A 918,587-nucleotide genomic window follows, 5' to 3' on the forward strand; every position below is an offset into this window, starting at 1 on the left:
ACGCCGGCCCCGCTCCAGGACCACGACGCGCTGCGCTGGCTCCTCCCCGCCCAAACCCCCGAAGTCAACTGGCTCCCCCAAGACCGCCCGGCCGCCCTCTGGTCCGCCGCCCGCCTCACGCCCTAGCGGCCCCGGCTCCCTTCTTGCGGCTCCCGCCGCTCCCGGCCTCGCCCGGTTTTCCAGGGGCGCGGGGCTGTTGCCGATGTGCGGCTCCGCCGCGTGGGCGCGATGTGCCCCGGGCATCGTCCCGTCCCGCTGCGCGGGTGCCCCCGGCTTCGCCGGTTTTTAGGGGCGCGGGGAACTGCGCCACCCGCCCCCACCGGCCGGCGGCCGGCCAACAACAGAGACTGCCCCTCTGGGGCCGGTGGTCAGGCGCGCCACCGTCGTGGCTTGTCGCGCAGTTCCTCGCGCCCCTTACGGGGCCCGTGCTCGCGCCCGCGCGGCGGTAGCCGCAGATCAGATACAGCCTCGCGCCCCTGACGGGGCCTGTGCTCGCGCCCGCGTGGCGGTAGCCGCGGATCAGAAACAGCGCCGCGCGCCTGAAAAGGACCGGCTCGGCCGGGAGCGTGCCGGGTGGGCGGGATGTGCCCCGGCGTCACCAGGGGCGCGGGGAACTGCGCCACCAGCGCCCACCGGGCGTCGGTCCGGGAACGGCAGCAGCTGCCCCTCCGGGGCGGTTGGGCGTGCGCGCCGCAGGCGAGGGGGCACTGGATGGGGGAATATCGGGTAGGAAGGGACAAATCCCTGTTAGTGGCCGGGTGAGAACCGGGCGGGAGAGCCGGGGGTGCGGGATGAGCCGGAGCGGCGGGCAGGGCGACGCGGCGTCCGGGCGCGCTCTCTCCGGGCAGGGGGAGCCCGCCGGGGCCGGGACGCTGCTCGACACCTTGCGCGTCGCCGTCGTCATGCTCGACACCTCAGGCCGCGTCCTGCTGTGGAGCCCCCTCGCCGAGGAGGTCCTCGGATGGGCCGGGGAGCACATCGTCGGCCGCCGGGTCGCCGGCCTGTTCGGAGCGCCCGCCGACGCACCCGGCGGGACGCCCGAAGCCGGGCTCGCCGAGGCGATCCTCGGGGAGCTGCTGCGCGGCGGCCGCTGGGACGGGATCCTGTCGCTGCGGCACCGCGACGGCCACACCGTCCACGTCGAGACCCGCGCCTCGCTGCTGGTCGACGGCGACGGCCGCCCCTTCGTCCTCGCCTCCATGGTGGAGACCAGCCGGCTGCGCACCCTGGAGCAGGACCTCGCCGCCCTGGACTCGCTCTTCGACTCCTCGCCGCTCGGCGTGGCCATCTTCGACCGCGACCTGCGCTACGTCCGCCTCAACGAGGCCCTGGCCGTGATGAACGGGATGCCCTCCGCGGACCACATCGGCCGTACCGTGGACGACATCCTGGCCCCCGACCTGGCCGGCACGATCACCGAGCTCCAGCGCCGGGTGCTGGCCACCGGAGAGCCGGTGATCGACATGGTCGCGGCGGCCAGGACCGGCGACGAGTACCGCTCGGTGTCCTACCACCGGCTGGTGGACCGGTCGGGCAACGTGCTCGGCGTGAGCGCCACCGTCATGGACGTCACCGAACGGGTGCACGCCGCCGAACGCGCCGAACGCGCCCGCGGCCGGCTCGCCCTGCTCAACGACGTCGGCTCGCGGATCGCCGGCCTGCTCGACGTCCGCCGCGGCGCCCAGGCGCTGGCGGAATCCCTCGTCCCGGCCTTCTGCGACTACTCCGCGGTGATCCTGCACTCCGACATGGCCGACGGCGGCGAGCTGCCCACGTCCCCGTACGGCGACGGCACCGTGATGCGCCAGTTCGGCATCGGCGAGAACCCCTCGCTACCGGACTCCGGCCGGATGCGGGGCCGTGGCCGCCCGATCGGCTTCGACCGCCGCTCGGTGTTCGGCACCGTGCTGGTCACCGGGCACGCGCGGCTGATCGGCAGGGAGGAGATGCGCGACCTCACCTTCCCCGGCGACCCGTACGTCGAGGCCGCCCTCGCACTGGGCGTCACCTCGATGGTGGTGGTGCCGGTCCGGGCCACCGGCGTCGCCCTCGGCCTGCTGCTGATCAGCCGCACCGCCGCCCGCGACCCGTTCGACGAGGACGACCTCGCGCTGGCCGGCGAGCTGGCCGACCGGGCCGGCGCCGCGCTGGACAACGCCAGGCTCTACGTCCGCGAGCGGGAGGGCGCGCTGATGCTCCAGCGCAGCCTGCTGCCGAACTCGGTGCCCTCCCCGCCCGGGGTGGCCGTCGCGTTCCGGTACGTGCCGGGCAGCAGCGCCGCGGAGGTCGGCGGCGACTGGTTCGACGTGATCCCGCTGGCCGGCGGCCGGGTCGCCTTCGTGGTCGGCGACGTGATGGGCCACGGCCTGGGCGCCGCGGCCACCATGGGCCGGCTCAGGACGGCGGTACGCAGCCTGGCGGGCCTGGACATGCCCCCCGAGGAGCTGCTGCGCCGGGTCAACGAGCTCGGCGACGACCTCGCGCAGAGCCAGGACGAGGGCTGGATGGCCACCGCCGTCTACGTCGTCTACGACCCCTCCACCCGGCGCTGCGTCATCTCCCAGGCCGGGCACCTGCCGCCGGTGCTGGTCGAGCACCAGGACGACCCGGAGGCATGCCGGGCCCGGGTGCTCGACCTGCCGCCGGGCGTGCCGCTGGGCGTCGGCGGCTTCCCGTTCGAGACCACCGAGCTGGACGTGCCCGACGGCTCGGTGCTGGTGCTCTACACCGACGGCCTGGTCGAGGCCCGCGGCCAGGACATCGGGGTCGGCATCGACCGGCTGCGGGAGATCATGTGCCACCGGGTGGTGTCCCTGGAGGACGCCTGCGACCAGCTGCTGGCCACCATGCAGCCGGGCAGCGAACCCGACGACGTGGCGCTGCTCATCGCCCGGCTCGGCGGGCTGCCGGCCGGCTCCACCGCCGAGTGGACGTTCCCGGCGGAGGCGGGCGTCGTCCGGCTGGCGCGCCGCCGGGTCCGTGACACCCTGGAGGAGTGGCGGCTGACCTCGTTGACGGACGTCACGGTACTGCTGGTGAGCGAGCTGGTCACCAACTCCCTGCGCTATGCGCACGGCCCGATCGGAGTACGGATGGTACGCGGCTCCTCACTGCTGGTGGAGGTCTCCGACCCGCTGCCCGACCCGCCGCGGGAGCGGATCGCGGGCGACGAGGACGAGGGCGGCCGCGGCCTGCAACTGGTCGCGCGCACCTCCCGCCGCTGGGGCACCCGGCACGGCCCGCAGGGCAAGACGGTCTGGTTCGAACTGGCGCTGCCGTGACCGGCCGCGCGGCTGCCGGGCCAATGGTTCACCCGTGCTGTGCCGGGTATGCCGAAGAGGTTGGAGCGACGGCTGCGACCGCGGTGACCCGGGCACGGTCCTCGTACGCCGGGAGCCGAGATGATGCTGTGATCGACAAGACCGTGTCCTGGAACGTCGTCATGCTGAATACTCGGCTCCAACCGGTCCATGTGTGCTGAGCTGGAGGGGTCGGGCAAGTGAGCGACATGCCAGCCGGGGCGGCATCGCCGTCCGGCGACGACGCGGACGCGGCGAACGCGGCGGTCTGGCAGTCGAGTCCGCCCGGCTCCATCTACGACTACATACGCGTCGCGTCCTTCTCGCTCGACGACGAGGGCCGGATCGACCAGTGGAGCGACCGGGCCGCCGAGTTCTTCGGGGTGCCCGCGGAGAAGGCGATCGGCCGCGACCCGGTGGCCGCCTTCGCCCCGCCCGACGTCCAGGTGCGCGCGCACGAACGGCTCGCGGAGATCATCGGCTCCGGCGAGCAGGGCAGCGGCCGGGAGTGGACCGGCCTGGTGCCGTTCCTCGACGCGGCCGGCGGCCAGGGCCTCGCCGAGGTCTACGTGATGCCCGCCGACCACGGGGCGCTGTGCGTCGCGGTGGACGTGGCCACGCTGCGGCAGATCGAGACCGATCTCGCCGCCTCCCAGGCGGTGTTCGGGCAGTCCCCGATGGGCTTCGTGCTCTTCGACAACCAGCAGCGGCTGATCCGGGTCAACGACCGCTTCGCCGCCGTCTTCGGCCGACCCACCGAGGACTACCGCGGCCGCGGCCCGCACGACTTCCTGTCCCGCGTCGAGGCCGACCGGCTGTCCGCCGCGCTGCGCCAGGTGCTGGAGACCGGCGAACCCGTCCTGGACATGCCGCTGGTCGGCACCGTGCCCGGCGACCCGCAGCGGCGCCGCTGGTCGATGTCGCTGTACCGGCTGCACAGCGGCACCGGCCGGCCGATCGGCGTCGCGGGCCTGGCCATGGACGTCACCGGCAGGCAGCGCGCCGAGCGCGAGGCCGCGCACGCCCGCCGCAACCTGGCACTGCTCAACGAGGCGGGCGCCCGGATCGGCACCTCGCTCGACCTGGAGACCACCGCACGCGAGCTGCTCGGCGTCGCCGTGCCGCACTTCTGCGACCTGGCCTCCGTCGACCTCTACCAGGCGTTGCTGTCCGGCGCCGAGGACCTGGCCGGCACCACCGACGGCAGCGGCGAGCTGCGCCGGGTGGCGTTCGCCAGCTCCGTGTCCGACGCCCCGGTGTCGATGGCCGGCGATGACGACGACACCTCCACGGAGCAGAGACCGGTGTCGGTGGGCTCCGTCCACCGCTACCGGTTCAGCTCGGCCAGCGCGCGCGCCCTGCGCACCGCCCAGGTCCAGGTGCTCGACGGCAACGGCGGGCAGGACCTGGGGGGCGCGCTGGTGCAGTCCACGCTGGTGGTGCCGATGGTGGCCCGGGACACCGTGCTCGGCCTGGTGCAGTTCTCCCGGGCCAAAGGCAGCGAGCCGTTCGTCGAGCGCGACCGGATGCTCGCCGAGGAACTGGCCGCCCGCGCCGCGATATTCATCGACAACGCCCGGCTCTACCGCCGCGAGCACGAACGCGCGCTGATCCTCCAGCGCAGCCTGCTGCCCCCCGACGACCCGGAGGCGGCCGGCCTCGACATCGCCTGCCGGTACCTGCCCGGCAGCATGGAGACCGAGGTCGGCGGCGACTGGTTCGACGTCATCGAACTCCCGGGCCACCGCACCGCGCTGGTGGTCGGCGACGTGATGGGCCGCGGCCTGCGCGCCGCCGTCGCGATGGGCGAACTGCGCACCGCCGTACGGACGCTGGCCATGCTCGACCTCGAACCGGCCGAGGTGCTCACCGCGTTGGACGAGGTCGCCAGGGGCCTGGGCGCCCCCTCCTCCGGCCGCGCCCGGCGGGTCAAGGAGCGCGACGACGACCTGGCCGAGGTCTACCTCGCCACCTGCGTCTACGTGGTCTACGACCCCGTCACCCGGCGCTGCACGATCGCCAACGCCGGCCATCTGCCGCCGGTCGTGGTCGAATCCGGGGAGTCACCGCTGCTGCTCGAAGTGCCCAAGGGCGTACCGCTGGGCGTCGGCGGCGAGCCGTTCGAGGAGATCGAGGTCGAGCTCGCCGAGGGCGCGCTGCTCGCCCTGTACACCGACGGCCTGGTGGAGTCCCGCAGCCTGCCGCTCGACGAGGGCCTGGACGCGTTCCGGGCCTCGCTCGACGGGCCGCCGCGACCGCTGGAAGACGTCTGCGACCACGTCCTGGCCACCCTGGACACCGCGCACGGCGAGGACGACATCGCGCTGCTGATGGCCAGGATCAGCGGCCTGCCCGCCGAGTCGGTCGGCGACTGGACGCTGCGCCCGCAGCCCACCTCGGTCGCCACCGCCCGCGAACTGGCCCGCGAGCAGCTGCTCACCTGGGACCTCGGCGACCTGGTCGACACCACCGAGCTGCTGGTCAGCGAGCTGGTCACCAACGCGCTGCGGCACGGCTACGGCGACATCAGGCTGCGGCTGCTGCTCGACCGCAGCCTGGTCTGCGAGGTCTGGGACAGCGCGCTGGTGCAGCCGCGCCGCCGCCGCGCCCGGGACACCGACGAGGGCGGCCGCGGCCTGCAACTGGTCACCATGCTCAGCGAGAGCTGGGGCAGCCGGCGCACCCACCGGGGCAAGACGGTCTGGTTCGAACTCGCCCTGCCCGGCGGGGAGTCCACCGGGCACAACAGCTCGACCGGGCCGTCGGTGGACGACCTGCTGAGCATGTACTGAGGGTCGGACGGCGCCGCGGCCGGTGTCCGGCCCGTGCTCGCGGTCAGGCGGCGCCGGCCTTCAACTGCGCCAGCCGGGCGTCGATCTCGGCGCCGTCACCGAGCGCGTCGAGCGACTCGAACTGCGCGTCGAGCGAGGACGCGGCCAGCTCCTCCTTGCCCTTGGCCCGGGCCTCCTCGCGGCGCACCTTCTCCTCGAACCGGCCCAGTTCGCTGGTCGGGTCGAGCACGTCGATGTTCTTGACCGCGTCCATCATCTGGTTCTGCGCCTGCGCGGACTTCGCGCGGGCCACCAGCGAGTCCCGCTTGGACTTCAGCTCGCCCAGCTTGGCCTTCATCTGGTCCAGGCCGGTCTTCAGCTTGTCCACGATCTCGGTCTGCGAGGCGATCGTCGGCTCGGCCGTGCCCGCCTCCTTCTCCGACTGGAGCTGCCGGCCGAGCGCGATCTTGGCCAGGTTGTCGAACCGGTCCGCCTCGGCCGCGTTGCCCGCGGTGCGCAGCTCGTCGGCCTTCCTGCTGGCCGCGAGCGCCTTGCCGCCCCACTCCTTGGCGGCGGCCTGGTCCTCGGCGTGGTCCTGCTCCATCAGCCGCAGGTTGCCGATGGTGGTGGCGACGGCCTCCTCGGCCTCGCTGATGTTGTTGGTGTAGTCCCTGATCAGCTGGTCGATCATCTTCTGCGGGTCCTCGGCCTGGTCGAGGAGTGCGTTGATGTTCGCCTTGGCGAGCTGGGTCACCCGGCCGAGGATGGTCTGCTTGGTCATCTGCGCTGCTCCTTTTGTGCTGCTGGGTGTCCTGGTTGGGCCATTCGGGCGGGACGGGGCTCCCGCGGGCGGACGAGGGGGGTGGCACGGGGTTCCGCTCGGCGCGGCTGGTCCCGGGGGGTCGTCAGAAGCGTCCGCCGCCGCCCATCCGGCCACGGGTCTGGCCGCCGCCGAAGCTGCCGGGGCCGCGGCCGAAGCCGCCGCCGCCCATGCCCCCGCCCATGCCCCGGCCGTAGCCGCCGCGTCCGCCGCCGCCGCCCAGGATTCCGCCGAGGATGATGCCGCCGAGCATCGCGCCGCCCATGCCGCCGCCGGACCGCCGGCCGCCGTAGCCCGGGTAGCCGCCGACGTCCTGCTGGGCGAGCTGCTGCGCCTCCCGGGCCAGCCGGTCGGCGTCCCGCGCGTGCGCCAGCGCCTGGGCCGCGTCCACGGCCGCCGCCGAGTCGGCCTGCTGGAGCAGCCGCTCGGCCTCGGTGAGCCGGGTACGGGCCTGGCTGCCGATCGCGCCCCGGTGCGTGGTGATCACGTCCCTGGCCGCCGACACCTCGCTGCGGGCCGCGAGCAGCGCCTGGTCGAGCAGCCCGCGCGCCCGGCGCTCGCCGACCTCCTGCTCGCGCGCCCCGGCCAGCGTCTCGTCCAGGGCCGCGTCCGCCTCCTCCACCCGGCGCAGCCCGGAGATCGGGTCGTACCGGCCGCCGGCCAGCTCGGTCCGTACGTCGGTGAGCACCGTCTCGGCGCGGGCGATCCTGCCCTGGAGGTCGGCGGTGCCGGGGCCGGCGCCGCTGCCCGCGAGCAGGCCGCGGGCCTCGGCGAGGTCGGCGTCGGACTCCGCCAGCGCGTCCTGCAGCCGGGCGTCGGCCTCCTGGAGCTCCTGCGCCCTGCGGGTGACGGAGTCGGCCAGCGTCGCCGCCTGGTCGAGCGCGCCCTCCGCGGCCCTGACGAAGACCGCGGCCCGGCCGTGGTCGGTGCCGATCGCCGCGGTCGCCTGCTCCAGGCTGCCGCGGGCGAACTCCAGCCGGTCGCGGGCCTCGGCCGGGTGCCCGGTCACCGGCTGGAGCGCGGAATCGGCGTACTTCTGCGCCAGTGGGGTGAGCGCGCTCTCCGCGGCGGCGATCCGGTCGGGCAGCGCGGCGGCCGTCGCCTCGGCCTGCGCCAGCACCTCGGGCGCGTTGGCCTCCATCGCGCGCAGCCGGTCGAAGGACTCCGACTCCGCGTCCAGCCGCCGGTTGGCCTGCGTGCAGCGGGACAGGATCTCGTCCAGCATCTGCCGGCGGGTCTCGTCGTCCTCCGGGAAGGCGTCGTCCAGCTTCTGCCGCAGCCGGAAGGCGGCGGTCAGCTCTCCCTGCGCGTACTGGACGGCCTCGGCGAACGGCTCCGCGGCCTCCTCGCCGAACTGGGCGGCGGCGAACCCGACGTCCTCCTGGCTGGTGCGGACGGCGTCGTCGGTGGCCACCAGCAGCTGCCTCGCCTGCGCGTCGAGTTCCGGCAGCGGCGTCGGCTGCGGCGTGCCCCAGCCCTTCGGCCTGGCCGGACCCGCCTGCGCCGGCGCGCCCACCCCGGCCGGGGCCTTGGCGCGGCGCCGCCGGAAGGCGAACAGCAGGATCAGCCCGGCGGCGGCCACGGCGGCCACCGGGATCCACAGGTCGCCCGCGGCGTTGCTGGTGCTGTCGGGGCCCGGGTCCGCCACCCCGGGAGTGATCGCCGGCGCGGCCACCGCTTTGCCGCTGAGCACGGCGTCGTACCCGTTCGCGGCGCCGACCGCCGCGCCCGCCCAGTCGTTCTGCCGCAGCGCGGGCTCGACGGCGGTGCTGTTCACGTCGTTCAGCTGGGTCTGGGTCAGCCCCGCGTCCTGGTCGACGGAGACGGCGTACTGCCGGTCGTGGGTGGCCACGGCCAGCAGCAGGTCGTCCCGGCCGAGGCCGTTCTTGGACGCGGTCGCGTTCGCCCAGTCCTGGGGGGCGCGGCCGGAGAAGTCGCGTACGTACGCGACGAAGAGCTGGAGGTGCTGGGTCTGGTCCAGGTTCCGCAGGGCGGCGGCGACCTCGGGTTCACGGGTCTCGACGGCGTTGACCTTGTCGGTCACCTGGCCCGTCCGGTTCAGCGTGACCGGGTCCTCGGCGGTCGCCGTGCCGGCGGCGCTCACGGTGAGCGCGGCGAGCACACCGAGCGCGGCGAGCGCGCGCCGCGCGCGGAATGCGCGGAATGCGCCGGAGGCGCGGGGCGTATGGCGTGCCGTTCGCCTCATGCGCGTCGCGCCTTTCGTGTCGTGGATCTCCCGGTTCGTCCGTTCTCCGGAGGCTATGCGTCAGCGCTTCGGGCCGCGAGCGGACAGCTTTCGGGGGTGGGCGGTGCGGTTCGTTTCCGGGTGCGGCCCGGTTGCCTTCCGGTGTTTCCCGCCCGCCCGCCCGTGCAGGTGCGTCCTTAGGTGCGGGTCTTCTGGTGGGTGGGGTCGGTGCCGGCCCGGGGCACCTCCTCGGATTTCCTCCGTGCGGGTTTGTTTTTCGGGTGCGCCGCCGTTTGTCGGAAATCCTGCGGGGGCACCCCGGTCCGTCCCCTCCCGGGCCGGACGGCGGCTTGAGGCCGCGGGGGGTGATCGGTGGGGGTGCGGGTCCGTCGGCGGCTTGAGGCCGCCGGGGGTGATCGGTGGGGGCTGGGGTCAGCGGCCGATGGTGGTCAGGGCGGACAGATCCTCTTCGGAGAGGGGGAGGCCCGCGCCCGCGATGTTCTCGTGGAGGTGGGCCGGGGAGGACGTGCCGGGGATGAGGAGGATGTTCGGGGAGCGCTGGAGCAGCCAGGCCAGTGCGACGGACATCGGCGGGGCACCGAGGCGGGTCGCGACGCGGGAGAGGGCGTCGGTCTGGAGCGGGGTGAAGCCGCCCAGCGGGAAGAACGGCACGTAGGCGATGCCGTCGGCCGCAAGCCGGTCGACGAGGTCGTCGTCGGCGCGGTGGGCGAGGTTGTACATGTTCTGGACGCAGACGACCGGGGCGATGCCGCGCGCCTCGGCCACCTGCTCGGGGGTGACGTTGCTGACCCCGAGGTGGCGGATCAGGCCCTCGCGCTGGAGCTCGGCGAGCGTCCCGAACGGCTCGGCGAGCGAACCGGGGTGGGTGCCTTCGGCGTCGCCCATGCGCATGTTGACCAGGTCGAGGGTCTCGACGCCGAGGGCCTTGAGGTTGCTGTGCACCTGCTTGCGCAGGTCCTCCGGCTGCCGGGCGGTGGGCCAGCCGCCTTGTGCGTCCCGGTCCGCCCCCACCTTCGTGGCGATGAACAGCGATTCGGGGTACGGGTGCAGGGCCTCGCGGATCAGCTCGTTGGTGACCCGCGGCCCGTAGGCGTCGCTGGTGTCGATGTGCGTGATGCCGGCCGCGACCGCCTCGCGCAGTACGGCCACGGCGCCGTCCCGGTCGGCGGGCGGCCCCATCACCCAGGGGCCGGCGAGTTGCATCGCGCCGTAGCCGAACCGGGTGACGGCCGAGTCGCCCAGCGTCCAGGTGCCGCCGGGAAGTGGTGCCGTGGTCGCGCTCATCGTTGTGCCTTTCGTCGCGTGGGTGGCGTCTGCCGCCTCCCTGGGTGAGTATCGGAGAGTTACTTCCCGCGGGGAAGTAGGCACTCTGGAGTGCGTAACCAACCGAAAGGCGAGACCGGTGGAGCCGACAAAGGCCGCTCAGAGGGCGCAGGCGAAGGCGGAGTACAACGCGTTCCTGGCGGCATGCCCCAGCCGCCGGCTCCTCGACCGGATCTCGGACAAGTGGGTCGTCCTGATCCTGTGCGCACTCGGCGGCGAGTCGCCGGACGCCGCGCGGGCGATGCGCTACTCCGAGATCTCCCGCCTGCTCGCGGGCGTCAGCCAGAAGATGCTGACGCAGACCCTGCGCGCGCTCGAACACGACGGCCTGCTCACCCGGACCGTCACGCCGACCGTCCCCATCACCGTCACCTACGAGCTGACCGATCTCGGCCTCTCGCTGCACCAGTTGACGGGCGGCCTCAGGCAGTGGGCCCAGACCAACATGGACCAGATCCTCGCCAACCGCGAGGCGCACGAGGCCGCCCGCGGATAGCCGTGCCATCGGACTTGCGGCTGCCGCTTCTGGTCCCCGGACGCCGCCGCATACAAGGGCCTGGCCCAGATGTACGAGTTCCCGCCGCCGGCCGGCGCGATGCACTTGTCAGTAACCCGCACTCGGCAACAGACCCCAGCCGCCCACCGATCACCCCCAGCGGCCTCAAGCCGCCGACGGACCCGGGAGGGGACGGTCCGGGGTGCCCCCGCAGGGCTGCGAACGACATGGGGCTTCACGATCTACCCCGGTGCCGTGAACAGCCCGAGGAGGTGCCCCGGGCCGGCCCCGACCCCACCCACCACAAGACGTGCACCCAAGGACGCACCCGCACGGGTGGGCGGGTGGGAAACACCGGAAGGCAACCGGCCCGCGCCCGGAAACGAGCGGCCCCGCCCACCGGGCGAAAACCCCCCTAAGCGCGCCGCCGGCGAATCGTGTTGCCGAGCCACACCAGCGGATCGTACTTACGATCCACCGCCCTCTCCTTCAGCGGAATCAACGCGTTGTCCGTGATCTTGATGTGCTCCGGGCACACCTCCGTACAGCACTTCGTGATGTTGCAGTACCCCAGCCCGTGCTCCTCCTGCGCCGACCGCGCCCGGTCGACGCCGACCTCGGCGGCCGCGTCCAGCGGATGCATGTCGAGCTCCGCCACCCGCATCAGGAACCGGGGCCCGGCGAAAGCGCCCTTGTTCTCCTCGTGGTCGCGCACCACATGGCACGTGTCCTGGCACAGGAAGCACTCGATGCACTTGCGGAACTCCTGCGACCGCTGCACGTCCACCTGCTGCATGCGGTACTCGCCGGCCGGCACCCCCTTTGGGGGGACGAAGGCCGGGACCTCGCGGGCCTTGGCGTAGTTGAAGGACACGTCCGTCACCAGGTCGCGGACCACCGGGAAGGCGCGCAGCGGTGTGACCGTCACCGTCTCCTCGGGGGTGAAGACCGACATGCGCGTCATGCACATCAGCCGGGGGCGGCCGTTGACCTCTGCGGAGCAGGAACCGCATTTGCCGGCCTTGCAGTTCCAGCGGACCGCCAGGTCGTTCGCCTGGGTGGACTGGATGCGGTGGATGATGTCGAGGACGACCTCGCCGTCGTTGACCTCGATCTCGTAGTCCCGCAGGTCGCCGCCGTCGGCGTCGCCCCGCCAGACCTTGAAGTGTGCTGTGTAACTCACCCGGCCAGCTCCTCGTCCGTCAGGTATTTGAGCAGCTCGTCCCGGTCGAAGAGGGCGAGCAGATCGGCCCGGATCGGGTCGGTGGGCCGGCGGGTCAGTCCGATCTGGCCGCGCTCGGGGTCGGTGGCCGCGAGGCCGCCGGTGGGGTCGGTGAGCCGGCAGACCAGGTTGACCTGGCGCCAGCCGCGGTCCATGCCGGGGTGGTCGTCGCGGGTGTGGCCGCCGCGGCTCTCGGTGCGTTCCAGCGCGGCGCGCGCCACGCACTCGCTGACCAGCAGCATGTTGCGCAGGTCGATCGCCAGGTGCCAGCCGGGGTTGAACTGCCGGTGGCCCTCGACGCCGGCCCGCCGGGAGCGGGCCCGCAGGTCGGTGAGCCGTTCCAGCGCGCTCGCCATCTCCGGGCCGCGCCGGATGATGCCGACCAGGTCGTTCATGACCTGCTGGAGCTCCTGGTGCAGGGTGTACGGGTTCTCCGGCGGCCCGGCCGGCGCGGCGTCGGGGGCTTCGGGGTCGTCGGCGTCGGAGGCGATGCCGGCCTCCGCGCTGAACGGCCGCAGCGCCTCGGCCGCCGCCGTGTCGATCTGCTCCTGGGGCGCGAGCGGGCGGTCGTCGGCGCCGAGAGAGGCCGCGTGCTCCGCCGCGTGCAGGCCCGCGCGGCGGCCGAACACCAGCAGGTCGGACAGCGAGTTGCCGCCGAGCCGGTTGGAGCCGTGCATGCCGCCGGCCACCTCGCCGGCCGCGAAGAGCCCGGGCACGCCCTCGGCCGCCGCGGTGTCGGAGTCCACCGCGACCCCGCCCATCATGTAGTGGCAGGTCGGGCCTACCTCCATCGGCTCGGCGGTGATGTCCACGTCGGCCAGTTCCTTGAACTGGTGGTGCATGGACGGCAGCCGGCGCTCGATCTCCTCGGCGGGCAGCCGGGTGGACACGTCGAGGAAGACCCCGCCGTGCGGGGTGCCGCGGCCCTCCTTGACCTCGGAGTTGATCGCCCTGGCCACCTCGTCGCGGGGCAGCAGCTCGGGCGGCCTGCGGTGCTTGTCGGGGTCGGTGTACCAGCCGTCGGCCTCGTCCTCGGACTGCGCGTACTTCTCCTTGAAGACGTCCGGCACGTAGTCGAACATGAACCGCTTGCCCTCGCTGTTGCGCAGCACCCCGCCGTCGCCGCGGACCGACTCGGTGACGAGGATGCCCTTGACCGACGGCGGCCAGACCATGCCGGTCGGGTGGAACTGGATGAACTCCATGTTGATCAGCGGCGCCCCGGCCAGCAGCGCGAGCGCGTGCCCGTCGCCGGTGTACTCCCAGGAGTTGGAGGTCACCTTGAACGACTTGCCGATGCCGCCGGTGGCCAGCACCACCGAGGGCGCGTCGATCACGAACAGCCGGCCGGACTCGCGTACGTAGCCGAAGACGCCCGCCACGCGGTCGGGTCCGTCGCCGTCGGCGGCCTTGAGCACCCGGGTGACCGTGCACTCCTGGAACACCTTCAGCCGGGACTCGTAGTCGCCGGTCTCGGCGTAGTCGTCCTGCTGCAGCGAGACGATCTTCTGCTGGAGGGTGCGGATCAGCTCCAGGCCGGTGCGGTCGCCGACGTGCGCCAGGCGCGGGTACTCGTGGCCGCCGAAGTTGCGCTGAGAGATCTTGCCCTCGGGGGTGCGGTCGAACAGCGCGCCCCAGGTCTCCAGCTCCCAGACCCGGTCGGGGGCCTCCTTGGCGTGCAGTTCGGCCATCCGCCACTGGTTGAGGAACTTGCCGCCGCGCATGGTGTCGCGGAAGTGCACCTGCCAGTTGTCGCCGGAGTTGACGTTGCCCATGCTGGCCGCGATGCCGCCCTCGGCCATCACCGTGTGGGCCTTGCCGAACAGGGACTTGCAGATCACCGCCGTCCGCATGCCGCGTTCCCTGGCCTCGATCGCGGCCCGCAGCCCCGCGCCGCCCGCGCCGACCACGACCACGTCGTACGCGTGCCGTTCAACCTGTGTCATCTCAGAAGAACCTCGGATCGTCGAATGCGCCGCTTGACACCAGGTACACATAGAGATCGGCGACCCCGACGCTGATCAGCGAGGACCAGGCGAGCAGCATGTGGCGGCCGTTGAGCACTCCCACCCAGCCCCACAGCCGGTAGCGCACCGGGTGGGCGGAGAAGTGCCGCAGCTTGCCGCCGATGATGTGCCGGCAGGAGTGGCAGGAAAGGGTGTACGCCCAGATCAGCGAGATGTTCAGGACGAAGACGAGGGTGCCGAGTCCGGCGTGCCCCCAGGCCCCGTGGGTGTCGCGGAAGGCGAGCGCGGTGTCGTAGGTGAGGATGCCGGCCACCGGCAGCGCCAGGTAGAAGAAGTACCGGTGCACGTTCTGCAGGATCAGCGGCAGCCGGGTCTCGCCGGTGTACTTCGCGTGCGGCTCGGCGACCGCGCAGGCGGGCGGTGAGGCCCAGAAGCCCCGGTAGTACGCCTTGCGGTAGTAGTAGCAGGTCAGCCGGAAGCCGAGCGGGAAGACCAGTACCAGCAGCGCGGGGGACAGGCCCCACCAGTGGCCGAACAGCGCCCAGTCGGCGCCGCCGCGCATGTCCGTGCAGTTGGACGCCAGGCAGGGCGAGTAGAACGGCGAGACGTAGGGCGCGGCGTAGTAGTGGCCGTTGGCGAACGCCCGCCAGGTCGAGTAGACGACGAAGATCCCCAGGCCCAGCGCGGTGACCAGGGGCGGCAGCCACCATCGGTCGGTCCGCAGGTGCCGGGCCGGGATCGCGGCGCGGCCGGGCGACAGGACGCCGCGGGCCGCGGGGGTCGTGGGGGTGGACGGCAGCGAGGGGGAGGAGGGAGGTGAGGGGGGTGGGGTGGTTCCGGTGGCCAAGGAGGACTCTCCGTACGGGCGGTGATCGGGGGGCGCGCGGCTCACGGCCGCGCGCTGAAGCGGGCGCGGCGGGCGGGCGGCGTGCTCAGGGCGCGTGCCGGTGCGGCGAGCCCAGCCCCTCGTCCTCGGCGTCGTCCCACAGCCCGCGGTCGTAGGGCGCGTCCGGGATCGTCACCATCTCGACCGGCGCGCGGCCGGCCAGGGCGGGCACCGAGCTCTGCAGCAGGGTCAGCGACTCCCGCAGGTGGCCGGCGTCGGTACGCACCCGGCGCATGTCGAGGCTGTCGCCCGCGTGTTCGTCCAGCCGCCCGACGCACCTCATGAGGTCGTCCAGACGCCGTTGTACCGATGTCAGGTCATCGTGCAGAGACATGGTTTGCCCTCACCATCTGCCGCCTTGCGGTGGGTGACGCTGCCGCATTGGAGTGTCGCGCGTCACACCGTGCCTTGTGAAGACGGCTGCACGGATTGCCGTACCTGTGGGCCGGACGGGTGGAGTCGGTGCCCGCTGTCGGCGGGTCGGCGCGGGTCCGGCGGCGGGCCGGGGTCCCATTTACCCGAAATTAGCTGAAAAACAGCACATCAGACCGGATGAGTCCCTGGCGGACGCCGTACCAGCGGTGGACCGCAGGCCGCGGAGGTGCCCGACCCATGAACCGCAGCGCGAACCCCACCGCTGTCCCACCGGTAGCGCGGGGCCGCGCGGTGCGCGCCGCCATGGCGCTCACCGCCGGTGCCGCACTCACACTCACCGCCTGCTCCTCCGGCGGCGGCAACGCCGCCGGCAGCGCGGGCACCGACGTGGCCGCCGTGTCCCGCTCGGGGGTCCGCGACGGCGGCACCCTGCGCTGGGCGACCGACGAGATGCCCCGCACCCTGAACGCGTTCCAGGCCGACGCGGACGCCGACACCGAGACGATCGCCGGCGCCACGCTGCCGGCGATGTTCCGGCTCGACGGCCACGGCAACCCGCAGGCCGACTCCGACTTCCTCAGCAAGGCCGCTGTCGTCTCCCAGCAGCCCCGCCAGGTGGTCACCTACCAGCTCAACCCCAAGGCGAAGTGGAGCGACGGCCGGGCGGTCGGCGCCGCCGACTTCGTCGCCCAGTGGAAGGCGCTGAACGGCAAGAACGCCGCCTACTGGACCTCCCGCAACGCCGGCTACGACCGGATCGCCGCGGTCGCGCAGGGCAAGGACGTGCACGAGGTGAAGGTCACCTTCAGCACCCCGTACGCGGACTGGCGCTCGCTGTTCAGCCCGCTCTACCCGTCCTCGGTCACCGGCAGCGCCGACGCCTTCAACGACGGCGCCCGCACCAAGCTGCCGGTGGTGGCGGGACCGTTCGCGGTCAAGGCGGTGGACGCCCACGCCGGCACCGTCACCCTCGACCGCAACCCGGCCTGGTGGGGCGACCGCGCCAAGCTCGACCAGCTGGTGCTGACCGCCGTGCCGCGCGACAAGCGGGCGACCGCGCTGGCGGCCGGCACCCTCGACCTCGGCGAGATCGACCCCGAGTCGATGAAGGCGGTCGCCGCCGACAAGGGCGTGGCCGTCCGCAAGGCCCCCGACGCGGCCTACGCGCAGCTGGCCATGAACGGCACCTCGGGGCCGCTCACCGACGAGCGGGTGCGCCGCGCGGTGGCCCGCTCGCTGGACCGGCAGGCCATCGCCAAGTCGGTGCTCGGGCCGCTCGGGCTGCCCGCGAAGGCACTCGGCAACCACCTGGTGCTGCCCTCGCAGGACGGCTACCAGGACCACAGCTCGGCCCTCGGGGGCACCAGCGTCAGCCAGGCGCAGGCGCTGCTGGCCGACGCCGGCTGGCAGCGGGCCGCCGCCAAGGCCGGCGACCAGGCCGCCGGACCCGCCGCGGCGCCGGCCGCCACCCCGTCGGCCTCCGCCTCGGGCAAGGCGTCCGCCAAGCCGTCGGAGACCCCCTCGGGCAAGCCCGCCGAGGCCCCCGCCGACGAGGGCGGCGGCGAGGGAGGCGGCCAGGCGGCGGCCCCCGGCGCCGTCACGGTCGTCGCCCCCAGCCGGGCGGTGGCCAAGGCGGGCAAGGACCTGACGCTGCGCTTCGTGCTCCCCTCGGACTCCCCGACGCTGGACGCGGTCGGCAACCAGATCGCCAGGATGCTCTCCGGGATCGGCATCAAGACCGAGCTGAGCCGGGTCGACGGCGACGCCTACTTCCAGGACCACATCGCCTCCGGCGACTTCGACCTGGCGCTCTACTCCTGGCCGGGCAGCGCCTTCCCGGCCACCGACGACACCCCGATCTTCGCCAAGCCGGTGCCGGCCCCCGACGGCTCGCTCACCGTGGCGCAGAACTACACCAGGGTCGGCACCGACCAGATCGACCAGCTGCTCAGCCGGGCCGGCGGCGAGCTGAACGCCGGCACCGCCCGTGACCTGGCAGCCCAGGCGGACTCCAGGATCTGGGCCGCGGCCGGCTCCATCCCGCTCTACCAGCGCCCCGAGGTGGTGGGCCTGCGGACGAACGTCGCCAACGCCGGCGCGTTCGGCTTCCAGACCCCCCGATACCAGGACCTCGGCTTCCGCAAGTAGCCGCGGCGCGGCGCCCGGGCCGTCCGCCTCGGACGGTCCGGGCCGCCGGGCCCCGTACGATGGACGGACAAGGCCGCGGCGTGACCCTGCCCGGCGGGCGAGCGCGTCAACGAGGAACGCGACGCCAATCCACGATTCCGGGAGAAGCGCCGCCGCATGTCCACGCGCCACGATATCCGTAACGTCGCCATCGTCGCCCACGTCGATCACGGCAAGACGACCCTCGTCGACGCCATGCTCAAGCAGGCGGGCGCCTTCGCCGCCCACCAGCACCTCGACGACCGGATGATGGACTCCAACGACCTGGAGCGCGAGAAGGGCATCACCATTCTCGCGAAGAACACCGCCGTGAAGTACCACCCCAAGGGTGGCGGCGATGTCATCACCATCAACATCATCGACACCCCCGGGCACGCCGACTTCGGCGGTGAGGTCGAGCGCGGCCTGTCCATGGTGGACGCGGTGGTGCTGCTGGTGGACGCCTCGGAGGGCCCGCTGCCGCAGACGCGTTTCGTGCTGCGCAAGGCACTGACCGCCAAGCTGCCGGTCATCCTCTGCATCAACAAGACCGACCGCCCCGACTCGCGGATCGACGAGGTCGTCAACGAGACCTACGACCTGTTCCTCGACCTGGACGCGGACGAGGACCAGATCGAGTTCCCGATCGTCTACGCCTGCGCCAGGGACGGGGTGGCCTCGCTGACCAAGCCGGCCGACGGCACCGTGCCGGCCGACAGCGACAGCCTGGAGCCGTTCTTCTCCACCATCCTGTCCACCGTGCCGGCCCCCACGTACACCGAGGGCGCGCCGCTCCAGGCGCATGTCACCAACCTCGACGCGGACAACTTCCTCGGCCGGATCGCGCTGCTGCGCGTGGAGGAGGGCGAGCTGCGCAAGGGGCAGCAGGTCGCGTGGATGAAGCGGGACGGCTCGGTCGCCCAGGTGAAGATCACCGAGCTGCTGATGACCGAGGCGCTGACCCGCAAGCCCGCCGAGCTGGCCGGCCCCGGTGACATCTGCGCGGTGGCCGGCATCCCGGACATCACCATCGGCGAGACGCTGGCCGACCTGGAGAACCCGGTCGCGCTGCCGCTGATCACGGTGGACGAGCCGGCCATCTCGATGACCATCGGCACCAACACCTCGCCGCTGGTCGGCAAGGGCGGCAAGGGCCACAAGGTCACCGCCCGGCAGGTCAAGGACCGTCTCGACCGCGAGCTGATCGGCAACGTGTCGCTGCGGGTGCTGCCGACCGAGCGCCCCGACACCTGGGAGGTGCAGGGCCGCGGCGAGCTGGCGCTGGCGATCCTGGTGGAGACCATGCGCCGGGAGGGCTTCGAGCTGACCGTCGGCAAGCCGCAGGTGGTCACCAAGGAGATCAACGGCAAGGTGCACGAGCCGGTCGAGCGGATGACGGTGGACTGCCCTGAGGAGTACCTCGGTGCGATCACCCAGCTGATGGCCACCCGCAAGGGCCGGATGGAGACCATGACCAACCACGGCTCCGGCTGGGTCCGGATGGAGTTCGTGGTCCCGGCCCGCGGCCTGATCGGCTTCCGTACCGACTTCCTGACCGACACCCGCGGCACCGGCATCGCGCACAGCATCTTCGAGGGCCACGAGCCGTGGTTCGGCGACCTGCGGACCCGCAACAACGGCTCGCTGGTGGCCGACCGCTCCGGTGTGGTGACGCCGTTCGCGATGATCAACCTCCAGGAGCGCGGGGTGATCTTCGTCGAGCCGACCACCGAGGTCTACGAGGGCATGATCATCGGTGAGAACTCGCGCTCCGACGACATGGACGTGAACATCACCAAGGAGAAGAAGCTCACCAACATGCGGGCCGCCTCCGCGGACAACACCGAGAACGTGGTGCCGCCGCGCAAGCTCTCCCTGGAGCAGTCCCTGGAGTTCTGCCGCGAGGACGAGTGCATCGAGGTGACCCCTGAGACGGTCAGGATCCGTAAGGTAGTCCTCGACCAGAAGGAGCGCGGCCGGGCCGCCTCCCGCGCCAAGAGGTGAGTGCCGCCGCGGTCACGGCGTGACCGCGGTTCGAGGTGGCGTGATGGAGGGGTCCGGTGCTGTTCGCCGGACCCCTCCCGTATACGTGTGAGACGTCCGATATTCGGACGACGGTCACCGTTACATATCTCACACAGTCCGATTCGAGGCTGTCTGTCTGCTTCCAGAATGTCCGGATTCTGGAACCTCCTTGGGCTTGATGTGACCAAAGCGAGACCGCGTGTGTGTCGTTCCGACCTCAAACGTGCCCGATAGTGGAGCAAGTTGAGCTCGGGTCAATGGGTCAAGCGCTGATGGGGAGCGCCGACTCACGAGCACAGGAAGGCCGCAGTCGCTGTCAGGGGTGTCAGTCGGCGTCCGGCCTTCCTTTCACGTATCGAAAGTGACTCCTGAGGAGGCAAACCCATGCGCGGTGCCAAGAGCGCCAAGTGGGTAGTAGGTGCGGCGGTTATCGCCCTCGCAGCAACTGCTTGCAGTTCGAGCAGCGACGATTCGGGTAACGACAAGGGCAGCAGCACCAGTGCAGCGGCCGGCGCCAGCGACCCGAACGGCATAGTCAGGGCCTGGTGGGGAGACCCGCAGAACCCGCTCGAGCCGGCCAACACCAATGAGGTGCAGGGCGGCAAGGTCCTGGACATGATCTTCATGGACCTCAAGGAGTACGACCCGAAGACGGGTAAGGCCAACCTTGAGGCCGCTCAGTCGATCGACACGACCGACCAGCAGAACTTCACCATCAAGGTGAAGCCGGACCTGAAGTTCTCCGACGGCACCCCGGTGACCGCCCAGTCCTTCGTGGACGCCTGGAACTACGGCGCGCTGCTCACCAACGCCCAGCTGAACGCGTACTTCTTCGCCGACATCGACGGCTACAACGCCGTCCACCCGGCCGACGAGAAGTCCAAGCCGACGGCCAAGACGATGTCCGGCCTGAAGGTCGTGGACGACCACACCTTCACGGTCAAGCTGAGCCAGAAGTTCTCCACCTGGCCCGACCGCCTCGGCTACAAGGCGTTCGCCCCGCTGCCGAAGTCCTTCTTCAGCAACCACGCGGCGTACCTGAAGAAGCCGGTCGGCGACGGCCCGTACATGGTGCAGTCGTACACCAAGGGCAGCAGCATGAAGCTGGTCCCGAACCCGTACTACACCGGCCCGAGCAAGCCCAAGAACGGCGGCGTGCTGCTCAAGGTCTACACCAGCAGCGACGCGGCCTACTCGGACCTGCAGTCCGGCAACCTGGACGTCCTCGACGACATCCCGGCCACCGACCTCAGCCACGTCAAGACCGACCTCAACGGCCGGTACCTGAACCAGCCGGCCGGCATCATCCAGACCTTCTCGTTCCCGCTGAACCAGCCCGCCTGGAACGGCCCGAACGGTGCGAAGCTGCGGCTGGGCATCTCCGAGGCGATCGACCGCAAGACGATCACCGACAAGATCTTCCAGGGCACCCGCACCCCGGCCAGCGACCTCACCTCCCCGGTGCTGGGCGCGGCCGGCGGTTACGACCCGACCCTGGCCGGCGACACGGTCAAGTACAACCCGACCCAGGCCAAGCAGCTCATCCAGGAGGCCGGCGGCCTGCCCGGCGGTCACATGACCCTCGGCTACAACGCCGACTCCGGCTCCCACAAGGAGTGGGTGGACGCGGTCTGCAACAGCATCAACAACGTGCTGGGCAACAACAAGGCCTGTGTCGGCGCCCCGACCGGTACCTTCGCGGACTTCCGCAACCAGATCACCAAGGGCGAGATGAAGCAGCCGTTCCGCTCCGGCTGGCAGATGGACTACCCGCTGATCGACGACTTCCTGACGCCGCTGTACGCGACCGGCGGCAGCTCGAACGACTCGAAGTACAGCAACCCGGCGTTCGACAAGCTGATCAAGCAGGCGAACGCGGAGCCGGACACCACCAAGGCGATCTCGCTCTACAAGAGCGCTGAGAAGCTGCTCTTCACGGACATGCCGGTGGTGCCCCTGTGGTACCAGAACGGTCAGGCCGGCTGGTCGTCCAAGGTGTCCAACGTGACGGAGAACGCGTTCAGCTACCCCGTCTTCACCGAGATCACGGTCAACAAGTAGACCTGATGCGGTAACGTCCGGCCCCGTACCTGGGGCCGGGCGTGCAACAGGGGGGAACTGACAGCAACCGCTCGCGGTGCGGACGTCAGCCGGGGCCCAACCTGCCCCGGCTGACGTCTGCACGATCCCTGGAGGGCTGATGGGGCGCTACGTCATACGACGACTGCTCCAGATGGTGCCGGTCTTCATCGGTACCACTTTCTTGATATTCGTCATGGTCTACGCGCTCGGCGATCCCGTCGCGGCGATGTTCGGCGACCGTGCACCGGATCCCGCCACAGCGGCGCAGATCCGGCATCAGATGTATCTGGACCATTCACTGCCCGCGCAGTACATCCACTACATGGGCCAGATCTTCCGCGGCGACTTCGGCAAGTCCGCCGATCAGCGCCCGGTCACCGAGATCATGGGCACGGCGTTCCCGAAGACGATCAAGCTCACCCTGGTGGCGTTCGCCATCGAGATGGTCGTCGGCATCGGGCTCGGTCTGCTGGCGGGCTTGCGCCGCGGCCGGTTCGCCGACAGCTCGGTCCTGGCGGTCACTCTGATCGTCGTCGCGGTGCCGACCTTCGTCACCGGTTACGTGCTCCAGTACTTCGTGGGCGTCAAGTGGGGCATCGCCCATCCAGCGGTCAGCGAGGGCACGCCCTTCAAGGACCTGATCATGCCGGGCGTGGTGCTGGCGGGAGTCTCGCTGGCCTATGTGGCCCGGCTGACCCGTACCTCGGTCGCCGAGAACTCCCGCGCCGACTACGTGCGCACCGCGGTGGCCAAGGGCCTGCCGCGCCGCCGGGTGGTCACCGTCCACCTGCTGCGCAACTCGCTGATCCCGGTGGTGACCTTCCTCGGTACCGACATCGGCGGCCTGATGGCCGGCGCCATCGTCACCGAGCGAATATTCAACATCCAGGGCGTCGGTTACCAGCTCTACCAGGGCATCCTCCGCAACAACCCGCAGACGGTCGTGGGGTTCGTGACGATCCTGGTGCTGATCTTCCTCGCCGCCAACCTGATTGTCGACCTGCTTTACGCGGTCCTGGACCCGAGGATCCGGTATGTCTGACCTGACCGACAGCTCCAGCCTCGTCAACGCGGTGTCCAGCACCCCTGCCGGGCCGGTTGATCCCACGCAGCAGCGCGAGAAGGCCCGCAGCCTGACCGGCGACGCCTGGCACGACCTCAGCCGCAAGCCGCTGTTCTACGTGTCCAGCCTGGTCATCCTCTTCCTGGTGGTCATCTCGATCTGGCCGGGACTGATCGCCGGCACCGACCCGCTGTCCTGCAACCTGATCAATTCTCAGAACGGGCCCACCTCAGGGCATCCGTTCGGCTTCGACCAGCAGGGCTGCGACGTCTACAGCCGTACCGTGCACGGCGCCCGCGACTCGGTCGCGGTCGGTGTGCTCGCCACCCTGGGCACCACGATCCTGGGCGGCATCCTGGGCGGCCTGGCCGGCTTCTTCGGCGGCGTGTGGGACGCGCTGATCACGATGCTGAGCAACATCTTCTTCGGCATCCCGATCCTGCTCGGCGGCGTGGTCTTCCTGTCCGTGGTCAAGGGCGGCTCGGTGACCACCGTCTGCGCCTTCATCGTCCTGCTGGGCTGGCCGCAGATCGCCCGTATCGCCCGCGGCGCGGTGATCACCGCGAAACAGCAGGACTACGTACAGGCCGCGAAGGCGCTCGGCGCGAGCAACAGCCGGATCATGCTGCGGCACATCATGCCGAACGCGCTCGCCCCGATCATCGTGGTGGCGACCATCGCGCTGGGTACGTACATCTCGCTGGAGGCCACGCTGTCCTACCTCGGCGTCGGCCTGAAGCCGCCGGCCGTGTCGTGGGGTATCGACATCTCCGCCGCCTCCGGCCAGATCCGCAACGCGCCGCACATGCTGCTGTTCCCCGCCGGGGCGCTGAGCATCACCGTGCTGGCGTTCATCATGCTCGGCGACGCGGTCCGCGACGCCCTCGACCCCAAGCTGCGCTAGGAGGGCGTACGTTGACTGTCATCGACGATTCCGCGGGCGCCCTCGCGCCCGATCTTGCCACCGCCCCGCTGCTCGAAGTACGGGACCTGCACGTCGAGTTCCACACCAGGGACGGCGTGGCCAAGGCCGTGAACGGCGTCAACTTCTCGGTCAACGCCGGGGAGACGCTGGCGATCCTCGGCGAGTCCGGCTCCGGCAAGTCCGTGTCCGCGCAGGCGGTCATGGGCATCCTCGACATGCCGCCGGGGAAGATCCCCAAGGGCGAGATCCTGTTCCAGGGCCGGGACATGCTCAAGATGTCCGGCGAGGAGCGGCGCAAGATCCGCGGCCGGAAGATCGCCATGATCTTCCAGGACGCGCTGTCCTCGCTCAACCCGGTGCTGTCGGTGGGCTACCAGCTCGGCGAGATGTTCCGGGTGCACCAGGGCCTGGGCCGCAAGGAGGCCAAGGCCAAGGCCATCGAGCTGATGGAGCGGGTGCGCATCCCGGCCGCCAGGGAGCGGGTGGGCGACTACCCGCACCAGTTCTCCGGCGGTATGCGGCAGCGCATCATGATCGCGATGGCGCTCGCCCTGGAGCCCGACCTGATCATCGCCGACGAGCCCACCACGGCGCTCGACGTGACGGTGCAGGCGCAGGTGATGGACCTGCTGGCCGAGCTCCAGCGCGAGTTCAACATGGGCCTGATCCTGATCACCCACGACCTGGGTGTGGTCGCCGACGTCGCCGACAAGATCGCGGTGATGTACGCGGGCCGGATCGTGGAGAACGCGCCGGTGCACCAGATCTACAAGAAGCCGGCGCACCCGTACACCAAGGGCCTGCTCCAGTCGATTCCGCGGCTGGACCAGAAGGGCCAGGAGCTGTACGCGATCAAGGGCCTGCCGCCCAACCTGCTGCACATACCGCCGGGCTGCGCGTTCAACCCGCGCTGCCCGATGGCGCAGGACATCTGCCGCACCGACGTTCCGCCGCTGCACCGGGTGAGCGACGAGCGCGGCAGCGCCTGCCACTTCTGGAAGGAGACCCTCGGTGAGTGAGCTGAACACCCCCAAGCAGCCCGAGGACCGCGACTCCGCGGACCGCACTCCCGCACAGGCGCAGGCCGAGGCCGCCGCCAAGGCCGCCGCCGCGGACAAGCCGGCCCCCAGCCTGGCGAAGCCGGCCGCGCCGGCCGCCGACCGGGAGCCGCTGCTCCAGGTGCGGAACCTGGTCAAGCACTTCCCGCTGACCCAGGGCATCGTCTTCAAGAAGCAGATCGGCGCCGTCAAGGCGGTCGACGGGATCTCCTTCGACCTGTTCGCGGGCGAGACGCTCGGCATCGTCGGCGAGTCCGGCTGCGGCAAGTCCACGGTCGCCAAGCTGCTGATGCGGCTTGAGGACGCCACCGCCGGCGAGGTCTTCTACAAGGGCCAGGACATCACCAAGCTGTCGGGGCGGGCGCTGAAGGTGGTCCGCCGCAACATCCAGATGGTGTTCCAGGACCCGTACACCTCGCTGAACCCGCGGATGACGGTCGGCGACATCATCGGGGAGCCGTTCGACATCCACCCCGAGGTGGCCCCGAAGGGCGACCGGCGGCGCAAGGTCCAGGAGCTGCTGGACGTCGTCGGCCTGAACCCGGAGTACATCAACCGGTACCCGCACCAGTTCTCCGGCGGGCAGCGGCAGCGGATCGGCATCGCCCGCGGGCTGGCGCTGAACCCCGAGGTCATCATCTGCGACGAGCCGGTCTCCGCGCTCGACGTGTCGGTGCAGGCGCAGGTCATCAACCTGATGGAGAAGCTGCAGGACGAGTTCAACCTCGCCTACATCTTCATCGCGCACGACCTGTCCATCGTCCGGCACATCTCGGACCGGGTCGGCGTGATGTACCTGGGCCGGATGGCGGAGATCGGCACCGACGCCGAGATCTACGAGCACCCGACGCACCCGTACACCCAGGCGCTGCTGTCCGCGGTGCCGGTGCCCGACCCCGAGGCGCGCGAGCACCGGGAGCGGATCATCCTCAGCGGCGACGTGCCCTCGCCGGCCAATCCGCCGTCCGGCTGCCGATTCCGTACCCGGTGCTGGAAGGCCGAGGACAGGTGCGCGCAGGAGGAGCCGCTGCTGGCGATCCCGCAGGTCTTCGCCGGCACCGACACCCCGGCCGCGCACGAGTCGGCCTGCCACTTCGCCGCCGAGAAGGACGTGGTGGGCGCGGCCTGACCGCGAGCCGGCCGCCGCGCGGCCGGAGTATCCGTCAGAAGGGGCACCCCTCGCCGGGGGCGCCCCTTCTGACGTTGTGTCGTGCCGTGGCCAATGCATTGGTACGGCGACACGCAGTGGCAAAAGTGCAGGTTTGCTGCGATTGCTGTGTCATGGGGATCAAAGCGTCATTTGTGACCCATGAGGAGGCACGCGATGCGCGGAGCCACGCGCGTGAAGTGGGCCGTCGGTGTGATGGCCGTCGCCCTGACCGCCGCCGCCTGCGGCAGCAGCAGCAACGACAGCGGCGGTGGCGGCGGTACCGGCAGCGGCGGCGGCTCCGGCGTCGTTCGGGCCTCCTGGGGCGACCCGCAGAACCCGCTGGAGCCGGCCGACACCAACGAGGTGCAGGGCGGCAAGGTGCTCGACATGATCTTCCGCGGCCTGAAGAAGTACGACCCGAAGACCGCCAAGGCCGAGAACATGATCGCCGAGTCGATCACCACCAAGGACTCGCAGAACTTCGACATCAAGCTGAAGAGCGGCTGGACCTTCAGCAACGGCGAGCCGGTCAACGCCGACTCCTTCATCAACGCCTGGAACTACGACGCGCTGCTGAAGAACGCCCAGCTCAACGCGAGCTTCTTCAGCTACATCGACGGCTACGACAAGGTGCACCCGGACGCCGCGGGCGCCAAGTCCACCGCCACCACGCTGTCCGGGCTGAAGAAGGTCTCCGACACCGAGTTCACCGTCAAGCTCAACCAGAAGTTCTCGCTGTGGGCCGACACCCTCGGCTACTCGGCGTTCTACCCGCTGCCGAAAGCGTTCTTCACCAACCGGGCCTCCTGGCTCGCCAAGCCGATCGGCAACGGCCCGTACTCCATTCAGTCGTACACCAAGGGTTCCAAGATGAACCTGGTGAAGTGGAGCGGCTACAAGGGCCCCGACCCGGCCCAGAACGACGGCGTGGAGCTGCGGGTCTACACCGACAACAACACCGCGTACACCGACCTCCAGGCCGGCAACCTCGACCTGGTGGACGACATCCCGGCCGCCCAGCTCAAGAACGTCAAGAGCGACCTGGGCGACCGGTACATCAACGTCCCCGCCGGCATCATCCAGACCATCTCCTTCCCGCTGTACAACGCGCGCTGGTCGTCGGCGAACTCCGCCAAGGTCAGGCAGGGCCTGTCGATGGCGATCGACCGCAAGACGATCACCCAGCAGATCTTCCAGAACACCCGCACCCCGGCCACCGACTGGACCTCCCCGGTGCTCGGCGACGCGGGCGGCTACAAGGCGGGCCTGTGCGGCACCGAGTGCACCTATGACCCGGCCAAGGCCAAGGCGATGATCCAGCAGGCCGGCGGCCTGCCCGGCGGCAAGATCACCATCGCCTACAACGCCGACACCGGCTCCCACAAGGACTGGGTGGACGCGGTCTGCAACAGCATCAACAACGCGCTCGGCAACAACAAGGCCTGCGTCGGCGCCCCCACCGGCACCTTCGCGGACTTCCGGAACAAGATCACCAACAAGCAGATGGACAACCCGTTCCGGGCCGGCTGGCAGATGGACTACCCGCTGATCCAGGACTTCCTCCAGCCCCAGTACTACACCGACGCCTCGTCGAACGACTCGCACTACAGCAGTCCGCAGTTCGACAAGCTGATCAACCAGGCGAACGGTGAGTCCGACACCGGCAAGGCCATCGGCCTGTTCCAGGACGCCGAGAAGCAGCTGGTCACCGACATGCCGTCGATCCCGCTCTGGTACCAGAACGGCAGCGCCGGCTACTCGACCAAGGTCAGCAACGTCGCGCTGAACCCGTTCAGCGTCCCGGTCTACAACGAGATCAAGGTCAACTGACGCCGGCTGGAGGCCGCGCCGGGCAGCCGCCCGGTGCGGCCTCCAGCCGCTTCGCGGAAGGTTCCGTATGGGACGCTATGTGATCCGGCGGCTGCTCCAGATGATCCCGGTGTTCATCGGCAGCACGTTCCTGATCTTCTTCATGGTCTACGCGCTCGGCGACCCGGTCGCCGCGCTGTTCGGCGATCGCGCGCCCGACCCGGCCACGGCTGCCCAGATCCGGAACGACCTGCATCTGAACGACCCGCTGTGGCAGCAGTACCTGATCTACATGAAGAACATCTTCACCGGCGACTTCGGCACCGCCTTCAACGGCCAGCCGGTCACCGAGCTGATGGGCAGCGCCTTCCCGGTCACCATCCGGCTCACCATCGTGGCGATCCTCTTCGAGATCGTCATCGGCATCACGCTCGGCGTGATCACCGGCATGAAGCGCGGCAAGCCGGTGGACACCGGGGTGCTGCTGCTGACCCTGGTGGTCATCTCGGTGCCGACCTTCGTCACCGGCTATGTGGCGCAGTACCTGATCGGCGTCAAACTCGGCTGGGTCAGCCCCTCGGTGTCGCCGGCGGCCCCGTTCAACGAACTGGTGCTGCCCGGCCTGGTGCTCGCCCTGGTCTCGCTGGCCTACGTCACCCGGCTGACCCGGACCTCGATCGCCGAGAACACCCGCGCCGACTACGTGCGCACCGCGGTCGCCAAGGGGCTGCCGCGCCGCCGGGTGATCGTCCGGCACCTGCTGCGCAACTCGCTGATCCCGGTGGTGACCTTCATCGGCACCGACATCGGCGCGCTGATGGGCGGCGCCATCGTCACCGAGCGGATCTTCAACATCCACGGCGTCGGCTTCAACCTCTACCAGGGCATCCTGCGCAACAACTCGCCCACGGTGGTCGGCTTCGTCACCATCCTGGTGCTGGTCTTCCTGCTCGCGAACCTGCTCGTCGACCTGCTCTACGCGGTCCTGGACCCGAGGATCCGGTATGCCTGAGCCACACAACCCGCTGGAGCCCGACCAGGCCATGTCGCCCGGCGGCTTCAGCGGCGGGATGGACCTGGCCGCCGAGGAGGCCGGCACCCTGGAGGGCAAGCCCGGCCAGACCGGCGGCGAGCCCGCCGACAAGCCGCGCAGCCTGTGGTCGGACGCCTGGCGCGACCTGCGGCGCAACCCGATCTTCATCATCTCGGCGCTGATCATCCTGTTCCTGGTGTTCATCTCCATCTGGCCCGGGGTGATCGCCGACCAGGACCCGTTGCAGGCCGACCTGTCCAAGGCCCAGCTGGGCTCGCAGCCCGGCCACCCGTTCGGCTACGACGGCCAGGGCCGGGACGTCTACACCCGGGTGGTCTACGGCGCCCGCGCCTCGGTGACCGTCGGCGTCTGCGCCACCGCGGGCGTCGTCCTGCTGGGGAGCGTGCTGGGCGGGCTGGCCGGCTTCTTCGGCGGCTGGTGGGACGCGATCCTGTCCCGGATCAGCGACATCTTCTTCGGCATCCCGGTGATCCTGGGCGGCCTGGTCTTCCTCTCGGTGATCACCAACAGCACGGTCTGGCCGGTGGTCGGCTTCATGATCCTGCTGGGCTGGCCGCAGATCGCCCGTATCGCCCGCGGCTCGGTGCTGACCGTCCGGCAGAACGACTACGTGCAGGCCGCCCGGGCGCTCGGCGCCGGCAGCCCCCGGCTGCTGCTGCGGCACATCCTGCCGAACGCCGTCGCGCCGGTCATCGTCGTCGGCACCATCGCGCTCGGCACGTACATCTCGCTGGAGGCCACGCTGTCCTACCTCGGCGTCGGCCTGCGGCCGCCGACCGTGTCCTGGGGCATCGACATCTCCGACGCGTCCAACCAGATCCGCAACGCCCCGCACATGCTGCTGTGGCCCGCGGGCGCGCTGAGCATCACCGTGCTGGCGTTCATCATGCTCGGCGACGCGGTACGCGACGCCCTCGACCCCAAGCTGCGCTGAGGAGCCCGCGATGGCCACGAGTTCGCAGATGATGACAGGACCCGGCGGCCGGGACGGCACCGGCGCCGCCGCCGGGCCGCTGCTCGACGTCCGCGACCTGCATGTGGAGTTCCGCACCAGGGAAGGCGTCGCCAAGGCCGTCAACGGCGTGGACTACTCGGTGGACGCCGGCGAGACGCTGGCGGTGCTCGGCGAGTCCGGCTCCGGCAAGTCCGTCACCGCGCAGGCCGTGATGGGCATCCTGGACTCCCCGCCGGGCTTCGTCACCCAGGGCGAGGTGCTCTTCCAGGGCCGCGACCTGCTGAAGCTCGGGCCTGAGGAGCGGCGCAAGGTGCGCGGCGCGAAGATGGCGATGATCTTCCAGGACGCGCTGTCCTCGCTGAACCCGGTGCTGAACGTGGGGGAGCAGCTCGGCGAGATGTTCCGGGTGCACCGCGGCATGGGCCGCAAGGAGGCCAGGGCCAAGGCCGTCGAGCTGATGGAGCGGGTCCGCATCCCGGCCGCCGCCGAGCGCGTCAAGCAGTACCCGCACCAGTTCTCCGGCGGTATGCGGCAGCGGGTGATGATCGCCATGGCGATGGCACTCGAACCCGACCTGATCATCGCCGACGAGCCGACCACCGCGCTCGACGTCACCGTGCAGGCGCAGGTGATGGACCTGCTGGCCGAGCTCCAGCGCGAGTTCAACATGGGGCTGATCCTGATCACCCACGACCTGGGTGTGGTCGCCGACGTCGCCGACAAGATCGCGGTGATGTACGCCGGCCGGATCGTGGAGCGGGCCCCCGTGCACGACATCTACCGGGCGCCGGCCCACCCGTACACCAAGGGCCTGCTCGACTCGATCCCGCGGGTCGACCAGAAGGGCCAGGAGCTGTACGCGATCAAGGGCCTGCCGCCCAACCTGCTGCACATCCCGTCCGGCTGCGCGTTCCACCCGCGCTGCCCGATGGCCCAGGCCGTCTGCCGGACCGACGTACCGCCGCTGTACCAGGTCAGCCGGGACCGGGCGAGCGCCTGCCACTTCTGGAAGGAGACCCTTGGTGAGTCAGTCGACGACTGAGCCGGTGAGCGGGTCCGCGCCGGGGCCGGCGAAGGAGCCGATCCTGCAGGTCCGCGGCCTGGTCAAGCACTTCCCGCTGACCCAGGGCATCCTCTTCAAGAAGCAGGTCGGCGCCGTCCAGGCGGTGGACGGGGTGAACTTCGACCTGTTCGCGGGCGAGACGCTCGGCATCGTCGGCGAGTCCGGCTGCGGCAAGTCCACGGTGGCCAGGCTGCTGATGAACCTGGAGCAGGCCACCGCCGGCACCGTGATGTTCAAGGGCGAGGACATCACCAAGCTGTCCGGGCGGGCGCTGAAAGCCGTCCGCCGCAACATCCAGATGGTCTTCCAGGACCCGTACACCTCGCTGAACCCGCGGATGACGGTCGGCGACATCATCGGCGAGCCGTACGAGATCCACCCCGAGGTGGCCCCCAAGGGCGACCGGCGGCGCCGGGTGGAGGAGCTGCTCGACGTGGTCGGGCTGAACCCGGAGTACATCAACCGGTATCCGCACCAGTTCTCCGGCGGGCAGCGGCAGCGGATCGGCATCGCCCGCGGGCTCGCGCTGCGCCCGGAGATCATCGTGGCCGACGAGCCGGTCTCCGCGCTGGACGTGTCGGTGCAGGCGCAGGTGGTCAACCTGATGGAGCGGCTGCAGGACGAGTTCAACCTGTCGTACATGTTCATCGCGCACGACCTGTCGATCGTCCGGCACATCTCTGACCGGGTCGGCGTGATGTACCTGGGCAAGATCGTGGAGATCGGCGCGGACGAGCAGATCTACCAGCACCCGACGCACCCGTACACCCAGGCGCTGCTGTCGGCGGTGCCGGTGCCCGACCCGGCGGCCAGGGCGCCGCGCGGCGGCGCCTCCGTGGAGGGCGGCTCCGGGCTGCCGGCCGAGGGCGGCGGGGACGGTCCCGCGGAGGGACGCGGGAGGATCATCCTCGCGGGTGACGTGCCCTCGCCGGCGAATCCGCCGTCGGGCTGCCGGTTCCGCACCCGGTGCTGGAAGGCGCAGGAGCTCTGCGCGCGGGAGGAGCCGCTGCTCGCGGTGCCCGAGGTCTTCAAGGGCACCGGGGGACCGGCCGAGCACGACTCGGCCTGCCACTTCGCGGAGGAGCGCAAGGTCGTACCCGACTGACGGGCCCGGGCGGCGCCCGCGCGCGCCGAAGCCGTACCCGGGTGCCAGGGGTGTCCGGATACGGCTGCGACGCCGAGGGAAGGCGAACTGAACCCGGGTCAGAGGGTCTTCTTGTCGGCCGCCTCCTCGATCGCGGCGAGTGCGGGATCGAGGATGATGTCCTCGTCACGCGCCGCGATCGTCGGTTCTTCGGGGAAGTGGCAGGCGGTCAGGTGCCCGTCGTGGTTCCCGCCGATCTGGATCAGCGGCGGCTCCTCGACCTCGCACTTCTCCTGCGCCTTCCAGCACCGGGTGCGGAACCGGCAGCCCGACGGCGGGTTGATCGGCGACGGCACGTCACCGGCCAGCCGGATCCGCTCGCGCTCCTCACCCTCCAGGTCCACCTCCGGCACCGCCGACAGCAGCGCGTGGGTGTACGGGTGCCGCGGCCGGTTGTAGATCGAGTCCCGGTCGCCGATCTCCACGATCTTGCCCAGGTACATCACCGCGACCCGCTGCGAGAAGTGCCGGACGATCGCCAGGTCGTGCGCGATGAACAGGAACGCGATCCCCAGCTCCCGCTGCACCTTCTGCAGCAGGTTGACCACCTGCGCCTGGATGGACACGTCCAGCGCGGAGACCGGCTCGTCGGCCACGATCAGCTTGGGTTCCAGCGCCAGCGCCCTGGCCACCCCGATCCGCTGCCGCTGTCCGCCGGAGAACTCGTGCGGGAACCGGTTGTAGTGCTCGGGGTTGAGGCCGACGGTCTCCAGCAGCTCCCGCACCCGGCCCTCCCGGCCGCCGGGCGGGTTCATCCCGTTGATCTCCATCGGGCCGCCGATGATGGTGCCGACGGTCTGCCGCGGGTTCAGCGAGGAGTACGGGTCCTGGAAGATCATCTGCACCTCGGACCTGATCGGCATCAGCTCCTTGCGTGAGGAGTGCGTGATGTCCTGGCCCTTGTAGCTGATCTTCCCCGCGGTCGGCTCCAGCAGCCGGGTGATCAGCCGCCCGGTGGTGGACTTGCCGCAGCCGGACTCGCCGACCAGGCCGAAGCTCTCACCCGCCCCGACGGTCAGGTCGATGCCGTCCACCGCCTGGACGGCGCCGACCCGGCGCTTGAACGGGAAGCCGCCGTAGATCGGGAAGTGCTTGGTCAGCCCGCTGATCTCCAGCAGTGCCTCACCGGGCGGCTCGTCCCGCGGTGCGGGCACCGCGTCGGCCGGCTCCGGCTCGTTCTTCGAAAGCGAAACGTCGTTGCTCATGGTTTTTGCCTGCCCCAGATGACTGGTCAGCCCAGCCGGGGCTGAATCTTCTCGATGAATACGGACTGCTTCTGCTCGGCCGTCAGATGACAGGCGGCGCTGCGCCCTGGCGGCAGGTCCGGCCGTGCGGAGTAGCAGGCGTCACCGCCGACGAGCTCGGGATAGTCGCAGCGTGGATGGAAGGCGCAACCCGACGGCGGGTTGAGCAGACTCGGCGGCATGCCGGGAATCGGCGACAGCTCCGCGTCCACGTCGGAGGTCAGCCGGGGCATCGAGCTGAGCAGGCCCCAGGTGTACGGGTGCTGCGGCTCGGTGATCACCTCGCGTACCGAACCGCGCTCCACCGCCCGGCCGGCGTACATCACCAGCAGGTCGTCGGCGATGTTGGACACCACCCCGAGGTCGTGGGTGATCAGGATGATCGCGGAGCCGAACTCCTGCTGGAGGTCGCGCAGCAGGTCCAGGATCTGCGCCTGCACGGTGACGTCCAGCGCGGTGGTGGGCTCGTCCGCGATCAGCAGCTCGGGGTTGCACACCAGCGCCATCGCGATCATCGCGCGCTGCCGCATACCGCCGGAGAACTGGTGCGGGTAGTCGTCCACCCGGGTCCTGGGCTGCGGGATGCCGACCTTGTCCAGCATCTCGATCGCCCGCGCGCGGCCCTCCCGCTTGCTGGCCCCCATGTGCTTGACGTAGGGCTCGGCGATCTGCCGGCCGACGGTGTAGTACGGCGACAGCGCGGTCAGCGGGTCCTGGAAGATCATCGCCATCTTGTTGCCGCGCAGCCGCTCCAGGGTGCGGTTGCTCGCCCCGGTCAGCTCCTGGCCGTCGAGGATGATCTCGCCGCCGATGGTGGTGGTCTTAGGGTTGTGCAGCCCGAGCACGGTCAGGTTGGTGACCGACTTCCCCGAGCCGGACTCGCCGACGATGCCGAGCGTCTGGCCGCGCTGGAGGTCGAAGGAGAGCCCGTCCACGGCCTTGACGACGCCGTCCTCGGTGGCGAAGTGCACGTACAGGTCGCGGACGGAGAGGAACGCGTCCGAGCCGGACGGCGTCCTGTCCTCCTCGGGCTTGGTCATGGTGGTCACTGACGAATCTCCTAGGACAGCCGCACGCGCGGGTCGATGAACGCGTAGGCGGCGTCCACGATGATGTTGAACAGGACGATCAGGGTGGCGCTGAACAGCATCACGCCCATCAGCATGGGCAGGTCCGTCTTGTCGACGGAGTCCACCGCCAGCCGGCCGAGCCCGGCGAGCTGGAACGTCCACTCGGTGATCATCGCGCCGCCGAACAGCGCGCCCAGGTCGATACCGAGGATGGTGATGATCGGGATCAGTGAGCCGCGCCAGGCGTAGCGGAAGAAGACGTAGGCGCTGGACATGCCCTTGGCGCGGGCGGTGCGCACATGTTCTTCCTGTAGTTGTTCGATCATCGTCGAGCGCGCCATGCGGGTGTAGTTGGCGGTGAAGATGATCGACAGCACGCACCACGGGATGAACAGCCCGTTGAACCAGCCGGTCACGCTGTGCGTGATCGGCACGTATTTGGGCTGGTCGAGGATCTGGTTGTTGTAGACGAAGATCGCGAGCACGATCGGGCCGATGAAGTAGATCTGCATCGAGCTCAGCACCAGCGAGGCGGAGCTGAAGATCTTGTCGATGATCCCGCCGCGCTTCCAGGCGGCCAGCATGCCGGTGCCCAGACCGACGATGAGGAAGACCACGGCACCGCCGGCGGCCAGCGAGAGGGTGGTGGGCAGCCGGTTGACCAGCGTCGGCCACACCGGCTCGTTGGTGCTGAACGAGTATCCGAGGCATGGCGCCGGGCAGTTGCCGGCACTGAACCGGTGACCGGTGAAGATCCGGACCATGTAGTTGTAGTACTGCACCGGAACCGGATGATCCGTACCGAGGTTGTGGTGGATGATCGCGAGGTTCGCGGGGCTGCAGTTCTTTCCGCAGGACAGCAGGGCCGGGTCGTGCGGGATCGCGAAGAAGAGGAAGAACGTGAAGGCGCTGATGAACAACAGGATGACCAGAGCGCCGAGCGTCCGGCGGACGAGGAATCGAAGCATGGCGGTCGCAGCTCTCAGAGGACGGCGGCGGTGGGTGTCGGGCGCCCCGACGGGGCCGGGCTGGATGCCCGGCCCCACCAGGGAACTGGCTGATGCTGCTTACTTCTTGACGTAGAGCTTGGTCAGGTCGATGCCCGCGGTGATGTTGTTGTAGACCACGCCGCCGACCTTCGAACCGAAGAGCTGGAGCTGCTTGTAGTACACGGTCGGCACACCCGGGATCACCTTGGTGACGATGTAGGTGTTGAGCGCGAACCACGCGTCAGCGGCGGCCTTCGGGTCGGTGATCTTCTTGATCCGGTCGATCTCGCTGTTGATGTGCGGGTCGTTCACGTGCGAGTAGTTCGGCGCCTGGTCGGCGATCGTGCGGCCGTCGAAGACCGGCGGGATCACCGTCAGGGTGCTCGGCCAGTCAGCGCCCCAGGCGCTGGCGTAGATGTCGTACGGGTTGTCGACCTTGCCGATCAGGTCGTAGTACGTCGCCGAGGGAAGTTCCTTGCGCTGGACGTCGAAGCCGGCCTGCTTCAGGGTGTTCGCGATGACCACCGAGTACTGCTGGCCCTGCGTGGTGTTGATGTACGCGTAGGTGATCTTCGTGTTCAGCTTGCCCGCGGCCTGCAGGATCTTCTTGGCCTCGGCCGGCTGGCCGTCGGGGTGCGCGACCTTGCCCAGCGGGTCGGCCTTCTGGTAGCCGGACAGCGTCGGGCTGATGAAGCCGCCGGCGTACTCGGCGCCGTAGGACGCGCCGAGCGCGGTGTAGGTCGGCTTGGTCGGCAGCGCCATGGCCAGTGCCTTGCGGACGTTGAGGTCGGTGAGCTTGGTCATGTTGAAGTTCACCTCGCCCACGAACGGCTGGTAGCCGGCCACCGTGCGCTTGTAGATCGACGGCGTGCCGACGACCTTCGGCGTGTTGAGCGTGTCCACCGCGTTGGAGAAGCTCAGCGAGGTCTGGTTGTCACCGGCGTCGGACATCAGACGCTTGGTGGAGTCCTCCTGCTGGTGGTTGAACGTGATGTCGTAGGTGTCCACGTACTGGTGCCGGGCCGCGTCGGTGGCCGGGTCCCAGTTCGGGTTCTTCACCAGCGTCATCGACTTGCCGGTCTCGAAGGACTTGATCATGTACGGACCCGACGCGACCGGCGCCTTGTCGTACTTCTCCTTGGTGTCCTTCGCGGAGTCCACGGCCGAGTAGCCGGGCATCGCGAACAGGTAGGGGGTGTCCGCCTCCGGGTTCGGGAAGTGGAAGACGATCGTCTTGTCGTCCGGGGTGGCCAGCAGGCTGTCCGGCAGGTGCTTGCCCTTGTACGGGCCGTCCGGCAGCAGCTTGCGGTAGTCAGCGCCGTTGGTGTTGGCCAGCCACTGCTGGAGGTAGGCCGGGCCGTTGGTGATGAACGGGGCGAACAGCCGCTCCACGGACCACCGGATGTCCTTGGACGTGATCGGCGTGCCGTCCTGCCACTTGATGCCGTCCTTGAGGTGGAACGTCCAGGTCTTGCCGCCGTCCGACTGCTCGCCGCTGTCCGTGGCGAGGTCGCCGACGACGGTGTAGTTGCCCTTGTCGTCCAGCTTGTACGTGGTCAGGCCACGGTGGATCAGCGTGGCGAGCTGGCCCTCGTTGGAGACATAGATCTGGCCCGGGTCGAGGTGGGTGTAGCTGTCGCGTTCCAGGGCGTGCAGAGTGCCGCCCGGCGTCGCGCCGGCGATCGGCGCGGCCGGTCCGGTGGAGGCCGCGGCGTCACCGAAAGTGACCTGGGACTGGAGCTGCTGCGCACTCTTGCTCTGCGTGGCCTTGACGTCCTTGCCCTGCTTGCCACCGCTGTCGCTGCCGTTGCCGCTGCTGCAGGCGGTGAGAACCAGCGCGCCCGCGGCTATCGCCACCAGCCCCGCCCGGGTTCTACGCATGTAGAAGTTCATTCGGTACTTGCACCCCTGTTCGTGGTTACCTGTTGAGCTGCCTGACTCATCCGGTGATGGGGCGGCAGCCACCCCCTCGGCCACTTCCTCAGCGTGCGGTCTTCGGATCGAAAGCGTCCCGGACCGAGTCCCCGAGCAGGTTGAACGCGACGATGAAGACCACCATGGCGATGCCGGGGAAGAACATGTAAGTGAGGTCGTTCTGGTAGATCGCCCCACCGGTGGCGAACATCCGGCCCCAGTCGGGCGTCGGTTCGATCAGTCCGACACCGAGGAACGACAGGCCCGCCTCGGCGGTCACGAACCCCGGGAGCATCAGCGTGCTCTGCACCAGGATCGGCGTGACCAGGTTGGGCAGCAGCTCATGGCGGATGATCCGCCATGGCGAGGCCCCGGTGACCCGGGCCGCTTCGATGAACTCCCGTTCACGCAGCGTGAGTACCTGCCCGCGCAGCAGCCGGGCCAGGCCCATCCAGCCGAGGAACCACTGCACCATGATCAGCGCGACCACCCGCAGGTAGGTCGGCGTCGCGTCGGCGGGGGAGACGAAGATCGAGACGACCACCGGCATGAACGCGACGAAGAACAGCTGCGAGGGGAACGCCATCAGCAGGTCGGAGACCCGGCCGATGAAGTAGTCCGCCTTGCCGCCGAGGTAGCCGCCGGCGATGCCCAGCAGGATCGCGGTGATCGTCACCGAGATGGTCACCGCGACGGCGATGCCCAGCGAGGTCCTGATCCCGTACAGAAGTTGCGTGAACACGTCACGGCCGAGCTGCGGTTCGATGCCGAACCAGAAGTGGCTGCTCATGCCGCCGTTGGGCGCCACCGGGTAGCCGAACTCGTTGAGAAGGTCCGGATTGTCCTCTCCGTACAGGGTGTACGGGTTCTTGCCGTAGAGCTTGGCGATCACCGGCGCGAGGATCGCGATGGCGAAGAAGAAGATCACCACGTATGCGGCGATGACCCCGGTGCGGTCCCGCTTGAACCGTCGCCACATGAGCTGACCTGGGGAACGTCCGACCAACTCGGCGATGTCCTTGGGGACGTCGACCGTCGTCTCGTCGGGCTCTCCCGGGCCGCCCGGCGGCTCGGTGACCTTGGCCTCAGTTGAACTCGTCATCGCGAATGCCCCCGCAGCAGGAGTCTGGTTGACGCGACGGGGAGTGCGTCGCGGGTTGTGCGGACTTTCGCAATGGAATCAACTTCCAGTCAAGAGGGGGCGGAAGGAAGAAAGCTTGTTGTTTGGCATCTTGAGCGAAGATTTGGCAGATTGTCCTCTGGACGTGCTTGACAAGCGCGCGGCGTGTACGACATATCGGTCATGTAGGTACGAAACGCGTTAACAATGTGGCAACTTGGCTGTCGCAACTCCGATATACGGACGTAGCAGTCTGAACAACGTACGGCCGTGCGGGTGCCGTTGGCCGGTCGGAGCACTCCACACCGCTCCGACCGGCCCCCGAACCGGCGGCCGGAACGCCGGTTCACTTCCGGAGCCGCCTGTTCCTACCCCAAGATGTGCGGGTATATCTGCGAGGAACACTCGGGTTACGGGGGAGTACGTCGATGGAGTCGACAGCCATGCGACCGGGCGCGCGCGCCACGGCCGCGGTGATCTGCTGTGCGCTGATCGCGGTGGAACTGGCCTGGATGATCCGGGACATCAACGCCGACGGTCTGCACGACGCGGTGTGGATGTGGATCGGACTCCAGCTGGCCGGGCAGAAGCACCCTCCGCCGTTCACCGGCATCGCCGATGTCGTGGTGATCGTCACCGCGGCCGGCGCGCTGTTCACCTCCCGCCGCCCCGCCGCGGTGTGGGGTTTCGTCACCGCCGGGATCATCGCTTTTGTGATGCGGCTGCCCGGCGTCTGGATGTACGCCAACGACTGGCTGGACGGCGCTCCGCTGCACACCAGGGCGCTGCTCACCTCGGTCGGCGGGACGCTGGCCGGACTGGTGCTGCTCGGCCTCGGACTGTGGGGGCGCGAGCAGATGAGCGCACTCGCCCGCTCCCTCGCGCCGCGGGACCAGCCGTCAACCCCCGCAGGTGCGGGGGCCGTTCCCCGGCCGAGCCGCGGCACCGCTGCCGCGGCCGGGGCGCTGCTGGTCGTGCTCGCCCTGGAGATGATCGGCTGGCAGATCTTCTACGTGCACAAATACGCCGACGGGCACTTCCAGCCGCACTTCTACAAGTACCTGCTCATCGGTGAGATGTTCCCCAGCGTGCTGCTCGGCCCGCCCACCCTCTACCTGGCCTGGGCACTGGTCGCGCTGGCGCTCGGTGCGGCGGTCGCCGCGTTCGCCCGGCACCCGCTCGCCCGGCCGCTGGGCCTGTCGTTCGTGCTCAGCCTGGTGCTCGCCCGGATCCTGCTGTTCGACACCCTGCACTCCGAGCACCTGCTGTTCAGGTTCGACCGGGTGGAGACCTATGTGAAGGCGGATCAGATCTTCGCCGTGGCCGAGGTGCTGCTCGCGGTGCTGATCGGGCTGCTGCTGCTGGTCAAGGAGGACCCGGCGCGGGCCCTTCCGCAGGGCTGGGGTCCGCCGGCCCCGCAGTACGGGGCGCCGGCCGGCTGGGGCCCGATGCCGCAACAGCCCCCGGCCGCCGGCGGGTTCGGGCCGCCGCCGCCCAACCACCCGCCGCAGTAGCCCTGACCTGCCCGGGAACGGGCGGGGCGGCGGCCGGTCAGTCGCGGGGGATGCCCAGCGAGCGCTTCAGGAACTCGACCTGGAGCAGCAGCAGGTTCTCCGCGACCTGCTCCTGAGGCGCCGTCATGTGCGTGACGCCCGACAGCGGCAGCACCTCGTGCGGACGGCCCGCGGCGAGCAGCGCGCTCGACAGCCGCAGCGCGTTCGCCACCAGCACGTTGTCGTCGGCCAGGCCGTGAATGAGCATCAGCGGCCGGGCCGGCTCGGCGAGTTCGACGATGCCCTCGTCGGTCACCACCGAGTTCGCGTCATACGCCTCGGGGTGCTGGTCGGGCCGCCCGAGGTAACGCTCGGTGTAATGCGTGTCGTAGAGGCGCTGCTGCGTGAGCGGCGCGCCGACCACCGCCGCGTGGAAGACGTCGGGGCGGCGCAGCACCGCGAGCGCGGCCAGCGTGCCGCCGTAGGACCAGCCGCGGATGGCAACCCGGCCGAGATCCAGCGGGTGGTCGGCGGCCAGCGCCTGGAGCGCGGCGACCTGGTCCTCCAGCGAGATCGCGGCCAGCTTGAACGCGATCGACTTCTCCCAGCCCGGCGACCTCCCGGGGGTGCCGCGGCCGTCCGCGACCACCACCGCGAAGCCCTGGTCGGCGAACCACTGCGACACCAGGTGCGCGTTCTGCGCGGCGACCACCCGCTGGCCGTGCGGACCGCCGTACGGGTCGAGCAGCACCGGCAGCGGGCCGTCGCCCTCTGCGTAACCGGTCGGCAGCAGCACCGCGGACGGGATGCGCCGCTCGCCGGCCTCGGTGAACCGCGGGCGGGCGGTCAGGCTGGGCCGCTGGGCGTGGTTGGCGATCTCGGCGACGATCCGCCCGCCGCGCAGCACCCGGGTGGTGGTGCCGGAGCGGTCGGCGACCGCCGAGGTCAGCACCGTCAGACCACCGGACCTGACCGCGCTGTGCACGCCGGGCTCGGGCGAGACCCTGACCACCGCGGACTCCGCCACCCGGTAGACGTGCACCTGCCCGATCTCCGGCTCCGCGGCGGCGGCCCCGGCGGACGCGGTCACCAGCACCTCGTCGGCCCCGGTGTGCAGCAGCGCCCGTACGTGCAGTTCGGCGCCGGTCAGCGGCTTGTCGCCGGCCACCAGCACCCGTACGCCGTCCAGATCGGTGATCCTCACCAGCGTGCCGTCCGGCCGCCGGGCCGGCGAGCCGGGGAAAAGATCAAGCCAAACTTGATCTTCCTCGACCAGCTCCACGGCGGTCGCGCCGGTGGCCGTGTCCACCGTCAGATAGCGCTGTTCGCGCTGGTCGCGGTCCTGTACGAGCAGCGTCGGCGGGGCCGCCGCCGACCAGTGCACGGCCGCCAGGTACGGGAAGCCGTCCCGGTCCCACTCCACCTCGCGCCGCGAGCCGTCGAGGCCCAGCAGCGACAGGGTCACGATCGCGTTGGCGGTGCCCGCCAGCGGGTAGGCCACCGCCACCGGCGCCCGGTCCGGATGGGCCGGCTCGGCGATCCAGCGGCGCTCCACCGGGGACTCGTCCACCCGGGCCACCAGCAGCGCCGAGCTGTCGGGCGACCACCAGAAGCCCCGGCTGCGGCCCATCTCCTCGGCCGCGATGAACTCCGCGAGACCCCAGGTGACCGACTCGCCGTCGGGCTCGGCCAGCGCCCGGTCCCGGTTGTCACCGACCGCGGTGCCGCCGGCCGCCGCATCCTGTTCCTGCCCGCCCGCCGCGCCGGGGATCGCCGCCACCCGCAGCGCGCCCTCACACGCGTAGGCCACCAGCCGGCCGTCGGGCGACGGCCGCGGGTCGACCACCGGGCCCGGCACCGTCAGCTCCCGTACACCGCCGCCGCCCTCGCCGCCCTGGCGCAGATCCGCCACGAACAGCCGTCCCGACAGCGCGAAGGCGGCCACCGACACCGCGTCGTCCACCGCGTAGCCGACGATGCCCGCCGAGCCCTCGCGGCTGCGCTCCCGCCGGGCCCGCTCGGCGGCCGACAGCTGCTCCGTGCCGCCGTCGAGCAGCGCCGCCGGGTCCGCCACGATCCGCTCGGCGGAGGCACCGGCTCCGGCGCCCGCTCCGGAGCCCGCCTCCGTGCCCTCCGACACGGCGAGCACCCACAGCATCTGCGCACGGTCGGACCCCGACCGGGACCGCAGGAACGCCACTCTCGTCCCGTCCGGCGCAACCGTCACGGACTTCGGCGCCCCGAGGGTGAAGCGCTGCGTCCTGGCGTGCTGCCGGGGGAAGGAGAGTTCCGTCATAGCTGTGACCCTAGGCGCTACCTGTGACACCCGCCTCCCTTTTTGCGCCCGGCGGAACGGCGTACCTCCCCACCAGCCCCGGAGCGCCCCCGGCCATTCGGGCCCGGTGGCTGGATCTGGTCATGCGCCCCCGCGTGCTTCCGTGCTCCGACATATGCGGTGGGACGGAAAGTTATGATCAGTAGCCGTGGGTGGGTAATAGGCATGTGGCAACTGACATGAACCCTGCGTCCCTGGGAGGTGAGCCGTCATGGCACTCTCGATTTCGGCGGTGGTGCTGCTGCTGATCGTCGTGATCCTGCTGATCCGGTCGTCCGGGCTCAAGGCCGGGCACGCCATCGCGTGTACGTTGCTGGGCTTCTATCTGGCGAGCTCCACAGTGGCCCCCACGATCACCGACTTCACCAACAACGTGGCCGGGATGATCTCCGACATCAAGCTCTGAACGGTGCCGCCGGCGCGGGACCGGTCACAGCGTCGTGACCGGCCTGACCGGAGTCGTACGCTTCCCCCATGACCGATCTACCCGCCAGGCGGCTGCTGCTCGTCCACGCCCACCCGGACGACGAGACGATCAACAACGGCGCCACCATGGCCAAGTACGCCGCGGAAGGCGCGCTCGTCACCCTCGTCACCTGCACCCTCGGCGAGGAGGGCGAGGTGATCCCGCCGGAGCTCGCCCACCTGGCCGCCGACCGGGACGACACCCTCGGCGAGTACCGGATCGGCGAACTCGACGCCGCCATGGCCGAGCTGGGCGTCACCGACCACCGCTTCCTCGGCGGCGCCGGCCGCTACCGCGACTCCGGCATGATGGGCCTGCCGCAGAACGAGGTGCCCGGCTGCTTCTGGCAGGCCGACCTGGACGAGGCGGCCGGCCACCTGGCCGAGGTCATCCTCGACGTCCGCCCGCAGGCCCTGGTCACCTACGACGACAACGGCGGCTACGGCCACCCCGACCACATCCAGGCGCACCGGGTCGCGCTGCGCGGGTACGAACTCGCCGCCGGCCAGGGCCACCGGATCGACCGGGTCTACGAGATCTGCACCCCGCGGTCGGTGATCGAGGCCGGCTTCGCCAGGCTCGCCGAGGAGGGCCGGGACTTCCCCTTCGAGGGGATCGCGAGCCCCGACGACGTACCGGGCGTGGTCGACGACGAACTGGTCACCGTCGCCGTCGACGCGGCCCCCTACGCCGAGCGCAAGACGGCCGCGATGCGCGCCCACGCCACCCAGATCGCGGTGGACGGCCCCTTCTTCGCCTTGTCCAACGACCTCGGGCAGCCGTTTTTCGCCACCGAGTTCTACCGCCAGGTGCGGGGTGAGGGGCCGGCCGAGGGCCGCGGCACGGACCTCTTCCCGGCGGAAGCCGAAGACGACGCGACGGGCGGTGCGGGCCGATGAGCGGGCAGCCGAACCGGCCGGTGCGGCCGGTGGTCGGATTGCTGCGGCCGGGAGGTCCGGCCCGGGAGCCGGTGGACCGGCCGCTGAGCAAGCCGTGGCGGATCGTCTCCTACGTCGTCCTCGCCGTGCTCGGCGCGCTGGTCGCCGGGGCCGGAGCGCTGGTCCAGGCGGCCTGGGAGCCCGGCGGGCTGCTGCTGTCGCTGGCGGGCTGCGTGGCGCTGTTCTACGGCGGTGTGAAGCTCACCGGGAGCCGGGTGGGCGTCGCGGTGCCCGCCGCGGTCTGGGTGATCAGTGTGATCCTGCTCAGCTCGACGCGGCCGGAAGGCGACTTCCTTTTCGCGGCCGGCATCGGACCGTACGTCTACCTGCTCGGCGGGGCGATGTCCGCGGTGATCTGCGCCACGGTGACCCAACCATCCCGTTCCGGGGCGAATACCGCCTGACTTGGCGGGCAGGGGCGAGCACATGGTTGGGTGAGCCCGCCGGCGTTCGCCGGACCAGGGTCGCCTTCCAGCCCCGGTCGGTATGGTGGTCGCGCCGGCGGGCCGCCCGCGGAGAACGACGACGGGTGGCGGAGCTAACCGGGAGAGCCAGTTTTGAGTCGTGAACCTGATAGTTCGTCCTCGGGGACCCAGGGCCGCGGTGGTAACGCGTACCCGTCAGGGACCCCGCCGTACGGCACGCGTCCGTTCCCGTCGCTGCACCCGCAGGAGCCACCGCGCCCCGGCGGCGCACCGGGCACCCCCGGGGCCGACGAGCCGGAGGAGGCGGCCCCGCCGCCCGCCGCGCCGCCCGCGCCCGACGAGCCCAGGACCGAGACCACTCTGACGACCCGGATCCGGATCAACATCCCCGGTTCGCGGCCGATCCCGCCGGTGGTGATGCGCACACCGGTGGACGAGAACAATCCCGCGCCCCGGACGGCGGAGCCGGAGGCCGCGGCGGAGGAGCCGGCGGCCGAGCCGGAGCCCGAGCCCGAGCGGACGAGCGACTGGTTCGCGCCGCGCAAGTCGGCGGCCCCGCCCCCGGCCGCGCCCGCGAGCCCGGTGGGGCCGCCCCCGGGTGCCGGTGCGCCCCCGGCCGGGCCCGCGAGCCCCGTGAGCCCGCCCCCCGGTGCCGGTACGCCGCCGCCCTCGGCCCCGGCCGGGCCGCCCCGAGGCGCGCCCCGGGGCAGCGGGATGCCGGCGCCCGGTTTCAGCGACCCCGGTTCCGGCAGCCACCGCGCGCCCAACTCGCTGAACGGCCCGAACGGCAGCTCGCCCTTCTTCCCGCCGATGGAGGACCTGTCCCGCGGCCCGCACGACACCCCGGCGGCGGGCTTCCCGTCCCCGTTCGACGAGCGCAGCCCGTACGGTGCCCCGCGCCCGTCCGGGCAGGACGGTACGGACACGGGCAGCGGCCCGTTGCCGTTCGGTCCTGACGGTTCCGACACGGGGAGCGGCCCGGTGCCGTTCGGCGGCCCGGGCGCGTTCGGTCGCGACGGTACGGATACCGGGAGCGGCCCGTTGCCGTTCGGTCCTGACGGTTCCGACACCGGCAGTGGCCCCGTGCCGTTCGGCGGCCAGTCCCCGTTCGGCCAGGACGGTTCGGACACCGGGAGCGGCCCGGTGCCGTTCGGCGGCCCGGGCGCGTTCGGCCAGGACGGTTCGGACACCGGGAGCGGCCCGGTGCCGTTCGGCGGCCCGGGCGCGTTCGGGCGGGACGGTTCGGACACCGGCAGTCAGCCGATGCCGTTCGGGCCTGACGGTTCCGACACCGGCAGTGGCCCCGTGCCGTTCGGCGGCGAGCCCCTGTTCCGCCCCGACGGCTCGCAACCCGGCAGCGGGCAGCGCCCGTTCGGCCAGGACGGCTCCGACACCGGCAGCCAGCCCATGCCCTTCGGGCCTGACGGTTCGCAGCCGGGCAGCGGTCAGCGGCCGTTCGGGCGGGACGGTTCGGACACCGGCGGTCAGCCGATGCCTTTCGGGCCTGACGGTTCGGACACCGGCAGCGGACCGCGGCCGTACGGCACCGAGGACTTCCCGCCCGGCGTGCCGCGGCCCACGGGCGATCCGATCGATCCCTTCGGCGGCCCCGCGCAGGGGCAGGACGGGCCTTACGGGGCCTCCGCCGGGGCACCGCCGTACGCGGGACCGGGGCCTGCCGCCCCGCCCGCGGACAGCCCCTTCCCGGGGCACCAGCGGCCCGCCGGCATGCCGCCCGCGCGGCCGCAGGGTGCGGGCCCCGGGGCCGGCGGCCTGCGGATGCCGCCGGCGGCCGGCGAACGGCCGGAGCAGGACGGCGAGTTCGGCGGCAGGCCGCCGCGGCGGTCGTCCAGCGAGACGCTCGTCAGCGGCATCCCGACCGTCCCCTCAGGCGCCCGCGGCAGCGACGAAGCGCCGCCGGCCGCCCCGGCGAAGCCCGCCGCTCCCAAGCCGGCCGCCGCGAAGCCGGTCAAGAAGGGCCGCTCCAAGCTGATGCTCCTCGGCGTCGGCACGGGCCTCGTGGTCGTCGTCGCGTACGGCGCTGGCCTGCTGATGAACCACGCCCAGGTGCCCAAGGGCACCACCGTGCTCGGCGTGGACATCGGCAACGAGAGCCGCACGTCGGCGGTCAAGACGCTGGACGACGCGCTCGGCAACCGGACGACCGCGCCGCTCAACCTCACGTTCGGCAGCCGCAAGCAGGTGCTCAAGCCGTCGATCGCGGGGCTGTCGATCGACACCGACGCCACCGTCAAGAAGGTCGCGCACACCGACTACAACCCGTTCTCGGTGATCGGCTCGCTGTTCGGCGGCGAGCGCAAGGCCGACCCCGTCATACTCGTGGACGAGGACAAGCTGAAGTCCGCGCTCAAGTCCGTCGCGGGCGCGAACACTTCGGGGACGGACGGGATGGTCAGGTTCGCCGACGGCAAGGCCGTCGCCGTCCCGGGCAAGCCCAGCCAGACGTTCAACGTGGACGACGCCGCCCGCCAGGTCGCGGACGCCTACCGGGCGCGCGCCGAGACCGGCGTCAACGAGGCCGTGCCGCTCAACGTCACCACCGTGCCGCCGAAGGTCACCCAGGCCGAACTGACCAGCGCGGTCAACGGGTTCGGCCGCACCGCGATGCTCGGACCGGTCACCGTCCGGGTGGACGCGGCGCACCAGATCGCGTTCAACACGAAGCTGCCGAAGTTCCTCAGCATGCGGCCGGACAGCGCGGGCCACCTGCACCCGTCCTTCGACCTCAAGGCGCTCAAGGGCCTGTACGGCGGGACGTTCGACGGTGTGCTGATCCAGCGGGCGAACGGTGCGAAGACCGCCGTCACCCCGCAGGACGTGGCCAACGCGCTGCTGCCTGGCCTGAAGGCGACGAAGGAGGCCGACCGGATCGTCGGCCTCGCGCACGTGGCGAAGAACTAGCGGCCGGCCGGGGCCGGTTGCGGCCGTCCCGGCCTGGTCTCTAGCTCAGCTCTTGCGGGAACGCTGCCACCAGTGGCGGCGGCGCAGGTCGTTGGTGGGCGCGAGCGCGCGGACGGCCGGGCGGATCCGGTCGAACGTGGCGACGGTGTACGGGGCTTCGCCGGGCAGCACGAGCCCGGCGCACACCAGGTTGAACTGCTCGTCGCCGAGCGGGAGTCCGGCGAAGACGGGCGCGCCCGCGTAGCCGGCGGGCAGCGGCCCGTGCCAGCGGATGCTGCCGTCCGCGTCGCGGACGACGGTGCCGGGGACGACGGCCTGGGGCCGTACGTCCCGGCTCTTCTTGGCTTCGCCCGCTTCGCCCGCCTCGCCCGCGTCGTCCTCGTCTTCCGCCGGGTCCTCGGGGGCGGCAGGTCCGACGCCGTGGCCGAGGAGGTAGGCCGGCAGCGGGTCGGTGCCGATCGCGGCGATGTCGGCGTCGCGGGCGGCCAGGCCCTCGGTGATCTCCTCGGTGGTCCAGCTCCACCGCTTGGCCTCGGCGTGCCGGTGCAGGTCGACGGTCGGCATGACCGCGATGCCGAGGTCGGGCAGCCTGATCCACTTCTGGGCGAAGTCCGGCATCATCAGCACGCCGGCGGTCTGCTCGGGCTCCGACAGCCCGGAGCGCAGCGTCCACTGGCCGAGGGCGTGCCGGGTGAGGGGTTCGGCCGTGACGAGGTACTGCCGGATCACCTCGCGCCCCGGCATGGTGGTGTCGACCAGGTCGTTGTACCAGAACGCGGTCCCGAAGTTCCGCTCCGCCCGCCCCTCCTGGTACGGCAGCGTGGCCCGCCCGGCAAGGTCGAGCACGGCGTTCACGACAAGGCTCTCCGGCGCGGCGTCGCCTGCGGCGGGCACGGGGGAGGGGCTCTCTGGAGCGGGGGTCTCAGCCACGCTCACGGACCTTACTACCTCCCGCCGGCTCCCCCACCGCCCCGGGGTGCCCCCCCGCGAGCTCGCCCGGCCCGCGCCCCGGTGGTGGGCTGGCCGCGCAGTTCCCCGCGCCCCTTCCGGGTTCGCCGAGCCCCGTGAGGCTGTTCCCGGCCCGCGCCCCGGTGGTGGGCTGGCCGCGCAGTTCCCCGCGCCCCTTCCGGGTTCGCCGAGCCCCGTGAGGCTGTTCCCGGCCCGCGGCCCTGTGGTGGGTTGGCCGCGCAGTTCCCCGCGCCCCTTTGGGGCTCGACCGCGGGCCCCGGTTTGGATGCGCCCCGATAGGGGCGCGGGGAACTGCGCGACAAGCCACGATGGTGGCGCGGGTGGGCTGTTGCTGGCGGGGGCGGGCCGCAGGCCCGGGGCTAGTCCCGGATCGGGGACGGGTCGGCCGGGGCCGGGGTGAGGGGGACCGTCGCGCGGAGCGTGAAGCCGCCGTCTCCCGCGCGGGACGTCGAAACCGTCCCGCCGGCGAGCATGATCCGCTCCGACAGCCCCGTCAGCCCGTTACCGGGCGAGTGGCCGGGCCCGGGCCCCCGGCCGTCGTCGGAGACGGTCAGCGTGGCCGCCGGCCGCTCGCGCCCGCCGTCACCTGCCTGCGCGCCGAGCGCGACCACGCACAGCGTCGCCTCACTGTGTCGCACGACATTGGTCACCGCCTCCCGCAACGCCCACGCGAGCGCCCCCTCCCTGTCCGGCGCGAGCCCCGCGATCTCTCCGGAGTGATGGATCCGCGCCTTGATCCCGGCCGACGCGAGCGCCGACCGCGCGGAAGCGATCTCCGCCGCGAGCGTCGGCCTGCGGTAGCCGCTGACCGCCTCGCGGACGTCCACCAGCGCCTGCCTGCTGACCCGTTCGATGTCCGCGACCTGCTCCGCCGCGTCGAGCGGCCGTCCCGGCAGCATCCGCCCGGCCAGCTCGCTCTTGAGCGTGATCAACGACAGCGAGTGCCCCAGCAGGTCGTGCAGATCGCGCGCCAGCCGCAACCTCTCCTCGGTGGCGGCCAGATGCGCCACCGTCTCCCGCGCCTCCCGCAACTCGACCATCGTCCGCACCAGTTGCTTGATGCCCACCATCGCGAACCCTCCGAGCAGGCAGGGGATCACCAGGACCGGGTACAGCTCGCTCGCGCTGTCCACCCACGCGCCGACCGCCGCGAGCACCGCGGTGATCCCGGGCACCGCGAACCGCGACTCGACGGCGGGCAGCGCCGCCCCCGCGGCCACCGACACGTACACGAAGAGCACCAGCCACGCCTTGCCGACCGTCGCCGAGAGCACGAACGCGAGCGCGGTCTCGGCGCCCAGCGTCCCGTACACCCAACGCTCGGGCTTGCCAGGCGTGTTGGAGCGGAAGAAGACGACGATGAGGTACGACACGACGAACGCGACCAGCCCGGTCGCGGCCACCGCCGTGACGAGCGGCCCGTGGTGCCCGTCCGCCAAGTCGCTGACGGGGGCGCCCAGATAGAGCAGCCAGACGCCGATCCACAGCAGCTTGACCATCGCCTGCCTGCGGTTCTCCGGCGGACGGCCGATGGGGGAGTCGTCCGCCGTCCCGTCCGGCCGCCGCCACTGCGGAAACGGCTCGACGAGCTTCATCCGGTCACGCCTTCCGGGTGTCCTTGCGGTAGAGCCAGGCGGCGCCTCCCGCGAAAACCAGCAGGTAGCAGACCAGCACCGTGATGTCCTTGGCGTGCGGCGCGTCGCCGAACTCGATGGACTGGCCGAGCGCGGCGTAGGCCCGTCCCGGCAGGTAGCCGGCCAGCGTCTGCAACCAGTGCGGGAAGGTGGTGAACGGCACCCACAGGCCGCCGAGCATCGCCAGCACGAAGTAGCAGAGCATCGAGATCGGCCGGGCCACGTCCACCGTGGCCAGGTACCCGATCGCCACCCCGAGCGCGGCGAAGACCATGCTGCCCGCCCACGTGCTGAACGCGATCGCCACCCACTGCCAGGCCGCCAGGTGCACCTGCTTCACCGTCGCGCCCAGGATCAGCACGATCAGGATCGACGGCAGGCTGACGGTGGCGGCGGACGCGATCTTCGCCGTCACGTAGCCGCGGCCGGGCAATGCGGTCAGCCGCAACTGCCGCACCCAGCCCTTCTCCCGCTCCTGCGCGATGCGTTCGGCGTTGCCCATCAGCACGGCGGTCATCGCGCCGAAGGCCGCCATCGCGACCATGTAGTACGCGACCAGGGTCAGATCGACGCCGTCGAGCTTCTTCGTCTTGTCCGCGCCGGCGGTGATGATCAGGAAGAGCAGCCCCGGGTACAGCACCGAGAAGAACATGAACTTGCGGTTCCGCAGGGTGCGGACGATCTCCAGCTTGATCAGCGTGTTCATCGGTTGCCCGCCTCCTCGGCGGTGGCGGCGTCGGTGATGGCGACGAAGGCCTGCTCCAGGCCGAGCCCGGAGACCTCCAGGTTGCGCGGGTACAGGCCGAGCGCGTAGACGGCGTGGACGGTCGCGTCGGCGTCGTCGGAGCGGATCCGGACGGTGGGGCCGGTCACTTCGAGGCCGACCAGGTGCGGCAGGCCGCGCAGTTCGGCGTCCTTCGCGGCGACGTCGTCCAGGTCGAAGGTGATCCGGCGGGCGCCGGCCCGCGCCTTGATCTCGGCGGCGGTGCCGTCGGCGATCAGCCGGCCGTGGTGCAGGACCAGGACGCGGTCGGCGATCGCGTCGGCCTCCTCCAGGTAGTGCGTGGCGAACAGGACGGTGCGGCCCTCGTCGACCTGGCCGCGCATCGTCGCCCAGAACGCCTGCCGGGCGCTGACGTCCATGCCGACGGTCGGCTCGTCCAGCACGATCAGGTCGTTCGCGCCGGCCGTGGCGAGCGCGAAGCGGACGCGCTGCTCCTGGCCGCCGGACAGCTTGCCGATCTTGCGGTCCCTGATGTCCTCGATGCCGGCGGCCTTCAGGACCTGGTCGACGGGGTACGCCCGCGGATGCAGATCGCAGGCGAGCCCGACCAGCTCCCGGACGGTCACCGCCTCCATCAGCCCGCCGCTCTGCAGCATGGCCCCGACCCGTCCGGCCGCGATGGCCGCGGCGGGCCCGGTGCCGAAGACGGTGATGCCGCCGGCATCCGGATTGCGCAACCCGAGGAGCAGGTCCAGCGCGGTGGACTTCCCGGCCCCGTTGGGCCCGAGCAGCGCGACGGTCTCACCGGCATGCAGCTCCAGCGAAAGATCCACGACGGCCCGCACGTCCCCGAAGCTCTTGCTCACCCCGTCAAACCTGACAACCCCCCCGCCCCGCTCCACAGGCCCCCGCCCCTCAATGGTGCTCACGGCTGTTGTAGTCATACCCCTACTCTCCCCCGCCCGCCCGGGCCCAGGTCAGTGCCGCCCGTCGTGTCTTCCCCATGACAGATGTCATACGCCCGCGGTGCCTGGGCCCCGGGCGGGGCGCGGGTCTGTGTCTGGGGTGCGGCTCCGCCGCGTGGGCGCGAGCAGGGGCCCCGGCAGGGGCGCGGGGCTGTGTCTGATGTGCGGCTCCGCCGCGTGGGCGCGATGTGCCCCGGCATCACCAGGGGCGCGGGGAACTGCGCGACAAGCCACGGTGGTGGCGCGGGTGGCCACCGGCCCGGAGGGGCTGTTGCTGTAGTTGCCGGACCACCGGCCGGTGGGGGTCGGTGGCGCAATTCCCCGCGCCCCCTTGGGGCTTGGCCCCGGGATGATGGGCGCGTGTTGGTCACAGTCGAAGCAGTACAGGAGGGCGTATCGACGCCCGCGTCGGTCCGCGTGCATTCCAAGGTCGGCACCGCCGTGGCGCTCTGGATGGGCCCCGTCGAGGCGACCAGCCATGAGCACCACGTCGAGTGGACCGTCGACGAGGACATCGCCTGGACGAAGAACGCAGGACCGGCGACGTCCGCCACCTCCGCGCTGTGGGAGGCCGGCGACCGCATCGTCTTCCGCGGCCGGCTGACCCTCACCGAGGACGGAGCGGCCATCCTGGAACTGGGCGGCACGCTGATCCTGCTCGACCTCGCCGACCCCCCGCCCCCGGACGATGCCGACGGCTCATGGATCGAGTTCCACGCGGCCCGCGACAACGTCAGCGTGTACCCCTACCAGCTCTGACCTCCGCCGCCGCCCGCCGCGAAGGAAACGATCACGTCGAGCACCGGGTCCACCTGGTGTCACTCCGTGCCGACGCGGACGGCGTCTCCTGGGCGGAGCGGGCCGGGGTGGAGGATCTGGGCGTAGACGCCGGCTGCGGGCTCGGGGGGGCTGGACTGGAAGGCGGAGACGCGGTTGTGGGTGGCCAGGGTGCGGAGGGCGAAGGTGTCTCTGGGGAGGGTGCCGTGCGCGAGGGTGGGGATCGCGCAGCGGGGGGTGGAGGCCAGGACGCGCAGGGTGAGGTGGTTGCCGATGTGCAGGAGGCGGCCCACCCAGGCGTGGTCGACGAAGCCCGGCTCCGGGGTGTCGATCACCAGGTTGGGGCGGTAGCGCTCGACCTCGACGGTGCCGCGCGGGCTCAACTCGCCGATCCGCTTGAGCGTTGACGTGCTGATCAGGTGCAGCGGCGCGAAGTCGAAGAACGTGCCCGGGGGCGCTCCCGAACCGAACTGCACCTCGTCCGCCTCGACTTGGGCGTTCAGGCCGTCCCGCAGCACCTGTTCGGGCCGGGACCGTTCCAGGGTCCCCGCCCGCGGTGGGGTGTCGGTGAGGGTGACGGCGCGGCCGACGATCGCGGAGAGGGCGTCGTCGATGTCCGGGTCGGTGCTTTGGAGGGTGCGGCCGTCGGGGGCGGTGATCCGCGCCTCCGGCGGGCCGGCGGGGGACGACGGGTCGTCGGCGAGCCGCGCCGCGCAGGTCAGCAACTCCCGCCACAGACGCGGGTTCTTGGCGCTGGCGACCTTGCCCGTCTCCCGGTCGACGAGGGCGAGCCGGCGGTCGCCGGTGAGGCCGCGCTCGGTGACGTCGGCGGCGTGCACCCGCTCCCCGAGCATGGACTTCACGGGATAGCGCCACAACGCGCCAACGGTGCCGACCACTTGACCGTCAGCCGCCCGCTCGTCGGCACTCATTCCGTCGCCGCCCGCGCGTGGACGGCGTCCAGGGCGGCCAGTTCGGCGTCCGACAGCCGCAGCGAACCGGCCGCCACGTTCGCGGCGAGGTGGTCCGGGTCGCCGGTGCCGGGGATGGCCAGCATGTGCGGGCCGCGGTGCAGCGTCCAGGCCAGCCGGATCTCGGCGGTGCCGACGCCGTGCGCGCGGGCCACCTCCGCCACCTCGTCGCGTTCGGTGCCGCTCGCGCCCGCCTCCCGGCCGGCGCCGGCGATCGAGTAGAACGGGACGAAGGCCACGCCCAGTTCGCCGCACTCGCGGACGAACGCGTCCTGCTCCGGGCGCACTGCGATGCCGTACTGGTTCTGCACGCAGACCACCGGCGCGATGGCCCGCGCCTCGGCGAGGTGCTCCGGCTGGACGTTGGAGATCCCCAGGTGCCGGATCAGCCCGGCGTCCCGCAACTCCGCGAGCGCGCCGAACCGTTCGGCGATCGAGTCGCTGCCGAGGACCCGGAGGTTGACGACGTCGAGGTGGTCGCGGCCGAGCTGCCGCAGGTTCTCCTCGACCTGCCCGCGCAGCCGCTCCGGGGTGGCGTGCTCGATCCACTGCCCGGACGGGTCGCGCCCCGGCCCGACCTTGGTGGTGATGACCAGGTCGTCGGGGTAGGGCGCGAGCGCGGAGTTGATCAGCTCGTTGGCCGAGCGGAGCGAGGAGAAGTAGAACGCGGCGGTGTCGATGTGGTTGACGCCGAGGTCGATCGCCCTGCGCAGCACGGCGATCGCCTGCCCCCGGTCGCTGGGGGCGGCATGCGGATGGAACGCCTTGCCGTTCTGCGTGAGGCGCATTGCGCCGAACCCGATCCGGTTGACCGTACGGTCCCCGAGGACCCAGGTGCCGGACGCGCCGGCGTCGGTGGTGGCGGGTGAGGCTGAAGTCATCCCCGCATGATCGCTCCCGCGCGGGTTCGGCGCCACAGTGATTCGCGCGACTCCGTACCCCTGGACTCATGGACGCGACCGCGGGGGCGGTGACACGATCGGGCAGATGAGTGACGATCACGAGGGCGTTCGGCCGTCCGTCTGGCGGCATCGGGAGTTCCTGTGGCTCTGGGGCGGGCAGACGGTCAGCGAGATGGGGTCGCAGATCTCCGTTCTCGCGCTGCCGCTCGTCGCCGTCGTCGTGCTGAAGGCGAGCGCGTGGCAGGTGAGCCTGCTGTCGGCGGCCGGGACGTGCGCGTACCTGCTGGTGGCGCTGCCGGCCGGCGCCGTGGTCGACCGGGTGGCCAAGCGGCGGCTGATGCTGTGGTGCAACCTCGCGCTGTTCGCCGTGATCGGGTCCGTGCCGCTCGCGCACGCCGCCGGGGCGCTCACGCTCGGGCAGCTCTACGCGGTCGGGCTGGTCTCCGGCGTGCTGTCGGTGTTCTTCCTGATCGCCTACCAGAGCTATCTGCCGACGTTGCTCAGCCGTGACCAACTCATGGACGGCAACGGGAAGTTGGCCGCCACCCAGTCCGCCGCGCAGATCGCCGGGCCGAGCGTCGGCGCCGGGCTCGTGACGCTGGTCGGCGCGGCGGGTGCGATGACCGCGGACGCCGTCTCGTTCGCGGTGTCGGCGGCCACGCTGCTCGCCATCCGGACGACGGAGCCACGGCACACCGGGGCTGAAGTCGTCGGCGCGCGGCCCACGTTGCGCGCGCAGATCGGCGCCGGCCTCAGCTACGTGCGCCGCGACCGCATCCTGCGCAACTCCCTCGCGTTCACCGGCACCGCCAACTTCTTCGTCATCATGGTCGAGACGCTGGGCCCGGTGTTCCTGATCCGCTCGGTGCACGTACGGCCGGGCGTGGTCGGGCTGCTGCTCGCGATGGGCGCGGTCGGCGGGGTGGTCGGCGGCGTCACGGCCAAGTACCTGGCCCGCAAGGTCGGTTCGGCCCGGATCAGCTGGATCGCGATGACCGCGCTGTCGCTGCCCGGGCTGCTGATCCCGCTCGCCGGGCACGGCTGGCGGGTGCTGCTGTTCGGCTTCGGCTGGATCTCGTGGACGTTCTCGTCCACGGTCAGCAGCATCTCGCTGGTCAGCTACCGGCAGGCCGCGTGCCCGCCCGAGATGCTGGGACGGGTCAGCGCGGCGGCCCGCTGGGTGAGTTGGGGCTCGCTGCCGCTCGGCGGCCTGGTCGGCGGGGCGCTCTCCGCGGCGCTCGGCGTCCGCAGCACGCTGTGGATCGCGGTGGTGGGCGGCTGCTCGGCGGGCCTGTGGCTGTTCTTCTCCCCGCTGCGCGGGATGCGTGATCTGCTCACGGCGAAGGTGGCGCCGAAGCCGGGTTTCGCAACCTGACGGCGTCCCGCCCGGTTACGCGTCAACCGCTCGCGCCGTCCCACGTCGGCCCGTGACCAGCCCACCGACCGGGCCCGTCACGCGCCGGCCGGCCGCGCCTCGGCCCGCGACCAGCACACCCAGCCACCGGGCCGTCACCCGCCGGCCGGCCTGGGCCCGTCACCCGCCGGCTGGCCGCGCTGTCGCGCGTTGGCCTGCGACGGGCAGGCTCAGCCCGCCTGGCCCGCCTGGCCCGCCTGGCCCGCCTGGCCCGCCGGGCCCGTCACCCGCCGCCGGGCCCGTCACCTGCCGGCCGGCCCCGGCCCGTCAACCGCCGGCCGGCCCGGGCCCGTACGCGTCAGCCGGTCGGGCCTCTTCGTCAACCTGCCGTAACCCCGCCCGTCAGCCCGTCGGGCGCGTGCTCAGGCCGTCCAGCGTCAGGTCGAGCAGGCGCTCGGCCTGCTCGCGCTGCTCCGGCCGCGCCGAGGTGAGCGCGATCCCCGCCAGCGCCGCGAACATGTCGGTGGGCCGGATGTCCGACCGCAGGTCACCCGACTCCGCGCCCGCCTCCATCAGCGTGACCAGCGCCTTCTGGATCATCGCGTGGCTGGGGCCGTGCGGGTCGCCGCCCGAGGCGACGACCGCGCGCAGGGCCTCGGCCATGCCGAGTTTGGCGCTCGCGTAGTCGATGAAGCGGCCCATCCAGGCGCGGAGCGCGGCCCGCGGCGGGAGCGTCGCCAGCAGCTCGGGGGCGGCGTCGCACAGCCGGGCGACCTCGTTGCGGTAGGCGGCCTCGATCAGCACCTCGCGGGTCGGGAAGTTGCGGTACAGCGTGCCGGTGCCGACCCCGGCCTCCTTCGCGATCCGCTCGAAGTGGGCGTCGAGGCCCTCCTCGGTGAACACCCGCACCGCGGCGGCCAGGATCTTGTCCCGGTTGCGCTGCGCGTCCGCGCGCAGCGGGCGTCCCGCGTCCCGCGCTCGCGGCTCCCGCCCGTGCGGCTCCCGCGCTCGCGGCTCCCGCCCCTTCGGCGCCTGCGCGCCCGGCTCCGGTGTCACCGGTGATCCCTCCCTCTTTGCAAAGTGGCGGCGCCTCCACTTACAGTGGGGATATCCGGCGGCGCCTCCACTTCCACTCTAGGCCAGACCTCTGGCCCGCGCGCCGCCCCGCACCCCGGAAGGACCCCCGTGCCGAAAACCGAAGGCAGCGAAGCCACCCGAACCACCCGAGCCACCCAGGGCAGCCAAGCCGGCCGAGGCGTCGAAGGCATCGCCGGCAAGGTCGTCGCGATCACCGGCGCCGGCAGCGGCATCGGCGAGGCCACCGCGCTGCTGCTCGCCGAGCGCGGCGCGGCCGTCGTACTCGGCGGCCGCCGCGTCGAGCGCCTCGAAGCGCTGGCCGCCCGGATCGAGAAGGACGGCGGCCGGGCCGCCTTCGCCCGCACCGACGTGAAGCGCCGCGCGGACGTCTCCGGCCTGGTCCAACTCGCGCGCGAGCGCTACGGGAAGCTCGACGTGCTGGTCAGCAACGCCGGCGTCGGCCTGATCTCCCCGCTGGACGAACTCCGCGTCGACGACTGGGAGGAGATGGTCGACGTCAACCTCAAAGGCATGCTCTACGGGATCGCCGCCGCGCTCCCGGTGTTCCGCGAGCAGGGCTTCGGCCACTTCGTGAACACCGTCTCCACCGCGGGGCTGCGCATCGTCCCGACCCAGGCGGTGTACGCCGGCACCAAGAACGCCGTCCGCACCATCTCCGAGGGCCTGCGCCAGGAGGCCGGCGACAGCCTCCGCGTGACGGTCGTGTCACCCGGCTTCACCCGGACCGAGTTCCTGGACTCCGGCACACCCGAGATGAGGGCGCAGGCCCTCGCCCGCCTCGGCGACATCGCGATCCCGCCGGACGCCATCGCCCGAGCGATCGCCTTCGCCATCGAGCAGCCCCCGACGGTGGACGTCGGCGACATCGTCGTCCGCCCCACCGCGCAGAGCTGATCCGCGGCCTTCACAAAACGCGTCCGGGCCGGGGCGAAACGACCTCCACGACGTGACCGTCACGTATTGGAGGAGCACGCCGTGGCACTGCTTCTCCAGCAGCACGGGAATGATGTACGTGTGGTTCTCCGGCAGATTGCCCGTGCTCCAGGGGCTGGTGTGCGGGGAGTCGTGGCCGGAGGTGGTGGCGTCCCGGCCGCCGCCGAAGTCGGCCTCGACGTCCCAGCCGTCGGCCAGCGTGTCCTTGACCCGGAACGCGTCGCCGGGGTTGCTGCCGTTCGGGTCCGCGCTCCACTGGAAGTGGCCGACATCAGGCGCCCCGGAATTGGCCGGGAGAAACGCGGCCCGGGAGGGTTCCCAGAATTCGGGCGGCGGCCCGTGCGGCAATCGGCGGCACGGCGCGGGCGGTCGGCGGGGGTGGGGTCTGCGAGGCTGGGGGTTCGCGATGAGATCCCCGTCCTGAAGGAGTGTGCACGTGTCCGCGACACCCGAGCGCCAAGCGCTGATCATCGGAGCCTCGCGAAACCTCGGGCTCGTCCTCGCCGACGAGTTGGCCCGGCGGGGGTGGCGGGTCATCGCCACCGCGCGGCAGGGCGGCGGCGAGTTGCAGGAGAAGGCCGACGCCTGGCCGGGCCAACTGACCGTCGAGTCGCTGGAGATGAACCGGCCGGAGCAGGTCGCCGCGCTGGGCGAACGCCTCCAGGGCCACCAGTTGGACCTGCTGTTCGTCAACGCGGCCATCGACCGGGGTGGCGACCTGCCGATCGACGAGGTCCCGGACGAGATGTTCAACGAGGTGATGCTCACCAACGCGCTGAGCCCGCTGCGCGCCCTTGAGGCGTTGCGCGGCCTCGTCCGGCCGGGCGGCACCGTCGCCGTCATGTCCTCCCGGCAGGGCAGCATCTCGCTGAACACCCGGGGCGGCTTCGAGCTCTACAAGGCCAGCAAGGCCGCGCTCAACCAGCTCATGCGCAGCTACGCCACCCGGCACGCCGACGACGGGCACACCAAGCTGCTCATCCACCCCGGCCACAACCAGACCCCGCTCGGCGGGGCCGGGGCCCCGCTCACCCCCGAGGAGAGCATCCCGCAGGTGGTGGACGTCCTCGAAGCCCAAGCCGGCGCCCCCGGGCTCCAGTTCCTCGACCTCTACGGCAAGACCGTCCCGTGGTGAGCGGGCCGCGGGCACGCCGGTGATGCCGTCCGACGGCGAGGAGGTGGTGGCGCGCGGCCGCGTAGGCCCGACTACCAGGTCCGGGCTGCGCCTCCGTCACTGCAAACCGAGTTCGTCCTCGGTCCTGAAGTGCCGGGGCAGCGCCGGGATCGCCGCGACCGTCAGCGCCAGGACGGCCAGCGCCGCGCCGGCTCCCCACCCGTACGCCGGGATCTCGCCGTGCCCGGCGGCCCGGTGGAGGAAGACGGTGCCGATCGTCACCACGCCCAGCACGCCGCCCAGTTGCTCGACGGACTCCAGTACGCCGGACGCCGAGCCGGCCTGCGCCGGGTCCACGTGCTGGAGCGTGACGGCGAACAGCGGGCCCATGATCGCGCCGAGGCCGGTGCCGGTGACGAGCAGGGCGGGGGCGAGCTGCCACGCGTGCGTGTGGTCGCCGTAGTGCTGGAACACCCAGGCGGAGCAGGCCAGTCCGGCGCCGAGCAGCCCGCAGCCGAGCGTGATGACGTGCCGGCCGAGCCGGGGGATGAGGGTGTCGGCGAGGGCCGCGACGCCGAGCACCATGCCGGCGATCATCGGCAGCGACGTCAGCGCGGCGGCCAACGGGCCCAGCCCCAGGCCCTCTTGGAGCGCCAGCGTGGTGGTCATCATCAGCCCGGCCATCACGGCCTCCACCAGCAGGCTCAGCAACAGCCCTGCGCGGAAGGAACGTTGCTGGAACAGCCCGGTGTCCACCAGGGTCGTGCCCGGCCGGCCGCCCCGCGCGCGCTGGTCGCGGACGAAGAGGGCCAGGACGGGTACGGCGGCGGCGAGCGAGACCGCGCACCACAACGGCCAGTGCAGGGACGGCCCTTGCACCAGCGGCAGGACGAGCAGGGTCAGGCCGCCGACGGCCAGTACGGTGCCGCGCGGATCGAGCCGGGTCGGGGTGGCGGACCCGCCCGACGGCAGCAGCGCGGCACCCGCCGCGAGCGCGACGAGGCAGATCGGGACGTTGAGCAGGAAGATCGGCCGCCAGTCCGCGCCGGGCAGCCCGGCCCGCAGCAGGGAGCCGCCGACGAGCGGCCCGAACGCCGCCGCGAGCCCGGCGACCGCGCCGAACAGCCCCATGACCCGGGCCCGTTCGGCCGGCGCGTACATCAACTGGAGAAGTGAGGTGGCCTGCGGCACCATCAGCGCGGCGGCGGCCCCCTGGAGCACGCGGGCGGCGATCAGCACCCGCGCGTCGGGCGCGAGCGCGCAGGCCAGCGACATGGCGAAGAAGCCGCAAGTGCCGCCCATGAAGGCGCGTTTGTAGCCGATGACGTCACCGAGCCTGCCGCCGGTGATGAGCAGCACGGCGAACGGCAGCGCGTACCCGGCGACCAGCCACTGCACGCCGGCGGCGCTCAGCGAGAAGCCCGCCTGGAGGGAGGGGAGGGCGACGTTGACGGCCGAGGTGTCGACCAGGTCCATCGCGACGGCGAGCATGACGACGGCGACGGCGAGGGCTCGCCCGCGAGCGGGGGGCTCCGACCGGGGTGGCGGTACCGACGGCGTGACGGTGCCGGGTCTTGAGGCGGGCGCCGGTACGGGCGGGGCCGATGCCGGCCACCAGGTCATCGCGGACGGCTCTCGTTCGCCGGCGGGCGGCGGTACGGGATCGGTCTCCGGCATGGGGACTCCTCGGCGCTGATACGAGACTAGACCGTCTAGTCTCGACACGCTTCAAACTAGACGGAACAGTTCCGTCTCGCAACCGGGGTAGCATCGGGACCATGGCCGAGACCACGAACGGCGCCGCGCCCGCCCAGAATGCCGAGCGCGGCGAAAGCGCGGGATCCGACGTCGGCGCGGGCGGGGCGGACGGGGCGGGCGGTGCCGGCGCGAGCGGGGCGGGCGGCGCGGACGGTGCCGGGGCGGGCGGGGCCGGGCGCGCGGGACGGGCGATCCACGGCGATGAGGAGGGCGGGGTCGGGGCCACCGGCGGCCCCGGGCCCGCGGCCTCCCCGCGGCGCCGCTCCCCGGCCAAGCGGGACGCGATCCTGCGCGCCGCCCTCACCGTCTTCCTCCGCGAGGGCTTCGCGGGCGCCAGCGTGGACACCGTCGCGGCCACCGCCGGGGTCGGCAAGCAGACCGTCTACGCGCACTTCGGCGACAAGGAGAAGCTGTTCCTGGCGGCGGCCCAGGCGGCTCAGACGTCCGCCGGCCTGCTCGGCGACACCCCCGAGGCGTGGCCGAGCCCGCTGCCGTCCACCGGCGACCCCCGCGCGGACCTGACCGCCGCGGGCGTGCGCGTCCTGCGGGCCGTCCTCGCGCCGGACGCCGCCGCGCTGCACCGGATGACGATCGCGGAACTGGCCCGGCACCCCGAACTCCAGCGCCTCTGGCGGGACAACGCGTCCCGGCAGACGATTGACGACATCGCCGGCTACCTCGCCGACCGGGACGCGGCCGGCGATCTCGACGTACCTGAACCCGCCCGCGCCGCCCGCCAGTTCGTCCTGCTGCTGGCCACCGAGGGCCGGGTCCGCACGCTGCACGGCACCCAGCCGCTGCCCGAGGCTGAGTACGCTCGCATCGCCGCCGAGACCGCCGACCTGATCCTGCGGGCGCACCGCCGCACCTGAGCGCCGAGGGTCACGTGAGTAGGCTGGGCCGATGCCTGAGTTGCAGCAGCTGCGGCCCGACCACGTCCCGGCGGTCCTCGCGTTCGAGACGGCCAACCGCGCCTACTTCGCCCGTTTCATCACCGACCGCGGCGACGACTACTTCGCCCACTTCGACGAGCGGCTCGGCGCGTTGCTGGCCGAACAGGCGGCGGGCATCTGCGCGTTCTACGTCCTCGTGGCGGAGGACGGCTCGGTGATCGGCCGCTTCAATCTTCTCGACCTCGAGGACGGCATGGCGGAACTCGGCTACCGGGTGGCCGAGCACGCGACGGGCAAGGGTGTGGCGACCGCCACGGTGCGGGAGTTGTGCGGGTTGGCGTCCACGCGCCACGGCCTGCGCGCGCTGCGCGCGGGGGCGTCGGAGGGGAACGTGGCGTCCCAAAAAGTCCTGACGAAGGCCGGCTTCACTCCGATCGGCCCGGCGGACCCGGCGAGCCTCGGGGGCAAGCCGGGACTGTGGTTCCAACGCGACCTCTAGCCGCCGGCGGCCGGGGGAACACGGGGGTTGCCCCCTCGCCCCGGTGACCGGCCGCGCCGCCGTCGTGGCTGGTCGCGCAGTCCCCCGCGCCCCTTTGGGGCCCGGCTGGCGGCGAGCGATGGCCTCCCGGCCGGGAGCGCCCCGTTAGGGGCGCGGGGAACGGCGCGAGCAACCCGCCACCGGCCGGTGGTCGGGAAACAACAGGGGTTGCCCCTTCCCGCCGGTGGTGACGTGCAGCCCGTCCGTGGCTGGTCGCGCAGTTCCCCGCGCCCCTGCGGGGCGCTTCTCTGGCGCGGGAGACTGCGGGCTCAGCCCACACCGGGCCGGTGGTGGCGTGGGGCGTCGGGTGGCTGGTCGGGAATGGGTCAGCGCCCAGCGACTAATCCGTGTCCGTGGCCGCGAGGACCGTCAAGGTGCGGGCGTCTGGGGTCAGGGCGGCGATTCCGACATCGCTCATCAGATCGTTGCAGAACCACTCCGCGTTCGTCTCGAAACGGAACCACGTGCAGGCGCGGGCCTGTTGCTCCACCTGGGCGCAGGTCGCGTAGCGGTTCGTTCCGGAGAGGACGCAGAGGGATTTCCAGGCCGCGAGGCGGCCGTACGCCGCGAGCAGGCCGTTCGTGCCCACGCCACCGCCCGCTCCGATGTCGTACAGGATCGACCACACCTCGGACGCCGAGCTCTCGGAGACCTCGAACTGCGGGGGATCGCCCTGGGTTTCCAGCCCTTCCAGGCAGTCCAGGGGGAGAGCGGCGAGTACGCCGGGGACGGCCTCCTGCGGGATCGGGGCGTCCGCGACGAACGAGCGGCCCTCGTGGTTGATCCAACCGCCCTTCGCCGGCGGGCCGGTGAGCAGGGCCGTGCGGTCGGCGGAACCTGTCTGGCGGACCGCGTGGGCGGCGCCCGCGCGGCGGGCCTCGGCGTTGACCGGGAACGGGGCCGTCATGTCCCGGGCCGCGCCGAACCCGGCGCCGGCACCCGTGCGGTACGTGTAGGACGGGAAGTGCTCGGCGTGCTCCAACTCGCTGAGCGTCCGCGGCAGCCAGCTCAGGTCGTCCGGCGAGAGCCAGGACGGCATGCTGCGCCGGTAGGCATTGCCCAGCACCTTCGGGTCGGTGCCGCGCAGCAGCAACTCGTGGAAGAGGCAGCCGCCCAGGACGTCGTTCGCCTTGTCGTCGCCCTGGCCGAGCACCCACAGCGCGTGTTCCAGGGGCTGCGCGTGCGCGATCATCGAGGCGAGCAACGGGGCCCGGGGGGACGGCGGTTGGGCCCGGAGCAGCTGCTGCATGAAGTGCCGGCCCGGCGTCAGGGCCAACACCCGCAGCGCGTAGCCCAGTTGCTCGTCGAGCATCCGGCCGCGATCCCTGAGCTGATCCTGCTCCTCCAGGATCGTCCCGACCAGATCCGCGATCCGCCCGGCGTCCCCGTCCGCCGCCCACCCTTCAACCACGCCGTCCCCCCGTCCCCCGAATTCCACGTTCGCCCGAGGCTACGCCGCCGAAGCCGGAAGCCGCCCAAGCCGCCGGCGCCGCCGGGATTTCCGCGGCGGGGCCCTCGCCCTGGCGGCAGGGCGTGCGGGCTCCTCAGGCGCGCAGGCTCCGCAACCCCGCACGGATCTCGCCGGTCAGGATCTCGGGCTGCTCGAAAGCCGCGAAGTGGCCGCCCTTCTCGGACTCGCCGTAGTGGATCAGGTCGGCGTACGTGTCCTCGATCCAGCTTCGCGGCAGGCGCGGGATGTCGCGGGGGAACACCGTCACGGCGACCGGCAGCGCCAGCTTCGGGCCGGCCGGGCTCGCCGACTTGTTCTCCCAGTAGATGCGGGCGGACGAGGCCGCGCTGTTGGTGAACCAGTAGAGCGAGATGGCGTCGAGCATGTCGTCGGTGCTGAGGGCCTGTTCGGCGAGGCCGGCGTTGTCCGTCTTGGACTGGAACTTCTCGTAGATCCAGGCCGCCTGGCCGGCCGGGGAGTCCGCCAGGGCGATTCCGACGGTCTCGGGCTTCGTGCCCTGGAGGTGGTTGGATCCGCCGAGTTCGCCGGTGTAGAGGGCGAGGGTCTCCATGGCGTAGCGCTCTTCGGGCGAGAGCGTCTCGGGTATCCGGGCGGGGAAGGCGTACGGGGAGTTCAGGTGGATCCCGAGCAGGCCCTCGGGCCGCATCGCGCCGAGGGCGGTGGTGACGACGGCGCCCCAATCGCCGCCCTGGGCGGCCCACTTCTCGTAGCCGAGGCGTTTCATGAGTTCGGCCCACGCGCCCGCGACACGGGAAACGTTCCACCCCGTACCGGCCGGCTTCCCGCTGAACCCGAATCCGGGCAGCGACGGGACGACGACGTCGAACGAGTCCTCGACGTTCCCGCCGAACGCCACCGGGTCGGTCAGCGGGCCGATCAGTTTCAGGAACTCGACGATCGAGCCCGGCCACCCGTGCGTGAGGATGAGCGGCATCGCACCCGGATTCCCGGACCTGACATGGATGAAGTGGATGTCGAGCCCGTCGATCTCCGTCAGGAACTGCGGGAACCGGTTGAGCTCCGCCTCGAACCGGCGCCAGTCGTATTCCCGCCCCCAGTAGTCGATCAGCGCCTTGGCGTTCTCCAGGCGGACGCCCTGCGACCAGTCGGGAACGGTCTCCGGACTCGGCCATCGGGTCCGGGCAAGCCGCTGCTTCAGGTCCTCGATCTCGGAGTCGGGGACCGCGACGGTGAACGGGCGGACGAGGGGCGAGGGCGAAAGTGAGGGCGCGGGCGTCGATGCGGTCATTGCCTTGGTCTCCGGGGTAGTCGCTTCGCGGTGCGGCAAGCCATTGCACACTGGTGTGCAACGTACTCCATTGCACAGCAGTGTGCAATGATGGAGCGGTGCCGACCGAATCCGCCCGGGCCCGCGCCATGAACGAGACCCGGAGCCGCATCCTCGACGTGGCGCTCGACGTCCTGGGGCAGAACCCGGACGCCGGGATGGGCGACGTCGCCGCCGCCGCCGGCGTGGTCCGCCGCACCGTCTACGGCCACTTCCCCACCCGCACCGACCTGGTCCGGACCCTCACGCAACGCGCCGTGGACGAGATGGCGGCCGTGCTCGCCGAGGCCGACGCCCCGCAGCGGGCGGCCGACGCGGTGTGGGTCGACTTCATCGCCCACGTATGGCCGTTGGCGCGCCGCTACCGCGTGCTGCTGGCGCTCCGCCGCGGCGAGTACGGCGACGAGATCCACGCCGTCCTGCAACCGGTCGACAAGACCCTCGCCGACCTCGTCCAACGAGGCCAGGAGCGCGGGGAGTTCGGCCGCCACCTGCCCGCGGGCATTCTCAGCCAGGTCGCCTACGCCGCCGTGTTCTCCATCGCGGACAACGCCCTGTCCGACCCGGCCGTCGACGCCCGCGCCGCAACCGTCACCAGCCTGCTCATCCTCGGCGTCCCCGAGCCGCGGGCCACCGCCCTCGCGGGCGGACGAGGATAGGCGATCCCGGCGAGGCCTGGCGGCGGGGGCCTGGCGGCGGGACCCGGCGGCAGGGCCTGGACGGCTACATGTCGATGTAGACGATCTCCCACTGCTGCGAGTCCCCACCCGTGCACGTCGACAACTGCACGAGGTCGCTGAGGTTCCTGGCCAGACAGGTGCCCGTCACCGAGTTCTTGATCACCGAGACCCCGTCGACGCCCTGCTGCACCCGCCAGAACGCCGCCGCGTCACTGGCCAGGCAGGGCTTCATCGCGAGGAGCCCGTTCCGTGCCGTCAGGCAGAGCCCGGTGGCTTTCTGGTGCAGCGCGGTGTACGCGATGCCGTCGTCCCAGTACCAGGCCTGGTAGTCGCCGAAGTTGCACTTGGTGATGTACGGTCCGGTGTCCGCCCGGTAGTCCAGGCACTTGTCGAGCTTCTCCGGCATGGCCTCGAACCCCGTCCTCGCCGCCGCGGCGTTCGCCGGTGTGACGGTGGTCAGCCCGATCACCATCCCGGCAGCCGCGGCGATCACGGCCATCCTCCGCCACGCCATCCTCCGCCACGCCGGCCTCCGCCACCCCATCCTCCGCACCACCATGAGAGCCCCCGTCCGGCCGCGCCCGGCCGCCGCTAGAAGTGAACGTGCGCATGACAACGCAACGCCCGCCACAGTCTGGCGCACCGCGCGAACCCGCGCCAGAGCCCCGTCAGTCCGCCGAAGCGGAAGGCGTGGGAGACGCGGGAGGCCCGGGCGGCGCCGGGAGTTCCGGCAGGGCCGCCTGGTGGACCCAGGCGTGGAAGAGGCCGTCCAGCGGCCGGGAGGTGTACCGCTGCGCGTGCGCCTCAAGCGCGGCCGTGGTCACCACGCCGTGCCGGTTTATGGCCGTCCAGCCCTTGAGCATCCGGAAGAACGCGCCCTCGCCCAGGGCGCGGCGCAGCGCGTGCACCGCCAAGGCGCCGCGCTGGTAGAGGCGGTCGTCGAACATCAGCCGTCGGCCGGGGTCGGCCAGCCGCAAGTCCTGCGGGAGCCGGGAGAGTTGGGCGTGGACGTCGGCGGCGTGTGCGGCGGCGGACGGGCCGCCGGAGTGCTCGGACCACAGCCACTCCGCGTACTTGGCGAAGCCCTCGTTCAGCCAGATGTGCCGCCAGTCGCCGATCGACAGGCTGTTGCCGAACCACTGGTGCGCCAGCTCGTGCGCGACCAGCCGCTCCGAACGGCGGTGCCCGCCCAGGTGGTTGGCGCCGAACGTGGCCGCGCCCTGCGCCTCCACCGGCACGTCGAGCTCCTCGTCGGCGACCACCACCGCGTACTCGCCGAACGGATACGGCCCGAAGACGTCCTCGAAGAAGTCCATCATGCGGGTCTGGTGCACGAAGTCGATGGCGAACTCGGTGCGCAGCCGGGCCGGCACCCAGCCGGTCTGCGGCACCGGGCGGCGCGCCGCGAACACCGAGCCGCCGCCCGCCAGCCGGACGGCCTGGTAGCGGCCGATCGAGACGGTCACCAGGTAGCTGGACGTGGGCGCGGCCTGCTCGTAGACCCAGGTGGTGCTGCTGCCCCTGGTCGTCCTGGACAGCAGCCGGCCGCCGACCACCACCGTGTACTCAGACGGGACCGCCACCGACACCTGGTAGGACGCCTTGTCCGCCGGGCGGTCGTTGCACGGGTACCACGACGGCGCCCCGACCGGCTGGCTCGCCACCAGCGCGCCGTCGGTCAGCTCCTCCCAGCCCAGGCCGCCCCACGGGCTGCTGACCGGCTGCGGGTTGCCGGTGTAGTGCACCTCGACGGTGAACGCGGCGCCCGCCTCCACCGTCTTCGCGGGCCGGACCCGCAACCGTCCGGCCCGGTGCGTGTAGTGCGCGGGGCGGCCGTCCACGACGACCCGCTGGAGGCGGAAGTCGGCCAGGTCGAGGGCGAATTCACGCAGCGCCGCCTGCGCGGCGACCGCGCTGATCCGGGCGGTGCCGCGCAGCCGGTTGGACGCGGGCCGGTAGTCGAGGGCCAGTTCGTAGCGGTGCACCCGGTACCGGGTGTCGCCGTGCGCGGGGAAGTACGGGTCCGCCTCCGGCGCGGCTGCTCGCTTCGAGCTCAACTCTCGTGCACTCCCTTGCGTTCGCGGGACGGAACTCCCTTGCACCGGCCGGCCGGACCGCCCCGGCGACACCTGCGCCCCGGAGCCCGCTGCCCCGGAACCCTGCGCCCCGGCGTCCGCAGCCCCGGAGCCCGCTGCCCCGGAACCCTGCGCCCCCGAGCCCGGCACCTCCCGGCCCCGTGCCCCCGAAACCCGCCCCTCATCCCTCGTCAAGCCACACCTCGGCCGGATTGCCCAGCCACCGGCTGTCCGCCGGGATGGACTCCGCCGCCATCACCAGTGACGCCGGCCCCAGCGTGCTGCGCGCGCCGATCTCGCTGCCCGGCAGTACGATGCCGCCAGGCCCGAGCGTGGCACCCGTGCGGAGCACCACCGTATCCATGCGCATGATCCGGTCGTGGAACAGGTGGGTCTGGAGCACGCAGCCGCGGTTCACGCTGACCCCGTCCTCCAACGTCACCAGGTCCGCCTCCGGCAGCCAGTAGCTCTCGCACCACACGCCCCGGCCGATCCGCGCGCCGAGCCCGCGCAGCCACAGGTTCATCACCGGCGTGCCGGGCACCGCCCCGACCAGCCACGGCACGGCCAGCACCTCCACGAACGTGTCGGCGAGCTCGTTGCGCCACACGAAGCCGCTCCACAGCGGGCGCTCCACCACCCGGAACCGCCCCACCAGCAGCCACTTCGCGGCGATCGACACCACCGCGGCGACCCCGCCCGCGCCCAGCAGCACAGGACCGGCCAGCAGCGCGGGCGCCAGAACCCCACCCCGCGCGAGCCATGCCAGCACGCCCAGCACCGCCACGGCCAGCGCGGCGGACGCCAGCACCGGCACCAGCCGGCACACCTCCACCAGTCCGCGCGCCCACACCAGCCGGGCCGGCGGCGCGTACGTCAGGCTCTGGTCCCCGTCGTCCGCCGCCCTCGGCAGCCGCACCGGCGGCATGCCCAGGTAGGAGCGGCCCTCCTTGGCCTTCTTCGGCGTGGACGACAGCACCCCCACCAGACCGCGGTCCGGCACGGCCCGGCCCGGCGCCGTCATGCCCGAGTTGCCGAGGAACGCGCGCTCGCCGATCTCGGCCGCGCCGATCCGCAGCCAGCCGCCGCCCAGCTGGTAGGGGGCGACCAGCACGTCGTCGGCGAGGAAGGCGCCGTCCCCGACGGTGGTGAGGCTGGGCATCGCCAGCACCGTGGAGACCTCCGCGCCGCTGCCGACCTTCATGCCGAGCGCGCGCAGCCACACCGGCGTGATGAGGCCCGCGTACAGCGGGAACAGCTTGTCGCGCGCGGTGTCCATCAGCTGGATCACCGTCCAGGACTGCCAGCCGACCCGGCTGTGCAGCGGGTGCCACCCGGGGCGCAGCCGCAGGCTGAGCAGCCGGACGGCGGCCAGCAGCAGCGCCGCGTAGACCAGCCCGAAGGCTAGCGTGGCCGGCACCAGGGCGATGAACGCGCCGCGCAGCGCGGCGCCCAGGCCGCTGCCCGTCGGCACCAGGCAGCCGGCCACCGACAGGGCGGCGAGCGCGGCGGCCACCGGCAGCAGCGTCAGGCCCAAGGCGCTGGCCCCGTACGCCGCCCCCCAGCGGGCCCGGCGGGCGGGGCGCTGCTTGGGCCAGTGCCGTTCGGCCCGGCCGACCTTGACGGCGGGCGCGCCGGCCCAGCTCTGGCCGGTGGGCACCTGGCCCGTGACCGTCGAGCCCGCCGTGATCTGGGCGCGTTTCCCTATCCGGGCCCCGGGGAGCAGGGTGCTGCGGGTGCCGACCACCGCGCCGGAGCCGACCTTCACCGGGCCGACCTCAAGCCGGTCGCCGTCCAGCCAGTAGCCGCACAGGTCGACCTCGGCCTCGACCGCGCAGCCCCGGCCGAGCTTGAGCATGCCGGTGACGGGCGGCAGCGAGTGCAGGTCCACGTCGGGGCCGATCCGCGCGCCCAGCGCCCGGCCGTAGCGGATCAGCCACGCCCCGGACAGGGCGGTGGCGCCGGTGGCCTCGGCCAGCCGCTCGGCCGCCCACAGCCGCAGGTGGACGCTTCCGCCGCGCGGGTAGCTGCCCGGCGTCAGGTCGCGCAGCAGCAGCCGGGCCCCGGACGCGGCCAGCGCCAGCCGCCCGGGCGGGCTCAGCAGCAGGACGGCGGCGGCCCCGACCAGCCACCACGAGGCCGTCGGCGCCCACGGGTAGTGCCCGGTCCAGGACAGGACGTCGCCGAAGGCCAGCAGGCCGGTCGTCCAGCGCAGCCCGACCAGCGCGTACAGCGGCAGCAGCGCGAGCAGCTGTACGGCCTTGGCGCGGGCCGGCACCGGTGCGATCGTCCGCGGCGGGCGTTCGTCGTGCACCGAGCGGTCCAGGTGCCGGGCCAGCTTGCGCACGGTCGGCGCCTGGTAGAGGTCGACGACGGCCACCGACGGGAAACGGGTCCGCAGCAGCGTGGTGAGCTGGGCGGCGGCCAGGCTGCCGCCGCCGATCGCGAAGAAGTCGTCCCGGGCGTGCAGCACCGGCACCCCGAGCACCTCGGTCCACTGCTCGGCCACCCACGCCTCGGTGCCGCGCAGCTCCTCGGCCGGCTCCTCGCCCGGGGCGGGCCCCGCGGACTCCGGCAGCGGCCAGGGCAGCGCGGCCCGGTCCACCTTGCCGGACGTCCTGGTGGGCAGGTCCTCGACGGTCGCCAGCAGCGGCACCAGCGCGGCGGGCAGCCGCGCCGACAGCTGCTCGACGGCGGCGGCCCGGTCCCAGCCCTCGCCCGGCACCACGTAGCCGACCAGCAGCTGGTTGCCGCGGCGGGTCGTGCGGACGGCCGCGGCGGCGCCGGACACGCCGGGCAGCGCCTGGAGCGCGGCGTCGACCTCGCCCAGTTCGATCCGCCGGCCGCCGAGCTTGACCTGCTCGTCGGCGCGGCCGAGGAAGAGCAGGCCCTCGGGCTCGGCCTGGACGAGGTCGCCGCTGCGGTAGGCGCGCGGCCAGCCCAGCGACTCCAGCGGCGCGTACTTCTCGGCGTCCTTGGCGTCGTCCAGGTACCGGGCCAGGCCGACGCCGCCGATGATCAGCTGGCCGCTGCCGCCCATCGGGACCGGCTCGCCGGCCTCGTCCACGACGGCCAGCTCCCAGCCGTCCAGCGGCAGGCCGATCCGCACCGGGCTGTCACCGGTGAGCAGCGCGGCGCAGGCCACGACGGTGGCCTCGGTCGGGCCGTAGGTGTTCCAGACCTCGCGGCCCTCGGTGACCAGCCGCTCGACCAGCTCCGGCGGGCACGCCTCGCCGCCGAAGATCAGCAGCCGCACCTCGTTCAGGGCCTCGGCCGGCCACAGCGCGGCGAGCGTCGGCACGGTGGACACGACGGTGATCTCCTGCTCGGCCAGCCACGGGCCGAGGTCGCTGCCGCCGCGCACCTGCGAGCGGGGCACCGGCACCAGGCAGGCGCCGCTGCGCCACGCGAGCCACATCTCCTCGCAGGACGCGTCGAACGCCACCGACAGGCTGGCCATCACCCGGTCGCCGGGGCCGATCGGCTCGTCCTGCAGGAACAGCGCGGCCTCGGCGTCCACGAAGGCGGCGGCGTTGCGGTGGGTGACCGCGACGCCCTTGGGGCGGCCGGTGGAGCCCGAGGTGAAGATGATCCAGGCGTCGTCGGCGGGGGTGGGGCGGGACGGGACGCTTGCTGTGCCGCGTTCGCCGGTGACGGTCAGCGCCCGGTCCGCGGTCAGGACGGCGGCGACGGCGGCCTCGCCGAACACCAGCTCGGCGCGCTCGTCGGGGTCCTCGGCGTCCACCGGGACGTAGGCGGCTCCCGCCGCGAGGGTGGCCAGAATGCTCACGTACAGGTCGTTGGTGCCCGAGGGCACCCGGATGCCGACCCGGTCGCCCTTCCCGATCCCGGCCGCGGCCAGCCGCCTGCGCAGCGTGTCGACCTCGGCGGTCAGGGCGCGGTACGTCAACGAGGTGCGGCCGTCGTCCAGCGCGGGCTCGTGCGGGTGGGCCAGCGCGGTGGCTTCGAGCACGTCAAGCAGCGTGCGCGGGGCGGCCGCCGGCCGCCCGGTGAAGCGTGCGTCCGGCAGGTTGGGCCGTTCGACTGCACCGAGCCCGTCCACCAGCAGTTCCGCGCCCCACATCGGGTCGCTCTGCACCGTCAGATCCATGCGCTCCTCAGTCCCTGGCGCCCCGCGGCGGGGCTCGGCCTCCGGCCCCGAAACGGTGGTGTTGAGCCCGGGGGGCGCCACCAGTCGGTACCAAAGCACGACAAGCCGACCAATATTAAGGTCGCCGCGTCGATTCCGCCTCCCGGCGGCTGCGGCCCACCGGCGCTCCGGCGCGCGGGCGAGGAGGGGGCGGAGGCCCCGCCCACCTGCACAGATCCGCCCCGGGCGCCGACCCTGCCGACCTCCCGCCGGCGGGCGGGAACGTGCCGCAACACACATGGATGCCCGCCGGGGCCAGCCCGTTTGAACGCGGGCTGGTGAGCCCCGGCTAGGTTGCGCCTCGTCAGGGGCGCGAGGAACGGCGCGAGCAACCCACCACCAGCCGGTGGTCGGGGAACAGCAGGGGTTGCCCCTTGGGGCCGGTGGTGAGGTGCAGGCCGTCGACGGCTGGTCGCGCAGTTCCCCGCGCCCCTGCGGGGGCGCCCGTCAGGGGCGCGGGGAACTGCGCCACCAGCCCCCACCGGGTCGGAGGTTGGGAGACGGCGGGGGTGGTCCCATCTGCCCCGGGGGCCTCAAGAGGCGCGGGTACAGTGGCGCGCGGACGTCGTTGCGGACGGGGGAAGGGAATGCCGGTGGCGAGGCTGCGGGTTGACCCCGGGGTCAAGGGACGGCTCGGGGCGGAGGGACTCGCCTCGTTGAAGCGGGAGTTGCGGGCCGTCGACTGCCAGACGTGCGGCCGCGCGTTCGGGCGGTGGGAGCCCGCCGCGCTGACCGTCGAGGCGGTCGGCGACGACGCCGTCGCCTCCCTGCATCACCCCAAGTGCGCCCCGCCCGGCTGGCACGACCTCGAGACCACCGACCGCCTACGGCAACTCCCGCACCAGACCTGGCGCGCCGCCCTCCTGACGCTCGCCGCGCACGGCCACGACGACCTCATGTTCCTCGTCAACCCGGCCTACGAGGTGGCCCGGTTGACCCGCGACGCCGGCCGCTGGCAGGTCTCCACCATGGAGCTGTTCGCGCACTGCGGCCTGGGCCTGGAACTGCTCGACGGTGTGATCCCGCTCCCCGCCCTGTCGGCCGTCGTCGACACCGACCGGCTGACCGTCGACGTCAGCCTGCTCGGCACCGTCGTCGAACGCTGGGACGTCGCCGGCCCGTCCTTCCCCCCGCAGGCCGCCGCGATCCTCGCCACCAAGGACTGGTTGACGATCCTGGTCACGACGGCACTCGACGCCGGCGAGACCGTCCGGCACAACCCCGTCCCGTCGCTGCTGAAGTCGAAGCAGGTCCGGCTCGGCGCCGCCGCCGTCCACTACACGGAGGCGGCCCAGCGCCTACGCCCCACCGACTTCGCCGAAGGCGACCGGTGGACGGAACTGCTCGCCCTCATCCACGCCTCGGTCGAGCTGGCGACGGGAGCCGAGCCCGCCACGGGCGTGCTGGAAGCGGCGATGGCGTGCTGCCACGGCGACAGCGGCCCGATCACCCAACTCCCGCCGCAGGACAGGACGGTGGCGTCGGCGTTCGTCGCGCAGTCCTACGAGTCGCAGAACGTCGGGGGCGTGCACGTCATGGTGCCTGACGCGGCCGCTGCCGCCGCGTACCTCCAACTCTTCTCGGGGCTCAGCGAGATGACGGGTTCGTCGGCCGCACTGCTGACCCGCGAGCCCGCGGGGGAGGACATCCTCGCGGAGTTCGAGGCGGACGTCGTGATCGGCACGCCCGAGCAGTTCGTGGCGACGTACGAGCAGCACCGGCAGAACGCGGGCGACTGGGGCCCGGACGAGACGCGGGCGCGGCTTGCGTTGACGGTCAGCGCGGATGTGCGCAGGCGCGCGGGGGAGTTGCTGGCGCGCTACCCGCGGACCGCGATCGTCTGAGCACACCCGGCGGCGCGAGGGCGCTCACCGTAACCCGGCGGCCGGGGGCGGCCGTTCACCACCACGCGGCGCGAGGGCGGGGCCGCGCGCCCCACAAGTGACCCTGAAACTCACCCGATGCACCCGCACCACGGCCCGCCGTAACTGAAATTCAGGTCTACGCGGGGAGAATTCTTGGCATGAACACTTCCTGTAACTACCTACTGGCTGGTACCAAGTGAAGGCAACCTTCCCCCACTTGGAGGTTCCGTGAGACTGACCAGGCCCTTCACCGTTCTCACCGCGGCCGTGTCCGCCGTGGTGACCGCTTTCGTACTGACCGGCCCCGCACAGGCCGCCGGACCGGCGTACGTGGCCCTCGGGGACTCGTACTCGGCCGGGAACGGCGCCGGCAACTACATCAGCTCCAGCGGCGACTGCCACCGCAGCAACAGCGCGTACCCCGCGCTGTGGGCGAGCGCCCACAGCCCGTCCTCGTTCACCTTCGCCGCCTGCTCGGGCGCGGTGACCAGCGATGTGACCGGCAGCCAGCTCGGCGGCTTGAACTCCTCAACCGGCTTGGTCACCCTCACGATCGGCGGCAATGACGCGGGCTTCTCCGACGTCATCACCACCTGCGTGACCGGCTCCGACAGCACGTGCGTCAACCGGGTCAACACCGCGGAGAACTTCGTGCGGAGCACTCTGACCGGGCGGCTCGACACCGTCTACAACGCGATCCACGCGAAGGCGCCCAACGCGCATGTGGTCGTGCTGGGTTACCCGGACCTCTACACGCTCAACGTGTTCTGCATCGGGCTGAGCGCGACGAAGCACCAGAAGATCGACGAGGCGGCGGACGTCCTCGACACGACGATCGCGTCGGCGGCGGCCGCTCACGGTTTCACGTTCGGCGACGTGCGGTCGACGTTCAAGGGCCACGAGTTGTGCTCGGGAGACGACTACCTGCACTCCCTGGTGATCTCCCCGAGCTTCGAGTCCTACCACCCGACGGCCACGGGTCACTCAGCCGGCTACCTCCCGGTCCTGAACGCCGACGACTAGCCCCGGGTTCCGCCCCGTCAGGGGCGCGGGGAACGGCGCGGGCAACCCCCCACCGGCCGGTGGCCGCGAAACAACAGGGGGTTGCCCCTTCAGACCGGTGGTGACGTGCAGGTGGTCGAGGGCTGGTCGCGCAGTTCCCCGCGCCCCTTTGGGGCTCCCGTCGCGGCGCCGGGTCACGTCAGGAGGATCGGGTTGGTCAGGGCGGCCGGGGGGCCGTCCGGGGCGCGGACCTCGGCGCGGATGAAGGTGGACTCCCCAGGGGTCGTGACCCATCGCGCGACACCCTCGCCGGAGGCGGCGAGCGTCACGCCGTGCACCTCGCCCCGGTTCGTGTGGAACGTGACCACCGCCCCGGGCACGCCGTGCACCTCCACCCGCGCCTCCACCGGGGCGCCACGGGCCGAAAGCCGTTCGCCCACGCCGGCGACGCGGCCCCCGCACGACGCCGTGAACGTCACGTCCACCTCCGCCGACCCGGCAACCCAGCTGCGCCCGGCGCGAATCCCGGCCAGGACGGCCGCCCCGGTCAGCTCCTCCGCGAAGACCACGGTCTGAGGCACCCCGATCTGCCCCGCCAAGTGCGCATCGCTGTTGCCGATCGCCGGCTGCCAGGCCCCCGCCCGCACCCCGGCGGCGAGCCCCCGCCCCCACTCGGCCAGCGCAGCGCCGTTATCCGCGTTCCACGGCAGGTCTGACGCCCAGAGCCCGTTCCACACCTCCACCACGTCGAAGTCCTCCACCGGGTACGTGAACCGGCCCGACGGGTAAGGCGCGTACGGGTGCGCCGCCACGCACACACCGCCCGCCGCGCGCACCTCGGCGACGCCTTGCTCCACCGGCGCGTCCGGGTCCACCACCTGCCCGGGCCGGATGCCGAGCGCGAGCCAGTGGCCGGCCCGGGTGACGACCTCCTCGCCGAGCACGACCAGCAGCCCGTCGCCCGCAGCCCGCGCCCAATCCCCGTCCGCCGCCGCACAGTTGTGCTCCGTGGTCGCGATGAAGTCGAGCCCCGCCCCCCGCGCCGCCCGCACCAGCTCCCCCGGAGTGAGCTCGCCCCCCACCGACCGCGTGGAGTGGACGTGGCAGTCCCCCCGATACCACCCCGCCCCGCGCCTCACGCTCCAGTCCTCGGCGATCTCCCGGTCCCCATCCCTGCTCCTCCGTCCTCGGCGCCCCGAGCCCCGAGGGAACGTAACGCCTCCCGCCCCCGGCCCGCGAGCCGGTTTTCGGGCCCCGAAGCCGCACCCCGGAAGCCGCGCGCGCCGCTCATGTGCGGCTGACGTGCAGCTCAGGCAGCCCGGGGTGCAGCAAGCGCTGGCCCGTGGGATCCACGGCCAGGGTGAACGTCTCCGGGGGCGGGCGGCCGGCGCTGTCGTAGGCGTCCAGGACTGTTTCGACCTTCTCCCAGAGTCGGGCGGAACCGCCTTCGCGCACCCTCCAGGTGCCCTCCTCGCGGGTGAGGGCGGCGACCGATCCGGAGATGACGTCGACCAGGTACAGGATGTCGCCCTGGTCGCTCAACTGGGCGTCGGGGACGGCGCACTGGGCGAGGAAGCGGACGAAGAACGCTTCCTCGGTCGGGTCGGTGATGCGGCCGGGGGAGTGGCGGACGGGTCGGCTGCGCGCGCTGAGCAGGGCGGCCCAGTGCAGCGGGTTGCCGAAGGGGGGCGGCTGCTGGGAGCGGGCGGCCATGAAGGAGATCGTGCCGGGGAGCAGCGGGCCCGAGGCCGTGCCGTCGCTGTCGACGGTGGCCAGGACCCGGGCGTGGCCGTGGAGCCAGCCCCCGAGTGTGGTGAGGATCTTCCCGCCTGGCCGGGTCTGGGCCAGCCACGGGGCGGGCAGTCCGCGGACCGAGCAGGCAGCGACGATGCGGTCGAACGGTGCGCCGGGCCGGTATCCGAAGAGGCCGTCGGCGAGCGCGAGTCCGGGGTGGTGGCCCAGACCGAACAGCGCAGCAGCGGCCTGGTCCAGGCGGTGCGGGTCCACCTCGATCGAGGTGACGTGGTCAGCGCCCAGAAGCTCGCAGGCCAGGGCGGTCGAGTAGCCGGTTCCGGTACCGACCTCCAGGACGTCCTGCCCTTCGGCGATGTCGGCGTCCTGCCACATCTGCACGACCAGTGAGGGCAGCGTGGCGGACGAACTGGGGGCGCCGCCTTCGCGGACGGCGGCCTGGTCCCAGTCGGGTTCCTCGCCGTCGAACTGCGTGATCAGCGTCTCGTCCGCGTAGCAGGCGGCCAGCCAGCGGTCGTGGTCGGTGGCTGCTGTGACCGGCTGCCACGCGCTCATGCCACGGGCGGTGAGCTGGTTGCCGGGCAGGAAGAAGCCGGGGACGAAGCGGTGCCGGGGTACCCGCTCGACGGCGCGCCGCCACGCCGGGTCGGTCAGCAGGCCCTGGCGGGCGAGGAGGTCGGCAAGGCGGGCCCGCAGCCGGGCGGCTTCTACCTCGGTGGCGGCCGGTTCCTCGGCGGCGCCCGGCGGGGCGTTCATCAGGTCCATCCCTCGGTCAGGGCGTCCGCGAACGCCTCGGTGATCTGTTCTGCGTCGGGCAGCCAGCCCCACTGGCCGTTGGCATTGCACTCGATCCACGTCCAATGCTCCTCCCGCCGGCCCGTGCCTGTCATCGCGACATCGAAGCAGCCGAAGACCAGCGAGAAGTGGTCCAGGTAGGCGCGCATTCGCCGGCGCACCGGGTCGGGGACCGCGATCGGTTCGTGTTCCAGGGCGGCCCAGTCGCCCCGGCGCCAGTCCAGTGCTCCGTCGGGGCTGGTGATGCGGTGGGCGAAGACCTGTTCGCCCACCATGGTCACCCGGGCGTCGCCGGTTTTGTGCCGGACCTCGGCCTGGAACATGTGGCTGGTGACCTCGATCGACTCGTCGAAGGTGCCGGGGTCGACGCGCTGCGCCCAGATGGCTCCGGTGTGGCCGTCCGGGCCGGGTGGCAACCCGCGGAACGGCTTGTAGATGACCGGGCCGTGCTCGGCGGCGAACGCGCGGGCCGCTTCGACGTCGTTGGTCACCATGGTGGCGGGCACGGTGAACCCCAGGTCGACGGCGGCCTGTAGGCCCACGGTCTTGAATTCGGCCTGGTTGACGGCGCCGGGGTGGTTGACGTAGCGGGCGCGCGGCAGGTTGGCCAGTAGCGCGCCCAGGCCGTGCCGGGCCTCGTTGGCGGCGAAGGCAGCGGCCTGCGCGGGCAGGTGGTGGAAGCGCCAGGGCGAGGGACGGCGGTGGTACACCGCCGCGACCCGCCCCAGGTCGAGTTCTCGGCTGGCCGTGCGGAGCCGTCCGCCCCAGACCCGCTGGCGGCCGCCGACGGTGGCGGTCAGGTGCAGGGCGGGTCCGAGGTCGGCGGGGTCGATGCGCACCACCGGTACCCGGCGCCGGTTGAGGGCGTCGATGACCCAGTCGGCGGTGTTGTCTTCGATGCTGGTGACGACGAGAACAGACGGCTTCACTGTTCAGTCCGATGTGTAGTCGACGGTGTTGTCGTCGTTGGTCTGCGGCTTCGGGTTCTTGCCGTCGCTGCCGCCCGAGAGGGACGTGGTGCCCGACGTCCTGCTGGTCCCGTGGCCGGCGGTCGTCACCACCGGTCCGCCGTCGGCGGCGGAGTAGCGGGCGGTCTGGGTCTGCGGGTCGAGTACGACCTTCTCCCAGGCCGGCGGCGCGGCCGGGAACCGGTCGGTGACCAGTCCCAGCGCCCACGGTAGGCGGGCCTTGAGGTACTGCTGCTTCGGCATCGCGTGTCCTTCCTCGTCGGATCGAGGGATCGTGCGCTCGGCCGTCTGTCCGGCCGGACTGTGACAATCAGTCAACGCCCGAGCGCACAGCGTGCGGGAGATGCCACAATGTCTGCCAGTTGTAGGCCAGTTGTGAACCTCGCCGACGATCGGCCGGACATGACCATCGGGGCGCACATCCGCGCGGCACGGCAGGCAAGGCGACCTCCGTGCAGTCAGGCGCGGCTCGCCGCCGAGTTGTCCGAGGCCCGCTGGGGTGAATCCGGGTTCCTCGACCGGCAGCAGGTCTACCGGTGGGAGACCGGACGGCGCGTCCCTGTCGACTGGTTGCCGTTCATCGAGCGAGTCCTCGACCTTGATCTGTCGGGCCCCGTCAGCGGCCCGTTCACCGATACCGTGGCGTCAGTAATGCGTTTGGGAGGCAGCGACGTGGACCGACGGGAGTTTCTGGCGGCTTCCGCCGCCGTCGGCCTTGCTGCGCTGGACCTGCCGGACGCCGAGGCGGTGACCCGCAGGGCGGCTCGTCCCGGCCGGGTGGGTGTCGGCGCGGGCGAGGTCGCGGCGGTCCGCACCATGACCACCACCCTCGGCAACGCCGCGTCCGAACTCGGCGGAGGCCACGCCCGCCACCTGGCCGTGTCGTATCTGACGGTCGACGTCAACCGCTGGCTCGACGGCCGCTACACCGAGACCATCGGGCGTGAGCTGTTCGCGGCCGCCGCTGAACTGGTGCACCTCATCGGCTGGATGGCGCGCGACGAGGGCAACCAGGGGCTGAGCCAGAAGTACCACGTACACAGCTACAAGCTCGCCGCCGAGGCCGGCGAGAACGAGCTTGCCGCTACCGCCTTGCGCGGCCTCGCGGACCAGGCGATCGACCTCGGCCACATCCCCACCGCTGTCCGGCTCGCGGAAGCGAGCGAGCAGCGCGGGCGCAAGTTGGCCAACCCCAAGGCTCTGGCCTACTACCGCAACACGTTTGCCCGCGCCGCCGCGGCGGACGGCGACCGTGCCACTGCGGCGAGGCTCCTCACCTCCGCTCAGGCAGCGATCGAGAACGCCCCGGCCCGGCCGGGGCAGTCCTGGGCCAGCCACTACAGCCACGGCCGGTGGGCCCACGAAGCGGGCATGATCCACGCGACGATGGGCGATCTCGCCACCGCGGAGGAACATCTCCACCTCGCCCTGGACATCCACGGCCTCGACCGCAGGAGGACCAGGGCGATCGTGTTGGCCGACCTGGGACAGGTCCAGCTCAGACGAGGCGCCACCGCACAAGCCCTCGCCACCTGGAACGACTTCCTCACCTGCGCCGACGGAGTGCAGTCCGTCAAGATCAGCGACGGGCTGACCAATATCGCGGCCCGCCTCCCCGCCATCCCGGACAGCCCCGCCGCCCGCGACCTCACCGAGCGAATCACTTCCAGAGCGGTCACCTGAGGAACGGGGAACCGCCCGCCGGCCGTTCACGTCACTTGGTGACGCTGAGCCCGGCCACGTGACCGATGTCCTCGGTCGTACGCGATCACTCAGATCGGGCGGCACCCGTCGTAGCGTCTACATAGCTCATCGCCATGATGGGCTTTCCGTCGGGTCCGGAGTAGCTCACGAGGTATTCGCAACGCCATTGGTTCTCCCGCTGGACAGCTTTCAACTCCACGTGCGACACCGTGAGATCCTGCGCAGAAGAAAGAAGTGCGGCAACAGAAGCTTTTGCTCGCTGGACGGCGGAGGACCTGGAGATCCTGATCGGAGGTAGGCTTCCTGGGTCCGCTATGTCCGCAGTCACCATCTGCGAGATTCTTCCCGCTCGGTTGATCTCAACATCGAGCTGCATCGGCATCACGACGCCGTTTCCACCGATCCGTCGCCAGCTCACCATCCAACCAAGTTCGGCTTCTTTTCCCACCGGGGCAACTGAGCTTCTGGCGCTGCGGATCGAGTCGGGATGGTATTGCTGGGCGTATGTGGTGGCGATGGCGAGCGCGTCGGCGGCAGTAGTGGGGTTGCCACGGGTGCCGGGTATGGGGAAACTTTCGTCGGTCACTTTGCTGGAGTTCTCAAAGCTCACGGTAAGGACCCGGGTTTTCGGCCAGGAGAGCTGAGCGCTTCCTTTGCCGTCGTCGAGCACCATCAGAAGGTTGCCCGCTCCCCCCTCCCCTCCGACAGGCGGCTGATACTGAACCTTGCTCACCGAGTACCGGTCCCCGAACGACCTGCGCATCTCTTGCTGTGCGGCCTGCACCTCGTGTCTGCTGGCGAACTGGAGACCTGTTCCATCCATAGGTATGAATGTGATCCCTACAGCCCCGATTATCGCCGCTATGACGCCTGCTGAGACGCCGCTGTACACGGTCGGCCGCCAGTATCGATCGAGGGGGACCTTCGCACCAAGGGCGTTCATGTACGCAAAGGCAGTCAATGCACCGAGCAGGGCGCCTACGACGTTTGCGGTGAAGTCGCTGCTGTCACAGTTGCGGCCGACTCCCGGTACCAGTGCCTGAGAGAATTCGGTGATCAGCGACAGCGCTGCGCTGCCGACAACAGCGGGAAGCAGAGCCCGGGTCGCCAGTGCTCCCGCGAGTCCGATCGGCAGGAAGAGTAGGACGTTCAGCCAGCCTTGCGAGGTCCGGAACGGCTCCGCAAAGTCGTGGTTCACCACGCAATTGTGGCTCTCGTAGCCCCCGTTCGACATGACCAGGGTGACTGAGAGTTCTACTACCACGAGAGCCGAAAGGCATGAATACTCAAACGGTCGGCGGCCGTTTCGTCGCACGACGGAAAATATCGCACACGCGACAAGAAGTGCGACCACGACGGTGACAAGAAGAGGCCAGGACTGCCCCTGTAAGGCGGTAGAGAGCACGGTTCTCTTCCTAGACCCGCCCTTACCCGACCGGCAGGTCGTGTGCGGGATCTACCGGGGGGCGGGCAGGTCTCCGGTGCGGAGGGCTGTGAGGAAGGCGGTCCAGGCGGGTGCGGTGAAGGTCAGCTGGGGGCCGTGGGGGTTCTTGCTGTCCCGGACGGGGACGGTGCCGGGTGAACCGGCCGCAACCTCAACGCAGTCGCCGCCGTTGCTGCCGCTGTATGAGGACTTGGTCCAGGTGAGAGTCATGGACACAGACTGACCCCATGGCGCGGGGTAGCGCCATGGGGCCTTGGGCTAACGGTGGGTCAGAGAGTCGGGAACTCGCCCGCGCGGACGCCGTTGAGGAACGCGGTCCACGTGGCCGCCGGGAAGACGAGGGCGGGGCCGTGCGGGTCTTTGGAGTCACGGACGGGGACGACGCCCGTAGAGGCGGGGGCCACGGCGACCTCGACGCAGTCGCCGCCGTTGCTCCCGCTGTAGCTGCTCTTGACCCAGGTCGCTGCGCTCAGATCGTGGCTGTTCATCGTCGGCGTACCCCTCCAGTGCCTCGCGAATGAGGGCGGCGGAATCGCTGGCTGACAGTGCAGCCGCCCTGAGCACATCATAGGTGCGCGCGTGCTTGGCCAAGACCGCTGGATCGTCGCTGAAATGGCCTCGGTCCAGCGACTCCGAGTACACCCACTGGTCGCCATCGGGCAGCGTGATCAGGGACATTGACACATTGGGCCGATCCACGGACACCCCGTTGAACGGCAGCACCTGGATGATGATGTTGGGCTGCTGCCCGAGCGTCAGCAGTCGACGACACTGCTCCCTCATGATGGCCCGGCTGCCGACCACCCTCCGGATGCAGCTCTCGTCCAACACCACGACGAGCAGCGGACCGTCGGGGGAGACCCAGCGGAACTGGCGGCTCCACCGTGCCGCCACGCGTTCCCGCACGCTGCCCTCGCCGTCGAGGTCCGCCAGTTTGAACAGCGCCTCGATGTAGTCCTCGGTCTGCAACAGACCCGGAACGAGGGCAGCTTGGTACACGCGCAGTGCCAGTGCCTCCGCGTCCATGCGGGCGCGGCGCTTGAACCAGTCCGGGTGCTCGATGACCGGGTACCAGTTGATCTTGGACCACAGCCGCAGCAGCAGACCGCCGGTGTCCAGGATCCGGTCGACCGCCAGGATCAGGTCCCCGTGCGGGACCCGCGTGCCCAGCTCGACGCGGGCGATCTGCGAGCGGTCGCAGGGGACTTGGATCGCGACCTTGTCCTGCGACATCCCCGTGGTTTCACGGATATCTTTTACTAACTGGCCGAACGCCTCGGCCGACGTGACGAGGTCGCCCTCTTCGGGTTTGCGTTTGAGCATGTCATCGCCAATCTGTGCCGAGCCGTTCCTGGAACGGCAGTTCCGGTGGGTGACTCCACGGGATTCGCCATCCGATCTTATGCGGAACTTGCGATTGTTGTACACGGATAGTCCGACTCCGCGACGACGACGTGCGGGGGTAGTGAAATCGGAGCGCGAACATATGAACGCACAGCCCCAACTCCCGCTGGAAGTCGGCCGAGTGGCGCGGGACACCAGGACGCGGCGGCTCGGCGTCGTGCTGGCGGTCGAGAACCGGACCGTACGGCTACAGGCGATCCCCAGCGGGCGGGTCTGGGAGACGCACGTGAGCCGGGCGCGGCGGGTGTCGGCGCGCGAGGAGTTGAAGGTGCGGGTCGCGGCGGCCAACGCGCGGGCGTACCACGAGCGTTAGCCCCGCAAGGGAACCCGCACGTCAGCGAGAAGAACCAGCTCAGACCATACGCCACGTACAGAAAGCCCTAGCTCATGACACAGGCTGAACGTCACCTCTTCCCCGTGTGCGGCCACCGCGCGCACCTGCCGGACGAACTGGCCGCGCAGGCGCTGACGTTCGCCGCGCCCGGCGCCGCCGAGCCCGACGACGTACAGGACCAACTGCGCTGCACGCTCCAGGCGCACGTGACCGGCGCGCACAGTTCGTTCGTGATGGAGCTGGACGGTCGCACGTCCGGCGCCGTCTGGACGCACTGGGCGCGCGGGGGCGTTCCCGAGGCGCTCGTGGTGAAGCAGGACTGCCCGGTTTCCGGGCCGGAGCCCGCGTGTGAACCGTGCTGTGAATACGTGGACCACCCCGGGGCGCACACCTGGGAGTTGGACTATTCATGGCGCAACACCCCGCTGGTGACGGCGCCGAAGCTGCGCGAATTGCTCGTCTGAACGGTTTTCCGCGGCCCTCCGCTGGGGGCGGGCCGCGAGAACTACGCGTATTTACGCGAATTCGCGGGGACGGAATAGCGGTGGCCGTTGCGGTATTGGCCGGGGGCCGTGCCGAACTCCCGCTTGAATGCCTTGGCGAACGCGTACTCGGAGGTGTAGCCGGCCTGTTCGGCGACCGTCCGCAGCAGATCGTCGGTGTCGCGTAGCAGCCGGGCCGCCGAGATCATCCGCCACCAGGTGACGTACGCGAGCGGCGTCGATCCGACGGTGGCCGCGAAGCGCTGGGCGAAGGCCGAACGTGACAGGTCCGCCTCGGCGGCGAGGCTCTGGACGGTCCAGGGGCGGGCCGGCTCGCGGTGGATCGCGCGCAGCGCGGCGGCGACGGCGGGATCGCGCAGGGCGGCGGCCCAGCCGGTGGCGGCGCGCGGAGCCTGCTCCTCGTACCAGGCGCGCAGCATGTAGAGCAGCAGGACGTCGAGCAGGGCGGGCAGCACGCCTGCCGCGCCGGGCAACGCGTCGGTGTCGTCGGCCAGTTCGCGGCCGAGGAGGTCGATCGCGCCCCGCAGGGACGGGTGTTGGCCGACCCGGGCCGGGAGGTGGACGACGTCCGGGAGTTCGGCGAGGAGGGGGTGGGGGCGGGACTGGTCGAGGCTGTAGGCGCCGCAGAGGAGTGTGGTGGTGGCGCCTGCGGACGTCTCGCCGCCCGGTTCCGCCCCGCCCGGATCGGCGTACGGTCCCGCGCCCGACTCTGCGCCCGGCGCTGCGTACGGTTCGGCACCCGGGATCCACTGGCCCGGGGCGGTGGCGTCGCGCAGGCGGCGGGTCCTGGCGTCGACCAGCGGGGTGGTCGGCGAGTCGGCGATGGCGTGCCCGAACTCCCGTGGGAGGAACACCACATCGCCGACGCCCAGCGGGATCGGCTCCCCGCGCTCCGGGATCAGCCAGCACGCGCCTTGCAGCAACACGTGGAATCCGGCGCCCTGTTGTGCCGCGAAGCGGACGCCCCACGGGGCGCGGAACCACGTACGCCGCGAGTGCGGGACGCCGGTGCGCATGGCGGCGACGGCGTCGCTGAGAACGTCCATGGTCCCACCGTACGGCGGCCGGTCGAGTCGGTGGACGGACGGACATCCGCGCCGGACCTGAGGGCATGGGCCGTCCGGGGCGGCCGTCCTTACGGTGGGCGGCGGGCCCGGGAACGTCGTCCCGGCGCCCTCACCTCGACAGACGTCGACGCAGGGGAGATACGGGCATGAAGATCGCCGTGTACGGGGCGAGCGGGTTCACCGGGCGGCTCACGGTCGCGGAGTTGGGGCGCCGGGGCATTCCGGTGGTGCTGGTCGGGCGGAGCGAGGGGAGGCTGCGGGCCGCGGCGGAGGAGGCCGGGATTTCGGTGTCGGGCGCGGACGGGGGCGGCGCGGACGGGCGTGGCGCCGGGGGAGGCGCGGCCGCCGGGGAGATCCGGGTCGTGGGGCTGACGGACCCGGCCGCGCTGGCCGCCGCGTTCGCCGACTGCGACGCCGTCGTCAACTGCGCGGGCCCGTTCACGTTGTGGGGCGAGCCGGTGGTGCGGGCGGCCGTCGCCGCCGGGGTGCACTACGTCGACACCACCGGCGAACAGGGTTACATCCGGCGGGTGTTCGACACGTTCGGCGCGGACGCGCGGCGGGCCGGGGTGAGCGTCGTCCCGGCGATGGCCGACGACGGGGGACCCGGCGACCTGATCGCCGCCCTGACGGCGGCGGCCCTGGCCACGCCCGTCGACGAGCTGCTGATCGCCGACCTCCGGTCGGCCGGTGGCGGGGCCTCGCGCGGAACGGCTCGTTCGATGGCCGAGATCGCCGAGGCCGTCCCGCTGGAGTACCTGGACGGCGACTGGCGGCGGGCGGACGCCGGCTTCGTACCGGCGCCGGTCGAGGTGCCTGCTGCGGTGGCCGCCGTTTCGGCTTCCGCGTCCGCGTCCGCCGCCGCCTCCGTTACCGCCTCCGCCTCCGTTACCGCCTCCGCCTCCGGCGAGACCGGGGCCGTGCCGGTGACGGCGTTCGCCCTGCCCGGCATCGTCACGGTTCCGCAGCACGTTCCGGCCCGGCGGGTGCACAGCGCGATCCGCGCCGAGGTGGCCGCGCTCTTCGGCGCGCTCACCCCCGAGGTCGTGGACAGCGTGCCGGAGGTCGTCCCCGACGAACTGCGCCGGGCGTCACGGTGGTTGATGGTCGCCGAGGCGACGGACAAGGACGGCGCGCGGGCGCGAGGCTGGGTCACCGGTCCCGACGGTTACGGCCTGACCGCCGTGATCGCGGTGGAGGCCGCGCTGCGCCTGACGTCCGGCGCGGCCCCGTCCGGCGTGCTGTCCCCATCCCAGGCATTCCCCCCGGCCGACTTCCTGGACGCCCTGGCCCCGCACGGCGTCACCTGGTCCGTCACGCCGGCCTGACGCCCGCCCTCTCCGCCAGGCGGTGGACGCCGGCCATCACGCGGTCGCGGATGTGCGTGATCGGGCACCGCAGGCACGTCCGCGACAGACCGTAGACGCCGATCTGCCGGGCGACGACGTCCGGGTGCACCATCGGGGCGGCCAACTCGTCCCGGAACACGCTCATTCCCAGGTCGGGCGCGCCGTCGAAGACGACGTAACTGCCTTTGCCGTTCGCGTACGTGAGGTGCCGGTCGACGGAGAACGTGTCCTCTCCCGCTTCGTCCCGCCGTGGCGGTGATCGTGAGGCGGCCGCCTGCGTACGGGGGTGCGAGCGGCCACCTCACGAGTCGGCCGGCGCCTGGATCGGCGCCGCCCAGCTCTCGTTCCTGCTTTTCTGCTGTCAGCCGCGGATGCACGAATGCGCGAATGCGCGGGCACGTGAATACGCGGTCACGCGGCTGAGCGGATATCAGGAGGGGAAGTATTCAGTTCGCGGTGACCTGCCCTACTTGGCGTGCTGGCCCTGCGGGCACGGCGGGTGCCTGCGGTCCGCCGTGAGCAGCGGGGGAAGCGGCCGACGCGGCCCCCGCGGACGTGGAACACGGGCATCGAGGGGGTCACCTCAGGTGCTCGTTTCCGCAGAGATTACGCACAACTCAGGGGCGCCAACAACCGTGAAATTCGAGGTTCGTGCTATTCGGTAACCGGTGGAGCGTGTTCCGCCGGGCCGGACGCGAGGAATGTGGTGAGGGCCGTCGCGGCCGGGACGCCGTCGCGCATGTCCAGGAGGGTCCTCTCCTCCATCACCTGCGCGGTCGCCGGGTCGATGATCACGCGGATGCTCGACTGCACCACGTCCAGCTCGACGGCGGTGCCGGTGCGTCCTGCGGCGTCCTTGACGTTGCCGACGAGTTCCACGTTCGGGATGCCCGCGAGGACCGTGAACATCGCGGAACGCAGCGGGGGGCTGGCGGGTGAACTGGACAGCAGGGTGTCGATGCCGCTGAAGAGGTTCACCTCGGCCGCGGGCCCGGTCTCGTTCCCCATGAGCCGTGCCCTGAGCGTCTTCGGCTCGGTCGGGAGGGCCTTCAGCTCGTCCCAGGTGACGGAGTTGCTGCAATCCGGCAGGCCGCACGGGGGGGATTGCTCGCCGAGCAACCAGCGTGTCTGACTTTCCTCGTTCGGGGGCTGGGCGCCCCTTACGGACAGTCCCCGGGCATCGCTCAGCGACTGCCAGCCGTCCAAGGGGCCGTGCGCCACGATCAGCCTGTCGAGTCCCGCGATTACCATGTCGTCGGTCTCTTCGACCCAGTTGGAGCGGCCGATCCAATGGGTGACGACGGAGTTGTTGTACGTACCGCCGTGAAAGCCGTTGTACTGGCCTTGTTGCTGCACCATCCAATACGCGGCGCTTGACGGGGACTTGGCGGCGGCGGTGGCCGCGACCTGGTTCAGGAAGCCCGCCGCGTCGGCCTGGGCGGCCGGGTGGCTGCCGCCGACGCTGACGGTGGGGTAGACGGCGACGCCGGCGGCGATGGCGGCGACCGCCGCGGCGGAGATCAGGATCCGGCGGCGGCGGCGTTGCGGCGGGCGGGGCCGGGAGGTGAGGGTCACCACGAGGTCGTCGTTCGCGGTGTCGGCGTTGACGTTGTCGCCGCTCACGGTGGGGGTGTCCGCGACGGCTGCCAGGGCAGCGGTGTTCGCGATCGCCGCGCGCAACGGGCCGAGCGAGGCGGTGACGGCGGCCGGGGTCGGGTCCGCGATCCCGGCGGCGGCGCGCAGCCGGTCGGCGCCGGGGAAGTCGAGCACGTCGAGGGTGTCGATCTCGTGACGGCCGGTGTCGTGGCGGCCGGGCTCGTGGTCGCTCATGCGAAGTCTCCTGCCAGGCGCAACAGTTGGGGGCTGTCATGTGCCTCTTTGCGTAACCGGGAGCGGGCGCGGAACAGCCGGGAGCGGGCGGTGCCAGGGGATATGCCGACGACGGCCGCGGCCTCGGTCGGCGTGAGCTGCTCCCAGGCGACGAGCAGCAGCAACTCGCGTTCCAACTGGGGGAGTCGGGCGAGCGAGCGGCGCAGCTGCGGGCCGGCCGCGGCGGCGTCCAGGCGATCATCCACCGCGTGCCAGGGGTCGCTGCCGGCCTCGTCCCCGGGCAACTCCCTTACGTCGTAGGCGCGTCGGCGCCAGTGCGCGAGCAGGACGTTCCTGGCCACGCCGAACAGCCACATCCGCGGTGTGCCGCGCTTCGCGTCGTACGTCTCGCGCCCGGTGAACGCCTGGAGCCACACCTCCGCGAGCAGATCCTCCACGGCATCCGGCGCCCGCCGGGCGAGGTAGCCGTGCAGCGCCCGCGCATGCCGGGTCACCAACGGCTCGAACGCCGTCGGCTCCCGTACGGAGCGGGTGAGCAGATCCTCGTCCGTTTCCACCGTGCCTCCCCATCCGCCGCCGCACCCCACGGCGACCTCGTCCTGTACTTGTCGCCGGGCGCCGCGAGCATTCGCTCCCGTCCCCTCCGTCACGCGGCGGCCCGCGGCCGGCTCACGTTTCGGCGGCCCGTCTCGTCGTACTGCTGAGACGCACGCACACCCGTGTACGTCACGAACGCCAGGGAGACTCCGGATGAACGACTTTCAAGCCATCGCCGACCGCGTGGAGATCGAGGCGCTGCGCGGCGAGTTCAGCGACGCGGTGATGATGCGCGACTACGACCGCGTCGCCACCCTCTTCACCCCCGACGGCACCTGGCGAATGCCCAACATCCCGGTCGAGTTGGAAGGCCGGGAGGCGATCCGCGCCTGGGGCCGACGTGTCCCCGACGTCGTCGACTTCCTCATCCAGAACACCCACCCCGGCGTCATCCACTTCGACGTCGGCGCCGCGACCGGCCGCACCTACATCTCCGAGATCGGCCGCGCCTTCGACGGCCGCGGCGGCACCAACTACGCGCTGTACCACGACCGCTACGCCCACACCCGCGAGGGCTGGAAATTCGCCGAACGCGTCTACGAGGTCCGCTACGAGGACCCCACCCCCCTCCCCGGCACCCCCCTCAACCGCCCATGACGTGGTGGCCGGTGGACGAGTAAGGCGTGGCTGGTTTTGGTGGGGGGTGGGCGAGGGTGGGGAACTTAGCATCTTGGGATGACCCGTAGCAGCAGGACGCCACGGCGGCTGGTCGTGGGTGATGAGACCTTTCTGTGGGCGGTGGGGCATGAGCACCGCGAGGAGCAGGGGCGCTTCTTGGACTGCCGGGAAGTGCTGACCGTGCGGCGGCCCCGTGCGCTGGGGCGGTTGCGGATCGTCTTCGAGGCGCGGCCGGGGCATCTGGTGCCGGACGGAGGGCCGTACACGCACTCCGGTTCGGTCGGAACGGACTCCGCCGGGTGGCTGAATCTGCACGAACCCGGGACCGTACGGGCGCTGCTCGACGAGATCACCACCCGGGGCGGCCGAGTCGGCGCGGACGCGACGGAGACGGTGGACGGGTGGACGCTCGTCGACGCGGTGTCCGCGCGGCGGGGCGACCGGAGCGACCGGGGTGACCGGAGCGACCCCGGGTCCGTGCGGCCCTGAGCGGTACGGTCGCGGTGGCCGCCGCAGCGGCCCCCGGGCCCGTGTCCCGGTCGCCCGCATGGGGTGGCGGGACACGCGCGGCGCACCTCTACGCTGGGCGCATGAGCGAAGCGCCGGGTGAGCCGCCCGCACCCGTACTGCGAGTCCTGCTCGCCGACGACCAGTCGATGGTGCGCGAGGCGCTGGCCACGCTGCTCGGTCTTGAGGACGACATCGAGGTCGTCGCGCAGGTCGCCCGCGGGGACGAGGTCGTCGCCGCGGCGAAGGCGCACGCGCCGGACGTGGCGCTGCTCGACATCGAGATGCCCGGGATGACGGGGATCGAGGCGGCGGCGGCGCTGCGGGACGCCATGCCCGAGGTGAAGATCGTGATCGTGACGACGTTCGGGCGCCCCGGGTACCTGCGGCGCGCGATGGAATCGGGCGCGGCGGCGTTCCTCGTCAAGGACGCGCCGGCGTCCCAACTCGCGGCGGCCGTGCGGAAGGTGTTGCGGGGTGAGCGGGTGATCGACCCGACGCTTGCGGCGGCGGCGCTCGCGGAGGGGCCTTCGCCGTTGACGGGGAGGGAGCGGGACGTGCTTGTCGCTGTCGCGGACGGGGCGGGGAATGCGGAGGTTGCCTCTCGGCTTTTGCTGTCGGAAGGGACGGTTCGCAACTATCTGTCGACGGCGATTCAGAAGACGGGGGCGCGTAATCGCGCGGAAGCGGTCCGCCTGGCCCGCGAAAAAGGCTGGCTGTAGCCCCCCGGCTTCCTTCTTGCGGCTCCCGCCGCCCCGGTCCACGCGCGCTCCCGCGGCTGCCGCCGCCCCGGCTTCCTTCTTGCGGCTGCCGCCGCCCCGGTCCACACGCGCTCCCGCGGCTGCCGCCGCCCCGGTCCACACGCGCTCCCGCGGCTGCCGCCGCCCCGGCTCCCTTCTTGCGGCTGCCGCCGCCCCCGGTCCACGTGCGCTCCCGGCCTCCATCTTTTCGCGGCCGCCGCCGCCCCGGCTTCGCCCGGTTTTTCAGGGGCGCGGGGAACTGCGCCACCAGCCCGCCACCGGCCGGTGGTCGGGAAACAACAGGACTAGCCCCTTCGGGCCGGTGGTCAGGCGCGCCACCGTCGTGGCTTGTCGCGCAGTTCCCCGCGCCCCTGACGGGGCCCGTGCTCGCGCCCACGCGGCGGTAGCCGCAAAGCCGTGCGGCGGGTGGGGCGCGGCCTGGCTGGGGGCGGATTTGTGTCCGGGGCTAGTTGAGGCGGGCGCGGGCGGCGCGGGCGGCGGCGCGGATGGTGGTGGCGGATTCGGGGTCGAAGCTGCCGATGACCTCGGCGTATTGCTCCATTTCGGCCGCGCCGCCGAGGAAATCGCCGAGCTTCACCAGGAGTTGGGCGCGTTCGAAGCGCAGGCGGGCCGGGTGGCGGGGGAGGAGGAGGGTGAGGTCGATCGTCCAGAGTTGGGCGGGGAGGTGTTCGGGGCGGGGAGCGGCCCATGCGCGGATGTTGTTCAGGACGCGCAGCACGATCTCCAGCGGGTCGGCCGGCCCGAGCATCGCCTGGGACGGCGGCTCGCCGATCGCCTCCGTCACCACCCGTACGGTGTCGGCCTCCGACATGACCCGGCCCCCGTCGAACGGATCCACGAGCACGTACTCGCCCGCCGGATCCCCGAAGCCGACGACGAAGTGGCCGGGCAGCGCCACCCCGTACACCGGCCCGCCGGCCCGCCGGGCGACCTCTATCCACACCACCGCGAGCAGGATCGGCAGCCCGCGCCGGCGCCGTACCACCTCCTGGAGCAGGGACGAGCCGAGCTTGCGGTAGTCCGCCGGGCCGCCCCGGAACCCGTGCTGCTCGCCGAGCAGCCGGCGCAGCGCCGTCGCCCAGTCGAGCGGTGTCGTCAGTCCGTACGGCAGCAGCCCGGCCAGCCGGTCCAGCTCGACCTGGGTGAGGTCGCACGCGGTGCCGTCCAGCGCGGGGCTGGCCTCGGCGCCGACGAGCAGGCACAGCTCGGCCAGGTCGGGCCGCTCCTCGCGGGCCGCCGCCGCGAACCGCTCTCGTACCGATTCGGTCATGCCGTTCTGCGCCGCCCGTCGTCAGACCCAGGCCCGGGGACGGGTGGTCGGCGGTAGTAGTACGTGTGATGGTCGGTGAAGCCCATCCCGTCGTAGAGCGCGCGGGCCGCCTCGTTGTCCGCCTCGACCTGCAAGTACGCGGCCGTCGCCCCCTCCTCCGCCGCCCGCCGGGCCAACGCGCCCATCACCGCCGTGGCCAGCCCCCGCCGGCGGTGGGCCGGCGCCACCTCCACCGCGCCGAACAGCACCCACGGCCCGTCGACCACCGCGCGGCCGATCGCGCCGGGCGCCGTGGCGAACCACACCGACGGCCCGCCGGACACCACCTTGAGCGCCTGGTCGGCCAGGTCACCGGTGCGGTGGTAGGCCGCGACCCACCCGGCCGACGGGGTACGGGACAGCACGATGCCGGCGGCGTCCGGCAGCCGGGTCAGCGGGGCCAGCGGCGCGGTACGCAGCAGCGTCGGGGTCTCGGCCGCCCAGCCGAGGCGGTCGAGTTCGGCGGCGTACGGCGAGCTGCCGGGAAGTTGCAGGTACGGGGTCGTGCCGCGCTGCCGGTACCAGGCGGTGACGGTCGCCAGCGCCTCGGGCAGCGGCACGCCGGGGTCGCCGGCCGCCAGCACGGAGTTGGCCCGCCGGGTGAAGCCGCCGGCCGCGCGCAGCGTCCACTCCCCGAGCGGCGCCGTCTCGGTGGCCGGCCACGCCCGGGAGGCGACGGCCTCCAGCTCGTCCGGCGTGACAGAGGGCATCTCCCCGGACGTGACAGACGGAAGCTCCCCGGACGTGACAGACGGAGGCTCCCCGGGCGTGCCGGAGAAGACGGGCACGCGCGGTGCCCGCCGGGCCGGTGCGGGCGGCACCACCTTGCCCGCGACCAGCGAGGATTCCGCGATGTGGACGGTTTCGCCGGTTCTCCGCGTGACGCTCACCACTCCAGCGTCCCAGGATTCGAGAAGCCCCACCGTGTCGGTGAACGTCGGCCGCCCGTCCACGACCGTCAGCAGCCGCCGTACGGACACGCGTTTTCCCACGTCAGCAGGGGTGATCCGAACCTCAAGACGCCCTCCGGCAGAGAATTCCGCTGGCATGCATGCCCCTCCTGTTCGGATCGTGCCCAGGAACGGAGATACTAGGTGCGGGCATCGACGACGCCGCGCTCCCGCGCGAGATGAGCCCTACTCGAGGAGGAACGACAGCGTGACCTACGTCATCGCGCAGCCTTGTGTCGATCTGAAGGACAAGGCGTGCATCGAAGAGTGCCCGGTCGACTGCATCTACGAGGGCTCCCGGTCCTTGTACATCCACCCGGACGAGTGTGTCGACTGCGGCGCGTGTGAGCCGGTCTGCCCGGTCGAGGCCATCTTCTACGAGGACGACACCCCGGAGGAGTGGAAGGACTACTACAAGGCCAACGTGGAGTTCTTCGACGAGCTCGGGTCGCCCGGCGGCGCCTCCAAGCTCGGCCTCATCGAGCGCGATCACCCCTTCATCGCGGCACTGCCTCCGCAGGAGACCTCGGAGGCGTGAGGCGGGACGCCGGGCCCCGTACGGCCTCACCGCCGTACGGGGCCCGGCGTCGTACGCCCGCGCGCCCGGCACTCGGTGACGCGGGCGCGTCCGCCGCACCATCCCGTACCAGAGCGAGAGTGACCACGTGAGCAGCGCCATCTCCGCCCGCCTCCCGGTGTTCCCCTGGGACCGGCTCGAACCGTACAAGGCCACGGCCGCCGCGCACCCGGACGGCATCGTCGACCTCTCGGTCGGCACCCCGGTCGACCCGGTGCCCGACGCCATCCAGCGCGCGCTGGTCGACGCGGCGAACAGCCCCGGCTATCCGCTCACGTACGGCACGGGGGCGCTGCGCGAGGCCGCGGCCGGATACCTGCGCGAATGGCACGGCGTGAGCGGGGCGGACCCGGCGCACGTGCTGCCGCTGATCGGCTCCAAGGAACTCGTCGGCCTGCTGCCGACGCTTCTCGGGCTCGGGGCCGGCGACCAGGTCGGCTACCCGCAGCTGGCGTACCCGACGTACGAGATCGGCGCGCTCGTGGCGAACGCGGAGCCGGTGACGTACGACGACCCGGTCGCCGAACTCGACCCGGCGCGGGTCAGGCTGCTGTGGCTGAACAGCCCGTCCAACCCCACCGGGCGGGTGCTCGGGGCCGCCGAGCTGCGGCGGATCGTGGAGTGGGCGCGGCAGCACGGGATTCTCGTCGTCGCCGACGAGTGCTACATCGAACTGGGGTGGGAGGGTACGGAGCCGGTGTCCGTGCTGCACCCCGACGTGTGCGGGGGCAGTCACGAGGGGGTGCTCGCGGTGCACTCGCTGTCCAAGCGGTCGAATTTCGCGGGCTACCGGGGGGCGTTCCTCGCCGGGGACCCGGCGGTGGTCGCCGAACTGCTCGCCGTGCGCAAGCACACCGGGATGATCGTGCCGGCGCCTGTGCAGGCGGCGATGGTCGCCGCGCTCGGCGACCGCGAGCACGCGGTGCGCCAGAAGGCGCTTTATGCGGCCCGCCGCGGGGTGTTGCGCGATGCGCTCGTCGGGGCGGGGTTTCGGGTGGAGCACAGTGAGGCGAGCCTTTATTTGTGGTGCACGAGGGGGGAGGCGTGTTGGGACACGGTGGGGGATCTCGCCAAGCACGGGGTGCTTGTGGCCCCCGGTGAGTTCTACGGGCCCACCGGCGCATCGTTTGTCAGGGTCGCCCTGACCGCCACCGACGAACGCGTCGCCTCTGCCGCCGCCCGCCTCACGGCGGCGTAGCCGCCCTTCCCGCTGCGCGGGTGCTCCCGGCTCCTCCCGCGTGCGCGGGTGTTCCCGGCCCCCGCTCCGGCCCCCTTTCTTAGCGGCTGCCGCCGCCCCGGACCCCTTCCCAGCGGCTGCCTCCGCCCCCGGCTTCGACAGGGGCGCGGGGAACTGCGCCCCGGCTTCGCCCGGCTTTTCAGGGGCGCGGGGAACTGCGCCCCCAGCCCGCCACCGGCCGGTGGCCGGGAAACAACAGGACTAGCCCCTTCGGGCCGGTGGTCAGGCGCGCCACCGTCGTGGCTTGTCGCGCAGTTCCCCGCGCCCCTGACGGGGCCTGTGTTCGCGCTCGCGCGGCGGAGCCGCAAATCGACAACAGCCCCGCGCCCCTGACGGGGCCCGTGCTCGCGCTCGCGTGGCGGAGCCGCAGATCGACGGCAGCCCCGCGCCCCTGACGGGGCCCGTGCTCGCGCCCGCGCGGCGGAGCCGCAGATCGACGGCAGCCCCGCGCCCCTGGTGAAGCCGGGCGCAACCGTGCGCGAAGGGGCAGGTCAGCGGGCCGCGATGGCCGTCAGGCAGGCTGTCGCCAGGATGTGGGGGGACATCGTGAACGTGGTCACCGTCGCGGGGGTGGTCGGGGGGAGGGACAGGGACGGGGTGTCCAGGGCGTAGATGGTGATTTCGTAGTGGTGGGGGATGTCGCCGGACGGGGGGCAGGGGCCCAGGTAACCGGTGACGCCGGCGTCGTCCGTGCCGGAGACCGCCGTGGGGGGCGGGGTGGGGCCCAGGGTCGTCACGGCGGGCGGGATGTCCCACGTCAGCCAGTGCCAGAAGCCCGCGCCCGACGGCGCGTCCGGGTCGAACATCGTGACCGCGTAGCTCCTCGTCGACTTCGGCGCGCCTCTCCAGGACAGCCGGATCTGCTGGTTCGGCCCGGTGCAGCCGAACGAGTCGGCCCACGCGCTCGCCGGGAACGCCCCGTTGTCGCGCACGTCCGGGCTCGTCACGGTGAAGTGCCCGGCCGAGTCCGGGACCCCCTTGCGGATCTTGGTGAAGCCGTAGCCCGGCGCGGACTTGTTGTGGGCGGCCGCGTTCGTCGCGGTCACGCCCGTCACGGCCAGCGTGACCCCCGCCAGTGCGGCGGCGGCCCGGGTGGATCTCCTCATGGTGCACTCCCGTTGACGATCATGCGGTGGGTGGGTGGCACCACCGTCGCCGCCGGGCGCCCGGCCGGGGAAGGCCCTTCCGATGCTGGTACCCGGGATACCAGCCCCGCGGCTGGACACCGCGGCCCGCCGCTTCGGATCATGAGGTCATGGCGAACACGGCGAAGCCAGCGGCACGGACGCGGGCACGGACGCGGACAGCGGAGTGCGCGGAACTCGGCGTCTTCCTGCGCGCCATGCGCGCCCGGCTGCAACCCGAGGACGTCGGGCTGCCCCGCGTCGGCGCCCGCCGCACCCCGGGGCTGCGGCGCCAGGAGGTCGCGCAGCTCGCCACCGTCAGCATCGACTGGTACATCCGGCTGGAGCAGGGCCGGGTCGGCACGCCCGGGATCGCCGTGCTCGACGCGCTCGCGCAGGCACTGCGGCTGACCCCGGCCGAGCACCAGCACCTGCGTATGATCGCCGGCGGCCGGGCCCCCGGCGCCGCGCCGGAGGCGGCCGAGCAGGTCAGCGACTCGATGCGGCGGCTGCTCGACGGGATGCCGCTGCTGCCCGCGTACATCGTGGACTTCCGGCTCGACATCCTGGCCTGGAACGCGGCGGCGGCCGCGCTCTTCGGGGCGGATTTCGGGGCGCCGGGGGACACGGGGAACATGGCCGGGCTGCTGTTCCTGGTGCCGCGGATCCGGCGGATGCAGCGGGACTGGGAGCGGGTGGCGCGGGAGACGGTCGGCAACCTGCGGGCGAGTCTCGGGCGGCACCCCGATGACCCGAGGCTCCGCCGGGTGGTGGGGGAACTGTGCGGGCGGAGCGGGGAGTTCGCGGCTTGGTGGGACGACTACACGGTGCGGGAGCGGGGGCACGGGACGAAGCGGATCGTGCATGACGCCGTTGGCGAACTGACCGTGTGCTACGACGCGCTGGTGGCCGGTGGCGGCACCGGCCACTCCCTGATCGCCGTCACCCCGGCCGACGCCGCGGCCGACCGAGCTCTCCGCCGCCTCGCCGCCACCCACACGCCCCCGGGCCTCCGCTCGATCGTCGCCTGACGCCCCCGTGCCCCCGGGGTGACCGGGGTGTTAGCCCAGCGGCAGGCTGCTGAGCGGGAGTTGGTCCGTCGTGAGCGTCGACGCGGCCGGGAGGGTGCTCGCTGTCGGGAGCTGGGAGAGGGGGAGTTGGCCCACCGGGAGGGTCGGGGTGGCGGCGGGGGCGGCCGTCGATGCGGACTCCGCGGTCGCGCCGACGATGCGGCCCGCCGCGTCCGCCGTGTTGCCCGCGGTCTGCTGCGCGGCCGGTGCGGCGGTCTTTCCGGCCGTGCCGACGACCTTCCCCGTCGTCGGCAGAGCCGACTTCATCGCCTGGGTGCCGGCCTGCGAGGCCAGGCCCGTCGCCTGCTGGGACGTACCGTCGATCGTGTTGCCGAGGTTCGCGCCGTCGAGGTTGCTGAGCCCGCCCAGGTCCGGCTGGTGCGGGGCGGCGGCCTGGGCCGCGCCCGCTCCGACCAGGGGAGCGGCGGCGGCGCCGAGCAGCAGAGCGGCCTGGGCGAAGCGGCGCGCGAAGGGGAGGGACATGGTGCTCCTTTTACGGCGGGTACGGGGAAGTCCGTCGGCGGTACCTGTCCGACGATCGGACGTGCTGACTACCGCTGGACCCGCCGTTTGGTTGCGGCCGTTCGAGGTAAAGGATTGGCAATGCGTCGCATAATAACCATCCGGCAGATCGGATATAACGGACAGCCGACAATCCGCTGATGAAACGTCACATCCCTTGCCCGGCAAGGAAATCCGCCCGCCCACGAAACGCCGTTCAGGCCCCGCCCCGGCGAAACCCGAAAACCCCTTTCGGGTGACCCCGCGGACTACTGCGCGACGGTGATCCGTACGAATCCGTCCGCCGACGTCGCCGCGACCGTACTCGCGCCCCTGCCCGCGCCCGACGAGGACGAGGCGGGCCGCTGCTTCTGCCAGCCCTTGTCCGAGCGCGCCGCCTCCCAGCGCATGTCGCCGAACGACACCTGCTCGACCTTCAGGTCGTGCGCGTGCGCCACCGCCCACTGCGCCAGCTCCCAGCCCCGCCTGGCCCCGTCGGCCTGCGTCGAACCGCCGCCCGCGGGCACCGACGGGACCGCCACCGTGTGCGGCGCCGGGTCCGTACGCGGCCGTACCTGGCTGCCGAACTCCCTGGTCAGCAGCGCCGTCACCGCCGAGGTGCGGCCGAGCGGGCCGCCCGCGCTGTCCGGCGAGTCGCCGCCGGTCGTACAGCTCAGCGCGCCCTGGTCGTGACCGCTCAGCGCGGCGGACAGCAGCGTGGCGTCGGCCTCGTGCTGCGCGTACGCCTCCGGGTAGCCGCTGCGCTGCACGCGCTGCGCGGCCACCGTCACCGGCAGCTGCGTGTAGCCCCTGATCTTCACCAGGTGGTCGAAGAACGCGTTCGTCGAATAGACCGGGTCCTGGATCTCCTTCGCCGTTCCCCAGCCCTGTGACGGCCGCTGCTGGAACAGGCCGAGCGAGTCCCGGTCGCCGAAGTCCAGATTGCTCAGCCGGGACTCCTGCATGGAGGTCGCGAGGGCTATCGTCAGCGCCCGCTCCGGCAGTCCGCGCGAGGTCGCGACCGCCGCGATGGTGGCCGCGTTGGCCGCCTGGTCCGGTTCGAGTTCCAGATCGGGGCCGTCGCCCCGCACGGTGCAGCCCGCCGCGGCCGGCGACTTGTGGTTCGCGAAGTGGTAGGTGATGAAACCGGCCACCATGAGCAGCCCCAGCACGACGATGACGAACCACAGTCCGCAGCCGTGCGAGCGGGCGCCGTCCTTGCCGGGCGCGGGCGATGACGTGGGCACGTGCGCAGACTACCGAAGCGCGGACCCCCCGAAACACGCTGCTGGAAGCCCCCGGCCGCAGCACGCCCTACCCTCGTGGGCATGACGCACGCACTCGACCTCAGCCTGGATGCCGTCGCGCTCACCGCGCAGCTCGTGGACGTTCCCTCGGTCAGCCGGGAGGAGACCGCGCTGGCCGATCTGGTGGAGCGGGCGCTGCGCGGGCTGCCGCACCTGAAGGTGGACCGGGACGGCGACGCCGTCGTCGCGCGCACCGAGCTGGGCCGGGACCAGCGGGTGGTGCTGGCCGGGCACCTGGACACCGTGCCGATCGCGGACAACCTGCCGTCCAGGCTCGACCCTGCGGCCGGGCTGCTGTGGGGCTGCGGCACCACCGACATGAAGGCCGGGGTCGCCGTGCAGCTGCGGCTCGCCGCCGAACTGGCCGCCCCCAACCGCGACCTGACCTTCGTCTTCTACGACGCCGAGGAGATCGCCGCGGAGTTCAACGGCCTGAAGCGGCTGGTCGAGAACCACCCGCAGTGGCTGGCCGGCGACTTCGCCGTACTGCTCGAACCCACCGGCGGCCGGGTGGACGGCGGCTGCCAGGGCACGCTGCGGGTCCGGGTGCAGACCACCGGCAGGCGCGCGCACTCCGCGCGCAGCTGGCTCGGCGAGAACGCCATCCACAAGGCCGCGCCGATCCTGGCCCGGCTGGCGGCGTACGAACCGCGCCGGGTGGAGATCGACGGCCTGGTCTACCCCGAGGGCCTGAACGCCGTCTTGATCGAGGGCGGCCACGCCGGGAACGTGATCCCCGACACCTGCGCCGTCACCGTCAACTACCGCTTCTCGCCCGACCAGAGCGAGGCGGAGGCGCTGGAGCGGGTACGGCAGGTCTTCGACGGCTTCGAGGTGGTGCTCACCGACACCGCCCCGGGCGCGCTGCCCGGCCTGACGCACCCGGCCGCCGCCGCGTTCGTGGCCGCGATCGGCACCCCGCCGGCCGCGAAGGAGGCATGGACGGACGTGGCCCGCTTCTCCGCCCTGGGCATCCCCGCGGTGAACTACGGCCCCGGCGACCCCACCCTGGCCCACACCCGCGAGGAGAACGTCCAGACGGCGGCCATCCTGGAGGCCGAGCAGAAACTCACCGCCTGGCTCACCGCCTGAGACGCGAAGCACGCCCCCTGAGACGCGAAGCACACCCCCCGCCGGGCAACCGAACGGGGGTGCGTATCGGTCCTTTCCCCCGGCATGGTGTGATCTGATCCGGACCGGGGGGAGGCGTTCTGTGGGGCTTACGAGCAGATGGTTCGCGCTGCTGCTACTCGTCCTCGCCCTCGCGGCCATGGCCGCCGCCGTCCTGCTGTGGCCGCGAATACGCGGCCCGCGGCCGGTGCGGCTGCTCGCGCGGGTCGGGATGATCGTGCTCTGCCAGGTCACCGCGATCGTCGTGGTGATGGTCGCGGTGAACGACGACAACGGCTTCTACGCCTCGTGGGACGACCTGCTCGGCAACGCCAACGCCGGCGGCGGCCACCTCGCCGATCCCGGCCGCGGCAATCCGCTGCCGGTCTACCCCGACTACCGGGTGAAGTTCGCCGCGTACTCCGACGGCTTCAAGCGCGCCACCGTGCACGGCTGGGACTCCGGCACCAAGGGCGACGTGATCGTCTGGACCCCGCCGCAGTACGGCAAGAAGGAGTACGCCCACACCCGCTTCCCGGTGATCGAGGTGCTGCACGGCATCCCCGGCACCCCGCACAGCTTCCTGCGCGGCATGCGGCTCGGCCAGATCATGGCCGACGAGATAGCCGACGGACGCGCCGAGCCCGCCATCCTCGTACTGCCCACCATCACCCCCGACCGGGTCAACACCGGCTGCGCGGACGTGCCGGGCAAGAGCGACGTGGCCACCTGGCTCGCCGACGACGTGGTGCAGTCGATCAGCCGCAACTTCCGTACGCTGCCGGGCCCGCACGGCTGGGCCGTGATGGGGATATCGACCGGCGGCTACTGCGCCGCCCGGCTGGCCCTGGAATACCCCGACCGGTTCGCGGCCGGCGCCGCGCTCGCCCCCGACGACCCCGGCGACGGCGTCCGCTCCCCGCTGTGGCTGGCCCGTACCAGCACCCCGAACGTGCAATTGCTGGTGGAGTCCAGCCTCCAGGACCCGGAGAGCCCGCCGGTCTTCGCCGACCGGCTGGCCGCCGCGGCCCGGCCGCCGACGCAGGTGACCACGCTCCGGATGTCCGGCGGCGGGCACAACTGGAAAACCTGGGGGCGGATGTTCCCCGACGCGTTCACCTGGCTGAGCGCCCGGCTGGAAGCGCCCAGGGCCGTCCCCTTGGCGCCTTCCGCGGCCTCGTGATGCGTACGCTTCCCGTATGACTGAAGCGACTGACTCAGGCGACACCGCGGAAGACGCGCAGGAGGCCGCCGCCGCGGCGAACGCGAAGGCCGAGGGGCACTCGGAGGGCCGCGGCTGGCCCGAGCGGCACACCGGGCCCGTGGTGCGCAGGCGCGGCCAGGTGCAGCCGGGCACCACCGATCAGCGGCTGCTGGACAGCCGCGGCGAGAGCGACTGGGTGCACAGCGACCCGTGGCGGGTCATGCGGATCCAGTCCGAGTTCGTCGAGGGCTTCGGCGCGCTCGCCGAACTGGGCCCGGCGGTCAGCGTCTTCGGCTCGGCCAGGACGGCCGCGAACTCCCGCGAGTACGAGGCCGGGGTGCGGATCGGCCGCGCGCTGACCGAGGCGGGCTTCGCGGTGATCACCGGCGGCGGCCCCGGCGCGATGGAGGCGGCGAACAAGGGCGCGCTGGAGGCCGGCGGCGTCTCGGTCGGGCTCGGCATCGAGCTGCCCTTCGAGCAGGGGCTCAATCCCTATGTCGACATCGGGGTGAACTTCCGGTACTTCTTCGTCCGCAAGACGATGTTCGTGAAGTACGCCCGCGGGTTCGTCGTCCTGCCGGGCGGCTTCGGCACGCTGGACGAGCTCTTCGAGGCGCTGACCCTCGTGCAGACCAAGAAGGTCACCCGCTTCCCGATCGTGCTGTTCGGCACCGAGTACTGGGGCGGCCTGGTCTCCTGGATCAAGTCGACGCTCGTCGCGCAGGGCAAGGCGTCGAACGCCGACCTGGAGCTGTTCTATGTGACGGACGACGTGGACGAGGCGGTCGCCCGGGTGACGAAGGACTCGGCGTGAGCGGGCCGCCCGGGCCGGCGGCCCGCCTGCGCCGCCGGGCGGCCTAGGTGTATTGACCCGCAGGGTTGTTGACACGGCTGATCGGGGGTTGTCCTCCGAGTGCGGTGTGGCAGCGATGGTAGTTGTAAGCGTGCAGGAAGGGTGCGAAGGCTTCGGTGCGTTCGGTGTTGCTGGCGTAGGGCTTGAGGTAGGCCCATTCGTCGAGCAGGGTGCGGTTGAAGCGTTCTACTTTCCCGTTGGTCTGGGGCCGGTAGGGCCGGGTTCGTTTGTGGGTGATCCCGGCCGCGGTCAGGGCGTCGCGCCAGGCGTGGGATTTGTAGCAGGAGCCGTTGTCGGTCAGGACACGCTCGACGGTGATCCCGTGGCCGGTGTAGAACGCCTGGGCCCGCTGCCAGAAGGCCACGGCGGTCTCTTTCCGCTCGTCGCCCAGGATCTCGCTGTAGGCCAGGCGGGAGTGGTCGTCGACGGCGGTGTGGATGAAGCTGTAACCGATCTTCGGGGTGCCGGAGGGGCTGCGGGCGGGTGTGGTGGCCTGGCGGTTCGCCTCGCCGGCCTGGCGGTCCATGACGCGGTGGCCGCCACCGTCGGGAATGTTCCCGAGTTTCTTGATGTCGATGTGGACCAGCTCGCCCGGCCGGTCCCGCTCGTAGCGGCGGATCACCGTGCCGGTCGGACGGTCCATCCAGGCCAGCCGGTTCAGGCCGTGCCGGGTCAGGATCCGGTGCACCGTCGATGTCGGCAGGCCGAGGACCGGGCCGATCCGGGCGGGCCCGAGCTTGCGTTCCCGGCGCAATTCGCACACGCGCACTTCGATAGCCGGCTCAGTCCGGTGCGGCGTGGTGCGGGGTCTGCTCGGCCGGTCGGCCAGACCCGCCTCACCCTCGTCCCGCCACCGCTTCACCCACTTGTAGCCCGTTGCCCGGGAGATTCCCATCTCGGCTGCCACATGAGCCACAGGCCGGCCGGCATCGACCCGCTGAACCAGCAGCCGTCTGCCGTGAACGGTCAGCCGGGCATTACGGTGGGACACGAAGACCTCCATGCGGTGCAGTCCTAGACAGCTCCACTGCATCGGAGGTCTTCGCCATGATCAAGCCCGACACGTGTCAACAACGCTCGTGATCAATACACCTAGGCCAGGCCGCGGCGGGCCACCGCCGGCTCGCGGTGGCCGGCGATCGCCGCCACCATCTCCAGGACCTGCCGGGTCTCCGGCACCTCGTGGACCCGGTAGACCCGCGCGCCCAGCCACGCCGACACCGCCGTCGCCGCCAGCGTCCCGATCAGCCGCTCCTTGACCGGGCGGTCGATCGACTCCCCGACGAAGTCCTTGTTCGACAGCGAGACCAGCACCGGCCAGCCCGTGGCGGTCATCTCCGGCAGCCGCCGGGTCGCCTCCAGCGAATGCCGGGTGTTCTTGCCGAAGTCGTGCCCCGGGTCGATCAGGATCCCGTCCCGCCGCACCCCGAGCTCCGCGGCCCGGTCGGCAAGACCGCAGGTCACCCGCAGGATGTCGGCCATCACGTCCGGGTAGCCCACCCGGTGCGGGCGGGTGCGCGGCTGCGCGCCGCCGGCGTGCGTGCAGACCAGTCCGGCCCCGTACCTGGCGGCGACCTCGGCCAGCCCCGGGTCGACCCCGCCCCACGCGTCGTTCAGCAGGTCCGCGCCCGCCTCGCAGACGGCCTCGCCGACCTCGGCCCGCCAGGTGTCCACGCTGATCACCACGTCGGGGTGGCGGCGGCGCACCTCGGCGACGAAGTCCACCGTGCGGCGGATCTCCTCCTTCGCCGACACCTCCGCGCCCGGCCCCGCCTTCACCCCGCCGATGTCGACGATCGCCGCGCCCTCCGCGACCACCTGGGCGACCCGTTCCAGCGCGGGCTCGTCGCTGAAGGTGGCGCCCTGGTCGTAGAAGGAATCCGGTGTACGGTTCACGATCGCCATGATCACCGGCTCCCGCTCGGCGAATTCCCGGGTTCCCAGCCGAAGTGCCACTGCCGCTCCTCATCTCAGACTCATGCGATCGTGGCACGATCGTGCCTGACACGTAGGGCCCGACCCCGGGAGATCGACTTGTTCTGGTTCATGCTCATCGCGCTGGTCGCGGTGGTCGCCGCCGTGGCGATGGCCGTACTCGGTGACGGCGGCTCGCTGCGCGACTCCGAGCCCGACCGGATCGACGACCGGCTGCCGCCGGACCGTCCGCTGCTGCGCTCCGACATCGACGCCGTCCGGCTGCCGGTGGCGGTCCGCGGATACCGCATGCTCGACGTCGACGAGGTGCTCGACCGGCTCGGCGCGGAACTGGCCGAGCGGGACGCCCGGATCGCCGAGCTCCAGTCGGCGCTGGCCGGTGCGCAGGCCACCGCCGTGGGCGGGGCCACCCTCGCGCCCGAGGACGAGCGGCGGGAGGACGGCACCGGTGAGTGACGAGGCGCGGACCCCGGCGGTCGAGAGCGCGGCGGCCGGCGGCCCGGTGGTCGGCGAGGACGGCCTCGCCCGCTGCGGCTGGGGACTCTCCACGCCCGACTACGTGGAGTACCACGACACCGAGTGGGGCCGGCCGGTGCACGGCGAGCACCAGCTGTTCGAACGGATCTGCCTGGAGGCGTTCCAGTCGGGGCTGTCCTGGATCACCATCCTGCGCCGCCGTGAGGGCTTCAGGGCCGCCTTCGACGGCTTCAAGGTGGACGCCGTGGCCGCGTTCACCGACGAGGACAAGGCGCGGCTGCTCGAGGACCCCGGCATCATCCGCAACCGCGCCAAGATCGACGCGGCCGTCACCAACGCCCGGGCCACCCAGGCGCTGCGGGAAGGCTACGACGGCGGCCTGGACGCCCTGATCTGGTCCTTCGCCCCCGACCCCAACACCCGGCCGGCCCCGGTGACCGGTGCGGACGTGGCGGCGATCACCCCGGAATCCACCGCCCTGTCCAAGGACCTGAAGAAGCGCGGCTTCCGCTTCGTCGGCCCGACCACGGCACACGCCCTGATGCAGGCCTGCGGCCTGGTCAACGACCACCTGGCGGGCTGCTTCGCCCGCACGTGGTCCGTCTAGTCCGTCTAACGGCCGAGGTACCTGGGGGGCTCCTTCGCCAGGAAGGCGTTCACCGCGATCTGGTGGTCTTCCGAGGCGCCCGCGCGGGTCTGCATCTCGGCCTCCTTGGCCAGCGTGTCCGTCAGGGAGTGCTCGGCGCCGTACGCCAGGGACTCCTTGATGGACGCGTAGGCCACCGTGGGGCCCTCGGCCAGCCTGCGGGCCACCGCCAGCGCCTCGGCGGGCAGTTCCGCGGCCGGTACCACCCGCTGGGCGATGCCGATCCGCTCGGCCTCCGCGGCGTCCACCGAGCGCGGGAAGAGCAGCAGATCGGCGGCCCGCGCGTGGCCGACCAGCCGGGGCAGCGTCCAGGACACGCCCGAGTCGGCACTGAGTGCGACCCCGGCGAAGGACGTGTTGAAGGCCGCGGTGTCCGCGACGATCCGATAATCGGCGGCGAAGGCGAATCCCGCCCCGGCGCCCGCGGCGACCCCGTTCACCCCGGCCACCACGGGCTTGGGCATCGACGCGATCGTGGTGGTGATCGGGTTGTAGTGGTCGGCCACGGTGGACAGCCCGCCGCCCGCCGCGAGCACCGCCACATGCTCCTTGAGGTCCTGGCCGACGCAGAAGGCCCGGCCGCTGCCGGTCAGCAGTACCGCGCGTACTGCCTGGTCACCGGCCGCCGCGCGCAGTGCGTCCCGGAGCGCGTTCTTGGTCGCGACGTCGAGCGCGTTCATCGCCTCGGGACGGTTGAGGGTGACCGTCGCCAACCCGTCGGACACCTCGTACAGCACGCAGTCGGCCATGGCAGAACCCCTTCGTCGCGGCAATGGTCCTGGCCAGGATGCCGGACCGGCCCGGCGGCCGTCATGTGACGTTCGTCTTACCGGAGATACGGTTCCCGGAGCACCGGGCCCCGGCCGGAACGGCGAATTAGCCGGTTTTGTGGGTGTCGATTGTGGAACGGAGTGCCGCCACCATTGGTCATCGGGCTCTTCGATGCGGGATAATGGCCGAGAACCAATGTGTTCGAGACCGAGCTGGTTTCAGGAAGGGGAACGAGCATGGCGGCCATGAAGCCGCGGACGGGTGACGGCCCGCTCGAGGTGACCAAGGAGGGGCGGAGCATCATCATGCGCGTTCCGCTTGAGGGCGGCGGGCGGCTTGTTGTCGAGCTGACCCCGGACGAGGCGGACGCCCTGGGCGATGCGCTGAAGAAGGCCATCGTCTGAGACCAGCGGTCCCAGATTCGTCGCGGCCCCGTACATACACGCGCATACGCGCGTGGGTACGGGGCCGCGCCTCTTTGTCGATAAGGATTCGGTGCCGGCCCGTTTCGGCGCCGCGGTTTTGAGCGCCCGGGAGTCAGCGCCCGGGAGTCAAGGCACCGGGCGCGGAGCCGACGTGCTCCTGACCGCGCACAGCAGCCCGTCGTCGGTGGGCAGCAGCACCGGCGCCAGCCGCGGGCTGTCCCGCACCGCCCGCATCAGCTCGCGCAGACGCTGCGACTCCGTGTCCTGGTGGGCCGCGTCCAGCGCCCGGCCCTGGCCGAAGGCGCCCTCGAAGCAGACGATGCCGCCGGGGCGCAGCAGCCGCAGCGACTCGTCCAGGTAGTCCAGGTACTCCAGCCGGTCGCCGTCGCAGAAGACCAGGTCGTACCCGCCGTCGGTGAGCCGGGGCAGCACCTCCAGGGCGGCGCCCGGAATGAAGCGCGAGCGGTTCGCGGCGAAACCGGCCTCCCGGTACGCCTCGCGGGCCAGCCGCTGGCGGTCGGGCTCGGTGTCCACGGTGGTCAGCACGCCGTCCCTGCGCATTCCGCGCAGCAGGTGGATGCCCGAGACGCCCATCCCGGTGCCGATCTCGACCACCGACTTCGCGTTGCCCGCGGCGGCCAGCAGCCGCAGCGTGGCACCGGTGCCGGGGGAGACCGGCCGCAGACCTGCCGCGTGCGAGCGGGCGCGGGCGCGTATCAGGGCGTCGTCCTCGGCGACGAACGCGTCGGCGAACGCCCAGCTCGCCTGCCGGTTGCCGGTAATGGCCCTCTCCCTGTCCCCGTAAGTTCCCGTCGCTGTTGCGGCCCGCCCGGCGACTGTATCCGTTGGGGGCGGGAACCCGCTGATGGGACTGCGCGTTACTGATACAGGTGGGAGAACAGCGAGATCTGGTCCCGCCTTTGGCAACAGCGCATTTATCCGGAGCTAACGGGCGAGGTGGATATGGTAGGGGCTCTACTGGACACCACCAGAGCCGACAGGGGAGGTGCGGCTGCGACCGGTGACAGGCGAGTGCTATCGCACTTTCGCAGGTCCGCCGGACAGCCCAAATCCGTGACCAACACTGCTGACCGTTCACGCGAAAACGACTCCACGACCGCGACGTTCGCCGCCGATGGGGACCCTCAGGCGTGGACGCCTCCTTCCTGGGAGGAGATCGTCAGTACGCACAGTGCCCGGGTGTACCGGCTGGCCTACCGCCTGACCGGAAACCAGCACGACGCGGAAGACCTCACCCAGGAGGTCTTCGTACGGGTCTTCCGGTCCCTGTCCACCTACACGCCCGGCACGTTCGAGGGCTGGCTGCACCGCATCACCACCAATCTGTTCCTCGACATGGTGCGGCGCAGGCAGCGGATCCGATTCGACGCCCTCGGCGACGACGCGGCCGAGAGGCTGCCCAGTCGCGAGCCGTCCCCCGCCCAGCACTTCAACGACACCCACTTCGACGCGGACGTCCAGCAGGCGCTGGACACCCTCGCACCGGAGTTCCGGGCCGCGGTGGTGCTGTGCGACATCGAGGGGCTGTCGTACGAGGAGATCGCCGCCACCCTCGGCGTGAAGCTCGGCACCGTGCGAAGCCGGATCCACCGTGGCCGGTCGCACCTCCGCAAGGCTCTGGAACACCGGGCACCGGGCTCCCGCCCGGCCCCTGCGCTCGCTGCCGCCACTCGGAAACCTGGCCTGGAGGGCGGGAGAGCGTGAGCAGTAGCGGTTCGGGCGAGCATCGTGACAAGCGTGCGGTGCCCGCCGAGCAGCACCTTGGCGACCGGCTGGCCGCTTTCGTCGACGGTGAGCTGACCGACGACAGCCGGGACCGGGTGCTCGCTCATCTGGTGACATGTCCGCAGTGCAAGGCCGCGGCGACCGAGCAGCGACGGCTGAAGAGCGTCGTCGCCGGCTCAGAGCTGCCCGCGATCTCGGCAGGCCTGATGGCCAGGCTGCAGGGGCTGCCCGCCGGCGGCTGCGACAGCCGTGACGACGAGCCCCCCGGCCCGTGGGCCGACGACGCCGGGCTCGGCGGGCCGGCCGGCGAGCGCCGCGGCCCGTTCGACGGCGGGCTGCTGGGGTCAGGCGTGTTCGGCTCCGGGCGGCGCGAGGAGTTCTCGTACCTGGCGCCGGCCCGCGATCTGGCGTCCTCCGGCTCCAGGGGCCGCGGCTTCCGTATCCACGAGCGGTCCGCCCAGATCCAGGAGCGGGTGGCCCAGGAGGCCGACAGGGCCGCCGCGGCCGCAGCGGCCGTCTCAGGGGCCGCGGCGGCCTCCCGCAGCCGGAGGTTCGCCTTCGCCGCCGCGGGGGCCTTCTCGATGGCCGCCATCGCCATCGGCGGCGCGCTGCCGATGGAGGCGGCCGTGGACGGCGGCGCCCGGCCCGACGACGGACCCGCGGTGAGCCCGTTCAGCGCCAACTCCGTGGCCGACACCCACGGAGCCACTCCGCGGGATCTGCTCGACGCGGGGTCCTCCTCCTCGCCCGGGGCCACCTCGGTATCGGTGACCCGGCCGCTGTCGGGGACACCGGGCTCATCCGTACAGGTGCTCGCACCGGCGGATTCGTACCGGCTCGCACGAAGGTGAACGCAGGCCGCCGGGTGCTGACCCTTTACCCGGCGGCGACGTACTGTTGTCCTCGGCCACTCCCGCACCGCGTGCCGAGGCGGGTACCGTGAAGTCCGGCCGGAACCTGCCTTCCCGGCTGCGGACGTCCCAAGGAGCTGCAAGGTGTTCTTCGACATAGGCCCGCTTGAGCTGGTCGCGCTCGTGGTCCTTGCCGTGCTCGTCTTCGGCCCGGACAAACTGCCCAAGGTCATCCAGGACGCGATGGCGTTCATCCGAAAGGTGCGGGAGTTCTCCGACAGCGCCAAGGAGGACATCCGCCGCGAGCTCGGTCCTGAGTTCAAGGACTTCGAGTTCGAGGACCTGAACCCGAAGACGTTCATCAGGAAGAACCTGATCAGCGAGGATGACGAGTTCGGCCTCAAGGAGATCCGCAACAGCCTGGATCTGCGCAAGGACCTCGCCGACCTGGACCCGCGCAAGGAGATGGCCGAGGTCACCGACGCCGTCAACGGCGTGGAGCCGGGCGTCTCGCCCGCCGCGGCGAAGGCCGCGGGCGGCTCCGGCTCCGACACGTCCTCCGCGACGCCGGACCGGCTGCGCAAGCGGGACCGGCTGGACCCGGGCGAGCCGCCGCCGTTCGACTCCGACGCGACCTGAGCGGACCCGCCCGCGCCGAACCTGCGCCGGGCCGATCCGAGGCGGGTCGGCCCGGCCCAAGCTGGGTCAGTGTCGGCCGGAGTCGGCCAGATCGTGGATTTTGACCCCCTAGGGCGGTTATTGTCCGTGTGTTCGCCGTCACCCCACGCCGTTTCGGTCCCTGAACCCACCCAGGGTCGGGCAAGATGGCGAGTCGCCCATCAGGGCATGGAGGAGGCGCGACCCATATGGAGACGAAGACCGGCGTTGCACGGGGGACGGTCAGCGGCTACTTGACGGCCGACTTCCCGTGGTACGGCCTGGACGAGGCGTTCAGCGGCCCCCGCTGGCTGAGCGCGATCGGCGCGAGCGCGGACGGCACGGTGGAGCACGGCTCCGTCGGCCACGGGGACGAACCGACCCTGAAGGCCGACCCGGCCGACGACACGCTGCGGTTCGCCGTGGTGGTCACGGTGCCGCAGCGCCCCGGCCGCCGCACCGCGGACGGCACGGGCCTGCTGGAGGCCACCTCGGAGTCGTCGGCGGCCTGGCTGGCCGGCTCAGGGCTGCTGTCCTGCACCTGGCCGACCACCATGGAGCGGGCCCTGCGGCAGGACTGGCTCGACCAGCAGACGGCCACGGCCTGGGAGTTGGCCGACGATCTGAACGGCTCCGGCTGGTCCGCCCTCACCCTTCCGGTGGACGGCGAACCGACCCCGTTCCACTACCGCGAGTCCGAGTACGGCTGGGTGATGTCGGGCTCCGCCCGCGGTGTCCACCTGGGGGCGTACGGCCGCGGTATGAGCGCGTACGGGCTGGCGCTCGCGGCGGTCAAGGACGTCACCGTCTACGACGCCTGAGGCCCGCCGGCGCCGCGCCGAGAAGCCGCGCCGAGAAGCCGCTCCAAGAACAGGACTGCCTCCCGGCGCCCTTGAGGGCCGGGAGGCAGCGTGCTGTCCGGGGGCGGTTGGCCCCCGGGGTCAGAACTTGTTGCGCGGGGTGATGCCGAGCGACATCCCCGCCAGGCCCCTGGCGCGACCGCCCAGCTTGCCGGCGATCGTGCGCAGCGCCGCGCCCGCCGGGGTGTCCGGGTGCGAGACCGACACCGGGCGGCCGTCGTCGCCGCCCTCGCGGAGCCGGACGTCGATGGGGATCCGGCCGAGCACCGGCACCGTCGTACCGGTCGTACGGGACAGGCCCTCGGCGACCCGCTCACCGCCGCCGGTGCCGAAGACGTCGATCAGCTCGTCGCAGTGCGGGCACGGCATGCCCGACATGTTCTCGACCACGCCGACGATCTTCTGGTGGGTCTGCACGGCGATCGACCCGGCCCGCTCGGCGACCTCGGCCGCCGCCTGCTGCGGGGTGGTGACCACCAGGATCTCCGCGTTCGGCACCAGCTGGGCGACCGAGATCGCGATGTCACCGGTGCCGGGCGGCAGGTCGAGCAGCAGGACGTCCAGATCGCCCCAGTAGACGTCGGCCAGGAACTGCTGGAGCGCGCGGTGCAGCATCGGCCCGCGCCACACCACCGGCGCGTTGCCCGGGGTGAACATGCCGATCGAGATGACCTTCACGCCGTTCGCCGACGGCGGCATGATCATGTTCTCGACCTGGGTGGGCTTGCCCTCGACGCCGAGCATCCGCGGCACGCTGTGCCCGTAGATGTCCGCGTCCACCACGCCGACCTTCAGGCCGTCGGCGGCCATCGCCGCCGCCAGGTTCACGGTGACCGACGACTTGCCGACCCCGCCCTTGCCGGACGCGACCGCGTAGACCCGGGTCAGCGAGCCCGGCTGGGCGAACGGGATCTCCCGCTCGGCCTGCCCGCCGCGCAGCGAGGACGCCAGTCCCCGGCGCTGCTCGTCGCTCATCACGTCCAGGTCGACCCGTACCGAGGTGACGCCGGGAACGCCGGCGACGGCCTCGGTCACCGTACTGGTGATCGTGTCGCGCATCGGGCAGCCGGACACCGTCAGGTAGACCGTCACGGCCACCGCGCCGTCGGCCGCGATCTCCACGGACTTGACCATGCCGAGATCGGTGATCGGTTTGTGGATCTCCGGATCGTTGACCGTAGCGAGCGCGGCGCGGACCGCGTCGTCCGTCGGTGCCGCGGTCGGCGTGGAGCCGTACGTGGTGGTAGCCATACGACGATGGTACGGCGGTGGCGCGGCCCGCTTCAGCGCCCCCGTCCGTCGCCTTCGTCACGGCGCCGCTCCTCGATCTCCTTGAGCAGATCCTGCAGCTCCGACCTGATCCAGTCGCGGGTGGCGACCTCGCCGAGGTTCATCCGCAGCGCGGCCACCTCGCGGGTCAGGTACTCGGTGTCGGCGATGCTGCGCTCGTTCTGCTTGCGGTCCTGCTCCAGGTTCACCCGGTCCCGGTCGTCCTGCCTGTTCTGCGCCAGCAGGATCAGCGGGGCCGCGTAGGACGCCTGGAGCGACAGCATCAGGGTCAGGAAGATGAACGGGTAGTGGTCCCATTGCAGGTGCCGGGGCGCGAAGACGTTCCACAGCACCCAGGCGATGATCAGGATCGTCATCCAGACGATGAACCGGCCGGTGCCCAGGAAGCGGGCGACCCGCTCGGAGAGCTTGCCGAACGCCTCGGCGTCGTACGTCGGCAGCAGGCTGCGGCGCTGCGCCCGGGGCTGGTCGAGCCGGGTCCGCGGGCGGCCGGTGGCGGTGGCGCCCGCGGGGTGCCGGACGCGCTCCCGGTCCCGGTCGCGCTCGCGCTCTTCAGCGGTCATCGTCCGCCACCCCCGGGTCGGCGCCGTGCAGCTCGGTCTCCCGCCAGTCCTCGGGCAGCAGGTGGTCGAGCACGTCGTCCACGGTGACGGCGCCGAGCAGCGAGCCGGCCGCGTTCACCACCGGCGCGGAGATCATGTTGTACGTGGCCAGGTAGCTGGTCACCGACGGCAGCGCGGTGTCCGGGTCGAGCGGCTGGAGGTCGGTGTCCACGATCGCGCCCAGCAGCGTGAACGGCGGGTCGCGCAGCAGCCGCTGGAAGTGCACCAGGCCCAGGTACCGGCCGGTCGGGGTCTCCTCGGGCGGCCGGCACACGTAGACCTGCGCGGCCAGCGCCGGGGACAGGTCCGGGTGCCGGATCCTGGCCAGCGCGTCGGCGACGGTGGCGTCCGGCCGCAGCACGATCGGCTCGGTGGTCATCAGCCCGCCCGCGGTGCGCTCCTCGTACGACAGCAGCCGCCGTACGCCCGCCGCGTCCTGCGGCTGCATCAGGGTGAGCAGCCGCTCCTGCTCGGCCTCCGGCAGCTCGGCCAGCAGGTCGGCCGCGTCGTCGGGGTCCATCGCCTCCAGGACGTCGGCGGCCCGCTCCTCCTTGAGCTTGCTGAGGATCTCCACCTGGTCGTCGTCCGGCAGCTCCTCCAGGACGTCGGCGAGCCGGTCGTCGTCGAGCGCCGCGGCGACCTCGCCGCGGCGCTTGGGGGACAGGTGGTGCAGGACGTTGGCGAGGTCGGCGGGGCGCAGCTGCTCGAAGGTGGCGACCAGGTTCTCGGCGCCCTGGCCCTCCTCGGAGAGCGAGAAGCCGGTGACGTCGGACCAGTCCACGGTCAGGGTCTGGCCCTTGCGGCGGCGCAGGGTGCCGCTCTTGCCGCGGCGGACGAAGACCTTGTCGATCTCCCAGTCGCGGCGGGCCGGCAGCTGGGTCATCGACACGTCCAGGACGGTGACCTCCTCGCCGTCGGCGGGGGCCCCCGCCGGTGCTTCCCCGGACTGGCCGGCGTCCTCCGGCCTGACCAGCTGGACCCGGCGGTCCAGCAGCTCGCCCAGGACCAGGGTCTCGGTCGGACGCTGCTCGAAGCGCCGCATGTTCAGCACGCCGGTGGTGATCACCTGGCCGGACTCCACCCCGGTGACCCGGGTGATCGGCAGGAAGATCCGGCGCCGGCTGACCACCTCGACGACCAGCCCCAGCACCCGCGGCGGCCGGCCGCCCACGCGCAGCATCGCCACCACGTCGCGGACCCGGCCGACCTGGTCGCCGTTGGGATCGAAGACGGGGACGCCGGAAAGGTGCGAGACGAAGACCCGGGGGGCGCCTGCGGCCATGCGGGGCCTCCTACCGGTCGCGGAGGGCTGCTCCGGCTCCACTCGCTCCACTCGTCGTCCGAGGCCAGGCTACTCCGGGGGGATCTTGCGCGCCCCGCGGGGCAGCACTCGGGGGAACGGCGGGGAGCCGGCCGGGCGCGCACCGGGGAGCGCACCGGGGGATGCGGGCGGCGGGCCCGGCGGTACCCTGCGGTAGCTTCTGCCTCGCCGCAGCCCCCACTCGTAGGAGGAAGAGAAGTCGTGTTTTCCGGCCGCCGGACCGCCGCCACCGTCCGCGCAGCCCTGGCAGGGATCGGGGTGCTCTGCGCGGGAACGCTGCTCACCGGATGCCTGGGGATCGGCGGCGGCGACCCCGACGCCGGCACGAACGGAGTCGGCAAGCTCCCGCCGAAGACGATCGAGGACCGCGCGCGAAGCGCGGCGACGGCCGCGCCCACGGTCCGGCTGTCCGGGACGGTGGTCAGCGACGGCCAGTCGTTCCGCCTCGACATGCGGCTGCGGTCCAACGGGGGAGTGGGCGAGGTGACGACGAAGGGCAGCACGTTCCAGCTGCTGCGGGTGGACGACGACCTCTACCTGAAGGCCGGCGCGGATTTCTACGGCGACGCGGGCAAGGGCGGCAAGGACGGCGATTCCGCGGCGGCGAAGCTCAGCGGCAAATACGTGAAGGTGCCGCCGGGCGACCCGGCCTACAAGCAATTCAGCGGCTTCACCGACAAGAAGGTGCTGCTCGCGGATCTGTTCGTGCTCGACGGCGAGGTGCAGAGGGGCGACCACCGCAAGGTCGGCCCGACGAAGACGATCGCGGTGACCGGCACGAAGGGCGGCTCCCTCGACGTGTCCCTCCAGGGAACCCCGTACCCGCTGCGGTATCAGCGCGCCGGCAACACGGGCACGCTCACGCTGGTGGACTGGGGCGAGGATTTCACGCTCGCCGCGCCCGGCAAGAACGCGGTAGTGGACTACGGCAAGTCCGTGGGCCCGAAGTAGCCCGACCCCGGCCCGGTTCGTCAGGCGCGGCGCCGTCGTGGCTTGTCGCGCAGTTCCCCGCGCCCCTGGTGGGGCTGATCGCCGTTCCCCGGCTTCCTTCTTCTTTTTCAGCCTGTCCGGCGTTTGAGGACGATCCCGGCTTCGCCCCCTGTTTTTGAGCCCGTCCGGCGTTTGAGGACAGGGGGCGGGCGGGCGGGGAAGAAATCAGTGGCGGCGAGTCAGGAGGCGGGGGAGGCCCGGCGGGATCGGGTGGCGGGTGGTCGCCGGCGTGGGTGGCGGGGATGCCGCGCCGGAGGCGTCGGGCATCGTGGACGGGGTCTCCACCGGAGCCCCCTCCGGGGTCAGGCGGAAGACCGCGCACTCGCGGGACCAGCGGTCCGCGACCGCTGACGCGTCCGGGGAGTTCAACCGCTTCGCGCGCAGCTCCTCCACCGCCGCCCCCCACGCCTCCCCCTGCGGCGCGAGCAGGGAGACCCGGCCGGTCCAGGCCACCAACCGGCCGCCCTTGTCCTTGCTGCGGACCACCACCCGCACCGTGCCCCCGTCCACCATCCCGGAAGGCAGCGGCTGCTCCCCGCCGCCCCCGACCACGCACATCCCCCCGTCCACCCACACATGCCAGAGCGCCTGCCCGTCCACCCAGACCAGACCCGACTTCTTCGTGGCCTCCTCGACGAGGGCGGTCAGCTCGGCAGCGGTGTGCGTCGTCATGGGCGAAGCCTATGTCCCGGCGCTGTCCGGGGGCCGGACGACAGGTGCTCGGACCGCTCATGGGCCTTACTCTGGTGGCGGCCCAAGCCAGAGCCAGCCCGCCGCCGCCCGAGGAGTGCCGTGACCGCCCCGCAGACCGCCGCCGCCGTCCCCGCGGCCCCGGGCGCGATACCTGACCCGGGCGCCGGCGCGGAAACGCCGCCCGCGGCGACCCGCTCGCTGGACTTCACGCTGCTCGCCGTCGCCATCGCCGGCGTCTCGATGTCGGCCCCGCTGATCGCCGCGACCTCCGCGCCCGCGCTGGCCATCGCGTTCTGGCGGAACGCGATGGCGGTCGGCGTGCTGAGCCCGGTCGCGCTGTGGCGGCACCGCACCGAACTGCGCCGGATGGGCAGCCGCGCGCTGTTCACCTCGCTGGCCGCCGGCGCCGTACTGGCCCTGCACTTCGGCCTGTGGCTGCCGAGCCTGAACATGACCTCGGTCGCCACCTCCACCGCGCTGTGCACCACCACCCCGATCTGGACCACCCTGATCCTGCGGCTGCGCGGCCACCGCCCGCCGACGATGGTGTGGGCGGGCACCGGACTCGCGGTGCTGGGCGTCGTCATCCTCACCGGCATCGACCTGTCCACCGACACCCGCGCACTGGTCGGCGACGTGCTGGCGCTGGCGGCCGGCATGGCCGCGGCCGGCTACGTGCTGCTCGGCGCGGAGGTGCGGCGGACGGCGAGCACCACCGCGTACACCTTCGTCTGCTACTCGACCACCGCCGTGGTGCTGCTGGCCGCCTGCCTGGTGTCCGGCTCCGCGCTCGGCGGCTACGACGGCAGGACGTGGCTGAAGATCGCCGCTCTGACGGTGGCCGCCCAGCTCCTCGGCCACTCGCTGCTGAACCGGGTGGTGCACGGCCTCGGCCCGTCCACCACCTCGACCGCGATCCTGCTGGAGACCCCGGGCGCGGCCCTGATCGCCGCACTGTGGCTCGGCCAGACACCCCCGGCGATGGCCTACCCGGCGCTCGCGGTGATCCTGGCCGGCCTGGCCCTGGTGGTGCTCTCCGGCCGCCGCAGGACACCGGCGGCCTGAGCGCTACAGCCAGCCGTTGCGCCGGAAGCCGCGGTGGATCGCGAAGCAGATCGCCAGGATCGCGAACACGACGGCCGGATACCCGTACCGCCAGTGCGTCTCGGGCATGTGCTTGAAGTTCATCCCGTACACGCCGGTGATCATCGTCGGCACAGCCAGGATCGCCGCCCACGCGGTGATCTTGCGCATGTCCTCGTTCTGCACGACGGTGGCCTGCGCCAGGTTGGCCTGGAGGATGGAGTTCAGCAGGTCGTCGAAGCCGACGACCTGCTCGTGCACCCGGGCCACGTGGTCGGCGACGTCCCGGAAGTACTTCTGGATCTCCGGGTCGATCAGCCGCATCGGCCGCTCGGCGAGCAGCTGCATCGGCCGCAGCAGCGGCGACACCGCCCGCTTGAACTCCAGCACCTCGCGCTTGAGCTGGTAGATCCGGCCCGCGTCGCCGCCGCGCGACGACTTGCCGTTCTCGGCCGAGAAGACGTCGATCTCGACCTCGTCGATGTCGTCCTGCACGGCCTCGGTGACGACCAGGTAGTCGTCGACCACCCGGTCGGCGATGGCGTGCAGCACGGCGGACGGGCCCTTGGCGAGCAGCTCGGGGTCGTCCTCCAGGCGGTGCCTGAGCTGGCGCAGCGAGCCGTGGCCGCCGTGCCGGACGGTGATCACGAAATACCGGCCGGTGAAGACCATCACCTCGCCGCTCTCCACCACCTCGCTGGTGGCGGTGAGTTCGGCGTGCTCGACGTAGCGGATGGTCTTGAAGACGGTGAACAGCGTGTCGTCGTACCGCTCCAGCTTGGGCCGCTGGTGGGCGTGGACGGCGTCCTCCACGGCCAGCGGGTGCAGCCCGAACTCCTCGGCGATGCCGGCGAACTCCTCCTCGGTCGGCTCGTGCAGCCCGATCCACACGAAGCCGTCGCTGCCGTCGCACCGGTCGGCGGACTGCCCGGCCCGCACGGTGTCCAGGGCCTCGCTGACGCCGACGCTGTCGCCGCACCGCACGCCGTCGCGGTAGACCGCGCAGTCGACCACCGCGCTGCTGGGATGTCCGTTCGCATGGGTCGGCCCGTAGTCGTAGGTCGCGGTGCTCCTGCGCAGGGCGGGACGTACGACGGCGCGCAGATCACGGATCATCGACATGGCAAGCTCCCTCACGGACTGGCCGACGGCATAAGGCCGCACTGAAATGCTGAAAAGCTGATCAGGGTTGAGTGATCGCGAAGCAGTTCAGGGAGCTCTTCCGGCGCGGAGGCGTTCCGCGGACAAGCCGTGACGTCACGCGTTTCGGGCCCGGCGGGCCGGGTATGGAACGCGGAGGCTCAGATCGCGGGGCGGCAGCGGTACGCGGAAGAGCTGCCGGTACTGCACGGTCGACTGGGATCCACGGCAGTCCCCACCTCCTCCGGCCGATCCCCGCTGGGGGATGACGAAACCGCACCGATACGAACGCTCCACTTTAGCAAGCCGGGGCGACGCGGACCGCCGCTTCGGCGCTTTCATCCGCCATCTACCGCCGCGCGGCGCCCGTCTATGCTCGCCGCATGGGCACTGATCTGGACGTTCCCGCGCTGGTCGAGGCGCATCTGCGGTCCGTCTTCGGCGCGCCGGACGCGCGGGCCGCCGTCACCTTCGTGGGCGCCGAACGCGTCGAGGTGCTCCGCTACTCGGACGGTGACCTGCTGCGATACGTCACGCTCGGGATGTCGGCGCAGCCGATGTCCGATCCGCTGGCGACCGTCGCCGACGCGGTGCGCGGGCCGCGGGCCGAGCTGGTGCTCTCGGTGCGGGGCGGGGCGGTGGACACGGACAAGGTGCTGCGGCCGCTCGCGGTGTTGGCTTCGTCACCCCAGGTGGAGGGGGTGGTGGTGGCCCCCGGCAACTCCCTCGACACCGGCGCGCCGCTGTGGCCCGGCGCGCCCTTCACGGCGGTGCTGGTGGCCGAGGCGGGCGGCCTGGTCGCGGACCTTCCGCTGGACGGGGGACGGGACCCGGTGCGGTTCCTGCCGCTGCTCCCGGTGACGCCGAACGAGGCGGCCTGGAAACGGGTGCACGGCGCGGCGGCGCTGCACGATCGGTGGCTGGCCGCGGGGACGGACCTCCGCGATCCGCTGCGGGGCGCGGTTCCGCTGAACGGCTGAACCACCGCCTGGTTGGTAAACCCAACTGGTGCACGCCGCAGCTACATTTCCGCCGGTCGGGGCGGGTCCGGACGGGTGATCGTCCTTGACGCGGCCACTGACGCGGAGGACCGTGGGGCGGTATGAGGGGCGAACCCAGTTGCCCGAAGTGCGGTGGGAGGGTCAGAGCGCCCGGCCTCTTCGCCGACTCCTGGCAGTGCGACGAGCACGGCACCGTCCATCCGCTGCAGCCCGTCGTCCCGCCGAGCGTCGAGGCCCTCGGCGTCGTCGTGCACCGCGCGCAGGTACCCGTGTGGATGCCTTGGCCGCTGCCCGTGGGCTGGCTGTTCTCCGGCGTGTCCGCGGCCGGCGACGACCGCAGCGGCGGGCGCGCGACGGCGGTCACCTGCTCCGGACCCGGACCGCTCGGCGGCCCCGGCGAGCTGATGCTTGTCGCCGAGGAGCTCGGCGTCGGCCTCGGCGCCCGGTACGCCGGCATCCCCGGCCCCGACCCGGGCCCCGGCATGTGCGTCGACAAACCCCCGCACGCGAAGGTCCTGGCGGCCGGCCGCCCCACCCCCCTCTGGCACGTGGACGGCGCCCCCGCCGACCGTGTCGTCTTCGCGGGCGAGGCCCGCGGCCTGTGGCTGTGGGCGATCGTCTGGCCCGAACAGACCGGCCTCCTGATGTACGACGAACTCGTCCTGACCGACCTGCGCGACGCGGGAGCCGAGGTGGACATGCTCCCCTGCGGTGCATTGTCGCCCCGCTTGCTCACCTGACCCCGCCCGCCGGGGCCCGCGTCACCCACTCGCCGTGGGGGCTGCGGCCGTCCGCCGGCCCCCCGGCCGGTGGGTGGTTGCTCGCGCAGTTCCTCGCGCCCCCAAGAAGGCCCTTGCGGGCCTGCCGGTCGCCGGGGTTGGCGCTGGCGGGGATGCCCCGGCTTCAACAGGGGCGCGGGGAACTGCGCGATCAGCCACAGTGGGCCTGCACGGCACCGCTCGCCGCGGGGGCTGGGGTCGTTTGCCGGGCCACCGGGCGCGGGGTGGGCCCTCGTGGGGGGGCGGTTATGCTGGCGGGCGGCCGGAAGAGGCCGTCACCCCTCACCTTCACACCCAGCGGAGCGCCCCGTGCGGATTGACCTGCACACCCACTCCACGGCCTCCGACGGCACCGACACGCCCACCGAGCTCGTGCGGAACGCCGCCGGGGCCGGGCTTGATGTGGTCGCGCTCACGGATCACGACACGGTCGGTGGGTATGCCGAAGCGACCGCGGCGCTTCGCGGGCTGACCGGACCGGGCTCGTTGACCCTTGTCACCGGGGCGGAACTGTCCTGCCGGATCGACGGCATCAGCATGCACATGCTCGCGTACCTCTTCGACCCCGCCGAACCCGAACTCCACCGCGAGCGCGAACTCGTCCGCGACGACCGCGTCCCCCGCGCCCAGGGCATGGTCGGCAAGCTCCAGGAACTCGGCGTCCCGGTCACCTGGGAGCAGGTCGCCCGGATCGCCGGAGACGGCTCCGTCGGCCGCCCGCACATCGCCGCGGCGATGGTCGAACTCGGCATCGTGGACACCGTCTCCGATGCCTTCACCGACGAGTGGCTCACCAACGCAGGCCGCGCCTACGTCCCCAAGCACGAGCTCGACCCGTTCGACGCGGTGCGCCTGGTCAAGGGCGCGGGCGGCGTCACCGTCTTCGCGCACCCGGGCGCGCACGCCCGCGGCGAGACGGTGCCGGAGTCCGTCATAGCGGAACTGTCCGCCGCCGGGCTCGACGGGATCGAGGTCGACCACGTCGATCACGACGAGGCGACGCGGGCGCGGCTGCGGGCGTTCGCGGGGGAGAACGGGTTGCTGGCGACGGGGTCCAGTGATTATCACGGCAGCAGGAAGAGCTGCCGGCTCGGGGATTGCGTGACCGATCCCGAGGTCTACCGGGAGATCTCCCGTCGCGCGACGGGCGCGCAACCCATCTCCGCGGTCTAGCGCCCCCGCCCCCCGGCCGGTTTTCCCCGGCGACCGGGAGGCCCGGAGGGCCTTTTCAGGGGCGCGGGACTGTGTCTGATGTGCGGCTGCCGCCGCGTGTGCGCGACTACCGCGCCCCTGACGGGGCCCCTGTTCGGGCCCGCGCGGCGGTAGCCGCTTGACAACCTCGCGCCTCGTTGGGGGCGCCGCTTCAGGAGACGCCCCGTGTTCGACCTCACCCTCTTCGGCTCCGTGTTCTTCACCCTCTTCGTCATCATGGACCCCCCAGGAATCACCCCGATCTTCCTCGCCCTCACGTCAGGCCGAGCCGCGAAAGTCCAGCGCCGGATGGCCTGGCAGGCCGCCCTCGTCGCGCTCGGGGTGATCGCCGTGTTCGGGCTGTGCGGGCAGCAGATCCTGGACTATCTGCACGTGTCCGTTCCGGCGCTGCGCGTCGCGGGCGGGTTGCTGCTCCTGCTGATCGCGCTGGATCTGCTGACCGGGAAGGCGGACGAGCCGAGTCAGACCAAGGACGTCAACGTGGCCCTCGTCCCGCTGGGGATGCCGCTGCTCGCCGGGCCGGGAGCCATCGTCACCGTCATCCTGGCCGTCCAGCACGCGCACGGCTTCAGCGCGCAGGCGTCGGTGTGGGCGGCGATCATCGCGATGCACGCGGTGCTGTGGCTGACGATGCGGTACTCGCTGGCGATCATCCGGGTGATCAAGGAGGGCGGGGTGGTGCTGGTGACCCGGCTGTCCGGGATGCTGCTCTCCGCCATCGCGGTGCAGTCCGTGGCGAACGGGATCTTCGGCTTCATCCACGGCGAGGGCTGAGCGCCGGCGTCTGCCGGAAACCGGCCCCGGACAAGCCAAAGCGCCCCGTACATACCTTCGATACGGGGCGCCGTTGCGTGGGTCGGCGAATCAGTCCGCCGGGCGGATGTAGATCCGTTGGCCGATGGCAGCGGCTTGCTGCACGATCTTGTTGACAGCGGAGGCGTCCACGACGGTGCTTTCCACGGCGTTGCCGTTCCGGTCGTCGAGTCGCATGATCTCGAAGCGCATGGGGCTTCTCCCTTCGTTGCGCGTTACATGTGTGGTCAACGACCCCTCCCATCGAAACATTCCCTAGGCTAAAGAAATTCTTCAGTTAGCTGATTACTAGCTGGTAAGCGGGCTGTCACCTGCGGTTAGGCGTTCTCGTCCGCCGTCCAGAAGTCCAGCAGCGCGGCGGCGGTCTCGGCGGGGCGCTCCGCGTTGGGGGAGTGCTCGGCACCCTTGATCACCACGCGGCGGGCGGCCAGCCGCTTGGCCGTCACGTCGAGCAGTGCGACCGGCCAGGCGTAGTCCACTTCGCCGGAGAGTACGAGCTTGCGCAGCGGTACGGGGGTGAGTTCGTCGATCCGGTCGGGTTCGGTCATCAACTGGCGTGCGGTGGCGATCAGTTGCTCGGGAACGGTGTTCACCCAGCGGCGGTGCAGGAACTCGTCGAGCCAGGCGGGGGTGTCCGGCTGGACGCCGTTCTCCGCGTCCATCCGGCGCATCGCCTGCCAGGCGGTCTCCATGTCGGTGGTCGGCAGGAAATCGACCAGCATCTGGGTGCGGACCTGCTGGGCGGCCGAGATCTCGGCCGGGCCCGAGCTCATCAGGGTGAGCGAGGCCCAGCGGTCGGCGGGCCGGTCCGCGGACAGGACGGCGGCGCGGACGAGGTGGCCGCCGAGGGAGTGGCCCAGCAGGTGCACGGGGGCCGCGGTTTCGTTCTCGTGCAGCGCGGAGGTCTGGGCGATGATGTCCGCGGCGAGCTCGCGCTGGGCGTAGGCGGACTCGTCGCGGGGGCCGCCCGACTCGTGCTGGCCGCGGCCGTCGACCGCGACGACCCGGAAGCCGGCGGTGGAGAGCGGGGCGAGCAGGTCGAGGAAGTCCTCCTTGCTCCCGGTGAACCCGGGAACGAGCAGCGCGGTGCCGCGCGGCGGCCCGACCCCCTCGATCACCGCCGCCGCGTCGAGCACGGCGAACTCCCCCCGCGAGGTCTCCAGCCGCCGGGCGGTGACGTTCTCCGGCAGGTCAAGGGCACTGGGTCGGCTCATCCCCTGAGATTACGCGCCCCGTATGTCCAAGAGGTTGCCTCCGGCGGTTCCCCGGCCCCGTCCGCTCGCCGGACGTCCTCCGCGTCCCCGGTCGGCGCCCGGTTGCGCCACGGTGCTCCTGTACGGCACCACTCGCCGCGGGGGCTGGGGTCGTTGGCGGTTCCACCGGCCGGTGGGGGCTGGTCGCGCAGTTCCCCGCGCCCCTGAAAAGGCCCTCCGGGCCTTCCGGGCGAGGGCAGCGCCCCGTTTTCGGCGTGATCAGCCACGGTGCTCCTGTACGGCACCACTCGCCGTGGGGGCTGGGGTCGTTGGCGGTTCCACCGGCCGGTGGGGGCTGGTCGCGCAGTTCCCCGCGCCCCTGAAAAGGCCCTCCGGGCCTTCCGGGCGCGGGGGAAAAGGGGAACGCCCCCGCTGGTGGGCGGGGGCGTTCCGGGGGGACGGGGGTGGAATGGTTAGTCGGCCTCGGGGGCGGGCGCGGCCTTGCGGGTGCGGCGGCGGGGGGTCTTGACCTCGGGCTCTTCGGCCACGGCTTCGACCACCGGCTCCGTCGCGGCGGCCTTGCGGGTCCTGCGCCTCGGGGTCTTGACCTCGGGCTCCACGGCCACGACCTCCGCCACCGGCTCGGCCGGTTCCGCCGCCTTGCGGGTGCGGCGGCGCGGGGTCTTGACCTCGGGCTCCTCGGTCACGGCCTCGGCCGCCTTGCTGGTCCTGCGGCGGGGCGCCTTCACCTCGGGCTCTTCGGTGACGACCTCTACCGCCTTGCGCGTGCGGCGGCGCGGGGTCTTGACCTCGGCCTCCTCGGCCACGGCCTCTGCCACCGGCTCGGCCGGTTCCACTGCCTTGCGCGTCCGGCGCCTCGGGGTCTTCACCTCGGCCTCTTCGGTCACGGCCTCTACCACCGGCTCGGTCGGCTCCGCCGCCTTGCGGGTGCGGCGGCGCGGGGACACCACCGTGGGGGTATCGGCGGGCTCCACCGCTTCGACCGTCTCCACGGTCTCTACCGTCTCCACCGCCGCCGGGGCTCCCTGGCTGCCGCCGCGGGTGCGGCGGCGCCTGCGGGGGGCGGGGCGGTCGGGGGTGTCCGACGGGGCCGAGGGCGTCAGCGCTGACTCGGCGGCCGGGGCGTCGGAGACCGTGGTGGCGGGGTCGCCGCCGCCGCGGGTGCGGCGGCGCTGGCGGGGGGTGCGGGTGCGGGCCGGGCGCTCCTCGGGGGCCGGGCCGGAGCGGCCGGCGGACGGGCGGGCGCCGCGGCCGCGGGGGCCGCCGCGGCCACCGGTCTCGCCGAGGTCCTCGACCGCTTCCGCGTCGAGTCCCGCCCGCGTGCGGTCAGCGCGAGGCAGTATTCCCTTGGTGCCCGCGGGGATCTTCAGCAGCTCGTACAGGTGCGGAGACGTCGAATACGTCTCCTCCGGGTCGTTGAACGTCAGGTCGAGCGCCTTGTTGATCAGCTGCCAGCGCGGGATGTCGTCCCAGTCGACCAGCGTGATCGCGATACCCGAGGCCCCGGCCCGCCCGGTGCGGCCGATCCGGTGCAGATAGGTTTTCTCATCTTCCGGCGTCTGGTAGTTGATCACGTGCGTGACGCCCTCGACGTCGATGCCGCGCGCGGCCACGTCGGTGCACACGAGCACGTCGACCTTGCCGTTGCGGAACGCCCGCAGCGCCTGCTCGCGCGCCCCCTGACCGAGGTCACCGTGCACCGCGCCGGAGGCGAACCCGCGCTTCTCCAGCTGCTCGGCCACGTCCGCCGCCGTCCGCTTGGTGCGGCAGAAGATCATCGACAGGCCGCGGCCCTCGGCCTGCAGGACCCGGGAGACCAGCTCCACCTTGTCCATCGAGTGCGCGCGGAACACGTGCTGCGTGGTGTTGGCCACGGTGGCGCCGTGGTCGTCGGGAGCGGCGGCCCGGATGTGGGTCGGCTGCGACATGTAGCGGCGGGCCAGCCCGATGACCGCGCCCGGCATGGTGGCCGAGAACAGCATCGTCTGCCGCTTGGCCGGCAGCAGGTTCATGATCTTCTCGACGTCGGGCAGGAAGCCCAGGTCGAGCATCTCGTCGGCCTCGTCCAGGACGAGCGCCCGTACGTGCTTGAGGTTCAGCTTCTTCTGGCCGGCCAGGTCGAGCAGCCGGCCCGGGGTGCCGACGACCACGTCGACGCCCTTGCGCAGCGCTTCGACCTGCGGCTCGTAGGCCCGGCCGCCGTAGATGGCGAGGACGCGCACGTCACGCACCTTGCCGGCGGTCAGCAGGTCGTTGGTGACCTGCTGGCACAGCTCGCGGGTGGGGACGACGACGAGCGCCTGCGGGGCCTCGGTCAGCTGGTCGGGGGTGGCCCGGCCCGCCTCGACGTCGGCGGTGACGGTGACCCGCTCCAGCAGCGGGAGGCCGAAGCCGAGGGTCTTGCCCGTACCGGTCTTGGCCTGGCCGATGACGTCGTTGCCCGCGAGGGCGACCGGGAGCGTCATCTCCTGGATCGGGAAGGGAGTGGTGATGCCGACGGCCTCGAGGGCCTCGACGGTCTCGGCGAGAATGCCCAGACTGCGGAAAGTCGTGATGCTGGTCAGGATGCTTGCCTCTTCTGTGAGACGCGGCACTGTGCGGCAAGGGGGGTCGAGCAGCCGGCCCGTCGAAAGAGACGGCGCCGGTCACTGACCGCGCAGAGGTGTCGTACAGCCATGAGCGGCTGTACGGGCGCGGGACCGCTGCCCTCGCTCATGCCGCGAGTGGGCCCCTCCCGATGTCAGGAGGGCGGTCGGTTCGGAGCCGATCGGGCCACCGACCGGGCATCCAGGTGTTGCAGACGTCGCCTGCCGGAACGCGAAAAACATGCCGACTGACGGTGGGTGCATTACCACTCTACCCCGGAAACACGTAGCTGCACCCGATCAAATGTTTCGTTCGGGACTTCATCGGGTCACGGGATGATCGTCCGAACGCCGTCGGAACGCCGTCCGAAGGCGGCGGGAAGCGGCCGGGGAGACCGCCGCGGGTGCTTACGGCACCGCCGTAGTTGGCTATTGTGCGCTGCATGGAGACGCCTGACGACACCACCGCCATCGCCGACCAGGACTGGACCGCCGCGTCCGCGCGGCCGCAGTACCGGGCCGCCGTCATCGACCTGCTCGGTGCGCTGGCGTACGGCGAGCTGGCCGCGTTCGAACGGCTCGCGGAGGACGCCAAGCTCGCGCCGACCCTGGAGGACAAGGCGGAGCTGGCCGCGATGGCCGCCGCCGAGTTCCACCACTTCGAGCGGCTGCGCGACCGGCTGGCGGAGATCGGCGAGTCGGCGAACAAGGCGATGCTGCCGTTCGGCGCGGCCCTGGACGAGTTCCACCGCCAGACCGCGCCCTCGGACTGGCTGGAGGGCCTGGTCAAGGCGTACGTCGGCGACTCGATCGCCTCCGACTTCTACCGCGAGGTGGCCGCCAGGCTCGACACCGACACCAGGACCCTGGTGCTCGCCGTGCTCGACGACACCGGGCACGCGACCTTCGCGGTGGAGAAGGTACGCGCGGCCATCGCCGCCGAGCCGCGGGTCGGCGGCCGGCTCGCGCTGTGGGCCCGGCGGCTGATGGGCGAGGCGCTGTCGCAGGCGCAGCGGGTGGTGGCGGACCGGGACGCCCTGTCCACGATGCTGGTCGGTGGGGTCGCCGACGGCTTCGACCTGGCCGAGGTGGGCCGGATGTTCTCCCGGATCACCGAGGCGCACACCAAGCGGATGGCGGCGCTCGGCCTGGCCGCGTAACGCCCGGCGGGTCCGCGCCGGCCCACGGGCGCCGGCGCGTGAACCCGATACGGGACTCCGGGCAACAAGGGGTGAGCGCCGGCAGGGCGCTCGGCGGGATCCCCTGACGAACGGAGTCCCACGTGATCGCCCCCATCGGGAAGTCCCCGATACCGGCGGCCGTCGACGACGCGGAGCTGATCGCGCGCTCGACGGCGGACCCCGAGCAGTTCGCGCACCTCTACGACCGGCACGCGCCGGAACTGCACCGGTACGTCGTACGCCGGCTCGGTGACGGCCTCGCCGACGACATCGTCGGCGAGACCTTCCTGATCGCCTTCCGGCGGCGGGCCGACTACGACACCGCCCGGCCGCAGGCCCGGCCGTGGCTGTACGGCATCGCCGCGAACCTGATCAGCAGGCACCGCAGGACCGAGCTGCGCGCCTACCGCGCGCTCGCCAGGACCGGCGTCGACCCGGTGGCCGAGTCCTACGCCGAGGCCGTCGAGGGCCAGATCAGCGCCCGGGCCGCCCGCGGCCCGCTGGCCGCCGCGCTGCGCGGGCTGTCGGACGCCGACCGGCACGTCCTGCTGCTGGTCGCCTGGGCCGACCTCTCCTACGACGAGGTCGCCGCCGCGCTCGGCATCCCGGTCGGCACCGTCCGCTCCCGGCTGCACCGGGCCCGCAAGAAGATGCGGGCCGCGCTCGGCGGCGTCAACCCCGCTGACGCCGTCGACTTCGTCGACCTCGCACTGACTCCCGCCCCCACCGAGGAGCACCGCCATGGATGAGCTGACCCAGCTCCGCGACCTGCGCGCGGACGCCCCCACCCCCGGCACCGCCCGGCTGGCCGCCGGCCGGTGGAAGGTGATGGCCGCGGCGGCGGCCGAGGCGGAGGGGCGCCCGGCCACGGCGCACCTGGCCGCCGCCCGCAGCCGCTTCGCACGGTCCACCTGGTACCCGGTGTCCTCCCGGGTCCGCCGCACGGTGCTGATCGCCGCCACGGCCGCGGCGGCGACCGCCGGCGTCCTCGTCGCGCAGCCGCGCCATCCGGCCGGCTCCGGTCCGGAGACGGTGGCGGCCGTCTTCGACGCGGCGGCGGCGAACGCGGCGAAGTCGGAGCTGGCCAGGCCCGCGCCCGACGAGTGGGTGCTGCACGACGACGCCGAGTGCTCGGCCGGCTGCGGCCTCAACCCGCAGTGGGTGCGCGGCGACGGCGAGAAGTGGGTGACGCCGAGCAGCTACGCGAACGGCAAGGTTTCCTTCAGGACCAGCGACACCGCGGACGTGTCAGCCGGCGGGAAGTGGACAGGCCCGCTCAGCGAGCCGAACGCCGACTGGAAGATGCGCTTCGACCCGGCCGGCACGTACGACGCGTTCTCGAAGCTGCCCACGGACCCGTCCGCGCTGCTGGGAACGCTGTCCACGGACCCGGCTTTCGTCGTCATCCCGACCGGTCCCCTCCAGGCTCGTGTCGCCCTACAGCGCGGTCCTGGACACAAAGTACCCGTGCCCGAATTCGGAGGCTCGCATTCCGTGAAGCCCGCGCTTATGCCGTGGATGACGCCGGGGGAACAGTTCGAGAACATTGTGCGGATCCTGCAAGACGCGGCGGTCATTCCCCCTAAAGTGAATGCCGCGCTCTACCGGGCGTTGGCGCTCATCCCCGGCACCGAACTGAGCACGGCGCCCACGAAGGATGCCCTGGGGCGGGTAAGCACGGCGATCCGGATCGAAACCACCCGCGTGATCGGGATCCCGAGGGTGGGCAAGCCCGGTTTCACCAAGTCCTCCACGCATTTCATCGACTACCTGTTCCTGAATCCCCTGACCTACGCCTACCAGGGCTATCGGCAGACCACCGCCGGCAAGGACGCCACGGATGACAGCTACGCCCGCAGGACGACGGCGATCGTGGCCGAGCCCGGCACCGTGCCCGGCGGCGCGCCCTGGCGGCCCTACAAGTACCCGGTGCGCTGACCGGGCCGCGCGGTCGAGGATCCGCGCGGGCCGATCGGACTCGTCGGCACGTCAGTTGTCGGAATCTTCGAAATCTACTTCGAACCTTCGAACGGATCTCTCATGAGCAGCAGCGCACCAGGGCCAGCCACGGCGGACGGGGAAGAGCTACTCCCCGCGCCCTCCAGCCTCGACCAGGTGAAGGGCTGGTTCTTCGCGGTCGACCAGTTGCTCTTCGACTGGTTCCTGACCCGGCAGAACAGCATGGCCGAACCCGGTGACGTGCTGGAAATGGGAGCCTACATGGGGAAGAGCGCGATCTTCACCGGCTCCTATCTGCGCCCTGGTGAGCGCTACACCGTCTGCGATCTTTTCGACGCGCCCGCCGAGGACTTCGCGAACCACGCCGAGATGACCAAGTCGTACTCCACGCTCACCCGGCGGGCGTTCGAGGCGAACTACCTGTCCTTCCACGACGAGCTGCCCGTCGTGCTCCAGGGCCTGTCCTCGATGGTGCCCGACCACGTGCGGTCCGACAGCTGCCGCTTCGTGCACGTGGACGCCTCGCACCTGTACGAGCACGTGCACGGGGACATCGGCACCGCCAGGTCGGTGCTCAAGCCGTACGGCGTCGTCGTCCTCGACGACTTCCGCGCCGAGCACTGTCCGGGGGTCGCCGCGGCCGCCTGGCAGGCGGTGACCAGCGGCGGCCTGCACATCCTGTGCATCACCGGCACCAAGCTCTACGGCACCTGGGGCGACCCGTCCCCGGTGCGCGAGGAGTTGAAGGCATGGCTGGAGAGCCGTGACGACCTGTGGCACGGCGTGGAGTCGGTCGCGGGCGAGACGCTGATCCGGATCAGCGGCAAGAAGGCGAAGTACCCGGCGCAGCCGCCGTCCCGGCACCCGGCGCCGGTGGCCGCGCCGAAGCCGGAGCCGGCCCCGGCTCCCGTACCGGCGGCCAAGAAGGCGGCGGCTAGCAGCCGGCCGCCGCTGCGCCGGTTCGCGGCGAACGTGCTGCCGCCGTTCATCACCAAGGCCGCGCTCTCCGCCACGAAGCGGCGGGACTAGCGACCGGGCGACTACCGGCGGCCAAGGGGGGCCGGGGGTGCGGCCCGCTCAGACCACCGGGCGGGCCTTCGCGTGCCGGCCGCGCTTCGGGGGACGGGCCAGCAGGCTGACCATCGCCGCGGCCGTGCCGAACGCGGTCGGCATGGTGGCCGCCGGGTAGCCGCCTTCGAGGATCGTGTACATCACCAGGCCACCGGTCAGGCCGCCCGCCGGGCCGGTGGCCAGCAGCAGCGCGTCCGCCGGGATGCGGCTGGGGAACAGCCTGGAGGCCGCGAAGGCGGCGGCGAGGCCGATGAGGGCGAAGAGAGCGGCTGCCACGAGCATCGTGATCCCTTCGGTGGCGGACGGGTGGAACCGGTCCGTACCTGTCCTACCCGCGGGATCCCGGGTGCAAAACGGCGGCGCTGATCAGGCCGGGCCGCCGGCGCCAGCCGGACCGCTCACCTCACCATCGGGCGCCGTCACGCGTCAGGGGCGGCAACCGGGAGCTGATCCCGGTTGCCGCCCCTGAACAGATGCGGGCAGCGCGTCCGCCGCGCAGTCTCAGAGCGCGGCGCCGAACCCGACCCGGCGGGTGGCCGGCTCACCGATCTCGACGTACGCGAGCCGGTCGGCGGGGATCAGGACCTTGCGGCCGTGCTCGTCCACCAGGGTCAGCAGCTTCGAGGTGCCGGTCAGGGCGTCGGAGACCGCCTTCTCGACCTCCGCCTCCGACTGCGAGCTCTCGATGTTGATCTCGCGCGGCGCGTGCTGCACGCCGATCTTGACCTCCACGGCTTGGATACCTCCGATGGTCTTGCGGTGTGCGCTGATCGCGCCGTACGCAGCAAAGACTAGCCCGGGGCGACCTGCCCCCATCGGCAGTCGGCCAACGCCGTGAGCGAACAGCCCGCTCAGCGCCGGGCGGTCGCTCGGCCGCTCAGTGGTGGCCCTCGGCGCCGTGCAGCGGGAAGCCGGCGATGCCGCGCCAGGCCAGCGAGGTCAGCAGCTGCACCGCGGTGTCCCGCGGCACGGTGCTCTTGGTGGCCAGCCAGTGCCGGGCCACGACCTGCGAGACGCCGCCGAGGCCGACGGCCAGCAGCATCGACTGGTCGGTGGCCAGCCCGGTGTCCTCGGCGATGACCGCGCTGATCGCCTCCGCGCACTCCAGCGAGACCTTGTCCACCCGCTCGCGGACGGCCGGCTCGTTGGTCAGGTCGGACTCGAAGACCAGCCGGAAGGCACCGCCCTCGTCCTCGACGTAGGCGAAGTACGCGTCCATCGTCGCCTCGACGCGCTTCTTGTTGTCCGTGGTGGACGCCAGCGCGCTGCGCACCGAGTGCAGCAGCGACTCGCAGTGCTGGTCGAGCAGTGCGAGGTAGAGCTCGAGCTTGCCGGGGAAGTGCTGGTAGAGCACCGGCTTGCTGACCCCGGCCCGCTCGGCGATGTCATCCATCGCCGCCGCGTGGTAGCCCTGCGCGACAAAGACCTCCTGGGCCGCGCCCAGGAGCTGTTCCCGCCGGGCCCTGCGGGGCAGTCGGGTGCCGCGCGGCCGGGCCTGAGTGTGCTCGATGGCTGTCACGCCGCCTCCCGAATGGACGTCTGCCGAATGGACGAAAAAAACTGCGGATGGCCATCGTACTTTTCGGTAACGACCTGCGCGCCGTACCGGCGCACATTGCCCCTTCTGACAACCTCCTGAGCTCCGGATACGTTCCGGAATCTCAGCGATAGTCCTCTTCGTCCAGTGGTACGGCCTTCCGCTGCTCGACGGCGTCGGCCTCCGGAGTCTCCAGCGGCACCGCTGCTCCGGCCTCCTGGGCGTCCTGGTCCTCGTCGGCGTCCGCGTCCGTCACGGGCTCCGCCCCGGGGTCCACCTGCGCCTCCCGATCCACCCGTGTGACCTCGTCGGACATGGCCGCTCCTCTCGTCGTCCCCCGCCGTTCCCCTGCCCTTCTTCTCACCGCTTGTGGCGCCGAACACACAATCGCACGCGTGATCGTCTCGTAACATCGATCCATGGCCTCGACCGATGCTCCCCAGACGGCCGTACAGCCGGCGGCCGTCCCTCCGACGGGACCGGTGCTCGGCACCGGCGAAACGGCCCGCACCGTGGCGCTGCCGGGGTACAGCCTGCTGGTCAGGGAGGCGGAGCCGAGAGGTGCCGACCTGCCGCCAGCGGTGTTCGTCCACGGCCTCGGCGGCTCCTCGCAGAACTGGTCGGTGCTGATGGCCAAGCTCGCCGACCGGGTCGCGGGCCAGGCACCCGACCTGCCCGGTTTCGGGCACTCGCCGCCACCGGACGACGGGAACTACACACTGGCCGGCCACGCTCGCGCGGTTATCAGGCTACTCGACGCCGAGGCCCGCGGCCCGGTGCACCTGTTCGGCAACTCGATGGGCGGCGCCGTCGTCGTCAAGGTCGCCGCGGCCCGCCCCGACCTGGTCCGCACCCTCACGCTGATCTCGCCCGCGCTGCCCGAGGTGCCGCCGCAGCGCACCGCCGTGCCGACGGCGCTGATCTCGGTGCCCGGCATCCCGGCGCTGTACCTGCGGGCCACCCGCGACTGGCCGGCCGAGCGCCGCACCAGGGAACTGCTGCTGCTGTGCTACGGCGACCCGGACTCGGTCAGCGAGCCGGTGCGCGCGGCCGCCGCCGCCGAGTACCGCCGCCGTCTTGAGCTGCCGTACTTCTGGGACTCGCTGGTCCGCTCCACCCGCGGCATCGTGAACGCCTACACTCTGGGCGGCCAGCACTCACTGTGGCGGCAGGCCGAGCGGGTGCTCGCGCCGACGCTGCTGGTGTACGGCGGCCGGGACCGGCTGGTCTCGGTCAAGGTCGCCCGGCGCGCTACCAGGACGTTCCGGGACAACCGGCTGTTGACCATCCCCGACAGCGGTCATGTGGCCATGATGGAACACCCGGAACTGGTCGCCCGGGCCTTTCGCGACCTGCTGGACGACGTGCGGTACGAAGAGGACCGCCACACGGGTACGGGTACGGGTTCGAGCACCAGCACGGGTTCAAGTCCGAGTCCGACGAGCGCTGCGGCGACCGGGAGCTGATCGAGGACGTGGGCAAGCACAGTTCGCGGGGCGGGCAGGACGACCGGGACAACCGCATACCGGGCCCGGGCGACTCCCTGGGCGGGCCCGGCAGGCCCGTTCCCGCGGGCTCGCCCGGCACCGGGCGCAGGCGGCGCGGCCCCGGCGGGACCGTCGGCGGCTACGGTGACGAGCTCGACGACGGCTTCGGCGACGCTTTCGGTGACGGCTTCGGCGGCGACCCTTATCTCGACTCCGGCGGCTTCCCCGTCGTCCGGCCGCCCGACCTCGCGGGACCGCCGCAGACCCACCCCGAGCACCGCGAGCACGGCGCCTGGGGCGGGGCGGGCGGCTGGCCAAGGGACGGCGGGTCGCGGTACGGCACGGCGCCGTACCCGCGCGAGCTGACCTTCGACCCGGTGGAGGAGTGGGCCGAGGACTGGGCCGAGCACGACGAGGCGTCCGCCCGGCGGGCCTCGCTCGGCGGGATGATCGGGGTCGGGGCGCTCGGCACCGGGGCTGGTGCCGGTGTCCAGGGCGGGTCGCACGGCCGGCAGCCGCCGCAGGCGTCCGGGCCGCGGATGATTCCGCGGCCACGGCAGGAGTTCGTGGACGCGTTCGCCGATCCGCCGGTCGAGTCGCCCGGGGCTCCGGCGCGGGAGGCCGAGCCGGCCGAGGCCGCCGCGCCGACCGCGGTCAGCGCCGGCGGTGCAGGCGGTGCCGGCGGCAAGCCGACGGGCGCAAAGCCGGTTAGCGGCAAGGCAAGGCCGGGCAGGGGCCGCGCGATCAGCGGGGTGGCCGCCGCCGCGGTCGTCACCGTGCTCGCCGTGGTCGCCGTCGGGCAGCTGGCGGGCGGCAAGAAGCACGACGATCCCGACTCCAAGGACCCGGCCGGCCGCTCCACCGCCGACGAGTCCGGGCAGACCGCCCCCGCCCCGCCGCCGGCCGGCACCCCGGTGGTGAGCACCCCGGCGGTCACGGCCACGGCCGCGACCTACGACCAGCTGATGGACCGGCAGTATCCGCTGGGCGCCGATCTGGCGCTGTCCGGCGCCTTCCACACGGTGCCCGGCCACCAGCCCGCTCCCGGGCACGGCAAGGTGATGCGCTTCCGGGTGGACGTCGAGCAGGGACTGCCGCTGGACACCGGCCTGTTCACCGAGACCGTCTTCAAGACGCTCAACGACAGCCGCAGTTGGGGCCACGGCGGCACCATGACGTTCGAGCGGGTGTCGTCCGGCCCGGCTGACATCGTCGTCACGCTCGCCAGCCCCGGCACCACCGCGAAGTGGTGCGCCAAGTCCGGCCTCGACACGACCGTCGACAACGTCTCGTGCGACGCCGCGTCCACCCCGCGCACCATGATCAACGCCTACCGCTGGGCGCAGGGCGCGACCACGTTCGGGCCCGGGCGGATGCACGAGTACCGGCAGATGCTGATCAACCACGAGGTAGGGCACCGGCTCGGGCACAACCACGTGGGCTGCCCCAAGGCGGGCGCGCCGGCCCCGGTGATGATGCAGCAGACCAAGTTCCTGTCGCTGGACGGCGGTCCGACCTGCAAGCCGAACGCCTGGCCGTTCCCGTAGGGCCTGTCGGTCTGTCTGGCCTGGCCCCCGCCGTTTCCGGCGTCGGAGCGTGACGGTGAGCGCACCTTAGGCGACATCAACGCGCGGTCGTGGGAGAAGTTACGACCGTTCACCCCTTTTGGTGGTGCGACGGACAACCGTCCGTCGCGGCCCCGCCCTACCGGCATACCGTCGATGACGCCGGTGGACGCGACTGCGAAGCGCGTTCGCCGCCGGCCGCATCCGTAGCCGTATCCGAATTCCGGCAGAGCGAGAGGGGGCGTACAGGTGCGTATCGCATTGCTCACCGAGGGTGGTTACCCATACGCGCGGGGTGAAGGGGGCGCGTGGTGCGACCGGCTCGTGCGCGGGCTCGCCCACCACGAGTTCGACGTGTACGCGCTGAGCCGGTCGCCGCGGACCGAGGCGGGCGGCCGGGTGGACCCGCCGCCGCAGGTGCGGCGGGTACGGGCGGAGCGGCTCTGGGGGGAGCCGCCGGCCGGCTCCGCACCGGCGGCCCGGATCGGCCGGGCGGCCCGGCGGGTCCGGCGTGCGGCGTTCCGCGGGCACTTCACGGAGTTCGCGGCCGGGCTGGCCGGCGGCGCGGGACTGAGCGCCGACGACCGCGGTGACCGGTTCGCCGCCGGGCTCTACGGGCTCGCCGAGCTGGCCGCCGAGCACGGCGGGCTGCCGGAGCTGCTGCGCGGCGAGGACGCGCTGGCCGCGCTGGAGGCGGCCTGCCGGGCGCCCGGCGTGCGCCCGCTGCTCGGTGACATCGTGGTCACCGAACTGGTCGCCGCCGCCGAGCTGTTGGAACGGCAGCTGAGACCGCTGTCCATGCCGTGGTACGGGCCGGGGGAGCTGGGCGAGGCCGATCTGTGCCATGCCGTCTCCGGCGGGCCGGCCGCGCTGCCCGGTCTTCTGGCCAAACGGTTCTGCGGAACGCCGCTGATCGTCACCGAGTACACCGTCAGGGCCCGGGAGGCGCTGCTCGCGCACCGCGCGGCCGGCCTCGCCCCGGCCGTCCGGATGCTGCTCGGCGACTACCACCGGCTGCTCGCCGGGGAGAGCTACCGGGCCGCCGCGCTCGTCACGCCCGGGTCCACGCATGTGCGCCGCTGGCAGCAGCGGTGCGGGGCGTCGCGGGAGCGGATGCGGACGATCCACCCCGGGATCGACGCGGCCCGGTTCGCCCGGGCGGGCGAGGCCGCCGAGGCGGAGGCGAGCGCGCCCGCCGCGCACGCCGACCCCACGGTGGCCTGGGTCGGACGGATCGACCCCGGCAAGGACCTGATGGCGCTGCTGCACGCCTTCCACGCGATACGGCAGGAGGAGCCGCAGGCGCGGTTGCGGATCTTCCACCTGCGGGTGGTGGACGAACGGGCGGCCGGCTACCTCGGCCACTGCCGGGCGCTGGCCGCGCAACTCTTCCCCGACGAGGCGGCCGACGCGCACGCGGTGGGGGAGAGCCCGGTGACGTTCGAGGAGATCGGGTCGCCCGGGGCGCCGGAGCCGGCGGACGCTTATGCGGCGGGGGATGTGGTGCTGCTGTCGAGCAGCGCGGAAGGGTTTCCGCTGAGCCTGGTGGAGGCGATGTTCTGCGGGCGGCCGACGGTTTCCACGGATGTCGGGGCGGTGCGGGAGGTGATCGGCGGGACGGGTCTGGTCGTGCCGCCGCGCAACCCGAAGGCGCTGGCGGAGGCGGCTCTCGATCTTCTGCGCGGGCCCGAGCGGGCGGCGCGGCTGGGGGCGGCGGCCCGGGAGCGGGCGCTCGCGCTCTTCACGGTGTCCCGGTGTGTGGACGCTTTCCGGGAGAGCTACCTCGACGTGGTCGCGCACCACCCGGTCCGCCGCGAGCCCCTGTTGGACGCGGCGGGCGACCCGCGTCCCTTCACGACCCCCCCGGAGTCCCTTTCCCCCACCCGCCTGGCCCCCACCCCACCTCGTCCCCCGTGGTCCCGCACCCCCCTCCCGGCGGCCTCCCCGGCAGGAGGCCCCCGCTGATGACTTCCCGCTGGCCGCTGCCCCCCGAAGACCCCGCCCCTGCCGGCCGCCCCCTGCCGAGCCCGGACCTGCCCCCCGGCGGTCGGCTCCCCACGCCCCTGACGGGGCCCGCCGGGGCGAACCATGACCCGGACGCCGAACGCGCCCCCGCAGGGGCGCGGGGAACTGCGCGCTCAGCCGGTGACGGCGGTCAGGTCGTCAGCGACCTTCGGGGGCAGTTGCTGCCGGAGCCGGGCCCCGGGTCAGCGCCCGAAGGGGCGCGGGGAACTGCGCGCTCAGCCAGTGACGGCGGTCAGCGTGTCACCGGGCCCGGGGGGCTGGGGCTTGGGGAGGCGGGCCGCCGGGGCGCGCAGGGGGCGGGGCGGCAGGAGCGGGAGCGGAAGCGGCGGCGGGGGGCGGCGGATCCGGTGGTGGGGGTGATGCACCGGCATCAAGGGCTGATCGCCGGGGCCGTCGACGAGTGGGAGATAGCCGCCGGGCTGGAAGCCCGTGGGGTCACCGACGGAGTGGCGCACCGGCTGCGCCACCGGGACGTGTTCGGGCTCGCCGAGGAGCTGTACGCCCGGGTGCCGCGGGCCGTGCGCCGCGAGACCGGGGCGCAGGAGCCGCGCGAGCGCGGGCGGCTACCGGGCCGGACGGCCGCCCTGCACGTGCTGCCCGGAGCCCTGTGCGCCGTCGCCGCCGCGACCGCCCCCGCCGTGCTCGCCGCCTTCGTGGCCCTCGCCCTGTGGGCGGCGCTGCGCGACGGCCCGCTCCGCGTGACCCGCGCGGGAGGCGCCACCCCCTGGACGTACGGCCTGATCGGCTTCGCCCTGTTCGGCCCGCAGACCCTCACCGCCCTCGCCGGCGACGGCCGCTTCGACGCGACCGCGGCCACCGCCACCTTCACCGCGCTGCTGCTCAGCCTGGCCCCCGCGGCCTACTGCGCGCACTGGTTCGCCGTCCGCTCCCGCGCCCAGCTCGCGCCCAGCCACAGCCTGTCCGACTTCGCCGACGCCGTCCGGCCACGGCTGGCCGCCGCCCTCGCCGGCTACGTCCTGGCCCTCGTCGGCCTGCTGCGCGCCGCCACCGCGCTGGCGGGCCCGGCCCCGATCGCCGGCCCCGCGGCCCTGGGCGCGCTGCTCTTCGCCGCCCGCCTGCTGGCCGTGCACGGCCACCCCCGCCGGGCCGCGGCCGGCCTCGCCGCGGCCTGCGCTGCCGAGCTGCTGACCCTCGCCGCCGCCCCCGCGCACCTCGCCCCGCCCGGCAGCAGCACAGAAACGATCATCTGCGCGGTCGCCGCCCTGGCCCTCACCGCCCAGTCCTTCCGCACCCTCGCCCAAGCCTCCGCCCACCGGCCGGCCGGCGAGGCGCGGCACAACCGACTTCGTACCACCGAGCAGGAGAACCTCCGTTGATCACGCACCGACTTCCCCCGTCCGCCCGCCGCAGGCGTGGAGGCCACCGATGAGAGTGCTGCTGCTGGGAGCCGACGGCTTCCTTGGCCGGCATGTCGCCGAACGCCTGCTGGCCGACCCGGCCGTGCAGTTGACCGCGCTCGGCAGGAGCGACGACGCCGACGTGCGGTTCGACCTGTCCAACGGCGCCCCGGGCGTCCTGGCCCGGTTCCTGGACGCCGTGCACCCCGGCGTGGTGATCAACTGCGCCGGCGCCACCCGGGGCGGCGCCCGCGACCTGACCCGGCAGAACACCGTCGCCGTCGCCACCGTCTGCGAGGCGCTGCGCCGCAGCTCGGTCGCCGCCCGGCTGGTGCAGCTCGGCTGCGGCTCGGAGTACGGGATGTCGCCGGCCGGCTCGTCCACCGGCGAGGACGCGGTGCCGCGGCCCGGCGGCCCGTACGGCGTGAGCAAGCTCGCCGCCACCGAGCTGGTGCTCAGCTCGGGTCTGGACGCCGTGGTGCTGCGGGTGTTCAGCCCGGTCGGGCCGGGCACCCCGACCGGCTCGCCGATGGGCCGGGTCGCGGAGGCGCTGCGCCGCGCGATGCAGAACGGCGAGTCCGAGCTGCGGCTCGGCGGCCTCACCGTGCAGCGCGACTTCGTGGACGCCCGCGACGTGGCCCGTGCCGTGCACGCCGCCTCGCTGTCGGCCGCGCAGGGCGTGGTGAACATCGGCAGCGGCCGGGCGGTGCGCATGCGGGACATGGCCGGCGCCCTCGCGCACGTCGCCGGCTTCGAGGGCGTGGTCGTCGAGATGGACGAGCCGCCGGCCGGCACCGCGCCGCCGCCGTACCCGGACGGCTGCGGCCTGTGGCAGCAGGCCGACGTGCGCACCGCCCGCGACCGGCTCGGCTGGCGGCCCAGGATCGGCCTGGAGGAGTCGCTCGCCGATGTGTGGATGGAGGCGGCATGCCGCGTCTGATCCGGCACACCTCCGCGCCCGTCCGCGGCGGCCCTGCCACGTCCCGTACCAACCTCCGCGCCGGTCTCGGCTTCGGCGTCCCGCCGCTGGCGCATCCGCTGGTCGCGCCCGCCGAGTGGGCCGAACTGGCCCGCCCGGGAGCGCCGTTGCACTGGGCCGCCTTCGACGTGGCGCGCGGGCCCGGCAGCCGGGCCGACCCGCTGTACGCGGAGATCGTCGGCCGCGTCCGTGAGAACGGCGTCCCGGTCCTCGGACTGCTGGACACCGCGCACGGCGCCCGCCCGTTCGCCGAGCTGGTCTCGGACGCCTCCCGCTACCTGGACTGGTACCGGGTGGACGGCTTCTACCTGGACCGGGCCCCCACCGGCCAGGCCGAGGCCGACGAGTGCAGCCGTACAGTGCTCACCCTGCGCGCGCTGCTCGGCGGCGGCCCGGACAAAGGCCCAGGCCAGGGCCCGGACAAAGGCCCAAGCCAAGGCTCGGGCAACGGCATCCTCGTACTGAACCCCGGCGTCTACCCGCACCCCGACTACGCCGGACTCGCCGACCAGCTGGTCGCCTTCAACGGCCCCTGGAACCGTTACCGCTGGTCGGAGGCCCCGCAGTGGACGGCGGGTCATCCGCAGGACCGGTTCGTCCACCTCGTGCACGGCCTGCCCCGGGTGCACCTGGAGACCGCGCTGCGGATCGCCCGCTGGCAGGGCGCCGGCACCCTGTGGCTGACCGACCGGGACGACTCCGACCCGTGGGCCGGGCTGCCCGGCTATTGGCCCGAAGTCGTACGAAAGGTGCGAAAGCCGCCGCCGCCCAGCATGTGACCGCCTGACGTCTCGGTCCTCGGACCGGGTGTCTTGGAATGAAGACCGCCGTGGCATCGTTGCAGGGAAAGCGTGTACGACCACGCACTTCTCTGATGACCCGACCAACCGTATTGCTGAGGTCTCTGTGTCGCTGCCACCCCTGGTCGAGCCGGCCGCCGAGCTCACCGTTGACGAGGTCCGCAGGTATTCGCGTCACCTGATCATCCCCGATGTGGGCATGGACGGGCAGAAGCGGCTGAAGAACGCCAAGGTGCTGTGTGTCGGCGCCGGCGGCCTCGGCTCGCCGGCCCTGATGTACCTGGCCGCCGCCGGTGTCGGCACGCTCGGCATCGTGGAGTTCGACGAGGTCGACGAGTCGAACCTGCAGCGTCAGATCATCCACAGCCAGGCCGACATCGGCCGCTCCAAGGCGCAGTCCGCCCGCGACTCCGTACTGGGCATCAACCCGTACGTGAACGTGGTGCTGCACGAGGAGCGGCTCGAGGCCGAGAACGTGATGGAGATCTTCGCGCAGTACGACCTCATCGTCGACGGCACGGACAACTTCGCCACCCGCTACCTGGTCAACGACGCCTGCGTGCTGCTGGACAAGCCGTACGTGTGGGGCTCGATCTACCGCTTCGACGGCCAGGCCTCGGTGTTCTGGTCCGAGCACGGACCGTGCTACCGCTGCCTCTACCCGGAGCCGCCGCCCCCCGGCATGGTCCCGTCCTGCGCCGAGGGCGGCGTCCTCGGCGTGCTGTGCGCCTCGATCGGCGCGATCCAGGTCACCGAGGCGATCAAGCTGCTGGCCGGCATCGGCGACCCGCTGGTCGGCCGGCTGATGATCTACGACGCCCTGGAGATGCAGTACCGCCAGGTCAAGGTCCGCAAGGACCCCGACTGCGCGGTCTGCGGCGAGCACCCGACGGTCACCGAGCTGATCGACTACGAGGCGTTCTGCGGTGTGGTCTCCGAGGAGGCACAGGAGGCCGCGGCCGGCTCCACGATCACTCCCAAGCAGCTCAAGGAGTGGATCGACGACGGCGAGAACATCGAGATCATCGATGTCCGGGAGCCGAACGAGTACGAGATCGTCTCGATCCCGGGCGCCAAGCTGATCCCGAAGAACGAGTTCATCATGGGCTCGGCGCTGGCCTCGCTGCCGCAGGACAAGCGGATCGTCCTGCACTGCAAGACGGGTGTCCGCAGTGCGGAAGTGCTCGCCGTGCTGAAGTCCGCAGGCTTCTCGGACGCGGTGCACGTGGGCGGCGGCGTGATCGGCTGGGTCAACACGATCGAGCCGGACAAGCCGATCTACTAGCCGCGGATGTGGACGCAGGCGCAGATCCAGGCGCGCGCGTTCGCCCGTTCAGGGTTTCAGGAGGGGCCGGCACCGACGGGTGCCGGCCCCTCCTGCCGTGTCTCCACCCTTTTCCACCCGCATGCCGTACAACCTCCGCCCCGTCATTGCTGTCTTAACGGTCAGTCAGCGATCAAATAGAGCAAACGACTTGAAACGGGTCGTTCAGCCGTGATCCCTACCGAAAGGCCAGCACCTCATGCAGTTCAACGGGGTTCGCACCACCACCCGCCGTGCCGCGCTCGCCGCCTCGGCCCTGGCGCTCGCGCTCGCCGCCTCGGCCCTGGCGCTCGCGCTCGCCGCGCCCGCCGTGGCGACGGCCGCTCCGGCGCACACCAACATCCGCACCCACACCACCGCGCCGAGCGACCAGGTGGTCCGCTCCGGCTCGCCGGAATCCGCCGTCGACCGGGTCGCCGACTTCTACGGCGCCTACATCGACGCGGTGTGGGACACCGACTCCGGCCACCTCGCCGACGACCTGCGCGGCCACTACCTGACCCCGGCGCTCCAGCAGCGGATCGCCGACTGGGAGGCCGCCAACCACGCCGACGGCGTGCTCTTCGCGCAGGACGTGCCCACCGCCTGGCAGGTCACCTACGCGGGCAGCGGGGCCGGCCACACCTTCACCACCGTCCGGCTGACGTTCGGCGAGCCGGGCCACGCCACGTACCAGACCATCGACGTCCAGTCGGACCTGGCGACCAAGAAGATCTCCGACCTCAAGCTGGGCTGACCGCCCGGCAGCGCACGGCGGCGCCACGCGGCTCGCGCCGCTACAGCGCGCCCTTCCGGGTCAGGTGGGAGAACGACAGCCAGCCCGGCAGCACCGGCAGCCAGAACGTCAGCAGCCGGAAGAACAGCACCGCCGGAGTGGCCACCTCCTTCGGCAGGCCCGCGGCGATCAGACCGCCGGTGAGGGCCAGTTCGACCGCGCCGACACCACCAGGGGTCGGCGCGGCCGAACCCAGCGCGTTGCCGGCCAGGAAGACCACCGCGACCGTCGGATAGCTCAGGTGCCCGCCGAAGGCCCGGATGCAGCCGTCCAGGCAGATCACGAAGGTGACCGTCACCATCAGGGTGCCGCCGATGCCGGTCAGCAGCTTCGCCGGCCGCTGGAGCACGTCGAGCATGCGCGGCACCACACCGGCGAACAGCGCGCGCACCCGGGTCGAGACGAACTTCCGCAGCGCCGGCACCGCGGTGACCACGAGCACCAGCACACCGGCGGTGAGCAGCCCGGCCATCACCGTCCGGGACGGCGACAGCGACGGGGTCTTCTCGGTCCCGGTGATGAAGCCGAAGACCATCAGCAGCACCACATGCGAGCCGAGCCCGACCAGTTGGGACGCCCCGACGCTCGCCACGGCCAAGCCGGGGCGCACCCCGGCCTTCTGCAGGTAGCGGGTGTTCAGCGCGACCCCGCCGACCGCCGCCGGGGCCACCAGCTTCACGAACGAGCCGGCCACCTGCGCCGTCACCGTCCGCATCAGCGACAGCCGCTCCGGCACGAAACCGGCCAGCGAGCAGGCCGCGGCCACGTAACTCGCCGCGGAGCCGAGCACCGCGACCAGCGCCCACTTCCAGTCGGCGTTGGCCACCGCGTGCCCGATCGGCACCGAGCTGAGCTGGGACAGCAGGAAGTACGCGGCGAAGGCGGCGGCCACCACGGTCACCAGCGTGCGCAGCTTGATGCGTTCGAGGCGGACCGGCTCGACCGGGGCCTGCGGGCGAATCAGCAGCACCTGCTGCCGGATCCGGGACAGCAGGTCCTCCTCGCGGGCCTCGTCGAGGGCGACCTCTATGGCCCGCTTCTCCGCCTTGCGCTCGGCCTTCGAGACCGGCTTGGCCTTGCCGTCGGCTCCCGCCGCCGCTCCCGTCCCGTCCGCCGGGTCGCCGAGCGCGGTGGACCCGGTGGCGACCGTCGCGCCCGTCCTGGCCTCGGCCGCCGCGACCGCGACCTTGTCCGCGTCCCGGTGCACTTCGCGCAGATCCCGGGCCCGCTTGTGCTCGCGGGCCTCCTTCTCCGCGGCCGACGCCGCCAGCACCGCGTCCCGCTCGCGCTGCGCGCGCTCCCGGGCGAGCTGCTTGAGCTGGCCGCGGGTGGCCCGGCTCAGCGCGATCGGCTGGAGCAGCGGCAGCGAGCCGGCGATCGCGTCGGGGCCGAGCACGGCGACGCCCGAGGCCACCGCCCGCTCCGGGCCGACCCGCAGCGCCAAGGTCGTCAGCAGCTGCGCCACGTCCATCCGCAGCACGATGTCGCCGGTGGCGATCTCGCCGCCGCGCAGGTCGGTGAGGAACACCCGGCCCGAGTCGTCGACCAGCAGCGATTCGCCGACCAGGCGGCGGTGCGCGATCCGCCGCGACTGGAGCGCGCGGACCTGCGTCCATGCCTCGCGCAGCAGCGTGTCGGTGATCTCGTCGTCGGTCAGCGCGTCGAGCCGCCGGCCGCCGATGTGCTCGTAGACCAGCATCACCGCGTCCGGGCCGAGCTCGGAGGTGGCGATCAGCTTCGGGGCGTTGGCGCCGGCCGCGATGGCCGCGTAGGCGAGCAGCGCCTCCTGCTCCAGCGCCTGGCGCAGCGACAGCAGGCTGCGCCGCTGGGTGATGCCGCCGATCAGCGAGAGCCGCCGGTAGGCGCGGTAGAAGAAGCCGTGCGCCTGCTGCTCGCGGTCCACCACGGTGACATCGAGCGGCGGACCGTCCTCCAGGGTGACCAGATAGCCGCGGCCCCGGTCGAAATCGGCGCTCTCCGGCCCGTCCGGCTCCACCCGGCGCGCGGTGAGCGGCGCGAAGCCGACCCGGCGCAGTCCGGCCAGCAGCTGCCGGCCGGTGGGGCGGACGTTGGGCGAGCCGACCGCGTAGACCGTGCCGTAGGCGACCGTCCAGCCGATCAGTACGGTCACCGCGATCGAGAACGGCGTGGTGTAGCCGCCGACCAGCACGGCGAAGGCGTCGAGCAGCAGCACGAACCACAGCGCCACCCGCCAGCGCGGGCGGCGGGCCATGCCGACGGCCGTGACGTACGCGATGACCGGCGCCAGGTAGCCGTGGACGGGGTCGGTCATGCCGGTGCCGGAGGGCGCGTTGTGGCTCAGCGCCTCGCGGATGGAGTGCGGGGCGGAGTTGGTCACCCACAGGTCGGTGGCGAGCGCCGTGCCGTGCGCGAGCACGGCGGCCAGCACGCCGTCGGCGATCCGCAGGCCGTCCCGCTTCACCAGCCGCTCGACGGCGAAGGCGACCGGCACGATCAGCACGGCGATGCTCGCGGTCAGCCCGGCGAACGAGGCGAGCGCGTCGGGCGCGTGGTCGGCGCCCTTGGTGATGTCGGTCTCAAGGCCACTGGTGGTCGCGTGCGCGAAGCCCGCGATGGCGAGGACGACGGCGATCCCGAGCAGCCCGAGCACGAACCGCATCAGGTCGGCGGGCCGGTGCACGCGCGCGGCGAGCAGCGGCTCGTCGACGGCGACGGCCCCGGGATTCTGCGCGGGGCCGGCGGCGGGGGAGCCGGGGCCGGCCGGGGACCCGGGGGCGGCTCCGGGCGCGTTGGTGCCGCCGGGCTGCTCGTCGGGGCCGGGTGTGGAGCCGTCCTGGCGGGAGGCCGATGACGTGGGCCCCGGGGTCACCTCAGGTTCTGGCATCGGATCGTCCTGCCGGGAGCCGGGCGAGTCCTGGGTGCCGGGGCGGTCGGACGGGTCGCGTGGGGCGGCCGGGTGGTCGGACGCGGGCAGGTCTGGGCCGGCCCGGTCGGCCGATCCGGCCTCGTCCGCGCCCCGGCTCTCGCCCGCCGTCTCTTCTTGATCTCGTATCACCAGTCACCGTCCGGATGATGGTGACATGAGCGGTCGCCGGTTGGGACCTCAACCCCCCGTTGTCGGTGGCCTGGGGCAGGATTGGCCGAATGAGCGAGGAGTACGGCGACGGCGACCCCGGTGCGCCCGGTGACTACGCGGAACGGGTGCTCGACACCGTCGACCTGATCCCGGCCGGCCGGGTGATGACCTACGGCGACGTCGCGGAGTGGTTGCAGGAGGGCGGACCCCGGCAGGTCGGCCGGGTGCTCGCGCTGTACGGCAGCAGTGTGCCGTGGTGGCGGGTGGTGCGCGCCGACGGCGTGCTGCTGCCGGGCCACGAGCTGCGCGCCCTCGACCAGTACCGGGCCGAGGGCACCCCGCTGCGGCTGGCCGGGCCGGCGGCCGAGGGGCACGTACCGCGCCTCGACATGCGCCGGGCGCGCTGGGACGGCCGCGATCCCGCGCGGGGCGCGGCGGGCGCGGGCGCCGGAGCGGAGGGCGGTGACGGCGACGGCTGACGCCGGGGAGTTCATGACATCCAGCTTCCGCCATCGGAGCCGCCGCCCGGCCGACGTCCGTCCGTACGGAGTACGGATACGGCGCGCCGCCCGGCCGTCGTGTCGCTGTCCGTAACCGGATGACCGGTTCCCGCACCCCGGCGTACGCCCCTGCGCGGCGGCCCGCCGCCGTCCGCCCGCGGCCCGTTCAGAACCGCCCGCGGGTCGTCCGGAACCGGCTGCGGTCCGCGCGCCCCGCGGCGTAGCGTCGGTGGCTTCCGGCCGGCGGCAGTCCGCTGCCGTGCGACGTCCGCCCCACCGCTCACCCTGACCACCACAGAACCGGCGAACCACGTGATCCCCTCTTCCTCCACCTCCACCGGCACCGGTGCGGCGCCCGTTCCGCACCAGCGCGACACCCCGGGAGCCGTCGGCTACCGGCTGGTGCGCACGCCGCCGGCGGCCGTGGTGCCTCCTGTGCTGGACGCGGCACAGCGCGCGGTGGTTGAGCACGGCGAGGGGCCGCTGCTGGTGCTGGCCGGGCCCGGCACCGGCAAGACGACGACGCTGGTCGAGGCGGTGACGGCCAGGATGCGGGCCGGCACCGCGCCGGGGCGGATCCTCGTCCTCACCTTCAGCCGGAAGGCGGCGGTGGAGCTGCGTGACCGGATGGCGGCGCGGGTCGGCTACGGGGCTGGCGACAGGCCCGGGCCTGGGCAGCGGGCGGCCGACGGGCCTGCCCGCGCCACCGGGCAGGAGTCGCAGCCGGGGCATGGGCCGGCCACGGGTATGCCGCGGCCGGGGCACGAGCCGGGCGCCGGCGTGCCCGAGCCGGGGCGCGGGTTCGGCGTCGGGGTCCCCGAGCCGGGGCGCGGGCTCGGCGTCGGGGTGCCCGAGGCGAGCACCTTCCACTCGTTCTGCTACGCCCTGATCCGCGCCCACCAGCCCTCCGAACTGTTCGCCGACCCGGTCCGGCTGATGTCGGGACCCGAGCAGGACCTGATGGTCCGCGAGCTGCTCGCCGGGCAGCGCGCGCTGGAACGGGACGGCCGCGGCAGGGTGCGCTGGCCCGACGACCTGCGGGCCGCGCTCACCACCCGCGGGTTCGCCGACGAGGTGCGCGCGGTGCTCGCCCGCAGCCGGGAGCTGGGCATAGCGCCGGACGCGCTCGACGCCTTCGCCCGCCAGAACGGCCGCCGCGACTGGGAGGCGGCGGCGGCCTTCCTGGACGAGTATCTGGAGGTCGCCGACCTGCGCGGGGTGCTCGACTACACCGAGCTGGTGCACCGCGCGGTGCGGCTGGCGCACCGGCCGGAGGTCTACGCGGAGCTGGCCGGGCGCTACGACGCGGTGTTCGTGGACGAGTACCAGGACACCGACCCGGCGCAGGTGCGGCTGCTGGAGGCGCTGGCCGGGCAGGGCCGCACGCTGGTCGCCTTCGGCGACCCCGACCAGTCGATCTACGCGTTCCGCGGCTCGGACGTCAACGGCATCCTCGACTTCCCCGCGCGCTTCCCGCGCCGCGACGGCGAGCCGGCCGGCGTCCGGGTGCTGACCACCACCCGCCGGTCCGGCGCGGGCCTGCTCGCCGCCACCCGCCGGCTGGCCGACCGGATGCCGCTGCCCCGGCTGCCGGCCCGCGAGGCCCGCGCCCACCGCGCGCTGACCCCGTCCCGCAAGGGCGGCTCCGCGGCGGTCCGGATGTATCCCACGCCCGGGGCCGAGCTGGAGTCCATCGCCGACACCCTGCGCCGCGCGCACCTGGAGGACCACGTCCCCTGGCACGACATGGCCGTCCTGACCCGCGCGTCGGCGGCCATCCCGCCGCTGCGCCGCGCCCTCACCTCGGCGGGCGTCCCGGTGGACACCGCCCCCGACACCACCCCGCTGCACGCGGACCCGGCGGTGGCGCCCCTGCTGCTGGCCCTGCGCCTGGCGGCGACCCCGCTCCCCGCCGCACGACCGGCAGGCCCGGCGGAGGATCCCCCCGGGACCCCTCCCGATCCGGCGGGGGCGGGGGATGCCGAGGGCGGCCGGCAGCCCGCCGACGGCGAGGACCCGCCGGCGGAGGAGCCCCCCGGCCCTCCCCTGGACCCGGCGGCGCCGGGAGATGCCGACGGCGGCGACGGCACGCACCCCGGCAGCAACGACGGCGGCCACTCCGGCAGCGGCGAGGACCCCCCGGCGGCCTCCGCCCCGTTCGCCCTCTCCGTCGAAGACGCCCTCACCCTGCTCGTCTCGCCGCTCGGCGGGATGGACTCCGCCGACCTGCGGCGGCTGGGGCGTGCGCTGCGGGAGGAGGAGCGGGGCGCCGGGGTGGCGGTGCCGCGGGGATCTGACGAGCTGATCGCCGAGGCGGTCGGGGAGCCCGCGCGGCTGGTCGCGCACGACAAGACGTACGCCAGGGGGGCGCTGCGGGTCGGGCTGCTGCTGAAGCAGGCGCGGGAGACCCTCGCGCGCGGCGGCACCGCCGAGGACGCCCTGTGGGGCCTGTGGGAGGGCACCCCGTGGCCGGCCCGGCTGGAGCGGGCCGCGCTGCGCGGCGGCGCGGCCGGCCGCAACGCCGACCGCGACCTCGACGCGGTCTGCGCGCTGTTCGAGACCGCCGCCCGCAGCGAGGAGCGCACCGGCGGCCTCGGCGCGCTCAACCTGATCGAGGAGCTGTCCGGGTTCGACATCGTCGCCGACACCCTCGGCGGCCGTACCGTACGGCCCGACGCCGTACGCCTGATGACCGCGCACCGCTCCAAGGGCCTGGAGTGGCCGCTGGTGGTGGTGGCCGGCGTCCAGGAGGGCGTCTGGCCCGATCTGCGCCGCCGCGGCTCGCTGCTCGAAGCCGACCGGATCGGCCGCGACGGCCTCGCCCCGCCGCTCGGCCAGGGCGCCCTGCTCGCCGAGGAGCGGCGGCTGTTCTACGTGGCCGCCACCCGCGCCCGCGAGCGGCTGCTCGTCACCGCGGTCAAGTCCGCGGCGGAGGACGGCGACCAGCCGTCCCGCTTCCTCACCGAACTCGGCGTCACCCCGCAGGACGTCGTCCACCGCCCGCGCCGGCCGCTCGCCGTCGCCGCGCTGGTGGCCGAACTGCGGGCCACCACCGTCGATCCCGCCGCCTCGCCCGCGCTCCGCGAGGCCGCCGCGCGGCGGCTCGCCACCATGGCCGCGCTCACCGACGACGGCCACCCGCTGATCCCGGCCGCGCACCCCGACCGCTGGTGGGGCCTGTACGAGCCGACCCGGTCCGCCGTGCCGCTGCGCGACCGCGACCAGCCCGTCGTACTGTCGGGCAGCGCGCTGGACCAGTTGGCCAACACCTGCGCGCTCCAGTGGTTCCTGGGCCGCGAGGTCAAGGCGGAGCCGCCGTCCACCGCCGCGCAGGGCTTCGGCAACGTCGTGCACGTCCTGGCCGACGAGGTCGCCTCCGGGCGCGCGCCCGCCGACCTCGACGTGCTGATGACCCGGCTCGACTCCGTCTGGGACTCCCTCGCCTTCGACGCGCCCTGGAAGTCCCGGCAGGAGAAGGAGAACGCCCGCGCCGCGCTGGAGCGCTTCCTGCGCTGGCACGTGATGGAACGCGGCCGGAAGCCGATCGCGACGGAGCACGCGTTCGACGTCACCCTGGAGGCGGGCGACGCCCGGGTGCGGATCAGGGGCAGCATGGACCGGGTCGAGACCGACGCCGAAGGCCAGGCGTACGTGGTCGACTTCAAGACCGGCCGCGCCAAGCCGACCGCCGCGGAGGTCGAACGGCACCCGCAACTGGCCGTCTACCAGCTGGCCGTCCGGGAGGGCGCCGTCGATCCGCTGTTCGGCGGCGAGCGGCCCGCGGCCGGCGGCGCCGAACTCGTCCAGCTGCGGCTGGGCGCGGCCCGGCGGGACGGCGGCGACGAGATGCCCGCGGTGCAGCGGCAGGAACCGCTGGCGGGGGAGTGGGCGCAGGATTTGCTGGCCGAGGCGGCAGGCCGGGTGCTCGACGAGCGCTTCACCCCGTCCACCGGCCAGCACTGCGCGCATTGCGCGTTCCGCGCCGCCTGCGCGGCCCGGCCGGAGGGCCGGCAGATCGTCGAGTGACCGGCCGGCCCCGATCCCGTTCGCGTACAACCATATGGACGGCGTACGAGTCATACGCGCGCACGGGGTCGGTTCCAGAGGGGGGATGGCCATGTCGGCCAGGGGAATGTCGAGGCGGATGTCCAGGGGCAGATGCGTGGCGGTGGCGCTCACGGCCGTCCTGGCGGGTGGGGCGCTCAGCGGCTGCGGCGGGGACGGGGACGACGGGGCCTCCGCGCCGATCGCCCAGGCGCTCGCCACGACGACGACATCCGCGCCGTCCGCGCAGGCGACGCCGGCCGAGGTGCCGTTCTCCGGGCAGACCAGCGCGGAGATCGTCCAGAGCGCGACCGACGTCATGGGCACGCTCCACACGCTGACCGTGGACGTCACGGGCGAGCAGGACGGCGAACCGATCCGGTTGCGGATGGGCATGACCTCGGCCGGCGCCTGCGCCGGCCATTTCCTGGTGGGCGGCGGGAACATCGAGATCATCAGCACGCACAAGACCGCCTACCTCAAGGGTGACAGGGCCGGGTGGATCGCGCTGGTGGGCGGCTCGGACGGGGCGGCCGTCGCCACCGCAGCCAAGGGCAAGTGGCTGAAGACCCAGACCAGTTCCCGGTCCGAGTTCGCGGGTTTCTGCGACCTTGGCGACTACGTCACGAGCATCGCGTCGCCCGAAGAGGCGGGCGAGATGTCCACCGGCGGCCCCGTCACCGTCGCGGGCCAGGAGACGGTGCTGCTCAGCGGTCCCGCGGACGACGAGGGCAAGGTGGCGGTCTACGTCGCCACCCGGGGCCGGCCATACATCCTCAAGGCCGTGCGCACCGGCCCCGACGGGGACACCGAACTGCTCAGCGGCTTCAACAAGCCGCTCACCGTCAACCCTCCGCCGCCGTCCCAGACCGTGGACATCAGCGGCCTGCACAAACCGAACGGTGACGGGTTCTCGATCTGAGCCGCCGGCACCACCCGCACGCACCGGCACCACCCGCGCTCACCCACACTTCCCTGCGCGTGACGACAACCCCACGAACCCGAGGACTCCCGTTGACGACCAAGCGCCTCACGCTGCCCGCTGCCCTGATCTGCCTGACCGCGCTCGGCACGCTGACCGGCTGCGGTGACGGCAGCGACACGGCGCACGCAAAGGCCGGCGCGCGGCCGGCCGTCCGCGCCTCCGCCTCCGCCTCGGCCGTGTCGACGACGAAAGCGCCGGCCGCCGCCACCCCGGAGCCGTTCGCCGGACAGACCGGCGTGCAGATCTTTCTGGTCGCCGTGGACACCATGAAGAAGCTCCAGTCGGTGACGGTCGACCGGACCAGCACCAAGGGCGGCAAGACGATCCGGCTGAACTCCGCCATGGACGACCAGGGCCACTGCGTCGCCCATGTCGTCATCAACGGCACGGACATGCGGCTCATCAAGATCGGCAGCACCGGATACGTCCAGGGCAACAAGGCGTTCTGGCAGTCCCAGCCGGTGCCCGGCAGCGACGTCGGTGGGCTGTCCGACGGCCGTTGGGTGAAGATGCCGGCGGCGTTCACGACCGACCACGCCATCATGACGTACTGCGACCTCGACACCTGGGTTCAGGCCAGCCTCTCGGGCAGTGGCGACGGCATGACCAGAGGCCGGCAGACCACCGTCGACGGCCATCCCGTCGTGTCCATCGGCGGTCCCGAAGCCGATGGCGCCACGGTGACGCTGTACGTCGCCGCCGACGGAATCCCGTACATCCGCAAGACCGTGGAGCTCGACGGCAAGGACCGCCAGACCTTCACGGACTTCGACAAGCCGGTGCACGCGGTCGCCCCGCACGGCGCCACAAGTCTCGACCTGCACTAGGCCGCGCGTCGGGCGTCCTGCCGGGCTGTCCGCCGCCCGCGCCCGGCAGGGCGCAAGGTGGCCCCGGCGCCCGGTGTCGGCAGCTCCGGATAGCCTCCATGGGGTGGCAACCCGCATCAATTCGCCCGAGCAGCTGAAGGAGCTGCTGGGCATCCCGTTCACCCCGGAGCAGACGGCGTGCATCACCGCGCCGCTGGCGCCGGGCGTGATCGTGGCCGGTGCGGGCTCCGGCAAGACGACGGTGATGGCCGCGCGGGTGGTGTGGCTGGTCGGCACCGGGCAGGTGGCGCCCGAGCAGGTGCTCGGGCTGACGTTCACCAACAAGGCGGCCGGCGAGCTGTCGGAACGGGTCAGGCGGGCACTGGCCCAGGCCGGGATCGGCCCGGCGGACGGCGAGGCACGGGACGAACCCCGGGACCGTCCGGACGACTTCAGGGACCGGCCCGACACGTTCAGGGACCGGCCCGGCGCCGTCGACAGGGACCGGCCGGAACCGGGCGCCGCCGACGACCCCGAGCAGCCGCCCGGCGACCCGCAGATCTCCACGTACCACGCCTTCGCCGGGCAGCTGCTCAAGGACCACGGCATGCGGATCGGCCTGGAACCCACCGCCCGGCTGCTCGCCGACGCCACCCGCTACCAGCTCGCCGCGAAGGTGCTGCGCGCCGCGCCGGGCCCGTATCCCGCGCTCACCAAGGGCCTGCCGACCCTCGTCGGCGACCTGCTCGCGCTCTCCGGCGAGCTGGCCGAGCACCTGGTGCCGCCCGAGCGGCTGGCCGCGTACGACACCGGTCTCAGCGAGCGGCTGGCCGGCCTCGATCCGGCCAAGCGCGGCAACGCCTGGGTGAGGGACGTCAGGCACACGCTCGCCGCCCGGCAGGACCTGGCCGGTCTCGCGGCGGCCTACCAGGCCGACAAGCGGGGCCGCGACCTGCTGGACTTCGGTGACCAGATCGCGCTGTCGGCGCGGCTCGCGCAGAGCAGGCCGGAGGTCGGCGCGATCCTGCGCGACCAGTACCGGGTGGTGCTGCTCGACGAGTACCAGGACACCTCCGTGGCCCAGCGGCTGCTGCTGGCCGGGCTGTTCGGCGGCGGCACCGGCCACCCGGTGACGGCGGTCGGCGACCCGTGCCAGGCGATCTACGGCTGGCGCGGCGCCTCGGTGGCCAACCTGGACGACTTCCCCCGGCACTTCGGCCACCCCGGCGGCCGGCCCGCCGCCCGCTTCTCGCTGAGCGAGAACCGCCGCTCCGGCGGCCGGCTGCTCGACCTCGCCAACACCCTGGCCACCGAGCTGCGCGCACGGCACGAGGGCGTCGAGGCGCTGCGCCCGGCACCCGGCGCCGAGCGGGACGGGCTGGTGCGCTGCGCCCTGCTGCCCTCGCAGGGCGAGGAGACGCGGTGGCTGGCCGACTCGATCGCGCACCTGGTGCGGACCGGCACCGCGCCCGGCGAGATCGCCGTCCTGTGCCGTACCGCCACGCACTTCCCCGAGATCCACGCGGCGCTGGTCGCCCGGGACATCCCGGTGGAGGTCGTCGGCCTGTCCGGGCTGCTGCACCTGCCGGAGGTCGCCGACCTCGTCGCCACCTGCGAGGTGCTGCACGACCCGACCGCCAACGCCGCCCTGGCCCGGCTGCTGACGGGGCCGCGCTGGCGGATCGGCCCGCGCGACCTGGCGCTGCTCGGCCGGCGGGCGCGGCAGCTGGTGCGGTACGGGTTCGCGCCGGCCGGCCAGGACCCGCTGGCGGCGGCCGTCGAGGGCATCGACCCGGCCGAGGTGATCTCGCTGGCCGACGCGCTGGAGACGTTCCTTGACGCTCCGGTGGCCACCGGCGAGGAGGGCGAGGGAGAGCTGCCGTTCTCGGCCGAGGCGCGGGTCAGGTTCGCCCGGCTGGCGGCCGAGATAAGGGAGCTGCGGCGCGCGCTCGCCGACCCGCTGATGGACGTGCTGCACCGGGTGCTGACCGTCACCGGCCTTGAGGTGGAGCTGTCCGCGTCCCCGCACGCGCTGGCCGCCCGCCGCCGCGAGACGCTGCACTCGTTCCTGGACGTCGCCGCCGGCTTCGCCGCGCTGGACGGCGAGGCCACGCTGCTGGCCTTCCTCGGCTTCCTGCACACGGCCGCGCAGTACGAGAAGGGGCTCGACAGCTCGCTGCCGGGCGGCGAGAACACCGTCAAGGTGCTCACCGCGCACAAGTCCAAGGGCCTGGAGTGGGACGTCGTCTTCGTGCCCGGCCTGGTCAGCAAGGGCTTCCCGAGCGAGCGCGGCCGGGAGCTGTGGCCGGTCAACGCGAAGGTGCTGCCGCACGGCCTGCGCGGCGACGCGGCCACCCTGCCCGACGTGGCCGAGTGGAACCGGGCCGGACTCGAAGGCTTCCGGGACGCGATGCGCGAGCACCAGCGGGTGGAGGAGCTGCGGCTCGGCTATGTCACCTTCACCCGGCCGCGGTCGCTGCTCGTCGGCTCCGGGCACTGGTGGGGGCCGACGCAGAAGGCGCCGTTCGGGCCGTCCGCCTTCCTGGACGCGATCCGCGAGCACTGCGAGGCCGGATACGGCGAGATCGAGCACTGGGCGGACCCGCCGGAGGAGGGCGCGGAGAACCCGGCGCTGGCGGAGACCGCGGAAACTCCGTGGCCGCTGCCGCTCGATCCGCCGGCGCTGGCGCGGCGGCGGCATGCGGCGCGGACGGTGCTCGATCGGATGGACGCGCCGCCTGGTGGGGAGGGCGAGGACGGTGACGGGGCCGGTGACGTGGCCGGGCTCGCGCCTGAGGAGGCGCGGCTGGTCGCCTCCTGGGACCGGGACCTGGACGCGCTCGCCGACGAGCTGCGGCGGGCGCGGGCGACCGTACGGGACGTGCCGCTGCCGTACACCCTCACCGCCACGCAGCTGATGCGGCTGGCCGCCGACCCGGACGGCCTCGCCAAGGACCTGGCGCGCCCGCTGCCCCGGCCGCCCGCGCCCGCCGCTCGCCGGGGCACCCGGTTCCACGCCTGGATCGAGTCGCGGTTCGACGCGCGCCCGCTCTTCGGGCCCGAGGAACTGCCCGGCATAGAGGGCGAGGAGGACATCGCCGACGAGCGGGACCTGGAGGCGCTCAAGGAGGCGTTCCTGCGTACGCCGTACGCGGACCGGACCCCGTACCGGGTGGAGACCCCGTTCCAGCTCACGCTGGGCGGGCGGGTGATCCGGGGCCGGATCGACGCGGTGTACCGGGCGGACGCGGGGCGCGGGGATGCCGACGGGGGCGTCGAGTACGAGATCGTGGACTGGAAGACCGGCCGCTCGCAGCGGGCCGACCCGATCCAGCTCGCCGTCTACCGGCTGGCCTGGTCGGAGCAAGAAGGCGTGCCGCTGGACCGGGTCGGCGCCGCGTTCGTGCACGTACGCAGCGGCACGGTGGTGCGGCCGGCCGGGCTGCCGGGCCGGGCGGCGCTGGAACGGCTGCTGGCGGGTGAACAGGCGGTGGACGAGGGCGAACCGGTGGCGGAACCCGGCGGTCCCGCCGAGCCCGCGGAACCTGCCCGAGGCGGAGGCCCAGGTTCGGCGAGTTAGGCTGCAATCGCCCCACCTGAATGGACCACGGGAGTTGGAAGCAGCCTTGACCGGACTCGACGCCACGTCGCAACCGATCGCCCTGACGCACGAGGGCGTGGACCGCGCCGCCCACCACCGGCTGGACGAAGCGTGGCTCGCCGCGGCCTGGAGCAACCCGTCCACCAGGGTCTTCGTGGTCTCCGGCGGCCAGGTGCTGGTCGAGGACACCCCGGAGGGCCGTACCGAACTCGTCATGACCCCGGCCTTCGACGCCCCCGAGACCGAGACGCACCGCTACTTCCTGGGCATCGACCCGGACGGCGTGCGCTACTTCGCGCTCCAGAAGGACTCGCTGCCGGGCCGGATGGACGACGAGGCCAGGCCGGCCGGGCTGCGCGAGGTCGGCGGGCTGCTGTCGCCGCTCGAAGCGGGCCTGATGGTGCACGCGGTGGCGCTGGAGAACTGGCAGCGCATGCACCGGTTCTGCTCGCGCTGCGGCGAGCGCACGGTGATCGCCGCCGCCGGCCACATCAGGCGCTGCCCGGCCTGCGGCGCCGAGCACTACCCGCGTACCGACCCGGCGGTGATCATGCTGGTCACCGATGACGAGGACCGGGCGCTGCTCGGCCGCCAGGTGCACTGGCCGGAGGGCCGGTTCTCCACGCTCGCGGGCTTCGTCGAGCCGGGCGAGTCCATCGAGCAGGCGGTACGGCGCGAGGTGGCGGAGGAGGCGGGCGTCACGATCGGCGAGGTCGCGTACGTGGGCAGCCAGCCGTGGCCGTTCCCGTCCAGCCTGATGCTGGGCTTCAACGCCCGGGCCACGACATCGGCCATCACGGTGGACGGCGAGGAGATCTCCGAGGCGCGCTGGTTCTCCCGGGACGACCTGCGGGCGGCCTTCGAGTCCGGCGAGGTGCTGCCGCCGTTCGGCATCTCGATCGCGGCCCGGCTGATCGAACTCTGGTACGGCGAGCCGCTGCCCCGGCAGGGGCGGTAGCGGAGCCGGTCCCCGGGCGGATCCCGCCCGGGGCGGGCGTGTCGGCGTACGCCGGGCCGGGTGCCGCCTTGTCGTGCACACTGATCCTGTGGCAGAGGACATGACCGGCGGCGCGAAGCCCGAGGCGGCGCCCCCCGAGGAGTCGTACTTCACCGTGGAGACGTGCAGCCGCTGCGGGGCGGAGGTGCACGGCCTGCACGGCCGGTGGACCTGCTCGTCCTGCGGCGAGTGCTCGCCGTACTCGCCGCCGCCCGAGGGCTGGCAGGCCGACCCCGGCTACCGGCTGCCGCCCTCTCCGCCGCCGCCGTTCAGCGGCCGCTCGAAGGGGTAGCTCCGCCGGTGCCGGGGCGCGCCGTCCTGCCTGGTGCCGGGCCCGCTTGCTGCGGGGGGCCGCCTGGTGTCGGGCCAGCCTGGTGTCGGGCCCGCCTGGTGTCGGGCCCGCCTGGGTCAGACGCCGATCTTCTGCTTGACCTGGGCCAGCGAGGGGTTCGTGAGGGTGGAGCCGTCGGCGAAGAGCACGGTCGGCACGGTCTGGTTGCCGCCGTTGGCCTTCTCCACGAACGCGGCCGACGCCGGGTCCTCCTCGATGTTGACCTCGGTGTACGTGATGCCCTCACGGTCCATCTGGGTCTTGAGCCGGCGGCAGTAGCCGCACCAGGTGGTGCTGTACATGGTCACGGTGCCCGACATCGCTTTTCGCTCCTCATCGCAGTGCGCCCGCTGTGCGCCGGCCCGGCAGGTCTGCCGGCCTGCTGGGGGAACGCGCCGCGGGCGCGCCGAATTCCTCCCGTGGGAGGGACGTATTCCCGTGGCTGTGGATAACTTTCCCGGGCCGTCCTCCGGAAGTGGCAGCATGGCGGGGTGACTGCGACGACCCACCACTCGCTCTTCCCCGCGGTGCCCGACTCTGCCGACGCGGTGCTCGAAGGACTCGATCCCGAGCAGCGTGCCGTGGCCACGGCACTGCACGGTCCGGTCTGCGTCCTGGCCGGCGCCGGCACCGGCAAGACCCGGGCGATCACCCACCGGATCGCCTACGGCGTGCGGGCCGGCATGCTCCAGCCCGCCAGCGTGCTCGCGGTCACCTTCACCGCGCGGGCGGCCGGCGAGATGCGCGGCCGGCTGCGGCAGCTCGGCGCCGGCGGGGTGCAGGCCCGTACGTTCCACTCGGCCGCGCTGCGCCAGCTGCAGTTCTTCTGGCCGCGGGCGATCGGCGGCGAGATGCCCCGGCTGGTGGAGCGCAAGGTGCAGCTGGTCGCGGAGGCCGGCGCGCGCAGCCGGATCCGGCTCGACCGCAACGAGCTGCGGGATGTGACCGGCGAGATCGAGTGGTGCAAGGTCACCCAGACCGTCCCGGAGGAGTACGCGGCCGCCGCCGCCAAGTCCGGCCGCGACCTGCCGCGCGACCCGGCCGAGGTGGCCCGGATCTACACCACCTACGAGCAGCTCAAGCGTGACCGCGGGGTGATCGACTTCGAGGACGTGCTGCTGCTGACCGTCGGCGTGCTCCAGGACCGGCCCGACGTGGCCGACACCGTCCGCTCGCAGTACCAGCACTTCGTGGTGGACGAGTACCAGGACGTCAGCCCGCTGCAGCAGCGGCTGCTGGAGCTGTGGCTCGGCGGCCGGCAGGACCTGTGCGTGGTCGGCGACGCCTCGCAGACGATCTACTCCTTCACCGGCGCCACCCCGGACTTCCTGCTCGGCTTCCGGACCCGGCACCCGGACGCCACCGTCGTCAAGCTGGTCCGCGACTACCGCTCCACCCCGCAGGTGGTCGGCCTGGCCAACGGGCTGCTCCAGCAGGCCCGCGGCACCGCCGCCGCGCACCGGCTCGAACTGGTCTCGCAGCGCGAGGCCGGCCCCGACCCGACCTACACCGAGTATCCGGACGAGCCGGCCGAGGCCGAGGGCGCCGCCCGCCGGATCAAGGAGCTGATCGCCTCCGGGGTGCGGCCGAGCGAGATCGCGGTGCTCTACCGGATCAACGCGCAGTCCGAGGTCTACGAGCAGGCGCTCGCCGACGCCGGGGTGCCGTACCAGCTGCGCGGCGCCGAGCGGTTCTTCGAACGGCCCGAGGTGCGCGAGGCCGGGCTGCTGCTGCGTGGCGCGGCCCGCGCGTCCACCGACCCGGGCGATGCGGAGGCCACCGTCCCGCAGCAGGTGCGCGCGGTCCTCAGCTCGCGCGGCTGGGCCTCGGAGCCGCCGTCCGGCTCGGGGGCGGTACGGGACCGCTGGGAGTCGCTGGCGGCGCTGGTGCGCCTCTCCGAGGACTTCGCCACCGCCCGCCCGGAGGCCGTCCTCGGCGACTTCGTCGCGGAGCTGGACGAGCGGGCGAACGCGCAGCACGCCCCGACCGTGGAGGGCGTCACCCTGGCCTCGCTGCACGCGGCCAAGGGCCTGGAGTGGGACGCGGTGTTCCTGGTCGGACTGACCGAGGGCACCCTGCCGATCACCTACGCCAAGACCGACGAGCAGGTCGAGGAGGAGCGCCGGCTGCTGTACGTGGGGGCGACCAGGGCGCGCTTCCACGTGGGGCTGTCGTGGGCGCTGTCCCGCTCGCCGGGCGGACGCGGCGGCCGGCGCCCCTCCCGCTTCCTGAACGGGCTGCGGCCGGGCTCGGCGGCGCCCGGCGCCCGGGGCGCGGGAGCGGGCGGCGTGGAGCGCGGCTCGGGCGGGCGCAAGCGGCGCGGCCCGGTGCTGTGCCGGGTGTGCGGGCGCACCCTGTCAGAGGCCGGCGAGATCAAGCTGATGCGCTGTGAGGACTGCCCCTCGGACCTGGACGAGGCGCTGTACGAGCGGCTGCGGGCCTGGCGGATGGAGCAGGCCAAGGCGCTCGGCCAGCCCGCCTACTGCGTGTTCACCGACAAGACGCTGCTGGCGATCGCCGAGGTCAGGCCGTCCGGCGAGATGGAGTTGTCGGCCATTGCCGGGGTCGGCGCGCGCAAGATCGACAAGTTCGGCGCGGACGTTCTGGCGCTGTGCGCGGGAGAGGATCCGGCGGGCGCGCAAGAAGTTGAAGAATCTACTGAAGAAGAAGCGGAAAAATAGTTTGCGCCCGCTGCTGAAGTCCCCATAGCCTGCGGGAGCACCGAACGGGAACGGCTCTTCCAAGAGCCCCCCTGGACGTGATGTAATAAGCAAGTCCGTTCCACCAGCCTTACGAGACGCCGAGAGGAGGCGAGCCCCGTGACCACGTTGATGAGCATCAGCAAAGCAACCGATCGTTCGGTGATCGCCACCTGCCCGCTCGGCATTTCGATGCACGGCACCCGTCTGGCCTCTGCCCGTCTCCTGGTCTCGCCGGCCAATGAGCGGAACGAGCGACCGATGCAGGCGTCCGCGGTAGCGGCGGCAGCGGCACAGGTTTCGGCCTATGCCTTTGCGGCGGCGGCCAACGACGCCGGCGCTGGTACCGCCGAGGGCGCCGCTGGTGCCAATGGATTCGCGAACGGACAGCAGAAGACGCAGCAGCACGGCAAGTGGGCCTTCCGCGGGCTCGAACCCTGGAGTGATCCAGCCTGATAGCGCATCAGGTCGGCACCTCAGGGCCGCGGAATCCCAGACCGGGATCCGCGGCCCTTCTGTTTTCTCCAGAACAGAGACACACCGAAGACCGGCTGACAAGCCGGACGACAGATGAGGAACGAACCAACCGTGCCTACCGCCCAGCACGCACAGTCCGGACTCTGTACCGACCTGAGCCACCCTCCCGCACAGCCCCCTTCGGAGACTCCCTTGCTGCCCCTGACTGAGCTTGACGACGAGATCGACCGCCTCGGCGTGCCCGTCCCCTGCCGGACCTACGACCCCGAGGTCTTCTTCGCGGAGACCCCGGCGGACGTGGAGTACGCCAAGTCGCTGTGCCAGACCTGTCCGGTCCGCGAGGCCTGCCTCGCCGGCGCCAAGGACCGCCGCGAGCCCTGGGGTGTCTGGGGCGGCGAGCTGTTCATCCAGGGCGTCGTCGTGCCCCGGAAGCGGCCCCGTGGCCGCCCGCGTAAGGACGCGGTCGCGGTATGAGCGCCAAGAACACCCGGCAGAAGCAGATCCCAGGAACGATCGACCATCCCTTCACCCACGACCCGATGAATCAGGCCCCGATGACTCCAGCACTGAGCGAACTCCCCGCACGTACCTCCGACGCCTACGCGTCGCACCAGAACAGGAACCTCGAAATGCAACTCATGCCAGAAGCACTGGCTCGTGCCCATATGCAACAGCGCCTCGCCGAGGCCGAACACGAACGCAGGTCGTTGCGGCTGGTCGCGGCCCGCAGGCTGCAACGGCGTGCCGAGCGTGCCTCCCTGCGCGCCCGCCGGGCGCTCGCCCTGGCCGTCATGCAGTAACCGTCCTGCGGTAACCCGCGACCCGCCGCGCCGGCGGGCGCGGGTAGGAGGTAGGCGGCGGCACAGGCGGAACCTCTTCGCGGGGCCGGTCCGAAAGGGCTGGCCCCGCGGTGCGTTATGCCGACAATCCGGGCGGACGGAGGTATCGTCGCCCGGTGGATCAGAAGAACTCTCAGACCACGACCACGACCACGACCACGACGTCAGCCACGGCCACGACCAGCTGCGCCCGCTGCGGGACCACCCGGGACGGCCTGCCGCTGACCTGGACCTGCTCCGTGGAGAACGGCCGCCGCGTCTACTTCTGCGACGAGTGCGGCCGCCGCCACCTGCGCAGCATCGAGGGGCGGCTCGACTCCGCCTGGTGGTAGCGCGGGGCGGCCGGGGGTCAGGCCGACTCCGCCGCCTTCTCCGGGTCGAAACCGGGCAGCCACTCCAGCAGCTCCGCGCGCAGCCGGACCACCGCGCCGAGCTGGCAGAGCACCCCGACCGTGCTCAGCGTCACCCGGTGGATCAGCAGATACGACGGCGGCAGGTTGAGCTGCTTGCCCAACTGGTGCGCGGGGGAGCGCGGATCGGCGATCCGGGCCGCCTGCGCCCGCATCCACGCCCGGTCGAAGGCGAACTCCTCGCGCCCGGCCGGCTCGATGATCGGCCGCAGGTAGTCCAGCACCGCGTCGGAGTCCAGCACGATGCTCGGCTTGACGAAGCCCTCCTCGCGCAGCATCCGGTGCACCCGGTCGGCGTCGCCCTCCAGGGCCAGCCGCAGCGCGGTGCCGATCGGCAGCGGCAGCCCCTCGGGCAGCCGGTCCACCGTGCCGAAGTCCAGCACGCCCAGCCGCCAGCCGGAGGCCGGACCGTCGTCCGTCAGCAGCCGGAAGTTGCCCGGGTGCGGGTCGGCGTGCAGCAGCCCGGTGCGGGCCGGGCCCGCGAACAGGAAGTGCGCCAGCAACTGCCCCGCCCGGTCGCGCATCTCCTGGTCGCCCCCGGAGATCACCTCCGACAGCGGCACCCCGTCCATCCACTCGGTGACCAGCACCTGATCCGCCTGGTGCACCACATCGGGCACCTCCACGTCCGGATCGCCGGCGAACTCCACCGCGTGGGTGTGCTGGGCCGCCGCCTCCAGTTCGTAGTCCAGCTCCTCCTCCACCCGGGCCCGCAGCTCGGCCAGCAGCGGCTTGACGTCCATCCCCGGGATCAGCGGCCCGAACAGCCTCGCCACCCGGCTCAGCTGCGCCAGGTCCGACAGCAGCGCGTCGCCGGCCCCCGGGTACTGGACCTTCACCGCCACCTTGCGCCCGTCGCTCCACACCGCCCGATGCACCTGCCCGATCGACGCCGCCGCGGCCGGCACGTCGTCGAACTCGGCGAAAAGCGACCGCCAGTCCTTGCCGAGACGCTCGGCCAGCACCCGGTGCACGGTGCGGGCCGGCATCGGCGGCGCGGCCTCCTGGAGCTTGGTGAGCGCGGCCCGGTAGGGGCCGGCCACATCCTCCGGCAGCGCCGACTCGAAGACCGACAGGGCCTGGCCGAACTTCATCGCGCCGCCCTTGAGCTCACCGAGCACCCGGAAGAGCTGGTCCGCGGTCCGCTCCTGGAGCTCGGTGGCGACCTCGTCGGCGGGTCTGCCGCCCAGTCGCTTGCCGATTCCGAGTGTGGCCCGTCCGGCGAACCCCAGGGGGAGCGCCGCGAGTTTCGCGGTACGGGTCACCGCCTTGCGCGGAAGATCAGACATGCGCTCCTCATTTCCCGTCGGTCACATGGCCATTGTGCCCCTCCCCACCGGCGGGCGGCCGTGTCCCGTGCCCGCGGGAGCGCCCCTTCCGGCCGCCGCCGGGGCCCCGCAGCCGCACCGGGAGTCGGCCGGCAGCGGCCACGACCGCTGGGAGAGCTGGGCGAGCGACAGCTCCACCCGTCCGCCCACGCTCGGTGGACGCCGGCCGTCCACATACGCCAGCAGATGCCCCGCGGCCAGCCCGGCGACCACCGCCGCCTGCGCCACGTCGCAGGCGGCCACCGCCGGCTGCCGCCCGGACCTGAGCTGCGCCAGCATCCGCGGCCAGGCCGGATCGCGGTCGGCCAGCCGCAGCCCCAGGCACTCCCCGCACGCCGTGCGCCCCGGCACCACCAGCGGACCCACCACCCCGGTCCCCTCGAGCACCCCGGTATAGAGGTGCGGCACCCCGGCGGCGACCATCCGGCGGGCCGCTTCCACGTCGGGCGCGTAGGCGAGCAGCCCGTCCCGCGGCGCGATCACCGTGACGGCCGTCCCGGCCGCCGCGCTGGGCCCGGCCCGCTCCCGCGGCCCCGGCGCCGCCCGTCTGACCGCGCCCCGCCCGGCCGCGTCCCGCCGCTCGCCGATGTGCTCGGCCGGGAATCCGCCCGGCGTCACGTCCCACGGCTCCACCCGCCCGCCGTCCAGCAGCTCCACCGCGCCGACCCCGGCCGCCGACAGCAGCGCCGCCAGCGCGGTGCCCACCCGCCCCGCCCCGTGCACCCGCACCCGTGACGCCCGCCGATGCCGTATCCGCGCCGCCGCCCCGCCCGGCCCCGGGTGGACCAGCGACAGCGCCGCCAGATCCGGCCGCAGCCGGTCGAGCGCCGACCCCCGGTGCCGTACCGTCCGCGAAAGCTTCCCGTGCGCCGCCGCGTCATCGAGCACCCCGCCCGCCGCGAGCACCCCGAGCAGCCGCCGCACCCGCTCCGGCGGCACCCCCAGCGCCCCCGCATCCCTGGTCAACGTCTGCGTCCCCCGCGTCCCGTCCAACAACCCCAAAAACCCCGCCGCCGCCCCGTCCACCGGCTCCAACACCACCGCATGCGCCGGATCCACCCCGAACTGCACACTCTCCCGATCCCGCCAACAAAGCCGCAGCGCACCCTTGAGCATCGGTCGCATGATTTCCCCTTTTCCTTCCCGGGTTCTCCCGGCCGATCACTGTCCGTGATCAGTGCAGCCAGCATGCCGGATTTCCGAGATCGGGCCGGAGGGTTATCCACAGGTTGTGGGGGATAGTCGTTCAATATGCGTACGAATCGAGGTGATTCCGATGCGAACCGGCCAGGAGACGGGACTTACCGGACTCGCAGCGGGTAACGTCGGAGGGTGTCCGCCGATCCAGTGCGAAAACTCGCCAGTCAGCCTGCCAGCGGCCTCCGGACGAGTGCGGTGGAAGTACGCCGCAGTGCTCGCCGCAGTCGAACGGTGTCCGCTTATCGCGACGGCGACCGTACCGTCGTTCTCATCCCGGCCAGGATGTCCGCCGCGGAGGAGCAGCGCTGGGTCGCCGTGATGCTCGACAAGCTCGCCGCGCAGGAGAGCCGCCGGATGCCCGGCGACGCGGAACTGGCCGCCCGTGCCGAGCGTCTGTCTGAGCAGTATCTGCACGCCCGGGCGGTTCCTGACACGGTCCGCTGGGTCACCAACCAGAACTCGCGCTGGGGCTCGTGCACCCCCTCTGAGGGCAGCATCCGGCTGTCCCACCGGCTCCAGGGCATGCCCGAGTACGTCATCGACTACGTCCTGCTGCACGAACTGGCGCACCTGCTGGTGCCCGGCCACGGGCCGAGCTTCTGGAAGCTGCTCGACGGCTACCCGCGCACCGAGCGGGCCCGCGGGTTCCTCGAAGGCGTGGTCGCGGTGGACCGGCTGCCCAATCCGCCCGGGGGCGCGGGGGAATAGCCGCTGTCGGCGCGACCGGTTAGCCTGTCGCCACGCACGGCAGTATGAGGGGATAGGGGACGGCTCATCCATGGCCAGGGAATTCCAGCGTGGTCACAAGGCCAAGATCAGTGATCTGACAGCGGGGACGGATCTCTATGTCGGCGTGCAGATCACCGGTCCCGGCCTGACGTTCGACATCAGCTGCTTCGGGCTCGACGACAAGGACCAGCTGTCGGACGACCGGTACTTCATCTTCTTCAACCAGCCCAAGTCGCCCGAGGAGTCGTTGCAGCTGCTCGGCGCGCAGGCCGGTGACAGCGAGTCCTTCCGGGTCACCCTCGACCGCGTGCCGGCCGCCGTGCAGCGGCTGTCCTTCACCGCCACGATCGACGGCGCCGGGCAGATGTCGCAGGTCGCGCCCGGCTACATCCGGATCGTGGCGGGCGGCGAGGAGGTCGCGCGCTACGCCTTCACCGGCGCGGAGTTCAGCACCGAGCGCGCGGTGATGCTCGCCGACATCTACCTCAAGGACGTCTGGCGGTTCGCCGCCGTCGGCCAGGGCTTCGACGGCGGCCTTGACGCGCTGCTGCGCAACTTCGGCGGCGAGGTCGCCGAGGAGGAGCCCGCCGCGCCGCAGGCCGCCCCCGGATTCGCGCCGCCGTCCGGTGGCGCGGCGCCCGGATTCGCGCCGCCGCCCGGCGGACCCGCGCCCGCGCCCTCCTTCGGCGCCCCGGCCCCCGCGCCCACCCCGCCGCCGGCCACCTCCTTCGGCGCGCCGGCCGCGCCCGCCGCCTCCCAGTCCATCCACCAGGCGCCGACCATGGCCGCCCCGCTGGCCCCGGCCCCGCCCGGGCCGCCCGGCCCGCCGCCCCCGTTCGGCCAGGTCCCCGGCCAGGCCCCGCCCGGCCAGCCGGCGTACCAGCAGCAGCCCCCGGGCCCGGGCGGCGGCCATCAGCCCCCCGGCTTCGGCGGTCAGCAGCCGCCGGGAAACCCGTTCGGCCAGCCGCAGCCGGCCGCGCCCGCGGTTCCCGCCGTCCCCACCCAGGGCGCCGGCCTCGCCGCCGCCATGCAGAAGTACCGCGAGCTGCCCACCGGCGAGCGCTGGCACGCGCAGAACCCCAAGATGATGCGCGCCGACCTCGGCCAGGGCAGCGGCCAGCCGGTGCTGGCCCGGCAGGGCAGCATGGTGCTCTACCAGGGCAAAGTCGATTTCAGCTACAAGGGCGCCGGTTTCACCGGCCGGATCGTCGGCAACGCCACCGGCCAGGAGATGCAGCTCATGCGCTGCTCGGGCGGCGGCCAGGTCTTCTTCGCGGAGAACGCCGCCTATCTGCACCCGATCGAACTCCAGGGCGACGCCATCTGCGTGTCGGCGGAGAACGTGCTGGCCTTCGACGAGAGCCTCCAGCACGAGGTGCGCCGGATCGAGGGGCACGGCATCCCCGGCGGCGCGCTGTTCACCATGCAGTTCCAGGGCACCGGCACCGTGATCGTCAAGACCCACGGCGTCCCCGTGGTGCTGCCGGTCACCCCGACCACCTACGCCGACAGCAACGCCATCGTCGCCTGGTCGGCGGCGGCCCAGGTGATCGTCTCCAGCCAGGTCAGGCTGCGCAGGACCGCGTATCCGGGCCACAGCGGCGAGACGGTGAACCTGCAGTTCCGCGCCGCGCCCGGCAACTTCATCGTCGTCCAGCCCTACGAGGTGTGACCCGCCATGGACCAGCAGATGATCGCGGGCTTCGCACCGGCACCGGTGGCCGCCAGGATGGCCAACCACGGCTCGTCGATGCTCAAGGTCGCCATGCAGACCGGCCAGGACCTGTTCGCCCGCACCGGCTCGATGGTCGCCTACGAGGGCTTCGTGCAGTATGAGCCGAACCCGCCGGCCGTCCGGCAGATGGCGTCGGCCTGGCTCACCGGTGAGTCGGCCCCGCTGATGAAGTGCAGCGGCGACGGCCTGCTCTACCTCGCCGACTACGGCGCCGACGTGGTCTGCCTCAACCTCAACAACGAGTCGGTGTCGGTCAACGGCACCAACCTGCTCGCCTTCGACGCCCATCTGACCTGGGGCGTCGAGCGGGTCAAGGGCCTGGCCAAGTTCGCCGGGCAGGGCCTGTTCAACGTCGGGGTCAGCGGCAACGGCTGGGTCGCGGTCACCTCGCGCGGCACCCCGATCGTGGTCGACTGCGGCAGCGGCGCGGACGAGACGTATGTCGATCCCGACGCGCTGGTCGCCTGGTCGTCCGGCCTGAAGATGAAGGCCAAGCGCAGCTTCAGGGCCGGGTCGCTGATCGGCCGCGGCAGCGGGGAGGCGTTCCAGATCGCCTTCTCCGGCCAGGGCTTCGTCGTCGTACAGCCCAGCGAGGACAGCACTGACCGCCTCCGGGTCCGAGGCTGAGGGGGAGCGACACATCATGCAGAGCCCGCTTTTCGCATACACCGAAGTCCAGAACGACGACCACTACAGCCTGCAGAACAGCTACCTGCTGCGGGTCCGCCTGGACGGCAACACCGGACCCGACTGCCTGGCCCGCAAGGGCTCGATGGTCGCCTACCAGGGCATGATCGAGTTCGACGGCGAGTACCAGTCGCAGCAGCAGCGCGGCGGCCGCCGGTTCACCGGCGAGGGACTGGACCTGATGCGCTGCTCGGGGCAGGGCACCGTCTACCTCGCCAACCTCGCCCAGCAGATCCACATCCTGGACGTCGACCAGGACGGCCTGACCGTGGACAGCGCGTATGTGCTGGCGCTCGACTCCGGGCTGCACTGGGACGTGATCGCGGTGGACAGCCAGTTCGGCCTGTCCGGCACCGGCGCCTACAACCTGAACATCTCGGGGCGCGGCAAGGTCGCCCTGATGACCTCGGGCAAGCCGCTGCTGATGCCGGTCACCCCCGACAAGTACGTGTCCTGCGACGCGGACGCGGTCGTCGCCTGGTCCACCGGCCTGCGGGTCCAGATGCAGGCGCAGACCAGCAGCTCGTCGGTCTTCCGCAGGCGCGGCAACACCGGCGAGGGCTGGGAGCTGAACTTCGTCGGCCAGGGCTACGTCCTGGTGCAGCCCAGCGAGCTGATGCCGCCGCAGAACGCGGTGATCGGCCAGGGCCTGCGCGCGCAGTACGGCGCCGGGCCGCAGGGCGCGCACGGGCAGAACCCGGGCAACATCTGGTCCAACCGGTAACCAGGCGCCCCCGGGCCGCAGGGTTCAGCCGCGGCCGGCCGCCCGCGCGCTCACAGCAGCGCGCGGGTGGCGGCCAGCAGGCGCTGTACGGAGTCGTCGGCGATCTCGCCGACCTCCTCGTAGCCGAACCACCGCAGGTCCAGCGACTCCTCGCTGATCGCCTCGACCGCGCCGGGCGGGGCGAGCACCGCGTACTCCACATCCAGATGCCAGGCGCAGGGCGTCAGATGCCGGTCGAGCCTGACCGGCTCCGGGCGCAGCAGCCGCAGCCCCTCGATGCCCGACTCCTCGGCGCTCTCCCGCAGCGCGGCCTGCCCGAGCGAGCCGTCCTCCGGCTCGCAGTGGCCGCCGGTCTGCAGCCACATCCGGATCTTGGCGTGCAGGGTGAGCAGCACCCGCTCCCGGGACGGATCGACGATCAGGGCGCTCGCCGTGAGATGGCCCGCCTTGCACGGCTTCCACATCCCGTCCGGATGCGCGGCCAGGTGGTCCAGATACTCCGCGCGCAGCTTCTCCTGGCCGGAATCGGGCGCGCTCCAGCGTTCCAGGACGTTGACGGCGTCCGCGTGCAGGTCGGTCACTTCGCCGCGTCGCCGTCCTCGTCGTCCTGGCCGACGTCCTTGCCGTCATCCTTGGTGCCGCCCGTGGCGCCGTCCGCCTCTTGGCCGCCCTTCCCGCCGGCGGAGCCAGCGACGCCCTTCGCCGCCTCGCCGAGCATCTTGTCCAGCTCGGAGAAGTCCAGCGACTCGCGGTGCACGAACCCGTCGGGGTCGTCCAGGTCCTCGGCGGTCGGCAGCATGTCCGGGTGCGCCCACAGCGCGTCCCGCCCGTCCACACCGTGCGCGTCGGTGAGCGAGGCCCACAGCCGGGAGGCGTCCCGCAGCCGGCGCGGGCGCAGTTCGAGGCCGATCAGGGTGGCGAAGGTCTGCTCGGCCGGGCCGCCGGTGGCGCGCCGCCGCCGCAGGGTCTCGCGCAGCGCTCCGGCGGACGGCAGATGCGGGGCCGCGGCGGCGTGCACCACCGCGTCGACCCAGCCCTCGACCAGCGCGAGGGCGGTTTCCAGCCGGGCCAGCGCCGCCTTCTGCTCCGGGGTGTCCTCGGGCTGGAACATGCCCTGCTGCAAAGCCTCCTGCAACTGCTCGGGCTGCGTCGGGTCGAGCTGTCCGACGGCCTCCTCGAGCCGCGCGGTGTCGACCTTGATGCCGCGCGCGTAGCCCTCCACCGCGCCGAACAGATGCGACCGCAGCCACGGCACATGGGCGAAGAGCCGCTGGTGGGCGGCCTCGCGCAGCGCCAGGTAGAGCCGCACCTCCTCCTGCGGGACGCCGAGGCCGTCACCGAACGCCTTGACGTTCACCGGCAGCAGCGCGGCCTTGCCGGCCGGGCCGAGCGGCAGGCCGACGTCGGTGGAGCCGACCACCTCGCCGGCCAGGGTGCCGAGCGCCTGGCCGATCTGGGAGCCGAACATCGCGCCGCCCATGGAGCGCATCATCCCGAGCAGCGGGCCGGTCATGGCCTGCATCTCCTCGGGCAGCACATCGCCCATCGCGCCCGCGACCCGCTCCGCGACCGGATCGACCAGCTCCTTCCACACCGGCAGGGTGGCCTCGACCCACTCCGCCCGGCTCCACGCCACCGCGGCGCCGGAGCCCGAGGGCAGCGAGGTGGTGCCGTCCAGCCACAGGTCGGCCAGCCGGACCGCCTCCTCGACCCAGGCACGGTCGGAGCGGCCCACGGAGGAGTCCTTCACGCCGTCGGCGGTGCCCTGCGCCACGGTCTGCCGGGCGATGTCCTTGGCCATCTCCCAGTTCACCGGGCCGCCGTCGTAGGACAGCATCTGGCCGAGCTGCTGGAAGGCGGCGCCCAGATCGTTGGGGTTCAGCGAGCCGAACATGGCCGCGAACGGGTTGTCGCCGCCGCCTGCGCCGAAGGGCGAGCCGCCGCCGAAGCCGAACGGATTGGGCGGGCCGCCCTGGCCGTCGCCCTGGTTGCCGCTCTGGCCGTCTCCCTTGTGCTGCTTGCCGTCGTCCCCGTCCTCAGGCTCCTCGGGAGGGACGCCGAATCCGAATGGGGTGTCGCTCACGGGATTCCTCGGCTCTGTGTGTGGTGGCTCTGTGTGTCTTGGTCGTGTCGTGGTCGGTTCTGAAACGCGCGTGCGGTGTGCGGGCTCTTACTCCAGCCTAGACACCTGTCAGGCAGGATGGCTGCGTACCGATGTCATACGGCAGCCGCACTCCGTACGCGAAGCACCCGTCGTGCGCCAGACAACCTCGTACCTGAAACAACCGTGGGAGACACCCGGTGAGTTCCCCAGAAGCACACGTTCGCCCAGAGCGGAGCGCCGGCAAGGGCTCCGCAGGCCCGGTGGTGGCGATCACCGGTGCGGCCTCGGGCATCGGGCTCCACCTGGCACTTCGCCTCGTGGAGTCCGACGAGGTCAAGAAGGTGGTGGCGATCGACGAACGGCGCGGAGAGGTGCCGGGCGCCACCTGGCGGGTGCTCGACGTCCGGGACCCGGCCATCGCCGACAAGCTGCGCGGCGCGGACGTCGTGGTGCACCTCGCGCTGGACTTCGACCTGGAGTCCGACGCGAAGGCGCGGTCCGCCTTCAATGTGCGCGGCACGCAGACTGTGCTGACCGCCGCAGCTGCGGCCGGTGTGCACCGGGTGGTGCTCTGCACCTCTGCGATGGTCTACGGCGCCCAGGCCGACAACGACGTGCCGCTCGCCGAGGACGCGCCGCTGCGCGCCACCTCTGAGGCGAGTTTCGTGGACGACCTGCTGGAGATCGAGCGGCTCGGCCGCCGGGCGCCGCGCGCCCACCCCGGCCTCAATGTGACGATCCTGCGCCCCGCGGTGCTGGTCGGCGGCACGGACACCGCGCTGACCCGCTACTTCGAGTCGCCGCGGCTGCTGGTGGTGGCCGGCAGCCGCCCCTGCTGGCAGTTCTGCCACATCGACGACCTGGTGTCGGCGCTCGAGTACGCCGTCCTGGACAAGGTGGACGGCGAGATGGCCGTCGGCTGCGACGGGTGGCTGGAGCAGGAGGAGGTCGAGGAGCTGACCGGGATCAGGCGGATGGAGCTGCCGCCGGCCATCGCCTTCGGCGCCGCGTCCCGGCTGCACCGGCTCGGCCTGACCCCCTCGCCGGCCGGCGACCTCGCGTACACGATGCATCCGTGGGTGGTCAGCGGCAGCCGGCTGCACGAGGCGGGCTGGCGGCCGCACTGGACGAACGAGGAGGTGCTCGCCGAACTTCTCGCGGAGGTCGCGGGCCGCAACTCCGTCGCCGGGCGCAGGCTCGGCCGCAAGGACGCCACGACGCTGGGCGCGGCGAGCGCGACGGTGGCGCTGGTCGGCACGGCGGCCCTGGTGCGCAGGGCCCGCAAGCGCCGCGGCATCTGACCCGGCCCCCAGCGCCTGCCGGGCCGCCCAGCCGTCCGCCCGGCACCCACCACCTGCCGGGCACCCACCACCCACCGGCCGCCGGCCCGGCCGGCCCCCTTTCGCTCGCCGGCCCGGCCCGGGGCTCCCGCTCGCGGCGCGCAATAATGGAAGCCCCTTTCCGTATCGCGGGCAGATGAGGCAGCATGAGCCGCATGACACCCACCCACGACGAGCCCGGCGGCCCCCTGCGGCTGCTGGAGATCCGCGACACCCCGCTGTCGGTCGACGAGGTCTTCGCCGCGGTCGGCGACGACGCGGCCGGCGGCACCGCGCTCTTCGTCGGCACCGTGCGCGACCACGACGGCGGCTCCGGCGCCGAGGTCACCGGGCTGTCGTACTCCGCGCACCCCAGCGCGGCGGCGGAGCTGCGCCAGGTCGCGGAGAAGGTCGCCGCCGACTTCCCGGTGCGCGCTCTTGCGGCCGTCCACCGAGTGGGTGATCTGCGGGTGGGCGACATCGCGGTCGTGGTGGCCGTCAGCTGCCCGCACCGGGGCGAGGCGTTCGAGGCATGCCGGCGGCTGATCGACGATCTCAAGGCCGCCGTACCGATCTGGAAGCACCAGACGTTCGGCGACGGCACCGAGGAGTGGGTCGGCGTCTAGAAGGCTCCCGCGGCCCCGCCGGTCCGCCCGGGTGCGCGAGACGCGGTTGCGTAACCCCGCGCCCCGCCGGAACGTTGGTCCACTGAGTGGTTAATCTGCTCATAGGTCCGTTTTGGTGTACATGGGGTCGGGAGTCCGCTGTGGGAGCACTCGCTTGGTTGATCATTCCGGTGCTGGCGGCCGTCGTCGCCGCGCTCTGGGGCCGCTGGGCCGCCCGTACCCGGCAGACCAGGGACGGCGCGTCCCTCGCGGGCTACGAGCGGTTCAGGCAGGCCATGCAGGGCGGCCACGGCGGCGGCCCCGGCCCGCGCGGCGGAGCGGCGGAGAGCGCGGACACCGAGGCGGCCTGACGGTCCGCCGCCGGGCCCGTACGACCACCCGCCCCGGGCCCGTACGACCACCCGCCCCGGCCCGTGGGGCGACCCGTACGGGCTACCCGTCCGGACTCACCCGGCGGGCCGGTTGTCGGACCGGTCACGTAGTGTCGTGCCATGCCACGCCGCACCGCGACGCTGCTCGCCTCGACCCTGACGCTGATAGCGCTGCTGTGCGTCGCACTGCTGGTGCCCACGCCGTATGCCGAGATGTCACCCGGCCCCACGGTCAACACGCTGGGCAGCTACGAGGGCGACAAGGTGATCCAGATCACCGGCCGTACGACGTACCCGACCACCGGCAACCTCAACATGACGACCGTCCGGGTGACCGGCGCGGACTACCACATCAACCTGGTGGAGTCGGTGCTCGGCTGGATCAGGCACGACGACAAGGTCGTGGAGCACAACACGCTCTACCCGCCCGGCCAGACCGCGCAGGAGGCCGACCAGCAGAATGCCGAGGAGTTCAGCCAGTCCCAGGACAGCGCCAAGGTGTCCGCGCTGGAGGAGCTGAAGATCCCGGTGCCGTCGCGGATCATCGTGGCCTCGGTGCTCGAGCGCGGCGCCTCGCAGGGCCTGCTGCACGCCGGTGACGTGATCAAGGCGGTGGACGGCACCCCGATCAAGGCGGAGGAGGACGTCTCCGCCGCCGTCACCAAGCACAAGCCCGGCGAGAAGGTGGTCTTCACGGTGGTCAGGGCCGCCGACGCCAAGACCAAGGCGAACGCCGACCGCACCCAGCAGGTGACGATCACCACCAGGAAGTCCGACGACGAGCTGCCCTCCCGCGCGGTCGTCGGCATCTCGGCCGGCGTCGAGCACCTCTTCCCGTTCACCATCGACATCAAGCTCGCCGACGTCGGCGGCCCGAGCGCCGGCATGATGTTCGCGCTCGGCATCGTGGACGAGCTCACCCCCGGCAGCCTCACCGGCGGCAAGTTCGTGGCCGGCACCGGCACCATCGAGGACGACGGGAAGGTCGGCCCGATCGGCGGCATCAGCCTCAAGACGATCGGTGCCCGCAACCAGGGCGCGAAGTACTTCCTCACCCCGGCCGACAACTGCGAGGAGGCCGCCAAGGACATCCCGAGCGGCCTGACCCTGGTCAAGGTCACCTCGCTCGACGACGCCCTGGCGGCGCTCAAGAACATCAAGGCCGGCGACACCGCCGCGCTGCCCGGCTGCTCCAAGAGCTGACTCCAGGAGCTGATCCCAGGAGCCGGCTCCAGGGGCTGAGCCGGGCGCCGGCGCCCGGCCCCCGACCCGTCTTCCCGGAAGCTACGCCTCGAAGGTCGCGGTCAGCGCGTCCGCGAGCCCCGGCACCAGGTCGGCACCCGTCAGCACCTCCGTCGCGGAGTCCTTCGCCCGCAGCCGCACCGCCGACTCCCTGGCGCCGTCCCGCAGCACCCCGACCGTCATCCGCACCTCCTGCCGCTCCGGGTGCTCGGCCACCCAGGAGGCGAGCGCCGCCTCGTCCAGGTCCTCGGGGATCGCGGTCTCCGCGGACGGCGGCAGCATCAGCCGCTCCACGGTGAGCGCGCAGCCCGCGATCACCTCGGGCCAGGCGATGGTGGCGAGGAACTCGTCGAGCGCGGTGCCGGCCGGCAGCTCGTCCTGCTCGATCGGCGTCAGACCGCCGGTGGCGCTCTCCTCTCCCAGCCCCAGCTGGTCGGCCAGCGCGGGTTCCTCGGTACGCAGTTGGGCGGTGTCGACAAGGGCGAACAGCCGTGCGGGCCGGTCCCAGCCCAGGCCCGACGCATACTCGTCGATTTCCAGTACGGCACGGGTCAGCGGGTTGGCCGCCAGCGGGGTGCCCTCGGTCGCAGTGTTGGACATGGCAATATCCTGCCCCTTCCCCCACCGGAATCGGGAACCGGCCAAAGCATCGCGAAGTTGCACCAGTGGGCGTCCGACTCGGGGCACCCGCGGAGAACCCACGATTTCGAGGTGCGCACCCTTGGTGTTCCAGATGCCCGATCGCGACGGAGGTCCGTCCGAGCAGCGCAGCAGACGAGTCGGCCGTCCTTCGCACCGCGCTCGGGCGCTGCTCATCGTGTTCGGCGTGCTCGCCGTCCTGATGATCGGGTTCGTGATGTTCGCGAGCCTCTGGACGGACCTGCTCTGGTACCGCTCGGTGCACTACTCGTCGGTGTTCAGCACCCTGGTGTGGACCAAGGTCGGGCTCTTCCTGGTGTTCGGCCTGGTGATGGCCCTGACGGTCGGCGCGAACATCTACCTGGCGCACCGGCTGCGCCCGCCGCTCAGCGCCATGTCCGCCGAGCAGCAGAACCTCGACCGGTACCGGATGGGCATCGCGCCCTACAAGAAGTGGGTGCTGCTGGGGATCTGCGCGGTGGTCGGGCTGATCGCCGGCGGCTCGGCGGCGAGCCACTGGCGGCTGTGGCTGCTCACCATCAACGCGACACCGTTCCATGTGAAGGACCCGCAGTTCCACAAGGACGTGTCCTTCTACGCCTTCGACCTGCCCTGGTACCGCTTCCTGCTGGACTTCGGCTTCGCGGCCGTGCTGCTGTCCCTGGTCGCCGCCGCGCTGGTGCACTACCTCTACGGGGGCCTGCGGATCACCTCGCCCGGCGGCAGGGCGACGGCGGCGGCCACCAGCCACCTGTCGGTGCTGCTCGGGGTCTTCGTGTCGCTGAAGGCGGTCGCCTACTGGCTCGACCGCTACGGCCTGGCGGTGAAGTCCGGCGGCTTCAAGGCCACCGACAACTGGACCGGGCTGCGCTATGTCGACGCCAACGCCTACCTGCCCGCCAAGACGATCCTGTTCTGCATCGCGGTGATCTGCGCGCTGCTGTTCTTCGCCACCCTCTGGCGGCGCACCTGGTCGCTGCCGACCATCGGCTTCGGCCTGATGGTGCTCTCCGCGATCCTGATCGGCGGCCTCTACCCGGCGATCGTGCAGAAGTTCCAGGTGCAGCCCAACGAGGCGGCCAAGGAGGCGCCGTACATCCAGAAGAACATCGACGCCACCCGGGCCGCGTACGGCATCAAGGACACCCAGGTGACCCCGTACAACGGCACGAGCTCCGACTCCGCCACCGCCCTGCGGTCCGCGGCGAACACCACGGCCGGGGTGCGGCTGCTCGATCCGAACGTGGTCTCGCCCACCTTCCAGCAGCTCCAGCGGAACCAGGGCTACTACCAGTTCCCCTCCACCCTGGACGTGGACCGGTACACCGTCGACGGCCAGGAGCAGGACACCGTGGTCGGGATGCGGGAGCTCAATGTCGGCGGCATCCGCGACAACAACTGGATAAACGACCACTTCAAGTACACCCACGGGTACGGGATCGTGGCCGCCGACGGCACCGACGTGACGTCCGGCGGCGCCCCGGTCTTCACCGAGTCCGACCTGCCGGCCACCGGCAAGCTGGGCGGCGACAAGGACTACCAGCAGCGGATCTACTTCGGCGAGCAGACCAAGCAGTATTCGATCGTCGACGGCCCGACCCACGAGCTGGACTACGCGGGCAGGACCGGTGAGACCACCACCCGGTACAGCGGCTCCGGCGGCGTCAGCCTGAAGAACCCGGTGACCAGGGCCGCCTACGCGGTCAGCTTCGGCGAGCCGAAGATCCTCTACTCGGGGGCGATCGGCAAGGACTCCAAGATCCTCTACAACCGCACACCCAAGGAGCGGGTCGAGGCGGTGGCGCCCTGGCTGACCATCGACGGCGACCCGTACCCGGCGGTGGTCGGCAAGCACCTGGAGTGGGTGGTGGACGCCTACACCACCACCAACAGCTATCCGTACGCCTCCCGCACCACCCTCGGCGACACCACGGCCGACTCGCTGACGGACAACCAGCGCACGGTCGTCGCGCACCAGAACGAGGTCAACTACATCCGCAACTCCGTCAAGGCCACCGTGGACGCCTACGACGGCACCGTGACGCTCTACCAGTGGGACACCAAGGACCCGGTGCTCAAGACGTGGATGAAGGCGTTCCCACACACCGTGCGGCCCAAGGCGGACATCCCCAAGGACCTGCTGGCGCACCTGCGATACCCGCAGGACCTGTTCAAGGTGCAGCGGCAGCTGCTGACCACCTATCACGTCACCAACGCGCAGCAGTTCTACAGCGGCAGCCAGGCCTGGCAGGTGCCGGACGACCCGACGGCGACGACGGGCAAGCCGGTGCCGCCGTACTACCTGGGCCTGAAGATGCCGGGCAGGTCGCAGAAGGACTTCTCGCTCACCACCACGTTCACCCCCAACGGCCAGGACAATCTGAGCGCGTTCATGGCGGTGGACGCGGACGCGTCGAGCAGCGACTACGGCACGATCAGAATCCTGCGACTACCCACCAGCCCGACGGTCGACGGGCCCAAACAGGTGCAGGCGAAGATCAACTCGAGCAACGAGGCGGCCCCGGAGATCAACGAGCTGAAACAGTACGGCTCCGGGTCCAAGGTCGAGTACGGCAATCTGCTGACCGTGCCGCTGAACGGCGGTCTGCTCTACATCGAGCCGGTCTACGTACGCGGTCAGATCAACTACCCGCTGATGCGCAAGGTCGCGGTGGTCTACGGCAACAGCACGGGCTACCAGCCGACGCTCTCCCAGGCGCTGGACGACGTCTTCAAGGTCAAGGGCGGCACCACCCCGCCGCCCACCACCACCCCACCGCCGACGACCGGCACCTCGCCGCCGACGACCACCACCCCACCGCCGACGACCACCGGCACCCCGCCGCCCGCGTCCCGCGACGACACCGCGCTCCAGCAGGCGCTGGCGGACGCCCAGAGCGCGTACGACGCCGGGCAGAAGGCGATGCAGAAGGGCGACTGGGGAGCGTACGGCGAGGCCCAGAAGAAGCTGGCGGCCGCGCTGAAACGGGCCCGCGAGGCCGAGGGGCAGCCGGCCGAGCCGCCGAAGTCGGGCTGATCATCGGGCCTCCCGCGCCGTGGTACGGTTGCAACACAACGGCGCGGGGTGGAGCAGCTCGGTAGCTCGCTGGGCTCATAACCCAGAGGTCGCAGGTTCAAATCCTGTCCCCGCTACTGCAGGAAGAGGCTCGAAGTCAACAGACTTCGAGCCTCTTCGCTTATACGGGTGATGTTGGGGCGGAAAAGTTTAACTACCGCCTTGTCGGGAAGTCGATAAAACGCTGAAGTGACCCATCGGGTTGCGGTATACCAGGTGTACGGCGGTAGCAGGTGGTGCGACGATGGGTCTTATGGGGGATGGTGCAAGGCTGCTGAACACTCGTCAGATCCGCGAGGAGCGCGGGTCGGCGGGCGACAAGTCGATGCCCGCGCTCGCAGCGGGACCGGCGCCCGCTCTCGCGCAGTTCACGCCCGCCACCGCGCCGGCGCCGACCGTCGCGGAGCTGCTGCCCGCGCCCCGCGTCTCCCGTGACACCACCGGTGACGACGGGCGGGGCGACGACGGCGCCGCGGCCGGCACTCCCGCGCTGCTCGCCGAACTCCCCGACGAGGACTCCCTCTCGCTCCGCGAGGAGGCCGAGATCGAGGCCCGGCACCGCCGCGCCGCCGACCTCGGCGACCCGTACGCGATGAGCGCGCTCGGCACCCTGCTGCTGCGCCGCGGCGACCTCGACGGGGCCGAGCCCTACCTGCGCGAGGCCGTCAGGCATGGCGACCGCGCCGCCGCCAACAACCTCGCGCTGCTGATGTACCAGCGCGGCTGCGCCGACGAGGCCGCCGACTGGTGGCGGATCGCGGCCGTCGCGGGCTCCGCGCCGGCCGCGCACGCGCTCGGCCGGCACTACCGCGAGCGCGGTGACGAGCCGGCCGCCGAGTACTGGCTGCGGCTGGCCGCGGAGTCCGGCCACACGCTGGGCGCCTACGCCCTCGCCGACCTGCTCGACCACCGGCGTGACGACGGTGCCGAGCGGTGGTTCCGCGCTGCCGCCGAGCACGGCCACCGCGAGGCCGCCTACCGGCTGGCCGGGATCCGCGCCGCGCACGGCGAGCTGCACGAGGCCGAGCAGTGGTACCGGCAGGCCGCCGCCCGGCGGCACCGCCGTGCCGCGCTGCGCCTCGGCACGCTCCTTGAGGAGCGCGGCGAGGCCAAGGAGGCCGAGCACTGGTACCTGACCGCCGCCAGGGACGGCGAGGCGCGCGCCGCCTGCGCGCTGGCCTTCCTGCTGCGCGATGCGGGCGACATCGACCAGGCCGCCACCTGGTGGCGGCGCGCCGCCCAGGCGGGCGACGGCAACGCGGCCAACGCGCTCGGCGCGCTGCACGCCCAGGAGGGGCAGACGCAGACCGCCGAGCGGTGGTACCGCACGGCCATGGAGGCCGGCGATGTCAACGGCGCCTACAACCTCGGCCTGCTCTGCGCCGGCAACGGGCGCAGCGCGCAGGCCGAGCAGTGGTATCGCAAGGCCGCCTACGCCGGGCACCGGGAGGCCGCCAACGCGCTGGCCGTGCTGCTGCTCCAGCACGGCGACGCGCAGGGGGCGGAGCCGTGGTTCTCCAAGGCCGCCGAGGCCGGCAGCATCGACGCCGCCTTCAACCTCGGCATCCTGCACGCCGGGCGGCAGGAGAACGCCGCCGCTCGCGGCTGGTACGAGCGCGCCGCCGCCGCGGGGCACGCGGAGGCCGCCCTCCAGGTGGCCATCGCGCTCCAGCGCGACGGCGACCACCACGCGGCCGAGCGGCACCTGCGCTGCGCGGCCGGCGGCGGCAGCCCGGAGGCCGCGTTCCGGCTCGGCGCGCTGCTCGACCGCCGCGCGCGCGGCCAGGCGAGCGGCACCGACGAGCGGCAGGACGGCCGGGACCGCGCGGAGGGCCCGAGCACCGGCACCGGCCTGAGCACGGCCGGCATCGAGGACGTCGTCTGCGAGGAGGCGGAGGAGTGGTACGAGCGCTCCGCCCGGCTCGGACACCGCCGCGCCCAGGTGCGGCTCGGCATGTGCGCGGCCAAGCGCGGTGACGTGGTGGACGCCGCGCACTGGTACCGGCTCGCGGCCGAGTCCGGTTCGCGCAACGGCGCCTTCAACCTCGGCCTGCTGCTGGCCCGCGAGGGCAGCGAGCCCGAGGCGGCGCTGTGGTGGACCAGGGCCGCCGAGGCCGGGCACGGCAGGGCGGCGCTGCGGATGGCGCTGCTCTCGGCCCGGCACGGCCGGCTGGTCGAGGCGCAGAGCTGGTGCGACCGGGCGATCGCCTGCGGCCCCGCCGAGGTCGCGGAGCGGGCCGCCCGGCTCACCGCCGTGGTCAGCCAGGAACTGACGGCCTGACCCCCGTGTCCGCAGGCCCGGCCCACCGGCCGGGCGGCGGACACGGGGGGCACCGCGATGGTGAACGGGAAGTGATTTGCCATGGTCAGGCCGGGCGGGCTAAAGTAAAGACACAACGACGCGGGGTGGAGCAGCTCGGTAGCTCGCTGGGCTCATAACCCAGAGGTCGCAGGTTCAAATCCTGTCCCCGCTACTGAAGAGAAGGCCCGGAAGCCATGGCTTCCGGGCCTTCTTCTTGTGTCCTACCGAGCGCCCGCCCGAGCGCCCGCCCGGAAGTCGCCGCGCCCCGGCCCGGCGGCTTCCGCCGACCCCGTTCCATCGCCGCCCCCGCTCCGGTTCTCATTCCGGCAAAGTCCGGGCGAATCCGGTTCAGTGGGGTGTGGCCGAGGGGGATGCTGAACGTGAGGAAGCCGGGGGACGCACGGGCGAGGAGGCGTGATTGCTGCGCAGACGGCGGGAGCGATCCGGAGTGGACGGGGCGGTGGCCGCCGGCCGCTGGGCCCAGTGGTGTGCCGCGGCCGAGACGGGCCGCCCGCCCGAGGTGGCCGCGCTGCTGGGCCGGCTGCGCGCGGCGGTCGCCGAAGGGCCGCCCGGCGAGCGCACGGCCGCCCTTGAGGCGCTCGGCCGGGCCAGGCCGCGGCTGCTGCTCGGCCTCGACCGGTACGCCCGTACGGCCGCGGCCCGGCCCGATCCGCAGTACCGCCCCGGCGGCCCGGCCCCGTCGGGTCCCGCCACCGCCACCGGCACCGACCCGCTGCGCCTGCTGCTCGCCTCGCTCGACGCCGACGGCCGTACCCGGGAGGCCGCCGTCCAGGCGCTGGCCGGCACCGGCGGCCCGCTGGCCACCGCCGCCCTCGCGCTGCGCGCCGACGACTGGGTGCCCGCGATCCGGACCCCCGCCCGTACCGCGCTCGCGACCCGTACCGCCCCCGACGAGGCCGCCGCCGCCCTCGGCGTGCTGATCCGCCGGCAGGGCAGGCGGCGGGCCGACGGGCTGCTCGCCGGCTACCGGGCGGGCCTGCGCGAGCACCCGCGGACGGTCCGGGCGCTGGCCGCCGAGCGCGATCCGCTGGTCCGCCGCTTCGGCGTGGAACTGGCCCTCGACCTGGACGAATACGTGCGCGGCGACCTGCTGCGGGCCGCGCTGCACGACCACGACCAGGTGTGCCGCACGCTGAGCGCGCAGCGGCTGCTCGACCTCGACCCGGCGCAGGCCGGCGCGCTGCTGCGGGCGCGCGGCGCGGCCGTGCGGGCGATGGCGGTGGCGGCGCTGCCGCCCGACGTGCCGGCCACCCGGCTGGTGCCGCCGCTGGCCGACCGGGCCAGGATGGTCCGCGCGCAGGCCCGCTGGCAGCTCTACCACCGCGGCGAGCCGCCCGCCGAGGTCTACCGCAGGCAGCTGCACCGGGCAGGGCCCGGCACGCCCGCCCGGCTGGTCGCGGGCCTCGCGACCGGGCTCGGTGAGTGCGGGGACGCGGCCGACGCGCCGCAGCTGATGCGGCTGCTGGCCGACCGGCACCTGGCCGCCGCCGCGCCCGCGGCCGTCCGGCGGGCGGCCGTACGGGCCGTGGGGCGGCTGGCGAAGCCGGACGAACTGGTGCCGCTGCTCGGACCGCTGGCCGCCGACCCGGACCCGGGGGTGGCCCGGGAGGTGTTCGAGGCGCTGGCGCGGGTGCCGGACGCGGTGCCGGTGGAGACGCTGTGGCTGGGCCGGACCCGTACCGAGCCCTCGGTGCGGCGGGCCGCCGAGCGGATCGGCGGCTGGACCGAGCGCCCGGCGCCCAAGCCGTACGCGATGCGGACCGCCTTCGGGCGGCGGGCCGGCCGGGCGGGCCGCAGGGCGGGGACGGTCAGGTCGAGCAGTCGGGGCACAGACCCCGGTAGGTGACCTCCACGGTGGCCACCGCGAAGCCGAACCGCTCGCCGGCCGGCAGCGCGGCCAGCGGGTCGCCCTGCGGGTGCACGTCTCGGACCGTGCCGCAGCGCGAGCAGACCAGGTGCTGGTGCGGGTGGTGGGCGTTGGGGTCGTACCGCTTGGCGCGGCCGTCGGTCGAGACCTCGATGACCTCGCCGATCGTCACCATCTCGCCGAGCGTGTTGTAGACGGTGGCGCGGGAGATCTCCGGCAGCCGTGCGATGGCGCGCGCGTGCACCTCGTCGGCGGTCAGATGCACATGGTCGCCGTCGAGGACCTCGGCCACGACCCGCCGCTGGGCGGTCAGCCGCCAGCCGCGTTCGCGCAGACGTTCCAGCAGGTCACTCATGTGCGCCAGCTTAACAGCGAGGGGCGTTCGAATCGAAGAGGTCCGCTCCTGGCTCTTTTCTTGACTTAGACGATGTCTATCGTAGGATCGGGTGGGACTTCGGCGAGCGACCCGAGGCAGCGGTCCAGGCCCTCCGCGCCTGATCGGCCGCTCGACCGGAAGGAACGAAGGGGCTGGACGCCATGGGGCTCCGGCCCCTTCGGCCTGTCCGCGCCGGATCCGCCGCGCTGGATCGGCCGCGGAGAGCGGCTTACGCCGAGGTGGCGGCGCTCGCCGGCACCGCCGGGGCGGCGCCCTCCGACCAGCAGCGCACGATGTCGCGCACCGACACCACACCCACCGGCTCGCGGCCGTCGAGCACCACCAGGTGCCGGAAGCCGCCGTGCAGCATCGCGCGGGCCGCCTCCTCCAGCGTCCAGCGGGGCGTGGCGAAGACGACGTCGGTGGTGGTGTGGGCGTGCGCGGTCGCCCGGTCGAGGTCGAGCCCGGCGCCGACCGCGTCGAGGATGTCGCGCTCGGTGAGGATGCCGAGGCCGCAGGTGTCGGGATCCAGGACGATGGCCGCGCCGACCCGGCGGGCGGACATCAGCTGGGCGGCCTGGTGCAGGGTGTGGGCGGGTCCGATGGTGAGGACGATCGTGCTCATCGCTTCGCTGACCAGCATGGACGGGCACCTCCTTGGGGGTGAGGCCGGCCACGGGGCTCCGTGAACGGTTTCACAAGTTCACAAGCGGGGGTGCTCTCATAGTCACACGGGCCCCTCCGCCGGGCAAGGGGCGGGTAAAGGTTGTCCGGTGACCGGCGCCGTCGCCGTCTGCCGGGTACGGGCCTACCTGCGCAGATACCCCAGCAGGCGATCGTGCAGCAGCCCGTTCGAGGCCGCCGCGTTCCCACCGAACGGCCCGGGATCACCGTCGAGCGAGCTGAACCGGCCGCCCGCCTCCCGCACGATCACCTCGTTGGCCGCCATGTCCCACAGGCTCAGCTCCGGCTCCGCGCAGATGTCGACCGAGCCCTCGGCGACCATCATGTACGGCCAGAAGTCGCCGTAGCCGCGGGTCCGCCAGACCGCGCGGCCCAGGTCGAGGAAGCCTTCGAACCGGCCCTGCTCCTCCCAGCCCGACAGCGAGGAGTACGCGAACGAGGCGTCCTCGATCCGGCCGACCTGCGACACGTGCAGCCGGCTCGCCGACGTCAGGCTGCGGCCGGTGTACGCGCCGCCGCCCTTCACCGCCCACCAGCGGCGCCCGAGCGCGGGCGCCGACACCACGCCGACCACCACCTCGTCACCGCCGCCGGGCCCCTCGCCGCGCACCGCGAGCGCGATCAGCGTGGCCCAGACCGGCACCCCGCGCACGTAGTTCTTGGTGCCGTCGATCGGGTCGACGATCCAGCGCCTGGCCGACCCGCCGCCGGTGTCGCCGAACTCCTCGCCGAGCACCGCGTCCCGCGGCCTGGCCCGCGACAACTGACCGCGGATCAACTCCTCCGCGGCCTTGTCCGCCTCGGTCACCGGCGTCAGGTCCGGCTTGGTCTCCACCTTGAGGTCGAGCGCCTTGAAGCGGTCCATGGTCGCGGCGTCCGCCGCGTCGGCCAGCACATGGGCGAGCCGCAGGTCGTCGTTGAAATCGGGCATGGGCCGACAGTATCGATCTCGGACCGCCCCGGTCATGCCGCCCCCGCGCGAAACCTTGACAGAGCATGGCCACGCGTCAATTCTGTGCGCACGGTCGCCTGTCCGGGACGAATGCGGCGCCTTGGAGGCAAAGATGCCTACCGCGCGGGAAACGCTGCTGGACGCCGCTTTCGCCGCGCTCGGCGAACGGTCGTGGGACGCCGTCCGGATGGTGGAGGTGGCCGCGGCGGCCGGGGTGTCCCGGCAGACCCTCTACAACGAGTTCCGCAGCAAGGAAGGGCTGGCCCGGGCGCTGGCCGTCCGGGAGACCGACGGCTATCTGGCCGGCGTGGACCGCGCGCTGGCCGGCGCCGGACGGGACGGGGCCGACGCGGGGGAGTGCTTCGCGGCTGCCGCCCGCTGGACGCTGCGCACCGCCCGGCACAGCCCGCTGGTGCGGGCCGCGCTGACCGGTGCGCGGGGCGGCGTCGGCCGGGACCTGGTCGGCGAGTTGCACAGCCGTACGGTCGCGGCGCTGGTCAGCGGCCACCCCGGGCTGCGGCCCGAGGACATCGCGTGGGCCTGCGAGGCGGCGATCCGGCTCACCCTGTCCTACGTGATCGCGCCGGCGCCGAGCGACGAGGCCGCCTGCCTGCGGGTGGCGCAACTGGTCCGCGGCCTGCTGCCACGGCCGGCCCCCTGACGGGCGATCAGCGCGCCACGAAGCAGCGAGCCGCGGCTGAGTGCGCGGAACCGCTCAGCGCGCCGAACCGCTCAGGGCGCCGAACCGCTCAGTGCGCGGAACCGGAGATCTGGAGCCCGATCACGCCGACGATCACGAAGCCGATCGAGACCAGCTTCAGCGTGGAGACCAGGTCGCCGAGGAAAGCCATGCCGTAGATCGCGGTGCCGGCCGCGCCGATCCCGGTCCACACCGCGTAGGCCGGCCCGACGTCGAGCTTCTTCAGCGACAGCGTGAGCAGGCCGAACGAGCCGAGTGCGAAGGTGCAGAAGGCCACCGTGGGCCACAGCCGGGTGAAGCCGTGCGAGAGCTTGAGGCAGACCGCGAACCCGGTTTCGAAGATGCCCGCGACCACCACGAGTAGCCAGGCCATCGGGTGCCTCCGTTTTCCGTCGTTCCGCCGCTGCTTCCGCGCGCTGTCGATCATCACACAGCATCGGTCCGTCAGTCGCCTTCGCGCCGCTCCCGGGTGGCGAGCAGCCGGCGCAGCGAGTCCAGCCGCGCCGGTTCGGCGTGGCCGGCGGCCACCCAGGCGTCCAGAGCGCACTCCGGTTCGTCGTGCGAGCAGCCGCGCGGGCACTCCTCGGTGCCCGGCTCGAGGTCGGGGAAGGCGTGGATCACCCGGGACGGATCGATGTGGTGCAGACCGAAGGACCGTACACCCGGAGTGTCGATGACCCATCCCCGGTCGCCCGGCAGCGGCAGCGCGAGCGCCGAGGTGGTGGTGTGCCGGCCGCGGCCGGTCACCGCGTTGACCTGGCCGGTGGTCCGCTGACGCTCCACCAGGGCGTTGACCAGAGTCGTCTTTCCCACTCCGCTGTGCCCGACGAACGCGGTGACCTGACCGGCCAGCCGCTCCCTGATCAGGTCGACGCCGCCGGTCAGGAAGTCGTCCCGGTTGGTCACCACATGGTCCAGGTCCAGCGCCCCGTACGTCTCCAGCAGCGGCGCGGCCGGCGCGAGGTCGGACTTGGTGAGCACCAGCAGCGGCTTCAGCCCGGCGTCGAAGGCGGCGACGAGGCAGCGGTCGATCATCCGCGGCCGCGGCTCGGGGTCGGCGAGCGCGGTGACGATGGCGAGCTGGGTGGCGTTGGCGACCACCACCCGCTCGAACGGGTCGTCGTCGTCAGCGGTCCTGCGCAGCACCGACGTGCGCGGCTCGACCCGGACGATCCGGGCCAGCGTGTCCTTGCCGCCCGACAGGTCGCCGACCACCGCGACCCGGTCGCCCACCACGGCGGACTTCCGGCCCAGCTCGCGGGCCTTCATCGCGACCACCTCGCGGTCGTCGACCAGCACGGTGAGCCGGCCGCGGTCCACCGTCAGCACCATGCCCTCGGCGGCGTCCTCGTGCTTGGGGCGGATCGAGGTGCGCGGGCGGTTGCCCTTGCTGTTGGGGCGGACGCGTACGTCGTCCTCGTCGGGGTTCTTGCCGTAGCGGCGCATCGCGGACCGTCAGCCCCGGCCCGGGCCGACGCTGGCGGGCCCGTCGCCGGCCGCCTCGTCGAGCATCGCCGTCCACAGCTGCGGGAAGTCGGGCAGCGTCTTGGCGGTGGTGGCCACGTTCTCCACCAGGACGTCTTTCACCGCCAGGCCCAGCACCGCCGCCGCGGTGGCCAGGCGGTGGTCCTCGTAGGTGTGGAAGACCCCGCCGTGCAGCGGGCGCGGCCGGATCCGCAGGCCGTCCTCGGTCTCGGTGACGTCGCCGCCCAGGCCGTTCAGCTCGGCGGCGAGCGCGGCCAGCCGGTCGGTCTCGTGCAGCCGCAGATGCGCGATGCCGGACAGCTCGGAGGGCTCCTCGGCCAGCGCGGCGACCGCCGCGATCACCGGGGCCAGCTCGCCGACCTCGTGCAGGTCGATGGTGATGCCGTTGATCCGGCCGCCGCCGGTCAGGGTGAGTCCGCGGTCGGTCAGTTCGTACGATCCGCCCATCCGGGTGAAGATGCCCGGCAGCGCGTCCCCTGCCTGGGTGGTGCGGCGCGGCCAGCCGGGGATCGTGACCCGGCCGCCGGTGATCAGCGCGGCGGCCAGGAAGGGGCCCGCGTTGGACAGGTCTGGGTCCACCGTCAGATCCCGGCCGAGCAGCGCGCTCGGCGCCACCCGCCACACGTTGCGGGTGCCGCCGTCCTGCGGTGCGTCCACCTTCGCACCCGCTATCCGCAGCATGTCCACGGTCATCCGGATATGCGGCACCGAGGGCAGCGCGCCGCCGGTGTGCCGCAGTTCCAGGCCCTTGTTGAAGCGCGGCGCCGACAGCAGCAGCGCGCTGACGAACTGCGACGACGCGGACGCGTCCACCTCCACCGAGCCGCCGGACAGCGACCCGGCGCCGTGCACGGTCAGCGGCAGCGAGCCGCGCCCCTCGTCGTCGATCCGGGCGCCGAGCTTGCGCAGCGCGCCGATCACGCCGTGCAGCGGGCGCTCGTACGCGCGGGCGTCGCCGACGAAGCGGACCTCGCCGTCGGCCAGCGCGGCCACCGGCGGCAGGAAGCGCATCACGGTGCCGGCGTTGCCGACGTCGATGGTGGCCGGGCCGTGCAGCCCGGCCGGGATGATCCGCCACGCCTCGCCACCCGACGGGTTCACCGTCTCGTCGATCTGCACGCCCATGGTCCGCAGCGCGTCGGCCATCAGTACGGTGTCGCGGCTGCGCAGCGGGCGGCGCACCCAGCCGGGCTCGGTGGAGTGCGCGGCGAGCACCAGGGCGCGGTTGGTCACCGACTTCGAGCCGGGCACGGTGACGGTCGCCTCCACCGCACCGGGCGCGGTCGGAGCGGGCCACAGGTCGGGCTGCGCGGTGCTGTCGGTCATGAGGCCCAAGCGTAGTGGCTCGGGTACAGGGAGATAAGTCGGCGAATGCGGCGAAACCGACTGGAAACACGATGCTGCCTGCCGGGTTACGGCCACCGGAGCACAACCGGAGCGTGCGGGGGGCGCTCGCCGGTCGGTTCCCGCCCGCCATCGGAGGGGCCGGCTGCCGGGGCGGCCCGCTACCGCAGGAGCGGCCCGGGGCTACTGCAACAGCAGCCAGCGCGCGCCGCCCACCAGCGAGCACAGCGCCACCGCGTAGAAGAGGAGCAGCCACAGCGCCGCCGGGGTGTGGGTGAGCCGGCCGAGCTGGTCGGCGTCGGAGGAGCCGCTGCGGTCCCTGAGCCTGGTCCGCTGCAGCTCCGCGACCGGCCGCGCCCCGCCCGCCAGCAGGAACCACACCACCAGATACGCGAACGCCGCCTGCACCTGCGCCTTGGTCAGCCACGACACCAGCAGGAACACCGCCGCGGTGACCACCACGGTCAGCGCCCCGTACGCGTTGCGGATCATCACCAGCATCACCAGGAGCAGCGCCGTCGCCCCCCACAGCAGCGCGGTGATGTGCCCGGCGGCCAGCAGCGCGGCGCCGGCGAGGCCGAGCAGCGGCGGCGCGGTGTAGCCGGCCGCCGCCGTGAGCACCATGCCGAGGCCGCGCGGCTTGCCCCGCGAGACGGTCAGCCCGGAGGTGTCGGAGTGCAGGCGTATGCCGTCCAGGCGGCGGCCGGTCAGCAGCGCGATCAGCCCGTGGCCGCCCTCGTGCGCGATGGTCACCGCGTTCCGCACCACGTGCCACACGCTGCGCGTGAGCACCGCGGCCAGCGCGAGCAGCGCCGTCGCGCCGACCAGCCAGCGGGACGGGTCGGGCTGGGTGCCGGTCAGCCGGTCCCACATCTCGGTGATGCCGGCGACGTTCATCGGGCGCTCATCCTTCGGTTTCCTCCGGGTTCTGCGGGGCTTGTACGGGGGTTGTGCCCGGTCGGGGCAACGGTCGTGGCAGTGTGGCAGTTATGTGCGGTCGATACGCGGCGAGCCGGAAACCCGAGGATCTCGCAGGACTCTTCGAGGTCCGGAAGTGGGATCCCACCGAGACACTCGCCCCCGATTGGAACGTGGCACCGACCAAGGATGTCTATGTAGTCCTTGACCGTCCGGTGCGGGACTCCGGTTCCCCGGATCCGGTCCGGCAGTTGCGGGTGCTGCGCTGGGGCCTGGTCCCGTCGTGGGCCAAGACCCCGGAGGGCGGGGCGAGACTGATCAACGCGCGGGCCGAGACCGTGCACGAGAAGCCGTCCTTCCGGCGCGCGCTCGGCGCCCGCCGCTGCCTGATACCCGCCGACGGGTACTACGAGTGGGTCACCGCCCACGAGGAGCGGCAGCTGGAGGAGAAGGGGCGCAAGAAGCGGGCGCGCAAGCAGCCGTACTTCGTCACCCCCGCCGACGGTTCGGTGTTCGCGATGGCCGGGCTCTACGAGTTCTGGCGGGACGGGACGCTGCCCGACGACCACCCGCGGGCCTGGTGGACGACCTGCTCGGTGGTCACCACCGAGGCGGAGACCGATCCGCTGGCCGGATACGAGGGCGACGGCCCGCGGTCGCTGTCCGACATCCACCCGCGGATGCCGCTGATGCTCACCCCGGACCGCTGGGACAGCTGGCTCGACCCGGCCACCACCGACCCGGACGAGGTGCGCGGGATGCTCGCCGCGCCGCCGCCGGGGCTGCTGCGGGCGTATCCGGTCGGCACCGGCGTCAGCAACGTACAGAACAACGGCCCTGAGCTGCTGGAAGAGCTGCCGGCGCCGGAGGAGGAGACGCTTTTCTGATGGCCGTACGATCATCCGCGCCGCGCTCCGGGAGGGGCCGGGGCGCGCCCGCGGGTTCAGCGGCTGCTCCTGCCGCCGGTTCTGCCGCCGGTTCTGCCGCCGGTTCCGCCTCCGCTCCCGTTGCCGCCTCCGCCGCCGTTTCGTCCGCCGGCCGGCAGCTGGTCGAGACCCCGGCCGGGCCCGCCGGGATCAGCTGGCACCCGGCCGGCCGGCCGCGCTGCGTCCTGGCGCTCGGGCACGGCGCCGGCGGCGGCATCGAGGCGCGCGACCTGGCCGCGCTCGCCGCGGCGCTGCCCGCGTACGGGGTGAGCGTCGCGCTGGTCGAGCAGCCCTGGCGGGTGGCCGGCAAGAAGCTGGCGCCGGCGCCGAAGACGCTGGACGCCGGATGGACGGCGCTGTGGCCGGCGCTCGCCGAGCCCGGTCTGCCGGTGGTCGCCGGCGGGCGCAGCGCCGGGGCGCGGGTCGCCTGCCGCACGGCGCACGAGCTGGGCGCCGCCGCCGTCCTCGCGCTGTCGTTCCCGCTGCACCCGCCGGGCCGCCCGGAGAAGTCCCGCGCCGACGAGCTGACCGGCGCCGCGGCCGTCCTGCCGCTGCTCACCGTGCAGGGCGGCAACGACGCCTTCGGCCGTCCCGCGGAGTTCCCGCGCGGCCGGCGGCCGGTCGAGGTGCCGTACGGCGACCACTCCTTCGCCGTCCCCAAGCGCGCCCCGATCGGCCAGGACGAGGCGCTGGCCGTGCTGACCGGTGCCGTCAGCGACTGGCTGGCCGGGCTCGGACATGCATCCGCTCGCCCTGCCGGCCGAAAAGGCTGAGCACCTCCACCGGCTCGTTCCCGGCCGGCCCGAACCAGTGCGGCAGCCGGGTGTCGAACTCCGCCGCCTCGCCGTGCCGCAGCTCCATGTCCCGGTCGGCGAGCATCAGCCGCAGCCGGCCGGAGAGCACGTACAGCCACTCGTAGCCCTCGTGGGTGCGCAGCTCGTCCGGCGGCAGCGGATCGATGATCATCTTGTACGCCTGGAGGGCGCCCGGCTGCCTGCTGAGCGGCAGCACCGTCATCCGTTCCAGCCGCCGCGGCACCGGCCTGACCCGCGGATCACCCACCTCGGGCGCGCCCACCAGCTCGTCAAGCGGCATCTGGTGCGCCCGGGCCAGCGGCAGCAGCAGCTCCAGCGAGGCGCGGCGCTGCCCCGACTCCAGCCGGGACAGGGTGCTCACCGAGATCCCGGTGGCCTCCGACAGCGTGGCCAGCGTCACCCCGCGGTCCATCCGGGCCGCCCGCAGCCGCGGCCCGACCTCGGCCAGCGTCCGTGCCACCTCGTCATCACCCGTACCGCCCAGATCACCCATACGGACAAGTCTGCCGGTACCGATGCTCAGTGCGATCCGTACGAGTGGCGATCTCGTCCTCGGGAATGACGACGGCGGCAGTGGCGTTGTGCGCATTGGTAGCAACGACCAAGCTTTGGTGAGGAAGGCAGCCGCATGGTTTCAGCCGCATGCCGGCCGGGCGAACAGACCACCGCGCAGGCGCAGGCCGCCGCGCCGTACCTGAACTGGACCCAGTGGTCCTCGAAGGACGACGGCAGGGGCGGACCCGGCGCGCCGATCTCCAGTGCAATATCCTCCGAATCGAGCGTGTCCACTTTGAGGCGCGCTGGAGTTTCTGAGGAGGTGGGTCCGGTCACCGGCACCGACGACAGCACGGCGGGAACCGCGGGTGCGTCCGGTACGGGGGAGACACAGGAGAGCAGCACGGAGCGCACGGAGCGCTTCGAGCGGGATGCCCTTGGCTTCCTCGACCAGATGTACTCGGCCGCGCTGCGGATGACCCGCAATCCGGCCGATGCGGAAGACCTGGTCCAGGAGACGTACGCGAAGGCGTACGCCTCGTTCCACCAGTTCCGCGAGGGCACCAACCTCAAGGCCTGGCTCTACCGCATTCTGACCAACAGCTTCATCAACTCGTACCGCAAGAAGCAGCGCGAACCGCTGCGCAGCGGTTCCGAGGAGATCGAGGACTGGCAGCTCGCGCGCGCCGAGTCGCACATGTCCACGGGTCTGCGTTCCGCGGAGTCCCAGGCGCTCGACCACCTGCCGGACTCCGATGTGAAGACGGCACTCCAGACGATCCCCGAGGAGTTCCGCATCGCGGTGTATCTCGCGGACGTCGAGGGCTTTGCCTACAAGGAGATCGCGGACATCATGGGTACACCCATCGGCACGGTGATGTCCCGGCTGCACCGCGGACGTCGCCAGTTGCGTGAGCTGCTGGAGGATTACGCCCGGGAGCGCGGGCTCGTCCCGGCGGGCGTGGCAGATGAGAAGGGCACGGATTCATGAGTTGCGGTGACGCACATGAGACGGACTGCTCCGAGGTGCTCGACCACCTCTACGAGTATCTCGACAACGAGATGTCCGACGCTGCCGGTGCCAAGTTCAAGGAGCACTTCGACGAGTGCCACCCCTGCTTGGAGAAGTACGGGCTCGAACAGGCCGTCAAGAAGCTGGTGAAACGGTGCTGCGGCTCTGACGAGGTGCCGACGGATCTGCGGGCCAAGGTGATGATGCGGCTCGAACTGATCCGGGAGGGCCAGCCGGCTCCGGGCCAGTCTGGTCCCGGCCAGCCGGCTCAGGGCGGTGGGGAGCCGGGCGGTGCCGAGCCCGGACAGGTGCCGGGTGGGTCGTCGTCCGGCCAGGTGCCCGGTGGCGCGGCGTTCGCGCCGGCCTCAGAGGCGTCCTAGCGTCCGTTTCAGCTTTCCCCGGGCGCGCCCGTCCGGCGCTCCCGGCTGTTCCCCGCGGTTTTCGGCGTTCCCGGTGTTTCCCGGTCACTCGATCGGGTGCATCGGGAGCGCCACGCTGCTTTATGGGACCCGGGCATGGCGCCCCACCTGCACATGGTTGGATGCCGGTGGGGATGGCAAGGAGTCCTTGTGGAGGCGGGCGCTCACCGGGGAGCGCGGCACCGCCCGGGGCCGGGTCGGGATCGGGGCTGTGACCCAGGCTGAGACCGCGGCCAAAATGTGCAAGGTTGGATCCGTACGCGGACGGGGGCGTGATCGTGGTGCGGGAAGGCGACGTCCTGGCAGTGGTCGGCTGAGCAGGCAGGCGGTATGACGTTGAACATCTTCGGAAGAGTGCGGCACCGGCCGTCGCCCACCTGGCGGCAGGCCACCGACCGGGCGTTCTCGCTGATAGACGACGGCCGTTACGAGGACGCCGGCGCGCTGCTGACCCGTGCCGCCGATCTGGAGCCGTGGCTGTCGGAGTCCTGGTACAACCTCGCGCTGCTGCACAAGTTCCGGCACGACTGGGGCCAGGCGCGGATCGCCGGCCTGCGCGCCGTCGCCCTGCTCGACCGCCCGGTCGGCGCTCCCGACTGGTGGAACCTGGGCATCGCCGCCACCGCGCTCCAGGACTGGCCGCTGGCCCGCCGCGCCTGGCAGGCGTACGGGCTGCGGATGCCGTCCGGCACCGCCAGCCGCTCCGGCGAGGAGTCGGTGCGGCTGCCGCTGGGCAGCGCGGCGGTACGGCTGTCGCCCGAGGGCGAGGCGGAAGTGGTGTGGGGCCGCCGGCTCGACCCGGCCCGCGTCGAGGTGCTGTCCATCCCGCTGCCGTCCTCCGGCCGCCGGTGGGGCGAGGTCGTCCTGCACGACGGTGTGCCGCACGGCGAGCGGGCCACCGAGGACTCCGGCTCGGGTTCGGGCTCCGGCGCGGTCTACCCGGTCTTCGACGAGATCGAGCTGTGGGCGCCGTCGCCCGTCCCGACCTGGCTGGTGCTCCTGGAGGCCGCCACCGAGGCCGACCGGGACGCGCTGGAACGGCTGGCCGCCGAGGCCGGCTACGCGGCGGAGGACTGGTCGTCCTCCGTCCGGCTGCTGTGCCGCACCTGCTCCGAGAGCCGGATGCCCACCGACGACGGCGCCTCCGCCACCCGCGACCCGCACGACCAGGGCGAGCCCGGCCACCCCGGTCACCTCAGCCATCTCAGCCAGCAGGGCGCGGGGTTGCGCTGGACGCCGGAGCGCGAGTGCGGGGTCGCGGCGCCGGCCGCGCTGGTGCGGGGGCTGCTCGACGGGTGGGTGGCGGACAGCCCGGACACCCGCGACTGGCGGGACCTGGAAGAGGTCTGCTGAGGGGTGCGGTGCTGCCCCGTGGGGGCGGGGTCTGTCACGTGGGGCGGACGGCGTGCGGCTCGGCCCCGTACCCTGGGACGGTTCACTTACGGTTCCGGGAAGGCGTACGGCGGAGATGTCCCAGCAGCAGACCGAGCACGGCCACGGCCACCAGCACACGCATGACCACGATCACGGCCACAGCCACGGCCATGCGCACGGCCACGCTCCCGACGACGCCTCCGGGGAGTTCCTGGACGACGTGACGGACGCGGAGGCGCGCGAGCAGGCGCACCGCGAGCGCGGCACGGTCCGCCCGATCACGGTGGTCGGCAACCCCGTACTGCACCGCGAGTGCAAGGACGTCACCGAGTTCGACGGCAAGCTCGCCGCCCTGATCGACGACATGTTCGCCAGCCAGCGCGCCGCCGAGGGCGTGGGCCTCGCGGCGAACCAGATCGGCGTCGACCTCAAGCTCTTCGTCTACGACTGCCCCGACGACGACGGCAACCGCCACGTCGGCGCGGTCTGCAATCCCGTGGTGGACGAACTCCCCGCCGACCAGCGCCACCTGGACGACTCCAACGAGGGCTGCCTGTCCGTCCCCGGCGCATACATGGAACTCCCGCGCCCCGACTACGCGGTCGTCCGCGGCCAGGACGCGACCGGCGCCCCCATCGCCGTCCACGGCAACGGCTACTTCGCCCGCTGCCTCCAGCACGAGACCGACCACGTCTACGGCCGCCTCTACATCGACCGCCTCTCGAAGCGTGACCGCAAGGACGTGATGCGGCAGATGGCGGAGGCGACGCCGAAGTTCGAGACGGTGCCGAACGAGTAGGGGTGGTCGGGGGGTTCGCGGCGCCCGGGGGTTAGGGGCGCCGGGGGTTAGGGGCGCCGGGGGTTCGGGGCGCCCGGTGGCCCGGCGCGGGCGTGGCGCGTTCCCGGCGAACGGGACGCCCGGTGGGCGAGGGGGTATGGCGCCCGGCGTGGTGTGGCCCGGCGGGCGAGCGGACCGGGCGGGTGAGCGGGCCCGGCGGGCGGGTCCGGCGGCTCGGTGGGTCAGCGGGGCAGGCGCCCGGTGTGGAGCGCCCCGGCGCGCGAGCGGGTCCGGCGGGGCGGTGGGTCAGCGGGGCAGGCGCCCGGTGCGGAGCGCCCCGGCGCGCGAGCGGGCCCGGCGGCCCGGTGGTCAGCGGGGCAGGCGCCCGGTGAGCTGGCGCATCTCGTTGTCGGCTTGGGCGGCGGTCACTTCACGTGCCCGGCCGGCCAACTCCCGGCGCACGTAAGCCTCGAACGCCCGCGCCCGCCGGGCCGCGTCCCGCGCGGCCCCCGCGAGGTCGGCTCCCCACCGCACGGCGGCATCCCCGACCCAGACGTCCCCCTTCCCCCCGGCCATCCGCCGATCCGCGTCCCCGAGCGCCCCGACCACGAGGTCGAGATCCCGGCTGACGTCGGCGTGCAGCTGGCTGAGCGCCTGCCACACAGGACTCAGCACTTTGTCACTCACGTGAGGCGTTCCCGTCTGTCGTGGGCCCCGCCATGGGCAAGGCCTTGAGCTCCCCCAGCCGCCGCGGAAGATTCGTCTCACACCCCATCCGATCAGCCACCCGCCGCGCGGCGGCAAACACCACGCGCACCTGCGCCTCCCGTTTGACCTGATCCCCGGCGGCGTCCAGCCCGGGGGTCGCCACCTTCGCGAAGATGTAGAGGCCACGGCCGTGCGTGGTTTTACCGCTGCGCGTGAGGCACGAGTAGTTGATGGTCGCCTCGGAGTCGGTTGACTTGGCTCCCCAGGCGACCTTGTACGCAAGGAGGTACGGAGCACTCAAGAGGGGCCCTGTCATGGCGTGAAACCCTCGCGCCTCGAACGTAATCCGCAGCGCTCCTTCCCGTTCTGCTGGCCCGAGGTCGCAGAGGCTGCGCGGCATGTTGCTTCCGCTGTCGGATAGGTCCGCAGAGAGTGCTGTGGCGACGTGCGCGACCGTGGACTGGAGACTGAGTGAGCCAAGCCTCCATCTGTCCACACCGCTGATCGACTTCAGGGCAGCCGCAGCTTCGGAGTCCAGCGCGCCACCACACATCGACCGCACGGTAGCGAACTGCAGGCTGGCATTGGACGGTGGTGCTACCGGCACCTGCGGCGTGGACGTGCATCCCAGAAGAAGTACAAGCCCTGCCGCGGAGGCAAACACCGCGTAGGAGCTATTGCGAGCGCCAGGCATAGTGAGATCCGTGATCATTACGTGACGGGCAGGTTGCCGGATAGCTGTTGGTTGAGGCTCCCCGCGTTGTAGCCGGTCTGCTGCGCTTCGTGGAGTTCTTCGCTCAGTTTGGACTGCTGCTCGCTCGTCCAAGTGTTATATCGAGGATCGTCGAGGAATCGATGGACAGGGAGTAGGGAAGCGGCTCGGCCAGCATCGTAGAAGCGGGCCGTCTGGCCCTGGCGCACGTCCGCGAGTTCACGGTGTTGGGACTCGGCGTAGTTGCTGATGCTCTGCTGAATCCGACCATCCATCTCTCCTTTGCTCTGGTCCGTCGCCAGCGGGATGATCGTGGCACCCAGGCCGTCTTCCGGAGCAGGCGCGAACGCGAAGACACCGGCGGTCAGCAGGCCCGCGATCTTCTGCTGGGTTTCGGCCCGCTTGTCCAGTTGGTCGTTGAAATCCTGTTCGGATGCCACTTTGGTGGCCGTGAACTGATCGGCCCAACTGCGGTCCATGATCCCCTGCAACTCGGCACCGATCCGGATCGCCCCTTTTGCATCGCTGAATTCTGGCTCGCCGTATGCAGATCTGCCCGCTGGATGAGCAACCAGTGCCGATGTGGTGTACGCCTGCTGAGCGTTGGTAACAGTCCTGTACGCATCGTCATCGTGACTGATTGTGCCGAGGAACCGACGCAGACTGTCGCCATTAAACCTGGCCCGTTCGAGCTGGTTCTCGCGACCATTGACACGGGAAAAGATGGAATTACCGTCCGTCGTGTCGTACAACCCCCAATCGACGTCGTCGATATACGCCGCCGTCATGCGGCCAAGGCTCTTCCCGATCCCCGTCTGGCGGGCCAGGAGACCCGCCCCGCTCACCCCCGTCCTCGCCGTGTCCGTCCCCTCGGCCCGGCGGCCGTACATGCTCACCACCGCGGCCATGACCGCGGCCGTCGCCGCGGTGCGGTGGAGTTGGGGCGGGGACGCGTCGTACGCCGCGCCCATCGTCGCGGATTCGAGGGCGTGGCCCAGAGCGCGGTAGCCGGCGATCGTCGCCTCGTCGGTGGGCGGGTCGGCCGGCCAGATGCGGGTGCGGGTGAGGTAGTCGAAGTGCGGCTTCGCGGAGAGGAAGGCCGTGGAGGCAGCGGGATTGTGGCCGAGGGCCTCCATGAAGCCGGTCAGGGGGTCGGCCCCGTTGTCGTCGACCGTGCCGTAGTGCAGCCGGACGCGGTGGCCCGTAAGGTCCCAGGGCAGCACGTTCTTGCGGCTGACCTGGTCCTGCAGGCCGACGTGCTCGTCGGTGATATGGCTGCGCTCGAAGGCGAGCAGAGCAGCGCCGTAACGTCCGAGGAAGCCGGAGTCGTACTCGCCGTGCCGCAGCAGCGAACTCATCGCCTGGAAGCCGTACACGTCGTTGGGGCTGTCGCCGACGTCCTCGGCGCCGAGGGCGATCACGTCCTGCTGCCAGCGCCGGGTGGCGGCGTCGTCGCTGCGGCTGGCGGTGGCGAGGGTGGCGCCGAGGGCCTGTTCGAGATCGCCCAACTGGCTCATGCGGGCGGCGGTTTCGGGGTCGAGGCCGGTCGTGTCGCGTGGCTCGGTCTCGTACTGCCGGACGGCGGTGAGGGCCGTGTAGAACGTGAGCGTGGCGCTCGCGCCGAGGGTGCTGGCGAAGTTCTCGGCGAACAGCGGGTTGTTCTTGTGGCGGTTCAAGAGCGCGCGCAGGCGGGTGAGTTGGGCGTTGGAGAGGTCGCCCGGGTCGGTGCGGGCGAGATGCAGCGCCTCGCGGGCGTCGCGGGCGGTCTCGGCGGGGGAGGAGACGTCGACGGCGGCGTCGGAGATCTGCACCATGTGCCGGGTGCCGCCGGGGTACGGTCGCCCGGCCAGGACGGCGAGGTGGTGCCGCTGCCGCAGTATCGGCAACTGGCCCTGCGCCCAGGCGAGATGGCGGCCGATGGCGGCGGGCTCGGTGGTGTCGAGACCGATCCGCGCGGACTGGTCGAGCCAACTCCCCACCACCGGCTGGGCCCCGCCCCCGCTCTGCCCGGTGCGGTTGGTGATCGACCCGATCAGATCCCACAGTTGCTGCGGATCGATCCCGCTGAACCCGCCCCGGCCACCCGTGACCATCCCACCGCCCTGTCTCCCCTGCGACTTCGGACGCACAACGTTAGCGAACGCTCACGTTGAGTGTCCAAACCGGGGGGCGTCGGGTCAGTTGACGATGGTCTGGTTTTCCTTGACGGTCACCTGGAGGGGGGTGGTCGACTGGCCTTGGGGGAAGGGTGGGTTCTGGGGTGGGCCGTCGGGGTTGGCGGAGGGGGTCCAGGTGACGTTCCAGACCAGCGTTGCCTGGAGGGTGTAGTCGCCGTGTTTGCGGTAGGTGATGTTGCAGGGGTCGTTGCTGGTGTCGACGCTGTAGGCTCCGCCGCCGGTGGGTGTGAGCTTGTACGTGCAGCTGCTCGGGTCGGCGTTCTCGGTTCCTGCGTCCACGCGGAGTTCGTTCGGGGTGGCGACGGTCGTGGCCGCGATGTGCACCCCGGCGGCGGCGTTGTCCAACTGGGCCGTCACGTAGACCCGGTCCAGCGGCTGGTCGAAGACGACTTCGGTGTCCAGGTTGACCAACTGGTTCTCCGCGGCCGGTCGCAGAGTCAGCGGCGGAGCCGGGAGGACGGTGTCGTTGTAGGCCAGGCCGGCGAGCGTCCTGGGGTCGATCAGGGGTGTGTCGTCAGTCGTCGGGGTGCCCGGTTTCTCCCACAGCCACGAATGCTGTGCGGTGCAGTTCTGGGCCCGGTCGATGTCGGGGACCTCGAGCTTCCACCAGGTGCCCTTCTCGCCCGTGTGGTAGTCGATCCCTTTGGGCCCGGGGTCCTCGCCGATCACCTCCATCGCGATGTGCTCAGCCTCGTAATGGGTCGTGAGGTACTGCTCCATCTCGTCCGGTGAGTAGACAGGCTCGTACCAGCAGGCAGGCGGAGACCACGACGCGTCCGAGGACGTCATCTGCGCCCCCGAACCGTTGTAGCTGCGCGTGTACTGGACCTGGCTGCTGATGGTGGGATCGGGGGAGGCGGGCTGGGGCGGGGGTTTGGCGGTCGGCGAGCTGTTTCCGAAGATGTCACGCGCACTGCTGGGTGCGCACACGGCGAGCACGCTGTAGGACAGTGCCGCGAGCACGACCGAGACGGACCGTGCCCGGGTCATCGCTGGCATTGGCTCGCGCCTTCCTGCGACTGGTATGTCGAGACCCGCCAGGTGCCGTCAGCCGCCTTGCTCATGAGGGAGTAGTGCTCGATGAAGTCGGCCTTGCTGGGCTTGGTCCTGGTGACCTTCCCGCTCTTCGTGTCCTTGTTGAAGGCGTTCCGCTGGCTCTCGCAGAAGGTGACCCCCGCCGTGCTGGGGCCGGTCACGTGAACGCTGCGGTTGTAGAAGAGCGTGGTCCCGGTGACCGTCGTGTGCTGCGACTTGGCGCTGTTGATCTTGTTGATCCAGTCGCCCAACGCCTCACCGCTGAGGTACTTGTTGAGCACTGGAAGGTTCGGGTCCAGCTTCGCGATGGCCAGGAAGATCGCCTGCTGGCCGTACGCCTGATCGCGCAGCACTGCGTCCTTGGTCGCGTCGCCGGTCTTGTCGGCGTCGACGATCACCTTGACGTCGCTGGGGAAGTCGAAGACCGGCGCCTTCGGTTCCGCAGGGGGTGTCGTGACCGGCGCCGAGGTGGTCGGGGCCGCCGTCGTGGTGGGAGCCGATGCGGTGGTCGGAGCGGTGCTGATCTTCGCGTCGTCGTTCTTGGAGCCGCCGCAGGCGGTGAGCAGCACGGCCGCGGCGGCGATACCGCAGGTGGCTGCGGTGAGGGTGGTGCGGCGGTTCATCTGATGTCTCCCGGCATGCTTGATGTGTGGGGCTCTCTAGCGCGGGCGTCGGGTCAGTTGACGATGGTCTGGTTTTCCTTGACGGTCACCTGGAGGGGGGTGGTCGACTGGCCTTGGGGGAAGGGTGGGTTCTGGGGCGGGCCGTCGGGGTTGGCGGAGGGGGTCCAGGTGACGTTCCAGACGAGGGTTGCTTGGAGGGTGTAGTCGCCGTGTTTGCGGTAGGTGATGTTGCAGGGGTCGTTGCTGGTGTCGACGCTGTAGGCTCCGCCGCCTTTGGGTGTGAGCTTGTACGTGCAGCTGCTCGGGTCGGCGTTTGTCGTGCCGGCGTCGACCCGGAGCTCGTCCGGGGTGGCGACGGTCGTGGCCGCGAGGTGGATCCCGAACTCCGCGTTGTCGTACATGGCGGTGACCCACACCCTGTCCAGCGGCTGGGCGAAAGTGACCTCGGTGTCCAGGTTGACGAGCTGGTTGGCGCCGACTGGGCGGAGTGTGAGCGGCGGCGCCGGAAGAGTTGTGCCGTTGTAGGCAAGACCGGCAAGGGCCTTGGTGTCGATCACGGGCGCGGTCCGGGGTGGGGGATTGGCCGGCCCGACGAAGACGAAGGGTTCCTTCCCAGCGCACTGGGAGACGAAGTCCTGCCAGGGCGCGTTGTCGTCGGTCACCAGGCCGTACCAGGTCCCGTCGTCGCCTTTGTGGTAGTTGTCGGCCCCGTACTCTTCCGCCCAGATCGTGGAAGCCGAGCCTTCGCGCCACATCGACAGCAGGTAGTCCTCGAAATCCTGCGGTTTGTACTGCGGTTCGTACCAGCACGCCGGCGGCGACCAGTCCCCGCCGAGCGGCTTCATGTGCTGCGCCGCGGAATCGGTCTTGCTGTAGTTGTAGTGCACGGCCGAGGCGATGGAGTCCACCGGACGTTTGGGAGGTGCGGGCGTCTGATCCCCCTTGCCGGCCATCGCCGGAGCCGCTCCAAGCGCGATCAGTGCACTCGCCGCAATCGCTGCAACAAGTGCGGTCGAACCCTTGGTCAGCGGGCGCATTCGGAGACACCGCGCTTCATTGTGGAACCTGCCACCTGCCACGTGCCGCTGGTGGACTTTTTCATGAGGTCAGACCAGCCCACGTAGTCGCTCGGGTCCGGTGCGTCCCGATTGACCTTGCCGGTCTTGGCGTCCTTGTCGAACGACTGGGTCTGGTCCTCGCAGTACGACACCCCTGCAGTAGTTGCGTTGGTGACGGTGACCTTGAAGTCGTAGTACTGCATGTGCCCGGTGACCGTTTCGTCCTTGGCCCGGTATTCCTTGATGTTGGTAGCCCAACTGACCCGGCCCTGACCGGTCGTGTATGCCTCGAACACGGGAAGATCGGGATTCTGCTTCACGTAGGCGAGTTGGATCGCCTTTATCGCGTAACCGTGGTCGCGGAGGATGGTGTCCTTGACCGGGTCGCCGGTCTTCGGCGTCTGGATGTCAAACGTGACGTCCTTCGGGAAGTCGAAGACCGGGGCCTTCGGGTCTGCCGGGGGCGTCGTGGCTGGTGGGGTTGGGGTGGGCGTGGTGGGGGTTGCGGTGGTGGTTGGGGGGGAGGTGGTGATTTTGGCGTCGTCGGTCTTGGAGCCGCCGCAGGCGGTGAGAAGGAGGGCCGCGGCGGCGACGCCGCAGGTCGCTGCGGTGAGGGTGGTGCGGCGAATCATCTGCGGGTCTCCCGTTGTCCTCGTCCTTCGGTGCGGCCGGGTCGGCCTTGCGGAAGGGGCCGTCGCGGGCGGGACGGCCGAGGAGAGGCGGGTGCAGCGCCCCCCGGCGTGGCCCTCCGCGTTGCGGCGGTCACTTCTGCATCTCAGAGCGCAGTAGGTTACCCGGTGTCAAGGAACGTGTCCAAGGGGAACCCCCGCATCCGGCGCCGCCCCGCCCGCCCGGCGCGGCTAGAAGTCCTCGTCCAGCGACACCGTTCCCTCCACCGCCACCTGGTACGCGGACGCCCGGCGCTCGAAGAAGTTGGTCAGCTCCTGGACGCCCTGCAATTCCATGAAGGAGAACGGGTTCTCCGAGCCGTACAGCGGCGGGAAGCCGAGCCGGACGAGCCGCTGGTCGGCCACGCACTCCAGATACGCCCGCATCGACTTGGTGTTCATGCCCGGTAGGCCCTCACCGCACAGATCGCGGCCGAACTGGAGTTCCGCCTCGACCGCCTCCCGCAGCATGTCCGTCACCTGCTGCTGGAGTTCGGCGTCGAAGAGGTCGGGCTCCTCCTTGCGCACGGTGTCCACCACGTCGAACGCGAAGCTCATGTGCATCGTCTCGTCGCGGAACACCCAGTTGGTGCCGGTGGCGAGGCCGTGCAGCAGGCCGCGGGAGCGGAACCAGTAGACGTAGGCGAACGCGCCGTAGAAGAACAGGCCCTCGATGCACGCGGCGAAGCAGATCAGGTTGAGCAGGAAGCGGCGGCGGTCGGCCCGCGACGACAGCCGGTCGATCTTCTCCACCGAATCCATCCACCTGAAGCAGAACTGCGCCTTCTCGCGGATCGACGGGATCTCCTCGACCGCGTCGAACGCCGCCGCCCGGTCGGCCGGATCGGGCAGATACGTGTCGAGCAGCGTCAGATAGAACTGGACGTGCACGGCCTCCTCGAACAGCTGGCGCGACAGATACAGCCGCGCCTCCGGGGAGTTGATGTGCTTGTAGAGGGTCAGCACCAGGTTGTTGGAGACGATCGAGTCGCCGGTGGCGAAGAACGCGACCAGCCGGCCGATCATGTGCTGCTCGGCGGCGGAGAGCTTCGCCAGGTCGCTGACGTCGGAGTGCAGATCGACCTCCTCCACCGTCCAGGTGTTCTTGATCGCGTCGCGGTAGCGCTCGTAGAAGTCGGGGTAGCGCATCGGGCGCAGGGTCAGTTCGAAGCCCGGGTCGAGCAGGTTCTTCTCACCAGTCGCGACGGTGCTCGCGTCGGCGGGGGTCGTTTCGGTGGTGGTCATTACTGGCAGGCCTCGCAGGACTCGGGGTTTTCCAGGGAGCAGGCGATCGCGTCGGCGTCGGCCACCGAAGGAACCGAAGGAGCCGGGGGAGCCGCGGGAGCCGCGGCCGGGACGGGGGTGGCCGCGGCGGCCCGGGCGATCCGGGTGGCCGGGCGCGAGCGCAGGTAGTACGTGGTCTTCAGGCCCTGCTTCCACGCGTACGCGTACATCGAGCTGAGCTTCCCGATGGTCGGCGTCTCGAGGAACAGGTTCAGCGACTGCGACTGGTCGAGGAACGGCGTACGGGACGCGGCCAGGTCGATCAGCCCGCGCTGCGGGATCTCCCACGCCGTCCGGTACAGCTCCCGCACGCCCGCCGGGATCCAACTGAACCCCTGCACCGAGCCGTTGGCCTCGCGCAGCGCCTCCCGGGACTGCGCGTCCCAGACGCCCAGCCGCTTCAGCTCGGCCACCAGGTAGGAGTTGACCTGAAGAAACTCGCCGGACAGCGTCTCGCGCTTGAAGAGGTTGGAGACCTGCGGCTCGACGCACTCGTACACGCCGGCGATCGACGCGATGGTCGCGGTCGGTGCGATCGCCAGCAGCAGCGCGTTGCGCATCCCGCTCGCCGCGACCCGGGCGCGCAGCGCCGCCCACCGCTGCGGCCAGTGGAACTCCACGCCGTAGTGGTCGGGGTGCAGCACCCCGCCCGCGGTACGGGTCTGCTCCCAGGCCGGCAACGGGCCGCTGCGCTCGGCGAGTTCGCAGGACGCCTCGTACGCGGCCAGCATGATCCGCTCGGCGACCCTGGTGGAGAGCTGCCGGGCGGCGGGGGAGTCGAACGGCAGCCGCAGCTTGAAGAAGACGTCCTGGAGGCCCATCACGCCCAGACCCACCGGGCGCCACTTGCTGTTGGAGCGGCCGGCCTGCTCGGTCGGGTAGAAGTTGACGTCCACCACGCGGTCGAGGAAGGTCACGGCCGTGTGCACGGTCTCGTCCAGCCGCGCCCAGTCGATCGGCTCGCCGGCCCCGGAGCGGGAGTCGGCCTCCGCGTCCCGCCCCGCCTCCGGCCTCACGAAAGCGCTCAGATTGATCGAGCCGAGGTTGCAGACGGCCGTCTCGGAGTCGTCCGTCACCTCAAGGATCTCGGTGCACAGGTTCGACGAGTGCACCGTCCGCCCGGGCAGCGCCGTCTGGTTGGCCGTCCGGTTCGAGGGGTCCTTGAACGTCATCCACCCCTGGCCGGTCTGCGCCAGCGTCCGCATCATCCGGCCGTACAACTCCCGCGCGGGAAGCGTGCGTTGGGCCAGCCCGGCGGCCTCCGCCGCACGGTAGGCGGCGTCGAAGTCCGCGCCCCACAGGTCGACCAGGTCCGGCACGTCGGACGGCGAGAACAGCGACCACTGCGCGTCCGCGTCCACCCGCCGCATGAACTCGTCCGGCACCCAGTGCGCCAGGTTGAGGTTGTGGGTGCGGCGGGCCTCCTCGCCGGTGTTGTCCCGGAGTTCGAGGAACTCCTCGATGTCGGCGTGCCAGGTCTCCAGGTACACCGCCGCCGCGCCCTTGCGCCGGCCGCCCTGGTTCACCGCGGCCACCGACGCGTCCAGCGTCTTGAGGAACGGCACGATGCCGTTGGAGTGCCCGTTGGTGCCGCGGATCAGCGAACCGCGGGCGCGGATACGGGAGTAGGGCAGGCCGATGCCCCCGGCGTGCTTCGACAGCCGCGCCACCTGGTGGTAGCGGTCGTAGATCGAGTCGAGCTCGTCGAGCGGGGAGTCCAGCAGGTAGCAGGACGACATCTGCGGGTGCCGGGTACCGGAGTTGAACAGGGTGGGGGAGCTGGGCAGGTAGTCGAGCGCGCTCATCAGCCGGTAGAGCGACGCCACTTCGTCCAGCGCGCGGACGCCTCCCGCGCCGCCCGCTGAACCCGCGGCCTCCGCGCCCGCTGAACCCCCGACCGCCGCAGCCTCCGTAACCCTGGCCGTCCCAACCCCCGTACTCCCGGCCTCAACCGGCTCCTCCGCCGCCAGCCCGGCCGCGACCCGCAGCATGAAGTGCTGAGGCGTCTCGATCACCTGGCGGGTCAGCGGATGCCGCAGCAGGTAGCGGCTGTAGAGCGTCCGCAGGCCGAAGTACCCGAACCGGTCGTCGGCCCCGTCCGCGAGCGCCCGCTCGACGAGCGCGTCGAGCCGGTCACCGTGCCGGGCGGCGAACGCGGCCGTGCCGTCGGCGATCAGGCCCTCGCGGTGGCCGACCGCGATCGAGGCGGTGAACGACACGGAGCCCTGCCCGGCCGCCTCGTCGGCGATGGCCCGGGTGAGCAGCCGGGCGGCGAGCCGCGAATACGCCGGGTCCTCGGAGATCAGCCCGGCCGCCGCGTCGATCGCCAGCGCGCGCAGCCCTGCGGCGTCGGAGGCGGCGTTCCGGCCGCGCAGTGCCGCTGCCGCCACCCGCCCGGCGTCCGCGTCCGGCAGGTCGGCGGTGAGGCCCACGAGGGTACGCAGCAGGTCGGCGCCGAGGCCGTCGGCCTGGCTCCCGGGGCCGGCCGGATGCACCGGACCGGTCGGATGCGTGCGGCCTGCGGGCACGGCTGAACCCGCAGGCACGGCTGAACCGGCGGGCACAGCAGGACCCGTGGGCACAGCAGAACCCGCGGGAACGGCTGACGATGACAACGCGGTGGGATCTACGGGCGCGATGGTCACGGTGGTGCGATCTCCCTCTGACGCGGCGGCGGCCACGCGGCACAGGGAGCGGGGGCAGGCGGAACCACGCACCGCCGCATCGGGCCGGGCATGCCGCACCGCGTCCGCCGGCCCAATCCGCGAGGCCCGGACACAACTGCGCCCGGCGAATCGGGCGCGCCACCGGCAGGCGATCGGGCTGCGCGGGCACGCCTGAACACGCCCGCTCACCGTTGCGGGGCAGCGCCGGACTCACACCGGCTTCCCCTGCTGGACAGCGAGTTGAGCATACATGTGGTGGTGCCTGAAATCAGACACCACCACATCTTGTGTTGCTCGGCGCGTCGGGAGGACTCCCGGGAATAAATCTCACGCGGCCCGGCGGAACGCCTCGCGGGCGGCGCCGGACGCCGAGGTGGCACGGGCGGCGTCGGCCTCCCGTATCTGCCGGGTGATCCGGGCCTCGTGCCGCAGGCCGAGCACCGGGACGAGGGAGAGGACCAGGAGGAGGGTGGACAGGGCCGCGATGTCAACGAGGATCGTCATGGGTCAATCCTGCGCTTGCGGCTTACCCGCGAACAGTGGCAGCTCTGACGACCTACCGCAATATCCTGCCAACTGGCATGCTGGAACGATGCTGAGCAATGTCGCGGCCGTCCTGGTTGACGGCGTCCACCCCTTCGAACTCGGGGTCATCACCGAGGTGTTCGGCCTCGACCGGGCCGACGACGGGCTGCCCGTCTACGACTTCGCCGTGGTCTCCGCGGAGGGCTCGCGGCTGCGGACGCACGGCGGGTTCGACGTCGTCGTGAGCACCGACCTGGACCGGCTCGAGGAAGCCGACCTGATCGCCGTACCGGCCGGCGACTCCTACGTGACCAGGGACTTCCCGCCGGAGATGCTGCGCGCGCTCAACCGGGCCGTCGAGCGCGGCGCGTACGTGCTGAGCGTGTGCTCCGGGGTGTTCGCGGTCGGCGCGGCCGGGCTGCTCGACGGCCGGCGGTGCGCCTCGCACTGGCGGCACACCGAGACGCTCGCCGCCCGCTACCCGCAGGCGAAGGTCGAGGCCGACGTGCTGTACGTGGACGACGACCGGGTGATCACCTCGGCGGGAACGGCGGCGGGCATCGACGCGAGCCTGCACCTGGTACGCAAGGAGCAGGGGTCGGCGGTGGCGAACGGGATCGCCCGCCGGATGGTGGTGCCGCCGCACCGCGAGGGCGGCCAGACGCAGTACGTGGACCGGCCGCTGCCCCGGGCGCAGACGGACACGGTGGCGGGCGTGCTGTCGTGGATGGAGCGGCACCTGGACCGGGAGGTGACCGTCGAGGAGCTGGCGGAGCGGGCGTTGATGTCGCCGCGGACGTTCGCGCGGCGGTTCCAGCAGGAGACGGGGACCACGCCTTATCGCTGGCTGCTGGGCCAACGGGTGCTGCTCGCGCGGGAGTTGCTGGAGTCCACCGACTCCACGGTGGATGCGGTGGCGCTGCGCGCCGGGTTTGGGAACGCGGCGGTGATGCGGCATCACTTCGTCCGGTGGACGGGGACGACGCCGCAGGCTTATCGGCGGACGTTCCGCACGCCCTGCCCCGCTCTGTAGGTTGCCGGACCTTCTGCCGGCTCCCCGTTCCGCGCGACCAGCCCCGTCCTGCCTTCGCCGGACCGTCCGCCGGACGTGGCTGGTCGCGCAGTTCCCCGCGCCCCTTCGGGGCCCGTTCATCGCGCTCACGCGGCGGAGCCGCACATCAGATACAGGCCCGCGCCCCTTCGGGGCACGTTCATCGCGCTCACGCGGCGGAGCCGCACATCAGAAACAGGCCCGCGCCCCTTCGGGGCACGTTCATCGCGCCCATGCGGCGGAGCCGCACATCAGAAACAGCCCCGCGCCCCTTCGGGGCGCGACCCGGGGCGCGGGGAACCTGATGCGGCTACGTCGAAGGTGCCGGGGTCGGGGTCAACGGGGAATCGGGCTCCGCCGGGGGGTCGGCGGGGGCCTCGGGGGCGTCGGTCGTGTAGTCGGCGCGGGTGGTCTGGTCGGTGCCGGCGGGGGCCTTGAGGGCCTGGAGGGCCAGGGTGAGGACCACCGCTACCGCTACGTTCAGGACGAAAGCGGTCAGGCCGATGTAGCCCAGATTGCCGATCACCGGGATGTTCGCCGAGTTGCCGCCGAAGTGGGACTGGGTCGGGCTGGACTGGTCGTAGGCCTTCCACGTGCCGTAGGCCATGCCCGCCGCCCAGCCGGCCAACAGCGCCCAGCGGTGGAACCAGCGGGTGAACAGGCCGCCGACGATGGCCGGGACGGTCTGCAGGATCCAGATGCCGCCCAGCAGCTGGAAGTTGATCGCCACCGTCTTGTCCATGGTCAGGACGAAGACCAGCGCGCCCGCCTTGACCACCAGCGACACGATCTTGGACACCCGGGTCTCCTGCGCCGGGGTGGCGTCCGGTTTGATCAGGTCCTTGTAGATGTTGCGGGTGAACAGGTTCGCCGCGGCGATCGACATGATCGCGGCGGGCACCAGCGCGCCGATGCCGACCGCGGCGAAGGCCACCCCGGCGAACCAGTTGGGGAACATGTTCTCGAAGAGCTGCGGGATCGCCAACTGGGCGTTGTAGCCCTTGATTCCGCCGCCCACGCCGTCCGCGAGCGCCATGAAGCCGAGCAGCGCCAGCAGCCCGAGCATCAGCGAGTAGAGCGGCAGGATCGTGGTGTTGCGGCGGATCACGTTGCGGCTGCGGCTGGAGAGCACCGCGGTGACCGAGTGCGGGTACAGGAACAGCGCCATCGCCGAGCCCATCGCCAGGGTGGCGTAGGCCCATTGGGCGTCCGGGGTGGTGGTCAGCAGCGAGCCGCGCTTCGCGCCGGTGGCCGGGTTCGTCTTGCTGTACGCGGCGCCCGCCTTGCTGAAGATGTCGTCGAACCCGCCCAGTTTGTACGGGATGTAGACGATCGCCACCGCGATGACGATGTAGATCAGCGCGTCCTTGACGAAGGCGATCAGCGCCGGCGCCCGCAGCCCGGAGGAGTACGTGTACGCGGCCAGCACGCCGAACGCGATCAGCAGCGGCAGGTCCTTGATGAACCAGTTGGTCGAGTGGCTGCCGCCCACCCCCATCACGTCCAGTACCGCCTGGATGCCGACCAGTTGGAGCGCGATGTACGGCATGGTGGCGATGATGCCGGTGAGCGCGATGGCCACCGACAGGCTCTTGGAGTCGAACCGGCCGCGGATGAAGTCCGACGAGGTCACGTAGCCGTGCTTGTGCGAGACCGACCACAGCCGGGGCAGGAAGAGGAACACCAGCGGGTAGGTGACGATCGTGTACGGCACCGCGAAGAAGCCCGCCGCGCCCGCGCCGTAGATCGCGGCCGGCACGGCGACGAACGTGTACGCGGTGTAGAGGTCGCCGCCGAGCAGGAACCAGGTCACCCAGGTACCGAAACTCCGGCCGCCCAGGCCCCATTCGTCCAGGTGCAGCGCGTTGTCGGCGCGCCGCCAGCGGGCGGCGAGGAAGCCGACCACCGTGACGGCGACGAAGAAGAAGATGAAGACGCCGAGCGCGACGCCGTTGACTCCGGTCTTCACTTGGCCGCACCCCCCTTGCGGGCCTGCTCCTCGCGTCGTACGAGGACGTAGGCGCCGTAGGTGAGCGCGGCGGTCACCGGCACCCACGCCATCTGGTACCAGTAGAAGAACGGGATCCCGATGAACGAAGGCGTCAGCCGGGTGTACGAGTTCACCCACAGCAGGGCGACGAACGGGATGACCAGGAGGACACCGGCGACCACTCTGGACGCGGTGATCACCGGTGCTCGGCTGTCGGAGGGCTGTTCGGTCATACGTGCGACTCCCGTCCCCTAGCGCTACGAGTGTGACTGCCGGGAATCTAGGGGAGGGGAGTGGTGCACGTCACCACCTCTGCGGGGATCTCACCCGACAGAGATCGTCAGTCGACCGGCCGCTTCAGCCTCGCGACGAACTTGTAGCGGTCGCCGCGGTACACCGAGCGCACCCATTCCACCGGCTCGCCGGTGGTGTCGATCGAGTGCCGGGACAGCATCAGCATCGGCAGCCCGACGTCGGTGCCGAGCAGTCCGGCCTCCCGCGGGGTGGCCAGCGAGGTCTCGATGGTCTCCTCGGCCTCGGCCAGCCGCACGTCGTAGACCTCGGCCAACGCGGTGTACAGCGAGGTGTACTTGGCCAGGCTGCGGCGCAGCGCGGGGAACCGGCGGGCCGACAGATGGGTGGTCTCGATCGCCATCGGCTCGCTGTTGGCCAGCCGCAGCCGCTCGATCCGCAGCACCCGGCCGCCGGCCTTCATGTCCAGCAGCCCGGCGAGCCGGTCGTCGGCGGTGATGTAGCCGATGTCCAGCAACTGCGAGGTGGGTTCGAGGCCCTGGGCCCGCATGTCCTCGGTGTACGAGGTCAGTTGGAGCGCCTGGGACACCTTCGGCTTGGCCACGAAGGTGCCCTTGCCCTGGATGCGTTCGAGCCGGCCCTCGACGACGAGCTCCTGGAGTGCCTGCCTGACCGTGGTCCGCGAGGTGTCGAACTCGGTGGCCAGGGTGCGTTCCGGCGGCACCGGAGTGCCGGGCGGCATGGTCTGCGTGATGTCCAGAAGATGTCGCTTGAGCCGGTAGTACTTGGGCACGCGGGCGGTCCGGCCGGCCGTCCCGGCCCCCGTCGTCTCCGCGGTCGTGCCCGCGTCGCTCTGCATGACGTCTACTCCCGACTGCTGTCGTGCTGCCGTCACCGGCTCCTCCGTTAATCGCGGCTCACATGGTGGCACGGGCTGCCCGGAGAGAAGGAGGCGGTGCTGGGCTGTCCCCCGTGAGGTGTCGGTCCGATAACAGAGCCGACGGGTGCTCTTATACACCCTTGACACCCCTAAAGGTCTAGGCCAAGCTCCCGGTACTGGTCTAAACCATTAACGGCCAATCCCAGACCCACGAGCAGGACGCGGCTGCGGTGTGCGCTACGGCAGCTGACATTTCGGGCGGTGGGGGGAGTTTCGGGCATCCTGAGGAGGGTGGCATGAAGCGCAAGCTCATCGCAGCGATCGGTGTCGCGGCGGTACTGTCCGGAGTCGCGGCCTGTGGCAGCGACAGCGGCAAGAAGAACGACGACAAGAGCACCAGCAGCTCCACCAACGCCGCAGGTCCGGCCGCCGACTTCAAGGGCAAGACCCTCAACGTCTGGCTGATGAGCGGATCCAACCCTCCCGGGTGGACCAAGGACATCACCGCCGCGTTCCAGAAGCAGTACCCGGGGGCGACGCTCAAGGTCACCGTGCAGCAGTGGGACGGCATCCAGCAGAAGCTGACCACCGCGCTCTCCGAGAGCACCCCGCCGGACGTGATCGAGGTCGGCAACACCCAGACCCCGTACTACGCGGCCACCGGCGGCCTGAAGGACCTCACCAGCGTGAAGTCCGACCTCGGCGGCGACGACTGGCTGCCGTCCCTGAACGGCTCCGCGGTCTACGACGGCAAGCAGTTCGCCGCCCCGTGGTACTTCGCCAGCCGGGTCGTGGTCTACAACAAGAAGATCTGGTCCGCGGCCGGCATCACCACGCCGCCGAAGACCCAGGACGAGCTGTTCACCGACCTCGGCAAGATCCAGGCCAAGGGCACCAAGGACGCCTTCTACCTGCCCGGCCAGGACTGGTACGCCTTCGACGGCATGCTGCTCGACGCGGGCGCCGACCTGGTCAAGAAGGACGGCGACAAGTACACCGCCAACCTGGACACCCCGCAGGCCACCCAGGCGATCAACCTGTACAAGAAGCTCAACTCCTACGGCACCGCGCCCAAGGACAAGGACGAGGCCACCCCGCAGCAGTCCGACGTGTTCGCCAAGGGCGACGTCGGCTCGTTCATCGGGCTGGGCTGGGAGGCGGCCGGCGCCATCGCCAAGAACCCGGCGCTGAAGGACCAGATCGGCTACTTCGCGCTGCCGGGCAAGACCGCGGACAAGACCGCCAGCGTCTTCGTCGGCGGCTCCAACCTGGCGATCTCGCAGAACAGCAAGAACCCCGAACTGGCCCAGGACTTCCTGAAGATGGCCATGTCGGACCAGTTCGAGGGCGAGCTCGCCAAGGAGGGCGGCATCGTCCCGAACAAGGCGGCGCTCAACTCCCAGCTGGCGGGCAACGCGTACGGCACCGTCGCCGCCGCCGCGTCGGCCAACGGCGGTACCACGCCGCTGATCCCGGCCTGGGGCAACGTCGAGAACGCGCCCAACCCGATCAAGACGATCTTCATGACCGGTGTGCTCCAGGGCAAGTCCCCGAGCGACGCCGCCAAGAAGGCCAACTCCGAGATCGACAAGCGGCTCAGCCAGCAGTAGAAGTCCGGCAGTAGCAGTGCCGTAGCAGGTAGGGAGCCGGCGCAGCAGCCGGCCGCAGCACCCCGAGCGGGCCCGCCCGTCCGCCGCCCCCGAGGCGGCGGGCGGGCGGTTGCCCGGCAGAGCGCTCGCAGCGGACAGCACGGAGGAAGAGGGCAGCATGGCCGCGCAGTACAAAGGGACGCAGACCCGTGCCCCCGACCAGGGCGCGGCGGCGCCGGGACCCTCCAGACCCGGTCCGGGCGCCGGTGCCCCGGGCCGCGCGGCCCGCGGCCGGTCGGCCGGCGGCGCGGTGCTGGGCCGGTGGGTGCCGTATCTGCTGATCCTGCCGGCGCTGGTGGCCACCGTCCTGCTGCTCGGCTACCCGCTGGTCAAGAACGTCATCATCTCGTTCCAGACCCTCAACGCGTTCCAGCTGATCCAGCACACCACCGAGTGGAACGGCTTCGGCAACTACAAGGAACAGCTCACCAGCCCCGACTTCTGGCACACCACCGAGCGGTCGATCTTCTTCACCCTGGCCAACGTGACCCTGGTGATGGTCTTCGGCACGCTGGTCGGGCTGCTGCTGCACCGGCTCGGCAAGAAGATGCGGCTGACCCTGTCGATCGCCCTCGTGCTGGCCTGGGCGATGCCGCTGGTGGCCGGCACCACGGTCTACCAGTGGCTGTTCGACACCCGCTACGGCGTCGTCAACTGGGGCCTGAGCAAGCTCGGCTGGCACTCGATGGCCGGCTACAACTGGTTCGGCAGCCAGCTGTCCACGTTCGAGGTCATCACGCTGATGATCGTCTGGCAGTCGATACCCTTCGTGGCGATCGCCCTCTACGGCGGGCTGACCACCATCTCGAACGAGATCTTCGAGGCCGCCAGGATGGACGGCGCCAGCGCCTGGCGCACCTTCACCTCGGTGCTCTTCCCGATGCTCAAGCCGTTCTTCCTGAGCACCACGTTCCTGGAGATCATCTGGATCTTCAAGGCGTTCACCCAGGTCTACGCGCTGAACGCCGGCGGACCTGAGGGGCTGACCGAGACGCTGCCGGTCTACGCGTTCGTCGAGGGCGTCGGCAACCAGCACTACAGCACCGGCGCCACGATCTCGGTGCTGACGATCCTCATCCTGGTCGCCCTGATGTCCTATTACTTCCGCGTCATGTTGAAGCAGGAGGACGAGCTGTGAGGCGCTCCCTGTTCGCCCGGGTGTGGCCCAACGCGGTCGCCCTGGTCCTGGTGGTCTTCTTCGTCTTCCCGGTCTACTGGATGATGACGACGGCGTTCAAGCCGGACCTGGACATCATCGCCACCACCCCGGTGCTGGTGCCGTTCCACGGCACGTTCTCGCACTTCGACAAGGTGGTGCACGCGGCCGGCTTCTGGACGCTGGTCCGCAACAGCTTCGTCGTCACCGTCAGTTCGGTGGTGCTGTCGCTGGTGGTCGCGCTGGCCGCCGCCTTCGCCGTGGCCCGGATGCGGTTCCGCGGGCGCAAGGCGTTCATCCTGATCGTGATGGTCGCGCAGATGGCGCCCTGGGAGGTCATGACGATCTCCGTGTACATGATCGTCCGGGACAGGGACATGCTCAACAGCCTGGTCCCGCTGACGCTCTTCTACATGATGATGGTGCTACCGTTCACGATCTGGACGCTGCGCGGTTTCATCGCTGCCGTGCCGAAGGAACTGGAGGAGTCCGCCCTCATGGACGGCTGCACCAGGTTCCAGGCCTTCACCCGGATCGTGCTGCCGCTGCTGGCCCCGGGGCTGATGTCCACCTCGCTGTTCGGCTTCATCACGGCGTGGAACGAGTTCCCGCTGGTGCTGATCCTGAACAAGGAGAGCGGCCAGACGCTGCCGCTGTGGATCACCGAGTTCCAGACCAACTTCGGTGACGACTGGGGCGCCACCATGGCCGCCTCCAGCCTGTTCACCCTGCCCGTCGTGTTCGTCTTCCTGTTCCTCCAGCGCAGGGCCGTGTCCGGCATGACCGCTGGGGCGGTGAAGGGATGAGCGTCATTTCCACCGACACCCCCGCGCGGACCCTCGCGCGAAACGCGCTCGCCGTCCTGCAGCCCGGCTTCGTCGGCACCACCGCGCCGCAGTGGCTGCTGCGGCAGCTGGCCGAAGGGCTCAGCTCGGTCGGGCTGTTCGCCCGCAACATCGAATCGCCCGCCCAACTGGCCGCGCTCACCGCGCAGTTGCGGGCGGTACGGCCGGACGTGCTGGTCGCCGCCGACGAGGAGGGCGGCGACGTCACCCGGCTCGAAGCGCGCGGCGGCTCGTCCTTCCCCGGCAACCTCGCGCTCGGCGCGGTCGACGACGTCAAGCTGACCCGGGCGGTCGCGGCCGAACTCGGCCGCCGGCTGGCCGCCTGCGGGGTCAACTTCAACTGGGCGCCGTCCGCCGACGTCAACTCCGACCCGGACAACCCGGTGATCGGGGTGCGCTCCTTCGGCGCCGACCCGGACCTGGTCGCCCGCAACACCGCGGCCTACATCGAGGGGTTGCAGTCCGCCGGCGTCGCCGCCTGCGTCAAGCACTTCCCCGGGCACGGCGACACCGCGACCGACTCGCACCACGCGCTGCCCCGGATCGACGTGGACCCGGCCACCTTGCAGGCCCGCGAACTCGTGCCGTTCCGGGCCGCGTTGGCGGCCGGCGCGAAGGTCGTGATGAGCGCGCACATACTGGTGCCCTCGATCGACCCGGAACTGCCCGCCACGCTCAGCGCCGCGGTGCTCACCGGCCTGCTGCGCGCGCCCCGTTCACAGGGCGGCCTCGGCTACGAGGGGCTGATCGTCACCGACGGCATCGAGATGCAGGCCATCGCGGCGACGTACGGGATCGAACGCGGCACGGTGATGGCGCTGGCCGCCGGGGCCGACGCGATCTGCGTCGGCGGCGGGCTCGCCGACGAGGGGACGGTGATCGGGCTGCGCGACGCGATCGTCCGGGCCGTGCAGGACGGCACGCTGCCGGCCGAGCGGCTGGCGGAAGCGGCGGCGCGGGTACGGGAGTTGGCCGCGTGGACGGCCTCCCGGTCGGTCGCCGCGGCCGAGGGTACGGTCGCGAGCGACCCCGACGTCGGCCTGGAGGCCGCCCGGCGGGCGCTGCGGGTGACGCGTACCGACGCCTTCCGGCCGCTCGAACAGCCGCCCTACGTGGCCGCGTTCACGCCGGTGGCGAACATCGCGGTGGGGGAGGAGACGCCGTGGGGCGTCGCCGCCGAGCTCGAACGGATGCTGCCCGGGACCGTGACCGGCACGTTTCGGGCGCGGGACGCGGATCCGGCGGGGGCCGTGCTCGGCGCCGCGGGCGACCGTCCGCTGGTGGTCGTGGTGCGCGACGAGCACCGGCACCCGTGGATGGCGTCGGCCCTCGCGGCCCTGGTGGCCGCGCGCCCCGCGGCGGTGGTGGTCGAGATGGGCGTCCCCCAGGCCCCGCCCTCGGGAGCGCTCCACATCGCCACCCACGGCGCGGCCCGCGTCTGCGGCGAGGCGGCGGCCGAGGCCATCACCTCCCCGCCTGCGGCGAGCTAGCGAGGCCCCCGGCCGCCGGGGCCCCGACCCGCTGTGGGTCCCCGGCCGGCGGCCGGCTGCGCTCACGGCATCTTCCCACCCACCCACCCGTGCACCTCGGGCGTCGCCCGGTCCCGGGGTGGGTGGGTTCTCTCCGCCCGGGGCGTCTGCCCGGTGGGCCGGTTGCGCTCGCCGCTTCTTCCCGCCCGCCCACGTGTGCCTCGGGCATCGCACCCAGGCTTAATCAGCCCGTCCGGCGATTGAGGACAGAAGGGCGGGCGGGGGAGAACCTACAGGCCCTGCCAGGCGGGCTTGGCCGCGTACGTGGCGCGGAAGTACGGGGCCAGCTTCAGCTTGGAGGCGGCGGCCTCGTCCACCACCACCGTCGCGTGCGGGTGCAGCTGGAGCGCCGAGGCGGGGACCACCGCCGCGATCGGGCCCTCGACGGTCTGGGCGACCGCCTCCGCCTTGCCCTCGCCGGTGGCGAGCAGCACCAGGTGCCGCGCCTCCAGGATCGTGCCGATCCCCTGCGTGATCACGTGGTGCGGCACCTGCGCGATGTCCCCGTCGAAGAACCTCGCGTTGTCCACCCTGGTCTGCTCGGTGAGCGTCTTGATCCGCGTCCGCGACGCCAGCGACGAGCACGGCTCGTTGAACCCGATGTGCCCGTCCGTGCCGATCCCGAGCAGCTGGAGGTCCACCCCGCCGGCCGCGGCCAGCGCCGCGTCGTAGTCGGCGCAGGCGCCGAGGATGTCGTCGGCGGCCCCGTCGGGGCCCATGAAGGACTCGACGGACAGCCCCAGCGGCTCGACGACCTCGCGCAGCACCACCGAGCGGTACGACTCCGGGTGCCCGGTGGGCAGCCCCACGTACTCGTCCAGCTGGCAGACCCGCGCCCGGGTCGCGTCCACCGAGCCGGCCCGTACCCTCGCGGCCAGCGCCTCGTAGACCGGGAGCGGGGTCGAGCCGGTGGCCACCCCGAGCAGCGCGTCCGGCTTGCGGCGCAGCAGCGCGCTCATGGCCTCGGCGATGATGTCGCCGCCTGCCGCGGCGTCCGGGACGATGACAACTTCCACGCTGGGCCTGCCGTTCTGGAGAGGTCACGTATGGTATAGACCAATCTAGCAGAGCGTGCGGGGCCGCGGGACCTGTGTTCGACTGGGACGACGGGCAGGTTGCGGGACACTCCGGCGGCCGGCGGTGCGGCGCCGTGCCGTACGGCCGGAGGGAGGCAGGCGGCGGTGGGCGGTGGACCTGGCTGGATCATGGCGGGCGAGATGGCCGAGCAGCCGGGCGTGCTGCGCCGGCTGCTGACCGAGGGCGCGCCGCAGATCAGCCGCACCGCCGAGCGGATCGCCGCCAGGCGCCCGCGTTTCGTGCTGCTGAGCGCCCGCGGCACCTCCGACCACGCCGCGCTCTACGCGAAGTACCTCACCGAGATCAGGCTCGGACTGCCCTGCGGGCTGACCTCGATGTCCACCACGACGGCGTACGGGGCCGAGCCGCGGCTCGCCGACGTCCTGCTGGTCACCGTCAGCCAGTCCGGCGGGTCGCCGGACCTGGTGGCGTCCACCGAGGCGGCCAGGAAGGCCGGGGCGATCACCCTGGCGGTCACCAACAACGCGGACTCGCCGCTCGCGGAGGTCTCGGAGTTCCACATCGACATGCTGGCCGGCCCGGAGAAGGCGCTGCCGGCGACCAAGACGTACACCGCGGAGCTGCTGGCGCTGTACCTCTTCGTGGCGGGCATGCGCGGCGAGCAGGGCGCGGAGGCCGAGCCGCTGCCGGACCTGGCGGCGCAGGTGCTCGAACGGGACGAGGACGTACGGCGGCTGGCCGGCCGCTACCGGTTCGCCGAGCGGATGGTGATCACCTCGCGCGGGTACGGCTACCCGACCGCGAAGGAGGCGGCGCTGAAGCTGATGGAGACCAGCTACATCCCCGCGCTCGCCTACTCGGGCGCCGACCTGCTGCACGGCCCGCTGGCCATGGTGGACAACATCTCGCCGGTGATCGCGATCGTCACCGAGGGCCGCGGCGGCCTGGCCCTGCAACCGGTCCTGGACCGGCTGCGCGGCCGCGGCGCGGACCTGGTGGTGGTCGGCCCCGAGGCCCAGGTAGCGGCGGCCTCCGCGGGCTTCGTCCTGCCCACCGAGGGCGTCCCGGAGGCGCTGCAGCCCGTCCTGGAGATCCTGCCGCTGCAGAAACTGGCCTGGGAGGTCACCCTCGCCCGCGGCCAGGACCCGGACGTCCCCCGAGCGATAGCGAAGATCACCGAGACCCACTGACCGCGGGGCCGCCGGACGGTCCCGCGCCCGCGGGCGGCGCGAGCCCGTCGAGCAGGACGGTCAGCAGCGGGTCGCCGGGCCGCGCGCCCGGCCGGCAGACGCCCACGTTCAGCACCGCGATCACCTCGTCCGCCGTGAGGTCGGAGCGCAGGCCGCCCTCCCGCTGGGCGCCGCGCACCAGTTCGGCGAACGCCGCGTCGCTCTGGGCGATGAGCGCGGCCAGCCGGGGATCGGACCCGGTGTCCACCGACAGGGACTTCGTCAGCGCCAGCGGCAGGCTGACGCAGTGCCCGACGACCTCGAACAGCACCTCGCGGCGGGCCGGCACGGGGTCGGCGGCGGCGGTACGGGCGAAGGCCACCAGATCCGCCAACGCGTCGATCGCGATGTGTTCGAGCAGCCCCTGCCGGTCGGGGAAGTGCCGGTAGAGCGCGCCGACGCTGAGTCCGGCCGCCCGGGCGATCTCCTCCATCGACGCCTCGGCGCCGCGCGCGGTGAACGTGTCGAGCGCGGCGGCGACGATCCGCTCCCGGTTGCGCAGTGCGTCGGCTCGCACGCCCGACTCCTTCCCTCGTCGACCGGTTCCCCCGCCAGGCGGCCAACATGAATCCTGGCTTCATCTTACGGTAGCCTCAGGACTAGAAGGTGAATCGGAAATTCATGTTAAGCGCGCGCCGGAAAGACGACCTGAAAGACCTGGAGGGGCCATGCGGATCGGGCTGTACGTCAGCGGTGAGCCGAGCGTCGAGGGGGCGGTGGAACGGGTCAGGGCGGCGGCCGGGGCCGGCCTCGACAGCGTCTACTTCAGCCAGATATTCGGCTGGGACGCGCTGACGGTGGTGGCGCTGGCCGGGCACCAGGTGCCGGGCATCGACCTGGGCACGGCCGTGGTGCAGACCCAGCCCCGGCACCCGGTCGCGCTGGCCGGGCAGGCGCTCACCACCCAGGCCGCCACCGGCAACCGGCTGACGCTCGGCGTCGGACCGAGCCACCGGGCGCTGATCGAGGGCTCATTCGGGCTGTCCTACGACCGCCCGGCCCGGCACGTGCGCGAGTACCTGGAGGTGCTGCTGCCGCTGCTGCGCGGCGAGCAGGCGGACCACCGGGGCGAGGCGCTGCGGGTGACGGCCCGGATCGAGGCGGCCGGAGCGGAGCCGCCGCCGGTGCTGCTGTCCGCGCTCGGGCCGGTGATGCTGGGCATCGCGGGCGAGCTGGCCGACGGGACGGTGACCACCTGGGCCACCCCGCCGGTGATCGCCGACCACGTCAAACCGCGGCTGGACGCCGCGGCCACGGCGGCGGGCCGCCCGGCGCCGAGGATCGTGTGCGGCGTCACGGTGAGCGTCACCGACCGCCCGGAGGCCGTACGCCGGGAAGTGGCCGAGGCGATGCGCGGAGTCTCCGACCTGCCCGCCTACCGCGCGCTGCTGGACCGGCAGAAACTGAGCGGCGTCCACGAGACGGCGCTGATCGGCGACGAGGACGAGGTGGTCGCCGGCCTGCGCGCCTTCGCCGAGGCCGGCACCACCGAAGTGCTGGCCGGCATCGCCGGCGACCCGGCGGAGTACGCCAGGACCCTCGCGCTGCTCGCCGACCTGCGGCGGGTCTGAGGGCCCGGAGGCGCGAGACCGGCAAGGGGAAGGAAACCACTACGGGCCGCGGTGCCGGGAGAGGACCCTCAGCCTCTCCAGCACCGCAGCCCGGAGCTGACGCCGACGCCGTGGCCGGCGGGTGTGCGGTGCCCGCAGGCCCGATAGGGCCGGCCCTGAGGCGGCGGCGTAGTCAGGGCAGAGAACGCCGGGCCTCGATCCGTCCTCCTGTGCGGGGAGAACGGAAGCCAATGGTTCAATTGTGGACTAGACCAATACCGGTTGTCCATGGCTACGCCACGGATTCTGTTCCCGATATCGGCCGCGCATTCGCCTGACCGGCCGGACGGTACGCTCACAGGCGTGCCCTCCATGAACGACCTCGTACGCGAGCACACGGCCCTTGACGACTCCGACCTCGAATGGCTCCACCTGCTGGTCTCGGAGTGGCAGCTGCTGTCCGACCTGTCATTCGCCGACCTGGTGCTGTGGGTGCCCACCCGGGACGGCACGCGCTACGTCTCGGTGGCCCAGATGCGGCCCAACACCGGCCCCACCTCCTACCAGGACGACATGGTCGGCCACCTGGTTCCGCGCGGCCGCCGCCCGCTGCTGGACGCGGCCCTCGACGAGGGCCGGATCGTCCGGGAGGGCGACCCGGAGTGGCGCGAGGAGGTGCCGGTACGGGTCGAGTCCATCCCGGTGCGCCGGGACGGCCGGGTGCTCGGGGTGATCAACCGCAACACCAACCTGCTCACCGTGCGCACTCCCAGCCGGCTGGAGCTCACCTACCTGCAGAGCGCCTCGGACCTGGCGCAGATGATCGCGGCCGGCTCCTTCCCGTTCCCCGCCGAGCAGGTGGACATGGACGCCTCGCCGCGGGCCGGCGACGGCCTGGTCAGGCTGGACGCCGACGGCGTGGTGCAGTACGCCAGCCCCAACGCGCTGTCCGCCTACCACCGGCTCGGCCTGGCCACCGACCTGGTCGGCCAGCACCTGGGCGAGGCCACCGCCGAACTGGCCCCGGCCCGCGGCCCGGTGGACGAGGCTCTGGTCAAACTGGCCAGCGGCTGGGCGCCGCGGGAGTTCGAGGTGGAGGGCGGCGACGGGGTGATCCAGCTGCGCTCCATCCCGCTCAAACCCAAGGGCGTGCACACCGGCTCGCTGGTGCTGCTCCGGGACGTCACCGAACTGCGCCGCCGCGAGCGCGAGTTGATCACCAAGGACGCCACCATCCGGGAGATCCACCACCGGGTGAAGAACAACCTCCAGACGGTGGCGGCGCTACTGCGGCTCCAGGCCCGCCGGATGGACTCCGAGAGCGCCAGGGAGGCGCTGGAGGAGGCGGTACGGCGGGTCGGGTCGATCGCCATCGTGCACGAGACGCTGTCCCAAACGCTGGACGAGCGGGTGGAGTTCGACGAGATCGCCGACCGGGTGCTGTCGATGGTGGCGGAGATCTCACCCGGCCGGGTCATTCCGCGGCGCAGCGGCCGGTTCGGCGAGCTGACCGCGGTGGTGGCCACCCCGCTGTCGATGGTGCTCACCGAACTCCTGCAGAACGCGCTCGAACACGGCTTCGGGCCGGGGGAGTCGGGCACGGTGGACGTCACCGCCAGCCGTGGCCGGGAGCTGCTCACCATCACCGTCCAGGACGACGGGCGCGGCCTCCCGCCGGGCTTCGACGCCCAGTTGACCGGCAACCTCGGCCTGCAGATCGTCCGCACGCTGGTCGTCAGCGAGCTGTCCGGCACGTTCGACATGGTCCCGGCGCCGGAGCGGGGCACCCGGGTGATCCTCGAACTCCCGTTGGAGGCATGACAGTTCAGCGCGCACAAAAAGGCCCCGTACCGTCGTTGGTACGGGGCCTCTCAGTGCGTTGCTTCGTTGCTGCGCGTTGTGGTGAGTGCTGCGCGCTGCGGCTCGGGGGGAAGTTTTTTACGTCAGGCGCTGGCGTTACGGGCCCGGTTGCGGGCGGCGCGGCGCTTCATCGCGCGGCGCTCGTCCTCGCTGAGGCCACCCCAGACACCGGCGTCCTGGCCGCTCTCCAGCGCCCACTGCAGGCACTGGTCCATGACGGGACAGCGGCGGCAGACGGCCTTGGCTTCCTCGATCTGCAGCAGCGCAGGACCGGTGTTGCCGATGGGGAAGAAGAGCTCGGGGTCTTCCTCGCGGCAAACGGCGCGGTGACGCCAGTCCATGGCTGCTCCAACTCCTTGTGTGACAAGCACGTTGCTTGTGAATGTGAACGCTTTCACGAATCCCTACACAGCGAACGGGACGCCGCCCCAGCCGTGTCGACTGGCGCTGTCCCGCTGGTGTGATGTGGTGGGTTCGGGCTCTCAAGGGGGCCGTATGTCCGGCCGTCCCGATCGCCACCTAGAGACTCGCAAACCTCGGCTGGAGATACAACCCCTTCAGGAAAGTTTTTTTGGATTCCTCGGTGTCGCCTCGATCACAGCCGTACTTCCATGGGGTGCAGGGCAGTCTAAACGTTCGAGTAAAAGGACTTTAGGCTCTTCGACTTACACAATCACACGCAGTGCACGGCGTACGCCTGTGAAGGTCGCGCTCGTTCGCAGTCCCAGGTGGTCACCGTCCACCTGGAAGGGCAGTGGCGCCTGCGATTGCAAGGTGAAGTCCGTCAGATCGTGCAGCGTCAACGCGTTCTTTCCTGTGAGCCCGCGCTCCGGAGTGGAACGCAGTAGCTGCGTCGCGTAACGGGTCGCGGACATCGTGGACATCTTGCGGACGGCCAGCAGGTCAAGGGCGGTGTCGAAGGACGCCTCGGGGGAGGCGTACACCGGCCGGTTGCCGAGATACGTCCAGGGCGCGGTGTTGCAGACTATCGCCATCGTCAGGCCGCTCTGCGGATCCTGCTCCGGCTGCTCCAGCGTGATCGTGCCGTGCCGGCGGTGCGGGTCGGCGAGGAACTGCCGGGCCACCTGGCGCAGATACAGCGCGTGCGTGGACCGTTTGCCCAACTCCCGCTGCTGCTCGACCCGTCCGACCACACCGGCATCGAACCCCAGGCCCGCGCAGAAGGTGAACCAGCGGGACGGCACGCCCTCGTCCTCGGTGCCCTCGGTGCCGCTCACCAGGCCGAGGCCGACGGTCCGCGAGGAGTCCGCGCGCAGCGCGTCCAGCAGCGCGCCGGTCGCCTCCACCGGATCGTTGGGCAGCCCGAGCGCCCGCGCGAAGACGTTGGTCGAGCCGCCGGGCACCACCGCGAGCCGGGGCAGGCCGTCCGGATCGGGGCCGTGGTGCAGCAGGCCGTTGACCACCTCGTTGACGGTGCCGTCGCCGCCGAGCGCGACGACCACCCGCACCTCGCCGCTCTCGGCGGCCCGGCGGGCGAGGTCGCGGGCGTGGCCGCGGTACTCGGTGGTGGCGACCTCCAGCTTGAGGTCGCTGGACAGCGCGGTACCGATCACCTCACGCACCCGCGCACTGGTGGTGGTGGCGGCAGGATTGACCACGAGGAGAGCGCGCATACTCGACAGCGTACCTACCGTCTGGTACGGCGGGCTACGCTGGCTGGTGTGACCGAGCCCCGGAAGACCCCGCAGAAGACGGCGCGGAGCGGCCAGAAGCGCCCGCGCAAGCCGCCGCCGCAGCGGCTGGTGCAGAAGATGCAGAAAGTGGTGCCGCCGGTCAGGGAGCAGCTCGCGGAGCAGCCCGAGACGCCCGCTGAGCCGGCCGTCCCGGCCGGGCCCGCCCCGGCGCGGCTGACGGCCGCGGCCGTGGCCTCCGGTCTCGAAGGGCTCGGGGTGGCCGCCTGGGCCGTCACGATGCTCTCCACGGGCAGCCGCAACGGGATCCTGGGCGGCCTGCTGGTCCTGCTGCTCGCGGCGATCCCGCTGGCCGCGGCCTACGGGCTGCGCCAGGTACGCCGCTGGAGCCGCGGCCCGGCGCTGATCATCCATCTGCTGGGGCTGCCGGTGGCGTGGTCCATGCTGCACAGCGACACGGGCGGGATCGTCGCCTCCGGCGCGGCCCTGACGGCGGTCTCCCTGGCCGGCCTCGTCCTCCTGGTCCACCCGGCCACCACCGACGCCCTGGGCATCCGCCGCACCGCCTCCAACTAACCCCGGCCGGGGTTGCGCCCCGTAGGGACCGCCCCGGCATCACCAGGGGCGCGGGGAACTGCGCGACAAGCCACCGACAGTGGCGCGCCTTACCACCGGCCCGAAGGGGCTGGTCCTGTCGTTTCCCGGCCTCCCCCAACCTTCGGCCGGGGGTGCCCCCAGGCCGGTGGATGGCTGAGCGCGCAGTTCCCCGCGCCCCCGGGGTAACCGGGGCAGACCCCGCGCCCCTGGTGGAGCCGGGTACACGCCGGGCGCGCGGGGATGGCGGGTGCGGGCCGCAGGCTGTTACTCCTCGATGAGGAGCTTGTCGCGCAACTGCGCCAGGGTGCGGGCCAGGAGGCGGGAGACGTGCATCTGGGAGATGCCGACCTCCTGGGCGATCTGGGACTGGGTCATGTTGCCGAAGAAGCGCAGCAGCAGGATCGTCTTCTCCCGGGGCGGCAGCTGCTCGAGCAGCGGCTTGAGCGACTCCCGGTACTCGACGCCCTCCAGCGCCTCGTCCTCGGAACCGAGCGTGTCGGCGACCGCCGGCGACTCGTCGTCGGTGTCGGGCACGTCGAGCGACAGCGTGCTGTACGCGTTGGCCGACTCAAGGCCCTCGAGCACCTCCTCCTCGGAGATCTTCAGGTGCTCCGCCAGCTCGTGCACGGTCGGCGCCCGGCCGTGCCGCTGGGACAGCTCGCCGGTCGCCGTGGTGAGCGCGAGCCGCAGCTCCTGGAGCCGGCGCGGCACCCGTACCGCCCAGCCCTTGTCCCTGAAGTGACGTTTGATCTCACCGACCACGGTCGGTGTCGCGTACGTGGAGAACTCCACCCCGCGGTCGACGTCGAACCGGTCGACGGACTTGATCAGGCCGATCGTCGCCACCTGGGTCAGGTCGTCGAGCGGCTCGCCGCGGTTGCGGAACCGCCTGGCCAGGTGCTCGACCAGCGGCAGGTGCATCCGCACCAGCTGGTTGCGCAGCTCGGCGCGCTCCGGGGAGCCGTCGGGCAGCGTGCTGAGCCGGACGAAGAGCGCGCGGGCGCCCGCCCGGTCGTGCGGGTCGGGCCGCTCCGGCAGTTCCTCCTCCGGCTGCGGCTGAGCCGCCTCCGGCCGGTCCTGCCCGGGCTGGGGCTCGGGCTGAGCCGGCGCGTCCTGCCCGGGCCCGGTCGCCCGGGCCGCCGGCTCTTCCGCCGCCTGCCGGTGCTCCGCCTGCTGGTCCTGATCCATCGGGTCCGCCTGCTCCGCCGCGTCCGTCACTTCCATGGGGGTCTCCCGGCGGGCCGTCCCGCCGGGCTCGGGATGCGGCCGGGCTCCGGGGCCGGCCGGATGCCGCTCCGGTTGCTGTGCCGGTACGGAGGCGCGGCCTCGTACCGCGGGCACGTCGTCGTGCCCCGCGGGCGTGCCCGGGTTGTCGTCCCGGGACAGCTCAGCACTCATGGCGTCTTCCCCGTCACATCCACCGGCCCCAGCCTCACGACAGCCCTGGAACGGCGCCGCGCTTCTTGTGCAGACTGATGCTGACCGTCTTGTCCTCCGCCACCGTGGAGTCCACCTCGCCGGCCAGTGCGGAGAGCACCGTCCAGGCGAAGGTGTCGCGCTCCGGGGCCCGGCCGTCCGTCGTGGGCGCCGAGACGGTCACCCACAGCGAATCCCCGACCAGCCGGAAGACACAGCTGAGGACGGAGCCGGGCACGGCCTGCTGGAGCAGGATCGCGCAGGCCTCGTCCACGGCGATCCGCAGATCCTCGATCTCGTCGAGTGTGAAGTCGAGCCGGGCCGCGAGTCCGGCCGTGGCCGTCCGCAGCACCGACAGATACGCCCCCGCAGCGGGCAGCCGGACCTCGACGAAGTCCTTTGACACGGGCTCGCCTGCGATCTGGGACACCCTCACCTCCAAGGTGGCACACAGTGATTGCTCTGGTTCGCAGCGACGCTATCGCGATCCGCGCCCTGATGTCGCCCGGACGGAGCACGGTCGCCGCGACGGGTGAACGGTCGTAGGGGTCGATCAGGGCGGATTCCCGCCGTTTCGCTGTCACCCATGGTAAGCGCACGGGTACGTTACGTGCGCCGGACGGGCGGGTCTCAATTCGCATGCGTGTGCGTCCGGTTCGGCGCGTCGGGGCTGCCGGCGGGGTCGCCGGCGAGTGCCGCCAGGGCGGTCAGCGCCGGTCCCGACAGGCGCTGCACGGTCCACTCGTCCTGCGGCAGGGCGCCGATGGAGCGGTAGACGCCGAGCGCCTTCTCGTTCCAGTCGAGGACGGTCCACTCGAAGCGGGACCAGCCGTTGCGTACGCAGATCGCGGCGAGTTCGGCCAGCAGCGCCTTGCCGTGGCCGGCGCCGCGGGCCTGCGGGCGCACGTACAGGTCCTCCAGGTAGAGCCCGGCGGTGCCGGTCCAGGTGGAGAAGTTGCGGAACCACACGGCGATGCCGGCCGCCGAGCCGTCGTCGCCCTCCGCGACCAGCGCGTGCGCGACCGCGTCCAGCCCGAACAGCGCCTCGTGCAGCTGCTCCTCGGTGGCCCGGGCCTCGGCCGGGGCCTTCTCGTACGCGGCCAGTTCGCGGATCAGGGCGCGGATGACGGGGACGTCGGCGGGCGTCGCGGCGCGGATCATGTCTTTAGATTACGTTCGGACGATGTGAGAGGTGTAAGGCGGGCGGTCGCGTCTCACTGCGTGAGCGGCGAGGCGTGCGGGCCAAGGGGCCCGAAGGGGCGCGGGGAACTGCGTGACCGGCCACAGCGGACCCGCGTCCTCGCCTCGTGCCGGCGGCTAGCCCGTGATCACCGCTGCTACCCGCGTCCCCGTGCGGAACGCTCGCGCCTCGGCCAGGGCGAAGACCCCGAAGAGCATCTTCGCCACGTAGACCCGGTCGACCGGGCGGCCGAGCAGGCCGCCGTGCCGGGCGTCGAAATCCGCGGCGAAGGCGTCGAGCTCCGCCGACGTCCTGGCGTAACCGCCGTGCTGGAAGCCGTCCTCCACCCGCCACCGGCCGCGGAGGCCGCCGAACGCGGCCTCCTGGAGGCGCAGCACCTCGGCGGGGAGGAAGCCGCCGCGCAGCACGGCGAAGCCGATCGCCTCCGGGCCGCCGGCGAGGCCCGCCGCCAGGCCGGCCAGGGTGCCGCCGGTGCCGCACGGGACGGCCACCACGTCGGCGGACGTGCGCAGTTCGCGGCCGAGGTCCGCGCAGCCCCGGGCGGCCAGCGCGTTGGAGCCGCCCTCGGGCAGCACGTAGGCGGGGCCGTGCCGGGCCAGCAGGGCGGCCAGGACGGCCGGGTCGGTCTTGCGGCGGTAGGTGGCACGGTCCACGAAGTCCAGCCGCATGCCATCGGCCGCCGCGCGGGCCAGCGAGGGGTTGAGCGGGCGGCCGGCCAGCTCGTCGCCGCGCACCACGCCGACCGTCCGCAGGCCGAGCAGCCGCCCCGCCGCGGCCGTAGCCCGCAGGTGGTTGGAGTACGCGCCGCCGAACGTCAGCAGCGTGTCGTGGCCGGCCTCGACCGCCGCGTCGAGATTGAGCCGCAGCTTGCGGTACTTGTTGCCCGGCAGGTCCGGGTGGATCAGGTCGTCCCGCTTGAGCAGCAGCCGCACCCCGTGCCGGGCCAGCCGGTCGTCCGCCGCCTCCTGGAGCGGGGACGGCGGGACGGGGGCGATACGGCGGCTCACCCGTTCATTGTCACCCGCACGGGTGACACCCGGCGCGGGAACGCCGGCGGGCAACCGGAGCGCGGGATTCTGCCACCCCGGGTCCCAGAAGGCTGATTCACGGTGCATGCTTCATGTCGTGCACGAAAACAATCCGGACTTGCCGGCGCCCGCGGCGGACATCGCCACTGAGCCCAGTGACGGCGGTGACGCGCTCACCGCCACCGTGCGCGGGCTGCTGCCCTCGCTGACCCCTGCCGCCGCCCGGATCGCCTCGCTGATCGTCGAGGACCCGGCGCAGGTGGCGCGCAGCACGATCTCCGAGCTGAGCGTGCTGGCCGGTACCAGCGAGTCGTCGATCGTACGGACGGCCCGGGCGCTGGGGTTCGCCGGCTACCCGGAGCTGCGGCTCGCGCTGGCCGCGTCCGCCGCGCGGCAGGCGCCGAGGTCCACGATCACCTCCGGGATCACGCCGGACGACTCGGCGGCCGAGGTGATCGCGAAGCTGGTGCACACGGAGTCGCGGGCGGTGCTGGAGACGGCGACGCAGCTGGACGCGGAGCAGTTGACCGGGGCGGTCAAGGCGGTGTGCGGCGGCGGGCAGTTGCACCTGGCCGGGGTCGGCGCGTCCGGGCTGGTCGCCCAGGACCTCCAGCAGAAGCTGGCCAGGATCGGGCGGGCCTGCCATGCGCACGGCGACTCGCAGTCGGCGCTCACCAGTGCGGTGCTGCTGGGGGAGGGGGACGTCTTCCTCGCGGTCTCGCACTCGGGGGAGAGCCGGGACGTCCTCGAACCGCTGCGGCGGGCGGCGGCGAAGGGGGCGACGACGGTGGTGATCACCAACCACCCGATGTCGCGGGCCGCCAAGCTGGCGGACTTCGTCCTCGTCTCGGCCGGCCGGGAGACGACGTTCCGCCCCGGCGCGATGGCGAGCAGGATCAGCCAGCTCGTGGTGGTGGACTGCCTGTTCGTCTGCGTGGCCCAGCGCACGTTCGAACGCTCCAGCAAGGCCCTCCGCATCACCTACGAGGCCCTGGAGAGCGACCGCATCTCCTGACCCCCGGCCTCCGGCCCGGTCGCGCTCTCGTCGGCCCCGGCCGACCCCGGTCAGCGCCCCGTAGGGGCGCGGGAACCGCGCGACCAGCCACGATGTGCCTTGCAGGCGGCCGACTGCCCAGCCACTTGAGGTCGTCGCCGGACCACCCAACCGTGGGTGGCTTGTCGCGCAGTTCCCCGCGCCCCTGGTGATGCCGGGGCAGGTCGCGCCCACGCGGCGGAGCCGCATATCAGACACGGTCCCGCGCCCCTGGTGATGCCGGGGCAGGTCGCGCCCAGGCGGCGGGGCCGCATTTCAGGCACGGTCCCGCGCCCCTACGGGGCCCATGCCGGCCGGGGATGGGCGCAACCGGGCCGGAGGCTACTTGCCCGGGATCACGTCCACGTCGTCCGCGTTCACGAACGCCATGCGGTGGTTGTAGATGATCTCGTAGACCTTCGTCGTGCCGACGAAATCGTGCTGGTCGTAGGGTGCCGAACCGTCGTAGTAGATCGCGAAGTACGAGTCCGTGTGGACCGCCGGGCCGGATTCCACGTACGACTGGCCCGCGGGGATCGCGTACTTGGCCGCCGGGGTCTGCGGGCGGGGGGTGCCGCCCTCGAAGGCCACGAAGTCCGGCGGGTACACCGAGGACTCGGGGTAGGCCGTCGTGTAGACCGGGATCGACGTGCGGCCGGCCTTCGGGACGATGCGGGACGCCTTCACCGGGACCGTCGCCGGGTGCTGGGGGGAGTCCTGGAGCCAGGCCTTCTGGCCGGCCCACCAGATCGCGGTCCAGCCGGGCTGCCGGTCGGCGACCACGTAGCTCTCGCCCGCCGGGGCCTTGTCACCCCAGTCGTTCATCGCCGTCGTGCCCGCGCCCGTCGGGTGCAGGTACGGGTCCGCGACCAGCGGCGCGCTCGTACTCGGCGCCGTGTGCAGCGGCACGAAGCTGGACGGCGCCGCCGGTGCCGCCACCGGGCAGTCGAAGCTGCGGTACGGGCCGGGGAACTGCTTGTAGCCCGCCACGTCGTCGCAGTACGTCGTGCTCTGCATGTTGTGCGCGTAGCCCGGCTTGATCGTGACCACGTCACTGCCCTGCCTGGCCGTCGCGTGGATCGGCGCGCCGAGCAGGTCGAAGAAGTGCTCCCAGTCCCAGCCGGGACCCGGGTCCCAGTGCTGGGTGGCGATGCCGGACTCGGTGCCGCCGGGGATGTTGTCGTGGCCGAGGATGTGCGCCCGGTCCAGCGGGATGTCGTACTTCGCCGCCAGGTAGCGGACCAGCTGGGCCGTCGAGCGGTACAGGTTCTCGCTGTACCAGGACGCGCCGTGGGTCGCCCAGCCCTCCTGCTCGATGCCGATCGAGTGCTGGTAGAACGACCGGTTCGCGCTGTCCCAGGCGATGTCCTTGGTCGGGATCATCTGCGTGACATGGCCGTCCTGCGAGCGCACCACGTAGTGCGCGCCGGCCGCGTAGGTCGGGTCGCGGAACAGGTCGAGCGTGCCGTCGTACGTCTCGTCCGTGCTGTGCAGCGTGATGTACCGGACGTCCAGGTTGCCGTTGGGGCGGTCCGCGAGGTCGTGGCTGCCGTAGTCCGCCAGGTCCGCCGGGTCCAGCAGGGTGTACGCACCGGGTATGAAGTCGCAGTTCAGCGACTTGGGGCACTCGGGCTTCTGGTTCGACGTCGGCGGCGTGACCTCTTTCAGGCCCAGCTTGCGCACGTCGCCGCGGTCCGGGTGCAGCCGGGGCGTGGGCGCCAGGGTGAGCTGCTGGCCGTCCTGGGTGGTGCGGGACGCGCCGGTGCGCAGGGTGTCCCAGACGCCGTCGGCGAACGCCTGCGCCACCTTGTCCTCGGTGGACTGGCTGTAGCGGGCCGCGGCCGCGTACCAGCCGTCGACGCCGTGCGGCAGCCTGCCGTGTCCGTAGCTCCTGGCGTAGGACGCCAGCAGGGCCGCGCCGCCGCGGATGTTCTGCGCCTCGTCGTCCTGCACGCTCGCGGTGTCCGTGCCGAGCAGCCCGGCCGCGACCGCCGCGGTGTGCTCGGCGGGGGCCTTGAGCAGGTCGGCGTACCGCGGCGACTGGGTGCTCAGGCCGTCCGCGTCGAGCTCCGCGGTGGTGAGGTCGGTGAGGTTCATCGGGCCGTAGCCCGCTTCGGCGTTGGACTGCCCGGCGTGCGCCTCCCACCGGGTCTCGTAGTACGACACCGCTTCGAGAACGGGCAGCGGTACGCCGAACTCGCCTGCCGCCGCGGTGAACTCCGCCTGCCGGCCGGCCTGCGGGACGTCGGCGCGCGCGGTGCCGGTGGTGGCCGCGGTGACCGACAGGCCGGCCAGCAGGGACAGGGAGGCGGCCAGCGTCAGGGCTCTGCGGCGGCGTGGACGGTGGGGGGAGCTGCTGAGGGGGCGGTGCATCCGGGCTCCTCGCGTTGCTTGGGTGAACTGCTGGGGCGCAGCCTGCCGAGAGCGACTGGCAGTTAGCAACCTCTGGGGCGTAAATCCTGGAACTAATTGCCAGACGGGGCCGGAAGTGCCCGCGGAAACGGCTGGCGTTGACCCGCGCGTCAAGGTTTACCGTCGTTCGTATGCGCATCGGTGAACTGGCGGAACGGGCAGGTACGACCACCCGTACCGTCCGCTACTACGAGTCCCTGGGGCTGCTGCCGCCCGCCGACCGGGCGGGCAACGGCTACCGCAGCTACGACGAGGAGCATGTGCGGCTGCTCGATCAGATCCGCACGCTCCAGGACTTCGGTTTCGGCCTGGCCGAGACCCGTCCGTTCGTGGAGTGCCTGCGGGCCGGCCACCCGGCGGGCGACACCTGTGCCGCCTCGCTTGAGGTCTACCGCCGCAAGCTCGCCGAACTCGACGCCTGCGCGGAGCGCATCCAGACGGTACGCGCCCAGGTCGCCGCGCAGCTGGCGCGGGCGGAGCTGGAGGCGGCGGGCCCGCAGGAACCGATGTGCGAACTGGCCACGGCCGTCACGACGGCCGCCGGCACCGCAGCCGCCGAGAGGAAACCGCCGACATGACCACCGCAGCACAGCAGTCCGCGACCCCCGTGACCCCCGTCGCCGAGCCCGCCGTCCTCACGGTGACCGACGCCACCTTCGCCGAGGAGGTGCTGACCAGTGAACTCCCCGTACTGGTCGATTTCACCGCCGACTGGTGCCCGCCCTGCCGGATGATCGCCCCGGTGCTGGAGCAGATCGCGGTCGAGGAGGCCGACCGGCTGCGGATCGTCCGGCTCGACGTGGACACCAACCCCGCGACCCAGGCCGCCTACGGCGTGCTGTCGATGCCCACGCTGCTGCTCTTCCGCGCAGGTGAGCCGGTCAAGGTGCTGGTGGGCGCGCGGCCCAAGCGCCGGCTGCTGCAGGAGCTGGCCGACGAGATCTGAGGACGGGGCCGGACGGAGCCCCCGTCCGCCGGTACGGGGGACCGAGCGGACGGGGACGTTCCGTGGCCGGGAATCGCTCCGACGGGAATATGAGTGGCCAGGGCCCGGAGAATGTGACACCCGTCGAATGTGACGCACATCTCATTCACGAATCGGCCCCCGCGGAAACGCACCACCCCGGCAGAAAACGCACCGCGCCCGCCCCGTCAGCAACGACGGGGCGGGCGCGGTGCGTTCGGCCCGGGAATCGGGCCTGGGCGGATCAGGCCTGCTTGGTCTCCCAGAAGATCTTGTCGATCTGGGCGATCAGGTCGAGCGCCTTCTGGCCGGTGGCCGGGTCGTTCGACGCCTTGGCCGCGCTGAGCGCCTTCAACGTGTCGTTCACCAGCTGGTGGAGCTGCGGGTACTTCTCGAAGTGCGGCGGCTTGAAGTAGTCGCTCCACAGCACCGAGACGTGGTGCTTGGCCAGCTCGGCGCGCTGTTCCTTGATCAGCACCGCCCGGGTGCGGAAGTCCGCGTCCTCGTTGGCCTGGTACTTCTCCTGGACTGCCTTGACGGACTCGGCCTCGATGCGGGCCTGGGCCGGGTCGTAGACGCCGCAGGGCAGGTCGCAGTGCGCGCTGACCTTCACCTTGGGCGCGAACAGGCGAGTGAACATGGCTGTCCTTCCTCGTGATCGTCTTTCAGGTGGGACATTACTCCTGGGGGACTCGGTTTCTCGGGTGCCCCAGGTGGCTTAGGGCAAAAGTCTGGTGTCACCCTGGTGCTGGGTGGAGGAACGAACCAGGAGGCGCAGGATGCGGGAACAGGGGGCCAGGCTGTCCTGGCAGTTGGCCGAGGTCACCGGTCCGTCGATGGCGCCCACGCTGCTGCACGGGGACTGGCTGCTGATCCAGAAGGTCAGCAGCGCCGCCGAGCAGGTGCGGGAGGGCGACGTCGTGGTGATGAGACACCCGTTGCAGCAGGATCTGCTGATCGTCAAGCGCGCGGTGGAGCGGCGCGAGGGCGGCTGGTGGGTGCTGGGGGACAACGTGTTCGTGGAGAACGACAGCCGGGAGTTCGGCGCGGTGCCGGACGAACTCGTCTTGGCCAGGGCCAGGGGCCGGTTCCGACCGGCCAGGGAGCTTCAGCGCTCGGTGGCCGGGGTGGCCTCCTGGGCGGCCTCGTGCGTGCGCCCGCTGCGTCCTGACCGCTCGTTCTCCAGGCGCTTGCGGGCCCGGTAGGCCGCCACGTTGGCGCGGGTGGCGCACCGGTCCGAGCAGTAGCGCCGGGACCGGTTCGTAGACGTGTCCACGTAGGCGTTGCGGCACGGCGCCGCCTCGCAGATCCCCAGCCGGTCGGCGCCGAGCGTGGTGAGCTGGAAGGCCAGGCCCATGCAGGCGGTGGCGGAGTAGCCGGCGGTGGCGTTGGTGGCCTGCTCGGCCAGGTGCATGTGCCAGTCGGGGCGGCCGGTGGTGTCGTCGAGGAAGTCATGGCCGGAGATCTGCGGGCTGACCGGGAACTCCAGCATGAGCTGGTTCAGCAGGTCCACGGCCCTGGTCTCGTCGCCCTCGTCGGCGGCCTCGAAGACCCCGCGCAGCCGGGTGCGGACCGCCCGCAGCCGCGGCACGTCGGCCTCGACCGCCCGCGCGGCGGGCTGGGTGTTGGCGCCGAACAGCGCCCGTACGGCCTCGACCGAGGTCAGCGCGTCGGTGCCGCGCAGCGGCTCCTCGCTGTTCACGAGGCGCACGGCGTAGTCCGAGTAATAAGCCAGTTCCACGTGTGGTCCTTACTGAGGGCATTGCGGGCTGCGTAACAGCCGAACCTACTACCAGGGTATTACGACCGTGGGGCTTGCCAACGGCACGGGGGCACGGGCCGCGGCGGCTCCGTACCCCCTTGCCGGTTGACGGCGCGTCACAGTACCTTTGATAGGAAGGCCCTTGTGCGTTCGTGCTGCGGATCGGCCAGCACCTCACGCGGCCGGCCCGACTCCACCACGGCGCCGTCGTCCATGAAGACCAGCGAGTCGCCGACCTCCCGGGCGAAGCCCATCTCATGGGTGACCACGATCATCGTCATGCCGTCCTCGGCGAGCCCGCGCATCACGTCGAGCACATCGCCGACCAGCTCGGGGTCCAGCGCCGAGGTCGGCTCGTCGAAGAGCATCAGCTTGGGCTCCATGGCCAGCGCACGGGCGATCGCCACCCGCTGCTGCTGGCCGCCGGACAGCTGCGCGGGGTAGCTGGCGGCCTTGTCGGCCAGCCCGACCCGCTCCAGCAGCGCGCCGGCCCGCTCCCGGGCCGCCGCCTTGGACTCCCGCTTGACCTGGACCGGGCCCTCCATGACGTTCTCGATCGCCGTCATGTGCGGGAAGAGGTTGAACCGCTGGAAGACCATCCCGATGTCCCGCCGCTGGCCGGAGACCTCGCGGTCCCGCAGCTCGTGCAGCCGGTCGCCCTGCTGCCGGTAGCCGACCAGCCGGCCGTCCACGTACAGCCGCCCGGCGTTGATCTGCTCCAGGTGGTTGATGCAGCGCAGGAAGGTGGACTTGCCGGAGCCCGAGGGGCCGATCAGGCAGCACACCTCGCGGGCGGCCACCTCCAGGTCGATGCCCTTGAGGATGTGCGCGGGGCCGAACGACTTGTGCACGGCCTCGGCCCGCACCATCGGCTCGGTGCCGTCGCCGCCGGCCGGGCCGTCCTTGGTCATGCTGGGGGCGCTCATGCGGTGGCCGCCTTCGGTCGGCGCAGGGTGGACACGTTCTTCATGACCTTCTGCCACGGGGTCAGCGGCAGGCTGCGCAGCGACCCGCGGGCGTACCGCCGCTCCAGGTAGAACTGGCCGACGCTGAACACGCTGGTGATCACCAGATACCAGAACGACGCGACGAAGTACATCTCCATCACCGCGGTACTGGAGTTGCCGATGTCGGAGGTGGCGCGCAGCAGTTCGGAGTAGGCCACCACCGAGACCAGCGAGGAGGTCTTGAGCATGTTGATGAACTCGTTGCCGGTGGGCGGGATGATCACCCGCATCGCCTGCGGAAGAACGATCCTTCGTATGGTGCGGGTGCTGGTCATGCCCAGGGCGTGCGCCGCCTCGGTCTGGCCCTCGTCCACCGACTGGATGCCGGCCCTGACGATCTCGGCCATGTAGGCGCCCTCGTTCAGCCCGAGGCCCAGCAGGGCGACGGTGAACGGGGTCATCACGTCGACGGTCTCGTTCTTGTAGATCGGACCGAGGTTGATCACATGGAAGATCAGCGACAGGCTGAACCACATCAGCAGCTGCACGTAGACCGGTGTGCCGCGGAAGAACCAGATGTACAGCCAGGCCACCGCGCCGGTCACCGGGTTGCGGGACAGCCGCATCACCGCGAACACCACGCCCAGCACCAGGCCCAGCGCCATCGCGCAGACCGAGATCAGGATGGTGTGCCACACGCCCTGGAGGACGATGTGGTCGAACAGCTCGCTCCTGACCGTGCCCCACAGGACATCGCCCTGGGAGAAGGCGTAGACCAGCCAGCCCAGCAGGACCAGCACCACCACGCCGCTGACCCAGCGGCCGTAGTGCCGCACCGGGACGGCCCGGATCGCCTCGTACGGCAACGCCCCCGGCGGCGGCCCCGCGGCCGGTTCGCCTGCGGGTTCCGCGGCGGGTTCGGGGGCGGCGGTTTCCGCGGCCGGCCCCGCGGCCGGTTCTTCGGCCGCGGAGCCCTTCTCGAACTTGTCAGTCACGCTGACTGCCCTTCATCACATCGTCGGCTTCGTCGGACCCGCGCCGGTCAGGATCCGCCGTTGATCGCGGACTGCTTGATCGCCCCGACGCTCGCGTTCCACTTCTGCAGCACCTTGGCGTACGTGCCGTCCGAGATGATCGCGTCCATCGCCGACTTCAGGGCGTCCCGCAGCTGGGTGTCGTCCTTGCTCACCGCGATGCCGAACGGACCCGCGTCGGCCGGCGAGCCGGCCACCTCGAAGTCCTTGCCGCCGCCCGCCTTCTGGGCGATGTACGCGGCCACCGGGGTGTCGTTGAGGTCGGCGACGGCGCCGCCGGCCCGCACCCGGGTCTGCGCCTCGGCGTCGGTGTCGAAGGACTCGACGGTCAGCCCCTTGGAGCCGCAGGTCTTCTTCTGCGCCTTGAAGGCGTCCTCGTAGATCGTGCCGCGCTGCACGGCCACGGTCTTGCCGCAGGTGTCCGCGAGGGTCTTGATCCCCTTGGGGTTGCCCTTCTGCACCAGCAGCGAGGAGCCGGAGTTGTAGTAGTCGACGAAGTCGACGCCCTTGCCCTTGGGCTTGCCGTTGTCGTCAAGTCCCTGCTGGCGGGCCTTGGTGTCGCTCATAGCGGACATGATGACGTCCGCGCGACCGGTGGAGAGCGACAGGATCAGACCGTCGAACTTCCCGTTGGTGAAGTTGAACTTCACCCCGAGCTGCTTGGACAGCGCGTCCGCGATGTCCGGGTCGATACCGACGATCTTGCCGTTCTCGGTCTGCTCCATCGGAGCGTACGACGCGTCCGTGCCGACCTGGATGACCTTGCTGTCCTGGTACTTCTGCGGCAGCTTGGAAAACAGCGGCGCGACCGCGGCCGTCGAGGTCGCGGGCCCGGAGCCCGCCGTGGACGAGCCGCTCGGGGTACTGGAGGAGTCCTTCTTTGTCTGGTCGCCACACCCGGTGAGCATCAGGGTGCCGGCGACCGCGACGGCGGCGACCGCGGTCAGACGAGTGAGAGCGGCCGAGCGCCTGGTGGTGCCTGCGGTCATCGCTGTGTCCTCCTGCGAGGTGAGGGTGTTACGTGCAGGGGGCATGGCACACGCCTTCGAGTACCGCCACCCTGTGTGATCTGTGCATCTTGCCATCCGGACAGCCCCAGCCAGGGTGCCCGTTGTGTCAAAATCGGATAACGGGCGATCCCCTGGCACCCATCGGGCCGGTACACCAAGGCCGGACCGCGATGGGGCTGTATCGATCCATTGGTGCGCGTGCGGCGCACCTGGCGTCGCCGTCATCCCGCTCACTCGTACCTGATGACGCGAACGCCGAGCCCAGTCCGCTCCTCCCGTTCCGGGAAGAGCGCTCACCCTCAAAACTCCACAAAGGGGTACAGAAGTGGCAGCGGAGATCGTCAACGCGAGGATCGAAAAGCACGGAACGGACAATTCCGTCAGCTCGACCGCCGGCGGCGGAACGGACGGCGGTGCGGAGCCCGCGTTCCCCATCGACCCGGTGTTCGCCCTGCACCGGGGCGGCAAGATGGAGGTCACGGCGACGGTGCCGGTGCGCGACGCCGACGACCTGTCGCTGGCCTACACCCCCGGCGTCGCCGAGGTGTGCACGGCCATCGCGGAGACCCCCGAACTCGTGCACGACTACACCTGGAAGTCGCAGGTCGTCGCCGTGGTCACCGACGGCACCGCGGTCCTCGGCCTGGGCGACATCGGGCCTGAGGCGTCGCTGCCGGTGATGGAGGGCAAGGCGATCCTGTTCAAGCAGTTCGGCGGGGTCGACGCCGTGCCGATCGCGCTGGCCTGCACCGGTGTGGACGAGATCGTGGAGACCGTGGTCCGGCTCGCGCCGTCGTTCGGCGGCGTCAACCTGGAGGACATCTCCGCGCCGCGCTGCTTCGAGATCGAACGCAAGCTCCAGGAGCGGCTGGACATCCCGGTTTTCCACGACGACCAGCACGGCACCGCCGTCGTCACGCTGGCCGCGCTGCGCAACTCCTGCACGCTGACCGGCCGGACGCTCGGCGAGCTGCGGGCGGTGATCTCCGGGGCCGGCGCGGCCGGGGTCGCCATCGCCAAGATCCTGATCGAGGCGGGCATCGGCGATGTCGCGGTCAGCGACCGCAAGGGGATCGTGCACGGCGGGCGGGACGACCTCAACCCGGTGAAGCGGGAGCTGGCCTCGTATACGAACAAGGCGGGGCTGACCGGGTCGCTGGAGGACGCGCTGGCCGGCGCGGACGTCTTCGTCGGGGTGTCCGGCGGGACGGTCCGTGAGGAGGCGGTGGCCACGATGGCGAAGGGGGCGTTCATCTTCGCGATGGCGAACCCGACGCCGGAGATCCACCCGGAGGTCGCGCACCGGTACGCGGCGGTGGTGGCCACCGGGCGCAGCGACTTCCCGAACCAGATCAACAACGTGCTGGCGTTTCCGGGGATCTTCGCGGGCGCGCTTCAGGTGCGGGCGTCCGCGATCACGGAGGGGATGAAGATTGCCGCTGCGGAGGCGCTCGCCGCTGTCGTCGCGGACGAGCTGAGCGCTGACCGGGTCATCCCGTCGCCCTTCGACGGGCGGGTCGCACCCGCGGTGAGCGCGGCGGTCGCCGCTGCGGCGCGGGCCGAGGGGGTTGCCCGCCGCTGAGGTCCGTTGCGCCTGCGGCGGGCTTTTCCCACCCGCCCACCCGTTTCCACTCGGGCTTCCGTGCGCCGCTTCCCGCTGGGGTGCTCCGCCGTTGGCGGGCGGGCCGCCGCTTCCCTACTGGACAGTAGGTCTCGTATGGTCGGGCTCATGTATGCCGTATATGCAGCTCGTACCGATGCCCGCGACCCGCTGTCCGGGCTGGAAGCCGGGGAGCGGCCGGAGCCGGTGGAGCGGGCGGGGTGGACCGTCGTGGACGTCAGGGCCGCCTCGCTCAACCATCACGATCTGTGGTCGCTTCGCGGGGTCGGGCTGCCCGAGGAGAACCTGCCGATGATCCTCGGGTGCGACGCCGCCGGGGTGGACCAGGACGGCAACGAGGTCGTGGTGCACTCGGTGATCGGGCAGACCGGGCACGGCGTCGGGCCCACCGAGCGGCGGTCGATCCTCACCGAGCGCTACCAGGGAACGTTCGCCGCGAAGGTGGCCGTGCCGACCTGGAACGTGCTGCCCAAGCCGGCCGAGCTGTCCTTCGAGGAGGCGGCCTGCTTGCCCACCGCGTGGCTGACGGCGTACCGGATGCTGTTCACCAACGCCGGTGTCAGGCCCGGCGACTCCGTGCTGGTGCAGGGCGCCGGCGGCGGGGTCGCCACCGCCGCGATCGTGCTGGCCAGGGCGGCCGGCCTGCGGGTGCACGCCACCAGCCGGGACGCGGGCAAGCGGCAGCGGGCGCTGGAACTCGGCGCGCACGGCGTGTACGAGCCCGGGGCGCGGCTGCCCGAGCGGGTGGACGCGGTGATCGAGACCGTGGGCGCCGCCACCTGGTCGCACTCGGTGAAGTCGCTGCGGCCCGGCGGCACGTTGGTGATCTCCGGCGCCACCAGCGGGCCCGACCCGGCGGCCACCGAGCTGAACCGGATCTTCTTCCTCGAACTCAAGGTCGTCGGCTCCACGATGGGGACCAAGGACGAGCTGGAGGATCTGCTCGGTTTCTGCGCGGTGACCGGGGTACGTCCGGTCATCGACTCGGTGCTGCCGCTCGAACGGGCCCGCGAGGGCTTCGAACACCTCGCCGGCGGCGAGGTGTTCGGCAAGATCGTGCTGACCCCGTAGCCGTTCCCTTGGCCGCTACTCGCCGTCGGGCTTGCCCGGCTCGTCCTTGGGGCGGCGCAGCGCCGCCGTGATCTGCGCGGCGGCGGCCGTCAGATGGCGCCGCACCACCCGCAACTGGGCGTCGTCCACGCCCAGATCGCGCGCGGTGTCCCGGATGTCGTCGCGGAAGCGGTCGAGCAGGCGCTCCAGGTCGCGGGGCGGATCGGCGGACGGCGGCGAGTCGTCCTCGACCTCGTCGGCTTCCTCGTCCTCGCGGTCCGTCTCGTCGGCGTCCTTCGCCGAGTCCCCGTGCGCGTCCGCGTACCAGCCCGGCGTCGGCCCGCCGCCGGACCAGGGCGGCGCCCCGGACCCGCTCCACGGCGTGCTCGGCGGCTCCATGCCGGCGCCGAACCGGCCCAGCTCGCGGGTGAGTTCGTTCAGCCCCTCGCGCAGCCCGGCCTGCCAGTCGCCGCCGGTGGCGTGGGTGCGCACCTGGTCCTGCACCTGCCGGGCGATCCGCTCGACCTCGTCACGCGCGCTGTCCATCGCGTCCCTGGCGGCCGCCCTGGCCGCCTTCGCCTGCCGCTGCGCGTCCCGCGCCTCCTGCCGGGCCCGGCGGCTCTCCTCCTTGGCGCGCCTGGTCTGCTCCCGCCACTCCTGCTTGATGCCGCCGGCCGCGTCCCCCTCGGGGCTGCGGGCCTGCTGCGCGGCGGCGCGCACCTCGCGGCGCAGGTCGCCGGCCGCGCCGCGGACGTCCTCGCGGATCTCGGCGGCCAGCGTCGAGACCGACTCGCGGATCTCGGCCTCCAGGCCGGCGATCTCGTCGGCCCGGTCGGCCAGTTCGGCCCGTCCTGCGTCGGTGAGGGCGTAGACCTTGCGGCCGCCCTCGGTGGAGTGGCTGACCAGGCCCTCCTTCTCCAGCTTGGCCAGCCGCGGGTAGACCGTGCCGGCCGAGGGCGCGTAGAGCCGCTGGAAGCGCTCTTCGAGGAGTCTGATCACCTCGTAGCCGTGCCGCGGCGACTCGTCGAGCAGTTTGAGCAGGTACAGCCGCAGCCGGCCGTGAGCGAAGACGGGAGCCATGTCAGATGTCCTTCCGCGGTGTGGTGCCCCCGTCGGATGTGTCCCTGAGGTCGTCGAGCGGCGGCCGGCGCAGCAGCGCGACCGCGCCCGACAGCGTGTTGGCGCGCAGCCGGGAGCGGCCGGCCCCGAGCCGGCCGGTGACCTTGCGCGATCCCCACTGGCCGCTGGTCCGCAGCTGGTCGAAGGCGCAGGAGATGGCGCCGCTGGTGGTGGAGACGTCCACGTCGGCGTCGCCCGGCTCGGGGATCCGGATGGCGATCTCGCCGGAGACGGTGCCGAGCCGGACGTCGGCGCCGGAGGTGGGGTCGAGGTCGAGCACCATGTTGCCGCTCACCGAGTTGGCCCTGACGTGCGAGCCGCTGCCCTCGACGACGGTGAGGTCGCCGGAGACGCTCTGCACCTCCAGCTCGCCGCTGACCGACTGCGCCTCGACGTTGCCGCTGACGGTGTTGGCCCGCACCGGGCCGCTGAGGCCGACCAGGGTGGTGTCGCCGTTGACGCCCTGGACGCTGGTGGGGCCGGAGATCCCGGAGACCACCGCGCCCGCGCCGACCACGCCGACCTCGACCCGGGTGCCCTGCGGCACCGCGAGCGAGACCACCGCGTGCCGGTGCTGGCCCTTGCGGTCCCACCACTTGAGCAGGCCCTTCCAGGGCAGGTCGTCGTACGCGACGACCAGAGTGCCGCCGGACAGCTGGATCCGCAGCGGCGGCCCCTCCAGCTCGCTCACCTCGACCCGGGCGGGTCCCTCGTCGATGCCCACGACGTTGACCGCGCCGTTGACGATCCGCACGCTCAGGGCGTCCACCCGCTCCTCGAACACGAACTTCTCGGGTTCCGCCACGGTTCGTTCCGACGTGCCGCTCATCGTGTCCCCCTCCAGGGAAGTGGTCGCGACGCAACATATCGCGTCTTCTGAGAGACACGATATATCGCGTAATCCGGAAGTCAAGCGGCGCGCGCCTACTCGTCCTCCTCGTCGTCGTCCAGCCGGGCCAGCCAGGTGGCCAGCCGCTCCACCGGAATCTCGAACTCCGGATTGAGGTCGACGAACTCGCGCAGCCGGTCGGCGAGCCACTCGAAGGTGACCTCCTCCTCGCCGCGCCGGTCAGCCAGCTCCTCGATGCCGCGGTCGGTGAAGTACAAGATCTGCTCCGGCTGAAGGTAGGGGGACGATGGAGACGGGAAAAGGATAGGCAGAGTCGGTGATCGCCCACCCGTCGCACGAGGCGGGCGCTAGCCTTCGGGGACGAGCAGGTCGGCGGGGGGACATGAGAGGCGTGGTGACGGCGGGGAGGCAGGCGCGCACGGTTTCCGGTGTACCGGGGTCCGGGGGCGCACGGTGATGTCAGGGGGCGCGCAGGAGCCGCCACCGGACCCGGCCGAGATTCTGGTACCCCTGGTCAGCGCCGCCACGGTGCGCGTTCACGGCGCCGAATCAGGGAACCCTTTCCTGGGCAGCGGCTTCTTCGTCGCCCCCAACTGGGTGCTCACCTGCGCGCACGTGGCGCCGGCGGAACGGGAGGCGAGCGTGGGAGGGGCGGCCCGCACAGTGCTCGTCGGCTACGGCGACCAGCTGCTCAGCGGCGTGGTCGAGTGGTCCGACCCCGCCGCCGACCCCGGCATCGACCGCTGGCCGGCCCCCGACCTGGCACTGATCCGGCTGCTCGACATCATCGACCACCCCTGCGTGTGGCTCACCGAGCGCACCGCCAAGGGCTACTCGACCAACCAGGTCGCCTACTTCGGCTGGGTGCCGATGGACGGCGAGGTCATGTCGTACAACGGCCGCTGCACGATCAGCGGCCAACTCGGCAGCGCGGGCGGCGGAATACTCAAACTGGGCAACGAGGACGAGATGCCGTACGGCGTCTCCGGCGGCCCGGTGGTGGACCTGGTACGCGGCGAGGTGATCGGCGTGCTCAAGTCGCGCCGCACCGCGCAGGACGGCGGACTGGCCGTGGGCATCCAGCAGTTACGCAAGCTGCCCGCCGCGCAGGACCCGGCGAAGGACCTCTACCACCGGGTGATGACCTCCCACGACCTCTACCACGCCGACCGCTACCGCTCGGTGAACGACCGCGGCGGCACCTGGACCGACGCGCACAGCGAGCTCGGCGCCGCCGTGGGCCGCGCGCTGACCCCCGGGCAGCGCACCACCCTGCTCGGCCGGCTGGCCGGACTCCCGCCACCCGCCTCCGCGAAGAGCCTGCAGGACATCATCGGAGCCGTCCGCGGCAGCCCGGCGCAGGGCCTGCCGGTCGCCCCCCGCGGCTGGCGGGACGGCCTCGGGCTGCTCTACGACCTGCGGCGCGGCAGCGCCGAACTCGAAGCGGTGCTGCGCTACGCCGTGCACGCCGCCACCGCCGACCGCACCCGGCCCGCCGACGAGACCGACGAGAAGGCGCTGTGGGTCTGGGCACAGGACGCGGCCGCCGACGCGGTCGGGCTGACCCGGCTGTTCCGCAACAACCTGGTCGACGAGCGCCGGGTCAGGCTGCGGGCCCGCGGCGCCCGGGTCCCCGAGGCGGTCCCGGCGCACCGGGCCCGGCAGGAGGCACTGGTCGAGATCATCCCGCGCGGCTGGGAGCCCGGGCGCTACGACTGGCGGGTCTGCGTGGTGCCCGAGAGCGGCGAGGTCGACTGCGTCCAGGAGGAGTTCGGCGGCACCGCGCTGGCCGGACTGCCCGCCGCGCTCGGCCCCGCGCTCGCCGAGGCGTTCCGCCGCTGCGACGCCCCCGGCTATGTGGCGGCGCTGCAACTCGCCGTGCCCGGCGCCCTGGTGGCCTTCGCCGCCGACACCTGGCCGCTCGGCACCGGCGGCGCCCAACTGGGCACCGAGCGCCCGGTGGTGGTCCGGCGCACCGACCCGACCGGCGAGCAGGACCGCGACCCGGCCTGGGCCGAGGAGCGGCTCGGCCGCTGGCTCGCCCTGCACCAGCAGCCGCCCCGCCCGGAGATCCTCGACTGCGACGACGGCACCGAGACCGCCCTCCCCGGGGAGGACGAGCTGCGCGCCCGGCCGCGCGACACCCTCCCGGTGCTGTGCCGGAGCGCCGGAGCCGCCCCCGAGGCACTGCACCGCATCGCCGGCAGCGGCTACTGCGTCGCGCTCTGGCGCCGCGAACCCGTCGAATCCGAGGCGGTGTGCGCCGACTTCCACCGCGGAGTCCACCGCACCGTCCGCGACGCCCGCTCCGCCGGCCGCCTCCCGGCCGCCCTGACCGCCCTGCGGGCCGCCGTGGCCGACGGCGTCCCAGAGGCCTACTGGTCCATCGGTTTGACCCTGCTGTACGACGACCCGACCAGACCCCTACCGGGATCCGACGAGCTGCTGGAGACTCCTTGACTAGGGACGAAGAGGCATCGAGGTGAGTGACTTGACCGAGGCCACCCCCGCAGGCGAATGGCTCATCTACCGCGGCACCGGTGAACCGCACACCGGCATCGACACGCTGCCGGAACCGCCGCCATGGCGGGACTTCGACGGGTCTCCGCTGGTTCAGCGGGGGCCGGGGCAGGACAGCTCCTCGGCCCGCAGGCTCGGGGCGTACCGGCACATGGCCGAGATGCACCGGCCGAGTCCGGAAGAGCTGGAGATGGTCAACGCCGCGCTCTACCTCCGCCGTCCGCTGCTCGTCACCGGCAGCCCCGGCACCGGCAAGAGCACGCTGGCGCACGCCGTGGCGTACGAGCTCGGCCTCGGCCGGGTGCTGCACTGGCCCATCGTCAGCCGCAGCGCGCTCCAGGACGGGCTGTACCGCTACGACGCGATCGGCAGGTTGCAGGACACCCAGATCGCGGCGAACTCCGGCACCGTGCCGCCCGGCGGCATCGGCAGCTACATCCGGCTGGGGCCGCTGGGCACGGCGCTGCTGCCCACCGCGCAGCCGCGGGTGCTGCTGATCGACGAGCTGGACAAGAGCGACATCGACCTGCCCAACGACCTGCTGAACGTGATGGAGGAGGGCGAGTTCGCGATACCGGAGCTGGAGCGGCTCGCCGAGCGCGAGCCGCAGGTCGACGTGCTGACCGACGACGGCGCCAAGGTCACCGTGCGGGAGGGCCGGATCCGCTGCCGGGCGTTCCCGTTCGTGGTCCTCACCAGCAACGGGGAACGGGACTTCCCGCCGCCGCTGCTGCGCCGCTGCATCCACCTGGAGCTGGGCCGCCCCGACCACAAGCGGCTGTCCACGGTGGTCCGCGCGCACCTGGGCGACGAGGCCGCGACCGTCGGCGACGACCTGGTCAAGCGGTTCCTGGAGCGGTCGCGCGGTGAACTGCTCGCCACCGACCAGTTGTTGAACGCGATCTACCTCACCCACCATGCCGCGCCGCCCACCCGCTCCCGGCTGGCCGACATGCTCATCCAACGGCTCGACCGGCCCAGGTGACGCGGTCATGGCAGCCGAGCCACACGACGATCCAGCGCCCGACCTCCCTGCCGCCCCCGCTTCCGACTCTGTTCCGGGTACCTCCGACGCCTCCGGCACTTCCGACGCCTCCGGCACCTCCGATACCGCTGCTGATTCCGACTCGGCCGACCCGCTGGCGCAGGTCGTCGGCGCGCTGAGCCGGGCCGGGCTCGAACCCGCCGCCACCGAACTGGCCGACGCCCTCTGGCTGGCCCGCTGGTCCAGGCCCACCGCCGAGGAGAGCGAGTCCGACGGCGCCGGCCGGCACCACGACGACCGCTGGACGGGCCTGCACGGCTCCGACCGGCCGCCGCCCATGATCGGCGACACCGACGGCAAGGGCGTCCGGCTGACCGGCCCGCCGCCCGCCGACGGCGGCACCGTCGCCCTCTACCCGGGGGTTGCGGAGCCCGGCCGCAACCGGGCCGCCGCCACGCCGGGGGGATCGGGCGGCCTCACGGTGGCCGTGCCGGAGGCCTCGGTGCTGCCCCGGCTGCTCGAACTCCAGGCCGCTCTGCGGCCGTTGCAGCGCTATCGCAGCGCCGCCCGGCCGCTGCGTGAGGTGCTGAACGAGAGCGCCACCGCCGAACACACCGCGCGGGCGGGCGGGTTGCTGCTGCCGGTCTTCGAGCCGGTGTCCCGGGGCGACGCGGCCATGCAGCTGCTGATGGACGCCTCCTCGTCGATGTACGTGTGGGAGCGGATGCTGCGCGAACTCGGCGGTGTCTTCGAACGGCTCGGCGCCTTCCACGAGGTGCAGGTCCGCTATCTGCACGCCACCCCGGACGGCGAGCCCGCGGTCAGCGGCCGGTTCGACCCGGAGCCGGCCGGGCTGCGCTCCGCGGACCAGCTCAGCGACCCCACGGGACGCCGGGTCACGCTGCTGGTCAGCGACTGCGCGGGGCCGCTGTGGCGGTCGGGCCAGGCGCACCGGCTGCTGTACCGGCTGGCCAGGTACGGCCCGGTGGCGGTGCTCCAGCCGCTGCCGGCCCGGCTGTGGGCCCGTACCCGGCTGCCGGTGTCCTACGGCGTGCTGCACCGCGCCGAGGGCCTGGTGCTCTCCTCGCCGCTGCGCTTCTCCGGCGGGGCCGGCGGCTACGCCTCCGCGCCGGTCGGCGACGCGCTGCCGATCCCCGTACTGCCGCCCACCGCGCAGGCGTTGGGCGCCTGGGCGCAGCTGCTGGCCGGCACCGGCGCGGGCGAGGTGCCCGCCGCCGTCGGCTGGGTGCGGCCCGACCAGCCGGCCACCCCCGGCTCGGCGCGGCGCACTTCGGCGCCGCCGGCCGCGCTGGTGCGGCGGTTCCGCTCGGCGGCCTCGCCGGCCGCGGCCCAACTCGCCGTCTACCTCGCGGCTGCGCCGCTGTTCCTGCCGGTGATGCAGCTCGTGCAGCGCACCATGCTGCCCGACTCCGGGCCGGCGGAGCTGGCCGAGGTGCTGCTCAGCGGGCTGCTCACCCGCAGCTCCGGCGACGACCCCGGCGACCACCGCTGGTACGAGTTCGCCGAGGGGGTGCGGGACGAACTGCTCACCCCGCTCGGCCGGGACGAGGCGCTGCTGGTGCTCAAGCACTGCTCGGAGTACGTCGAGCAGCGGTTCGGCAAGAGCGGCCCCAACTTCCCCGCGCTGGCCATCACCCAGCTCACCGAGGGTCCGAGCGACCGGATCTCGGACGCCGCGGTGGCCTCGGCGGCCCGCGAGACGGCCCGCGCGGAACGGGACCTGGCGGCCGGCGACGAGTCGCCGCAGCCGTTCGCCGAGGTCGCCGCCCGGGTGCTGGAGCGCTTCATGCCGCTGCCGGAGAGCGGCGGCCAGGACCGCGGCTCGGCGGTGCGGTCCTCCACCGCGGTCCGCAGGGCCCGCGACCTGGTGGCCCGCTTCACCCACGAGGGCATGGTGCAGAACCTGCTCGACGCGGTGAAGCTGCTGCGGGACGCCGCCGCGGAGGAGCGGGTACGCGGCTCCGACCCGGAGCTGTGGAGCGAGCTGGCGCAGCAGTTGATCACGCTGTGGCGGGTACGCGGCGGCGCCGCGCTGCTGCGCGAGGCGCAGGAGGCCGCCGAGACCGCCGCCGCGCACCCCGGTTCGGTGCCGGCCCGCGCGGTGCGGGCCCGGGTGTTCCAGGCCGCGGCGGAGGACCGGGCGGCGGCCGGTGACGAGCGGGGCGCGCTGGAGCTTTTGCGGCGCGCCGACCGGGAGTTCACCGCTGTCTGCGCCGCTCCCGGGCTCGACCCGCAGGAGGTGCTGGGCGCCACCCTGGAGCGCGTCCAAGTGCTGGAGGACCAGTGGCAGTTGAGCGGGGACGCGGGGCTGCTCCAGGAGACCGTCGGCATGCTGGAGGCGTTCTCCGACTCCTGGCCGCCGGCCGATCCGCGCCCCAGCGCGCTGCCGCTGGCGCATGGCCGGGCGCTGCTGCGGCTCGCGGGCGCCGCCCGCGAGTTGGAGCGCGAGCAGGTCTACGCGCACCAGGCGGCCGAGTCGTTCGTGGCCGGCATCGACGCGCTGGAGCGCGAACAGGCCGGCTCCGAGGCGGTGATCGGCGCGACCTTGTCGCTGGTGGACGCGCACCTGCTGGCCGGCGGCCGGCTGCCCGAGGCGCAGGGCCTGGTCGACCGGGCCATGAGCGCCACCCGGGACCGGCTGCTGCGCGCGGCCATCCTGGTGCGGGCCGGCCGGATAAGGGTCGCCCGGCACACCGAGGGCGGCCCGCCCGGTGAACTGGAGGCCGCCGCGGGGCGGTTCGCGGAGGCGTGCCGGCTCACCGCGCGTGACCGGGCCGAGTACAGCGACCTGGTCGCCGAGTGGGGCGCCGCGCTGCTCGGCCGGGCCGCGCTGCCCGGCGGCGAACCCTTCGTCAACCGGGCCGTGCTGGTGCTGCGGGACTGCCGGATGGAGACCCCGGAGGGCGATCCACGGCTGCCCGGGCGGCTGTTGATGCTCGGCAGGGCGCTGGTGCTGCGCTACCGGGCCGAACAGGACCTGGTGGACCTGCGGGAGGCCGAGCACGTACTGGGCCTGGCCGTGCACCCCGCCGAGGACCCGGCCCAAGTGGCGCGGATCTACTACGAGTTGGGGGAGTCGCACCGGCTCGGCTATCTCGCGGTGCGGCGCAGCGAACGGCTTGAGCTGGCCGCCGACGCCTACCGCAGGTCCGCCGAGGCCGCGGCGACCGCCGCGGAGCAGGCGGTGGTACCGGGCCCCATGGTGCGGCTGTCCGCACTGGCGCATCATTGGCGTGGAGTCGTCTACGAGTCGGCCAGCCGCCCGCGGGCGGCCAAGGAGGCCTACCGGGCGGCGCTGGCCGATTGGCGGCGGCTGCCCGACGGGGGCGGCGCCGACGCCGACCGCTCGGCGGAACGGCTGGCCGCGCTGATCGGCGAGGACTGATTTCGGGACGAGTTGGGAGGCTCGGATGGAGCAACGACCGTACGGTGCTGCGGAGGGGTACGACCCGGCCGCCGCGCCGGTGCCCGATCTGCTGGGCATGGACCTGGAGGCCCTGCGCACCACTGAGCATCCGGTGCTGGCCGAACTGGTCAGCGACCTGCGGGAGCGGATCGCCGCGCCCGGCGCGGGGGCGCTCTGGGGGTTCGACAACTCGATGTGAAGAGCGTGCGCCGCCCGACCGCCCGCCGCGAGCGGGAGTGCGCCCCGGGACCCGGCCCGCTTTTGGCCGGACTCCGGGGCGGATGCAGCCAATTACCCTCCCGGGTGTTTGTGCCGGCCCGCGCGGCGGGAACAACTGCGGGGGCCGACGGGGCGGCCGGACGCACACGGGGGAGGTGGGGTGCGGTGCAGCAACCGACCGGCGGCGGGCCCGAGTCGGGCACGGCGGTGGCCGTACGGGCGGTCCCCGGACGATCGCCGGAGCGTACGCGGCCCGACGGCCTCGTCCATGCCAGGCCCGAACACCGGGCGGCCGAACGGCCCGCGCCGGAACCTCTGGCAGCCGCGCGTCCCGCGCCGGAACCTCTCGCGGCCGAACGGCCCGCGCCGGAGCATCTCGCCTCCGCGCATCCCGCGCCGAAACCTCTCGCAGTCTCGCGTCCCGCGCCGGAACCTCTCGCCCCCGCGCGTCCCGCGCCTGAACAGCCCGTACCGATACGGCAGTTCATCCTCAAGACGCACAGCCGGTGCAACCTCGCCTGCACTTACTGCTATCTCTACGCCGGCCCCGACCACGGCTGGCGCGGCCGGCCGCGCACCCCGGAGCGGGACGTGATCCGGCGGACCGCGCAGCGGATCGCCGAACACGCGGCGGCGCACGGGCTCTCCGACGTGTCGGTGGTGCTGCACGGCGGCGAACCGCTGCTCGCCGGCGCGGGCCGGCTGGCCGCCGACGTGGCGCAGGTGCGCCGGCTGGTGCCGGCCGGCTGCTCGGTGCACGCGAGCGTGCAGACGAACGCGACCCTGCTCACCCGGGACCGGATCGCCGTCCTGCGGGACGCCGGGATCCGGATCGGCGTCAGTCTCGACGGCGGCCTCGCCGCCCACAACTCCGCGCGGGTCGACCACGCGGGACGGCCCTCCTGGACCGCCGCGGCGGCCGGGCTGCGGCTGCTCGCCGAGCACGGGCCCGGCGTCTACGCCGGGGTGCTGTGCGTGGTCGACCTCGCGCACGACCCGGTCGCGGTCTACGACTCGCTGCTCGCGTTCTCGCCGCCCGCCATCGACCTGCTGCTGCCGCACGGCAACTGGACGGCGCCGCCGCCCGGCCTGCCCGCGGCCGCCGACGACCCCGCGCCGTACGGCCGTTGGCTGACCACGGTGTTCGACCGCTGGTGGGACGCGGACCGGCGGCGGACCAGGATCAGGCTGTTCGAGGAGTGCGTGGCGTTATTGCTGGGCGTGCCGGCGGCCACCGAACGGCTCGGCCTGCAACCGTTCACCGCGGTCGTGGTGGAGACCGACGGCAGCATCGAGCAGGTCGACTCGCTCAAGTCCGCCTACGAGGGCGCCGCGTTCACCGGTCTCGACGTGTTCCGGCACAGCTTCGACGACGCGCTGCGCCACCCCGCGATAGCCGCCCGGCAGTCCGGTCTCGCGGCGCTCGGCCCCACCTGCCGGGCCTGCCCGCTGGTCCCGGTCTGCGGCGGCGGCCACTACGCGCACCGGTACCGGGCGCCCGAGGGTGACCCGGCCCCGGCCGCGGTGGCCGGGCGCGGGCCGGGGGTCGTCACCGTACGGCCGGCCCGGGGCCACGTCCGTCCGGCCAGGGGCGCGCAGGGAAGCCGCGCCCAGGGAAGCCGCGCCCAGGGCGCTCAACCAAGGCACGCGGGCGCGCGACCCGTTGTCGACGTCCGGCCCGCCGCGGGCGTCCGGACCGCCGTGGACGTCCGGTCCGCCGTGGGCGTCCGGCCCGCCGCGGCCGGGTTCGGCAATCCGTCCGTCTACTGCGCCGACCTCGCGCTCCTCATCCGGCACGTCGGGCGGCGGCTGGCCGAGGCCGCCGGGCAGGGGACGGTCCGGTGACGGAGACGACAGGAGTGACGGGCGCGATGCTGGGCGAGCTGGGCAGGACCGGCGGCGGACGGCAGGCCCTCGAACTGCTGGTCGCGCAGCAGCGCAAGCGGCGGCTGCTGACGCTGCGCGCGCTGCTCGAAGCCGTGACGGGCGCGCCGGCCGGCGCCCTTCCCGAGGGGTCCGCCGAACGGGTGCTGCGCGACTGGCGGCTGCTGGAGGCCGCCGACCGGGCCGACCCCGCCGCCGCTCGCCGGGTGGTCAACTACCCGCAGACCGGCGCCTGGGCGGAACGCAGCCTGCGCGCGCTGACCGTCCCTGAGCTCGCGGGCACCGCGGGCGCCCGGCTGCCGCACCTGGCGGCCGTCGCCGCCGCCGCCGCGACCAGGGCCGGCCTTCGGTTCAGCGCCCAAGTCCCGGTGCACGAAGGCATGCTGACGCTGCCCACCCTCGGCTGCCACCCGGCGCCGAACGGCCGGCCGGTGCTGGTCGAGGGCGACGGCGGCCGGATCCGGCTGCACGTCCGCGGCCCGGCCGCCGACCTGCCCCGCGACCACGGCCGCGGCCACCCCGCCGTCGCCGGCCAGGGGCCCGTCGAGGTCCGCCGCGGCCCCGACGGGGTGTGGCGGTCCGCCGCCCCGGGCTGGCGCCCGCTGCGCGCCCTGTGGACCGACGACGGCCGGCCGGTGCTGATCGACGACGCCGACCCGTACCGCGACGACGACCGCCGCAGCAACCCGTACGGCCTGACCGCCGCGGCCACCCTGGACGCGGCCGAGCACGCCCGCTGGAGCGACGCCTGGCGGGACGCCCAGCCCTGGCTGCGGCGCGCCGACGGCAACCGCGCGCTGGAGGTCGGACTGCTGCTCGACTGCTTCGTGCCGCTGGCCGGGTCGCCCACCGCGCAGTGCAGCGCCACCCGCGGCGAGGCGTTCGGCGCGCTGCTCAGCAGCACCCCGCGCAGCGGCCTCGAACTGGCCGCCACCCTCGTCCACGAACTCCAGCACACCAAGCTGCTCGCGCTGTCGGAGCTGACGGTGCTGCACACCGCCGACGACGCGCCGAACTACTGGGCACCCTGGCGGCCCGACCCGCGGCCCTTCGACGGCCTCTTCCAGGGCGCTTACGCGCACCTGGCGCTGGCCGACTTCCACCTCGGTGTGGCGCTGACCGCGAACCTGCCCGCGGCCCGCAGGGACACCGCGTGGGCCGACCACTGCCGCTGCCGGCAGCAGGTGGAGCACGCCCTTCCGCAGATGCTCGGCTGCAGCAGGCTCACCGCACCCGGCCGCACTCTGGTCAACGCCATGGCGGCCCATCACACTCGGCTCAAGGAGCACACACCGCCGGACGGCCACCTAGCCCGTGCGGAGGCATACGTCCAGACGTCCCGTGCCATCTGGCGGCGGCAGCGCACATGAACGGGCGGTTATCCACAGGAAACGGAGTGACCGTCCGTCAGCGAGGGAGCAATCAGTGTAGTTTCTGGACCGGTCAGCCTGTTGATCCGTCAGGACACTACGCGCGCAAAACGAGGGAGACGGTCGAATGACCGGAGGGCGGAACACCACGCCGGCGACAGCGGCGCGGGGACCCGTGACCATCAGCTTCGCGGGCTACAACCGGGCCTGGGCCTCGTGGATCGCCAGCCGGCTGGAAAGACACGGCCTGCGGGTGGTCCTCCAGCGCTGGGACGTGACCCCCGGTGGCACCGTCCAGCAGGGTCTTGACGATCTGCTGCTCTCCGAGGGCCGGGTGCTGATCGTGCTCAGCGAGTGGTACTTCCGGCTCGGCAACCGGTCACAGGAGGAGTGGAACGAGGCCCTGCGGGAGACCGTGCCGGCCAACAGCGACCGCTTCGCCGCCGTCTCCGTCACCCCCGCCGCGCTGCCCGGCGCGGTGGCCGCGCTCGGCGCCGCCGACCTGTGGGGCCTGGGCGCCGCCGAGGCCGAGCGCCGCATCCTGGCCCGGCTCGGCATCACCCCCTCGCGCGGCTCGGCCGCCGACACCCAGGGCGGCTCGGGAGCCCCGCGCTTCCCGCTGGAGCAGCCCGCCGTGTGGGGCGGCGTGCCGCGCCGCAACACCCGCTTCACCGGCCGCGAGGAACTGCTCGGCGACCTGCACCAGGAACTCAGCCAGGCCGAACTGGGCGCCGGCGTCGCCACCCTGCTGGGCTTGTCGGGCGTCGGCAAGACGCACATCGCCACCGAGTACGTCTACCGGTTCGGCCCCGAGTACGACGTGGTGTGGTGGGTGCGGGCCAGTGAACGCGGCACCCTGCGCGAGAAGCTGGCCGGCCTGGCCCCCGCCCTCGGCCTGGTCACCGGCCGTGAGTACGGCGAGCGGCTGCGCGCGGTAAGGGACGCGCTGCGGCGCGGCGAACCCTACTTCCGCTGGCTGCTGGTGCTCGACGGAGCCGACCAGCCCGAGGATGTCCACGACCTGGTGCCGACCGGCCCGGGCCACGTCCTGATCACCTCGCAGAACCGCGAGTGGGCCGAGCACAACAGCGCACTGATCGAGGTGCCGGTCTACGACCGCGACGAGTCCGTCGCCTTCGTCCGCCGCCGCGCGCCCCGCCTCGACGACGCGGACGCGAACCGGCTGGCCGAGGCCCTCGGCGACCTCGCGCTCGCCCTTGACCAGAACGCCGGCGCGCTCAACGACTCCACCATGCCGATCGACGAGTACCTGGAACTGCTGCGGCACGGCGCCGAGGTGGAGCCGAAGCTCAAGGTCGCCGCCGACTTCCAGATGACGTACTACACCGCCTTCTCGATACTGCTGAACCGGCTGCGCGAGGACAAGCCGGAAGCGGTCGACCTGCTGCGGCTGTGCGTCTTCTTCGCGCCCGGCCCGATCCCGGTCCGTATGCTGCGCGACCTGCCGATCCGCGATGTGCCCGAGCAGCTGTCCGCACTGATGGACGACCCGCTGTTGTGGACGGCCGCGATCAGCAAGCTCAGCCAGTGGTCGGTGATCCAGTCCGACCCGCAGGAGACCACGTCCGAGGAGAGCGTCGGCACCACTGAGGTGGTCCAGATGCACCGGCTGGTCTACCAGGCGGTGCGCGCCGACCTCTCCGAGGAGGAGGAGAACCTCTACTCCCGGGTGGTCCGCAGGATCCTGGCCGCCGCCGACCCCGGCCGGCCCACCGACACCCGGCTGTGGCCGCGCTACGCCGAGATCGTGCCGCACCTGGAGCCGTCCGGCGCCCTGGAGAGCACCAACCCCGAGATCCAGAACACGGTGCTCAACAGCCTGCGCTACCTCTACCTCTCCGGCGAGTACAGCACCGGCCTGCGGATCGCCGAGCGCGCCGCCGGGACCTGGCCGACGCTGCTCGAAGCCGGCCACACCCGGCTGTGGGACCTCGCCCACCACCGCGCCAACCTGCTGCGCGCCGTCGGCGACTACTCCGCCACCGAGGTCAGCGACCGCGAGTCCTGGGAGCAGCTGCGCGAGGACCGCGGCCCGCTCGACCTGCTGACGCTGCGGGCCGCCGCCAACCTCGCCGTCGACCTGCGCAGCCTCGGCAAGTACGAGGAGGGGCTGCGACTGGCCTCCGAGGTGCGCACCGGCTACGCGACCCTGCTCGGCGACCAGGACTCCCGCACCCTGGCCGCGCAGAACAACATCGCCGTCACCTACCGGCTGCTCGGCCGGTACTCCGACGCGCTGCAACTCGACCAGGACACCATGGAGGCCCGCCGCAACCTGCTGCGCGACCGGCACAACTGGACGCTGTCGTCGGAGAACTCCTTCGCGCACGACCTGCGGCTGCTCGGCCGCTACGAGCAGGCCACCTCCGTCCAGGAGCGCAACAGCGAGGTGCACCGCTCGGTGCTCGGCGCCGACAACCCGCAGACCCTGCGGGCCGACCACAACCTGGCGCTGTGCTACTACCGCAGCGGCGACCGGCCGCGGGCCGGCGACCTGCTGGCCCGGCTGCTGGAGCGGTCGGAGCGGGTGCTCGGCGAGAGCGACCCGCAGACCGTCCGGGTCTCGGTCACGCTGGCCGGGTTCGAGCGGGAGCACGGCGACCTGGAACGGGCCCGGCACCTCAACGAGACGGCGCTGCGCGGCTACCGCGCCCAGCTCGGCGAGACCCACCCCTACACGGTCGGCACCCTGGCCAACCACGGCCTGGTGCTGGCCGCGGCCGGCGAGCGCCAGCAGTCGATGATCGAGATCGAGGACGCGCTGGTCGCGATGACCCGCGCGGTCGGCCCGGAGCACCCCTGGACCCTGGGCTGCGCGCTGAACGCGGCCGGTGCCCGCAACCTGGCGGGCGACCCGGAGAGCGCGGCCGAACTCAGCCGCAGGACCGGTGACACCGCGTCCGCCCAGCTCGGCAAGAGGCACCCGCTGACGCTGTCCTGCCGGATCGCGCTGGCCGCCGACCTGCGCAACCTGCGCAAGCGGCAGGAGGCCGACAAGATCGAGGAAGAGGCCCTGGAGGCGCTGTCGAGCACCCTGGGCGCGCAGCACACGCACACCGTCTCCGCACGCGCCCGCACCCGGCCGTACTGGGACTTCGAGCCGTTCAGCACCTGATCAGCACGTGCTGACCAGGTGATCGGCACCTGATCGGCACCTGATCGGCACGGCCCCGCCGCGGGGCCGGGGCCGGCGCGGCCGGAGTGGCGGAAACCTCCGCATCCGGCTGCGCCGGCCGGGCAGAATGCGCAAGGCTGCGGGGGCACCGCAGGAGCAGGGACCGTCATGGGGGAGCAGATGGCGATAGTGAGCAGCCCCGGCCCGGGAGCCGGGGCGGCACCGCTGTACATCCAGGTCGACGGGGTGCCGGACGGCGACGGCGCGGCCGGTGTCTACGACGGCGTCGACACCCGGGCCAACCCGGCCGCCCGGGTCATCGAGGTCGCCAGGGACGTCTACGGCGACGGCCTCGACCTGGCCCGGCGGTGCGCCGAGGAGGCCGCGGCCCGGTTCGGCGGATTCACGGCGGCCACCAGGCCCGCCGAGATCGAGGTGCAGCTCGCGATCAAGCTGGACGCCTCGCTCGGCGCGGTGCTCGTCACCACCGGCGCCGAGGCGCAGTTACAGGTGACCTTCCGCTGGACGCCCGGCGACGCCTCGTGACCGAACGCGCAGCCAGCCCGCACGACATCGCGATCCTGCCGTACAGCCGGATCGTCGGCCAGCAGGAGCTCAAGCTCGCCCTGGAGCTGAACTACGTCGCCCCGGCCGTCGGCGGCGTGCTGATCACCGGCCAGCCCGGCACCGCCAAGTCCACCGTGGTCCGCGCCTTCTCGCTGATGGCCCGGGGCCGGCTGCCGGTCACCCTGACCATCGACGCCACCGACGACCGGGTGCTCGGCGGCTGGGACCTGGACGCGCTGCTCCAGGGCCGCGCCACCGCCAAGACCGGGCTGCTGGAGGCGGCGCACCGCGAGGGGCTGCTGTACATCGACGAGGTCAACCTGCTCAACGACCATGTCGTCAACATCATCCTGGACGTGGCCTCCACCGGCGTGCTGTCCGTCCAGCGCGAGGGCATCGACAAGGTCAGCCGGGTCAGGTTCGGCCTGGTCGGCACGATGAACCCGGAGGAGGGCGGGCTGCGCCCGCAACTCCTGGACCGGTTCGGCCTGATGGCCGTGGCCGCGCCGCTGGACGCCGACGAGCGGCTGGCGATGCTGCGGACCGTGCTGCGCTTCGAGTCGGAACAGGCCGAGCAGGCCGAGCAGACAGACCTCGCGCAGACCGAACAGGCCCAGAAGGCCCGGCAGTCGGAGTCCGTCCACCGCTCCGACTGGCTCGCCGAGGCGCACCGCCTCGACCTCGCGCTGCGCGACCGGCTGGCCGACGCCCAGCGCCGGCTGCCCGCCGTCCGCACCCCCGACGCGATCCTGCGGCGCTGCGTGGCCGCGGCGGAGGCCGTCCAGGCGGTCGGCCACCGCGGCGAGGTCGTCATGGCGCACGCGGCCCGCGCCTACGCCGCGCTGCACGGCGCCGACGAGGTGACCACCGAGCACCTGGCGGCCACCGCCCCGTTGGCGCTGCGGCACCGCAGACCCGATTCGGTGCTGAACGGCTCGGCCGTGTGGTCGCAGGACGACCACGCCCTGCTGGACGACCTGCTGTCGTGACGGCCGCCGACGAGGCCGGCGGGTTCAGCCGGCTGCTCCGGGCCTTCAGCTGCGCCGCGCTCGACCAGCGGCTGAGCGGCGTCCTGCTCTTCGACGTGCCGACCGACCTGCTGGACGGCGTCAGGGAGCTGTTCGCGGCGGTGATGGCCGAGCGGGGTTCCGATGCCGCGTCCGTGCCTGTTCCGGTATGGCTGGGGGCCTCGACGCGGGAGGACGACTTGTGGTCGCAAATCCGGCTGCGAGCGGAAGGCGGGGGGCTCTGGTTCAGCACGCTGCTCGGTGATCTGGTGGAGGCGGACCCGGCCGGCCAGGACCGTGTGGTCCATGTGCGCGACCTGGCAGTGCTCAGCATGCCAGCCGCGAGGGCCGCGGTCACCCTGCTCGGTGCCGAGGTGGCCTCGGTCGAACGGCACGGGGTCAGTGAGGTGTGGCGGCCACGGGCCGCCTGGCTGGCCTTCTGCCAAACCGAGGACGCGGGCCAGGTCTCCCAGCACCTGCTGGACCGCTTCCCGGTGCGGCTGGTCCTCCAGGACCTGACGCTGCCGCCTGACCCGGTGGGCGTCTGGCGGATCGGCTCGGCACGCGCCGCGCTGGCCGCCGCGCTGGATCGCAGCAGTGTGCGGCGCGGCGCGGGGCCCGCGCCTGACGACGACACGCTCCGGCTGGTGATCGAGCTGACCGGAGAGGCTGGCGGCGAGCGGCGTGCCCTGGGGCTGGCCCGGCTGGCCAGAGCGCTGGCCCGGCTCGGGGCCGACCAGGTCACCACGCGGGAGCACGTGACCGCTGCCGCCGATCTGATCGGGCTGCCGAGCGTCGCAGGGCCGGTGGAGCCGACGGAGTCGGCCGCGCCGTGGCCGCTCCAGAAGTCCGGGGACGCCGATTCGCCGTCGGCCGAACAGCCCGCGGAGGAGAGGCCGCGGCCCGGCACCGAGGAGCGCACCGTCGGCGTGGCCGGCCTGGGGCCCGCTGAAGCGCTCGGCCCGCTCTCTGCCCTTGACGGACAGGACCTGAAGCTGCCCTACCCCGAGGACGTGGTTGAGCCTCTGCGTGAGTACGCGTCGTTGCGCGGCGCGTGGCGGCGCACCGCCCGTCCCCGCTCCGAGCGCGGTGCCGTCTTGGGTATTCGCCCGGCCCGCGACTTGGGCGACCTCGCGCTGGTGCCGACCGTGATCGAGGCCGCCAAGAACCAGGCGCTTCCTGGTCGCGGGCGAGCCGGGGACCGGCTTACGATCACCCCCCGTGACCTGCGCGGCTACGAACGGGCCGCAGAACCCGAGCGGCTGCTCGTCTTGCTGCTCGACCACACCTGCCGTGCCGACTGGGAGTGGCAGGAGACCCTTGAGCCCTATTTGGGCTGGGCGTACGTGGCCAGGTCGCGTGTTGTGGTCGTGCAGGTCGGCGCCGGCGACGCCCCGGACGAGCTGCGGGCCGAGGCGTTCAGCGCCCGCAACGTGCTCGATCCGCGGCTCACCGTCGCTCTGCACCGCCGCCCCGGCCGGGCCACGCCGCTGGCCCACGGCCTGCTGCTGGCTAACCAGTTGGTGCGCCGGGCGTTCCAGCAGCAGCCGGCGCCCATCACCGAAACATGGCTGGTGGCCGTCACCGACGGCCGCGGCAACGTCCCGCTCGACTACAGCCTCACCGGCAGACTGGACGGCCCGGCCGGGCGGCGGGGAGTCGAGGACGCGCTCGGGCAGGCCGTGAAGCTGAGCGCGCTCGGCCAGATGCGGCTGCGGTCGATCGTGGTCGACGTCGGCGCCCGCCCCTACGCGGGGCTGCCGTTCGACCTCGCCGAGGCGATGGGCGGGGTCGTGGCGGCGGGACCCAGGACCACACTTGACGACCGCCGGAGGCTGACCGTGTTTCCTGACCACGGACGGGAACCGGATCGTGCCTCCTAAGCGGACTAGACCCGGCGCCGGCTGGCTGACCGGCGGCAGCCCGGCCGCCGGCCTTCGACTGCCGCGGCTGCCGGGGCTACCGCGGCAGCCCCGTCTGGCGTCGCCGAACGCACCGCGCAAGCCGCAACCGCCGTACCCGGCAGGGACGTCGATGCCGCCGGCCGAGGAGGGCAGCCCGGCGCCACGGGCGGCGTCGACCGAGCAGGACACCCTCGGCAGCTTCCCCGCCGACCCCGCGGAGCGGCTGCCGCACGGCCTGGCCAGACTCCTGGTCCAGCGGGTCAGGGACAGCGACGGCAACCAGGCGTACGTGCTCAGCGGCGCGGCCGGCAGCGACGGTGACGACGACGTACCGCCGTACAGCACCGGACCGCAACTGCCGCCGCTCAAGATCAGCCTCGGCCGGATCAGGCCGGACGGCGCCTTCCCCACCCAGTTCTACCGGGCCGTCCTGGACTGGTCCCGGCGGCAGCGCCCGCTGGTGCGCTGGCTCAACGAGCTGCGCGCCCGGTACGGCGACGACCTGCACCTGGTGGTGTGGGACGACACCGACTACGAGATCCCGTGGGAGATGCTCTGGCTCGGCGCGGAGGAGCCCGGCGACCCGCCGGCCGGCTCGCTGGGCGCGCTGGTGCCGGTCGCCCGCTGGACCACCATCAGGGAGCTGGACCGCTCGCTGCTCGACCCGCCCGCGCACTGCACCGGCGAGGTCGTCGGCTACTTCGACCAGCGGATGTGGCCGGACGCCGATGCTTTCCAGCCGTTCCGGCACGAGCGGCACGGCGACGTGGACACCTTCCTCGCCTCGCTCGACGGCCCCGACCGGGACCTCGGCCTGGTCTACATGGGCTGCCACGGCACCTATGGCAAGGACGTGGACGACCTGACCGCGGGCCTGCTGACCTGGTACGAGATGGACGAGCCGGCGATGACCGCGCTGGGCGGCCGGAGCACGCTGGTGTGCCTGAACGTCTGCCACTCGGGCCGGCTGGTGGACAACAGGGCGGGCGGCGAGGACGCGTTGCGCGGATTCTCCGAGCTCTTCCTGCGCAAGGGCGCCACCGCGTGCATCGCCACCCGCGGCGAGGTCGGCGAGACCGCCGCCCGCGCGCTGCTCGCCCGGCTGGTGGAGCACGCCGTCCGCACCCCCGGCAAGCCGCTGGCCCGGATGCTGCGGGACTTCAGAGCCGGGGCCGCCGCCGGGCTGCCCGACCCGCTGCCCCGCACCAAGCTCGGCGACGGCGCGGTGGACCGCGAGGGCCAGCGCCAAGTCCTGAGCTTCCTCTACCAGTTCATGTACGTGTACTACGGCCATCCGCTGACCACCCTGCGGCTCGCCCCCAGCGCCGCGAGCGCCCCGGGCGCCCGGCACGCGGCCGGGCCGCCGGGACCGCGGGAGGACCGGGCGTGAGCGCCGACGGCGACGCGCCGCTGCGCGTCGAACCGGTCGTCAGCCGGTTCAGGACCGCGGAGACCGGCCAGGCGTATCTGGTCACGGTTGACCTGCGCGGCGCGGGCCCCGGTGTCGAATGGCCCTACCAGAAGGAGGAGTTCACCTTCGGGGTGACGCTCGACGGGCACCCGCGGTTCGTCTGCGAGGCGCTCGGGCCGCCCAGCGTGGTGCTGCACCGCTTCGGCGACACCTACGGTCCCGCCAGGTTCGTGGTGACGGCGGTGGGCACCCCTGGCCCCGGCGCGCTGCTGCTGTCCATCTCCAACGGCTGGGGCGTGCCGGTCCGCACCGAGCGGCTGCCGGTCGAGGTGCTGCCGGCCGGCGGCACCGACCCGGCGCAGGAGCCGCCGGGAGTGGTCGCCGTCCCGGTGCCCGGCCCGCGCCGGGAGCGGGAACGCGAACCGCAGGAGACCGGACCCGAACCGGGACCCGAGCCCGAAGTGGCCGGCCAGGAGCGGGAGTCGGAGCACCGACCGGAGGAGGCCCCCGTGCCGTTACGGGATGAGAACGTCGTCACCATCAGCTTCGCGGGCTACAACCGGGCCTGGGCCTCGTGGATCGCCGAACGGCTTGAGCAGCACGGCCTGCGGGTGGTGCTCCAGCGCTGGGACGTGACGGCCGGCGGCAGCGTCCAGCAGGGTCTTGACGATCTGCTGCTGTCCGAGGGCCGGGTGCTGATGGTGCTGAGCGAGTGGTACTTCCGGCTCGGCAACCGGTCGCAGGAGGAGTGGAACGAGGCCCTGCGGGTGACCCTGCCGCGCGACAGCGAGCGCTTCGCCGCCGTCGCGGTCACGCCCGGTCCGCTGCCGGTCGCCGACATGCTGGACGCCGCCGAACTGTGGGGGCAGGACGCCGCCGAGGCCGAGCGGCGGCTGCTGTCCCGGCTGGGCGTCACGTCCGCCCCCGACCCGGACGCCTCTCCCGGCCGCGGCCGTTCGCGCTTCCCGCTGGACCGGCCCGCCGTGTGGGGCGGCGTGCCGCGCCGCAACCCCCGCTTCACCGGCCGCGAGGCGCTGCTCGCCCAGCTCTACGAGGAGTTGAGCCAGGCAGAACCCGGGGCCGGGGTGGTGACGCTGCTCGGCCTGTCCGGGGTCGGCAAGACCCACATCGCGACCGAGTACGTGTACCGGTTCGGCCCCGAGTACGACGTGGTGTGGTGGGCGAGGGCCGCCGAGCGCGGCACGCTGCGCGAGAAGCTGGCCGGCCTGGCGCCCGCGCTCGGCCTGGTGACCGGCCGTGAGTACGGCGAGCGGCTGCGCGCGGTACGGGACGCCCTGCGGCGCGGCGACCCGTACTTCCGCTGGCTGCTGGTACTGGACGGGGCAGACCAGCCGGAGGACGTGCACGACCTGGTGCCGACCGGACCGGGGCACGTCCTGATCACCTCGCAGAACCGTGACTGGGGCGAGCACAACAGCGCGCTGATCGAAGTACCCGTCTACGACCGGGACGAGTCGGTGGCCTTCGTCCGCCGCCGCGCGCCCCGCCTGGACGACGCCGACGCGAACCGGCTGGCCGAGGCGCTCGGCGACCTCGCACTGGCCCTTGACCAGAACGCGGGCGCGCTCAACGACTCCACCATGCCGGTCGACGAGTACCTCGAACTGCTGCGGCACGGCACCGACGCCGAGCCCGGTCTGACCGTGGCCGCCGACTTCCAGATGACGTACTACACGGCCTTCTCGATCCTGCTGAACCGACTGCGCGAGGACAACCCGGAGGCCGTCGACCTGCTGCGGCTGTGCGTCTTCTTCGCCCCGGGACCGCTGCCGGTCCGGATGCTGCGCGATACGCCGATCCCCGACATGCCCCGGCAGCTGTCCGGGCTGATGAGCGATCCGCTGCTGTGGGAGGCGGCCATCGGAAAGCTCAACCAGTGGTCGGTGGTGCAGTCCGACCCGGGGCAGGCCGGCTCCGCCGACGCCGGTTCCACCGAGGTCATCCAGATGCACCGGCTGGTCTACCAGGCGGTGCGCAACGACATGCGCGAGGAGGAGCGGGCCGTCTACTCCCGGGCGGTGCGCGGGATCCTGGCCGCCGCCGACCCCGGCCGGCCCACCGACGCCCGGCTGTGGCCGCGCTACGCCGAGATCGTGCCGCACCTGGAGGCCTCGCGGTCGCTGCGGAGCACCGACCCGCAGGTGCAGGCCACGGTGCTGAACTGCCTGCGCTACCTCTACCTCTCCGGTGAGTACCGCAGCGGGGTGCAGATCGCCGAGACCGTCGCCGAGGAGTGGGGCGACCGGCCGCTGCCCGACGACAGCCGGTGGTGGGACCTCATCCACCACCGGGCCAACCTGCTGCGCGCCACCGGCGACTACTCCGCCACCGAGCGCCTCGACCGGGTCGCGCTGGAACGGCTTCAGGCGGCCGGCCCCGAGAGCGAGTGGGCCGCTCTGCGGGCGGCCGGCGACCTCGCGGCCGACCTGCGCAGTCTCGGCAAGTACCAGGAGGCCCTGGAACTGGCCGAGTTCGCCCGGGACGGCTACGCCGAACTCTTCGGCCCGGACGACTCGCGCACTCTCAGCGCGCAGAACAACATCGCCGTCAGCTACCGGCTGCTCGGCCGCTACTCCGACGCGTTGCAGCTCGACCAGGAGACCATGGAGGCCCGCCGCAGCCTGCTGCGGGACCGGCACAACTGGACGCTGTCGTCGGAGAACTCCTTCGCGCACGACCTGCGGCTGCTGGGCCGCTACGAGCAGGCCACCTCGGTCCAGGAGCGCAACAGCGAGGCGCACCGCTCGGTGCTCGGCGCGGACCATCCGCAGACCCTGCGGGCCGACCACAACCTGGCGCTCTGCTACTACCGCAGCGGTGACCAGCCGCGCGCGGGCGACCTGCTGGCCCGGCTGCTTGAACGGTCGGAACGGGTGCTCGGCGCCGGTGAACCGCTGACCGTCGGCATCTCCGTGAGCCTGGCCGGCTTCGAGCGGGAGCACGGCGACCTGGACCGGGCCCGCGACCTGTGCGAGGTCGCCCTGCGGACGTACCGGCTGACGCTGTCACCCGGGCACCCGTACAACGCGGGAACGCTGGCCAACCACGGCCTCGTGCAGGCCGCAGTCGGCGAGTTCGGGCAGGCGCTCGGCGAACTGGAGGAGGCGCTCGACTCGATGACCCGCGCGGTCGGCGCCGAGCACCCGTGGACCCTGGGCTGCGCGCTGAACGTGGCGGGTCTGCGCCGACGGCTCTCCTACACCGGGACGGCGGCCGACCTCAGCCGCGGCACGGCCGAGAAGGCCGCGGCCAGGCTCGGCGCGCGGCACCCGCTGACGCTGGCCTGCCGGATCGAACAGGCCGCCGGCCTGCGCAACCTGCGCCGGCTGGGCGAGGCCGACGACATAGAGAAGAAGGCGCTGTCGGACCTGGCCGAGACCCTCGGCTCCCGGCACCCGCAGACGGTCGCGGCCCGCGCCCGTACCCAGCCCTACTGGGACTTCGAGCCGTTCAGCACCTGAGCGGCCCCCGACCGGCGGCAGCAGAAAGGCCGGTGGCCCGGTACCCACGAGCGGGTTCCGGGCCACCGGCCGTTGCTTCTGCCAGGAACGTCAGATCTCGAAGACCTCGTCGATCAGCTCTTCCTGCTGCGACTTGTGCCGCTTGGCGGAGCCCACCGCGGGCGAGGACGACGCCGGGCGGGACACCCTGCGCAGCCGGTCCGCGTTGTCGGGGGCCGCGCCCAGCAGCAGGTCCAGGTGGTCGATCAGGTTGAGCGCGATGAACGGCCAGGCGCCCTGGTTGGCCGGCTCGGCCTGCGCCCAGACGAACTTCTGCGCCTTGGTGTACGGCGCCACCGCGGCCTGGATCTCGACACCCGGCAGCGGGTACAGCCGCTCGATCCGGATGAACGCGATGTCGGTCGCGCCGCGCTTCTCCCGCTCCTCGATCAGGTCGTAGTAGACCTTGCCCGAGCAGAAGACCACCTTGCGGACCTCGTCGGGCCGCACCGTCGTGTCGCCGATCACCGGCTGGAACTCGCCGTTGGTGAAGTCCTCGGCCTTCGACGCCGCCGCCTTGAGCCGGAGCATCGACTTCGGGGTGAAGACGATCAGCGGCTTGTGGTGCGGGTTGTGCACCTGCCAGCGCAGCAGGTGGAAGTAGTTGGCCGGGGTGGAGGGCACCGCGACCGTCATGTTGTTCTGCGCGCACAGCTGCAGGAAGCGCTCGATCCGGGCCGAGGAGTGGTCCGGGCCCTGGCCCTCGTAGCCGTGCGGCAGCAGCAGCGTGACGCCCGAGGTCTGGCCCCACTTCTGCTCCGCCGACGAGATGAACTCGTCCACGATCGTGGCGGCGCCGTTGACGAAGTCGCCGAACTGCGCCTCCCACAGCACCAGCGCGTCCGGCCTGGCCAGCGAGTAGCCGTACTCGAAGCCCATCGCCGCGTACTCGCTGAGCAGCGAGTCGTAGACGTTGTACCGGGCCTGGTCGTCGGACAGGTACAGCAGCGGGGTGTAGTCGTCGCCGGTCTCCCGGTCGATCAGCACCGCGTGCCGCTGGCCGAACGTGCCGCGCCGCGAGTCCTGGCCGGCCAGCCGGACCGGGGTGCCCTCAAGGAGCAGCGAACCGATCGCCAGCGTCTCGCCCATGCCCCAGTCGATCGTGCCGTCCTCGACCATGGCCGCGCGCCGCTGGAGCTGCGGCAGCAGCCGCGGGTGCACGGTGACGTGTGCGGGGATGTTCACCTGCGACTCGGCGATCCGCTTGACCACCTCGGCGGAGATCGCGGTCGGCTTGCGCACCGGGAACGGGGGCAGCGTGTCCTGCTGCGACTCGCCTTCCTCGGCCGGCGCGGAGGCCGCCTCGCGGACCTCGGTGAAGACCTTCTCCAGCTGCCCCTGGTAGTCCTGGAGCGCCTGCTCGGCCTCTTCGAGGGTGATGTCGCCGCGGCCGATCAGCGACTCGGTGTAGAGCTTGCGCACCGAGCGCTTCTTGTCGATCAGGTCGTACATCAGCGGCTGGGTGAACGCCGGGTTGTCCGACTCGTTGTGCCCGCGGCGCCGGTAGCAGATCAGGTCGATCACGACGTCCTTGTTGAACGCCTGCCGGAACTCGAAGGCCAGCCGGGCCACCCTGACCACGGCCTCCGGGTCGTCGCCGTTCACGTGGAAGATCGGCGCCTCGATCATCCGCGCCACGTCGGTGCAGTACATCGAGGAGCGCGCCGACTCCGGGGCGGCGGTGAAGCCCACCTGGTTGTTGATCACCACGTGGATGGTGCCGCCGGTGCGGTAGCCGCGCAGCTGCGACATGTTGAGCGTCTCGGCCACCACGCCCTGGCCCGCGAAGGCCGCGTCGCCGTGCAGCGCGATCGGCAGCACCGTGAAGTCGGTGCCCGCCTTGTTGATGATGTCCTGCTTGGCGCGGGCGATGCCCTCCACGACCGGGTCGACCGCCTCCAGGTGCGAGGGGTTGGCGGCCAGCGAGACCTTGATCTGCTCGCCGTCCAGACCGGTGAAGGTGCCCTCGGCGCCCAGGTGGTACTTCACGTCGCCGGAGCCGTGCATCGACTTCGGGTCGAGGTTGCCCTCGAACTCCCGGAAGATCTGCGCGTACGACTTGCCGACGATGTTCGCCAGCACGTTGAGCCGGCCGCGGTGCGCCATGCCGATCACGGTCTCGTCAAGCCGCGACTCGGCGGCGGCGTCGATCACCGCGTCGAGCAGCGGGATGACGGACTCGCCGCCCTCCAGCGAGAAGCGCTTCTGGCCGACGTACTTGGTCTGCAGGAAGGTCTCGAACGCCTCGGCGGCGTTCAGCCTGCGCAGGATCCGCAGCTGCTCCTCGCGCTCGGGCTTGGCGTGCGGCCGCTCGATCCGGTCCTGGATCCACTTGCGCTGCTTGGGGTCCTGGATGTGCATGAACTCCACGCCGACGGTCCGGCAGTAGGAGTCGCGCAGCACGCCGAGGATGTCGCGCAGCTTCATCAGTGACTTCCCCGCGAAGCCACCGACCGCGAACTCGCGCTCCAGGTCCCACAGCGTCAGGCCGTGCTCCAGCACGTCCAGGTCGGGGTGCTTGCGCTGCCGGTACTCCAGCGGGTCGGTGTCGGCCATCACGTGGCCGCGGACTCGGTAGGAGTGGATCAGCTCGAAGACCCGGGCAGCCTTGGTGACGTCGTCCTCGTGCGCGGTGTCGATGTCGGTGCGCCAGCGCACCGGCTCGTAGGGGATGCGCAGCGCGGCGAAGATGTCGTCGAAGAAGTCGTTCTCGCCCAGCAGCAGCTGGCTCATGATCCGCAGGAACTCGCCGGAGGCGGCGCCCTGGATCACCCGGTGGTCGTAGGTGCTGGTCAGCGTCATGACCTTGGAGATGCCGAGCCGGTTCAGGGTGTCCTGCGAGGTGCCCTGGAACTCGGCCGGGTAGTCCATCGAGCCGACGCCGAGGATCATCGACTGGCCGGGCATCAGCCGCGGCACCGAGTGCACGGTGCCCAGGCCGCCGGGGTTGGTCAGCGAGGCGGTGACGCCGGAGAAGTCGTCCATCGTCAGCTTGCCGTTGCGGGCCCGGCGGACGATGTCCTCGTAGGCCTGCCAGAACTCGAAGAAGTTCAGCGACTCGGCCTTCTTGATCGCCGCGACGACCAGCTGCCGGTCCCCGTTGGGCTTGACCAGGTCGATGGCCAGGCCCAGGTTGACGTGCTCGGGCTTGACCAGCGTCGGCTTGCCGTCCTTCGTGGCGAAGGAGTGGTTCATCGTCGGCATCGCCTTGAGCGCCTGCACCATCGCGTACCCGATCAGGTGCGTGAAGGAGACCTTGCCGCCGCGGGCGCGCTTGAGGTGGTTGTTGATCACGATCCGGTTGTCGAACAGCAGCTTCACCGGGATCGCGCGGACCGAGGTGGCGGTCGGCAGCTCCAGGGAGGCGTTCATGTTCTTCGCCACGGCCGCGGCCGGGCCGCGCAGCGGCACGTACTCGGTGGCCGGCTCGGCCGGCGCCGGCGCGGCGGCCTTCGCGGCCGGGGCGGGCGCGGCGGCCTTGGGCGCGGCAGCCGGCGGCGGGACGGTGGCGGGGGCCGCCGCCTTGGCGGGCTGCGGGGCCGGCGCCTGCGCGGGGGCCTGGGCCGGCGGGGCCGCCGGCGCCGCGGCCTGGGCCGGCGCGCTGGTCCGGTCCTGGCCGGAACCTGCCGGTGCGGGGGCCTGCGGCTGCGCGACCCCGTTGGTGTCGGCGGTGGCGCGCTTGGCGGCGCCCGAGGCGCCGCCCTGGCCGGCGGGCGCGGCCGGCGCGGCGGAGCCGTCCGGCTTGTAGTCGGCGAAGAAGTCCCACCAGGCTCGGTCTACCGAGTTCGGGTCCTGGAGGTACTGCTGGTGGATCTCATCGACGAGCCACTCGTTCGGGCCGAAACCCGCTGCGGGGCCTTCGCCCTGCCCTTCGTGGTCGGTCGAGACACTAGAGCTACTGGGGGACTGTGACGACACGGCGGCAACCGCCCTCTTCCGCTTCACAAGATGGTGGACAGCGGAAATAAAGGCTACGCCTACCGGACGGGTCGATGCAGGCCCGGGGGCCAGTCGTCGCGCATGTCACACCCGAAGTCTGGTTTCGGGGCCGTTCCTGGCGGGAAATTGGTCCCTTCTGAGCGTCGCCGGAGTCTGTGTGCTCCGGCGCTGCCCTGCCGGTGGCCGATGGGCGCCTGACGACTGCCTGGCGAGCGCCCGGCCCGTGACCGTGCGGCGTCAATGTTGCGCCGCGCCGACTCCCGGAAGAGTGACATGTATCCGGCACCCACGGGGAGATTCAGCCACTTCTATCCGGCCGCCGTGCAGATCCACCGCCCAGCGCGCGATGGCCAGGCCCAGCCCGGTGCCGCCGTCGCTGCCCGGGTGCGAGCCGCGGCTGAATCGGTCGAAGACCCGTACCCGGTCCGCCTCGGGGATGCCCGGGCCCTCGTCGCGCACGTCCAGGTCCAGGCTGCCGGGCACCGGGCCGCGGCGGGCCCTGACCGTCACCCGGCCGCCCGGCGGGCTGTGCTTGACCGCGTTGTCCACCAGGTTGGCCACCACCTGGTGCAGCCGCTCGCCGTCGGCGTAGGCGGTCAGCTCGGGCGGCGAGACGTCCAGGTGCAGATGCACGTCGGCCCGCGGCCTGGACCGGGAGCCGGGCACCGCCCGGCCCTCCATGCCCAGGCTCGCGGTCTTGATCACCGCCGACAGGTACGGCCACACCTCGAACCGCTTGGCCTCCAGCCGGACCGCCCCGCTGTCCAGCCGGGACAGGTCGAGCAGCTGGGTGACCAGCTTGCCGAGCCGCTCGGTCTGCTGGAGCGCCAGCCGCATGGTCTCCGGGTCGGCGGCCGACACCCCGTCCACCACGTTCTCCAGCACCGCGCGCAGCGCCGCGATGGGGGTGCGCAGCTCGTGTGAGACGTTCGCCACCAGCTCCTTGCGGTGCCGGTCCACGGCGGCGAGGTCGGCGGCCATGTAGTTGAAGGTCTCGGCCAGCTCGCCGACCTCGTCCCGGCGCCTGCGGGCCACCCGGCGGCTGTAGTCGCCGCCGGCCATCGCGCGGGCCACCGCGGTCATCTCGCGCAGCGGGGCGGTCAGGCCGTTGGCCACGATCTGGGTGATCAGCAGCGAGGCGATGATCGAGAAGATGGTGATCACCCGGACCTCGGTGTCCGAGTGGATCGCCACGATCACCAGCAGCGTGGTGATCAGCACCGAGACGATGACCAGCAGCTGGAGCGCGGCCTTGATCGAGCGGTACGGGTCCCACGGCCGCAGCGCCGCCCAGATCCGCCGCCGCAGCCGGCGCCACCAGACGGTCATGGCGCCGGCGTCTCCAGCGCGTAGCCGACGCCGTGCACGGTACGGATCCGGTCGGCGCCGATCTTGCGGCGCAGCGCCTTGACGTGGCTGTCCACGGTGCGGGTGCCGGAGGCGTCGGCCCAGTCCCACACCTCGGCGAGCAGCTGCTCGCGGGAGAGCACCGCGCGCGGCTGCTGGGCCAGGCAGACCAGCAGCTCGAACTCGGTCGGCGTCAGGTGCACGTCACCGCCGTGCACCCGGACCCGGCGCTGCGCGTGGTCGATCTCCAGGTCGCCGAGCTGGATGCTGGCGCCGCGCGGGCTCTGCGCGGCGGCGGTGGCCCGCTCCACCCGGCGCAGCAGGACGTGCACCCGGGCGGCCAGCTCGCGCATCGAGAACGGCTTGGTCATGTAGTCGTCGGCGCCGACGCCCAGGCCCACCAGCATGTCGGTCTCGTCGTCCCGCGCGGTGAGCATCAGCACCGGCACCGGCCGGTCGGCCTGCACCCGGCGGCACACCTCCAGGCCGTCGTAGCCCGGCAGCATCACGTCGAGTACCAGCAGGTCGGGCAGCCAGGAGTGGGCCGCCTCCACCGCGGAGGGGCCGTCGCCTGCGGTCCGCACCTGGAACCCCTCGGCCTGGAGCCGGGCCGCGATGGCCTGCGTGATGGTCTGGTCGTCCTCGACCACCAGCACCCGGCGCTGCGCGCCTGTCGTCTGCGTGCCGTCCAATTCCGCCCCACAAAATCGTCATGGAATACCGGCAGCGTACGGGGCGGGCCACTGCCGTGACCATCACGCCTTTGGCGCCCGGTGCGCCAGGTGCACGGCATCAGGTGCTCCGCGGAGCACCGGGATCTCCAGGGTGTGCACCCGTTCGTACCCCGCGGACCGCAGTGCCGCCTCGAACGCGGCCGACGGTTGTGCCGACCACACTGCGAGGACGCCGCCCGGGGTGAGCCGGTTCCGGCAGGCGTTGAGGCCGCTGGGGCTGTAGAGACTGCCGTTGTTGTCGGTGACTGTCCAGTCCGGCCCGTTGTCGATGTCCAGGCACAGGGCGTCGTACGGCTCGCCAGGGCGGTTCAGGTGCGCCAGCAGGTCGTCCTCGACGAGCGTCACCCGCGGGTCGTCCAGGGCGCCGGCCGAGTAGGCGGCGAGCGGTCCGCCGCGGTGCCAGTCCACGACGGCGGGCTCGCGTTCCACGACGTCGATCCGCGCCCACGGCTGCGCCGCCGCCCGGGCCAGCGAGAAGCCGACCCCGAGACCGCCGATCAGCACGCCGGGCGCCGGGCGCGGGCCCAGCGCCTCCAGTGCCTCCAGCGCCGCGTCCACCAGGAGCCGTTCCGACCGGCCGTCGGAGGTGTCCATGAGGAAGCAGCCGTTGGCGATGATCTCGTACTCCCGGCCGCGCCGGCGCAGCACGACCTCCCCGGCCGGCCCCTCCCGCCGGTCCACGACCGTCGGCGTCCCGTCTCCCGCCAGCTCTCCCGTCAGCATCCGCTCAGCTTAGGCGGGAGCTCCGGTGCGCCCGGCGTGTCGCCGACCGTGCAGAGCGAATGGAGGCGTAGCCTCCGTCCTCCCGCAAGTCACCCGATCGGGTGAATGTTGACGGGTGCCGGAGTTGATCCGGCGGTCGAAGGCGCCTGCCGCCGGTCGGGCGGCACCGCGCCGGCAGGGCTTCGGGAGCGACCGACTCCGAGCGTTTCGTGCTCGAATCAACGCACCGGATGAACGCGCCGGCCCGATCGCGGGAGCAATATTGCCCCGCTCGGGAGGGGAATATACCGGCGACCTGACGGATAATCGGCAGCATTTATCAGGAGTCGGTTTAATTCCGCGCGAAAACCATCAACCTGGGCATCTCGCACCAGGTGTTCTTGGGTTATGCCAGTGGTAACATACCCAAACCTGTTGATCATGATCGACTTGATTCTGGGGCCACCTGTGGCCGCAGAGGCTTTACGCCAGGAAAGAGTTCCATGACAAACGTGATTCTGGGCATCTTGGTCGCCGTGGTCGTGGTCGGGATCCCCATAGTCTGGGTGCGGGGGCGCGGCAAGGACAGAATGCTCACGCAGCAGGCCAGACAGCTGCAGGTCGCCAGGGAGAAGATCGACCAGCTGAGCGGTGAAAAGGCCGGCCTCGAGTACGAGGGCGAGTCACTGGTGCGCGACCACGAGGCCGCGGTGGCCGAAACCGTCGCCGACGCCGAGGAGCGCACCAAGGTCGTCATGAAGTCATGGGCAGCCACCCTGCAGACGCTGGCAGTCCGTCAGCAGACCGAGCTCGACTCGATCCAGCAGAAGTACGGCGGCCACCCGGTTCTCGCCGACCTCCTCAACACCTCGCACGCCGTCACGCAGACGCTGCGCAGGCTCCAGACCATCTCCGTCGCGTGCGGCGGCTCGCTGGGCCGCCGGCGGAACGCGGCGAGCGTCTACGACGTGGTGCGCAACGCCCAGTCGCAGATCCGCCAGTACGACCGCGTGAAAATCATGGAGCAGACCTCGTTCGCGATGCGGGCGTCCGCAATTCCCGCGGTGTCGCTCGCCATCGCGGAACTCCTGCACAATGCGACCGACTATTCGCCGCCGCACACCGATGTGACCGTGCAGTTCATGAATGTGCACAACGGCCTGTGTGTCATGATCGACGACGCCGGCGTCGGAATGGTCGAGGAGGAGAAGCAGCGCGCTTCCTCCATACTCAGCGGCGCTTTCACGCCGACCATTCCGCAGCTGGGAAATCCGCCGCGCATCGGATTCGCGGTCATCGGGCAATTGGCCACGCAGTTCGGATTCCAGGTCGACATCATGGGCAGGTCCGCGTTCGGTGGTGTCCGCGCGGTGGTCCTGCTTCCCAGCGCACTCCTGACGGAGGAAGTCATCGAGCCGGTGTCCTCGCAGCCGCACAGCGCGCCCGTCCCGATGCCCGGCACCGCCCCCGCCCCGCAGCCGGTCGAGACCGCGGCCGAGACGGCGAACGGGCTGCCGCGAAGGGGTGCCCGGCAGCAGATGACCGAGGCCGCGTACACGGCCCCCGTGACCCCTCCGCCGGTCGACTCCGCCGCGGCGGCCCGCCGGCTGCGCGGTCTCCAGGAGGGCACGCGTGAGGGGCGGGTCCTGTCCGTCACCCCAGAGGGAGACGAAGGTCGGTGACGGACTACTCCTGGATGCTGCAAGGCATCGTTGACAGCGTCCCGCAGTCCCGGCACCTCGTGCTGCTGTCGGCCGACGGGATTCCGCAGGGCGCCACCCAGGGTCTGGACGAGCGGTCGATGACCGGTATCGCCGCGACCATGGCCGGCATGCAGTCGCTCAGCCGCGCGACCGGGCTGATCGTCGGCCCGCAGGACGACCACGAGTGGAAGCAGACACTCATCGAGTTCGACCACGGCCTGGTCCTGGTCCTCGCCGCCGGCGAGGGCTCGTACCTGGCCGCCGCGGCCGGCCCCGACGTCGACATGCAGGCCATCACGTTCAGCATGCAGCAGCTGGTGACCCGGCTCGGCAAGGAGCTGACCGCGCCGCCGCGCACCGATCCGCAGGTGCCGCGGGCGCGCGGCGGCGCCGGGCAGGGCGACCGGCAGGGGGCCTGGGGCCGGGTGCCGGTCCTGGCACCGCTGAACGACATCATCCGCTCCGTCCCGCGGGCCACCCGGGCGATCCTGGTCAGGTCCGACGGCCTGCCCGACGGGGTCTCCGACGGCATGGACCCCGACATCACCGACAAGTTCGCCGCGGCGATGCTCGGCCTGCAGGGGCTCAGCAAGGCCACGGCCCCGTTCGCGGGACCGCACACCGTTCCCCGGCTGCGGCAGACGGTGGTGGAGTTCTCCCACGGGTGGCTCGTCTCGATCGCCACCGGCGACGGCGGCTGCCTGGCCGCGGCGGCCGAGCCCAGTGGCGACCTCGCCGAGCTCGCCGGCCGTATGCACGACCTTGTGTACGCGATGACACGTGATGCGACGGCAGGCCACGAGACGGCGAGGCGCCAGTGATGGAGAACCCCGACAGTGAGCTGGAAATTACGACGGAGTTCGTCCCCGCCTTCGTGCTCACCGGGGGCGCCTCGCTTCCCTCGGAGGAGGAGTTCACCCGCACCACCTGGGTGGCCGTCACCGAAGGCGGCCTGAACGCCAGGATCGTCGTCCCCGAGTCCCGCAAGATCCGCGACCTGCTGGGCGCGGGACCGCTGTCCGTGCACGAGGTCACCGCCCGGGTCAAGGTGCCGCTGGGGGTGGGCCGGGTGCTGCTCGCGCAGCTCCGCGACAGCGGCGTGATCACCTCCCGGCCGGCCATCCCCCGGGCGCAGAAGCCGGACCGGGCACTGCTCAACGACGTACTGAACGGTCTCAAAGCGAAGCTCGGAGCGTGATGACGTGTCAGTAGACACAGCTGGAACCTCTCCGGCGGCGCACGCCCCGGGCCCCGCGCCGGTGAAGGTGCTGATCGTGGGCCCCTTCGGGGTGGGCAAGACCACCTGCATCGGCAGCATCTCCGAGATCGAGCCGCTGACCACCGAGGAGCGGATCACCAGCCTCAGCGCGGCCACTGACGACCTGTCGTCCACACCGCACAAGACCACCACCACCGTCGCGATGGACTTCGGGCGGCTCACGCTGAGCGACGAACTGGTGCTCTACATGTTCGGCACGCCCGGGCAGCAGCGGTTCAAGGAGCTGTGGGAGGAACTGGCCAGGGGCGCGCTGGGCGCGCTGGTGCTGGTCGACCCCGAACCCGAGCGGCTCAAGCAGTCCTTCGACGTCCTCGATCTCGTCGAGCAGTTCGGCCTCACCTATGCGATCGGCGTCAACTACTTCGATGAACGTAGGCTCTTCCCGCTCAGCGAGGTCCGCGAGGCACTGAACGTCTCCCAGGAGACGCCGGTCGTCGCCTGCGACGTCCGGGACCGGAACTCCGCGGGGCAGGCGCTGATCACACTCGTGCAACACCTACTGACTCGTCTTGGCTAGGAGCCACGCGCATGCAGCAGCACAACGGCACCGGAGGCCCCCCGCCCGGCTGCCCCGCCCACGAATCGGTGAAACTGTTCGGCCCGGCCTTCGGCTCCGACCCCGAGGGCCACTACGCCTATCTGCGGACGCTGGGCCCGAGCGCCACCGTTGAGATCGCCGACGGCGTCGAGGCCACCCTGGTCACCAACTACCAGGCGGCGCTGGCGATCCTGAAGGACCCCAGCACGTTCCCCCGCGACCCGCGCACCTGGCGGGCGCTCAACGAGGGCCGGATACCCGCCGACAGCGCGGCGCTGCCGATGATGGCCTACCGGCCCAACGCCCTGTATTCCGACGGTGCCGCGCACGCCCGGCTGCGGCAGGCCGTCACCGAGAGCCTGGCCACCATCGACGTGCACCGGCTGGCCCGGCAGACCCAGCAGACTGCCGAGTACCTGATCAGCCAGTTCAACGGCCCGCTCGGGCAGGCCGAACTGGTGCAGGAGTTCGCCGGGCCGCTGCCGCTGCTGATCTTCGGCGGGCTGTTCGGCTGCCCGCCCGAGCTCGGCGACCGGATCATCGTCGGTCTCACCGGCATCTTCAACGGCACCCCCGGCGCCGACCAGATCCTGGGCGGCGCGCTGCTCGAACTCATCGCCCTCAAGCGCCGCGAGCCCGGCGACGACGTCACCTCCTGCCTGCTCCAGCACCGCGCGGGGCTGACCGACGAGGAGACGATGCACCAGCTGATCCCGGTGCTGTCCGGCGGCACGGTGCCGCTGACCGCCGCCATCGGCACCGGCGTCGCGCTGATGCTCGGCGACGACAAGTACTCCTCGGGCCTGCCGGTGCAGGACGCCGTGCACGAGGTGCTGTGGAACTACGCGCCGATCGCCAACTACGCCGGCCACTACCCGGTCCGCGACGTGGAGTTGGGCGGCCGGGTGCTGCGGGCCCACGACCCGGTGCTGATCAGCTTCGCCGCCGCCAACACCGACCCGTCGGAGTACCGCGAGCTGGGCGGCCAGGCGCACCTGGCGTTCGGCGCGGGGCCGCACGCGTGCCCGGCCAAGGACCCGGCGCTGGTGATCGCGGTCACCGCGATCGAGACGCTGCTCAACCGGCTGCCCGACATCGAACTGCGCTGCGGCTTCGGCGATCTGGCGTGGAACCAGGAGCCGTGGAGCCGGTCGCTGGTGACGCTGCCGGTACGGTTCAGCGCGCCCGCCCCGCTGGTCCGCCGGATGCCCGCGCCCGAGGCGCGCGCCGCGTCCGCCAGGCCCGCCGCGCCGGCCCCGGTGGCCGCCGAGCCGGCCGCCGACTCGCAGGCGGCGGCCGGAAAGAAGCGCAAGGGCATGTTCAGCCGGCTGGTGGACTGGATCAATGGCGAGTGACAGGGGCAACTTCCGGATGGCCTGAAATAGTTGTATGAAGAATCAACCATGGGGGTAGGCATAGCGGCGCCCGACTCAGCCGTGAGCCTAGAAGGAGTAGTCGTGGAGACTGCGATAACCTCGCCTGTCGCCCACCGTCAAGCCGCACCGCTCTTCTCACGATTGAGGACGGCGGCCGGCCAGGCGGATCCGTTCCCGATCTATCGGCAACTGAGGGCGATGGGCGAGGTGGTCGCGGCTCCCTGGGGCGGGCACGTCGTGACCTCGTACGACCTCTGCGACCGGGTGCTGAGGAACCGCCAGGACTTCCTGGAGCCCGACTCCGGCTGGCGCGCCCGCCAGGGCGAGGCGACCCGCTGGACCGCCGCCTCCTCGCGGGAGATCGGCAGGACGCTGCCCGCACTCAACGGGGAAAAGCACACCCGCGCCCGGCGTTCGGCCGGCGGAATGTTCGACCGCTCGACTCTTGAGACGCTATTGGGTCCGGTCAGCTCGATAACCGAACGCCTGCTCGATAAATTAGCGGAAAGACTCGCCGGCGGAGAAGCCGATCTGCACGCGGTCGTCAGCGAGGAACTTCCGGTGGCGACAATCGGCCACTGGTTCAGGCTGCCGCCGGCCGACTTCGCGTTGCTGCGCGACCTGACCCACAAGATGGCCTTCCCCCAGGAGCTGCTGCCGTCGGCCAGCCAGCTCGCCGAGGCCGACGAGGCCGTCATGATGCTGCAGGTCTACTTCCGCGAGCTGGTGGCCGACCGCCGCAGGCAGCCGGGCGACGACCCGGTCTCGCACTGGCTCGCGACCTGGGACCGGATCGAGCCCAGCCGCGAGGCCGCCGACGAGAACGCCTACGACCTCGCGCTCATCGTGCTGCTCGGGGCGCTGGAGACCACCGCGGCGCTGCTCTCGCAGCTCGTGCTGCGGCTGCTCGAACACCCCGACCAGTGGGACTGGCTCACCCACCACCCCGAGGACGTGCCGGGCGCGGTCGAGGAGGCGCTGCGCTACGACCCGGCGATCCACGTCGCCACCCGGGTCGCCCGCGCCGACACCGAGATCGCCGGCGTCGCCGTGCGCGCCGACGACCTCGTCCACCTGATGGTGGCCGCCGCCAACCGGGACCCCGGGCGGTACGACGATCCCGACACCTTCACCCTGCACCGGCAGATGCCCGCGCACCTGTCGTTCGGCAGCGGCATCCACTACTGCCTGGGAGCGCCCCTCGCCCGGTTCGAAGCGCAGACCCTGCTGCGCGGACTGCTCCAGCGCTTTCCGCGCCTGACTCTTGCCCGCAGGCCGCAGTGGCACCCGCGCGTCGTCTTCCGGCGGCCGCGGAACCTGCACGTGGCCCTGTTCTGAGAAGACCATGTTCACCGACTTCCCGCCCTCCCCGTTCAAAACCCTCCGCATCCGGCAGGACCCGGACGTGCTGCGGATCGAGCTCTTCCGCCCCGACAGCGGCAACGCCGTCACCGCGGAGATGCTCGACGAGCTGCTCGGCGTGCTCACCGAGATCCCGGACCGCCCCGACGTCCGGGTGCTGGTGCTCTCCGGTGCCGGTGACGACTTCAGCCTCGGCGCCGACGTCAAGGAACTGCGCGAACTCCTCCAGCACGACCTCGGCGGGCGCTCCACCCGGACCGTGCTCGACAAGGGCGGCCGGGTCTGCGACGCGCTGGAGAACCTGCCCGTCGTCACCGTCGCCCGGCTGCACGGCCGGGTCACCGGCGCGGGCCTCGCCCTCGCCGTCAGCTGCGACCTGCGGGTCGCCGCCGACACCACCCGCTTCCGCATGCCCGAGCTCGCCTTCAACCTCGTCCCCGCCTGGGGCGGCGGTCTCGGCCGGCTCATCGCGGCGGTCGGCGAGGCGGCCGTCCGCGAGCTGGTACTGACCTCCGCGGAATTCGACGCGCCCTACGCCCGCGACCTCGGCCTGATCCAGCGGGTCGAGCAGAACGGCGACCTGGACGCCGTCATCGAGCAGGCCTGGATCAAGCCGCTGCTGCGGCGGTCGCCGGAGGCCGTGGCGCTGACCAAGCGGCTCTTCGCCGTGCACACCAGGTCCAGCCGCGGCGCCGATACGGCGCTGCTGGACGCCGACCTGCTCACCGCGCAGCTGCGCAGGACCGCCGAGGCCCCGGAGGCCAAGCGGCAGGGCGGCGGATTCTGGGGCCGCGCCCGGACCGGCCGGCCGGTCTGAGCTGCCGGCGACCTGCCATGGACCTGCCGTCGGGCCGCCGGCGAGCCGCGCCCTGAGCCCGATCGCTCAGGGCGAACAGTCCCCGGGAACACCAGCAGACCTCCCTGCATTGAGTCAGGTGTACTCAACTTGCTTGCTTAGGGAGAGATCATGGCGCTTGAGTCCACACCTACCAGCCCACTCACCCTGCCCGTGCTGCCGCTGGACGACGAAGTGGTGCTGCCCGGCATGGTGGTGCCGCTCGACCTGACCGACACCGAGGTACGGGCCGCGGTCGAGGCCGCGCAGTCGGCGCACTCGGCCGCCGCGAGCGGCAAGCCGCAGGTGCTGCTGGTGCCCCGGGTGGACGGGAAGTACGCCGCCGTCGGCACGCTCGGCACCGTCGAGCAGGTCGGACGGCTGTCGGACGGCGACCCGGGGGCCGTGATCCGCGGCCGTTCCCGGATCAGGATCGGGGCCGGCACCACCGGGCCCGGCGCGGCCCTGTGGGTGGAGGGCACCCGGGTCGAGGAGCCCGCCCCCGCCGAGTCGCCCGGCACGGTGGCCGAGCTGATGAAGGAGTACAAGGCGCTGGCGACCAGCTGGCTGCGCAAGCGCGGCGCCTGGCAGGTGGTCGACCGGGTGCAGCAGATCGAGGACGCCGGCCAGCTGGCCGACAACTCCGGTTACAGCCCCTACCTGACCGCCGAGCAGCGGATCGAGCTGCTGGAGACCGCCGACCCGGTGGCCCGGCTGCGGCTCGCCACCCAGTGGCTGCGCGACCACCTGGCCGAGCAGGACGTGGCCGAGACGATCCGCAAGGACGTCCAGGAGGGCATGGAGAAGCAGCAGCGGGAGTTCCTGCTGCGCCAGCAGCTCGAAGCGGTCCGCAAGGAGCTGTCCGAGCTGAACGGCGACCCGGAGAACGAGAGCGAGGACTACCGGGTCAGGGTCGAGTCCGCGGACCTGCCCGAGAAGGTCAGGGAGGCCGCCCTGAAGGAGGTCGAGAAGCTGGAGCGCTCCTCGGACGCCTCCCCTGAGGGCAGCTGGATCCGCACCTGGCTGGACACCGTCCTGGAACTGCCGTGGAACACCACGACCGAGGACACCTACGACGTCTCCGGCGCGCGTGCCGTGCTGGACGCCGACCACGCCGGCCTGGACGACGTCAAGGAGCGGATCACCGAGTACCTGGCCGTACGCAAGCGCCGGGCCGACCGCGGCCTCGGGGTCGTCGGCGGCCGGCGCGGCGGAGCGGTGCTGGCGCTGGTCGGCCCGCCCGGGGTCGGCAAGACCTCGCTCGGCGAGTCGGTGGCCCGCGCGATGGGCCGCAAGTTCGTCCGGGTGTCGCTCGGCGGCGTACGGGACGAGGCCGAGATCCGCGGCCACCGCAGGACGTACGTCGGCGCGCTGCCCGGCCGGATCGTCCGGGCGGTCAAGGAGGCCGGGTCGATGAACCCGGTGGTGCTGCTCGACGAGGTCGACAAGGTCGGCTCGGACTACCGGGGCGACCCGGCGGCGGCGCTGCTCGAAGTCCTCGACCCGGCGCAGAACCACACCTTCCGCGACCACTACCTGGAGGTCGAGCTCGACCTGTCCGACGTGGTCTTCCTGGCCACCGCCAACGTCCTTGAGGCGATCCCCGAGCCGCTGCTCGACCGGATGGAGCTGGTCCGGCTGGACGGCTACACCGAGGACGAGAAGGTCGTCATCGCGCGCGACCACCTGCTGCCCCGGCAGCTGGAGCGGGCCGGCCTCGACACCGACGAGGTCGCCCTGGACGAGCCGAGCCTGCGCAGGCTGGCCGGCGAGTACACCAGGGAGGCCGGCGTCCGGAACCTGGAGCGCACCATCGCCAGGATCCTGCGGAAGATCGCGGCCCGGCACGAACTGGGCGACCAGGAGCTGCCGTTCACCGTCGGCGCCGGCGACCTGCGGGCGCTGATCGGCCGGCCGCACCACGTGCCGGAGTCCGCCCAGGACCCGCAGGAGCGGCGCACCGCCGTGCCCGGTGTGGCCACCGGGCTCGCGGTCACCGGCGCGGGCGGCGACGTCCTCTACATCGAGGCCTCGCTCGCCGACCCGGAGACCGGCGGGCACGGGCTCCAGCTCACCGGCCAGCTGGGCGACGTGATGAAGGAGTCGGCGCAGATCGCGCTGTCCTTCCTGCGCTCGCACGGCGCGGAGCTCGAACTGCCGGTCGGCGACCTGAACGAGCGCGGGGTGCACATCCACGTGCCGGCCGGCGCCGTGCCCAAGGACGGCCCGAGCGCGGGTGTCACCATGACCACCGCACTGGCCTCGCTGCTGTCCGGCCGGCGGGTGCGGACCGACGTGGCGATGACCGGTGAGGTGTCACTGACCGGGCGGGTGCTGCCGATCGGCGGGGTCAAGCAGAAGCTGCTGGCCGCGCACCGGGCCGGGATCACCACCATCGTGATCCCCAAGCGGAACGAGCCGGACCTGGACGACGTGCCCGCCGAGATCCTGGAGGCACTTGAGGTGCACCCGGTCAGCGACGTCCGGCAGGTGCTCGAACTGGCGCTGGCCGACGCGGACATCGCGGCGGACACGGGCGCGGACACCGGTGCGGAGCCGCAGAAGATCGCCGCCTGACGGCAGCATGTGGACGGCCGCCGCCCCCCTCGTTCGCTGAGGGGGGCGGCGGCCGTTCGCCGCGGTGTGCGCAAGGGCGGATCAGGCGGAAGGTGGGACAGCCTGCCGCTGATCAGCCGTTGGCGAGCGCCTGCACCCGGTCGAGGGCGCCGTTGAAGCGGTCCTGGTCACCGGGGAAGGTGCCGGAGTCCGCCCACTGCCAGAAGGTGTAGAAGCCCCAGCCGGCCGGCAGCGTGCCGACGCTGCTGCTGTAACGGGCCACCCACAGCGGGTTGTTGGTCGCGAAGGCCGCGCTGTTGCCGGTGCACTGCGACCACCAGCTGGTGGAGGTGTAGATCGTCGGGTAGCGGGTGGTCTTGGCGTGGTACTCGTTGCTGAACGCCTGGATCCAGCTCACCATGCCGCTCGCGCTGAGCCCGTAGCAGGTGGCGCCGTACGGGTTGTACTCCATGTCGAGCGCGCCCGGCAGGGTCTTGCCGTCCTTGGACCAGCCGCCGCCGTGCGCCACGAAGTAGTCCGCCTGCGCGGCGCCGCCCGAGGTGTCCGGCGTCGCGAAGTGGTAGGAGCCGCGGATCATGCCCACGTTGTAGGACCCGTTGTACTGCTGGGTGAACGACGGGTTGGTGTACGTGGTGCTCTCGGTCGCCTTGATGTACGCGAACTTGCCGCCGTTCGCCCACGCCGTCGCCCAGTTGACGCTGCCCTGGTAGCCGGAGACGTCCATGCCGGGGGTCTGGGTCACCGCGGGGGTGACCGTCTTGGTGCCGGTGTCGGAGCCCTCGTGGGCCCGGATGGTGGAACCCATCCAGTCCAGTTCCGGGTGGGTGATGTGCCCGCCCGCGCCGGCGGCGCCGGTGGCGGCGTGCGCCGCGTTCGGGGCGGCGAGGATCATCGCGAGCAGTGAGACGAACAGACCGGCCGCCAGGGCCAGCCTGGTACGGGCCGAGCCGGTGCCGTGCACGACGGAGAGGTCTCCGTGGGACATGCGTGCCTCCAGTGGGGGACTCGGCATGGCCTTGGGATGGCCATGACAGGCGAACCGTACGGGCCCCGGCCGCGGGCGTGGAAGAGTCGCCGGGAACCGCCGGTGGTCTACTCCTGCGAAATACTTGACGTGCTGCGGAAACCACCGTGAGTGAAGAAAACTTTCAGGCGTTGAAAGCGGGATCTAAGTGAGCGACGCGAGGAAGGCGCCGGATGTGGCCGGCGATACGGCCGGGGAGCCCGGAGCCGAGGGGGACCGCTGCATGACCCCGGACGGCGCCGCCGAGGTCGTGGGGGACGCCTCCACGGACGCGCTGGAGCGCGAACTCACCGTGCTGTTCCGGCGCGGCCGGGCCGCCTCGGCCGAACTCGCCCGCGCCGTGCACCCGGACCTGGAACCGGCCGCGTACGGGCTGCTGGTCCGGCTGGAGGAGGCGGAACCGGAGCGGGCCACCGAGCTGGCGTCCTGGTTCGGGGTCGGCAAGGCCACCATGAGCCGCCAGCTGCGGGCCCTTGAGGTGCTCGGCCTGGTCACCCGCGAGCCGGACCCGGCCGACGGCCGGGCGTATCTGATGCGGCTCACCGAGGAGGGCCGGGAGCGCTTCCGCCGGGTCCGGGTGGTCCGCCGGGCGAGCTACCTGCGGCAGTTGGCCGCCTGGGACCGCGCCGAGGTCGCCGAACTGGCCCGGCTGCTGCACCGGCTCAACGAGGCGACGGCGGAGGCGCCGTGAGGCCGGCGTGCCCGCACGCGGGCGGCGCCGTGAGGCCGGCGTAGCGGCGCGGCCTCAGGCGGCCGCGGCCGGGGGAGTGGCGTGACACCGGCGGGTGTCACCACTCGACCAGGACCGCCGTCGCGTCGTCGTACGGCTTGCCGCGCCGGACGGCCGTGCCCGCCGGGTCCGCGTCCTCCATCCGGCGGACCCGGGCGATCAGCGCCTCCGGTCCGGCCTTGCGCAGCAGCGCGAACACGCCCGCCCAGTCGTCCTCGTGGAAGACCTCCACGCCGCGGGCCGCGCCGTCGGTGAGCGCGGCCAGCGCCCGCACCCCGGAGCGCGCGGTGCGGCCGGTGACCGCCCGCGCGGCCACCGCCGGATCGGCCGCGGCGGTGAAGAAGCCGCCCTCCAGGTTGCGCAGCGGCGCCACCCGCACGCCGGTCGCCCGCAGCCGGTCGATCCGGTCGTCGAGTACCGGGGTGACCGTCCCGTCCGGCGCTCCGAGCAGCAGCGCGGAGTCGGAGAGCACCAGGTGGTCGACGTGCTCGTCGTCCCAGCGGGCCAGCACCACTGTGGCCTGTGGGGTCAGCGGGTGAGAAAGATCACAGGTCGCGCGGTGCGCGTCCGCGGTCCTGGAGATCGCCTCCGCCAGGCAGTCGGCGAGCGCCGAGTCGGGCCGGGAAACGGACAGTTCGAGCAGCGCGCCGCCGAGCCTGGCGGTGAACCAGGGCACCGAGTGGACGCAGTCCCCGTTGTCCTGCGGCGGGGTCACCCCGTCGAGCAGCACCAGCGCGCCGCCGCGCCCCGAGGCGGGCAGCGCCACCGATACGAAGTCCTCGTTGGCCGATCCCCGGGTGCCGGGCGCGGTCGCCGTCTCCATACGCATGGGGCCAGTGTGCAGGACCGCCGTGCACAGGCCCTGTTCGAGCCCGGCGCCGGCGGCGGGCCCCGCGGGTTGGTACGGACCGGGCTGGTCGCGGGAGGTGCGGGCGGGCATCCTGCCAAAGCGGGCCGCGCCGCGCCAGTGCCGTCGCGATGCCGTCACGGACTCGTACGACGGCCCGTCCCGTAGCGGACTTGTCGGGCAACTCGCAGGTGCGATTCACTCGTTCGGGTGTCCGAGGGAGCGACGGATGGCCGCCCTCACGGCGGGACTGCAAGGGTCAGTAGGACGTTCGCACGTTCCCGGGGGAACCCACCCCGGGATCCCGCCGGCGATACCTGATTGCGAGCCCAGAAGTTGCCTGAACGACGTCGTCAACCGCGTGCGCGGCGAGTCAGACAGCGCATGCTCGCCGCGCTGCTCGTCTGCTCGGCCGCGGTACTGGCCGCCTCGGCACCCGGCGTGGCTCTCGCCGTCCGGGACCTGTCGCACGCCCAGGACCGGGCCGGCGCCGCGGAGCGGGCGACGCGTGCCATCGTGCTCGCCCACGCGCTGGCCGACGAGCGTGACGACCTGGCCGTCGCCGCGGCCCGCCCGCACTCCGCCACCGGACTGCCGGCCGCCGACCGCGAACGGGTCGACCGCCAGGTCGCCGACGTCTCCGCCGGCGCGCCCGCCGACCTGCGCACCGCGCTGGCCGGACTGCCCGGCGTCCGGAAGGCCGCACTCACCGGCAAGGGCGGCCCGCAGGCCGTCATCACCGGCTACCAGCCGCTGATCGACGCGCTCGGCAGGACCGGCGGCCCGGTCGGCGCGCCGCTCAGCCGGGCCGCCGGCGCCGCCGCCGTCGAACGCGGGCTGCTGGTCAGCGCGTTGACCGCGGGCGGCGGGCAGCGCGCGCTGGTCGCCGCGGCACAGGCGGCACGGGTCCAGGAGCAGGCCGCGCTCGCCGAGTTCCGGGCCACCGCGGACGCCGGACCGCGCCGCCAGTACGACCAGACCGTCATCGGCCCGGACGCGGCGCTCGCCGAACGGGACCTGGCCGAACTGCTCGACCAGCCGCAACTGACCGCCGCGGACACCGCGTTGGGCACCGCGAAGGTCGACACCGCGCTGAGCGCCCGGATCAGCCTGATGCGCAGCGTGGACGCCTCGCTGGCGACGGGGGAGGTGCGGGCGGCCGGCTCGGACCGGAACCACGCCGTCACCGTGCTCGAACTGCGGTCCGCGCTCACCGCGTTGTGCCTGCTGCTGCTCGCCGGGGTGCTGGTCACCGTCTTCCGCAGCCTGACCCGCCCGCTGGCCGCGCTGCACCGGTGGTCCAAGGCCGACGCCGAGAGCGGGCAGGGCGTCGAGGTGATCGGCGCCGACGAGTACGCCGCCGTCGCCCGGCGGGCCAACGCGCTCACCCACGAGGCCCAGGCGCTGCGGGCCCGCACCGCCGAACTCGGCGCGGAGCGCACCACCACGCTCGGCGTGCAGGAGGCGCTCGGCACCGAACGCGACAGCCTGCTGCGCACCCGGGACGACCTCACCGGCCGGATCGCCGCGCTCGAACGACGGCTGGCCACCGCGAACGCGCAGACGGCCGCCCAACTCACCCAGGTCAACCTGAGTTTGCGCACGCTCGGGCTGGTCGAGCGGCAACTCGCCCTGATCGAGACGATGGAGGAGCACGAGCAGGAGCCGGACCGGCTGGAGACCCTGTTCAAGCTCGACCACCTCGCCACCCGGATGCGGCGCAACAGCGAGAACCTGCTCGTCCTCACCGGCACCGAGCACAGCCACGGCGCGACCGCGCGGCCGGTGCCACTGGTGGACGTGGCGCGGGCGGCGATCTCGGAGACCGAGCGGTACGAGCGGGTGCGGGTCCAGATGCTGCCCGCCTCGCGGGTGGCCGGGCGGGCGGCCGACGACATCAGCCACCTGATGGCCGAACTGCTGGACAACGCGGCGGCGTTCTCCACTCCGCAGTCCGAGATCCACGTGTCGGGGTGGCTGCTGGAGAGCGGCGAGGTGATGCTGTCGGTGGAGGACAGCGGCATCGGCATGCCCCAGGAGCGCCTGGACGAGGTCAACGCGACGCTCGCCGCCCCCGCCCCGCCGCCCCCCGGCTCCGCGTCAGGCATCGGCCTCTACGTGGCCGGCCGCCTGGCCCACCGCCACGGCGTCCGCATCCAGCTCCGCCCCCAGCAGTCCGGCGGCACGGCGGCCGTAGTGGTCCTCCCCCGCCACCTCCTCCCCGAACTCCCCCCGAACGAGGCCCCGGCCACCCCGATCGAGGCGGCGATCGCCGGCGCGGCCTTGCCCCAGGAAACGCCGGGTGCCCCGGCGGCGCCGGCCGCCGGCACGGCCGCGCCCGCGCACGCCGCCCCGGCGGGCGCCTCCTGGGGTGAGGCGAGCCCATCGGCGACGGGCGTGCCGGAGAGCCCGCCGGCGATGGGCGGAGCGAATCCCGTCCCGGCGGCGGCGCCGGTCCTCGGCACGGCCGCGCCCGCGCACGCCGCCCCGGCGGGGGCCTCGTGGGCTGAGGCGAGCCCGTCGGTCACGGGCGTGCCGGAGCCCGGCCCGGCCGCCCAGCCGGCGCCCGGCCACGCGCGAGCCGCCGTCGCGGCGGAGGAGCCCTCCACGCACGAGGCTGCTCCAGACCCGTCCGGAACCCCGGCCGTTCCGGTGCGCCTGCCCGCCGCCGGCATGGTCGCGCCCGCGCGCTTCGCCGTGCCGGCCGCGCCGCCCGCCCCCGAGGCGGCCACCCCGTCCTCCGCCGCCCCCGCCCCTGCCCCCGAGGCGGCCACCCCGTCCTCCCCCACCCCCGCCCCTGCCCCCGAGGCGGCCCCCTCGTCCTCCGCCGCCCCTGCCCCCGACGCGGCCACCCCTCCCATCTCCGGGCTCACCGGCCAGGGGCTCCCTCAGCGCGTGCCGCGCGGGGTTGCGGGGGAGACGCGGGGGCCCGAGCGGGGGGTGCCGGTGGATGCGGGGGCTTTGCGGGAGCGGTTGGGGATGATGCAGCGGGGGCTCGCGGCCGGCCGGCGGGATGCCGAGATCGAGATCAGCAGCGGCACCGGGCCGCTGGCCGGGGCGACTCCGGCCCGGGGCACCGACATCGCGGCGCAGTCGCGTCCCGGCCAGGGGGCGCACCGGCGCCCCTCGCCTGCGGGCGACGGCCCGGCCGCGGAGAACGCCGCCGGACCGTACGCCGGACGCCGGCCGGAGCCGGGGAACACCCAGGGGGACGCCGAAGCAGCAGACACCGTCGAGGAGGCCACCCGTTGAACGCGGTGCGCACACATGACCACCACCTCAGCCAGGAGGCGCAAGGCATGCGCTGGCTGCTGCGGAACTTCGTCGACGACGTGCCGGGCGTCCACTCGGTCGCCGTCGTCTCGTCCGACGGCGTCCTGCTGCTCAGCTCGCAGGACGCGCCGCCCCCGCACGCGCTCGACGCGGCCCCCGCGCCCGGCCCCGCCGAGTCCCGGCTCGACCTCGCCGCCGTGGTCTCCGGGCTCGCCTCGCTCACCATCGGCGCCGCCGCCCTGATGGACGGCGGAAAGGTCAAGCACACCACCGTGGCGATGGCCGAGGGCGTACTGTTCGTCACCTCGATCAGCGACGGCTCGCTGCTCGGGGTGCATGCCGCCGCCGACTGCGACATGAGCGTCATCGCCTACCACATGGCGCTGTTCGTGGGCCGGGCCGGCCACGTCCTGACCCCCGCCCTGCGCGGCGAGTTGCGCCACGCGATGGAGAGAGTCCGTTGATGCCCAAGCTGCCGCAACGCGGAGCCGACCGCAGGACCGCCCGGGTCCGCCCGTACGCTTTGACCGGGGGTCGCACCCGCTTCGGCCACGTACTGCTGGTCGAGACGTTCGTGGCCACCGTGGACGGCCCGGACGAGCAACTCGCCCTCACCAGGGGCGACTGGGCCGAGCGCGTGATGCCGGAGCTGCGGGCGATCGTCGAACTGTGCCGCGGAATGCGCTCGGTCGCCGAGATCTCCGCACTGCTGCGGATGCCGCTCGGCGTGGTGCGGGTCCTGGTCAGCGACCTGGCCGACCAGGGAAGGATTCGTGTGTACGGCACCGGGCACGGGCCCGGCGGCCCCGACCGCGCGCTGCTGGAAAGGGTGCTCAGTGGACTTCGCAGGCTTTGACCCGCAGGAGGGCCTGCAGGACTGGCAGAAGGAGCGGGACCGCGCGCCGACCTCCACCAAGATCGTGGTGGCCGGCGGCTTCGGCGTCGGCAAGACCACCTTCGTCGGCGCCGTCTCCGAGATCACCCCGCTCACCACCGAGGCCGTGATGACCCAGGCCAGCGAGTCGCTCGACGACCTGGCCGCGACCCCGGAGAAGACCACCACGACGGTGGCGATGGACTTCGGCCGGATCACCCTCGAACAGGACCTGGTGCTCTACGTCTTCGGCACCCCGGGCCAGCAGCGGTTCTGGTTCATGTGGGACGACCTGGTGCGCGGTGCGATAGGGGCGATCGTGCTCGCCGACACCCGCAGGCTCGCCGACTCCTTCCCGGCGCTCGACTACTTCGAGGGGACGGGCCTGCCCTACACCGTCGCGGTCAACAAGTTCGAGGGCACCGCCGAGTACAGCGCGGACGACGTACGCGAGGCCCTGGCCGTGCCCGAGCACATCCCGGTGCTGATCATCGACGCGCGTGACCGGTACTCCGTGGTGGAGGCGCTGCTCTCGCTGGTCGGCCACGCGCTGGCCGAACAGCCCGGATAGCCAGGACAGCCCGGACAGCGCGGCCACCACCACCTGAAACGAGCCGACTTGCGCAAGATACTCATCGTCGGAGCCGGTCAGGCCGGGCTCCAACTCGCCCTGGGCCTGCAGTCCCACGGCTACGACGTCACCGTGATGTCCAACCGCACCCCGGACGAGGTGCGGGCCGGGCGGGTGCTGTCCACCCAGGTCATGTTCGCCGCGGCGCTCCAGCACGAGCGGGACCTCGGGCTGAACTTCTGGGAGGACCAGGCCCCCAGGATCCAGGGCCTGGGCGTGTCGGTCGGCGCACCCGACCCGGCGGGCGGCCGCGCGGCCCGGCCGATCGACTGGCTGGGGCGGCTGGCCGGCTTCGCGCAGTCGGTGGACCAGCGGGTGAAGATGGCCGGCTGGCTGGAGACCTTCGCCGAGCGCGGCGGCCGGGTCGTCGTGCACGGCGTCGCGGTATCCGACCTGGACTACTTCGCCCGCGCCTACGACCTGGTGCTGGTCGCCGCGGGAAAGGGCGAGCTGGTCTCCATGTTCCGCCGGGACGCGGCCCGTTCGGCCTTCGACGCCCCGCAGCGCGCGCTGGCCGTCGCCTACGTGCACGGCCTCGGCCCGCGCCCCGAGCACCCCGACCTGCTCGCGGTGCGCTGCAACCTGGTGCCGGAGGTCGGCGAGCTGTTCGTGATGCCGACCCTCACCACCACGGGCCCGGCCGACATCCTGTTCTGGGAGGCGCTGCCCGGCGGCCCGGCCGATGTCTTCCAGGGCGTCAAGGACCCGGCGGAGCACCTGCGCCGCACGCTCGACCTGATGCGGCAGCACACCCCGTGGGAGTACGACCGGGCATCCGGCGTGGAGTTGACCGACGCGCGCGGCACGCTGTCGGGCCGGTACGCGCCGACGGTACGCGAACCGGTCGGCGAACTGCCGTCGGGCGGGCTGGTGCTGGGCGTCGCCGATGTCGTGGTGGCCAACGACCCGATCACCGGCCAGGGTTCGAACAACGCGGCCAAGTGCGCGGCCTCGTACCTGGCCAGCATCGTGGAGCGCGGCGCCCTGCCCTTCGACCGGGACTGGATGCGGGACACCTTCGAGCGCTACTGGGCGTACGCGTCGGCGGTCACCAAGTGGACCACCGCGATGCTCGGCCGGCCGCCCGAGCACGTACTCGGCCTGATCGGCGCGGCGGGCGGGCTCCCGCCGGTCGCCGACCGGTTCGCCAACGGCTTCGACGACCCGGCCGACTTCGAGCAGTGGTTCTTCGAGCCCGACCGGGCCCAGGCGTACCTGGCGGAGGTCACCGGGAGCGGCACGCCGTAGCGGACGGCCTAGCTGTATTGACCCGCAGGGTTGTTGACACGGCTGATCGGGGGTTGTCCTCCGAGTGCGGTGTGGCAGCGATGGTAGTTGTAAGCGTGCAGGAAGGGTGCGAAGGCTTCGGTGCGTTCGGTGTTGCTGGCGTAGGGCTTGAGGTAGGCCCATTCGTCGAGCAGGGTGCGGTTGAAGCGTTCTACTTTCCCGTTGGTCTGGGGCCGGTAGGGCCGGGTTCGTTTGTGGGTGATCCCGGCCGCGGTCAGGGCGTCGCGCCAGGCGTGGGATTTGTAGCAGGAGCCGTTGTCGGTCAGGACACGCTCGACGGTGATCCCGTGGCCGGTGTAGAACGCCTGGGCCCGCTGCCAGAAGGCCACGGCGGTCTCTTTCCGCTCGTCGCCCAGGATCTCGCTGTAGGCCAGGCGGGAGTGGTCGTCGACGGCGGTGTGGATGAAGCTGTAACCGATCTTCGGGGTGCCGGAGGGGCTGCGGGCGGGTGTGGTGGCCTGGCGGTTCGCCTCGCCGGCCTGGCGGTCCATGACGCGGTGGCCGCCACCGTCGGGAATGTTCCCGAGTTTCTTGATGTCGATGTGGACCAGCTCGCCCGGCCGGTCCCGCTCGTAGCGGCGGATCACCGTGCCGGTCGGACGGTCCATCCAGGCCAGCCGGTTCAGGCCGTGCCGGGTCAGGATCCGGTGCACCGTCGATGTCGGCAGGCCGAGGACCGGGCCGATCCGGGCGGGCCCGAGCTTGCGTTCCCGGCGCAATTCGCACACGCGCACTTCGATAGCCGGCTCAGTCCGGTGCGGCGTGGTGCGGGGTCTGCTCGGCCGGTCGGCCAGACCCGCCTCACCCTCGTCCCGCCACCGCTTCACCCACTTGTAGCCCGTTGCCCGGGAGATTCCCATCTCGGCTGCCACATGAGCCACAGGCCGGCCGGCATCGACCCGCTGAACCAGCAGCCGTCTGCCGTGAACGGTCAGCCGGGCATTACGGTGGGACACGAAGACCTCCATGCGGTGCAGTCCTAGACAGCTCCACTGCATCGGAGGTCTTCGCCATGATCAAGCCCGACACGTGTCAACAACGCTCGTGATCAATACACCTAGCCGGCGTCCCCCGACGGGCTGGGGCTCGCGCTCCCCGACGGGGTAGGGCTCGCCGGCGCCGTGGGAGACGTACTCGGGCTCGGGCTGGTGCTCGGCCGCGTGGTGGGCTTCGGCACCGGGTGCTTGGACCAGTCGCCGCCGTGGCCGTTCTTCGTCGGGTCGGACAGCGAGGCGGGGTCGGAGTCCGGCGGGCCGCCCTTGCCGCTGGTCACCGGCGGCACCGAGATCGGCGTCGGCCGCTCCGCCTGCGCGGGCACCTTGCGGGCCTTGTAGTGCGCCAGCGGCAGCTGGGTGGAGTCCGGGCGGACGGCGCCCAGTATCGGGTTGGCGGCGATCGGCGAGACCTTCACGAAGGCGCCGGGGCGCGGCGCCTGGATGACCAGGCCGTCGCCGATGTAGAGCGCCACATGGCTCGCGCCGGAGAAGTAGATCACCAGGTCGCCCGGCCGCAGCAGCGACAGCGGCACCCGGGGCAGCTGCGCCCACTGCTGCTGGCTGGTGCGCGGGATGGTGACCCCGGCGTGCGCCCACGCCTGCGAGGTGAGCCCCGAGCAGTCGAACGAGTCCGGGCCCTGCGCGCCCCACACGTACGGCTTGCCGAGCTGCTTGAAGGCGTAGGCGATGGCCGCGTCACCGGCCTTGGAGGGGGCGCCGAGCGCCGGGTCCGCGCCGAGCGCCTTGGAGTCCAGCAGCGCCTTCTGCGCCTTGTCGACGTCCTGCTGCTCCAGGTTCTGCAGCTCGCCGCGCTGCACCCCGGTCAGCCCCGCGAGCAGCGCCTCGACCTGCCGCAGGTGGGTGTCCACCGCCGACTTCCGGGCGGCCTGGAGGGTCTGCGACTGCTGCGCCTTGTCCAGCGCCTGCTGCGCCTGGGTGTTCAGCGCCGCGAGCCGGGCCTCGCCGCTGGTCAGGTCGTCGAGGACGTCCTTCTGGTGTCCCGCGGCCCGGTCCACCACCCGCAGCGAGCCGAAGAAGTCCTGCGGGCTCTCGCCGGTCAGCATCGACAGGTACGGCGACACGCTGCCGTCCTGGTACATCTGCCGGGCCATCAGCCCGAGCTGCGCCTTGCTGTCGGCGACCGCGACCCGCTGGTCGGCGAGCTGCCGGTCGAGCTCCTCGGCCTTGCCGCGCTGGGTGTCGGCGGTCTCCTTGGCCTGGTTGTACGACTCGGTGGCGGTCTCCGTCTGGAGGTAGAGGGTGTGCAGCTGGTCGAGCAGGTCGGGCAGCGAGGCGGAGGGCGAGAGCGCGGGCGGCCCGTCCGGCCGGGCCGCGGCCTGCTGGGCGGCGGGCAGGGCGAGGGCCGCGGCGGCGAGCAGCGTGCCGCACACCACCGCTGACCGCATCCACCCTCTGGTCCGTCGAACCACTGACATGCCCTCATCTCCCCGTAACCGCCAGGTAACACGCTTTCCGCAACGGATCCTGACACGGATGGCCTGATGCCGACAGGGGGACTGGGCGAATGCGCCCAAGGCCGTCACCCCGGGGGGTGACGCTACCTCGCGGCGGCCGGAAAGCCGCTGACCCGGCACAAGAGGCCGGGTCAGCGGGAGTGGCGGGGTGCCCGGGAGCGGCCTCGTTCAGCCCCGGGCCGGCCCGGGTTAGCCGAAGTAGCTGTCGAAATTACGCTCGAATTCCCAGTTGCTGTACTTGTCCCAGTTCACCGACCAGGTCATCAGGCCGCGCAGCGCCGGCCAGGTGCCGTGGGTGGCGTAGCTGCCGCAGCCCGTCTTCTTCGTCAGGCAGTCGAGCGCCTGGTCGAGCTGCGCCGGGGCGGTGTAGCCGTTGCCCGCGTTGCTGGACGCGGGCAGCCCGATGGCCACCTGGGAGGGGGCCAGCGCCGGGAACATGTTGGCGGTGTTGCCCGCCACCGGGAACCCGGTGAGCAGCATGTCGGTCATCGCGATGTGGAAGTCCGCGCCGCCCATGGTGTGGTACTGGTTGTCCAGGCCCATGATCGGCCCGGAGTTGTAGTCCTGGACGTGCAGCAGCGTCAGATCGCTCCGCAGCGCGTAGATCACCGGCAGGTACGCGCCCGCCCGCGGGTCCTGGCCGCCGAACGGGCCCGAGCCGTAGAACTGGTAGCCGAGCTGGACGAAGAACGTCTCGGGGGCCATGGTCAGCACGAAGCCGCTGCCGTAGCGCGCCTTGAGGGTCTTCAGCGCCGAGATCAGGTTGACCACCACGGGGGTGGTCGGGTTCTTGAAGTCGGTGTCGCCGGTGTTCAGCGACAGCGAGTGGCCCTCGAAGTCGATGTCGACCCCGTCCAGGCCCCACTTGTCGATGATCGCGCTGACCGAGGACACGAAGGCGTCCCTGGCGGCGGTCGTGGTGAGCTGCACCTCGCCGTTGGCGCCGCCGATGGACAGCAGCACCTTCTTGCCGGCCGCCCGCTTGGCGGCGACGGCGGCCTTGAAGTCGGCGTCGGACTCCACCGACGGGCACTCGCTCACCGAGCAGCGGTTGAAGTGGATGCTGCCCGAGGTGGGGGAGTCGGTCTCGCCGAAGGCCAGGTCGATGACGTCCCAGTCGGCGGGTACGTCGGCCAGTCGGGTGTAGCCGGAGCCGTTGGCGAAGGTGGTGTGCAGGTAGCCGACCAGCGCGTGGGCCGGCAGCCCGCCGGAGGACGGCGGCGAGGTGGGCGGAGTGGTGGGCGGCGTGGTCGGGGGAGTGGTCGGCGGCGTCGTGGGCGGGGTGGTCGGCGGGGTGGTGGTGCCGCTGCCCGGGCCCTGGAGCGAGATGTCGTCGGCGTTGTACGCGGGCTGCCCGTACCAGCCGTGCACGAAGACCGAGGCGCTGGTCTGGCCCGCGCCGGTGGTGAAGGAGACGCTGAGCTGCGCGTAGCCGCCGCCGGTGCCGGGCGTCCAGGTGCTGGCGCCGCCGGTCACACCGAGGTAGACGTAGGAGCCCTTGACCTGCGCGGTGAGGGTGTACGCGGTGTTCGGCGCCACGGTGACGGTCTGCGCGCACTGGCCGGTGCTGCTGGCGCCCGGCGTGGCCTGGAGCGCGTGGGTGCCGCCGTGCGCCTGGCCGGTGACCACCGAGGCGCCCGCGTCACAGGTCCAGCCGGACAGGTCGCCGGTCTCGAAGCCGCCGTTGGCCAGGAACTCGCCCGCGCTCGCGGACGGTGCCAGCGCGACGAGGCCGCCGACGGCGAGGGCGCCGGCCAGCGCGGCGGAGGCGGCGACGAGGGATCGGGTACGGCGGCGGGGGCGGGGTCTGCTGCCGGTGCGCGATGCGGGGATGAGCATGGGGGGATGCTCCTTCGGTGAGGAGGTCATGTCATCAGGCAGCAAATAGGTCCAGACCAATTGTGTCAATGGTCCGGACCATCAGAGTGCCGGGTGCGTCACTTCCGCTTCGACCAGGGCCACTTCGGGCCGCCGGGCCGCTCGCCCTCCGGGTCGTACACGAACACCCAGCGGGTGCGGCGCGATCCGCGCGGCCCCGGGCTCGGCTCGCGGTGGTAGACGTGCACGGCCTCCGGGCCGCCCGCCGGGTCGGGCACCGGCACCGTGTAGACCCGCGGCGGCTGCCCGGTCGTACCGGTCAGCACCTGAAGCACCCGCCCGTCCAGCGGGCCGCCGACGAACTCGGTGTCCTCGTGTCTCACCGGCTCAGGATGACACGTCGGGCGCCGGCACGTCCGGCTTCAGCAGATGCCCCGCGAGACCGGCCAGCGGGGCGATCCGCCGGGCGAGGCCGCCCGCGGGGCTGTCCGGGGTCTCCTCGGCCAGCGCCCGGGCCGCGGCCTGCGCCGTCTGCGGGTCGGTGGTCGCGGTCACCAGCAGCAGCCCGATGAAGTGGTCCACCAGCCACTCCCGCAGCTCCCGCACCGGCGGCTGCTTGCCCGCGTCCAGCCAGCTCAGCGACACCGCCTCGACCGCCGCGATCCAGGACCGCACCATCATCGCCAGCCGCGGCCCCGGCTCGGTCACCCCCAGGTGGCGCAGCACCTGCTCGGCGGCCCCGCGGCGCACGCCGTCCACGATCGCGAAGGTGCGGCTGGTCTCGGCGACGCTGCCGCCGCGCAGCAGCGCCCCGTAGGCCGGGGCGTGCTCGTCGACGTAGGCCAGGTAGCGGTCCAGCGCGTTCGCCAGCCGCTGGGTCGGCGGGCCCTGGGTCGGCACCGCGAACCTGCCGATCAGCTCCTGCGCCGCGTCCCGCACCGCGACCTCGTACAGCTGCTGCTTGCCGCCGGGGAAGTACCGGTAGACCAGCGGCCGCGACACCCCGGCCGCCGCCGCCACGTCGTCGATCGAGACGTCCTCGGGCCGCCGGTGGCCGAACAGGTCCACCGCCGCGGCCAGCAGTTGCGTCCGCCGCTGCTCGACGCTCATCCGGCGGTACGCCGGCCCCGCCGCGCTGCTGGTCATACCTGGGAGGGTAACCGCCGTGCGCGGCGCGGGCGTCAGGCCAGCAGGCCGGAACTGCGCCAGACCCGTACCGTCGGCCCGCGCAGCAGCCCGATCTCGTCGAAGAAGTCCATCAGCCGCTTCGCGGACTGGGCCATCACGTCCCTGCGGTGCGGGCTGCGCCGGGCCTGTGCCACGGCCTGCTCAGGGTCGAGGCCGACCGAGGCGTAGACCTGCGGGGCGATCAGCGAGCGGGCCACCACCCGGGCGGTCTGCGCCGACATGACCCGGGTCAGCTCGATCTCCCAGCGCGGCGCCGTCGTCATCTGGCGGCGCAGCTCCTCGCGGGCGTACCGGATGTGCCGGGCCTCCTCGACCACATGGATCCTGGTGATGCCCCGGTTGAGGTCCTGCACCCGCTCGTCGGGGAAGGTCAGCCGCTGCATCCAGTCCAGGATCTCCTCGGCCAGCAGCGTGCCGGTGAACGAGCCGGGCGTGGTGGACGCGGTCTTCATCACCCGGCCGAGCCCGAGGTCGAGCCGGCTCGGCCGGTAGGCGGGGGTGCCCATCCGCGTCACCGCGCGGGCGAACATCTTGGAGTGCCGGCACTCGTCGGCGATCTCGGTGAGCGCGTACCGGACGTGGCCGCTGGTCGGGTCGAGGTCGTAGGTGTGCCGCAGCAGCAGCTGCATCAGGATCGTCTCGAACCAGACCCCGATCGAGCACAGCGACGCCGCCTCGTGCCGGCTCAGCTCGATCCGCTGCTCCTCGGGCATCCGCCGCCACAGCGGGGTGTCGTAGAGCGAGACCAGCTCCGGCGGCCAGAACCACTTGCCCTCCTCGAAGGGCGCGTCCCAGTCCAGCTCGGTGTCCGGGTCGAAGGAGTGCTTGGTGGAGGCCGCGAGCAGCCGCTCCGCGGTCTTCTCGCGGTCGATCAGCTTGACGTCCATGGGTGAAATGGCCTCCGGTGCACGAGGGTTACCTGCGGTACGGTCCTTATGAGACTCTGTGTCAACAAGGCCGTCAAGCCCCCGTGCACAACCGCCAGATCCGACAGGAGCCCCCGATGCCCACGGAAGGTCTGTACACGCAAGCGCCCGCCGAGTGGACCTGGCAGGTGCCCGCCACCGGCGCCGCCCGCTTCAGCTGGGAGTACGACGACGGCCGGGACCGGCTGCTCGCCCTGTACCAGAAGGGCAAGGACAAGCAGTGGGACGCGGCCAAGCGGATCGACTGGCACCTGGAGGTCGATCCCCACGACCCGCTCGGCACCCCCGACGAGGCGATGTCGCTGTACGGCACCCGGTACTGGGACGCGATGACCGACAAGGACAAGGGCCTGCTGCGGCAGCACTACACCGCCTGGCAGTTCAGCCAGTTCCTGCACGGCGAGCAGGGCGCGATGGTCTGCGCGGCGAGGATCGTGGAGTCGGTGCCCGACCTGGACGCGAAGTTCTACTCGGCCACCCAGACCATGGACGAGGCCAGGCACGCCGAGGTCTACGGCCGCTTCCTGCACGAGAAGGTCGGGCTGCTCTACCCGGTCAACGACCACCTCCAGGCGCTGCTGGGCGACACCCTGCGCGACTCCCGCTGGGACATGCCCTACCTCGGCATGCAGGTGCTCATCGAGGGCCTGGCGCTGGCCGCGTTCGGCATGATCCGGGACACCACCACCAAGCCGCTGCCCAAGCAGATCCTGGCCTACGTCATGCAGGACGAGGCCCGGCACGTGGCCTTCGGGCGGATGGCGCTGCGCGACTACTACCGGCAGCTGTCGGACGCCGAACTGCGCGAACGCGAGGAGTTCGTGATCGAGGGCTGCTACCTGATGCGGGACCGGCTGCGCGGCCTGGAAGTGCTGGAGAACTTCGGCGTACCGGCCGCCGAGGCCGCCGAGTTCACCGAGGCGTCGGAGTTCCTGCACCTGTTCAGGAAGCTGCTCTTCAGCCGGATCGTGCCCTGCGTGAAGGACATCGGGCTGTGGGGGCCGCGGCTCCAGCAGGCGTACGTGGACATGGGCGTGTTCGAACTCGGCGACTCCAACCTGGACCTGCTGATGACCCAGGACGAGGAGATCGCCGAGCGGCTCGACGCCGAGCGGTTCGCCGCGGAGGAGCAGGCCAGGGTCGCCGAGGTGGCCGAGACGATCGCCGAGGGCGCGGCCGGCCCGGCCGCTGACGGTCCGTCCGCCGACGGGCCGGAAGTCCGGATTGTGTAACGGCCCCCCGACCGGCCCGCCGTCGCGGAACCGTACTCTGGCCGCTCGCATCTTTCCGATCGCGGTGGCCGGGGACAGGCTCCGCGCGGACGAGCCGAGAGCACTAGCAGGCGGGCGGGTACACACACGATGGCGGGACGACGAATATCGCTGGCGGCACTGACATCGGCGCAGCGCACGGTGGTGATCACCATGACGGCCGCGCTCGCGCTGATCATCACGGTGGTGACCGCGTCACTGGTGTCAGGATCCGGCAGCGATGTCGCACACGCCGCCTCCCCGACCGCCGACCAGGGCAAGAGCAGTTCGGCGAGCCCCAAGCCGCACACCACCGCGCCGCGCACGCCCGCCGTACCCGCCGTGCCCGACTCGATCCAGCACCAGGCCGAGGCGCCGGGCAAGGCCGTCAACATCACCATCGACGACGGCCCCGACCCGGTCTGGACCCCGAAGGTGCTGCAAGTGCTCAAGCAGTTCCACGTGCACGCCACGTTCTGCATGATCGGCCCGCAGGCCAAGGCCAATCCGGCCCTGGTCCGCCGGGTGGTCGCCGAGGGCCACCGGCTGTGCGACCACACCGTCTCGCACGACGAGTCGATGGACCACAAGCCGTTCGCGTACCAGAAGAAGGAGATCCTGGACGCGCAGGACATGATCACCACCGCGGCCGGCGGCACCCGGGTGCAGTACTACCGCGCGCCGGGCGGCGCCTTCACCCCGGCCAGCCGGGCGCTGGCCGCCCAGCACGGGATGCGCCCGCTGGGCTGGAACATCGACACCAAGGACTTCTCCCGGCCGGGCGTCGCCACGATCATCTCCACCCTGAAGTACGAGATCGGCAACGGCCCGACGATCCTCTTCCACGACGGCGGCGGCGACCGCACCCAGACCGTGGCGGCCCTCAAGCAGGCACTGCCCTGGCTGGCCCAGCAGGGCTACGCGTTCAGCTTCCCGAAGGTGAAGTGACTCCCGGCGGCGACGTGAGCACTGCCTGCATCACGGCCCGGGCGATCGGCGCCGCGTTGCCGCCGCCCGAGATGTCCGCGCGGACCGCCTCCGCGTCCTCCACCACCACCGCGACCGCCACCGCGGCGTGGCTGCCGCCGGGCGGCTTGGCGTAGGAGATGAACCAGGCGTAAGGCGTACCGGTGTTGTCCACGCCGTGCTGCGCGGTGCCGGTCTTGCCGCCGACCGTGACGCCGGGGATCGCCGCGTTGGTCCCGGTGCCCTCGGTGACCACCGCCTCCATCAGCTCCTGGAGCTGGTCCGCGGTGGCCTCGCTGACCGCCCGGTGCAGCGCCTTCGGCTCGGTGGCCGACACGGTGGCGCCGCTGCGGTTGGTCACCCGGTCCACCAGGTACGGCGTCATCAGCTCGCCGCCGTTGCCGACGGCCGCGGCCACCATCGCCATCTGCAGCGGGGTCGCGGTGGTGTCGAACTGGCCGATGGACGACAGCGCCACCTGGTCGGGGCTCATCCGGGTGTCGAAGTTGCTCCTGGCCACCCCCGGCGGGATCCGCAGGCCGGTGTCGTTGAAGCCGAACGCCTCCGCCTGCGCCACCATCCCGCGCAGCCCCACGTCCGCGCCGAGCTTGGCGAAGACCGTGTTGCACGACACCCGGAACGCGTCGAACATGCTGGCGTCCGCGCAGCCCGGCCCCTCGTTGGCCAGCGAGACCGTGGTGCCGGGCAGCCGGTACGGGTCCGGCGAGACGGTCGGCGCGTGCGGGTCGGGGACCAGGCCGCTCTGCAGCGCGGCGGCGGCCGTCACCACCTTGAACGCGGAACCGGGCGGGTAGCTCTGCCGGATCGCCCGGTCCAGCATCGGCTGGGTGCGGTCCCGGGTCAGCCGGGTCCAGTCACCGGTGGCGTCGGCGCCGGACCCCGACAGCAGCGACGGGTCGTAGGACGGCGACGACACCAGGGCCAGGATCCGGCCGGTGGCCGGGTCGAGCGCGGCCACCGCGCCGGTGCGGCCGGCCAGGCCGGCGAAGGCGGCCCGCTGGGCGGCCGGGTCGATGGTGGTGTGCACATCGCCGCCGCGCTGGGTGTCCCGGGTGATCTCGTTCCACAGCGGCACCGACGCCAGCTCGTGCGCGGTGCCCGACAGCACGCCGTCCTGCGTGCCCTCGACCAGTGAGGTGCCGTACAGCTGCGAGGCGAAGCCGGTGACCGGCGCGTAGAGCGGCCCGTCGGTGTACGTCCGCAGGTACCTCAACTGGCCGCCGGTGGGCCGCGATCCGGTGACCGGCTTGTCCGCCACCAGGATGTTCCCGCGCGGCTGGTGGTAGCGGGCGATGGCGATCCTGCGGTTGGCGGGGTTGCCGTCGAAGTCGTCGGCCCGCACCACCATCACCCGCACCGCGTTGACCAGCAGGGCGAGCAGCAGCAGGAAGCAGAAGCCGGCGGCGTGCCGTGCGCAGCGGATCACCGGACCGCCTCCAGCGGCGCGTCCGGCGCCCCGGCCGGCTCCGGCACCGGGCGGCGGGCGCTGTCGCTGACCCGGATCAGCAGCGCGACGATGATCCAGTTGGTGACCACCGAGGAACCGCCCTGCGCCAGGAACGGCATCGCCATGCCGGTCAGCGGGATCAGGTCCATCACCCCGCCGGCGATCACGAACACCTGGAGCGCCAGGATCGACGACAGGCCCACCGCGAGCAGCCGGCCGAACGAGTCGCGCAGCGCCAGACCGGCCTGGAAGCCGCGGGCCACCAGCAGCGCGTAGAGCAGGAACAGCGCGCTCAGCCCGGCGAGCCCCAGCTCCTCGCCGGCCGTGGCCAGGATGAAGTCGGACTTCGCGGCGAAGCCGATCAGGTAGGAGTGGCCCTGGCCCAGGCCCGCGCCGAGCACCCCGCCGTCGGCGAAGGCGAACAGCGACTGGGCGAGCTGGTTCGGGCCGAGCCCGGCGTCGATGGTGGCGAACGGGTGCAGCCAGTCCTGCACCCGGCCGTGCACATGGGGCTCCAGGGTGCCCACCGCGACCGCGCCCGCCGAGGCCAGCAGCAGCCCCACCGCGATCCAGCCGGTACGGCCGGTGGCCACGTACAGCATCACCACGAAGAGCCCGAAGAACAGCAGCGAGGTGCCCAGGTCCCGTTCCAGCACCAGCACCCCGACGCTGATCAGCCAGATCGCCAGCACCGGGCCGAGCACCCGCCCGGTGGGCAGTTGCAGCGACCGCAGCCCCCACACCCGCCGCAGCCGCCGGAAGCTGCGGCCGGTGTACGCCAGCGCGGCCCCGTTCGCGGCCAGGTAGGCGGCGAAGAACACCGCGAGCAGCACCTTGGCGAACTCGCCGGGCTGGATGGAGAACCCGGCCACCCTGATCCAGATCTTGGCCCCGTTGATCGCCGGGAAGAAGATCGGCGCCACCATCAGCGCCAGCGCCGCCGTCACGCTCAGATAGGCGTACCGGGCCAGCACCCGGTGGTCGCGCAGCGCGAGCACCACCACGCCGAACAGGCCGACGCCGAGCGTGGACCAGGTCAGCTGCGCCGGGGCCGCCCGCGGGCCGAGCGAGGGGGCCAGGTCGAGCCGGTAGATCAGGATCAGCCCGATCCCGTTGATCAGCACGGCGATCGGCAGCAGCAGCGGGTCGGCGTACGGGGCCCTGGCCCGCACCGCCAGGTGCGCGAGCAGCGCCAGCACGCCGAGCCCGGCGCCGTAGCCGGCCGCGCCCGGCGGCACCGCGCCGTCGGCGGCCAGGCCGACCTCCGCGTAGCCGTACACCGAGATCAGTACGGCGGCGACGAGCAGCGACAGCTCGACCCCGCGGCGCCGCGGCGGCCGGGGCGCGGCGGCGTCCCGGCGCGGGGGAGCGGCGGCCGGCGTTGCGCTCATGGGCTGCAACCTAGCAAGGGGCAGGGCATATGTCCGTTAAGTCGGTACGCTCGCGGCGCGGTCTCCGTCGGGCTGCGAGCGGGTTCGCCGTTGCGTCGCGGGCCGGGGCAGGGGCCGGGCGTCCCCGCCGGGGCGATGTCACCGGCCACCCGTAGGCTGGCCGCCATGACCGCTCCGGACGAGCTAGCCGACCTCCCGTACGCCGACCAGCTGCGCCCGTTCAGCGGCCCGCTGACCGTCGAGGGCGACTACGACACGGTGCACATGGACCGGCTCAGCTTCGAAGGCGGCGAGCGCGCGGCCGGCTCCCGCTTCCTGGAGTCGGCCGTCACGGACTGCGTCTTCGCCGGCACGAACCTGCGCCGCGCCCGGCTGAACGACCTGTGGGCGTCCGGTACCCGCTTCACCGGCTGCACCCTCGCCGAGAGCAGCTGGCTGGACACCACCCTGACCGGCTGCTCGCTGGCCGGCGTGGAGGCGTTCGACGCGGTGCTGCGCCGGGTGGTCTTCCGGCACTGCAAGCTCGACTCGGTGAACCTGCGCGCCGCCGCGCTGCACGAGGTGGTCTTCGAGGACTGCGTGCTGCGCGATGTGGACTTCGGGCAGGCGAAGCTCGACGGGGTGACGTTCCCCGGCAGCCGCCTGGAGCGGGCCCGCTTCGGCCGGGCCACCCTGAAGAAGGCCGACCTGCGCGGCGCGCTGGCCATCGACCTGGCCGACGGCCACGAGTCGCTGCGCGGCGCGCTGATCACCTCAGTCCAGCTGCTCGAACTCGCACCCGCCCTGGCCCAGACCCTCGGCATCATCGTCAAGGACCGACAGGAGACCCACCAGTGAGCACCCCCCTGTACGACATCCCGCTGCAGACCCTCGACGGCGAGCCCACCACCCTGGGCGAGCACCGCGGCAAGGCGGTGCTGGTGGTGAACGTCGCCTCCAAGTGCGGCCTCACCCCCCAGTACGAAGGACTGGAGCGGTTGCAGAAGCGCTACGCCGACCGCGGCTTCACCGTGCTCGGTGTACCGTCCAACCAGTTCGGCGGGCAGGAGCCCGGCAGCGCCGAGGAGATCAAGACCTTCTGCTCCACCACCTACGGCGTCAGCTTCCCGCTGCTGGCCAAGACGGACGTCAATGGCGTGAACCGGCACCCGCTCTACCAGGTACTCACGGAGCTGCCCGACGCGGCGGGCGAGGCCGGCGACATCACCTGGAACTTCGAGAAGTTCCTGGTCAGCGCGTCGGGAACGGCCGTGGCGCGGTTCCGTCCGGCCACCGAGCCGGAGGCTGCGGAGGTCACTGTGGCCATTGAGGCACAGCTCCCGGGCTGACGATCCACGCCCGGCCACCGGCCCTCCGGCGGGTGCCTAGATGCGCGAATGCGCCATGGCAGAATCCGGCCGGTCGGTGGACATTGTCCGGATCACCCCCTTCCTGGTTGGCTCTTATTACCGCCCCACGAGGAAGGGACCGCGGCAGTGCAGGAGACAGATTTCCGTACCGGGCACTTGTGCGTCGATACGGATCCCGCGCTGTGCGTTCCCTGCCAGGAGCGGCTGGATCGGCAACTCGCCTTGCTTCCCCGGGTATACGGCGAGTTGGAAGCTTCACCCGTACCGGCGCCGGACTCCGGCGACCGACTGACCGGCACTCCCCGGCCCGGCATCCCCCTGAACGGGCCGGCTGTCGAGGCGCGCGCCGAGATACGAGTGACCCTGGCTTCCTGGGCCGATCTGATAGTCGAGGGCCGCACCGTCCGTCTCCCCCTGCGGACGGTGCCGGCCCTCGCCGCATTCCTACGCCGCCACCTCGGCTGGCTGGCCGTCCACCCGGCCGCGGACGACGCGGCGACCGACATCGACGCGCTGCTTCAGCGCGCACTGCGGGTCACCGACCCGCAGGACACCACCGTCCCGGCCGGCTGAGGCCCCCCCGAGCCTCCCGGGTCCCGACCCCCCACCGGGTCCCGAGAGTTCCCCCCACAGGAAACGCTGTGCGGCCCCGTGAATCTCACGGGGCCGCACAGCGTTTTCTGTGAAGTTGTCGCGGAGGGCGTCGGGTCCGCGGTGTGTGCCGGTCAGACCTGGACGGCGTCGGCGTCGGAGGCCACCGCCTGCGGGAACCAGCTGGCGGGAACCGCCTCGGTCCGCACCGCCTGCGGGAACCAGCTGGCCGGGGACGCGACGTCCGAGCCGGCCACGACCTGCGGGAACCAGCTTGCCGGGGTGGCCACTTCGGCCTGCGGGAACCAGCTGTCCGGTGTGACCGTGCTGGGGAACCAGCTGTCCGGATTCACCACGGAACCGACGGACGTGCCGGGATCGGCCTGACCCGAGTCGTCACCGCTGCCCACCGCGAAGGCGGTGCCGGCGGCTGACGACAGGACGAGCACCAAGGCCGCGACCGTTGAGACGTGAGCCGTATGCCGAATTCGCGACATCGTGATCCTTAGTGGTGGCAGGGTGTGGAAGTGCACGCGGTGCATCGGGGCCACAGGTAATGTCGTCATACTTGCAAAAAACACAGGCGGAGAGCCACACTCCGCTTGTGCGTATCTACGCAATGGCGTAAATGCGCACATCAGATCAGCCCTTGGCTGGCGGCGAGGACTCCGGCTTGAAACCTGCTGTCCGCCTGAAGGTACCGCATGATCTCAGACACCAGGCGACTCACGGTGCGCAGTGAGACCCCTAGTTTGCGCGCGATGCGCTCATCTGTCAGCCCATTCGCCAGAAGTCGCATCGTGGTGCGGTGCTGTTCGGTCAGTTCGCCCTCGGGGTCGGCGCTGCCTCCGGTCTTCGTGTGGAAGGGGACCGAGCGCAGCCAGCAGTCCTCGTAAAGGGCCACGTAGGACCGGACGAGGGCGGGCCCGCGGACGATGACCGCGGGACCGGTCGAGTCGTCCGGATTCGCCAGCAGAAGCGCGGTGTGGGAATCGGCGATGAGGAGATCGAAAGGCACCTGCGAGGTCAGCCGGACTTCCGCGCCGGTCGCCGTGAGATCCGAAAGATATTTACGCTGCCGCGGCGCGGAATCAATGCTCTGGCCATAAATGGCACGTACCCGCACTCCGCGTTCCATCAATGCGATGTCACCGGCGAGAGAACCGGAGAGCACTTCGCTCGGCGGCAGTGGTCCTGGATGCATGGAACCGGCGGATTCGCTAATCGTGGCGTCGAAGTCACGGAGGAACTGTGCTCTGCGGTGGTCCCGGGTGATCAGTTCGACCTCGATCTCGGCCGTCTCGCGCAGCACGGCCGGGCGGTACCGCTCCATCAGCGACTCCGCGGCCTGGACGATCGCCGACAACTCGTCGCGCTGGCTGCGCAATGCCTTGCGCTGCCGGGTCAACAGGTCGATCAGCGCCGCGTCCGGCTCCACCGAGTCCACCTCGTCGGGGGACTGCCCCGCACGTATCAGCCCCAGCTCGCGCAGCTCCGACCAGCCGGCCGCGGCCTCCACGTCGGTCAGCCCGATACCCGCCGCCGCCTTCGCGGGAACCGAGGGACCATTGGTGCGCAACGCCTGATAGAGGGCGAGACCAATGTCAGAGGCATCATCCCCGCTGCCCCGAACGGAATTGGCCACGGTTTACCCCTTTCATCGCCGCGTGCCGACCGCGCAGTCCTGGCCCACCCGGCGCCGGTCCCCGAAGTGACTCTAGCAATGGATCGGCCCCCTGCCATCGGTGATGTCATTCCGTGGGCCACCGCCGGCTTCCGACCGCCTTCGACCCACCGTCCCGGTTGGCGCCGGCACGCACCACGTAATGTGACGCCCGGCGCCCGGGATACCCCCTATGGTCCCTCGCGGCGGTCGTCCAGCGCGAGAGGTGCACGAACATGGGTTCGAACGAACTCCGGCCGGCCCGGCCGGGCGGGCAGGACGGGGAGGCCGGGGCGGAGGCCGGGCCGCTGCCCGTCGTCCTGATCGGGGCGGGCAAGGTCGCCCACGCGGCGCATCTGCGGGAGATTCGCGACCTGCCCGGCACCGTCAGGCTGGCCGCCGTGATCGAGGCCGACCCGGCGCACCGCGCCGCCGCCCTCGCGGGCTTCCCCGGCACCGTCGCCGCGGACGACCTGAAGCAGGCGGTGCAGGCCGGGGCGCGGGCCGCGATCTGCTGCACCCCGTGGTGGACGCACCGGGACACCGTGCTCGAATGCCTCGACCTCGGCCTGCCGGTGCTGTGCGAGAAGCCGGTCAGCCTCGACCCCGCCGAGATCGACGAGCTGATCGAGGCGGAGCGGCGCAGCGGCGTCCCCGTCGCGGCCGGCTATATGAAACGGCACGATCCCGTCGTCGCGGAGTTCATCGCGTACTGCCGGGCGCACCTGGACACCGGCCGCCGGATCGCGGTCGACCTCCACGACCCGAACGCGCCGCACCTGGTCGACCACCTCATGCCGTACGACGCCTCGCCCTTCGGCCCGCAGCCCCCGCCCGCGCAGGAGGCGCTGCGCCGGGCGCTCGGCCCGGCGGCCACCGACGCGCAGCGCGAGGCGTACGCCCGGGGGCTCGGCGGCTCGCTGATCCACCAGGTCAACATCGTGCACGCGATCCTCGCCGGGTCCGGGCGGCTGTACGGGCAGCTGCTCGGCAGCGACCAGTGGGCCGGCGGCAGCGCGGTGGCCTGCCGGTGGCGGCCGGCCGACGGGCTGCTGGTGGACGCGGCGCACCTGCGGCTGCCCGGGCACCGCCGCTACCGGGAGACCCTGGAGTTCACCGCGGCCGACTCCGTCGCGCTGCTGTCGATGCCGTCGCCGTACGCCCGCGACGAGGCGGCCACCCTCACGGTCGACACCTGGGACGCCGGGAGCGGCCTGGCCACCCGGCGGATCAGGACCGCGGAACCGGGGCACACCGGGTTCCGCCGCCAACTCGTGGACTGGGCGCGGGCACTGGCCGGCGACCCGGCCGCGCCGCCGATGCCGGGCCTGACCGAGGTGCGGGAGGACGCGGCCGCGGTCAGGGAGGCGGCGCTGCGGCTGTCCTGACCTGGTGGTTCCGCGGTTCCGGGGGCCGCCGGGGCAACGGATCGCGGGTCTCATGAGTATCTGGCGTACGCCGGGTAGCCGAGAGGTAGCAGCGCAGCAACTCGCCACCCATGGAGGTGACCGCCATGCTGTTCCTCGGTCTGCTGCTCCTGGCCGCAACGGCCGCGTTCACCGGGCTCGTCCTCGCCGACAACCTGTCGGGCGGCCCGGACTACAACGTGACCATCCTCGGCCACCACGTCGCCACCATGAACTCGCTGTCGATCTTCTGCGCCGGCCTCGCGCTGGCACTGATCTTCGGCCTCGGTGTGATGATGGCCCTGGCCGGCGGCGCCCTGCGCCGCCGCAAGTCCCGCAAGCTCGCCGAAGCCCGCCGCACCGCGGACGACACCGCCCGCGAGCGGGACGCGCTGGCCGCGGAGCTGCACAAGAACGACACCGAGCCGGCGACCGGCACCGGTACCGGCTGGGACGGCGGCGGGAACTGGGACAACAGCCGCGAGGGCGAGCCGGAGTACGCCGCCAGCCGGTACGAACCGGAGACGGCCCCCACCGCCGAGCAGCCCCGGCACCGGCACACCCGGCATCTGTTCGGCCACTGACCGGGGCAGATCTGCCGAGACCGGCACGAGACCGGCAAAGGAGCGGTGCCCGCAACCCGAGAGGGCTGCGGGCACCGCTCACCGCTGTAGGGCTGGGGGTTGTACGGGCGCCGGGAGCCGAACGGTGGCCGGACCGCGGTCAGCACCCCCCGTCACTCCTCGGCCGCCTCCACGAGCGCCTCCGGGTCCGGCACGTTCGGCAGCACGTCAGCCACGTAGCTCGCGACGGTCTTCTCCAGGCCGACGTCCCCCTGCGCCTTCTCCGACAGGTACCACCGGTGTTCGAGCAGCTCGTGGTACAGCTGCGCCGGGTCCATCCGGCCGCGCAGCTCCAGCGGGATCGACCGCACCGCGGGGCGGAACACATCGCGCACCCAGCGGTGGGCCAGCACCTCGGGGCGGGCGCCGAGCGGGTCGCCCGGCTCGTAGTCGTCCTGGCCGGCCATCCAGCTCTCCAGGTCGTTGAGCAGGCTCCGCGCCTGGTTCTCCTCGGTGTCCAGGCCGGTCAGCCGCAGCAGTTGGCGCTGGTGGTGCCCGGCGTCCACGACCTTGGGCAGGAACGTCACCGTGTCGCCCTCGGGCGAGCGCTGGAGCTGCATCTCGGCCACGTCGAAGCCGAGGTCGTTGAGCCGCCGTATCCGCCCGTCGATCTGGTGCCGCTTGCTCAGCGGGTAGACGGACTCGCTGGTCAGCTCGTGCCACAGGTCGGTGTAGCGGGCGACCATCGCCTCGGCGAACGTCATCGGGTCGACCGACGGGTGCAGCGAGCCGCCGGCCTCCAGGTCCATCAGCTCACCGGCGATGTTCAGCCGGGCCACCTCGATGTCGTACTCCCGCTGGCCGTTGCTCAGCCCCGGCTGTATCTGCCCGGTCTCGGCGTCCACCAGGTAGGCGGCGTAGGCGCCCGCGTCGCGGCGGAAGAGGGTGTTGGACAGCGAGCAGTCGCCCCACGCGAAGCCGACCAGGTGCAGCCTGACCAGCAGCACCGTCAGCGCGTCCAGCAGCCGGTTGACGGTGCCGGGCCGCATCGTCGTCTCGAACATCGAGCGGTAGGGCAGCGAGCCGCCCAGGTGCCGGGTGATCAGCGCGGGCTCCAGCGGTTCGCCGTCCGCGTCGACCCGCCCCGTCACCACCGCGATCGGGTCGACGGCCGGCACCGTGAGCCGGTCCAGGTCGCGCAGCAGGTCGTACTCGCGGACCGCCGCCCACTCGCTGACCTCCTTGATCGCGACGACCTCGTCGCCGGCCCTGGCGAACCGCACCACGTGCCGGGAGATGCCGCGCGGCAGCGCGACGAGCGAGGCGTCCGGCCACTGTTCGAGCGGCAGCGCCCACTCCAGGTCGAGCAGCGCCGACGGGTGGTCGGAGTCGAACGCCCTGATCTGAAGTGCCATGTCACGCCTCGGCTTCCTCGCGCGGCCCCGCGGCCGGCTCGCGCGGTCGGGGTGCGGTGTCCTGGTGGTCCGGCTCCGATGCTGTCATGCGGGCGCGGTGCCGTGCCGCCTCATACCGGGCGCCGGCCGCGGGCCAGCAGGCCCGAGAGGGTCACTTCGAGCAGCTGGCGCAGCACGTCGGCGAAGTCCGGCCGCATCGCGGACAGTTCGGGGTGCGCCTCGTAGGCGGCGAGCATCGCGGCCGACGGGCGGGAGTGCGTCCAGACGGCGCCGGCCACCAGCAGGGCGGCGGCGGTGGCCCGGAAGGCGTCCGCCTCGCCGAGCTCGGGGATCCGGGAGCCGATCAGCCCGGCCAGGGCGAGGGCGTTGGCCATGGCGGAGCGCTTGTACCGGACGGCGACCTCCGTCGAGACGTTCCGCTCCAGCACGGCGGCCTGCGCGCTGGTCAGATCGCAGAGCACCGGCCGGGCCGCCAGCGAGGCGGCCAGGACGGCGGCCACCGTGTCGGCGCGCACGTCCAGGGGGTCGGCCGCCGGGTCGACCGCCGCGTCCAGCTCCGCGTCCAGGTCCACCAGCCAGTCGCGCATGGCGGAGTCGAGCAGTTCGAGCAGCACCGCCTCGCGGGACTCGAAATACCGCAGCACGTTGGACTTGGCCAGGCCGACCCGCCGGCTCAGCTCGTTCAGGCTGACCTGGGACACCGGCATCTCGGCGAGCATCGCCGCGGCCGTCGCCAGGATCGCCTGCCGCCGCTGGGCGCGCTGCTCCTCGCTGCGGGCGCGCTGGAAGGAGTCGGCGGACCGGGCGGAGGCGGGGGCGGAACCGGCGGCGCGGGCGGGCTCGGACGGGGATGGTGTGTCCATCCGCCCATCGTACAGACCCCCGGTCTGTTGTTATCGGACCGGCGGTCTGCTAACGTCGAGTGCAACAGACCACCGGTCCTTTATGTGGCGGCGTTCCGCGGCCCGCGCTCTCCGTCCCAAGGCTGGAAAGACCTCGACCCGAGGAGTCCCGATGTACGTCGTCCCCGACCAGACCGGCAGGACCGCCGTCGTCACCGGCGCCAACAGCGGCACCGGCAAGGAGGCCGCCCGCCGGCTGGCCGCCGCCGGAGCGCGGGTGGTCCTGGCCGTGCGCACCCCCGCCAAGGGCGAGCAGGCCCGCGCCGAGATCCTGGCCGAGCACCCGCGGGCGGACCTGCTGGTACGCCGGGTGGACCTGGCCGACCTCGGCTCGGTCGCGGAGTTCGCCGACGCGACGCTGGCAGACGGCCCGCTCGACCTGCTGCTCAACAACGCCGGAGTGATGGCGCCGCCCACCCGGATGACCACGGCCGACGGCTTCGAGCTGCAGTTCGGCAGCAACTACCTCGGCCCGTTCGCGCTCACCCTCCGGCTGCTGCCCGCGCTGCTGGCCGCCGAGGCGCCCCGGGTGGCCACCATGAGCAGCGGCACCGCCAACTACGGCCGGATCCGCTTCGACGACCTCCAGTGGGAGCACGGCCGCTACAGCCCCAACCTCAGCTACGCCCAGTCCAAGCTGGCCGACCTGATGCTCAGCCGGCGACTCGCCGCCGTCGCCGCCGACCGCGGCTGGCCGCTGCTGAGCACCGCCGCGCACCCCGGCTTCACCCGCACCAACCTGCAGACGGCCGGTGCCAGCCTGGGCCGCGACAAGCCGAAGCGGTCAGTGCTCAACGGGGTGCCGTTCCTGCCCTCGCAGGGCGTCGAGCAGGGCTCGGAGCCGCTGCTGTACGCCGCGACCAGCCCGGACGCCGCCGCCGGCTTCTACTACGGTCCCGGCGGCCGGTTCGGCCTGGTCGGCCCGACCGCCACCGCGCGCATCCCGCGCCGGGCCCTGGACCCGGCCGCCGCCGCCCGGCTGTGGGCCGAGTCGGAGCGCCTCACCGGCGTGTCCCTGCCGGCCACCGCCGGCGCGTCCTGACCGGGACCGTCAGACGCGGTAGCGGTCGAGAACCTCCTGCCGCAGCTCGACGCCCAAGCCCGGCCCGGCCGGCGGGGTGAAGACGCCGTCGCGGGGGAGCAGCGGCCTGGTCGTCAGCTCGTGCTGCATCGGGTTGGTGATCGGTTTGATCTCCACCTGGCGGCAGTTCGGCGTGGCGAAGGACAGCGCCAGGCTGGCCGCCGTCACGATCGCGCTCGACCACGCGTGCGCGTTGATCTCCCGGCCGGCCGCGCCGGTGTGCGCGGCGGCCTCCCGCCAGCCGGTGACGCCCTCGCAGCGGCCGGGGTCGACGCCGACCACGTCCACGGTGCCGGTGGCCACGATCCGCCGCACCCCGCGCGGGGTCCACTCGCGCTCCCCGTAGGCGATCCTCGTACCGACCCGGGCGCGCAACTCCGCGTAGCCCTCGGGGTCGTCGGCGCCGAGCGGCTCCTCGATCCAGTCGATGCCGTACTCCTCGAACGCCAGGGTGCGGCGGACCGCGGTCCGCACGTCCCAGCGCACCGACGCGCCGATGTCGATCATGATGGACGGGCCCGGGCCGAGCTCCCGGCGCAGCGCGGCGACGAAGGCCACGTCCCGGTCGTGGTCCGCGCCGAGCCGGGCCGAACCGCGTTTGCCGAAGCCGACCTTGATCCCGGCCGCCGCGTGCTCGCGCACCCAGCCGGCCATCGTCGCCGCCATCTCGTCCAGGTCGGCGAGCGTGGCGTGGCAGCTGACCAGCGCGGGCAGCGCGGCGTGCACCGGGCCGCCGAGCAGGTCGAGCAGGCTCAGCCCGGACGCCTTGCCGGCCAGGTCCCACAGCGCGATGTCGAGCGCGGAGATCGCGAACGAGGCCAGGCCGCCGTTGCCGTACCACCAGGTGTGGTCCTTCAACGCGGCATGCACGGACGCGTGTTCCATCGGATCGCGGCCGACGACCAGCGGCGCCAGGCCGTCGACCAGCGCCGCGCAGGCCGTCGTCGCCTCCGGCCACATCGTGACGGCCTCGCCCCAGCCCACCGTGCCGTCGTCCGCGGTGACCCGTACGAACAGCAGGTGGCGGATGCCGCCGCTGTCGTTGGGCTCCGGGTAGCGGACCGGGACCGCCTCCACACCGATGACCTTCACGCGAGCACCTCCGACGTCTCGAACAGACCGCTGGCGGCGCTCCGGTAGGCCAGTTCGAGCGCCTCGACCGTCCGCGCGCCCAGCTCACCGGGCGCCGGGTTGTCGGTGGTCCGGCCGAGCGCCAGATCCACCAGGCGGCGGGCGGCCCGCCCGCCGTCGTACGCGCCCTCGCCGGGCACCACGTCCAGATCCTGCTGGCCGCGTCCCGGCCGGAAGACCGACACCCGCTCACGGAACACGTCGACGCTGAACTGCCCGGCCGAGCCCACCGCTTCGACCGCCAGATGGTGCTTGTTGCCGTCGGCGCCCAGGTAGGAGGAGGCGCCGCCGACGCTGCAGATACCGCCGCCGGCCAGCGACAGGCTGATCGCGTCGTGCAGTTCGACCCGGGCCCCCAGCGGCGCGGCCATCAGCGCGAACGCGCCCCTGGCCCGGGCACCGGTGAGGCCGAGGCCCAGCGCCAGCGCGTGCGAGAGCTGGGCCTGCCCGTAGCCGCCGCCGGACTTCTCCGGATCGGTCCAAGTGGCCTGCTCCGGCGCGGTGTCGGCGCTCGCGTCCGGGTACGCGCCGCTGTCCGCGAGCAGTTCACGGGTCTGCGAGGACATCGTCACGGCCATGTGCTCGACGCTGCCGATGCCGTCGACTCCCAGCAGCTCGCGGGCCCTTGCGATCATCGGCGAGAAGTTCCAGCCGAACGACACCAGCAGATGCCGCCCGGTGCGCTCCGCGGTGTCCACCAGAGACCAGGCCTGCGCCGAGGTCATCGTGAACGGCTTCTCGCACAACACGTGCGCGCCCGCCTCCAGCGCGGCCATCGCGTGCTCGTAGTGCGAGGCCGTCGGGCTGGCGACCACCGCGATGTCCACCCCCGCCGCCAGCACGTCCTGCTGGTGCTCGCTGGCGACCTCGAACCCGTACCGCTCCTTGATCCTGGCCAGCGCGTCGCCGCCGCGCCGGCACACCCCGACGAACTCGACGTCGCCGGCGGCCGCGGCCAGCGCGGGCAGATGCGCCGCCAGCGTCCACGACCCGGCGCCGATGACCCCCAGGCGCAGCTTCGTCACGTTGTCACTCCGTTCCACGGCACCCACGACACCGTCGGCGTCGCCGGCACCACTTGATCACAGGTCCGGCCGGTCACAGCTTCGCGAACCGCAGCCGCAGCTGGTCGAAGCTGACCGCGAGGATCAGCAGCGCGCCGCTGGCGACCTGCTGGTAGAAGCTCGACACGTTCAGCAGCGTGAGGCCGTTGTTGAGCACCCCGATGATCAGCAGGCCGACGATCGTGCCCTGGATGGTGCCCCGGCCGCCGGCCAGGCTCGCGCCGCCCAGCACGATCGCGGTCACCACGGACAGTTCGAGTCCGGTGGCCGCGTTCGGCGAGGCCGCCGACAGCTGCGAGTCCAGGATCAGCCCGGACAGCGCCACCCCGACACCGCTCGCGACGAACGCGATGACGATCATCTTCGCGCCGCGCACGCCGACCAGCCGCGCGGCGACCGGGTTGGAGCCGGCCGCGTACAGCGACCGGCCGAAGACCGTGTAGCGCATCAGCAGCGCGGCCAGCACCGCGATGCCGAGCAGCAGCAGCGCCGGCACCGGGATGCTCAGGAACGGGCGGGCGGTGCCGAGCCCGGAGAAGTTCGCCAGCTCCACGGTGGCGCCGTGCGCCCGCACTTCGGTCAGACCTCTCAGTACGGCGAGCATGCCGAGCGTGGCGATCAGCGCGTTGACCCGCAGCACCGTCACCAGCAGCCCGTTGACCAGTCCGATCAGGATGCCGAGGCCGACGGCGACCAGGACGCCGATGATGAGCGCGTGGTTCTGCGAGACGGTGGCCATCATCACGCCGCAGAAGGCCGCGCCGCTGCCCACCGACAGGTCCACCTGTCCGGCGATCAGCAGCATCGTGCCCGGGATCGCGATGATGCCGGTGACCGCGATCGCGGTCAGCACGTTGATGATGTTGTCCTTGGTCAGGAAGTACGGCGACTTGAGCCAGAAGAACACGATCAGCGCGACGAGGACGAGGAGCAGCGCCGCCAGTTCGGGCGCGGAGCGGCTTCGCTTGCGGACGCCGGGCGCGCCAGCGGCGGTGGCGGCGGTGGCGGCGGTGGCGGTCCCGGCGGGGTCGGCGTGGTCGGCGGCCTGGGCGGCTGAGGCGGTGCCGGTGGCTTTGGTGAGGCCGACCGGTGCGGCCGGTTCGGCGGAGGTCTGGTTCTTCCCGGTGATGTGGGACATGGGTTCCTCTTCGGAGCTGGTGGTGTCGTTCATCCGCCGGCGGCGTCCGTCAGTGCCTCGGTGGTGATCTGGTCGGCTTTCAGTTCGCGGGTGACCCGGCCGCGGATCATCACCACGGCCCGGTCGGCGAGTTGGACGACCTCCTCGTAGTCGCTGGTCGCGACGAGCACCGCGGCGCCCTGCGCGGCCATCGACCGCAGCGCCGTATAGATGTCGGCCCGCGCGCCGACGTCCACCCCGCGGGTCGGCTCCACCAGGACGAGCAGCTTCGAGCCGCGTTCCAGCCAGCGGGCCAGCAGCACCTTCTGCTGGTTGCCGCCGGAGAGGGTGGCGAGCAGCTGGTCCGCGCCGCCGGGCGCCCGGATGTTGAGGTCCCGGCTCCAGCGCCCGAACGCCTGCTGCTCGCGGGCCGCGTTGATCACCCCGAACCGGCTCAGCCGCGGCCAGGACGGGGCGGCCAGGTTCTCGCCGATGGAGCGGGTGATCAGCGCGCCCTCGCGCTGCCGGTCGGCGGCCAGATAGCCGACGCCCTGGTCGATGGCCTGCCGGGGTTCCTTCGCGGGCTCGCGGCCGAGCACGTGCACCGATCCCGCGCTCAGCCGGCGGCGGCCGAAGACGGTGTCGGCGATGTCGGACGTGCCGCTGCCGACCTTGCCGTACAGGCAGACGATCTCGCCGGCGCGGACGGTCAGATCGAGGTCGGCGTAGGCCGGCGGTGAACCGGCGCCGCGGAACTCCAGCACCGGTTCGCCGAGCGCGCCCGCGTCCTCGGCCGGTGCCTCCGGCCGGTGCACCGCGCCGATGTCCCGGCCGACCATCGCGGTGACCAGCTGCGCCCGCTGGAAGTCGGCGGCCGGCCCGGCCGCGGAGACCTCGCCGTCACGCAGCACCACCACGTCGTCGGCGATGGCGGCGACCTCGTCCAGCCGGTGGGTGATGTAGACGATCGCCACCCCCTGCTCCCGCAGCCGCCGTACGAAGCCGAAGAGCCGTTCCACCTCCTCCGCGGACAGCGCGGCGGTCGGCTCGTCCAGCACCAGGCAGGTGGCGTCGTCGGACAGCGCGCGGGCGATCTCCACGATCTGCCGCTCGCCGATCCGCAGCGATCCGACGGTGGCGTCCAGGTCGAGTTCGACGCCCATGCTGTCGAGCACGCCGCGGGCCCTGGCGCGCAGCGCCTTCCAGTTGACCAGCCCGGCGCGCCGCGGCCAGTGGCCGAGGCTGATGTTCTCCGCGACGGTCAGGTCGGGCGCGTCCGACAGCTCCTGGAAGATCATCCGGATGCCGCGCCCGCGGGCGCTGAGCGGATCGAGGCCCGCGACCCGCTCGGTGCCGCCGTCCGCCGCGGTGAAGTCGAGAGTGCCCGCGTCCGGGGCGTGCGCACCGGCCACCACCCGGACGAACGTGGACTTCCCCGCGCCGTTCTCGCCGAGCAGCGCCAGCACCCGGCCGCCGAGGACGTCCACGTCGATGCCGTGCAGTACCTCGGTGCCGGCGAAGGATTTCCTGATGCCCCGGGCCCGCAGGGTGAAGGCCGCGGGGCCGGCCTTCCGGGTCGTGGTGCTGGTCATCGACGTCTCCGATTCAGCCGGTCGGCAGGGATCAGCGGGTTCAGCGGTTCAGCGGCTTCAGCAGGACGGGCTGTAGACGCTGCCGACGTTGGCCGAGTTGATGATCTGGTGCGGGACCAGCAGGTTCTTCGGGATGGTCTGGCCCTTGATCGCCTGGATCAGGTACGGCACCCCGATCTCGCCGTACCGCTCGGGGAAGTACGCGGTGTCGCCGACCCACTGCGGGTTCGACTTGATCGCGCACCACGAGGACGGGTCGGCGCCCTGCCCCGACACGTACAGGTCCTTCTGCCGGCCCGCGGTCTTGGCCGCCGCGAGCGCCCCCTCGATCGCGTCGTCGTTGATCGCGGCGACGACGATCTTGTGCGCGCCCGGCAGCGTGGTGAGCACGTCGGCGAACGTGGTGCGGGCCTGGTCGATCCGGAACGCGTTCTCGGTCCTGAGGTTCTTCACCGGGCCGCACACCGACTCGAAGCCCTTGCGGTAGCCGCCCATCCGGGCGGTGTTGACCTCACCGGCGTCCGGCTCCTCCATGGAGACGAAAGCGTCGTACTCGCAGTCGAAGTTCTTCTTCATGTACGTGCCGAGCGCCTTGCCCGCCAGGTTGCCGGCGAACTCGTTGTTGGCGCCCATGAAGGACGTCTGGCAGGAGCCCTGCGCGATGTCGATCGCGATGACCGGCACCGACGGGCCCGCGCCGCAGATGGAGTCGGCGGACTTCGCGTCGGACTGGAAGTTCAGGTAGCCCTGCACGCCCTGCACCTTGAAGTTGCGCGCGCAGGCCAGCGCGGTGGCGCCGTCGCCCTTGGAGTCGCAGTAGACGAGCTGGGCGCCGGCCCGTTTGGCCTGGGTCTTGATCCCGTCGCTGACCAGCTTCGAGAACGGCACCGAGTCGTCGAGCGTGATCAGCCCGATCTTCATGCCCTTCCCGCTGCCCGGGACCGCCTGCTGGAACGTCACCGCGTCCGACTCGCCGCTCGGCGGGGCCGCCGTCGACGCGCCCGGGTTGACCGTGGCCGGCACCGTCTGGGACGCGGTGCTGCTGGTCCCCGCCTTGCCGGTACTGCACGCGGCGGGCAGCACCACCGCGACCACCCCGGCGAGCACGTTGATCAGAAGCCTCCTGGATCTCATACGAACGTCCTTTCAGCTGACTCGTGCCCACGGCGCCGAGCGGTGGTGGCAATCTCCGGAATGGATTCCAGGACTTCCTAGCTCCATATCGCCGCCAACGTCAAGGTTCTGCGCCAGATCGGCCAAAGCTCCTTCGCCCGGACAGCGCCGTGAACTGGCATGACAGCGATCCGACCGGCGCAGATGGTTGACCGAGGGTACGAATGCTGCAACTCTGGCATCGATTCCAGCCTGAGGAGGTCGCATGTCGGATGCACCTAACGTCGTCAGCACTGTCTCCGGGGTGATCCCGGAGCCGGCCGCACCGCTGTCGCCCGGGGCACTCGGCCCGGGGGCCCGGATCGAGTCGATCGAAGTGGTGCCGGTACGCGCCCCGCTGGCCCGCGAGTTCCGCGGCAGCTACTACCGGATGACCCACCGGGCGACGCTGGTGATCCGGATCAGGACCGACCAGGGCGTCGTCGGCGAGGCGTACGTCGGGGACGAGGACGCGACCGCGCACGAGATACGGGCCGTGCTGCTCGACGAGATCGCCCCCCGGGTGATCGGACTCGAGGTGCTGGAGACCGAGCGGATCTGGCAGACCGGCTACTCGGCGACCTTCGACATCCTGCGCGACCGCCGGATCGGCCTGGTCGCGCTCGCCGCGCTCGACACCGCCGTCTGGGACGCCACCGGCAAGATCCTCGGCCAGCCGCTGTGGCGGCTGTGGGGCGGCGCCCGCAACCGGGTGCCGATGACGGCCATCGGCGGCTACTACGGCGAACCGCTCGGACCCATCGAGGAGGAGGTCGGCTACTACCGCGACGTGCTGGGCCTGGCCGGGATGAAGTTCAAGGTCGGCGGCCGGTCACCGGAGGTCGACGCCCAGCGGGTGCGCGCCGCCCGCGCCGCCGCGGGCCCGGACTTCGTGCTGTGCATCGACGCCAACCAGGGCTACAGCGTGCCGGACGCGGTGGACCTCGCCCGCCGGCTCGCCGACCAGGACATCCGCTGGTTCGAGGAGCCGGTGATGTGGCACAACGACCGGCGCTCGCTGCGGGACGTCAGATACCTGGGCGGGATACCGGTCTGCGCCGGGCAGAGCGAGGTGTCCGCGAGCGGCTGCCGCGACCTGATGGAGACCGGCTCGGTGGACGTGTGCAACTTCGACGCGTCCTGGTCGGGCGGCCCCACGGCGTGGCGCCGGGTGGCGGCCATCGCGTCCAGCTATGACGTACAGATGGGCCACCACGAGGAGCCGCAGGTCAGCACCCACCTGGTGGCCAGCATCCCGCACGGCACCTTCGCCGAGTGCTTCCACCCGGTCCGCGACCCGTTCTGGTGGAACCTGGTGACCAACCGCGGCGACCTGGAGAACGGCGAGATCGTGCTCGGCGACCGGCCGGGGCTCGGCTGGGACCTGGACTGGGAGTACATCGAGCGGCACAGGTTGGACAAGTGAGCGGGGCGGCGGGATCGGCGGGGTCGGCGGGTTTTGGTGGAACGGCCGGGGCGGCCGGGTCGGCCGGCTCTGGCGGAACGGCCGGGGTGCCCGGTGCCGGCGGAACGGCTGGATCGGCTGGATCGGCTGGATCGACGGGGGCGGCGGCCGGTGCCGATGTCGCTGCCGGTGCCGGTGCTGGCGAACCGGCTTCCGGGGCGTCCCTCCTGGACGACGGGCTGCGCGGCGCGCGGGTGCTGGTCACCGGGGCGGCCGGGGGCATCGGTGCCGCGGTGGCGGCGGGCTTCGTCGCCGCGGGCGCCCAGGTGGTGGCCGCCGACCTGCCCGGCCGGGCTGCCCCCGGCGGGGTGCGCGCGGCGCTCGGCACCGACCTGAGCGATCCGGCCGCGTGCACCGCGCTGGTCGGCGCCGCGGTGGACCGGCTCGGCGGCCTCGACGTCGTCGCGCACCTGGCGGGGGTGATGCGGCGGCGCGCCGACCTCGCCGACGTCACCGAGGACGACTGGGACGTGCAGCACGACGTCAACCTGAAGTCCGCGTTCTTCCTGCTGCGGGCCGCCGCCGAGCAGATGCGGCGGCAGGGCGGCGGCGGCCGGCTGGTCGCCGCCGCGTCGCAGGGCTGGTGGAGCGGCGGGTACGGGGGTTCCGCCGTCTACGCCTCGACCAAGGGCGGGCTGGTGTCGCTGTGCCGGGGCCTTGCCCGTACCTACGGCCCTGACGGGATCACCGTCAACACGGTGGCGCCCGGGGCGATCGACACCCCCATGCTGACCACCGACCTGGCCCCCGGTGCGCTCGACTCGATCGTCGAGGCCACCCCGCTCGGCCGGGTCGGAACACCGGCGGAGGTCGCCTCCGCGGTGCTCTTCCTGTCCTCGGCGAGGGCGTCCTTCATCACCGCCGCGACGCTGAACGTCAGCGGCGGCTGGCTGGCGTACTGAGTCCGAGGGGGCAGATCACGGTGGAGTTCCTGGTGACGATCCGACAGGACTGGGCCGCCCTGCGCGACCACCCCGACCTCAGCGCCCTGGTCGAAGAGGAGCGCCGCGTCGGCCGCGCCCTGATCGCCGAGGGCGTGATCACCCGCATCTGGCGACTACCAGGCCAACGCGCAAACGTAGGCATCTGGCACGCGAACAACCCAACCGACCTCGTCACCCACCTCGACCGCCTACCACTCCGCCGATGGCTCGACGCGGAGGTACTGGCCCTGGCCGACCACGAACTGGAGACACGGTGAACGGCCGCCCGACCGGCGCGGTCGCCGCGAGCGGACCGCCGGGCGGCGGGGGCGCTGTGACGTGCGGGGCGCGGCGGCGGAGCGCCGTGGACGCCGTGGCGTGCGGGCCGAACTGGCGGGGCGGCCGAGGCGCCGTCATCGCCGGTCCCGGCGGCCCGGGCCGCGCCGGCCCGATCGTCGGCCCCGCCCCGGTGGGTAGCCGGGAAGCCGTGTTCGCCGGGCCCGGCCCGTCAGTCCAAGTGCCAGACCTCGTCCGCCTCGATGAACTCCCCGCCCGGGCCCGTCGTCACGGCGAGGACGTCCTTGAACCACTCCTGCCAGCGCGCGTTCACCTCCGTCGCGCCGACGTTGCCGAACGCCGTCGCCGCGTCCGGGTGGCACTCGGCGTAGGCGATGACCTGCGTGCCGCGCCGGAACAGGCTGTAATTGCGCACGCCCGCCTCGCTCAGCGCAGCGGTCAGCTCCGGCCAGATCTCGTCGTGCCGCCGCTGGTACTCCGCCTCGCGGCCGGCGACGACCTCCATCAGAAAACAGATGCGCTGCACTGCGGCTCCTTCCGGTCGGGCCTCTCGGGTCGGTCGAGACGACGTCTTGCGTTCGCACCGATGCTCCGGCACTGTACTGGAATGGATTCCAGCGTGAGCACCCGGCCGGGCGCGGGCGCACAGCCCGACGGACCCGACCGTACGGAGTCCGCGCGCCGGACACCCCCCAGTGGAGAGAAAGAGAACCTGATGCGCCTGTCATGCGCCGACTACACCTGGCCGCTGCTGTCCCACGGCAGCGCACTCGACCTGGTCCGGGCGCTCGGCTGCGAGGCCGTGGACATCGGCTTCATGACGGGCCGTTCCCACGTACGCCCTGAGCAGGCGCACGGCTCGATCGCGCTGACCGCCGGCGCGGTACGGGAGCGGGCCGAATCCCGCGGCCTCGCCGTCGCCGACGTCTTCGCGATCCCGTACACCGACTTCGAGACGATGGCGCTGAACCACCCCGACAGCGGCGAGCAGCAGCGCTCGCTGGACTTCTTCGCCGACGCCGTCGAGTTCGCGGCGGCGCTCGGCGCCCCCGGCCTGACCACGCTGCCCGGCGTCCTCTTCGACGGCGAGCCGTTCGAACAGGCCCTGGCCCGTTCGGTGTCGGGGCTGCGGCAGCGGGTCGACCGGGCGGCGGCCGCCGGGCTCGCACTGTCGGTCGAGGCGCACACCGGCTCGCTGGTGGACACCCCGGACAAGGCGGCGCAGTTGCTCGACGCCGTACCCGGACTGACCCTCACCCTGGACTACGCGCACTTCGTCTACGGCGGCACCGCCCAGGAGTTCATCGATCCGCTGCTCGGCCGCGCCCGGCACCTCCAGTGCCGCCCCGGCCGCCCCGGCGGCCTCCAGGTGCGGGTCGCCGAGGACGCGATCGACTGGGCCCGGGTGGTGGCCGGGCTCGCCCCGGACTACCCCGGCTATCTGGCGCTCGAGTACACCTGGCAGGACTGGCTCGACTGCAACCGGGTGGACACGGTCGGCGAGTCCGCGCTGCTGCGTGACGTACTGCTGGCCGCCGACCGGGCGAACGCGACGGCCGGTGCGAACGCCTCGACCACCGCGACCACCACGACCACCGCGGCCGGTGCGGCCACCGCGAACGTCTCCCACACCGCGGCCGGTGCCCGATGAGCGCGGGCGGGGGCCAGCCGCTCTCCGACCGGGCCGGGATGCGCGAGGTCGCCGACCGCGCCGGCGTCGCCATGTCGTCGGTCTCGCGGGTGCTGTCCGGGCACCCCGACGTCAGTACCGCGATGCGCAACCGGGTGATGGCCGCCGTCGAGGAGCTGGGCTACGAGCCCAACATGCTCGCGCAGATGCTGCGCAAGGGCGCCACCCAGACCATCGGCTTCGTCGTCGGCGACATCTCCAACCCGCTGCTCGCCCAGATCGCGCTGGGCGCCGAGGTCGCGCTGCGCGCCGCCGGCTACGCGATGCTGCTCACCAACTCGGTGAACGAGGCCAACCTCGACGCCACCCACATCCGGCTGCTCCAGCAGCGCCGGGTGGACGGCCTGCTGCTGTCGGTCTCCGACGAGACCAACGAGCAGACGGTCGAGGCGCTGAACAGGACCCAGACCCCCAGCGTGCTGATCGACCGCGACCTGCCGACCCAGAACCCGGAGAGCGCCGTGCTCTCCGACCACGCGACCGGAATAACTCAGGCCGTGGAGCACCTGGTCGGCCTCGGGCACAAGCGGATCGCCCTGATCGCCGGCTCCCCGCACGTGCGGCCGACCAGGGAGCGGATCAACGCCCTTGAGGAGGCGGTCGAATCGCACCCGGGCGTCTACGTCCAGGTGCGGCCGGGCGCGTTCACCGAGGGGCACGGCGGCGCGGCCACCAGGGCGCTGCTCGACGGCCGCCGACCACCCACCGCGATCATCGCGGGCGGCAACCAGATCCTGGTCGGCGTGCTGGCCGAACTGGCCGCCAGGGAGGTGCGGATCCCCGCCGACATGTCGCTGGTCACCTGCGACGACGTGCCGCTGGCCAAGTTCTTCACGCCCACGCTGGCGATGATCGACCGCGATCCCTACGAGATGGGCAGCGAGGCCGCCCGGCTGCTGCTGGCCCGGTTCGGCGGCGCGGAGCCCGAGGTGATCACGCTGCCCACCAGCTTCGTCGGCGCCCGCAGTTGCGCGGCCCCGGCAAGAACGGCACCACCAGTACAAGGAGACAGATCGTGACCTCCGCAGTGGCCGACACGACGACCCGCGAGCAACTGCTCGACATGCAGCGCCGGATGCACGAGATCCGGTTCTTCGAGGACATCACCAAGGACTGGTTCAGCCGCGCCCTGGTGCGCGGCAGCACCCACCTCTACCAGGGGCAGGAGGCGGTCTCGGTCGGCGTCACCTCGGCGCTGCGCGACGGCGACACCACCACCTGCACCTATCGCGGGCACGGCACCGTCCTGGCCCAAGGGGCCCCGCTGGACCGGGCGTTCGGCGAGATCCTGGGCAAGGAGCAGGGGCTGTGCGGCGGCAAGGGCGGCTCGATGCACCTGACCGACCTGAGCGTGGGGGCGCTCGGCTCGTTCGCGATCGTCGGCGCGCACCTGCCGATCAGCACCGGCGCCGCCTGGGCGGCCCAACTGCTGGGCACCGGCGCGGTGAGCGCGACCTTCTTCGGCGACGGAGCCGCCAACATCGGCACGTTCCACGAGGCGATGAACCTCGCGGGCATCTGGAAGCTGCCGGTGCTCTTCGTGCTGGAGAACAACCTCTACGGCGAGTACTCGCCGATCGCCACCACCACGGCGAACACCAACCTCCTTGACCGCGCGGCCGGTTACGGCATGCCGGGGGTCCGGGTGGACGGCAACGATGTCGTGGCCGTCCTGGAGACCGCCTCGCAGGCGGTCGAACGGGCCAGGGCGGGCGAGGGGCCCACGCTGATCGAGGCGATGACCTACCGGCAGTCCGGGCACTCGCGGGCCGACCCGGCCGCCTACCGCCCGCCGGGCGAGCTCGACGAGTGGCTGGCCCGCGACCCGCTGCTGGTGGGCGCCCGGCGGCTGCGCCAACTCGGCGTCTCCGACGCGGAGCTCGACGCCGTGCGCGACCGCGCGCAGACCACCGTGCGGGCCGCCGCCGACCGGGCACTCGCCTGGGACGAACCCGCCACCGACCGCCGCTTCGACGATGTCTGGGCCAGCCGATGACCACACACACCCCGACCACCGCACCCGCTTCTCCCGCCTCCGAGCTGGTGCAGATCAACTACCGCAAGGTGATCGCCCGCGCGCTGGCCGACGAGCTGGCGGCCGACCCCACCGTGGTCTTCCTCGGCGAGGACGTCGGCGTGGCGGGCGGCGCGTTCAAGGCCACCGACGGGCTCAAGGCGCGGTTCGGCGACCGGGTACGGGACACCCCGATCTCCGAACAGGCCATCGTCGGCACGGCGGTGGGCGCCGCGCTGATGGGGCTGCGCCCGGTCGCGGAGATCATGTTCGCCGACTTCGCCGGGGTCTGCTTCGACCAGATCGTCAACACCCTGGCCAAGTACCGGTACACGACCGGCGGTCAGGCCCGGGTCCCGGTCACCATCCGGATGTCGAACGGGGCCGGCTCCGGGTTCGGCCCGCAGCACTCGCAGGCCGCGGAGAACTGGTTCCTGAACATCCCCGGGCTGAAGATCGTCGTCCCCGGCACCGTGGCGGACCTGTACGGGCTGCTGCGGTCGGCGATCCGCGACGACGACCCGGTGCTGGTCTTCGAGCACAAGAACCTGTTCGCGATCAAGGGCGAGGTGCCGGCCGAGCCGGACGACGGCTACCTGGTGCCGATCGGGGTCGCCGACGTCGTCAGGGCCGGCACCGACCTGACCGTCGTGGCCGGCCAGCAGATGCGGCACCGGGCCGTCGAGGCGGCGCAGACGCTGGCCGCGCGCGGCATCTCGGCCGAGGTCATCGACCCGCGCACGCTGGTGCCGTTCGACGACGAGGCGGTACGGGTGTCGCTGGCGAAGACCTCACGGCTGCTGGTGGTCCAGGAGGGCCCGCCGGACGGCGGCTGGGGCGCCAGCCTGATCGCCCGGGTCACCTCGCAGCACTTCGAACTGCTGGACGCGGCCCCGGTGTTGCTGGCCTCCGACCCGACCCCGGTGCCGTACTCCGCGCCGCTTGAGGACGCCTCGCTGCCCGACGCGGACCGGATCGTGGCCGCGGCCCAGCGGCTCGCCAGCTACTAGAACCGGCTACGACAGGAAAGGAGGTGACCCGCATGCCGATATCCGCGAGTCCGCGGCGACCGGCGGGGGCGTATCTGACGCCGCTGGTGCGGAAGTTGGCGGGGGAGTACGGGATCGATCCGGGGGTGGTGGCGGGTTCCGGCCGGGACGGCCGGGTGCGCAAGCAGGACATCCTGGCCGCCGCGAAGGCCCGCACCCGCCCGGCTCCCGGTGCGGCGCCCGCCGTGGCCGGCCGGCCCGGCAGCATCCGGCCGATGGCGCCCGAACGGCGGCTGGCCGGTGAGCGGGCGGCCGCTTCGCTGCGCACGTCGGCCCAGCTCACCACGGTGGTCGAGGCCGACCTGAGCCGGATCGTCCGGCTGATCGACCGGGCCGGGCCCGGGTTCGCCGTGCGCGAGGGCGTACCGCTCGGGCTGCTGCCGTTCTACGCCGCCGCGACCGTCGAGGCCCTCAAGGCGCACCCGGTCGTCAACGCCCGGCTCGACCCGGAGGCGGGCACCATCACGTACCCGGACGCCGAACACCTCGGCCTCACCGTGGACACCGACCGGGGCCCGGTCGTCCCGGTGCTCCGTGACGCGGGCGGCCTCAGCCTGGCCGGCCTCGCCCGGCGGGCCGCCGACCTGGCCGGCCGGGCCCGCACCGGCACCCTCAACTCCGGTGAGCTGGAGGGCGGTACCTTCACCCTCACCGACAGCGGCGAGCGCGGCGCGCTCTTCGACACCCCCGTCGTGCACCAGCCGCAGTCCGCGGTCCTGAGCGTCGGGGCGCCCGTCCGGCGGCCCGTGGCCGTCACCGACGACCTGCTCGGCGACACCATCGCCATCCGCCCGACCGCCTACCTGGCGCTCTCCTACGACCACCGGCTGATCGACGGCGCCGACGCGGCCCGCTTCCTGCGGACGGTCAAGTACCGCCTGGAATCAGCCGCGTTCGAGGCCGCACTGCCCTGAGGCGACCCGCGCACCAGCCCAGCCCACCCCCTGGCAGCACCTCCCCACCCGGCACCACACCACCTCCGCGCGCGTCCGCACCGCCGCACGTGCTCGTCACGGCTGCCCGGAAGACGACCGGGCCGCCGGGGCGGGCATGCCCGGCGGCGGGAGCGCAACGGCCGTACTGGACGAAGGAGTTCACCCATGGTCGATCAGCCGCAACCGGGCCTCAGCCGCCGCCACCTGCTCGGAGTCGCGGGCGCGGGCGCCGGCCTCGCCCTGGTCCCCGCCTTCCCCGCCAGCGCCGACTCCGCCGCGCGCGGCACCGCCGGCACGCACCCCACGCCGGCCGAAGCGTGGCCGGTCGGCGAGCCGTACCAGCCGCTGCACGGCGGCACGTTCAGCGGCCCGGCCGTCGCCGCCTCCCGGGACCCGCTGGTGCGCTACCGGTGGACCGACCCGGTCGCCGCCGACCCGCTCCAGGTCTACCAACTGCGCCCGGTGGCGGCCTGGACGCAGACCCCGGCCTCGTTCGACGGGCTGCACTCGGCCGCGACCGGCCGCTGCGGCATCACCGTCAAGGGCGCCGGTTCGATCCGCTTCGACTTCGGCCTGGAGAGCCCGGCCTGGCTGGAGTTCGACAGCGCGGACCTCTCCGGCACCGTCGAGATGAGCATCAGCGAGTACAACGAACCCGGCGTCGTCAACCCGGGCCCCGCGCACCCGGTCAAGACGCTCGCGCCGGTCCGCTACGGCGACAGCTTCCGGCTGGAGCTGAACGCCGACCTGTTCGAGGGCGTGCGGTTCGGCTGGATCCACGTCAGGACGTTCGACCGCCCCTGGCACATCACGGCGGTCCGCGCGGTGTGCCAGGCCAAGCCGACGAACTACAACGGCACGTTCCACAGCAGCGACGAGCAGCTCAACAGGCTCTGGTACGCGGGCGCTTACGGCGTGCGGGTCGGCTTCCAGGGCACGTACATGGCCCCGATCCTGATGGACCGCGGCGACCGCTACGGCTGGGCCGGGGACTGCAACCCCATCCAGTCGGCAGCGCTGGTCGCGTTCGGCGACTGGGACTACGTCAAGGCCAACCTCGACCGCACGGTCGACTCCAGCTTCGGCATCGAGACGTACTCGCTCTACTGGGTGCTCAGCCTGCTGGAGTACTACCAGCACACGGGCGACACGGCCACGCTGACCGGCTACCTGGACAACGCCACGGGCAAGCTCGACCACGGCGACGACATCTACGCCGACCCGAACATCACCTTCTACGGCTGGGACGAGCGGCTCGGCGGCGGCTTCGACCGGCCCAACCAGCCGGAGACCAAGGCCGCCTACCGGATGCTGTTCATCCGCGCCTGCCTGGAGTTCGCCGACGCGGCCGAATCCGTCGGGCGCGCGGACCTGGCCGCCACTTACCGTGCGACCGCCGCCCGGCGCAGGGCCGAACTGCACGCCGATCCGAACTGGTTCAGGTCGCTGGGCGTGCACGCGCTGGGCGAGGCCGTCAACGCGGGCTGCGTGGACGACGGCGAGCGGGCCGAGGTCTACGACCTGGAGTTCGCCGACCGGCTCAACCGGTTGTCGTTCTCCACCTTCAACCAGTTCTACATTCTCCAGGCGATGGCCGCCCTCGACCGCCACGACGAGGCACTGGTCACCCTGCGGGACAACTGGGGCGGCCAACTCGACTACGGCGGCACGACGTTCTTCGAGGTGTTCCGCCCCGACTGGCTGCAGGTCCTGGGCCGCAACGACCCGGTGCCCAACAGCCAGTCCGGCTGGACCAGCCTGTCCCACCCGTGGGGCGGCGGCGTGACCTCCTGGCTGTCCCAGGAGATCCTCGGCATCAGCCCGACGTCCCCCGGATTCGGCACCGTCGACGTCTTCCCGCTGCCCGGCCGCGGTGTGCGGTCGGTGTCCGGCTCGGTGCCGACTCCGCACGGGACGGTCTCCGCGGAGTTCGACCTCGACTCCGGCACCGGGCAGGTGGTCGTGCCCGCGGGGTCCAGGGCCCGGATCGGCATACCGTCCGGCGGCCGGCGGATCGAGCGGATCCAGGTCAACGGGCGGCAGTTGTGGCGGGACGGCACCTTCCACCGGACCGCGGGCGTCGGCTCCGCCCGCCAGGCCGGCGACCGGGTGGTGCTCGACGACGTCCCGCCCGGCCGCTACCGGCTCAAGGCCACCTACCGGGGCGCGGCGGGATCGCCGCCCCGCCCGGCCGGGTGGAACTACCCGATGCGCTTCGTCCGGCACGACACGGCGACCGGCGGCAACTGGGGCACGGCGTACGGGCGTGACGGCCACGTGCTGTTCAACTACGACGCCGCCGGGCAGCACTTGGCGTCACTGCCCGGCTACGTCAGCTCGGTCACGCCGTGGTCGGGCGGCAACAGCAGCTGCCTGAACACCGTCTGGGAGAGCGGCACCGGCGACGCGCGGGCGCTGGCCCGCGACGCCTCGGGCGGCTTCCCGCGCAACGCGGGCGTCCTGTACTCGATGACCCCCTCGCCCGGCGGGATGACCATGGTGGTCGACGTGGCCGCTGACCCGGGCGCCGTCTACCAGTTGGCGATGTACTTCGTGGACTGGGACTCCACCGCGCGCCGGGTCTGCGTGGAGGTGTTCGACCTGGACACCCTCAAGCGGGCGGTGCCGGTGCAGCTGGTGGACGACTTCCACGACGGCCACTACCTGGTCTACCGGTGCGACCGGCCGGTGCGGATCAGAGTGGCGCACGTGCTCGGCGCCAACGCGGTGCTCAGCGGCCTCTTCTTCGACCCGGCGGGTTCCGGCCGGAGTTCGGGTCCGGGCTCCGGTCCGCGCTCTCACTAGGGCCCCCGCCCGCTAACGATTCAAGGACCGTGCGTGCCGGGCGGAGAGCGGTCTCCCCGACCCCGTCAGCGCTATGGACGGGGTGGTTCCACCCGGGTAGCCTCGGTGCGCACGGTCGTTGAATCGTTATAATCCGTCCTTGCCCCTCGCCCTCTCCCGGAGCCGCAGATGCCGAACACCCCTGCCGGAGAAGACCCCCGCACGCCCGGAGCCCCCCGCCGCAGCGTCCTGAAAGCCGGGATCGGCGGCGCCGCGCTCGCCGCCACCGGGCTCACCGTGGCGACCGCGGGACCGGCCGCCGCGGACGCCGCGGCCGGCCCGGCGGCTCCGGAGGCCGCCAGGAAGGCGGCCAAGAACTGGCACCCCTATGTGCAGGGCCCGTCGAGCCGCACCGTGCGGCCCACCGGCGTGACCCGCAGCAGCGGCGCGGTGACCGCGCCCACCGCGCTGCTGGCGCCCGGCGGCGCCGTCACCGTACTCAAGCGCCCGCAGCCCGCGCAGCCGCCGCGCTGGCCGGCCGGCACCACGGCCACCGCCTCCAGCGCGCACGCGGGCAACGGCGGCAACAACGGCCAGCCGCGCACCTACGACGCCGCCAACGCCATCGACGGCGACACCGACACGTTCTGGAACGACGACACGATCGCCGCCTACCCCGACACCCTGACCGTCACCACCACCGCGCCGCTGCCGCTGCCCGGCATCACGCTGCTGTCCAACTCCGACGGCGTGCCGACCGACTTCACCGTGCAGACCTGGGACGGCAGCGCCTGGCAGACCGCCGCCACCGTCACCGGCAACACCTCCGTCCGCCGCGCAGTGCCGTTCGCGGCCACGGTGACCACCACGCAGGTGCGGATCAACATCACCGCCGACCAGAGCACCCCGCAGGGCGAGTTCAGCCGGATCAACGAGGTGTACCCGGGGCTGCTGCCCGACGACGAGATCCCCCGGGTGGTGGTGGACTTCGGCAAGGTCGTGGTCGGCTACCCGAACATCAGCTTCGCGTCGGCCTCGGCCAACAGCCCCGGGGTGCGGGTGGCGTTCTCCGAGACGCTGCAATTCCTCACCGACCGCAGCGACTTCACCCGGGCCGACCAGTCGGGTGTGCCCTCACAGGGCACCGACCAGTTCGCGGTGCCGGCCGGCGGCGCCAAGTGGAAGGACACCAAGGGCTACCAGAGCGGCACCAAGGTCTACGCCGACGGCCTGCACGGCTTCCGCTACCTCCAGATCAGCCTGGACGCGCTCGCGAGCGACGCGCCGGCCGCCCAGCCGTGGGGCGAGGTCGCCATCGACGCGGTGTGGCTCGACTTCACCGCCTACCTCGGCACGCCGGGCACGTACGGCGGCTGGTTCCTCAGCTCCGACGACGACCTCAACCGGTACTGGTACGGGGCCGCTTACACCAACGAGCTGGTCACCGACACGTTCAGGTCCGACGACATCGACCCGCGCGGCGCCGACACCCCGGGCCTGGACGGCAAGCTGGTGCTCCAGGACGGCGCCAAGCGCGACCGCGACCCGTACGTCGGCGACCTCGCGGTCTCCGCCCGCACCCTCTACCTCACCCACCCCGACGCCGCCGCGGCGGCCCGCAACGTACTCGCCGACCTCGCCGACCACCAGCGCGCCGACGGCTGGATACCGCCCGCCTCGATCAACGGCTACACGCTGCCGCTCTTCGACTACCCGCTCTGGTGGGTCACGTGCAGCTGGGACTACCTGCTCTACACCGGCGACCGCGGCTACGCGACCGCGTACTACCCGCAGTTGACCAAGCTGCTCGACAGCTGGTACCCGTCGGTGACCGACTCCGACGGGCTGCTCAGCAAGGGGCTCAACGGCACCGGCGGATACGGGGATTACGCGTTCCTGGACCGCACCGGCCGGATCACCTACTACAACGCCAACTACGTCCAGGCGCTGAACGACGCGGCGAGCATCGCCCGGCTGCTCGGCCACCTCGCCGACGCGGACCGCTGGGCCGCGCGGGCGGTGACGGTGGCCGCCGCCGTCAACGCGCACCTGTGGGACGCCGATGCGGGCGCCTACCTCGACTCGGGCACCGGCCCGGTGCGGCACGCGCAGGACGGCAACTCGATCGCCGTGACCGCCGGGGTGGCCGACGCGGGGCGGGCCGCGAGCGCGCTCGCCCACCTGGACGCCACGACCGTACTGCCGTACGGGAACGCGTTCATGGACAACGAGACGATCTTCGGCGGCGCCTCGCAGCGGGTCTACGCGTTCACCTCGTACCCCGAGCTGCTGGCCCGCTTCAGGACCGGCCGCGCCGACAGCGCCCTCGACCAGATCCGCCGCACCTACGGCTGGATGGACCGCAACGACCCCGGCACCACCAACTGGGAGGGCATCGGCCCCGACGGCTCCCTGTATGAGGGCTCCTACACGAGCATGGCGCACGGCTGGTCGACGGGCGTGCTCCCTGCCCTGACCAACGAGTTGCTCGGCATCACCCCGGTGTCGGCCGGCTTCACAGAGTGGACGGTGCGCCCCCGCCCCGGCTCCGTGAAGTGGGCAAGCGGCCAAGTCCCCACCCCCCACGGCCCCCTGACCGCCGACTGGCAACACCCTTCCCCCGCCACCTTCACCCTGACGGTCCGCGCCCCCCACGGCACCCGCGGCACGATAGCCGTCCCCACCGACGGCCACGCCGTCACCATCCACGTGAACGCCCGCCAGACGCGAGCCCACACGTCGACCCCGCACGACGGTTACGCCACCCTCCCGCCTCTGGGACCGGGCACCCACACGGTGACGGTCCGCCGCGCGTAGGGGGGTCGCGCCCGGTTGCCCCGGGCATTCCGGTAACTACCGGAAGTGGCTGGGCGGGCGGCTCGTCTGCGGGCCCCGGTTACCTCAAGGGGCGCGGGGCTGTATCTGATGTGCGGCTCCGCCGCGTGGGCGCGCCCAGCCCCCCGCCGGACGGGGGGCTGGGGACGGCGCCCGGGGCGGGCTAGTGGGGGCGGACGGTGATGGTGTGGCGGCCGGACGGGAGTCCGGCGAGGCGGACGCGGGCCATTTCCTCGCGGGCGGCGAAGCTACGAGAGCGACCGTTCGCCCACGCGACCTTCCCGTCCACCCGGACCACGTAACCGGGCTTGGCCCCGGCCGGCACCGGCACCGCGATCTCGCCGACCGCGCCCCCCGGCGCGGTGACCGTCAAGTCGAACTCCCCGTTGCGCCCGTCCCGCCAGGACACCGCGATCACCCCCGCCGGCGTCGTCAACTGCCCCTCCGCCCGCGTCACTCCGCCCGGATGCGGAGCCACCACGTATCCGTCCGTCCCGTCCTCTGCGGGCGCGATTCCGAGCAGGTAGAACGTCAGCGCCGACGTCGGCCCCGTCGACCACCCGTGAGCCGCGCTCATGTAGGAGCCGGAGTAGTCCGAACTCCCGTCCGTCCGGTAGCCCTCCCAGAACGTGCTGGCCGTCCCCTGCGGAGCGTCGAGCATGTACCCCCACTCCAGCCGCACCAGATCGAGCGCCGCACTGTCCCGTCCCGCCGCGAAGTGCGCGTGCACCTCCATCCCGCCGGGGAACGGGTGCACCGACGCGTCGCTCTTCTCCGGGGTGAGCGCCCCCACCTTCGTCCAGCGCGCCGCGAGCCCCGCACTGATCCGCCCGGCCCGGTCCGCGTCGTCGACCAGCCCGAACCACACCGCCAGCGCGTTCCCGTCCTGCGGGTAGAGCGCCGAGCCCGGCTTGTCGCGATACAGCCCGGCCCCGTCGTCCCAGTAACCCCCGCCCGCCACCGCCGACTTGAGCGCCGCCGCCTTCGCCGCGCAGTCGCTCGCCGTCGCCGCGTCACCGGCCGCCGTCGCGAACGGCCCGGCGGTGACCAGCGCCCGGTACATGATCGCGTTCGCTTCGAGGTTCTTCCCGTCGGAGTCGGTGCGCGCCCAGTCCGCGGCCTGCGTGACGTTCAGCAGCCCGTCGGCGCCGATCTTCGCGGTGATGTAGTCCAGCGCGGCCTTGTACTTGGGGTAGATGCCGGTCGCCCAGCCGGTGTCCCCGCTGAACTGGAGGTACGAGGCCGTGCCGATCAGCGTCCACAGGTGGTAGGCGTCGGAGTTCCCGATGAAGTTGACGGCCGGCCCGGCGTACGGGAGCGCCCCGTTGCCGGCCTGGTGGTTGTACAGCGTCTGGAGGGAGTTGCGCACGGTGTCCAGGTCGCCGAGCGAGACGTAGTCGGTGAGCACCGAGATGCCCAGGTCGCCCGGCCACACCGTACGGTCCCGCTTGGCGCCGTCCACCAGCACGGTGTCCCCGACCTCGCCGATCCGGGCGCTGTTGTTCCACCCGGTGCCGGGCGGCCCCCAGACCCGGCCCTGGTTGCCCGCGACGATGTTGGTCTGCACGGTGTACGCGCCCGCGTACCAGATCCGGGTGAGCAGATCGTCGCTGCACGAGAAGTAGTTGGGGTAGGCGCGGAGGTCGGCGACGTTCGGGGCGAATACGATGTCGACGGAGACGTCGGCGAGGTCCACGGTGCCGCCGCTCTCGTTGACGACGGTCAAGTAGCGGAAGCCGCCGCGCAGTTGGCTGACCGGGGTGCCGGCGGCGTCGGTGCCGGCGGTGGGCACGGACGTCTGCGTGCTGATCCGCCCCGCGGGTTCCGCCGTGTACGACACGGCGGGCTCGACGTTGGCGCCGCCGTTGGAACCGTCGCTGGACGTGGTGCTGATGTAGGTGGACAGCTCCGAGTAGGTGAGGCCGACCGTCTGCGCGCGGTCGGAGTCGTCGCCGAAGGTGAGCGTGGCGTAGCCGCCGACCTCCTTGCCGAAGTCGAGCGTGATCGAGGCGCCCTGCCCGGTGAGCCGGGTGTGCGCGGACCCCGATTTCTTGACGTTCACGAGGTAGCGCGGGTTCCCCACCGCCCCGGTGGTCCCATGCACGGCCACCGGCCGCACGATCCGGCTGTCCGGCGACAGCTTGAACCGATCCCAAGACCCAGCGGGCGCGGCCCGCCGCCCCGAACTCGCGCCCCCACCGGCGCCGCCGTCACTCCCGCCCCCACCGGGCGCCGCCTCCGCGATCCCGCCCCGCAGGGCCGCGGCAACGACGACGGAAGCGGCCCCGGCCCGCAGGAGTGCGCGCCGGGCAGGCCCCGCGGCGGCCGGTCCGGTCGGGGTGTTAGACGAGTCATCGGACATGCTGAACTCCCAGGTGTAGTTGCGACGGTAGGACGATCTGTGACCCGGCCAGGCGCGGCCCCAAGGGCGCGATCCCCCCGCGCCTTCCAGGCGCACCGCTTGCTGAGCCCCTTGCGGTGGTTGCCGGACCCCGGGCCGGTGGGGGTTGGTGGCGCAGTTCCCCACGCCCCTGGTGATGCCGGGGCTTGTCGCGTCCGCGCTGGCTGGGCGCGGGTTGTTGCCCGGATGGGGACGTGCCCCGTAGGGGCGCGGGGAACTGCGCGACCAGCCACGGCGTGCCCGCAGGCGGGTGATCGCCGAGCCGCTTGCGGTGGGTGCCGGGCCCCGGGCCGGTTCTGGGGTGGCCGCACAGCTCCGGGCACGGTCGCGTCCGTGCGGCGGGGCCGCGGATGGCCCCCGAGATCCCATCGGGACTCAGCGCCGCACCGCGGACAACCGGACATCCTCCACCCGCCCCGGCCGCAGAACCACCGGCCCCAGCAGCCCCGACGGCTGCGCATCCCCGTGCGCGTTCGCCCCCGTGTTCGTCACGCGCACGCGCAGGACGTTGGCGCCCCCGCGCAGGGCCCGCGTCACGTCCAGGCGGTACGGCGCCCACAGCCGGGACGGCAACTCGACGCCGTTCAGCGTCACTTCGGCCACATCGCGCACCGCGCCCAGGTCAAGCGTCCAGACCCGGCCCGTCAGGGACTTCGCGTCCAGGGTGAACCCGCGCTCGTAGACGGCCGAGCCGGAGTAGGAAGCGTCGACGTCCGTCCACGAGCCGAGCGGGCCGGTGGTGGGCTGGGTGCCGGCGGTGTCCGGGGCCGCGTCGAAGCGGAAGCTCCAGTCGCCGTCCAGCGGCACCGCTGCCAGCGGGTCCGTGACCGTCAGACTGCCGGCGTAGCGGCGGCCGCCGTCCTCCGCCACCACCGTGAACGTTCCGGGCGCCGCCACCCGCACCGTGGCCGTGCCGCCGTTCCCCCGCACCGACACCCGCTGCACGGGCGCGTTCGACTCCACCGCGTGCGCCGGGCCGCCGCGCGGAGCGGCCTGGAAGACCACCAGCAGAGCCGCCTTCGCCTCAAGGCGCAGCGACACCGCCGTACCCGCCCCCGGCCTGCCGGGGAACGGCGCCGAGCGCCACACCCCGGCCGGCACCGTCAACCCCGTGTCCGGGTCGCAGAGTTGCGGCGCCCCCACCGCCGGGAACGTCGCGGTGACCTCCACCGCGTCCGCGTGCTCGTTGTTGAGCAGGAACGACTGCTCGCCGTCCCGCTCAAGTCGCAGCACCCGCACCTCCGGTGTGGCCGGCGACAGCGACACCGCCGCGCCGCCCGCCGCCACCACCTGCGCGGCGGCGGACTCCACGTCCGCCACCCGGTGCGCCCGGGCCGCCCGCCGGCCGGCGAAGAGCCTCGCCAGCGCGGCCGTCAACTCCCCGTCGTGGCCGGACGGTTCCTGCGCGGGCAGGTCGCCGACCGCCACCAGCGTGCCGCCGCCGTCCACGAACCGGGCGAGGACGGCGACCGCGCCGAGCGACAGCATCGGCGTCGCGGGCAGGACGAGGACGCCGTACCGCTGCCGCCCGACAGCCAGTTCGCCGCCGCGCACCTGAGCGTGCTCGATCAGCGCCGGATCCCCGGTGAGCGCGCCCTCGTCGAGGAAGTCGAAGTCGACCTGGCGGTCCTCAAGCGCGTGCACCGCGCCGATGAACGCGTCGTCGATCGCGGTCTGTTCCGGGTAGTCCTGGAACGACTCGGCGGCGCGCTGCGGCTGGATCAGCGCCGTACGGGCCGCGGGCGTGGCGCGCGCCGCCTCCACCAGCCGCCCGATCCACTCGTTGAGCGGCGACGACAGGTCCCACCACGGGTTCACCGGCTGGAACGGCGGCGCGAAGATGATGTTGTCCTGGTCCGAGAAACGGGCGTGCAGCAGCACCTTGTTGATGCCGCGCACGACGAACGCCCCGACCACCTCACGGGTGAACGCCGGCGTGACCTGCCAGCCCGCCGCGCCCATCGCCTCCAGATACACCCGCTCGCGCCCGACCTGGTGCGCCGCGCTGGCCGGCCAGCGCGGCAGGATCCGGTGGTAACCCCGCTGGTACTGGTCGGAGATGAGGTCGGTGCCCGGCACCTGCGCCCACTGGTGCGCGGTGTTGAGGTTGCCGGTGCTCTTGATCTGCTCGGCCGGCCCGTACTCGTCCCACAGCGGGTTGGAGATCAGGTCGAGCCCGTGATCGCCCATCCAGTTGCCGACGCCCTTGTAGTAGGCGGCGGAGAAGCGGTTGGAGACCGCGCGCCAGAACACCCCGCGCAGGTCGCGCCCTTGCTCGCCGAGGTCGTCGTGCACCGCGGACAGCACGACCCCGAGGCCCGCCGCGCCGCCGACCCGCCGCACCTCGTCCTCCAGGCTCGCCGACCACGGCACCTGGGCCCACTCGGCGTCGGCGGACGCCACGAAGGGCTCGTCGTCGGCGAAACCGAGCAGCACGTGGCCGACCGCCCACGGGAACCTGCGGACGTACTCTCCCGGCACGATGTCCATGAACAGGCCGACGGCCTCGTCGTCCAGCAGGTCGAGGTAGTTGCGGCGGCTGCCGTCGCTGTCCGCGAGCAGCCGCGAGGTGAAGACGTCCACCTGCCACGTCCCCGCGGGCGCCGTCCACGTCCCGCCCGCGCGCACGGTGCCGGTCAGGTCGATCATCTGCGGCACCACGGCCCCGGACGTCCCGGCCGGACGGGCCGAGGCGGCGAACGCGGTCCCGAGGTCGTCGGGCGTCACGAAGCCGTCCACGGCGGAGTCGGTGTCGAAGGTGTCGGCGAACAACTGCCCGCCGTCCGCGCCGATCACGGTGAGGCTGTCCCACGACGAGGACTGCGTGGCCGTCGCGCGCAACCCGACGGTGCCGGCGGCGAAGGACGCGTCGGAGACGGGCGCGGCCTCGACGCCGTCCAGCGAGACGGTCAAGTCCCGTCCGGCGACGGTGACTTGCAGCCGGTGGTCGGCGCCCGCGTCGAACCCGGCGACGGCGGCCCCGGGACGCAGCAGGTCGAAGGCGCCGTCCTGCTGCCGCCAGACGTCGACGCCGCCGTCGGTCCGCAGGTCGGCGAGATAGCCGTTCTTGGCGTCGGAGCAGCGCACCAGCAGCCCGGCCGTGCCGGAGTTGATCCGTACGGTGCCGCTGACGGTGTAGTCCGTCCAGCCGGCGCCGTCCTTCAGCACCCGTACCCCGTCGTACGCGGACGCGGCCACGACGAGACGGCCGTCCGCCACGCTCAGCGCCCGTCCGGCCAGTGATACGGCGGTGCCTCCGGCGACCTGGGTGCTGCTGCGCTGGACGGCCTTGGTCCGCAGGTCGGGGCGCGGCTGGTAGGTGCGGTCGCCGACCGTGCCGCCGTTCACCACGAACCCGCCGGCCCGGCCGCTGGGGAAGAAGTCGTCGTTGAACAGCCAGACGTGCATGTGGTGCCGGTCGGCCTCGCGCAGCGTGTGCTCGATGATGTCGAACCACGCCTCGGTGAAGAACGCCGGTCGCAGCGCGGCGATGTCGAAGGGGAAGACCAGCACCTCGGTCACGCCCTTGGCGCGCATGTCGGCGAGGGTGCTGTCCACCAGGTCGGCGGTCACCGTGCCGTTCCAGAACCAGAGGATCAACGGCATGCTGTCGGCGGCCGGTTGGGCGAACCGGTCCGCCCAGGACTCCCCGCGGGCGGCCGGCTCCGCGGCATACGCGGGCTGCCAGAAGCTGCTGGTGGCCCCGGCCGCGGCCGCAGCGGCGGCGACTTGGAGTATCCGCCGCCGCGAGACCGGATAACGGCCTTCAGGGGCGGGGCTGTTGACGCCGGGCGCGGCCCCCGCGGGAGCAGCGCTCCCCTCGCTCGTCGGGTGAACGCCGTCGTTCATCTGGACTCCCTCGCAGAGTGGCTTCGACGCCAACCGGCCCGCGATACGCGGCCGTTGCCCCGGGGTGTCCCGGGCTGCCCTGAATGGCTTATGAATTGATTCAATTAGGCCGTGACGGACGCTAGGGCAGCCCATTGGCGAACGTCAATGCTCGTGCCGTGATCCGTCACAATCTCCGCTGGATCAGCGGCTCTTGGGCATGCCGAAGCGCCGCCCGGCGAGACCGGGGCGGGCGCGGCGCGATTGAACGATTCAGTCAGTGGACCTGGAACGTTCGCGTTGTTGCCACCAGTCGCGGAAGGTCTGGGTGGGGATCTGGGGGAGGGTGCGGGTGTTGGTCCAGGCTTTGGTGGTGCGGGTGGGGAGGGTTTTGGGGTGGAGGTGGCGGGTGGTGGTGGCGGTGCGGAGGGTGGTGTTCCAGGCGGTGGGGTGGTCCAGGGTCCAGCGGGCGGCGCGCATGGCGAGGCGTTCGGTGGTGTGGCCTTTGGCGGGTTTGATGGTGACGGTGGTGCCGTTTCGGGTGGTGGTGGTGCCTTGGGCGATGCGTTCGCGGAGGTGGACGAGGACGTCGGGGATGTTGATGGCGACGGGGCAGACGTCGTAGCAGGCGCCGCAGAGGGTGGAGGCGTAGGGGAGGGAGGCGTCCAGGGGGGTGGTGGTGCCGCGGAGTTGGGGGGTGAGGATGGCGCCGATGGGGCCGGGGTAGGGGGAGCCGTAGGCGTGGCCGCCGGCGCGTTCGTAGACGGGGCAGACGTTGAGGCAGGCGGAGCAGCGGATGCAGCGCAGGGCTTGGCGTCCGGTGGTGTCGGCGAGGGTGTCGGTGCGGCCGTTGTCGAGGAGGACGAGGTGGAGGGTTTGGGGGCCGTCGTGGGGGGTGGTTCCGGTGAAGGTGCTGGTGTAGGGGTTCATGCGTTCTGCGGTGGAGGAGCGGGGGAGGGTTTGTAGGTAGATTTCGAGGTCGTTCCAGGTGGGGATGATTTTTTCGATGCCGACGAGGGAGATGAGGGTGTCGGGGAGGGTGAGGCACATGCGGCCGTTGCCTTCGGATTCCACGATGACGAGGGTGCCGGTTTCGGCGATGAGGAAGTTGCCGCCGGAGATGCCGATTTTGGTGCGGAGGAATTTTTCGCGGAGGTGGAGGCGGGCGGCTTCGGCGAGGTCGGCGGGGGTGTCGGTGAGGTTGTCGGGGGCGGGTCGGCCCCAGTGGGCCATGTGGTCGCGGAAGATGTCGCGGATCTGGTGGCGGTTTTTGTGGATGGCGGGGACGAGGATGTGGGAGGGGAGGTCGTTGCCGAGTTGGACGATGAGTTCGGCGAGGTCGGTCTCGTAGGCGGTGATGCCGGCGTCGGCGAGGGCGTCGTTGAGGCCGATCTCCTGGGTGGCCATGGATTTGACCTTGACGACCTCGGTCTCGCCGGTGGCCTGGATGAGTTCGGTGATGATGCGGTTGGCGTCGTCGGCGTCGACGGCCCAGTGGACGGTGCCGCCGGCGGCGGTGACGGCGTGTTCTGCTTGCAGCAGGTAGTGGTCGAGGTGTCGCAGGGTGCGTTCCTTGACCGCGGCACCGGCGGCGCGTAGTTCGGCCCAGTCGTCGAGCTCGCTGACGGCCTGGGCCCGCTTGTCCCGGATCGTGCGGGTGGCATGCGTGAGGTTCGCCCGCAACTGCATGTCCCGCGTAGAAACCCGAGCGGCTTCCGGAAACGCCGGCATCCCCAACTCGACACGACTCATGGCCTTCTCCCATCCGAACAACATTGAGCGCCCCGAAGGACACGCGGAATTGCGCGCCCACCCGGAACGCGCGGGCCCTGAAGGGGCGCGGGGAACTGCGCGAGTAAGCACGACGGCGCGGCACGTGTGGACCGGGGCTCGGGCCCCGCAGGGGCGCGGGGAACTGCGCGAGAAACCTGGGGGCACCCCCGGCCGAAGGTTGGGGGAGGACCCGCACTCGACAATGGCGCCCGGCCCCGTCCCCCCAGGGGCGCGGGGAACTGCGCGCCCAGCCACAGCGGCGCGGCACGTGCCGACGGGCGTTCGGCCCCGAAGGGGCGCCGCAGCCGACAACCCCACCGCTCCCCAAGCACCCGGGGCAAAGCCCGAACCCCTCAAGTGAAAAGCCGCGCCTCGGCCGCATCCCATCCCCCCCGCTCGCGCCCCGGCGCATACCGCCGGACGCGTTGCGTCGCCGCAACAAGCCCCCGCATCTCCGCCAACTCCCCGACCACACCCGCCGCCCGCGCCTGCACCAGCAGATTGCCGATGGCCGTCGCCTCCGCCGGCCCGGCGACCACCGGCACGCCCATCGCGTCCGCGGTGAACCCGCACAGCAGCTCGTTGCGGCTGCCACCGCCCACCAGGTGCACCCGGTTGATGTCCCGGCCCGCCAACTCCGCCGCCAGCCGCAGCACCCGCCGGTGCGCGAGCGCCAAGCTCTCCAGGATGCAGCGGACCGTCTCGCCGAACCCCTCCGGCGCCCGCTGGCCGGTCCGCACGCAATACGCCGCGATGGCGGCCGGCATGTCCGCCGGCGCGAGGAACTCCGGTGCGTCCGGATCGATCAGCGCCGCGAACGGCCGCGCCCGGGCCGCCGCCGCGAGCAGCGCGTCCAGCTCGGTGGGCATGCCGCGCGCCGCCCACACCCGGCGGCACTCCTCGAGCAGCCACATGCCCATGATGTTCCGCAGGTAGCGGACCGTGCCGTCCACCCCGCGCTCGTTGGTGAAGTTGGCCGCTCTGGACTCCTCCGTCAGTACCGGGGCGTCCAGTTCGAGGCCGGCCAGCGACCACGTACCGCAGGAGACGTAAGCCGAGCCCGGCTCGGTGGCGGGTACGGCGACCACCGCCGACGCGGTGTCGTGCGAGGCGACCGTGACGACCGGGGTGTTGGCGGGCAGCCCGGTGAAGTCGGCGACGGACGGCCGCAGTTCACCGGCCGGGGTGCCGGGCTCACGCAGCGGCGGCAGCAGGTCCGGGTCGAGCCCGATCACGTCGGCCATCTCCTGCGACCACGTGCCCGTACGGGCGTCGAGCAGCCCGGTGGTGGAGGCGTTGGTGATCTCCGCGCCCACGGAGCCGGTCAGCCAGTACGTCAACAGGTCCGGGACCAGCAACAGCGTTTTTGCGGCGGCCAGTTGCGCGCTGCCGCGGGCCGCCGCGAGCTGGAAGACCGTGTTGAACGGAAGGTGCTGGAGGCCGGTGACACCGTAGAGGCAGCCGGCGCCGGCGGCGTCTCGTACGTGGTCGGCTACGCCTCGGGTCCGGTCGTCGCGGTAGTGGTGCGGGAGGCCGAGGAGCGCGCCGTCCGCGTCGAGGAGGCCGTAGTCGACGGCCCAGGAGTCGATGCCGATGGAGGTGAACGGGGTGTCGGCAGACCCGGCTGCCTGGCGCAGCCCGTCCAGTACGCCCTGGTAGAGGCCGGGCAGGTTCCAGTGCAGGCCGCTGGGGAGGCGGGTGGCGGTGTTCGGGAACCGGTTGACCTCGGTGAGGTCGAGGAGGCCGGGGCCGACCCGGCCGATGATCACTCGGCCGCTGGTCGCGCCGAGGTCCGCGGCGGCGAAGAGGGCGGGGGGAGTGGTCATGGGGTTCCTCGGCTTGTGGGGTTTTGACGGGTCGGAGGTCCGCGGTCGGGTGCGGGTCCCGTTGTGGTTGTTCGCGCAGTTCCCCGCGCCCCCAGGGGCACGGGGGTGAGCGCCATCGTCGGGTGCGGCGCGGTCGTGGTTGTTCGCGCAGTTCCCCGCGCCCCTTTCGGGGCGCAGGGGCGCGCTCGCTAGCGCAGGAACGCCGCCGCGACGCCCGCGTCCACCGGGACGTGGAGGCCCGTCGTGTGGGTGAGGTCGCCGCCGGTCAGGGCGAAGACGGCGTTCGCGACGTGTTCCGGGAGCACCTCCCGCTTCAGGAGGGTGCGTTGGGCGTAGAACTCGCCGAGCTTCGACTCCTCCACGCCGTAGACCGCCGCGCGCTGCGCGCCCCAGCCGGCCGCGAAGATGCCGGAGCCGCGGACGACGCCGTCGGGGTTGATGCCGTTGACGCGGATGCCGTACTCGCCCAACTCGGCTGCCAGCAGCCGGACCTGGTGCGCCTGGTCGGCCTTCGTCGCGGAGTACGCGATGTTGTTCGGGCCGGCGAACACCGCGTTCTTGGACGCGATGTAGACGATGTCGCCGCCGAGGCCCTGCTCGATCATGACCCGGGCGGCCTCCCGGGAGACCAGGAACGAGCCGCGAGCCATGATGTCGTGCTGGAGGTCCCAGTCCTTGGCCGTGGTGTCGAGCAGCGGCTTGGAGATCGAGATGCCCGCGTTGTTGACCACCAGGTCCACCCCGCCGAACGCCAGCAGCGCCTGTGCGAAGCTCGCCGCGATCTGCTCCTCGGACGTCACGTCGACGGTGACCGCGACGGCCTTGTCCGGGCCACCCAACTCCTCGGCCACCGCGGCCGCGTTGTCACCGTTGAGGTCGGCGACCACCACGCACGCGCCCTCCGCGACGAGCCGGTGCGCGATGGCCTTGCCGATACCGGATCCGGCCCCCGTCACCAGGGCGATCCGGGTGGCCAGCGGCTTCGCCTTCGGCATCCGGCGCAGCTTGGCCTCCTCCAACTCCCAGTACTCGATGCGGAACTTCTCCGACTCCTCGATCGGCCGGTACGTCGAGACGGCCTCGGCGCCGCGCATCACGTTGATCGCGTTGACGTAGAACTCGCCCGCCACCCGTGCGGTCTGCTTGTCCTTGCCGAACGAGAACATCCCGACCCCGGGGACCAGCACGATCGCCGGGTCGGCGCCGCGCATGGCGGGGGAGTCCCCGGTGGCGTGCCGCTGGTAGTAGGCGGCGTACTCGTCCCGGTACTCCGCGTGCAGTTCGCGCAGCCGGGCGACCGCCTCGTTCAGCGGCGCGGTCGGCGGCAGGTCGAGGACCAGCGGGCGGACCTTGGTGCGGAGGAAGTGGTCGGGGCAGGACGTGCCGAGCTTGGCCAGCCGGGGGTGTTCGGCGCGGGCGAGGAAGTCCAGCACCACGTCGCTGTCGGTGAAGTGGCCGACCTGCGGGCGGTCGGCGGAGGCGAGTCCGCGGATCACCGGGGCCAACGCGGCGGCGCGGGTGGCGCGTTCGGCGGACGGCAGCGGCTGGTAGCCGTCGAGCGCCGGGCCGAACGGCTCGGCCTTGCCCCGCCGGACCAGGAACTCCTCGGCGGTACGGATGATCCGCAGCGAGTTGGCCTCGCACTCCTCGCTGGTCGCGCCCCATGCGGTGATGCCGTGGCCGCCGAGCACGCAGCCGATCGCCTCGGGGTGCGCGGCCTTCACCGCGGCGATGTCCAGGCCGAGTTGGAAGCCGGGCCGCCGCCAGGGCACCCAGACCACCGCGTCCCCGAAGCACTCCTTGGTGAGCGCCTCGCCGTCGGCGGCGCAGGCCAGCGCGATGCCGGAGTCGGGGTGCAGGTGGTCGATGTGCGGGGCGTCCACCAGGCCGTGCATGGCGGTGTCGATGGACGGGGCGGCGCCGCCCTTGCCGTGCAGGCAGTAGTCGAACGCGGCGACCATCTCGTCCTCGCGCTCCACGCCCGGGTAGACGTCCACCAGCGCGCGCAGCCGGTCCAGCCGCAGCACCGCGAGGCCCGGCCCGGTGAGCGTGCCGAGGTCGCCGCCCGATCCCTTGACCCACATCAGCTCGGTGTCGGCGCCGGTGACCGGGTCGGCCGCGCTGCCCTTGGCCGAGGTGTTGCCGCCGGCGTAGTTCGTGTTGCGCGGATCGGCGCCGAGCCGGTTCGAGCGGGCGAGCAGTGCGCCGACGACGGGATGCGGGGCGGTGGCCATGTCGTGTCCTTTGCGCTGACGTCAATCTATGATGAATCGATTCATAAATCAGGCTCACCCTAGTGTCAGCAACCACCACTGTCAATGGATCAGCGTGTGATTGAATAGGTTCAAGCACGGGTTCAGACTCGGCTCGACGAGCATTCGACCGGGGGAGCGACCGGCCCGGGCGCGTTGCACACTGGCTGCGGCAGTGACGGAGTGTGGACCCATGGTGGGGATCAAAGAGGTGGCGCGCCAGGCCGGCGTATCGGTCGGCACGGTGTCCAATGTGATCAACCGGCCGGAAACGGTGTCGGAGGAGACCAGGGCCCGGGTCCAGTCGGTGATCAGCAGGCTCCGCTACGTACGCAGCGAATCCGCCCGGCAGTTGAGGGCGGGCGCCAGCCGGATCATGGCGCTGCTCGTCCTCGACATGGGCAACCCCTTCTTCGTCGCCGTCGCGGGCGGCGCCGAGCGCGCCGCGCGGCAGGCCGGCCTGGTCGTGATGGTCTGCAACAGCGCGCAGAGCGTGAGCGAGGAGATCGACTACCTGTCGCTGTTCGCCGAACACCGGGTCCGCGGCGTGCTGGTGACCCCGGCCGACCCCACCGGGCGCAGCCTGGACGTGCTGCGCGGGCAGCACATCCCGTTCGTCCTGGTGGACCGGGTGGCGGGCGACGACAACGGGTGCTCGGTGTCTGTCGACGACGTGGTCGGCGGCCGGCTCGCCGCGCAGCACCTCATCGCGGCCGGCCACCGCGCGATCGTCTACATCGGCGGCCCGTCCGAACTCCCCCAGGTCCGCGACCGGCGCGCCGGCGCGCTGTCCGCTCTCGCCGCGGCGGGACTGCCGCCGGAGGCGCTGACCGACGTCTCCGCCGAGCGCCTCGACGTCGCCGCCGGCCGCGACGCCGGCGCCCGCCTCCTCGGCCTCTCCCCCCGCCCGACCGCCGTCTTCTGCGCGAACGACCTGCTGGCGCTCGGCGTCCTCCAGTCGCTGTTCGCGGCGGGCATCAGCGTCCCCCAGGACATGGCGATCGTCGGCTACGACGACATCGAGTTCGCCGCGGCGGCGGCCGTCCCGCTGACGTCGGTCCGCCAACCTGCGGCGGCGATGGGCCGGTTGGCGGCGGAGATGCTGATGTCCGAGACGGGCACGGAGGCGGACGCGCACGAGCACCGGCAGGTGGTGCTTCAGCCGGAGCTGGTGGTGCGGGGGTCGAGCTTGCGGGCCCGCTGATCCGGGTGCCCCGGGGGCTTGGGGGGCGGTCCAGGTGCCCCGGGTGCCCGGGGGCCCGGGGGCTGCTGGGTGGGCCGGTACGTGCCCGGCATGGCGTTCCCGGCCTGGCGGGTTGGCGCGTTGCCTTGGCCGTCGGCGTGCGGCGGGCCCCGGGCGTTGCACCGCGCGTCGGCGTGCGGCGGGTCCCGCTCCCGGGCGGGGAGGGCCTGCCGGTTCGGCGCTTTCACGGTGCTCACGGTGCCCCCGGCCTGCGCTCCAGTGGGTGGCTTGTGGCGCAGTTCCCCGCGCCCCTGGGGGTTGCCCCTTGGTCCGATTCTTCGGGTGCCGCCCGGTGGGTGGCTGGTCGCGCAGTTCCCCGCGCCCCTGAGGGGGTGCCCCCTGGGCTGGGTTTTCGGCTGTCGCCCGGTTCGTGGCTCGTGGCGCAGTTCCCCGCGCCCCTGAGGGGGTGCCCCCTGGGCCGAGTTTTCGGGTGCCGCCCGGTGGGTGGCTGGTCGCGCCGTTCCTCGCGCCCCTGGGGGTGCCCCTTGGGGGAGTTTGCGGCTGCCGCCCCGGTACGTGGCTTGTCGCGCCGTTCCTCGCGCCCCTTCAGGGCGCGTCCGGGCAGCGGTGATCGGGCCCCGGCAGGGGCGCGGGGAACTGCGCGCTCAGCCCAATGCCGGCGGATGGTCGGGGGCGGGCCGCAGCCGGGGCGGTGGGTTTCCGGGGGGCGCGGGGAACTGCGTGCTCGGTCCGATTCCGGCGGTAGTCGGGGGTAGGCCGCCGGCGGAGCAGCAGACGCCGGGGGCCGGCCGCCCCCGCGCCGCCACCCCACCGAGCACGCAAGCTCTCCGGCAGGCGGAAACGCCGCAGGCAGCGCACCCGCAGACAGGTGCGCTGCCTGCTTGTCGCAGGCGCTCAGATCGCTGCCGGTGTGCACCTGGTGAGGTGGACGATGAGTTGGGAGGCTAGGAACCAGCGTTCGGCGTCGGGGTGTTGGTGGTAGGGGAGGTTGTCGTCCTTCGGGTACGGCACGGCTTTGGAGTCGTGGTTGGGGACGTAGAAGCCGCCGGACACCCCCCACACCCGGGGGTTGGCGCTGGCGATGACAACGGGGTCGGTCAGGTGCGGGCACAGCCGGACCGCGAGCCTCGCGCAGGGCGGGCAGATCGGGGGCTTGGAGGTGAAGCCCTGGTCGGGCGAGTCCTGGAGCGCGCGGGTGAGTTCGGTGTACTGGGACAGGAACAGCCAGCCCTGCTCGGTGCGTTCGGCGGGTTTGCCGCACACCTGGCACAGCCGGTGCAGCATCGCCTCCCGCTGGCGGACGGAGTGCATGGCCTCGAAGACCGGCCGCCCCGACCCCGGCGCGATCGAGAGCCGCGCCCACAACACCCCTTGCTCGTCCCGGTCCTCGGGCTGCTCGTCGCTGTAGGCGAGCCCCGCCCCGAAGGGCCGGGCGATCAACCGGCTGATGTCCGGCTCCTCACCGCTCCACGCGGCAGCGAACGGCACCGGCAGTTTCTTCGGCCCCCACACCAGTTGGGGCCGGACGTGTGTTTCGGGCATACGCTTTCCTTGGGTTTTTCGAGCCGTCAGCTCTGCCGGGCGGTCAGGAACTCGTCGGTAGCGATGTCCTGCGACAAGATCCAGTCCTCCGTCAACTGCCAGTCGTGCCCGCCCTGGTGATCGGCGATCCGGGCGCAGAGATACTTCCCGGCGTCCCGCCTGTGCGGGCACAACAGCATCGGCACCAGGGACTGCACGGCGGTGTTGCCACGTTCCCAGCGACCCCACAGAGAATCGGCACCCTGCCATTCCAGTTCGCGGACGAACCCGAAATGGTCACCGGTCGTATGCCACCCCAGCGCACAGTCGATGACCATCTCCGGCATCTCCTCGATGTCGGGACGACCACCACCCATCAGCAGCGCCAAAGCCACCAAGCTGCCCGGGAGATCAGCCTGATCCCCGCACCGCTCCTGCCCCCGACCACGCACGCCCGGCCACAGATCTCCGGCACCCCGTGCGGGAAGCTCGCCCCGACGGAACAACCGACGGCCGGCCGCCACCGCGACGGCCACACCGCTGCCCCATAACCTGTTTCGCTTCATTCCCACGAACCGTCCTTACACTTGATTTCGGTTGGTGCTGCTTTTCCGCCGACAACATGACCCCTTAGCGGACGGCAAAGGACACAGAACCGCTACGGGCTCACGCCGTGATTCGCCAGGCCCGGGACATGGTTCCGGGCCGGTACGTCACTTCACCCGCTCCAGCCGATCAGGATCGGTGGTCCACTCGACCCCGCCACCGGCAGGAATGAGGTAGGCCAGCATTCCCGTCCGAAGACGCGGCACGTTGCCATACGGATCACCCGGATCCATGAAAGCCCGGAGGATTCCCACGCGTCCGGTCGCCAGATCCCGCACTGTGGCGCCGACCGGGATTCGGAACGTCGCGTGGCCGCTCACTCCAAGCCCCGTTGCATCGACGGATCGCTCAGCCCGGATACGTAGGGGCGGACGAGCGCGCCGGTGTCCTCCCACTCCTGCGGTGCGAACCAGGCGCCACGCGCCCGAGGCTGCGGCCGCCAGGACTCCCCCGGGGGGACCTTGCCGCGCCTCCGACTCCGCCGCACCCGTCCGGCCGCCACATCCACCCGCCAACCCCGCCGAGCACCCTCACCCATGGCAGCCTGCTGATCGGTGCAGCTGTGCCGGCCGGGAGTACGAGGCGCCAGCGGTAGGACCGTCATACGTTCGAGAAGTCGTGATAAACACTTCACGGCTGCCTGCTCCTCAGGTAGTCCACGCCCCCGGGCCGGTCGCACGGTCGCGGGGGTCCCTTTCACGAATCAGCGTGCCAACGCAACAAGGCCCTGATTTCCCCAAGGTGGGGAAGCCAGGGCCTTGACCGTGGAATCGGCGGCGTGCTAAATGCCGCACTATAAAGCGAACTCGCGCAGCTCATCACCCGCTCGCTGACGGGCGCGCAGCAGCGTCGCCATCGTCTCGCGCACCGAGTGGTGATACCGCGTCAACTGCGGGGAGACATCCCGCGCCTCCAGCAGTGACGAGAACGCCTTGCCCGGCCGCGCCGTCCACACCTCGGCGTGCGCACGGTCGATCCAGAAATGCGCTGCGCGCGTCGGAGGGTAGTCCTCCGGCAGGCGCACCTGGTCGGCGACATCGAGCGCGGCATCGTAGTCGTTCTGGTCAGCGGCGGCCGAGATCTCGTGCAGTCGGACGCTGAGCGGACCGAACGCCAGCGTGTAGTCCCGGGTCTCTCCTGTTGCATGGGCCAATTCAGCCGCCTCACCCAACCAACTCGCCGCGCCGGCCTTGTCGCCCCGCCGGGCGGAGAGTGTCGCAGCGCGCAGTTGCAGAGTGCCACGGACAGCCCGGGTCGCCTGCTCACCGTCGTCATCCAGGTCCCGCAGAGCGTGCACCATCATGGACACACCACGGTCAAGACGTGAACTGTCCGCAGCTATCTGAGCGCGCTCGTACCTCTCAATGGCAACCTGCCGAGGATCGCCAGACTGCGGAGCCGCGATAGCCATGCGGACGAGGGCGAGGCGGGCCAGATCCATGTACCCGGTGCGGTAAGCGACGATCGCTGCCGTGCGCGAGATCTCGGCCTGTGCCGCGTAGGCCCGCTCGCGGTCCCGTCCTGCGTGGTGGAGTTGCGTTACGAGCGCGAGTTCGGAGATCAGCCCGGGCAGTTGGTCGGCGATCTCGGTGAACGCGGCCTCCGCTCGCAGAGTACGGATGCGCCGCACATCGCTCTCTAGAACGTCCAGCGCGCGTGGTGGCGGCCCGTCGTCCAGCGCCATGTCCCAGTCGTCGAAAGCCGTGCCGATGGGCTGAAGCAGCGAGTCGAGCTGATCGCGATGAAGGGTTTCCATATAGGGCTGACCCCGCAGAACGGACACGCTTACTCCGAGGACGCGGGCGACGGAGGAGAGCACAGATTCGCTCGGCGGCTGGTTACCATTCTCGATACGGGAAAGCTGGCTGGTGGAGACATGAGCACGTCGCCCCAGCTCAGCGAGGGAGTAGTCACGGATCAGGCGGAACTCGCGGACACGGGCCCCAACACTGTCCGGGGACGTGTCGCTGGTAATAGGCATGGTGGCTCCCGTTGCGTCTGACACCCGCAATCTACCCCCCGCAGATATCCCGAAGCGCCCACTTCGCCCCCACGCCACCAGGGCTACAGCGGTGGGCCCGGGCTGCTGTCGCGGCCGACCGGCCCTTGAGAGTACGGGCCATACCGAGCCCTCGCGGGCGCCTCACGGCGTCTCCCCGCGATGAGCTGCCGGTTGGGTTCCCGCCGCGCTCGCGGCCCGGCGCGTACCGGGCCCCGCTCCCCGGCCGGGGAGGTCAACCCGCGAGCCTGGCCGGCGGATCCCGGCGGGCTGCCGGGCCCCGGCGCACCCCGGCACCGTTCCACCTCCGGAGGAGATCAAGCCGGGGAGGGGTGAGACGTTTCAAAATGGGCTCGTAGATTAACCGCGGCGAGCAGCTTCCGCAATGGGCCGGGACGGCACGGTTCGGCGACGATGGCGGCTCGGATGCGTTACCTCTGGGCGGTCGCCGCGCGGGCATCCGGGCGGCGAGATGGACGAGTTGGGGTCGATTTCCGCAGCAGCGGCCGGACGCTCCCGCGGGCGCGTGAAAACGGGCCCGCGCGGGCTCCGCAACGTTCGCCGGCACGGCCTCCGAGCTCGGCGGAAGGCGTCAGCGCCCGGCGGAACACCGCCGCCCGATCCGAACGCCCGCCCGACCCCCGCGCGATGACCACCGCCCACCCCCGGTCGCCGCCACTCCCCGCGCGGGTGACCGAGAACGTCAGCGCGCCGACCGCGCGCTCATCGCAACCGCCCCCACCCCACCCTGGTCCAGACCTTCAGCCCACTCACCCCCGGGCCTCCGGAACTGCGCGAACGCCCTCGCCCGCCCCGCGAGCGGCCTCGCGAAAGCAGCCCCGGCCGCCGGCGGGGGACACCTCCACCCCCACCCGGCAGCACCCGCGATCCGACCCACCCCCGTACCGAACACCCCTCGAACACAAGCCCTCAGCCAACCCCGCCAACAGCCCATCACCCGCACCCCCGTGCGCGGAAACCACCCCCGAAGCCCGGGCCACCCCCACCCCACGGCCCCCGTAAAGCCCGTCCGCACGGGCGCGCCCCACCCCGCCACCAGCCCTCCCCGACTACGCAGAGGTAGATATTTCCCGTCGAGCCCTAGACGTCCACGTGACGCAGGGCATAGTCTCACGTCGGTCGGCCCCGATGAATCGTTTCAATCAGGGAGTGGGAACACATCGTGAGCCCACCGCGGAAGAGCTTCACACCGAGGCGAGGACCTAGCTCGATGAACGAACCCGTAGACCCCGTGGACCCGGTGAAGCCGGTGAAACCAGTGAAACCGGCGGACCCGGCGGAAACAGCTCCGCTGCTCGTCCTGGAGAAGGCGGCCAAGCGCTTCGGCGCCGTCCGCGCCCTCGAGGACGGGTCGGTCACCCTCTACCCGGGCGAGGCGCACGCTCTGCTGGGGGAGAACGGCGCGGGCAAGTCCACGCTGGTGAAGATCCTCGCCGGGGTGCACCAGCCCGACAGCGGGCGGCTGCTGATCGACGGCAGCCCCGTCGTCCTGCCAGGACCCGCCGCCTCCCGCGCGGCCGGCGTGTCGATCATCTACCAGGAGCCCACCCTGTTCCCCGACCTCACCGTCGCGGAGAACATCTTCATGGGCCGCCAGCCGCGCCGCGCCGGCCGCCGGATCGACCGGGACGCCATGAACAAGGCGGCGGCCGAGGTCTTCGCCCGGCTCGGCGTCCAACTGGACCCGCAGCGCCAGGCGCGCGGCCTGTCGGTCGCCGACCAGCAGATCGTGGAGATCGCCAAGGCGCTGTCGCTGGACGCCAAGGTGCTGGTGATGGACGAGCCGACCGCCGCCCTCACCACCGTCGAGGTGGAGCGGCTCTTCGAGGTGATGCGCACCCTGCGCGAGCAGGGCGCGGCCGTGCTGTTCATCTCGCACCGCCTCGAAGAGGTCTTCGCCAGCTGCCAGCGCGTGACGATCATGCGCGACGGACGCTTCGTGAGCACCGCGCCGGTCGAGGACGTCACCGTGGACTCGATCATCCGCTCCATGGTCGGCCGCGACCTGGAAGCGCTGTTCCCCAAGACCGACACCGACCCCGGTGACGTGGTGCTGGAGGTCGAACACCTCACCCGCCAGGGCGTGTTCCACGACATCAGCCTCACCGTGCGCAAGGGCGAAATCGTCGCCCTGGCCGGTCTGGTCGGGGCCGGCCGCAGCGAGGTCGCCCGCGCCGTCTTCGGCATCGACCGCTGGTCGTCCGGCACGGTCCGGGTCAACGGCCGGGCGCTGCCGAACGGTTCGCCGGCCGCCGCCATGGCCGGCGGCGTGGCCCTCGTCCCCGAGGACCGTCGCCAGCAGGGCCTGGTGATGGACATGGGCATCGACCAGAACGTGGCCCTGGCCTCGCTGGTGCGGCTGCGCCGGTACGGCCTGATCCGCCGCGGCTCGGAACGCGAACTCGCCTCGACCTGGGCGGACCGGCTGCAGTTGAAGTTCGGCCGGATGAAGAGCCCGGTCTCCACGCTGTCCGGCGGCAACCAGCAGAAGGTCGTACTCGGCAAGTGGCTGGCCCGCGGGCCGTCGCTGCTGATCATCGACGAACCGACCCGCGGCATCGACGTCGGCACCAAGGCCGAGGTGCACCGCATCCTCGACGGCCTGGTCGCCGACGGCATGGCGGTGCTGATGATCTCCTCCGAACTCCCCGAGGTGCTCGGCATGGCCGACCGCGTCCTGGTCCTCCACGAGGGCCGGATCACCGCCGAGTTGAGCCGCGACGAGGCCGACGAGGACGCCATCATGCGCGCCGCCACCGGTTACGCGGCGGTGGCGTCATGACCGCACAGCTCCTCGCGCCGCCGCCGGCCGCCCCCACCCAGCGCTTCGCGCGCGGCGCCGCCTTGCTGCGGGCCCGCGAGTTGGGCATCGGTGTCGCCATCGTGCTGGTCTTCGTGGTCACCACGATCAGCAACCACAACTTCGCCAGCGCGCACAGCGTGCAGCAACTCCTCACCGGAGCCTCGCTGATCGCGCTGCTCGGGGTCGGCGAGACGCTGGTGATCATCACCCGCAACGTCGACCTGTCGGTCGGCTCGGTGGTCGGCCTGTCGGCGTACGTCGTCGGCGACGTCTTCAAGCACCACTCCGGATTCCCGGTACTGCTCGGCTACGTGCTCGGCATCGCGATCGGCGCGGTGATCGGCTCGATCAACGGCCTGATCACCGTCGTCACCCGGGTACCGAGCCTGGTGGTGACGCTCGCGATGCTCTACATCGTCCGCGGTGTGGACGGCGTGATCGTGGACGGCAAGACCATCGACCCGGGCGCGATACCCAAGTCCTTCACGGAAGTGGGCTACCGGACCTTCCTCGGGGTGCCGTGGCTGGCCATCATCGTGGCGGTCGTGGTCGCCGTCGTCGGCTACGCGATGCGCTCGTTCCGGGCCAGCCGCGACCTGTACGCGATCGGCTCCAACCCGGAGGCAGCGGCGCTGGCCGGAATCCCCACCGGGCGGCGGGTGTTCACCTCGTTCCTGATCAGCGGCTCACTGGCGGGCCTCGCGGGCGCGCTGTTCCTCGCCCTGCACGCGCAGATCGACGTCACCGGCGGCAACGGCTACGAGCTGACGGTGGTGTCCGCGGTGGTCGTCGGCGGTGTCGCCATCTTCGGCGGCAGCGGCACGGTACTCGGCGCGGCCCTCGGCGCGCTGCTGCTGAACACGATCAACCAGGCGCTGGTCGCCGCCAAGATCTCGTCCTTCTGGAACGAGGCGATCGCCGGCGGGCTGCTGCTGGCCGCCATCGCCTTCGACCGCTGGCTGAGCCTGCGGGTGGCCCGCAGCCTCCAGTCCGCACAGGGAGCCCACCGTGACACCTGACATCACCACCAAGCCGGCCGCTCCCACCTCCTACCGCGGCAGTGACGAGGGCGGCCAGCCGCGCTGGCGTGAACTGGTGCGCTGGGAAACGGCGTTGGTGTTCGTCCTGATCGGGGTGCTGATCTTCGGCTCCCAGCAGTCGGCGAACTTCATGAACAGCACCAACTTCTTCTACATCGGCCTGAACATGGGCGAGATCGCCATCATGGCGCTGCCGCTCACGCTGATCGTGATGACCGGCGAGATCGACCTGTCGGTGGCCTCCATGCTGGGCCTGTCCGGCACGGTGATGGGCTCGCTGTTCCACGACGGCTGGTCGATCTGGGCCGCGATGGCGGCGGCACTGGCGGTCGGCGCGGCCGGCGGCGCCCTGAACGGGCTGCTGATCTCCAAACTGGGGCTGCCGTCGATCGCGGTGACCATCGGCACCCTGACGCTGTTCCGCGGCCTGGCCGAGATCGTGCTCGCGCCGCGCACCATCACCGGATTCCCGACCTCGCTCACCAAGATCGGCGTACTGCCCGTACAGGGCACCCAGATCGCCTGGTCCGCGCTGATCTTCCTGGTGCTCGCGGTGATCTTCGGGGTGGTGCTGCACGCGACCCCGCTGGGCCGCTCCATCGTGGCGATCGGCCTGCAACCGGAGGCCGCCCGGTTCTCCGGGGTCCGGGTGGACCGGATCAAGTTCGGCCTGTACGTGGTCTCCGGCATCTTCTGCGCCTTCGCCGGCATCCTCTTCACCCTCAAGAACTCCTCGGTCAGCTACGACGCCGGCACCGGCCTGGAACTCAACGTGGTGGCCATCGTGCTGCTCGGCGGCGTGTCGATCTTCGGCGGCCGGGGCACCGTCGTCGGCGTCGTGCTCGCCGTCGTCATCGTCGGCTGCCTGCAGCAGGCCCTGACGCAGATGGGGGTCAAGGCGGAGGTGCAGAACATCGTCACCGGCGCGCTGCTCCTGGTCAGCGTCGTCGTACCCAACAGCGGCGAGGCGGTCCGCAGGCTCAGGGCCCGTGCCAGGCGCGCCGGTTGACCCGCGACGCGCTCCCAGTCCCTTTCACTCCACGGAAGAAAGACAGTCACGTGACCATTAGCAGAACGGCGCGCCGCAGCGCGGCCGCACTCGTGTCCCTCGCCATGGCCGGCATCACCCTCGCGGCGTGCAGCTCCTCCTCCAACAGCAGCGCCGACCCGACCGGCGCGCCGACCGCGACCGGTGTCAAGAAGGGCCTGACGGTCTACTTCATACCCAAGGACACCCAGAACCCCTACGAGGTGCTGGCCGACGCCGGCGGCAAGAAGGCGCTCCAGGAGCTCGGCGGCAAGGTCGTGGTCAGCAGCGGCACCGCCGACACCGCCGCCGCCCAGATCCCGTCCATCCAGGCCGCGATCCAGGCGCACGCCGACGCGATCGTGATCGCCGGCAACGACCCGTCGGCGCTGTGCCCCTCGCTCAACCAGGCCGCGACCGCCGGCATCAAGATCGTCTCCTTCGACTCCGACATCTCCTGCGGCGACAAGCCCAACCACCTCTTCATCAACCAGGCCGACACCGCCGACATCGGCACCTCCGAGGTGGACCTGCTGGCCAAGCAGATCAACAGCACCGGCCAGATCGCGATCCTGTCGGCCGCCGCCAGCGCGACCAACCAGAACGCCTGGATCGGCTACATGAAGAAGCAGCTGACCAAGTACCCGAACATGAAGCTGGTCAGCACCGTCTACGGCAACGACGACCCGGCCACCTCGCTGACCGTGCTCCAGGGCCTGCTGTCGGCGTACCCGAACCTCAAGGGCATCATCTCGCCGACCACCGTGGGCATCTCCACCGCCGCGCAGTACCTGTCCAACCACAAGGACGTGGCGAAGAAGGTCACGCTCACCGGACTCGGGCTGCCCTCGCAGATGAAGTCCTACGTGCACGACGGCACCGTGAAGTCCTTCGAGCTGTGGAACCCCAACGACCTGGGCTACCTGGCCGGTTACGCCGCCGCCTCGCTCTCCTCCGGCAGCGCCAGCCTGCAGACCGGCTCCAGCTTCAAGGCCGGCACCCTCGGCAGCTACAAGGTGGTCGGCCCGGCCGCCGGCGTCGGCCCGTCGGTCGTGCTCGGCCCGCCGACCGTCTTCGACTCCACCAACGTGGACAAGTTCAACTTCTGATGTCGGCAGGCGCCCGGGCCGGCTCATGGGGGGCCGGCCCGGCGCCGACGATGACCCACCGCATGCACCTGGAGAAGGACCCGGCTGATGACCACGACTGATCACTCCTCCCCGCCGTCGTCCGGCCTGGCGCGGATCGCGCCACGGCGGACCAAGGTCGGGCTGGTCGCGGGCGGACTCGGCGCCTACTGGCCCCAGTTCCCCGACCTGCTGCCGCAACTGCGCCGCTCCGCCGCCCGGGTGGCGGAACGAATGCGGGCACTGGACTGCGAGGTGATCGACGTCGGGTTCATCTCGGACGCGCAGGACGGTGCCCGCGCCGCCGAGCAACTGCGGGTGGCGGGCTGCGACATCATCGTCGGCTTCCTCACCACCTACATGACCGCCTCGATGCTGGTGCCGGTCGCGCAGCGCAGCGGCGCCCCGGTGCTGCTGATCAACCTGCAGCCCACCGAGGCGATGGACCACGCCAGCTTCGACACCGGCCAGTGGCTCGCCTACTGCGGTGCCTGCCCGCTGCCTGAGATGGCCAACGCCTTCCTGCGCTGCGGCATCGACTTCCGCTCGGTGTCCGGCTACGTCGAGGACGAGCGGGCCTGGACCAGGATCGGCCGCTGGATCAAGGCGGCCGGGGTGCGGGGCGCGCTGCGGCACGGGCGGCACGGCCTGATGGGCCACCTCTACCCCGGCATGCTCGACGTCTCCACCGACCTCACGCTGGTGCCGGCCAACTTCGGCGGCCACATGGAGGTGCTGGAGTTCGACGACCTGCGGGTACGGGTCGCCGCCGTCACCGACGCGCAGGTGGAGGAGCGGATCGCGCTGGCCCGCGAGGTGTTCGACCTGGACCCGACCGTCCAGGAGGAGGACTTCCGCTGGGCGGCGAAGGTCTCGGTCGGACTCGACCGGCTGGTGGACGACTTCGCCCTCGACAGCCTCGCCTACTACCACCGCGGTCTGGAGGGCGAGCAGCACGAACGGCTCGGCGCCGGCATGATCCTGGGCGCCTCGCTGCTCACCGCGCGGGGCGTGCCGACCACCGGCGAGTACGAGCTGCGCACCTCGCTGGCCATGCTGATCGTGGACCGGCTCGGCGGCGGCGGCTCGTTCACCGAGCTCCAGGCGCTCAACTTCCGTGACGACGTGGTCGAGATGGGCCACGACGGCCCGGCGCACCTGGAGATCAGCCAGAACCGTCCGCTGCTGCGCGGCCTCGGCGTCTACCACGGCAAACGCGGCTGGGGGGTGTCGGTGGAGTTCGACGTGGCGCACGGCCCGGTCACCACCTTCGGCATCGCCCAACAGCGCGACGGGGCCTTCCGGTTCGTCGCCTCCACCGGCCAGGTGGTGCCCGGACCGCTGCTGGCGATCGGCAACACCACCTCGCGGGTGGACTTCGGCTGCGACCCGGGCGAGTGGACGGACGCGTGGAGCGCCACCGGCATCTCGCACCACTGGGCGCTCGGCGTCGGCGACCTGGTGCCGCAACTGCGGGCGACCGCAGACCTGTTGGGCGTGGAGCTGGTGGAGGTGGCGGTATGAGCCGGGCCCGCGCGAACGAGCACAACCGTCAAGAAACGCTGGAACCGTCAGAACTGGAAAGCAGGTCCGCCCATGGCAGGTCGTGAGGCAGCCAAGAACATCCTCCGTACGCAGAGGATCGAACTGCCGTCGTGGGCGTTCGGCAACTCCGGCACCAGGTTCAAGGTCTTCGCCCAACAGGGCGTCCCCCGGGACCCGTTCGAGAAGATCGCCGACGCGGCCCGGGTGCACGCGCACACCGGCGTGGCGCCGAGCGTGGCCCTGCACATCCCGTGGGACGAGGTCGACGACTACGCCGTCCTGGGCAGGGCCGCGCAGGACGCCGGGATCAGCCTCGGCACCATCAACGCCAACGTCTTCCAGGACGACGACTACCGGCTCGGCAGCGTCACCAACCCCGACCCGGCCGTCCGCCGCAAGGCGCTCGACCACCTCTTCGCCTGCGTCGACGTGATGGACCAGACCGGCTCCCGCGACCTGAAGCTGTGGTTCTCCGACGGCACCAACTACCCCGGCCAGGACGACATCAGGGCCCGGCAGGACCGGCTCTCGGAGGCGCTCAGCGCGGTGTACGAGCGGCTGTCGGCCGACCAGCGGCTGATCCTGGAGTACAAGCTGTTCGAGCCGGCCTTCTACACCACCGACGTGCCGGACTGGGGCACCTCGTACGCGCACTGCCTGCGGCTCGGCGAGCGCGCCCAGGTGTGCGTGGACACAGGCCACCACGCGCCGGGTACGAACATCGAGTTCATCGTGGCGTTCCTGCTCCGGGAGGGGAAGCTCGGCGCGTTCGACTTCAACTCCCGCTTCTACGCCGACGACGACCTGATCGTCGGCGCGGCCGACCCGTTCCAGCTGTTCCGGATCCTGTTCGAGGTGATGAACGCGGGCGGCCTCGCGCCCGACTCGGGCATCGCGTTCATGCTCGACCAGTGCCACAACATCGAGCCGAAGATCCCGGGCCAGATACGTTCGGTGATGAACGTGCAGGAGGCCACCGCGAAGGTGCTGCTGGTGGACACCGACGCGCTGGCCGCGGCCCAGGCCGCCGGCGACGTGCTCGGCGCGAACGGCGTGCTGATGGACGCCTACAACACCGACGTCCGGCCGCTGCTGGCCGAACTGCGGGAGGAGATGGGCCTCGACCCGGACCCGATGGCGGCTTATGCCCGTTCGGGCTACGCCGACGAGATCGTCAGCGCCCGGGTGGGCGGCCAGGCGGCCGGCTGGGGCGCCTGACCCGCGGCCCGGTGGGGCGGGCGGTTGGGGGCGCCTGACCCTCGGCCCCGCCGGGCGGCCGGTTGGGGCGCCTGACCTCTGGCCCCGCCGGGCGGCCGGCCCCCTCTCCCCTCCTCGGGAGGCCGGCCGCTCGGCGCTGTCAGGTGCTGGATCTCCGCGCGGTCAACTGGTCTGGAGCGTGAGGCCGTACGCCGACAGGATCGGGTTGATCGGCTGGAACCAGGTCTCGCCGCCCGAGGTGCAGTCGCCGTACCCGCCGGAGGTCACGCCCTGCGCCTGGTCGCCGCTGATGAACGAGCCGCCGGAGTCGCCGGGTTCGGCGCACACGTTGGTCTCGGTGAGCCCGTAGACGCTGCCCTCGGCGTAGTTGACCGTCTCGTTCATGCCGAGGACCGTGCCGCAGTGCCAGTGCGAGGTCGACCCCGACCGGCAGATCGACGAGCCGACCGGTGCCACGTTGGACCCGTGCACCAGCACGTCGGAGACCGTGCCCCAGCCGAGGACGACGTTCACCGTCCACCAGCCGCTGCCGACGTTCACCCAGGAGTAGTCGTTCCCCGGGAAGGTGCCGGCCTGGAAGTTGCCGATGTAGGAGTTGTCCCACCCGTAGACGGCCGCGCCCACCTGCGAGCAGTGCCCGGCCGAGACGAAGCCGCCGATCACCGAGAAGCCGATCGAGCAGCGGATGTTGTGGCTGTAGTACGGGTCACCGCCGACGGTGCCGGCTGACAGCGTTGTCGGACCGGCGGAAGCGGTCGTTTTCACGGTGACGGCGTGCGAGGTGTCCTGCTTCTGCGCGCTCGCGACGAACGCGCGCACGGCCGGGTCGTGCGCGGCGCTCGACGTCACGTCGATGACGACCTTGTTCGAGGTGAGGTCGACACCCCAACTGCTCACGCCTGCCGGGGCCTTGTGCTTCTTGTCGAGCGTGTCGATGGCGGCTTTGGCGGAGTTGAGCTGCTTGGCGGTGTGCGAGACGAGGGTGGTGGCGGCGCCGGTCCGCGCGACGGCGGGAGCGGCGTCGCGGCTGGTGACCGCGACCACCAGCTTCCCGCTGGCCTGGTCGAACCAGGAGCCGCCGTACGAACTCCCGGCGGCTTTCTGGGCTTTGGGGCTGATCGTGGTGGCGGCCGCTTGCTGCTGCAGCCGCTGCTCGGCTTGGGCGCGGGTGAGGCCGAGGTCGTGAACCATGGTGGAGATCACGGCTTCGGACGCTCCGCTGTGGGAGGCGGCGGCTTTGGGCGCTTGCGCGGTGGGGGAGGGGGCGGCGGTGGCCGTTACGGCGCCGGTGCCGGTCAGGGTGGCTGCGGCGAGTAAGGCGGACAGGGCGGTGATCGTGCTGATTCTGCGTCTCATGACACTACTTCTTCCGTCTTGGGGGGAGGGAGACTGGAGGGAGTGTTGTGCGGAGAGCGCTCTTTTGTGACGTCTGGGTCATCGTAGGACGCACGTTGTGGCATGTACAGACCAATCACCCCCCGGTCGCCGCGGTCCGCCCCCCGGGCGCGCCCGGGCTCTGCCCGTGCCCCGGTTGCCGGGTGGGCCGGGGAGGTGGCGGCCGCGCCCCCGTTGCCTGCCGGCTTTCCGCCCCGGTGGTCGGTTCCGTTGCTTCCCGGCGTGCGGCGCCGTGCCTGCCGTTTTTTCCCACCCGCCCACCCGTGCGGGTGCGTCCTTAAGGTGCGGGTCTTCTGGTGGGTGGGGTCGGTGCCGGCCCGTGGCACCTCCTCGGATTTCCTCCGTGCGGGTTTGTTTTTCGGGTGCGCCGCCGTTTGTCGGAAATCCTGCGGGGGCACCCCGGTCCGTCCCCTCCCGGGTCCGTCGGCGGCTTGAGGCCGCTGGGGGTGATCGGTGGGGGCTGGGGTTCGTCGTCGGGCGACCGCCGACAGGTCGGAAACGGGGAGCGGCTGATCAGAACGGGCTCATGACCACGTGCTGTCCTCCGAGTCGCAGAACTCGAATGCCTCGCGACGGACTTCCAGCCCTGCGGTGTCCTGGCCCCACGCGTCAAGCGTCTCGATCGCGCGCTCGCGGTACTGCCACAACGCGCTGACGGCCAGCACCTCCCGCAGCAGCGGGATCAGTGCCGCGCGGTGGCAGCGTAGGCGCGGATCGTCGAGTAGCGGGATACAGGCGGCCATGGCCGCTTCGCGCACATGCGGATCGGGGTCGTCGAGGCAAGCGGAGACCGCTTGGAAGAGCAGCGGCCGAATCTGGCAGGTTCGGAGGAACGGCGGGTAGTCCTCCGGTGGGAAGCCGAGACGTCGGCTGGTCGTTTCGGCTTCCTCGTCGGCGGCGTGTGCAACTGACCCGAGCCAGCCCAGCAGTTCGGCGCGCATGGGCCCGGGAAAGTCGCGGGGTTTCTTGTCGACTGGCAGAGCGGTGCGCGGGTCGGTGAGGACCGCGGCGACGTAGAGCGCGGCGGGGACCGTCGCTTCATAGAGGGTGTTCTGGTGGTGCACCACGTGGTGCAGGTAGTCGAGAGCTCGGGACCGCACACGCTGGTCGGCGTTCAGTAGCCCGGTCAGCATCTCAGGTGCGTCCTCGGCTGGGCCCATGCCGTGCCACAGCGCAGTCCAGTGAGTCCCGGCCAACACCGCGGCCGCGATGGGCAGGTCTCCGGCCGCGGGGGCAGCATCGCTCGTCACGACCGGAGTATGGCAGCGCCGGCCCGGGCCCGTTCCAGGTGCTCATCTCCTGGGTGCTGAGGTGCTCGCGAGGCCGTACTGCTGCTGCAGGAAGGGCCTGAATGCGTCCACCCCACGGACTCGCGGTACCTGCTCCGTCGCAGGCGCCTTCAAGCGGGTCCGGCCCGCTGTCAGGTCTGTGCTTGCACGGAATTCCGGCCAGAACCGATCAGGGAACGGGTGGGCTCAGGGCTGGAACTCGGTCGCGGTGAGGGCGAAGTTCCCGTGGGCTGCTCCGTGGGTGGCGAGGGCCACTGTGAGGACGGCTGCTCCTTCCAGCCAGTGGGCCATCTTCAGGTCGCCGACGTCCAGGGGGCGCAGGGCGAGGCTCTTGATGAACCTCTGGACGGATGCCTTGGCCTGGGGGTTGTCGCCGGCGAGGAAGATGTCGGGGTGGCCGGTTTCCAGGACGTCGCGGAAGACGGTGTTGAACGCCTTCACCACGGTGGCGTCGGACGGGGCCACTTCGGCGACCTTCTGGGCGATGGAGGTCTGCTCGCCGTCGTGGGCCAGGCCGTCGAAGGTGGAGTTGAAGGGGTTGCTGATGTCGACGATGGTCTTGCCCGCGAGGGCGGCTCCGTAGCGGGTGACGGCCGGGACGACGCCGTCGAACAGCACGGCCACGATGACGATGTCCCCGGCCGGGACCGCGCCCCACTCTCCTGTTGTGGCGCCGTCGCCGAGGGTCTTGGCCAGGGCGGTGGCCTTGGAGCCGTCGCGGCCCATGACCTCGACGGTGTTGCCGCTCGCGATCGCCCGCGCGGCGATGGTGCGGGCCATGTTGCCGGTGCCGATGATGCTGATGGTGCTCATGAGGTGTGATCGCTTCCTTGTCGGATGGATTCCGGCGGGTCAGATGACGGTGGCGCCGCCGTCGGTGACCAGTTCCAGGCCGTTGACGTAGCTGGAGTCGTCGGATGCGAGGAAGAGCGCGACCCGCGCGATCTCGTCGGGGCTGCCCATCTTTCCGCGCGGGATCAGGGACTCGAAGGCCTTCATGGTCGCCTCGTCGAACAGCTCCTCCTGCTTCGCCGTGGCGACCTGGCCGGGCGTGAGGACGTTCACGCGGATGCGCCGGTCCCTGAGCTCGTTGAGCCATACCCGGGCCCACGCCTGCTGGACGGCCTTGCTGCCGGCGTACACGCTCCACCCCGGGAAGCCGCGCAGGGAGGCGTTCGAGCCGGTCATGAAGATCGAGGCGCCGTCGTTGAGGAGCGGCAGCGCCTTCTGCACGGTGAACAGGGTGCCGCGCGCGTTGAGCGAGAAGGCGTCGTGGAACTGGGCCTCGGTGATCTCGCCGAGCTTGCCGGGCGCGCCCGTCCCGGCGCTGGCCCACAGGACGTCGATCGAGCCCTTCTCCTTCTTGACCGCGGCGTACAGGCGGTCCAGGTCGTCCAGGTCGGACGCGTCACCCCGCACGCCGGTGACGTTCCGGCCGATCAGCTTGACCGCGTCGTCCAGCGCTTCCTGCCGCCGGCCCATGAGGAAGACGTGGGCTCCCTCGTCAACGAACAGCTGGGCGCCGGCCAGTGCCATGCCGGTCGTGCCGCCGGTGATCACCGCTGTCTTGCCGTCGAGCTTTCCCATGGTCACTCCATTGGTGGGTATCCGGTCCGGCGAGTTATGTACACCAGGCAGTGTGCTTACCGTATGGGAGGGTCGGCCGCGGCGCAAGCTATGTACACCGGTCGGTACCCGTAAGGGTTATGCTGGAGCCATGACGGAGTTGGAGAAGGGCCCCCAGGGCCGGCGCCGCGGCAGGGGCGCGCTCGAGCGCATCATCGGCGCGTCCCGGCAGCTGTTCCGCGAGCAGGGCATCAACCGCACCGGGATGGACCAGCTGTGCGCGGCGGCCCAGGTCTCCAAGCGGACGGCCTACCAGCACTTCGCGAGCAAGGACGAGATCGTCGCCGAGTACCTGCGCCGGTTCGACCCCGACCTGATGTCCGCGGTCTTCGACCGCACCGACCTCACCCCCCGCGAACGACTGCTCGCCGCTTTCGAGCTCCCCGCGTCCGGCACCGATGAGCTCACGCCGATGTGCCCCTACATCGCCGCGGCCGTCGAACTCCACGACCCCGACCACCCGGCGTCCCAATACGCCCGCGACTACAAAAAGGCCATCGCCGCCCGCCTCGCCACCACCGCCCGCGAAGCCGGCGCCACCCACCCCGACCAGCTCGGCGAACAACTGGCCTTGCTCCTGGACGGCGCGGCAGCCCGCACCCGCGTCCTGAACGCCGAATCCTTCCCGACGGCCGCGGCCATCGCCGCCGTCCTGATCGACACGGCCATCCCCGCCACGGCCCGGTAGCCACAGCGTCTCGTCAGCCTCTGATCGGCGGCCATGACCTTAGGCGTCAGCGTCAGCCCGCATCCGAGGTGCCCGCCCGGCAGAAGACCTCGTTCGGAAACGTCTGCAACCACGCCCGGAGATACACCTGAGCCAAGGCTGCGGCCTCATCTCGGACGGGGGCGTCGGTAAGGTGTCGCCATGCCGTATCCGCCGATGCCGCTCCATCTCGAAACCGCTCGGCTGACGCTGCGGCCGTGGGCCGAGTCCGATGCCGACGACCATCGAGCGCTCGCTGCCGAACGCGGTGACGGGATGCCGTCGATCGAGCAGAGTCGGCAGGCGGTTGCGAATCAGGTTGCTGCGCCGGCACTGACAGGGCTCGGTCTGTTCGTCGTCACTCGCCGCGAGGCGGGCGACTTCATCGGGTACTGCGGGCTCATCGTAGGTCGTGCTTCCATCGACGAACCTGAGATCGCGTACGAGTTGTTCCAGCGCGTGCACGCACATGGCTATGCGACGGAGGCGGCCTCCGCGGTGCTCGACGCCGCGATCACGACCGGGCGGAAGCGGCTCTGGGCGACAGTGCGTTCGTGGAATGCGCCGTCATTTCGCGTCCTCGAAAAACTCGGGTTCGAGCGCGACCACGTCACGGCGGACAGCCGTGGCGAACTGGAGTGGCTCACCCGCTCGCTGCCGCATAAACGCGTTTCGCCCGCTTGACCCCAACCCGGTTGCAGGGCAGCCGAGACCGGCGCTTGCCGGACTCCCGCTCTCAGATCCCACCTACACAACACGTCGCTGTGCCACGGGTCGCTGTTGCGGGCCGGGGTGCGGGTGAAGCAGCTGATCAGCGTGTGCGCGTCGCGGAACTGCGCAACCTCGCGCTCAGGGGTTGAGCTGGTGCCGTCGCACGGTGAACTGATCGCGTCCGTCGGGAGTGCTGACGCCATGCGGTGCGGTGGAGACGATGACGTCGTCGTCCTTCTGAGGGAGGCCGCTGTCGACGACCACGCAGGCGACGCCGACCTGCACCGGATACGTCGCGCCGGGCCCGAGTTCGCCCATCGCCGTGAAGATCGGCGCCTTGTCGAACAGCGACCAGCGCCGCCCGGCCGCGTCCGTGAACTGAACCTCCACCACCCCAGGCCACGGCTCGTCGTCTACCCAGCGAACCGCCTGGCACCGCAGCTCGATCACGAACGCCAGTATGCCGCTCACCGAGCCCCGAGAAGACGCGCGGGAATCAGTAACGGGCACCCGACGACGATCGCGTACCCCCACCGATCACCCCTCGCGGCCTCAAGCCGCCGACGGACCTGGGAGGGGACGGTCCGGGGTGCCCCCGCAGGGCTGCGAACAACACGGGATCCGCAATTCACCCCGGGTGCCGTGAACAGCCCGAGGAGGTGCCCCGGACCGGCCCCGACCCCCACCCACCAGAAAACGTGCACCTAAGGACGCACCCGCACGGGCGGCGCGGGTGGGAAAACCGGCAGGCACGGCGCCCAGCCGGGGAAACGACCCGCACCACCCACCCAGCCCGCCGGGGTGTCAAAGCGGAAGCGGTGAACTCCCGCCCCCGGCCAACGGCAGCCCGATCAGCGAGTCGAGAATCCCCCGCGCCGCCACCAGATCCCGGATGACCCCGGTCATTCGCTCCCGTTCTCGCGCCAACCCCTCAACAAGCTCCGGGCACTTCCCGGCCAACACCACCGTGTCGTCCACCACGCACGGCAGAATCTCGGCGATCACCGCCGTTCCCAGCCCCGCCGAAAGCAGGATCCGGATCCGCCGCACGGTCGCGGCCGACCGCTCGTCGTAGTCGCGGTACCCGCTCGCGAGCCGGGCCGGAGCGAGCAGGCCCTGCTCCTCGTAATAGCGCAGCGCCCGCGTACTCGCTCCGGTGCGGCGCGCCAGTTCCCCGATCCTCATCTGCCGAGTGCAGCAGGGACTTGACTCTCACGTCAACGTGAAGCTTTAGCGTGCGGCGCATGACAGCACCTGATGAGGCAATCAGCGGGCTCGCGCCCGCCTCCGATACCGTCACCGTTCTCGGCCTGGGGCCGATGGGCCGCGCCCTGTCCGCCGCGTTTCTCGCCGCCGGGCACCCGGTCACCGTGTGGAACCGCACGCCGGGGAAGGCCGGCGAACTTGCCGCCCGGGGCGCGGTGGTCGCCGGGTCCGTGGAGGAGGCCGTACGGGACGGCCAGGTGATCGTCGCCTGCCTGATCGACTACGAGGCCGTACGGGCCACGCTTGAACGGCCGTTGGACTGGGCGGGCCGCCGGCTGGTCAACCTCACCAGCGGTGAACCGGCGCAGGCCCGTGCGATGGCGGCGTGGGCGTCGGCGCGCGGGATCGGCTACCTGGACGGCGCGATCCTGACGCCGACCCCGGCGATCGGGACGGCGGCGGCGACGGTTCTGTACAGCGGGGCGGGCGAGGTGCACGAGGCCGTGCGGGGCGTGATGGCCGCGCTCGGGGGCGACGGGGTGTACCTCGGGGACGAACCCGGCCGGGCGTCGGCCTACGACGTGGCGCTGCTCGACGTCTTCGCCACGTCGGTGAACGGGATCGTGCACGGGTTCGCCCTCGCGGCGGCGGGGGGGATCGAGCCGGGGCGCTTCGCGGCGTTCGCGACGGGGATCGGCGGGCTGCTGCCCGAGCTGATCGCCCGGTTCGGCCAGCAGATCCAGGCGGGGGAGTACCCCGGGGACCGGTCGACGATCGGGTCGGCGGCGGCGGGGATCAGGCACGTGATCAATGCGGCGAGGGCGCACGGCATTGATACGAGTGCGCTGGCCGCGAGCAAGGGAGTGATCGACCGCGCGGTCGAGGCGGGCTACGCCGAAGAGGGTCTCGCGCGCTTGGCCACGACGCTCCTGCCGGTCGATCGGGGTGGCGCCCCCGCACGGCGCGGGTGACCCCCACCGGCCGGTGGGTTGGCGAACTGCCGTAACGGTTGCGGTGGTTGGGCCGCCGCAGGCAGTAGGTGGCTGATCGCGCAGTTCCCCGCGCCCCTTTGGGGCACCCCCTGGCCGGGGTGCACTGCGCGGCCCGCCCCCACCGGCCGGGGGCCTTACGACGGCCGGGTGCCGCGCCCGCCGTGCGGGCTACTCCGCCGCGGTCGGGAGCCGGGTCGGGAGGCCGAGACGCGGGAACTGGTCGCTGTGGGAGGTGACGATCTCCGTGACCGCCCCGCCGCTGACGCGCAGGACGTCGATCGTCAGGGGCAGGTACGCGCGCTCCGCCTCCCGCCTGCCGTAGAAGGCGATCGCGGGCTGCCGGTTCACGGCGGTGGGGACGGCTCCCAGGCCGACGGGAACGGGCCCGGCAACTCATCACTCGGGCCGGTTCGGCGGACCTGACACGGTGCCCCGGCCGGCGGGAACCCGCGAGCGCGTCCCGCTCAGTGACTGAGCACGTTCACACCCACGATGAACAACCCGATGAGCACGTCCACCGCCCCCACCCTGCACGCCGTCGTCCAGCCCTCGCCGGCCACCCGGGCGGCCCACAGGCCCCAGCCGAACAGCGCCAGCGTGTTGACGACCAGGGCCACGTCGACCGCGCCCGTCTCCGTCCACCAGCCGGCCGACGCGCCCAGCAGCGCGATCACCGTCGGTACGACCGCGGCGACGAGCGGCCACTCGGAGGCCACCGACCGCAGCGTCTCGGCCGTGACCTTCCGGCTGCCGGCCGCCCAGTTGGCGACGGTGTGGGCGTAGCCGTGCGCGGCGGCAGCCGCGAGGCCGGCCACCAGGATCCAGATCGCGTCGTAGCCGGGGTTGGGGCGGCCGTTGTCGTGGTCGAGCGCGGACGCCAGCGTGCTGGCGAGGATCGTCCCGTACACGCCGCCGAACAGCAGTCGCTGCAACGACACGCGGCGCAGGGCGGCAGCCGCGCGCACGCCGGTGCCCCGCCCCGGTCCACCCGGCGCCGTGCCGCCGCTCTCCGTACGAAAGGCCACGCGCCGAACGATATAGCCGGATCACCCCGTTCACCCCTGTATGACCCCGGCGCGCCCGCATGGAACGGTCCGCAGTGGATGGACGCCCCCACCCCCGCCCGCCCGGCGATCCGGCGATCTTGAATTCAACAGAAGTGGTTTGGACATCAAAATAAGAAGGAATTGAGCATCCCCTGAGGTTCCTCCTGTTCGCGTTCGCGGATTCCCGTGTTCCGGAAAACGAATTTTACGCCGCGGACGCCCGCATTCCATCGTTCTGACCTGCCGGGATTTGCGGGCGAGCGCGTCACGGGGCATCCGCAGCGCGTCACCGGTGGCTGGACTCCGCAGATCAGAGCGTCCTAGCATGACGCGTCGTCGGATTCGAATGTCGGAACACGACAGCGGATCCGTTCGTATCTTCCGCGGTCAACTGGCAATACCAGTGCGCCGCAATTCTCCGTAGCCGCCTGCCGGCCTGATCAAGTGAGGCACACCCATGCCCAGAAAGACCCATGCCCGTTCGCTCGCGATAGCCGTGGCCACCGCCGCCTCCTTCGCCACGGGCATCGTCGCGTTCGGCGGCCCGGCCGCCGTCGCCGCCCCGGCCAGCACTTCGACCACCGCGGCCGGCACCGCGGCCGGCGAGTACGGCGGCGCGGGACAGGGCCCGGTCACCCCGGTCACCGGCTCCCAGGCCCAGGCCCAGGCCCAGTCCCACGCCCAGTCCCAGCCGCAATCCGTCGTCTCGCCCATGGTGACCGCCCCGAGCATCACCCGCAGCGAGGTGATCTCCCGCGCCAAGACGTGGGTCGGCATCGGCCTGGACTACAACCAGGGCGGCAGCCACGCCGGTTACCGCACCGACTGCTCCGGGTACGTGTCCATGGCCTGGCACCTCAGCGATTCGGAGACCACGAACAGCTTCGGCCCCAACGGCGTCACCACCTCCATCGCCAAGAGCTCGCTCAAGTCGGGCGACGCGCTGCTGAACCCCTCCAGCGGCAACGCCGGCCACGTCGTGCTCTTCGACAAGTGGGTGGGCGGCGGCCAGAGCAGCTACATGGGCTACGAGTTCACCGGCAGCGGCGTCCACTACCGGGAGATCCCGTACCCGTACTTCTCCGGCTACGGCACCTTCTCCCCGGTCCGCAACAAGTCCGTGAAGGACGACGTCACGCCGCCGGCCGACCCCGGCATGACGGACCTGACGGCCGGCGACTTCAACGGCAACGGCAAGAAGGACCTGGTCGCGGTCGAGGTCTCGACGGGGAAGCTGTGGCTCTACCCGGGTACGGGCAGTGGCACGCTCACGTCCCGCACGCTGATCGGCACCGGTGGCTGGAACGGGATGTCGAACCTGACGGTGGGCGACTACAACGGGGACGGCAAGGACGACCTGGTCGCGGTCGAGATCGACACGGGCAAGCTGTGGCTGTACCCGGGGACGGGTTCCGGGCTCGGCATCCGGAAGGAGATCGGGACTGGTGGCTGGAACGGGATGAACAGCCTGTTCAGCGGCGACTTCACCGGTGACGGGCATGACGACCTCGGCGCGGTGGAGGTGTCGACGGGCAAGCTGTGGCTCTACCCCGGCGTCGGCTCCGGTCTCGGCACCCGCAAGGAGATCGGCGACGGCGGCTGGAACGGCATGAACAAGATCGTCAGCCCCGGTGACATGAACCAGGACTCCAACGACGACGTGGTCGCCACCGAGCGGTCGACCGGCAAGCTGTGGCTCTACCGGGGCTACAACAACGGGACCCTGGACGGCGGCAGCACCCGCATCCTGATCGGGACGGGCGGCTGGAACGGTATCTCCGACTACGCCGGCGGCGACTTCACCGGTGACGGCATCGGCGACCTCGTGGCCGTGGAATCGCAGACCGGTGCCACCGGAAAGCTGTACCTCTACAAGGGCACCGGCAACAACGGCCTCACCTCGCGCACCGAGATCGGGAACGGTGGCTGGTGACAGCGACGAACCGGCAGACGAACCACCAGACGAGCCGGCACCTGAACCGGCACCCGAAACGGCACCCGCACCGGCCCCGCGCCGTCCTGCTGGGAATCGCCGTGGCGCTGCTGTCCCTGCTGCCGCTCGCACCCGCCGGCGCCGCGACCACCTCGGCGGGCGATCCGGCGGGCACCGCGTACACCCAGCCCTCCGTCCGGGCGATGACCTGGAACATCTGCGGTGAGGCCGGCGGCGCGACCCCGGCCACCAGTGCGTACTGCCCGGACCGTGCCAGGCCCGACCTCAAGGCCCGCGCGGTCGCCGACATCGTCAGCGAGCGGAACCTGAACGCGGTGATGTTCCAGGAGATCTGCTCGGGCAGCGCCGACGACGGCTACGGCAACAGTGCGAGCACACCGGCCAATCCCAGCGACCTGGAGGCGATCTCCTCGGCGCTCGGGGCCGGTTGGACCTTCCAGTGGGCCAAGGTGCAGCGCCCCGACGGCCGTTCGGACTGCCGCGGCGGGCTGAGCGGCACGCTGAGCGTCGCCATCGGCGTCAAGGGGGCGATCGACTGGTCGCACGCGGTGCCGCTGCCCGTCCCGCTGAACAGGGGCGCCGACCGGGCCCAGGTGCTCTGCGTGGCCGCCGCCGGCTGGGAGACCCGGATCTGCACCACCCACCTCGCCAACATCGACGACGCCGCCGTCTACACCGACGAACTCAGCACGGTGCACGGCGAGATCGCGAACTACCCCTCCGTGCTGCTCGGCGGCGACTTCAACACCCGCTCGCAGGCGAACCTCCAGGCCCTCTACAGCACGATGGCCGAGTGCGACCAGCAGTCGTACGCACCCGGCGACGCGGCGGGCGAGGCAACCCACTTCACCTACCAGCCGGTCGTACCCGACCCCGCGACCGGCGTGATCAGCAGCGGCACGTACTCCGCGGCCAAGCTCGACTACCTGTTCTCCACCGCGGGATTCACCGGCTGCGACGCCCTGACCGAGCGGGCCGACCAGGCGGACTACTCGCACGGCGCGCAGCCGCACTGCGACCTGGTCTCGTCCCCGACGATCTGCACGCCGACCGGGGTATCCGACCACGCCCCGCTCAGCGGGTTCACCAAGGGCGGCCCCGTCCTCGACTGGTCGCTGAAGGACGGCCACGGCGGCACCGCCGCCGACGCCTCGGGCAACGGCAACGCCGGGACCCTCACCTCCGGTGTGAGCTGGGCTGCCGACCACGCGGGCTCCGCCTCGTTCAACGGCACCGGCGGCGCGGTCACCGGCCACGGCCCCGCGGTGGACACCACGAAGAGCTTCACCGTCTCCGCCTGGGCCGAGGTCCGGCCGGGCGCCGGCACCTCGGTGGTGCTCAGCCAGGACGGGACCACCATCAGCGGCACCATGCTCTGGTACGACAAGGGCGACGGCGGCTGGCACTTCGGCATGCCCCGCTCCGACAGCACGGTGTGGGACGTCGACCAGGCCGTGTCCACCGCTCCGGCCGAGCCCGGGGTGTGGACCCGGCTGACCGGCGTGTTCGACGCGGCGGCCGGGACGCTGACCCTGTACGTCGACGGGGCGCTCGCCGGCACCGGGCACCACACCGCCCTGTGGTCGGCGACCGGCCCGTTCGCCGCCGGACGCGACCGGGTCGGCGCCGCCGCCAACGCCTTCATGAACGGCGGCCTGCAAGCGGTCAGGGCGTTCGACTACCCGATGACGGCCGCCGAAGTGGCCTCGTACGCCACCGGTCTCGCCGCCCCCACCGCCACCACGACCGCACCCGCGTCGTCGTCCGGCGACCCGGGCTGCGCGGCCGTCGGACCCTACGGCGTCGTCCCCTCGGCGACGCCCGCACTGCGCGCCCACGTACTGGCGCCCGACCCCTCCGCGCAGGTGCGCGCGGAGTTCTCGCTGTGGGACGACACCGACCCGAGCCGCCAGCCGATCACCATGGGCGGCCCGGGCTCCGCGAGCGGCAACGCCACCGGCGGCGGCACGGTCTCGGTGACCGCCCCGGCGCTGATCCGCGGCCACCTCTACGGCTGGTACGCCCGTACGGCCACCGTGGCCGGGCACTCGGCGACCACCGCGGTCTGCCACTTCTACGCACTCGCGGGCTGAACCGGTTCGCGGCCCCGGAGGCGCCGGGGCCGCGAACCGCGCCGCCAGTCGCCGGCCCACGCCGTGCGACCGTATGAAGATCAGAAATTCTTGCGTCGCAAGTCCACCGCCTGATAGGACTGTGAGCGCGCCGTTACCACCCACATGTTCGACAACGCGGGGGTCCATGTGGTCGCTACGGCCTCTCTGTCCGCGCCGCGAGACCGGCGCGGCGATCCGCGCCGGCCACGGCGCCGCTTTCCCGCCTCCGTCAGGCGCTCCACGCAGCACGGCCTGGTCGTAGCCGCCGTCGCGCTGACCGTCCTGCTGTGTGCGACGGCCTTGGCCACCGTCGCCGCGCTGACCGGCAGTTCGGTGCGCTCCGAGGGCGCCCGGCGGCTGGCCGCGCAGATCGACGCGCAGGTGTCGGTGTCCGCGTCCTACAAGGCCGAGGGGATGGCGACCGCCGACCGTGACGTACGGGCCGCCGCCGCACGGGTGTTCGCGGGCGCGCCGCAGCAGACGTACGTGGGCCTGCTCGACACCGGGTCCGTCACCGTGGTCGGGATCGACGGGGTCGCGGGCGCGCCGACCGTTCCCGGGGTGGGGAGGCTGCACCCGGTGGCCGCGCAGGGCGGCGGCACCTTCGGGCAGCTGGTCGGCGGACACTGGCCGGCCGGCACGGCGAACGCGCCGGCCTCGGCCTTCACCGCCCTGCCGAGCGTGCGCATCGGCACCGGCTCCATCGCCCCGGTGGACGCGGCCGTGCCCGAGTCGCTGGCCCTGCGACTCGGGCTCAAGCCCGGCTCCAGCCTCCGGCTGAGCGCCGCCGGGCGCACCACGACACTGCGGATATCCGGCGTCTTCCGGGCCTCCGGCGCCGCCGGCTTCTGGCCCGCGATGGCCGGCGACCTCACCGAGGACGAGACCGCCAGCCAGGACCTGCTGGTGGTCACGCCGGCCGCGCTGAACGGCAACCCGGTCCTGAACGGCCAGCTGGTCGCGCACTGGAGCGTGCAGCCGGACTTCTCCGGCCTCGGCACCGGACAACTGCACGGGCTGCGCGACCGGGTCCGCGCGTTCACCGGCAGTCAGAGCGCGGTGTCGGTGTTCCGCGGCAAGTCACCGACGCTGGACGAGATGAGCGTGTCGTCCGGCCTCGCGCAGGCCGTCGACGACCTGGCGATACCGACCGTGGTGGCCAGGTCGGCGCTGTACCAGCCGAGCGTGATGCTGGCCGCCCTCGCCCTCGCCACCCTGATACTGGCCGGCCGTCAGATGACCGTACGCCGGCGGGCCGAGCTGGCACTCCAGCAGGCCAGGGGCTCCGGCACCCCCCGGTTGCTGCGCGCCGCGGCGGCGGAGTGGGCGCTCACCGGCGTACCGGCCGCCGTCGCCGCGCCGTTCCTGGCCGATCTGCTGCACCACGGCACCTCAGGCACCGGCGCCGCCTGGCTGGCGGTGAGCCTGACGCTGCTGGTGCACGCCGTGTCCGTACTGCTGCCGGTGCTGCCCGCGCTGCGCTGGCGGGCGGCCCGCGGCGCCCGGTCCGCGGTCGCCCAGCGCCTCGGCGTCGACCTGGCGCTGCTGGCCGTCGCCGTCCTCGGCTTCCTCGAACTGCGCAGGCACAGCTCGGTGGTCGGCGGCACATCCGTCGACCCCGTCCTGGTCTTCGTACCCGCCGTCGCCAGCGGGGCCGCCGCGCTCCTGCTGCTGCGGCTGCTGCCGCTGTCGTCCCTGCTGCTCGACGTGCTCGGCCGCCGCAGCCGCGGCCTGGTCGGCGCGCTGGCCGGCTGGCAGCTGAGCCGGCGCACCGCACGCAACGCGGGGCCGGTGGTGCTGATGTGCCTGGCCGTCTCGGTGAGCGCCTTCGCCACCACCGCACTCGCCTGCCTGGGCGGCCTGTCCGCCGAGCAGGCCGCGTACACCGTCGGCGCCGACGTCAGGATCGAGCCGTCCGCGGACGACAGCTACCCCTCCGCCGTCCTGGCCGCCGCCTACCACGGGCTGCCCGCGGTGACAGCGGTGACACCGGTGATCCGCGGCAGCGCGAACCTGCCGAGCGGCGACACCGAGGAGCTGATCGGCACCGTCGCGGGCCCCGCGCCCCGCACGGGCTCGACCGCCTCCCTCGGGATCGCCCTGCCGGGGCGGCCGGCCGCGCTGCTGCTCGACGAGAAGCTGAGCAGCAACGGCAGCACCGCCGCGCCGCACCTGGAGTTGACCTTGCAGGACGCGGCCGGCCTCGTCAGCACCGTGCCCGCCGCGCTGCCCGCCGCCGACGGCGCCAGGCACACCGTCGCGGTGCCGCTCGACGTGTCGCAGAGCGGCGGCCACCCGCGCGCGTACCCGCTGACGGTGACCGCCGTCAGCGTGATGCCGCAGGCGGACGTGGCACCGGCGCGGCTGGACATGGACGTGATCCGGCTCGGCTCGCGCGGCGCGGTGAGCGCGAGCGGCGGCAAGGGCGCCGGCGCGGACACCTGGGCGGCGCCGCTGCCGGCCGGGCAGTCCTGGGCCGACGGCACCGATCACGCCGCCGACGCCACCACCGGCGCCTGCAAGGGCAAGCCGTACGGCGAGTACCAGTTCGGCGCCCCGGGCGTCTGCTCGATCAGCCACGGCGGTTCCGACGTGCTCAGCACCTCGCTCAGCACCGGCTTCACCGGCTACCTGGACGGCACCGGCCTCACCGCCGACGACGTCAAGACGCTGGCGACGGGCAACCTGCGCTTCGTGGCCCGCCCGGCCGGCGCCCCGAAGCCGCTGCCGGTGCGCGCCGACGCGCAGGCGCTGGACGATGGGCACCTGTCCGTGGGCAGCACCACCTCGCTCGACCTCGGCACCGGAACCCCGCTGCCCGCCAGGATCGTCGGCGAGCTGGACTCGCTGCGCGGCCTGGGCCACGGGCAGGGGCACCTGGTCGCCGACCAGCGGCAGCTCGCCACCGCGATCACCCTCGCGGGCGCCCTCCAGCAGGATCCCGCCTTCTGGTGGATCAGCAGCAGCGACAGCGCGCGCACGGCCGCCGCGGCGCAGCGGCAGCCCGCGCTCGGCGCGGTGACCACCACGACCGGCACCGCGAATGACCTGCGCTCCGACCCGTTCCGCACCGGCCTGCACCGGATGCTGGAGCTGATCCGCTACCTGGCCCCGTGCTTCGCGGTGATCGCCTTCACCGTGCACGCGGTGGTCTCGACGCGGCAGAGACGGCAGGAGTTCGCCCTGCTGAGAGCGATGGGCGTGCGGTCGAGGAAGCTCTCGGTGCTGCTGAGCGCCGAGCATCTGAGCCTGGCGCTGTTCGCGGTGGTGCCGGGCGCGCTGATGGGTATGGCGCTCGCGTCGGTGATGCTCCCGCTGATCACCGTGGACGACGCCGGGCAGCCGCCTTATCCGGCGCTGCCGCTGGTCATGCCCTGGCGCACGGTCGCGGTGACGGCGGTGCTGACGGCGCTGGCCATCGCCGCGGTCGTCCTGACGCTGTCCCGGCTGCTGGCCCGGGTGGACCTGGTACGCGTGCTGCGAGCGGGGGAGGACCGGTGAGCCGCACGTCCGGAACCGGCGGGGAGGACCGGCGGCCGACCCGCGGAGCGACGGGCACCGACCGGGAGGAGCCGCCGATCCGCCGCGGGGCGACGGGCGCGGCGATGACGCTGCGGCTGGTGCGCAAGGAGGCCGGCGGCGACCTGCCGCTGCTCGCCTGCCTGGCGGTGCTGATGCTGGTGCTGACCGCGCTGTGCGCGTGGGCGCCGGCCGTGGCCGGCCGCCAGGAGGACAAGGCGCTGCGGCAGCGGATCACGGTCGCGCAGACCGGCGCCCCGCTGGTCAGCATCAGCGCCACGCCGGAGATCTTCCACGACGGCGCCCCGCCCAGCATCGACATGGCCACCCTGCTCAGCGACGGCCGCACCCTCACCAGCGGGCTCGGCCGCTCCGCGGCACAGCACCTCACCCTCGCCGACAGCGGCAGCTACGACTACAACCAGGGCTCCGTCAGCTCGCCGGACGGGCCGGACAGCGCGATCACCAGCACCAAGCTGGCGCTCAGCCACCTCCCGCAGGCCGGCTCGCACCTGCACTACGTCAGCGGCCACGCGCCCGCCGATCGCACACCGGTGGGCGGCACCCCGCAGATTGCGCTGTCGCAGGCCAGCGCCCAGGCGATGGGCGTGCGGACCGGCAGCCGGCTGGGACTCGACTACAAGCCGGTGCCCGGCGCCCAGCAGCAGCCGCCGCACGTCGAGCTGCTGGTGAGCGGGGTGTTCCGCACGGTGGCCGGCACCGACGGCTTCTGGACCGGGCAGGCCACGCTCGTCGCGCCGTCCCGCTACCCCGAGGAGCGCAGCGCGGGCACGGTGCTCGCCGTACGCGGGCTGGTCGGCACCGACGCCGCCAACACCCTGGCCGGCGCCGGGATTCCGGGGCCCCTGGTGACCTGGACGCTGCGCGCCGAGCTGCCGCACGCGGCCCTCGACCAGGCCCGCGCGCTGACCGGTCCGCTGGCCCACTACGGCGCCGACCTCAACGCCGAGCGCTGCCAGGGGATCGACCCGTTCACCGGCCAATCGCGCTGCCAGATCGGCGACCAGTTCACCGACCAGTTCGTGGTGTCCGACGCCCTGACTCCGCTGCTCGCCGCCTTCACCGCGCAGGACCACCAGGCCAGGGCGCTGGCGTCGTTCGCCGTCGACTCGCTGGCCGCCGTCGCGCTGGCTACCACCGCCGTCGCCGTGCGGCTGCTGCTGCGGCGCAGGCGGCCGCACCTGGGGCTGCAACGGGCGCGGGGCGCGTCAACGGCCCGGCTGGTGCTGCTGCGCGGCAGCGTGGCCTGGCCGGTGGTGCTGGCCGCCGCCGTGCTGGGCTGGGTGGCGGGGCGGCTGCTCGCGCCGGACGGCACGTCCGGGTCGCCTGAGCCGGTGCCCGCCGCCGTCGCCGTGCTGACGGTGCTCCTCGTCGTGCCGCTGCTGACCTGGTTCGCGGTCCGCGAGCCGGCCAAACGGCGGCACCGGCCCCGGCGTTCACGGCGGCGGCCCGCTCTCGGCGGGCGGCGGGTCGTCATGGAGCTCACCGTGCTGCTCGCGGCGGTCGCTGGCGTGGCCACGCTGCGCTCGCAGGGCCCCGACTGGGAACTGGGCGCGGTGCCGGTCGTGGTGGCGCTGGCCGCCGTCCTGCTCCTGCTGCGGATCTACCCGCTGGTGCTGCGGCTGGTGGCCTGGCAGACCCGGCGCGGCAGGGGAGTGGTGGGCTTCGTCGGGGTGTCGCGGGCCGCGCACGACGCCCCCGCGACCGGCCTCGCGCTGTTCGTCCTGGTACTGACCCTGGGCACGGCCGTGTTCGGCGGCCTCGTGCAGCGCACGATCGACGACGGCTTTGCCACCGGTGCGATCTGGAGCACCGGCGCCGAAGCGGGCGCGACGGTCGCCGGCAACACCGCTCCGGCGCCGGGCAGCGGAACACCCGGGATACGTACGGCGGTTCAGCAGCTGCGCACCCTCGACCTTATGGGGCAGGCGGACGGCGCCGAGCTGTCCACCGCCGCCGTCGTCAGCGTCGACCCGCGGCAACTGACCGCCATCGCCCCGCACTCGGCGCTCGCCCGCACGCTGCTCGCCGAACTGACCGCGCCGCCGCGGAAGGTGGGCGATTTCAGCTACCGCATCCCGGTGCTGATCTCACCCGACCTGCGGGCGCGGGAACGCACCGGTTCCTTCACGGCGGTCGCCCCGACACCGGAACTCGGCAATGCCCCCACGCAGCTCAACCTGGACCCGGTCGGCACCCTCACGACCGCGGACACCCGCGATCCGCTGCTGGGCCCGGTCACCGCGCAACTGCCCGCCGGGACACCGCTGTTGATCACCGCGGCGGCCGCCGAGCAGGTGATGCCGCCGCAGCCGTCGGGCAGCACGGTGGTGCTGCTCCAGGGCACCGGTGCCTCTCTCGTGAAGGCCGCGACGCTGCGGGCGGCGGCCGCCCAGGCGCTCGGGCCGCTCGCACACACCCGGATCCGGTCGGAGGAGCTCAGCGCCCTGCGGGACGACGGGCTGACCAAGGGGCTCGGCACCATCTACACCGCGGGTTCGGCGCTGGCCGCGCTGCTCGGCCTGCTCGCCGTCGCCCTTGAGCTGGTGCTCACCGCCCACGAGCGGGGCCGCACCACGTCGTTCCTGCGCACGCTCGGACTCGGCGGCGCGGGCGCCGGGGCGGTGAACGTCCTCCAACTGCTGCCGCTCGCCGCCGCGTCGGTGGTCGGCGGCACGCTACTGGGCCTGCTCGAACCGCGGTTGATGTCGGACACGCTGAACCTGCGGCAGTTCACCGGCGGGCCCGCGCAGCCGGTGCTGCGGACCGACTACGCACTGACGGTCGGCCTCGTGGTGGGCGTGACGCTGCTGATCGTGGCCGCGGCGACGGTGGAGACGGTGCTCGCGCGCAGGCGGCGGCTGGGGGCGGTGCTGCGGGTGATGTGAGCGGGGGCGCTGCCGCTAGGGCTGGTGCGGCGCTTTCCGTTCAGGTCGCCGTGTCGCCGGAGGTGTTGCCGGGTTCGGTGGCCTTGTTCGTCTCGTCGGCCCCGGTGCTCTGTGCCGCCTCGGCCGCTGCGGCGCCGGCGCGTTCCGTCTCGGATCTCGCCTGCTGGGCCACCGCGTCGGGCCATACGCCGATGTGGTCGGTCTCCAGGGCCAGCCGTACGCGCTTGCGCATGTGCAGGCGCTCGGTGAACTCGCCCGGCAGCTGGAGCCGCCCGTTGCGGTCGAGCACCGCGAACTCCTCGGCGGTGAGCGCCTCGACGCCGTCCTCGCCGGTCTCCACCCGCCGCAACACCTCCGTGGAGGTGCGGCCGTTGCGGATCCGCACAGTGCGCTGCACCTGCTCAGAGACCAGCGCGTCGTGGGTCACCACGATCACCGTGACGCCCAACTCCTCGTTGGCCCGGCGCAGTACGGCGAAGATCTCGTCGCTGGTGGCGGTGTCCAGCTCGCCGGTCGGCTCGTCGGCGAACAGCACCTTGGGCTCGTTGGCGTTCGCGACGGCGATGGCGACCCGCTGCTGCTCGCCGCCCGAGAGGGTGTCGGGATCGCGGTCCCGGCAGTGGCCGACGCCGAGCACGTCGAGCAGTTCCTCGGCGCGGGCCCGGCGCTGGGAGCGCTTGATCCCGGTGTACGTCATCGGCAGCATCACGTTCTCGGCCGCCGAGAGGTAGGGGAGCAGGTTGCGGGAGGTCTGCTGCCAGACGAAGCCGACGGTGCTGCGGCGGTAGTTGAGCCGGTCGCGGCGCTTCATGTTCAGCAGGTCGTGGCCGGCGACCTCGGCGGAGCCGGCGGTGGGCACGTCCTGGCCGGAGAGTATGCCCAGCAGCGTGGACTTGCCGGAGCCGGAGGCGCCGATCACCGCGATCATCTCGCCCTGCGAGACGGCCAGATCGAGCCCCTGAAGGGCCTGCACCTCGACGCCCTCGGTCTGGAAGATCCGCACCAGGTTGTCGCAGACGACCAGCCCGTCGTCCCGCTCCGGCCGCCCGGCCGCCGCGGCCCGCCGGTGCAGCTCGTCCAGGTCGGGCCCGCCGGATGTCTGCTGCTGAACGGGCACGCGGTCCCCCGGTGAAGTGACGTCTTTCGATTACGGCCGGTCTCTTCGCCCAGCGTAGTGCGCGGGGCCCTCCGGGGCACGGGGGGCCGCCCGGCCCCGCTCCGGCTGCTGCCCCGGCGTCGCGGGCCGCAGGCTCGACGACTTCCTCTACATCAAGGCGTCACACGGGATCGGCGCCGGCATCGTCCTGGCCGGCCGCACCTACCGGGGCTCGACGGGCATAGCCGGTGAGATCGGCCACACCCAGCTGCCGGGCGCGACCAGCTGGTGCCGGTGCGGCAGCCGCGGCTGCCTGGAGACGGACGTCTCCATCGCACCATCGGCCGGGTGCCGGCCGACCTGGTCAACTGCCTCAACCCGGCGGCGATCGTGCTCGGCCGGCGCGCGGAACTCTTCGGCGCGCTGGCCACGGCGGCCGGAGCGCGACCGGGAACGGCCGGCTGATCGGGAGTAGCCGGCCTGGCGGGAGTAGCCGGCCTGGCGGGGGTAGAAGGATGGGCGGAGCAGGGCACGTCGGCGCGGTCGCACAGTCGATTCACAGGCGGTGGCCCCATCCTGGACAGCGGATGCACTCGTCACCTATCGTTCACGGAAGCCTATATTCCATTTTGCCGATACCATAAGCGACGCCTCGAAGAGATCGATCCTATTCCTATGCCACTACAAGGCTTCAGAGCCGACAGGACCATAGCGCCGAAGCGCCTGGACTCCCTGACGGGTCTGCGGTTCTTCGCGGCCTTCGCGGTCTTCACGCACCACTTCACAGGATTCGGCGGGAAAACGGGGCTCGGGCGGTCGCCCGCCATATATCCCTATTCGCAAATAGGGGCGCACGGCGTCACCTTCTTCTTTGTGATATCCGGCTTCCTGATGACCTGGGTGTTCAAACCGCATGAGCATCCCGGGGTCTTCTACTGGCGCAGAGTGGGCCGAATATGGCCGGCCCATCTGGTCGCGTTGATCCTCGGTGTGTACGCCTACTACATCCGGGCGCACCTCACCATCCACTGGCCGAGCCTGATCTCCTCGGTCTTCCTGGTGCAGACCTGGTTCCCGACGGTCACCCCCACGCTGCCGGGCAACGAGGTGACCTGGACGCTCAGCGTCGAGCTGCTCTTCTACGCGCTCTTCCCGCTGCTGGGACGGTTCGTCTCGCAGCTGCGCACCCGGACGCTCGTCGTGGCCACCGGCTGCGGGCTGATCGCCATGTGGGGCGTCGACTGGTCCGCGACCGCGAACCTCACCCCCGCGTACTCCGCCTGGGTCATGCGCAATCCCGTGGTCTACCTCCCGGAATTCCTGCTCGGCATGACCCTCGCGCTGGCCGTCAAGCGCGGCTGGCGTATTCCGCTCCGCCCGGTGGTCCCCGTTCTCCTGCTGAGCGCCTATGTCTTCGGCTACTACCAGGGCAGGGAACGACTCTCACCGGACACCGTGGCACAACTCGACTTCACCGTGCGGCCGATCATCGCGATTTTCTCCGCGCTCATCATCCTCGCGTTCGTCCAGCGCGAAGTGCGCGGCCTGCGGGGAATACTGAACACCAGGCTCGTGGTCATGCTCGGTCTGTGGTCGTACTGCTTCTACCTGATCCACCATTCGGTGAGCCGGCTGGCGATCTACCAGTGGGGCCGAATACCCGACAACGACACGGCACTGCTCACTCTCGTCGGTATGGGTATGGCGGTGAATGTCATGGCCTGGGCTCTTTTCACTTATGTGGAGGAACCGGCCGAGAAGTGGTGGCGCCGCCGCACTCCGAAGCGCTGGCTGGCCCGCGGCGCGAAGCCCGCCCGCCCCGAACTCCCCGCGCCGCGCCCCGAGCCCTCGGCACCCCGCCCCGAAACCGAACCGCTCCGCGAGCCCCGTCCCACAAACGTCTAGCGTTTCGGGGCATTGCGTGCCGGAGGGACCCGCTCCGCCGGCTTGGCAGCATGCTGCCGAGGCGTCGGCGGGACAGGACGGGGTCCGTATTAACTGTCCTCTGTGCATATAGCCCTGTTCAACATTCCGGCGTACGGGCACGTCACTCCGACCCTGGCCGTCGTCGCCGAACTGGTACGGCGCGGCCACCGGGTGAGTTACGCCGTCACCGAGGAATTCGCCGCGCAGGTCCGCGCCACCGGCGCGCGCCTCGTGCCGTACGCCACCACCCTGCCTTCGGCGACACGGGTCGAGGACTGGCCCTCGGACGATCCGGTGGCCATGGCCTCCCTCGCCCTGGACGAGGCGGTCGCGATTCTCCCGGGGCTGCAGGCGTCCTTCGACGAGGACCGGCCCGATCTGGTGCTGCACGATTTCGGCGCGCTCGCCGCACGGCGATTAGCGCACCGCTGGAACGTCCCCGCCATCTGCCTGGCGTCAACGCATGTACCGAGCGCCGATGACGAGGAGCGCGCGGAGAGCCTGGAGAACAGGGATATCTGGTTCGCCGACGACCCGGGGTGGGCCGAACACCGGCGGAGATTCAGGGAGTTCCTCGACGAGGCCGGTATCGAGCTGTCGATCGACGACTATGTGGGGTTGCCGGAGCGCTGCCTGGTCCCGATACCCCGGGAATTCCAGATCAACGGCGAGTGCGTGGACGCCCGTTACACGTTCGTCGGTCCGTGCATCGGGGACCGGGAATTCCAGGGGGACTGGACGGAGCCGGCCGCCGGACGGCCGCTGCTGCTGGTCGCGCTCGGGTCCGCGGGGAGCAAGCAGGCCGACTTCTACCGCAGTTGCGTCGAGGCGTTCGGCAACACGCCCTGGCAGATGGTGATGTCGACCGGCCGGCTCGCCCCGGAGGTCCTCGCGCCGCTGCCCGCGAACGTGAACGCGTACTCGTCGGTCCCGCAACTGCGCTTACTGGCGCGGGCGGACGCCTTCATCACCCACGCGGGCATGGGCTCGGCGCTGGAGGCGATGTACCACGAGGTCCCGATGGTGGCCGTCCCGCAGATCAACGACCAGTTCGTCAACGCGGCCCAGATCGAGGCGCTCGGGCTGGGCGTGCACCTGCCGCTGTCGGAGGCGACCCCCGCCCGGCTGCGCGGGGCGGCCGAGGCCATCGCGGCCGACCCGGTCATCGCCGGGCACCTGGCGGCGATGCGCAGGGCGATCGACGCGGCCGGCGGGACGTCGGCGGCCTGCGATTTCATCGAGCGGCTGCTGCCCTGACGGGAGAGCTCCGGGCCTGGCGGGACGGAAGGTCGGCTGCCGTCCGGGCCGTCCACCGGAGGGAAGAACGAATGGCGGGCGGCCCGGGGCGCATTGCGGTCGGGGCGTGTGCGGGGGCTTGTTCGGGGCGTGTGCGGGGCGTCCTCAGGGCACGAGCACGACCGTCTTGCCGGGCAGCCGCCCGGCGCCCGCCTCCTCGTGCACCGCGGCCAGTTCGGCCACCTGGCGGCGGCCGGCGATGTGGACCGTGAGCGTGCCGGCGTCCACCTTCGCGGCCAGTTCGGTGAGTTGGGCTCCGTCGCTGCGCACCCACAGGCTCGCGCTGCGCACCCCCCGGGCCGCGTCCTCCGGTATCGGCCCTGCCGTGCTGGCGGCCACACCGCCGTCGGTGACGTATCCCGTGAGCTGGGCGAGTTCCGCCGGGGACACGCGCACATGGTTCACCACGACCTCGAACGGACCGCCCACGGCGGCGGGCCCCGCGGCGAGCGAGAGCGGGCCGACGACCCGGTGCGCCCCGTAGCCCTGGAGGCGGTCGGCGTGCTGCGGCCCGTCCACCGCGGTCACATGCGCCCCCGCGTCGACGGCGAGCTGCACGACGAGGCTGCCGACCGCGCCCCCCGCCCCGTTGACCAGGACGCTCTGGCCCGGCTTCAGTTCGGCGAGCTCGAACGTCGTCTGCCAGGCCGCGAGCCCGGTCAGCGGCAGCGCGGCGGCGTCGGCCAGCTCGGTCGTCCGGGGCGCCGGCGCGAGGGATTCGGCCGGCACGAGCACGTACTCGGCGGCACCGCCCGCGGAGTCGAGGGGCAGCATCGCCACCACCCGGTCGCCGACCGCCGGGCCGGTCACGTCCGCGCCGAGCTCGGCGACGGTGCCCGCCAGATCGATCCCCGGCACGTAGGGAAGGCTGATCGGGATCATCTCGGCCAGCGCGCCGGCCCGGATGTGGTCGTCGACCGGGTTGAACGACGTGGCCGCCACCCGCACCAGCACCTGCCCGCTGCCGGGGACCGGCCGGTCGACGTCCTCGTAGCGCAGGACCTCGCTGCCGCCGTACTCGTGGAAACGCATCGCCTTCATGGCACTTTCCTCCAGGGTGAGTGAAGCCCGTCAGTGCAGCCCGTCGCTGACGCACGTCGCTGACGCACGTCGCTGACGAACGTCGGTGAAGCCGTCGCCGACGGACTTGCCCCGGCAAGCGTTTTCACTTGCCCAGGCAAGTCAAACGGTAACCCGCTGGCGGTTGCCCAGGCAAGTGATCCGAGTTTCCCGGGCAAGTATGATGAGGCTCATGGACACCCAGTCACCCTGGCTCGACGACGACCAGCAGGAGCTGTGGCAGGCGCTGCTCACGGTCGTGATCGCCCTCCCGGCGGCCCTCGACCGCCAGTTGCAGCGGGACGCCGGCATCTCCAACTTCGAGTACGGGGTGCTGGCCCAGCTGTCCATGGCCGAGGAGACGACGATGCGGCTCAGCGACCTGGCCCGGGTGTGCGACAGCACGCAGCCCCGGCTGTCGAAGGTGATGGACCGCTTCGAGGCCCGCGACTGGGTGGCCCGCCGGCCCGACCCCGGCGACGGCCGGTACACGCTCGCCGCGCTGACGGACGCGGGCCGGCAGAAGCTCGTCGAGAGCGCGCCGGAGCATGTCGCGCAGGTGAAGCGGCTCGTGTTCGATCCGCTCAGTGCCGCGCAGCGGCGGCATCTGGCGGTGGCGCTCGGCCGGATCGCGGCGACCGTGCGGGGCGGGGATACGGAGGCGGGCTGAGCGGCGCGCGTCGGAGGCGGCGTCGGGCGGCGTTTGCGGACGGCGGCGTCGGGTGGCGTTTGCGGGCGCCGTCAGCCGGCGGCGCCGAACGCGAGCGGCACCGCGGCCCGAACTCTCGCGCGGGACACGGTGCCGGGATGCTCGCGCGACGGATCAGCCGCGGATCGCCGCGGTCTCGCGGGTGAACTGCCGGTGCCCGATCAGCTTGTAGGCCAACCTGGCCGGGGCGGGAACGACCCGCAGGAACCGCTGCCGTTCCGCCTCGTCCGTCTCCTCGGTGATGTGCCCGAGGATGACCAGCCGCCGCGTGAGCGGAATCGCGCTCATGCCGTGCTTGCCGAGCGCGTCCCACTCGCTCTGCGTCAGCGTGACCGAGACGATCGGGAGCAACTGCTGCTCCTCCTCGGCCAGGTGCTCGATCAGCGTCGGCATCGTCGCGTCGATGAGCTCCGCCATCCGCTCGCCGGCCGCCGCGTCCGCGCTCGCCGTCCACGCCGGCAGTTCCGCGCCGAGGGCCGCGACGGCGGCGTCGACCCGTGCGTGCTGCGCGTCCATCCGGTCCATCAGCGCCGGGTCGAGCACGGCCCGCTCGCGCAGCAACGGGAAGAGCAGCTCGTCCTCGCCGGTGTGGTGCGTGTGGAGGAAGTCCAGCATCTCGCGGGCGTGCGCGCCGATGACCTTGGACCGGGCGCGGTCGCCGGCCGCGGAGCGCAGCAACTGGGGGAGTTGGCCGAACTCGCGCCGGATGACGCGGTGGATCAGCACCATCTCGTGGGTGTCGACGCCGGTTCCGGGGCCGGTCACCGTGACCCCTCGGCGGTGGCGGCGGCCTGCACGGCCTCGTGGGCCGTGGTGGCCGGCCGCCCGATCAGCTTCACCAGGTCCTCGCTGGCGGTGAACAGCTCGCCGCGCGCCAGGCCGGCATCGGCGTCGGCGACCGCCGCGGCCATCTCCGGGGGCAGCCCCGCCGAGGTCAGCACGTCGGTGTAGTCGGCGACCGGCATGTCCTGGTAGGCGACGTGCCTGCCGAGGACGTCGCTGATCGTGGCGGCGAGTTCGGTCAGCGTCAGCGGCGTCCCGCCGAGCTCGTAGGTCGCACCGGTGTGCCCCTCCTGCGTCAGCACGGCGACGGCGGCGGCCGCGTAGTCACGCCTTGAGGCCGCGCTGACGAGGCCGTCGTGGGCGCTGCCCAGCAGGGCGTGGTACTGGGTGATCATCGGCAGCTGGTCGGTGTAGTTCTCCAGGTACCAGCCGTTGCGCAGGATGACGAACGGCAGACCGCTCTCCCGCAGGTAGTCCTCGGTGCGGCGGTGCTCGTCGGCGAGCGTCATCCGCGCGGTCGAGGCGTTGACGAGGCTGGTGTACACGACCTTGGACATCCCGGCCCGGGCCGCCGCGTCGATGGCGTTGCGGGCGTTGCCGAACCGCTCGCCGACCGTCGTCGTGGACACCAGCAGCAGCGTGTCGGCGCCGGCGAAGGCCCCGTCGAGGGTGGCCGGGTCGGCGAAGTCCGCGCGCCGCACGGTGACGCCGGCGCGGGCGAGGTCTTGGAGCCTGTCGACGTCGCGGCCGGTGGCCACGATCTGGGCGGGCGGCTCGCCGGCGGCGAGCAGCTGGTCGACGACGAGCCGGCCGAGGTGGCCGGATGCTCCGGTGATGACCGTGGGCATGGTGTTCCCTTCGATGATTTAGTCAGAAATCTTTACTACTGTAGGCACGAGTAGGAGCAGATGACAACCGCGAAGGGTGTGGGGCGGAGGGGGCGTGCGGAGCGCGGCGGTGGCCGCACCGCCCGCGGCCGGGTCGGCGGCGATCCGGCCCGGCGGCGTTGACGTAGGGTTTGCACCGCGTGTGACCAGGCGGGCGACGGAGCCGAGGGCGGCATGGACGACGAGCAGCAGGTGGATCTAGGGGTGTCGTTGTTCATCCCGTACCGGTACACCGAGGACCGGATCTTCCGGGCCATCCAGGACGCCGGTTTCGACGACTGGACCCTCGTCCAGTGCCGGGTCTTCCAGCGCATCGCCCCCGAGGGCTCGCGCCTCACCGACCTCGCTGACCAGGCACAGATGACCAAGCAGAGCGCCGGCGTCCTCGTCGACCAACTCGAGCGCCTGGGCTACGTCCGCCGCGTCCCCGACCCGACGGACGGCCGCGCCCGGCTGATCGTGATCGAGGAGCGCGGACGCGGCGCGGTGGAGGTGGCGAAAGCCACCCTCGACGACATCCTGAGGGAGTGGAAGGAGTACCTGGGCACCCGCAATTTCACCCTCCTCGGCCAGATCCTCGCCCAACTCCGCGAGATCACCGACCCCTACGCGCGCTAGCCCTCGCGGCGCGCAGCCGCCCGGAGTGCGCCGGGCGCCGGACGCGTGCGGCCTTCGCCGCAACGTCTAATTAGTCAGTACCGTTGACTACTACGCCTGCGAGCACGCCACCCGCCGATCCCGACCGCCGCCAGCACGGCCAGCCCGAGGGCGCTGCCGAGCAGGCCGCTCGTCAGGCCGGGCGTGTGGAACGAGCAGGCGAGGCGGGTCGCGCCGGGATCGAGCCGTACGGCGATCAGGCCGCCGAGCGTGCCGGGGGACGTCGCCCGGCCGCCGTCCACCGAGCACTTCCAGCCGTCCACGGCGGGGACGGCGACGACCGCGGTGCCCGCGGCCCCCGGCCGGAAGACGGCCCGCAGCGAGTGGCCGCCGGCCGAGACCCGCAGCGGGCCGCTCGCGCGTAAAGCGGCCACCGCGCGTTCGAGCGCGTGCGGGTCGAGGCAGGCGATGGGGCGGCGGGGCACGTCCTGGGCCAGCCGGGTGCCCAGCGCCAGGTCGAACCGGCCGGCGGCCGGTACGGAGCCCAGGGTCACGATGCCGTTGCGGGTCATGGGCCGGGCGCCGTGCTGGTAGGCCGTCCCGCCGCCGGCGCGCAAGGTGCCGGCGAACCATGGCGTGTACGCCTCCAGCGAGTCGCCGGGGCGGCAGGAGCCGCTCAGTGACGTCCACGCCTTGCCCCTGGCGTTGCCCGGCAGGTGCCAGCCGCCGCGGACGGCGACGGGCCGGGGGCCGCCGGCGTACCGCAGTGCGGGCTGGGTGTAGACGGTGGCGCCGAGCACCCGCTCCTGCCGGGCGAAGACCGAGCTGTCACCGCCCGCGCCGTCGAGCGCCGTGCCGGACCTGCGGGTGACCAGCGGTGGCGCGGGCACCCGGTGCTCCCGGAAGCCCTGGGCGGTGCCGGGCGCGGCGGTGAGGTAACCGCTCACACCCATGATCGCGTGGCCGACCGGATCGGCCAGGCTCAGCACGTGGCGGCCGTGCCAGTACCACCCGGCGCCCAGGTCGCGCAGCGCGCTCGCGGTCTTCTCCGGCACGTAGCTGCTGTAGTAGGCACCGCCCTCACCGCCGAGCAGCAGCGGGTCGTTGTCGGCGAACTCGTGCGGCCCGGGGTCGGTGCGGCCGGCCGGCCAGGAGTCCTGGGCGCGGAGCGTCCGGTGGGCGGCCAGCGACTGGCTGTCGAACGTCCGCTTGGGCTGCCAGAACGCGGTCTGGTCGCGCGAGACGGTGACCGACCAGACGTTGTAGGTCACGCTGAGGAACACCGTGCAGGTGAGCGCGCCGACCACGGCGATCCGCGGCCGCCGGTCGCCGAGCCGCCGGTACAGCACCAGCAGTCCGACCAGGGCCGCGCCGGTGGGCACGATCACCGCCCAGTCGCGGGGCGCGAGGTACGGGGCGCCGGCGGCCAGGGCGCACAGCAGCCCCGTCAGCGCGGCGCCGGCCAGCAGTTGGCCGGCGCTCGGCCGCTGGGACAGCGCCCGCCAGGCGACCACCACCAGCATCGCGGTCATGGCGACGGCGGCCCGGTAGGGGCTGCCGTTGGGCAGCGCCATGCCGTGCCACAGCAGGATGGTCGGCTTCCAGACGTAGGACAGGGCGACGGCCAGGAGCATCGCGAACCAGCCGATCCGCTCCCGGGCCGCCACCTGCCGCATGAACGGCAGGGTGAGGACGAGCAGCAGCGCCAGCAGGCCCGCGCCGATCCGGGGGGCGGCCGGGGTGAAGCCCGCGGGCAGCAGATGGGCGAGATACGTCTGGACGCCGGGCGGCCCGGCGTAGCTGTCGGCGGGCGGCGGCTGGGTCGCCCGGCTGGCCGCGTACGTCACGGTGAGCACCGGCGCGGCCGCCAGCACGCCGGTCGCCGTCATCGACAGGGCGCGCAGCCCGGCGCGGGCCCGGTCCGCGGCCGGGCGGCCGTCGACCAGCAGCCGGACCAGCAGGATCAGGAGCATGCCCAGGGTGGCCATCGCGGCGGTGTAGAAGTCCCCGGCCCAGCTCACGGTGACGAGCAGCGCGCCCGCCGCCCAGCGGCGCCGGTGCAGGCACCAGTCGTAGGCGATGCCGAGCATCGGCAGCGCGACCAGGCACCACATCCACATGACGTCGGAGAAGCCGTCGGAGATCGTCCAGGCGCTCAGCGCGTAGCCGATCGACAGCAGCGCGCGCGGCCAGGGCGAGCCGGGGCCGATCCGGCCGAGGTAGCCGGTCATCAGGGCCGCGCCGAGGCCGATGCTCAGCAGCGTGACCAGGAACACCGGCGCCTGGACGGACGCGCGCGGGAACAGGGCGACCAGCCAGGAGAACGGGCTCATCAGGTAGGTGAAGAAGTCGGCGAGGAACGGGACGCCGTAGCCGCTGCCCCAGTTGAAGAGCAGGTCGCCGCTGGTCTGACCGTGTATCAGGTCCCACAGGTGCGCGTAGAAGGGGACGAACTGGTTGCCGAGGTCGTTGACGGCCCGGGACCGCGGGCCGAACGGGTAGGTGCCGTGCACCGCCAGCGCGAGGCAGTAGGCCGTCATGGCGGCCGCCCCCGCGAACAGCGCGGCCGCCGCCTCCGCCGCGGGCGCGGGTCGGCGACCGGTCTGCGGTCTCCGGACCGGCGCGGCGGTGTCCTGCCGCAGGATCGTCTGCAAGATCAGCACGGTGCGTCCCGCTCACTCGTCGGTCCGTGTCGCCCGCCGATCTGCTACAGCCCTGTAGTAGTACGGCGGGCATAACGTCAGCCACCCTGTCTGAGGAGCGAACCGGCCGCGGGGTTCCCGCCGGGAGGTGGCTTTTTCGGGTGAAAACCAGACGTTCTCAAGGCGGCCGGGCCAGCGCGTGCCCGTGGGGAACCTTCGCTGCGGATGCGACGTCTCGGGAGGTGGGTACGCCGACGAGGGGGCACGAGTGAGCCGTTGGGCAGGTAAGGGGGCCGGTAAGGGGGCCGGGCGGCGATCGTGGGCGGCCGCCGGGGCAACCCTGGCCTTGGCGGGGACGGGGGTCTTGCTCCTGCACCAGCAGGCCGCGCACGCGGCACCGCGCGTCGACGCCGCGCTCGACCGCACCGTTCTTCCCGTGATCGACCGCTACGTGCTGACGGACCCGCACGGTCCGCTCGGAGGCCCCCAGTCGGCCGGGCAGGACCGGGACGCACCGCGCGGATTCTGCACGGAGCGGGTGATCGAGATCCGACCCGCCGGGACGGACCTGCGGGTGGGCCTGGTGGCCTGGTGCGGGCACTTCGTGAGGACCGGCGCCACGCTCACGGAGCTGGACGGGGGAGTGACCGCCGCGGTGCTCACCGTCTCGTCCTCCGCACATCCGGCCCGGGTGACCGGAGCCTCCTGGGAGCCCGACGACGTCCTCTCCACCTGGGCCCCTGCGCACTTCTCTGCCGGAGGCACCACCGAGGTCGAACGGATCCTCGGCAACACCGCCGCGCACCTGACCGACCCCGCGGCCAAGGCGAGCACCGCTTTCGGCCTGCACGCGCCTACCGCTGAGTAGGCCCCGCCCTGCCGCCGGCGCGGTCGGGGCCGCCGGCTCAGTCCTCGGCGTCCGGTCCAGCAGAGGGCTGCCATGGCCGCGAGTTCGGGGTGCGCCGCGATGCGCAGCGGGCGCAGGTGCGTGGTCAGGCTCCCGTGGTGGAGCCCGGGCGGACGATCATCAGGACGGTGACCGTCGCCCACAGCAGGTTGAAGAGGCCGGTGAACATGGCGAGCCGGGCCGCGGTCGGGACGTCGGGGCCGGGGTCGGGGGTCTGTGCGGCGGTGAGGGCGTCCTCCTGGGCGGGCAGGATCAGCAGGCCGAGGATGGCGGCTGCCACGGTGGTCAGGGTGATCGAGGCGATCAGCCATCCGCTGCCCAGGACGTGCAGGCTGCTGGCGGTGGCGAAGCCGAAGAGGGGAACGGCGAGGCCGATGCCGGCGTAGACGCGGCAGATGCGGTGCAGGGTGCGCAGGTTGGCGAGCGCTTCCGCGTCGCCGGTGGTGCTGTGCGCGCGGCGCAGTGTCCTTGGGAACATGCTCGCCGCGACCGTGACCGGTCCGATGGCCAGGAGCGCCGCCAGGACGTGCAGGGACAGGAGGAGTTTCGTCATGCTCAACGGCCCTCGGTCGCCGGCTGGGCCCGGCGTCGGCCGGTGACCTTCGAGGCCGGAAGGCGTCCGGCCTTGGACGTGCCGGCCAGCGTGTCGCCGTCGAGCGTGACCGCGAAGGCCAGGTTGAGGCGCAGGGGCTTGGTGACGGCCTGCTTCCAGGTGAGCCGGTCGCCATCCGAGACGAGGTCGCTGAGCGGGACGCTCTCGCCGGCTCCGCGGGCCGTCCCGGTCAGGCCGCCGTTGTGCCGTGCGAATTCGACGACGGCGTCGATCGTGCCGATCGGGGTGGAGATGGACAGGTCCCAGACGCCTTCTGCGGCCATGGTGTCGTACTTCCTCACGAGTGCGGTGCGGGCGCCGCGCGGGGAGGCGCGGTGCGGTGGTGGGTGGGGGCCGGTGCCCGCGGTCACAGATCGGCGGGGGCTGGGCCCTCGGGGCGCCAGACGGTGCCGCGCCGCTCATGGGCGAAGAGCTCTTCGACGGCGTGGGCGACCTGGGGGCCGACCATGCGCTCCAGCAGGTACAGGCCCAGGTCCAGGCCGGAGGTCACGCCGGCCCCGGTGACGAGGTCGCCGTCGTCGACGACGCGCGCGTGGACCGCGTGGACGCCGGTGGCGTCGAGCATGTCCAGGCCCAGGTGGTGGGTGGTGGCGTGGCGGCCCTCCAGCAGCCCGGCCATGGCCAGGATCAGCGAGCCGCCGCACACCGAGCTCATCGTCACCTCGGGGTTGTCCATCGCCTCCTTCAGCAGCGCGGGCAGTTCGGTCGTCAGGGCGCGGCCCAGCAGGACGGGGACGAATTCGTCCTGCCCCCGTGCCCCGGCCCCCGCGTGGCGGTCCGGGACCTCGCCGGGCTCTCCCGGCCGGGGGACGTCGCCGGGTTCTCCCGCCCCGGGGACCTCGTCGGGCCCACTGACCCGGCCCGAGGCACCGGGGACCAGGATCAGGCCCGCGCGGGCGGGATCCAGGGTGCTCGTGGCGCGCAGGGCCAGGCTCCCTGTGCCGCTGGGCACCTCGCGCGGCCCCTGGGCGGAGACCAGTTCCACGCTCACCGCGCCGCCGGAGGCGGTGCCGCCGGCGTGGAGCACTTCGTAGGGGGCGATGACATCGAGCGGATCGAAGCCGTCGAACAGGACGATCTGGGCATGCACGGAGAGGTTCCTTCGCGTTGTCGTCATCCGGCCCGCGCCGGAGTCGTCGTCGACGCTAACCGGGCCGCGGACCCGCCCCCAAGTGGCAGGAGTGACACGTTCCAACGGAATCTCGCCAGATGAATGCGCAGGCTTCTGAGCTGTACAACCTGCTGAATGAACGGCACCAGGACCATGGCACCTCAGCCGGAGAACAGGTACTTTCCTGCCATGCACACCGTTGCCGTCCTGGCCATGGACCAGGTGATCCCCTTCGATCTGTCGACCCCGATCGAGGTCTTCTCCCGGACCCGCCTGCCGGACGGACGCCCCGGTTACCAGATCCGCGTCTGCGCCGAACGGCCGGAGGTCGACGCCGGCGCCTTCACGTTGCGCGCGCCCTGGGGGCTGGACGCTCTCGCGGCCGCGGACACGATCATCGTTCCCGGCACCGCCGACCCCGCCGCCCCGCTCGCCGACGCCGTCCGCGACGCTCTGCGCTCAGCCGCGGGCAACGGCACGCGCATCGCCTCCATCTGCACCGGCACGTTCCCCCTGGCCGCCACGGGACTCCTGGACGGCCTGCGCGCCACCACCCACTGGTCGGCAGCCGGCCTCCTGGCCGAGGGTCACCCCGACATCGAGGTGGACCCGGACGTCCTGTACGTCGACAACGGCCAGATCCTCACCTCCGCCGGCGCCGCGGCGGGCCTGGACCTGTGCCTGCACATGATCCGCCGCGACTACGGCTCAGCCGTCGCCGCCGACGCCGCCCGGCTGTCCGTCATGCCGCTGGAACGCGAGGGCGGACAGGCCCAGTTCATCGTCCACCCCCACACGCCCGCACCCCGGGGATCGACCCTTGAACCGCTGCTGGCCTGGCTGCAGGACAACCTGAGCTCCGACCTCACCCTCGCCGCCATAGCCGCCCACGCCGGCACCAGCACCCGCACCCTGATCAGGCGCTTCAGCGAACAGACCGGATCCACCCCCCTCCAGTGGCTCCACCGCGCACGCATCCGCCAGGCCCAGCACCTCCTGGAAACCACCCACCACTCCGTCGAACGCATCGGCGCCCAGGTCGGATTCGGCTCCCCCACCGCCTTCCGTGACCGCTTCAAGAAGACCACCGGCGTCAGCCCCCACACCTACCGCCGCTCCTTCAGCTGACGTTCCCTTCTTTGTAAATGCGATCAATATCAGATCAACCAAAGGGGCATAGAGGGCAAAAGCTGCTGACTATGTGCGCGGTTGCACGGCTACACGCGCACTAGGGCCTGGAGTTAGGAGAAACCTCGGACGTCAGACCCCTTGACGGTCTCTGACGTAGGCGAGTTGAATCGCCGCGCACCGCAGGGTCCCCCACGGACTGCGCGCGGTGCTCGCGCTCGGAGCACGCTTCCCCCCACCGCTGCCACGCCTACTCGGCGCTCTGTACCGACGGAGGTACACATGCCCTTTCTCACCACCGTCCGGCGGCGAACATGGCGGACCGCAGCGTGCCTGCTGGTCGTCCTGCTCGCAGCCGTCGCCTCCGCCACGGCGGCGACCACCGCTACTGCCACCGCCACGTCCGCCGGAGCAGCCACGTCTGCCGCCGCAGCACCGCTCCCGTGTGACGTCTACGCGTCCGGCGGCACGCCGTGCGTGGCGGCGTACAGCACGACCCGCGCGCTGTACGCCTCCTACAACGGGCCGCTGTACCAGATCCAGCGGGCCTCCGACAGCAGCCGGCTCAATGTCGGTGTCCAGTCGGCGGGCGGGGTGGTCGGCGCCGCGGCGCAGGTGTCGTTCTGCGCCGGGACGAGCTGCACGATCACCGAGCTGTACGACCAGACGCCCAACGCCAACCACATGCCGATATCGGCGGGCACGTCCTGCTCGGGCTGCTCGCACGGGATCCCGGGTCCGGGACCGAACGGGTCGGACATCGGTGTGAACGCCATGGCACTGCCCGTCACGGTCGGTGGCCAGCCGGCGTACGGGGCGCTGTTCAACGCGCAGGGCATGGGATACCGCATCCAGAACGCCAAGAACGTGCCCACCGGCTCCAAGCCCGAGGGCATCTACATGCTGACGTCGTCCAACATCACCAGTGACGGCTGCTGCTTCGACTTCGGAGCAGGCGAGTCCGACAACACCGACGACGGCAACGCCACCATGAACGCGATCTACTACGGCACCGACTGCTGGACCAAGAACTGCGACGGCCCGGGCCCGTGGGTGGGCGGTGACCTGGAGAACGGCATGTTCTTCAGCGACACCGGCGCCAACCCGTCGAACACCCCCGGCGAGTACGGGTCCTTCCTGTCCGCCTGGGAGAAGAACAACGGCACCACCAACTTCACCCTGAAGTACGGCAACGGGCAGCAGGGAGGGCTCACCCAGTCGTATTCGGGGCCGCTCCCGCCGAACGGCTACAACCCGATGAAGGTGCAGCCCTCCATCGAACTGGGCACCGGCGGCGACAACAGCATCTGGGGCAACGGCGAGTTCTTCGAAGGCGCCGTCACCTCCGGCTACCCCTCCGACGCCACCGAGAACGCGGTGCAGGCCGGCCTGGTCTCGGCCGGATACGGCAACAACACCACCGGGGTCCCGACGACCGCATCGGTGGTCAGCCTGAAGGCACACGCCAACGGGAAGTACGTCGACGCGCCCGGCAACGGCGCCTCCGCGCTCATCGCCGACGCGACCACGATCGGCAAGAACCAGACGTTCGACCTGATCACCAACCCCGACGCCACCGTCAGCTTGCGGGCCCACGCCGACAATCAGTACGTCACCGCCGACAACGCCGGCGCCTCCCCGCTCATCGCGAACCGCACGACGATCGGCCCCTGGGAGACCTTCGACCTGACCCACAACCCCGACGGCAGCGTGAGTCTGCGGGCCCACGCCGACAACGAGTTCGTCACCACAGGCAACGCCGGCACCTCCCCCCTCATCGCCGACAAGACCGCTGTCGGCGCCACGGAGGAGTTCGACCTGGTCCGCGACACCGTTCCCGTCAGCTTCCGTGCCCACGCCAACAGCCAGTACGTCACCGCCGACAACGCCGGCGCCTCCCCGCTCATCGCGAACCGCACGACGATCGGCCCCTGGGAGACCTTCGACCTCGTCGGCAACACCGACGGAAGCGTCAGCCTGCGGGCCCACGCCGACAGCCAGTACGTCACCGCCGACAACGCCGGCGCCTCCCCTCTCATCGCCAACAGGCCAACGGCAGGGCTCTGGGAGAGCTTCGACCTCATCGACAACGCCGACGGCAGCGTCAGCCTGCGCGCCCACGCGAACCGCGACATCGTGACCGCCGACAACGCCGGCGCCTCGCCCCTCATCGCCAACAGGACATCGGTCGCGGCGATCGGCGCGTGGGAGTCCTTCGACCTCATCTACGACTGACCGCCCCCGCCCACCTGGAAGATCGAGGCCAGACTCGTCCTGTACCCTAGGATTTGTGGTGATATTCACCCCGATGGCCGGGTGTCTGGCTGGGGCGTGCTGTGAAGGAGGGGCGGTGTCGAACGCATGGGCAGCGTGTTTGCCGCTCACCGCGCGGGTCCCGGCGCCGTCGGACTGTGGGTTCGGCTGATCCCGTTCGTCGTCCTCGCCGCCGGTGGAGCGATGCTGGCCGTCGTCTCGCCCGGCGACCACTACGGGCTGTTGCTGTCCGTGGTGCCCTTCCTCGCCGCCGCGGTGCACGGCGCGTACCTCACCGCCGCGCTCGGCGGCCTCACCGTGCTCGTGTACACCACGATCACCCTCGCCCGCGACGGCGAGGACGCCGACGTGACGCTGATCAAGGTCGCCTTCCTCGGGGTGGCCTCCGCGACGGCGGTGCTGGTCAGCCTCGCCAGGGTCCGCGAACGGACGCTCAACAAGGTCCAGGACGTGGCGCTCGGGCTGCAACGGGGCCTGATGCCGGAGAGGCTGACGGGAAGTCGGGCGGTCGAGGTGTGTCACCGGTACGCGCCCACCGACAGCGAGGCCGGCGTCGGCGGCGACTGGTGTGACGTCATCCGGCTGTCCGGCGCCCGCGTCGGGCTGACCGTGGGCGACGTGGTCGGACACGGCGTCCACGCGGCGGCCACCATGGGCCGGCTGCGCACAGCGGTACGCACCCTGGCCGACCTGGACCTGCCACCCGACGAGTTGCTGTCCCGGATGGACGACCTGGCGGCGCAGCTGGCCGACGAGGACGAGACCCGCGACCTGGGCGCCACCCTGCTGTACGCGGTGTACGACCCGGTCGCCGGCACCTGCACGCTGGCCAGCGCGGGGCACCCGCCGCCGGGAGTGCTCGAACCCGGCGGTGCCGCCGCCTTCCCCGAGTTGGCCCAGCACCCGCCACTGGGCATCGGCGGCACGCCGTTCGACGCCACCACCCTGGGCCTCGCGGACGGCAGCGTGCTCGCCCTGTTCTCCGACGGCCTCCTCGACCTGCGCCACCGCGCCCCCGACGCCGCCCTCGCCGACGTCGCCGTGGCGCTCCCGCCCGGCTCCCGTCCGCTGCCCGAGATCTGCGACGACGTCTACCGCATCGCCCCCCGGGACGGCGACGACGACGTCACTGTGCTGCTGGCCCGCGTCCACGCGGTCAAGGACGGCGACGTCGCCACCTGGACGTACCCCGCGGACGCCAGGTCCCCCGCCCACGCCAGGGCGGCGGCAAGCCGGCAACTGGCGGCATGGGGGCTGGAAGAGGCGGCCTTCGCCACCGAGCTGATGGTCACCGAACTGGTCACCAACGCCGTACGGCACGCCTCCCCGCCCGTCGTGCTCCGGCTGATCAGGGCCGACTCGTTGATCTGCGAGGTCTCCGACACCAGCAGCACCGCCCCGCACATGCGCCTGCCCCGCCTGCTGGACGAGGGCGGTCGCGGGCTGTACATCGTGGGCCGGCTGGCCCGCCGCTGGGGGACCCGCTACACCGAGACGGGAAAGACGATCTGGGTGGAGCAGCCGTTCCCCCGCGCGGGCTAGTGCCGGGTGGCGTTGGTCCTTGTCGGGTGGCCCGGCGACCCGGCGGCCCGGTGATCGCACGGACCGGAAGTCGGTCCGTGCGACCAGCCCGTTCAGTCAGGAACGATGATCACGGCCCGGTTCGTCAGGCCACCTTGACGCCGGACGCGAGGGTCCAGTTCTGGTTGGCGCCGCCGTTGCAGTTCCACAACTCCAGGCCCGCACCGTTGGGGTTGGTGGTCCCGGTGACGTCGAGGCAGAGCCCGGACTGAACGCCGGTGATCGTGCCGTTGGAGTTGACGTTCCACTGCTGGTTCGTGCCGCCGTTGCAGTCGTAGATCTCCACGTGCGTACCGGCGGTGGTAGCGCCGCCGTGCGCGTCGAAGCACTTGCCCAGCACCTTCAGCGTCTTGCCCGAGGAGCTGTAGGTGATCCTCTGGTTGGCGCCGCCGTTGCAGTCCCACACCTCCAACTGAGTGCCGTTCACCAGAGTGCTGTTCGCGTCGTCGGCGCAGCGGCCGGAGAGGCTACTGGTCAGGTTGCCGCCGACCGGAGTCGCGGAGCCGGACGGGGTGACCTTGAACAACGCGGACTCGTGCGGGGCCAGACTGCGGCTGACGGAGTTGGTGAGCGTCTCGTTCGACTTGCCCCAGAGGTTGCGCACGGTGGCGGAACCGCTGAACCCGAGGTCGGCGAAGTTCGCCGTCACCGTCTCGTTGCCGGCCCGGTCGGAACGGTTGAACAACGCCACCGTGTAGCTGCCGTCCGGGTTCTTCTGCCTCGTGGCCCACACCTGCAGATCGTTGTTGTTGGAGATCTGGCTGGCCACCACGGAGTCGGTCTGGTTGACGTTGGTGACCTCGGCGTTCTTCAGCATGTTGAGGTCGCCGGCGTCCAGGTTGGTCAGGTCGCTCCCCAGCATCATCACCGACCGCGTGATCGCCCACAGAGTGATCACGCTCTGCCGCTCGTTCACGGTCAGGCCGTTGTGGTCGCCGTTGCCGACCTCGATCGAGTCCGGGTCGTTCCAGCCGCCCGGACCGGCGTACTGCCCCCACTGCGCCAGGTTCGCCCACCGCGGCCCGACGTTGCTCCAGGTGGTGAGGGTCGAGCAGTAGCACTCGATGTCGCCGCCCGTCCGCCAGCTGTTGGAGTACTGCTGCCAGGTCTTGATGTTGTTGATGTCCAGGGTGTTCGACAGGCCGAGGTGGATGGTGCGACCGGTCTGGTTCAGCGCCTTCGACCAGGCGATGACGTCGTTCTGGTCACTGGTGTGCACGCCGTCGATCTTGATGTAGTCGACCCCGTAGGAGGCGAACAGGTTCGCCCACGAGTTCACGAACGCCTGTGCCGCGGTGGGGTTCTTGTTGTAGTCGATGAAGTACATGACATTGCCGAACCCGCCGTAGTTCGACTCGAAGGTCGACGTGCTCGAGACGATGTCCCGCGCGTGGTACGACGTGCCCTCGATCGGGGTGTTCTGGTCGTACGCCGCCTTCGGGATGCCCGGCGTCACATACATGCCGAACTTCTCACCCAGGCCGTGGACGAAGTCACCCAGGTTCTTCATCCCGTCCGGGAACTTGCCGTTGTCCACGACCCAGCGACCGTACTGATCGACCGTGGTGCCGGGGTTCTTGATGTAGTAGTCGTCCAGGTTGATGTACTTGTAACCCGCGGACATCAGGCCCGAGTCGTGCATCGCCTGAGCCTGAGCCTTGATCTTGGCCTCGGTCGGACTGCTCCTGACCGAGCTCCAGCTGCTCCACCCCATCGGCGGCGTCCGCGACGCCCCGTTGTCCTGGGCTTGCGCGGGCGTCAAGCCCGTCAGGGTGGATGCGAACAGCGACGACACCAGGGCAACCGTCGCGACCAGCGCGCGTTTGTACATGACTCTCCTTCGAGTCGGTTCACTCCACGGCGGGGTTTCAGACCGTTCCGTATTGAGCCCTAGTGTTCGATCGAGTGTCAATACATCCACCAAAGTCGACTCGATCAGACAGATTCGATCACTTCCGGACTGCTGCGGCAGCCGACAACTCCCTTTGGCGAACGGGAAGTCCTCCGCCATGTTGGCGGGGTGGCGAAGCGACAGCGGCAGAAGTCAGGTTCGCGGGTGCGGCGGTGACGGCGGACCAGGCCGAGGCAGTGCCCGCCCGCTTGGTCGTCGGGGGTGCCATCAGGGTGGATGCCGAGCGTGGCCCGGTCGTAGTGGCGATCGCCCTTGAGGCCGTGGTCGTAGCCGGTGCGCATGCGCATCCGGTTCCGCTTCGGGACGCGGGCAGCGAGCTGGGTGACGGTCAGGCGGCCGATGGCGGTGCCCACGCGGTAATCGAAGCGGACGGCCAGGACGTGGCCGAGGCCGAGCGTCCGTGCGATGCACCGAAGGCCACGGCGTCCGTCGACCTCGTCGCCAGCCGGCCACCGAGCCGGTACGTCCAGGGCGCGGACGCGCTGGAGCACGGCGCCGGCCGGCCGTGGCCGACTGGGCTGCTCGCAAGGTGGGCTTCATGCTTTCCCCCGGCTCTCAGAGTCAGTTCGTGAGGGCGCTTTCTCGCGAGACGTCGGCTCCTCCGGCGTACCGCTGCTTGGAGACGAACGCGGTCGTGGTCGTGCCCGGCCCGTTGACGTTGACGGGTGACCGGTACGAATGGCTGCTGGCGCCGGCCGGGGAACTCAGCGCGTCGCCGCTCGCCACGGTCGCGCTCGCGGTCATGCTCTCCGCTTCCGCCGAACTCCTCGCGCGGGCCGCGCGCTTCGGGGAGGGAGCGCAATGCCGGATGAAGCGAATCATCCCGATGACCCTCTCTGCTGCTGGGCGCCGCTGGGCAGCGCCGAATGGTACGCGGCCCGCGATGCCGCCACCGCCCTGCGGGACGTACTGACCTCGGCCGGGCTGGAACGCGAATTCCCGTTCCTGCGGGCCGACCTGAACGCGTTCGGCCACGGGAACGCTGTCGCTGGGCGTGCCGTATGTCCGGGGCTGGTCCGATGGCAAGCGTGGCGCTGACGCCTTGGCTGAGCAACTGCGTTCGGCTGGCCTGACGGCGGAGTTCGGCGGGCTGAAGGCCGACGTGAACGTCATCGGCGAGGGGGTGGTCAGCCTGGGGTCGATCCGACCGGAGGTCGCCGCTGGCCTGGCCGGCTTGCTGGGAGCTGGGTTGGTCATGGAGATGCTGGCTCAGTGGGATTCGGCCGAGCAGACCGATCTGGCAGGGGCCGATCCGTCCGCCGAATAGTCGCGACGCAATGAGTTCACCACCACCACTCGAAGGATTAGCGCATGCGCTCAGACGCGCAGGCCATTCAGGTTGCGACTGGTTCACCGAGGGGCGACGCCTTGTGGCGCCGATCGTTGGGCTTGCTGTACTTCGTTGCTGTACCGCACAAGGTCGGAAGACGAGTGCGGTGCCCCTGCGGTGACCTCGTACGGCGCTTTGCAGGGCCTATGGGGCGTCCCGGCCCGCTTGTTCCCCGTGGTCTCCCCTGTTAGCCCGTCAGACGGGCACGTGACGGGTACGGAGTGTTTCCTCTAATTGGTCTGCGACTCAACTCGGTTGACCAGGGTGGCTGTACTTGCTCTCCTGCAATGCTGGAAGTAGGGGGAGATGTGGCAGAACTGCCGGAGAGTGAAGATCGTGACATCCTGGAGGGTCGCACCATCCTCGCAGTGAGCACGATTCGTGAGTCGCGAGGATGCTCACTCCGCGAGGCAGTTGATCTCTACGCTCAGCGCTACGCGGAGCTTCATCCTGAGCCGGACGGAGCGTCCGAGGACCCCCTGGACCCCAGGTGCTCCGGTTCGACCCGGACGGCCGCTTGGTCGTGTTCGATGGCCAGGGGCGATCAGAAGCCGAAGTAGTGACGCGGGGGCCCGCTGACCTGGGACCACCTAAGTGATCAACGCTGTGACCAGCGGCCGAGCCGTCAACGGTCGTCAGCGTTGGTCGCTGTTGTGTGCCCTCGCGCGGCACAGCGGCGGCCCAAGCGGTGGTGTCCTCAGAATTTGTCCATACCCGACCTATGGGCAGTGGCGTTCCAGCCGGTTCGGAATAGTTCCAAGCACAGTTCTTGAATTTGAGCTGCCGTTTCCTCCATTTCGCTAACCGTAATTGCCGTACCGGACATCCCAATGGTTTTCTTAACTGGCTTCATTGCCTGTATTTCGCCATCTTCTTGATGGAAGAAAATGGAATGAACAACTTGATTGCGCTTGTTCTTTAGATCTCTCGCAAGGTCGAGGCACTTATTCACTTCGGCGGCTTCATCCTTAGGGATGGCCTGCATTCTAAGCGCGAGTCGGCACAGGTCGATGAGCCGGTCCGTGCTCTCCGCGTTCGCATGAGCCAGGAGTGTCGGCTCGTGTGCCAATGAGCCGAGCAGGGTACGCAGATGATTGTCTAGCATCCCGCCGGCCAAGGTGATCGAGCCGACCGCTTCCAGGAACGGGTTTCGTTCCCTGCTTGCTTCCTCAAGTGTCATGGGCGCATGGTACTCAGTTTGCACCTCGGTCTCCCGTCGATTCTCTGCCCACGCCACGGTGAGTTAGGTCGGCGGGGCGGATTTGGGCGGGAGCTGCCATGGGGCGAGAGATCGGGACCAGTAAGCTTTCCGTAACTCGGGCAGTCCCTGGAGCTGCCCGCAATAGCCCGATGTGGGCCCCGATTTTCGAGGCTCGCCCCATGGTGGCTGCCTATAGCCGTGGGGCCGACCGGCCCCAGCCTCGGCTGGTGCTGACCTCATGCCTTGGGCCTCCCGCGCGCGACGCGGCCGGACCCCGGACGCGCGGCCGGCGCAGCGGTAGCGAAGCCGGTGCCTTGAAGACGTAGAGATAGTTTGAGCCGGGGCAGTTGTTGGTTAGAGGGGGTAGGCGAGTTCGAGGTCGTCGCCGGGGAGTTGGAACTCCTCCAGGGCGAGGGGCTTGTCGTGTTCGTCGGGGTGACGCGGGGGATGGTCAGGACCGGGACGCCTTCGGGGAGGCGGAGGGCTTGGGCCTGGTCGGGGTGGGGCATCCGGGGGCGGCTCCTCCTCGTACTTGGTGCCGACCAGGATGGAGAACGGCACCAAGGTGCTGTGGAGCTGGCGCAGATGGCCGGGATCGGCAAGGGGTCTGCTTGGATACGAGTATGGACAACGGCGGTCACCAGGCATCGGGTCTCTCCAAGAGCGCCTGGAGCGACGCCGACTTCGAGGAGATGGGCTGGCACGACGCCACCATCCATGGCCTGTCCGTGCAGGCGAGCCAGGGAATTATGCCGCGGCTTGTCCTTGACCTCGACTACATCGTCCGCTGGGTCCACCCGGTCCCACCTGCGACGCGCTTCTCCTTCTGGGTGTCCCCGGCAACGCTCGTCTTCGAAGATGTCTGGGACCTTGAAGGGGACCTTGACTTCAAGGGCACGATTCCGGACCTGGATATCGACGGCTTGTACCGCCTCGTGCCTGATGACGGCCGTCAAGACCTGCCGCTCTGGCATATCGAGGGCCATGCGTTCGAACTGAAGTTCCGGGCGTCCGGATACCGCCAGTACTTCCGGCAGGCTCCGACACTCGTCTCTCGACAGGCGCTGCCATACACAGAGCGTGGGGGTTGCGCCTTCACAGAGGTCGGCTTCACCTGACCGCTGACGCTCCGGATCCTCGACCGACGGGAAGCAACAACGGACTCTCAAGATGGCACTGATCACCTCTCAAACGCGGTCTGAGAGGTGATCGTGAGCCCCGGAGCGATCCGGGGCTCTCTCGCGTGGCTAGATGAGGCGCGCGGTGTTATCGCGAGGAATGTTGGCCTGGCCGGTGATGGGGCTCAGCCGTACCAGGTGATGTGGCAGATGTAGACGCAGTCGTGGCGCGGTACGGGCAGGAAGCTGATGAAGCCGCGGCCGTTGAGGATATCGAACTCGCGGAGGCCGCCCTCACGGTCGAAGGGGCGGCCGACTTTTGTCGAATCGGGGCCGATCGCGGCGAGTTCAGTGGCCAGGCGCTCCACCTCGGCGACGACTCCCGGTGGGAGTCCGGCGGTCAGGTATTCGGCGCTTGGGTTGTAGTCCCACGTCCACTCGCTCACAGGTCGGTCTCCGCCTCCGCGGTGTCCCGGATGCGACGGATTTCGGTGATCGCGTCCGATGGCTCGTGTTCGCCTGCGTCGATGAGCCGTTCCAGTTCGTGGAGCCGGGCGGCGCGCGCCGGGTGGCGTTCGATTGCGACGAAGACGGCCCAGGAGTGAACGAAGGCGCGCAGCGGAGCCAGGCTCTGTGTCTGCTGGGCGTTGGTCGTGGCTTCGAACAGATGCTGCGTGAGGCCGGGGATCTTGCTCGGGGCGATCTTGGCAACAGCGGCCCGGAGAGCGTCGGGGGTGAGTTCCGGCATGGGGATCAGTGGTCCGTACGGGCCATCGGGCTGCGCACTCACGGCGTCCTCCGCGACTGATATGAAGAACCCCTGATCGGCGTTCTGCCAATCAGGGGGGACTTCTGGCACCTCTTCGAGGTGCCCCCGGCAGGATTCGAACCTGCGCACACGGCTCCGGAGGCCAGGGGGACCGTTGCTCTTTCCGGGACGCTGACCTGCGCGGGTGGGGTCGTCGGCGGGTCGCGTTGGGAAGATCATTACGTCCCTACGACGTAGACGGCCTGCCGGGCCGGGGGAGCGGGCCGTATCGTCGGTGGCATGGTGTCTGACGCCCTCGGGGACAGCGAAGCGATTGATGGCACTGCCGGACCGCTCGTCCCAATGCCGGAGCTGACGCCGGAAGCTCTGCGGGTTGCCGTGGAGACGATCGCCCCGCACAGGGTGCCGTCCCTCACCGCGCACCTCTTCGAGGCCGCGACCAATGCCCAGCAGACACAGAGCCTTGGGCCGCTGCGTGCCTTCGTCCACTCCTGGGCCGTCTTCGTGGCGATCAACCGGCATCCCGTCCGGGCTGCGCGGTTTCGCGAGCTGGAACAGATAGTCGATACCGCTGAGGGTGACCCCTTGGCCGCGGTTGACGAGATCGGCCGCATTCGTAGGACGGCAGAGTTGGAGGTCGGTCTGTGAACGCCGAATCGACGGGCCTAACGGCGGAGACGGCCGCTGCCGTGCTGCGCGAGGCGTGCGCATCGGCCGGCCTGGATTCGTCGGGCGCCCAGTTGCTGAGGCTCGGCTCCAACGCGGTCTACGACTTGGCTGACCGGCGGGTGATCGTGCGGATCGCGGCGGACCCGGGCACGTTGCCGGAGATGGAACGTGCGGTGCGAGTGGCCCGGTGGCTAGGGGAGGAGCGGTTTCCGGCGAATCGCGTGCTGCCTGGCGTGGTACAGCCGGTGGTTGTCGGCGGGCGGGTGGTGACGTTCTGGGAGAGCGTCCAGGACGCGGAGGAGTTCGCGACCGTCAGCGAGCTGGCCGACCTGCTCAAGCGGTTGCACTGGTTGGAGGAGCCGGAGTCGTTGGGGCTGCCGTATTTCGACCCGTTCGCCAAGGTGCGGCGGTCGCTCACCGGTCTCAGCGCAGCCGACGCGGAAGACGTGGCGTTCCTTACCGAGCGCGCCGATCAGTTGGAGAAAGAATACGACCGGCTCGACTTCGTGCTGCCGTTCGGACTGATCCACGGTGACGCGAACATCGGCAACATCCTCCGCAACCGCTCCGGCGAGGCGGTACTGATCGACCTGGACGGATTCACCCTCGCGCCGCGTGAGTGGGACCTGATCCTCACCGCGATCTACTACGACCGGTATGGCTGGCACTCCCGCGAGCAGTACGAATCGTTCGTCCATCACTATGGCTTCGATCTCATGAACTGGCCCGGCTACCCGGTCCTGGCGGACGTCCGTGAGCTGATGATGACGCTGTGGATGGGCGGCAAGGCGGCCACGGAAGCGAAGGCCGCGGAGGAGTTCGCCCGCCGCGTCGAATCAATCCGCTCAGGCGGCGACCGGCGTCATTGGCGACCCTTCTGACTACGCGCTTCTACGCGTTCAACCCTGCGTGCCCGCTGCGATCCACAGCCGGTGTTCGGCTGCCTGCTCGCCCAACTCCCGCACGGCCGTGGACTTCGCGTGTGGTGCGAGCGCGGTACGGAACTCGCTGAGGTAGCTGACGCAACGCGCGGACCGCAACTGCTCGCCCAAGTCGAGCGCGTCAAGAGCGATCCGGCACGCCTCGTCCAAGTCGCCGGCTCGCCGATGAGCGTCCGCGAGAACCATCGTTGCGAAGAAGTCGGAGCGGACGTGGCTGCCGCTCATCGCGTTGCGGGCGTGCTCGACGGCCTGGCGGGCGCTGTTGATGTCGCGGAAGCAGTGTGCGGACTCGGCGGCGAGTTCGGCCTCGTCGAAGTAGGTGATCCACTCGGGCTCGTCGCTCTCGTTGCGTCGGTCGAGGAAGCGGGCGGATTCGGCGAGGGCCTGCTCGCACGCGCGCCGGTCCCCGGTACGAGCCAGCGCGCGCGCCTCCATCGCGTGGAACTGGGCCATGAGCGTCGGAGTCGCCACGCCGGAGATGCCCATACGTGCTGCCCGCGCCAGCGTCGCGGCCTGCGTGAAGTGACCGAGGAACGTGGCCTGGTGGCTCATCGCCGACAGGATGCTGCCCGCGAGCCGGCGGTCTCCTCCGTCCTGGGCGAAGCGGAGAGCTTGGAGGTAATACCGCTGAGCGAGGCCGTGTTGACACGCGTCGTACGACATCCACGCCGCTAGGAGCGTGACCTCGGCGACAGTCGAGAACAGGGCACGGCCCACGTTGTCCGCGTACCGGCCACGGAGGAGCGGGGCCACATCGCGGCTGAGATACTGGATCACGGAGTGCCGGGCGTGCTCGCCGCCGAACTGGTCGTCCAACCTGGCGAACATCTCGCTGGTGGACCTGACCATTGCCACATCGGTGAGGCTGACGCGGGTTCCGGTTCGGGTGTTCTCGGAGAGCGCGGCGGGTTCCGGAGCGACAAGCCACCGCAACGAGGCGTCGCTCCAAGCCGGTTCGGAGGGCTCCGAACCGACCAACGGCTCGTAGCCGTGCAGGTCGGCTCGCCACAGGTGGTCAACCGCCCCGATCGCGGCCTCGGGAGAAGGCGGATAGCGCACCTCCAGCAGCGAAGCGTCCTGCCCCGTGCGCGGCGGCAGGCCCAACTCCGCCGGGCCAAGATCCAGCGCACCGGACAGCAGAGCGCCGTAGAAGTCATCGGGCACGCTGTGCCCGTTCTCCCAACTGGCGATCCTCCGCTTCACGCTGGCATCTGTCGGGAGGGATTGGCCGCCGACGTGGGCATGGCGCCGTAGCTCGCTGACCAACCTGGTCTGACCCCATCCCCGCTGCTGCCGGGCCGACTTGATCCGTAAGCCGATTCCCTCGGGAGCGCCCGCCATGGTGCACCCTCCCCGCCCTGCCTCGCACGTAGCCGAATCACCACGGTACGTGTCCAGCGCGTCCGATCAAGCCCAAATACGGGACTGGGGGAGTCCGCGGGAGATGACAGGGGATGACGCGCGGGGGGCTGGCTCGTCATCCCCCGTCACCGGTCGTCATCTGCCCAGATCAAGCGTGCCGCCACAAGCTGGAACGGCGGCGGACGAGTAGATCCGCTGCCCGGATAGACGGAAAGGGCGGACATGCAACGGGTCTTGAGATCGGGCGTCCAGTGGCTCACACGCGCCGCCGAGGACGGGGAGACGTGCCGGACGACCTGGCAACAGGATCCGCGGTCTCCGTACCCGCTTCCGATCGGACCGCGCTTCGAGCTGCTGGCCGTTGACCAGGAACTCGCACTGGAGACGTTCGACCAACTCCGGCGCCGTCACATGCCGACGGGGCCGGTGCTCGCCGATTGGGCGGCTCGCAAGGTGGGGTTCATGCTTCCCCCTGGCTCTCAGGGTCAGTTCGTCAGGGCGCTTGCTCGCGAGACGTCGGCTCCTCCGGCATACCGCTACTTGGAGACGAACGCGGTCGTGGTCGTGCCCGGCCCGTTGACGTTGACGGGCGACCGGTACGAATGGCTGCTCGCGCCGGCCGGAGAACTCAGCGCCTCGCCGCTCGCCACGGTCGCGCTCGCAGTCATGCTCTCCGCTTCCGCCGAACTCCTCGCGCGGGCGGCGCGCTTCGGGGAGGGGGAGCGCAATGCCGGATGAAGCGAATCATTCCGATGACCCTCTCTGCTGCTGGGCGCCGCTGGACAGCGCCGAATGGTACGCGGCCCGCGATGCGGCCATCGCCCTGCGGGACGTGCTGACCTCGGCGGGGCTGGAACGCGAATTCCCTTTCCTGCGGGCCGACTTGAACGCATTCGGCCACGGGCTCATCGAACTCGGCCGCGTCTCGCCGGAGACGGCGCAACGACTCGCCGACCTTCTGAGCCTCGGTCTTGCAGCTGTTCAGGACCCGCAGGCAATCGAAGGGGAGCAGCCGACATGACGGACCCGCGCGGAGTGTGTGCCAAGCGTGCGGAAACGCTGACGCCGGGCGTCCCTTACATACGCGGCTGGTCCGACGGCAAGCGTGGCGCCGACGCCTTGGCCGAACAACTGCGTTCGGCCGGCCTGACGGCGGAGTTCGGCGGGCTGAAGGCCGACGTGAACGTCATCGGCCAAGGGGTGGTCAGCCTGGGGTCGATCCGACCGGAGGTTGCCGCCCGGCTGGCCGGGTTGCTGGGAGCCGGGTTGGTCATGGAGATGCTGGCTCAGTGGGATTCGGCCGAGCAGACCGATTCGGCAGGAGCCGATCCGTCCGCCGATTAGTCGCGATGCAAATGAGTCCACCACCATCACTCGAAGGATTAGCGCATGCGCTCAGACGCGCAGGTAAGCGACGGGCATCCCCGCGAGGCGAGCGATTCGACCGTCACCGTTCCCTACATTGCTCCCTGGACCGCTGAACGTCGCCGGCCCGATCCCGTGATCTCCTTGAGCGGTCTGCGGGGCATCGGCTACGTGGACGAGGTGCCGCACGATCGGGACAGTCATGGAGTGCTGTGGATCCGCAGTGCACTCGCTCCGGGTAGGGGACGTCCCCGATTCGGAGCGGTCCACCCGGCCCGCCAGCGCCGTGCCATGCGCCGACTGCTCTGCCAGGTCTGCGCCGGCCCGGCCGACCGGAACGAACAGGGCGTGCTTTGGCTCCTGGGAGAGGGTGAGGGCGACTGGCCGGGTTGGCCAGAAGGGATGGCCGCTTCGCATCCCCCGGTCTGCCTGCGCTGCGCCGCAGCATCCACCAACTTGTGCCCGCACCTGCGCCGCAGCTACGTGGCCGTACGGGTGCGAGAGCCGGAGGTAAGCGGCGTCCTCGGCATCGTTCACCGCCTCGGCCCGCGCGGCCCGGTGCGACTGACCGACGACCTCGTCAAGTACGGCGACGCGCGGATCCCCTGGGTGCTCGCGTCGCAGCAGTTGATGCTGCTGAAGGGCTGCTCGTTCACCGACCTGGAGGCAGAACTCTCGGCAGAGGGCCTCCTCCCGCCCGGCGCCGCTCCCTCCGCGTAGCCCACGCCCACATCTGGCCCGCAGGGCCCAGCCGCTCCGGGCGGGACCGGCGCCCCAGCGCCGCAGCCCAGCCCGGAAGCGGCTGGTCGTGCAATGCCATACGGGCGGTGATGAGGGGAGGGTGTGACGACCGCTCTCCGAGACGATTGTGAAAACCTTCGTGGCAGCGTTGTTGCGACGGGTTCGAATCTCACACCCTCGTGGTGGTGGCTCGGAGCCGGTCCTGACTGCCGCTAGGACCGTGCTGGTTGCTGCCTCAACTGCTCTACAGCGGGATCCCAGTAGTCCCGTAGCGCGCAACGGGCTTGCCCGCGACTACTTGTTGGCGGCTTCGGACGTGAGACGTAGACGCCCAAGAACTTGTCGATCGTGCCTGCAAGTAAGCAACAGCTTGGATACGCTGGTGATGCGAACGGCAAGCATCAGCCTGTGCTGTTGCGACTAGTGCGCTGGGATCGGAGCCAAAGTGACCGTTTTTGATGTTGCTCAGCTTGCGCAAGAGATCACTCCGTACGTCACAACAGCCGTGGGGGCGTATGGGACCGCTGTTTTGACCCAGGTGGAAGACTCGGCGGCGGACGCCAGCGTTTCTTTCGGACGCCGCACCATTCAGCGCATCGTCGGCCGGCGTCAGCCGCAAGATCCTCCTACTGTGCTTGAATCGGCGATAGCCACGACCATAGCGGAAATCGCCGCCAATCCAGACGATTCGGATCTCATCACGCTTTTGCGTCAGGAGATCCGGCGCGCCCTTGCCTCAGATTCTGATCTAGCAGCAGAAATAGCCGCTTGGAGTCGCCCACCGCTCGCCCCTTCAACCACAATTACAGCTTCTGGTGCACGATCATTGGCCGCACAGACAATCGCGGGAAATGTATATACTGGTGATGTAATCACTAACATGGAGGCGCCGAGACAGCCAGTGAATCCGTTGCACGTGACGGCTGGACTGCACAACAACTACATCATGACGATGATTATACCAATCGAGGGCCGTGATCCAGAAATTGGACCGCGGCCGCTAGGTGCCAAGGTCACCGTTGAGGCTTTCACTTCACAAGCCGTCATACTTCAAGGGATGCGTCCGGTAGTTATCTCGCGCCATCGTGCCCGTCCTTGCTATCTGCGTTATCGCATGGGCCTTCCGCTGCCACCTCGCGCTTTTAAGACCAACCTGGATGATCCAAGGCCCACTTTGGAACCTAAGGAAGGTCGTGGAGGTCCGCCACCAGATTTTCCATTTACCGTCACAGATGGTGGGCCGGAGCTGTTCCTTATTTTTGTCGAGTCTCAAAGTGAGGTCGACTGGACTCTTGAGCTGGATTGGTCCAGTGCGGGTCGAAGTGGAACGATTACTATCGACGATAGCGGAAAACCATTTCACTTTCACCCGGGCTTCCCGACGATCGATCCGCCTCAGCCCGATAGACCGCATAACTGGCCCGTCCCGCAACCGCGGCCGTGAAGCTTATGCTGCACGTTGAAAGCCTTCAATTTATTGAGCCGATCACCAGTAACAGTGGCCGTAGCTGAGGGATTACGTCAAGCATCAACCCCAGACCTCCCCCCAGTTCCCATCCCGTCTGCCGTCGGCCCGCACTCCTGTGGAGCGGGCGTGGTTCAGGGCGTCAAGGTGGAGCGCGCCACTGTACGAACGACCTTGACGCCCTGGGCCGCGACTGCTCGGCTTGCCCGGGTCGATGGCAGGTGGGATGGGAACTCCCGCACCTCTCCCACGATGCTCGCGCGGTCGCCGGCGGGTCCTGGTCCATCTCGGAGCCGGAGCGCCCCCGCCGGAGGCATCGTCGTGACCTCGGCTGCACGGCTTCAGCTCATGCCGCCGGACAACCGGCCGGCGGAGCGGTAGCGGAGCCGGGTGCCTTGAAGACGTAGAGAAAGTTTGAGCCAGGGCGGCCCTTGGTTAGAGGGGGTAGGCGAGTTCGAGGTCGTCGCCGGGGAGTTGGAACTCCTCCAGGGCGAGGGGCTTGTCGTGCTCGTTGAGGGTGACGCGGAGGATGGTCAGGACCGGGACGCCTTCGGGGAGGCGGAGCGCTTGGGCCTGGTCCGGGAGGGGCATCCGGGGGCGGAGGTATTCGGTGAAGTGGAGTTCGTGGCCCAGGTCGGTCAGCGCCGTGTAGAGATCCGGGGCCGGCGGGGGCGGCTCCTCCTCGTACTTGGTGCCGACCAGGATGGAGAAAGGCACGTAGGTGCGGTGGAGCTGGCGCAGGCGGCCGGGCTCGCCGGTCTGCAATGCGTCGTAGGTGAACATCGGCTCGCCTGGCGGGATGCGCAGGAGATCGGCCAGGGCGAGCGGGGCGTCGGTGCGGGTGGCGATCGGCTCCTCGGCCTCGGTCCACTGGATGCCGTCTGCCTCGGCGTAGCTGCCGTCCTTGGCGCGGCGGACGCCCCGCGGCCTTGTCACGCTGGGGCGGCTGTGCGGCGAGCGGGCGAACGTGCCGCGGCCCATGATCACCTCGACCAGGCCCGACGCCCGCAGCTCGGTCAACCCCTGCCGGACCGTGGGGCGCGTGACGCCGAACTGCTTGGCGAGCGCTTCCTCTGACGGGAGCGGCTGGCCGGCCGGGAACGTGCCGTCCAGGATGCCGCGCCGTAGGTACTCGGCGATCTGCCGGTACTTGGGCTGCGTGTTCTCCGCTGGCATCGGGCCTCCGCCGCTGTCCTGTGAGTGATGCGGGCGTGCACGCATGCACGTACTTGCGTGCACGCATGCAAGCAGCCTCCCCCAAGTCATGGCACTTGACAACCCGTACTACGGGTCGCACTCTGGACTCACAACCCGTACTACGGGTTGTCAATCAGTAGTCGGCGTACGCCGACTCACCCTGATCACAGAGGAGTTCAGACAAGTGGCAACCCTTCCAATCGACACCAGCAAGTACACGGCGATCATCTGCGCCGTCCCTCCCACCCCGCGTGTCGCCAACCGCGAGACGGGGCAGCTCCGCGTTGACCGGGACACCGGCCGCACGGTGTACCAGGTCGGCCTGTGCCTCATGTCCGGGGGATCGGCCGACGTGGTGAACGTCAGCGTGGCCGGCGAGCCGACCGGCTTGCAGCTCGGGATGCCCGTCCAGGTGCGGGACCTCGTGGCCACCCCGTGGGAGAACGAGGGGCGACACGGCATCGCGTTCCGGGCCTCGGAGATTCGGGCGCTCGCCGCGCAGCCGTCGTCCGGCGCCGCTGCGAACAAGGGGGCCTGATGGTGACCTCCTTAGCTACCGATCCCGGCCACGCCTGGGCGGCCATCCTCCTGACGACGGTTCTCGCGATGGCGGCGGGGCTCGTCATCGCTGGTCCGGCTCTCCGCCGTCGCTACCCGGCGGCATGGTGGCTTCTCGTCGGGTTCCCCATCGCGTGCGTACGAGTGGGCCGTACCTGGCGGGCCTTGATGGCCGGGTGCGGGCTCGCGGTGAGTCGTAAGGCCGCGCTCACGGTCGTGTCCGGTCTAGTCGGCAACGGGGCGCCTCCGCCGCAGCCGCGCGTCCCTCGGCGTGGGCCGATCAGGCCGACCGTCGGCGGATTCTGGTTCGTCGTACGGCTGTTGCCCGGCCAGGTCCCGGCCGACTTCGTCAAGGCCGCGCCCGCGATGGCGGAGACCTGGCAGGTGCACGCGGTGCGGGTCACGCCGTGGAAGCCGGGATACGTCCGCGTGGCCGCCTCGTCCGCCGATCCGCTCGCCGCGCCCCGCGTCCCGTCGCACCGGGGGGACGGCCGACTGCTGCAAGTCGCCGTTGGCGTTCTGGAGACCGGCGCGCAATGGATCGTAGACCTTCGCCAGATACCTCATTGGCTGATCGTCGGCGCCACCCGATCCGGTAAGTCCACGCTGATCAACTCCCTCGTTGCAGGGCTCGCTCCGCAACCGGTCGCCCTCGTCGGGATCGACTGCAAAGGCGGCATGGAACTGTCGCTCTACGGGCCCCGGTTGTCGGCGCTGGCCACCAACCGCGCGCAGGCCGTCAAGCTTCTGACGTCCCTGGTGGCTCTGACGCTCGACCGGATGGCGATCTGCCGTGGTGCCCGCGTGCGGAACGTCTGGGGCCTGCCGGACGAGGAACGGCCCGTGCCGGTCGTCGTGATCGTGGACGAGTTGGCGGAGCTGTTCCTCGTGGCGAGCCGGGGCGAGAAGGACGAGGCGCAGGCGGCCGGCACGGCGTTGATCAGGCTGGCTCAACTCGGTGCTGCGCTCGGGGTGTTCCTCGTCGTCGCGGGCCAACGGGTCGGCTCCGACCTGGGACCCGGCGTGACGGCGCTGCGCGCCCAACTCGGCGGCCGGGTCTGCCATCGGGTCGCCGACCCGGGAACGGCGGAAATGGCGCTCGGGGATCTCAACCCCGATGCGCTCAAGGCCGCTCAAGCCATCCGGCCCGACCAGGCCGGTACGGCGGTCCTCGCCTCCGGAGACGGCTGGGAACGCGCCCGCTCCCACCTCGTCTCTGAGGCAGACGCCGAAGCGACCGCGGCCGAGTACGCCCACCTGACCCCCTGGCTCCCCGAACTGCTCGACATCGCAGCGGACTTCGCGCCGGCGAAAGGCCCGACTTCTGCAACGGCAGGGATCGAACGCCTCGACCGCGACGACAGCGCCTGAAGGGGGAGAGCCGTGCTCGTGTCCATGTCGGCCGTCGTACTGCTCGGCCTCCTGATCTGGTTCCTGCTGCGCATCCGCTACCTGCGGCTGCCCGACGTCCTGATCAGTGGAGTCTTCGGCTTCCTGCTAGCCGCGACCGGTGCCGCTCCGCTCGTGCAGTCCGCGCTGACCGGCCTGAGCGCCTTCCTCGGCCAACTGCGCTTCTGACCAACCTCTCCCGCACGTCGAGAACGACGAAGGGGACAGCCATGCCCAGATCCAGCCCTGCGCCTGTCCGCGCAGACGGCTCCCGGCGGGGCGCGAAGTCGCCAAACCCGACCCCGCCAGGAACCCACTCCATCCGCCACATGAGCAGTGAAAGGAGCACTCACACTGTGTCCACCGCCAATCGTCCGCGCAAATCCGGTCCCCCGGAGTGCGAGTTGCGCGAACCGGAACGCCCGACCTGCGACGGCCGGGAACAGGTCATCCTCGTCGGCCTGGACGGCTTCGAGCGCTGGCTGTGCCCGGCGCACGCCTCCGCGCTCTGGCTGACCGACCCCACGTTGAGGTTCAGCGCCAAAACGCGAACGGAAGCCATCACCGCCGTCATGCGGCAGGCGTTCGGAGGCGGTCGCCGATGAACTCGACTCCGCGTGACGTGGCCGCGCTCGTCGCCAGGGCGGCGGAACCCGAATTCGCCGCCTGGCGCAGCAACATCGTCCGGCTCAACGGCTGCACGAACCCGATTCACCTCGCCGGTACGTCGGCGTTCATCGACGGTGAGACGGGTGAGGCCCTGTGGTCGTACGGCTCGCCCGTCTACGGTGGCCGGCTACTGGTCGCCTGCGGCAATCGCCGGGTGAGTGTCTGCCCGACCTGCGCTCGCGTCTACCGGGCCGACACGTACCAACTGATCCGGGCCGGACTCGTCGGCGGCAAGACGACTCCGGCGACGGTCAGCGGGCATCCCCGCGTCTTTGCCACGCTCACCGCTCCCGGGTTCGGTCCGGTGCACAGCCGGCGCGAGCAGGACGGTCGGGTACGTGCGTGCCGTCCGCGGCGGGCGGGGGAGTGCTGCCTGCACGGGGTGGCGGTCGGCTGCCGTGAGCGGCACGCCGTGGACGATCGGCGGCTCGGGGAACCGCTGTGTCCGCGTTGCTACGACTACGCGGGCGCGGTGCTCTGGCAGGCGTCGGCCGGTCGGTTGTGGCATCGGTTCGCGCTGGAGTTGCGGCGGGAGCTGGCTCGGCGAGCCGGGGTGAGTCGGACCCAACTCGCTGAGTCCGTGCGCCTGTCGTACGCGAAGGTCGCCGAGTACCAACGGCGCGGGCTCGTTCACTTCCATGCCGTCGTCCGGCTGGACGGGCCGGAGGGCCCGGAGTCGGCTCCGCCCGGCTGGGCCTCGACGGAACTCCTGTCGGCGGTCGTCCGGGACGCGGCCGGTCGGGTGCGGTTGACGGCTCCGGGCGGGTTGGTCGTCGGCCGGCGGGTGCTGGGGTTCGGTCGGCAGGTGGATATACGGCCGATCGCGGAGTTCGGTACTGGGGATCTGACGTCGGCGGCGGTGGCGGGATACATCGGCAAGTACGCCACGAAGGGGGCGGAGGCGGCCGGGGCGGTTGACGGGCGTATCCGTCACGCCCGGGAGCTGGTGCTCCTGCCGGTGCGGCGGCATGTGCTGCGGATGATCGGTACGTGCTGGTGGCTGGGCGGTCTGCCGGACTTCGAGCCGCTGGGCTTGCGGCGGTGGGCTCACATGCTCGGCTACGGCGGTCACTTCTCCACGAAGTCGCGCCAATACTCCACGACACTCACGGCCTTGCGGCAGACCCGGGTCGAGCACCGCGCGCGGGAGCAGCGGGCGGCGCTGGGCCTGGGGGACCGGTCCGTGGTTGCGGTCGGCCAGTGGCGCTATGCCGGGCGCGGCTACTCGCCGGCGGCTGCGCTCGTCGCGGCCTCGGTGCGCGAGGGCGGTGAGGGTCATGGCGGCGCGCTCGGCTGAACTGCTCACGGTGACAGAGGTGTTGGCGGAACTGGGTGGCATCTCGCGGCGGACCTTCTACCGGTGGCGGGAGTTGGGTCTCGCGCCGCACTGCATCCGGCTGCCGAACGGGGAGTTGCGGGTCCGGCGTGCGGTGCTGAACGCCTGGCTGGATGAGCGGGCGGAGGGGGCGGCGTGAAGTCGTACAAGGTCTCTGTCTGGAAGCTCAGCGTGAACCGCTCAGCCAAGAAGCCGACCTATCTCGTTCGCTGGTCGGTTGAGAAGGCGCCGTTCCATGAGGTGTTCAAGACGAGCGCGCTCGCTGACCGGTTCCGGGCGAAGTTGCTGCGGGCGGTGGAGAAGGGTGAGCCATTCGACACGGTGTCAGGGCTGCCTGACTCCCTTCGCGGTGGGAGGGCGGCGCTGTCCTTCCTCGACCTGGCGATTCAGTACCTCGATCACCGGTGGGCGGAGGCGTCGGCCAAGCACCGCGACAGCATGACCGACGCCCTGGCCGGGGTCGTGCCGGTGCTCGTCAAGCCGGGCAGGGGGCGCCCGTCGCCGGAAGTGCTGAGGCGGGCGCTGCGGTCGTATGTGCTCGCTCCGCCACGGCGGAAGCGGGATCAGCCCGAGGAGATTGCGGCGGCGGTGCGGTGGATCGAAAAGGCGTCGCTGCCGGTGGCCGAACTTCAGGAGATCAGCCGGGTGCACGAGTTGATCGACGCGCTCGGTCGGAAGTTGGACGGCAAGCCGGCGGCTACGCAGACGTACCGTCGGCGTCGGGCGGTGGTCTTCAACGCGCTGGAGTACGCGGTGGAGCTAGAGGTGCTGACCTCCAATCCGCTGAACCGAGTCCGCCGCAAGCGGGGCAAGCGGGCGGTCCAGGAAGTCGACCGGCGGGTCGTGGTCAACCCTCGGCAGGCGCGCGAGCTGTTGACGGCGGTGACCTACGTCGGGGTTTATGACCGGGCGAGCGGCCGGCGGCTGCGGGCGTTCTTCGGCTGCCTCTACTACGCCGCCCTGCGGCCGGGCGAGGCCCTTGGGTTACGGCGGTCGGACTGCGTGCTGCCGGCGAAGGGGTGGGGTCGCATCGAGCTGGCAGAGACCCGGCCCTCGGCGGGCAAGGCATGGACTGACTCGGGGGAGGCGCACGATCGGCGGGGCCTCAAGCAGCGGGCGGAGGGAGAGGTGCGTATCGTGCCGATCCCGCCCCCACTGGTCGCCTTGCTGCGCGAGCACGTGGAGGAGTTCGGCACTGCCGACGATGGCCGGCTCTTCCAGAGCGAGTACGGCAACGTCGTGGCGGCCTCGTCGTACTCCCGCATCTGGAAGCAGGCACGGGAGTTGGCGCTCCTGCCTGGTCAGGTCGCCTCGGTCATGGCGGCCCGTCCGTACGATCTGCGGCACGCGGGAGTCTCCCAGTGGCTCAACTCCGGCGTCCCGGCCCCGGAAGTAGCCGCACGTGCTGGCCACTCGGTAGACGTGCTGCTCAAGATCTACGCGAAGTGCATCGACGGCCAGGAAGCCGAGATGAACGACCGGATCATGAAGGGCCTCAAGGAGGATGGGCGGTAGCCTTTCAGGCTACAAAGGAGCCCCCGGTATGGCCCGGGGGCTCCTTCTAGCTTGTCAGGCATCGACCAGCCTGCGTCATGCCGTGCGGCTACGAAGACTTCTGGCACCGCTCATGTTCAGTCTCCAGGTGAGCATCTGCTTGCTTACCCCGTACTTGGCTACGGCGACCTCGTCGCTCATCCCATACCGGACGATTGCACGTGCTGCATCGTTAGGGATCAAGAGGAAGCCAGCAAGCCAGTTGGCCTCCTCTTCGATGTCTCCGTTCCAGTGGCGGCATCCGAGCGAGTCGAGGGCTGGCCCAGGCGTGTGCAGCAGGAGCGCGTGGGACAGTTCATGATCAATCGAGCTGTTTTGGCGTCCCTCGTCGTGCGAGTCGTTGACCCATATCTCTCGTCGAGAGCCAGCATGCACGGTCAATGCGCTGATTGCGTCTCGCTCTGAGCTGAGTAGCGGTTCGACGCGCGGATCAGCAGCGATTGCAACGCTGAAATCGCTGACAGGGATGTCCAGATGTGCGGCAAGCCGACGCGGGTCGAGTGCGGCGGTCGAGGCCACCCCAAGCTCCTTCCGCATGGCCACAGCGAGGCGATCGGCTTCAGCTTTGAAGCCATGGCGCAGCGCCATACGGCTCCCCTTTTACTCCGGGCGATTCGTGGTCAACTGCTTGTAAGCAACCTCGATTAGTGCTTCGAGTGCGTCAGCGGCTTCGGGGCTGAGGTGCCTATCTCCCCGAAGGTGGGTAGCAACTTTCGTCAGCGTGTCAGGCGAGACAGGCTCATCTTGCCGCCGCACGAAGTCGTCTGCACTGAGATTGGCCCAGACGACGAGAGCGGCGAGCCCGTCTACGTCTGGTCTACGGCCCTGGGCGAGCCGTGTCAGCGTGGATGCGCTTACGCCCGCTTGCTGCGCAACGTCCTTCCATAGAAGTTCTCGATCCTGACGAGTACGGTCCAGGGCTGCATGGAACGCCGCCACGTCGAACCGGCCTGCTGTATTTCGATCACTCATGGTCTCCTCCCGGCTGGCTTCCAGTCTTGCACATCAGGTTCTGCTTGCGAAAGTCGAAGCGCGGGTCTACTCTGACCCTGCGATTGCAAGATCGGCACTGGTTGCGAATCTGCAACCAACTCGCTGGTGGCCTCAAGGTCACCTGAGCAAATGGAGGGCCAGGTCATGGCCAAGAACACAGGCCGGGGCTTCCGGCTGGGAAGCGTGCGGCAGCGGAGCCAGAGTCTGAACCCGCGCACGGGCATCTGGACGAAGCGCGGTGTGGGCGGTCGCTTCATGGGCGGCAAGGAAGGAGGTTCGCTCTTCAAGGGTGTCCGCCGCGAGCGTTGAGGATGTGCGTGGGGGGTCGCCACGCCCCCCACGTGCCACATAGTTGGAGGTCTCAAATGAGGATTTACATCACTGCCGTGCACCTCGAAGGTGGTGCCGGACACGAGCACATCCAGAGTGTTAAGTGGCAGGACGTCGATACGGGGGAGACGGAGCAGAGCACTCGGGCTGCGATTGTGTCGTGGCTTGGCAAGAGTGAGAACACCGCATGGGTCCACGATGGCGTAGGAGCTGTTCAGGTCCTCGTCGTCCGGGCCTCGCCGCCCTACATTCGGAGCTATGCGGATGGAAGGTGGACGGACAACTTGCTCGCCCTGCCACGTTTCTGACGCTGAGTCGCTCCGGTGCCTACGAAGATCATTACGTCGTCATTACGTGATCACTGGCAAACGGCTGCTTCCGGTCGCATCCGGCTGCGCATACGCAAAGACCCCGTCCTCAGCGTCTGCGCTGGTGGCGGGGTCTTTTGGCACCTCTGCGAGGTGCCCCCGGCAGGATTCGAACCTGCGCACACGGCTCCGGAGGCCGTCACTCTAACGCACGTTTTCGCAGGTCAGAGCGTTATCTGACGGAGCATCGGGTCCGCTGCGTCACAAATACGTCACGCGCTCCCACCCGAGAACTGATTACCCATCAGGTGCCATTCTCGAACCTCGCGCTGGAAATAATTGTGCCTCCTTGCCGTGTTGGTGTCACGTCGGTGATCGGTGTGAACGATGACAGGGGGCCGCATTTGAGGTTGTTCACGCTCGGTGATGGAAGCGCTTCGGAGATCGTGCCGAAGGCGCTGGAGTTCGAGCGGGATCTGCAGGGGCTGGTCGAGGCGAACATGCCAGCGCTGCTGGGCGTGCGGTTCCTGGCGTCCGAGTACAGCACGGGTCCGGTGCACGGGGGACGGATCGATTCGCTGGGGATCGACGAGAACGGTGCGCCCGTGGTCGTGGAGTACAAGCGCGGCCGTGATCCCGGGGTGATCACCCAGGGGCTTTTCTATCTGGCGTGGCTGACGGATCACCGGGCGGAGTTCGAGGCCCTGGTCCGCGACCGGCTCGGGGTTCCGGCCGCGGCCCAGGTGCTGTGGAGCGCGCCGCGGCTGATCTGCGTTGCGGAGGATTTCACCCGCTACGACCGGCACGCGGTGGTTGAGATCCGCCGCTGCATCGACCTGGTCCGCTACCGCTTCTTCGGCGCCGGACTGCTCGGCCTTGAGCCGGTCGTCGCCGCCACGGCCCGCGACCGCGGCCGGGGAGCGGGGTCGGGCCGCGCCGGGCGCATGCCGAAGAAGCAGCCGACCGGGGGCGGGATCGGCGAGCTGCGGGACGCCTTGGACGAGGTGCTGGTGTCCTTGGGCGAGGACGTGCGGCGGATCGAGCGCAAGCAGTACCGGGCCTACCGCAGGCTGCGCAACATCGCCTGCGTCGGCCGCAGCCAGCGCAGCGAGGTGCTGGTCTACCTGCGGACCGACCCCAAGAAGGTCGACCTCGTCCCCGGGTTCACCCGCGACGTGAGCGGTCTGGGTCATCACGGGACCGGTGACCTGGAGGTCCGGCTGCGCACCGAGAAGGACCTGGAGCGCGCCGGCGACCTGCTGCGGCTCAGCTACGCCGCGGCGTAGCGGGCCGCTGCGGGTGGCGTGGATGGGTGTCGGCCGGACCGGGCGGCATCCATCGGCGTGCTTGCGGCGGTGCTGCTTCGACGGGCGCGGGCGCCGGGCTGGCATGCGGGAATGCTGATGGTCCCGCACGGAAAGCGGCTCTGCGGCGCGGATGCGCCTGGAGGGCGGTGGCGGCTCCTTTCGTCGGCACGGGCGGGAAGTGGCGGTGTGTATTCCATGATGCTGAGAAAAGGCGTTTTGCCTGACGGCATTTTCCGTGTTATAAGGCGCCTGGGCTCGGACCCAGGGCAGTCGGCGGGTCGTCATCGCGTCCGCCGGTCTCCGTCGCACCATCGGCTGGAGACGCCGGTCCCGTGTCGCGTTCCGCGCGGTAGGCCAGGTGATGCGGGTCCTCGGGCAGCGGCTGAGACGTTGGGGTGTCGCGGGCGGCTGTACCGCCACACCGGTCCTGGCTTCCGGGGGGAATGCCTCCCGCGTAGCGTGTTCGAATTATGTTCGAGTAGCGTGGGGGTTCGATCCGGGAGGTGGCCAGGTGGAGATGCCGCAGCAGGCTGCGGTGCGGGGAGCGCATGTGCTGCATGTGCGGTGCCGCCAGGGAACCGGTGAAGCGGGCTACCGGGCCCTGCTTGACCTGGCCTGCGACGTCTCGCCGGTGGTGCAGGTGCTCCCGCCGACTGCCGCGCTGGTCGACGTGGCGGGGGCGCTGCGCTACTGGGACGCCTCCCCGTGGGATCTGGGCATGCGGTTGCGGCTGCGCGCCGCGGCCCTCCTGGGGATCGACGTGCGGGTGGGGGCCGGACCGAACTGGACGGTCGCCGCGATGGCGTCCAAGGGGCCGCTGCCGGTGACCCTGGTGCCCGCCGACTCGGTGGCGGTGAGGTCGTTTCTGGATCCGCTGCCGGTCGGCATGCTGCACGGCATCGGCCTGGTCCAGGCCGAGCGGCTGGTCTCCTTCGGCCTGCACAGCGTCGGCCTGCTGGCCGCGACCCCGGAGGGCACCGTGCAGCGGATCCTCGGCGGCCGGGCCGGCCGCCTGCTGCGCGACCGCGCCCTCGGCATCGACCCGCGACCGGTGACCCCGTCCAGCCTGCCCTCCTCCACCAGGGAGCGCCGCACCTTCGACCACGACACCCTCGACGCCGAAGCGGTCCGCACCGCGCTGCTGGAATCCGCGGTCGCCCTGGGGGCCCGGCTGCGCGCCCGGCAGCAGATCGCCGGCACCCTCGCACTGGAGGTCGTCTTCGCTGACGGCTCCACCATCACCCGCACCCGGACGCTTCCGGAACCCTCATGCCACACCGAGGACCTGCGCACGGCTGCGTACGGGGTGTTCCAGGCCATGGACCTGCAGCGGGCCCGTATCCGCGGGATCACCCTTACGGTGGACAAGCTCGCCGCGGCCGGCAGCGCCGGTGGTCAGATCAGTCTGGACCGGGTACGGGAGAACCGGCTGCGCGCCGAGCCCGTCATCGACGAGTTGAACGCCAGGTTCGGATCCGGCGCGGTACGCCCGGCGGCCCTTTCGTGGCGCCGAGCGGGCTGACCGGCGCCTGCCTGCGAGGACCTCTACGCAAGGGAGTTGGGGCTGGGGCGGTGCGGAGGGCCGTGTCCGGTCGTGATCCGGCGCGGGGCGATGAGGCCCTAGGCTGGTCGGTCTCGGTTCCCGTGTGCAGGAAGTTGTAGGCGACGATGAACGACCAGCAGGCCGCCGCCGCGCAGGCGGACCCGACCCAGTTGATGGTGGAGTTCCACCATGTTCACCGGTTCCTGGATCCGGCCGAGCGGGGCGTGCAGACCTGGCAGGTTCGGCTTTCGGCCCAGGACCGGCCGGTGGGGACTTTTCGGGTGACCCGCGGTTTGTACTGGAAGAGCGGCAATCTGCGTGAGCGGCTGTCCGATGAGCTGGCGTTCCCGGAGGTGGTGGCCGGGCAGCTGCTGAATCCCGACGGTTCTTTCAGTACCGCGTTCGAGGCTTTCGTGGAGATGGCCGGCAGCATTGTGGTGGTGGAGTTGGTCGAGCTGGCCGAGCCCTGGGACGACGCTGCGCTGGTGGCCGGGGTGGTCGCCAGCATCATCGACCGCCTGGCGGACAACGACTGCGCCGTGGTCTTCCCCCGCGCCGACGAACCGGACGCCACACGCTGCCAGGAGGTCTTGGCGCAGGCCGCCGCACTGCTGAGCGCCGCGTACTTCTCCGACGAGCTGCAGATCATCGACACCGCCATGGACGCCCCGGAACAGGCCGCGAAGCAGGTACGCGGGCACCTGCGCGCGCGCCTCGCCGTTGCGGGCGCCGACTTCTGGGACGAGGACGACGAGGGCCCCGGCGATGAGGACTACCCGGTGCTCACCGCCCGGTCGGCGGCGGTGCTGCGCCGTGCGCTGGAGGACCTGTCGGATGAGGCGTGGCGGGAGGTGGCGTCGCTGGGCGCAGAGCCGCTGAGCCCTGGTGCCGGCGGATTGTTCGGCTCCCTGCCGCGGGTGACCTTCAACCAGGGCGGGCCCTGGCGGCGGCAGATGGCCCGTGCCTTCGACGACCTGGCGGCCGACCTGGCCGGCGGGGTCGAGGTCGTGCCGCGCTGTACGGGCGAGGAGATGGCGCTGCACCTGGGCATCGCCCGTGCGCAGGCGCTGACCCGCAACCGGCCGAGGCTAGTCGCCGAAACCGTGGCCGCTCTGCCCGAGGACCGGCGCGACTTCGGCTGGGAAGCCGCCTCCGGGGAGCTGTTCCAGGACGGTGACGTGCTCATGCTGTTCGACCAGAGCCTGGACGGCATCGAGGACCCCGGCAACGAGGCCAACCAGGCGCTGGGCATGGTCAACCTCGCCCCGGTCGACTGGTTCACCGCGTTCGATGCCGGCTTCGCCCGCGCCCCCGGGCGAGGCTTCCGCAACCCCTGACCGCGGTAGCCCGCAGGTCGGCGCAGGTCACCGTACGGTTTCCCCCAAAAGCAGTCACCCGAGTGAACGGGGTAGAACTGGCGCGGTGTCGTGGGCACCGGCCACCGCCTGAGCCGAGTGCGTCTTCGCACCCTTGCCCTCGGGGGCGGCGAACGGCCCCCAACCGTGCCGCAACATGGCCAACTGCCGGGCGGTTGACGGGAAGGCGCTGCGAGGCCCCACGCCCTGCCGGATCCGAGGGTGGCCCGCGACCTCTTCCCCTGCGACGGAACCTCTACGTGCCACGTGTGCCGTCCGCGTCCGGCATCCCGCGCCGCCGGGGAGAGGGCGAACCCCCAACGCAAGAGGGGTAGTTGTATCTCCCGGCAGTACCCTGTGGTGTTTTGCGGCGATCACAGGGAGATCATGATGGACTACCGGAATCCCCGTTTCGAGCACTGGCCGCTCTACGAGGACATCACCGACACCTACTACCGGCACGGGCGCTTCTTCTACGGCGAGGACGGGGGCGGCCACCTGCGGGTGGGGCGCGTCGTGGCCTTCTACCGGTACCTGCATCCCATCAGTACCTCTGCCGTCGAGCCGGTCGTGCGTTTCGTTGGCACCGGCGGGGTGGAGGGCGAGCCCGAGTACGTGTCGCTGGGCGAGGTGACCGAGCGGTGGTGGATCGGCCGGACCGCCGAGGACGTCGAGCAGGCGTGGCGGGCGGCATCCAGAACCGGGGAGTGGCCGCAGCCGCAGACCGGCGGGCCGGGACAGCACCGCGCCGCACCCTTCCACGTGGACCCGGCCCACTATTCGCTGTACTACGCGGCCCGGGACGATGACCGGTCCTACCTGGGCCGGGTCGTCGGGTGGGATCCGCCGCTGGACCCCAATGAGCTTCCCACGCCGATCGTGCGCCTCTACCAGCCGGACGGCAGCCTGGACGAGGAGGGCCAGTACGTGGGGCTGAACTTGCCGCACGACGGCTACGTCGCGGGGACGCTGGACGCGGCCCGGGACTACCTCGACAAGCCGCAGTAGCAGGTGCCCCACGCCCCGTGGCGCTTTCGTGGCGCGGGGCCGGCTGACTGCTGGTTCCCGCGGATGCGGCCGAACAGGGCAAGCCGTCGTCCGGCTGCCGCCGCCGAAGGCGGCCTGCGCAGTCGGCTTCGCCCCGCTCTGCGGCTTCACCCATGCTTCGGCCGCCTGGTAAGGCATCGTGGACCCAGCGATCACTGTTGGAACGGAGAACCTCAATGAGCACTCACACCGGCCCACTCGCCCATGGCGCAGTTTCGATGAGCGCCTACGAGGAGCAGGTGTGGCACACGCTCAATGAGCACTGGCAGCGCCGCAACAACCGCCGCGGCCTGCCGAACTGGGCGAGCACCGCGCTCGCTCGTGCCGGTGAGGCCGCGGGAAGCACCGCGAGCCGGGTTGCCCACGGGGTGCCCGATGCGGTCAAGGATCCGATACGCCGTGCCGGCGAGGCGGTAGCCAGCACGGCCATGCCCGCGGCGCTCGGGGGTGCGACAGCGCTGCTCGAACTGGCCAACGAAGCGGCCATGGAGTTCAACGATCCGAGAAGCGTCGAGAAGCTCGCCCGCAAGCAGGGTTTGGAGCTGACCAGTTTTAGCGAGTTGCGGCAGCAGGACCTCAAGGTCTGTGACCGGCTGCTGTCCCGCAACACGCTCAAGTGGCGGGCCTTCGGCGCGGTCGAAGGCGGCGCCGTAGGTGTGCTGGCCGGGATCCCCGTCGCCGGAACCCTGGTCGCAATGACAGCGGACATCCTCGTCATCCAGGTACTGAGCACGTCGATCGCCGCGCGCATCGCATACTCCTACGGCTACGACGCCAAAGACCCCTACGAGCAGATCTTCATCCAGCGCCTGGTGCAGCGGTCCTTCGTGGAACAGGCGGCCAAGGTCAAGCCGCTGAGGGAGACCGCCCGCGCTGCGGACGCGGTCAAAGGACGCGTGAAGTGGTCGAACAAGCTCCGCCAGGATCACGGCCTCCTGGCCAACCTCGAGAAGTTGATGCAGCAGCTAGGGCCGGCCGGCTCCAGAGTGCCAGTCGAAGACGTCGCCAAGGCCGTCCCGTTCGTGGGCATCATCATCGGTGCCAGCACGAACTCCGTGGTCCTCGGCAAAGTGGCCGCCGACGCCCAGCGGTACTGCCAGACCCGGTTCCTGTGTGAGAAGTACGGGCTGCCGCTGCCGGCCGCACTGGCGACCACTGAGCGCGACGACGCCCCCCAGACCGACACCCCTTAGAGAAGGGCCCGCTGGGGCCCATACCGGGCCGGCATCTGCGCCCCGTCCTGCTTCGCTGTCGTGCTGAAAAGCCCTTGGAAAGGGTATGCCGGGAGAGCCGGAGATCCTTGCCGAGCCGGACGACCTGGTGCCGCTGCTTATCTCGGGGTCCACGGTTGTCAGTGGCTTCGGCGAGACTGCGCCGGTGACGACTTCCCCCAATTCCCCCGATCCGGCGCGTAGCCTGCGGTCCCACGAGGGTGCTTTCGCCGGGGCCGTCTACAAGACCCGCTTCCGTCCCCTGGCCAGGGAGTTCGGTTGCGATCTGTGTCCGGACCCGGCGGCGTTCTGGGATCACTGCCATGACCACGGTTCCATCCGGGGGCCGTTGTGCCGCTCGTGCAACGGCAGTGAGTTCTTGTGGCCACATGCCGATCGAGGGGTGGGCCACTTGATGGCCTGTCCGGGATGCCGGGAGAGGGGATACCCGCCCTCGCGCAACCGGGTAGGCCGGATTGTCCCCACCCTGGGATTGCTCCTCGACCACTTCCACACCTCGCGTACGGGGTGCTCGGGGCGTTGGGCCGAGGGCGCGGACCGCGAAGGGTGGGCGGGCCGGCTGCGGGACCTTTCTGCCGGGCACCTGCTCGCCCGTGTGACATGCGCCGACGAACCGCGTGAAGCGCATTTTCTGCTGAGCGTGTCACGGGAACGCTTCGAGGTCCTCGACCGGATTCGGGTGGCCCTGGGCGTCCCGCTGGGCGGGCAGCCGTACTGTCCGGAGGGTGTTCGCTGGACTCCAGCACCCACCCCGCTCTGGTACTCCGACGTGCTGCGCGTCCCTGCGGTCCGGCCTGAGGCCGAGATGGCGACGGTGGCGGTTCCGGGTTCGTACGGGCGTCTGCTAGAGGCATCCTTGGGCCCCGTGTTCGACGACGCCTTCGAAGACCTTCGGTGGCTTCGCCGCGGCCGGTCCGGCGTACTCCAGGTCACGTCCGATGCCGTCGGACTGCGTGCTCTGCTCCTCTTCATGACATCAGGCTGGGCTGGGCGCAGCCAGTGGGAGGCCCGGGAGCGCAACGGACACGCCACCACATTCGAACGGATCGGCCAAGCCCTCGCGGACCTGCAGGCCGCTCTCCCCCTTGCACAGCGCCTTTCCCCGTGATGACCAACGCCCTAGCAACTCTCCCGATCCCACCGGAGGACGGTGGGTTGCCGTTCCCGGGCGCTGTGTCATGCTGCTGTGATGGCGGAGTCACCGGCCGCGCTGCGGAAGGTCTTCCTGGCGCAGCGCGAGGTAGGTCTCGGGGGTTGCCGCTTCGAGGAGGCCGGGGTGCTCGGTGAGGTCGAGCGGTGGTTCCTGGGCGCTGGGCAGGAGTTGGTTCCACCGTTCGGTGTCGCCCTGTTCGTAGGCGGCGCGGACCCGGGGCGCGATACGGGGGCGGGCGTCTTCCTGCTGTTCGCGGAAGATGCGCCCCTGGGTCCGGCGCCGTTCCAGCTCGGCGTCTTCATCGGCGTCCTCCTCGACGACCACGCGGTCTTCGGCCCGCATGCCGGGGGTGCGCTCCGCGATGGCCTGGTCTTCGCGGTGGAGCTGGGCGCAGGCGGCGAACAGGCGTCGGGACATGCCCAGTTGCAGCTCGGTGCCGGGGATGCGGCAGGTGAGGAAGTCGTCCAGGCCGATGGCCCGGGCCCATTCATAGCGGTTTGGATCATCCGCGCCGATGGCCGCCCCGCGGGCGCGTGTGCGTGCGGCGAGAGTCGCCTCGTCGTTTTCCAGCGGGGTGGTCAGCCCGTCGCGTCTGCGTCGGCGGGTGGTGCGGTCGCTGGACAGCGCGACGGTCCGCAAGCGTGATGCCGTGGCGGAGCGCAGGGCCAGGAAGGTGAGCATCTGGGCGCGGGCGGTGCCCATGAGGGCGTCGTCGTCCTCCCCGAGGTGGTCCTCCGGCGTGCTGGGGGCGCCGGGCGGGATCTTGCCGCCGGGGTGGGGCAGGGGCGGGCTTCCCGGGTGATGGTCGTGGTCGACGGTCAGGAACAGATCGCCCCCGGGCTGGACCGAGGCACCGACCAGGACGCGGCGGTGCGCGTAGGCACCCAGGATCTTGCTGCCGCCTTCGAGCTGGATCCAGCCGTCCCTGAGCCGTTTCACCCGCACGTTGCCGCCCTTGGCCTCGATGAGCCAGTACGCGTTCTCCGCGTCATGAAGGCCCCACAGGTCCGGGAGCTTCAGCGAAGGGTTCTTGAACAGGTGCTCCAAGGCGGAGTCGGGTCCGCCGTCCTCGATGTGCTGAGTCTGGCCCAGACCCATCAGTGAGCGGCACGCCCATTCGGCCATCGTCATGCCCAGCCGGTATCCGAGAGCGTGGCGTGCGGACTGCTCGGTGGCGTGCTCGTAGACCGCGTTGACCGTTAGCCGCCGCCCGGTGCTGCCCGGCAGCGGCTTCTTCGGCTTCTTGGGGACGAAGTGGTGCATGCCGATGTACGCGTAGAGGGGCGCGACGCGGGCGACGAGTTCGGCGTGGGCCAGTTGCGGGACGTGCAGCAGGTTCGGTGTGACGTCCCGTCCGACCTCGGTCGCGGCCTTGAGGATCTCGCGCCAGGTGGTGGTGGGCAGGTACCAGCCGTCGTGCTCGGGGAACGCGGCGTTCGACGGCCACGGGAGGGCGACGGCGGTACGCCACTGCTTGAAGGGCCGGCTGTCCGGCCCGTCGCGGAACAGCACCGGTACGTCGATGCTGTCGGTGAAGACCAGGGGCGGGGCGTCGTTGACGTGCGCAGGGATCACGCCGCCCACTGTCCCAGCCCCTGGCACCCGAACCCGCACCTGAGTCCCCGCGTGTCAATCCCGGGTCGGCTGGAGCGGGGCTGCCGCGGCGGGACCGTTTTGTCGCAGCTCTCGCGGAAGACCAAGGACGGCGATTTGCGTCACGGCCGGCGGGTTGGGGCCTGGTGCAGCATGGCGGCCACCCCTTCATCGCTCTGCTGGTAGGTGATCCCGCGCAGGACGGCGACGCGGGCGCCGCACCCGCGCTGGCCGAGGATCAGTCCGGCTGCGGCGGCCACCAGGTCGGTCAGCGTCTCCTCATGGCGGTTGGTCCGGCCGTCGGGCTCGGTGTGCTCGGTGACGCGCAGCGGACTGATGCCGGCGGCGCCGAGCCGCGAACCATCGGTCGTACCGGGAACGCGACGGGGACAGTTGAGAGCGCATCAAGGTCCCCTCCAGAGCGGACAGGGACATCGCCGACCCGCGGGCGCGAACCGCGGAGCGCGATGGGACCACCATGGCCCCAGGCGACATGCCCACGCTGACATTGCGATGTCAGCGCCGGTGACATGTCATCCGCCCAGCGATGACACGCCATGAATTCGCCTCACCAGCAGCGGAGTTCGCCGTGATTCGGTGGGCTAACCTGACGGGCGTGCCTCGCTCGATTCTCATCCACGACGGCCGGACCTCCCGCGACGTGGGCCTGGTGTACTGCTGCTCGGGCTACCTGGTCGAGCACGGCAAAGTGCTGCTCGTCCACCACAACCGCTTCGACAAATGGGTGCCGCCGGGCGGCCACATCGAGCCCGGCGAGTCCTTCGCCGAGACCGCGGTACGCGAGTTCAAGGAGGAGACGGGACTGGTCGTGGAGGCGATCTCCAGCCAGCCCGCCATCCACCCGGCCGACCACAACGCCACCCCCGAACCCGTGCCGTTCTACGTCGACATCGAGCGCGAGGGATTCCCCACCCCGGCGTTGGTGCAGTTCTACTACGTGAAGCGGCAGCCCGGCGCCCGCGAGCAGGCCGTCCAGGCACAGCTCGCAGAAGTACACGGGGCAGCCTGGTTCGGCCTGGAGGATCTTGACGACCTCAAGACTTTCGACCAGGTGCGCTCGCTGGCCCGCTTCGCCCTGCTGAACTATCCGGTAGCCGAAGAACGCGCCCCGTCCTAGACGCCGACTCAGCTCTGCTTCGCCCGCTCAGCCGCTCGACCGCCCGGCCAGACGGTAGCCGCCGGCGCCGCCGACCGGGCAGGCCAGGAGCAGCCGCGCCGGGACGCCGCCGAATGCCGCGGAGACCGCCTGGTTCAAGCGCTGGACGTACTTCGGTACCGAGGACGGCGCGACATACAGCGCCCCGCGATCTGCTCGGTCGGGAGGCAGCCGTCGGGGGCGTCGTAGAGGACTTTCACGAGGGCGAACAGCCGCTGCGACAGCTCGCCCACCACGCCGTCGCTGCCGGCTGCGGCGAGGGTGACTGTCCGGCCCGGGCCGAGCGCGACGTGCTCGATGACCAGTTCGGCCGAAACCTCGTCCAGGTCCTCCGGCGCGGTGTCGTCCAGGCTCGTCCGGGCCAGGCGCTCGCGCGCCTCCTGGTAGGCGGACACCGTGTAGTACGCGGCCCGGATGGTCGCCCGCTTACCGGAGGCACCCGGCTCGTTCCATAACCCGGCCTCCGGGTCCCACAGGTCGTTCATCAGCTGCCACGCCTTGGTGAGCCGGGGATCGCGCGGGCTCGCGCCGGCCCGGACGGCGGCTTGGGCGCATAACGCGTAGGCCATGTGCTCCCACGCGGTGCCCTGCACGTCCTTGTCGTCCTCGACGAAGGTCTCCCAGCGGTGGTGATTGCGCAGCAGCCACCGGCCGGCCTCGGCGACCGCCTCGGACACCCGCTTCGGCTGCGCTGCCCCGTGGACTCCGCCGGTTTCCCGCGGCTCGTCGCGGTACGCGGGCCGGCCGCCCGGCCCGGTCCCGGAGCAGACCGCGGACAGCGCGAGCAGGCACAGCGCGGTCTTGCTCGGGCTCGGATCGGTGTCCACGTACGTGCGCCACCCCCACGCCCCGCCGGAGCGCCGGTGGTAGAGCAGCCCGCGTACTCCGTGGTCGATCAGGGGCTCGACGCGCCCCAGCAGATCGCCGGTCTCCACCCCGCCCGGCAGCAGCACTCCGGGACCGAAGTCGTTCAGGACGTCTCGGAGATGGGCCAGCGCCTGCAGAGCGAGAGCGGTCTGCAGCGACGTGTCGTCGAGTCCGAGGACTTCGGACCAGCCGTGGTCGACCTGGTTGGCCTCCAGCCAGCCGACGCACCAAGCCGCGGTCTCGGCCACGCCGTCGTGGTGGAAGAAGCGGGGGTGGGACAGCAGACCGGCGAGCCCGAAGGCGACGAAGCGCGTGTGCTCCCCCCGTCCGCCCTTCTGCCGGGGCCGGCAGTGCTGCGCGATGGCGCCGGTCAGGAAGTCCAGTGCCAGGCGAGCCGGCTCACCTGCGATCCTGGCGGACCGCAGGATCGGCAGGACCTCGCTAGTGTTGACGATCGAAGACACCGAGGTGAGCGTGAGCCCCCAGCCGCCGTCGTACCCCTGGTGGTCCAGCAGGGTCCGGGCCGCCTCGCCCGCTCTGCTCCCGAACGCTCCGAGCCCCGCCCGCCCGCTCCTCATGGTCCGCCCCCTCCGCCGAGCATCGACGGCCCGTTCGGACCGTCTCCGGCGGTGTTGTCAGGGAAGCGCGTTCGCGCCCGAGCCGCAACGGTGCCTGGCCGTGCAGTCCCTCTGCAGCGCGGGTGCCGCGGCCGGCGAATCAATCCACGGGCGCGCCCCAAGGTGCTGCCGATCCTGGCTGCATGTAGGCCAGGTGGCTGGTCGCGTGGTGCCTTTTCGCGGATCGGGCGCTTGCTTGGGCGCAGGGTGGCGTCGTGGCGGAGAAGGTTGGCCATGGTCACCCTGCCGCGGATCTCGCCCATGTTGGCCTCGCCGGGTCGCCTGCCCTTGCCGGGTGGTGACGACCGGTGGGCGGCGGAGACCAAGCAGGACGGCCAGCGGGCCATTGCCTACGTCCCGGGTGACGGGACGGTGGAGTTGCGGTCCCGGTCCGGTGAGGACGTCACCGCGGCCTACCCCGACCTGCAAGGTCTGGGGGCTGTGCTCGGAGGGGCGGCGGCGGTCCTGGACGGCGAGATCATCGCCCTGGACGAGAACGGCCACGCGGACTTCGAGCGGCTGCAGTCCCGCATGGGGCTTGCCCGCTCTCCCCGTCTGGCCGCCCGCCGTGCCGAATCCGTACCCGCGCATCTCATCGTGTTCGATGTGATGGCCCTCGGCGGCGACACCTTGCTTCAGCGGCCCTATGTCGAGCGGAGGCAGGTGCTGCGCTCGCTGGAGTTGGGCGGGCTGAACTGGTCGGTGCCGGACGCGGTGGTCGGCCGCAGCGCGCAGGCCCTCGAACTCACCCAGGCCGCGAACGTGGAGGGGATCGTCTGCAAGAACCTGACGTCCGTCTATGAGCCCGGGGCGCGGTCCCGGTCCTGGATCAAGATCAGAAACACTCTCACCACGGATGCAATCGTCTGCGGGTGGGTGCCGGGCCAGGGCCGCCTGGCCGGTCTGCCCGGGGCGGTCCTGCTCGGGCAGCAAGTGGAGGGGCGGCTGCGGTACATCGGCAGCGTCGGCACCGGATGGAACCACCGCGAACGCGCCGAGCTGGCCGACCTGCTGCATATCGTCTCCGTCACGACCTGTCCCTTCAGCCCGGTTCCCCGGATTCCGGGTGCTCGTTGGGTGCTGCCGCGTCTGGTCGGCGAGATCGGGTACACCGCCTGGACACGGGCGGGCCTGCTCCGCCACCCCTCGTGGCACCGGCTCCGGCCCGACCTCGCGCCGGACGACATCGCGTGACGCCGTCCGGCAGCCGCCGGCCTTCGTGAGGGCAGACCTACAAACTGGCCGGGCCGCCGGCCCGGACGCCGTCCAAGACCCGTTGGTGGAGCGCCGGAAGTCCACCGTCCGGCACTGGCAGGGGGCTGCCCTGGATCTCGTACCACTCCTCGGCGCCGGTGTACTGCACGGCCACCCGCGCCCGGCCGTCGGGCAGTTGGCGGGTGGCGACGGTCAGTTCTCCGCTCACGACGCCCACCTGGACGGTCATCACGCCGCCGGGCCCCGCGGTCACCCCATCCACCAGGTCACCGGCCCCGGGGTGCTGGTCGCCGCTCACGGCGCGCAGGTGTTCAGCATCTCGGCGAGCCGGGTCTTCTCGGCGTCGGTGACGGTCAGGGCGTAGAGGGTTTTGATGTGGGTCCAGGCGCGGCTGTAGGTGCACCAGTACGAGCGCAGCGGCGGTGCCCACTGGTCGGGTGACTGGTCGCCTTTGGACCGGTTGGAGGCGGCGGATACTGCGATGAGCTGCGGGTTCGTCAGGTCGTTGGCGAACGCCTTGCGCTTGTCGGTCGTCCAGGTGTCCGCCCCGGACCGCCAGGCGTTCGCCAGCGGCACCATGTGGTCGATGTCGACCTGGGAGGCGGCGGTCAGTTCCCGGCCGTCGTATGCCGACTGCCATTTGCCGGAGACCGCCCGGCACTGGTCGTCGCGTACGACGTCGGTGCCGTCGCGTTCCAGAACGACCTCGCGGGTGTCGCAACGCCCGGACTGGGCGATCCAGTGCGGGAACTTCTCCCGGCTGTAACCGGTCATCGGCCGCGGCGCGGCCACGGGGAGTTCGGCCAGTTCCCGCTGCGCGGTTGGGGCCGGCGGCGGCTCCGGCAGAACGACCGCCGATGACGGCGTGGAGGTGCTGGCGGTGTCCGTAGCGGTCGCGGGTACCGGGGCGGCAAGGGCAGCGAGTAGCGTTCCGGCAAGGGCAGCACGGCGCATCATCGAACGCGAGGTCATCATGGAAGGTTCGTAGCGCCATCCGGCCGCCCCGACGGGGACCGTCACCCGTACGGGGCCGCCACTCGTGTTGCGGTCGTCAGGCCGCGAGCCTGCCCCGGTGGCGGGGCATGATTCTGCCTGCTCAGCACTTCGGATCGCACCCCGGTGCGCACCAGAGCCTGGCAGACGGCCAGGTGGCCACTCCAGGCGCCGATCGCCCAGCGCCGTAGCCGGAGTTGTCGGCCGTTCGGAGCCCCGTAGAGTGACACCCCCCTTCTGGAGGTGCCCGGTGCTCACACACGTGCGACTGGTGATGATTTTCGCGGATGACCCGGAGGCGTCGGCACGCTGGTGGGGCCAGGTGCTCGACTCGCCGGTGAAGTCGGACGTGAGCCCCACGGGGGCCGTCTACGCCTGGGTGCAGGCCGGCGGCGTGGAGCTGGGGTTCCATCCGGCCGACGACGAGCGCAACCCCAGGGGCGGCAGCCCGGTGGTGTACTGGGGCGTCGATGACCTGGACCAGGCCCGGGGCCACCTGCTGGCCGCCGGGTGCGAGCACCACCGCGGGCCTCTGGTCATCGAGCCCGGCCGCCGGATCGCCCAGCTCCGCGACCCGTTCGGGACGGTCATCGGCCTTGAGGGCCCGTAGCCCCCGGACCGCAACCGGCCTGCGTACCCGCTGACCGAGCTTCAGCGGGTGCACCCGGCTGGTTCGTGCTCAGTCCACCAGGCTGTGCAGGCTGTCCAGCCCGGTCGCCGCGGCGTATGCCCGCAACGCCTCGCGCAGGGACAGCCCCGTCCACCGGCCGCCCAGCGCCGTGGTGGCTTCGGCGTACAGTTCCACCACCTCCTCGGGCGCCGTCTGGTGGCCGGCCTGCCGCAGGACCGCCAGCAGCCTGACGACGTCGATCAGCCCCGTCACGTCCGGGCGCTCGGTCTCGATTTCGAACAACACCACCTCGCCCCCTGCCCGTGACTGCGGGGGGGTCCGGGCTGGAGGTCCAGGTGGCCCAGCGGCAACAGGCGGACCCGTAGGCGGCCACGTGCGCGGTCAGCACATCTCTCCACGCCGCCTCGTCCTGGATCCAGGGAGTCCAGGCTCACCCATTCCCTGCGCTTACCGCCTATGCACCGCCTTCGTGCCGAAGGATGCGGGTGGCGTGTGGTCCGCGCCCCGGGCGCGGCGTTGCTGGCCAGCCGGCACGCGCCCGGGGGGACCATGGGCGGCCGGGGGTGAAGTCCGGCCTGCCCACACCGGACGTCTGCCCCCAGGCGACCGGTTCGTGCGCGCTACCCGGGTACCGATCGGGGTCAAGGTCCGTACCGGCCAACGGTTCTGCGAGGAGGCGTCCTCTTCGCCAGGTCGTGAGCGGGTCGCTCGCGAGCCGGGCCGGGAGCCGGTGAGCGCTCCCGGAATGCGCGGCGCCCGCCCCGCGGGTGTCGCGGGGGCGGGCGTTGTGCGGAGTGCGGGGTCAGGCGGGGGTGATGTTCTCTGCCTGGGGGCCCTTTTGGCCCTGGGTGACGTCGAAGTTCACCTTCTGGCCTTCGGTGAGTTCGCGGAAGCCGGAGCTGGCGATGTTGGAGTAGTGGGCGAAGACGTCGGGGCCTCCGCCGTCCTGCTCGATGAAGCCGAAGCCCTTTTCCGAGTTGAACCACTTCACGGTTCCACTGGCCATGCTGCCCTCCAAGGGGGTTCGAAGTCGGGTCGCCGCACGATGCGGGAGCCCGGAGGTGATCGCCCTGGTCCTCAGAGACTGCGAACAGCACAATCGCCCGTGCACGTGCTCACGGGCGACCGGTACTTCGGAACCACGACAGCTGGTTCTGACGCTACACCGGCAGCCGCACGCTCACCGCAGAATACTGATGGCAGGGCCTCGAATGGTCTCCGCCCGGTGCCGCCCCGGGTTCCACCCGGAGCCCGCCAGCTCTGCCGGGTGGGTTCGTGTTGGGGAAATCGGCGGCGCGAGGCGGCTCGATGGCAGACAATCCGGGCATGGATCAAGAGCAGTCGCCACGCCGCTTCGGAGCCGACTTCGTCGCGGCTCATCAGGAGCGCTACGGCCGCCGCCCTCCGGAACGGCGGGAACTGTCGTACGACATCGCCGTCGAGGAACCGTACGAACCATGGCGGGTGTGGCTGGACGACCAGTTCGCGCTGCTGGCGTCCGGTAAGGCCGATGAACTGGCCGGGAAGCTCTGGTACGACCAGCACTTCTGGCCCGTGATGCACGAGTTGGTTGCCGGTGCGCAATGCCGGGGCCCGGAGGTGCGGGCGGTCTACGAACAGGAGTGGTACGGGCTCACTCCCGACTGGACCGTTGTTGCCGCTGATGACGGACGGCCGCTGGCAGTTGTCGAGGTCCACAGCGAGAGCCCCGACCGCCGGGCGCTCGGGCAGATGCGGGCCTGGCACGATTTGGCGACGCGCATCCGCAAGATCCCCGTGTCCCTGGTGCTTGCTCTCAAGCCGACCGGTGGCCCGATCCTTCCGCCCGATCCGCGTACGGCCAAGCACATCGCCCAAGATCTACGCCGGTACCTCATGCAGCCGTTGGCGATCAACGAGATCCCGTCCAACGGCTACACCTTCTTGGTCCAGGGCGACCGGAGCACCGGCAGATTGATGACCTCGCCGCTCGGCATGGCCGCCTACCTTGCCACGCCCAGCTCCATCGCCGGCGTGGTCACCGCGCAGCCTCTGGTGGGACGAGTCGAGGACAAGGTCAGCAAGTACCGGCAGTTGGCTGCCGAAGGCATCCCTCTCGTCGTCGCGGTGGGGGCCCACCGGTTCACCGGACTGGAGGTCGAGCATCTGGACCACCTCCTGACCGGGCAGATGACCACGACCGTCCAGTTCAACTTCGGTGATGTGTACTTCGGGGACCCCGTCGAGGTCGACCTCGGCCGTCCGACACGGTGGTCGATGCCCGAAGAGCTCGCCGGCATACTGTGGCTGGACAACCAGTTGCCCTTCGGATCGGCGTGGCGCCCTAATCCGCAGGCGCGCACACCGGTACCGCCGGCATTGGGCCGGCGATGGGCAGCTGGAGCACGCCCAGCGGCGGCAGCATCGCCGATCCTGTCCGCCGGCGTCTCTGATGGGTAGCCCGGCCTGGTGCCCGCCCGCGCGCAGTGCCGTCCCGCCTACCGGCCCACGGGCCGCCGACTGCAAGATCCAGCCGCGCGTCTCGTGAATCGCGATGCGAAAGCGACGGCTAGGACAATGACTGCGTCCTCTGGGCGGCCCGGAACGAAAGCACGCCGGCCGGGCAGAGACCGGGATTACGGCTTCGGCCCTGCCTGAACCCCCGACCCGCAGTGCCGGGCCTCGCGCCTACTGCCCCACACTCTGGGCGTCGGTGATGGTGGGGAAGATGTGCAGGACGGCGTCAACCCCGACGAGGCGGAAGAGCCGGTCCAGGGGCGGCCCGAGGCCGGTGACGCGCAGGTCGGTGTGCTGGTGGGTGCGCAGCAGCAGGTTGATGAAGCTGGAGTCGCCGAACGTGACTCCGCTGACGTCGAGGATCACGCCGGATGCCGTGGCGGCGGCTGCCTGGAGTTCGTCGGTCAGGGGCTGCAGGGTGTCGGCGTCCAGGTCTCCCAGTGCGGTGACGACCGGCAGGTGCGTGGGAGCGTGATCGCTTGTCGACATGCCGCTCAGTATGGCGAAGCCCATGTCGCCCAGGGGCCACGCGGGGTTCCGTATCGGTGAAAGCGCCGGATGCGTGACCTTGACCTTGGTGCGGGGGCGGCCGGGCGGGAGCCGGCCGCCTACTGGAGGGATCTGAGTTCGGGGAACCGGTCCTCCCACGCCGTCTTGAGCCGGGAGGGTAGCCACAGGGTCGGCCACAAGCGTTGGAGGAGGCCGGCGTTGAGGAAGCGGCGGAGGTCGGCCGGGGCGCAGGCTTCGCGGATGACGGTCTCGTACAGCCTGCGGCGGTCCTTGTCGGCGGCGAGGTCGTAGCGGCGCTGCTGGGACCAGTCCAGTGCCGTGGGCAGGATGACGTGTCCGCTGGCAGGGCCCGTCAGCTCGCTGAGTGAGTCGGGCACGGCGTAGGGGCGCCGGTCCGTGTAGCGCTCCCTGGCTTCCATGGGTTCGAGTATGCCCAGGGCGGCCGGTGACTGCGCCGGATGCCGGCGCTGCGGGCGGGAAGAAGCTGCGTGCAGTTCCTCGGGAACGGCCGTCTGACCGACTGACCGACTACGCGCCGGACCCGGGACTTTGCACGTCGAGGCGGAAGTCGCGGTGGAGGTCCGCAGGCCACAGCGGGGTGCGGAGGGCGACTTCGAGGAGGAAGACGGTGCGCGCGTCCGTGACGCCGCTGCCGTCCAGGATGCGTCCGATGGTGGGGTGGGTGCTGCCGACCAGTTCGGCGACCGCCCGCGCGCTCAAGCCCCGTTCGTCCATCACCTTCAGCAGGCCGCGGGCGAGGGCCTGGGCGATGTGAGCGCCGGGCGGGGCGTCGTCGGCCAGGCGGGCGTCGGGCCACCTGCCGGAGGCGATGTGAGACGACGGTGGTCCGTCGGGGTTGCGCACGTCCTCGTTGTCCCATCCCGGCGTGATCAGCAGGACTGTCATCGGTCACCTCATTGTCTCGGGCTGGAGGGGGCGGCCGACGGCCGCCCCACTGCTGGTACGTTTATTTACCACTGGGTGGCGGAGGCTGACTGCCCGGGGGCGTGTTCTGTCCGGCCTGTGCCGGTGTGTGGAGGGGGTTGGGTTGGCGAATATGTTCGCCGGGGTCGACTGGGCGGACCGTTGGGTGGACTGCGCGGTCGTCCGCCGTGACGGAACCCGGCTCGGACACCGGCGCATCGTGTACGCCGAGAGTGCTGATCCGGTCGGGGACTACTGCGCGTTCCTCCGCTCGGTCAACCGCACCCGCTGGCGCACTATCCCCACCGCGATCGAGGACGCCGGCATCCTGTTCGCCCAGAACCTCGCCGACGATGGCCTGATCGTGGTGCACGTGGACGCCACGCTCGCCGCACGCGCCCGCAAGGCCGGCAGCATCGGCGCCGACACCAAGGCGGATCGCACCGACGCCTACCTTCTGGCCGGCATGCTCCGCACCGGCACCTTCGCCCCCCGGCCGGTAGGTTCACCCTCGGCGCGCGCCGTGCAGGTCCTCGCCCGTGCGCAGACCGACGCCGCCCACAGACGGGTCGAAGCTCTCCACCGGCTGCGCGCAGCCCTGGTCACCTTCTACCCGGCGGCTGTCACGGCCTGGCCCAGCGCGGGACTTCGGCATCCACAGGCGCGCGCCGTCCTAACCGCTGCTCCCTCCCCGCACGTGGCCGCGACGCTGAGCCGGGTCCGATTCGCCGAGGTGCTGCGAACGGCAGGGCGATGGCGCACTGTCAAGGACGAGGCCGAACGCCTTCATCTCCACTTCCGCCGCCCCGCCCTGCGCACGCACCCGGTGGTGGAGGAGGCGCGGGCGGTCGAGGTCCGCGGGCTGCTCGCCGATCTCGACCACGCCTGCGCCCGCGCCGACGACCTGGCCCGGCAGGCCGCGGAAGCCTTCTCCGCCCATCCCTCCTACAAGATCATCACCTCGTTTCCCGGGATCGGGGACCTCCTGGGAAGCCGCCTGCTCGGCGAGATCGGCGACCACCCCGACCGCTTCGCCGACGCCCGCGCCCTGTGCGCGTACGCCGGCGTGGTCCCTGTCACCTGGGCCTCGGGCACGGCGGCACGGATCTCCATGCGCCGCGCGGCCAACTCCGAACTGCGCGACGCTCTGTACCAGGCCGCGTTCTGCTCCCTGACCCAGTCGCTCGGCGCCCGCGCCTTCTACCGGCGCCAGCGCGAGCGCGGGATCGCGCACAACACCGCCCTGCGCAACCTCGGCGCCCGTCTGGTCCGCTGCCTGTTCTACTGCCTGCAGCGTGATGTGCCGTGGGACGAACGGGACGCCTTCCCCGCCCGGGAGGCGGAGCCCCCGTAGCGCCGGGAGCCGTGAGCGGCGCGGTTTGCGGCCGAGAGGGGAGGTGGCGGCCGGAGCGGTTCCGGCCGCTGCCCCCGCCCTCGGCCGGAGGCGGGCCCGCGGGCGGACAGCAGCGGGAGATGCCCATTGCATTCCGGGCCACCGAGCCCCTACGTGGGAATGGCGCCCGAACGCTGTCCGCCCGCCTCTGCTCCGACCCCGGCCCGTCGGCGGGATCCATCAACACCCTTCTGGTGGTACGTTTATTTACCGGCGGTAGGGCGGTCATCACCGGGCGTCCCGCCGCCGCCAGGAGGTCTCCCGGAACCTCGCTTGCTCCCCGCGTCAGCGGGGGTGAACCCACCGATCCGGCCGAAAGCCGATGGCCGCGTCGTCTCCGGGAGTGTTCCCCGGCGTGCCCAGCGCGCCGGGGAACACTGCGTTCGGGCGGCCGGCGCGACAGCGCTCAGCCGGCGAAGGACGGGAGAGCGGTGTGGTGTTGCCACGGTCCTGGACCTGTCCCGCGCGGTGACCGACGATCCATGGGGCTACCGCTGAGACCGAGCCGCGCTTGGGCCGGCTCGGCCTGATGCGCGTGTCGCGGGCAGGCGTGACCCGGTAGCTGCGGGCACGCTGCTGGTATTGGGCACCAGCTGGTTCTTCGCTGCTGCGGTGGGTTGGTCGGCCAGCCGGGCTGCGATGGTCCACCATGCGGCAGCTAGATGGGCGGATCGGGCCACGGCGTGGCACCGGGCTCGTTGGTCACCGATGCCGCCGGTCAGCGGCGCGAGGGCGTGGGGCACGGACTGGGTGAGCAGGCGGGCGTAGTTCCGGCCGCCGAGGAAGATTACGTGGGCGTCGTCCAGGTCGAGGGCGGCGGTCTGACGGGCGATCCGCTCGGGGGTGATGGCGTCGCTGTCTCCGAGACGGGTGTCGTAGGGGAACAGCGGACGTTCCAGGGGGACCAGGCCGTGCCGGGCGGACATAATCCGGATCAGGGTCTGCTCGGTCAGGGAGTCCGCGGCGAGCCGCAGGGAGCGATGGTATGGGCCGGTGTAAAGATGGCCGGCGGGGATGACGTCCCGGTAGCCGAACTTCTCCCAGGACGGCTCGGCCTTCTTGGACCCGCAGGCGATGATCACGATCCGGCGCCGTGAGCAGGGGATGTTGCCTCGCTGGCGGGCGTACTCGCGCCCGGTCGGCGTCAGGTACAGGGCCCGGCCGGACTGCTCGTAACTGCCGTGGACGACCCCGTGTTCGCAGGGTCGGATGTCGGCGTAGCCGGCGGCGTGGACGGCTGCCAGGGTCCGCTGGTTGAAGAACCCGGGTACGTGGTCGTCGATGCCCGGTACCAGGTGGTCGGGGCGGCGGGCGGCGGCGAGGACCGCGTCGTGCTGCCGTCCGGGGAGTTTGGGCAGCACGCCGGATGCGGGCGTCGGCGCGGGCGGTCCGTAGTGGGCCTTCCACTGTTCGTACGCCGCCCGGCCGGCGTCCGTGATCTGGTGTGCCCTGCTGCCGGGTTGGCGGTCGGTGATCAGGCTATCGGCGTGGAGCCGGGCCAGGGCGGCGGGGTGTCCGGTGATCATGCCGTTGTCGTGTGCGGCAAGGATACGGGCCCCGGTGGGGGTGAGATGGTGCAGATGATGCCTCTCGTGTGCGGCGCCGGCCCCGTCTGGCGGCGGTGCGCGGTCAGCGGGTGGCCGCGGGCGGGTGTGATGGTCGTGTGACGCCGCTTCACCGAGTTCAGCGTGTTCTGCGGATGGCGTCGGTGGCGGCCTTGGCGATGGCGGCGGGGGCGCTGGCGGGCCGGGGCAGGTGGAGCGGAGTGGTTCCCGGCAGGTGGCGGGAGTTCTTGGTGAGGGTGAGCTGGAGTACGGCGCAGCCGGCGGTGGTGAGGCGTTTGATGCGGGTGACGGCCCCGGCGGTTTCGTCGTCGGTGTACTGGGCGTCGGTGACGATCACCAGGAGGCGGCCGGTGCCGGGGCGGCTGAGGTCGAGGCCGTGGTCGAGTGCGTCGATGGCGTCACCGAGGTTGTGGGCGCCGCCGTTGGCGTTGAACTCCGTCACGCGCTCGGGTGCCCGGTGGGTGGGCCGGGTCAGTGCGGTCAGATCGTGGTCGTACGCGATGGTGGCGGTGCGGGAGTCGGGGTCGGTCAGGGCTGCTGCGCTCGCCACGATCCAGGCAGCGGACGCGACGGGCCCGCAGGCGACACGCATGGAGCCCGAGACGTCGACCGCGATCCCCACCCTCAACGGTGGAGTCGGGGAGTTGCGGCGGCGGGTGTGGGTGAACGGCTCCGCGGTGGGCACCGCGCCTGCGGCGCGCTGGGCGTCGCGGGCGCGGGCCTGGCGCATGTTGAGGCGGCCGGGCGGGGTGGGGCTGGTGGCCTGTTCCTCGGTCCGTTCGCGGTAGGCGGCGGCACGCAGGGCCCGGCTCAGGCGCGCGGCGGCGCTCCGCTCGGCGGCGGTGGGCCGGCGTGTGCCGGTGACCGGGTTCCCGGAGGGCGCCGGTCTGCCGTCGGGGCTGACCGTGGTGCCACGGGGGTTGAAGACCGACGTGGCGGTGGCGGCGGCCTTGCGTCGCCGGCCGGCCTGCTCGGCGCGGTCCTGGACCCGTGCCTCCGCCCGTGCGGCCACGGCGTCGTCCGCGGCAGAGCGTGCCGCGAGGTCGGCGGCGTCGTTGGCGGCCATGGTGTCCATGACGACCGTCACGGCGCCGGACAGCAGATCGGTGAGGTCCTGCGGCGCCGGGGGCAGGGCAGGGGCGGCGGTCTCCAGGGCGTCGCACCAGTCCTGGGCGTGCGCGAGCATGGTGGTGGCGTCGTGGTCGGCGCACCGGTGGGCGGCGGTCCAGATGCCGGTGAGGGTGGCCAGCAGGTCGGCGCCCAGGACCCGTTGGCACAGGTCGGCGACGGCTTGGGTCTCGCCGGCGTCCAGGATGCCGGCGTCCCGGCGCCCCAGCATCAGGGCCGCCACACTGGCAGCCTGCTCGACGCCCTGAAAGCTGGGGCTGGCGATATCGGGCATGACCAGGGTCCGGGCACTGGTGCGCAGGTACGTGCGGTCGGTCGGCCGCCGGGTCAGATGGGCGCCCTCGACACGGCTCTCCTCCAGCAGCAGCGCGGCCTCCACGACACGGGGGTCCGCACCGGCCGGCTCCTCCCACACGGAGTGGGCGGCGTGGGCGGCCTCGTGAACGAGAACCCCCCAGGCGGCGGGATACCGTTCCTCGTCGCCCACGATCCGCGGGTTCACCTCGTGGGGTCGGAGGGGCTCGAACAGCCTGGCATCGAACTCCACCTCCGCAAGCCTGGGAAAATAGGCGGCAGGTGCGCCGGAGCGGGTGCCGGGACGGCAGATGACAATCAGGTCCTGGCGGCCGGACAGGGCGACCAGCCGGTCGCCGAGCTCGGCTCCCACCCGCAGCCACGCGGCCGGAGAGGAACGGGGCTGCGCGGACGGGGCGCCGTCGTCGTCCCACCGCGCGAGGTCGGCGTCGTCGAGCGCGGTGGAGGACTGGACGTGGTGATGGGCGCTCATCGCGAGCGGCCCCGATGGGCGGAGCCGGTGCTGCCCGGGGGCTGCCGGGCAGCCGACGCGCTCGCAGGCGGGAGCTGCCGGCCCAGGGTGAGGGGCGCGACCTGCTGGATGCCGACGACCTTGGCGACGGCTTCGGCGACGGCGTCGCGGTCCTCCAGGGGAGCGATCCCGACGAGATTGCCGAGCGCGGCCCTGGTGCCGAGGACGGCCTCTGTCTTCTGGTAGCTGAGCAGCTCCCGCAACTGCGGGGCCCAGCCCATCTCGCCGAGGTCGACCTGGCGGGCGAGGTTTCGGGCGATCCGGACCACCCGGGCATCGATCTTCAGAGCCAGGGCGAGGTCGTAATCCGTTCCCACCTGAATCTGTACACTAAATCGGCTCGCGAGCGCTTCGGTCAGCACGGCGCCGTGCACGCCGGGGTTGTGGCCTGCTACCACGTAGAAGCCCGGCTCGGCCTTGATGGTCTCCCCTCTGTGGGCCTTGACCTGGATCTGGCGGCGACCGTCCATGGCCGGGTAGAGGGCGGCCAGCACCTTCGGCGAGATCAAGGTGGCGTCGTCGATCAGCAGGGCGCGGCCCTGGGTCATCGCGGTGATCAGCGGACCGTACTGAAACGTGTAGCCTCCGCCGTCGGCTTGCGTGTACTCGCCGATCAGGTCGCCGACGGTGGTGTCGCCGTCGCCGGCGACGGTGATCAGATCGGGGAACGCGGCCTCCACCAGCGACGTCTTGCCGGTTCCCGGAGGGCCGTAGAGCAGCACCGGCACGTCGGCGTCGCGCAGCCGGTTCAGCGCCTCGACGTCGGGCAGGGAGGCCAGCTCCCTGGGGTGGTAGAGCTGTCCTCCCGCGCGGCGGATCGGACCGGGCTGCTGGGGCTTGCGGGCTGCCGGAGCGCTGGTGCGGGCCGTGGCCGCCTGGGCGCGGGGAGCGTGGGTGCCCGGTGGGCTGATCACCGCGGCCCGCGCGGCTGCGGCGGTCTTTGCGTTCGCGCGGAACTGCGGCTGTCCGGTGCCGTGCTGGTCGGCCTCGCCGCGTCGCGCCAGGGTCAGCGCGGCGTTACGCACTGCCCCGTGGGAGTGGCCCAGCTGCCTGGCCATGTCCCCGATGGTGAGACTGTCAGCAGGCCGGTCGGCCAGCAGCCGGGCCACCTTGGCCCGTAGTTCGCCGCCCCTGGTGCGTGCTGAAGTCGCGGGTGGTCCGGGTGGAGTCAAAAAGCGGATCCTTCAACTGGTTTGCGTGCGGGCGGGGTTGGCAGTGCAGGTGCGGGAGGTTCTTTCCCTGGTCTGTGTCCGTAGGGGCGTGCCCGGCAGATGCGTACCGGTTTCCGCCGATTGGGCGGCCTCAGCCAGGAGCCTTCTCGAAGCCGGACTGGAGCAGGATCCGCCGGGCGGCGGCGTTGTAGCCGGTGGTGGTGACCTCGCCGGTGGTGGAGTGCCGGATCGGCACGAACGGCTCGGCGGTGCACTCTGTCGGCGCCGCCGCCTCATGGACGGGCGAGGGCCCCTGGACGAGGAGGATGCGGGTCGCCGATAGGGCTTCGAGCGCTTCCCTGCGGTAGTCGGTCAGGTCATGGTCGATCCTGGCCAGGGCGGCCATGAGCGTATGCGCGGGGACGGAGTCCGGGTCGGGGTGGGTCTCGTCGAGGCAGGGGTCGACCGCGTTACGGGCACCGGCGATGAGCCGCTGGGCTGCGTGGAGCAGGCCGCCGTCCCGCAGCACGTAGTTCAGGAGTTGGCCGAGCTGGTCGGTGTCGACTGCCGTGAGGTGGTCGGCGAGTTCGTGCAGTGCCGCAGCGCCGGCCTTGACGCTGGCGACGGAGTCGAAAGGATGCGAGGTCAGTATTTCTCCGTGGTGGTCAGTTCGGGGCTTGGAGGGTTTGGATGGCCGGTGCCGGCCTGGTCCGGGGCTCGGCGGTACGGGGCCGGTACGGGCGGGCCGTAGCCGGCCTTCCACTGTCCGTACGTTTCTCGGCCGGCGTCGGTCGTTGCGATGTCCGGTGACGGTGCAGGTGTCGTGGGCGGCGTCGACCCGCCCGCCGGGGTGGCTGCGTCATCGGATGGCGCGCAGGGGCGTGCTGGTGGTCAGCGCCGGGGTTCGCCGGGCGGCGATGACCGGCGGAGTCGCAGCGGTTGGGGGTGCGCGGCGTCGGGCGCGTATACGGGTGAGGGGGGCCAGGGCGCGGCGGGCGGCTGGGATGAGGTGGTGAGGGGCGTGTGCGGGGTCGTGGGTGAGGTCGGTGATCTCGCGTCCGGCGGTGTGGGCGGTGGTGAGCAGGGCGCGCGTGTAGAGGTGTTCGGCCCAGTGCTCGGCGGATCCGGCGGGCTGGCTGAGAAAGTCCAGGACCTGGGATGGGTCGGTGCCGTTCAGGACGGCGTGCTGCTGGGCTTTCCACAGCACGGTGATCGGGTCGACCGGATCACCGCGCCGGACCATGACGGTCAGGCACCGGTACAGGCCCTGGTGCAGGGGGAGGCCGAAGTCCTCGGGGTGCAGCCAGACCAGGCTGGCGAGGTCTTCCGGGCGGGCGGTACCGGCGGCCAGGAGGAGCCGTTCGGCATCGAGGTCCTCCTCGCCCGGCGCCCGGGTTGCTGCCGCCGGAACCGCTCTGGGCACGGGTCCGGGCTGGCGAGGCCACTGGGGTTCGGCACGGTCGAGGAACCGTCCGAGGGCATCGGCCTGCTCCAGCACCACGGCTGCCGGTTCGGGGAGCGTGCTGTCGTGGGCGAGCTGTTCCAGCCGTACGGCGTGCTCGCGCAGGGTCCGGCGGACGTCTTCGGCGCGGATCATCTGGGCGTAGACGGGGGCGTGTTCGGGCCTGGGGCAGGCGTTGATGAGGGTGTGGAGGTAGGGGGTGTCCAGCCCGGGCGCGGTGATCAAGGCGGCGGTCAGTACGGCCGTCAGCCATACCGGGCTGGCCCGGTGGGCCTCCGGGATGGGTGGGGTGAGGGTGCGCATCGCCGCGAACAGTGCGCTGTGGGAGGGGTTGGCGAAGTGCTCGGGCAGCAGGTCCGGCACGCCGGCGAGCTGGTCGGGTTCGAGGAGCAGGGCGCCGAGCAGGGCCTGTTCGGCGTAATGCAGCGGCTCCGGTAGAGGCAGGTCTGCGTCGGGATCGTCGAAGTCGGCGGGGTGGTCGGGTGTCATCAGGCTGCCAGGGCGAAGTCGTCGCGGCGCAGAGTGACGCCGAGGTGCGGGGCGAGCAGGTGCGCGGCGAGCCGGGGCGGGACGGCGTTGCCGATCTGGGAGAACTGCTGGCCCTTGTTGCCGGCCCAGGGATGGCCGGCGGGGAAGGTCTGCAGGATCCCGGCCTCGACCGCGGTGATCCGGATCGGATCCGGCACCTCGCCCGGGTCCTGTTCTGCCGGAGCTGCGGCATCCTGGCGGGGTTCGGCGACCCACAGGCATTCGTTGGCGCGGTGGCCGAAGAACAGCGTGCCGGCCGGCTCGTCGGAGCTGCGGACGGTGGCGTTGGCCTGGTTGTTGCTGCGCAGCGACCAGGACCAGCGGTGCGCCTCGGCGGTGAACGTCGGCGCGGGTGCGTCGGCGGGCCGGTTGTCGCGTAGCCCGTGCCGGGCCCAGCCGGGTCCGTCCCGCCGGGAGCGGAGCACGAGGTCGGCGGGAGCGGGGTGCGTTTTCCAGGTGCCTCGGTCACGGGCGTCGGTGAGAGTCTTCCTGGATCCGGAGGGGAAGGGTTCGGGCCCGCCGCCGGGTCCGCCGCCGGCGCAGACGGTCGGCACCGGCCGGTCGGTGGCGCCCCAGCCCAGGGCCTGCGCCATGCTGACCCACCGCTCGCGGCCCGGGCCGAACAGCGACTCCGGCTCCGGGACCGCCGCGTGCGTCGGCTCCGGCGGTGCGGCGGTGCGGACTCGGGAGGCGATCAGGATCGCCCGCTTCCTCGTCTGGGGTACGCCGTAGTCGGCCGCGTTCAGGATGCCAGTCCAGGTGGAGAAGCCCCAGGTGCGGAGGATCGCGGCGTACTGGCGCCATAGCGGCAGCACGTCGGGTACCTCCTCCATCAGCACCCATTCGGGCTGTCCGGCCTGGTGCAGGGCGTGCAGGTAGCGCATGGGTTCCGCGGCCAGCAGGGAGCGTTCGTCCCGGCACGCGGTCAGCAGGTGGGCGCGGGTGTCGCGTCCTTCGGCGAGGTCGGCGACGGCCTGGTGGACCAGCGGCTGGTCGAGCAGCCCGAGCCTTTTGCCGGCCATGGACCATGCCTGGCACGGCGGGGAGGCGATCAGCCCCCAGGTCTTCCCGACGAACGGCCACACCGGGTACATCGCCACATCCGTGCGGACGGTGAGCAGCCCGGCAGCCGCCCTCGTCCGGCACGCCCACAGATCCCACTCCAGCCCGATATCCCGAACACCCAGCACGGCTGCGGCATAGGACCAGCCGCCGGGGCCGGCGAACGCGTCGAGCACCAGGCCGCGGTTCACGCGGTGAGCCCGAAGTCGCCCTGCTCGGGCTGTTGTTCGTCGCCGCGGCACGCCCATGGCGAGCAGCCGTCGGTGACGCCGTCCTCCAGCTCCTGCAGGCGTTCGCCGGCTGCCCCGGTGTCGAGGGCGGCTTGCCGCTGGGCCCATTCGCGGGCGGTGACGTGGTCGATCGGCGCCTGGTCAAGGGGTACGCGGGAGCGGTGCAGGAACGCCTGCCCCAACAAGGGGTTGCCCGAGGCGTTGGCGCGGGCGTTGCCGGCCCGGATCGCCGCGTCGAAGGCGACGACGTCCCCCCACTCCTCCGGAGAATGGTCCCTGATATTCCGCCACTGCTGGTTCCCGTGGAATGGGCAGCCCAGGCAGCTGCTTTTCGGAGTGTCCGCCAAGCCGCATGATTCGAGGAAGGAGATGCAGTCGGCGCGGGACCAGTCCATGTCCAGGATCAGGGGGTGGCGGTTGTGCATGTAGGCGACGTCGGCGTCCTTCGCCCGATGGAACTCATCCGTGGAGATCCCGACCCACTGCTCGACGAAAACACCCTTCGGGATACGCTGCGGATAGGGGTATCCCAGGATCTCCCGAACCTGCTTCTTGATCGGCTTGATCTTATATTCACCGGTGCACTGCCGCCGCGTCATCCCAGGTCGGCCATCCTTGTTGAGGATGTAGAGCGGCATGGAAGCAAAACGATGGGCGGGGTCGAGCGCGTCATTTCTGATGTTGCCCGTCGACACCCGAAGGACGGGAATTCCCGCAGGTTCGGCTATCTCGCGCTGTATACGGTCGAGATGCGAATAGACGGCTTTTGGTTCCCAGCCAGTGTCGGCGAATATCGCATAGTCGATCCGTGGGAGGATTCCCTCGGCGGAAAGAGCGAGCAGCGTGGTGGACTGTACTCCGGCGCCGAGGGAAAGGATGCGGTAGGTAGGGTTGGTGGGGTTTTCCAAGGGTGTGCGGGAATTCCTGTTCTCGTGAGTAGGGGTCAGCGGGTCCGGGGCCGGCTGGTGGCGGTTGGAGGGTGCGGGACGGTACCGACGGCGTCGGCGTCCGGTTGCGCGGGGCGTTCAGGAGGGCCGAGGCGGCGCAGATGTTCGCCGGCGTCGGCCAGGCGCATGGCGATGCCGGTGACCGTGGCGGCGGCGTCCTCGAAGTCCGAGGCGAGTCGGCGGGCGGGCTCCGTGCCGGCGGCGAGCGCTTGCTGACCGGCTGCCTCGAGGAACCGGGACAGGGTCGGCAGGAGGCCGTCGACGTCGTGGACGACCTGGTCGGTCAGGGCCGCTGCGGCGTCGCAGGTCTTGGCGCCGTTCATCGCCTCAGTCAGGGCCCGCAGTTGATCGCCGAGCCGGTACCCGCCGTCGGAGCCGCCGGCCGGGGCGGCGGGGTGGGCGGTGAGCTGGGGGTCGAGGTCGACGCGGTATCCGGCCAGGGTGAGCATCTGCGCCGCGTGCGTGGCCTGCTCGTTCTCGTGGACTGGGCCCTGGTCCCACGGCAGGCGGTAGTAGCGGGAGTTGAAGTGCCACTGGACGGTGAAGCCGGCGCGTTCCAGCAGGGCGCGGGCGAGGCCGTCGCCGCCCCAGGCTTCGACGCTCCCGCCGCCCAGGCGGGTGATCCGGACGTGAGGTTGCTCGGGCGTTACGTCTCCTCCCATTGGGGTCGATGTCGCGGACGGTTCAGCGTGCGTGACGGTGCGGACCGGCGGAGATGTGTGCCGGCGTCGGCGGGGTGACGGTGTGCGCGGGCGCGTCGAGGTGCATGGCGCGGGCCGCGCGCAGGAGCGGGGGCCGCAGATCGAGGCGGGGGCGCCAGCACAGGCCCTCGGCGAGTTCGAAGGCCAGGTCGTGGAGGACTTCGGCCGGGGTGTTCGGGGACAGGTGCATGGTCCAGACCGGGTGGTCGGCGTTGTCGCCGCCCCAGACCGTCCAGGTCCGCGAGTCGGCGGGCAACCGGGCCTGGGCGGCGAAGGCGTCGAAGACGACTCCCGCTCCGTCCCCTCGCGGCGGTGTCCACCGGATGAAGCGCCCCGCTACCGTCTGGGTCCAGTCGGCCAGCGGCTGGGCGACGTGGGCGATGGCCTTCTCGCTGACCGCGGGCTCGGTCGCCTCGGCCGCTCCCGATATGAGGGTGTCCAGGAGGACGGCCACCATTTCCACCGGGGTGGAGGCGCTCGCGGTGGCGTGCCACAGGCGCTCGCCGACCGGCGACTCATACGCCGCGACGGTCCACCGCGGTTCGCCGCTTTCGGGTTCGTGGACGAACTCCACGCGCATGAGCAGGGATTCGTGGCTGGCGATGGTGGTCTCGTCGTGCGGCCGGTACTTCTCCCACCCGTCCTGCTGTGCGAAGAAGGAGTGGAGCAGCTCCTCGTGGTCGCCGGGGTTCCCGTCGTAGACCGGCACCGTCGCCGGTGACGGTGCCGCCCGTCCGGGCGCGCCGTCCGGCTTCGTTGCGGCGGCGAGGATGCGGGCGGTGCGCTGCTCGGCGGCCGTTGCTGGCGCGGGGCCGGGGCGTACGGCGTCGCCGTACAGGCGGGCGAACTCGGTCACGGCCTCGGCCTGGTCGTCGAAGGTCCGGGTGACCTGCCGCAGGTGGTCCTCGCCGTGCAGGTGCACGCCGTATCCGGCGGCGTAGGTGCCGACCGCGACGACCGTGTGCGCGTCGTGCGCGTGGCGGTGGATGACCAGGCGTCCGGCGGCGATGTCGTCGTGGAGCTTCTGGGCCTCGGCCCCGACCTCACGGATCTCCTCCCGGGTCAGCCAGGGCATCGGGTAGTTGGCCCAGGTCCAGTTGTCGTCGGATTCCAGCTGGAGGCCGGGGTCGGCGTCGACGGTGATACCGGCCTTGCGCAGGGCCTGGGTAGCAGCGTCGGTGTAATGGGCTTCCTCACGGTCGATCCGGACCAGCACAAAGGTGTCCGGATCCTGGCCGGGAGCGGGTTGGAAGGTGTGGGCGCGCAGGATGTGTCGTGCGGCGTTCGCCCGCGATCCGCCGATCCGGGCGAGGACCACGCTGTTGTCCTCGGGGTGCGGGTCGAGCTGGACGTCGGTGGGCGTGTCGGTCATGGGCCTCCAGTGGGCTGGCAGGTCATCGGCGGGGGCCGCGGGTGGTGGTCAGGGGGATCGCGTAGGGGCGGGTGGCGGCGGTGTTGTGGACCTGGGCGGTGATCTGCCCGCCCGTGGGGACGGCGGGTCTGGCCAGGTGGCGGCCTGCGGCCTTGCGGATCAGGGCCTGCTGGACCGGCATCGGCAGGGCGTCGATCGCCGTGATCAGGGCGGGCAGTTCGGGCGCGAACAGCCCCGGGGAGACCTCGGTTGCGGCTTCGGCGACCAGGCGGGCGGTCTCGGTCTCGATCAGTGGCGCCCAGGCGAAGTCCAGGCCGGTCTGCTCGCAGGTGTAGAAGCCGCCGCCCTCCAGCGAGGCGGAGAACGGGTAGTCGTCCTCCAGCATCAGCTGGACGCTCTCCAGGAGGAACTCGACGGCCGCTGACAGCTTCTGCGCCAAGGCGGGGTCGTGGATCCAGCGGGTGCTGTCAGCGGGCGCAGCGGTCGGCACTGAATCCTCGCCGGAGCCGGGAGGGGTTCGGGAGTCGGTCAGGAAGGGTCCTTCGGGTTCGGGTTGGGGAAGCGGTCGGTCAGCGGTGGCGGCGGGCGGCGGCGCCGAGCTGGCCGAGGGCATGGGCGAGCTGGGCGTTGCCCAGCGGGATACATACCGGTGTGATGAGCGCGAAGGGCACGGCGGGGCCAGGGATGCTGCCGTAGCGGCGCTGGACCGGTTCGGGTGTGGTCAGGCGGGTGACGAAGCGGGTCACCAACGCCGTGGGCGCATGGGTGGAGAACGCGGCGTCCCACTGGGTGCCGGCCTTTCCGTACACGTCCGCTTCCACCCACCAGGCCCAGGCGGAACCGGGGGTGTGCCACAGGGTGCAGTGGCCATCGGAGGACGTCGCGTGTCCGTTACTGTCCTGGCGCCATCCGCTGTTGGAGGTGACGGCGAACGGGTCGACGCCGACGTTTAGCGGTTCGATGTGCCGCCGGTCGCCGAGGAGTTGGGGCAGCGACAGAGTGACCGCGGCGACGGTCTCGGCCGGCGTGTGCCGGGTGAACTCCGCCCGCCGGTCCTGCTCGCCGCGGTGGGTGACGGCCCACCAGCGGCCGAACCGCTCGCTGGGGTCGAAGTCCACGGTCGTGGTCTGGTCGGGGCTGGTGGCGGTGATCCGGCCGGTGGTGCTGTCGTGGATCCAGGGCCAGTCGAACAGGTGGATCAGCGGGCCGATCGCGTCCTGGACCGGGCCGGTGCCGGCCATGTAGCGGGGCGAGATGAGGACCTGGTCCTCGTCGTTCACGTCGGGCAGGGGTTTTCTCCGGAAGTTGAGGTCAGCGGCGCCGCGCGGCAGTCGGCGCAGCCGGCGCGGGCAGTCTGGTCGTGGCGGTGGCGTCGAGGGCGGCCAGGGCGGTGCGTCCGGCGTCGGTCGTATAGAGCTTCTGGCCGCCGTAGAACCCGCCCCGGGTGTCGCGGCCGACGAGGCCGAGGGACTCCAGGCGGTCGTACGTGGGCATGGTGATCCGGACCCCTGCACCCGCGGCGATGCGCAGCGGGCCGTTCCTCCCGGACTCATACATCTTCACGCCGCCGGCAGTGATGGACCGCAGGGCAGCCTGCTGCGCAGGGGAGAGCTTGGGCTGCGGGGCGCCTGCAGCCGGTGCCGGTGCGTGGGCGGCTGCCACCGGGCTGACCGAGCCCGCGGGCAGCGCTGCGGTGTCGCGGGCCAGGGCGGTGGCGGAGTAATGGCAGGCGGTCTCGCAGACCTCCATCGTGTGAGCGGCCTGCTTCAGGCCCTCGCGGATCACGGCGCGGGCTTCGCGGTGGCGGTGTTCGCGGATCTGGTGTGCGGCGTCGGCGTCGGGCTGCGGATCGAACCCGGCGGCCTCGAACGGGAACGCGGCGACCGCGGCTGCCAGCGAGACGGTTGCCCCGGCGGTGTCCTGCGCGACGGCGGCCAGGCACTCCAGGGTCGCGCGGTGGCCGGGCACGGCGGCCAGTTGGGTGCCGGCCAAGGTCTCCAGCGGTTTAAGGGCGAGGGTGGTCAGGTGCTGGCTGTCGCCGATCCGCTCGACGAGCCAGCCGAGCCCGGCGGCGTCGAACACCGGCGGGACCTGGATGAGTTTGGTGTGCAGCGCGGTGAAGCCGGCAGCCAGGGCGCGGAGCTTCCGGGCCTCTTCAGCGGGGTCGATGTCGGGGTTGGCGGCTGCCGGGGCCGTGGTGGGGGTAGCGGTCAGTGGGTTCTCCGGGGGGCCGGGGTGGGAGCGGGAGCGGGGCGGGGTGTGGGCGGTACGGGTCCGGTCAGGGCGGTGCGGGCGTGGTCGAGGGCCTGGCGGGCGGCGTGGATCTCGCCGACCGCGGTGCTGTACTGCTCGACGCCGTCCAACTGCTGGGCGAGCGTGGTGGCCGTGGACGCGGCGAGCGCGGCCAGGGGAACGCCGGCGCGGCTGTAGTGGGCCAGGGCGGTCGCGACCTGGGACGCGCAGGCGGTCAGCGGGCCGGCCCGGTGCCGATCGGCGGCCGGCTCCTGGTCGAGCTGGTGGAGGGCGTCGCCGTGCAGAGCGACCAGCAGGGCCGCGAGAAGGGAGGTGTGGCGGGTGGCGGTGAAGAACCCGGCGGCGTCCGGGGTGGCCTGGTGGGCGCGGATGTCGGCGGCGACGGCCTCCAGTGCGCGTGCCGGGTCGAGATCCTCCAGGTCGCACGGTTCGAGAAGGATCATCGGCGGGGCGCCTTTCCACGCGGGAGGCCGGGCGGTTGCTGCTGTGCCGGTCGGCCGGCGGGCACCGGCGGGAGAAGGGCGAGTCCGGTGCGGACGGCGGCCGGCAGGGTGCCGGCCACCGGCAGGCCCGAGCCGGTAAGGAGGTCGGGGTGCTGCAGCCCGCCGGTGAACAAGACCGCGTGGGCGCCGGCTGCGTGTGCGGCGTGCGCGTCGTCCAGGGTGTCGCCGATGACCACCACCCGCCGTGACGCAACCGGGCGCGGCAGGCGGGCCAGGTGGTCGGCCAGGGCACGGGTTTTGCCGGTGTCGGTGCCGCGGCGCCCGTCGATCCGCTCGAAGAACCCGGTCACGCCGGCCGCGGCCGATTCTGCGGTGAGCACGTCGTGGGGGCTCAGCGAGAGCAGCGACTGCCGGTAGCCCAGGCGGGAGAGCGTGCCCAGCAAGGCGGCAGCGCCCGCCCGCAGTTGTACCGGTCGCGTTTGGATGTGCTGCAGGTAGGTCTGCTCGGCCACCGCCCACTCCGCGTCCGACAGCGGGCGGCGCAGGATGCGGGCGTAGAAGTCCCGGATGGGCACGCAGTGCAGGTTCTGGTACGTGGCCCGGTCGACGGGCGGGATGTCCAGCGCGGCCAGGGTGACGTTCATGGCCAGGACCATCTCGGCCAGATCATCCTTCAAGGTGCCGTTCCAGTCCCAGACGATGTGCGTGCCCCGGTCGGGCTTGAGCGGGTCAGTCAGGCGAACCTCCTTGGTCAGCGGTGAGCGTGAGGGTGTGGGCGTGGGGGAATCGGACGGCGGAGGCGATGGCGTAGCCGGGGTCGAGGTCGATGGCAAGCCAGCGCCGGCCGAGGTCTTCGGCGGCCTGGCCGGTGGTGTTGGAGCCGGAGAAGAAGTCGACGACGAGGTCACCGGGCTCGGTGCACAGGCTGATGAAGAACTCCGGGATCTTGGGCGGGAAGCGGGCCGGGTGCGGGCGGATGCCCCGGCGGCGGCACTCGCGCAGGTAGGCGTCGTTGGAGGAGCTGTTGGGCACGCTGAGCAGGCTGGTGGGAAGGGCTCCGCCCCGGTCGGTGTCGAAGGCGTCGCTGACGTGGTGCCCCGAGGGCCGCTGCGCCGGGGCGAAGTGCCGGCGCGGGTCCGCCAGCAGCCGCCGCATCGACGCCGAGTACGGGGTCTTCACGGCGGTGGTGTCGGCCTTCGGGAACGGGGTTTTCGACAGCCACCACACGGTGTTGACGGTGTCCTTCGCGCGGATCTTGCGCTTGGTGACCCACTCGGCCGGCGACGGGAGCCGGCTCGGGTTGTGCCAGTAGAAGTCCTGCGCGAGGTGGAACCCGAGCCGGTCGGTCAGGGCCAGCAGGACACGGAACTGGTGCAGGGAGCGCACCGGTCGGCCGCGCTGGTAGGCGCCGCCGAGATCCAGCACCAGGCTCCCGCCCGCCTTCAGCGCCCTGTGGGCAGCCTTCGCGAACGGAAGCAGCCACTCGACGTACGCCTCCTGGTCGGCGTTGCCGTACTCCTTCGGGCGCAGCAGCGGGAACGGCGGCGACGTCACGAACAAGTCCACGCTGCCGGGGACGAGTTCACCCAGCAGGTGCTGGCTGTCGCCGCTGTACTGCGCCCCCATGGACGTCGTGTAGTGCAGCTGCCCTGACAGCTCGGTCTGACGGCCGTGCCGGACAGACGCGGCAGTGGTCATGCCGCCTTCCCGACGTCGTCCTTGGTCAGGGACTTGGCGATGGCGCGGGAGGTGATGGCCCTGGACGCTGCGGCGGAGGCGGCGGTCAGCTGCTCGGCGCCGGGCTCGGTGTACCAGGGGCGCAGCGTGAGCATCGCGGCGCGCAGGCCAGTGGCGAACAGCAGCGCGGACCCCTTGGCCAGGGACCGGATCGCGTCGGGGGGAAGGATCCGCTCCTGCCGCATCGACACCGACGTCGACTTGCCCGAGTCCGAGGAGGAGGTGGAAGTGGTCTCGACGTCGTGGTCGCCGATCAGCCGGCTGAGCTTGTCGGCGAAGTCCGGGTCGTCAATTCCGGACCCGATGACCTTGATGGTGGCGGCCGACCACATGGCGTCCATGCCCGCGTCGCCCCAGACCTTCTGGCCCTGGCGGTAGGACTGCAGGATCGTGATCGGGATGATCCCGCGGGACCCCAGGTGGGAGTACAGGTCGGGCAAGTCGCTGATTTTGCACACGTTGGCCGCCTCGTCGAGGATGCACAGCGCCGGCGGGTCGAGCCGGCCCCCGGCGCGCTCGGCGGCGGTGGTCGCGGTCCGCATCACGCTGTCGGCACACGCCGCGATCAGCGCGCTCGCGCCGCCGCCGCCGTCCTTCGACAGCAGATACAGGGTGTCGCGGCTGCCGACGAACTCCTCGGGGTCGAACTCCGCGATGCCGGCCTGCGGGGTCACCCAGGCGGCGATGTCGGTGTTCAGCAGGCACGCCGCATACTGCCGTGCCGTCTCGTAGATGCCGTCCCTTGTCTCCGGCGGGCCTTCCACGGTGCCCTTCAACTGTGCTGCCACGGGGCCGAAGTGGTGGTCGCGCAGGATGTCCAGCGGGGTACGGTCCGCGGGAAAGGCAAGCCACGTCATCACGTCGGTGATCGGCCGGCCGTCGTTCGCCGCGGCGAGGAAAAGCTGGGACAGGACGTTGGAGGCGGCCTTGGACCAGAAGTCGCCCTGTGCGCTGGCGTCCACGGACGCGGACAGGAAGTGCCCGGCAAGACGTCCGGCGCCCTCCAAGGTGGTGGCACCGGCCAGGGGGTTCCACCACAGGGCACGCTGGGCGTGGGCGATCTGCTGGGGGTCCATCGTCCAGGTCCGCCCCACCGCAGCGCGGGCGTCGATCGTCGCGGTGTAGGCGTCACCGGCCGCCTTGTTGCTGGTGAGCAGGACCGCGCCGGGGGCATTGAGGATGGCCGGGATTGCCAGACAGGTGGTCTTGCCCGAGCGGGGGGCCATGATCGCGACCGCGACGTCCTCGTACCCCATCCGGACCTCGTGCCGGGTGCCGGCGAGGTTGCCGAGCAGGATCCCGGTCTGGTGCGGGGCCGGCTTTTTGGTGTCCTTCAAACTCGGGCGCAGGGACCGGGCCTTGGTGGTGATCGCGGCGGCGAGCAGCGGCTGGATGTCGCGGTGCCTGGCCATGCCGGCGACCGCCTTGTTCCGGCCGGGTCCGGCGCAGCCTCGGTGGCGCCACCACCAGCGCCCGGCGATGGCGCCGAGGACGGCGGTGATCAGGCCGGGGGAGATGAACCGGCCGACGAGCAGGGTGGTGTGGCCGGCGGCGGGCCAGAGCAGTTCGGGGTGGAGGAGGGCGTCGGCGGGCTGATAGGGGGCCCAGGGTCCGGAGTGGGTCAGGACGGTGGCGCAGTTCCCGCCGAGCCAAGCGGCGTTGGCTATCGGTACTGCGATGGCGATGGCGCCGATGATGAGCTTGAACAGCCAGTCGGTCAGGTCCGAAGTGCCGGAGGAGGGTGGTGGGTTGGAGGGCAGGGACGTTTCTCCCGGGGTGGGGTGGTTGCCGGGGCGGGGCCGGGGTCAGCGGATCGGGTGCGGGCGGGGCGCGGCGGACCGGGCCGGCCGGGCGGGGACCGCCGTGGCCAGCGCGGGACCATCCGGAGCGGCAGGCCCGCGTTCGGTACCCGGTTCGGGTGCGGGTCCGTGATGGTGTTCGAGGGCGGCGGCCAGGCCGGGGTCGATGCCGATCCGGATGCCGAGCGCTCGGGCGCTGGTGCGCAGTGTGGTCACGGCGGTGCGGATTGCGGCGGGGTCGTTGGGGGTGCCGGGCAGGGTGTAGAGGAAGTCGCCGGGCTGCATGGTGAGGCCGGCGTGGGTGAGCAGGTCGTGCTCGACGCCGGGCTCTTCCTCGGTGGTCAGGGCGAGCAGACCGAGCAGGTGGTGCTGGCCGACGGTGATACGGACGGGATCGATGGGCAGGGCTCCAGAACGTGAATGGGGTGGCGGTGGTGCGTGCCGGGCGGTTGTGTCAGCGCGCCTTCGCGGCGGATGGCGCCGGGGTGGCCGGGGCGGCCGGGTGGTGTGCCGGGGCGATGGCCGCGCTGGGAGAGGGGCGGTCGGCCGGTGCGCGGGGGCGGACCCGCGGGGCCAACCGGGCGGCTTGCTCTCGCAGATGCGCTGCCGCGTAGTCGAGGGCTTCGATGCCGGTATCAAGGCAGCCGTGGATGACCTCGTCGCTGAGGCGGTCCTCGGGCGCGCCGGAGGGAGCGAAATGGGGCAGGCGCCCGAGGAGTTCGTCCTGCAGACGGCCCAGCTCGGTCACGGTCTGTCCCAGCGGATCCAGAGCGCGGCTGAACGCCTCCGCGGTCTGCTTGGCGGTCGGCGACGGAGGCCACTGGCCGGTGGGCAGGTGCCGGCCGATCTCGGCGCTGACATCGCCGATGATCTCGGCCAGTACGCCGATCTGCTGGAACACCGTGATCGGCACCATGCCGTCATCGGGAACCGGCAGGACTTCCAGAGTGACTTTGAGGCAGTCGATACGGCCGGCCGCGTCGTACAGGGCCAGGGCGTCGGTGACGTTGCTCGTGTGCGTGTCCTCGGGTGCTCGTCGGGTGTGACCGTGGGTCATCGCGGACCCCGGTGCTGGGGGTGGCCGGGCGGCTGCGGTGGCAGCGCGGCAGGGTTCTGGGCGCGGGCGTGCTCGGCCGGCGGACCGGCGAGGTCGCGGTTTTGGCCGGCGGCGGTCCGGGCGATCTGGGTCAGGACGTAGCTGCCGTCGGCCCAGTCGCACAGGTAACTCCACGCTTCGGCGTTCCGTTCGGCCAGCGGCTCGTCGTATGCCTCGGTGCCGGGCCTGGACGTGGGAAGCAGTGCGTCGCATTCGGCCCGCCAGTACGCGTACGTCGTCTCCAGGCCGGTCCGGGCCTGGTCGAGGCGGGTGAGCGTGTCCTGCCAGTGGGGCTGCCGCTCGGCTACGGGCACGATGGTGAGCTGTTGTTCGGCGGCGCCGAGGAGTTCTTCCAGGTGCGGGCGGAGGTGGTCGAAGGCGCGCCAGGTGTCGGTGTCGCGCCGGCGCTGGCGCAGCCCGTAGGCAAGATCGTCCAGGGGCCAGCCCTGGTCATCGGTGTGCTGGTCGGAGTAGTCGTCCCACTGCTGGAGGATGTGGGCGGCGGCGCGGGTGTAGACGGTGAGCTGGTCCAGGACCAGTTGGCGGGTAGCGGGATCGATCGGAGTTGTGCCCTTCCTGTGGAGCGGGGTGGGCGCGATTCAGCGCCGGGTTGATGCCGCGGCCGGCGTGGCCGGCACGCGGGTGGCCAGCGCTGCGGCGGTCTTGCGCTGTTTGCGGGCGGCGGCGCGCACGGCTTTGAGCCGCTGGCGGTGGTCGTCGGCGAGGTGTTCGCCCTGGACGGTGGTGGGTTTCTGGGTGATCATCCAAGCGTTCGGCAGTGAGTGGGAGCCGCGGAAGACCGGCTCGGGGCTGACCAGTTGGGCGGCGAATCCTGCGACGAGGTGGGTGGGCGTGCCGGCGGAGAACCACGCCGACCACAGGCGCCGGTCTCCGAATCCGGTGGCGGGAGCGGCCTCGGCGGACCAGGTCGGCCGGCCCGCCGCGTCGTCCAGGCCCGGGCGCGGGCCCATACGCACGGAGGCGTCGGGCGAGAGCGCGGAAGCGGTGCCCTTTTCGTCGTTTTCCCTGGCCCAGCCGGTTGAGGTGAGGATCTCGTGGATGCCGGCCGGGGTGGGCGGCGGGTCCGGGGCGGGGTGCAGGAGGGCGTCGGAGAATCCGGCGAGGATCTCCACCGGGGTGTGGCCGCCGAAGGCGGCGTACCAGCCGCGGGCGCGGAACTTCCACCACGCGGTGGAGGTGTCTGGGGCGGTGGGTTCCAGGGTGAGGTGGACGGCCGTGTCGGGGCTGGCCAGCAGCACGTGCGGGTACGCGGGGTCGGAGTGGTTGGTCCAGCCGGCCGCTTGCAGCACCTCGGTGACCCGGCGGGGGTCACCGCCGCCGGCCAGGTAGCGGGGTGTGGTGGCGAACTGGATGGTGTCCTGGGGGCCGTTGGCGCCGGTGTAGAAATGCTCCCGCATCAGCGCCGCCGCCCGGTCGCATCGCCCGGAGCCGGAGGGGCGGGCGGTTTCCGGGCTGCGGGTGGGGGGCGGCGGGTGACGCCGGGAAGCGTGGCGAGACCGGAAGCAGTGTCGGCCAGGGTTTCGCTGATGTCGCCCAGGTGCTGGCTGGCCCGGCCCAGGTCCTGCCACAACTCAGGTGCTCCGCCGTGTCGTTGGGCGTAGCGGGAGGCGGATGCCAGCAGGTCCGACAGGCGGGGCAGGACGCCGTCGTCGGGGTCGAGGACCGATGCGACGAGCAGGGGGGCGGAGACGGTGCCCCTGTCGAGAAGGGCGGTGATCGCTTCCAGCGCCGCCGGGGCTTCGAGGATCGCTGCCGGCGGCACCCAGTCCTGCGGCCGACGCTCCTCTGGGGCCGCGCCCGGTTGCGCTTCGGCCGGTGCGCCGGGGGTGGTCAGGCCGCGCAGGATCTGGGGTGCACGGTGAAGGTCGGCGGCCTGACTGTCGAGGTGGTCGGCGGCGGCGCACAGGATGTGCCACAGCGTGTACATCGCCCGGTCCTGTATCCGGCCGGTGGCCTCAGCCTGTTCTTCGACGACGTCGGAGGCGGTGCCCAGGAGTTCGCGGACCGCGTCCAGCACGCCACCTTCGGCCAGAACATCGGCCAGCAGGCCGGCGGCGTCCGCCGGTTCGGCCTGGGCGATGCGGGCGGTCAGTGCCTGCAGGTGCCCGGTGACAGCAGAGGCGGACTGTTCGGGGGCGGGGGTAGTGGTCAGCGGGTCGTCCTGGGGGAAGTCGGTGCCGGTACTGGAGGTACGGCGGGCGGAGGGAGCGGGGGTGCCGACGGTGCGGGCCGCGCCCCGTTCGTTGTCGCCGGGAGGACTGGGTCCGGTAGTGCCCGCAGGATCTGCGGGGCGTCGCGCAGTTCCTGCGCCTGGTCCCAGAGGTGTTCGGCGGTGTCGGCGAGATGGTGGGACAGGGCGTATCCGGGCTGGTGCTCGCCCCATTCGCTGGCCGGGACGCGGGCCGTGATCAGGTGGCGGATGGCCGTGAGCACCTGGTCTAGTTCGTCTAGGACGCCACCTTTGGCGAAGACGTCCGTCAGGAGGTCGGCGGCCTCCTCGGGGTCGGCGTTCTCCAGGGTGGTGGCCAGGTTCCGCAGCGAGGCGGCGATTCCTGCCGCGGTCGTCGGATCGTGCCTGCGGGTCACCGGTCCTCCTCGCGCGCAGGCCGCTGCTGCGCCGCGGGTGGGGCGCTGTGCCGGTGGGCGCGGGCGCGCAGCAGGGCCAGTGGTGTGATGCGGGCGCGAAGCCGGCGTTGGGCTGGTGGGGTGGCGGTGTGGTGGGGCTGGGTCATCGGCTCCTTGGCGGGTGGGTGGTGCGGGTCGGGGCTGCCGGGCGGGGGTGTGCGGCGGGCTTCGGCGGCAGCGGGACCGCCTGCCGGATCGGGGTGGTGCGGGGGCGCAGGCGGGAGGTGGCGCGGGTGGAGCGGGCCCAGGCGGCTGCGCGTCCTGCGGCGGTACGGGCCTGGCGCCACGCGGCGAGCTGGGAGGGCAGCACCGCATAGGCGGTGGCCGCGGCGTGCGGGGCGCTGGCGAACGGAATCCGGCCCGGCGGGCGCAGGACCGGCTGGGGGTCGGCGAGCGCGGCGGCGAACCCCTCCACGGCGTGCAGCGGGGTGTGCTCGGAGAAACCGGCAGTCCACAGCGGAACACTGTGGCCACCAGCTGCCGGTGTCTGGGCGGTGGCCCACCAGATCGGGGTGTCGCCGTCGCGTCGGTAGTGCAGGGTCGCGGTGCCGTCGGGGTGGTCGACGCCGGGGTGTTCGCCCGTTCCGGGCTTCCATCCGCGGGCGGTGGCCTGGCCGAGAACGTCGGGTGCGTGGGTGGGCCGGGAGGCGGCGAGGGCGTCGGTCAGGCCGGCGAGGATCTCCACCGGGACGGCGGCGCCGAGGGTTGCGTTCCAGGCGGGCCAGCCGGACGGAGTGCCGGAGATGACCCACATCGGCGGGCTGGTGTCGGAGTGGTAGCCGACCCGCACGGACTTGTCGGGGCTTTCGAAGGAGAGCGGCGAGCCGGACTTGTCGGTGCGATTTTTCCAGCCTGCCCCGGCCAGGTGGGCGGTGATGTGGGTGAGGTCGCCGCCGCCGGCCAGGTGCCGGGGCCGGACCAGGTAGTGCTGCTGGGGCGCTTCACCGACGGCTGCCGGTCCCCAGCGCGGTTGCCGCCGGCTCATCGGGCCCGCCTCCCCGGGACCGGCGTGCCGGCCACAACGGGTGGCCCTGACGCAGGGGCAGGAGCCGGGTCCAGTCCGGCGTCCAGGCGGAGGAGGAGGTCGTGCAGGTCGTTGGCGGCCTGCCCGTACAGGGCAGCGTCGGGGTCACCGTGGTGCTGGGCGCGGTAGAAGGCGGTGGCCAGCAGCATCACGACCCGGCCCAGGACACCCTCCTCGGCGGTGGCCGCGTCGCGGAGGATCTGGCGGGTTTCGTCGGGGCCGGCCGCAGCGAGGTGTTCGGCGAGCCGGTCGATCTGACGCGCGGCATCGTGGGCGAAATCAACAGTGAAGGTGCCTGACGGCAGAGGCGCTCCTTTCGTAGAAGCGGAGGCGGGGCGGGTTCTGGTTCAGCGGCTGCGCCGCGGTTCAGCGGTGGGTGTCGGCGCCGGAACCGCGGGCTGCTGCGGCTCCGGCCGGTTGGCCGGTCGGGCTAGGGCGGCGGCGAGGGCCGGTTCGTCCACGATGTCGGGGTCGATGTTGACGCGGTATCCGGCCCGGTGCACTGCGGCGCAGGCCCGGCTGGCGACCTGGTGCTGGGTGTTCTCGGGCAGCTCGTCGGGGACTTGGTGCCAGACGTAGAACGGGGGCAGCGTGTGCCGGTGAAGGCCCAGGGTGTCGAGGAGCTGCAGCAGTTCCTCGGGGGCTCCGGTACGGCTGTCGGCGTAGATGACCGGGCTGCCGAAGCGCCGGTATATCTCGACATCGGTGCCGCATTCATCGGCAAGACTCACAGAAACGGATCTCCTTTCGCTGGATGGAACGGGGGCGGCCGGTCAGCGGGCCTTTTTGGACGCGTTGGCCGGCCGGGGAGCCGGGGATCCCGGTACGGCCCGTGCCCGCGCTTCCTCACCGGCTTCGGATCCGGTGTGATCGTTGAGGTTCGCTACGAGGTCGGTGAGGGTGTCGGCCGCCGCGAAGAGCAGCCGCGACATGTCGTCGATGCCCGCCTTGTGCAGGTGGGTTCCGGCTGCGTCCAGGAGCCGGCCGAGGGCGGCCAGCGGGCTGATCTCCGGGACGATGCTGCTCATCACGATGAAGCCGCCGTTGTTCCGGTCGGCGCGCACCAGGCTCTCGGTGACGCGGTCCAGCAGGCGCGCGGTGTCCAGCACGAGCAGGGCGGGATACCGGTCGGTGGAGGGCGTCGCGATACCCCGGATACGCGGCGCGGACCCAACCGCAGGCCCGGGTGTGTCCTGACCGGCGCGGGGCAGGTCGTCGATGGCCGCGGTGATAGCGGCGTGGTCGCCGGTCCCGGCGGCCAAGGCGCCTGGGTCGATGTTGACGCTCCAGCCCGCCTTGGTCAGGGCCGCTGCGGCGTCGCTGGCCAGGCGTCGGCCGGCCGGTTCGTCGAGGTGGTCGGGGACCTGGTGCCAGATGCCCCTCGGTTCGGAGCCGCAGCGTTGCAGGCCCAGTGCGTCGAGCTGGTCGAGGAGCCGGGCCGGGGCGCCGGTCCGGCTTTCAACGTAAATGGTGGTGGCGAACGGGTGGCGGAAGATCTCGACGTCGGTGCCGCAGATGTCGGCAAGGGTGGGGACGGTAACTCTCCTTTAATGCACCGGACTTGGGGTTTGTCGATCGGGGGGTTGATCACAGCCTGTGGATGAACCTGTGGACGGTGTCAGTGTTCGGACGCGGCAGCCGCGGGGGCCGGTGTGACCTGGATGTCGAGGGCGGCGCGCAGTTCGGCGACCTCGCGGTCCAGCCGGGTGTGGTCGTGGGGGTGATAGAGGATGCGGCCGGCGCCGGTGACGGTGCCGGCGGTGGCCGGGACGGGCTCGCCGGGGCGGAGGTTGATGGTCGCGGACATGACCCCGGGGCGCTGCGCGATGGTTTCCGCGGTGGCGACGCGGGTGACGGTGCCGGGCGGTGCGGCGATCATGACGGCGGTCAGGGCCGGGTAGTGGGGCTCGGTGGGCAGGGCGGGGCGTTCGCCGACGGCGAGGGCGGCGAGCGCTGTGGGGACGTCGATGCCGAACATCAGGCCGGTCAGTTCGGTGATGCAGTCGCCGCCCGGGCGGGCGGCGGCCTCTCCGACGTGCAGCCGGCCGTCGGTGGTGCGCAGGATCTCGCAGTGCACGGCGCCGGTCTGGGCGCCGAGCGCGGCGGCGGCGCGCCGGGCGAGGTCGGTCACGGCTCGGGCTTCGGGGTGGTCGGGCGGCAGGACGGTGTCGTACGAGGCGGATCCGACGGTGCGCAGCAGCGGCTGGTCGTAGCGCCCAGGGGCCGCCAGCAGGACCTCGCCTTCGTGGACGTACAGGTCGACGAAGTATTCGTCGGCCAGGTCCAGGAAAGCCTCCACCAGGAAGCCGTCGGCGGCTTCGTGCAGGGAGTCCAGGGCGTGACCGGCGTGGAAGCGCCCGGTGATGTCCGGCACGCGGGCGTCGAACGCGCCCGCCGCGACGAGTTCCTTCAGATGGGCCTCTGAGCGGACGACGAAGGTGTTCCAAGTGGCCGCGCCCGCGCGGGGCTTGACGATGACCGGCCAGCCCAGGGCCTGAGCGGCGGCGGGGATCTCGTCCGCGTGGTGGACCAGCCGGTGAGCGGCGACCGGCAGCCCGGCGGCGTCCAGGGCGTTCTTCATCGCGTGTTTGTCGGTGTACCGGTGCGCGGCGTCCACGCGCAGGCCGGGCAGGCCGCGCAGTTGGCGTAGGTGGGCGGCGGCGACGATGCACTGCTCGTCGATCGTGGCGACCGCGCCGACCGGCGGCAGGGACGGTTCCAGGGCGGTGAGGGCGTCCAGGTCGTCCCAGTGTCCGATGGTGTGGACGGCGCGGATCCCCGGCGGCGGGTGTGCGGGGCCGGAGGCGGGAGTCAGAAGGGTGACGGTGTGCCCGGCGGCCAGGAGAGCGGTCTCCATCGTGGGGTTGCCGGTGGCGAGGACGAGAACGAGCAGGGTGTAGGACCTTTCGAGGCAGGGTTCGGGCCGGGATCGGCCGGTGTTATGCGGGCTGGTGTTCGGCGGGTGCGGCGATGTCCACGCGCCATGCGGTGATGGCGGCCAGCGCCGCCTGTTCGGCGTGCTCGGCGGTGGCGCCTTGGGTGTAGACGTCGGTGGCCAGGGCGGTGCTGCCGTGCGGGCCGCCGGCGGTGTCGCCGGGATACAGGTCGGTGTGGGCGTCGATGACGCCCGGCAGGCGCCGTATCTCCTCCGCGGGGGTGATGGCGGTGACGGTGCCGGACGGGGTGACGGCCGACACCCACGCGCTGGTCTGTTCGGACGTGGAGAGCTGGACGCGGGGTCGGGTGCCGGTGGCCAGGTCGGCGGCGAGTTCGGGCACGTCGATCCGGTGGTGCAGGTTGAGCAGGTGCGGCACGCGCGCCCCACCGGGGCGCAGGCCGATCTCCCCGACCCGCCACATACCCTCCTCGTCGAGCAGGACTTCCACGTGGGCGAACCCAGTGGACAGGCCCAGGGCGTCGGCGGCAGCGCGGGCCAGCGCCGTGGTCGCGTCGTGCTCGGAGCCAGGCCGGAGCAGCACGGAGCCGACCAGGGGGCTGCCGAGCACCGGGGCGACGTAGCGGGCCGGGATGGCGTACAGCTCCCGCCCGCGGTAGCGCATGATCTCGATGTGGTACTCGGCCCGTACGCGGACCAGGGCTTCGGCCACCAGGCCGCCGGGGATCTCGTCGGCCGGGCGGTGCAGTCCGGATGCGACCATCGATGCCGGCAGACCACCCGAGCCGGCGAACGCTCCGGTGGCGAGGAGTTCGGTCAGGTGGGTTCGGTCGCGGACGACGTGGGTGCCCAGTGTCCCGAATCCGCGGCGGGGTTTGACCACCACCGGCCATCCCAGGTGCTGGTCGGCTGCTTCCGCGGTGCCGGCCACGGCGCTGATCCGGCGGTGGGCGGCGACGGGCACACCTGCCCGCACGAGGAGGTCTTTCTGGACGGCCTTGTCGGTGGCGGCGACGGCCTGCGCCCAGGTGAGCCCGCCGCCGGTCTGCAGCAGGCCCCGCAGCAGGGCAGCGGGGCGCAGGCACGGCTCGTCGGCGCTCTCCACCGCGCGCACCGGCAGGTCGCTCAGCGCGTCGGCCAGCCGCACCAGCTGCCCGAGATCGTCCCAGTCCGACACGGCCCGCACCTCGTACCGCCCGGCGGCCAGCGCGCGCCGCTCAGCCAGGACGGCTTCGGGCACCACGACCAGGACGCTCTCGCCGCGGGCGGCCAAGGACTCTTCCAGCGTGCTGCGCAAGGCGGAGACGACAACGATCAACAAGAACTCCAAGTGATGGGGAGAAGGTGAGGACGGGACCGGCGGCTCGCCGTATCCAGGGTTTTCTGACACTTCCGGGTGCTGTCCGGTCACCGGCGCGGGGGACCCGGTGGCAGGTTGCCCGCGACGGGCGGGGGTGGCCCGGCAGCACGGCGGGGTGCGGCCGGGGGTTCGGTGAGGATCCGCGCGACACCGTAGAGGTCTTCTTCGATGCCGTGCAGGCGGCGGGCGATCCACTCCAGGCGGTGCTCGGCATCGCCTGCGGCGGGTCCGGTTCGCGCTCCGGCCCAGGCCGCCGCGGTTTCGGCGAAGCGCAGAAGGCGGGGAAGGTCTCCGAGGCGGTCGTCGGTGATCGCGCTGATCAGGCCGGCAAGCTGTGCGGGCTGATGGGCATGGGCGATCTGCCCGGTCAGCAAGGCCGTACCCGTGGGCACGGCACCGGCGCCCAGTGTCCCCTCGGCGTCGTGGTAGAGGTCGGGGTCGAGCAGGACGCTGACGCCGCCGGAGCGCAGGGCGCCCACCAGTTCGGCAGCGCGCCGCTTGGCCTCGTCGGCGGGTGTGCCGGCGGGAAGGATGTACCGCTGATCGTCCTGGAGGGTGAAGCCGGCCTCTTCCACGTCGGCCATCACCTGGGTGCGGTGGGTGTGCACGGTGACGGTGATGCCGCGCTCGGCTTCCCGGTGCACGGCGACGTCGGCGGGGTGCCGGCCTAGATCGGGTACGGCCGGGATGAGGCGCAGTTGGCTCTCGCATTCGCGGGAGGCGCTGTGCAGACGCTGGTGGAGCTGATGGGGAAGGCGGGCCCAGGCGCCGTCGGAGTCGTTGATGAGGTTGGCAATGAAGTCGGCCTGACCGGGTGCGGTACGGATCGCCACCCACCGGTAGTCGCCCTCGCCCCTGTTGGTGGTGATTCCTGCCGTGCAGGCCAGGCGGTGGATGACCGTGGTCCATTCGGCGTCGGTCAGGCGCCGGTCGGCGGGGTGGAGGCGGACGTTGAAGTGGAAGATCGCCGCCCTGTCACCTGCGCCGCGCGGGCCGGCGGCATCGGGCCACTCCTGCGAGGGGACCTCGAGATACCGGGCCCAGGCGGCGAAGGGCCACACGGTGTGCTGGTCACTGAGTTCGTCGAGCACCGGCCAGTGGCCGAGCACCCGCGGGCCCAGAGGGAGGTCGGGGTAGGACGTCACATCGTTTGCGCGGGCGGGTTCGAAGACGTCGTTGGCGTGGGTGGTCCGGCGGCTGACACGGCAGATCACGCGGTCCTCTGCCCCTGTTCGCCGAGCGGCTGGTGGGTGAGATCGAGGGCCGCACCGATCAGGGTGCGTTCGCGGACCAGGTCGGCGTGGACGGCCGGATCACCCGCGGGCAGCGCCTCGATGGCGGCGTCGATCACCGACAGCGCCTGCCGGTGACGGCCCAGTTGGCGCAGCGCGCCAGCGGTGCGCATCAGCGCGACCGGATCCGCAGTCCGGGACAGCACGGGGAGCCCTGTGAGGTGGAGGATCCTTTCCGCGCGGCCGGGCAGCAGGTGCCCGAGCCACAGGCCCTGGAGCACCACGTGCAACACCTCCCGCGACTGGGCGGCGTGGTCTTCGGCGAGCAGGTCGTCCAGCATGCCGAGGCCGGCCGGCTGTGACCGGCCCAGGACGGCGAACACCTCGTGGGCGCGGATGTAGGGGTCGGCGTGTTCGGCGCCCGGCGGGTCGAGAGCCTGGAAGACGGTACGGATCGCACCGCAGCGGAAGTCGAAGCGCAGCGCGCTGAAGTACAGGTGCCACCAGGTCCGGTGTTGGACCGCGGACATGTCGGCGCCCGGTACGGGGCAGGACTCCAGGTCGTTGAGCACGTCGCGTCCGGTGCGGCGGGCGTGCCAGACGGCGTTGCTGCACACCTGGGCGGACTCCTGCCAGGTCGCGCCGGTCAGCCGCAGACCCCGGTTGAGCGGGCCGATCCAGTCCTCGCCCTCGTCGATTCGGCGCTTGGCCGCGGCACGCAGTGCGTCGAGTTTCGCCGCCCGGGCCGCGACGGTCATGGGCGCGTTCATCGGCTGCTGCCGAGGTCGGTGGTGTGGACGAGTTGGTCGAGGGCGGTCTGGTAGTACCAGCCACCGTCTACGGACCTTTCGGTGTCCGGCATCTTCGGCAGCAGATGGTCGGACAGCGCGCGGAAGAAGCTGGTGCAGTCCGGGCAGTACCGGCCGGTGTGGATCATGTAGCGGGGGTGGGCGGTGATGTAGGAGTGCTCGCCGCCGCGCGGGTTGCGCAGCCGCCACCCGTCCTCGTCGGTGGGGGTGTGCCAGGAGGAGGCGACCACGGTCATCTCCTCGCCGACCAGCTCGCCCATGAAGGCGCCCTTGATGATCGCGATCTGGTCGCCGGGCGTGAAGTGCTGGTGCGTGATGCCGCGTTCGGGGGTGAGGGTGTCTGCCGGCGGGCGCGGCGGGGAGGGAAACGAAGTCAGCGGTAGTCCTTCGACGGTTGTCCGGCGGCGCCGGTTGTTGGGGTGCCGGTGGTCAGCGGTAGGGGTTCTCGGTGGTGCGGTCGGCGTCGGTGGCCGCGGCCAGCAGCTCGGGCAGATCGCCCGGCTCTGCGTCCCTTTGATCGATCCACCATCCGGCCCGGTCGACCTGCCGAGCGGCTTCCTCGACCTCGGCCCACTGCTGCTCGTCGAACTCGCCCTCGGCGACCAGGGCCTGGTAGGCGGCGGTGACGAGCTGGTGGCGGCAGCGCTCGCCCCAGGCGACGGCCTTGTCCGATCCGGCCAGGGGCGGCATGTCGTACTGGGACGCCCACGCGGCGGCGTCAGTCTGTTCCTGCTCGCGGCGGCCGGCGAGCCATTCCTGGGTGCCGACTGCGTCGGCGGCATGGGCGGTTCGCCAGCAGTCGGTGCAGTCCCGGGCTTCCAGCCACCGGGCGTATCCGGCGCGCTCGTCGGCCCGCCGGGCGGAAAGATCATGGTCCAGCCGGTGGCCGCATTGATGATCAACTGTCCAGGTCGTACGGGACCGCGGGGAATTGCGTTGGATGCATGATCCGGGGTCGGTTGAGCTGGTGTGCTGCGGCTTCATGCCGTTGTACCTCTCTTCGGAGTTGGGGCCCGTGGCCTGGGGTATTGCGCTTAGGAGTGCATCTGATGCATGATTCGCGCGGCTAATGGAGGGGTGAGTGGATGCCCGGAGCGGAACTGCGGGAGGCGTCAGCGCAGCTAGTGCTGCTCCAGGGCGTGTCCTTGCTGCATCCCGAGGACGCGGTCTTCGACGCGATGATCGAGGGGTGGGGACGGCAGCAGCGCGGCGGGCGCCGATTGCAGCCGGATACGATCAGCGATCGGCATAGCGTGGTGCGGCGCTTCGCCGAGTACACCAACGCCTATCCGTGGCAGTGGTCGGCTTCCGATCTCGACGAGTGGATGACGTACCTGATCGCCGAGTTGAAACGGGCGGAATCGACGATCCGCAGCTACCAGGGCGCGATCCGGATGTTCTGCGACTACGTCACCTCGCCGCACTACCAGTGGCCGGCCGAGTGCGAGACCCGCTTCGGGGTCCACCCGGTGCAGATCTGCCACGAGTGGAACACCGCTGCGCACCTGGTCGACTACGAGGGCGGCCCCCAGCGAAGGCCGATGACACGGGCGGAGATCCAGCTCTTCCTCGACCACGCGGACGCCCAGGTCGAACGGTCGATCCGGCTGGGGCGCAAGGGAGCGCTTGCAGCCTACCGGGACGCCACGGTATTCAAGTTGATGTACGGCTGGGGTACGCGATGCACCGAGACCTCCCGGCTGGACGTCACCGACTTCTACCGCAACCCGAAGGCACCTGAGCTGGGCAACTTCGGTTCGCTGCACGTGCGTTACGGCAAGCGGACCAGAGGCTCACCGCCGCGCCGACGCACGACGCTCAGCGTGATGCCGTGGGCGGTGGAAGCGGTCGAGGACTACGTGCTCAACGCCCGGCCCCGCTATGCGGCGGCCCCCGGGCAGTCGGCGCTGTGGCTGACGGAGCGGGGCGGGCGTCTCCGGGCCCGTGAGATCGAGGACAGGTTTGCGGCCTACCGTGACGCGCTGGGCCTGGACAAGGCCCTGGTCCCGCACTGCCTTCGGCACAGCCACGTGACCCACCAGATCGAGGACGGCGCAGACCCGGTCTTCGTCCAGCGGCAGGTCGGCCACCGCTATGCCTCCACGACGGCCCTCTACACCGCGGTGAGCGGGGACTTCATGAACACGATGATGCGCAAGGTCTTGGACCAGGCGCTGCACGACGGACAGTAGGGAGACGACGTGGCACGGAAGCTGGACTACCGCTGGCATCTGCGGGAGGTGATGGCCACCCGCGGCATGTTCTCCACCACCGACCTGCGCCCCCTGCTGGCCGAACGCGGCATCGACCTGTCGCCCAGCCAGACCTACCGCCTGGTGGTGGAACGGCCCGAGCGGCTGAGCCTGAAGACCCTCATGGCCCTGATCGACATCCTGGGCTGCAGCATGGACGAGCTCATCGAACCCGTCGCGGCGGCTGGTACGCGGCACCGCCGAAGCGCCACGGCTGACGGCGGGATGGCGTCCGGGAAGGACTGCGGGCTCGGTGGCTCCCGGCCCAAGCGGGCCCGGATCGTGCCCGAGTAGGCGCCGGTCGTGCCTGAGCCCGAACTGCCGCGCTCCGCTACCGAGCCCGAGGCCGTGATCAGCGAGATCGTCCGGTCAGCCGACCCCGCCTGCGAGCGAATCGACGTCGCCGCTCTGCTGGGCCGGGTCTTCCGTCAGCGGCCCCAACTGCGCGCTCTCGCCGCCGTCCTTCAGGCCAGTCCGGACCTGCTGACGTCCGGTCGTCCTGAAGGGCCGCGTGCGATCGAACGACTCGTGCGGGCACTGCGCGAAGCCGGCGCCCATCAGCTGGTACTGCCCTGCTGCGGCGACTGCGGACGTGAGCGCCCGCTGAGCGCCCTTGGTGACGGCGCACGCATCTGCGGTGCCTGCAGCAACCGCCGCGTCGCGCGCGCCAACCCCTGCGTGATCTGCGGCAGCACCACCTTCGCCGGACGTGACCGGGCCGGGCGGCCCCGATGCCGGGCCCATCCGCCCTGGGGTTCCACCGACCCGGCCCAGGAACTGGCCGCCAAGATCGCCGCCGGCCCCTTCGACGTCTCCCTCCAGACCGCCCTGCAGGTCATCGGCTCGGTCGATCGGACCCGGCAAGGCCAGCTGCGCTTGCTATGGGCACTGGAGGACATCCCCGACCTGCTGACCGGACGCGGCGGCCAGGGACCACCCAAGACCTCCGCCCTGGCCCGGGCACTGATCGACCACGGAGCCCGCGGGGTGATCATCCAGACCTGCCCGTTCTGCCAGCGCGCCACCGACCTGAAGGCGCATCGCGACGGACTGCGCTGCTGCGGGCCGTGCAAGCAACAGACCAAGATCGAGACGTGCACCGTCTGCGGACGCCGCCGGCCCCTCGGCGGACGCCGCTTCGACGGCCAGCCCCTGTGCATCACCTGCCGTCAGCACGACACCCTCAACCACCGGCCATGCAGCATCTGCGGCACGCTGCGGTTCATCACGTCGCGCACCGACGACGGAGGCATTTGCGCCGCCTGCCGGGCGATCCCCACCGCGACCTGCGCCACCTGCGGTGAACACCGGCCCTGCTACTTCGCTGCCACCGACGCCCCCAAGTGCCTGCCCTGCAGCGCCAAGGAGCGTAAGGAAGCCCTGTGCGCCGACTGCGGCAAGCACCGGCGCGTCAACAACCGCACCGCCACCGGCGAGCCGCTGTGTTCGGCGTGCGGCAACAAGCCCAAGCCGTGCGCCGGCTGCGGCGGGATCTTCCGCACCCGCGGCCGGACACCCGAGGGCGAACCCATGTGCCAGACCTGCTGGTCCAAGCATCCGGCCGCCCAACGTATCTGCGCCCAGTGCGGATCCCTCGAACGGCTCTACCGGCGCCGGCGCTGTGCTTCCTGCGTACGCGCCGCCGACCTGCGCGACGTACTCAGCACGCCAGACTGTCCGATGCGCCCGGAACTAGAACCGGTCTTCCAGGCACTGCTGAATCCGCCGCCCCGCACTGTGCTGCACTGGATCCACGAGGTTCCCGCCCGCCGTGCCGTTCTACAGTCCCTGGCGATTCAGGGCGGCCCGGTCACCCACGAGGTCCTTGACCGTTTCGCCGCCGCGCCGACCGTGGAGCATCTGCGGGCCGCGCTGGTCGCCGCGGGAGCCCTGCCAGCCCGCGATGAGCAACTGGCCCGGCTGGAACGCTGGCTGGCCAAAACGATCGCCCGCGTCTCATCCGCCGAGGAGCGCCGGACCCTGCGCAACTACACGAACTGGCAGCCCCTGCGCAGACTCCGCCGCCAGCCCGCCGCGGGGTTGGTCACCCACGGCCGAGCCGAGACTGTCCGGATCGAGATCCGCAACGTGGCACGTCTGCTGGAATGGCTCCACGACGGCGGTACCACCCTGGCCGCCTGCACCCAGGACCACGTGGACGCCTGGCTCAGCCAGGGCCCCACCACCCGCGCCACCGTCCGCGGTTTCCTGGCGTGGACCAGCAGGCGCGGCCACAGCCGACCACTGACCGCGCCGGTCATCAGCAACTACTTCGCCGCGCGCATCATCGGCAAGGACCAACGCTGGGCGCTGGTCCGACGCCTCATCCACGACGAGCAACTCCAGGTCGCCGACCGGGCCGCCGGCCTGCTCCTGCTGCTGTTCGCCCAGCCTGTGGGCCGCATCAGCCGCCTCACCACCGAGCAAATCCTCGACCGCGGTGACACGCTCGCTGTGAAACTCGGGAGTGTCCCCGTCGAGACCCCCGCGCCCCTGGACGATCTGCTCCGCCAACTCGTCGAACGACGAGGTGGCCGCGCAGCCACCGTCCCGCTTGAGGAGCCCAAGTGGCTGTTCCACAGCATCTACCCCGGACAGCCCATCAACCCGAACACCCTCGGACGTCGCCTGAAGGCGATCGGGGTCCCGCCCCGGCTCGCACGCCACGCGTCGCTGATGGACATCGCCTCCGAGCTGCCCGCCGTCGTCATCAGCCGACTGCTCGGCTTCCACCAATCCACCGGAGACAACTGGACACGCGAGAGCCAGGGCTTCGGCGCCGACTACGCTGCGCGGCTCAGCCGTCGGTGACCAGAAAATGTCTTCCACTTGCACCATCAGGATCCGAGTGCTCTCCGCGTTGCTGTGCAATCGCGCCCTATCGATTTGGCTCAGTTCTCCGCCCTGCGGCACGAAGTTCAGGATGATGTACGTGCAGATCCAGGAGGGGGTGTCTTGTTGACAGGCGATGTCTGGTCATCTGCACTGCCGCTTGTCGGTGTCGCACTGGGAGGCGGGCTGGCCGCGTACGTGGAGCGTGCCGCTCAGCGGTCCGCCGAGCGGGTCGAGGAGCGGAGGCAGGCTTCTGTCACAGCGCAGAGCCGGCGGGCGGAGCAGCTTCAGGTGCTCAAGGACTTCATCGTGAGCGCGCAGGGGGCTGAACGCGCCGCGTACAGCCGCCCTGAACCGTGGGGCGATGACGAGAGCGGCTGGATGACGGGGGCGCGGGCCGTCATGACCTCGTTGTGGACCGCGTCGGGAAACGTGATGCTGTTGTGCGACGAGTCGTTGCAGGAGCCGGTCCGCTCCTACGGTCACGCATTGAACCAGGCTGTCTGGCGGGAGATCGGGGATGCCGAGGTGAACGAGCATCTGGGGACGCGGAAGGCGGCCTTCATGACCGCAGCGCGCGAAGCGCTGGCGTCGTGACGCTCGGCCTTCCCGCTTCGTGCGGAAGGTGGCGGGGACGCTCTCGCGTTCCTCTGGACCTCTCCGTGCCCCTACTTGAATCGGGTCGGCGGCCATGGCCGTCCGCCCGCTGCGGAGAGTAGAGCCGTTCGATCAGGGTGTTGATCGGAACTTGAGCGCGCCCTAGGCTCGCTTGTCCATGGAGACGGGAAGCTCCGACGGGGGCTGGCGTGGCCGGTGGGCCGGGCATCGTGCGGGCCTGGTACTGCTGGTCGGGACTGCGGGATTGGTCGTTTTCGGTGCGGTGTTCGTCTTCGTGCCGGGTGTGGTGGTCGACCATGATCTCGCCGGGGCGACTGTGGCCCCGCAAGATCGCCTGAGCGCGGTCAACGACGTGCGTACGACGCTGTTGCAGGTGGTCGGTGGTCTGGTTGTGCTCTTCGGGGCGTATGCCACCTGGCGGCAGTTGCGGGTGAGTCAGGAGGGCCTGCGCGCTGCCCAACTGGGGTACGTCACTGACCGGTTCAGCCGGGCTGTCGACCAACTCGGCAGCGACAAGCAGGATGTGCGCATCGGCGGCCTGCACGCGCTGTGGCAGATCGGAGAGCAGTCCGCCAGGGACCGTGAGGCCGTCATTTCGATCCAGGCCGCGTACCTGCGTACGCACCTGCCCTGGACGCCCACGGGGCCGGGATCAGCGGCGAACGTGTCCATCAACGATGTCGCGCCGTTGGAGTCCCGTGCCGCCGATACTCAGGTGGCGCTGACTGCTCTCGGCGTGCTGTGCCAACATCACCGGGACAATCCCTGGCTCAACCTCAGTTCCACCGACCTTCGGCGGGCCGACTGCGACGGGCTGTGGCTGCCCGAGATCAACTTCGACCGCGCCTGCATGGAGGCGGCCGGCCTCTACCATGCCAACTTGACGCAGTCCTCGCTGGTCTCGGTCAACCTGCGGCACGCCAACTTCACCACGGCGATTCTCCGCCGGGCTCGCTGCGTTCTGGCCGACCTGCGGGGCGCGAAACTGGTCAGCGCGGACCTGCGCGAAGCCGACTTCACCGAGACCGACCTGCGCGAGGCGAACCTTCGCAAGGCAGACGCCCGGGGCGCGATCTTCCGCAACGCCGACCTCCGCATGGCCGACTTGCGCGGCACCGACCTGACTACGGCCGACCTTCTCCAGGCACAACTGACCGATGCTCTGGCCAGCGATCACACCCGCTGGCCGAGCGGCTTCGACCCCGCAGATGCCGGAGTCATCACCACCGAAGACCCTGGCCCCGAGCCACTGCCTCTGCTACAGCCTTCAACGATGTTCTGGCAAGTCCCTCCCTTGCGTTCTGCGTAGAAGCTATGTCGCCAAAGGCCAAGGCTTAGTCGAAGTGCGGCTGCCTCGGCCGCGCGCCTCTGCCCGGGGCATTCCGCACCTTTCAATAGCCGTACCTACCCACAACTACCAAGTTGGGTTCTCCTTGCGGTGGGTTGGGTGCGGGGCGGGGGTCATGCGGTGGTGGGAGGTGAGCAGCACCGCGGCGGTGAACGCGGCGCCGAGGGCGGGCAGCGCGGCGGTGGCCCGTGCGCTGTGCGCGGTGAGGCCGGCCAGGGCGGTGCCGGCTGCCTGGCCGGTGCCGACGGCGGCGATCAGCCACGCGTACGCCTCGGTCACCATCCAGGGCGCGGTGAGCGTTTCGGTGGTGAGGAACGCGCTGGTGACCAGCGGGGTCAGGACCGCGCCGGGAACCAGCACGGCTGCGACGGCAGACCAGGGGGCCGGGTCGGCCAGCAGCGGCAGCCAGCTCGCCGCGAAGACCGCCGATGCCCACCGGAGTTGGGCGGCGGGAGCGCCAGGAAGGACGCGGCGCGCCAGGAGCGCGCCGGCGGCGACGCTGCCGACCGACAGAGCGGCGGGCACGGTGCCGGCCAGCCACGAAGCGTGCTGCCGGTCGGCAGCCGAGACGGCCCAGACGGTCAGGGCCCCCAGGGCGAAGCCCGTACCGCTCAGCGCGGTGAACAGCCGGCGCAGACCGCCATGGTGCAGCGGGCCGAGCAGCGAGGCCCGCCGGCCGGTGGGCCGCCAGGTGCGTGAGGGCCCGGAGCTGAAGACGACCGCCGCACCCAAGAGCCCCGCCAGTGCCGCCGCGACCAGGGCGGTCGCAGGGTTGAAGGCGTGGGCGAGAGCGACGGTCAGGGGTGGTCCGGCGATGTAGATCAGGCCCTGGCTGCCGGTGTCGACCGCCAGCGCGGCCCGCCGCTGCTCGGGGTCGGGCAGCACGGACGGCCACAGGGCCCGCAGCCCCGCCTCCAACGGTGGCGTGCTCAGTCCCGCGAGGACCACCAGGGCGTTCGCGGCGGCCGGTTGACCGGCATCCAGGGTGGCCGGCAGTGCCAGCAGGGCCGCCGTGGTCAGCGCTGTGGTGCTGCCGGTGACCAGGGTCTGGCCGTGCCGGTCGACGAGGCGGCCCAGGGCCGGCTGCCCAAGGGCGGCGGCCAGACCGTAGAGCGCGCACAGGGCCCCGGCGTGCGCGAGCGTGCCGCCGTCGGCCTTGACGAGGAGGAGGATCGCCAGCGGCGCCATGCCGTTGGGCAGCCGGCCGAGCAGTGTCCCGGCCAGCAGACGCACGACATTGGGGGCCTTCATGATCGCGCCCGGGATACGGTCGGCGAAGCCGTGCGAATGGCGGTTGCGGGCGGGGCCTTCGACACCGAGGCGAGCGCGGTGCCGGCGCGGGCTGCCGCCGGTTGAAGCCTGTCGGGGCGGGGCCTTAGCGGGTGTGCGGTGTGGCGGTCGGCCAGGGTGTCGCGGAGCTTCCGGATCTCCAGGAAGGAGACGGTCAGCGTGCGGGCGATCCGGCGCAAATGGTCGGCATGGAGCGGATCGGCCGGCTCGACCAGGCCCTCCCACCAGCCGGCCGTGGAGTTGAGGAACTCGGTGATGCGGTCCAAGACGCCGTCGTCGGGCGCGGTCAGCTCGCTCAGCGCCGAGACCACCTGGGTGGTGTGGTCCGCGCGGGCGATGGACCGGGCCAGATCGGCGAGCTGATCCCCGAGATATTGCTCGTGATCGTGGAGGATCGGGACATTGGGGTCGAGCAGATCGGGGTCGCAGGAGACGGTGATGCCGCCGGCCTGGAGGGCGTCGAAGGCGCGGGTTACGGCGCGGCGTTGCTCGGCGGGGTCGGTCATGGTGGCCGGCAGGCGGTGGAACCGGCCGTAGTGGGTGACCTCGGAGACGAAACCGGCGCGGTGCAGGATCGCGTCCGCGGCATTGAACCGGGCGAAGGCGGCCATGGGGCCCCGGGGCTCAAGGCCGAGCTGGTCCAGGAAAGTGTCGATGGCAGCCAGGAGCGGCGGAACTTCTCCCTGGTGCTGGGCGTGCGGGCCGCCGGGTTCGGAGCTGTACACGACGCTGTGAACGGCCGTGTCGTAGGGGTGGCTGCGGGTGACGAGCCAGGTGGGCGGGTGGCCGGGCGGGTGATCGGCCGGTGGTTCCTGCGGCGGGGAGATGATCATGGTGCTGTGGTCGGGGAGTTCCGCGCACACGATGTAGTCGGACAAGCCGTACTCGACCGTGCACTCCACACCGCGCTGCCGCAGCGCGGTGGTCAGATGCGCGTACCCGTGCTCCTGGGCGGAGGCCGGGGCGCGGTCCGCCCGGTCGAAGGGTCCGCTGGTGCGGGCAGTCACCCGGCCGCCGGGGCGTGAGAAGGTCACCTGAATCGGATCGGGATCTGGCTGCATGCCGCCTTTCTGGAGGAATCGCCTGGCGTCAACGGGGTCGGGCGGGGTGGGTTACTTCCTTCGTGCGCCGGCCAGGGGCGCGTTGCCGGCTGCCGGGGGTGGCGAGGTGGTCTGCAGCGCCGGGCCGGGCGGCATGGCGACGTGCCTTGGGCGTGGCACCCGGTACGGCGGCAGGACAGCGACCTGCGCACCGAGTTCTTCACCGGCAGAGTGCAGTTCCTGGGTGAGGGTGTCGGTCTGGGCGGCGAGCACGGTCAGGCGGGCGGCGGTCTTGCGGCCGTCATCGGTGTCGAGGGCGTCGGCGAACTCCGCGCACACGCGCAGGAAGGCAGCGAGTTGCGGGAGCGGGCCGCGCTGGCGGTCGTCGTCGTCCACGGCTTCGGCGATGGAGCGGGCGACGTCCCCGGTGTGCGAGGAGGTGATGACGTCCTGGATGAGGGCGCCGAGTTCGCCCTCGGGCTGGGGGTGTTCGGTGCGCCAGGGTGCATCGGGCCGCAGCACTCCGGCCGGGACCTGGGGCGGGCTGGCCTGGCCCGCTTCGTACTCGGTTTCGAACCGGCCCAGGACGCTGAGGTCGCCGCCGGGGTCTTCCGCCAGTGCCAGGATGGTGGAGTCGTCGTTCTCGATGAGGTAGGCCAGGGTGATCCGGCGGCCGGCCGCGTCGTGCCAGGAATCGAACGGCTCCAGCTCCCCTCGGTCGCGGGCCGCCAGGGCCAGCGCGGTCAACTGCTCCTGCTCGGCTACGGGCAGTACCGGAACCGCGGCGGCGCCGTTCTGGCCGGCCAGGTCGCGGACGATCAGCGAGTGCTCGGCCCAGGTCGTCAGGTACGGCCACAGTTGTGCACGGGTGCGGACCAGTTGGCCGGTGCGCTGGGCAGGTGCCGCAAGGATGCCGCGGATATGTTCGGTGGCGTGGTCCAGGTCGTCCAACAGCAGCCGCCATCCGGTGTGGTGGCGGGCGGGCGGCATCGCGTCGAGACCCTGCCGGGCGAGGCGGACCAGGTCGGCGGTGTGCGGGAGCAGATGGGTGGTGAAGGCGTCGGTCACCTGGCGGTTGCGGTGCTCGACGGCCTGCCGGGCAGCCCTGGTGTTGGTGATCTCCCCGTAGGCCCGGGGCAGTTGCCGCAGCGTGGTGGCGCAGGCGAGGTGTTCGACGTGATAGCGCACCGCGAAGCCGGTGAGGTGGCCCAGCAGCAGTTCGGGTGCCGGGGTCGGATCTGCGGGAATGCGAGGGGCCTTTCGTCGGTGGGTGGGCGTGGTCAGGGGGCTGTGCCGCGGCGTTTCGCGGGCGGGTCGGCTGGAGGGGTGGGTGGAAGCGCGCGTGGTGTCGCCGGCCGACCGGCGGCGGGCGGGTGCCGGTGGGCGAGGTCGACCAGGGCCGGGCCGTGTTCGAGCCAGGCGGCCAGCGCCGGCCGGGCGTCGGCGGTGCGTTGGGCTGCGGCCTGGGCGTAGGTCGTGCCGGCCAGGGTGCCGTCGTTCTCGCGCATGCGGCGCACGGTGTCCAGCCACTGACTGTTGACACGCAGGCCGTGCTGGAGCGCTTCGCGCAGGGCGTTCACTGCGGGCTGCTCGGTCGGCCGCAGGCGCGCGGCGACCGTGTCCAGGTGGTCCAGCAGGTGGGGTCCGTGCTGGAGGAAGGATCGGAAGTCGTCCCACAGCGCCTCGTGGTGGGCGTGTTCGAGCCCGCCGAGGATGACCGCGCCGATCCCGGTCCCGTCATCCGGCGGCCATGATCCGCGGACCAGGACGCGGGCGATCTCCGCGGACAGAGCATGGCCGAGCCGGTCCCCGACTTCCTGGACCCGGCGCTGGTAGACGGCCTGCTGGTAGGCGGGCAGCAGGGCTGTGGTGATCGCCTGAGCGGCCAGAGCGGGATCGGCCGGCACGGTCAGGGAGGGCGGGGCGGCCGGGTCGCCGGCGAACGGGCCGTCAAGGCCGCCCGGAGCGAGCGCGCCGACCAGGAGTTCGCCGTCGGTGCCCGGCTTGTCCACCACGAGCAGCTGAGTACCCCGGGCGTCGGTGAGCACCGATCCGAAGGGGATGCGCTCGCTTCGTACTGCTGCGATGAGGTCGCCAGCGTCCCACAGGCACCCGTCGAGGTCCTGCTGCCAGACGGGCAGGGCGTAGACCTCGATCCTCGTGTGCCACTCTCCGGGCAGCGCTGCGGTGATCCGGGTGGCGGTGTCGCCCAGCCAGACCCGGCTGCTGGCGGTCAGCGTGATGTCCTGGTCGGCGGCCAGCCGGGTCAGGGCGGTCAGCGCCCGCCGGGCCGCGTCCGGATCCGCGGTGCCCAGGGTGCTGGTGCCGTCCTCCCGCCTGCGGAACCCAGCCGCTGTCAGCAGCGTGTCCGCCTCCTGGTAGCGGGTGCCGCTGGTGACGGCGACGATCCCGGTACGGGTGCTGAACGCCAGGGTGATCCGGGTCCCGGCCGGCAGCGCGGTGCCGCTCACCGGCCCCCCGGCCCGCGGTTGAGTCCCCACCGTCTGGCCGGGCCGGGCGGATGGGTTCCTGCCGATGTGGCGGTGACCCGGTGCGTGGTGAGCAGGGGCAGCAGGTCGGGCCGAAGGAAGCTGTCGGCGGGGCGGGCGACCGGATCCGGGTCCAGGAGGGTGGTGAGGAAGGCGGCGGTGACCGGTGCCGGGATGTCGTGGGAGAACCCGGCCCACCAGATCACCTCCGTGCCCCCGGGCGCGGTCAGGGTGGCGGCGGCCATCATCAGGGTGTCCTCGCCGCCGGCGAGCAGCGGCGCTGTGGAGTCCCGGTCGCGCAGGAGTGCCATGGCGCGGGTGCCGCGGTGGCGGGTCTCCCATTCCACCAGGTTGGGGTCGGCGTGGTAGTCCCAGCCGGCGATGCCGGGCCCGGGCAGGGCCACCAGGCGGCCGTCGCGCGGCAGGTTGTAGATCACGTAGTCGGGGTCGCGCAGCAGTTCGGCGCTGAGGACGGTGGTCATCGCGGCAAGGAACTCGACCGGCAGGTCGCCGCCGAGGGTGGCCTTCCACCGTGCGGGCCGGGCCGGGTGGGTGCGGGAGCTGAGGAACAGGTGCGCGGCGTCCGGGTTGTCGGGGCGGTCGGCGAGCACGGTCACCAGTCCGCACGGGCTGGTCGCGGCCGTGACCGTTGCGGTGGCCTGCAGCGTCCACGCCGCGGTCTTCGCCAGGTGAACCAGGTGGGCGTGGTGGTCCTCGACCGAGCTGGCGGCCAGGTAGCGCGGAGCAATGCTCAGCATGGCGTTGTTCACCGGCGGGCTCCCGCGGCGGTCGGCGTGGCCGCAGGCACCGGCACGCCGGCGAAGAGGGTGGCCGGGGTGAGGTGGTGCGGCGAGGGGGGCGGGCCCAGCAGGGCGGTAAACGCGGCGTAGTAGGCCGGCAGCAGCCGGGAGCGGACCTGGTGTGCGGCCTTGGCGGGGTGGGAGGTGACGGCGATGCCGTGCGGGGTCAGCGGCACGTCGTCACGGCCGGTGATGTCGATGCCCAGCGGGTGCAGGGCGCCGACGAAGAACTGCCCGGGCCTGGTGGGACGGTCGATGATCAGGAGCTGGGTGAAGTCGTTCGCGGTCAGCAGCGCGCCGCGGGTCAGGTAGTAGGTGAAGACGACGTGGTCCATGGCGGCGTGGTCCCACAGGAAGTCCGTCACCCGCCGCCGCTCGGCCTGGTCGGACCAGTCCAGATCCGAGCTCGTCCAGGTACCGGGAAGCCGGGCGGCCAGCGCGGTGGCGAAGCGGGACATGCGGTCGACCGGCGAGGCCGACGGTCCTTCTGTTGATGCGGTGGGCGGGGTGTCGGGGGTGGCCGAGGTGGCTCTCCTCTTCGTATTCGTACGGAGCGGGGTGTGGGGTCAGCGGCGCGGGCCGGTACGCGGGGCGGATGCCGGCGCTGCGTGCGGCGCCGGGATTCGGAGCGCGGGGCGCGGACCACGGCGAAGGTCCGCGGTGGCCTTGGCGAGGTGGCCGCGGGCCCGGGCGTAGAAGTCGGCGGCGATGATCCGGGACGTGGTCTCGTCCGCGCGCAGGTGGCTGTGCCCGACGCCGGGGATCGCCGCAGTGCGGTAGCCGTACGCGACATGCGCCAGTGCCCGGGTCAGGGCCTGCTGGGCGTCGGCCATCGGGATCATCGCGTCGGTGAGTTGCTCGATGGCCTCCCGCTGCGGCAGCGGTACGGGAATTGCGCTGTTGAGGGCGGTGTTGATCCAGGCCGTCGCGCGCTCGGTGTCGTAGCTCAGCCGTGCCACGTGATCGGCGGCGGTGGCCAGGTCGATCGCCGCAGGGTCAGCGGGGAGGATGTCGATCAGGTCTGCGAGCCGCCGGGCGAGGTAGCCGAGGATGCGCGGCTCGACGGTATTGCCCGTCACGCGGCCCGCAGGCCGGCACGCGGCTGGAGGTGCAGGACGGAGGCCAGGTCGTTTCCCGATCTCCAGGCGAAGAGCCGTGCCGCGTCTTCCAGTTCGTCGTAGTCGGCTTGCTTCGTGAGCTGGAAATCGTGTTTGCGGTAGTGGTAGACGACCTGCGGCAGCAGCTCCCCGGCCGCCAGATGCGTGACCTTCAGTGCGCAGTAGTCTTCGCCCTGGACGAGGCCGCCCATGCCGCCGATCGCGGACCACAAGCCGGTGCGGGCCATGATCGTCGTCGGGCCGATCGGAATCGTGTGGCGGGGGGTGGGCCAGTACGACCACACCGCGCCCGGCTCGTGCCGGCCCGGCGGCACCGGACACCGCCACAGGTGAAGAGAGCCGTCGCTGTGGAGATCAGCGCTGAAACCGGCGACCCACCCGAGGCCGGTGTTGTCCAGGTGGTGCAGGCGGCTGCTCAAACTCCACCTGGGAAGAACGTCGTCGTCATCGGCCCAGGTCAGGGCCTTCCCGCGGGCGAGGTTGACGGCGAGGTTACGGGCGCAGGCCGCGCCGACCGGGCGGGGCAGGGCCAGCACGCGGACACGGGGGTCCGCGGCCAGCGGGGCCGGCAGCAGCGCGGGATCGGCCCCGTCGAGGGCGAGAACGGCCTCCCAGTCGGCGTCCTGCGCGTCGAGGCTGGCGTGCAACTCGTTCAGATAACCGAGGCGTTCGGGGCGTAGGCGGGTGGCGATGACGACGGTGACGTCGGGTATCGCGAGTGCTCCGTTCGGGTTGAAGCCGACGGTGGTCAGCGGCGGGGCGGCTTGCCGGCACCGGGCGGGGCGGGCGGGGGTGCAGGCGACGGCTCAGGTCGGGTTGCCCGGGCAGCCGTTGTGGTGTGGTGGTAGGCGGTGCGGGCGAGGTCTTCGGTGAGCTGGACCATGTCGTCGGCCAGCTCGTCGAACCGGTCGGCCAGGCCCTGGTAGTGCCGGCTGCTGGTCTGGTCGCCGCGCTCGTCGTACCAGGTGGCGGCGGTCACCAGGAACTGGTGGAGCCGGGCGACCGCGCCCTCGTCGTGGTCGAGCACGGCGCTGGCGATGCCGTGGAAGTGGCTGCCCGTGGCGGCCTGGCCGAGCAGGTCGGTCCAGCCCGCGATGCCATGGCCGGAAGGTGGCAGTCCGGCTGCGTCGATCAGCGGCTTCGCCGCAGCAGCATCCCACCGCTGCAGGTCGTCAGCGGTGGGGCTGCCGGTGTTGTGGGCGTGGATCTGCTCGGTGGTGCGGCCGACGTTGTCGTACAGCTCGAAGTCGGGGTTCGGGGACAGCGGCAAGTCCTCCGTTTGGTGCGGCGTTACGGCTACGCGCGGATCATGGGGGTCGCAGGCGGGCCGTCGGCGCCGGTCAGCTCGCACCCGTAGCCCAGCAGTTGCGCCTTCGCGGTCGGGGTGGGGATCAGGGCGGCGTCGTTGCAGACGAAGGTGTCGGTGACGGCGGTTCGCGGGGTCCTGCCCAGCCACGCCCTGGTGTCGGGGCCGGAGGTGAGCTGCCAGCCGGGAGCGAGGGTGTCGGTCTGGGTGTGGGTGTGCGCGAACAGCAGCACGGCGCCGCCGCCGGCGGTCTTCAGGCCGTAGGCGGTGTTCCAGACGTTGTTGGCCGCGGCGAAGGCGGTGATGCCCTTCTTCCCGAGCCGGTGGATGTCCTTGTCGTGGATGCCGGTCTGCCGCCTGCTGGCCGGCGTCGGGGTGAAGAACTGCTGCCCGCTGTTCTTGCCTCCGGTGGCGAAGTTGTCGGTGATGCCGGTCCGGAGCTTGCCGGCGTCGAAGCCGGGCTGGTCGCTTCCGTCGGCCGCGACCGCGGTGGCGTAGCCCTGGGCGTCCAGCGCGATGTCCGGCAGCGGCATCCCGTCCAGGTCCGGGGCCAGGACCATCTGCCAACTCCGGTCCGGCTGCTGGGCGAACACCACCAGACTCTGGTGCTTGGTGCCGGTCTGGGTGAGCCCGGCGGCGAACCACCGCGGAGTGCCGGGCAGGAACTTCGGGATGTACAGGCGCGCGGTGGCCGTGTCGTACGACCACGGCTTGTAGGGCTTGCGGTCCTTGGCCGGGGTGCCGGAGTCCTGCTTGTAGCCGCCCACCGACATCGCGAACAGCGCGTCGTTCTCCACGGTGTCCAGCAGCCGGGCGTTGTCGTGGGCGTTGGCCTGGTTGTTGACCGCGGAGTAATGCCGGATCAGCTCCAGGGCGGCCTGCCGGTCCAGGGCGGGCGTGACGGTGGGCTGCGGCGAAGGCTTCGCGCTGGCACGGGTGCGGGGCTGACCCGGCGCCGGAGTGCCGGTGCTGCTGTCGCAGGCGGATGCCGTCAGCCCGAGGCAGGCGGTCGCGGCAGCGGTGAGGGTCAGGCGGGTGATGCGGGAGATGAACTGCTCCAAGGAGTAGTGGACGGAATCGGCACGCGTCGGGGAGGGGCTCGGCGCGGAGTGGTTCAGCGGTGGGTGGTGGGCTGTTGAGCGGAAGTCGGTACGGCGGTTGATGGGCGGGTGGCGGTCAGGCCGGGAGCCATGGGTCGCGGGCCGGTCAGCGGTATGGGCGCGTCCGGTTTCCCCACAGCTGGGGTTCGTCGCTGTAGGAGAGGAGGGGGGCGCTGTCCCAGCCGACGACCGGGCCGCGGGTGTCCTCGGTCAGGGCGATGACCTCGATGCCGGGCGGGCTCAGCACGTAGGCCCACTCCAGCCGGTCGGGTGCGCTGGACTCGTCGAAGACCATGCGCAAGGGAGGGCTGCCGTCGCTGGTAAGGACGCGGGAGCTGTCGGTGGGCTTGCTGGGCCCGATCGAGTACGGGTCGAGCGCGGCTCGAAGGTCGCTGGTCACGCCGTCCAGCAGATCGTCGCCGAGGTAGTCCCAACCGATCGCGTCGGTGTCGATCAGATAGCGGCCCAGCGCCTCGGTGTCGCGGGCGAAGCGGTACTGGTAGGCGGCCAGCAGCAGCGGGAGGTGGTTGCTGGGGTAGCCGTCGTCGTGGACGTAGATGCCGCGGTACCCGGTGCCGGTAGGGCGGGCGATACAGGAGCGGGTGGCCAGGTGAGCCTCCTGGAGGCGGGCTCGAGGTGGAGAGCCGCGCTTTGCGGTCAGCGGGCCTGGCGGGGCGCCGTGCTGCTGTTCGGGGCGGGTGCCGGGGCGGGCGGCAGGGCGGGCCCGGGGTCGGTGGTGGTCACGCCGCCCCGGGTACGGGACAGCACCCGGTCGTACGTTTTCTTCGTGTCGTCGATGGTGAAGGCGTTGCGGCAGGTAAGAGTCTTGGCGTTGGCGCGCACCACGCGGTACTTCTCGGTGCGGCGGCCGACGCGGACCTCGACGGCGTCGCCGGGCTGGAAGTCGCCGCGGGCCCAGGGCCGGGACTGCTGGGCGCGCACTGCTGCGACCTGGGCCTCGTCGCGGACGAGGTTGGCGGCTGCCTGGGCGCGGCGGGCGTCCTGGCGGGCGGCGATGGCACGCCGGGTCTGGCTGTCGGCCCGATCCCGGTCCCTCAGCGCCGACCGTGCGGAACGGTGACCCAGCAGGACCGGCTGGCCGCGGTCGAAGCGCCCGTATCCGGCCGACGCGGAGGCTTCGAGGCGTTCGGCCGCGGCGGCCAGTTCGTCAGCCCGCTTCTGCGCGCGAGCGGCGGCTGCCGCCGCGTCATGAGCGGTCACTGCGGTTCTCCGGTTCGGTTATGGGCAACCGCGCGCGGCTGAGCGGCGCCGGAGGGCTGTTTCTCGTCGGGGTCGCTGACGTAGCCGAAGACGATCCGTTCGAGTTCGCCGAGGTGAACGAGTTCGGGGTAGGCGCGGAAGGCGTCGATGCGCTCGGTGACGTAGTTCTGAAGGGCGGTGTTCGCCGCCCTTGTCCGGGTCGCGTTCCTGGTGGACTGCCGGCCCCATTCCAAGAGGTCGGAGTCGGTGGCGCGGTCCATCGGCACCCCTGGGCCATCTCCGAGGTGGAGGGTGCGCCGGGGGTGGAACAGTGAAGGCGCGTGCCGCGGTATGGCCGGCCGGCTCTGGTCGCGGGTTCGGGCCTGCCGCTCGTGGTCGCCGGGTATCGGGACGATCGTGTGGGGGGGGGGGTGGGATTATCTCCTCCTGGAGGGTGGCTGGGGCGGGCTCGGTGCCGGCCTGCTGCCAGTGATCTTGCGGGTGGGCGGGTTCAGGGGACCGAAGTCGAACTCGTACTCGTCGTAAGTGTCGATCAGGCGGCTTTCCATCTGGTATTCGCGGTCGGCGACCTGGGACATGAGGTCGTCGTGCTCGTCCTGGCACTGCAGGTAGTCGGCCCATTCGCTGTCGCTCATATCGGCAGGGCGCTTCACGGTCTCCTTTGGGTGCGGGTAGTGGTGGTGATTGCGTGGTCTAGCGGTGCCGCGTACTTGGCGCGGGCGGCGCAGGCGCCGGGCTCTGCTGTGGTGAGGCAGTGGTGAAGAAGCGGTGGAGGTCGAGGTGGCTGTCGAGTTCCTTGACCGCGTTCTGGAGTGATTCCGAGGTGCGACGCAGGTAGGCGCGCGCCGTGGCGTGGCGGATGACCATGCGGTGTGCGCGGTGTTCCCGGTCGGTGGGGTTCGTCGAGCGGGGCAGGGCCAGGGCGATCTCCGCGGTCTCGGCGAAGTGGGGTGCGGCGTTGCTCGACAGGGTGACTGCCATGGCGAGGTGGGCGAGTACGGCGCTGCCGGCCCGGTTGTTGCTGTGAGGGCTCCGGGCGAAGTCGGCGGTGTGCTGGAGGACATTGCGGGAGAGGTTCTGTGCGCCGACGGCGTGCTGGAGCAGTTCGGCGAAGGGCGGTTCGGTCGGCACATGGCCGGCGTCGTCCAGCAGGTGCCATTGGTGGGTGGCGCCCAGGATTTCACTTTTCAGGGCTCCGAGGGAGCCGATAAGGTGGAGGGTGTGGTCGCGGGGTATGAGGTCGCGGCGGATATCGGAATTCACGGGTTCGCTGCTTGTCTAGTGCATTCTGGCGTCGGTGTCGAAGAGCCGGGCTTCGTGGGGGTGCAGGGCGTGCTGGACGACGAATGATCTGCCCGCGACTTTCCACAGGCCGCGGCCTCGTTGCAGGGCGGAAATGGCCTGGGTTTCGACACCTGTGAGGCCCAGAAGCCCGGCTGCGGCGGTGAGCTGGTCGGTTTCCTGCCGGTAGATGATCCGGGTGGAGCAGTCGGCCAGCAGTCCTTCGGCCAGGGCGCGTCCGCGGGAGCCAGCGTCGCCGGCGGTGAGCAGGTCGGACAGCCGGTGGATCACCATCAAGTTGGCGATGCCCAGGCCGCGGCTGAGTTTCCACTGGGCCTGCATGCGTTCCAGCAGGGGGCCGTGGCTCATGAGGCGCCACGCTTCGTCGTAGATGATCCAGCGCCGCCCGCCGCGGGGGTCGGCGAGCGCCGACTCCATCCACGCACTGGCGCAGGTCATGGCGAGGACGAGGGCGGTGTCGGCGCCGGACCCGCCCAGGTGGGACAGGTCGATGGTGAGCATCGGCGAGCGAGGGTCGAAGGCGGCGGTGGTGGGGGCGTCGAACATGCCCGCCAGGTCGCCGGCGACCAGGCGCCGCAGGGCGTGGGCGACGTCGCGGGCAGCGTCCCCCAAACGCCCGGACATCGCTCCCGCCGCGGCATCGAGCTGGTCGGGGGTGTTGAGGAGGGCGGCGATGTCTCCGAGCAGCGGCGTGCGGTTCGCCGCTTGGGCGGTGGTGACGACGGCGTCCAGGGCGACGTCGAGGGCGGTGTGCTCCATCGGCAGCAGGTCCCGGCCCAGCACGGTCCGGGCCAGCGACCCCAGCAGCAGCAACCGGCGCTTGCGGACCTCATTGGCCCAATCGTCTTCGGCGGTGCTGTCGGGGCGGGATGCCGCGTCCAAGGGGTTGAGCTTTCCCGGCAGCCCTGGGCCGAGAGCGATCGTGGTACCGCCGAGCGCGGCGGCCACCGGTGTCCACTCGCCCTTGGGATCACAAGGCACGTAGATGCGGTATCCATGGGCGACCGAGCGCAGCGCAAGCGATTTCGCCAGGGCGCTCTTGCCCTGCCCGATCACCCCGGCCAGCAGCACGTTGGGGTTGGTGAAGCCCTCTAGCTTCCCGTACAGGGAGAACGGGTCGAACGTGAAGCTGGCCTCGGCGTGGACGTCGCGGCCGATATAGACACCCTCGGCGCCGAGGCCGCCCTCGGCGAGGAAGGGATAGGCGCCGGAGGCGACGGCGGTGGTCATCCGGTGCGCCGGGAGCTTCAGCCGTCCCCCTCTTGCGGATGCCGGTCCGGGTCGGCCGGCGGCCGGGTAGGCAGGGGCGGGCATCTCCGCCTCGACCAGCAGGGAGTCCGCAGGGGCCCGGTCGGCGGTGTCGCGGGCGCGGGCGGTGGCCTCGGCCAGGGCGAGCCGTGCGGCCTTGCGGGCGGCACGGTTGGTGCTGCGCGGGGTGAACAGGTCGCTGGCGCTGCTACGACGGCGGTTACCGGTGCTCACTAGGTGCTTGCCTCCCTTCGCGGGTTGGAACCGGCTGACCAGCCGGTGGGTTCATCGGGTGCAGGTGGTGGTGTGGCCGTGGATCGGGGCATCGATCTCGGCGGACGTGGTGGTGCGGCGCACGGTGTGGACGGCGGCCTGGTGGCGCTGGCAGATGGTGACGAACGGCGGACCGCCGACGAGCCGTGCCGGCGGATCACAGACCTCCCTGGTGCCGGCCCGATCGGTCAGCGGCAGGGTGTGGAAGGCGTCGTGGACGGCGGCGGCTGCCTGCCACAACCGGGTCCGAACGGTGGCCAGGTGGCGTCCGCCGGCCGGCGAGGACGGCCGGGTCGCGGTGTCGAGCTGGTCGACCAGGTGGTGGCAGGCGATCAGGTGCGCGTGCAGCAGGTCCAGGTGGGCGCGGTCCGCGGCGCCGCCAGCATTCCGGCTGGTCGTGGTGTGGCGGCGAAGTCCCGCGCTGGCGGCCCGCAGGTAGGGGTGCGACTCGCCGGGGGCGGCGTGGGGCAGGGGCAAATGAGCTTCCTTGATGGGGTCTTGGCGGTTCAGCGTCGGTGGGGCGGGGTGCCGGTGGCAGGCGGGCCCGCGGGCCGTTCGGATGTGGGTGGCGGAGGCCGGCGGGCGGCAGGGCGGGTGGCTGCGGCTGTTTGTTCTGCCCGCAGGTCGTAGCGGTGGCCCGGCGCGGCCAGATGGGGGTGGGTCCATTCGCCGTGGTATTCGACCACCGTGCTGGTCCCGGGAGGACTGGTGGAAGCCTGATGTTCGGACCAGCGCAGGAACGACGGGAGCTGTCGCAGGGTGTTCAGGGCGTCGTCTTCGTCCGTGCCGTAGAGGGTGAAGCTGTCCGGTGCCTGGCCGAGGGCGCCGAAGACCAGGGTGTAGACGGAGCGCGGGGGTGCGGCGGCGAGCTGTTCCAGGCGGGCGGTGAGGTGGTCGAGCCAGTCGGCCGCCTCGACCGCGCTGGTGGTCCGGGCGTCGTCGTACACGGCGCGCCGGTCCTCGACGACGTAGCCGTCGGCATCCAAGTGAGGTGCCAGGAGTGCGGCCCGCCTTGCCGCCCGCACACGGCACTCCTTCAGCAGCCCCGCGAGTTGTTCACGCAGTTGGATGTCGCCGGAGATCGCGCGGTGTACGGGGCGGTTCGGGCTCGGGTGGCCGGTCACAGGGCGGCCCGTGCGAGGGGCAGGGCGGCGAGGGTGAACGCCTCGGCTTGCTGGTAGGTCAGGCGTCTCAGGTCGATCTGGCTTCCTGCGGCGGCGGTTTCCACGGCGGCGCAGGCTGCGTCGAGCGCTTGGCGGGTGTCGGCGGACAGGGTCAGCAGGCCGGTCAGGGCGACATCGGCGTGGCCGGCGATCAGCTCCCTTTCGCGTTGTTTGGTGTCGGCGTACTCGATGCTGTCCGCTTCGGAGTCGACCTGGCCCTTGCGCTGCCGCTCGGCGGCGTCCGCGATGATCGTGGCCTTGCGGCGCTGGACATCGCGCAGCGCGGACTCGAGCCCTTGGGGTGCGTAGATGAGGGAGAAGGCCCGGCGCGCACCGGAGGTGAACAGCAGCTGGTGCAGAAACCCGGGATGGGCCTCGGTGCGGGGCCAGTTCTCCACCCAGTACGTGGCGTGCTGCGCGGTGTCGGTGATCAGCCGGTCGGCTTCCTCGACCTGGATCACGGGACCGGCCGCGGCGGGGTCGGCTTCGGCGTGCCCGGCCGGTGACCACTGCTGGAGACGGGAGAGCGCCGCGGGATCGTAGGCGGTGCGGATGACCGCGGCGATCTCCCGGGCCGACAGCCAACCGGTCACCGTCAGGCCGGAGTTCCGTGCGGCTTCGCTGACGCTGGCGGTGACCTGGCCCAGGACGGTGAAGCCGCCGTGCAGGCCGCCGCCGGCCTGCGAGACCAGCCGCCGAGCCGCCCGCAGATCCAACGCGACGACGAGATACGCCTCGTGCGGGGCAGCGGCGGGGCCGGCGGAGGCGACAAGTTCGCCGTACACCTGCCCGGCGACCGGGGCCTCGGGCCTGCCGTGCTGCTGCCAGTGCCGGGCGAGCGCGTCACCGGAATCGGGAACGGTGCGCTCCAGGACCTGCACGGTCTTGATGTGGCCGGTGCGGGCGACGCCCGCAAGCGCCCGCCCCCACGCGCTGACGTTGGAGTTCTGGGTCGCCGGATCCAGCAGCGCGAACGCTCGCGCATTGACCCGGGCAACGGCCGTCAAGGTCTGCGCTCTTGGGTCGTGGAGAGCTGCGGCGTCCACCCCGGCGGGGGACACGACGCGGAGCGAGGCGGTGGTGCCGGGCAGGTGCAGCAGGCCCTGGACCTGCGGGCGGGACACAGGGCGGGCCAGCCACAGCCGCTGACCCGACCACTTCCGGTAGAGGTAGCGGGCGGTGACCGGGGCCCAGTCGACCAGGGTGCGCCCCCCGCGCCGGACGAGCACCACCGCGGCAACCGCGGCCCACAGCGGGAGGAGGGCGACCGCGCCCAGGACGCCGGTGGTCATGACGGTGATCATCAGCAGACCGGTGGCAGCGGAGGTGGCCAGGAGTTGGGGCAGGGACAGGCCGAGCAGGATGCCGCGGCGCGGGCGGTGGGGGAAGCGCACCGTGAGCGGCACGGTCTGATCAGGCAAGGATGAGCGCCGTTTCTGTGAGGAGCCGATTGGGTGGTCGGGTCAGCCGGGCCGGTTCAGGTTCCGGTCGGTGACGGCGGTGGCGGTGCCGCGCTGGACTCGGTGGCCGGCTGCGTGCCGGCACTGGGTCCCGAAGGAGGCTGCGTATCGGAAGCCCAGTTCGGGCTTGACGCTGACGCCGTTCCTCCGGGCTGCTGGCTGGTGTCGTCGGCAGGGCTGGTCGGGTGCGGCTGCACCGCCTTGGCCAGGCCGGCTGCGGCAGGCGAACCGCTCGGTCCGGATTCCTGGCCCTGACCGCCACTGCCACCGGTGGGGTTGATCTGCGCGATGCCGTCGGGGCCCTGGCCGGGGATCTGGGAGGGGCCCTGCGGGGAGCCGGCCCCTGCGGCGGCACCGCCGCCTGCCGCTCCGCCGGACATCGCCGCCGCGGCCTTGTGGGCGGCGCGCTCGGTGTGCTGCCGGGCCATCATGGCCCCGGTGCCGCCGGCGCGGTGAATCGTTTCTGCATCAGCGCCTTCGGACGCCCAGTGGACGAACTTGAACACCGCGTACGGGCAGAGCAGCACCAGCAGCAGGATCACGATGCCGGACATGCAGTCGGCCAGCGCACCCATGCCGTCTGCTGCCTGGGTGCGGCCCATCGCGGAGATGCCGAGAAGGAAGATGATCGTCATCAGCAACTTGGAGAAGACCAGGGTGGCGGTGGCTTCGATCCAGCCCTTGCGCCAGCGCCTTGCGGCTTCCCAGCCGCCGCCGCTGGCGGCGAGCGGGGCGAGGGTGACCATGACGAGGATGCCGACCTTGCGGACCATCATCACGCACCAGAACAACACGGCGCCGATGGCGGCCCCGAATGCGGCGAACGTCGGCACGAGCCAGCCGAGTCCGGACATGGCACCGATCTCGGAGACGGTCACCATCCGGCGGACGGCGGCCTGGATGGAGGTGTGGCCGGCGGCGAACAGCCCGTCACTGAGCGCGTCGGTGGCGGTGAGCGCGACGGTGGTGACGGAGATCGCGGCGAAGGAGAACAGAACGCCCGAGGTGGTGCCGACGAACGCTTGGGACAGGGCTCGGGTGTCGCGTTTGACGGCGGCGCGCACCAGCTGGGCGCAGAAGGTGGCGACCATCATGACCAGGCCGATCGGCAGGATCATCTGGTAGTTGTCGCGGAACCAGGTCGCGTTGAGGTCGACGCGGGTGGTGGTGTCGACGCCTTCGGCGGCCAGGTCGGCGCAGGCGGCGGCCAGTTCGCCGGCGGACTTGGCGATCCAGGCGCCGATGCCGTCGGTGATGGCTTTGCCGGGGTCGGTGACGAAGTTGATGGCCCCGGCGGCGTCGCACAGCGACCCGGCCACGGGGATGGAGCAGAAGCCCAAACGGCCCCTACCTCTCTGTCGGGATTGTCGGGGGGCGGGTCAGGGCGCGACGCTGGGGGCGATGTCGACCAGCGCGCAGTCCGCGCCCGGGCGGCACTGGATCGCGAGGGTCACGGCGCGGGACTCGGCTCCGGCCCCGCCGCCCTTCCACGCGATGGTCTGGGTACCGGTGACGGTGACGGCGTAGATGTACGCCTTGGTCAGGGCCGCCGGGTCGTCGGTGAGCGCCTGCTTGAACGCCGAGGGGAAGTGCGACTCGGTGACCGTGGCGGTGGCGTGCTGCTGGTTGTCGGCGAGGCGCGACCAGAGCACGGGGTCCGGCTCCTGGCTGCTGATAGCGAGCCAGTTGGCGTACTCGGTGCCCGTGGCCATCCAGGCGCGCATCCCGGAGAGCTGCTGGTCACGGCTGGTGGTTCGGGTGTCGTAGGACCACAGCAGCGTGGCCGCGGCCTTCGCGTAGACCAGCGGATCGGTGATGTGCGGGGGCTCGGCGACCGACCCGGTCCCGGAGGCCGGCGACGCCGAGGGCACGGCGGACGAAGGTACGGCGCTGGATGTCGGAGTAGTGGTGGCGGTGGTCGCAGCGGGGGTGGTGCTGGGGCGGTTGGTGATCCAGGCGGCGGTGCCGGCCAGGGCGAGCAGGAGCGCGGTGGCCAGGGCGATGATCGCGGTGCGCTGGGCGAGCGGCGGCCAGGCGGCCGGGTGCGGCACGGGGCTTCGGCGCGGGGTCATTTGATCTGCGACCCCAGGGCCGAGAAGAAGAGGACCAGGCCGTTGGCGGCGCCGAGCCCGAGGGCGGCGCCCACGGAGGCGATGGTGCCCTTCTTGCCGTTGGCCTCGGCCTGGTGGCCGCCGGAGAAGTGGCCCCAGGCCCACATCGCCAGGGAGGCGGCAAGGGCGCCGACGACCGCGATGATGCCGTACAAGTTGATGCTGCTGACGATCTTCTGCAGGACGTCGAGGCCGGGAAGGCCGCCGGCGGCGGGCTTGATGCCAGGGTCGTACGCCAGCACCTGGGCGGGAAGGGACGAGAGGGTGGGTGAGGCTATGAGCCAGCTCCTTGATGGGAACGCAAAGGGCAGGGACGCGGAGTTCAGGGGGCGCCGGGAGACGTCAGCTGTAGGTTCCGGCTGAACTTGTCGTCCGGCGCTCCGCTGACCTGGGTCTTCGGGACTCTGTCCGGGCGACTTGTCGGTGGATTCGTCCGGCCGATCTGTCTGATTCCTCGACCGTGAGCGCACGTTGAGGGGCAGCCGACAGATCGTCTGGACGGTCCACCTGCGGTTTTCCGCTTCGAGCCGACACGGTGACGACAGATAGGCCGGACACCGACAAAATGGATCGGAACCTACATCAGCCGGCGGGCTGGGTAGTGACGCGGCGCGCAGCGAGGACGTCCCACTGCGCGAGCGGGTCGATCCGTACGACGGCCCCGGTGCGCGGGGCGGCGATCACGAGTCCGGCGCCGAGGTAGATGCCGACGTGTTCGGGATGGTCCGGGCTGCCTTCGGTGAATAGCAGGTCACCGGGCCGGATCGCGGACAGCGGCACGGGGACGCCGGCATCGATCTGGGTGTATGTGGTGCGCGGCAGGGTGATGCCGGCCGCCCGGTATGCCTGCTGGACCAGGCTGGAGCAGTCGCAGCGGCCCATCGGGTCCGGACCGTGCGAGTCGGTGCACGAGCCGCCCCACTGGTAGGGGGTGCCGAGCTGGTGCATCGCCCAGGTGATCGCCGTCTTCACCGCCGGCGGGGCGTCGGCGGGGATGGTGTAGCCGGCCGGGACGGTACCGGGCGGGATCGGCCCGTACGAGCTTCCGTCGTCGCCCGGTCTGCAACCGGTCACCGGCGCAGGTGTCGGGCTGTTCGGGTTGGTCGGAGTGGTGGTGGGTTGTTCGGCGGCGGGCAGGGTGGCGGTGATCGCCTGCTGCAAGGCTGTGGCCAGGGGTTCCCAGGTCGCGTAGGCGTCCGGGAGGGCGCTCTTCTGGACGGCCTGGGCGGCCTGGGTGACGGTGAGTTGCTGCCAGCCGGGGACCGCGAGCAGCGCGGAGTAGAACTTCGAGCTGGCGTAGACGGGGTCCAGGAGCTGGGCGGGGGTGCCCCAGCCCTGGGAGGGCCGCTGCTGGAACAGCCCGACCGAATCACGGTCGCCTGCGGGGAGGTTGCGCAGCCTCGATTCCTGCAGCGCGGTCGCCAGGGCGATGATCTGCCCGCGGGCCGGGACCTTCAGGGCGATGCCGGTGATGACGATGGCCTGGGCATTGGGGATCTGCTCGGCGGGCAGGTCCAGCCCGTCGACATGGCCGGGCGGGTTCGGGTTGGTGCCGTTGAGGATGGCGGCGACCTGCGCTGCGACGGCGGCGGTGTCGACGGTGCCAGTGGTGCAGGCGGCGGTGGGGGAGGCGGGTCCGGCTCCGGCGGCGGAGACCGCGGACAGGCCGGCGATCAGGAGTGGGGTCAGGAAGAGCAGGCCGAGGACGGCCGCCAGCCACTTCAACCGTGGCGGCTCCGGGGCCGGTCAGTGTGCAGCGGGCGGCGGACTGGTCGAACGAGTTGGTGGGGCAGGGCGTTGTCCTTCGTTCGGGGTGGGTGGACGGGGCAGGATCGGGCGGCGGGAATTCCAAAACTGTACGACGCGATTGGCCGTCGACCAAATAATTCGCGTCTTGGATCTGAAATATCGTGAAGGAGTCGTCGCCACGGACACCGGGGGCTTATCGTTTTGGAATCTCCCGAACCCGCCCTCGTCGCTCGGCCGGTCCTTGATACCGATCCCCGGCAGCGGATGTTCGAGGAGATGGCTCCACCCCACTCCCGTCCTTCTCTTCTGCCCCCCGGAGTTCCTTTTTGCCCTTTTCCCTCCATCAGGGTGACGCGCTCAGCGTGCTCGCCGGCCTCCCTGACGACTGCGTGGACGCGGTCATCACCGACCCCCCGTACAACTCCGGCGGGCGCACCGCCAAGGAGCGCACCTCCCGCACTGCGAAGCAGAAGTACACCTCCGTCGGTGCCGAGCACGGGCTCGCCGACTTCACCGGCGAGAACATGGACGCCCGCTCATACGGGTTCTGGCTCACGCAGATCATGACCGAGGCCCACCGGCTGACCAAGATCGGCGGGACGGCTCTGCTGTTCACCGACTGGCGCCAGTTGCCGATCACGACCGACGCGCTGCAGGCGGCCGGGTGGCTGTGGCGGGGCATCCTGGTGTGGCACAAGCCGCAGGCCCGCCCGCAGAAGGGCCGGTTCACCCAGAACACGGAGTACATCGTGTGGGGCTCCAACGGCCCCATGGACTCCTCCCGCGCGATCTACCTGCCGGGCCTGTACAGCGCCTCCCAGCCGAGCGGGAAGGCGCGCAAGCACATCACCCAGAAGCCGGTGGAGGTGATGCGGGAGCTGGTGAAGATCGCCCCCGAGGGTGGCACCGTCCTGGACTTCTGCGCCGGCTCCGGCTCGACCGGGGTCGCAGCCATCCTGGAGGGCCGGGATGCGATCTTGGTGGAGAAGACCCCGCACTATGCGGAAGTCGCCGCCGACCGGCTCACCGAGGCCGTGAACCAGACCCTGACCCAGGACGGCTGCACCCTGGCGGCCTGACCGGTCCCGGGGGCGGGCGAATCCTGCCGCCCCCGGTTTCCGCCTTTCTTTCGCGGACGCTGCTTTCTGCCCGTTCCCTCTTCCCTTTTCTCGTCTGACCGCTGCGGCGGTGCAAGGAGCTGCCTGTGCCCGATTCCATCGACCCCCGCGATGAGGGGGAAATGGAACCCCTGCGATTTCCCGGCCGGGGGGTGGAGGGCCTGGAGGCCAGTGTCCGCCGGCTGATGGCCGAGTCCGAACAGCAGGCCCGGCTGCTGGACTCCCTGTCCGCCGCACCCGACGAGTCGGCCCTGCCCTACGCCGGGTTTCCCCTGGGCATGACGCCGGGCCTGCCTGGACCGGCGGCGCCGGAGCCCCGGTTCATCCTCACTTTGGATGCCGTCGCGTTCGAGGCCGAGCTGGACGCGCTGACCGACTGGGTGCACGACTTCCTGCTGCCGACCTACGGTGCGGAGGTGTCCACGGCGATGCCGTGGTGCCGGCAGTGGGCCGAGCACCTGGATGTCGTCGGCTGGCTGCACGCGTTGTGGATGGCCTACCAGCAGCACACCGACCCCGAGGCCGGACTCAGCGGTCCGGCGGTGTGGCACCGGGACTTCCTCACCCACACCATGGCCGCGGTCCGCGCGCCGGGCGGGCCGCTCAGCGCCTGCATGACCAGCCTGGACCGGCCGTCCCACCGGATCCTGCCCAGCCCCCACGGTCCCGCGCCCGCCCCCGGCGACGAGCAGCCGGCTGAGGGCGGGGTGGCGGCGTGAGCGGCGAGCCCCGCTTCGGCCTGGCCGTCGATCCCCGGGTGGTGGACGACCTAATGCTCGCGCCGCCCGAGATCCGCACCGCCGCGCTGGAATGCCTGTCGACCGTCCTGTACGGCGAAGCGCAGGGCAAGGAACTGGGCGGCACGCTCGCGGGATACCGCAGCGTCGCCCTGGACCCGCGCTGGCGCCTGGTCTACCAACTGCGCCCCGCACCGCCGGCGCAGCAGCATGCCCGGGAGGTGTTCGTCGCGGCGGTCCGACCCCGGGCCCGCTTCGACGTCTACACCGCGGTCGCCTCCCGCCTCGGCCTGGACCGGCAGCCGCTCAGCGCCCTCGCCCATGCCGCCCGCGCCCGCTCACCCCAGGTCACAAAGCTCCCCGCCCCCCGCCTGGTTCCCCTTCCCTCCGCCACCATCCCCGTGAAAGGCACCACTCGTTGACCTGCTCCAACCACTGCGTTCCCACTGACCTGCCCACTCCGACCGGGTGCTGCGGCGACCGACCGCGCCCCGGTGCACCGGATCCCGCCACCTGCTGCGGGATCGTCTCGCTCGCGGCCGAGTTCCTGAGCGCCCTCCTCGGCCCGGACTGCGGCGAGCAGCCTGGAGACGGGGAAGCCGGCAGGCCCGACGTCCCGCACCAGCCGGCCGGTTCGCCGCCGGTGGGCATCGTGGAGGCGTGCCTGGTGGCGTTCGAGGAGCTGGGCGATCCCGAGGCGATGGCCTCGGAGGACCTGGTCGCCATGCTGCGGCACGCCCCCGGGTTCGCGGTCGGAAGGTGGCGGTTCGCCGACCTGACCCAGGCCCGGCTCGCCCACCTCCTTGCTCCGTACGAGGTGACCACCCGGGACGCCACGCTGCCCGACGGTCGTCGCCGCAAGTCCTACCGGCGCAGCGCGCTGCTCGCAGCAGAGGCGGGAGCGTACCGCTGAACAACCAGCCCGGCTCGCCCACTTCACCTCCGGCTCCCACCGCGCTGGACGACCGTATTCTCGCGCTGACCGGCTACAGCGGCCGGCAGTTGCAGCGCCACCACGCCGACGGACTGCTTCCCGCCGATCTGACCGCTCTGGCGGAAGCACATAAGGATCTGGCCGGTGAAGAGGCCGATGTCGCCTATCACCTGGGGCGCCTGCATCAGCTCACCGACGGTCAGACGCCGTCCGATGCCGTGCTGCTGGAACGCCTGGAACGCGCGATGCGCCATCTCGCCGATGCCGTCGTCCAGCGCAATTGGAGCCTGACTGCGGCGGGCGCCGTCCTGGCGCCGCTGGAGCAGGCGGCTCGCTCCTGGGACGAGGGCGAACTGCCGGACCTGTCCGCGCCGGACTTCGCCCACCTGCTGAGCCTGGTCCGCGGAGCCAAACTCCACCAGAACCTGGTCACCCAGCGGCTGTCGGTGGTGACCGCCTCCGGCACCAGGCTGCCCTTCCCGGCCCTGCAGCGACTGGAGAAGGCCGGTCTCATCGAGGTCGACCGAGCCCACCCGCTGCACGCCGGCCAGCCGGTCGCCCTGACCGCCCTCGGCCGCCGGAAGCTGACCGGCCCGGCTCCCGCCCCCACGGCCCGGCCGCCCTCGGGGATTCCGCTGCAGGCTGCCCTCCACCGCTGACTGGAGAAACGATCCACCCCACGACCCATCACCACAAGGACCCGTCCGCCTCCGGGCAGCCGCCGTTCCGGCAGCGCCTGCGGCAGGCCGCAGAACTCATCGAGATGCTCTGGCCCCCGGACCACGAGGATGAGGGCTCACCACGCGATAAGGCCCGACGCAAGCGGGCCTTCGGCCTCTACACCGCCGTCCTACAGGCTGTGGAAGAGGCTGCGGTGACCCGGGCGCGGCTGACCTCCCGTCCCCACCCGCCGACCCGGACTGCCCAGCTCCGGGGGCTACTGGCCCGGCAGAGCGAACGCCGCGACGCCATGTACCGGGCGCTGTCGAAGCTGCTGGAGGCCCGGCTTGCCGAAGCGGCCCAGCGCCGGTCGTCTGCCGAGGGAGGCGCCTCTTCGCTCTTGTTCCTGACTTTCCCGGAGGACCATGCCCGACCCTGACAGCAGCCGGCCCGAGGAAGGCCGCCAGTCCGATCCTGGCACCCTCTTCCCCGTCGCGGATTACGCGCGCGCCGCCGGCACGACCGAGGATGACCCGCAGCAATCCTCCCGGAAGTTCGTCTTCACCCGCGCCCTGCGGACCAAGGGCTTCGAGGCCGCAGGCGAGACAACGGACCGCCTTCACACGTTCCTGCTCAACGAGCCCGAATACACCCTGCTGGCCAGCCACCATGAGGGCGACAGCAGCTTTGCCGTGCTGTTTGACTCCTCGGCCACCTGGGACATTCCCGGCACCGCCGATCTGCTGGCCGTGCACGTCGCCCGCAACCCGATGTGGCGGACGTTCGACTTCGACAGGGCACGTCTGCCGATGGTGGCACTGGCGCAGCAGTGGCTGGTGGCCCGGGGGTGCCCGCCCGAGGCCATCGTGCTGCGGCCCGAACGAGCCACCCAGCCCGCAGACCCCGAGAGCACCGCGCTGGAAACGCGCCTGCGGACGTCTCCCGGCCGGTACACGCTCCTCGACCACTACACCGACGACGGCGGCCCGTTCGAGTCCTGGGCGATGATGCGCGATACGCACCCGGAATCAGCCGACGCACCGGTGCGCGTTTTCATCGAATCGGCGGATATCGGTGCCGGCACCTACACCCTGCGCGAAGGCGGGTTCACCGATGAGGACGCCGCGCAGGAATGGCTGGACGAGCGCCCCGGACCGCTTCCTCCGGCACTGCGCACTTCCCGGCCCGGCACAGCCTCCCGGCCTGCGATGCCTCCGCCGCCGGGGGCTTCGGGCCCGCGCCGCTGACGTCCCGCGCCGGTAGATAGCACGGAAAATACCGTCAGGCAAAACGCGTTTTCTCCGGATCATAGAACCGTTCCCCGCCGCACCCGCGGCACATGAGATTCCCCCTTTTCGCACTACCTCTGCCAGGAGGCTATTTCCGCATGCGTCAATTCCCCAAGTTCACCGCTCCGGGAAGCATTCCGCCGCCACACGAACCCGTCACCGCCGCGCCGGAGGCGGCTCCGGTGGATGCCGACGGGGTGCTGGAGGTGCTGGCGGCCGAGGTCCGCGAGCGCTTCGGCCACAGCCTGGGCGACCTGCGCACCCTGACGGCCACCCAGCCCGACCGGGCCCCCGGCGCCAGCGAAGTGCTGCGCTGGTTCGACCAGGTCACCGAAGCCCAGAAGTTCCTGGAGGACGCCGAGGACGCCCTGGTGGACGTCCTCGCCACGGCCGACTCCGCGCCGCTGACCGAGGACCAGATGGGTCTGGTACGCACGGTGGACGCCGCGGTGACCGTGCGAGACGGGCGCGCCCTGGTCGTCCGCTTCCTGCTCGACCCGGACGCCCCCGGCAAACAGAACCAGGCCGCCAGGGGTGAGGCGCTCGGGGTGCGGCGTCCCCCGGCCCTGACCACCAGCATGCCGCCCCGCCCGGCCACCCCGGCGTCCGCACCGGCAGCAGGGGTGCGCCGGTGAACCCGGCCGAGAGGCCCACCACCCAGGACACCGCCATCGTCGAAGCCCTCGGCCGGCCGCTGACTGTGCTGTATACGCAGGCGGCAGCGGGCGCGGCGGAACCCGCGGTACAGCGGGTGCTGGAGCTGCGCTCGTTCCTGGCGCTGGTCGAGGACCAGGCGGTCAAGACCCGCGACCGCATCCGGCAGGCCGCCGACCCGGCCGGTGACCTGTACAGCGTCCCCGCGCGGCATCTGCGGTGGCAGACCGAACTGCTGGAGCAGACCCTGGAGGTCGGCCGCAGGTACGGGCATACGCTCCGGGAACTCCTGGGCGTCCCGCCGGCGGACACCTCGCCGAGCCGCCGGCCGGTGCAGTTCACCCAGTCCAAAATCGCCACGATCTCACCACGCGACGGCGGGCTGACCGCACGGCCGGGGCCGGCCGACGCACCGGTGGCGGCGGGAGCAGGCGCTGGCCGTCACCGCCGCTGACATCGCCTCCCGTATCGAGTCCCTGTGGGGCCGGCCGCTCGCCGAGCTGCGCCAGGAGGCCGAAGAACACACCGGCAGCACCATGATCGGCGCGGTCCTGCGGCTGCATGCGGACACCGAGTTCGCCGAGCGCAGCATCGACTTCCACCGCGACCGGCTCCGCCGGCTGAGCGACCCCGGGCGGGAGATCGACGACGTCACCGCCCGCCACCTGCTGGATGCCGCGCAGCGCCTGGCCATGGCGGTCACCGCCCGCACCGCCCACCTCGCTGCCGCGACCGCGGTCCTGGACGGCCTGCGCCGCCGCGACCCGCCACCTGCCCCGGCACTGCCCGCAGCCCTGGCCGCCGGCCCCGCGCAGCCCGCGGACCTTCTCCCCACCCGCTGACCGACCCTCCCACCACCCAACACCCCCAGTCCCCTTCACCAGGAGAGTGTTTTCTTCTTGACCGCCACCGGTCTGTCCCGTGCCGCTGTCGCCGACCTGAACCGTGTCACCCAAGTGCTGGAGATGCTCGCCCCGCGCTGGAGCGTGTGGACGCTGATGTCCCTGTCTGACCAGCCGCTGCGCTACACCGAGATCAAGCCCCGTCTGGCACTGCTGGCCGACGGCCAGCTCAGCCCCCGACTCAAGGCCCTCACCGCGGACGGCCTGGTGGCGCGCGACGCCGTCAGCGCCCGCAACGTCTCCTACCGGCTCACCGACCGCGGTCAGGCCATCGCCCCGGCCCTGCGTGAGCTTGTCGCGTGGGGGGATGCCCGGCTGGAGAAGCGGAAGGTCCCGAGCAAGGCGTTGCCGGGGATGTTCGAGCCGGAGCGGATACCGGCCGCGCAGAACGCCGAGGACGCGTTGGCGCTGATCACCACCCGGCACACCGCCGCGGTGATGTGGGGCCTGCGGGCCGCCGGCACCGCGACCGGCTCCGAACTCGCGGCGATTCTGCCGGGATCGCTGACCGCGGGCCGGCTGTATGCGCCGCTGGGCCAGCTGGTCGACGATGAGTTCGCCGAGCGCACCGGCAGCCGCGGCTACCGCCTCACCGACCACGGCTGCTCCCTGGCCCCCGTGTTTCGGGCGCTGTCGGCCTGGGCGGCCGGCCGGCCCGCGACGTCCGCGCGCAAGCACCCCATCTGGACGATGGAGGAGCAGCAGGAGGAGGGACTGGTCCGACCGGCGGCTCCCCGCCGACCCGTTGCTCTGGCGGGGGTGACGATTCCCGCCCCCGGCCCGGCCCTGTCGACCGCGCCCGGACCCGGCGCGAAGTGGCGGCCAGGTGACCTGTTCTCCCACGGCGGCACTGCCGCGCCGCTGGCCGGTGCCGGTGCCGGTGCCGGTGCGATGGGCGGTCGTGGCCGATGAGCAAGCGACCCTCCTCCACCACCGATCTGGTTGTTGCCGCTGCCGAGCTGCTGGGGCGGCAGTGGACCACCCGCTTGACCGCCGAGCTGACCGACCACGGGCCGGTGCCGCTCGGCCTGGTCGCCGGGACGTTTTCGGACCTGACGCACGACCAGTTCACGTACGGGTTGCGGGCGCTGCGCGACCGGGGCCTGGTCGCCTACGGCAAGGACGCCGGCCGTGACTGCTACGTCCTCACCACTGCGGGCGAGGGGCTCGGCGATGTCCACGACGCGCTGTCCCGCTGGGCCCGCAAGCACCACTTCCCCACCGAGCAGAGCGACTTCGTCACCCGGGTCGAGGCCGGTCTGCGGTTGCTGCGCGACCGTGACCTGCTGACCGTGCTGGCCACCGCCGGCGGCGACCGTGCCGCCGGAGTGGATGCGGAGGCTGAGCGGAGCCTGACCGAGAACGGCTTCATGTACGTGCTGACCGGCGGCGAACCCGCTCTGACCTCCGCCGGGCAGGACCTGCGCGGCCCGCTGACCGCGCTGACATCCTGGGCTCGCGCCCACGCCGGCCTGCTCCAGCGCCGCACCGACACCCGCCCCGGCCTGCGGACCACCATCCCCGGCCCCGCCCGGACGCCGGCGGCACGGCGGTCGGCTTGACCCACCCGCTCTCCCCGCCCGGCCTGTGGCGTGGGGTGTATCTGCCACGTGCGGCGGACGCGGGGGCGATGGCGACCGCCACGTTCACGCTGCCGCTGCTGGTCCTGGCCACCACCGACTCCCCGGCTCTAACCGGTACGGCGTTCGCGCTGGAATGGGTGCCCCGGCTCGCCTCCTTCGGGCGGGCCGGGGCCCTGGTCGCCCGCCACGGCGCTGCACGGGTGATGGGTAGGGCCGCAGCGACCCGTGCGCTGGTCCTCCTGGCGGCCATTCTGGTGCTCGCCGGAGCGGCCGGCGGGGCGGCGACGACGGTGACGGTGATGGCCTTGGCTGTGCTGAACGGGGTCCTGTCGCAGTTCAGTTATGTCGCCGCGGAGACCGCGGGCGCCGCCGCGAGTCAGGCAACCACCCGCCCGCACCGGGTGCAGGGCGTGCTGCTGGGTATCGACCAGGGCGCCATGCTCGCCGGACCCGCGGCCGGGGCAGCGCTCCTGCAATGGGCCGGGCCCGGCTGGCTCCTCGGCGCTGTCGCGGCGATGTCCGCGACGGCGGCGGCCACCGTTTCAACCGGGCCAACAGGGCCAGGTACGGCGTCTGCCGAACGCAGTTCGGCGCCTGCCGTGTCGGGCTGGGCGACACTGTGGTCCCAGCCTGCACTGGCGTGGCTGGTCGCCGGCCTTGCCGTCTCCAACTTGGCGACGGGCACGCTGGAGGCCGCCGCTCCGGTGATCGTGGTCCGGAATCTGGGGCAGTCCAGCGCGTCGGTGGGCGCGGTGTGGTCGGTGGCCGCTGCGGCGACGCTACTGGTGGTGGCGGCCAGCCGGCCGGCGATCGAGCGGTGGGGGCTGTGGCCGGTCGGCGCGCTGTCTGCGGCCGTGGCGTCCGCCGCCTGCCTCGGCGTCGCCCAGGCCCACCGCTTCCCCGCTTACACGGTGCTGGTCGCGGTCCTGATGGCTGCCGAAGCCGGGATGACCGTCGTGCTGCGGACCCTGCGCTCCCAGCTCGTCCCCCAGGAGGCGTTCGCCCCGACCCTGGCTGTCACGATCCTGATCCTGCTCCTGCCGTTCCCGCTGGCCGGCGTCCTGGTCGCCTGCATCCCGCCCTCCGCCCTCGGCCAGCTCCTGACCGGCCTCGCCGTACTTCAGGCCGCGGCGTTGGCGGCGGCGTTCACCAAGGCCCGCATGGCCCTCGCACCGCACCGGACTGCTGCCGCCTCGTCCGGCTGACCTCGCCCAACTCATCCTCTCGCCGTCGCGTTCGGAGTGTCCTTGTCTTCTCGTCCCACCGTTTTGATCACCATGCCCGGCGCCGACTCGTACAGGGGGTTCTGCCTCCAGCAGGTGGCCGCCGCCTACGATGTCGTCGTCATCGACTCCGTCCCGCCCACCCCGGAACACCAGCTGTACGTCGCTGACTTCGAGATCGCCGACCCCTACGACGAGCAGGCGCTGCTGGCGGCCGGCCGTGCCCTCGCCGAGCGGCACGCCCTGGCCGGGGTGATGACCTGGACCGAATGGATGCTGGTGCCCAGTGCCCGGCTCGCCGGGCACCTCGGACTGCTCTCCAGCACCCCCGAGGTGATGCTGGCTTGCCGCAACAAGGCCACAGCGCGGACGGTGTTCGCGCGGGAGGGTGTTCCGTCGGCGGCGTCGATGAAGGCCGGAACCCTGCTGGAGGCGGGACTGGCGACCGATTCCGTCGGCGGCTTCCCCGTCGTGATCAAACCCGCCGCCCAGGCTGCCAGCGTCGGCGTCATCCACGTCGACCGCGGCGAGGACCTCCCCTGCGCCTTCGCCTTCGCGAGGGCCGGGGCGGCCAGGGCCCGGGAGTCGACCGAGGTACTGGTCGAGGAGTACCTCGACGGTGACGAAGTGTCCGTGGAGACGGTCACGTTCGCCGGCACCACCATCCCCGTCGCGATCACCCGCAAGAGGCTCGGGAGCCTGCCGTACTTCGAGGAGACCGGCCACGCCGTGGCAGCCGGTGACCCGCTTCTTGCCGAGGCCGGGCCGGTGGCGGTTGCCGCGGTGCGCGCCCTGGGCGTGGAGTTCGGGGTGTGCCACACCGAACTGCGCCTCACCGCACGCGGACCCCGGGTTGTCGAGGTCAACGCGCGCCTGGGCGGGGACATGATCGGCCGCCTGGTCGAGCTGGCCACCGGCATCCAGCTCGCCCGCGTCGCCGCCGACATCGCCTGCGGGCGCGCCCCCGACCTCACCCCCACCCGGCACCAGGCAGCCGCAGTCCGCATCCGCTACCCGGAGGTCTCCGGCACCGTCACCGCCCGCCACCTCACCCGGGGCTTCGCCGCCGGCACACCGTGGCTGGACCGCGCCACGTGGCTTTGTGAGGACGGCGACCGCCTGGTCCTCCCGCCGGAAGGGAGCAGTTTCACCGCCCGGGCCGGGCTGGTCGTGGTCACCGCACCGACCGCGGCCCTGGCCGCCAGACGCGCAGAACGGGCTCTTGGCCACATGGGCGTGGACGTCGCCCCGGACACCGAGGAGCAGATCGCGGCCTGACCGCTCCCCGCCCGTCCGGCCCTTCGACAGAAAGCACCTGTGACCTCGACCCCCACTGACACCAGCGGATTCGCGCGCCACGAGCGCCCGCTCCGTGACACCTCGTTCGACGATGTGCTCGTGGCGCCCTGCTATCTGGCAGGCAGCGCCGGCGACCCGGCGGACGCCTTTGCGCCGCTGACCCACCACTACTGGCACGACATGTCCGACGAGCTGGGCAACTTCTACATCACCACCCGCGGCAGCCAGCTGAGGGTCGCGTTCGTCCCCGAGACGTCCGAGCTGATGCCGGACGCCACCGCGCTGTGGCAGATCCGCGCCCGCGAGGACTGGCCCCCGCGTGACGTGTGGTCGGCGTCGTTCACCGACGACACCCCGCCGGAGATCATCGCCGCGATCACCGCCGAACTGGACACCGCGCTCACCACCGACCGCGGCCGGGAGCTGTACCTCGACCGCGGCATCGCCGACGACGAGGACATCGCCGCGGTGTGGGAGACCTTCCGGGCCGCGAACTGGAACGTGACTCCTGCCGGTTTTCTGGCGCATGCCGTCTCGCCCGACGAGCTGGCCGTCGTCGCCTACCGCGATCCGCGCCGCGTGGGCAGGGGCGACGCCTGGCGCGCCGTGGTCGGCGATCCCGGCGGCGGTCGCCGCCCGCTGTGGGAAGCCTCGTTCCACAGCGCCACCCCCGCCTGGGTCCTGCGGGTCTTCGCCGCCGCGATGACGGATCCGGCACCGATCTCCCGCAACGGCGCATCGCTGGCCGTCTCCTGCCGCTCCTACGCCGCCCCGCTCCACCCTCCTGTCCCGGTGCCGGAGCGGCCGGCGGTGCCGACACCGCTGGAGGTCGCCCGCCGACAGCAACGCCAGGCAACGCCGCCGCGCACCGTCAGTGTTCCGCGGTGGTCGACCAGCACCGCAACCCACCAGCTGCCGCCGCCACCGTCGCCGCCTGCCGTCGCCGTCCTGGCCCGCTGAACGCCCAAGATGAAGGAGACCTGTGACCGACACCCCGTCCGGCGCTGTGAGCGGATTCGACCCCGATCGGGTGGTCGAGGTGCTGCCGCGCTACCTCGCCGGCCGAGGGACCTACGACCTGGCGGTGGTGTGGCCGTTCCCCGCCGAGCAGGGATGGATGGTGCACGCCCCGCCCCTGGGCCAGCGGATCGTCACCAGCCCGTGCCAGCGGGTGCGGTGCGGCAACAACGAGGGGCAACGGACGCTGGTGGAGGTCCGCCGCGACCCCTTCGCCGCCCCCGTCTGGGGGGCTGCCTTCGACTGGGACACCCCCACCGAACTGCTCGCGGACTTCCACGCCCAGCTCCTGCGCTCCTACGGCCACCCCGACCGGCCCTTTGAATCCTTCTTGGTGGATCACGCCCGGCCCGCGCAGGTGTATCTGCCGCTGCTGGCTGCCGGCTGGAACCACGAGATCAGCACCAGCGGCTGGCACACGTTCACCAGTCCCGACGGCCTCGCCACTGTGCGACATCACTACGCACCGGGCCTCGACCAGAGCGCCGATGCCTGGACGATGTTCGTCGGCGGACGCGGGCTGCCCCTGTGGGGCGCGTCGTTCACGGCGGCGGCTCCCGTGCACCTCGTCACAGCCTTCACTGCGTCCGTCGCAGCCACGGCTCCGCTGCTCCGCAACCCAGGCCAGGTGCCCACCGACCCCCGGCCCATGCGGCGGCTGCCCGTGCACCTGTCGGACCGGCCCCCCGCTGCCGCACAGCAGGTACCGGCACTGCCCGCCGCACCCAGCGCGGGTACCGTACCGGGGCCGCGCCGATGAACCCGCCGACCCCTGGAGGTCTCCCGTAGCGCTGCACGCCCCGGACTTCTTCACCCAGGCCCTCGACCTGCCCCTCGATGCCGCTGTGGTCATCGGCGATACCTTCTACGCCGCCCCAGCTGCGGCGGCCCCGCTGCGGCTGCGGATCCGCTTCTCACCGACCATCCGGCAGAACGTGTACAGCGGTCTGCACCTGGCCGTGATCCACCCCGACCACGGCGCCATCGACAGCCACCACCTGGCCTTCGCCGACCACGGCACCTTCACCGCCCGCGACGAACGCCGGCTCGCCGAGGGGCACATCAACCTCAAACCCGGAATTATCCGCGACGGCTCAACAGACGGTCCGCCGTGGGCCGAGGGCGACTTCACCGTCCTGCAGGAAGCGGTCGCCCAGTACGTGCGGATGTGGTTCAACACCAGCATCCCGCCCCTGACACCGGACCCGGCCCGGCGGAGCCGGGTCCGCGGCGTCACCGCGCTCCCCACTCCGCCGGCCGACCGGACACCGCGCCGGCCCCGGTGAAGAAGCCGACGACGACAGCGACCCACGCGCCCCTGCGGACGGTCGAACTGATCACCAGTCCGGCAGCCGTTTCCACCACGTTCCTTCGCCTGTTCATCCGACTCCGGGAGACCCCTTCCTCGTGCACCGCCCCCGCCCCCTTGTGCTGCGCTCCGGCGCCCTCGCCCTGACCGCCACCGTTCTCACGCTCCTCACCCAGGCCCCGGCCTCCGCCACCACCCCCACTCCCGGCACGTCCGCTTCCCACAGCCCCGCGTCCCGCGCCGTGGTGCCCGGCGGCATCAGCGTGCACGTCATCGCGACCGACGGCACGCCCGTGTCCGGCGCGGCGTTCACCCTGACCGACCTGGCTGGGACGATCTCGGCCACCGGTACCACCGGCGCCGACGGCATCCTCGCCTTCCCCGAACTGCCCGCTGGCGTCTACCACCTGCGGCAGACCGCGACCGGCTCCGCGTCTGTCCAGCCCGGTCCCGACCGCGACGTCGTCGTTCCCGACGGCGTCACCGTGCCGGTCACCGTGACCGACCCGTTCACCCCGGCCGGCCTGACCGTCCACCTCACCGACCGCGCCCACCAGCCGGTCCCCGGGGCCGTCATCGCCGTCACCAGCAGCACCGGCAAGGCGTTCACGCTCACCACGGGTCCGTCGGGAAGCGCCCAGGTAAGCCTGCCGGTCACCGCCCGCGCCGGCACCACCTACACCGTGACCGAGCGATCCGGCCCGCACGGTACCCCTGCCCACAGCCAGCCCGTCACTGTCCGCGCCGAGCCCGCCGGACTGACCGCCGTTACCCTCACGGACGCCACCCCGCCGCCCAGCACGCCGCCGCCCAGCACGCCGCCGGCCACCACGCCGGCGACCACGCCGGCGACCGGACCCACAACACCCGCTTCCCCCGGACCGGTTGCCGCTCCGGTCGCCGGCGGCCGGCCCGTCGCGACCGCTTCGGCATCCGCGGCCGGACCAGCGCCATCCACTTCCAGCACGTGGGCAGCGTCCGCCCCGCACGCCCAGCTCGCCCACACCGGAGCCGACGCCACCACCTGGCTCGCCGGTACCGCCGGCCTGCTCATGATCATCGGAGCCGGGGCCCTGTCCGGGGCCCACTACCGGCGCTCCCACAGCAAGCCCGGAAAGAGAAAGGAATAACCAGGTCTTCCGCCGGCGGTCCGCAATCGGACCTGTAGCGGAAATCCCCTCGCAGATTCAGCGAGCATATAAAGGCGGCGCCGATCAGGGCGCCGCCTTTCGCTGTATCCGGACGCCCGCGAGTTCGCTGAGGGCAGACAGCAAATACCCCCCACGGACTGGAATAACATCTCCGGGCATGTCAAAATTGACGCATTCCCGTCAACCGCTGCCCGAAGGGGAACAGACCTGCGCGCCCGCTACGGTTTCTGCCGCCGTGCGGTTCTTGTGGCCGGGTCTGGCCGAAGTGCCCCCACTGAACAGGACCACACGTCCCAATGCCCCCTGCTGAAAGGATCCGCATGAATACGGTCGGCGAACTGATCGCGCACCTGTCCGAGTTCGACCCGGCCAGCGCCGTACGGCTGGCCATCAACCCCGACTTCCCCTTCGCCCACACGATTGGCGACATCACCGCCTCGGACGACAGCGGCCGGCGGACGGTCTTCATCGCGGAGACCGGGCACCAGGAGCACCTGCCCGTGCCGGTCGCCCAGGCGCTGGGCTGGCTGCCGCTCACGGAGCCTCCCGCCCGCACCCGGCGCACCCCGCTGCGCGTGGTCGACGAAGAGAACTGACCACCATCCCCGACGCCCCGGAGTCGCCCCTGCCCGCATCCCGCTTCCTGGTCTCCCCGCGCTACCTCGCGGGCGACGACGGCGCCCTCGCCGAGCACGTCACCGACACCCTCACCCGGAACGGCTGGACGGGCTGGACCACCGCCCAGCAGACTCTCCTGCTCGCCGCCCCCGGCCAGCTCGTCAGCGCCGAGTGGGTCCTGCCCGACCAGCCCATGCTGCTGGGCGACCTGCCCGTGGCCTGGCGGGTATCGGCCCGAAGCGCCCCCGACCGGCGGCGGGTGTCCTGGAACAGCTACCTCACCACCGGCCTGCCCGGCGAGGCCGTCGCCGGCCTCGCGCTGGCCGCCGACGCCAGCCCCGACCCCACCGCCCCCTGGCACGCCCCCGGCACAGTGGTCGACGAGCTGATGGGTGCCGGGTGGGCGCCGGATGTGACGTATCCCGACAGCACTATGTGGGATCCGCATCTGGTGGCCTGCCTGACCCTGCGCACGCTGCCCGAGGGCATCTGGGACGAGGACCCCACCCCGCATCTGCCCGGCTGGCAAGCCTGGGCTGAACCTCAAGCTGGTGCCCCCTACCTGTGGTGCGCCGCCTTCAGCCACTCCACCCCCCACGACCTCGTCGCCGCCTTCGCCGCCGCCCTCACCGACCCCCATCCCGTGACCCGACACCGCCCACCCGCCCCGGCCACCCGCCCGCTGACCACCGTGACCACCCTGTAGAGATCAACCCGCAGCGAAACGGGGCGTGCCGCCGACCGGTATCCGGTCGGCGGCACGCCCCGTTGTCCGTTCGAGCGCCAGGCCAGCCTCTGGGCTGCTCGCGGTCGGAGCATTCGGCCGACAGCTCAGCAGGTGACCAGCAGGACCAGGACAGTCACCGGCACGACGAATGCGGCGAGCGCGCGGGATACCGCTGCGGCCGGTCCGAAGAAGGCCGGCGGATCGTCCCTTCTCGTCCTGGACGGATATGGTGCTGATCGGCCGACAGGTCGGCGCACTACATCAGCCCCGTGCCGAGCCGCCCGCCGCAGCCCGACAGAGGCCGATGGCCATGCGCCGGTCACGACGCTTCGTATGCGGTGATCCTCTGCTGACAACCGGACCGACTGGATTTCCGTGTCGGGCAGACCGCAGGACGATTTATGTCGGGAAAGTGATGCCGGAGAAGGTGCCGTCAAAACCTTCCTTGGTGATACCTGCGTCTTTGGTGGTGAACACCTCCTGGATGGTGCCGCTGATGCCCGCGTACCAGGTGCCGCTGAGGGCGGGCTCGTAGGTTTCGTGGGCGCTGCGGCAGCGCAGCCAGATGTCCGGTCCGATGCACAGGACCAGCCAGTCGCGGTCGACGCCGCATTGCGGGCAGGTGCGGGCGGTGCCGTCGATGAGCAGTGGAGCGGGGTGGCGCATCATGCGTCCGGCGAACTGCTGGTCGCCCGAGACGCGCATGCCGGTCGGCAGAAAGTCCTCGCCCGTCTCAGCCGGCGACTTGGCCGGATCGGGATCCGGGCTCGCCTCGCGGAGCGGTGCGGTGAACTCGTACAGGTGGAGGTGCCGGGCGTTGGCGGCGATCTGGTCGAACTCGCGTCGTATGGCTTCATCTCTGCGGCGGCGGCGGTTGAACATGGCCCTCCCCGGTGCTGTTCATGCCGTGTGAAAACCAATTCTCTCGCAGGTCACGGCCGGTTTCTACTCAAGAATTCTTCAGACGGACCGACCCGGATCGCGCCCTGAACGCCGGTGCTGCGTAGGCGGGTTGGGTGCGGCGGTACGGGCCGACGTCGTCGGTCGGTGGGGCCCGGTGGGGTCGGCGGGAAGGCCCGCGGTGCGGCGCAGCCGCCACACGAGGACGTCGCTGATGGACTCCGCACTGCCCAGCTCCCGCCGGGCTGCAGCCTGCGCGAGCAAGCGGCCGGGGTCCCTGCCGGCGACTTCGGTGTCGGCGAGGGTGGCAGCCAGCGCGTACCAGCCGGGCTCGGCCAGGATCTGCTCAGCCAACTGCGGTAGCGCTTCGCGCACGGCGGCGGCCTGCCGGTCCCGTACCAGTGCGGGAAGGGAACGGCCTCGCCGGGAGGCGGCCTGGAGCGGTGGGCCGGCGGCGTTGCGGTAGGCGGCGCGCAGGTGGTCGGCGGCCTGGCGGGCGGCTGCGGCCTGCTGGGCGTGCTGCTTGCGGCCGTGCCAGTGGGCGGTCGCCATGACCAGGAAGAACAGCATGTCGATTGCCATCGCGGTGCCGGCCCCGTCCTCGCCCCGCCCCAGCGCGGGCCCGGAGTACACCAGATCGCGCGCTGCCCGCCGCAGCGCCCGGGAGTGCCGGCGCTCGGCGCGGACATGGGAGCGTGACGCCCGCTCGAACGCCGCTGCCGCTTCCCGCAGTTCACGCCGCGTGTGGGCGGCGGAGGTTGCCGCGAGAGCGTCCAGAACCTCACCAGCGGCCATAATCTGCGCTGCCGCCGCCCCGTCGCCTCCCTCGTCGATGACCAGGATCGCCGCCCAGGCCGCCTCCGCGGTCCGGCGGCGCGCAGGTGCCGGCCGCCGCCCGGAACGCCCGGACGCCGAGGACGGCGGTACTGCCTCCACGTCATTGTCGTGCGACGTGCCGAAGCGCAGCCGGACGCGCGGCAGCGACAGGTCCGGGGCGAGGGTGGACCCGGAGTAATAGACCGGCTCACCCTGGGCGTTGAAGTCGTCAGGCAGGGCGACGCTGTACCCGGACAGGTCACCCGAGGGCATGGCGTTGGTGTGGATCAGCAGGCCGGCCCGGCCCAGGCGGTCGAAGAACTCCGCCTCGTCCTCGGCGCCGGCGACCGCGCGGCGGACCGTCTCACGCAGTTCCTCACGCGCGGTGCGCTCCCGGCCGGTGCGCTCGGCCTTGTGGCGCTCGGCACTGGTCGGACGCTTTGCCGCGGTCTTGTCACCCCGGTTGAGCTGCCGCAGCCCGTGGGCGACTTCGAGCAGACGGGCTTCGGCCTGGGCGCGGGCGGCGTCCTCGTCGAGGTCGGGCTTGTAGCCGTCCTCGCGGACCAGGGTGGCGATGATGTGGATGTGGTCCTCGGCGTGCCGGACCGCGGCCCACCGGCAGCCGGCCCCGTCGTCAGGGTCGATGCCGGTGGCGGCCACCATCCGGCGGGCGATGTCCGCCCAGTCGCCGTCGGACAGGATCGGGTCCTCGGGGGCGTTGCGGACCGAGAGGTGCCACACGTGCTTGGCCGGCCGCAGGTCCTGGTCGGCAGCGGTGACGGGCTGGTCGAGCAGCAGTTGCAGTTCCTTCAGCGTGGCTGCGGGGTCGCGGCCGGGGTCGGGGGCCATGCCGTCGAAGGAGGCGACCAGGTGCGGGTCGGTGTGCTCCTCGGCCTGGCCCGGCCCGTAGAGGTAGGCCAGCAGCCCGTAGGTGTTGGCGCCGCGGTTGTGGATCCGTGGAATCACGTGAGGGGCCTGCCCGGGGTGGTCAGTTGCGGTCGAGGAGCTGGTCGGTGGCGTCCTGGACGCGCTGAACGGCGCGGTGGACGGCGGCGATCACCACGTCGACCTCGGTCGGACGGTCGCCGGAGTTGATCGCGCGGGCGACCTGGTTGAGGTTGTTGCCGACCTTCCCGAGGTGCCGGCGCGCGGCGAACAGCTCGGTGACCAGCTCGCGCTGACCGGCCACCGCGGCGGCCGTGGCGTCGGCGTCACGGGCAGCGGCCAGCCCGGCACGGACCAGGTAGGCGGGCAGACTGGTGCGCACGATGCGAGCGGCGGCGGTCAGCCGGCGGTGTTCGTCGTCGTTGAGGCGGACGTTGCACATGCGGACGCGTTTACGCTCGCGCGGCATCGGCGAGCGCTTACGCGACGCAGACGCGACGACGACGGCGTCGGCAGCGGGCGGCTTCTCCTCCGGCTGCGGTCCGCCCCCGGCCGCTGCCCCTCCGACCTGCGCCCCCCGGCGCTGGTCGGCTCCCGCCACCCCCGGGGCGGGAGACTGCCGAGCAGCCTTCCCCGACGGGGAAGAGTAGCTTGGCAGATAACTTGCTCGCGCAGGGCGTGCCTCTCTGACCTGCGGATTCTCGTCGTTCGTCTCGGGTTCTTCGGGGCTGGTCACCGGGTGCGGGTCCTCCGGTTCTGGTGCTGGAGGCGGGCGGCCAGGTCGAGCACCGCGGACGGGCCGCTCAGCACCTCGACCGGACCGTCCGGATACAGCCGGACCAGCCACTGCCCGCTCGGCGTCGGCAGTGCGGCGTCCAGGAGGCCGTAGCGGACCAGGACGTCGGCCCAGACGCAGGCTTCGGCCCAGCTCGCTGCCCGGGCACGAGGGCGGGGAGGGATCAAGCGGTCAACTCCAAGGGACGGGGGCGGTGGTGGCCCGGCGAAGTGCCGGACCACCACCGCGGGGAGGGGGAAGGTCAGGGGCGGTTCAGGCGCATTCGGGGCAGTTCGCGTAGTGCCGGCTCAGCGCCCGGCCCATGCCCTGCCGCGCGAGGGCGGCCATCGTGGCGGACTGCTTGGCCGACTGCTCACCGGCGTGCTTGGCGGCGTGCGCCTTGTGCATCCGGATCTCGCGTTCGGCCCGGGCCTTAAGGAGGTCGAAGCGCTGGCAGGTCTTCACTCACGGCCTCCGGCCGGGTCGGGGCAGGTGCGCAAGCTTCGGGTCGGCATACAGGCGCCGCTGCAGTTCGGTGAAGCGCCGATTGCTGATCGGCACACCGGCCTCGTTCAGGTAGGGCCGCAGGGCCCGCCGCGTCATCCGGCCCTCCGACAAGGCCGCTTGGCGGGCGATCGACAGCAACTCCTCAAGCCCGGCTGCCTCGCCGGCCTCCTCGGCAGGACCGGTCGGCTTGGTGCCGGTCCGGTCCGCGGTCCGCGTGCGGGGCTGGTCCCCGACGCTTGCCGACTCTGGTCCGGTCCGCCTCTCCGGCGCCGGTCCGCGGTCCCCGACGGCAGGGTGGTCCCCGGGCTCTTGGTCCGCACGGTGGTCCGATCCGCCGGTCCCCTCGGCCGGTCCACGATGTTGGTCCGCCGGTCCGCTGGTCCCATCGGGCGGTCCGCTCTCGTGGTCCGCCAGTCCGCCGGGATGGTCCCCGAGTTGGTCGTGGTCCGCTGACTGGTCCGGTCCGCCGGTCCCAGGAGAAGGCTGGTCCCCGTCCGCGGTCCCCGGGTGGTCCGCTGGTCCGCGGTCCTGGTCCGTCCCCCCGCTTTGGTCCGCCCGCACCTCCGTACGGTCCCCGGCTTCCGCAGGCGGTTCCGCGGGCACCGTCTCCGGGGTGGTGGCTTCGAGCTCTTGGTCGGCGACAGGTCGGTAAGAGGGCGGTTGAGCTGCGGAAACCTCTTCCGGATCGGGCGTCTTCGCCTCCGGTCCGGTGCTCAGCGCTGCCTCCGTTGCTGCCTGGTGCTCCGTGGCCGGCGCTTCGGCATGGTCCCGTGGCCGGTCGGCCAGGCCAGGGTCCTGGTCCGCCGCCTCGAAGCTGTGCTCGGCACCGGGATTCGCGGTGCTGTGCAGGACCGGTCCCGGATCGGCCGGTCCGGTGTGATCCCCGCGCGGCTGGTCCGGAGCGTGGTGGTCCGGGGCTTGTTGGTCCGCGGCGTCGTGGTCTGCGCGGTCCCCGCGTGGTCCGCTGGTCCGCTCCGGCGGTCCGGAGGACTCAGCGTGGTCCGCTGGTCCGCGTCGTGGTCCGCACGTCTGGTCCGGTCCACCCGTGCGGTCCGGTCCGCTGGTCCTCTGGTCCGGTCCGCCCCTGTGGTCCGGTCCGCGGTCCGCGGTCCGCTCGGTTTCCAGATCGCGGTCGTGGGTGTGGTCCGTGCGGACCGGATGGCGCAGCTGGTGCCGTGGTCCGGTCCGGATGGTCCCGTCCGGGTCTGCCCGGACCGGGACAAGCGTGGTGGGCTGGTCCGGTCCGGGCTGCTCCTTCGTGATCTCGCGGGCGGGGTGGTGGCGGGTGATAAGGATGTAGAGGTGGACGGCTCCGGCCAGGGCGAGTGGCGCGATGGTGGACAGCACCGCGACGACGTGGTCGCCCAGCCGTAGCCCGCCTTCCTGCGTTTGCTGGTTGAGGCGGACGGCGTGCAGGGCGTTGGCCCAGATGCTGGCGGTGGTGGCGGTCGCGAACAGCGTCCAGGTGTAGAGGCGGGCGCGCAGAGGTGCGGTGGACATCACCAGCAGGGCGCGGATGCCATAGGCGATGAACCCATCGATGACCAGCGGGAAGAGGTAGGACAGTTGGGGGCGGACGTGGATGGCGACGGCCATCTGCTGCAGGGCGTCGTAGGACAGGGCGCACCCGGCTCCGCCCAGGGCGATGATCGCGGCCCGGTCCCACCAGCCCACCGGCGTCGACTCCGAGGCTGACGAGGGGACCTGGGGGTGGGTCATGCGGCCTGCCCGAGGTCGTCGGCCTGCTCGGCGAGTTCGGCGTCGGTCGGGCCCTCCAGGGCCTCGAACTCCTCGGCGCCGGTCGTGTCGTCCGGTTCCGCGTCGTCGTCCAGGTCGTGGTGCTCCGGTGCGGAGGGCAGCGTGCTGGGGATCATTCCGCCGGTGGCCTGGTGGAGTTCGTGGCGGGCTATGCCCATCAGGTCGCGGCAGTGCTTGACCTTGAAGCCCAGCACGCTGGCCAGGCGCTGGGCGCTCCATCCGCGCAGGACCGCTTCGCGGGCGACGGCGGCGCGTTCCCGGGTGGACAGGGGGATGTCGCGGCCGGCGACGACCGCGCGGACCCGGTTGTACTCCAGGCGGTGGGCGACCTTGGCGTGCGAGACCTCACGCTCGGCTTCGGTCCGGCCGCCCCAGATGCCGTCCTTGGTGCCGGTGTCGATGGCGGCGTTCAGGCAGGTCTCCAGGACGGGGCAGCGGGCGCAGATCGCCTTGGCCTGGGCGACGGAGGCGAAGTTGCGGGCGGTGGGGAAGAAGATCCGGTCAGCGACCTTGGGCTTGAGGCCGTTGCAGGCGCCGTGGTGCTGCCAGGTGGTGTCGCCGATGCCCCGAAGTCCGGTGGCGGGGGCGTCGTGGGTGGTGATGTAGCGCAAGGGGGACTCTCCGTCGTGTGTGGCGGTCGGCGGGGCGGCAGCGCAGGGGCGCAGGGCAGGCCCGGCCGAGGGGCGGGGTGAAGGGCCGCGCGGCACGGGCGCCGCGGGTGAAGAGATCAGGCGGGTGGTGGTCAGGCGGCGGTGGCGAAGCGGCGGTCGGAGCCGCTGAACTCGACTGGTTCGCACATCCCCGACAGCCGGGACAGGACGCGGTCGCCGACCATGTCGCGCAGTACCCGGGCCTGCCGGTCCATCCATTCCTCGCGCACGGGGGGCAGGTTGGTGGTGATCAGCGTCGGAAGCCGCTGCTCGCAGCGCCAGTTGAGCAGGCGGAAGTTCAGCTCCTCGGTCCATTCCGAGGACTTGGCGGCGCCGAGGTCGTCCAGCAGGAGCAGCGGCACCCGGACGATCCGGCGGAGCTGGTACTCCACGTCGATGCCGGGGCGCGGGCGCATCTGGCCGTAGAGGTCGGCGGCGGTGACCGCGTGCCAGCGCACCCCGCATCCGGCGGCGGTCAGGGCACGGATCGCCCCGTACGCCTGGTGGGTCTTGCCGGTGCCGGTCGGCCCCCACAGCAGCAGGCTGGGGCCGTGGGCGATCTCCCGGCGCCCCCGGCCGCCGAGGTCCCCGGCCGTGGCGGCTGCGGCGATCCGCTGCACCCAGGCGGTGACCTGCCGGTGGTCTGCCACGGCGCTGCGGTAGTCGTAGGGGATACGTTTCTGCGCCGCCTGCTCGGCCGGAGACGGCTCAGGGCGCTCGTCCGGGATAGGGCCGCTGGCCAGGGTGAGGCCGCGCTCCGCGAGCTTGGCGGTCATCCAGGCCGCGACGCGGTCACCGGCCACGGGGCGAGGATCGTCCAGGCGGGTGCGGGTCATCGTCGTCCTCCGATGCCGAAGCTGCTGGGCGCGGGTGCGCCGGGGTTTTGGTAGGGGACGTAGGCGGGGGTGGTGGTGCGGGCCCAGGGGCCCCCGCCGGAGGCGCCCACCGCCTTCGGCTCGGCGTTCACGACGTCGTTGACCAGGCTCGCCAGGACGCTGGGGTGCATGCCCTTGACCCGCATCCGCTCCAGCGCAGCCCGGACCGCATCGGGCTCGAAGCCCTCACCGAGCAGGATCCGGATCTCCTTGCCCAGATGCCCGAGCGTCTTGCCGGGCGGGCGGCGGTTGCAGGCGGAGATGTACTCCCCGAGCAGGTCCTTGGCCGAGACCTCCACCAGGGAGGGATCCGGCGCGGGCGTGGTGCGCCCCACAGGTACTGATCCAGGATCTACGATCCTAGATCCAGACGACGAGCCCTCGCGCGAATGCATCGAGGCTTCCGCGAATACCGTCTGACCTGCACATTCTCCAGCATCGTCCGGAACGGTGCCCGCAGGGGCGACGCCGCCGTTCTCCAGGTCGGGCAGGGTGTCCGGTCCCGGCACGGATTCGGTGGAAACCGGGTGATCGAGGGCTCGTCGAGCGTCATCGGGAGCGCCTTCCGCCATGGCGACGGGGGCTGGAGTCGTGTGAGCCGGAGCCGGGGCGGGTGCCGGAGCCGGGGTCGGGGCGGGTGCCTCGGTGGTGGCCGGGGTGGGGATGCTGGGCTCGCGATACGGGTTGGTGCAGACGCTCTGGCCGCAGCCGCCGCATCCGTGTTTGCCGTGGGAGCCGTGGGTGGGGCAGGCGGGCAGGCGGCTGTCGCTGGCCCGGTCGATCTTCTGGTGCTTGGCCCAGGTGACGATGTGCAGGTACCGGCGGCCGTCACATCCGGTGTACAGGCAGATCAGCCCGGCCGCCGCCAGTTGCTCCAGGTCGGCGGCCACGTGGACGACGGTGTGCTCGGGCCGCAGGGCCCAGAGACGGCCGTGGATGATCGCGGGGTGGGCGCGGAAGCGCCCGGCGTCATCGGCCAGGGTCAGCAGGCCGAAGAACGTCAGCACCGCGGTGACGGACACCGAGGCGAGGTCCTCGGAGTAGAAGGCTTCAGGCTTGATGGTGCGGATGCGGGACACTAGGCAGCCTCACCGCCCAGGCGGGCGGTGCGCAGGTCGAAGGTCCGCGGGACCTGCCATCCGGCGTCCGGGTGAGCGCGGATGATCCAGCGGGCGGACACCAGTTCCTGGGTGCGCGTGATGGCCACGAGGGTTCCGGCGGTGTCGCGGGCGCGGACTTCCAGGTGCGGCCAGGGCTTGTGCGGGCCCTGCAGGCGAACGGTCAGGACGGCGGCGCGGGGCATCATCGCGGTCAGGCGACGGGCCAGTTCCTCCGGCCGTGGACCAGGTCGTGGATCGAGGCGCGGTGCCACTGGGGTGGCCTGGTGCGCTTTGCGCGCGGCGTGGAGCATGCAACACTTCCCGTGAGTAGCCCGCACCGGGTCGACCTCGTCAAAGGGCCGGTGCGGAAGTGTGAGGTGGACCCGCGCCCGGCAAGGCGTCGGGTTCACCGTGGCCGGCGTCCAGGGGCTTAGCCCCTCGGGCGCCGGTTTCGCGTAGTGCGTGTCGTGCTGCTCGGTGATGGTGTGGCCGGTCGCTGGCCGCTCCTCTCAGCCGGCCGCCGGGCCCGGTGCCCGGCGGTGGGACCAAGAACATACGCACGGCGTCCAGCAAGATCCATACATAGCTAAACAATCCTGGACTTTGGCTCTACTTCTGCGCAGGCGGGAAGCGGGCGGACCGCGGTTCCGTCCACAATCGGACCGGTCGTCAACTGCCGTGCGGTGCTTGGGATCCGGTCGCCCGCGCGGGTGGCCCGGTGTGTCATTCGGGCGGTTCGGCGGGGCCTGGGGGCTGTCGCAAAAAAGGTCGTCATTTACACTAGTTTCCTGGTGAGAGCGCTGCGGCGGCACGCCGAAAACCGCAGCGGCAGGGGGCGTGGTGGGGCTGGTGGAAGGCGCCTTTGGGGCCGTAGGGTCCGGCTTCGGAGGCGATCTCCGGTAAGATCAACCTACATAAAGTAAGCTGAACCAGCAAGGGTCTTCGGGACCCGCTTAAAACAGGCCGCCACCTGCAGGAGACCGAATGCCGCCCCGCCGTTTCGAAGGCGCAGTGCTGCGCCGCGAGCGAAGAGCCGCCGACATCACCGGGGCCGTGCTGGCCGACCGGATCGGTGTGTCCCGGCCCTCGGTCACCATCTGGGAGACCGGTACCGGCTTCCCCTCCCTGGACAAGCTCCCGGCCATCGCGCGCGCGCTGGGCCGGCCCCTGGACGAACTGTTCCCCCGCGACGGCACCCCGGACCTGCTGGACCTGCGCTGCGACGCCGGCCTGACCCAGAAGGACGCCGGCGCCGCCATCGGGACCACCCACAATCCGGTCCACAACGCCGAAAAAGGGCGCCGCCGCCTGGACCCGGCCTATCTTCCGGCGCTCGCCGTCGCGTACGGGGTGAGCCAGGAGGAGCTGGAGGCGGCCCAGGACCGGTCCTTCGGCGTGGCTGCTCCGGCACACCCCGCTCCACCCGTGCTGGAGACGCTCGCCGAGAAGATCACCCACCTGCTGGAGACCACCTGGCCGCAGGGCGCGCCCACCGACGCCGACCTGGCCAGGCAGATCAACAAGAGCGCGGGCCGGCCCCTCATCGACGGCTCGCAGTTCCACGGCCTGCGCACGGGACGGTTGGAGCTGGCCGCGGTCGCCGGTTCCGCGGCGGACGAAGCCGCCCTGTACGAAGCGCTGGCCGAGGTGATGGGCGTCTCGCCCTTGTTCTTCCAGCCCGACGACGCCGTCGCACGCCAGGTGGTGGCGGGCATCCGGGTCCTGGCCGCCGGCCGTAAAGGTGTCGCGCTCGCGGCCCGAGGCGCGGAGGAGTTGGGCGTGTCCCCGGGGATGCTCGCCGCGCTCACCGAGATGATCGCCAAGGCGGAACGCGACGCCCCGTAAGGGGTTGCGGCCGGGCACGTCACGGCTTCCTACACCAGCCAGAGCAGGGTGGTGGCCATGCCCAGGGCTGTCCCGGCGGCCGTCTGCGCCGTGGTGTGGTATCCGAGGTGGACGCGGGTCCAGCAGACCAGCAGCGTCAGGCAGTAGGCGGCGCTCCACCACGGGCCGGCGACGACCGTAAGCATCGTGACCACGGACGAGGCCACCGCGCAGTCGACGCTGATCTTCCACTTCCCGGCGTCGTTGACCACCAGCAGGCCGACGGTCATCACCCACAGGGCGACCATGGCGCGCAGGACGTCGCCGGGCGCACCGGCCAGCACCATCACCGCCGCGGCGAAGCCGATCGAACCCAGAATGACGAGGAAGATCGGCCGCCGGCTTGCGCGGTCGACGACGTGCCGGTCGCCCCAACGGCCGCGCCTCTTCTCCCAGTCGATGTAACCGGCCGGCAGTAGCCCGGCGCACAATGCGGCAAACAGGCCCCACAGCGCGCCCGCCCAGGAGCCGCCGGCGGCCAGGCCGATGCCGGTGAGCCCGGCGAGCAACACGTGGACGGGCTTCAGCAGATTGGTGATCGCGCGCGCGGGCTGTTCGCCGCGGCCGGGCACGCTGGTGGAGGCGGTCACCGGGCCATCTCCACCGCGGCGTGCAGCAGTCGGTGCCCCTCCAGGACGGTCAGACCCGCGCGGGCGGCCTCGACCCTCAGCAGCCAAGCCGCCTCGGCATCACTGTCGCCGATCGCCTTGACCGGCAGCGCCTCGGATGCCACCTCCCGCCGCTGGCCCGCCTTCGCCGCCAGGAGCACGGCGTTGATCCACTGGGCCTCGGCCGCTGCGAGCGCGTCCGGGTGGTCGGCGGAGGCTTCCTCGGCGGCCTCCAGCAGCGCCGGCGGGGCGTAGTGCCGCAGTTGCTCCACCGCGTCGGCGATGTCCTGCGTCCAGCGGTCCACCCGCACCGTCGCCGGCGGGCTGACCCGCAGCACCTCCCGCAAGCGCGATGCCGGCGGCTCGAAGGCCGGCGCATCAATACCGCCGGTGGTGCCCACGGGCCGGATGCCCGGCACTGCCACCATCAGCGCACGCCACAGTGGGTAGAGCCGCCACAGAGTGCGCCACGAATTCCACCGCCGCGCGGCTGCGCTGGTGGCGGGGATGCTGGCCCCCGCGGCGAAGAGGATGAACACCAGGTCTTCCTGCACGGTCGTCCATGTCCCGACCCGGTCGCCGAAGCCTTCGCTCAGCGGGTGGAGCACGGCGGTCCACATGAAGGCGACCCGCTCGGTGACGTACAGATCGCCGATCACCATCGCGGTGGCCATCATCAGGAGACCGACGCGCAGCAGCCGGGTGTCGGCGCGGCGGGCAGCGCTGGACCACTGGTAGCAGGTGACCGCGCAGGCCGTGCCCAGGTACAGGTAGAAGGTGGTCATGTAGAGGGTCGCGCCCCACTGGCCGGCGTGGTCGGGGACGAAGGCATTGCTGGGACGGCTGCGGTCCACCACGGTGAAGAACAGTACGGTCATCAGGACGGCGGCCTGGAGCGACGCCTTCCACGCCGTCCGCTCGATCCACCTGGAGACCGCGACGTGCCGCGGGACCTCGGCCTGGTCGCTGCGCCCGTAGGTGGCCACGACGAAGGTGAGGATGGCCAGGATCGCCGCGATGCTCACGTAGTGCTTGAGCAGCACCGCCAGATCCGTGACCGCCGAGTGGTTCAGGCTGTCCATGATCGCCGGGCTCTTCAGCCACAAGGCGGCGGCGAATCCCGCGTAACAGCCCCACAGGGCCCGGCGGTGCGCGTCCCCGTGCACCAGGGCCGGCAGGCGCCACACGGCGACCGCAGTCATCAAGCCCGCGACGAAGTAGGCAAGGAAGGCAAGCACGACGTTCGGTACTCCATTACTTCCCGCGCCGCAGCGGCGCGACGGGATGGGACAGACTCATCTCCAGCAGGCTCACCATGTCGCCGTCACCGGGATCCAGTCCGCGCACCAGCTCCTTGATCAGCGACGCAGACAGCTCCGCCTCCCGCTCCTCCACCGAGTCGTAGCGGGCCCGCGCCTGCACCACGGCCCCCCGGCTCATCCGCTCGGCGAGGCTGTCGTGCAGAGAGGCCGGCGCCAGGGCGCGCAGCTCGTCGGGCGACAGGTTGGTGCCGTGGTCGAGCCACTCGTGGGACAGCTCGTGCAGAAGAGTGTGCGAGGTCTGGTTCTGCGTCGGGCGCCGCCGGTAGACGATGAAGGTCGCATCCGCTGTCCGGGCACGCAGCCCGCACGCGGTCCGCAGGTCGGCCAGCCGGTCGTCGACCTCGACGAAGGTGATCTCGCGCCCGGACTCGGCCGACATATTCGCCGCCAGGCCCTGAATGCTGAACGGCACCGGCAGCGGCATAGCCGCCAGCCGGCGACGCAGCCTCCGCGTCGACACAATACCCATGTCCCCCCCTGTAGTTACATGCAGTTATCATTTGCCGTGAGCCACTGCGGAAAGTGACAGGCCCGGTATTGCACTTGAGCAGGATTTGAGAGAAGGTTCGCTCAGCGAAGCGCACCGCCAGGGCGCCTTTGTCGTCAACGCCGATGGCAGCAGCGGGAATTACTGCGGACTCCCGGCCAGCCCGGCCACGTCGCCGGTGCACCTGCGGGTCGGCCGCAGCACCCGCCCGGACGGGCAACAGATGATCATCGTGGACCGACCCCCTGCTCGATCGCCCCGCGTCCGTAACGTGCGAGGTCAGTGGGATTTAAACCGGCCGGTAGCCGCCGCGTCAACGGGGATCCGAGCAGCCTTCGACGCGCGTAGACACGGTGCAGTCCGCGCTCAGCCGCCCTCCGGGAAGCCCAACTGCTCCCAGCGGCAAGGGACTAGAGGGAGCGTTAATTTGCAGCGGAACGGCTATAGCCGTGAATTGTCCGCCTTGGGCGGCGGAAAATCCATTCCGGCAAGTTAGTTGCCGCCCAGATGACCGGCAACCTACATGCCGATGGGCGGTCCAGTTCATACCCGTTCGCGATGATCTGTCATGCTGGTTGTTCCCGATTGCGAATATGGTCTCTGTGTGGGGTCCACAGGTGCGTGCCCACTGCACGCAGCAAAGATCATTGTTGAATCACGTATTATATTGGTGAAGCTGAAGGCAGGAGCCGGATGTATCTCCGGCTCCTTTTTCACGTCCCCGAACGACCGGGCGAGCCTTCGGCATGGACTGCGTACGACAGGAGGAGGGGCGTATGGATCCCGAGGAACCCCGCAGCGGCGACCCGGTGCCCGAACCGGAGCCGGAGCCTGCGCAGGAGCCGGAGAGCGGACGCGTACCTCCCGGCGCCGAGGCCCACAGCGGCCGGCTCATGGGCCTGGGCGCCCTGCTGCGCGCGCGCCGCAAGGCTGTCGGCGACAAGCGGGGCCGCCCGCTGATCCAGGCCGAGGTCGCCCGCGACGTCCACCGCTCGGTCCGCTGGTACAGCGACCTGGAACGGGGGGCCACCGCTCGGCGCATCACCCAGCAGGACCGCGACGCCCTCGCCCGGGTCCTGGACCTCGACGAGGACGGCCGCCAGGCCCTCCTGCTCTACAGCCTCGGAGTGCCGCGCGGAGTGTCCGCGAACCCCGGCGACGGCCGGGTCAGCCCCGGGGTGCGGCTGCTGCTGGACAAGCAGCTGCCGTCGCCGGCGTACCTGTGCGACCAGGACTGGAACATCCTCGCGTACAACGCGGCCATGGCCGAGTGGTGGCCGTGGGTCCTGCAGCCCGACGCCAACCTGATCCGCTGGACGCTGACCGACCCCGAGGCCCGCAACCAGTTCCAGAACTGGCCCGAGCACGCAGCGGTCTACGTGAAGATGCTCAAGTTCGCGATAGCCAGCCGGCGGGACGACCAGGGACTGCAGGCCCTCGTCGACGCAGTCTGCGCCGACCCGGAGGTCCAGCGGATCTGGGACGCGGAAGACGACGTGGTTGAGCACCGGGACGGAGACACCATCCGGATGATCCTGCCGGCCCTCGGCTGGGAGACCGTCGACCTGATCAGCCACGTCACCGCCCCGGCAAGCCTCCCCGACGGCCGCCTGGTCATCATCACCTGGCTCCAGCACGACGACGACGAACACGACAACGTGCCGGACAGCCGCACGCCCGTCCAGACAGCCCGGGAGGCGGCAGAGCTGGCAGGCGAGGGCGCCATCGCTCTGCCGGCTCTCAGCCAGATGATCGGACCGGACACGCAGCTCACGCTCGCACCCCGCACCCGCTCGGTGATCTGGGCCACCCGGCAGCCCGACGGGCAGTGGAGCATCGCCGAAGTCGACGCCTACACCGTCATCACCCGGCTCCCCACCGCCATGACCCTCCCCGCCACCCACCAGGACATGAAGCACCTCACCCGAGCCGTCTTCCCCCTCGACCCGCAGGAAGCCGCCGCCCGCTTGCGCATGCTCGTCCCACAACTGGGCCGCCGCGCCGACCTGTTCCGGGAGATCTACCAGGACCTGGCCGCCGAGGATCCCGCCCTGCCTCCGATCGACCGCCCCCCGGGTGAAGTGCCGCCGCCAGCGTTCGAGAAGTGAGACCGGCCCTGCCGCGGCGGCCCGCCCTGCACGCGACTCCGCGGGACCGACTGCGGCCGAGCCCCCGTCGGACACGGGCCTCCGGTCCGACTCCAGCACCTGGGGCGTCGTGCTGGCTGGGGACTCGCTGGGGGCGGTTGCGGTCATCCGGGCTGCAGTTCGGTGACCGGTTGCCGGGCCGGTCTGGGCAGGCGGAGCTGCTCGCGGGCGGCGTGGGCGGCCTCGGTCTGGGAGCGGGTGTCGGGTCCCCAGTCGAAGAGTTCTGCGGCCTGTTCCACCGTGGCCAGGACCCGCGTGTAGGTCTGGCTGCTGGCTTCGTCGCGTCCGGACGGCCCGACGGTGGTGATGCAGGCTGCCATCCGGACCCGGGCACACGGGCCGGCGGCATCCTGGCCCTCCTGCCCGGTGTTGTCGTAGAGGTAGCCCAGGTAGAGCGGTTCGCCGATACTGACCTGTGCTTCCTCCTGGGCTTCCCGGTGCAGGGCGGCTGTAGGGTCACCGTGGTCTCGGGGTTCGAGCGTGCCGCCGGGCAGGCACGCGGAGCCGGTGTCCTGGCCGATGAGCACCAGGACCCGGCCGTCGGGCGCGAACAGCCACCCCCAGCTCTGGCGGACCGGCAGTCCCGGGGTGACGGGTTCGCCGCGCCAGGCCCAGCGCTGCGGCTTGCGTGCCGTGCGCAGCATCTGCAGCTTGTCGAGCAGGCTCGGGGTGAGCGGCCGGCCGTCCTCCAGGACCGCGGGGCCGGCGCCGTTGATGCGTGCCCGTAGTGCGGCCATCAGCCGCCTCGCGTCACCGGACGCCATGTGGTCGCCGAGGTGGGCCGGTTCGACATGCCGCAGGCCGATCACCTCCCGTCCGGGCAGCCGGACGCTCTGCAGGTCCTCCTCGGTCAGGGCGCCGCCGTCGAAGACGGTGATGATCTCGCCGGGGAATCCCATGGCCGGGTTGTGGCCGGGCGCGGTGGGAGGGATCCAGTCGACGGCCAGCACACGGGCGAAGCGGCGCAGAAGGCCCAGTTCCTCCTGCGCTTCCCGTCTCATCGCCGCGGACGGGGGCTCGCCGATGTCCACCCCGCCGCCGGGCGGCAGGCACACGTCGCGGTAGTCGACCTCTTCCAGGACGATCCGGCCGTCCTGGTCGGTGAACAGGGCGGCAACGCCGGTCCAGCGGGCGGCTGCTGTACGGGAAGCGCCGTACTCCGCATGGGTCATCCTCGCGCCGGTACGCAAAGGGCTGTCAGGTGCGGGAGTCATCCGCTCTCCCATCGTGAGGGGTGTGTCCGGTCCCCGAATGGATCTGGGGCGCGTCGGGCGTCCAGGTGAAGACGAGCCGGCTGCGCTGCTTGTCCAGGACCTGGCCGGGGGCCAGTTCGTCGTCGGGGGTGCCGGCGGGGTGGGCGGTCATCGGGGGGTAGCCGTTGCCGCGGACACGCCGGTCCCAGAATCTGACCGCGTCAGCCATCTGCTCGGCGAGGACCGGCCCCTGGTCGCCGAAGGCGTGGATGATGAACTCGGCCTTGCGCTCCTCGGCGGTCCCGCCATCCTGGATCAGCACATGGCTGAGGTAGGCCAGCGACCCCTCACCCAGGACCGCGGCTGCGGGGTTGCCGTGCCGGACAGCGGTGACGCTGGCGCCGTCCTGTTCGGTGAGTGCGAGGCGGCAGAAGCCGGGCATGGTGGTGGCGAGGTAGATCTGCAGCGTCGCAAACGACTCCAGGCCGGCCATGACCACGCCTGTAGCCACCTCGAGCCGCTCGCCCCGCAGGGCGTCGTCGAGCCCGTCGGCATCACCGGGGGCCCCGTCTTCGAAGCGGACCTGCAGTTGCCCGTCGGCGAGGTCGGCGACCGGGGCGTGGCGGCCGTTGGCGCCCAGATCGCGGACGAACCCGCAGTACGTCCAGCCGCGCGCGTGCAGGACATCTCCGTGCCGCTGGAAGGTGATCGCGCGGGTGTAGCCGTGGATCTCCAGCGGCAGCACCAGGTGCCCGCCGTCGGCGAGTTGCTCGCGCCAGGCGGGGGCGATATCCCACACGTTGTGGGTGATCATGCTGGCGTCGAAGCCGCCGGGCGGCACGTAGCCGGGGGCGCCGAGGGCACCGTCGCCGTGTACGGCGAGGACACGGCCGCTGCCGGCCTCCGCGGTGAACCGGCGGGTGCGGTGGATGATGTAGGGGTCGATGTCGACGGTGACGACCCGCCCGCCGGGGCCGGTGAGGTGCGCGATCAGCTCGGCGTTGTAGCCGCCGGACCCGGCCTCGAACACGGTCATGCCCGGTTGAAGGTGCAGGCTTTCGAGCATGTCGGCCTGCAGCCAGGCCGCGGATACCGAGCTTGTGGCCCGCCCGGCCTCGTCGCGCCGGGTGATGACGGCCAGGTCGTCGTCGTAGGCGTCGGCGAGGTCCCTTTCCGGTGCGAAGCGGTGCCGGGGCACTGTCCGCAGCGCGTCCTGGACGGCCAGGGTGGGTGCCCAGCCGCCGGCGATGACGGCGTCCGTCATCTCCTGGCGCAGCCGGACGGCCTCGGCCGGTTCCCCGGGCACGACCGGGTGCTCGACGGCGTGCGGATAGGCGTTGACGGGCGGCAGCCCGGGGATGATGCCGGGCCAGACGGCGTCCAGCGCCTGAGCGGCCGGGGTGAACAGCGGGCCGAGACAGCCCAGACCGTGGGGGTCGTGCCATTCCCAGCGGGTGAACGTCGCCGGCTCCGCAGTGATGGGAGCGCCGGTGTAGCCGGTGATCCGGATCACGGCGGTCACCCGGGGGACGCCTTGGGCGGCGTCGGTGAGGATGGTCACTACGCTGGCGCCGGTGGCGTGCAGGCCGGTCTCCTCGGCGAGCTCGCGCACCCCGGCTGCGTCCAGCGGCTCGGTGCCCTCGATTTTCCCGCCGGCCAATTCCCACATGCCGCGTTTGGACCAGCCGAGCAGAACGCGCCCGTTCGGGTCGGTGACGACAGCCAGTGACCCAGCGACAGCGTGGCCGGTGGCCGGCACGGACCGCTCCGTGGCGACGGTGTCCGCGCACGGACCGCGCAGGACAAGCGCCGCCAGGTCGCCGGCGGCGATGCGCTGCACGCTGGCCCATCCGCAGGTGAGGGCGGCGATCTCGTCCTCGTCCAGTGCGGTGTGCCGCTGCTCGGCGGGGGTGTGAGCGGCCAGCGGGGTGATGACCAGCAGCGTGCCGCCTTCGCGCAGCCGGCGGCCGAGAGCGTGCAGGACGCGGGTGCGGTCGTTCAAGAGCGCCGCCGTCAGACGCAGGACCACCGCGTCGTAGCGGTTGTTGCCGAGCGGGGCGGGGTCGTCGCGTTCGATGTCCAGGCGGAGCCACCGCACAGCGGGGTCCGCGTGCTCGGTCCGGGCGAGGTCCAAGGCGCCGGCGTCGCGGTCGACGGCGTCCACGCGGTACCCGATCGTCGTCAGGTGCGCGGCGAGGTCGCCCGTGCCGCAGCCGACGTCCAGTGCCGTGCCGCCTGCGGCGGGGGCGGGGATGTGTTCGGCCAGCAGGGTGCGTTCGGCCTCTCCCAGGTCGCGGAAGACCGCTTCGTGGGCGGTGCCGGTGTCGGGTTCGTTGAGTTGGCCGAGTGTCACGGTCGAAGGCTCCTGCGAGTGGGTGGGTGGTTCGGGCCGGCGGGCGGCTGGCCGGCGTGGAAGGGGGTCATGGTCTGGTCAAGCCGTTTCGGGCCTGCGGCACCGCTGGCTGGGGGCTTGCGGGAAGGGCGTGCAGCGTCCGCAGGGGGGACAGGCACATCACGGCGACCGGCGCCAGCAACAACACGGTGCCGAGGACGAGGACCGGCCGGACACCGGCCAGTTCGGCCAGGCCGCCGGCGACCAGCGCTCCGAAAGGCCGCGAACCGGCGGTCAGCGTGGTGGACGCCTGCTGCATCCGGCCCTGGAGCCGTGGCGCGCAGATCATCTGCCGCACCGTGCGCTGGGTGGTGCCGCACGCCGCGGTGCAGAACAGCTGGACCGCGAGCGCGGCGCCGAGAACGATCTGCCACAGGCGGCCCGGCCCGGCGATCAGCAGCGGGGTCTGGGTGAGCGGAAGGCCCAGCAGTGTGATGATCATCAGTGGTCCGGGGCCGAGCCGGCGGGTCATCCGTGGGGCCAGCAGCGCGCCCGCCAGGCTCCCGGCGTTCGCACAGCCGAGCATCACCCCGAGCGCGGTGGCGGAGAAGTGCAGCCCGGTGAGGAGGTAGAAGATCCAGTACGTGCTGACGATGCCCTGGGCGAAGCTCGCCACCGCGATGGCGGCGATCACCGGGCGGATCACCCGGTGCCTGGCGACGTAGACCAGCCCCTCCCAGATTTCGGCCCGAAGGCGCCGCCCGGATTGGACCGGCGCGGGCTCTGCGGCGCGGATACCGGCAACGAGCCACGCACTGGCCAGGTAGGACACCGCGTCGGCGGTCACGGACCGCGCGGCGCCCAGGGCTGCGACCAGTGCCGCCCCGGCGCTGCTGCCCGCGCTGTCGGCCAGGGAGAACACCGCGCTGAGCCGGCTGTTCGCGCCCTGGAGCAGCGCCGGTTCGACCACGGCCGGCAGGTAGCTGACCGCCGCAGCATCGTGGACGACCTTGGCCGTCCCGAGCAGTACCGCGACCGCGTACAGCTGAACCACGGTGAGCGTGCCCAGGAGCGCGACCAGGGGAATGCTGGCCAGGACCGCCGCGGACACCAGATCGCCGGCGATCATCATCGGTCGTTTGGCATACCGGTCGGCGAGCGCCCCGGACGGTAACGCGATCACGAAGTTCGGCAGTTGGCCGAGGAAAGCCAGAAGGGCCACCTGCCCGCTGGAGGCGTGCAGTTCGACCACGGCCAGGGCCGGCAGCGCGAGCCCGGACACCGCGCTCCCAGACAAGCTCACTGCCTCGGCGCCGAGGTACCGGCGGTACACCCGGTGCCGCCACAACGCCCCGGGCCTCTCCTTCGAAGCAGCCGCCGGCGCGGTGGCGGTCGTCAGGTCGGACTCGTCGGCGGCCGTCACCCGGCCTCCCGGCGGGACGCGCGCGGGTCGCGGGTGCCGACCCCGTAGTCGAGGACCGGGCGTTGGAGGTGCTGGCCGTCGGTGGTGCCTGCGGGCCTTCCGGACGGGTTCAGGTCGTGCCCGGTGGAGGCGGGGGCGGTCACGACCAGCCCATCTGGGTGTAGGCGTCTCCGCAGGCGATTCCCTTGATGGCCACCCGGGTGTAGTCCACCAGCGGTTCCGGCAGTGCGTCGACCGGCCACCAGTCCCACGCGGTGCACCGGTCCGGTTCCAGGATCTGTGGCTCGCCGCGCCATCGTGACGCGGAGAAGAACATCTCCAGCAGGGGCTGCGTGCTGCCCGGATCGATCAGGTGGACGGTATGCACCAGCGTCAGGTCCCGCTCGTCGATCTCCAGGCCGGCCTCTTCGGCTGCCTCCCGGACCACGCAGGTGCGGACCCCCTCGAACTCGCAGTGCCCGGCCATTCTCTAGGCTCCTCTGAGTTGTCGGTTCAGGGTGTGTCGGGAGGGGCTCGTGAACGTACTGGAGCACTGGAGTGTGGACTTCTATGACTTCACCGTGCCACCCCCGCCCACCGTTGATCCGGACATTCTGAGGTTCGGCGATCTGCTCGCCAGGGCGGCCCGCAACGGCGCACGCCATGGAACCCCCGTGATCACCTCTCCGTCGGGTCGGCCGGACTCTCGCATCAACCTCTTCTTCCGTACGGGGCGCATGGCAACGCATGAGGTAAGTACCTGGCGGCGGTACGCCTACGCGCTGGTCGTGTGGCTGAACTTCTTGGATGCGATCGGCAGGTCGTGGGACGGCGCGAGCGTACGCGATGTCGAAGCGTTCAAGGACTGGCGCATCATGGATCTGCGCAATGATGAACGGATCCGACCGACTTCATTCGATACGGACCGCGCAGCCGTGAACGCCTTCTACACCTGGGCTGGTTCGCGATATGGCGTCTTCAACCCGGTGCCGACCGTCCAGACCGACGATTCGGACGAGGGTGCCTGGAGGCCTGGGCCGGGTTACGTGCAGCAGCGCCGGGATCCGCTGCGGCCAGCGGGCTCGAGACCTCGCCAGGTGAAGTGGTTGTTGCGGGCTGCGCTGGAGCAGTGGCGGAACATCGGTCTGCGTGGATTCGACTTCGATGGTCTGCGTCGGGATGGATGGCGGGGGTTCAACGAGGATCGCGACTGTGCCTTTGTCGACGGGCTCTACGGCACTGGTCTGCGGGTTCGGGAGTGGGCCAGTGTCCTGGATGTCGAACTCCCGGCTTCGGGCGGCGAGCGGATGGGGGAGGCGTGGCTGGCGGCGAAGTGCATCAAGGGCGGTGAAGAGGGTCGAAAGTACTGGATCCCCCGGCGTGTACTGCAGTCGGTCGAAGGCTATGCGGATCCTTTGGAGGGGTCGCGGGCGGAGGTGATCCGCCGAGCTCAGCGGCGGGGCCGGTACGACCGGCTACGCGGCGTGCGGATTGTCACCGGCCACAACCCCCGGACCGGCGAGCTCTTTCTTGAGGGCCACGGTGGGCCGGCTGCGACGGCTTTGGATGTGCTCTCGCCGGACGAGCGCCGCATGCTCTTTCGCCGGACTCCCGCCGGGCTGGAGCCGCTCTGCTTGTGGCTGTCGGTAAACGGACTGCCGAAGAAGGTCCACAGCTGGGAGGACACCTTCGACGACGCGAACAAACGCGTCGCGGAAGCGTGGGTGCGCAGAGCCGATCCGGACGGGCGCCTGACCGTGCAGGAGCGCGAGCGGATCCGTCGCGAATGCCCACTGTGGGCGACTGCCCATATGTGCCGGCATTCCTTCGCCCTGAAGTGGTTCTCGATCCTGTCCCTGCTGGAGGTGCGGCGGCTGGAGGGATTCACCCCAGAGGAGATTGAAGACTTTCGCGACCAACTCGGTGATATCTGGCTACAGCTGGCGATCTTGCTCGGCCACAAGCACCCGGACACCACCCGGGATCACTACCTGGAGCCCTTCACGGGGCTGCAGTTGTCCTACTTGATGTCGTTGCTCGATGACGATGAGCAAGCCGGGGTGGACTCGCTGGTGCGCATTTTCGCCCGGCACGGCGGTTCCACCATTGTTCCCGTTGCCGTGGCAGGCACTCCAGGAGGCGCCCAGTGAGTAAGCGAGGTGGTCAACGAGCGTCCCAGCCGCCCTCGGACTGGCAGCCTCCTGACCGGCTGCCCGCCGACGGGGATCAAACCAGGGTGGTCTTCTACGAGGAACAGAGCGGGAAGAGTCACACCCTCGACTTTTCGTCCTTCCCGGCGCCGCTCGCGATGCAGCGGTGGATGGCCGTGTTGCTGGCCGCTCGGTGCGGTGCGCGTGGCGGCAGTAAGCGCCTGGCCACGGCGAAGAAGTACCACTGGGTACTGCGCCGCTTCACGGTGGTGCTGTCGGACGCCGGCCGGGTGCCGTCGACGCCGGGCGAATTGGCGCCGGAACATTTCCAGATCCTTCGCGACCGGTACGAGGACCATCCGACGAGCCTGCGGCTGTACCTGCAAGCGCTGCGGCGTCTCATGCGCAAGCGCGACGACCTGACGGAAGAGGCCCTTCACGATCTCCTGCGTACACGGCTTCCCGCCGCCGCGGAAGCAACGCAGGTCATGGCGTACAGCGACCACGAGTGGCAGCAGATCATGACCGCTGTGCGTCGTGATGTTCGTATCAGCCGGGACCGTATCCGTGCGGGCGTGCGGCTTCTGACCCGCTTCCGGCAGGGTGAACTCACACCGGGCAGCCGAGAGGAGGCTCTGGGAAGGATGCTGGAGGAGTTCGCCTCGACGGGGGATCTGCCCCGGGACGAGTCCGGTGTCCTGCGGGACGAAGTGTCCCGGCTCGGCGGTGCGATGGCCATCAGCGGCATGCTGAGCCTCACCCGTGACGAGTCGACGGCCTTCGCGCTGCTGCTGAGCGCGCTGACCGCGGAGAACTTCGGCACTGTCAAGATGTGGCCGGCTCTACACACCCGGCCCGACGGCGGGGTGGCGGCGCAAGCGGTGGCCCTGGTCGAGGAGGCCAAACCGCGCCGCGGCCCCGACCGTGAGCACATGGTCGCCGCACTTGAGGATCTCCCCGCATCCTTGCGCGAGCTGGCCGAATCCGAGGACACCGAGCCCCGGCTCTTCCACTCGCCTCTGCAGGTGTACCAGCTGCTGCTGGAGCTGACACAGACCGCTCGCCGCCTCAGCGGAGCAACCCGCGCGTTCGTCAGCTACAGCCCGAAGCGTCGTTCCGCGTTCGGCAGGGACATGTGGAACACGGAGGTGCACGTGAAGCACTGGAGCCAGACGAGAGGCTTCCCCTCGATGCGCGAAGCTGTCGCCGGAGGAACCCCTGTCGTGCAGGTGCGGCGGATCCGCCAGAGTGCGCTGGAGCTGAAGCGACGCCCGGTCGCCCACAGCCGCGAAACGTTGCGGGACCACTACCTCAAGCGCAGCCGCACAGTGCAGGAGCAGAGCCGTTCCGTGGTCGGCAAGGCGCTGCGCGAACAGGTCACAAAGGCACGCACAGTGATGGAAGTCCCGGTGTTCACCCCGGCCTTCCTCGACCGCGCGGCTCGGGACCCGGAGGCGGCAGCGGCGGAGACCGGGCTCGACCCGGAAGTCCTGAAGCGGCTGCTGGCCGGAGACCAGGACACGGTGCTGACCGGATGCGTCGATCACCTCGCCGGGCCTGACACGCCGCAGGGGACACCGTGCACGGCGTCGTTCTTCGCATGCCTTGGCTGCGGGAACGCTCGTGCTCTCCCTCACCAGTTGCCGGTCCAGATCGTTGTTCGCGACCGTCTTCTCGCCACTCGCCCCAACTCCGACCCCGCGATGTGGCACGCGAAATACCAAGCGGCTGCCGACCGGCTGGAGGACATCCTGCGTCACTACACCCCTGCCGAGCGCGAGCAGGCACGTTCCAAGCTGAGCGACGGGCAGAGTGAGCTGATCGACGACCTGCTCGCCGGAAGGCTGGATCTTCGATGACCGTGCCCTCCGCCACTCCCGCGCCAGGAGGCGGCAGCCTTCCAGGGCAGGCGCTCTGGCCTGCCAACGACGTCCTCATCCTCCGCAACCGACCAGTACGGATCGGTACTCCGCCCTCGCGCATGTCGCGATTCGGAGACGAGCAATGGCATGTCCAGTCGGCCCACCGTGACGCGCACCTGCAGATCTCGGCCATCTCCTGGTCCACCTTCCCCGCCGCGCTGCGTCAGCATTTCCGTACGTTCTTCCTGGCCGCCCTGGACCACCCCGTCCCGGTCGAGCCGGGCGGGCGGCAGCGCGCCGCCGAGCAGGCCAGCGTCGGCAGCTTCCCCTACTGGGTCATCGACATGCGAGTCCTGGCGCTCTGGCTGGACGAGCAGGGGTGCCGCGACCTTTCCGAGGTACGCGACGCCGACCTGGAGAGCTTCCGCCCTTACGTTCTGAGCCTGGACCGCGACGGCCGCCGAAAGTCGGACCTGATCACCGCGGTACGCCTGCTGTGGCTCTTCAGCGAGCACATGCCCGCCCAGTGCCGCCTCGACTGCGACTTCCCCTGGGCAGGCCAGACCGCCAAAGAGGTCGTCGGAGCGCCGGCAGGGGCGGGACGCGAGAACAAGACCCCCCGCATCGCCGACGACACCATGGAAGCCCTCTTGGCCTGGGCCCTGGTGATGATCGAGGAAGTCGGCCCCGACATCCGCGACGCCTGGCACGAATACCAGCAACTGGAGGCCGGGAGGCACATCTCGCAGATCCGGTACACCGGTACACGGGAGGAACGGCTTTGCGCGTACCTCTCGTACTGTCGTCAACAAGGCATCGCCCTGCCCGGCCACGACGGGGGAGGTATCAACTATGGGCACATCAAACGACTCATGGGCATCCCGAAGGCGCACCGCCAAGGAGTGTCCGCGGCCATGCTGGATCTCCTCGTCGACAGCGGTCTGCCAGTCGCTCACTTCTCCGGTGTCGGCCGCATCACCGGACAGATCCATGGCCGGCCCTGGCGTGAGCACCCCATCGCCATCGGGGAACTCCCCACCCTGGTACGGCTGCTGTCAGCCGCACTGTTCACGGCGGTCTGCTACCTCTCCGGAATGCGCCCCGGCGAGGTTCTCAATCTGCGCCGGGGCTGCCGTGATACCGACGAACAGACAGGTGAGCTCCTGGTCCATGGCTTCCGCGGCAAGGGCTTCGACCGCGTCCCCGACCAGCCGGACGCTTCCGAGCCCCTGCGTCCGTGGGTCGTCGTGGATGTGGTGCACGCTGCCATCGGCCTCCTGGAGGAGCTGCACGATCTTCCGTTGCTCTTTCCCTCAAGTCTGATCAGCGCCCACGGCGGGCGTCCCGCCACGGTCAACGCACGCACAGGTCGAGCCATGAACGACGACATCCAGGACCTGATCTCCTGGATCAACTCCACCTACCGTAGGGCAGATCGCGGTGCCCCCATCCCGGCCGATCCTGCCGGCCGCATCAACGCCAACCGCTACCGCCGCACCCTGGCCCGCTTCATCGTCCGCAAGCCGCGGGGACTGATCGCAGCCGCACTACAATACGGCCATATTCACACAAAAGTTACCCTTAGCTATGCCGGGTATGCCGACCCCTCCTGGCTGCACGACATCGCCGTGGAGAAACTCGAGCTCATCATCGACCAGGTCGAACAGGACGGCCAGCACCTCGCAGCCGGTGAGCACGTCAGCGGCCCCTCTGCCGACGAGTACCGGGCTCGCATGGAGCGCACCGCGTCGTTCGAAGGCCGAGTGGTGACAAGCGCCGGTAGCGTGCAACGCCTCCTGGAACAGACGGATCCCGCCATCTATCACGGCCAGGGCATGACATGCGTATGGCGTGCGGCCACAGCCGCCTGCCGCAAAGCCAAACTCGCACTCGGGCTCCCAGACGATGACACTCCGGACGAGTCAGAGTGCCGATCCTCGTGCGCCAACCTCGCTTACACCGACCGTGACATCAAGGACGTGCAGCGCCGACGGGAGCGGCACCGGGCCGACGCAGCCGACCCGCTGACCCCCAAGCCGCGGCGCGACCGCGCGGCGGCGCAGGCTGCGCATCTATCGGGGATCATCGACCGCCACCAAGTACACGGCGCCCCTGACGCCAGGGGAAGGACCCCATGACCAGCCGACGTCCGCGGGATCGGGAAGCCGAACGCGCCGTGCTTCGGGCCGCAGCCGGTCGCCTCCTGGCCGGCACGCCCCTGCGCTCGGTCTCTGGGAAACTCACCGCCTCCGAGCTGCTTCGTGAGTCCGGACTCCGGCGCGATGTCGCCTACGGCGACCACAAGGACCTCGTGGAGGAGTTCCAGGCGCGCGCCAAGGCGCAGAGTGCCACGCCGGCTGCCATGCAGGCACTGGCCGATAGGTACGCCGAGGCGAAGGAGAAGCTGGCAGCTATCACCGAGGAACTCGCGAAGGAGCGGGCCGCTGGTGGCACACTGCGACGGATCATCGCCGAACTGAGTCTGGAACTCCACCAGGCGGAGGAACTCAGGCAGTCCGGAAGCGTCGCCCGACTGCCGGCGCCGCGACGAGGGGTATCCGGTAAAGGACGAGGCTCCGGATGAGGCTGATTCTGGCGCTTCCACGCGCACGCGAATGACGCAACCTACGATCAACGCAAACGTGGATCGCCACCCTCGGGGCCGCCGTGCCGTCCAGGGCGCGGGTCCATAGCGGCACGGCGAGCGCGGCGCACGGTGCGCTGATCGACGCCGCGCCGGACAGCGAACCCGGACGGTTTGGCCGGCGCGACGCCCTGGGGGAGGGCCGTGCGTGGTGCCGCTCCGGAGGGCGCCACGCACGGCTGGGGCAGGGTCGGGGACCGCCTTACCGGTCGGTGGAGGTGGTCACCGGCCGGTCGGCACCGCGCGCCGCGGACGTGGTAACCGAAGGTGCGGCTGCGCCGGGCTGGGACCAGTGCTGGCGGGAGCTGCCGTTGCAGTCCCACAAGTCGAGCACCGCGCCGTTGTTGCTGGTGCTGCCCGGGTCGTCCAGGCAGCGGCCGGAGACCGGGTTGCGGTAACCGCCGTTGTAGGACGCCCATTGCTGGTTGGGAGCATTGGTGCAGTCCGACAGCTGGATCCGGGTGTTGTTACCGACGGCGGAGCCGGCCGTCTCCAGGCACTTGCCCAGAGCGCGGACCGTGCGGTCGGTGTAGACGGACCAGGTCTGGTTGCTGCCGCCATTGCAGTCCTACAGCTCGACCGCGGTGCCGTTGGGGGTGCTGCCGCCCGTCACGTCGGCGCACTTGCCCGCGATCGCGGACCTGATCGCGCCCGAGGCGCCGGGCGCCGGGGTGACCCCCGGCAGCGACCACACCTGGGCGACGGTGCCGTTGCAGTCCCACAGCTCGAGTTGGGTGCTGTTGGCGGTGGTCGCGCCGGAGTCGTCCAGGCAGCGATTGGAAACGGGGTTGCGGTACGCACCGTTGTAGGGCCGCCACTGCTGGTTCGCCCCGCCGTTGCAGTCCCACAGCTCCATCCGGGTGGCGTTGGCGGTGCCGCCGCCGGTGGCGTCCAGGCACTTGCCGAGCGCGTGCAGCGACCCGTCGGAGTAGGCGGTCCACGTCTGGTTGGTGCCGCCGTTGCAGTCGTAGAGCGTCACCGCGGTGCCGTTGGCGGTGTTGCCGGTGGGCACGTCGACGCACTTGCCGGCCAGCCCGGACTTCACGGCGCCGGTCCTGCCGGCCGCCGGCGCGGGGGTGCCGGTGGCCAGCGGGGCGGTGACGTTCCAGGTGGTGTCGGCCATGTAGCCGGTCGCGTTGTCCTGGTGGGCCGGGTTGGTGCCACCGCCCTCCTGGCTGATCCAGACCTGGCCGCCGCTGTTGCGCAGGGACTTGCCCGGCTGGCTCCAGGACAGCAGCGAGACACCGCTGCCGGTGTTGCCCAGGGCGGGGCAGAAGGTGGCGTCGCCTGCGAAGGTCGAGGTGCCGTCGTTGGGCGCCTTGTCGACCCGGGAGCCGGTCTGGTGCAGGTAGTCGCCAGGGTAGTTGTAGGACTCGAAGGAGTAGCAGGCCGCGTTGGCCAGGCCGGCCCGGACGATGAAGGTGGCGTCCCGCCTGTCCAGATCGGAACTGACGGTGGAGGTGACCGCCAGGCCGCTCTGGTGGCGCAGGTAGTGGTCGGCCGGGGAATCCGGCCCCGGGTGTGTGGTAATCCAGCACGTCGCCGTTGCCACCGTCTGTGCCGCAGCAGTTCACGCCGCTCATGTTCTCCACCAGTCGGCTGGGGTCCCAGCCCTTGACCGTGGTGGCCACACCCGCCGGGTCGTAGTAGCCCATGTCCTCGTTCTCATCGACCCACATGACGATCGACGGGGAGCTGAGACGCTGGTCGACCATCGCCTGGAACTCGTTCACCCACTGCGTGGCGCCCGCGGCATCCGGGCTGTTGGCCATGGCGGGCATGTCCTGCCACACCAGCATGCCGAGCTTGTCGGCCCAGTAGTACCAGCGCTGGGGCTCGACCTTGATATGCTTGCGGATCAGGTTGAAGCCCCAGCACTTCTGCTGCGCGATGTCGGACTTCTGCGCGTCGTCGGTGGGCGCGGTGTAGATCCCGTCGGGCCAGAAACCCTGGTCGAGCATGCCGCTTTCGAAGACGAAACTCCCGTTCAGGCGGATCCGCGGAACGACGGCGGGTGGGGGCGGTGAGCGGCTGGCAGGCGTGGGTGGCGCTGGCGGTCTTCGCCGGCGCCTACGTGCTGATCATCACCGAGTGGGTGCACCGGGTCACCGCCGCGCTGGGTGGGGCAGCGGTGATGCTCGGGCTGCGGGCCACCGATGCGCAGGAGGTGTTCTTCTCCGCCGCGACGGGCATCGACTGGAACCGTGGCTGGCGCTAAGCCGGTGATCTTGGACTTTCCACGAAGTTGTGAAGTGGTGTCTTGTCTCGCCGAGTACGGCAGTCGTAGGCCGCCGGGCCGGGCCCCTGCCTGGGGTTGGGGGTGGGAAACTGGCGGTATGGATATCCGTCGCAGGAACAACGTCATCGTCACCGGTCGTGCTGACGCGCCGGTGCTCCTGCTGGCGCACGGGTTCAGCTGTGACCAGAACATGTGGCGTCTGGTGGTCCCCACGCTGGCGGAGAGCTACCGGGTGGTGCTCTTTGACTACGTGGGCTCGGGCTGGGCGGACCCGTCGGCCTGGGACGAGCGGCGGTATAGCTCCTTGGAGGGATACGCGCTTGCCGTGCTGGAGGTCTGCGAGGAGCTGGAGCTGCGGGACGTCACGTTCGTGGGGCATTCGGTCAGTGCGATGGTGGGGGTGCTCGCGGCGCCGAAGGCGCCGCGGCGCATCTCACGTCTGGTAATGGTCACGCCCTCGCCCCGCTACATCGACGACGAGGTTTACCGGGGTGGGTTCAGCGCCGAGGACATCGACGAGCTGCTGGAGTCGCTGGAGTCGAACTATCTGGGCCGGTCTGCGGCGATGGCGCCGGTCATCATGGGCAACGTTGACAGGCCGGAGCTCGGCAGGAGCTGCCGGCCTCGTTCTGCGCGACCGATCCGGACATGGCCCGCGTCTTCGCCCGTACGACGTTTGTGTCCGACAGCCGCGAGGACCTCAAGACGGTGACGGTGCCGACGCTGATCCTGGAGTGCCGGCAGGACGTGATCGCCCCCCGGGTCGGCGCCTACGTCCGCGACGTCATCCCCGGTAGCCGGCTGGTGGCTCTGGAGGCGACAGGGCACTGCCCGCAGCTGAGCGCACCGGCCGACCCGTCAGAACACCACCGGAAAGGTCAGCCTGCGTAGGGAAGCGGGAGCAGGCCTCGGACGCCGGGGCGGGTGTGGAAAACGGCGCCGGCGGCGGACGGAGGGCACGTCTCGCCGTGGCGCGAGGTGGTCATGAACAGGTCGGCCAGGTCCGGGCCGCCGAAGGCGCACGAGGTGACCTTGCCTACCGGGAGGTCGATGACCTCGTCGAGGGTGCCGCCGGGGCCGTAGCGGCGCACGGCGGCCCCGTCCCAAAGGGCCACCCAAACACCGCCCTCCGCGTCGACGGTCAGTCCGTCGGGCGCTCCCGCCGTGCCCGTCACCTCGGCGAAGGGGCGGCGGTCGTGCAGGCCGGTGAGCGTGTCGTAGTCGAACACGTCGATACGACGGGTCGGGGAGTCGACGTAGTACGCGGTGGTGCCGTCGGGGCTCCAGGCCAGGCCGTTGGAGATGGTGACGTCCCGCAGGACGGTTTCGGTCCCGCCGTCGGGGCGCAGCCGGTACAGGGCGCCGGCGCGCGGCGTCTCCGCGTACGCCATGGTGCCGCAGTAGAAGTTGCCGTCCGGGTCGCAGCCGCCGTCGTTGAACCGCACGGCCGGGTCGGTCAGCACCGCGGTCGTGGCCACCGGCTCCCCTTCGGGGTCGGTGAGGACGAAGCCGTGCTCGGTCGCCACGACCATGCCGCCGGCGCTACGCGGGCGCAGGGCCGCCGCGACAGCGCCGATGTGCCGCCGGTGCACCCGGCCCGACGCGTCGAGGTGCAGGATGTCCCCGGCCAGCATGTCGACCCAGCGCAGGCCGCCCCAGTCCGGCCACCACACCGGCCCCTCGCCGTGCGCTGCCGCCGCCTCCGTCAACTGCTCGGCTCTGCTCATGCCGTGCGGCCCTCCCTGATCCTGCCGGTCTGCTCCCGGTGCCATGCGGCGTCCGCCCACATGCCCGTGTGGTGGGGCTGGGAGAAGTTGCTGGTGCACACACCCTGCCATCCCCGCTCCAGGGCCATCGCGACGGCCGCCGCGCCGACGTCCTTGACGTACTCCCAGCCGTCCCAGCCGGGGACCAGGTCGGGGGACCACCCGATCGACGCCCAGCCCTCGGTGGTCCACAGCGGAAGGCCGCGCCCGGCCGCCCAGTCCCGCCACGCGTCGAGCAGGCCGCCGAGTTCGGCCAGATACGCGGTCCGCTCGGCGGCGTAGCGCGCGTGCACCAGGTGCTGGTGCCCGGTCAGGTTGCGGACGTCGGGCGAGTAGTCGTCGACGTAGGCGGTGCGGGCGATGAAGTCCGGGCATCCCGAGGACAGCCACAGGTGCGGCTCGGCAAAGTCGAAGGAGGTGGTGGACAGCCGCATCATGTCGGTGCTCAGCGGCGGGGTGGCGCCGCGCAGGAAGAAGGAGAAGGTGACCGGGATGCCGGCGAAGTGCTTCTTCACCTCCTCCAGCGACTCCTGGTAGCCGTCGATCCGCCGCAGTTGCTCCTCGGTGAACGGCTCGGGCGGCGCCTCCTGCCCGTCGCGCTCGCCGAAGACCTCCCGGCTGATGCCCGGCGCCCATCCGGGCCACTCGTTGCACAGGTCGACGTACGCGACGGCGTCGAGCAGGCCGGCGTCCCGCACGACGGCCAGCGTCTCGGTCCAGATCCGGGCCAGGTCGGCCGGGGTGGCGACGTGTTCCGAGCGGCGGGTGGTGTCGGGGGTGAACCAGGTGGACAGGCCCGCCTGGATGCCGCGGCGGCGCAGCCCGGCCAGGAACTCCAGGAGTGCTGCCCGTGGTTCGACGGCGACCTGCGTGTGGTTGCCCCACATGAAGCCGGGCGGCTGGGGTTCGGCGACGATCTCCTCGGCCTGGCGGCCGTCGCGGTCGGCGGCGATCCAGTGCGGGAAGGCGTCGATCCGTACGACGTCGTAGCCGCGTTCGGCGAGCTGGTCGAGTACGGCGTCTACGTCGGCGTACTCGTTCTCGTCGTGGTCCCGGCGCAGCAGCCAGGAGAAGTCCCACATGGTTACGGCGCGGGGAGCTGGCACAGTGGTCTCACTTCCTCGGTGACGGTTCTCGGGTGGAGGTGGGGCGCGGGCGGGTGCGCCGGAGAGCCGGTGCTGGTGCGGGTCAGCCGTGGACGATGTCGTTCATCCGCCGGTGCCAGGCCGCGTCCGCCCACATCCCGGCGTGGTGGGGCTGGGAGAAGTTGCTGGTGGCGATGCCGGTCCAGCCCTTCTCGACCGCCATGGGGACGGCCGTCTCCGCCGACTCGCGCACGAACCTCCACGGGTCGGGGCCGGCCTCGGGGAGTTCGGGGTTCCAGAAGACGCTGGCCCAGCACTCGGTGGTCCACACCGGCAGCCCGCGCTCGTCCGCCCAGGCCTTCCAGCGGTCCATCAAACCGGCGAGCTCGCCCGTCCACTGCCCGGACCGGCGGTCGAGGAGCGCGGTGACCTGCCGCTGGTGCACGGCCAGTTGCGACGTTTCGCGGTAGGCGTTCGGGAACGACGTCTCGTCGACGAACTCCTGCACGGACGACAGCCACAGGTGCAGCTCTGTGAAATCGTACGCGGCGGTGTCCAGGCGCATGCAGTCGTCGGCCGAGGGCAGTTCCGAACCGCGGGTGCAGTAGGAGAGCGTGATCGGCACGGTCGGGTGGGCCGCCTTGGTGCGGCGCACGGCGTCGGCGAAGGTGTCGGCGCGGGCGACCTCGGCGTCGGTCCAGGAGCGGTACTTCCCGTCGGCGGCGTCGTCCTCCGCCGGGCACACCGCCCGGTGCAGGGACGGCACGAACAGGGGCCATTCGTTGCACAGGTCCACCCATTCGACGGTGTCGAGAAGACCCGCGTCGCGGATGGTGTCGAGCGTCTCGGTCCACACGCGCGCCAGGTCGCCGGGTGTGCGCACCTGCTCGGAGCGGCCGGTGGCGTCGGGGGTGAACCACGTGGAGAGCGCGGCGGTCAGCCCCCGGGCCCGCAGCCCGGTGAGGAAGTCCAGCAGCGCGGCGCGCGGTTGCACGGTGACCGGCCGGTGGTTGCCCCACATGAAGGTGTCGGTCTGCGGTAGCGCCTGGACATCCTCGACGCGCACCCCGCGGTCGTCGGCGGCGATCCAGTGCGGGAAGGCGTCGATCCGTACGACGTCGTAGCCGCGTTCGGCGAGCTGGTCGAGAACGGCGTCGACGTCGGCGTACTCGTTCTCGTCGTGGTCCCGGCGCAGCAGCCAGGAGAAGTCCCACATGGTGATCGCGCGTCGGCGCGGCGGGGGGACCGGTCGCGCGGCGGGCTCTGGGGTCTGGGTCATGTGCGGTCGCCCTCCTGGGGTGTTCCGGTGGCGGTCCTCGGTTCGTCGTCCCGGGTCCAGCGGCTGAGCAACTGCTCCCGGGACCAGCTCAGATGGTCGGTCATGGCCCGTCCGGCGCCTTCCGCGTCGGCGGCCAGCAGGCGCTGGTAGATCAGCAGGTGTGCGCCCTGGGCCTGTTCGAGCGCGTGCGGGATCGTGTTGGTCAGGCGCCGCCCGGAACGCAGCGGCTGCTCGATCTTCGCCATGATCGCCCGGGCGATCCAGTTGCCCGAGGCGTCCACGATCAACTGGTGGAAGCGGACGTCCTCTTCGAGGAAGCGGTCCGGGTCGTCCAGTCGGCCGGCGCTCCGCTCCAGCAGCTCACGCATCGCGGCCAGCTCCTGTTCGTCCATCGAGTGCGCAGCGAGCCTGGCCAGTTCGGGTTCGAGCATCATCCGGACGTCCATCAGCTGCTCGAAGATCTCCGGCGTGGGATGTCGGTCGAGCATCGCGGTCAGGACGTGCTGGTCGAGCAGGTTCCATTCGGCGGTGGGCCGTACGACGGCGCCGCGGCCCTGCCGGATCTCGATCATCCCGCGCTCCTCGACGGCTTTCAGTCCTTCGCGCAGTGCGGTCCTGCTGACCGAGAACTCCTCCTGCAGCTCCGCCTCCGTCGGCAGCAGCGAGCCGCCCGGGATCCGGCCGTCGGCGATCCGGCCGACGAGCTCGGCCATGAGCACAACGCCGAGCCGGGGCGGCCGGCCGATGGCGGTGCTCGGCGCCGCCGGGCCGGCGGCGCCACCCTGGGGCACTGCCGGGCGGCGGTCCCTGCCCGGTTCGGCCCGTCCTGACTGAGTCACTCGCCGCTCCCCTGTGCCGATCGCGGAACACCGCGGTCTGCGTGTTCTGCCATCCGGAGTCTAGACAGTTACACCATCCGCTGTCACGATCAGCAGAACATCGTATGAATTCGCTGCTCGGTATCCCCGTGCTCCCGTTGAGGAGGAGCCCCGATGAGCACTTCGCGCCGACAACTCCTGGCGATGACCGGCCTGTCCTGCCTGTCCCTGGGTCTGGCCGCCTGCGGCCGGCAGACCGCGGCCCCGGCCGCAGGCGGGTCCGTCTCCCTCCAGGTCGCGACCAACGACCCCAACTACGCGACCTACTTCTCCGGTTGGGCCGCCAAGCTCAGCAAGACGCCCGGACGCTTCCGCTACCGCACCAGTTCCCTCATCGAGGCGCCCGACCAGGTCGTCACCAAGCTGCTGACGTCCTCCATGTCGCACAGCCGGCTGCCCGACCTGCCGGGTCTTGAGATCACCCAGTTCTCCCGGCTGCAGCGGCAGGACATCGCGCGCTACCTGCTGGTCGACCTCGCCAAGGCCGTCCCCGGGCTGCGGGAGCGCTTCTACCCGGCCCGCCTGGCGCCCTACACCTCGCAGGGGGCCGTGTACGGCCTGGAGTCGGACATGTGCCTCGGCGTCTACTTCTACCGCGAGGACCTGTTCGCCAAGTACCGGCTTCCCACCGACTTCGGCAGCTGGGACGAACTGATCTCGATCGGCGCCGCCGCGAACCGCAGCCACGGCATATCGCTGGGCGCGGTCGGCAACAACGACATCACCTGGATGGCGATGATGCTGCTCCAGCAGGGCGGCGAGTTCTTCGGCACGGACGGCAGCCTGCGGCTGGAGTCAAGCGAAGCCGTCAGCGCGCTGCAGACCCTGGTGCGCGGCGTCAGAACCGGGGCGTTCGCACTCTTCAACGACTTCTTCGGGGCCGCGGCCGCCTCGGCCCTGAACCAGGACAAGATCGCCGGGTACTTCATGCCCGACTGGTTCGCGCCGTTCGTGCTGCGGCTCAACGCCCCCCAGCAGAAGGGCCGCTGGCGCATGCGGCGGCTGCCCCGCTTTCCCCGCGGCGGTCCCACCAGCGTGTGGGGCGGCACCGGCTTCGGTGTCGCGAAGGACCAGCGCAACACCCAGGCCGCACTGGAACTGCTCACCGCCGCCTACGCGACGACCGAGGGGCAGGTGCAGCGCTTCCTCACCGCGCACTACCTGCCGACGATGAAAGCGGCCTGGAAGGACCCGCGGCTGCTGGCCTACGAGGACGACTACCTCGGCGGCCAGCGCCCCTTCGAGCTCTTCGGCGACATCGTCGCGCAGGCGCCCACGATGGTCACGGGACCGTACTGGGACGTGATGTCCAGCCAGCTGGCGGTCGCGCTCAGCGACGCGCTGCGGGGCAAGACCTCACCGGCGGACGCCGTCAGAAGCGCCGCATCGTCCATCCGCACCCAGATGAAGGCGGTCTGATGACCTCGACCGCGCGGGCCGCGGTGCCGCCGCTCACCACCGCAGGTAGGACCGCCGCCGCACCGAGCGCCCGGCCGGGACGCCGCCGGGTGCTGACGCCGTACCTCTTCCTGACCCCCTTCTACTTCTGCTACCTCGCCTTCCTGCTCGTCCCGACCGCGTTCGCGCTGTGGATCAGCCTGCACAGCTGGACCGGGATCGGGCCGATGCAGTGGGTGGGCCTGCGCAACTACCGTGCCCTGCTGGGCGACACCAGCTTCCACACCGCGGTGGAGAACACGCTCTGGTACATCGGCGCCAGCATCCTGGTCATCGTCCCGCTCGCCCTGCTGATCGCCACCGGGCTGAACGCCCGCGGACTGCGCGGCCGGGACACCCTGCGGCTGGCGTACTTCGTGCCGATGGTGCTGTCACCCGTCATCGTGGCGCTGATCTTCAACATCATCTTCGACCAGCAGGCCGGCCTGCTCAACAACGTGCTGCACGCGGTCATCGGCATCAAACCGGTCAACTGGCTGGGCGATCCGACCTGGGCGAAGGCGATGATCGTGCTGCTGCTGGTGTGGCGGTGGACCGGCTACCTCGTCATCTACTTCCTGGCCGGCCTGCAGAGCATCCCCCGCGAACTCCACGAGGCCGCGGCGCTCGACGGCGCCGGAACGGTGCGCAGGTTCGTCTCGGTTACGGTGCCCATGCTGACCCCGATCACCGCCTTCGTGGCCATCACCTCCTTCATCGGCGCCGCGCAGGTCTTCGAGGAGCCGTACATCCTGACCAAGGGCGGCCCCGGCGAATCCACCCTGAGCATCGCCAACTTCATCTACCGGGCCGCCTTCACCCGCGAGCAGCTCGGCTACGCCGCCGCGGCCAGCTTCCTGCTGTTCGTGGCGCTCTTCGCGCTGATGCGCCTCGCGTCGGCCGTCTTCGGCATCGGACGGGAGGACCGCTGATGAGCGTGCCCTGGAAGGCCGGCGCCACCCCGGGCGCCCGCACCGGCTCGGGGACGGGCCACCGCCTCGGCCGGCCGCTGCTCTACCTGGTGCTGATCGCGCTGGCGGTCATCGCCGTCCTGCCGCTGCTGTGGGCGCTGTCCGGCTCGTTCAAGACGATCTCGGAGATATTCGAGATCCCGCCGCGCATCTGGCCCCGGCACGCCACCGGGAGCAACTACGCCACCGTCTTCTCCGACATCGCGCTGCCGTCCTGGCTCTGGACGAGCCTGTGGGTCGCGGTCGTCAGCACCGTGCTGTCGGTGCTCTTCTCGACCATGGGCGGCTACGCCTTCGCGAAGTTCGACTTCCCCGGCAAGAAGATCCTCTTCGACGTGATGTTCAGCTCGATGATGATCCCGATGACGGTGGTGGTCATCCCGCTGTTCGTGGAGATCGCCGCACTCGGCATGGGCAACTCCTACCTGGCCCTGATCGTGCCGGGACTCGCCCCGGCCTTCGGGGTGTTCATGATGCGGCAGTTCATCGTGCAGAGCATCCCCGACCAGATGCTGGAGGTCGCGCGTGTCGACGGCGCGGGGGAGATCGCCATCTTCCTGCGCATCGTGCTGCCGCTGCTGCGGCCGGCGCTCGGTGCCCTCATCGTGTGGAACTTCCTGGCCAGCTACAACAACTTCCTCTGGCCGCTGATCGTGCTGTCCGACAGCGGCAAGTTCACCCTGCCGCTCGGCCTGAACTCGCTCAGCGGCGCCTACACCGCCGACTACGGCGTCATCCTGGCCGGTTCGCTGATCGCCTCCGTTCCGACCATCGCCGTCTTCGTCGGGCTGAACAAGCAGCTGATCGAGGGACTCACCGTCGGCGCCCTCAAGGGCTGACCGCATTGGCCGCGGCCGCATGCCGCATGCTGCAAGGAGACAGATGCATCTGATCAAGTACCGCGCACCGGACGGGACATCGGGCCTCGCCGCGAGCGACGAGGACGGTTTCACTCCGCTGCCAGGGCACCGCGACCTGTCGGTGCTGCTGCGCGAACCGCTGGAGCGGATACGGGCGGCCGTCGAGGAGGCCGCCGCCGGGCCGCGCCGCGCGGACGACGGGCTGCGGCTGCTGCCGCCGGCCGACGGGCGGACGGAGGTCTGGGGCGCCGGCGTGACCTACGAGCGGTCCCGGTCCGCCCGTGTCGAGGAGAGCGGCAAGGACGACGTCTACAGCACGGTCTACCAGGCCGAGCGCCCCGAGCTCTTCTTCAAGTCCGCTGCCTGGCGCGTCCTGACCGACGGCGACACCGCGGGCCTGCGGGCCGACGCCCGCTCCACCGTCCCCGAGCCCGAACTGGCCCTGGTCGTCAACCGGTTCGGCGAGATCGTGGCCGCGGTCGGCTGCGACGACATGACCGCGCGGTCGATCGAGGGGGAGAACCCGCTCTACCTGCCGCAGGCGAAGATCTACACCGGCAGCTGCGTGCTGGGCGCCCGGCTGCGGCCCTGGTGGGAGATCGCGGACCCCTCGGCTCTCGGCGTGACCCTCAGCGTCCTGCGCGGCGGCGCCGAGGTGTTCTCTGGCCGGACGTCGACCGGGCAACTGCGCCGCCCCTACGCAGAACTGGTCTCCTGGCTCGGCCGCGCGGAGGACTTCCCCGACGGAGCCGTCCTGGCCACCGGCACCGGCATCGTGCCGGACCTGGACTTCTCGCTGGAGAGCGGGGACACCGTCCGGATTGCCATCGACGAGGTCGGCTCCCTGGAGCACACGGTGGCGCGGGGCAGGGCATGAAGATCACCGCAGTGGAGACGATCAGGCCGCGCGTCCAGCCGAACCTGCTGTTCGTCCGCCTGCACACCGACGACGGGCGGACCGGCCTGGGGGAGTCGTTCTTCGGCGCCCGCACCGTCGAGGCGTACGTCCACGAGTCGGCCGCCGAGGTGGTGCTGCGCGCGGACGACCCGACGCCCGAAGGCATCGCCCGGCGCCTGGCGCCCTACACCGGATTCCAGGGAGCCGGGGCGGAGACCCGGGGCAACGCGGCGGTGGACCTGGCGCTGTGGGACCTGCTCGGGCAGCAGGCGGGCCTGCCCCTGGTCGCACTGTTCGGCGGCCCCGCACATGCCTCACTGCCCATCTACAACACCTGCGCCGGCGCCGGCTACGTGAGCACCAGCACCAGGCAGAGTTCCGACAACTGGGGAGTGCCCGACCCGGGCATCGCGGCCGATCTGGGTTACGAGGATCTCGACGCCTTCCTGCACCGCCCGGCGGAACTGGCCCGCTCCTTGTGGGACGAGGGCATACGCGGCATGAAGATCTGGCCGTTCGACCAGGCGGCCGAGGACACCGGCGGCACCGACATCGGCCCGCGGGAACTGGCGCAGGGCCTGGCGATCATCGAGGCGGTCAGGTCCGAGGTCGGCTACGACATGAACCTGATGATCGAGCTGCACGGGCTGTGGAACCGCCGCGGCGCCACCGCCATCCTGCAGGCGCTGACGCCGTACCGCCCCTACTGGGTGGAGGACCCGATCAGGTCCGACGCGGCGGACGCGCTCGCCGCGCTGACCGCGGACGTGGACGTGCCGATCGCCGTGGGCGAGACGGCCGTCGGCCGCCGCGGTTTCCTGCCGCTGCTGCAGCGCGGCGCGGTCGACGTGGTGACCGTGGACGTGCAGTGGACCGGCGGCCTGACCGAAGCGCGCAAGGTCGCCGCGATGGCCGACGCCTACGGGGTGCCGATCGCGCCGCACGACTGCACCGGCCCCGCCACCCTGGCGGCCTGCGTCCACCTGGCACTGGCCTCCCCGAACGGCCTGATCCAGGAGACGGTGCGCGCCTTCCTGCGCACCTGGTACGCGGAACTGGTCGACGGCCTGCCGCACATCGCCGACGGCCGCGTGCAGCAACCGACCGCTCCGGGCCACGGAGTGCGGCTCAAGGAGGGGCTCGCCGAGAGCGACGCGGTGGACAGGCGGGTGACGCGGCTGTGACCGATCTGATGCCCGCCGCCCGGTGGTACGCGCCGCGTGACGTGCGCACCGAGCAGGTGCCGGTGCCGGTGCCGCTCCCCGGCCAGGTGCTGGTGGCGGTGGAGCGCACCGGACTGTGCGGCAGCGACCTGGAGGAGTACCGCGAAGGCCCGGTGGCCATCCCGCCGTCCGCGGTGCCGATCACGCTGGGGCACGAGGTGGTCGGCACCGTCGTGGAGTGCCCGGGCGGTGAGATCGCGCTGGGCACCCGGGTGGTCCCCGACGTCGTCGTGGGCTGCGGCCGGTGCTGGTGGTGCGCGCGGCACGAGGAGGGGCTGTGCCCCGACCTGCTGGTACGCGGCCAGCAACAGGACGGCGGGCTGGCCCGCTTCATGGCAGCCGACGCGGCGACCTGCGTACGGGTGCCCGACGACCTCGACGTCGAGGTCGCGGCCTTCGCCGAGCCCGCCGCCGTCGCCGTCCGCGCGCTGCGCAAGGCAGGGGACCTGTCGGGCGCCGTGGTGTGCGTCCAGGGCGCGGGGACCGTCGGGCAGCTCATCGTGCAGGCGGCGCTCGCGGCACCCGCCACCCGTGTCGTGGCCGTCGATCCGGTGCCGGGCAGGCGCAAGTTGGCGCAAGGGTTCGGCGCGGTGGCCTGCGCTCCTGACGAAGCCGTCGACGTGGTGCGGTCGCTGTCCGGCGGCCGGGGCGCCGACGTCGTCCTGGAGTGCGCCGGCGTGCCGTCCGCCCCTGCCGCCTCAGTCGCGGTGAGCAGGCGCGGCGCGACCGTGGTCCTGGTGGGCTTCCGTCACGCCACCCTGGCGCTGCCCTGGCTGGACGTGGTCCTGGGGGAGCGCCGGCTCGTGGGCACCGCGGCGCACGTCTGGGACACCGACGTGGCCCCGGCGGTCGCGCTGCTGGCCCGCGGGGTGCTCGATCCCCGCCCGCTGCACACCGCGACCGTTCCGCTCGGCCGCGCCCCCGAGGCGTTCGAGCGGCTGGACACCGACCCGTCGGCGCTCAAGCTGCTGGTCGCGCCCTGACGTTGCCGAAGGGGTGGGGCGGGAGTGCCCGGCGGATTCCCGCCGGGCCTTTCCGCGGCCCGCGCGGACAGGGCGGCCGCTACTGCTGCAGCCGGGTCAGGGGAACCGGCTCGGGTACCTCGCAGGTCGTGCCGACGTCCAGGCCGGTGCGGCTGCGGCCGGCCGCCAGGACCGTCTGCATGACGTCGAGCACGTGCAGAGCGAGATCCGCCGACGCGCGGTGCGGCCGGCCGGCGGCGAGGTTCACCGCCAGGTCCGCCACGCCCGCGCCGCGTGCGGCACCGGTGTAACCGGCCGACGGCGGCAGCGTCGTCCACTCGTCGTCGCCGAACCGCCGCATCCGCACGTCGCCGTCGAAGCCGTTGGGGTCGGGTACCGACAGCGACCCCTCGCTCCCGTGCACCTCGATGCGCGGCTGCGTCGAGGCCACCACGTCGAAGCTGGTGACCAGCGTGGTCAGCGCACCGGAGGCGTGCACCAGGATGCCCGCCACATGGGTGTCGACCTCCACGTCGAAGACGGTTCCCGCCCGCGGCCCGGAGCCGATCGTGCGGGTCGTGCGGGAGCGGCTCGCGGCACCGACCACCCGCGTCACCGGGCCGAGGAGGTGCACCAGCGCGGACAGGTAGTAAGGCCCCATGTCGAGCAGCGGTCCGCCGCCCGGCCGGTAGTAGAACTCCGGGTCGGGGTGCCAGGACTCGTGGCCGGGCGAGACGAAGACCGCGTTCGCCGCGACCGGCGTGCCGATCAGCCCGCCGGTGATGGCCTGCCGGGCGGTCTGCGTGCCGGTGCCGAGCACCGTGTCGGGGGCGCAGCCGACCCGCAGGCCGCCCGCGTCCGCCAGCACCTTGCCCGCCTGGGCGACGTCCAGCGCCAGCGGCTTCTCGCCGTACACGTGCTTGCCCGCCGCCAGTGCCGCGCCGGCGACCTCGGCGTGGGCGGCGGGAATGGTGAGGTTGAGGACGAGGTCGACGTCCGGCGCCGCCATGAGCTCGGCGACCTGGACGGCCCGGGCGCCGGGCACCTCGGCCGCGGCGGCCGCGGCCCGTGCGTGGTCCAGGTCGGCCAGCGCCGTCACCTCGACCTGCGGCATGGTCGCGAAGGTCGACAGGTAGGCCCGGCTGATCGCCCCGAGCCCGACGACCCCGACCTTCAGCGGCTCGCCCATGTCAGCCCCCGCTCCACGACGTCGCGGACGGCGGGTACGTCCAGGTCCTGCGGCTGGTGGCCGACCGTGCACACGAAGATCCTTCCCTCGCCCCACTGCCTGGTCCACACCGCGGGCGACACCACAGGATCCGCCCACGGGTCGCCCTCCCGCGAGGGCAGGGTGGTGGTCGCCAGCACCTGGTTGTGGCCGTCGGCGAGCACCCAGTACTGCTCGGTGTGCAGGGCGACGGACGTCAGCTCCGCCACGATCGGGTGAGCCGCCTGCTCGGGGACGACCTCGACGGTGTGGTCGACGAAGCCGCCCGGGTGGCAGGCGAACTGGCCCCCCACCAGGTGCAGGTAGTCGCTGTTGTCGCGGAAGGAGTCGGCGATGCCGCCGTGCCAGCCGGCCAGTCCCGTGCCGGCCTGCACGGCACCGCGCAGCCCTGCGACCTGCTCCGCGGTGATGGTGCCCATCGTCCAGCACTGGAGTATGAGGTCGGTGCCGGCCATCAGATCGGCGTCGGTGTAGACGTCCAGCGAGTCGGAGACCGTCACGCGGAAACCGGACTCCTCCAGGAAGGGCAGGAAGCGGTCGGTGGCTTCGACGGGGGAATGTCCCGACCAGCCGCCGCGGACGATCAGTGCGTTGCGTGATGTCACGAAGAAATCCTCCGGGAGATCGCGTTCAGGGTGTCGTCGGAGCTCGAAAAAGTTGCGCAACTTCGTAGGGGCGCCGAGCGGCGAATCAGCGTGCGCGGTGCCGTGTCGAACCGACTCTGCAAGGCTCCAAGGATAAGACTAGCCGACTCCGAAAGTTGCGCAATTATCTGGACGGGTGCATGGTTAAGAGGTGAAGCGAGCGAAGCTGGCCGACATCGCGGCCGCTGCCGAGGTCACCGTGCCCACCGTCTCCAAGGTCCTCAACGGGCGCAGCGACGTCTCGGAGCAGACCCGCGCCCGCGTGTGGGAGATGCTGGCCGCGGCCGGATACGAGCGCCGCGGCCCGGCCGGCCCCGCGGGCGGCGCGGTGGGGCTGGTCGACCTCGTCATGGACGGCGTCGAGGGATCGTGGGCGACCCGGGTGCTCGGCGGCGCCGAGCAGGCGGCCGCCGAGGCCGGCTGCGACGTCGTGGTGCTCTCGGCCCGCGAGGTGCGGGCCGGCCGGGACTGGGTGGACCGGCTGGTCTCCCGCGGCTCGGCCGGTGCGGTCCTGGCGCTGGTCGACCCGGCGCCCGCCGAGCGGGAACGGCTCGCGGCGGCGGGCGTGGCCCTTGTCGCGCTCGACCCCGGTGTCGAGCCGTCGTCGGGGCTGCCCAGTGTGGGGGCCACCAACTGGGCCGGCGGATACGCGGCAGTGCACCATCTGACCCGGCTCGGCCACACCCGGATCGCCGCTCTCGGCGGCCGCGAGGACCAGATCAACAGCCGTGCGCGGCTCGACGGTTACCGGTCCGCGCTGGCCGCGGCGAACATCCGGGCGCGCAACTCCCTGATCAGGTACACGGACTGGAGCAACGCTGGCGGCGTCCGGCAGGCAACCGCCCTGCTCAGGCAGCGCGACCGGCCGACCGCCGTCTTCGCCTGCTCGGACCACCTGGCGCGCGCCGTCTACCGGGTCGCGGCCGACCTCGGCCTCGACATCCCCGGCGACCTGAGCGTCGTCGGCTTCGACGACCTGCCCGAGGCCCGCTGGCTGACCCCGGACATGACGACCGTCCACCAGCCCGTACGGGAGATGGCAGCCGAGGCCGTACGCCTGCTGCTGCGTTTGCGCGACGGGGAGTTGGGCGGGGCCGAGCGCGTCGAACTGTCCACCAGCCTGGTGGTGCGCAACAGCACCGCCCCGCCTCGCCGACCCTAGCTGTGTGACGCCGGGCCCTCCCACGAGCCGAGCAGCCGGTCGTGCGACCAGCTCAGGTGCTCCCGCATCGCCGCCGCGGCCCCTTCGCCGTCCTTGCCCGCGAGGCAGCGGTGGATGGCCGAGTGGGACTCCTGCGCCTTCTCCAGGGATCGCGGAATGCGGTTGGTCAGCCGCCTGCTGGAGCGCAGCGGCTGCTCGATGCCGGTCATGATGGCGCGGGCCAGCAGGTTGCCGGCCGCGTCGGCGATCACCGAGTGGAAGAGCAGGTCGTGTTCGAGGAAGGCGTCGGGGTCGTCGAACTCGGTTGCCATCACGGTGAGCAGCTCCGCGAGCCTGCCCAGGTCCTGCTCGGATATCCGGGCGGCGGCGAGCCGCGCCATGTCCGGCTCCAGCATCATCCGGAAGGCGTTCAGCTGCTCGTACATCTCCGGGGTGGGGTGGTGGTCGAGCAGCGGGGTCAGCACGAAGGGGTCCAGGACGTTCCACTCCGTGACCGGGAGCACCACGGCGCCGCGCCCCTGCCGGATCGCGATCATGCCGCGCTCCTCCACGGCCTTGAGCCCCTCCCGCAAGGCCGTCCTGCTGACCCCGAACTCGGTCTGGAGCTCGGTCTCGGTCGGCAGGAGCGCGCCCTTGGGCAGCTCACCGCGGGCGATCCGCTCGATGATCTCGACCATCACCACGGTGCCCAGCCGCTGCGGCCGGATGATGGCGGCACCGCCGCCGGCCGCGCCGATCGCAGTCCGCTCCAACGGTGACCTCCGGCGAATTGTGGAGTGATCAGCCAATCATCGCATGTTTGACCCGCCCGGAAGGCCACTCAACGGGACCCCGCCGCCGATCCGGCGGTCACCGCCGCCCAGGACTCCGGCGGCAGCGTCAGCCGCGTGGTGCCGGCCCCGTCCGCGGTCACCGCGAGCGGGGCGAGGGCCGCGTGCCGGGCCACGGCCCGCCCGCCGTGCAACGGACCCTCGGCGCCCGCCGCCAGGCACACCGCCGACACCTCGCCCCAGCTGCCGAAGGCACGGTGGTCCAGGACCACGTCGATCGCCTCGGCGGCCCGGTTGGTGAGGAAGACCGCGGCCGTGCCCGACGCCTCGTCGTGGGTGGCGGCCGCCGCGAGCAGCGGCACATCGTCGTGCCGCGCGGTGGACAGCTCGCCGCCGCGGACCCTGGCCACCAGGCTGTTGCCGCGTGCCAGCGCGGCGGTTGCGGCGATGGGGCCGAAGATCGCCTGCCGCCACGCCTCGCCGCCGGGCCTGGTCATGATCGGGGCGATCACGTTGACCAGCTGGGCCTGGCAGGCGACCCGTACCCGGTCGCTGTGATTGACCAGGCTCATCAGCAGATCGCCCACCACGACCGCGTCGAGCGCGCTGTAGACGTCCTCGATCCGCGGCCCCGAGACGTCAAGCGTCAGGCTCTCCGAGCCGGCGAACCGCTCCCAGTACCAGACGTTCCACTCGTCGAAGGAGATGCTCAGGCGCTTGCGGCTGTGCTTGCGTGCCGCGACCGCGTCCACGGTGGCGACCACGTCGTCGATGAAGCGGTCCATCGCCGCGCCGGAGGCCAGGAAGCTGCGCCGGTCGCCGTCGTGCTCCTGGTAGTAGGCGTGCATGGAGACGTAGTCGGCGACGTCCCAGGCCCGTTCCAGGACCGTCGACTCCCAGTACCCGAACGTCGGCATGCCGTGGTTGGAACTGCCGCAGACCACCACCTCGATCCCGGGGTCCACCAGCTTCATGGCCTTGCCGGACTCGGCGGCGATCCGGCCGTACTCCGCGGCGGACATGTGCCCCGTCTGCCAGGGCCCGTCCATCTCGTTGCCCAGGCACCACAGCGGCACGCCGTAGGGCTCGCGGCGGCCGTTGGCGGCCCGCAGGTCGGACCAGTAGGTCCCCCCGGGGGTGTTGCAGTACTCCACCAGCGCCGCCGCCTCGGTGATGCCGGCGGTGCCGAGGTTGACGGCCATCATGGGCTGCAGCCCGCCGCGCTCCGCCCAGCCGAGGAACTCGTCGGTGCCCACCTGGTTGGTCTCGACGGAGCGCCAGGCGGTGTCCAGCCGGCGCGGGCGCCGGTCGGCGGGGCCGATCCCGTCGCGCCAGTCGTAGCCGGAGACGAAGTTGCCGCCCGGGTAGCGCACCAGCGTCACCCCGAGCTCGGCCACCAGAGCCGCCACGTCCGAGCGGAACCCGTACGCGTCGGCCGCCGGATGCCCCGGTTCGTGGATGCCCGTGTAGACGCAGCGGCCCATGTGCTCGACGAAGGAGCCGAACAGCCGGCGGTCGATCGTCCCCCGGTGGTGGCCGGGGTCCAGCGTCACCGTTCCCACCCGGCGGTCGGCCGTCATCGCGCACCGCCCGCGACCTGCTGCGGCAGCACCCCGGAAGGGCACACCGCCGCCAGCCACTCGGCGGCGATCAGCGCGTCGCCCGCCGGGGTGGGGTGGATGCCGTCCGTCGACCAGGTCTCAGGACCCGACCTGGCGGCGGCCTCGCGCATCGCCCGGTCGAGCGGGACGAGCCGGGCGCCGAACTCCTCGGCGAGGTCGCGCACGGCGTCCCTCTTCGGGTCCAGGTCCTCCCGCCAGGACTGCGCCACCTCTCCCATCGGCAGCAGGAACGGCTCGGCGAGCACCAGCCGGGAGCCGCAGCTGTCGGCGACCTGCCGCAGCAGCCCGCGCAGCCGGGAGGCGAAGGTCCGCACATCGGTGGGGTCGTCGCTGTCGTAGCGCCGCCAGGTCTCGTTGACGCCGATCAGCACCGACACCACGTCGGGAGCCAGGTCCAGGCAGTCGTGCTGCCAGCGGCCCGCCAGGTCCACGACCCGGTTGCCGCCGATCCCGCGGTTGACCACGGTGAGGCCGCGGCCCTCCCGGCGGCCCCGCAGCACGCCCGCGGTCATCGCGACCCAGCCGTCGCCCAGGCTGCCGGGATCGGCGTGGTCGCGGCCCTCGTCGGTGATGCTGTCCCCGATGAACAGCAGGGTCTGCTCGGTCCGCCCGCTCATCGGTCCACCAGCACGGTCGTCACGGAATACCCCTTGAGTTCGATGGTGAAGTGCCCCTCCGCGTCGACCGGGAGGCCGTCGCGGGGTCGTTCGTCGGCGTACGCCAGCCGTACGCGGCCGCCGGCACCGGACGGATGGCGCAGCCTGACAGCGCGCGCGGCACCGGTCAGGTCCTGCACCCGCAGCACCAGACCTCCCGGCTCGCGGCTCTCGGCCACGCTGATGTGCACCCCGTCCGCAGCCCCCAGGTCCAGCAGGGCGCCCCGGTCGGCGGGCAGCGGGCGCGGATCGGTGTCGGCCTTGTCGAGCCAGGTCACGTCGCCGGCCACGGCGGGGACGCGCAGCTCGCGGCCGAGCCGGGAGGCCCGCTCGGGGTCGAAGGCCGGCAGCGGCGTGAAGGAGTAGCGCAGGTCGAGCGGGCCGCGCTGGGCCGGCGGTGTGTTGGTGGGCCAGTGGTTGTTCATCACCCAGCTGAGCAGCCGGCCGTCGCCGGCGTCGAACGCGTCTGGCCACGTGGCGCGCACCACGTCACCGACGGTGAACAGCGGTGCGTCCTGCGACGTCCAGGCCACGGCCGGACCCTGCTCACCGCTGGAGACCACCACGCCGTGCTGGGTGGTGAACCACTCGTGGCAGGCGCCGGGCGAGTGGTCGCGGGCCGGGTCGATCCAGCCCAGCTGCCGGTCGTAGCGGATCACCGGATCCTCGACGGCGAACGGGAAGGCCACGTAGACCGACTCCTTCGCCAACCGGTAGTCCTTGTCGAGCCGGACGCGCACGTCGACGGTGTCGCTGTCGTCGCGCAGCAGCACCTCGACCTCGACCGAGGGCAGCGTCGGGCCTGACCCCCGCGCGCGCAGGCGCCACCCGTCGTAGGTACGGGTCACGCCGGCCGGCCGCATCACCGCAGCGGTGACCTCGGGGGCGAACGGGCGTGCCTGCGGGCGCCGGTCGGACAGCGAGGTCATCCACGGCGACAGGTCGTCGTGGTCGCCGGGCGGCGGCGGGTCGGGGAGCGCCGCGTACAGCACGGCGCCCAACTGCCGGCCCGCGGCCTGGTCGATGAGCTGCCGGCCGGACGGCCGGTGCAGCAGCCCTGTGACCATCCCCTGGGCGTCGAGGGCGACCTGCCAGCGGGGGCTGTCGACCTGCATGCCCCCCGCGCCGGGTCCGTCGTCCGACCCGCTCCCGCCCGCGTCCCGGCCGCCGGGGCCGGCCGGCTGCACCTCGTGATCCGTGGCGATACGCAGCGCGCGGTAGCCGAAGGCCGGCAGCCCGGGCACCGTCAGGCGCACCCGGCGCAGGCCGCCCATGTCGTGCACCACCTCGGTCGGGACCGGGCGGCCGTCCAGCAGCAGCCGGTCGGCCCGCTCGATCTCCACCTCGACGTCGGCGCTGCGCTGCCAGTTGAGCGGGTTGTAGACCAGCAGCGTGGGGCCGTCGGTGGTGACCAGCTCGCCGAGCTGGCTCAGGGCGCGGCGGGTCTCGTCGGTGCCCGTCCGCCACGCCGAGTGGATCTGGTGGCGTTTCCAGTCCAGGTGGTCGTGGCCCTCGTCCGCGTCCGGGTGGGCCGACATGTGCGACCAGGTCCAGGTGTGCTCGCAGCCCGCGAGCAGCGCCTCCCAGGCGCCGTCGAGCTCGTCCCGCTTGGGCCGGTACGCACCGCCGGCCCGCGAGGTGAGCGCGGCCAGGTTCTCGGCGACCGGCACCAGCATCTGGGCACGCCGGTAGACCGCCTCGATCCGTGCCGCGGTGCCGACCCCGTCCTCCCAGTAGCTGCCGCCGTCGCCGCGCCACACCGGCAGCCGGTCGGACAGCGGGCGGACCCGGTCGAGATAGCTGGAAAGGGTCGACAGCACCATCCGCGGATAGGCGTGGACCTCGTTCCAGCGGCGTACGAAGTCCGCGTCGCCGTCTCCCAGGTCCTCGTTGTCGGCGTGGCTGCCGATGACGGGAAGGTCCTGCGGCAGGTAGTCGTCGCGCTCGTAGCGGGACACGAAGCGGTCGAACGCCTGCTCCGCGCCGGCCATGGTCTGCGGGTCGGACGCCATGAAGCGCAACTGCGAGTAGGAGTCGGAGAAGTGGGTGAGCACCCGCTCCCCGTCCACTCCCTCCCACATCACGGGGGACAGCAGGTGGGCGGTGTCGCTGTCGCTGTTGGCGCCGCGGGCGTGGTTCGCGATGCCGGCGAAGCCGTCGATGCCCAGCGCGGCCAGCAGCGAGGGCATGGCGGCGGTGTACGAGGGCACGTCCGTCAGGTGCGCGGTGCGCACGTCGACGCCGTGCTCGGCGCGCAGCGACGCGCTGAAGTAGGCGGCCCTGAAGCACTCCTCAAGGCTGGCCACCCCGGACAGGAACAGGCTGTGGAAGGCGTTGACGGCCAGGCTGCCGTCCCGCAGCGCGTCCAGGACCGGCGCCGCGCCGCTGCCCTGCCGGGTCGCCAGGTGCTGCTGGACGACGACCGACCCGTCGACCGTGAAGCGGAAGCCGGGGTCCCGGCGCAGGACCGCGACCGCCCGGTCGAGATTGCGGCTGTGCAGCTCCAGCACCTTGCCCTGGTAGTCGGTGAACCCGATGTCCAGGTGGATGTGCGGGACCAGGTGCACCGTCCACTTGCGGCCGGGGACCAGCCAGTGCCGGGTGACGCCGTCCCCGACGCGGACCTCGGCGTCGGCCGGGCCTGCCAGCTCCGGCACGCAGAACTCCACCTCGACCTGGCCGAAGTCGCAGCCGCGTGCGGGCAGCGGGACCCGGTGCACCGTGCCGCCGAGGGTCACCACGGCCTCGGCGTCCTGCGCCGCGCCGGCGGGCAGCGCGGTGGACAGCGCCAGCACCTGGCGGAGCGCGGTCCCCCCGCCCACGAAGCGGGGCGTGCAGCGCAGCGTGGTCGGCAGCGCCTGACCGGGCGCCCCGGTCAGGCTCACCCCGTCCCAGCTCAGCCCGCTGCCGAACCAGGAACCGTAGACCGGGTGGCCGTGGCCGATGTCCTCGCCGGGGTGCCCGGCGTACCGGTCCGGGTGTCCGGGGGCGTCGATGACGGTCGCGACGGACAGCCGGTGGGCACCGGGCGGCAGCCAGTCGCCGGGCAGCGGCACCCGCAGGTCGACCGAGCCCGCGATGGGGGACTGGCGGAAGACCTCGCTGCGGTCGTCGCGTACGACCACCGGGTGGAAGATGCCGGTGTGGCCGCCGACGGCGATCTCGATCTGCGGGCAGGGGCCGTGGCCGGCGAAGAAGGTCAGCCGCAGTTCGAAGGCCTCGGCGGGCCGCTCGACCTGGAAGTCGACCTCGATCCGGTGTCCCTGCCAGCCGTGGTGCGCGTCCAGCGGCCCCGGATGGAAGGCGGGCCAGTTGCTGTCGGGCCGGTCGCTGCCGGTGTCGTAGCGGCGCAGCGGTTCCTGGTCCGCCGGCCAGTCGCCGGCGAACTGCATGGGGCCGCGGCCATGGCGGCCGATCGCGAACACAGTCTGCGTATCGGGTGGTTGGTCGGGCACGGTGCCTCCGGGCGGGCCGAGGAGGGAGCGGTCGGGCGGTGCGCCTGGCCGGTGTCGGCTCGCTTCCGGCGAGCGGGCAGGCACCCGTGATCGACACTTGACGCTAGGTGGACCGCGCAGCGGTGTCAATGATCCGAACCGGTTCATTACGAACCGGTTCGGATGGCGGCTATGATGTGCCGGTGTTGGCGGGGCGACCGATCCGCGGCCGCGTGGCCCGCGTGTGGTGCGGACGGATGAGAGTGGGTGCAGCGATGGCGGAGGCCGCTGACCGGCCGTCGGCGCCGGGCCGCGGGACGAGGCGACCGACGATCGTGGACATCGCACGGGAGGCCGGGGTCGCGAAGGTCACCGCCTCCTACGCGCTCAACGGGCGGTCAGGGGTGGCCAAGGAGACCCGCGAGCGGGTGCTGGCCGCGGCCGAACGCCTCGGCTGGCAGGCCAACAGCGCCGCCCGCGCCCTGTCGGCGTCCCGCAGCGGCTCGGTCGGCCTGGTCCTGGCCCGGTCGGCCGGCACCCTGGCCTTCGAGCCGTTCTACATGCAGCTCATCTCCGGAATCGAGGCCACGCTCAGCGCCGGACGCCACGAACTGGTCCTGCAGCTCGCCGACACCGTGGACGCCGCGCTGGAGACCTACCGCGGCTGGTGGACCCGGCAGCGGGTGGACGGGGTGCTGGTGACCGACCTGCGGGTGGACGACCCGCGGGTCGACTGGCTGCGCGAGTCGGGCATGCCCGCGGTGGTGATCGGCGCGCTGGAGGGCGGCGAACTGCCGTACGTGTGGAGCGACGACGCCGACGTCATGCGCTCGGTGGTGCAGTACCTCGGCGCGATGGGGCACCGGCGGATCGCCCGGGTCAGCGGCCCGAAGGAGTTCGTGCACACCGCCGTGCGGGACGAGGCCTTCGCAGACGCCGCCCGGCTCTTCGACGGCATGACCACCACCGTGATCGCAACCGACTACACCGACGCGGAAGGCGCCAGGGCCACCAGGACCCTGCTCACCTCCACCGCCCCGCCCACCGCGATCGTGTACGACAACGACGTGACGGCGGTGGCGGGCGTCGGCGTGGCCGAGGAGATGGGCGTCGAGGTGCCCGCGGAACTGTCGGTCGTCGCATGGGACGACTCGGTGCTGTGCCGGCTCAACCGCCCGGCGCTGACCTCGGTCAGCCGCGACATCGTCCGCTACGGCACGCATGCGGCGCAGCAGCTGCTGCGCGTTCTTGACGGCGAACCCGCCGGTGAACTGCGGGACGTCACGCCCTACCTGGTCCCGCGCGGCAGCACCGCCCCGGCCCGCAAGGCGCGCCCGCGCCGGGGGTGATCCGGCCGGCGGTGCGCTGAACGGCGACCCGGCCGGTGGCCCGCCCGGGCGCCGCCGACCCCGCATGCCCGCCCGGCATCCCGCGGGGACGCGCGCATGTCCCGTGCCGCCGGGCGGCGTACGCGTGCACGGCGACTCCGCACACCCGCGCCCGGTCCGCCGCGGACCCGGCGTGCCGGGCCTTCGTACCGGCCCTTCCTGCTGCCGCGCCCTCCGTTGGGCCACTCGCGCAGTCGCGCCCGAGCCTCCCCACGACCCGTCGCGGCGAGCCGCCCTCGGGGTGCGGTCCGCCGGGCGCGGCGCCGGGCGGCCGTACGAAATGCTGCTGCAGCACCGTTGACATGCGAACCGGTTCGGGTGTTGTCTCCCCTGCATGACAGACACCCCGGCACAGGCGGCCCCCGCCTGGCTTGCTGACCGGCCCTGGCTCGGCGTCAACTACTGGTCGCGCTGTGGCGGGCCGCGGATGTGGGACCGCTACGACCCGCGGACCGTCGAGGACGAGCTCACCGCTCTGCGGCAGCACGGCATCGGCGTGACCCGCTCGTTCCTCTACTGGCCGGACTTCATGCCCGCGCCCGACCGGCTCGACGAGCGGCTGCTCGACCGCTACCAGCACTTCCTCGACCTGCACGCCCGGCTGGGCATGCGCACCGTACCCACCCTGATCGTCGGACACATGTCGGGCCAGAACTGGGATCCGGCCTGGCGGGCGGGCCGCGACGCGTACAGCGACGTGTGGTTCGTCGGCCGGCAGTCCTGGTTCGCGGAGCGGATCGCCCGGCGGTTCGCCGGCCACCCGGCGGTGGCCGGCTGGCTGCTGTCCAACGAGATGATCTGGTACGGCGGCTTCGGCGAGGTCGAGACGGTCACCACCTGGGCGCAGCTGCTCACCCAGGGGCTGCGCGCCGGCGGCGCGACCGAGCCCATCGCCCCGGGCGACGGCGGCCGCAGCATCGAGCTGTCCGGCCAGGACAGCGGCTTCCGCACCCGCGAACTGCTGCCCTGGTCGGACTGGCTCGGCCCGCACGTCTACCCCGACGAGGCCGACCCCGTCACCGCCCACCTGCACGCCGCGTTCGTCTGCGCGCTGGCGGCGACGCTGGACCGGCCCGTGGTGGTCGAGGAGTTCGGCTGGTCCACCGACCTGATGTCGGACGAGAACATCGCCCACCACTACCGGCAGATCCTGCACACCACGCTGCTGGAGGGGGCGCGGGGGTGGCTCGGCTGGAACGCCGTCGACCTCGATCCGGTGGCCGGTCAGGACCCCTATCTCAAGCACCCCCACGAGCTGCACTTCGGCGTGCTGGACGCGCAGTTGAGGCCCAAGCCGGTGCTGGAGGTCTTCGCCGGCTTCGCAGCGACCCTGGACGCCGCCGCGGGAGCCGGGCGTGCCCCGGCGGCCACCGCACTGGTGGTTCCCGCGCAGTTCGACAGCTGGGACGAGTTCGTCTCTGAAGCCGAGAGGGTCGCCGCCTTCCGCGCCATGCGGTCGGCGTGGATCGCGGCCCGCTCGGCCGACCTCGCCGTCCGCCCGGTGCGGGAGAGCGCCGGCCTGTCCGGGGACGAGCGGCTCTATCTGGTGCCCTCGCCCGTCCAGCTGTCGGCGCCTTCGTGGTCCTGGCTGGCGGCACGGGCCGAGGCCGGCGCCACCGTGCTCGTCACGCGCGGCACCGGCGGCACCCCGGGACTCGACCAGCTCTTCGGCGTGCGGCACGAACTGCGCCGAATGCGCGGCGCCCAGCCGGAGTCCGGCGAGGTGGCGCTGCGGCTGACGGTGGACGTCGGCCCGCTGCCGGCCGGCACCACGCTGCGGCTGCACGGGAGCGGTACCGCCCCGGCGCGCCTCGATGTGCAGCCGGACGGCGCCCAGGTGCTCGCGGTCGACGGCGACGGCCGTCCGGCCCTGCTGCGCAGGCCGGTCGGCGACGGTGCGATGGTGCTGTGCGCCTACCAGCTGGAGGCACTGGCCGACGGCGGGACGCCCGGCAGCCGGCGGGCGCTGGCCCGGCTCTACGACGCGCTCGCCTCCGAGGCGGGCGTCGAGCGGCCCTGGCGCTCCACGAGCTGGGACGTGCTGATCGACGCCCTGCAGACCCCGCAGGGCGACCCCCTGGTGTGGGCGGTCAACCTCAGCGGCGACCCGGTGGCCACCGACGTGCTGGGACCGGACGGCGGACCGCTGGTGGACCGGGCGACCGGCAAGCCGGTCGGCACGCTGGAACTGGCGCCCTACGCGGTCGCGGTGATCGGGCCCGACCTCGGCAGAACCCGCGGCACCGGCACGGGGGGTGCGCGATGAGGGCGCGGCTGCGTACCGCCGCCGCGGTGGCGGCACTCGCGCTGCTGGCCGCGGTCGGCGGGTGCTCGGGCACCCGGAGCGCCGCCGGGGGCAGCGTCATCGTCGCCGACACCGGCGGGGGAGGGCTCTACACCCACAACTTCAACCCGTTCGCGGTCAACGCGGCCTCTGGCACCCGGGGGTTCATCTACGAGCCGCTGTTCTTCTTCAACAACGCGCGCAAGGGCGCACCGGTGCCGCAGCTCGGTACGGCCTACGCGTTCTCCGACCATGGCAAGGTCCTCGACCTGACCCTGCGAAAGCACGTCACGTGGAGCGACGGCAAGCCGTTCGGCAGCGCCGACGTGGCCTTCACCTTCGACCTGATCCGCAGGACGCCGAGCCTGAACACCGGCGGACTCGACCTCACCGCCGTGCGGGCCACCGACGCCGACCACGTCCGGCTGACGTTCCGCACCCCGGCCTACGTGCAGTTGCCGGTCGTCGCCGGGCAGACCATGATCGTGCCCGCACACCTGTGGAAGGGCGTGGGCGACCCGTCGACCTGGGCCAACAGCAAGCCGGTCGGCACCGGCCCCTTCGTCCTGCGGACCTTCTCGCCGCAGGCGGTCACCTTGATGAAGAACCCCTCCTACTGGGAGCAGGGCAAACCCGCGATCGACGGGGTGCGGTACATCCTCACCTCCGGCAACTCAGCCTCCGACGCGGGACTGCGGGCCGGTACCACCGACTGGGGCGGCGTCTCCTTCCCGGGCCTGAAGAAGAACTACCTGGACCGCAGCAGCGACAACCACATCACCACCTTCTCGCTGGCGACCACCGACCTGCTGCTCAACCTCGGTGCGTGGCCGGGCAACGACCTGGCGGTCCGCCAGGCGGTCTCGCTCGGTCTCGACCGCGAGCGGATCTACCGTCTCGGCCTGGAGCCGACCAGCGTCGGGGGCTACCAGAAGGCGAGCCCCGTACAGATGCTGCGGCCGGCCTTCAGCTCGGCCGTCTCACCGGCCTACCGCGGACTGGAATACCACTACGATCCGGCCACCGCGCGGAGCACCCTGCTCAAGGCCGGCTACACCATGGGCGGCGACGGCTTCTTCCGCGACCGGACGGGCCGCCGCCTGTCGATCCCGGTCGAAGTGGTCTCCGGCTACACCGACGTGATCACCATGGCGCAGGTGATGGCGCAGCAACTGCGCCAGGTCGGGATCGACTTCACCATCCGCCAGGCCTCGGCGACGTCGGTCAGCACCGACTTCAGCCAGGGCAGGTACACCGCGCAGATCACCAACGTCTACGGCGGGACCACCCCTTACTACGCCTGGAACCAGCTGCTCAACAGCGCGCTGACCGCGCCGGTCGGCAAGCCGGCCGTCGGCGACCAGATCAGGTTCCGCAACCCCGAGGTCGACGCCGCCCTCGCCGGCGTCCGCGCCACCGACCCGGCCGACACCGCGGCCCTGCAGGCGTACTACGACCGGATCCAGAAGGTGCTCGTCGAACAGCAGCCGGTCATCGGGCTCCTCCAGTCCGTTCAGGCCGGCGAGTACTCCACGGCGAGGGCGACCGGCTATCCCACCGCCGCCGACCTGTACGCCGTGCCGGTTCCCTGGTCCGCGCCCGACGCCGCGATCGTCGCCAAGAACCTGAAGCCGGCGTCGTGAAGCGCCCGGACCGCGACGAGCGAAGGGCCGGGTGACCGCCGTGTCGTACCTGCAACGCAAGATCGCCTTCTACCTGGTGGCCGTGGTCGCCGCGCTGGGGCTGAACTTCTTCATCCCGCGGCTCATCCCCGGCAACCCGGTCGACGCCATCCTGGCCAAGACGCAGAACCAGGCTCCGGTGCCGCCGTCGGCCCGGCACGCCCTGGAACTGCAGTTCGGGGTGAGCAACGAGCCCTTGTGGCGGCAGTTCGCCGGCTACCTGTCCAACCTCGCCCACGGCAACTGGGGCCTGTCGGTCACCTACTACCCCACCCCGGTCACCGAGGTCATCAAGCAGGCACTGCCCTGGACCCTCGTTCTGGTCGGCGCCGCCACCACCCTCAGCTTCCTGCTGGGGACCGCCGCCGGAGCGGTGGCCGGATGGAAGCGCGGCAGCTGGATCGACAACGTCATCCCGGCCACCACCTTCACCGCCACCATCCCCTACTTCTGGCTGGCGCTGCTCTTCCTGTACGGCCTCGCGCAGGTCCTGCCGGTCTTCCCGCTCAACGGCGGGTACGACCCCGCGCTGGTCCCGGGCTGGAGCGGGTCGTTCCTGTCCAGTGCCGTCTACCACTCGGTGCTGCCGGCACTGACCATCGTGGTCGCCTCGTTCGGCGGCTGGCTGCTCGGCATGCGCAACATGATGGTCTCCACGGTCGCCGAGGAGTTCGTGCTGACCGCCGAGGCCAAGGGCATGCGCCCGCGCTCCATCATGATCGGCTACGCCGCCCGCAACGCCATGCTGCCGTCGGTGGCCGGATTCGCCATCTCGCTGGGATTCGTCGTCAGCGGCTCGGTGATCACCGAGACCGTCTTCTCCTACCCCGGCATCGGCAACAACCTGGTGCAGGCCGTGCAGAACGACGACTACCCGCTGATGCAGGGCATCTTCCTGGTCATCACGCTCTCGGTGCTCGGCACCAACTTTCTGGTGGACGTGCTCTACGCGTTCATCGACCCGCGCACCCGGCAGCGGTCATGAACCGCGCAGAAGGGCTCACGCCGATGGGCGACCTGCCAGAGGACACCACCAGCGAGCAAGGCGGCGGGACGGCCACCGTGACCACCGCCGCGCCCACCGGTGACATCGTCACCACCGTCGTGCCCTCCCGCACCCGCAGGCGCCGATGGCTGGGGACCTCGCGCAAGCTGCAGGTCGGCACCGGCATCGTCGCCTGCTTCGTCCTGGTCGCGCTCATCGGTCCGTTCTTCGTCGGGGACGCCAACGCCTTCGCCGGCCCGCAGCTGCAGGCGCCCAGCTCCGCGCACTGGCTGGGCACCACCAACACCGGCCAGGACGTGCTGTCCCAGCTGGTCGTCGGCGCCCGCGGCTCGCTGCTGATCGGCGCACTGTCCGGCGTGCTGTCCACGGTGATCGCGTTCCTCGTGGGCGTCACGGGCGGCTACCTCGGCGGCCTGGGCGACGAGATCCTCTCCCTGGTCAGCAACGTCTTCCTGGTCATCCCCGGTATCCCGCTGCTGATCCTGGTCACCGACTACGTCCACAGGACCGGCCCGCTGGTGATCTCGCTGACCATCGGGCTGACCAGCTGGGCCGGCGGGTCACGGGTGCTCAGGGCACAGTCCCTGTCACTGCGGCAGCGCGACTTCGTGGACGCCGCCCGGGTCAGCGGGGAGCCGGGCTGGCGGATCATCGGCTGGCAGATCCTGCCCAACCTGCTGCCCATCCTCGCCTCCGGATTCCTCTTCGGCATGATCGGCGGCATCCTCACCGAGGCCGGACTGACCTTCATCGGGCTCGGCGACCTCAACTCGGTGACGTGGGGCACGATGCTCTACTTCGCCCAGAACGGCCAGGCACTCTCCCTCGGCGCGTGGTGGTGGTTCGTCCCACCGGGCCTGTGCATCGCGGTGATCGGCGCCGCCCTGTCCCTGGTCAACTTCGGCATCGACGAACGGGTCAACCCGCGGCTGCGCGTTCCCGGACGCCGCAACAGGAAGGTGGTGCGCCGGTGATCCCGCGCAGCCAGGGCCGGACAGCGCAGCCCGACCGGCAGACCACCCCCCGTCCCCCCGCTCCGCCCGGCGAGGGCACGCCCGTGCTGCGGGTGCGCGACCTGAGCGTCGACTACCTCGGCGACACCGCCGACACCCACGCGGTGCGCGGCGTCAGCTTCGAGCTGTCCCGCGGCGAACTGCTCGGCCTGGCGGGAGAGAGCGGCTGCGGCAAGTCGACCCTCGCCTACGCCGTCGCACGGCTGCTGCGGGCTCCGGCCGTCGTCACCGGCGGAAGCGTCGTCTTCGAGGACGCGGAAGGACCCGTCGACGTGCTGTCGCTGGGCTCGGAGAAGCTGCGGCTGTTCCGCTGGAGCCGGATCTCGATGGTCTTCCAGAGCGCGATGAACGCCCTCAACCCGGTCCGCTCCCTGCAGCGGCAGCTGGAGGACGTCTTCACCGCGCACCACCCGCGCATGACCAAGGTCGAACGCGTCCGGCGATGCCGCGAACTGGTCGAGACGGTGGGCATCGACCCGGGCCGGCTGCCGGCCTACCCGCACGAGCTGTCCGGCGGGATGCGGCAGCGCGCGATGATCGCCATGGCGCTGGCGCTGCAGCCCGACGTCATCATCATGGACGAGCCCACCACGGCCCTCGACGTCGTGGTGCAGCGGGACATCCTGCTGGAGATCAACCGGCTGCGTGCCGAACTCGGCTTCTCGGTGCTGTTCATCACCCACGACATCTCGCTGCTGCTCCAGATCAGCGACCGGGTCGCGATCATGTACGCAGGAAAGATCGTCGAGGTGGGCACCGCGGAGCACATCCGCGACCACCCCGGCCACCCCTACACCGCGGGTCTGCTCGGTTCGTTCCCCGACCTGCACGGACCCCGCCGCGACATGCGGGGCATCCCCGGGTCGCCGCCCGACCTGTCCCAGCCGCTGCGGGGCTGCCAGTTCCGCGAGCGCTGCCCGTACGCCTTCGCCGCCTGCGCCGACGTGGAGCCCCCGCTGGTGCAGGTCGGCGCCACCCGTGCCGCCTGCCTGCTGCACGACCGCGACGTCAACCCCGGCGGGGCGCCGCCCGCGGAACTGCGGGGCGCGTTCCCCGCCCCGGCCGGCGGGACCGAGGAGGGATCAGCATGACCACACTGCAGGTCGCCGGGCTGACCAAGGAGTTCGCCATCCGGCAGCGCCGCAGCGGCAAGCAGGTGCTGCGCGCGGTCGACGAGGTCTCCTTCACCCTGGAATCGGGCCGCACCCTGGCACTGGTGGGCGAGAGCGGCAGCGGCAAGTCGACCATCGCCCGCATCCTGGCCAAACTCACCCGGCCGACCGCCGGCGACTTCACCCTCGACGGTGTCCCCGCCGGCACCGGCCTCGGGCGCGAGCACCGCTACCGTGCCGCGGTCCAGATGGTCTTCCAGGACCCCTTCGCCTCGCTCAACCCCGCCCACACCGTGGGGTTCCATCTGGCCCGCCCCCTGAAACTGCACGACCGGGTGCCCGACGGCAGCAGCACGGACGAGGCGGTCGCCGGGCTGCTGGAGCGGGTGAACCTGCGGCCGGCGGCGCAGCTGGCCGGCCGGTATCCGCACGAGCTGTCCGGCGGGCAGCGGCAGCGGGTGGCCATCGCCCGGGCGCTCGCGCCCCGGCCGCGGGTCCTGCTCGCCGACGAGCCGGTGTCCATGCTGGACGTGTCGGTCCGGCTGGAGATCCTCGGCCTGATCGACCGGATCAAGCACGAGGAGGACCTGGCGGTCCTCTACATCACCCATGACCTCGCGACGGCCCGGCACTTCGCCCAGGAGCTGATGGTGATGTACCGGGGCCAGGTCGTCGAGCGCGGCCCGAGCGACCAGGTGATCGCCGCGCCGGCCCACCCGTACACCCGGCTGCTGGCCGACGCGGCCCCCGACCCGCGCCGCCGGCTGACCGCCGCCGACAGCCCGTCCCCGGCAGGACCCGCCGCCGGAGCGGAACGGACCGCGAAGGCGGCGGCCGGAACGGAACGGAGCCACTGCCTGTTCGCCCCGCGCTGCCCCGCGGTGATGGACATCTGCCACCGCCAGGCACCGCCCACCGTCCAGGTGCAGCCCGGCCGGCAGGCCATGTGCTGGCTGCACGCCGACCGCACCACTGACGCAGAACCGGAGTCACGATGACCCTGCGACGCCCCACCCGCCACCTCACCGACGACGGACCGTGGATCGGCGCCAACTTCTGGTCCCGCAGCGGCGGTCCGCTGATGTGGCGCAGCTACGACGACGACGTCGTGCGGCAGGAGCTGACGGTACTCAAGGAGCACGGCCTCAACGTCGTGCGGTCCTTCTTCTACTGGCCGGACTTCCACCCCGCGCCCGACACCATCGACGAGACCTGCGTCGAGCGCTACCGGATGTTCCTGCGGGCCTGCGAGGACATCGGCATCGCCACCATCCCGACCTTCATCGTCGGCCACATGTCCGGCGCCAACTGGGACGTGTCCTGGCGCGGCGGCCGGGACATCTACGCCGACGGCTTCGTGCTGGGCCAGCAGGCCTTCTTCATCGAGCAGATGGTGCGGCGGGTCGGCTCCTCGCCGGCCATCGCGGGCTGGCTGATCAGCAACGAGATCATCTGGTACGGCGGCAGGACCACCCGGGAGTACGCCCGTGCGTGGGGCCTGATCTGCACCCAGGCGGTACGCGCCGGGGGTTCGCAGCTGCCGGTGGCACTCGGCGACGGCTGCGGGACGGTCGAGAACACCGGCGACGACTGGGGGCTTCGGATGTCGGACCAGGACGACATCAGCGACTGGACGGGCCCGCACTCCTACCCGATGTCGGACGACCAGACCCGCCAGATGTTCCATGCCGCCTTCCTCTGCGAGTCCTCGCACTTCGGCAAACCCGTGGTCCTGGAGGAGTTCGGCGTCACCTCGGCCTTCGTCTCCGACGAGCACGCCGCCGACTACTACCGCCAGGTGCTGCACCACACGCTGCTGGCCGGCGCCACGGGCTGGATCGCCTGGAACAACACCGACTTCGACCTGCTCGACCAGGACCCCTACCGGCACCACCTGTACGAGCTGAACTTCGGCATCACCACCTCGGCCGGCAAGCCGAAGCCGCCGCTACTGGAACTGCGCGACTTCGAGGCGGTACTGCGGGCGGTCGACTTCGGCCGGTGCTCGCGGGCGGACACCGGGACAGCGGTGCTCCTGCCCTCCTACCTCAGCGCCGACTTCCCGATGATCGATCCGGCCGAGCGCCGGATCATCCCCGAGATCGGCCTGCACGCGTACATCGCCGCCAAGCGCGCCGGTCTCGCCCCGGCCGTGGTCCGCGAGCAGGACGGGCTGCCGGACGCCGGGCTGGTGCTGATCCCCTCCAACAAGGCGCTCACCGGCACGACGTTCCAGCAGCTGCCGGCGGCAGCCGAGGCGGGCAGCCATCTCTACCTCTCCTGGTTCAGCGGCGCGGGCACCGGCCAGCGCGGAGCGTGGTGGCCGCAGCTGGAACCGCTGTTCGGCGTCCGGCACCGGCTGCGCTATGGGCTGAGCGAGCCCGTCGCCGATGTCGTCACGCTCACCGTGGAGCACGGCTTCGGCGACCTGGCCGCGGGCGACCGGCTGACCGTCAGGGCCGCAGGAGCCGAGCACACGCGTGCGGTGCTGCCCATCGACCCGCTGGACGCCGAGGTGCTGCTGACCGACGCGCGGGGCGAGCCGGCGCTGATCCGGCGCCGGATCGGGGAAGGAGCCCTCTATCTCGCGACGATGCCGATCGAGTACTTCGGCGCGGTGCGCAGGGACGCCAACGAGGACGACGACGTGTGGCGGCTGTACCGGGCGCTGGCGCTGGAGGCCGGCGTCGCACCCGAAGTGTCGGTGGACGACGGCCGAGTCGTGTGCGACGAGGTGACGCACGCCGAGGGCACGCGCTACGTGTGGCTGGTCAACACCACCGCCGAGGCCGTGGCGGCCAGGCCGAGGCTCGCCGCGGGCGCCCAGCTCACCGACGTGCTCAGCGGCGAGGACCTCACCGCGAAGGCCGACCTGGCCCCGTTCGGCGTCCGGGTCGCGCGGCTGGGCGGCCGGTCATGAGCCGGCTCGGCGCCTTCGTGCGCGCACGGCAGCCCGCAGCGCCGCGCGGCAGGTCCCGCAGGCTGCGGCCGGCGGGCTGCTTCCTCGCGCTGACGGCCCTGGCGGCCGGCGCGTGCAGCGGGGCCGGAGCAGGGGGCAAGGACCGGCTGCTGGTCATCGAACCCGGCCAGTCCGGCCAATACGTGAACAACTTCAACCCCTTCTCGACCCAGTCCATGCTGCCGTCCAAGGGCGAGATATACGAGCCGCTGTTCTTCTTCAACACCGGCAGGACCGAGCCGCCCCGGCCCCTGCTGGCGACCGGCTACTCCTTCACCTCCGGCGGCAGGAAGCTGAACCTGACCCTGCGCGAGGGCGTGACCTGGTCGGACGGCAAACCGTTCAGCGCGACCGATGTCGCGTACACCTTCAACCTCATGGCGCACGACCCCAAGCTCAACCAGTACGCGGTCCCGATCACCGGGGCCACGGCGGTCGACGCCACCCATGTCACGGTGGACTTCGGCAAGGTCGCCTACACCCAGCTGTGGTATGTGGCCGGCCTGACCTTCATCGTCCCCGAGCACATCTGGAAGACGGTCAAGGACCCCTCGACCTTCACCGACACCAAGCCGGTCGGCACCGGGCCCTTCACCCTCAAGACGTTCACCCCGCAGGCCATCACCATCGTGAAGAACACCGGCTACTGGGAGAAGGGCAAGCCGGCCATTCCCGGGGTGCGCTACGTGACGTACTCCAGCAACGCCGGTTCCGCCGCCGCGCTGATGGCCGGTCAGCTGGACGTGGCCGGTATCGCGATGGCCAACATGGACCAGTTCCTCAAGAAGAGCACGACCCACCACATCGCCAAGGTGACGATGTTCATCACCAACCTGGAGGTCAACAACCGCACCTTCCCGACCGACGACCTCGCCGTCCGCCGGGCCATCAGCCTGGGTATCGACCGTGACGCAGTCAACCGCCTCGCGGTGAAGCCGACGGCGGGCCTCGCCGCCAACCCGGCCAGCCCCGCCCAACTGGTGCTGCCGCAGTACCAGTCGTTCCTCTCCCCGCAGTACAAGGACCTGAAGTTCGGCTACGACCCCGCGGCGGCCGAGCAGGCCCTCACCGCGGGCGGCTACACCAAGGGCTCGGACGGCTACTACCGCAAGGGGGGACGCAAGGTCTCCCTCACCGCGCAGGTCATCGCGGGCTACACCGACCAGATCACCGTACTGCAGGTGATCAGCCAGCAGTTGAAGAAGATCGGCATCGAGGTGAAGACCCAGCAGGAGTCCCCGGCCAGCTTCTTCGGCAACCGGGGCCAGGGCAGGTTCCAGATGCTGATCAACAACGACGGCGGCGGCAGCGTGCCGTTCTACACCTACAAGTCGCTGCTCTACAGCAAGTCGGTGCCCGGAGCCACGACGCTCCCGAACCCGGTCGGCTTCTCCGATCCGGCGGTGGACGCCGCGCTCGACACGATCGAGACGACGGACCCGAAGAACACCGCCGCCCTGCAACGGCAGTACGACGTCATCGAGAAGGCGTTCGTCGACAAGATCCCCTACATCGGCCTGCTCCAGCCTCTGGGCGCCGCCGAGTACCTGTCCACACACCTGAGCGGATTCCCCACCGAGGACAACCTGTACGCCAACCCGGCCCCGTACCAGGGTCCGGACAACGCGATGGTGCTCAAGAACATCACGCCGTCGCAGAAGTAGTCCGCTGCACCAACGCCTCCCTGACACACCCTCATGTCGCGGCCCGCCGGGAAACCGGCGGGCCGCGATGCGTGCAAAGGGTGGACAAGCGCAGCAACACATGTTTAGATCATCCAAACATCATATGAATTTCCTTGCTCTCCCGCGTGTTCGCCGGCGCCGTACCCGCGCTCAGCCAGAAGGGATCGGCCGTGCACCTGATCCGTTTCGTCCGTCCCGGGAAACGCCCCGCCGTCGGGGTCGTCGACGCCGACGGCATCACCGCGGTGCCGGACGCGGCCTCGATGGCCGACCTGCTGACTCTGCGCCAGAGCGAGCTCAAGTCGCTCGTCGCGTCGACGGCCCGTGCCGAGCGCATCCCGCTCGCCGAGGTGGAGCCGCTGCCCCCGATCGACGGGCGCACCGAGGTCTGGGGTTCACGCGTCGCCCGCCCCGACCCGCAGGCCGGCCGCCCGGCGGCCCTCAACCCGCCCGCCATCCACGACGCCGTCTACGACGCCGAACGGCCCGAGCTCTACTTCAAGTCCGTACCGTGGCGGATCGTCACCGACGACGAGCCCGGCGGAATCCGCCGGGACGCCGTATGGAGTGTCCCCGAGCCCCAGCTGGCGCTGGTGGTCAACCGGTACGGCGAGATCGTCGGGGCCACCGTGTGCGACGACCTGACGGCCCGCTCGATAGAGCACGAGAACCCCCTCTACCTCGCCCAGGCGAAGGTCTACGCCGGCAGCTGCGTGCTCGCCTCGCGCATCCGCCCCTGGTGGGAGATCGCCGACCCGACGGCGCTGGAGACCACGATGACCATCCACCGCGGCGGCGGGGTCCGCTTCCGCGGCACGGCCGGGACCGCCGAGCCCGGCCGCTGGTTCGCCGACCTGATCGTCTGGCTCTTCCGGGAGCAGAACTTCCCCGACGGCGTGGTGCTGGCCACCGGCAGCGCGATCGTGCCGCCGCCGGACGTCACGCTCGACCCCGGCGACCGCATCGAGATCACCATCGACGAGGTCGGCACGCTGACCCACTCGGTCGTGTGCGACCCCGCCGCCTTCCAGTGGCTGGGGGCACCGCACGACCCGGCGGGCCGGCGCCGGCTGGCGGCCGCAGGGACGACCGGGCGCTGGTAGCCGGCGCCGGGCACCGCGGCCGCTCAGCGCCAGCCCTGTTCCGCGAACCACTCCGCGCACCAGCGCGCCCACCGGCCCACGTAGGGGTCCTGCGGTGCCAGGCCGAGCCCGTGTTCGCCGTGCGGCAGCACGTGCAGCTCCACCGGGACGCCCGCGCGCCGCAGCGCGGTGGCGTAGCGCAGGCTGTGCTCGACGTCCACGGCCCCGTCGTCGGCGGTGTGCCAGCAGAACACCGGGGGCGTCGCCGGGTGCACCGCGTACTCCAGGGACACCGCCCGCCGGTCGGCCAGGGACGGCTCCGGGCCGAGCAGCGCGTCGAGCGAACCCGGATGCGGCAGATGGGCGAAGGAGACCACCGGATAGCAGAGCACCGCCAGGTCCGGCCGCTCCCCGCCGTGGGCCTGCGGGCCGCCGGCCAGCCAGGCGGCCAGGTGGCCGCCGGCGGAGAAGCCGAGCACGCCCACCCGCCTCGGGTCGGCGCCGGGGCCCGCGGCACCGGCGCGCAGCGCCCGCATGGCGGCGCGCGCGTCGTCCAGCGGGCCGGTGCCGCCCTGGGGCCGGAGGCTGTAGCGCAGCACGGCGGCGTGCAGGCCCAACCCGCCCAGCCAGTCGGCCACCACCTCGGCCTCGTGGGGCGCGTGGCCGCTGTAGCCGCCGCCGGGCAGCACGAGCACCACCGGCGCGGGCTCGGAGGACTGCGGCGCGGGACGCAGGCTGAGCCGGCCGTCGAGCAGTTCGGTCACTGGGTTCGCCTCCTGGGTGCGGATACCGCTCCAACGTACCGGGGTGCAGGCCACGGCTCTGCGGGCAGCCGCCGGCGCGACGGGTGAAGCCCCCGCCGGGGCCGGCAGGTCATGTGCCGCTCCCCGCGTCGGAGCCGAACTCCCAGCCGGGGGTCCGGCCCGCGCTCTGGACCCGGAACTCGCCCATCGACCCGTCGCAGCCCGGGTACTGCACGTCGTTGAAGGTGATCAGCAGCCACCGGGTGCCCTCGCCGTCCGGCACCGGGGTGAGCAGCGGCTGGGCGCACCAGCCGGGGGAGCCGGTCGGCGCGTCCAGCGTGCCGACGGTGGCCGCGGCCATGTCGTAGACCCGGAAGTCCTGTTCACTGCCGGAGAGCATGTACCACTGCCCGCCGACGCGTTGGAGCTTCGTGCCCTCGTGGTAGACACCGCCGTCGTCGTTGCCGCCCAGCACGGTCGCACCGGCGAAGTCCGGCGTCACGGCCCGCGCCACCGTCGGGCCCGCCTGCGCGCGGTAGGCCGCGTACCAGCCGTCGGCAAGGTGTACGACGGAGGCGTCGATGCCGTCCAGCGCGCGGGTGGCGCCCTGCACCACGTGGACCCCGGTCAGCAGGTCGCCCTGCGGCGGGGCGTACACCACGCTCGCCGCCCCGGGATGGACGTCCCCGTCGCCGAACGTGCAGGCGTACGTGTGGAATCCGCTGCCCGCCGGGTCGGCCACCAGCCGGGCCGAGTGGTCGCCGAGGACCCGCCCGTCCCGGTGCACGAATACCTTGCCGACCTCGGCCAGTTGCGTCCAGTCGGCCAGGTCGAGGGTGAAGACGGCGGTGTGCGACGAGACGAAGCCGTTCGTGCCCGCCGCGGTCGCCGTGAGGTACAGCTTGCCGTCGCGGATGTACGGCGCGCCGCCGTCCTCGACGACCAGGTTGGGGTCGCGCAGCCCGGTCCTGCCGCTGTACCCGGCCTGCACGCGGCCCAGCGAGATCGTCCCGGCGTCGCCGCGCAGGCCGAAGGCGTTGCGGTACCGGGGCGCGGCGCCGTCCAGCCGCAGGTCCAGCAGCCCGGCCACGCCCGCGTCCCACACCACGATGTCCCAGCCCGCGCCGGTGTCGGCGATCACGACCCCGGTGTTGCCGGTGTACTGGAAACTGAAGCGGAAGGGCGCGGTGAAGCTCGCCGCGGTGACCGAGCGCCCGGTGAGCACGCCGTCCGCCATCACGTCGATGCCCACCGCCTTGGCGGCGTTGTTGTACCAGCCCAGGACGTAGTTGCGCTCGTCCTGCACCAGGCCCGCGAAGACGCTGTCCTGTCCAGCGGCGTCGCCGATCATCGACTCCACGTCCACCACGACCGTGGAGTACGCGGCGTCCTGCGCGGTCGGCGAGCACAGCAGCGAGTAGAAGGGCCGGTCCGCGCCGACGCTCAGCCGGCCGTCGCCGACCGCGAGGTGCCCGGTGGTCTCGCCCGGGCTCGGCTGGAGCACGTCGTAGCGCGCTCCGGTGTCGGCGGTGAACGCGTCGTCGAGGTTCACGAACGGCGACAGCACCGCGAACGGCCGGTACTTCTGCACCTCGGTGAAGTGCAGGTCGAGCGGCGACAGCCCGGCGGCGCTCGCGGGGGCGGCCGCGACGGCGGACCCGGCGGCGGCTGCGACGCCGGCCGCGGCCAGCAGCTTCACCAGGTCGCGGCGGCCGATTCCGTGCGCGTCGCCGGGGTCCGTGCCGGGTCCCGCGCTCATGCGACCGCCTCCTCGATGACCAGGTTGCCGAGCCCGACGGCGCCCGGCAGGGTCTGGATGTCGAAGGTGACCATGACGTACCGGGTGCTGCCGTCGGGCTGCGGAACAGCGGCGATCGAGGGGTGCGGCGGGTTGCCGAACGGGTAGGCGGGCGCCTGCGGGTGCTCGGCGTCCAGGAAGCCCACGAAGGACAGGTCGGCGAGCCGGTAGACCCTGAAGTCCTTGATCCCGCCCGCCATGACGTACCAGGTGCCGCCCAGTTGGAGGGTGCGCGGCCCCTCGTAGAAGCCGTCGTCGGCCGCGGCGACCTGGCCGCCGGATTCGAGAGCGGCGTCGAAGCGGTACAGCGAGGTACCGGCGACCGGCACCTGCCACGCGCCGTCGACCAGGGTCGGGCACGGGTCGTAGCCGGTCTGGATGAGCCGGCCCGGCACGTCGCACAGGTGGATCCCGGCGAGCGCGGCGCCGGGCAGGTCCGCCACCTCCGTCCCGACGGCGGTGGTCTCCAGGTCCGAGGTGCCCCAGGTGCTGGCGAACACCCGCAGCCCCGGCAGGTCCGGGTCGACCACGACCTTGCCCGCGTGGTCGCCGACGATCCTGCCGTCCCTGCGGACGAACGTCTTGCCGACCTCCACGACGTCGGTGGTGTCCGCGAGGTTGAGCGAGAAGACGCACTGGTGGGAACTGGCCGGGTCGGCGAAGGCCGCGGTCGCGGTGAAGAACAGCCGGTCGTCCTCGATGTGCGGGGTGCCGTCGGGCGCGGTGACGATGCAGGTGTCGCGCAGGCCGAAGTAGCCGGAGTAGCCGCCCCGCACGCGGTCCAGGACGATCGTGCCGTGGTCGGCGCGGGCGCCGAAGGTGTTCCGGTAGGCGGCCGGCAGGTCCTGCGCACGCAGGTCGAGCAGGTCCGCGGTCCGCTGCACCGACAGCACCCGCCAGTCGCCGTCCGCCTCCCGGGCCAGCACGCCCGCGGTGTCCCCCGCGAGGATCAGCCCGAAGGAGAACGGCGCCGCCAGCGACGCGGAGGCCAGGGCGACCGGGTGCAGCCCCCCGTCCGTCACCACGTCGACGCCGACGGTCTTGCTGACGTTGTTGTACCAGGCGGTGACGTAGTTGCGCTCGTCTCTGGCGAGGCCGGCGAAGACGCTGTCCTCGGCCTGGCAGGTGTTCACCATGGACCTGACGTCGACCAGCACGGTGGAGTACGGCGCCTGTTGCGCGGCGCCGGACCGGAGCAGCGCGAAGTACGGCGCGTCGCCGCTCACGGCGAGCGCGCCGCCGCCGGCCGTGAGGGTCCCGGCCGCCTCTCCCGTCGGGTGCAGCGCCTCGTAGCGGGCCGTCGAGTCGGCGTCGAAGCCGTCGTCGAGCGTGACGAACGCCGAGAGGGGCTGGAGCGGCCGGTACCGCTGGGTGATACGGAAGTGCAGGTCGAGCGGGCCCATGGCGTCACGGGACGCGCTGTCGGCCCGGGCCGACAGCTTTCCGAGGCCGGGCAGAAGCGCTCCGGCCGCGAGAGCGGCGAGAACCGCACGCCGGGAGGCAGGCATGGGGGGTCCTTCCTGAGCGTGGTCGCGGGGGTGCGTGCCGGCCGGCGCCCGCCGTGTCCTGCCGGGCGGGCGCCGGCGGCGGTCATGACTGGACGAGGCCCTCGGGGAAGGGCGCGTGGTCCTTGTAGGCGGCGATGTACTGCTTCATCCACTGGTAGTAGAGGTCGCCGTGGCTGCCGGACTGCGCCGGGTCCTGCGGCTCGATGTCCCGGCTGAACGGCTCGTCGTAGTTGTCCACGAACCGCGCCTGGCCGGCCTCGTCCTCGAACCGCATGGCGATCCACTCGTTCCACCAGGTCAGCGTCACGACCTTCGGCCGGACCTGGAACGCCTGCCGCCACTGCGCCTGGAAGGTCCGCCCGCCCTGGCGGCCCACGGCCGTCGGCTCGGTCATGTACGTCTTCTGCAGCGCGGTGCACACGCACATCTGCTCGGGGACGCCGCCGGACATGCCGACGTTCTGCGGTGCGTCCTGGAGGAACGACCACTCCTGCTCGGCCAGGGCCGACTGGAGCCCCCACATCTTGCGTAGGGTGAAGTGCTCGGTCAGCTCGGCCGGCAGGGTGTCCGTGGTGATCAGCAGGGGCTTGCCCTGGTAGGTGACGAAGAGGTCGGAGTACGCGCCGGAGGCGTAGTACGCGTCCCAGGTGGCGCGGCCGGTCGCGGCCGGGTCGGGGTTGGACGCGGGGCTGCCGACCCACGGGACTACGTAGGGGGTCCTGCCGCCCGCGGCGCGGATGTCGCGCCAGGTGTCCAGCAGGATCTTCATGGGCGAGTAGTAGATGTCGTCGGCCCCCGGGTCCGGCGGGCCCTGGATGTTGGTGGCGTCCACCACGATGAAGTCGACCCGGGCCTCGGTCAGTTGCTGTGCGTGGGAGCGCAGGACGGTGGTGTCGTCGGAGCGGGTGTAGCCGCTCGCGGGCCGGCCCCAGTAGTGGTTGGCGTACAGCGGCCCCCAGGCGGGCGGCTGTCCGGTGCTCTGGGCGGTCTTGAGGATCTCGGTGGTGTCGTAGATCGGAAGGTCGGGCCGCACCGAGAGGTTGTGCAGGACGGTGTAGCAGACACCCACCGCGTCCGCGGTGACGTCCAGGTCGAGGGGACCGGTGACAGCGTGCGGGTGCGTCGGGTGCCCTGGGTGGGAGGGGTGCTGCGGCGGGGTGCTGCCTGCTGCGTGCGCTGTTCCGGTGCCCAGGGCCAGTGCCGCGGCGGCTGCGGACGTCCCGCTGAGCAGCGTGCGGCGGGACATGCCGCCGCCGTGGCGCTCGTCGCCGGTCGGGTGCGGCTGCGAGGGTGTCATCTCGGGTGGTTCCTTTCAGGAGCGAGTAGGGCGCGTGCCCGCCGACCGCCGGGAGCGATCCGTACGAGGCGGCCGCGGGCACGGCGGACCGGGCCGGGCAAAGGATCTCGACCGACCTGGTGAAAGGATTCAAGAGACAATGACGTGAAGCCCTTTCCACGTCAATACATTGAGCCGAAATCGATTCAGGGAAGGCGGTGTTGGAAGGCTCGACAGGACTCCCGGCGCCCGCCGGGCCTGGTCAGTCGGCCCAGGCTGCGTTCTGCTCCCAGGTAGCGTCGTCCGTGAAGTGGGCAGGGGCGTCGCTGGGGAGGGGACCGCCGTCGGCGGCGATCCAGACCTCGCTGTCGAAGTGGCGCAGATAGCGGTCGGGGAAGTTGGCCGAGCGCAGCGACAGGTCGTGGCCTGCCAGTCCAGGGACGGCGCAGAAGGTGGCGTCGGCGGCGAACAGCGAGGAGTGGTCGTCGGCGTCCAAGCGGACGCGGAAGTTCTGGTGGCGCAGGTAGGAGCCTGGATAGTTGGTCGATTCGAGCGAGTAGCAGGCGGGGTCGGCCAGGCCCGGGCGGACGGTGAAGGTCGCGTCGAGCAGGGTCGTGGGGTCGGAGGCCGCGGTGACCTGCGAGGTGACGGCCAGTCCGTTCTGGTGGCGCAGCGAGCGGTCCGTGAAGCCGGGCGTGGTGACCCGGAGCGAGACCCGCTGGTCAAGCGGCAGCGTCGCCGCGCCTCCGGCGGAACTGCCCGGTTCGCCGGACGGGACCGCGATCGGCGTGCCCAGTGCGGCCGGTGCGCCGAAGTCCGGGGTACCGTCGGGATTCCAGAGCACCTGCTGGGCGCGCGTGGACCGGTCGCCGCCGCAGCTGCCGGCCGGGTTGGTGGTCGCGTGGTAGGCGTTCCAGGTCTGGGTGCCGTCCGGCGAGGTGAAGAAGCTGTTGTGTCCTGGACCGAACACGCCGGCGGCGTCGTTGCGGGAGAAGACCGGTTGCTCCGACTTCACCCAGGAAGCGGGCGCCAGCGGGTCGCCGCCGGTGAAGGTGAGCATGCCGAGCGCGTAGTCGGGGGTGTGGCACTGGCTGGCGGAGTACACCAGGAACGTGCGGCCGTCGTGCTGGAGTACCTCGGGTCCCTCGTTCACCGGGTCGCCGTTGCGCTCCCAGGCATACGTGGGCGAGGAGATCTTCGTCCGGGCGCCCGAGACCGTCAGCGGGGTGGGCATGGCCGCGATGAAGAGGTCCTGCCCGTCGCCGTCCCAGCCGGACCAGAGCAGGTAGCGGGCGCCGCCCAGTTCGAGCACCGAGGCGTCGATGCCGGTCTCGCCGTCGGTGGTGGTGAGCTGGCCGCCGAAGGCGTACGGGCCGAGCGGGGTCGCGCCGCCCTGCAGGACGAACAGGTGGTGCCGGCCGATATCGCCGTCGTCTGCGGTGTAGTAGAGGTACCAGCGGCCGTCCAGGAAGTGCAGCTCAGGTGCCCAGATGTCGCAGCACCTGCTGGGCGTGCTGTCCCGCCACACCACGGTCTCGGGGGCGTCGTGCAGGTCGGCCAGCCGCTTGCCGGTGACCACGGCGATGTGGTCGACCTCGGTGAACGTCAGGTAGTAGGTGCCGTTCCAGTACGTCAGTGAAGGGTCGGCGGCGCCTTCGCGGATCGGTTCGTTGAAGACGGCGCTGTCGGCGGGCGCGGCCTGCGCGGCTGCCGCGTGGGCGGCCGGGCCCGCCTGCGCAGGCCCGGCGGCTCGGGCGCCGGCCGGGACGCCGGCCATCGCGGCGAGCAGCAGGGCGAGCGCGGCCAGCAGCGTGGGCAGGGCACGTCGGGGGTGCGGTGGGTTGTGGGGGGATGGTGTCATGCCGGTTCTCCCGTCCGGGCCGCGGTAGTCGCCGCGGCGGGTGTGCGGTGTGCGGGGTCAGATCCAGGGGGTGGGGGCGCCCAGGGTGGCGAAGTCGATCGCGTCGATCTCGGCGTAGCAGTCGCCCTTGGCGAAGCGGACCGAGTTCGCGCCCTGGGCGAGAGTCACGTCGACGCCGGTCATCGTCCACGCGCTCCATCCGTACGACGGGTACGCGACCGTGGTGGCGGGGCCGCCGTTCACCGTCAGCAGGTGGGTGCAGGGCGTGCCCATGCCGTTGTCGGCACGCACGTACATCCGGTAGCCGCCGCTGTAGGGCGCGTTGATCGTGTACTGGAGGTAGCTGTCGGGCTGGTCGATATGGCCGGCCTTGCTCCCGCCGGAGGCCGTGGCGTCGGCCGGCCGGTCCGCGTCGGCCACTTCGGCGTAGGCCGGGTTCTCGGCCTCCCACCGTGTGACGGGCGAGGAGACCAGCACGGAGTACCAGCGGGCGGCCATCTTCGAGTAGCCGCCGGCCGTCGGGTGGACGCCGTCGGCGAGGTCGGCCGCGGTCAGCGCGTCGTGCATGGGCACGAAGTGCACGTGCCGGCCCTGGGCGGCCAGCGCGTCGACGACGCCGGGCACCGCCGCGTTGTACGCCTCGGCGCGGGCCTCGGCCGCCGGGTCGGCGAGCGGGATCAGGTCGGACACGAGCACGTCCGCACCGGGTGCGGCGGCGGTGATGTCGCCGATGAGCTGCGAGAGCCGGGCCGGGGCACCCGCCGGGTCGTAGTCCTGGATCATGTCGTTGGTGCCGATGTGCAGCAGCACGGTGCGCGGCGCCGTCGCCTGGACCCAGCCGGTCACCTGGGCGTCGACCTGCTCGATGCGCCAGCCGGGGTGGCCCTCGTGGTCGTGGTCGCCCAGCTGGGCGGGTCCGTTGGACTGCGAGCCGACGAAGTCGTCGGTGTGGCCGTCGGCCGCCAGGTACTGCCACAGGTCGGTGCGGTAGCCGCCGGGAACGTTGAAACCGTCGGTGATGGAGTCGCCGAGCGGCATGATGCGCACGCCGCCGTTGGACTCGGCACGGGCGGCGGGGCCCGCGGCGAGTAACGCGGCGACCGCGCACAGGGCGGCCGTCACGAGTGCGGCCGGACGAAGGGTACGCATGGGACCTCTCCTGGAGTGGGGGGAATTCACGGAGCCCGGGGCGCGGGACGGCGCGTCGGACGGCGCCGCCGGCGTGGCGGGCGGGGGTTGCCGGACGTCGGGCGGGGCTGCCTGGCGGCGGCTACGGGCCCGGCGTGCCCGGGTAGTGCTTGAAGTCGCCGACCCGGTCCAGCGTGATGACCTGCGGGTCGTTGTAGACCCTCTGCAGGAAGTCCAGCGGGTTGGTCGTGCCGTCGGTGAGTGAGTCGCCGGGCCAGGCGACGAAGTACGACCAGTCGGCCTGGTAGGCGCGCATCAGCGCCGGGTCGGGAATGCTGCCGGTCTCGGCCAGGGCGGCCGGCTTGGTGTCACCTGTCAGGGCGAGCAGCCGGTCGTAGGCGGCGCTGACCGGGCCGTGGTCGCCGGCGGGCGGGTAGGAGTCGGTGCTGACCACGTCGACCACGTCGTCGCCCGGATACCAGGCGGGGTCGACGGAGTTCCAGACCCAGACGAGGTTGTGCAGGTGGTTGTGGTTGACCATCCGGTCGTACATCAGCCGGTACAGCGCCTTGGCCGGCCCCGGGCCCTTGGCGCCCCACCAGAACCAGCCGCCCTCGGCCTCGTGCAGCGGCCGCCACAGCACGGGCACCCCGGCGTCCTGGAGCCGGCCGAGCTGTACGGAGATCGCGTCGATGTCCCGCAGCAGCAACTGGTAGTCGGCCGACGAGGGGTCGGCGAGGGCGGCGGCCAGGTCGAAGGTGGTGGCGTCGGTGTAGAAGCCGCGCCACCACTCCTTGCCCGGCTGGTCGATCAGCCCCGAGGGCGCGTTCCAGTGCCAGACGAAGGTGGTGATGCCGCCGCGGGAGTCCCAGTCGAGGGCGTGCTCGACCTCCTGGGAGGAGGCGCCGTGCTCGACGCGGCTGGGGGAGTAGTCCATCATGTCGAACCCGGCGATCGCCGGGGTCTTCCCGACGTTGTCCTGCACCCACTGCACGGCGGCGGCGTCCTGCTGCCCGCTGAGCAGGTCGTGGCCGTAGTGGCCGGCGAGGTAGCGGTCGAGCGAGGCGGCCTCGGGCGTCGCCTGCGGGTCCACCGGCACGCCGCTGACCTGGTGCGGCCCGCGCGGCGGCACCGGGGTCAGGCGCAGGGCGTCGATCGCGTAGTAGCCCCAGTCGTCGCGTACGGTGATCGTGTTGGCGCCCTCGCCGAGCAGCACCTCGCCGGCCGGCGCCTCGGTGAAGCCGGTGTTCCCCGGCAGCGGGACCTCGCCCGCGCCCGCGCCGTTGAGCAGCAGCGAGGCCTTCTTGTCGCCGGACGGGCAGCTGTAGCGAAGGGCCAGCTGGTAGAGGCCCGGCGCGGCGGTGACCGTGACGGTGACGCTGTCGTCCGCCGCGTCGAAGCCGTCGACGTAGCCGGTGCCGGAGTAGCCCGGCTGAGCCGTGGAGACCGTCGTCCCCACGAGGGCGCCGTCCTCCGCTTCGTAGACCTGTCCGGTGTCGTCTGAAACGATATTCAACCCGCTGCCAGGTTCCGGGAGGGCTCCGGCGGTGGCCGGCGGAGTGCCCGCGAGCAGCAGCAGGAGCGGCAGGAACAGGGCTGCGACAAGGGGCCGGAGCCGGGGGAGAGGGTGCATGGGGGGACCTCCTCGACGGGGTGGAAGCGCTCCCATGACAGGTGCACAACGTTATACATGTCAATAGCGAGGACCGGATTGCATCGCCCGCTGCCGCTGAAAATCAACGATTCCCGAGCCTCCTCGCGGCTTTACAGCGTTGTACATCGGCGCCCTCTTACCCCCGTCGCCGGCCGGCGGTTCCGGGTGAGCGGACTGACTCGTTCCGGTGGCGGCGGGGTGCGCGGTGGCGAGACTGTCCCAGGTGCATCGGCGACCTGTGTGAGGAGGCTTGACGGGTGGCGTGGGGGGCGGATACGTTCGTGAAGTTGAATTGTTTCAATCGACTTCAATCGACTCGGCGCCCCTTCACCCCGGGCGGTCGGCCCCGGCGCACACTGTCGTCAGGGGCCGCCGAGCCGCCCTTGTGATCCCTTTTGCGATCCCCGACAGCCAGGAGCCAGCCCCCGTGAACGCCTCGCGGTCCGACCGCCCCTCCACCGCGAGCCCGCTGCGGCCCGTCGGTCTCACCACGGAGCGCCAGACCGAGCCGCTGGGCATCGACGAGGCCCACCCGCTGCTGGGGTGGCGGCTGGAGGGCGACGGGCGTGGCCGCGCCCAGAGCGCCTACCGGGTGATCCTGGCACTTGAGGGCGACCCGGCGGCCGGCGGCACCGTCCCGGTGTGGGACACCGGCTGGCAGACCTGCGACCAGAGTGTCGACCTGCCCTACGCCGGGCCGCCGCTGCCCGCGCGGACCCGCTGCCTGTGGCGGGTACGGGTCGCCGACGAGAACGGCGTCCACTCCGACTGGAGCGAGCCGGCCGCCTTCGAGACGGGTCTGGCCCCCGGTATGCCCGACGCCACCGGCGCCTTCGAGGCGGCCTGGATCAGCGCCCCGGGCGAAGCCGAGAGCGCCGCACGGCCCGACCTCGACACCGTCGACGGCGAGCACGACCTGTACCGCATCCGCGCCGCGGCCGCTCAGGCGGCGGCGGGACGGCAGCGCTCCACGGTCTTCCGCACCCGCTTCGCGGCCAGGCCCGGCGCGGTGCCCGCCGCGGCCCGGCTGCTCGCCGCGGCGGGCAGCGGCACCGTCGAGGCGGTGCTGAACGGGGTGCCCGTGCCGTGCGACGGCGAGCCGTCGCCCGCGCTCGCCGACGCCCTGGGACAGTCCGTGGACGGTCGGCACGTGCTGGCGGTCCGCGTCACGACCGCCGACGGGACCGTTCCGTACCTGACCGCCGCGCTCACCGACGGCACGCAGCGGCAGCGCCCGGGACCGGCCGTACCGCACGCCGCCGCGACCGCAGACTCCTGGCGGGCGGTCCGGCTCGGCCCGGACGACGACACGTGGGCCGACCCCCGGGCCGACGACGCCGACGACACCCGGTGGCCGCGCGCGGTGGCCGACGGCCGCAACGGCGACGCCCCGCACGGGCGGGCCGCTGTCTCCCACCGCCCCAGCCCCCACCTGCGGCGCGACCTCGACCTGCCCGCGCCCGCGGTCAGGGCGCGGCTGTACGCCTCCTCGCTGGGCGTGCACGAACTGCGGATCAACGGCGTCCGCGTCGGCGACGAGGAACTGGCCCCCGGCTGGACGGACTACGACCACCGCGTCGGCTACCGGGCGCACGACGTCACGCACCTGCTCGTCGCAGGTCCCAACACCCTGGCGGCAGTGCTCGCCGACGGCTGGTACGTCGGCAACCTGTGCATCTTCGGCAACCAGCACTACGGCGCGGTCCGCGCGTTCGCCGCCCTGCTGCTGGTCGACCACGCGGACGGCACCACGACCACCGTGGCCACGGCGGCCGACGGCCGGTGGCAGGCCGGGTACGGCGCGGTGCGCTACGCGGACCTGCAGAACGGCGAGGTCCACGACGCCCGCCTGGAGCCCGCCGGGTGGGACACCCCGGCCGGGCCGCCGCCCCCCGCGGCCGCCTCCGCCGGAACACCCGCACCCGGTGACGGTGCGGGTACGGCCGGCTGGGTGCCCGCCGTCGCCGCCCCCACGCGCCCCGGCCTGACCGTCGTCGCCGCCCTCACCCCGCCGATCCGCGCCCAGCGCGAGATCCCGGCGGCGACCCTGCGCACGCTGCCGGGCGGACGGCTGCTGGCCGACTTCGGCGAGAACCTGGCCGGCCGGGTGCGGATCGAGGTGCGCGGCCCGTCCGGTTCCCGGGTCGTGCTCCGGCACGCCGAGGCGCTGCGCCACGACGGCGAGCCCTACACCGAGAACCTGCGCACCGCCCGCGCCACCGACGAGTACGTGCTCCGCGGCGATCCGGACGGCGAGCGCTGGGAGCCGCGATTCACCACGCACGGCTTCCAGTACTGCGAGCTGACCGCGCTGCCGCCGGCGGACGGGGGAGAGCCGCCGGCCATCGCCTCGGCCACCGCGGTCGCGCTGTGGGCCGACATGCCGGCCACCGGCGACTTCGCGTGCTCGCACGAGGGGCTCACCGCCCTGCACGGCAACATCGGCCGCTCGCTGCGCGGCAACTTCCTGTCGGTGCCCACCGACTGCCCGCAGCGCGACGAACGCATGGGCTGGACCGGCGACATCCAGGTCTTCGCCCCGACCGCGGCCTTCCACCACGACATCCGCGGCTTCCTGCGCGGCTGGCTGCGCGAACTGCGCGGCGCCCAGCACCCCGACGGCGCGGTCCCGCACACCGTGCCCGACATGTTCCGGCGCGCGGTCCCCGACGCGGAACGGGCGAGCGCCGGGGGCGCGGCGGGCTGGGGAGACGCGGCGGTGACCGTACCGGCCGCGCTGCTGACCGCCTACGGCGACCGCAGGGCCGCCGCGGAGTCGCTCCACTCGATCGCGGCCTGGCTCGACTACCTCGACGCGCACAGCGAGGGCGGCCTGCGCCCGGCCGGCGGCTTCGGCGACTGGCTCGCCCTCACCGACACCCCCACCGACCTGGTGGCCACCGCCTACCACGCGCACGCGGCACGTACCGCGGCCGCGCTGGCGGCGTCGCTGGGGGAGGCCGCACGTGAGAGCGCCTGGTCGGCCACCTACGCGCGGGTGCGGGCGGCGTTCAGGGAGCGCTGGGTGGGCGGCGGCGGTGTGCTCCACCCGTCCACGCAGACCGCGTACGTCCTGGCCCTGCACGTCGGGCTGCTCGACCCGTCCGAGCGGGCGGCCGCCGCCGACCGGCTCGCCGACGAGATCGCCTCCCGCGGCCACCACCTGACCACCGGCTTCCTCGGCACCCCCTGGCTGCTGGACGCGCTCACCGACGCGGGCCGGGTCGACACCGCGCACCGGCTGCTGCTCCAGGAGACCTACCCGTCGTGGCTCTACCCGGTCTCCACCGGTGCGAGCACGATCTGGGAGCGCTGGAACTCCTGGTCGGACTCGACCGGTTTCGCCGACGCGTCCATGACCTCCTTCAACCACTACGCCTACGGTGCCGTCGGCGACTGGATCCACCGCCACGTCGGCGGCTTGGCCCCCGCGGAGCCCGGCTACCGGCGGGTGCTGGTCGCGCCCCGGCCGCCGGACGCGGTGGCGTCCGCCGAGATGTCGCTGCACACGGGACACGGCACGGTCGCCGTCGCCTGGAAGCGCGACGGCACCGCCTTCGACCTCGACCTCCGGCTGCCGCCGGGCGTCACCGCGGAGGTACGCCTGCCGGAACTGCCCGGTGCCCAGGGCGAGCTGACGGAGTCCGGCACCGCGGCAGGACTGGCCGACGGCGTAACGCTGCTCCCGCCGCGGCCCGGCTGCGCGGCGGTCGCCGAGACCGGCTCCGGCAGCTACCACTTCCGACTGGCCTGAGCGGGGGGCGGCTCCGGCCGCCCCCGCAGGTCCGCACCGCCCCACCCGACAGGAGCGACACCCCCGATGCGCACGAACGCCGTCCCGGTGCGGGTCACCGGCTCACCCACCGCCCCGACCCCGTCCAGCCCGCTGCTCTACGGGCAGTTCATCGAGCTGGGCTACGGAATCCAGACCGAAGGGATGCGGGCCGAGCTCCTCTTCAACCCCGGCTTCACGCGCTTCGCGCCCTACCGGGGCATCTGCCTGGAGTGGTTCGACCTGCTGGTGGACCGCGACGACCCGGCGAAGGGCTTCCACACGGACTGGTCGGTCTTCGACTGGTACCACTCCGGCTACGAGCACAACGCCTGGTTCGCCGCCCCCGGGCCGATGCCGTCGCGCGAGGTGCTCCCCGAGCGGACGTACGTGGTGCCCAACTCGCCGTCGTGCCTGGTCCGGCTGGAGCGCTCCGACACCGGTGAGCGGCGCGGCGCCGGCCGGCTGCGGATCCTCAACGAGGACCCGCAGCAGTGGGCCGGTGCGGCCCAGCGCGGGCTGCGGCTGCGCCCCGGCGGACGGTACCGGCTGCGGGTGCAGCTGCGCTCCGCGGGCGAACCGGTGCCGGTGGAGGCGCGGTTGTACCGTGAGGGCGACTGGCGCAGCCCGCTGGCCGTCGCCGACCTCGGCACCGCAGGCGCCGAGGCCGCCGTCCGCACCGCCGAACTGCACATGCCGCCCGGCGGCGGCGACGAAGGACCCGGCGGATCCACCGTCCTTGCGGTGCTGGCGCCGCCCGGGGCCGTCGTGGACCTCGACGAGGTGTCGCTGACCACCGAGGACTCCTGGAACGGGTGGCGCCGCGAGGTGGTCGAGGAACTGCGCCGCGTCCGTCCCGGCATCATCCGGTGGACCGGCGGCTGCACCGCGTCCTTCCACGACTGGCGCGAGGGCGTCGGCCCGGTGGCCGAACGGCCCGCCCTGCCCGGCTACTTCTGGGGCGGGCTGGAGGACAACTGCATAGGCACCGCCGAACTGGCCGCTCTCGCCCGGGAACTGGGCGCGGAGTCGATGGCCTGCGTCAACCTGCACCACCCCGACAAGCGGCACTGGGAGTGGCGCGGCGGCGGCGTGCGCCACGGCCACGACCTGCCCGCCTTCACCGACCCCGAGCAGGGTGTGCGCAGCGCGGCCGACTGGGTCGCCTACTGCAACCTGCCCGCCGACGGCGAGGACGCCCACCCGATGGCACGGCTGCGCGCCGAGCACGGGCACCCGGAGCCGTTCGCGGTCCGCTACTGGGAGATGGACAACGAGCCGCTGCGCTGGTTCACCCCCGAGGAGTACGCGCGGACCGTCGTCACGTACGCCACCGCCATGCGGGCGGTGGACCCGTCGATCCGCATCGGCCTGGTCAGCTACGGCTGGGAGAAGTGGGATGACGGCACCCCGGCCTCGGTGCTGCCCCTCCTGCTGGAGATCGCCGGCGCACACGTGGACTTCCTCGCCGACCGCGGTTTCGGCGAGGAGGACCTGGAGCGCAAGCTGGCACACCTGGAAGCCTTCAACCGGGAGCACGGCACCGACATCCGGTACTGCAACACCGAGTGGCTGGCCTACGACGGCGTCGCGGACGCCACCAACCGGCGTGAGACGTTCGGCGCCACCAAGTCCGAGCTCTTCGCCAGCTGGCGGTACGCGCTGAACATCGCCCGCCACTTCCTGATGTGGCAGCGCTACGGCGACCGCGTGGACTTCGTGAACTTCAACAACCTCGCCAACACCCACGGGCAGAACGTCATCGACACGCCCAAGGAGGGCGTCCGGCTCTCCGCCGCCGGCCTGGTCTTCGAACTGCTCACCGAGCTCCCGCAGTTGAGCCCGCTGCGCAGCTCCGGCCTTGAACCGTCCACCGGCGCGGAGCGGCAGGTGCAGTGTGCCTGGGACGCGGACGGCGAACGCCTGGTCGTCACCGCGGTCTCGCTCGCCGACGAGGACACCGCGGTGTCGATCGACCTGTCCGCCCTCGGCCGCGGGTTCGCCCGCGCGCAGACCACGGTGCTGTCGGCGAAGGGGCCCTGGGCCGCCGAGCGGTTCGGCCGCCCCGAGGAGATCAGCCGTACGGCCGCCACCGGCCCTGCGCCTGCTGAAGGGGAGGCGCTCGCACGGGACCTGCCGGCCTGGTCCCTGGTGACCGTCGTCCTGTCCTGACCGGACCCGCCGTCGGGCTGTCGCAGCCCGACGGCGGGTCACCGCTGCCGCGATGCACCAACGACCGGCATTCGGCACGGCGGTTGACCGCCGTGCCGGTGCCGGTGTTGGTTGCTGCCCGCGCGTGCCTACGGGTAGCGGGTGTCCAGCAGCAGCGTCGGGGTGCTGCGGCCTGCCCGGTACTGGTCGATCAGGTGCCGGGTCAGGGTGAGGTAGTAGAAGCCCCACCCGTCGGAGTTCGGGCCGTCGAGGGTGGTGAGCTTCGTCGGCTCGATGTCGTTGCTGCCCGCGACGCTGAACTGGTCGGGGGAGCCGAACTCGTTCCACTGCTGGACCAGGGCGAGTTCGGGCTCGTAGTCGTAGACGCCCTGCACCTGCCGCACCAGGGTGGCGCCGGACATGCGCAGCTGCGCGTCCCAGTTGCCGTAGGCGCCGTAGTACTCGTTGCCGCCGTGGGACACCGCGGCGCTGACGAACTCCGCGCGCTGCTGCTGCAGCCCGAAGAACCCGATCCAGCCCACCGGCGGCCCCTCGGTGCGGTTGCTGACCACCTCGAAGACGACCTTGCGGCCCTTGAGTTCGGCGACGTTCCACTGCCGGACCATGAAGTAGGTGTCCGTGCCCGGCGGGGTCGCCCAGCGCAGCACCTCGCCGCTCGCCGCGTCCTTGAGCATGTACAGGTTGCGCGCCCCGGTGTCGGGCACCTCGGCAGTGATGCGCGCCGCCGGGTCGGTGCCGATCGCGTTGAAGGACAGCACGTCCTCGGTGACGGTGAACGGGTCGCTGGTCAGCGTCCCGGTCTGCTGCGGCTGCCCGTCGGCGGGCTTGGTGGAGACGAAGTCGATGTCCGGCACACCGGGGTAGGCGGCGTTCACCGGCATCCGCGCGACCTTCCACGCGGGGTCTGCCGTCCAGCCCTTGAGGCCCTTGGAGAAGTCGCTGACCGGGGTGGCCGCGCCGTCCGCGTACGCCGAGCGGTCCAGCCACGACCACTGGCCACCCGGGTTCAGCACGATCTCCCGGTAGGCGCCCATCCAACGCACCGTGAAGTCCGGGTCGGTCCAGGTCGGCGGCTCGGTCCAGCGGGCACCGGTGAACACCGTCAGCAGCGGCTTGCCGTCGTACTCCATGAACAGCGGGCGCAGCCGCGGGTCTGCCAGGTACTTGGTCTTGATCCGGTCGATCTGGGCCTTCCAGTTCGCCGAGTCGCCGGCCGTCCCGTTGTCCAGGCCGAGCAGCAGCACCACCTGGGGGCGCTTCTTGAGGCCCGCGTAGACATCGAGCAGGTCGTCGGTGCCCTTCATGATCTTCTCGGCAGTGCCGTTGTCCCAGTTGCCGCCGAGGTTGTTCGACCAGTCCACCAGGATGAAGTCGTACCCGGCCCACAGGATCCACTGGGCGTGCTGGGTGATGACGTGCGGGTCGCTGGAGTCGTAGCGGCCCAGCAGCGGTTCCGCCTCGGTGGTGCCGAACTGGTTGACGTTCTTGGGCCCGAACCAGGTCTCGTAGCCGATCCCGAAGCGGGTGCGGCCGCGGTTGCCGCTCGCGGCCGACCTGCCGCGGGCGGCGGCACCGGTCAGCCGGGTCCCTTCGGGCACGGGCGGGGCAGAGCCGGCGTGGGCGGGCTGAGCGGCTGCCGAGCCCGCTCCCGTGCCGACCACGGCGGCTCCCGCGGCCAGTGCCGCGGTACCGCCCATGAGGAGGTTGCGCCGGCCCATGCCGGACGGGCGCGGTGAACTTTCAGTCATAGGAACTCCGAGGAACGCGCGCACCCGGAAAGGGGTCCTGCGCAGTGCGCTTGGACCGTCCGAGCGGCTGTAGAACGATTCATTGAGTCGCAGGGAACCCTGACGCAGCTCCTGTCGGGCGTCAAGACATCTGCCGTGATTCGCTGTGAAGCCCCCGTACCTGTGCGGGTTTTCCCTGCATCAATGGGTGGATTTCACCTGCGGGAACACCCGGGGGTGTGATGGCCGGAGACGGTTGACGCGGGTCCCGCATGACTCGCATGATGGTGAATGCTTTCATTACGAGACGGAGTCAGCTCATGCCGCGCTACTGCCTGCAAGGTCGGATCCGCCCCGACCGGATCGACCTCTACCGCAGCCGGCACCGGGAGGTGTGGCCGGAACTGCTCCACGCGCTCGCCGACGCCGGCTGGCGGGACTACCGCCTGTTCCTCGCGCCCGACGGGCTGCTGGTCGGCTTCGTCGAGGCCGACGACCTGGACGCCGCACAGGCCGCCGTCGCCGCCACCGAGGTGAACACCCGCTGGCAGGCGGAGATGTCGGACTTCTTCGTCGGCCTGGACGGAGGCGCCCCCGACGACGCCTGGACGCTGCTGGAGCCGGTCTTCGACCTCGACGAGCAGCTGGCCGCCGCGTCCTCGCCGGCACCCGTCGCGCTGCGTACCGAGGACCACCGCGCCGGCGACCACGAGGTCGCGGGCGGACCTGCGGCAGGCGTAGCCGAGGGCCGCGCCCTGCCGGTCGCCGGCAGCGCCCGGCCCCGGCTGTCGTGGACCGTGCCCCTGGTCCGGCAGGGGCAGCGGCAGACCGCGTACCGGATCCTCGCCCACCGCGCCCCCGGGCACGTGGCGCAGGACCCGTCGGGGGCGCCCGCCCCCGAGGCCGAGGCGGTCTGGGACTCCGGCCGGATCGAGTCCGACCGCACCGCCCACGTCCGCTGGGACGGCCCGGAACTCGCGCCGCACACCACGCTGCACTGGCAGGTGCAGGTCTGGGACGAGCGGGACGAGCCGTCGCCCTGGTCGGCGCCCGCCACCGTCGTCACCGGGCCGCTGGGCGCGGCCGACTGGAACGCCGAGTGGATCGAGCTGGAACCCGCCAGGGCCGTTCGCACCGAGTTCGACCTGGATCCCGCCCAGGTCCTGCGGGCACGGCTGCACCTGGCCGGCCACGGCCTGCTGCGCGCCTACGTCGACGGCCGCCCGGTCAACGCCGACGCCAGCGACCCCTCGCGTACCGCACTGACCCGCGCCGCCGCCCGCAGCTACGACGTCACCGCGCTGCTCGCCGCCGCCCCCCGCCACGCGCTGAGCCTGGCCGCGGTCGTCGGCCACTACCGCGAGGTGCTGGACCGTCCGCAGCTGCTCGCCGAACTGGTGGTGGAGCTGCGCGACGGGCGCCTGCTGTGGGTCGGCACCGGCCCGCACTGGCTCCAGGGCCCGACGTCCGTGGTCCGCGAGGAGACCTTCTACGTCGAGGAGCACGACGCCCGGATCGACGACGGCTGGTCCCGGGCCGGGTTCGACGTCGACGGCTGGGAGCCGGCCGCTCCCGCGAGCGCCGCACCGGCGACCGTCGTCCCCGACGCCGGGCCGCCGGTCACCGTCGTCGAGGAGGTGCGGGCCACCCGCACCGGCGCCCCCGGCCACGTCTTCGACCTCGGGCGCAACATCGCCGGGCGCAGCCGCGTCGAACTGCGCGGCGCCGCCGCGGGCACCCGGGTGGAGATCGTGCACGGCGAGAAGCTCGACGCGGCCGGCCACGTCGACACCCTCAACATCCGGCTGCCCGGCGACGTCGACCGCGAGCGCCAGGTCGTCGCGTGGACCTGCGCGGGCGGCGCGGACATCGCGGAACCGTGGTTCGCGGTGCACGGATTCCGCTACGTCGAGGTGCACGGCGTGCCCGACGGCGTCACGGTCGCCGTCACCGGAAGGGTGCTGCACTCCGACGCGCCGCCCGTCGGGCGCTTCGGCAGCGACGACCCCCGGCTCGACCTGCTCGTCGACGCAGCCCTGCGCACCCAGCTGAACAACACCCACGCCCACCCCGAGGACTGCCCCACCCGCGAGGCGGCCGGCTGGACCGGCGACGCCGCGGTCTCCGCCGAGGCGGCACTGGCCCACCTCGGCATGGCCGGCGTCTACCGGCACTGGCTCGACGACGTGGCGGCCGACCAGCGCGCCGACGGCGGCATCCTCGGCGTCTCACCGCACCTGCTCGGCGAACAGCTGCAGCCGGCCGACCCGGTGTGGGGCGCGGCCATGACGGAGATCCCGCTCCAGCACTGGCGGCACGTCGGCGACGAGTCCCTCGTCGAGCGGCTGCTGCCCGCCATGCGCCGGTGGTGCGACTGGCAGCTGGGCACGCTGGTCGACGGCGTGGTGCGCCGCGCGGGCATCAGCTTCGGTTCGGACTGGCTGGCCCCCGAGCGCACCCCGCCGGTGATGCTCCAGACGGCGGCCGCGCTGCGCTCCCTGCGGGCGCTCGCCGAACTGGAGTCGGTGGCCGGCGACCAGGACGAGGCCGAGCGGCGCACCCGTGAGGCCGACGCGCTCGCCGCGTCCGCCCGCGCCGCCCTGTACGACCCGGTCACCGGCGACTGGGCCAACGCGAGCCAGGGCTCCGCCGCCTTCGCGCTGACCGCGGGCCTGGTCCAGGACGCCGAGCAGGCAGGACGCCTCCACGACCACCTGCGGACCGACGTCGCCGCCCGCGGCGACCGGGTGGCCAGCGGCTTCTCCGCCACCCAGGCAGTGGTCCGCGCGCTCGCCGACGCCGACGGCGGCACCGCCGTGCTGGCCGCGATCCGGCAGCCGGAGCAGCCCGGCATCGGCGCGATGCTCGTGGACGGCCCCGGGACCCTGTGGGAGACCTGGTGGATCGACGACGCCAACGCCGGTGTCGCCTCGCTCGACCACATCGGACTCGGTGCGCCCTTCGCCGCCTGGGCCTGGACGCACGTGGCGGGGCTGCGCCCGCTCACCGGCGGATACCGGCGCTTCGCGGTGGCACCCGCGCTGGCCGGCCCGGTGGGCCGCGCCCACGCGGCGGTCGAGACGGTCAGGGGCCGCATCGACTTCTCCTGGAAGTACGACGCGGGCACGCTCACCGCGACCCTCGAGGTGCCGGTCGGCGCGACCGCGCAGCTCGCCCTGCCCGCAACGGGCGCCGAGCAGATCACCGTCGACGGCGTCCCGGCGTCCGAGCACCCGTTCGCGGTGCCCACCGCCACCGGCCTCGACCTGCCCGCCGGGCGCTACCTGCTGGCCGCCGGCGGCGTGCCGGCCGCCGTGGCGGCGCCCGCCGTCGCCGCCGTGCGGGACGTCCCGCCGGGCGGCACGGCCAGCACGGCCGTGCTCGTCCCCGACGGCGCCGGGTCGCTGACCGCCGCCATCACCCCCGGCTGGACGGCTCAGCTGACCGGTGGCCGGGTGGAGATCGGGGCTCCCGCGGACGCGGCACCTGGCAGCACCGCCCGGCTGGCGCTGCTGGACACCGCCGGCGCCGAGGTCAGCCACCGCACGGTCCGCGCCGGCCGTTCCGGCCGCTGGCTCTCCGACGGGACCCTCGCCGAGGGCTGGAGCGCCGACGGCGACGCGGAGCTGGAGGTCATCGACGGCACCTTCGTGTGCACGCCGGTCTTCCACGCCCCGCTGCCCGGCCCCATCCTGCACGTCGGCGGCCCCGATCTGGCGGCCGGCGCCGAGCGCTGGGCGCGGCTGCCGCTGCCGGAGGGCGCCGACCTGACCGACGCCGCGTTCGCGTTCGCCGAGTTCGACCTGTGCCTGCCGGGGCCGATCGGCCGCCAGGTGGTGCCGGTGCTGCGGCTGACCGCTGCCGACGGCAGCACCGTCGAGGGCACCGAGCGGCTGCTGCCCGCGTGCTGGAACCGGGTGAGCGTGGACCTGGCCGGCTGGGCGCCGCGCACACGTGTGGTCGAGGTGGCGGTCGGCGCGCGCTGGCTGGACGTCCACGACACGGCCCGCGGCCCGATGCTCCCGCTCGACGGCGACCTGAGCCCGTTCGCCTTCCGAGTCGGCCGGGTGGGCTGGACGAGCGCTCCGCGGACCTGGTGAGACCGTGCGGCCCGCACCGCCGGCCACCGGCGGTGCGGGCCGCACCCGTATTCCCGCGCCGCGGCCGCCACCTGCTGCCCGGCACCCGCCGGTCCCCGCTCACGCCGGTCCCCGCTCACGCCGGGACCGGCTCACCCGCGACCGGCGGTGGCCGGTCGCTCCGCCGCTTCTGACCGGCGGAGGTACGCGGCCGCCCGCATCCCGCCGGGCTGCCCGGCCGGAACCGCCATCGCACCCCAGCAACCCTCATCACAGCAAGGGAACCCCATTGAGCACGATCGCCAATCCGGTGGTGCGCGGCGTCGCGCCCGACCCGTCGATCTGCCGCGTCGGCGGCGACTACTTCCTCGCCACCTCCACCTTCGACTTCCTGCCGGGGGTGCGCATCCACCACTCCACGGACCTGGTCCACTGGCGGCTGCTGGGCGGCGCGGTGACCAGGCCCGCCCAGTACCGCCGCGACGGCCTCCCGGGTGAGGTGATGCTCTACGCCCCCACCCTGCGCCACCACGAGGGCCGGTTTCACCTGGCCTGCACGAACGTCGCCGACGGCCAGGGCAACTTCCTGCTGAGCACCGACGACCCGGCCGGACCCTGGTCCGACGCGGTCTGGGTGGACAGCCACGCCTTCGACCCCTCGCTGCTGTTCGCCGACGGCACCTGCTACTACACCCGCCGCACCCTGGCCCCGCTGCCCGACGGGCGCCTCGGCCCGGTCGTCCAGTACGAGATCGACCCCGCCACCGGCGCCGCCCTCGGCCCGATGCGCGAGCTGACCCCCGACTACGCGGGCTTCAGCTCCAACGACATCGAGGGTCCGCACCTGTACAAGATCGGCGACTGGTACTACCTCTTCAGCGCCGAGGGCGGCTCGTGGAAGGGCCACATGCAGACCTGCGCACGCAGCAGGTCGCCCTGGGGGCCGTTCACGCCGTGCCCCGACAACCCGGTGCTCACCCACCGCCACCGCGTCGGCCACCCGATCCAGACCCTGGGCCACGCCGACCTGGTCGACGCGCCGGACGGCTCGTGGTGGGCCGTCGCGCTCGGCACCCGGCACCAGGCCCACGGCGGCTTCGTCTACCACCACAACCTGGGCCGCGAGACGTTCCTGGCGCCGGTGGAGTGGAGCGATGACGGCTGGCCGGTGATCGGCGCGGGCGGCACCGTCGAGCTGTACACCGAGACAGCGCGCCCGCTGCCGTCGAACCCGGCGAGCAGTGTTCGCGTACCGGAGACGATCTGGGCGTACGGCTGGTCCACCCAGGGCATCCCCGCCGAGGGCCTGTCCGGTGACGCGGCCGCGGGCACGTTCACCCTGCCCTACGGGCGTCCGTTCGACGCCGAGGACCGCTCGGCCGGCGTCGGCGCCCTCTTCCTGCCGCAGCAGGAGGACGGCGCGACCTTCACCGCGGTGCTCCAGGACCCGGCCCCGGCCGGCGCCGAGGCCGGTGTCGCGGTGCACGCCTCGGCGCACCACCACTACGCCCTGCTGGCCGGGACCGGCCCGGACGGCGTCCGGCAGGCGGTGCTGCGCCGCCGGGTCGACGACATGGCCACCGAGCAGCGCGTCCCGCTGCCCGGCGCGGGCGCGGTCCGCCTGCGTATCGAGGCCGACGCGGAGCGCTACACCTTCCTGGTCGCAGCGGACGGCGAGGAATTCCGCACGGTGGGGGCGGGCGTGGCGAGGCTGCTGTCCGCGGAGACGGCCGAGGCGTTCGTCGGCTGCCAGTTCGCACTGGTGGCCGTCGGCGGCGAGGGCACCGACCTGCCCGCGGCCCGCTTCGGCGCGGTCGCCGCCACCTGGAGCCGGCCGTGACCGACCCTCCGGAATCCGAGAACCCGCACCGCTCCCGCCGCGCCGTGGCCGTCGCCGCGGCCACCCAGATGATGGTCGTCCTGGACACGGCGGTGCTCTCGATCGCCCTTCCCAGGATGGCCGCCGACCTGTCCATCGGCACCGGCTCGCTGCCGTGGGTGATGAACGCCTACGCCCTGCCGTTCGCCGGGTGCCTGCTGCTCGGTGGGCGCATCGCCGACCTGATCGGACCGGTCGCCACCCTGCGTATCGGCCTGGCCGTCTTCGCCGCGGCCAGCCTCGGCGCGGGGCTCGCCCCCTCCTTCGGGGTCCTGCTGGTCTGCCGGGCCTTCCAGGGGCTGGGCGGCGCGCTGCTGTCGCCGGCCAGCCTGGTCCTCCTGACCCGGTCCACCTCGCCCGGGACCGAGCGTGACCGGGCGATCGCGGTGTGGAGTGTGACGGCGGCGATCGGCGCGTCGGCGTCGGCGCTGTTCGGCGGTCTCCTCACGCAGACGCTCGGCTGGCGCTGGGTGCTGCTGATCAACGTGGTGATAGCCCCGCTGCTCGCTGTCGCGGGCCGCGGCGCCCTGCCGCGCCGGCACCCCGACGAGCAGCGGCCGCGGGGGCTCGACGTACCCGGGGCGGTGCTGTTCATGATCGCCTTCGCCGCGCTCGACCTGGCCGCCACCGTGGACGGCGGCGGCGGGCAGGCGGTGCGCAGTGCGGTGGCGTGCGGTGTCGCAGCGGCCGCGCTGGTCGCGCTGGTGGCCGCCGAGCGGCGCTCCCGGCACCCGCTGCTGCCGCTGCACCTGCTGCGCTCGCCGAGGGTGGCGTACACCAACGCCTCCGCCGTCATGCTGCTCGCCGGCAACGCGACGACCGGCTACTACACGACCCTCTACGCGCAGGACGTGTGCGGCCTGGCGCCGCTCACGACCGCCCTGTGGTTGCTTCCAGGTACCGTCATAGGGGTGCTGACCTCGCGAAACGTACCGCGACTCGTCCTTGCCTTCGGCGAGCGCAACTGCCGAACCGCAGGACCGGTGCTCGTTGCGCTCGCCCAACTGGGCCTTGCCGCCTGCGTGTACGAGCGGGTCCCGTTCCCGGCCCTGATCCCCCTGCTGGTGGTGATGTCGGTCGGCGGCAGCATCGCGGTGATCACGCTGACGGCATCGGCCACCCGCTCGCTGCCCTCGCACCAGGCGGGGCTGGCCGGCGGTCTGATCACGGCGTCCGGTCAGAGCGGCGGGTCGATCGGGCTGGCGGCGCTGACCGGCGCGGCGGCCGCGCTGACCACCACCGCGGGCGCCGCGTCGGCGGCCGGGCGCGCGGACGCGGTGGTCCAGCAGACAGCCGTGGCGCTGCCGCTGGGGTTCGTACTGACCCTGGCGGCGACGTACCTGACCCGCCGCATCCCGCTGGGCGCGGCGACGTCGGTCACCCCCGTGGGCGCCGTCGCTACGGCCGAGACACCGGATCGACGTTCGTGATGCTCTTGAAACAATTCAAACATTTCCCGTGGCTGGGGTGGTGTAGCGGTGACGGAGTGGATGCGGCTGTGATCCACGGGTACCCGAAAGTCCGCTGGTCACGGTCGTGCAACCCGCTTGGATCACGGGATGTGCGCGCTGAGCGGTTACCTGGCGGCAACCTATTGACATGAGGGAAACATTGCGACATCTTCAATGAAAGCTTTCACTGCGAGCTGCATGAGGCACGCGGGGACCCCGCGGAGGCGGCGTTTCCGCCGAAGTCCATGAGCTGCGGCGGCCCTTGGTCCCGACGCCGTGACAAGCACATCCCGTGGCCGAGCCCGTCCAACCGTGCCGAATGAGGGCGGGGGTGGAGCCTCACCCCGACGCGCAGTGCGGTGCGGGGCAGACAGTCAGGTGCCGGTAGAGAGGATATGACGACATGAGGACAATGGCTGGACGTCGCAGAGGACGCCCGCTGGTCGCAGTGGCCGGAGTGTCGGCCCTACTGGCCCTCATCAGCGCCTGCGGCGGCTCGTCCTCGGGTGGCGGAGGCGGCGGCTCGGTGGAGGGCAGCAAGATCACCCTGTCGGTCCAGGCGGGCCTGGTCCCCCAGTTCCAGAAGTACGTGGCCGCGTACGAGAAGGCCTACCCGAAGCGGAAGGTCACGGTCGGCTCGCTGCCGGACGACGCCACGCAGTACGTGCAGCAGCTGGTCACGGAGCGACTCGGCAACAAGCTGCCCGACGTCCTGATGAACGTCGACTACGCGGCCAACCCGCTTGCCGACGGCAACGTCACCCTCGACATCGCCGACCGGCTGGAGAAGGGCACCGACGGTCTGAAGGGCAGCAGCTTCCTGCCGCAGTTCGTCGGCCAGTACCGCCCGGTGTCCCACCCGGAGCAGATCACCGGCCTGCCGGTGAGTGCCGACTCCACGACGCTGTTCTACAACAAGGCGGTCTTCGAGAAGGCCGGCGTCACCGAGTACCCGAAGGCGACCTGGACCTGGGACGACCTCTACCGGGTCGGGGCGGAGATCGAGCAGAAGACCGGCGGCAAGTACGCCGGCCTCACCGCGCCGCTCGGCACCGGCGACCAGCCCGCGGTCTACAACCCGGTGATCCACGCCATGGGCGGCTACGTCTACGACCCGAAGACCAAGAAGTCCGGGATCGGGCAGCCCGAGGCGATCAAGGCCTGGGAGATGCTGCTCAAGGCGTACGGCACCGCCTCCCCGAAGTACTCTGCCAACGTCGCAGGCCAGCCGAAGTTCGAGCAGGGCCAGTCGGCGATGGCGTTCTCGGTGCGGGCCGCGGTGCCGAACATCAAGCAGTCGCTCAAGGACGACTGGGACGCCCAGACCATGCCCAAGCTCAACGGCAAGCCCACGGTCGGCGGCGGTTCCTACGGCCTGTCGATCAGCAAGTCCAGCCACAACCAGGACGCCGCCTGGGCGTTCCTGGCCTGGTTCTACAGCCAGGACGGCGGCATGAAGGTGGCCCAGGCCACCGGCCAGGTCGTCCCGCCCACCCAGGAGGGTGTGGACCACGGCACCTGGCGCCAGCTGCCCGCACCGCCGCAGAACGAGGCGGCCTTCGCGCAGGACGCCAAGGACGCCTACCTCCCGGCCGCCCTGCCGGGATCGGCGGGAACCGTGCTCAGCGACAGCGTGATCAAGGCAGTGCAGCAGGTCGAGCTGCAGCACCGCTCGGTTGCCGACGCCTTCGGCGACGCGGAGAAGGCGGTCAACCAGGCCCTCCAGTCGGCCAAGTAGCCGGACAACGCGCTCCGGGGCAGGAGGTGCCTCCACCTGCCCCGGAGCGCGGCCGGCAGGGCCGGCCGGTGACGAGAGAATGGGTGCAGTAAATGGCTTCGGCTTTGGACAACACGACCGTCCGGCGGACCCCTCCGCCAGGCGACGACCCGCTCACGCGGCGGCAGAACCAGCGCAAACGCCGTGACCTCGTCGCCGCGACCATCTTCCTGACGCCCAGCATGGTCGGCTTCACGCTCTTCGTGATCCTGCCCGCACTAGGTGCGTTCGGGCTCAGCTTCTTCGACTGGGACCTGTTCGGCACACCCCGCTGGGTGGGCCTGGCGAACTTCACCCGCCTCTTCCAGGACCAGCAGATGTGGGACTCGCTGCGGGTCACGCTGGAGTTCGTGGCCCTGGGCGTCATCCCCACCATCGTGATCGGCTTCGTGCTGGCCGTGCTGATCAACAGCAAGATGCGCGGCATGGGCGCGCTGCGCATCCTGTACTTCGCGCCGATGGTCGCCTCGTCCGCGGTGGCAGCGGTGCTCTGGTCGTACATGTACGACGAGCGCTCCGGTGTGATCAACCGGATGCTGGGCTGGTTCGGCATCGACGGTCCCGCCTGGCTGTCCGACACCACCTGGGCGCTGCCCGCGCTGACCGTGATGATGATCTGGCTGGCGCTGCCGCTGGTGATGATCCTCTACCTGGCCGGCCTGCAGCGCATCCCCGACGACATCTACGCCGCCGCCTCCCTGGACGGCGCCGGCCGCTGGCGCCAGCTGTGGAGCATCACCTGGCCGAACGTGGTGCCCACCACGATCCTCGTCGCCACGCTCCAGGTGATCAACTTCGTCAGCGGCTCGTTCGAGATCTCGCTGATCATGACGAACGGCGGCCCGCTGGGCCACACCCAGAGCCTGGCCCTGTACGCGTACCAGACGGCCTTCCACCAGACCGACATGGGCTACGCGAGCGCGCTCTCGCTCTTCCAGCTGCTGCTCATCGCACTGGTCGTCGCCGTCATCAAGCTCTTCACATGGATTCGGAGGTCGGCATGACCACGACCACCGCCGGGCCTGCGTACGGACGCAAGAACGTCGCCTGGTCCGCCGCCGGCCGCTACACCGTGATCGTCCTGTGCGGTCTGCTCATGGCGCTGCCGCTGTTCTACCTGCTGTCGGCATCGCTGATGTCCGCGCAGGACATCCGCGCTTACCCGCCGCACCTGGTGCCGCCGAGGTTGGTGTGGCACAACTACAGCGAGGCCTACCACTTCCTCACCGCGCGGGTCATCGTCAACTCGTTCGTCTTCAGCTTCGGCATCCTGCTCGTCCAGCTGCTGATCACCGTCCCGGCCGGCTTCGCGCTCGCCAAGATCCCCTTCCGGTGGTCCGGTGCGCTGCTCGCCGTGATCATCGTGCCGATGTTCGTGCCCAGCAACATGACCCTGATCCCGCTGTACGTGGTCACCCACCAGCTCGGCCTGGTCGACACCTACCCGGGCATGATCCTTCCCATCGCCGGCCAGACCGCGTTCGCGGTACTGCTCTTCCGGCAGTTCTTCAGCAGCCTGCCGGCGGGGCTGATCGACGCGGCCCAGATCGACGGCGCCGGCTGGACCAGGACCCTGGTGTCGATCGCCCTGCCGCTGGCCAAGCCGGCGCTGGCCGCGTACTGCTCGATCAGCTTCCTGACCGCGTGGAACACCTACATCTGGCCGCAGGTGATCGCCCCCGACCACGAGCACGCGGTGATGACGGTCGCGCTGGCCCCGCTCGCCCAGGGCCAGTACACACTGATGTCACCGAGCGTCGGCATGGCCGCGGCCGTGATCAGTATGCTCCCGGTACTGGTGGTCTTCATCGTCTTCCAGCGCTGGTACATCAACGGTGTGGTCGGTACCGGACTGGAATGACCGACGCGGGTGCGCAGGTCACGACGGGATGAACTGTTTCAATGGGGGACTGCCGGCCGGCGTACACGCGCGGGCCGGCAGTTGCGCATACCCCCGAGGAGAGCTGCACGTATGACTGGAATCAAGGACGTGGCCTTGCAGGCCGGTGTCTCGGTGGGCACGGTGTCCAACGTCATCAACCGCCCCGAGCTGGTGTCGCAGGGGACGAGGGACCGCGTCCACGCGGTCATCGCCCAGCTGGGATACGTCCGCAGCGAGTCGGCCCGGCAGTTGCGCGCGGGGCAGAGCCGGATTATGGCGCTGCTGGTGCTCGACATGGGCAACCCCTTCTACGTCGACGTCGCCCGCGGTGCGGAGTCCGCCGTGCGGGAGGCGGGCCTCGGCGTCATGGTCTGCAACAGCGGCGAGAGCGTCAGCGAGGAGGCGACGTACCTGTCCCTATTCACTGAGCAGCGGGTCCGCGGCGTGCTCGTCACACCCGCCGACACCACCGGGCAAAGCCTGGACAGGCTGCGGCAGCAGAGGGTGCCGTTCGTCCTGGTCGACCGGGTGGCGAGCGAGGCGGGGGACTGCTCGGTCTCCGTCGACGACACCGCAGGCGGCGCCCTGGCCGGCCGGCACCTGGTCGGCGCGGGCCACCGCACCATCGCGTACATCAGCGGACCGGGGCACCTGCAGCAGATCGACGACCGCCGCGACGGCCTTCTCCAGGCCCTCGCCGAGGGCGGCCTCGGCCCCGAGGCGCTGCTGGAGATCCCCGCCCAGCGCATGGACGTCGCAGCCGGCCGCGACGCGGCCTCCCGCCTGCTGGGCCTGGCCCACCGGCCCACCGCCGTGTTCTGCGCCAACGACCTGCTCGCGCTCGGCGTCCTGCAGGTCGCCTACGCGGCCGGCATTGCCGTGCCGCGTGACCTGGCGATCGTCGGTTACGACGACATCGAGTTCGCGTCCGCGGCCGTCGTCCCGCTCACCTCCGTACGCCAGCCAGCGGAGCAGATGGGCCGGATGGCCGCGGAACTGCTGGTGGAGGAGACCGGCGCCGGCGCCGCCTCCCACCGCCACCAGCACGTCGTACTCCAGCCCGAACTCGTCGTCCGCGGCTCCAGCCTGCCGTCCCGCTGACACCGGGAACCCGGCGGCTTCGCCGCACACCGCCAATTCGTCGGCAGCATGCCCGAGGGTGACCGTCCCAGCCGACGGTCCCCCTCCGGCATGCTGCCCAGCCGGTCAGGGCTGCTTGCCTGCGGCCTCCGCGATGCCGTCCACCAGCACCACCTCCAGGGTGCGGGGGCCGTGCACACCCTCCACCCGGTCCAGCTCGATGTCGCTGGTGGCCGAAGGACCGGAGATCCAGGTCTGCGGCCGGGCCGGGTCGAGCCGGGGGAGTGCGTGCGGCACCGACGCCACCACCTGGTCAGGCGCGTGGACGACGCAGATGTGGTGGTCCGGCACCAGCGTCAGGACACGCCGGCCCTGACCGGAGCCGGCGTCCAGCACGAGCGTGCCGGTCTCGGCGACGGCGAGCGCGCAGCCCGTCACCACCGTGTCCGCGGCATCGAGCCGGGCGGATGTCAGGGTGCCGTCGTCCCGGAGCAGCTCCAGGCCGGGCAGGGTGCGCACCGCCTCGTCCAGCCACGATTCCGGCAGCCCGGGGGGCAGGACGGCGGTGCGGGTGCCGCGCTCGGCGAGGAGCCCGGCCACGGTGGCGGGCAGCCCGGCCGCCTCGGTGCGGTGCACGCGGGCGCGGTAGTCGGCGAGGTTCTCGGTGAGCAGGTCGAGCAGCACCCGGGGATCAGCCGGTACGTGCTGGTCCTGGTACGCGCGCTCCACGGCCGCCGCGGCCTCCTCGGGCCGCTCGTCCCGCGGGACGTCGGCGAGCGCGGCGCGGATCTTGCCGAGGACCAGCTCCCGCGAGGATCGCGGTGCTGAGAATGCGGCGGTCATCAGGGAGTGTCCTTCCGGTCGGTTGCGGATGCCGGTCCGGCGTCCGGCGCGGCACCGCTGTCGGTACCGGTGGCGCCCGTCCTGCCGCCGTCCCCGGCACCGTGGTGCTTCGCCCACCAGTCGCGGAAGGGCGCGGCGGGGAACCGGGGGAGGTCGCGGGTCTCGCTCCAGGCCCGGCCTGGGCCGGGCAGCGGCAGCGAGCGCGGATGCACCCGGCGGGTCAGCGACGCGGCGCGTTCGGCGACGGAGAGAGCGGCGGGATGGTCCAGCAGCCAGCTGGCGGCCTTCATCGCGGCCCGCTCCGCGCCGTGGCCGCTTCCCTCCTCGGTCACGCGCTCGCGCAGGTGCACCAGAACTTCGGGGATGTCGATGGCGACGGGGCACACCTCGTAGCAGGCCCCGCACAGCGAGGAGGCGTAGGGGAGCGACGCGTCGACGGCGCTTTCGGTGCCCCGCAGCTGGGGCGTGAGGATGGCGCCGATGGGACCGGGGTAGACCGATCCGTAGGCGTGGCCGCCGGCGCGTTCGTAGACCGGGCAGACGTTCAGGCAGGCCGAGCAGCGGATGCAGCGCAGGGCCTGCCGGCCGACCGTGTCCGCCAGGGTGTCGGTGCGCCCGTTGTCGAGCAGGACCAGATGGAAGGCCGTGGGCCCGTCGGCGTCGCTGGTGCCGGTCCACATCGAGGTGTAGGGGTTCATCCGCTCGGCGGTGGAGGACCGCGGCAGCGTCTGCAGGAAGATCTCCAGATCCTGCCACGTCGGAACCGTCTTCTCGATGCCGACGACGGAGATGAGGGTCTCGGGCAGGGTCAGGCACATCCGGCCGTTGCCCTCGGACTCGACGACCACCATGGTCCCCGTCTCGGCCACCATGAAGTTCGCGCCGGAGACGGCCACTTTCGCGCGCAGGAACTTCTCGCGCAGGTGCAGGCGGGCGGCTTCCGCGAGGTCGGCGGGATCGTCGCTGAGGCCGTCCGGCGCGGGCCTGCCCCACCGCCCCATCTGCTCGGCGAAGATCTCGCGGATCTGCCGGCGGTTCTTGTGGATCGCCGGGACCAGGATGTGCGAGGGCCGGTCGTCGCCGAGCTGCACGATCAGCTCGGCGAGGTCGGTCTCGTAGGCGCGGATGCCCGCCTCCTCCAGCGCCTCGTTGAGCCCGATCTCCTGGGTGGCCATCGACTTGACCTTGACCACCTCGCTCTCGCCGGTCGCCAGGACCAGCTCGGTCACGATGCGGTTGGCCTCGGCCGCGTCGGCCGCCCAGTGCACCGTCCCGCCCGCGGCGGTCACCGCCGCCTCCAGCTTCTCCAGGTAGTGGTCGAGGTGGCGCAGCGTGTGGTCCTTGACCTCGGCGCCGGCGGCGCGCAGCTGCGGCCAGTCGGACAGCTCCCCGACAGCCACCGCGCGCTTGTCGCGGATCGTGTGGGTGGCGTGCCGCAGGTTGGCCCGCAGCTCGGTGTCCTGAGTGGACATGCGGGCGGAGCGGGGGAAGGCGGGCATGCCCAGATCGGTGCGGCTCATCGGTTCTTCCCTGCGCTCTGGGCGGTCCCGGCGATCCGGGCGGTGTCGGGATGGGGGTGCCGGCGGGTGGAGGCGAGGATCTCCGCGAGGTGCACCGTGCGCTGCGGGGCCTCAGCGCGGCGCAGCAGCCCGTCCAGATGCATAAGGCAGGAGTTGTCGGCGCCGCAGAGGACGTCGGCGCCGGTCTGCCCGGCGTTCGCGATCTTGTCGTGGCCCATGGCGGCCGACACGTCGGGGTTCTTGACGGCGAAGGTGCCGCCGAAGCCGCAGCACTCCTCCGCGCCCTTCAGCTCTCGCAGCTCGATCCCCTCCACCGCCTCCAGCAGGCGGCGGGGGCGGTCGCTGAGGCCCAGCATGCGCAGGCCGTGGCACGACGGGTGGTAGGTGACGCTGTGCGGGTAGTACGCGCCGACGTCGGTCACACCCAGGACGTCGACGAGGAACTCGGTGAGCTCGTAAATGCGGGCGGCGAGCCCCGCCGCGGCGGCTGCCAGTGCGTCGCCGCGGCCCTCGGCCTGTGCCGCGGCCCCGATCCGGGGGTAGTTGTCGCGGACCATGGCCGCGCACGAACCGGACGGCGTGACGATGTGGGTGTAGCCGTCGAACGCGGCGGCCATCCGGTGCACCATGGGCTCGGTGGCGTGCCGGTACCCGGTGTTGTACTGGGGCTGCCCGCAGCAGGTCTGGGCGGCGGGGAAGTCCACCTCCACCCCCAGCCGCTCCAGCAGCCGGACCACCGCCACACCCGTTCGCGGGTACAGCGCGTCATTCACACACGTGACGAACAGTCCGACGCGCATGCGGCTCCTCCTTCTGGTGGTCCGGACGTCCGGGCTGTCTGCCGCCGGTGCCGTCGCGGGGATGGCGGGGCCGCCGGCGGCGGCCCCGAGGTCAGCCGAGACCGATACGGGCCGCGGCCGACGCCCATGCGGCGCTGTCGCCGCGCGGCCGGTAGTGCCGCAGATGCTGGGTGTCGGCGACCAGCCGGCGCATACCGGCGGCGTCGCCCACCACCCCGTGCGCCCGCGCCTGGACCAGGATGTTGCCGAGGGCGGTCGCCTCGGTCGGGCCCGCGACCACGGGCAGTCCTGTCGCGTCGGCGGTCAGCTGGCACAGCAGGTCGTTGCGGCTGCCGCCACCCACGAGATGGACCACCGCGATGTCCCGGCCCGACAGCTCGGCGGCCGTACGCAGCGCGGTCCGGTGGGCCAGTGCGAGGCTCTCCATGATGCAGCGGACCAGCGCCCCCTGGTCGGCGGGTACCGGCTGCCCGGTCCGCTCGCAGTACGCCGCGATCCTGGCCGGCATGTCGCCGGGGGCGAGGAACTCCGGCGCGTCCGGGTCGATCAGCGACACGAACGGGGCGGCGCCGGCCGCCTGCGCGAGCAGCGGCCCCAGCTCGGCCGGCAGGCCGTTCGCCGACCAGGTGCGCAGGGTCTCCGAGAGCAGCCACAACCCCATGATGTTGCGGAGGAACCGGAACGAGCCGTCGATGCCGCGCTCGTTGGTGAAGTTCGCCGCCCTGGACGCCTCGGTGATGACCGGCGCGTCCAGCTCCAGGCCGGCCAGCGACCAGGTCCCGCAGGAGATGTACGCGAAGTCGCGCCCGGTGGCCGGTACCGCGGCGACGGCCGATGCGGTGTCGTGCGAGGCGACGGTGGTCACCGGGGTTCCCGGGGCCAGCCCGGTCCACTCGACGACCTCCCGCCCCAGCGTGCCCGCCGGGTCCCCGGGGAATCGGAGCTGCGGCAGCAGGCCGGAGTCGATGCCGAGCCGGTCCAGCAGGGACGCCGACCAGGTGCCGGTGCGGGCGTCGAGGAGCGCGGTGGTGGACGCGTTGGTGATCTCCGCGCCGATGGTCCCGGTCAGCCAGTACGTCAGCAGATCGGGCACGAGCAGCAGGGTTCGCGCGGCGCCCAGCTGGGCGGTGCCCGCCGCCGCAGCGAGCTGGAAGACCGTGTTGAACGGCAGGTGCTGGATGCCGGTGATGCCGTACAGCTCCTCGGCCGGCACCGCCGCCGTCACCTTCGCCGCGGCGCCCTCCGTCCTGGCGTCCCGATAGTGGTGGGGGTTGCCGAGCAGCAGGCCGTCAGCGTCGAGCAGGCCGTAGTCCACCGCCCAGGTGTCGATGCCGACCGACGCCACACCACCGGAGCGGGCGGCCAGCCGCAGCCCGTCCAGCACGCCCTGGTACAACCCGAGAACGTCCCAGTGCAGCGCCCCGCCGACGGCCACCGGCCGGTTCGGGAACCGGTGCGCCTCGCTGAGGTCGAGGTTCGCAGGACCGACCCGGCCCACCATGACCCGCCCGCTGGTCGCCCCGAGGTCGGCAGCGGCGAAGGCGCCGGGGAAGGCGGAGGAGAGGTGAAGGGACGCCACGGTTCATACCTCGGGTCGGGGTCGGGGAGAGGGGGAGAAGTCTGGGGGCCGGGATCGGGACGCGGCCACAGGTGAGGAGCGATGCGGCCGGACCGGGCGGCGGCGGGAGGACCGCCGCCGCCCGGTCCGCAGGAGAGCTGGTGTCAGCGCAGGAAGGCCGCGGCGACGCCGGCGTCGACGGGGATGTGGAGTCCTGTGGTGTGGGTGAGGTCGCCGCCGGTGAGGGCGAAGACGGCGTTGGCGACGTGCTCGGGGAGTACTTCGCGCTTGAGGAGGGTGCGCTGGGCGTAGTACTCGCCGAGCTTGTCCTCTTCGACGCCGTAGACGGCGGCGCGCTTGGCGCCCCAGCCGGCGGCGAAGATGCCGGAGCCGCGGACGACGCCGTCGGGGTTGATGCCGTTGACGCGGATGCCGTGCTCGCCGAGTTCGGCGGCCAGCAGGCGGACCTGGTGGGCCTGGTCGGCTTTGGTGGCGGAGTAGGCGATGTTGTTGGGTCCTGCGAAGACGGCGTTCTTGGAGGCGATGTAGATGATGTCGCCGCCGAGGCCCTGGGCGGTCATGACGCGGGCTGCTTCGCGGGAGACGAGGAAGGAGCCGCGGGCCATGATGCGGTGCTGGAGGTCCCAGTCGGCCGCGGTGGTCTCCAGCAGCGGCTTGGACAGGGAGATCCCGGCGTTGTTCACGACCATGTCCACGCCGCCGAAGGCGAGCAGGGTCTGCTCGAACGCTGCGCTGATCTGCTGCTCGTCGGTGACGTCGACGGTGACGGCCACCGCCTTGTCCGGGCCGCCCAGCTCCTCGGCGACCGCCGCGGCGTTGTCCGCGTTCACGTCCGCGATGACGACGCAGGCGCCCTCCGCGACCAGGCGGTGGGCGATGGCCTTGCCGATGCCGGAGCCTGCACCGGTGACCAGCGCGATGCGGGTGGCCAGCGGCTTGGGCGGGGGCATGCGGCGGAGTTTGGCCTCTTCGAGTTCCCAGTACTCGATGCGGAACTTCTCCGCTTCCTCGATGGGCTGGTAGGTCGAGACGGCTTCGGCGCCGCGCATGACGTTGATGGCGTTGAGGTAGAACTCGCCGGCGACGCGGGCGGTCTGCTTGTCCTTGCCGAAGCTGAACATGCCCACGCCGGGGATGAGGACGATCGCGGGGTCGGCGCCGCGCATCGCGGGTGAGTCGGGTGTGGCGTGCCGCTGGTAATAGGCGGCGTACTCGGCCCGGTATTCGGTGTGCAGCTCACGCAGCCGTGCCTCCGCCTCCTCCAGCGGGGTGGTGGGGGGCAGGTCGAGGACCAGGGGCCGGACCTTGGTGCGCAGGAAGTGGTCGGGGCAGGAGGTGCCCAGTGCCGCCAGGCGTGGGTGTTCGGTGCGGGAGAGGAAGTCCAGGACTTCGGGGGTGTCGGTGAAGTGGCCGACTTGGGGGCGGTCGGCGGAGGCCAGCGAACGGATCACCGGTGCCAGCGTGGCAGCCCGCGACTTCCGCTCGGACTCGGGCAGCGGCAGGTGGCTGTCGAGGACGGGGCCGAACGGCTCGGGGCGGCCGTTGTCGGCGAGGAAGGCCTCCGCGGTGCGGATGATGTGCAGCGCGTTGCGCTCGCACTCCTCCGAGGTGGTGCCCCATGCGGTGATGCCGTGGCCGCCGAGGATGCAGCCGATGGCCTGGGGGTTGGCCTGCTTGATCGCGGCGATGTCCAGGCCGAGCTGGAAGCCGGGGCGGCGCCAGGGCACCCATGCCACGGTGTCGCCGAAGCACTCCGCGGTGAGCTTCTGGCCGTCTGCGGCGCAGGCCAGTGCGATGCCGGAGTCGGGGTGGAGGTGGTCGACGTGGGGGGCGTCGACCAGGCCGTGCATGGCGGTGTCGATGGAGGGTGCGGCGCCGCCCTTGCCGTGCAGGCAGTAGTCGAAGGCGGGCACCATCTCGTCTTCGCGGTCGATGCCGGGGTAGACCTCGGTCAGGGCACGGAGGCGGTCCAGGCGCAGTACGGCAAGGCCGGGTTCGGTCAGGGTGCCCAGGTCGCCGCCGGAGCCCTTGACCCACATCAGCTCGATGTCCGCGCCGGTGACCGGGTCGGTCGCGCTGCCCTTGGCCGAGGTGTTGCCGCCGGCGTAGTTGGTGTTGCGCGGGTCCGAACCCAGCCGGTTCGAGCGGTCGAGGAGCGCGCCGACCGTGCTGTCGTCGGAGCTGGTGGCGGAAGCCATGCGATGTCCTTCGTCAAGATGAGTAGTGGCGAGTGAGCCGGGACGGGACTTGGCCGAGCCCAGCCGAGAAGAGGCCCTGGGAAAGGGAGCCTCAGGCGCCCCAGCCGGCTTGTTCGCCGCCGACGCGGGTGGTGGTGATCTGCTGCTGCCAGCCTGATTCGCGGTAGGCGGTGATCGGGTCGGGGTGCAGGCCCTGTTCCTGGCGTACTTGGGCCAGGAGCGGGCGGACGTCGGTGTCGTAGGCGTCCATCAGGACGGCGTTCGCTTCCAGTACGTCTCCGGCCGCCTGGGCCGCGTGCAGTGCGCCGGCGTCGACCAGGAGTGCTTTGGCGGTGGCTTCCTGGACGTTCATCACCGAGCGGATGATCGCGGGGATCTTGGCTTCGATGTTGTGGCACTGGTCGAGCATGAACGCGACGCCGGTGGCGGGTTCCAGGCCGCCGTTCTTGACGACCTCGTACATGATCCGGAAGAGCTGGAAGGGGTCGGCCGCGCCGACCATCAGGTCGTCGTCGGCGTAGAAGCGGGAGTTGAAGTCGAAACCGCCGAGTTTGCCCTCGCGCAGCAGGAACGCGACGATGAACTCGATGTTGGTGCCCGGTGCGTGGTGGCCGGTGTCGACGACGACCTGTGCTTTCGGGCCGAGCTTGAGACAGTGCGCGTACGAGGTGCCCCAGTCGGGGACGTCGGTGGCGTAGAAGGCCGGCTCGAACAGCTTGTACTCCAGCAGCATCCGCTGGTCGTCGCCGAGCCGCTCGTAGACCGCGGCCAGCGCCTCGCCCAACCGGCCCTGCCGGGAGGCGATGTCGTCCTGGCCGGGGTAGTTCGTGCCGTCGGAGAACCACAGCTTCAGATCCCGCGAACCCGTGGCATCCATGATGTCCACACACTCCAGCAGGTGCTGCAGCGCCTTCTTCCGGACGGCCGGATCGGGATTGGTCACCGAACCCAGCTTGTAGTCGTCGTCCTGGAAGACGTTGGAGTTGATCGCACCCAGCCGCAGCCCCCGCTCCTCGGCATACGCCCGCAGAGCCGCGTAGTCCTCGACCCGGTCCCACGGTATGTGCAACGCCACCACCGGAGCCACACCCGTCGCCGCATGCACCTGCGCCGCGTCGTCCAGCTTCTCGAACGGATCGCGCGGCACACCCTCCTGCCGGAACACCTTGAACCGGGTACCGGAGTTGCCGTACGCCCACGACGGCGTCTCGATCCGCTGGGACTTCAGCGCCGCAGTCACAGCGTGCAGGTCAGGCATGGACTCTCCTGGGGCAGTAAACGGGGGTGGGGGAGTGGCATCACTCGTCGCGCGCAGCCGGGGTGGCGAGAGGCGGACCCTGAAGTGAAGTGAATCGATTCATCTCACACCTTAAAGTGGCCCCTGGGACCTGTCAAGAATGCTTCCTCTCACACGGTCACGAGCGCCGTTTCGTGAGACGTTCCACAGGTGGGGCCGAGTGCATTCAGCCGCTCGCCGCCGTTTCGCGAATATTGAAACAATTCACGTCGGGGTGAGCTGCCGTGGGCCGGGATGGTGGCCCTGCTGCGGGAAGCCGTCAACCCGGGAAGGTCAGTACGGGAAGGACAGCCAGAGAAGCCGTCAGCCGTGGTGGCCGGGCGGGTCGTCCGCTCCGGCGGGTCCGGCGGGTCCGACGAGACGGTCCATCGGCGTGCCCTCGTGCACCCGGCGCCCGAGCAGTACGGCGGCCGCGGAGGTCCAGCCGTGCAGCCTGATCATGCCGTACCGCTCGTTCGGCAGGTCGAGACCGCCGGTGACCGCGTTGTACTTCTCGTACAGCTCGCCGGTGGCCTCGAAGTGCCGGACCATGCAGGCGACGAAGCCCTCGGCCGCCGCCCGGCCGGCTTCGTGCAGCCCGTAGTTGTCCAGCCCCCAGGCCGTCACGATCACCAGTGGTGCCCAGGCCGCCGGGTACATCCACTGGATGTCCCCGTCGGCCATACCGTCGTGCGGGCTCGGAAGGGGCCGGTCCGTGACGGTCAGCCCGTGGGGGTGGCGGAAGCGGGGCAGGGCTTCCGCGGCCCGGCGCGCCTGCTCGGGGGTAGCCACGCCGGCCCACAGGGGCCAGTAGCCGCACAGGCTCCAGTGCGGAAGCCGGCGCCCGGCGACATGGTCGTAGTCGAAGAAGAAGCCCGCCTCCTCGTCCCAGCACAGCTCCCGGATCAGGGCTCCCCGCTCGGCTGCCTCGGCCCGCCGGCGCCGGGCGTCGTCGGGCAGGCCCAGCCGGTCGGCGAAAGCGGCGAGCACCTCGGCGTAGCGGACGAGCGCGCAGTTGGTGATCAGCGGCGCGACCCTGCGGACGTCGCCGTCGTAGATCGGCGTCCAGTCCAGGCCCGTCTCCGCCTCCGCGGCGAGTCGCGGGTCCAGTGCGGGGTCGCCGAGGTCGGCGTTGGTGGCCAGACCGCAAGCGGTGCGGTGGTGGTCGGCGTTCCAGTACCCGGTGTACTCGGTGACCAGCGCCGGGTAGGCCCGCTGCAGGAGTGCGGTGTCGGCGGTGTGCGTCAGGTAGCGCAGGATGCCGTCGGGGAACACCGGGGTCTGCGAGCGGGTACGGAGCGCGGCCTGATTGGCGTTGGGCATGAAGCCGAAGCGTTCGACCATCGCCACGTAGTCGACGACGTGGGCGCGGACCAGGTCGTGACGTCCGTGGACCAGCAGGGCCAGATTGCTGAACCAGGTGTCCCAGGCGAACATCGACCGGTACCATGGCGGGCCGACCTTCCCGCCTCCCGAGGCGTACGGCTCCGGCAGGAAGAGCGTGTTGGCGTCGGCGCGGATCTCGTCCTCCTGCGCGGTCACCAGATCCTCGTCCCACCAGGTCCTGACGCGGTCGTCGAGGAGCTGCCATGACGAGAGGCTGTCGCTGGCTGGCATGGGGGCCTCCCGAGTCAGTGGCGGCGGTAGACGGCGTGCTCGAAGTCCGCGTGGATTCCCTCCGCGCCGATGTCCTGGACCCACAGGCCGAGGAAGGTTCCGGTGAACGCCGGGTTGTCCGGCTCTCCCGCGTGCTCGTCGGAGAGGATCGTGGCGTCCAGGGCCCGCCCGAGGTCGGCCCAGTCCGTGCCGTCGGTCCGGTAGCCGAACCTGACCTCGGCGCCGGTCATCCTGACCCGCAGGTCCACGACGGCACCGGTGGGCAGAGCGACGGCCCAGTCGTCGTGCACGATGCGCACACCGCGGTCGCAGGACAGCAGCGACAGCACGGTGTTCCCGTCGTCGGCGCGGGTGAGGTGGGCGAAGTGCCAGTTGCCCGTGTCGTAGTAGGCGGTGATCCCCGCGAGTTGGCGGATTGTCTCGGGCCGGAACTCGACGCGTGTCTCAAGCGAGCAGTCCCTCGAGTCGGCGCGGCGTCCGACCAGGCTCGGGGCGCGCAGCCCGCGGGGCGACTGTCCGCCGGACAGGCGCAGGTGGGAGGGGCGGGCGGTCAGGTCCGCCCAGTCGGGGCTCGCCGGCCGGCGCAGCGTGGACCAGTGGGGCGCCAGCACCTCCTGGTCGAAGTCGTCGCGTTCCGGCGCCGGGGTGAAGGGGTGGGCGGGGAGCCCGGGGGAGGGCACGGTCTCCGCCGGGACGCCGCCCTCCACGCGCGGCCAGCCCTCGGCCGTCCACTCGACGCGCTGCAGGGCGGTCTCGCGCCCGAGGGTGCAGGCCCCGAGCGGGGAGAGGGGGCGGGCGGCGAGATGGGCGAGGTACCACTCGCCGGTGCCCGCCTGGACCAGGCTGCCGTGTCCCGCCTTCTGCAGCGCCAGTTCCGGCCTGCCGCGGGAGGTGAGCAGCGGACCGCCGGGGTCGATCTCGTACGGGCCGAGGACGTTGCGGGAACGGGCGACGGTGACCTGGTGGTCGAAGGAGGTGCCGCCCTCGGCGGTGACCAGGTAGTACCAGCCGTCACGGCGGTAGAGGTTCGGCCCCTCGGTCACCCCGACCTCGGTGCCGTGGAAGATCACCTCGGGTCGGCCGACGAGGCGGCCCGCGGCGCAGTCCCAGGGCTGGGCCTGGATGCCGGCGAAGGGATAGCGGCCCGGACGCCAGTCGCCCGCCGGGGACAGCATCCAGCAGGTCCCGTCCTCGTCGTGGAAGAGCGAAGGGTCGAAGCAGCGCCCGTGCACCGGCACCGGATCGGACCACGGCCCGTCCGGCGCCGACGCGGTGGTCACGTAGTTCTGCACGTCCCACCAGCCGCCGCGGTGGTTGTCCACGCGGCTGAACACCAGGTGGAACAGGCCGTGCGCCCATGACAGGCTGGGTGCCCAGACGCCGTCGGAGTCCGGCGTGCCCCCGAGGTCGACCAGCCGCCGCTCGGTGAGGATGCCGCCGAGGGACTGCCAGTGGACCAGATCGCGGGAGTGGTGCAGCGAGACGCCCGGGTACCACTCGAAGGTAGACGTGGCGAGGTAGAAGTCGTCGCCGACCCGGAGCAGCGAAGGGTCCGGGTGGAAGCCCGGCAGGACAGGGTTGCGGATCGCGTCGTGGACGTAATCGCCCGGGGCGGCGGTGTTGCTCATGTGGACCTCGCGAAGGTGAATAGTTTCAGATCGGAGGTGCCTTGCACTGCGATGAAGCAGTGGAACCCTCTTGAGGGAGATACCACCTTGGTGCGGTTGTCTATGGTGGCGGGCCGAAATCTGCGGCTCGGCGTGCCGGGGACACCCTGAATCTGTGTGTGAATCCTTTCATATCTTGTTTTGGTTCAACAGGTCAAGGTCTCAGCTGCTCCGCGGGATCTCGGCCAGGTGCGAAGCGCCCCGGCCTGCCAACTCCGAGCCGGTCAGAGCCGCAACGTCTCGCTGCTCGTGCTGGACATGGGAAACCCGTTCTTCGTCGAAGTCGCACGAGACGCCGAGTCCGCTGCTCGTGATGCCGACCTCGTCGTCACCGTCGCCAACAGGGGGCAGAGTGCCAGCAGTTCACCTACTTTCGCTCTTTGGTCGAGCAGCGGGTGCGCGGCGTGCTTGTCACCCCGGCCGACACTTCCGGCGCCAGCCTGGAGCACCTGCGTCGGCACAGGGTGCCCTTCGTCCTGGTGGACCGGGTCGCACCCGGCGCCACGGAGTGCTCGGTGTCCGTTGATGACACCGCCGGGGCGCGCTGGCTGGCATCTCGTCCAGGCTGACCATCGCAAAATTGCCTACCGCCCGCCCGAGTTCCAGCAGGTGCAGGATCGGCGACCTGCCCTGCTTCAGGCGCTTGCCAAGGTGGTCTCGGTCCTGAATCGCTGCTGGAGTCCGGGGCCAGCCGTCACGACGTCGCCGCCGGACGGGATGCGGCCTCCCGCCTGCCGGCGTGGCACCGCGGCCCACCGCCGTCTTCTGCGCCAATGACCTGCTCACACTTGGCGTGCTCCACGTGGGTTGCATGGCTGGCATGGTGCTTCCCCGCGATCTCGCCATCATGGGGTACGACGACATCGAGTTCGCCGCCGGTGCGACCGCTGACCTCGCTGAGGCAGCCCGCCGCCGAGATGGGTCGGATAGCCGCAGAACTCCTACTGGAAGAGACGGGGCCGAGTGCCTCCCGACACCACCAGCAGCGCGCGCTCATGCCCGAACTTGTGGTGAGGGGTTCGAGCCTCCCGACGCGCTGACGCCGGGAGGCTCGAACCGGGATCGCCGACCGTCGGGACTTCGCTGGCGCCGCAGTTGGAGTGAGCAACTCGCCCCGGGGGCGGAGCGGCTCGCGTCACCGTACATGGTGCATAGAGCTCGTAAATCGATCTTCAGTGGGTAGGGGGAGTGTCCCTGCCACACCCGGCCGAAGCGGCTTCCGCCCTTTCTATAGCCACGCGGGCAGGTGGCTTCCGCACGGTGGCATCTCATCCGTTGTTGCGAGAGTCGGCTGGGGCATGAAACTGGACCGATGCTGTCGTCGGTGAAGAGCTTGGCCAGCCACCAGATGTGGGTGACGATCTCGATCGATTCGGTCGGGGTGCCCGGTCGCTCCCGTCGCCAGGCCCCGGCAACCTGCGGTGGCAGAGTGCGTGGGTGCCGGGCCTGTGGGTGCCGAGAATTTCATCCGCACAGGTCTGTAGGCGTTTCGGCGGTCTGTGTCGGTTGTAGCGGACGGGGTTGTTCGAACGGGTTCATGCCGTGCCTGACCGTCCGTTGAACACGTTCAAGCGGATCCGTGCCCGGTCGTCACCTTGGATGAGTTGATAGTAGCGCTGAGCTGAGCTGCACGGATGAGGTTTTCGGCAGGGACAACGCTGTCCAAGTGATCCGCGCCCTACTTGTGCCCCAGGGGTGGCCAGGCCGACCTGCCGGGCACAGCGGCGGTTGCCGTCCATGATGAGCCCGACGTGCCGGGGCAGCGCCCCGCCCTGGATGTGCCGCCGCAGCCGGCGGGTGTACAGGCCGTAGACCCGATTGCTGAACCGCATTGTGGTGTCTTTCCCGGGTCCTTCGGAGATCAGCTCTGGCACGGTTCGCTTCGGCGCGGCACCGGGGTCCGTCCGGCGGATCTCGCACCGGTGCTGCCCGCGCCGTGCCTGCGGCACCGGCTGGCCGATAGCGGACGCATTCGTTGACCCGCCGCGGCCAGTTCTCCTACAGATGGGCACAGGCGGCTGACGCCGCTCTCCTACCGGTCGATCGGAGATGGTGATGGCAGTCGAGGGCAAGGACGACGGGTTGCCGAGCAGTCGCAGGGGCGTACTGAAGGCGGTGGTCGCCAGCGCCGTCGGTCTGGCCGGAGCCGGCCTAACCCCCGGCCAGGCGTCCGCCGCGACCGGCGCGGTGGGCTCGACGGGGACCGCGGGCTCGGCGCGCACGGGCGACGGACTGGACGTGGCGACGCTGCTGCCCGCAGATCTGACGCTCGTCCCGGCTGCGAAGCAGGTCCCGTACTCGATCGTGTCCCCCAACTTCCGCTCGCTCGATGACGACTTCAGCCGCCTCGGAAGCCTGCGCCGCTACGAGAGGCTGCGGCCGGACCCCGAACTGGCCGCCCCCCGCATCGGTTCCGGTGGCGGCCGGCTGAGGTTCGACGCGCCCTCGCCGTACTTCACCCTGCTGCGCTCGGACACGGCCCAACGGGCTCCCTACAGCGGGGTGATCGCGGACGTCGAATCCCTGGCCGGCGCCGCCCACGACGCCGGCTCGCAGAATGACACCGTGTTCGTCGGCCTGGCACGGGACGCGGGCGACTACCTCATGGCCTGGTACAACCACGCCTCGGGAACGGTCGGCATCGACCGCGCGAGCGACGGGAGCGTGCACACACTCACGACCGCTGCCGCGTCGCTCACAGCGCCCTTCCGGCTGGCGTTCATCCTCACCGGGCCCGGAGTGAACCTACTCACCGACGGAGGCAGCGGCTGGCGGGTACTGGCCGGCGCCGACTCCGTGGGCGCGCCCGACCTGCGCGGTGTCGGCCGCAGCATCGCCAACACGACCTTCGACACCCCCCAGAAGCCAGCGGTCGGGGGCACGTTGGGGCAGTCCTTTACGGTCGACGAGCCGTTCGTGAGCGTGGGAGGGATGTTCCCCACCTACCAGACCACCGATGCGTCGGTCACGCTGTCGCTCTACCAGGACGGCCCCGGCGGGACGCTTATCACCCGTTCGCGGCTGACCGATGTGCCGGACGACACCTGGCAGTTCCTTACCGTCGACGCCCCGCTGCCGGCCGGCACCTACTATCTGGAGCAGTCGCAGCCCGCGGGCCAGATCGCCTGGTGGAGCAACAGCACCGACGTGGTCGCATGGGGACAGGCGTACGCCGACGGCAAGCCGGTGGCCGGCGACCGGACCATCCGGGTGATGTTCCCCGCGCCGCAGACCGGGGGGGACCTGCTCGCGTCCTACCGCAACACGATCGGGGTGCGCGCGGACCGCGGCGCTGTCATCCTCAGCCGGCTGGAGGCGGGCTACTTCGGCCAGTTCGGCATCCGTGACCCCGACATCGTGTCCGAGCCGGATGGGACCCCGTACATCCGCGACGGCAAGCTGTACTTCACCCTGACCAACAGCGGACTGGCTGGCGGTATCCCCGCCGCGCACATGGGCGTGTTCCGCATGTCGCTGCGCGACTACGGACCGGTGGAGGAGGTCGGCAAGGTCTTCGCGCAGCGCGGCGGGCAGGTGCTCGGCGACCACGCGGGGCGCGTCATCCACGACCCGGCCGCCGGGGGCTTCCGGATGGTCGCCGTGACGTTCGGCGACTACGACGTCTTCGGTGACGGGACGACGGAGTACGCCGAAAGCCGCGCGGACTTGCTGCACGGGGTCCATGTGGTCGCACCCCGCCGTGTGGTGCGCGGTATCGACCCGTTCCCCGTACGGATCGACGGCACATGGTGGCTCGCGCTGTCCGACGGCGGACGCACCACGGCGTACCGCTTCACCGACGACGCGTTCCGCGAGCCCGTCCAGGTGGGCGCGAACGACAACGGCGGGGTGTACTACGAGGGCACGAAGATGTGCCGGATCGGCCAGGACTGGTACATCCTGTCGAGCAGCGGGACCGACTACCGGGTCTACGACCAGCGGACGAACCTGGTCGGCACGCTCGACGCCCCGCACCCGGGCGGCTGGATTCCGCATCCGATGCTGGTCCCGATTCCCCTGCCCGGCAACCGCACGCGGTTCATCCAGCTGTCCATGGACGGCGACGGTGATCCGGCGTCCGGCCTGTTCGGCCACTTCCTGGTGAACGCCTCCCCGCAGATAATCCGCGGACGGGAGTTCCCCGTGCACTGACAACGCCTCTCCGAAATACGGGAGTTCGGGGGTCACGCCGCCCTTCCGCGCCCGCGGTGCGGTCTGTCGGCGGGACGGTCGGTCGGTGGTGCGGTCCGGCCGGCGCGCGGTGGGCTGTCAGATCAGCCCGTGCCGAACGGCCCACACGGCGGCCTGCACGGCGCTCTGGACGCCGAGCCGGTCGCACAGCGCGCGCATGCGCCGACGGACGGTCCGTTCGGATACCTCCGTCCGACGCGCGATGGCGTCGACCGGCAACCCCTCGGCGAACAGCGCGACCGTAAGCAGCTCGTCCGGTCTGATCTGCCGGCCGGCCGCCACCCGCCCGGCCCGCCGGCAGATCCCGCCCGCACGACATTGCGCCCCCGTCCAGGTCGACGGGGGCGGGGAAGCCACGACACCAGGAGGGTCATCCATCACCGAATCCGTCCCTGGGTGGCCGACAACGTTGATGATTCGTTTCAATCAGGAAAATAGGGCGGCCCATGTGTGACCGTCAACCCCTCGTCACCGCTCCCGTTCGCAGCTGCGGCACGCGGCCGTTGGTGCGGCGGCACTCGGCCTGACTGCCCACCAACAGCCTTCATGGGTCGGCTGGGTGATCGGTAGGCGTCCGCCAGGCGGGGTTCACTGGGTCCATTGACCACCCCGCTCCCCGTTCGTACACTCCGAGTTTTGAATCGTTTCTACGAAGGGATGCACGTGTCTGCGAAGTCAGGGAACGAAACAAGCGCTTCCGAGCCCTCGCCCGAAGGTGGTGCCCACCCGGCCGCCGGCATCCCGCTCCCGGGACCGAGCCGGCGGACGCTGCTCGGCGCCGCCGCTGGGGCAACGGCCGCCTCGTTGCTCGCGACCGGCACCGCACAGGCTGTCGGCCGGCCCGGACCGACGGGCCCCGGGGCGGCCGTGCACACCCCAGCCGATCTGCACTTCGCCATCGCCGATCGCTACCGGCCTAAAGAGCTGATGTCCGCATTCCTCACCCTGGACGACGGCTTCCGGCATGGGGGCCCGGCCTACCAGGCGCTGCCGGCGGGCGTCGGTGCGCCGGCCGCCCGGGTACGCCGCGAAGGCGGCGTCCTGCGGCTGACCGCACCGGGGGGGCAGGGTCCTCACGGCACGCTGCTGCGCTCCGACACCGCGCAGGAGGCCCCGTACACCGCGGTCACGGTGCAGGCGGACGGCAGCGCGCTCCAGGCACGGGGGGCGTGGGTGGCGGCCGGACTGGTGAAGGACGCCGACAACCACCTGACCGCACGCTACGAACCGGAGACCGGCCGGATCACCCTGGGGGCGGTCACCGGCGGCGTCCGGAAGGTGCTTGCCTCCGGCACCACCCTCAGTGCCGGGATGGCGAGCGGTTTCGACAAGGCCACCGACGTGACTGCGGGACACACCGTGGGCCAGGGCTTCACCGCCGACGCGCCGTTTGTCTCGCTCGGCGTCTTCCTCGGCAACTACGGCATCAACACCTCCCAGGTGACGCTGACGCTGCTGCGCGGCGGCCCCGACGGCACGCAGGTGGCGCAGACCCGGGTGACGCTGTCGGTGGACAACTCCTGGTGGACCCTGCCGCTGGATGAAGCCGTCCCTGCGGGCACGTACATGCTGCAACTCAGCGACGCCGCAGGCAAACCGGCCTGGTGGGGAACCGACCGCGACGTCGTGCCCGGCGGCACGGCCTACGCCGACGGCGCGCCGGTGGCCGGGGACCGCATGCTCAAGGTGGCGCTGGTCGACCCGGCTACCGGGCCGTTCGAGGTGGGCTTCGCGATCACCAGCATGCTGGTCGCCGCCTATGTCCGGCCCCGCGGAGGCACCTGGCGCGAGGTGGTGAGCGCCGGCAACATCGACACGGTGGATCTGCGCGTCGTCGAGACAGCACGCGGCTGGAAGAACGGCTTCGGTGCGGGCGCCGCGGACGGCGAGGTCGCCCTCACGGGTGTGCAGGCCGGCTGGTACGGCCGCAGTTCGCTGCGCGACACGTGTCTGATCACCTACGCGGACGGAAGGCCGTACACCAGGCAAGGCCGGCTGTACCTGACCGCCACCAACGCCGGTCTGGGCTCTAACGCCGCGGGCCACATGGGCATCTTCAGCTTCGCCCCGTCCGACTTCGGCAGCCTGCAGGAGGTCGGCAAGATCTTCGGCTACCGCGGCCCGTACTGCGTCGGCGACTACGCGGGGAAGGTCGTGGTCCGCGACGACGGCGGTCTCGACGTCTTCACCAGCACCTGGTCGACCGGCGACCTCACCGACTGGCACGTCGACGTGATGGTGACGCGCGCCCCCGAGGCCCGCCTGCACGGCGTCAACGTGCTTCCGCCCGGGCGCAAGATCATCGACGGCCGGTACGACCCGAGTCCCGTCCTGCTCGACGGACGCTGGCGCGTTCCGGTGAGCGGGCTGTCCCTGTGGTCGTTCGACGATGACTTCGGCGACGCCCGCCTGGACGCGGTCGACGCCGCCACGTTCTACGAGGGGCCGCGGTGGCAGCGGATCGACGGTGAGTGGTACATCTTCGCCGGCGGCTTCAACGACATCCGGGTCTGGGACCGAAACCTGAAGACACTGGGACTCCTTGACGCGCAGCACCCGCAGGCTCCCGGCTACCGCCTGGTCAACCCGCCCCACCCGGTGGTGGTGCAGGTGCCGGTGGCGGGCGGCGGAAGCCAGTACCTGCTGCTGACCTTCAGCGGAGACCCGGACCCGGAGACCGGGGAGGTCGGGGAGTTCGTCGTGGAGACCCAGCGGTCTTGAGCATCGTGTGACCCAGTCGCCGACGGCCGGGTCGGGGACCGCGGCCGCGCTCACGCAGCGGCGGCTGCCTGGGGAAGAAGGCGGTCGCTCAACTCGCGTTCCGCACGTCCCTTCAGCCAGGCGTGCGTCCGCGCGTCGAACTCGGCCTGGTCGCGGTAGTCCTCCCGCGCCGTCCATTGCCCTCGGTGGACCCTGCGGTGATACACCACGTCCGGCAGCAGCTCGCCGGCCGCCCGTGAACACACCCCGATCAAGAATGCGTAGTCCTCGCCCTTGTGCAGGCCGCCATACCCAACGGCGCGGGCCAAGCGGGTGTCGGTCAGCAGCACGCAGTGGCCCATCGGCGGCTTACTGGCCTGCGCGTCCGGCCAGTACGGCCCGACATCACCGGCCGCATGCCGTCCCACCGGCGTCGGACACATCCAGGTCGTCAACTCCTGCGACTCCGGCACCCAGTCGGCCGACCGGCCCGCGACCCAGCTCAGGCCCGTGGTGACAGCGTGCTCGTTCCGCACCGCCAGCGACATGGGCGGGAGCCGGTCATCGTCGTCCGCGAACGCCACACGCGGAGCCCGCACATGAGTCAAGGCCGAGTTGCGGGCGTGCGCAGGACCCGGCTCGGCGTGCGCGACGACTGTGACCCGCCGGTCAGCGACGATCGCCGAAGAGATGAGGCTGGGGTCCGCTCGTGGCCCGTTCAGCGAGATGATCGCAGTTCGTAAGCTCCTGGGCTCGGATGCTGTCGTACAGCTCCTCGACGAAGTGCAGTCGCGTCGAGTGAAGAGCGGTGGGGGTAATCACGGCGACAACAGGCAGTTCGGTGTTCGGCACAATCTTCTCGGTGGAAGCAGCAACAGCGCGCCGACGGTGCTCCGTTCGGCGTCAACTTGTGAGAAATGAGACTCGTGGCCAGGCGCGCGTATCCGACAGGGCGTGGCTCAGGAGCGAGCCGCAAAGCGACACGACCTGCGGGGGACACGGAAGTGCCGGGATAGAGGACGAACGCATCGGGGTGCTGGGCGTGCACTGCCACACCCTCGACGCCCCCCTGCTGCTGTTCTGCCGTTCGCTGGCGAGCCTGCTGACGCTGATCGTGCTGGCCAAGGGCGCCCACAGCGACAGCTTCATCCGTATGCAGCGGACCCGGCCGATGGATCTGGCCGCCGAGATGGTCTCATCATCTGGGGGTTCCTGCCCCCGCGCACCCTGAAAACGCCGCAGCTCGGCGGTGATGGAGCCGGCGTACGGGATCGGGGGGACGCCTTCGACCACAGCCTGATCGACACCTGCCCGCCACCGTCCTGGACGCCATGGGGCACGACCTGCTGTGGGGCGTGACCGGCTCCGTGGCGATGGCGGGGTGCCGCAACGCCCGCCGGGCCGGCGGGGACCTGGCCGACCTGACCGCCAGCGTCGACCGTACTTTGGCGCAGACGTTCCCCGACCGGTACTGCACCGGCGTCTTCGCCCACATCCATCTGCCCACCGGGGAACTGACCTGGACCAACTGCGGTCACCCCGCCCCGCTGCTGATCCGTGACCAGCGCCTGATCGACGGTGCCCTGGACCGGCCCGTGCACCCCCCGCTGGGACTGGGGCATCTCAGCGGCCGGCCCCCGATCGTCCACCGCGAGCAGCTCCAGCCCGGCGCCCGCGTCCTGCTCCACACCGACGGCGTCACCGACGCCCGCGCCGCCAGCGGCGAGATGCTCGGCCTGGACCACTTCACCGACTTCCTCATCCGCGCCACCGCCGCCGGCGAGCCCGCCTACGAAGCGCTGCGCCGCCTCATCCACGCGGTCCTGGCCCACGACGACCACCAGCTCACCGACGACGCCACAATCCTGATGCTGGAATGGCAGCCCGGCCCCGAACACCCACCCGCCACCCCCGCGCTGTAACCGCAACCGGGACCCCCGGGCCGGTGACAGCGTGCGCACCGCCGCTCAAAGTGGCCTCCGCCCGGCTGCGGCCGGAGGTGGGCAGCGCGGCGGCACGCACGTCCCGTGCGGGTCCCGGGCCTGGAGCGGGCAGCCTTACCACAGCCCCGGGGGATCGGCTGCCTGTCTCGTGGGGGGCGGCGGGATCCGCGCGACCCGCGCCACCGCGGGGCAAGGCGCCGATCCGAAAGGGGGCCGCTTCACGCACCGCCCGGGGACGTCACCGCAGGTGGCGAATCCCGGTGCCGCAGATAACAGGGCGTTATCTGGGGAAAGACTTCCGACCGGCCCGGCGGCCAGGAACACGGCGCTGACCAGCATGGCGGAGTGGAAACTCCCCGGCTGACCTGGCTTACCGAGGCAAATGTAGGGTGATGACCTACACCGCCTACGGCCGTTCGGGCCGCGGATTGCCCTGCACGAATCTCTCTGAAAAGGTGCGAACGATTCACCCCGCGGACCACGCACTCCCGTCCGAACCGCGTACAGGACAACGATGCCCCCTCGCACTCCGCGAGGGGCGGTGCAGCGTTCAGAGCCATCCAACCACGCGCACCGTGCCGTTGCTTGTGATCAACGAGCGCACACACCCTCGGTTGGCCTTCCCGATCGCTCGTGGCCGTCGACAACTTCCGACAGCCTCCTCGCCGACAGCTGACTTGCCTAATGAACCGCCAGGGCGTGCCAGTGCGAAGGGGCGTAGGCCGAGGACGGGTGCCGCCGGCCGAGGAACACCTCAATGCCCCTGCTGGTGGTGCGCTGCAGGTACAGGTGGGCGCCGATGAGTGTGGGAACCGCGCCTCCGCCGGGTTTGGGCATCCGCAGGACCTCGGGCTGCCCGGCGGCATCGAGGTGCGGGTGCGGATCGGCCTGGTAGCGGCGGATCACCGCTTCGGTCCCGGGATCCATCGTCAGCCAGCGCATCTGGGCCGGTTCGGTCCAGCGCAGCACGATCCCCTCGGTCAGCCGCAGCCGCCCGGGATCCCCGTTCCACCGGCCCACGTACACCAGGATCCGCACAGCCCGGCCGTCGGTTCGGGCGCTCTCCACGACCGCGAAGGGGGACAGGCCGGGTAGGGCGAGCCCGGCTTCCTCCCGCAACTCCCGGGCGATCGTGTCGGCCAGCGGCTCCCCGGGGTCCCGGCCGCCGCCCGGCAGCGCCCAGCGGCCGGCCTGCCAGATCGGTTTGTGGGCATCGCGCAGGTGCAGCAGGATCTGGCCGTCGTCGTTGACGAGCAGCGCCGCGGCGTCGGTTGGGTCGGTTGAAGTTGCAGGCAAGGGCACCTCCAAGTCGAAGTAATGGAATCTGCCCGGGGCGCACGCGGCACGTTGGTGGTCTCGTCGATTGATCTTTGTGGCACCGGCCCGGCGGCCATCGCGGCTGTGCTCCCGGTGAAGCACCCGGCTGTGACGAGGGACCCTGTACTGCCTTTGGCAATGCTCGGCGGTCGGGTCGGGTGGCAGTATCGGAGGCGGTCAGGTAGGTGAGGACCGCGCTGGAGCCGGCCACCTGATTGCGGTGGCTCGCGCCAGGGGGCAGGGTTACCGGAGCGTCGAGTTCGGTGTTGCGCTGCTCCGGAGAGAAGCCCGGAGATTTGGGCCGGCGTACCAGCGGGATGCGCCCGGGGCTTATAGGAATCATCGGATCAGCTCCTGCGAGGCCAGTCGACGACCAGGCGGCTGTGGGACTTGTCGATGAGTAGACGCGGATCGGCGGCCGTCAATTGGTCGCGGGCGTCGCTGACGGCCATGCGGAAGGTGGGCTTGGCTGCCTGGTTGCCCCAGCCCGCCTCCCAGATGCGGATTTCGGCGGCGACCCGCTCGGCGAGTTCGGCGGTGCGCGATCCGTGGCCGATGACGCCGAGCTCCCAGAATTTGCCCTGCTCGTCGTCGCCTTCGCGGACGGTGAGGTAGGCCAGGCTGTCGCCGTCGAGGGCGGCCATGGCGCCCCAGCCGAAGTGCGGGGTGAAGCCGGGACGGCTCCCGGGCATGCGGGACAGCCCGTTGGGCAGCACGCACGCCAGGTACAGGTACAGCCATTCCAAAGGGTCGCCCTGGCGGAGTTTCACGCCGGAGTAGACCTTGGTCTGCGGCTGGTCCAGGATGGTGCGCATCCCGTCGCGGTCCACCTCCTGCTCGCTGAAGGTTTCCAGCCGGACGTCCCCGGCGCCGGTGTGCGGGATGAGGGTGTAGACGTCGTCGCAGACGCCTTTGCGCAGGGGGATGAACGTGCACATCTCGCAGGAGACGGTTTTCCAGGTGTCGCCGTCGCGCTCGAAGGCGAAGCTGCGGCTGATGCTGCCGCGGATCCGCATCGGGATGACCAGGCGTCCGCCGGGGGCGAGCTGGTCGAGGATCTTCACCGGGATGTCGCCGGCGCCGACGGTGAACTGGATGCGGTCGAACGGGGCGTGGCCGGGCAGGCCGGCGGCGCCGTCACCGAGCACGGCCTCCACGTTCGCGGCCCCGGCCAGGGTGAGGTTCTTCGCGGCGCGGTCGACGAGGTCCTGGTCGACGTCCAGCGTCCAGACATGGCCGCCGGGGGCCACGAGCCGGCCCAGGAGGGCGGCGTTGTAGCCGGTGGCGGCCCCGGCTTCCAGGACGGTGTGCCCGGGTTCGGCGCCGAGCTGCTCCAACTGGGTGGCGACGATGGAGGGCGCGGAGATGCAGGAGATCATCTCGCCCGCCTGGTCGTGCTTGATGGGCACGGCGTCCTCGGCGTATGCCGCCGCCAGGTCGACACCGGGCAGGAACAGGTGGCGTTCGGTGTCCCGGAACGCGGCGGTGACGGCCGGGGTGCGCAGGTGCCAGCCGTCAACGAGGCGGTTCACCAGCGCTTCGCGCAGCGCGGCGGGATCGGTCTCGGCGGTCAGGGCGGTCTCCATTGCAGTGAGGGTAGGGGGCGCGGGAGCCGCCCACCGGGCGGACGCGACGGCTGACTCCCTTTGAGCGAAAGCGACTCGACGTTCCAACCAGGCGGCCGGGCCTGCTGGTCGGCGGGTACCGCAGCGCGGCTGAGAGCGAAGACGGCGTGTTGAGCGAGGATGGCGCGCAATCCGCGGGTCAGAGGTCTCGGCGAGATGGCAGAGTACGGTCCCATCGTTTACGTGGACCTGTGAGGAGTGGGCTGTGGCGCCGGAGTCTGGAAAGCTGGTCCGGGATCGTATTCCGCAGATCATCCGCGCGAGCGGCTTGGAGCCTTCGGTGTATCGCGCTGGTTCGGCGGAGTACAGCCGGCGTCTGCGAGCCAAGCTGGTCGAGGAAGTGGACGAAGTCCTGGCTGCCGACAGCGAGTCGTTGCTCGACGAGCTGGCCGACGTCTTTGAGGTGCTGTGCGCCCTTGCGTCCGAGGCTGGCGTGGACGAGGCGGGTCTATGGGCCGCAGCTGCTGCCAAGGCGGAGAAGCGCGGCGGATTCAGCGAGCGGTGGGTCTGGACGGGCAACAGCGAGCCCGCTGCCGCAGGCGGGTGACTGCTGCGTGCGGCTGCCGGTACAGCAGGCGGACGTGGACAGGGGACGTTCATTGGGCTGCCCGCACGTCGATGGCCGCTTCGCGGAGCCTGATCGCAGCGTGTGAGAGCAGTCCCGAGCGGAGGTAGACGCGGGCGACTCCGGCTGCGCGAAGCCTGTCGATCAGCCCGTCGAAATGGTCAGCGTCCTCTCGGCAGACCGAGACATCGAGCTGGACTTCGCCGGCGGCCGGTACGGCTTGGTGGACATCGCCGATGACCGGACAGTCTTGTGGCACGGCTATTCGCTGGAGGCTCGAAGGCGGGGGGACGTTGTCGTAGAGATTCTGGGCGGCGACGCCCGTACTGCTGGTGCGGTGGAACTTCAGGCCGTAGGCGTTTCCCTGGTTGACGCCGAGGAGCTGTTGGAGCCCGGGCGCTGAGGCTTCGGTCCAGCGCTGGGTCGCGGCGATCATCCAGTCCTCGACGTGGCCGCGGTGGGCGTCGGGTTCGTAGAGCCAGGTGCACGGCTGGTCCTGGACCGCCCCGGATACGTGCGTCCATCGGACGCCTCGCGTTGGCTCCCACGTTCCGGTGATGCTGATGGGCTGTTGTGCGGCGCTCATCTCCCACACGCCCGAGACCAGCTCGGCGACGACCGTGTCGGGGTAGACGGCGAGCTGGCCGCAGAAGGCGAGTTCCGAGTACGCCTGGACGAGGATGCCGAGACCGGGGCCCAGTTGGGCCGCCCACTGGCAGACCTGCTGCGCGGTGGCGTCGACGATGCGCGGCAGGTTGAGGGCCGCGGTGGTGGCGCTGGCCCTGGCCACGTAGCGGTCCCCGTCGCCCAGGTCCCGGTGGATGGCTGCGGGGTCGAGGTCCGCGGGCGCGTCGTAGGCGGCGGTCACGGTGCGGTCCAGACCGAGCCTCCTGAGTGCGGCTGTCGCTTCGGCCTTGCCCATCATGCGGCTGGCTCGATCGACGCGGTCACGGGACGGACCTGGAGGAGGAACACCTGTCCGGCGACCGTGGCCCATTCCAGGTCGAGCGGGAACGGGAAGATCTCCGCGAGGCGGCGGACGAGGCGGTCCAGGTACAGGGCGAGCAGGACGGGCGGCACGGTGGTCAGTTCACCGTGCAGGCTGAACGACTCCCGGGTGCTGTTCATCGTGAAAGCAGGGGCGGCGCCGTCGGTGACCGCTGCCGCCGCCGGGCTGCCTTCGGTCAGCAGACTCCCGTCGGGCCGGCTGAACGTGACGCCCATCAGCTCGGCGTGCAGCTGCTGCTGCACGATCACGCAGCCGCCGCCGGCCCGTTCCTGGGAGGTGCTGACGCGCTGGAGGGCGTCGAGGACGTCCGCCAGGTGCGGCCGGACATCCCGGACGGTCAGGAAGCGTCCCGCGGCCGAGACCTCGGCGCCGTCTTCGGCGGTGGCCGAGGAACGGACGATCACGGCCGGAGGGCGCGTCGCGGTCAGCCAGTGCGCGAGTGCGGGGCGGTGCTGGTCGAGGGCTGCGGGGCCGGCGGCGCTGTCCAGGCACAGTCCCTGGGGGACGGGCACGCCGTGCAGGGCGGCCTGGGACAGGCGTGCCGCCTTGGGGCCCCAGCGGGCGGATGACAGTTCGCGGGCGAGGAGCTCAGCGATCACGTGGGGTCCTGTCGGATCGGTCGAGGGCTACAGGTAGCGGTGGAGGTTCTGGCCGGCGGCGAGGGTACGGCGCATGTTGTCCGTGCCGGGGAAAATGGGGCCGTCCCATTCGTCAGGGCGTTCGTCGTGTGCGGCCATGAGGCGCCGGAAGTACTGGCTCTTGGCCCCGGTGGCCACGGCGACGGCCCCGCCGTGGCTGGCACTGTGGGTGTAGAGGTAGGGGTCGCCGTTGCCGAGCTCCACGGTGGTGCGGGCGGAATGCAGGTAGGACGTGCTCGCCGTGGTGGTGAAGTCGCTGCGCAGCTGCGCGACGAAGCGGTCGGTGGGCCCGAGGGGGACGACCTGGGTGTGGGCGTGGTCGGCGCACGCTCCGCCCTTCTCGCGGAAGTTCTTCGCGCCGTGCTCGAAGATGTGGGCCTCCCGGCCGAACTCGGCTTCGGCCCATGCGGTCACTCCGGCGAGCAGGTGGGTGAACTCCTCGTCCAGGGAGGGGTCCAGGAAGCCCATCGAGAGGATGTGCGGGCGGGGGATGACCAGGGTGTAGCCGGGGACGATGGCCCCGGCGCCGGGGATGACGACGAAGTTCGGTCCGTCGTGCAGCAGGTAGGACAGGCCGATGCTCTCGCCGAGCAGGTCCCAGAGCAGGTTGAGCTCTTTGTCCCCTGCCATTTCGGCGCAGGAGATGCAGATGTCCCGGTGATCGGGGATGGTCGCGGTCACGTGCGGTTCCCTTCGGTCGGAGGGTGGTCAGCGGCCGGGTGCGCCGGCGCGCCGGCCGGTGGGGACGGCAGGCGCAGGAGGAGGGACAGGGCGGAGTGGTCGCTGAGTCCGGTCAGGCGCGGGGTGTGGAGGTAGGCGCAGGCGGTGAGGTGGCGCCGGTGGGCGGAGGTGAGGAAGGCGTGGTCGAAGCGGTAGCCGGTGCCGGCCCGGCCGAACCAGCTGTGGTCGTGGTCGGTGCCGGGGGTGTGGTGCGCGAGGTAGGCGTCGGTGAGGCCGGCCGCGGCGAAGGAGTCGTAGAAGCCGTACTCCCAGGGGCCGAAGACCTTGTGGTGCGGGCGGTGGCCGCGGTCGACGACGTTCAGGTCACCGGCCACCACGACCGGGCCCCGGTGCTGGGCGACCAGGGCCGGGAGCGCGCGGGATACTGCTTCCTGGACGGCGCGCTTGTCGACGTTCCTGCGGGCCGGCCGGCCCCGGGAGGGGACATACAGCCCTGAGAGGACAACGGGCACGGTGCCGATGGTGAGCTGGGCTACCGGAGTGCGGTGGGGGAAGACCTGAGTGAGCGAGCCCAGGCAGGTCAGCCCGGAGTGCCGGGAGGCCAGCACGGTGCGGTAGTCCCCGCCCCCGGGCGACGGGTCGACCACCTGGTAGCCGGCGGCGCCCAGCGCGTCGCACAGGGCCGTACCGCCGGGACCGTGCCCGACCTCGGTCAGGACGAGAAGGTCCGCGGTGGGCTCCTGCGCCAGCCACGCGACCTGGTCGGCGGATCTGGACACGCTGGCGTGCTGCACATTCCACGTGACCACACCCACCTCGCTCGCGGGCGCCAGCCGGGCGTGGCCGGCCGGCTGCTGCCCGACGGCCGGAGCGGGTGCAACCTGGCGGGCCGGGGACGTCTGGGTCACGAGGCGGGTTCCTCCGCCCTCACCTGCGGACGGCGGCCCACAGTGCGGGGCGGCTGCGTCAACTCGCCGCGCCGACAGCGCAGTCGTGTGGGTGCGGGGCCGCCGGGTGTGGCAGGGTCGTGCGGGTGCCTGTTCTGGAATACGCGGCGGTGCGTGACACCCGCGACCTTGTGACCGCCCATGACCTCCCTGGCCTGGCCTCGGCCCGCCCCGAGGAGCAGGCCGCGGCGTTCGCGGCCACCGTGCTGCGCAACCCGACGGTGCGCGGCGTGCTGGAGCGCCTGGCCCCGCTTGACCTGCCGCCCTGGTATCTGACGGCCGGATCGCTCTTCCAGAGCGTGTGGAACGTCGCCGCCGGCGAAAGCGACCTCAACGCCGGCATCCGCGACCACGACCTGTTCTTCTTCGACGACCAGGACCTCAGCTACGAGGCCGAGGACGTCGTGATCAAGCGGTGCCTGCACGCCTGCGAGGGCATCGACGCCATCGTCGAACCGCGCAACGAAGCCCGGGTCCACCTGTGGTACGAGGGCAAGTTCGGCAAGGCGATCGCGCCGTACACGAGCCTGGAGCATGCGGTGTCCTCCTTCGCCGCGACGTGCTGCTGCGTCGCGGTGAGCCTGAGCGCCGACGGCGCGCTGAGCGTGCACTCCACCCACGGGTTCGCCGATCTGTTCGCCGGGATCCTGCGCCCGAACCCGCTGACGGTGGCCCCGAAGTCGGTGTACGAGGACAAGGCGCAGCGGTGGCTGGGCGTGTGGCCTCACCTGACGAAGCTTCCGTGGCCGGCCGGGCCGCAGGACGGCGTCACTGGGTGATCCCGCCCAGGGTCAGGGTGAACGCCGAGTGGTCGCTGAGCCCGGAGGTCCGCGCGCGGTGGTCGTAGCCGCAGGCGGCGAGCTGTCCGCGGCCGGCCAGCGATGGTGAGGCGAAGCCGTGGTCCAGGCGCTGTCCTCCCTTGGGGCCCAGCCAGGTGACGTCGGTGCCGTCGGGCTGCAGCGCGCGGTAGGCGTCGAACAGGCCGAGGCCCTCCAGGGCGCGGTAGAAGGCGTAGTCGTGTTCCTCGAACAGGTCGCACGGTGGGATGTGGCCGGGCTCCAGGACGTTGAAGTCGCCGGTGAGCAGGAGCGGGATGTCCGGCTCGTCGCGGATCCTGGTCTCCAGGGCGCGCAGGACCTCGGACTGGAAGGCGGCACGGTTGCGGCTGCTGTCGGCGCTCATGCCGTTGGTCAGGGAGTACAGGGCGATCACGTCGACGTCGCCGAGGTGGGTGTCCAGCCGCACTCCGGACAGCCTCGGTGTGGTGAAGGCGAGGGCGAGCGGCCGGGCCCGGTAGCCCTTGGTGGCGATCAGGTTGACGTACTTGTCGTCGGGCCCGTGCGGGGGGCGGGCGATCTGGTAGCCGTTGCTGTCGAGGTCCTTGGCGATGTGGGCGGCCGCCTCCCCGGTCTTGACCTCGGTCAGGACCAGCACGTTGGCCTGGCGGTCGTACAGCCAGGCCAGTTGCCGCCGCGCGCGCTCCAGGGAGGGGCTTTGGATGTTCCAGGCCAGCAGGCGCAGTTCGCGGGTCGCCAGGTCGTCGGTGACGGTGTCGGCGTCGCCGAACAGGAAGCTCTGGACGGGATTGCTCATGGGGTTCGGGTCCTTGCCGGGGCGCTGGGTCAGTGGGGGCGGGCGGCGAGGATGCCGCCCAGGGTCGTGGTGAGGCGGGCGCTGGTCATGCGCTTGGCGGCACGCTCGGCGGGGGACTCCTCGGCGGCGCCGCGCACGTGGAAGGACGTCGCGGAAGGGGCGTCGATGATGCGGAACCGGTCCTTGGCGGCGGGGCCGCGCAGGACCAGCGACATGGTGCCCGCCTCCGCCGTGACGGCGTGGACGGCGGTGTGGTGCAGGACGTACCAGTCGCCGGCCCGCTCGGTGCGGACGCTCAGTGGCTGGAGGGTGCCGGCGGTAGCGGTCTCGAAGCCGCTGTCACCGCCGTACTGGACGTGCCGGTAGGCGCCGGTGAGGATCATCGAGCCGAACGACCAGCGGTGGTTGTGCGGGCGGTCGAAGTATCCGGGCAGGAAGCAGTGCACCCGTATCCGGTAGCCGTGCTCCGGGTCGTCGTGGAGGACCACTTTGTCCATGAAGTCGTAGCTCTCGCACATGCCGGCCAGGTGCGGGTCGTCGGGGACGCCTTCGAGCAGGCCGGCGAGGACGGCCCACCGGTCCGCGGTGAGCGTGTCGAACGCGGCGCCGCACGCGGCGGACACCGCCGCAAGGTCGTCCCAGTCCAGGCCGGCCAGGCCCGGCAGGAGAGGCGGGGCGGTGGTCACGGTGTGCCTCCGATCAGAGCTGTGGGGCGGCGGGCGTCCAGCAGGCGCCGCAGCGCCGGGTGCATGCGGTAGTAACGGCGGGGCGTGCCGCTCTGCGGGTGCGCGGGCGGCAGCCGGCCGGTAGCGGTGACGTGGCGGCTGACCGCGGTCAGCAGGGCGATCTGGGTGCTCTTGACCGTCCGGCGCAGATCTCCGCCGGCGGGGACGGTCTGGGAGGCCAGGACGTCGCCGGCGTCGACGTCGTCAGTGGCCAGGTGCACGCTGCAGACCGGGGCGGTGCCGGTCAGAAACGCCCAGGCCACAGCGTCCATGCCGCGGTAGGCGGGCAGGGCGCCGTTGTGGGCGTTGACCGTGCCCAGGGCGGGCACGGCCAGGACAGCGGGAGGGACGACGTCCATCCCGAGCAGGATCAGGAGATCGGTACGGTCAGCGCACAGCACAGCGGCGACGGCGGCCCAGTCCTGGTGGCCGACGCTGTGGCGCGGGACGGCGGGCGCGAGCGCGGGCGGGAGTGGCTGGCCGTGAAGACCGGGGCCGGGCGCGGCGGACCGGGGGTACCAGGCGCTGTCGTAGACGCTGCCGGGATGGGGTGCTGGGGGGCCGGGCTGGTGCAGCACGATGGTGCTCAGCTCGATGCCGGCGGCCGTCGCGGCGCTGTGGAACAGCGGCAGGCCGCTGGAGGCGGCCCCGGCCAGGACCGCGATCCGCACCGGCGGCCGACCGGCGGCCGATTCAGCCCGGGCCGGCGTCAGCGGACGGTCCGGCTGCGGCAGGGAAGCCGGCACTGCTTCGTGCCCGATGTGCTCGACGGCGTCGACCGCCTCGGCTAAGGCCGCGACGGCCAGCGGCGGCGGCGCCGGGGAGTACAGGCCGGCGGCCACGAGCTTCAGTGCCGCGTTCAGGTACCGGTGGTCACCGGTGCGCTGGGAACGCCGAATCCAGTGGCGGGCCAGCATCAGGTAGATCGCGGCGAGTTCACCGTCCAGCCGGGCACCGCGCTCCGCAGCGGGCGGCCGCACGAGTGCGCTGGATTCCACCGCGTGCAGCAAGGCCTCCTCACCGTCGTGGTCGGCGTGCTGGTCGGAGTGCTGCTGGAGCCAGGCCAGCATCTGGGCGCGGGCGGCACTGGTGGCCCGGGAGGGGCGGGCGATGCCCAGCGGCACCCGGCGGACACCGTTCCCGGTTGTGGGGGCTGCGGTGAGGCAGCCGGGAAGGCCGGGGGCGCCGGCTACCGCCTGCAGCGCGGTGAGGACTTTGCGGGTGATGACGTCGCCGTCGGCGGCGGCCGCCGCGGTGACCGTGCCCGGCGGGATCACCGGGAGACCTGCAAGGAGACGTCGCGCAGGGTCGCCAGGTGCTCCTCGACGGCCGTCTCGTCGCCGGGGTAGCCCCACAGCGGGGTCTTGATGAAGTTGTCGATGAACGCCTGGGCGCCGGGGAAGACGCCTGGACCTGTGGTGTGCGGGGTGTCCCATCCTTCGTCGCGCGAGGTCCGGTGGAAGAGCGGTTCGTCGGCGATCACGGTGGTGGAGCCGGGAAGGTCGAAGTCGGTCCCGGCGGCGGTGAGCCGGTCGACGAAGTCCCCGACGGTGACGGTCGCGGCCTCGGGGTGAAAGCGCAGGCCCATGACGTACAGGCCGTGCCGGCCCAGGTCCGGGTCGACGATGACCGGGGAGACCACGGGGTTGCCGGCCAGGGCGTGGGTGTAGGCGTCCATGACCGCGCGGCGCCGGGTCTCGATCCGGTCGGCCTTGCCGAGCTGGTCCAGGCCGATGGCCGCCCCTATCGTGCTGATGCGGGAGCTGAGTCCCATGCCGGTCAGCGCGTACGGGGCGTACGGGCGGGAGCCGGGGATCTCCTGGAAGCACCGCTTGTTGTAGTGCCCGTGCAGCAGGGCCAGTTCCCGGTGGCGGTCCGTGCGGCCGACGAGGACACCGCCGGTGCCGGTGGTGACCGCCTTCTGGTTGGTGCTGAAGGCGGCCATGTCGCCGAAGGTGCCCACCCGTTGTCCGCGCCAGGAGGCGAAGTGGGCGTGGGAGCAGTCCTCCAGCAGCATGAGGCCAAGCTTGGCGCATTGCGCGGCGACAGCGGTCATGTCACAGGGATTGCCCCACATGTGAGTGACGATGACCGCCTTGGTCCGGGGGGTGACCAGGCCGGGAAGGGATGCCGGGTCGAGGTTGCCCAGGGCGTCGGCGTCGGCGAAGACGAGGTTCACGCCTTCGTAGGCGAACGGTGACGCGGTCGCGAAGAACGTGTACGCCGGCGCGATGACCTCATCACCGGGCCCCAGCCCTGCGGCGACGCACATGGCGTGCAGCGCGGCGGTGCCCGAGGAGAAGGACACCGCCCAGGGAGCCCCGACGAACTGGGTGAACGCGGTCTCGAACTCACCGGTCACGCCGCGCGCGTCGCGGTCGGACAGCGAGCGGCGGACCTGCCGGTCGACCGCGGTCCGCAGGCTCGCATCGACGTGCGGCCAGCTGTAGGCGGGAACCTGCGGGTGCCCGCTGTCGCTCTGGTCCAGGAGCTTTTCGACCTCGGCGGCCAGCCGGCGGGCGGTGTCCTCGCTCCTCTCGTCGCCGGGGACGTCCAGGATGGTCCAGCCGCGCTGGCCTGCCATGATGGTCAACGCGTCCAGGCCGGCCTGCTGGTAGGCCAGGAATGAAACCTTCCCGAGCTCGGCGAACTCGCCGTGCATGCCCAGCTCGGAGGGACGCAGCCGGTTCGACGCGCGGTCCCAGGACTGCTCCGGGTCCACGCGCAGCACGATGACATGGTCCGGCTCCGGCACCCGAGAGAAGTGCTGGTCTATCTCGGTGCTGCTCCACCCCTGGCCCAGGAGCTTGGAGGTCAGCTTGTAGTACCAGCCGTCGACGATCACCGGACCGGACTGCGCCGCGGGGGACACGACGTGCTCGCCGTGCGCGATGAACCATGCCGCCTGCAGGTGGGCCCAGAACGTGTCCGGGAGATCGGGCGAGTCGCCGCAGTGCCAGAGCATCTGCGACAGGTGCTCCATCAGGCGGGTCGCGTACGGGGCGGTGGTGGAGACTTGGCGGCGGTCGACGTACGTCACGCCGCGGTCCTTCAGCGCCGCGGCGACGGCGCGGGCCAGCGTGGTCTTGCCCGCCCCGTCGCCGCCTTCGATCACGATGAACGGATACTCGTGTTTCACGTGTCCTCAACTCTCCTGGTGATGGGCAGGGTTTCTGCGGCGCCGTGGCCGGAGCGGCCGCGGTCCTCGTCGGTGAAGACTTCGCCGAGCGCGTCCAGGGCCTGCTGCGCCCCGGCCCCGGCAGCCGCGAGCGAGTGAAGATCCTCGGCGGACAGTGCCCGGTGCGGGCGGGCGAGGTTCTCCTCGATCTGCGCCACGGTGGTGAATCCGACCAGCACCGCGGCGCCAGGCCACCGGTGCAGCAGGTAGTGCAGGGCAGCCCGCACCAGCTCCGCGCGCTCCGGCCCGAAGCGCTCCCGCACCGGGCCGAGGTGCTCGTCCAGCACCGCCAAGGCGGGTGCGGTGAACCACGCCTTGCGCTGCCGGTGGTCCCCGGCCCCGAACCGCGGCGGAGCTTGCGGGGAGTGCTTGCCGGTCAGCAGGCCCTGGCCCAACGGCTTGTTGACCAGAACGGTGAGACCGTGCTCGGCGGCGAACGCGCGAATCCCGCCGGTCGAGGAGTGCGGGGTGAGCAGGTTGTCCCGCACGGCCAGAACCTCCGGGCGCACCAGCTCGAACTGCCGGCGGAACCGCTGCTGCTTGTCCTCCCGCTCCCCGGGGGCCGCCTGCAGCCGCTCGGGGGCGTAGCGGTGCGGGCCGCGCATGCCCACCGCCCGGATCAGACCTTCCTTCTGGAAGGAGCGCAGTGCCTCCACCGCGGCGGGCAGGTCCCGGTCTTCGGGCCCGAAGTTGCCGTTGTGCAGGGCGTACACGTCCAGGTAGGGGGTGCCCAGATTCTCCAGCGTCTGCTCCAGTTGGCGCCGCATGTGCCCCGGGGCGTAGGCGCTCCCCGCGGTGCCGGTGAAGTAGCCGACCTTGCTGGCGACCGCGACCTGGTCGCGCGGCACGGTGGCCAGCAGGCCGCCCAGGAGGCGCTCGGAATGGCCGAGGCCGTAGACGTCCGCGGTGTCGAAGAGGTTCGCGCCGAGCTCGAAGGCGCGCTCCAGACCCAGCCTCGCCTGGCGGTCGGTGGCGGTGCTCCAGCCCATCGGCATGCCCAGGTTGTCCGCTGGCCCGCCGATCGGCCAGCAGCCGATACCCAGCCGGCCCACCCGGGCGCCGCTGGGCAGGGTGATCCGGCCGCCCGGGCGGTACTGCTCATCTCCCGTGGTCATGGTCCTCCGCATCGTCGGTATCGGTTGCTGCCGGTGCGCCCGGTGGCCGGGGCGGTCAGGTGCTGCACGCTTCGGCGGCGTTGATCAGCGTCCAGCCCGAACGTGCCTCCCACCGGCGGTACTCCGAGCGGAGCGTCGCAGCGCCGTCGGGCGGCAGGCGCCGGGCGACGTCCTCGACGGCCGGGTCCAGCCGCTGCCGCAGCACGTCGATCTCGGTTTCGAGCAGGTGCCCCAGCCTGCGCTCCAGCAGCTCGTGCCGGACGTCATCGGGGTCGGCGCCGCGGGCGGCGAGCAGCATGTGCCCGAACACGGTGTACGCGGCGTTCTTGAGGATCACCCGGGTGTCGCGGACGGCGTAGCGGGGCGGGCCGTCCAAAATCTTCTCCAGGGACTTCAGGGTGTAGTCGAGGCTGAAGTTGCGGTCCACCCACAGCTGCGCCCACTGCGAGCAGGTGCCGATGCGCCAGTCCGCGAAGCGGGCGTCGACCCGGCCCATCGACGGGCGGGCCTGCCCGGTCAGTCCCGCCCGCTCGGCCGCTTTGGTGTACGCGGCGCCGATCAGGCACTCCATGCTGACGAGCATGTACGAGATCGCGGAGTGGAAGGGCCTGTCGGCGGAGTGTTCGGCGACGAACGCGGGATCGCGGACACCGTCGACGATCTGTGCGGTGCTCAGGTGCGGCAGCGGCTTGAGCACCAGGTCGGTCCTGCCCTGGTAGGCGAAGGTCTCCTCCAGCTCCCGCATGCTCATCAGCTGGTCGAAGGTGATGTAGGTGTAGCGCGTCGGCACCCCCAGCGCCGACAGCGTGCGGATCGCCAGGGCGTTCTGCTCGCCGGTGGTCTCCTTGCGGAACCGCGCCAGGACGGTGTCGACACCGGACTCCACCCCGAACAGGCAGCGCCGCAGCCCGTCGCCGACCAGGGCGCGCCACATGCCGGCCCGCTCCAGGTGCCAGTCGCGGTCGTGTCCGGGGCTCACCACCTGGTCGATGCGGCAGCTGGTCTCCCAGCCGAACCCCGCATCGCTCAGCGTCCGCGCCATTGCCAGGGCCCGAGGCACCGCATCCTGTCCGCGGCCGACGAACTCCTCGTCGACCAGATACAGCGTGCGGCTCACGCCGGGGTGGTCGTCGAAGACGCCGGCCATTCTGTCCAGCAGCCACGGCATGGCGTCCGGTCCGGCGCCGGCCCACTGCCCTTTGTGGTCGCGGGGGCAGAACGTGCAGAAGTTCGTGCAGCCGCGGGAGGTCTCCAGCTGGGCCACACCGTGGCGCTTGAGGGTGGCCGGCAGCAGATCGAGCTCCGGAAGGATGTCGCCGGCGGCCCGGTTGACGGGCCGGGCGCTGTGCCGCCGGGTGACCTGCAGGGTCCCCGCGCCGCGCGCGGCGCCGTTGTAGCCGATGCCGTGCACTTGCTCGCGGGCGATGTCGCCGTGCCAGTAGGCCAGGACGTCCTGGATCGTGGTCTCTCCCGCGCCCCGGGCGACGAGCAGGCGGGGGTAGCGCTCAAGGAGCAGCCGCTCGTTGCGGGCGGTCAGGCTCCCTCCCGCCACCACCAGCGGCGGCTCGTCCAGACCGTACGCGGCGTCCAGCAGCTCGGTCATCAGGTCGTGCTGTCCGAAAGTGGCCGAGACCCCGAGGATGTCGGGCGGATCGGCGAGCACCCGGGTGACCAGCTCGTCCAGGCCGACACCCAGTTGCATGTCGGTCAGCTCGATCCGGCCGGTCAGCGCGGTGCGCGCGGCACGAGCCAGGTCCGATATGCCCAACGGGAACCGGGGGAGAGGAAAGTTCTCCGGGTGGTACAGGGCGGCGATCAGGACGTTGGGCCGCGATAATCGCCCGACGGCCACATCGTCCAGATCGGCCCAGCTCAGCCAGGAGTTCGGCGACTCGAGCCGCAGGTGCCCGTCGGCCCAGGACGGCCAGTGGCGGGCGGCGTGCGGGAGACCGGACAGGTCGGCGGCCGCCCACCTGCCGCCGGGAGCTTCCAGCAGCAGCAGGCGCCGCTCCAGCGTGCCCGAGACGATCACCCTGCCGGTGCTGGCGCCCGCGAGCAGCCCGACCAGCTGAGGGAGGTCGATCAGCGCCTGCGGCGGCACCGTCACGACTGGCTCGGGCCGGGCCAGCTCCCACGCCTGCACGATGCGGGCGATCTCTCCGGTCGTGGTACGGGTCGTGGACACCGTCATGCTGACCGCCTAGGTCGATGGGTGATGGCCACGCCGCGAGCACGAGAACGCTGCCCCGGCGGCATCCACACAGCCCGCACGCCGGCTGGAAACCGAACCCGGGCAAGCAGCATGGACGGATCAAGGCGTGCTTCGTGGCAAAAGCATCGGGATGGCAGAGAAATGACCGAAACCGGCTTCCGGCGAGCGCCGATCTCTATCGCCTGTTCCTCCGGGCCGAGCGGTGGACGTGTCCTCGTCATCGAGCTCCCTTCACTGCACAGCAGAACGGAGCGCCCCGGGGGCCGCGCTGCGGCGCCGGCCCGCGAAGCGGCCGGAGTCCGACACGGTCTGGCACGTGGCGGTTGCCGCCTGGCACCAGTGAGCACCTTGAAGGCAGGATGAGGCGACCGTGAGGGGCACTCACTCACGTCCTCAACCCCAAATTCCCGGAAGGATGCAGGACTTGAGCACTGAGGAGAGGACGACGTTCGCCGTCGAGCTCACCCGCTGGCGCACCATCCGTGGACTGTCGCAAGCCGCTCTCGCGGCCCGGCTCAACATCACCCCCTCCTACGTCAGCCACCTCGAGGCCGGCCGGGAGCACGGCAGCGCCGACCTCGCCCGCAGGGCCGAGGCCGTGCTCGACGCCGGCGGCGCCCTGTGGCAGGCATGGAAGGGCACCGACCCGGTGACCGCAGTGGGCGAGACCGTCGACGTTCCGCCGGGCGCGGAACTCTTCGTGCTGGAGGACGAGGCGGCGCTGACCTACGACGGCACCTACTACCACCTGCGGATGCGGCGCCTCCTGCGCAACACCGGCACTGACCCCGTCACCCGCTACCTGGTGCGCATCGCCGTCGACCGGTACCCCGACGACCCCGAGCGCTCCAACGCGCTCTACCGCCGAAGCCCGCTCACCTGGGACGAACTCGCGCTCGAAGCACGCTGCGGCGCCGAACCCATGACGTGGACCGTCAAGCACGACCGGGACGCGTTCAAGGAACTCTGGCTGCAATTCGCCAACCCCGACGCACGGTTCCCGCTCTACCCCGGCGAGGAGACGGAGATCGTCTACTCCTACGCTGTGACCGCCGACAAGTGGGGTCCTTGGTTCCAGCGAGCCGTCCGTCTGCCCACCCGGATGCTGCGCGTCGAACTCGCATTCCCCGCTGACAGCGAACCCACCGTGTGGGGGACCGAAACCTCCCTCAGTGCCCATCAGGCCGACCTGCGCACTCCGGTGCAGCGCACGACGCGCGGCAAGCAGACCGTCTTCACCTGGACCACGATGGAACCCCCGCAGCACGCGCGCTACCGCCTGCAGTGGCGGTTCACATCGGAGCCCGGCGCGGACACCGAACCAGAGATCGCCCCGTCGGCGAGCCAGGCCATGGCGAGCGCCGGCATCGCCCAGGACGGCGAGCCCGTCCTGGCTCGCGCAGCCGACCCCTTCGACCTGCCGGCCGAAGCCGCCGAAGCCGCCTCCGTGGTACGTGAACTGCTGGCCGCCGTCGAACGGGTACGCGCCCTGCACACGTTCGGCAAGGGTATGGGCCTGGCCGCCCCGCAAATCGGCATCGACCGCTCCGCCGCGGTGATCATTCCGCCAGAGCCCGGCGCTGAGCCGGTCATCCTGCTCAACGCCACGATCGCGGAGGAATCCGGGCAGAGCGACGAACAGTACGAGGGCTGCCTGAGCTTCTTCGACGTCCGCGGACTCGTGCCCCGGCCACTGCACATCGTCGTCGCCCACACCGAACCCGATGGCACCACGCACCTGTCCCGCTTTGAGCAAGGGCTGGCGCGGCTGGTAGCGCACGAAGTCGATCACCTCCACGGCGTCCTATATCGGCAGCGCATGCGTCAAGGCGTGGAACCGATCCCCGTCGAGCAGTACCGCGGCACCGGCAAGACCTGGAACTACACCTGACCTGCGGGACGCCCACAAGATGCTGGGGCGGCTTCGAGGTGCCGAGACCCTTGACGCCCGGTCTGCGGCCGAGCGGGGCTACCAAGCCGTGGCCCGTCACGGTGTGCTCTACGCGTCTGGGGTGGTGAGGGGGTAGAAGTGTGCGGGCGGGTGGTCGATCAGGAGGTTGAGGTGCCAGGCTGTGAGGCACTGCGCGGTGGGGACGAACAGCCCGTCAGGGAGTCGGCCTAGGGAGTATCAGCGCCACTCGCTCATGCTCCCGGCCGGTTGAGTGGAGGGCTCACCTGTCCAGCGGCAGGTCGGCTGGGGCCGACGTCGAGGACCGCGTTTTCGTCGCGGACGCCCGACATCAGCGGCATCCGGCAAAGCGACGGACGATCGGCTCCAGGTAGTCCACGTGCGGACCCACTAGGCTGGCGAGTTCCTCCGGCGACGGCACCAGGGCGTTGTCGACGTCGAAGAACTCGATGCCTATCGGCTGTCTCAGACACCGGCTTAGCGTTGACCGCTTTTGCGTGGTGGTCTGCGAGTGCCCTCCGATGGGAGGGAAGGGAATTCCCACAACAATTCGTGGGGTTCAGCCTGCCGTATGGGCGGGATGGGCGCGTCTCAGCGCGAGTCTCACTCTACCGGGCGCGAGAGCAGCAATCCGCACCCGTACGCCTTTGCCCGGCCGAAGCCGCCGGTCAGGAGGGTGTGGAACTTGTCGGAGTCGGTGACGATCCCGGTCAGGAACGTCTCCCGGACGATGAACTTGACGGCGTGGTCGCCGTGCATGCCGGTGACGCTCTGGCCTTCGCTCATGGTGATGTGCTGCGGGTTGATGTCGAGTCCGTGCTGGTGGAGTTTGCCGCGGAGCCATTCGCCGCATTCCTCGGCGGTGCGTTTGCCCAGAATCCGTCCGGTCTGGCGGTCGTGGGCGACGGGGTTGGCGACGGTGCGGGCTTCGACGATGTCTCCGGTGGTGTAGTGCTCCCGGACGGGGTTGGTCGTGGCCGCGGTCAGGGTGCCCGTCGTCAGCAGGTGGCTCCAGTTGGGTGGTTGGGGTGATTGGACGAGGATCTGTTCGGGGGTGCCGGCGCTGAGGCGGCGGGTGTCGGGGTCGCGCAGCGGGGTGCTGCGGCGGGCGGCGAACAGGATGCCGGCGGGGCGCGGGCTGTGGGTCCCGGTGACGGTTCGGGGGTTGCGGAAGCCGCGCATGACCAGGCGGTGGAGTTCCTGCACGTCCAGGCACAGGTGCTGCTGCTCGGCGGTCAAGGTGAGCGCCGAGCGCCATACCTGCAGCCCGGCCGAGCGGTCGGCGGCGGGCTGGGCGGTGGTGGTCGTGGTGGTGGTCATGGTTCCTCGGTCGGGGGCGGGGTGGCGGTGGCGGACAGCAGGAACATCAGGGGGTGGTCGCGTTCGAGGTACGTGGTGGGGACCTGCTCGGGGCTCGGCGCGGCGCCGGGCCGGGGGGTGGTCTCGGTCCAGGTCCGCGGCCTGGTGGTGGTTGCTTGGGGCAGCAGGGGGATCCGGTCGGGCCAGGTCTCGGCGCCGTGCGGGGTGGTGCCGTGGGCGGGAGGGTGGGAGGGCGGGCAGCATCGGCGGCCGAGGTAGAGCAGGCCGGACGGCTGGCGGAGGGCCTGGATGATGTGTTCGGCGAGGTGGTGGTCGTCGGTGGTCAGTCCGGCGAGGAACGCGGCGTCGGCGAGGTAGTGCTTGCGGAACTGGACCGGGGTGCGGTCTTTCCCTGCCCAGGGGGCGTGGACGGTTCCGTCGGGCCGGCGTGCAGGAATCCGGGGCACCCCGTAGTGGGGGATGTCTCCGCCGGGGGCGCTGGTCTCGAAGGCGTAGGAGGGGAAGGTGCCGCCGCCGGCGGTCTGGTCGTCGGTGAGGAGGTGGCCGGGCCGGTCGGCGCGGACGGCGAAGGTCATGGTGCGCAGGTCGGACAGGTCCGCCGACCAGTCCCGTCCCAGGGCGTTGGCGATCAGGCCGGCCACGGCGGACTTGGTGGGCCGGGGTCCGGTTTCCCGCTCGGTCCAGTGCGAGGAGGCGCCGTAGGACTGGAGCGGGCCGGACAGCCGGATCAGCACGGTGGTGGCCACGGGTCAGCCGGCTTCCACGGTCAGCTGCCCGGGCAGCTCGGCCGGTACGGGTTCGCCGTTGGGAGGTAGCCACCGGGCGATGCCGCCGCCCAGGTGGGCTCGTTGCAGGTAGCGGGCCAGGCGGGTGGCGGCTTCGGTGCCCGCCGGGGCGGGGACGGGGTCTTCGAACGCGGCGGCTGCGGTGAGCGGCAGGGTGCAGGTCGCGGCGACCGTCAGGGTGGGCCAGGCGGCGGCGCCGGTGCGGCTCTTGCCCGCCGAGGGCAGCGTGTAGACGGCGGCGGTGAGGAACCGGCGTTCCATGCTCCGCGCGGTGGCCTCGACGATGTCGGGATCGGGGTCGGTGCCGGCGAGGTTGGCGCGCAGGCGGCGCCGGTCCAGGGCTGCCCAGCGGTACAGGGTCCCAGAGGCGAGCAGTTGCTGGCCGAGCATGCTGGAGGCGAAGACCCCGAGGTCATTCCAGTCGTCGCGGGTGGCGAAGTCGTCGGCGAAGGTGAGCATGGCGTCCACCGAGAAGCCGTGGGCGACCGCCACGGCGGAGCGTATGTGCCCGTTGGGCGGGGGGAGTTCGGTGAGCATCCGCCCGAACAGCTGGATGTCGGAGCGTCCGGGGCCGAAGGCGTCACGGGCCTGGGCGGCGATTGCGGGTGGGACGAGCGCGGCAGCAGTGTGGAGGGGGTTTCCCGGTTTCGGCGGGCGCTTGGTCCCGGGCGCGGGTGCCACGGCGTGGGTGATGATGTCCTCGGCCCTGTCCCGGGCTTCGCGCAGGTTGTCCCAGTTGAGGGTGACCAGGGCGGCCAGCACGTCGGGTGCGGTGTCCGGCAGGATGACGGCGGCACGGGTGCGGTGGGGGTCGGCGGGGTCGACGCTCATCCCGGCCGCGGCAACGATCAGGGCCGCGGCGGGGTCGGCGTCCGCAGGGTCGGTGCCGGTGTCCTGCAGGCGCCTCGATACTTCGCGGGGCAGGTAGCGGCTGTTGGCGGCCGGTACTTCCCCGGGGAGTGCGGAGGTGCGCATCGCGTCGCGGATGGCCCGGACCTGGGCCTGGGAAGAGATCCGCATGCGCTCGGCGCCGCCGATCGCGATGGACTTGGGCCGGCCGAGCTGGTCGCGGTTCAGGCCGACGCCGGACAGCGTGGTGAGGGTATGGACGGTCACGAACGGGCCCGGCGTACCGGAGAGGTCGATCGTGAAGCCGGTGTCGGGGAGGTGGAGTTCGGTGGCGCTGGTCACGGGGTGAGGGCTTCCTGGTCGCGGGAGTCGGAGTCGGAGTCGGTGTCGGGGAGGTGGCGGGGGGACGGTGCGGCGGCCGAAGTAGAGCTGGGTCCAGCGTTCCCGGACGCCGGTGCCGTGCCAGTGCGCCAGATCGCCGAACAGGTTTCCCCAGGACGGGGTGGCCCCGGCGTCGGCTGCGGAGCGGATCTGGGCCGCGAGCAGCGGGCGCATCGCGCTGATGGTCGGCGCGCGGACCATGGTGACCAGGGCGGCGGTGGTGGCCTGGTGGCCTGGTCCGTGGACGTGGTGCATCAGCCAGGGCACCGGGATACGGCCGTGGAGGGGGGCACTGCGGCTGCGCCGGCGGTGCAGGGCGAACAGCGCGGCCGTGGTCACGGCGGCCTCGTGCTGCCCGGCGGGGAGCGAGTCGGTGACCAGCTGGCAGGCGGGGCTGTCCGGGTCGGGATGGGCGAGCCAGAACTCCAGGTCGCGCAGGGTGGCGTTCATTCGCGGATTGTGGGCCCAGGCTCCCAGCAGCATCGCCAGCCGCCGCTCGCGGGAGGGCCATTCCAGCTCGTCGTCCGGGACCGGTCGCCGGTGCCGCCGCGGTTTGGCGGCGTCCAGCCCGGCGGTGGCCGCGGTGACGAACAGGTCTCCTGCGTCGTATCCGGCCAGAGCGGCAGATACGGTGCCCAGTTCGGCCGCCGGGGCCTGCGGGGCTGCCGGCGGCACCGGCATGCCGTGGTCGGCGACCTGGAACAGCTCCTGCTGGCCGGTGGCCGGCCGCGCTGTTCCGGGTGTCGCGACGGTGGCGGGTGCGGTGTCGGCGGGGCGGACGGCGTCTTCCAGGACGGCCAGTCTCCGGCCGTGACGCACCGGGTCCGCGTCGCGGGTCGGGCGGGCGCCCGCCAGCAGGACCTCTTCGCGGTCCTCGCGCGCTGCGGCGCGAAACGCCGGGTCCTCCAGGAGGTCTGAGCCGAAGCCGGGTGGCAGTACCGTGCCGAGTTCACGGCGGAGCAGCCCGGCTGGTGTGGTGGTGTTGTCCGGGTCGGGTGCCGCTCCATGGGCGCGGCGGCGGAAGACCATCACGGTGTCGGCCGCCTCGGCCAATGCCGGGTCCGCCAGGAGCTGCCCGGGTATGAAGACCTGCCGGGCGTAGGCGTATCCGGCGTTGGCCGGGGCCGCGAGGCCGGCGGCCGTCAGGTCCGGCAGATAGCCCAGGTGCTCGGCGGCCCGCCGGGCGGTCGCAGCCCAGCTCCCGGGGCCTGCCGCCCACCACGACTCCGCCAGGGGGGCCAGGTCGGTGTCGCTGGTCACCGCCGAAGCCCACAGGGGTTTTCCGCCGACGGCCTCGGCGGCGTCGCTCATACCGGGCCTGCGGCTCAGCAGGGTGTCGTCCGGGCGGATCCGCCAGCCCGCGGCCAGTTGGGCCAGCGCCACCTGCCCGCCGCCGGGACCGTGCGGGTGCAGCAGGATCCGGCGGGACATCCACGTCAGAGCGTCACTCTCCCCGGTGGGGGCGCCGTGGCGGCCTTGATCGTCCTCGGGGCGCGGCCGGTAGGACCATGTCGCGGTGCCCACCGGGCACGTCAGCGGGGTCAGCCGCCACGCCAGCAGCTCCGCCAGGGTCGTCTCCGGCAGCCACAGCAGGCTGGCCGCCGCTGTGCTGCCGGCCGCCACGTTGCTGTTCGGGCCGTAGAGCGTCGACTTCGTGGGGATCCGGCCGCCTTTGGCCCACAGCTGCTGTACCAGCAGCAGCTCCACGGCACGAGACGTGGGCAGGGGCTGCCCGTTGTAGCGGTGGCGGTGGTCGTGCAGGAGCTGGCCGGTGCGGGCGGCGGTCAGGTCCAGGAAGTGGGCCGGCACGGTGGCCTCGCGCTGGCCGGCCAGGTCCCGCAGGCTCGCGTCCTGGAACAACGGGTGCTCGGGGTGGAACAGGTCCAGTAGGTCGGCGTTGCTGCGGATCCAGCCGGTGACCGGGGCGAGGTCCACACCACGGCGGATCTGCCGGAGGTAGTCCTCGGAGCCGGCCGGGGCGCAGCCGGCGCTGTAGGCGACGGCGAGGAGGAGACGGGCGGTGGCTGTCCGCACCAGCGGATCCGGCGCCGCCAGCCGTATCCGGCCGCAGTGCTCCACCGCGCCGAGCAGGGACAGCAGATGCGTTCCGCCGTCCGGGCCGGCGCACTGGATCCACGGACGGTCGGCAAGACTCCACGAAAGGATGCCTCGACTGCTCATACCGACGCCCCGGTGCTGGTGGCTTGGCCGGCGCCGTCGTCGAGGAGGTAGGCCAGTTCTTCCAGTGCTGCGGCGTCCGTGGAGGAGTGGACCAGTTCCTGGGTTCCGGCCAGGGCCCAGAACGCGCTGGCCAGCCACAGCTGTTCCTTGGTGTCGCGGACCACCAGGTAGTGGGAGGGGGCTTCCTGGCCGTCGCGCTGGGTGCGGCCCTCGGCCTGCAGGCTCAGTTTGCCGCCGCACAGGACGTCGGCGAAGACCGTGATGCGCGGGGCGGTGGTGGCGGTGGTGCCCGCGCCGTCCACGTCCCGCTCGCCGGCCTGGAAGTTCAGTGCCTCGACCGCGTTGGTCACGCAGACCAGCGCTTGGCCGAGCTGGAAAGCGATCCTGCGCGGCTCGCGCAGCCCGGGCTGCTCACCGGTGATGACCGCGACATGGTCGGGCAGCCCGCGGGCCCGCAGTTCGCGGGCGATGTCGGCGGCCAGGGCGTCCACCGTGTCCAGGAACCAGGCGGGAACCACGACCTGATGACCGCCCTGGACCAGGTCGGCGACGTGCCGCGCGACGTGTGGGACTTTGAGCAGCGATGCCTTCTGCACACTCCTGAGCGCTTCACTGCCCCGGTCGGCGCGGCCCGGCCGCAGTTCGCGGAGCTTGCGCAGACCGTGGGCGCGGATGAACTGCGCCCACGCACCGTCGTACATCTCCTGATCCTGGGCGGACAGCTCGATCCAGTGGATCTCCCGCGCCTGCGTGGGCAGCCCCAGCTCCTCCTGCGTCGCGGTCGATCCCACCCCGTGCCGGTAGAGCAGCTCGCGGATCCGCTTCACACCCCCGTCGTCGGTGGCCGCCCGGCTGCCGGGCCGCAGGTTCTCCACCCACTGCGCGTATCCGGTACCGGTGCGCTCGGCAGGAGGTTCCACACCGGCGGCGAAGGCGATCAGGTCGGCGGCGTAGCTGGTCTCCTGCACGGTGGAGAACGGCGTGGCCGAAGCGGGCACGAAGAACGGAGGCGTAGACCCGTCCTGCGGATGGGTCAGCCGGTACACCAGCCGGGAGCGGACCGATTCGGGAGTGGCCAGCACCTGGCTCTCGTCGACCACCACCGCGTCGAACAGGACCCGGGGCAGCCCGGAGGCGGCGGCGAGCGCACTCGCCCGCTCGGCGGGGAGTGATCCCAGGTTGTGCTGGCGGTGGAGGAAGAGCCGCCACAGCCGTTCGGGGTTGATCACCACCCACCGCTGGCCGACGCCGTAGGAGGTGATCGCACGCCGCCACGCCGGGACGGCCCCCAGCTTAGTGACCACCAGGACGGTGTGCACCTGGGCGCGTATCGCGTTGAGCCCGGCCAGTACCGTCATGGTCTTCCCGCTGCCGGTCGGCGAGACCAGCGCAAAGCCGGGCGCACCGGCCTGGTGAGCGGCGGCGATGGCCTGCGCCCGCGGCGTCTGGTAATCGCGCAGGTGAAGGACGGACGGGGCGGGTGCGATGTCCCGCTGCCCGGTCAGCAGTTCCTGGACCAGCATCTCCCAGGAGTTCGGCTGCGCACGGTGCGGCTCCAGCGCAGCCGGAAGCCGCCGCCCGCGGAAGACTTTCACTCCCCACTGCGCGTGCCGGGTCGCCCCCGGATACGCCGGCGCTCCCGGGTCCAGAACCAGCCACGCCGGCTGCTGCCCGTCCTTCCCCAGCACAGCCGCGGCGGGGCCTGCGGGCGACAGGCGGATGAACGGCGAAGTGGCAACGGCCGGAAGTTCGAGCGCCGCGCCGGGGTGGCCAGGCCCGCTCGTAGCGCCCGCCACCGGACGGGCGGTTGCCGCAGCCGGTAACCCGCCGGGCGATATACCGGATTCGGGGCGGGGTTGGCCGGTCGGCGCACTCTCAGGCACAGCTGTTCCTCTGGGTGGTTCGCGGGGGTCGGTTCGCACGGGGCGGCGGTCGTCTGCATCACTGCCGGGGGCCGGGGCGGGGCCGGTCACCGGGCTGAGCCGGTGCCGGCCCGCGCCCCGGTACTGGGCCAGGCGTCGGATGCGGGTGTGGGCGTGGGTCAGGCGGTGGTCATCGCGGCCAGTTTCCGCGCGACCGCGCCGAGCCCCAGGGCGTTGGAGCCCTTGATCAGGAGCACGTCGTCCGGCCGCAGCACCTTGTTGGCCTGTTCGGCCACCGACTGCCCCGTCTCGGCGTGCTCCGCGCTGATCCCGGCCTCGCGGGCCGTTTCGGCGAGCGCGACGGCGTGGTTGCCGCCGACGGTGACCAGGTGGTCGGTACCGCTGGCAGTGAGGCGGTCGGCCACGGTGGCGTGCCAGGTTTCGGCCTGGTCGCCGAGTTCGGCCATCTCGCCGATGACGGCGATCCGTCGGCGGCCGGCACCGGCGATGTCCTCCAGCGCGTCGATCGCGGCGAGCATCGCCTCGGGGGAGGCGTTGAAGGTGTCGTTGATGACGGTCACCCCGTCGGCGCGGGTGCTGACCTGCATCCGGTCGCCGGAGACGATTTCCGCTGCTTCCAGCCCGGCCAGGACGGTGGCGAACGGCACGCCCGCGGCGAGTGCGGTCGCCGCGGCGGCCAGCGCGTTGGTCACGTTGTGGCGGCCGTGGACGCGCAGTTGGACAGTCCCCGACTCCTCGCGGTGCAGCAGGACGAAGCCCGGACGCCCCTGGGCGTCGACCTGGATGTCGGTTGCGCGGACCGTGCTGCCGGGGCTGGTGCCGAAGGTCATCACACCGGCCTCGGTCTGGTCGGCCATGGCCATGACCAGGGGGTCGTCGGCGTTCAGGACGGCCATCCCCAGGGGCGGCAGGGCCTGGACGATCTCGGACTTGGCCGCCGCGATGGCCTCCCGGCTGCCGAACTCTCCGATGTGCGCGGAGCCGATGCCCAGGACGGTGGCGATGGTCGGGGGCGCGACCTGGCACAGCGCGGCGATGTGGCCCGGCCCCCGGGCGCCCATCTCCAGAACGAGATACCCGGTGCCGGACTCCACGCGGCTGACGGTGACGGGGAAACCCAGCTCGTTGTTGAACGACTTCTCGGTGGCCACCGTCTTCCCGTCCAGAGCGAGGATGGCCCGCAGGATGTCCTTCGTGGTGGTCTTCCCCGCCGACCCGGTCAGCCCGATCACCACCCCGGTGTAGGCGGCTGCGATCTGGGTGGCGATGGCCGCCATCGCCACCAGCACATCGGGCACGATCAGGGCCGGCACGCCGTCGACCGGTCGGGTCGCCAGCACCGCGACCGCGCCCGCGGACACCGCCTGCGCGGCGAAGTCGTGGCCGTCGGCGGTCGAACCGGGCAGGCACGCGAACAGCCCACCGGCGGCGACCTCGCGGGAGTCGAAGGAGAACGGCCCGGTCACCAGTGCGTCGGGATCGGTGACCTGGTCCAGGCGCGCGCCGGCGGCTGCGGCCAGGCGGCCGAGGGAGAGGGCGATCATCAGGTGCTGCTCTTTCCGGTAGAAGGGCCCAGGACGACGCCGCGGCCGGCGGAGAACCGGCTCAGGTCGGCCAGAGGAACGTGGTGGAACTGCTGGGAACGGCCGGGCAGCCCGGACGGATTGTGGATCACGACGGAGTCGGGGCCGGCGCCGACAACCAGGACCAGGTGCCCGCCGCGCTGCGGCGGCGCCGGCTCCAGGGTCCTGATCGACTTGTGGACGCTGAGCAGCACCACCCGCCCGGCGGCGACCTCCGCCTGGACGTCGCCGGCCGGCAGGTCCGGGCGGCACTGCGCGTACAGGCCGAACTGCTCGGCTGCCCAGGCGGCGAACGGCGCGTAGATCAGCCCTTTGACCTCGTCGCCGTCGCGGACGTACGCGCCGGCGTCCAGGGCCTCGCGGACCAGCGGCACCGACGGAGGGACCTCGTGGCCGAGCCAGTCCAGCGTCATGCGCAGGCAGGCCATGCCGCAGATCCGGGGAGCCCAGAACGCATACTCCTCGGCGCTGTCGGCGCCGGACTTCTGCCATAGCGGGTCGGTGGCCGCCCTGGTGCCGGAGATGAAGTCCGGCACCAGCGCGGCCGACTCCCACTGGCTGTAGTACGGCACCGGGTGAGTGATGGTGGTGAGCGTCATGGTCACAGTCTGCTACGGAACGTAAGCGGGCTTGGTGAACGCGGTCGCCAGGACATGCCGGATCAGGCGGTCGTAGTCCATGCCGGCAGCGGCGGCCATGGTGGCGAGATTCCCGTGCCCGGACAGGCCCGGCACCGTGTTGATCTCCAGCACCGGCCGCCGCCCCGAAGGCGTCAGGAGGAAGTCCACCCGGCTGACGCCGTGCGCACCCACGATGCGGTGCACCCGCAGGGCGGTCTGCTGCAGCGCTGTGGTCACCAGCGGCGGCAGGTCGGCGGGGCAGACCTCCCGGCGAGCGGACCGGTCGTGCTTGGCCTGGTAGTCGTAGAAGGCACGGTCGGTGAACGCGGTGTGCACCGGCAGCGGGGTGGGCACCCCGTCGATGTCCACGACGCCCACCGTCGCCGACGTGCCCTCCAGATACTCCTCGACGACGAAGGACCCATAGGGGCCGGCCGCGGTCAGCAGGGCGCCGAGCTCCGCGTCGTCCTGGGCGATGCCGGCCCCCAGGCTCCCGCCGCCGGCCGCGGGCTTGACGAACACCGGGAACCCGAGCCGGCTCACCACCGCGGCCCGCGTTATCTCCAGCGGCTGGCCCGCGGGCACCGGGACCCAGCGCGGGGTGTCGATCCCCTCGGCGGTGATGACGGCCTTGAAGCGCGTCTTGTCCATGCCGATGGCCGAGGCTTGCACGCCGGAACCGGTGTAGGGGATGCGAAGCGTGTCCAGCGTGCCCTGGATCTTGCCGTCCTCGCCTCCCAGGCCGTGGCAGGCCAGCAGTGCCACGTCGATCCGGTCGCGCAACCCGGTCAGGTCCAGTCCGCGCAGGTCGACCAGTTCGGCGCTCAGCCCGCCCAACTCCTGCGATTGGCCGGCCAGGGACTTCGCGGCGGCTTCGGCGGAAGCGACGGACCCGGGGCGCTCGGGCGAGTCGCCGCCGTAGAGGACTCCGATGCGCAGCCGTTCGGGCAGTACGGACATCAGGTGAGGCTCCTTCGAGATCAGATGGTGTGCGCCGGGGTCAGCGCGCGGCGGGAAACGAAAGGGGATCGTCAGGTAGATAGGTAGGGAGGCAGTAAGGCGGTCACGCCCTGGACGAGGGCGCGGTGGGCGGCTCGGATGGTGCGCGCCAGCGGCGGCAGCGTCCAGGCGTCGATGTCGTCGAAGGCGATGAACTGGACGTCCGACAGCTCGTCCGGGGGCAGGCGGATCGTCTCCGCCTCTCCGGGCGCCAGCGGCTCCACGTCGAAGATCAGATCGAGTCCGGCCGGCTTGCCGCGTCCTTCATCGGCGGGAACCTGAACCACGACGAGGAGCCGGCCGGGATGCCGGTGCAGGCCGGTTTCCTCCCAGACCTCCCGGGTGAGCGCATGTTCGAAGTCCTCCCCCGGCTCGAGTGCTCCGCCGACCAGGTAGTGCCGGCGGTCGTTGTAGCGGGGCTTGACCAGGACCAGGCGCCCCAGGTGGTCGCGCAGCAACGCCTTGGCCCCGTGCGGGCAGGGCGGCCAGGAGTGTGCCGTGCTTCCCGGCGGTGTTGCGGTCACCGGTTTCCTCCTGCCAGGAGGGCCGGCAGGTGGGACAGGTGCGGCACGGTGATCGTGGCCGGCGGGACCGGGTGTTCGGCTGCTTCGTAGTCGGTGGCGCCGTTTATCCAGACCGTGCGCATGCCGGCGTCCGCCGGGCCCAGCACGTCGGGCACCAAGCGGTCGCCGATGAACAGGGTCCTGCCGGGTGCGATACCGGAACGGGCCGCTAGCTCGCGGTAAAACAGCGGGTCCGGCTTTGCCGCACCGATGGCGCTGGAACACAGGGGGTTCACGAACTCCAGGCCCGCGCGCACCAGCGAGCGGGCGCGGTGCTCGGGGGGCCGGCAGGTGTTCGTCGCCAGCCACACCGGAACCTGGTAACGCTGCTCCAGTTCCCGCAGTGCGTCGGCGGCGAGCGGGTCGAGGTCGTGGTCGGAACACGCGTCCCAGATCGCCTCGGTGAGATCGCTCATCTGCGGCAGCACCGTGCCTGTCAGCCGGCCAACGGCGGCCAGCAGGTCCGCCAGGCTCGTTGACAGCGACTGCTCGTAGAAGTGCCAGAACCGCTCGTCGTAGATCGCGTCGAACTCGGCGGAAATGTCGAGGCCGAAGCGCGCCGTGAGGACCTGCCGGACCAAGTGAGCGTCGGGACGGTGCCGGCCGAGGGTGAGCGTGCCGGCCCAGTCCACGGCGATCATGTCGAACCCGGCGGAGGGCGAAGAGGTCATGTCTGCCTTGTCGTCGCAGGGAAACAGGTGAGGGCTGACCCAGCCGGTCGTCGGCGTGCCGGGACCGCTCGCTGTCCAGCAGCCACCTCCCGTAGGACCGCGCCGCAGAGTGCCGGGGCCGGCGGCCGTGGAAGCCGAGGACCACCCGTTGTGCATGTTCATGTGGCCGCTGCCGCTGCGGTGCGGGAACCGTGTGCGAGGTAGGCGCGGACCGGGCCAAACACCCCGCCGGGGATATAGCGGGCCAGGTCCGCGACCAGCGCCCAGACGGTGTCCGCGATCTCGTCGGGCGCGGCGATATGAGCGGTGCCCGCCAGGTAGTGGCAGGCGATGTAGGCCAGGGGCCGGCCGGTGCCCGGGTGGATCCGCTCGCCCAGGAGCAGGACCGCGGCGGTGTGCAGCCCGGTCTCCTCCTTCGCTTCGCGGACCGCGGCCTTCTCAGGAGTCTCGCCGGGCTCGATGCGTCCGGCGGGGAACTGCCAGGACAGGACGCCTTCCGGCCTCTTGCGGCGTACCAGCAGTACGCGACCGTGATGGAGGATCACAGCAACGGATACGTCGGACCGCACGGCGGGGACGAGCGCGCCGCTTGCCGTCGTGGTCAGCCCACCGCTCTGGTGGTGGCCGATCCGAGGGCTAAGCGTGGTCCGGAACTGATCTGCCGCACGGTCCAATCGGCCCGGCGGTGTGCTGGTCATGATGTCTTCCGCCCGGCGGTGAGGGCGCCGGGGGTGACGGTGTTCGGTTCGTAGACCCGGGTGGGGCGGTGGAGGATCTCCCGCAGGGCGGTGGCGTTGTAGGTGGCGCGCTGCGGCAGGTGGTCGCTGTATTCCCGCAGCTCGGGGGTGTCGCAGACCTCGAAGGACTCCAGGGCGGGGGTGAGTTCACTGGTGTGGTAGCCGCGGTCGATCGTGTACGCGGGCAGGCCGGTGGGGCGGCCGGGGTGGTCGCGGTAGCCGGAGGTGGGCCGCATCGCGTCGCGCTGGCCGAGGTGGTCGGCGGCGTGCCGAGCCATCTCGTCGAATCCGGCGGCGGTGAGTTCGCGGTCGGGCCGGTCGTCGGTGAGGCGGCGGCCGTCGGAGGTGAGGTACGTGCGGTTGGCGACGAACGCCGCGTCCTGGTAGCCCTCCCAGGGCCCGCCCTCTCCTTGGCGGTAGCTGTTCCAGTCGGCGAAGACCATCGCCAGCCAGCCCGCCTTGGACAGGGTGGACATCCACTGGGCTTCGGCGAGCCGGGTCTGCGGGGACCAGTAGCACAGGTGGGCGCTGACCAGGGCGATGCGGCGCGGGCTGAGCGTTCCGTCCTGGTCCCGGAAGCGGACGGCGATGTTGGCGGGCGCGTGCCAGGGCGCCCAGGGGTGGCTGAACTCCTCGTCGAAGACCAGGGGGCCGCCCTCGCGCAGGAAGATCGCGTTGTCGTTGCTGCTCTGGGCGGTGGGCGCGGCGATATACCCGGTCATCCCGGTCAGTTCGGTGACGATCTCGCCCTGGCCGGGCTGGAGTTCCTGCAGGAAGAAGATGTCCGGGTTCTGAGCACGGACCCAGTTGGCTGCTTCTGCGAGGTTCTTGCCCTTCTCCACGTTCGCGGAGATGGCCTCGACAGGCGGTAAGGACACGGCGATGCCTCTCGCTAAGAGGGAGGTTGGTCAGGTGAGGTCGGCGGCGGCGAATTCGGCGGCGAGGTCGACGACCGTGACGTCGTGCAGGGCGAGCGCGTATTGCGTGCCGAGGAACAGCCGTTTGTGGGGGTGGTTGAACGGGATGACCTCGGTGTTCCGGCCGGCCCCGGTGCGAGTGGCCTTGGGACGTCCGGCGGAGTCCTGGTAGGGAGTGCCGAGCACGCCGTGCCAGCGGGGTTCCAGGACCCGCAGGCCCGTGAAACCTCCGTGACGGTGACCGTGCCCGCAGTCGTCGACCGCCTTCTTGGCATGGGGCAGACACAGCGGCGGCTGGAAGGTGAAGGACCCCTCGGGCCAGTCCGGCTTGGCACGCTGCTCCGGTCCGACCACGTCCAGGAACAGGGTCCCGGCAGCGGTGTGGCTGGGCTCGCCCTTGCAGTAGTGGCAGAGCATCTCGCCCATGCACTCGCGCTGCCTGCTGGGATGCACCTTCGGCCAGATGGGCTGGCCGACCGGCCGCCCGGCCGCGTTCAGGCTCTGGGTAACCCTGGCGTACAGGATCCCCTCGTGGTCGCGGTCCTCGGGGCGTTCGTCGGGGTAGCGGAGGGCGGCGGCCGGGGGAACGCCGAGACTGGCGCTGCCCGGGCGGTAGCGCAGCACCAGCGCCTCGTCGCTGATGTCCTCCTCGCCCTTGCGGAGCGTGATGTACGGAGCCGAATCGGCCATGCTCTCGTCCCTACTCAGGCCGCGGACGCGGCGGGGGCGGCCAGCAGGGCCGCGAGGCGGCTCCGGGACGCGCGGGCCAGGACGATGTTGTGGTCGGACAGGTGCTGGGCGTCGATGACTTCCACGTGGTGGAAGACCGGCAGGAGGTGTCGGCTGGTCACGAGCCAGTCCACCCGGGCGTCGGGGCCGTGCGTGGGGTAGGCGAGCATCGTGGGTGCCACCGCGCCTGTGTCACCGGTGGTCTGCGCGAGGTGGGCGGCGATGTCGACGACGCCCGCGGTGTGCAGAACGGCGTGCGGGACCTGGTCCATGACCCGTATCCCGACGGGTCCGATCCGGCTGCGGTGGGCGCGGTGCGGATGGTCGGCGATCTGGTCCAGGACCGGCAGCGGGCACTCGCCGGGGGAAGCCTGGTGGGGGTAGGAGTTGCCGTCCAGGCCGCCGATCATGAGGGCGTGCCGCAGCTGTCCGTCGGCCAGGGTGATCCATTTGTCGTTGAGGCCGGTGATCCACCCGGCCTCCGTCTCCCGCTGCGCCGCCACGGCGTAGTTGAGGTGGGCAGCGACGGCGATGATCGGGGTGGAGTCCGGTCCGGCGTCGCGCAGTTGCAGGGTGACGGCGGTGGGCGGGAGCTTGAATCCGCTCCAGGGCGTGGGCCAGTGGCCCAGGGGATTGAAGGTGCTGGTGTCGGCGAACACGGCGGTCGCGCTGTCTTCTCCCAGCCAGCCGCGCAGGCCCAGCGCTTCCTCCGCCTCGTACATGACCGCGTGCTGGGCCTGGTCGGCGCCGGGCATCTCCTGCCGGAACAACAGTTGCACGCCGTGCCGGGCCAGGACCTCGTAGGCGGCCCGGCGGCGGCCGGGGTCGCCCATGCCGTTCTGTTCCAGGTTGAACGTGGCGACCACGACGTCGTCGTCGGGGGGTACGGGGAGGGCGGACATCGGTCTCCTTACGGGGAAACGGTGGGTGAGGGGATGTGGTCAGCGGCCGGTTTCGAAGGCGATGGTGTGGCTGCCGGGTTTCAGGCCGGTCGAGGTGTACAGGTCCAGGAGGTGCTCCTGGCGGGCGGCGACCGTGTCGTGGTCGAGCCAGTACCGGGCGGGCGGTTCTCCCCAGGCCGCCGCGTAGGCGTCGTGGGTCAGACAGCCGGCGCGGTAGGGCAGCACATTGGCCGGGGTGTGCTGGACCAGGCGCACCCCGGCCCGGTCGGTGACACCGCGCAGCAGGTCGACCTGCGCGGTGAAAGCCACAACCGCGTCTTCGACGGGGACGGCGACGGGGAGCATGGCGGGCAGGTCGGGGCCGGCGAGGATGTGGCCGGCGGCCTTGACCGCCAGGGCGCGGGCGGCTTGTTCGAGTAACGGGCCGCCGTCGCGGTCCAGGTCGAGGCAGCAGATCACCGGGGTGCCGAGCAGGGTGGGCCAGCGGGTGAGGTGGGTGAGCGCCCGGTCGCACAGGTCCTGCCAGGAGGCGTCTGCTTTCCATTCGGCCAGGCACTGGGCGGCCTCGTCCGCCAGGCGGTCTGCCGTGGGCCGGTTCATGCGGCGGCCTTGGTGTTCAGGCGCGTGATCAGTGGCTGGACGAAGCGGGGTTCGAGGTTGCGCAGGAGGATCGCGGACTCGCCGCCGCACCTGCGGCAGTAGGGCAGGTAGGCGGCGTCCACGAACCCGCCACCGGTGGCCGCGCGCACAACGTCGGTGATCTGGTCGGCCAGTTTCTCCGCTGTGTACTGGTGATCGGGATCGACGCGGGTGTACTTGTTGCGTCGCCGGTCCAGGACGAGGGAAAGCGTGCAGCCGTCGTGCACGCTGATCTCACCGATGGCCACTGTGCCGGCCTCGGCGGTGGTGTGCTCGGCCTGGATGCCGTGCTTGGCCAGGGCGGAGCGCAGGCTTTCGGCCAGGGCGATCAGACTGAAGGTGCCGGCCTCGAGAACTTCGGCCAGCCGGGTCACTGTGCCGTGGCCGGCATCCCCGAGCGGCAGCATCTCCCGTCCGTCGGACCCGGGCCCTGGCGTGCCCAGGTGCAGTTCGACCCCAGCGGCCTGGGCGCAGGTCCGGAGCCACGCTGCGGCGGCGTCGATGCCGGGCGTCTCGGGTGCGGGTTGGGGGGTGGTGCCGGCTGCGGCGAGGAGGCTTGCTAGTTGCCGGACGGTGGGTTCGTCGGCGGAACCAAGCGGCAGCCGGCCGCCGCCGGGGGTGTCGTCGGGGTAACCGAGGGGCAGGTGCAGCCCGGCGGTCCGGGCAGCGGTGCGCAGCCTGCCCAGCGGCGCCCAGAGGCTGTCTTCATATGCGGTGTTGGTCGCGAGTGGTGTCCCGGAGTCGGTGACGATCGGCGCCGACAGGTCGGTGGCGGGAAAGTTGGTCATGGGTTCCTCGTTCGAAAACGGTGCCGTCTTGGTGGTGGGGTCCGGCCGCCGCCGGTGACGGGGGTGGCGGCGGCCGGTGGCTCGCTGCCCGCGCCGGTACGGGGGAACCGGCGTGTGTACGCGGCAGCGAGCCGGCTCCGGGGCCCGCACGCTGGTGTGCGCACGGGCGACGTGTGGTCAGTAGGCGTCGGCGAGCGCGCTCAGCGGACGCGTGGCGTCGGGTATGCAGCCGGTCAGGTCGACGCTGTGATGCGGCAGGGCGGCCAGGGCCTGGACCAAGCGGTCGGCGTTGACCCGGTGGGTGGCCGGGGGCAGCGGGCGCAGGCCCAGAGGGTCGCCGCCCTCGGGCGCGGGCATCAGCACGTCGTCGGCGTTCACCGTCGGTGCCCTGCTGCGGGCCGGGAGCGCGAGGCTGGTATCGGCCGCGGTGACCAGAACGGCCGCGGCGGTAGCCGCGTGCGTCGGGACTACGCCGAACCAGTGCCATACCTGGTCCGGGAACAGATGGACTGTGAGCTCCTGCCCCCGGGAACCGATCAGCGGGATACGCCGGCCTTCGGCCAGGGCCTGCCTGACCTGCCGGTAGGTGCCGGGATGGAGGATGTCGCCGCGGGCTTGGCGGTCGCGGACGATGTCGTACCAGCCCAGGGCATCCAGCAGCCCGAGCCCGACGGCGATGGAGCTGGCCCACGGCCGGGTACTGATGGTGCCGTCCGCCTCGACACGGGCGAAGACCGCCTCGGTGGCCTGCAGACCGTAGTGGTGATCGGCCGCCATCAGCAGTGCGGTAGTGGACGGTCCCGATCCCGGACCGAGCGCGAGCACCGCTTTGCCGCCGCTCGTGGCGGACGAGGCGCGCAGCAGGGTGTAGCCCTGGGCCTCCATCAGTCCCCACACCAGGTCGACGGCCACCCGGCAGGCGGCCAGCGCCACCACCTTCGTGTTCCGGCCGGTGACCGTGACGCTGGTCCCGCGCACGTGGTAGGCGAGGCCGTCATCGGGGGCCATGGCGCGGACCGTGCCGTCCGGACCAGTCGTGTGGAGCACCCGGCGGCCGGCGTAGCGGCCTTCGCGCGGGGGCGAGGGCGCTTCCAGGAAGGCGTTGACCGCCAACTGGTAAAGCTGAGGGTCCGTCTGCAGGGCAACCCGGGCGGTGGGTTCGGCGCCCGTGGTGAGGTCCTTCGGACTCCACCACGGGGCGAGGTACCGCTCCACCAGGGTGGCCGCGTCGTCCTGACCGCAGGTGACGGCAACGCGCGCTCCGGCTGGCCCGAAGCAGGTCAGAGTGGGGTTGAGCATCTGCAGTCTCCAAAGGTGCCGGGCCCGGGTCGTGCTGGACAGTGGTGTGGGGAGCGGAGCCGGTTACCGGCCAGTGAGGGCCGGAACCTCGGCGGCTCGGCCGTTTGCGGTGGGCAGACCTGTCGCCGGCGCGATTGCCGGTGGGCCGCCTGGGCCGGTACCGGCTGTGGTGGTACGGGGTGCTGCTCCGGCTCTTGCCGGTGGTGCTTGTCCCGGGTGGAGGTAGCCCCGTTCCCAGCCGAGATGGAGGGCGTGGGCGGTGGTGTCGGCCCCGAGCGCGCTGCGGATGCCCGCGATCCGTGCTTCGGCGGTACTGGGCGAGATGTCGAGGTCGGAGGCGATCTCGGCCGCGGTGGCGCCGGCGGCCATCAGGAGCAGGACGGCCTGCTGCTCAGGGCCGAGTTGGGTGCCCGGTGCCGGCGTGTGGGCGGTGGGGGCGGGCAGGTGGCCGCCCCGGTAGGCGCGGTCGAGCATCGCGTGCTGACCGGTGCCGCCGACCTTGTCCCTGATGCGCTGGAGGGAGCCACGGACAGTGCTCTGGGCGAGGTCGAGCCGCTCGGCGATGCCGGCGATGCGCAGGCCGTCCGCCAGCAGGACGAGCACGGCGGTCTCCCTATCGGACAGCAGTGGCCCCGTCTCACTCCGGACCACCGAGAGCGCATCCGCGTTGTCGCGCTGGTGGGCTTCAGGCACGGGTGAATCCCCTGTCCCGTTCGGCGTCGGTCACGGTCCGGGCCAGGACGTCTGCTTCGTGCCGGGCGGCCCGGGTGTAGTGGGCGACGACTTCCGGAGTGAGGATCTGGGCGGCCAGCTCGCTCCCGTCGAAGGCGGCCGTCGCCGCAGCGAGGCCGCGCGGGAGGTGGGGCGCGTCTCCGTAGTCGTTGCCGGTCACCGGCTCGGGCAGGTGAAGCTTGCGCTCCAGCCCGGAGCGGCAGGCAGCCAGGGCTGCGGCCAGGGCCAGGTAGGGGTTGGCGTCGGCTCCGGGGATACGGATTTCCAGGTGGAGGCTGTCGCCGTGCCCGACGACCCGGACCGCGGCGGCCCGGTTGTCACGTCCCCAGCACATCCGGGTCGGCGCGAACGTGCCGGGAATGATCCGCCTGTAGGAGTTGGCGTACGGCAGCATCAGCGGCATGAGCTGCGGCAGGACGTCCAGCAGCCCGGCGAGCGCGTGCTGCCCGGTCTCCGAGAGCCCGTCCCGGCCGTCGTCGAGCACCGACTGTTCCCCGGCCCACAGCGACAGGTGCAGGTGAAGGCCGTTGCTGGTGCCGGTAGTCGGGGCGGCCATGAACGTGGCAGTGTTCTCCGTCCACTGGGCAGTCTGCCGGGCGAGGTGCTTGAAGACCGTGTGGTTGTCGGCTGCGGCCATGGCCGGCCCGTAGCGGAAGGTGACCTCCACCTGCCCCGGATCAGCCTCGGTCTTGACCGCCTCCAGAGGCAGACCGGCACCGGTGAGGGTGTCCTCCAGTTCGCGCAGGAACTGCCCCTGGTGCAGCGGGTGGTGCAGGGCGTAGTCGCCGTTGTGCCTGCCCAGCGGGAGCAGCGTGCGGACCGCGTCCTCGCCGCGGAACACGGTGAACTCGCACTCCAGGCCGGCCTTCGCCGTCAGGCCCCAGGTCCGGGACAGGTACTGGAGCTGGCGGCGCAGCATCTGCCGGGGCGCTACCTCCACAGCGAGAGGGCCGGGCCCGGCGTGGGCATATCGGGCGTCGGCCAGCACGATGACTTCGCGGACGTCCCGTGACGGTTCGCCGTCGATACTGCGCGTGCCGGCGGCCGGCCACCAGGTCGTCAGGTCCGGCTGCAGGTACATGTCGCCGAAGCCGGACTGCCACGAGGTGAGGGCGTAGCCGTCCAGGGGGCGCATGTCGAGGTCGGTGGCCAGCAGGTAGGAGCAGACGTCGGCTCCCTGGTCGGCGACGTGGTCCAGGAAGTAGCGGGCGGCCAGGCGCTTGCCGACCAGTCGGCCCTGCATGTCCGGCAGGCCCAGCAGCACCGTTGTCAGGCTCCCGTTCTCGATGAGTTTGCCCAGGGTCTCCAGCGTCGCGGCCTTGCGGGCGGCGTCGTCACGGCCGAGGTCGGAGTAGGCGCGCAGTTCGGGATGCACCTGGCCGGCGGTGTCGTCGGCCATCACACGACCTCGTCGGCGAAGGTGTCGCTGCGGTCGCCGGCGACCACGGGCGTCTGGAACGTGCGGCGGGCGAAGGCGTACCAGCAGATCATCGCCAGCAGCAACGCCGCGGCCAGTGCGACGGGTGCGTAGTTGAAGGTCTGAACCGACAGCAGGCCGCTTGCGGGCTTCGTTTGGGGCAGGCAGAACAGCACTGTTACCAGGGCGACCCAGACCACCGCGATCCAGCCGATCGGCTTGCTGAACCGGCCCAGGTTCCACGGGCCGGGGGTGAACCGGTCTCCGGCGCGCAGCCGCAGGTAGATCGGCACCGCGTAGGCCGGGGTGATGCCGATGATGTTGATCGCGGTGACCGCCCCGTAGGCGACGGTGCTCCACAGCGCGGGCAGTGCCAGCAGGCCGCCGACGACCACCGACAGTGCCACCGCGGCCGTCGGGGTGCCGGTGCGGGCGCTGACCCGCACCCACCACCGGGATCCGGGAAGGGCCCCGTTGCGGGAGAACGCGAAGACCATCCTGCTGCATGCGGCGACCTCGGCGTTGCCGCAGAAGAGCTGGGCGGCGATCACGATCAGCAGCAGGATCTTCGCGCCGGTCACGCCCAGGGCGTCCAGGAAGATCTGCGCGGGCGGCACCCCGGTCGCGGTGCCCAGCGTGCCGGAGTAGTCCTGGATGGCGTAGGTGAGGGCGGCGAGCAGCACGAACCCGGCCGCCCAGGACCAGCCGATGGCGTGCATGATGCCCCGCGGCGCGCTGATCTGCGCCTGCGTGGTCTCCTCCGAGAGGTGGGCGGAGGCGTCGTATCCGCAGAAGGTGTACTGGGCCAGGAGCAGGCCGATCCCGGCGACGTACCAGTGCGAGCCCCAGCCGGTGTTGTTCACGAACGTGGTGAACACGAAATGTGTCGACTGGTGCTGGTCGGGCACCATCGCCAGCGCGGCGGCGATCACCGCGACCCCGAGGACATGCCACCACACCGATATCGAGTTCAGCACCGACACCAGCCGGACCCCGAACAGGTTCAGGACGGCGTGCAGGACCAGGATCCCCGCGAAGATCACCATGGTCTTGCCGGGCGTGGGCGTGTAGTCCCACTGCAGAGAGGCGAAGGCCGAAGTGAAGCCGGCCGCGCCGTAGTCGATGCCGGCGATGCCGCCCAGCAGTCCCAGCAGGTTCAGCCAGCCGGTGGTGTAACCCCACCGGGGCCCGCCGAGCCGGTTGGCCATGTCGAACAGGGCACCGGACGTGGGGTAGGCGGAGGTGACCTCGGCCAGGGCCGCGCCGACCGCCATCACCATGGCGCCGACGGCGACCCAGCCCCACAGCATGACCGAGGGGCCGCCGGTGTTCATGCCGAACCCGTACAAGGTCATGCACCCGGACAGAATGCTGATCACCGAGAAGCTGATCGCGAAGTTCCCGAACCGGCTCATCTTCCTGGACAACTGCGGTTTGTAGCCGAGTCCCTGGAGGAATGCGTCGTCGTCGAGATCAGGACCCGAGTGGAACTCGGCATGAGACATCGTCATTGGCCTTTGCGTTGAGGTGGAGAAGGGGATACGAACGGTGGACACGGGGACGGTCACCAGGTCTGTCGTGCCGCACGGGTGGGTCCGGCCCGGGGCGCTGCGTCGCCGCCGGCGATGCTCAGGCACTGCCCGCGGGCCCTGGCGAACTCCTGGGTGGCCGAGTACCGGTCGCCGGCGGTGTTGGCGACGTGGATCCACGGCGCCGGGGTGGCGTGCGGTCCGATGGTCTGGAAGACCCGGGCCGCTTGGCCGAACTTCCGGGCTGCCCACAGGGCATGGGCGAGGTGGTTGAGGTCGACGGCGGACAGCTCCACCCGCCCGGAGTATTCGAACCAGCAGCGCAGCGCCCGGTCGGTGTAGGCCCGCACGGTGTCAGTGCGCCAGTGCATCGCTCCGACGCCGGCATCGGGCAGGCCCTGCTCGCGCTTGGCGCGGTAGTGCTCGGCCAAGGCGTGCAGGGGTAACACCAGCAGCGCGGAGGCGGATTCGCCCGGCACCCGGGACCAGACCCACTGCGCGAAATCCAGTGCTGCCGCGTGGCCGCCGCTCCGGGAGCGAAGGAGCACCTGCATCATCCGGTGATGGCCCTCGCGGTTGAATGCGTCGCGCTCGACCAGTGCGTGCAGCAGGCGCCAGGGACCGGTGGGCAGGAACTCGTTTTCGGGCGGCGGCATCTGGTGCGCCTTGATGAACTGGTGAGGATCGGTGGTGGCCAGCGCGAGCAGGCAGACCAGCGGCACCGGATCGGCCGGGTACGTCCGGTTGGCGGACAGGGCTGCCTCCCGGGCCTGGACTGCGAGATCCTCGATTCCGCCGTGGCCCTGCCGGTAGGCCCGCAGCACCAGCTCCGTGTTGACACGGGCGTGCATCACCAGCGCATCGACGCTGCCGGGCTCCTCCTCCAGCCACTGCCGCACCACATGCGTCCCCGCCGCCGCCGACCCCAGAACCTGGCTGCGCGACGTACGCAGCCCCCAGTGCCGGCCGGTCTCGGCCAGCAGGTCCCGCATCGGCTTCCAGTGCCCGACCCGGACCGCCTCCACCGCCCACTGCAGGGCGGTGTCCAGGCCGGCCGGGTGAAACACCGGCACGAACTCCGCAACCGGATCGGCAGCGCCTCTGCGCCGCGTCATCTGCTGCTCCCCTTGGCCAGGGCGGCCTGTTCCAGAGCCGTGTGCAGCTCATCCAGGTGCTCGGCCACGCGGCCGGCCGCCTGGTCGGCGGTCTCCCACGCCTCCGACGGCCCTCCTGGATGCCGGGGCGTCTGGGCCAGCAGCGCCAGCAGGGCGATGTCGGCGCACGCCCGAATTTCCGTGGCCGGCAGGTAGGGGTGGCGGTTCTGGTAGGCGCCGACCACGGCGAGCGCCACGTCGATCCAGTCCTCGCGTCCTGCCACGGTCAGCGGGCCGAAGGCCAGGCGCGCCAGTTCCAGGGCGGGATACCCGGTGGGCGCGCGGAAACCGGTCAGCCCGGTGATCGCGTCCCCGGTGAACCAGAGGTTGTCGGCGGTGAAGGCGCCGTGCACGGCGTGCAGCGTCAGCCCGGCGGGCACCCGGCTGCGCGCCCGTTCCAGGTAGAGGCGGATGCTTTCGCTGCGCCGCGCGCCCGGGGCGTCAAGCTGCCGCCGGTCGTCGCCCGGCAGACTCGTGCCCGCCTGTTCCTGGTCAGTGTGGACGGCGAGTGGTACCTCGTTCAGCGGGGCAGCCAGGAAGACACTTTGGTCGTCCTGGGGCCGGGGGGCGGGCAGCGGGTAGCCGCTGAGGACGTGGTGCAGGCGGCCGAGAAGCGCCCCGGCGGCACGGGCGCGGGTGAGGGTCAGCGGGGTCGTGGCCCGCACACCGGGCACCGGAACCGTCACGGTGTATCCGCTGCCGTCGGCGGTCGCGGAGACCAGGCTCCCGTGCTGGTCGGACACGGCGGTGGCGGTGGGCAGTTGATGCGCCCGGCAGTGCTCGCTGACGTCCACGGCCGTCTGGGCGCGGGTCACGTCCCGGACGCCGCGGTGGAGTTGAACCTCGAAGGTCCGCCCGTCGGTCGCCTCGACCATCCACTGCACGGACCCTGTGGACCCGCCAGCCGCGGGCGTCACGCGCTCCGCGCTGTCCACTCGGATGCCATAGGCGGTGAGGAGCAACGCGCACATGGCGCTGTCGGAGGTGTCACCGGGCCCGCTCACCGTGGCCTCCCCCTGCTGGGAACGGAGAGGCGCTTGGTGCGCCACTCACTTAGGGGGATGAGCTTTCGGGAACCCGGTCACGAAACCAATACACCTAGTAATATCGGCCCATTGCGTTTTGAATGGGCCTGTGACCTGCGTAGACGATGCGCCGAATCCCGGAGGGAAACCGTGGAGAACCGGTGCCCGGACTGCGGCGCGCGCCTGAGCCGCTACAGCGACCAGCCGCGGTGCGCCGCCTGCACCCGGGAAAGCGCCCTTCCCGCCAGAATCTGGGAAGACCCCGGGCTGGCTGCGGCACTGGGGGCGTGGGATTTCGGCGCTCTGTTCCGGCAGGTGCGGGCAGCTACCGGGATCAGCCAGGGAACGCTGGCGGAGCTGACGGGCCTGAGCCAGGGCACGATCAGCCAGCTGGAAGCCGGCACCCGTCGCCTCACCCACATCGACCGGGTCCGCGACGTACTCCGCGCTCTGCACGTGCCGGACCGCATCTCACCCGTGTCCCGTGGACCGGCGCCGGCGGAGGCGGACTGGGAATCCGCGACGGACGTGGCGCTACGGCTCACCGACACGCTGGCGACCAACACCGACCCCAGCGTGCTGCCCGCCTTCTCCGCCGCCATCCAGCACGTCATTTCCAGGTACGACACGATGGGCCCAGCAGCTCTCGCCCCCGAGCTGGTCCGGCTGCGCCGCCAGCTCCAGCGCCTGCTGGACGGACGTCAGCCACCGGTCCTGCGCACCGGGTTGTTCCGGCTGGCCGGGCAGATCGCCGGGCTGCTGGCCTATATGGCCGTCAACGCCGACCGCCCCCTGCTGTCCGACGCCTACAGCGCCGAGGCGCTGGCACTGGCCACAGAGACCGGCGACCTGGACCTGATCATGTGGATCCACGGCACCCGCTCCCTTCGCCACTACTACGCCGGAAATTACGCGGCGGCCCTGGAGGCGGCCCGTACCGGACTCGACCTCGCCCCCGAGAGCGCCCAAGCCATCCGCCTGCTGGCCAACGGACAAGCCCGTGCGCTGGCTCGGCTCGGCGAGCGCACCGCAGCGCACCGCGCGCTCGGCCGTGCCGAAGAGCTGTCCGCCCGCCACGACGTCCCCGGCGACCTCACACCGTGCATCTCGCTCGACGCATACGGTTTGGCCCGCACCCGCGCCAACGCCGCCACCGCCCACCTCGCCCTGGGCGAGTCCCCCCAAGTCCTGCTGCTGGCCGCCCAGATCACCGCTGACCCGGCCGACCCGTGGAGCCGTGCCCTGGTCACCCTGGACGCGGCAACCGCCCATCTGGACACGCCCGATGTGGAGCAGGCCATGGAGCTGGGAGCTGCGGCTATCACGCAGGCGGCCGGGCCGCCGATCCTGTCCGTCGTCAGGCGCGCTCACGAACTTGCCCAACGTGCTAGGCAGAGCTGGGGGGCGCTGCCGGCTGCTCAGGACTACTGCGAGATCCTGCGGGCTTGGTCGGCGACCCCGGCGGTCGCCGGCCTTGGAATACCTGCCACCATGATCGCAACGACGGACCGGAAGGCACCAGCACGTGCGGATCGACCCAGCAGCCGACCCGACGGCGTTCCCGGCCGACCCGCCGCCAGACCCCGATAGCCCGGCCTCGGTCGCCGCCCACGACTGGGCCGCCTTCCAGAACATCGACACGATGACGAACCACTGGGACCGGCCCGGCTGGACGGAGGCGACACGCGCCTACTACTGGCTCATCCCCTTCACCACCAGTCCGGACCTCGCGGAGCAGGCGGAGCAGTGCCAGCAGGTCCTGGCCGGGATGGGATTTGACCCGATCGACCGCACCGGCCTTCACCTCACCCTGGGCCGTATCGGCCTGGCCGAAGACGTCGACCAGCAGCAAATCGACCGTCTGATTGACCTTGCCGAACAGAACCCGCCGCCGGCGGCCACCGCGCACGCCATCCCGATGGCCGGCTCCCGCGGCGCCATCCGCTACAGCATCGCCCCCTGGACGCCCGTGCTGCGGCTCCACCGCCACCTCGACACCGCTGTCCGTGCAACGGGATTGCCCGGCATCGGCCCGACGCCAAGCCTGCGCCCCCACATCGGCATCGCCTACTCCCACCGGAACCAACCCGCCGGCCCCATCCAGGCCGCCGTCGCAACGCTGCGGGCACTGCCTTCGGTAACGGTCTGCATCGGGCGGGCCGCACTGGTCCTGCAACGTCGCGAAGCGGGAGCCTACCGCTGGGAAACCCTCCACGAGCTGCTGCTGCCCGACACCTGATCCACCCGCGGCCTTTCATCCCTCTGGTGGTGAACGCTGCGCGGAGGTGCCGGCCGCGAATGGTGAGGCCCAGTCGGGCACGCCCAGGGTGTGCACCGCGGCCTGGATGCGATCGATGTTCAGGAGGCGGCGGGTGCCGGCTTCGATCTGGCTGATCGCGCCCTGGCTCAGGCCGGTCAGCGCGCTCAGATCGTTCTGGCTCATGCCGGTGGCGGACCGCAGGAGCCGGAAGACCACACCAAAATCCCATCGTGCCAGAGCCGCGGCGACGGCCGGATCCGCCCAGACCGCGTCCGGAACGGGGCCGGAGCGGGCACAGGCCGAACACCGTGTGTCGTCGCTGTAGCGGCTCAGATACGCGCCGCAGCCTGAACAGGCATGTCGGTGGCGATGAGTACGTCCGGGCTTCGAAAGTGCCTTTGCGTCCCCGACCGAAAGTGTCCCGGGCACGGTGGTGGTGGAGTTCGTCATTCGGCTTTTCCTCATGGGTATGGCCGGCCATCTGACGGCGCGCCTGGATGCGAAGGGCCGACCGATAGGCAGAGCTGGGCGAGGAACTCGGGCCTTCGCCCCACGCGGCGGCGCCCGGACCTGCCGCAGGGTCCGGGCGCCTGCCGTCAGCTGCCCGCCGATTCTGCGCCAGGGACGACCGGTTAGAGGGTGTCGGCGAGCTTAACCAGGACGTCGGCGGAGGCGGAGACGTCGTGGGTGAGGACCGCCCCGTGGTGCGGCAGGGAGGCCAGGGCGTGGCGCAGTCGGGTGGCGTTGGCCGACCCGTCGGCGTGGTGGCGTGAGCGCAGGCCGAGCAGGTCGGGGTAGCGGTCCTCGGTGGCGGCGGTGAAGACGTCCTCGTCGTTCAGTCCCCGGTGTGCCTCGGTGAGCGCCGGCGTAGCGGCAGTCGGGTTGAGGGTGGGGAACAGGAGGGCGGTGGCGGTGGCGCGGTCGGTGAGGTCCAGGCCGAACCAGCGCTGGAGTTGGTCGGGGAAGAACTGGACTTTGATTTCCCTGCGCTTGCCCGTCTCGAACAGGGGAGTGCGCTGGTCGGCTTTCAGCGCGTCGGTGACGCGCTGGTCCTGGGTGGGGTGCAGGTCCTCGCCGTCCAGGAGTCGCTGGCGCACGGTTGAGTACCAGCCGAGCGCGTCCAGCAGACCCAGGCCCACGGCGGCTGCTGCCACCCACGGAAGGATGGTGACGGTGCCGTCGGCTTCGGGGCGGGCGAAGACACGGTCATTGGACAGCAGCCCGAGGTGGCGGCCTCCGGCGAGCAGCAGCGCGGTGGTGGTCTTGCCCGCTCCCTTGGCGCCGAACGTCAGCAGGGCCTTGCCGTCCTTGGTGACGGCGGAGGTGTGCAGCAGGGTGTAGCCGTCGCCTTCGAGTCGACCCCAGACCATTTCGCGGGCGATTCGGCACGCGGCCAGCGACACGGCCTGCGGGCTCAACCCGGCGATGGTGACGCGGTCGCCGTCCGCCTGGTAGGCGATGCCCTCGTCGGGGGAGACGGCGTGGACGGTGCCGTTCGCGTCCCGGGTGAGGTGGGTGGCGGCCTTGGCGTAGAGGGTCTCGCCGGGCGGGGTGGGCCCGTGGTGGACGGTGCCGGCGATCACCTCGTACAACTTGGGGTCGACGTCCGCGCTCAGATGCGGCAGGGACTGGCCGTCGGGATCGACGGCCTCGGCGTTCCACCAGGGGCCGAAGTAGCGGGCGACCCAGTCGGTGACCTGCGGGGTACGGGAGAAGACAGTGGCGCTGGCAGCAGGAGGGCCGAGGCGGGTGGCGGTGGGCTGGCTGGTCATCGGGTGGTCTCCAGGTGCTGGGTGATGTGCTGGTAGGCGGCGCGGAGTTTGCTGTCCGCGGCGGCGAGCTGGGCGGTTTCGTCCGCGGTCATGGACGGCATGACGACTTTGGGGCGGCCGGCTGTGAAGCGCAGCGGCATTCCGTGGCCGCCGTCCGCGCGGGGGACGGAGAGGTTTTCGGGGCCGTCGGCCAGGCCCAGGGTCTTGGCCAGGGCGGACAGCACCGCTCCGGCCGGCCCGGCCCGCACCCGGCCGGTTCCTGCCGCGATCAGCGAAGGCCGCTGGCGCAGGGCTTGGCGTATGCCGTGCGAGGAGTGCGGCTGGTAGGGGCGGCCGTGGACGGTGGTGGCGGAGGCGCAGATCACCGCGGCGTCGCCGTGCTCGCCGATCACGTGCCCGTCGACGGCTGCGACGGGCACCCGGGCGTGCTCGGCGACAAGCTGGCGGTAGCGGGCGGTGTCGAGGTTGGAGCCGATCCCGTACACCCGGGTGCATCCTGAGACCTGCGCGAACAGGCGCGTCATCAGGTCGACCGGGTTGGTGACCACCAGGACCACCCCGTCGAAACCGCGCAACGCGCCCGCCACGTCGATGACGGGCGCGGTGTTCGCCAGGAGGCCGCCCATCCGTACGTCGGAGGCGTGGGCGTTGGTGAAGTCCGCCCGCACCGCCATGATCGCCGCGTCACAGGTGTGCAGGCCGGCCGCGGTGACGGGGGACGGCCGAGTGGGCGAGGCGATGGTGTTGCGCAGATCGTCGGCGTCGCTGGCCAGGGCGGCGGCCTGCTCGATGGTGCGAGAGGCAATCAGCAAATCGTGGGCAAACCCGGCGGTCACCAGCGCCGCCGCTACCGCCTGGCCGACCGCGCCGGCGCCGACTAAGCCGACGGTCCGCACGGGGGCGATCACGAGGCTGCCTCCACGACGGCGGCCAGAGCGTGCAGCAGCACCGGTTCCGGACTCCACCGGGCAGAGACCGCACCGGCTATCTGGTGGGTGATGCCCAGCACCGCTGTCGCCCGCGCCCGCAGGGCGGTGGCGTGGTCGGGAAGCGGCAGATCGCCGGGGGCGGCGAGGTAGGTGGACATGATGTTTGCGGTGTCCATCGCCCACAACCGCAAAAGGCCCCGCAGTGCCTGGTCGCGTCGCCCGGGGAACCGTCCGGTCTGCTGCTGGGCGAAGCCGGCGAAGCCTTGCGCCGCCTGCTCGGCGGCGGCCCGCCCGGGCCGGGCGGCCAGGAGCACCAGTACACAGCGGGATAAGAGCTTGGCGGGGTCGGCCAGCGGCGTGTCCCGCGTGAGCGCCGGGTCCAGGAAGACCGGCTCGCCGCCGGGCCGGCCGGGGTAGAGGATGTGCTCGGGCTTCAGATCGCCGTACACCACCGTCGTCGGCCCGCGTCCGCCCCAGTCCTGCCGGTCATCGGCCCCGAGCCGGTTGACTGCCGCGCGAAGCAGTTCGGTCGCAGCCGGATACGCTGCCTGCAGGGAGGCCAGGTACTCCGGTGCCGTCGCGCTGGCGAACTTGCGCTGGAACGTGGCGTGGACACCCCGCTCGATGGGAGCCCCGATCACCAGCCTGCTGGTGGCCCGGCGGCGAAGCCCGTCCAGGCGGCCCATCGCGGCGGTCATCAAAGCGCCGCTGTGCTGAGGGGAGTGCAGGATCACCTCGGCCAGCGAGACCCCGGGCACGGCCTGGGTGAACAGAACGCCGCGGTGATAGCCGAGCACCGGTGCGACCTGCGGCCAGCGGCCCCGGTGCAGCACCGCCAACTGCGCGGCCTCACGCTCCAACAGCCCCCCGGGACTGCGGGCGTAGACGCGCTGAGCAGCCAGCACCTGCGGCCAGGTACCTGCCGTGCCGCGCAGAAGCGAAACCAGCGAGATCCCCAGCAGCGAGACCTTCGCGTACACCACCTGCTCGCCCACCAGCAGCCTGCGCACGTATCCAGTGACGCTCGGCACGTGGGCACCGAACTCCAGTACCGCGCCAGGCCACAGCGCCTGCGCCGCAGAGATGATCTGCCCGTCGGCGAAACTGGCCACCTCCGCCATGGTCGGAATCGCGTCAACCTCTGCTGCTGTGTTCATGGACGCTGTCCTGTCGCGTAGAAGAAGGGGATCAGATGGGCTTTGTGGCCGTTCCCGGCAGCGGGCCGTGGGGTTAGCCGCTGCCGGGAACGGCGGTTAGGCGGCCTGCTGCGGCCGGGGGAGCAGGTTCCGGCATGGAGGCCGGCCGGGACCTGGAGGACTAGCGCTCTCAAATGGTGGCCGGGCTGTTGTAAGCCGCTTCGATCGGTGGCCGCGGGCGCGGGAAGGTGCGGCGACCTGGGAGTCTTCGCGGGGCGGGGTCATCAGGCTGTTTCGAGTACGGAAACGGCCTCCTGGCCGAAGGAACTGGTCGCGGAACCCTCGGGGAGGAGTGAGTGGTGCGGGTTGCCCAGCGCGCGGTACAGGCGTCGGGGGCCGGTGAAGGCGGTGCGGGCGTGAAGCCAGCGGGTGTTGTCGAGCAGAAAGCCTTCGCCCGCGTCGAGGAGCAGCGGCTGCTGGTGGCGCGCGAGCGCCTCGGTCAGGGCGCGTATGTGCCGGGTGACCAGCGGGTGCCATCGCACCAGGTCGTCCAGGCGGAGTCGTACGGTGATCTGCTGGTCGGGCGTGAGCCGGAAGACCGGGGCGAGGACGCCGTCCTGGCCGCCGAAGAGGCCGGCGGAGTCCTCGGACAGGGCTTCGACCGCGTCGGGATGGGACAACGCGAGGTCGGCGTACACCATGTGGCCGTCGGTCAGGAGGCTGGCGCCGCCTTCTTCGGCCGGGCGGGCGCAGGCGACGAGCATCAGACGGGGCGGGAACAGCAACCCGGACCGCTCGGTGTGCGGTGACAGGGAGCCGCTGCCCAGTCCGGCGAAGCCGGAACGGCCGGCGTGCTGGTGCGTGTTGTGGAGGACGGTCAGGCCGTCGGGGTCGCTGTCGCGGTGGGGAGTCACGTCGAGGTAGCGGGCGGCCAGTTCCAGTACCGCGGCGCGGCCGTTGAGGCCGTCCAGCGTGACCAGTCCGCGCTCCCGCAGTCCGGCTGCGACGCGTGCTGCGGCGCCCTCGGCCCGCAGGTCAACGTAGTGCTCGGCGAACAAGTCGCTATGTGCGGCCGTACGGCTCATCGCAGAACTCCTCTGCCAGCAGGGATGGTTGGTCTCACTGTCGGTGGGCCCTGGCGGCGGGGTAAAGCGACAGATTGTCAACTCCCGATGCCGCACAGTTCCGGTCGGGTGGCGCCTGCTGCGTGCTACGGTCCGAAGACGTTTCGCACCACGAGGACCGCCATGCCGTCGTACAAGCCGCCCCTGTGGCCGGTGTCCGTCAAGGCCGTCGTCTTCGACGACGAGGGCCGCGTGCTGCTGCTGGAGAACGAGCGCGGCGAGTGGGAGCTGCCCGGCGGCCGGCTGGAGATCGCCGACCAGGACGCCGGCGAGCGCGCCGACACGGCGCCGGAAGCCGCCGTGGAGCGGGAGGTCCTGGAAGAGACAGGCTGGCAGGTGAAAGCCGACACTCTCATTGACGATGGGGTGTGGATCTACGAACCCATTCCCGGCCGGCGGGTTCTCATCGTCACCTACGGCTGCACCCTCCTCGGCCCCTACCAGGAGCCGGTGGCCAGCCACGAGCACAAACGCGTGGGCCTTCATCCCCTCGGCGACGTGCCCGCGCTGGTCATGCCCGACGGATACAAGAAGTCGATCATCACCTGGCACGGGCGGGCGTAACCGGCCGTGGCCACGGACCCGCGAGCGCCCGCTTCGGCACGCCAGTGGCACTGGGCCACCCTGGAGGGCCAGGCGGTTCTCGCCACCCGGAACCTCAGCGAGATCCTGCGCCTGTACCGGAGGACGAACCGTCTCACCCAGACCGACCTGGGCGTCCTCCTCGGCTATGACAAGACGTACATCAGCCTGCTGGAAACAGGAAAACGGATCCTGACGGACACCGGATCCCTGGCCAGAGCCAGCCGGCTGCTCGGCCTGCCGCCCCACGTCCTGGGCATCACCACCGCCGTCGACACCGACCACCAGCTCGTCCTCCAGCTCGGCCAGTCCACCGTCCGGCTCGCCGAAATCGCCCGCCACTCCGGCCACGCCACCGACGCGGTAGCCGAACTGTGGCCGCTGGTCGCCCGCCTGGAAGCCCGCGTCGCCGACGGCCACGCCGAACGCGACATCCTGCACCTCCTGGCCCAGGCCCGCGTCGGACTCGGAGTCGCCCTCGGCAACGTCCTGCCAGAAGAACGCCTGGCCACCGCCGCCCACTGGACAGGCAAGTCCCTGGACATCGCCGCCTTCTTCGGCGACCCCGCCTTCAGCTCCCACGCCCTGCGCATGCACGGCAACGAGCTGCGCAAGGCCGGCCTGCGCGGAGCCGCGGTCAACCGCCTGGCCCACGCCGCCTCCCTGGCACCCGACCTCGACGCCCGAGTCGCAGTCCTCCCACTCCTGGCCCGTGCTGCCGGTGCCCTGGGCAACACCGAGCTGTTCGACCGCGTTGTGCGCGAAGCCCACCAGTCCCTGGACAGCGTCGCGCACACCAGCCTGTTCAACCCCTTCGCCCTGCACGAGGTCAGGCTGCGGGGCCTGGTCGCCACCGGCCGCACCGCGGCGGCCATACGCCTGGTCGAAAACGACCCGGTACCGGCCAGCACCGTGGCACCTCAGTGGCGCGTCATCGCGATGGTGACCACCGCCCACGTCCGCCTCAACGCCGCAGATCACCACGGCGCCGCCGGCATGCTGACCGCCGCCATCAATGAAGCGACCATCCAGCGCCTGCCGCACCAACTCCAACGCGTCAACCGGGTAGCGGGTCGGCACCTGCCCGACATCACCACCGCGGGCCAGGAAGCTCTGAACCGTCTGCGCCAGGAAATAGCCGCATGAGGCCCGGCCCGCGAGCAGGACCAGCGAGCCGTAGGTGTCGTACGCGGCAGCGGGTAACCACGCAGTCTCAGAACGCGGTTGGGGCTCATCCGCCGCACACCCTGCGGACCCAATCAGGAAGCAGCGATGTCCGTGACCATAGAGATCGAGTCCATCGCCGAAGTCATCGGCGGCCACACCACGCCCTCCGATGACTTCCAGGGCGGCGTCGAGTCGATCATCCGCCTCGACCAGCGGTTCCCGCTGGAGACCCTGACCGGGCTTGAGGAGTTCTCGCACCTCGAAGTCCTCTGGCGCTTCCACGTCGCCCAGCCCAGCGACGTGGCGCTCCACGCCCGCAGCCCCCGCAACAACCCCGCCTGGCCCATCAGCGGCACCTTCGCCCACCGCAACCACCGCCGGCCCAACCAACTCGCCATCAGCCACCCGCGCCTGCTCGGCGTTGACGGCCGTGACCTCCTGGTGACCGACTTCGACGCGGTGAACGGCACCCCCGTCCTCGACCTCGCCCCCTACTTCCCAATCATGGGCCCACAGGGCGAGGTTCACGTTCCCGGCTGGGTGACCGAGATGCTGCCCAATTACTGGACCCACCCCGCGAGCCAGAGTTGAACCGATCGACGCACAAGGTCGCACGAGCTGGCCGCCCAAGCAGCCGGACAGGTGATCTGCTGGATTGCCTATCAGGTCTTGCCCGCCGATGACCTGGTTCTGGCAGACCTGCGCTGATGCCAGGCAAGATCCTGACGCCAGGGAAGCCCACACAAGCGAGAGTTGGTTCATTCCGGTTGCCCTCCGCTACGCGCTGCGAAGGAACACCAGGTAGTCGTCCCGTCCTCGCCAACGCCCCAAGCGTCGGCCACCCCGTTGATCAGGATCATGCCGCGTCCGCTTTGCTGGTTCCAGCGAGGTCGAAGGACGACGGGTTCACCGCAGGAGCGCTGGACGACCTCGATGCGCACGGCGTCATCGGCGTAGTGGCACATCCGGAAGTGGACGATGCCCCCTCCGTGCCGGGTCGCGTTGGTGACCAGCTCGGTGACGACCAATGCGACATCGTCTCTTAGCGGGTTGAGGCCCCACTGCTTCACGGCAACGCAGGCCGCCCTACGGATCACTCCTGGGAGCAGCTCCGTGGGGAGTGACGCTCCTTGAGCGTCCTGCAGGAGGGTGTCGCCAGCATCCGCGTCGAAGATGTGGAACGGCGGCTCGATGCCATCGACGTAGTGGAGCGCCGCGGACAGCGGAGTACGGGGGCTGTTGGTTGTCGCTGACATCGCAGACCCTCCTCAACGGGGCTCTCTTCACCAGGCGGTCCCACGGGGTCGTGGGCGTCGGGTCCCTCGTTCGCTGGTCCGGGGCCGCTCAAGCAGATTGCTTCATGGCAAAGTTGACGTGCAATAGGGCGTGCAATTTACACGGACATTGGTATATGCAGTTGCACGTGCTGTAGGAGGCGCACGGCGGACTTGAAGTGGAGCCCCCGTCGCCCCGGTACCGTGAGAGCGGACTCGGTGGCGACCGGACTGGACTCGGGTGCCCTGGTGCCCGGCTGAGGGAGGATGTGACGTGGCAGCACCGAAGGGACCCACGAGTCGCCGAGTTCATCTCGGCAAGGTCTTGGAGAGGATGCGCGAGGAGCGCGGCCTCAGCATCGCCGAGGTGGCCGGCGCTCTGGGCTTCTCCAAGGAGAAGCTGTGGCGAGTCGAAACGGGCCGCACCAGCCTGCCCAACCCCAAGGACTTGACGACCCTGCTGGAGTTCTTCGAGCAGGACGACGAGACGATCGACAACCTTCTCAAGATCCACCGCGAATCACTGCAGGCCGGGTGGTGGGTCCCTTACAACCCGCACTTCCAGAAGGGCATGCGCGACTACGTCGGCATAGAGACGGACGCGCTGGCCATCAGCGCCTGGCAACCCAACCTCGTCTTCGGCCTGCTGCAGACTGAGGAGTACGCGCGACGGCTCCTGCTCAGCGCCAAGACCGTCGATGAGATCACGACAGAGTTCATCGACGCGAACGTCGAGCTGCGGATGCTTCGCAAACGGATCATCACCCACGACGAACCCAGGCCCCTGTGGGTCATCCTCGCCGAAGACGCCCTCCGGAGCGTGATCGGCGGCCCGGACGTGATGCGCGACCAGTACGCCGAGATCAGCAGGCTCACGGCCATGGACCACATCACCGTGCAGATCCTCCCAGCGGCATCCGCCGGCTACCGCGCCAGCCAGAACTTCGCCCTCCTGGACCTCGACGACCCCCTGGGGCGGATGGTCCAAGCCGATCACGTCAACGGGCAAGCCTGGGTGACGGACAAGAAACCGGATGTCGGGCGATTCTCCCGCAGGTTCGACGCGCTGCGGGCATCGGCACTCGCGCCCCACGAGACGCCGAACTTCCTGGAAGAACTAGAACGAAAGACGAAGCCATCAACACAATGAACTCCACAGACGTGGCACCCGAGGGTGCCTGGTTCAAATCCACCCACAGCGGTGCCGAAGGCAACTCCTGCGTCGAGGTCGCAAACCTCGACGACATAATCGGTATCCGTGACTCCAAAGACAAAAGCGGCCCCGCGCTCGTCGTCCCCGCCGATGCCTGGTCGTCTTTCATCGATTTCGTCCGTTCCGGAAACGGCGGACACGGTCTCGGCATGGTCTGACGCTTGGCGGCATGCGGTCCCGGGCCGGAAGAGACCCACCGTCGACAAGAAGCCGATGTTCCCAACGAGTACCCGGAAGGACTCCACACGTGACAACGAACAGCAGGCGCTCCGTCGCGGCACCTGACCTCGATGGGGCCGCCTGGACGAAGTCCTCCTATAGCGGAGGGAGTGAAGGGCAGTGCGTCGAGGTGGCCGACGTGACCACGACCCACTACGGCATCGCCATCCGGGACTCCAAGAACCCGAGCGGCCCGGCGCTCCTGTTCGACACGACGTCCTTCGCCCACTTCATCGCTGACGTGAGCCGCGGCAAGTTCGGACACTGACCAACGGCACCGACGTGGGACGGCCCGCCTCCCCCAGGCCACATCCGGGGAGGCGGGCCGTTCCATGCTGCGGCACTTGCAGGCCCGAGACGGCACTTCCGGCTCCTGGGTTGTGACCGGACGATCATGGACCGTGCCTGCCGACCGGGTCGGCCTTCGCAGCGGGCCGCCAAGTGCCCTCGCCAATCGAGTGACTACGTCTGAACGGGAAGCGCGTCGAGTCCGCGCACCAGGCAGGCTTCAGCTCGGGAGATAAACTCCTCGGTCCATTCCCGTACGGCGCTGGCGTCCGCCCACGTGATAGGTATGCGGCCCCGCGGAGCGCTCCGGAATACGTACCTCACCTACTGGGTGCTGCGTATCGCCGGTCGACATTGGGTCGCGGAAGGCGCAACGCGGTATCGCTTCGCGCTGCCTGCGCGGGCTCCAGATTTCCTGTTCACATGCCCGATACCCCGGTTGGAAGGCGCTCCCGCAAAGGCGGCGGCAAATATGAGTCAGCCGAGGTTCCTATTTACCGCGGCGTTGCTGCTAACCGGTAGGTTCCGCTCACCGTCATTCCGTTCGATGCAACTGTAATTCGCTCACGGCAGACACCTTCACCCGGCATATGACTGGATTACCATCGCCGGTCTATGTCAAGCTATAGCCGTCTCGCGCTATACGTGGAAAGGATGGTTGCCCCCTTCGGTTGCCCGGACTGCCTCGGCGAGAAAAAAATGGTTGCCAGGTATGTGATCTAGCTACTTGGGGGGAGAGGCGTCGTCCCTTGGCTCCTGGACCGTGACCGCTGCTCGTCCGCACGCTCACGCGGCGTCATGACGGGTTCAGGGCCCGGGTGGATGAGGGTTCGCCGTGCCTTATAGCCCAGAAAATGCCGTCAGGCAAAACGCGTTTTCTGCGGATCATTGTTGTCGTCCCGTTCCGGCTGCTTGGCGGTGGATCCGAGGCGGGCGCTCTGTGATCCCGATGCAGGAAGGACGTGGGCGATGGCCGGCTCCCGGAAGGGGTGGAGCACACCTGAGCGGCACGACGAGGGACGCCGTACGGGCGGTCTGGTGACGGTGGAGGAGTTCTTGGAGCTGGTCGGGGTGTCCCGCCGGACGTTCAACCGGTGGCGCGAGCTGGGCACCGCGCCGCAGGCGATCAAGCTGCCGAACGGGCAGTTGCGGATGCGCCAGGGCGATGTGGAGTCCTGGCTGAATGATCATGAGGAGGCTGCTGCTTGAGAACAACGGATGTGCGGGTGTTTGGTATCCAGCACGACGAACGGCGTAAGAAGCCGTCTTTCCGGCTACGTTGGAAGGTGGCGGGCAAGCCGTTTTCGTACACTGCGCGCACCAAGGGGCTGGCGGAGGCATATCAGGGGAAGCTGCGTCAGGCCATGCGGGACGGTGAGGAATTCGACACCGCCACCGGCCTTCCGCCCTCCCTGGAGGAGAAGGCCGCCGACGTCTCGTGGTACGAGTTCGCCCTTACGTATCTGGCGCTGCGATGGCCGCACGTGTCCCCGAATTACCGGGACGAGATCAACGAGGGGCTCACGGAGGCGACTAAGGCGCTGCTGCGGGACACGCCGGGGCGTCCCAGCGATGCGGCGCTGCAGCATGCCCTGCGTGAGTGGGCGTTCGTTCTGCCCGGGCCGGGTGAGCGGGAGCTTCCGCCGGAGGTTGTCCGGGTGCTGGGCTGGGTGGCGAAGGCGTCCCGGCCGCTGGCGGAGGTGAAGGAGCCGGTGGTGGTGCGGGAGGTGCTGGACTCCTTCAAGCTGCGGCTGGACGGGAAGGCGGCTGCGGGGGCGACGGCGCGCCGCAAGCGGAAGACCTTCGTGGCTGCCCTGAACTACGCGGTGGACCGGGGGGACTTCGCGGAGAACCCGGTGCACGGCGTGAAGTGGGAGAAGCCGAAGGTGGCCACCGAGGTCGATCCCCGGGTGGTGGCCAACCCCGCGCAGGCCGTCTCGCTGCTGACGGCCGTCTCCTACGTGGGCGGCTATCACCGGGCCCGGGGGCGGCGCCTGGTGGGGCTGTTCGGCGCCATGTACTACGCGGGGCTCCGCCCGGCGGAGGCCATCGGGCTGTCCGAGGACGACTGCACTCTGCCGGCGCGCGGGTGGGGCAGTGCGACCCTGCACCGGACCCGTCCGACGGCGGGCAAGCGGTGGACCGATACGGGTGAGGTCCATGACGACCGGGGGTTGAAGAACCGGGCGGCGGAGGACACCCGGGTGGTGCCGCTGCCGCCCCGGCTGGTGGTGATCTTGAAGGAGAGTATCCGCACGCACGGCGTGGCGGAGGACGGCCGGCTGTTCTTCAACGAGCGCCGCGGTGTCCTGGGCTCCTCCACCTACGACCGGGTCTGGCACGAGGCAAGGGAGTTCGGGCTGCCACCGCGCCTGGTGCGGTCCCCGCTGGCCCACCGTCCCTACGACCTGCGGCACTCGGCCCTGTCCACGTGGCTGAACGCCGGAGTCGACCCGACCGAGGTCGCCGAGCGGGCCGGCAACAGCGTCGAGGTTCTCCTCGCTCGTTACGCTAAGTGCCTTTACGGCAGGCGCGAGATCGCCAACCAGCGCATCGAGGCCCTGCTGGACGAGTACAACTAGCCCCCTCCGAACGACCCGCTGCGGCCCCGGACACCCGTCCGGGGCCGCGCCCCGTTCTGGGTCCGGTGGTGAACCGTGCCGCGATTTCGCGTCACAAATGCGTCACGCGGTCCGGCCTGGAGGTGCCTTTGGGTGCCTGTAGTGGCCTAAACCTGCTGCCCAAGTAAAAACCCTCCGATCAGACGTTTTGCCTGATCAGAGGGTCTTCTAGGCACCTGACCTGCGAGAAGTCGGAGGTGCCCCCGGCAGGATTCGAACCTGCGCACACGGCTCCGGAGGCCGTTGCTCTATCCCCTGAGCTACGGGGGCGTATCGGCCCTGGTGGGGCGACGGGGAGAACACTACCAGCTTGGGGAGGGTGGGGGTGTACGGGGTTTTTGCCGGGGTGGCGGGGGTGGTTGGGGGGTGGGGTTTGGTGGTGGGGGAGTGGGCGGGTGGGGGGTGGGAGGCGGGGGTTCACTCGTCGTGGGGGAGAAATGGGCAAAACGCGGACGCATCGAGGGGGGTCCGCCTAGTCTTCGGGGTGTGACGGGTGCGTCCGGCCGGGTGCTTGTTGTGGACGACAACAAGGTGATTCGGCAACTGATCAGGGTCAACCTGGAGCTGGAGGGCTTCGAGGTCGTGACCGCGGCTGATGGTGCCGAGTGCCTGGAGATCGTGCACAGCGTGCGGCCTGATGTCGTCACGCTCGATGTCGTGATGCCCCGGCTGGACGGGGTACGGACCGCCGCCCGGCTGCGTGGCGACCCGCGAACCCGGGAGGTCGGGATCGTCATGGTCAGCGCCGGGCAGCTTCCCGAGGGCACCGGCGGGCCCGCCGGCGTCGACGCCTACCTCGCGAAACCCTTCGAGCCCGCCGACCTCGTCGAGACCGTACGCCGGCTCGTCGGGCGCGGGCCCCTTCCTCCCGAGCCCCGCGGCCAGGCCGCCGCCGCCCCCGGTCAGGCGTAGCCCACGCCCCGTCGCCCGGCTGCCCGGGCTGCCGTTCGGGCCGGGGTCCTCGCTGCGCCCCGCGTCCCGAACCGTCCGACTACTCCCGTATCCCCCGACCTGCCGGGAAAACCGGTCGCCGGACCGGGGCCGGCCTCGCCTAGGCTTTGTGCGTGACTCCTGCCGAGCTGTCCCGCACCGTGCTCAGTACGGTGCGCCGTGCCGTCGCCGCGCGGGAGCTGCGGGTGGCGGTGCCGGAGCGGGTCGTGGTGCAGCGGCCGCCGCGGCCGGGGTGCGGGGACTACGCGACGAACGTGGCGTTGCAGCTCGCCGGGCCCGCCGGGCGTACGCCGCGGCAGGTCGCCGAGATCCTCAAGCCGTGGCTCAGCCGCGAACCCGGGATCGCGCTCGTGGAGATCGCCGGGCCCGGGTTCCTGAACATCACGCTCAACGCCCGCGCGTACGGCGACGTCGTCCGGCAGGTCCGCGCCCAGCGCGGTGAGTACGGTCACAGCGACGGCCTCTTCGCCGAGCCCGAGGTCGAGGTCGAGCCCGAGGCTGATACCGAGCCCTACTCCGAGCCGGCGCTCGACCCCGGCCCGGGCCCCGGCCCCGACGAAAACCCGTACCCCGCCCTCCGCCCCCGCCTCCTCGCCGAGGCCACCCGCAACCTCCGCCACGCCGCCGGCGCCCCCGACGCCCACGTGACCGACGCGCCGGCAGAACCCCCCCACACCCCCACCACCCCCCTCGGCCCCGACGCCACCCGCTGGGCCCTGCTCCGCCCGCCCGCCGAGGACCCCCTCCCCGCGCCCGCCGACCTCGCCCGCCTGCTCAGCCAGCGCGAGAGCAACCCCCTCTTCCGGCTCCGCTACGCTCACGCCCGGACCAGGGCCCTGCTCCGCAACGCCCACGACCTGGGCGTGGACATCGAGGCGCCGGAGGATCCGGACGGCACCCCGTACCACCACCCGGCCGAGACCGAACTCCTCGGCCTGATCGCGGACTTCCCGCGGATCATCGAGACCGCCGCCCGCCGCCGCGCGCCCGACCGGCTCGCCCGACACCTGGAACGGCTGGCCGACGCCTACCTGCGGTTCCAGGACGAGTGTCCGGCGCTGCCCAAAGGCGACGAGAAACCCTCGGCCGTGCACGCCTCCCGGATCCGCCTCGCCGACGCGACCGGCATCGTGCTCGCCAACGGCCTGCACCTGCTCGGCATCAGCGCCCCCGCCCACCTCTGACGACGACCGCCGGCTCTGGAACGCCGGGCCGCCCGCCCCGGGCACGCCCCCGCGAACCCCCCGCGACCCCGCTCGCGACCCCCCCCGAGAAGCCGCCGCCCGCACGCCCCGCACAAGAAGCGCCCCGCACAAGAAACGCCCCGCACAAGAAACGCCCCGCACAAGAAACGCCCCATACAAGAAAGACGACACCGTGAGCCGCTCCGCACACCCCGCAGGCCCCCGTCACGCCGACGTGCTCCCCGAGGGCCACTACGCCGCCCCGCCCGCCGACCTCAACGAGCTCGACGCCCGCGTCTGGTCCCGCACCGTCACCCGCAACGACGACGGCGCGGCCGAGATCGGCGGCCTCGACGTCCGCACGCTCGCCGAGGAGTTCGGCACCCCCGCGTACTTCCTGGACGAGGAGGACTTCCGGGCCCGCTGCCGCGCCTGGCGGGCCGCCTTCGGGCACGAGGCGGACGTCTTCTACGCGGGCAAGGCGTTCCTGTCCCGGGCCGTCGTGAAGTGGCTGTACGAGGAGGGGCTGAATCTCGACGTCTGCTCCGGCACCGAGCTGGCCGTGGCGCTCGACGCGGGCATGCCCGCCGAGCGGATCGCGCTGCACGGCAACAACAAGTCGACCGCGGAGATCGAGCGCGCGGTCACCGCGGGCGTCGGGCGGATCGTGCTCGACTCGTTCCAGGAGATCGCCCGGGTCGCGGCGGTCGCGCAGCGGCACGGGCGGCGGCAGCCGGTGCAGATCCGGGTGACGGTCGGCGTGGAGGCGCACACCCACGAGTTCATCGCCACCGCGCACGAGGACCAGAAGTTCGGGCTCGCGCTGGCCGACGGCCAGGCGGCCGAGGCGGTCCGCCGGGTGCTGATGCTGGAGAGCCTCGAACTGGTCGGCATCCACAGCCACATCGGCTCGCAGATCTTCGACATGGCCGGCTTCGAGGTGGCCGCCCGCCGGGTGGTCTCGCTGCTCGCCGAGATCCGCGACGAGCACGGCGTGCAGCTGCCGGAGATCGACCTCGGCGGCGGCCTCGGCATCGCGTACACGCCCGACGACGACCCGCGCGAGCCGCAGGAGATCGCCAAGTCGCTAGGCGAGATCGTCACCCGTGAGTGTGAAGCGGCGCGGCTGAGCGTGCCGCGCCTGTCGGTGGAGCCGGGCCGGGCCATCGTCGGGCCGACGGCGTTCACGCTGTACGAGGTCGGCACCGTCAAGCCGCTGGAGGGGCTGCGGACGTACGTCAGCATCGACGGCGGGATGTCGGACAACATCCGCACCGCGCTCTACGACGCCGAGTACACCGTGGCGCTGGTATCGCGGCGCAGCGACGCGGAGCCGATGCTCAGCCGGGTGGTGGGCAAGCACTGCGAGAGCGGCGACATCGTGGTCAAGGACGCGTTCCTGCCGGCCGACCTGGCGCCGGGCGACCTGCTCGCGGTGCCGGCCACCGGCGCGTACTGCCGTTCCATGGCGAGCAACTACAACCACGCGCTGCGCCCGCCGGTGGTGGCCGTCGCCGACGGCCGGGCCCGGGTGATCGTCCGCCGGGAGACCGAGGAGGATCTGCTGCGCCTGGACGTCGGCTGATCCGAATCACCGCGCGATCGCTCCTCGGACGCAAAGATTCACCGTCCGGACGGCCAGTCTCGCGATCCGGACAAGACGTGGCTTCTCCCATCCGGTGCGTGAGACTGGTCCGGCACAGGTCCCGCGGCTCCTCATGCCGCCGGGGGCCGCACGAGAAGTCGCACGAGAAGAAGAGCAGTACGAGAAACGAGGTCGGATGATGCGTACGCGTCCGCTGAAGGTGGCCCTGCTGGGCTGCGGCACGGTCGGCACGGAGGTCACGCGCATCATGACGGCCCAGGCGGACGACCTCGCCGCCCGGATCGGCGCGCCGATCGAGCTGGCCGGGATCGCCGTCCGCCGCCCCAACAAGGTCCGCGCGGGCGTGCCCGCCGAGCTGCTCACCACCGACGCCACCGCGCTGGTCAAACGCGGCGACATCGACGTCGTGGTCGAGGTCATCGGCGGCATCGAGCCGGTCCGCACGCTGATCACCACCGCGTTCGAGCACGGCGCCTCCGTGGTGTCGGCGAACAAGGCGCTGCTGGCCGCCGACGGCGCCAGCCTGCACGCCAAGGCCGTCGAGTACGGTGTGGACCTGTACTACGAGGCCGCGGTCGCCGGCGCGATCCCGCTGATCAGGCCGCTGCGCGAGTCGCTGGCCGGCGACAAGGTGGACCGGGTGCTCGGCATCGTCAACGGCACCACGAACTTCATCCTCGACCGGATGGATTCCACCGGCGCCGGCTACAGCGAGGCGCTGGACGAGGCCACGGCGCTCGGTTATGCCGAGGCGGACCCGACCGCCGACGTGGAGGGCTTCGACGCCGCGGCCAAGGCCGCGATCCTGGCCGGCATCGCCTTCCACACCCGGGTCACCATCCAGGACGTGCACCGCGAGGGTGTGACGGAGGTCACGGCCGCGGACATCGCTTCGGCGCGCAGGATGGGCTGCACGGTCAAACTGCTCGCCATCTGCGAGCGCAAGGCCGACGGCCGCTCCGTGACGGTCAGGGTGCACCCGGCGATGATCCCGCTCAGCCACCCGCTGGCGTCCGTCCGCGAGGCGTACAACGCCGTCTTCGTCGAGGCGGAGGCGGCCGGGCGGCTGATGTTCTACGGACCCGGCGCGGGCGGCACACCCACCGCCTCCGCCGTTCTCGGCGACCTGGTGGCGGCCTGCCGCAACAAGCTGGCGCAGACCACCGGAGCCGGCGAGTCCGCGTACGCGCGGCTGCCGGTGAGCCCGATGGGCGATGTGGTGACGCGCTACCACATCAGCCTGGACGTGGCGGACAAACCGGGCGTCCTCGCGCAGGTCGCCACGGTGTTCGCCGAGCACGACGTGTCGATCGACACGGTGCGGCAGCAGCGGGGAAAGAACGGCGAGGCGTCCCTCGTCGTGGTCACCCATCGCGCGTCGGACGCCGCCCTGTCGGCGACCGTGTCCAGTCTGCGGAAACTCGACACCGTACGCGGCGTCGCCAGCATCATGCGTGTTGAAGGGGAGTAAACCCGCTATGAACGCAACCATCGACAGCGCCCGAATGTCGGGCACCCACCAGTGGCGCGGCATCATCGAGGAGTACCGGGACCGGCTGCCGGTCGCCGCGGACACCCCGGTGGTCACGCTGCTGGAGGGTGGCACCCCGCTGGTTCCGGCGCAGCTGCTGTCCGAGCGGACCGGCTGCGACGTCTACCTCAAGGTCGAGGGGGCGAATCCGACCGGGTCGTTCAAGGACCGCGGGATGACGATGGCGATCTCCCGGGCCAAGGAGGAGGGCGCCCAGGCGGTCATCTGCGCGTCCACCGGCAACACCTCGGCGTCGGCCGCGGCCTACGCGGTGCGGGCCGGGATGGTCTGCGCGGTGCTCGTGCCGCAGGGCAAGATCGCGCTCGGCAAGATGGGCCAGGCGCTCGTGCACGGCAGCCGGATCCTCCAGGTGGACGGCAACTTCGACGACTGCCTCGAACTGGCCCGCGCGCTCAGCGAGAAGTACCCGGTCGCGCTGGTGAACTCGGTCAACCCGGCCCGGATCGAGGGGCAGAAGACCGCGGCGTTCGAGGTGGTCGACGCGCTCGGCGACGCGCCCGACGTGCACGTGCTGCCGGTCGGCAACGCGGGCAACATCACGGCCTACTGGAAGGGCTACCGGGAGTACGCGGCGGACGGGATGTCCACCCGCAAGCCGCGGATGTGGGGCTTCCAGGCGTCCGGGTCCGCGCCGATCGTCAACGGGGCGCCGGTGCGGCAGCCGCAGACGATCGCGACGGCGATCCGGATCGGCAACCCGGCGTCCTGGGAGTACGCGGTCGCCGCGCGCGACGAGTCCGGCGGAGTGATCGAGGCGGTGACCGACCGTCAGATCCTGTCCGCCTACCGCCTGCTGGCGGCGCGCGAGGGCGTCTTCGTGGAGCCGGCGTCGGCGGCCTCGGTCGCGGGGCTGCTCAAGGCGGTGGACGAGGGCAAGGTCGATCCCGGCCAGCGCATCGTCTGCACGGTCACCGGCAACGGCCTCAAGGACCCCGACTGGGCGGTCGCGGGCGCCCCGCGTCCCATCACGGTAGCGGTCGACCCGGACGCCGCCGCCCGGAGCCTGGGCCTGGTCTGACACTCCCCGGCCCGCTGCCCGCGCCCGGGGGGAAAACCTGGGGGCCGGGCAGGGCGAGCCCGGCCGGCGGGGCGCACGCGCTGCAAGCGACACGCATCGCGCGCTGTTCGTGCGCCCTATGTCGCGGGGGAACCTTCCTTCGATAAGCTGGAGTCAGCGGCACCGCAGTGTGCCCCGAATCCCGGCGGATGCCCCGCGCATCGCCACCTCCCGCCCCGCCGCCCGGCAATGGAGCCGCGCCCGCAGGGTGAACCGCAGCAAGGAGATTCGTCGAACGATGGCCGGTCCCGCGTTCCGCGCAGCCGCCGTACGAGTGCGCGTCCCCGCGACCAGCGCCAATCTCGGGCCCGGGTTCGACGCCTTCGGCCTGGCGCTGGGGCTGTACGACGACGTGGTGGTCCGCGTCGCCGACTCCGGCCTGCATGTGGACATCGCGGGCGAGGGCGCCGACACGCTGGCCCGGGACGAGAAACACCTGGTCGTCCGGTCGCTGCGGACCGCGTTCGACCTGCTCGGCGGCCAGCCGCGCGGCCTGGAGGTGGTGTGCGCCAACCGCATCCCGCACGGCCGCGGCCTCGGCTCGTCCTCCGCCGCCATCTGCGCGGGCATCATGGCCGCCCGCGCGGTGACGATAGGCGGGCCCGCCGTGCTGGACGACACCGTGCTGCTGGAGCTGGCCACCGAGATCGAGGGCCATCCCGACAACGTCGCGGCCTGCCTGCTCGGCGGCTTCACGCTGGCCTGGACCGAGGGCGGCGCCGCCCGGGCGGTCCGGATGGACCCGGCGCCTTCACTGGTTCCGGTGGTCTTCGTGCCGGCCACCCCGCTGCTCACCGAGACCGCCCGCGGGCTGCTGCCGCGTACCGTCCCGCATGTGGACGCCGCGGCCAACGCGGGCCGGGCCGCGCTGCTGGTGGAGGCGCTCACCAGGCGCCCCGAGCTGCTGCTGCCCGCCACCGAGGACCGGCTGCACCAGGACTACCGGGCGCCCGCCATGCCGGAGAGCCTGGCCCTGGTGGGCCGGCTGCGCGCGGACGGCATCCCCGCGGTGGTGTCGGGCGCGGGCCCCACGGTGCTGGCGTTCACCGAGGAGGGTGCCGCCGACAAGGTCTCCCGCTACGCGGCCGAGGGCTGGGCGGCGAACCGCCTGGCACTGGACGCGGGCGGGGCGAGCGTGCTGCCGCTCGCAGTGGGGCAGTGACACGATTGCCGGTTGTCGAGAGGGGGAATGTTTGTTGGATCCGGTAGTGTTAATCTCAAGCCTGCATTCGACACCCGATGGGTGCGATGCACCGTGTCCCTGCCGTGGGACCGCTTATCTTCCGGGAGCCTCCCACACCGCATAGACAGCTCGTCCGAGCAGTCGGACGGCATGTCCGGGCAGTGTCGAGCCCGCTCCGGAGTCGGTACGAGTTCCCCTCCGTGCCGAGCACTTATGTATTTCTGCCGCCATCAGGCGGACCACCGCCCCGGCTCTGAGCAGCGGAAACGCCCAGACCGGACAGCACGACCGGTCGCCGAGCCAGACAGGCCGACGTCCGCTCCAGGGAAGGACCCTTCGTGAGCGACACCACCGATCTGATGGGCGTGCGCGCAGATGACACTGTCGCCTCGTCCGATGCCGCCGCGCCTGCCAGCGGTGCCGGCACGGCCAGTGCCGCGCGCCGACGCCGGTCCGGGACAGGTCTGGAGGGCATGGTCCTGGCCGAACTCCAGCAGCTCGCCTCCGGCCTCGGCATCAAGGGCACCGCGCGGATGCGCAAGAGCCAGCTGATCGAGACGATCAAGGAACGGCAGGCCGGTGGCGGTACCACCGCCCAGCAGGCCGCCGCCGAGCCCGCCGTGGCCGAGAAGCCCAAGCGCCGGGCCACCTCGCGGGCCCGCCTCGAGCAGGCCGGCGCCGAGGCCGAGAGCGCGGCCCCGGCCGCCGCCTCCGCCCCGGCCGCCGCGCCCGAGCCCCAGCAGATCGAGATCCCCGGCCAGCCGGCCGGCGAGCAGGCCAAGGCCGCGAAGGCCGAGCGGGCCGAGCGGGCCGAGCGCGGTGACCGGGCCGAGCGGGCCGCCGAGTCCGCCGCCGACACCGCCGAGGGCCGCGGCGCCGAAGCCAAGGGCGACGGCAAGCAGGCCGACGGCAAGCAGCAGGGCGGCGGCCAGGGCGACGACCGCCAGGACCGGCAGCGCGGCCAGCGCGGCGACCGCCGCGAGCGGCAGCGCGACCGCCGCAACCGCGGTGAGGACGGCGGCGGCGAGGGCGGCGGCAACCGGCAGGGCCGGGACCGCGGCGACCGCCAGCAGGGCGGCGGCGGCCAGGGCGGCGGTCAGGGCGGCGGCCAGCAGGGCAACCAGAACCAGCAGCAGGGCGGCGGCGGCAACGCGCAGGACGACGACGAGTTCGGTGACGGCCGCGGCCGGCGCCGTGGCCGCTACCGCGACCGCAGGGGCCGCGGCAACCGCCGCGAGGAGTTCGGTGGCGGCGGCGAGCCGCAGGTGGCCGACGACGACGTGCTGATCCCGGTGGCCGGCATCCTGGACATCCTGGACAACTACGCGTTCATCAGGACCTCCGGCTACCTGCCCGGGCCCAACGACGTGTACGTCTCGCTGGCCCAGGTCCGCAAGAACGGCCTGCGCAAGGGCGACCACGTCACCGGCGCCGTCCGGCAGCCCAAGGACGGCGAGCGGCGGGAGAAGTTCAACGCGCTGGTCCGGCTGGACTCCGCCAACGGCATGGGCGCCGACTCCGGCCGCGGCCGTCCGGAGTTCAACAAGCTCACCCCGCTGTACCCGCAGGACCGGCTCCGTCTGGAGACCGACCCCGGCGTGCTGACCACCCGGATCATCGACCTGGTCTCGCCGATCGGCAAGGGCCAGCGCGGTCTGATCGTGGCCCCGCCGAAGACCGGTAAGACCATGATCATGCAGGCCATCGCCAACGCGATCACGGTCAACAACCCCGAGTGCCACCTGATGGTCGTGCTGGTCGACGAGCGTCCCGAAGAGGTCACCGACATGCAGCGGTCGGTGAAGGGCGAGGTCATCTCCTCGACCTTCGACCGCCCCGCCGAGGACCACACCACGGTCGCCGAGCTGGCCATCGAGCGCGCCAAGCGGCTGGTGGAGCTGGGCCACGACGTGGTCGTGCTGCTGGACTCCATCACCCGGCTGGGCCGTGCCTACAACCTGGCCGCGCCGGCCTCCGGCCGCATCCTGTCCGGTGGTGTCGACTCGACCGCGCTCTACCCGCCGAAGCGGTTCTTCGGCGCCGCGCGCAACATCGAGGACGGCGGCTCGCTGACCATCCTGGCCACCGCGCTGGTCGAGACCGGCTCGCGGATGGACGAGGTGATCTTCGAGGAGTTCAAGGGCACCGGCAACATGGAGCTCAAGCTCGACCGCAAGCTCGCCGACAAGCGGATCTTCCCCGCGGTGGACGTCGACCCGTCCGGCACCCGCAAGGAGGAGATCCTGCTCGACCGCGACGAGCTGGGGATCGTCTGGAAGCTCCGCCGGGTGCTGCACGCGCTGGACTCGCAGCAGGCCATCGAGCTGCTGCTGGACAAGATGAAGCAGACCAAGTCCAACGCCGAGTTCCTGATGCAGATCGCCAAGACGACGCCGGGTCAGGGCAACGACTGACCTGGTGGTCGCTGAGCAGCACTGATCACAGAAAAGGACCCCGTTCCCCGGTAACCCGGGCGAACGGGGTCCTTCGTGTGTCATATGATCGGCCAGCCGCAGACAGGGGGGGATCCCTGTGCGCATTCCCATGCAGGCACCGTGAAACCAGCGGTTGTCGCGGCAGGTGATTCATGACAGGAGATCCACGTGTTCTCTGCCCACAAGGGCCACAAGCGGCGATTTCCAGGGGGCCGTCTCGCGGCACCGCTGGTCGCGGTCGCCGTCGCCGCCGCCGGAGCGTTCCTGATCGCTCCGGCCCACGCTGGCCAGGGCTCCACAACGGCTGCCAACTCGCAGCTCACCAACGCTCAGCTCCGGACCCGCATCAACTCCGCGGCCGGTCATCTCACGACGCCGAACACCGTCGGCGCCGCGAAGTCCACCAGGAGCGCGGCCAAGCCGGCCGACGGCTCCGCGACGGTCAAGCCGCGCATCATCGGCGGCAGTTCGACCCCGATCAGCAGTGCGCCGTGGATGGTTCAGCTCATCTACCTCAACAGTGACGGCTCGGGCATCTTCTGCGGCGGCACGCTCGTCGCGCCCAACAAGGTGCTGACGGCCGGCCACTGCGTGGACGGGCTGAACTGGGTGCAGAACGGTGCCGTCCTCGGCGGCACCGCGACGCTGCTGCCGGACACCGGCGGTCAGGTCTCCGCGGTGCGCGCCCAGTGGCTGCACCCGGGGTACGACGGCACCGCGGTCAACAACGACGTGGCGATCCTCACCCTGGCCACCCCGTTCAACTACAAGACGCTGCCGCTGGCTTCGGCCACCGACACCTCGCTCTACACCGCCGGTACCCAGGCGACGGTCTACGGCTGGGGAGTCACCGACTCCGCACCGGACAGCCAGAACCTGGCGGAGAACCTCCAGAAGCTCACGCTCCCGGAGAACGCCGACTCGGAGTGCAAGTCCGAACTCGGCGGTGCGCTCGGCGATGAGAACGCCTTCATCCCCGGGCACATGATCTGCGGCGGTACCGGTGGCACCGGTGACGACGCGACCGGCAAGACGACCTGCTCGGGCGACTCCGGCGGTCCGCTGGTGGTGTCGGGCAAGATCATCGGCATCGTCTCGTGGGGCGTCAGCGACGACATCCAGGACTGCAACGTCCCCGGTACGTATGACGTGTTCACCAAGGTCTCGGCCTACGGCGGCAACGTCCAGCCGAGGATCAACGACAGCGACATCTCCCGGGACTTCCGGGCCGATGTGCTGGCGGAGACGCCGGCCGGCCAGTCGTTCGAGTACGACTCGACCGGCAGCAACCTCGGTACCAGGCACGGTGCACCCATCTCGTCGAGCAACTACGACACGGTGGTGCAGGCCGACCTGGAGCGGGACGGCTACCAGGACTACATCATGCGGGCCAAGGGGAGCGGCAACGTCTTCATGGCCCACCGGACACCGGCGCGGGCGTCCTACTCGTACATCCAGGTGGGCGTCGGCTGGAACACCCGCAAGGCCATCCTGGTGCCGGGCGACCTGACCGGTGACGGAATCCCCGACCTGCTCTCCGAGGACTCCGCGGGCAAGGTCTACATCTACTCCGGCAAGGGCAACGGCCTGTTCAACACCCCGGTGCTCGCGGGCACCGGGTGGCTGAAGTACAACCTGGAGTTCGGGCACGGCGACTACACCGGTGACGGCAAGGCGGACGTGTTCGCCCGCGATGCCAAGACCGGTGCGCTGTACCTGCTGGCCGGCACCGGCAGCATCTCGGCGCCGTTCGCGGCGCCGGTCCAGGTCGCGACCGGCTGGAACGGGTTCAACGCGGTGATCGCCTCCGGCGACGTCACCGGTGACGCCCGCTCCGACCTGCTGGCCCGTACCCCGTCGGGCGCGCTGTTCCTCTTCAAGGGCACCTCCCAGGCCGGTACGGCGATCTTCTCCCCGTGGGTGAAGATCGGCACCGGCTGGAACATGTACAGCCGCCTCAGCTGAACAGCACGAACGCCGGACAGTACGGACGCTCAACAACCGAATAGTCACACAGCGTGACGGACGCCCGCACAGCCCCGCAACCAGGGGCCGTGCGGGCGTCCGCGCGCTCTCCGGATGCCGGAACCGGTGGTCCTGGCGCAGGATGGAAGGTCGGGAGACAGGAAGCCGAGGTGCCAGATGCCGGACGACCAGCAGCCGGACCGTACGCCGGAGGGGCCCGCAGCGGCCGCTCCCGGCGGGTCCGAGCGCGCCTGGGGTCCGCGGACGGGCTCCAGCCCCACCGGGGCGGGCAAGGCCCGCAGGCGGCGCCGTGCGCTGCGGACGGGCGCCCTGGGGCTCGCCGCCCTGGTCCTGGCCGGCGGCGGGGGAGCGGGCTACCTGTACTACCGGCTGAACGCCAACATCCACAGCGTGGACATCGACGGGGCGCTGGGCGGCCACCGCCCGGCCAAGCTGGGCAACGGCTCGATGGACATCCTGGTGCTCGGCTCGGACTCCCGGTCCGGCAAGAACAGCGGGTACGGGCACGACAGCGGCACCGCGCGCTCGGACACCGCGATGATCGTGCACCTCAACAAGGGCCACACCTCCGCCAGCGTGGTCAGCATCCCGCGCGACACCCTGATCAGCCGCCCGGCCTGCGACAAGCCCGGCGGCGGCACCGTGCCGGCCGTGCAGCGGGCGATGTTCAACACCGCCTACGAGGTCGGCGGCCCGGTCTGCGCGGTCAAGACCGTCGAATCGCTCACCGGGCTGCGGATGGACCACTACATCGAGGTGGACTTCACCGGCTTCAAGGACCTGGTCGACGCGCTGGACGGGGTGCCGCTCAGCACCAGCCAGGCCATCAACGACCCCAAGAGCCACCTGGTGCTCGCGGCCGGCACCCACACCCTGAACGGCGAGCAGGCCCTCGGCCTGGTCCGCACCCGGCACGGCGTCGCCGACGGCAGCGACCTGGCCAGGATCCAGCTCCAGCAGGCGTTCATGAAGGCGCTGATGAACCGGGTCAGCGGGCTCGGGGTGTTCACCAGCCCGACCAAGCTGTTCGCGGTGGCCGACACCGCCACCTCGGCGGTCACCACCGACACCGGCCTCGGCTCGGTGAACAAGCTGATGGGGCTCGCCGAGAGCGTGCGGAACCTGAACTCCGCCGACGTGCACATGGTGACGCTGCCGGTCCGGTACGCGCCCAGCGATCCCAACCGGGTGCAGCCGATCGACGCGCAGGCCGCCATGGTGTGGGCCGCGCTCAAGGCCGACAAGCCGATCCCGGCCGCCGCCACCAAGGGCTCGGCCGGTGCCACGGCGGGCGCCGGGCACGTCGTCGGCGGCACCAAGGCGGGCTGACCGGGGGGCCGGGAATTTTCCCCGCCGACCTCCGGTTTTGGGAGATGCGGCGAGTCCTGGCAGACTGGACCGCTGGCCCCGGTTCACGCGAAGCAAACCCGCGGAGCGACCCGGCGCCCTCCCGAGCCTAGGAGCACCCTTGAAGAGCGGAATCCACCCCGAGTACGTCGAGACCCAGGTCACCTGCACCTGCGGAGCCTCGTTCACCACCCGCAGCACCGACACCAGCGGCCAGATCCGCGCTGAGGTCTGCTCCGAGTGCCACCCGTTCTACACGGGCAAGCAGAAGATCCTCGACACCGGTGGCCGCGTGGCCCGCTTCGAGGCCCGCTTCGGCAAGGGCAAGGCCGCCGGGTCCGCCAAGAAGTAGCGACTCGCAAGCGCCGGTTCCCGGTCCCCGCCCAGGGACCGGACCGGCGCTTTGTCGTCTTGAGAGTCGTCTTGAGGGCCGCGTCGTCCCCGGCGCGGGCCGCCACCACTTCTTCCAGCAGGGATCCAAGATGTTCGAGGCGGTCGAGGAACTGATCGGCGAGCATGCCGACCTCGAAAAGCAGCTGGCCGACCCCGCGGTGCACGCGGACCAGGCCAACGCTCGCAAGCTGAGCAAGCGGTACGCGGAGCTGACCCCCATCATCAGCACCTACCGCTCCTGGCGGCAGGCCGGCGACGACGTCGAGACCGCCCGCGAACTGGGCGCCGACGACCCGGACTTCGCCGCCGAGGTCAAGGACCTGGAGCGGCAGCGCGAGGAGCTGACCGAGCGGCTGCGGCTGCTGCTGGTGCCCCGCGACCCCAACGACGACAAGGACGTCATCCTGGAGGTCAAGGCGGGTGAGGGCGGCGAGGAGTCCGCGCTGTTCGCCGGCGACCTGCTGCGGATGTACCTGCGCTACGCCGAGCGGGTCGGCTGGAAGACCGAGATCCTGGACGCCAACGAGTCCGACCTCGGCGGCTACAAGGACGTCCAGGTCGCGGTGAAGGCCAAGGCCAGCCACGAGCCCGGGCAGGGCGTCTGGGCGCGGCTGAAGTACGAGGGCGGCGTGCACCGGGTGCAGCGGGTGCCGGCCACCGAGTCGCAGGGCCGGATCCACACCTCCGCGGCCGGCGTGCTGGTCACCCCCGAGGCCGAGGACGTCGAGGTCGAGATCGGCCCCAACGACCTGCGGATCGACGTCTACCGGTCGTCGGGCCCCGGCGGCCAGTCGGTCAACACCACCGACTCCGCGGTCCGGATCACCCACCTGCCGACCGGCCTCGTGGTCTCCTGCCAGAACGAGAAGAGCCAGCTCCAGAACAAGGAGTCGGCGATGCGGATCCTGCGCTCCCGGCTGCTGGCCGCCGCCCAGGAGGCCGCCGAGCAGGAGGCGTCCGACGCGCGCCGCAGCCAGGTGCGTACCGTGGACCGCTCGGAGCGGATCCGCACGTACAACTTCCCGGAGAACCGGATCTCCGACCACCGGGTCGGCTTCAAGGCGTACAACCTGGACCAGGTGCTCGACGGGGACCTGGACGCGATGATCCAGACCTGCGTGGACGCCGACTCGGCGGCCAGGCTGGCCGCCGCCGGCGACGCGGGCTGAAGGGGGCGGGAAGTGAACCTGCTGCTCGCCGAGGTGGCGCAGGCCGCTCAGCGACTGGCCGACGCGGGGGTGCCGTCGCCCCGCTTCGACGCCGAGGAGCTGGCCGCGTACATCCACGGGGTCAAGCGCGGCGAGCTGCACAGCGTCGCCGACACCGAGTTCGACGCGCGCTACTGGGAGGCGGTCGCCCGCCGCGAGGCACGTGAACCGCTGCAGCACATCACCGGCCGGGCGTTCTTCCGCTACCTCGAACTCCAGGTCGGACCCGGGGTGTTCGTGCCCCGCCCGGAGACCGAGTCGGTGGTCGGCTGGGCCATAGACGCGGTACGGGCGATGGACGTGGCGGAGCCGCTGATCGTCGACCTGTGCACCGGCTCCGGGGCGATCGCGCTGGCGCTGGCCCAGGAGGTGCCGCGGTCCCGGGTGCACGCCGTGGAACTGTCGGAACAGGCCCTGGAATGGGCCCGCAAGAACGTCTCGGGCAGCAAGGTCGACCTGCGCCAGGGCAACGCGCTGGCCGCGTTCCCCGACCTCAACGGCCAGGTGGACCTGGTGATCTCCAACCCGCCGTACATCCCGCTCACCGAGTGGGAGTACGTGGCGCCCGAGGCCCGCGACCACGATCCCGAACTCGCCCTGTTCTCCGGCGAGGACGGCCTGGACACCATCCGCGGCATCGAGCGCACCGCGCACCGGCTGCTGCGGCCCGGCGGCGTCGTGGTGGTCGAACACGCCGACTCCCAGGGCGGCCAGGTCCCGTGGATCTTCAAGGAGGACGCGGGCTGGGCGGACGCGGCCGACCACCCCGACCTGAACAACCGCCCGCGGTTCACCACTGCGCGCAAGGCGACGCCATGACGGCGCGGGAACGGCATTCTACGGAGGTCAGCTCATGACACGGCGATACGACTGCTCGGACGCGACCGACCGGGCCACCGGCCTGCGCGAGGCCACCTCGGCGGTCAAGCGGGGCGAGCTCGTGGTGCTGCCCACCGACACCGTCTACGGGATCGGTGCGGACGCCTTCGACGCCGAGGCGGTCGGCGACCTGCTGGAGGCCAAGGGCCGCGGCCGGAACATGCCCTCGCCGGTGCTGGTCGGCTCGCCGAACACCCTGCACGGCATCGTCACCGACTTCTCCGAGCAGGCGTGGGAGCTGGTGGACGCGTTCTGGCCGGGCGCGCTCACCCTGGTCACCAAGCACCAGCCGTCGCTGAACTGGGACCTCGGCGACACCCGCGGCACCGTCGCGGTCCGGATGCCGCTGCACCCGGTGGCGATCGAGCTGCTCATCGAGACCGGCCCGATGGCCGTCTCCAGCGCCAACCTCACCGGCATGCCCTCGCCGCAGGACTGCGACGCCGCGCAGGGGATGCTCGGCGACTCCGTCGCGGTCTACCTGGACGGCGGGCCGACGCCGGCCGCCGTGCCGTCCTCGATCGTCGACGTGACCGGGAAGGTGCCGGTGCTGCTCCGCGCGGGGGCGATCAGCGCGGAACAGCTGCGTGAGGTCGTCCCCGACCTGGAGGAGCGCAGTTGACCACGCCTGACGGGCGTGGCATACGGGGCGGCGCCGGCTCGCCGGCCGTCCCCGGGCAGGGCGGTGACGTCTTCCGCATCCTTCACGTCTGCACCGGCAACGTCTGCCGCTCGCCGATGGCCGAGCGGCTGACCCGCCATGGGCTGGCGCGGCGGCTCGGCGACGGCGCGGCCGGCATCCTGGTGGAGTCCGCGGGCACCTGGGGGCACGAGGGCGCGCCGATGGAGGCGCACGCGGCGGCCGTACTGGCCGAGTACGGCGCCGACCCGGCCGGATTCACCGGCAGGGAACTGCTGGACGACCATGTGATCGACGCGGACCTGGTGCTCACCGCGACCCGCGACCACCGCGCCCAGGTGATCTCGATGGGCCACGCGGCGGGCCTGCGCACGTTCACGCTCAAGGAGTTCACCCGGCTGGTGCGGGCGATAGACACCGCCACGCTGCCCGACGACGGCACCGTCAACGACCGGGCCCGCGCCCTGGTGCGGGCCGCCGCCGCGCTGCGCGGCTGGCTGCTCGCCCCGAGCCCGGACGCCGACGAGGTGCACGACCCGTACGGCGCCCCCATCTCGTACTTCCGCAGCATCGGCGAGGAGATCCACACCGCGCTCGACCCGATGGTCACCGCGCTGACCGGGATCCCCGCCGTCGTCTGAGCGCTGTCCGCGAAGCGCCTTGTGTACCCGTTCCGCACGCGGTGCAACCGCGGGCGGTCCCTGTGAGTCTCGATAGGTGTTCGCCGAGTCGGCCCGGCCACCACTAGGGTGTGACGCTGTGAGGATCTCCCGGACGCGTGTACAGCACTGCTGTGCCGCCCCCGAAGTCGTCGGAGGCTGCTCGTGCGCGAGTATCTGCTGACCCTGTGCGTCTCCGCCGCCGTCACCTATCTGCTGACCGGCCCGGTACGGAAGTTCGCCATGGCGGCGGGTGCCATGCCCGCGATCCGCGACCGCGACGTGCACCGTGAACCGACCCCGCGGCTCGGCGGCATCGCGATGTTCGGCGGCCTGTGCGCCGGCTTGCTGGTCGCGGCGCATCTGAGCAACCTCGGGGACGTCTTCAGCCAGTCCAACGAGCCGCGCGCGCTGCTGTCGGGCGCCGGGCTGATCTGGCTGCTCGGCGTGCTGGACGACAAGTGGGGCGTGGACGCGCTGATCAAGCTCGGCGTGCAGATGATCGCCGCCGGCGTGATGGTCTTCCAGGGGCTGACGATCCTGTGGCTGCCGGTGCCCGGCATCGGCACCGTCGCACTCACCCCGGCGCAGTCGACGCTGCTGACGGTCGCCCTCGTGGTGATCACCATCAACGCGGTCAACTTCGTGGACGGCCTGGACGGCCTGGCGGCCGGCATGGTGTGCATCGCGGCCATCGCGTTCTTCATGTACGCCTACCGCATGTGGTACGGCTACGGCGTCGAAGCGGCCGCGCCCGCGACGCTGTTCAGCGCGATCCTGATCGGGATGTGCGTCGGCTTCCTGCCGCACAACATCCACCCGGCGCGGATCTTCATGGGCGACTCCGGCTCGATGCTGATCGGCCTGGTGCTGTCGTCGGGCGCGATCTCGATCACCGGCCAGGTGGACCCGGACGCGATCACCAACTTCACCGGATCGTCCACCGCCACCGTGCACTTCATGGTGCCGGTCTACATGCCGCTGATCCTGCCGCTGACGATGATCGCCATCCCGGCAGCCGACCTGGTGCTCGCGGTGGTGCGCAGGACGTGGAAGGGCCAGTCGCCGTTCGCCGCCGACCGCGGCCATCTGCACCACCGGCTGCTGGAGATCGGGCACTCGCACTCCCGGGCGGTGCTGATCATGTACTTCTGGGCGGCGCTGTTCGCCTTCTCCGCGGTGGCGTTCTCGGTCAGCTCCTCCAGCCTGTGGATCGTGCTGGTGATCATCGGGCTGAGCGCGCTCGGCCTGATCGCGCTGCTGCTGCCCAGGTTCCGGCCGCACGCGCCGCAGTGGGCCGAGTCGTTCGTGCCGCCGCGCTTCCGGCGCCGCCGCCGGCGGCTGGCCGCCGCGGCCGAGGAGGCCGCCCGCGAGATGCGCGCCGCCGATCATCCGCCGCTGCACGGTTCCACCGCGATCGGCGACCGGTCCCGGCTGCCGGACCGCAGGAGGCCGGTGGACAGCCGCCGTTGACCTCGGCGTGACCGACCCGTTGCCCGATCGGATCCGCGGCCCGTGCCCAACGCGATCCTCAACCGGTACAAACTGGACGGCGTGTCGCCATCACGCTTATGTGACAGGCGGCACACGTGCATGGTAAAGACCGGATCAAATACTTTGTGATACCGTTCACGAAAGCAGGGATCAAGCCGTTAGACCGCAGGAGCGGCCGGACGGCGCGAGGGCACATCCTCAACCCTGACTACGCTCGTCTCCGACGACCACCGTTCCCCCAACTCCCGCCGGAGGAGCCGTCCCCATGGAGCACAACGACGCCCGGATTCTGCGCGGGGCCGCGATGATCGCAGCCCCGGTCGGAGTCGTCGCCACCCTGGTCAGTGCGATCGTCGCAGGCGAAAAGGGCCTGGTCGGCGGTCTGGTGGCGCTGGCCGTGGTGGCGGTGTTCTTCGGACTCGGCTCGTGGGCGCTGATGCGCATCACCCAGGACAAGCCCCAGGTGGCCATGTCGGCGGGGATGCTGATCTACACCGTGCAGATCCTGCTGATCGGCGTCTTCATCGTCGTCTTCAAGGACACCTCACTGTTCAGCGGCCGGGCCTTCGCCCTCACCCTGCTGTTCACCGCGCTGTCATGGGTGGGTGGTCAGGTGCGCCACAGCCTCACAGCACGGATGCTCTACGTGAATCCCGAACCGTCCGTGCCAGCAGGTGAGAAGGCGGCCCCGGTGAAATCTGGGACCTCCGATGCCACCTAAGGGGCGGGTAAAGAGGCGTCAAACCGATCTGCTATCGTCCGGAATCGCATCAGGACGTGGAGGCCCCTCGGGCATGAGGAGGGTGCTGCCCCCACGCCCATCGGTGTACTCGGAACCGAGGCCGCGGCTGTGGCACGGTGCCCGGATGCCCGGTCTTCGATGCAGGCTCCCAGCGAACGGTGATGACTTCGCCACGCCTCGTTCGCAGTGCCGAACAGCGGCCCCACCAGCCGCGCTGACACACAAGGTTGCCGTTACTTATGCGTCACGACGAAGGAGTCACGGGTGAGTGCCCACACGCCCCACACGCTGCTCGCTGAGAGCGGATGCCACATCAAGGCGGATTGCGCGTTTCCCGCCCCGGGCCTGCACTCGTTCGACTTCAAGCCGATCTTCAGCGTCGGCAGCTTCGACTTCACCAAGCCCATGCTGCTGGCCATGATCTGCATGCTGCTGGTCGTGGGCTTCTTCTGGGCGGCGTTCAACAAGCCCAAGCTGGTGCCCGGCAAGATGCAGCTGGTCGGCGAGATCGGCTACAACTTCGTCGCCCGCAGCATCGCCCGCGAGGTGATCGGCAAGAAGGGCGACAAGTACGTCCCCTTCCTCACGTCGATCTTCTTCTTCGTGTGGATCATGAACGTGATGTCGATCGTCCCGTTCGCGCAGTTCCCCGCCATGGCGCGGTTCGCGTTCCCGGTCGCGCTGGCCGCGCTGGTCTTCATCACGTACATGTACCTGACGTTCAAGACCCACGGCTTCCGCGGTGGCGTCAAGAACCTGGTGTGGATCGAGGGGCTGCCCAAGCCGCTGGTCCCGCTGATCGTGCTGCTGGAGTTCATCCAGAACGTGATCACCCGCCCGTTCACGCTGGCGGTCCGGCTGTGGGCCAACATGTTCGCCGGCCACATGCTGATCGTGATGTTCAGCGTGGCGACCTGGTACCTGCTGACGCCCACGATCCTGACCGCCGTCTCGGCCGGATCGTTCGTGCTGGCAGCCGGCATGACCGCCTTCGAGATCCTGATCCAGTTCCTGCAGGCGTACATCTTCACGCTGCTCGCCTCGATCTACATCAGCGGAGCGCTCGAAGAGGGCCACTGACCGCCGCCGCGGTCATGGTCACCACTCTCCGCGTTCCGATCGCCCGATCCCACCCGAACCTCCTCTGGGAAGCACCCCAGCGGACCGCACCACAAAGGAAGACAGGGAAATGTCTGCCGAGCTCATCAACCTTGCTGCCGCCTCCACCACCGTCGCGGGCCGCCTGGGCGCCATCGCCTACGGCCTCGCCGCCATCGGCCCCGGTGTGGGTATCGGTCTGGTCTTCGGCCACTCGATCGAGGCCATGGCCCGCCAGCCCGAGGCCATGCCGATCATCCGCACCAACATGTTCCTCGGCTTCGCTCTCTGCGAGGTGCTTGCGCTGCTCGGCCTTGTCGTTCCCTTCATCTTCCAGAAGTGAACTAGGCACACCAGCAGCCACACTCGACGAAAGGTTCAGACATGATGATGTTCCTCGCGGAAGAGGGGGCGCAGAACCCGCTCATCCCCGATACCGCGGAACTGATTGTCGGTCTGCTCTGCTTCTTCATCGTCTTCGGCCTTCTCGGAAAGAAGCTCCTGCCGAACATCCAGAAGACCCTGGAGGAGCGGCACGACGCGATCGAGGGTGGCCTGGAGCGGGCGGAGAAGGCGCAGGCCGAGGCCAACCGCACCCTTGAGGAGTACAAGGCCCAGCTCGCCGACGCCCGCCACGAGGCGGCCCGGATCACCGAGCAGGCCCGCGAGGCCGGCGCGCAGATCATCGCGGAGATGCGCGAGGAGGGGCAGCGGCAGCGCGAGTCCATCATCGCCTCCGGCCACTCGCAGATCGAGGCCGACCGCCGCCAGGTGACGGTCACGCTGCGGCAGGAGGTCGGCCGGATCGCCACCGACCTGGCCGGCAAGCTGGTCGGCGAGTCCCTTGAGGACAACGCCCGGCAGTCCCGCACCATCGACCGCTTCCTCGACGGGCTCGACGAGTCCGCCGACTCGGCGTCCTCCGCTGAGGCGGCCCGGTGAACGGCGCCTCCCGGGACGCACTGGCCGCCGCCCGCGAGCGGCTCGACGCGCTGACCGACAACGCTTCGGTCGACGCGACGAAGCTCGCCGACGAGCTGGCGTCCGTCACGGCGCTGCTGCACCGTGAGGGAACGCTGCGCCGCGCCCTGACCGACCCGGCGCAGTCCGGCGAGGCCAAGGCGGAGCTGCTGCGCAGGCTGCTCGGCGGCCAGCTCGGCGCTGACAGCCTCGACCTGGTCAGCGGCATGGTCAGGGGCCGCTGGTCGCGGTCCCGCGACCTGGTGGACTCCGTGGAGGAGCTGGCCGACAGCGCCGACCTGATCGCCGCCCAGCGGGCCGGCGCGCTGGACGACGTCGAGGACGAGCTGTTCCGCTTCGGCCGGATCGCCACCGGCAGCCCCGAACTGCGCGGTGCGCTCAGGGACCGGGTGGCCGGCGACACGGCCAAGTCCACGCTGCTGCACACGCTGCTCGGCGGCCGGGTCAATCCGGTCACCGAACGGCTGGTGACCAGGCTGGTCACCGCGCCGCGAGGACGTAGCCTTGAACACGGGATCGAATCCCTGTCCAGGCTGGCAGCCGCCCGCCGGGACCGGATGGTCGCAGAAGTCGTCTCCGCGGTTCCGCTCAGTGACCGGCAGAAGGAGCGGCTCGGCGCCGCACTGGCCAAGATCTACGGTCGGCGCGTGCACCTCAACCTGGACGTGGACCCCGCGATCATCGGCGGAGTGCGGGTCCGGGTCGGTGACGAGGTCATCAACGGCTCCATCGCCGACCGGCTCGAAGAGGCGGCGCGGCGCATGGCCGGCTGACCGCCGGCCGACCCCGACAAGCGACACAGCAGCAGGCAGCAAGCAGTAAGACGGCCCGAGTCGGGCCGACAGTGACCCCCTGGGGGGAGCCCCCCAGACCCCCAGAATTCGGGCCCAACAAGGAGAGCAGGGAACCCAGATGGCGGAGCTCACGATCCGGCCGGAGGAGATCCGGGACGCACTGGAGACGTTTGTCCAGTCGTACCAGCCGGACGCCGCCTCGCGCGAGGAGGTCGGCACGGTCAGCGTGGCCGGAGACGGCATCGCCAAGGTCGAGGGACTGCCCTCGGCCATGGCGAGCGAGCTGCTGAGGTTTGAGGACGGCACCCTCGGCCTCGCGCTCAACCTCGAGGAGCGCGAGATCGGCGCGATCGTCCTCGGCGAGTTCGACGGAATCGAGGAGGGCCAGCCGGTCGAGCGCACCGGCGAGGTGCTCTCCGTCCCGGTCGGCGAGGGCTACCTCGGCCGCGTGGTGGACCCGCTGGGCGCCCCGATCGACGGACTCGGCGAGATCGAGACCGACGGTCGCCGGGCCCTGGAACTCCAGGCCCCCACGGTCATGCAGCGCAAGTCCGTGCACGAGCCGATGCAGACCGGCCTCAAGGCCGTGGACGCGATGACCCCGATCGGCCGCGGCCAGCGCCAGCTGATCATCGGCGACCGGCAGACCGGCAAGTCGGCCCTGGCGATCGACACGATCATCAACCAGCGTGACAACTGGCGCTCCGGCGACCCGAAGAAGCAGGTCCGCTGCATCTACGTCGCCATCGGCCAGAAGGGCTCCACCATCGCCGGCGTGCGCGCCGCGCTGGAGGAGGCCGGCGCGCTGGAGTACACCACGATCGTCGCCGCCCCGGCGTCCGACCCGGCCGGCTTCAAGTACCTGGCCCCGTACACCGGCTCGGCCATCGGCCAGCACTGGATGTACCAGGGCAAGCACGTACTGATCGTCTTCGACGACCTGTCCAAGCAGGCCGACGCCTACCGCGCCGTCTCGCTGCTGCTGCGCCGCCCGCCGGGGCGCGAGGCGTACCCCGGTGACGTCTTCTACCTGCACTCCCGGCTGCTGGAGCGCTGCGCGAAGCTCTCCGACGACCTGGGCGCCGGCTCCATGACCGGGCTGCCGATCGTGGAGACCAAGGCCAACGACGTGTCGGCGTTCATCCCGACCAACGTCATCTCCATCACCGACGGCCAGTGCTTCCTGGAGTCGGACCTGTTCAACGCCGGTCAGCGCCCCGCGCTGAACGTCGGTATCTCGGTCTCCCGGGTCGGCGGCTCCGCGCAGATCAGGGCGATGCGCAGCGTGGCCGGCCGACTGCGCGTGGACCTCGCCCAGTTCCGCGAGCTGGAGGCGTTCGCCGCCTTCGGCTCCGACCTGGACGCGGCCTCCAAGGCGCAGCTGGAGCGCGGCCGCCGGATGGTGGAGCTGCTCAAGCAGGGCCAGTACGCGCCCTTCGCGATCGAGGACCAGGTCGTCTCCATCTGGGCCGGCACCACCGGCAAGCTGGACGACGTACCGGTGGAGGACATCCGCCGCTTCGAGCGCGAGCTGCTGGCCTACCTGCACCGCGAGCACAAGTCGCTGCTCACCGCGATCATCGAGACCGGCAAGCTGGAGGACGACACCGTCCAGGTGCTGACCGAGGCCGTGGACTCCTTCAAGAAGCAGTTCGAGACGTCCGCGGGCTCGCTGCTGGTCGAGGGCTGATCGTATGGGCGCACAGATTCGGGTTTACAAGCGCCGGATCAAGTCCGTCACCGCCACCAAGAAGATCACCAAGGCGATGGAGATGATCGCCGCCTCGCGGATCATCAAGGCGCAGCGGCAGGTGACGGCCTCGTCCCCGTACGCCGACGAGCTGACCCGCGCGGTCACGGCGGTGGCCACAGGATCCAACACCAAGCACCCGCTGACCACGGAGGCCGACAGCCCGACCCGCGCCGCGGTCCTGCTCATCACGAGCGACCGCGGGCTCGCGGGCGGCTACTCGTCCAACGCGATCAAGGCAGCCGACCGGCTCGTCGAGCGGCTTCGCTCGGAGGGCAAGGAGGTCGTCTCCTACCTGATCGGCCGCAAGGCGGTGGCGTACTACAACTTCCGTGAGCGTGCGGTCGCCGAGTCGTGGACCGGCTTCAGCGACAGCCCGCAGTACGCCGACGCCAAGCGCGCCGCGGCGCCGCTGATCGAGTCGGTCGTCCAGGACACCGCCGAGGGCGGCGTGGACGAGCTGCACATCGTCTTCACCGAGTTCCACTCGATGATGACGCAGGTGCCGGTCGCCAAGCGGCTGCTGCCGCTCGCGCTGGACGACAAGGAGATCCAGGAGGCCGGCGGCGAGCAGCCGGCCAAGGGCGAGCCCCGGTCGCAGTACGAGTTCGAGCCGTCCCCCGAGGGCGTGCTGGACGCGCTGCTGCCGCGGTACGTCGAGAGCCGGATCTACAACGCCCTGCTCCAGGCCGCCGCTTCCGAGCACGCGGCCAGGCGGCGGGCGATGAAGTCCGCGACCGACAACGCGGAAGACCTCATCAAGTCGCTCACGCGGCTTGCCAATGCGGCCCGACAGGCCGACATCACCCAGGAAATCAGCGAGATCGTCGGTGGCGCGAGCGCCCTCGCCGACGCGAGCGCGGGGAGTGACTAGACCACTATGACCACCACTGCTGAAACGGCCACGGCTACCGGCCGCGTCGCCCGGGTCATCGGCCCGGTCGTTGACGTGGAGTTCCCCGTCGACGCGATGCCGGAGATCTACAACGCACTGCACGTCGATGTCGCCGACCCGGCGCAGGGCGGCGAGAACAAGGTGCTGACCCTGGAGGTCGCGCAGCACCTGGGCGACGGCCTGGTCCGCGCCATCTCGATGCAGCCCACCGACGGCCTGGTACGCCAGTCCCCGGTGACCGACACCGGCGAGGGCATCACGGTGCCGGTCGGCGACGTCACCAAGGGACGGGTGTTCAACACCCTCGGCAAGATCCTCAACGACGACGAGGCCGAGGCCCAGGTCACCGAGCGCTGGCCGATCCACCGCAAGGCCCCGGCCTTCGACCAGCTCGAGTCCAAGACCGAGATGTTCGAGACCGGCCTGAAGGTCGTCGACCTGCTGACCCCGTACGTCAAGGGCGGCAAGATCGGCCTGTTCGGCGGCGCGGGCGTCGGCAAGACCGTGCTCATCCAGGAGATGATCGTCCGTGTGGCCAAGCTGCACGAGGGCGTCTCGGTGTTCGCCGGCGTCGGCGAGCGCACCCGTGAGGGCAACGACCTGATCGAGGAGATGGCCGAGTCCGGCGTGCTGCCGCAGACCGCGCTGGTCTTCGGCCAGATGGACGAGCCGCCGGGCACCCGGCTGCGGGTGGCGCTGGCCGGTCTGACCATGGCGGAGTACTTCCGCGATGTGCAGGGCCAGGACGTGCTGTTCTTCATCGACAACATCTTCCGGTTCACCCAGGCGGGCTCCGAGGTCTCCACGCTGCTCGGCCGCATGCCGTCCGCGGTGGGCTACCAGCCGAACCTGGCCGACGAGATGGGCCAGCTGCAGGAGCGGATCACCTCGACCCGCGGTCACTCGATCACCTCGATGCAGGCGATCTACGTCCCCGCGGACGACCTGACCGACCCGGCGCCGGCCACCACCTTCGCCCACCTCGACGCGACGACCGTGCTCTCGCGGCCGATCTCGGAGAAGGGCATCTACCCCGCGGTGGACCCGCTGGACTCCACCTCCCGGATCCTGGACCCGCGCTACATCGCGCAGGACCACTACGACTGCGCGATGCGGGTCAAGGGCATCCTGCAGAAGTACAAGGACCTCCAGGACATCATCTCCATCCTCGGCATCGACGAGCTCGGCGAGGAGGACAAGCTCACCGTCTCCCGGGCCCGCCGGATCGAGCGCTTCCTGTCGCAGAACACCCACGCGGCGAAGCAGTTCACCGGTGTCGACGGCTCGGACGTGTCGCTGGACGAGTCCGTCGCGGCGTTCAACGCGATCGCCGACGGTGAGTTCGACCACTTCCCCGAGCAGGCGTTCTTCCTGTGCGGTGGGCTGGACGACCTGAAGGCCAACGCTGCCAAGCTCGGCGTCAACTGACCCGGGACTCCTGGCACACGCGAGAGGGGGGCGGGCGTACCTGCCCCCCTCTCGCACCCCCTATTCTTTGTCTTACGCGTCCGCCGCAGGCGGTGGGCGCCAACCCGAGGAGCCGTCTTGGCCGATCTTCACGTCGAGCTGGTCGCCGCGGACCGCAGTGTCTGGTCCGGCGAGGCCACCCTGGTCGTCGCCCGCACCATGTCGGGTGACATCGGCCTGATGGCCAACCACGAGCCGGTGCTCGGGGTGCTGCAGTCAGGCCCGGTGACCATCCGCACCGCCGACGGCGGCACCGTGGTGGCCGCCGTGCACGGCGGGTTCCTCTCCTTCGCGCACAACAAGCTGTCGATTCTCGCCGAGATCGCCGAACTGGCGGAGGAGATCGACGTGGCGCGGGCGGAGCGGGCCCTGGAGCGCTCCAAGGGCGAGACCGACGCGGGCGCCGAGCGGCGCGCCGAGGTCCGGCTGGCGGCGGCGACGGGCGCGCACTGAACCAACCGGGCCCCGGCCGCGTATCACGCGTAAAGGCGGCAGCGGGCAGGACAACGCAGGACCACAACGCAAGACCAGGTGTCACCGCAGGACCATGGTGCCGCGGACTGCCCCCACCGGGCGGTCCGCGGCTCCGGCACAGCAAGGGCGCTCCGGCACAGGGCGGCCACCATTCCGAGGCGAGGAGGTCGGTGAGCGTGATCCTCGCTTTTCAGGTGGGCGGCTCGGTCATCGCGGCGGCGCTGCTCGGGCTGTTCGTCTTCGGGCTGCGCCGGCGGCTGATCCAGCGGCCCGGCGGCACCTTCGACTGCAGCCTGCGGCTCGCGCCCCCCGAGGGCACCGAGCAGGCCGCACTGGCCGGCGGCACCGTCCCCAGCGGCAAGGGCTGGGTCTACGGGGTCGCCCGCTACAGCGGCGACCGGGTGGAGTGGTTCCGGGTCTTCAGCTACTCACCGCGCCCGCGCAGGGTCCTGGACCGGCCGGCCATCGAGGTGCTGGGCCGCCGGGAGCCGCGCGGCCAGGAGGAGCTGGCGCTGCTCTCCGACGCGGTGATCCTGTCCTGCGCGCACCGCGGCATGCAGCTGGAGCTGGCGATGAGCGACGACGCGCTGACCGGCTTCCTGGCCTGGCTGGAGGCGGCACCGCCCGGCCAGCGGGTGAACGTGGCCTGACCGGGCTTCTCGGCCTCCTGGGGCGCGTCTTCACGCGTCCCGCAGCGTCTTCTCAGCGGTTCTCGCCGGGCACCCACAGCACGTCGCCACGCGCCTTGTTGGCGGTACGGGCCAGGATGAACAGCAGGTCCGAGAGCCGGTTGAGGTAGGTCGCGGTGAGCGGGTTCATCGTCTCCGCGTGCTCCTCGAGCGCCGCCCAGGTGGAGCGCTCGGCGCGGCGCACGACCGTACACGCCTGGTGCAGCAGGGCGGCCCCCGCCGTGCCGCCGGGCAGGATGAAGCTGCGCAGCTTCTCCAGTTCCGCCAGGAACCGGTCGCACTCCTCCTCCAGCCGGTCCACGTACGTCTGCTCGACGCGCAGCGGCGGGTACTTGGGGTCCGGCACGACGGGGGTGGCGAGGTCCGCGCCGACGTCGAAGAGGTCGTTCTGCACGCGGACCAGCACGGTGACGACCTCCTCCGGCAGCTCACCGAGGGCGAGCGCCACCCCGAGGACGGCGTTGGCCTCGTTGGCGTCGGCGTAGGCGGCGATCCGGGAGTCGGTCTTCGCGGTACGGCTCATGTCGCCGAGCGCGGTGGTGCCGTCGTCGCCGGTACGGGTGTAGATGCGGGTGAGGTTGACCATGCCGTCGAGCCTAGGACACGCCCCGGTGCCGGGCCGGTCAGGCACCGGCCCGGGTGAACACCCGGGTGCCGACCGTCACGGCGACCAGTGCGAGGCCGGCGCTCATCAGGCCGCCGTAGAGCATCGTGCTGCCGCCGTAGTGGCCGGTGAAGGCGGCCCTGATGGCGTCGACGACATAGCGGAACGGCACGAAGCGCGACACGGTGTCCAGCCAGCCGGGGGCGAGCGCCATCGGCAGCAGCAGCCCGGACAGCAGCATCGCCGGCATGTTGACCGCGTTGACGGCCGGCGCGAACTCCTGTGCCGAGGAGACCCGCATGGCGAGCGCGTAGGACAGCGACGCGATGGACACGGCCAGCACGCCGACGAAGGCGAAGCCGATCACGATGCCGAGTACCGGCGCGCGCAGCCCGAGGCCGAACCCGGCCAGCACCAGGATCAGCGACTGCACGCCGAGCTGCACGGCGTCCTTGAGCACCCGGCCGAGCAGCAGCGCCAGTCGGCTGACCGGGGTGACCCGCATCCGCTCCACGACCCCGTGCTGCTTCTCGATCAGGATCTCGAAGCCGGCGAACGCGGCGCTGAACAGGCCGAGTTGGACCATCAGCCCGGGCACGAGCACCTGCCACGAACTGGCGCCGCCGCCCAGCGGCACGTTGTGCAGCAGCGGCCCGAAGAAGACCAGGTACAGCAGCGGCATCATCAGGCCGAACATCAGGGCCATCCACGAGCCGACCACCTGGCGGAAGTAGCGGCCGAAGACGAGAGCGGTGTCGGAGAGCAGCGGGGGCATCGGGGTGACTTCCTGATCGGGGCGGACTGATCGCGGCGGGCCGACCGGGATCGGCCGGCGCGGAGCCGGCGGATGCTGCCGGGGGAGTCGGGCGGGCCGCCGGGTGGAGTGCGGAGGGTTGCCGGGGGAGCGGGGCGGGCCCGCCGGGGAAGCGGGCCTGGCTGCCGGTCACACCGCCACCGGCGGCCCGGCCTGCGATTCCGGCGCCGCGACCCGCCCGGTGATCGCCAGGAACGCCTCCTGGAGGCCGGCGTCCGGCGAGCCCGCGTAGCGCTCCTTGAGCTCGCGCGGCGCGCCCACCGCGGCCACCCGGCCGTCGTCGACGACGATCAGCCGGTCCGCGAGCGCGTCCGCCTCGTCCAGGTAGTGCGTGGTGAGGAAGACGGTCATGCCGTGCCGGTCGCGCAGGGCGCGGATCAGGTCCCACAGGTCGGCCCGGCTGCCGGGGTCCAGGCCGGTGGTCGGTTCGTCGAGGAAGAGGATCCGCGGGCGGTGCAGCAGGCCCATCGCGATGTCCAGCCGGCGGCGCTGGCCGCCGGACACCGCGCCGGTCCGCCGGTCGAGCAGCCCGGTCAGCCCGAGCTCCGCCGCGACCTCGGCGGCCCGCTCGCGGGCCCGTGCCCGGGGCAGCCGGTACAGCCGGCCCTGCGTGACCAGCTCCTCCCGGACCGACACGCCGGGGGCGGTGCCGCCGGACTGGGCGACGTACCCGATCAGGGCCCGTACGCCGGCCGGGTCGGCCGCCAGGTCGCAGCCGGCGATCGTCGCGCTGCCGCCGGTGGGCGGCAGCAGCGTGGTCAGCATCCGCAGCGTGGTGGTCTTGCCGGCGCCGTTGGGGCCGAGGAAGCCGAGGATCTCGCCGGCCGGGACCGCGAGATCGATCCCGCGGACGGCCTCGACGGGCCCCCGCTTGGTCTGGAACGTCCGGGCGAGCCCGGTGGCGGTGAGCACGGGTGCGGTCATGGCCCCAGAAAATCAGAGCCGTAGAAAAATTGCAACCACACCAAAATTTCTATCGATCCAGAATCTACATGTCCACAAAGTCGCTACCTGCCCACGGTCGATAGAGTGCAGCCATGGACGGCACGGTGCCCGGCGAGGGGCTGCGGGAGCGCAAGAAGCGGCAGACGAAGCAGTTCATCTCCGACGTCGCCACCGGGCTGATCCTGGAGCGCGGCTTCGAGGACGTGACGATGGCCCAGATCGCCGAGGCGGCCGACGTCTCGGTCAACACCGTCTACAACTACTTCCCCGACAAGGCCGACCTCTTCTTCGACCGGGGGGAGGACGTGGTGGACCGGCTGGCGGGCGTGATCAGGAACCGCGCCCCCGGCGAATCGGCCGTCGCCGCGGTGCTGCGCTCGATGCGCACCGAACTCGACGCCGTGTCACCCGCGCTCGGCCTGGTCTCCGGCTTCTCCCGCTTCATGCGGGTCTGCCACGCCAGCCCGTCGCTGAGCGCCCGGCTGTGGCGGATGCAGCAGCAGGCGCAGGACCGGGTCGCGCGGACGCTGTACGCGGAGACCGGTGCCGCGGCCGACGACCCGATGCCCGAGCTGGTCGCCGGCCAGATCGCCTGGATCCAGAACACCGTGATGAACTCCATCGGCCGGGCGATGGTCGCCGAGGACGACCCGGCCGCCGCCGCCCGAGCCGCGCGGGCCAAAGTCGACGCCATGGAAGGGCTGCTGAGCCCTCCGGTGCTCAACTATGCGACCAAGGACACAGGGTGACGCGCCTTACTTCCTGCTGCGCGCGGGCCTGAACGGGCGCTAGGGTCCGGCCAGATACCCCAATGGAGAGGTGTGTGCCGTGGCGAAGAAGCTCGCCGTCATCGGAGCCGGACTGATGGGCTCCGGCATCGCGCAGGTGTCGGCGCAGGCCGGCTACGAGGTGATCCTGCGGGATGTCACGGACGAGGCGCTGCGCCGCGGTACCGACGGCATCCGGGCGTCCTACGCGAAGTTCGTCGCCAAGGGCAAGCTCTCGGAGCAGGACGCGGCCGCCGCGCTCGACCGGATCAGCACCACCACCGACCTCGACGCCGTGGCCGGGGCCGACCTCGTGGTGGAGGCGGCCTTCGAGCGGATCGACGTCAAGCAGGAGATCTTCAAGGCGCTCGACGGCATCGTGCCGGCCGACACCGTGCTGGCCTCCAACACCTCCGCCATCCCGATCACCAAGATCGCCGCGGCCACCGCGCACCCCGAGCGGGTGGTCGGCACGCACTTCTTCTCGCCGGTGCCGATGATGCAGCTGTGCGAGCTCGTCCGCGGCTACAAGACCAGCGACGACACGCTGGCCCGCGCGCGGGAGTTCGCCGAGGGCGTCGGCAAGACCTGCGTGGTCGTCAACCGGGACGTGGCCGGCTTCGTCACCACCCGGCTGATCTCCGCGCTGGTCGTGGAGGCGGTCAAGCTCTACGAGTCGGGCGTGGCCTCGGCCGAGGACATCGACACCGCCTGCAAGCTCGGCTTCGGCCACGCGATGGGCCCGCTGGCCACCGCCGACCTGACCGGCGTCGACATCCTGCTGCACGCCACCGGCAACATCTACACCGAGTCGCAGGACGAGAAGTTCGCCCCGCCGGAGCTCATGCGGCGCATGGTGGACGCCGGTGACCTGGGCCGCAAGTCCGGTCAGGGGTTCTACCCGTACTAACCGACGTCACCCGCAGGAGTGAATTCGGTATCGGTTCGCTCACAGACGGCAACTTCTCTTTGCGACAGACCGTCAGTTGTGTGAAGACATCGATGAGACAGCACTATCCAGCCACGCCGTAGCTGCCCGGGGAGCGACGTATGCACATCAGGGGCGACCACGCCGAGATGGTCGTCGGGGGCCGCCTCGACGTCCGCAGCGCGGCGGACGCCCGTACGGCCCTGCACATCGCGGTGGACTCCGGCTGTGGCGACCTCGTGCTCGACCTGACCGAACTCGACTCCTGGGACGCCACCGGGCTCGGCGTCATCATGGGCGCGCACCGCAGGGCCGGCCGGGCCAACCGGCGGCTGGTGCTGCGCGGGGTGCCGCCGCAGATGCAGCGGCTGCTGGTGGCCACCCGGCTGCACCGGATCCTCGCGATCGAGGCCGAAAGGTGACGTAAGGGCGGCCCTGTGGCCCTGCCCTTCATGGATACTGTGCGAGCCTTTAGAGTTTGGCAAAGATCTGCCAGGAGGCGTGCCACCCCGTACGCCGGAGAAGGGGAAGCGGGCCGGCCCGTACGCAGTCGTACGGCGGTCCGACCAGGCCCCCGTACGTGACGCACCTCTGGGGGGCGTAAGACATGGACCACCACAACGGCGAACCGGGCGAGCGTCCCGCACCCCTGCCCAAGAGGATCCCGGCGTCCGGGCCGTCGGCCGCCGGTCAGGGCTTCCCGGCGCCGGAGACCTTCGACCCGGCGACCGGTTTCGACGGTGTGGACGACTTCGGCGCGGGCCGCCAGTTCGCGGTGCCCGGTGACTTCACCGCCGCCGACGTGGCCGAGTCCGGCTTCGGCGGCGCCCCGGACGACCAGGCGGACGACGACGCCGGCCGGGACGCCTACACCGCCTTCGACGCGTTCGCCGCCACCGACGCCTTCGCCAAGCCGCCGGGTCTGCGCTCGGTGCCGGCCTCCGGCGCGCAGGGCCCGGGCCCGACGCCGGCGCCGGAGCCGCCCAGCGACAACTTCCCGGTCCCGATGGGCACCGTCACCCCCTTCGGCGTGCCGTCCTCGGCCGGCGCCGCCTCCTCGCTCGAACCGGTGAACTCCTTCGACAGCACCGCGCAGCTCGCCCGCATCCCGCGCTCGTCCCGCGACCCGCTGGCGCTCACCGCGGCGGAGCCCGGCGGCACCAGCGGCGGCAACGCGCACGTCCGGCGGGTGGTCACCCCCGAGTTCCTGCTCACCGTCAACCCGGTGGACGGCACCGAGGTCACCGACTGCCCGCCCGAGGAGCGCGTCACCCCGGTCCGCCGCACCCGCGACGAGCGGATGGCGCACAGCGCCGCCGCCCGCCCCACCCCGCCGCCCGGGCCGCCCGCCCCCGAACTGCCGCTGCTCGAACGGGACGAGGAGCGCGAGCGGCTGATCCGGCTGCTCGCCCGCGGCCGTTCGATCCGGGTCACCGGACCCTCGGGCGCCGGCCGCACCGCGCTGCTGGAATCCGTCGCCAACGCCTGCGGCGACCTCGCGCCGGACGGCGTGCTGTGGCTCACCGGCTACCGGCGCACCCCGGCCGACCTGATGCACGACCTCTACAGCACCGTCTACGCCGGCGAGGGCTACCGCCCCGGCCGGGAGGAACTGCCCGGCCTGCTGCACAACGTCGGCGCCGTCGTCGTGATCGACGACCTGGAGTTCGGCGGCTCGGGGCTCGAAGAGCTGCTGTCGGCCGCCCCCGAGTGCGCGTTCCTGATGTCCGCCACTCCGGACGTCGGCGCGCCCGCCACCGACTCGATGATCGACGAGGTGTTCCTGTCGGGACTCACCCGCGTCGCCTGCCTCGACCTGCTCCAACTGGTCGCCGGGCGGCGGCTGGAGGAGGACGAGACCGCGTGGGCGGCCGACCTCTGGTTCGAGTCCGAGGGGCTGCCGCTGCGGTTCGTGCAGGCCGGCGCGCTGCTCCGGCAGCGGGACACGCTGCGCCAGCCGGTCGAGCCCGCCGAGGCCGACTGGGACGACTCGGTGTGGGAGAACGGCTCGCCCGCGTCGGCCGCCGACGAGATACCCGACCTCACCGGCTTCGACCTGCCCGAAACCGGTGAGGACACCGAGAACGGACCCGACGCGGCCCTGCCGGGCGCGGGGATCGTGCCGCTGCCGATACCCGGGCGCAGCACGGGACCGGGCGTCGGACCCGGCGCCGTCGCCATACCGCCGCCGACCGCCGAGCGGCTGCCCGCCTCCGCCGTGCCGCTGCCCTCGCTCGCCGAGAGCGCCGCCCCCGCCGACCTGCTCGCCTCCCGGCTCTCTGAGTCGGCCCGCGAGGCCCTCGCCTTCGCCGTGGCGCTGGACGGCGAGTGCCCGCACCCCGCGCATCTGCCTGCCCTCGTCGGTGACACCCACGGCGACGCGGCCCTGGGCGAACTCACCTCCGTCGGCCTGGCCGTCCCGGTCGCCGCACACTTCCGGCTCGCCGCCGGCGTCGTCCAGCAGATGGCGGGACCGCTGGCGTCCGAGGGCGAACTCTCCGAGGTGCAGGCGCACACCGCCGCCCTGCACTACGCCTGGTGGACCGGCCACCCGTCGGTCACCCCGCAGCGCGCCGCCGCCGAGTCCGAGGCGATCATCGCCGCGATGACCGCGTGCCGCGACGGCGGGCACGCCAGCGCGGCCGTCCTGCTCGCCCGCACGGTGGCGCCCGTCTTCGCCGCGGCCCTCGCCTGGGGCGCCTGGGAACGGACCCTGCGGGTCGGCCAGGAGGCCGCCCGGCTGTCCGGCGAGGTCGCCGAAGAGGCGTACTTCCACCACGAGTTGGGCGTCCTCGCGCTCTGCACCGGCAACCTGGACCGGGCGCGCGCCGAACTGGAGGCGTCCATCGCGCTGCGCGGCGCGCTCGCCGACCGGCGCGGCACGCTGGTCGGCCGCCGCACCCTCGCGCTGGTCAACGACCGCGCGGGCACGCCCGGGTTGCCCGGCGGCCCGTACGAACTCCCGCCGGCCGAGGCCGACACGACGGCCCCGCTGCCCGAGCACGGCCGGCACGCGGCGGGCGCGCCACTCACCGTCATCAGCAAGCGCCCCCAGGGCCAGCACGCGGCGGGCACGCCGACCGCCGCCCGCCGCCTGCCGGTCATCGGCTCGCGCCGCAACCTGGTCGCGGTGAGCACGGGCGTGGTGCTCGCGGCCATCCTGGGCACGATCGTGGCCGTCGGCTCGTCGTCGGGCAGCGACGGCAAGTCCGGCCCGAACCAGGTCCAGCCGATCGAGTCCGCCCAGCAGGCGGCCCCCGACGACTCCGACTCCCCGGCCCAGGACCCCGCGACGACGGGCGCCCCGTCCCCGACGTCAGCGTCCCCGTCAACCTCGGCGACGACGACGTCCACGGCGCCCGAGGTCGGCTTCCCGTCGCCGACAGGCGGCACGAGCACGTCCCCGACACCGGACACGCCGACGACCACCGTCCCGCACACGACCCCGCCGACGACGGGCGGAACCACGGGCGGCGGCACGGGCAAGCCGACGACGACGCCGACGCGCAAGCCGCCCACGACGCCGCCCACGGGCGGTACAACCGACGGTGGCACCACTGACGGCGGTACGACCGACGGGGGTACGACCGACGGTGGCACCACCGATGGTGGTACGACCGATGGTGGTACGACCGACGGCGGCACGACGGACGGCGGTACGACCGGTACGACGACGGGCACGACAACGGGTACGTCGACCGGAACGACGACGGGCTCGACCACCGGCAGCACGGGCGGGTAGTGGCCGCGCGGCCCAGTGCCAACGTCTGAGTACGCTCGCCCACGTGACCACCGACCCCAACTTCGACCCCTCGGCCCTCCTCGGCCAGATCGAGGCCGCGACCGGGCAACTCCTCCTGACGGCCGCCGGGTTCACCGGCGCCGACGTGCGGGCGCCCTCGCTGCTGCCCAACTGGTCGCGCGGGCACGTCCTCACCCACCTCGCCCGCAACGCCGACGGCGGGCGCCGGCTGCTGACGTGGGCCAGGACCGGCGTCGAAGCGGCCGAGTACGACAGCCTCGACGCGCGCGACGCGGAGATCGAGAGCGGGGCCGGGCGCACCGCCGACGAGCTGCTGGCCGATCTGCGCGAAAGCGCCGCCGCGTTCGCCGCCGAGTACCGCCGGATGACGCCCGCGGCCTGGGCCGCGCCCGTCCGCTGGACCGCAGGTCAGGAGCGGCCCGCCGCCCGTGCCGCCGACTCGCGGCTGACCGAGGTGCTGGTCCACCACGTGGATCTCGCCGCCGGCTACACCCCCGCCCAGTGGCCGCCCGACTTCGTGCACGCGATGCTCGCCCGGGTCGTCACCTCGTTCACCCACCGCGCCGACGCCCTTGCGCTGCGCCTGCACGCCACGGACACCGGCACCCGTCACACCACCGCGCCCAGTGAGCCCACTGAGCCCACGCCAGTGATCCAGGGCCCCGAAAGCGCCCTGCTGACCTGGCTGATGGGCCGCTCCCCGGGCACCGGCCTGACCGTCGAGGACGGCAGCGCGCTGCCCGCCGCGCCCTTCCTCTACTGAGACGGACCGCGCGCGTCCGGTAAATGGGTTTCCCGCGAGCGCCCGCTGCGGCGATCATGCAAGGCGAACCCGATCGCCGTGACGACCAGAGTGAGTGAGCTTCCATGTCCCGCCCCCGTGCCCACATCGCGATGGTCGGCATCCCCAACATCGGCCACGTCATGCCCAGCCTCGCCGTCATCGCCGAGCTGGTGGCGCGCGGCCACCGGGTGACGTACGCCAACGACCCGGCGGTGGCCGACCTGATCACGGGCACCGGAGCCGAACTCGTCCCGTGCCCGACCACGCTGCCGTTCGCCGACAACAACTGGCCGGACGACCCGATCGCCGCGATGGGCCTCTTCCTCGACGACGCCGTCCAGGCGCTTCCCCAGCTACGGGCCGTGTACGACCGCGACCCGGCCGACCTCTACCTGTACGACATCGGCGCCTACGCGGCGCGCGCCCTCGCCGAATCGCAGGGACGGCCGCTGATGCAGCTGTCGCCCACGTTCGTCGGCTGGGAGGGCTACGAGGAGCAGGTCGCCGTACATCTGCGGCAACTGCCCGGCGCCGACGCCTACCGGGCGAGGTTCGCGCACTGGCTCGCCGAGTGCGGGGCGACCACCACGGAGGTGGACGTCTTCTCCGGGCCGCCGGCGCGGGCGCTGGCGCTCATCACCCGGGCGATGCAGCCGTACGCCGACAAGGTCGACACCGGCAGGATGACGTTCGTCGGCCCCTGCTTCGACGTACAGGCCGCCGCCGACGGCTGGACGCGGCCCGCGGACGCCCGCGACGTGCTGCTGATCTCGCTGGGCTCGGCCTTCACCCGGCAGCCGGAGTTCTACCGGCAGTGCCTGGCGGCCTACGGCGACCTGCCCGGCTGGCATGTCGTGCTGCAGATCGGCCGGCACACCGACCCGGGGGAGCTGGGCGCCATCCCGTCCAACGTCGAGGTGCACTCCTGGGTGCCGCAGCGGGCGGTGCTCGCGCAGGCCGACGCGTTCGTCACGCACGCCGGGATGGGCGGCTGCGGTGAGGGGATCCTCGCCGGGGTGCCGATGATCGCCGTACCGCAGGCCGCCGACCAGTTCATGAACGCCGACCGGCTGGTGGAGCTGGGCGTGGCCCGCCGGATCGACACCGCCGACGCCACTCCGGACGCCCTGCGCGCGGCCCTGGAGGAGCTGGTCGGCGACCCGGAGGTGGCAGCCCGCTCGGCGCGGCTGCGGGCCGACGCGCAGGCCGAGGGCGGCACTTCGCGGGCGGCCGACCTCATCGAGGCGATGCTCGACTGAGCCGGGCCGCCGCCACGGCGCCGGGGGAGGGGCGTCAGAACAGCCGGAGCTTGTCGTCCTCGATGCCGCGCAGGCCGTCGTAGTCCAGGGTGACGCAGTCGATCTTCCGGTCGGTGGCCAGCACGCGCGCCTGCGGCTTGATCTCCTGGGCCGCGAACATGCCCTTGACCGGGGCCAGATGGGGATCGCGGTTGAGGAGTTCCAGGTAGCGGGTGAGCTGTTCGACGCCGTCGATGTCGCCGCGGCGCTTGATCTCGATGGCCACGGTGCCGCCGGCCGCGTCACGGCAGAGGATGTCCACCGGGCCGATGGCCGTGGGATATTCGCGGCGGATCAGGCTCCAGCCCTCGCCCAGCACCTCGATCCGGTCGGCCAGCAGCTCCTGGAGGTGCGCCTCCACGCCGTCCTTGATCAGGCCGGGGTCCACGCCGAGTTCGTGCGAGGAGTCGTGCAGGATCTCCTCGATCGTGATGATCAGCTTCTCGCCGGCCTTGTTGACCACCGTCCAGGTGTCGCCGTCCTCCTTGAGGGTGCACGGCGGTGACATCCAGTTGAGCGGCTTGTAGGCCCGGTCGTCGGCGTGTACGGACAGGCTGCCGTCCGCCTTGACGAGCAGCAGCCGGGTGGCGGAGGGGAGATGGGCGGAGAGCCGGCCCGCGTAGTCGACGGAGCAGCGGGCGATGACGAGACGCATGGTCGGCAACGCTACTGGACGCGGCGCCCCCCGCGCGATTCGCCCCCGCCCCGCCCCCGCCCTGCTTCAGCACCGGCCCGGAAGCAGCCACTTGCGTACGACTCCGGCCGACTATCGAAAGATGGCCGGTTGTGGGTGCTGGCGCCTGGTGCGTCCGGACCTGTGACCCTACGGTGAAACCTCGGCAGCCGACGCGCGGCACACGCCGGCCAGGCTGCCGGTCATCCATCCGTCTGGCCTCGTGCGTGCACGGGGTCACGAGAGGAGTACCCATGTCGCTCGACGTCTCACCGGCCCTCCTCGAACAGGCCGAGCGGGGCGAGGTTGACGAGCAGGAGTTCGTCGACTGCGTCAGGACGTCCCTCCCCTACGCATGGGAGATGATCAGCTCGCTGGTGGCACAACTGAAGGTCGACGGCGGCAACTTCGCCGACAACCAGGTGCCCCCGCCGAGTGAGAAGGAACGGGGTCAGCTGCTCCGCGCGCTGGCAAGCGACGCCATCAGGGGCGCCCTGCAGCGGCACTTCGGGGTACGGCTCGCGTTCCAGAACTGCCACCGGGTGGCGGTCTTCCCGATGACCCCCGCCGTGGACGAGAGCTACGGCAAGTTCACCTCGGTCAGGTCCCAAGTGCTCAACCAGTCACCGGAGTTCAGGGACTGCTGAGCTCGCCTGACGCGGTCCCCTGCGCGGCGGCACCGGTCAGGGCGCGGGCCGCCGGAGCGTACCGGGGCCGCGGTTAGACGATCAACGGGGGGCAGGACAACCAGGCGTGCTCCCGTGACCGGCCCCGAACGTGCAATCAGGCCAGTTCCGGGAGCACGTCGGCGCCCAGCCGCGACACGTTCTCCAAGGTGGCGGCGAGATCCCCGGAGCCCTCGACCAGGAGGGCGAAGCGGGTGATGCCGGTGCGCTCGGCGGTCGCCGCCAGCCGGTCGGCGCACAGCCGCGGCGGCCCCACCGGGTGCAGCGAGCACAGCAGTTCGGTGTACGCGTGCGGGTCGCGCATGCTGCGGGCCCGGCCGTCCACCGTGCGGTGCGCGGACAGGCCCTGGTGCAGCCAGCCCGGCATGGCCTTGGCCAGTGCCTCGACCGCGTCGGAGCGGCTGTCGGCGACCTGGGCGACACCGGCGGACACATGCGCGGCGGTGGCCACCGCCTCTTTCGAGTGACCGGCGGCCAGCGCGCTGCTGCGCCACAGCTCCACCATGCCGGCCTTGTCCTCGTCGTCACTGTGCATGCCGAGCAGCATCGGCAGCCCGCGCGCGGCGGCCAGCCGTACGGTGCCGGGGGAGGTGCAGGCCACCACGACCGGCGGCGAGTCGGCCGTGTCCGCCACCGCGTCCGTCGCGGACTCCGCCTCGAAGGCGTCCGGCCGCGGCACCACCGACACCGGCGGGAACGAGTAGCGTGGCCCCCGCCCGCCGACGGCCGGCTCGCGCAGCCAGCGCAGCAGCAGGTCCAGCGACTCGGGGAAGTCCCGTTCGAACGCGGCCAGCCCGGTGCCGAAGACCTCCAGGTCGATCCACGGACCGCCGCGGCCGACCCCGAGCGTGAACCGCCCGCCCGACGCCAGGTGCAGCAGCGCCGCCTGCTCGCCGAGCGCCACCGGGTGCTGGTTCGGCAGCACGCTCACCGCGGTGGCCACCCCGATCCGCCGGGTGCGGCCGAGCAGCAGTCCGGCCAGGGTGACGGCCGACGGGCAGACCCCGTACGGCACGAAGTGGTGCTCGGCCAGCCAGACCGCGTCGAGTCCCGCGGCTTCGGCGGCCTCGGCGGAACGTATCGCCCGGTGCAGCGCCTCCCCCTGCCCCTGCCCCGGAAACTGTGCCGCGATAACGAAGGTGCCTACGCGCATCGCTCACTCCCTCCTGGATGTTCTAACGCCTGGCACGTGCCAAAGGCACGGCCTGAAGCGGCGTTTTCATGATTTTCGGCAATAGGGATCGCGAACGCGGTACTCAGCACCGCAGTCATGACTTCCACCGTGATGAGCTGACATGGGACACCGGGCCCGCCGACCGGCGCGTACCCTTGACGCTGAGTCCGCGAAGCCCAGCAGAGCGCGAGGTGTGCCCGTGTCGCCGCGTCGAAACCGCCCCAGCGGCGCAGACCGTACCGCCGGCCGTCCCGAGGAGTCCGGCGTCGGCGGCAGCGACACCGAGGAGTGGCAGGGCGAGGAGTGGGTGGTGCGGCCGATCGCCGGCAGCGCCTCCGCCAAGCACTACCGCTGCCCGGGCTGCGACCAGGAGATCCCGCCGGGCGTCGGCCATGTGGTGGCCTGGCGCGAGTACGACGGCCTCGACGACCGCAGGCACTGGCACCGGGCCTGCTGGAACGCCAAGGACCGCCGCACCAGCAAGGTGCAGCGGTCCCGTAACGCGCCCCGCTACTGAGCCAACCGGGCGGTCCGCCGGGTCACTCGGTCGCCGGGCCCCGGGCCTCTTGTGGCGTCCGGCTCTGGTCGAACGGCCTCACACGTCCCGCGAGTTGAGCGCCACGAAGGCCCCGGTGAGCGCCACCGCAGTGACGGCGAGCAGCGTGAAGAGCTGCGGCAGGCCGTTCTGGTCGGCGTCACCGATCATCGGCAGCCGGTAGAGCGAGGCCAGCGCGTTCGGCGCCGAGTACCTGATCATGTTGTCCCGTACCGACTGCAGGCTGGACGGCAGGAAGATCGCCAGCATCAGCGGCAGCATGACGACACCGAGCATCGCGGTGATCGCGCCCGCCGAGTGCCGCAGCAGCGTGCCGACCGCCAGTGCGAGCAGCCCGAGCAGCGCCACATAGAGGGCCGCGCCCAGCGTCGCGCCCAGCCACTGGCCGCCGCTCGCCGCCAGGTGGCCGTTCCTGGTGAACTCCGCGTAGCCGTCGTCGTACCGGTCGACCGACTTGCCGGAGAGAACGCTCCAGTTGATGAGCGCGGTCATCGTGCAGGCGACGGTGGTGATGGTGAACGTGAGCAGGAAGAAGACGATCGCCTTCGCGGCCAGCACCCGGGAGCGCTGCGGGCAGGAGGTCAGCGTGGTGCGGATCATCCCGGTGCCGTACTCGGAGGTGATCACCAGCACCCCGAGGGTGATGATCGCCAACTGGCCGAAGATCAGGCCGAACAGGCCGGGCCCGAGCACCGGCACCGAGCCGTCGTTGTGGTCGTTGATCGGCACCACGACCAGCAGGTTGATGCCGATCACCAGCGCGAGCATCACGCACAGCGTCCACACCGTGGAGCGCACGGTACGGATCTTGGTCCACTCCGAGCGCAGCGCGTGGCCGAGGGTGGCGTCCTCGATCGGCAGCTGCGAGGTGAACTGCGGCTGCTGGTAGCCGTACGGCACGGAGGGCGGGAACTGGGCCGGGGCGGTCATCGGGCGTCCTCAGGCGTGGTGGGAGCGGCGGTCGCGGGGGCGGCGGGCACCGGGGGAGCGGCGGGCGGTGCGGACGGCGGCGGGGCGTACGCCTGCGGCGGCGGGACCTGCTGCGGGGCCGCCTGCTGGGGCTGCTGCTGTGGCGGCTGCCACCCCCAGCCGGGCTGCTGCCGGCCGAACGCCGGCTGCGCGTACCCGGGCTGTCCGTATCCCGGCTGTCCCGGCTGACCGGGTTGCCCCGGCTGTCCCGGCTGTGGGAAACCCTGCGGCGCGTACCCCTGCGGCGGCAGCGGCTGCTGGAGGCCCTGGCGCGGGTCCTCGGTGGAGCGGTAGTCCACCGCGCCGCCGGTGAGCCGCATGTACGCCTCCTCCAGGGACGCCTGGTGCGGCGAGAGCTCCCACAGCCGCACGTCGGTGTCGTGCGCGAGGTCGCTGATCTGGGGCAGTTCCAGTCCCGTCACCCGCAGTGCCCCGTCCTGCTCGGCCTGGACGGTGCCGCCCGCCTCGGTCAGTACGCGGCTGAACTTCTCCCGCTCGGCGCCCTCCGCCGGGGTGCGCAGCAGCGCGAAGCCGGTGGAGTGGTGGGCGATGAAGTCCTTGACGCTCATGTCGGCCAGCAGCTGGCCGCGCCCGATGACGATCAGATGGTCGGCGGTGAGCGCCATCTCGCTCATCAGGTGGCTGGAGACGAAGACGGTGCGGCCCTCGCCGGCCAGCTTGCGCATCAGGTTGCGCACCCAGTGGATGCCCTCGGGGTCGAGCCCGTTGACCGGCTCGTCGAAGAGCAGCACCTCGGGGTCGCCGAGCAGCGCGCCGGCGATCCCGAGCCGCTGGCCCATGCCCAGCGAGAAGCCCTTGGAGCGCCGCCAGGCCACGTCGTGCAGGCCGACCACGCCGAGCACCTCGTCCACCCGGCGGGCCGGGATGCCGGACAGCTGGGCCAGGCACAGCAGGTGCTGCCGGGCGCTGCGCCCGCCGTGCACGGCCTTGGCGTCGAGCAGCGCGCCGACCCGGCGCGGCGCGTTGGGCAGCTGGCGGTACGGCATGCCGCCGATCGTCACCTGGCCGGCGGTCGGTGTGTCCAGGCCGAGGATCATCCGCATCGTGGTCGACTTGCCCGACCCGTTCGGGCCGAGGAAGCCGGTCACGGCGCCGGGACGCACCTGGAACGACAGGTTGTACACGGCCGTTTTGACGCCGTACTGCTTGGTCAGGCCGACTGCCTGGATCATGCGCTGCCCCTCGCGTGCCACCGGGGCACACGCCCCGTGGAGGAGGAAGCCTAGCGGGCGGATTCGGTTCCCGGCCCGCGGTGACCGGGACCGAACCGCGCCCTCTCCGGCGGGCTACGCGTCCCGCTTCTTCAGCACCACGTAGCCGCCGATCAGTGCCACGACCACCCAGATCGCCATGATCCCGAGACCGCCCCACGGCCCGTACGCCGACGAGTCGTCGGTGCCCGGGACCACCTGCATGATCTTCTGGCCGGCCTGGTCGGGGAAGTACTTGGCGACGCTCTTCACCTTCGGCACCGCGCTGAGGATCGGCGAGATCAGGAAGAAGAACGGCATCAGGATGCCGAGGCCGAGCATCGGGGTGCGCAGCATCGCCGCTGCGCCGACGCACAGCAGGACCAGCAGCGTGGCGTAGAGCCCGGCGCCGATCACGGCGCGCAGCACGCCCGGATCGCCGATCGACGCCTTGTGCGAGCCGAGCAGCGACTGGCCGAGGAAGAACACCACGAAGGCGGTGGCCATGCCGACCACCAGCGCCAGCGCGCCGGCCACCGCGACCTTGCACGTGTAGAACGCGCCGCGCTGCGGGACGGCGGCGAGCGAGGTGCGGATCATGCCGGTGCTGTACTCGCTGGAGATCACCAGCACGCCGAACACGATCAGCGCGAGCTGGCCGAGTACGAAGCCGGCGAAGCTGGTGTTGGTCGGGTCGAAGGTCGCCTTGTCGCTGTCGCTGAGGTCGTCGAAGGTGTTGTTGAACACCAGGCAGATCACCGCGCCGAGCACGACGGTGACCAGGAAGGCCAGTGCCAGCGTCCAGATGGTCGACCGCACCGACTTGATCTTCGTCCACTCCGACTGGAGGACGGCGCTCGATGATGCCATGTCAGCGCCCCTTCCCAGAGCCGGGGTTGCGCCACTGCTCGCCCCACTGCGGTTGCCCCGCGGGCGGTTGACCGGGTTGACCGGGTTGACCGGGTTGACCGGGTTGGGCTGGCTGGGCGGGCTGCTGGCCGGCGGGCGGCGCCACCGGGATCTGCCCCGGTTGCGGCGGCGGTCCACCGTAGGAACCGGGCGTGGCACCGGCGCCCGCGTGGTACTCCACCGACTCCGCGGTGAGCTGCATGAACGCTTCCTCCAACGACGCCCGCTGCGGGCTCAGTTCGTGCAGCACCAGCTGATGCTGCGCGGCGAGTTCGCCGAGCGCGGCGGCGTCACCGTTCTGCACCTCGAAGGCGCCGTCCTCGGTGACGGTCACCGGCAGCCCGGCCCCGGACAGCACGTCCTTGAACTTCTCGTGCTGCGGGGTGCGCACCCGCACGTACGACCGGGAGTTCTTCTGGATGAAGTCGGCCATCGAGGTGTCGGCCATCAGCCGCCCCCGCCCGATCACGATCAGGTGCTCGGCGGTCAGCGCCATCTCGCTCATGAGGTGGCTGGAGACGAAGACCGTACGGCCCTGCTGGGCCAGCCCCTTCATCAGGTTGCGGATCCAGTGGATGCCCTCCGGGTCGAGGCCGTTGACCGGCTCGTCGAACATGAGGATCTCCGGATCGCCGAGCAGCGCGCCCGCGATGCCGAGCCGCTGGCCCATGCCGAGCGAGAAGCCCTTGGAACGCTTCTTGGCCACCGCCGTCAGACCCACGGTCTCCAGTACCTCGTCCACCCGGTGCCGGGGGATGCGGTTGGACTGGGCCAGGCACAGCAGGTGGTTGTACGCCGTCCTGCCGCCGTGGATGGCCTTGGCGTCGAGCAGCGCGCCGATGTACTTCAGCGGCTCGCTGAGCTGCGCGTAGTGCTTGCCGTCGATGCGCACGTCGCCGCTGGTCGGGTTGTCCAGGCCGAGCAGCATGCGCATCGTCGTGGACTTGCCCGCGCCGTTGGGCCCGAGGAAGCCGGTCACCACGCCGGGGCGCACGGTGAAGGTCAGATGGTCGACTGCGGTCTTGTCCCCGTACCGCTTGGTGAGCCCCTGCAACTCAATCATGGGGGCGAGGCTAGCAAGAGCATCCGCCGTCCGGGGAATACGCGACGGAACCCCCGCCCGACGAGGCGCGGGGGTTCGCCGTCAATCCGTCAGTCCGTCGGCCCGCCGGTCAGCTTCCGGCCGGCGAGGCCGGCGGTCAGCGGGACTGCTGGGCCGGGACGCCGCGGGAGATCGGCTCGTCGTCGGCGGGGGAGCCGGCCGCGGCCACCGCGGCACCGGTCAGCGTGGCCAGCATCTCGCGCACGTTGGTCAGCTGCGCGTTGATGCTGTCGCGGCGGTTGGTGAGCGCCGCCAGCTCGCGCTCGGACTCGCTGCGGATCCGGTCGGCCTTGGCGTTGGCGTCGGCCACGATGTCCTCGGACTGGCGCTGCGCCGTCTCCACGGTCTGCCGGGCCCTGCGCTCGGCGTCGGTACGGAGCTTCTCCGCCTCCAGGCGCAGCTGCTCGGCACGGTGCTCGATCTCCGCGAGCCGCTTCTCGGCCTTGGCCTGACGGCCCGCCAGGTCGCGCTCGGACTGCTCACGCCGCTTGGCGAGGTTGGTCTCGAAGTCCGCGGCGGCCTGGGCGGCCTTGGCGCGGGTCTCCTCGAAGAGCGCGTCCGCCTCCTCGCGCTTGTTCTGCGCGTCCTTCGTGGCGTCGGCGCGCAGCTGGGTCGCGTCGCCCTTCGCCTTGTCGACGATCCGGGCGCCCTCGTCCTCGGCCTTGGCCTTGCGGTCCGAGGCGAAGCTCTCCGCGTCGTTGCGCACCTGGTTGGCGGCCGACTCGGCCAGCTCGCGGTGCTGCTCGGCGGCGCGGCGGGCCTCCTCGCGCAGGTCCTTGGCCTCCTCCTCGGCAAGGCGGAGGATCTTCTCGACCCGGGCCCCGAGACCTGCGTACGACGGCTCGGAGTCGTTGACCTGGGCCTGGGCGTTCTGGGTTTCGAGGTGCAGCTCCTCGATGCGCTTCTCCAGCGCGGTGATCCTGGTCAGTGCGCTGTCACGGTCGGCGACGAGCTTGGTGATGCGGTCGTCCACCTGTCCGCGGTCGTATCCGCGCCGCACGAGCTCGAAGCCGAAGGGGGAGGAAGTGTCGCTCATGAGGTTCCTGTCGATTCAGACCGGTGAGGTGATAGGGGGAATCCTAGGGGCCCGGACGGCGTGTCACCGAGCCATTGCGTATTAGCCATGGAGAATGTCCGCTCAATCGAGTGGAGCATCGTCGATGCGCTTGCCACTCGTTCGAGTGGGACCTGCTCCCGCACCAGCGGTGATCGCGCTCTTCGCACCGCTGCCCGGTGCGTCGAACGACTCCAGCGCCTCCAGCACGTCCTGGACGCGTGAGATCTCCGCGTTGATGTCCTCCCTACGGCGTACCAGAGTGTCGAGCTCACGTCTGCCCTCCGAGACGATCCGTTCCGCCTCGGCACGGGCCTCCCCCTTGACCCGCTCGGCCTCACGCTCGGACTCGGCCTTGTTCTGCTCGGCCTCCTTCAGCAGGCCCTCGACCTTCTTCACCGCCGCGATCCGCACCTTGCTCGCCTCGGCGGTGGCGGTGGACTTGATCTCCGCCGCCTTCGCCTCCGCCTCGGCCAACTGCTCGGTGGCGGCGGCCACCAGCTTGTCCACCCGCTCGCCGACCGACTTCATGGTGTCGGAGGCCTCCTTGCGGGCCCGCTGGTGCAACTCCTCGACCTCCGACTCCACCCGGGAGCGCAGCTCCTCGGTGCGGTCGCGGATCGTGGTGGCGTCGTGCCTGGCCTCGCCGAGCATGGTGTCGGCGTCCGTACGGGCCCGCTCCACCAGCCCGTTGGCCTCCGCGGTGCCCTCGCTGACCAGCCGGCCGGCCTCGCCGCGGGCCGCGGCGACCAGCGCGTCGGCCTGCTCCTCGGCCTCGGCCGCGGTCTTGACCGCCTCCGCCTGCGCCTTGCCGATCAGCTCATCGGCCTGCTCGGCCGCCTCACTGCGCCGCTTGTTGGCCGCCTCGCGGGCCTCGTCGAGGATCCGCTGCGACTGGACCCTGGCCTGCTCGGCGTCGTGCTCGGCGCTGTCGAGCTTCTCCTTGGCGAGCGCGGCCAGCCGGGCGGCCTCCTCGCGGGCCTTGCCGACCAGCTGGTCGGCCTGCCCGGCGGCCTCGGTGCGCAGCCGGTTGGCGTCGTCACGGGTCTCCGACCGCAGCCGGTCGGACTCCTCGATCGCCTCGTTGACCGTACGGTCGGCCAGCGACCTGGCGGCCTCGGCCTCCTCCTGGCTCTCCTGCCGGATCCGCGCCGCGTCCTGCGAGGCGCGCTCCCGCTCGGAGTTGGCGTCGGCGTGCAGCCGGTCCGCCGCCTCCTGCGTCTCGGTGCGCAGCCGGTCGGCGGCGTGCTCGGCGGCAGAACGCAGCCCGGCGATCTCCTCCTCGGCCTCCCGGTGCAGATGCGCGACCGAGTCGCGGACCTGCTGCGCGGTGGCCTCGGCGGCGCCGACCAGCTCGCCGGCCCGCTGCTCCGCCTCGGCGGCCAGCCGGTCGGCCTCGGTGCCGGCGTCCTCGACCCGCTTGCGGGCCGCGGCGAGCAGCTCCTCGCTCTCCCGGCGGGACTGGGTGCGCTCCTGGTCGGCGTCCGTGCGGGCCGCGCCGAGCAGCTCCTCGGCCTCGCGGCGGCGGCGAACCGCCTCCTCCTGGGCGGCGGCCAGCGTCTCGGCGGCCTCCACCCCGATCCGCTCGGCCGCCGCGGCGGCCTCGCCGCGCAGCCGGTCCGCGGTCTCCTGGGCCTCGGCCCTGCGCTGCTCGGCCTCGCCGGCGGCGTCGGACAGCAGCCGGGCGGCGGTGGTCTCCGCCTCGGCGCGGGTCTGCGCCGCGTCGGCCGCGGCCTCGTCCCGCAGCCGTACCGCCTCGGCCTCGGCCTGCTCCTGGAGGGTGCGGATCCGCTCCGCGGCCTCCGCGCGCAGCCGCTCGGCCTCCTCGGCGGCCTCCCGGCGCAGCCGGTCCGCCTCGGTGTTCGCGTCCCGCAGGCCCTGCTCGGCGGTCGCGACCCGGGTCTCGGCCTCCTCGCGCAGCCGGGCCAGATCGGCCTCGGCCTCCTCGCGCATCCTGGCGACGATGCCGCCGGCCTCGGCGCGGGCCTCCTCCTTGGCGCGCTCGCCCTCGGCCTCCGCCTCCGCCTTGTGCTGCGCGGCCTCGGCCCGCAGCTCCTCGGCCTCGGCGCGGGCGGCCCGCAGCGCCTCCTCGGCCTTGTCGTTCAGCGCCGAGGCCCGCTCCACGGACTCGGTGCGCATCCGGTCGGCCTCGGCGGAGGCGCCCTGCCGCAGCTCGTCACCGTCGGCCTTGGACTTGGCGAGCAGCTCCTCGGCCCTGCTGGCGGCCTCCTCGATCTGCTGGACGGCCTCCCTGCGGGCCTCACCGCGGATCCGCTCGCCCTCGGCGACCGCGTCGGCCCGCAGCTGCTCGGCCTCGCCGCGCAGCCGCCTGGCCTCCTCCTGGAGCTCTACGGTCCTGGCCCGGTACTCCTCGGTGTCGTCCTGCGCGGCGCCGCGCAGCTCCTGCGCCGAGGCCTCGGCCTCCGAGCGCAGCCGGTCCGCCTCCTCGGCGGCCTCCCGGCGGATCCGCTCGGCCTCGTCGGCGGCGGACTTCGTGGTGGACCTGGCGTCCTCGGACGCCTTGGTCAGGATCTCCTCGGCGGATCTGGCGGCCTGCGCGAGCTGCGCGGCGGCGTCCTCGGAGGCCGCGGCCCGCGCGGTCTCCTGCGCCTCGGTGCGGATCCGGTCGGCCTCCGCGCGGGCGTCGGCGACGGTCTGCTCGGCCTCGGTCTTGGCGGCCTCGACCTCCTTGGTCGCCTCGCCGACCATCCTGGCGATCTCGCCGCGCGCGGTACGGGTGCGCTGCTCGTTCTCCTGCTCGGCGCCGGTCAGCCGCTTGGCGGCGGCGGCCTCGGCCTCCTCGCGCAACCGGTCGGCCTCGGCGCGCGCGGTGCGCAGCGCCTCGTCGGCCTCCCTGATCCGCTCCTCGGCCAGCCGGGACAGCTCGATGGCCCGGCTGCGGGCCTCGTCGGACTCGCTGCGGGTGGAGGTGCGCAGCTGCTCGGCCTCGCTGGTGGCGTCCTGCGCCTGGGTCGAGGCGGCGGTCAGCAGCCGTTCGGCGTCGGCGCGGGCCCGGCGCAGCAGCTGCTCGGCCTCGGTGCGGGCGGCCTGCGCGTCGGCGGTCAGCCGCTCTCGGGTCTGCTCGGCGACCCGGGTGGCCTCGGTGCGGGCGGCGGCGAGCGCCGCCTCCGACTCGCTGCGGGTCTCGTCGAGCAGCCGCCTGGCCTGCGACTCGCTGCGGGCTCTGAGCTGCTCTGCCCAGGCCACGTTCTCGTTGACGTGGGTCTCGACGGTGGCCCGGCGCTCGGCCAGCTCCTCGTCCAGCTGCCGCCGCCTGGTGATCGCCTCGGCGTGCCACTCGGCCTCGAAACGGGCCTGGTGCTCGGCCTGCTCCTGGAGCAGCCGCTGGGTCTGGGCGCGGGCCTCGCGCAGCTCGCGCTCGGCGTCCACCCGCAGCTGGTCGGCCTGGATCTGCGCGTTGCGCAGCAGCTGGTCGGCCTGGTGGCCGATGTTGTCGTAGGCAGGACGGGCGGCGAGGCTGCGCCGCGCCTCGTGCAGTTTGGCGCGCAGCACCTCGACCTGGTACCCGAGGTCGTCGGCGTGATCGACGGCCTTGCCCCGCTCGGTACGAAGCCGGTCCATCTCGGCTTCGAACTGAGAGAGGTGGTCGTCAGCCCGGTAGCTGTCGTTGCCCCGCACTCCGCGGTCCCATCGGTCTCCTGGCGTCCTCACCCGCCAACCGGGTGAGATTCCTCGTCACTGCCTCGCACACTGTCCTTGGACAGGGCTGTACGAGGAATGGTGTCAGATCAACGGCACGGAGCGGGAGCGTACCCAGCCGCCCACCCCGGTCGGCCCGGTCACTCTACCGGCCGCGACGGGGGTTGGGTCAGTGGTCTTCGTTGTCCTGAACGGCCTCTTCCGTGGTCTCCGCGCCGCCCGCGGCACGCTCTCCGGCCGATGTGACGAGTTCGGTGAGGACGCCGTGGCAGTCCTTGGGGTGCAGGAAGGTGATCCTCGACTCCATCGAACCGCGCCGGGGCTCGTCGTACAGCACCCGTACGCCCTTCGCGCCGATCGCAGCCGCGTCCGCGTCCACGTCAGGGGTGCCGAAGGCGATGTGGTGCACGCCCTCGCCGTTCTTCGCCAGCCACTTGCCGACGGCGGAGTCCTCACGGGTGGGTTCGAGCAGCTGCAGCCAGGTGGTGCCGCCGTCGTCGGTCCCGTTCACCCGCAGCATGGCCTCCCGGACGCCCTGCTCCTCGTTGACCTCGGTGTGCGCCACCTCGAAGCCGTACGTGGCACGGTAGAACCCGACGGTTGCGTCGAGGTCGTGGCAGGCGATCCCGATGTGGTCGATGCGCGTCAGCATGGCACCAGTGCACCGCAGAACCGGGCGGTCACGCAACGTGCGCGCCATCACACGTCCAGCACGGTGACCGAGCGGCTACCGGTCAGTACATTGATGCTAACCCTCGTTAACTTCCTCTCTTCAGCCGAAGGGGCCGCACCATGACCAGCCAGGGATCAAGCCAGGATCCGAGCCAGGGATCAGGCGCCGCACGGACCTCCGTGATCGTCGCAGGTGCCAGAACGCCGATGGGCCGGCTGCTGGGCAGCCTGCGGTCCTTCTCGGGGACCGACCTCGGCGGCTTCGCGATCAAGGCCGCGCTCGACCGGGCGGGCGTCGCCGGCGACCAGGTGCAGTACGTGATCATGGGGCAGGTGCTGCAGGCCGGCGCCGGGCAGATCCCGGCCAGGCAGGCCGCGGTCAACGCCGGCATCCCGATGAGCGTGCCCGCGCTCACCGTGAACAAGGTGTGCCTGTCCGGGCTCGACGCCATCGCGCTGGCCGACCAGCTGATCAGGGCCGGCGAGTTCGACATCGTGGTGGCCGGCGGCCAGGAGTCCATGACCAACGCGCCGCACGTGCTCCCCAAGTCCCGCGAGGGCCACAAGTACGGCGCGATCGAGATGCTCGACTCGATGGCGCACGACGGCCTCACCGACGCGTTCGAGCACATCGCCATGGGCGCGTCCACCGAGAAGCACAACACCAGGCTCGGCATCGAGCGCGGCCCGCAGGACGAGTTCGGCGCCCGCTCCCACCAGCGGGCCGCCGCCGCGCAGAAGAACGGTGTCTTCGAGGCGGAGATCGTGCCGGTGGAAGTGCCGCAGCGCAAGGGCGACCCGGTCGTCGTCAGCGTCGACGAGGGCATCCGCCCCGACACCACCGCGGAGGGCCTGGCCAAGCTGCGCCCGTCCTTCGCCAAGGACGGCACGATCACCGCGGGCACCTCCTCGCCGATCTCCGACGGCGCCGCCGCGGTGGTCGTGATGAGCCGGGCCAAGGCGGAGGAGCTCGGCCTGCCGTGGATCGCCGAGATCGGGGCGCACGGCAACGTGGCGGGCCCCGACAACTCGCTCCAGTCCCAGCCGTCGAACGCGATCAACCACGCCCTGTCCAAGGCGGGCCTCACCGTCGCCGACCTGGACCTGATCGAGATCAACGAGGCGTTCGCCGCGGTCGGCATCCAGTCGATGAAGGACCTGGGCGTGACACCTGAAAAGGTGAACGTGAACGGCGGGGCGATCGCGCTCGGCCACCCGATCGGCATGTCAGGAGCGCGTATCGTGCTGCACCTGGCGCTGGAGCTCGGGCGCCGCGGCGGCGGCGTCGGCGCGGCGGCCCTGTGCGGGGGCGGCGGCCAGGGCGACGCTCTGATCATCCGGGTGCCCGGGAACTGACAGCACGGACGCAAGGGGAGCACGGGATGGTGGATGTTGCCGCTCTGGTCGAGCAGGCGCGGCAGGGCAGGCCGCGGGCCGTGGCGCGGCTGATCTCGCTCGTGGAGGGGGCGTCCCCGCAGCTCCGCGAGGTGATGGCCGCGCTCGCGCCGCTGACCGGCGGCGCGTACGTGGTGGGCCTGACCGGCTCGCCCGGCGTCGGCAAGTCCACCTCGACCTCCGCGCTGGTCAGCGCCTACCGCGCGGCCGGCCGGCGGGTCGGGGTGCTCGCCGTCGACCCCTCCTCGCCGTTCTCCGGCGGCGCCCTGCTGGGCGACCGGGTGCGGATGTCGGAGCACGCCTCCGACCCGGGCGTCTACATCCGCTCGATGGCCACCCGCGGCCACCTCGGCGGCCTGGCCTGGGCCGCCCCGCAGGCGATCCGGGTGCTCGACGCGGCCGGCTGCGACGTGGTCATCGTGGAGACCGTCGGCGTCGGCCAGTCCGAGGTGGAGATCGCCTCGCAGGCCGACACCTGCGTCGTGCTGCTCGCCCCCGGCATGGGCGACGGCATCCAGGCGGCCAAGGCGGGCATCCTGGAGATCGGCGACGTCTACGTCGTCAACAAGGCCGACCGGGACGGCGCGGACTCCACCGCCCGGGAGCTGAACCACATGCTCGGCCTCGGTGAGTCCCGCGGCCCGGGGGACTGGCGGCCGCCCATCGTGAAGACCGTCGCCGCCCGCGGCGAGGGCATCGGCGAGCTGGTCGAGGCGCTGGAGAAGCACCGGGCCTGGATGGACGAGCGCGGTGTGCTCGCCGAGCGGCGCCGGGCCCGTGCCGCGGGCGAGATCGAGACGATCGCGCTCACCGCGCTGCGCGAGCGGCTGGCCGACCTGCACGGGGACGCGCGGCTGTCGGCGCTGGCCGCGAAGGTGACCGAGGGCGTGCTCGATCCGTATGCGGCGGCGGACGAGCTGGTCGCGGGGCTGACCGGGAGCTGAGGCGGGCACGTCGCCGGGGCGCGGCGGCCGGTGTTCGCGGCGGCCGGTGTTCGCGCCGGCCGGTGTTCGCGCCGTGCCCCGGGTTCTTCGGCGCTCGCCTCAGACCTTGCCGCGCTCCTCGCGCAGGTGCGCGGCCACCGGGGTCAGTGCCTCGTGGTAAGCGGCCAGTGCCGCGGGCGGCAGCAGGTCGATGAAGTGCGCCCGGACCGAGGCGACATGGCGGGGCGCCACCTGCCGCATGGTGTCCCAGCCCTGCTCGGTGAGCACCGCGAACAGCCCGCGCCGGTCGGACTCGCAGTTCTCCCGGCGGACCAGCCCGGCCGCCTCCATCCTGGTGATCTGGTGCGAGAGCCGGCTCTTGGACTGCAGGGTGGACTTCGCCAGATCGCTCATCCGCATCCGGCGCTCGTCGGCCTCGGAGAGGTTGACCAGGATCTCGTAGTCGTTGTTCGTCAGACCGAACGGCTGCAGATCACGCTCCAGCTGGTACATGAGCAGCCGGCTGACGTCGAGGTGAATGCGCCAGGCGCGCTGTTCGTCCTCGGTGAGCCAGGTGGTGCCGGTCTCGGCGATCTCGGTCTCCATGGGGTGAATTCTACTGTCAGTTGAACGGTGGATCACTGCAAGGGTAGCTGGCTGGTCACCGTACGAAACGGAGTCGGGGCTCATCTGGCGCCGCCCGCCCCCAGGCCGGCACCGGGCACGCCCGGCCCCGCCTGACCTGGCACGCCGCCGGTGTTCGCCTCGGCCATCAGCGTCTCGGTGGACTGGAGCAGCACCTGCCCCGCGCCGACGAACTCGAACTGGTGCTCCTCGCCGGACGCGCCGCCCAGCCCGGTGAGCCCCCTGATCCCGCCGAGCACACCGCGCATGTAGCCGTGGTCGTAGTGGTGGCACGGGGACGGGCAGTCCGCCCAGCCGACCAGCGCCTGCGGGTCCACCCGGACCGGCGGCTCCACGAAGTGCACCGCGCCGTTGGACGCGGCGACGAACTTGCCCGTCCCGATCAGCGTCAGGAACCCCGGGATGATCGACTGCTTGAGCGCCAGGCCGGGTTGGAAGGCGAGCAGGTTGCCCGACCTGATGGTCAGGTTGCCGTCGTCGAGGTCGTAGGAGTTGATGTCGTACGACCGGTCGGCGAGCAGCATCTTGCCGCGGCCCTGCGCGACCACCCAGTCGGAGGCGTGCAGCGGGGAGTGGAAGTTCGCCGCGATCAGCCGGTCCAGCGGGCCGTGGCCGATGCCGAAGAAGTCGATCCGCCCGTAGTAGGCGATCATCTTCCCCTTCTGCAGGAACCACTGGCCGTCCAGCTCCACGCTGAACGTGTACGGGTTGACGTTGTCGTCCGACGGCAGGGTGTAGGGGTCGTAGACCACCGGGGCGCCCTGGCCCGGCGGCTGCACGACGGGCATGCTCACAGCTTCTCCTCCGACGCCTGGACGTAGACCGTGCCCTGCCCCGACAGCTCCAGCTGGAATCCCTCGCCGGAGCCGCGGCCGACCATCTCCCGCCAGCCGAGCGCCGTGGTCAGCTTGTTGCGCACCTCGCCGCGGTGCGCCACATACGCCTGCGGATCGACGTGCACCGGGCGCTGCGGGTCGATGTGCAGCTCGATCACGCCGCCGTGCGCCATCACCGCCACCGAGCCCTTGCCCTGGAGGGTGGTGGTGAACAGCCCCTGGCCGCTGACCTGTCCGCGTATCACGCCCATCACCCCGCCCTGCGAGCCCATGAACATGGTGCCCTGCCGCAGCGAGCCGTCGAACGCCAGCAGCCGGTCGGCCTCCACGTACAGCGTCTCGCCGCTGAGGTCCACGGTGTGGATGTGGTGGCCGCCGTGGCCGAACATCACCGAGCCGTCGCCCTCCACGGTCATCAGCGGGGTCGCCTCGTTGGCCACCCGGCGGCCGATCATCGACATCACGCCGCCCTGGCCGCCGAGGATGTCGGGGGTGAACGCGACCTCGCCGCGGTAGGCCAGCATCGCGCCGCGCTGGCTGTAGAGCCGCTGCCCGGGCACGATCCGGGCCTCCACCATCTTGGAGTTGATCCGGGTGAACCCCATCAGAGCTGCCCGCCGATCGTGTCGCGCTCGCTCGGCTGTACGTAGACCAGCCCCTCGCCGTCGAACTGGATCTGGAAGCTCTCGCCCGAGCCCTCGCCCATCAGCGTGCGCAGGCCGACCGAGGACTGGAGCTGCTGGCGCAGGTCGCCGGTGTGGGCGACATACGCGCCCGGGTCGACCATCAGCGGCATGCCGGCCGTCACCCGCAGCACGATCGCCGGGCCCTGCGACATGATCGCGGCCTGCCCGGTGCCCTCCACGGTGGTGGTGAACAGCCCGTTGCCCTGGGTGGCGCCGCGCAGCCCGGTGAAGGTGGTGCCGGTGCGCAGCACGGGCTCGGTGACCAGCAGGTTGCTCGCCTCCACGTACAGCTTCTCGCCGGTCAGCCTGACCAGGTTGATCTCGGTGGCCCGGTCGGCGAAGTAGCAGGTGCCGCGGCCCTTGACCTCCATCACCGCCATCGCCTCGCCGGAGATCCGGCGGGTGACCAGGCCGCGCAGGCCCTCGCCGCCGCCGGTCATCTTCTTGAACGTCATCTCCCCCTCATAGGCCACCATCGCGCCGTTCTTGGCCTTGACGGAGTCGCCGTCGAGATCGACGGCGAGGACGCGGGAGCCCTGGAGCCGGAAGTTCGCCATGCTCAGACACTGTCCGCCGCGGGCCGCTTCCGAACCGGCAGCGGCTCGGGAGCCGTCGCGGGCGGCTCGCCGGCCGACACCTCCACCTCCAGGAGGGAGGCGCTGCGCCGCTCGGCCTCGAACGCCGCCGCCCCGCCGCGCAGCCCGAACAGCCGCTTGCCCAGCAGGATGTAGAGGACGGCGAGGACGTTGAGCGCGAGCGTGCCGATCTTGAAGTAGCTGACCTTCTCGGTGAGTTCGTAGACCTCGAGCGGGAGGAAGGCGGCGGTCGCCACCACCGTCAGGTACTCCGCCCAGCGCTTGGCCCACCACAGGCCGAAGCCCTCGACGATCTCGATCAGCGCGTAGCCGAGCAGCGCGGCGGCCACCATGTGCAGGGTGGACTTCTTGTAGTCGAACGCCTTCTGGATGCTGTCCACCACCGGCGAGTGGTCCAGGTCGTAGTGGAAGTGGTCGGCGACCGGCTTGAACGCGGTCAGGTCGTCGTCGAAGAGCTTGCGCATCGCGTCCTGCGAGTTGCTGAACTTCCACACCGCCCAGGCGGCCAGCACGATCAGCACACCGCGCAGGATCCGCTCGATCGCCAGGAAGCGCAGGATGAACAGGTCGCGCAGCGCCCGGCCGCGCGGCACCACCGGTGCCTGGTCGGCCGGCCCGGAGCCGTGCGGCTCGCCGAGCGCGAAGTCGCCGCAGCGCAGGCAGCGCCACACCGGGCCGAGCGCGGTGTCGGCGTGCAGGTTCCGGCGCAGGTGCTGCTCGTCCGGCACGTAGGTGATGTGACCTTTTCTGGCGCAGTGCCGCCGGTCCCAGTCGATGGCCATAGGTCTTCGGTCCCCGTGTGTCGTGGTGGTCGTCTTCGTGGCGGTCTTCGGTGTCTTCACCGTGGTCGCTGTGAAGGGGGACGCTATCGCCCGGCGCCCGGTTGCCGACCCCGGCAGGGGCCATCGATACGCTCCGGTGATAATGGGAGGGCCTTGTGATCACGTTCACAAGTGTCACAAGCGGTCGCCCCGCAGTGGGCGCGGGCGGCCGGCACCTTCGACAGTGAGGTTCCCGTGGACCTGAAGACAGCCGGCGCACTGCGCAGGCTTCGCCTGATCTCCGCCCCGGAGGCGGTGTCGTTCCTGCTTCTGCTGGTCTGCTCGGTGCTCAAGCGCACCACGGACTTCAACGCCGTGCCGGCCATGGGCATGATCCACGGCGTGCTGTTCATCCTCTACGTCCTGTTCTGGGCCGACTCCTGGCGCCGGGCCCGCTGGGGCTGGCAGCGCGGCGCGCTGTACTTCGTGCTGTCCGTACTGCCCACCGGCGGCTTCTTCGCCGAGCGGATGCTGCGCCGGGAGTGCGAGGCGAGCGTGCTGGCGGCGCGTGCCGCGCAGACCCCGGAAGCGGCGGTCGGCGCATGATCGTCGCCTTCTCGATCACCCCGCTCGGCGTCGGCGAGGAAGTGGGCGAGTACGTGGCCGACGCCGTCCGGGTGGTGCGGGAGTCCGGGCTGCCGAACCGCACCGACGCGATGTTCACCTCGGTCGAGGGCGAGTGGGACGAGGTGATGGACGTGGTCAGGCGCGCCGTCGCGGTGGTCGAGGAGCGCGCTCCCCGGGTCTCGCTGGTGCTCAAGGCCGACATCCGGCCGGGCGTCGCCGACGGGCTCACCTCCAAGGTCGAGACGGTGGAGCGGTATCTCGCCGGATGACAGTTCGTTTCCGGACATTTCCCGAGCCCTTTCCCGGCAGTTGGTGCTGACGACAGACTCCTCTGCTCTGCGGGGCCGCTGTTCGGGGGCGGGCCGGCGGCCGGTCATTCCGGGGCCGGCCGGCGTGGCTCAGAGCAGGCCGCCGGTGGCCAGCGCCATGCCGAGCGGGGTGCGCTCGTAGAGCACCTGGTGGCCGTAGCGGCGTGAGGCCAGCAGGCCCGCGTCCCGCAGCACCGACAGATGGGCCGAGACCGACGACATCGCCATCGCGTGCCGGTGCGACAGCGCGGTGGTGGTGCTGGGGGAGTCGAGCGCGCTGAGTATCGACGCCCGGTTGGCCCCCAGCAGCCGTATCAGCGCGGTGGACGCGGTCGGCCCGGTCTGCACCCACAGCCCGCCGACCCCGCGGGCCGGATAGACCACCGTGGACTGCCACGGCGGATCGAACGCGCTGCCCGCCTCCGGCCAGAAGAACACGCTGGGCACCAGCACCAGCCCCTGCCCGCCGGGCTCCGGCGGGTAGCTGACGCTCCCCGTGGCGGTCAGCGCCCCGTCCGACCAGTTCAGCTTGGGGTGCAGCCCGGTGAACAGCCGCTGCATGCCGCCGTCGGCCAGCCGCCGCGCGTGGAAGGCGATATCGGCTTCCAGCACCGCGCGCAGCCGCGGCCAGTGCGGCGACAGCAGCGCCGACCACACATGCTCGTAGATCCCGGCCAACTGCCGTACGGTGCCGGCCGGATCGTTGAGCATCGCGCGGCCCCTGCGGGTCAGCGCGGCGCCCGGGGTCTGCGCCAGCGCGGCCGACAACTGCCGGTGCGCCTCCTCGGGCCGGGTGGCCCTGATGGCATCCAGTTCGTCGTCGAGCGACGTGAGCGGGGCGTCCGGCAGCGGGTGCAGGAAGTCCGGCCCGTAGCCGTTGTCCGGGGCGAGCAGCCACAGCGGTGCCAGGTCCAGCGAGAGCGCCGCCGGGCGGACCTGGCGGAGCCAGGGCAGGTGGTAGCCGTGCCGGTCCGGTCTGGCCAGGGTGCGGATCGCTCCCTGAACCTCACGCAACGGGGAGATGGCGAAGCGGCACCGTAGCAGATCCTCAGCCGCAAAACGCATACGAAGCGACATCACGCCCCCCAAGATTCGCCTGACGCCGAAAGACTACGACGGGTGGTGCTGATGCCACCAGTGTGAAGACATGACAACGGACAGCGAGCACCCCTCACGAGGTGGAAACGCACCGCCGCCGCCCGCTCCGGATGAAGCTCCCGCCACCCAAGGGAGCGAAAAGGGCACCTCCGCCAGTTATGGAGCCGTCTTCGCGGTTCGGGAATTTCGCCCCATTTTTGTGGCACATGTGCTCTCCATTCTCGGAATCGTCCTCGCTGAGGTCGCCGTCGCTGTCCTCGTCTTCCGGAAAACCGGATCCCCGGTGCTCACCGCACTGGTCTTCGCCCTCAGTTTTCTGCCGTACGCGCTGAGCGGACTGCTGCTGTCCGGCATCGCCGACCGCTACCCCGCGCGCCGGGTCCTGGTCGCCTGCGATGTGGTCTCCGCGCTCTGCGTGGCGGGGATGGCGCTGCCGGCCACCCCGCTCGCCGTTCTGTTCGTGCTACGCGTGTCCGTCTCGATGATTTCGCCGCTCTTCCTCGGCGCCAGGTCCGCCAGCCTGGCCGACATCCTGGAAGGCGACCTGTACGTACTCGGCCGCTCGCTGGTGCGGATCGTGAACCAGGGATCGCAGATCATCGGCTTCGGCCTCGGCGGCCTGCTGCTGGTCTGGCTCTCCCCGCGCGGCGCCCTGGTGGTGACGGTCTGCACCTTCCTGAGCTCCGCGCTGCTGCTGCGCTTCGGCACCAAGGACCGGCCGGCCCGGGTCACCGGCGGCGGCCGGCTGCTGCGGGACTCCATCTCCTCGGTCGGTCAACTGCTCGGCACCCCGCGGATCCGCGCCCTGCTGCTCATGTGGTGGATACCGCCGATGTTCTTCTCGACCGCCGAGGGCGTCGCCGCGCCCTTCGCCGACGCCGCCGGCGCCGGAGCGCTCGGCTTCGGCCTCTTCCTGGCCGCGATGCCGGCCGGCACGGTGCTCAGCGAAGTGCTGGCCGGCACCCTGCTGACGGCCGCCGGCCGGGACCGGATCGCGCTGCCACTGGCGGGTGTCTCGATGCTGCCGCTGGTCTGCTTCGTGGTGCACCCCTCCCTTCCGTTCGCCATCGTGCTGCTGCTGCTGACCGGTCTGTGCGCGGCCTACGCCCTGGGCATGGACCGGTGGTTCGTCTACGACGTGCCCGAGGAGATGCGCGGCCGGGCCATGTCGCTGCTCGGCGCCGGCCTGATGACCCTCCAGGGCATCGGCCTGACGATCGGCGGTGCGATCGCCGAATGGGTGCCGCCCTACGGCGTGATCGGAATCTGCGGCAGCATCGGCACCCTGAGCGTGCTCGCCGTACTCCGCTCGGTCCGCAGCACGGCCGCCCAGGCGGTCAGCCCGGTCTGAGCCGTGCGCCGGATCCGCCCGCAAGCGGTGGCCTGAGCCGTGCGCCGGGGCCGGCCGCAAGGGGTGGCCTGCGCCGGCGGCCGGGCCTGCCGCGGCCGGGGCCCGGAGCTCAGCGGCGGGTGAGGTAGGCGTTCATGGCGCGGTGCAGCGCCTTGTTCACCGCGCCCTGCAACGGCAGTTCCCACTCGCCGACGGTCTCCACCGCCTCGCCGCCGGTGCCCGTCTTCCAGCGCAGCAGACCGTAGGCCCGCGAGGCCGGGTCGAGGTCGTCGGGTATGCCGCGCATGTCGTAGACCTCTGCTCCGGCCAGCACGGCGTCGCACAGCATCCGCCACTGGAGCGCGTTGCTCGGCCGCACCTCCCGGCGGTGGTCGGCCGAGGCGCCAGTCTGGTACCAGACCCGCTTGCCGTCCGGCGCCGTCAGCAGGGTGTGCGCCGCCAGCATCTCGCCCTCGTATCGGGCCGCGTACAGCCGCATCCCGCCCGGCTGCTCGGCGTTGAGCGCGGCGTACTGCCGCTGGTAGTAGTCCAGTTCGCGGCCCAGGCTGAAGCCGTCCCGCTGCTCGGTGACGCGCAGCAGGTCATGGAAGGCGGGCAGCGATCCGGCACCCTCCACCGCGGTGCGCACCCCGCGGTGGGCGGCCTTCTTCACATTCCGCCGCCACTCCTGGTTCAGCCCGGTCCACAGGTCGTCGAGCCCGCGGCCGGCCAGCGGTATCTCGAACACCAGCCGGGGCTGGGCGTCCGCACCCTGGCCGTCCTCACCGCATCTTCGCCAGCCGCCCTCGCGCAGCCGGTCGCCGACCGCAGCTCCCAGCGGCTCCACCATGTCGGGCAGCACATCGCCGATCCGCCGCCCCGGACCCGCCGACGCCTTCAAGGTGGCCGCCCGCCACCTGCGGTAGGCCAGCGGCGGCCCCATCCGCACCGCGAAGGCGCCCGTGCCGCGCAGATGGTCCAGCAGCGGATCCAGCCAGCGGTCCAGCCGCGGATCGGCCCACTCCACCACCGGGCCCTCCGGTAGATAGGCGAACGACCTTCTGGTGCCCGGGATCTGGCGGTAGAGCACCAGCGCGGACCCGGCCAGCCGCTCCCGCTCGTCCCACCAGCCCAGGCTCTCCGCCTGCCAGCCGGTCTTCACCCGCGCCCACCCGGGCGTCTGCAGAAAACTCCTCGTGTAAGGACCCGGCCGGCGCAGCGCTGCCGAATGCTCCGCCGCCGTGATCGGCCGCAGCCGCAGGGCGCCGTTCGGTGCCGCGCCGTCCTCGGCGCGCTCCACGCGCTGGTGAGTGGTCATCGTCATGGCGTCCTCCGCGATGCGGTGCGGGTCCCCGTCGGCCCGCCTAGTACTTACACGCGTGAGCGGCCCGAGAGGTGACCGAGACTTTTCCGACAGTGCCGATACGCCTCCGCCGCTTCCCCCGCCCGCAACCGCCGGGACACACTGGCGCGTCCGCAGAAGCGGGCGGGGACAGGCAGGCGGGGGCACAGCGGTGAGCTCGACGGCAGGAGTGAGGGGGCGGCGGGCGCACGCCCGGCAGCCCTCGCTGCAACGCAGCGGCCGAGTGATGATGGCCGGCTCGCTGGTGTCGCGGGCCACCGGATTCCTCAAGCTGGCGATGATCACCGCGGCGCTCGGCACGGCCGCCCACGGCGACGCCTTCGGGGTGGCCAACACCGTCCCCAACATCATCTACGCCCTGATGATCGGCGGCGCCCTCCAGTCCGTCTTCGTGCCCGAACTCGTCCGCGCCGCACGCGAGCACGCCGACCGCGGGCAGGCATACACCGACCGGTTGCTGACCCTCTGTACCGTCGCGCTGCTGGCCATCACCGCCGCCGCGGTGCTCGCCGCGCCGCTGCTGGTCAGCGCGTACGCCCCGGACTTCGGCGGCGCGCAGCGCGAGCTGACCGTCGCGCTGGCCCGGTACTGCCTCCCGCAGATCCTCTTCTACGGCCTGTTCACGCTGCTCGGCCAGGTACTCGGGGCGCGGGACCGGTTCGGCGCGATGATGTGGACACCGGTACTCAACAACCTCGTGGTCATCGCGGTGTTCGGCCTCTATCTCGCGGTCGCCCGCGGCGGCATCGGGCACGGCGACGCGATCCTGCTCGGGCTCGGCAGCACGGCGGGCATCGCCGTACAGGCACTCGGGCTGGTGCCCGCGCTGCGCGGCGCCGGTTTCCGCTGGCATCCGCGGTTCGACTGGCGCGGCGCCGGGCTCACCGCGCCGATGCGGTCGGCGGTCTGGACGCTGCAACTCGTCCTGGTCAACCAGCTCGCCTACTGGGTCGTCACCCGGCTCTCCACCTCGGCCGGCCAGCACGCGCTGGCCGCCGGGCACCGCGCGGGCGTCGGCTACGCGGCCTACAGCAACGCCTACAGCCTCTGGGTCGTGCCGCAGGGCATCGTCACCGTCTCGCTGGTCACCGCGCTGCTGCCGAGGATGAGCCGGGCCGCCGCCGACGGCGACCACGCGGCGATCGGCGCCGACCTCTCCCGCGGGCTGATCGCCTCCGGGACCGCGATCGTGCCCGCCGTCCTGGCCTTCCTCGCGCTCGCGCCGCAGATCACCGGGGTGGTCTTCCAGCACGGTGCCACCACCGACGCGGACGCCGCGGCCATCGCGTGGATGCTGGCCGCCTTCGCGCTCGGGCTGCCGGCCTTCGCCGGGCAGTATCTACTGGCCCGGGGCTTCTACGCGCTCGGCGACACCCGCACGCCCTTCTTCCTCAATGTGGTCATCGCGGGCGTCAACGCGGGCCTGTCCGCGGCGAGCTACGTGCTGCTGCCGGCCCGCTGGGCCGTCACGGGCATGGCCGGGGGGTACGCGGTGGCGTGCACGGTCGGCCTGGTCTGCACGGCGGGGGTCCTGCGCCGGCGGCTCGGCTGGCGGCCCCGGGTACTGGGCCACCACGTCCGGCTCGCCGTCGCCTTCCTCCCGGGCGCCGCTCTCGCGCTCGTGACCGCCCGCGCCTGCACGGCCCACCTCGGCCGGGCGCTCCCCGGCGACCTGGCCGGCCTGCTGCTGGGCGCCGCGGCCCTGGTCCTGCCTGCTCTGCTGCTGGCCAGGCCGCTGCGGCTCTCTCTCCTCTCTCTACGCCCGCGCTGAGCCCGCGGTCCGGCCGCGCGGAAAAAAAGTCACGAAAGCCCGGTCACCTCGGTCAGGGCCCGCGCGTGTATATGGCAGGGAGGGGATAACGACATGACCGCACAACCCGAGCCCGCCGCCCGGGCTGCGGACTTCGACGAGTTCTACGCCGCGACAGCCAAAAGGATGGTCGCCGTCGTCTACGCCGTCACCGGTGATCTGAACGAAGCGGAGGACGCGGTACAGGAGGCATACGCCAGAGCCTGGCAACGCTGGGCAAAACTCATCGAGGAAGGAGACCCGGGCCCATGGGTCCGCGCGGTGGCGCTGCGGCTTGCCGTCAGCACTTGGCGCAAGACGCGCAGCCGGATACTCGCCCACTTCCGGCACGGGCCACCGCCCGACACTCCGGACCTCGCCCCTGACCGGGTCGCCCTGGTCGCCGCCCTGCGCACACTCGGCGGCGATCAGCGCACCGCGGTCGTGATGCACCACCTGCTCGATCTCCCGGTCGAGGAGATCGCCCGCGAGACGGGAGTGTCCACCGCGGTCGTGCGCTCCCGGCTGAGCCGGGGCCGCAAGGCACTCGGAGCCCAGCTCAAGGACGAGCGGGAGTCGGGGGGTCCGCCGCGCCCGCGGAGCCCTGCCGACCTACCCGCAGCGACCCGCCCGTCCGCCGCCGACCGAACCGCCGCCACCCGCCGAACCGCCGTCACCGACCGGTGCACCAGCACCGACCGGCCCGGCGACACCGCATACCGACGCACCGAGGAGGTGCCTCTCCATGGCTGACAACTTCGGACCGATAACCCCGCCCGAGCCGCAGGAGCCGGAGGGCGGCCAGCACCCCATCGACGACCGGCTGCGGCAACTGGCCCGGGACACCGAGCCGCTGGTCGTGCTGGCCGGTGCCAAGGCCGCCCGGCAGCGGGGCGAGCTGCGCCGCACCAGGCGCAGGGCTGGTGCCCTGTCGTTCGTGCTGGCCATGGTCCTGGCATTCGGCTCCTGGCAGTTGCTGCCGCGGCTCGGCACCGGCTCGGCGCAGGCGCTGCCGTCGGGCAGCTCCAGTCCGATGCCGGCCGGCAGCCCCACGGGCGAGACACCGGCGGAGCTCATGGCCCGGCTGACGGCGGCGCTGCTGCCGGCCGACGTGCTGCGGGACGCCACCGGGTGGCTGTGGCGGCCGGTGTCGCCGCCCGAGTCCGGGAAGTTCCCCGAGATCTGCCCGGTGCGGCCGACGGTCGATGTGACGGCCACCGCCAGCCGCACGTACTCCTCGCTCGTCGGGTCCAACGGCCACTACTACGTGTACGCCCTCACCAGCAGCGCCGCCGCCGAGAAGGCGGAGCAGCTGATACGCACCGAGGCCGCGGCGAAGTGCAACCTGCTGCGGATGAGCCGTACCGACTGGCTGCCCGACGCGGCGGCGACGCTGCCGGGCACGGAGACCTGGGAGTCCACCAAGAAGGGCCTCCCGGTGAGCATGTGGCTGAGCCGGCGCGGACGGTATCTCACCGTGCTGATGCTGAACACGTCCGGAGATCCGGCGAACGCAAAATACGACTTCTACTACGTGGCGCCTCCACTGAGCCAGTGCATCAAGGACTCGCTCGACCACCTCGCCGCCGGCACGGCTCCCGGCGCCGGCGCCACCCCGGACGCCTCGACCGCCCCGGCTCCCGGCGCCGGCGGTGGCTCAGCGAAGACCCCGCCCGCCGGGAAGGACCTCTACCCGACCCACACCCCATGCTGACAAGGACCAGGACTGCCGTGCCGTACTCACGCCTCACCAGATCACGGGCGCTCGCCGTGCCCGCCGTGCTGCTCGCCGTGGCCATAGGTGCCACCGCGTGCGGCGGCCATGACAGCAAGTCGAGTGCGGGCCCCCGTGCCGACGCCACCGCCGCGAAGGGCGGCGGGCAGCCGGCGGCGGCCGGTTCCGCCGCGAAGATCAGCATCACACCGGGCGACAGCACGGCCGGCATCAACCCGGGCGTCCCGGTGAAGGTGACGGTCGCGGGCGGCACGCTGGCGGCGGTCACCGTGACGCCGAACGGCAAGGCGACGGACGGCGTCACGCCGGTCGCGGTGACCGGCGCGCTCGACCCGGCCAAGCACCAGTGGACCTCGAACCGCACCATGACGCCGGGCACCGCCTACACGGTGAAGGTCACCGCGGCCGACAGCGCCGGCAAGCAGAGCGCGGCCACCAGCACCTTCCGCACGGTGGCCGCGGTCAAGGTCAACGGGGTGACCCCGACCCCGCTGAACAAGGCGGTCGTCGGCGTCGGGCTGCCGGTGTCGCTGGCCTTCGACAAGCCGGTGACCGACAAGGCCGCCGTGGAGAAGGCGCTCAGCATCACCACCACTCCGGCGGTGAAGGGCAGTTGGGGCTGGCTCACCGATCCGCTGACCGGTGTCCAGCGGGTGGACTGGCGCCCGGACAGCTACTGGACCCCGGGCACCAAGGTCACGCTGACCGCCAGGCTCAGCGGCATCGACACCGGCGACAGCCGCTTCCTGCGCCGCGACATCCACGACAGCTTCACCATCGGCACCGCCCGGATCTCGTATGTGGACCTGAAGGCGCACACCATGCGGGTCACCGAGAACGGCCGGACGGTCAAGACCTTCAAGATATCCGGCGGCAAGCCGGCCTTCCCGACCTGGAACGGGAAGATGGTGGTGCTGAGCAAGCAGTCCACCGTCCGGATGACCTCGGCCTCCACCGGCATCGCGACCTCGCCCGACTCCGCGGACTTCTTCGACAAGCAGGTGAAGTACGCGGTCAACATCACCACCTCGGGCACCTACACCCACGCCGCACCCTGGAACGACGCGATGATGGGCGTGCAGAACGGCAGCCACGGCTGCATAGGGATGCACACCTCAGACGCCGTGTGGTTCTTCGACCGGGCGACCCGCGGCGACCTGGTGATCACCAGCGGCTCCACCAGGGCCACCGTGGACAAGGGCAACGGATACGGGGAGTGGAATCTCAGCGTGGACCAGTGGCGGGCGCTCAGCGCTCTCGCCTGACGAGATGCCTGTGCCCAGTATGTGACCGACGGGTAGGCTCTGGCGCGTGTCAAAGCCCCTGAGCCTTCCCTTCGACCCCATCGCCCGAGCCGATGAGCTGTGGACGCGCCGATGGGGAGGGGTGCCGTCGATGGGCGCGATCACCTCGATCATGCGCGCCCAGCAGATCCTGCTGGGTCAGGTGGACGCGGTGGTCAAGCCGTACGGGCTGACGTTCGCCCGCTACGAGGCGCTGGTGCTGCTCACCTTCTCGCAGGCGGGCGAGCTGACGATGTCCAAGATCGGCGAGCGGCTGATGGTGCACCCCACGTCGGTCACCAACACCGTGGACCGACTGGTGGCCGCCGGACTGGTCGCCAAGCGCCCCAACCCCAACGACGGCCGCGGCACCCTGGCCAGCATCACCGACAAGGGCCGGGAGATCGTCGAGTCCGCCACCCAGGACCTGGTCGCCATGGACTTCGGTCTCGGCGCCTACGACGACGAGGAGTGCGGCGAGATCTTCGCCCTGCTCAGGCCGCTGCGGATAGCGGCGGGGGACTTCAAGGAGGACTGACGGGAGGGGTGGAAAAACGGGCCGAAAGGCACCGCGTACGCTCGTAGCCATGAAATCCAGCGTGCTGACCCGCTACCGGGTGATGGCCTATGTGACGGGCGTGCTGCTGATCGCGCTCACCCTCAGCGTCATCGCCGAGTACGTCCTGAACATCGACGGCGCGAGCAAGGCCACCGGCATCATCGGCTTCGCCCACGGCTGGCTCTACGTCGTCTATCTGGTCTTCGCCTTCGACCTGTGCTCCAAGGCGAAGTGGCCGATCGGCCGGATGGCCTGGGTGCTGCTGGCCGGCACCGTTCCCACCGCCGCGTTCTTCGTGGAGCGCCGGGTCACCCGCGAGCTGGCCCCGCTGGTGGTCAGCGGCGAGAAGGCCCAGCAGCCCGTCGAGGTCTGACCGACCGCTGATCCGCGGCTCACCCACATGGTGAGCCGCGCCTCATCGACATTTACTTGGACGTCCAAGTAAATTTGTGGGTATGGACTCCCAAGGCATCGAGACAGGCCGCCGCCGCTGGCAGGCACGCTACGACTCCGCCCGTAAGCGGGAGGCCGACTTCAGCACCCTGTCGGGCGACCCGGTCGAGCCGGTGTACGGGCCGCCGCCCGGCGCCGACGTACCCGGGTTCGAGCGGATCGGCTGGCCGGGCGAGTACCCGTTCACCCGGGGACTGCACGCGACCGGCTACCGGGGCCGCACCTGGACGATCCGGCAGTTCGCCGGTTTCGGCAACGCCCGGCAGACCAACGAGCGCTACAAGACGATCCTGGCCAACGGCGGCGGCGGCCTCTCGGTCGCCTTCGACATGCCCACCCTGATGGGCCGCGACTCCGACGACCCGCGCTCGCTCGGCGAGGTCGGCCACTGCGGGGTGGCGATCGACTCGGCCGCCGACATGGAGACGCTGTTCCAGGACATCCCGCTGGGCGATGTCACCACCTCGATGACGATCTCCGGGCCGGCCGTCCCGGTGTTCTGCATGTACCTGGTCGCCGCCGAGCGGCAGGGCGTCGATCCCGCGGTGCTCAACGGCACGCTCCAGACCGACATCTTCAAGGAGTACATCGCCCAGAAGGAGTGGCTGTTCGCGCCGGACCCGCACCTGCGGCTGATCGGCGACCTGATGGAGCACTGCGCCGCGTCGATCCCGGCCTACAAGCCGCTGTCGGTCTCCGGCTACCACATCCGGGAGGCCGGTTCGACGGCCGCGCAGGAGCTGGCGTACACCCTGGCCGACGGGTTCGGCTATGTGGAGCTGGGGCTGAGCCGCGGCCTGGACGTCAACTCCTTCGCCCCCGGGCTGTCCTTCTTCTTCGACGCGCACCTGGACTTCTTCGAGGAGATCGCCAAGTTCCGCGCCGCCCGCCGGATCTGGGCCCGCTGGCTGCGCGACGAGTACGGCGCCACCAGCGACAAGGCGCAGTGGCTGCGCTTCCACACCCAGACCGCCGGGGTGTCGCTGACGGCGCAGCAGCCGTACAACAACGTGGTGCGCACCGCCGTCGAGGCGCTGTCCGCGGTGCTCGGCGGCACCAACTCGCTGCACACCAACGCGCTGGACGAGACGCTGGCGCTGCCCAGCGAGCAGGCCGCCGAGATCGCGCTGCGCACCCAGCAGGTGCTGATGGAGGAGACCGGGGTGGCCAACGTCGCCGACCCGCTGGGCGGTTCCTGGTACGTGGAGGCGCTGACCGACCGGATCGAGGCCGACGCGGAGAAGATCTTCGACAAGATCAAGGCGCTGGGCGAGAAGGCGGTGCCGAGCGGCAAGCACCCGATCGGCCCGATCACCTCCGGCATCCTGCGCGGCATCGAGGACGGCTACTTCACCGGTGAGACCGCCGAGTCGGCCTTCCGCTACCAGCGGTCGCTGGAGAAGGGCGACAAGCGGGTGGTCGGCGTGAACTGCCACACCGGCTCGGTCACCGGTGACCTGGAGATCCTGCGGGTCAGCCACGAGGTGGAGCGCGACCAGGTGCGGGCGCTGGCCGACCGCAGGACCGGCCGGGACGAGGCCGCGGTGCGGGCCGGCCTCGACGCGATGCTGGCCGCCGCCCGCTCCGGCGGCAACATGATCGCGCCGATGCTGGACGCGGCCAGGGCCGAGGCGACCCTCGGCGAGATCTGCGGGGTGCTGCGCGAGGAGTGGGGCACCTACACCGAGCCCGCGAGGTTCTGACCCACGGCACGCCGCCTCTACCCTCGTAGCTTCGATTCGCCCTCCGGGAACACCAGGAAGGGAAGTGCGTGGCTCTCGAAGCGACCGTCGGTGAGGACGGACTGGTCTACATCCGCGAGACGGAGCAGCCGGAGGTGGTGGCCGTGACCACCCCGGCGAAGTGGGAGGCGTTCGTCAAGGGCGTCAGGGCGGGGGAGTTCGACCACTTCGTGGCGGACGTGGACGACCCCGGCTAGCGCCCGGCCGGCCGAAAGCTCCCGCTGGGCCCCGCCGTCAGCAGATCTGCGCCCCGCCGAGCCCGGCGACCAGGAGCAGGGCGAGCCGTCCCGCCCACTCCTCGTCCACCGGCTCGGAGCTGACCATCAGCCGGTGCACCACCGCGCCCGCGATCACGTCGAAGATCAGGTCGTCGCGCGCCGCCAGGTCCGCGGGCCCGGCCCGGCCGTCCGGCGGCAGCTCGCCGCGCGCCTGTGCCCGTTCCCGGCCCAGCAGCACCAGGTGCTTCTGCCGGTCCACGATCGCGCCGCGGACCCGCAGCCGCAGCGCCTCGTCGGTGGTGGCCTCGGCCACCACCGCCATCAGCGCGGTCCTGGTCTCGGGAAGGCTGAGCAGCCGGGCGAAGCGCAGCACCGCGCCCTGGATGTCGGCCCGCAGGCTGCCGAGGTCGGGCAGGTCGAGCTGCTCCTCGAAGAGCGCGGCGATGGCGTCGACCACGAGTTCGTTCTTGCCCGCCCAGCGCCGGTAGAGCGTGGTCTTGGCGACCCCGGCCCGCGCGGCGACGTCGCCCAGGGTCAGCCTGCCCCAGCCCAGCTCCGCCAGTGCCGCGCGGGTGGCCGCCAGGATTGCCCGGTCCGCCTCGGCACTCCTTGGCCGTCCGGTGCGTTTGGCTGGAGGGAGGGGTTGCATAGGCCGGACCATACCGGCCGGTAGGTAACGTGACGAGTGACCGGGATCACAGGATGTCGCCGCGCCGGGCGCCCCGCGGTCCAGTTACGCTACGACCCGTAGCGAAATCGAGTGGCAACCACCGCCGCGGATGGGGATCCGCGCCAGTCAGACCCGCACCACCCGGCCCCGCACCCGCAATCCGGCGGGATCGGGGGGTCTGTGCACACCGAGCTCCACGAGGGGGGAGGATTGACCTCATGCAGCCACGGAACATGTCCATGAGCGGCGTGGTCGACCTCGCCGCCCTGAAGGCGGCCGGTGAGGCCAAGGCGAAGGCCGAACAGGCCAGGAGCCAGCGGCAGGAAGCCGGTGACCCCGCCCCCCTCGCCAGCCCGCTCGTCATCGAGGTGACCGAGGCGACCTTCGAGAGCGACGTACTCCAGCGCTCCGCCGAGGTCCCGGTGGTCATCAGCTTCTGGGCCGACCAGGCCGAACAGAGCAAGCAGCTCAACGTCGTACTGGAGCGGCTGGCCGGGCAGTACCGGGGGCGCTTCGTCCTCGCCACCGCCGAGGTCTACGCCAACCAGGCGCTCTTCCAGCAGTTCGGCGTCCAGGGGGTGCCCGCGGTCTTCGCGGTGCTGGCCGGCCAGGCGATGCCGCTCTTCCAGGGCGCGGCCCCCGAGGACCAGATCGCCGAGGTGCTCGACCAGCTGATCTCGGTCGCCGAGCAGCGGTTCGGCATCGTGGGCGCCGAGGTCGACCCGGGCACCGTCCCGCAGGAGGCCGCCGAGGCCGCCCCGCCGCGCCCGGCCACCCCGCAGGAGCTCGCGCTGTCGGCCGCGCACGAGGCGCTGGACGGCGGCGACCTCAGTGGCGCGATCCAGGCGTACCGCAACGTGCTGTCCGACGAGCCGGCCAACGCCGAGGCGAAGCTCGGCCTGGCCCAGGCCGAATTGCTGCACAGGGTGCAGGGCGCGGACCCGCAGGCGGTCCGGGAGGCGGCGGCGAACGCACCGGGTGACGTACCGGCGCAGCTCGCCGCGTCCGATCTCGACCTCGTCGGCGGCCATGTGGAGGACGCTTTCGGCCGCCTCGTGGACCTGGTGCGGCGCACCGCGGGCGACGACCGGGACACCGTACGGCTGCGGCTGCTCGAGCTGTTCGAGGTGATCGGCCCGGACGACCCGAGGGTGGCCGCCGCACGTACCGCCCTGGCCAGAGTGCTGTTCTGAGTCCGGAGCCGGCTGTTCGACACTCCGTTCGAGCCGGGCGTACCGCCCGGGCCGGATGCTCGCCGATTTAGCGATACAGCGACCGCTCTTTATCAAACCGTGACAATGAGCGGTCGCTGTTACGCCCGGTAAGACACGAGCCCGGGTTTATTAGCACATGGGTGATATGCCGGAATTTCACACCCACGTTACCGTCACCCTGCGTGAGATTACTCCGCGTGGCGATCAATCCTGCGGCATCTGACCGTTACTCGCTAGTAACGAGACCCTTGTGCGGCGGCCTGAATTGGACAACGATCGGCCAAGCTCGGTCCGTAGCCACCGCCCCGGCAGCCAGTCGGCGCCACGGTCCACGGGTCCCCGCCGAGTGGGGGTGCGCGGCAACCCGCCGCCGCCCCGGGACAGGGGGGTCTCCGCCCATGGTGGAAACGGTCGGAGCCTGTCCAGCAGGTTGCGCGAGAGCGTGGCCAGTGGTTGTCGCTCGGGGGTGATCGCCGAAGATTCGGACACCGCCGTCCGCACTCCCCTCCCAGGGAGGGACGGCCCCGCCGAACCCGGCGCTCTCCTTCCCGAGGACGTAGCACTTCTCCCATCCCAGGTCAGGACTCCAGACATCCAGGCCGGAGATGTACGTCCGAGAAGGAGGAAATACATGGAGTCGCTCGTTCGTGGCGGTACCAGATGGAAGCGGTTCGCCGTTGTCATGGTGCCGAGTGTCGCGGCTACGGCCGCGATAGGCGTTGCCTTGGCCCAGGGCGCGCTCGCCGCGTCGTTCAGCGTGTCGGGCCAGCAGTTCAAGGTGACCGCCAAGACCCTGCACGGCACGGGGTTCGAGCAGTACGGCGCGATCGACGTGCCCAGTGGCAAGGGGCCGGTGCCGGTCGCGGTGTCCGCGTTCACCGACGCCACGATCACCGGGCTGTGCCAGTCCGTGGTGATACCGACACCGATCGGTGACGCCACGCTGGTGCTGAAGGCGGGCAACGGCAGCAAGCCGGTCAAGGCGCACAACCTCTACATCGACCTCGACCAGCTCGATGCCGACGCGACGTTCAAGAACATCAACATCGGTGTCGCGGCCGGCAGTGCCGACAAGGGCCCGGGGATCGAGAACCCGAAGACCACCGACTCGGGTTCGTTCGCCCAGGAGTCCGACTCGGCCGACCTGATCGGTGTGAAGCAGACCGCGTGGGCCACGAGCGCGGGCACCTTCAAGCTCGCGGGCCTGAGCCTGCGCGTTCACAAGGGCTCCGGCTCTTCGGTGGAGTGCTACTAGAGCACCGCTTGATGTGGCCCGGGTGAGCCGCGCGGGACGCGGCTCACCCGGTGTCACCGAGATCGACTTCTTTTGCTTGCCAGTCCCAGGGAGCTGTTTTCTATGAGCGCCGCGTCAACAGGACTGCGTGCCCGGATCCGCTACTGGCGTCTGACCTTCCGCCACTGGCGGTGGGGACGCCCCTTCTGGGCGGGTCTGCTGACCCTGCTCGGAGGTGTGCCGATCGCATACTTCCCGTACGCGAATCTCACGCTCGGTCAGCTGACCGTCCGGATAGCGACGACCGCGGGCACCGCCTCGCTGATCATCGGCGTGCTGCTGGTCGTACTCGGCCTGACCATGTGGTACCAGCAGGCGGTCAAGATCTTCGCCGGTGTGGCGGCGATCATGCTCGCCCTGGTGTCGCTGGTGGTCTCCAACTTCGGCGGCTTCCTGATCGGCTTCCTGCTCGCGCTGTTCGGCGGCGCGATGGGCATCTCCTGGGCGCCCGGCACTCCGGCGACGGATGAGCCGGGGGAGAAGGCGGAGCTGCCCGACGGCGCCCCGCAGGGCGGCGACGACGACGCCGAGCCCGAGCAGAGCGCCCCCACCGTGCCGGCGCCCGCCGGCCCGGCCGACCCGTTCGGCCCGCCGGAGCCGGTGCTCGCCGGCGCCCGGCCCGACGAAGAGAACACCGAGGAGAACGGGAGGCACCGTGCTGGGTGACGAGACTCAGCCGGCCGACAGCGACGGGGCGACGAGGGGGCCGCGTCACGCGGCCCCGCGCAAGTCGCTGCTGACCAAGCTGCACGTGCCCGCGGGCAAGGCGGTGGCACTCGCCGCCATGCCGACCGCGGTGCTGATGGGTATGGGCTTCACCCCGCACCTCGCGAACGCCGACGAGATGCCGAAGGGCTCGTCCATCAAGCCGGGACCCTGCGTCACCCAGTCCGACAATCCGACGCCTTCCGCTGACTCCACGGCGGGCGCGGACGGCAAGACGGACAAGAAGGCGGACCAGGGCAAGACCGGGAGCACCGGCAAGGACGGCTCCAAGGCCGAGGACGGCGCCGGGTCGCCCGACCCGACGACGAGCCCGTCCGCGCCTGATCCGGGCGCCACACAGGCCCCTGACGCCGGGAAGGCCGCCAAGCCGCCGTCCGGCGGTGCGAGCACGCAGGACACGTCGGGCGGCGACAACAAGTCGGCGACGAGTACGGCCAAGAAGTCCACGCCGGCCGCCACGCCGACGCCGAGCGCCACCCCGAGCCCGACGGCCTCGACCAACCCGTGGGACCCGCTGGGCCTCGGCAACCTGCTCGGCGGCCTGCTGGGCGGCGGCAAGTCCACGTCCACCCCGACGCCCGCGCCGACCACCCAGGCGCCCGCCCCGCCGGCCAGTACGGCTCCCACGCCGACCACCAGCCGGCCGCCCGCCACGTCCACCACGTCGACCGGCAGCACCGCCCCGAGCACCGGGAGCACCAAGCACAGCGCTCCGCAGGACGACGCCAAGGACGCCAAGGGCGGCACGGCGGACAAGGGCAGCACGGCCAAGGACGACACGAAGGCCGCGGACGGCAAGGGCGACACGGCGAAGAAGTCCGGCAAGGACGCCACGCCGACCACGAAGCCGACCACCGACCCGGCCACGTCCGGCGGCGCGCAGCCCTACCCGTGCCCGACCTACGACGCGAAGGCGCTCGCCGACGCCAAGGTCGAGCAGGGCATACCGCCGCTGCCCGACACCCCGTGGACGCTGAAGACCAGCAAGCTGACCCTGTACGGCCTCGGCTACGACGGCATAGTGCAGGTCAAGACGCACAACGGCACGGTGAAGGACGTACTGAAGTTCACCGCGACCGGCATCGACATCGAGAACCTGCACCAGATAGTGGACGCCCCGAACGACACCAAGACCAACGTCCAGGCCGCGTCCGGCTCCACCTCCACCATCCGGGACGGCACGGTGACGCTCTACACCGAGTCGCTCAGCGGCAACCTGCTCGGCCTGGTGCCGGTCACCTTCACCCCGAAGGCGCCGCCGCCGCTGACCCTGCCGGTGCTGTTCTTCACCAACGCCACGGTCATACAGGCCGGCCAGTTCGGCGGCACCCTGCACGTACCGGGCATGCACATCTTCGGCTCGGCGAGCTAGCCGCCCGCACCGCGGACGACACAGCCGCGCGCCGCACCCCCTGAGAGCAGGGGGTGCGGCGCGCGTTCATGCCCGGAGAGCCGGCGGGGCGGTCAGTCGCCCAGGTGGTGGATCCGCACCAGGTTCGTGGTGCCGGGCTCACCGGGCGGCGAGCCGGCCGTGATGATCACGGTGTCGCCCTTGGCGTAGTCCGACAGCTTGAGCATCTCCCGCTCCACCAGCAGCACCATGTCGTCGGTGGTGTCCACGTGCTCCACCACGAACGTCTCCACGCCCCAGGTCAGCGCGAGCTGGTTGCGGGTCGAGGGGTCGGTGGTGAACGCGAGCACCGGCTCCGGCACCCGGTAGCGGGCCAGCCGGCGGGCGGTGTCACCGGACTTGGTGAAGGCCACCAGCGTCTTGGCGTCCAGGAAGTCGGCCAGCTCGGCGGCCGCGCGGGCCACCGCGCCGCCCTGGGTGCGCGGCTTCTTGCCGGGGGCCAGCGGCGCCAAGCCGCGGCACAGCAACTCCTCCTCGGCGGCCTCCACGATCCGGGACATCGTCTTGACCGTCTCGATCGGGTACTTGCCGACCGAGGACTCGGCGGACAGCATCACCGCGTCCGCGCCGTCCAGGATCGCGTTGGCGACGTCGGATGCCTCGGCGCGGGTCGGCCGGGAGTTGGTGATCATCGACTCCATCATCTGGGTCGCCACGATCACCGGCTTGGCGTTCCTGCGGCACATCTCGACCAGCCGCTTCTGCACCATCGGCACCTGCTCCAGCGGGTACTCCACCGCCAGGTCGCCGCGGGCCACCATCACCGCGTCGAACGCGGCGACGACGCTCTCCATGTTCTCCACCGCCTGCGGCTTCTCCACCTTGGCGATGACCGGGACCCGGCGGCCCTCCTCGTCCATGACGCGGTGCACGTCGCGGACGTCCTTGGCGTCCCGCACGAAGGACAGCGCCACCATGTCGGCGCCCATCGCCAGCGCGAACCGCAGGTCGGCGATGTCCTTCTCGGACAGCGCCGGCACGTTCACCGCCGCGCCCGGCAGGTTGATGCCCTTGTGGTCGGAGATGACACCGCCCTCGACGACCAGCGTGCGGACCCGGGGGCCGTCCACCTCGATGACCCGCAGGGCCACGTTGCCGTCGTTGATCAGCACCGGGTCGCCCTGCGAGACATCGCCGGGCAGACCCTTGTAGGTGGTGCCGCAGATGGTCTTGTCACCGAGGACGTCGTCCTCCGCGGTGATGGTGAACTCATCACCCGACACCAGTTCCACCGGTCCGTCGGCGAACTTGCCGAGCCGGATCTTGGGACCCTGGAGGTCGGCGAGCACGCCGATGGCCTTCCCGGTCTCCTCGGCCACCTTGCGCACCCGCCGGTAGCGGTCCTCGTGCTCGGCGTGGCTGCCGTGGCTGAAGTTGAAGCGGGCCACGTTCATGCCGGCCTCCACCAGTGCCTTCAACTGGTCATAGGAGTCAACGGCGGGACCCAGGGTACAGACGATCTTCGCTCGGCGCATGGGCTCTATCCTATCCGTTTGTTCCGCTCCGGAATTTTCCTGGGGGTGCCTTGCGCTCGGACGGTTCAACCGCCGGCGGTCCCGCAGGCCAGGGCGTAGGTGTCGCGGGCGATCTCCAGCTCCTCGTCGGTGGGGACCACCGCGACGGTCACCCGCGAGGACGGCGCGGAGACCACCCGGGCGCCATTGCCCCTGACCGCGTTCCGCACCGGATCCATGGTGACACCGATATTGTCGAGACCCAACAAAGCCGCGGTGCGAACCGCGACTGAATTCTCGCCGACGCCCGCCGTGAACGCGATGGCGTCCACCCGGCCGAGCACCGCCGTGAAGGCGCCCACATAGCGGCGCAGCCGGTGGACGTAGACGTCGAACGCGAGCTGGGCGGCCTGGTCGCCCTCGGCCATCCGGCGGCCGATCTCGCGCATGTCGTTGTCGCCGCACAGCCCGAGCAGCCCGGACTTCTTGTTCAGCAGCGTGTCGATCTCGTCGGTGTCCAGGCCCGCCACCCGCTCCAGGTGGAAGACCACCGCGGGGTCGATGTCACCCGAGCGGGTGCCCATCACCAGCCCTTCGAGCGGTGTCAGGCCCATCGAGGTGTCCACGCACACCCCGCCGCGCACCGCCGAGGCCGAGGCGCCGTTGCCCAGGTGCAGCACGATCACGTTGACCTCGGCCGGGTCCTTGCCGAGCAGCGCGGCGGTGGCCCGCGAGACGTACGCGTGCGAGGTGCCGTGGAAGCCGTAGCGGCGGATGCCGTACCGGTCGGCGGTCGCCGCGTCGACGGCGTAGCGGGCCGCGGCCTCCGGGATGGTGGCGTGGAAGGCGGTGTCGAAGACGGCCACCTGCGGCAGGTCGGGGCGCAGCCGGCGGGCCACCTCGATGCCGGTGATGTTCGCCGGGTTGTGCAGAGGTGCCAACGGGACCAGGTCCCTGATGCCGGCCAGCACGTCGTCGGTGATCAGCGTGGGCCGGGTGAACCGGGTGCCGCCGTGCACCACCCGGTGGCCGATCGCGGCGAGTTCGGGGGAGTCGAGGCCGAGGCCCTGGCCGTCCAGCTCGTCGGCGACCCGGCGCAGCGCCGCCGCGTGGTCGGCGGTGCCGCCCTCCTCGCCGATCCGCTCCACCAGACCCGAGGCCGGCCGGGACTCGTCGGCCATGTCGATCAGCTGGTACTTCACCGACGAGGAGCCGGAGTTGAGCACCAGAACCCGGGTGCCGGTCATGCGGTCTCTCCTTGTACGCCGTCGTCCTGCGCGCTGCTGTCCCGTGCGCCGCTGTCCGGCGCGCCGCTGTCCGGCGCGCTGCCGTCCTGTGCGCTGTTGTCCTGGGCCTGGATCGCGGTGATCGCGACCGTGTTGACGATGTCCTGCACCAGCGCCCCGCGGGACAGGTCGTTGACCGGCTTGCGCAGGCCCTGGAGCACCGGGCCGACCGCGACCGCGCCGGCCGAGCGCTGCACCGCCTTGTAGGTGTTGTTGCCCGTGTTGAGGTCCGGGAAGACCAGTACGGTGGCCTGCCCGGCGACCGCCGAGCCCGGCATCTTGGTGGCCGCCACCGAGGGCGCCACCGCCGCGTCGTACTGGATCGGCCCCTCCACCAGCAGGTCGGGGCGCTGCTCGCGGAGCAGCGCGGTGGCCGCGCGCACCTTGTCCACGTCAGCGCCCGAGCCCGAGGTGCCGGTGGAGTACGACAGCATGGCGATCCGCGGCTGCACGTCGAAGCGGGCCGCGGTGCCGGCCGCCTGGATCGCGATGTCCGCGAGCTGCTCGGCGTCCGGGTCGGGGTTGACCGCGCAGTCGCCGTAGACCAGCACCTTGTCGGCCAGGCACATGAAGAACACCGACGAGACGATCGCCGCGTCCGGCCGGGTCTTGATGATCTCGAAGGCCGGCCTGATCGTGGCGGCGGTGGAGTGCACCGCGCCGGACACCATCCCGTCGGCCAGCCCCTCCTGCACCATCAGGGTGCCGAAGTACGACACGTCGGCGACCACGTCGTAGGCCAGCTCGTAGGTGACGCCCTTGTGCGCCCGCAGCTTGGCGTACAGCGCGGCGAACCGGTCCCGCAGCGGCGAGGTCTGCGGGTCGATCACGCTCACGGCGGGATCGTCCAGCGCGATGCCGAGGTCGCCGGCCTGCCTGCGGACCGCGTCCTCGTCGCCCAGCAGCGTCAGGTCGCACACGCCCCGGCGCAGCAGCACCTCCGCGGCCCGCAGGATGCGCTCCTCCGCGCCCTCGGGCAGCACGATCCGCCGCCGGTCGGCGCGGGCCCGCTCGATCAGCGCGTGCTCGAACATCATCGGGGTGACCCGGGAGGACCGGGCCACCGAGAGCCGCTCGGTCAGCTCGGCGGTGTCCACATGAGTCTCGAACAGCCCGAGCGCGGTCTCCGCCTTGCGCGGGGTGCCCGCGCCGAGCTTGCCGTCGAGGGCGAAGAGGCCGGCCGCGGTCGGGAACGAGCCGGTGGCCACCGCGAGTACCGGGGTGCCGGGCGCCAGCCGGTTCGCCAGCGCCAGGATGTCCGGGCCCGGCTTCTCGTCCAGGGTCAGCAGGACACCGGCGATCGGCGGCGAGCCCGCCGAGTGCGCGGCCAGCGAGCCGATGATCAGATCGGCCCGGTCGCCCGGGGTCACCACCACGCAGCCCGGGGTCAGCTTCGGCAGGAACGTCGGCAGCATCGCGCCGCCGAAGACGAAGTCCATCGCGTCCCTGGCGAGGCCGGCGTCGTCGCCGAGCAGCACCTCGGCGCCCAGGGTCTCCACGATCTGCGCGACCGTCGGCGCGGACAGCGCGGGCTCGTCCGGCAGCACGTACACCGGTACGTCCGGCATGCCGTGCAGCAGCGCGGCCGTCTCGTCGGCCGCCGCCGTATCGACCCGGTTGGCGATCAGCGCTATGACGTCGCAGCCCAGGTTGGTGTACGCGTGGTGGGCGTTGCGGACCTCGGCCACCACCGACTCGGCGTTCTGCTCCCGGCCGCCGACCACCACCAGCACCGAGGCGCCGCACTCGTTGGCCAGCCGGGCGTTGACGCCCAGTTCGGCCGGCAGGTTGGTGCCGGCGAAGTCGGAGCCGAGGATCAGCACCGTGTCGTAGTCGGCGGCCACCCGCAGGTAGCCGTCCACCAGGCGGGCGGTCAGCGCCTCCTGGCCCTGCTCGCCCTGGAGCGCGGCGGCCTCCTCGTAGCCCATGCCGAAGACGGTGGCCGGATCCTGGGTCAGCCGGTAGCGGCTGCGCAGCAGTTCGAAGATCCGGTCCGGGGTGTCGTGCACCATCGGGCGGTACACGCCGACCCGGTCCACCTGCCGGGTGAGCAGCTCCATCACCCCGAGCTCCACCACCTGGCGGCCGTCGCCGCGGTCGATCCCCGTGACATAGACGCTGCGCGTCACCCCTGTGCTCCGTTCGTGGCGCCCGGCACTTCCGCGTACGGACGTACGCCCCCCTGACGCTAGCGTCTCCGGCTCCGCCTCGCGGTAGGACGTGTCCCTGCGGGGCTCGTCGTGCGCCGGGACGCACATGGCCGCGCCCTGCGGGGCGCGCCCCGCATCGTCCTACGCCGCGCGAGGCGCGCCGTGCACGTAGGGTGAACGTGAGTGAGGGAGGAGGCGGGTGCCATGGAGATCCTGGCCACCGGGGTACAGCGCGACGAGCGGCCCCTGCTGGAGGCGGCCTTCGCCGGGCGGCACGACATCCGCTGCCTCGAGACGTTCCTCACCGCCGACACTCTGCCGCTCGCCGCGGGCTACGAAGGGGTGTCCACCAGCGTCAACGCCGTGCTGGACGCGCCGGTGCTGGAGGGTCTGGTACGCGGTGGCACCCGGCTGATCATCCAGCGGTCCACCGGCTACAACAACATCGACCTCGCGCACGCCGAGCGGCTCGGGATGACCGTCGCCCGGGTGGCCCATTACTCACCGTACGCGGTGGCCGAGTTCGCCTGGACGCTGGCATCCGCCCTGAACCGCCGGATCGTCCGGGCCGCGAGCCGCACCAGGGACTTCGACTTCCGGCTCGACGGGCTGCTCGGCCGGGACTTCCACGGCCGCACCGTCGGCGTCATCGGCACCGGCAAGATCGGCACCGCGTTCACCGGGATCGCCCGCGGCTACGGCATGCGGATCCTCGGCTGGGACATCGCGGTCAACGACGCCTGCACCGAACTGGGCATGGAGTACGTCGAGCTGGACAGGATCTTCCGCGAGGCGGACGTGATCAGCCTGCACGTGCCGCTGATGCCCTCCACCCACCACCTGGTCGGCGCCAGGCGGCTGGCCGCGATGAAGGACGACGCCATCCTGATCAACTCCAGCCGCGGCGGCCTGATCGACTCGGCCGCACTGGTCGAGACGCTGCGTGAGGGCCGGCTCGGCGGGGTCGGGCTCGACGTGTACGAGGAGGAGGCCGGGGTCTTCTTCTACGACAAGTCGCTGGAGGTGATGACGGACGACACGCTCGCCCGGCTGCTGACGTTCTCGCACGTGCTGATCACCTCGCACCAGGCGTATTACACGGTGGACGCGGTCGAGGAGATCGCCGCGGCCACCGTCCGCAATGTGGACGACTATCTCGCGGGGCGGATCACTGAGTGCACGCTGATCCCCAAGGGGCCGTGACCGCCGCCGACACCTCGGCGCGCGGGGACGACTCCGGCACCGGCGAGACCACCTGACACCTCTGATGGAGACACAGCCCCATGCGCATCGGGATCCTCACCGCCGGCGGCGACTGCCCCGGCCTCAACGCCGTCATCCGGTCCGTCGCGCACCGGGCGCTGACCGGCCACGGCGACGAGGTGATCGGTTTCGAGGACGGCTTCGTCGGCCTGCTCGAAGGGCGCTTCCGACCGCTCGACCTCAACTCGGTGAGCGGCATCCTGGCCCGCGGCGGCACCGTACTCGGCTCGGCCCGGCTGGAGCGCAACCGGCTGCGGGAGGCCGCCGAGACCGCTGACGCGCTCTGCGAGCGGTACGGCATCGACGTGCTGATCCCGATCGGCGGCGAGGGCACGCTGACCGCCGCCCGGATGCTGTCGGACGCCGGGATGCCGGTGATCGGCGTGCCCAAGACGATCGACAACGACATCAACGGCACCGACCGCACCTTCGGCTTCGACACCGCGGTCACCGTCGCCACCGAGGCCATCGACCGGCTGAAGACCACCGCGGAGTCCCACCAGCGGGTGATGGTGGTCGAGGTGATGGGCCGGCACGCCGGCTGGATCGCCCTGGAGGCCGGCATGGCCGGCGGCGCGCACGGCATCTGCGTGCCGGAGCGGCCGTTCGACCCGGCCGACCTGGTGGCGATGGTCGAGGAGCGGTTCAACCGCGGCAAGAAGTTCGCCGTGATCTGCGTGGCCGAGGGCGCGCACCCGGCGAAGGACACCATGGAGTACGGCGTCGGCGAGATCGACAAGTACGGCCACGAGCGGTTCACCGGCATCGGCACCACCCTGGCGCGCGAGCTGGAGGCCCGGCTCGGCAAGGAGGCCCGCCCGGTCATCCTCGGCCACGTGCAGCGCGGCGGCGTGCCCACCGCCTACGACCGGGTGCTGGCCACCCGCTTCGGCTGGCACGCGGTGGAGGCCGCCCACAAGGGCGCCTTCGGCCACATGACCGCCCTGCACGGCACCCGCATCTCCCTGATCCCGCTCGCCGACGCGACCACCTACCTCAAGACCGTCCCCGAGGACCGCATGGAAGAGGCCGAGTCGGTCTTCTGACCCGGCCCCTCCAGGCGTTCGCGTGCCCCGGGTCTACGCCTCCGAGGCCGGGCGCAGCCAGACCGTGGAGAGCGGCGGCAGCGTCAGGGTGATGCTGTGGGGGCGGCCGTGCCAGGGGGAGGGCTCGGACTTCAGGGGGTCGCCGATCGGGACGCCGCTGCCGCCGTACTGCTCCTCGTCGGTGTTCAGCGCCTGCACCCAGACCGCCTCGGGGGAGCCGAGCCGGTAGGACTTGCGCACCACCGGGGAGAAGTTGCTGACGCACAGCAGCGGCCGGCCGTCGGCGTCGTGGCGCAGGAAGGAGAACGTGTTGTCCTCCGCCGCGCCGCCGTCCAGCCACTCGAAGCCGGCCGGGTCGGTGTCGCGCTGCCACAGCGCGGGTGTGCCGGTGTAGACCGCGTTCAGGTCGCGCACCAGGTCGCGCACCCCGCGGTGGTCGGCCGCGGCCGTGTACGTCTCGTCGAGCAGCCACCAGTCGGGGCCGCGGTCGTGCGACCACTCCGCGCCCTGCGCGAACTCCTGGCCCATGAACAGCAGTTGCTTGCCCGGGTGGGCCCACATGAAGCCCAGGTACGCGCGGACGGTCGCCCGCTGCTGCCACCAGTCGCCCGGCATCTTGCTGACCAGCGAGCCCTTGCCGTGCACCACCTCGTCGTGCGAGATGGGCAGGACGTAGTTCTCGCTGTACGCGTACACCATCGAGAACGTCATCTCGTTGTGGTGGTACTTGCGGTGCACCGGCTCGTGCGAGACGTACTCCAGCGAGTCGTGCATCCAGCCCATGTTCCACTTCAGGCCGAAGCCGAGGCCGCCGAAGCCGGTCGGGCCGACGTGGTCGGTGGCGCGGGTGACGCCGTCCCACGCGGTGGACTCCTCGGCGATGGTGACCGCGCCCGGGCAGCGCCGGTAGACGGTCGCGTTCATCTCCTGCAGGAAGCCGACCGCGTCCAGGTTCTCCCGGCCGCCGTGCTCGTTCGGCCGCCACTGTCCGCCCTCGCGGGAGTAGTCGAGGTAGAGCATCGAGGCGACCGCGTCCACCCGCAGCCCGTCGATGTGGAACTCCTCACACCAGTACACCGCGTTGGCGACCAGGAAGTTGCGGACCTCGGTCCTGCCGTAGTCGAAGATCAGCGTGCCCCAGTCCGGGTGCTCGGCCCGCAGCGGGTCGGCCGGCTCGTACAGCGGGGCGCCGTCGAACCGGGCCAGCGCCCACTCGTCCTTGGGAAAGTGGGCCGGCACCCAGTCCATGATCACGCCGATCCCGGCCCGGTGCAGCGCGTCCACCAGGAACCGGAAGTCGTCGGGCGTGCCGAGCCGGGAGGTCGGGGCGTAGTACGAGGTGACCTGGTAGCCCCACGAACCGCCGAACGGGTGCTCGGCGACCGGCATCAACTCCACGTGCGTGAAGCCGAGTTCCGAGACGTACGCGGGCAGCTGCTCGGCCAGCTCGCGGTAGCTCAGCCCCGGCCGCCAGGACGCCAGGTGCACCTCGTACACCGAGAACGGGGCCCGGTGCACGGGGGTGTCGGCGCGGTGCTCCATCCACCGGGCGTCCTGCCACGCGTAGTCGGACTCGGTGACGATCGAGGCGGTGGCCGGCGGCAGCTCGGTGGCCCGGGCCATCGGGTCGGCCTTCATGCCGCGCGAGCCGTCCGGCCGGGCGATCTCGTACTTGTACGCGGTGCCCGCGCCGATGCCCGGGACGAACAGCTCCCACACGCCGGACGAGCCCAGCGAGCGCATCGGGAAGCCGGTGCCGTCCCAGAAGTTGAAGTCGCCGGCCAGCCGCACCCCGCGGGCGTTCGGCGCCCACACGGCGAAGCGGGTGCCGGTCACGCCGGCGTGCGTCATCGGCTCGGAGCCGAGCGCCTTCCACAGCTGCTCGTGCCGGCCCTCGTTGATCAGGTGCAGGTCGAGTTCGCCGAGCGAGGGGAGGAACCGGTAGGGGTCGTCGACGGTGTGCTCGCCGTCCGGGTACGTCACCGCCAGCCGGTAGTCGGGGATCTCGGTGAGCGGGAGCACGGCGCCGAAGAGGCCGTCGCCCTCGTCGGTGAGTTCTGCTCGGAGGCCCGGTGCGGTGACGGATACGGCCGTCGCGAACGGGCGCAGCGCGCGGAACCGGATGCCCCCGGGCACGGGGTGCGCGCCGAGCACGCCGTGCGGGTCGTGGTGCTCCCCGTTGAGCAGCCGCCACTTCTCCCCATCATCCAGCCCGGTCACCGATTCCCCCGCTTCCCTGTGCCCCGTAGGGGCGCGGGGAACTGCGCGCTCAGCCACGTCGTTGCTGCGGTCCGTCACCGGCCCAGAGGGGCTGTTGCTGCCGTCTCCGGACCACCCACCGGTGGTGGGTTGCTCGCGCAGTTCCCCGCGCCCCTGAGGGTTCACCGGGGCCGTCTGCGAGGCGGCGGGGAACGGCGTGTCCTGGTCGTAGCCGCGGGCGGCGGCCTCCGGCAGCGAGCCGGAAGCATGGGTGGTGCTGCGGTCGATACCGCGCGCCTTTTCGGGGGGTGTCACGGGTGGGTCTCCTCGGAGAGGGCGGCGTCGGAGGGGGCGGCGGCGAGGCGGGCCAGCGCGGAGAGCGGGATCGGAAGCCAGGCCGGGCGGTGCCTGGCCTCGTACCGGGCCTCGTACACCGCCTTGTCGGTCTCGAAGGCCCGTATCAGCACGGGCTGTTCGCGCGGGTCGATGCCGGAGACGGCAGCGTATCCGGCGCAGAAGGCGTCCCGGTGGCGGGCCGCCCAGGGGCCGTTGCCGCTGTGGTGGGCGGCGTAGTCGAAGGAGCGCAGCATGCCGGCCACGTCCTGCACCGGCGGGAACATCCGGCGCCGTTCGGCCAGCGGGCGGGCGGGCTCGCCCTCGAAGTCGATCAGCACCCACTCGCCGTCGGCGGCGCGCAGCGCCTGGCCGAGGTGCAGGTCGCCGTGGATGCGCTGGGCGAGCACCGGTCCGGCCGTCGCGGACGCGCCGAGCTTGGACAGGTCGTCGAACGCGGAGCGCAGCCCGTCGGCGAACGGCCGGACCGCCGGCACCTCGGCCGCCGCCTCGGCCAGCCGCGCCGCCATCGCCGAGGCGATACGTTCCAGCGCGGCGCCGTCGAGCGGCTTGACCGGCAGCGCCTCGGCGAGCGACGCGTGCACCTCCGCGGTGGCCCGGCCGAGTCCGGCCGCCTCCGCGGTGAAGTCGCCGTCCTCGGCCACCGAGGCGAGCGCCAGCGCCCAGCCGTCGGCGGATCCCGGCAGGAAGCGCTGCAGCACCCCGAGGGTGGTCGGCTCGGCGCCGCCGCCGTCGCCCTGCGGGCCGCCGTCCAGCGCCTCGAACCAGGCGACCGGCTCGGCCACCCGGCGCGACCCGGCGCGGGCCAGCGCGAGCGACAGCTCCAGGTCGGGGTTGGTGCCGGGGGAGACCCGGCGGAAGAGCTTGAGGATGAACGCGTCGCCGTAGACCACCGAGGTGTTGGACTGCTCGGCGGTGGACACCCGCGGCGCCGGCCGCTCGGGCAGCCCGGCCGTCGGCTCCACGGTGAAGCGCAGCTGTCCCGCGCCGGCCCGCTCGGGCTCCCTGAGCAGCTCGAACAGCACCGCGGCGAGCCGCGGGTCGTGCGGCGCGTCGTAGAGCGTCAGGCCGTCGTACGGCCCGCCCTCGGCGCGGCCGAGCGCGGTGCCCACCAGCGACGACGGCAGCAGCGGATGCGCGCCCAGCAGCAGCTGGTAGCAGTCGGCGGGCCGGCCCTGCTGCTCCACGTCGACCAGCACGTGCAGCAGCCCCAGCGGGCCGAGCCGGCCGCCCGGCGGCACCAGCTCGGTGGCCGCGGCCAGCCGGAACCGGCCGATCGGCAGGCCCTTGCCGGCGAACCAGCGCTGCTTGGGCAGCCAGCCGCGCAGCAGCGGGTCGAGGGAGCCGAGCAGGCCCGGCACCAGATCGCGTTCTGGGGCGCGTTCGGTGGCAGGGGAGGTACGGGTCCAGGAGCGGTCCGACATGACGTCCTTTCCCCGGGGAAGTCGCGCACCCTGCCGCTGCTCTGCGCGGTGGGGGCGCCAGCCTCCCGGATGACGGGTTCTGGCTGTCCGGCGACACGGGGAGCCTGCCCCGGGCGGGTGACAGGAAACCGCCGTACGGGTCCGCCCGCATGGTGTTCCGGTGCCGCATTGCGACCGGTACTGATCGGGACGGGCCTGGGGTGCTGCTGTGGGTCCTTCTGGATCCTGCCAGGGGTACGGGCGGCGCGCTACTCGGCGCCGCTCGAACCGGGGGGCCGGAGCGGCCGGCCCCCCGCTGTCAGACCCGGTCCTTGCGCAGCCGGAACCAGTAGAAGCCGTGGCCCGCGAGGGTGAGCAGGTACGGAAGCTGGCCGATCGCCGGGAAGCGCACCCCGCCGATCAGCTCCACCGGATGGCGGCCCGCGTAGCGGCGCAGGTCCAGCTCGGTGGGCTGGGCGAACCGGGAGAAGTTGTTCACGCACAGCACCAGGTCGTCGCCGTCCTCCCGGAGGAAGGCCAGCACGGCCGGGTTGCTCGACGGCAGCTCGGTGTAGGAGCCGACGCCGAAGGCACGGTTCTGCTTGCGGATCTCGATCATCCGCCGGGTCCAGTGCAGCAGCGAGCTGGGTGAGCTCATCTGCGCCTCGACATTGGTGACCTGGTAGCCGTACACCGGGTCCATGATCGTCGGCAGGAACAGCCGGCCGGGATCACTTGAGGAGAAGCCCGCATTGCGGTCGGGCGTCCACTGCATGGGCGTACGGACCGCGTCCCGGTCGCCCAGCCAGATGTTGTCGCCCATGCCGATCTCGTCGCCGTAGTACAGAATGGGCGAGCCCGGCAGCGAGAGCAGCAGCGCGGTGAACAGTTCGATCTGGTTGCGGTCGTTGTCCAGCAGCGGGGCCAGCCGGCGGCGGATGCCGATATTGGCCCGCATCCGCGGATCCTTGGCGTATTCCGCGTACATGTAGTCGCGTTCCTCGTCGGTCACCATTTCGAGGGTCAGCTCGTCGTGGTTCCGCAGGAAGATGCCCCACTGGCAGCTCGCCGGGATCGCCGGGGTCTTCGCCAGGATCTCCGAGACCGGATAGCGCGATTCGCGCCTGACGGCCATGAAGATGCGCGGCATGACGGGGAAGTGGAACGCCATGTGGCATTCGTCGCCGCCCTTGCGGAAGTCGCCGAAGTAGTCCACGACGTCCTCGGGCCACTGGTTGGCCTCGGCAAGCAGCACCGTGTCCGGGTACTGCGTGTCGATCTCCTCCCTGACCCTTTTCAGGAACGTGTGGGTCTGCGGCAGGTTCTCGCAGTTGGTGCCCTCCTGCTGGTAGAGGTACGGCACCGCGTCCAGCCGGAATCCGTCGATGCCCAGGTCGAGCCAGAAGCGCAGCGCGGCCAGGATCTCCTCCTGCACCTGCGGGTTCTCGTAGTTGAGATCCGGCTGGTGGGAGAAGAACCGGTGCCAGTAGTACTGCTTGCGCACCGGGTCGAACGTCCAGTTGGAGGTCTCGGTGTCGACGAAGATGACGCGGGCGTCGCTGAACTGCTTGTCGTCGTCGGCCCAGGTGTAGTAGTCGCCGTAGGGACCGTCGGGGTCGCTGCGGGACTGCTGGAACCACTCGTGCTGGTCGCTGGTGTGGTTCATGACGAAGTCGATGATCACGCGCATACCGCGCTGGTGCGCGGCATCCACGAACTCCACGAAATCCGCCAGGTCGCCGAATTCGGGCAGCACCGCGGTGTAGTCGGCGACGTCGTATCCGCCGTCCCGCAGCGGGGAGGCGAAGAACGGCGGCAGCCAGAGGCAGTCGACGCCCAGCCATTGCAGATAGTCGAGCTTGGCGGTGATCCCCTTCAGGTCGCCGACTCCGTCGCCGTTGCTGTCCTGGAAGGAACGGACGAGGACTTCGTAGAACACCGCCCGTTTGAACCACTCGGGATCACGGTCCTTTGCGGGGGTGTCCTCGAAGGTGTCAGGAACGGGTTCGTTGACGATCAACTGAGTGACCCTCCGATCGATGGAGACGGTCGCAGTGACAGGACGTGCGCGGGCGCGCGGCCCGGCTCAAGGCGCACATAGTTGCTACTGCCCCAGTGGTAGGTCTCGCCGGTGAGCTCGTCGCGCACCGGGATCGACTCGTGCCAGGAGAGGCCGAGTTCTGGCATGTTCAACGACACGGTGGCCTCCTGGACATGGAATGGGTCCAGGTTGACGACCACCAGTACGACATCGTCGTCGCGGCGCTTGGAGTACGCCAGCACCGCGTCGTTGTCCACTGGGTGAAATGTGATGTCGCGCAGCTGCTGGAGTGCCGGATGGCGGCGCCGCAGCCGGTTCAGGGTGGTGAGCAGCGGGGCCAGCGAGCGCCCCTCCGCCTCGGCCGCCGCCCAGTCGCGCGGCCTGAGCTGGTACTTCTCCGAGTTGAGGTACTCCTCGCTGCCCGGCTTGGCAGGGGTGCCCTCGCACAGTTCGAAACCCGCGTACACGCCCCAGCTGGGGGAGAGCGTCGCGGCCAGCACGGCCCGCACCTCGAACGCCGGCCGGCCGCCGTTCTGCAGGTAGCCGTGCAGGATGTCGGGGGTGTTGACGAAGAAGTTCGGCCGCATCCAGGCGGCCTTCTCGCCGCTCAGCTCCCGCAGGTAGTCGGCCAGCTCGTCCTTGCCGGTGCGCCAGGTGAAGTAGGTGTACGACTGCTGGAAGCCGATCTGGCCGAGCATGCTCATCATGGCCGGCCGGGTGAACGCCTCGGCCAGGAAGATCACATCGGGGTCGGTGCGGTTGATGTCCGCGATGACCTTCTCCCAGAACACCACCGGCTTGGTGTGCGGGTTGTCGACCCGGAAGATCCGCACCCCGTGGCCCATCCAGTGCCGCAGCAGCCGCAGCGTCTCCTTGACGATGCCGGCGAAGTCCTCGTCGAAGGCCACCGGGTAGATGTCCTGGTACTTCTTGGGCGGGTTCTCCGCGTAGGCGATCGTGCCGTCCACCCGGTGGCTGAACCACTCCGGGTGCTTGGCCACCCACGGGTGGTCCGGCGAGCACTGGAGGGCGAAGTCCAGCGCGATCTCCAGCCGCAGCTCGCGGGCCCGCGCCACGAAGAAGTCGAAGTCCTCGATGGTGCCGAGGTCGGGGTGCACCGCGTCGTGGCCGCCCTCCGGCGAGCCGATCGCCCACGGCGAGCCGACGTCGTGCGGGCCCGCCGAAAGGCTGTTGTTGGGTCCCTTGCGGAACGCTGTGCCGATCGGGTGAATCGGCGGCAGGTACAGCACGTCGAAGCCCATCGCGGCCACCGCCGGCAGCCGGTCGGCGGCGGTACGGAAGGTGCCGGAACGGGGCGGCTCGCCGTCCACGACCACCGCGCCCTCCGAGCGCGGGAAGAACTCGTACCAGGACCCGTACAGCGCCCGCTGCCGCTCCACCTGGAGCTGTACCGGCTGGGCCGCGCTGACCAGCTCGCGCAGCGGGTGCCGGTCGAGCACCGCCACCACGTCGGGAGCCAGCGCCGCCGCGTGCCGGTCGGCGGGCGGCCGCGACTCGTCGCGCAGCGCGTCCACCGCGGCCAGTACGGTGGCCCGGCCGTCCTTCTTCGGCACGCCGGCCGCCGCCCGCTCGTGCAGTCGGGCGCCCTCGGTCAGCACCAGGTCGGTGTCGATGCCGGCCGGGATCTTGATGCCCGCGGTGTGCCGCCAGGTCGCCAGCGGGTCCGACCAGGCCTCCACCGTGTACGTCCAGCGGCCTTCGCCCGTCGGGGTGACCCGCGCGCCCCACCGGTCGGTGCCGGGCTCCAGTTCGCGCATCGGGGCCCACGGGCCGGGCCGGCCGCTGGGATCGCGCAGCACCACGTTGGCGGCCACCGCGTCATGCCCCTCGCGGAACACGGTGGCGGTCACCTCGAACGTCTCGCCGGCCACCGCCTTCGCGGGGCGGCGTCCGCAGTCCACGAGCGGGCGGACATCGACTACGGGGATACGACCGATCATTTCCTCACCTGACAGGGCTGGATAGGGCAGTGCGGGTAGCGGCGGTGCGGCGGGAGGCGTGACCGGTACAGGTGGGCGGCTTCCCTTGAGCGCTTCAGCTCTTTTTAACTGTTCTTGGCGGTGTCGGCTTGCCTGGATGGTCGCTCGGAACCGCGTTCACTCGGGTGGCGGGGGTTCGTCCGCCCGGAGGTCGCGCACGGGGGAGCCTGCCCCGCGTACCGGCGGAGAACGCACCTGGATGCCGCGTTTCGGGAGCGCGTCACGGATGCCTGGATCCGCGGTGCGGGCGCCGTGCGCCCCACCGCATCCGGCAACGCTGCCGAAATGCCGCTCCACGCCCCCCTGTGCGCCCCCGCGTACGCCGAAAGCGTCCGCGAGGCCACCGGAGAGCCCCCGTAAGCCGTCTCGTTCAAGCCCCCAGCATCGCACCCGATCGCGCACCGCGCACAGCCTTCTCCGGGAAGATCCACAGGCTTCCGCGCCCGCGCCCGGGACCGCCGGCGGTCGCCTCTGTGAGCCGTCCGCGCCGCGTTTGAACATCCAGATCGTGGAGACCGCCCGCATGCTCCCCGCCGACGGGACTACGGTCGGACCGTGAAGGCTATCCGTCGATTCACCGTGCGCACCGTCCTGCCGGAACCTCTGCGCCCGCTGGGGCAACTGGCTCAGAACCTACGCTGGTCGTGGCACCACGAGACCAGAGAACTGTTCGGATCCGTTGATCCGGAGGGCTGGCGGGCGGCCCAGAACGATCCGGTGCGGCTGCTCGGCGCCGTGTCCAAGGAACGGCTGTCCGAGCTCGCCGCGGACCGCTCCTTCCTGCGCCGGCTGGCCGTCGCGGCCGAGGACCTGGCCGACTACACCGGCAGCCCGCGCTGGTACCAGGAACAGAGTGACCTGCCCGCAGCCATCGCCTACTTCTCACCCGAGTTCGGCATCACCGCCGCCCTGCCGCAGTACTCCGGCGGGCTCGGCATCCTCGCCGGCGACCACCTCAAGGCGGCCAGCGACCTCGGCGCCCCGCTGATCGGCGTCGGACTGCTCTACCGGCACGGCTACTTCCGGCAGACCCTCTCCCGTGAGGGCTGGCAGCAGGAGCAGTACCCGGTGCTCGACCCCAACTCGCTGCCCGTCACCCCGCTGCTCGCGGAGGACGGCACGCCCGCCCAGGTCAGCCTGGTGCTGCCCGGCGGCCGGGAGCTGCACGCCCAGATCTGGAAGGCCCAGGTCGGGCGGGTCCCGCTGCTGCTGCTCGACTCCGACGTGGAGGGCAACCAGCCCGCCGAACGCGATGTCACCGACCGGCTGTACGGCGGCGGCAGCGAGCACCGGCTGCTCCAGGAGATGCTGCTCGGCATCGGCGGGGTGCGGGCGGTCCGCACCTACTGCCGGCTTACCGGCCACGCCGAGCCCGAGGTGTTCCACACCAACGAGGGGCACGCCGGCTTCCTCGGCCTGGAGCGGATCAGGGAACTCGGCAACGAGGGCCTGGACTTCGACGCGGCCCTGGAAGCGGTACGGGCCGGCACGGTGTTCACCACCCACACCCCCGTCCCGGCCGGCATCGACCGGTTCGACCGCGAGCTGGTCGGCCGGCACCTCGGCAACGACGCCGAACTGCCCGGCGTGGACATCGACCGCATTCTGGAGCTCGGCCGGGAGACCTACCCCGGCGGCGACCCCAACCTGTTCAACATGGCCGTCATGGGCCTGCGGCTCGCCCAGCGGGCCAACGGCGTGTCCACCCTGCACGGGGCCGTGTCCCGGCAGATGTTCGCCGGGCTTTGGCCGGGCTTCGACGCCGAGGACGTGCCGATCACCTCGATCACCAACGGCGTGCACGCACCCACCTGGGTGGCGCCCGAGGTGCTCAGGCTCGGCGCCCAGCAGGTCGGCGCCGAGCGCGCCGACGCGGCGCTGATGGTCGGCGGCTCCGACCGCTGGGAGGAGATCGGGGCGATCCCCGACGCCGCCGTCTGGGAGCTGCGCCGGGAGCTGCGCGAGCACCTGGTGGAGGACGTCAGGGTGCGGGTCCGCGAGTCCTGGCGGCAGCGCGGCGCGGGCGAGGCGGAGCTCGGCTGGACCGACGACGTGCTCGACCCCGACGTGCTGACCATCGGCTTCGCCCGCCGGGTGCCGTCGTACAAGCGGCTCACCTTGATGCTGCGCGACCAGGACCGGCTGCGGGCGCTGCTGCTGCACCCCGAGCGGCCGATCCAGATCGTGGTCGCCGGCAAGGCGCACCCCGCCGACGAGGGCGGCAAGCGGCTGGTGCAGCAGCTGGTGCGGTTCACCGACGACCCGCGGGTGCGGCACCGGATCGTCTTCCTGCCCGACTACGACATGCGGATGGCCCGGATGCTCTACCCGGGCTGCGACGTGTGGCTGAACAACCCGCTGCGCCCGCTGGAGGCGTGCGGCACCTCGGGCATGAAGGCGGCGCTCAACGGCTGCCTGAACCTGTCGGTGCTCGACGGCTGGTGGGACGAGTGGTTCGACGGCGACAACGGATGGGCGATCCCCACCGCCGACGGCCTCGACGACGAGGACCGGCGGGACGAGCTGGAGTCGGCGGCGCTCTACGAGCTGCTGGAGAACCAGGTCGCGCCCCGGTTCTACGACCGCGGCACACACGGGCTGCCGCAGCGCTGGATCGAGATGGTCAGGCACACGCTGACCACGCTCGGGCCCAAGGTGCTGGCCGGCCGGATGGTGCGGGACTACGTGGACCGGCTGTACGCGCCGGCCGCGCGCTCGCACCGGGCGGTACGGGGCAGCTCCGCGGTGGAGCTCGCCGAGTGGAAGCGGCGGGTGCGGGAGCAGTGGTCGCAGGTCGCGGTCGAGCACGTGGAGACCGGGTCGATCGAGGGAACGCCCGAACTCGGCTCGACGCTCAACCTGCGCGTCCAGGTCTCGCTCGGCGGGCTCGACCCGTCGGACGTCGACGTCCAGGTGCTCTCAGGCCCGGTCGACGAGTCCGACCGGATCGACCACCCGTCCGTGGTCTCCCTGAAGCCCACGGCCCGCCCGGACGCCTCCGCCCGCCACAGCTACGAGGGCCCCCTGACCCTCGACCGCACCGGCGCGTTCGGCTACACGATCCGCGTCCTGCCCTCCCACCCGCTGCTCGCCACCTCCGCGGAGCTGGGCCTGCTGGCCCTGCCCCCGGAGACCGAGGGCATGACAGCGGGCGTGCTCCGCTAGGCCCGCACACACCGATGCCCCGCCGGTTCGAACCGGCGGGGCATCGGCATGTCAGGCCGGGACTTTACGCGGCGCGGCGCCCGCGCGGGGTGCCGTCGTCGCCGCGGGCGCGGCGGCCGATCGAGCCGCCGCGGCCGGCGGGGGCGCCGGGGCCGGTGCGGCGGCCGCGGCCGGCCGCGCCCTCGCCCGCGGAGGCGCCGGTGCGGGTGCGGGCGGAGTTGCCGGTGCCGCCGGTCGCCGCGCGGCGGCGGGCCGCCTCGGACGGGGCGCCACCGCCGCCACCGCGGCGGCGGCGCGAGGACGACCCGGACTTGGGGCTCGCGGCCGGCTCGGGCGCGGGCAGCGCGATGGGCGTGCCGGACGGCTGCCGGGCGCCGGTGATCCGGATCAGGTCCGGGTCACCCGGGCGCACCCGGGACATCTGCGGCCGGATGCCGGCCTGCGTCATCAGCCGCGCGTTCTCCCGCCGCTGCTCGGGAAGCACCAGCGTGACCACGGTGCCGGACTCGCCCGCGCGAGCGGTCCGCCCGCCGCGGTGCAGGTAGTCCTTCGCCTCGGTCGGCGGGTCCACGTTGACCACCAGGTCGAGGCCCTCGATGTGGATGCCGCGCGCGGCCACGTTCGTGGCGACCAGCGCGTCGGCGGTCCCGCTGCGGAACTGGTCGAGCGCCCGGTTCCGCTGCGGCTGCGACTTGCCGCCGTGCAGCGCCACCGCCCGCACCCCCAGCCCGAGCAGCTGCTTGGTGAGCCGGTCGGCTCCGCGCTTGGTGCCGACGAACATGATCACGCCGCCCTCGCGGGCCGCGATCTCCGCGACGACCATCCGCTTGGTCGACTCGTCGACCTGGAGCACGTGGTGCTCCATCGTGGTGATCGTCGCCGAGGACGGATCCACCGAGTGGGTGACGGGGCGGTCGAGGAACCGCTTGACGAGCTTGTCCACGTTCCGGTCGAGCGTGGCGGAGAAGAGCATCCGCTGCCCGCCCGGCTTGACCTGTTCGAGCAGCCGGGTGACCTGCGGCAGGAAGCCCATGTCGGCCATCTGGTCGGCCTCGTCCAGGACGGTGACCTCGACCCGGTCCAGCGAGCAGGCCCGCCGGTCGATCAGGTCGGCGAGCCGCCCGGGCGTGGCGACCAGCACCTCCGCGCCGTTGCGCAGTGCCGAGGTCTGCCGGGTGATGGAGGCGCCGCCGACGACCGCGGTGATCCGCAGCCCGAGCACCTTCGCGTACGGGTCGAGCGCCTCGGTGACCTGTCCGGCCAGCTCGCGGGTCGGCACCAGCACCAGCGCCAGCGGGCGCTTGGCCTCGGCACGGCGCCCGGCGGCGGCGGTCCTGGTCAGCAGCGGCAGCCCGAAGGCCAGGGTCTTGCCGGAGCCGGTGCGGCCGCGGCCGAGCACGTCACGGCCGGCGAGGGAGTCGGGCAGGGTGGCGGCCTGGATCGGAAACGGCTCGGTGACGCCGCGGGCGGCCAGCGCCTCGGCGAGTCCGGGCGCCAGCGGAAGCTGGTCGAAGTTCGTGGCGTGGGGCTGGGCAGACGCGGGGGCGGACACGGCAGACACAACGGGCACTGCGGTCACAGCGGGATTTCCTTCCTCGGGCCGCCACGACGGCGGCTGCACGCGAGAGGCCCGCACCGTGCGGTGCGGGCCTCTCGTTACCGGGCGTGACTGCCCGGTGACGCCGGAATCAGGCGTTGGCGGGGCGGATGTTCTCCGCCTGCGGGCCCTTCTGGCCCTGCGTGACGTCGAACTCGACCTTCTGGCCCTCAAGCAGCTCCCGGTAGCCCTGGGACTGAATGTTCGAGTAGTGGGCGAAGACGTCGGAGCCGCCGCCGTCCTGCTCGATGAAGCCGAAGCCCTTTTCCGAGTTGAACCACTTCACGGTTCCGGTTGCCATAACAATCTCTCCTACTGGTGGGGCAGTTTCCAAATCCGCACTGTACGGATTCAGGTCGCTGTAGATGATCACCCCACACCGGAGAAATCCCGGCAAAAACAAAAGTGCGCCCGGAATCGCAATCATCCAGGCGCACAAAAAGTTCTGGGTACCACAACTGCAACAAGGTCCAGCCTACCAGAGTCCCGGGCCGGCGGCGTGGCCGCCGGCCCGGTGTCGCTCAGCTCACATTGAGCGCGGTGTCGTCGATGAGGAAGGAGGTCGCGAGGGAGGAGTCCTCGGTGCCGGTGAACTTCAGGGTGACGGTCTGACCTGCGTAGGAGGAGAGGTTCACGCTCCGCTGCACGTAGCCGGTGCCCTTGTTGGCGTTGGAGTAGCTGGCGACGGTGCTGCTGCCGGCCTGGACGGTCAGCTTGTCGTACGCCGTGCTGCTGGTCTCCTGCGAGGAGATGTAGAGGTAGAACGTGAAGCTGGCGCTGGTGCAGGTGGCCGGGATGGTCACCGACTGGGACAGCGTGTCGGTGTGGGTGGTCCCGTAGCCGTCCAGCCACGCCTTGTACGAGCCGGCGTGGGCGGGGGCGTCAGCGCTGTTGTCGATGACGCCGGAGGACTGGGTCCAGCCGGCCGCGCCGCTCTCGAAGCCCGGGTTGGTCAGCACCTGCGCGGCCGTGCAGGTGCCGCCGCCTCCGGAGCTGGTGACCGTCCAGGTGAAGGTCGCGGTGCCCGAGGCGTTGGTGGAGTCCTTGACGGTGGCGGTGACCGTGGAGCTGCCGGTGGCGGTCGGGGTACCGGAGATCAGGCCGCTGGAGGCGTTGACCGCCAGCCCGGCCGGCAGGCCGGTCGCGGAGTAGGTCAGCGCGCCGCCGTTGGTGCTGCTGGCCTGGATCTGCAGGCTCGCGGCGGTGTTCACCTTGGTGGACTGGTTGGCCGGCTGGGTGACGGTGACGCCCGACGGGTTGCTCACCCGGCTGCCGACGCCGATCGCCGCCCAGGTGTTGGCCACCGTGTTGTACGTGGCGCTGCCCGCGCCCCACAGGTCGGCCGCGGCCTGGAGGGACTGGGTGCGGGCCGCCGCGTAGTTGGTGGTGGAGGTGAAGCGCTCGGTCAGCGACTTGTACCAGAGCTTGAGCGCGTTGTCCCGGCCGATGCCGGGCACCGACAGGCCGTCGGCCGTCGGGCTGTTGTAGCTCACGCCGCCGATCACCTTGGCGCCGCTGCCCTCGGACAGCAGGTAGAACAGGTGGTTGGCCGGGCCGGACGAGTAGTGCACGTCGAGGCCGCCGAGGCTGGAGGACCAGTAGTCCTTCGAGCCGCCGTCCTTGCTCGGCTTGTCCATGTAGCGCAGCGGCGAGCCGTCACCGTTGATGTTGATCTTCTCGCCGATGAGGTAGTCGCCCGGGTCGGCCGCGGTGTTGGCGTAGAACTCCACGCCGGTGCCGAAGATGTCGGAGGTGGCCTCGTTCAGGCCGCCTGACTCACCGGAGTAGTTCAGGCCCGCCGTGTTGGAGGTGACGCCGTGGCTCATCTCGTGGCCGGCCACGTCCAGCGCGGTCAGCGGGTGGGTGTTGCCGCTGCCGTCGCCGTACGTCATGCAGAAGCAGGAGTCGTCCCAGAACGCGTTGACGTAGTTGTTGCCGTAGTGCGCCCTGGAGTACGCGCCGACGCCGTCGCCGCGTATGCCGTTGCGGCCGAAGGTGTTCTTGTAGAAGTCCCAGGTCTCCTGGGCGCCGAAGGCCGCGTCCACGCCGGCGGTCTGCGCGGTGGCGCCGTTGCCGTCGCCCCATGTGTCGTCGGCGTCGGTGAACAGCGTGCCGGTGCCGGAGGTGGCGTGGTTCAGGTTGTACGTCTTGTGGCCGCCGCGGGTGCCGTCGGTCAGCGAGTAGGTGGTGCCGGACTTCGTGGTGGTGAGGGTCACCTGCCCGCTGTACTCGCTGTTGCCGACGCCGGTCTCGATGCCCTGGTACTCGAAGAGCTTCGCGCCGGTGCCCGCGTCGGTGATCACGTGCAGCTGGTTCGGGGTGCCGTCGTCCTGGAGGCCGCCGACCACCGCCTCCCAGGCCAGGGTGGGCGTGCCGGCCGCGGCCCAGACCACCTTGCGCGGCTGGCCCACGGCGGCCGGGGACACCGCGCCGTCCGCCTTCGCCCGGGAGATGGCGAACGAGGTCGCCGAGGCGGCGCTCTTGACGGCCGTGGTGCTCGCCACCGTGATGGTGGCGTCGGTCGCCTTGTCGACGCCGGTGGTGGCGCCGGTCGCGTTCTGCGCCACCACGAGGTCGCCGCCGAGTACCGGCAGCCCTTCGTAGGTGCGCTCGTAGCGGGTGTGCGTGCTGCCGTCGGCGTCGGCGGTGACCGACTTGACGACGAGCTTCTCCTTGGCGCCCAGGTGCAGCGACGACGCGGTGGCCGCCGTCTCCGCCCTGGCGGTGGAGACCAGTGCGGCCTGCTGTGCCGGTGTCAGGGAGGCGGGCAGCGCGCCCGCCCTCGGCTGTACGTGGCTGCTGGCCTGTGGCGTCGGGCTGGCTGCCGCCGTGGTGGCCGGCAGGCTCACGGCGAGCATTGCTGCTCCGGCAATCAGCACTCCTGCGGCTGCTGCCGTGCGGGGGGATCGTCGCACTCGTCACTCCTTCTGCGGCGGCCGCGGGTGGCGGCCGGTGACAGGCCGGGCAGGTGGGGATGGTGAACTGCCCGGTTTAGAGCCGGCGTTGCTGGGTGGTGCCGTGCTGTGTTGCTCGGTGTTGCTCGGTGTTGCTGTGGTCCAGCTGTGTTGCGGCTGGGGTCCTGCTGTGGAACGGGGCACAGAGTGGCATCCTTTACCGGTACATGTCATTGCCGTGACCCGAACTTGGCCGAAAGTCGTCCGGTGTACGGAGTCGGCTGTTCGTATAGCGGGCGCGTGTCATCGCCGTGTTGCGGCCGGGAGAAATCTCCGGGCGCCGCAACAGCGGTAAAACGGGACGATGTTCACCGATCGAGCGGGCCGCGCGGCCCGCCGCTCACAGCGCGCGCAGCGGTGACCCGGCCTCGAAGGCCGCGATGTCCTCCACCACATCGGCGAAGAACACCCGGTAGCTCTTGCCGGTCACGTAGCCCATGTGCGGCGACAGCAGGGTGCGCGGCGCGGAGCGCAGCCAGTGGTCGCGCGGCAGCGGCTCGGTGTCGAAGACGTCGAGCGCCACGCCCGCCGGGCGGCCGGACTCCAGCGCGCGGCGCAGCGCGTCCGGGTCGAGCAGGCCGAAGCGCGAGGTGTTCACCAGGTAGCCGTCGGCGCGCATCGCGCTCAACTCCGGCTCGCCGACCAGGCCGCGGCTGCGGTCGCTGAGCACCATGTGCACGGTGACGATCTTCGCGGCGGCGAAGAGTTCCGCCTTGTCCACCCGGCGGGCGCCCTGCTCGGCCGCCCGCTCCTCGGTCAGGTTCGGGCTCCAGGCGATCACGTCCATCCCGAACGCGGCCCCGATCCTGGCCACCCGCGCGCCGAGCCGGCCCAGGCCGAGCACGCCGAGCACCTCGCCGTCCAGGTCCTGCGCCAGGCCGCCCTGCCAGCCGCCGTCCCGCATCCGGGCGTCGTCGGCGGCCACCCCGCGCACCAGGCCCATGATCATCGCCCAGGTCAGCTCCGCGGTGCCGGACGCGTGCGAGCGGGTGCCGCACACCGTCACCCCGTTGTCGGCCGCCGCGGCCAGGTCGATCGCCACGTTCCGCATGCCGGTGGTGACCAGCAGCCGCAGCCGGGGCAGCCGTTCGAGCACCGCGCGCGGGAACGGTGTCCGCTCCCGCATCGCCACCACCACGTCGAACGGTTCGAGCGCGGCGACGAGTTCGGCCTCGCCGGCGATGTGCTCGCCGAAGAACGTGACCTGGGCACCCGGCAGCCGCCCGGCCCAGTCGGCCAGCCCGGCGGCGACCTGCTGGTAGTCGTCAAGCACCGCGACCCGCGTCACCACGCCACCGCCTCCTCGCGCATCGGGCCCGGTCAGGCCCCTGCGGCACCCTACCCGGCCCCGGCCCGTCAGACCAGGCTGTCCCGCCACGCGCGGTGCAGACCCGCGAAGTGCCCGGTGCCCGCGATCAGCTCCGCCGGAGCGCCGTCCTCGATGATCCGGCCGTCCCGCATCACCAGCACCCGGTCGGCGACCTCCACCGTCGACAGCCGGTGCGCCACGATCACCGCGGTACGGCCGCGCAGCACGGTGTGCATGGCGTGCTGGACGGCCCGCTCGCCCGGGATGTCGAGCGACGAGGTGGCCTCGTCCAGGATCAGCACGCCCGGGTCGGCCAGCATGGCGCGGGCGAAGCCGACCAGTTGGCGCTGGCCCGCCGAGATCCGGCCACCGCGCTTGCGGACGTCGGTGTCGTAGCCGTCCGGCAGCGCGGTGATGAACTCGTGCGCGCCGATGGCCTTGGCCGCCGCCTCCACCTCGTCGCGGGTCGCGTCGGGCCGGCCGATGGTGATGTTCTCGGCCACCGTGCCGGAGAACAGGAACGCCTCCTGGGTGACCATCACCACCCCGCGCCGCAGCTCCGCCAGCGACAGGTCGCGCAGCTCGACGCCGTCCAGCAGCACCCGTCCCGCGGTCGGGTCGTAGAACCGGGCCAGCAGCTTGACCAGCGTGGACTTCCCCGCGCCGGTGGCGCCGACCACCGCGACGGTCTGCCCGGCCGGCACCGTCAGGTCGAACGCGGGCAGCACCTCGCCGCCGGTCCGATAGGAGAACCCGACACCGTCGAACACCGCGTCGCGGCCCGGGTGTTCGGCGCTCCGCTCGGGCAGCGGCACCGGGTGCTCCGGCTCCGGCACGGTCGGCGCCTGGGCCAGCAGCCCGGCGATCTTCTCCAGCGACGCGGCGGCCGACTGGTAGGAGTTGAGGAACATCCCGAGCCGGTCGATCGGGTCGAACAGCCGCCGCAGGTACAGCACGAACGCGGCCAGCACGCCGAGCGCCATCCCGCCGCCGGCCACCCGGTAGGCGCCCCACAGCACGATCGCGGCGATCGTGATGTTGGCGATCAGCCGGGAGCCGACCACATAGCGGGCCATCTCCAGGATCGCGTCGCCGTTCGCGCGCTTGTGCCGGTCGTTCAGCTCCTCGAAGGCCGCGTCGTTGGGGTCCTCGCGGCGGAACGCCTTCACCGGCCTGATGCCGTTCATCGTCTCGGTGAACTTCACGATCACCGCGGCGATGGCGGTGGAGCGCTTGCGGTACGCCACCATCGAACGGCGCTGGTAGACCCGGATCGCCCAGTACAGCGGCAGGTACGACACCAGCGTGGCGAGCCCCAGCTCCCAGTCCAGGAACAGCAGCAGCGCGGAGATGTACACCGCGGAGAGCACCACGCCGATCAGCTCCTCCAGGCCGTCGGCGAGCAGTTCGCGCAGCGACTCCACGTCCGAGGTGGCGCGGGAGATCAGCCGGCCGGAGGTGTAGCGCTCGTGGAAGTCCAGGCTCAGCGACTGGGCGTGCCGGAAGATCCGGCCGCGCAGGTCGATCAGCACGTCCTGGCTGATCAGCGCGGCCACCCGGATGAACCAGCGCTGCAGCAGCCCGGAGGCGAGCCCGCAGCCCAGGTAGCCGCAGGCCACCGCGATCAGCGCGCCGTGCCGGCCGTCCCGCACCTGCGGGATCGCCCGGTCGATCGCGTAGGCCACCAGCAGCGGTCCCGCCTGGACGGCGGCCTGCTGGATCAGCAGCAGGACGGTGGCCAGCCAGACCCGCCGGGTGTGCGGGCGCAGCAGCGACCGCAGCAGGGTGAGCTGGGCGTTCTTCGGCGCGGGCAGCAGGTCCTGGTCGAACGGGTCGCCGGGCGTGCCCGGCGGCAACCCGTCCCCGGCCCCGGGTTCGACGACGGGTTCGACGCCGGGTTCGGCGCCCGGTTTCCGGTCCGGCTCGCGCCCGGCGGCCTCCTCGCCGTCGGGCCCGGCCGGGGCACCGCCTGCGGTCTGCTGTGTCGCGGACGTCATCGGGCGTCGCTCCCCTCGGCGAGGTCCAGTTCGTGGTCCAGCTGGTGGGCGATCGCGGAGCCCGAGCGGTCGCCCGGGCCGGCGCCAGGGCCGGAACCCGGGCCGGAATCCGCGTCCGGACGGCGGTCCCGCCCCGGCAGCGCGCCCGCGCCGCGGGCCTCCGCCACCGCCGCGGACTCCTCGTCGCCCGACATCAGGTGCCGGTACTCCGCGCTGTCCCGCAGCAGTTCGGTGTGCGAGCCCACCGCCGTGATCCGTCCGCCGGACATCAGCGCGACCCGGTCGGCGAGCAGCACCGTGGACGGGCGGTGCGCGACGACCAGCGCGGTGGTGTCGGCCAGCACCTCGCGCAGCGCGGCCTCGACCAGCGCCTCGGTGTGCACGTCGAGCGCCGAGAGCGGGTCGTCGAGCACCAGGAACTCCGGCCGGCCGACGACCGCGCGGGCCAGCGCCAGGCGCTGCCGCTGCCCGCCGGAAAGGCTCAGCCCCTGCTCGCCGACCTGGGTGTCGAGGCCGTTCGGCAGTTCGTGCACGAAACCGGCCTGGGCGATCTCCAGCGCGTGCCGCACGTCCTGGTCGCTCGCCCCGCCGGGCCCCGCGCCCATCGCCACGTTCTCCCGCACGCTGGCCGAGAACAGCGTCGGCTCCTCGAAGGCGACCGCGACCAGCTCGCGCAGCCGCCGCACCGGCAGCCGCGCGATGTCCGCGCCGTCCAGGGTGATCCGGCCGCCGGTCGCCTCGTGCAGCCGGGGCAGCAGCGCCGTCAGCGTCGTCTTGCCGCAGCCGGTGGCGCCGACCAGGGCCATCGTCTCGCCCGGTCTGATGTGCAGGTCCACCCCGCACAGCAGCTCGGCGCTGTCGGCGGGCGCGTCGGGATAGCGGAACCGCACGTCCTCCATCCGCAGCCCGTCCCGCCGCGGCTCGGCCGCGGTGCCGCCGACGTCGGGCTCGGCCGCGTCCATCGCCTCGAAGTAGCGGTCGGCCGCGGTCGCCGACTCGTTGCTCATCGCCAGCAGGAAGCCGATCGACTCCACCGGCCAGCGCAGCGCGAGCGCGGTGGACAGGAACGCGACCAGGGTGCCCGCCGACAGCCGGTCGTCGGAGACCTGGAGCACCCCGAGGGTCAGCGCGGCGCCGATCGCCAGCTCGGGCAGCGTCATGATGACCGCCCAGATGTCCGACAGCAGCCGCGCCTTGCGCAGCTCGGTGCCGCGCAGCTGCTGCGCCTTGCCGTGGAAGGCGCGGGCCTGGCTGCGGTGCCGGCCGAACGCCTTGATGATCCGGATGCCGAGCACCGACTCCTCGACCACGGTGGCCAGGTCGCCCGCCTGGTCCTGCGCGGCCCGCGCGGCCAGCGAGTACCGGGTCTCGAAGTACGAGCAGACGATCATCAGCGGCACCGCGGGCAGCAGCAGCACCAGGCCGAGCGTCCAGCTCTGCACGAACAGGATCGCGAAGCCGATCAGCACGGTGGCGCCGTTGACGACCAGGAAGACCAGCGGGAAGGCCAGGAACATCCGCAGGATCTGCAGGTCCATGGTGGCCCTGGACAGCAGCTGCCCCGACGCCCACCGGTCGTGGAAGCCCACCGGCAGCCTTTGCAGATGCCGGTAGAGGTCCGCCCGCATCGCCGCCTCGACCCCGGCGAGCGGCCTGGCCACCATCCAGCGGCGCACCCCGAAGAGCCCCGCCTCCAGCAGCCCGAGCAGCAGCACGAGGCCGCCGCCGAGCCACACCCCTGACGGGTCGCGGTCGGTGACCGGGCCGTCCACCATCCACTTCAGCACCAGCGGGATCAGCAGCGACATGGACGAGGCGATGACGGCGACGAACGCGGACAGCGCGAGCCGCCTGCGCACCGGCACGACATAGGGCCACAGCCGCAGCAGTGACCGGATCACGGACCGGGAGCGGACGGCGGGCGCGGGGTCAGGGGTCGTGGCAGGCATCATCCCTGACACTAAGCGGCACCCCTGACACCCCTCACCTTCTTTTCGGTCACACGGTGAAGCCGCCGTCCACATGGATGACGGCCCCGGTGACGTACGCCGCCGCGCCGGAGGCCACGTGCGCCACCGTCTCGGCGATCTCCGCCGGCTCGCCGTACCGGCCGAGCGCGGTGAAACCGCGGATGGTCTCGGAGAACGGGCCGTCGGCCGGGTTGGCGTCGGTGTCGGTCGGGCCGGGGAGTACGAGGTTGACGGTGATGCCGCGCGGCCCCAGGTCGCGGGCCAGGCCCTTGGTCATGCCGGTCAGCGCGGACTTGGTCAGCGCGTAGAGGGTGAGCCCGGGGAAGACCGTGCGGTCGGCCACCTGGCTGCCGATGCTGATGATCCGGCCGCCGCCGGGCAGTTGGCGGGCGGCAGCGCGGGAGGCCAGGTAAGGACCGCGGACGTTGACCGCGACTGACCGGTCGAACTCGGCCTGGTCCAGCTCCTCCACCGGGCCGGTGACGTAGCGGCCCGCGTTGTTCACCAGGATGTCCAGCCGGCCGAGTTCGGCGACGGTACGGTCCACGGCCGCCGGGAGCGCCACCGGGTCACCGCTGTCCGCCCGAATGGCGAGGGCCCGCCGCCCCATGCCCCTGATCTTGTCGGCCACCGCCGCGGCACTGTCCTCGTCCTCGCGGTAGGTGAGGGCGACATCGGCGCCGCCGGCCGCCAGCCGTAGTGCCACCGCCGCGCCGATACCGCGGCTTCCGCCGGTCACCAGGGCGGTCCTGCCGGAGAATTCGTTCTCGTCCATGGGGGTAATCGTGCGTCTGGGACGGCCCGGGTGCTGGCGTGAATCGGTCGCCGCGCTCGGCCCCCGGGGTCGGCCACCGCGTTCGGTCCGTCCCGACCCGTCTCGCGCTCAGGTGGCGCGCGCCCGGCGCAGATTGCGCACCGCCGGTATCGCCAGCAGCGTGACCGCGATGCCGACGGCCGCCACCGCGCCCGTCCGCAGCACCTCCCGCGCGCCGAACACCGAGGCGGCCGGGCCCGCCAGCGCCTGCCCGACCGGGGTCATCGCGATCGAACCCGCCACCTCGTAGGCGTGGATGCGGTTCAGGATGTCGCCGGGCACCTGGGTCTGCACGCTGGTCGCCCAGTTGACGCCCCAGTACGCCGAGCCCGCGCCCGCCACGAAGACGCACCCCATCATCCCCGGCACCGGCAGGTCGAGCCCGACCGAGGCGGGCAGCAGACCGACCACGAACAGCGCCAAGGTCCCGGCCCGCAGCGGGTGCTCCGCCCTGATCCGCATCGCGCACAGCGCGCCGACCGCGGTGCCCGCGCCCAGCGCGGAGTTCACCAGGCCGTACGCGCCGGCGCCGTGCGCGGGGATGATCAGCGAGGCCGCGAGCGGGGTGAACGGCCCCACCACGCAGATCATGTAGACCATCCACACCACGATCACCGACCACATCCAGGTCCGCGCCCTGAACTCCCGCCAGCCCTCGGCCAGATCGGCCGTGAAGCCGCGCGCTCCCGCGGCCGGCGCCCCGGCCCTGCGCGGCGGCAGCGGCGCCAGGCGCAGCCCGATCAGGCACAGCGCGCTGGTCAGATACGTGGAGGCGTGCACGGCGAAGACCGCGCCCGGCGAGGCGAAGCCGACCAGCAGCCCGGCCACCGCGGGCCCGGTGAGCGCCGCCACCGACTCGGCCGTGCGGGTCACCCCGTTGGCGCCCTGCACGTCGGCCGCCACCCGCGGCACCGTACTGGACACGCCCGGCTGGAACATGGCGGCGGCCGTGCCGTTGACCACCGCGATCACCACGACCTCCCACAGCCGGACGTGGTGGGTGAAGAACAGCACCGCCGCCGTGGACTGGCTCGCCACCCTGACCAGGTCGGCGCCGATCATCATCGCCCGCGCGTTGAAGCGGTCGGCGAACACCCCGCCGAAGATCACCAGGCCGGCGAAGCACGCGGTGGAGGCGGCCATCACCAGGCCGATGTCGGTGGCCGAGTAGCCGTAGCTCAGCAGCCCGGCCGACAGCGCGACCGGCAGCATCGTGTCGCCGAGCATCGCCACCGTACGGGCGGTGAAGTACAGCCGGAAGTTGACCGACCAGAGCCGGTCGGCGCGCGGTGCGGCGGTGCGGGCGGAGTGGCCGGTGCCGGCCGTGCCGCGCGGCGACGGCGACGGTGAGGACGTGGAGCGAGAGGTCACTCAGCCAATATGGACTGGACCAATCCATGCCGTCCAGGGCATGAAGCCGCACGCCAGCAGGGGTGACCGGACTCACCCCGCCGGCGCACCCGCCGGCTCAGCCGCGCAACTCGTCCACCCCGCAGGCCCGGTAGAGCCGGACCGACCGCTCGCCGATCCGTACCGCCTCACCGGCCGGCCGCAGCTCGCCCGGCGGCCCCGACTGGTCCTCCAGCGCCGTGTCGAGCAGCAGCTCGTACGAGGTCGCCCACGGCGGTCCCGGCAGGTGGAAGTCCACCGGTCGGTGGTGGGCGTGCGCGACGAGCAGGAAGCTGTCGTCGAGCAGCGGTTCGCCGCACGCGTCCCGCTCCATGATGTCCCGGCCGGACAGGAACATGCCCAGCGTCGCGGTGGCCGCGAACCAGTCCTCGTCGGTCATCTCGGCGCCGCCGGTGCCGAACCAGGCGAGGTCGCGCAGCCCCTCCGGCGGGTGCGCGAGCCCGGAGAAGAACGCGCCGCGGCGCAGCACCGGATGGGCCCGGCGCAGCGCGATCAGCCGGGCGGTCAGATCGGTCAGGCCCTGCCATCCCGGGTCGCCGAGCAGCGACCAGTCCACCCAACTGGTCGGATTGTCCTGGCAGTACGCGTTGTTGTTGCCGTCCTGGGTGCGGCCCATCTCGTCGCCCGCGACCAGCATCGGCACCCCGGTGGACAGCAGCAGCGTGGAGAGCAGGTTGCGCAGCTGACGGCGGCGCAGCGCCGTCACCTCGGGCCCGGCCTCCTCGTCGCCCTCGGCGCCGCAGTTCCACGAGCGGTTGTCGCCGGTGCCGTCCCGGCCGTCCTCGCCGTTGGGCCCGTTGTGCTTGGCGTTGTAGCTGACCAGGTCGCGCAGAGTGAAGCCGTCGTGCGCCGTGACGAAGTTGACCGAGGCGTACGGCTGCCTGCCGCCCCAGTCGTACAGGTCGCTCGACCCCGACAGCCGGTAGCCGAGGTCGCGCACATCGCCGGTCGCGCCGCGCCAGAAGTCCCGCACGGTGTCCCGGTACTTGTCGTTCCACTCCGTCCACAGCGGCGGGAACGCGCCGACCTGGTAGCCGCCAGAGCCGACGTCCCACGGCTCGGCGATCAGCTTCACCCGGCGCAGCACCGGGTCCTGGGCGATCACCGCGAGGAACGGCGAGAGCATGTCCACGTCGTGCAGCGACCTGGCGAGCGCGGCGGCCAGGTCGAACCGGAAGCCGTCCACGCCCATCTCGGTCACCCAGTAGCGCAGCGAGTCGGTGATCAGCCGGAGCACCTGCGGCTGGATGACGCTGAGGGTGTTGCCGCAGCCGGTGTAGTCGGTGTAGCCGCGCGGATCGGCGCCGAGCCGGTAGTAGCCGCGGTTGTCGATGCCGCGCAGCGACAGCGTGGGACCGCCCTGGCCGCCCTCCGCGGTGTGGTTGTAGACGACGTCGAGGATCACCTCGATGCCGGCCGCGTGCAGCGCGCGCACCATCCGCTTGAACTCGCCGACCTGCTCGCCGCGGGTGCCGGAGGCGCTGTAGCCGGCGTGCGGCGCGAAGTAGCCGATCGAGTTGTAGCCCCAGTAGTTGGTCAGGCCGCGCCGCTCCAGGTGCTCCTCGTTCGCGAACTGGTGCACCGGCAGCAGCTCCACCGCCGTCACCCCGAGCCGGGTCAGATGCGCGATCGCCGCCGGGTGCGCGAGCCCCGCATACGTGCCGCGCAGCTCGGGCGGTATGCCGGGGTGGGCACGGGTGAAGCCGCGGACGTGCAGCTCGTAGATCACCGAGTCCGACCACGGGGTCTTCGGCCGGTGGTCGTCCTCCCAGTCGTCGTCGTCCGCCACGACCACGCCCTTGGGGACGAACGGGGCCGAGTCGCGGTTGTCGCGCACGGTGTCGGCCACCGCCTGCTCGGGCCACTGCCGCACGTGCCCGTACACCTCGGGGACCATCGTGAAGCCGCCGTCCACCGCCCGCGCGTACGGGTCGAGGAGCAGCTTGGCCGGGTTCCAGCGGGCGCCGGTCCACGGGTCCCAGCGGCCGCCGACCCGGTAGCCGTAGCGCCGGCCGGGCAGCACGCCGGGCACGAAGCCGTGCCACACCTGGTGGGTCAGCTCGGTCAGCGGCGCCCGGGTCTCGGTGCCGTCCTCGTCGAACAGGCACAGCTCGACGGATTCGGCGCCGCCGGCCCACAGCGCGAAGTTCGTGCCCGGCCGCCCGTCGGGCCCGCGATGAAACCGGGCCCCCAGCGGCTGCGCCGCGCCCGGCCACACGGTGGCCGTCCTGGGGGGCGCCACCTCCGGGCTGGTCCGCGGTGCGGGCGGCACGCCGGGCCCGACGAGCAGTGCCGTCTCGGCGGCGCCGGCCGGCTCCGGGCCCCGCTCCGGCTCCGGGGCCGCCGCCGGCATGGCGTACTCGCGTGTTTCGGACACGTCTGTGCCTCCCGCGGCTCGACCCGGCCTCGGCGCCGCCCGGTGTCCCATACCGGCGGCGGCCGTGTCCACTGCCTCATTCTTTCCCACCCGGAGGTGCCGAGTCACCCGAATGATCTCCGTCATCCGCCGCGGACTGCGCGTTTCCCGGGACCGGGTGCCTCGTTGACGGTTCGTGACGACATCGGTGAGGCGCGCGCTGCGCGCGGGCGCGGCGGCGGTACTGGGTGTGGCGTTGATCGCCGGCTGCGGGTCGGGCGGCGGCTCCGGCGGGACGGGCGACGCCAAGGCGACGGCCGCGGCCGACCGGGTCTCGCAGGCGGCGATCGCCGTCACCCCGGGCGACGGGGCCAAGGACGTACCGGCCACCGGGCCGGTCTCGGTCGCCGTGAAACAGGGCACGCTGACCCAGGTCGTCGCCAAGGCCGCCGACGGCACCCCCGTACCGGGCGGGATGTCCGCCGACCGGACCAGCTGGCACCCCAACGGGCGACTCGCGCTCTCCACCCGGTACACGGTGGACGCCTACGCGGTGGACGGCGACGGCCGGCAGGCCGCCAAGCACGCGGCCTTCACCACGCTGGTGCCGCAGCACGCGTTCATCGGCTTCTACGAGCCGGAGAACGGCGACACCGTCGGCACCGGCATGATCGTCTCGCTGCGGTTCAACCGGCCGATCGCCGACCGGGCCGCCGTCGAGCGCGCGGTCGCCGTCACCGCGCGGCCCGCCGTCCGGGTCCTCGGCCACTGGTTCGGCAGCCAGCGGCTCGACCTGCGCCCGCAGGACTACTGGAAGCCGGGCACCGAGGTCACCCTCGCGCTGCGGCTGCGCGACGTCGAGGGCGCGCCCGGCGTCTACGGCACCCAGTCCAAGGACGTGCACTTCACCATCGGCCGCGACCAGCGCTCCACGGTGGACGCCGATGCCCACACCATGACCGTCCGCCGCGGCGGCGATGTGCTGCGCACGCTGCCGGTGTCGGCCGGCGCCCCGGCGCACACCACGTACGGCGGCGTGATGGTGATCGCCGAGAAGCTGGCCATCACCAGGATGGACGGCAGCACCGTCGGCTTCGGCGGCGAGTACGACATCCCCGACGTGCCGCACGCGATGCGGCTGACCGACTCCGGCACGTTCGTCCACGGCAACTACTGGGGCGCGCCCGGGGTCTTCGGCAACATCAACACCAGCCACGGCTGCATCGGCCTGCAGGACGTCAAGGGCGGCGGCACGGACACCCCGGCGGGCTGGTTCTTCACCCACTCGCTGGTCGGCGACCCGATCCGGGTCGTCAACTCGCACGACCGCACGGTGGCGGCCGACAACGGGATGAGCGGCTGGAACCTGAGCTGGCAGCAGTGGACGGCGGGTTCGGCGCTGCGCTGAGACGCTGCGCTGAGACGGGGTTCCGAGCAGGCGGGCCGGTGGCGGACCCGTGGTGGTCCGGCCGGTCCGTCGTACGCTCGCCTGCATGACTGTGACCTTCGAAGTCGGCAATGGCGTCGGCGTCGTCCGGCTGGACCGGCCCCCGATGAACGCCCTGGACAGCGGCATGCAGGACCGGCTGCACGAGATCGCCCTCGACGCGGCACGGCGGCCCGACGTGCGGGCGGTGCTGGTGTGGGGCGGCGAGAAGGTGTTCGCGGCGGGCGCGGACATCAAGGAGATGCAGGCCATGTCGTACGAGGACATGGCGCTGCGGTCCGGCGCGCTGCAGGACGCCTTCACCGCCGTGGCCCGGATCCCCAAGCCGGTGGTGGCCGCGGTGACCGGCTACGCGCTGGGCGGCGGCTGCGAGTTGGCGCTGTGCGCCGACGTGCGGATCGCCGCGGAGGACGCCAGGCTCGGCCAGCCGGAGATCCTGCTCGGCCTGATCCCGGGGGCCGGCGGCACCCAGCGGCTGGCCCGGCTGATCGGCCCCTCGCGGGCCAAGGACCTGATCTTCACCGGCCGGATGGTGAAGGCGCAGGAGGCGCTGGCCATCGGCCTGGTGGACCAGGTGGTGCCGGCCGCCGAGGTCTACGAGTGCGCGCACGAGTGGGCGAGCCGGCTGGCCCGCGGCCCGGCGCTGGCGCTGCGGGCCGCGAAGGAGGCGGTCGACACCGGTCTCGACACCGACCTGACGACCGGTCTCGCCGTCGAACGCGGCCTGTTCGCCGGGCTGTTCGCGACCGCGGACCGGGAGACCGGCATGCGCAGCTTCGTCGAGGACGGGCCGGGGAAGGCGGATTTCGGCTGAACGGGTGACGGCGGTCGCAGGGGTGAGATCTGTACGAAATCCGTACACCTGATCGACTTTGGGACCCCTTCCGGGGGGCCGCCACCTTAAGACAGCCTTATGGCAACCTTAAGCGTTTCGGCCCCGCCATCAATCGCCGGGAAAGTTGGCTTTGTCAACTCCCCTGGCAGGGAAGGGTGTTGGGTATTCACTTTTGCCAGCTGCATATGCCAGGATCTCCGCGGTGAATGGCTGATCCTGTGTCATCAATTCCCGGGGTTGCCCTGCGGGGACCGGCGGGTGCAGCCATCATGAAGTCATGGCGGACCGGGCAGGATCGGAGCAGCCGCAGCGGGTGGCGCCCGCCGCGGGCGCGCAGCCCGTTCTCGCCGCGGACACCGCCGACGCCGTACTTGATCTGCTGGCCGACCCGTCCGCCGGTGAGGTCCATCTGACCTCCCGTCCGGAGTCCGCCTCCACCGCCCGCCGGCTGTCGCTGTCGGTGGTCAGGAAATGGTCGCTGCCGCAGTACGCCGACACCGTGGAGCTGCTGGTGTCGGAGCTGGTCGGAAACGCCGTACGGCACACCGGCGCCCGGACGTTCGGACTGCGGATGCAGCGGCGCCGCGGCTGGATCCGGGTGGAGGTGCGCGACCCCTCGCGCGCGCTGCCCTGCCTGCTGCCGGTGCGCGATCTCGACATCAGCGGGCGCGGGCTCTTCCTGGTGGACAAGCTGTCCGACCGCTGGGGCGTCGATCTGCAGCCGCGCGGCAAGACGACCTGGTTCGAGCTGCGGGTCTCCGAGCGCTGAGGCTCCCGGCTCCGCCGGCGTGCCGGGGAAAGTGAAGAGGCCCCGCGCGTCGTTGTGCGACAGCTGCAAGGGCCTCTTCTGAACCGCCGCGAAGCAGGGGGGGTGTGGTCCGCGGCGTCTGTGGAACGGCCGAGCCCGGGTCGTGGGGGCCGTTGAGAAGACTCTGACACGGGGCCGCGACAGGGTCAAATACCTATAGCGGATCTATGGTGCAATTCCCCCATATCGATGATCAATGTAAGGGTGATGTGCACCACTGACCTAATAAACAATGGCTAAGTGGTCTCATGATCTTCTAATATGGCACTTACGGTCGAGGTTGCAGGTCGGACCCCCGGGCTGTCCCCCAGGGGACGAGTGGGGGTAGCCCCCATGCGTAATGGGGGACACACCGGATGGGTCGGGGTGCGGCAGTGCGGAAGAGTCGGGGTCAGCGGAAGGCGCACCCCAGCGGCCGTCCCGGACAGGGGAGTTGACGAGATGGCCGGCAAGGCGACGAGCTCGTTCGTGAAGTTCGTGGTCTTCGGCGGCGGCGTGACGCTGCTGGCCAGCGGGGCGCTGCTGCTGATCGGCGACCGGGTGCCGGTGGTGCTGGCCAACGCGGTGCTCACCATCGCCTCCACCGTGCTCGCCACCGAACTGCACAGCCGGTTCACCTTCGGGCGCGGCCCGGCCGGCTGGAGCGGCCACTGCGCCTCCGGGCTCACCGTCCTGATGTCGTACCTCTTCACCACCGGCGCGCTGCTCGCCTTCGACGAGCTGCACCCGGGCGGCGGGCCACTGCTGCGGCAGGGCGTGTACCTGGCGGCCTCCGGCCTGGCCGGGATCGGCCGGTTCCTGCTGCTGCGGCTGGTGGTCTTCTCCACCCGCCGCACCGCCGGGGTGCCGCGGCTGGCCAGGGAGGCCGTGGCGGTGGCGGCCTGATCACCGGGATCTGATCGTCAGCAGGGGCCTCTCGGGCAGATAAACGGAAGGCTGGTTGTTCCCCCTTCCAGCCCACGCCGACGGCGTGCCGCTCAGACCGTTCGAGGAGTATGGGTCTTATGACGAAGTCGATCACCTTCAGCGAGTACGGCGCCGCGGACGTCCTGCACATCCAGGATGTCGACCTGCCCGAGCCCGGCCCCGGCCAGCTGCGGATCAAGGTGCGTGCCGCGGGCGTCAACCCGTTGGACACCAAGATCCGGGAGGGCGTCATGAAGCAGGTCTTCCCGGTGCGGTTCCCGAGCGTGCCCGGGGTCGAGGGCGCCGGGGTGATCGAGGCGGTCGGCGACGGTGTCGAGGGCCTGGTGGCCGGCGACGAGGTTTTCGGCCATCTGAACACCGGCGGATACGCCGAGCAGGCCGTCGCCGAGGCCGCCAAGGTGACCCTCAAGCCGGACACCCTCAGCTGGGAGCAGGCCGCCGCGCTGCCGGTGGCCGCCGAGACCTCCTACCGGGCCCTCGAACTCCTCGGCCTGCGGCCCGGTGAGACGCTGCTCGTGCACGCTGCGGCCGGCGGCGTCGGCACCATCGCCGTCCAGGTCGCCGTGGCCCGCGGACTGCGGGTGATCGGCACCGCGAGCGAGTCCAACCACGAGCACCTGCGGGCGCTCGGCGTCACCCCGGTGACCTACGGCGACGGCCTCGTCGAGCGGGTGCGGGCGGTCGCCCCCGACGGGGTGGACGCGGCGCTCGACGCGGCCGGGCGGGGCGGCGAGATCGCCGCCTCGGTCGAACTGACCGGCGGCACCGACCGGGTGGTGACCATCGCCGACGCGGTGGGCGCCGGCAAGGCCGGCGTGCGCTTCACCTCCGGCAGCGGCGCGGAGTACCGCGGGGTGCCCGCGTTCGAGGAGGCCCTCGCGCTGTTCGCGGCCGGCAAGCTGGAGATCCCGATCCACCGGGCCTACCCGCTGGAGGAAGCGGCGGCGGCGCAGGACGCCAGCGCCGGCGGCCACCTGACCGGAAAGATCGTCATCACCGTCTGACCGGACGGGAGCCGGGGCCCGGCGGCCCCGGCGGCCTCCGACCATGCGGAAGGCGGGCCGGACTCGGTGTCCGGCCCGCCTCTTTCCTGCGGGGAGGTCGCTCACCGCCGCGGCGGCCTGTGGAGGGTCGATCGCGCTGAACTACGTACCGAGCACCTGGAACTCCCAGAGCGAATAGCCGTACTGGGTCGCGCGTTGCGTCCCGTAGACCCGGACATAGCGTCCCGAGCCGCTGACATTCAGCGTCTGGTTGCCGCCGGTTCCGGTCGTCGTGGTGTAGACCGTCTTCCAGGTGTTGCCGTCGGCCGAGGTCTGGATCTGGAACGCCTTGCCGTACGCCGCCTCCCAGTTGAGCTTCACCTGGCTGATGGTGTGCGTCGCGCCGAGGTCCACCCGGAGCCACTGCGGGTCGCTGAACGCGCTCGACCAGCGGGTGCCGGTGTTGCCGTCGGTGGCCGCCGAGGCCGGGGTGCCGGCGTTCTCGGTCGAGGACGCGGTGGTGGGCTTGCCCTGCGAGAGGTTGTTGCCGTTGCTCGGCGGAGTGGTGCCGCCGCCGCCCTTGTTGTAGACGGCCACGTAGTCGATGTTCATCTGACCGCCGCTGACGGTGGCCGAGTTGGGGCCGCCGCCGAAGGCGTCGGGGAAGCCGCCGCCCATCGCCAGGTCGTAGATGATGAAGAACGGGTGGTCCACTGCTGCCGTCCAGGTCGCGGCGGGCACCTGGGTGGAGTTGACGGTGAAGTAGTTGTTGCCGTCCAGGTACCAGCGGATCTGCTCGGGCGAGACCGAGCGGTCGATCTGCACCGCGTAGGTGTGGTATCCGGTCTGGCAGCCGGAGCAGGCACGCTCACCGGAGCCTATGCCGGTGGACTCGTTGCACGGACCGCCCGGGTTCGTGCCGCAGTGCAGCGTGCCGAACACCGAACTGCGGGCGTTGATGTCCTCCAGGATGTCCACCTCGCCCGAGGTGGGCCAGGTGGTGCCGGTCCGCAGCGTCGAGCCGAGCATCCAGAACGCCGGCCAGTAGCCCGCGCCGTTGGCGGTGGTCAGGTTCGGCTGCTGGATGGACGACTGCATCATCACGACGCCGCCGGGAGGCGCCCCGAAGCTGGAGGACTGGGTCTCGATCCGGCCCGAGGTCCATCCGGAGCGGGCGTCGCCGCCGCTGTGCAGCGCCTTGAGCACCAGGTGGCCGTTGCCGTCCTGGTAGACGTTGGACGTGCTGTTGGTCATGGTCTCGATCTCACCGGTGCCGAAGCTGCTGCCCGGGCCGGTGTCGTACTTCCAGTCGGCGCCGTTCACGCCGGTGTTGGCGCCGCCGTTGAAGTCGTCGCTCCAGGTGGTGGTGAAGCCGGCCGGCGGCGCCGGGACGGCGGACGGGGCCGCCGCGGAGACGGCGCCCGGGCCGGCCGCGGCCGGGGTGGCCGCGCCGCCGGGCGCGGCGGTGACCGCGAGGCCGGCCGCGCTCAGCGCGGCGACGGCCAGCACGGCGAGGGTCAGCCGCAGCCGGGAGCGGCGGAAGCGGTGCGAGCGGGGGCCGTCGGCGCCGGGGAGCGGGCGCGGCGGCTCCGCTTCCTGGTCTGGTGCGTTGTCTGGTGCGTGTCCGGTGGACATGCGGGGTCTCCTGTCGCAATGAGCCCGATGGGGGGTGCGCCCGGGCGCGGGCGCCGTGGCGGCTGCTGACCGGTTCGTGGCCGGCTCCCGGTGAAGAGAGCGCTCCCACGAGCGAGCGGCCGGCAGCGCCGGAGGCGGCGCGTCAGGGCGAGTGCAGGCGGTGCGGCGACTGCGGCGCGCGAGGCGTCCTGCGGGACGGAACGGGGTCCGGGACGGGAGCCGAAGCCGGATACGGAGCTGCCGGGGGTCCGGCGGCCCGACCGGTTGCGGGGCGGCGGGCGGGCCGTGGGGGCCGCATCCGCTGGGGTGTCTCGCGGCGCGTCGGCATGGTGTCTCCTGGCCGGGTGGGGGACCGTGTGCAGGGCGGTACGTGCGCTGAGAGCGCTCTCTTGCAGTCAGGGTGATGTCTATAGCCCTGGCTTCGCGACGTCAAGAAGTGCTTCAGCATTCCCAGCTCAGGGGGGTCGGCCTCGGGCCTGCCGCCCCAGTAACCCCTTACTTCCCCACCGGGAGCACCCCGGAGCCCCGGCCGCGGGGAACTGCGCGACCAGCCACGACGGCGGTGCGGGGGACCACCGGGCCGAGGGGGGCAGTTGCTGTAGTTGCCGGCCCACCGGCCGTCGGTGGCTGGCAGCGCAGTTCCCCGCGCCCCTGGGTGACGCCGGGGACGCCCCGGCCAGGGGGTGCCCCGTCAGGGGCGCGGGGAACTGCGCGACCAGCCAGGACGGTAGCGCGCCTGGCCACCGGCTCGGAGGGGCGGTTGCCGGCGTTTCCGGGCCGCCGGGCCGGTGGGGCGGCCTCTGGGAAGCCGGGCCACCGGGCCGGTGGGTGGGGTCGCCGGCCCCGGGCCGGGGCTTTGGGAGCGGGCCGCAGGCTCAGGGAGCCAGGATGGACGCCAGCACGTCGTGCACGTACGTGTTCGGGTGCTTGCCCGTGAAGCGGGCGGACTCGGGGCCGCTCGCCGTCACCGGGACGTCGATGCTCGTGTGGCCCGAAGTCGTCCAGTCCATCACGAACTTGCGGTCACTGCCGCGGATCGCGAACGGCCCGTCCTCCGCGGAGATCCCGTCCCCGGACTCGTCCGCCGCGTCGGTGGCCTCCTCCACGCTGAGCCCGCCGGTCTCGTGGTCGCCGGTGACGACCAGCAGCGTGTCGGGGTGGGTGGCCACGTACGCCCGCGCGAGCGCCACCGTCTTCTCCAGCTGCTGCATCGACTGGAGCACCCGCGCCCCGTTGTTGGAGTGCGCGAACTCGTCGGTGCCCTCCTCCTCGACCATGAGGAAGAAGCCCTTCTTGTTCTTGTCCAGCGTGTCAAGTGCCTTGCCGGTCATGGTCGCCAGGTCCACCACCGGGCTGTAGACGTCGCCCTGGCCCTCGGGGCGCTGCTGGAACATCTCCTCGTTGGCGAACAGCCCGAGCAGCTTGCCGCCCTTGGCCTTGTCGAGCTGCTTGGCGCTGGAGACGTAGCTGTAACCGGCCTTCTTGGCCTTGTTGATGAGGTTGCCCTTGGTGCCGACGCTGCCCTCGCCGGTGTCCTCGGCCGGCTTGTCCTTGAACGCGCCCGGGGTGCCCTTGGGCAGCCACCAGTCCTCGCCGCCGCCCAGGATCACGTCCGGCTTGCTGACCTCGATGTACTGCCGGGCGATCTCGTCCTGCGCGGAGCGGTTGGCGGTGTTGGCGAAGAACGCGGCCGGGGACGCGTCGGTGACCTGCGCGGTGGTGACCAGGCCGGTCGCCTTGCCGTTCACCTTGGCCTGCCGGCCCAGTGTGGCCAGCGGGTTGCCGTCCACGTCCACGCTGATCGCGCCGTTGTACGTCTTCTCGCCGGTCGCCCAGGCGGTCGCCGCGGCGGCCGAGTCGGTGATGATCGCCTTGGGGTCGTGCGGGGTGGTGGTCAGCTGGCCGGAGGCGGCGAGCTTGTCCATCGCCAACTGGCCGTCGAGACCTGCCAGGTTGAGCCGGGCGGCCTCGCGGGCGGCGGAGCCCATGCCGTCGCCGTTGATGAAGATGACGCTCTTCGCGCCCTGCGCCTTCGCCTTGGCGGCGCTCTGCTGCGGGGCCGACGCGGAGGCGCCGAGCGTCGGGTTGACCACCATGGTCGCGACCACTGCGGCCGCGGCGGCCACCGTCGGCGCCGTCCACTTCCGCGTCATACGTACGCGCATGTTCACTACTGCTCCCGGTGAGTTCTTTGCCAAGCTTTCACCTGGACCATAGGGAGCCATGGGGTATTGCTGGTGAACGCCACATGAAAGCCAAGGATGGGCAAAGCGTGTACTGGGTCGAGGTAAAACACAGCGGGGCGGACCCCGAAGGGCCCGCCCCGCCGTCAGCGATGGGTTACTGCATGGGTTACGGCTTGATCCTGATCACCTGCGGGTCGTGGTCGCTCGTCTGGTCGGCGAACTCGGAGTTGATGTGCACCACGTCGTAGTCGACGTGCTTGAGCGCCGGGCTGACCAGGATGTGGTCGAGCACCTGCGAGTTGCCCTCGTAGACGTAGGAGTAACGCTCCTTGGCCGGAAGGGTGTTGACCAGGTCGGTGAGCACCTTGCCGTTGCCGGTGAGGCTGGTGACGGCCGGCGAGAACTGGTAGTCGTTCAGGTCGCCGAGCACCACGACGTCGGCGTGCGGGTCGGCCTGCTCGATCTGCTGCACGAAGTCGTGCTCCAGGATCGCCTGGCGGTTGCGCTGCACCTCGGAGCTGCGCACCGGCGGCTGGAAGCGGCTGTCGATCGACTGGTCGCCGCCCTTGCTGTCGAAGTGGTTGGCGATCACGAACAGCGTCTTGCCGCGGAAGGTGAACTCCGCGGCCAGCGGCTTGCGGCTGCTGTTCCACGCCGGGTCGTTCGGCGCGATCCGGCCGGGCGAGGCGGTCAGCGCGGTCTTGCTGCCGGTGCCCGTGACGCCGACCGGGGTGGTCGAGTCGCCGCCGGAGCGGTCGGTGAAGCCCACCTGCTCCGGGTTGAACAGGAACACCGACCGGATGTTGCCGCCCGGCTCGCCGCCGTCCTTGTCGTTGACCGGGTCGATCTCCCGCCACGAGTACCGCGGGCCGCCGGCCGCCACGATGGCGTCGGTGAGCTTCTGCAGCGTCTGGTCGGCGGCCACCGTGCCGTCGTCGGTGGCGCCGTTGTTGTCCTGGATCTCCTCCAGCGCCACGATGTCGGGCGAGCGCAGGTTCTTCACCAGGCCCTGGGCCAGCGCGTCGAACTTCGACTGCGGGTTGCCGGGCGCCAGGTTCTCCACGTTGTACGTGCCCACGGTGGCCTCGTTCGAGGACGCCTTGCCGGTCACCTCGGGCTTGATGCCGCCGCTCTTGACCGTGCCGATCGTGCGCGCGGCCACCGAGTACGTACCCGCGAACTGGTTGTAGTCCAGCGGGCCCGAGGTGGTGCCGCGCAGCGTGTCGCCGACGTTCGCCGTCGGGAACGCCTGGGTGGCGGTCGGGATCAGCGACTGCACCATCAGGCGGCCGGAGTTGGGGTCGTCGTAGCCGGTGTAGAGGGTGCCGCCGCGCTTGGTCGGGTTCTGCTTCGGCTTGACCGTCACCCACATCTCGCCGTACGGGTCGGTGGCGCCGACCACCCGGCTGTCGCCGATCTCGACGTTCATGCCTTCGAGCGAGGCGTACAGGTCGAGCGCGTAGTCGGCCGGCCGCAGCGGCAGGTTCTCGATGGTGCCGCCGCCGGCGCTCGGCACGAAGGCGTCTGGCACCGACCTGTCGTCGAGCACGACGGGCGCGGGCAGCGTGTTGCCGCTGGAGGCCACCGTCACCTTGGACTTGGTGAGTTCGGTGGTCGACTGGATGCCGGTGTCGGCGCCGCCCGGGTAGAACTCCTGGACGGTGCCGTCCACCGAGACGCTGTCGCCGACCGCGACGGCCGGCACGCTGGAGCCGGTGAAGACGAAGATGCCCTCGCTGGTACGGGGGTTGGCGTCCGGCTTCGGGTCCTGCACCCAGTAGCCCTGCGAGGAGCCGTACGCCCTGATGCCGGTGACGATGCCGGTCGCGCCGGTGACCGCCTTGCCGTTCAGCGGCGACACCCGGGTGTCGCCCTGGATGTCGTGGATCTTCGCCTCGACCGGCGCGGGGCCGGTCGGCGGCGGGCTGGTGGGCGGCGTCGTACCGCCGCCGCCGGAGCCCGCCGCGTTCTGCGGGGTGGGGTCGCCGGCGGTGAAGTCAGCGGCGTTGTCGTCGGTGTCCTTCAGCGCGGAACTGCGGGCCACCGAGGCGGAGTTGCTCGCCCCGGCCGCCGGGCCGCCGCCCTCGTGCACCAGCGCGGTGCCGTAGCCGACCAGGTCGTGCACCCGCGGGTCGCCCACGCAGTCGGCGGCGGTCACGCAGGTCAGCGGGTCGGCGCCGGTCACCAGGGCGATCGTGCCCGTGGTGCCCGACATGTTGATCGCCCCGGTCGCGTCCGGCGCGGGCAGCGCGCTGCTGCCCCCGGTCCCGGCCGCCTCCTGCACCAGGTACCGGCCGCCGCCGGCCAGCGAACCGGTCAGCGGGGTGGACTGCCACTTCGACGACGCCGTCGGCGCGCCCGGCAGGTACTGCACGCTGTACGCGCTCAGATCCAGCGGCGCGGCACCGGCGTTGGCCAGCTCCACGAAGTCATTGGTGAACGTGGCGCCCGAGTTGCCCCCGCCGCCGTACACCTCGGCGATCAGACCGTCGGCCGACGGAGTCGCGGACGCGGCATGGACACCGACAACGGTCGCCAGGACCACGGCGCCGGCTATGCCGATGGGCAGAAATCGCTTGCGAAGCCCCGAGGGGCGGGATCTCGCAGGGCGAGGCGTGGCCTCAGAGGTGTGCGACACCGGAGCGGTTCTCCTTCATGCGGACGGTAGGAGGTGACAGCGCGTCACCCCAGCGGAGCGCCACGCGATTCGGCTCAAGATACGCGCGTAGACCCGACCGTAGAAGGACTCCGGGTTAATTCTCGGCTATCGATCAGACCGTCGCTGATCGATCAGGGCGTCGTACGGTCCGCCGGCCGGCGGGGCGGGGGCCCCGCCGGATCGTCCGGGTGCGACGGCGGCGGGTCAGCGGTTCTCGCCGTAGACGCCGGAGGCGCTGGTCGTCGCGTCGTCCTTGTCCGTCGCGGTGAAGCGGCGGAGGCGGGGGAGGCCGGACGGGGGTTCTTCCGCCAGCTCCTTCACGCCGTCGATGTCCTTCTCGTCGCCGGACAGCGGGGTTCTGGGGCGCTCGTCGCCCACGCCGGGGGCGCCGGAGGACTGGCCGGCGGGCGGGGTCAGGCCGTAGTGCAGGTACAGCTCCTGCTCGCGGTCCAGGCCGAGGTGCTGCTCGGCGTCGATCCGGGGCGCGTCCCCGATGGCGTCCAGGCTGCACGCGACCCGCAGCGCGTTGTCCGCGCCGAGCGCGGCGTCCTCCAGCGGGATGAAGGTCTCCTCCGTGCCGTGCATCCCGGTACGCACCGTCACCCACTCGGGCCGTCGGCTCCAGTCGTCCACGTACACCTCCACGACGTTGCCGACCAGCCGGCCGTCCCGGTCGTGGACGGTCAGCTCCTTGAGCGCCTCGGGGTCCTGGAAGACGTCGTCGGTCATACGGATCACTCCCTCGCGGAAGGGGCGCGCCGCGGTCCCTTGAGTCCCGCGGTCGTCCGCCTCCCCCCATCGGGCCCGCTACCCCGCCTCGGGGCAACCAGGCACGGCCGGGCGCACCGGCCTCTCACCCGTTCGGTCCGCCGGCCCGCGCCGGGGCCCCGTCGTCCCGCGCTCGCGCGGCCCGCCGCGCTCAGCGGATCGCGATCGCCGGCGCCACCCGCACCGGGCCGATGCCCCGGTCGGGCTTGCCGAGCCGGAAGCGGACCTGCCCGTTCAGGACCGTGCCCGACTCCGCCGCCCCCTCGGTCAGCGGCTCGCCCGCGAAGAGGGTGAACGTCCAGTGGTCGTTGCCCTCCCAGTCCGGCAGCTCCCGGCCGGACTGGAGCACCCGGGCGCCCCACAGCTGCCGGATCATGAGCCGGCGGGTGTCCTGGCCGTCCACGGTGAACGAGTCCGCCGGGCCGCCGGCGATGTCCCGGTAGCTGCCGAGCGAGAGGCCGTAGCGGCCGGTGACGGTGGCCACCGGCGTCCACTCCGGGGTGTCGGGGCCCGCCGCGATGCCGGCCCGGCCGGCCGGCAGCCGCTCGTCGACGACGTCCTCCGCGGGCCGGCCGAGCTGGTCGCCGCGCACCTCGGCCGGCATCGCCTTGCGCGTGTCGAGCCGCGCCGGATCGGGCACCAGCAGCAGGCCGTACCGCACCTCGGCGGCGAACCGGGCGCCGTCGAAGTGCTCGCGCAGCGCGCCGACCGCCCGCTCGGCGTCCGCCCACTGCTGCTCGCTGAACGCGCCCGCCAGATACCCGGCGTCGGGCACCGGCAGGCCCGCGTCGGACACGGCCCGCGCCACCGAGGGGCACCGCACCCAGCCTGAGGCGTCGAGCAGCGCGGTCTGGGTGTCGCGGAACGAGGTCATCCGTGGTGCTCCTCGGCAAGGCGTCCGCCGGACCCGCGCGATGTCCCGCGCGACCGCCCACCGGCCGGCGGGCACATGACGATGATGGCCCAGCCCGGCCCGCCACCGGCCAGGGCCACACCGGTGACCAGGCGTTCGTTCGAATGTGCCCAGGTTCTCGGTCGGGGCCAGGAGTCCGGGGTCGGGGCGCGGCCCCGGTCCGGTTCTCGGCACGGGCAATGGCCCCGGCCTGGCCCGCGTCTCGGCACCCCGGTCGGGGGCTCCGGTCTCCGCCCTCGTCCGGGCCACTGTCTCGGCGTGGGTACGGCTCCGGTTCCGCCCGTCGGCCCACCGACCTCGCCCCGCGCCCCCTCAGTCGTCCTGGCGGCCGAACGCCCGCAGAAACGTGTGGACGGCCGCCTTCGCCACCGACCGCAGCTCCGCGTCCGGCACCTGCCGGGTGCCGAGCCGGGCGCGGCGGTCCATCGGGCCGGTGAGCAGGGCGGCGAACTGCTCGGCGGCCAGCAGGGGTTCGGTCGCCGACAGCCGGCCGGCCAGGGTGAGCCGGCCCAGGCGGTCGGCGAGTGCCTGGGTGACCCGGTCGGTCACGTTGACCTGGACGACGTCCAGCAGGTCCGGGAACCGGCCGACCTCCGCCGCGAGCAGCCGCCGCAGCGCCCACGAGCGCTCGTCGCAGTGGCAGCGCAGGAAGTGCAGGGCGGCGGCCTCAAGCGCGGACCTGGTCGCGCCCGCGCCCCGGGCGCCGCCGCCGGTGATCCGTTCGACCGCGGCGAGGTTGGCGGTCAGCGCCTGATCGGCGTAGCCGGCGACGGCCTGGCGGAGCAGCGTCTCCTTGTCGCCGAAGTGGTTGTAGACCGTGGCCTTGGCCACCCCGGCCTCGGCGGCGATGGTGTCCACACCGGCCTGGGCGTAACCCTCCCGGGCGAAGACGGCGAAAGCGGCGTCCAGGATCGCCTGCCGCTTGTCGATCCGCCCGCGCGGGCCGGCGGGGTGCGGCTCGGCGGATCGCGGCTGCGTCGATCGCGGCTGGGTGGGGGTGCCCGGCGCTCTGGTCATGGCCGCGAGCATATCGACGGGGACGGTCCGCCGGACGCGTCGGGCGGGCGGCCCCGGGAGCGTCCGGCCCCGTGGATCACGGCCTTGTGCGAGCCGCACCAGATCACTAACTTGGTCTCATCAGTCTAGTTTATTGGACTTGAGCGATCGTCACCCGACGGCCATCCGAGGAGACATCCGTGCGGAACGTAGTGATCTCAGGCGGCACCGACGGGATCGGCCGGGCGCTTGCCGCGTCCTGCCTCAGCCGCGGGGACGACGTCCTGGTCATCGGCCGCGACCCGGCCAAGGGCGCCGTCTTCACGGCCGGCGGCGCGCGGGCCCGCTTCGTACGGGCCGACCTGAGCCTTGTCGCGGAGAACCGGCGGGCGATCGCCGAGATCGAGTCCGTCTTCCCCGCCGTGGACGCGCTGGTGCTGTGCGCCCGGCACTACCGGTCGCAACGGCGGGTGACGACCGAGGGGTTCGAGGAGACCTTCGCGCTTTTCTACCTGAGCCGCTACCTGCTCGGCCACGGGCTGACGCACCTGCTGGAGAAGGCCGGCCGCCCGGTCATCATGAACGTGGCGGGGCCGGCCCACGCCACCGGCGCCGTGCGCTGGGACGACCTCGAACTCGCCCGCGGCTATCACGGGGGAGCGGCGCTGGGGCAGGGCGGCAAGCTGAACGACCTGCTCGGCGTCGATTACGCGTCCGTCCCCGCCCCCGGCGCGTCCGCGTCCGCGTCTGGCACGGGCTCGTCCGGCGAGCCGCGCCGCACCCGGTACGTGCTCTTCCACCCGGGCGTCGTCGCGACCAGCCACTCCGGTACGTACGACCCGGAGACGGCCGCCTATGTGGCGCGGATGCGGCGGTCCGCCAAACCGGTCGGCCCGACCGCCGCCGCCATCCTCGCCCGGATCGACGCGCCGCCGGCCGAGCCGCTGACCGCCTTCGTGGAGGACGTGCCGCTCAGCGTCCGGCACCCCTCCTTCGCCCCGGCCGACGCGCGGCGGCTGGCCGACCTCACCGAACGCCTGCTGGCCGGCGTCCCGGAGGCGTGACGTACCCGAAGGGTTCCGGAGGCGTGACGTACCCGAGGCGTGACGTACCCGAAGGGCTCCGGAGGCGTGAACTCCCGTCGCGCGCCGGCCGGTTCAGCCGGCGTTCAGTCCTGCTCGGGCCGAAGCGCGTACAGCCCCGGGAGGTTGACGACGATCGCCTCCTGCGTGTTGCGGGCGATCACGACCACGGCTTCCTCGTCGGGGTCCGGATTCTCCTCCCGGTGCGGGACGAACGGCGGCACGAAGACGTAGTCGCCGGGCGACGTGCGCAGCCGCACCTCCACGCCGGCGCCGTCCCCGTCCGAACCGCCGGACCCGCCGTCGCCGGCGCCGGCGCCGTCCAGGAAGACGAACTCCGGGTGCCCGCTCACCACATAGATCGCGGTCTCGGACTCCCCGTGGTGGTGGTCGGACGACGAGGTCGCCGGGGCCACATGCGTCTGCCCCATCCACAGCTCCTCGGAGCCGACCGTCCGCCCGCTGACGGCGGCGAACCTGCGCATACCGCCCGTCTGCGCCGTGTCACCGTCCAGCGCGCCCGCCCGGATGTGGTGCAGACGCGACCGCAACGTCCCCTGGTGCCCGGCCTCGCCCCGGGGGCCGTGCAGATGCGGGTGGAAGCCCTCGCCCGGAGTCGTCAGCGGCTCGCTCATGTCCCGGACGCTAGGTCCGCGCCGAAACGTCTGTCAACGCCTCGCATCCCCCGCGCGGGGGATGCGAGCTGGCTCTCCGGAGGGACGATCCCGTACGCCACCTGCTGCGATGATGACGAGCATGGACCGTACGACGGGGTGGCACGCCACCTGGACGGGGCTGCGGCGGCGGGCGGCCGGCCTCCCGCAGGTGAGCCCGGCGGCCGGGGCGCTGCTCGGGCTGCTCGGCGTGCTGGCCTCGCTCGCCGAGTTCGTCGCCGTGCACGGGTCGATCCCGCGGATGTTCGCGCAGGTGCACGACGGCAGCGGCGCGGGCCCCGGCACGTTCCAGCCCGGCGGCGTCAGCGGCGTGCAGTTCGGCATGGTCGTCGGCCTGGTGTGCCTGTGCACCGCCCTGCCGCTGGCGCTCCTGCGCCCGCTCGCGGCCGGGGTCACCGTCACCGCCGCGGGCGCCGGCTCGCTGCTGATCTTCCAGACGCTGACGGTGGCGGGCCTGGCCGCCCAGCTCGTCGCGCAGTACCGGCTCGGCCGGGCCGGCGCCGTCCGCGCCGCGCTCCTGCTCGGCACGCCGTTCCTCGCGCTGGCCCTGGCGGCGTCCGACGGCACCGACTACCGGGCACGGGTCGTGCTGGCCGCCGTGCTCGGCCCGATGGCCGCCCTCGCCGGGCTGGCCGTCCGGTCGGACGACCAGCAGCGGAGCAACGCCGCGATCCGCCAGGTCATGGACGGCACCCGGTGGGAGAACGCGGCGCGCGACGAACGCGCCCGTATCGTCCGCGAGTTGCACGATGTCGTCGGCCATCACGTCTCGATGATCGCCGTGCAGGCCGAGACGGCGCGGCTGGCCACCGCGGGCATGCCGGCCGAGGGCGCCGAACGGCTGCTCGGCATCGGGGACACCGCCCGCGCGGCGATGAACGAGATGCGCCGGCTGCTGGGCGTGCTCCGCGAGGACACCCGCGCCTCCGGCCTCGCCGCCGGCCGGACAACAGACCAGGGCGCCGGCACCGCCCCGAGCACCCGCACGTCTGGTGTCAGCGGCAGCCGAACCGACCCCGGCGCCGGGCCTGGCACCGCCCCCGACCGCCGGCCGCAGCCGGACCTCCGGCAGCTCAACGAACTGCTGGACGAGGCCCGCAGGGCATCCGGCACCTCCGTCCGGCTCATCCTGAGCGGATCCCCGCTCGATCTCGACCCCGGCGTCGAGATCGCCGCCTACCGGATCGTCCAGGAGTCGCTGACCAACGCCCGCAAGCACGCCGCCGGCGCCGCCGTGGACGTCGAACTGCACTACACCGCCGACGCGCTGCACCTGCGGATCCGCGACAACGGCCCCGGCTCGCCACCCGATCAACTGCCCGGCGGACACGGCCTGCTGGGCATGCGGGAACGGGTGGCCGCGGTCGGCGGCGAGGTGTCCACCGGGCCCGCGCCCGGCGGCGGCTTCCTCGTGGCGGCCCGCTTCGGCTCGGGGCGCGACCAGGGCGGCCACCGCGGCCGGCGCGACGAGAGAGAAGAGCTCCGATGAGCAGCACGCCCGCGCCGATCCGGGTCGTCATCGCCGACGACCACCTCGTCGTGCGCACCGGATTCGCCGCCCTGCTCGACAGCCAGCCGGACTTCACCGTCGTCAGGACCGCCGCCACCGGCACCGAGGCGGTCCGCGTCTGCCGCGAAGCGGCGCCGGACGTCGTCCTGATGGACGTGCGGATGCCGGAGATGGACGGCATCGAGGCCACCCGGCAACTCGTCGGCGCCGCACCGGAGGGAGCCGGACCGGAGGGAGCCGGCTTGGCGGGAGCCGGACCGGAGGGAGCCGAGCGGGGGAGAGCCGGCCCACCCCGCGTCCTGATCCTGACGACGTTCGACCTCGACGAGTACGTGTACGACGCGCTGCGGGCCGGCGCCAGCGGTTTCCTGCTCAAAGAGGCCACCGCGGAACGGCTGTTCGACGCCGTCCGGGTCATCGCCGCGGGCGACGCGCTGCTCGCGCCCGGCATCACCCGGCGGCTGATCGGCGAGTTCGCCCGGATGCCGGTACGGCCGGGCGCCGTCACGCCACCGGCCCTGAAGTCGCTGACCGCCCGCGAGTCGGACGTCCTGCTGCTCATCGCCGAGGGGCTGTCCAACCCGGAGATCGCCGCCCGGCTGGTCGTGAGCGAGGAGACGGTGAAGACGCATATCAGCCGGATCCTCGCCAAGTTGGGGCTGCGCGACCGGACGCAGGCCGTGATCGCCGCGTACGAAGGGGGACTTGTGGTCCCCGGCGCCCGGCGCTACCAGTAGCGGGCCCACGGGCGCGGGGCTGGGGGACGTTCCGTCGAGCGCGCGGTCCGCGCCGGGGCATCCCGCCCGGTACACCGCCGGGGCCGTCATCCTCAGGGAGTACGCCGGCCGTCCCCCACGCGGGGGAGTGGCGGCGCCCTCGTCCCCCGTCCGAGCGCCGCGGAGTTCGCTCGCCGCCGTGACGACCCGGCCGCCCCCTCCTCCCTAGCCTGCTGACATGCAGAGGACACTCGCCGGACCGGACGCATCGATCCAGGTCAGGGACGTACACAAGCGATTCGGCAGCACCCGGGCGCTGGCCGGGATGACGTTCGACGTCAGGCCCGGCCAGGTCACCGGTTTCGTCGGCCCGAACGGTGCCGGGAAGTCCACCACCATGCGGGTGATCCTCGGCCTCGACCGGCCGGACGAGGGCACCGCGCTGGTCGGCGGCCGTCCGTACCGCGACCTGCCAGAACCGCTCACCCACCTCGGGGCGCTGCTCGACTCCGCGGCCGTGCTGCCGAGCCGTACTGCCCGCCACCATCTGCTCTGGCTGGCCCACTCCCAGGGGCTCGGCGCCCGGCGGGTGGACGAGGTGATCGGGCAGGTCGGCCTCCAGGACGCGGCCCGCCGCAAGGCCGGCGGCTTCTCGCTCGGCATGCGACAGCGGCTCGGCATCGCGGCGGCGCTGCTCGGCGACCCGCCGGCCGTCATGCTCGACGAACCCTTCAACGGCCTTGATCCGGAAGGGTTCCAGTGGATGCGCGGCTTCCTGGCGACGCTGGCGGAACAGGGCCGCGCGGTGCTGATTTCCAGCCACCTGATGAGCGAACTCCAGGGCAGCGCCGACCATGTGGTGGTCGTCGGACGCGGGAAGGTCCTCGCGGACGTCGGCGTACGGGAGTTGCTCGCGTCGATGTCGCAGGGGCGGTTGAGCCTGCGGACGTCCGCACGCACCGAGGCCATGGCGGTGCTGGCGCGCGCCGGCGCCACCGTGAGCTCCACGGGCGAGGACGAGATCACCGTGACGGGACTGCCCGCCGAGGGTGTGGTGTCCGTGCTGAGCGCGAACGGGCTGCCCGTCACCGGGATATCGGAGCATCAGGCCACGCTGGAGGAGGCGTACATGGAACTCACCCGGGACGCCGTGCAGTTCCGCGGCACCGCCGCCTCCGCCGCCGCTGAGGAGGCCGGCCGATGACCGCCACGACGTCCCGGCCGGCAACGGCCGCCGCCCGAACTCCCGCGCTCGGCGGGTTCGGACGGCTGCTGCACGCCGAGTGGACCAAGTTCCGTACGGTACGCGGCTGGACGTGGAGCGCGGTCGGCGCGCTGCTGGTCATCTGCGCGGTGGGGCTGCTCGCCACGGCGCCCGGCAGCAAGGCGGGGCACGACGGCGCCGGGCTGCCGGTCGGCCCGGGCGGCGAGGCGGTCAACGACAGCTTCGCCTTCGTGCACCAGGAGTTGCGGGGCGACGGCACGCTGACGGTCGCGGTGTCCGCGCTGACCGGTGAGATCCAGCGCGGCCCGGGCGAGAGCGGCGGCGGCCTGGCGCCGTGGGCGAAGGCCGGCATCATCGTGAAGGACGGCCTCGGCCAGGGCTCCGGGTACGCAGCGGTGATGGTCACCGGCGCCCACGGCGTACGGATGCAGTACGACTACACCCACGACAGGGCGGGGGCGGCCGGGGCGCCGGCTCCGGCCTCGCCGCGCTGGCTGCGGCTGCGCCGCACCGGCGGCACGATCACCGGCTACCAGTCCGCGGACGGTACGCGGTGGACCGAGATCGGCGCCGTACGGCCGGCCCGGCTGCCGGCGACCGCGCAGGTCGGGCTGTTCGTGACCTCGCCGTCGATCGGCACGGGCACCGGCACCGGGATGGGCTTCTCGCCGGCCGCGGCCACCGGCACGTTCGGTCACGTCGCCCTGAGCGGTGGGTGGTCGGGGGACGGCTGGCAGACCGGGCGGGTGGGCAGTAACGCGGGGACGTCGGCGAGTTACGGCGACTCGTTCCCCGGGCCGGAGGCGGTCCGTACGGGTGGTGGGTCCGGTGGCGGTCCGGGCAGCGGCTCCGGCGGCGGGTTCAAGGTGACCGGGGCCGGCGACATCGCGCCGGTCGTCGGCGGGCAGGCCGGAAGCGGCGTACGCACCATCGAGAACTTCCTCGTCGGCGCGTTCGCCGGGCTGATCATCATGGCCGTGGTGGGCGCCGGCAGCGTCACCGCCGAATACCGGCGTGGGCTGATCGGCGTCACCCTGGCGGCGAGCCCGCGCCGGGCCCGGGTGCTGGTGGCGAAGGCGCTCGTGGTGGGCGGCGTCGGCTTCGTCGCCGGTGCGGTCGCCGCCGCCGTGATCGTCCCGTTCGGCGGAGCGCGGTCGCAGGCGAACGGCTTCCCGGTGCTGACCGTGCCCGCGATGACCGAACTGCGGGTGATGGCCGGTACGGGGCTGCTGCTGGCCGTCGCGGGCGTGTTGGCGCTCGCCGTCGGCACGATCGTGCGGCGCGGGGCCGTGGCGATCACCGTGGTCGTCGTCGGCATGGTGCTGCCGTACCTGCTCGCGAGCGGCTCCGTACTGCCCGACGGCGCCTCGCAGTTGCTGCTGCGGGTGACTCCGGCGGCCGGGTTCGCGATCCAGCAGAGCGTCGTGCGGTACGGGCAGGTCTTCACCGACTACGGGCCCTCCTCCGGCTACTTCCCGCTGGCGCCGTGGGCGGGCTTCGCCGTCCTGTGCGGCTATGCGGCGGTCGCGTTCGCGGCGGCGACGGTGCTGCTGCGCCGGAGGGACGTGTGAGGCGCGGCAGTTCGGGCCGCGGCCTTCCGGGCCGGGCCGGGGGAGCGCGGTGGGCCGGGTTGCGGCGGTCCTGGCACGCCGAGTGGACCAAGCTGCGGACGGACGCGGGCAACGGCTGGCTGGTGCTCGGCGTGATCGCGCTGACCGTCGCGGTCGGCGCGTCGGTAGCCATGACGTCCCGGTGCGACGCCGCCGGCTGCGGCGGCGACCCCGCCCGGCTCAGCCTCACCGGCGTGATGGCCGGCCAGGTGGTGGTCGCCGTGCTGGCGGTGCTGATGGTGGGCAACGAGTACGGCACCGGCATGATGCACACCACGCTCACCGCGATCCCGCGCCGCCTGGACGTCCTCGCGACGAAGTCGGCGGTGCTCGCTGCGGTGACGCTGGTGGCGGGGACGGTGGCTGTCGTCGCGTCGCTGCTGATCGGCGGGATGGTGGAGCCCGGGCGCGGCTTCACGGCCGAACACGGCTTCCGCGCCCTGTCGTTGGCGGACGGCCCGACGCTGCGGGCCGCCGCCGGCTCCGTCCTGTACCTCGTCCTGATCGGCCTGCTCGCCCTCGGAGCGGCGCTGGCCGTCCGCAACTCGGCGACGGCGATCGGCATCGTCCTGGCGGTGCTGTTCGTACTCCCGATCATCGCCCAGGTGCTGCCCGACCCCGGCTGGCAGCGCCACGTCGACCAGATCTCCCCGCTGACAGCGGCCCTCGCCCTCCAGACGACAACCCCCACCGCCCACCCGCCCCTGACGCCCGGGGAGGGAGTCGCCGTCCTGGCGGGTTGGGCTGCCGCGGCGCTGCTGTCGGGCGGCTGGCTGCTCCGCGTCCGCGACGCGTAGCTAGGGCTTCGCGTCCGGCGAGCGGGCGGTGGTGGCGTTCTTGGCAAGCGCAGGGTGCTTGATTCCATGAGTTCGCAGCTGGATGGCGGAGTCCTTAGTCGCGTAATTAATGCGTAGCTTCGCGAAGTGCGCAATAGCCTGATGTTCTGGCATCCGGCTGGGTGGCACGCAGGTTTAGGTAATGGTCTAGTGGGCTCGCGACTAGGCCAGCCGTGGACTACCGTGATCCCCACAGCGCGTCCGCAGTGCACGGGTGCGCTCCCCGGCGTGCGCACCCTCAGGAGAATTCTCGTACCATGGATAGCATTGCGACTGGTCAGTTGACGTCTGCAGTAGCCATCGCTGTGAGCCTCATATACATGTGGTGGGCGCGACTGTGAGCGCAAGCGTCGGGGGGCCGTTCAAGAACCGGCGGCTCCCGACGCGTCCAGCCTGCGGCGTATGGTGCCCGCCTCTGGCAGTCCAAGCTGGTGGTAGATATCGAATGCGCGCTCGAAGAAACTACGCGCCGCCGCCGCTCCCTTGGTCGCCTCGGTGACCTTGCCGATTCCCTCCAGCGCCCGTCCGACAGCGAGGGGGGTCCCCAGCTCCTCGGCCGTCCGCAATGCTTCTTTGAACATCGTCATCGCCAGGCCGAACTGCCGCGCGGCGAACTGGGTGTTCGCGGTGCCGATGAGTGCTTGCACCCGCCCGAACCGGTCATTGATGCGCTCCGCGATACTGGCACCCATCTGGAAATGCAGCCGGGCTTCCATATGCCGGCCGGTCTCCAGATATGCAATTCCGATACAGACCAGAACATCCGACTCGCCCCGCGGGTCACCGGTGTCGCGGTAGCCGGCCAGCGCCCGGAGGTAGTACGACAGTGCCTCGTCCGTCTCGCCCGTCGCCCGGCAGATGTTGCCGAGGTTCGTGAGCAGATTGGACAACTGGGAACGTCCGCCGATGTCGCGAAGCACCATCAGGGAGCGTTCGTAATAGGCGCGAGCCTCCGTGTAGTCACCAAGCGTTGCGGTTGATTCGCCAATATTATTGAGCGCCTTGACCTGGCCGAGCTGGTCCTTCGTCCTTGCGTGGATCTCAAGTGCCCTATGGAATAGACCGATTGCCTCCTGGAACCGGCCGGCGTACGTGAATCCGATGCCCAGGAGCCTGAGGGTGTCGGCCTCGCCGTTGGGGTTGCCGCCTGCTTGATGAAGCGTCAGGGCCTGGCTGAAGCACTGCATCGCCTCCTTGCGGCGTGCCGCGATCAGGTGGGCACGGCCGATTTCGAAGAGCGCCTGCGCCTGGACCCCCGGCAGGTCCCGCCGTCTGCTGATGGCCAGAGCCCGTGACGCGTGCCGCAAGGCATCTTCATGGGCACCCTGGGACCACAGCAACGCGGCTGTCTCCACAAGGAGTTGGGCCAGCACGGCGTCATCGTGCCCGTCCGCGAGCGCCACCGACGTGGCATACAGCTCGGCTCCGGTCTCCCAGACCCCCCAAGCCAGGAAGGAATCGGCCAGGACGTGTGGAAAGTACACCGCGTGGTGCGGCGAGCGCGTGGTCGCCAGCCGGGCGGCGGCCAGAAGGTTCGCCCGCTCCAGGTCGAGCCACGCCTTGGCCTCGTCGGCGGTGCGGATCCACGGCGCGGACGGGCTGGTGGGTGCCCTGACGGGTGTCCCGGCAGCCGGATCGGTAGACGTGTTGGCGGGCCGTCCCGCCGGCGAACCGTTCGCATCCGCCCCGGTGGGCGCTCCGGCCCCGCCCACGGGCCCCGCCGGGGTCACGCTGAGGCTCGGGCGGTGGGGGTGCGCGAGTTGGTCGGCAAGGTCCGCATGCGTGAGGTAGTGGTCCAGCATCCGGCCCACTGCCGCGTCCCGTTCGGATGCGGAATCCTCTCGCGCCCCGGCGGTCAGGCCGAAGTCCCGCAGCAGATCGTGGAATCGGACCCGGTCCCGCCCGCTCTCCTCGATGAGGTGGCCGTCCAGCAGCGCGTCCAGGCTGTGCCGGACCCGGGACTCGTCCGTGCCGGCCATCGTCGCGGCGACTGCCACGGTGAGATCGGGGCCGGGGTGAAGTGCCAGCCGGCGGAAGACCAACTGGTCGTCCGGGTTCAACTCCCCGTAGCAGCAGCCGAACGCGGCGGCGATCCCAGCCGGCGCGTCGATCTCGTCGAGCAAAGACGGCGCCTGGGCCAGCCGGTCGGCCAGGTCCTCGATCGTCCAGCCGGCCCGCTGGCGCAAGCGGGCGGCGGCCAAATGCAGCGCTAACGGGTGGAATCCGCATAATTCGACCGTGCGGCGCAGCGCCGCGCTGTCAGTGATCCGCGCCCGCCCCGCGACCCTCGTGAACAGCTCCGACGCCTGCGAAGGCGACGGCACCTCCAGCGAGAGCGACCACGCCCCCTCCAGGTCCGTGAGGTGGTGGCGGCTGGTCACCAGCACCGAGCAGCCGGGAGTTCCGGGGAGCAGCGGGCGCACCTGAGATGCGCTGTGCGCGTCGTCGAGGACGATGATCGCCTTGCGGCGGGCCATCAACTCGCGCCACAGCGCCGCGCGTTCGGCGAGTCCGGCCGGCAGTTTGTCGGCCGGGAGCCCCAGGGCCATCAGCAGTCCAGCGAGCGCGGCGGCCGGGTCGAGTGGCTGCTCGCCGCTGTGCGTCCGCAAGTTGATGTAGAGGCGGCCCGAGGGGTAACGGTCGCGCAGCAGGTTCGCGACCCGTACTGCCAGCCGCGTCTTCCCGACCCCCGGCATGCCGTGCACGACCGCGAGGGGGAGTGCCGTCGGTGTGTCCTGGCCGCCCAACTCCTGCGTCAGCAGGCCGATCTCCTCCTCGCGACCGGTGAAGTCGGGGATGTCGCGCAGCAGGTTGTCCAGCGGGGCCAGCCGGGGGCGGGCGGGCGCGGCGGGCTGGAGCAGTCCCGGATCGCGCCGAAGTATCCGCTCGTGCAGATCCTGCAGGTCGCGGCTCGGTTCGAGGCCGAGTTCGTCCTTCAGCCGGCGCCGGGCGGTCCGGTACGCGGCCAGCGACTCCGTCAGCCGGCCGCACCGGTAGAGCGCAGTCATCAGATCCGCCACCACCGGCTCGACCACCGGCGTGCGCTCGGCCAACTCGTTGAGCTCACTGATCAGTTGGGAGTGCCGTCCGAGCGAGAGCTCCAACCGGATCCGGGTCTCGGTCGCCTCGCGCAGCTCCTCGCGCAGCCGCTCCCGCACCGACGCGGCCCAGAGCCCCGTGATGTCGGCGAGCGGTTCCGCCCTGCGCAGCGCCTCCGCGTCCCGGAAGAGGGAGACTGCGTATTCGGTGTCGCCGCGCTCGACGGCCTGCCGGCCCTGCCGGCACAGCTGCCTGAACTGGAGCAGGTCGACCGAATCCGGCGGAACGCGCAGCGAGTAGGTGCGGGAGAAGGAGTCAAGGCCCAACTGGTCGGGGCTCGCGGCCCGGAGCCGGGACCGCAGCCGTGAGATGTAGCTGTGCAGCGTCTCCACCGCGCTCGGCGGCGGGTCACCGTCCCAGGCGTGGTCGATCAGCCGGCCGACGGGGACGGCCCGGCCCTCGGCCATGAGCAGGATCGCCAGCACCCGCCGCTCCTGCGGGGAGCCGAGCCGGTGCGAGCGGCCCTGAGCCCAGAGCTCCAGAGGGCCAAGCATGCGTAGTTCCACCCGCGCCCTCCCCGTGCCCGGTCTCTCCCATTGCCAGCCGAACTGAGTGGTATACACGCGTTGCTCAGGACGGCAGTGTGGCACGGGCCTGTGAAGATCGGCAGAGGACGCCGTGGCGCCGGCCGCGCGGAGCGGGCGTTCTGGCCAACCCTGGCGGACGGTCTCCAGGTGCGAACTCCGCACGCCCCCGGACCCGTTGCCGCCTGATCGCGCTGGCCATACGCCTGCCACCCAGTCCGTTCGCGGCCCGTAGCGCACCGGGGCCCTCGGAGGTGCCGATTCCCACGGCGGCAATCGGCCAATATCGGTCCGGTTCAAGGGTGCGATCCGTTTGTTTTCGAAAGAACACGGGCAGATCGAGCGGGGAATGCAAGTGCATTGCACACGAACGGGGAATCGATCGTGCCGGCGCCGGGGGGCTTCATGGAGGCATCGGACGCCCACCCGTCAGCCGAGGGCCCCGGGCCGTTACCGGGACCGGAGTCCGGGCCGTCACCCGGACGCGAGCCCGGATCCGGACCTGAACCCGTACCCGTACCCAGGCCCGGTCCTGAGCACGGGACTGAGTCCGTACCCGCCCCCGCTCCCGGCGACCTGACCAACACCCTCTCCGGCACCGTGCACGGCCCCAGCCTCCAGGCCGCCGCCATCCACGGTGACGTCTACTTCGGCACCGGCCCCGCGCGGCCCCGCCACCTCCCGCGCCAACTTCCCCCCGCCCCGCGGCACTTCACCGGCCGGCTGGACAGCCTCGCCCACCTCGACGCCACCCTCACGCCGGACGGCCCCTCCGTCGCGGTGATCAGCGGGCCGCCGGGCGTGGGCAAGTCGGCGCTGGCCGTGTCCTGGCTGCGAAGTCACCGCGCCGACTTCCCCGACGGCCAGCTCTACGTCGACCTGCGCGGCCACCTCGCTGAGGAGCCGGTCGCGCCCAGCAGCGTGCTGCCGCGCTTCCTGCACGCGCTCGGCGTGCGGCCTGAGCACGTGCCCACCGACCTGCCCGAGCAGACGGCCCTCTACCGTTCACTCACTGCCGACCTGCGGATCGCCGTCCTCTGCGACAACGCCTTCTCCGCCGCCCAGACCCGCCCGCTCGCGCCAGCCGGCAGCGGCAGCATCTGCGTGGTCACCAGCCGGCGGCGGCTCAACTCGCTGCTCCTGGACGGGGCCCGGGTGCTGCCGCTCGAACCCCTGGACGCCGACTCGGCAGTTCAGCTGCTCGGCCGCATCGCGGGCCGGGACCGGATCGCGCACGACGAACCCGCCGCCCATGAACTCGTCGCCTCCTGCGGGCGGTTCCCGCTCGCGGTGTGCGTCGGCGCGGCGCTGCTGTCGGTGCGGCCGGGATGGAGCATCGCCGATGTGGCGGCCGACCTCCTCGCCGAGTCCGGTTCCGGCTCGGGCTCCCCCGCCGGTCCTGGCTCCGGCTCGGGCTACGGCTCCGGTTTCGACGATGAGGAGTTCTCCATGAACGCCTGCCTCGACCAGGCTTACTCCGCGCTGCCGCCGACCGCGGCCCGGCTCTACCGGCGGCTCGGCCTGCACCCGGGCCCCGAGTTCGCCGCGGCCGTCGCACGGGCCGTCGCCGCCGCGGAGCCCGAGGTCGCCGACGTGTCCGGCGCGCTCGCCGCGCTGATCGACGCGAACCTGCTGAGCCGGCCGAGCCCCGGCCGCTACCGGTTCCACGACCTGATCCACCGGCACGCGATCAGCCGCGCCGCCGCCGACGACCCCGGCGGGCTGCGCGCCGAGGCCGTGCAACGGGTGCTCGACCACTACCTGTTGACGGCGAACGGCGCCGACCACGTCCTCTACCCGCAGCGGCACCGACCGGCGCCCGAATACTTCAGGCCGCCGTCCGGCCAGGCCGCTCCCGCCGCGTTTCCCGACGCCGCCACCGCCCTGGACTGGTTCGAGGCCGAACGCGGAAACCTGATGGCAGCCCAGCGGCTGGCCGTCGAGAACGGCATGAACTCCGCCGCGTGGCAGCTCGCCGACTCCATGTGGAGCCTGTTCAGCTCGCTGCGCTACCGCCAGGACTGGATCGCCGCGCACGAGATCGGCGTGGTGGCGGCGGCCGCCTGCGGCCACCGGCTCGGCGAGGCGCGGCTGCGGATGGGGCTCGGCATCGCGCTGCGCGACGCGGGCCGGCACCGTGAGGCGCTGACGGCGTTCGCCGACGCCCTCGCGCTGCGCCGGGAGATCGGCGACCGGCGCGGCGAGGCACTGGTCCTGCACCACACCGCCCTCACCCACCGGGATCTCGGCGACCAGGACCGGGCGGTGGAACTGCTGCGCGCCGCCCAGGCCGTCCAGGAGAAGACCGGTGACCGCCGGGACCTGGCGCGCAACCACGCCGCCATCGGCGAGACCGAGAGCCTGCGCGGCCGGCACGAGGAGGCGATCGGCCATCTCAGCCGGGCCCGGGAGATGATCGCCGGGACCGGCGACCGCTACGAGGCGCTGGTCGAACGGCTCCTCGGCGAGGCGTACTCGCGGTCCGGCGATGGCCCCTCGGCCCGTCCCCACCTGCTCGCCGCGCTGGACCACACTGGCGCGTCCGGCGTCGTCTTCGAGGAGGGCCCGGTGTGTGAGGCGCTCGGCGAGCTGGCCGAGCGGGAGGGCGACGAAGCGGCGGCCCGGGACTTCTACCTCCGGGCCGCCGCTCTCTACCAGCGCCTCGGCACCCTCGCCGACGCCCACCGCGCGTCGGAGCACGCGGCCCGCCTCGGCGCCGCCGGTGCCGGGTGAACGGCGGTCAACTCCCGTTCTGGCGCCAGGTTCCGATCCGCGTGCGCAGCGGGTAGACGTGGCGCAGCGCGGCGAGTTCGGCGGCCGAGACGAAGCCGTCGGAGGCCGAGTCCACGCCGATTTTCCAGCCCGCGAACAGCACGGCGGACTCCAGCGCCTCCACCGGCTCGCCCGAACTCAGCCACAGGTGCAGGAAGGACGCGAAGAGCGCGTCCCCGGCGCCGTCGGTGCTGCGGATCGGACGCGGGGTGACGGACTCGATCTCGATCAGCCGGCCGTCCCACACGCCCATCGTGCAACCCTCCTCACCGCGGCTGACCGCCGCGATGCGGCAGCCGGGATAGCGCCGCAGCACGTCGGCTATCCACTGCTCCGGCGGGCAGGGCAGCCGCTCATGGCTGCAGAACAGCACATCCGCGGTCTCGAACCAGGGCCGCTGCCGTTCGTCGTCCATATCGGCCGACATATGAAGGTCCACGGCAACCGGCAGGCTCAGCAGTTCCTTTGAGACGCCGAGGAACGACATGCCGAACGGGTGGCCGGTGATGACGGCCAGATCGGCATTCACTGCCTGCTCTATATAGCGCTCCATCGGATAGTCGAACCGATACTCCGAGGTCCAGGAGTTGCGCGCCACCCGGCCCTCCGGCTCGACGAGGATCACGGTCTTCGCCGATTCCTCGGCGGCGACCACCCCGCGCCCGTCGAGCCCGCGGCGCCTGAGCGCGGCCCTGACGACCTCTCCGGCGTCGTCCTTCCCGACGAGCGTGCACAGTTGAGGCGCGCTGCCGAGGCTCGACAGCGCGCTGGCCACGTTGTAGGCGCCGCCGACCACGGCGCAGCGCAGCCAGGGAGTCTGGCGGAACGAGTTGTACTGAAGCGGAAATCCATCGACCGGTACCGTCATGGCTAATCGCGTCATTCCCACGACCATGATCCGCGGCATGAGTGCTCTGGCCTCCCCCGAGCGAGTCACAACAGCGCGGGCTGGCAGCCCACAGGAACGAGTGTGCGGTGGGCAGCTGGACGAAACGCTTGCAGCTTCCATGCGGTGGCCTTGACGGGCGACGGCCTCTGCCGGGCTGGCCGCGCTACCTTCCAACAGTCTGTGTGATTTTTGCTTTACGCGATCGAAACCTTGCGGGGTGTCAGGGCGCTCTGTACGGTCGGGGCGCCGGTCACTCATGTCCCCCCAAGGAGCATCGATGCGTGAGTTCTCTAGGCCCAAACGTGCTGTGTGGCTCGTCCCGAGGCTGGTCGTGGCGCTGGCCGCCGCGCTGGGAATGGTGTGGATCTCCTTCGGGCCGGCCGGGGCGGCGGGAGCCGACGCCTCCCCGAGGGCCGCTGCTTCCCGGGATGCCGCCGCCCCGGCCGCTGCCGCCGCGGGCGCCACCACGCCGTTCGCCACCTACGAGGCCGAGGCCGGGACGCTCGGCGGCGGAGCCGGCAAGGTCACGCTGACCGCCGCGCCGACAACGCAGTACTCCAGCGCCGCACTTGAGGCATCGGGCCACGGCTACGTCCACCTCGCCGGCACCGGGCAGTCCGTGCAGTGGACGAACAACACCGGCAAGCCGATCAGCTTTGTCAACGTCCGCGCGAGCATCCCCGACTCCGCGTCCGGCGGCGGCATCACCGGAACGCTGAACCTGTACGTCAACGGCGTGTTCCGGCAGGCGCTGAACCTCAACTCCAAGCAGACCTGGGTCTACGAGGGCACCAACTACAACAACAGCGACGACCAGAACCCGTCGGAGGGCTCGCCGCGGGTGTTCTTCGACGAGTCGCACGCCTTCGTCACCGGCGCGGCGATCGCCCCCGGCAGCACCTTCTCGCTGCAGAAGGACGCCGCCAACAGCGCCTCGTTCTACGACGTGGACGCCGTGGACGTGGAGAACCCGCCGGCGCCGGTCGCCCAGCCCGCCAACTCGATCTCCATCACCAGCTGCGGCGCGGTCGCGGACAACAACCCGACCAACGGCGCCGCCGACAGCCAGTCCGTCGACAGCGCCGCCGCCATCCAGAACTGCATCAACCAGGCGCAGTCGCAGGGCAAGATCCTCTGGATCCCGCAGGGCACCTTCTACGTCAAGGGCACCGCGGCCCTGCAGGCTAAGGGCATCACTATCGCCGGCGCCGGCATGTGGTACACCACCGTTTACCGTGACGTGCCCGTCCCCAACAACACCCCACTGGGCGCGCTGTTCTCGGTGACCTCCTGCACCGTGCGGGACTTCCACATCGACGCCAACGCCGTCAGCCGCAGCACCATCGGCGGCGACGGCGGCGCGATGGACACCACCGGCACCAACTGGCTGGCGGACGGCATCTGGAGCCAGCACACGATGTCCGGGTTCTGGGCGTCGGGCACCGGCGGCAAGGTGCAGAACAGCCGGCTCACGTCGATCTGGGCCGACGGCATCAACCTCAACAACGTCTCGCTCAACGCGACCGACGGCAACAACCTCACCGCCACCAACAACTTCGTGCGCGGCACCGGTGACGACGCCATCGCGATCAACTCGGTGAACTACAACACCGGTGGCGGCGGCACCACTTACTACAACCCGATGACCAACATCACGCTGACGAACAACACGTCCATCGCGCCGTGGGGCGGCAAGGGCATCGGGATCTACGGCGGCGGCGGGCACCACGTCACCGGCAACTACATCAGCGACACCGCGCGCTACATCGGCCTGGGCGTCGGCAAGTTCGGCGTCAACGGCAGCGACCTGACGTCGGCGACGGTGTCGGGCAACGTCGTGGTGAGGTCCGGCGGCAACGCCTACAGCCAGGGCCAGCCCGCGCTGCACATCGGCAACGGCGGCGACGGCCAGAACGTCGGCTCCATCGACCACGCCACCGTGACCGGCAACACCGTGACCGACTCGCTCTACGACGGGATCGGCTTCTCGACCTCGGCCAACACGGTGCTCCAGGACAACACGGTGACCGACCCAGGCCGCAACGGCATCGTGATCTCACCGCCGTTCTACCCCGCGCCCACCGGCTCGGCGGCGATCACCGGCAACACCGTCACCGGTCTGAAGGCCGGCGCCACCGCGTATGCCAACAACTCCTCAGGCTTCGCCGCCACGTTGAGCGGCAACAGCTGGGAGGGCACCGTCCCGGTCGAGGCACCGTTCGGCGGCACCCCGGCCGCCGTCCCCGGCACCGTGCAGGCGGAGAACTACGACACCGGCGGGCAGGGCCTCGCCTACAACATCAGCTCCGTCAACGGGAACGCCAACGGCTACCGGGCCGACGGCGTCAACCTGGAGACCACGTCGGACACCGGCGGCGGCTACGACCTGGGCTGGAGCACCGGCGGCCAGTGGTTCCGCTACACCGTCAACGCGGCCTCGGCCGGCACCTATACGGTGAGCCTGCGGGTCGCGGCGCCCAGCGCGGTGAGCGGCGCGCTGCACATCTCCAACGCCTCCGGCGCGAACCTCAGCGGCGCGGTCGCCCTCCCGGCGACCGGCGGCTTCCAGACCTGGGCCACGGCAACGGCCACCGTCACCCTGCCGGCCGGCCGCCAGGTGCTGACCGTCAACCAGGACAACGGCGGCTGGAACCTCAACAGCCTGACCTTCGCGACGGCGGGCACCCCCACCAACACCAACCTGGCGGCGGGCAAGCCGACCGCCGAGTCCAGCCACACCCAGGGCTACGGCTCGTCCAACGTGACCGACGGCAACCAGTCCAGCTACTGGGAGAGCGCCAACAACGCGTTCCCCCAGTGGCTCCAGGTAGACCTGGGCTCCCCCCAGACCGCCACCCGCGCCGTCCTCCAACTCCCGCCCGGCTGGGGCGCCCGCACCCAGACCCTGACGCTGTCGGGAAGCACCGACGGCTCGACGTTCACCACGCTGAAGCCCTCGGCTGGTTACACGTTCGACCCGTCAGCGAACAACACGGTGACGCTCACCTTCCCGTCCACCACGAACCGCTACTTCCGCCTGACCACCACCGCGAACACGGGCTGGCCGGCCGCCCAACTCTCCGAATTCCAGATCTGGCCGAGCTGACCTTCCGCCAACGCCGACGCCCCGCCCGCGGCTTGCGCCGTGGGCGGGGCGCCGGGTTGCGCTCGCGGTTACGCGGTGGGGGTGGTCTGGGTGGTGAGCCAGTCGGCGAAGGTGGTTTTGCCGCGGGGGCCGTCTTCTGTGGGGAGGAGGGCGCCGGTCGCCATCGCCTTGCCTGCGGCTCCGGGGAGGCGGAGGGGGAGGACCTTGCGGCGGCTGGAGCGGGCGCGGAGGAGGCGGCGGGCCATGTCGACCATCTGCTCGTCGCGGGGGCCGGCCAGTTCGGGGGCCATGCCCTGCGGCTCGCCGAGGGCCAACTGCACCAGGGCGTCGGCCACTTCGCTCACCGCGACCGGGCGGCTGAGCATCTTCGGGACGAGGGCGAACGGGCCGGGGACGTTCGCCAGCATCTGGTCGGCGAACTCGTGGAACTGGGTGGCCCGCAGCACCGTCCACGGCACCGGGCCTGCCTTGGCCAGTTCCTCCTGGCGGCGCTTGCCGAAGTAGTAGCCGTAGTCGACCCGGTCGATGCCCACGATCGACAGGGTCACGTGGTGGCGCACGCCGGCCTTCTGCTCCGCGTCGAGAAGCCGGCGGCCCGCCGTCTCGAAGAACCTCACCGACTTCCCGCGCGACGTGGTCGTCACGTTGGACGCGTCGATCACCGCCTCCGCGCCCGCCAGCGCCGCGTCGAGGCCGTCGCCCGTCAGCAGGTTGACGCCTGTGGAGCGGGCGATCACCACGGGGTCGTGCCCCGCGTCCGACAGCGCCGCGACCACCAGCCGCCCGGCGACTCCCGTACCGCCTGACACTGCTACGCGCATCTCCCCGTTGTCCTCTCGTCGGTCGGATCGTCCGTCAGTTCGCCGGTCGGACCGCGCCGTCAGCACGTCGATGACGGTGACCGCGAGGTCGCCCCCCCGCGATGTCCTTGTACCTGGCCCTCATGTTAGCGCCGTACCAAGTGGACGCTGCGACCTGCGGATTCAGCAACTGCGGCGTGAACCATGACCAGGCCGGGGACTGCACCGCGCCGATGCCGGGCCGGCCCGCGCGCATTGACTTCACCAGTGGGGCAGTTGACGATCGGTTGCGGCGGAGACGCCGGAGGCCCGGTCCCTGCGGAAGGCGGTCCGAATGCGCGCGCACGCTGTCACCGAACTACGCTTCCACGGGGCCAGCGAGCGCACCGGTCCGCTCAACTGGGCGCAGAAGGCCATCTGGTCCGTCATCTGCTGGGAGGGCCAGGACGCCTACCGGCGCAATCTGCACAGCGTGTGGGAACTCCCCGACGGGACGGCCGAGTCGGCGGTGCTGGACGCCTTCGGCGACCTGCTGGCCGGGTACGAGGCACTGCGCACCAGCTACGAGAACACCGAAGCGGGCGTCGAGCGGGTGCTTCAGCGGGTGCACGGCGCCGGTGCGGTGCCCGTGCACCGCTACGAGGTGTCGGGCCCGCCGGACACATGGGACATCGACGGGATCGTCGCCGACATCCTTCCGCAGCCCTTCGCGTTCGCCGCGCTGCCGGTGCGCATCGCCCTGGTCAGCGTGGCGGGCAAGCCGGTGCGGGCCGTGTGCGTGGTGGCCCACGTGGCCGTGGACGGGTGGAGCCTGCGGGTGATCCACGACGCGTTCCCCGACGTCCTCGCGCGCGGCCGGGACAGCGACGCGTACCGCAGCGCGGTCGCCTCCGAGCAGCCCATCGACCGTGCGGAGTACGAGGGTTCCGCGCAGGGCGCGCGCATGGCCGAGCGCACCCTCGCCCACTGGCGGGACGCCTTCCGCGACGTCCCCCGGTCGATGTTCGCCGGGGACAGCGAACTCCGGCCGGTTCCCGAGACCTCGCTCATCCACTCCCACCGCATGGCGCGCGCGGTGGCCCGGATCTGCGACGACCTCCAGGTCACGGCTTCGAACGTGATACTCGCCGCCGGCGCCCAGGTGATGGCCTGCGTGCTGGACGAGGAAGAGGTGGCGCTCCGCTCGCTGATCGCACTGCGGTTCAAGCCGAAGGCGCGGTACTCGGTGGGGGCGGTGAACCTCAACGGCCTGTTCAGGGTACGGATCACCGCGGGCGAGGGCTTCCGCGACTTCCTGTCCCGGGTGGCCTCCTCCGCCGTGACGACGGCGCTGTACAGCCAGTGCGATCCGGTGCTCCAGGAGGCGGAGTTGGAGCGCATCATGCGGGAGCGGGGCTCGCTGACGAAGAAGTACGCGTTCTTCAACGACAAGCGCTACGTGTCACGCCCGCGGGAGTCCGCGGTCACCTGCCTGGACACCGACCCCCGGTGCGCCGGCGGCGGCACCTGGTTCCGCGACTACACCGACGTGAAGCCCGACATGGACTCGAAGTACCTGCTCATGGTGCACGACGTCGCGGCGGCGGTGGAACTGTCCCTCTATCTGGACCGGTTGCACTTCCCGCTCGGTCCGGTGCCGCTGCTCACGGCGATGGAACGGCTGCTGGAAGCCGCGGCCGACGATCCCGGCGTCCCGGCCGACGCCGTGGCGCGGGCCGCGCTGGCCGAACCGGTCAGCGGGCCGGCGGGAGGCTGAGAGCCGTCCTCAGCGACGGCGGCCACGCGTCCGGCTCGCCGTGCGCGTGACGCAGCGCCAGCACCAGGCGGTCGAGCCCGAAGGCGGTGCACGCGCTGTGCGCGGCCGTACCGTCGGACAGCGTGATGGCGAAGGCGTCCGCGAAATGGCGGCGGTGCCGGTTCACCGACGCGACGGCCTGGACGGTACCGTCCGCGACCTCGACCGCGAGTTCCCACTTCAACTGCTCGGACTGCTGCCTGGCGGCGAGCCACGGGCCGGTCCGCCCGAAGAACGGGTCGCTGGCCGGCTGCCGCCGCGCGGCCAGCCCCAGGCCGCGAAGCCACGCCTCGGAACGGTCCAGGGCCGCCGTGCACCAGCGGTCGACCTCCTCGGCCGCCCCGAGCCACACGGTCTCGTACATCAGGAACGACCGCAGCCGGCCCTGCTCCTGCTCCTTCTCCGCACGGAAGCACGCGGCTTCGACGCCGATGCCCTCGCTGCGCCGGACGCTCCGGCCGGCGAAGAGCGGGAAGACGTGGTGGCACGCGGCCGGGGTCAGCACCAGATCGGTGCCGACCTGCTCGCCGCCGTCCGGTGCGGTGGCGACCGTGCCGATGAGATGCGGGAACGACGCGGTGTAGCCGGCGCGTTCGGCGACCGCGCGCGCCATCACGGGAGGCGCGAGGAAACGCCTGACCTCCGGGCCGCCGAACGCGTCGCCGAGCAGCCGGCGCAGGGAGTCCCGGATGCGGGCGTCCTCCGGGGGGACGAGTTCGACTCCGTACGGGGCCATGGGCAGGAGCGGTGCGTCGGGCAGGTCCATCATTCCCCCTTGGCGAGCAACAGGAGTTGCGCGTTGGTGCCGGCGAGCCGGCTGTTGCTGATCATCAACGGTGCCGAGTGGGCGTCCCTGAGCAGCCGGGCGACCGACGTCGGCGCGTCCTCGGCGAAGCCCGCCATGCCGCAGACCCGCAGGGCCTGCCCGACGACGTCGACCACGCCGTCCGACACGGCGAGCTTGAGCGCGTTCAGCTCGACCGCGAGGCCGGGCCCGGGCGCGCGGTCGCCGCGCAGGACCGCGGCCACGCTGTCGGCGGCCGCCGCCGCATGGGCGCGCAGACCGGCCGCCCGGGCCTGGATGAGGGCGAGTTCGGGCGGCGCGGCCTGCCCGGAGCGGGCCCTGCGCCGTACGCACATCCGTGCGCGGTGCAGCGCCTCGTCCGCCAGGCCGGTCCAGACCCCCGCCCACAGCAGATGGGTCAGCGGCACCAGGGTGGCCGCGGCGATCTCCTGGAAGGGCACCGGAAGGATCTGGCGGGCGGGGAACTCGGCGCGGACCGTGAACGGCGGGCTGCAGGTGCCCCGCATGCCCAGCGTGTCCCAGGAGCCGGTCGGCGTCAGGTGCACCTGCCCGCGGGTCACCACGGCGGCGGCCTGGTCGCCTTCCGCCGCCTCGGCGCCCGTCCGGCAGGTGAGCAGGAAGGCGTCGGCCTGCGCGCCGTAGGAGATCGCGGTGGCCTCCTTCGTCAGGTGCCGCTCGCCGCCCGCCGGGCCGTCGAGCGCGGCACGGCTGGTGCGCAGCTCCCCGCCGACGTCCTTCTCACTCGTGACGGAGGCGATGAGCCACTGCTCGGCGACAGCGGTCCGCAGCAGGTCGGCATCGCAGCCGTGCCGTACCAGGCAGGCGAGTTGGGCCTGGTGCATCGCCCAGACCATGGCGGAGGACGCGCAGCCGCGGGCGAGGGCCGCCGCGACCGACAGCAGGGCACGGGGACCGAGCCCGCCGCCGCCCAGGGCATGCGGGGCGACGGCGACCAGCAGCCCGCTCTCGCGCAGCGCGGCCACCGCCTCGCCGGGGAAGCGGGCCCTGCGGTCGACGTCGCCGGCGTACACGGCTGCCTTCTCCGCGACCAGCCGGGACCGCTCGGCGATCTCGCGGGTGGGCGGCGGGTTCTCCAGCGCGACCGGGTCCATGTCTCACTCCTCGTCTTCGTCTTCGTCTCGGCGCTCAGCGACGCACATCCGGTGGCCGGGTTCCGTTGCGGGGGTGCGGTGTTGCCGGTGGTGCGGTGGTGCGGGGTCGGAGGGCGGGGCCGTCGCCGTGCGGTCACTGCCGGGGGAGTGGACGCCGGGGCCGGGGTGCATAGGCTGGGTGCCGGACCCCCTGCCCGTGGACGTGCTGCTCGTGGACGTGAGGATGTGATCGCCGTGCCCAGTCCGGAGGCGACGACCGACCGGCAACTGCTCGTGACCAGCGCCTACCGGGACGACTCGCACCTCAGCGCCCGGCAGGCCCTCTACCGCGCCCAGGAGCCGCGGCACGACCTGCCGCTCATCGCGGTGGAGCTGCTGTCCGAGGTGACCGGGACCGTGGTCGACGTCGGCTGCGGAAACGGCACCTACGTCCATGCGCTTCGCCACGCCAGACCGGACCTCGACGTGGTCGGCATGGACCTATCCCCCGGCATGGCCCAGCAGGTCACCGGGGCCCGGGCGGTGGCCGACGCCTCCCGGCTGCCGCTGGCAGCGGACTCCGTGGACGCCCTGATGGCCATGCACATGCTCTACCACCTGCCCGACGTGCCCGCCGCGCTCGCGGAGATGCGGCGGGTGCTCAAACCCGGCGGGTGCCTTCTGGTCTCGACCAACTCCACCGCCGACAAGGCGGAGTTGCAGGAGATATGGCAGGCCGCCCAGGCGCGGACGGGGCAGGCCGCGTCGAAGCGGCGCGCCGGGCACAGCGACGGCGACGGGGAGCGGGACGGGGGCGACGGCGGACGGCTGTCGTTCAGCGCCGGCTTTCCGCTGGAGTCGGCTGCCGCCGTGCTCGGCGGCGCCTTCGACGAGGTCGCCGAGCACCGTCTTCCCTCGGTCATCCGCCTCGACAGCGCCGAGCCGGCGTTGCGCTACTTCGCTTCCTACTTCCCTATGCTGCGGGCCGGCCCGCAGCAACTCGCCGACCTCGCCGAGGTGTTGCGCGAGGAGGTCGAGCGGCGGCTGCGGGCCGGCGGCGGTGAGCTGCGGGTGCACTGCCTCACCGGCCTGTTCCTGTGCCGCTGACCGCGACCGCGCCGTCCCCCGGGACGGCCGGGCGGCTGGCCTCGACCACCCGCCACAACGACAGCGGGGTGTCGAACATCCGCCAGTCGAGGTCGTCGTCGGGCACCGACAGGCCGAAGGCGGCTTCGAGTTCGAGCAGCAGCTGAACCGACGCCAGCGAGTCGAGGCCGGCCTTGTTGAGGTCGGCGGCAGGATCGACCGGGCCGGCGGGCAGGCCGGGCACCGCTTCGTGCAGCAGTTGCTCGAAGGGTTCTTCCCACGGGGTGGCGGCGGCCTCTCCGGTTCCGGCGGCCTCTGCGGTTCCGGCGGAACCTCCCGCGCTGCCGGGGCCGGCGGACGTACTGGGACTGCTCATGCATCGGCTCCGTATCGGGGTGGACGACACGACGCACCGACCGGCGGGTGCCGCGCCACGTACCCCGTGGCCCCACCCGACGTCAGCGCCGGTCCTCCCCAGCCGACGCCAGGCTACGCATGAGGCTCGGCGGCACACAAGACCCCGTCGCGCTCCGCGGGCCGGCGCCCGTCCGGCGTCGCGGTGGCACCGGTGGACGCCGGCCCGCGGAAGGCCCTAGAGTGCCGTCTTCGTTCGGGAGGACCACCATGTCCCTGGGGGAAACGTGGACACGACACCGTCCGAGATCGAGGAACCTGACCCGCCGAACGAATGGGTCGTACTCAAGGCGCTGTGCCGCGGAGTGACGACGCCGGCCGAGCGGGACCGGGTCCGCGACGTCTTCGCCGGCGCCCGTCCCGACCTGCCGCGGCTGGTCGAACACGCCATGCGGCACCGCATGTTGCCGATGCTGGCCCTGGTGCTCGCCGACGAGGATCCGCGCACCCCGGTGCCCCCGCAACTGCGCGGAGAACTCCTCGGCGCCCTGCTGGCCAACCGCCGGAAGGTGCACGTCCTGGCGCGCGCGGCGGCGGAGGCGACCACCGCCCTGCAGGCGGCAGGAGTACGGGTGGCGGCCACCAAGGGCGTCGCGCTGGAGACCGCGGTGTACGGCGGGCTCGGCGCCCGCAAGATGATGGACGCCGACCTGATGATCGACCCCGCGGACCGGGCCGCCGCGGCCGCCGTGCTGCGCGAACTCGGGTACCGGGACGGCGCGTACGACTGGCGCGCCCACCGCATCGACGACCTGCCGCCGTCCCGCCGGGCGATGTACCGGCTCACCCGCGACCATCTGCCGCACTTCATGCGGCTGGAGGACACCCGCGGCGGGGTCCTGGTGATCGACGTGGCCACATCGGTGACCTGGGACCTGAGCAGCTGGCAGGTGCCGATGACCACCGTCCTCGCGGAGTTGGACGCCTTCGTGCCCGAGGGGGCCGGCGCCGCGGTGCCGACCCTGCGTCCCGAGTGGCTGTTCCTCTTCACGGTGCTGCACCTGTACCGGGAGGCGTGGTTCGTCAACACGGTGTCGGCCGGCAAGGACATGCTCTACAAGTTCGGCGACCTGCTGGCCCTGTGGCGGGCCGGGGCCGACCGGCTGCGGACGTCGGTGCCGCCGGCCGTCGCGGAGAACGGGCTTGCAGAGCCGGTCGGCTGGGTGCTCACGCACACCGACCGGCTGTTCGGCAGCGCGTTCGTGCCGGAGCTCGGCCTGGCCGGATCGGTCTCCGAGGAACTGCTGGCGTCGGGCGAGGCACCAGGCGGCCGGCGGGTGCGCTGGCACGGCACGATGAGCGAACGCCTGCTGCGGTCCGACCCGGCGGCGACGTTCGGAACGGCGTCAGACCCCGCTGCGACGTTCGGAACGGCGTCGCGGGCCGCCGTCTCGTCGCCGGCAGCCCCGTCAGGAGCGGCCTGAATGGCCGCACCGGTCCGGCTGGCGGACATCGGCGCCGGCCGGTGGCGAGAGTTCGGCCACAAGGCGGTCAACCTGGCGCGGCTGTCGCGGGCCGGCTTCCAGGTGCCCGATGCCGTGGTGGTGCCGGCCGCGCAGTTGTGGGGCGCGGCGCGGAAGTCCGGTGCCGCGCGGCGGATCGCGCGGCTGGAGGCGTCGCCGGTCAACCGTGCCGCGCTCATCGGGTCGGCGCTGTGTGAGACCCGACTCGGTTTCCTGGAGGGCGAGTTCATGGCCCGTCTGCCGGCCGGCGAAACGCTCGTGGTGCGCAGTTCGAGCACGCTTGAGGACCGCTGCGAGGGCTCGGCGGCGGGGCTGCTGACCTCCGTTCTCGGTGTCCGTCCCGCCGGGCTGGCGGACGCCGTCCGCACGGTGTGGGTGTCGGGCTTCTCCCCGCTGCTGCTGGCGCTGCACGACCCCGTTCCGCCCGACCACCTCTCGGTGATCGTGCAGCGCGAGATCCACCCGACGGCGGCCGGGGTCTGCTTCAGCCGCCATCCGCACGACCCCGCCCGGGCGGACGAGATCGTGGTGGAGAGCGTCGCGGGCAGCCCGCGCGGCCTCGTGGACGGCACGGCGGACGGCACCCGCTACGTCCTCGCCCGCACCGGACCGCTGGGCGGTCAACCGGATCGCCCGCTGTCCGCAGGGCAGTTGGACACGCTGCGGCGGGCGGCGAGGTCGGTGGAGGCGCTGTGGGAGTGCCCGGTGGACATCGAATTCGCCTTCGCCGGACGCGAGTTGCACCTGCTTCAGGCGCGTCCGCTCACCGGGCCGAAGGCCGCTGCCCGTGCCGGAGGCGCTGGAGCCGCTGGAGCCGCCGGGACAGACGCGGCCGGGGACAGGTTGCGCACGGTCTCTCCTGATGTCCTGGACGACGCGCTCCCGGTGGCGACCGGCGCCCTCGCGAAGATGCTCGCCCGCCGTGCCGACAAGCACCGGCACGTACGCCGGGCAGCACGCGAGGCGGGCGTGCGGATCGCGGGCGAGTGGCTGGTGGCCGGGGCGCAGCCGACCCCGCACGGCTTGGCGCGGCTGGTGGCGCACCTGGAGCAGTTGGTCAGCACGGACCACGTCACGCTGGGCCTCCCGCGCGGCAAGCAGCGGCTGGTGCACCGCGCGGACCTGTACGCGGCGCTCGCGGCGGAACTGCGGTCAGGGGACAGCGTGTACGTGGCCGATGTCGTGGTCGGTACGACCTCCGGATACGCGGCCCGGCGCGAGGACGGCACGTTGCTGGTGGAGTACGTCGCCGGGGCGGTGGGCGGCCTGAAGTTCGGCGCGGAGCCGTTCTCCGTGCTGGTGCTGGGGAGCGACGGCACGCGTCTGGTGGACCGGGTGCTGCCGACCCGGGGGCGCTGGAGCCTGCACGAGCAGCCGCCCGGCTTCGGGCCCGCGGGCGGGGACGCGACGGTGCCGGACCCGCTCGACGACGCGGCCGTCGCCGAGATCGCCCGCGTCACCGATGCGATGGCGGCGCGGTTCGGCGACGTGCGGATCGAGTGGATACGCACCGCCGACGGCGGGATCGCGCTGTGGGACCTGTCAGTGGAGCGCTCCACCGCCCTCCAGGCACTGCGGTTGGAGACCGTCTCGCCGGGGTCGGCGGCGGGGCGCGTCGTGGTGATCCGCGACCCGGCTCCGCTGGAAGCGCTCCTCGCGGAGCGCAATGTCGTCCCGGATCCGGACTTCTACCGGCGGCACGGCAGCGACCAGGCCGCGGTGCTGCGTGCCGAGCTGCTGGGTGCCGGCGAGCCGCCGATCGTGGTGACGCCGCGCCCGGTGATGTGCCTGGCACTGCTGCTCGGCCATGTGGCGGGCTTCGTCTTCGACGACGCGCCGCTGCTGTGCCATCTGGCCATCATCCTGCGGGAGTCGGGCGTGCCCGCCGTCGTGTCGTCCGGCGTGACGGGCCGCGTCGTCGCCGGTGGCGCGGCGCGCATCGCCGACGGCCAGTTCCAGCTGGCCGAGGCGCCCGCCGCCGGCACCGCGGAGGGCTGACGGCCGCGCGGGCACCCGTCTGGCTCGGGCACCCGTTCCGCGCGGGCACTCGTCTCGCGCGGGCATCCGTCTGGAGCGGGCATCCGTCTGGCGCGGGACTGCGGCCCAGGGGTGGCGCCCGCGCGGGAACCGCGCCAAGACCCGAGCGGGCACCGCGTTCACCACGTGCAGGGTGCGTCCAACTCGCCGCTGGAGTCGGCGAGTACGACGGGCTCGGCCGGCCAGCCCGTCGCATGCCACTGGGCGATGCGCCAGGCCAGCCGCTTGGGCCAGACCGGAGTGTCCGGGAGTGCGGCGACCTCGTGCCAGCCCAGTGTCTGCCCCGGGGCCAGGTCGCCGCGGGCGGGCTGCGCCGGTTCTGGCGCGACGGACAGCAGGAAGTAGTGCTCCTCGCGCCCCCGGTTGTAGACCACCGCGAGCGGCCGCTCGACATGTCCCAACAGCCCTGTCTCCTCCTCCAGTTCACGCACCGCCGCTTGCGACGGAGTCTCGCCGGCCTCGACCCCGCCGCCGGGGATGAAGAACTTGTCGCCGTCCTTCGGGGCGTAGCGGATCAGCAGGATCCGTCCGTCGCGCACCACGACCGCCCCGCCGCGGCGCCGCTCCGGCGGCGGGCTCGTGGGGTCGTCCTTCGGCACCCAGCCGGTGGTGCGCTCGCCCCGCGACCAGGCGGCGAGGACCGCTTCCGCCGTACCGAGCGGGCGCACCCGCGCGTTCACCGCCTGCTGCCTGTCGACGGGCACGGTCGCGGCCTCCGCTTCGCCGGGGAAGGCGTAGTACGGACCCGCGTCGTCCTCGTGCGACTCCAGCAGCAGCCGGTCACCGGAGAATTCCACTTTCACGTGTTCCTGCTTTGATCCACTCATTCAAGTGAAACTAGCAAAGCCACTCGGCCGGCGACTCCGGTATCGGACTTTCGGGTCCCGGCGGGCCGTCCGCGGGCGGATGTCAGGCAATTTAAATGCCAGAAGGTACGACCTGGGGCGGATAATTACCCGGACGTTTTTGGCGCCGGAATCCGGGTGAACAACTCTTGCCCGGCAGCGGAACCCTGGGCTATGGTCCCGTGTTCAGGAGCCACCGTAGAACCATGACAGGCAGTCTGCCCGCATTCAGGTCACTTCTCATCTCGGCCGTCATTACTCCTCCTCCCCGCCACGGCCGACCGGGTCTGACAGATCAGTTGGGTACACGCGCGCCACGAACGAGTACGTGGAGGCACCAGAATGACAGAGACCGTCCTGGAGGCCAGTCGTCCGACGCCCACGAGACGGCGTATCGATCACATGCGGATCGCGGTTTCCTACTACTGCAATCTGCACTGCCAGCACTGCTACGTACCGGAACTGAACCGCTCCAAGTACCGGCAGTTGCTGGAGGGCAGCCAGCTCTCGATGGACGAGATCACCTCGTTCGTGGACGTCTGCACCAGCGAGATGGGGCTGAGCAAGGTCACCATCACCGGTGGCGAGGCGATGCTCAACCTCGTATGGCCGCGGACGAAGGCGCTGCTGAAGCACGCGCTGGACCGGGGCCTGACCGTGCAGCTGAACACCAGCGGCTCCGGGCAGGTGCGGATGGCCCAACTCGCCGCGGCCTGCGGCAGCCGGCTCGACCAACTCGTGCTGCACCTCAGTCTCGACGGGACGGACGAGGAGAAGGTGGACGCCTTCCGGGGCCGCAGGGGCGCCATGCGCGGCGCGCTCCGCTCGCTGAAGGAGAGCCGGGAACTGGGCATCGCGGTCGAGGCCAGGCTGACCATCACCGAGGACAACCGCGACGACACGGTGGCCACCTACGACCTGGTCAGCGAGCACGGCGCGCGGTCCTTCATGGCCAAGCCGATGTTCGCCTCCGGGGTGGCACGCGAGAACGAGGCGCTGCTGCTGCGGCAGATGAACCAGGTCCGCGACGTCCAGTGCGAACTGCTGGACCGCAGCATCGGGAACAGCACTCGCCTCGGCCTGCCAGAACCCGTCTACGTGGCGGAGGAGGAATTCCCGCAAGGCCACAACGCCTATGTCATCAAGTGCGCGTGCGGCGACGCCGCCGGCTACCTGTCGACGAACGGCGACATCTATCCGTGCAGCTATCTCGTCGGCGCCCCTGACGACAAGAAGTACGTCCTCGGCAACATCAGGGACGCGGATTTCGTGGACCTGTGGAGCGACCCGGATTCCTACCGGACCTTCCGGTCCGCGGCGAAGGACAGGAACTGCACCGCGCAGAACATCGTGAGCCAGGGAATGGGTGTCGAGACCTCCGGTGCGGGATGCGCGTGCGGGAAAACCGAAGGCAGCTGTGGCTGCTCACAAAGCTGAGGATCCCGTTGCTATCCTTGATCGAACGGCTGAAATCCGATTCCCTCACCCGGTTCATCGGCGTTCACGACGGCATATCGGCCCGGCTGGCGGAGAAGTCCGGAGCTGAGGCGCTGTGGAGCAGCGGACTGCTCATATCCGCGTCCAAGGGACTTCCCGACAACGAGACCGTCACCTACGAGACCCTGGTCCGCCGGTTGGAGGACATCCGCCGGGGAACCACGCTCCCGCTGCTGGCGGACGGCAACACGGGCTTCGGCGGTGACCAGGTCATCGGCCATGTGGTGCGGATGCTGGAGAGCCGCGGGGTGAACGGCGTGTCGCTGGAGGACAAGGCGTTCCCCCGGCGCAACAGCTTCGACACCACCGTGGACGCCTACCCGCTGGAGGACCCCGAGGTCTACGCGCGCAAGTTCGCCCTGGCCGCCGCCGCGCGGACCAGCGACGACTTCGTGCTGGTCGCCCGGACCGAGGGGCTCATCGCGGGCGAGACGCCCGAGCAGGTGCTCGACCGGGCCCGGCTCTACCGGCAGGCGGGCGCCGACGCCATCATCGTGCACTCGAAGTCCGACACAGAGGACGAGATAGTCGAGTTCGCCCGGGCGTGGCGGCGTGCCGCGCCGGTCATCGTGATCCCGACGACCTATCCGACGCTGTCCTTCTCGGCAGCACGCGAGGCGGGGGTGTCGGGTGTGATCTGCGCCAACCAGGTGATGCGGGCCACGATGCGGGCGACCGACGAATACCTCGCGCAGCTCGTCAAGGCGGACAGCATCGCGGAGTGCGACACGGAACTGGCGCCGCTGTCGGAGCTGCTCGGGCTCTTCGCCGAGCCCGCGCCGGGCCGCCGATGACCCGTACATACGGCGCGAACTGGTGGACGGGCACGGGGTCGGGCTCGGGCGGGGCCGGCGTCCGGGTGCCGGCCGCTCGGGCGGGCGATGCCGCGGTGCGTCTGCTGACACGCCGCGGGGTTCCCGCGTCCGACGCCGCGGTGACCGCGCGGCATCTGCTCGACGGGGACCTGCGCGGACACCCCGCACACGGTCTGTCCCGGCTGCGCCAGATCACCGCGATGCTGGACCGCGGCACGCTCGACCCCCGGCCGGCCCGGGTGCTGCGGCATCCGCGGCCGGCGGTCGCCGTGGTCGACGGCGGCGGTGGTCTCGGGCCGCCCGCCGCGGCAGAGGCCGTCACGGCGGTGCGCGAGCTGTCCGCGGACACCGGGGTCGCGGTCGCCGCCATCCACCGCGCGGGCCACCTGGGCACGCTGGCGGGCTGGGTGGAGGCAGCCGCGTCCGACGACTGCTTCGCCCTGATGGCGAGTTCGTCGGAGCCAGGCGTGGTCGCGCCCGGCGGCGCCACCCCGCTTTTCGGGACCAACCCCCTCGCGTACAGCTGGCCGTCCGCGGACGGGCAGGTCACCGCGGACTTCACCACGGCCGCGCTGACCCGCAGCGAGCTGCTGAGCCGGGCCGAGACCGGGCGGCGACTGCCGCGGAACAGCGCCGTACGGTCCGACGGCACGCCCACCCGCGACCCCGTGGAGGCCCTGGGCGGCGGGCTGCTGCCGATGGCGGCCGGCCACAAGGGCGTGCTGCTCTCGCTGCTGGTCGGCTTCCTCGCCGGGCCGGTGGTCGGTGGACCGCCCGCCCACCGGGTGGCGGGCACGAGGGACGCGGGGCGGCCCGCGGGCAAGTGCGACTTCCTGCTGGTGATCCGGCTCGACGCCGCCGGCACGCCCGAGGAGTTCTGCGGCAGCGGTGACGACTTCCTCGCCTTCGCCGAGAAGGAGGGCGGCTTCGTCCGGCCCGGACGGGGCAGCCGGGAGCGGCGTGCCCGCGGCGAGGCCGAGGGCATCGTGCTCGACGGGCCCACCGCCCGGCTGCTCTGGCCGGATGGCCTGGACGCCCCGGACGGCCTGCACGGCCTGGACGCCCCGGACGGCCTGCACGGCCTGGACGGCCCGGACGGCCTGGACGACCGGGACGGCCCGGAGGACCGGGAAGCCCCGGCCACCCCCCGCGACCTGTACGGACGTGAGGCCTGAGATGCCCACGAGCCTGGTCCTGGCGGGCGTCGGGCTGCACGCGGAGCACGCCTACCTGCCGCTCATCCGCGAACGCGTGGCGGCCGGACGGCTGCGCCTGACCGCCGTGGTGGACGTGGCCGGGCGCGGGGAGCGGGTGCGGCGGGTGCTCGGGGCGCTCGGGCTCACGGTGCCCCAGGTCATCCTGCTGGACGAGGCGCAGGCGGTCGGCGAGGCGGCGGTTCCCGCACTCGACGCGCTCGCGGAAGCCGGCCTGGTCGACGGCGCCGTGGTGGCCACCGATCCGCGCCACCATCTCCACTACCTGGAGTGGGCGGCGGCGCACGGACTGCCGGCGCTGGTGGACAAGCCGTTGACCGCACGCGCCCTGGACTTCACCGACGCCGCCGCGCTGTCGCTGCTCGACGACTTCCACCGGGTCGGCAAGCTCTTCGCCGACGGGCCGGCCGACGCCACCGTGATGGTGCCCCGCCGGTGCCACCCCGGTCTCGTCTACCTGCGCGACACCCTGCACTCCGCGGTGCGCCGGCTCGGCGTCCCGCTCACGCACCTGGACGTCTACCACTCCTCCGGCTACTGGAACATGCCGGACGAGTTCCTCACCAGGGACAACCACCCCTATCGGCACGGATACGGCGCCCTGCTGCACAGCGGCTACCACTTCGTGGACCTCGCCGCCCAGTTGCTCGACCTCAACCGGACGGCGGCTCCGGAGGCGCAGACCGACCGGATCGAGGTCGGGGCCCGGTACGCCACCCCGGCCGATGTGCTGGCCCAGGTGCCGCGCTCCTTCTACGAGCGCGCGGGTATCGGGGACGGCCTCGACGCGGCGTTCTCGGCGGACGGCCTGCGTGCGGCCGAACGGTGCGGCGAGACCGACCTCCAGTTGACCGTCACAGGACTGCGCGCCGGGCGCACCCTCACGCTCGGCGGACTCCGGCTGCTGGAGACGGGCACCTCCCACCGGTCGTGGCGGAAGCTGCCCGCGGACACCTACAAGGGCAACGGGAAGTTCGCCCAGGACCGGATCAGCGCGCACGTCGGCCACCTGCTGGGCCTGCACGCCTGGGACGAATCCGACGGTACGGGGCGGAGGTTCGTGGTGGAGGTGACCCGCAACAGCGCGCTGATCGGCGGGGAGGCCGTGACCAGGCGGACGTTCGAGCCCGCGGCGGCGCGGCCCGGCGGCCCGGTCGAGTCGCTGTCGGTGCAGGGCAAGCGCACGCTGTTCCAGCGCTGGCTGGACGGCCGGACGCAGGGGCTGGGCCTGGCCACGCACGAGACGTCCATCCAGCTGCTGGTGGCCGCTTACCAGGCGATGTTCCGCCACCGGCGGGGGGAGGCCGCCCTGGCCTCCTTCGTACCGGCCCCCGGGCCGGGAACGGAGGCACGGTGACCACCGCCGCGACGATGTTCGTGGGAACCGGCGCCTACGCCTCGAAGACCCTGGTCTCCGTCGCGCTGCTGCGTCTGCTCACCCGGCGGGGCGTCAAGGCCGCCCCGTTCAAGGCGATGGTGGTGCTGCGGTCGCGTGACGAGGAGCGGGCGGCGCTGCACGGCTCGGGCCTGCCGCACCACCTGGCGGCCGCCGGACTGGCGGCGGCGGACGACCACTGCCCCACCACCGTCCGGCAGACCGCGCCCTGCGAAGGACTGCTCAGCCGGCGCGGCGCGGAACCCGTACCGGTGTCCCTGCCGTGCCGGGACACCGTGGACCTGGCGTCCGTCCTGGCGCCGGTGCGTGCCGAGGTGGTGGCCGCGGCACACGACGCCCTGCGGAGGCTGGCGGCCACCTGCGACCACCTGGTGATCGAAGGCGCCGGCAGCCCGGTGGTGCTGGAGCCGGAACAGGACCTGCCCAACATCGCCACGGCGCGCTGGGCCCGCCCCGCCATCGTGCTGACCGGGCAGTTCTCGCACGGCAACGCGGCCGCCGCGCTGATCGGCACGTACACCTGCCTGCCGGCGGACGTCCGTTCGCTGGTCAGGGGCTTCGTCGTGGCCAACACCCCCGAGTCGAGCGCCGTTCCGCGCGCGCTCACCCAGGTGGAGGACGCCTGCGGGATACCCGGCCTCGGCGTCCTGCCGTCCGACTACTCCCTCGGGTACGACGAGCTCTACACCGAATCGGCGATCGAGCGCTGGGCGGACTCGATGGCCCGGCACGTCGACGTCGACGCGCTGCTGGCAGCGGGCGGTCGCACGTGATCCACTGCACCGACACCGGCACCGTCGACCCGGCCGTGGTGGGCCGCAAGGCCGCGGAACTCCTCGCGCTGTACCGGCTCTCCGCCGGCTGCTCCTTCACCGTGCCGGACTTCTGCGTCCTGCCCGCCGGGCACCTGGCGGAGTTCCAGCGGCGCGGCGGCTGGGAGAGCAGCCTGGCCTACGCACACCGGCCGGCGCAGCACGACCTGCCCGAGGGCACCGGCGAGGCGCTCGCCGGGTTCACCCGCTTCGCCGGCGCGGCGATCGAGGAGTGCGCCCGCGCGTTCGACACGCCGCTGATCCTCAGAAGCAGCCTGGTCATGCCCGACACCGAGCCGTCCACGGGGTGCGGCTGCAACAGCACGCGGCTGGTGGGGACCCGGAGTCTGACGGCGTCGCGGCTCATCCCCGACCTGCTCGGCTCCTTCTACAAGGCGTTCACCACCTGGAGCCTCGATCCCGGGCGGCGGTGGACCCGCCGGACGGGCGGCCTGGTGTTCATGGAGGCGCACCCCTTCCGCTGCCTGGGGTCGCTGTGGGTGGAGCACGACCGGCTGTCGGTCGAGGTGGACGGCAAGTACCCGATGGCGCGGCAGAGATACGTCTGCGATCCGGAGGGACGGCCGACACACCCGGTGGAACACGAGATCCTGCGCCCCGAGGACCTCAAGAACCTGGCCGCCGCCTGCGCCGACCTCGCCGCCCGCGGCGCGCTGCGCGGTCCGGCGGGCGAGGACGGTCCCGCGGAGGTCGAGTTCGGCATCGGCCGGGACGACGACCGGCTCTTCGTCGTCCAGGTCCGGCCGCTCGCCGGCGGCGCGGGCGCCGCACGGCGGCGTGCCGGGGCCTTCCACACGGTGGGCACGGTCGAGGGCGACCTGCGCGACCTGCGGGCGGCGGGACGGGCCGCAGCCGCCGGACGGGCCGCGGGACGGGCCGAGACCGCCGGACGGGCCGCGGCGGAAGGGCCGCTGGCGACCCCGGCAGGAGCCGCGGAGCCGCCGGAAGCGTCCGCCGCGTCCGGCGCGTCCGGCGAGATCCTGCTGCTCCGGCGCGAGTCGGACGGCCGGGCGGACCTGTTCGCCCACGCGTGGGAGTGGGCGAGCGGTTCCGCCGCGCTCCCGGCCGGCGTGCTGGTCGAGGACACCGGGGTGATCGCGTACGGGGCCGGCTTCCGCAACCACCTGGTGCGCCGGCTGATGGAGTGCCGGCCGGAGGTCTTCATCGGCCAGGTGCCCGTCGGCGCCGTGCAGGGCCGGCCGCGCGGGATCGCCGCCCGGTCGGACGGCTCGCGGCTCGACCTGACCGCCGTCCGACGCACAGAGAGGAGACTTCCGTGACGACGTACGCCGAGGAGTTCGCCCGGGACGGCTACACCGTGGTCCCCGGGCTCTTTCCCGCCGAGCGGATCGCCGCGATGCTGCGGGCGCTTGAGCGGACCATCCGCACCGTCAACGCCGATCCCGCCCGCTACGTGACCCGCTTCACGATCAGGAACGAGGAGACCTTCGACACCTGGGGGGTCAACGACATCCTGTGCCCCGAGCTGTACGAGCCCCCGTACGGGGAGGTGTTCGAGAACGACGCGCTCATGGCGATCGTCCGGGAGATCGTGGGGGAGCAGGTCCGCTTCTGGGCCGCCCACGCGCTGTGGTCGCCCGAGCGGGTGAACTACGACCTGAACTGGCACCGCGACTTCGGGGACGACGACCGTTACGACGCCGAGGGCGGCAGCACCCACATCTACCTCAACGTGTGCCTGGTCGAGGAGTCCTGCTTCCGCGTGGTGCCCGGCTCCAACCGCCGGCCGCTGACCGCCCTGGAGAAGGCCGAGCAGGACGCCATGGGCTTCGCCCCGCTGCCCGGCGAGGTGTCCGTCGAGTGCCGCGCGGGCGACGTGCTGCTGATGAACGGCCACTCCTTCCACCGGGGTGCCTGCGCGGCCGGCCGGACCCGGCGCTGCCTGCACATCGCGGTGCAGCCGCAGGACGAGCCGACCGGCGGGCACGGATCGTGGAAGTACATGAGGCAGGACGGCTTCCTCGACACGATGCCGCCCGTCGTACGCGAGTTGATGGAGAACCTCATCACATGGGAAGACGCGAACCCGCTCGACCTCGTGCAGCGGGTGCGCAGGCTGCGGATCAGCAAGGAGCACAAGGAGCACCAGGCCCGCCGGACGCGGTGATGCGCGCCGTGTCCGGGCCGCCCGCGGCGGGCGGCCCGGGGCGGGGCGGCGCGCGGTGGGGAGGTCCGCGGTGGGGCGGCGCGATCCGCCGGACCGCTGCCGAACGGCTGCGACTGCTCCGGCTGTTCGCGGGCGCGGGTCCCTGGCACGCCGCGGGACTGACCGCGGTGCTGCTGGTGACCGCGCTCACCTCGTCCGCTCAGGCCCTCGCCACCGGCCGCCTGGTGGGTCAGGCGGTGCGGCCCGGCGGCTCGGGCTCCGTCGTCGGGCCGCTGGCGCTGCTGATGGGCGTGCTGCTGGCGCGGCAGTTGGGCGAGGCGCTGTCCGACCTGTTCGGCGCGTCGGTGGCGACGCGCATCGACGGGGCGGTGCGCCGCGAGGTGCGGGGCATCGCACTGCGGCCGGACGGGATCGCGCACCTGGACGACCCGGCGTTCCGCGACGACGTCGCGCGCGCCTGCGACCTCGGCACGTCGTGGCGGCTGCGATCGCCCGGTACGGCGGCGACCGGCCACGTCCTGCTGACGTTCCGCTTCGTGGGCGCGCTCAGCGCGGCACTGGTGCTGGCGCGGGAGTTCCCCGTCCTGGCCGCGGCCCTGCTGGCGGCGTCCCTGCTGATGCGGGCGATCCTGCGGCGGCAGTGGGTGCATCTGGCGGACGTCGAGGACGGGTTGGCCCGGCCGCACCGCCGGTCCGCGTACTGGGCCGAGCTGGTGGCGACCCCGGCCGCCGCGAAGGAGGTCCGGATGTTCGGCCTGGCGGACTGGGCGATGCGGCGACGACTCGACGCGGTACTGCCGCCGGCCCGCACGCTGTGGGCGGCCCGCCGCGCGGTGCTCAGGAAGCAGGGGCCGACGCTGGTCCTGGCCGGCGGTTCCGCCTTCGCCGCGATGACCGTGCCCGGCCTCGCGGCGGCGCACGGGCACCTGGGTTCCGGCGCGCTCACCACGTGCCTGGTCGCTGCCTGGGGGATCTTCCAGATCGGCCTCATGGGGCACGAGGCGTTCGACATCGAGTACGGCATGTCGGCCGTCCACGCGCTCGACCGACTGCGCGCCGCACACGGCGCCCCGACCACGACTGCCGTGACCGCGACTGCCGCGACCACGTCCGCCCCGTCCGTTGCCGTCCCGGCTCCCGGGAGCCCGGCCGTCGCCGCGCCCGCCTCCGCCGCGCCGCTGGTGCGCTTCGAGGACGTCGCCTTCCGCTACCCGGGCACCGCCGTACCCGTGCTGTGCCACCTCGACCTGGAGCTGTGGCCGGGCGAGGTGCTGGCCCTCGTCGGGGTGAACGGAGCGGGCAAGACGACCCTCGGCAAGCTGCTCGGCGGCCTGTACCGCCCGGACACCGGACGCGTCAGCGTGGACGGCGGCGACCTGGCGGCGCTCGACATGGCCGCCTGGCGGCGCAGGCTGGCGGTGGTACCGCAGGACTTCGTGCACTACCCCGCGACGCTGCGCGACAACGTGGCGCTGTCCGCCCCCGAGCACTCGGCGGACGACGGGCCGGTGCTGGCGGCGCTGCGGGCGGCGGGGGCGGCCGGGCTGGCAGCCGGGCTGCCCGAGGGGCTCGACACCTGGCTGCGCAGCGGCGGCGCGAACGGCGCTGAGCTGTCCGGCGGTCAGTGGCAGAAGGTGGCCCTGGCCCGCGCGGTGTTCGCGGCCGCGCACGGCCGCCGGGTGCTGGTCTTCGACGAACCCACGGCGCACCTGGACATCGCGGCGGAGGCCGAGTTCCACCGCCAGGTGATCGGTGCGGTCAGCGACACGTCGGTGCTGCTGATCTCCCACCGGCTCTCCACCGTCCGGCACGCCGACCGCATCGTGCTGCTGGACGGGGGCCGCATCTCGGAGGCGGGCACCCACGACCAACTGCTGCGGGACGAGGGCGAGTACGCCCGGCTGTTCGCACTCCAAGCGGCCCGGTTCGCCCGGAGCGCCGGACCCCGGGCCGTGCGGGAGGGGCGATGAGACGACACGAGCGGACCGGCCGGCGCGGCGCGATGCGGAGCCGGCTCGGCGTGGTGCGGCGCCTGCTGGTGCTGGCGGTCCGGGCGGACCGCGGCAAGACAGCCCTCGTGCTGGTGCTGACCGCGGGCCAGGCGGGCGCCGCGGCCGCCATCGCGCAGAGCCAGCGATGGCTGGTGAACGGCGCCCTGCACTCCGGCCTCGCCGGACTGTACGCCGCGGTGGTGCTGGGGGCGGCGGCCCACACGCTCACCGCGGGGGCGGGCCGGATCCGCAACAACCTCAGCCGCGATCTGAGCGAGCGGATCGAACTGACGCTCAGCCAGGAGATACTGTCCCTCACCGCGCGCATTCCGACCGTGGAGCACTTCGAGCGCACCGCCTACCTCGACCGGCTGCACCTGCTGCGCAAGGGCTTTCCCGAACTCGCCGCGTTCTGCTGGGTGCTGATGGAGGCACTCGCCTCCGTGGTGAGTCTCGTGCTCAGCGTGTGGCTGCTGTGGAGCGTGCATCCGGTCCTGTCGCTGCTCGCGGCGTCCGCGCTGCCGTGGATGTGGCTGAGCCGGCGGGCACAGCGCCGCCTCCACGAGGCGCGGCAGGCGTCCGCGCGCACCGCCCGGCTCGAACTGCGCCTGCACGAGCTGTGCCTGACCCCCGGGGCCGCCAACGAGATCCGGGTGGCCGGCAGCGGACCCGAACTCGGCCGCAGGGCCGACGCCCTGTGGCAGGACATGACACGCCGGGAGACGGCCGCGCGCTGGTACGGGACCTTGGTGCAGAGTTCCGGCTGGCTGCTGTTCTGCTGCGCCCTCACCGCCGCGATGGCGATGGTCGCGCACCTGGTGGCGCAGGGGCGCGCGGGCGCGGGGGACGTCGTGCTGGTCGCCTCGCTGGCGCTCCAGCTGCGCCAGCAGGTCTCCTTCATGGTCTCCGACCTGAACCGGGTCGGGGAGGCCACCCACATCGTCGACCACGACGAGTGGCTGCGCGCGTACGCCGCGCGGACCACCCCCGCCGGCGGCGGCCCGGCTCCCGAGCGCCTGGCGGCGGGCATCACCCTGTCGGGGCTGTCCTTCCGCTACCCGGGGACCGGCGCGGAGGTGCTGCGCGACATCGACCTGCGGCTGCCGGCCGGTGCGACGGTGGGCCTGGTGGGCGTCAACGGCGCCGGCAAGACCACCCTGGTCAAACTGCTGACCGGAATGTACCGGCCGGACGCCGGCCGCGTCATGGTCGACGGTGTACCGCTGGCGGACCTGGACCCGGCGGCCTGGGCGGCGCGGTGCGCCGGCGCGTTCCAGGACTTCGCCACCTTCGAACTGCCGCTGCGCGAGGCCGTCGGCGTGGGCGACCTGCCGCACATCGAGGACGAGGCCGCGGTGCGGGACGCCGTTCACCGGGCCGGCGCCGACGACGTGGTGGACCACTTGCGCGGCGGGCTGGACTGCCAGCTGGGCGCCACCTTCGACGGCGTCGACCTCTCGCACGGCCAGTGGCAGCGGGTCGCGCTGGCCCGGGGCATGATGCGCCGCGGGCCCCTGCTGCTGGTGCTCGACGAGCCGACCGCCGCCCTGGACCCGCAGGCCGAGCACGACCTGTTCGAGCGCTTCGCGGCCCGGGCACGGGAGTTGGGCCGCGCGACAGGCTGTGTCACCGTGCTGGTCTCGCACCGCTTCTCCACGGTACGGATGACCGACCACATCGTGGTCCTGTCCGACGGCGGCATCGCCGAGCAGGGCAGCCACGACGAACTCCTCGCCGCCGACGGCGCCTACGCCCGGCTCTACGCCCTCCAGGCGGACGGCTACCGCTAGACCCTGCCCGGGCCGGGCCCTAGTGATCTGGTCCGGAGATGTGTTGACAGTAGCGGCCGATGCGGTCGATGACTGTGCCCGGCGGCACAGAGTTGAACGGCGCAGCCGGTCCGGTATCGCGCTGCGTCAGACCTTGATTACGCGGACGCCAGGGCCGCATGCTCTGCGGTTCCGACCCTCTGAGACCCGGTTTGAGGACGAAGTGCTCCCGGCCCAGGGGTGATGAGGCCAGGCGATAGAGGAACCGTTCGAGGACGTACTCGACCATCACCTCGTCCGTTGACCGGCTGGTGCGGCGGGCCAGGTTGCGCAAGTCGTTGTAGACGCGGCCGGAGGTGGTGTCGCGGGTGGGGTTGGCCATCAGGCGAGCACCGCCTCTACGGCGGGGCGGACGATAGAGAGGGCGTCCAACTCGCTTGCGATGTGCTGGAGTTCGCCAATCCCGGCGCGTCCGCTTCTGCGCAGGTAGCGGCCGAGCGCGGACAGGGCGAGGGTCTCGCCGAGGCGGCTGCGGTGGCGCATCGCGTCGACGACGCTGCGGGCTGCGTTGTACATGGGGATGGGTTCTCCCGGGGCTGCTTCGAACCGTTCGATACCGAGGTCGAAGGTCTTTGCGGCATACTGCGCCACCACGGTCGGCGGGTAGGAAATCGTCGGGCGGCGTGTACCGCGCGGCACGGCGATGTGTACTGCTGCGGGGATGTCGTCGATCAGTTCATGCAGGGCCAGGGCGGATTCACCGCACACGACGGCGCGATGGGCCCGTGCGCACACGGCCAGCAGATCCGCGTGCGCCGTTTCCGGGGCGTCTGCCCGCCGGTACACTCCACGGGACAGTTCGTCTACCTCCCCCTCCGTGACCAAGTGCGCCAGATCGCGAGGGGAGAGCAGGGCCTGTCGCGCCTGCGCCGTCGTGAACGTGGAGGAGAGGTCGGCCAGCCGCTGCTCCAAGCGCGGGTTATCGGCAGCGTCCATGTATCGACATTCCCCCGCACAAGCACGGAAGGCTCCGACAGAGCTGAAAGATGGGAAAGCCCAGGTCAGGGCCTACCCGGTCAGCACTCGATGACGTTGACCGCGAGGCCGCCCCTCGCGGTTTCCTTGTACTTGACCTTCATATCCGCGCCGGTGTCCTTCATCGTCTTGATGACCTTGTCCAGCGACACATGGTGGCGGCCGTCGCCCCGCATCGCCATCCGGGCGGCGGTGATCGCCTTCACCGCGGCCATGCCGTTGCGCTCGATGCAGGGGATCTGGACGAGGCCGCCGACCGGGTCGCAGGTCAGGCCGAGATTGTGCTCCATGCCGATCTCGGCGGCGTTCTCCACCTGCTCCGGGCTGCCGCCGAGGATCTCCGCGAGACCGCCCGCGGCCATCGAGCACGCCGACCCGACCTCGCCCTGGCAGCCGACCTCGGCGCCGGAGATCGAGGCGTTCTCCTTGAACAGCATGCCGATCGCGCCGGCCGCGAGCAGGAAGCGGACCACGGCCTCGTCCTGCTCGGCCTGCGAGGCATGCGGGGCGAGGAAGGTCAGGTAGTAGTGCAGGACGGCCGGGATGATCCCGGCCGCGCCGTTGGTCGGCGCGGTGACGACCCGGCCGCCGGCCGCGTTCTCCTCGTTGACGGCCATCGCGTAGAGCGTCACCCACTCCATCGCCTGCGCCGCCGGATCGCCCTCGCCCCGCAGCTGGCGGGCCGACTGCGCGGCGCGCCGGCGCACCTTCAGGCCGCCCGGCAGGATGCCCTCGCGGGTCATGCCCAGCCGGATGCAGGACCGCATCGCCTGCCAGATCTCCAGCAGGCCCGCTCGGATCTCGGCCTCGGTGCGCCACGCGCGCTCGTTGTCCAGCATCAGCGCGGAGATCGACAGGCCAGTCTCATGGGACAGCCGCAGCAGTTCGTCGCCGGTGCGGAAGGGGTGGCGCAGCACCGTGTCGTCCAGCTTGATCCGGTCCTGGCCGACCGCGTCCTCGTCCACGACGAAGCCGCCGCCGACCGAGTAGTACGTCTTCTCCAGCAGCAGGGTGCCGTCCCGGTCGCGGGCCGCCAGCGTCATGCCGTTGGGGTGGTACGGCAGCGAGCGGCGCCGGTGCAGGACGAGGTCGGCGTCCGGGTCGAACGCGATCTCGTGCGCGCCGAGGACGCTGAGGCGCCCGGTGGACCTGATCGCGGCGACCTCGTCGTCGGCGCGGTCGATGTCCACGGTGCGGGGGGAGTGGCCGGCCAGCCCGAGGAGCACGGCCTTGGGTGTGCCGTGACCGTGGCCGGTCGCGCCCAGTGAGCCGAAGAGTTCGGCGCGGAGGGTGGCGGTGTGGGTGAGCAGGCCCTCGTTCTTCAGCCGGTGCGCGAAGATCGCCGCGGCGCGCATGGGGCCGACGGTGTGCGAGCTCGAGGGGCCTATGCCGATGGAGAAGAGATCGAATACGGACGTTGCCACGGGTTTTCGTGCTCCTAGGTTGCGGGGACGCCGTTGTCCCCCCGGTGGGGTGCGCCCCGTCAGGGGCTCGGGGAACTGCGCGATGGGGGCACCCCCGGCCGGAGGTTGGGGGACACGACGACGGCTGAGGGTCGTCACCGGGCCGGTGGGGCTGTTGCCGTCGTTGCCGGACATCCCCCAACCTTCGGCCGGGGGTGCCCCCAGCCGGTGGGGGCTGGTCTCGCAGTTCCCCGAGCCCCTTAAAAAACCCCCGTTGGCCGGGGCCCGGGCTACAGCGCTGGGTACAGCGGGTGCTTGGCCGCCAGGGCCGTCACCCTCGGGCGGAGGGCAGCGGGGTCGTACGTCGGCTGCAAGGCGGACGCGATGATCTCCGCGACCTCGCGGAAATCGTCCGCGGTGAAGCCGCGGGTGGCGAGCGCCGGGGTGCCGATGCGGAGGCCGGACGTCACCATCGGGGGGCGGGGGTCGTTGGGGATCGCGTTGCGGTTGACGGTGACGCCGATGTCGTGGAGGCGGTCCTCGGCCTGCCGGCCGTCGAGCTCGGAGTCGCGCAGGTCCACCAGCACCAGGTGCACGTCCGTGCCGCCGGACAGCACCGAGACGCCGACCTCGGTGAGGTCGGGCCGGGTCAGCCGGTCCGCCAGGATCCGCGCGCCTTCCAGCGTACGGACCTGCCGGTCCTTGAACTCCTCGGTCGCCGCCGCCTTGAACGCGACCGCCTTCGCCGCGATCACATGCTCCAGCGGGCCGCCCTGCTGCCCGGGGAACACCGCCGAGTTGATCTTCTTGGCCAGCTCCGCCTTCGAGAGGATCACCCCGCCGCGCGGCCCGCCGAGCGTCTTGTGCGTCGTGGTGGTGACCACGTCCGCGTACGGCACCGGCGACGGGTGCAGCCCGGTCGCGACCAGGCCCGCGAAGTGCGCCATGTCCACCATCAGGTACGCGCCGGCCTCGTCGGCGATCCGCCGGAACTCCGCGAAGTCCAGCTGCCGCGAGTACGCCGACCAGCCCGCGACGATCAGCTGCGGCCGGTGCTCTGCGGCCAGCCGCTCCACCTCGGCCATGTCCACCAGGCCGGACTTCTCGTCCACGTGGTACGCGGCGACGTTGTACAGCTTGCCGGAGAAGTTGATCTTCATACCGTGGGTCAGATGCCCGCCGTGCGCCAGGTCCAGGCCCAGGATCGTGTCGCCCGGCTTGAGCAGCGCGAACATCGCCGCCGCGTTCGCCTGCGCGCCGGAGTGCGGCTGGACGTTGGCGGCCTCGGCGCCGAACAGCGCCTTGACCCGGTCGATGGCGAGCTGCTCGACCACGTCCACGAACTCGCAGCCGCCGTAGTAGCGGCGGCCCGGGTAGCCCTCGGCGTACTTGTTGGTGAGCACCGAGCCCTGGGCCTCCAGGACCGCCACCGGGGCGAAGTTCTCCGAGGCGATCATCTCGAGGGTGGACTGCTGGCGGTGCAGTTCGGCGTCCACCGCGGCGGCGACGTCCGGATCGAACTCGTGCAGGGACTGGTTCAGCAACGACATGGGGTCTTCCTGGTGAGGGAGGGCGCGCGGCCGGGCAGAGGGCAGAGGGCAGTGGAGAGGGGAGAGAGGAGAGGGGACGTCAGCCGGCGATGAAGGCGTCGTACTCGTCGGCGGACAGCAGCTCGGCCGCGTCGTCGGACACCTTCACCTTGAACAGCCAGCCGCCCGCGAACGGCGCGGTGTTGACCAGCGACGGGTCGTCCACCACGTCCTGGTTGGCCTCGGTCACCTCGCCCGACACCGGCGAGTACAGGTCGCTGACCGACTTCGTCGACTCCAGCTCGCCGCAGGTCTCGCCGGCGGCCACCGTCGCGCCCACCTCGGGAAGCTGGACGAAGACCACGTCACCGAGCGCGTCGGCGGCGTGCGAGGTGATCCCCACGGTGGCGACCCCGGCCTCTGCGGCCGACAGCCACTCGTGCTCCTTGCTGTAGCGCAGGTCCTGCGGATTGATGCTCATGACGGAATCCTCCCGGATGTGTGGGTGCGCTCGCACGCGGGACCGCGGACGAGCTGAAGCCTAGAGAAGCAAAAGCCCAGCGTGCGCGGCCACCCGGGCCGCCCCGCCGGGGAGCGCTCAGCGCTGTCGCCGGTAGAACGGCAGCGCCACCACCCGGTGCGGCTCCCGCGCGCCCCTGATGTCCACCGCGACCCCGGCCGCGTCCGGCTCCGCGTACTCCGCGTCCACGTACGCCATCGCGATCGGCGCGCCCAGCGTGGGGGAGGGCGCGCCCGAGGTCACCTCGCCGATCACCGCGCCGCCCTCGCCCGTCACCGGGTAGCCCGCCCGCGGCACCCGGCGGCCCTCGGCGACCAGGCCGACCAGCTTGCGCGGCGGCTGCGCCGCGGCCTTCTCGGCCGCCGCGGCCAGCGCGTCCCGGCCCACGAAGTCACCGGGCTTGTCGAACTTCACCACTCGGCCCAGGCCCGCGTCGAACGGCGTGACGGCGGCCGTCAGCTCGTGCCCGTACAGCGGCATGCCCGCCTCAAGGCGCAGGGTGTCACGGCAGGACAGCCCGCACGGCACCAGGCCGGCCTCCCGGCCCGCCTCGGTGAGCGCCTGCCACAGCCGCTCGGCGTCGGCCGGCGCGACGAACAGCTCGAAGCCGTCCTCGCCGGTGTATCCGGTACGGGCCAGCAGCGCGTCCACGCCCGCGACGGTGGCCGGCAGCCCGGCGTAGTACTTCAGGCCGTCGAGGTCGGCGTCGGTGAGGGACGTGACGATGCCGGGGGAGGCCGGGCCCTGCACGGCGAGCAGGGCGTACGCGTCCCGGTCGTCACGCACGGCCGCGCCGGTGAAGCCGGCCGCCCGCGCGGTGATCTCGTCCAGCACCCTCTGCGCGTTGGAGGCGTTGGCGACGACCATGAACTCCTGCTCGGCCAGCCGGTAGACGATCAGGTCGTCCAGGATGCCGCCGTCGGCCGCGCAGATCATCGTGTAACGGGCCCGGCCGACGGCCAGCGCCGACAGATGGCCGACGAGCGCGTAGTCCAGCGCCTGCCCGGCCTGCGGCCCCGTCACGGCGATCTCACCCATGTGCGAGAGGTCGAAGAGGCCGGCCCGGGTGCGTACCGCCTGGTGCTCCTCGCGCTCGCTCGCGTAGCGCAGCGGCATGTCCCAGCCGGCGAAGTCGGTCATGGTGGCGCCCAGGCCCCGGTGCAGCGCGTCGAGTGCGGTACGGCGGGAAACAGGCGCGGCGGACTGCTCGGCGTGCGGTAGCGGCGGACGGTCACTCATCGGAAAATCTCCCAGGGATGGACGGCAGCGGGACATCGGGCCGGGTCGGGGTGACCCCGGCCTCCCCATCTGTCATCGGAACCTGAGAGGTTCACCGTGACCCCCGAGGGTCGCCGGTTTGCACCTTGGGTGGGGCGGGCCCTGGCCGGGTCCGCCCGCTTTTCAGATCTGCCTCGCCCGCGCGGTATCTGTGCCTGAGAGATTCAAGGGAGGACTTGCTCCTTCGGCGCCCGGCCCCGTCAGGGCCGGAACTCTCCCGCGCGGCCTCCAACGGCCGTTATGCAAGTTGTCCGGCCATCATCGCACGCGCGTGGCCGATACGTGCCCGGCCCGGCCCGCAGCCGCTAGGGTTTCCCGGCAGGACAGCCGCACAGGGGCACAAGGACGGACAAGGGTGGAAATGGAGAATCCGGCACCGTTCATATGGCCGGCCAACGAGCTGGAGGAGGTGCTGACGGCGAGCCTCGGCAACCCCTCGGCCGGGCCCCGGCTGCTGGAAGTGCTCGGCCGCTCCCGGGTGTGGGTGCCGCTGCCGAACGGCGGCGCGCCGGACGCCCGCAACCTCGATCTGCCCACCGTCGAGCTCGACGGCGCCCGCTACGTGCCGGTGTTCAGCTCCGAGCAGCAGTTCCGGCAGGCGGCCGACGGCATGCCCTGCACGATCGCGCCGGTGCACGAGTTCGCCCGCGGCCTGCCGCCCACCGTCGGGATGGCGGTCAACCCCGGCGGCGCCGTCGGAGTGCCGCTGCCGCCCGCCGCCGTCGCCGAGCTGTGCCGCCCCGACCGCGGCGCGCACCGCGAGCGCGGGCTGCCGCCGCCGCCCGGCGGCCGGGTGCGGCTGTGGGAGCCCGCGCCCGACGAGGAACCGGTGGACTTCCTGGCCGGCGCCGCCGCCGAGTTCGCCGTCACCCCGGTCGTCCTCAGCGCCCGCCGGGCGCTCGCCGTCGTGGAGGACGACCCGCCCGCGCTGTTCGTCGGGGTGGAGCTGGACCGCTGGCAGGAAGAGGACAGGGCCGCCGCGATGGACGCGATCGGCCGGGCGCTGGGCACCGTGCCGCTGACCTGGGCGGTGCACCTGATCCTGCTCGACGTGGCGCAGGATCCGGTCGGCGACTGGATGCTGGACGTGGTCCAGCCGTTCTACGCGCGCGGCTGACCGCCGCCGGACTGGCCGGAACCGCGACGCCGAGAGGACCGGTCGGCGTTCCGCCCGGGCGGCTCGACCTGGTTTGATGGCGAGCGGCGCACGGCGTGCGCCGGAGACCGAACGAGGGGAAGGGACGGTCCCAGTGATCGCGGGCGCGCAAGGCGGTGCGGCCCCGGCCGGCCAGGTGGAGCAGATGCTGCTCCAGGTGGCACCCGGCCGGTTCGACGCATACGAGAACCTGCTCGCCTCCCTCGCCGAGGGCCAGGTGTGGATGCTGCTCTGGCAGGGCGCCGCCGGTTCGGCCGACGCCCAGTACGGCAGCATGGAGATCGGCGGCCAAGGCTACGCGCCCTGCTTCACCTCGCCGCGCGAGATGGCCGCGAGCGGCTGGAGCAGGGAGCACGAGGTGGTCTCCGGGCGGGACATCGCGCTGACGCTGTTCCCCGACCGCTGCGGCCTGTGGCTCAACCCGCACGCGCCCGGCGGCGGGGTCGGCGTCCCGTGGGCCGACCTGCGCAGGATCGCCGGCGGCCTCGACCTGCTGCCCGCCGGCCCGTTGCAGATCGGCGAACCGTCACTCCAGATCCCGCAGTTCTACGCGCTCCTCGCGCAGGCCGCGCACCGCACCACGGCGGTACGGGCGCTGCGGCGCGCCTGGGTGCAGCCGGCGCTCGGCGAGCCGTATCTCGCGATCGGCGTGGAGGTCTACGAGGCCACGGCGCAGGCCGTAGAAGCGGTGCGGCTGATGATGCAGCAGGCCGTCGGCGGGGTGCCGGAGGGGCTGGCCGTCTCGACGGTGGCGATGGCGGACGGGTACGACCCGGTGGCGCTGTGGCTGCGGGCGAACGGGCAGCCGTTCTTCGACCGTGACGCGTACGGGGGCGGCGCGGCGTGGGGACAGGCGTCGCGCTCGTACTGACGGGGGTACGAGCCCGCTGACGGGCGTACGGGCCCGGCCCCGTACCGGCCGCCGCGCGTGCCGGTCTACTTCTTGTGCTGCTTCCCCGGCCCGTCCAGCGCCGCGTCCAGCAGGCCGAGCGGCGGGGCGCCCAGTTCGAGGAGCGCGGTGTGGAAGCGGCGGGTGGAGAAGTCCGCGCCCCAGCGGCGGCGCGCCTTCTCCCGCAGCCGCATGATCTCCAGCTTGCCCCAGGTGTAACGGCCGTAGCCGGCGTCGAACGTGCCGCGGCGGGCCTCGGAGGCGGCGGCGGTCCTGCTCAGGTGGGCGTCGCGGACGAACAGCGAGGTGGCCTCCTCCAGGTCCATCGCCCCGGTGTGCAGGCCGATCGCGCAGGTCAGCCGGGTGACCCGGACCAGCGCCTCCAGGGCGACGCCGATCGCGAACCGCGGGTCGGCGGCGCGGAAGCCCTCTTCGAGGCAGACCTCCTCCACGTGGTGCGCCCAGCCCTCGCAGAAGGCCAGGCTGTGCAGCATCCGGCGGACCGGGCCCTTGACCCGTTGCAGCGCCCTGCCGTGCGCGAAGTGGCCGGGCGCCACCTCGTGCACGGTGATCGCGGGCAGGCTGGTGCGGCTGAAGACCGTCAGCCACTCCTCGCGCTCCTCGGCCGGCCACTCCGGCTCCGGCGGGGTGACGTGGTACCAGGACGGCGCGCTGTCCTCGCCGGGCGCCGCCCACGTCATCATGGCCATCGCCCAGCGGCGGGACGGCGGGGCCGGGCCGACCAGGCACTCGCCGTCCAGGTACGGGGCGAGGCCGTGCTCGTCGGCGAAGGCGATGACCTCGGCGGTCAGCCGCTCCGCCGCCGGGATCACCTCGTCGGCGGACGGGTGGTCGGCGAGGAGTTCCGGGATCAGCTCGTCCACCGTGCGGCTGGGGTCGAGGGCGTGGCAGGAGTCGGTGAGGAGTGCGGTGAGGCGGGCGCGTTCGGCCTCCGCGGTGGCGGCCAGGGCGGTGAGGTCGACCTTCAGGCCCTCGGCGCTGCCCATCAGGGCGGCCAGCGCGGGGCCGCCGAGCCGCGGGTCGGGGTCGCCGGTGCGGGCGGCGCTCTCCAGGTGCTGGATGAGGCGGGCGTGCGCGGCCAGCGCGGCGGCCTCCACCGGGCCGCGGTCCGCGTCGAGGTCGAAGGCGAGGCCGTGGGCGGCGCCGAGCAGGGCGCTCGCGACGGGGGCGGCGACCTGGTCGAGGGAGGCGAGCGCGCCGGCGACCGCGTCGGGCCACTGGGCGAGATGCTCCCGGCGGGCCGCGGCGCGCTCCCGGCGGGAGGCGTACTCGCGGTCGTAGCAGGCGAGTTCGAGGTTGGACAGGTGCTGGTAGGGGTCGCGGCGGTGCAGTTCGAGGTCGCCGAACTGGACGCGGAGCGACTTCTCGAAGACGCGCAGGTGGGCCTCGTCGTGCTTGTGGGTCAGCCGGCCGGTGTCCCGCCGGGCGCGGTCGAGCGCGCCGAGCGCGGCGCGCACGCCGTCCGGCGAGAGGTCCTGCACCCGCCCGTCGTACTCGTGCCGCCCGGCCATCTCCCGCACCACAGGCATCATCAGGTCGCACACCGCGCGCAGCCGCTCATTCACCCCCCGACCGTACCCGCCCGCCTCCGGCGCGGTAGCGCCCTTTCCCCGTGCGCCCCGGGTGACGCGACTGTCCACCGCCCCGGCGGCCTGGTTCCCGCCGCCCCCGGACCCCCGGCCGGTGGGGGCTGGTGGCGCAGTTCCCCGCGCCCCTGGTGATGCCGGGGGCGCCCGCGGGCTCCGGCCCGGTGGGGTGGTTGCGGTCGCCGCCGGGCCCCCGGCCGGTGGTGGCTGGTCGCGCAGTTCCCCGCGCCCCTGGTGATGCCGGGGGCGCCCGCGGGCTCCGGTCCGGTGGGGTGGTTGCGGTCGCCGTCGGGCCCCCGGCCGGTGGTGGCTGGTGGCGCAGTTCCCCGCGCCCCTGCGGGCGCGTCCTCGCCAGGGGCGCGGGGAACTGCGCGACGAGCCACGGCGGTGGCGCGCCGGGCCGCCGGGGCGAGGGGGCTGGTGCTGTTGTTGCCGGGCCACCGGCCGGTGGCGGGCCTCGGGCCGCGGGCCGGGAAGAGGGGGGAGGCGGGCGGTGTTGACTTCGGCGGAACACGTTGGACACGTTGCTTCTACTGACGGGTAACATCTCACTCATGGCACTTGCAGCGACCCGCGCGACCCCCGGCGACAGCGAATTCGACCGCGACACCGCGGTAAAGGCCCGCCCGGGCGAGCCGGGCACGTATGACCTGGACCTCTCGCCCGGCTGGGTCATCGTCTCCGCCGTGAACGGCGGGTTCCTGCTCGCCGCCGTCGGCCGCGCGCTCCGCGCGGAGCTCGCCCAGGACGACCCGATCACGATCACCGGGCACTACCTGACCGCCTCGCTGCCGGGCCCCGCCGTCATCCGCGTGCAGACCGTACGGACCGGCCGCTCGCTGTCCACCGGGCAGGCCTCCCTCTACCAGTTCGACGCCGACGGCAACGAGGTCGAGCGGCTGCGCGTACTGGCCGGCTACGGCGACCTCACCGCGCTGCCCGACGACGTCCGCACCAGCGCCACCCCGCCGGAGATGCCCGGCTACGACGCCTGCGTGCCCGGCAACGACCCGCCGGCCGGCGGCCCGATCATCGGCTCCACCGCGCTGCTCGACCGGCTCGACCTGCGGCTCGACCCGGCCACCGCCGGCTGGGCGGTCGGCGCCCCGTCCGGCGTCGGGGACATGCGCGGCTGGCTCGGCCTCGCTGACGGCCGTGACCACGACCCGCTGTCGGTGCTCCTCGCGGTGGACGCGCTGCCGCCGACCGCGTTCGACCTGGGCCTCAGCGGCTGGACGCCGACCCTGGAGCTGACCGTCCACCAGCGCTGCCACCCGGCGCCCGGCCCGCTGCGGGTCGCCGTCACCACCCGCAACCTCGCGGGCGGCCTGATGGAGGAGGACGCGCAGGTGTGGGACACCAAGGACCGTCTGGTGGCCCAGTCCCGGCAGCTGGCGCGGGCACCCCGGGTCCCGTCCCGTCCACGGCCGGACGCGTGACACGCCCGTAAGGGCCGAGAAGCGAGCACGGGACGCCACCGCGCGCCGGACGGGCATGAGACGGCCGCGGTACGGGCAGCAGCGCCGTCGAACGGGCGGGCGCGGGCCTGCCACCACCGGGCCGGGGCCGGGCTGGGCCGCCCACGCTGACGTGGCGGTCGGACCACCTCGGCGAAGTGCCTCAGGAACCGACCTTAGAATCGGGGCACCATGGCCTACTTCGACCACGCCGCCACCACCCCCATGCTCCCGGAGGCGGTCCAGGCGATGACCGCCCACCTCACGGTGACCGGGAACGCCTCCGCCCTGCACGCCGCGGGCCGCCGGGCCCGGCGCATCGTGGAGGAGTCCCGGGAGACCCTGGCCGCCGCGCTCGGCGCCCGGCCCAGCGAGATCGTCTTCACCGGCGGCGGCACCGAGTCCGACAACCTGGCGGTGAAGGGCCTGTTCTGGGCCCGCCGGGCCGACGACCCGCGCCGGGTCCGGATCCTCGCCAGCCCCGTCGAGCACCACGCCGTCCTCGACGCGGTGCACTGGCTCGCCGAGCACGAGGGCGCCAAGGTCGAGTGGCTGGCGGTCGACGGCTACGGCCGGGTGCTGCCCGACACGCTGCGGTCGGCGCTCGAACGCGATCCCGACACTGTGGCGCTGGTCACCGTCATGTGGGCCAACAACGAGGTCGGTACGGTGCTGCCGGTGCCGGAACTGGCCGAGGTGGCACGGGAGTTCGGCGTACCGATGCACTCCGACGCCGTACAGGCGTTCGGCCAGACCGAGCTGGACTTCGCCGCCAGCGGCCTCGACGCGATGACGGTGACCGGGCACAAGGTCGGCGGTCCTTACGGGGTCGGCGCGCTGGTGCTGCGCCGCGAGGACGCGCCGGTGCCGCTGCTGCACGGCGGCGGCCAGGAGCGCAGCAGGTCGGGCACGCTCGACGTGCCGGCGATCGCCGCGTTCGCCACCGCCGGGGCGCTGGCCGCCGAGCGCCGCGAGGAGTTCGTCCGGGAGGCGGGCGCGCTGCGGGACACGCTGGTGCGCGAGGTGAAGGCCGCCGTGCCGGACGCGATCCTCAACGGGGACCCCGATCCGACGGGCGTGCGGCGGCTGGCCGCCAACGCGCACTTCACCTTCCCCGGCTGCGAGGGCGACGCGCTGCTGCTGCTGCTCGACGCGCAGGACATCGCCTGCTCCACCGGCTCCGCCTGCACGGCGGGCGTGGCGCAGCCCAGCCACGTCCTGCTGGCCATGGGCGAGCCGGCCACCCACGCGCGGGCCACGCTGCGCTTCTCGCTCGGCCACACCACGACGGCCGCGGAGGTCGCCGAGCTGACCGCGGCCATCCCGCGGGCGGTCGGCAGGGCCCGGCAGGCCGGCCAGACCTGACCGGGGGTACGACCCGGGCCCGGGCGGGCCCGGTTCCGTGGTGGTGTTCCGTGGTGGTGGGCGCGAGCCAGGGCCCGGTAAGGGGCGCGGGAACCGCGCGACCAGCCGGCGGGGTGGCGCGGACGACAGCCGGCCCGACGGGGCTACCCGTCGTTCTCGGGCGGCGCCCCCGCGGGCCGCGGGCCTGTGGATAACTCAGCGCAGGGGCCGGCGGCGGGCCGTTACCCTGGTCGGGTGACCGATACCCCCAATGCCGAGCAGAGGCAGCAGCCGAAGCCGCTTCGCGTGCTCGCCGCCATGAGCGGCGGCGTCGACTCCGCGGTGGCCGCCGCGCGCGCCGCGGAGGCCGGTCATGACGTGACCGGCGTCCACCTCGCGCTGTCGGCGAACCCGCAGTCGTTCCGTACCGGCGCCCGCGGCTGCTGCACGGTGGAGGACTCCCGTGACGCCCGTCGGGCCGCCGACGTGATCGGCATCCCGTTCTACGTGTGGGACCTGGCCGAGCGCTTCCGCGAGGACGTCGTCGAGGACTTCGTCGCCGAGTACGCGGCCGGCCGCACCCCCAACCCGTGCCTGCGCTGCAACGAGAAGATCAAGTTCGCGGCGCTGCTCGACAAGGCGATCGCCCTCGGCTTCGACGCGGTCTGCACCGGGCACTACGCGGCCGTCGTGACCGGCGCGGACGGCCGCCGCGAGCTGCACCGGGCCAGCGACGCGGCCAAGGACCAGTCGTACGTGCTGGGCGTGCTGGACGAGCGGCAGCTCGCGCACGCCATGTTCCCGCTGGGGGACACCCTGACCACCAAGGACGAGATCAGGGCCGAGGCCGAGCGGCGCGGCCTGGCGGTGGCCCGGAAGCCCGACAGCCACGACATCTGCTTCATCGCCGACGGCGACACGCAAGGCTTCCTCGCCAAGCACCTCGGCAGCGAGCAGGGCGCGATCGTCGACGAGAGCGGCGAGCAGCTCGGCACCCACAACGGCGCGTACGGCTTCACCATCGGCCAGCGCAAGGGGCTGAGGATCGGGGTGCCCGCCGACGACGGCAAGCCGCGCTATGTGCTGGACATCTCACCGGTGGACAACACGGTCACCGTGGGCCCGCTCGAGGCGCTCGACGTCATCGCGCTGACCGCGATCAAGCCCCGCTGGTGCGGGGTGCCGCCGCGCGGACCGGCCACGTACACCGCGCAGTTGCGGGCGCACGGCGAGGACGTGCCGGTGACGGCCGAGCTGGTCGGCGACGAGCTGCGGGTGGCGTTCGACGCGCCGGTGCGCGGGATCGCGCCCGGCCAGGCGGTGGTGCTCTACGACGGCACCCGGGTGGTCGGGTCCGCGACGATCGCGGTGACCGAGCGGGCGGCGGCCGAGCAGGCGGCGGCCGAGGCGGCGGCCGGTCAGCCGGTGACCGTATGAACATCGGGGTGTTCCTGTCCGCCGCGGACCTGGGCGAGCTCTACACCGCGCCGGCCGCCGAGTTCGGCCGGCTGATCGGCGTGGGCGGCCACACGCTGGTGTGGGGCGGCTCGGAGTCGGGCCTGATGAAGGTCGTCGCCGACAGCGTGCAGCAGGCCGGCGGCCGGCTGGTCGGGGTGTCGGTGGAGTTCCTGCACGCCAAGGCGCGGGTGAACGCCGACGAGATGGTGATCGCCACGGACCTGGCCCACCGCAAGGCGGAGCTGCTGCTGCGGTCCGACGCGGTGGTGGTCATGGTGGGCGGCACCGGCACGCTGGACGAGGCCACCGAGATCCTCGAACTCAAGAAGCACGGGCTGCACGCCAAACCGGTGGTGCTGCTCAACACGGCGGGTTTCTACGACGGGTTGAAGACGCAGCTGCGCAGGATGGACGAGGAGGGCTTCCTGCCCCTCCCGCTGTCCGAGCTGGTCTTCTTCGCGGAGGACGGCGAAGCGGCGATGGACTACCTGCGGAAGTGCGTGTGACGAAGGTACGGCTGCTGACCGGGGCGGGCTCCGGGATCGGCGCGGTGGTCGCGGAGCGGCTGATCGAGCGGGGCGACGAGCTGTGGCTGCTGGCCAGGGACGCGGGACGGGCCAGGGAGCTGGCGCGCCGCTTCCCGGGCGCGCGCACCCTGGTCGGCGACCTGGCCGAGCCGGCCCGGCTGTCCTGGGCGCTCGGCCAGCAGTCCCCGCCCGACCGGCTGGACGCGCTGCTGCACATCGCGGGCATGGTGGAGCTGGGCGCGGTCGGCGACCTGACGCCGAAGATCTGGCAGGAGACGCTCGCGGTGAACGTGGTCGGCCCGGCCGAGCTGACCCGGCTGCTGCTGCCCCAACTGCGGCTGTCCCGCGGCCACGTGGTGTTCGCCAACGCCGGCGCCGGCCTCCAGGCGAAGGCGGAGTGGAGCGCGTACGCGGCGAGCAAACACGCCCTGCGCGCCCTGGCCGACGCCCTCCGCGAGGAGGAGTCCGCGCAGGGCATCAGGGTCACGTCCCTGTACCCCGGCCGCACGGCGACCCCGATGCAGCAGAAGGTCCACCAGCAGGAGGGCAAGCCGTACGACGCCTCCCGCTGGATCCCCCCGGAGTCGGTGGCGACGGCCCTCCTGACCGCCCTCGACCTCCCACCCGAGGCCGAACTGACAAACATCACCATCCGCCCCACGCCCTGACGCGAGAGCGCGGGCACGCGAGGACGGTCCGAGCCGCGGCTCGGGGGTGCCGGGCGCGAGCCCGAGCAATGGTGCACCTGGTCGGGGCGGAGCTCAGCGGCCAGCGCTTACGCTTCGGGGCGTGGACACCGACCCGAACCTCGCAACGCAGACCCCCTTCGTCCTCGCCGCGGGCACCGCGACCGGGATCGGGTCGATGCCCGGTACCGACGCGCGGGAGGCGGCCCGGGTGGCCGTCGAGGCGGTCGGGACGCTGCCGTTCCTCGCCGAGCTGCCCGCCCGGGGGCCCGGCGCGGACATGATCGGGCGGACGCTGGGGCTGCTCGTGGAGCTGTACGCCCGGGTGGAGCCCAGCGGTTGGCGGTTCGGCGACCGGCCTGGCCGGGACACCAAGCGGGCCAGGGCGTGGCTCGGCGAGGACCTGGACGCCATCGAGGAGTTCACCCAGGGGTACCAGGGGCCGCTGAAGATCCAGGCCGTCGGCCCGTGGACGCTCGCCGCGGGCGTGGAGCTGCGCAGCGGCGAGGCGGCCCTGCGCGACCCGGGCGCCTGCCGGGACCTGACCGCCTCGCTCGCCGAGGGCCTGCGGCTGCACATCGCGGACGTCCGCAGGCGCGTCCCCGGCGCCCAGGTCGTCCTCCAGCTCGACGAGCCCTCGCTGATCGCCGTGCTGCGCGGACAGGTCAGGACCGCGAGCGGCTACCAGACCCTGCGCGCGGTGGACCGCGGCGTCGCGGAGGGCGCGCTGCGGCTGCTGGCCGAGACGACCGGCGCCCCGGTCGTCGTCCACTCCTGCGCGCCCGACGTCCCCTTCGCGCTGCTGCGCCGAGCAGGCGTCGCCGGCATCTCCTTCGACTTCGATCTGCTCACCGAACGTGACTGGGACGCCTTCGGCGAGGCGGCCGAAGCGGGCACCGCGCTCTTCGCCGGTGTCGTACCGGGCACCGACACCGGATTGTCAGACCCTGCGGGTAGCGTCAGTGGTGTTCGGGCGCTGTGGCGCAGGTTGGGACTGGCACCGGGGGACCTGGCATCCGCCGTGGCGATCACCCCGTCCTGCGGTCTGGCGGGGGCCGACCCGGCCTATGCACGGACCGCTCTGGTGCACTGCGCGAGAGCGGCCCGCTCGCTCGTTGACAACCCTGAGTGAGGAAGGACGCAGACGTGGCAGCCGAGAAGGCCCAGAGGGCCGAGCAGGCCGGGCAGGAAGCACAGCCGGCGGAGATCCCCGCCGAGGCACGGGAGCGGCACGCCCGGCTCGCGGAGCAGATCGAGGAGCACCGCTTCCGTTACTACGTCAACGACGCACCGGTGGTCAGCGACTCCGAGTTCGACCGGCTGCTGCGCGAGCTGGAGGGGATCGAGGAGGAGCACCCGGGCCTGCGCACCCCCGACTCGCCGACCCAGAAGGTGGCCGGCGCCTACGAGACGGAGTTCACCTCCGTCAAGCACCGCGAGCGGCTGCTGTCGCTCGACAACGCCTTCGCCGACGAGGAACTGGCCGCCTGGGCCGAGCGGGTGGCCGCCGAGCTCGGGCCGCCGGACAACTCCCACAGCCCGTACCACTTCCTGTGCGAGCTGAAGGTCGACGGCCTCGCGGTCAACCTCACCTACGAGCGCGGCCGGCTGACCCGCGCGGCCACCCGCGGCGACGGCCGCACCGGCGAGGACATCACCCAGAACGTCCGCACCATCGAGGGCATCCCCGACCGGCTGGCCGGCGACCGGGTGCCGGAGCTGGTGGAGGTGCGCGGCGAGATCTACTTCCCCGGCGAGAAGTTCGAGGAGCTCAATGAGCGGCTGGTGGCCGGGGGCGACAAGCCGTTCGCCAACCCCCGCAACGCCGCCGCCGGTTCGCTGCGGCAGAAGGACCCCCGGGTCACCGCCGGCCGCCCGCTGCGGATGGTGGTGCACGGCATCGGCGCCCGCGAGGGCTTCGACATCGACTGCCAGTCGCACGCCTACGAGCTGCTGCGCGAGTGGGGGCTGCCCACCGCCCAGCACAACCAGGTCAAGGACTCGCTGGCGCAGGTACGGGAGTTCATCGCCTACTACGGCGAGCACCGGCACGACGTCGAGCACGAGATCGACGGCGTCGTGGTGAAGGTGGACGAGATCCGGCTGCAGGGGCGGCTGGGCTCCACCTCGCGCGCGCCGCGCTGGGCGATCGCCTGGAAGTACCCGCCGGAGGAGGTCAACACCAAGCTGCTGGACATCCGGGTCGGCGTCGGCCGCACCGGCCGGGTCACCCCCTACGCCGTGGTGGAGCCGGTCACCGTGGCCGGCTCGGAGGTGGAGTTCGCCACCCTGCACAACCAGGAGGTGGTGAAGAAGAAGGGCGTCTGGATCGGCGACACGGTGGTGCTGCGCAAGGCCGGTGACGTGATCCCGGAGATCGTCGGCCCGGTGATCGAGCTGCGTGACGATGCCACCGCGCGGGAGTTCGTGATGCCCGCCGAGTGCCCGGACTGCGGCACCGCCCTCCAGCCGATGAAGGAGGGGGACATCGACCTGCGCTGCCCCAACGCCCGCAAGTGCCCGGCCCAGCTGCGCGAGCGGATCTTCTACCTGGCCGGCCGCAAGTGCCTGGACATCGAGGCGCTCGGCTACGTGGCCGCCACCGCGCTGACCCAGCCGCTCGACCCGCAGGATCCGCCGCTGCGCGACGAGAGCGACCTGTTCAGCATGACGATCGAGCAGCTGCTGCCGATCCGCTCGCACGTCCTGGACCAGGACACCGGCCTGCCCAAGCGCGACCCGGAGAGCGGCGAGCCGAAGGTCGTCACCTTCTTCGCCAACCAGAAGGGCGAGCCGAAGAAGAACGCGCTGGCGATGCTCGACAACATCGCCGCCGCCAAGGAGCGCCCGCTCGCCCGCTTCCTCACCGGGCTGTCCATCCGCCATGTCGGCCCGGTCGCCGCCGAGGCGCTGGCCCGCGAGTTCCGCGACCTGGACAGGATCAAGGACGCCCCCGAGGAGCAGCTCGCCGCGGTCGACGGGGTGGGGCCCACCATCGCAGCCTCCGTCAAGCAGTGGTTCGCCGAGGACTGGCACCTGGAGATCATCCGGAAGTGGAAGGAGGCCGGCGTCACCTTCGTGGAGGAGGGTTCGGACGAAGGGCCGAGACCACTCGAAGGGATGACGGTGGTCGTCACCGGAACGCTGAACGGGCATACCCGGGATGGCGCAACGGAGGAACTTGTCAGCCGGGGTGCGAAAGTCACCGGCTCCGTTTCCAAGAAGACGCACTTCGTCGTCTTCGGCGACAACCCCGGCTCCAAGTACGACAAGGCCGTCCAGCTGAAGGTGCCGGTGCTGGACGAGACGGGCTTCGCCGTGCTGCTCGCGGAGGGTGCGGAGGCCGCCAGGGCCGCCGCGGTGAACCCGCCGGAGCCGGCGGCCGAGACCCCGGAAGAACCCGCCGCCGAGCCGGCGGCCGGGGCGGATCCCGAAGCCGCTTCCGGCTGACCAATCAGCGGATGTCACCTGATCGGCCCATATCCGAACACCGCGACAGCCCTTGTCCCATACGGGCGACAGCAGCCGATCGGTGCCCGGGGCGGCGCCTCGCGCCCTAGTGTGGAGAGGCGCGCCCGCCGGGCAGGGAACCGACAACCGGAGCGGGTCCCCCTCGCGGGCAGCGGCGCGGTGGACCTGCTTCGCACCCGGCTGTGAGAGGGACAGGCATGGAACCGACGGAGAGCGCTGGAGCGCCGCCGCTGCCCCGCGGTGCGGCGGTGGCCGTGCTCCCGGCCGCTCCCGGCCCGCTGCTGCGGCTGATCCTGCCCGCGGTGGCCGCGGCGGCGCTCACCGCGGGCGTGATCCGGGTGCTCGACCTGGGCCGCGCGCTGTTCCCGTCCGGCACCGTCGGCTGCTCCTTCGCGGTGCTCACTGGCATCATCGTCGGCCACCTGGTGGCGATGGGCCGCAACCGCTGGTGGGGCGGCACCGGCTCGGGCGCCGCGCTGACCCTGGCCATGCTGCTGATGTACGGCTGGGTGCCCGCCGTGATGGTCAGCCTCGCCGTGGTGGTGCTGGTCGGCGCGGCCCGCAGGCACCGCTGGCGGCAGGCCGCGCTGGACGGCGCCATCGACGTCATCGGCATCGGCTCCGGCGCCGTGGTGCTCGCGCTGTTCGGCACCCACGCCTCGGTGGAGCACCCCTGGATGCCGGACGACTGGACGGCCGCCGCCGCGCCCGCGATCGTCGTCGTCGCACTGGCCTACCTGGCCGCCACCCGGTCCCTGCTGTGGTGGATGTTCGCACCGCGCGGCGCCGGGCTGACCACGGTGGCTCGCACCGCGCTGTACCGGCAGGGCCTGGTCGGGGTGGCGCTGCTCGGCATCGCACCGCTGATCATGGTGGTCGCCTGCGACATGCCGGTGCTGCTGCCGCTGTTCTCGGTGCCGCTGATCGCGCTCGACTCCACGCTGTGGATCGCGCACGCCCGGGCCGAGGAGCAGTTGCGCGACCCGCTGACCGGCCTGCCCAACCGGCAGTGGCTGCTGGAACGGGCCTGGAGCTCGATCGACGCGGCGCACTCCGGCGGCGGGCGCGCCGAAACGGTGGCCTCGGCGGCCGGCGGCCGGGGCAAGGTCGGGCTGATCCTGATCGACCTCGACAAGTTCCGGTCCGTCAACGACACGCTCGGCCATCTGGCCGGCGACCGGCTGCTGCTGCAGATAGCCGACCGGCTGCGGCTCGCGCTGCCCCGCGGCGCGGAGGCGGCCCGGCTCGGCGGCGACGAGTTCGCCGTGCTGCTGCCCGGCTGCGACTCCACCACCCGGGTACAGCGGGTGGCCAGGACGCTGGTCGCCGCACTCGGCTCGCCGCTCAGCCTGGACGGGCTCAGCCTCGTCCTCGAGGCGAGCGCCGGGGTGGCGGTCTTCCCCGACCACGCGCTGGACGCCGAAGGGCTGCTGCGGCGGGCCGACGTGGCGATGTACCAGGCCAAGCGGGACCGCAGCGGCGTCGAGGTCTACGAGGCCACCAGGGACGGCAACACCCCCGACCGGCTCGGGCTGCTCGGCGACCTGCGGCGCGCCCTGGAGGCCGGCGACGTCGAGCTGCACTACCAGCCGAAGGTCAGGTTCGACGGCCAGGTGGCCGGCCTGGAGGCGCTGGTGCGCTGGGAGCACCCGGAGCGCGGCCGGGTCAACCCCGAGGAGTTCATCGCCATGGCGGAGACCTCGGGGCTGATGCCGCAGCTCACCGAGTACGTGCTCGACACCGCGCTCGCCCAGGTCGCCCGCTGGCGCGGGATGGGCCTTGACGTGCCGGTCGCCGTCAACGTGTCGCCGCGTGACGTGCACAGCCCCGGCTTCGCCGGCCTGGTGGCCGGCCGGCTGGCCCGGCACCATGTGCCGCCCGGCTCGCTCCAGCTGGAGATCACCGAGCACGTCCTGCTGGAGGACCCGCAGCGGGCCGCCGACACGCTCAACGGGCTGACCGGGCACGGCGTGAAGATGTCGCTCGACGACTTCGGCACCGGGTACTCCTCGCTGGTGCACCTGCGGCGGCTGCCGGTCAGCGAGCTGAAGATCGACCGGTCGTTCGTGGCCCGGCTCGTGGTGGACACCGAGGACGCGGAGATCGTCCGCTGCACGATCGATCTGGCGCACTCGCTCGGGCTGATCGTGGTCGCCGAGGGCGTGGAGGACGACGAGACGTGGGAGCGGCTGCGCGATCTTCGCTGTGACGCGGTCCAGGGGTGGCTGGTCGCGGCGGCGATGCCCCCCGAGGAGACCACGAAGTGGCTCCTGGCCCGCGGCACCACCGGCTGGCGCCCCCCACCCGCCCTCCCCCCGGCCTCCCCAGGGGCGCGGGGAACTGCGCTGCCGGCCACGGCGGTGGCACGCGTGACCACCGGCCCGAAGGGGCAGTTGCTGTAGTTCTCCGGCCACCGGCCTGAAGAGGCGACTGCTGTAGTCGGGGAGCATCCCCCGCAAGGGGAAAGGCGGTGACGGGGGGTCGGCGGGGGACCGTAGGATGAGGGGTCCACCGCCATCTCACCCCGCAGAGGATCGCAATCGCATGCCTGGCATCACGCGCGAGGAGGTCGCCCACCTCGGCCGGCTGGCACGTCTTGACCTGTCCGGCGACGAGCTCGACCACTTCGCCGAACAGCTCGACGACATCATCGGCGCGGTAGCCCGCGTATCCGAGGTGGCCGGCGAGGACGTACCGCCGACCTCGCACCCGCTGCCCCTGACCAACGTCATGCGACAGGACGTCGTCCGGCCGTCGCTGACCCCGCAGCAGGCCCTGTCGGGCGCTCCCGCGCAGGAGCAGCAGCGTTTCAAGGTGCCGCAGATCCTGGGGGAGGAGAGCTAGCCATGACGGACATCATCAGGCTGACCGCGGCGCAGACCGCGGAGAAGATCGCCGCCGGCGAGCTGACCGCGGTCGAGGTCACCCAGGCGCATCTGGACCGGATCGACGCCACCGACGAGAAGGTGCACGCCTTCCTGCACGTGGACCGGGAGGGCGCGCTCGCCCAGGCCCGCGCGGTGGACGCCAAGCGCGCCGCGGGCGGGAAGCTCGGCCCGCTGGCCGGGGTGCCGCTGGCGATGAAGGACATCTTCACCACCGAGGGCGTCCCCACCACCTGCGGCTCCAAGATCCTCGAAGGCTGGATCCCGCCGTACGACGCCACCGTCACCAAGCGGCTCAAGGCCGCCGACGTGGTGATCCTCGGCAAGACCAACATGGACGAGTTCGCGATGGGCTCCTCCACCGAGAACAGCGCCTACGGCCCGACCGGCAACCCGTGGGACCTGACGCGGATCCCCGGCGGCTCCGGCGGCGGCAGCGCCGCGGCGCTCGCCGCGTACCAGGCCCCGCTGGCCATCGGCACCGACACCGGCGGCTCCATCAGGCAGCCCGCCGCCGTCACCGCCACCGTCGGCGTCAAGCCCACCTACGGCGGGGTGTCCCGGTACGGGATGATCGCGTTCTCCTCCTCGCTCGACCAGGGCGGCCCGTGCGCCCGTACGGTGCTCGACGCGGCCCTGCTGCACGAGGTGATCGCCGGCCACGACCCGCTGGACTCCACCTCGGTGGACGCCCCGGTGCCCTCGGTGGTCGAGGCGGCCCGCGAGGGGAACGTGGCGGGCCTGCGGGTCGGCGTGGTCAGGGAGTTCAGCGGCGAGGGCTACCAGGCCGGCGTCGTCCAGCGCTTCAACGAGGCCGTCGACCTGCTGCGCGAACTGGGCGCGGAGGTCGTGGAGATCTCCTGCCCGTCGTTCACCTACGCGCTCGCCGCGTACTACCTGATCGCGCCCTCGGAGTGCTCCAGCAACCTGGCCCGTTTCGACGCCATGCGCTACGGCCTGCGGATCGGTGACGACGGCACGCACTCCGCCGAGGAGGTCACCGCGCTGACCCGCGAGGCCGGCTTCGGCCCCGAGGTCAAGCGGCGGATCATCCTGGGCACGTACGCGCTCAGCTCCGGCTACTACGACGCGTACTACGGCTCGGCCCAGAAGGTCCGCACCCTGATCAGCCGGGACTTCGAGCGGGCGTTCGAGCAGGTGGACGTGGTGGTCTCGCCGACCACGCCGACGACCGCATTCCCGATCGGCGAGCGGGCAGACGACCCGCTGGCGATGTACCTCGCCGACCTGTGCACCATTCCGACGAACCTGGCCGGCAACGCGGCCATGTCACTGCCCTGCGGTCTCGCTCCGGAGGATGGTCTCCCGGTGGGCCTGCAGATCATTGCCCCCGCACTCAAGGACGACCGGCTCTACCGGGTCGGCGCCGCCGTCGAGGCCGCCTTCGTGCAGAAGTGGGGCCACCCGCTGCTTGAGGAGGCACCCCAGCTATGAGCGACAAGAACAAGGACGCGAGCAAGGGCAAGAAGGGCAAGGCCGGCACCTACCTGACGATCGGCAGCACGCTGTTCGCCGCCTTCAGCAACGTCAAGAAGGTCCGCAGCGCGCGCGGCGAGGGCGACACCCTCCAGCTGATCGACGGCCTGATCCGGGTGGCCGCGGTGGCTACCGGGGTGGCCCTGCTGGTCCGCGAGCTGCGCCAGGCCAACGACGACGACATCCTGACGGACTGAAGGCAAGAAGGTAGAGGGGAACTGTGACCGTCACGGATCTGCTGTCCTATGACGACGCGCTGACCGCGTTCGACCCGGTGATGGGCCTTGAGGTCCATGTCGAGCTGGGCACCGCGACCAAGATGTTCTGCGGCTGCTCCACCGAGCTGGGCGCCGAGCCCAACTCGCAGACCTGCCCGACCTGTCTGGGCCTGCCCGGCTCGCTGCCGGTGGTGAACGCGATCGGCGTGGAGTCGGCGATCAAGATCGGTCTCGCGCTGAACTGCGAGATCGCCCAGTGGTGCCGCTTCGCCCGGAAGAACTACTTCTATCCGGACATGCCGAAGAACTTCCAGACCTCGCAGTACGACGAGCCGATCGCGTTCGACGGCTACCTGGACGTCCAGCTGGAGGACGGCGAGGTCTTCCGGGTGCAGATCGAGCGCGCCCACATGGAGGAGGACACCGGCAAGTCGCTGCACGTCGGCGGCGCCACCGGCCGGATCCACGGCGCCTCGCACTCGCTGCTCGACTACAATAGGGCCGGCATCCCGCTGATCGAGATCGTCACCAAGCCGATCGAGGGGGCCGGCGCCCGCGCGCCCGAGGTCGCCAAGGCGTACGTGGCCGAGCTGCGCGAGCTGATCAAGGCGCTCGGGGTGTCCGAGGCCCGGATGGAGCAGGGCCAGATGCGCTGCGACGTGAACCTGTCGCTGCGCCCGCACGGCCGGGAGAAGTTCGGCACCCGCAGCGAGACCAAGAACGTCAACTCGCTGCGCAGCGTCGAGCGGGCGGCCAGGTTCGAGATCCAGCGGCACGCGGCGGTGCTGTCGTCCGGCGGCACCATCGTGCAGGAGACCCGGCACTTCCACGAGGAGGACGGGTCCACCACGGCCGGCCGGATCAAGGAGGAGGCCGAGGACTACCGGTACTTCCCCGAGCCCGACCTCGTACCGGTCGCCCCGGCCCGCGACTGGGTCGAGGAGCTGCGGTCCGGGCTGCCGGAGCTGCCGCGGCTGCGCCGCAAGCGGCTCCAGGAGGACTGGGGCATCGGCGACCACGAGATGCAGTCGGTGCTCAACGCCGGCGCGCTCGACCTGATCCTGGCGACCATCGACCAGGGCGCCGACGCCGCCTCGGCCCGCAAGTGGTGGATGGGCGAGCTGGCCAGGCACGCCAACGAGACCGGCGCCGAGCTGGCCGCGCTGCCGATCACCCCGGCGCAGGTGGCCAGGGTGGCCGCGCTGGTGGCCGCGGGCGACCTGAACGACAAGCTGGCCCGGCAGGTCATCGAGGGCGTGCTGGCCGGCGAGGGCGAGCCGGACGCGGTGGTGGACGGCCGCGGCCTGAAGGTCGTCTCCGACGACGGCGCGCTCGGCGCCGCGGTGGACCAGGCGATCGAGTCGAACGCGGCGATCGCCGACAAGATCCGCGGCGGGAACCTGGCCGCGGCCGGCGCGCTGATCGGCGCGGTGATGAAGCTGACCCGCGGGCAGGCGGACGCCAAGCGGGTCAGGGAACTCGTCCTGGAGAAGCTCGGCGTCCAGTAGGGCCGGCAGTAGGGCGTGAGTGCTCAGGGCATAGGGCGGTACCCCGGTCACGGGGTGCCGCCCTAAGTACGTCGGGGGCCCAAAGGTCAGGCAGCTGCCCGATGTGCCGGACCCCCCTTGGAGACGAAGCTAGGAGCAAGAAAAAGAGCAGACCTTCCAAGGAGAAACCCCGATGTTCGCTTACGAAATGCACCAGGACCACAGCGCGGACCTTCGCCGGCAGGCCGACGAGTGGCGCCGCGCCCAGGAGGCCAAGGCGGCCGGCGGCACCGAGCGCCGCGCCGCCAGGGCCGCCCGCAGGACCCAGGGCCGGGCGGCCGCCGCGACCCGCGGTTCCGAGGGCGCCGACGGTGCCGCTTCCCCCGGCCCCGTCGGTGACCGGCGGCGGGCGGTGACCGGCCGGCTGCACCAGGCGTTCCACCCGCACCACGCGGCATGACCAGCCACGTCGGCACGATCGACGGCGGGAAGAGCGGTATCGCCCGCGGAGTAATCGGTGTCGCGCCGGGGGCCGTACATGCGATGCTCGACACCGTGCAGACCCAGTCCCTCAGTCCCGTGTTCATCGGCCGGGCCGCAGAGCTGAACAAGCTCACCGCGGCCCGTGCCGCCGCGGACAAGGGTGAGCCGCAGGCGCTGCTGATCGGCGGCGAGGCCGGGGTCGGCAAGACCCGGCTGACCGAGGAGTTCATCGCCGCCTCCCGCGCCGCGGGCGCGGTGACGGCGGTGGGCGGCTGTGTGGAGATCGGGGCGGACGGACTGCCGTTCGCGCCGGTCTCCAGCGTGCTGCGCGCCCTGCACCGCGAGCTCGGCGACGAGCTGCTGGCCGCCGCGGCCGGCCAGGAGGCCGACCTCGCCAGGCTGCTGCCGGAGCTCGCCGAAGCGGCCGGCGGCAGGCGCGATCCGCACGACGAGGACGGCCGGATCCGGCTGTTCGAGGTCACCGTCCGGCTGCTGGAACGGCTCGGCACCGACCGGACCCTGGTGGTGGTCTTCGAGGACCTGCACTGGGCCGACCGCTCCACCCGCGAGATGCTCGGCTACCTCTTCCGGTCGCTACAGCGCACGCGGGTGCTGGTCGCCGCCACCTACCGCACCGACGACATCCACCGCAGGCACCCGCTGCGGCCGTTCCTGGCCGAGACCGACCGGCTGCGCACGGTCGAGCGCATCGAGCTGTCCCGGCTCAGCCGCGCCGAGGTGCGCCGCCAGCTCACCGCGATCCTGTCCGAGGAGCCGAGCGAGAGCGTCCTGGACGAGGTCTTCACCCGCTCCGACGGCAACCCGTTCTTCGTCGAGGAACTGGCGTGCAGCATCAACGGCGGCTGCTCGACCGGCATCAGCGACTCCCTGCGCGACCTGCTGCTGGTCCGGGTCGAGGCGCTGTCCGACGACGCCCAGCGGGTGGCCAAGTTCATCGCCGAGGGCGGCAACACCGTCGAGTACCGGCTGCTCGCGGCCATCACCGGCCTTGACGAGGACGCCCTGCTGGACGCGCTGCGCATCGCGGTCAGCGCCAACATCCTGCTGCCCTCCGACAGCGGCGAGGGCTACCGCTTCCGGCACTCCCTGGTCCGCGAGGCCGTCGGCGACGACCTGCTGCCCGGCGAGCGCAGCCGGATCAACCGCCGCTACGCGCAGGCCATCGAGGAGGACGCCGGGCTGATCCGTGCCGACGAGCGGGCTGCCCGGCTGGCCAGCTACTGGTACGCCGCCCATGACACGGCCAAGGCGCTGCCCGCCGTGCTGCGTGCCGCCGTGGAGGCCAGGCACCGGCACGCCTACGCCGAGCAGTACCGGCTGCTGGAACGCGCGCTCGAACTGTGGGACGACGTCCCCGAGGAGGTCAGGGCCGAGCTGCGGCCCGCCGACTACGCCGAGTCGTACCCGCCCTGCGGCTGCGGCGGCTCGCCGACCGCGCTCGGCTTCCTCGACCTGCTGGCCGAGGTCACCGTGGCGGCCCGGCTCAGCGGCGAGCGGGAACGCGCCTACGCGATGGCCAAGCGCGCGCTGCGGGTGATGGACCGCAGCGGCGGCGACGACCCGCTGCGCGCCGCCTGGTTCTGGTCGCAGCGGTCGATGCTGACCGAGGACATGGGCCGTGGCGACGGCTGGGAGGAGCTGTCCCGGGCCCGCGAGCTGGTCCGCGGCCTGGAGCCGTCGGCCGCGCACGCCGAGGTGCTCGGCCGGATCGCCGGCTGGATCATGGTCCACAAGTCCGGCGCCGAGGGCATCGCCATCGCCGCCCGCGCGGTGGAGTACGCCCGGCTGTCCGGCGCCCGCGACACCGAACTGCACGCCCGGGTCACCCTCGGCCTGATCCAGGCCGACGGCGGCGACGTGGAGGGCGGCCTCGCCGAGGTGCGGGAGGTGCTGCGGCTGGTCAGCGACATGCCGTCGCCCGGCATCATCGCCCGCACGCACGGCAACCTGTCCTCCGTGCTGGAGGGCGCCGGCCGCTCGTCCGAGGCGCTGCGGATCACCCGCGAGGGCATCGAACGGGCCGCCCAGCAGGTCACCCACGCCACCCGCAGCTGGCTGCTGACCAACGAGGGCGAGTCGCTGCTCGCGCTCGGCCGGTACGCGGAGTCCGCCGACTCGCTCGAACAGGCCAGGCGCACCGCGCAGGGCTCGTACTTCCACCTGGCGGGCATCGCCATCAACGACGGCTTCCGGGCGCTCGCGACCGGCGACATGACCGCCGCCGTCGCCCAGCACGCCGCCGCGGTGGAGGCGCTGCGCAACGACACCCAGCCGCAGCACGTGATCCCGTTCCGCACGCTCAGCCTGCGGCTCGTCTATGAGCAGGGCCGCTTCGAGGACGCCAGGCGCGAGGTGCTGGCCGCGATCGAGGCCGGCTTCCCGCTCGGCAGCGAGCGCTACGGCTGGCCGCTGCTGGTGATCGGTGCGGCGGCCGAGGCGGACGGGCCCTGGCTGCTGACCGGCGACCCGGCCCGCGGGCACGTCCTGGAGCGGATCAGGACCGCCGCCCGCGAGCTGCCCCGGCCCACCGAGCTGTGCGAGGCGCTCGCGCTGATGGTGGACGCCGAGATCGCCCGCGCCGAGGGCCGCACCGAGCCGGAGCTGTGGGCCGCCGCGCAGGTCGCCTTCCAGAAGCAGGAGCGCCCGTACGAGCTGGCCGTGGTCCGCTACCGGCACGCCGAGGCGCTGCTCGCGCTCGGGCCCGACGTGCGCGGCCTGGCCGGCACGCTGCTGCGCCAGGCGTACTCCTTCGCCGCACCGGCCGGCGCCGGCCCGCTGGCCGCGGAGATCACCCAGCTCGCGCAGCGCGCCCGGCTGTCGCTCGACGAGGCGCAGGAGACCTCGGCCGAGCCGGCCTCCGCGGAGCCGGCCGACCCGGCCGAATCGCTCGGCCTGACCGCCCGCGAGCGCGATGTGCTCCGGCTGGTGGCCGAGGGCCGCACCAACCGGCAGATCGCCGAGGAGCTGTTCATCTCGCCGAAGACCGCCAGCGTGCACGTGTCCAACATCCTGGCCAAACTGGCCGTCTCCACCCGCGGCGAGGCCGCCGCCCTGTCCCACCGGCTGCGGCTGTTCGCCCCGGCGCGCTGACCGCGCGGTCCGGCGCGACAAGGCTTCGCTGCCGCGAGGTGGGGGCAGGCAGGTGTGGCCCGTTCGCCACGGACGCGCCGTTTCCTCCGCCGCCGCGGCGGGCAGCCGGGCGGTGCCGTGCCCGCCGTGTGTGTTCGACCGCGCTGGAGAACCCGGCACGGTGGCCGGACCGCTCGCGGTCCTCGTGGCCGGGAAGCGCGCCGCAGGCGGTTCAGCTGACGGAGACCTTCAGGATCCGGTCGTCACCCGGCTTGGGGGTGCCGCGGCCGTCTGTGTTGCTGGTGCTGAGCAGCAGGGTGTGGTCGTCCAGGGCGACCACCGAGCGCAGCCGGCCGTAGGTGTTGGTGAAGAACGCCTGCGGGGCGGCGGCGGTGGTCGCGCCGTTCAGCGGGATCCGCCACAGCCGTTCGCCCTTGAGGGCGGCCATCCAGATGCAGCCCGCCGCGTAGGCGATGCCGCTGGGCGACGCCTGGTCGGTGTGCCACTGCGCCACCGGGTCCACGAAGCCCGAGCGGTGCGCGATGCCCTCCACCGTCGGCCAGCCGTAGTTCTTGCCCGGCTCGATCAGGTTGAGCTCGTCCCAGGTGTCCTGGCCGAACTCGTCGGCCCACAGCCGCCCCTGGGTGTCCCAGGCCAGGCCCTGCACATTGCGGTGGCCGGGGGAGTACACCAGCGAGCCGGCCACCGGGTTGTCCTTCGGCGGCTGCCCGTCCGGCGTCATCCGCAGGATCTTCCCGCCGAGCGAGGACATGTCCTGCGCCAGGCCGCGCTGCGCGGTCTCGCCGGTGCCCGCGTAGAGCATCCCGTCGGGGCCGAAGGCCAGCCGTCCGCCGTTGTGGATGGTGCCGCTGGGAATGTCCCGCACGATCGTGTCGGGCGCGCCCAGCTGCTCGCCCTTGGGCCGCGACGGGTCGTACGTCATCCGGGCGATCCGGTTGTCGGACTCGGTGGTGAAGTACGCGTAGAGCATGTGGTCGGAGCCGAACTGCGGCGACAGCGCGAGGCCGAGCAGCCCCGCCTCGCCGCCCGCGGTGACCCCGGGGACCACGCCGACCTCGGTGGTGGTGTGCTTGGCCGGGTCGACCCGGGAGATCCGCCCGGTGTCCCTGGAGGCGACCAGCAGCGTGTCGTCGGGGAGCACCGCGATGCCCCACGGCGTCTTGATGCCGGTGGCCACGGTGCCGGTGACCTTCGCGATGCCCTTGGCCGCCGCCGGTGACGGCTTCGCACTGGTGCTGGGCTGCCCGGAGGAGGCCGGCGCCGAGGAGGACGGGCCCGGGGCGCCGGAGGCGGTGCTGCCCGAGGGGCGCGGCGACAGCAGCGGCGAGGTGCCGTCGCCGCCGCCGGAGCAGCCGGCCAGCAGCGCCGCGGCGGTCAGTGCGGCGGTCAGTGCGGCGGCCAGCGCGCCGGCCCGGCGGGTACGGGCCTGGGCCAAGGAGGGCGTACCACCGCGGCCGGCTGCGCCCGCTGGGCTGTTTGTGCTCAATGCGCTCACCGTCAGACCTCGCACGGATACCGGACTCACCCGTCAAGCCAAGCACATCGCGCCCGGCACCGCGCCGCCACGCGCCGAACAGGGGTTCCCGCCCGGCGCGGGCGCGGGCCGGGCTTCAGTCCCAGGAGCCGCGGGCCGGCGGCAGGTCGGCTATCTCGGCGAAGTCGGTGTCGGTCAGGGTGAGTTGGGCGGCGCCGGCGTTCTCCGCCGTCCAGCGGGCCGAGGTGGCGCCCGGCACCGGCAGCACCGTGGGGCCCTGCGCGAGCACCCAGGCCAGCGCCACCTGCGCGGCGGTCGCCTCGTGCCGGGCGGCGACCCGGCGCAGGCCGGCCACGATCGGCTGGTTGGCGGCCATCATCTCGGCGGTGAACCGCGGATGCCTGGCCCGCAGGTCGTCCGGCTCGAAGCCCTGGCCGGGGGTGAGCGTGCCGGTGAGGAAGCCGTTGCCCAGCGGCATCGCCGCCAGGAAGCCCACGCCGTGCCCGGCGCACCACGGCAGCAGCTCGTCGAGCGCCTCGGCCGCCCACACCGACAGCTCCGCCTGCACCGCGCCGACCGGGAACACCTGCTGGGCGCGCCGCAGTTGGGCCAGCGTCTCGTCGTGCAGCCCGGCGCCCGACCTGCGGTTGCCGCGGGCGCCCACCGCGCACAGCCCGAGGGTGCGGACCTTGCCGGCCGCGACCAGCTCGGCCATCGCGCCCCAGGTCTCCTCGATCGGCACCTCAGGATCCACCCGGTGCAGCTGGTAGAGGTCGATGGTGTCGGTCTGCAGCCGCCGCAGCGACGCGTCGCAGGCCCGTTTCACGTACCCGGGGCGGCCGTTGGCCACGATGTGCTGCTCGCCGGCCAGCAGCCCGCACTTGGTGGAGACGAACGCCTCACCGCGCCGCTCCTTCAACACCCGCCCGAGCAGCAGCTCGTTGGTGAACGGGCCGTACATGTCGGCGGTGTCCAGCAGCGAGCTGCCGTGGTCGAGCGCGGTGTGCACGGCCCGCAGCGACGCCGGCCCGTCCTGCCGGGACGTGCCGTACGCCCAGCTCATCGGCATGCACCCCAGGCCCACGGCGCCCACCCGCAGCGCCGTCGAACCCACTGACCTGCGCTCCACCTGGCCGACCTCCCCAGGGCCTGTCGGCCCTCGCCGCCCCACTGTGTCATAGCCTCCTGACCATGACCGACATGACCCAGAAGCCCGCCGGCGGGCCCGCGCCGGACCAGCGCCCGCAGGTGTGGCTGTCGCTGCCGCCGCAGGAGATCGACGGGCTGCCCGACGCCTTCGACTACCACTACTGGGACGGCGCCGGCGACTACCCGGCCGATCCCGCCGACGCCCGGTTCTACGTCCTGCCCTACATGAAGGGCCCGGCGGTCTCCACCCGGCCGCTGGCCGAGATGACCGGCCTGCGGGTCGCCCAGGCGCTGAGCGCCGGGGTGGACGACCTGCTGCCGCACCTGGCCAAGGCACCGGCCGGCGCCGTGCTGTGCAACGCCCGCGGGCTGCACGACGCCAGCACCGCCGAGCTCGCGGTCACCTTGATCCTCGCCTCGCTGCGCGGCATCCCGCGCTTCGTGCGCGGCCAGGACAGCGAGCGGTGGTACTCCGGCTTCTACCCGGCGCTCGCCGACCGCCGGGTGCTGATCGTCGGCTACGGCTCGATCGGCGCGGCCGTGGAGGACCGGCTGGTGCCGTTCGAGTGCGAGGTGCTGCGCGTCGCCCGCAGCGCCCGGCAGACCGAACGCGGGCCCGTGCACCCGATGTCGGAGCTGCCGCGGCTGCTGCCGACCGCCGACGTGGTGGTGCTCGCCACCCCGCTGACCGAGCAGACCAGGGGCCTGGCGGGGGCGGAGTTCCTGGCCGCGATGAAGGACGGCGCGCTGCTGGTGAACATCGCGCGCGGCCCGGTGCTCGACACCAAGGCGCTGCTCGCCGAGGCCGAGTCGGGGCGGCTGACGGCGGCACTGGATGTCACCGACCCTGAGCCGCTGCCCGCAGGGCATCCGCTGTGGCACGCGCCGGGGGTACTGATCAGCCCCCATGTCGGCGGCAGCACCTCGGCGTTCAGGCCGCGGGCCGAGCGGCTGATCCGCTCCCAACTGGAACGCTTCGCCGCCGGTGAGGAATTGGTGAACGTCGTGGCCACCAGCGGCTGACCACTGGCCCGTCGGCGCCCGGTCGTTGCACTCTTGGCACGGGGTGACTGCGCCAGGTGTCCGGCGTCCCCCATGTGGTTACACACAGTAGAAGGACCCTACCCCTGAGTGACGGATCTGGTGTATCGTCCCGAATGGGGGACACGTCGCGGCCGTGCGGAACCGGCCGCCTCGGTGTGGACGACTTACACGTAAGGGGGGCGACGGGCGATGTACGGCCAATGGAGAATCCCGATCCCGACCACCAGCGCGGCGGCACCGTGAGCTCCACCGGGGCGGTGATCGTCCGGCCGTCGGCACCCGGGGGCGGCCGGTCAGGACTGCTGCCCCAACTCCTGGTGGCGCTGCTTTGCGGCGGCTACACCACCGGTGCCACGCTCGGCTGGGGCTCCGGCGAAGTCGCCACCGTCATGGGCGACTTCGGGCTCTCCGCCGCCGCTGCCGCCGCCACCGTCTCCTCGCTGCTCTACGCCCGTAAGGTCGGCGGCAGCAACCGGCCCGCCTGGCTGCTGTTCGCGGTCTCCTCCGCGATGGTCTCGCTGGGCAACGGCATCTGGGGCTGGTACGAGGTGGTGCTGCGCCGCCCGGTGCCGCAGACCTCCGCCGCCGACTTCTGCTTCCTGATGTTCGCGCCGCCGGCCATCATCGGCCTGCTGGTGCTCGCCAAACGGCCGGTGACCAGAGCCGGCTGGGTGTGCCTGGCGCTCGACTCCTGGCTGATCGGCGGCTCGCTGCTGACGCTGTCCTGGAGCCTGGCGCTGGCGCACACGGCGCAGTGGGACGGCCCGAGCACCGCGCGCACCGCGCTGTCGCTGGCCTATCCGCTGCTGGACATCGTGCTGGTCAGCATGGTGCTCGCGCTGCACTTCCGGCGCTCGGCGGCCAACCGGGCCGCGGTCAACACCGCCATCGCCGCCTTCGCGCTCACCGTGCTGTGCGACGCGCTGTTCACCTCGCCGATCCTGCGCGAGCACTACCGCTCCGGCCAGATCCTGGACGCGGGCTGGTTCGCCGGCAGCATGCTGCTCGCCTACGCGCCCTGGGTCGGCCCGCGCGAGCAGCCGCTGCTGCGGCCCGGCACCGCCACCCGCAAGGTCACCGGCTCGCTGGCCGCCCTCACCCCGTACCTCGGCGCCGCGGTCTGCACTTTGGGCATCCTCTACAACGTCATCACCGGCCAGACCTGCGACCGGGTGGTGCTCTTCACCGGCTGCACCGTGGTGCTCGCGCTGGTCGTACGGCAGGGCATCATGCTGCTCGACAACATCGCCCTGACCCAGGAACTGGCCCAGAAGGAGAACCACTTCAGGTCGCTGGTGCAGGGGTCGAGCGACGTCATCATGATCGCCGCGCCCAGCGGGATGCTGCGCTACGTCAGCCCGGCCTCGCAGGGCGTCTACGGCAGGGATCCCGAGGAGCTGATCGGCACCGAGCTCTCCGCGCACATCCACCCCGAGGACCTGGGCCGGGTGCTGCACGAGGTGCGCCGCTTCCTGGCCGCCCAGCCGGGCGAGGAGCCCGCCACCCGGATCGAGTGCCGGATCCGCTCCGGCCACTCCGGCGCCGGCAGGGACGGCTGGCTCAGCGTCGAGTCCAGCGTCAACCGCTACCAGGGCGGGCTGATCTTCAACAGCCGGGATGTCACCGAACGGGTCAGGCTCCAGGCCCAGTTGCAGCACAACGCCTCGCACGACCCGCTCACCGACCTGCCCAACCGGTCGCTGTTCACCGACCGGATCGGCCGGGCGCTCGGCGGCCGGCGCGCGGACGACGGCCTGGCCGCGGTGCTCTACGTCGACCTCGACGGCTTCAAGAAGGTCAACGACACCGTCGGCCACCAGGCAGGGGACGAGCTGCTGGTACAGGCCGCCCGGCGGCTCCAGGACGGGCTGCGGGCCGGCGACACCGCGGCCCGGCTCGGCGGCGACGAGTTCGCCGTGCTGATCCCCGGCGCCGGACAGGGCGCCGACCCCGCCGTGCGCGAGGACCAGATCAGGGAGATCGCCGACCGGCTGCGGATCGCCCTCTCCGCGCCCTACCGCGTCGAGGGCGGCCAGGTCAGAGTCGGCGCCAGCATCGGCATCGCGTTCGCCGAGCCCGGCAGCACGGCCGGCGAGCTGGTGCGCAACGCCGACCTCGCGATGTACCGGGCCAAGCAGTCGGGCAAGGGCCGGGTCGAGCTCTACGCGCCGCAGATGCAGGCCGACGTCGTGCGCCGCACCGAACTGGCCGGACGGCTGCATTCGGCGCTGCACGAGGGCGAGTTCGCGCTGCTGCACCAGCCGGTGGTGGACCTGGCCTGCGGCCGGGTCACCGGCGTGGAGGCGCAGGCCCGCTGGCGGTCGGCGAAGGGCATCCTGTTCACCCCGGCGGAGTTCCTGCGGGCGGCCGAGGACACCGAGCGCACCGCCGAGCTCGGCTCCTGGCTGCTGGAGCAGGCGGTGGAACAGGCGGGCTTACGCTACGGCGCCGGCCACCGGATCCCGGTCACCGTACGGATCCCGGCCCGGCGCCTGCTGAGCCGCGACCTGCCCGCCGAGGCCGTCGAGCGGCTGCTGGACCGGCACGACCTGCCGCCCGGCGGACTGCTGCTCGAACTGACCGGCGGCGACCCGCGGATCGCCCTCGACGAGCTGGAACGCCGGCTGTCGGCGCTGCGCCGGCTCGGCGTACGGGTGATGCTCGGCGGCTTCGGCAGCGGCTACGGGGCCCTGTCGGTGCTGTGCGGCCTGCCGGTGGACGCGATCAAGCTGGACCGCGGCTTCGTGGAGGGCGTGGCGGAGTCCGGCCGGCTGCGCAAGGTCACCCGCGGGCTGCTGCGGATGGCCGCCGACCTGGGCGTCCCGGCGGTCGCCGACGGCGTGGACCGCCCCGAGCAGGTCCACGTGCTGCGCGACCTGGGCTGCGGCCAGGGCCTGGGGATGGCGTTCTCCGGGCCGCTGGACGAGCACCGGCTGCGCGGCTCGCTGACCCGCGGCGGCTATCCCGTGCCCCGGCAGGCACCACGGGAACAGGTCAGGACGGGCGGCATCCCGCTGCCCGCCAGCCGCTCACATAATGAGACGCGTGTCCCACCGGCTTGACACTCGGAAGGGTCCGGGAGGAAGGTCAGGGCCATGCGCACCCGAATTCTCGTACTTGGAAAGCGCGTCGGCTGACCGAGGCCCTCTCCGCCTCGAATTCACGCACCCGACGCGCTCCCCTCGCCTGCCTCCCGGCACGAGGGGTTTTTTGTTGTCCGGCACCAAGCCGACACCCTCAGCACCCCCCATCTTCGAGAGAAGAGAACGCAGATGACCGAGCAGGCCAACGGCCCCCACCATCCGCAGCCGCGGACCCGCAGCGCGGCGCCCGCCGCGGCGCCCGAGCGCATGACGGGCGCACAGTCCCTCATCCGCTCCCTCGAGGCCGTCGGCGCTGACACGGTATTCGGCATCCCGGGCGGTGCGATCCTGCCGGCGTACGACCCGCTGATGGACTCCGCCAAGGTCAGGCACGTCCTGGTCAGGCACGAGCAGGGGGCGGGGCACGCCGCCACCGGCTACGCGCAGGCCACCGGCAAGGTCGGGGTGTGCATGGCGACCTCGGGCCCCGGCGCGACCAACCTGGTGACGCCGATCGCCGACGCCCACATGGACTCGGTGCCGATCGTCGCCATCACCGGCCAGGTCGCCTCCAAGTCGATCGGCACCGACGCCTTCCAGGAGGCGGACATCTGCGGCATCACCATGCCGATCACCAAGCACAACTTCCTGGTCACCGACGCGGCCGACATCCCGCGCACCATCGCCGAGGCGTTCCACATCGCCGGCACCGGCCGGCCGGGACCGGTGCTGGTGGACATCGCCAAGGACGCGATGCAGAACGAGACCACCTTCTCCTGGCCGCCGCAGCAGGAGCTGCCCGGCTACCGCCCGGTGACCAAGCCGCACGCCAAGCAGATCCGCGAGGCGTCCCGGCTGATCAACGAGGCCAGGCGCCCGGTGCTGTACGTCGGCGGCGGCGTGATGAAGGCCCGCGCCACCGCGGAGCTGCGGATCCTCGCCGAGCTGACCGGCGCCCCGGTCACCACCACCCTGATGGCGCTCGGCTCGTTCCCCGACAGCCACCCGCAGCACGTCGGGATGCCCGGCATGCACGGCGACGTCACCGCGGTCACCGCCCTCCAGAAGGCCGACCTGATCGTCGCGCTCGGCGCCCGCTTCGACGACCGGGTGACCGGCCGGCTCGACACCTTCGCGCCCAACGCCAAGATCGTGCACGCCGACATCGACCCGGCCGAGATCTCCAAGAACCGGGTCGCCGACGTGCCGATCGTCGGTGACGCCCGCGAGGTGCTGGCCGACCTGATCGTCGCCGTCCAGGCCGACCACGAGGCCGGCCGCAAGGGCGACTACAGCGGCTGGTGGGACCACCTGAACTTCTGGCGCAACACCTACCCGCTGGGCTACGACCTGCCGGCCGACGGCAGCCTGTCCCCGCAGCAGGTCATCGAGCGGATCGGCCAACTGGCCCCCGACGGAACGCTGTTCGCGGCCGGTGTCGGCCAGCACCAGATGTGGGCGGCGCAGTTCATCAAGTACGAGCAGCCCGGCACGTGGTTCAACTCCGGCGGCGCCGGCACCATGGGCTACGCCGTTCCCGCCGCGATGGGCGCCAAGGCCGGCCGGCCGGAGGCCACCGTGTGGGCGATCGACGGCGACGGCTGCTTCCAGATGACCAATCAGGAACTGACCACCTGCGCGCTGAACAACATCCCGATCAAGGTCGCCATCATCAACAACGGCGCCCTGGGCATGGTCCGCCAGTGGCAGAACCTGTTCTACGGCGAGCGGTTCTCCAACACCGTGCTGCACTCCGGCGCGGAGAACGTGCCCGGCTCCACCCGCGGTGTCGGCTCGGTGAAGAACCTCGGCACCCGGGTGCCGGACTTCGTCAAGCTGTCCGAGGCGATGGGCTGCGTCGGGCTGCGCTGCGAGTCGCCCGACGAGCTGGACGCGGTGATCGCCAAGGCGAACTCCATCAACGACCGCCCGGTGGTGGTGGACTTCATCGTGCACGAGGACGCGATGGTCTGGCCGATGGTGGCCGCGGGCACCTCCAACGACGAGATCATGGCCGCCCGCGACGTCCGGCCGGACTTCAGCGATGACCTGGACGACTGACCCGCACGCGCACCCGCACACGGCTGACGGCAGAGAGAAGGCACGAAGCGACATGTCCAAGCACACGCTGTCCGTCCTGGTGGAGAACAAGCCCGGTGTCCTGGCCAGGATCACCGCGCTGTTCTCCCGGCGCGGCTTCAACATCGACTCCCTCGCGGTCGGCACCACCGAGCACCCCGAGATCTCCCGCATCACCATCGTCGTCAACGTGATCGACGAACTCCCGCTGGAGCAGGTCACCAAGCAGCTCAACAAGCTCGTCAACGTGCTGAAGATCGTCGAACTCGACCCCGCGGCGGCCGTGGCACGTGAACTCGTCCTGGTGAAGGTGCGGGCCGACAACGAGACCCGCTCGCAGATCGTGGAGATCGTCCAGCTGTTCCGCGCCAAGACCGTGGACGTGGCACCGGAGGCCGTCACCATCGAGGCCACCGGCGCCGCCGACAAGCTGGAGGCGATGCTCAAGATGCTGGAGCCGTACGGCATCAAGGAACTCGTCCAGTCCGGCACCATCGCCGTCGGACGCGGCGCCCGTTCCATCACCGACCGCAGCCTGCGCGCGCTGGACCGCTCGGCGTAATCCCGCCGGGCCGGCGCCCGCCGCACATCCGTATCGCGAGACCCCGAAACCCGCTCAGGACCAGCCGTCGTACGGTGGCCCGGAGTACCCGAACCAAGGAGAGACCCGAAGTGGCCGAGCTGTTCTACGACGACGACGCCGACCTGTCCATCATCCAGGCCCGGAAGGTCGCGGTCATCGGCTACGGCAGCCAGGGCCACGCCCACGCGCTGTCGCTGCGTGACTCCGGTGTCGATGTGCGCGTCGGCCTGCACGAGGGGTCCAAGTCCAAGGCGCAGGCCGAGGAGCAGGGCCTGCGCGTGGTGACGGTGGCCGAGGCCGCCGCCGAGGCCGACGTCATCATGATCCTGGTGCCCGACCCGATCCAGGCCCGCGTCTACGAGGAGTCCATCAAGGACAACCTCAAGGACGGCGACGCCATCTTCTTCGGCCACGGCCTGAACATCCGGTACGGCTTCATCAAGCCGCCGGCCAACGTGGACGTGTGCATGGTCGCCCCCAAGGGCCCCGGCCACCTGGTCCGCCGGCAGTACGAGGAGGGCCGCGGCGTCCCGTGCATCGCGGCCGTCGAGCAGGACGCGACCGGCAAGGCGTTCCCGCTGGCCCTGGCGTACGCCAAGGGCATCGGCGGCACCCGCGCCGGGGTCATCAAGACCACCTTCACCGAGGAGACCGAGACCGACCTCTTCGGCGAGCAGGCGGTGCTCTGCGGTGGCACCGCGGCGCTGGTCAAGGCCGGTTTCGAGACCCTGGTCGAGGCCGGCTACCAGCCGGAGATCGCGTACTTCGAGTGCATGCACGAGCTCAAGCTCATCGTGGACCTGATGTACGAGGGCGGCCTGGAGAAGATGCGCTGGTCGGTCTCCGAGACCGCCGAGTGGGGCGACTACGTCTCCGGCCCGCGGATCATCAACGAGGGCACCAAGGCCGAGATGAAGAAGATCCTCGGCGAGATCCAGGACGGCAGCTTCGCCAACAACTGGATCGCCGAGTACAACGCCGGCCTGCCGAAGTACAACGAGTACAAGAAGGCCGACGAGAACCACCTGCTGGAGACCACGGGCCGCAAGCTGCGCAAGCTGATGAGCTGGGTGGACGACGAGGCGTAGTCCTCGCGGGCGGGCCGGGGGGCCGGTTCCCCTGGTTCTCCGTCGCTTCGTACAAGGCCGTCCTGACGCCATTCGGACGGCCTTTGTACGAAGCGACGCAACCCCTGCGGGTGATCCTTCCATTTCGTCGAAGGCGCCGCTTCAACCCCTGGATACACTGCCTTAACAAGCGCGTCAGGCTCACAGCGTCGTGCGTCTTCCACGCGGCATGCCAATCCCGCCCTCCCCGGAGCGGCCCCACGGGACCGGCCGCCCCCGCAGGAACAAGTGAGGACCACGTGAGCCAGAAGCCTGTCGTACTCATCGCAGAAGAGCTGTCGCCCGCCACGGTGGACGCCCTCGGCCCGGACTTCGAGATCCGGCACTGCAATGGCGCGGACCGAGCCGAACTGCTGTCCGCGATCACCGACGTCGACGCCATCCTGATCCGCAGCGCCACCAAGGTGGACGCCGAGGCCGTGGCCGCCGCGGCCAAGCTCCGGGTGGTCGCCCGCGCGGGCGTCGGCCTGGACAACGTCGACGTGGCCGCCGCGACCAAGGCCGGCGTGATGGTCGTCAACGCGCCGACCTCCAACATCGTCACCGCCGCCGAGCTGGCCTGCGGCCTGCTGATCGCCACCGCGCGGAACATCGCGCCGGCCAACGCGGCGCTGAAGAACGGCGAGTGGAAACGCAACAAGTACACCGGCGTCGAGCTGAGCGAGAAGACCCTCGGCGTGGTCGGCCTCGGCCGGATCGGCGTGCTGGTCGCGCAGCGGATGGCCGCCTTCGGGATGAACATCGTCGCGTACGACCCCTACGTGCAGCCGGCCCGCGCCGCCCAGATGGGCGTGAAGCTGCTGACCCTGGACGAGCTGCTCGCCGCGTCCGACTTCATCACCGTGCACCTGCCCAAGACCCCCGAGACGCTCGGCCTGATCGGGGACGAGGCGCTGCACAAGGTCAAGCCCTCGGTCCGGATCGTCAACGCCGCCCGCGGCGGGATCGTGGACGAGGAGGCGCTCGCCTCGGCGCTCAAGGAGGGCCGGGTGGCCGGCGCGGGCCTGGACGTCTACGCCAAGGAGCCGTGCACCGACTCGCCGCTGTTCCAGTTCGACAACGTGGTGGCCACCCCGCACCTGGGCGCCTCCACCGACGAGGCGCAGGAGAAGGCCGGCATCGCCGTGGCCCGCTCGGTGCGGCTCGCGCTGGCCGGCGAGCTGGTGCCGGACGCGGTCAACGTCCAGGGCGGCGTCATCGCCGAGGACGTCAAGCCCGGTCTGCCGCTGGCCGAGAAGCTGGGCCGGATCTTCACCGCGCTGGCCGGCGAGGTCGCCGCCCGGCTCGATGTCGAGGTCTACGGCGAGATCACCCAGCACGACGTCAAGATCCTGGAGCTCAGCGCGCTCAAGGGCGTCTTCGAGGACGTCGTGTCCGAGACGGTGTCGTACGTCAACGCGCCGCTGTTCGCGCAGGAGCGCGGCGTCGAGGTGCGGCTGACCACCAGCTCGGAGTCGCCGAACCACCGCAACCTGGTCACCGTCCGCGGCACCCTGGCCGACGGCACCGAGGTAGCGGTCTCCGGCACGCTGGCCGGCCCGAAGAACATCCAGAAGATCGTCGCGGTCGGCGACAAGGACGTGGACCTGGTCCTGGCCGACCACATGGCGTTCCTGCGCTACACCGACCGCCCCGGCATCGTCGGCACCCTCGGCCGGATCCTCGGCGAGGTCGACGTCAACATCGCCGGCATGCAGGTCGCCCGCGCGGCGGCCGGCGGCGACGCGCTGGTGGCCCTCACCATCGACTCCTCCATCCCGGCCGGCGTCCTCACCGACATCGCCTCGGAGATCGGCGCGACCTCGGCGCGCGCGGTGAACCTGACCGACTGACGTATACGATCCGCTGCCGGGCGCGGCCCGGTCCCGGCGTCAACACCAGCGTCGCCCCTCACTCTTTCGGGGGGCGGCGTTGTCGTTTCCTGGCGATACTCTGGTCATCGCGGACAGAATCCCGTCCATGGGAGGAATCATGACTGCTGAACCGCTGCCGGCCTGGGCTTACCCCCCGCCGGGCGGATTCACCGCGGACGATCTCGACCGCATCCCCGATCTCCCGCCGCACACGGAGCTGATCGACGGGAGCCTCGTTTTCGTGAGTCCGCAGAAGAGTTTTCATTCGCTGGCCATCGACCTGCTGGCCTACGCGCTGCGGCGGCAGGTTCCGGAGGATCTGCGGGTGCGCCGGGAGATGACCATCACGCTGGACCGGTCCAACCGGCCCGAGCCCGACCTCGTCATCGTGAACGCGCGGGCGGTGCCGTCGGCCGATCACGACGAGACGAACTACCCGGCCGCCGAGGTCGTGCTGGCCGTGGAGGTCGTCTCACCCGAGTCGGCCTTGCGGGACCGGGAGCGCAAGCCGCAGCTGTATGCCCGGGCGGGCATCCAGCACTTCTGGCTGGTGGAGAAGTCGCGGGGCGGCCGGCCCACGATCCATGTGTACGAACTGGATCCGGTCCTCGGCCAGTACGCCGTCACGGGCATCCACCACGACCGGCTCAAGCTCGCCGTCCCCTTCACCATCGACATCGACCTCACCGAGATCGACCACATGTAGGTCGGCACTGGTTCCCTGCCGCCACCGCGGCCGGGGACCGGTTTCAGAGCCGGGCGGCCTTGAGGGCCATGTGGAGCAGCAGCCGGGACTCGCCGTCGGACAGGTCGAGCCCGGTCAGCTGCTCGATCCTCGACAGCCGGTAGTAGAGGGTCTGGCGGTGGATGGCCAGGGCGGTGGCCGTGCGGCCCGCCTGGCCGGCGTGGTCGAGGAACGCCTCAGCGGTGTGGGCGAGTTCGCGGTGCGCCGGGGTGAGCAGCGGGGCCACCGACGGGTCGGGGGGCGCGTCGGCGGGCAGCGCCGTCAGCAGCCGGTACGGGCCCAGGTTGGACCACTTCGCGATCGGTCCGAGCAGCGGCTGCGCGTGCGCCGCGCGGGCCGCCGCGGCCGCCTCCCGCCAGGCGCCGGGAAGTTCGGCCAGCTCCTCGCGGGCCGCGCTCACCCCGGCGACGGCCTCCGGCAGGCCGGCCGCGTCGAGCAGCCGGGCCGCCGCGGTGCGGGCGGTGGCGAGTAAATGCGTGGACCGCAGCCGTACCAGCAGCGCCACCACCTGCACCGGCTCGCCGCGCGGCCGGTCGGGCAGCCGGCAGAGCGCCGCGGCGCCCGGCAGCGTCCGCACCCCGGGCAGCTCCTCGTCGCCGCCGCCGTAGAGATCCTTGCCGGCCGGCGGCCGGACGCAGACCAGGGCGTGCGGCTCGTCCGCGTCCGGGCCGAGCGCCGAGCGCAGCGCCTCCTCGGCCGGGTCGCGGGCGGCCCGCGAGCCTGCGGTGAGCAGCAGCCGCAGCGCCCGCCCGCTGTCGGCGCCGGCCCGGGACGCGGCGGCCAGCCGGGCGCCGATCCGGGCCGCGACCGCCATCGCGGCCTCCAGCTGGGCGGGGGAGTGCTCGGCCTCGTCGAGCAGCCAGACATAGCCGTAGACCACGCCCGCGTGCCGCACCGGCAGGCACAGCCGGCCGAGGAAGACCCCCGCCGTGGGGGCCGCCGGAATCCGCACCGGCCCGGTCGCGCGGGCGATGCCGAAGCGCTCGAACCACGCTCTGACCTCGGCTGTCGAGCGCCGGGTGAGGATGGACCGGGTGCGCACCGGGTCCATCGCGGAGTCGTCCTCGCTGTCGTGCACCCCGAAGGCGATCAGCCGGAAGTCCCGGTCCTCCAGCGTGGCCGGCGCACCGAGCAGTGCCGACACCTCGTCCACCAGTTCCTGGGGATCGTCACCGTAGTCATCACGCACCCCACCATTCTCCCTCATACATCTGTATGAGGGACGGACCCCGAATGCATGACAGGTGTCGATGGTCCAGCGGGTAGGCGAATCCTAGATTCGCCGGAGTACCGGAAACACGACCGGCACGTGAAGTACCGGAACCATCCGCACCGCCCAGGAGGACCCCGTGCTCGGTCCCGTGTTGCTCGCCGCCGCCCGCAGCGACCGCATGCGCCGCGTCGTCGCCGCCGCGCCCGTCACCCGCCCCGTGGTGAACCGCTTCGTCGCGGGCGACGAACTGCACCGCGCGATGGACGCGGTCCGCACCCTCACCTCGTCCGGCCTGGACGTCACCCTCGACCACCTCGGCGAGGACGTCCACGACCGGGCCACCGCGCACGCCACCCGGGACGCGTACCTGCGGCTGCTGGAGACGCTGCGCGACCAGAAGCTGGCCGCCCGCGCCGAGGTCTCCGTCAAGCTGTCGGCCTTCGGCCAGGCGCTGCCCGACGGCGGCCACGACATCGCGCTCGACGGGGTACGCCGGGTGGCCGAACTCGCCACCGAGATCGGCACCACCGTGACGCTGGACATGGAGGACCACACCACCGTGGACTCCACCCTGGCCGTGCTGCACGAGCTGCGCCGCGAGCACCCGTCCACCGGCGCAGTCCTCCAGTCGTACCTGTTCCGCACCGAGGACGACGCCCGCGCGCTGGCTACCGCCGGCTCCCGGGTCCGGCTGGTGAAGGGCGCCTACAAGGAGCCCGCCGGTGTCGCCTTCCAGGACAAGCGGGACGTGGACAAGGCGTACGTCCGCGCGCTGCGCACGCTGTTCGCCGGCGACGGGCACCCGATGGTCGGCTCGCACGACCCCCGGATGATCGCCATCGCGCAGGAGCTGGCCGCCCGCCACCACCGCGGGCCCGGCACCTACGAGTTCCAGATGCTCTACGGCATCCGCACCGCCGAGCAGCGGCGCCTCGCGGACGAAGGCGAACGTATGCGCATCTACGTGCCGTACGGCGCAGACTGGTACGGGTACTTCATGCGGCGGCTCGCCGAGCGCCCGGCGAACCTGGCCTTCTTCCTCCGCTCCTTCGCGCCCACCGGTCGCTGAATCCCGATCCGCACCTCTCACAAGGAGAAACGCTTCATGGACGCTGTGACCCAGGTCCCCGCGCCGGTCAACGAGCCGGTGCACAGCTACGCCCCCGGCAGCCCGGAGCGCGCCCGGCTCGAAGCGAAGCTCAAGGAGCTGGCCGGCGCCCCGGCCGACCTGCCGATGTTCATCGGCGGCGAGCAGCGGATGGGCGGCGGCGAGCGCGTCGACGTCGTCCAGCCGCACAACCACGGCGCACGCCTGGGCAGCTACGCCGACGCCACCACCCAGGACGCGGAGGACGCGGTGGCCGCCGCGCTCGCCGCCGCCCCCGCCTGGCGCGCGATGGCCTTCGACGACCGGGCCGCGATCATCCTGCGGGCCGCCGAACTGCTGGCCGGGCCGTGGCGCGAGACGCTGGTGGCCTCCACCATGCTCGGCCAGTCCAAGACCGTGCAGCAGGCCGAGATCGACAGCCCCTGCGAGCTGGTGGACTTCTGGCGGTTCAACGTGCACTACGCCCGGCAGATCCTGGCCGAGCAGCCGGTGGCCAACGCGCCCGGGGTGTGGAACCGGCTCGACCACCGCCCCCTTGAGGGCTTCGTCTACGCCATCACCCCGTTCAACTTCACCGCCATCGCCGGCAACCTGCCCACCGCGCCCGCCCTGATGGGCAACGTGGTGGTGTGGAAGCCGTCGCCGACCCAGACGCACTCCGCGGTGCTGGTGATGAAGGTGCTGCGCGAGGCCGGGCTGCCCGACGGCGTGATCAACCTGGTCACCGGCGACGGCGTCGCCGTCTCCGAGGTCGCGCTCACCCACCCGGAGCTGGCCGGCATCCACTTCACCGGCTCCACCAGGACCTTCCAGTACCTGTGGCGGACGGTCGGCGAGAACATCGAGCGCTACCGCTCGTACCCGCGGATCGTCGGCGAGACCGGCGGCAAGGACTTCGTCGTCGCGCACCCGTCGGCCGACCCGGCGATCCTGAAGACCGCGCTGACCCGTGGCTCCTTCGAGTACCAGGGCCAGAAGTGCTCGGCCTCCTCGCGCGCCTACCTCCCGCGCTCGATCTGGGACGGCGGCTTCAAGGAGGAGTTCGCGGCCGAGGTGGACAGCATCACCATGGGCGACGTCACCGACCTGTCGAACTTCGCCGGCGCGCTGATCGACGAGCGGGCCTTCGCCAAGAACAAGGCCGCCATCGACCGGGCCAAGGCCGACCCGACGGTCGAGGTGGTGGCCGGCGGCACTTACGACGACTCGGTGGGCTGGTTCGTCCGGCCGACCGTGCTGGTGTCCACCGACCCGGACAACGAGATCTTCCGCGAGGAGTTCTTCGGGCCGGTGCTCGGGGTGTACGTCTACGAGGACGCCGATTTCGACGCGATGCTCGACCAGATGGAGTCGGTCTCGGACTACGCGCTGACCGGCGCGGTCATCGCGCGGGACCGGGCCGCGGCGGCCTCGGTGATGGAGCGGCTGCGGTACGCGGCCGGCAACTTCTACATCAACGACAAGTCCACCGGCGCGGTGGTCGGCCAGCAGCCGTTCGGCGGCGGCCGGGCGTCCGGCACCAACGACAAGGCGGGCGCGGCGCAGAACTTGATGCGCTGGACGTCCACCCGGGCGATCAAGGAGACGCTGGTGCCGCCGACCGACTACCGGTACCCGCACCAGGGCTGATCCGGCCCGCATCTCGCCGCCCCGGGGCCCGCAGCGGCCGGGCCCCGGGACCGCCGTCGAGAGCGGCCGTCCGGGCGGCTTCCGGGCGGCTTCCGGGCCGGTCGGGTGATCGTCTGTCTCAGATAGTAGGAAGTCCGAGTAATTGTGGCGACAGGACAGCGGTGCTGTCCTACGTTTGTATGCAGCCGAACGTCTCGCCCCATCGGGTGAGCGGCGGATCGAGCCAGGCGCCTCCGAGCGGGTCACCCCCGCCGCGCGTGCTCTCCGCCCCGTTCTGTGGTGACCGCCCTCTCCTCCGATTTTCCCCTGGAGTTGATCCCCATGGACGACGCCGCCCGTGAAAACGCGATGAAGGCCCTGCAGCGCTCCCTCGACCGCCGTGACAACGGCGGCAGCACGGGGCACGAGCGCCGGTAGCGCTCCCCGCCCCCCATCGCCCTGCCGCCACCGGGCCTTGTCCGGCATGCGGACACACATGTCATGTGCTGGGACGCGGAGTAGGGTTCCGGCATGTCTCGCACCCTCAGCCTCGCAGTGATCCCCGGTGACGGAATCGGCCAGGAAGTCGTGACGGAGGGACTCAAGGTCCTCGCCGCGGTCCTTCCCCAGGACGTCAAGCTGGAGACCAGGGAGTTCGACTTCGGCGCCAAGCGCTACCACGCGACCGGCCAGACCCTCACCGACGACGACCTCGACCAGCTGAAGGCGCACGACGCCATCCTGCTCGGCGCGATCGGCGACCCGTCGGTGCCGTCCGGTGTCCTGGAGCGCGGGTTCCTGCTCAAGCTGCGGTTCGCCTTCGACCACCATGTGAACCTGCGCCCGAGCCGGCTGTTCCCCGGTGTCGGCACCCCGCTGGCCGGCTCGCCGGAGATCGACTTCGTGGTCGTCCGCGAGGGCACCGAGGGCCCGTACACCGGCAACGGCGGCTCGATCAGGACCGGCACCCCGCACGAGGTCGCCACCGAGGTCAGCCTGAACACCGCGTTCGGCATCGAGCGGGTGGTCAGGGACGCGTACGCCCGCGCCCAGGCCAGGCCGCGCAAGAAGCTCACCCTGGTGCACAAGAACAACGTGCTGGTGCACGCCGGCCACCTGTGGACCCGGATCTTCGAGGCCGTCGGCCAGGAGTTCCCCGACGTCAGCACCGACTACCTGCATGTGGACGCGGCGACCATCTTCCTGGTCACCCAGCCCGAGCGGTTCGACGTGATCGTCACCGACAACCTCTTCGGCGACATCATCACCGACCTCGCCGCGGCCGTCTCCGGCGGCATCGGCGTGGCCGCCAGCGGCAACATCAACCCCGGCCGCGAGTTCCCGTCCATGTTCGAGCCGGTGCACGGCTCCGCGCCGGACATCGCGGGCCAGTCCAAGGCCGACCCGACCGCCACCGTGCTCTCCGTCGCGCTGCTGCTGCGGCACCTCGGGTACGAGGCCGAGGCCGCCAGGATCGACGCCGCCGTCCAGGCCGACCTGGCCGAGCGCGGTACGCAGGGCGCCCGCTCGACGGTCGCCATCGGCGACGCGCTCGCGGCCCGCGTATAGGACCCCGGCCCCACCACTGCGATAATCAGAGGTGGGGCCGCGCCGCGCGTCGATACTTGGACGTCCTAGCATTCGCTCGGGACGACCCGGCGCCTCCCACGGCCAAACGGTGAACACGGTGAAGGACACAGAGATGACGAACCCGACCATCGAGTTGAAGCCCTCGGCGCACCCGCTGTCCGAGGCCGAGCGCGACGCGATCCTGGCCGCCCCCGGGTTCGGCCGGTTCTTCACCGACCACATGGTCACCATCCGCTGGACCGAGGGCCGCGGCTGGCACGACGCCGAGCTGGTGCCGTACGCGCCGCTCTCGCTCGACCCGGCGAACATGACGCTGCACTACGCGCAGACGATCTTCGAGGGACTCAAGGCGTACCGGCAGCCCGACGGCAGCGTGGCCACCTTCCGCCCGGAGGCCAACGCGCTGCGCTTCCAGGCGTCCGCCCGGCGGCTGGCGATGCCCGAGGTGCCGGTGGAGACCTTCATCGAGGCGTGCGACGTGCTGGTCAAGCAGGACAAGGCGTGGGTGCCCGGCACCGGTGAGGCGTCGCTGTACCTGCGGCCGTTCATGATCGCCACCGAGACCGGGCTCGGGGTGCGGCCCGCGTCGGAGTACCTGTTCCTGGTGATCGCCTCCCCGGCCGGCGCCTACTTCTCCGGCGGGGTCAAGCCCGTCTCGGTCTGGCTGTCCGAGGAGTACGTGCGGGCCGCCCCCGGCGGCACCGGCGCGGCCAAGACCGGCGGCAACTACGCGGCCTCGCTGGTCGCCCAGGCGCAGGCCATCGAGCACGGCTGCGACCAGGTGGTCTGGCTCGACGCGATCGAGCGGCGCTGGATCGAGGAGATGGGCGGGATGAACCTGTACTTCGTGTACGGGGACCGGATCGTCACACCCGAGCTGAGCGGCTCGCTGCTGCCCGGGATCACCCGCGACTCGCTGCTCTCCATCGCCGCGGACCTCGGCTACGAGGCGGGGGAGGGGCGGATCAGCGTGGACGACTGGAAGCAGGCGAACGAGGACGGGTCGCTGACGGAGGTCTTCGCCTGCGGAACGGCCGCGGTGATCACCCCGGTCGGCTCGGTGAAGTCCACCCGCGCGAACTGGACGGTCGCGACCGGCGAGCCCGGCCCGGTGACGATGCGGCTGCGCGAGGCCCTGCTGTCCCTGCAGTCCGGCTCCGCCCCCGACCCGCACGGGTGGATGCACCCGCTGGGCGAGTAGCCCCGGTGTGACCGAATCGTGAGATCCCCCCATGGGGGAGCAGAACCTGTGGCAGACTGCTGGCGTGTCCTCGAACGCCATGATTATCGGCCGCAGGCACGCCGGTCCGCAGTGACGCGACCCTGACCCAAGTGGAACGTCACCCGCCTTGACCCGCGTGCAGACCTCTCGCATCCGCGAGGGGTCTTTTCGTTTCCCGGCCCACCCGCGCCGGAGGCGAAGCCGCACGAGGGCGCTGGGCGCGCCCCGGAATCCCGTCACCGGGCCGGAGGCCCCACTCACCCGACAGGAGTTACGACTGCCATGACCGCCGAACTGGACGACAGCTTCCACGTCTTCGACACCACGCTGCGCGACGGCGCCCAGCGTGAGGGGATCAACCTCACCGTCGCCGACAAGCTGACGATCGCCCGGCACCTGGACGACTTCGGGGTGGGATTCATCGAGGGCGGCTGGCCCGGCGCCAATCCCCGCGACACCGAGTTCTTCGCCCGGGCCGCCAAGGAGCTCGACTTCAAGCACGCCACCCTCGTCGCCTTCGGCGCCACCCGCAGGCCGAACGCGGTCGCCGCGCAGGACCAGCAGGTCAAGGCGCTGCTGGAGTCCGGCGCCCCGGTGATCACGCTGGTCGCCAAGTCGCACGACCGGCATGTGGAACTGGCGCTGCGCACCACGCTGGAGGAGAACCTGGAGATGGTCCGGGACACCGTCTCCTACCTGGTCGAGCAGGGCCGCCGGGTGTTCGTGGACTGCGAGCACTTCTTCGACGGTTACCAGGCCAACCCCGGCTACGCCACCAACGTCGTACGCGCCGCGCACGAGGCCGGCGCCTCCGTCGTCGTGCTGTGCGACACCAACGGCGGGATGCTGCCCGCGCAGGTGCAGGCCGTCACCGGCCTGGTGCTCGCCGACACCGGCGCGCGGCTGGGCATCCACGCGCAGGACGACACGGGCTGCGCGGTCGCCAACACCCTGGCCGCGGTGGACGCCGGCGCCACCCACGTCCAGTGCACCGCCAACGGCTACGGCGAGCGGGTCGGCAACTCCAACCTCTTCCCGGTGGTCGCCGCGCTGGAACTCAAGCACGGGCGGCGGGTGCTGCCCGAGGGCGCGCTCATGGAGATGACGCGGATCTCGCACGCCATCGCCGAGGTCGTCAACCTGCCGTCCTCCACGCACCAGCCGTACGTGGGCGTGTCCGCGTTCGCGCACAAGGCGGGGCTGCACGCGTCGGCGATCAAGGTCGACCCGGACCTGTACCAGCACATCGACCCCGAGCGGGTCGGCAACACCATGCGGATGCTGGTGTCCGACATGGCCGGACGCGCCTCGATCGAGCTCAAGGGCAAGGAGCTCGGGATCGACCTCGGCGACGACCGCGAGCTGGTCGGCCGGGTGGTGGCCCGGGTCAAGGAGCGCGAACTCCTCGGCTACACGTACGAGGCGGCCGACGCGTCCTTCGCGCTGCTGCTGCGCGCCGAGGTCGACGGCAGGCCCCGCCGGTTCTTCCGGATCGAGTCCTGGCGCGCGATCACCGAGGACCGCCCCGACGGCACGCACGCGAACGAGGCGACGGTGAAGCTGTGGGCCAAGGGCGAGCGCACGGTGGCCACGGCGGAGGGCAACGGCCCGGTCAACGCGCTCGACCGCGCACTGCGGGTGGCGCTCGAACGGATCTACCCCCAGCTGGCCACGTTCGCCCTGGTGGACTACAAGGTCCGCATCCTGGAAGGCCGCTCGGGCACTGACTCCACGACGCGCGTCCTGATCACGACGACGGACGGCACGGGCGAGTGGTCGACGGTGGGGGTGGGCGAAAACGTGATCGCCGCTTCCTGGCAAGCCCTGGACGACGCCTACGCCTTCGGCCTCCTGAGCGCCGGCCTCACCCCGGAGGAGTAGCCCCCGGGCCCCCGACCCAGCTCCGCGGGCGCTCCCGGCTGCGCCCGGCCTTTGCCCCGGCCACGCCCGGGCTTTTTAGGGGCGCGGGGAACTGCGCGACAAGCCACGACGGTGGCGCGCCTCACCACCGGCCCCAAAGGGGCAGTTGCTGTAGTTTCCCGGCCACCGGCCGGTGGGGGCTGGTCGCGCAGTTCCCCGCGCCCCTGGTGATGCCGGGGTACATCGCTCCCGCGCCCCTGGTGAGGCCGGGGGCTCCCGCGCGGGGTACGGCTGTGCTGGGCGCCGGTCACCCCAGGGGCGCGGGGAACTGCGCGACCACTCCATCACCGAGCGGTGGGTCCGGGGACGGCCGCAACTGCTGCTCCGGGCCGGTGAAGGCTCGTGGGTTGACTTCAAGTGGGGTTGAGGCGCGAGGGTGGCGGGATGGTTGGGGTGAGGGTTGGGCGGGGGGTCGTGGCCGCCTCCTATCGGGGGCTGTTCGCGCATCAGGGGTTTCGGCGGCTCATGCCGGCGCTCGCCGCATCGGACCTCGGCGACGGCATGAGCCTCGTCGCCGTCACCTGGCTCGCCGTGCTGATCGCACCGCCCGGCCGGGCCGGGCTCTTCGTCGGGGCGGCGGTCGCCGCGTACGCGCTGCCGGGGGCCGCCGGCGCGCTGGTGTTCGGGCGGCTGCTGCGCCCGCTGCCCGCGCGGCGGCTGCTCGCCGCGGACAGCACGCTGCGCGCCGTGCTGCTCGGCTGCGTCCCCCTCGCGTGGGCCACCGGCCTGCTGCACCCCGCGGTGTACGTGGCCCTGCTGGCCGGCTCCTCCGTCCTGCACGCCTGGGGCGGAGCCGGAAAGTACGGGCTGCTGGCCCGGCTGCTGCCGCCCGAGGACCGGCTGGCGGCCAACGCGCTGGTCAGTTCGAGCACTTCGGCCGCCCTCATCGTCGGCCCGGCCCTCGCCGGACTGCTGGTCGCGCTGATCAGCCCGGCCTGGATCATCGGCCTGGACGCCGCCTCGTTCGCACTGCTCGCCGTCCAGGCGGCCCGGATCGGCGACACCGACGCGAAGACCGTCGCCCCGGTGGACACCACCCGCTCCGCCGCCGGCCTCCGCGCGCTGCGCGGGCAGCCGGAACTGCTCGGCGTGCTCGGCCTGACCTGGCTGTTCTTCTTCCTCTACGGCCCGGTCGAGGTGGCCCTCCCGCTGCACGTGACGCAGGACCTGCACGCCTCGGCCCGTCTGCTCGGGCTGTACTGGGCCCTGTTCGGCGTCGGCGCCATCCTCGGCGGCCTCGCCGCCGGCACGCTGCGGCGGCTGCCGCTGTGGCCGGTCACGCTCGGCATCGTCGCGGGCTGGGGCGCGGCCCTGCTGCCGTTCGGGCTGGGGGCGCCGCCCGCCGTCACGGTGAGCTGCTTCGCGCTGGGCGGGGTGATCTACGGGCCGTTCACCGCGCTGTCGTACACGCTCTTCCAGGACCGTACCCCCGCTCAGTGGCTGACGACCGTGCTGGCGTTCCGCGGTGCCGCCCTGCTCACCGCCTCGCCGGTGGGCACCGCGCTCGGCGGCCCGCTGGTCGCCGCGCTGGGGCCGCGCGCGGTTCTGGCCTGGTCGGGAGCGGCGACGGTCGCGCTCGCCGCCGCGGCGGCCCTGATCCGGGCCCGCGCGGCGGCCCGCGGCCGGGGCAGCCGGGAGGGCGCGACCTCTGGCGGACGCGCGTAGATGTCGGGCACACTCCTCATGCGCCACCTGCACACCCCCCACCTCAGCGGAACCAGCAGGAGGAAATCGCATGAACAATGGCATGCCCATGACCGCAATGCCGACCCCGGCCGGCACCGGAGCCCCGGCCGGCACCGTCCCGGCCACCGACGGCCCGGCCCGCCGGCTGCGCGGCCGCTCCGTGCTCAGCGCCCTCGCCCTCGTCCTGACCGTGGTCTTCGCCCCGGGCGTCGGCATCGCCTCGTCGCACAACGCCTACGCCGTCACCAAGCTCAGCCAGGCCCAGGCGGAGAGCATGTTCCGCGCGGCCGGCATCACCTGGTCGTCCTCCGGCGGCTGCACCAACCGCGCCAACTCCACCTGTACGTCGTTCGCCCAGCTCAACCAGGCCACCGCCCAGGGCGCCGTCACCCTCAAGCACGCCAGCGGCTGCGCGATCAACATCACCGGCGGTACCGAGGTCGGCCACGCCAGCGGCACCTACTCGCACTACAACGGCTACAAGCTCGACTACGGCAAGAACACCTGCCTGACCAACTACGTGCACAACAACTTCAGCTACATCGGCCTGCGCGGCGACGGCTACCCGCAGTGGCAGGCCGCCTCCGGCAACATCTACGCCGACGAGGGCACCCACTGGGACGCCCTCTACTACAACTGCGGCGGCTGCTGACCGACCCGGCGACCCGCTACGCCCCGGCCCGGGCCACCCGCCCCGCGCCGGGGCGTACTCGGGTACCGGCGGCCTACCGCTGGGTAGGGGTGCTCAGGCGTTCGCCCGGCCACCGAACTACCGTCGTCCGTATGGGGAATTTCGCCGGGACACTGATCGGGCTGCTGGGGGCCGCGCTGGGGGTGACGACCACGCCGCGGGACCGGCGGCGGTCCGAACGGGTCGCGGAGGGGGTGTTCCCCGGCCGGCTGCGGGTGGTGTCGGCGCGCACGCTGTTCCCCGCCTCGGCCGGCTCCGAGGTGCTGTTCGGGCTGGACGACGACCCGGACGCCGTCGTCAGGGTGCTGGCGGGCGGCGCGGAGCCCACCGCCGCATCGGTACGGCAGGCCGTCGCCGACGCGCAGGCCAAGGCGCAGCGCTGGCGCACCCTGAACGCGGCCTTCGCGGACGGCTGCACATCGCCTCCCGGGAGGCGACCATGCCGTACCTGCCGCCACGCCGGCGGTCCGACGAGGAGGTGGTGGCCTGGGTGCGGAACGTGGTGCTGGCCGAGAGCACCGTATGGGTCGCGGAAGACGGCGACACCGGCCGGATCGTCGGTTACGCGGCGCTCGAAGGCGACATGCTCGACTCGCTGTACCTGCTGGCCGACGCGCGCCGGCAGGGCATCGGCAGCCGGCTGCTGGCCGAGGTCAGGTCGGCCGTGCCGGGGGAGCTGCGGCTGCACGTGTTCCAGCGCAACACCGACGCCCGGGCCTTCTACACGCACCACGGCTTCACGGTGCTGGACATGAGCGACGGCTCGCGGAACATGGAGAACGAACCGGACATGACGATGCGGTGGGCGCCGGTGACCAACAGCACACGTACTGACCGGTAACGTAGCGGTCGCCACGGTCATAGGGTGAGCGCCGTACGTTCCGCACCGCGCTCGTACGCGTCGCCGCGCCCTCCGGCCGGCGGCGTCCACCAGCCCCGACCCACCACCGGGAGTACCGCATGCGCTCGGCGAAGGACTTCTTCCGCCCGCTGGCTGTGGGGGCGCCCGCCCCCGTGCGTGAAGTACCGGCCCTGCCGTCACGGATGATCCACTTCTTCGACCCGGGCAACCCGAGGATGGCCGCGAAGGTGCCGGCCCTGGCCCCGCAGGTGGACGTGCTGCTGGGCAATCTGGAGGACGCCGTACCCGCCGACCGCAAGGAGGCCGCCCGGGCCGGCCTGGTGGACATCGCCAGGGCGACGGACTTCGGCGACACCCAGCTGTGGACCCGGATCAACAGCCTCGACTCACCCTGGGCGCTGGACGACCTGCTCACCCTGGTCACCGAGGTCGGCGGCAAGCTGGACGTCGTGATGGTGCCCAAGGTGGAGGGCGCCCAGGACATCCACTACGTGGACCGGCTGCTCGCCCAGCTGGAGGCCAGGGCGGGGCTGCGCCGCCCGATCCTGGTGCACGCCATCCTGGAGACCGCCGCCGGCGTGGCGAACGTCGAGGAGATCGCCGGCGCCAGCCCCCGGATGCAGGGCATCTCGCTCGGCCCGGCCGACCTCGCCGCCAGCCGCCGGATGAAGACCACCAGGGTCGGCGGCGGCCACCCCGGCTACCTGGTCCGCGAGGACCCCGCGGCCGACGACGCGCCGCGGGCCACGTACCAGCAGGACCTGTGGCACTACACGATCGCCCGGATGGTCGACGCCTGCGCGGCGCACGGCATCCTGCCCTACTACGGGCCGTTCGGCGACATCCAGGACCTGCTGGCCTGCGAGGACCAGTTCCGCAACGCGTTCCTGCTCGGCTGCGTCGGTGCCTGGACGCTGCACCCGGCGCAGATCGCGGTCGCCCGCCGGGTGTTCTCGCCCGCGCCGCAGGACGTGGCCTGGGCCCGCCGGGTGATCGACGCGATGGGCGACGGCACCGGCGCGGTGATGATCGACGGCAAGATGCAGGACGACGCCACGTACAAGCAGTGCCAGGTGGTCGTGGGCCTCGCGGATGCGCTCGCCGCCCGCGACCCCGAGCTCGCCGAGACCTACGCCGCCGCGCAGAAGGCCGGCCAGGAGGACGACGCCCGATGACCGACACCAGCGACAGCAACAACAGCGGCGACGCCCCCCGCCCCCGCCGGTCCGTGCTGTACATGCCGGGCGCCAACGAACGCGCCCTGGAGAAGGCCAAGACACTGCCCACCGACGCGCTGATCCTCGACCTGGAGGACTCCGTCGCGCCGGACGCCAAGGCCGAGGCCCGGGAGCGGGTGCATGCCGCCGCGGCCGGCGGGGAGTACGGCTACCGCGAGGTGGCCATCCGGGTCAACGCGCCCGGCACCCCCTGGCACGCCGACGACATCAGGGCCGCCGCACAGGCCGGCCCGGACGCCGTGGTGGTGCCCAAGGTCGACTCGCCCGACACCGTCCGCCGGATCGTGGCCGCCCTGGAGGCGGCCGGCGCCCCGGACCGCACCGCCGTCTGGGCGATGATCGAGACGCCCGCGGCGATGTTCGACGCCCGGGCCATCGCCGCCGCCTCCGACCGGCTCACCGTCCTGGTGATGGGCACCAACGATCTGGCCAAGGAACTGCACGCCGAGCACGTGCCGGGCCGCGCCCCGCTGCTCACCGGCCTGTCGCTGGCGCTGCTCGCGGCCCGCGCGACCGGGAAGGCCATCTTGGACGGTGTCTACAACGACGTCCAGAACCTGCCAGGCTTCGAGGAGGAGACCCTCCAAGGGCGGCAGCTCGGCTTCGACGGCAAGACGCTCATCCACCCCCGCCAGCTCGAACCCTGCAACCGGATCTTCGCGCCCGCGCCTGAGCAGGTCGAGCACTCCCGGCGGATCATCGAGGCGTTCGATCAGGCCACGTCACAGGGGCGCGGGGTGGTCACGGTGGACGGCAGGATGATCGAGAACCTGCACGTGGAAGAGGCCAGGCGGGTACTGGCCACGGCCGCCGCGGTAGCGGGCCGCTGACCCTTTCGGCGGCCTCCGACACCGCTTCCGCGGGCCCCCACGGGCCCGCGGGGGCGACGGTGTCCACCTGCGCGTCTGTAGAGACCCGCCATGAAGCGGCGGCGGACACTGTACGAAGTAGATGGCCCGTTCCGCCCCTCATCGCTCGTACTGTCAGTACATGACCACAACGCCAGAGGTGCCCGTCGCGGTGAACGACGCCCGCGGGCGCGTGGCCGAGCTCCACGCGATCCGCGAGGAGGTCCGGCGCGGCCCCAGCGCCCGCGCGACCGAGGCCCAGAAGGCCAAGGGCAAGCTCACCGCCCGCGAGCGGATCGAGCTGCTGCTCGACGAGGGCACGTTCCGCGAGGTGGAGCCGCTGCGGCGGCACCGGGCCAGCGGCTTCGGCCTGGAGGCCAAGCGCCCCTACACCGACGGTGTGATCACCGGGTGGGGCGCCGTGCACGGCCGGACGGTCTTCGTCTACGCGCACGACTTCCGGATCTTCGGCGGCGCGCTCGGCGAGGCGCACGCGGAGAAGATCCACAAGATCATGGACATGGCCATCTCGGCCGGCGCCCCGCTGATCTCGCTGAACGACGGCGCCGGCGCCCGGATCCAGGAGGGCGTCTCCGCGCTGGCCGGCTACGGCGGCATCTTCCAGCGCAACACCCGCGCGTCCGGCGTGATCCCGCAGATCTCGGTGATGCTCGGCCCGTGCGCCGGCGGCGCGGCCTACTCGCCGGCGCTCACCGACTTCGTCTTCATGGTCCGCGAGACCTCGCAGATGTTCATCACCGGGCCGGACGTGGTGCAGGCCGTCACCGGCGAGCAGATCAGCCAGAACGGGCTGGGCGGCGCCGACGTGCACGCCGAGGTCTCCGGGGTGGCGCACTTCGCCTACGACGACGAGCACACCTGCCTCGAAGAGGTCCGCTACCTGCTGTCGATGCTGCCGCAGAACAACCGGGAGAACCCGCCCGCCGTCGAGGCGCACGACCCGGCCGACCGGCGCGGCGACGTCCTGCTCGACCTGGTGCCCGCCGACGGCAACCGCTCCTACGACATGCACAAGGTGATCGAGGAGATCGTCGACGAGGGCGAGTACCTGGAGGTCCACGAGCGCTGGGCCACCAACATCATCTGCGCGCTGTCCCGGCTCGACGGCCAGGTGGTCGGCATCATCGCCAACCAGCCCGCGTCGATGGCCGGCGTGCTGGACATCGAGGCGTCCGAGAAGGCCGCCCGCTTCGTCCAGATGTGCGACGCCTTCAACATCCCGCTGGTCACCCTGCTCGACGTGCCGGGCTTCCTGCCCGGCGTCGCGCAGGAGCACGGCGGCATCATCCGGCACGGCGCCAAGCTGCTCTACGCCTACTGCAACGCCACCGTGCCGCGGATCTCGCTGATCCTGCGCAAGGCATACGGCGGCGCGTACATCGTGATGGACAGCCAGTCCATCGGCGCCGACCTGACCTACGCCTGGCCGACCAACGAGATCGCGGTGATGGGCGCCGAGGGCGCGGCCAACGTGATCTTCCGCCGGCAGATCGCCGAGGCCACCGACCCGGACGCCACCAGGGCCCGGATGGTCAAGGAGTACAAGGCCGAGCTCATGCACCCGTACTACGCGGCGGAGCGCGGCCTGGTGGACGACGTGATCGACCCGGCCGAGACCCGCGAGGTGCTGGTCAGCGCGCTGGCGATGCTCCGTACCAAGCACGCGGACCTGCCGTCGCGCAAGCACGGCAACCCGCCGCAGTGACACCGCCGAGCAACCGCCGTACCGACTGTTCCGGCTGAGGAATCCCAGACATGGAGACGATCGTGAGCACTCCCGCCGATTCACTGGTGCGCGTCGAGAAGGGTCACGCCAAGCCCGAGGAGCTGGCCGCGCTCACCGCGATCCTGCTCGCCCGCGCCGCGGCCGGCGAGTCCGAGGACGCCCCGCAGGCCCGTCCGGCCCGTTCCACCGCCGGCTGGCGCCGCCTGGAGCGCACCCCGGGCTTCCGGGCGCCGCACTCCTGGCAGGGCTGAGCAGGGCCGCACAGGGCCGAGCCCAGCAGATCTGACGTACCACCCGGGCCCGGCGGCGCGGGCCGGCCCCGCGCCGGTCAGCGCAGCCGGGCCATCAGCGCGTGCTCGACCAGCGTGATCAGTGCGCTCTTGGCCTCGCCGCGGTGCCGGGCGTCGGTGACGATGATGGGTGCCTCGGGCCCGATCTGAAGGGCCTCGCGGACCTCTTCGGGCCGGTAGGGCTGGTGGCCGTCGAAGCCGTTGAGGGCGATCACGAACGGCAGGCCGCTGTTCTCGAAGTAGTCCACCGCGGGGAAGCAGTCCGCCAGCCGCCGGGTGTCCACCAGCACGATCGCGCCGATCGCGCCGCGCACCAGGTCGTCCCACATGAACCAGAACCGGTCCTGGCCGGGCGTGCCGAACAGGTAGAGGATCAGGTCCTCGTCCAGCGTGATGCGGCCGAAGTCCATCGCCACCGTGGTGGTGGTCTTGTCGGGCGCGTGCGTCAGGTCGTCGATGCCTGCCGAGGCGGACGTCATCACGGCTTCGGTGCGCAGCGGGTTGATCTCCGAGACGGCACCCACGAAGGTGGTCTTGCCGACCCCGAACCCGCCCGCCACCACGATCTTCGCGGAAGTAGTGGCGCGAGCCGCCGTGCCGCTAGAGCTTCCGAAGTCCACTGAGCACCCTTTCAAGCAGTGTCACGTCTGGCTGTCCGCCGGCCGACTCGTCGCCACCGGGCTGGTGGATCGTGACGAGCCCGGCCTCGGCGAGGTCGGCGACGAGGATCCGGACCACGCCGAGCGGGATGGTGAGCAGTGCGGAGATCTCCGCGATCGACTTGATCTCCCGGCACAGCCGGCAGATCCGCTGGTGCTCGGGCAGCTGGCCGCGCAGCCGCTCGGGATCGGCCGTGGTGCTGACCAGCGCCTCGATCGCGAGCTGGTAGCGCGGCCTGGTCCGGCCGCCGGTCATGGCGTAGGGCCGCACCAGGCCCGACGGGCTCTGCCGGCCGCCGTCGGCCGAGCCGTTGCCCGCGTTGCCGTAGGCGCCCCTGCCGCCGCCGCGCGGTGACTGCTCGGGCTCGCTCCTGGGCGGCTCGTACGGCTGGATCCGCGGCCGGGGCGGCCGGTACTGGGGCTGTCGGGGTTCGGGCTCGGGAGTGGGCGCCGAGGGGAAGTTGTACGGATTGAGCGGCGGCTGACGCCTGTTGCCGTACGGGTCTCCGCCGGGGGACGTGCTCACGAGTCCTCCTCCTGATACGGCTCGCGGGCCCCCGTCCGGGCCCCTGGCGGGTGTCCGGACGAGTCGCGCGGGCGCGTTTCGCTAGTTGAGCAGGCTGCCTTGCAGCTCGGCCCGAAGATCGGGGGTGAGTACGGTGCCTGCCCGGTCCACGAGCAGGGCCATTTCGTAGCCGACGAGGCCGATGTCGCACTCGGGGTGGGCGAGTACGGCGAGGGAGGAGCCGTCGGAGACCGACATGATGAAGAGGAAGCCGCGCTCCATCTCCACGACGGTCTGGTTGACGCTGCCGCCCTCGAAGATCCGGGAGGCCCCGGCGGTCAGTGAGGTCAGGCCGGAGGCGACGGCGGCGAGCTGGTCGGCGCGGTCGCGGGGGAATCCGTCGGACATCGCGAGCAGCAGGCCGTCGGCGGAGACCACCACCGTGTGGGACACCCCGGGGGTGTTGTCCACGAAGTTGGTGATCAACCAGTTCAGGTTCTGTGCCGCCTGGCTCATCGGACTCAACTAGCGCTCCTGGTTCTGGGGGCCGCCGAATTGGGGGTCGGAGGCCTGTCCGTTCGTGTCAGTTCCAGCAGTGCGCCCTTGCTGGACGCCACGTCGCAGATTACTCAACCTGCCACGTACGTCCTCCGGTGCGCGGGAGACCTGTGGGCCGCCCTGCGGGGTCTGCGTCGCGGTACCCGGGACCAGGTTGGCCTTGGGCACCCGCCGTGGCAGGCCGGAAGGGGTGACTCCGCCTGCCTTCGGCTCACGGACCCCCTCGGCCCGCTGCCAGTTCTCGTCGTTGGTCGACCGCCAGTCGGATTCGGAGGAGTCCGGCGTCGGCGTCGCTTGTGGTTCGGGAGCCTCCTGATCAGGCTGTTCCCGAGGTGTCTCGGTGCGCTTCCGTTCCCGGCGCGGCAGGCCGGCGTCCGTCAGCGAAGGCGAGACTACGCTCTCGGACGGCTGGGAGGGGAGCGGCGGAGCGGATTCCGTTTCGTCTTGTGCCTGCTGTGGCGGCTGGGACTGCTCTTCCGGCTGTGCGGGGCTCCAGGGCTCCTGACCGGGCCGGTAGCCCTCGAACCCGGCCGGCTGCCCCGCGGGGTCGTAGCCGGCGTCGTAGCCGCCCTGTGCGTACTCCTGCGGGTACTCCTGGCCGGACGGCTGTGCGGGTGCGGCGGGCTGCTCGGCCTGCGGCTGGTACCCGTTGCCGTATTGCTGTGCGAAGAAACCGTTCTGCTGCTCGAATCCCGGCTGTTCGAACGCCGGCTGGTCGAAGCCGGACTGCTCGAAACTCGGCTGCTGCTGCTGCTGCTCGCCGGCCGGGTAGCCCTGGCCCTCGTAACCGGGCCGGAACTCCTGCTCGTACGCCTGCTGCTGGTACGAGGCGTCGTAGCCCGGGTCGTACACCGGCTCCTGGTAGTCACCCGCCGGGGCCTGCGGGTCGTAGCCGGTCTGCTCGTACGGCTGCTCGTAGGACTGCTCCTGGCGCTGCTCGGGCACCGGCGGCGGCCCCTGGACCTGCTGCTCGGCGCCCGCCGCGGCCTCCAGCTGCGCGCGGCGCTCCTCGCGGAGCAGGCCGCGGCCCACCGGGTCCAGCGCGGGCGCGCCGCCCTCGGCGCGGTCGTAGCGCGAGTCGTCGAAGCCCAGCTCGGCGGCCGTGCGGCGGCCGAGCTCCGCCATCCCGGGCTGACCTGCGGGCTCCGCCTCGGCCGGCTCGGGGACGATCCGCGACACGGTGAAGTCCCGCTCCTCGTCGAGGAGTTCGTCCTCGCCGCCGCCACCGCGGGTGATCGCCTCGGGCAGCATCACCAGCGAGGTGGTGCCGGCCTGCTCGCCCGAGGGGCGCAGCTGCACCCGGATGCCGTGCCGGTCGGACAGCCGGCCGACCACGAACAGGCCCATCCGCTTGGCGATCTCCACGTCCACGGTCGGCGGGTCTGCCAGCTTGCTGTTGATGTCGGCGAAGTCCGCGCTGGTCAGGCCGATGCCCTTGTCGTGGATCTCCACCATCACCCGGCCGTCGGGCAGCCGGGTCGCGGTGACCCGCACCTTGGTCTGCGGCGAGGAGAACGTGGTGGCGTTCTCCAGCAGCTCGGCCAGCAGGTGCACCAGGTCGGTGACCGCGCTGCCGTGGATGTCGGTCTCCGGGATGCCGACCAGCTCTATCCGCTCGTACGCCTCCACCTCGGAGGCCGCGGCCCGCATCACGTCCACCAGCGGGATCGGCTGGTTCCACTGCCTGCCCGGCTCCTCGCCCGCCAGCACCAGCAGGTTCTCCCCGTTGCGGCGCATGCGGGTGGCCAGGTGGTCCATCTTGAAGAGGCTCTCCAGCTGGTCCGGGTCCGCCTCGTTGTTCTCCAGTTCGGTGATCAGGTTGAGCTGCCGCTGGATGAGGCCCTGGTTGCGCAGCGAGAGGTTGGTGAAGATCGCGTTGACGTTGCCGCGCAGCAGCGCCTGCTCGGCGGCCAGCCGGACCGCCTCCCGGTGCACCTGGTCGAAGGCCCGGGCGACCTCGCCGATCTCGTCCTGGCTGTTGATCGGGATCGGCGCCACGGTGGTGTCGACGCGGCCCGGGTCGGTACGGGACAGCTGGTCGACCATGCCGGGCAGCCGGGTCTCGGCGATCTCGAAGGCCGCGCCGCGCAGCCGCCGCATGCTGCGGCTCATCGTGCGGGCCATCAGGCCGGCCAGGATGAAGGCGATGATCAGCGCGACGACCACGATCGCGGAGTTGAGGATCGCGTCCCTCTTGGCGTTGGAGGCGATGTGCGAGGCGTCCTTGGACGCCTTGGACGCGAGGCTGACCTCCACCGTGCCGTACGCGTCGAAGGACAGCGTGGAGGCGCCGAAGTAGGACTCCTGGGTGATGCCCTCGGCGCGCAGCTGCGCCACCGTACGGCCCGGGGTGGCGATCTCGCTGACCATCTTGGTCAGCTCCGGCGGCGCCACGAACGGCTGGTTCGCCGCGTCCGCCGCGGCCTTGGCCGCGGCGACCTGCTGCTTGCCCTTGGCCGCGGCGGCGGCCTGGGCGTCCTGCAGCGCCTTCTGGTCGGCCGGGGTGCCGCCGCCGTTGTACTCCTCGACGGAGATGCCCTGGAGGTACTCGTAGGAGCCGAGCGCGGTCTTCTGCAGCGCCAGCTCCGACGGCGAGACCTTCTTCTCCACCAGGATGTGGGTGCCGATCGACCGGGTCAGCGACTCCGCGGCCTTGGCGAGCGAGGCGGCGTAGAGGGTACGGCCGTAGGCGGTGATGTTGCTGGTGCCGTAGCCGAGCTCGTTGTCCAGCTCCAGCAGCGGGTGCTGGATCGTGACGTACCGCTCCTCGGTCTGCACACCGGGCAGCTGGTGGGTGTACGCGGCCTTGCGGAGCGAGCCGAGCAGCGGCTCGACCTTGCGGAAGTTGGCCATCCGGTTCTTCAGACCGGTCTGGTCCGGGATGTCGCGGGCGGCGGTGTCGAAGGCGCGGGCCGCCTCGTCGGTGGCGGCGCGGGCCGAGGTCACCGCCGGGTCGTCGGTCTTGCCGGCCAGCAGCGGAACCGCCGTGAGATCCCGCTCGTTGATCAGTGCGTTGCTGTAGGTCACCGCGGCGCTCACCAGGTTCGCGGTGCGTACGGCGTCATCGGCCTGGTGCCAGGTGTCCACCGAGCTCTTCACCCGGAAGCCGCCGAAGACCAGCGCGACCAGTACGGGGATCAGGAGGATCACGTTCAGCCGGGTGGCGACCCGCCAGTTGCGTACGCTGAAGCGGCCGCCGGGGTCGGGCAGAGTGGTCGACTGCACCGCCGGAGCACCGCCCGTGGCGGGTTCTCCCCCGGGGTGTCGGGGCGGCGTGAAATTCCCCCGCGGACCGTCTCCGGTGCCCGCCTCTGCTCGCCTCGTGTTCCTCACTGGACCAACAACCTCTCGGCGACGGCCCGCCAGGGGCCGTTCCTACGCTCGGGTTCTGCGAATTTCAGCACGTCATGGGGGTGCTGGCCAAACGTCTGGGATAGCGAAACCTCCGCTGCGAACGAAAACATAAAACGGGCATAAGTTCAAAGCCATGGCAAACCCTATGCCAGACGTACGCGCTGCGGCACCGGGTGAGCGCGAGCGGTGTTCACCGGGCACCGAAACTCTCTCGAAATGTTATGAAGACGGGGACCGGCCGTGTCCGATGACACAGTCGGTCCCCGTGGCTTCCCACCGTTTTCCCATTGGCAACATGCCAATGGCAACGGCTATTTGAGACGTGCAAGCAACGCGTGTTCCACCAGAGTGATCAGTGCGCTCTTGGCCTCGCCGCGGTGCCGGGCGTCGGTGGTGATGATCGGCGCCTCCGGCCCGATCTGCAATGCCTCGCGGACCTCTTCGGGCCGGTAGGGCTGGTGGCCGTCGAAGCCGTTCAGGGCGATCACGAACGGCAGGCCGCTGTTCTCGAAGTAGTCCACCGCGGGGAAGCAGTCCGCCAGCCGCCGGGTGTCCACCAGCACCACGGCACCGATCGCACCGCGCACCAGGTCGTCCCACATGAACCAGAACCGGTCCTGGCCAGGGGTGCCGAACAGATAAAGGATCAAGTCGTCATCGAGCGTGATACGGCCGAAGTCCATCGCCACCGTGGTGGTGGTCTTGTCCTGGACGTGGCTCAAATCATCGATTCCGGCCGACGCCGAAGTCATCACGGCTTCGGTGCGCAGCGGATTGATCTCCGAGACGGCTCCCACGAATGTGGTCTTTCCGACGCCGAAGCCGCCCGCGACCACGATCTTCGCGGAGGTCGTGGACCGTGCCGGCGGCGCGCCGTACGACTGCGGCGCCTGTGGCCTAGAGCTTCCGAAGTCCACTGAGCACCCTCTCAAGCAGTGTCACATCTGGCTGGCCGCCCGCTTCGCCGCTGCCCGGCTGGTGAATGGCGACCATGCCGGCCTCGGCGAGGTCGGCCACGAGAATCCGGGCCACGCCGAGCGGGATGGCAAGGAGCGCGGAGATCTCGGCCACCGACTTGATCTCACGTGTGAGATGGCAGATCCGCTGGTGCTCCGGCAGCAGCCCCGCGTACTGACCCGGGTCGGCGGTCGTGCTGACCAGGGCCTCGATGGCGAGCTGGTACCGGGGCCTGGTACGGCCACCTGTCATGGCGTACGGCCGCACCAGCGGCTGGTCGCCTTCCACCCCGTACGGCGCGTGGTGGGACGCGCCGTACGGGCCCGGCGAGGCGGGTGGCGGGGTCATGAGGGTCCTCCGTGTCCGGGCTGTGCTGTCGCGGTGCTGTGCTGTCGCGGTGCGGAATGACGGGAAGAACGGGCGGGCGGAAAAGACGGGACCTGGTCGGGCTCAGTGCATCAGGCTGCCCTGGAGTTCAGCACGGAGATCGGGGGTGAGAACCGCGCCTGCCCGGTCCACGAGCAGGGCCATCTCGTAGCCGACGAGGCCGATGTCGCACTCGGGGTGGGCGAGTACGGCGAGGGAGGAGCCGTCGGACACGGACATCAGGAACAGGAAGCCGCGCTCCATCTCCACGACGGTCTGGTTGACGCTGCCGCCCTCGAAGATCCGGGAGGCCCCGGCGGTCAGTGAGGTCAGGCCGGAGGCGACGGCGGCGAGCTGGTCGGCGCGGTCGCGGGGGAATCCGTCGGACATCGCGAGCAGCAGGCCGTCGGCGGAGACCACCACCGTGTGGGACACCCCGGGGGTGTTGTCCACGAAGTTGGTGATCAACCAGTTCAGGTTCTGTGCCGCCTGGCTTATCGCACTCAACTAGCGCTCCTGGTGATTCGTACCGAAACCACGGTCGTCGGTGTTGCCACCGCCGGCCTCGCGGCCCTGCTGGATACCACGACGGAGGTTGGTCAGCCGGCCCCGGACGTCGTCGGGGGACCGGGAGACCTGCGGGCCGCCCTGCGGGGCCTGCGGCTGGGCCGCGCCGCCCGGGACCAGGTTCGCCCTGGGCACCCGGCGGGGCAGACCCGAGGGGGTCACGCCGCCGGCCGACGGCTCGCGGACCTGCTCGGCCCGCTGCCGCAGCGCGTCGTTGGGCGAGGAGCGCCAGTTCGGCGTCTCCCGCGGCAACGGCTGCGGCTGCGCCGGAGCCTGCTGGCGGTCGGCCGCCGGAGCGGCCGCCGAGGCGGGCGCAGGGGCCGGGGCCGGCTGGTGCTGGGGAGAGCTGGTGCCGGGACGCTGCGGACCCGGCCGCTGGTCGGTACGCGGCCGCTGCGGAGGCGCGGTACGGCCGACCGGGCGCGGCGGCGGGGCCTGCTGGCCGCGCGCGCTCTGCTCGACGTGGATCTGCTGCATCCGCTCCGCCTGGCCGGTACGGAACCAGTCGGACTCGATGGACGCGAAGATCGGGGTGGGCTCGTCACCGCGGGTCGGGGCCGGCGGCAGCGCCATCGGCTCGGACAGCGGGTTGGGCGGCTCGGGACGCTGCGGCTGCGGCGGTTGCGGGACCGAGTACTGGCCGGTTCCCTGGTCGCCGCCCTGGCCGGGCATCGCGAACTGGCCGGTGCCGTCACCGGGCCGGCCGCCGCCGGGCAGCGGGTGCTGTCCGGTGTCGTACGACTCCTGCGGGGCGCCGCGGCCGTTCTGCCCGTAGCCGGGCGTGCCCTGCGGACCGCGCGGGCCGCGCTGCGGCAGCCCGCCCGGGTTCTGGAACTGCCCGGGGCCGCCGGGCTGACCCGGCTGGCCGGGTGCCCGGAACTCGCCGGTGCTCTCGCTGCTGACCGCCGGGAACTGGCCGGTGCTGCCCGGGCCCTCGGCCTGGACCGCCGGGAACTGCCCCGTACTGCCCGGACCCTCGGCGCGGACGGCCGGGAACTGGCCGGTGCTGCCGGGGCCCTGGAACTGCCCGGTGTTCTCGCCCTGGCCACCCTGCCCGCCCTGCGGCGGCTGCGGGATCGGGAACTGCCCGGTGTCACCGGGACCGCCGCCCTGGCCGGGCACCGGGAACTGCCCGGTGCTGTAGGTCTCCTGCGGGCCGCGGCCGCCGCGCGGCGCCCCGCCGCCCTGCTGCGGGATCGGGAACTGGCCGGTGTTGCCGCCGCCCTGCTGCCCGAAGTCGTCGCGGATCGCCGGGAACTCGGCGGTCTCGCCGGGGCCGCCCGGCCGGGCGCCGCCCTGCGCGCCCTGGCCCGCGCCCTGCCCCTGCCGCGGGGTGGGCCCGGGACGGCCGCCGAACACGTCGGAGCGGAAGCCGCTGGGGCCGGTGCTCTGCGGCTGCGGCGGCGGGAACTGGCCCGGCTGCCGGTTGCCCTGGCCCTGGTTGGGGTTCTGGCCCTGACCGGGGTTCTGGCCCTGGTTGGGCCGGCCGCCGAACAGGTCGCCCGGGCCCTGCTGGAAGTCCGCGCGCTGCCCGGGGGCCGGCGCGGTGCCCGCGCCCTCGAACGCGTCGAAGGCGGGCGCGTCGTCGACCTCCTCGTGGCCGCGCGGCGTGTCCTGCATCCCGCGGTCGTCGGGGAAGCCCTGGCCGCCGTCCTGCGCGGCCCAGCGCGGCGCGCCGGGCTGCTGCGGTGCGCCGCCGCCCCGTCCGCCGCCCGCGGCCAGCGCGGGACGTGCGGCGCCGCCGCCGACCTGGCTGCGCTGCGGGGTCTTGCCGACCTGCGGCGAGTTGCCGAACGCGCCGGCGATGCCGGTGCTGCCGGCCGCCGCCGGGGGAGGAGTGGCGCCGGGCCGTCCCGCGTTGCCGACGTTCTTGGCGCCGCCGCCCTGGGTGAGGTCCACCGGCAGCATGACCAGTGCCGTGGTGCCGCCGGAGTCCGACGGGCGCAGCTGGATCCTGATGCCGTGCCGCAGCGACAGCCGGCCGACCACGAACAGGCCCATCCGGCGGGACACCGAGACGTCCACCGTCGGCGGGTTGGCCAGCCGCTCGTTGATGTCGGCCAGGTCCTCGGGGGACAGGCCGATACCGGTGTCGTGGATCTCGATCAGCACCCGCCCGTCGGGCAGCGCGTGACCGGTGACCCGCACCTTGGTCTGCGGCGAGGAGAACGAGGTGGCGTTCTCCAGCAGCTCGGCGAGCAGGTGGACGAGGTCGTTGACGATCCGGCCGGTGACCTCGGCCGACGGCACCGAGGTCAGCTCGATCCGCTCGTACTGCTCCACCTCGGAGGCGGCGGCACGCAGCACGTCGACCAGCGGCACCGGGCGGGTCCACCGGCGGCCCGGCTCCTCACCGGCGAGGACCAGCAGGTTCTCACCGTTGCGGCGCATACGGGTGGCGAGGTGGTCCAGCTTGAACAGCGAGGAGAGCTGGTCGGGGTCGGCCTCGCGGGACTCCAGCTCGGAGATCAGCGACAGCTGGCGCTGGATGAGGCCCTGGCTGCGGCGCGAGAGGTTGGTGAACATCGCGTTGACGTTGCCTCGCAGCAGCGCCTGCTCGGCGGCCAGCCGGACCGCCTCGCTGTGCACCTCGTCGAACGCGCGGGCCACCTGGCCGATCTCGTCGCGGCTGTTGATGCCGATCGACTCGACCGAGGTGTCCACGTCCTGCGGGTCGGTGTCGGAGAGCTGCTTGACCAGCTCGGGCAGCCGCTTCTGGGCGACGTCCTGCGCGGTCTGCTGGAGGCGGCGCAGCGAGCGCACCATCGAGCGGCCGACGATGAAGGCACCGACGACGGCGATGCCGAGCACCAGCAGGATGATCGCACCGGAGATCAGCGCGGACTGCTTGGACTCCTTCTGGAGCTTCAGAGAGCGCTGCTGCAACTCGCTCAGCAGCGAGCGCTCGATCTGGTTCATCGCCTGGATCTTGGTCTTGGCGTTGTCGTCCCAGTCGCGGTACGAGAAGCCCATGCTCGCCAGCGCGCTCTGCGAGGCGACGATCCGCGTGCGGTCCTTGTCGTGCTGGGTGATCGTGTCGTTGCTGCCCTCGGTGCCGTCCAGTGGCGCGAGCAGCGGGACGCTCGCCGTGCCGTAGATGGTCCGGAAGATGGTGAGGGAGCCGTCCTCGTCGGTCGAGGCCCACTTCACCGACTGGTAGTCGCTCGCCGACATCCCGTGGTTCTCGGCCAGCTTCTTGGTGTCGGCCAGCGCGGCGCTGATCACCGCGCGCTGGATCGACTCGTACTCCTTGGCCGAGGAGAAGGCCGCCAGCGCGCGGGCGTCCTCGACCATGGACTTGTTGTTGGTCGCCTGCGCCATGTCGTCGGTCAGCTTCAGCAGCGACTGGATCAGGCCGTCATAGGCCGAGACGGTGCCGGAGATGGACGAGTCGTCGCTGTAGGCGGAGTCGCGGAGCGCGGCCAGCGAGGTGAGCTGGGTGTCGATGGACAGCAGGCTGGAGCGGACGCCGCTCCCGCTGAAGACCGACTTGGACTGCACCAGCTCGCTGGCCGTGTGGTACGCCTTCTCCTTGAGGTCAGTGGTCTGCCGCGAGGAGGTGACCGCGTCGTCGTTCGGGTGGCCCTGGGTCATCGGGCCCGCGGAGCTGTCGCGCTCGTCCTGTAGCGCGTCCGCGAGGTCCACCGCGTGTTCGGTGAGGTCGGTCAGGGTCTGCATGTTCTTCAGCTCGTTGACGTTGTCGAGCGAGCTGTTGATCCGCAGACCGCCCAGCGTGCCGGCGGTGATCACCGGCAGCGCGAGCAGGGACACAAGTCTGGTGCTGATGCGCCAGTTGCGCATGGCTATTCGGGGGCCGGGCTTGCCCGCGAGGCCGGTGATCCGGCCCGCGTCGATGCCGCTCGGCGTGCTCGTCCGGCCGGTGGCCGCAGTGGGTCCCGGCGTGGCGCCTCCGGAGTCGGCCGCCGTCGGCGCCTGACCGTTGCCGGTCGTGCCGGGCTGCTGCTCCGGGTCGCCCGCAGCGCCGCTGTCCCTCTTGAAACGTCCCTGCACTAGCGTCGCAACCTCTGGACCAGGCGTCCCCCGCGACAAAGCGGACAGGACGGTGTCGAGTCATGGGGGCTCAGGGCGACCCCGGATTGCGAGGAGGCCGTTGATGCCCTTCACCGCCGCTCGTTGCCCGCCCGCGCCCCCTGCGCGTCGGCTTGATGTGATGCGGCGGTCCGGGGAATTCCAGCACAGTGCTGGATCTCCCAACAAGGCCCGTAGCCGACCTGTTGGATTCCGTCACTCCATGCGCTGGGATCCACACGGATTGTTCACCGACGATGCATGGAAATCGGTTCATTTCGGATTTTCGATTCACCGGCGCTCACCGGCTGTGGAGTGCCCCGGGCCGGTTGATCACGAGTGGTATGCGCGGAGAAGGGACTGTTGTCCGAATCGTGGAACTTGAACGACTGTCCGCGATGACCGGTATGAGACTCACTTCGTGAGCAAAATCACAGCCCGTCAGATGTCTGGGTCACGTTGTTCCGGGAAAGGGCCGCACTAGCCTTGCGCTTTACAGAGCGAGGCTTTTTGTCAACCGCGTGTCAACCGCCGCCCGGCCCGCCGGGCGCCCCGAGCTTCCGAGGTCCAGAGCACCGATGAAGACCACCCTGATGTTCCGCCAGATGATCGCCAACCCGCGGCGCACCACCCTCGCTCATCTGAAGGACGTCGAGGACCTGGACGGCCTGTCGACCGCCCCCACCGCTGCCGGCGACACCGCCGGGGAGTTCGCACTGCCGCAGCGCACCGCGAACCCCCGCCGTACGGTACTGACCGAGCTGCCGAAGACTCCCGTCGCCCCCTGACTCACCGCCCGCCGTCCGGCCGCGCCGCGCTGACCTGCGGCAACGCCCCGGGCAGCGGCACCTGGCCCGCGCACTAAGCTGAGGCCCATGCGCATCGCCAGGTTCTCCATCGACGGCAACGTCGCCTTCGGCGCGGTCGAGGGCGACCCGACAGGCCCCGGCGGCCTCGACGGGCTCGTCCTCGACATCATCAAGGGCATCCCGTTCGCCGACTTCGAGCTGTCGGGTACGAAGGTCCCGCTGGACAAGGTCCGGCTGCTGCCGCCCGTCCTGCCCAACAAGGTGGTCGCCATCGGGCGGAACTACCCGGCGCACGCCGCCGAACTGGGCAACGAGGTGCCGGCCGCGCCCTGGGCGTTCTTCAAGCCGTCAACCTCGGTGATCGGCCCCGGCGACCCGATCGTGTACCCGACGTTCTCCAGCGAGGTGCACCACGAGGCGGAGCTCGCCGTGGTGATCAGCCGGCTGTGCCGCGAGGTGCCCCGCGAACGCGTCAAGGACGTCATCCTGGGCTTCACCTGCGCCAACGACGTCACCGCCCGGGACACCCAGCGGACCGAGAAACAGTGGGCCCGCGCCAAGGGCTTCGACTCCTCCTGCCCGCTCGGCCCCTGGATCGAGACCTCGCTCGACCTGGCGGCGGCCTCCGACCTGGCGATCACCGCCACCGTCAACGGCGAACTGCGCCAGGCGGGCCGCAGCAGCGAGATGATCAACTCCATCGAGGACCTGATCGTCAACATCACCGAGGCGATGACCCTGCTGCCCGGCGACGTCCTGCTCACCGGCACCCCGGCCGGGGTCGGCCCACTGCACCCCGGCGACGAGGTCGCCGTATCCATCGAAGGCATCGGCACTCTCACCAACAAGGTGATCTCGCGTGGCTAGCGCACCCTCCTCGGACGTACGCGTCCGCTTCTGCCCCTCGCCGACCGGCAACCCGCACGTGGGCCTGGTCCGCACCGCCCTGTTCAACTGGGCCTTCGCCCGGCACCACCAGGGCACCCTGGTCTTCCGGATCGAGGACACCGACGCCGCCCGCGACTCCGAGGAGTCGTACCAGGCGCTGCTGGACTCGATGCGCTGGCTCGGCCTCGACTGGGACGAGGGCCCCGAGGTGTCGGTGGACGGCTTCACCGCCGGCGGCGGCCCGCACGCGCCCTACCGCCAGTCGCAGCGGATGGAGATCTACGCCGACGTCGCCGCCCGGCTCAAGGCGGCCGGCCACTCCTACGACTGCTACTGCTCACCCGAGGAGCTGGAGACCCGGCGCGCGGCGGCCCGCGCCGCCGGCCGCCCGTCCGGCTACGACGGGCACTGCCGCGACCTCAGCGCCGAGCAGGTCGCCGAGTACCGCGCGCAGGGCCGGGCGCCGATCGTCCGCTTCCGGATGCCGGACAAGGCGATCACCTTCACCGACCTGGTCCGCGGCGAGCTCACCTTCACCCCGGAGAACGTGCCGGACTACGGCATCGTCCGGGCCAACGGCGCCCCGCTCTACACCCTGGTCAACCCGGTGGACGACGCGCTGATGGAGATCACCCACGTGCTGCGCGGCGAGGACCTGCTGTCCTCCACCCCGCGGCAGATCGCGCTGTACGAGGCGCTGGCCGACATCGGCGTGGCCAAGCAGGTGCCCGCGTTCGGCCATCTGCCGTACGTGATGGGCGAGGGCAACAAGAAGCTGTCCAAGCGCGACCCGGAGGCCTCGCTCAACCTCTACCGCGAGCGCGGCTTCCTGCCCGAGGGGCTGCTCAACTACCTCTCGCTGCTCGGCTGGTCCTTCTCCGCCGACCAGGACGTCTTCTCGATCGACGAGCTGGTGGCGACGTTCGACATCGCCGACGTCAACGCCAACCCGGCGCGCTTCGACCTGAAGAAGGCCGAGGCGATCAACGCCGACCACATCAGGCTGCTGGACGCGGCGGACTTCGCCGCGGCCTGCGCCCCGTGGCTGCGCGCGCCCTACGCGCCCTGGGCGCCCGAGGCGTTCGACGAGAAGGCCTGGCAGGCCATCGCCCCGTACGCGCAGACCCGGCTCACCGTGCTGTCCGACATCACCGCCAACGTGGACTTCCTGTTCCTGGACGCCCCGGTGGAGGACGAGGCGTCCTGGACGAAGGCGATGAAGCCCGGCTCCGACGAGCTGCTGCGCACCGCCAGGGAGAAGCTCGACGGCGCGGACTGGTCCTCGCCCGAGGCGCTCAAGGAGGCGGTCCTCGCGGCCGGCGAGCAGCACGGCCTCAAGCTCGGCAAGGCACAGGCCCCGGTCCGCGTCGCGGTCACCGGCCGCACGGTGGGCCTGCCGCTCTTCGAGTCCCTGCAGATCCTCGGCCGCGAGCGCGCGCTGTCCCGGATCGACGCAGCCCTGCTGCGGCTGTCGGCCGGGTAGATTGCGGGTATGGGCATACGGGCGGTCCTGTGGGACATCGACGACACGATCTTCGACTACGGCACCGCTGACCTCACCGGGATGCGGAACCACCTGATCCAGGAGGGCCTGCCCGACGGCTGTGAGAGCGTCGAGCAGGGCCTCGTCCGGTGGCAGGAGGTCACCGGCGAGCACTGGGCGCGGTTCTCGGCCGGCGAGTGCTCGTTCGACGAGCAGCGCAGGGACCGGGTGCGCGGCATGCTCGGGCTGCCGCTGACCGACGACGAGGCCGACGCCTGGTTCGGACGGCACGTGGTGCACTTCGAGGCGGCCTGGTCGCTGTTCCCCGACACCGTCCCCGCGCTCGACCTGCTGGCGGCCGACTACCGGCACGCCGTGCTGTCCAACTCCTCGTTCGACCACCAGGACCGCAAGCTGCGCACGCTCGGGGTCAGGGACCGGTTCGAGGTGCTGCTGTGCGCGGCGGAGCTGGGCGTCTCCAAGCCCGACGCGGCGGCCTTCCTGGCGGCCTGCGAGGCGCTGGCGCTGCCGCCGCACGAGGTGGCCTACGTCGGCAACGAGCCCGACATCGACGCGCGCGGCGCGGTGGAGGCCGGACTCGCCGGGATCTGGCTGGACCGCCACGGACGCGGCGGGCGGCCGGAACTCGTGCGTATCACCGGCCTTGCGGAGCTTCCCGGCCTGCTCCGCGGCGATACCCGTTTTGGAGCGGTGTCCCGGATCGGGTAATGTTCTTCCTGCGCCGCCGGAGCGGACTGGAAAGGTCCAGCCGGCGAGTGTCATCCGAATGAAACCCCGATGGGGTTGCATTTTGGTGGGGTATGGTGTAATTGGCAACACGGCTGATTCTGGTTCAGTTGTTCTAGGTTCGAGTCCTGGTACCCCAGCGCATGCAGTGCAAGCCCCCGTTGTGTAGTGGCCTAGCACGCCGCCCTCTCAAGGCGGTAGCGCCGGTTCGAATCCGGTCGGGGGTACAGATCCTTTCTTTCCGTCCCCTCCGGGTCGCTCCCGGCCGTGACGACGCGAGGATCGCCAGGGCCCCCGTTGTGTAGTGGCCTAGCACGCCGCCCTCTCAAGGCGGTAGCGCCGGTTCGAATCCGGTCGGGGGTACTTTCTCTTCTCAGCTTCTCGGCTGCTCGTCATCACCTTCTGAGCCGCACTCGCGGCCTCACTCCAGGCCCCAGCGGCGGGCCGACTCCTCCTCCTGGGCGATCCGCCGCAGGCTGATCAGCACCGGTTCGAAGAGCACCGCGTCCGCGACCGCCGCCTCGACCTTCTCCACCGGGGTCTCCAGGTGCTCCAGCCGGTCCATGTCGAAGGCCGCGAGCCGCCCCAACTGCTCCGCGTACGGCAGCAGCTTGTCGGCGTCCATCGGATAGCCGAGATCCGCCAGCCGGACGATCGCGGCGGTCAACACCCGGAAGTTGGGCGACAGTTCGCCGATGTCCCGGGCCGTCGTCCAGCCCAGCAGCTCCAGCAGCCGGTCCACCTCCACCCGCGCGGCGGCCGTCCGCGGGTCCTCCTCGTCCGGCTCCAGCTCGTGCGGCAGCTCCCACAGCGCGGCGCCGAGCCGGATCGTCTGGCCCAGCGAGTCGTCGTCCACGTAGTCCAGCACCCGGCGCGCGTCCGCCACCGGCACCCGGCCGATCTGGATCAGCGCCCGCACCAGCCGCAGCCGGCGCAGGTGCGCCTCGTCGTAGTCGGCCTGGGTGGCGGTGACCTTGCGGCCCTGCGGCAGCAGTCCCTCGCGCAGGTAGTACTTGATCGTGGCGGTGGGAACCCCGCTGCGCTTGCTCAGCTCGGCCAGCCGCATTTCCGCTTGCACCTTCCGTTGGAGAGTGGCACTATCCAATCATGGATAGCGCGGCTATCCAATCAATCCCGTCACGCGTTGCCACATCGCATCACGTCACAGTGCAGGGGGAGTCATCATGTCCGCAAAGCCGATACGCGAGCGCACCACCGCCGACGCCGAGGGCGAGGTCGTGGTCTTCCTGGTGGGCATGCGGGTCAACCGGCTGAGCGCGCCGCACCGCTGGCTGCCGGTCTTCGGCGCGATGTCGCGGATGCTGCGGGAACTCGGCAAGGACAAGGACAACGGGATGCTCGGCTTCATGAAGCTGAGCGGCTCGCCGCGCACTTATGTCGTCGTCCAGTACTGGGAGTCCCGGGACAAGCTCTACGCATACGCCGCCAACCAGGACCGGCAGCACCGGCCGGCCTGGGCCGCGTTCAACCGCCTCGCCAGGACCAGCGGCGCCGCGGTCGGCGTCTGGCACGAGACCTACGCGGTGCCGGCCGGCTCCTACGAGTCGCTGTACAGCGGGATGCCGCCGTTCGGCCTGGCCGGCGCGCACGGCGCGATCCCGGTCGCCCGGCGCGGTGAGACGGCCGCGCAGCGGCTGGCCTACGCCGGCCGGCCGGCGCGGGAGGGGCACGAGGCTCCGGCACAGGAGTCCAGCACCGCGGTCTGAGAGCAGCCGGGGCCGGTACCGGGCGGACGGGAGTCGTCCGGTCCCGGTCCCGGCCCCTCGGCGCCGTTGCGGCCTTGCGGCCGTCAGCCCGTACGGCGCAGGGCCTCGCTCAGCCGTCCCGCCGCGTCCACCACGGCCTGGGCGTGCATTCGGCCCGGGTGCCTGGTCAGCCGCTCGATCGGTCCGGAGACCGAGACGGCGGCGACCACCCGGTTGGACGGGCCGCGCACCGGCGCGGAGACCGAGGCGACGCCCGGCTCGCGCTCGCCGATCGACTGCGCCCAGCCGCGCCTGCGCACCCCGGAGAGCGCCGTGGCGGTGAACCTGGCGCCCTGCAGGCCGCGGTGCAGCCGCTCGGGCTCCTCCCAGGCCATCAGCACCTGCGCCGCTGAGCCGGCCTTCATCGGCAGCGTGGAGCCCACCGGGACGGTGTCCCGCAGTCCGGACAGCCGTTCCGCCGCGGCCACGCAGATCCGCATGTCGCCCTGCCGGCGGTAGAGCTGGGCGCTCTCGCCGGTCACGTCCCGCAGATGCGTGAGCACCGGGCCCGCGGTGGCCAGCAGCCGGTCCTCGCCGGCCGCCGCCGCCAGCTCCGACAGCCGCGGGCCGAGAATGAACCGGCCCTGCATGTCGCGTGCCACCATGCGGTGGTGTTCGAGCGCGACCGCCAGCCGGTGCGCGGTGGGGCGGGCGAGGCCCGTGGCGCCGACAAGGCCGGCCAGGGTGGCCGGTCCTGACTCCAGTGCGCTGAGCACCAGAGCAGCCTTGTCGAGAACGCCGACGCCGCTAGAGTTGTCCATGCAACGATACTCGCGTCTCACACTGTGAAACGCAAGTTCAATTTCGCCGGGAAGGCGTCAGGCTGGTCACACAGCCAGCACAGCACACACATACCGAGTTGGCCCGGGCGATGGCGCCTGCGGCCGGAGGGACAGCGATGGGTAGGACACTCGCGGAAAAAGTCTGGGACGACCATGTCGTCCGCCGCGCCGACGGTGAGCCCGATCTGCTCTTCATCGATCTCCACCTCCTGCACGAGGTGACCAGCCCCCAGGCGTTCGACGGGCTGCGGATGAACGGCCGGCCGGTGCGCCGTACCGACCTCACCATCGCCACCGAGGACCACAACACCCCCACGATCGACATCGACAAGCCGATCGCCGACCCGGTCTCCCGCACCCAGTTGGAGACGCTGCGCAAGAACTGCGCGGAGTTCGGCGTAAGGCTGCACCCGCTGGGCGACGTCGAGCAGGGCGTGGTGCACGTGGTGGGCCCGCAGTTGGGCCTGACCCAGCCGGGCACCACCGTGGTCTGCGGCGACAGCCACACCTCCACCCACGGCGCCTTCGGCGCGCTGGCGTTCGGCATCGGCACCTCGCAGGTGGAGCACGTGCTGGCCACCCAGACGCTGCCGCTGGCCCCGTTCAGGACGATGGCCGTCACCGTCGACGGCGAACTGCCCGACGGCGTCACCGCCAAGGACCTGATCCTGTCGGTGATCACCACCATCGGCACCGGCGGCGGCCAGGGTTACGTCATCGAGTACCGCGGCTCGGCCATCGAGAAGCTGTCGATGGAAGCCCGGATGACGATCTGCAACATGTCGATCGAGGCCGGCGCGCGGGCGGGCATGATCGCCCCCGACGCCACCACGTTCGACTATCTCAAGGGGCGGGCGCACGCGCCCAAGGGCGAGGACTGGGACGCGGCCGTCGCCTACTGGGAGACGCTGCGCACCGACGACGACGCGGTGTTCGACCACGAGGTGCGGATCGACGCCGCCACCCTGGCGCCGTTCGTCACCTGGGGCACCAACCCCGGCCAGGGCGCGCCGCTGAGCGCGTCGGTGCCCGACCCGGCGTCCTTCGCCGACCCCAGCGACCGGCTCGCCGCCGAGAACGCGCTGACGTACATGGGCCTGTCGGCCGGCCAGCCGCTGCGCGAGGTCAAGGTCGACACCGTCTTCGTCGGCTCCTGCACCAACGGCCGGATCGAGGACCTGCGGGCCGCCGCCGCGGTGGTCGAGGGCCGCCAGGTGGCCGGAACCGTCCGGATGCTGGTCGTACCCGGCTCCGTACGGGTGGCGCTGCAGGCCGTGGAGGAGGGCCTGGACAAGGTGTTCACCGCGGCCGGCGCCGAATGGCGGCACGCGGGTTGCTCGATGTGCCTGGGTATGAACCCCGACCAACTGGCCCCCGGTGAGCGCTCCGCGTCCACCTCCAACCGCAACTTCGAGGGACGGCAGGGCAAGGGCGGCCGCACCCACCTGGTCTCCCCGCAGGTGGCCGCGGCCACCGCGGTGCTCGGCCATCTCGCCTCGCCCGCCGACCTGTCCGACGCCCCTGTCCTGACGGAGGTCTGAGCCGCCATGGAAGCCTTCACCACTCACACCGGCCGGGCCGTACCGCTGCGCCGCGGCAACGTGGACACCGACCAGATCATCCCCGCGCACTGGCTGAAGAAGGTCACCCGCAACGGCTTCGAGGACGGCCTGTTCGAAGCCTGGCGCAAGGACCCGTCCTTCGTCCTGAACCAGCCGGAACGCGAGGGCGCCACCGTGCTGGTGGCCGGGCCCGACTTCGGCACCGGCTCCTCGCGCGAGCACGCCGTCTGGGCGCTGCAGAACTACGGCTTCAAGGCCGTGATCTCCTCCCGCTTCGCCGACATCTTCCGCGGCAACTCGCTGAAGAACGGCCTGCTCACCGTGCTGCTGCCGCAGGAGACGGTCGAGCAGCTGTGGAAGCTCACTGAGGCCGACCCGACCGCCGAGGTCACCGTCGACCTGGTGGCCCGCGAGGTGCGCGCCGACGGGATCACCGCGCCCTTCACGCTGGACGACAACGCCCGCTGGCGGCTGCTCGAAGGCCTTGACGACATCAGTCTGACACTGGCCAACGAGTCCGACATCTCGGCGTTCGAGGCCACCAGGCCGTCCTTCAAGCCGAGCACCGTCCAGGTCTGACCCCAGGCGGCCGGTCCGGCCCCCTGTCCACCGAAGCGCCCGCTGCCCTTCCGGCAGCGGGCGCTTCGGCGTTCGCGGACCCGCGCGGGGGCCGCCACGGGACCAGCGAAACGGCTCCGGAACACCCGGTTGGCCCTGTCGCCCTCGACAACTCGCCGCAGATGGCACAATCGACGCATGGAACGTGACGGCCAACTCCAGCTCTACGGGGTGCTGGCCGCGCGTCTGAAGCAGGCGCATCTGCGGGTCGCGAGTGCCGAAGTCCCTGATGGGACACGGCGGGAGTTGAGCCGGAGGCTGCTCGCGGTGACCGCGGTGGCGAAGCACGATCTCGCCGACGCAGGCCGGCGCCTGGACGTGTTAACGGCTGAGTTGGACGACCTCGGAATCCCGGATCGCTGATCCCGTAGAGCACCGAGTTCGTTGCGGCACAAGGGTGATTCGCCCGTTTCGTATTTGATTTGCGGTATATATCCGCCTAGCGTGCGAAAAAGCCCGTACTCATTCGCCGGGCAAGTTTCCGAAGGGGAAGACGTGAACAAGGCGCAGCTCGTAGAAGCGATTGCCGACAAGGTAGGTGGCCGGCAGGCTGCCGCGGACGCGGTTGACGCGGTTCTCGACGCGATCGTCCGCGCGACGGTCTCCGGCGATCGGGTGTCGGTCACCGGTTTCGGTTCGTTCGAGAAGGTGGAGCGTCCGGCCCGTTACGCCCGCAACCCGCAGACCGGGGAGCGGGTCAGGGTGAAGAAGACCTCGGTGCCGCGGTTCCGCGCGGGACAGGGCTTCAAGGACCTGGTCAGCGGGACGAAGAAGCTCCCGAAGAACGACGTCGCGGTCAAGAAGGCGCCCAAGGGCAGCCTGAGCGGCGGTGCTTCCACCACGGCGAAGGCCACCACCAAGAAGGCCGCCGCGAAGAAGACCACCGCCGCCAAGAAGTCGGCCGCGAAGAAGACCACCGCCGCGAAGAAGACCGCGTCGGCCCGTACGTCGGCGGCGAAGAAGACCACCGCCAAGAAGACCGCGGCCAAGAAGACCACCGCCAAGAAGGCGGCGGCCAAGAAGGCCCCGGCGAAGAAGGCCACCGCCAAGAAGGCCCCGGCCAGGAAGACCTCGGCGCGCAAGACCGCAGCGAAGCGGACCGCCGCCAGGTGACAGTCCGGCTCCGGCCGGACGACCGCGACGGGCCGGGCCCCCGCAAGGGGAACCCGGCCCGCGCCGTCTTGACCGCTCCCCGCTAGACGCTGGGGTCGGCGAACGTCTGAAGCGTCACGAACACCACCCGCCGGGACTCACCCGCGCCCTCGGTGCGGATCCGCACCCGCTGCCCCGGCCGCAGCAGCCGCAGCTGCCCCGCGTCGAACGCGGCGGCGTCGAACGCCATCGGCGTCCCGTCGTCGAGCAGCACGCTGCCGCTCCGGCTGTCGGCGTCGAACGTGAACGCGGTGGCTTGCATGCGCCCAGCGTAGAGCGTCGGCCGGTGCGCGATCAGCCGGTCAGTCGGTGATCAGCAGCCCGGCCGCGGCACTCGTCCGCGGGCCGACGCCAAGTGCGAGGGCCACCCGCAGGTCGTCGCCGGTGTCCACGTCCTGGCGGACCGAGACGACCCCGGTGAGCAGGATCTCCCGCGCGCCGGAGGCCAGGTGGCGGGCCCGGGAGGCGCCGCCGAAGGCGGGGGAGAGGTCGGAGTCCGGCGGGGCGGCGAGCAAGGTTGTCCCCACACTGGCCGCATCGGCCAGGAACGCCCGCTCCTGTGCCTGCGCGGCATCGCGCAGCACCTCGGACAGCTCGGCGGGCCGCAAGGCCGGGAGATCGCCGTTCAGCGCCACGACCGGAGCGTACGGCCGGCGTTCGCGCACGTGTTCGGCGCCGTGGCGCAGCGCGGCGTTCAGCCCGGCCGCGGGGGTGTCCGGCACGACGAACGCGCCGAGCCCGGCCAGTTCGGCCCCCGCCGTCGGGTCGTCGGTGACAACCGTCACGTCAGCCACCTCCCCGCAGGCCAGCGCGGCGGTCACAGTGTCCAGCGCGAACGCCAGCGCCAACGCCGGCCGCACCTCCCCGGCCGCCGCCGCCAACCGGCTCTTGGCCACAGCCAACGGCTTGAGCGGCACCACCACGCTCCAATTCCCCATGGGGCCTATCTTGCCGCCCCGATCACACCCGCAGCCATCGAGCCGGGGGCCGCGCCGGCCGGGCCGGGGGACACGGGTGCCCCCGGGCGGGTGAACCTCTGGCGTTAACGTGTCCTTTGCCGCGAGACTTGTGCGGCGCCGTCGCAACGAAGAGGAGTCCGGGTGTCACGCCGCAGAATCGGCTTCTGGTACCGCCTGGCGGCCGTCATCGCGAAACCGCCGCTCATTGTGCTGCTCAAGCGCGATTGGCGCGGAATCGAGCACATTCCGGCCGAGGGCGGATTCCTCACCGCGGTCAACCACAACTCGCACGTGGATCCGTTCGCGTACGCGCATTTCCAGTACAACACCGGCCGTATCCCCCGTTTCCTGGCGAAGTCCGGCCTGTTCAAGCCGCCCTTCGTCGGCACCGTGATGCGCGGCACCGGCCAGATCCCGGTGTTCCGCGCCTCCACCGACGCCGCCACCGCGTTCCGCGCGGCCGTCGCCGCGGTCAACGACGGCGAGTGCGTGGTGTTCTACCCCGAGGGCACCCTCACCAGGGACCCCGACATGTGGCCGATGACGTCGAAGACCGGTGTCGCCCGGGTCGCCCTGCTCACCAAGGCCCCGGTCATCCCGATCGCCCAGTGGGGCGCCAACGAACTGCTGCCGCCGTACGCGAAGAAGCCCCGGCTGCTGCCGCGCAAGACGCACCACGTGCTGGTCGGCCCGCCGGTGGACCTGAGCGCGTACTACGGCCAGGAGCCCACCGCCGAGGTGCTGCGCTCGGCCACCGACACGATCATGATGGCGGTCACCCGGCTGCTCGCCGAACTGCGCGGCGAGCCCGCCCCCGGGCAGCTGTACGACCCGCGCGCCGCCCGCCGGGCCAAGGAGGGCCAGTGACCGCCCGCTGCGCGGTCTACGGCACCGGATCCTGGGGCACCGCCTTCGCGATGGTGCTGGCCGACGCCGGCTGCGAGGTGTCGCTGTGGGGCCGCAGGCCCGGCGTGGTGGACGCCATCAACGCCACCCGGCACAACCCGGAGTACTTCCCCGGCCTCGAACTGCCCGCCGCCGTCACCGCCACCGCCGACCCCGCCGAGGCCGCCCGGCACGCCGAACTGGTCTTCCTCACCGTCCCCTCGCAGACCCTGCGGGACAACCTCGCCGACTGGGCGCCGCTGCTGCGCCCGGACGCGGTGCTGGTCAGCCTGATGAAGGGCGTCGAGCTCGGCACCGCCAAGCTGATGAGCGAGGTCATCGAGGAGGTCGCCAAGGCCGGCCCGGACCGGGTCGCCGCGCTGTCGGGTCCCAACCTCGCCGCGGAGATCGCCGACCGGCAGCCCGCCGCCTCCGTCGTCGCCTGCCGTGACGAGGAGGTCGGCCGCCGCATCCAGGCCGCCTGCCACACCCCGTACTTCCGCCCGTACACCAACACCGACGTGGTCGGCTGCGAGCTGGGCGGCGCGGTGAAGAACGTGATCGGGCTCGCGGTCGGCATCGCCGACGGCATGGGCCTGGGCGACAACACCAAGGCGTCGCTGATCACCCGCGGCCTGGCCGAGACCACCCGGCTGGGCCTGGCCATGGGCGCCGACCCGCACACGTTCGCCGGGCTGGCCGGCATGGGCGACCTGGTCGCCACCTGCTCCTCGCCGCTGTCCCGCAACCACACCTTCGGCACCAACCTGGGCCGCGGCATGAGCCTGGCCGAGACCATGGCGGTGACCAGCCAGACCGCCGAGGGCGTCAAGTCCTGCGAGTCGGTGGCCGATCTGGCCCGCCGGCACGGCGTGGTCATGCCGATCACCGAGACCGTGGTGGACATCGTGCACAACGGCAAACCGCCGATCGTGGCTTTGCAGGAGTTGATGTCACGCTCCGCGAAGGCGGAGCGGTAGGGTCAACGCGACATGAGCACCCTGCCAACTCCCCAGAGTCCCGAACCGCACGGCAGCCCGCAGCGGCAGAGCTACCGGCGCAAGCCGAGAGTGGCCGTCGTCTTCGGCGGGCGCAGCTCCGAGCACGGCGTGTCCGTGGTCACCGCGGCCAGCCTGCTCAGCGCGATCGACCGGGACAAGTACGACGTACTGCCGATCGGCATCACCACCGAGGGCCGCTGGGCGCTGACCGCCGACGACCCGGCGCGGATGGCGATCGCGGACCGCAAGATGCCCACCGTGGAGCAGGTCACCGACCAGGACGGCGCCGTGGTGCTGCCGGTCGACCCGGCCAGCCGCGAGGTCGTCTACACCGAGGCGGGCGCCGTGCCCAAGGCGCTCGGCGAGGTCGACGTGGTCTTCCCGCTGCTGCACGGCCCCTACGGCGAGGACGGCACACTCCAGGGCCTGCTGGAACTCTCCGGCGTCCCGTACGTCGGCGCGGGCGTGCTGGCCTCCGCCGTCGGCATGGACAAGGAGTACATGAAGCGGATCTTCACCTCCTTCGGCCTGGCCGTCGGCCCCTACACGGTGATCCGCCCGCGTGACTGGGACCGCGACCGGGACGCCGCCCGCGACAAGGTGCTGGTCTTCGCCGCCGAGCACGGCTGGCCGCTGTTCGTGAAGCCCGCCAGGGCCGGCTCCTCGATCGGCATCAGCAAGGTCGACGGCCCCGAGGGCCTGGACGCGGCGATCATCGAGGCCAGGCAGCACGACCCCAAGGTCATCGTCGAGTCGCTGCTGCGCGGCCGGGAGATCGAGTGCGGGGTGCTGGAGTTCGAGGACGGCCCGCGCGCCTCGCTGCCCGCCGAGATCCCGCCGGTCACCGACCACTCGTTCTACGACTTCGAGGCGAAGTACATCGACTCCGCCGAGGGCATCGTGCCCGCCCCCCTCACCGAGGAGCAGACCGCCGAGGTGCGCAGGCTGGCCGTCGAGGCGTTCGACGCGGCCTCCTGCGAGGGCCTGGTGCGGGCCGACTTCTTCCTGCTCGACAGCGGCGAGTTCGTGATCAACGAGATCAACACCATGCCCGGCTTCACGCCGATCTCGATGTACCCGCGGATGTGGCAGGAGACCGGCGTCAGCTACCCGGAGCTGGTCGACCTGCTGATCCAGGCGGCGCTGCGCCGCACCACCGGCCTGCGCTGACCCCGCCGGGGCCGCCGCGTCCACCCACGATCCCGGAGGACCGCTCAGGCGATCCCCTCCGGGATCGTGTGCTTGACCGCACCGGCCAGATCGGTCAGCGGATAGACGTCCGTGGCCCGCTTCTTGGGCAGCGTCACCTCGACGTACGCCATGCGCAGTGTGGTGGTCAGCCGCGCCGAGCCGTTGCCGAGCCGGTCGAAGGACCAGCTCACCCCGTCCACGTCGACGGCGTCCGCGTTCGGATCGAGGTCGATCGCCGGTCGCGGCACCCCGCAGCGCAGTACGATCGCCGGATTCCCCCACCCGGCGATCAGGTCGGAACGCGGCTTGAGATCATGCCGCGAGAGCCCGTTCACCTTGGCGGGAAGTTCCGCGTGCAGCGCGCGGCACATGGTGGCGACCTTCGCGTCAGGAACCGGTACGGCGATCTTGTCGTCGCTACCGGGGGCGAACGTGTAGACCGCCGCCGCGGACAAGCACGCGACGGCGGACACGGATATCAGCACGACCCGGCGGGAGAACCTCACCGGATGAGCATAGTGGGGGCTAGATATGGACGACGGGACAGGTGAGAGTGCGGGTGATGCCGTCCGCTTGCTGGACCTTGGCGACCACCATGCGGCCGAGTTCGTCGACCGTGTCGGCCTGGGCCCGGACGATGACGTCATAAGGGCCCGTGACGTCCTCGGCCTGGATGACTCCGTCGATCTTGGAAATCACCTCCGCTACTGCCGAGGCCTTGCCGACCTCGGTCTGGATCAGGATGTAGGCCTGTACCACGGAACCTCCAGGGCGGCTTCGAGGATCATGTGGGAAGGGGGACGCCACGTTATCGCGTCGCCGCGCGCATCGGGGAGACCCGCGCGGTACCTGGCCCCCGTATTGACCGGAAACACGCAGCGGAACCGGCTGACGCCGACACTGAAGGGGACGATGAGATGAAGGGGACTGTGGGCGAGTTGGGGGAGTTCGGGCTGATCAGGGAACTGACCGCCCGGCTCACCTCGACCCCCGCGGTGAAGATCGGCCCCGGTGACGACGCGGCCGTGGTCGCCGCGCCCGACCGCCGCGTGGTGGCCACCACCGACGTACTCATCGAAGGACGGCACTTCCGCCGCGACTGGTCCACCGCCTACGACGTGGGCCGCAAGGCCGCGGCGCAGAACCTGGCGGACATCGCCGCCATGGGCGCGGTGCCCACCGCCGTCCTGCTCGCCCTCGTGGTGCCCGCCGAACTCCCCGCCACCTGGCCGGTGGAGCTGATGGACGGCATCCGCGACGAGTGCCAGGTGGCGGGCGCGGCCGTGGTCGGCGGCGACGTCGTACGCGGCGACACCATCACCGTCGCCGTGACCGCGCTCGGCGACCTGCGCGACCGCACGCCGGTCACCCGATCGGGGGCGCGGCCCGGTGACATCGTCGCCGTGGCCGGCTGGCTGGGCTGGTCGGCGGCCGGCCTTGCCGTGCTCACCCGCGGCTTCCGCTCGCCGCGCGCCTTCGTCGAGGCCCACCGGCGCCCCGAACCCCCGTACCACGCGGGCCCGGCCGCGGCCGACCTCGGCGCCCACGCCATGACCGACGTCAGCGACGGCCTGGTCGCCGACCTCGGCCACATCGCCGCCGCCAGCTCGGTGGACATCGACGTGCGCTCCGCCGATGTGGACGTCCCCGCCCAGATGTCGGACATCGGCCAGGCCGTCGGGGTGGACCCGCTGCACTGGGTGCTCACCGGCGGCGAGGACCATGCGATCGTCGCCGTCTTCCCGCCGGACGTGAAACTCCCCGCCCGCTGGCGGGTGATCGGCTCGGTCACCAAGGCCGGCCGCAACCCCCAGGTCACGGTCGACGGCGCGCCCTGGGAGAAGTCGGCCGGCTGGGACCACTTCGGCCCGGAGGAGGCGTGAGCGGGTGCCCGCGGTGAGCCCCGGCGCGGCCCCCGCCCGGGTGCTCACCATCGCCGGCTCCGACTCCGGCGGCGGGGCCGGCATCCAGGCCGACCTGAAGACGATGCTGGCGCTCGGCGTGCACGGCATGAGCGTGCTCACCGCCGTCACCGCGCAGAACTCGCTGGGCGTGCGGGGCGCCTGGGAACTGCCGGAGGAGGCCGTCCGCGCCCAGTTCCACGCCGTGGCCGGCGACATCGGGGTGCAGGCCGTCAAGACCGGCATGCTGTCCTCGGCCGCGCTGGCCGGCACGGTCGCCGGCCTGCTGGCCGAACTCGACCCGGCCGTCCCGGTGGTGGTGGACCCGGTGGGCGTCTCCAAGCACGGCGACGCGCTGCTGACGGCCGAGGCGCTGGCGACCGTACGGGAGCGGCTGCTGCCGCTGGCCACCGTCGCCACCCCCAACCTGGACGAGGTCAGCCGGCTCACCGGGCTGGTGGTGGAAACCGAGGAGGACATGCGGGCCGCCGCGGCCGCGGTGCTCGCGCTCGGCCCGCGCTGGGCCCTGATCAAGGGCGGCCACCTCGCCGGCGGCCGCTCACCGCAGGCCGTCGACCTGCTCTCCGACGGCCGGCACGAGCACTGGTACCGCGCCCCGCGGCGGGACAACCGGCACACCCACGGCACCGGCTGCACCCTGGCGAGCGCGGTCGCCAGTCAGCTGGCGCTCGGCCGGGACGTGCCGGCGGCGGTCGGCCTGGCCAAGGAGTACGTGACCGGCGCGATCGAGGCCGGCTTCCCGCTCGGCGCGGGCATCGGCCCGGTGGACCACGGCTGGCGCACCCGCTGAGCCGGAACGACGGCCGCGGGCATCATCGGGACAGGCGGCGGGCGTCATCGGGGCAGCACGAAAAACCGGCCCACCGCGAGGTGGACCGGCTTCGAGTAGCCGCAAGGCTGCACTGCTACGACGAGCTACGACAAACGCGCCGCAGGCGTCAGCGCGTGACCTTGCCGGCCTTGATGCACGAGGTGCAGACGTTGAGCCGCTTCGGCGTCTTCCCGACGACCGCACGCACCCGCTGAATGTTGGGGTTCCAACGACGCGGGGTACGGCGGTGCGAGTGGGAAATGCTGTTGCCGAAGCCCGGCCCCTTGCCGCAGACGTCGCAGTTGGCAGCCACGGGACACTCCAAAGACTTCAGATGCACTTACGATGAAAAGTCCGGGAGAGCCCCGGACAACCGGAGCAGCATACAACGACCGCTCCCGTACAACGAAACTACCATGGTCCGGCCCCTCTCCCGCCCGGACCGGCGGCGCCCGTGACCGGCCTCACGACTACGCTCAGCAGCAGCAGCCCCCCGTTTCCGGTGTCCCGCAGGAGGACCTGTTGCCGCCCTCGCTCGACGCTCCCGCGGTGCGCGCATGGTGCCGACTCGCCCTCCAGGCGCTCGGCAGGGCCCGCGAGGAGATCGACGCGATCAACGTCTATCCCGTCGCCGACGGTGACACCGGCACGAACCTCTACCTCACCGTGGAGTCCGCGGCCCAGGCCGTCGAGGCGGTCTTCGACGCGCACGGCACCTCCGCCGCCGGCGGCAGCCGGCCGACGCTCCCCGAGGCGTTCCGCGCGATGTCGCACGGCGCCCTGATCGGCGCGCGCGGCAACTCCGGCACGATCCTGGCGCAGCTGCTGCGCGGCATGAGAGACGTGCTGGCCGCCGACGGCAACGGGCTTGGAGACGGGCCGGGGGACGTCTCCGCGGCCGGTCTGCGGCGGGCGCTGCGGGTCGCCGCCGAGTCCGCCTACGAGGCGGTGGCCCGCCCGGTGGAGGGCACCATGCTCAGCGTCGCCACCGGGGCGGCGGACGCCGCCGAGGCGGTGGCCGGCGGCCTCGCGGAGGTGGCCCGCGCCGCGCACAGCGGCGCGGGGGCCGCCCTGGCGGCCACCCCCGGCCAGCTGGCCGCCCTGCGCAAGGCCGGCGTGGTGGACGCGGGCGGCCTCGGCCTGGTGGCCGTCCTCGCCGCCCTGGCTGACGCGGTGACCGGCGACACCCCGATGGGCCCGCTGGCCGACGCCCGGCCGCCGAGCACGTCATCCGCCGAGCGGCAGGCAGCCGACACGGCCGCGCGGAGGTCAGGCGCGGTGTCCGCCGGCCCGGAACCGACGGCCGGGCCGTCAGCCGGTGAGCCGTTTCGCCCGGCATCCGTGCGGCCGTCCGGCGCGGAGTCCGCCGGTCCGGGCGGGATCGCCGGCCCGGTCCCGCTCGGCGCCCCCGGGGACGCGACCTCCGGTCCTGGGCCGGCGGGCCCGCCGGCCGCCGCACCCGTCACGTCCGAAGTCCTGTCCGCCGAGGGCGACTTCTGCCCCGAGGACGGGGCTGATCCCGACGGGCCCGCGTTCGAGGTGATCTTCCTGCTCGAAGGGGCCGACGCGGCCGTCGCGCCGCTGCGGCACCGGCTCGACGCGCTCGGCGACTCGCTGGTCATCGTCGGCGGCGACGGGCTGTGGCACGTCCATGTGCACGTCGACGACGTCGGCGCCGCGATCGAGGCGGGCATCGAGGCCGGCCGGCCGTACCGGATCCGGGTCACCCACTTCGGGCAGCAGACCGCCGGGACCGACCGGTCCTCGCAGGCACCGCGCGGCGGCGCCCCGGGCGAGACCGCGGTCGTCGTCCTCGTCCGCGGCGAGGGGCTCGCCGACCTGTGCGCGCAGGCCGGCGCCCTGGTGGTGGCCGTGCGCCCCGGCGAGCAGCCGGCCAGCGGCGAGATCGCCGCGGCCATCCGGCGGGCCGGCGCCCGGCAGGTCGTCCTGCTGCCCAACGACGCCGAGCTGCGGCACGCGGCCGGCGCCGCCATGGAGCAGGCCCGCGCGGACGGCGTCCGGGTCGCGCTGATCCCGACCCGCTCCGCGGTGCAGGGCCTGGCCGCGCTCGCCGTGCACGAGCCGAGCCGCCGCTTCGACGAGGACGTGGTCGCGATGACGTCCGCGGCCGGCGCCACCCGCTACGCGGAACTCACCGTCGCCGAGTACGAGTCGTGGACCACGGTCGGCATCTGCCAGGCCGGCGACGTGCTCGGCCTGATCGACGGCGACGTGGCCGTGATCGGCGGCGGCCTGGAGGCCACCGCGGCCACCGTGCTCGACCGGATGCTGGCCGCCGGCGGCGAGCTGGTCACCCTGGTCCTGGGCGCGGACGCCCCGCCCGACCTGGCGCCCCGGATCGAGTCCCACGTCCGCGACCACCACCTGGCGGTGGACACGGTGGTCTACGACGGCGGCCAGCGCTTCTGCCGGCTGCTGATCGGCGTGGAGTAGCCGCGCGGGAGCAGCCGTCGGCTCGCTGGCCGCCGGGGGAGCCGGGGAAATGTCCGAGGGGTGCGCGAGGATGGGGACCGATGTCCAGTGACACGACGTCCAACCCGTTGGACGAACCTCTGCGCAAGCTCGTCGGCGATCGCACCGCGAAGGTACTCGGCGAGCATCTCGGCCTGCGCAGCACAGGCGACCTGCTGCACCACTACCCGCGGCGCTACGCCGAGCGCGGCGAGCTGACCCGGCTCGCGGACCTGCCGCTCGACGAGCACGTGACCGTGGTCGCGCAGATCGCCAAGGCCGACAAGCGGACCTACGGCGGCGGCTCCGGCGTACGCCTCGAGGTCGTGGTCACCGACGGCAGCGGCTCGCTGACCCTGGTGTTCTTCAGCAAGGCGGCCCACGCGCACGCCCACCGGCTGATCCCCGGCCGCCGCGGGATGTTCTCCGGCAAGGTGTCGGTCTTCAATCGCACCCGCCAACTGGCCCACCCCGACTACCAGTTGCTGGACGCCGACGACGGCAGGGAGGCCGCGGAGGCCGCCGACGCCTTCGCGGGCCGGCTGATCCCGCTGTATCCGGCGTGCAAGCAGATCACCTCCTGGAAGATCGCCCAGGCCGTGGACACCGCGCTGAACTCGCTCGCGGCCACCGGCTGGTCGGGCGTGGGGGAGCCGCTGCCGGACGCGCTGCGGGCCAGCCGCGGCCTGCTGCCGCTGCCGCAGGCGCTGGAGAAGATCCACCGGCCGTCCACCAAGGCCGACCTCGACCACGCGCGCCGCCGGCTGAAGTGGGACGA

Annotated in this window: 802 protein-coding genes, 7 tRNA genes, 8 pseudogenes and 3 riboswitches (2 of these 820 only partly in view); of the genes and pseudogenes, 426 read left to right on the forward strand and 391 right to left on the reverse strand. The window is 71.9% G+C overall.

Going from position 1 to position 918,587, the window contains the following annotated elements; all coding sequences use genetic code 11:
• The 3 genes from ACQPW6_RS26555 to ACQPW6_RS26565 all read left to right on the forward strand — a co-directional run.
• Positions 1-126 carry the 3' portion of a (deoxy)nucleoside triphosphate pyrophosphohydrolase gene (locus ACQPW6_RS26555; protein WP_433892192.1) on the forward strand. 261 nt of this gene lie to the left of the window's left edge, so the window shows 126 of its 387 coding nt (coding positions 262-387); the start codon falls outside the window, past its left edge; it ends in the stop codon at positions 124-126.
• 665 nt (positions 127-791) lie between these two features.
• Positions 792-3,281: a SpoIIE family protein phosphatase gene (locus ACQPW6_RS26560; protein ID WP_433892193.1), complete on the forward strand. Its 2,490-nt coding sequence runs from the start codon at positions 792-794 to the stop codon at positions 3,279-3,281.
• Between the two features lie 227 nt (positions 3,282-3,508).
• Positions 3,509-6,091: a SpoIIE family protein phosphatase gene (locus ACQPW6_RS26565; protein WP_433894670.1), complete on the forward strand. Its 2,583-nt coding sequence runs from the start codon at positions 3,509-3,511 to the stop codon at positions 6,089-6,091.
• 43 nt (positions 6,092-6,134) lie between these two features.
• On the opposite strand, the gene ACQPW6_RS26570 is transcribed toward ACQPW6_RS26565, so the two are convergent.
• From ACQPW6_RS26570 to ACQPW6_RS26580, 3 genes are all read right to left on the reverse strand, one after another.
• Positions 6,135-6,851: a PspA/IM30 family protein gene (locus ACQPW6_RS26570; RefSeq protein ID WP_433892194.1), complete on the reverse strand. Its 717-nt coding sequence runs from the start codon at positions 6,849-6,851 to the stop codon at positions 6,135-6,137.
• Positions 6,852-6,975: 124 nt separating this feature from the next.
• Positions 6,976-9,096 (reverse strand): TPM domain-containing protein, encoded by a 2,121-nt coding sequence (locus tag ACQPW6_RS26575; RefSeq protein ID WP_433892195.1) that lies wholly within the window; start codon positions 9,094-9,096, stop codon positions 6,976-6,978.
• Positions 9,097-9,507: 411 nt separating this feature from the next.
• Positions 9,508-10,380: an aldo/keto reductase family oxidoreductase gene (locus ACQPW6_RS26580; RefSeq protein ID WP_433892196.1), complete on the reverse strand. Its 873-nt coding sequence runs from the start codon at positions 10,378-10,380 to the stop codon at positions 9,508-9,510.
• Positions 10,381-10,498: 118 nt separating this feature from the next.
• On the opposite strand from ACQPW6_RS26580, the gene ACQPW6_RS26585 reads away from it, so the two are divergent.
• Positions 10,499-10,915: a winged helix-turn-helix transcriptional regulator gene (locus ACQPW6_RS26585; protein WP_433892197.1), complete on the forward strand. Its 417-nt coding sequence runs from the start codon at positions 10,499-10,501 to the stop codon at positions 10,913-10,915.
• Positions 10,916-11,330: 415 nt separating this feature from the next.
• Here ACQPW6_RS26585 and ACQPW6_RS26590 read toward each other — a convergent pair whose 3' ends face one another.
• The 4 genes from ACQPW6_RS26590 to ACQPW6_RS26605 all read right to left on the reverse strand — a co-directional run bounded on the left by ACQPW6_RS26590 (position 11,331) and on the right by ACQPW6_RS26605 (position 15,324).
• Complete coding sequence (locus tag ACQPW6_RS26590) at positions 11,331-12,098, reverse strand: succinate dehydrogenase/fumarate reductase iron-sulfur subunit (RefSeq protein WP_433892198.1); 768 nt, start codon at positions 12,096-12,098, stop codon at positions 11,331-11,333.
• Complete coding sequence (locus ACQPW6_RS26595; protein ID WP_433892199.1) at positions 12,095-14,083, reverse strand: fumarate reductase/succinate dehydrogenase flavoprotein subunit; 1,989 nt, start codon at positions 14,081-14,083, stop codon at positions 12,095-12,097. Before ACQPW6_RS26595 ends, ACQPW6_RS26590 begins: the two co-directional genes overlap by 4 nt.
• A gap of 1 nt (position 14,084) precedes the next feature.
• Positions 14,085-14,951: a hypothetical protein gene (locus ACQPW6_RS26600; protein ID WP_433892200.1), complete on the reverse strand. Its 867-nt coding sequence runs from the start codon at positions 14,949-14,951 to the stop codon at positions 14,085-14,087.
• Between the two features lie 85 nt (positions 14,952-15,036).
• Positions 15,037-15,324: a hypothetical protein gene (locus ACQPW6_RS26605; protein WP_433892201.1), complete on the reverse strand. Its 288-nt coding sequence runs from the start codon at positions 15,322-15,324 to the stop codon at positions 15,037-15,039.
• Between the two features lie 278 nt (positions 15,325-15,602).
• Here ACQPW6_RS26605 and ACQPW6_RS26610 point away from each other — a divergent pair, with 278 nt between their 5' ends.
• The 12 genes from ACQPW6_RS26610 (at position 15,603) to ACQPW6_RS26665 (ending at position 31,820) form a co-directional block, all read left to right on the forward strand.
• A complete protein-coding gene (locus ACQPW6_RS26610) occupies positions 15,603-17,513 on the forward strand; it encodes an ABC transporter family substrate-binding protein (RefSeq protein ID WP_433892202.1) in 1,911 nt (636 codons plus the stop codon).
• A 156-nt stretch (positions 17,514-17,669) separates the two neighbouring features.
• Positions 17,670-19,535 carry a translational GTPase TypA gene (gene typA, locus ACQPW6_RS26615; RefSeq protein WP_433892203.1) on the forward strand — a complete coding sequence of 622 codons (1,866 nt, stop codon included), beginning with the start codon at positions 17,670-17,672 and terminating at the stop codon, positions 19,533-19,535.
• Between the two features lie 405 nt (positions 19,536-19,940).
• The gene (locus tag ACQPW6_RS26620; protein WP_433892204.1) at positions 19,941-21,617 is read left to right on the forward strand and encodes a peptide ABC transporter substrate-binding protein; all 1,677 of its coding nucleotides are present in this window, start codon (positions 19,941-19,943) and stop codon (positions 21,615-21,617) included.
• 139 nt (positions 21,618-21,756) lie between these two features.
• Positions 21,757-22,680, forward strand: coding sequence for an ABC transporter permease (locus ACQPW6_RS26625; protein ID WP_433892205.1), 924 nt, complete (start codon positions 21,757-21,759; stop codon positions 22,678-22,680).
• A complete protein-coding gene (locus ACQPW6_RS26630; protein ID WP_433892206.1) occupies positions 22,673-23,605 on the forward strand; it encodes an ABC transporter permease in 933 nt (310 codons plus the stop codon). Before ACQPW6_RS26625 ends, ACQPW6_RS26630 begins: the two co-directional genes overlap by 8 nt.
• A gap of 11 nt (positions 23,606-23,616) precedes the next feature.
• On the forward strand, positions 23,617-24,645 hold the full coding sequence (locus tag ACQPW6_RS26635; protein WP_433892207.1) for an ABC transporter ATP-binding protein: 1,029 nt from the start codon (positions 23,617-23,619) through the stop codon (positions 24,643-24,645).
• Between the two features lie 112 nt (positions 24,646-24,757).
• On the forward strand, positions 24,758-25,813 hold the full coding sequence (locus ACQPW6_RS26640; protein WP_433894671.1) for an ABC transporter ATP-binding protein: 1,056 nt from the start codon (positions 24,758-24,760) through the stop codon (positions 25,811-25,813).
• Positions 25,814-26,008: 195 nt separating this feature from the next.
• A complete protein-coding gene (locus ACQPW6_RS26645; protein WP_433892208.1) occupies positions 26,009-27,664 on the forward strand; it encodes a peptide ABC transporter substrate-binding protein in 1,656 nt (551 codons plus the stop codon).
• A gap of 67 nt (positions 27,665-27,731) precedes the next feature.
• Positions 27,732-28,655 (forward strand): ABC transporter permease, encoded by a 924-nt coding sequence (locus ACQPW6_RS26650; RefSeq protein WP_433892209.1) that lies wholly within the window; start codon positions 27,732-27,734, stop codon positions 28,653-28,655.
• Positions 28,648-29,631 carry an ABC transporter permease gene (locus ACQPW6_RS26655; RefSeq protein WP_433892210.1) on the forward strand — a complete coding sequence of 328 codons (984 nt, stop codon included), beginning with the start codon at positions 28,648-28,650 and terminating at the stop codon, positions 29,629-29,631. Before ACQPW6_RS26650 ends, ACQPW6_RS26655 begins: the two co-directional genes overlap by 8 nt.
• 31 nt (positions 29,632-29,662) lie before the next feature.
• On the forward strand, positions 29,663-30,694 hold the full coding sequence (locus tag ACQPW6_RS26660; protein ID WP_433894672.1) for an ABC transporter ATP-binding protein: 1,032 nt from the start codon (positions 29,663-29,665) through the stop codon (positions 30,692-30,694).
• Positions 30,675-31,820 carry an ABC transporter ATP-binding protein gene (locus tag ACQPW6_RS26665; RefSeq protein ID WP_433892211.1) on the forward strand — a complete coding sequence of 382 codons (1,146 nt, stop codon included), beginning with the start codon at positions 30,675-30,677 and terminating at the stop codon, positions 31,818-31,820. Before ACQPW6_RS26660 ends, ACQPW6_RS26665 begins: the two co-directional genes overlap by 20 nt.
• A 98-nt stretch (positions 31,821-31,918) precedes the next feature.
• On the opposite strand, the gene ACQPW6_RS26670 is transcribed toward ACQPW6_RS26665, so the two are convergent.
• From ACQPW6_RS26670 to ACQPW6_RS26690, 5 genes are all read right to left on the reverse strand, one after another.
• Positions 31,919-33,064 carry an ABC transporter ATP-binding protein gene (locus tag ACQPW6_RS26670; protein ID WP_433892212.1) on the reverse strand — a complete coding sequence of 382 codons (1,146 nt, stop codon included), beginning with the start codon at positions 33,062-33,064 and terminating at the stop codon, positions 31,919-31,921.
• 26 nt (positions 33,065-33,090) lie between these two features.
• Positions 33,091-34,152: an ABC transporter ATP-binding protein gene (locus ACQPW6_RS26675; protein ID WP_433892213.1), complete on the reverse strand. Its 1,062-nt coding sequence runs from the start codon at positions 34,150-34,152 to the stop codon at positions 33,091-33,093.
• Between the two features lie 11 nt (positions 34,153-34,163).
• On the reverse strand, positions 34,164-35,141 hold the full coding sequence (locus tag ACQPW6_RS26680) for an ABC transporter permease (protein ID WP_433892214.1): 978 nt from the start codon (positions 35,139-35,141) through the stop codon (positions 34,164-34,166).
• 99 nt (positions 35,142-35,240) lie between these two features.
• Positions 35,241-37,043, reverse strand: coding sequence for an ABC transporter substrate-binding protein (locus tag ACQPW6_RS26685; RefSeq protein ID WP_433892215.1), 1,803 nt, complete (start codon positions 37,041-37,043; stop codon positions 35,241-35,243).
• A gap of 100 nt (positions 37,044-37,143) precedes the next feature.
• Positions 37,144-38,178, reverse strand: a complete 1,035-nt coding sequence (locus ACQPW6_RS26690) for an ABC transporter permease (RefSeq protein WP_433892216.1) — start codon at positions 38,176-38,178, stop codon at positions 37,144-37,146.
• A gap of 446 nt (positions 38,179-38,624) precedes the next feature.
• Here ACQPW6_RS26690 and ACQPW6_RS26695 point away from each other — a divergent pair, with 446 nt between their 5' ends.
• Positions 38,625-39,710, forward strand: a complete 1,086-nt coding sequence (locus tag ACQPW6_RS26695; protein ID WP_433892217.1) for a hypothetical protein — start codon at positions 38,625-38,627, stop codon at positions 39,708-39,710.
• Between the two features lie 37 nt (positions 39,711-39,747).
• Here ACQPW6_RS26695 and ACQPW6_RS26700 read toward each other — a convergent pair whose 3' ends face one another.
• Positions 39,748-41,985, reverse strand: a complete 2,238-nt coding sequence (locus tag ACQPW6_RS26700) for a prolyl oligopeptidase family serine peptidase (RefSeq protein ID WP_433892218.1) — start codon at positions 41,983-41,985, stop codon at positions 39,748-39,750.
• Positions 41,986-42,235: 250 nt separating this feature from the next.
• Here ACQPW6_RS26700 and ACQPW6_RS26705 point away from each other — a divergent pair, with 250 nt between their 5' ends.
• From ACQPW6_RS26705 to ACQPW6_RS26720, 4 genes are all read left to right on the forward strand, one after another.
• Positions 42,236-42,430, forward strand: a complete 195-nt coding sequence (locus tag ACQPW6_RS26705) for a hypothetical protein (protein WP_433892219.1) — start codon at positions 42,236-42,238, stop codon at positions 42,428-42,430.
• Positions 42,431-42,498: 68 nt separating this feature from the next.
• Complete coding sequence (mshB, locus tag ACQPW6_RS26710; protein WP_433892220.1) at positions 42,499-43,389, forward strand: N-acetyl-1-D-myo-inositol-2-amino-2-deoxy-alpha-D-glucopyranoside deacetylase; 891 nt, start codon at positions 42,499-42,501, stop codon at positions 43,387-43,389.
• Positions 43,386-43,832, forward strand: coding sequence for a DUF6113 family protein (locus ACQPW6_RS26715; protein ID WP_433892221.1), 447 nt, complete (start codon positions 43,386-43,388; stop codon positions 43,830-43,832). Before mshB ends, ACQPW6_RS26715 begins: the two co-directional genes overlap by 4 nt.
• Positions 43,833-43,985: 153 nt before the next feature.
• Complete coding sequence (locus ACQPW6_RS26720) at positions 43,986-46,775, forward strand: hypothetical protein (protein ID WP_433892222.1); 2,790 nt, start codon at positions 43,986-43,988, stop codon at positions 46,773-46,775.
• Positions 46,776-46,820: 45 nt separating this feature from the next.
• On the opposite strand, the gene ACQPW6_RS26725 is transcribed toward ACQPW6_RS26720, so the two are convergent.
• From ACQPW6_RS26725 to ACQPW6_RS26740, 4 genes are all read right to left on the reverse strand, one after another.
• Complete coding sequence (locus tag ACQPW6_RS26725) at positions 46,821-47,705, reverse strand: hypothetical protein (RefSeq protein WP_433892223.1); 885 nt, start codon at positions 47,703-47,705, stop codon at positions 46,821-46,823.
• Between the two features lie 398 nt (positions 47,706-48,103).
• Positions 48,104-49,339, reverse strand: a complete 1,236-nt coding sequence (locus tag ACQPW6_RS26730; RefSeq protein ID WP_433892224.1) for a sensor histidine kinase — start codon at positions 49,337-49,339, stop codon at positions 48,104-48,106.
• A 4-nt stretch (positions 49,340-49,343) separates the two neighbouring features.
• The gene (locus ACQPW6_RS26735) at positions 49,344-50,084 is read right to left on the reverse strand and encodes an ABC transporter permease (RefSeq protein WP_433892225.1); all 741 of its coding nucleotides are present in this window, start codon (positions 50,082-50,084) and stop codon (positions 49,344-49,346) included.
• Positions 50,081-51,046 carry an ABC transporter ATP-binding protein gene (locus ACQPW6_RS26740; RefSeq protein WP_433892226.1) on the reverse strand — a complete coding sequence of 322 codons (966 nt, stop codon included), beginning with the start codon at positions 51,044-51,046 and terminating at the stop codon, positions 50,081-50,083. The genes ACQPW6_RS26735 and ACQPW6_RS26740 overlap by 4 nt, the downstream gene beginning before the upstream one ends.
• A 381-nt stretch (positions 51,047-51,427) precedes the next feature.
• Here ACQPW6_RS26740 and ACQPW6_RS26745 point away from each other — a divergent pair, with 381 nt between their 5' ends.
• Positions 51,428-51,826 (forward strand): hypothetical protein, encoded by a 399-nt coding sequence (locus ACQPW6_RS26745; RefSeq protein ID WP_433892227.1) that lies wholly within the window; start codon positions 51,428-51,430, stop codon positions 51,824-51,826.
• A 59-nt stretch (positions 51,827-51,885) separates the two neighbouring features.
• Here the strand turns inward: ACQPW6_RS26745 and ACQPW6_RS26750 are convergent, their stop codons facing one another.
• Both ACQPW6_RS26750 and ACQPW6_RS26755 read right to left on the reverse strand, forming a co-directional pair.
• Positions 51,886-52,776: an MOSC domain-containing protein gene (locus tag ACQPW6_RS26750; protein ID WP_433892228.1), complete on the reverse strand. Its 891-nt coding sequence runs from the start codon at positions 52,774-52,776 to the stop codon at positions 51,886-51,888.
• Positions 52,773-53,696 (reverse strand): oxidoreductase, encoded by a 924-nt coding sequence (locus tag ACQPW6_RS26755; RefSeq protein WP_433892229.1) that lies wholly within the window; start codon positions 53,694-53,696, stop codon positions 52,773-52,775. Before ACQPW6_RS26755 ends, ACQPW6_RS26750 begins: the two co-directional genes overlap by 4 nt.
• 106 nt (positions 53,697-53,802) lie before the next feature.
• On the opposite strand from ACQPW6_RS26755, the gene ACQPW6_RS26760 reads away from it, so the two are divergent.
• A complete protein-coding gene (locus ACQPW6_RS26760; RefSeq protein ID WP_433892230.1) occupies positions 53,803-55,092 on the forward strand; it encodes an MFS transporter in 1,290 nt (429 codons plus the stop codon).
• Between the two features lie 381 nt (positions 55,093-55,473).
• On the opposite strand, the gene ACQPW6_RS26765 is transcribed toward ACQPW6_RS26760, so the two are convergent.
• Positions 55,474-56,028, reverse strand: coding sequence for a TetR/AcrR family transcriptional regulator (locus ACQPW6_RS26765; RefSeq protein WP_433894673.1), 555 nt, complete (start codon positions 56,026-56,028; stop codon positions 55,474-55,476).
• 309 nt (positions 56,029-56,337) lie between these two features.
• Here ACQPW6_RS26765 and ACQPW6_RS26770 point away from each other — a divergent pair, with 309 nt between their 5' ends.
• Both ACQPW6_RS26770 and ACQPW6_RS26775 read left to right on the forward strand, forming a co-directional pair.
• Positions 56,338-57,063, forward strand: a complete 726-nt coding sequence (locus ACQPW6_RS26770; protein ID WP_433894674.1) for an SDR family oxidoreductase — start codon at positions 56,338-56,340, stop codon at positions 57,061-57,063.
• 475 nt (positions 57,064-57,538) lie between these two features.
• Entirely contained in the window at positions 57,539-58,237 is a 699-nt protein-coding gene (locus ACQPW6_RS26775) for an SDR family NAD(P)-dependent oxidoreductase (RefSeq protein ID WP_433892231.1), read from the forward strand.
• Between the two features lie 96 nt (positions 58,238-58,333).
• Here ACQPW6_RS26775 and ACQPW6_RS26780 read toward each other — a convergent pair whose 3' ends face one another.
• Entirely contained in the window at positions 58,334-59,893 is a 1,560-nt protein-coding gene (locus tag ACQPW6_RS26780) for an MFS transporter (RefSeq protein ID WP_433892232.1), read from the reverse strand.
• Between the two features lie 101 nt (positions 59,894-59,994).
• Here ACQPW6_RS26780 and ACQPW6_RS26785 point away from each other — a divergent pair, with 101 nt between their 5' ends.
• Positions 59,995-60,846 (forward strand): TetR/AcrR family transcriptional regulator, encoded by an 852-nt coding sequence (locus ACQPW6_RS26785; RefSeq protein WP_433892233.1) that lies wholly within the window; start codon positions 59,995-59,997, stop codon positions 60,844-60,846.
• Positions 60,847-60,877: 31 nt separating this feature from the next.
• Positions 60,878-61,366, forward strand: a complete 489-nt coding sequence (locus ACQPW6_RS26790; RefSeq protein WP_433892234.1) for a GNAT family N-acetyltransferase — start codon at positions 60,878-60,880, stop codon at positions 61,364-61,366.
• A 379-nt stretch (positions 61,367-61,745) separates the two neighbouring features.
• On the opposite strand, the gene ACQPW6_RS26795 is transcribed toward ACQPW6_RS26790, so the two are convergent.
• Complete coding sequence (locus tag ACQPW6_RS26795) at positions 61,746-62,816, reverse strand: DUF6183 family protein (protein ID WP_433892235.1); 1,071 nt, start codon at positions 62,814-62,816, stop codon at positions 61,746-61,748.
• Positions 62,817-62,949: 133 nt separating this feature from the next.
• Positions 62,950-64,125: an epoxide hydrolase family protein gene (locus ACQPW6_RS26800; protein WP_433892236.1), complete on the reverse strand. Its 1,176-nt coding sequence runs from the start codon at positions 64,123-64,125 to the stop codon at positions 62,950-62,952.
• Between the two features lie 98 nt (positions 64,126-64,223).
• On the opposite strand from ACQPW6_RS26800, the gene ACQPW6_RS26805 reads away from it, so the two are divergent.
• The gene (locus ACQPW6_RS26805; RefSeq protein ID WP_433892237.1) at positions 64,224-64,823 is read left to right on the forward strand and encodes a TetR/AcrR family transcriptional regulator; all 600 of its coding nucleotides are present in this window, start codon (positions 64,224-64,226) and stop codon (positions 64,821-64,823) included.
• A gap of 64 nt (positions 64,824-64,887) precedes the next feature.
• Here the strand turns inward: ACQPW6_RS26805 and ACQPW6_RS26810 are convergent, their stop codons facing one another.
• From ACQPW6_RS26810 to ACQPW6_RS26820, 3 genes are all read right to left on the reverse strand, one after another.
• On the reverse strand, positions 64,888-65,337 hold the full coding sequence (locus tag ACQPW6_RS26810; protein WP_433892238.1) for an RICIN domain-containing protein: 450 nt from the start codon (positions 65,335-65,337) through the stop codon (positions 64,888-64,890).
• A gap of 175 nt (positions 65,338-65,512) precedes the next feature.
• A complete protein-coding gene (locus tag ACQPW6_RS26815) occupies positions 65,513-66,901 on the reverse strand; it encodes a M1 family metallopeptidase (protein ID WP_433892239.1) in 1,389 nt (462 codons plus the stop codon).
• A 199-nt stretch (positions 66,902-67,100) separates the two neighbouring features.
• On the reverse strand, positions 67,101-71,030 hold the full coding sequence (locus tag ACQPW6_RS26820) for a Pls/PosA family non-ribosomal peptide synthetase (RefSeq protein ID WP_433892240.1): 3,930 nt from the start codon (positions 71,028-71,030) through the stop codon (positions 67,101-67,103).
• Between the two features lie 632 nt (positions 71,031-71,662).
• Between ACQPW6_RS26820 and ACQPW6_RS26825 the strand changes: the two genes are divergently transcribed.
• Both ACQPW6_RS26825 and ACQPW6_RS26830 read left to right on the forward strand, forming a co-directional pair.
• Entirely contained in the window at positions 71,663-72,913 is a 1,251-nt protein-coding gene (locus tag ACQPW6_RS26825; RefSeq protein ID WP_433892241.1) for a hypothetical protein, read from the forward strand.
• 249 nt (positions 72,914-73,162) lie between these two features.
• Positions 73,163-73,957: an SGNH/GDSL hydrolase family protein gene (locus ACQPW6_RS26830; RefSeq protein WP_433892242.1), complete on the forward strand. Its 795-nt coding sequence runs from the start codon at positions 73,163-73,165 to the stop codon at positions 73,955-73,957.
• Positions 73,958-74,130: 173 nt separating this feature from the next.
• On the opposite strand, the gene ACQPW6_RS26835 is transcribed toward ACQPW6_RS26830, so the two are convergent.
• The 4 genes from ACQPW6_RS26835 to ACQPW6_RS26850 all read right to left on the reverse strand — a co-directional run bounded on the left by ACQPW6_RS26835 (position 74,131) and on the right by ACQPW6_RS26850 (position 77,694).
• Positions 74,131-75,075 (reverse strand): CehA/McbA family metallohydrolase, encoded by a 945-nt coding sequence (locus ACQPW6_RS26835; RefSeq protein WP_433892243.1) that lies wholly within the window; start codon positions 75,073-75,075, stop codon positions 74,131-74,133.
• Between the two features lie 148 nt (positions 75,076-75,223).
• Positions 75,224-76,444 carry an ATP-grasp peptide maturase system methyltransferase gene (gene tgmC, locus ACQPW6_RS26840; protein ID WP_433892244.1) on the reverse strand — a complete coding sequence of 407 codons (1,221 nt, stop codon included), beginning with the start codon at positions 76,442-76,444 and terminating at the stop codon, positions 75,224-75,226.
• A complete protein-coding gene (gene tgmB, locus ACQPW6_RS26845) occupies positions 76,444-77,412 on the reverse strand; it encodes an ATP-grasp ribosomal peptide maturase (protein WP_433892245.1) in 969 nt (322 codons plus the stop codon). The genes tgmC and tgmB overlap by 1 nt, the downstream gene beginning before the upstream one ends.
• 3 nt (positions 77,413-77,415) lie before the next feature.
• Positions 77,416-77,694 carry a putative ATP-grasp-modified RiPP gene (locus ACQPW6_RS26850; protein ID WP_433892246.1) on the reverse strand — a complete coding sequence of 93 codons (279 nt, stop codon included), beginning with the start codon at positions 77,692-77,694 and terminating at the stop codon, positions 77,416-77,418.
• Positions 77,695-78,123: 429 nt separating this feature from the next.
• Here ACQPW6_RS26850 and ACQPW6_RS26855 point away from each other — a divergent pair, with 429 nt between their 5' ends.
• Positions 78,124-79,134, forward strand: coding sequence for a tetratricopeptide repeat protein (locus tag ACQPW6_RS26855; protein WP_433894675.1), 1,011 nt, complete (start codon positions 78,124-78,126; stop codon positions 79,132-79,134).
• A gap of 85 nt (positions 79,135-79,219) precedes the next feature.
• On the opposite strand, the gene ACQPW6_RS26860 is transcribed toward ACQPW6_RS26855, so the two are convergent.
• The 4 genes and pseudogenes from ACQPW6_RS26860 to ACQPW6_RS26875 form a co-directional block, all read right to left on the reverse strand.
• The gene (locus tag ACQPW6_RS26860) at positions 79,220-80,560 is read right to left on the reverse strand and encodes a VanZ family protein (protein ID WP_433892247.1); all 1,341 of its coding nucleotides are present in this window, start codon (positions 80,558-80,560) and stop codon (positions 79,220-79,222) included.
• A 51-nt stretch (positions 80,561-80,611) separates the two neighbouring features.
• Positions 80,612-80,809 (reverse strand): DUF397 domain-containing protein, encoded by a 198-nt coding sequence (locus ACQPW6_RS26865; protein ID WP_433892248.1) that lies wholly within the window; start codon positions 80,807-80,809, stop codon positions 80,612-80,614.
• A gap of 59 nt (positions 80,810-80,868) precedes the next feature.
• Complete coding sequence (locus ACQPW6_RS26870) at positions 80,869-81,087, reverse strand: DUF397 domain-containing protein (protein WP_433892249.1); 219 nt, start codon at positions 81,085-81,087, stop codon at positions 80,869-80,871.
• 34 nt (positions 81,088-81,121) lie between these two features.
• Positions 81,122-81,922, reverse strand: a pseudogene (locus ACQPW6_RS26875) (helix-turn-helix domain-containing protein); the annotation flags it as partial.
• 163 nt (positions 81,923-82,085) lie between these two features.
• On the opposite strand from ACQPW6_RS26875, the gene ACQPW6_RS26880 reads away from it, so the two are divergent.
• Together ACQPW6_RS26880 and ACQPW6_RS26885 are read left to right on the forward strand one after the other, a co-directional pair.
• Positions 82,086-82,316, forward strand: coding sequence for a hypothetical protein (locus tag ACQPW6_RS26880; RefSeq protein ID WP_433892250.1), 231 nt, complete (start codon positions 82,086-82,088; stop codon positions 82,314-82,316).
• Positions 82,317-82,390: 74 nt separating this feature from the next.
• Positions 82,391-82,801, forward strand: coding sequence for a hypothetical protein (locus ACQPW6_RS26885; protein ID WP_433892251.1), 411 nt, complete (start codon positions 82,391-82,393; stop codon positions 82,799-82,801).
• 41 nt (positions 82,802-82,842) lie between these two features.
• On the opposite strand, the gene ACQPW6_RS26890 is transcribed toward ACQPW6_RS26885, so the two are convergent.
• The gene (locus tag ACQPW6_RS26890) at positions 82,843-83,886 is read right to left on the reverse strand and encodes an AraC family transcriptional regulator (RefSeq protein WP_433892252.1); all 1,044 of its coding nucleotides are present in this window, start codon (positions 83,884-83,886) and stop codon (positions 82,843-82,845) included.
• Between the two features lie 167 nt (positions 83,887-84,053).
• On the opposite strand from ACQPW6_RS26890, the gene ACQPW6_RS26895 reads away from it, so the two are divergent.
• A complete protein-coding gene (locus ACQPW6_RS26895; RefSeq protein ID WP_433892253.1) occupies positions 84,054-85,235 on the forward strand; it encodes a saccharopine dehydrogenase NADP-binding domain-containing protein in 1,182 nt (393 codons plus the stop codon).
• Here ACQPW6_RS26895 and ACQPW6_RS26900 read toward each other — a convergent pair.
• The 3 genes from ACQPW6_RS26900 to ACQPW6_RS26910 all read right to left on the reverse strand — a co-directional run bounded on the left by ACQPW6_RS26900 (position 85,222) and on the right by ACQPW6_RS26910 (position 87,643).
• Positions 85,222-85,401, reverse strand: a complete 180-nt coding sequence (locus ACQPW6_RS26900; protein WP_433892254.1) for a hypothetical protein — start codon at positions 85,399-85,401, stop codon at positions 85,222-85,224. The two genes, ACQPW6_RS26895 and ACQPW6_RS26900, sit on opposite strands and share 14 nt — an antisense overlap.
• Positions 85,402-85,910: 509 nt before the next feature.
• Positions 85,911-87,086 carry a CU044_5270 family protein gene (locus tag ACQPW6_RS26905; protein ID WP_433892255.1) on the reverse strand — a complete coding sequence of 392 codons (1,176 nt, stop codon included), beginning with the start codon at positions 87,084-87,086 and terminating at the stop codon, positions 85,911-85,913.
• Positions 87,083-87,643, reverse strand: a complete 561-nt coding sequence (locus ACQPW6_RS26910; RefSeq protein ID WP_433892256.1) for an RNA polymerase sigma factor — start codon at positions 87,641-87,643, stop codon at positions 87,083-87,085. The genes ACQPW6_RS26905 and ACQPW6_RS26910 overlap by 4 nt, the downstream gene beginning before the upstream one ends.
• Before the next feature lie 193 nt (positions 87,644-87,836).
• On the opposite strand from ACQPW6_RS26910, the gene ACQPW6_RS26915 reads away from it, so the two are divergent.
• The 3 genes from ACQPW6_RS26915 (at position 87,837) to ACQPW6_RS26925 (ending at position 89,530) form a co-directional block, all read left to right on the forward strand.
• On the forward strand, positions 87,837-88,280 hold the full coding sequence (locus ACQPW6_RS26915; protein WP_433892257.1) for a nuclear transport factor 2 family protein: 444 nt from the start codon (positions 87,837-87,839) through the stop codon (positions 88,278-88,280).
• A 78-nt stretch (positions 88,281-88,358) separates the two neighbouring features.
• Positions 88,359-88,790, forward strand: a complete 432-nt coding sequence (locus tag ACQPW6_RS26920) for a hypothetical protein (RefSeq protein WP_433892258.1) — start codon at positions 88,359-88,361, stop codon at positions 88,788-88,790.
• 101 nt (positions 88,791-88,891) lie between these two features.
• On the forward strand, positions 88,892-89,530 hold the full coding sequence (locus tag ACQPW6_RS26925) for a response regulator (RefSeq protein WP_433892259.1): 639 nt from the start codon (positions 88,892-88,894) through the stop codon (positions 89,528-89,530).
• A gap of 484 nt (positions 89,531-90,014) precedes the next feature.
• Here ACQPW6_RS26925 and ACQPW6_RS26930 read toward each other — a convergent pair whose 3' ends face one another.
• Both ACQPW6_RS26930 and ACQPW6_RS26935 read right to left on the reverse strand, forming a co-directional pair.
• Positions 90,015-90,839 carry a tetratricopeptide repeat protein gene (locus ACQPW6_RS26930; RefSeq protein ID WP_433892260.1) on the reverse strand — a complete coding sequence of 275 codons (825 nt, stop codon included), beginning with the start codon at positions 90,837-90,839 and terminating at the stop codon, positions 90,015-90,017.
• Positions 90,836-91,927, reverse strand: coding sequence for a GNAT family N-acetyltransferase (locus tag ACQPW6_RS26935; protein WP_433892261.1), 1,092 nt, complete (start codon positions 91,925-91,927; stop codon positions 90,836-90,838). The genes ACQPW6_RS26930 and ACQPW6_RS26935 overlap by 4 nt, the downstream gene beginning before the upstream one ends.
• Positions 91,928-92,036: 109 nt before the next feature.
• Here ACQPW6_RS26935 and fdxA point away from each other — a divergent pair, with 109 nt between their 5' ends.
• The gene (fdxA, locus tag ACQPW6_RS26940) at positions 92,037-92,366 is read left to right on the forward strand and encodes a ferredoxin (protein ID WP_433892262.1); all 330 of its coding nucleotides are present in this window, start codon (positions 92,037-92,039) and stop codon (positions 92,364-92,366) included.
• A 127-nt stretch (positions 92,367-92,493) separates the two neighbouring features.
• A complete protein-coding gene (dapC, locus tag ACQPW6_RS26945) occupies positions 92,494-93,603 on the forward strand; it encodes a succinyldiaminopimelate transaminase (protein ID WP_433892263.1) in 1,110 nt (369 codons plus the stop codon).
• Positions 93,604-94,133: 530 nt separating this feature from the next.
• Here dapC and ACQPW6_RS26950 read toward each other — a convergent pair.
• A complete protein-coding gene (locus tag ACQPW6_RS26950) occupies positions 94,134-94,748 on the reverse strand; it encodes a YbhB/YbcL family Raf kinase inhibitor-like protein (RefSeq protein WP_433892264.1) in 615 nt (204 codons plus the stop codon).
• Positions 94,749-94,897: 149 nt separating this feature from the next.
• On the opposite strand from ACQPW6_RS26950, the gene ACQPW6_RS26955 reads away from it, so the two are divergent.
• Positions 94,898-95,797, forward strand: a complete 900-nt coding sequence (locus tag ACQPW6_RS26955; RefSeq protein WP_433892265.1) for a helix-turn-helix transcriptional regulator — start codon at positions 94,898-94,900, stop codon at positions 95,795-95,797.
• Between the two features lie 30 nt (positions 95,798-95,827).
• Here the strand turns inward: ACQPW6_RS26955 and ACQPW6_RS26960 are convergent, their stop codons facing one another.
• Positions 95,828-96,319 (reverse strand): ATP-binding protein, encoded by a 492-nt coding sequence (locus tag ACQPW6_RS26960; protein WP_433892266.1) that lies wholly within the window; start codon positions 96,317-96,319, stop codon positions 95,828-95,830.
• Between the two features lie 287 nt (positions 96,320-96,606).
• A complete protein-coding gene (locus tag ACQPW6_RS26965; RefSeq protein ID WP_433892267.1) occupies positions 96,607-97,584 on the reverse strand; it encodes a heavy metal transporter in 978 nt (325 codons plus the stop codon).
• 81 nt (positions 97,585-97,665) lie between these two features.
• Between ACQPW6_RS26965 and dapE the strand changes: the two genes are divergently transcribed.
• The 3 genes from dapE to ACQPW6_RS26980 all read left to right on the forward strand — a co-directional run bounded on the left by dapE (position 97,666) and on the right by ACQPW6_RS26980 (position 100,772).
• Positions 97,666-98,736 carry a succinyl-diaminopimelate desuccinylase gene (gene dapE, locus ACQPW6_RS26970; protein WP_433892268.1) on the forward strand — a complete coding sequence of 357 codons (1,071 nt, stop codon included), beginning with the start codon at positions 97,666-97,668 and terminating at the stop codon, positions 98,734-98,736.
• A gap of 121 nt (positions 98,737-98,857) precedes the next feature.
• Positions 98,858-99,937, forward strand: a complete 1,080-nt coding sequence (locus ACQPW6_RS26975) for an alpha/beta hydrolase (protein WP_433892269.1) — start codon at positions 98,858-98,860, stop codon at positions 99,935-99,937.
• Between the two features lie 16 nt (positions 99,938-99,953).
• Entirely contained in the window at positions 99,954-100,772 is an 819-nt protein-coding gene (locus ACQPW6_RS26980; protein WP_433892270.1) for a TIGR00730 family Rossman fold protein, read from the forward strand.
• 43 nt (positions 100,773-100,815) lie between these two features.
• Here ACQPW6_RS26980 and ACQPW6_RS26985 read toward each other — a convergent pair whose 3' ends face one another.
• Together ACQPW6_RS26985 and folP are read right to left on the reverse strand one after the other, a co-directional pair.
• Entirely contained in the window at positions 100,816-101,802 is a 987-nt protein-coding gene (locus ACQPW6_RS26985; protein WP_433892271.1) for an IS481 family transposase, read from the reverse strand.
• 101 nt (positions 101,803-101,903) lie between these two features.
• Positions 101,904-102,716, reverse strand: coding sequence for a dihydropteroate synthase (folP, locus tag ACQPW6_RS26990; RefSeq protein ID WP_433894676.1), 813 nt, complete (start codon positions 102,714-102,716; stop codon positions 101,904-101,906).
• 129 nt (positions 102,717-102,845) lie between these two features.
• On the opposite strand from folP, the gene ACQPW6_RS26995 reads away from it, so the two are divergent.
• Complete coding sequence (locus tag ACQPW6_RS26995) at positions 102,846-103,202, forward strand: DivIVA domain-containing protein (protein ID WP_433892272.1); 357 nt, start codon at positions 102,846-102,848, stop codon at positions 103,200-103,202.
• Complete coding sequence (locus tag ACQPW6_RS27000) at positions 103,195-103,830, forward strand: DNA-3-methyladenine glycosylase I (RefSeq protein WP_433892273.1); 636 nt, start codon at positions 103,195-103,197, stop codon at positions 103,828-103,830. Before ACQPW6_RS26995 ends, ACQPW6_RS27000 begins: the two co-directional genes overlap by 8 nt.
• 5 nt (positions 103,831-103,835) lie before the next feature.
• Here the strand turns inward: ACQPW6_RS27000 and ACQPW6_RS27005 are convergent, their stop codons facing one another.
• Positions 103,836-104,618 carry an enoyl-CoA hydratase/isomerase family protein gene (locus tag ACQPW6_RS27005; RefSeq protein ID WP_433892274.1) on the reverse strand — a complete coding sequence of 261 codons (783 nt, stop codon included), beginning with the start codon at positions 104,616-104,618 and terminating at the stop codon, positions 103,836-103,838.
• A 258-nt stretch (positions 104,619-104,876) separates the two neighbouring features.
• On the opposite strand from ACQPW6_RS27005, the gene ACQPW6_RS27010 reads away from it, so the two are divergent.
• Positions 104,877-105,044: a DUF3117 domain-containing protein gene (locus tag ACQPW6_RS27010; RefSeq protein WP_073493047.1), complete on the forward strand. Its 168-nt coding sequence runs from the start codon at positions 104,877-104,879 to the stop codon at positions 105,042-105,044.
• A gap of 147 nt (positions 105,045-105,191) precedes the next feature.
• On the opposite strand, the gene ACQPW6_RS27015 is transcribed toward ACQPW6_RS27010, so the two are convergent.
• A complete protein-coding gene (locus ACQPW6_RS27015; RefSeq protein ID WP_433894677.1) occupies positions 105,192-105,848 on the reverse strand; it encodes an O-methyltransferase in 657 nt (218 codons plus the stop codon).
• 180 nt (positions 105,849-106,028) lie between these two features.
• Between ACQPW6_RS27015 and sigE the strand changes: the two genes are divergently transcribed.
• The 4 genes from sigE (at position 106,029) to ACQPW6_RS27035 (ending at position 109,140) form a co-directional block, all read left to right on the forward strand.
• Positions 106,029-106,790: an RNA polymerase sigma factor SigE gene (sigE, locus tag ACQPW6_RS27020; RefSeq protein ID WP_433892275.1), complete on the forward strand. Its 762-nt coding sequence runs from the start codon at positions 106,029-106,031 to the stop codon at positions 106,788-106,790.
• Complete coding sequence (locus ACQPW6_RS27025; RefSeq protein WP_433892276.1) at positions 106,787-107,662, forward strand: anti-sigma factor family protein; 876 nt, start codon at positions 106,787-106,789, stop codon at positions 107,660-107,662. The genes sigE and ACQPW6_RS27025 overlap by 4 nt, the downstream gene beginning before the upstream one ends.
• Before the next feature lie 144 nt (positions 107,663-107,806).
• Positions 107,807-108,301: a sec-independent translocase gene (locus ACQPW6_RS27030; RefSeq protein ID WP_433892277.1), complete on the forward strand. Its 495-nt coding sequence runs from the start codon at positions 107,807-107,809 to the stop codon at positions 108,299-108,301.
• A 227-nt stretch (positions 108,302-108,528) separates the two neighbouring features.
• Entirely contained in the window at positions 108,529-109,140 is a 612-nt protein-coding gene (locus ACQPW6_RS27035; RefSeq protein WP_433892278.1) for a hypothetical protein, read from the forward strand.
• A 120-nt stretch (positions 109,141-109,260) separates the two neighbouring features.
• Here the strand turns inward: ACQPW6_RS27035 and ACQPW6_RS27040 are convergent, their stop codons facing one another.
• From ACQPW6_RS27040 to ACQPW6_RS27050, 3 genes are read right to left on the reverse strand one after another with little or no spacing between them, the layout of a single operon-like run.
• Positions 109,261-110,430, reverse strand: a complete 1,170-nt coding sequence (locus tag ACQPW6_RS27040) for an Mrp/NBP35 family ATP-binding protein (RefSeq protein ID WP_433892279.1) — start codon at positions 110,428-110,430, stop codon at positions 109,261-109,263.
• A 32-nt stretch (positions 110,431-110,462) separates the two neighbouring features.
• Positions 110,463-111,032 carry a DUF1003 domain-containing protein gene (locus ACQPW6_RS27045; RefSeq protein ID WP_433892280.1) on the reverse strand — a complete coding sequence of 190 codons (570 nt, stop codon included), beginning with the start codon at positions 111,030-111,032 and terminating at the stop codon, positions 110,463-110,465.
• Positions 111,022-112,353: a magnesium transporter MgtE N-terminal domain-containing protein gene (locus ACQPW6_RS27050; protein WP_433892281.1), complete on the reverse strand. Its 1,332-nt coding sequence runs from the start codon at positions 112,351-112,353 to the stop codon at positions 111,022-111,024. Before ACQPW6_RS27050 ends, ACQPW6_RS27045 begins: the two co-directional genes overlap by 11 nt.
• Before the next feature lie 240 nt (positions 112,354-112,593).
• Here ACQPW6_RS27050 and ACQPW6_RS27055 point away from each other — a divergent pair, with 240 nt between their 5' ends.
• Positions 112,594-113,343: a hypothetical protein gene (locus ACQPW6_RS27055; protein ID WP_433892282.1), complete on the forward strand. Its 750-nt coding sequence runs from the start codon at positions 112,594-112,596 to the stop codon at positions 113,341-113,343.
• Positions 113,344-113,547: 204 nt separating this feature from the next.
• On the opposite strand, the gene ACQPW6_RS27060 is transcribed toward ACQPW6_RS27055, so the two are convergent.
• On the reverse strand, positions 113,548-114,054 hold the full coding sequence (locus ACQPW6_RS27060) for a hypothetical protein (protein ID WP_433892283.1): 507 nt from the start codon (positions 114,052-114,054) through the stop codon (positions 113,548-113,550).
• 120 nt (positions 114,055-114,174) lie between these two features.
• Between ACQPW6_RS27060 and ACQPW6_RS27065 the strand changes: the two genes are divergently transcribed.
• Positions 114,175-115,140: a DMT family transporter gene (locus tag ACQPW6_RS27065; RefSeq protein WP_433892284.1), complete on the forward strand. Its 966-nt coding sequence runs from the start codon at positions 114,175-114,177 to the stop codon at positions 115,138-115,140.
• Between the two features lie 3 nt (positions 115,141-115,143).
• On the opposite strand, the gene ACQPW6_RS27070 is transcribed toward ACQPW6_RS27065, so the two are convergent.
• The gene (locus ACQPW6_RS27070; protein WP_433892285.1) at positions 115,144-116,280 is read right to left on the reverse strand and encodes a magnesium and cobalt transport protein CorA; all 1,137 of its coding nucleotides are present in this window, start codon (positions 116,278-116,280) and stop codon (positions 115,144-115,146) included.
• A gap of 401 nt (positions 116,281-116,681) precedes the next feature.
• On the opposite strand from ACQPW6_RS27070, the gene ACQPW6_RS27075 reads away from it, so the two are divergent.
• From ACQPW6_RS27075 to ACQPW6_RS27090, 4 genes are all read left to right on the forward strand, one after another.
• Positions 116,682-117,278: a suppressor of fused domain protein gene (locus tag ACQPW6_RS27075; RefSeq protein ID WP_433892286.1), complete on the forward strand. Its 597-nt coding sequence runs from the start codon at positions 116,682-116,684 to the stop codon at positions 117,276-117,278.
• A gap of 122 nt (positions 117,279-117,400) precedes the next feature.
• A complete protein-coding gene (locus ACQPW6_RS27080) occupies positions 117,401-118,039 on the forward strand; it encodes a DUF6758 family protein (RefSeq protein ID WP_433892287.1) in 639 nt (212 codons plus the stop codon).
• A gap of 348 nt (positions 118,040-118,387) precedes the next feature.
• Positions 118,388-119,251, forward strand: a complete 864-nt coding sequence (locus ACQPW6_RS27085; RefSeq protein WP_433892288.1) for a PHP domain-containing protein — start codon at positions 118,388-118,390, stop codon at positions 119,249-119,251.
• Between the two features lie 204 nt (positions 119,252-119,455).
• Positions 119,456-120,064 carry a MarC family protein gene (locus tag ACQPW6_RS27090; protein ID WP_433892289.1) on the forward strand — a complete coding sequence of 203 codons (609 nt, stop codon included), beginning with the start codon at positions 119,456-119,458 and terminating at the stop codon, positions 120,062-120,064.
• 90 nt (positions 120,065-120,154) lie between these two features.
• Here the strand turns inward: ACQPW6_RS27090 and ACQPW6_RS27095 are convergent, their stop codons facing one another.
• From ACQPW6_RS27095 to ACQPW6_RS27105, 3 genes are all read right to left on the reverse strand, one after another.
• Positions 120,155-120,295 (reverse strand): hypothetical protein, encoded by a 141-nt coding sequence (locus ACQPW6_RS27095; RefSeq protein ID WP_433892290.1) that lies wholly within the window; start codon positions 120,293-120,295, stop codon positions 120,155-120,157.
• A 125-nt stretch (positions 120,296-120,420) separates the two neighbouring features.
• Positions 120,421-121,317 carry an alpha/beta fold hydrolase gene (locus tag ACQPW6_RS27100; protein WP_433892291.1) on the reverse strand — a complete coding sequence of 299 codons (897 nt, stop codon included), beginning with the start codon at positions 121,315-121,317 and terminating at the stop codon, positions 120,421-120,423.
• Positions 121,318-121,769: 452 nt separating this feature from the next.
• Positions 121,770-123,911: a DEAD/DEAH box helicase gene (locus ACQPW6_RS27105; protein WP_433892292.1), complete on the reverse strand. Its 2,142-nt coding sequence runs from the start codon at positions 123,909-123,911 to the stop codon at positions 121,770-121,772.
• 434 nt (positions 123,912-124,345) lie between these two features.
• Here ACQPW6_RS27105 and ACQPW6_RS27110 point away from each other — a divergent pair, with 434 nt between their 5' ends.
• The 4 genes from ACQPW6_RS27110 (at position 124,346) to ACQPW6_RS27125 (ending at position 128,071) form a co-directional block, all read left to right on the forward strand.
• Positions 124,346-125,062, forward strand: coding sequence for a ferritin-like fold-containing protein (locus ACQPW6_RS27110; RefSeq protein ID WP_433892293.1), 717 nt, complete (start codon positions 124,346-124,348; stop codon positions 125,060-125,062).
• Between the two features lie 122 nt (positions 125,063-125,184).
• Positions 125,185-125,832, forward strand: a complete 648-nt coding sequence (locus ACQPW6_RS27115; protein ID WP_433892294.1) for an RNA polymerase sigma factor — start codon at positions 125,185-125,187, stop codon at positions 125,830-125,832.
• On the forward strand, positions 125,825-127,021 hold the full coding sequence (locus ACQPW6_RS27120; RefSeq protein ID WP_433892295.1) for a hypothetical protein: 1,197 nt from the start codon (positions 125,825-125,827) through the stop codon (positions 127,019-127,021). The genes ACQPW6_RS27115 and ACQPW6_RS27120 overlap by 8 nt, the downstream gene beginning before the upstream one ends.
• A 102-nt stretch (positions 127,022-127,123) precedes the next feature.
• The gene (locus ACQPW6_RS27125; protein WP_433892297.1) at positions 127,124-128,071 is read left to right on the forward strand and encodes a class I SAM-dependent methyltransferase; all 948 of its coding nucleotides are present in this window, start codon (positions 127,124-127,126) and stop codon (positions 128,069-128,071) included.
• Between the two features lie 48 nt (positions 128,072-128,119).
• On the opposite strand, the gene ACQPW6_RS27130 is transcribed toward ACQPW6_RS27125, so the two are convergent.
• From ACQPW6_RS27130 to ACQPW6_RS27145, 4 genes are all read right to left on the reverse strand, one after another.
• Entirely contained in the window at positions 128,120-128,389 is a 270-nt protein-coding gene (locus ACQPW6_RS27130) for a hypothetical protein (protein WP_433892298.1), read from the reverse strand.
• 225 nt (positions 128,390-128,614) lie between these two features.
• Positions 128,615-128,845, reverse strand: coding sequence for a DUF3107 domain-containing protein (locus tag ACQPW6_RS27135; protein ID WP_433892299.1), 231 nt, complete (start codon positions 128,843-128,845; stop codon positions 128,615-128,617).
• A 145-nt stretch (positions 128,846-128,990) separates the two neighbouring features.
• Positions 128,991-129,632 (reverse strand): TetR/AcrR family transcriptional regulator, encoded by a 642-nt coding sequence (locus tag ACQPW6_RS27140; protein WP_433892300.1) that lies wholly within the window; start codon positions 129,630-129,632, stop codon positions 128,991-128,993.
• 142 nt (positions 129,633-129,774) lie between these two features.
• Positions 129,775-129,966 carry a hypothetical protein gene (locus ACQPW6_RS27145; protein WP_433892301.1) on the reverse strand — a complete coding sequence of 64 codons (192 nt, stop codon included), beginning with the start codon at positions 129,964-129,966 and terminating at the stop codon, positions 129,775-129,777.
• A 103-nt stretch (positions 129,967-130,069) separates the two neighbouring features.
• Between ACQPW6_RS27145 and ACQPW6_RS27150 the strand changes: the two genes are divergently transcribed.
• The 8 genes from ACQPW6_RS27150 (at position 130,070) to ACQPW6_RS27185 (ending at position 139,924) form a co-directional block, all read left to right on the forward strand.
• Positions 130,070-131,116, forward strand: coding sequence for an alpha/beta fold hydrolase (locus ACQPW6_RS27150; protein WP_433892302.1), 1,047 nt, complete (start codon positions 130,070-130,072; stop codon positions 131,114-131,116).
• Positions 131,117-131,124: 8 nt separating this feature from the next.
• Positions 131,125-132,684 (forward strand): DUF3152 domain-containing protein, encoded by a 1,560-nt coding sequence (locus ACQPW6_RS27155; protein WP_433892303.1) that lies wholly within the window; start codon positions 131,125-131,127, stop codon positions 132,682-132,684.
• A gap of 267 nt (positions 132,685-132,951) precedes the next feature.
• On the forward strand, positions 132,952-134,667 hold the full coding sequence (locus ACQPW6_RS27160; protein WP_433892304.1) for a DUF3492 domain-containing protein: 1,716 nt from the start codon (positions 132,952-132,954) through the stop codon (positions 134,665-134,667).
• A gap of 419 nt (positions 134,668-135,086) precedes the next feature.
• Positions 135,087-136,064, forward strand: a complete 978-nt coding sequence (locus ACQPW6_RS27165; protein WP_433892305.1) for a hypothetical protein — start codon at positions 135,087-135,089, stop codon at positions 136,062-136,064.
• A gap of 49 nt (positions 136,065-136,113) precedes the next feature.
• Positions 136,114-137,025, forward strand: coding sequence for an NAD-dependent epimerase/dehydratase family protein (locus tag ACQPW6_RS27170; RefSeq protein WP_433892306.1), 912 nt, complete (start codon positions 136,114-136,116; stop codon positions 137,023-137,025).
• On the forward strand, positions 137,013-137,843 hold the full coding sequence (locus tag ACQPW6_RS27175) for a spherulation-specific family 4 protein (RefSeq protein ID WP_433892307.1): 831 nt from the start codon (positions 137,013-137,015) through the stop codon (positions 137,841-137,843). The genes ACQPW6_RS27170 and ACQPW6_RS27175 overlap by 13 nt, the downstream gene beginning before the upstream one ends.
• 127 nt (positions 137,844-137,970) lie before the next feature.
• A complete protein-coding gene (gene moeZ, locus ACQPW6_RS27180) occupies positions 137,971-139,149 on the forward strand; it encodes an adenylyltransferase/sulfurtransferase MoeZ (protein WP_433892308.1) in 1,179 nt (392 codons plus the stop codon).
• A gap of 238 nt (positions 139,150-139,387) precedes the next feature.
• On the forward strand, positions 139,388-139,924 hold the full coding sequence (locus ACQPW6_RS27185) for a hypothetical protein (protein WP_433892309.1): 537 nt from the start codon (positions 139,388-139,390) through the stop codon (positions 139,922-139,924).
• A 40-nt stretch (positions 139,925-139,964) separates the two neighbouring features.
• Here the strand turns inward: ACQPW6_RS27185 and ACQPW6_RS27190 are convergent, their stop codons facing one another.
• On the reverse strand, positions 139,965-142,829 hold the full coding sequence (locus tag ACQPW6_RS27190) for a lysylphosphatidylglycerol synthase domain-containing protein (RefSeq protein WP_433894678.1): 2,865 nt from the start codon (positions 142,827-142,829) through the stop codon (positions 139,965-139,967).
• Between the two features lie 260 nt (positions 142,830-143,089).
• On the opposite strand from ACQPW6_RS27190, the gene ACQPW6_RS27195 reads away from it, so the two are divergent.
• From ACQPW6_RS27195 to ACQPW6_RS27225, 7 genes are all read left to right on the forward strand, one after another.
• Positions 143,090-143,500 carry an MGMT family protein gene (locus ACQPW6_RS27195; RefSeq protein ID WP_433892310.1) on the forward strand — a complete coding sequence of 137 codons (411 nt, stop codon included), beginning with the start codon at positions 143,090-143,092 and terminating at the stop codon, positions 143,498-143,500.
• A gap of 423 nt (positions 143,501-143,923) precedes the next feature.
• Positions 143,924-147,547, forward strand: coding sequence for an ATP-dependent helicase (locus tag ACQPW6_RS27200; protein WP_433894679.1), 3,624 nt, complete (start codon positions 143,924-143,926; stop codon positions 147,545-147,547).
• Between the two features lie 118 nt (positions 147,548-147,665).
• Entirely contained in the window at positions 147,666-148,487 is an 822-nt protein-coding gene (locus ACQPW6_RS27205; protein WP_433892311.1) for a hypothetical protein, read from the forward strand.
• Positions 148,488-148,579: 92 nt separating this feature from the next.
• Positions 148,580-149,377, forward strand: a complete 798-nt coding sequence (locus tag ACQPW6_RS27210; RefSeq protein WP_433892312.1) for a hypothetical protein — start codon at positions 148,580-148,582, stop codon at positions 149,375-149,377.
• 103 nt (positions 149,378-149,480) lie between these two features.
• Positions 149,481-152,936 (forward strand): UvrD-helicase domain-containing protein, encoded by a 3,456-nt coding sequence (locus ACQPW6_RS27215; protein WP_433892313.1) that lies wholly within the window; start codon positions 149,481-149,483, stop codon positions 152,934-152,936.
• 46 nt (positions 152,937-152,982) lie between these two features.
• A complete protein-coding gene (gene nudC / locus ACQPW6_RS27220; protein WP_433892314.1) occupies positions 152,983-153,915 on the forward strand; it encodes an NAD(+) diphosphatase in 933 nt (310 codons plus the stop codon).
• 88 nt (positions 153,916-154,003) lie between these two features.
• Positions 154,004-154,246 (forward strand): hypothetical protein, encoded by a 243-nt coding sequence (locus tag ACQPW6_RS27225; protein ID WP_433892315.1) that lies wholly within the window; start codon positions 154,004-154,006, stop codon positions 154,244-154,246.
• Positions 154,247-154,362: 116 nt separating this feature from the next.
• On the opposite strand, the gene ACQPW6_RS27230 is transcribed toward ACQPW6_RS27225, so the two are convergent.
• A complete protein-coding gene (locus ACQPW6_RS27230; protein WP_433892316.1) occupies positions 154,363-154,605 on the reverse strand; it encodes a mycoredoxin in 243 nt (80 codons plus the stop codon).
• Between the two features lie 171 nt (positions 154,606-154,776).
• On the opposite strand from ACQPW6_RS27230, the gene ACQPW6_RS27235 reads away from it, so the two are divergent.
• The 5 genes from ACQPW6_RS27235 to ACQPW6_RS27255 all read left to right on the forward strand — a co-directional run bounded on the left by ACQPW6_RS27235 (position 154,777) and on the right by ACQPW6_RS27255 (position 158,632).
• Positions 154,777-156,966, forward strand: a complete 2,190-nt coding sequence (locus ACQPW6_RS27235) for an ATP-dependent DNA helicase UvrD2 (RefSeq protein WP_433892317.1) — start codon at positions 154,777-154,779, stop codon at positions 156,964-156,966.
• A 138-nt stretch (positions 156,967-157,104) separates the two neighbouring features.
• Complete coding sequence (locus tag ACQPW6_RS27240; RefSeq protein ID WP_433892318.1) at positions 157,105-157,440, forward strand: hypothetical protein; 336 nt, start codon at positions 157,105-157,107, stop codon at positions 157,438-157,440.
• 114 nt (positions 157,441-157,554) lie between these two features.
• The gene (locus ACQPW6_RS27245) at positions 157,555-157,935 is read left to right on the forward strand and encodes a WhiB family transcriptional regulator (RefSeq protein ID WP_433892319.1); all 381 of its coding nucleotides are present in this window, start codon (positions 157,555-157,557) and stop codon (positions 157,933-157,935) included.
• Positions 157,932-158,261 carry a hypothetical protein gene (locus tag ACQPW6_RS27250; RefSeq protein WP_433892320.1) on the forward strand — a complete coding sequence of 110 codons (330 nt, stop codon included), beginning with the start codon at positions 157,932-157,934 and terminating at the stop codon, positions 158,259-158,261. Before ACQPW6_RS27245 ends, ACQPW6_RS27250 begins: the two co-directional genes overlap by 4 nt.
• Before the next feature lie 155 nt (positions 158,262-158,416).
• Positions 158,417-158,632, forward strand: coding sequence for a hypothetical protein (locus tag ACQPW6_RS27255; protein WP_433892321.1), 216 nt, complete (start codon positions 158,417-158,419; stop codon positions 158,630-158,632).
• A 17-nt stretch (positions 158,633-158,649) separates the two neighbouring features.
• On the opposite strand, the gene ACQPW6_RS27260 is transcribed toward ACQPW6_RS27255, so the two are convergent.
• Positions 158,650-159,999: an ABC1 kinase family protein gene (locus ACQPW6_RS27260; protein WP_433892322.1), complete on the reverse strand. Its 1,350-nt coding sequence runs from the start codon at positions 159,997-159,999 to the stop codon at positions 158,650-158,652.
• A gap of 21 nt (positions 160,000-160,020) precedes the next feature.
• Complete coding sequence (locus tag ACQPW6_RS27265; protein WP_433892323.1) at positions 160,021-161,004, reverse strand: TOMM precursor leader peptide-binding protein; 984 nt, start codon at positions 161,002-161,004, stop codon at positions 160,021-160,023.
• Between the two features lie 366 nt (positions 161,005-161,370).
• Here ACQPW6_RS27265 and ACQPW6_RS27270 point away from each other — a divergent pair, with 366 nt between their 5' ends.
• The 4 genes from ACQPW6_RS27270 (at position 161,371) to ACQPW6_RS27285 (ending at position 165,113) form a co-directional block, all read left to right on the forward strand.
• Positions 161,371-161,946, forward strand: coding sequence for a M48 metallopeptidase family protein (locus ACQPW6_RS27270; RefSeq protein WP_433892324.1), 576 nt, complete (start codon positions 161,371-161,373; stop codon positions 161,944-161,946).
• Between the two features lie 70 nt (positions 161,947-162,016).
• Positions 162,017-163,639 carry a TerD family protein gene (locus ACQPW6_RS27275; protein WP_433892325.1) on the forward strand — a complete coding sequence of 541 codons (1,623 nt, stop codon included), beginning with the start codon at positions 162,017-162,019 and terminating at the stop codon, positions 163,637-163,639.
• Between the two features lie 6 nt (positions 163,640-163,645).
• The gene (locus ACQPW6_RS27280; protein WP_433892326.1) at positions 163,646-164,329 is read left to right on the forward strand and encodes an AIM24 family protein; all 684 of its coding nucleotides are present in this window, start codon (positions 163,646-163,648) and stop codon (positions 164,327-164,329) included.
• A 16-nt stretch (positions 164,330-164,345) separates the two neighbouring features.
• A complete protein-coding gene (locus tag ACQPW6_RS27285; protein WP_433892327.1) occupies positions 164,346-165,113 on the forward strand; it encodes an AIM24 family protein in 768 nt (255 codons plus the stop codon).
• Between the two features lie 50 nt (positions 165,114-165,163).
• Here ACQPW6_RS27285 and ACQPW6_RS27290 read toward each other — a convergent pair whose 3' ends face one another.
• Both ACQPW6_RS27290 and ACQPW6_RS27295 read right to left on the reverse strand, forming a co-directional pair.
• Positions 165,164-165,694 carry an NUDIX hydrolase gene (locus ACQPW6_RS27290; RefSeq protein WP_433892328.1) on the reverse strand — a complete coding sequence of 177 codons (531 nt, stop codon included), beginning with the start codon at positions 165,692-165,694 and terminating at the stop codon, positions 165,164-165,166.
• Entirely contained in the window at positions 165,691-167,196 is a 1,506-nt protein-coding gene (locus ACQPW6_RS27295) for a zinc-dependent metalloprotease (RefSeq protein ID WP_433892329.1), read from the reverse strand. The genes ACQPW6_RS27290 and ACQPW6_RS27295 overlap by 4 nt, the downstream gene beginning before the upstream one ends.
• Before the next feature lie 218 nt (positions 167,197-167,414).
• Between ACQPW6_RS27295 and ACQPW6_RS27300 the strand changes: the two genes are divergently transcribed.
• From ACQPW6_RS27300 to ACQPW6_RS27315, 4 genes are all read left to right on the forward strand, one after another.
• Positions 167,415-168,518, forward strand: coding sequence for an SDR family oxidoreductase (locus tag ACQPW6_RS27300; RefSeq protein WP_433892330.1), 1,104 nt, complete (start codon positions 167,415-167,417; stop codon positions 168,516-168,518).
• Positions 168,519-168,703: 185 nt separating this feature from the next.
• Positions 168,704-169,162, forward strand: coding sequence for a molybdenum cofactor biosynthesis protein MoaE (locus tag ACQPW6_RS27305; RefSeq protein WP_433892331.1), 459 nt, complete (start codon positions 168,704-168,706; stop codon positions 169,160-169,162).
• Between the two features lie 140 nt (positions 169,163-169,302).
• Positions 169,303-169,512 carry a hypothetical protein gene (locus ACQPW6_RS27310; RefSeq protein WP_433892332.1) on the forward strand — a complete coding sequence of 70 codons (210 nt, stop codon included), beginning with the start codon at positions 169,303-169,305 and terminating at the stop codon, positions 169,510-169,512.
• Between the two features lie 141 nt (positions 169,513-169,653).
• Positions 169,654-170,736, forward strand: coding sequence for a YlbL family protein (locus ACQPW6_RS27315; protein ID WP_433892333.1), 1,083 nt, complete (start codon positions 169,654-169,656; stop codon positions 170,734-170,736).
• A gap of 81 nt (positions 170,737-170,817) precedes the next feature.
• Here ACQPW6_RS27315 and ACQPW6_RS27320 read toward each other — a convergent pair whose 3' ends face one another.
• Complete coding sequence (locus tag ACQPW6_RS27320) at positions 170,818-171,375, reverse strand: PPA1309 family protein (protein ID WP_433892334.1); 558 nt, start codon at positions 171,373-171,375, stop codon at positions 170,818-170,820.
• A 133-nt stretch (positions 171,376-171,508) separates the two neighbouring features.
• Here ACQPW6_RS27320 and ACQPW6_RS27325 point away from each other — a divergent pair, with 133 nt between their 5' ends.
• The 5 genes from ACQPW6_RS27325 (at position 171,509) to ACQPW6_RS27345 (ending at position 178,659) form a co-directional block, all read left to right on the forward strand.
• Complete coding sequence (locus tag ACQPW6_RS27325; RefSeq protein WP_433892335.1) at positions 171,509-174,451, forward strand: UPF0182 family membrane protein; 2,943 nt, start codon at positions 171,509-171,511, stop codon at positions 174,449-174,451.
• 42 nt (positions 174,452-174,493) lie between these two features.
• Positions 174,494-174,567 (forward strand) — tRNA-Met (locus ACQPW6_RS27330).
• A gap of 167 nt (positions 174,568-174,734) precedes the next feature.
• The gene (locus tag ACQPW6_RS27335; RefSeq protein ID WP_433892336.1) at positions 174,735-176,771 is read left to right on the forward strand and encodes an SEL1-like repeat protein; all 2,037 of its coding nucleotides are present in this window, start codon (positions 174,735-174,737) and stop codon (positions 176,769-176,771) included.
• 119 nt (positions 176,772-176,890) lie between these two features.
• Positions 176,891-176,964 (forward strand) — tRNA-Met (locus ACQPW6_RS27340).
• A gap of 246 nt (positions 176,965-177,210) precedes the next feature.
• Entirely contained in the window at positions 177,211-178,659 is a 1,449-nt protein-coding gene (locus tag ACQPW6_RS27345) for a HEAT repeat domain-containing protein (protein ID WP_433892337.1), read from the forward strand.
• Here the strand turns inward: ACQPW6_RS27345 and ACQPW6_RS27350 are convergent.
• From ACQPW6_RS27350 to hisN, 3 genes are all read right to left on the reverse strand, one after another.
• Complete coding sequence (locus ACQPW6_RS27350) at positions 178,622-179,035, reverse strand: Fur family transcriptional regulator (RefSeq protein WP_433892338.1); 414 nt, start codon at positions 179,033-179,035, stop codon at positions 178,622-178,624. The two genes, ACQPW6_RS27345 and ACQPW6_RS27350, sit on opposite strands and share 38 nt — an antisense overlap.
• Before the next feature lie 250 nt (positions 179,036-179,285).
• Positions 179,286-179,699, reverse strand: a complete 414-nt coding sequence (locus ACQPW6_RS27355; RefSeq protein WP_433892339.1) for a CBS domain-containing protein — start codon at positions 179,697-179,699, stop codon at positions 179,286-179,288.
• Between the two features lie 165 nt (positions 179,700-179,864).
• On the reverse strand, positions 179,865-180,671 hold the full coding sequence (gene hisN, locus ACQPW6_RS27360) for a histidinol-phosphatase (protein ID WP_433892340.1): 807 nt from the start codon (positions 180,669-180,671) through the stop codon (positions 179,865-179,867).
• Between the two features lie 133 nt (positions 180,672-180,804).
• On the opposite strand from hisN, the gene ACQPW6_RS27365 reads away from it, so the two are divergent.
• On the forward strand, positions 180,805-181,353 hold the full coding sequence (locus tag ACQPW6_RS27365) for a TetR family transcriptional regulator (protein WP_433892341.1): 549 nt from the start codon (positions 180,805-180,807) through the stop codon (positions 181,351-181,353).
• Between the two features lie 88 nt (positions 181,354-181,441).
• Here ACQPW6_RS27365 and ACQPW6_RS27370 read toward each other — a convergent pair whose 3' ends face one another.
• The 4 genes from ACQPW6_RS27370 to ACQPW6_RS27385 form a co-directional block, all read right to left on the reverse strand.
• Entirely contained in the window at positions 181,442-181,765 is a 324-nt protein-coding gene (locus tag ACQPW6_RS27370; RefSeq protein WP_433892342.1) for a DMT family transporter, read from the reverse strand.
• Between the two features lie 71 nt (positions 181,766-181,836).
• A complete protein-coding gene (gene rsgA / locus ACQPW6_RS27375; protein WP_433892343.1) occupies positions 181,837-182,838 on the reverse strand; it encodes a ribosome small subunit-dependent GTPase A in 1,002 nt (333 codons plus the stop codon).
• Positions 182,839-182,847: 9 nt separating this feature from the next.
• On the reverse strand, positions 182,848-184,203 hold the full coding sequence (gene aroA / locus ACQPW6_RS27380) for a 3-phosphoshikimate 1-carboxyvinyltransferase (RefSeq protein WP_433892344.1): 1,356 nt from the start codon (positions 184,201-184,203) through the stop codon (positions 182,848-182,850).
• Between the two features lie 201 nt (positions 184,204-184,404).
• Positions 184,405-185,118 (reverse strand): M50 family metallopeptidase, encoded by a 714-nt coding sequence (locus ACQPW6_RS27385; RefSeq protein WP_433892345.1) that lies wholly within the window; start codon positions 185,116-185,118, stop codon positions 184,405-184,407.
• A gap of 92 nt (positions 185,119-185,210) precedes the next feature.
• Here ACQPW6_RS27385 and ACQPW6_RS27390 point away from each other — a divergent pair, with 92 nt between their 5' ends.
• The gene (locus ACQPW6_RS27390) at positions 185,211-186,026 is read left to right on the forward strand and encodes an SOS response-associated peptidase (RefSeq protein ID WP_433892346.1); all 816 of its coding nucleotides are present in this window, start codon (positions 185,211-185,213) and stop codon (positions 186,024-186,026) included.
• On the forward strand, positions 186,026-186,838 hold the full coding sequence (locus ACQPW6_RS27395) for an alpha/beta hydrolase family protein (protein WP_433892347.1): 813 nt from the start codon (positions 186,026-186,028) through the stop codon (positions 186,836-186,838). Before ACQPW6_RS27390 ends, ACQPW6_RS27395 begins: the two co-directional genes overlap by 1 nt.
• Here the strand turns inward: ACQPW6_RS27395 and ACQPW6_RS27400 are convergent.
• A complete protein-coding gene (locus tag ACQPW6_RS27400) occupies positions 186,777-187,373 on the reverse strand; it encodes a helix-turn-helix domain-containing protein (RefSeq protein WP_433892348.1) in 597 nt (198 codons plus the stop codon). The two genes, ACQPW6_RS27395 and ACQPW6_RS27400, sit on opposite strands and share 62 nt — an antisense overlap.
• A gap of 324 nt (positions 187,374-187,697) precedes the next feature.
• On the opposite strand from ACQPW6_RS27400, the gene ACQPW6_RS27405 reads away from it, so the two are divergent.
• From ACQPW6_RS27405 to def, 4 genes are all read left to right on the forward strand, one after another.
• A complete protein-coding gene (locus ACQPW6_RS27405) occupies positions 187,698-188,366 on the forward strand; it encodes a sigma-70 family RNA polymerase sigma factor (RefSeq protein WP_433894680.1) in 669 nt (222 codons plus the stop codon).
• Positions 188,363-188,767, forward strand: coding sequence for a mycothiol system anti-sigma-R factor (rsrA, locus tag ACQPW6_RS27410; protein WP_433892349.1), 405 nt, complete (start codon positions 188,363-188,365; stop codon positions 188,765-188,767). Before ACQPW6_RS27405 ends, rsrA begins: the two co-directional genes overlap by 4 nt.
• Positions 188,768-189,142: 375 nt before the next feature.
• On the forward strand, positions 189,143-190,159 hold the full coding sequence (locus tag ACQPW6_RS27415; protein ID WP_433894681.1) for a tetratricopeptide repeat protein: 1,017 nt from the start codon (positions 189,143-189,145) through the stop codon (positions 190,157-190,159).
• Positions 190,160-190,274: 115 nt separating this feature from the next.
• Positions 190,275-190,979 carry a peptide deformylase gene (gene def, locus ACQPW6_RS27420; RefSeq protein WP_433892350.1) on the forward strand — a complete coding sequence of 235 codons (705 nt, stop codon included), beginning with the start codon at positions 190,275-190,277 and terminating at the stop codon, positions 190,977-190,979.
• Positions 190,980-191,327: 348 nt separating this feature from the next.
• On the opposite strand, the gene ACQPW6_RS27425 is transcribed toward def, so the two are convergent.
• The 10 genes from ACQPW6_RS27425 to ACQPW6_RS27470 all read right to left on the reverse strand — a co-directional run bounded on the left by ACQPW6_RS27425 (position 191,328) and on the right by ACQPW6_RS27470 (position 202,393).
• Complete coding sequence (locus tag ACQPW6_RS27425) at positions 191,328-191,645, reverse strand: hypothetical protein (protein ID WP_433892351.1); 318 nt, start codon at positions 191,643-191,645, stop codon at positions 191,328-191,330.
• Positions 191,638-192,066, reverse strand: a complete 429-nt coding sequence (locus tag ACQPW6_RS27430) for a hypothetical protein (protein WP_433892352.1) — start codon at positions 192,064-192,066, stop codon at positions 191,638-191,640. The genes ACQPW6_RS27425 and ACQPW6_RS27430 overlap by 8 nt, the downstream gene beginning before the upstream one ends.
• Before the next feature lie 311 nt (positions 192,067-192,377).
• Positions 192,378-194,471, reverse strand: coding sequence for a hypothetical protein (locus ACQPW6_RS27435; RefSeq protein WP_433892353.1), 2,094 nt, complete (start codon positions 194,469-194,471; stop codon positions 192,378-192,380).
• Between the two features lie 84 nt (positions 194,472-194,555).
• Positions 194,556-195,545: a hypothetical protein gene (locus ACQPW6_RS27440; protein WP_433892354.1), complete on the reverse strand. Its 990-nt coding sequence runs from the start codon at positions 195,543-195,545 to the stop codon at positions 194,556-194,558.
• Complete coding sequence (locus ACQPW6_RS27445; RefSeq protein ID WP_433892355.1) at positions 195,542-196,213, reverse strand: hypothetical protein; 672 nt, start codon at positions 196,211-196,213, stop codon at positions 195,542-195,544. The genes ACQPW6_RS27440 and ACQPW6_RS27445 overlap by 4 nt, the downstream gene beginning before the upstream one ends.
• A gap of 53 nt (positions 196,214-196,266) precedes the next feature.
• Entirely contained in the window at positions 196,267-197,121 is an 855-nt protein-coding gene (locus ACQPW6_RS27450) for a hypothetical protein (protein WP_433892356.1), read from the reverse strand.
• Between the two features lie 116 nt (positions 197,122-197,237).
• Positions 197,238-197,903, reverse strand: a complete 666-nt coding sequence (locus ACQPW6_RS27455) for a hypothetical protein (protein WP_433892357.1) — start codon at positions 197,901-197,903, stop codon at positions 197,238-197,240.
• Positions 197,904-198,131: 228 nt separating this feature from the next.
• Positions 198,132-199,184 carry a ribonucleotide-diphosphate reductase subunit beta gene (locus ACQPW6_RS27460; protein WP_433892358.1) on the reverse strand — a complete coding sequence of 351 codons (1,053 nt, stop codon included), beginning with the start codon at positions 199,182-199,184 and terminating at the stop codon, positions 198,132-198,134.
• Complete coding sequence (locus tag ACQPW6_RS27465; RefSeq protein ID WP_433892359.1) at positions 199,184-201,805, reverse strand: ribonucleoside-diphosphate reductase subunit alpha; 2,622 nt, start codon at positions 201,803-201,805, stop codon at positions 199,184-199,186. Before ACQPW6_RS27465 ends, ACQPW6_RS27460 begins: the two co-directional genes overlap by 1 nt.
• 210 nt (positions 201,806-202,015) lie before the next feature.
• Positions 202,016-202,158: riboswitch (cobalamin riboswitch) on the reverse strand.
• 58 nt (positions 202,159-202,216) lie between these two features.
• Positions 202,217-202,393 (reverse strand): hypothetical protein, encoded by a 177-nt coding sequence (locus tag ACQPW6_RS27470; protein ID WP_433892360.1) that lies wholly within the window; start codon positions 202,391-202,393, stop codon positions 202,217-202,219.
• Positions 202,394-202,481: 88 nt separating this feature from the next.
• Between ACQPW6_RS27470 and ACQPW6_RS27475 the strand changes: the two genes are divergently transcribed.
• Complete coding sequence (locus ACQPW6_RS27475) at positions 202,482-203,447, forward strand: helix-turn-helix domain-containing protein (RefSeq protein WP_433892361.1); 966 nt, start codon at positions 202,482-202,484, stop codon at positions 203,445-203,447.
• A 328-nt stretch (positions 203,448-203,775) separates the two neighbouring features.
• Here the strand turns inward: ACQPW6_RS27475 and mctP are convergent, their stop codons facing one another.
• From mctP to ACQPW6_RS27490, 3 genes are all read right to left on the reverse strand, one after another.
• Positions 203,776-205,434 carry a monocarboxylate uptake permease MctP gene (gene mctP / locus ACQPW6_RS27480; RefSeq protein ID WP_433892362.1) on the reverse strand — a complete coding sequence of 553 codons (1,659 nt, stop codon included), beginning with the start codon at positions 205,432-205,434 and terminating at the stop codon, positions 203,776-203,778.
• Complete coding sequence (locus ACQPW6_RS27485; RefSeq protein ID WP_433892363.1) at positions 205,431-205,688, reverse strand: DUF3311 domain-containing protein; 258 nt, start codon at positions 205,686-205,688, stop codon at positions 205,431-205,433. Before ACQPW6_RS27485 ends, mctP begins: the two co-directional genes overlap by 4 nt.
• 107 nt (positions 205,689-205,795) lie before the next feature.
• On the reverse strand, positions 205,796-206,566 hold the full coding sequence (locus ACQPW6_RS27490) for a GntR family transcriptional regulator (RefSeq protein WP_433894682.1): 771 nt from the start codon (positions 206,564-206,566) through the stop codon (positions 205,796-205,798).
• Between the two features lie 317 nt (positions 206,567-206,883).
• On the opposite strand from ACQPW6_RS27490, the gene ACQPW6_RS27495 reads away from it, so the two are divergent.
• The 4 genes from ACQPW6_RS27495 to ACQPW6_RS27510 all read left to right on the forward strand — a co-directional run bounded on the left by ACQPW6_RS27495 (position 206,884) and on the right by ACQPW6_RS27510 (position 211,727).
• Complete coding sequence (locus ACQPW6_RS27495) at positions 206,884-208,197, forward strand: extracellular solute-binding protein (RefSeq protein WP_433892364.1); 1,314 nt, start codon at positions 206,884-206,886, stop codon at positions 208,195-208,197.
• Positions 208,198-208,354: 157 nt separating this feature from the next.
• Positions 208,355-209,374 (forward strand): carbohydrate ABC transporter permease, encoded by a 1,020-nt coding sequence (locus ACQPW6_RS27500; RefSeq protein ID WP_433892365.1) that lies wholly within the window; start codon positions 208,355-208,357, stop codon positions 209,372-209,374.
• Positions 209,371-210,198 (forward strand): carbohydrate ABC transporter permease, encoded by an 828-nt coding sequence (locus ACQPW6_RS27505; RefSeq protein ID WP_433892366.1) that lies wholly within the window; start codon positions 209,371-209,373, stop codon positions 210,196-210,198. Before ACQPW6_RS27500 ends, ACQPW6_RS27505 begins: the two co-directional genes overlap by 4 nt.
• Entirely contained in the window at positions 210,195-211,727 is a 1,533-nt protein-coding gene (locus ACQPW6_RS27510) for a glycoside hydrolase family 3 protein (protein ID WP_433892367.1), read from the forward strand. The genes ACQPW6_RS27505 and ACQPW6_RS27510 overlap by 4 nt, the downstream gene beginning before the upstream one ends.
• Positions 211,728-211,996: 269 nt before the next feature.
• On the opposite strand, the gene nagB is transcribed toward ACQPW6_RS27510, so the two are convergent.
• The gene (nagB, locus tag ACQPW6_RS27515) at positions 211,997-212,782 is read right to left on the reverse strand and encodes a glucosamine-6-phosphate deaminase (RefSeq protein ID WP_433892368.1); all 786 of its coding nucleotides are present in this window, start codon (positions 212,780-212,782) and stop codon (positions 211,997-211,999) included.
• A gap of 189 nt (positions 212,783-212,971) precedes the next feature.
• Here nagB and ACQPW6_RS27520 point away from each other — a divergent pair, with 189 nt between their 5' ends.
• Entirely contained in the window at positions 212,972-213,994 is a 1,023-nt protein-coding gene (locus ACQPW6_RS27520) for an SIS domain-containing protein (RefSeq protein WP_433894683.1), read from the forward strand.
• Here ACQPW6_RS27520 and ACQPW6_RS27525 read toward each other — a convergent pair.
• Positions 213,978-214,550: a TetR/AcrR family transcriptional regulator gene (locus ACQPW6_RS27525; RefSeq protein WP_433892369.1), complete on the reverse strand. Its 573-nt coding sequence runs from the start codon at positions 214,548-214,550 to the stop codon at positions 213,978-213,980. The genes ACQPW6_RS27520 and ACQPW6_RS27525 overlap by 17 nt on opposite strands.
• A 151-nt stretch (positions 214,551-214,701) precedes the next feature.
• Here ACQPW6_RS27525 and ACQPW6_RS27530 point away from each other — a divergent pair, with 151 nt between their 5' ends.
• Positions 214,702-215,604 (forward strand): TIGR03564 family F420-dependent LLM class oxidoreductase, encoded by a 903-nt coding sequence (locus ACQPW6_RS27530; protein ID WP_433892370.1) that lies wholly within the window; start codon positions 214,702-214,704, stop codon positions 215,602-215,604.
• Between the two features lie 351 nt (positions 215,605-215,955).
• The gene (locus tag ACQPW6_RS27535) at positions 215,956-217,404 is read left to right on the forward strand and encodes a sensor histidine kinase (protein WP_433894684.1); all 1,449 of its coding nucleotides are present in this window, start codon (positions 215,956-215,958) and stop codon (positions 217,402-217,404) included.
• A 122-nt stretch (positions 217,405-217,526) separates the two neighbouring features.
• Here the strand turns inward: ACQPW6_RS27535 and ACQPW6_RS27540 are convergent, their stop codons facing one another.
• Positions 217,527-217,784 (reverse strand): WhiB family transcriptional regulator, encoded by a 258-nt coding sequence (locus tag ACQPW6_RS27540; protein ID WP_037913060.1) that lies wholly within the window; start codon positions 217,782-217,784, stop codon positions 217,527-217,529.
• 324 nt (positions 217,785-218,108) lie between these two features.
• Entirely contained in the window at positions 218,109-219,077 is a 969-nt protein-coding gene (locus ACQPW6_RS27545; RefSeq protein WP_433892371.1) for a diacylglycerol/lipid kinase family protein, read from the reverse strand.
• Positions 219,078-219,125: 48 nt separating this feature from the next.
• Between ACQPW6_RS27545 and ACQPW6_RS27550 the strand changes: the two genes are divergently transcribed.
• The gene (locus ACQPW6_RS27550) at positions 219,126-219,671 is read left to right on the forward strand and encodes a hypothetical protein (protein WP_433892372.1); all 546 of its coding nucleotides are present in this window, start codon (positions 219,126-219,128) and stop codon (positions 219,669-219,671) included.
• A 285-nt stretch (positions 219,672-219,956) separates the two neighbouring features.
• Here the strand turns inward: ACQPW6_RS27550 and ACQPW6_RS27555 are convergent, their stop codons facing one another.
• From ACQPW6_RS27555 to ACQPW6_RS27570, 4 genes are all read right to left on the reverse strand, one after another.
• Positions 219,957-221,090: a SigB/SigF/SigG family RNA polymerase sigma factor gene (locus ACQPW6_RS27555; protein WP_433892373.1), complete on the reverse strand. Its 1,134-nt coding sequence runs from the start codon at positions 221,088-221,090 to the stop codon at positions 219,957-219,959.
• A gap of 34 nt (positions 221,091-221,124) precedes the next feature.
• Entirely contained in the window at positions 221,125-221,538 is a 414-nt protein-coding gene (locus ACQPW6_RS27560) for an anti-sigma regulatory factor (protein WP_433892374.1), read from the reverse strand.
• A gap of 200 nt (positions 221,539-221,738) precedes the next feature.
• Complete coding sequence (locus ACQPW6_RS27565) at positions 221,739-222,269, reverse strand: N-acetyltransferase family protein (RefSeq protein WP_433892375.1); 531 nt, start codon at positions 222,267-222,269, stop codon at positions 221,739-221,741.
• 156 nt (positions 222,270-222,425) lie between these two features.
• Positions 222,426-223,424: a 1-aminocyclopropane-1-carboxylate deaminase/D-cysteine desulfhydrase gene (locus ACQPW6_RS27570; RefSeq protein ID WP_433892376.1), complete on the reverse strand. Its 999-nt coding sequence runs from the start codon at positions 223,422-223,424 to the stop codon at positions 222,426-222,428.
• A gap of 10 nt (positions 223,425-223,434) precedes the next feature.
• Between ACQPW6_RS27570 and ACQPW6_RS27575 the strand changes: the two genes are divergently transcribed.
• Positions 223,435-224,352: a MurR/RpiR family transcriptional regulator gene (locus tag ACQPW6_RS27575; RefSeq protein ID WP_433892377.1), complete on the forward strand. Its 918-nt coding sequence runs from the start codon at positions 223,435-223,437 to the stop codon at positions 224,350-224,352.
• 360 nt (positions 224,353-224,712) lie between these two features.
• On the opposite strand, the gene ACQPW6_RS27580 is transcribed toward ACQPW6_RS27575, so the two are convergent.
• Entirely contained in the window at positions 224,713-226,743 is a 2,031-nt protein-coding gene (locus ACQPW6_RS27580; protein ID WP_433892378.1) for an N-acetylmuramoyl-L-alanine amidase, read from the reverse strand.
• Positions 226,744-226,913: 170 nt separating this feature from the next.
• On the opposite strand from ACQPW6_RS27580, the gene ACQPW6_RS27585 reads away from it, so the two are divergent.
• Entirely contained in the window at positions 226,914-227,360 is a 447-nt protein-coding gene (locus ACQPW6_RS27585) for a MerR family transcriptional regulator (RefSeq protein WP_433892379.1), read from the forward strand.
• The gene (gene trxA, locus ACQPW6_RS27590; protein WP_433892380.1) at positions 227,357-227,728 is read left to right on the forward strand and encodes a thioredoxin; all 372 of its coding nucleotides are present in this window, start codon (positions 227,357-227,359) and stop codon (positions 227,726-227,728) included. The genes ACQPW6_RS27585 and trxA overlap by 4 nt, the downstream gene beginning before the upstream one ends.
• A gap of 262 nt (positions 227,729-227,990) precedes the next feature.
• Here the strand turns inward: trxA and sodN are convergent, their stop codons facing one another.
• The gene (gene sodN / locus ACQPW6_RS27595; RefSeq protein ID WP_329136320.1) at positions 227,991-228,386 is read right to left on the reverse strand and encodes a superoxide dismutase, Ni; all 396 of its coding nucleotides are present in this window, start codon (positions 228,384-228,386) and stop codon (positions 227,991-227,993) included.
• 139 nt (positions 228,387-228,525) lie between these two features.
• Between sodN and sodX the strand changes: the two genes are divergently transcribed.
• Positions 228,526-228,951, forward strand: a complete 426-nt coding sequence (gene sodX, locus ACQPW6_RS27600; protein ID WP_433892381.1) for a nickel-type superoxide dismutase maturation protease — start codon at positions 228,526-228,528, stop codon at positions 228,949-228,951.
• Here the strand turns inward: sodX and ACQPW6_RS27605 are convergent.
• From ACQPW6_RS27605 to ACQPW6_RS27620, 4 genes are all read right to left on the reverse strand, one after another.
• Positions 228,855-229,487 carry a CGNR zinc finger domain-containing protein gene (locus ACQPW6_RS27605; protein WP_433892382.1) on the reverse strand — a complete coding sequence of 211 codons (633 nt, stop codon included), beginning with the start codon at positions 229,485-229,487 and terminating at the stop codon, positions 228,855-228,857. The genes sodX and ACQPW6_RS27605 overlap by 97 nt on opposite strands.
• Positions 229,488-229,624: 137 nt before the next feature.
• Positions 229,625-230,434 (reverse strand): amino acid ABC transporter ATP-binding protein, encoded by an 810-nt coding sequence (locus tag ACQPW6_RS27610; protein ID WP_433892383.1) that lies wholly within the window; start codon positions 230,432-230,434, stop codon positions 229,625-229,627.
• On the reverse strand, positions 230,431-231,450 hold the full coding sequence (locus tag ACQPW6_RS27615; RefSeq protein ID WP_433892384.1) for an amino acid ABC transporter permease: 1,020 nt from the start codon (positions 231,448-231,450) through the stop codon (positions 230,431-230,433). The genes ACQPW6_RS27610 and ACQPW6_RS27615 overlap by 4 nt, the downstream gene beginning before the upstream one ends.
• A gap of 47 nt (positions 231,451-231,497) precedes the next feature.
• Entirely contained in the window at positions 231,498-232,478 is a 981-nt protein-coding gene (locus ACQPW6_RS27620; RefSeq protein ID WP_433894685.1) for an ABC transporter substrate-binding protein, read from the reverse strand.
• Positions 232,479-232,824: 346 nt separating this feature from the next.
• On the opposite strand from ACQPW6_RS27620, the gene ACQPW6_RS27625 reads away from it, so the two are divergent.
• Together ACQPW6_RS27625 and ACQPW6_RS27630 are read left to right on the forward strand one after the other, a co-directional pair.
• Positions 232,825-234,081, forward strand: coding sequence for an NAD(P)-dependent malic enzyme (locus tag ACQPW6_RS27625; protein WP_433892385.1), 1,257 nt, complete (start codon positions 232,825-232,827; stop codon positions 234,079-234,081).
• Between the two features lie 147 nt (positions 234,082-234,228).
• Positions 234,229-235,191, forward strand: a complete 963-nt coding sequence (locus ACQPW6_RS27630) for a zinc-binding dehydrogenase (RefSeq protein WP_433892386.1) — start codon at positions 234,229-234,231, stop codon at positions 235,189-235,191.
• A 15-nt stretch (positions 235,192-235,206) separates the two neighbouring features.
• Here the strand turns inward: ACQPW6_RS27630 and ACQPW6_RS27635 are convergent, their stop codons facing one another.
• The 3 genes from ACQPW6_RS27635 to ACQPW6_RS27645 all read right to left on the reverse strand — a co-directional run bounded on the left by ACQPW6_RS27635 (position 235,207) and on the right by ACQPW6_RS27645 (position 237,396).
• Positions 235,207-236,250, reverse strand: coding sequence for a helix-turn-helix transcriptional regulator (locus tag ACQPW6_RS27635; RefSeq protein ID WP_433892387.1), 1,044 nt, complete (start codon positions 236,248-236,250; stop codon positions 235,207-235,209).
• Position 236,251: 1 nt separating this feature from the next.
• Positions 236,252-237,118 (reverse strand): DUF4097 family beta strand repeat-containing protein, encoded by an 867-nt coding sequence (locus ACQPW6_RS27640; RefSeq protein WP_433892388.1) that lies wholly within the window; start codon positions 237,116-237,118, stop codon positions 236,252-236,254.
• A 95-nt stretch (positions 237,119-237,213) separates the two neighbouring features.
• Positions 237,214-237,396 (reverse strand): DUF6104 family protein, encoded by a 183-nt coding sequence (locus ACQPW6_RS27645; protein ID WP_433892389.1) that lies wholly within the window; start codon positions 237,394-237,396, stop codon positions 237,214-237,216.
• Between the two features lie 199 nt (positions 237,397-237,595).
• Here ACQPW6_RS27645 and ACQPW6_RS27650 point away from each other — a divergent pair, with 199 nt between their 5' ends.
• From ACQPW6_RS27650 to fxsT (ACQPW6_RS27705), 12 genes and pseudogenes are all read left to right on the forward strand, one after another.
• Positions 237,596-239,599 carry a trypsin-like peptidase domain-containing protein gene (locus ACQPW6_RS27650; RefSeq protein WP_433892390.1) on the forward strand — a complete coding sequence of 668 codons (2,004 nt, stop codon included), beginning with the start codon at positions 237,596-237,598 and terminating at the stop codon, positions 239,597-239,599.
• A 22-nt stretch (positions 239,600-239,621) separates the two neighbouring features.
• The gene (locus tag ACQPW6_RS27655; protein ID WP_433892391.1) at positions 239,622-240,644 is read left to right on the forward strand and encodes an AAA family ATPase; all 1,023 of its coding nucleotides are present in this window, start codon (positions 239,622-239,624) and stop codon (positions 240,642-240,644) included.
• A 7-nt stretch (positions 240,645-240,651) separates the two neighbouring features.
• Positions 240,652-244,050, forward strand: coding sequence for an SAV_2336 N-terminal domain-related protein (locus tag ACQPW6_RS27660; protein WP_433892392.1), 3,399 nt, complete (start codon positions 240,652-240,654; stop codon positions 244,048-244,050).
• Between the two features lie 25 nt (positions 244,051-244,075).
• Entirely contained in the window at positions 244,076-244,270 is a 195-nt protein-coding gene (gene fxsA, locus ACQPW6_RS27665) for an FxSxx-COOH cyclophane-containing RiPP peptide (RefSeq protein ID WP_433892393.1), read from the forward strand.
• Between the two features lie 494 nt (positions 244,271-244,764).
• A pseudogene (locus ACQPW6_RS27670) lies at positions 244,765-245,811 on the forward strand (FxsB family cyclophane-forming radical SAM/SPASM peptide maturase); the annotation flags it as partial.
• Between the two features lie 320 nt (positions 245,812-246,131).
• Complete coding sequence (locus tag ACQPW6_RS27675) at positions 246,132-247,544, forward strand: aKG-HExxH-type peptide beta-hydroxylase (RefSeq protein WP_433892394.1); 1,413 nt, start codon at positions 246,132-246,134, stop codon at positions 247,542-247,544.
• Between the two features lie 127 nt (positions 247,545-247,671).
• Entirely contained in the window at positions 247,672-250,680 is a 3,009-nt protein-coding gene (gene fxsT / locus ACQPW6_RS27680) for an FxSxx-COOH system tetratricopeptide repeat protein (protein WP_433892395.1), read from the forward strand.
• Between the two features lie 168 nt (positions 250,681-250,848).
• Positions 250,849-251,226: a CU044_2847 family protein gene (locus tag ACQPW6_RS27685; RefSeq protein ID WP_433892396.1), complete on the forward strand. Its 378-nt coding sequence runs from the start codon at positions 250,849-250,851 to the stop codon at positions 251,224-251,226.
• Positions 251,223-252,236 (forward strand): AAA family ATPase, encoded by a 1,014-nt coding sequence (locus tag ACQPW6_RS27690; RefSeq protein ID WP_433892397.1) that lies wholly within the window; start codon positions 251,223-251,225, stop codon positions 252,234-252,236. Before ACQPW6_RS27685 ends, ACQPW6_RS27690 begins: the two co-directional genes overlap by 4 nt.
• Complete coding sequence (locus ACQPW6_RS27695; protein WP_433892398.1) at positions 252,233-254,137, forward strand: hypothetical protein; 1,905 nt, start codon at positions 252,233-252,235, stop codon at positions 254,135-254,137. The genes ACQPW6_RS27690 and ACQPW6_RS27695 overlap by 4 nt, the downstream gene beginning before the upstream one ends.
• 151 nt (positions 254,138-254,288) lie before the next feature.
• Positions 254,289-255,548 carry a CHAT domain-containing protein gene (locus tag ACQPW6_RS27700; RefSeq protein ID WP_433892399.1) on the forward strand — a complete coding sequence of 420 codons (1,260 nt, stop codon included), beginning with the start codon at positions 254,289-254,291 and terminating at the stop codon, positions 255,546-255,548.
• Positions 255,549-256,078: 530 nt separating this feature from the next.
• The gene (gene fxsT / locus ACQPW6_RS27705) at positions 256,079-259,051 is read left to right on the forward strand and encodes an FxSxx-COOH system tetratricopeptide repeat protein (protein WP_433894686.1); all 2,973 of its coding nucleotides are present in this window, start codon (positions 256,079-256,081) and stop codon (positions 259,049-259,051) included.
• Positions 259,052-259,141: 90 nt separating this feature from the next.
• Here the strand turns inward: fxsT (ACQPW6_RS27705) and ACQPW6_RS27710 are convergent, their stop codons facing one another.
• The 4 genes from ACQPW6_RS27710 to ACQPW6_RS27725 all read right to left on the reverse strand — a co-directional run bounded on the left by ACQPW6_RS27710 (position 259,142) and on the right by ACQPW6_RS27725 (position 265,833).
• Entirely contained in the window at positions 259,142-263,008 is a 3,867-nt protein-coding gene (locus tag ACQPW6_RS27710; RefSeq protein WP_433892400.1) for a multifunctional oxoglutarate decarboxylase/oxoglutarate dehydrogenase thiamine pyrophosphate-binding subunit/dihydrolipoyllysine-residue succinyltransferase subunit, read from the reverse strand.
• Positions 263,009-263,266: 258 nt separating this feature from the next.
• Complete coding sequence (locus tag ACQPW6_RS27715) at positions 263,267-264,358, reverse strand: ATP-binding protein (RefSeq protein ID WP_433892401.1); 1,092 nt, start codon at positions 264,356-264,358, stop codon at positions 263,267-263,269.
• Positions 264,355-265,068, reverse strand: a complete 714-nt coding sequence (locus ACQPW6_RS27720; RefSeq protein WP_433892402.1) for a response regulator transcription factor — start codon at positions 265,066-265,068, stop codon at positions 264,355-264,357. Before ACQPW6_RS27720 ends, ACQPW6_RS27715 begins: the two co-directional genes overlap by 4 nt.
• A 63-nt stretch (positions 265,069-265,131) precedes the next feature.
• Positions 265,132-265,833 (reverse strand): spermidine synthase, encoded by a 702-nt coding sequence (locus tag ACQPW6_RS27725; protein WP_433892403.1) that lies wholly within the window; start codon positions 265,831-265,833, stop codon positions 265,132-265,134.
• Between the two features lie 506 nt (positions 265,834-266,339).
• Between ACQPW6_RS27725 and ACQPW6_RS27730 the strand changes: the two genes are divergently transcribed.
• The 8 genes from ACQPW6_RS27730 (at position 266,340) to lon (ending at position 275,482) form a co-directional block, all read left to right on the forward strand.
• A complete protein-coding gene (locus tag ACQPW6_RS27730) occupies positions 266,340-267,494 on the forward strand; it encodes an ATP-binding protein (protein ID WP_433892404.1) in 1,155 nt (384 codons plus the stop codon).
• On the forward strand, positions 267,491-268,336 hold the full coding sequence (locus tag ACQPW6_RS27735; protein WP_433892405.1) for a roadblock/LC7 domain-containing protein: 846 nt from the start codon (positions 267,491-267,493) through the stop codon (positions 268,334-268,336). Before ACQPW6_RS27730 ends, ACQPW6_RS27735 begins: the two co-directional genes overlap by 4 nt.
• Positions 268,336-268,713: a DUF742 domain-containing protein gene (locus ACQPW6_RS27740; protein ID WP_433892406.1), complete on the forward strand. Its 378-nt coding sequence runs from the start codon at positions 268,336-268,338 to the stop codon at positions 268,711-268,713. The genes ACQPW6_RS27735 and ACQPW6_RS27740 overlap by 1 nt, the downstream gene beginning before the upstream one ends.
• A gap of 4 nt (positions 268,714-268,717) precedes the next feature.
• Complete coding sequence (locus ACQPW6_RS27745; RefSeq protein ID WP_433892407.1) at positions 268,718-269,311, forward strand: GTP-binding protein; 594 nt, start codon at positions 268,718-268,720, stop codon at positions 269,309-269,311.
• Positions 269,312-269,322: 11 nt separating this feature from the next.
• Positions 269,323-270,687, forward strand: coding sequence for a cytochrome P450 (locus ACQPW6_RS27750; RefSeq protein WP_433892408.1), 1,365 nt, complete (start codon positions 269,323-269,325; stop codon positions 270,685-270,687).
• 102 nt (positions 270,688-270,789) lie between these two features.
• On the forward strand, positions 270,790-272,046 hold the full coding sequence (locus ACQPW6_RS27755; RefSeq protein ID WP_433892409.1) for a cytochrome P450: 1,257 nt from the start codon (positions 270,790-270,792) through the stop codon (positions 272,044-272,046).
• A gap of 7 nt (positions 272,047-272,053) precedes the next feature.
• Entirely contained in the window at positions 272,054-272,887 is an 834-nt protein-coding gene (locus ACQPW6_RS27760) for an enoyl-CoA hydratase/isomerase family protein (protein ID WP_433892410.1), read from the forward strand.
• 150 nt (positions 272,888-273,037) lie between these two features.
• A complete protein-coding gene (gene lon, locus ACQPW6_RS27765) occupies positions 273,038-275,482 on the forward strand; it encodes an endopeptidase La (protein ID WP_433892411.1) in 2,445 nt (814 codons plus the stop codon).
• Positions 275,483-275,594: 112 nt separating this feature from the next.
• On the opposite strand, the gene ACQPW6_RS27770 is transcribed toward lon, so the two are convergent.
• Positions 275,595-276,467 carry a lysozyme gene (locus ACQPW6_RS27770; RefSeq protein WP_433892412.1) on the reverse strand — a complete coding sequence of 291 codons (873 nt, stop codon included), beginning with the start codon at positions 276,465-276,467 and terminating at the stop codon, positions 275,595-275,597.
• A 262-nt stretch (positions 276,468-276,729) separates the two neighbouring features.
• On the opposite strand from ACQPW6_RS27770, the gene ACQPW6_RS27775 reads away from it, so the two are divergent.
• Entirely contained in the window at positions 276,730-277,197 is a 468-nt protein-coding gene (locus ACQPW6_RS27775) for a MarR family winged helix-turn-helix transcriptional regulator (RefSeq protein ID WP_433892413.1), read from the forward strand.
• 97 nt (positions 277,198-277,294) lie between these two features.
• On the opposite strand, the gene ACQPW6_RS27780 is transcribed toward ACQPW6_RS27775, so the two are convergent.
• The gene (locus ACQPW6_RS27780) at positions 277,295-278,065 is read right to left on the reverse strand and encodes a hypothetical protein (protein ID WP_433892414.1); all 771 of its coding nucleotides are present in this window, start codon (positions 278,063-278,065) and stop codon (positions 277,295-277,297) included.
• A 402-nt stretch (positions 278,066-278,467) separates the two neighbouring features.
• Between ACQPW6_RS27780 and ACQPW6_RS27785 the strand changes: the two genes are divergently transcribed.
• The 5 genes from ACQPW6_RS27785 to ACQPW6_RS27805 are packed head-to-tail and all read left to right on the forward strand — an operon-like array spanning position 278,468 to position 284,109.
• Positions 278,468-281,335 carry a nitrate- and nitrite sensing domain-containing protein gene (locus ACQPW6_RS27785; RefSeq protein ID WP_433892415.1) on the forward strand — a complete coding sequence of 956 codons (2,868 nt, stop codon included), beginning with the start codon at positions 278,468-278,470 and terminating at the stop codon, positions 281,333-281,335.
• 47 nt (positions 281,336-281,382) lie between these two features.
• Positions 281,383-281,820: a roadblock/LC7 domain-containing protein gene (locus tag ACQPW6_RS27790; RefSeq protein WP_433894687.1), complete on the forward strand. Its 438-nt coding sequence runs from the start codon at positions 281,383-281,385 to the stop codon at positions 281,818-281,820.
• Positions 281,820-282,212 (forward strand): DUF742 domain-containing protein, encoded by a 393-nt coding sequence (locus tag ACQPW6_RS27795; RefSeq protein WP_433892416.1) that lies wholly within the window; start codon positions 281,820-281,822, stop codon positions 282,210-282,212. Before ACQPW6_RS27790 ends, ACQPW6_RS27795 begins: the two co-directional genes overlap by 1 nt.
• Positions 282,193-282,801, forward strand: a complete 609-nt coding sequence (locus ACQPW6_RS27800; RefSeq protein ID WP_433892417.1) for a GTP-binding protein — start codon at positions 282,193-282,195, stop codon at positions 282,799-282,801. The genes ACQPW6_RS27795 and ACQPW6_RS27800 overlap by 20 nt, the downstream gene beginning before the upstream one ends.
• Before the next feature lie 48 nt (positions 282,802-282,849).
• Positions 282,850-284,109, forward strand: a complete 1,260-nt coding sequence (locus ACQPW6_RS27805; RefSeq protein ID WP_433892418.1) for a styrene monooxygenase/indole monooxygenase family protein — start codon at positions 282,850-282,852, stop codon at positions 284,107-284,109.
• 8 nt (positions 284,110-284,117) lie between these two features.
• On the opposite strand, the gene ACQPW6_RS27810 is transcribed toward ACQPW6_RS27805, so the two are convergent.
• The 6 genes from ACQPW6_RS27810 to ACQPW6_RS27835 form a co-directional block, all read right to left on the reverse strand.
• Positions 284,118-285,104, reverse strand: a complete 987-nt coding sequence (locus tag ACQPW6_RS27810; protein WP_433894407.1) for an IS481 family transposase — start codon at positions 285,102-285,104, stop codon at positions 284,118-284,120.
• Positions 285,105-285,205: 101 nt separating this feature from the next.
• On the reverse strand, positions 285,206-286,579 hold the full coding sequence (locus ACQPW6_RS27815; protein ID WP_433892419.1) for a C40 family peptidase: 1,374 nt from the start codon (positions 286,577-286,579) through the stop codon (positions 285,206-285,208).
• Between the two features lie 228 nt (positions 286,580-286,807).
• Positions 286,808-288,457, reverse strand: coding sequence for a chitinase (locus ACQPW6_RS27820; protein WP_433892420.1), 1,650 nt, complete (start codon positions 288,455-288,457; stop codon positions 286,808-286,810).
• Positions 288,458-288,555: 98 nt separating this feature from the next.
• Entirely contained in the window at positions 288,556-288,819 is a 264-nt protein-coding gene (locus ACQPW6_RS27825; protein ID WP_433892421.1) for a hypothetical protein, read from the reverse strand.
• Between the two features lie 4 nt (positions 288,820-288,823).
• Positions 288,824-289,582 carry a TetR/AcrR family transcriptional regulator gene (locus ACQPW6_RS27830; protein ID WP_433892422.1) on the reverse strand — a complete coding sequence of 253 codons (759 nt, stop codon included), beginning with the start codon at positions 289,580-289,582 and terminating at the stop codon, positions 288,824-288,826.
• 35 nt (positions 289,583-289,617) lie between these two features.
• Complete coding sequence (locus ACQPW6_RS27835) at positions 289,618-290,511, reverse strand: AurF N-oxygenase family protein (protein WP_433892423.1); 894 nt, start codon at positions 290,509-290,511, stop codon at positions 289,618-289,620.
• A 116-nt stretch (positions 290,512-290,627) separates the two neighbouring features.
• On the opposite strand from ACQPW6_RS27835, the gene ACQPW6_RS27840 reads away from it, so the two are divergent.
• Both ACQPW6_RS27840 and ACQPW6_RS27845 read left to right on the forward strand, forming a co-directional pair.
• Entirely contained in the window at positions 290,628-291,782 is a 1,155-nt protein-coding gene (locus tag ACQPW6_RS27840; protein ID WP_433892424.1) for a diiron oxygenase, read from the forward strand.
• Positions 291,783-291,911: 129 nt separating this feature from the next.
• Positions 291,912-292,748 carry a polysaccharide deacetylase family protein gene (locus tag ACQPW6_RS27845; protein WP_433892425.1) on the forward strand — a complete coding sequence of 279 codons (837 nt, stop codon included), beginning with the start codon at positions 291,912-291,914 and terminating at the stop codon, positions 292,746-292,748.
• On the opposite strand, the gene ACQPW6_RS27850 is transcribed toward ACQPW6_RS27845, so the two are convergent.
• On the reverse strand, positions 292,726-294,213 hold the full coding sequence (locus tag ACQPW6_RS27850; protein WP_433892426.1) for a peptidoglycan D,D-transpeptidase FtsI family protein: 1,488 nt from the start codon (positions 294,211-294,213) through the stop codon (positions 292,726-292,728). The two genes, ACQPW6_RS27845 and ACQPW6_RS27850, sit on opposite strands and share 23 nt — an antisense overlap.
• Positions 294,210-295,625 carry an FtsW/RodA/SpoVE family cell cycle protein gene (locus ACQPW6_RS27855; protein WP_433892427.1) on the reverse strand — a complete coding sequence of 472 codons (1,416 nt, stop codon included), beginning with the start codon at positions 295,623-295,625 and terminating at the stop codon, positions 294,210-294,212. Before ACQPW6_RS27855 ends, ACQPW6_RS27850 begins: the two co-directional genes overlap by 4 nt.
• Positions 295,626-295,790: 165 nt before the next feature.
• Between ACQPW6_RS27855 and ACQPW6_RS27860 the strand changes: the two genes are divergently transcribed.
• From ACQPW6_RS27860 to ACQPW6_RS27870, 3 genes are all read left to right on the forward strand, one after another.
• On the forward strand, positions 295,791-296,462 hold the full coding sequence (locus ACQPW6_RS27860) for a pentapeptide repeat-containing protein (RefSeq protein ID WP_433892428.1): 672 nt from the start codon (positions 295,791-295,793) through the stop codon (positions 296,460-296,462).
• Positions 296,459-296,953, forward strand: a complete 495-nt coding sequence (locus ACQPW6_RS27865) for a glutathione peroxidase (RefSeq protein ID WP_433892429.1) — start codon at positions 296,459-296,461, stop codon at positions 296,951-296,953. Before ACQPW6_RS27860 ends, ACQPW6_RS27865 begins: the two co-directional genes overlap by 4 nt.
• Before the next feature lie 378 nt (positions 296,954-297,331).
• On the forward strand, positions 297,332-297,547 hold the full coding sequence (locus ACQPW6_RS27870) for a hypothetical protein (protein ID WP_433892430.1): 216 nt from the start codon (positions 297,332-297,334) through the stop codon (positions 297,545-297,547).
• Between the two features lie 152 nt (positions 297,548-297,699).
• Here the strand turns inward: ACQPW6_RS27870 and ACQPW6_RS27875 are convergent, their stop codons facing one another.
• Entirely contained in the window at positions 297,700-298,017 is a 318-nt protein-coding gene (locus tag ACQPW6_RS27875; protein WP_433892431.1) for a hypothetical protein, read from the reverse strand.
• A gap of 185 nt (positions 298,018-298,202) precedes the next feature.
• Positions 298,203-299,210: a LuxR C-terminal-related transcriptional regulator gene (locus ACQPW6_RS27880; protein WP_433892432.1), complete on the reverse strand. Its 1,008-nt coding sequence runs from the start codon at positions 299,208-299,210 to the stop codon at positions 298,203-298,205.
• A 254-nt stretch (positions 299,211-299,464) separates the two neighbouring features.
• On the opposite strand from ACQPW6_RS27880, the gene ACQPW6_RS27885 reads away from it, so the two are divergent.
• Both ACQPW6_RS27885 and ACQPW6_RS27890 read left to right on the forward strand, forming a co-directional pair.
• A complete protein-coding gene (locus tag ACQPW6_RS27885; RefSeq protein WP_433892433.1) occupies positions 299,465-300,616 on the forward strand; it encodes a Gfo/Idh/MocA family protein in 1,152 nt (383 codons plus the stop codon).
• A gap of 125 nt (positions 300,617-300,741) precedes the next feature.
• Complete coding sequence (locus tag ACQPW6_RS27890; protein ID WP_433892434.1) at positions 300,742-301,218, forward strand: hypothetical protein; 477 nt, start codon at positions 300,742-300,744, stop codon at positions 301,216-301,218.
• Between the two features lie 152 nt (positions 301,219-301,370).
• Here ACQPW6_RS27890 and ACQPW6_RS27895 read toward each other — a convergent pair whose 3' ends face one another.
• A complete protein-coding gene (locus tag ACQPW6_RS27895) occupies positions 301,371-302,612 on the reverse strand; it encodes a DUF4032 domain-containing protein (RefSeq protein ID WP_433892435.1) in 1,242 nt (413 codons plus the stop codon).
• A 110-nt stretch (positions 302,613-302,722) separates the two neighbouring features.
• Complete coding sequence (locus tag ACQPW6_RS27900) at positions 302,723-303,475, reverse strand: TetR/AcrR family transcriptional regulator (protein ID WP_433892436.1); 753 nt, start codon at positions 303,473-303,475, stop codon at positions 302,723-302,725.
• Between the two features lie 151 nt (positions 303,476-303,626).
• Here ACQPW6_RS27900 and ACQPW6_RS27905 point away from each other — a divergent pair, with 151 nt between their 5' ends.
• A complete protein-coding gene (locus tag ACQPW6_RS27905) occupies positions 303,627-304,556 on the forward strand; it encodes an SDR family oxidoreductase (RefSeq protein ID WP_433892437.1) in 930 nt (309 codons plus the stop codon).
• Between the two features lie 9 nt (positions 304,557-304,565).
• On the opposite strand, the gene ACQPW6_RS27910 is transcribed toward ACQPW6_RS27905, so the two are convergent.
• The 5 genes from ACQPW6_RS27910 to ACQPW6_RS27930 form a co-directional block, all read right to left on the reverse strand.
• A complete protein-coding gene (locus tag ACQPW6_RS27910) occupies positions 304,566-305,687 on the reverse strand; it encodes a mandelate racemase/muconate lactonizing enzyme family protein (protein WP_433892438.1) in 1,122 nt (373 codons plus the stop codon).
• Positions 305,684-306,751 carry a Gfo/Idh/MocA family protein gene (locus ACQPW6_RS27915; RefSeq protein ID WP_433892439.1) on the reverse strand — a complete coding sequence of 356 codons (1,068 nt, stop codon included), beginning with the start codon at positions 306,749-306,751 and terminating at the stop codon, positions 305,684-305,686. The genes ACQPW6_RS27910 and ACQPW6_RS27915 overlap by 4 nt, the downstream gene beginning before the upstream one ends.
• A gap of 73 nt (positions 306,752-306,824) precedes the next feature.
• The gene (locus ACQPW6_RS27920; RefSeq protein ID WP_433892440.1) at positions 306,825-307,928 is read right to left on the reverse strand and encodes an ABC transporter permease; all 1,104 of its coding nucleotides are present in this window, start codon (positions 307,926-307,928) and stop codon (positions 306,825-306,827) included.
• 29 nt (positions 307,929-307,957) lie between these two features.
• Entirely contained in the window at positions 307,958-309,499 is a 1,542-nt protein-coding gene (locus ACQPW6_RS27925) for a sugar ABC transporter ATP-binding protein (RefSeq protein ID WP_433892441.1), read from the reverse strand.
• Between the two features lie 57 nt (positions 309,500-309,556).
• Positions 309,557-310,633: a sugar ABC transporter substrate-binding protein gene (locus tag ACQPW6_RS27930; protein ID WP_433892442.1), complete on the reverse strand. Its 1,077-nt coding sequence runs from the start codon at positions 310,631-310,633 to the stop codon at positions 309,557-309,559.
• A 244-nt stretch (positions 310,634-310,877) separates the two neighbouring features.
• Between ACQPW6_RS27930 and ACQPW6_RS27935 the strand changes: the two genes are divergently transcribed.
• The 3 genes from ACQPW6_RS27935 (at position 310,878) to ACQPW6_RS27945 (ending at position 313,317) form a co-directional block, all read left to right on the forward strand.
• A complete protein-coding gene (locus ACQPW6_RS27935; protein WP_433892443.1) occupies positions 310,878-312,077 on the forward strand; it encodes a mandelate racemase/muconate lactonizing enzyme family protein in 1,200 nt (399 codons plus the stop codon).
• Between the two features lie 233 nt (positions 312,078-312,310).
• Complete coding sequence (locus tag ACQPW6_RS27940) at positions 312,311-313,018, forward strand: SDR family NAD(P)-dependent oxidoreductase (protein WP_433892444.1); 708 nt, start codon at positions 312,311-312,313, stop codon at positions 313,016-313,018.
• Between the two features lie 32 nt (positions 313,019-313,050).
• The gene (locus ACQPW6_RS27945) at positions 313,051-313,317 is read left to right on the forward strand and encodes a muconolactone Delta-isomerase family protein (protein WP_433892445.1); all 267 of its coding nucleotides are present in this window, start codon (positions 313,051-313,053) and stop codon (positions 313,315-313,317) included.
• A gap of 230 nt (positions 313,318-313,547) precedes the next feature.
• Here ACQPW6_RS27945 and ACQPW6_RS27950 read toward each other — a convergent pair whose 3' ends face one another.
• Positions 313,548-313,862, reverse strand: a complete 315-nt coding sequence (locus ACQPW6_RS27950) for an L-rhamnose mutarotase (protein ID WP_433892446.1) — start codon at positions 313,860-313,862, stop codon at positions 313,548-313,550.
• A gap of 189 nt (positions 313,863-314,051) precedes the next feature.
• On the opposite strand from ACQPW6_RS27950, the gene ACQPW6_RS27955 reads away from it, so the two are divergent.
• The 7 genes from ACQPW6_RS27955 (at position 314,052) to ACQPW6_RS27985 (ending at position 324,625) form a co-directional block, all read left to right on the forward strand.
• Entirely contained in the window at positions 314,052-314,987 is a 936-nt protein-coding gene (locus ACQPW6_RS27955) for a sugar phosphate isomerase/epimerase family protein (protein WP_433892447.1), read from the forward strand.
• Positions 314,984-316,045, forward strand: coding sequence for a LacI family DNA-binding transcriptional regulator (locus ACQPW6_RS27960; protein ID WP_433892448.1), 1,062 nt, complete (start codon positions 314,984-314,986; stop codon positions 316,043-316,045). The genes ACQPW6_RS27955 and ACQPW6_RS27960 overlap by 4 nt, the downstream gene beginning before the upstream one ends.
• Complete coding sequence (locus ACQPW6_RS27965; protein ID WP_433892449.1) at positions 316,042-317,022, forward strand: thiamine pyrophosphate-dependent dehydrogenase E1 component subunit alpha; 981 nt, start codon at positions 316,042-316,044, stop codon at positions 317,020-317,022. Before ACQPW6_RS27960 ends, ACQPW6_RS27965 begins: the two co-directional genes overlap by 4 nt.
• Positions 317,019-318,050, forward strand: a complete 1,032-nt coding sequence (locus ACQPW6_RS27970; RefSeq protein ID WP_433892450.1) for an alpha-ketoacid dehydrogenase subunit beta — start codon at positions 317,019-317,021, stop codon at positions 318,048-318,050. Before ACQPW6_RS27965 ends, ACQPW6_RS27970 begins: the two co-directional genes overlap by 4 nt.
• Before the next feature lie 32 nt (positions 318,051-318,082).
• Complete coding sequence (locus tag ACQPW6_RS27975; RefSeq protein ID WP_433892451.1) at positions 318,083-319,003, forward strand: 2-oxo acid dehydrogenase subunit E2; 921 nt, start codon at positions 318,083-318,085, stop codon at positions 319,001-319,003.
• A gap of 186 nt (positions 319,004-319,189) precedes the next feature.
• Positions 319,190-321,829, forward strand: coding sequence for an alpha-L-rhamnosidase C-terminal domain-containing protein (locus ACQPW6_RS27980; protein WP_433892452.1), 2,640 nt, complete (start codon positions 319,190-319,192; stop codon positions 321,827-321,829).
• 168 nt (positions 321,830-321,997) lie between these two features.
• Positions 321,998-324,625, forward strand: a complete 2,628-nt coding sequence (locus ACQPW6_RS27985) for an alpha-L-rhamnosidase C-terminal domain-containing protein (protein WP_433892453.1) — start codon at positions 321,998-322,000, stop codon at positions 324,623-324,625.
• 181 nt (positions 324,626-324,806) lie between these two features.
• Here the strand turns inward: ACQPW6_RS27985 and ACQPW6_RS27990 are convergent, their stop codons facing one another.
• The 5 genes from ACQPW6_RS27990 to ACQPW6_RS28010 all read right to left on the reverse strand — a co-directional run bounded on the left by ACQPW6_RS27990 (position 324,807) and on the right by ACQPW6_RS28010 (position 336,705).
• On the reverse strand, positions 324,807-326,753 hold the full coding sequence (locus tag ACQPW6_RS27990; RefSeq protein ID WP_433892454.1) for an alpha-L-rhamnosidase C-terminal domain-containing protein: 1,947 nt from the start codon (positions 326,751-326,753) through the stop codon (positions 324,807-324,809).
• 666 nt (positions 326,754-327,419) lie between these two features.
• The gene (locus ACQPW6_RS27995) at positions 327,420-330,893 is read right to left on the reverse strand and encodes a glycosyl hydrolase (RefSeq protein ID WP_433892455.1); all 3,474 of its coding nucleotides are present in this window, start codon (positions 330,891-330,893) and stop codon (positions 327,420-327,422) included.
• Between the two features lie 252 nt (positions 330,894-331,145).
• A complete protein-coding gene (locus ACQPW6_RS28000) occupies positions 331,146-332,624 on the reverse strand; it encodes a lactate utilization protein B (protein ID WP_433892456.1) in 1,479 nt (492 codons plus the stop codon).
• Positions 332,625-332,998: 374 nt separating this feature from the next.
• Complete coding sequence (locus ACQPW6_RS28005; RefSeq protein ID WP_433892457.1) at positions 332,999-334,471, reverse strand: rhamnulokinase; 1,473 nt, start codon at positions 334,469-334,471, stop codon at positions 332,999-333,001.
• 188 nt (positions 334,472-334,659) lie between these two features.
• Entirely contained in the window at positions 334,660-336,705 is a 2,046-nt protein-coding gene (locus tag ACQPW6_RS28010) for a bifunctional aldolase/short-chain dehydrogenase (RefSeq protein WP_433892458.1), read from the reverse strand.
• Between the two features lie 211 nt (positions 336,706-336,916).
• Between ACQPW6_RS28010 and ACQPW6_RS28015 the strand changes: the two genes are divergently transcribed.
• A complete protein-coding gene (locus ACQPW6_RS28015) occupies positions 336,917-337,927 on the forward strand; it encodes a LacI family DNA-binding transcriptional regulator (protein ID WP_433892459.1) in 1,011 nt (336 codons plus the stop codon).
• Between the two features lie 894 nt (positions 337,928-338,821).
• Here the strand turns inward: ACQPW6_RS28015 and ACQPW6_RS28020 are convergent.
• The 4 genes from ACQPW6_RS28020 to ACQPW6_RS28035 all read right to left on the reverse strand — a co-directional run bounded on the left by ACQPW6_RS28020 (position 338,822) and on the right by ACQPW6_RS28035 (position 342,035).
• A complete protein-coding gene (locus ACQPW6_RS28020; protein ID WP_433892460.1) occupies positions 338,822-339,469 on the reverse strand; it encodes a hypothetical protein in 648 nt (215 codons plus the stop codon).
• A gap of 26 nt (positions 339,470-339,495) precedes the next feature.
• A complete protein-coding gene (locus tag ACQPW6_RS28025) occupies positions 339,496-339,837 on the reverse strand; it encodes a hypothetical protein (RefSeq protein WP_433892461.1) in 342 nt (113 codons plus the stop codon).
• Positions 339,838-340,161: 324 nt separating this feature from the next.
• On the reverse strand, positions 340,162-340,374 hold the full coding sequence (locus ACQPW6_RS28030) for a hypothetical protein (protein WP_433892462.1): 213 nt from the start codon (positions 340,372-340,374) through the stop codon (positions 340,162-340,164).
• A 473-nt stretch (positions 340,375-340,847) separates the two neighbouring features.
• Positions 340,848-342,035, reverse strand: coding sequence for a helix-turn-helix domain-containing protein (locus ACQPW6_RS28035; protein WP_433892463.1), 1,188 nt, complete (start codon positions 342,033-342,035; stop codon positions 340,848-340,850).
• Positions 342,036-343,284: 1,249 nt separating this feature from the next.
• On the opposite strand from ACQPW6_RS28035, the gene ACQPW6_RS28040 reads away from it, so the two are divergent.
• The 6 genes from ACQPW6_RS28040 to rhaI (ACQPW6_RS28065) all read left to right on the forward strand — a co-directional run bounded on the left by ACQPW6_RS28040 (position 343,285) and on the right by rhaI (ACQPW6_RS28065) (position 350,834).
• Positions 343,285-344,856: a sugar ABC transporter ATP-binding protein gene (locus ACQPW6_RS28040; protein WP_433892464.1), complete on the forward strand. Its 1,572-nt coding sequence runs from the start codon at positions 343,285-343,287 to the stop codon at positions 344,854-344,856.
• Positions 344,853-345,896, forward strand: coding sequence for an ABC transporter permease (locus ACQPW6_RS28045; protein ID WP_433892465.1), 1,044 nt, complete (start codon positions 344,853-344,855; stop codon positions 345,894-345,896). Before ACQPW6_RS28040 ends, ACQPW6_RS28045 begins: the two co-directional genes overlap by 4 nt.
• Positions 345,886-346,926: an ABC transporter permease gene (locus ACQPW6_RS28050; protein ID WP_433892466.1), complete on the forward strand. Its 1,041-nt coding sequence runs from the start codon at positions 345,886-345,888 to the stop codon at positions 346,924-346,926. The genes ACQPW6_RS28045 and ACQPW6_RS28050 overlap by 11 nt, the downstream gene beginning before the upstream one ends.
• Before the next feature lie 50 nt (positions 346,927-346,976).
• Positions 346,977-348,053: a substrate-binding domain-containing protein gene (locus tag ACQPW6_RS28055; protein WP_433892467.1), complete on the forward strand. Its 1,077-nt coding sequence runs from the start codon at positions 346,977-346,979 to the stop codon at positions 348,051-348,053.
• 87 nt (positions 348,054-348,140) lie between these two features.
• Positions 348,141-349,595 carry an arabinose isomerase gene (locus tag ACQPW6_RS28060; protein WP_433892468.1) on the forward strand — a complete coding sequence of 485 codons (1,455 nt, stop codon included), beginning with the start codon at positions 348,141-348,143 and terminating at the stop codon, positions 349,593-349,595.
• 72 nt (positions 349,596-349,667) lie between these two features.
• Positions 349,668-350,834 (forward strand): L-rhamnose isomerase, encoded by a 1,167-nt coding sequence (gene rhaI / locus ACQPW6_RS28065; protein WP_433892469.1) that lies wholly within the window; start codon positions 349,668-349,670, stop codon positions 350,832-350,834.
• 162 nt (positions 350,835-350,996) lie between these two features.
• On the opposite strand, the gene ACQPW6_RS28070 is transcribed toward rhaI (ACQPW6_RS28065), so the two are convergent.
• The 4 genes from ACQPW6_RS28070 to ACQPW6_RS28085 all read right to left on the reverse strand — a co-directional run bounded on the left by ACQPW6_RS28070 (position 350,997) and on the right by ACQPW6_RS28085 (position 355,105).
• A complete protein-coding gene (locus ACQPW6_RS28070; RefSeq protein WP_433892470.1) occupies positions 350,997-352,190 on the reverse strand; it encodes a S1 family peptidase in 1,194 nt (397 codons plus the stop codon).
• A 563-nt stretch (positions 352,191-352,753) separates the two neighbouring features.
• Positions 352,754-353,479 carry a hypothetical protein gene (locus tag ACQPW6_RS28075; RefSeq protein ID WP_433892471.1) on the reverse strand — a complete coding sequence of 242 codons (726 nt, stop codon included), beginning with the start codon at positions 353,477-353,479 and terminating at the stop codon, positions 352,754-352,756.
• A gap of 225 nt (positions 353,480-353,704) precedes the next feature.
• Positions 353,705-354,331 (reverse strand): NADPH-dependent F420 reductase, encoded by a 627-nt coding sequence (locus ACQPW6_RS28080; protein ID WP_433892472.1) that lies wholly within the window; start codon positions 354,329-354,331, stop codon positions 353,705-353,707.
• A 39-nt stretch (positions 354,332-354,370) separates the two neighbouring features.
• Positions 354,371-355,105: an SDR family NAD(P)-dependent oxidoreductase gene (locus ACQPW6_RS28085; RefSeq protein WP_433892473.1), complete on the reverse strand. Its 735-nt coding sequence runs from the start codon at positions 355,103-355,105 to the stop codon at positions 354,371-354,373.
• A 130-nt stretch (positions 355,106-355,235) separates the two neighbouring features.
• Between ACQPW6_RS28085 and ACQPW6_RS28090 the strand changes: the two genes are divergently transcribed.
• Together ACQPW6_RS28090 and ACQPW6_RS28095 are read left to right on the forward strand one after the other, a co-directional pair.
• On the forward strand, positions 355,236-355,832 hold the full coding sequence (locus ACQPW6_RS28090; protein ID WP_433892474.1) for a TetR/AcrR family transcriptional regulator: 597 nt from the start codon (positions 355,236-355,238) through the stop codon (positions 355,830-355,832).
• 180 nt (positions 355,833-356,012) lie between these two features.
• On the forward strand, positions 356,013-356,534 hold the full coding sequence (locus ACQPW6_RS28095; RefSeq protein ID WP_433892475.1) for a GNAT family N-acetyltransferase: 522 nt from the start codon (positions 356,013-356,015) through the stop codon (positions 356,532-356,534).
• A 165-nt stretch (positions 356,535-356,699) separates the two neighbouring features.
• Here ACQPW6_RS28095 and ACQPW6_RS28100 read toward each other — a convergent pair whose 3' ends face one another.
• Together ACQPW6_RS28100 and ACQPW6_RS28105 are read right to left on the reverse strand one after the other, a co-directional pair.
• Positions 356,700-357,011 (reverse strand): hypothetical protein, encoded by a 312-nt coding sequence (locus tag ACQPW6_RS28100; protein WP_433892476.1) that lies wholly within the window; start codon positions 357,009-357,011, stop codon positions 356,700-356,702.
• A gap of 354 nt (positions 357,012-357,365) precedes the next feature.
• Positions 357,366-357,746: a MerR family transcriptional regulator gene (locus tag ACQPW6_RS28105; protein WP_433892477.1), complete on the reverse strand. Its 381-nt coding sequence runs from the start codon at positions 357,744-357,746 to the stop codon at positions 357,366-357,368.
• 59 nt (positions 357,747-357,805) lie between these two features.
• On the opposite strand from ACQPW6_RS28105, the gene ACQPW6_RS28110 reads away from it, so the two are divergent.
• The gene (locus ACQPW6_RS28110; protein ID WP_433892478.1) at positions 357,806-358,738 is read left to right on the forward strand and encodes an NAD(P)-dependent oxidoreductase; all 933 of its coding nucleotides are present in this window, start codon (positions 357,806-357,808) and stop codon (positions 358,736-358,738) included.
• A 189-nt stretch (positions 358,739-358,927) separates the two neighbouring features.
• Here ACQPW6_RS28110 and ACQPW6_RS28115 read toward each other — a convergent pair whose 3' ends face one another.
• Together ACQPW6_RS28115 and ACQPW6_RS28120 are read right to left on the reverse strand one after the other, a co-directional pair.
• The gene (locus tag ACQPW6_RS28115; protein WP_433892479.1) at positions 358,928-359,107 is read right to left on the reverse strand and encodes a hypothetical protein; all 180 of its coding nucleotides are present in this window, start codon (positions 359,105-359,107) and stop codon (positions 358,928-358,930) included.
• Positions 359,108-359,223: 116 nt separating this feature from the next.
• On the reverse strand, positions 359,224-359,784 hold the full coding sequence (locus ACQPW6_RS28120) for a hypothetical protein (protein WP_433892480.1): 561 nt from the start codon (positions 359,782-359,784) through the stop codon (positions 359,224-359,226).
• A gap of 478 nt (positions 359,785-360,262) precedes the next feature.
• Between ACQPW6_RS28120 and ACQPW6_RS28125 the strand changes: the two genes are divergently transcribed.
• From ACQPW6_RS28125 to ACQPW6_RS28140, 4 genes are all read left to right on the forward strand, one after another.
• On the forward strand, positions 360,263-361,738 hold the full coding sequence (locus ACQPW6_RS28125; RefSeq protein WP_433892481.1) for an FG-GAP-like repeat-containing protein: 1,476 nt from the start codon (positions 360,263-360,265) through the stop codon (positions 361,736-361,738).
• Complete coding sequence (locus ACQPW6_RS28130) at positions 361,735-363,852, forward strand: LamG-like jellyroll fold domain-containing protein (RefSeq protein WP_433892482.1); 2,118 nt, start codon at positions 361,735-361,737, stop codon at positions 363,850-363,852. Before ACQPW6_RS28125 ends, ACQPW6_RS28130 begins: the two co-directional genes overlap by 4 nt.
• Before the next feature lie 144 nt (positions 363,853-363,996).
• Positions 363,997-367,374, forward strand: a complete 3,378-nt coding sequence (locus ACQPW6_RS28135; RefSeq protein ID WP_433892483.1) for an FtsX-like permease family protein — start codon at positions 363,997-363,999, stop codon at positions 367,372-367,374.
• On the forward strand, positions 367,371-370,301 hold the full coding sequence (locus ACQPW6_RS28140) for a hypothetical protein (protein WP_433892484.1): 2,931 nt from the start codon (positions 367,371-367,373) through the stop codon (positions 370,299-370,301). Before ACQPW6_RS28135 ends, ACQPW6_RS28140 begins: the two co-directional genes overlap by 4 nt.
• 40 nt (positions 370,302-370,341) lie before the next feature.
• On the opposite strand, the gene ACQPW6_RS28145 is transcribed toward ACQPW6_RS28140, so the two are convergent.
• Entirely contained in the window at positions 370,342-371,418 is a 1,077-nt protein-coding gene (locus ACQPW6_RS28145) for an ABC transporter ATP-binding protein (RefSeq protein WP_433892485.1), read from the reverse strand.
• A gap of 142 nt (positions 371,419-371,560) precedes the next feature.
• On the opposite strand from ACQPW6_RS28145, the pseudogene ACQPW6_RS28150 reads away from it, so the two are divergent.
• From ACQPW6_RS28150 to ACQPW6_RS28160, 3 genes and pseudogenes are all read left to right on the forward strand, one after another.
• A pseudogene (locus ACQPW6_RS28150) lies at positions 371,561-371,716 on the forward strand (ROK family protein); the annotation flags it as partial.
• Positions 371,717-372,072: 356 nt separating this feature from the next.
• Positions 372,073-373,302: an acyltransferase family protein gene (locus tag ACQPW6_RS28155; RefSeq protein ID WP_433892486.1), complete on the forward strand. Its 1,230-nt coding sequence runs from the start codon at positions 372,073-372,075 to the stop codon at positions 373,300-373,302.
• Between the two features lie 102 nt (positions 373,303-373,404).
• Positions 373,405-374,580, forward strand: a complete 1,176-nt coding sequence (locus ACQPW6_RS28160; protein WP_433892487.1) for a macrolide family glycosyltransferase — start codon at positions 373,405-373,407, stop codon at positions 374,578-374,580.
• Between the two features lie 144 nt (positions 374,581-374,724).
• On the opposite strand, the gene ACQPW6_RS28165 is transcribed toward ACQPW6_RS28160, so the two are convergent.
• The gene (locus tag ACQPW6_RS28165; RefSeq protein WP_433892488.1) at positions 374,725-375,660 is read right to left on the reverse strand and encodes an NADP-dependent oxidoreductase; all 936 of its coding nucleotides are present in this window, start codon (positions 375,658-375,660) and stop codon (positions 374,725-374,727) included.
• Between the two features lie 211 nt (positions 375,661-375,871).
• Between ACQPW6_RS28165 and ACQPW6_RS28170 the strand changes: the two genes are divergently transcribed.
• A complete protein-coding gene (locus tag ACQPW6_RS28170; protein WP_433892489.1) occupies positions 375,872-376,348 on the forward strand; it encodes a MarR family winged helix-turn-helix transcriptional regulator in 477 nt (158 codons plus the stop codon).
• Positions 376,349-376,501: 153 nt separating this feature from the next.
• On the opposite strand, the gene ACQPW6_RS28175 is transcribed toward ACQPW6_RS28170, so the two are convergent.
• Positions 376,502-377,152 (reverse strand): hemerythrin domain-containing protein, encoded by a 651-nt coding sequence (locus tag ACQPW6_RS28175; RefSeq protein ID WP_433892490.1) that lies wholly within the window; start codon positions 377,150-377,152, stop codon positions 376,502-376,504.
• Positions 377,149-378,018 carry an SDR family oxidoreductase gene (locus ACQPW6_RS28180; RefSeq protein WP_433892491.1) on the reverse strand — a complete coding sequence of 290 codons (870 nt, stop codon included), beginning with the start codon at positions 378,016-378,018 and terminating at the stop codon, positions 377,149-377,151. The genes ACQPW6_RS28175 and ACQPW6_RS28180 overlap by 4 nt, the downstream gene beginning before the upstream one ends.
• Positions 378,019-378,231: 213 nt before the next feature.
• Here ACQPW6_RS28180 and ACQPW6_RS28185 point away from each other — a divergent pair, with 213 nt between their 5' ends.
• Positions 378,232-378,675: a MarR family winged helix-turn-helix transcriptional regulator gene (locus tag ACQPW6_RS28185; RefSeq protein ID WP_433892492.1), complete on the forward strand. Its 444-nt coding sequence runs from the start codon at positions 378,232-378,234 to the stop codon at positions 378,673-378,675.
• A 74-nt stretch (positions 378,676-378,749) separates the two neighbouring features.
• Here ACQPW6_RS28185 and ACQPW6_RS28190 read toward each other — a convergent pair whose 3' ends face one another.
• A complete protein-coding gene (locus ACQPW6_RS28190) occupies positions 378,750-381,317 on the reverse strand; it encodes a YfhO family protein (protein WP_433892493.1) in 2,568 nt (855 codons plus the stop codon).
• Positions 381,318-381,660: 343 nt separating this feature from the next.
• Between ACQPW6_RS28190 and ACQPW6_RS28195 the strand changes: the two genes are divergently transcribed.
• Positions 381,661-382,164: a hypothetical protein gene (locus tag ACQPW6_RS28195; RefSeq protein WP_433892494.1), complete on the forward strand. Its 504-nt coding sequence runs from the start codon at positions 381,661-381,663 to the stop codon at positions 382,162-382,164.
• Between the two features lie 124 nt (positions 382,165-382,288).
• On the opposite strand, the gene ACQPW6_RS28200 is transcribed toward ACQPW6_RS28195, so the two are convergent.
• The 3 genes from ACQPW6_RS28200 to ACQPW6_RS28210 form a co-directional block, all read right to left on the reverse strand.
• On the reverse strand, positions 382,289-382,756 hold the full coding sequence (locus ACQPW6_RS28200) for a DUF2269 family protein (protein WP_433892495.1): 468 nt from the start codon (positions 382,754-382,756) through the stop codon (positions 382,289-382,291).
• A gap of 2 nt (positions 382,757-382,758) precedes the next feature.
• Positions 382,759-383,079 carry a hypothetical protein gene (locus ACQPW6_RS28205; RefSeq protein WP_433892496.1) on the reverse strand — a complete coding sequence of 107 codons (321 nt, stop codon included), beginning with the start codon at positions 383,077-383,079 and terminating at the stop codon, positions 382,759-382,761.
• Between the two features lie 83 nt (positions 383,080-383,162).
• The gene (locus ACQPW6_RS28210) at positions 383,163-383,906 is read right to left on the reverse strand and encodes a DJ-1/PfpI family protein (protein ID WP_433892497.1); all 744 of its coding nucleotides are present in this window, start codon (positions 383,904-383,906) and stop codon (positions 383,163-383,165) included.
• 210 nt (positions 383,907-384,116) lie between these two features.
• Between ACQPW6_RS28210 and ACQPW6_RS28215 the strand changes: the two genes are divergently transcribed.
• The 3 genes from ACQPW6_RS28215 to ACQPW6_RS28225 all read left to right on the forward strand — a co-directional run bounded on the left by ACQPW6_RS28215 (position 384,117) and on the right by ACQPW6_RS28225 (position 388,871).
• Positions 384,117-385,055 (forward strand): GlxA family transcriptional regulator, encoded by a 939-nt coding sequence (locus tag ACQPW6_RS28215; protein ID WP_433892498.1) that lies wholly within the window; start codon positions 384,117-384,119, stop codon positions 385,053-385,055.
• A gap of 282 nt (positions 385,056-385,337) precedes the next feature.
• Positions 385,338-387,290 (forward strand): arabinofuranosidase catalytic domain-containing protein, encoded by a 1,953-nt coding sequence (locus ACQPW6_RS28220; protein ID WP_433892499.1) that lies wholly within the window; start codon positions 385,338-385,340, stop codon positions 387,288-387,290.
• A gap of 126 nt (positions 387,291-387,416) precedes the next feature.
• Positions 387,417-388,871 carry an ATP-binding SpoIIE family protein phosphatase gene (locus ACQPW6_RS28225; RefSeq protein ID WP_433892500.1) on the forward strand — a complete coding sequence of 485 codons (1,455 nt, stop codon included), beginning with the start codon at positions 387,417-387,419 and terminating at the stop codon, positions 388,869-388,871.
• 124 nt (positions 388,872-388,995) lie between these two features.
• On the opposite strand, the gene ACQPW6_RS28230 is transcribed toward ACQPW6_RS28225, so the two are convergent.
• The 3 genes from ACQPW6_RS28230 to ACQPW6_RS28240 form a co-directional block, all read right to left on the reverse strand.
• Positions 388,996-390,741, reverse strand: a complete 1,746-nt coding sequence (locus tag ACQPW6_RS28230) for a glycoside hydrolase family 27 protein (RefSeq protein WP_433892501.1) — start codon at positions 390,739-390,741, stop codon at positions 388,996-388,998.
• Between the two features lie 104 nt (positions 390,742-390,845).
• On the reverse strand, positions 390,846-391,175 hold the full coding sequence (locus tag ACQPW6_RS28235; protein WP_433892502.1) for a hypothetical protein: 330 nt from the start codon (positions 391,173-391,175) through the stop codon (positions 390,846-390,848).
• Positions 391,176-391,383: 208 nt separating this feature from the next.
• Positions 391,384-391,566 (reverse strand): hypothetical protein, encoded by a 183-nt coding sequence (locus ACQPW6_RS28240; RefSeq protein ID WP_433892503.1) that lies wholly within the window; start codon positions 391,564-391,566, stop codon positions 391,384-391,386.
• Between the two features lie 57 nt (positions 391,567-391,623).
• On the opposite strand from ACQPW6_RS28240, the gene ACQPW6_RS28245 reads away from it, so the two are divergent.
• Both ACQPW6_RS28245 and ACQPW6_RS28250 read left to right on the forward strand, forming a co-directional pair.
• Positions 391,624-391,860, forward strand: coding sequence for a hypothetical protein (locus ACQPW6_RS28245; RefSeq protein WP_433892504.1), 237 nt, complete (start codon positions 391,624-391,626; stop codon positions 391,858-391,860).
• 4 nt (positions 391,861-391,864) lie between these two features.
• The gene (locus ACQPW6_RS28250; RefSeq protein ID WP_433892505.1) at positions 391,865-392,089 is read left to right on the forward strand and encodes a hypothetical protein; all 225 of its coding nucleotides are present in this window, start codon (positions 391,865-391,867) and stop codon (positions 392,087-392,089) included.
• Positions 392,090-392,849: 760 nt separating this feature from the next.
• On the opposite strand, the gene ACQPW6_RS28255 is transcribed toward ACQPW6_RS28250, so the two are convergent.
• Complete coding sequence (locus ACQPW6_RS28255) at positions 392,850-393,332, reverse strand: hypothetical protein (RefSeq protein WP_433892506.1); 483 nt, start codon at positions 393,330-393,332, stop codon at positions 392,850-392,852.
• 644 nt (positions 393,333-393,976) lie between these two features.
• Here ACQPW6_RS28255 and ACQPW6_RS28260 point away from each other — a divergent pair.
• Entirely contained in the window at positions 393,977-394,471 is a 495-nt protein-coding gene (locus ACQPW6_RS28260; protein WP_433892507.1) for a hypothetical protein, read from the forward strand.
• A gap of 185 nt (positions 394,472-394,656) precedes the next feature.
• Here ACQPW6_RS28260 and ACQPW6_RS28265 read toward each other — a convergent pair whose 3' ends face one another.
• Entirely contained in the window at positions 394,657-394,917 is a 261-nt protein-coding gene (locus ACQPW6_RS28265; RefSeq protein ID WP_433892508.1) for a hypothetical protein, read from the reverse strand.
• Positions 394,914-395,219: a DUF6247 family protein gene (locus tag ACQPW6_RS28270; RefSeq protein WP_433892509.1), complete on the reverse strand. Its 306-nt coding sequence runs from the start codon at positions 395,217-395,219 to the stop codon at positions 394,914-394,916. The genes ACQPW6_RS28265 and ACQPW6_RS28270 overlap by 4 nt, the downstream gene beginning before the upstream one ends.
• A 300-nt stretch (positions 395,220-395,519) precedes the next feature.
• Between ACQPW6_RS28270 and ACQPW6_RS28275 the strand changes: the two genes are divergently transcribed.
• Both ACQPW6_RS28275 and ACQPW6_RS28280 read left to right on the forward strand, forming a co-directional pair.
• Positions 395,520-395,888 carry a hypothetical protein gene (locus ACQPW6_RS28275; RefSeq protein WP_433892510.1) on the forward strand — a complete coding sequence of 123 codons (369 nt, stop codon included), beginning with the start codon at positions 395,520-395,522 and terminating at the stop codon, positions 395,886-395,888.
• Positions 395,885-396,790, forward strand: coding sequence for a phosphotransferase family protein (locus tag ACQPW6_RS28280; protein ID WP_433892511.1), 906 nt, complete (start codon positions 395,885-395,887; stop codon positions 396,788-396,790). Before ACQPW6_RS28275 ends, ACQPW6_RS28280 begins: the two co-directional genes overlap by 4 nt.
• Before the next feature lie 18 nt (positions 396,791-396,808).
• Here the strand turns inward: ACQPW6_RS28280 and ACQPW6_RS28285 are convergent, their stop codons facing one another.
• Positions 396,809-398,053, reverse strand: a complete 1,245-nt coding sequence (locus ACQPW6_RS28285; RefSeq protein WP_433892512.1) for a hypothetical protein — start codon at positions 398,051-398,053, stop codon at positions 396,809-396,811.
• A 381-nt stretch (positions 398,054-398,434) separates the two neighbouring features.
• Here ACQPW6_RS28285 and ACQPW6_RS28290 point away from each other — a divergent pair, with 381 nt between their 5' ends.
• From ACQPW6_RS28290 to ACQPW6_RS28310, 5 genes are all read left to right on the forward strand, one after another.
• A complete protein-coding gene (locus tag ACQPW6_RS28290) occupies positions 398,435-398,950 on the forward strand; it encodes a bifunctional DNA primase/polymerase (RefSeq protein WP_433892513.1) in 516 nt (171 codons plus the stop codon).
• A complete protein-coding gene (locus tag ACQPW6_RS28295) occupies positions 398,940-399,233 on the forward strand; it encodes a hypothetical protein (protein ID WP_433892514.1) in 294 nt (97 codons plus the stop codon). Before ACQPW6_RS28290 ends, ACQPW6_RS28295 begins: the two co-directional genes overlap by 11 nt.
• Positions 399,230-399,556, forward strand: a complete 327-nt coding sequence (locus ACQPW6_RS28300; RefSeq protein WP_433892515.1) for a hypothetical protein — start codon at positions 399,230-399,232, stop codon at positions 399,554-399,556. Before ACQPW6_RS28295 ends, ACQPW6_RS28300 begins: the two co-directional genes overlap by 4 nt.
• Positions 399,557-399,979: 423 nt before the next feature.
• Positions 399,980-400,297, forward strand: coding sequence for a hypothetical protein (locus ACQPW6_RS28305; protein WP_433892516.1), 318 nt, complete (start codon positions 399,980-399,982; stop codon positions 400,295-400,297).
• Positions 400,298-400,763: 466 nt separating this feature from the next.
• Complete coding sequence (locus ACQPW6_RS28310) at positions 400,764-401,762, forward strand: hypothetical protein (protein ID WP_433892517.1); 999 nt, start codon at positions 400,764-400,766, stop codon at positions 401,760-401,762.
• Positions 401,763-402,218: 456 nt separating this feature from the next.
• On the opposite strand, the gene ACQPW6_RS28315 is transcribed toward ACQPW6_RS28310, so the two are convergent.
• The gene (locus ACQPW6_RS28315; protein ID WP_433892518.1) at positions 402,219-402,959 is read right to left on the reverse strand and encodes a GntR family transcriptional regulator; all 741 of its coding nucleotides are present in this window, start codon (positions 402,957-402,959) and stop codon (positions 402,219-402,221) included.
• A 205-nt stretch (positions 402,960-403,164) separates the two neighbouring features.
• Between ACQPW6_RS28315 and ACQPW6_RS28320 the strand changes: the two genes are divergently transcribed.
• The 7 genes from ACQPW6_RS28320 (at position 403,165) to ACQPW6_RS28350 (ending at position 408,447) form a co-directional block, all read left to right on the forward strand.
• A complete protein-coding gene (locus tag ACQPW6_RS28320; protein WP_433892519.1) occupies positions 403,165-403,518 on the forward strand; it encodes a hypothetical protein in 354 nt (117 codons plus the stop codon).
• Between the two features lie 68 nt (positions 403,519-403,586).
• Positions 403,587-404,909 (forward strand): FtsK/SpoIIIE domain-containing protein, encoded by a 1,323-nt coding sequence (locus ACQPW6_RS28325; protein ID WP_433894688.1) that lies wholly within the window; start codon positions 403,587-403,589, stop codon positions 404,907-404,909.
• Between the two features lie 12 nt (positions 404,910-404,921).
• Entirely contained in the window at positions 404,922-405,116 is a 195-nt protein-coding gene (locus tag ACQPW6_RS28330) for a hypothetical protein (protein WP_433892520.1), read from the forward strand.
• Between the two features lie 167 nt (positions 405,117-405,283).
• Entirely contained in the window at positions 405,284-405,532 is a 249-nt protein-coding gene (locus ACQPW6_RS28335) for a hypothetical protein (protein WP_433892521.1), read from the forward strand.
• Positions 405,529-406,893 carry a replication initiator gene (locus ACQPW6_RS28340; RefSeq protein WP_433892522.1) on the forward strand — a complete coding sequence of 455 codons (1,365 nt, stop codon included), beginning with the start codon at positions 405,529-405,531 and terminating at the stop codon, positions 406,891-406,893. The genes ACQPW6_RS28335 and ACQPW6_RS28340 overlap by 4 nt, the downstream gene beginning before the upstream one ends.
• A complete protein-coding gene (locus ACQPW6_RS28345; protein ID WP_433892523.1) occupies positions 406,874-407,071 on the forward strand; it encodes a helix-turn-helix transcriptional regulator in 198 nt (65 codons plus the stop codon). The genes ACQPW6_RS28340 and ACQPW6_RS28345 overlap by 20 nt, the downstream gene beginning before the upstream one ends.
• Entirely contained in the window at positions 407,068-408,447 is a 1,380-nt protein-coding gene (locus ACQPW6_RS28350) for a tyrosine-type recombinase/integrase (RefSeq protein WP_433892524.1), read from the forward strand. Before ACQPW6_RS28345 ends, ACQPW6_RS28350 begins: the two co-directional genes overlap by 4 nt.
• Positions 408,448-408,522: 75 nt before the next feature.
• Here ACQPW6_RS28350 and ACQPW6_RS28355 read toward each other — a convergent pair whose 3' ends face one another.
• Entirely contained in the window at positions 408,523-409,074 is a 552-nt protein-coding gene (locus tag ACQPW6_RS28355) for an ImmA/IrrE family metallo-endopeptidase (protein WP_433892525.1), read from the reverse strand.
• 549 nt (positions 409,075-409,623) lie between these two features.
• Here ACQPW6_RS28355 and ACQPW6_RS28360 point away from each other — a divergent pair.
• Complete coding sequence (locus ACQPW6_RS28360; RefSeq protein WP_433892526.1) at positions 409,624-409,788, forward strand: hypothetical protein; 165 nt, start codon at positions 409,624-409,626, stop codon at positions 409,786-409,788.
• A 56-nt stretch (positions 409,789-409,844) separates the two neighbouring features.
• The gene (locus ACQPW6_RS28365) at positions 409,845-410,117 is read left to right on the forward strand and encodes a DUF3892 domain-containing protein (RefSeq protein WP_433892527.1); all 273 of its coding nucleotides are present in this window, start codon (positions 409,845-409,847) and stop codon (positions 410,115-410,117) included.
• 154 nt (positions 410,118-410,271) lie between these two features.
• On the opposite strand, the gene ACQPW6_RS28370 is transcribed toward ACQPW6_RS28365, so the two are convergent.
• Positions 410,272-410,372, reverse strand: a tRNA-Arg gene (locus ACQPW6_RS28370).
• 149 nt (positions 410,373-410,521) lie between these two features.
• Between ACQPW6_RS28370 and ACQPW6_RS28375 the strand changes: the two genes are divergently transcribed.
• The 6 genes from ACQPW6_RS28375 (at position 410,522) to ACQPW6_RS28400 (ending at position 417,709) form a co-directional block, all read left to right on the forward strand.
• The gene (locus ACQPW6_RS28375; protein ID WP_433892528.1) at positions 410,522-411,403 is read left to right on the forward strand and encodes a DUF5655 domain-containing protein; all 882 of its coding nucleotides are present in this window, start codon (positions 410,522-410,524) and stop codon (positions 411,401-411,403) included.
• A 538-nt stretch (positions 411,404-411,941) separates the two neighbouring features.
• Positions 411,942-412,946: a DNA polymerase Y family protein gene (locus ACQPW6_RS28380; RefSeq protein ID WP_433892529.1), complete on the forward strand. Its 1,005-nt coding sequence runs from the start codon at positions 411,942-411,944 to the stop codon at positions 412,944-412,946.
• Positions 412,947-413,092: 146 nt separating this feature from the next.
• A complete protein-coding gene (locus tag ACQPW6_RS28385; protein WP_433892530.1) occupies positions 413,093-414,304 on the forward strand; it encodes a hypothetical protein in 1,212 nt (403 codons plus the stop codon).
• Between the two features lie 408 nt (positions 414,305-414,712).
• Positions 414,713-415,330, forward strand: a complete 618-nt coding sequence (locus tag ACQPW6_RS28390) for a hypothetical protein (RefSeq protein ID WP_433892531.1) — start codon at positions 414,713-414,715, stop codon at positions 415,328-415,330.
• Between the two features lie 257 nt (positions 415,331-415,587).
• Positions 415,588-416,562 carry an EcsC family protein gene (locus ACQPW6_RS28395; RefSeq protein ID WP_433892532.1) on the forward strand — a complete coding sequence of 325 codons (975 nt, stop codon included), beginning with the start codon at positions 415,588-415,590 and terminating at the stop codon, positions 416,560-416,562.
• Between the two features lie 85 nt (positions 416,563-416,647).
• A complete protein-coding gene (locus ACQPW6_RS28400) occupies positions 416,648-417,709 on the forward strand; it encodes an endonuclease domain-containing protein (RefSeq protein ID WP_433892533.1) in 1,062 nt (353 codons plus the stop codon).
• Between the two features lie 90 nt (positions 417,710-417,799).
• Here the strand turns inward: ACQPW6_RS28400 and ACQPW6_RS28405 are convergent, their stop codons facing one another.
• Positions 417,800-419,329 (reverse strand): gamma-glutamyltransferase, encoded by a 1,530-nt coding sequence (locus tag ACQPW6_RS28405; protein ID WP_433892534.1) that lies wholly within the window; start codon positions 419,327-419,329, stop codon positions 417,800-417,802.
• 634 nt (positions 419,330-419,963) lie between these two features.
• On the opposite strand from ACQPW6_RS28405, the gene ACQPW6_RS28410 reads away from it, so the two are divergent.
• Positions 419,964-420,485 (forward strand): NUDIX hydrolase, encoded by a 522-nt coding sequence (locus tag ACQPW6_RS28410; protein WP_433892535.1) that lies wholly within the window; start codon positions 419,964-419,966, stop codon positions 420,483-420,485.
• 134 nt (positions 420,486-420,619) lie between these two features.
• On the opposite strand, the gene ACQPW6_RS28415 is transcribed toward ACQPW6_RS28410, so the two are convergent.
• Entirely contained in the window at positions 420,620-421,969 is a 1,350-nt protein-coding gene (locus ACQPW6_RS28415) for a hypothetical protein (RefSeq protein ID WP_433892536.1), read from the reverse strand.
• A 273-nt stretch (positions 421,970-422,242) separates the two neighbouring features.
• On the opposite strand from ACQPW6_RS28415, the gene ACQPW6_RS28420 reads away from it, so the two are divergent.
• Positions 422,243-423,202 carry an ATP-dependent DNA ligase gene (locus ACQPW6_RS28420; protein WP_433892537.1) on the forward strand — a complete coding sequence of 320 codons (960 nt, stop codon included), beginning with the start codon at positions 422,243-422,245 and terminating at the stop codon, positions 423,200-423,202.
• Between the two features lie 37 nt (positions 423,203-423,239).
• Here the strand turns inward: ACQPW6_RS28420 and ACQPW6_RS28425 are convergent, their stop codons facing one another.
• Together ACQPW6_RS28425 and ACQPW6_RS28430 are read right to left on the reverse strand one after the other, a co-directional pair.
• Complete coding sequence (locus tag ACQPW6_RS28425; RefSeq protein WP_433892538.1) at positions 423,240-423,521, reverse strand: hypothetical protein; 282 nt, start codon at positions 423,519-423,521, stop codon at positions 423,240-423,242.
• Positions 423,518-424,195: an HNH endonuclease family protein gene (locus ACQPW6_RS28430; RefSeq protein WP_433894689.1), complete on the reverse strand. Its 678-nt coding sequence runs from the start codon at positions 424,193-424,195 to the stop codon at positions 423,518-423,520. The genes ACQPW6_RS28425 and ACQPW6_RS28430 overlap by 4 nt, the downstream gene beginning before the upstream one ends.
• Before the next feature lie 295 nt (positions 424,196-424,490).
• Here ACQPW6_RS28430 and ACQPW6_RS28435 point away from each other — a divergent pair, with 295 nt between their 5' ends.
• Complete coding sequence (locus ACQPW6_RS28435) at positions 424,491-424,826, forward strand: VOC family protein (RefSeq protein WP_433892539.1); 336 nt, start codon at positions 424,491-424,493, stop codon at positions 424,824-424,826.
• A 69-nt stretch (positions 424,827-424,895) separates the two neighbouring features.
• Here the strand turns inward: ACQPW6_RS28435 and ACQPW6_RS28440 are convergent, their stop codons facing one another.
• Positions 424,896-425,135: a hypothetical protein gene (locus ACQPW6_RS28440; RefSeq protein ID WP_433892540.1), complete on the reverse strand. Its 240-nt coding sequence runs from the start codon at positions 425,133-425,135 to the stop codon at positions 424,896-424,898.
• Between the two features lie 514 nt (positions 425,136-425,649).
• Complete coding sequence (locus ACQPW6_RS28445) at positions 425,650-425,853, reverse strand: cold-shock protein (RefSeq protein WP_311299136.1); 204 nt, start codon at positions 425,851-425,853, stop codon at positions 425,650-425,652.
• 320 nt (positions 425,854-426,173) lie between these two features.
• Between ACQPW6_RS28445 and ACQPW6_RS28450 the strand changes: the two genes are divergently transcribed.
• Positions 426,174-427,286, forward strand: coding sequence for a hypothetical protein (locus tag ACQPW6_RS28450; protein ID WP_433892541.1), 1,113 nt, complete (start codon positions 426,174-426,176; stop codon positions 427,284-427,286).
• Between the two features lie 228 nt (positions 427,287-427,514).
• Here the strand turns inward: ACQPW6_RS28450 and ACQPW6_RS28455 are convergent, their stop codons facing one another.
• From ACQPW6_RS28455 to ACQPW6_RS28465, 3 genes are all read right to left on the reverse strand, one after another.
• Positions 427,515-427,832, reverse strand: coding sequence for an STAS domain-containing protein (locus tag ACQPW6_RS28455; RefSeq protein WP_433892542.1), 318 nt, complete (start codon positions 427,830-427,832; stop codon positions 427,515-427,517).
• Between the two features lie 119 nt (positions 427,833-427,951).
• Positions 427,952-428,272, reverse strand: coding sequence for a hypothetical protein (locus tag ACQPW6_RS28460; RefSeq protein WP_433892543.1), 321 nt, complete (start codon positions 428,270-428,272; stop codon positions 427,952-427,954).
• A gap of 109 nt (positions 428,273-428,381) precedes the next feature.
• Entirely contained in the window at positions 428,382-428,759 is a 378-nt protein-coding gene (locus ACQPW6_RS28465) for a helix-turn-helix domain-containing protein (protein WP_433892544.1), read from the reverse strand.
• Positions 428,760-428,910: 151 nt separating this feature from the next.
• Between ACQPW6_RS28465 and ACQPW6_RS28470 the strand changes: the two genes are divergently transcribed.
• Positions 428,911-430,131: an IS110 family transposase gene (locus tag ACQPW6_RS28470; protein WP_433894690.1), complete on the forward strand. Its 1,221-nt coding sequence runs from the start codon at positions 428,911-428,913 to the stop codon at positions 430,129-430,131.
• 527 nt (positions 430,132-430,658) lie between these two features.
• Here the strand turns inward: ACQPW6_RS28470 and ACQPW6_RS28475 are convergent.
• The 17 genes from ACQPW6_RS28475 to ACQPW6_RS28555 form a co-directional block, all read right to left on the reverse strand.
• Positions 430,659-431,696, reverse strand: a complete 1,038-nt coding sequence (locus tag ACQPW6_RS28475) for a DUF6884 domain-containing protein (protein WP_433892545.1) — start codon at positions 431,694-431,696, stop codon at positions 430,659-430,661.
• A 157-nt stretch (positions 431,697-431,853) separates the two neighbouring features.
• The gene (locus tag ACQPW6_RS28480; protein ID WP_433892546.1) at positions 431,854-433,650 is read right to left on the reverse strand and encodes a hypothetical protein; all 1,797 of its coding nucleotides are present in this window, start codon (positions 433,648-433,650) and stop codon (positions 431,854-431,856) included.
• A complete protein-coding gene (locus ACQPW6_RS28485; RefSeq protein WP_433894691.1) occupies positions 433,647-434,798 on the reverse strand; it encodes an AAA family ATPase in 1,152 nt (383 codons plus the stop codon). The genes ACQPW6_RS28480 and ACQPW6_RS28485 overlap by 4 nt, the downstream gene beginning before the upstream one ends.
• Positions 434,799-434,991: 193 nt before the next feature.
• Positions 434,992-435,603 carry a hypothetical protein gene (locus ACQPW6_RS28490; RefSeq protein ID WP_433894805.1) on the reverse strand — a complete coding sequence of 204 codons (612 nt, stop codon included), beginning with the start codon at positions 435,601-435,603 and terminating at the stop codon, positions 434,992-434,994.
• 96 nt (positions 435,604-435,699) lie between these two features.
• Complete coding sequence (locus ACQPW6_RS28495; RefSeq protein WP_433892547.1) at positions 435,700-436,791, reverse strand: DnaB-like helicase N-terminal domain-containing protein; 1,092 nt, start codon at positions 436,789-436,791, stop codon at positions 435,700-435,702.
• The gene (locus ACQPW6_RS28500; protein WP_433894692.1) at positions 436,791-438,071 is read right to left on the reverse strand and encodes a DNA cytosine methyltransferase; all 1,281 of its coding nucleotides are present in this window, start codon (positions 438,069-438,071) and stop codon (positions 436,791-436,793) included. Before ACQPW6_RS28500 ends, ACQPW6_RS28495 begins: the two co-directional genes overlap by 1 nt.
• 8 nt (positions 438,072-438,079) lie before the next feature.
• Positions 438,080-438,964, reverse strand: a complete 885-nt coding sequence (locus ACQPW6_RS28505; protein WP_433894693.1) for a hypothetical protein — start codon at positions 438,962-438,964, stop codon at positions 438,080-438,082.
• A 101-nt stretch (positions 438,965-439,065) separates the two neighbouring features.
• Positions 439,066-439,731 carry a hypothetical protein gene (locus tag ACQPW6_RS28510; protein ID WP_433892548.1) on the reverse strand — a complete coding sequence of 222 codons (666 nt, stop codon included), beginning with the start codon at positions 439,729-439,731 and terminating at the stop codon, positions 439,066-439,068.
• Positions 439,732-439,753: 22 nt separating this feature from the next.
• Positions 439,754-441,142 (reverse strand): DUF317 domain-containing protein, encoded by a 1,389-nt coding sequence (locus tag ACQPW6_RS28515; protein WP_433892549.1) that lies wholly within the window; start codon positions 441,140-441,142, stop codon positions 439,754-439,756.
• A 22-nt stretch (positions 441,143-441,164) separates the two neighbouring features.
• Positions 441,165-441,632, reverse strand: coding sequence for a hypothetical protein (locus ACQPW6_RS28520; RefSeq protein ID WP_433892550.1), 468 nt, complete (start codon positions 441,630-441,632; stop codon positions 441,165-441,167).
• A gap of 79 nt (positions 441,633-441,711) precedes the next feature.
• Entirely contained in the window at positions 441,712-442,422 is a 711-nt protein-coding gene (locus ACQPW6_RS28525; RefSeq protein ID WP_433892551.1) for a DUF317 domain-containing protein, read from the reverse strand.
• A gap of 31 nt (positions 442,423-442,453) precedes the next feature.
• A complete protein-coding gene (locus ACQPW6_RS28530; protein WP_433892552.1) occupies positions 442,454-443,224 on the reverse strand; it encodes a hypothetical protein in 771 nt (256 codons plus the stop codon).
• A gap of 128 nt (positions 443,225-443,352) precedes the next feature.
• Positions 443,353-443,838 (reverse strand): hypothetical protein, encoded by a 486-nt coding sequence (locus tag ACQPW6_RS28535; protein WP_433892553.1) that lies wholly within the window; start codon positions 443,836-443,838, stop codon positions 443,353-443,355.
• On the reverse strand, positions 443,835-444,671 hold the full coding sequence (locus ACQPW6_RS28540; protein WP_433892554.1) for an HAD family hydrolase: 837 nt from the start codon (positions 444,669-444,671) through the stop codon (positions 443,835-443,837). Before ACQPW6_RS28540 ends, ACQPW6_RS28535 begins: the two co-directional genes overlap by 4 nt.
• Entirely contained in the window at positions 444,568-445,536 is a 969-nt protein-coding gene (locus ACQPW6_RS28545) for a DNA-methyltransferase (protein ID WP_433892555.1), read from the reverse strand. Before ACQPW6_RS28545 ends, ACQPW6_RS28540 begins: the two co-directional genes overlap by 104 nt.
• A complete protein-coding gene (locus tag ACQPW6_RS28550; protein ID WP_433894694.1) occupies positions 445,533-447,335 on the reverse strand; it encodes a type IV secretory system conjugative DNA transfer family protein in 1,803 nt (600 codons plus the stop codon). The genes ACQPW6_RS28545 and ACQPW6_RS28550 overlap by 4 nt, the downstream gene beginning before the upstream one ends.
• A 45-nt stretch (positions 447,336-447,380) precedes the next feature.
• On the reverse strand, positions 447,381-447,659 hold the full coding sequence (locus tag ACQPW6_RS28555; RefSeq protein WP_433892556.1) for a hypothetical protein: 279 nt from the start codon (positions 447,657-447,659) through the stop codon (positions 447,381-447,383).
• A 12-nt stretch (positions 447,660-447,671) separates the two neighbouring features.
• Between ACQPW6_RS28555 and ACQPW6_RS28560 the strand changes: the two genes are divergently transcribed.
• A complete protein-coding gene (locus ACQPW6_RS28560; RefSeq protein ID WP_433892557.1) occupies positions 447,672-447,794 on the forward strand; it encodes a hypothetical protein in 123 nt (40 codons plus the stop codon).
• A gap of 34 nt (positions 447,795-447,828) precedes the next feature.
• Here the strand turns inward: ACQPW6_RS28560 and ACQPW6_RS28565 are convergent, their stop codons facing one another.
• Together ACQPW6_RS28565 and ACQPW6_RS28570 are read right to left on the reverse strand one after the other, a co-directional pair.
• On the reverse strand, positions 447,829-448,431 hold the full coding sequence (locus ACQPW6_RS28565) for a hypothetical protein (RefSeq protein WP_433892558.1): 603 nt from the start codon (positions 448,429-448,431) through the stop codon (positions 447,829-447,831).
• The gene (locus ACQPW6_RS28570; RefSeq protein ID WP_433892559.1) at positions 448,428-448,784 is read right to left on the reverse strand and encodes a hypothetical protein; all 357 of its coding nucleotides are present in this window, start codon (positions 448,782-448,784) and stop codon (positions 448,428-448,430) included. Before ACQPW6_RS28570 ends, ACQPW6_RS28565 begins: the two co-directional genes overlap by 4 nt.
• A gap of 12 nt (positions 448,785-448,796) precedes the next feature.
• Between ACQPW6_RS28570 and ACQPW6_RS28575 the strand changes: the two genes are divergently transcribed.
• The gene (locus ACQPW6_RS28575; RefSeq protein ID WP_433892560.1) at positions 448,797-449,084 is read left to right on the forward strand and encodes a hypothetical protein; all 288 of its coding nucleotides are present in this window, start codon (positions 448,797-448,799) and stop codon (positions 449,082-449,084) included.
• Here ACQPW6_RS28575 and ACQPW6_RS28580 read toward each other — a convergent pair.
• The 5 genes from ACQPW6_RS28580 to ACQPW6_RS28600 all read right to left on the reverse strand — a co-directional run bounded on the left by ACQPW6_RS28580 (position 449,070) and on the right by ACQPW6_RS28600 (position 452,101).
• Positions 449,070-449,888 carry a DUF317 domain-containing protein gene (locus ACQPW6_RS28580; RefSeq protein ID WP_433892561.1) on the reverse strand — a complete coding sequence of 273 codons (819 nt, stop codon included), beginning with the start codon at positions 449,886-449,888 and terminating at the stop codon, positions 449,070-449,072. The two genes, ACQPW6_RS28575 and ACQPW6_RS28580, sit on opposite strands and share 15 nt — an antisense overlap.
• Positions 449,888-450,508 (reverse strand): hypothetical protein, encoded by a 621-nt coding sequence (locus ACQPW6_RS28585; protein WP_433892562.1) that lies wholly within the window; start codon positions 450,506-450,508, stop codon positions 449,888-449,890. Before ACQPW6_RS28585 ends, ACQPW6_RS28580 begins: the two co-directional genes overlap by 1 nt.
• A gap of 131 nt (positions 450,509-450,639) precedes the next feature.
• Entirely contained in the window at positions 450,640-451,077 is a 438-nt protein-coding gene (locus tag ACQPW6_RS28590) for a hypothetical protein (protein ID WP_433892563.1), read from the reverse strand.
• On the reverse strand, positions 451,074-451,223 hold the full coding sequence (locus tag ACQPW6_RS28595; protein WP_433892564.1) for a hypothetical protein: 150 nt from the start codon (positions 451,221-451,223) through the stop codon (positions 451,074-451,076). The genes ACQPW6_RS28590 and ACQPW6_RS28595 overlap by 4 nt, the downstream gene beginning before the upstream one ends.
• The gene (locus ACQPW6_RS28600; RefSeq protein ID WP_433892565.1) at positions 451,220-452,101 is read right to left on the reverse strand and encodes a DUF317 domain-containing protein; all 882 of its coding nucleotides are present in this window, start codon (positions 452,099-452,101) and stop codon (positions 451,220-451,222) included. Before ACQPW6_RS28600 ends, ACQPW6_RS28595 begins: the two co-directional genes overlap by 4 nt.
• 101 nt (positions 452,102-452,202) lie before the next feature.
• Here ACQPW6_RS28600 and ACQPW6_RS28605 point away from each other — a divergent pair, with 101 nt between their 5' ends.
• Complete coding sequence (locus ACQPW6_RS28605; protein ID WP_433892567.1) at positions 452,203-452,439, forward strand: hypothetical protein; 237 nt, start codon at positions 452,203-452,205, stop codon at positions 452,437-452,439.
• Between the two features lie 48 nt (positions 452,440-452,487).
• On the opposite strand, the gene ACQPW6_RS28610 is transcribed toward ACQPW6_RS28605, so the two are convergent.
• From ACQPW6_RS28610 to ACQPW6_RS28645, 8 genes are all read right to left on the reverse strand, one after another.
• Positions 452,488-452,871, reverse strand: a complete 384-nt coding sequence (locus ACQPW6_RS28610; RefSeq protein ID WP_433892568.1) for a hypothetical protein — start codon at positions 452,869-452,871, stop codon at positions 452,488-452,490.
• Between the two features lie 42 nt (positions 452,872-452,913).
• Positions 452,914-453,402, reverse strand: coding sequence for a hypothetical protein (locus tag ACQPW6_RS28615; RefSeq protein WP_433892569.1), 489 nt, complete (start codon positions 453,400-453,402; stop codon positions 452,914-452,916).
• Positions 453,403-453,758: 356 nt separating this feature from the next.
• Positions 453,759-454,997: an ATP-grasp domain-containing protein gene (locus ACQPW6_RS28620; protein ID WP_433892570.1), complete on the reverse strand. Its 1,239-nt coding sequence runs from the start codon at positions 454,995-454,997 to the stop codon at positions 453,759-453,761.
• 82 nt (positions 454,998-455,079) lie between these two features.
• Positions 455,080-456,354, reverse strand: coding sequence for an ATP-grasp domain-containing protein (locus ACQPW6_RS28625; protein ID WP_433892571.1), 1,275 nt, complete (start codon positions 456,352-456,354; stop codon positions 455,080-455,082).
• Between the two features lie 89 nt (positions 456,355-456,443).
• On the reverse strand, positions 456,444-457,610 hold the full coding sequence (locus ACQPW6_RS28630) for a hypothetical protein (RefSeq protein ID WP_433892572.1): 1,167 nt from the start codon (positions 457,608-457,610) through the stop codon (positions 456,444-456,446).
• Positions 457,607-458,386 carry a hypothetical protein gene (locus tag ACQPW6_RS28635; RefSeq protein ID WP_433892573.1) on the reverse strand — a complete coding sequence of 260 codons (780 nt, stop codon included), beginning with the start codon at positions 458,384-458,386 and terminating at the stop codon, positions 457,607-457,609. The genes ACQPW6_RS28630 and ACQPW6_RS28635 overlap by 4 nt, the downstream gene beginning before the upstream one ends.
• An 8-nt stretch (positions 458,387-458,394) precedes the next feature.
• On the reverse strand, positions 458,395-458,697 hold the full coding sequence (locus tag ACQPW6_RS28640; RefSeq protein ID WP_433892574.1) for a hypothetical protein: 303 nt from the start codon (positions 458,695-458,697) through the stop codon (positions 458,395-458,397).
• A 169-nt stretch (positions 458,698-458,866) separates the two neighbouring features.
• Entirely contained in the window at positions 458,867-459,421 is a 555-nt protein-coding gene (locus tag ACQPW6_RS28645; protein ID WP_433892575.1) for a hypothetical protein, read from the reverse strand.
• A gap of 101 nt (positions 459,422-459,522) precedes the next feature.
• Between ACQPW6_RS28645 and ACQPW6_RS28650 the strand changes: the two genes are divergently transcribed.
• The 5 genes from ACQPW6_RS28650 (at position 459,523) to ACQPW6_RS28670 (ending at position 465,448) form a co-directional block, all read left to right on the forward strand.
• Positions 459,523-460,629, forward strand: coding sequence for a tyrosine-type recombinase/integrase (locus ACQPW6_RS28650; RefSeq protein ID WP_433892576.1), 1,107 nt, complete (start codon positions 459,523-459,525; stop codon positions 460,627-460,629).
• A 9-nt stretch (positions 460,630-460,638) separates the two neighbouring features.
• Complete coding sequence (locus ACQPW6_RS28655) at positions 460,639-460,983, forward strand: helix-turn-helix domain-containing protein (RefSeq protein ID WP_433892577.1); 345 nt, start codon at positions 460,639-460,641, stop codon at positions 460,981-460,983.
• 9 nt (positions 460,984-460,992) lie between these two features.
• Positions 460,993-463,500, forward strand: coding sequence for a hypothetical protein (locus tag ACQPW6_RS28660; protein WP_433892578.1), 2,508 nt, complete (start codon positions 460,993-460,995; stop codon positions 463,498-463,500).
• Between the two features lie 147 nt (positions 463,501-463,647).
• Complete coding sequence (locus ACQPW6_RS28665; protein ID WP_433892579.1) at positions 463,648-464,118, forward strand: hypothetical protein; 471 nt, start codon at positions 463,648-463,650, stop codon at positions 464,116-464,118.
• A gap of 178 nt (positions 464,119-464,296) precedes the next feature.
• Positions 464,297-465,448: a pentapeptide repeat-containing protein gene (locus ACQPW6_RS28670; RefSeq protein WP_433892580.1), complete on the forward strand. Its 1,152-nt coding sequence runs from the start codon at positions 464,297-464,299 to the stop codon at positions 465,446-465,448.
• A 105-nt stretch (positions 465,449-465,553) separates the two neighbouring features.
• On the opposite strand, the gene ACQPW6_RS28675 is transcribed toward ACQPW6_RS28670, so the two are convergent.
• The 23 genes from ACQPW6_RS28675 to ACQPW6_RS28785 all read right to left on the reverse strand — a co-directional run bounded on the left by ACQPW6_RS28675 (position 465,554) and on the right by ACQPW6_RS28785 (position 485,133).
• Positions 465,554-466,738, reverse strand: a complete 1,185-nt coding sequence (locus ACQPW6_RS28675) for an MFS transporter (RefSeq protein WP_433892581.1) — start codon at positions 466,736-466,738, stop codon at positions 465,554-465,556.
• Positions 466,735-467,811, reverse strand: a complete 1,077-nt coding sequence (locus ACQPW6_RS28680) for a hypothetical protein (protein ID WP_433892582.1) — start codon at positions 467,809-467,811, stop codon at positions 466,735-466,737. The genes ACQPW6_RS28675 and ACQPW6_RS28680 overlap by 4 nt, the downstream gene beginning before the upstream one ends.
• 78 nt (positions 467,812-467,889) lie before the next feature.
• Positions 467,890-469,005, reverse strand: coding sequence for a hypothetical protein (locus ACQPW6_RS28685; protein ID WP_433892583.1), 1,116 nt, complete (start codon positions 469,003-469,005; stop codon positions 467,890-467,892).
• 92 nt (positions 469,006-469,097) lie between these two features.
• The gene (locus tag ACQPW6_RS28690; RefSeq protein ID WP_433892584.1) at positions 469,098-470,288 is read right to left on the reverse strand and encodes a hypothetical protein; all 1,191 of its coding nucleotides are present in this window, start codon (positions 470,286-470,288) and stop codon (positions 469,098-469,100) included.
• Positions 470,285-471,076 carry a hypothetical protein gene (locus tag ACQPW6_RS28695; RefSeq protein WP_433892585.1) on the reverse strand — a complete coding sequence of 264 codons (792 nt, stop codon included), beginning with the start codon at positions 471,074-471,076 and terminating at the stop codon, positions 470,285-470,287. The genes ACQPW6_RS28690 and ACQPW6_RS28695 overlap by 4 nt, the downstream gene beginning before the upstream one ends.
• The gene (locus tag ACQPW6_RS28700) at positions 471,073-471,564 is read right to left on the reverse strand and encodes a hypothetical protein (RefSeq protein WP_433892586.1); all 492 of its coding nucleotides are present in this window, start codon (positions 471,562-471,564) and stop codon (positions 471,073-471,075) included. Before ACQPW6_RS28700 ends, ACQPW6_RS28695 begins: the two co-directional genes overlap by 4 nt.
• A 108-nt stretch (positions 471,565-471,672) precedes the next feature.
• Positions 471,673-472,185, reverse strand: a complete 513-nt coding sequence (locus tag ACQPW6_RS28705; protein ID WP_433892587.1) for a hypothetical protein — start codon at positions 472,183-472,185, stop codon at positions 471,673-471,675.
• Positions 472,182-472,916, reverse strand: coding sequence for a glycosyltransferase (locus ACQPW6_RS28710; RefSeq protein ID WP_433894695.1), 735 nt, complete (start codon positions 472,914-472,916; stop codon positions 472,182-472,184). Before ACQPW6_RS28710 ends, ACQPW6_RS28705 begins: the two co-directional genes overlap by 4 nt.
• Before the next feature lie 56 nt (positions 472,917-472,972).
• Positions 472,973-473,494 carry a hypothetical protein gene (locus ACQPW6_RS28715; RefSeq protein ID WP_433892588.1) on the reverse strand — a complete coding sequence of 174 codons (522 nt, stop codon included), beginning with the start codon at positions 473,492-473,494 and terminating at the stop codon, positions 472,973-472,975.
• A 26-nt stretch (positions 473,495-473,520) separates the two neighbouring features.
• Positions 473,521-474,591, reverse strand: a complete 1,071-nt coding sequence (locus ACQPW6_RS28720) for a hypothetical protein (RefSeq protein ID WP_433892589.1) — start codon at positions 474,589-474,591, stop codon at positions 473,521-473,523.
• Positions 474,592-474,736: 145 nt separating this feature from the next.
• Positions 474,737-475,030 carry a hypothetical protein gene (locus ACQPW6_RS28725; RefSeq protein ID WP_433892590.1) on the reverse strand — a complete coding sequence of 98 codons (294 nt, stop codon included), beginning with the start codon at positions 475,028-475,030 and terminating at the stop codon, positions 474,737-474,739.
• A 257-nt stretch (positions 475,031-475,287) separates the two neighbouring features.
• Complete coding sequence (locus tag ACQPW6_RS28730; RefSeq protein WP_433892591.1) at positions 475,288-475,851, reverse strand: DUF3560 domain-containing protein; 564 nt, start codon at positions 475,849-475,851, stop codon at positions 475,288-475,290.
• Complete coding sequence (locus ACQPW6_RS28735; RefSeq protein WP_433892592.1) at positions 475,848-476,111, reverse strand: hypothetical protein; 264 nt, start codon at positions 476,109-476,111, stop codon at positions 475,848-475,850. Before ACQPW6_RS28735 ends, ACQPW6_RS28730 begins: the two co-directional genes overlap by 4 nt.
• 156 nt (positions 476,112-476,267) lie before the next feature.
• Positions 476,268-476,504, reverse strand: coding sequence for a hypothetical protein (locus ACQPW6_RS28740; RefSeq protein ID WP_433892593.1), 237 nt, complete (start codon positions 476,502-476,504; stop codon positions 476,268-476,270).
• Positions 476,505-476,544: 40 nt separating this feature from the next.
• Entirely contained in the window at positions 476,545-477,114 is a 570-nt protein-coding gene (locus tag ACQPW6_RS28745) for a hypothetical protein (RefSeq protein WP_433892594.1), read from the reverse strand.
• 15 nt (positions 477,115-477,129) lie between these two features.
• Positions 477,130-478,635, reverse strand: coding sequence for a VirB4 family type IV secretion system protein (locus tag ACQPW6_RS28750; protein WP_433892595.1), 1,506 nt, complete (start codon positions 478,633-478,635; stop codon positions 477,130-477,132).
• Between the two features lie 51 nt (positions 478,636-478,686).
• On the reverse strand, positions 478,687-479,151 hold the full coding sequence (locus ACQPW6_RS28755; protein WP_433892596.1) for a DUF6238 family protein: 465 nt from the start codon (positions 479,149-479,151) through the stop codon (positions 478,687-478,689).
• 29 nt (positions 479,152-479,180) lie between these two features.
• Positions 479,181-479,699, reverse strand: a complete 519-nt coding sequence (locus ACQPW6_RS28760; RefSeq protein ID WP_433892597.1) for a hypothetical protein — start codon at positions 479,697-479,699, stop codon at positions 479,181-479,183.
• Between the two features lie 95 nt (positions 479,700-479,794).
• Complete coding sequence (locus ACQPW6_RS28765; protein WP_433892598.1) at positions 479,795-481,258, reverse strand: SCO6880 family protein; 1,464 nt, start codon at positions 481,256-481,258, stop codon at positions 479,795-479,797.
• A gap of 56 nt (positions 481,259-481,314) precedes the next feature.
• Entirely contained in the window at positions 481,315-482,637 is a 1,323-nt protein-coding gene (locus tag ACQPW6_RS28770; protein ID WP_433892599.1) for an SCO6881 family protein, read from the reverse strand.
• 39 nt (positions 482,638-482,676) lie between these two features.
• Positions 482,677-483,369, reverse strand: coding sequence for a hypothetical protein (locus tag ACQPW6_RS28775; protein ID WP_433892600.1), 693 nt, complete (start codon positions 483,367-483,369; stop codon positions 482,677-482,679).
• Positions 483,366-483,650, reverse strand: coding sequence for a hypothetical protein (locus ACQPW6_RS28780; protein WP_069467233.1), 285 nt, complete (start codon positions 483,648-483,650; stop codon positions 483,366-483,368). Before ACQPW6_RS28780 ends, ACQPW6_RS28775 begins: the two co-directional genes overlap by 4 nt.
• Before the next feature lie 340 nt (positions 483,651-483,990).
• The gene (locus tag ACQPW6_RS28785; protein WP_433892601.1) at positions 483,991-485,133 is read right to left on the reverse strand and encodes a C40 family peptidase; all 1,143 of its coding nucleotides are present in this window, start codon (positions 485,131-485,133) and stop codon (positions 483,991-483,993) included.
• Positions 485,134-485,483: 350 nt separating this feature from the next.
• Between ACQPW6_RS28785 and ACQPW6_RS28790 the strand changes: the two genes are divergently transcribed.
• The 4 genes from ACQPW6_RS28790 to ACQPW6_RS28805 all read left to right on the forward strand — a co-directional run bounded on the left by ACQPW6_RS28790 (position 485,484) and on the right by ACQPW6_RS28805 (position 487,925).
• On the forward strand, positions 485,484-486,236 hold the full coding sequence (locus ACQPW6_RS28790; RefSeq protein WP_433892602.1) for a DNA-methyltransferase: 753 nt from the start codon (positions 485,484-485,486) through the stop codon (positions 486,234-486,236).
• Positions 486,237-486,397: 161 nt separating this feature from the next.
• Positions 486,398-486,994 (forward strand): DUF4913 domain-containing protein, encoded by a 597-nt coding sequence (locus tag ACQPW6_RS28795; RefSeq protein WP_433892603.1) that lies wholly within the window; start codon positions 486,398-486,400, stop codon positions 486,992-486,994.
• Positions 486,991-487,434: a hypothetical protein gene (locus tag ACQPW6_RS28800; protein ID WP_433892604.1), complete on the forward strand. Its 444-nt coding sequence runs from the start codon at positions 486,991-486,993 to the stop codon at positions 487,432-487,434. The genes ACQPW6_RS28795 and ACQPW6_RS28800 overlap by 4 nt, the downstream gene beginning before the upstream one ends.
• Positions 487,431-487,925, forward strand: coding sequence for a DUF3631 domain-containing protein (locus ACQPW6_RS28805; protein ID WP_433892605.1), 495 nt, complete (start codon positions 487,431-487,433; stop codon positions 487,923-487,925). The genes ACQPW6_RS28800 and ACQPW6_RS28805 overlap by 4 nt, the downstream gene beginning before the upstream one ends.
• Positions 487,926-487,948: 23 nt before the next feature.
• Here the strand turns inward: ACQPW6_RS28805 and ACQPW6_RS28810 are convergent, their stop codons facing one another.
• Entirely contained in the window at positions 487,949-488,200 is a 252-nt protein-coding gene (locus tag ACQPW6_RS28810; RefSeq protein WP_433892606.1) for a hypothetical protein, read from the reverse strand.
• Here ACQPW6_RS28810 and ACQPW6_RS28815 point away from each other — a divergent pair.
• The 15 genes from ACQPW6_RS28815 (at position 488,192) to ACQPW6_RS28885 (ending at position 500,357) form a co-directional block, all read left to right on the forward strand.
• Entirely contained in the window at positions 488,192-488,605 is a 414-nt protein-coding gene (locus ACQPW6_RS28815) for a hypothetical protein (RefSeq protein ID WP_433892607.1), read from the forward strand. The genes ACQPW6_RS28810 and ACQPW6_RS28815 overlap by 9 nt on opposite strands.
• 426 nt (positions 488,606-489,031) lie before the next feature.
• Positions 489,032-489,853: a glycosyl hydrolase gene (locus tag ACQPW6_RS28820; RefSeq protein WP_433892608.1), complete on the forward strand. Its 822-nt coding sequence runs from the start codon at positions 489,032-489,034 to the stop codon at positions 489,851-489,853.
• A gap of 140 nt (positions 489,854-489,993) precedes the next feature.
• Complete coding sequence (locus ACQPW6_RS28825) at positions 489,994-490,530, forward strand: hypothetical protein (protein ID WP_433892609.1); 537 nt, start codon at positions 489,994-489,996, stop codon at positions 490,528-490,530.
• Positions 490,527-491,003: a hypothetical protein gene (locus ACQPW6_RS28830; protein ID WP_433892610.1), complete on the forward strand. Its 477-nt coding sequence runs from the start codon at positions 490,527-490,529 to the stop codon at positions 491,001-491,003. The genes ACQPW6_RS28825 and ACQPW6_RS28830 overlap by 4 nt, the downstream gene beginning before the upstream one ends.
• 82 nt (positions 491,004-491,085) lie before the next feature.
• Positions 491,086-491,391: a hypothetical protein gene (locus ACQPW6_RS28835; protein ID WP_433892611.1), complete on the forward strand. Its 306-nt coding sequence runs from the start codon at positions 491,086-491,088 to the stop codon at positions 491,389-491,391.
• Positions 491,392-491,448: 57 nt separating this feature from the next.
• The gene (locus ACQPW6_RS28840; RefSeq protein ID WP_433892612.1) at positions 491,449-492,363 is read left to right on the forward strand and encodes a winged helix-turn-helix transcriptional regulator; all 915 of its coding nucleotides are present in this window, start codon (positions 491,449-491,451) and stop codon (positions 492,361-492,363) included.
• Positions 492,360-493,013, forward strand: coding sequence for a hypothetical protein (locus ACQPW6_RS28845; RefSeq protein ID WP_433892613.1), 654 nt, complete (start codon positions 492,360-492,362; stop codon positions 493,011-493,013). Before ACQPW6_RS28840 ends, ACQPW6_RS28845 begins: the two co-directional genes overlap by 4 nt.
• 68 nt (positions 493,014-493,081) lie before the next feature.
• Positions 493,082-494,239: an MFS transporter gene (locus tag ACQPW6_RS28850; RefSeq protein ID WP_433892614.1), complete on the forward strand. Its 1,158-nt coding sequence runs from the start codon at positions 493,082-493,084 to the stop codon at positions 494,237-494,239.
• Between the two features lie 36 nt (positions 494,240-494,275).
• A complete protein-coding gene (locus ACQPW6_RS28855; protein ID WP_433892615.1) occupies positions 494,276-495,535 on the forward strand; it encodes an ATP-grasp domain-containing protein in 1,260 nt (419 codons plus the stop codon).
• 39 nt (positions 495,536-495,574) lie between these two features.
• Entirely contained in the window at positions 495,575-496,516 is a 942-nt protein-coding gene (locus tag ACQPW6_RS28860; protein WP_433892616.1) for a DUF317 domain-containing protein, read from the forward strand.
• A 22-nt stretch (positions 496,517-496,538) separates the two neighbouring features.
• Positions 496,539-497,333, forward strand: coding sequence for a DUF317 domain-containing protein (locus ACQPW6_RS28865; RefSeq protein WP_433892617.1), 795 nt, complete (start codon positions 496,539-496,541; stop codon positions 497,331-497,333).
• Between the two features lie 85 nt (positions 497,334-497,418).
• Complete coding sequence (locus tag ACQPW6_RS28870) at positions 497,419-497,859, forward strand: hypothetical protein (protein ID WP_433892618.1); 441 nt, start codon at positions 497,419-497,421, stop codon at positions 497,857-497,859.
• 121 nt (positions 497,860-497,980) lie between these two features.
• Positions 497,981-499,012 (forward strand): MSCRAMM family protein, encoded by a 1,032-nt coding sequence (locus ACQPW6_RS28875; RefSeq protein WP_433892619.1) that lies wholly within the window; start codon positions 497,981-497,983, stop codon positions 499,010-499,012.
• 341 nt (positions 499,013-499,353) lie between these two features.
• On the forward strand, positions 499,354-499,629 hold the full coding sequence (locus ACQPW6_RS28880) for a hypothetical protein (protein ID WP_433892620.1): 276 nt from the start codon (positions 499,354-499,356) through the stop codon (positions 499,627-499,629).
• Positions 499,630-499,844: 215 nt separating this feature from the next.
• Entirely contained in the window at positions 499,845-500,357 is a 513-nt protein-coding gene (locus tag ACQPW6_RS28885) for a DUF317 domain-containing protein (RefSeq protein WP_433892621.1), read from the forward strand.
• Between the two features lie 420 nt (positions 500,358-500,777).
• Here ACQPW6_RS28885 and ACQPW6_RS28890 read toward each other — a convergent pair whose 3' ends face one another.
• From ACQPW6_RS28890 to ACQPW6_RS28935, 10 genes and pseudogenes are all read right to left on the reverse strand, one after another.
• Positions 500,778-501,260: a hypothetical protein gene (locus tag ACQPW6_RS28890; RefSeq protein WP_433892622.1), complete on the reverse strand. Its 483-nt coding sequence runs from the start codon at positions 501,258-501,260 to the stop codon at positions 500,778-500,780.
• A 78-nt stretch (positions 501,261-501,338) separates the two neighbouring features.
• Complete coding sequence (locus ACQPW6_RS28895; protein WP_433892623.1) at positions 501,339-503,060, reverse strand: mobilization protein; 1,722 nt, start codon at positions 503,058-503,060, stop codon at positions 501,339-501,341.
• A gap of 22 nt (positions 503,061-503,082) precedes the next feature.
• Positions 503,083-503,448 (reverse strand): plasmid mobilization protein, encoded by a 366-nt coding sequence (locus tag ACQPW6_RS28900; protein ID WP_433892624.1) that lies wholly within the window; start codon positions 503,446-503,448, stop codon positions 503,083-503,085.
• A gap of 263 nt (positions 503,449-503,711) precedes the next feature.
• Complete coding sequence (locus ACQPW6_RS28905) at positions 503,712-503,942, reverse strand: hypothetical protein (RefSeq protein WP_433892625.1); 231 nt, start codon at positions 503,940-503,942, stop codon at positions 503,712-503,714.
• 85 nt (positions 503,943-504,027) lie between these two features.
• Positions 504,028-504,219, reverse strand: coding sequence for a hypothetical protein (locus tag ACQPW6_RS28910; protein ID WP_433892626.1), 192 nt, complete (start codon positions 504,217-504,219; stop codon positions 504,028-504,030).
• A 1,322-nt stretch (positions 504,220-505,541) separates the two neighbouring features.
• A pseudogene (locus ACQPW6_RS28915) lies at positions 505,542-505,980 on the reverse strand (DUF2637 domain-containing protein); the annotation flags it as partial.
• Positions 505,977-506,630, reverse strand: a complete 654-nt coding sequence (locus ACQPW6_RS28920) for a WhiB family transcriptional regulator (protein WP_433894696.1) — start codon at positions 506,628-506,630, stop codon at positions 505,977-505,979. The pseudogene ACQPW6_RS28915 and the gene ACQPW6_RS28920, both read right to left, overlap by 4 nt.
• 131 nt (positions 506,631-506,761) lie before the next feature.
• Complete coding sequence (locus ACQPW6_RS28925) at positions 506,762-507,505, reverse strand: ATP-binding protein (protein ID WP_433892627.1); 744 nt, start codon at positions 507,503-507,505, stop codon at positions 506,762-506,764.
• Positions 507,502-508,623 carry a hypothetical protein gene (locus ACQPW6_RS28930; RefSeq protein WP_433892628.1) on the reverse strand — a complete coding sequence of 374 codons (1,122 nt, stop codon included), beginning with the start codon at positions 508,621-508,623 and terminating at the stop codon, positions 507,502-507,504. Before ACQPW6_RS28930 ends, ACQPW6_RS28925 begins: the two co-directional genes overlap by 4 nt.
• Positions 508,623-508,850, reverse strand: coding sequence for a transcriptional regulator (locus ACQPW6_RS28935; protein ID WP_433892629.1), 228 nt, complete (start codon positions 508,848-508,850; stop codon positions 508,623-508,625). The genes ACQPW6_RS28930 and ACQPW6_RS28935 overlap by 1 nt, the downstream gene beginning before the upstream one ends.
• Positions 508,851-509,628: 778 nt before the next feature.
• Here ACQPW6_RS28935 and ACQPW6_RS28940 point away from each other — a divergent pair.
• A complete protein-coding gene (locus tag ACQPW6_RS28940; RefSeq protein WP_433892630.1) occupies positions 509,629-510,489 on the forward strand; it encodes a helix-turn-helix domain-containing protein in 861 nt (286 codons plus the stop codon).
• A gap of 29 nt (positions 510,490-510,518) precedes the next feature.
• Here the strand turns inward: ACQPW6_RS28940 and ACQPW6_RS28945 are convergent, their stop codons facing one another.
• The 3 genes from ACQPW6_RS28945 to ACQPW6_RS28955 are packed head-to-tail and all read right to left on the reverse strand — an operon-like array spanning position 510,519 to position 512,870.
• Positions 510,519-511,118, reverse strand: a complete 600-nt coding sequence (locus tag ACQPW6_RS28945) for a hypothetical protein (RefSeq protein ID WP_433892631.1) — start codon at positions 511,116-511,118, stop codon at positions 510,519-510,521.
• Entirely contained in the window at positions 511,115-512,374 is a 1,260-nt protein-coding gene (locus tag ACQPW6_RS28950) for an MAB_1171c family putative transporter (protein WP_433892632.1), read from the reverse strand. The genes ACQPW6_RS28945 and ACQPW6_RS28950 overlap by 4 nt, the downstream gene beginning before the upstream one ends.
• A gap of 16 nt (positions 512,375-512,390) precedes the next feature.
• Positions 512,391-512,870 (reverse strand): hypothetical protein, encoded by a 480-nt coding sequence (locus ACQPW6_RS28955; protein ID WP_433892633.1) that lies wholly within the window; start codon positions 512,868-512,870, stop codon positions 512,391-512,393.
• 851 nt (positions 512,871-513,721) lie between these two features.
• Here ACQPW6_RS28955 and ACQPW6_RS28960 point away from each other — a divergent pair.
• Complete coding sequence (locus tag ACQPW6_RS28960; protein ID WP_433892634.1) at positions 513,722-515,053, forward strand: helix-turn-helix transcriptional regulator; 1,332 nt, start codon at positions 513,722-513,724, stop codon at positions 515,051-515,053.
• 143 nt (positions 515,054-515,196) lie between these two features.
• Here ACQPW6_RS28960 and ACQPW6_RS28965 read toward each other — a convergent pair whose 3' ends face one another.
• The 5 genes from ACQPW6_RS28965 to ACQPW6_RS28985 form a co-directional block, all read right to left on the reverse strand.
• Positions 515,197-516,264 (reverse strand): NUDIX hydrolase, encoded by a 1,068-nt coding sequence (locus ACQPW6_RS28965; RefSeq protein ID WP_433892635.1) that lies wholly within the window; start codon positions 516,262-516,264, stop codon positions 515,197-515,199.
• Between the two features lie 25 nt (positions 516,265-516,289).
• Complete coding sequence (gene fxlM, locus ACQPW6_RS28970; protein ID WP_433892636.1) at positions 516,290-518,638, reverse strand: methyltransferase, FxLD system; 2,349 nt, start codon at positions 518,636-518,638, stop codon at positions 516,290-516,292.
• A gap of 67 nt (positions 518,639-518,705) precedes the next feature.
• Positions 518,706-520,040 (reverse strand): MFS transporter, encoded by a 1,335-nt coding sequence (locus tag ACQPW6_RS28975; protein ID WP_433892637.1) that lies wholly within the window; start codon positions 520,038-520,040, stop codon positions 518,706-518,708.
• The gene (locus tag ACQPW6_RS28980) at positions 520,037-520,183 is read right to left on the reverse strand and encodes a hypothetical protein (RefSeq protein ID WP_433892638.1); all 147 of its coding nucleotides are present in this window, start codon (positions 520,181-520,183) and stop codon (positions 520,037-520,039) included. The genes ACQPW6_RS28975 and ACQPW6_RS28980 overlap by 4 nt, the downstream gene beginning before the upstream one ends.
• On the reverse strand, positions 520,180-520,506 hold the full coding sequence (locus ACQPW6_RS28985) for an NUDIX domain-containing protein (RefSeq protein ID WP_433892639.1): 327 nt from the start codon (positions 520,504-520,506) through the stop codon (positions 520,180-520,182). The genes ACQPW6_RS28980 and ACQPW6_RS28985 overlap by 4 nt, the downstream gene beginning before the upstream one ends.
• A 49-nt stretch (positions 520,507-520,555) precedes the next feature.
• Between ACQPW6_RS28985 and ACQPW6_RS28990 the strand changes: the two genes are divergently transcribed.
• From ACQPW6_RS28990 to ACQPW6_RS29005, 4 genes are all read left to right on the forward strand, one after another.
• Positions 520,556-522,169, forward strand: coding sequence for an integrase (locus ACQPW6_RS28990; protein ID WP_433892640.1), 1,614 nt, complete (start codon positions 520,556-520,558; stop codon positions 522,167-522,169).
• 86 nt (positions 522,170-522,255) lie between these two features.
• Entirely contained in the window at positions 522,256-524,028 is a 1,773-nt protein-coding gene (locus tag ACQPW6_RS28995) for a hypothetical protein (protein ID WP_433892641.1), read from the forward strand.
• Between the two features lie 122 nt (positions 524,029-524,150).
• Positions 524,151-526,169 carry an integrase gene (locus ACQPW6_RS29000; protein WP_433892642.1) on the forward strand — a complete coding sequence of 673 codons (2,019 nt, stop codon included), beginning with the start codon at positions 524,151-524,153 and terminating at the stop codon, positions 526,167-526,169.
• Positions 526,166-526,615: a hypothetical protein gene (locus ACQPW6_RS29005; protein WP_433892643.1), complete on the forward strand. Its 450-nt coding sequence runs from the start codon at positions 526,166-526,168 to the stop codon at positions 526,613-526,615. The genes ACQPW6_RS29000 and ACQPW6_RS29005 overlap by 4 nt, the downstream gene beginning before the upstream one ends.
• A gap of 262 nt (positions 526,616-526,877) precedes the next feature.
• Here the strand turns inward: ACQPW6_RS29005 and ACQPW6_RS29010 are convergent.
• Positions 526,878-527,231: pseudogene (locus ACQPW6_RS29010) on the reverse strand (ricin-type beta-trefoil lectin domain protein); the annotation flags it as partial.
• A gap of 12 nt (positions 527,232-527,243) precedes the next feature.
• Positions 527,244-528,227 (reverse strand): AbfB domain-containing protein, encoded by a 984-nt coding sequence (locus ACQPW6_RS29015; RefSeq protein ID WP_433892644.1) that lies wholly within the window; start codon positions 528,225-528,227, stop codon positions 527,244-527,246.
• Between the two features lie 101 nt (positions 528,228-528,328).
• Here ACQPW6_RS29015 and ACQPW6_RS29020 point away from each other — a divergent pair, with 101 nt between their 5' ends.
• The 3 genes and pseudogenes from ACQPW6_RS29020 (at position 528,329) to ACQPW6_RS29030 (ending at position 529,805) form a co-directional block, all read left to right on the forward strand.
• Positions 528,329-528,496 (forward strand): hypothetical protein, encoded by a 168-nt coding sequence (locus tag ACQPW6_RS29020; RefSeq protein WP_433892645.1) that lies wholly within the window; start codon positions 528,329-528,331, stop codon positions 528,494-528,496.
• Positions 528,497-528,698: 202 nt separating this feature from the next.
• Positions 528,699-528,893 (forward strand): hypothetical protein, encoded by a 195-nt coding sequence (locus ACQPW6_RS29025; RefSeq protein ID WP_433892646.1) that lies wholly within the window; start codon positions 528,699-528,701, stop codon positions 528,891-528,893.
• Positions 528,894-529,011: 118 nt separating this feature from the next.
• Positions 529,012-529,805: pseudogene (locus ACQPW6_RS29030) on the forward strand (alpha/beta fold hydrolase).
• Here the strand turns inward: ACQPW6_RS29030 and ACQPW6_RS29035 are convergent.
• The 4 genes from ACQPW6_RS29035 to ACQPW6_RS29050 all read right to left on the reverse strand — a co-directional run bounded on the left by ACQPW6_RS29035 (position 529,793) and on the right by ACQPW6_RS29050 (position 533,883).
• Positions 529,793-530,641, reverse strand: a complete 849-nt coding sequence (locus ACQPW6_RS29035; RefSeq protein WP_433892647.1) for an SMP-30/gluconolactonase/LRE family protein — start codon at positions 530,639-530,641, stop codon at positions 529,793-529,795. The pseudogene ACQPW6_RS29030 and the gene ACQPW6_RS29035 sit on opposite strands and share 13 nt — an antisense overlap.
• Positions 530,638-531,786 (reverse strand): cellulase-like family protein, encoded by a 1,149-nt coding sequence (locus ACQPW6_RS29040; protein WP_433892648.1) that lies wholly within the window; start codon positions 531,784-531,786, stop codon positions 530,638-530,640. Before ACQPW6_RS29040 ends, ACQPW6_RS29035 begins: the two co-directional genes overlap by 4 nt.
• A gap of 82 nt (positions 531,787-531,868) precedes the next feature.
• On the reverse strand, positions 531,869-533,044 hold the full coding sequence (locus ACQPW6_RS29045) for a cellulase-like family protein (RefSeq protein WP_433892649.1): 1,176 nt from the start codon (positions 533,042-533,044) through the stop codon (positions 531,869-531,871).
• Positions 533,041-533,883 (reverse strand): FadR/GntR family transcriptional regulator, encoded by an 843-nt coding sequence (locus ACQPW6_RS29050; protein WP_433892650.1) that lies wholly within the window; start codon positions 533,881-533,883, stop codon positions 533,041-533,043. Before ACQPW6_RS29050 ends, ACQPW6_RS29045 begins: the two co-directional genes overlap by 4 nt.
• Before the next feature lie 153 nt (positions 533,884-534,036).
• Here ACQPW6_RS29050 and ACQPW6_RS29055 point away from each other — a divergent pair, with 153 nt between their 5' ends.
• Genes ACQPW6_RS29055 through ACQPW6_RS29080 form a run of 6 tightly spaced genes read left to right on the forward strand, consistent with a single transcriptional unit; the run spans position 534,037 to position 540,294 of the window.
• Positions 534,037-535,341, forward strand: coding sequence for an ABC transporter substrate-binding protein (locus ACQPW6_RS29055; RefSeq protein ID WP_433892651.1), 1,305 nt, complete (start codon positions 534,037-534,039; stop codon positions 535,339-535,341).
• Positions 535,341-536,291 (forward strand): carbohydrate ABC transporter permease, encoded by a 951-nt coding sequence (locus tag ACQPW6_RS29060; protein ID WP_433892652.1) that lies wholly within the window; start codon positions 535,341-535,343, stop codon positions 536,289-536,291. The genes ACQPW6_RS29055 and ACQPW6_RS29060 overlap by 1 nt, the downstream gene beginning before the upstream one ends.
• Positions 536,291-537,169 carry a carbohydrate ABC transporter permease gene (locus ACQPW6_RS29065; protein WP_433892653.1) on the forward strand — a complete coding sequence of 293 codons (879 nt, stop codon included), beginning with the start codon at positions 536,291-536,293 and terminating at the stop codon, positions 537,167-537,169. The genes ACQPW6_RS29060 and ACQPW6_RS29065 overlap by 1 nt, the downstream gene beginning before the upstream one ends.
• 43 nt (positions 537,170-537,212) lie before the next feature.
• The gene (locus ACQPW6_RS29070) at positions 537,213-538,067 is read left to right on the forward strand and encodes a fumarylacetoacetate hydrolase family protein (protein WP_433892654.1); all 855 of its coding nucleotides are present in this window, start codon (positions 537,213-537,215) and stop codon (positions 538,065-538,067) included.
• Positions 538,064-539,272: a mandelate racemase/muconate lactonizing enzyme family protein gene (locus ACQPW6_RS29075; RefSeq protein WP_433892655.1), complete on the forward strand. Its 1,209-nt coding sequence runs from the start codon at positions 538,064-538,066 to the stop codon at positions 539,270-539,272. The genes ACQPW6_RS29070 and ACQPW6_RS29075 overlap by 4 nt, the downstream gene beginning before the upstream one ends.
• Entirely contained in the window at positions 539,269-540,294 is a 1,026-nt protein-coding gene (locus ACQPW6_RS29080) for a zinc-dependent alcohol dehydrogenase (protein WP_433892656.1), read from the forward strand. Before ACQPW6_RS29075 ends, ACQPW6_RS29080 begins: the two co-directional genes overlap by 4 nt.
• A gap of 79 nt (positions 540,295-540,373) precedes the next feature.
• Here ACQPW6_RS29080 and ACQPW6_RS29085 read toward each other — a convergent pair whose 3' ends face one another.
• Complete coding sequence (locus tag ACQPW6_RS29085; RefSeq protein ID WP_433892657.1) at positions 540,374-541,462, reverse strand: Gfo/Idh/MocA family protein; 1,089 nt, start codon at positions 541,460-541,462, stop codon at positions 540,374-540,376.
• Complete coding sequence (locus tag ACQPW6_RS29090; RefSeq protein ID WP_433892658.1) at positions 541,447-542,106, reverse strand: ThuA domain-containing protein; 660 nt, start codon at positions 542,104-542,106, stop codon at positions 541,447-541,449. The genes ACQPW6_RS29085 and ACQPW6_RS29090 overlap by 16 nt, the downstream gene beginning before the upstream one ends.
• Positions 542,107-542,296: 190 nt before the next feature.
• Here ACQPW6_RS29090 and ACQPW6_RS29095 point away from each other — a divergent pair, with 190 nt between their 5' ends.
• A complete protein-coding gene (locus ACQPW6_RS29095) occupies positions 542,297-543,307 on the forward strand; it encodes a LacI family DNA-binding transcriptional regulator (protein WP_433892659.1) in 1,011 nt (336 codons plus the stop codon).
• Here ACQPW6_RS29095 and ACQPW6_RS29100 read toward each other — a convergent pair.
• The 4 genes from ACQPW6_RS29100 to ACQPW6_RS29115 form a co-directional block, all read right to left on the reverse strand.
• Positions 543,304-544,059, reverse strand: coding sequence for a FadR/GntR family transcriptional regulator (locus ACQPW6_RS29100; protein WP_433892660.1), 756 nt, complete (start codon positions 544,057-544,059; stop codon positions 543,304-543,306). The genes ACQPW6_RS29095 and ACQPW6_RS29100 overlap by 4 nt on opposite strands.
• Before the next feature lie 68 nt (positions 544,060-544,127).
• Positions 544,128-545,657: an alpha-N-arabinofuranosidase gene (locus ACQPW6_RS29105; protein ID WP_433892661.1), complete on the reverse strand. Its 1,530-nt coding sequence runs from the start codon at positions 545,655-545,657 to the stop codon at positions 544,128-544,130.
• Complete coding sequence (locus ACQPW6_RS29110; RefSeq protein ID WP_433892662.1) at positions 545,654-546,316, reverse strand: SGNH/GDSL hydrolase family protein; 663 nt, start codon at positions 546,314-546,316, stop codon at positions 545,654-545,656. The genes ACQPW6_RS29105 and ACQPW6_RS29110 overlap by 4 nt, the downstream gene beginning before the upstream one ends.
• Complete coding sequence (locus ACQPW6_RS29115) at positions 546,313-549,810, reverse strand: hypothetical protein (RefSeq protein WP_433892663.1); 3,498 nt, start codon at positions 549,808-549,810, stop codon at positions 546,313-546,315. The genes ACQPW6_RS29110 and ACQPW6_RS29115 overlap by 4 nt, the downstream gene beginning before the upstream one ends.
• 314 nt (positions 549,811-550,124) lie before the next feature.
• Here ACQPW6_RS29115 and ACQPW6_RS29120 point away from each other — a divergent pair, with 314 nt between their 5' ends.
• The 10 genes from ACQPW6_RS29120 (at position 550,125) to ACQPW6_RS29165 (ending at position 564,021) form a co-directional block, all read left to right on the forward strand.
• A complete protein-coding gene (locus ACQPW6_RS29120; RefSeq protein ID WP_433892664.1) occupies positions 550,125-551,138 on the forward strand; it encodes a LacI family DNA-binding transcriptional regulator in 1,014 nt (337 codons plus the stop codon).
• A gap of 373 nt (positions 551,139-551,511) precedes the next feature.
• Complete coding sequence (locus tag ACQPW6_RS29125) at positions 551,512-553,443, forward strand: beta-mannosidase (protein WP_433892665.1); 1,932 nt, start codon at positions 551,512-551,514, stop codon at positions 553,441-553,443.
• Positions 553,440-555,104 (forward strand): ABC transporter substrate-binding protein, encoded by a 1,665-nt coding sequence (locus tag ACQPW6_RS29130; RefSeq protein ID WP_433892666.1) that lies wholly within the window; start codon positions 553,440-553,442, stop codon positions 555,102-555,104. The genes ACQPW6_RS29125 and ACQPW6_RS29130 overlap by 4 nt, the downstream gene beginning before the upstream one ends.
• A gap of 40 nt (positions 555,105-555,144) precedes the next feature.
• Complete coding sequence (locus ACQPW6_RS29135; RefSeq protein ID WP_433894697.1) at positions 555,145-556,128, forward strand: ABC transporter permease; 984 nt, start codon at positions 555,145-555,147, stop codon at positions 556,126-556,128.
• A gap of 23 nt (positions 556,129-556,151) precedes the next feature.
• A complete protein-coding gene (locus ACQPW6_RS29140) occupies positions 556,152-557,123 on the forward strand; it encodes an ABC transporter permease (RefSeq protein ID WP_433892667.1) in 972 nt (323 codons plus the stop codon).
• An 83-nt stretch (positions 557,124-557,206) separates the two neighbouring features.
• Positions 557,207-558,253: an ABC transporter ATP-binding protein gene (locus ACQPW6_RS29145; protein ID WP_433894698.1), complete on the forward strand. Its 1,047-nt coding sequence runs from the start codon at positions 557,207-557,209 to the stop codon at positions 558,251-558,253.
• Positions 558,250-559,272 (forward strand): ABC transporter ATP-binding protein, encoded by a 1,023-nt coding sequence (locus tag ACQPW6_RS29150; protein WP_433892668.1) that lies wholly within the window; start codon positions 558,250-558,252, stop codon positions 559,270-559,272. The genes ACQPW6_RS29145 and ACQPW6_RS29150 overlap by 4 nt, the downstream gene beginning before the upstream one ends.
• On the forward strand, positions 559,269-561,194 hold the full coding sequence (locus ACQPW6_RS29155) for a beta-galactosidase trimerization domain-containing protein (protein ID WP_433892669.1): 1,926 nt from the start codon (positions 559,269-559,271) through the stop codon (positions 561,192-561,194). The genes ACQPW6_RS29150 and ACQPW6_RS29155 overlap by 4 nt, the downstream gene beginning before the upstream one ends.
• The gene (locus ACQPW6_RS29160) at positions 561,191-562,897 is read left to right on the forward strand and encodes an ABC transporter substrate-binding protein (RefSeq protein ID WP_433892670.1); all 1,707 of its coding nucleotides are present in this window, start codon (positions 561,191-561,193) and stop codon (positions 562,895-562,897) included. Before ACQPW6_RS29155 ends, ACQPW6_RS29160 begins: the two co-directional genes overlap by 4 nt.
• Before the next feature lie 134 nt (positions 562,898-563,031).
• Entirely contained in the window at positions 563,032-564,021 is a 990-nt protein-coding gene (locus tag ACQPW6_RS29165) for a fumarylacetoacetate hydrolase family protein (RefSeq protein ID WP_433892671.1), read from the forward strand.
• 23 nt (positions 564,022-564,044) lie between these two features.
• On the opposite strand, the gene ACQPW6_RS29170 is transcribed toward ACQPW6_RS29165, so the two are convergent.
• The 7 genes from ACQPW6_RS29170 to ACQPW6_RS29200 form a co-directional block, all read right to left on the reverse strand.
• Entirely contained in the window at positions 564,045-564,764 is a 720-nt protein-coding gene (locus tag ACQPW6_RS29170) for an alpha/beta hydrolase (protein ID WP_433892672.1), read from the reverse strand.
• Between the two features lie 109 nt (positions 564,765-564,873).
• The gene (locus tag ACQPW6_RS29175; RefSeq protein WP_433892673.1) at positions 564,874-566,502 is read right to left on the reverse strand and encodes a hypothetical protein; all 1,629 of its coding nucleotides are present in this window, start codon (positions 566,500-566,502) and stop codon (positions 564,874-564,876) included.
• On the reverse strand, positions 566,499-568,049 hold the full coding sequence (locus ACQPW6_RS29180) for a hypothetical protein (RefSeq protein WP_433892674.1): 1,551 nt from the start codon (positions 568,047-568,049) through the stop codon (positions 566,499-566,501). The genes ACQPW6_RS29175 and ACQPW6_RS29180 overlap by 4 nt, the downstream gene beginning before the upstream one ends.
• Positions 568,050-568,131: 82 nt before the next feature.
• Complete coding sequence (locus tag ACQPW6_RS29185) at positions 568,132-569,346, reverse strand: hypothetical protein (protein ID WP_433892675.1); 1,215 nt, start codon at positions 569,344-569,346, stop codon at positions 568,132-568,134.
• Between the two features lie 241 nt (positions 569,347-569,587).
• Positions 569,588-571,186, reverse strand: coding sequence for a family 43 glycosylhydrolase (locus ACQPW6_RS29190; protein WP_433892676.1), 1,599 nt, complete (start codon positions 571,184-571,186; stop codon positions 569,588-569,590).
• Positions 571,187-571,243: 57 nt separating this feature from the next.
• Positions 571,244-572,335: a GDSL-type esterase/lipase family protein gene (locus ACQPW6_RS29195; RefSeq protein WP_433892677.1), complete on the reverse strand. Its 1,092-nt coding sequence runs from the start codon at positions 572,333-572,335 to the stop codon at positions 571,244-571,246.
• 121 nt (positions 572,336-572,456) lie between these two features.
• Positions 572,457-573,830, reverse strand: a complete 1,374-nt coding sequence (locus ACQPW6_RS29200) for a glycosyl hydrolase (RefSeq protein ID WP_433892678.1) — start codon at positions 573,828-573,830, stop codon at positions 572,457-572,459.
• A 565-nt stretch (positions 573,831-574,395) separates the two neighbouring features.
• Here ACQPW6_RS29200 and ACQPW6_RS29205 point away from each other — a divergent pair.
• Complete coding sequence (locus ACQPW6_RS29205) at positions 574,396-577,722, forward strand: family 78 glycoside hydrolase catalytic domain (protein WP_433892679.1); 3,327 nt, start codon at positions 574,396-574,398, stop codon at positions 577,720-577,722.
• Between the two features lie 66 nt (positions 577,723-577,788).
• Positions 577,789-579,912 carry a hypothetical protein gene (locus tag ACQPW6_RS29210; RefSeq protein WP_433892680.1) on the forward strand — a complete coding sequence of 708 codons (2,124 nt, stop codon included), beginning with the start codon at positions 577,789-577,791 and terminating at the stop codon, positions 579,910-579,912.
• A gap of 128 nt (positions 579,913-580,040) precedes the next feature.
• Here ACQPW6_RS29210 and ACQPW6_RS29215 read toward each other — a convergent pair whose 3' ends face one another.
• Entirely contained in the window at positions 580,041-581,660 is a 1,620-nt protein-coding gene (locus ACQPW6_RS29215) for a hypothetical protein (RefSeq protein ID WP_433892681.1), read from the reverse strand.
• 299 nt (positions 581,661-581,959) lie between these two features.
• On the opposite strand from ACQPW6_RS29215, the gene ACQPW6_RS29220 reads away from it, so the two are divergent.
• The 7 genes from ACQPW6_RS29220 to ACQPW6_RS29250 all read left to right on the forward strand — a co-directional run bounded on the left by ACQPW6_RS29220 (position 581,960) and on the right by ACQPW6_RS29250 (position 593,808).
• Entirely contained in the window at positions 581,960-585,739 is a 3,780-nt protein-coding gene (locus ACQPW6_RS29220) for a family 78 glycoside hydrolase catalytic domain (protein ID WP_433892682.1), read from the forward strand.
• Between the two features lie 268 nt (positions 585,740-586,007).
• A complete protein-coding gene (locus ACQPW6_RS29225) occupies positions 586,008-587,558 on the forward strand; it encodes a family 43 glycosylhydrolase (protein WP_433892683.1) in 1,551 nt (516 codons plus the stop codon).
• Positions 587,555-589,027, forward strand: a complete 1,473-nt coding sequence (locus tag ACQPW6_RS29230; protein ID WP_433892684.1) for an MFS transporter — start codon at positions 587,555-587,557, stop codon at positions 589,025-589,027. The genes ACQPW6_RS29225 and ACQPW6_RS29230 overlap by 4 nt, the downstream gene beginning before the upstream one ends.
• A 424-nt stretch (positions 589,028-589,451) precedes the next feature.
• Positions 589,452-590,786 (forward strand): ABC transporter substrate-binding protein, encoded by a 1,335-nt coding sequence (locus ACQPW6_RS29235; protein WP_433892685.1) that lies wholly within the window; start codon positions 589,452-589,454, stop codon positions 590,784-590,786.
• A 92-nt stretch (positions 590,787-590,878) separates the two neighbouring features.
• A complete protein-coding gene (locus tag ACQPW6_RS29240) occupies positions 590,879-591,829 on the forward strand; it encodes a carbohydrate ABC transporter permease (RefSeq protein ID WP_433892686.1) in 951 nt (316 codons plus the stop codon).
• The gene (locus tag ACQPW6_RS29245; RefSeq protein WP_433892687.1) at positions 591,826-592,686 is read left to right on the forward strand and encodes a carbohydrate ABC transporter permease; all 861 of its coding nucleotides are present in this window, start codon (positions 591,826-591,828) and stop codon (positions 592,684-592,686) included. The genes ACQPW6_RS29240 and ACQPW6_RS29245 overlap by 4 nt, the downstream gene beginning before the upstream one ends.
• A gap of 111 nt (positions 592,687-592,797) precedes the next feature.
• On the forward strand, positions 592,798-593,808 hold the full coding sequence (locus ACQPW6_RS29250; RefSeq protein WP_433892688.1) for a LacI family DNA-binding transcriptional regulator: 1,011 nt from the start codon (positions 592,798-592,800) through the stop codon (positions 593,806-593,808).
• 105 nt (positions 593,809-593,913) lie between these two features.
• On the opposite strand, the gene ACQPW6_RS29255 is transcribed toward ACQPW6_RS29250, so the two are convergent.
• From ACQPW6_RS29255 to ACQPW6_RS29290, 8 genes are all read right to left on the reverse strand, one after another.
• Entirely contained in the window at positions 593,914-594,630 is a 717-nt protein-coding gene (locus ACQPW6_RS29255) for a LutC/YkgG family protein (RefSeq protein ID WP_433892689.1), read from the reverse strand.
• A complete protein-coding gene (locus ACQPW6_RS29260; protein ID WP_433892690.1) occupies positions 594,630-596,150 on the reverse strand; it encodes a LutB/LldF family L-lactate oxidation iron-sulfur protein in 1,521 nt (506 codons plus the stop codon). The genes ACQPW6_RS29255 and ACQPW6_RS29260 overlap by 1 nt, the downstream gene beginning before the upstream one ends.
• The gene (locus ACQPW6_RS29265; protein WP_433892691.1) at positions 596,147-596,950 is read right to left on the reverse strand and encodes a (Fe-S)-binding protein; all 804 of its coding nucleotides are present in this window, start codon (positions 596,948-596,950) and stop codon (positions 596,147-596,149) included. Before ACQPW6_RS29265 ends, ACQPW6_RS29260 begins: the two co-directional genes overlap by 4 nt.
• Before the next feature lie 91 nt (positions 596,951-597,041).
• Positions 597,042-598,451 (reverse strand): rhamnulokinase, encoded by a 1,410-nt coding sequence (locus ACQPW6_RS29270; protein ID WP_433894699.1) that lies wholly within the window; start codon positions 598,449-598,451, stop codon positions 597,042-597,044.
• Positions 598,452-598,672: 221 nt separating this feature from the next.
• A complete protein-coding gene (locus ACQPW6_RS29275) occupies positions 598,673-600,727 on the reverse strand; it encodes a bifunctional aldolase/short-chain dehydrogenase (protein ID WP_433892692.1) in 2,055 nt (684 codons plus the stop codon).
• A gap of 91 nt (positions 600,728-600,818) precedes the next feature.
• Positions 600,819-601,985, reverse strand: coding sequence for an L-rhamnose isomerase (rhaI, locus tag ACQPW6_RS29280; RefSeq protein ID WP_433892693.1), 1,167 nt, complete (start codon positions 601,983-601,985; stop codon positions 600,819-600,821).
• Between the two features lie 342 nt (positions 601,986-602,327).
• A complete protein-coding gene (locus ACQPW6_RS29285) occupies positions 602,328-603,620 on the reverse strand; it encodes a trehalase family glycosidase (RefSeq protein WP_433892694.1) in 1,293 nt (430 codons plus the stop codon).
• Positions 603,621-603,634: 14 nt separating this feature from the next.
• On the reverse strand, positions 603,635-605,248 hold the full coding sequence (locus ACQPW6_RS29290) for a glycoside hydrolase family 43 protein (protein WP_433892695.1): 1,614 nt from the start codon (positions 605,246-605,248) through the stop codon (positions 603,635-603,637).
• A gap of 189 nt (positions 605,249-605,437) precedes the next feature.
• Between ACQPW6_RS29290 and ACQPW6_RS29295 the strand changes: the two are divergent.
• Positions 605,438-606,327: pseudogene (locus ACQPW6_RS29295) on the forward strand (substrate-binding domain-containing protein); the annotation flags it as partial.
• 1,015 nt (positions 606,328-607,342) lie between these two features.
• A complete protein-coding gene (locus ACQPW6_RS29300) occupies positions 607,343-609,439 on the forward strand; it encodes a hypothetical protein (protein ID WP_433892696.1) in 2,097 nt (698 codons plus the stop codon).
• Positions 609,440-609,556: 117 nt separating this feature from the next.
• On the opposite strand, the gene ACQPW6_RS29305 is transcribed toward ACQPW6_RS29300, so the two are convergent.
• Positions 609,557-609,904: a response regulator transcription factor gene (locus tag ACQPW6_RS29305; protein ID WP_433892697.1), complete on the reverse strand. Its 348-nt coding sequence runs from the start codon at positions 609,902-609,904 to the stop codon at positions 609,557-609,559.
• A gap of 441 nt (positions 609,905-610,345) precedes the next feature.
• Here ACQPW6_RS29305 and ACQPW6_RS29310 point away from each other — a divergent pair, with 441 nt between their 5' ends.
• Positions 610,346-612,199 (forward strand): hypothetical protein, encoded by a 1,854-nt coding sequence (locus ACQPW6_RS29310; protein ID WP_433892698.1) that lies wholly within the window; start codon positions 610,346-610,348, stop codon positions 612,197-612,199.
• Between the two features lie 50 nt (positions 612,200-612,249).
• Here ACQPW6_RS29310 and ACQPW6_RS29315 read toward each other — a convergent pair whose 3' ends face one another.
• Positions 612,250-612,909, reverse strand: a complete 660-nt coding sequence (locus ACQPW6_RS29315) for a glycosyltransferase (RefSeq protein WP_433894700.1) — start codon at positions 612,907-612,909, stop codon at positions 612,250-612,252.
• A gap of 311 nt (positions 612,910-613,220) precedes the next feature.
• Between ACQPW6_RS29315 and ACQPW6_RS29320 the strand changes: the two genes are divergently transcribed.
• Both ACQPW6_RS29320 and ACQPW6_RS29325 read left to right on the forward strand, forming a co-directional pair.
• Positions 613,221-613,409 (forward strand): hypothetical protein, encoded by a 189-nt coding sequence (locus ACQPW6_RS29320; RefSeq protein WP_433892699.1) that lies wholly within the window; start codon positions 613,221-613,223, stop codon positions 613,407-613,409.
• 76 nt (positions 613,410-613,485) lie between these two features.
• On the forward strand, positions 613,486-614,100 hold the full coding sequence (locus tag ACQPW6_RS29325) for a PP2C family protein-serine/threonine phosphatase (RefSeq protein ID WP_433894701.1): 615 nt from the start codon (positions 613,486-613,488) through the stop codon (positions 614,098-614,100).
• A 702-nt stretch (positions 614,101-614,802) separates the two neighbouring features.
• Here ACQPW6_RS29325 and ACQPW6_RS29330 read toward each other — a convergent pair.
• Positions 614,803-615,417 carry an NUDIX domain-containing protein gene (locus tag ACQPW6_RS29330; protein ID WP_433892700.1) on the reverse strand — a complete coding sequence of 205 codons (615 nt, stop codon included), beginning with the start codon at positions 615,415-615,417 and terminating at the stop codon, positions 614,803-614,805.
• Between the two features lie 368 nt (positions 615,418-615,785).
• Positions 615,786-617,024, reverse strand: a complete 1,239-nt coding sequence (gene fxlM / locus ACQPW6_RS29335; RefSeq protein WP_433892701.1) for a methyltransferase, FxLD system — start codon at positions 617,022-617,024, stop codon at positions 615,786-615,788.
• Positions 617,025-617,268: 244 nt separating this feature from the next.
• Between fxlM (ACQPW6_RS29335) and ACQPW6_RS29340 the strand changes: the two genes are divergently transcribed.
• Positions 617,269-617,610, forward strand: a complete 342-nt coding sequence (locus ACQPW6_RS29340) for a nucleoside triphosphate pyrophosphohydrolase (RefSeq protein ID WP_433892702.1) — start codon at positions 617,269-617,271, stop codon at positions 617,608-617,610.
• A 49-nt stretch (positions 617,611-617,659) separates the two neighbouring features.
• Here ACQPW6_RS29340 and ACQPW6_RS29345 read toward each other — a convergent pair whose 3' ends face one another.
• The 4 genes from ACQPW6_RS29345 to ACQPW6_RS29360 are packed head-to-tail and all read right to left on the reverse strand — an operon-like array spanning position 617,660 to position 620,864.
• On the reverse strand, positions 617,660-618,496 hold the full coding sequence (locus ACQPW6_RS29345) for a hypothetical protein (RefSeq protein ID WP_433892703.1): 837 nt from the start codon (positions 618,494-618,496) through the stop codon (positions 617,660-617,662).
• A 53-nt stretch (positions 618,497-618,549) separates the two neighbouring features.
• Complete coding sequence (locus ACQPW6_RS29350) at positions 618,550-619,236, reverse strand: hypothetical protein (protein ID WP_433892704.1); 687 nt, start codon at positions 619,234-619,236, stop codon at positions 618,550-618,552.
• A gap of 27 nt (positions 619,237-619,263) precedes the next feature.
• Positions 619,264-619,956 (reverse strand): hypothetical protein, encoded by a 693-nt coding sequence (locus ACQPW6_RS29355; RefSeq protein ID WP_433892705.1) that lies wholly within the window; start codon positions 619,954-619,956, stop codon positions 619,264-619,266.
• A complete protein-coding gene (locus ACQPW6_RS29360; protein WP_433892706.1) occupies positions 619,953-620,864 on the reverse strand; it encodes an endonuclease/exonuclease/phosphatase family protein in 912 nt (303 codons plus the stop codon). The genes ACQPW6_RS29355 and ACQPW6_RS29360 overlap by 4 nt, the downstream gene beginning before the upstream one ends.
• Before the next feature lie 125 nt (positions 620,865-620,989).
• Here ACQPW6_RS29360 and ACQPW6_RS29365 point away from each other — a divergent pair, with 125 nt between their 5' ends.
• The gene (locus ACQPW6_RS29365) at positions 620,990-621,682 is read left to right on the forward strand and encodes a nucleotidyltransferase family protein (protein WP_433892707.1); all 693 of its coding nucleotides are present in this window, start codon (positions 620,990-620,992) and stop codon (positions 621,680-621,682) included.
• Here ACQPW6_RS29365 and ACQPW6_RS29370 read toward each other — a convergent pair.
• The 6 genes from ACQPW6_RS29370 to ACQPW6_RS29395 are packed head-to-tail and all read right to left on the reverse strand — an operon-like array spanning position 621,672 to position 629,705.
• Complete coding sequence (locus ACQPW6_RS29370) at positions 621,672-622,496, reverse strand: endonuclease/exonuclease/phosphatase family protein (protein ID WP_433892708.1); 825 nt, start codon at positions 622,494-622,496, stop codon at positions 621,672-621,674. The two genes, ACQPW6_RS29365 and ACQPW6_RS29370, sit on opposite strands and share 11 nt — an antisense overlap.
• Before the next feature lie 29 nt (positions 622,497-622,525).
• Positions 622,526-623,182, reverse strand: coding sequence for a hypothetical protein (locus tag ACQPW6_RS29375; protein WP_433892709.1), 657 nt, complete (start codon positions 623,180-623,182; stop codon positions 622,526-622,528).
• A complete protein-coding gene (locus tag ACQPW6_RS29380) occupies positions 623,179-624,498 on the reverse strand; it encodes a formyltransferase family protein (protein WP_433892710.1) in 1,320 nt (439 codons plus the stop codon). Before ACQPW6_RS29380 ends, ACQPW6_RS29375 begins: the two co-directional genes overlap by 4 nt.
• On the reverse strand, positions 624,495-626,360 hold the full coding sequence (locus ACQPW6_RS29385) for an aminotransferase class V-fold PLP-dependent enzyme (protein ID WP_433892711.1): 1,866 nt from the start codon (positions 626,358-626,360) through the stop codon (positions 624,495-624,497). Before ACQPW6_RS29385 ends, ACQPW6_RS29380 begins: the two co-directional genes overlap by 4 nt.
• A complete protein-coding gene (locus tag ACQPW6_RS29390; RefSeq protein ID WP_433892712.1) occupies positions 626,357-627,514 on the reverse strand; it encodes an aldo/keto reductase in 1,158 nt (385 codons plus the stop codon). Before ACQPW6_RS29390 ends, ACQPW6_RS29385 begins: the two co-directional genes overlap by 4 nt.
• Positions 627,515-627,569: 55 nt before the next feature.
• A complete protein-coding gene (locus ACQPW6_RS29395; protein WP_433892713.1) occupies positions 627,570-629,705 on the reverse strand; it encodes a B12-binding domain-containing radical SAM protein in 2,136 nt (711 codons plus the stop codon).
• Positions 629,706-630,150: 445 nt separating this feature from the next.
• On the opposite strand from ACQPW6_RS29395, the gene ACQPW6_RS29400 reads away from it, so the two are divergent.
• Entirely contained in the window at positions 630,151-631,617 is a 1,467-nt protein-coding gene (locus tag ACQPW6_RS29400) for a peptide deformylase (protein ID WP_433892714.1), read from the forward strand.
• 621 nt (positions 631,618-632,238) lie between these two features.
• On the opposite strand, the gene ACQPW6_RS29405 is transcribed toward ACQPW6_RS29400, so the two are convergent.
• The 21 genes from ACQPW6_RS29405 to ACQPW6_RS29505 all read right to left on the reverse strand — a co-directional run bounded on the left by ACQPW6_RS29405 (position 632,239) and on the right by ACQPW6_RS29505 (position 655,317).
• On the reverse strand, positions 632,239-632,955 hold the full coding sequence (locus tag ACQPW6_RS29405; RefSeq protein WP_433892715.1) for a type I-E CRISPR-associated protein Cas6/Cse3/CasE: 717 nt from the start codon (positions 632,953-632,955) through the stop codon (positions 632,239-632,241).
• Positions 632,952-633,701: a type I-E CRISPR-associated protein Cas5/CasD gene (gene cas5e, locus ACQPW6_RS29410; RefSeq protein WP_433892716.1), complete on the reverse strand. Its 750-nt coding sequence runs from the start codon at positions 633,699-633,701 to the stop codon at positions 632,952-632,954. The genes ACQPW6_RS29405 and cas5e overlap by 4 nt, the downstream gene beginning before the upstream one ends.
• A gap of 3 nt (positions 633,702-633,704) precedes the next feature.
• Positions 633,705-637,151, reverse strand: a complete 3,447-nt coding sequence (locus tag ACQPW6_RS29415; protein ID WP_433892717.1) for a type I-E CRISPR-associated protein Cas7/Cse4/CasC — start codon at positions 637,149-637,151, stop codon at positions 633,705-633,707.
• The gene (locus ACQPW6_RS29420; protein WP_433892718.1) at positions 637,148-638,674 is read right to left on the reverse strand and encodes a DEAD/DEAH box helicase family protein; all 1,527 of its coding nucleotides are present in this window, start codon (positions 638,672-638,674) and stop codon (positions 637,148-637,150) included. Before ACQPW6_RS29420 ends, ACQPW6_RS29415 begins: the two co-directional genes overlap by 4 nt.
• A gap of 518 nt (positions 638,675-639,192) precedes the next feature.
• Positions 639,193-640,578, reverse strand: coding sequence for a UDP-N-acetylmuramoyl-tripeptide--D-alanyl-D-alanine ligase (locus ACQPW6_RS29425; protein ID WP_433892719.1), 1,386 nt, complete (start codon positions 640,576-640,578; stop codon positions 639,193-639,195).
• On the reverse strand, positions 640,578-641,216 hold the full coding sequence (locus ACQPW6_RS29430) for a C39 family peptidase (RefSeq protein WP_433892720.1): 639 nt from the start codon (positions 641,214-641,216) through the stop codon (positions 640,578-640,580). The genes ACQPW6_RS29425 and ACQPW6_RS29430 overlap by 1 nt, the downstream gene beginning before the upstream one ends.
• Before the next feature lie 12 nt (positions 641,217-641,228).
• Positions 641,229-642,197, reverse strand: a complete 969-nt coding sequence (locus ACQPW6_RS29435; RefSeq protein ID WP_433892721.1) for a D-alanine--D-alanine ligase family protein — start codon at positions 642,195-642,197, stop codon at positions 641,229-641,231.
• Positions 642,198-642,268: 71 nt separating this feature from the next.
• Positions 642,269-642,760 (reverse strand): NUDIX domain-containing protein, encoded by a 492-nt coding sequence (locus tag ACQPW6_RS29440; RefSeq protein WP_433892722.1) that lies wholly within the window; start codon positions 642,758-642,760, stop codon positions 642,269-642,271.
• Complete coding sequence (locus tag ACQPW6_RS29445) at positions 642,757-643,470, reverse strand: HAD family hydrolase (protein ID WP_433892723.1); 714 nt, start codon at positions 643,468-643,470, stop codon at positions 642,757-642,759. The genes ACQPW6_RS29440 and ACQPW6_RS29445 overlap by 4 nt, the downstream gene beginning before the upstream one ends.
• A gap of 158 nt (positions 643,471-643,628) precedes the next feature.
• Complete coding sequence (locus ACQPW6_RS29450; protein WP_433892724.1) at positions 643,629-644,168, reverse strand: NUDIX hydrolase; 540 nt, start codon at positions 644,166-644,168, stop codon at positions 643,629-643,631.
• Positions 644,165-645,085 carry a hypothetical protein gene (locus ACQPW6_RS29455; protein ID WP_433892725.1) on the reverse strand — a complete coding sequence of 307 codons (921 nt, stop codon included), beginning with the start codon at positions 645,083-645,085 and terminating at the stop codon, positions 644,165-644,167. Before ACQPW6_RS29455 ends, ACQPW6_RS29450 begins: the two co-directional genes overlap by 4 nt.
• 30 nt (positions 645,086-645,115) lie before the next feature.
• Entirely contained in the window at positions 645,116-645,814 is a 699-nt protein-coding gene (locus ACQPW6_RS29460; protein WP_433892726.1) for a hypothetical protein, read from the reverse strand.
• Positions 645,815-645,828: 14 nt separating this feature from the next.
• Positions 645,829-646,755, reverse strand: coding sequence for a hypothetical protein (locus tag ACQPW6_RS29465; RefSeq protein ID WP_433892727.1), 927 nt, complete (start codon positions 646,753-646,755; stop codon positions 645,829-645,831).
• A gap of 39 nt (positions 646,756-646,794) precedes the next feature.
• Positions 646,795-647,355, reverse strand: coding sequence for a hypothetical protein (locus ACQPW6_RS29470; protein ID WP_433892728.1), 561 nt, complete (start codon positions 647,353-647,355; stop codon positions 646,795-646,797).
• Entirely contained in the window at positions 647,352-648,182 is an 831-nt protein-coding gene (locus ACQPW6_RS29475) for a hypothetical protein (RefSeq protein WP_433892729.1), read from the reverse strand. Before ACQPW6_RS29475 ends, ACQPW6_RS29470 begins: the two co-directional genes overlap by 4 nt.
• 177 nt (positions 648,183-648,359) lie before the next feature.
• Complete coding sequence (locus ACQPW6_RS29480; RefSeq protein WP_433892730.1) at positions 648,360-649,481, reverse strand: hypothetical protein; 1,122 nt, start codon at positions 649,479-649,481, stop codon at positions 648,360-648,362.
• A 63-nt stretch (positions 649,482-649,544) separates the two neighbouring features.
• Positions 649,545-650,174 carry a response regulator transcription factor gene (locus ACQPW6_RS29485; protein ID WP_433892731.1) on the reverse strand — a complete coding sequence of 210 codons (630 nt, stop codon included), beginning with the start codon at positions 650,172-650,174 and terminating at the stop codon, positions 649,545-649,547.
• Complete coding sequence (locus ACQPW6_RS29490) at positions 650,167-651,612, reverse strand: glutamine synthetase family protein (protein WP_433892732.1); 1,446 nt, start codon at positions 651,610-651,612, stop codon at positions 650,167-650,169. Before ACQPW6_RS29490 ends, ACQPW6_RS29485 begins: the two co-directional genes overlap by 8 nt.
• Positions 651,612-653,141, reverse strand: coding sequence for an amino acid permease (locus ACQPW6_RS29495; protein WP_433892733.1), 1,530 nt, complete (start codon positions 653,139-653,141; stop codon positions 651,612-651,614). The genes ACQPW6_RS29490 and ACQPW6_RS29495 overlap by 1 nt, the downstream gene beginning before the upstream one ends.
• A 53-nt stretch (positions 653,142-653,194) precedes the next feature.
• Entirely contained in the window at positions 653,195-654,274 is a 1,080-nt protein-coding gene (locus ACQPW6_RS29500; protein WP_433892734.1) for a hypothetical protein, read from the reverse strand.
• A complete protein-coding gene (locus ACQPW6_RS29505) occupies positions 654,271-655,317 on the reverse strand; it encodes a phosphotransferase enzyme family protein (RefSeq protein ID WP_433892735.1) in 1,047 nt (348 codons plus the stop codon). The genes ACQPW6_RS29500 and ACQPW6_RS29505 overlap by 4 nt, the downstream gene beginning before the upstream one ends.
• 57 nt (positions 655,318-655,374) lie before the next feature.
• On the opposite strand from ACQPW6_RS29505, the gene ACQPW6_RS29510 reads away from it, so the two are divergent.
• The gene (locus ACQPW6_RS29510; protein ID WP_433892736.1) at positions 655,375-656,928 is read left to right on the forward strand and encodes a helix-turn-helix domain-containing protein; all 1,554 of its coding nucleotides are present in this window, start codon (positions 655,375-655,377) and stop codon (positions 656,926-656,928) included.
• Positions 656,864-657,577 (forward strand): 2'-5' RNA ligase family protein, encoded by a 714-nt coding sequence (locus ACQPW6_RS29515; protein WP_433892737.1) that lies wholly within the window; start codon positions 656,864-656,866, stop codon positions 657,575-657,577. Before ACQPW6_RS29510 ends, ACQPW6_RS29515 begins: the two co-directional genes overlap by 65 nt.
• Before the next feature lie 15 nt (positions 657,578-657,592).
• Here ACQPW6_RS29515 and ACQPW6_RS29520 read toward each other — a convergent pair whose 3' ends face one another.
• From ACQPW6_RS29520 to ACQPW6_RS29540, 5 genes are all read right to left on the reverse strand, one after another.
• Positions 657,593-658,048, reverse strand: a complete 456-nt coding sequence (locus tag ACQPW6_RS29520; protein ID WP_433892738.1) for a helix-turn-helix domain-containing protein — start codon at positions 658,046-658,048, stop codon at positions 657,593-657,595.
• A 182-nt stretch (positions 658,049-658,230) separates the two neighbouring features.
• The gene (locus tag ACQPW6_RS29525) at positions 658,231-659,370 is read right to left on the reverse strand and encodes a hypothetical protein (RefSeq protein ID WP_433892739.1); all 1,140 of its coding nucleotides are present in this window, start codon (positions 659,368-659,370) and stop codon (positions 658,231-658,233) included.
• Entirely contained in the window at positions 659,367-660,335 is a 969-nt protein-coding gene (locus tag ACQPW6_RS29530) for a lactate/malate family dehydrogenase (RefSeq protein WP_433892740.1), read from the reverse strand. Before ACQPW6_RS29530 ends, ACQPW6_RS29525 begins: the two co-directional genes overlap by 4 nt.
• Positions 660,275-661,456, reverse strand: coding sequence for a phosphotransferase (locus tag ACQPW6_RS29535; RefSeq protein ID WP_433892741.1), 1,182 nt, complete (start codon positions 661,454-661,456; stop codon positions 660,275-660,277). Before ACQPW6_RS29535 ends, ACQPW6_RS29530 begins: the two co-directional genes overlap by 61 nt.
• A 263-nt stretch (positions 661,457-661,719) precedes the next feature.
• Complete coding sequence (locus ACQPW6_RS29540) at positions 661,720-662,520, reverse strand: TauD/TfdA family dioxygenase (protein WP_433892742.1); 801 nt, start codon at positions 662,518-662,520, stop codon at positions 661,720-661,722.
• A gap of 162 nt (positions 662,521-662,682) precedes the next feature.
• On the opposite strand from ACQPW6_RS29540, the gene ACQPW6_RS29545 reads away from it, so the two are divergent.
• The 3 genes from ACQPW6_RS29545 (at position 662,683) to ACQPW6_RS29555 (ending at position 664,899) form a co-directional block, all read left to right on the forward strand.
• Positions 662,683-663,123 carry an NUDIX hydrolase gene (locus ACQPW6_RS29545; RefSeq protein WP_433892743.1) on the forward strand — a complete coding sequence of 147 codons (441 nt, stop codon included), beginning with the start codon at positions 662,683-662,685 and terminating at the stop codon, positions 663,121-663,123.
• A 6-nt stretch (positions 663,124-663,129) separates the two neighbouring features.
• Entirely contained in the window at positions 663,130-664,287 is a 1,158-nt protein-coding gene (locus ACQPW6_RS29550; RefSeq protein WP_433892744.1) for a helix-turn-helix domain-containing protein, read from the forward strand.
• A 126-nt stretch (positions 664,288-664,413) separates the two neighbouring features.
• A complete protein-coding gene (locus ACQPW6_RS29555; RefSeq protein ID WP_433892745.1) occupies positions 664,414-664,899 on the forward strand; it encodes an SAM-dependent methyltransferase in 486 nt (161 codons plus the stop codon).
• 167 nt (positions 664,900-665,066) lie between these two features.
• Here ACQPW6_RS29555 and ACQPW6_RS29560 read toward each other — a convergent pair whose 3' ends face one another.
• Positions 665,067-665,564: an ATP-binding protein gene (locus ACQPW6_RS29560; RefSeq protein WP_433892746.1), complete on the reverse strand. Its 498-nt coding sequence runs from the start codon at positions 665,562-665,564 to the stop codon at positions 665,067-665,069.
• A 292-nt stretch (positions 665,565-665,856) separates the two neighbouring features.
• Here ACQPW6_RS29560 and ACQPW6_RS29565 point away from each other — a divergent pair, with 292 nt between their 5' ends.
• From ACQPW6_RS29565 to ACQPW6_RS29585, 5 genes are all read left to right on the forward strand, one after another.
• Positions 665,857-666,732: a helix-turn-helix domain-containing protein gene (locus ACQPW6_RS29565; RefSeq protein ID WP_433892747.1), complete on the forward strand. Its 876-nt coding sequence runs from the start codon at positions 665,857-665,859 to the stop codon at positions 666,730-666,732.
• Between the two features lie 11 nt (positions 666,733-666,743).
• Positions 666,744-666,953: a DUF397 domain-containing protein gene (locus ACQPW6_RS29570; RefSeq protein ID WP_433892748.1), complete on the forward strand. Its 210-nt coding sequence runs from the start codon at positions 666,744-666,746 to the stop codon at positions 666,951-666,953.
• An 11-nt stretch (positions 666,954-666,964) separates the two neighbouring features.
• The gene (locus tag ACQPW6_RS29575) at positions 666,965-667,282 is read left to right on the forward strand and encodes a DUF397 domain-containing protein (RefSeq protein ID WP_433892749.1); all 318 of its coding nucleotides are present in this window, start codon (positions 666,965-666,967) and stop codon (positions 667,280-667,282) included.
• Between the two features lie 989 nt (positions 667,283-668,271).
• Complete coding sequence (locus ACQPW6_RS29580) at positions 668,272-668,511, forward strand: helix-turn-helix transcriptional regulator (protein WP_433892750.1); 240 nt, start codon at positions 668,272-668,274, stop codon at positions 668,509-668,511.
• Entirely contained in the window at positions 668,508-669,884 is a 1,377-nt protein-coding gene (locus ACQPW6_RS29585) for a tyrosine-type recombinase/integrase (protein WP_433892751.1), read from the forward strand. Before ACQPW6_RS29580 ends, ACQPW6_RS29585 begins: the two co-directional genes overlap by 4 nt.
• Positions 669,885-670,121: 237 nt before the next feature.
• Here ACQPW6_RS29585 and ACQPW6_RS29590 read toward each other — a convergent pair.
• A tRNA-Arg gene (locus ACQPW6_RS29590) sits at positions 670,122-670,193 on the reverse strand.
• A 216-nt stretch (positions 670,194-670,409) separates the two neighbouring features.
• Here ACQPW6_RS29590 and ACQPW6_RS29595 point away from each other — a divergent pair.
• From ACQPW6_RS29595 to ACQPW6_RS29715, 25 genes are all read left to right on the forward strand, one after another.
• Positions 670,410-670,835 carry a response regulator gene (locus tag ACQPW6_RS29595; RefSeq protein WP_433892752.1) on the forward strand — a complete coding sequence of 142 codons (426 nt, stop codon included), beginning with the start codon at positions 670,410-670,412 and terminating at the stop codon, positions 670,833-670,835.
• Between the two features lie 152 nt (positions 670,836-670,987).
• Positions 670,988-672,058: an ArgS-related anticodon-binding protein NrtL gene (nrtL, locus tag ACQPW6_RS29600; RefSeq protein WP_433892753.1), complete on the forward strand. Its 1,071-nt coding sequence runs from the start codon at positions 670,988-670,990 to the stop codon at positions 672,056-672,058.
• A gap of 193 nt (positions 672,059-672,251) precedes the next feature.
• Positions 672,252-673,643, forward strand: a complete 1,392-nt coding sequence (gene lysA / locus ACQPW6_RS29605; protein WP_433892754.1) for a diaminopimelate decarboxylase — start codon at positions 672,252-672,254, stop codon at positions 673,641-673,643.
• Between the two features lie 196 nt (positions 673,644-673,839).
• On the forward strand, positions 673,840-675,135 hold the full coding sequence (locus ACQPW6_RS29610; RefSeq protein ID WP_433892755.1) for a homoserine dehydrogenase: 1,296 nt from the start codon (positions 673,840-673,842) through the stop codon (positions 675,133-675,135).
• Positions 675,136-675,142: 7 nt separating this feature from the next.
• Positions 675,143-676,234, forward strand: a complete 1,092-nt coding sequence (gene thrC, locus ACQPW6_RS29615; RefSeq protein WP_433892756.1) for a threonine synthase — start codon at positions 675,143-675,145, stop codon at positions 676,232-676,234.
• Positions 676,235-676,511: 277 nt separating this feature from the next.
• A complete protein-coding gene (thrB, locus tag ACQPW6_RS29620; protein ID WP_433892757.1) occupies positions 676,512-677,435 on the forward strand; it encodes a homoserine kinase in 924 nt (307 codons plus the stop codon).
• 380 nt (positions 677,436-677,815) lie between these two features.
• The gene (gene rho / locus ACQPW6_RS29625; protein WP_433894702.1) at positions 677,816-679,870 is read left to right on the forward strand and encodes a transcription termination factor Rho; all 2,055 of its coding nucleotides are present in this window, start codon (positions 677,816-677,818) and stop codon (positions 679,868-679,870) included.
• A 189-nt stretch (positions 679,871-680,059) separates the two neighbouring features.
• Positions 680,060-681,856: a trypsin-like serine protease gene (locus ACQPW6_RS29630; protein ID WP_433892758.1), complete on the forward strand. Its 1,797-nt coding sequence runs from the start codon at positions 680,060-680,062 to the stop codon at positions 681,854-681,856.
• A gap of 177 nt (positions 681,857-682,033) precedes the next feature.
• A complete protein-coding gene (locus ACQPW6_RS29635; RefSeq protein WP_433892759.1) occupies positions 682,034-683,206 on the forward strand; it encodes an LCP family protein in 1,173 nt (390 codons plus the stop codon).
• A 139-nt stretch (positions 683,207-683,345) separates the two neighbouring features.
• On the forward strand, positions 683,346-683,576 hold the full coding sequence (gene rpmE / locus ACQPW6_RS29640) for a 50S ribosomal protein L31 (protein ID WP_433892760.1): 231 nt from the start codon (positions 683,346-683,348) through the stop codon (positions 683,574-683,576).
• 130 nt (positions 683,577-683,706) lie between these two features.
• Positions 683,707-684,786, forward strand: coding sequence for a peptide chain release factor 1 (gene prfA / locus ACQPW6_RS29645; protein ID WP_433892761.1), 1,080 nt, complete (start codon positions 683,707-683,709; stop codon positions 684,784-684,786).
• 12 nt (positions 684,787-684,798) lie between these two features.
• Positions 684,799-685,644, forward strand: coding sequence for a peptide chain release factor N(5)-glutamine methyltransferase (gene prmC / locus ACQPW6_RS29650; RefSeq protein ID WP_433892762.1), 846 nt, complete (start codon positions 684,799-684,801; stop codon positions 685,642-685,644).
• 34 nt (positions 685,645-685,678) lie between these two features.
• Positions 685,679-686,326, forward strand: a complete 648-nt coding sequence (locus tag ACQPW6_RS29655) for an L-threonylcarbamoyladenylate synthase (protein WP_433892763.1) — start codon at positions 685,679-685,681, stop codon at positions 686,324-686,326.
• Positions 686,323-686,985 carry a protein-tyrosine-phosphatase gene (locus tag ACQPW6_RS29660; RefSeq protein WP_433892764.1) on the forward strand — a complete coding sequence of 221 codons (663 nt, stop codon included), beginning with the start codon at positions 686,323-686,325 and terminating at the stop codon, positions 686,983-686,985. The genes ACQPW6_RS29655 and ACQPW6_RS29660 overlap by 4 nt, the downstream gene beginning before the upstream one ends.
• Before the next feature lie 183 nt (positions 686,986-687,168).
• Positions 687,169-688,476, forward strand: coding sequence for an MraY family glycosyltransferase (locus ACQPW6_RS29665; RefSeq protein ID WP_433892765.1), 1,308 nt, complete (start codon positions 687,169-687,171; stop codon positions 688,474-688,476).
• A gap of 286 nt (positions 688,477-688,762) precedes the next feature.
• Positions 688,763-689,218: a hypothetical protein gene (locus ACQPW6_RS29670; protein ID WP_433892766.1), complete on the forward strand. Its 456-nt coding sequence runs from the start codon at positions 688,763-688,765 to the stop codon at positions 689,216-689,218.
• 285 nt (positions 689,219-689,503) lie between these two features.
• Positions 689,504-690,319 carry a F0F1 ATP synthase subunit A gene (atpB, locus tag ACQPW6_RS29675; RefSeq protein WP_433892767.1) on the forward strand — a complete coding sequence of 272 codons (816 nt, stop codon included), beginning with the start codon at positions 689,504-689,506 and terminating at the stop codon, positions 690,317-690,319.
• A gap of 109 nt (positions 690,320-690,428) precedes the next feature.
• Positions 690,429-690,680: an ATP synthase F0 subunit C gene (atpE, locus tag ACQPW6_RS29680; protein ID WP_433892768.1), complete on the forward strand. Its 252-nt coding sequence runs from the start codon at positions 690,429-690,431 to the stop codon at positions 690,678-690,680.
• A 41-nt stretch (positions 690,681-690,721) separates the two neighbouring features.
• Entirely contained in the window at positions 690,722-691,279 is a 558-nt protein-coding gene (locus ACQPW6_RS29685) for a F0F1 ATP synthase subunit B (RefSeq protein WP_433892769.1), read from the forward strand.
• Complete coding sequence (locus ACQPW6_RS29690; RefSeq protein WP_433892770.1) at positions 691,276-692,091, forward strand: F0F1 ATP synthase subunit delta; 816 nt, start codon at positions 691,276-691,278, stop codon at positions 692,089-692,091. The genes ACQPW6_RS29685 and ACQPW6_RS29690 overlap by 4 nt, the downstream gene beginning before the upstream one ends.
• 139 nt (positions 692,092-692,230) lie before the next feature.
• Positions 692,231-693,802: a F0F1 ATP synthase subunit alpha gene (atpA, locus tag ACQPW6_RS29695; protein ID WP_433892771.1), complete on the forward strand. Its 1,572-nt coding sequence runs from the start codon at positions 692,231-692,233 to the stop codon at positions 693,800-693,802.
• 4 nt (positions 693,803-693,806) lie between these two features.
• A complete protein-coding gene (locus ACQPW6_RS29700) occupies positions 693,807-694,736 on the forward strand; it encodes a F0F1 ATP synthase subunit gamma (RefSeq protein ID WP_433892772.1) in 930 nt (309 codons plus the stop codon).
• A 6-nt stretch (positions 694,737-694,742) separates the two neighbouring features.
• Positions 694,743-696,185 (forward strand): F0F1 ATP synthase subunit beta, encoded by a 1,443-nt coding sequence (gene atpD / locus ACQPW6_RS29705; RefSeq protein WP_433892773.1) that lies wholly within the window; start codon positions 694,743-694,745, stop codon positions 696,183-696,185.
• 117 nt (positions 696,186-696,302) lie between these two features.
• The gene (locus tag ACQPW6_RS29710; RefSeq protein WP_433892774.1) at positions 696,303-696,677 is read left to right on the forward strand and encodes a F0F1 ATP synthase subunit epsilon; all 375 of its coding nucleotides are present in this window, start codon (positions 696,303-696,305) and stop codon (positions 696,675-696,677) included.
• Between the two features lie 197 nt (positions 696,678-696,874).
• Positions 696,875-697,348 carry a DUF2550 domain-containing protein gene (locus ACQPW6_RS29715; protein ID WP_433892775.1) on the forward strand — a complete coding sequence of 158 codons (474 nt, stop codon included), beginning with the start codon at positions 696,875-696,877 and terminating at the stop codon, positions 697,346-697,348.
• 52 nt (positions 697,349-697,400) lie between these two features.
• Here the strand turns inward: ACQPW6_RS29715 and ACQPW6_RS29720 are convergent, their stop codons facing one another.
• The 3 genes from ACQPW6_RS29720 to ACQPW6_RS29730 all read right to left on the reverse strand — a co-directional run bounded on the left by ACQPW6_RS29720 (position 697,401) and on the right by ACQPW6_RS29730 (position 699,729).
• A complete protein-coding gene (locus tag ACQPW6_RS29720) occupies positions 697,401-697,973 on the reverse strand; it encodes a cob(I)yrinic acid a,c-diamide adenosyltransferase (RefSeq protein ID WP_433892776.1) in 573 nt (190 codons plus the stop codon).
• 37 nt (positions 697,974-698,010) lie between these two features.
• Positions 698,011-698,766: an ABC transporter permease gene (locus ACQPW6_RS29725; protein WP_433892777.1), complete on the reverse strand. Its 756-nt coding sequence runs from the start codon at positions 698,764-698,766 to the stop codon at positions 698,011-698,013.
• Positions 698,767-698,934: 168 nt separating this feature from the next.
• Entirely contained in the window at positions 698,935-699,729 is a 795-nt protein-coding gene (locus tag ACQPW6_RS29730) for an ABC transporter ATP-binding protein (RefSeq protein WP_433892778.1), read from the reverse strand.
• A 113-nt stretch (positions 699,730-699,842) separates the two neighbouring features.
• On the opposite strand from ACQPW6_RS29730, the gene ACQPW6_RS29735 reads away from it, so the two are divergent.
• From ACQPW6_RS29735 to ACQPW6_RS29760, 6 genes are all read left to right on the forward strand, one after another.
• Complete coding sequence (locus tag ACQPW6_RS29735; RefSeq protein ID WP_433892779.1) at positions 699,843-700,499, forward strand: TetR/AcrR family transcriptional regulator; 657 nt, start codon at positions 699,843-699,845, stop codon at positions 700,497-700,499.
• A 79-nt stretch (positions 700,500-700,578) separates the two neighbouring features.
• Positions 700,579-701,427, forward strand: coding sequence for a 3-hydroxyacyl-CoA dehydrogenase family protein (locus ACQPW6_RS29740; RefSeq protein ID WP_433892780.1), 849 nt, complete (start codon positions 700,579-700,581; stop codon positions 701,425-701,427).
• 140 nt (positions 701,428-701,567) lie between these two features.
• Positions 701,568-701,867 carry an STAS domain-containing protein gene (locus ACQPW6_RS29745; RefSeq protein ID WP_433892781.1) on the forward strand — a complete coding sequence of 100 codons (300 nt, stop codon included), beginning with the start codon at positions 701,568-701,570 and terminating at the stop codon, positions 701,865-701,867.
• 185 nt (positions 701,868-702,052) lie between these two features.
• The gene (locus ACQPW6_RS29750) at positions 702,053-705,187 is read left to right on the forward strand and encodes an ATP-binding protein (protein WP_433892782.1); all 3,135 of its coding nucleotides are present in this window, start codon (positions 702,053-702,055) and stop codon (positions 705,185-705,187) included.
• Between the two features lie 43 nt (positions 705,188-705,230).
• Positions 705,231-705,971: a maleylpyruvate isomerase family mycothiol-dependent enzyme gene (locus tag ACQPW6_RS29755; protein WP_433892783.1), complete on the forward strand. Its 741-nt coding sequence runs from the start codon at positions 705,231-705,233 to the stop codon at positions 705,969-705,971.
• A gap of 104 nt (positions 705,972-706,075) precedes the next feature.
• On the forward strand, positions 706,076-707,251 hold the full coding sequence (locus ACQPW6_RS29760) for a macrolide family glycosyltransferase (protein ID WP_433892784.1): 1,176 nt from the start codon (positions 706,076-706,078) through the stop codon (positions 707,249-707,251).
• Between the two features lie 34 nt (positions 707,252-707,285).
• Here the strand turns inward: ACQPW6_RS29760 and nucS are convergent, their stop codons facing one another.
• Entirely contained in the window at positions 707,286-707,945 is a 660-nt protein-coding gene (nucS, locus tag ACQPW6_RS29765) for an endonuclease NucS (RefSeq protein WP_433892785.1), read from the reverse strand.
• 272 nt (positions 707,946-708,217) lie between these two features.
• Between nucS and ACQPW6_RS29770 the strand changes: the two genes are divergently transcribed.
• Positions 708,218-708,610 carry an SCO5389 family protein gene (locus ACQPW6_RS29770; RefSeq protein ID WP_433892786.1) on the forward strand — a complete coding sequence of 131 codons (393 nt, stop codon included), beginning with the start codon at positions 708,218-708,220 and terminating at the stop codon, positions 708,608-708,610.
• A 136-nt stretch (positions 708,611-708,746) separates the two neighbouring features.
• On the opposite strand, the gene ACQPW6_RS29775 is transcribed toward ACQPW6_RS29770, so the two are convergent.
• Positions 708,747-709,802: an LLM class flavin-dependent oxidoreductase gene (locus ACQPW6_RS29775; RefSeq protein WP_433892787.1), complete on the reverse strand. Its 1,056-nt coding sequence runs from the start codon at positions 709,800-709,802 to the stop codon at positions 708,747-708,749.
• A gap of 220 nt (positions 709,803-710,022) precedes the next feature.
• On the opposite strand from ACQPW6_RS29775, the gene ACQPW6_RS29780 reads away from it, so the two are divergent.
• Positions 710,023-710,340 carry an ATP/GTP-binding protein gene (locus tag ACQPW6_RS29780; RefSeq protein ID WP_433892788.1) on the forward strand — a complete coding sequence of 106 codons (318 nt, stop codon included), beginning with the start codon at positions 710,023-710,025 and terminating at the stop codon, positions 710,338-710,340.
• A 78-nt stretch (positions 710,341-710,418) separates the two neighbouring features.
• On the opposite strand, the gene ACQPW6_RS29785 is transcribed toward ACQPW6_RS29780, so the two are convergent.
• From ACQPW6_RS29785 to mce, 7 genes are all read right to left on the reverse strand, one after another.
• Positions 710,419-711,309: an ABC transporter permease gene (locus tag ACQPW6_RS29785; RefSeq protein ID WP_433892789.1), complete on the reverse strand. Its 891-nt coding sequence runs from the start codon at positions 711,307-711,309 to the stop codon at positions 710,419-710,421.
• On the reverse strand, positions 711,306-712,541 hold the full coding sequence (locus ACQPW6_RS29790; RefSeq protein ID WP_433892790.1) for an ATP-binding cassette domain-containing protein: 1,236 nt from the start codon (positions 712,539-712,541) through the stop codon (positions 711,306-711,308). The genes ACQPW6_RS29785 and ACQPW6_RS29790 overlap by 4 nt, the downstream gene beginning before the upstream one ends.
• Positions 712,542-712,655: 114 nt before the next feature.
• A complete protein-coding gene (locus ACQPW6_RS29795) occupies positions 712,656-713,429 on the reverse strand; it encodes an ABC transporter permease (protein WP_433892791.1) in 774 nt (257 codons plus the stop codon).
• 1 nt (position 713,430) lies between these two features.
• A complete protein-coding gene (locus ACQPW6_RS29800; RefSeq protein ID WP_433892792.1) occupies positions 713,431-714,531 on the reverse strand; it encodes an ABC transporter ATP-binding protein in 1,101 nt (366 codons plus the stop codon).
• A gap of 136 nt (positions 714,532-714,667) precedes the next feature.
• On the reverse strand, positions 714,668-715,606 hold the full coding sequence (locus ACQPW6_RS29805) for a cellulose-binding protein (protein WP_433892793.1): 939 nt from the start codon (positions 715,604-715,606) through the stop codon (positions 714,668-714,670).
• Between the two features lie 102 nt (positions 715,607-715,708).
• On the reverse strand, positions 715,709-719,263 hold the full coding sequence (gene scy, locus ACQPW6_RS29810) for a polarized growth protein Scy (RefSeq protein ID WP_433892794.1): 3,555 nt from the start codon (positions 719,261-719,263) through the stop codon (positions 715,709-715,711).
• 190 nt (positions 719,264-719,453) lie between these two features.
• Positions 719,454-719,936, reverse strand: coding sequence for a methylmalonyl-CoA epimerase (gene mce, locus ACQPW6_RS29815; RefSeq protein ID WP_433892795.1), 483 nt, complete (start codon positions 719,934-719,936; stop codon positions 719,454-719,456).
• Positions 719,937-720,136: 200 nt separating this feature from the next.
• On the opposite strand from mce, the gene ACQPW6_RS29820 reads away from it, so the two are divergent.
• The gene (locus ACQPW6_RS29820) at positions 720,137-721,312 is read left to right on the forward strand and encodes an acetyl-CoA C-acetyltransferase (protein ID WP_433892796.1); all 1,176 of its coding nucleotides are present in this window, start codon (positions 720,137-720,139) and stop codon (positions 721,310-721,312) included.
• A 26-nt stretch (positions 721,313-721,338) separates the two neighbouring features.
• Complete coding sequence (gene meaB, locus ACQPW6_RS29825) at positions 721,339-722,295, forward strand: methylmalonyl Co-A mutase-associated GTPase MeaB (protein WP_433892797.1); 957 nt, start codon at positions 721,339-721,341, stop codon at positions 722,293-722,295.
• Positions 722,296-722,394: 99 nt separating this feature from the next.
• Here the strand turns inward: meaB and ACQPW6_RS29830 are convergent, their stop codons facing one another.
• The 5 genes from ACQPW6_RS29830 to ACQPW6_RS29850 all read right to left on the reverse strand — a co-directional run bounded on the left by ACQPW6_RS29830 (position 722,395) and on the right by ACQPW6_RS29850 (position 725,819).
• Positions 722,395-722,880 carry a MarR family winged helix-turn-helix transcriptional regulator gene (locus ACQPW6_RS29830; RefSeq protein WP_433892798.1) on the reverse strand — a complete coding sequence of 162 codons (486 nt, stop codon included), beginning with the start codon at positions 722,878-722,880 and terminating at the stop codon, positions 722,395-722,397.
• Between the two features lie 80 nt (positions 722,881-722,960).
• The gene (locus ACQPW6_RS29835; protein ID WP_433894703.1) at positions 722,961-723,707 is read right to left on the reverse strand and encodes an AIM24 family protein; all 747 of its coding nucleotides are present in this window, start codon (positions 723,705-723,707) and stop codon (positions 722,961-722,963) included.
• A 2-nt stretch (positions 723,708-723,709) separates the two neighbouring features.
• Positions 723,710-724,360, reverse strand: coding sequence for an AIM24 family protein (locus tag ACQPW6_RS29840; protein ID WP_433892799.1), 651 nt, complete (start codon positions 724,358-724,360; stop codon positions 723,710-723,712).
• Positions 724,360-724,998, reverse strand: coding sequence for an AIM24 family protein (locus ACQPW6_RS29845; RefSeq protein ID WP_433892800.1), 639 nt, complete (start codon positions 724,996-724,998; stop codon positions 724,360-724,362). Before ACQPW6_RS29845 ends, ACQPW6_RS29840 begins: the two co-directional genes overlap by 1 nt.
• A 2-nt stretch (positions 724,999-725,000) precedes the next feature.
• Positions 725,001-725,819, reverse strand: coding sequence for a DUF2127 domain-containing protein (locus tag ACQPW6_RS29850; RefSeq protein WP_433892801.1), 819 nt, complete (start codon positions 725,817-725,819; stop codon positions 725,001-725,003).
• A gap of 234 nt (positions 725,820-726,053) precedes the next feature.
• Between ACQPW6_RS29850 and ACQPW6_RS29855 the strand changes: the two genes are divergently transcribed.
• Both ACQPW6_RS29855 and ACQPW6_RS29860 read left to right on the forward strand, forming a co-directional pair.
• Positions 726,054-726,404: a DUF3817 domain-containing protein gene (locus ACQPW6_RS29855; RefSeq protein WP_433892802.1), complete on the forward strand. Its 351-nt coding sequence runs from the start codon at positions 726,054-726,056 to the stop codon at positions 726,402-726,404.
• A complete protein-coding gene (locus tag ACQPW6_RS29860) occupies positions 726,401-726,694 on the forward strand; it encodes an MTH1187 family thiamine-binding protein (protein ID WP_433892803.1) in 294 nt (97 codons plus the stop codon). The genes ACQPW6_RS29855 and ACQPW6_RS29860 overlap by 4 nt, the downstream gene beginning before the upstream one ends.
• 129 nt (positions 726,695-726,823) lie before the next feature.
• Here ACQPW6_RS29860 and ACQPW6_RS29865 read toward each other — a convergent pair whose 3' ends face one another.
• Entirely contained in the window at positions 726,824-727,747 is a 924-nt protein-coding gene (locus ACQPW6_RS29865) for a DUF5937 family protein (RefSeq protein ID WP_433892804.1), read from the reverse strand.
• Positions 727,748-727,880: 133 nt separating this feature from the next.
• Between ACQPW6_RS29865 and ACQPW6_RS29870 the strand changes: the two genes are divergently transcribed.
• Entirely contained in the window at positions 727,881-729,182 is a 1,302-nt protein-coding gene (locus tag ACQPW6_RS29870; protein WP_433892805.1) for an MFS transporter, read from the forward strand.
• Between the two features lie 109 nt (positions 729,183-729,291).
• Here ACQPW6_RS29870 and ACQPW6_RS29875 read toward each other — a convergent pair whose 3' ends face one another.
• A complete protein-coding gene (locus tag ACQPW6_RS29875) occupies positions 729,292-730,479 on the reverse strand; it encodes a lipid II:glycine glycyltransferase FemX (RefSeq protein ID WP_433894704.1) in 1,188 nt (395 codons plus the stop codon).
• 196 nt (positions 730,480-730,675) lie between these two features.
• On the opposite strand from ACQPW6_RS29875, the gene murJ reads away from it, so the two are divergent.
• The 8 genes and pseudogenes from murJ to ACQPW6_RS29915 all read left to right on the forward strand — a co-directional run.
• Positions 730,676-732,295, forward strand: coding sequence for a murein biosynthesis integral membrane protein MurJ (gene murJ, locus ACQPW6_RS29880; RefSeq protein WP_433892806.1), 1,620 nt, complete (start codon positions 730,676-730,678; stop codon positions 732,293-732,295).
• A gap of 93 nt (positions 732,296-732,388) precedes the next feature.
• Complete coding sequence (locus ACQPW6_RS29885; protein ID WP_433892807.1) at positions 732,389-733,066, forward strand: SigE family RNA polymerase sigma factor; 678 nt, start codon at positions 732,389-732,391, stop codon at positions 733,064-733,066.
• Positions 733,059-734,027, forward strand: a complete 969-nt coding sequence (locus ACQPW6_RS29890) for a hypothetical protein (RefSeq protein ID WP_433892808.1) — start codon at positions 733,059-733,061, stop codon at positions 734,025-734,027. Before ACQPW6_RS29885 ends, ACQPW6_RS29890 begins: the two co-directional genes overlap by 8 nt.
• Positions 734,028-734,044: 17 nt before the next feature.
• The gene (locus ACQPW6_RS29895) at positions 734,045-735,313 is read left to right on the forward strand and encodes an Ig-like domain-containing protein (protein ID WP_433892809.1); all 1,269 of its coding nucleotides are present in this window, start codon (positions 734,045-734,047) and stop codon (positions 735,311-735,313) included.
• 46 nt (positions 735,314-735,359) lie between these two features.
• Entirely contained in the window at positions 735,360-735,869 is a 510-nt protein-coding gene (locus tag ACQPW6_RS29900) for a MarR family winged helix-turn-helix transcriptional regulator (protein ID WP_433892810.1), read from the forward strand.
• Positions 735,870-735,918: 49 nt separating this feature from the next.
• On the forward strand, positions 735,919-736,263 hold the full coding sequence (locus ACQPW6_RS29905) for a DUF3817 domain-containing protein (RefSeq protein WP_433892811.1): 345 nt from the start codon (positions 735,919-735,921) through the stop codon (positions 736,261-736,263).
• Positions 736,264-736,345: 82 nt separating this feature from the next.
• Positions 736,346-738,046, forward strand: coding sequence for an acyl-CoA mutase large subunit family protein (locus tag ACQPW6_RS29910; RefSeq protein ID WP_433892812.1), 1,701 nt, complete (start codon positions 736,346-736,348; stop codon positions 738,044-738,046).
• A gap of 65 nt (positions 738,047-738,111) precedes the next feature.
• Positions 738,112-738,282, forward strand: a pseudogene (locus tag ACQPW6_RS29915) (DUF397 domain-containing protein); the annotation flags it as partial.
• A gap of 37 nt (positions 738,283-738,319) precedes the next feature.
• Here ACQPW6_RS29915 and ACQPW6_RS29920 read toward each other — a convergent pair.
• Complete coding sequence (locus ACQPW6_RS29920; RefSeq protein ID WP_433892813.1) at positions 738,320-738,952, reverse strand: TetR/AcrR family transcriptional regulator; 633 nt, start codon at positions 738,950-738,952, stop codon at positions 738,320-738,322.
• Between the two features lie 239 nt (positions 738,953-739,191).
• Between ACQPW6_RS29920 and ACQPW6_RS29925 the strand changes: the two genes are divergently transcribed.
• From ACQPW6_RS29925 to ACQPW6_RS29940, 4 genes are all read left to right on the forward strand, one after another.
• Positions 739,192-740,166, forward strand: coding sequence for a tetratricopeptide repeat protein (locus ACQPW6_RS29925; protein WP_433892814.1), 975 nt, complete (start codon positions 739,192-739,194; stop codon positions 740,164-740,166).
• A gap of 652 nt (positions 740,167-740,818) precedes the next feature.
• On the forward strand, positions 740,819-741,442 hold the full coding sequence (locus ACQPW6_RS29930; protein ID WP_433892815.1) for a DUF6230 family protein: 624 nt from the start codon (positions 740,819-740,821) through the stop codon (positions 741,440-741,442).
• A 102-nt stretch (positions 741,443-741,544) separates the two neighbouring features.
• Entirely contained in the window at positions 741,545-742,147 is a 603-nt protein-coding gene (locus tag ACQPW6_RS29935; RefSeq protein ID WP_433892816.1) for a DUF6114 domain-containing protein, read from the forward strand.
• The gene (locus tag ACQPW6_RS29940) at positions 742,137-743,579 is read left to right on the forward strand and encodes a hypothetical protein (protein ID WP_433892817.1); all 1,443 of its coding nucleotides are present in this window, start codon (positions 742,137-742,139) and stop codon (positions 743,577-743,579) included. Before ACQPW6_RS29935 ends, ACQPW6_RS29940 begins: the two co-directional genes overlap by 11 nt.
• A 92-nt stretch (positions 743,580-743,671) precedes the next feature.
• Here the strand turns inward: ACQPW6_RS29940 and pyk are convergent, their stop codons facing one another.
• The 3 genes from pyk to pta form a co-directional block, all read right to left on the reverse strand.
• Positions 743,672-745,093, reverse strand: coding sequence for a pyruvate kinase (gene pyk / locus ACQPW6_RS29945; RefSeq protein ID WP_433892818.1), 1,422 nt, complete (start codon positions 745,091-745,093; stop codon positions 743,672-743,674).
• 65 nt (positions 745,094-745,158) lie between these two features.
• Positions 745,159-746,319 carry an acetate kinase gene (locus ACQPW6_RS29950; protein ID WP_433892819.1) on the reverse strand — a complete coding sequence of 387 codons (1,161 nt, stop codon included), beginning with the start codon at positions 746,317-746,319 and terminating at the stop codon, positions 745,159-745,161.
• Positions 746,316-748,487 carry a phosphate acetyltransferase gene (pta, locus tag ACQPW6_RS29955; protein ID WP_433892820.1) on the reverse strand — a complete coding sequence of 724 codons (2,172 nt, stop codon included), beginning with the start codon at positions 748,485-748,487 and terminating at the stop codon, positions 746,316-746,318. The genes ACQPW6_RS29950 and pta overlap by 4 nt, the downstream gene beginning before the upstream one ends.
• 225 nt (positions 748,488-748,712) lie before the next feature.
• Here pta and ACQPW6_RS29960 point away from each other — a divergent pair, with 225 nt between their 5' ends.
• Both ACQPW6_RS29960 and ACQPW6_RS29965 read left to right on the forward strand, forming a co-directional pair.
• Positions 748,713-749,711, forward strand: coding sequence for a 2-hydroxyacid dehydrogenase (locus ACQPW6_RS29960; RefSeq protein ID WP_433892821.1), 999 nt, complete (start codon positions 748,713-748,715; stop codon positions 749,709-749,711).
• Positions 749,712-749,791: 80 nt separating this feature from the next.
• Positions 749,792-750,817: an ATP-dependent 6-phosphofructokinase gene (locus tag ACQPW6_RS29965; protein WP_433892822.1), complete on the forward strand. Its 1,026-nt coding sequence runs from the start codon at positions 749,792-749,794 to the stop codon at positions 750,815-750,817.
• A gap of 33 nt (positions 750,818-750,850) precedes the next feature.
• On the opposite strand, the gene glgB is transcribed toward ACQPW6_RS29965, so the two are convergent.
• The 4 genes from glgB to ACQPW6_RS29985 form a co-directional block, all read right to left on the reverse strand.
• Positions 750,851-753,331, reverse strand: coding sequence for a 1,4-alpha-glucan branching enzyme (gene glgB / locus ACQPW6_RS29970; protein WP_433892823.1), 2,481 nt, complete (start codon positions 753,329-753,331; stop codon positions 750,851-750,853).
• Positions 753,328-754,794, reverse strand: a complete 1,467-nt coding sequence (locus ACQPW6_RS29975; protein ID WP_433892824.1) for a maltokinase N-terminal cap-like domain-containing protein — start codon at positions 754,792-754,794, stop codon at positions 753,328-753,330. Before ACQPW6_RS29975 ends, glgB begins: the two co-directional genes overlap by 4 nt.
• A 298-nt stretch (positions 754,795-755,092) precedes the next feature.
• Complete coding sequence (gene treS / locus ACQPW6_RS29980; protein ID WP_433892825.1) at positions 755,093-756,793, reverse strand: maltose alpha-D-glucosyltransferase; 1,701 nt, start codon at positions 756,791-756,793, stop codon at positions 755,093-755,095.
• Positions 756,790-758,775: an alpha-1,4-glucan--maltose-1-phosphate maltosyltransferase gene (locus ACQPW6_RS29985; RefSeq protein WP_433892826.1), complete on the reverse strand. Its 1,986-nt coding sequence runs from the start codon at positions 758,773-758,775 to the stop codon at positions 756,790-756,792. Before ACQPW6_RS29985 ends, treS begins: the two co-directional genes overlap by 4 nt.
• Before the next feature lie 594 nt (positions 758,776-759,369).
• Between ACQPW6_RS29985 and glgP the strand changes: the two genes are divergently transcribed.
• Positions 759,370-761,979: an alpha-glucan family phosphorylase gene (glgP, locus tag ACQPW6_RS29990; RefSeq protein WP_433892827.1), complete on the forward strand. Its 2,610-nt coding sequence runs from the start codon at positions 759,370-759,372 to the stop codon at positions 761,977-761,979.
• Positions 761,980-762,043: 64 nt separating this feature from the next.
• Here glgP and ACQPW6_RS29995 read toward each other — a convergent pair whose 3' ends face one another.
• The 9 genes from ACQPW6_RS29995 to glgX all read right to left on the reverse strand — a co-directional run bounded on the left by ACQPW6_RS29995 (position 762,044) and on the right by glgX (position 776,383).
• Complete coding sequence (locus ACQPW6_RS29995; protein WP_433892828.1) at positions 762,044-763,750, reverse strand: DEAD/DEAH box helicase; 1,707 nt, start codon at positions 763,748-763,750, stop codon at positions 762,044-762,046.
• Positions 763,668-763,877: a cold-shock protein gene (locus tag ACQPW6_RS30000; protein WP_331624804.1), complete on the reverse strand. Its 210-nt coding sequence runs from the start codon at positions 763,875-763,877 to the stop codon at positions 763,668-763,670. Before ACQPW6_RS30000 ends, ACQPW6_RS29995 begins: the two co-directional genes overlap by 83 nt.
• A 220-nt stretch (positions 763,878-764,097) precedes the next feature.
• Positions 764,098-766,434, reverse strand: coding sequence for a M4 family metallopeptidase (locus ACQPW6_RS30005; protein WP_433892829.1), 2,337 nt, complete (start codon positions 766,432-766,434; stop codon positions 764,098-764,100).
• Between the two features lie 436 nt (positions 766,435-766,870).
• Positions 766,871-767,821: a D-2-hydroxyacid dehydrogenase family protein gene (locus tag ACQPW6_RS30010; protein WP_433892830.1), complete on the reverse strand. Its 951-nt coding sequence runs from the start codon at positions 767,819-767,821 to the stop codon at positions 766,871-766,873.
• 65 nt (positions 767,822-767,886) lie between these two features.
• Complete coding sequence (locus ACQPW6_RS30015; RefSeq protein ID WP_433892831.1) at positions 767,887-769,836, reverse strand: ABC transporter ATP-binding protein; 1,950 nt, start codon at positions 769,834-769,836, stop codon at positions 767,887-767,889.
• The gene (locus ACQPW6_RS30020; RefSeq protein WP_433892832.1) at positions 769,833-771,785 is read right to left on the reverse strand and encodes an ABC transporter ATP-binding protein; all 1,953 of its coding nucleotides are present in this window, start codon (positions 771,783-771,785) and stop codon (positions 769,833-769,835) included. The genes ACQPW6_RS30015 and ACQPW6_RS30020 overlap by 4 nt, the downstream gene beginning before the upstream one ends.
• Before the next feature lie 49 nt (positions 771,786-771,834).
• Positions 771,835-772,581, reverse strand: coding sequence for an SDR family NAD(P)-dependent oxidoreductase (locus ACQPW6_RS30025; protein WP_433892833.1), 747 nt, complete (start codon positions 772,579-772,581; stop codon positions 771,835-771,837).
• 108 nt (positions 772,582-772,689) lie between these two features.
• Positions 772,690-773,991 carry an MFS transporter gene (locus ACQPW6_RS30030; protein ID WP_433892834.1) on the reverse strand — a complete coding sequence of 434 codons (1,302 nt, stop codon included), beginning with the start codon at positions 773,989-773,991 and terminating at the stop codon, positions 772,690-772,692.
• Between the two features lie 97 nt (positions 773,992-774,088).
• Positions 774,089-776,383 (reverse strand): glycogen debranching protein GlgX, encoded by a 2,295-nt coding sequence (gene glgX / locus ACQPW6_RS30035; RefSeq protein ID WP_433894705.1) that lies wholly within the window; start codon positions 776,381-776,383, stop codon positions 774,089-774,091.
• A 199-nt stretch (positions 776,384-776,582) separates the two neighbouring features.
• On the opposite strand from glgX, the gene ACQPW6_RS30040 reads away from it, so the two are divergent.
• From ACQPW6_RS30040 to ACQPW6_RS30060, 5 genes are all read left to right on the forward strand, one after another.
• Positions 776,583-777,794, forward strand: a complete 1,212-nt coding sequence (locus ACQPW6_RS30040) for a L,D-transpeptidase (RefSeq protein ID WP_433892835.1) — start codon at positions 776,583-776,585, stop codon at positions 777,792-777,794.
• 85 nt (positions 777,795-777,879) lie between these two features.
• Complete coding sequence (locus ACQPW6_RS30045; protein WP_433892836.1) at positions 777,880-778,647, forward strand: enoyl-CoA hydratase/isomerase family protein; 768 nt, start codon at positions 777,880-777,882, stop codon at positions 778,645-778,647.
• Between the two features lie 298 nt (positions 778,648-778,945).
• Positions 778,946-779,437 carry an ATP-binding protein gene (locus tag ACQPW6_RS30050; RefSeq protein ID WP_433892837.1) on the forward strand — a complete coding sequence of 164 codons (492 nt, stop codon included), beginning with the start codon at positions 778,946-778,948 and terminating at the stop codon, positions 779,435-779,437.
• A gap of 480 nt (positions 779,438-779,917) precedes the next feature.
• Positions 779,918-780,361 (forward strand): hypothetical protein, encoded by a 444-nt coding sequence (locus tag ACQPW6_RS30055; RefSeq protein ID WP_433892838.1) that lies wholly within the window; start codon positions 779,918-779,920, stop codon positions 780,359-780,361.
• Between the two features lie 119 nt (positions 780,362-780,480).
• Positions 780,481-781,407 carry an NADP-dependent oxidoreductase gene (locus ACQPW6_RS30060; RefSeq protein WP_433892839.1) on the forward strand — a complete coding sequence of 309 codons (927 nt, stop codon included), beginning with the start codon at positions 780,481-780,483 and terminating at the stop codon, positions 781,405-781,407.
• 141 nt (positions 781,408-781,548) lie between these two features.
• Here ACQPW6_RS30060 and ACQPW6_RS30065 read toward each other — a convergent pair whose 3' ends face one another.
• The 6 genes from ACQPW6_RS30065 to ACQPW6_RS30090 form a co-directional block, all read right to left on the reverse strand.
• On the reverse strand, positions 781,549-783,021 hold the full coding sequence (locus ACQPW6_RS30065) for a discoidin domain-containing protein (RefSeq protein WP_433892840.1): 1,473 nt from the start codon (positions 783,019-783,021) through the stop codon (positions 781,549-781,551).
• An 875-nt stretch (positions 783,022-783,896) separates the two neighbouring features.
• Positions 783,897-785,186, reverse strand: coding sequence for an alkaline phosphatase (locus tag ACQPW6_RS30070; protein ID WP_433892841.1), 1,290 nt, complete (start codon positions 785,184-785,186; stop codon positions 783,897-783,899).
• 187 nt (positions 785,187-785,373) lie between these two features.
• Positions 785,374-787,752: an endonuclease/exonuclease/phosphatase family protein gene (locus tag ACQPW6_RS30075; protein WP_433892842.1), complete on the reverse strand. Its 2,379-nt coding sequence runs from the start codon at positions 787,750-787,752 to the stop codon at positions 785,374-785,376.
• A gap of 318 nt (positions 787,753-788,070) precedes the next feature.
• Positions 788,071-788,595: a PRC-barrel domain-containing protein gene (locus ACQPW6_RS30080; RefSeq protein ID WP_433892843.1), complete on the reverse strand. Its 525-nt coding sequence runs from the start codon at positions 788,593-788,595 to the stop codon at positions 788,071-788,073.
• Between the two features lie 190 nt (positions 788,596-788,785).
• Positions 788,786-789,508 (reverse strand): hypothetical protein, encoded by a 723-nt coding sequence (locus tag ACQPW6_RS30085; protein WP_433892844.1) that lies wholly within the window; start codon positions 789,506-789,508, stop codon positions 788,786-788,788.
• Between the two features lie 351 nt (positions 789,509-789,859).
• Positions 789,860-790,564 (reverse strand): TetR/AcrR family transcriptional regulator, encoded by a 705-nt coding sequence (locus ACQPW6_RS30090; RefSeq protein WP_433892845.1) that lies wholly within the window; start codon positions 790,562-790,564, stop codon positions 789,860-789,862.
• A 179-nt stretch (positions 790,565-790,743) separates the two neighbouring features.
• On the opposite strand from ACQPW6_RS30090, the gene ACQPW6_RS30095 reads away from it, so the two are divergent.
• Entirely contained in the window at positions 790,744-791,607 is an 864-nt protein-coding gene (locus ACQPW6_RS30095) for an SDR family NAD(P)-dependent oxidoreductase (protein ID WP_433892846.1), read from the forward strand.
• Positions 791,608-791,711: 104 nt separating this feature from the next.
• Here the strand turns inward: ACQPW6_RS30095 and ACQPW6_RS30100 are convergent, their stop codons facing one another.
• Positions 791,712-792,260: a cupin domain-containing protein gene (locus ACQPW6_RS30100; protein ID WP_433892847.1), complete on the reverse strand. Its 549-nt coding sequence runs from the start codon at positions 792,258-792,260 to the stop codon at positions 791,712-791,714.
• A gap of 121 nt (positions 792,261-792,381) precedes the next feature.
• Here ACQPW6_RS30100 and ACQPW6_RS30105 point away from each other — a divergent pair, with 121 nt between their 5' ends.
• The 5 genes from ACQPW6_RS30105 (at position 792,382) to ACQPW6_RS30125 (ending at position 798,157) form a co-directional block, all read left to right on the forward strand.
• The gene (locus ACQPW6_RS30105) at positions 792,382-793,788 is read left to right on the forward strand and encodes a sensor histidine kinase (protein WP_433892848.1); all 1,407 of its coding nucleotides are present in this window, start codon (positions 792,382-792,384) and stop codon (positions 793,786-793,788) included.
• A complete protein-coding gene (locus ACQPW6_RS30110; protein WP_433892849.1) occupies positions 793,785-794,546 on the forward strand; it encodes a response regulator in 762 nt (253 codons plus the stop codon). The genes ACQPW6_RS30105 and ACQPW6_RS30110 overlap by 4 nt, the downstream gene beginning before the upstream one ends.
• A gap of 217 nt (positions 794,547-794,763) precedes the next feature.
• Entirely contained in the window at positions 794,764-795,729 is a 966-nt protein-coding gene (locus ACQPW6_RS30115; RefSeq protein ID WP_433892850.1) for an ATP-binding cassette domain-containing protein, read from the forward strand.
• Positions 795,726-797,321 (forward strand): ABC transporter permease subunit, encoded by a 1,596-nt coding sequence (locus ACQPW6_RS30120; RefSeq protein ID WP_433892851.1) that lies wholly within the window; start codon positions 795,726-795,728, stop codon positions 797,319-797,321. The genes ACQPW6_RS30115 and ACQPW6_RS30120 overlap by 4 nt, the downstream gene beginning before the upstream one ends.
• Positions 797,318-798,157, forward strand: coding sequence for an ABC transporter permease (locus tag ACQPW6_RS30125; protein ID WP_433892852.1), 840 nt, complete (start codon positions 797,318-797,320; stop codon positions 798,155-798,157). The genes ACQPW6_RS30120 and ACQPW6_RS30125 overlap by 4 nt, the downstream gene beginning before the upstream one ends.
• 401 nt (positions 798,158-798,558) lie before the next feature.
• Here the strand turns inward: ACQPW6_RS30125 and ACQPW6_RS30130 are convergent, their stop codons facing one another.
• Complete coding sequence (locus tag ACQPW6_RS30130; protein WP_433892853.1) at positions 798,559-801,789, reverse strand: BTAD domain-containing putative transcriptional regulator; 3,231 nt, start codon at positions 801,787-801,789, stop codon at positions 798,559-798,561.
• Between the two features lie 630 nt (positions 801,790-802,419).
• Here ACQPW6_RS30130 and ACQPW6_RS30135 point away from each other — a divergent pair.
• Positions 802,420-804,552, forward strand: a complete 2,133-nt coding sequence (locus tag ACQPW6_RS30135; protein ID WP_433892854.1) for a tetratricopeptide repeat protein — start codon at positions 802,420-802,422, stop codon at positions 804,550-804,552.
• A gap of 7 nt (positions 804,553-804,559) precedes the next feature.
• Here ACQPW6_RS30135 and ACQPW6_RS30140 read toward each other — a convergent pair whose 3' ends face one another.
• Positions 804,560-805,498: a carbohydrate kinase family protein gene (locus tag ACQPW6_RS30140; RefSeq protein ID WP_433892855.1), complete on the reverse strand. Its 939-nt coding sequence runs from the start codon at positions 805,496-805,498 to the stop codon at positions 804,560-804,562.
• A gap of 259 nt (positions 805,499-805,757) precedes the next feature.
• On the opposite strand from ACQPW6_RS30140, the gene ACQPW6_RS30145 reads away from it, so the two are divergent.
• Entirely contained in the window at positions 805,758-808,586 is a 2,829-nt protein-coding gene (locus ACQPW6_RS30145) for a discoidin domain-containing protein (RefSeq protein ID WP_433892856.1), read from the forward strand.
• Positions 808,587-808,654: 68 nt separating this feature from the next.
• Here ACQPW6_RS30145 and ACQPW6_RS30150 read toward each other — a convergent pair whose 3' ends face one another.
• Entirely contained in the window at positions 808,655-809,407 is a 753-nt protein-coding gene (locus ACQPW6_RS30150) for an SDR family oxidoreductase (RefSeq protein ID WP_433892857.1), read from the reverse strand.
• A 313-nt stretch (positions 809,408-809,720) separates the two neighbouring features.
• Here ACQPW6_RS30150 and ACQPW6_RS30155 point away from each other — a divergent pair, with 313 nt between their 5' ends.
• Positions 809,721-811,142 (forward strand): condensation domain-containing protein, encoded by a 1,422-nt coding sequence (locus tag ACQPW6_RS30155; RefSeq protein WP_433892858.1) that lies wholly within the window; start codon positions 809,721-809,723, stop codon positions 811,140-811,142.
• Here ACQPW6_RS30155 and ACQPW6_RS30160 read toward each other — a convergent pair.
• Both ACQPW6_RS30160 and ACQPW6_RS30165 read right to left on the reverse strand, forming a co-directional pair.
• Complete coding sequence (locus tag ACQPW6_RS30160; protein WP_433892859.1) at positions 811,120-811,947, reverse strand: hypothetical protein; 828 nt, start codon at positions 811,945-811,947, stop codon at positions 811,120-811,122. The genes ACQPW6_RS30155 and ACQPW6_RS30160 overlap by 23 nt on opposite strands.
• Positions 811,947-813,098 carry an acyl-CoA dehydrogenase family protein gene (locus tag ACQPW6_RS30165; RefSeq protein ID WP_433892860.1) on the reverse strand — a complete coding sequence of 384 codons (1,152 nt, stop codon included), beginning with the start codon at positions 813,096-813,098 and terminating at the stop codon, positions 811,947-811,949. Before ACQPW6_RS30165 ends, ACQPW6_RS30160 begins: the two co-directional genes overlap by 1 nt.
• 234 nt (positions 813,099-813,332) lie before the next feature.
• On the opposite strand from ACQPW6_RS30165, the gene ACQPW6_RS30170 reads away from it, so the two are divergent.
• Positions 813,333-814,184: a class I SAM-dependent methyltransferase gene (locus ACQPW6_RS30170; protein WP_433892861.1), complete on the forward strand. Its 852-nt coding sequence runs from the start codon at positions 813,333-813,335 to the stop codon at positions 814,182-814,184.
• Here ACQPW6_RS30170 and ACQPW6_RS30175 read toward each other — a convergent pair.
• On the reverse strand, positions 814,159-814,539 hold the full coding sequence (locus ACQPW6_RS30175; RefSeq protein ID WP_433892862.1) for an acyl carrier protein: 381 nt from the start codon (positions 814,537-814,539) through the stop codon (positions 814,159-814,161). The genes ACQPW6_RS30170 and ACQPW6_RS30175 overlap by 26 nt on opposite strands.
• A gap of 265 nt (positions 814,540-814,804) precedes the next feature.
• Between ACQPW6_RS30175 and ACQPW6_RS30180 the strand changes: the two genes are divergently transcribed.
• Positions 814,805-816,001, forward strand: coding sequence for a nucleotidyltransferase family protein (locus tag ACQPW6_RS30180; RefSeq protein ID WP_433892863.1), 1,197 nt, complete (start codon positions 814,805-814,807; stop codon positions 815,999-816,001).
• A complete protein-coding gene (locus ACQPW6_RS30185; protein WP_433892864.1) occupies positions 816,002-818,038 on the forward strand; it encodes a PEP/pyruvate-binding domain-containing protein in 2,037 nt (678 codons plus the stop codon).
• Positions 818,039-818,196: 158 nt separating this feature from the next.
• Here the strand turns inward: ACQPW6_RS30185 and ACQPW6_RS30190 are convergent, their stop codons facing one another.
• Entirely contained in the window at positions 818,197-818,880 is a 684-nt protein-coding gene (locus tag ACQPW6_RS30190) for an NUDIX hydrolase (RefSeq protein WP_433892865.1), read from the reverse strand.
• 384 nt (positions 818,881-819,264) lie between these two features.
• Here ACQPW6_RS30190 and ACQPW6_RS30195 point away from each other — a divergent pair, with 384 nt between their 5' ends.
• Genes ACQPW6_RS30195 through ACQPW6_RS30235 form a run of 9 tightly spaced genes read left to right on the forward strand, consistent with a single transcriptional unit; the run spans position 819,265 to position 830,586 of the window.
• A complete protein-coding gene (locus ACQPW6_RS30195; protein WP_433892866.1) occupies positions 819,265-820,359 on the forward strand; it encodes a radical SAM/SPASM domain-containing protein in 1,095 nt (364 codons plus the stop codon).
• A gap of 17 nt (positions 820,360-820,376) precedes the next feature.
• Positions 820,377-821,213, forward strand: coding sequence for an isocitrate lyase/phosphoenolpyruvate mutase family protein (locus ACQPW6_RS30200; protein ID WP_433892867.1), 837 nt, complete (start codon positions 820,377-820,379; stop codon positions 821,211-821,213).
• A complete protein-coding gene (locus ACQPW6_RS30205) occupies positions 821,210-822,409 on the forward strand; it encodes an Ldh family oxidoreductase (RefSeq protein WP_433892868.1) in 1,200 nt (399 codons plus the stop codon). Before ACQPW6_RS30200 ends, ACQPW6_RS30205 begins: the two co-directional genes overlap by 4 nt.
• Position 822,410: 1 nt before the next feature.
• On the forward strand, positions 822,411-823,805 hold the full coding sequence (locus ACQPW6_RS30210) for a hypothetical protein (RefSeq protein ID WP_433892869.1): 1,395 nt from the start codon (positions 822,411-822,413) through the stop codon (positions 823,803-823,805).
• On the forward strand, positions 823,802-824,617 hold the full coding sequence (locus tag ACQPW6_RS30215) for a hypothetical protein (RefSeq protein WP_433892870.1): 816 nt from the start codon (positions 823,802-823,804) through the stop codon (positions 824,615-824,617). The genes ACQPW6_RS30210 and ACQPW6_RS30215 overlap by 4 nt, the downstream gene beginning before the upstream one ends.
• The gene (locus ACQPW6_RS30220) at positions 824,614-825,957 is read left to right on the forward strand and encodes a hypothetical protein (protein WP_433892871.1); all 1,344 of its coding nucleotides are present in this window, start codon (positions 824,614-824,616) and stop codon (positions 825,955-825,957) included. Before ACQPW6_RS30215 ends, ACQPW6_RS30220 begins: the two co-directional genes overlap by 4 nt.
• Positions 825,954-826,805 carry a phytanoyl-CoA dioxygenase family protein gene (locus tag ACQPW6_RS30225; protein WP_433892872.1) on the forward strand — a complete coding sequence of 284 codons (852 nt, stop codon included), beginning with the start codon at positions 825,954-825,956 and terminating at the stop codon, positions 826,803-826,805. The genes ACQPW6_RS30220 and ACQPW6_RS30225 overlap by 4 nt, the downstream gene beginning before the upstream one ends.
• Positions 826,805-828,775, forward strand: coding sequence for an ATP-binding cassette domain-containing protein (locus tag ACQPW6_RS30230; protein WP_433892873.1), 1,971 nt, complete (start codon positions 826,805-826,807; stop codon positions 828,773-828,775). Before ACQPW6_RS30225 ends, ACQPW6_RS30230 begins: the two co-directional genes overlap by 1 nt.
• Complete coding sequence (locus tag ACQPW6_RS30235; protein ID WP_433892874.1) at positions 828,772-830,586, forward strand: ABC transporter ATP-binding protein; 1,815 nt, start codon at positions 828,772-828,774, stop codon at positions 830,584-830,586. Before ACQPW6_RS30230 ends, ACQPW6_RS30235 begins: the two co-directional genes overlap by 4 nt.
• A 19-nt stretch (positions 830,587-830,605) precedes the next feature.
• Here ACQPW6_RS30235 and ACQPW6_RS30240 read toward each other — a convergent pair whose 3' ends face one another.
• From ACQPW6_RS30240 to gcvT, 6 genes are all read right to left on the reverse strand, one after another.
• On the reverse strand, positions 830,606-830,947 hold the full coding sequence (locus ACQPW6_RS30240; RefSeq protein WP_433892875.1) for a hypothetical protein: 342 nt from the start codon (positions 830,945-830,947) through the stop codon (positions 830,606-830,608).
• The gene (locus ACQPW6_RS30245) at positions 830,947-831,561 is read right to left on the reverse strand and encodes a type IV toxin-antitoxin system AbiEi family antitoxin domain-containing protein (protein WP_433892876.1); all 615 of its coding nucleotides are present in this window, start codon (positions 831,559-831,561) and stop codon (positions 830,947-830,949) included. Before ACQPW6_RS30245 ends, ACQPW6_RS30240 begins: the two co-directional genes overlap by 1 nt.
• 80 nt (positions 831,562-831,641) lie before the next feature.
• On the reverse strand, positions 831,642-833,024 hold the full coding sequence (locus tag ACQPW6_RS30250) for an L-serine ammonia-lyase (protein WP_433892877.1): 1,383 nt from the start codon (positions 833,022-833,024) through the stop codon (positions 831,642-831,644).
• A 269-nt stretch (positions 833,025-833,293) separates the two neighbouring features.
• Positions 833,294-834,553 carry a serine hydroxymethyltransferase gene (gene glyA, locus ACQPW6_RS30255; protein ID WP_433892878.1) on the reverse strand — a complete coding sequence of 420 codons (1,260 nt, stop codon included), beginning with the start codon at positions 834,551-834,553 and terminating at the stop codon, positions 833,294-833,296.
• A 79-nt stretch (positions 834,554-834,632) separates the two neighbouring features.
• Positions 834,633-835,013: a glycine cleavage system protein GcvH gene (gene gcvH / locus ACQPW6_RS30260; RefSeq protein WP_433892879.1), complete on the reverse strand. Its 381-nt coding sequence runs from the start codon at positions 835,011-835,013 to the stop codon at positions 834,633-834,635.
• Between the two features lie 117 nt (positions 835,014-835,130).
• Positions 835,131-836,291 carry a glycine cleavage system aminomethyltransferase GcvT gene (gene gcvT / locus ACQPW6_RS30265; protein ID WP_433892880.1) on the reverse strand — a complete coding sequence of 387 codons (1,161 nt, stop codon included), beginning with the start codon at positions 836,289-836,291 and terminating at the stop codon, positions 835,131-835,133.
• Positions 836,292-836,350: 59 nt separating this feature from the next.
• Positions 836,351-836,463, reverse strand: a riboswitch (glycine riboswitch).
• A riboswitch (glycine riboswitch) is annotated at positions 836,464-836,560 on the reverse strand.
• A 131-nt stretch (positions 836,561-836,691) separates the two neighbouring features.
• Between gcvT and ACQPW6_RS30270 the strand changes: the two genes are divergently transcribed.
• Together ACQPW6_RS30270 and ACQPW6_RS30275 are read left to right on the forward strand one after the other, a co-directional pair.
• On the forward strand, positions 836,692-837,447 hold the full coding sequence (locus ACQPW6_RS30270; protein ID WP_433892881.1) for an enhanced serine sensitivity protein SseB: 756 nt from the start codon (positions 836,692-836,694) through the stop codon (positions 837,445-837,447).
• 133 nt (positions 837,448-837,580) lie between these two features.
• Entirely contained in the window at positions 837,581-838,357 is a 777-nt protein-coding gene (locus ACQPW6_RS30275; protein WP_433892882.1) for an enhanced serine sensitivity protein SseB C-terminal domain-containing protein, read from the forward strand.
• A 65-nt stretch (positions 838,358-838,422) separates the two neighbouring features.
• Here the strand turns inward: ACQPW6_RS30275 and ACQPW6_RS30280 are convergent, their stop codons facing one another.
• Complete coding sequence (locus ACQPW6_RS30280) at positions 838,423-839,961, reverse strand: DUF885 family protein (RefSeq protein ID WP_433892883.1); 1,539 nt, start codon at positions 839,959-839,961, stop codon at positions 838,423-838,425.
• 575 nt (positions 839,962-840,536) lie between these two features.
• Here ACQPW6_RS30280 and ACQPW6_RS30285 point away from each other — a divergent pair.
• From ACQPW6_RS30285 to ACQPW6_RS30350, 14 genes are all read left to right on the forward strand, one after another.
• Entirely contained in the window at positions 840,537-841,421 is an 885-nt protein-coding gene (locus tag ACQPW6_RS30285; protein WP_433892884.1) for a thioesterase family protein, read from the forward strand.
• A gap of 210 nt (positions 841,422-841,631) precedes the next feature.
• Positions 841,632-842,804, forward strand: a complete 1,173-nt coding sequence (locus ACQPW6_RS30290) for a cysteine desulfurase family protein (protein ID WP_433892885.1) — start codon at positions 841,632-841,634, stop codon at positions 842,802-842,804.
• Positions 842,805-843,038: 234 nt separating this feature from the next.
• Positions 843,039-844,220 carry a tRNA 2-thiouridine(34) synthase MnmA gene (gene mnmA / locus ACQPW6_RS30295; RefSeq protein ID WP_433892886.1) on the forward strand — a complete coding sequence of 394 codons (1,182 nt, stop codon included), beginning with the start codon at positions 843,039-843,041 and terminating at the stop codon, positions 844,218-844,220.
• A complete protein-coding gene (locus tag ACQPW6_RS30300) occupies positions 844,217-844,747 on the forward strand; it encodes a TIGR00730 family Rossman fold protein (protein WP_433892887.1) in 531 nt (176 codons plus the stop codon). The genes mnmA and ACQPW6_RS30300 overlap by 4 nt, the downstream gene beginning before the upstream one ends.
• Positions 844,744-845,436 carry an SDR family oxidoreductase gene (locus ACQPW6_RS30305; protein WP_433892888.1) on the forward strand — a complete coding sequence of 231 codons (693 nt, stop codon included), beginning with the start codon at positions 844,744-844,746 and terminating at the stop codon, positions 845,434-845,436. Before ACQPW6_RS30300 ends, ACQPW6_RS30305 begins: the two co-directional genes overlap by 4 nt.
• 196 nt (positions 845,437-845,632) lie before the next feature.
• Positions 845,633-846,586 (forward strand): methionine synthase, encoded by a 954-nt coding sequence (locus ACQPW6_RS30310; protein WP_433894706.1) that lies wholly within the window; start codon positions 845,633-845,635, stop codon positions 846,584-846,586.
• 74 nt (positions 846,587-846,660) lie between these two features.
• Entirely contained in the window at positions 846,661-848,904 is a 2,244-nt protein-coding gene (gene ligA, locus ACQPW6_RS30315) for an NAD-dependent DNA ligase LigA (RefSeq protein WP_433894707.1), read from the forward strand.
• 218 nt (positions 848,905-849,122) lie between these two features.
• Positions 849,123-851,327, forward strand: coding sequence for a putative bifunctional diguanylate cyclase/phosphodiesterase (locus ACQPW6_RS30320; RefSeq protein WP_433892889.1), 2,205 nt, complete (start codon positions 849,123-849,125; stop codon positions 851,325-851,327).
• Positions 851,328-851,469: 142 nt separating this feature from the next.
• Entirely contained in the window at positions 851,470-851,769 is a 300-nt protein-coding gene (gene gatC, locus ACQPW6_RS30325) for an Asp-tRNA(Asn)/Glu-tRNA(Gln) amidotransferase subunit GatC (RefSeq protein ID WP_433892890.1), read from the forward strand.
• A gap of 2 nt (positions 851,770-851,771) precedes the next feature.
• Positions 851,772-853,265 (forward strand): Asp-tRNA(Asn)/Glu-tRNA(Gln) amidotransferase subunit GatA, encoded by a 1,494-nt coding sequence (gene gatA / locus ACQPW6_RS30330; RefSeq protein WP_433892891.1) that lies wholly within the window; start codon positions 851,772-851,774, stop codon positions 853,263-853,265.
• Positions 853,262-853,504: a hypothetical protein gene (locus ACQPW6_RS30335; RefSeq protein ID WP_433892892.1), complete on the forward strand. Its 243-nt coding sequence runs from the start codon at positions 853,262-853,264 to the stop codon at positions 853,502-853,504. The genes gatA and ACQPW6_RS30335 overlap by 4 nt, the downstream gene beginning before the upstream one ends.
• A gap of 23 nt (positions 853,505-853,527) precedes the next feature.
• Complete coding sequence (gene gatB / locus ACQPW6_RS30340) at positions 853,528-855,033, forward strand: Asp-tRNA(Asn)/Glu-tRNA(Gln) amidotransferase subunit GatB (RefSeq protein WP_433892893.1); 1,506 nt, start codon at positions 853,528-853,530, stop codon at positions 855,031-855,033.
• Positions 855,034-855,205: 172 nt separating this feature from the next.
• On the forward strand, positions 855,206-855,472 hold the full coding sequence (locus ACQPW6_RS30345; RefSeq protein WP_433892894.1) for a hypothetical protein: 267 nt from the start codon (positions 855,206-855,208) through the stop codon (positions 855,470-855,472).
• Positions 855,469-858,606: a helix-turn-helix transcriptional regulator gene (locus tag ACQPW6_RS30350; protein ID WP_433892895.1), complete on the forward strand. Its 3,138-nt coding sequence runs from the start codon at positions 855,469-855,471 to the stop codon at positions 858,604-858,606. The genes ACQPW6_RS30345 and ACQPW6_RS30350 overlap by 4 nt, the downstream gene beginning before the upstream one ends.
• A 211-nt stretch (positions 858,607-858,817) precedes the next feature.
• On the opposite strand, the gene ACQPW6_RS30355 is transcribed toward ACQPW6_RS30350, so the two are convergent.
• The gene (locus ACQPW6_RS30355; protein ID WP_433892896.1) at positions 858,818-860,041 is read right to left on the reverse strand and encodes a PQQ-dependent sugar dehydrogenase; all 1,224 of its coding nucleotides are present in this window, start codon (positions 860,039-860,041) and stop codon (positions 858,818-858,820) included.
• A 175-nt stretch (positions 860,042-860,216) separates the two neighbouring features.
• A complete protein-coding gene (locus ACQPW6_RS30360; protein ID WP_433892897.1) occupies positions 860,217-861,209 on the reverse strand; it encodes an aldo/keto reductase in 993 nt (330 codons plus the stop codon).
• A 71-nt stretch (positions 861,210-861,280) separates the two neighbouring features.
• On the opposite strand from ACQPW6_RS30360, the gene ACQPW6_RS30365 reads away from it, so the two are divergent.
• From ACQPW6_RS30365 to ACQPW6_RS30395, 7 genes are all read left to right on the forward strand, one after another.
• Positions 861,281-862,252, forward strand: coding sequence for a 2-hydroxyacid dehydrogenase (locus ACQPW6_RS30365; RefSeq protein ID WP_433894708.1), 972 nt, complete (start codon positions 861,281-861,283; stop codon positions 862,250-862,252).
• Positions 862,253-862,473: 221 nt separating this feature from the next.
• A complete protein-coding gene (locus ACQPW6_RS30370) occupies positions 862,474-865,335 on the forward strand; it encodes a putative bifunctional diguanylate cyclase/phosphodiesterase (protein ID WP_433892898.1) in 2,862 nt (953 codons plus the stop codon).
• A gap of 210 nt (positions 865,336-865,545) precedes the next feature.
• Positions 865,546-867,417, forward strand: a complete 1,872-nt coding sequence (locus tag ACQPW6_RS30375; RefSeq protein ID WP_433892899.1) for an acetolactate synthase large subunit — start codon at positions 865,546-865,548, stop codon at positions 867,415-867,417.
• A gap of 52 nt (positions 867,418-867,469) precedes the next feature.
• Positions 867,470-867,997 carry an acetolactate synthase small subunit gene (ilvN, locus tag ACQPW6_RS30380; protein WP_433892900.1) on the forward strand — a complete coding sequence of 176 codons (528 nt, stop codon included), beginning with the start codon at positions 867,470-867,472 and terminating at the stop codon, positions 867,995-867,997.
• A gap of 110 nt (positions 867,998-868,107) precedes the next feature.
• On the forward strand, positions 868,108-869,106 hold the full coding sequence (ilvC, locus tag ACQPW6_RS30385; RefSeq protein WP_433892901.1) for a ketol-acid reductoisomerase: 999 nt from the start codon (positions 868,108-868,110) through the stop codon (positions 869,104-869,106).
• A gap of 278 nt (positions 869,107-869,384) precedes the next feature.
• Complete coding sequence (serA, locus tag ACQPW6_RS30390) at positions 869,385-870,977, forward strand: phosphoglycerate dehydrogenase (RefSeq protein ID WP_433892902.1); 1,593 nt, start codon at positions 869,385-869,387, stop codon at positions 870,975-870,977.
• Between the two features lie 139 nt (positions 870,978-871,116).
• Positions 871,117-871,704: a Uma2 family endonuclease gene (locus ACQPW6_RS30395; protein ID WP_433892903.1), complete on the forward strand. Its 588-nt coding sequence runs from the start codon at positions 871,117-871,119 to the stop codon at positions 871,702-871,704.
• A gap of 43 nt (positions 871,705-871,747) precedes the next feature.
• Here ACQPW6_RS30395 and ACQPW6_RS30400 read toward each other — a convergent pair whose 3' ends face one another.
• Complete coding sequence (locus ACQPW6_RS30400; protein WP_433892904.1) at positions 871,748-872,950, reverse strand: PucR family transcriptional regulator; 1,203 nt, start codon at positions 872,948-872,950, stop codon at positions 871,748-871,750.
• A 142-nt stretch (positions 872,951-873,092) separates the two neighbouring features.
• Between ACQPW6_RS30400 and ACQPW6_RS30405 the strand changes: the two genes are divergently transcribed.
• The 13 genes from ACQPW6_RS30405 to ACQPW6_RS30465 all read left to right on the forward strand — a co-directional run bounded on the left by ACQPW6_RS30405 (position 873,093) and on the right by ACQPW6_RS30465 (position 887,727).
• On the forward strand, positions 873,093-874,025 hold the full coding sequence (locus ACQPW6_RS30405; protein ID WP_433892905.1) for a proline dehydrogenase family protein: 933 nt from the start codon (positions 873,093-873,095) through the stop codon (positions 874,023-874,025).
• Between the two features lie 36 nt (positions 874,026-874,061).
• Complete coding sequence (pruA, locus tag ACQPW6_RS30410; protein ID WP_433892906.1) at positions 874,062-875,693, forward strand: L-glutamate gamma-semialdehyde dehydrogenase; 1,632 nt, start codon at positions 874,062-874,064, stop codon at positions 875,691-875,693.
• Positions 875,694-875,972: 279 nt separating this feature from the next.
• Complete coding sequence (locus ACQPW6_RS30415) at positions 875,973-876,110, forward strand: hypothetical protein (RefSeq protein ID WP_433894806.1); 138 nt, start codon at positions 875,973-875,975, stop codon at positions 876,108-876,110.
• Between the two features lie 93 nt (positions 876,111-876,203).
• Positions 876,204-877,241 (forward strand): 3-isopropylmalate dehydrogenase, encoded by a 1,038-nt coding sequence (locus ACQPW6_RS30420; protein WP_433892907.1) that lies wholly within the window; start codon positions 876,204-876,206, stop codon positions 877,239-877,241.
• A 133-nt stretch (positions 877,242-877,374) separates the two neighbouring features.
• Complete coding sequence (locus ACQPW6_RS30425) at positions 877,375-878,463, forward strand: branched-chain amino acid aminotransferase (RefSeq protein ID WP_433892908.1); 1,089 nt, start codon at positions 877,375-877,377, stop codon at positions 878,461-878,463.
• Positions 878,464-878,766: 303 nt separating this feature from the next.
• Positions 878,767-880,365: a citramalate synthase gene (gene cimA / locus ACQPW6_RS30430; protein WP_433892909.1), complete on the forward strand. Its 1,599-nt coding sequence runs from the start codon at positions 878,767-878,769 to the stop codon at positions 880,363-880,365.
• Positions 880,366-880,788: 423 nt separating this feature from the next.
• Positions 880,789-882,069, forward strand: coding sequence for an MFS transporter (locus ACQPW6_RS30435; RefSeq protein ID WP_433892910.1), 1,281 nt, complete (start codon positions 880,789-880,791; stop codon positions 882,067-882,069).
• 166 nt (positions 882,070-882,235) lie between these two features.
• A complete protein-coding gene (locus ACQPW6_RS30440) occupies positions 882,236-882,742 on the forward strand; it encodes a hypothetical protein (RefSeq protein WP_433894709.1) in 507 nt (168 codons plus the stop codon).
• A gap of 478 nt (positions 882,743-883,220) precedes the next feature.
• Positions 883,221-883,622 carry an N-acetyltransferase family protein gene (locus ACQPW6_RS30445; RefSeq protein ID WP_433892911.1) on the forward strand — a complete coding sequence of 134 codons (402 nt, stop codon included), beginning with the start codon at positions 883,221-883,223 and terminating at the stop codon, positions 883,620-883,622.
• A gap of 119 nt (positions 883,623-883,741) precedes the next feature.
• Positions 883,742-884,818, forward strand: coding sequence for an HpcH/HpaI aldolase/citrate lyase family protein (locus ACQPW6_RS30450; RefSeq protein ID WP_433892912.1), 1,077 nt, complete (start codon positions 883,742-883,744; stop codon positions 884,816-884,818).
• Positions 884,815-885,711, forward strand: a complete 897-nt coding sequence (locus ACQPW6_RS30455) for an HpcH/HpaI aldolase/citrate lyase family protein (protein ID WP_433892913.1) — start codon at positions 884,815-884,817, stop codon at positions 885,709-885,711. Before ACQPW6_RS30450 ends, ACQPW6_RS30455 begins: the two co-directional genes overlap by 4 nt.
• Positions 885,712-885,871: 160 nt before the next feature.
• Entirely contained in the window at positions 885,872-887,455 is a 1,584-nt protein-coding gene (locus ACQPW6_RS30460; protein WP_433892914.1) for an acyl-CoA carboxylase subunit beta, read from the forward strand.
• 59 nt (positions 887,456-887,514) lie between these two features.
• Complete coding sequence (locus ACQPW6_RS30465; protein WP_433894710.1) at positions 887,515-887,727, forward strand: acyl-CoA carboxylase epsilon subunit; 213 nt, start codon at positions 887,515-887,517, stop codon at positions 887,725-887,727.
• Positions 887,728-887,804: 77 nt separating this feature from the next.
• Here ACQPW6_RS30465 and ACQPW6_RS30470 read toward each other — a convergent pair whose 3' ends face one another.
• The 8 genes from ACQPW6_RS30470 to ACQPW6_RS30505 all read right to left on the reverse strand — a co-directional run bounded on the left by ACQPW6_RS30470 (position 887,805) and on the right by ACQPW6_RS30505 (position 898,743).
• Complete coding sequence (locus tag ACQPW6_RS30470) at positions 887,805-888,386, reverse strand: GTP-binding protein (RefSeq protein WP_433892915.1); 582 nt, start codon at positions 888,384-888,386, stop codon at positions 887,805-887,807.
• Positions 888,367-888,951, reverse strand: coding sequence for a DUF742 domain-containing protein (locus ACQPW6_RS30475; RefSeq protein WP_433892916.1), 585 nt, complete (start codon positions 888,949-888,951; stop codon positions 888,367-888,369). Before ACQPW6_RS30475 ends, ACQPW6_RS30470 begins: the two co-directional genes overlap by 20 nt.
• Before the next feature lie 81 nt (positions 888,952-889,032).
• Complete coding sequence (locus ACQPW6_RS30480; RefSeq protein WP_033173109.1) at positions 889,033-889,446, reverse strand: roadblock/LC7 domain-containing protein; 414 nt, start codon at positions 889,444-889,446, stop codon at positions 889,033-889,035.
• 9 nt (positions 889,447-889,455) lie between these two features.
• On the reverse strand, positions 889,456-892,821 hold the full coding sequence (locus ACQPW6_RS30485; RefSeq protein WP_433892917.1) for a nitrate- and nitrite sensing domain-containing protein: 3,366 nt from the start codon (positions 892,819-892,821) through the stop codon (positions 889,456-889,458).
• Between the two features lie 332 nt (positions 892,822-893,153).
• Positions 893,154-893,759, reverse strand: a complete 606-nt coding sequence (locus ACQPW6_RS30490; protein ID WP_433892918.1) for a GTP-binding protein — start codon at positions 893,757-893,759, stop codon at positions 893,154-893,156.
• Positions 893,740-894,147 carry a DUF742 domain-containing protein gene (locus tag ACQPW6_RS30495; protein ID WP_093717892.1) on the reverse strand — a complete coding sequence of 136 codons (408 nt, stop codon included), beginning with the start codon at positions 894,145-894,147 and terminating at the stop codon, positions 893,740-893,742. Before ACQPW6_RS30495 ends, ACQPW6_RS30490 begins: the two co-directional genes overlap by 20 nt.
• A gap of 102 nt (positions 894,148-894,249) precedes the next feature.
• The gene (locus ACQPW6_RS30500; RefSeq protein ID WP_433892919.1) at positions 894,250-894,672 is read right to left on the reverse strand and encodes a roadblock/LC7 domain-containing protein; all 423 of its coding nucleotides are present in this window, start codon (positions 894,670-894,672) and stop codon (positions 894,250-894,252) included.
• Positions 894,673-898,743, reverse strand: a complete 4,071-nt coding sequence (locus ACQPW6_RS30505; RefSeq protein ID WP_433892920.1) for a nitrate- and nitrite sensing domain-containing protein — start codon at positions 898,741-898,743, stop codon at positions 894,673-894,675.
• Between the two features lie 596 nt (positions 898,744-899,339).
• On the opposite strand from ACQPW6_RS30505, the gene ACQPW6_RS30510 reads away from it, so the two are divergent.
• The 7 genes from ACQPW6_RS30510 (at position 899,340) to ACQPW6_RS30540 (ending at position 903,051) form a co-directional block, all read left to right on the forward strand.
• Positions 899,340-899,549 (forward strand): hypothetical protein, encoded by a 210-nt coding sequence (locus ACQPW6_RS30510; protein WP_433892921.1) that lies wholly within the window; start codon positions 899,340-899,342, stop codon positions 899,547-899,549.
• A gap of 87 nt (positions 899,550-899,636) precedes the next feature.
• Positions 899,637-900,437: a fumarylacetoacetate hydrolase family protein gene (locus ACQPW6_RS30515; RefSeq protein WP_433892922.1), complete on the forward strand. Its 801-nt coding sequence runs from the start codon at positions 899,637-899,639 to the stop codon at positions 900,435-900,437.
• On the forward strand, positions 900,430-901,941 hold the full coding sequence (gene gltX / locus ACQPW6_RS30520; protein ID WP_433892923.1) for a glutamate--tRNA ligase: 1,512 nt from the start codon (positions 900,430-900,432) through the stop codon (positions 901,939-901,941). The genes ACQPW6_RS30515 and gltX overlap by 8 nt, the downstream gene beginning before the upstream one ends.
• A 9-nt stretch (positions 901,942-901,950) precedes the next feature.
• Complete coding sequence (locus tag ACQPW6_RS30525) at positions 901,951-902,670, forward strand: HAD family hydrolase (protein WP_433892924.1); 720 nt, start codon at positions 901,951-901,953, stop codon at positions 902,668-902,670.
• A gap of 86 nt (positions 902,671-902,756) precedes the next feature.
• A tRNA-Gln gene (locus ACQPW6_RS30530) sits at positions 902,757-902,828 on the forward strand.
• Between the two features lie 14 nt (positions 902,829-902,842).
• Positions 902,843-902,915 (forward strand) — tRNA-Glu (locus ACQPW6_RS30535).
• Positions 902,916-902,978: 63 nt separating this feature from the next.
• Positions 902,979-903,051 (forward strand) — tRNA-Glu (locus ACQPW6_RS30540).
• Between the two features lie 58 nt (positions 903,052-903,109).
• Here the strand turns inward: ACQPW6_RS30540 and ACQPW6_RS30545 are convergent.
• Entirely contained in the window at positions 903,110-903,754 is a 645-nt protein-coding gene (locus ACQPW6_RS30545; protein WP_433892925.1) for a MerR family transcriptional regulator, read from the reverse strand.
• A 118-nt stretch (positions 903,755-903,872) separates the two neighbouring features.
• On the opposite strand from ACQPW6_RS30545, the gene ACQPW6_RS30550 reads away from it, so the two are divergent.
• Positions 903,873-904,415: a DUF4188 domain-containing protein gene (locus ACQPW6_RS30550; RefSeq protein ID WP_433892926.1), complete on the forward strand. Its 543-nt coding sequence runs from the start codon at positions 903,873-903,875 to the stop codon at positions 904,413-904,415.
• A gap of 83 nt (positions 904,416-904,498) precedes the next feature.
• Here ACQPW6_RS30550 and ndgR read toward each other — a convergent pair whose 3' ends face one another.
• Positions 904,499-905,215 (reverse strand): IclR family transcriptional regulator NdgR, encoded by a 717-nt coding sequence (ndgR, locus tag ACQPW6_RS30555; protein WP_433892927.1) that lies wholly within the window; start codon positions 905,213-905,215, stop codon positions 904,499-904,501.
• A 137-nt stretch (positions 905,216-905,352) separates the two neighbouring features.
• Here ndgR and leuC point away from each other — a divergent pair, with 137 nt between their 5' ends.
• The 4 genes from leuC (at position 905,353) to ACQPW6_RS30575 (ending at position 908,529) form a co-directional block, all read left to right on the forward strand.
• Positions 905,353-906,777 carry a 3-isopropylmalate dehydratase large subunit gene (leuC, locus tag ACQPW6_RS30560; protein ID WP_433892928.1) on the forward strand — a complete coding sequence of 475 codons (1,425 nt, stop codon included), beginning with the start codon at positions 905,353-905,355 and terminating at the stop codon, positions 906,775-906,777.
• A gap of 6 nt (positions 906,778-906,783) precedes the next feature.
• Positions 906,784-907,377: a 3-isopropylmalate dehydratase small subunit gene (gene leuD, locus ACQPW6_RS30565; RefSeq protein WP_433892929.1), complete on the forward strand. Its 594-nt coding sequence runs from the start codon at positions 906,784-906,786 to the stop codon at positions 907,375-907,377.
• Between the two features lie 177 nt (positions 907,378-907,554).
• Entirely contained in the window at positions 907,555-907,779 is a 225-nt protein-coding gene (locus ACQPW6_RS30570) for a hypothetical protein (RefSeq protein WP_433892930.1), read from the forward strand.
• Positions 907,780-907,911: 132 nt separating this feature from the next.
• Positions 907,912-908,529: an HU family DNA-binding protein gene (locus ACQPW6_RS30575; protein WP_433892931.1), complete on the forward strand. Its 618-nt coding sequence runs from the start codon at positions 907,912-907,914 to the stop codon at positions 908,527-908,529.
• An 82-nt stretch (positions 908,530-908,611) separates the two neighbouring features.
• On the opposite strand, the gene ACQPW6_RS30580 is transcribed toward ACQPW6_RS30575, so the two are convergent.
• Together ACQPW6_RS30580 and cofC are read right to left on the reverse strand one after the other, a co-directional pair.
• Positions 908,612-908,830 carry a hypothetical protein gene (locus tag ACQPW6_RS30580; RefSeq protein WP_433892932.1) on the reverse strand — a complete coding sequence of 73 codons (219 nt, stop codon included), beginning with the start codon at positions 908,828-908,830 and terminating at the stop codon, positions 908,612-908,614.
• 40 nt (positions 908,831-908,870) lie between these two features.
• Positions 908,871-909,506, reverse strand: a complete 636-nt coding sequence (cofC, locus tag ACQPW6_RS30585; RefSeq protein ID WP_433892933.1) for a 2-phospho-L-lactate guanylyltransferase — start codon at positions 909,504-909,506, stop codon at positions 908,871-908,873.
• A 162-nt stretch (positions 909,507-909,668) separates the two neighbouring features.
• Between cofC and ACQPW6_RS30590 the strand changes: the two genes are divergently transcribed.
• The 3 genes from ACQPW6_RS30590 to ACQPW6_RS30600 are packed head-to-tail and all read left to right on the forward strand — an operon-like array spanning position 909,669 to position 912,583.
• Positions 909,669-910,394: a lysophospholipid acyltransferase family protein gene (locus tag ACQPW6_RS30590; protein WP_433892934.1), complete on the forward strand. Its 726-nt coding sequence runs from the start codon at positions 909,669-909,671 to the stop codon at positions 910,392-910,394.
• Positions 910,391-911,392: an NAD(P)H-dependent glycerol-3-phosphate dehydrogenase gene (locus tag ACQPW6_RS30595; protein WP_433892935.1), complete on the forward strand. Its 1,002-nt coding sequence runs from the start codon at positions 910,391-910,393 to the stop codon at positions 911,390-911,392. Before ACQPW6_RS30590 ends, ACQPW6_RS30595 begins: the two co-directional genes overlap by 4 nt.
• 12 nt (positions 911,393-911,404) lie before the next feature.
• The gene (locus tag ACQPW6_RS30600) at positions 911,405-912,583 is read left to right on the forward strand and encodes a D-alanine--D-alanine ligase family protein (protein ID WP_433892936.1); all 1,179 of its coding nucleotides are present in this window, start codon (positions 911,405-911,407) and stop codon (positions 912,581-912,583) included.
• A gap of 44 nt (positions 912,584-912,627) precedes the next feature.
• Here ACQPW6_RS30600 and ACQPW6_RS30605 read toward each other — a convergent pair whose 3' ends face one another.
• Together ACQPW6_RS30605 and ACQPW6_RS30610 are read right to left on the reverse strand one after the other, a co-directional pair.
• Positions 912,628-913,110 carry a DUF3515 domain-containing protein gene (locus tag ACQPW6_RS30605; protein WP_433892937.1) on the reverse strand — a complete coding sequence of 161 codons (483 nt, stop codon included), beginning with the start codon at positions 913,108-913,110 and terminating at the stop codon, positions 912,628-912,630.
• A gap of 19 nt (positions 913,111-913,129) precedes the next feature.
• On the reverse strand, positions 913,130-913,363 hold the full coding sequence (locus ACQPW6_RS30610) for an Lrp/AsnC family transcriptional regulator (RefSeq protein ID WP_433892938.1): 234 nt from the start codon (positions 913,361-913,363) through the stop codon (positions 913,130-913,132).
• 158 nt (positions 913,364-913,521) lie between these two features.
• On the opposite strand from ACQPW6_RS30610, the gene ACQPW6_RS30615 reads away from it, so the two are divergent.
• Together ACQPW6_RS30615 and thiD are read left to right on the forward strand one after the other, a co-directional pair.
• Positions 913,522-914,487 (forward strand): thiamine-phosphate kinase, encoded by a 966-nt coding sequence (locus ACQPW6_RS30615; RefSeq protein ID WP_433892939.1) that lies wholly within the window; start codon positions 913,522-913,524, stop codon positions 914,485-914,487.
• Positions 914,488-914,500: 13 nt separating this feature from the next.
• The gene (gene thiD, locus ACQPW6_RS30620; protein ID WP_433894711.1) at positions 914,501-915,316 is read left to right on the forward strand and encodes a bifunctional hydroxymethylpyrimidine kinase/phosphomethylpyrimidine kinase; all 816 of its coding nucleotides are present in this window, start codon (positions 914,501-914,503) and stop codon (positions 915,314-915,316) included.
• A 148-nt stretch (positions 915,317-915,464) separates the two neighbouring features.
• On the opposite strand, the gene rpmB is transcribed toward thiD, so the two are convergent.
• Entirely contained in the window at positions 915,465-915,650 is a 186-nt protein-coding gene (gene rpmB / locus ACQPW6_RS30625) for a 50S ribosomal protein L28 (protein ID WP_093737864.1), read from the reverse strand.
• Positions 915,651-915,859: 209 nt separating this feature from the next.
• Between rpmB and ACQPW6_RS30630 the strand changes: the two genes are divergently transcribed.
• The gene (locus ACQPW6_RS30630; protein ID WP_433892940.1) at positions 915,860-917,791 is read left to right on the forward strand and encodes a DAK2 domain-containing protein; all 1,932 of its coding nucleotides are present in this window, start codon (positions 915,860-915,862) and stop codon (positions 917,789-917,791) included.
• Positions 917,792-917,871: 80 nt separating this feature from the next.
• Positions 917,872-918,587 carry the start of an ATP-dependent DNA helicase RecG gene (gene recG / locus ACQPW6_RS30635; RefSeq protein WP_433892941.1) on the forward strand. It continues 1,492 nt past the right edge of the window, so the window shows 716 of its 2,208 coding nt (coding positions 1-716); its start codon is at positions 917,872-917,874; the stop codon falls past the right edge of the window.

This window comes from Streptomyces sp. CA-111067 (genome assembly GCF_050956065.1).
In the GTDB taxonomy this organism is placed as follows: domain Bacteria; phylum Actinomycetota; class Actinomycetes; order Streptomycetales; family Streptomycetaceae; genus Actinacidiphila.

What these genes read in the sequence shown, in the direction of transcription:
- ACQPW6_RS26735 (WP_433892225.1), bottom strand. Translation starts at nt 50,084, where the DNA reads ATGAACACGCTGATCAAGCTGGAGATCGTCCGCACCCTGCGGAACCGC.
- ACQPW6_RS27125 (WP_433892297.1), top strand. Translation starts at nt 127,124, where the DNA reads ATGAGCAGCAGCGCACCAGGGCCAGCCACGGCGGACGGGGAAGAGCTA.
- ACQPW6_RS28040 (WP_433892464.1), top strand. Translation starts at nt 343,285, where the DNA reads ATGAACGAACCCGTAGACCCCGTGGACCCGGTGAAGCCGGTGAAACCA.
- ACQPW6_RS27045 (WP_433892280.1), bottom strand. Translation starts at nt 111,032, where the DNA reads ATGACCGCTGAAGAGCGCGAGCGCGACCGGGACCGGGAGCGCGTCCGG.
- ACQPW6_RS29240 (WP_433892686.1), top strand. Translation starts at nt 590,879, where the DNA reads ATGGCTTCGGCTTTGGACAACACGACCGTCCGGCGGACCCCTCCGCCA.
- ACQPW6_RS28545 (WP_433892555.1), bottom strand. Translation starts at nt 445,536, where the DNA reads ATGACCACTGCCGCGTCTGTCCGGCACGGCCGTCAGACCGAGCTGTCA.
- gatA (WP_433892891.1), top strand. Translation starts at nt 851,772, where the DNA reads ATGACGGACATCATCAGGCTGACCGCGGCGCAGACCGCGGAGAAGATC.
- ACQPW6_RS30160 (WP_433892859.1), bottom strand. Translation starts at nt 811,947, where the DNA reads ATGGACCTGCCCGACGCACCGCTCCTGCCCATGGCCCCGTACGGAGTC.
- ACQPW6_RS27725 (WP_433892403.1), bottom strand. Translation starts at nt 265,833, where the DNA reads ATGCTGACGGGAGAGCTGGCGGGAGACGGGACGCCGACGGTCGTGGAC.
- hisN (WP_433892340.1), bottom strand. Translation starts at nt 180,671, where the DNA reads ATGCCCGATTTCAACGACGACCTGCGGCTCGCCCATGTGCTGGCCGAC.
- ACQPW6_RS29445 (WP_433892723.1), bottom strand. Translation starts at nt 643,470, where the DNA reads ATGACCTCTTCGCCCTCCGCCGGGTTCGACATGATCGCCGTGGACTGG.
- ACQPW6_RS30370 (WP_433892898.1), top strand. Translation starts at nt 862,474, where the DNA reads ATGGAGAATCCCGATCCCGACCACCAGCGCGGCGGCACCGTGAGCTCC.
- ACQPW6_RS29065 (WP_433892653.1), top strand. Translation starts at nt 536,291, where the DNA reads ATGAGCGTGCCCTGGAAGGCCGGCGCCACCCCGGGCGCCCGCACCGGC.
- ACQPW6_RS29175 (WP_433892673.1), bottom strand. Translation starts at nt 566,502, where the DNA reads ATGAGCGCGGGACCCGGCACGGACCCCGGCGACGCGCACGGAATCGGC.
- ACQPW6_RS27930 (WP_433892442.1), bottom strand. Translation starts at nt 310,633, where the DNA reads ATGAGATCCAGGAGGCTTCTGATCAACGTGCTCGCCGGGGTGGTCGCG.
- ACQPW6_RS27005 (WP_433892274.1), bottom strand. Translation starts at nt 104,618, where the DNA reads ATGGCCGACTGCGTGCTGTACGAGGTGTCCGACGGGTTGGCGACGGTC.
- ACQPW6_RS27855 (WP_433892427.1), bottom strand. Translation starts at nt 295,625, where the DNA reads ATGAGCGCAACGCCGGCCGCCGCTCCCCCGCGCCGGGACGCCGCCGCG.
- ACQPW6_RS26660 (WP_433894672.1), top strand. Translation starts at nt 29,663, where the DNA reads ATGACAGGACCCGGCGGCCGGGACGGCACCGGCGCCGCCGCCGGGCCG.
- ACQPW6_RS27925 (WP_433892441.1), bottom strand. Translation starts at nt 309,499, where the DNA reads ATGACCAGCACCACGACCCGGAAGGCCGGCCCCGCGGCCTTCACCCTG.
- ACQPW6_RS28885 (WP_433892621.1), top strand. Translation starts at nt 499,845, where the DNA reads ATGCTGCTGGGCGACCTGCCCGTGGCCTGGCGGGTATCGGCCCGAAGC.
- ACQPW6_RS28035 (WP_433892463.1), bottom strand. Translation starts at nt 342,035, where the DNA reads ATGCCTATTACCAGCGACACGTCCCCGGACAGTGTTGGGGCCCGTGTC.
- ACQPW6_RS27315 (WP_433892333.1), top strand. Translation starts at nt 169,654, where the DNA reads ATGCCACGCCGCACCGCGACGCTGCTCGCCTCGACCCTGACGCTGATA.
- ACQPW6_RS27630 (WP_433892386.1), top strand. Translation starts at nt 234,229, where the DNA reads ATGTATGCCGTATATGCAGCTCGTACCGATGCCCGCGACCCGCTGTCC.
- ACQPW6_RS29370 (WP_433892708.1), bottom strand. Translation starts at nt 622,496, where the DNA reads ATGAGCAATCCCGTCCAGAGCTTCCTGTTCGGCGACGCCGACACCGTC.
- ACQPW6_RS26925 (WP_433892259.1), top strand. Translation starts at nt 88,892, where the DNA reads ATGAGCGAAGCGCCGGGTGAGCCGCCCGCACCCGTACTGCGAGTCCTG.
- ACQPW6_RS28315 (WP_433892518.1), bottom strand. Translation starts at nt 402,959, where the DNA reads ATGCCAGCGGAGAACACGCAGCCCAAGTACCGGCAGATCGCCGAGTAC.
- ACQPW6_RS30480 (WP_033173109.1), bottom strand. Translation starts at nt 889,446, where the DNA reads ATGAGCCAGGCGGCACAGAACCTGAACTGGTTGATCACCAACTTCGTG.
- ACQPW6_RS29185 (WP_433892675.1), bottom strand. Translation starts at nt 569,346, where the DNA reads ATGACACCCTCGCAGCCGCACCCGACCGGCGACGAGCGCCACGGCGGC.
- ACQPW6_RS26820 (WP_433892240.1), bottom strand. Translation starts at nt 71,030, where the DNA reads ATGGATCTGACGGTGCAGAGCGACCCGATGTGGGGCGCGGAACTGCTG.
- ACQPW6_RS26565 (WP_433894670.1), top strand. Translation starts at nt 3,509, where the DNA reads ATGCCAGCCGGGGCGGCATCGCCGTCCGGCGACGACGCGGACGCGGCG.
- ACQPW6_RS27150 (WP_433892302.1), top strand. Translation starts at nt 130,070, where the DNA reads ATGGCCTCGACCGATGCTCCCCAGACGGCCGTACAGCCGGCGGCCGTC.
- leuD (WP_433892929.1), top strand. Translation starts at nt 906,784, where the DNA reads ATGGAAGCCTTCACCACTCACACCGGCCGGGCCGTACCGCTGCGCCGC.
- ACQPW6_RS27530 (WP_433892370.1), top strand. Translation starts at nt 214,702, where the DNA reads ATGCGGATCGGGCTGTACGTCAGCGGTGAGCCGAGCGTCGAGGGGGCG.
- ACQPW6_RS27935 (WP_433892443.1), top strand. Translation starts at nt 310,878, where the DNA reads ATGTCGGATGCACCTAACGTCGTCAGCACTGTCTCCGGGGTGATCCCG.
- ACQPW6_RS28325 (WP_433894688.1), top strand. Translation starts at nt 403,587, where the DNA reads ATGGCGGCGGGGCTCGTCATCGCTGGTCCGGCTCTCCGCCGTCGCTAC.
- ACQPW6_RS30055 (WP_433892838.1), top strand. Translation starts at nt 779,918, where the DNA reads ATGGCCGGCAAGGCGACGAGCTCGTTCGTGAAGTTCGTGGTCTTCGGC.
- ACQPW6_RS29125 (WP_433892665.1), top strand. Translation starts at nt 551,512, where the DNA reads ATGACAGACACCCCGGCACAGGCGGCCCCCGCCTGGCTTGCTGACCGG.
- gcvT (WP_433892880.1), bottom strand. Translation starts at nt 836,291, where the DNA reads ATGAGTGACCGTCCGCCGCTACCGCACGCCGAGCAGTCCGCCGCGCCT.
- ACQPW6_RS29265 (WP_433892691.1), bottom strand. Translation starts at nt 596,950, where the DNA reads ATGCGCGTCGGACTGTTCGTCACGTGTGTGAATGACGCGCTGTACCCG.
- ACQPW6_RS28900 (WP_433892624.1), bottom strand. Translation starts at nt 503,448, where the DNA reads ATGCCGCGCGAGCGTAAACGCGTCCGCATGTGCAACGTCCGCCTCAAC.
- ACQPW6_RS29575 (WP_433892749.1), top strand. Translation starts at nt 666,965, where the DNA reads ATGCGGTCCCGGGCCGGAAGAGACCCACCGTCGACAAGAAGCCGATGT.
- ACQPW6_RS26610 (WP_433892202.1), top strand. Translation starts at nt 15,603, where the DNA reads ATGAACCGCAGCGCGAACCCCACCGCTGTCCCACCGGTAGCGCGGGGC.
- ACQPW6_RS27445 (WP_433892355.1), bottom strand. Translation starts at nt 196,213, where the DNA reads ATGAACCGCCGCACCACCCTCACCGCAGCCACCTGCGGTATCGCCGCC.
- ACQPW6_RS29750 (WP_433892782.1), top strand. Translation starts at nt 702,053, where the DNA reads ATGGACCACCACAACGGCGAACCGGGCGAGCGTCCCGCACCCCTGCCC.
- ACQPW6_RS27820 (WP_433892420.1), bottom strand. Translation starts at nt 288,457, where the DNA reads ATGCTCATCCCCGCATCGCGCACCGGCAGCAGACCCCGCCCCCGCCGC.
- ACQPW6_RS28380 (WP_433892529.1), top strand. Translation starts at nt 411,942, where the DNA reads ATGCCGCAGCAGGCTGCGGTGCGGGGAGCGCATGTGCTGCATGTGCGG.
- ACQPW6_RS29045 (WP_433892649.1), bottom strand. Translation starts at nt 533,044, where the DNA reads ATGACCCAGACCCCAGAGCCCGCCGCGCGACCGGTCCCCCCGCCGCGC.
- ACQPW6_RS28060 (WP_433892468.1), top strand. Translation starts at nt 348,141, where the DNA reads ATGACCACGACTGATCACTCCTCCCCGCCGTCGTCCGGCCTGGCGCGG.
- ACQPW6_RS27350 (WP_433892338.1), bottom strand. Translation starts at nt 179,035, where the DNA reads ATGAGTGACCTGCTGGAACGTCTGCGCGAACGCGGCTGGCGGCTGACC.
- ACQPW6_RS28965 (WP_433892635.1), bottom strand. Translation starts at nt 516,264, where the DNA reads ATGACCCATGCGGAGTACGGCGCTTCCCGTACAGCAGCCGCCCGCTGG.
- ACQPW6_RS29785 (WP_433892789.1), bottom strand. Translation starts at nt 711,309, where the DNA reads ATGACCGCCCCGGCCCAGTTCCCGCCCTCCGTGCCGTACGGCTACCAG.
- ACQPW6_RS27780 (WP_433892414.1), bottom strand. Translation starts at nt 278,065, where the DNA reads ATGCGTATGGAGACGGCGACCGCGCCCGGCACCCGGGGATCGGCCAAC.
- ACQPW6_RS28555 (WP_433892556.1), bottom strand. Translation starts at nt 447,659, where the DNA reads ATGCAGCCCGGCGACTTCCTCTACACCCTGCCCGGCACCCCCAACGAC.
- ACQPW6_RS29215 (WP_433892681.1), bottom strand. Translation starts at nt 581,660, where the DNA reads ATGACTGAAAGTTCACCGCGCCCGTCCGGCATGGGCCGGCGCAACCTC.
- ACQPW6_RS28580 (WP_433892561.1), bottom strand. Translation starts at nt 449,888, where the DNA reads ATGCGGGAGCATTTCTACACCGGCGCCAACGGCCCCCAGGACACCATC.
- ACQPW6_RS30005 (WP_433892829.1), bottom strand. Translation starts at nt 766,434, where the DNA reads ATGCTCGCCGTGAGCCTGCCGGCCACCACGGCGGCAGCCAGCCCGACG.
- ACQPW6_RS27640 (WP_433892388.1), bottom strand. Translation starts at nt 237,118, where the DNA reads ATGAGCGGCACGTCGGAACGAACCGTGGCGGAACCCGAGAAGTTCGTG.
- ACQPW6_RS28510 (WP_433892548.1), bottom strand. Translation starts at nt 439,731, where the DNA reads ATGGGAGGAGACGTAACGCCCGAGCAACCTCACGTCCGGATCACCCGC.
- rhaI (WP_433892469.1), top strand. Translation starts at nt 349,668, where the DNA reads ATGGCAGGTCGTGAGGCAGCCAAGAACATCCTCCGTACGCAGAGGATC.
- ACQPW6_RS30080 (WP_433892843.1), bottom strand. Translation starts at nt 788,595, where the DNA reads ATGACCGACGACGTCTTCCAGGACCCCGAGGCGCTCAAGGAGCTGACC.
- ACQPW6_RS28080 (WP_433892472.1), bottom strand. Translation starts at nt 354,331, where the DNA reads ATGAGCACCATCAGCATCATCGGCACCGGCAACATGGCCCGCACCATC.
- ACQPW6_RS29730 (WP_433892778.1), bottom strand. Translation starts at nt 699,729, where the DNA reads ATGACCGCACCCGTGCTCACCGCCACCGGGCTCGCCCGGACGTTCCAG.
- ACQPW6_RS29845 (WP_433892800.1), bottom strand. Translation starts at nt 724,998, where the DNA reads ATGGCGAACTTCCGGCTCCAGGGCTCCCGCGTCCTCGCCGTCGATCTC.
- ACQPW6_RS29220 (WP_433892682.1), top strand. Translation starts at nt 581,960, where the DNA reads ATGCCGCGCTACTGCCTGCAAGGTCGGATCCGCCCCGACCGGATCGAC.
- sodN (WP_329136320.1), bottom strand. Translation starts at nt 228,386, where the DNA reads ATGTTCACTCGCCTGTTCGCGCCCAAGGTGAAGGTCAGCGCGCACTGC.
- ACQPW6_RS26755 (WP_433892229.1), bottom strand. Translation starts at nt 53,696, where the DNA reads ATGACTTCAGCCTCACCCGCCACCACCGACGCCGGCGCGTCCGGCACC.
- ACQPW6_RS28430 (WP_433894689.1), bottom strand. Translation starts at nt 424,195, where the DNA reads ATGACCTCGCGTTCGATGATGCGCCGTGCTGCCCTTGCCGGAACGCTA.
- atpA (WP_433892771.1), top strand. Translation starts at nt 692,231, where the DNA reads ATGGCGGAGCTCACGATCCGGCCGGAGGAGATCCGGGACGCACTGGAG.
- ACQPW6_RS29700 (WP_433892772.1), top strand. Translation starts at nt 693,807, where the DNA reads ATGGGCGCACAGATTCGGGTTTACAAGCGCCGGATCAAGTCCGTCACC.
- ACQPW6_RS27260 (WP_433892322.1), bottom strand. Translation starts at nt 159,999, where the DNA reads ATGTCTGATCTTCCGCGCAAGGCGGTGACCCGTACCGCGAAACTCGCG.
- ACQPW6_RS28415 (WP_433892536.1), bottom strand. Translation starts at nt 421,969, where the DNA reads ATGAGGAGCGGGCGGGCGGGGCTCGGAGCGTTCGGGAGCAGAGCGGGC.
- ACQPW6_RS29860 (WP_433892803.1), top strand. Translation starts at nt 726,401, where the DNA reads ATGATCGTCGCCTTCTCGATCACCCCGCTCGGCGTCGGCGAGGAAGTG.
- ACQPW6_RS26580 (WP_433892196.1), bottom strand. Translation starts at nt 10,380, where the DNA reads ATGAGCGCGACCACGGCACCACTTCCCGGCGGCACCTGGACGCTGGGC.
- folP (WP_433894676.1), bottom strand. Translation starts at nt 102,716, where the DNA reads ATGGCGATCGTGAACCGTACACCGGATTCCTTCTACGACCAGGGCGCC.
- ACQPW6_RS30435 (WP_433892910.1), top strand. Translation starts at nt 880,789, where the DNA reads ATGGTTGGGGTGAGGGTTGGGCGGGGGGTCGTGGCCGCCTCCTATCGG.
- ACQPW6_RS29085 (WP_433892657.1), bottom strand. Translation starts at nt 541,462, where the DNA reads ATGGGCGAGCCGCTGAAGGTCGGGGTCGTCGGGCTCGGGGCGATCAGC.
- ACQPW6_RS30045 (WP_433892836.1), top strand. Translation starts at nt 777,880, where the DNA reads ATGACTGTGACCTTCGAAGTCGGCAATGGCGTCGGCGTCGTCCGGCTG.
- ACQPW6_RS28220 (WP_433892499.1), top strand. Translation starts at nt 385,338, where the DNA reads ATGCCCTTTCTCACCACCGTCCGGCGGCGAACATGGCGGACCGCAGCG.
- ACQPW6_RS27305 (WP_433892331.1), top strand. Translation starts at nt 168,704, where the DNA reads ATGAGCCGCATGACACCCACCCACGACGAGCCCGGCGGCCCCCTGCGG.
- ACQPW6_RS27540 (WP_037913060.1), bottom strand. Translation starts at nt 217,784, where the DNA reads ATGGACTGGCGTCACCGCGCCGTTTGCCGCGAGGAAGACCCCGAGCTC.
- ACQPW6_RS26680 (WP_433892214.1), bottom strand. Translation starts at nt 35,141, where the DNA reads ATGCTTCGATTCCTCGTCCGCCGGACGCTCGGCGCTCTGGTCATCCTG.
- ACQPW6_RS28645 (WP_433892575.1), bottom strand. Translation starts at nt 459,421, where the DNA reads ATGAAGCCGCAGCACACCAGCTCAACCGACCCCGGATCATGCATCCAA.
- ACQPW6_RS26670 (WP_433892212.1), bottom strand. Translation starts at nt 33,064, where the DNA reads ATGAGCAACGACGTTTCGCTTTCGAAGAACGAGCCGGAGCCGGCCGAC.
- ACQPW6_RS29130 (WP_433892666.1), top strand. Translation starts at nt 553,440, where the DNA reads ATGAGGGCGCGGCTGCGTACCGCCGCCGCGGTGGCGGCACTCGCGCTG.
- ACQPW6_RS26850 (WP_433892246.1), bottom strand. Translation starts at nt 77,694, where the DNA reads ATGCCGAAGCAGCAGTACCTCAAGGCCCGCCTACCGTGGGCGCTGGGA.
- ACQPW6_RS26790 (WP_433892234.1), top strand. Translation starts at nt 60,878, where the DNA reads ATGCCTGAGTTGCAGCAGCTGCGGCCCGACCACGTCCCGGCGGTCCTC.
- ACQPW6_RS29495 (WP_433892733.1), bottom strand. Translation starts at nt 653,141, where the DNA reads ATGACGATGTCTCATGCCGAGTTCCACTCGGGTCCTGATCTCGACGAC.
- ACQPW6_RS29555 (WP_433892745.1), top strand. Translation starts at nt 664,414, where the DNA reads ATGTCCGTGACCATAGAGATCGAGTCCATCGCCGAAGTCATCGGCGGC.
- ACQPW6_RS29850 (WP_433892801.1), bottom strand. Translation starts at nt 725,819, where the DNA reads ATGGCCATCGACTGGGACCGGCGGCACTGCGCCAGAAAAGGTCACATC.
- ACQPW6_RS27840 (WP_433892424.1), top strand. Translation starts at nt 290,628, where the DNA reads ATGCCCACGGAAGGTCTGTACACGCAAGCGCCCGCCGAGTGGACCTGG.
- ACQPW6_RS28225 (WP_433892500.1), top strand. Translation starts at nt 387,417, where the DNA reads ATGGGCAGCGTGTTTGCCGCTCACCGCGCGGGTCCCGGCGCCGTCGGA.
- ACQPW6_RS29270 (WP_433894699.1), bottom strand. Translation starts at nt 598,451, where the DNA reads ATGGTGGGCCGGGTCGGTCCTGCGAACCTCGACCTCAGCGAGGCGCAC.
- ACQPW6_RS28595 (WP_433892564.1), bottom strand. Translation starts at nt 451,223, where the DNA reads ATGACCCAGCCCCACCACACCGCCACCCCACCAGCCCAACGCCGGCTT.
- ACQPW6_RS27975 (WP_433892451.1), top strand. Translation starts at nt 318,083, where the DNA reads ATGCCGATATCCGCGAGTCCGCGGCGACCGGCGGGGGCGTATCTGACG.
- ACQPW6_RS27175 (WP_433892307.1), top strand. Translation starts at nt 137,013, where the DNA reads ATGCCGCGTCTGATCCGGCACACCTCCGCGCCCGTCCGCGGCGGCCCT.
- ACQPW6_RS26760 (WP_433892230.1), top strand. Translation starts at nt 53,803, where the DNA reads ATGAGTGACGATCACGAGGGCGTTCGGCCGTCCGTCTGGCGGCATCGG.
- ACQPW6_RS30420 (WP_433892907.1), top strand. Translation starts at nt 876,204, where the DNA reads ATGTCTCGCACCCTCAGCCTCGCAGTGATCCCCGGTGACGGAATCGGC.
- ACQPW6_RS29465 (WP_433892727.1), bottom strand. Translation starts at nt 646,755, where the DNA reads ATGTCCGCCCTCCCCGTACCCCCCGACGACGACGTCGTGGTCGCCACG.
- ACQPW6_RS30290 (WP_433892885.1), top strand. Translation starts at nt 841,632, where the DNA reads ATGGCCTACTTCGACCACGCCGCCACCACCCCCATGCTCCCGGAGGCG.
- ndgR (WP_433892927.1), bottom strand. Translation starts at nt 905,215, where the DNA reads ATGGACAACTCTAGCGGCGTCGGCGTTCTCGACAAGGCTGCTCTGGTG.
- ACQPW6_RS26960 (WP_433892266.1), bottom strand. Translation starts at nt 96,319, where the DNA reads ATGTCCCTCCCCTTCGCGCGCCGCTTCGCCCAGGCCGCTCTGCTGCTC.
- ACQPW6_RS28185 (WP_433892492.1), top strand. Translation starts at nt 378,232, where the DNA reads ATGGACGACGAGCAGCAGGTGGATCTAGGGGTGTCGTTGTTCATCCCG.
- ACQPW6_RS29930 (WP_433892815.1), top strand. Translation starts at nt 740,819, where the DNA reads ATGGAGTCGCTCGTTCGTGGCGGTACCAGATGGAAGCGGTTCGCCGTT.
- ACQPW6_RS29155 (WP_433892669.1), top strand. Translation starts at nt 559,269, where the DNA reads ATGACCCTGCGACGCCCCACCCGCCACCTCACCGACGACGGACCGTGG.
- ACQPW6_RS29140 (WP_433892667.1), top strand. Translation starts at nt 556,152, where the DNA reads ATGGGCGACCTGCCAGAGGACACCACCAGCGAGCAAGGCGGCGGGACG.
- ACQPW6_RS29255 (WP_433892689.1), bottom strand. Translation starts at nt 594,630, where the DNA reads ATGACCGCCGCATTCTCAGCACCGCGATCCTCGCGGGAGCTGGTCCTC.
- atpD (WP_433892773.1), top strand. Translation starts at nt 694,743, where the DNA reads ATGACCACCACTGCTGAAACGGCCACGGCTACCGGCCGCGTCGCCCGG.
- ACQPW6_RS29180 (WP_433892674.1), bottom strand. Translation starts at nt 568,049, where the DNA reads ATGCCTGCCTCCCGGCGTGCGGTTCTCGCCGCTCTCGCGGCCGGAGCG.
- ACQPW6_RS26625 (WP_433892205.1), top strand. Translation starts at nt 21,757, where the DNA reads ATGGGGCGCTACGTCATACGACGACTGCTCCAGATGGTGCCGGTCTTC.
- ACQPW6_RS27750 (WP_433892408.1), top strand. Translation starts at nt 269,323, where the DNA reads ATGCAGCAGCACAACGGCACCGGAGGCCCCCCGCCCGGCTGCCCCGCC.
- ACQPW6_RS26780 (WP_433892232.1), bottom strand. Translation starts at nt 59,893, where the DNA reads ATGCCGGAGACCGATCCCGTACCGCCGCCCGCCGGCGAACGAGAGCCG.
- ACQPW6_RS29020 (WP_433892645.1), top strand. Translation starts at nt 528,329, where the DNA reads ATGTCCTCGTTCTCATCGACCCACATGACGATCGACGGGGAGCTGAGA.
- ACQPW6_RS27510 (WP_433892367.1), top strand. Translation starts at nt 210,195, where the DNA reads ATGAGCGTCATTTCCACCGACACCCCCGCGCGGACCCTCGCGCGAAAC.
- ACQPW6_RS30570 (WP_433892930.1), top strand. Translation starts at nt 907,555, where the DNA reads ATGGAACGTGACGGCCAACTCCAGCTCTACGGGGTGCTGGCCGCGCGT.
- ACQPW6_RS28295 (WP_433892514.1), top strand. Translation starts at nt 398,940, where the DNA reads ATGCCGGATGAAGCGAATCATTCCGATGACCCTCTCTGCTGCTGGGCG.
- mshB (WP_433892220.1), top strand. Translation starts at nt 42,499, where the DNA reads ATGACCGATCTACCCGCCAGGCGGCTGCTGCTCGTCCACGCCCACCCG.
- ACQPW6_RS29670 (WP_433892766.1), top strand. Translation starts at nt 688,763, where the DNA reads ATGGAGCACAACGACGCCCGGATTCTGCGCGGGGCCGCGATGATCGCA.
- ACQPW6_RS30600 (WP_433892936.1), top strand. Translation starts at nt 911,405, where the DNA reads ATGAGCACCCTGCCAACTCCCCAGAGTCCCGAACCGCACGGCAGCCCG.
- ACQPW6_RS30155 (WP_433892858.1), top strand. Translation starts at nt 809,721, where the DNA reads ATGCGCGCGCACGCTGTCACCGAACTACGCTTCCACGGGGCCAGCGAG.
- dapE (WP_433892268.1), top strand. Translation starts at nt 97,666, where the DNA reads ATGACGCACGCACTCGACCTCAGCCTGGATGCCGTCGCGCTCACCGCG.
- cimA (WP_433892909.1), top strand. Translation starts at nt 878,767, where the DNA reads ATGACCGCCGAACTGGACGACAGCTTCCACGTCTTCGACACCACGCTG.
- ACQPW6_RS27775 (WP_433892413.1), top strand. Translation starts at nt 276,730, where the DNA reads ATGACCCCGGACGGCGCCGCCGAGGTCGTGGGGGACGCCTCCACGGAC.
- ACQPW6_RS29490 (WP_433892732.1), bottom strand. Translation starts at nt 651,612, where the DNA reads ATGGCCGACGACACCGCCGGCCAGGTGCATCCCGAACTGCGCGCCTAC.
- ACQPW6_RS30245 (WP_433892876.1), bottom strand. Translation starts at nt 831,561, where the DNA reads ATGGACGCTGCCGATAACCCGCGCTTGGAGCAGCGGCTGGCCGACCTC.
- ACQPW6_RS29835 (WP_433894703.1), bottom strand. Translation starts at nt 723,707, where the DNA reads ATGCCCGTCGTGCAGCCGCCGGGCCAGGGCGCCCCGGTGGTCTACGAC.
- ACQPW6_RS29075 (WP_433892655.1), top strand. Translation starts at nt 538,064, where the DNA reads ATGAAGATCACCGCAGTGGAGACGATCAGGCCGCGCGTCCAGCCGAAC.
- ACQPW6_RS29260 (WP_433892690.1), bottom strand. Translation starts at nt 596,150, where the DNA reads ATGAGCCGCACCGATCTGGGCATGCCCGCCTTCCCCCGCTCCGCCCGC.
- ACQPW6_RS29720 (WP_433892776.1), bottom strand. Translation starts at nt 697,973, where the DNA reads ATGGTCAACCTCACCCGCATCTACACCCGTACCGGCGACGACGGCACC.
- ACQPW6_RS28535 (WP_433892553.1), bottom strand. Translation starts at nt 443,838, where the DNA reads ATGATCCTTCTCGAACCGTGCGACCTGGAGGATCTCGACCCGGCACGC.
- ACQPW6_RS27010 (WP_073493047.1), top strand. Translation starts at nt 104,877, where the DNA reads ATGGCGGCCATGAAGCCGCGGACGGGTGACGGCCCGCTCGAGGTGACC.
- ACQPW6_RS28275 (WP_433892510.1), top strand. Translation starts at nt 395,520, where the DNA reads ATGGTGTCTGACGCCCTCGGGGACAGCGAAGCGATTGATGGCACTGCC.
- ACQPW6_RS29635 (WP_433892759.1), top strand. Translation starts at nt 682,034, where the DNA reads ATGCCGGACGACCAGCAGCCGGACCGTACGCCGGAGGGGCCCGCAGCG.
- ACQPW6_RS26980 (WP_433892270.1), top strand. Translation starts at nt 99,954, where the DNA reads ATGACTGAAGCGACTGACTCAGGCGACACCGCGGAAGACGCGCAGGAG.
- ACQPW6_RS28270 (WP_433892509.1), bottom strand. Translation starts at nt 395,219, where the DNA reads ATGCCGGAACTCACCCCCGACGCTCTCCGGGCCGCTGTTGCCAAGATC.
- ACQPW6_RS30510 (WP_433892921.1), top strand. Translation starts at nt 899,340, where the DNA reads ATGAAGACCACCCTGATGTTCCGCCAGATGATCGCCAACCCGCGGCGC.
- ACQPW6_RS26620 (WP_433892204.1), top strand. Translation starts at nt 19,941, where the DNA reads ATGCGCGGTGCCAAGAGCGCCAAGTGGGTAGTAGGTGCGGCGGTTATC.
- ACQPW6_RS28010 (WP_433892458.1), bottom strand. Translation starts at nt 336,705, where the DNA reads ATGGCCACCGCCCCGCATCCCGTCGTCGGCGCACTGCTCGCCCGCTCG.
- ACQPW6_RS29060 (WP_433892652.1), top strand. Translation starts at nt 535,341, where the DNA reads ATGACCTCGACCGCGCGGGCCGCGGTGCCGCCGCTCACCACCGCAGGT.
- ACQPW6_RS29285 (WP_433892694.1), bottom strand. Translation starts at nt 603,620, where the DNA reads ATGCCAGCCAGCGACAGCCTCTCGTCATGGCAGCTCCTCGACGACCGC.
- ACQPW6_RS29885 (WP_433892807.1), top strand. Translation starts at nt 732,389, where the DNA reads ATGACCGCACAACCCGAGCCCGCCGCCCGGGCTGCGGACTTCGACGAG.
- ACQPW6_RS28650 (WP_433892576.1), top strand. Translation starts at nt 459,523, where the DNA reads ATGCCCGGAGCGGAACTGCGGGAGGCGTCAGCGCAGCTAGTGCTGCTC.
- ACQPW6_RS27835 (WP_433892423.1), bottom strand. Translation starts at nt 290,511, where the DNA reads ATGGACGTCAAGCTGATCGACCGCGAGAAGACCGCGGAGCGGCTGCTC.
- ACQPW6_RS29735 (WP_433892779.1), top strand. Translation starts at nt 699,843, where the DNA reads ATGGACGGCACGGTGCCCGGCGAGGGGCTGCGGGAGCGCAAGAAGCGG.
- ACQPW6_RS29540 (WP_433892742.1), bottom strand. Translation starts at nt 662,520, where the DNA reads ATGAGCCGTACGGCCGCACATAGCGACTTGTTCGCCGAGCACTACGTT.
- ACQPW6_RS26685 (WP_433892215.1), bottom strand. Translation starts at nt 37,043, where the DNA reads ATGCGTAGAACCCGGGCGGGGCTGGTGGCGATAGCCGCGGGCGCGCTG.
- ACQPW6_RS27555 (WP_433892373.1), bottom strand. Translation starts at nt 221,090, where the DNA reads ATGAGTGCTGAGCTGTCCCGGGACGACAACCCGGGCACGCCCGCGGGG.
- ACQPW6_RS28735 (WP_433892592.1), bottom strand. Translation starts at nt 476,111, where the DNA reads ATGGACCGCGCCACCGACTCCGACCTCTTGGAATGGGGCCGGCAGTCC.
- ACQPW6_RS30195 (WP_433892866.1), top strand. Translation starts at nt 819,265, where the DNA reads ATGACAGAGACCGTCCTGGAGGCCAGTCGTCCGACGCCCACGAGACGG.
- ACQPW6_RS27195 (WP_433892310.1), top strand. Translation starts at nt 143,090, where the DNA reads ATGAGCGAGGAGTACGGCGACGGCGACCCCGGTGCGCCCGGTGACTAC.
- ACQPW6_RS26785 (WP_433892233.1), top strand. Translation starts at nt 59,995, where the DNA reads ATGGCCGAGACCACGAACGGCGCCGCGCCCGCCCAGAATGCCGAGCGC.
- ACQPW6_RS27390 (WP_433892346.1), top strand. Translation starts at nt 185,211, where the DNA reads ATGTGCGGTCGATACGCGGCGAGCCGGAAACCCGAGGATCTCGCAGGA.
- ACQPW6_RS30175 (WP_433892862.1), bottom strand. Translation starts at nt 814,539, where the DNA reads ATGAGCAGTCCCAGTACGTCCGCCGGCCCCGGCAGCGCGGGAGGTTCC.
- ACQPW6_RS28230 (WP_433892501.1), bottom strand. Translation starts at nt 390,741, where the DNA reads ATGTACAAACGCGCGCTGGTCGCGACGGTTGCCCTGGTGTCGTCGCTG.
- ACQPW6_RS26905 (WP_433892255.1), bottom strand. Translation starts at nt 87,086, where the DNA reads ATGAGCGACCACGAGCCCGGCCGCCACGACACCGGCCGTCACGAGATC.
- ACQPW6_RS28200 (WP_433892495.1), bottom strand. Translation starts at nt 382,756, where the DNA reads ATGACGAAACTCCTCCTGTCCCTGCACGTCCTGGCGGCGCTCCTGGCC.
- ACQPW6_RS29070 (WP_433892654.1), top strand. Translation starts at nt 537,213, where the DNA reads ATGCATCTGATCAAGTACCGCGCACCGGACGGGACATCGGGCCTCGCC.
- ACQPW6_RS26575 (WP_433892195.1), bottom strand. Translation starts at nt 9,096, where the DNA reads ATGAGGCGAACGGCACGCCATACGCCCCGCGCCTCCGGCGCATTCCGC.
- ACQPW6_RS27740 (WP_433892406.1), top strand. Translation starts at nt 268,336, where the DNA reads ATGGAGAACCCCGACAGTGAGCTGGAAATTACGACGGAGTTCGTCCCC.
- ACQPW6_RS29290 (WP_433892695.1), bottom strand. Translation starts at nt 605,248, where the DNA reads ATGAGCAACACCGCCGCCCCGGGCGATTACGTCCACGACGCGATCCGC.
- ACQPW6_RS26715 (WP_433892221.1), top strand. Translation starts at nt 43,386, where the DNA reads ATGAGCGGGCAGCCGAACCGGCCGGTGCGGCCGGTGGTCGGATTGCTG.
- ACQPW6_RS27785 (WP_433892415.1), top strand. Translation starts at nt 278,468, where the DNA reads ATGCTCGCCGCGCTGCTCGTCTGCTCGGCCGCGGTACTGGCCGCCTCG.
- ACQPW6_RS27165 (WP_433892305.1), top strand. Translation starts at nt 135,087, where the DNA reads ATGCACCGGCATCAAGGGCTGATCGCCGGGGCCGTCGACGAGTGGGAG.
- ACQPW6_RS27365 (WP_433892341.1), top strand. Translation starts at nt 180,805, where the DNA reads ATGCCTACCGCGCGGGAAACGCTGCTGGACGCCGCTTTCGCCGCGCTC.
- ACQPW6_RS28600 (WP_433892565.1), bottom strand. Translation starts at nt 452,101, where the DNA reads ATGAGCCGGCGGCAACCGCGCTGGGGACCGGCAGCCGTCGGTGAAGCG.
- ACQPW6_RS28365 (WP_433892527.1), top strand. Translation starts at nt 409,845, where the DNA reads ATGAGGATTTACATCACTGCCGTGCACCTCGAAGGTGGTGCCGGACAC.
- ACQPW6_RS29500 (WP_433892734.1), bottom strand. Translation starts at nt 654,274, where the DNA reads ATGACGCGGCGCAGAGGCGCTGCCGATCCGGTTGCGGAGTTCGTGCCG.
- ACQPW6_RS30545 (WP_433892925.1), bottom strand. Translation starts at nt 903,754, where the DNA reads ATGCGGCTGGCCGAGCTGAGCAAGCGCAGCGGGGTTCCCACCGCCACG.
- ACQPW6_RS27230 (WP_433892316.1), bottom strand. Translation starts at nt 154,605, where the DNA reads ATGTCGGGCACCGTGACCATGTACAGCACCACCTGGTGCGGCTACTGC.
- ACQPW6_RS29000 (WP_433892642.1), top strand. Translation starts at nt 524,151, where the DNA reads ATGTCGCGATTCGGAGACGAGCAATGGCATGTCCAGTCGGCCCACCGT.
- ACQPW6_RS26800 (WP_433892236.1), bottom strand. Translation starts at nt 64,125, where the DNA reads ATGACCGCATCGACGCCCGCGCCCTCACTTTCGCCCTCGCCCCTCGTC.
- ACQPW6_RS28015 (WP_433892459.1), top strand. Translation starts at nt 336,917, where the DNA reads ATGGTGGGGATCAAAGAGGTGGCGCGCCAGGCCGGCGTATCGGTCGGC.
- ACQPW6_RS27685 (WP_433892396.1), top strand. Translation starts at nt 250,849, where the DNA reads ATGGGGGAGCAGATGGCGATAGTGAGCAGCCCCGGCCCGGGAGCCGGG.
- ACQPW6_RS27250 (WP_433892320.1), top strand. Translation starts at nt 157,932, where the DNA reads ATGAGCGCCAAGAACACCCGGCAGAAGCAGATCCCAGGAACGATCGAC.
- ACQPW6_RS30445 (WP_433892911.1), top strand. Translation starts at nt 883,221, where the DNA reads ATGCCGTACCTGCCGCCACGCCGGCGGTCCGACGAGGAGGTGGTGGCC.
- glyA (WP_433892878.1), bottom strand. Translation starts at nt 834,553, where the DNA reads ATGTCGTTGCTGAACCAGTCCCTGCACGAGTTCGATCCGGACGTCGCC.
- ACQPW6_RS29910 (WP_433892812.1), top strand. Translation starts at nt 736,346, where the DNA reads ATGGACTCCCAAGGCATCGAGACAGGCCGCCGCCGCTGGCAGGCACGC.
- ACQPW6_RS28300 (WP_433892515.1), top strand. Translation starts at nt 399,230, where the DNA reads ATGACGGACCCGCGCGGAGTGTGTGCCAAGCGTGCGGAAACGCTGACG.
- ACQPW6_RS27120 (WP_433892295.1), top strand. Translation starts at nt 125,825, where the DNA reads ATGGATGAGCTGACCCAGCTCCGCGACCTGCGCGCGGACGCCCCCACC.
- ACQPW6_RS29870 (WP_433892805.1), top strand. Translation starts at nt 727,881, where the DNA reads ATGACAACGGACAGCGAGCACCCCTCACGAGGTGGAAACGCACCGCCG.
- ACQPW6_RS26560 (WP_433892193.1), top strand. Translation starts at nt 792, where the DNA reads ATGAGCCGGAGCGGCGGGCAGGGCGACGCGGCGTCCGGGCGCGCTCTC.
- ACQPW6_RS28820 (WP_433892608.1), top strand. Translation starts at nt 489,032, where the DNA reads ATGCCCGACCCTGACAGCAGCCGGCCCGAGGAAGGCCGCCAGTCCGAT.
- ACQPW6_RS28205 (WP_433892496.1), bottom strand. Translation starts at nt 383,079, where the DNA reads ATGGCCGCAGAAGGCGTCTGGGACCTGTCCATCTCCACCCCGATCGGC.
- ACQPW6_RS30000 (WP_331624804.1), bottom strand. Translation starts at nt 763,877, where the DNA reads ATGGCAACCGGAACCGTGAAGTGGTTCAACTCGGAAAAGGGCTTCGGC.
- ACQPW6_RS26930 (WP_433892260.1), bottom strand. Translation starts at nt 90,839, where the DNA reads ATGACCGAATCGGTACGAGAGCGGTTCGCGGCGGCGGCCCGCGAGGAG.
- ACQPW6_RS26955 (WP_433892265.1), top strand. Translation starts at nt 94,898, where the DNA reads ATGGCGAACACGGCGAAGCCAGCGGCACGGACGCGGGCACGGACGCGG.
- ACQPW6_RS28345 (WP_433892523.1), top strand. Translation starts at nt 406,874, where the DNA reads ATGGCGGCGCGCTCGGCTGAACTGCTCACGGTGACAGAGGTGTTGGCG.
- sigE (WP_433892275.1), top strand. Translation starts at nt 106,029, where the DNA reads ATGGTAGGGGCTCTACTGGACACCACCAGAGCCGACAGGGGAGGTGCG.
- ACQPW6_RS27970 (WP_433892450.1), top strand. Translation starts at nt 317,019, where the DNA reads ATGACCACACACACCCCGACCACCGCACCCGCTTCTCCCGCCTCCGAG.
- ACQPW6_RS27985 (WP_433892453.1), top strand. Translation starts at nt 321,998, where the DNA reads ATGCCGAACACCCCTGCCGGAGAAGACCCCCGCACGCCCGGAGCCCCC.
- ACQPW6_RS26935 (WP_433892261.1), bottom strand. Translation starts at nt 91,927, where the DNA reads ATGCCAGCGGAATTCTCTGCCGGAGGGCGTCTTGAGGTTCGGATCACC.
- aroA (WP_433892344.1), bottom strand. Translation starts at nt 184,203, where the DNA reads ATGACCGACAGCACCGCGCAGCCCGACCTGTGGCCCGCTCCGACCGCG.
- ACQPW6_RS29420 (WP_433892718.1), bottom strand. Translation starts at nt 638,674, where the DNA reads ATGCTGGTCCAGGAACTGCTGACCGGGCAGCGGGACATCGCACCCGCC.
- ACQPW6_RS27060 (WP_433892283.1), bottom strand. Translation starts at nt 114,054, where the DNA reads ATGACGACGCACACCGCTGCCGAGCTGACCGCCCTCGTCGAGGAGGCC.
- ACQPW6_RS27080 (WP_433892287.1), top strand. Translation starts at nt 117,401, where the DNA reads ATGAGGGGCGAACCCAGTTGCCCGAAGTGCGGTGGGAGGGTCAGAGCG.
- ACQPW6_RS28445 (WP_311299136.1), bottom strand. Translation starts at nt 425,853, where the DNA reads ATGGCCAGTGGAACCGTGAAGTGGTTCAACTCGGAAAAGGGCTTCGGC.
- ACQPW6_RS29460 (WP_433892726.1), bottom strand. Translation starts at nt 645,814, where the DNA reads ATGGCCGATTCGGCTCCGTACATCACGCTCCGCAAGGGCGAGGAGGAC.
- ACQPW6_RS29475 (WP_433892729.1), bottom strand. Translation starts at nt 648,182, where the DNA reads ATGACCAACTTTCCCGCCACCGACCTGTCGGCGCCGATCGTCACCGAC.
- ACQPW6_RS28810 (WP_433892606.1), bottom strand. Translation starts at nt 488,200, where the DNA reads ATGGCGCATCGCGCGTTCCAGGCGTTCCAGCAGCACGGCATCGGACGG.
- ACQPW6_RS26695 (WP_433892217.1), top strand. Translation starts at nt 38,625, where the DNA reads ATGGAGTCGACAGCCATGCGACCGGGCGCGCGCGCCACGGCCGCGGTG.
- ACQPW6_RS27980 (WP_433892452.1), top strand. Translation starts at nt 319,190, where the DNA reads ATGGTCGATCAGCCGCAACCGGGCCTCAGCCGCCGCCACCTGCTCGGA.
- ACQPW6_RS27285 (WP_433892327.1), top strand. Translation starts at nt 164,346, where the DNA reads ATGCAGAGCCCGCTTTTCGCATACACCGAAGTCCAGAACGACGACCAC.
- ACQPW6_RS29300 (WP_433892696.1), top strand. Translation starts at nt 607,343, where the DNA reads ATGGCAGTCGAGGGCAAGGACGACGGGTTGCCGAGCAGTCGCAGGGGC.
- ACQPW6_RS28395 (WP_433892532.1), top strand. Translation starts at nt 415,588, where the DNA reads ATGAGCGCCTACGAGGAGCAGGTGTGGCACACGCTCAATGAGCACTGG.
- ACQPW6_RS28635 (WP_433892573.1), bottom strand. Translation starts at nt 458,386, where the DNA reads ATGACCGTCGCGGCCCGGGCGGCGAAACTCGACGCACTGCGTGCCGCG.
- ACQPW6_RS27830 (WP_433892422.1), bottom strand. Translation starts at nt 289,582, where the DNA reads ATGACCAGCAGCGCGGCGGGGCCGGCGTACCGCCGGATGAGCGTCGAG.
- trxA (WP_433892380.1), top strand. Translation starts at nt 227,357, where the DNA reads ATGACCACCGCAGCACAGCAGTCCGCGACCCCCGTGACCCCCGTCGCC.
- ACQPW6_RS30320 (WP_433892889.1), top strand. Translation starts at nt 849,123, where the DNA reads ATGGAACCGACGGAGAGCGCTGGAGCGCCGCCGCTGCCCCGCGGTGCG.
- mce (WP_433892795.1), bottom strand. Translation starts at nt 719,936, where the DNA reads ATGCTGACGCGCATCGACCACATCGGGATCGCCTGCCACGACCTCGAC.
- gcvH (WP_433892879.1), bottom strand. Translation starts at nt 835,013, where the DNA reads ATGAGCATCAATCCGCAGGACCTGCGCTACAGCAAGGAGCACGAGTGG.
- ACQPW6_RS28260 (WP_433892507.1), top strand. Translation starts at nt 393,977, where the DNA reads ATGGACAACGGCGGTCACCAGGCATCGGGTCTCTCCAAGAGCGCCTGG.
- ACQPW6_RS30165 (WP_433892860.1), bottom strand. Translation starts at nt 813,098, where the DNA reads ATGGACCCGGTCGCGCTGGAGAACCCGCCGCCCACCCGCGAGATCGCC.
- ACQPW6_RS28340 (WP_433892522.1), top strand. Translation starts at nt 405,529, where the DNA reads ATGAACTCGACTCCGCGTGACGTGGCCGCGCTCGTCGCCAGGGCGGCG.
- ACQPW6_RS28700 (WP_433892586.1), bottom strand. Translation starts at nt 471,564, where the DNA reads ATGTCCCGCTTCGCCACCGCGCTGGCCGCCCGGCTTCCCGGTACCTGG.
- ACQPW6_RS27475 (WP_433892361.1), top strand. Translation starts at nt 202,482, where the DNA reads ATGCTGAGCAATGTCGCGGCCGTCCTGGTTGACGGCGTCCACCCCTTC.
- ACQPW6_RS29520 (WP_433892738.1), bottom strand. Translation starts at nt 658,048, where the DNA reads ATGACGAACTCCACCACCACCGTGCCCGGGACACTTTCGGTCGGGGAC.
- ACQPW6_RS29425 (WP_433892719.1), bottom strand. Translation starts at nt 640,578, where the DNA reads ATGATCGCCCTCTCCCTCGGCCGCCTGGCCGCAGCCGCCGGCGCGCGC.
- tgmC (WP_433892244.1), bottom strand. Translation starts at nt 76,444, where the DNA reads ATGAACGCCCCGCCGGGCGCCGCCGAGGAACCGGCCGCCACCGAGGTA.
- ACQPW6_RS27860 (WP_433892428.1), top strand. Translation starts at nt 295,791, where the DNA reads ATGACCGCTCCGGACGAGCTAGCCGACCTCCCGTACGCCGACCAGCTG.
- ACQPW6_RS29035 (WP_433892647.1), bottom strand. Translation starts at nt 530,641, where the DNA reads ATGAGCAGAGCCGAGCAGTTGACGGAGGCGGCGGCAGCGCACGGCGAG.
- ACQPW6_RS26730 (WP_433892224.1), bottom strand. Translation starts at nt 49,339, where the DNA reads ATGAAGCTCGTCGAGCCGTTTCCGCAGTGGCGGCGGCCGGACGGGACG.
- ACQPW6_RS27110 (WP_433892293.1), top strand. Translation starts at nt 124,346, where the DNA reads ATGGAGACGCCTGACGACACCACCGCCATCGCCGACCAGGACTGGACC.
- thrC (WP_433892756.1), top strand. Translation starts at nt 675,143, where the DNA reads ATGAACGCAACCATCGACAGCGCCCGAATGTCGGGCACCCACCAGTGG.
- ACQPW6_RS27955 (WP_433892447.1), top strand. Translation starts at nt 314,052, where the DNA reads ATGCGCCTGTCATGCGCCGACTACACCTGGCCGCTGCTGTCCCACGGC.
- ACQPW6_RS27035 (WP_433892278.1), top strand. Translation starts at nt 108,529, where the DNA reads ATGGAGACGAAGACCGGCGTTGCACGGGGGACGGTCAGCGGCTACTTG.
- ACQPW6_RS28620 (WP_433892570.1), bottom strand. Translation starts at nt 454,997, where the DNA reads ATGGAGACCGCTCTCCTGGCCGCCGGGCACACCGTCACCCTTCTGACT.
- ACQPW6_RS28450 (WP_433892541.1), top strand. Translation starts at nt 426,174, where the DNA reads ATGGATCAAGAGCAGTCGCCACGCCGCTTCGGAGCCGACTTCGTCGCG.
- ACQPW6_RS29105 (WP_433892661.1), bottom strand. Translation starts at nt 545,657, where the DNA reads ATGACGGCCGACCGCCGGGTGGGAACGGTGACGCTGGACCCCGGCCAC.
- ACQPW6_RS29920 (WP_433892813.1), bottom strand. Translation starts at nt 738,952, where the DNA reads ATGCAACCCCTCCCTCCAGCCAAACGCACCGGACGGCCAAGGAGTGCC.
- ACQPW6_RS26700 (WP_433892218.1), bottom strand. Translation starts at nt 41,985, where the DNA reads ATGACGGAACTCTCCTTCCCCCGGCAGCACGCCAGGACGCAGCGCTTC.
- ACQPW6_RS26645 (WP_433892208.1), top strand. Translation starts at nt 26,009, where the DNA reads ATGCGCGGAGCCACGCGCGTGAAGTGGGCCGTCGGTGTGATGGCCGTC.
- fxsA (WP_433892393.1), top strand. Translation starts at nt 244,076, where the DNA reads ATGGAGCAACGACCGTACGGTGCTGCGGAGGGGTACGACCCGGCCGCC.
- ACQPW6_RS28495 (WP_433892547.1), bottom strand. Translation starts at nt 436,791, where the DNA reads ATGACACCCGACCACCCCGCCGACTTCGACGATCCCGACGCAGACCTG.
- ACQPW6_RS26880 (WP_433892250.1), top strand. Translation starts at nt 82,086, where the DNA reads ATGAACGCACAGCCCCAACTCCCGCTGGAAGTCGGCCGAGTGGCGCGG.
- ACQPW6_RS28935 (WP_433892629.1), bottom strand. Translation starts at nt 508,850, where the DNA reads ATGATGCCCCGCGCCGCCGTCCTGACCGTTCGCCTGCAGGGCCCGCAC.
- ACQPW6_RS29905 (WP_433892811.1), top strand. Translation starts at nt 735,919, where the DNA reads ATGAAATCCAGCGTGCTGACCCGCTACCGGGTGATGGCCTATGTGACG.
- ACQPW6_RS26950 (WP_433892264.1), bottom strand. Translation starts at nt 94,748, where the DNA reads ATGAGGAGATCCACCCGGGCCGCCGCCGCACTGGCGGGGGTCACGCTG.
- ACQPW6_RS29775 (WP_433892787.1), bottom strand. Translation starts at nt 709,802, where the DNA reads ATGCGCGTAGGCACCTTCGTTATCGCGGCACAGTTTCCGGGGCAGGGG.
- ACQPW6_RS30335 (WP_433892892.1), top strand. Translation starts at nt 853,262, where the DNA reads ATGAGCGACAAGAACAAGGACGCGAGCAAGGGCAAGAAGGGCAAGGCC.
- ACQPW6_RS26885 (WP_433892251.1), top strand. Translation starts at nt 82,391, where the DNA reads ATGACACAGGCTGAACGTCACCTCTTCCCCGTGTGCGGCCACCGCGCG.
- ACQPW6_RS26870 (WP_433892249.1), bottom strand. Translation starts at nt 81,087, where the DNA reads ATGAACAGCCACGATCTGAGCGCAGCGACCTGGGTCAAGAGCAGCTAC.
- ACQPW6_RS27050 (WP_433892281.1), bottom strand. Translation starts at nt 112,353, where the DNA reads ATGGCCGCAGGCGCCCCCCGGGTCTTCGTCTCGCACCTTTCCGGCGTC.
- ACQPW6_RS27280 (WP_433892326.1), top strand. Translation starts at nt 163,646, where the DNA reads ATGGACCAGCAGATGATCGCGGGCTTCGCACCGGCACCGGTGGCCGCC.
- ACQPW6_RS28240 (WP_433892503.1), bottom strand. Translation starts at nt 391,566, where the DNA reads ATGACCGCGAGCGCGACCGTGGCGAGCGGCGACGCGCTGAGTTCCCCG.
- meaB (WP_433892797.1), top strand. Translation starts at nt 721,339, where the DNA reads ATGGTGGATGTTGCCGCTCTGGTCGAGCAGGCGCGGCAGGGCAGGCCG.
- ACQPW6_RS30130 (WP_433892853.1), bottom strand. Translation starts at nt 801,789, where the DNA reads ATGCTTGGCCCTCTGGAGCTCTGGGCTCAGGGCCGCTCGCACCGGCTC.
- ACQPW6_RS30615 (WP_433892939.1), top strand. Translation starts at nt 913,522, where the DNA reads ATGAAGGGGACTGTGGGCGAGTTGGGGGAGTTCGGGCTGATCAGGGAA.
- ACQPW6_RS30285 (WP_433892884.1), top strand. Translation starts at nt 840,537, where the DNA reads ATGGCACTTGCAGCGACCCGCGCGACCCCCGGCGACAGCGAATTCGAC.
- ACQPW6_RS29685 (WP_433892769.1), top strand. Translation starts at nt 690,722, where the DNA reads ATGATGATGTTCCTCGCGGAAGAGGGGGCGCAGAACCCGCTCATCCCC.
- ACQPW6_RS29580 (WP_433892750.1), top strand. Translation starts at nt 668,272, where the DNA reads ATGGCCGGCTCCCGGAAGGGGTGGAGCACACCTGAGCGGCACGACGAG.
- ACQPW6_RS28170 (WP_433892489.1), top strand. Translation starts at nt 375,872, where the DNA reads ATGGACACCCAGTCACCCTGGCTCGACGACGACCAGCAGGAGCTGTGG.
- rsgA (WP_433892343.1), bottom strand. Translation starts at nt 182,838, where the DNA reads ATGCGCCGCTACGGCAAGAACCCCGACGAGGACGACGTACGCGTCCGC.
- ACQPW6_RS30345 (WP_433892894.1), top strand. Translation starts at nt 855,206, where the DNA reads ATGTTCGCTTACGAAATGCACCAGGACCACAGCGCGGACCTTCGCCGG.
- ACQPW6_RS27885 (WP_433892433.1), top strand. Translation starts at nt 299,465, where the DNA reads ATGGGTTCGAACGAACTCCGGCCGGCCCGGCCGGGCGGGCAGGACGGG.
- ACQPW6_RS28480 (WP_433892546.1), bottom strand. Translation starts at nt 433,650, where the DNA reads ATGAGCGCCCATCACCACGTCCAGTCCTCCACCGCGCTCGACGACGCC.
- ACQPW6_RS27205 (WP_433892311.1), top strand. Translation starts at nt 147,666, where the DNA reads ATGTCCAGGGGCAGATGCGTGGCGGTGGCGCTCACGGCCGTCCTGGCG.
- ACQPW6_RS29725 (WP_433892777.1), bottom strand. Translation starts at nt 698,766, where the DNA reads ATGCCCCCGCTGCTCTCCGACACCGCTCTCGTCTTCGGCCGCTACTTC.
- ACQPW6_RS30070 (WP_433892841.1), bottom strand. Translation starts at nt 785,186, where the DNA reads ATGCGCGTACGTATGACGCGGAAGTGGACGGCGCCGACGGTGGCCGCC.
- ACQPW6_RS27635 (WP_433892387.1), bottom strand. Translation starts at nt 236,250, where the DNA reads ATGGCTCCCGTCTTCGCTCACGGCCGGCTGCGGCTGTACCTGCTCAAA.
- ACQPW6_RS28985 (WP_433892639.1), bottom strand. Translation starts at nt 520,506, where the DNA reads ATGGCCGGGCACTGCGAGTTCGAGGGGGTCCGCACCTGCGTGGTCCGG.
- glgX (WP_433894705.1), bottom strand. Translation starts at nt 776,383, where the DNA reads ATGCCGGCGGCGGCCCCGGAGCCGGAGCGGGGCCCGGAGCCGGCCGGC.
- pruA (WP_433892906.1), top strand. Translation starts at nt 874,062, where the DNA reads ATGGACGCTGTGACCCAGGTCCCCGCGCCGGTCAACGAGCCGGTGCAC.
- ACQPW6_RS27770 (WP_433892412.1), bottom strand. Translation starts at nt 276,467, where the DNA reads ATGTCCCACGGAGACCTCTCCGTCGTGCACGGCACCGGCTCGGCCCGT.
- ACQPW6_RS29160 (WP_433892670.1), top strand. Translation starts at nt 561,191, where the DNA reads ATGAGCCGGCTCGGCGCCTTCGTGCGCGCACGGCAGCCCGCAGCGCCG.
- ACQPW6_RS27535 (WP_433894684.1), top strand. Translation starts at nt 215,956, where the DNA reads ATGAACGACCTCGTACGCGAGCACACGGCCCTTGACGACTCCGACCTC.
- ACQPW6_RS28640 (WP_433892574.1), bottom strand. Translation starts at nt 458,697, where the DNA reads ATGGGCGAGCTGGTCGGCGAGGAGATGACCGTGGTCGCCTCCTCCTGG.
- ACQPW6_RS29110 (WP_433892662.1), bottom strand. Translation starts at nt 546,316, where the DNA reads ATGAGCGGGCGGACCGAGCAGACCCTGCTGTTCATCGGGGACAGCATC.
- ACQPW6_RS30400 (WP_433892904.1), bottom strand. Translation starts at nt 872,950, where the DNA reads ATGAGGGAGAATGGTGGGGTGCGTGATGACTACGGTGACGATCCCCAG.
- ACQPW6_RS30205 (WP_433892868.1), top strand. Translation starts at nt 821,210, where the DNA reads ATGACCCGTACATACGGCGCGAACTGGTGGACGGGCACGGGGTCGGGC.
- ACQPW6_RS30450 (WP_433892912.1), top strand. Translation starts at nt 883,742, where the DNA reads ATGCGCTCGGCGAAGGACTTCTTCCGCCCGCTGGCTGTGGGGGCGCCC.
- ACQPW6_RS28105 (WP_433892477.1), bottom strand. Translation starts at nt 357,746, where the DNA reads ATGAGGATCGGGGAACTGGCGCGCCGCACCGGAGCGAGTACGCGGGCG.
- ACQPW6_RS28455 (WP_433892542.1), bottom strand. Translation starts at nt 427,832, where the DNA reads ATGTCGACAAGCGATCACGCTCCCACGCACCTGCCGGTCGTCACCGCA.
- ACQPW6_RS29840 (WP_433892799.1), bottom strand. Translation starts at nt 724,360, where the DNA reads ATGGGGTTCACCCGGATCAACTCCAAGATGGTGGAGGCCCGGATCGTG.
- ACQPW6_RS27145 (WP_433892301.1), bottom strand. Translation starts at nt 129,966, where the DNA reads ATGTCCGACGAGGTCACACGGGTGGATCGGGAGGCGCAGGTGGACCCC.
- ACQPW6_RS30460 (WP_433892914.1), top strand. Translation starts at nt 885,872, where the DNA reads ATGACCACAACGCCAGAGGTGCCCGTCGCGGTGAACGACGCCCGCGGG.
- ACQPW6_RS27815 (WP_433892419.1), bottom strand. Translation starts at nt 286,579, where the DNA reads ATGTCAGTGGTTCGACGGACCAGAGGGTGGATGCGGTCAGCGGTGGTG.
- ACQPW6_RS28460 (WP_433892543.1), bottom strand. Translation starts at nt 428,272, where the DNA reads ATGGAAGCCAGGGAGCGCTACACGGACCGGCGCCCCTACGCCGTGCCC.
- ACQPW6_RS30230 (WP_433892873.1), top strand. Translation starts at nt 826,805, where the DNA reads ATGCGCGCCGTGTCCGGGCCGCCCGCGGCGGGCGGCCCGGGGCGGGGC.
- ACQPW6_RS29975 (WP_433892824.1), bottom strand. Translation starts at nt 754,794, where the DNA reads ATGTCGGACCGCTCCTGGACCCGTACCTCCCCTGCCACCGAACGCGCC.
- thrB (WP_433892757.1), top strand. Translation starts at nt 676,512, where the DNA reads ATGGCCGGTCCCGCGTTCCGCGCAGCCGCCGTACGAGTGCGCGTCCCC.
- ACQPW6_RS28125 (WP_433892481.1), top strand. Translation starts at nt 360,263, where the DNA reads ATGCCCAGAAAGACCCATGCCCGTTCGCTCGCGATAGCCGTGGCCACC.
- ACQPW6_RS28215 (WP_433892498.1), top strand. Translation starts at nt 384,117, where the DNA reads ATGCACACCGTTGCCGTCCTGGCCATGGACCAGGTGATCCCCTTCGAT.
- ACQPW6_RS29190 (WP_433892676.1), bottom strand. Translation starts at nt 571,186, where the DNA reads ATGACACCATCCCCCCACAACCCACCGCACCCCCGACGTGCCCTGCCC.
- ACQPW6_RS27275 (WP_433892325.1), top strand. Translation starts at nt 162,017, where the DNA reads ATGGCCAGGGAATTCCAGCGTGGTCACAAGGCCAAGATCAGTGATCTG.
- ACQPW6_RS30145 (WP_433892856.1), top strand. Translation starts at nt 805,758, where the DNA reads ATGCGTGAGTTCTCTAGGCCCAAACGTGCTGTGTGGCTCGTCCCGAGG.
- ACQPW6_RS28470 (WP_433894690.1), top strand. Translation starts at nt 428,911, where the DNA reads ATGTTCGCCGGGGTCGACTGGGCGGACCGTTGGGTGGACTGCGCGGTC.
- ACQPW6_RS30065 (WP_433892840.1), bottom strand. Translation starts at nt 783,021, where the DNA reads ATGTCCACCGGACACGCACCAGACAACGCACCAGACCAGGAAGCGGAG.
- ACQPW6_RS28880 (WP_433892620.1), top strand. Translation starts at nt 499,354, where the DNA reads ATGAATACGGTCGGCGAACTGATCGCGCACCTGTCCGAGTTCGACCCG.
- ACQPW6_RS30235 (WP_433892874.1), top strand. Translation starts at nt 828,772, where the DNA reads ATGAGACGACACGAGCGGACCGGCCGGCGCGGCGCGATGCGGAGCCGG.
- ACQPW6_RS26605 (WP_433892201.1), bottom strand. Translation starts at nt 15,324, where the DNA reads ATGTCTCTGCACGATGACCTGACATCGGTACAACGGCGTCTGGACGAC.
- ACQPW6_RS26890 (WP_433892252.1), bottom strand. Translation starts at nt 83,886, where the DNA reads ATGGACGTTCTCAGCGACGCCGTCGCCGCCATGCGCACCGGCGTCCCG.
- ACQPW6_RS28000 (WP_433892456.1), bottom strand. Translation starts at nt 332,624, where the DNA reads ATGAGTCGTGTCGAGTTGGGGATGCCGGCGTTTCCGGAAGCCGCTCGG.
- ACQPW6_RS27430 (WP_433892352.1), bottom strand. Translation starts at nt 192,066, where the DNA reads ATGCCGCGCAGCCTCTGCGACCTCGGGCCAGCAGAACGGGAAGGAGCG.
- ACQPW6_RS29655 (WP_433892763.1), top strand. Translation starts at nt 685,679, where the DNA reads ATGACACGGCGATACGACTGCTCGGACGCGACCGACCGGGCCACCGGC.
- ACQPW6_RS29875 (WP_433894704.1), bottom strand. Translation starts at nt 730,479, where the DNA reads ATGACCACTCACCAGCGCGTGGAGCGCGCCGAGGACGGCGCGGCACCG.
- ACQPW6_RS28890 (WP_433892622.1), bottom strand. Translation starts at nt 501,260, where the DNA reads ATGTTCAACCGCCGCCGCCGCAGAGATGAAGCCATACGACGCGAGTTC.
- ACQPW6_RS27845 (WP_433892425.1), top strand. Translation starts at nt 291,912, where the DNA reads ATGGCGGGACGACGAATATCGCTGGCGGCACTGACATCGGCGCAGCGC.
- ACQPW6_RS27325 (WP_433892335.1), top strand. Translation starts at nt 171,509, where the DNA reads ATGCCCGATCGCGACGGAGGTCCGTCCGAGCAGCGCAGCAGACGAGTC.
- ACQPW6_RS29950 (WP_433892819.1), bottom strand. Translation starts at nt 746,319, where the DNA reads ATGACCGGCACCCGGGTTCTGGTGCTCAACTCCGGCTCCTCGTCGGTG.
- ACQPW6_RS26750 (WP_433892228.1), bottom strand. Translation starts at nt 52,776, where the DNA reads ATGAGTGCCGACGAGCGGGCGGCTGACGGTCAAGTGGTCGGCACCGTT.
- ACQPW6_RS28815 (WP_433892607.1), top strand. Translation starts at nt 488,192, where the DNA reads ATGCGCCATCTCGCCGATGCCGTCGTCCAGCGCAATTGGAGCCTGACT.
- ACQPW6_RS29770 (WP_433892786.1), top strand. Translation starts at nt 708,218, where the DNA reads ATGTCGCTCGACGTCTCACCGGCCCTCCTCGAACAGGCCGAGCGGGGC.
- ACQPW6_RS27895 (WP_433892435.1), bottom strand. Translation starts at nt 302,612, where the DNA reads ATGGCACTTCAGATCAGGGCGTTCGACTCCGACCACCCGTCGGCGCTG.
- ACQPW6_RS26900 (WP_433892254.1), bottom strand. Translation starts at nt 85,401, where the DNA reads ATGAGCGTGTTCCGGGACGAGTTGGCCGCCCCGATGGTGCACCCGGAC.
- ACQPW6_RS30525 (WP_433892924.1), top strand. Translation starts at nt 901,951, where the DNA reads ATGGGCATACGGGCGGTCCTGTGGGACATCGACGACACGATCTTCGAC.
- ACQPW6_RS27100 (WP_433892291.1), bottom strand. Translation starts at nt 121,317, where the DNA reads ATGAGCCGACCCAGTGCCCTTGACCTGCCGGAGAACGTCACCGCCCGG.
- ACQPW6_RS27545 (WP_433892371.1), bottom strand. Translation starts at nt 219,077, where the DNA reads ATGCGCGCTCTCCTCGTGGTCAATCCTGCCGCCACCACCACCAGTGCG.
- fxsT (WP_433892395.1), top strand. Translation starts at nt 247,672, where the DNA reads ATGACCGGAGGGCGGAACACCACGCCGGCGACAGCGGCGCGGGGACCC.
- ACQPW6_RS30100 (WP_433892847.1), bottom strand. Translation starts at nt 792,260, where the DNA reads ATGAGCGAGCCGCTGACGACTCCGGGCGAGGGCTTCCACCCGCATCTG.
- ACQPW6_RS29195 (WP_433892677.1), bottom strand. Translation starts at nt 572,335, where the DNA reads ATGCGTACCCTTCGTCCGGCCGCACTCGTGACGGCCGCCCTGTGCGCG.
- ACQPW6_RS27370 (WP_433892342.1), bottom strand. Translation starts at nt 181,765, where the DNA reads ATGGCCTGGCTACTCGTGGTGGTCGCGGGCATCTTCGAAACCGGGTTC.
- ACQPW6_RS27495 (WP_433892364.1), top strand. Translation starts at nt 206,884, where the DNA reads ATGAAGCGCAAGCTCATCGCAGCGATCGGTGTCGCGGCGGTACTGTCC.
- ACQPW6_RS28670 (WP_433892580.1), top strand. Translation starts at nt 464,297, where the DNA reads ATGGAGACGGGAAGCTCCGACGGGGGCTGGCGTGGCCGGTGGGCCGGG.
- ACQPW6_RS26920 (WP_433892258.1), top strand. Translation starts at nt 88,359, where the DNA reads ATGACCCGTAGCAGCAGGACGCCACGGCGGCTGGTCGTGGGTGATGAG.
- ACQPW6_RS29890 (WP_433892808.1), top strand. Translation starts at nt 733,059, where the DNA reads ATGGCTGACAACTTCGGACCGATAACCCCGCCCGAGCCGCAGGAGCCG.
- ACQPW6_RS26655 (WP_433892210.1), top strand. Translation starts at nt 28,648, where the DNA reads ATGCCTGAGCCACACAACCCGCTGGAGCCCGACCAGGCCATGTCGCCC.
- ACQPW6_RS27095 (WP_433892290.1), bottom strand. Translation starts at nt 120,295, where the DNA reads ATGCGCTTCGAGATCATGCGACTCGACGACCGGAACGGCAACGCCGTG.
- ACQPW6_RS27995 (WP_433892455.1), bottom strand. Translation starts at nt 330,893, where the DNA reads ATGAACGACGGCGTTCACCCGACGAGCGAGGGGAGCGCTGCTCCCGCG.
- ACQPW6_RS26630 (WP_433892206.1), top strand. Translation starts at nt 22,673, where the DNA reads ATGTCTGACCTGACCGACAGCTCCAGCCTCGTCAACGCGGTGTCCAGC.
- nucS (WP_433892785.1), bottom strand. Translation starts at nt 707,945, where the DNA reads ATGCGTCTCGTCATCGCCCGCTGCTCCGTCGACTACGCGGGCCGGCTC.
- ACQPW6_RS30425 (WP_433892908.1), top strand. Translation starts at nt 877,375, where the DNA reads ATGACGAACCCGACCATCGAGTTGAAGCCCTCGGCGCACCCGCTGTCC.
- ACQPW6_RS27610 (WP_433892383.1), bottom strand. Translation starts at nt 230,434, where the DNA reads ATGAGCGCCCCCAGCATGACCAAGGACGGCCCGGCCGGCGGCGACGGC.
- rsrA (WP_433892349.1), top strand. Translation starts at nt 188,363, where the DNA reads ATGAGTTGCGGTGACGCACATGAGACGGACTGCTCCGAGGTGCTCGAC.
- ACQPW6_RS27170 (WP_433892306.1), top strand. Translation starts at nt 136,114, where the DNA reads ATGAGAGTGCTGCTGCTGGGAGCCGACGGCTTCCTTGGCCGGCATGTC.
- fxlM (WP_433892701.1), bottom strand. Translation starts at nt 617,024, where the DNA reads ATGGAGACCGCCCTGACCGCCGAGACCGATCCCGCCGCGCTGCGCGAA.
- ACQPW6_RS30120 (WP_433892851.1), top strand. Translation starts at nt 795,726, where the DNA reads ATGACCGCCACGACGTCCCGGCCGGCAACGGCCGCCGCCCGAACTCCC.
- ACQPW6_RS26740 (WP_433892226.1), bottom strand. Translation starts at nt 51,046, where the DNA reads ATGACTACAACAGCCGTGAGCACCATTGAGGGGCGGGGGCCTGTGGAG.
- ACQPW6_RS27650 (WP_433892390.1), top strand. Translation starts at nt 237,596, where the DNA reads ATGTCAGGGGGCGCGCAGGAGCCGCCACCGGACCCGGCCGAGATTCTG.
- ACQPW6_RS30270 (WP_433892881.1), top strand. Translation starts at nt 836,692, where the DNA reads ATGGAGAATCCGGCACCGTTCATATGGCCGGCCAACGAGCTGGAGGAG.
- ACQPW6_RS28775 (WP_433892600.1), bottom strand. Translation starts at nt 483,369, where the DNA reads ATGACCCCGCGCCGAAGCCCCGTGCCGCACCCGGCCGCCTGGCCGCCG.
- ACQPW6_RS28845 (WP_433892613.1), top strand. Translation starts at nt 492,360, where the DNA reads ATGAGCAAGCGACCCTCCTCCACCACCGATCTGGTTGTTGCCGCTGCC.
- ACQPW6_RS29935 (WP_433892816.1), top strand. Translation starts at nt 741,545, where the DNA reads ATGAGCGCCGCGTCAACAGGACTGCGTGCCCGGATCCGCTACTGGCGT.
- ACQPW6_RS27570 (WP_433892376.1), bottom strand. Translation starts at nt 223,424, where the DNA reads ATGCACCGTGAATCAGCCTTCTGGGACCCGGGGTGGCAGAATCCCGCG.
- ACQPW6_RS27190 (WP_433894678.1), bottom strand. Translation starts at nt 142,829, where the DNA reads ATGCCAGAACCTGAGGTGACCCCGGGGCCCACGTCATCGGCCTCCCGC.
- ACQPW6_RS28045 (WP_433892465.1), top strand. Translation starts at nt 344,853, where the DNA reads ATGACCGCACAGCTCCTCGCGCCGCCGCCGGCCGCCCCCACCCAGCGC.
- ACQPW6_RS28290 (WP_433892513.1), top strand. Translation starts at nt 398,435, where the DNA reads ATGCAACGGGTCTTGAGATCGGGCGTCCAGTGGCTCACACGCGCCGCC.
- ACQPW6_RS26915 (WP_433892257.1), top strand. Translation starts at nt 87,837, where the DNA reads ATGAACGACTTTCAAGCCATCGCCGACCGCGTGGAGATCGAGGCGCTG.
- ACQPW6_RS28255 (WP_433892506.1), bottom strand. Translation starts at nt 393,332, where the DNA reads ATGACACTTGAGGAAGCAAGCAGGGAACGAAACCCGTTCCTGGAAGCG.
- ACQPW6_RS28385 (WP_433892530.1), top strand. Translation starts at nt 413,093, where the DNA reads ATGAACGACCAGCAGGCCGCCGCCGCGCAGGCGGACCCGACCCAGTTG.
- ACQPW6_RS29800 (WP_433892792.1), bottom strand. Translation starts at nt 714,531, where the DNA reads ATGATTGAGTTGCAGGGGCTCACCAAGCGGTACGGGGACAAGACCGCA.
- ACQPW6_RS27440 (WP_433892354.1), bottom strand. Translation starts at nt 195,545, where the DNA reads ATGACCCGGGCACGGTCCGTCTCGGTCGTGCTCGCGGCACTGTCCTAC.
- ACQPW6_RS28165 (WP_433892488.1), bottom strand. Translation starts at nt 375,660, where the DNA reads ATGAAGGCGATGCGTTTCCACGAGTACGGCGGCAGCGAGGTCCTGCGC.
- ACQPW6_RS30495 (WP_093717892.1), bottom strand. Translation starts at nt 894,147, where the DNA reads ATGACCCCGCCACCCGCCTCGCCGGGCCCGTACGGCGCGTCCCACCAC.
- ACQPW6_RS30515 (WP_433892922.1), top strand. Translation starts at nt 899,637, where the DNA reads ATGCGCATCGCCAGGTTCTCCATCGACGGCAACGTCGCCTTCGGCGCG.
- ACQPW6_RS28360 (WP_433892526.1), top strand. Translation starts at nt 409,624, where the DNA reads ATGGCCAAGAACACAGGCCGGGGCTTCCGGCTGGGAAGCGTGCGGCAG.
- ACQPW6_RS28305 (WP_433892516.1), top strand. Translation starts at nt 399,980, where the DNA reads ATGGCCGCTTCGCATCCCCCGGTCTGCCTGCGCTGCGCCGCAGCATCC.
- ACQPW6_RS29450 (WP_433892724.1), bottom strand. Translation starts at nt 644,168, where the DNA reads ATGACCAGCACACCGCCGGGCCGATTGGACCGTGCGGCAGATCAGTTC.
- ACQPW6_RS30110 (WP_433892849.1), top strand. Translation starts at nt 793,785, where the DNA reads ATGAGCAGCACGCCCGCGCCGATCCGGGTCGTCATCGCCGACGACCAC.
- ACQPW6_RS27700 (WP_433892399.1), top strand. Translation starts at nt 254,289, where the DNA reads ATGCCGCCGGCCGAGGAGGGCAGCCCGGCGCCACGGGCGGCGTCGACC.
- ACQPW6_RS29430 (WP_433892720.1), bottom strand. Translation starts at nt 641,216, where the DNA reads ATGACGCTCACCACCATCACTCACCCGGTGCCGTACTACAGCCAGTGG.
- ACQPW6_RS29245 (WP_433892687.1), top strand. Translation starts at nt 591,826, where the DNA reads ATGACCACGACCACCGCCGGGCCTGCGTACGGACGCAAGAACGTCGCC.
- ACQPW6_RS29415 (WP_433892717.1), bottom strand. Translation starts at nt 637,151, where the DNA reads ATGAGCAGTCGAGGCATCCTTTCGTGGAGTCTTGCCGACCGTCCGTGG.
- ACQPW6_RS28070 (WP_433892470.1), bottom strand. Translation starts at nt 352,190, where the DNA reads ATGAGACGCAGAATCAGCACGATCACCGCCCTGTCCGCCTTACTCGCC.
- ACQPW6_RS27565 (WP_433892375.1), bottom strand. Translation starts at nt 222,269, where the DNA reads ATGATCCGCGCCGCGACGCCCGCCGACGTCCCCGTCATCCGCGCCCTG.
- ACQPW6_RS27400 (WP_433892348.1), bottom strand. Translation starts at nt 187,373, where the DNA reads ATGGGTGATCTGGGCGGTACGGGTGATGACGAGGTGGCACGGACGCTG.
- ACQPW6_RS29535 (WP_433892741.1), bottom strand. Translation starts at nt 661,456, where the DNA reads ATGAACACAGCAGCAGAGGTTGACGCGATTCCGACCATGGCGGAGGTG.
- ACQPW6_RS27760 (WP_433892410.1), top strand. Translation starts at nt 272,054, where the DNA reads ATGTTCACCGACTTCCCGCCCTCCCCGTTCAAAACCCTCCGCATCCGG.
- ACQPW6_RS27385 (WP_433892345.1), bottom strand. Translation starts at nt 185,118, where the DNA reads ATGAACGTCGCCGGCATCACCGAGATGTGGGACCGGCTGACCGGCACC.
- ACQPW6_RS28245 (WP_433892504.1), top strand. Translation starts at nt 391,624, where the DNA reads ATGCCGGATGAAGCGAATCATCCCGATGACCCTCTCTGCTGCTGGGCG.
- ACQPW6_RS27075 (WP_433892286.1), top strand. Translation starts at nt 116,682, where the DNA reads ATGGGCACTGATCTGGACGTTCCCGCGCTGGTCGAGGCGCATCTGCGG.
- ACQPW6_RS27585 (WP_433892379.1), top strand. Translation starts at nt 226,914, where the DNA reads ATGCGCATCGGTGAACTGGCGGAACGGGCAGGTACGACCACCCGTACC.
- ACQPW6_RS27335 (WP_433892336.1), top strand. Translation starts at nt 174,735, where the DNA reads ATGGGTCTTATGGGGGATGGTGCAAGGCTGCTGAACACTCGTCAGATC.
- ACQPW6_RS28475 (WP_433892545.1), bottom strand. Translation starts at nt 431,696, where the DNA reads ATGATCACCGGACACCCCGCCGCCCTGGCCCGGCTCCACGCCGATAGC.
- prfA (WP_433892761.1), top strand. Translation starts at nt 683,707, where the DNA reads ATGTTCGAGGCGGTCGAGGAACTGATCGGCGAGCATGCCGACCTCGAA.
- lon (WP_433892411.1), top strand. Translation starts at nt 273,038, where the DNA reads ATGGCGCTTGAGTCCACACCTACCAGCCCACTCACCCTGCCCGTGCTG.
- ACQPW6_RS28110 (WP_433892478.1), top strand. Translation starts at nt 357,806, where the DNA reads ATGACAGCACCTGATGAGGCAATCAGCGGGCTCGCGCCCGCCTCCGAT.
- ACQPW6_RS27715 (WP_433892401.1), bottom strand. Translation starts at nt 264,358, where the DNA reads ATGACCGTCTGGTGGCGCCGGCTGCGGCGGCGGATCTGGGCGGCGCTG.
- ACQPW6_RS26705 (WP_433892219.1), top strand. Translation starts at nt 42,236, where the DNA reads ATGGCACTCTCGATTTCGGCGGTGGTGCTGCTGCTGATCGTCGTGATC.
- ACQPW6_RS30060 (WP_433892839.1), top strand. Translation starts at nt 780,481, where the DNA reads ATGACGAAGTCGATCACCTTCAGCGAGTACGGCGCCGCGGACGTCCTG.
- ACQPW6_RS27580 (WP_433892378.1), bottom strand. Translation starts at nt 226,743, where the DNA reads ATGCACCGCCCCCTCAGCAGCTCCCCCCACCGTCCACGCCGCCGCAGA.
- ACQPW6_RS28020 (WP_433892460.1), bottom strand. Translation starts at nt 339,469, where the DNA reads ATGCCCGAAACACACGTCCGGCCCCAACTGGTGTGGGGGCCGAAGAAA.
- ACQPW6_RS29790 (WP_433892790.1), bottom strand. Translation starts at nt 712,541, where the DNA reads ATGATCCAGGCAGTCGGCCTGACCAAGCAGTACGGCGTCAAAACGGCC.
- ACQPW6_RS26570 (WP_433892194.1), bottom strand. Translation starts at nt 6,851, where the DNA reads ATGACCAAGCAGACCATCCTCGGCCGGGTGACCCAGCTCGCCAAGGCG.
- ACQPW6_RS28435 (WP_433892539.1), top strand. Translation starts at nt 424,491, where the DNA reads ATGATTTTCGCGGATGACCCGGAGGCGTCGGCACGCTGGTGGGGCCAG.
- ACQPW6_RS26690 (WP_433892216.1), bottom strand. Translation starts at nt 38,178, where the DNA reads ATGACGAGTTCAACTGAGGCCAAGGTCACCGAGCCGCCGGGCGGCCCG.
- ACQPW6_RS27795 (WP_433892416.1), top strand. Translation starts at nt 281,820, where the DNA reads ATGCCCAAGCTGCCGCAACGCGGAGCCGACCGCAGGACCGCCCGGGTC.
- ACQPW6_RS29435 (WP_433892721.1), bottom strand. Translation starts at nt 642,197, where the DNA reads ATGTCCGTACTGCCCGAACGGCTGCGCATCGGAGTCCTCTACGGCGGC.
- ACQPW6_RS30090 (WP_433892845.1), bottom strand. Translation starts at nt 790,564, where the DNA reads ATGACCAGAGCGCCGGGCACCCCCACCCAGCCGCGATCGACGCAGCCG.
- ACQPW6_RS26895 (WP_433892253.1), top strand. Translation starts at nt 84,054, where the DNA reads ATGAAGATCGCCGTGTACGGGGCGAGCGGGTTCACCGGGCGGCTCACG.
- ACQPW6_RS29560 (WP_433892746.1), bottom strand. Translation starts at nt 665,564, where the DNA reads ATGTCAGCGACAACCAACAGCCCCCGTACTCCGCTGTCCGCGGCGCTC.
- ACQPW6_RS30140 (WP_433892855.1), bottom strand. Translation starts at nt 805,498, where the DNA reads ATGCCGCGGATCATGGTCGTGGGAATGACGCGATTAGCCATGACGGTA.
- rhaI (WP_433892693.1), bottom strand. Translation starts at nt 601,985, where the DNA reads ATGCCTGACCTGCACGCTGTGACTGCGGCGCTGAAGTCCCAGCGGATC.
- ACQPW6_RS30115 (WP_433892850.1), top strand. Translation starts at nt 794,764, where the DNA reads ATGCAGAGGACACTCGCCGGACCGGACGCATCGATCCAGGTCAGGGAC.
- ACQPW6_RS30455 (WP_433892913.1), top strand. Translation starts at nt 884,815, where the DNA reads ATGACCGACACCAGCGACAGCAACAACAGCGGCGACGCCCCCCGCCCC.
- ACQPW6_RS30185 (WP_433892864.1), top strand. Translation starts at nt 816,002, where the DNA reads ATGGCCGCACCGGTCCGGCTGGCGGACATCGGCGCCGGCCGGTGGCGA.
- ACQPW6_RS29210 (WP_433892680.1), top strand. Translation starts at nt 577,789, where the DNA reads ATGCGCACGAACGCCGTCCCGGTGCGGGTCACCGGCTCACCCACCGCC.
- ACQPW6_RS28390 (WP_433892531.1), top strand. Translation starts at nt 414,713, where the DNA reads ATGGACTACCGGAATCCCCGTTTCGAGCACTGGCCGCTCTACGAGGAC.
- ACQPW6_RS30240 (WP_433892875.1), bottom strand. Translation starts at nt 830,947, where the DNA reads ATGGCCAACCCCACCCGCGACACCACCTCCGGCCGCGTCTACAACGAC.
- ACQPW6_RS28825 (WP_433892609.1), top strand. Translation starts at nt 489,994, where the DNA reads ATGCGTCAATTCCCCAAGTTCACCGCTCCGGGAAGCATTCCGCCGCCA.
- ACQPW6_RS27620 (WP_433894685.1), bottom strand. Translation starts at nt 232,478, where the DNA reads ATGACCGCAGGCACCACCAGGCGCTCGGCCGCTCTCACTCGTCTGACC.
- typA (WP_433892203.1), top strand. Translation starts at nt 17,670, where the DNA reads ATGTCCACGCGCCACGATATCCGTAACGTCGCCATCGTCGCCCACGTC.
- ACQPW6_RS29055 (WP_433892651.1), top strand. Translation starts at nt 534,037, where the DNA reads ATGAGCACTTCGCGCCGACAACTCCTGGCGATGACCGGCCTGTCCTGC.
- ACQPW6_RS27890 (WP_433892434.1), top strand. Translation starts at nt 300,742, where the DNA reads ATGCTGTTCCTCGGTCTGCTGCTCCTGGCCGCAACGGCCGCGTTCACC.
- ACQPW6_RS28835 (WP_433892611.1), top strand. Translation starts at nt 491,086, where the DNA reads ATGATCGGCGCGGTCCTGCGGCTGCATGCGGACACCGAGTTCGCCGAG.
- rho (WP_433894702.1), top strand. Translation starts at nt 677,816, where the DNA reads ATGGGCGTGCGCGCAGATGACACTGTCGCCTCGTCCGATGCCGCCGCG.
- ACQPW6_RS28420 (WP_433892537.1), top strand. Translation starts at nt 422,243, where the DNA reads ATGGTCACCCTGCCGCGGATCTCGCCCATGTTGGCCTCGCCGGGTCGC.
- ACQPW6_RS30025 (WP_433892833.1), bottom strand. Translation starts at nt 772,581, where the DNA reads ATGGACGAGAACGAATTCTCCGGCAGGACCGCCCTGGTGACCGGCGGA.
- ACQPW6_RS30150 (WP_433892857.1), bottom strand. Translation starts at nt 809,407, where the DNA reads ATGCGCGTAGCAGTGTCAGGCGGTACGGGAGTCGCCGGGCGGCTGGTG.
- ACQPW6_RS29395 (WP_433892713.1), bottom strand. Translation starts at nt 629,705, where the DNA reads ATGACGGTGTCCACGACCCGTACCACGACCGGAGAGATCGCCCGCATC.
- ACQPW6_RS30050 (WP_433892837.1), top strand. Translation starts at nt 778,946, where the DNA reads ATGGCGGACCGGGCAGGATCGGAGCAGCCGCAGCGGGTGGCGCCCGCC.
- ACQPW6_RS27905 (WP_433892437.1), top strand. Translation starts at nt 303,627, where the DNA reads ATGTACGTCGTCCCCGACCAGACCGGCAGGACCGCCGTCGTCACCGGC.
- ACQPW6_RS28850 (WP_433892614.1), top strand. Translation starts at nt 493,082, where the DNA reads ATGGCGACCGCCACGTTCACGCTGCCGCTGCTGGTCCTGGCCACCACC.
- ACQPW6_RS28400 (WP_433892533.1), top strand. Translation starts at nt 416,648, where the DNA reads ATGCCGGGAGAGCCGGAGATCCTTGCCGAGCCGGACGACCTGGTGCCG.
- ACQPW6_RS27455 (WP_433892357.1), bottom strand. Translation starts at nt 197,903, where the DNA reads ATGATTCGCCGCACCACCCTCACCGCAGCGACCTGCGGCGTCGCCGCC.
- def (WP_433892350.1), top strand. Translation starts at nt 190,275, where the DNA reads ATGTCCCAGCAGCAGACCGAGCACGGCCACGGCCACCAGCACACGCAT.
- ACQPW6_RS28675 (WP_433892581.1), bottom strand. Translation starts at nt 466,738, where the DNA reads ATGAAGGCCCCCAATGTCGTGCGTCTGCTGGCCGGGACACTGCTCGGC.
- gatC (WP_433892890.1), top strand. Translation starts at nt 851,470, where the DNA reads ATGCCTGGCATCACGCGCGAGGAGGTCGCCCACCTCGGCCGGCTGGCA.
- ACQPW6_RS30020 (WP_433892832.1), bottom strand. Translation starts at nt 771,785, where the DNA reads ATGCCTGCCACGACCCCTGACCCCGCGCCCGCCGTCCGCTCCCGGTCC.
- ACQPW6_RS27485 (WP_433892363.1), bottom strand. Translation starts at nt 205,688, where the DNA reads ATGACCGAACAGCCCTCCGACAGCCGAGCACCGGTGATCACCGCGTCC.
- ACQPW6_RS30365 (WP_433894708.1), top strand. Translation starts at nt 861,281, where the DNA reads ATGACCCAGAAGCCCGCCGGCGGGCCCGCGCCGGACCAGCGCCCGCAG.
- ACQPW6_RS29250 (WP_433892688.1), top strand. Translation starts at nt 592,798, where the DNA reads ATGACTGGAATCAAGGACGTGGCCTTGCAGGCCGGTGTCTCGGTGGGC.
- ACQPW6_RS27435 (WP_433892353.1), bottom strand. Translation starts at nt 194,471, where the DNA reads ATGGTCACGGGTGGCCGGGGCGGGTTCAGCGGGATCGATCCGCAGCAA.
- ACQPW6_RS27070 (WP_433892285.1), bottom strand. Translation starts at nt 116,280, where the DNA reads ATGTCGATGATCCGTGATCTGCGCGCCGTCGTACGTCCCGCCCTGCGC.
- ACQPW6_RS27470 (WP_433892360.1), bottom strand. Translation starts at nt 202,393, where the DNA reads ATGACGATCCTCGTTGACATCGCGGCCCTGTCCACCCTCCTCCTGGTC.
- ACQPW6_RS26865 (WP_433892248.1), bottom strand. Translation starts at nt 80,809, where the DNA reads ATGACTCTCACCTGGACCAAGTCCTCATACAGCGGCAGCAACGGCGGC.
- ACQPW6_RS29545 (WP_433892743.1), top strand. Translation starts at nt 662,683, where the DNA reads ATGCCGTCGTACAAGCCGCCCCTGTGGCCGGTGTCCGTCAAGGCCGTC.
- ACQPW6_RS28180 (WP_433892491.1), bottom strand. Translation starts at nt 378,018, where the DNA reads ATGCCCACGGTCATCACCGGAGCATCCGGCCACCTCGGCCGGCTCGTC.
- ACQPW6_RS29965 (WP_433892822.1), top strand. Translation starts at nt 749,792, where the DNA reads ATGCGCATCGGGATCCTCACCGCCGGCGGCGACTGCCCCGGCCTCAAC.
- ACQPW6_RS28095 (WP_433892475.1), top strand. Translation starts at nt 356,013, where the DNA reads ATGCCGTATCCGCCGATGCCGCTCCATCTCGAAACCGCTCGGCTGACG.
- ACQPW6_RS30580 (WP_433892932.1), bottom strand. Translation starts at nt 908,830, where the DNA reads ATGCAAGCCACCGCGTTCACGTTCGACGCCGACAGCCGGAGCGGCAGC.
- ACQPW6_RS29510 (WP_433892736.1), top strand. Translation starts at nt 655,375, where the DNA reads ATGAGCTTTCGGGAACCCGGTCACGAAACCAATACACCTAGTAATATC.
- ACQPW6_RS29795 (WP_433892791.1), bottom strand. Translation starts at nt 713,429, where the DNA reads ATGGCATCATCGAGCGCCGTCCTCCAGTCGGAGTGGACGAAGATCAAG.
- ilvN (WP_433892900.1), top strand. Translation starts at nt 867,470, where the DNA reads ATGTCCAAGCACACGCTGTCCGTCCTGGTGGAGAACAAGCCCGGTGTC.
- ACQPW6_RS27960 (WP_433892448.1), top strand. Translation starts at nt 314,984, where the DNA reads ATGAGCGCGGGCGGGGGCCAGCCGCTCTCCGACCGGGCCGGGATGCGC.
- ACQPW6_RS29760 (WP_433892784.1), top strand. Translation starts at nt 706,076, where the DNA reads ATGTCCCGCCCCCGTGCCCACATCGCGATGGTCGGCATCCCCAACATC.
- cofC (WP_433892933.1), bottom strand. Translation starts at nt 909,506, where the DNA reads ATGGGGAATTGGAGCGTGGTGGTGCCGCTCAAGCCGTTGGCTGTGGCC.
- ACQPW6_RS29150 (WP_433892668.1), top strand. Translation starts at nt 558,250, where the DNA reads ATGACCACACTGCAGGTCGCCGGGCTGACCAAGGAGTTCGCCATCCGG.
- pyk (WP_433892818.1), bottom strand. Translation starts at nt 745,093, where the DNA reads ATGCGCCGAGCGAAGATCGTCTGTACCCTGGGTCCCGCCGTTGACTCC.
- ACQPW6_RS29005 (WP_433892643.1), top strand. Translation starts at nt 526,166, where the DNA reads ATGACCAGCCGACGTCCGCGGGATCGGGAAGCCGAACGCGCCGTGCTT.
- ACQPW6_RS26650 (WP_433892209.1), top strand. Translation starts at nt 27,732, where the DNA reads ATGGGACGCTATGTGATCCGGCGGCTGCTCCAGATGATCCCGGTGTTC.
- ACQPW6_RS29525 (WP_433892739.1), bottom strand. Translation starts at nt 659,370, where the DNA reads ATGACCAGCCAGCCCACCGCCACCCGCCTCGGCCCTCCTGCTGCCAGC.
- ACQPW6_RS29470 (WP_433892728.1), bottom strand. Translation starts at nt 647,355, where the DNA reads ATGAACCGGCCCACGGCAGACCGCCTGGCGGACGAGGCCGCCCAGTGC.
- ACQPW6_RS30015 (WP_433892831.1), bottom strand. Translation starts at nt 769,836, where the DNA reads ATGACGTCCGCGACACAGCAGACCGCAGGCGGTGCCCCGGCCGGGCCC.
- ACQPW6_RS28565 (WP_433892558.1), bottom strand. Translation starts at nt 448,431, where the DNA reads ATGACCCACGGTCACACCCGACGAGCACCCGAGGACACGCACACGAGC.
- ACQPW6_RS29390 (WP_433892712.1), bottom strand. Translation starts at nt 627,514, where the DNA reads ATGACCACGGGAGATGAGCAGTACCGCCCGGGCGGCCGGATCACCCTG.
- ACQPW6_RS30350 (WP_433892895.1), top strand. Translation starts at nt 855,469, where the DNA reads ATGACCAGCCACGTCGGCACGATCGACGGCGGGAAGAGCGGTATCGCC.
- ACQPW6_RS29610 (WP_433892755.1), top strand. Translation starts at nt 673,840, where the DNA reads ATGATGCGTACGCGTCCGCTGAAGGTGGCCCTGCTGGGCTGCGGCACG.
- ACQPW6_RS29480 (WP_433892730.1), bottom strand. Translation starts at nt 649,481, where the DNA reads ATGCTCAACCCCACTCTGACCTGCTTCGGGCCAGCCGGAGCGCGCGTT.
- ACQPW6_RS29830 (WP_433892798.1), bottom strand. Translation starts at nt 722,880, where the DNA reads ATGGAGACCGAGATCGCCGAGACCGGCACCACCTGGCTCACCGAGGAC.
- ACQPW6_RS27920 (WP_433892440.1), bottom strand. Translation starts at nt 307,928, where the DNA reads ATGTCCCACATCACCGGGAAGAACCAGACCTCCGCCGAACCGGCCGCA.
- ACQPW6_RS28465 (WP_433892544.1), bottom strand. Translation starts at nt 428,759, where the DNA reads ATGACAGTCCTGCTGATCACGCCGGGATGGGACAACGAGGACGTGCGC.
- ACQPW6_RS28005 (WP_433892457.1), bottom strand. Translation starts at nt 334,471, where the DNA reads ATGACCACTCCCCCCGCCCTCTTCGCCGCCGCGGACCTCGGCGCGACC.
- ACQPW6_RS28960 (WP_433892634.1), top strand. Translation starts at nt 513,722, where the DNA reads ATGGATCCCGAGGAACCCCGCAGCGGCGACCCGGTGCCCGAACCGGAG.
- ACQPW6_RS28090 (WP_433892474.1), top strand. Translation starts at nt 355,236, where the DNA reads ATGACGGAGTTGGAGAAGGGCCCCCAGGGCCGGCGCCGCGGCAGGGGC.
- ACQPW6_RS28925 (WP_433892627.1), bottom strand. Translation starts at nt 507,505, where the DNA reads ATGACCCGCACCCGCCTGGACGATCCTCGCCCCGTGGCCGGTGACCGC.
- ACQPW6_RS28795 (WP_433892603.1), top strand. Translation starts at nt 486,398, where the DNA reads ATGGAACCCCTGCGATTTCCCGGCCGGGGGGTGGAGGGCCTGGAGGCC.
- ACQPW6_RS28135 (WP_433892483.1), top strand. Translation starts at nt 363,997, where the DNA reads ATGTTCGACAACGCGGGGGTCCATGTGGTCGCTACGGCCTCTCTGTCC.
- ACQPW6_RS30105 (WP_433892848.1), top strand. Translation starts at nt 792,382, where the DNA reads ATGGACCGTACGACGGGGTGGCACGCCACCTGGACGGGGCTGCGGCGG.
- ACQPW6_RS29275 (WP_433892692.1), bottom strand. Translation starts at nt 600,727, where the DNA reads ATGGCTTCCGCCACCAGCTCCGACGACAGCACGGTCGGCGCGCTCCTC.
- ACQPW6_RS28085 (WP_433892473.1), bottom strand. Translation starts at nt 355,105, where the DNA reads ATGGGAAAGCTCGACGGCAAGACAGCGGTGATCACCGGCGGCACGACC.
- ACQPW6_RS30085 (WP_433892844.1), bottom strand. Translation starts at nt 789,508, where the DNA reads ATGACCTCGTTCCGCGACACCCAGACCGCGCTGCTCGACGCCTCAGGC.
- ACQPW6_RS27900 (WP_433892436.1), bottom strand. Translation starts at nt 303,475, where the DNA reads ATGGACACACCATCCCCGTCCGAGCCCGCCCGCGCCGCCGGTTCCGCC.
- ACQPW6_RS28355 (WP_433892525.1), bottom strand. Translation starts at nt 409,074, where the DNA reads ATGGCGCTGCGCCATGGCTTCAAAGCTGAAGCCGATCGCCTCGCTGTG.
- ACQPW6_RS29985 (WP_433892826.1), bottom strand. Translation starts at nt 758,775, where the DNA reads ATGATCGGTCGTATCCCCGTAGTCGATGTCCGCCCGCTCGTGGACTGC.
- ACQPW6_RS30210 (WP_433892869.1), top strand. Translation starts at nt 822,411, where the DNA reads ATGCCCACGAGCCTGGTCCTGGCGGGCGTCGGGCTGCACGCGGAGCAC.
- ACQPW6_RS27460 (WP_433892358.1), bottom strand. Translation starts at nt 199,184, where the DNA reads ATGACCACCACCGAAACGACCCCCGCCGACGCGAGCACCGTCGCGACT.
- ACQPW6_RS30375 (WP_433892899.1), top strand. Translation starts at nt 865,546, where the DNA reads ATGACCGAGCAGGCCAACGGCCCCCACCATCCGCAGCCGCGGACCCGC.
- ACQPW6_RS27355 (WP_433892339.1), bottom strand. Translation starts at nt 179,699, where the DNA reads ATGCTGGTCAGCGAAGCGATGAGCACGATCGTCCTCACCATCGGACCC.
- ACQPW6_RS27320 (WP_433892334.1), bottom strand. Translation starts at nt 171,375, where the DNA reads ATGTCCAACACTGCGACCGAGGGCACCCCGCTGGCGGCCAACCCGCTG.
- ACQPW6_RS27660 (WP_433892392.1), top strand. Translation starts at nt 240,652, where the DNA reads ATGGCAGCCGAGCCACACGACGATCCAGCGCCCGACCTCCCTGCCGCC.
- ACQPW6_RS27245 (WP_433892319.1), top strand. Translation starts at nt 157,555, where the DNA reads ATGAGGAACGAACCAACCGTGCCTACCGCCCAGCACGCACAGTCCGGA.
- ACQPW6_RS29745 (WP_433892781.1), top strand. Translation starts at nt 701,568, where the DNA reads ATGCACATCAGGGGCGACCACGCCGAGATGGTCGTCGGGGGCCGCCTC.
- ACQPW6_RS30395 (WP_433892903.1), top strand. Translation starts at nt 871,117, where the DNA reads ATGACTGCTGAACCGCTGCCGGCCTGGGCTTACCCCCCGCCGGGCGGA.
- ACQPW6_RS29405 (WP_433892715.1), bottom strand. Translation starts at nt 632,955, where the DNA reads ATGACCACCACCACGACCACCACCGCCCAGCCCGCCGCCGACCGCTCG.
- ACQPW6_RS30550 (WP_433892926.1), top strand. Translation starts at nt 903,873, where the DNA reads ATGTCCGCAAAGCCGATACGCGAGCGCACCACCGCCGACGCCGAGGGC.
- ACQPW6_RS29925 (WP_433892814.1), top strand. Translation starts at nt 739,192, where the DNA reads ATGCAGCCACGGAACATGTCCATGAGCGGCGTGGTCGACCTCGCCGCC.
- ACQPW6_RS27520 (WP_433894683.1), top strand. Translation starts at nt 212,972, where the DNA reads ATGGCGGGCGAGATGGCCGAGCAGCCGGGCGTGCTGCGCCGGCTGCTG.
- leuC (WP_433892928.1), top strand. Translation starts at nt 905,353, where the DNA reads ATGGGTAGGACACTCGCGGAAAAAGTCTGGGACGACCATGTCGTCCGC.
- ACQPW6_RS27395 (WP_433892347.1), top strand. Translation starts at nt 186,026, where the DNA reads ATGGCCGTACGATCATCCGCGCCGCGCTCCGGGAGGGGCCGGGGCGCG.
- ACQPW6_RS27490 (WP_433894682.1), bottom strand. Translation starts at nt 206,566, where the DNA reads ATGCAGAGCGACGCGGGCACGACCGCGGAGACGACGGGGGCCGGGACG.
- ACQPW6_RS27500 (WP_433892365.1), top strand. Translation starts at nt 208,355, where the DNA reads ATGGCCGCGCAGTACAAAGGGACGCAGACCCGTGCCCCCGACCAGGGC.
- ACQPW6_RS27040 (WP_433892279.1), bottom strand. Translation starts at nt 110,430, where the DNA reads ATGGCTACCACCACGTACGGCTCCACGCCGACCGCGGCACCGACGGAC.
- sodX (WP_433892381.1), top strand. Translation starts at nt 228,526, where the DNA reads ATGCGGGAACAGGGGGCCAGGCTGTCCTGGCAGTTGGCCGAGGTCACC.
- ACQPW6_RS28940 (WP_433892630.1), top strand. Translation starts at nt 509,629, where the DNA reads ATGCCGCCCCGCCGTTTCGAAGGCGCAGTGCTGCGCCGCGAGCGAAGA.
- ACQPW6_RS27790 (WP_433894687.1), top strand. Translation starts at nt 281,383, where the DNA reads ATGCGCTGGCTGCTGCGGAACTTCGTCGACGACGTGCCGGGCGTCCAC.
- ACQPW6_RS28155 (WP_433892486.1), top strand. Translation starts at nt 372,073, where the DNA reads ATGCCACTACAAGGCTTCAGAGCCGACAGGACCATAGCGCCGAAGCGC.
- ACQPW6_RS28515 (WP_433892549.1), bottom strand. Translation starts at nt 441,142, where the DNA reads ATGACCGACACGCCCACCGACGTCCAGCTCGACCCGCACCCCGAGGAC.
- ACQPW6_RS29960 (WP_433892821.1), top strand. Translation starts at nt 748,713, where the DNA reads ATGGAGATCCTGGCCACCGGGGTACAGCGCGACGAGCGGCCCCTGCTG.
- ACQPW6_RS30310 (WP_433894706.1), top strand. Translation starts at nt 845,633, where the DNA reads ATGCCCGGTACCGACGCGCGGGAGGCGGCCCGGGTGGCCGTCGAGGCG.
- ACQPW6_RS29805 (WP_433892793.1), bottom strand. Translation starts at nt 715,606, where the DNA reads ATGAGCGACACTTCCTCCCCCTTCGGCTTCGAGCTCGTGCGGCGCGGA.
- ACQPW6_RS29235 (WP_433892685.1), top strand. Translation starts at nt 589,452, where the DNA reads ATGAGGACAATGGCTGGACGTCGCAGAGGACGCCCGCTGGTCGCAGTG.
- atpE (WP_433892768.1), top strand. Translation starts at nt 690,429, where the DNA reads ATGTCTGCCGAGCTCATCAACCTTGCTGCCGCCTCCACCACCGTCGCG.
- ACQPW6_RS30300 (WP_433892887.1), top strand. Translation starts at nt 844,217, where the DNA reads ATGAACATCGGGGTGTTCCTGTCCGCCGCGGACCTGGGCGAGCTCTAC.
- ACQPW6_RS27185 (WP_433892309.1), top strand. Translation starts at nt 139,388, where the DNA reads ATGCAGTTCAACGGGGTTCGCACCACCACCCGCCGTGCCGCGCTCGCC.
- ACQPW6_RS26595 (WP_433892199.1), bottom strand. Translation starts at nt 14,083, where the DNA reads ATGACACAGGTTGAACGGCACGCGTACGACGTGGTCGTGGTCGGCGCG.